Genomic DNA, 682,544 nt, shown 5'->3' on the forward strand with positions numbered 1-682,544 from the left:
GTGGCGGTGTGGCGCTGTACGTCCACTTCCGCCCCTATCTCCACGGCACCAACTGTGAGGCCCGTACGAGCACCGGGGTCATGCCGCTCGACCTCGACCAGGCCGCCAACGCCGCCACGATCGCCGCCGTCGCCCTGCGCAAGAAACTCCCCGAACAGGCCGTCGTCATCGCGTACGCGACGGCGCTGCAGGAGTCGCACCTGCGGAACCTGGAGAGCGGCGACCGCGACTCCGTCGGCCTCTTCCAGCAGCGCCCGTCGCAGGGCTGGGGGACGTCCACCGAGCTCAAGGACCCGGTCTACGCCGCGAACCGGTTCTTCAGCGCACTCGTCAAGGTCAAGGACTACACCGGGCTGCCCGTCCACGACGCGGCGCAGAAGGTCCAGCGCAGCGCGGACGGCAAGGCGTACGCCCGGCACGAGGACGACGCCCGGATCATGGCCGCGGCCTACACCGGGCGCGTGCCCGGCGCCGTACGCTGCTGGTACCCGCCGAACAAGCGCAAGAAGCAGGACCAGGCCCGGCAGGCCCTCGCCGACCTGCGCAAGACGCTCAAGCGCAAGGACACCGGCGACGGCATCACCGCGCCCAACGCGCGCAGCGGGTGGACGATCGCCACCTGGATGGTCGCGCACGCCCAGCCGTACGGCATCCACGAGGTCCGCTACGCCGGCCGGCGCTGGCGGTCGGCGCAGGGTCACGACGGCTGGACCAAGGACGACCAGGCCCCTTCGGACCGCGTCCTGATCAGCTGACCCGGCGGCACGGACCGGCCTCATCCACGCCGGGCCGCGACGACGTCCTGAGGACCCCACAGGAGGTCGACGGACCGCTCGTCGGCGGCACAGAGACCTTGTCGTCGCTGGTGACCGGTCAGATCCGGAATTGGGGGGCGTCGGCCAGCCACACCGGTGGCACAGTGACAGCGGCGGCGGCCGAGCCGGCGCCTCCGCGAACCGGCCGTGACGCGACGGCTCAGGTCTCCCCTGGGGAGCCGGCGCCGGAGTCGCCCCGGCGGGCGGCGAGGGTGGCGAGGTAGAGGGCGAGCAGGACGACCGCGCAGCCGCCGAGCTGTACCGGCGTCGGACGCTCGCCGAGGATGACGGCCCCGAGGAGGACCGAACCCACCGGCTGCAGCAGCAGGAGTGCCGCGCCGACCGAGGCGGCCAGGCGGGGCAGGGCGCTGGCGATGAGCAGGTAGCTCGCCACCTGCCCGGTCAGGGCGATGGCGGCCAGCCAGCCGAACGCGGCCCAGCCCGGCAGCAGGTCCAGCCCGTGCCAGAACGGGCCGACGACCAGCGCGACGACGCCCGAGGCGGCCGCCGACTCGGTGACGGGCACCACGATGTGGTCGTCGTCGCTCGCCTGGCGCAGGAGGAAGAGGAAGCCCGCGTAACAGAGCGCCGCGGCCGCGGCGAAGACCGCGCCCTGCGCCGGGTTCTTCCCGGAGCCGCCGCCGACGACCCCGCCGGCCAGGGCGACCCCGGCGAGCATGACGGGCACCACCGCGGCGAACGCGGCGGTCGGGCGCTCCCGTAGGAAGATCCATCCGAGGAGAGGAACCAGGACGACCTGGGCGTTGACGATGACGGTCGCGATCCCGGCGCCGCTGTCGGCGATCGCCTGGTTCCACAGCAGGATGTCGCCCGCGAGGAGCACGCCCGCCGCGTAGGCCCTCCACCGGGAGTGCGGCGGGCGGGCCTGCGCGGTCCGTGCCTCGGAGAGCGCCATCGGGATGAGGAACGGCATCGAGAGGAGGCTGCGGAATAAGGTGACCGTTCCGGTCGAGACGTGCGTGAGCGGCACGAAGACCGAGGACAGGGCGACGCAGACGGCGCCGGCCAGCATGACCGGCACCGGCATGCGCGCGGCGGTCCTCTTGAGGAGGCCGCCGAGCGACGGCGATCGGGATGGCGGGGTGTCAACGGAATGCGAGGTCGTGACGTCATCGCGCCGGTCGAGCATCTCGGCGTTCCTCCCGTGCTCGGGTTCGTCCCTGCAGGGACTTGCCCTACCCAGGTCCGCGCGGAGGTACCGAGCCCGCCACCGCGTCAGCGAAAGCCGGTCCAGGCCGCTGTGCCGAGACTTTCGGTGCCCGTGACAGCGAGGATCCTCGGCGCTGATGAGCGTCGGCCTCAGGCCGGTCTCCTGGGCCGCTCGGCCGCGTCAGACCCCGAGGCCGCGGCCGATGATCTCCTTCATGATCTCGGTGGTGCCGCCGAAGATCGTCTGGATGCGCGCGTCGAGGTATGCCTTGGCGATCGGGTACTCGCTCATGTACCCGTAGCCGCCGTGCAGCTGCAGGCAGCGGTCGATGACCCGGTTGCACAGCTCGGTGTTCCACCACTTGAGCATCGAGGCCTCCTCGGCCCCCAGGCGGTCGGCGGCGTGCTCGACGATGCACCGGTCGGTGAAGGATCGGGCCACCGTGAGCTCGGTCTTCATCTCGGCCAGGGTGAAGCGGTTGTGCTGGAACCGCCCGATCGGCCGGCCGAACGCCTCACGGGTCTTGCAGTACTCCAGGGTCTGCTCGAAGGCGCGCTCCGCGCCCGCCAGCGCGCCGACGCCGATCGACACCCGCTCCCTCGGGAGGTTCTGCATGAGGTAGATGAAGCCCTGGCCCTCCTCCCCGAGAAGGTTCGTCCGGGGCACCCGGACGTCCTCGAAGTACAGCTCGGCCGTGTCCTGCGCGTGCATGCCGATCTTGTCGAGGTTGCGGCCGCGCTCGAACCCCTTCATGCCGCGCTCGACCACGATGAGGCTGATGCCCTGGTGCCCGGCGTCCGGGTCGGTCCGCGCGACGACGATGACCAGGTCGGACAGGATGCCGTTGGAGATGAAGGTCTTCTGTCCGTTCAGGACGTAGTCGTCGCCGTCCCGTACGGCGGTGGTGCGGATGCCCTGCAGGTCGGAGCCCGCGGCCGGCTCGGTCATGGCGATCGCGGTGATGATCTCACCGGAGCAGTAGCCGGGGAGCCACCGCTGCTTCTGCTCCTCGGTGGCCAGCCGCCTGAGGTACGCGCCGTTGATGTCGTTGTGCACCGAGAAGCCGGGGCCGTGGATCCCGGCGCGGGACAGCTCCTCGTTGAGGACGACGTAGTAGCGGTAGTCCGGGTCGCCCCCGCCGCCGTACCGCTCCTCCATGTCGATGCCGAGCAGCCCCTGCCGTCCTGCGGCCAGCCACACGTCGCGGGAGACGACGCCGTCCTTCTCCCACTGCTCGTGGAACGGCTCGATCTCCTTGGCGATGAACGACCGCACCATCTCGCGGAAGGCCTCGTGCTCGTCGGTGAAGATCTCGCGCCGCACTGGCGGCCTCCCTCGGCTCGAATCGATCGACCGTAAGTAATTTATCACTTACGCCAGGACGGACAGAATGTGATTCGGTCCACTGCCGCTCAGGCCGGGCCGGCCTTCTCCCCGCGGTCGAGCCAGAGCTGGAGGCCGTCGAGGAGGCGTTCGACCGCGAAGGCGAACCCCTCGTCCTGCAGACCGTCCGGATCCAGCGCCCGGTTCTCCCGCCACCAGGCGCCATAGTGCGGGTAGTGGGAGGAGACCTCGTCGATGTACGGCCGCAGCTTCTCGACCGACTCACCCACGCTCGTGCCGGGGGCGATCGACCGCTTCCACGCCGCCTCCATCGTCGCCGAGCCGATCACGTGGGACATCAGGAGCGAACTCGCGTACGCGACATCCAACCCGGAGAAGCCGGCGGCCGTCAGGACCCCCACCATGCGATCACTCATGCGCATGGCGTTGGGGCCCATCATGGGACGGACGCCGAACAGCCCGGCGACCCACGGGTGGCGCAGGATCATCGAGCGAAGCCCGTGCGCCAGGGCGGTGGCCGCGGTCCGCCAGTCGGTCGCGCCCACCTCGGGAACCTCGATCTCCCCCATGACCTCGTCCAGGACCAGCTCGAGGAGCTCGTCCTTGGTCGCGACGTACCAGTACGCGGAGGTCGCCCCGGCGGCCAGCCGCTCGCCGAGACGGCGCATGCTCAGGCCCTCTAGCCCCTTCTCGTCGAGCAGCTCGATGGCGGTTCGCACGATCTGCGCGCGGCTCAGCGTCGGCTGGGCGCCACGGGAGCGCGGCGGCCGCGTCCACACGGATTGCCCGAGAGGGTCAGCGTTCGACGGCATTCAACGTCCTTCACCAGGGTGACCTACCCCGCCAGCCTACCGGCGCTCGTACGGTGTTCGATATTCCTAGTACGGCGTACGAACACGGTGGTACGGTGTGCGAGAAACCGCACACCGTACGAACGGACGGTCATGTCGACCTCTCATCCGCGCCGCTGGTGGATCCTCAGCGTCCTGTGCCTGAGCCTGCTGGTCCTGGTCATCGACAACACGGTGCTCAACGTCGCCATCCCGTCGCTGATCCGCGACCTCCACGCGAGCAACTCCGACATCCAGTGGATCCTCGACGCCTACATCCTGGTCTTCGCCGGGCTGCTGCTGACCGCCGGCAGCCTGTCCGACCGGCACGGCCGGCGTCGCGGACTGATCATCGGCCTGGTCCTGTTCGGCGGCGCCTCGCTCGCCGCGTCCTTCGCCGACAGCCCCGGCCGGCTGATCGCGACCCGCGCCGCGATGGGTGTCGGCGGCGCATTCCTGATGCCCGGCACCCTGTCGATCCTGACGACGGTCTTCGACGACACGGAGCGCAAGAAGGCCATCGCCATCTGGAGTTCGGTGCTCATGCTCGGCGCGGTCGGCGGCCCCACGCTCGGCGGCCTCCTGCTGCAGCACTTCTGGTGGGGCTCGGTGTTCCTGCTGAACGTGCCGGTCGCCGCGCTCGGCATCCTGGCGGCGCTGCTCATCATTCCCGAGTCACGCGGTCCGGCCGGCCGTCCCGACCTGGCCGGCGCCCTCCTGTCCATGGCCGGGGTGACCGCCCTCGTCTGGGGTGTGATCTCCTCCGCCAAGGACGGCTGGTCGGCGCCGCCGACGCTCGGCGGATTCGCGCTGGCCGTGGTCGCGCTCACCGCCTTCGCGCTCTGGGAGCGGCGGTGCCCGGAGCCGATGCTGCCGCTGGCCCTGTTCCGCGACCGCAACTTCAGCGGCGCCAGCCTGTCGATCGTCCTGCTGTCCTTCTCCGCGGGCGGCTGCCTGCTGGCACTCACCCAGTACCTGCAGTTCGTCCTGGGCTACGGACCGATGAAGGCCGGCACCGCGCTCATCCCCATGGTCGCGGCCGCGATGGCCTTCAACGGCATCGGCGTGGTCGTGGACAAGAGGTTCGGCGCGCGGGTGGCACTGGCCGCCGGGCTCCTCCTGGTCACGGCGGGGTTCGCGGTGCTCGCCTCGGTCGCGCCCGGTGACGGCTACGTGAAGCTGGCCGTCGCCCTCGTGATCCTTGGCGCGGGCAGCGGAACGGCGGGGCCCGCCGCGTACGGGACCCTGCTGGCCGCCCTGCCGCCCGAACGCGCGGGTGTCGGCTCCGCCGTCAACGACACCGTCCAGCAGGTCGGCCAGGCGCTGAGCGTCGCCGTGCTGGGCAGCGTGCTCACGGCGGCCTACACCGCGAAGATGCCGGATGACACGGTCGGGGCGGCGCGGCACTCGATCGGCGAGGCGCTGGCCATCGCCGCGGCCCGCGGCGACGCGACGCTGGCCCGCACGGCCAAGGACGCCTTCGTGCACGCCATGTCGATCACCTCGGTCGTCGGCGTCGTAGGCGGGATCGCCGCCGCCGTCCTCGCGTTCTCGGTGCTGCGCCCGAAGCCGCACGCCGTACCGGAACCGGTCCCCGAACCCGCCGCCGAGACCGGCCGCTGACCTCACCCACAGGCCGGACCGGCGGACCGGCCGGTTCGGCCCGTGCATCAGGCCCGCGACACCGGCCACGATCCAAGCCCACGGTTCAAGCCCACGGTTCAAGCCCGCGGTTCAGGTCCGCCGTTCAGAACGGCGGCGCTGATAACGCCGCGCGACGCGACGCGGATACGCCGCGCGACGCGACGCGGGTACGCGGCACGGCGCGGCGTACGCGGGGCGGCGCGGTGTACGCGGGGCGGTCAGGCGGTCAGGCGGGCGACGGCGGCGTCGATGCGCTCGTCGGTGGCGGTGAGGGCGACGCGGACGTGCCGGGTGCCCGCCGCGCCGTAGAAGTCGCCGGGCGCGACGAGGATGCCCAGCTCCGCCAGTGCCTTGACGGTGTCCCAGCACGGCTCGTCGCGGCTCGCCCAGAGGTAGAGCCCGGCCTCGGAGTGGTCGATGCGGAAGCCGTACGCCTCCAGGGCCGTGCGGAGGACGGCGCGTCTGCGGGCGTACCGCTCGCACTGCTCCTGGACGTGCGCGTCGTCGCGGTAGGCGGCCGTCATCGCGGCCTGGACCGGCGCGGGAACGATCATGCCGGCGTGCTTGCGAACCTCGAGCAGCGCGGTGATCAGGGCGGGGTCCCCGGTGAGGAAGCCGGCGCGGTATCCCGCGAGGTTGGAGCGCTTGGACAGCGAGTGCAGCGCGATCAGGCCGCGGTGGTCTCCGTCGCATACGTCCGGGCGCAGGACCGAGACCGGCTCGGCGTCCCAGCCCAGCTCGATGTAGCACTCGTCACTGATCACGGTGGCGCCGCGCTCGCGCGCCCACGCGACGACCTTGCGCAGGTGCTCGGCCGGCAGCACCTTGCCGGTGGGGTTGGACGGCGAGTTGATCCAGACGATCTTCGGTGTCTCCGGCCCGAGGGAGAACAGCCCGTCGACGGCCCGCGGCGTCGCGCCGGCGAGCCGGGCGCCGACGTCGTAGGTCGGGTACGCCAGCTCGGGGAAGACCACGGTGTCGCCCGGTCCCGCGCCCAGCAGCGTCGGCAGCCAGGCGACGGCCTCCTTGGTGCCGATCACGGGCAGGACGGCGGCCGGGTCGGCCGCGACGCCGAGCCTGCGGGTCAGCCAGCCGGCGACGGACTCGCGCAGTTCGGGCGTGCCGTACGTGGCGGGGTAACCGGGAGCGTCGGCGGCGTCCACCAGCGCCCGCCGGACGATCTCCGGCGTCGGGTCGACGGGCGTGCCGACCGACAGGTCGACGATGCCGCCGGCGTGCTGCCGGGCCTGCTCCTTGTACGGGGTGAGCAGGTCCCAGGGAAAGTCGGGCAGCGTCTTGATCAAATCAGTCCCCCAACGTCCGCGCGCCGCCTGCCGCTCACCGGCAGACGGCGCGCCTCGGCCTCAGCTGAACTCTCGCGTCCGGGAACGCCGGGCGGCGTGGGCTCAGGCCTCTTCGCCCTGCGGCGGCAGCGCCGCCACGATCGGGTGATCCTTGTCGATCTTGCCGACCTTGGAGGCACCTCCCGGCGAGCCCAGATCGTCGAAGAATTCCACGTTGGCCTTGTAGAAGTCCTTCCACTGATCCGGCGTGTCGTCTTCATAGAAGATCGCCTCGACGGGGCACACCGGCTCGCAGGCGCCGCAGTCGACGCACTCGTCCGGGTGAATGTAGAGCATGCGCTTGCCCTCGTAGATGCAGTCGACGGGGCACTCCTCGATGCATGCCTTGTCGAGCACGTCCACGCAAGGCTGCGCGATGACGTAGGTCACGTGTACTCCTCAACGTCTGTGGCCATCGCCACGCTCGCAGCGGTGTCATTGCCTAGTATTGCTGCTGTCAGCCAACGCTTTCACCATGGGGGGCGTCACATCGGCCCGCGTTTCTCCGCCCGGTATGTCGTTTCGATAGCTCCGTCCGATATCGGACGTCGCGTCTCGCTTCGACGCCGTGTCTCCAGCGGAGCGTACAGCGACGTCGTCGGCGAGCTGAGAGGGTGGGCGGACGGCCGCCTCACCGTGCGCCGCCGCGACGGCTCCGACGTCGAGGTCGCCGAGGCGGACCTCGTGGCGGGCAAGGTGGTCCCTCCGCCGCCCCCACGCCGCGCGCCCCGCTCCTGACACCCGCCGCCGGCCGCGGCCCGAAAGACGCCCCCCGGCCGAGCAACCACCCCCGGCCGAACGAACACCCCCGCGGATCGATCCCACGCGGACGACCGGCCACGGGTCGCCGAGAGCGGCGCCACCGGCCGCGGGCGCTCAGGCCGGGGTCAGGGCAGCGGCCAGTCGGGGACCTCCTCGGGCAGGTCCCGGCTGACCCTCATCGGGAACTCGGCCGGGCGCTTCTCCAGGAAGGACGTGACCCCCTCGGCCGCGTCCGGGGCGGATCCCAGCGCGTACATCAGGCGCGAGTCGGCCCGGTGCGCGTCCCACGGCGAGGACGCGCCCAGCCCCGACCACATCAGCCGCCGCACGGCCGCGACGGACACCGCCGACGTGTTCGCCGCGATCTCCCCGGCCAGCGCGTACGCCGCGTCGAGAAGCTCACCGGCGGGGTGGACGTAGGACACCAGGCGGCCGCGCAGCGCCTCCTCCGCGTCGAAGACCCGGCCCGTGGCGGCCCACTCCATGGCCTGGGCGATGCCGACCAGGCGGGGCAGGAACCAGCTCGACGCCGCCTCCGTGACGATGCCGCGCCGGGTGAAGACGAAGCCGAACCGCGCGCCCTCGGCCGCGAGCCTGATGTCCATCGGCAGGGTCATCGTGACGCCCACGCCGACCGCCGGCCCGTTGATCGCCCCGATCACCGGCTTGAGGGAGCGGGCGATCCGGAGGGCGACGGTGCCGCCCCCGTCGCGTGGTGAGCCGTCCTCGAAGGTGTCCTCACCGCCGAACATGTCCCGCGCGGCCTTGTAGTCGAACGTCGAGCCGCCGCGCTCCAGGTCGGCCCCGGCGCAGAAGGCCCGCCCCCGGCCGGTGACGACGACCACCCGGACGTCGTCGTCCGCGTCCGCGCGGTCGAAGGCGTCGATCAGCTCGCCGCGCATCACGAGGGTGAAGGCGTTGAGCCGGTCGGGGCGGTCGAGCGTGATGGTCGCGATCCCGTCGGCGACGGCGTAGTCGATCTCGGTGTACGTCACTGCTGCTCCTCGCGCCCGCGAACGGTTACAGACGGATACAGAACGGGATTCTAGAGGCGGGTCACGCCCCGCCCCCGGCGGACCGCGCGTGCGCGGTGTCCTCGTCGGCGGGGCAGCCGACGAGCGGCGGCAGGGCCGGGGCCAGCACCTCCCGGCTCCAGTCGGCCACCGTGCCGGCGTAGCCGTCGGGCGGCGTCACCTCCAGGGTCCCGGTCGAGGTGGCCGCCAGGCGGGTGACGACCGGGCCGCCGTCCAGGAACGGGGTGGCGCCCCAGAAGGCCCAGAAGTCGTCCGGCTCGATCCGTGGATGGTCGTCGAGGCTGCGCGTGGGCCGCGCCGGATGCTCCCGGCACCACCGCCACTGGTCGGTGAGCAACCGGGACGCGATCGCGCGCAGCAGGTTGAGCGCGGGCAGGTCCTGCGTGCAGGCGACCCCGTCGATCACGAGGTTCGGCAGGCCGAACCGGCGCAGCCCGAGCAGCGTGACGCGCAGGCAGGCGCATCCCGCCGCGCCGGCCGGGCCGGGACGGCGCGCCGCCTCGTCGACCTCGTACCTGGTGCCGAACCACTGGTCGCCCATGCGGAACCAGCCGCGCTCGGCGCGCGCCAGGCCGTCGCGCAGGAGGACCTGCCGGGCCTGCGGGTCGATGAGGACGCCGTTCGTCGCGTCGGCGAGGGCGCGGGCCACGGCCCGCGCGACCTGCTCGCGGTGCGGCTGCTCGACGGTCAGCGCCTGGTGCACGAGCAGGATCTGATGGGACGACTCGCGGACGCGCCGCCGATCTTCGTCGCAGGCCAGCACGTCGTCGAGCCGCCAGGTCGCCTCACCGGCGTCGACGGTGAAGATGCCGAGCCGCGGCGTCTTGAGCGCCTCGATGGCCGGTTTCCGGAAGGGCTCGGGCACGCGCCACGGGACGACCGCGTAGGGGTCGACCGGCGGCTCGCTGGTGGCGATCACGTAATGCGACGTGACGACCTCAGGCACGGAAAGCACGAAAGGGGACATGACCGGCTCCTTGACGTTCGTGATGGATGGGCGCGCGCCGGCTCAGGCGGCCGTGCGGCGTGGCGCCTCGGGGACGTAGGGCATGGCCAGGTCGACGACGTCGTTCCACCACAGGGCGGCGGGGGCGTCGAAGCCGGCGGGCGGCCCCACCATGAGGTAGGGCAGGCCGTCCGCGCCCTCGGGCGGGGCTGGTCTCAGGCGCACGCGCACGGGCGCGCCCGCCGCGCCGGTCGGCTCGGCCGCCCAGTAGCGCCAGACGTCCGCGCCGTCCACGCGCGCCTCGGCCGGGACGCGGCGGAGCGGCGCGCCGGGATTGCAGGCCAGCCAGGCCCAGTGCTCGTCGAGAAGGCCGACGGCCAGGCAGCGCAGCAGCGTGACCGCGGCGAACAGGTTGCCGCCCGGGACGGCGGCGGCCTCCAGCTCCGGGAACCCGAAGCGGTGCAGCCCGGCGGTCACCAGGTGCAGCTCGTCGTTCTGCCCGCGGCCCTCCCCGGCACCCTCCTCGCGGCCTTCCTCGCCGGTGACGAACGTCGCGAGCCAGTCGTCCGCCAGGCAGAACTCCGGATGCTCGGGGCCCCGCCGGAAGGCGTGCGGCAGCACCTGGTGCGACCACGCGTCGTACACGACCCCGTCGCAGGCCTCGGCGACGGCCCGGGCGATCTCGCGGACCGCCTGCGCGTGCGCGGGCTGGGAGACGGGCGGTGCGTGGCCTGTGATCACGATGTGGTGCCGCGCCCCGTCGAGGAGATGGGCCTCCTCCGGCCGCGCACGGGCGGCCGTGCGGATGAGGTCGGCGTATCCGGACTCGGCGACGGGCCGCCCGCGAACGCGCAGCAGGGACGAGCCGAGCAGCTCCGCCGCCAGGGGAAGGCCCACCCGGCCGCGTGCCGCCCGCACCGGATCGTCGAGCGGGTGCGCGGTGGCCACCACGAACGGGGCGGCGACGGACGCGGGAACGGTCAGGTCGATCATCGTGTGCCTCCGGGAATCGGTCTCCCGGAGAGCCTCGCGCGGCGTGCTCCGCCGCCATAAGCCCCGCGTTCCGTTCTGTGGATAACCACCACACGAGCGTCGACACCGTCTCTGACCCGCCGTGACGCTGATCACCCCGAACGATCCAGGATGCGAGACGTTACGGCAGTTGGCGGCTATGTCCTATATGTTGCGCACATGCAATGGGCCGTGGCGACGTACGACACCGCGTTCGGGTACGTCTCCGCGCACGGGGCGCCGCTGCTCGACCTGCTCGATCCTCAGCCCGACGAGCGCGTCATCGACCTGGGCTGCGGAACGGGTGTGAGCACCGCCGAGATCGCCGCGCGCGGCGCGGACGTCATCGGGATCGACGAGTCCCTCGAGATGGTCAACGCGGCGCGCTCGGAACACCCGCACCTGTCGTTCGCCGTCGGCGACGCGCACGACTTCACGATCAGTGAGCCGTACGACGCCGTCTTCTCGAACTCGGCGTTGCACTGGATGTCCCGTGACCCCTCCGCGGTCATCTCGCGGGTCCACGCCGCGCTGCGTCCGGGAGGCCGGTTCGTGGCGGAGATGGGCGGCGCGGGCAACTGCGCGGAGCTGATCGCCGCCGTGCAGACGGCCTGGCGCGTCTTCGGGCTGCCGGAACCCGAGTTGCCCTGGTACTTCCCCACCCCGGCCGAGTACGCGACCCGGCTGGAGGAGGGCGGCTTCGTCGTACGGCTCATGGAGTACTTCGACCGGCCGACGCGCCTCGCCGAGTGCCCGGACGGCGCCGCCGACTGGGTCCGGCTGTTCGCGCCGGAGCTGATCGCCGAGGTCCCCCCGGAGCTCGCCGGCCCGCTCCTCGACCGGGTGAACGAACTGGCCGCCCCCGCTCTCCGCCGTGAGTCCGGCTGGATGGCCGACTACGTACGGCTCAGGTTCGCCGCCGTGCGCAAGCCCGGCGGTGACGAACTCGTCCAGTCGCAGGCCCCGCAGGCGCCGCCGCCCCCGCACACCCCGCCGGGGGCTCACCCGTCCCAGCCTCCGCACGCGGCGTCGACCTCCCAGACTCCCCCGGCGCCGCACACACATTCGGCGCCGCAGGCCTGAGCGTCCCGGACGCGGGGCCGGCTCGTACGGTGCGAGCGCCCGGCTTGTGGGTAAGGTCGTCCGCATGCTGCGCCTGTACGATCCCGGAACCGGGCGCGTCACGGAGATCGCCCCGGCTCGTCCCGGCGTGATACGGATCGCCTGTGTCGAGGAGCTGCGCGCCCAGGTCGTCGGCGACCTGATCCGCCGGCTCGCCACGCGCCACCGGCTGCGCGCGCTGGGGATCTGGAACACCGTGCCGGGAGCGTCGGACCTGGGCGTACGCCCGGCCGAGCTGACCTCCGGCCCCGCCGACGTGCACGTGGGCGCGACGGTCGGCCGCTGGGTCCCGGCGTCCTGGGACGGCCTCGACCCGCTCGCCGCGCGCCTGGCGCTGCTGGAGGCCCACTACCGGGCGGACCTCCCCCACACCCGTACGGACCTGGCCGCGGCGGACGCCTCGCTCACCGCGTGGCGGCGCCGCGTCGCCGGCTGGGCCGAGTCCCCGGGGCGGCCGCCCGAGCGCTCGTACGTCGCGGAGGCGGTCGCGCACCTGGACGCCGACCTCGACACCCCCGCGGCGCTGTCCTGCCTGGCCCGGCTGGCGGAGGACGATTCCGTACCGCCCGGCGCCAAGTTCGAGACGGCGGTCGAGCTGGACATGATTCTGGGCCTCGACCTGGTCCGGCTGATCGGTCGCCTCTAATCCGGGATAAGGCCGCGACCGATCGACCCGTTCTTGGGAACCTCTTTTCTTGCCCCTACCGCCTCAGTAAGCTCATGAGGTAATTTGCCCCGATGCCCGGGAATTGACGATGCGATTCCGCATGTGCGTCGGTCCGCTGATCCTGGCGGGCCTGCTCACAGCCTGTGGCGGCCGCGCGGCCGGCGGCTTTCACCCCAGCGGGCAGGCCCAGGGGGACGGCTCCCCCATGACATCCTCGGCCCCCGACACGGCGTCACGACCGAGCGCCTCGGCCGGCCCCGTGAGCAATCCGGCGGGCGATCCGACGGGCGGCGGCCCGCTCCCCCGTACGCCGCAGTCCGCCCTCACCGCCTACCGCGAGTACCAGCGGATGTACGAACAGGCTTACGAGACCAATGACACCAGCCGGCTCGACGCGGTGGCCATGGATCCGCTTTTGTCGATCATCGAGAAGGACGTCGAGAAGATCCGGCGACAGGGCGTCTTCTGGCGATTCCACAATGTCCTGAATCCGCGCGTTCAGGGCAGTTCCAAAGACGATTCGACCGTCGTGATCCTCGACTGCGTACGCACCCTCGGCTCGTACCGCTTCTCCGCCAAGACGGGAAGACGGCTCGCCGCCTGGCGTGACGGCAGCAACCTCTACCAAGCGATCATGCGCTACTCCGACGGCACCTACAAGATCTCCGATGCGACGGAGGGCAGGAAATGCTGACCAGACGATCCTCCATCGCCGTCCTGCTGACCCTCCTTCCCGGCACCGCCGTCGGCCTGGCGTCCGGCGCGGCCGCGGCGGCCCCGCTGTGCCTGCCGAACGCCTGCGCCCACAGCCACATCACCATCCCCGGCGGCGGAGGCGGTTCCGAGGGCGAGGGCGGCGGAGGCGACGGCGGGGGCGACAGCGGCGGAGGGCCGGGCCTGGGCTGCCCGACCGTGAACGACCAGGTGGTCTGCCCGCCCGGCGGCGCCGCGCCCGCGGCCGCTCCTCACATCCCCACCATCGACGTCGCCTACGACGCGCGGGACAATCTGGAGCTTCCCGTGCCGCGCATCGGCACGGCGCCCAGCGGGCGGTCGTACGTCCGGATCAAGACCGGCCTGTGGGTGGACGACGTGGGGACCAAGACGGCGGAGGCCGCGGTCCCGGGCCAGCACGTGGTCGTCACCGCGGCCCAGCCGGTCGTGACCTGGGACACCGGTGACGGGCAGACCCTGACGTGCGACGCGGCGACGGCGGGCACGCCCGGCGACACGGACTGCGCCCACGTCTACGACAGATCCTCGGCGAGCCGGCCGGGCGGCAAGTACACCGTCACCGCGACCATCGGCTACAACGTCACCTGGGCCTGTGACGGCCCCGAGTGCGATACGGCCGGCGGCGTGTTCGGGCAGATGACCGGCCCGCCCGGCAACCTCCTCCTCGCGGTCGGCGAGGTGCAGACCGAGTCCAACCCCGGCTGATCGACGCACCCAAGGAGGAGCGATCGGTGTTCCGACCCCGTGCGTTCGCCCCGGCCGTGGTCGCCGCCGGCGTTCTCCTCGCCGGCTGCGGCGGAGGCGGCCACAAGACGGCCGGATCCGCGTCGCCCTCGGCCCCGAGGCCGTCGGCGAGCCCGTCCCCGACGCCGAGCTACACGTCGGGTCGTGTCAAGGCCGCCCTCCTGTCGGCCGAGGACATCGACTCGCACGTCGCCCCGGTGCCGCCGAGCACTCCGGCGCTGCAACGGCGCGCCGTCCCGTCGTGCTCCCTGTCGGCGATCAAGCCGTCGGGCAGCCCCGACGCGGTGGTGCGCCAGTTCCGCGCGAGCAGGTACTCCGGCGCCAACTTCGGCCAGATCGCGCTGACCTACCCGGACGCGGCCGCGGCGGCCGCGATGTTCGCGACGATCCGGGCGAAGGTCACGGCCTGCCCGAGCAGCAGGCACGTCCCGCAGAAGACCCTCTCCGGCGGCAGCATCGCCCTCGCCCACGACGACACCTGGCACCCCTCGGAGGAGACGACCCCCGGGTGGGCTCACGTGCGCGGGACCGAGAGGACGACCATCTCCCCGTCCAGCAGCGTGATCAACGTCTTCTACCGCATCTACGACTACGTCAGCCGCGGCAACGTCGTCCTCGTCTCGATGTACTGGGAGCGTGTGGCGCCGAAGGCGTCCGCCGACAAGGTCGCGCGGAAGGCGACGTCACTGCTGACGAAGCAGCTCGCCCGGCTGCCCTGACCGGGCCGCCGGTCGCGGCGGCCTCGGGCGGGGGTCACGTCAGGCGGCGGTCCGCCACGACGATGCCGTCCTCATCGGCGTAGAGCCAGGCCCCCGGCCGGAACTCGACGCCGCCGAACGTCACCGGGACGTCGGCCTCGCCGGTGCCCTCCTTGGCGCTCTTGCGGGGGTTGGAGCCCAGCGCTCGGATCCCCAGGTCGAGTCCGCGCAGCGCCACGACGTCGCGGACGGCCCCGTTGATCACCACTCCGGCCCAGCCGTTCGCGACCGCCGACCCGGCGATCAGGTCGCCCATCAGCGCGGTCCGCAGCGAGCCGCCGCCGTCGATGACGAGCACGCGGCCCTCCCCCGGTGTGGCGAGCACCTTCTTGAGCAGCGCGTTGTCCTCCCAGCAGCGGACGGTCGCCACCGGTCCCGCGAAGCGTTCCCGCGCCCCGTACGAGGCGAACTGCGTCTCGCAGCTCGCCAGCTCGGACCCGTACTCGTCGAAGAGATCAGCCGTCGCGAAGGTCATCTACCGGATGGTAACAACGAACGGGTCAGGCGTCCGGGCCTCCGTTCGGGCGGCCGAGCAGCCGGGACAGGACGATGGAAGTCTTGGTCTGCACGATGTTCGGTTCGTTGCGCAGCCGCTCCAGGGCCTGTTCGAGGGCCTGGATGTCGTGGGCGCGCAGGTGGACCAGCGCGTTCGCCTCTCCGGTGATCGTGTAGGCCGCCACCACCTCGGGATGCCGGCGGATGCTGGCGGAGATCTCGTCCGGGGACGTACGGCCCGCGCAGAACAACTCCACGAACGCCTCCGTCGTCCAGCCCAGCGCCGATGGATCGACGACCGCGGCGTACCCCGTGATCACGCCGTCGTGCCGCAGCCGGTCGACCCGGCGCTTGACCGCCGGGGCCGACAGGCCGACCTCGTCACCGATCTGCGCGAAGGACGCGCGGGCGTTCTCCAGCAGACACGCAACGATCCGCCGGTCGATGTCGTCAAGACGCAATGATGAGACCCTCCGACGCGCATATCCGTTATTGGTGTTGCGGACACACCGACCTTACGCTGCGGGTGGTGCCTCACCAACCCACTGGGCGCGACCTCGGGCCCGCATTGCCAGGAGTACGACATCGATGACGATGCAGACCCTTGCCCGCGATGGCGCGGGCATCTCGGCGGGGCAGCCGGCACGGACCTACCTGATGTGCCCGCCGACCCACTTCGACGTCCAATACGCGATCAACGCGTGGATGGACCCGACCACCCCGGTCGACCGTGACCGGGCCCGCCACGAGTGGGAACGCCTCCGGGCGACCTACGTCTCACTCGGGCACACCGTTCACGTCCTGCCGCCCGTCCCGGGCCTGCCGGACATGGTCTTCGCCGCGAACGGCGCGACCGTCGTCGGCGGCATGGTGCTGGGCGCGAAGTTCCGCCACCCCCAGCGCGCCGCCGAGGCCGACGCGCACCGGATGTGGTTCGAGGAGCACGGCTACCGGCGCATCCGGGCGGCCGAGCACGTCAACGAGGGCGAGGGGGACTACGCCTTCGCCTACCGCGCGATCGTCGCGGGCCACGGCTTCCGTACGGACCCGGCCGCGCACAACGAACTGCACGACGCGTTCGGGCTGCCGGTCGTCAGCGTCCGGCTGGTCGACCCGCGGTTCTACCACCTCGACACCGCGCTGTGCGTGATCGACCCGTTCACCGCGGCGTACTACCCCGGCGCCTTCGACGAGGACGGCCTGATCAAGCTGCAGGCGCTGTTCCCCGAGCTGATCGAGGCGACCGAGGAGGACGCCCTGGCGTTCGGACTGAACGCGGTCAGCGACGGCCGGCACGTGATCGTTCCGGATGACGCCGTCACGCTGATCGCACGGCTCACCGAGCGCGGCTTCCACGTCGTTCCGATCGAGATGACGGAGCTGCGCAAGGCGGGGGGCGGCCCGAAGTGCTGCACCCTCGAACTCCGCCCGTAGCTGGGACAATAGGACCCGGGAGACCCCGCGGGTCCGAGAAGGAGCACCGTTGAACACGCAGGAGCTGCGGGCGCTGTCGGACGAGCACAGCGCACACAACTACCATCCGCTGCCGGTCGTGATCGCCGAGGCCGAGGGCGCCTGGGTGACGGACGTCGACGGCAAGCGGTACCTCGATATGCTGTCGGCGTACTCCGCGGTCAACTTCGGGCATCGCCACCCGCGGCTGGTCGAGGCCGCGCGGCGGCAGCTCGAACGCGTCACGCTGGTCAGCCGGGCGTTCGACCACGACCAGTTCGGGCCGTTCGTCGCCGAGCTGGCCGAGCTGGCCGGCAAGGAGATGGTCCTGCCGATGAACAGCGGCGCCGAGGCCGTCGAGACCGCGCTGAAGACCGCCCGCAAGTGGGGGTACGAGGTCAAGGGCGTGCCCGCCGACCAGGCGAACATCGTCACCTTCGAGGGCAACTTCCACGGCCGTACGACGACGATCGTCAGCTTCTCCACGGACCCGGACGCCCGCAACTCCTACGGCCCGTTCACGCCCGGCTTCCGTACCGTGCCGTACGGCGACGTCGATGCGCTGCGCGCCGCCGTCGACGAGAACACGGTCGGCGTGCTGATCGAGCCGATCCAGGGCGAGGCCGGTGTCAACGTCCCGCCGAGCGGGTTCCTGACGGCGGTGCGCGAGATCTGCACCGCCCGCGGCGCGCTGATGATCGCCGACGAGATCCAGTCGGGCCTGGGCCGTACCGGCACGACGTTCGCGGTCGAGCACGAGAACGTCGTCCCGGACGTCTACATTCTCGGCAAGGCGCTCGGCGGCGGCATCCTGCCGGTCTCCGCCGTCGTCGCCGACCGCGACGTCCTGGGCGTGTTCAAGCCGGGCCAGCACGGCTCGACGTTCGGCGGCAACCCGCTCGCCTGCGCGGTGGGCCGCGAGGTCATCGCGATGCTGCGGACCGGGGAGTTCCAGGAGCGGTCGCGGACGCTGGGGGCGCACCTGCACGCCCGGCTCGGCGCGCTGCCGCCGGAGCAGGTCCGCGAGGTGCGCGGCCGCGGCCTGTGGGCCGGCGTGGAGCTGAACGGCAAGGCGCGGCCGGTCAGCGAGCGGCTGATGGAGCGCGGCGTGCTGGCGAAGGAGACGCACGAGACCACGCTCCGGCTGGCCCCGCCGCTGATGGTGAGCCAGGAGGACCTGGACTGGGCGCTCGACCGGCTGGAGGCCGTGCTCACCGAGATGTGAGCGGCGTCGTCCACCGTCTGCGGAGGTCCGGGCCCTGAGGGCTCGGACCTCCGCATATATCGGTCCATATCCCCGTAAATAGGTTTGCGGCCGTCGAACCCGGAGCTCTATAGTCCAAGTGGATTATTCAGTATCGACGAGAAAAGACGATCATGGCGCGACCGCTCACGCCTCTCGGGTTGGCGGTGCTGAGACTGCTCCACGACGAGCCCATGCATCCGTACGAGATGCAGCAGCGCATCCGGGACCAGGCCATCGACCGGGTGGTCAAGGTGGCGCACGGATCGCTGTACCACACGGTCGAACGGCTCGCCGGCCTGGGACTGATCGAGCCGGTGGAGACCACGCGGGAGGGACGGCGCCCCGAGCGGACGGTCTACGCGATCACTGAACACGGGCGCGACGAGGCGAATTCCCGGCTCCGGGAATTCATTCGCCGTCCCACGCGGGAGTACCCGGTGCTCGGCATGGCGCTGTCCTTCCTGGCGATGCTGCCGCCGGACGACGCCGCCCAGCTGCTCGACCGCCGCACGGTCGCCCTGGAGGCCGATCTCGCCGCCCACGACATCGTCGTGGACGGTCTGATCAAGCAGGGCCTGCCGCGGATTCACCTGGTCGAGGTCGAGTACTTCAACGCCCAACTGCGGTCCGAGCTCGAGTACGTACGGGCCCTCAGCGAGGACATCAAGAGCGGCCGGCTGACCTGGCGGCCTCCCGGCCGCCCGAACGGGGAGAACAACGACCGATGAGGAAATGGCATGGCAACCCCTGGGCGATCTTGTTGACGCTCAGTCTCGGGTTCTTCATGACACTGCTGGACCTGACGATCGTGAACATCGCGATGCCCAGCATGATCGACAAGCTGCACGCGTCACTGGACGAGGTCCTCTGGGTGGTCAACGCCTACGTCCTCGTCCTCGCGGTCCTGCTGATCACCGCCGGTCGCCTGGGCGACCTGCGCGGCCAGCGCAACCTGTTCATCACGGGCGTGGCCGTCTTCACCGTCGCCAGCCTGCTCTGCGGCATCTCGCAGAACCCGGCCGAGCTGATCGCCGCCCGCGCGGTGCAGGGCCTGGGCTCCGCCCTGCTGATGCCGCAGACGATGGCGATCATCATCGCCACCTTCCCGGCCGAACGCCGGGGGGCGGCACTCGGCATCTGGGGCGCCGTGGCGGGGGTCGCGACGATCGCCGGGCCCACACTCGGCGGGCTCCTGGTCACCGCCTTCGACTGGCGATGGATCTTCTTCGTCAACCTGCCGATCGGCGTGATCGTCCTCGTGCTGGCGTTCACGGTCATCCCCAGCGTCCGGATCGAGCGCTCCCACCGCCTCGACCTCGTCGGCGTGCTGATCGCCACGGCCGCGCTGTTCTGCCTCGTCTTCGCCCTGACCGAGGGCCAGCGGTACGACTGGAACGGCGTCATCTGGGCGCTGTTCGCGGCGGCGGCCGTCATCTTCGCCGTCTTCCTCGTGCAGCAGCGAAGCCGGCAGAGCCGCGACCCGCTGGTCCCGTTCGTCCTGTTCAAGGACCGTAACTTCACGGTCCTGAACTTCGTCGGCGCGGTCCTGTCCATCGGGATGATCGGCGTGTTCCTGCCACTGACCATCTACCTGCAGTCGGTGCTCGGCTTCAGCGCCCTCAAGGCGGGCCTCGTCATGGCCCCGTCCTCCGTCATCTCGATGTTCCTCGCCCCGGTCGCCGGCCGGATGGCCGACAGGATCGGCGGCAAGTACATCCTCATGGCCGGGCTCACGCTGTACGCGATCGGCATGGGCTGGATCGTGCTCATCGCCGGCGTCGACTCCAGCTGGCCCACCTTCCTGCCCGGCCTGATCGTGTCCGGGATCGGTATCGGCGGCGTCTTCGCGCCGATGGCCACCGAGGCGATGCGCGGCGTCGACCCCCGCATGGCCGGCGCGGCCTCCGGCGTCAACAACACGACCCGCCAGATCGGCTCGGTCGTGGGCAGTGCGGCTGCGGGCGCCATCCTGCAGAACCAGCTCGCCTCCCACCTCCGGACCGAGGCCGAGAAGCGCGCGGGCGCGCTCCCCGCCGAGGCACGCGGCCCGTTCGTCCAGGGGTTCAAGGACGCCGCCAAGGGCGGCCTCGAGGTGGGCGCCGGCCAGACCGGGGCGGCCCAGCACGTGCCGAAGGGCCTGTCCCAGCAGGTCGTCGACCAGCTCACCAGGGCGGCCGCGAGCGTGTTCGGGCACGGCTTCGTCGACGCGATGAAGCCGACGATGCTCCTGCCGATCGCCCTCGTCTTCGTCGGAGCCGCCGCCTGCTTCGCGGTGCGGGGCTACCGGCGCAGCCCGGCCGCCGGCTCCCCCGCGCGCGTCGAGGCGACCACCGGCTGACACCCACGGCGAGCGCGGCGTGGAACACGGCGATCCTGCGAAGCGTCGAGCGCGCACGTCCGACCGGGCGTGCGCGCTCTGCGCGTTCTGCGGACCGTTGCCGCGAACCGCGCGCCGCGACTCAGTCCCGCGACGCGGGCACGGACGTCGTGCCGCGCAGCATCCAGGGGCGGGCGGAGCGGGTGATCGCGACCGCGACGACGGCGGCGATCGCCCCGCCGAAGATGAAGACGTACCCGGCGGTGGTGCCGGTGACGATGAGATCGCCCTCCGGACGCCGGCTCGACAGCAGCACGACGACGATCAGCCACGGCACGGCCAGGGCGGCCACGCCGAGCTTGCTCTCCATGGCCCACCCGGCGAGCCGGAACGCGGCGAACTCGACGAGGGACAGGAGGATGGCGGCCACCGGGACGCTCCCGGCCGTCCAGGAGAACTGGAACGACGTGACCGCGCCGAGGAACAGCCCGAGCACGACGAGCACGCCGTACGCCGCGCCCGTCACCAGGCCCGGCGCGGGCGAGGGCTCCTGAGGGGCGAGCGGGCCCGACCATTGCTCCACAGCGGGTCAGGCTACCGCGTGCCCGAGACCGGTCTCGCGGCCGTCCTCGCCGGGCGGGCCCGGCTCCCCGGCGAGCAGCGTGAAGTACTCGACGCCCGGAAGCGGCTGGCCGACGTCGTTGGACAGCGCGAAGTACGGCGGCTCGACGGTGATCTGCGTACGGTGCGCCCGCATCGCGTCGATCTTGGCCGGCAGGTGCTCGCGGGCGTCGACGCGCGTGGTCACCTGCTCGTCCGGGACGCCGAACCCGAAGTCGGCGACCGACGCGACCCGCTCGAACGGCCCCCGGTCCACCGCCTCCTCCAGGGTCGACAGGGGAACGGCGGTGGCGTAGAACCGCGACGGCCGCCAGGGCTCGCCGGTGCCGAAGGACGGGTCCGCCGACCGCTCGAACGCACGCCACGCGACCCGGTGCGCCTGGATGTGGTCCGGGTGGCCGTAGAAACCGTCGGCGTCGTAGGTGACGACGACCTGCGGGCGGACCTCGCGCATGACGGCGACGAGCTCGGCCGCGGCCTCGTCGACGTCCGCGCGCCAGAAGCACCGCGGGTGGTCGTTGGACGCCACGCCCATCATCCCGGAGTCGCGCCAGCGTCCCGGTCCGCCGAGGAACCGGTGGTCCGTCACCCCGAGCGCGGCACACGCCTTCGCCAGCTCGCCGACGCGGTACTCCCCCAGCGCGTCCCCGCTCAGGTGACGCAGCTCCTCCGGGATGACCTCGCCCTCCTCACCGCGTGTGCAGGTGACCAGGCAGACGTGGGCGCCCTCGGCCGCGTACTTGGCCATGGTCGCCCCGGTCTCGATGGACTCGTCGTCGGGGTGGGCGTGGACGAAGAGGATGCGCAAGTCGGCCATGGCCCGCAACGCTAATCGGCGGGCTGGCTCGCCTTGCCACCGCCCGGCTGCTTGTCGCCTCCGGACCCGTCGTCGCCGCCCGTCGGGCCGCTCGTCGGCTGCTTCGGGCCGCCGGTCGGCTGCTCATCGGTGGGCTGCGTCGTGGTCGGCCGGTCGCTGGTCGGCGCCGACGTCGCCGTATGCGTGGGCAGCGTCCGGTGGGTCGTCGGCGCCTGGCTGTAGGCGGGCTCGGAGTGCGAGCCGACCGGCGCGGGCCGCTGCGAGTCCCCGCTGTCGGAGGACGCCTCGCTGGAGACCTGGGCGCTCGGCGCCGGGCCGGGTGCCGGTTTGTTCCCGTGGTGCCCGGCCGCCCAGACGACCGCGGCGGCGAGCCCCACCGCCAGGACGAGACCGGCCACCGCCGCCAGGACCAGCCGCGGCGACGTGCCGCGGCGCGCGACACCACCCGGATGCGTCGCCGTGGCGTACTGCGGCATCGTCGAGCCTCCGGCGCCCGCGCCCGCGGCCGCGGCCGCCCCGGCCATCGCCCCGAGGCCGCCCGCCGCGATCGTGGGCGCGGCCGGAGTGACCGGCGCGGTCGGCGGGACGCCGGCGGCCCTGGTCTCGGCGAACGCCGCCCCCTGGTCCAGGATCGCGGTCTGCGGGCCCGCGCCCGCCATCGGAGCGGCCGGCGTGACGCCCTCCTCGCCGAGCAGCCGCATCAGCAGCTGCTGGGCGTTGGGCCGGACCGCCGGATCCTTGGCGAGGCAGTCGGCGACGATGCCGCGCAGCGGCTCCTGCACGCCGCCGAGGTCCGGCGGCTCGCTCAGGATGCGGTTGATCACCGCCATCACGGTGTCCTGCCCGAACGGCGCGGAGCCGGTCGCGGCGTACACCATGGTCGAGCCCCAGGCGAAGATGTCCGCCGCCGGCGTGATCTCCTTGCCGGTGAGCTGCTCGGGCGCCATGTAGGCGGGGGTCCCGATCGCGGAGTTGGTCATCGTCGCGGCCGCGTCCAGGGCCTTGGCGATGCCGAAGTCGATGACCCGCGGCCCGTCGGGGCCGATCAGGACGTTCTGCGGCTTGAAATCACGGTGGACGATGCCCGCCTGATGGATCGCGACGAGCGCGGTGACGGTGCCGATGGCCAGGCGCTCCAGCTCCGCGCCGGACCGCGGGGACTCCCCGGTGACCAGCTGCTGCAGCGACGGGCCTGGGACGTACTCGCTGACGATGTACGGCCGGTCGCCGTCCACGTCGGCCTCCAGGACCTGCGCCGTGCAGAACCGGGCGACCCGCTTGACCGCGGACAGCTCGCGCAGGAACCGGCTCCGCGCGGTGTCGTCCTGGGCGAGGTCGCCGCGCAGCAGCTTGATGGCCACCGGATCCCCGGCGGCCGACCGGCCGAGGTAGACCGTGCCCTGGCCGCCCTCCCCGAGGCGGCCCGTGACTTCATATGACCCCAACCGGTCAGGATCACCGGGCTGCAGGGGACGGGCGTCGGGCATCAACACTCCTGGGGGAACGGCTCATGGACGGCAATAGTCTTCCGCATGACCGGCGGGCTTGCACGGAGCATTCACGGCCTCCTGGCAGGATCGGACCATGACGACGAGCTTCCCCCGGCAGAGCGCGCGTACACGGAGGTTCACCCTCGGAGCGCCGCGCGGTTTCCAGGTCTCCCCCGACGGTTCACGGGTCGTGTTCCTCCGGACGCGGGGCGGCACGGACCCGGTCACCTGCCTGTGGGCGCTCGACGTTCCCGGCGACGGCGGCGAGGCGCGCGAACGCCTGATCGTCGATCCGCGCGCCCTCGACCTGCCCGGTGAGGAGGACCTGCCCGCGGAGGAGAAGGCCCGCCGGGAGCGTGCCCGCGAGCAGGCGGGCGGGATCGTCGCCTACGCCACCGACGAGGGACTGACGCTCGCCGCGTTCGCCCTGTCCGGGCGGCTGTTCGTCACCGACCTCGGCACCGCCGTCCGGCCCCTCGACGCCGCCGTCCCGGCGTTCGACCCGCGCCCGGACCCGACCGGCGCCCACGTCGCGTACGTCTCCGGCCGCGCCCTGCGCGTGATCGAGGTCGCGACCGGAACGGACCGCGCGCTGGCCGAGCCGGAGGGCGAGCAGGTCTCGTACGGCCTCGCGGAGTTCATCGCCGCCGAGGAGATGCAGCGCATGCGCGGGTACTGGTGGGCGCCCGACGGCACGGCCGTCCTCGCCGCGCGCGTCGACGAGTCGCCGGTGCGCCGCTGGCACATCGCCGACCCCGCGAACCCGGCGACGCCGCCGCGCGAGGTCGCCTACCCGGCCGCGGGCACCCCGAACGCCGACGTCTCCCTCTTCGTCCTCGGGCTGGACGGCACGCGGCAGGCGGTCGAGTGGGACCGGGAGGCGTTCCCGTACCTCGTCACCGCCCGCTGGGGCTCCCGCGGCATCCTGCTCGTCGTCCAGACCCGCGACCAGAAGACGATGCGGATCCTGGAGGCCGACCCGTCGACCGGGCGTACCACGCTCGTCCGGGAGGACACCGACCCCGTCTGGCTGGACATCGTCCCCGGCGCGCCCGCCCGTACCGGGACGGGCGACCTCGTCTGGGTGGCCGAGGACGGCCACGACGCGCGCGGACTGATCGTCGGCGGCGAGCGCGTCACGCCGGACGACCTCCACGTGCGCGCCGTCGTCGACGTGGACGGCGACACGGTCCTGTTCACCGCCTCCGACGAGCCCACCGAGATCCACGTCTGGGCGTACGGCCCCGAGGGCCTGCAGCGGCTGACCGAGGGCGCGGGCGTGTTCGGCGGCCGCCGGCGCGGCGGCACGACCGTCCTCACCGGAAGCCGGCTCGACCGGTTCGGCACCGAGACCACCGTGCTGCGCGACGGCGCCCCGGCCGGCCGGATCCTCTCCCACGCCGAGCAGCCGGCCCTGGACGTCGGCGTCACGCTCATCCGCGCCGGCGAGCGCGAGCTGCGCACCGCGGTGCTGCTGCCGGCCGGGTACACCGGGGACGAGCCGCTGCCCGTCCTCATGGACCCCTACGGCGGGCCGCACGCCCAGCGCGTCCTGGCCGCGCGCCGCGCCTTCGCCGAGCCGCAGTGGCTCGCCGACCAGGGGTTCGCGGTCGTCGTCGCCGACGGGCGCGGCAGCCCCGGCCGGGGGCGCGACTGGGAGCGCGCGATCCACCGCGACCTCGCCGGGCCGGTCCTGGACGACCAGATCGCGGCGCTGCGCGGGGCGGCCGAGCGGTTCCCCCTCGACCTGTCGCGGGTGGCCATCCGCGGCTGGTCGTTCGGCGGGTACCTCGCCGCGCTCGCGGTGCTGCGCCGACCGGACGTCTTCCACGCCGCGATCGCGGGCGCGCCCGTCACCGACTGGACCCTGTACGACACGCACTACACGGAGCGTTACCTCGGCCATCCCGGCGAGGACCCGGAGCCGTACGAGCGGTCGAGCCTGTTCGGCGCGGTTACCGGCGGTGACGCGCCCGCGGACGTGACGCGGCCGCTGCTGCTCATTCACGGACTGGCCGACGATAACGTCGTCGCCGCTCACACGCTGCGTCTATCCTCGGCATTGCTGGCCGCCGGCCGGCCGCACGCCGTCCTGCCGCTGTCGGGGGTGACCCACATGACGCCGCAGGAGGTCGTCGCCGAGAACCTCCTGCTCCTCCAGATCAGGTTCCTTAAGGAAGCGCTCGCGTGACCGTTGCCCCCGCGCCCGGTAAAGGGCACCATTCTTCAGACGGTGCGACCGGCACCCCGACCCCCGACGAGACGTGAGCGAGATAATCGAGCACTCGACCTCGGTCGTTCCCGGCGACGGCAAGCTGGAGATCCTCCTCATCGAGGACGACCCGGGCGACGCCTTCCTGTTCGAGGAGCTCCTCGACGAGGAGCTGCCCGACGCCAACATTCTCCAGGCCCGCACGCTCCGGGAGGCGCGTGAGCGCCTGCACCCGGGCGTCCACTGCGTCGTGGCCGACCTGTCGCTGCCCGACGCCGAAGGGCTGGACCTGTTGCGCCAGGTGCTCGACATGGCTCCGCGCTCGGCCGTCCTGGTCCTGACCGGCCGCAGCGACGCCGCCGTGGGCGTCGCCGCCGTCGCCGCGGGTGCCGAGGACTACCTGATCAAGCACGAGGTCGACGGGCCGCTGCTGGCCCGCGCCATCCGCTACGCCCTGGAGCGCAAGCGCGCCGAGGACTCCGAGCGCGAGCTCATGGAGGCGCAGATCCGGAGCGAGGAGAACGCCCGGATCGAGCTCGGCCTGCTGCCCGTCCCGCTGATCAACGACCCGGACCTGCACCACCACACGCGGTACCGCCCCGGCCGGGAGCGCGCCCTCCTCGGCGGTGACTTCTACGACACCGTGCAGACCTCCGACGGGTCGGTCCATCTGGTCATCGGCGACGTCTGCGGGCACGGCCCGGACGAGGCCTCGCTCGGCGTCCGGCTGCGGATGGCCTGGCGCACCCTCGTCCTGGCCGGCCACACCGGGACGGACCTGCTGGGCACGCTGGACACGGTCCTGTGCCACGAGCGCTGGTCCGAGGAGATCTTCACGACGCTCGCCATGATCACGATCGCGCCGGACCGGCGGAGCGCGCGGTTCCACATGGCCGGGCATCCGGCGCCGCTGCTGTTCGGCGAGACCACGGCCGAAGCGCTGCCCGACGACGCGTACGGCCCGGCGCTCGGCCTGTTCCCCGGGTCCGAATGGCCGGCCTCGGACATGGAGCTGACCGGCCCCTGGTCGTTCATGCTCTACACCGACGGGCTGATCGAGGGCCGCATCGGCGGCGGCGCGGACCGGCTCGGCACCGACGGGCTCGTCGAGCTCGCGGCCGGCGCCCGCGCCCGGGGCCTCACCGGCGACCTGCTCATCGATCACCTCGTCGCCGAGGTCGAGTCCCTCAACGGCGAGGCGCTCACCGACGACCTGGCCGTCGTCATGCTCTCCGGAAAGGCAGACCGGTGACCGCTCCTTCGACACGCCGCCCGCGCCAGGCGCCGGCGCTCCACGTCGACGCGGAGGACGTGCCGAGACTGGGCGTCGGTCACTGGTACAGCCTCGGTCTCGTCCTCCTGATGCTCGCCGTCATCGTCGTGGGCACCGCCGTCGGACTCGTGGTCAGGGACGGCAGCGCGGCCCGTACCGCGTTGCTCCGGCACGTCGACCCCGCCGTGCTGGAGTCCGGCCGGCTCAGCACCTCCGTCTCCGCGGAGGTCGGCGCGATCCGGTCGTACAGCCTGACCGGGGACAAGACGGCCCCCGCCACGTACCGCCAGGCCGAGAGCGAGACGACCGCCTCCCTCGCCTCGATCACCAGGCTGCTCCGGGACACCCCCCACGCCGGCCCCGCCCGGGCCGCGATCGCGGAGGTCGGCTCCCGCGCCGCCGCCTGGCGACACGACTACGCCGACCCGCTGACCAACGGCACCGGCAAGCCCTCCGCCGCCTTCGGCGAACAGCGGTTCGCCGCGGTGCGCGACGCCGTCGCGACCGCCCGCACCCGCCTCGCCGAGCTGCAGCACCGGTCCGCCGACCGGCTGGACCGCAAGGTCGACCTGCTCTACGAGATGCTGGTGGGCGGGGCGGTCGTACTGGTCGTCGGCGCGCTCGGCCTCACCCTCCTGATCCGGCGCACCGTGCTGCGCCCGGTCGCCGCGCTCACCGGCCAGGTCCGCCGGGTGTCCCAGGGCGACCTGACCCACCCGCTGCGGGTGGCGGGGCCGGCCGAGCTCGCCGAGCTGGCGGCGCACGTCGACGCCATGCGCAACCACATCCTGGAGGAGTGGCGGGAGGCGTCCGAGGCGCGCGCCAAGCTCGACGAGCAGACCAGGGAGCTGCGCCGGTCCAACGCCGAGCTGGAGCAGTTCGCCTACGTGGCCAGCCACGACCTGCAGGAGCCGCTGCGCAAGGTGGCGAGCTTCTGCCAGATGCTCGAACGGCGCTACGCCGACGTCCTGGACGACCGCGGCCGGCAGTACATCGACTTCGCGGTCGACGGCGCCAAGCGGATGCAGTCGCTCATCAACGACCTGCTGAACTTCTCCCGCGTCGGCCGGGTGAACCGCGACATGACGGTCGTCAACTGCGAGACCGTTCTCGCGGCCGCCCTGGACAACCTGGGGCTGGCCCGGTCGGAGTCGGACGCCGGCATCACCTGGGACCCGCTGCCCAAGGTCATGGGCGACGCGACGCTGCTCACCCAGCTCCTCCAGAACCTCATCGGCAACGCGATCAAATTCCGCAGCGAGGAGCCGCCGCGGGTGAAGATCTCGGCCGAGCGCGACGGCGACTTCTGGGAGTTCGCCTGCAGCGACAACGGCATCGGCATCGACGCCGCCTACGCCGAACGGATCTTCCTCATCTTCCAGCGCCTGCACCCGAAGGACGAGTACGCCGGGACCGGCATCGGGCTGGCTCTCTGCAAGAAGATCGTCGAATACCATGGCGGCCGGATCTGGTTGGACACCGCGCCGGAGCAGAAGGGCACGACGATCCGGTGGACCCTGCCCGCCATTGAGGAAACCGACGACAGCGACGACAGCCTCGACAGCACGGAGACAGCCGAATAATGACCGACCTGACCGTACGCCCCATCGAAGTCCTGCTCGTCGAGGACGATCCCGGCGACGTCGTGCTGACGAAAGAGGCGTTCGATGACAACAAGGTCAGCAACAAGCTGTCGGTCGTCAGCGACGGCGAAGAGGCGATGCGGTTCCTGCGGCGCGAGGGCGACTACGCCGACGCCCCGCGTCCGGACCTCGTCCTGCTCGACCTGAACCTCCCCCGCATGGACGGCCGGCAGGTGCTGGAGGAGATCAAGGACGACGAGGCGCTGCGCACCATCCCGGTCGTCATCCTCACCACCTCCGAGGCCGAGGAGGACATCCTCCGCAGCTACCGGCTGCACGCGAACGCGTACGTCACCAAGCCGGTCGACTTCGACCAGTTCATCAAGGTCGTCCGCCAGATCGACGACTTCTTCGTCAGCGTCGTCAAGCTCCCCCGCGGCTGACGGCCCCACCACGGTCGGCCCCACCACGGTCGGCCCCACCACGGTCGGCCCCACCACGGTCGGCCCGACCAGGCCGGCCGGCCCGTCAGCCTGGACCGTGCCAGGACCGCCACAGCGCCGCGTAGGAGCCGTCGCGGGCGATCAGCTCGTGGTGGTCGCCCAGCTCGGTGATCCGGCCGTCCTCCACGACGGCGACCCGGTCCGCGTCGTGCGCGGTGTGCAGCCGGTGCGCGATCGCCACCACCGTACGGCCGTCGAGGACCGCCGACAGGCTGCGTTCGAGGTGCCGGGCGGCCCGTGGGTCCAGCAGTGACGTCGCCTCGTCCAGCACGAGCGTGTGCGGGTCGGCCAGGACGAGGCGGGCCAGCGCGAGCTGCTGCGCCCGGGCGGGCGACAGCGCCGCGTTCCCGGCGCCGACCTCGGTGTCCAGCATCGCGTGGGCCCAGGACGCGTCCACCGCGTCGAGCGCCCGCGCCAGCTCCTCGTCGGTCGCGTCCGGCCGGGCCAGCAGCAGGTTGTCGCGAATCGTGCCACGGAACACATGGTGCTCCTGGGTGACCAGGGCGACGTTGCGGCGCAGATCCTCCAGTGGGAGGTCCACCAGCGGCACCCCGCCGACGGTGACCGCTCCGGCGCGCGGCCGCAGCACGCCGACGAGCAGGCGGCCGAGTGTGGACTTGCCCGCGCCGCTCGGCCCCACCATCGCCAGCCGCTCGCCCGGGCGCAGGCGCAGGTCGATCCCGTGCAGGACGTCCTTGCCGTCCCGGTAGGAGTAACGCACCCCGTCGACCGCCATCCGATCGCCGTCGGGCCGCCGGCCTCCCGGCGTACGGTCCGCCGGTACCTCGGCGACGCCCAGCAGCCGGGCCAGCGACGCCCCGCCGACCTGCAGCTCGTCGACCCACGACAGGAACCGGTCGAGCGGGTCGATGAGCTGCTGGACGTACAGCGTGGCGGCGGTGACCTGGGCCAGCGACGCCAGGCCGTGGAGGTAGAGCAGGCCGCCGATCAGCAGCGTGGCCGCCACCGGCAGCACGTAGCCGATCTCCACCAGCGGGAACCACACCGTGCGCAGACCCAGGGTGTACCGCTCGGCCTCCCACGCGGCGGCGAGGTCGGCGTCGGTCCGCGCGACACGGCGCTCCTCCAGCCGCAGCGCCTCGATGGTGCGCGCGCCGAGGACGGTCTCGCTGAGTCCCGCCGTCACGCCGCCCCATGTCTGGTTCTCCCGGAGGTAGCCGTCGCGGGCCCGCCGGAGGTACCAGCGGGTGCCGCACCACAGCAGGGGAACCCCGACCAGGCACGGCAGCGCCGTCAGCGGCCCGACGAGGATCAGCGCCCCGATCGCGAACGCGCCGGTGACCATCGCGATCAGGGTCTCGGGCACGGCGTGCCGTACGGTGCGGGCCAGGGCGTCCACGTCGCGGGACGTCCGGGTGACCAGGTCGCCGGTGCCCGCCCGCTCCACGGTGGACAGCGGCAGCTCCAGGACCCGGTCGACGAACTCCTCCCGCAGCCGGGCCAGCACCTTCTCACCGAGCCGCGCGGACAGGTAGACGGCGTACCGCAGCAGCACGCCCTGGACGACGACGAACGCCAGGATGGCGATCGCGATCCGGTCGACCGCCACGTGGGAGGACCCGTCGCGCACGTCCTGGACCAGCTCGCCGAGGAGACGCGGGGCGACCAGCCCCGCGACGGCGGCGAGGCCGTGCACGGCGAGCGCCGTCGCGAGCTCACGCGGGTAGGCCAGCGTCAGCCGCCGCGCGTACGCCCGCACCTGGGCGGCCGAGGCGACCGGCAGGATCCCCGTCGCTTCGGTCATCCGCTCGGTCATGCGCCCTCCTTCATGCGACGCTCCTTCGTACGTCCCTCGCCGATCAGCTCCTCGCGGTTGACGGTGGCGGCGTAGGCCGGCTCGGCTCCGAGCAGCTCACGGTGCGGGCCGGTCGCCACCGCCCTGCCGCCGGCGACGAAGACGACGTCGTCCGCGTGGGCGAGCACGAGCGGGCTGGTGGTGCAGACCAGGGTGGTGCGCCCGCCGCGGAACTCCCGGAGGCGGGCGGCGATCCGGGCCTCGGCGTGCGCGTCGACCGCCGAGGTCGGCTCGACGAGGACCAGGACCTCCGGGTCGGCGGCGAGGGCGCGGGCGAGGCGCAGCCGCTGCTGCTGCCCGCCGGAGAACTCCCGGCCGCCCTCGGCGACCACGGACCGCAGCCCGTCCGGAAGCTCGTCGACGACGTCCTCGGCGCAGGCGGCGCGCAGGGCCGCCCGGACGCCGTGCGCGTCGCCGTCGCCGGTCCCGCCGAGCTCGTCCAGCAGCCGCCCGGAGAACAGCCGCGCCTCGTTGTCGGCGACCATGACCGCCTCCCGGACGGACCGCAGTGGCAGCTCCCGCAACGGGACGCCGCCCCACGTGACCGCGCCGTCGGCGAAGCGGCCGATCCGGTCCGCGATGGCCTGGGCGTCCTCCGGCGCGGTCGCGGCGACGGCGGTGAGCCGGCCGGGGCGTACGACGACGCCGGACTCCTCATCGACCAGGTCGCCGGGGATCGGGGACCGGGTCCCCTCGTCGGACAGCTCGGGCGTCATCCCGAGGATCCGGACCACCCGCCGCGCGGCGACGTGCGCCTTGGTGATCTTGTCGGCGGCCTCGGTGAGGGTCCGCAACGGGTCGATGAGGAACACCGCGTACCCGTAGAAGGAGACCAGCTGGCCCGTCGTGATCTCCCCGCTCAGCGCGTACCGCGCCCCGGCCCAGGTGACCAGCGCGACCAGCAACCCGGGCAGCAGCACCTGCGCGCCGTCCAGCAGCGACTCGGTGCGCGCCACGCGGACGCCCGCCGCGCGGACGGCCTGGGACTCGGCGCGGTAGCGCGCGGCGACGAACTGCTCGCCGCCGATCCCGCGCAGGACGCGCAGCCCGGCCACGATGTCGCCCGCGCGGGTGGTCAGCCCGCCGTTCAGCTCGCGCTGCCGCTGCTGCCGGTGGTGCAGCGGGCGCAACAGCGGCCCGACGACGAGGGCCAGCAGCGGCACCCCGGCCAGCACGATCAGGCCGAGCCGCCAGGAGGTCGTCAGCAGGATCACGCCGACCACGGCGATCGAGATCACCGCGCCGCTGCCGCGCCCGACGATGTCCATCGCCCCGCCGATGTGCGACACGTCGGCGATCCCGACGCTGACCACCTCGCCGCCGGCCAGCCGTTTGGGCAGCGTCGCCCCGAGCCGTACGGCCTGCCGTGTGGTCACCTGGATGGTGCGGAAGGCCGCGCCCAGCCAGTTGACCGTGGACAGGCGGTGCCGCAGCACGCCGGTCGCCGCCTGGACGACGCCGAGGGCCAGCAGGACACCGGACCACGTCGTCAGCGCGCGAGCGTCACGGGCGGTCAGGCCGGCGTCGATCGCCCGTCCGATCACGGCGGGCACTAAGGCCTGGCTGACCATCCACAGGACCCCGGTCCCGGCGGCGCCGGCCATCGTGCCGGCCTGGGCGCGCGCCGCCCACAGCAGGTAGCGCGCGGCCGACCGGTGATCGGGCGTGCCGGGATCCGCCACGGGGAACGAGCGCATGAAAGACCCCGTTCGAGAGACGGCAGGTCCTTCGACGCTACCCAGAGCGCGAGATCAGTCGCGAGCGGTTTTCTCGTCGGCGAAGTGGCAGGCGCTCGGGTGCGATGAGCCCGTGACGCCGCCGTCCGCGCCGTCCTCGGGGCCGCGCGCGGCCCTCACCTGCAGGAGGGGCTCCTCGGTGGCGCAGACGTCCTGGGCCTTCCAGCAGCGCGTACGGAACCGGCAGCCGGACGGCGGGTTCGTCGGGCTCGGGACGTCGCCCTCGAGCACGATCGGGGTCCCCCGCCGCGTCGGGTCAGGCACCGGGACGGCCGACAGCAGCGCCTGCGTGTACGGGTGCGTCGGGTGGTCGTAAATCTGCTCCTCGTCGCCGATCTCCACGATCTTGCCGAGGTACATCACCGCGACCCGGTCCGAGATGTGCCGGACGACGGCCAGGTCGTGCGCGATGAACACGTACGACAGGCCGAACTCCTTCTGCAGGTCGGCCAGGAGGTTCATGACCTGGGCCTGCACCGAGACGTCCAGCGCGGAGACGGGCTCGTCGCAGACGATCACGTCGGGCCGCAGCGCGAGGGCCCGGGCGATGCCGATCCGCTGCCGCTGCCCGCCGGAGAACTGGTGCGGGTAACGGTTCACGTGGTCGGGGTCGAGGCCGACCACCTCCAGCAGTTCGCGTACGCGGCGGCGGCGCCCGCCCTCCGGGTCCCCGTGGATCGCGAACGGCTCGCCGACGATGTCGCCGACCGTCATGCGCGGGTTCAGCGAGGTGTAGGGGTCCTGCAGGACCATCTGCACCCGGCGCCGCAGCCGCCGCAGCTCCGCGCGGGACAGCGCGAACACGTCCTGGTCCTCGAAGCGCACCGACCCGGAGGTGGGGCGTTCGAGGGCCATGAGCAGCTTGGCGAGCGTGCTCTTGCCGCAGCCGGACTCCCCTACCAGGCCGAGCGTCTCGCCCCTGCGCAGCCCGAAGGACACGCCGTCGACCGCCTTGACCTGGCCCACCTGGTGCTTGAACACGACGCCCTGGGTGAGCGGGAAGTGCTTGACCAGGTTGTCGACCTGAAGGATCTCGTCAGCCACCGAGCACCTCCTCCGCGTAGTGACAGGCGCTCCCGTGCCCGGTACCGGTCACGTCGCGCAGCGCGGGCACCTCGTCCGGGCAGCGCTCCTCCCGTGCCCGCGGGCAGCGCGGGTGGAACGGGCAGCCGGCGGGGATCGCCGCGAGGTTCGGCGGCGACCCCTTGATGGGGGTCAGCGCCCGGTCCCGTACGTCGACGCGCGGCACGGAGGCCAGCAGGCCCTCGGTGTACGGGTGCGCGGGCCTGGCGTACAGCTCCTTGACCTCGGCCTGCTCGACGACGCGCCCGGCGTACATGACGACGATGCGGTCGGCGACGTCGGCGACGACGCCCAGGTCGTGAGTGATGAGGATCAGCCCCATCGCCATCTCGTCCTGCAGGTCCGACAGCAGCTTCATGATCTGCGCCTGGACGGTGACGTCGAGGGCCGTCGTGGGCTCGTCGGCGATCAGCACGTCCGGCTCCAGTGCCAGCGCCATCGCGATCATGACGCGCTGGCGCATGCCGCCGGAGAACTGGTGCGGATAGTCGCTCGCCCGCGAGGCGGCCGAGGGGATCCGCACCCGGTCCATCAGCTCGACCGCCCGCTTGCGCGCGTCGCCGCGGGACATCCCCTTGTGCACGATCAGCATCTCGGCGATCTGGTCTCCGACCCGGTGCACCGGGTTCAGCGCCGACAGGGCGTCCTGGAAGATCATCGCGATGTGGGCGCCCCGGTAGATCCGGCGCTTCTTCTCCGGCAGGCCCAGCAGCTCCGTCCCGCGGAACCGCACGGCGCCTCCCGTGACGTACGCCGGCGGAGTGTCGAGGATGCCCATCACGGCCTGCGCGCTGACGCTCTTGCCGGACCCGGACTCCCCGAGGATCGCGAGGGTCTCCCCCTCGGCGAGCGTGTAGGACAGCCCGTTGACGGCGTTCACCGTCGAGCCGCGCATGCGGAACTCGACGCGCAGGTCCTCGACCTGGAGCAGCGGTGTCCCCGGAGCGGGGTCGGGTGTGTTCATCAGCGGAGTTTCGGGTCGAGGGCGTCGCGCACGGCGTCGCCGAGCAGCAGGAAGCTCAGCACGGTCGCCGTCAGGAGCACCGCGGGATAGATCAGGAGGTACGGGTAGTCGGTGAAGACGTCCTGCGCCTGACTGAGCTGCAGCCCCCAGGAGACGGTGGGGTACTGCAGGCCGACGCCGAGATAGTCGAGCGTCGCCTCGTACCCGATCACCACGCCGACGTTCAGCATCGCATAGACGAAGACGGGCGCGATGGCGTTCGGCAGGATGTGCCGGGCCATGATCCGCAGGTCACCGGCACCGAGCATCCGGGCGGCCTGGACGTAGTCCGCGTCCCGCACCGACAGCACCTGACCGCGCATCAGCCGGGTCATCGTCGGCCACCACAGCACGCCGAGCACCAGTGACATCGTCCATACGCCGTGGGCGGGGAAGGCCGTGAGGATCACGAGCGCGCCGAGCACGAGCGGCAGGCCGAAGAAGATGTCGGTGATCCGCGAGATGAGCGCGTCCAGCCAGCGGCCGAAGTACCCCGACAGCGAGCCCAGCGTGATCGACAGGGTCAGCGCGATCCCGGTCACGACGAAGCCCACGATCATCGGGGCGCGGGCGCCGTGCACGATCTGCGCCCAGTAGTCGCAGCCGTGCATGTCGTAGCCGAACGGGTGGCCGCCGGCGCCGAACGGGTTCCACGACGACGGCGTGTGCTTGGCGAAGCGTACGTCGCACCGGTCGTTGACCCCGCGGTCGGTGAACAGCGACGGGAACACCGCCATCAGGGCCATCACGAGAAGGATGACCACCGACACCCAGAAGACGACCCGGCGGCGCAGGGCGCGCCACGCGTCGCTCCACAGCGACGCGGACGCCCCCACGACGTCCGATCCGGTCTGGGCGACGGCGAGGGTGTCCGCCGACTCACTCATGCGCCCTCCTCTCACTCATACCGGATCCTCGGGTCCAGGGCGCCGTACAGGATGTCGACCACCAGGTTGGCCAGCAGGAAGATCAGCACCAGGAAGGTGGAGATGCCCACCACCGTCGGGCCGTCCTTGATCTGGACGGCCTGGAAGATCTGCTGGCCGATGCCGGGCAGGTTGAAGATGCCCTCGATGACGATCGCGCCGGCGAGCAGGTTCCCCAGGTCGACACCGAGGTAGGTGACCACCGGGATCAAGGAGTTGCGCAGCGTGTGCCGGAGGATGATCCGCCGCCGCGGCAGTCCCTTGGCCAGCGCGGTGCGCACGTAGTCGGCGCGCATGTTCTCCACCAGGCTGGTGCGCGTCAGCCGGGCGATGTAGGCCAGGCTGAGCGAGCCGAGGATGATGCCGGGCAGCAGGTAGCTGTACGGCCAGCCGTCGTCGGTCCCCGCCGTCGGGAACCAGCCGAGTTTCAGCCCGAAGATCAGCTGGGCCGAGTAGGCCAGCACGAAGGCCGGGATGGCGATGACGAAGGTCGTGCCGCTCAGCACCAGCGAGTCGATGATCCCGCCCTTGCGCAGGCCGGCGAGCACGCCGAGCGCGATGCCCACGACGAGCTCGAAGACCCAGGCGGTGAGGGCCAGCTGGACCGTCACGGTCCAGCCCGTCGCCATCAGGCTCGCGACGGACTGGCCGTTCAGGGTCTCGCCGAAGTCCCCGCGGGCGAGGCCGAGGAGGTACCGGCCGTACTGCGTGATCAGCGGCTCGTCGAGGTGGTAGTGGTGCCGGAGCGCCTCATAGACCGACGGTGGCATCGGCTTGTCGCCGCCCAGGGCCCGAATCGGGTCCCCGGGCAGCGCGAACACCGCCACGTAGATCAGGAAGGTGGTGCCGATGAGCACCGGCACCATCTGCAGCACGCGCCGGAGGACGAAACGCCACACGCTACTTGACCGTCACCTGGTCAAGGTGGACCAGCGGCTGGACGTACGGGTCGACGTTGACGTTCCCGATGTGGCTGGAGTAGCCGGCCTGGTCCTGCCAGTTCCACAGCGGGGTGACCGGCAGGTCCTTCAACACGAGGTCCTCGGCCTGCTGGTAGTACTGCTGCCCCTGCTCGGGCGTGCTCGCCCCGTTGCCCTTCATGATCAGCGCCTCGCAGGCGGCGCCGTCGTAGCCGCTCCGGGTCGGCTTGGCGCACCGGGGCGTGAGGTAGTCCTCCGGGCTCGGGTAGTCCATCGTCCAGTTGCTGCGGTACGGGCCGGTCGCCTTGTGGTCGGTCAGCTTGGAGATGTAGTCCGACGCCTGGACCTTGTCGAAGACGATGTTCGTGATGCCGAGGTTCTGCTTGAGCTGGTTGGCCACGTCGGTCATCCACTGCTCGTACGTCGGGTCGGCGTTGGAGAACATCAGGTGCAGCGTGTCCTTGAACCCGCCGGCCTTGTCGAACAGCTGCTTGGCCGCCGTCGGGTTGTAGGTGCAGGCCTCACCGCACGCGTTCGCCCGGTAGCCGGGCACGATCGGCGCGAGCAGCGAGCCCATGGGCTTGTAGACGCCGTTGAACACCGCGTTCACGATCGACTGCCGGTCGATCGCCATCGAGATCGCCTTGCGCAGATCCGGGTTGGCGAACCGGCTGTCGTAGAGCGGGAACTCCAGGAAGTCCATCGTGCCGCTGGGCACGCTGAGGTACCGCTTGCCCAGCAGGCGCTTCGCCTGGGGGACCTGCGCCGCGGGGATCTGGGTGTCGAAGTCGACCCGGCCGGCCCGCAGGTCCGTGTAGGCGGCGTCGCGGCTGGCGTAGGTCTTGAAGACGACCCCGTCGGACTTGGCCGGGCGCGGGCCCTTGTAGCCGGGGTACTTCTTGGTCTTGATCTCCCGGTTGTGCTCCCAGGAGCCGTCCATCATGAACGGGCCGTTGCCGATCGGCTTCTCCTCGTACGCCTTCATGTCCTTGAAGGCCACCTTGGGCAGCGGCGCGGTGCCGAGGAACGACAGGATGTAGGGGAACTGGCTGAACGGCTGCGACAGCGTCACCTGCAGCGTCTGCGGGTCGACGACCTTCAGGCCCTTGAGCGTGTCGACCTTCGGCTTGCCCTTGTCCGGGTTGAGGTCGGCGTAGCCGTCGACGGCGGAGAAGTAGTAGTTGTTCCCCCAGCCGTTGGCGCCGTTCGCGGTGTAGTTCCAGGCGTCGGCGTAGCTCTGCGCCGTCACCGGCTCGCCGTTGTGGAACGTCAGGCCCGGCTTGATCTTGATCGTCCAGACCTTCTGGTCGGACGACTCGACCGACGCGGCCTCCTGCGGGACCGGCTTGCCGTTCGCGTCCAGCGTCATCAACGTGTCGAACAGGGCGCTGTCCACGTTGAGGCCGTACGAGTCGTTGGTGTTGCCCGGGATCAGGTGCTCGGGCTCGGTGTTGGCGAAGGTGAAGACCTTCGGCTTGTTCCCGGAACCGCCACCGCCGCCGCAGGCGGACGCCGCGAGCGCCACCGCGGTCAGGGAGACGAGCCATCGGCTCTTCGTGACAGGCATCGGGCCGTCCACCTCCAGGGTCATACGAGGGTCGGCCCTAGCTTGGCGTAATTCGGCCATGTCCTGGTAGATGTTTACGTCAACCGTTTCGGTATTGAAATATACCTACCAACATGCCCTCTGACATGACCCACCGACCGCATGCCGCGAAAATGGAACGATCCAATGCTACTCAAGGTAAGCAGAGCGGATTTTCCGGAAGGGCACCTGGTGACAGATCACGGCCCGGACGGAAGGGGGGACGTACCTTCCGCCCGGGCCGTGAAGTCCGGTCGCCGCCGCGGCGGGGATCAGCCTCGTGACGCCTTGAGCAGGTCGGCGTTGAGGCGGGAGATGGTCTCGAACGGGATGCCCTTCGGGCACACCGCGGTGCACTCACCGGTGTTCGTGCAGCCGCCGAAGCCCTCGGCGTCCATCTGGTCCACCATCGAGACGACCCGGTCGTACCGCTCGGGCTGACCCTGCGGCAGCAGGCCCAGGTGGGTGATCTTCGCGGCGGTGAACAGCATCGCGGAGGCGTTCGGGCAGGCCGCCACGCAGGCGCCGCAGCCGATGCAGGTCGCCGCGTCGAACGCCTTGTTCGCGTCCTCCTTCGGCACCGGGATGGCCGCCGCCTCGGGCGCCGAGCCGGTCGGCGCGCTGACGTAGCCGCCGGCCTGGATGATCCGGTCGAACGCCGACCGGTCCACCACGAGGTCCTTGACGACCGGGAACGCCCGCGCCCGCCACGGCTCGATCGTGATGACGTCGCCGTCCTTGAACTTGCGCATGTGCAGCTGGCAGGTGGTCGTGGCCTTCTCCGGCCCGTGCGGCGTGCCGTCGATGACCAGCGAGCACATGCCACAGATGCCCTCACGGCAGTCGTGGTCGAACGCCACCGGGTCCTCGCCCTCGAGGATCAACCGCTCGTTGAGGACGTCGAGCATCTCCAGGAACGACATGTCCGGCGAGACGTCGTCGACCTCGTACGAGGCCATGCGGCCCTCGTCGGCGGCGTTCTTCTGCCGCCAGATCTTCAGCGTGAGCTTCATTACTTGTACGACCTCTGGGTCATCTTGACGTACTCGTACTCGAGGTTCTCCTTGTGGAGGACGGGCGCGTGGCCCGTGTACTCCCACGCCGCCACGTAGGCGAACCTCTCGTCGTCGCGCAGCGCCTCGCCGTCGGGGGTCTGCGACTCGGCGCGGAAGTGGCCGCCGCAGGACTCCTCGCGGTGCAGGGCGTCGATGCACATCAGCTCGGCCAGCTCGAAGAAGTCGGCGATGCGGCCGGCCTTCTCCAGGTTCTGGTTGAGCTCCTCGTTCTCGCCGGGGACCTTGACGCGGGCCCAGAACTCCTCGCGCAGCTCGCGGATCCGGTCGATGGCCTTGCGCAGGCCCGCGTCGGTCCGCTCCATCCCGCAGTACTCCCACATGAGCGCGCCGAGCTCGCGGTGGAAGGAGTCCGGTGTACGGTCGCCGTCGATCGACAGCAGCTTCTCGATGCGGCCCTTCACCGCCTCGCGGGCCTCGACGACGGCCTCGTGGTCGTCGCCGATCTTCTCGAACGGGCCCTTGGCGAGGTAGTCGCTGATGGTGTTCGGCAGCACGAAGTAGCCGTCGGCCAGGCCCTGCATCAGCGCGGAGGCGCCGAGGCGGTTGGCGCCGTGGTCGGAGAAGTTCGCCTCGCCGATCACGAACAGGCCGGGGATCGTGGACTGCAGGTCGTAGTCGACCCACAGGCCGCCCATCGTGTAGTGCACCGCCGGGTAGATGCGCATCGGCACCTCGAACGGGTCCTCGCCGGTGATGCGCTCGTACATCTCGAAGAGGTTGCCGTACTTGGCGGCGACGGCGTCCCGGCCCAGTCGCGCGATCGCGTCCGCGAAGTCCAGGTAGACGCCCAGGCCGCCGGGGCCGACGCCGCGGCCCTCGTCGCAGACGTTCTTGGCGGCGCGGGAGGCGATGTCGCGCGGGACCAGGTTGCCGAAGGACGGGTAGATGCGCTCCAGGTAGTAGTCGCGCTCGTCCTCGGGAATGTCGCCGGGCTTGCGGGTGTCGCCCTTCTTCACCGGCACCCAGACCCGGCCGTCGTTGCGCAGCGACTCCGACATCAGGGTCAGCTTGGACTGGTGCTCGCCGCTCTGCGGGATGCAGGTCGGGTGGATCTGCGTGTAGCAGGGGTTGGCGAACAGCGCGCCCTTGCGGTGCGCCCGCCAGGTCGCCGTGACGTTGCAGCCCTTCGCGTTGGTCGACAGGAAGAAGACGTTGCCGTACCCGCCGGAGGCCAGCACGACCGCGTCGGCGATGTGCGTCTCGATCTCGCCGGTGATCATGTCGCGGGCGATGATGCCGCGCGCCACGCCGTCGACGACGATCAGCTCGAGCATCTCGTGCCGGGTGAACATCTTCACGGTTCCGGCCGCGATCTGCCGCTCCAGGGCCTGGTACGCGCCCAGCAGCAGCTGCTGGCCCGTCTGGCCGCGGGCATAGAAGGTGCGGGAGACCTGCACGCCGCCGAACGAGCGGGTGTCGAGCAGGCCGCCGTAGTCGCGGGCGAACGGCACGCCCTGCGCCACGCACTGGTCGATGATCTCGACGCTGACCTGGGCGAGGCGGTAGACGTTCGACTCGCGGGACCGGTAGTCGCCGCCCTTGACCGTGTCGTAGAACAGGCGCTGGATGCTGTCGCCGTCGTTGCGGTAGTTCTTGGCGGCGTTGATGCCGCCCTGCGCCGCGATGCTGTGCGCGCGGCGCGGGCTGTCCTGGTAGCAGAAGGACTTGACCTGGTAGCCCAGCTCGCCCAGCGTCGCCGCGGCCGAGCCGCCGGCCAGGCCGGTGCCGACCACGATGACCGACAGCTTGCGCCGGTTGGCGGGGTTGACCAGCTTGCCGCCGAAGCGCCGCTTGTCCCAGCGCTCGTTGATCGGGCCGTCCGGCGCCTTGGTGTCCTGGATCGGGGCGCCCTCGGTGAACAGTTCGCTCATGGCTACTTCAGCACTCCGATCGTGACCATGACGGGAACGGACACGAAGCCGATCACCAGCAGCGCCGCGACGACGTCGGCGACCACCCGGACGGCCGGGTAGCGGCGCTGCCGTCCCCAGCCGAGCGTCTGGACGGCGCTGAACAGGCCGTGCCGCAGATGCAGGCCCACGAGGATGACGGCGACGACGTAGAAGAGCGTGATGTACCAGCGGGACGGGTCGAAGTCCGCGATGACCTTGTCGTACGGCTGGGCGTTCCCGCCCTTCGGGTTGACCGCGCCGAACGTCAGGTCCAGCAGGTGCCAGATGACGAACAGCACGATGACGATCCCGCCGTACCGCATGACGTGCGTGGCATACCGGTGCTCGTGCGTCTTGGGCCGCGCGGCGTACCGGACCGGGCGGGCCCGCCGCGCCTGGCGCGCGAGGGAGACCGCGGCCCAGATGTGCAGCAGCACGGCGACGGTGAGGACCACCTCGAGGGCGGTCAGGAACACGCGGTGCGGGATCGCGGGCTCACCGACCGACCGCAGCCAGTGCGAGTAGTGGTTGAAATCCTGGCGGCCCAGGAAGACCTTGAGGTTCCCGATCGCGTGGGCGATGAGGAACAGGACGAGGATGGCGCCGGTCACGGCCATGACGGCCTTCTTGCCGACGGAGGAGCGGTACCGCTTCAGCGGACCGGCCGCCGGGGACGGCGTCTTGGGGCGAGGGCGGGTGGCCACCGGCGTGGAACGAGACACGGACGACACATCGCGGAAGTTATGTCCGTTTCGATGGTTGCGTCCAAGACATGATGACGCTCGTTTCCATAGCCGTAGGCTATAAAGGTGCAGTTGCAGCAGCTTTCGTACTTCGTCGCCGTGGCCGAGGTGAGGCACTTCACACAGGCGGCGGAGACGCTGCGGGTCGCGCAGCCCTCCCTGTCCAAGCAGATCAGGACGCTGGAGGCGGAGCTGGGCGCCCCGCTGTTCAGCCGCGCCCGCGGCAACATCACCCTGACGCCCGCCGGCGAGGCGCTGCTGCCCCTCGCGCGGCGGATCCTCGCCGACGTCGAGACCGCCCGGCGGGAGGTCCAGGACCTGACGGGCCTGCGGCGCGGGCGCGTACGGCTCGGCGCCACTCCGTCACTGTTCGCCGGGCTGCTCGCCGACGCGCTGATGCGCTTCCGCACCCGCTATCCCGGCATCGAGCTGCGCGTCGAGGAGGGCGGCTCGCGCGACCTCGTCCGCGACCTCGCCCGTGGCCAGCTGGACATGGCCCTGATCATCCTGCCGCTGCAGAGCACCGACCCCGCGCTGGAGACGACGCCGATCCTGCGGGAGGACCTCGTCGTCGTGTCCTCGCACGCCGACGCGCCCGAGCGCCCCTCGCTGCGGATCGAGGACCTGCGCTCACGGCCCCTGGTGATGTTCCGCCGGGGATACGACCTGCGGGAGGCGACCCAGGCGGCGTGCCGGCAGGCGGGCTTCGAACCCCGGTTCGCGGTCGAGGGCGGGGAGATGGACGCCGTGCTGCGGTTCGTCGAGGCCGGGATGGGCTCGGCCGTCGTGCCGTCGATGGTGCTCGCCGGGCGGCCCGGGCTGGTCGGCACACCCCTGGCCCCGCCCGGCCTGCAGCGCACGATCGCGCTCGCCCATCGCAAGGACGTCGACCCGACGCACGCCGCCAGGGCGTTCCGGGAGACCCTGCTCGGCTTCCTGCGCGACGCCGAGACCGGCGCCGCCCTCCCCCCGGGCGTCACCCGGCTCGACTGAGCCCTTCCCTCAGCTGATCACTTCGACGTGCGGGGCGAACTCGCGCAGCGCCCTGACCAGGCGGCGCCGGCCGATCCGCCAGCCGCCCAGGCGTGTGGAGACCAGGCGCGGCCGCTCCTCGTCCGGTGGGGCGTACCCGCGCAGGGCCACGGCCCCGTGGCCGGTCGAGCCGCCCTCGGCCGCGTGGAACTCGATCGCCGCCACGTCGTCCCAGGAGAACCACTCCCCCGTGGAACCGTCCCCCGAAGGGCACCAGTAGACGCCCTTGCGCGCGACCGCGAAAGCGACCCGTCCCCGTACGACGCGGCGCAGGTAGACGGCCGCGAGGACGAACAGGCCGAGACCGGCGAGCGGCATCAGGCAGCGGGCCCCGAAGTTGACCCAGTCGTCGATCCCGGGGTGTGCGTCGGGCCGCCAGCGCGCGTTCGCCGGGCGCCGCAGCTCTCCGATGACGAATCCGGCGACGAGCACCGCGCCGACGACGGTCGGCACGAGCGGGCTCCACCAGGCGTACCGCACGACGTAGGCGCCGGGGCCGAAGCTCGACCGCGACCGCTGTCCCATCTCCTCACTCCTGTCCCGCCGGTCCCAGGAGTCGCATCTTAGGCGGTCTCAGAAGAATGCAATCGGACACTGGCGGACCAAGCGCTCATTAGGTAACATAGTTAGCAAATACCGATTTCTGCCACAATTGCCGCATAATCAGCGTGGTTACTCGCCAGTAAGTGGGCAGTTTCACATTCGGCGACCGCGCCTCGTATCTTGCTCGTGACAACTCCCTAATAACGTGGAGCGCCCCGCAGAGGAGAGGCTGGAGTATAGGCGGCCCTCCCAGGCGATGTGCCTTCGATGGAGACTCCGGATGACGCAGACGACGGTGGACGCGCCGGCCAAGGATCGGGCCCGGATCCCGGCGCGCACCCTACGTACGGACCGCTGGTGGAGCTACCCGCTGACCACGTTCATCGTGTTCACGGCCTGGGTGGTCTACGCGACCGTGCGCTCGATGATGGGCAGCAGTTTCTGGGTCGAGAAATATCACTACCTGACGCCGTTCTACTCCCCGTGCGTCAGCAAGGCGTGCCCGGCCGACGCCGCGGACTTCGGCAGGTTCGTACCCGACCACCTGCCGTTCTTCATCCCGTACGCCCTCATCTCACTGCCGTTCCTGCTCGGGTTCCGGCTGACCTGCTATTACTACCGCAAGGCGTACTACCGGTCGTTCTGGCTCACCCCGTCGGCGTGCGCGGTCCCGGACAAGAGCCCGGTTCGCAAGACGCCCGGCGGTTACTCCGGTGAGACGCGGTTCCCGCTGATCCTGCAGAACGTCCACCGCTACTTCTGGGCGATCGCGGCGCTCATCTCCATCGTCAACACCTGGGACGCCATCAACGCCTTCCACGGCAAGGACGGCGGCTTCGGCATCGGGCTCGGCACCATCATCCTGTGGATCAACGTGATCCTGCTGTGGGGCTACACCCTGTCCTGCCACTCGTGCCGGCACGTCATGGGCGGACGCCTGAAGAACTTCTCCAAGCACCCCGTCCGCTACTGGCTCTGGACGCAGATCAGCAGGCTGAACGCCCGGCACGGGCAGTTCGCGCTGATCACGCTCGGCACGCTCGCGCTGACCGACGCGTACGTCGCGCTCGTCGCGCACGGCTCCTTCTCCGACCTGCGGATCTTCAACTAAGGACGACCACAAGTGACTGACATCGAGAGGCTGCAGTACGACGTCGTCGTCATCGGCGCCGGCGGCGCCGGACTGCGCGCCGCGATCGAGGCGCGGCTGCAGGGCAAGAAGACCGCGATCATCTCCAAGTCGCTGTTCGGCAAGGCCCACACGGTCATGGCCGAAGGCGGTGCGGCGGCCGCCATGGGCAACGCCAACCCGAACGACAACTGGCAGGTCCACTTCCGCGACACCATGCGCGGCGGGAAGTTCCTCAACAGCTGGCGGATGGCCGAGCTGCACGCCAAAGAGGCCCCCGACCGCATCTGGGAGCTGGAGGCCTGGGGCGCGCTGTTCGACCGCACCAAGGAAGGCAAGATCAGCCAGCGCAACTTCGGCGGCCACGAGTACCCGCGCCTCGCGCACGTCGGCGACCGCACCGGCCTGGAGCTGATCCGTACCTGCCAGCAGAAGATCGTCGCCCTCCAGCAGGACGACCACGCCGAGTTCGGCGACTACGAGGCCCGGCTGAAGGTCTTCGCCGAGACGACGATCACCCGGCTCCTCAAGGACGAGCAGGGCCGGATCTGCGGCGCCTTCGGCTACATCCGCGAGACCGGGAAGTTCGTCGTCTTCGAGGCGCCCGCCGTCGTGCTGGCCACCGGCGGCATCGGCAAGTCCTTCAAGGTCACCTCCAACTCCTGGGAGTACACCGGGGACGGCCACGCGCTCGCGCTGCTCGCCGGCGCGTCGCTGATCAACATGGAGTTCGTGCAGTTCCACCCGACCGGCATGGTCTGGCCCCCGTCGGTCAAGGGCATCCTCGTCACCGAGTCCGTACGCGGCGACGGCGGCGTGCTGAAGAACTCCGACGGCAAGCGCTTCATGTTCGACTACATCCCGGACGTCTTCAAGGACAAGTACGCCACGTCCGAGGAGGAGGCCGACGGCTGGTACGACGACCCGGACAACAACCGGCGCCCGCCCGAGCTGCTGCCCCGTGACGAGGTCGCCCGCGCGATCAACTCCGAGGTCAAGGCCGGCCGCGGATCACCCCACGGCGGCGTCTTCCTCGACATCGCCTCGCGGCTCAAGCCGGAGCAGATCATCAAGCGGCTGCCGTCGATGCACCACCAGTTCAAGGAGCTGGCCGACGTCGACATCACGGCCGAGCCGATGGAGGTCGGCCCGACCTGCCACTACGTCATGGGCGGTGTCGAGGTCGACCCCGACACCGGGGCCGCGCTGGTGCCCGGCCTGTTCGCGGCCGGCGAGGTCTCCGGCGGCATGCACGGATCGAACCGCCTCGGCGGCAACTCCTTGTCCGACCTGCTGGTCTTCGGCCGCCGGGCCGGGCTGGGCGCCGCCGAGTACGCCTCCGCGACCACCGTGTCCGTTCCGGAGTCCGAGGTCGAGGCCGCGGTGGCCGAGGCCCTCGAGCCGTACCAGCGCGACACCGGGGAGAACCCCTACGGGGTCCACCAGGAGCTCCAGCAGACGATGAACGACCTCGTCGGCATCATCCGCCGCGAGGACGAGCTGGAGCAGGCCATCGAGGCGCTCGGCAAGCTCCGCGACCGCGTGAAGAACGTCGCGGTCGCGCCCTCGGCGGGCGCCACGGTCAAGGAGGGGCAGGGCCCCGCCTACCACCCCGGCTGGCACCTCGCGCTCGACCTGCGCAACATGATGATCGTCTCGGAGTGCGTCGCGCGCGCCGCCCTCGAGCGCCAGGAGAGCCGCGGCGGCCACACCCGCGACGACTACCCGAAGATGTCCGCCGACTGGCGCAAGATCAACCTGGTCTGCTCACTGCGCGACGGCGTCGTGGAGCTCAAGCGCCAGGAGATGGAGCCGATGCGCGGGGACCTCCTCTCGCTCTTCGAACTCGACGAGCTGAAGAAGTACCTGACCGAGGGCGAGCTCCCCGCTGAGGAGAAGAACTGAGATGGGCTACAAGGCGAAGTTCCGGGTCTGGCGCGGCGACGCGGGCGAGGGCGAGCTCAAGGACTACACCGTCGAGGTCAACGAGGGGGAGGTCGTCCTCGACGTCATCCACCGGCTCCAGGCCACCGAGGCGCCCGACCTGGCCGTCCGGTGGAACTGCAAGGCCGGCAAGTGCGGCTCCTGTTCCGCGGAGATCAACGGCAGGCCGCGGCTGATGTGCATGACGCGGATGTCGACGTTCACCGAGGACGAGACCGTCACGGTCACGCCGATGCGGACGTTCCCCGTCATCCGCGACCTGGTCACCGACGTCTCCTACAACTACGAGAAGGCCCGCGAGATCCCGGCCTTCGACGGCGGCGACGTCAAGCCCGGCGAGTTCCGGATGCAGCAGGTCGACGTCGAGCGCTCGCAGGAGTTCCGCAAGTGCATCGAATGCTTCCTCTGCAACAACACCTGCCACGTCATCCGTGACCACGAGGAGAACAAGGAGCACTTCTCCGGACCCCGGTTCCTCATGCGGGTGGCCGAGCTGGAGATGCACCCGGCCGACGTCCGCGACCGCCGGCAGATCGCCCAGGACGACTTCGGGCTCGGCTACTGCAACATCACCAAGTGCTGCACCGAGGTCTGCCCCGAGCACATCAAGATCACCGACAACGCGCTGATCCCGATGAAGGAGCGCGTCGTCGGCCGCCGGTACGACCCGCTGGTCTGGCTCGGCTCCAAGATCGGCGTGGTGAAGCGCGACAAGGGAACCCCGAAGGCCTGACCCGCCCCGTCCGTCCCCGTTGCGCCCCGGCCCACCGGCCGGGGCGCAACCGCGTTCCGGATGCCGGGACAACGGGATCAGCACGGCCTGGTCATGTGAACCGAGACCTCCGGCGCTCTAGCCTTTGACGCGTGGAAGCCGAGGAGACAGAGATGTCCAACGCCCCCGACGACCCCGGGCACCGCCCCCCGCCCCCGCGCCAGGGCGACGCCCAGCCGTACCAGGGTGACGCCCAGCCGTATCAGGGCGACCCTTACCCGTATCAGGGCGACCCTCAGCCGCACCTGGGCGGGCCGCCGTACGGCGGCGGCTACGCTCCCCCGTCTCCCAACCAGCCACCGCCTCCGACCGCCCCCTGGCAGGGCCCGCCTCCGGGTTACGGCCCTCCCCCACACGGCCCCCTGGGCCCACCCACCTACGCACCCCGCCCCACCGGCAAGGGGTTCTTCGGTGCCCTGTTCGACGCCAACTTCGACTACATGGTCACCACCCGGCTGATCAAGGTGACCTACGCCCTCGCGATCGTCGTCTACAGCCTGGTCGCGCTACTCCTGTTGCTGCTGGCGTGGAGCTTCTTCTACTGGAACAAGCCTCTCGGCTTCATCACTCTGATCGCAGCGCCGATCTTCTGGATCTCCGGGTTGCTCACGACTCGTATCGTCCTCGAGTTCGTGATCAATCAGTTCAAGATCAGTGAGCATCTCAAGGCCATACGGGAGCAGGGAGAAACCCGCTGATCGCTGTGGTCGGCGGGCGGGAGGGCGTTAGGCTCTCGGAGGCACCTACTGATGGGGCGAAGGACGGGTAGTGGCGGACATCGACGGGCCGTCCGAGACGCGGCGCGAGGAGTACGAGACGCGCCGGGACACGGTCCCCTCCCAGCGTGACGCACCGGATGTCACCCGCCGCGACGGCGGCACGCCCGCGCCCTCCCTCGTCCGGCTGCCCGCCGACCTCGCCGACCGGTTCACGGTGCTGGGGGACCTCCCCGCGCAGGGTGCCGAGTCCGACCTCCTGCACGTACAGGACACCGCCGGCACGGACCTCGTCGTCAAGATCTTCCGGAGGGGGTTCACCGCGGACCGCTCGGTCTGGCGGAAACTGCCGACGCTGGACTCCCCTCACGTCGTGCGCATCCTCGAGACGGGGCATGCGGAGGGACGCGACTACGAGGTCATGGAGTACGTCCCGGCGGGCAACCTCCGGGCTCTCGGGGCCGGCCTGCCGCCGGCGCTGGTCGCCGAGGTCGTGGCGCAGCTCGCGGGCGGTCTCGAACGGCTGCACGAGGCCGGCATCGTGCACCGTGACCTGAAGCCGGAGAACATCCTGGTCCGGAGCACGGCCCCGCTCCGCCTCGCCATCACGGACTTCGGCCTGAGCCGGGTGATCGAGCAGAGCGTCGTCTTCGCCTCCTCGTCGCGCACGCTCGCGTACGCGGCCCCGGAGTCCCTGTCCGGGCAGGTCTCCCCCGCGCGTGACTGGTGGTCGCTCGGCATCATCGTGCGTGAGCTGCTGACCGGCCGTACCCCGTTCGCGGGCATGAGCGAGACCGCGGTGGTCGACCACCTCGCGACCCGCACGATCGACTGTGACGACATCGCCGACCCCCGGATGCGCCTGCTCTGTCAGGGGCTGCTGACCCGCGATCCCCGGCGGAGGTGGGGCGGCGCGGAGGTCGGGCGGTGGCTCGACGGCGAGAACCCCGCGGTCGCGACGCCGGCGCCGCCCGACGCGTCGCCGCTCACCGCCGGTGCCGCCGCCGGCGCGCTGGCCTTCGGCGGCCGGACGTACACCGCCCGGGGTGAGTTCGCGCGCGCGCTGGTGGCCGACTGGGAGTCCGGCGCCCGCTACTTCTTCGGGACGATGTTCACCCCGGTGGGGCCGAGCGAGGCCTGGCAGGCGCTGCGCGCCTGGCTGAACGGCTTCGACGACGACCCGGAAGGCCGCATCCGCCTCATCGACCAGCACCTGACCGGCGACGGTCCACCCGACGTCAAGCTGCTGCATCTCCTGCGCTGGCTGGATCCCACCCTCGAGCCCCACTTCCTCGGGCTCCGGGTGCTCCCCGAGGACCTCCCCGTTCTCGCGGCCATCGTCGACGACGCGCGGCATCCGGACCATCGCACCGCCGCACGCGCGGCCCGTGCACTCTGGGATCACCGGCTGCTGCCCATCCTGGCGGGCTTCGCCGGGACCGAAGAGCTCATCGCCGTCGACCACCGCTGGCAGGGACTGGTGACGACGTGGAACCGGCAGGCGGAGTGGCTGCGGTCCCAGTTGCCCCGATCGGCGAACCGCCTCCCCGCCGCCGGCGCGGCCGGTCTGGACGAGCCTCCCGTCGTGCTGACCACACTCCTCGCACTGGCCGGCCGTCCCGACCAGGCCCACGAGTCACTGGCCGCGGCGGCCGGGCGGGCCCGGGACTCGGTCGGGGAGCCGGTCCCGTGGTTCTCCTGGCTGTCGGACCAGGCGGGGGACGATCCGCTCCGGCTCCTCGCGGTGATCCGGGCGGCCCCGGACGCCGTGCTGGAGGTCGAGGCCGCCGCTCGCCGCCGGCTCGAGGCCGAACAACGCTCCGCCGAGGGGCGCAGGCACTGGGAGGAGCGTGAGCGGCACCGGCTGGCCGGGCGCCGGTCGGCGATGGTCCGCGCCGTGCTGTGGACGCTTCCGCTGGCGGTCCTGTGGATCGGCGGCGGCCTGGTGGTCCTGGACATCGTCCGGCTGGCCTCCTCCGAACGCGGAAGTCAGGCGGTCGACACCTCCGGCTTCACCGTGCCGTTCCTCCTGATCGGCGTCGTCGCCTGGCTGGTCGACACCGGGGCCGAGGTCTTCCTGGCCTCCAGGCTCGGCGCCGACTACCTGAACTCCGCGCCGTGGGCGCCGCTGGCGAAGATGTTCGGATCGACGGGCCGTGCCCTGTCCGGAGCTTCGCAGGCCGTGTCGCGGAGGAGCCGGCGCACCAGCGGCCGGGGCTGCGGAGTCGTGGTCCTCGTCTGCGTCCTGCCGCTCCTCATGCTCCTCATCCTCATCCCCGCCCTGGTCGCCGTGTCGTGGCTGCTCTGGCTGGCGGCGCTGGTCATGGTGCCGCTCGTGCACCTCGTGATGACGGGAGTACGCATGCAGCGGTGGCGACAGGGACATGAGCAGGTTCGACAGCAGGCCGTGGGAGGACGACTGTGAGCAGCGGCGTGGAGGCGGACATCGCGCTGGACGCGGCGGTGATCGCGTCTCTCGGACTCGTCCGTGTGATGGGAGGCGCGGCCGGCCTGGCGGCGGCCGGCGCCGGCGCGCTCGCCGCCCTCGCCGAGGGCCGCGCCGAGGCGCAGGCGGAACGCCTCCAGGAGGCGCGGCGGCTGGAGGAGAGCATCGGTGAGGCGCTGGACCGTACGGCCCGCATCGCCGCGCTCGCGGTGTCGGCTCGCGACCACGGCGTCGCCGTCGAGCTGCCGGTCCCCGTCGAGGTCACCGGCCGGTCGGCCGACGAGCTCGCCTCCTGGATCGCCGAGGCGGACGCGCGGCTGGCGGTCGCCGAGGAGTCGCTGGCGGCGGCGATCGCCGAAGCGGCCACCGGACGGGTCTTCGCGACCGCTTCGGTGTCCCTCAGGGCGACGCCGGAGAACGGCCGGTCGGCCGCCGCGCCCCGCCCGGCGGCCTCCCCCGACGATCTGACCCGCGTGCTGAAACGCCTGGCGCCGGACGCCGCCGACGCGGACCGGCAGGCCGTCACGGAGGCCGCCGAACAGGTCGTACGGGCGCCGACGACCTCGGAGGCCGAGGGGCGGCTCACGGAGGTCCGCCTCCGCATCCAGCACGCCAACGAACGCGCACGGGAGCGCCGCGACGGGCGGGCCGCCGCCCTGCGGTTCCTGCGGGAGCTGGAGGGCGTGCCGGCCGCGGAGACCGTACGGCCGCGGCTGGCCGAGGTGGCCGACGGCACCCGCCTCTTCGACGAGGGACTGCGCGCCGAGGCGGCGCGTCTCGTCGAGGACGCGCAGCGGCAGGCCGAGCAACGCTATGTGGCGGAGGTTCTCCGGGAGGCGTTCGGCGCGCTGGGCTACGAGGTCGGCGAGGGCTTCGAGACGCTGACCGCCCAGGACGGGGAGGCGGTGCTGACGCGAGGCGACTGGCCGCAGCACGCGGTCAAGGTCCGCGTCGACGGAACGCGGCAGGTACGCATGGCGCTGCTGCGCACCGAACCGGCAGAGAGCGACGAGCAGCGCCGTCTCGACGTCGAGCGGGAAGAGGAGTGGTGCGCCTCCTTCGACGCCGCCAGAGAGCGCCTGGCCGAGGCGGGCGTCCACGCGGACGTACGGTGGCGGGTCGAACCGGGCACTCAGCGGTTGCCGGTCACCGGGCGGCAGCGGCCGGGCCGGCAGCAGAACGAACGCCGCCGCGAGCTCGGCAGGTGATGGCGGGTACCGGGCGTCCGCCCGGTACCCGCACTACGCGTCTCGGAGCGTCTAGGCCTGGCCGCGCTTGGCGCGGGCCCGGGAGCGCTCGCGCTCCTTCGAGTCGAGGATGACCTTGCGCAGCCGGATCGCGTTCGGGGTCAGCTCGACGCACTCGTCGTCGGCGACGAACTCCAGTGCGGCCTCCAGGCTCAGCACGCGCGGCGGCGTGAGCCGCTCGAACGTCTCCGCCGTCGAGGACCGGATGTTCGTCTTCTGCTTCTCCTTGGTGATGTTGACGTCCATGTCGTCGGCGCGGGAGTTCTCCCCGACGATCATGCCTTCGTACACCTCGGTGCCGGGCTCGACGAACAGCGAGCCGCGCTCCTGCAGGTTGAACATGGCGTACGCGGTGGCGGCGCCGGCCCGGTCGGAGACGAGCGAACCCGTCGGCCGGGTGCGCAGCTCGCCGAACCACGGCTCGTAGCCCTCGAAGACCTGGTGGGCGATGCCCGTACCGCGCGTCTCGGTGAGGAACTCGGTGCGGAACCCGATCAGGCCGCGGGCCGGCACGATGAACTCCATGCGGATCCAGCCCGTGCCGTGGTTGGTCATCTGCTCCATGCGGCCCTTACGGACGGCGAGCAGCTGGGTGATCGCTCCGAGGTACTCCTCCGGAGCGTCGACCGTCAGGCGCTCGACGGGCTCGTGCAGCTTCCCGTCGATCTCCCGCGTCACGACGCGGGGCTTGCCGATCGTCAGCTCGTACCCCTCCCGGCGCATGGTCTCCACCAGGATGGCGAGCGCCAGCTCGCCGCGGCCCTGAACCTCCCAGGAGTCCGGGCGCTCGGTCGGCAGCACGCGGATGGACACGTTGCCGATGAGCTCGCGGTCCAGCCGGTCCTTGACGAGCCGCGCGGTGACCTTGGTGCCCTTCTCCCGGCCCGCCAGCGGCCCGGTGTTGACGCCGAGGGTCATCGAGATGGCCGGCTCGTCGACGGTGATGAACGGGAGCGGCCGCGGGTCCTCCGGGTCGGCGAGCGTGTCACCGATCATGATGTCCGGGATGCCGGCGATGGCGATGATGTCACCCGGGCCCGCCTGATCGGCCGGCTTGCGCTCCAGCGCCTCCGTCATCATCAGCTCGGTGATCTTGACGCGATCGATGGTGCCGTCGTGCTTGCACCAGGCGACCTGCTGCCCCTTCTTGATCTGCCCGGAGTGCACGCGGCACAGCGCGATACGGCCGAGGTAGGAGCTGGCGTCGAGGTTCGTGACGTGCGCTTGGAGCGGGGTGTTCGGGTCGTACGCCGGGGCGGGGATCGTCTCCCGGATGACCTGGAACAGCGGCTCGAGGTCCTCGGAGTCCGGCAGGCCGCCGTCCTCCGGCTTGGTGAGGCTCGCCCGTCCGGCCTTGGCCGAGGCGTACACGATCGGGAAGTCGATCTGGTCCTCGGAGGCGTCGAGGTCCATGAACAGCTCGTACGTCTCGTCGACCACCTCGGCGATCCGCGCGTCCGGCCGGTCGACCTTGTTGACGACGAGGATGACCGGCAGCTTGGCGGCCAGGGCCTTGCGCAGCACGAACCGGGTCTGCGGCAGCGGCCCCTCGGAGGCGTCGACGAGGAGGACCACGCCGTCGACCATCGACAGGCCGCGCTCGACCTCGCCGCCGAAGTCGGCGTGCCCCGGGGTGTCGATGATGTTGATCGTCATGCCACCGTGCCGGACGGCGGTGTTCTTCGCGAGAATGGTGATGCCCTTCTCGCGTTCGAGGTCGTTGGAGTCCATGACCCGCTCGTCGACGTCCTGGTTCTCACGGAACGCGCCGGACTGCCAGAGCATGGCGTCGACGAGCGTGGTCTTGCCGTGGTCGACATGGGCGACGATGGCGACGTTACGGAGATCTTCCCGGGTGGCGATGGGCATGCGTGCGGGTCTCGCTTCGTGGTGTGGGATTCGCCGCGGGATCCACGCGGCGACCACCATTCTACTTGGCCCGCCGAGGACGCCGATCGCGTCGCCGTAAGCCCCGCGGCCGCCCGGCCCGGTGAGATCCGCCGGAAGAAGCGGCCGTCGTCGTGGCAACCGGATGCCGGGGTCGGGCGTCGAATCATGGGGCGGGACGTCTCGATCCTGGCCGGAGCATTCAACGAGGCGTCCCGCCCACGATCTTGCGCCTCCTGTGACGGGGTCACATGATGTGCCCTCGACGGCATCGAGGAGCATTCATGAGCCGGTGGGCGCTTCCGGGCTACACGGAGCTGCGTGAGCTCGGTTCAGGTGGTTTCGGACGGGTCGTGCTCGCACGCGACGACGTGTCCGGCGGCACCGTCGCCATCAAGTACCTGTTCACCCGGCGGCTCGGCGGGGACGCCTTCCTGGCCGCGTTCCGGGACGAGGCCCGCGTCCTGGCGACGCTGGACAGCCCGTACGTCACCCGGCTGTACGGATACGTCGAGGAGGGCAACCACGCGGCGATCGTGATGGAGGCCGTCGACGGCGCGTCGCTTCGTGCCATGCTCGACGAGCACGGTCCGACGGCGCCGGAGTCGGCCCTGGCCGTGCTGAAGGGATCCCTGCTCGGGCTCGCCGCGGCGCACACCGCCTCGGTCGTCCACCGCGACTACAAGCCCGCGAACGTCCTCGTCCGGCAGGACGGTCGGAGCAAGGTCGCCGACTTCGGCATCGCCGTACGCTCCGGGCGGTCGGGCGCGCCCGCCGGTACGCCGTCGTACATGGCGCCGGAGCAGTGGGAGGGCGGGCCGGCCGACCCCGCCACCGACGTCTACGCGGCGACCTGCGTCCTCTTCGAATGCGTCACCGGTCGCCGGCCGTACGAGGGAGACCAGGCGGAGCTTCGGCGGGCGCACGTGACCGAGCCGGTTCCGCTGGACGGGCTCCCCGAGCCGATACGGCCACTCGTCGCTCGCGGCATGGCCAAGCATCCGGCCGACCGGCCGCCCGGAGCGTCGGCCTTCGTGGCCGAACTCGAGGAGGCCGCCCGCGCGGCGTACGGCCCGGACTGGGAGCGCAACGGCTGGAAGCGCCTCGCCGAGGCCGTCGCGGGTCTCGCCGCGTTGCTGCCCCTGGCGCTCCTGCTCGGGACCGCCACGGGCGGCGCCGGCGGGACGGGAACCGGCGTGGGCGTGGCCGGAGCGGGCGGCGGCGCGGGCACCGCCGGCACGGGAGCCGGAGCCGGTTCGGCGGGTGCGGGGGCCGGGGCAGGGAGCACGGCGAGTGGCGGCGCGGGTGCCGCCGCCGGGGCTGGCGGTTCCGCCGGTCACGCGGTGGGCGGAAGACTGCTCGGCAGGACGGGCGTCAAGGTCGGTGCCGGTGTCGGCGGAGCGGTCGCCGTCGGCGTCATCGGCACGGTCGCCCTGCTGCCGCACGGCAGCCCCCACGAGCAACGGCCCGCCCCGGTGGCCGCGCGGACCCCCTTCACCATCTCGTACGGCTCGGTGGAGCGGACGTTCACCCGCCCGGCGCTCATCGTGGAGGGCCGGTACGTCCGCGTCGGCGGGCTGGCGAATCCCACGGTCGAGCAGGCGGTCGACCGGATCCTGCGGCTGCCCCTCGACCAGCAGCTCAAGCGGTACGAGAGCGCCCGCCAGTCGGACGGCGCGACGGCGGGGCACCCTCAGGTCACCACCACCATCGAACTCGGGCTGGGCGGCCCCCGGCTGCTGTCGGCCCGGTACCGCTTCACCGCCCACGGGGCGCCCCTGACCCCCTTCGACTCGGGAGGCTCCCGGGCGGTGACCGTCGACCTGGCCACGGGACGCCGGCTAAGAGCGCGGGACCTGCTGCGCGACGCGGTGTTCACCCGCTCCGGACTGACGGACCTCGAACGGCGGATCGGCGCGGCGGCCCCCGGCGGGGCGCTCTGCGGCGGGGAGCGGAAGATCGATCCCATCGCCCTCCGCCCGGAGGCGATCGACACCGATGACAAGGACGAGCGGGCGCTGGACCTGATGCCGGCGAAGGGCGGGATCGAGTTCGACGTCGTGCCGCCCCTGCTCGGTTATGTCTGGGCGTGCGCCGACACCGTCGTCACCGTGCCGTACGACCGGATCTCCGACCTCGTACGGCCGGAGGTCCTCGCGCTCATCCGGGCCTCCGCCGCGTCGCCCGCGCCCTCGCCGTCATGAGTCCGCGCGCAGGTGACGCTCGATCGTCTCGACCTTGCTCGTCAGTCCGTCCGTGACGCCCTCGCGGATGTCGGCCTTGAGGACCAGACTGACCCGCGGGCTGTGGGCGGCGACCGCCTCGACGGCGCGCTTCACCACGTCCATGACCTCGTCCCACTCGCCCTCGACGCTCGTGAACATGGCGTCCGTACGGTTGGGCAGGCCGCTCTCCCGCACCACGCGTACCGCCTCGGCGACGGACTCCCCCACGGACTCGCCGACGCCCAGCGGTGTGATCGAAAAAGCGACGATCATCAGTACTCCTTGAGGTGCTCGCGTACGGCTTCGACGACGGGGAGGTCCGCCGGCAGCCACGGGACGTCGAACAACTCCGCCGCGGTCAGCCAGCGCAGTGCGGAATGCTCCCGGGCCTCCGGCTCGCCGCGGACGATCGCGGCCGTCCAGACCCGCATCACGAGTCCATTGTGCAGCGGGCAGTCCTGCCCGACGCGGGCGCCCACCGTCACGTCGACCCCGAGTTCCTCGCGGCATTCGCGCACGAGGGCGTCCTGCTCGGTCTCCTCGGGTTCGACCTTGCCGCCGGGGAACTCCCACCCGCCGGCGAGTTCCGGCGGGTCGGCGCGCTGCGCCGCCAGGAGCCGTCCCCGGTCGATGATCGCCGCTCCCACCACCAGAGAGGGCCCCGTTCTCGCTGCTTCCACTCAGAGCCTCTTGGTCGGGCCGTTGTGGCCGTTGTGCGCGGTCGGGCGGGTGAAACCGACGGCGCCACCGGGATAGGTCTTGTAGTTCTGGAACTTGACGACGTCGCCGGTGTGGGGTGCGACGATCATGATGCCCTTCTCCGGGTTGTAGACCGTGCCGACGTGCCCCGGACCGGTATGCCCCGGCAGGTACTCGAAGAAAACGAGGTCTCCCGGCTGCTCCTGCCCACGGGGTACCGACGCCCCCCACCAGTACTGATCGTCGGAAAGACGGGGGATGGTGACGCCGGCGCTCCGGTATGCGGACATCGTCAGTCCGGAGCAGTCGAAGCTGTTCGGTCCGGTCGCACCATAGACATAAGGCTTGCCCAGCTGCGCCTTTTCATAGGCGATGACCTTCGCGGCCACCGCGCTCGGGGCGACCGGGGCACCGTTCATGTCGGCACAGATCGGGCCGCTGGCTTGAACCACGTTGAAGTTCCCTGCAGCGTACTTCTGCGCCCAGGACAGCACGTTGTTCACGTAGGACGTCAGGTGGTTGTACGAGAAGATGGCGTCCCGCATCCGCTGCGGCGCGCCGCTGGCCTTCAGGTAGCGTGCGGCGGCGGGAATGGCGTCGGCCGGGTCGTAACGGCTCTTCTTCCCGTCGCCGTCGCCGTCCACCCCGTACGTCGCCCAGGTGCCGGGGATGAACTGCATCGGCCCGCCGGCGTGGGCGTAGTTCTCACCGCTGGTGACGCCGGGTGCCTTGAGCTGACCGTGGTGGGTCTCGACGTAGCCGATGCCCGCGAGGACGTTCCACGGGATGCCGTACTGCTGGCCGGCCTTCTTGTACAGCGCCAGGTAGTTGGCCGGGATGCCGCTGGCGTCGCCGGACTGCTGGGGCTGTGACGCCGCCCCGGAGGTGTCCGTGCAGTTCCCGCCACCGGACGCGTGCTGGTAGAAGTCGTTGGCGCCGAAGAACAGCGGAATGGCCACCAGGCTCATGAAGAACAGCGCCGCAGCGCCTCCGGCGATGATGATCGGCAGCCGGACCGCCCCCCGGTCCGACCGTGTGAAATGAAGAAGAGAGATAACGCGACGGCCGTCGTTCCGTCCCCCCAAGTCGACGCCGAGCCGCAGGTGCCGGCGAAGCTTCATCCCTTTCCTTTCACTTGTCACCCACGTTGGCCTGGTCGAAGGCGTAGACGACCCAGCCTCCACCGGACCTCGTCACCGTGATGGCGTACTGCTCGGGGCTGTCGCCGGGGGCACTCCCTCCCTTGCTGACGTGCCGGGTCCCGGTGACGAGAAAGATGAACTGGTCCTTCTCCATGTCGCGGAGAGAGTCCAGATGCGCGTCGGAGGTCGAGACCTCCTTGTCCTGCTTGCGCTGGTCGAGCAGGCCCGGCGCCGATGAGTCGCGCTGCAGCTGGGCCGCCAGGTCGCTGGTGACCAGGCCCTGCATGCGCGCGAGATAGGCGCTCGGCTGCTCGTCGTACCGGTAGGTGCCGTAGGCGATGACGAAGCGACGGGCGACGTCCGCCGCCGCGCTAAAGTCCTTCTGCGTGAACGGCAGCAGCGAGTAGATGTCGTAGGTGCCCCCGCTCGGCGGCGGACCGGTCAGCCCGGGAGCGGTGAACGAGGGCGCGGACGGCGACGGAGCGGCGACCGGGCCGCTCCGCTGCCCCGAACCCTTGTGCCTGCCGCTCCCGGTGCCGATGGTCAGGAGCACCCCCGCCCCGGCGAGGAGCACCACCAGCGCGGCGAACAGGAACTTGCGCTGGCGATCGGTCAGGTCCATCGGCCCCTCATTGCTCGTCACTCTCTTCGCGCTTGGCCGGGCGCAGCCAGAACGGCATGGCCGGACCGTCCTGGCGCGACTTGTCCGACCACAGCGGCGGCGGCGCCTTGCCCTCCGAGCGGGTCTCCTCGCGCCTTCTGGCCGGGGACGCGGGGTCGGGCCTCGCTCCCGAGGCCCCTCCGCGTGCCGCAGGGCTCTTCTTTGAGCCGCTCGCGTCGGGCCGCGGAGTCGTACGGCCACCTGATCCGCCGCCGAACCAGCTCCGGCCGCCGCCGGAGCCACCGCCGCTGCCGCCGCCGGTGGCAGCGCCGCCCTTCTCGCCACCACCCGTACGGCCGCGGCCTCCGCTCTCACCGCCACCGGCCGGCCGGCGAGGCGGGGTGCGGGTGCCGGATCCCTGGCCCTCGCTCGTCTTGCCGCCGGCGCCCCAGCTGGGTCCGGTGGGTGCGGAAGGCGGTCGCGCGCCGCCTCCGGAGGCGCTCGGCCGGTGTTCCTCACGCGAGGGTGCGTCGAGCGGCACCCGAGGAGCCGGCGGGCGGGCCGTGCCGCCCGATCCGGACGGACGCGGGCTCCACAGGCCACCGCCGTTCGCCCGCGCGGCCGGTGCCGCGGCCTGCGCGCGAGGCGACAGGTTCAGCGGAGGGGCGCTGCCCCGTGCCGCCCCGGCCGCCTTCGCCGCGAGCTGCGCGGCACGTCCACGCCGGTCGGAGGCGCCGACCACTTCGCGGCCCGCCGTCTCGAAGTCGGCCGCGTCGTCCCCTCTGAGGGTCGGAGCGCCGGCCAGAGCGCCGGAGTCGCGCTTGCCGCCCCAGCGGCCGAGCCGGTAACCGGCGGCGCCGGGGATGGCGGCGGTCGCGATCGCGGTGGTCCGCTTCCGCGTCTCCCGGACCGCCATATCGACCTCCTGCTCGCCCTTGCGGGAGCCGACGGCGGAGTAGCCGACCGCCGCGAACAGGTGCTGGAACGGCTTCCGGTAGACGAAGGCCGCCAGCGTGACGAGGGAGATCAGCAGGATCTGCAGGCCCCAGGGCAGGCTCTCGGCCATGACCAGGCCGTAGCACCACAGCAGGAGCGCCAGCACTCCGATCAATGCCGCCTGCTTCAGCAGGGTCGACAGGAGCAGCTCGAACCAGCGGACCGCGATGACGCGGCCGATGCCCGGGTGGATGCCGATGCCCAGGAAGATCGGCCCCGCGACGAGCAGCAGCAGGAAGGAGATCTTCAGAATGATCAGCATCACCGAGACGATCAGCACGAGCAGGCCCGCCACCAGGGCCGCGAGCAGGGCGCCAAAGCCGACCGCCAGACGCGACTGCCAGTCCTTCCCCTGGAACAGCGAGTACGCGCCGGGATAGTTGTCCTTGATGTTCTTGGTCACACCCTTGTAGGTGTCGGCCTTCTTCCCGAGGTCGACCTTCTGCCCACTCGTGCTCTCGGAGAGATCGACCGCTTGGGAGGCCAGGAGTGTGGCCGCGTTGTCCTGGACGATCTTTGCCTTCGGGTCGTCGGTCCCGAACTCGCCCATCAGCCAGGGTTTGCAGACGAGCGTCACCCAGAGACCGTTGGCGTTACGGGTGACGGCGTCGTTCGTGACCGGTTGCGGCGGCTTCCCGTCCTGCTTCCGCGGGATGCACGTCGTGCTGTCGGCGTCGCTCTGTGGAAGAGCCGCGTTGAAGGCCGCGGTGGCCCCGTTGGAGACCTTCGTGCCCAGCGTCGTGAAGTCGCCGGGTCTGCCGATCAGCCAGATCAGCGCGACCATCGCCAGCACCATCCAGATGGTGCCTTCGGCGACCCGGCTGGCCCGCCGACGGATCAGTCCCCACCAGGCCAGCCACAGGGCGCCGAGGATGACCACCCACGACCAGTACTTGGCGCCGAAGGTGTTCCCCATCCCCCGGATGACGCCGTCGACCGTCTTCTTCAGCCATCCGAGGAGCGACTCGGACGCCGCCGCCTGGTAGATGGTGATCGTCGTCCGGTCGATGGCCTGCGCGAAGACGAAGACGGTGTTCGCGATGTTGTTGCCGATCATCGCGGGCATGTCGGAACAGCCCATGTCCACCGCGTGCCACGACTGACCACGCGTGCCGTACCGGTCGTAGTACGTGAGCTGATCCGGCGCGTCCTTCGCCGTCTTCTTCAGCTGGTCGCTCGGGTAGTTCGGCGGCTTGACCATGCCGTCGATGCCCGAACCGTACTGTTCCGGAGCCGGGTGATCGGCAGGCGCGCAGGCGTCATTGGGATTGGTGTTGATCGGAGGATCCGCGCTCGCGATGCCCACCGGGCTGAGGATGAACACCGCCATGAGCATGAGGACGAGAAGCGACCGGCGTTTCCCCCGTGGAGTGCGGTTCGCCGGTTGTCGTCGTCGGCGGTGGCGGACGCCTGACACCCTCATCGGGGGACCTCCTGGGTGACCTCTGTGGCGGGGTCGCGGGGGGCGGTGGAGGGACGGGATGGTCGCTCGTTCCCACTATGCGGGTCCGATGCTTGGTCCGCACTGATTTCGCCGGGCTTGGAGCGTGTCGGGTTGGTGTCGAGCCAGCGGAGCAGCTCCTCGGAGACGAGGTCCACGCCGATCCGGCCGGCGCGGCCGTCGAGGTCACGGAAGATGCACTCGCCGTTGCCGAGATTGCGCAGCACGGCGCGGTGCTCGTCGGAGTTCTCGACCCCGAGGAGGGCCATCACGTTGCCGACCTCGTTGCGCTCGGTCGAACGGAACGAGTAGACGGACGAGAGGCAGTTCGTCACCTGCTCGTTCAGGAGGTCGCCGGCGTTCTGCGAGACGAGGATCAGGGCGGTGTTACGGGAACGGCCCATCCGGGAGACCTCCGGTATGAGCTTGGCGCCCTCGGGGGTCTGCGTGATCGCCCAGGCCTCGTCGAGGAAGATCGTCTTCGGCAGATGACGGTCGAGGCCGTGCATCAGGCGGCGGGCGAACTGCGACACGAGGTACATCAGGGCGACCGAGAGCCGCTGCTCGTACGAGTAGTCCTCGCGGTTGATGGCGACGTCCGGCAGGGTCAGGCCGCCGAGCGTGAAGACCGTCGTCCAGCCCGCGGTGTCGATCCGCTCACCGCCGGACGGGTCGAAGCACAGGCGGGCGAGGCGCATCTCCGACATCGAGCGCAGCACCGCGCCGAGGTTCTTCGACGCCGGGTCGTCCGACGCGTCGAGGTAGTCGACGACCTTGCCGAGTGAGGGCTGCGGCTGGTTCGCGACCGCGCCGACCGCCTGGATCATGGCGGACTCGCGCTCCTCGGACATGCGCGGCAGCAGCAGGCGGAGCGTCTCCGTGGCCATGGTCTTCTTGGCCGCGAGGTCGTCGCCGAAGCTGAAGGGGTCGAGGAGGCCGGGAGCGGCGGACCCCAGCGGCAGCACGCGGGCGCGGCGGCCGCGCCGGCGCAGCAGTTCGACGAGGGACTCGGCGTCGCCCTTCGGGTCGATGGCGGCGATCGTGACCCCGCGCAGCGCCATCTGGTACAGCAGCAGCAGCGCCAGGGTCGTCTTGCCACCACCGGGCTCACCGGTGATCGCGACCGCGGTGGGGCGGTTGCGCGCGGCGGCGACGAGCGGGTCGAAGTGCACGATGGACCGGGCGCGGCCGAGCGTCTCCCCGATGTACGGGCCGACCCAGCCGGAGGAGGTGTCGTCCCGCCGGTCGCCGAGGTCGACGGTCGCGGTGGGCATGCCGCCGGCGATCGTCCGCAGCGGCTGCCGCTGGGCGTACGCGTTGACGCGGATCCGGTCGCCGGGCAGTGACTCGCAGAACAGCGAGAACTGGTCGCCGGTCGAGCAGACGATGTCGATGCCGAGGTCGCGGTAGTGCTCGACGACCGCGTCGACGCGCTGCTGCAGGAGCTCCTCGGTCGGGGCGGAGACGATGAGCCGGTGCCAGCCGTAGACGAAGGGCAGCCGCTCCTTGGTGATGCCGTGCTCCAGCATGCGGGCGGCGTCGATCTGCTCGGCGAGCGCGATGGGCGCCTCGGCGCCCGCCTCACGGATGTGCTGGTCCATGTCGCGGGCGTGGGCGAGCTTGCGGGAGACGTCCTTGGACGCCTTGGCCGGCGGAACGAGCTTCATCCGCGCCGACACCTCCACCGGGAAGGGCAGGGCGTCGGCGAAGTGCATCCACGGCTCACCGTCCGGAAACGGCATCAGGTCCGGGAATCGGGCGAACGATAGATACGCGACGTACGACGAGCCGTCCGGCTGCTCCATCCGGAGGTTGGACCGGCCGTTGACGATCGTGCCCTCGACGAGGCTCTCGATCTCGCCGGCGCCCCAGGTGCGGCGCGGGGTGGCCGACGGCGGCGGGTCGGTCAGGGCGCCGCTGGCCGCGTGCTGGAACAGCCAGGCGATCTCCGTCGACGACGCGTGCCGGGCGTAGAGGGCGCTGCCGCCGAGGGAGCGGCCGAGCCGCTCGGCCTGCTCGGTCCAGCGCGTGATCTCCTTCTCCGGAATCGCCTCGTCGTGCAGCCCGAGGACCTCCTCGCTGCGCTTGTACAGGCCGAACAGCTGCTTGAAGGCACCCCCGGACAGCTGGGCGCCCACGCCGCGCTGACCGAGGCGCACGCCGAGGTAGACCTCCTTGGTCCAGAAGTCCTTGGACCAGACGTGCGCGTACATCTCCTCGAGGTACTCACGCCAGCCCGGCCCCCCGTCCGAGGTCTCGTCGAGGGCGAGCGCCCACTCCGCGGCCGGATACGTACGGTGGGCGATCCGCAGGTGGATCTCGGCGTCCTGCATGCGGATGCCGGCCATCGCGATGGTGATGTTGGTGGCGAGCGCCTCACGCTCTTCGTTCGTCGTGAACTCGTACGAGACGGTCGGCAGCCGGAAGTACGCCCACGCCGCGTTGTCGGTGAGGAGGATCCGATCGTCGAAATACCGTACGGCCAGCCGGCTGCGGGCCTTGGACGCCCTGCTCATCGGTTACTCCTCGTTCTTACTGAACTCATGATCACGCACTGCCCGACCAGCCCCCGCCGAAGAGACGGCCGCCGTCCCGGAGCCGCCGTCCGGCGGGCACGGTACGCCGGGCACGCCGGTGCGGAGAATCCCGCCGGACGGATCAGCGCGCCGTTCCAGGCGGGCGCACGCCGGACGGGCGTACGCCGGGCGGCGCCGGCTCATCGGGAGACCTCCTGCTGCGGATAGCGCCCCGGCGTCTGCACGAGACCGCCCGCGACGACCCCGCCGAGCGCGATGTACGCCTTGCGGGTCGGGGCCCGCAGCGAACGCAGCTCATTGCGGGGGGCACGGTCGAGGCTGAGGTGGTCGTCCCAGGGGATGCGCACCAGCGCACGGCAGCGTCCCCTGGCGACCGACTCGGCCTGCTCGACGTCGTCCATGCTGCGGCGGCTCACCCCGTTGATCACGGTGACGGCCCGGGAGCGCAGGTCCTCGTAGCCGTGGCCGTCCAGCCACTCGAAGGTCATCGCCACCGCCCGCGGCGCGTCCGAACTGGCCGGCGCGACCAGCACGATCTGGTCGGCGTACGGCAGGACCCGGGCGACCACGGCGGCCGCGGCGTCCAGCAGCGTGATCGAGTAGAACCGGTCGAGGGTCCGCATCGCGAGCGCGTAGTCCCGGTCGTCGAGCGCCTGGACGGGGTTCTTGCCGGCCGCCACGACCTCCAGCCCGGACTTGGAGATGGAGGTGTACCGGCGCATCATCTGGTAGCCGGAGACCTGCTCGGCATGGGCGATCAGCGAGGTGAGCGTCTCCCGGGTCTCGGTCCGGGTGCGCCGGGCCATGGCGCCGGGGCCGGGGTTCACGTCGACCGCGACGATCCGGTCACCGCGGTGCTGGGCGAAGGTGTGCCCGAGCATGAGCGCGGTCACCGTCTGCCCGGCACCGCCGGTGCAGCCGAGCACGACGACGCGCCGGGCACCCGCGAAGGCGGTCCGTACGCGCTGTTCGTAGTCGCCGTCGCCGTTGCCGCCGCCGCCCGTGAAGATGCGCCGGCGGCCACGAGCGTCGTCGCCGCGCCCTTCGTCCTCGTGGGTCACCTGGGGCATCGGTCCGGGCCGCACGGGTGAGGCCGGACCGGAGCGAACGGCGCGCGCCGGCGACTCCGGCGGCGCGGCGGCGGCCTCCGGCCGGCCCTGCCAGGGCTGCTCCGCCCCCGGCCTGGGCACTGCCGGTGGCCGGGACACCGCCGGTGGCCGGGACTGCCGGGCGGCCGGCACCTGCGCGGGCCTCGTCGGCTGCGTCCGGGGCGGCTGAGCCGGCGACTCGTCGGGGACCTGCGGCGAGCCCGTCCGCGGTGGTGTGGTGCGTGACGACGGAAGCCCGGCCGCCGGGGCGCGCGGGGGCACGGACGGCGTCGCCGGTCGTCCGGGGACGGGGGGCATCGCCGGACGGCCGGAGGCCGGCGGCGCGACCGGACGACCGGGCGCCGGCGGGGTCCAGTTCGGAGCCGGAGGCGCCGAATCACGGGCGGCGGCCGGCCGCGTCTCGTGCGAAGGCGCGGACTCCTCATCGTGGGAACGGCCTCGTACGGGCGGCGCTGGCCGGTCCCGGCGGCCGGAGGACGCCTCGCGCGGTGCGGCCGAACCGGCGTCCGCTCGCGGAGCCGGGGCACGCCGCGACGGGGACGGCCACACGATCTGGTCGGTGCGGGCGTTGGCGATCGACTCTCCATCGTCGCCCGGCCCTGCCGCATCCCGGTCGGCCACCGAATCCCGGTCCGCCGCCGGGGCACGGTCCGCCGCCGGAGGACGGCCGGCCGCCACGCTCGAAGCCGCCGTCTCAGGAGCCGTCGTCTCGGGAGTCACCGCATCCGCAGCCGCGGCCTCGCGCTCGGGCGCGGCCTCGGCCGGCGGCCGTCCGGCGACAGCCGCCGAATCCTCGTTCTCGGTCTGCGGCTCAGCGGAGCGAGCGGCCGGTTTGGCGTGCCGCCCGTGCGGCAGCGGGATCACCGTCGCGGGGAACGGGCCTTCGTCGGTCTGCCGCGGACCGGACGGCCGGTCCGGCCGGCCGTTCTCGTCCGGATCGGCGGAACCTCCGGTGGCCGCCGGCCGAGCACCCGGCGGCTGAGCCGCCGCGGGCTGACCAGCCGGTGGCTCAGACGACGCGGGCTGGGCCGGCGCGGGACGCGTCGACGGGGGTCGAGCAGCCGGTGGCTCGGCGGCCGGTCGCTCGGCGGGGATGGTGCCGTCCGGCCACTCGGTGCCTTCTCGTCCGGAGGCGGGGGCGGACCAGGCGTCGGGATGCGTGACGGGCTGAGCCGGAGCCGCGTGCCTGCCGACGGGGCCTGGAGGACCTGACACGGCCGGCGTCGCGGGCGCGTCCGGGCGGGCGGGCGTCTCCGAGCCCACGGGCGTCACGGGCGTCTCCGGACGACCCAGCATTTCCGGGCGACCCGGCATCTCCGGACCACCTGGCGTCTCCGAACGGCCTGGGGTGTCCGGTCGGCTGGGCTTGGTCGCGGGTGCCTCCGATGGCCGTCCCAGCGTGGGTGGGACCGGCCGGGAGGTCGCGGCGGGGGCCTCCGGTTCGTGCGAGATGTTGCGCTGCCGCGCCGGCCGGCGCGACGCGTCACCCTCGCGGCCCTGCGCGGGGAGTGCGATGTCGGGCCGGTCCTGCGCGGGCCGTCCACGCTCGGCGACGCGCCGATCCGCGGTCTCGCCGTCGGGCGTCTCCGGGCCGGTGGCCCGTGCGGCGGGCATGGCGGGTACGGCGGGGACCGCCGGGATCCCCGGTCTCGCGGGCAGGCCGGGCCGGGCCGGGGCGGCGGGCACGGCGGGCGTGCCCGGTTTCGCCGGTGGCTCGGAGGCCGCGGGGAGACCCGGGACGGACTGGGGGGCCGTCGGCTGGGGACGGGCCGGCCGTGGCGCGTCAGGCCGTGCGGACGGCTCGGGACGCACCTGCTGCGGCCGGGTCGGCTCCACCCGGGGGGCGGTGAGACGTCGTGCGCCGGACCCGGGTGCCGGCACCACGCCGGTGCCGTCGTGGGGTGTCGGCTGCAGGCTCGGCGCCGGCGGACGCTGTGCGGTCACCGGCCGGCGGGCCGCGCCGGAGGGCGCCTGGTCGGCGCCGCTCCCGGCGTACTCGAGGAACGGTGGCGCGGCCGCGGCCGCGGCCGCGGCCGGGGTCGCGGCGCGCTCGGGAGCGGGGGCGAGCTCGGCGGGTTCCTCCGCGGTCCGCGCGACGTGCATCCGGTCGCCGGCCAGGTGGCCTCGCCGCCACACGCGCCCGACGATGGCGACCTCGCCGGGCTCCCGGATCGGCGTGAGGCGCGCCCAGGTGCGTGCCTCGGTGAGGTAGCGGACCTGGGAGATCAGCAGCTCGGTGAGGCGTTTGCCCTCGATGACGGGCCGGGTGGCCAACCAGGTGAGCACGCCGGGCGGGACCAGATAGACGACGTGCCAGGGCGCGTGGAACGGCAGGCCCGCCACCTGGAGCAGGATGATCCACGGCAGGAAGACACCGACGAACACCCCGATCTGCACCAACGGCAGCGGCATCGGAAGCCGTAGATCGTAGAGCTTGTACAGCCGCTTCTCGATGCGCCAGATATTGGTGTACGTAGGCAGATCCACCCGGGCCCCACTCCCCTAATTGAGACCAGCCATGACTAGACCAGGATGACCACGGCCATGCTCAGGTCGTTTTGATGCCAAGGGCCGTCGCGATCGCCTTGGCCGTCGTCTCGATGATGTTGGGGACGTAGAAGATGACTCCAATGCCGATCGCCAGCAGGATGAATTGCACGAAGCGCGTGATCTCCCGCGTGAACAGGAAGAAGATCGCGACGATGGAGACGACGACCAGGAACAACGGCCCGAAGATGTCGCGCAGCCATTTGGCGAGATTGTCGGTGTCCAGGCCGTTGGCAGGCGCCGCCTCCACATGATGCGGCAGCATCGCCAGCATGTGTTGCATCATCGGGCTGGCCTTCCTTGGTCGGGGAGTGAATCGTAGCGTTCGGGACGGCCCGGCCGGGACCTCACGAACCGGCCGGAAGTGTGGAACCTTGAATGTCCCTGACGAACCAATATGCGCCCTTCTTCACCATTGCGAGCTGGTAGGTCTGCTCGAGCGTCCCACCCGACGTCTTCGGCTGCCCGGCGGGGATCTGCCAGACGACCGTCGCGAAGACGGTCCGGGAGGCGGCGTCGCCACGCGGGGCGGTGATGTCCTTGAGCTGGCCGAAGGCAACGCTGTTGCCCAGCCCGGTGACGGGCGGGTCGGAGTATCGCTGGAGGGAGCCGGCGTCACTGACCGCGTACGCCTTGAAGAAGTCCGTCAGCGGTTGCTGGAGGTCGTTCTCCAGCGAGGAGTCGCGGTCCTGGGCGGCCGGCGGGACCGACGCGGTCGCGGGCGGCGGCAGCGTGGCGGGGCGGCCGGTGATCGCCATCGCCCCGTCCTTCGCGTAGACCGGAACGGCCAACTGGAAGAGCCGGTTGTTCGCCCGTGCGAGGAGGGTCACGACGCCGTGCTCGGCGTCGTCCGCGCGCACCGACGCGACGTGAGCGGACTGCAGCACCGATTTGCCGGTGCCGTCCCAGCCCAGCTGCGGATCGATCCCACCGGAGATGAACTGGGCGAGTTGCTTCTGCCGGTCCTGGGCCGTGGCCTGGTCGTAATTCAGATAGACCTCGGCGAATGACAGCGCGTAGGCCGAGGCCGCCGTCTCCGGGAACTTCGGCGCCGTCGTCTCGCCGGTCGTGGACGTGTTGGACCGGTCCTGGGTGAACCGCTCGAAGGGCGCGCGGATGCCGTTGACCAGCACGACGATGAGGAAGGCCCAGAGAATGACCCGTCCGACATAGATGAACCAGCGGCCGCCGGAGCCGCCCCACCCACGGCGGTCACCGCCACCACCGCCGGAACCTCCACGGCGCTTGCCGCGGCGTCCCTTCTCGTCCGGGGTGTCCCAAGGGTCGCCGGACGAGAATCCGCCCGGCGGGTAACCGGACGCACCGGCGTCTACAACGCCGGACGACCTGCGAGCCATCATGCCTCCGCTCGCGCCTTCCCGGCCGGGATCGGCGCGCCGTCTATCCGTCTGGTCGAGTTCGGTTTACCACCTTAACCACGGCGGTCAATTGTTCCAGTCTCGAGCGAGGATGCACAGTCCCGCCGCGCGGTTGTGGACATCTCGGTAGCCGGTGGAGCATTACCGGACAGCGAGGTTCGTCTGCCCTGCTAGACGTTGAAGCGGAACTCCACCACGTCGCCGTCCTGCATGACGTACTCTTTGCCCTCCATCCTGGCCTTTCCGGCCGAACGGGCGGCGGCGACCGAGCCCTCGGCCACCAGGTCCTCGTACGACACGATCTCGGCCTTGATGAAGCCCTTCTGGAAGTCGGTGTGGATCACACCCGCGGCCTCCGGGGCGGTGGCGCCCTTGCGGATCGTCCAGGCCCGGGCCTCCTTGGGCCCGGCGGTGAGGAAGGTCTGCAGGCCCAGCGTGTCGAAGCCGACGCGGACCAGCTGCAGCAGACCGGGCTCCTCCTGTCCGGTGGACTGCAGGAGCTCCAGCGCCTCCTCGTCCGGCAGCTCGATCAGCTCGGACTCGATCTTGGCGTCCAGGAAGATGGCCTCGGCCGGGGCGACCAGCTCCTGCAGGCGGGCGCGGAGCGCCCCGTCGCCGAGCTCGTCCTCGTCCACGTTGAAGACGTACAGGAACGGCTTGGCGGTCAGCAGATGCAGCTCGCGCAGCGGCGCCGGGTCGACGCCCGAGGCGTAGAGCGTCACACCGTCGTTGAGGATCTTCTGGGCCGCCTTGGCCGCCTCGACGACCGCGAGCTTGTCGCGGTCCTTGGTCGTCCGCGCCTCCTTCTCCAGACGCGGCAGGGCCTTCTCGAGCGTCTGGAGGTCGGCGAGGATCAGCTCGGTGTTGATCGTCTCGATGTCGCGGGGCGGGGCGACGTCGCCGTCGACGTGCGTGACGTCCGGGTCGTCGAACACCCGGATGACCTGGCAGATCGCGTCGGTCTCGCGGATGTTCGCCAGGAACTGGTTGCCGAGCCCCTGCCCCTCGGACGCGCCCTTCACGATGCCGGCGATATCGACGAACTGCATGGTCGCGTGCACGATCTTGGCGGAGTCGTACAGCCTGGCCAGCTCGTCGAGACGAGGGTCGGGCACGGCCACGACACCGACGTTCGGCTCGATCGTCGCGAACGGGTAGTTCGCCGCGAGAGCGGTGTTCTTGGTCAGCGCGTTGAACAGCGTCGACTTGCCCACGTTGGGCAGCCCGACGATTCCGATGGACAGGCTCACGGACGCAGAGTCTACGGGCCCGCCGGGACCGCCCGTGCGGTGCGGACGCCCCCGTGAGCGGGCCGTACACGCCGTCTCCTCGCCGCGCCGCGCGCCCTGGCGGCGACTCCCCCACACGACTCCCCCGACGGCGCCCGCGACGGCGCCCGCGAGCGGACCGTACGGCCCGCGTCCCGGCCCGGAGGGGCCGCCCGCTCGTCCCGTCCGTACCGGCGGCGCCCCGTCCGTATGGGCCGCTTCCTCTGGCCGTCACGGCCGCCCACTCGGTCCGTACGGGCCCCTCTCTCGGGTGGCGCCGGGGCCGGGGTGGCGGCTCGTCCGCGCGTCGGGCCGACTTTCTCGTGCTGCTTTGTCACGATGCGGACATGGACGTTCTCCTCGGGCTCGTGATCGGTCTGGTCGTGGGCGCCGCGCTCGGCATCGCCTGGGCCCAGAGCCGTACCGCCGTGGTGACCGCGCGGGCGAAGGCGGCCGAGGAGAAGCTCGCCTACGTCGAGCAGGGGATGGCCGAGCGGTTCCAGTCCCTGTCGGCGCAGGCGCTCGACGCGAGCAACCAGCGCTTCCTCGAGTTGGCCGGCAGTCGCCTGGCCACCGCCAACGCCGAGGCCGCCGGGGAGCTGGACAAGCGCATCGCCCCGCTCCGGGACACGCTCAGCAAGGTCGAGGAACAGCTGCGCGAGGTCGAGACCGGGCGGCGGGAGTCCCACGCGATGCTGGCCAAGCAGGTGGAGTTCGTACGGCAGAGCTCCGACCAGCTCCGTCAGGAGACCCAGACGCTCGTACGGGCGCTGCAGCGGCCGGAGGCACGCGGGCGGTGGGGGGAGCTCCAGCTGCGCCGCGTCGTGGAGATCTCCGGCATGACCCGGCACTGCGACTTCGACGAGCAGGCCACCGCGGGCAACGGGCTCCGTCCGGACCTGGTCGTACGGCTGGCGGGCGGCAAGAACATCGTCGTGGACTCCAAGGTCTCCCTGGCCGCGTATCTCGACGCCGCCGGCGCGGACGGGCCGGGGGTGTGGGAGGCCCGGCTGGACGCGCACGCCCGGCATCTGCGCGAGCACGTGGACCGCCTGGCGGCCAAGTCGTACTGGCAGTCCTTCAGCCCGGCCCCGGAGTTCGTGGTGCTGTTCGTTCCGGGCGAGGCGTTCCTGGCGCCCGCCCTGGACCGGGATCCCGGCCTGCTGGAGTACGCGATGCGCCGCCGCGTGCACATCGCCACGCCCACGACGCTCATCAGCATGCTGCGCACGGCGCACTACGCCTGGCAGCAGCAGGCGCTGTCGGAGAACGCCCGGGCGGTGTTCGAGCTGGGCCGGGACCTGTACGACCGGCTCGGGACGCTCGGCCGCCACGTCGACCAGCTCGGCAAGTCCCTGACCAACGCCGTCGTGGCCTACAACCGCACGATCGGGTCGCTGGAGAGCCGGGTCCTGGTGACCGCCCGCCGCCTCAACGAGCTGGGCGTGACCGACGCCGAACTCGACCCCCCGACGCCGGTCGAGGAGCCGGCGCGTTCGCCGTCCGCCGCCGAACTCGCCGACGACGCCGAGCAGGATCGCCAGATCCGCCTGCTGCCCTGAGGCCGCGTCGCTCTCGTCGTGTCGCGTCGTGTCGCGAGACGCGGCGTGCCGAACGGGCTACCGTGGGGCAAGGCACTGTCGACTCTGGGGCGGGCTGGTGGCAACGGACACGCGCGGGGACCCCGAGACGGTCCCCGCTCCGCGAGGTCGGGAGAAGCGGCGTCCGCCCGCGTCTCCGACGGGGCGCTCACGGGCCCGTTCGGCCGTGACGCTGACGGGCCGGGGCGGCACGGTCGTGGTGTTCGCGTGCACGCTCCTCGGCGCGGTCGCCGGCGGGCTGTTCGGGATCCGGTCCGCGCAGGGCGTGCTGTTCGTCGCGGGGTGCCTGCTGGCGGTGTCGGCGACCCGGCGCACGGACCTGCTGACGCTCGTCGTGACCCCGCCGTTGCTGTTCTTCCTGGTGAGCCTGCTGTCGGCGGTCACCGGCTCGCTCGGCGAGAAGTCCTTCCTGGTGAGCGTCGCCGTGACCGTGGCGGCGAAGCTCACGTCGAGCGTGCCGTGGCTGTTCCTCGGCGCGGTGCTCGTCGTGCTGATCGCCGTGCCGCGGGGCCTGCCCGCCAACCTGCGGGAGCTGCGCACCCGGGTGGCGGCCGACAATCCGTTCCGCGGGCGCGCCTCGCTGCGCGACCGCGGGCGCGGCCGGAAGACCGAGGACGAGGACCCGGTCCGCTGGGACGAGAGCCCCGGACGGCCCCCGGCCGCGAAGGCCCCGGCGGCCGAGTCCGCGGACTCGGCCGAGGACCGGGACCCGGACTAGGCCGACCGCAGGTCGCGGCGGAGTTCGTGCGGGAGCGCGAAGACCATCCGCTCGCGCACCGACTCGACCTCCTCGACGGCGTCGAAGCCGTACTCGGCGAGGCGGGCGAGCACGCCCTGGATCAGCTCTTCCGGCACGGACGCGCCGCTGGTGAGGCCCACGGTGTCGACGCCATCGAGCCAGGCGGGATCGATGTGCTCGGCGTAGTCGACGAGGTACGCGGCCCGGGCGCCGTGGTCCTTGGCCACCTCCACGAGACGCTTGGAGTTGGAGGAGTTCTGCGACCCGACCACGATCACCAGCTGCGACTCCGCGGCGATCTCCTTCACCGCCACCTGGCGGTTCTGGGTGGCGTAGCAGATGTCGTCCGAGGGCGGATCGACGAGCTTGGGGAACCGCGTGCGGAGGGCCTCGACGGTGGCCTTGGTCTCGTCGACCGACAGGGTGGTCTGGGAGAGCCAGACGACCTTCTCCGGGTCGCGCACCTCGATGTTCGCGACGTCGTCGGGGCCGTCGACGAGCTGGATGTGCTCCGGCGCCTCGCCGCTCGTCCCGATGACCTCCTCGTGGCCGTCGTGGCCGATCAGGAGGATGTCGTAGTCGTCGGCCGCGAAGCGCCTGGCCTCCTTGTGGACCTTGGTGACCAGCGGGCAGGTCGCGTCGATCGTACGGAGGCTCCGTCCGGCGGCCTCGTCGTGCACGACCGGGGCCACCCCGTGCGCGGAGAACACGACGATCGCGCCCTGTGGCACCTCCTCGGTCTCCTCGACGAAGACGGCGCCTCGTTCTTCGAGCGTCTTCACCACGTGAACGTTGTGCACGATCTGCTTGCGGACGTAGATGGGCGCGCCGTAGCGCTCGAGCGCGAGCTCGACCGTCTGCACGGCACGATCCACACCCGCGCAGTAGCCGCGCGGCTTGGCCAGGAGAACCCGACGAGTCATGTGTCCATGGTAGGTGTGATCGGGGTGCGCCTGTTTCGGGCGGAGAAAAACCCGGCCACGGCGCGTGAAGGGTGCCGTGACGTAGGGCAGAGTGGTGGATGACAGATCGTCATACCGACCAGTCCGCATCCGCGAGGCTGGAGGGAGCTGAACAAACGATGACACCTTCGCCGCGCCGCCTTAAGGACCAAGTCCGGGAGACCGTCAGCGAGCTTCCCATCCATGCCGCACGGCTCGCCGTGATGGGCGTCGGCCAGGCTCTCCTGCTCACCGACCGGGTCCGCAAGGATTACAAGGAGGCACGGGAGTCGGGTCTGGCGCCGGTGCTCGGCCGGCTGATCGACGACGCGGAGGACCTGACCGGCAAGGTCGTGGGCAAGGTCACCGGCCTGGTCACGTCCGACGGGCGTACGGGCGCCGAGGAGGGCGCCTCGACGGCCACGGAGGGTCCGGAGATCGCCGTCGGCAAGCCGGCGGCCACCGCGGACCGTACCCGCCCGGCGACGGCGCGCCCGAAGCCGCCGACGCGCTCCACGACCACCCCGGCCACGGGGCGGACCGCCGCCCCGTCCCGCGCGAAGGGCGCAGCCTCCGCCGCCCCGTCGGACACGGCCACCCGCCGGGCCGGGACGGCCGGGACGAAGCCCGCGAAGCCGGCCGGACCGAGCCGGAAGGCCGGCGCCTCCGGGGGTGCCGCGGCCGGGCCGACCGCGGCGGAGCCCACGCCTCCGGCGACCAGGAAGCCGCCGGCCAGGCGCAGGGCCGCCTCCGCGAAGGCTCCCGCGTCTTCGCCGGCTCCGGCCGCGGAGAAGAAGACGCCCGCCGCCGGCGCGCCGGAGGCGGAATCCGCGACGACGGCCGGCCGGGACCTGCCCATCGCCGACTATGACCACGCGACCATCGCCTCCGTACGGGCCCGGCTGCGTACCCTGAACGCCCGCCAGGTCAACGAGCTGCGCGACTACGAGCGGGCGCACGCGGCGCGCGCCGAGTTCCTGCGCATGTACGAGAACCGCATCGCCAAGCTGCGCGGCCAAGCCTGACCTGCACTACAGCGGGTAGGCGATCACCGCAGCCTCCCCGAGGGCACATTCAGGGCACTCGGGGAGGCGAGCGTGTGCCCGGCGGAGGCAAGGAAGTCATCCATCGCCTTGCGGCCCCGCTCAGCGGCATTGGGCATCAGATGGGTGTACGTCCGGAGCGTGAACCCAGGATCGGCATGTCCTAGCCACTCCGCCAACGTGCGGATATCGACCCCGCCGGCCAGCCAGGCCGAGGCAGCGGTGTGCCTGAGCACGTGCATGCCGTTCTCTTTGGTGGCCGGAGCACCAGCGGCTTGCCTGGCCTTGTTCCAGGTGTACTCGAAGCTCTGCCGGTACCAGGGCAACCCATCAGCTTTGACGAAGAGGAGTCTTGCGGTGTGGGGCGGGCCATCCACGGCACGCCACGGCAAGGTGACCTCAACCGGCGTCCGCGATTCGATCTGAGCCGACAAGCGAAGACTGAGCGCATCCGACAGTGGGACCTCACGGTCTTTACCTCCCTTAGGAGGCGCGAACACGAGCTTGCCGTCGATGCGTTTGACTTGCCGTTGCACACGGATCTTCCGAGACGCCCCAAGGAATTCGATGTCTTCTTCGGCTATTCCGAAGATTTCACTCTCCCTAAGTCCCGCGCCCGCACCGAGATAAGCGATAGCACCGGACTTCTGGCGAGCGTCCAGTTCGACAGCCGCAGCATCTACCATCTCGATTGTCCACGGAACGATCCTCTTCTTCGGTATCGGCGGCGACTTGATAGAACGGGCGCGAGTGGGATTAGCGGTGACGATGCCGTTGTCGATCGCCGCATTGAAGATCTGCGACAGGGTGCCGAGGATCTGCTTGATATAGCCCGGCGATAGCTTCTTGACTTCTAGACTCTTGATCCATTGCTGAACCGCATGCGGACTCTTCGAGAGTCGGCTCATCGACCACGATGCGATAACCGACTTCCCTGGCGCTCGGCGACTTCGCGGCCCCGCTTCAACATCGTAGATGTGAGCCAGATGCTTGTCGATCGTCTCCAGACTCGCCGGATCCGACACGAGACTTGCCCGCCACTGCTTCGCGAAGGTCTCCAGCGTGATCTTCCCGGCAGCAGGATCGATATACGTTCCTGCATTCAGCTCCGCTTGCACCTTGGCATCGAAGGCGTCCGCACAGGTGTCAGGGCTGCTTCCGGACTTCTTGGGGAAGTTCCGCTTGCACTGCTTGCCGTTCTCATCGCGCCAACGAACCTGCCAGCGGTAGCCCTTCCCATGATCGGAACTCGGGTATTGCTTGTGCTCGCGACACTTGGCGACAGGCTCACCGTCTGAACCGATACGCGGCTTGGCGGTATGCCACCTGTCGTAAACACTCATGTCGCCTTCTCCTGCTGCTGGCGAAACCAGGCGATGACGTCCTCGGGAAGGTAGCGGAGGTGGCGGCCGATGCGGGCGGCTTTGGGGCCGATGCCGAGGTAGCGCCATTGGTAGAGGGTGGCTTTGGGGACGCCGAGGAAGTGGGCGACCTCCTCAGGGGTCCAGGCGTGGTCGTCGGTGAGGGTCATGCAGATGGTTCTCCTTGTGATCATGCAGCGTGGGTGGCTTGGCCGAGGGCGTTTTGGTGGGCGAGTTCTTCGCGACCGGCCTCGCGGTATCGGCGGGCTTGGTCGGCGGCGGTGTTGGCGAGGAGGGCGTCTCCGGTGGTTTTCCAGCCGGTTCCGGCGTAGGTGAGTCGGCCGACGATCAGCGTGGTTTCGGTGTCAAGGTCGTCTTGACGGTCGAGGCGCTGTTGGTCGTAGTCGGGTCCTTGGGCTTGGGTGCGGCGGTAGTGGACGCGTGCGTCGCGCAGGGCGGCGAAGGTGATGGAGTAGCGGCGGGCTTTGGTGAGGAAGTGGCCGCCGAAGCCGAGCATGTGTGCCCAGCGGCGCAGGGATTCCCAGTGCTGGCCGAGGTCCCAGGCGGCTTGGACGAGGCGTTCGGTGTGGGTGCCTTTGGGATCGGCGTACAGCCGGATCGTGGAGGCGTCGAGGCGGCGGGAGGCGTGGCCGGTGACCTCGGTGCCTTTGGTGGAGTATTTGGCCAGGTAGCCCGCGACCATGGCGTCGGTGACGGTGCCGTCTCCGGTGAGGGTGATGGGCCGCACGTCGAGCTGCTCGCCCCAGGCGATGGGCCACCCGGCCGGGTGCTCGGGGTGGGGGTCGGTGGTGAAGCCGATCGCAGCGGCGGCGTAGCGGACGGCCTCGTCCAGGTCGGCGACGGTGATGCCGGGTGGCGGCGGGATGATCCGGGCTTTGTCGTCGGGGTCCAGGCCGTCGAGGCGAAGCAGAGCGTGGAAGTGGACGGAACCGCGGGCTTGGTACTCAGCCGCCTTGCCGTGCGAAACGCGGACACGAGGCAGGCCGCGGCGGCGGGCGGCGCGGTTGAGATGGCGTTCGATGGCTTGTTTGGTGCGGCGCCATAGTTCGCCGGCCTGGTTGTTCCAGACCACGTGGTGGTCGTGGTCGTAGCAGTCCAGGCACAGCGGTTGCCCCAGGACCTGGTCCTCACGCTCGTGCCGGGCATAGCAGGCCAGAGGGCGGCCGTGCGGGCAGACGGGGCTGTCGCGGCGGGCGTGGCAGGGGGCGGGGCGGCAGGTGCATCGGGTCTTGTCGCGGCAGGTGTGGCGGCGGACATGCCGGGTGTGGACCGGCCCGAACGAGGGTGCGGTGAAGGTCGCGAACACCGCCGGGTGGCCCGCGACCGAGGCGGGGACGGTCTTGCCTCCGATCAGGCCCGCGCGCACCAGTTGGTAGGCGTCGCGGCGGTAGGTCTCGGCGCAGGAGGGGCAGACGGTGGCGCGGCGGTTCCCGCACGCCTTGTAGATGATCCCGTCCGGCATGCCCTCGGTCGGGACGGACCGGAGAACCTCGCCGGTCGTGGCGTTGACGGTGAGGAGGTCTCCGGCGAGGCGGATGGGGTGGGTGCATCCGGCGGCGGGCCAGACGTGGTCGAGCCAGTCGAAGTAGCCGGCCCCCGCGCGGGCGAGGGCGGTCGAGGTCGCGAGGGGCAGGCGGGTGGCCGGTTCGGTGTTCGCCCCCGCCCCCGGAACGACAGGTGCCGTGCCGGGGGTGGGAGCCAGCGTCGAGCCGGTCGTCACAGGCGGCTCCCGTGCTGGGTGCCGTTGACGTGGGTGATGGGCGCGGGAGTATCGGCGGGGTCGCCGGGTTCGCCCAGGACGTTGAGAAGGCCGGCCGCGAGTTGAGGTGTGATGCCGAGGTGGTCGGCGAGGCCGGGGACGGTGATGGCCTGTCCGGTGGCTTGGCGGTGGGCGAAGACGGCCATGCGGGCACCGGTGATCAGGTGCGGTGAGATGTCCTCGGCCGGTTCAGATGCGGCAGATGCAATCGGGCCAGAGGCGACCGCAGCCGGGGCAGAACTCCCCGTTGGGGTCGCGGTCCCAGAGGCAGAGGTTGTCGGGGTCGGCAAGGTCTCAGATGGTTGGCCGGAGCCATTCGGGATCGGCGTACATGAGGTGTCCTCCTCCGTGGTGGTGGGTGTGGTCCGGGACAGAACGAGCTTGGACAGGGCCAGGAAGGCCAGCGCGGGAACGGCCGCGATGAGCCAGCCGGTGGGGCTGGTTTTGGCCTCGGCGACTTGGGCCGACAGGGACAGTGCGGCGGCGGCGATGAGGACCGCCATGGGGTAGGTGATGGGCTGGTGGCGGCGTTTGCGGCGGCGGATCTCCAGCCCGGCGGCGGTGGGGGTGAGTTCGGAGATGACGGCGTTGGCCCAGCCGAACCAGTCACCGGTTCCAGCCGGTGAGTTGTGCATGGTCCAGTCGTGGACGTGGGTGAAGGAGGCCGCCCCGGCCATGCCGCCGATCAGCAGCAGGATCAGGATCTGGACGGCGGATTCGATGCGCTCGCTCTTCACGCGGGCTCACCGCCCCAGCGCTGTTGCGCGGCCTGGCGGGAGATGCCGAGGGGGCGGGCGATCTCGGCCCAGGAGTAGCCGAAGGTGCGCAGGCCGGTGACGGCCTGGGTGATGGCGGTGTCGAGGTCGCTGGCGAGGGCGGTCATGTCGGCGAGGGCTTCGATGTCCCCGGAAGCGACCCGGCGCGCGTAGGCGCGGATGACGCGTCGGATGAACGCGGCGTACTCGTCGTTCTCGACGACCCGCCGGGGCCGCTTGGGTGTCAACGCGGTGTTGACAGGTGAACCGTTGGTAGGCGTGGTGGGGGTCATGGGGTCACCGCCCGTCCGTGCAGTCGTTGCATTCGCCGGTGCGGCGCGGGATGTAGTAAGGCTTCTCGGCCCCGCAGGTGGGGCAGGTACGCCGGGCGCGTAGAGCGCGGGCGATGGCGTCGAGCTGGGCAGGGGTAGCGGTGCGCTTGGGCAGCGCCTGGTGCTGGTGGTAGAGGTAGGCGACGCGTTTGCCACGACGCCACAGGATCTGGGCGGCGATGGGCTGGCCGCCGGGGCGCAGGCCCAGGGCGCGGAGTTGGCGGCGGGTGAGAAGGCCGGCGGGTGCCCAGTGGTAGGGGTAGGTGGGGATGCCGTGCCGGTCGCCGGTCGGGTCGTAGAACGGCAGGTAGATACCGCGCTTGAAGATGGCGGCGTCGAGGTCCGGGACGCGTGGTCCCGGCGTTTGGGCATGGCTAAGCTGCATCGTGTCCACTTCCTTCGTGGAGTTGGGTGGATGGGCGGAGGGCCGGGTGTCTTGGCGGATTCCGGCCCTCACGTCTTCTAGAAGGGCGGCGGTGTGATGAACCAGCCGCCGGTGAATCCGGGTTGGTCGTCGCCGTAGGTGAAGGACCGGCAGGTCATGCAGATGACGGCGGGGACGGTTTCGGAGAAGTCCAAGTCGTCTCCGTCGCAGCCGGGGCAGCGCAGTGCGGTGCTGATGTGGTGGGCGGCGATGATGCCGACGCAGAACGGGCAGAAGTCCGGCATCAGTTCGTTGCCGGGGATGACCCAGTCGGTGGTGTCGTGCAGGGTGTGGGTGGCGGTGCAGGCGTCGCATTCGACGAGCCAGCGGCGTAGGTCGGGTGTGCCGTCGGGTTTGTAGGCTTTGCGGATCATGGGTGCATCACCCAGCCGCAGTCGTCGTTGACGCATTGCTGGGCGTACTCACGCCTGACCTCGGTCGTGATGGGGATCTCGGCGAAGTCGGTGTTGCCGCACTCGGGGCAGCACAGGTAGGCGTCGGTGGTCATCGGCGCTCCCCTAGCGGATGTTGGCGCGGTAGGAGTCGCGGCGTTCGGCCTCGGCCATGGCCTGCCGGTAGACGTAGAAGACCCGGTAGGTCAGACCCGTGGCCAAGGTGGCGGTCAGTTCGCGGCTGTGGTCGTCGTCCTTGACCTGGTGGGCGATCCCGGCGCGCTCCAGCTCCAGGCCGACGCGGTCGATAGCGGCGGTTCCCTCGGCGTCGTTGTCGGCCAGTACGCAATGCCGGATGTCGTAGGGGGCCGGGATGGTGGTGGTGTCCAGAAGGTGGGCCAGCAGCCGCAGCCCTTCGGCGATCTGGGCGGGTGCGGTGAGCGTCGTCATGGTGGATGTCTCCTTTCAGACGGCGTGCAGGATGGGCCGGGTGATCGGCTGGGTGGTGTCGTCGGTGGCGCGGCGGGTCCAGGCGGCGTGGTCGACCAGGGCGTGGATGTCGGCGTCGGCCAGGTAGGCGACCTTGATGCGGCGGGGGACGCCGCCTTCGGCGATGAGGTAAGCCACGCCCTGCTGGGTGGGGGTGATGTCGGTGGCGGAGAAGCCCGCCTCGCTCCAGCCGTCGCCGAGGATGATGTTGGAGCTGCCCGAGCTGGTGCAGCGGAACGCGGCCCGGTAGCCGAACAGGTCCCGCAGGGACTTGGGGATGATGTCCACGGACGGGCGCTGGGTGGCGGCGATGACCGGCATCGCGGCGGCACGGCCGCGGGCGACCAGATCCCGCAGCAGGGAGATGAACTCCTTTTGCTGGGCTTCGGTGCCCAGGGTGGCGGAGTACAGGGCGATCTCGTCGAAGACGGCGGCGATGACCGTCATGGGGTCGCCGGGTTCGACCTTGCGGCGGTTGTGGGCCAGCAGCCAGGCGTAGCGGTTGTCCATCACCTTCTGCAGGCGGCGCAGGGTGATGATGGCGTGGTCGAGGTCGGGGCCGACGAATTCGTCAGCGATGTCGGCGTAGGGGCCGAGTTCGACGAGCTTGCCGTCGAAGAGCACCAGGCGGGTTCCGGCTGAGAGGGCGAAGTGCCCGAGGATGGTGTTGAGCAGGCCGGATTTGCCTCCGCCGGGTTCGCCGGCCGCGAGGATGTTGCGGTAGATGATCGTCACGTAGACCGGTTCGCCGAACTCATCGATCCCGATGAAGACCGGGTCATACGGCGACAGGCCCGTACCGACCGGAATGGTCGGAGCCTTGACGGGCATGGGGTTCCCTCCTTGCAGGGATGCCGAAGGCGCGAGGCGACAGCGCACGTGGCGAAGCGGCCCCGCGCCTTGCGGGTGATCTGGTGGGGTGGGGACTGGGTGATCAGATCCAGTCGGAGACGTCCTCACCGCCGACAGCGGCAGCGGCGGCAGCCGGTTCATCGGCTGGCTTCTTGGTGGGCTTGGTCTCCCGCTTGAGTGGGGTGGTGGTCACCGACGCGGCGGTGACATCGGTCAGGTCCAGGTCGGTGGGCGCCGGGACGGTGTCCCGCTCGGTGGCGGGGGCGTCGGAGTCGACGAGGTCGACCAGCGGGGAGACGACGGTGCCGCCCAGGACCTGGCGGCGTTTGACGTCCAGCCGCACCAGGGCGGCGTTGGACTCCGAGGCGCGTTCGACGGTGACGGCATCCGCCCAGCAGGCCGGGGCGATCCGCTCGATGCGCTCTTGCAGGTCCTCGACCGACAGGCCGGGACGCAGCCAGATCCAGACCCGTTCCCCCACGGGCGTGGGGCGAGCCCACAGGATCAGCGGCAGGCTGCCGGTGCGGTTGGAGATGATGAACTCGTTGAAGCAGACCCGCAGGCGATGCCGCGTGACGAAGCAGTACGCGACCGCCATGACGCGGGACCGGATCGGCTTGAGCCCGGCCGGGACGCCGACGATGACGGCGGTGGCCATCAGCCGCACGATCGTGTTGGTGTGGGAGGCCAGTTCCACCCATCCGGCGACCAGGCCGGTGGCGAGGGTGATCTCGGGGGTCCACCACCACAGGACCCGCAGCACGGGCCAGGCCACGATGAACCCGGCGACCGGGAAGCCGACGCAAAGGCCGGCCACGACGCCGATCAGCCCGGCGACGATGGGGTGGGTGTAGGACGCGGCCACGGTGGCCGTGAGCAGGGCGACGGAGACCCCGACCACCCAGAAGGCGATCTTCGCGGTTCGGATCGCGGACCGGTGGACCTGCTGTTCGATGACGGTGACAGTGCCGCTACCTCGTCCAAAGGACCTGCGGCCACTAGACTTGGGCATGATTCGCTCTCCTCAGATGAGCGGATTGGTTGAGTGAGAGCCGGGGTCGGCAAGGTGTAGGAGCCAGTACCGCCCCCGGTCTCTCGTCTTGTCAGTGGCTAGGCCACCGGCAATTCGTTCGGCTCAAGGCTGAAGAACATGACGTTCCCGCCGCTGAGGCCCGCCTGCTCGCAGGCCATCTTGTAGATGGCTTCGAAGACGTCCACCCGGGTCATCCCCGGTTTCGTGTTGAAGTTGCCACTGGACGTGCTCATCGTCATTCCCCGCTGGGGGAAGGACAGGGTGATGATGAAGTGGAGCATTTCGATCTCCTTGCTCCCCCTCAGCCGGGGGTTATCGCTGGGATGCCTTGTCGTCGTAGGCGTCGCGGATTTCCTGCGGTTCGCCACCGGGCCACATGGCCTGGCTGTTCCGCTCAGGCGGCGGAATGATCTGAGGTGCCATGACAGGCACTCCCTTCAGATCAAAAAGGGGACTGCAGTGGTGACCTTGTGAAAGGTCACGGGGTACGGGGATGTAGGAGCCAGAACCATCCCCGGACCCGTCGTGATCAGGAGGAAGACACCGGCGCATTACGCCTGCCTCGGACTCCTGTGATCGGACACCGCTGGTGACGTAGAGGCGTCAGGCCCCTAGGACCGCGATCCCGACTGAACGCCGGCCGCCTTGAGCTCCAGTGCTCGGAACGCCACGCCGCTTCTCCCGTTGCTCGACCACGGCAGGGCCTCCAGCTTCGACAGGGAGACCAGCTGTCCGACCTTCACGTCCGGCTTCTCGCCAGCCGTAGTGACGGCCAGGACCTGGCCCCCGTCCTCGTCCAGGACGAACACCTGCGTCGACCACATGGGACGACCCGTTCCACGCTCGCTCTTCTGCTGACCGTTCTGATCGGTCTTCGGCTCCGGAGCCTTCGACACCGTCACCTGCTTGTCGCTGGTGTCCACGTAGAGCTTCACAAGCTCTCCTTCCGATCGAGGGCCACACCGCCTCTCGGTGCGTTGCCCTTACGGGACACCAAATTGCCGTGCAAAGCTGGGACGGCTTCACCACACAGCGGGACGACTAGGGACGTCCGAGGTACTATGAAGTCGTCCCTGCTCGTCCCTCGGAGGGAAAGCCTCATGGCTAACGACCGGCTTCGTGACGCAATGTTGTCGAAGGGTGTAACCCCGGACGAGTTGGCTGAACACCTAGGCGTCGATCCGAAGACGGTTGAGCGGTGGATCACTAAAAACCGGACACCGTATCCGAAGTTCCGGCACCGGATCGCCGCGCTTCTCCGCGAGTCGGAACGCTACCTATGGCCCAGTGCCGTCGACGAAACGAAGGCATCGCAGATCAGCGAGTCCGAGGTCGTGAAGGTCTACCCGCATCGCAGCTCGGTTCCAGCCGATCTGTGGGACCAGCTGCTCTCGCAAGCGGCCACACAGGTGGACATCCTCGTCTACGTCGGCATGTTCATGACAGAGAAGCCGGGGCTGATCTCAACGCTGAAGACGAAGGGCAAGGAAGGCGCATACATCCGACTGCTCTTCGGGGACCCCACAAGCAACGCCGTAATCCAGCGGAGCAGAGACGAGGGCATCGGCGAGCGCGCCATCCCCGCAAAAATCGAGAACGCTCTCGCGTTCTTCCGATCCCTTGATGGAGCGGACGGCATCGAGATCCGACAACACGACACCGTGCTCTACAACTCGATCTATCGGTTCGACAGCCAGATGATCGTGAACCCGCACGTCTACGGCAAGACTGCTCCGCATGCACCGGCGTTGCACCTGCGGCGTCTGTCGGCCGGCGACTTGTTCTCCACCTATGAGGAGAGCTTCAACGCGGTATGGGAGGGCGCGAAGGCGGTGGATTACCCGAATGCCTAAGACCGACTACTACAACGATCCCAAAGCACCCGAAGCAAACAGCATCGTGGTTGCGGTCGCGGTGGCGGTTCAGGACGAACAGGACAGGATTCTGCTGATCAAGCGATCCGATAACGCCCTTTGGGCGCTTCCTGGTGGAGCCCAAGACATCGGTGAAACCGTCACACAGGCCGCAGCCCGAGAAGTGCACGAAGAGACAGGGCTGGACGTGGAAGTCATCAATCTGAGCGGGATCTACTCCGACCCTAACCACGTCATCGCCTACGACGACGGCGAGGTACGGCAGGAGTTCTCCCTGTGCTTCCGTGCGAGGCCAACCGGCGGCACACCACGTACCAGTTCCGAATCCAGTGAAGTGCGATGGTTTGAACTCTCCGAACTGGATGAGCTAGACATCCACCCGACCATGCGGCTACGCATCAGCCACGCCGCCGAGTCACGGACCAGCACCTACCTAGGCTGATGCTACGGCAGCCCGCCGGCGCTCTTCCGTTCGTTCCACTGCGGCTAGCAACTCGGGTGCTGCCTCGCTGATGAAACGGGTCACGAGGTGCTCTGCGCCGTAGCGCTGCTTAATCTCAGCGATTCGGCTATGTGCGCTTGTAGTCGTCCCGTCCGGAGTCGTCGTGATGTCGCAGCACCACAGGGCATCCCGAACTACGGAGGCTCCCTCGTCTTCATACTCCGCTAGCTCCTCCTCCAGGCCGCGCATGCGCGCTTCAAGGATCGCGAAGGAGTGATGCGCAACCAGGTTCACGAGGCGAGCTGGAGCGCCAAGGCTGCTTAGAAACCTCGCGCCGTCCAATGGGTGAAATCCCGAGTGCGCAAGTTCGGGCGCATACCCAACGTCATGGAGAACCGCGGCAGCCTCTAGCAGCTCCGCATCGGAGCCAGCTACGGACGCAAGCGATCTGGCCTGCCGGGCGACACCTTGCACGTGAGCCCAGCGACGGGGCAGCGCCTCGGCGAGGTGCTGCTTGGAAAGGCTGAACGCCCAGGAGATCAAGGACATAACCCAACCGTACAGAGCGGCATGGACAGTCGGCCTACCCGCGACCTCGATCGGCCATCGACTCAGCCCACAGACGCCATCAGCCTCTGTGCAAACTTTCTGTACGGCTTCAAGGCGGCCCGAAGACGGGCCGCACGCGCCGCCGACCCGGCGCCCGCCCTCCGCTCCGCTGGGGCTCCGCTCCGGGACGGGCAAGCTTCGCAGCCGGTCGGCTGGCGCGGATAGCGGGGACTTCCGAGGCCGCCTGATCCGTACAGCAGCACAGCGCCGGATGACGAGCTGGGCGACCAAAAGGCCGGCCACCGCACCCGCGCGCCGAAGGAAGGCTTCCGGCCGAGGTGTCCGCGCGAGGCCGGGGCGGTCACGATCTTTACCCACCTCCCTTGGGGCGGGTCCCTAAGCCCGGGGGCACGACTCGGGAACCGCGGGCAGGGCAAGCCAGCCCGAGATCGCCAGTCAGCTTGAGTGCCCCCGGGCTCCCGCCCCAAGGCAGGACACCGGCCAAAGATCGTGCCCGCCCCTCCGTATCACGCGACTTACCCGTATGGCACGGTCCATCCTTAACGAATCAGGGAACGAGCCGCAGTGCAGGCCGATTATCTGCGATACCAATCAATTCTCGAACTCTTGATATTGGCCAGGCAAGCTCCCGCGCAAGGGATCGCAGCGTCAAGTCTGTATGGTTAACCGCAAGGTCGAACGCCTCAGACAGCAGCACCGGATTCTCTCCTGGGAACCCCGTGATCGGCTCACTGTTGAATCCAGGCTGCCCACGCAGTGCAGCTAGTCGCTGGTAAGCACGACTCGCAGCAGAATCTGAAAGCAGTCCAAGCTCGCGACATCTATACAAGAGGGAATCAACCGACACTCCCCAGACCTGCCGCAATTCTGCAAGCCGCCGAAGATCAGCCCTGATTGGCAAGTCCGGCAAAATACTGTCACGAGGCGTAAGAAACTCAGCCGCGAACGCATCTGCTTCGCGTTCCTGTCGCATATCTCCTGCGGCCGCATCGCCATGCAGAACTAGATGCCCAAGCTCGTGAGCTGCCGTAAATCGATGCCTATATACATCATCGAACCGATTGGGGGTCAAAACAACAATTGGCCGAGGCAGGCTAGACGTTGAAAACGCATCTACAGTAACGGAATCCTCATCATCTTTTGAAAAGATGACGATTATCCCCCTGGACTCCATATGTCGAACGAGGTGACTTATTGGCCCTAGACCCAGTCCCCAATACTCACGTAGCGCCTTAGCTGCATCAACAGGATCTCGAGGCAGAACACTCCCTGACTGAACCTCTCCTCCAGCAAATCCAGGAAGGTCCACATACGGAAGTTGGATACGCTTCTCCAGAGCGAAGGTCAATTCCCATACCTGCTCAACGAAGGCCACCGCCTTAGCCCGCTGATGGACACGCGTTGACCTCAGACTCCGAAAGTGCGCCATGGAGCCATCGAGCTTCCCATGCGGACGACCATGGATGAAGAAAGGCAATGGGACCGAAAGCACTTCGGCTATTCTCGGAATCAAATCCGGTCTTGGCCGAGTTACCCCGGCTTCGTACTGACCTACCGCAGCTGGCGACACTCCGATCGCCTCCGCCAGTTCCTTCTTCGTGAGTGAAGCTAGATGGCGAGCCTGAGTCAGCCGAGCACCATCGAAGGCGTCCGCGACGGCTTGGGGGCTCGGCCCAGGAGATGCGGCCGAGCCACCGGCGTCGACGAGACGCAGAAAGTCATTCTCGTTCATCATCTGCATCCGGCTGCGACTCGGGAACTTCGCTTACCGGGGGAACCTGATCGGTCTTCCGCTCCAACGGCGGGCGAGCAGTCAGCGATGTACGCGGCATCGCTCCCTGATCGAACTTCGATGCATCCGGCGTCCCGGTAGGACCGGTTCCGGAGCCTCGTACCTGACCATCCGACGGCAGGCCCTTGGAGAACGGAACCGGATCGCAGTGATGCCAATGCAGGGTGCCATCCTTGTCCAACAGCTCAGCCTCTCCCCACCAAGCATTCAGAAGGCCGGCCTTGGCGTTACAAGCGTAGGCGATCAGAAGCAGCTTCGTGTCCTCAGGCAGCTGCGCCAGCGTACGAAGGTAAATCGGCAACGCCGAGGTTCGGTGCTGGCCATCCAGCTTCAGATCCACCAGAGGAAGCTGCTCCATGGTCGGCTCGGGCCCGAAACGTTCGAAGAGCGTCCGAACAAGCCCAGACGGCGGGTTCTCGCTGATGCGAGCGTTCATCACGTTGACCGAAAGGTCCTTGGCATACTTGAAGGGGAAGAGAAGATGTCCCGATATAACGACGAGCTCGTAAGAAGTACCGGCAGGCTTGATGATCTGAACGTCATCCATGTCCTTGAAGGTGTCATGCAGGACCTCGAACTTCCGAGACATGAGCGTGAACCCGAACGGATGCAGCTTCTGCGTCCCGGACTTGCTCTGAGAGTCCTGGGCGTTCTCCATCGCGGACGACAGCGACTCACCGATACCCCGGCGAATGAGTCCAGCCCGATGCCCGAACGCGTCGCGGGCCCACTGCGGCAGTGGAAGTTCGACGCTCATGCACACCCTCCGTGCACTTTGCTCAGCATCATGGGACCGCCGAGCGAACTTTAGTTTCGTGCATCATACTACCGCACAGGCTTCACGCAAACCCGAGAGAACGCTTGGCTGTCAAGGGCATCAGGGGTCGCCGGGGCACTTCCAGGGCACACGACGACGTGAGCAAGCGCGAAACGCCGAGAAACGTCACAAGAGCCCGTGCACAGGTCAGAGGCATGATGAGCGCAATCACCAAGGTCCCCGCGCCGCCGCTGACGGAAGTACGAGAACCGCATCGCCAAGCTCCGCGGCCAGGCCTGACCCGGACCCTGGGCGATCACCGGCGGACCCCCGCGCGCAGGCGTGGGGGTCCGTACGGTTCTTCGAGCGGTCAGTGCCGCGCGAGCGTGGGGGCGTCCTGGAAGGTGTGGTCGACGTCCACCCGGTCCAGTGACTCGAGGTGCCGCCGCCGCGTGTAGAGCACCGCCATGCCGGCGAGGCAGCAGAGGGCGCCGGCGTAGTACGGCAGGCTCGGGTCGACCTGCTCACCGAGCTTGCTGGCGATGTACGGCGCGATGGCGCCGCCGAGCCAGCGCACGAAGTTGTACCCGGCGGAGGCGACCGGGCGCGGCGCGTCGGAGACCTCCATGGCGGCCTCGGTGAAGACCGTGTTGTTGATGCCGATCGGAACGCCGGTGATGATGACGAAGACGATGATCCCGGTGTGTCCGGACAGCGCTATCGCGACCTGCAGGACGAGCAGCACCGTGAGCGCGAGGTACAGGACCCGGACCGATCCCATCCTGCGCTGCAGCACCGGGGCGACGAAGACCGAGCACAGGGCCAGGAGCACGCCCCAGGCGAAGAAGACCAGGCCGATGCCGTGCGCGTCCATGTGCAGGACGAACGGGGTGAAGGCGAGGATCGTGAAGAACGCGTAGTTGTAGAACAGCGCGGTGAACGCCGTCGTCGACAGGCCGCCGTGGCCGAGCGCCCGGATCGGGTCGGACAGGCGGGTCTTCCTCGCGGGCCCGGCGGTGTTCCGGAGCAGGGTGGCGATCAGGACGAAGCCGATCGCCATCAGCGCCGCGGTGCCGAAGAACGGGTACCTCCAGTGCCAGCCGCCGAGCACCGCTCCGAGCAGGGGGCCGGTGGAGATGCCGAGGCCGAGCGCGGCCTCGTACAGGATGATCGCCGACTCGGCGCCGCCGCTGGCCGCGCCGACGATGACGGCGAGGGCCGTGGCGACGAACATCGCGTTGCCGAGACCCCAGCCGGCCCGGAAGCCGACGAGTTCGCCCACCGAGCCGGACGTCCCGGACAGCGCCGCGAAGACGACGACCAGGGCCAGGCCGATGAGCAGGGTCTTCTTGCCGCCGATGCGGCTGGAGACGAACCCGGTGACGAGCATGGCCACCGCGGTGATCAGGAAGTAGCTGGTGAACAGCAGGGAGACCTGGCTCGGCGTCGCGTCCAGGCCCTTCGCGATCGCCGGGAGGATGGGATCGACCAGGCCGATGCCCATGAACGCCACGACGGCGGCGAAGGCGGTCGCCCACACGGACAGCGGCTGGCGGAGGAGCCCTCCTGTCTTACGGGAGTCGGGGGATGTAGCGCCCATCGAGGTGAGATTCCTCCTCAGGAGTCGGCGAAGAGCTTGGCCAGCGCGGGCAGCGCGGCCTCGATGGCCTCCCGCTCGTCCTCGCTCAGCGCCATCAGTCGTTCGGTGAGGTGGTCGATGCGCCGTTCCCGTGCCCGGAGCAGCCTCTCCGCGCCGGTGGGCGTCAGCTCGACGGTGACCACCCGCGCGTCGTCGGCGTTCCGGCCGCGGACGACCAGGCCGTCCCGCAGGAGGCGCCCGATCTGCCGCGTCATCGTCGGCAGCCGGACGCCGTGCTCGGCCGCGAGGTCGGACATGCGGCGCGGTCCGGCCTCCAGCGAGCCCAGGACGGCCATCTGCTGGGTCGTGATCGGCTGCCCGAGGCTCGCTCGCCGCAGCATGAGCACGAGGTCACGAAGCCCACGGTTGATGTGCTCGGCGAGCGTCCGCGGGTCGGTCATCGCCCCTCCTCATTACTTAGCCAGTCTAAGTTAGCCTGGCTAAGCATTAGAACACGCCTCCCCGTCTCCGGCATTCCCACAGGAGGAGGACGCCGCGCCGTCAGGCCGGCCGGACGACCCAAGGACGGCCGGACGGCCGAGGACGGCCGGACGGCCCGAGGACGGCCGGACGGCGTACGAGGCAGGGGCGTACGGAGGTCGGGCGAAGGATGAAGGCGGGCGGCCCGCGGAGGCCGCGATCGGTCACTCGGCGGCCGCGGCGAACCCAGGCAGGAGGGCCGGCAGCTCGTGGAGTCCGCGCTCCGTCACCTGGAGGTCGCGGGTGCCGGGCCGCGGCTCGACCAGTCCGCGCTCCACGAAGGCGTCGAGGATCTCCCTGCCCAGCGCGCCGCCGAGATGCGGGAGCCGCTGGATCCGGTCCAGGCAGGCCGTCGCCAGCTTGCGGCGCCCGGGACGTACCGTGTCCGGATCGACGCCGAACTCGGCGAACACGGACCGCTCCGGCCCCAGGGCGAGCTCGGCGGTGCGCCCGTCGGGCGGCACGAGGGCTCCCCGCTCGACCAGCGTGGCGAACACCGCGACGCCGAGCCGACCCGCCGCGTGGTCGTAGCAGGTACGGGCGAGGCCGTGCACCTCGGCACGGGGGTGCGGGCGGGTGTCGGCGGCCCCGCCGCCCGCGAAGCGGGACAGCGCGGCGAGGACCTCGCCGATCCCGGCCTCGGCCACGCGGTACGTCGCGTGCCGGCCGGAGTGTTCCACGGTGACGAGCCCGGCGGTGCGCAGCCGCGCCAGGTGGTTGCCGAGCCGGGGCGCCGACACGCCGAGCGCGTCGGCGAGCTGACTCATGGTGTGCGAGCCCTCGGTCGCGAGGACCTGCAGCACGGTGAGGCGGATGGGGTCGGCCAGCTCCCGCGCGAGCGAGGTCACCGAGGCGAGGACGGGGTCCTCGGGGTCCAGCCATCCGGCCATGGCGACACCTTCCTCTCGACCACATCCAACTTACACCGAGTCGTGAATCGTGCTTGCCCGCCCGATCTCCGGGCACTACGGTCACGATTAACGATCTCGTGAAAGGTGGTTGCCCCGTGGTCGCCGTCGCATCGCCCGAAGTCACCGCGCCGGTCGCCGTCGGCCTGCGCCGCCTGCTGTGGGGACGGGGGGTCTCCGCGCTGGGAGACGGCCTGTGGTTCACGATCTGGGCGCTGTACTTCACCCGGGTGCTCCACCTCGCGCCGGCGATCGTGGGAGTCGGCATGGCCGTCGCCGGCGGGGCGGGCCTGGCGGCGGCCGTCCCCCTCGGCGCCCTGGCCGACCGGTTCAGTCCTCGCGTCATCCTCATCGTCGTCACCGCCGTGCGCGGCGCCGCCATGGCCGCGTACCTGCTGGTCCACGCGGCCTGGGGCTTCGTCCTGGTCACCGTGGTGTTCGTCGCGCTCTCCAACGGCGGCACCGCCGTACGGACGGCCCTGGTCGCGGCGCTGGTGCGGGACAACGACGCGCGGCTGGCGGCGCTGGGGCGGCAGCGGGTGGTCCAGCACGTCGGCTACGCCGCCGGCGCCGGTCTCGGGGCCGTCGTCCAGTCGGTGGACCGCCCCGGCGCGTACGTCCTGGCCATCGCCGCCAACGCGGCCACCTTCGCGGTACTGGCCGCCATGACGGCCGCCGTTCCGGAGCCCACCGTGCCGCTGCGGTCCGAGCGTGCGCCGCGATCCGGTTCGAACGCCCGGGCCGCCCTCGCCGACCGCCCGTACGTCACCGTCATGGCCGTATCGGCGGTCCTCTCACTGTGCTGGGCGATGCTGTCGACCGGACTGCCACTGTGGATCTCGCACTCGACGCGGCTGCCGCTGTCGCTGAGCGGCGCGGTGGTGGTGATCAGCTCGGTGGGGATCGCGCTCCTCCAGCTGCCCGCCAACCGCCTGGCGCGGACGACCGCGAGCGCCGCCCGCACCGGCTCATGGGCGGGGGTCGCGCTCGCGGTCGCCTGCGTGCTCCTGGCCGCCACCTCGGGCGGCGGAGGTCTCCTGGCCGCCGCCGCCGTGATCACTGCGGCCCTGTTCCACCTCGCCGGCGAACTGGGGTACGTCGCCGCCGGCTGGGGACTGTCGGTGTCCCTGATGCGGGAGGAGGCCAAGGGCGCCTACCAGGGGGTGAGCGAGGCGGCCACCGCGACCGTCCAGATCGCCGCGCCGGCGATCTTCACCACGGCGCTGGGCGCGTTCGGCGCCGGCGGCTGGCTGCTCGTGGCCGCCGTCTTCCTGGCCGTGGCCGTCCCGCTGCCCGCGCTCGCCCGCCGCGCCCTCCGCACCCGCTGAGCCCGGCGGCTCAGGCCCGTGCGCGAGCCCCTCGGCGGGCGGTGACGGTCATCGCGCCCACCAGCACGGCCTGCACACCCCAGAAGACGGCCACGAGCGTCACCGGGACGCCGTCCCCGGTCAGCGCGTAATAGACGTGGGGGCCGGTGCTCGTCAGCAGGAAGAACGCGCCGGCGAGCGCCCAGCGCAGGTCCCGGGTCACCGCCGTCGCCCAGACTCCGCACGTCAGCAGGAGCACGGTCAGTCCGACGCGTGTCAGGTCGAACAACGGGATCTCGTTCGGGACGTGGGCCGGGTGACAGGCCCCCTCCGGCGAACACACCGGCACGACCTGCGAGCCCATCGTGATGTGCACGCGCCAGGCCACCGAGACGATGGCCAGGACGGCGAGCCACCACCACGAACGAGGCCGCGGCCGGACCGACCGGCGCGTGGCGAGTACCGCGAGGACGACCAGGGCGGCCACCATGGCGCCGTACTGGACGACCGTCTCGCCGACGCCGTAGACGGGGCCGAACTCCGGCACCACGCGAAGGACCGAGTCCCCGCCGATCAGCGACCGGTTCACCTGGTACGCCTCGAGCAGCGCGACGGGCAGCGCCACCCAGAGCCGGCCGCGCAGCAGCGCCAGGACCAAGACGACGGAGCAGATCACCCAGGGCCCGTAGGCCGTCCAGAGGTCCTGGTCGACCATCGTCAGGTCGCTGGCGAGGTTGGTCAGGGCGATCAGGAAGGCGCCCAGGGCCAGGCCGTCGGCCCACCACGGCGCGGACCGCGCGGTGCGTTCGCGGAAGCGGGCCGCGAGGCCGCCCGCGACCAGGCCCGCGCACTCCCGGGCCGACGGCCTCGCCCGGCCCGCCGAGACCTCCAGCAACGTCCCGACGATCTCCTCGCCGTGCGCGGCCCGGTAGGCGGGCGGGTAGGCCCGCAACAACCGGTGGTACCACGACTCCGCGCGGCCGGCTTCTCCTCCGCTCACGATCCGCCCGGCGAGGCGTGACCCTGCCGCGTTCATGCGTCCTCTTTCGTCGGAGGGGTGACCGGATGCGCTGTGCTCGCTCCGCTCGCTCACGACAGCGCCGTTCCGGGCCGTCCGAACACGACCTTGGCCGCTCGTGCCATGCGTTGCGCCTCCTCGGTGACGGCCTCGGCACCGTCCTCGGTGATCCGGAAGTAGCGGCGGGGCCGCCCGCCGACGGTCTCCTCGCGGTCCACGGCGATCAGGCCGGAACCGGCGAGCCGGTCCAGCGCGCCGTAGAGGGTGCCGACCGCAAGTCGCACCCGGCCGCCGGACTGCTCCTCGGCGCGCTTGATGATCGCGTAACCATGGAGGGGACCGTCGAGGAGCGCCGCCAGGATGAAGTAGGTGGGCTCGCTCATCGACCTCATACGACCGAACCATATATCGAGTGGCGAAGTATTGGCTAGGCTTCCGACATGGCGTTGGAGACCTCACCGGAGCAGCCCACCCCGGTCCGTACCGTTCTGCAGCTCGTGGGCGGCTGGATCGCCAAGCTCGGCAGGATCTGGGTCGAAGGCCAGATCACCGAGCTGAACCGCCGGGGCGGCACGGCGTACTTCACACTGCGCGACCCGGTGGCGAACGTCTCGGTGCGGGTGACCTGCCCCCGCGCCGTGTGCGACAACGCGGGCCCGGCCGTCGTCGACGGCGCGCGGGTCGTCGTGCACGCCAAGCCGGACTTCTACATCAACCGCGGGTCGTTCGCGCTGTCGGCGTTCGAGATCCGGCCCGTGGGCGTGGGCGAGCTGCTCGCCCGGCTCGAACGCCTCAAGCAGCTCCTCGCCGCCGAAGGGGTCTTCAACGCCGAGCGCAAGCGGCCGCTGCCGTTCCTGCCCGGAACGATCGGGCTGATCTGCGGGCGGGACTCCGCCGCCGAACGCGACGTGCTGGAGAACTCCCGGCGCCGCTGGCCGGCCGTCCGCTTCACGGTCGAGAACACCGCCGTGCAGGGCTCGTACGCGGTGGGCGAGATCATCGACGCGCTGCACCGGCTGGACGCCGCGCCCGACGTCGAGGTGATCATCATCGCCCGTGGCGGCGGGTCTCTGGAGGACCTGCTGCCGTTCTCCGACGAGGCGCTCGTCCGCGCGGTCGCCGCCGCCCGTACGCCGGTCGTCTCCGCGATCGGCCACGAGCAGGACACTCCGCTGCTCGACTACGTCGCCGACGTGCGCGCCTCCACTCCGACCGACGCGGCGAAGAAGACCGTTCCCGACGTCCGCGAGCAGCTGGCGCTCATCGGCCAGCTGCGCGACCGGGGGCGACGCTGCCTGTCCGGGCGGGTCGAACGCGAGATCCAGTGGCTCACGGGCATGCGCTCCCGGCCCGCGCTCGCCGACCCGGCGCGGGAGATCGAGCGGCAGGCGGAGGGCGTCGCGACCCTGCGCGACCGGTCCCGGCGCTGCCTGGCCGCGGCCCTCGACCGGGCGGGGGACGGCCTGTCCCACACCCGCGCGCGGCTCGTGGCCCTCTCCCCCGCCGCGACGCTCGAACGCGGCTACGCGATCGCGCAGCGCCCCGACGAGTCCGTCGTACGGGCGGCGGCGGACGTCCACAAGGACGACGAGCTGCTGGTGCGGTTCAAGGACGGCCGGATCACGGTACGCGTCGACGCCGTCTGACCGCGCTCCCGGCCGAACCGGATGCACATCAGTCCCATAAGCGGCGAAGATGGTCTCTTGCCACTGCTTCATCTCTTCTCGGGCTGACCGCTGACCGCTGACGGCGGCACGGGCCCGAGATCTCGCAAAGGACTCCCCGTTGACCCAGCCTCCGCAGTACCAGCCGCCCGTTCCCGGCCCGTACGGGCAGCAGCCGTACCAGGGCCACCCACAGCAGCCGAACGCCCAGTACGCCGCCCCGCCGCAGTACGGGCCCCCGCAGCAGTACGCCGCCCCACAGCAGTACCAGCAGCCCTACCAGGCGCCGCAGGGATACCCGCCCGCGCAGGCGCAGCCCGGGGCGTACCCGGCCGGGCAGGGTTACCAGCAGGCCTACCAGGGGCAGCAGCCCGCCTACCCGGCGCAGGGGTACCAGGGACAGCCGGCCGCCTACCAGCAGGCGCCGGCGCAGGGTCACCCGGCGCCGGTGGGGAACCCCGCCGCCTTCGGCGGGCCGGCGTGCCGCGTCTGCGGCAACGGGCCCGCGGCTCAGGCGACGTTCCGTGGAATCACCGGCGCGGTGATCATGCACACGATCTGGACGGCGCACGGGCCGTTCTGCCGGGACTGCGGCCTGGCGACCTTCCGGAAGCAGACGACCAAGACGCTGGCCGGTGGCTGGTGCAGCATCCAGGCGATCGTGCTGTCGCCGTTCTTCCTGCTGTTCAACCTGATCGCCCGCGGCAAGGTGGCGAACCTGCCCGCGCCACAGCCGGCCGTCGCCGGCGCACGGCGGCCCGCGGATCCGGGGCCTTCGGTGTTCCAGCGGCCGGCGGCGTACGTCTTCCCGGCGGTCTTCGTCCTGTTCTTCATGTTCGTGATCATCGGAAGCCTGTCCGGCTGACCGGCGTCCCTACCGCTTGCGGCTGAGCATCGGTTCGGGATGCTCGGTGAAGCCGAGGGACCGGTAGAGCGGCTCGCCGTCCGCGGTGGCGTTCAGGTCGACCCGGCTCACGCCGCGCTCGGCGAACCAGGCGAGCAGCCCCTCCATGATCGAACGGCTGTGACCTCGCCGCCGGAACGCCGGATCGGTGACGACCCCGTAGACGTGCCCGATCAGGCCCGTCGGGTTGTACGGGCCGGGCAGCCGCAGGTCGACGACGCCCATGCCGCAGGCGGCCAGCCCGGTCTCCTCATCGAGGACCAGGATCCTCGTCATGTCATCGGCGAGCCGCTCGCGCAGCGCTTCGGCGCACGTCCGCCGCCACCCGTCCCCGGGCGGCGGCGCTCCCCATCCGCGCGCGCTCAGACCGTCGAACAGCAGCGCCCGGAGCCGTACGAGCTCGGGGATGTCGGCATCGGTGGCCGACCGTACCAATGACATGACGATCGATCCTAGAGCGGGCGCGTCTCGCCAGGGTCGTGCGGCGGCGGCCCGTCCTCAAGGGGCTGCGTCGAGACAGGCCCTAAGGTTGGACTGTGGCGGAGGAGAAACCGGAGCTGTCCTACGAGCAGGCCCGTGACGAGCTGACGGACGTCGTACGACGACTGGAGGCGGGCGGCCTGACTCTCGAGGAGTCCCTGGCGCTGTGGGAGCGCGGCGAGAGACTGGCCGCGATCTGCGAGGAATGGCTGGAGGGCGCCCGTGCCAGGCTCGCCGCGGCCATGGCCGAGCGCGCCGAGCCGACGGAGCGCTCCGAGGGCGCGCCCTTCTGACCCCGCCGAACACCCTTCAGCCTCGCCGAGGCTCCCCGGAGCCTCGATGGAGTCTCGCCGAAGTGCCATCGCGCCGCCGGGCACCCTCAGGGGTTCGCCGTGCCGAGCCAGCGGGCGATCGCGGCGGCCCGGGTGCGGACCCCGAGTTTGGCGTAGATGCGGCTGACGTGGTTCTTGACGGTCTTCTCGGACAGGACGAGCTCGCCGGCGATCTCCACGTTCGAGCGCCCCTGCGTGATCAGGCGCATGACCTCGACCTCGCGGGTGGACAGGCCCAGGCCGGCGCATCCGGCCGGTGGCACACCGGACGCGGACTGCAGCGACTCCACCACCACCCGCGCCGCGACCGCGGAGAGCGGGTTGGCGCGGCCCGCCACGACGTCGCGGACGGCCGTGACGAGCTCGTCCGGGGAGAAGGACCCGTGGACGAGGTACCCGCACGCCCCGGCCTGGATGGAGTCGCGGATCGAGGCGGGGTCCTCGTTGTAGGACAGCATGAGCACCCGGCTGATCGCGGACAACGGCCCGGCGGCCCGGATGCCGTCGACGTCGGGCATGCGCACGTCGAGGAGGACGAGGTCGGGGCGGAGCTGCCGGGCCAGGTCGATGGCCTGCCGGCCGTCACGGGCCGTCGCGACGATCTTTATGTCGTCGGCGGTCTCCAGGAGCGCGACGAGCCCCATCTGCACGACCGGGTTGTCGTCCACCACCATGACGCTGATCATCGAACCGCCTCCCGTACTCCGTTGACCTCCGGCAGGCTGACCGTGAGGGTGCTTCCGTTGCCGGGCGAGGAGGTCAGGGTCAGCAGGCCGCCGACCCGCCTGGCCCGTTCCGCCATCCCGACGACGCCGTAGTGACCGTCCCGCACCAGCGCGTTCGTCAGGTCCGCCATGTCGCGCGGGCACGTGAAGCCCTTGCCGTCGTCCCGCACCGACAGTTCCGTGCCGCGGCCGTCCGCCGTCAGGGTGATCCGTACGGTCCCGGCGGCGGCGTGGCGTTCGACGTTGGTCAGCGCCTCTTTGAGGATCGCCAGCGTCTCCGCGCGCCGGACGGGCGGGAGGCGCACGTCGTCGGTCACGCCCACCTCGACGGCGATTCCGGTGCTCGCCGCCCAGTCCGCCGTCATCCGTCGTACGGCCTCGGCCAGCGGCACGCTCTGGTCGCCGTCCCGCAGGCCGGCGATCAGCTCCCTCGCCTCGGCCACCGCGATCTTCAGGCCGGCGGCGATGTTGTCCGCCTCCTGCTCGGCGCGGTCCGGGGACTTGCGCACCCAGGCCGGCAGCGCGGCCGCGGACAGGGCGACCCCGTGCAGCGTCTTGGCGAGGGAGTCGTGCATGTCCCGTGCGAGCCGCAGCCGCTCCTCCGCGGACGCCGCGACCACCTCCGCCTCACGGCGGGCCTCCTCCGCCTCGGCGTACTGCTGGAGCAGCCGGTGGACGGCGACGCCGACGCATCCCGCCACCGGGTAGAAGACGGGCAGCGCGACCACCGCCTGGATGCCGACGCTCTGGATGGACCGGGCGGCCAGGTCGTACAGCAGGACCTGCAGCGCGCAGACGAACAGCAGGCCCCGCCACTCGTACAGCACTCCGGCCAGCGCGGAGGTGACCACGCTGAACAGGAAGAACGGGCCGAAGGCGCCGGCGGACTCCAGGACGAGGTAGGCCGCGGCGGCGTCGGCCGCCAGCAGGAGGGGCCTGCGGGCCAGCAGGGGCAGCAGTCGGCCTGGCAGCTGCGCCACCGTGAGCGAGAGGACCGCCACGACGCCCATCGCGACGAGCAGCGCCGTGGTGAACCGCTCGTCCGGCACGAGGACGACCGCCATGGCGAGCAGCAGCAGGCGGGCGTACATCAACAGCCGTACCGTGACGTGCAGCCGCGCGGACAGGGTGGCGTTCATCGTCAGTGCGGGCAGGGCAGGTCTTCGTCGACGCGCAGGGCGACGGCGCATCGGAACAGGGTCATGAGCTGCTGGTCGTTCCGGATCGAGTAGGCGGCGCCCGCCGTCGCGTCGGCGATCTTCCGGAGCGGCCTCATGTCGACGCCGTCGCCGAACGCCATGAGGGTGATGTTGACCTGGCGTTCGGGGTCGAAGTCCTTCTTCAGCTCGGCGACCAGCCGGTCGAGCGTGAGCCCGTCCCGGTCGCCGGAGGCGCCGCCGGTCAGCACGAGGATCTCGTTGAGCATTCCGGCCCGGTAGCTCTGCGACAGTTCGCGGTAGGCGTCGAGGATGGCGTCGTACATGCCGCCGTCCCTTCCCTTCTTCGCCCGCAGCCGCCCGATCCGCTGGAGCAGGCGGGCCCTGCGGGTTCCGGCGGGGCCGAGTTCCCGCAGCGGGCCGATCTCGACGAGCCGCCGGTACGGGCGGGCGCGGGCGGGGAAGGACCACAGCCCGAACTCGGTGTCGTCCTCCAGCAGCGACAGGCCGTTGCCCAACGCGCCCGTCATCACCTGCGCACGGGTGCCGGCGCCCATCCGGGCGAGCGTGGCGCCCGAGACGTCGATCAGCGCGATGGCCCGCAGGCCCTGCTGCATCTTCTGCCAGGTTCCGCGCATGGCGAGCGCCGCTCCCGGGCGTACGACGGGCAGCGCGTGGGGCGCGGCGGCGGGCAGCCCCGAGGAGACCAGCCCGCCCGCGTCGCCGGCCGGGGTGCGGAGCCAGGCGGTGTGCAGCCGGGCCGTGCCGTCGGCCGAGCGCAGCGCGCCGAGGAGGCCGGCGGCGATGCGCCGGCGTCCCCGGTCGGCGGTGAGGACGGCGTAGGGGAAGTCCAGGGCCGGCGCGGTCGCCGGGTAGACCGCGGTGACCTGGCGTCCTTCCTGCCGCTGCTGCCAGATCGTCTGCTCTGAGAGGGGCAGTACGGGGGGTCTGCCCTGGTCGGCGAGGCCGGCGATGGCGTCGGTGGCGTTCGATGACGGCTTGACGCCCTGCAGCACGCGGCTGAACGTCTCGAGGCCGCCGGATCCGCCGCCCGCGGTCGCCGAGAGGGCGAGCAGCGACGTCATCCCGGTCGCGGACGGCACCGGGTCGAGCAGGCGCAGGCTGTAGGCGCCGTTCTCGAACGCGCCCCATCCCCGCTGCGCCAGCCGCGCCCCCTCACGGCGGGCGCCGTCCGGGGTCATGGCGAACACGACCGGGGACGAGGCCACGGACGTCGCGGACCGCACCCCCGGGAACCTGACGCCGTCGAACCACAGCGAGGAGTCGGCGATCCAGACGTCGGGCCGTGTGGCGGCGGCCCCGCCGCCGGACGCGAGCAGCCCCGCCGTCTGCGCGGAGTCGCCGGTCACGACGTTCACGTCGGCGCAGCGGGCCTTGTTGTAGCGGGCCGCCACCTCGATGATCACCGGCGCGATGGCCGGATCGGCCGTCACGGTGAGCGACCGGTTCTGGCAGGCGGTCTGGTTCCGGTAGACGAGCCAGCCTCCGCCGCCGAGCGCCAGGCCGACGACGAGGGCGACGGCCGCCGCCATGCTCGTGCGTTCGCGTCCACTCACGGAGGAGAGGACCGCTCCCGTGGAGGCCGGTCCCTCGGAGTCCGCCGGGACGTCACGGTCTGTGAAGGCGGAGTCCACCGTTGTACGTCTCCAGAGGGAGGCGCGTGCCTGCACCGGAATCCGCAAGCGCGACGATCAGCGGGGTCCCCATGATCCCCAAAGCTACCTGAATCGCCCGACTTATTGGTGGATTTCGGTCTTCCCTGGAGACGGCTTCGGCTGCGGCCGCAGCGAGCCCGCGAGCGTGGCGAGCTCCTCGTACGAGGCCGTGCCGGTGACGACCAGCGTGACGCCGGGTAGCCGCCGCACCAGCGACCGCTGGTTCTTGTCCTTGCGGAACGTCTTGTCCCACGTGGCGCCGGCCACCTGGAGCGAACCGTCCGGCGTGCCCTGGCTCGTCATGCGGGCGACGAACCCGTCGCTGCCGTCGGGCCGCTCATCGCTCTCCTCGAGCGCGGCGTACTGCTTGCCCGGCGTGTAGTACCCGAGGTGCCAGCCGACCGGGCCGTTCGCCCGGCCGGTCAGGTTGGAACTCGTGGGATACCACTTCGGGCTCAGACCCTGGGGGGCCTGCACGGTGAACGGCGCGGTCGCGACCAGGCCGTTCAGGTCGGAGCGGAAGTCGACCTGCGGGATGGCGTTCGGATTGCGCCGGGGGGTGACCAGGAGGACGAACCCGACGACCACCATGCAGGACAGTATCGCCATCAGGAACCCGGGGAACCCGGACGTCAGCCGCCGGTAGACCGACGGCGACACGACGATCGGGCCCTCGCCGGCCGTACCGTCCTCGCCGGTACCGGAGGAGGGGTCCTGCGCGCGCTCCGCCCCGGAGGCTCCCTGGGACTCGGCGCCGTGTTCCGCCGCGGGCGCCTCTTCGGGCTCGGCGCCGCCCGGCTCCGGGGACACCTCGCTCACCGGCGTCCGGGTCGCGTCACGAGCTTCGCTCACGCCGGCTCTCCATGGTCGAGATGATCGCCAGCACGTCGTCGGCCAGCCGCCGGGACGCCTCTTCGTCCTCCGACAGCGCCACCTCCGAGACCGCGCCGGACACGGCGCCGGTCAGCACGACCACGAGGGCCTCGTCGACGTCGCCGTCGCCCGTCTCGAACAGCGCCGCGTTGCGCCGCGCCCAGGTGCGCAGCCGCTCGCGCAGCACCCGGTCGAAGCCGGGCGGGCCGTCGCCGGAGACGAACAGGCGGGACAGGTCGGGCTCGGCGAGGCAGCCGTCGAGGTAGGCGCGCGCGCCCGCGATGAACAACCGCATGGGGTCGGACTCACCGAGGTCGCGGGCCTGGTGGACGGCCTCGCGGGTGCGCTCCTGCTGCCGCGACTGGAACTCGCCGAAGAGCGTCAGGTAGAGATCGGCCTTGCCGCTGAAGTGGTGGTAGAGGCTGCCGACACTGGCTCCCGCCTTGGCGACGATGTCGGTGACCGCCGCCTGGGCGAACCCGGCCTCGGAGAACACCTCGCGGGCGGCCGCCAGCAGCGCGCTCCGCGTGGCCGCGCCACGATCCGACATGCGCGAGACGGGTTCGACGCTCACTGACGCGCTCCTCGTGGGATGGGAGGCACGCCGGACACGCGCCGTACGGACGGCGCGCGGTGGGCGCGGCCCGTGGCCGGCGCTCCGGCCCGGGCCGGCCGTTCGGCGGCCTGCCACTCGATGTCGCTGCTCATGACGGCCCTAGATTACGCCCTGTCTGCTCGGAAATACGATCGAAGGAGACCCGTCCGGGTGACCCGTCAGGTAAAGCCCGCCAGGAAAGGCCCACATCGCCATGACTGAAGAAACGACCGTATCGTCCCCGCTGACCACCGAGGCCCACGCCCCGGATCGCAACCTCGCCCTGGAGTTGGTGCGCGTGACGGAGGCGGCGGCGATGGCCGCGGCCCGATGGGTCGGCCGCGGCGACAAGAACGGAGCCGACGGGGCCGCGGTGAACGCCATGCGCCAGCTCATCAACACGGTGTCGATGAACGGCGTGGTGGTGATCGGCGAAGGTGAGAAGGACCACGCGCCGATGCTGTTCAACGGCGAGCAGGTGGGCGACGGCACCGGTGCCGAGTGTGACGTGGCCGTCGATCCGATCGACGGGACGCGGTTGACGGCGCTGGGGATGAACAACGCGATCGCCGTGATCGCGGTCAGTCCCCGCGGCACGATGTACGACCCGTCCGCGGTCTTCTACATGGAGAAGCTGGCGACGGGCCCGGAGGCCGCGGACGTCGTGAACATCGAGGCGTCCGTGGCCGACAACATCCGCGCGGTGGCGCGGGCGAAGCACTGCTCGCCCGGCGACGTGACCGTCGTGATCCTCGACCGGCCGCGGCACGAGGGCATCGTGAAGGAGATCCGCGAGGCGGGCGCGCGGATCAAGTTCATCACCGACGGCGACGTGGCCGGTGCGATCATGGCCGCGCGCGAGGGCACGGGCATCGACCTGATGCTCGGCATCGGCGGCACGCCGGAGGGCATCATCGCGGCCTGTGCGATCAAGTCCCTCGGCGGCGTCCTGCAGGGCAAACTGTGGCCGAAGGACGACGCGGAGCGGCAGAAGGCGATCGACGCGGGTCACGACCTGTCGCGCGTCCTGACGACGGACGACCTCGTGGCCTCCGACGACGTGTTCTTCGCCGCCACCGGCATCACCGACGGCGAGCTGGCCGAAGGCGTCCGGTACGGCAAGGGGATCACGTCCACGCACTCGCTCGTCATGCGCTCGCGCAGCGGGACGATCCGCCGGATCCACAGCGAGCACAAGCTGTCCAAGCTGCGGGCCTACTCCGCGATCGACTTCGACGCGGCCGGCTGAGCGGTCCGGGCGGGGGCCGCTGTGGCCCCCGCCCGGAAGAGTGACCTACTTCACCGAGCCGGCCGTGAGGCCGCCGATGAGGTACCGCTCGATGAAGACGAACAGGATGACCACCGGCACGATCGCGATCAGCGAGGTCGCGAAGAGGTACTGCCAGTGCTGCTGGTACGACGTGACGAACCCGGGGACCGCCACGGTCAGCGGCTGACGGTCGGGCGACGAGGTGATCGTCAGCGCGACGACGTACTCGTTCCACGCGCCGATGAACGTGTAGATCACCGCGGTGACCAGACCGGGCAGGGACAGCGGCAGCGTCACCCGGGTCAGCGCCTTGATCTTGCCCGCGCCGTCCAGGTAGGCGGCCTCTTCCAGCGCCTTGGGGATGCTGGAGAAGTACCCGTGCAGGATCCACACGCAGAACGGCAGGTTGAAGGCGGCGTTGACCAGGATCAGCCCGAGCAGGGTGTCGGTCAGGTTCAGCGCCACCATCTCGCGGTAGATGCCGATCACCAGCGCGGTCGGCGCGAACATCTGGGTGACGAGCACCAGCAGGAGGAACGCGCCGCGCCCGCGGAACCGGTGGCGCGCCGTGTAGTACGCCGCCGGAAGCGCCACCGCGAGTGCGATCAGCGTCGCCACGGCGGCGACGATGAGCGACACCTGCATGTTCTTCCAGATCGGCGCTGCCTTCCACACGTTGACGAAGTTGGCGAAGTCCCAGTGCTTCGGCAGGAAGGTGGTCGGCGACTTGGTCAGCTCGCGGTCGGGTTTGAGCGCGGTGAGCGCCATCTCCAGGTAGGGCGCGATGAAGACGAACGCGACCAGGTACCCGACGCCGGCGAGGATCGCGACCTTGGCCCGGCGGGCGAACGCGCCCTCGCCCGCGCCCTGCCGGTCCTTGGGGCGCGGCGTGCTGCGGCCGCTCATGATTGCGCCTCCCCGCGCCAGCCGACGACCCGGAGGTAGACGAGCACCAGGATCAGGATCAGCGCGAAGTTCACGACCGCCATCGCGGCGGACTCCCCGACGTCGCCGCTCCCGGTGAAGGCGAGCTTGTACATGAAGGTCGTGCTGGTGTCGGTCTTGCTGCCCGGGCCGCCGCCGGTCATCGCGTAGATGATCGGGAACGAGTTGAAGACGTTGATCACGTTGATGATCGCCGCGACGAGCAGGGACGGCCGCAGCAGCGGCAGCGTGATGCTGAAGTACGTCCGCGCGCGACCGGCTCCGTCGACCCGTGCGGCCTCGTAGACGTCCTCGGGGATCGTCTGCAGGCCGGCCAGGATGACGAACGAGGTGAACGGCAGGGAGACGAAGACCGCCACCCACATCATCCACATCATCGCCTGGGCGGGGTGGGACAGCCAGTTCACCGGGTGATCGATGATCCCCACGCCCTGCAGGACCTTGTTGACGATGCCGTAGTAGTAGTTGAGCATCCACTTCCACGTCAGCGCGGTCATCAGCACCGAGGCGGCCCACGGCACGATGACCGCCCAGCGCACGATGCGCCGTCCGGGGAAGCGCGCGTTGAGCAGCTGCCCGAGCGCCAGCGACACCACGATCGTCACCAGGACGACGCCGACCACCCACACGACGGTGCGCAGCAGGACGCTGACGAGGTCGGACTCGTCGAACAGGTCACGGTAGTTGCCGGTCCCGCGGGTTCCGAGCGTCGCTCCGGACGAGCTGATCCGCAGCACTGACGTCCGGACCATCTCGATCACGGGCCACAGGACCACGGCCGCGATCAGGATGACGGCGGGGCCGATCCACGGAAGGGGGGCGAGTGCCCGGCCGAGCCGGCGGAGGGCGCTCGTCTTCGGCGGCGGCGCCGGCGCCGGGGTCGTGGCCCCGGCGCCGTGCGCCTCGATGGTGTCGTGCACGGGCGGTCCGTCAGCCGTTCTTCTGCGCGGTCTGCTGGAGCTCACCCAGGACGCTCTTCGGGTCGCCGGTGATGGCGGTGCCGAGCTTCTCCTTGATGGTGTTCGCCAGCGGTCCCCAGGCGGCGTTGCCGGTGGGGTAGAACTTCGCGTTCGGGAGGGCGTCGATGAACGGCTTGTCGTACGGCACGGCGTTCGCGATGACGTCGCCCGCCGACTTGGTCACCGGCAGGAAGCCCTCCTCCTTCTGGAAGTTGGCCACGTTGTTCGCCTGGTAGAAGAAGTTCAGGAACTTGGAGACGGCGTCCTTCTTCTTGCCGCCGTTGTTCTTGAAGGCCACCAGGAAGTCCTGCACGCCGAGCGTGTTGGAGGTCGAGCCGGACTTGCTGGGCAGCGGCGCGATGCCGTACGGCAGCTTGGCGTTGACCTTGTTGATGAAGCCCGCCGGCATGAACACGGCGCCGTTGAGCATGCCGATCTTGCCCTGCGCGAACTCGTTGAAGACGTCCTTGCGGTCGGTCGTCTCCGGGTTCGGCTGGGTGAGGCCGCTCTTGGTCAGGTCCTTGAGGTAGTTGACCGTGTCGACGTTGGCCTGGCTGTCGATCGCCCAGTTGCCGGACTGGTCGACGTAGCCGCCGCCGTTGTTCATGGCCCACATGAAGAACTCGGCCTGGGACTCCTCGGCGCCGAGCGGCAGGCCCAGCGGGAAGACGCCCTTGTCCTTGTCCTTGATCTTCTGGGCGTCGGCCTTGACGTCGTCCCAGGTCTTCGGCGGGGTGTCGATGCCGGCCTTCTTGAAGACGTCCTTGTTGTAGAAGAACAGCCGGACGCTGGACAGCAGCGGCACGGCGTACTGCGTGCCCTTGTACTTGTCGCCGTCGATGAACGACGGGAGGATGTCGCTCGACACCTGCGGCGACAGCACGTCCGAGGCCGGGAAGAGCAGGCCGTCCCGCGCGAAGTCGGCGAACGCGTTGTAGTTCAGGATGTCGGGGGTCTGCTTCGTCTGGACGTAGGTCTTGACCTTCGCGTCCATCTGGGTCCAGTCGACCATTTCCAGGTTGACCTTGTAACCCTTGTTCTGCTCCTCGAACGTCTTGATCAGACTGTCCCAGAGGCTCTTCGTCTTGTCGTCGTAGATCGCGGCGACGAACCTGATCGTCTTGTCGTCACCGCCGCCGCCGGACGAACTGCCCTTGCTGCAGCCGGACACACCGAGGGCCACCGTGAGACCCGCGGCGATGGCGCCCATGAGATGCCGTTTCACCTGTCCCCGCCTTCTGCTCTTGCTTCGGCTCCGGGTCCACGCGGGTGGGCGCGACGTCCCCGGCTCACTGTCTTGATATGGGTTCGCCAATCCCCCGGCCCGGCCCCTCAGCCCGTCACCCTCCGAGCAGCCGTTTTGGCGTGGCACAGCAGTTGCGGCTGGCGCCGCAGCCTCCTTTCACGCAGCATGAAAGGTTGTGCACGATTTACGCGCCCATTGAGCAAAATCGCGCATGGCACTGAACGATAGGAGCTGGTCCGTACCAGTTCAAGAGGAGAGGGAGGTAGGAGTCTTAACCGTTACCGAAACGCCTGTGACCTGCTGTTCTTGTGTTGCGGCCCGGTCACGGGTGACGGCGGCCCAGCGACCAGCGGCGCCGCCGTTTGGGCGTACGGGCGTTGACGGACCCCAGCACGACGACTCCACTGACCTCCACGAGGGGGGCGTCGTCCCCGTACGACGGCCGGACCCGCAGGTCCTGCGTGCCGAGGACGGACCGGCCGGTGAACTCCACCCGCACGCCCTCCGGCACCACGAGGCGAAGCCGCCCGGCGAGCAGCGCGGCCCGTACGACGACGTGGCGGCGCTGGAGCAGGGCCTCCCGCAGGTCGATCTCCACGGTCCCGAAGAGCGCGGACACCGGCAGGCCCGCCGGGACGACCCAGCGCCCGGCGCGCCGTACGGTCGTGAAGGCCGCGAACATCGGGCCGTCCCCCACCTGGATCGGCTGCTGCTCCGGCGTGGCCAGGTCGGCGGTCAGCTCGGTCAGCTCGCCGAGCGTGCGGGCGGTGTAGGCGCCCTCGACGCGTTCGGCGTGCTCGTCGGCGGTGAGCCGGCCGTCGCCGTGGGCGTCGCGCAGCAGCGCGACGACCCGCTCCCGGTCGGCGTCGGAGGCGCGCAGGTCACGCGCCCGCACGTGCTGGTCGTTCGCTCTCCACGGCAACTCCACGGCTCGACGATATTCGCTGGCGCGGCATGCTGATGGCTTCGTAGCGTGGAGACCATGGCGGACTCCCCGGCGATCACCCTGCGCGACGTCGTCAAGCGGTACCGCGACAAGGACGGATCCCGGATCACCGCGGTCGACGGGCTCACGCTCGACGTGCCGGCCGGCGTCTGTCTCGGCCTGCTCGGCCCGAACGGCGCCGGCAAGTCCACCACCATGCGCATGCTGACCGCCCAGTCCCGCGCGGATGAGGGCGAGATCACCGTCCTGGGCCATCCCGTCCCGGCCGAGTCCAAAGAGGCGCGGGCGCTCATGGGCGTGGTCCCGCAGACCGACAACCTCGACGAGGAGCTCACCGTCCGGCAGAACCTCGAGGTGTTCGCGCACCTGTACCGCCTGCCCCGGGCCGGGCGGCGCCGGGCGGTCGAGCGGGCCCTGGAGATCGCCCAGCTCACCGGGCGCGCCCGGACCCGCGTCGTGAACCTCTCCGGCGGCATGCGCCGGCGGCTCCTCGTCGCGCGCGGGCTCGTGCACTCCCCGCGCCTCGTGCTGCTCGACGAGCCGACGGTCGGCCTCGATCCGCAGGTCCGCGCCGACCTGTGGGGCCTGATCGCCGGGCTGCGCGACGAGGGCACGACCGTGCTGATGTCCACCCACTACATCGAGGAGGCCGAGCGGCTCGCCGACACCTGCGCGCTGATGTCCGGCGGCCGGATCGTCGCCCAGGGCACGCCCGGCGAGCTGATCGCCCACCACGCGGGCGACAGCGTCGAGGAGCACCACGGCCCGCCCGACCGGCTCGCGGAGATCGAGGCACTCGTACGCCGGGCGGGCCTGCCCACCCGGCGTACCGGCCCGACCGTGTCGGTACTGCGGGCCGAGCGCATCCCGCCGTCGCTGGCCGACGCGCTCGGCAACGGCGACCGGGTCGTACGGCGGGCGGCCAGCCTCGAAGACGTGTTCGTCGTCCTGACCGGAGAGAACGTTGGCTGACACGAGACTCCGCCGGTTCGAGTGGGCGCCGGTGCGCGGCGTCTGGCGGCACGAGCTGGCGCTCTTCCGGCGCTACTGGCCCTCCTCGTCGTTCGCCTCCACCGTCGAGCCCACCATCTACCTGCTCGCCTTCGGCTTCGGCTTCGGGGCGCTGCTGGGCCACGTCGCCGGCTACCGCTACGTCGACTTCGTCGGCACGGGCGTGGTGGCCACGGCCGCGCTGTTCACGTCGGTATTCCCGGGGATGTTCAACACCTACGTCCGCCGGGTCTACCAGCACTCCTACGAGGCGGTGCTGGCGGCGCCCGTGGACGTGCACGAGCTCGTGGCCGGCGAGGCGTCGTGGATCGCGGTCAAGAGCGGGGTCTTCTCCTGCGTGCCGCTGCTGGTCGCGATGCTCTTCGGGCTGCACCCGGCCGCCGGCATGCTCGCCGTGCCGTTCTTCACGACCCTCACGGCGGTCGGGTTCGCGCTGTTCGGTATCTGGGCGTCGACGGTCGTCCCGTCGATCAACAGCTTCGACTACGTGATCACGGGCATCCTCACCCCGCTGTTCCTGGTCGCGGGCACGTTCTTCCCGATCAGCGGCCTGCCGGCCTGGGCCCGTACGGCGGCGCACGTCAATCCGCTGTACCACTGCGTCGAGCTGGTCCGTCACGCGGTCTTCGGCTTCCACCCGCTGGCGGACCTCGGCCACCTGGGCGCCCTCGCGCTCTTCGCCGCGGTGATGTCGGTCCTCGCCGTTCGCGGGATGCGGCGCCGCCTCATCGACTGACGACGACGGGCGGTTGCGGAGGTATTGACCCCCGATGACCTGGTATCTACGCTGACGCGAACGTATTTCACGTTCCGGAGGGCAGCGTGGCGGCGGACATCGACGAACGGACCCGGCGCGGCCGCTACGCGGCGTACGTGGCCTTCGGGGTGCAGGGCCTGAGCTTCGCCGCCCTCGTGACCCGCATCCCGGAACTGCAGAAGGCCCACAACCTCAGCGACGGCGCGCTCGCCCTCGTCCTGCTGGCCGTTCCGGTGGTCGCCGGGATCGGCAGCGTGCTCGCCGGTTCGCTCATGACGCGGTACGGCAGCGGAGTCGTGCTGCGGGGCGCCCAGCCGCTCGTCCTCCTGTCGATCGTCGCGATCGGCGTCGCGCCCGGCGATCTCGCGCTGTACGGCGCGGCGGCCCTGTTCGGCCTGTTCGTCGGCGCGGTGGACGCCTCCATGAACGCCCAGGCGGTCACCGCCGAGACGCGCTACGGCAAGAGCCTGCTCACCGGCTTCCACGCCGTGTGGAGCGCGGCGGGCATCCTCGCCGGTCTGTGGAGCGCCCTCGCCAACCGGATCGACCTGGGCCTCGGCACCGGGTTCGCCCTCCCGGCGGTCCTCGGCGTCGCGGCGTCCCTGTCGACCGGCCACCGCCTGTACCCGAAGGCGCTGGAGGCCACCGGTCCGAGCGTCGAACAGCTGAAGGCCGCCGCCAGGAGAGTGCCGTGGAAGCCGATCATCATCATCGGCGCCGCGGTGACGTGCATGTACATCGCGGACTCGGCGACCTCCAGCTACAGCGCGAAGTACCTCAAGGACGACCTGCACGCCTCCGGCGCCGTCGCCCCCCTCGGCTACGTCGCCTACCAGATCTGCATGATGCTCAGCCGGACCGGCGCCGACCTGCTCGTACGCGCCCACGGCGCCGCGAGGATCGTCGGGGCGGGCGGGCTGATCGGCGGCGTCGGCCTCCTCACCGCGGCACTCTCACCGAATCCCCTGGTCGCCATCGCCGGGTTCGCCATCGCCGGGGTCGGTCTCTCCGTCGTCGTCCCCACGTCCTTCTCGGCGGCCGGCCGGCTCGACCCGACCGGGCTCGGCATCGCCGTCTCCCGGGTGAACGTCTTCAACTACGCCGGGTTCGTGCTCGGCGCGGCCATCGCGGGCGCGGTCGCCTCCGACCTGTGGCTCGCCTACCTGCTGGGCGCCGCACTCTGCCTCGTCGTCCTGGTCACCGCACGGGGATTCGAGCCCGCGCCCGTCGACGGGGCGACGCCGAACCCCGCCGTCGCCGAACGCCCCGTCGCCTGAGCGGACGGCGCGCGCCGGCGTTCCTGGCGCGGGGCCGGTGGCGTGTATCGCGGACGTATCGGGAAACGCATACGCCCCCGCAACGACCTCGCGTCTTCAGTGGAGGCATGGATCACAACGCATCGATCGACCGGCGGCGGCTGCTCGGATGGGGCGGGCTGGCGGCCGCCGGCGTGGTGGCCGGCACGTCCCTGGTGGGCGCCCAGCCCGGCCACGCCGACCAGGCCCCGGCCGACGACCACCGGATCCCGCCGGACACCCTGCCCGGCGGAGCCTACGACCGGTACGTGGCGCAGCTGGCCGCCCAGGGCAGGTTCTCCGGAGTGGTGCTGTTGTCACACCACGGCCGGACGGTGCTGTCCCGCAGCTACGGCATGGCCGACAGAGAGAAGGGGATCGCCAACCACGAGGGCACCGCGTTCAGCCTCAGTTCGGCGGGCAAGCCGTTCCACGCGGTGGCCATCCTGCAACTGGCCCAGCAGGGCAGGCTGCGCCTGTCGGACACGGTGGGCGACCATCTGAAGGGCTTCGCCAAGGACATCGCCGAGCAGGTGACCGTCCACCACCTGCTGTCCGGCACCTCCGGGCTGGACAGCCCGGCCGAGGACGTGCAACGCGTCTTCCAGAGCCGGGACGAGGTGCACGAGTACTACGAGCAGCGGGCCCGGCAGGCGAAACTGGCAGGTGTCCCGGGCTCCCCCGACGCCGCCCACGAGGAGGCGGAGGTCACCATCTCCGCGCTGATCGTGGAGGCCGTGACCGGCACGACGTACTGGGACTACGCGCAGGAGAACATCTTCCGGCGCTGCGGCATGACCGGCTCGGCGTTCTACACCAGGCCGCAGTGGCTCACCGACGCGCACATCGCGCACCCGTACATGACGCTGGCCGACGGCAGCGTGGTGGACGCCATCCGTAACCTGGACAAGAGCAGCCCGGACCAGGACGTCCTCGGCAAGAATCCGGGCCGCGCCTTCATCGACGCCCCCGGAGACGGTGGCTTCGCCACCGCGCCGGACCTGGTCCGGTTCGCCCGCGCGCTGGGCGACGGCACGCTGCTGGACCGGCCCTGGGCCGACGTGCTCACCGCCCCCAAGATCCCCCACGGGCCGGGGTCGTTCGGCTCGTACGGGATCCCGGTCTCCATCGTCAACGGCCAGTGGATGTACCAGCGTGCCGGCGGCAACCCCGGTGTCGGCGCCAACTGGGACATCTACCCGTACACCGGCTGGGTCGGTGTCATTCTCGGCAACGGCGGCGACGTGCCGCTGCGGGAGATGATCGGGCAGGAGATGCAGGCCATCACCGGGGCTCCGGCCGGCGGGGGGACGGGCGGCTGAGCCGCGCACGCGCAGGCTCTGCCCGGCGGTTCATTCGTTCTCCTCGTAGACGACGTGGCGGCGGGTGTAGCGGTTGAGCGCCGCCGGGTCGAAGCGGCCGTCCCGGCTCACCTCGGTGCGATGCTCGATGAGGGCCTCGACCACGCACTCCCAGCCGCCGGGCGAGGAGATCTGGACGACCTTGGGCGGCGGGGTGGATCCGGGGTGGATCGCGTGCGGAACGCCGTGCGGCAGCAGGTGGAACCGGCTCTTGTCGCCCCAGTCGGCAGGGTCGCCCTCCCCGAGGTGGTAGCGCATGCCGTACGGCCTGCCCAGCTCGTTGAGCTTCCGCCGGTCGCGGTGACCGTCGCCCGCGCCCGCCCCGTACACGTTCTCGAGGTAGCGATCCCAGCCGCCCGGCGCGGACAACAGCCGAGTTCCCTCACTGGGGCATCCTGTTCGCCCCCTGGAGATCCACCTGGATTGCCGTACGAGAACGGCACGAGATCGTTGCCGCTCCGACGGCGATCGCGCTCCGGGACGCCTTCGCGGCACGCAACCGCCGTCACGTTGCCACCGTCGGGGCCTCGTTGCCGTCGGGGGTGACCGGGGGATGACCGGTTCGCCGACCTTGTGACGTCACTACCGGCGGCACAGTCGCCGGTCGATCCGGCTCAAGCAACTCCGCGGCCCGGACCGGGTGGGACCACACACCCCAGACACCACCACGCGGCCCCGGCGGCCTTTAGCGCTCGGCGGAAATGCCCCCGCTGCCGAGTGAGTTATCCCGATACCAGGCCGCAGCCGTCGAACACGCCCCTCCATCTCGCAATTCTTTGCTCTGCTCACCCCTAGTAGGCATTGAACCGTTCCAGGTGCCTACTCGAGGTGAGCAGAGCAAAGGAATTCAGGGGGCGGCCGTTCGCGGGTGAGGCCAGCCGAGACGACCGCGTCCCCGCGCGGCGGGAACGCGGTCGGCGGCGGGTCCTACGGGCGGGAGCCGTGTGGAGCCATCTCCTGTGCGAGGCGGCGCATGGCCTCCTCACCGGCGCGTTCGGCCTCCTCGGGAGTCTTGATCTCGGTGAGGGCGATCCGTAGTGCGGCCTCGGCGGCGTCGGCCGCCGCGCGGGCGGTGATGGCGTGGGTATGAGCACGTTCGATGTCGCCGAGACCGATGCAGTCGAAGGCGACCTGCGTGTCATGGGCGGCGAGTTCGAGCTGGCGGGCGGCTTCGTCAAGACTCATTCTTGATCCTCCTCATCGCCGCACGTCCTACCCCCGTTCCGGCCGCCGACACCGTCATTTCGGCCGATCGGGCGACAAGGCCTGGGCCAGGAGGTCCACGGCCTCGGCGAGGCGGTGTTCCGGCAGGCGGGCGTAGCCGATGACGATCGCGGGCGGGCCGGGGTGCCGTACGCGCATCGGGGCGACGCCCTGGACGGCGACGCCGAGGGCGGCGGCCCGGGCGACGACGTCGGTCTCGTCCGTGCCGGCGGGCAGTTCGACGTACGCGTGCAGCCCGGCGGAGACCCCATGGACGCGCACCTGCGGCAGGCGCCGCGTCAGGGCGGTGGCGAACGCGTCGCGGCGGTCCCGGTAGCGCCGCCGCATGCCGCGCAGGTGCCGGTCGTAGCCTCCGGTGGCGATCAGCCGGGCGAGCACCTGCTGGTCGAGCGCCGAGGAGCCGAGGTCGTACAGCGCACGCGCGGCGCGCATCCGGACCGCCAGCCACGGCGGCGCGGCCACCCAGCCGAGCCGCAGCGCCGGGGACAGCGCCTTGCTGACCGACCCGGCCAGGACGACCCGCTCCGGGGCGAGGCCCTGCAGGCAGCCGACCGGATCCCGGTCGTATCGGAACTCCCCGTCGTAGTCGTCCTCGATGATCACGGCGTCCACCGCGCGCGCCCACTCGACGAGGGCCGCGCGCCGGCGGGGCGACAGGACGACGCCGGTCGGGAACTGGTGCGCCGGGGTGACGAGCAGCGCACGCGCCCGCGTGCGGGCGAGGGCGGTGACGTCGATCCCCTCCTCGTCCACGGGGATCCCCACCGTACGGACGCCGGTCGCCCGGAGCATCGGGAGCTGCTGGTGGGCGAGGGGGTCCTCGACGGCGAGCAGCCGGTGCCCCTCCTCGCGGAGGATGCGCGGGACGGTCGCCAGGACGTGGGCGACCCCGGCGGTCACCACGACCGTCTCCGGCGTGGCCACGGCGGCGCGCACGCGCGCCAGGTAGGCCGCGAGCTCGGTCCGCAGCCGTCGCGTTCCGGCCGGGTCGGGGTAGTTGAGCTCGGCGTACGGGAGGTCGCGCAGCACCTCCCTCATCGTCGCCGCCCACCGCTCCCTGGGGAACGACGTCAGGTCCGGCTTGCCGGGCCGCAGGTCGTACGCGATGCCGGGTGGATCGATCGGTTCGGCCTCGGTGGCGGCGGCGAGACGGACCGCCCGCCGGTGCGCCGCGCCGGCGGGCGCGGCCGGTCGCGGCGGCGTGACGGTGCGCGCGACGCGGGTGCCGTCGCCCTGCCGGGAGACGAGGAACCCCTCGGCGACGAGCTGCTCGTACGCGGTCACGATCACTCCCCGGGAGACCTTCAGGTCCCCGGCCAGGTCGCGGGTCGAGGGCAGCCGGTGGCCGGGGCCGAGCGCTCCGCGCCGCACGAGATCACGCAGCCCGTCGGCGACCTGGGCGGCCAGCCGGCCGGCGGAGCGGTCGAGCGTCAGATGCAGGTCCACGCGCGGCCCTCCGGATTGGTCCTTGTTCTCGGCAGTCGATTGGTCCTCGTGCCCGGACCAATGGGTGCATAGCGTCTCAGCCCATGAAGCAGAGCACCAGCCCGCGCGGGGTCGTTCAGGCCGCGACCGGGATGACCATCGTCGGAACGCTGACCGCCGTCTCCGCGGCGATCGCCCGATACCCGGTGTACGGCGGCCAGGCCGTCCGGTACGCGGCGGCCGCGGTGATCCTCCTGCTCGTCGCCCGGGTGAGCGAGCGGCGCGCGCCCGGACCCCGGACGCGTCCCCGGCTGAGCCTCCGTGAGTGGTGCCTGGTCACGGCGCTCGCCGCGACCGGGCTGGCCGGCTTCAACGTCTGCGTCGTCGAGGGGACGCGGTACACGACTCCCGCGATGGTCGGCACGGTGGTGGGCGCGGTCCCGGTGCTCCTCGCGATCGTCGCTCCGTTGCTGGAGCGTCGCCGCCCGGCGCCGCGCCTCGTGGCGGCCGCGGTGATCGTGGCGCTGGGCGCGGCGGCGGCCAACGGGCTCGGCGGCGGGAGCCTGCGGGGCCTGCTGCTGTCCCTCGGCGCCCTCGGCGGCGAGATGGCCTTCTCCCTGCTGGCCGTTCCGCTCCTGCCCAGGCTGGGGGCGATCCGGGTGTCGGCGTACGCCGCGGCGATCGCGACTCCGATGCTGCTCGTCGTCGGCCTGGTCGTGGACGGCACCGCCGTGGTGCGGACGCCCACCGCCGGCGAGCTGGCGGGATTCGCGTACCTGGTCGTCGTCGTCACGGTCGGGGCGTTCCTGCTGTGGTACGACGCGCTGGGCAGGATCGGCGCGGACCGGGCCGGGCTGTTCGCGGGGTTGATCCCGGTGAGCGCGGCGATCACGACGATGGTGATGGGGCTGGGCACGCCGAGCGCGGCGGAGCTCTCCGGTGTCCTCCTCGTCGGGTGTGGCGTCGCGGTCGGTCTCGGCGGCTCGGCAGGGCGGCCGGCTCCGGCGGTCGCCGTACCGCCGGCTCCGGAGCCCGTGGGCGTCGCGGAGGCGTCGCGTCCGTGACGGCTCCCGAGCCGCGTTCGGCGCCGCGAGCGCGCGGTTCTAGGCTTGGGGACCACATCACCGTGTCGTCAGCGAGGAAGCCGATGCCCGAATTCGCCTTCACCGAGCTACTCCCCCAGGGCCCGGACGAAACCGAGTACCGCCTGCTCACGAGCGACGGGATCAGCGAGTTCGAGGCCGGCGGCCGTACGTTCCTGCAGGTCGAGCCCGAGGCGCTGCGGCTGCTCACCGAGACGGCGATCCACGACATCTCCCACCTGCTCCGGCCCGCGCACCTGGCGCAGCTCCGGAAGATCCTCGACGACCCGGAGTCGTCGCCGAACGACCGGTTCGTCGCCCTCGACCTGCTGAAGAACGCCAACATCGCGGCGGCGGGCGTGCTGCCGATGTGCCAGGACACCGGCACCGCCATCGTGATGGGCAAGCGCGGCCAGCACGTCCTGACCGACGGGGACGACGAGCGCCACATCGCGCGGGGCGTCTACGACGCGTACACGAAGCTGAACCTCCGCTACTCCCAGATGGCGCCGCTGACCATGTGGGAGGAGAAGAACACCGGCAGCAACCTGCCCGCCCAGATCGAGCTGTACGCCGCGCCCGGCGACGCGTACAAGTTCCTCTTCATGGCCAAGGGCGGCGGCAGCGCGAACAAGTCCTTCCTCTACCAGGAGACCAAGGCCGTCCTGAACCCGAACCGGATGATGTCCTTCCTGGAGGAGAAGATCCGGTCGCTCGGCACCGCCGCGTGCCCGCCGTACCACCTCGCCATCGTGGTGGGCGGCACGAGCGCGGAGTACGCCCTCAAGACCGCCAAGTACGCCTCGGCGCACTACCTCGACACGCTGCCGACCGAGGGGAGCCCGACCGGTCACGGCTTCCGCGACCTGGAGCTCGAACAGCAGGTCTTCGAGCTCACGCAGAAGCTGGGGATCGGAGCGCAGTTCGGCGGGAAGTACTTCTGCCACGACGTCCGCGTGATCCGGCTGCCCCGGCACGGCGCCTCGTGCCCGGTGGCGATCGCCGTGTCCTGCAGCGCCGACCGGCAGGCCCTGGCGAAGATCACTCGCGACGGGGTGTTCCTCGAGCAGCTGGAGACCGACCCGGCGCGCTACCTGCCCGAGACCACCGACGACGACCTCGAGGGCGAGGTCGTCCGCATCGACCTGAACCGCCCGATGGACGAGATCCGCGCCGAGCTCGGCCGGTATCCGGTCAAGACGCGCCTGTCGCTGACCGGGCCGCTCGTCGTGGCCCGCGACATCGCCCACGCCAAGATCAAGGAGCGCCTGGACGCCGGCGAGCCGATGCCGCAGTACCTGCGCGACCACGCCGTCTACTACGCGGGTCCGGCCAAGACCCCCGAGGGCTACGCGAGCGGTTCGTTCGGCCCGACGACGGCCGGCCGGATGGACTCCTACGTCGAGCAGTTCCAGGCGGCCGGCGGCTCAATGGTGATGCTGGCCAAGGGCAACCGCAGCAAGCAGGTGACCGAGGCGTGCAAGGCGCACGGCGGCTTCTACCTCGGATCGATCGGCGGCCCGGCCGCCCGGCTGGCCCAGGACTGCATCAAGAAGGTCGAGGTCCTGGAGTACCCGGAGCTCGGCATGGAGGCGGTCTGGAAGATCGAGGTCGAGGACTTCCCCGCGTTCATCGTGGTGAACGACAAGGGAGAGGACTTCTTCGCGGACACCACCGGGCCGCTGCTGACCATCGGGCGACGCTGACGCCGGGCCGGCTCCTTCACCTCGCCCGTCCGGCGAGGTGAAAGCCCGGGCTCGCCGTGGCGCGGGCCCGGGCTCGAGGTCGGGATGCTCGGAGGAGGCGTTGACCAGCGGCGTCGCGTCTTCGCAGAGGCCGGTTACCTGCCCCTGCCGCTTCCGCCCCCGTTGCCGTTGCCTTGGCCCTTGCCGTTGGCCTTCCCGTTGCCAGTGCCGCTGTTGCCGTTGCCGTTGGCGCCACTGCTGCCATTGGTGCCACTGGTGCCACTGGTGCCGTTGGTGCCACTGCTGCCGCTGCTGCCGCCGGCGTCGTGGCCGTTGCTCACGCCGCCGTTGCCGGACGCGGCCTTGGTGGACGGGGCGGTGGCCGGGCTCGTCCTCGCGGACGCGTGGCCGGGAGCCGTACGGTGCCCGGCGGGCGGGGCCGTTTCGGCCGAGTTCGGATGCGGCGGCACGTGACCGCGCGGCCGCAGGGACGGCGTGCCGGGCCGGGCCGATTCGACGGTGGCGCCGGTGGGCGGCCGGCTCTTCTCCGCGTGGGTTCCGTAGAGCACCGTGGCGACGACCGCGGCGGCCGTGGCGGCGATCGCCGCGGCGACCAGAGCCGGTACGACCGAGCGCCGCGCGTGCGAGGTCTTCTGGGGAGCCGTGACGCCGACGCCGAGGCGCGCGAGGAGCTCGGCGGGCCGCGGCCGTTCGGCGGGGTCCTTGGCCAGCGCCGCCTCGACCAGCGGGCGGAGCGACTCGTCCAGTCCGGTCAGGTCCGGCGGCTGGTGGATCACCCGCCCGGCCAGTTCGTCGCCGTCCCCCTCGCCGAACGGATTGCGGCCCATCCCGGCGTACGCGACGAGGCAGCCCCAGCCGAAGACGTCGGACGCGGCGGTGGCGGGCTGTCCGGTGAGGCGCTCCGGCGGGATCCAGCCGGGGCTGCCCATGACGACGCCGTCCTTGGTCAGCCCGCCGGAGGCCGGAAGACGCTGCGCGATGCCGAAGTCGATGATGCGCGGGCCGGTGGGGGTCAGCAGGACGTTCGCGGGCTTGAGATCCCGGTGGACCATGCCCGCTCCGTGGATCGCGGCCAGGGCACGCGCGACGCCCGTCGCGAGGGCGCGCAACTGCTCCGGCTGCAGCGGTCCGCCGGTGTCGATGATGTGCGCGAGCGACGGACCCTCGACGTACTCGGTGATCAGGTAGGGCGGCCGTTCGGCGGTGCCGTCGGCGAGCACCCGCGCCGTCCATCCTCCGGGCACGCGCCGGGCGCAGTCCGCCTCGCTCTGGAATCGCAGGCGGAGGGTCTCGTCGTCGGCGTCTTCGGGACGTGCGGTCTTGACCGCGACGAGGCGGCCGTTCCGGTCGCGCCCCAGGTAGACCACGCCCATCCCGCCCGAGCCCAGCCTGGCGACCAGGCGGTGCCCGCCGATGGCGGCGGGGTCGTCGACCTCGAGCGGCAGCACACCGGAAGCGAGGACGGTGGGTTCACCGAGCCCCGGAGCCGAAAAGGTTTCCATCGCCACGCCTCTTCCGATGGCGTCGACACCGAACGTGCCTGTCAGCTTCGATCTTGCAGTGACGCCGACGTGAGTGCAAGATCACGGTAAGGATCCGCGTGCCGCGACCGGCACACGCGGGTATCTTGCGCTTCGTGGCCGAGTCGCAGGACCGCTTGCTCTCCGGTCGTTACCGGCTGATCGAGGAGATCGGCCGGGGCGGCATGGGCACCGTCTGGTGGGCGCACGACGAGGCCGAGGACCGTGAGGTCGCCGTCAAGGAGGTCCACCTCCCGCCCAGTCTGCGGCCCCGCGAGCGGCTGAACCTCATCAAGCGCACGAACCGCGAGGCGATGTCCGCGGGCCGCCTGAACCACCCCGGTCTCATCGCCATGTACGACGTGGTGGTCGAGGACGACCGTCCGTGGCTCGTCATGGAGTACGTCCCCGCTCGGTCGCTGGAGGACGTCTTCGTCGCCGACGGCCCGATCTCTCCGGCGCGCGTCGCGGACATCGGCGGGCAGTTGCTCGACGCGCTGCGCGCCGCGCACGCGGCCGGCATCGTCCACCGTGACGTCAAGCCCAGCAACGTCCTGCTGGAGAACTCCGGCCGCGTGGTCCTCACCGACTTCGGCATCGCGACGTACGAGGGCGCCACCACGCTCACCCAGTCGGGGACGTTCATGGGCTCCCCCGCGTATGTCGCACCGGAGGTGGCCAGTGGCGAGCGCGCCTCGCCCGCCTCGGACCTGTGGTCGCTCGGCGCCACCCTCTACGCCGCCGTCGAGGGACGCCCCCCGTACGACTTCGAGACGGCGATGGCGACGCTCAGCGCGCTCGTCACCGCCGAGCCCGATCCCCCGGTGCGCGCCGGGTCGTTGCGCCCGCTGCTCGAAGGGCTGCTGCAGAAGGACCCGGCACGGCGGCTGACGGCCGAACGCGCGGCCGCGCTGCTGGCCGCGGCCACCGCGCCGCCGCTGCCGCCCCGGCCGGCGGAGGCGTCCCGGTCGCGGTCGAGCCGGCGGTCCGCTCATGAGTGGTCCAGCCGGGAGCTCTCCGGCCGCCGGGGTACCGGTCGCGCGCAACCCACTCCGCCCGCCTTAGGAACACCCGGCCGCGTGCGGCCCGGTTCGCCCGCGTCCGGAGGCTCGGGCCGGCAGCGGCCCACTCCACCCGCCCTCGGCGGCTCGGACGGTGGGCGGCCGCCCGCCTCGCCCGCCCCCGGCGCCTCGGACGGCCGGCGAACGGCCACCCCCGGGGACTCGGACGGCCGGCGCACGCCCGCCCCCGGGAGCTCGGAACGTCGGCGGCCCGCTCCGCCCGCCGTCGAGGGGCCGGATCGGGTGCGCGGTGGTTCGCCCGGTGACGGGAGCTCCGGCGGACGGTCCGCACTGCCCGGCCCCGGGCGATCCGACGACGCGCGGCACACCGCCCCGCCGGGTCTCGACCGGTCCCGTAGGGCGGGACCCACGCCGCCCCGTACGGGACGCGCGGGGCCGGGCCGGACCAGCCGGGACCTGCCGGCGATCGGCGCGCCGGCCGGGGCGCCCGCGCAGCCGACGGCGGACTGGCTTCCCGTCCCGAGACCCCAGTCCCCTGGAGGCTCCGGAGCCGGGCCGGTCCGCGGCGGGCGCCGATGGCTGGACCGGCCGGGAGCGCTTCCCGTGGTGACGGGCGGGGTTCTCACGCTGGCGGTCGGGGCCGGTGTGCTCGCCGGGCTGAACGGCTGGGCCGGTTCTGGGAACGCTCCGGCCGGCACCCGTACGTCCGCCGCGCAGACGTCCCCCTCCGCCGCGCCCGGCCCTCCTGCCGCCACCTCGTCGCCGACCCTCGCCGCGCGTTCCCCGGAGGCGCTGCCCGCCACGCTGCTGGACGCGTCGGACCGGCCGGTGTCGCGCCGGGTCGCGAAGAAGAGCGGAACCTGGCCGGACACGGCCACACTGACGTTCGGGGTTCCCGGCGACGGTCGCCGCGTGGGCGTCCTCCTCATCTGCCGGTCCGGCGCCCGCCGGCTGTCCTTCACGGCCTCCGTGCTCGGCGCCCCCGGTCGAACGGTCCACGGCGCGTGCGCGGAGAACACCCACCGGTTCGCGGCGCCGCCCGAACTCCGGCTGCCCTCCGGCGTCTCCCGCACCCGGATCCGGGTACGCCTGCGCCGCGGCCCCGAGGCCGGCGCCGGGCCGGTCGAGTGGCTCGCCGGAGCGTACGAGTCCCTCACCGGCTGAGCGCGCGCCGTCCGCGGCCCTCCCGCCACTGCGGGCGCGGGGCGCACGGCCGTCACGGGAATACGGCTGGTGCTCCCTGAGTCGGGTAAGGACGGGGACGACGACTGCGACCGGAGACGACCATGAGTGAGATGAGCGAACAGCAGGAGTTCCGCGTCGAGCACGACTCCATGGGGGAGGTACGCGTTCCCGCATGGGCGAAGTGGCGCGCGCAGACCCAGCGGGCGGTGGAGAACTTCCCCATCTCGGGACAGCGGCTGGACCGCGCGCACATCGCCGCGCTCGGCCACATCAAGGCGGCCGCCGCGAAGGTCAACGCCGAGCTCGACGTGATCGACAAGGGGATGGCCGACGCGATCGCGGAGGCCGCGCTGGAGGTCGCGAACGGCGACCATGACGCGCACTTCCCGATCGACGTCTTCCAGACCGGCTCGGGGACCTCCTCGAACATGAACACCAACGAGGTCGTCGCCACGCTCGCCGAGGAGCGGCTGGGGCGGCCCGTCCATCCGAACGACCACGTGAACGCCTCACAGTCGTCCAACGACGTGTTCCCCTCGTCGATCCACATCGCGGCGACCGGGCTGGTCGTGACCGAGCTGATCCCCGCGCTCCGGCACCTGGCGGACGCGCTGGAACGCAAGTCCGAGGAGTTCGCGTCCGTCGTGAAGTCGGGGCGGACGCACCTGATGGACGCCACTCCTGTGACGCTGGGTCAGGAGTTCGGCGGTTATGCGGCCCAGGTGCGGTACGGCGCCGAGCGGCTGGAGGCCGTGCTGCCCCGCCTCGCCGAGCTGCCGCTGGGCGGCACCGCCGTGGGCACCGGCATCAACACCTCCCCCGGCTTCGCCGAACGCGTCATCGCCGAGCTCGCCCGTGCCACCGGCCTGCCGCTCACCGAGGCGCGGAACCACTTCGAGGCCCAGGGGGCGCGCGACGCCCTCGTGGAGACGAGCGGCGCGCTGAAGACGATCGCGGTCGGCCTCACCAAGGTCGCCAACGACCTGCGCTGGATGGGCTCGGGACCGCGCGCCGGGCTCGGCGAGATCCGGCTGCCCGACCTTCAGCCCGGCTCCTCGATCATGCCGGGCAAGGTGAACCCGGTGATCCCCGAGGCGGTCTGCCAGGTCGCCGCGCAGGTCATCGGCAATGACGCCGCCATCACGTTCGGCGGCGCGGCGGGCAATTTCGAGCTCAACGTCATGCTGCCGATGCTCGCCCGGAACATCCTGGAGTCGATCCGCCTGCTGGCGAACGTCTCCCGGCTCCTGGCCGACCGGTGCGTCGACGGCATCGAGGCCGACGCCGACCGCTGCCGGGAGTACGCCGAGTCGTCCCCGTCGATCGTCACTCCCCTCAACCGCTACCTCGGGTACGAGGAGGCCGCCGCGGTCGCCAAGCAGGCCCTTCGGGAGCGCCGGACCATCCGTGAGGTCGTCCTCGAGCGCGGCCACGTCGACGCCGGTCGTCTCACGATCGAGCAACTCGACGCCGCCCTCGACGTCCTCGCGATGACCCGTCCCGCCGAATCCTGACCCGCCCCGCCGAATCGTCTCCCCGCCCGTTCCCTCCGGCCGGCCCCCAGCCGAGGGCCGGCCGGTGCGGGAACGCCGGATCAGTACCAGCCGGTGGCGGCCGAGTGGCCCAGGGCCGCGCACGGGGTGCCGTAACGGCTCTGGATGTAGCCCAGTCCCCACTTGATCTGGGTCGCCGGGCTCGTCCGCCAGTCCGACCCGGCGGTGCGCATCTTGTCGGCCGGCAGGGCCTGCGGGATGCCGTACGCACCGGACCACGGGTTGCGGGCGCGGTGGTTCCAGCTGCTCTCGCGCATCCAGAGGCGGTCGAGGCACTGGTACTGCCGGTACGACCAGCCGCGTTCGACGAGGAACGGGAGCGCGAGCACCCTGTTGCGCTCGGAGATCGTCAGCTGCGGTCGCCGGGGCGGCACCATGGCGGGCCACGCGCGGGCGGGCACCGCGCCGAGTGCGGGCACCGCGCCGAGTGCGGGTACCGCACCGAGTGCGGGCGGCTCTCCCGTGAGTCCGGCGATCAGAGCGGCGGCGCTGCCGAGCGCGGCGACGCCGCTCCGGGAGAGTCCCGTCAGTTTGAGGTCCAAGTCGGCTCTTCCGTCAGCCGGAGCGCCGGTCGCACTCCGAGCGGGCCTTCACTCCGCCGTCGGCTGCCCCTGTGGGCGGACCGGGCCATCGGACGGCGCCCCCGCAGGGGCGCCGTACGCGACGTTCGCGCGCTTCGGAGTGACGGTGACGGAGCGTTGCCTACTGGAAGCGTTCCGTCACCACGCCATGACACGTTCCGTGACACGCGCGGCTCGACACCGCTCCCGGCTGCGTTTGTGCCGCTCTTTTACCGAGTTCTTGCCGCCGATCAGGAGTGTCGGGGTGAAGCGGCGGCCGATCGGTCTCAGTACCAGCCGGTGCGGTGCATGTGCGACCATGCGCCACAGGGCGTCTTGTACCGGCCCTTGATGTATTTCAGACCCCATTTGATCTGGGTCGCCGGGTTGGTCTTCCAGTCCTTGCCGGCGCTGCGCATCTTCTTGCCGGGCAGCGCCTGGGGGATGCCGTAGGCACCGGACCAGGGATTGTGCGCCTTGTGGTTCCAGTTGCTCTCGCGGTTCCAGAGCTTGACCAGGCAGGGGAACTGCTTCTTGTAGCTGTGCGCCCAGCGCTTCTTCACGAGCGGCTTGGCGATGCGCTCGTTCCGCTGCTTGCGGGTGGGCTTCTTCTGCGTGGCGACGGCGGCGACGCGCACGGCGGCCGTGGTCGGCGACGCGGCCTGGGCCGGTGCCTCGGCGGTGAGACCGACGCTGACGCAGACGCCGAGGGAGAGAACGACGGCCTTGGCCGCGGAGAACCCGTTCGGGCGGTTGGAGGACAAGAATGACCTTCCGTCTGCCGACGCGCCGGTCGCGCGGCGAGCGGTGTCCACCTCGGCCGAAGCAGCCTTCATGGAGCGGGAGGAAGGCGACCGGGCCACCGGCGGCGTCGCTGTCGGACGCCGTGTCCGGCCGTGAGGGACGGCCGGATTCCGAGGCGGTGCGGCGGATGTTCCGCCGCGTCATCACCGCGGGCGTCTCATGAGCCCGCGGCTGGTGCTCCGCAGGCGCCTTACGGCCCTGCGGACGGAGCTCCGCGCATGAGGATTCCGCGAGGAGCTCCACGTCCGGGGATCCCGCGAGCGGGGCTGCGCGGCCGGGGATCCGGTGAGGGGAATTCCGTGAGCGGAGCCCGGCGGCCGGTGGCCGCCGGGCCGGGGAGTGCCGGTCAGTACCAGCCGGTGCTCTGAGAGTGGCCCCAGGCGCCGCAGGGCGTGCTGTAGCGGCTCTTGATGTAGCCGAGGCCCCACTTGATCTGGGTCGTGGCGTTGTTCTGCCAGTCGGGCCCGGCGCTCGCCATCTTCGAGCCGGGCAGCGCCTGCGGGATGCCGTACGCGCCGGAGGGGTTGGCCGCGTGCACGCGCCAGCCGCTCTCGCGGTTCCACAGGTTCACCAGGCAGCCGAACTGCGTGCTCGGGTCGAACCCGAAGCTCGGCAGCAGCGACTTCGCGATCCGCTGGGCCTCGCTCGCCGGCACGGGGTTGCCGGCGCTGCCTCCGGGCGGGGTGGGCGTCGGCGTCTTGGTGGGGATCGGCTCGCCCTTGGCCAGCAGCGAGGGCCGGTCCTTCTCGCTCCGGGCGGCGCGGAGGGCGCGCTTCTGCAGCTCCTTGCGGCGCGCGGTCTCCAGGCTCTTGCGCTGCTTCTCGGTCATCGGGGCCGGCGCCTGCGCCTCGGCCTGCACCTGCTGCGCGGAGGGTTCGGCGGCGGGCTTCTTGGAGGCACCGGAGCCGCCGCCGGTGAGCGCGAAGGCGGCGGTCCCGCCGCCGATCACCACGGCCGCCGCCGCGGCCACCGCACCGACCTTGATCAGCTTGCCGGAGGGGCGAGGCTTGCGGCGCATGGACTCGAAGTCGTCGTTCCCGTCGGCGCCGGGGCCGCCGGGGCCGTCCGGCGGTGTCGGGCCGCCGGGGGGAACGGCGCCCAGGTCGTGGCGGGTGGCTCCGAGGTCATCGACCGGAGCGGTTTCGGCCGTCTCCGGGATGGGCATCGCAGAAGTGGCGCCCGAGAGATCCGGCCGCTCGGGCTCCGGCGCGAGGGGAGAACCCGCCACCTTGACGTCCTCGGACGACGGGGGCTGGTTCTGGGGGAAACGAGCGTCGTCCCACGGGCCGTGAGGCTCCGTGCCGTCTTGTCGATCGTCTCGCCCGGGGGACCCGAAACGGTCTCCGTACAAGGCGGTCCTTCCGACGGTCGCACGCGCATGGGCACGCGTACGAGTGCCTTCACCCCCGGTGCCGTCGCGGTCTCCGGCGCGGCACCCGCGGCGGGCAGGCCCTCCCAGGCTTACGGCGCGGAGGACGCGCCGGGACCGGGGGGTGTCCCGCAGGAGTGCTTACGGCGGACCACACTGCATTAAGACGGGGGGTACTCCGCAACCGGAACGGCGTGACTGATCTCACGCCCAATCACGCCACAGTGGACACAGGCCCCCGAATACCCACGTCAATCACGAGTTCGTCAGGTATCACGATCGTTATGTGACGTTGGTCACACCATGACGTTTCCGACCTGGACGGTGACGGTCCGTGACGAAAATCGGGGCTCCCCCGACGAATGCGAGGGAGCCCCGGTGTCGTTCGATCGGCCGGATCAGACGCCGACGTCGCCGAGCGTCTCCGTCACGAGAGCGGCGATCGGCGAGCGCTCGGACCTGGTCAGGGTCACGTGGGCGAACAGCGGGTGGCCCTTGAGCTTCTCGACCACCGCGACGACGCCGTCATGGCGGCCGACGCGCAGGTTGTCACGCTGCGCGATGTCGTGGGTGAGCACCACACGCGAGCCGGTGCCGATGCGCGACAGCACGGTCAGGAGCACCCCGCGCTCCAGCGACTGCGCCTCGTCGACGATCACGAACGAGTCGTGCAGCGAACGGCCGCGGATGTGGGTCAGCGGCAGCACCTCGAGCATGCCGCGGTCGAGGACCTCCTCGATGACCTCGGGCGTGGTCATGGCCGAGAGGGTGTCGTACACCGCCTGGCCCCACGGCGACATCTTCTCGTTCTCGGTGCCGGGCAGGTAGCCGAGTTCCTGCCCGCCGACCGCGTACAGCGGCCGGAAGACCACGACCTTGCGGTGGCTGCGGCGTTCGAGGACGGCCTCCAGGCCGGCGCACAGCGCCATCGCCGACTTGCCCGTACCGGCCCGCCCGCCGAGCGAGATGATGCCGATGTCCTCGTCCATGAGCAGGTCGAGCGCGACGCGCTGCTCCGCCGACCGCCCGCGCAGGCCGAACACCTCCCGGTCGCCGCGCACGAGCTGTACGGACTTGTCGGGCATCACGCGCCCGAGGGCCGAGCCGCCGGTCGAGATCAGGCGCAGACCGGTGTGGCACAGCAGGTCGCGCGCCTCCGCGAGCTCCAGCCGACCGGCGTCGTACAGCTCCTCCAGCTGGTCCGCGGCGACCTCGAGCTCCGCCATGCCGGTGTGACCCGTCTCGATCACCGACTGGGCGCGGTACTCCTCCGCCGCCAGGCCGACCGAGGCGGCCTTCACCCGCAGCGGCAGGTCCTTGGACACGAGCACGACGTCGTGCCCCTCCTGGGACAGCGACAGCGCCACCGTGAGGATCCGGGTGTCGTTGTCGCCGAGCCGGAAGCCGGCCGGCAGGACCGACGGGTCGGAGTGGTTGAGCTCGACTCGGACCGTTCCACCCTCGTCACCGATCGGCAGCGGCTCGTCCAGACGCCCGTGGGCGACCCGCAGGTCGTCCAGGGTTCGGAGGGCCTTCCGCGCGAAGTAGCCGAGCTCCGGGTGGTGGCGCTTGGCCTCGAGTTCGGTGATCACGACGATCGGCAGTACGACCTCGTGCTCGGCGAACCGGGTCAGCGCCCCGGGGTCGGCGAGCAGAACGCTGGTGTCGAGGACGTACGTGCGCCGGGTGGCGGCAGGTGTGGCCACTCGTTCTCCTTCGGGCACCTGCCCAGGCGGGTCGCCTGGGAGAGCGCCCTTTCCTCGGGGGGACCTGATACGACGCTAGGCCGGGGGAACCGCCCGAGAACAGACGCGCACCGAGTGGTCGACCGGCCGAAACCGGTCGTTCGGGAACGCTCTACAGAGGGTTCACGAACCGTAGCGCCGATGCCGCGCGGCGTAGGAACGAATCGCCCGCAGGAAGTCGACCTTGCGGAAGTCAGGCCAGAAGGCCTCGCAGAAGTAGAACTCCGAATGGGCGCTCTGCCAGAGCATGAAGCCGGAGAGGCGCTGCTCTCCCGACGTCCGGATGACCAGGTCCGGGTCGGGTTGGCCGCGGGTGTACAGATGCTCCGCGATGTGCTCCACATCGAGGAACTCGGCCAGTTCCTCGATGCTGGTGCCCCTGCTCGCGTGTTCGTGCAGGAGTGAGCGCACCGCATCAGCGATCTCACGTCTACCTCCATACCCAACCGCGACGTTCACAATCAGGCCAGGAGCGTCAGATGTGCTTTCGGCGGCCTGCTTCAGTACACGTGCGGTTTTGTCGGGCAGGAGGTCGAGCGCTCCGACCGGCTGGACGCGCCAGCCCTGTGTGGCCAGGTCCTCCACGGTCTTCTCGATGATCGCCAGCAGCGGATCCAGTTCCTGCGCCGGCCGGGACAGGTTGTCGGTCGACAGCAGCCACAGCGTGACCACCTCGACGCCCGTCTCCTGGGACCACTGCAGCAGTTCGGAGATCTTGTCCGCGCCCCGCTGGTGCCCGGTGGCGACGTCGCTGTGCCCCATCGATCGCGCCCACCGGCGGTTGCCGTCGAGGATCACTCCGATGTGGCGCGGTGCGGTGTTCGGGCGGAGCCTCGTCTCAAGCCGTCGTTCGTAAAGCTTGTAGACCAGGTCCCGCAAGCCCATGTGCTCGCACCTTCTTCGTCGACGACGCCGGGGGATCAGCAGTCAATTATCGCCCCAGACGGGGCATGCCGGGCGCTTACCGGTGAACTCGCGAGAACGTCTCGGTAATCGGCGCCCACGAGCCGTGCCTCGGCCACCAGGGCCGTCAGGAAGCCGGCGAGCTCCGCCGAGGTCAGGACGGCGCGGACGCCGTGGCCGTCCGGTCCCCACGCCTCGACGACGGCGCGCCGGGACCGCCGCCACTCCCCTCCGTGGTGGTCGGGGGCGGAGAGCCAGGTGCACGACGTGCGCAGTGTGCACCGCAGTTCGGCGGTGCCGGGCGTGTCCGCGCGGTCCCGCCGCCGGAACGCGAACAGCTCGGGCTCCCGTGCGGCGAGGCCGTGGTCCTCCCGGGCACCCGGCGCCGTGGCGGCCGGCGGCTCGGGGAACCGATCCGCCTGATCGGGCCAGGCCCGCGCCACCGGCGAACCGTCGACGCGGACGTCGGCGATCTCGCGGGCGAGCGTGGCCAGGGAGTACCCGCAGCGCTCCCCCACCACGCCGAACGAGCGGCCGTCGCACCGCAGTTCGAGCGTGACCTCGTACGGGGCGCCCGCCCGGTCGCGGACGGGAACCATGATCACCTCGAGCCGCGACCCGTCGACGCAGCGTAGTTCTCCCACATGGGTAAGCGTAGATTGCTCGTTTGCTCCAGATCGAGACGTCGCGCGATGCTTGACCCGACGCTGACCCGTGCGGGCCGGGCGTGAAACGCCCCGGCGGCGGGTGTCCCGCCGCCGGGGCGTACCCATCCCCGAGCTGGCTCAGCCGATCGACTTGACGATCGCCTCGTCCAGTCCGGCGAAGGATGAGAGGTATTCCCGCCGCTCGGCTTTCAAACGCTCGACCATGGCGTCGTACTCCTCCAGCCGGCCCTGCCGCTCGTAGAGCCGCCGGGGCTGGAGGATCTCGAGGTCGTCGATACCCGGTACGGACGACGCGATCTCGTACCCGAAGTCCGGGTCGTCCTCCCACTCGATCGTGCCCTCGACGATGGCCTGCACGATCGCCGACGAGTGCGGGATCTTGACCTTCTTCGCGCGGTCGTCGCCCTCGCCGCCGCCGACGCGGCCCGTGTTGAGGACGAACACCTTCAGCTCGTGGCTGTCGAGGAGCTCGAGCATCCGGTTCCCCATGTCGGCCATGTCCCGCGGGAAGAACGGGTTGGTCCCGGGCACCCGCAGGAACTTGCCCTCCTCGTCCTTGCCGCCGGCGCTCGTGCCCGTGGTCTCGCCGAGCATGAAGTACGCGGCCGCCTGCGCCCGGTCGAGCCGGGCCACGCCCGGGACGATGTTCTCGTTGCGGTTGAGGATCAGCAGGAACTCGGCGGGCTCCACCTTGTCGGCCGGCCACGGGTCGACGTACTTGAACGGCCAGGTGGTCCTGCCGTTCTTGGTGTAGGAGGTGTCGAAGAAGTCGACCTTGCCGTCCGCGTCGACCGAGACGTTCTCGAGGTAGGCGTCGGGCTTCACCGTGGCGTGGTAAATGGTCGGCTCGAATTCCGGATCCAGACCGAAGGTCTTGGCGAAACAGCCGTTCTCGGTCGTGTAGACGCGGCCCCCCGGCATCAGGGCGATGAAGTCGTCCTGCACGGGTTTGCTGCCGAGCTGGGTCGTGAAAGTCGTCGTCGTCTTGCCGGTGCCGGACAGGCCCACGATGAGCACCGTCTTGTTCTCACCGTCCACCGGGATCACTTTGCAGCCCGCGTGCAGGGAAAGGCCGCCGCGCTCATAGACGATGTTGTTCCACATCCGCAGGCCGCCCTTCTTGGACTCACCGAAGTAGTCCGAATTGAAGACCCGCGTGATGTCGGCATTGAGGTCGACCGCGATGAGCCGGTCGTTCGGGTATCCCTCCATCGGGAGGTTCGGGGTGTACACCACCGTGGTGTCGGGCTCCCACGTCGCCGGGTCGTAGTCCTCGCCGACCGGGTAGTAGAGCTGCTTCTGCATGCCGGCGATGTTGGCGTTCGCGGCCTCGATGACCAGGCGCGCCCGCGTACGGAAGTCGGGGTCGCTGCCGATGTAGCCGTCCACGACGACGACGTCGCGTCCGGCGAGGTACTCGTCCTGCGCGGCGGCGACGCGGTCGTACTCCGCCCGAGTGATCGTCTGCTTGGTGGTGTTGGTCGAGTCGTCCACGATGTAGGTGGACTTGGCGCTCCGGCTGTCCACGCGGGCCTTGACGACCACGTTGCCGAACTCGGTCACCTTGGAGTTGGGCATCTTCTCGGTGAGTTCGCGCAGCCGGGCCGCGGTCGGATTCCACTCGACCGACCCGGCCTTGACCTCATACGCCACGATCGCTCCTTCGCACGGGGACACCCGATGGTAGATGTCGGGATTTCGTGAGTGTACCCACACGCAGCAATTTGAACATCCCCCGGCAAAGTGATCTCAACCGCAGGGAAGGTCGCTATCGGAGCATTGGTTTAGACCTTTGGATTAGACCACTGGATTAGACCTTTGGCCTAGACCGGGTCTGCAATTCTTGTCCCTTGTTTCGAGTATGTTTCGACTTTCTCGATTAAGGCGCCCGGAAGACGGGCCTTCCCAGGGGCGCCGGGCGACCGGACGAGGACGCCCCGCCACGGTCAGACCTGCGGGCCGGCGGCCCGCGCGCGCTCGACGTGCAGCAGCGCGTCCCGCAACTCGGCCAGCCACTCGTCGGCGTTCTTGCCCACGAGGCGGACGCACCAGGCGAGCGCGTCGCTCCGGCTGCGCGCCACCCCCGCGTCGACCAGCGTGTCGAGGACCCTGCGCTCCGGCTGGCGGAGCCTGGTCATCACCGGCACCGACAGCGTGGTGAACATGACCTTCTCGCCGCCGCACTCCACGCCCCAGGAGACCTTACGGGCGAAGCGGTGCTCGGCCTCCCGCGCGATGTCGACCCGCTGCTCCCGGGTGTCCTCACGGAAGCGCTGGACCAGCCCGGCGACCGCCTCGGACCGCTCCGCCTCGGAGGCGCCCTCGGCGACGTCGGGCTCGGCCAGCCGGCCGATCACGCTGATCTCCTCACGGTCGAGGACGACGCGAGGCGGCCCGTCGAACCACTCCGCGGGCAACCTGCCGCCGAACCACTCGCGGAGCTTTCCCTCCGCGCTTTCCGTCGTAGCCATGTAATCATGATTACACGACTTCACCGGCCCGCCAAGGGTTTCCGGGGGTTGACAGCAGGGCCATAGTGATAGTTACTTTCATTTCAGTGTCACAACCGTTAGGGAGTCACTGTCATGACCTCACTCGGCCGCCGGCGGTGGTGGGTGCTGGGTGCCCTCGTCGTCATCCTGCTCGCCGTCGGCCTCGACCTCACGGCGCTCAACGTCGCCCTTCCCACGCTGTCCGCGCAGCTCGACGCGGGAACGAGCGCACTGCAGTGGATCGTCGCCTCGTACACGCTCGTCTCGGCGACCCTCCTGATCCCCGCGGGTCTGATCGGCGACCGGTACGGCCGCAAGAGGACGCTGCTGGCCGGCCTGGCGTTGTTCCTCGCCGGCTCGCTCCTCGCCACCCTGGTCTCCAGCCCCGCCGGGCTGATCACGGCCCGCACGCTCATGGGCGTCGGCTCGGCGGCCATCACGACGCTGGCCATGTCGGTGCTGCTCGTCGTATTTCCGTCCGAGGAGCGGCCGAAGGCCCTCGGAGCCTGGGCCGCCGCGTCCTTCCTCGGCCTTCCGCTCGGGCCGATCATCGGCGGTTACCTGCTCGACCACTTCTGGTGGGGGTCGATCTTCCTGATCAACATCCCCGTCTCGGCGGTGGCCCTCGTCCTGGGCCTCATCCTGATCCCGGAGTCCCGGTCCTCGTCCGCGCCCCGGCCGGACTTCACCGGGCTACTGCTGTCGACCGGCGGCCTGGTCGCCCTCGTGTACGGCACCATCCAGGAGGACGAGTACGGCTGGTCGAGCCCCGGCGTGTGGGGCGTGATGGCCGCCGGCGCGCTCATGCTCGTCGCCTTCGTCGCGTGGACCCGGCGCGTCGCCCACCCGCTCGTCGACCTGCGTCTCTTCGCCGACCGGCGGTTCACCGGCGGGGTCCTGCCCGCCACGCTGCTGACATTCGCGATGTTCGGCGTCCTCTTCGTCGTCCCGCAGTACTTCCAGGCGGTGCTGGAGACGACCCCGATGGGATCCGGGCTACGGCTGCTGCCCCTCATCGGCGGCCTCATCGCGTCCTCCCGCCTCGGCGCCCCGCTCGTCAAGCGGATCGGCCCCCGCCTCACCATCGTCGCGGGCGCCCTGCTGGTCATCGCCGGGATGCTCCTCGGGGCGACGACCACCGCCGGATCGGGCTACGGCCTCGCGGCCGCCTGGCTGACGGTCGCGGGCCTCGGGATGGGGCTGATGCTGCCCGCCTCGATGAACGCCGCCATGAGCGCCCTGTCGGCCGAACAGGCGGGCGTCGGGTCCGCCGTCCTCATGACCGTCCGCCTGGTGGGAGGGGCGTTCGGCGCCGCCGTGCTGGGCAGCCTGCTGTCGTCCGGTTACCGCGGGCGCGTGGACGTCACCGGGCTTCCGCCCACGGCGGCCCACACGGTCCGGGACAGGGTCGGGGGCGGCATCGTGGTCGCCGGGCGGCTGCACGAGCCGCGGCTCCTGCACTCGGTACGGGCGGCGTTCACCCACGGTATGGACCTGACGCTCCTGGCGGGGGCCGGGATCATGGCGGTCGCCGCGCTGCTCGCCCTGATGCTGCTTCCGCGTCGAGGTGCCGATGAGCCCGCGGGTAACGGACAATCGACGCATGAGTACGTCTCCGCTTGAACGATCCCTCGAACAACGCCTCGGCCTGCGGGAACGGAAGAAGCTGAAGACCCGGCGGTCCATCCAGGAGCACGCGCTCCGGCTCTTCCAGGACCAGGGGTACGACGCGACGACCGTCGAGCAGATCGCCGAGGCCGCGGAGGTGTCCCCCAGCACGTTCTTCCGTTACTTCCCGACGAAAGAGGACACGGTCCTCACCGACGAGTACGACCCGTTCATCCTCGAGGCCTTCCGCGCGCAGCCTCCCGAGTTGTCCCCGGCAGAGGCGCTCCGCAACGTCCTCCACGACCTCATCGGCGACATGCTGGCCTCCGACCGGCAGCGGATCCTCGACCGGAGCCGCCTGATGCTGGCCGTCCCGGCCCTGCGCGCACGTCAGTGGGAGCAGACCCGGGAGACCCAGGACAGGATCGTCGAGGCCCTCGCGGACCGGCTGGGCCGCCCCGCCGGCGACTTCGAGCTGCGCGCGTTCGGGGCCGCGGTCATCGCCGTGTGGGAGACGGCGATCCTGGCCTGGGTGGAGGACGACGGCGAGGACGACATCCTGGAGCTGCTCGACCGCGGCCTGGACTACCTCACCGCCGGCTGCCCCCTCTGACGTAACCGTCCGTCAGGCCGCATGCGGCACGATCGACACCACGAGGTCGGCATCGAGCGCTTGCGCAAGACGTTCGAGCAGGCCGATGGTCGGAGTAGCGCCACCGGCCTGGCTCGAGTCAGGCCTTGGTGGCGGCGAGTTGGGGGTTGACGCGGATGGCGCCCCAGAAGTTGGTCAGGTAGACGTCCTGGATCTGGATCAGGGTGCCGGTGTGCCGCGCGACGACCATCTTGCCGTTGCCGAGGTAGATCGCGATGTGCGAGACGCCGTTGAACGTCGGGTCGTTCTTCCAGGTCAGCAGGTCACCCGGCTGGGCCTGGCTGTACGGCAGCCGCCAGCCGGTGAACGCCTGGATGTCGGCGGTCCGCGGCATCTTGATGCCGGCCTGGGCGAAGGCGTACTGGACGAGGCCCGAGCAGTCGTAGCCGCCCTCGCGGTCGGACTCGCCGCCCCAGACGTACGGCATGCCGATCTTGGACTCGGCGGCCCGGATGACCGTGGTGACCTGCTCGGCCGTCATCACGCGGCCCGGCGCGCCCGAGGTGCCGCCGGGGACGGTCGGGCCGTCGAACCGCGACTCCAGCGTGGCGGTCTTCGTGCCCTTGGGCAGCAGCTTGTCCAGCTGCTTGCGGAGCTTGGCGAGGTTCGCGTGCGGGGCGCTGATGAGCAGGGCGTTGCCGGACGGCATGCCGATCGTCTGCGCGGTGTAGTGCGAGACCACGGCGTCGACCTGGTCGATGCCCATCGTGGCGTACGCGCCGACGCGTACGGACGTCTGGTGGTCTTTTCCGCCGATCTGGGTCTGGGACGCCAGCGGGATGCCGCCGTCCTGCCCCATCGTGAAGGAGATCGCGACGTCGCCGCCCGCGATGTTGTTCCACAGGGCGTCGGACTTGGCGCTCGCCTCGGGGGTGTAGGCGCGGAAGGTCGACGGCTCGACGCCCAGCACGCCCACGCGCTTGCCGCCCACGAAGGCACGGGCAGCGTCGACGACCTCGACGGCTTTGACGCCCTTCGTCTGGCGGACCTTCTCGATCGCGTCGGCGGGCAGCGTCTGCGCGGAGGCGACCAGCAGGTGCGGCGTGATGGTCTTCTGCAGCGCCGCGACGTGGTAGCTCGTGCTGTCCGCCGCGGCCACGTAACCCCCGCCGGGGAGCCGCAGGGCCGGCGGGTGGGGGAACGGCCCGGCGAGCACCATCGCCATGTCCGCGGCGATGGTCGTGGCCAGTGAAACGCCAACGACCGTCGGAAGCATGCGGCGTCTCGCCCAGCGCACGGCGCCCTCCCTCGTCCCCAGTGCGGTTACGACTATGACCTACGACGGCGATGGTCGTCTAGACGCTCATATGCCGCATAGGCCACTCGCGTTCGCCCGTTGGCAGGCGGGCGCTGTTCTGAGGTAACACGTCCGTAAAGCAAAGATCAAGCCCGCGGCCGGATCTTTATTGACAGGAATTCCAATGAGCGCCCGCTGGGAGGCCGCTCACCGCCCGGATACCGCCCGCCGGGGGCCGTCACCGCCCGTCCCGAGGACGGCCCGCCCGCTCGGGGTCGCTCACCGTCCGGAGGCGGCCCGGATCTGTTCCTGGAGGGCGCCGACCTCGGTGACCGGGAGCCGGCAGGTGAAGTCGCGGCAGACGTAGGCGGCGGGACGCCCGTCGACCGGCGCCCGGCCGTCCAGCAGCGGCACCCCGGAGCCGACGGCGACGACCGCGGGCAGCGGGCTGAGCAGCGCGGCGCGGTGCAGGTCCCGCGTGCGCGGGTCCTCGACCGGACCCGCGACGGCGATCTCCAGCGGACCGGCGAGGGCCGCCTCGGCGACCGCGAGCCCCCAGCCCGCGAAGCGGGAGTGGCGCTGCGCCAGCGGCGTCACGGGGCCGAGGGCGGCCAAGGCGGCCTCCCGGTGCCGGGCCGAGCCGGTGAGCGCGGCGTAGGACAGGAGCGCGCCCGCCGCCGCGAACCGGCCGGACGGCGTCGCGTTGTCGGTCGGGTCCTGCGGGCGCTTCCACAGGCGCTCGGCGTCGTCCGCGGTGTCGTAGAAGCCGCCGCGCCCGTCGGCGAAGCGCTCCAGGACGACGTCGAGCAGCTCGCCGGCGAACCGCGCGTGGCCGGCCTCGCCGGTCACGCCGTACAGCGCGATGAGCCCCTCGGCGAGGTCGGCGTAGTCCTCCAGGACCCCGGCGTTGGTTCCGGCGCCGCCGGCGCGCGAGGTCCGCAGCAGCCGCCCGTCCCGCCAGTGAGTCTCCCGGAGCAGCCGGACCGCCTCCTCAGCGGCGGTCACGAGGTCCGGCCGGTCGAAGTACGCGCCGCACTCGGCCAGCGCCGCGACCGCCAGGCCGTTCCAGGCGGCGACGACCTTGTCGTCGCGGCCCGGCGGAACCCGCCGGGACCGCGCCTCCAGCAGCGCGGCACGGATCCGCGCGTACCGCTCGGCGTCGCCGGCGTCCGCGCGCAACTGCAGGACGGAGGCCCCGTGCTCGAAGGTGCCCGCCTCGGTCACGCCGAACAGCTCCGCGGCGTACGCCCCGTCCTCCTCGCCGAGCACCTCGGTCAGCTCGCCGGGCGTCCAGACGTAGTAGGCGCCCTCCTCGGGGCGGCCCTCGGCGTTCTCGCTGTCGGCGTCCAGGGCGCTGGCGAACCCGCCCTCCGGCGTGCGCAGCTCCCGCAGCATCCAGTCACAGGTCTCCAGGGCGATCCGGCGTGCGAGCGGAGCGCCCGCCAGCCGCCACCAGTGGGCGTACACGCGGGCCAGCAGGGCGTTGTCGTACAGCATCTTCTCGAAGTGCGGCACCACCCAGCGGGCGTCGACCGAGTAGCGGGCGAACCCGCCACCGAGCTGGTCGTACATGCCGCCCCGCGCCATCGCCTCCAGCGTGCCCTCGGCCATCGCGAGGCCGTCGCCGCCGCGCGCGGCGTGGCGCAGCAGGAACTCCAGCACCATCGACGGCGGGAACTTCGGCGCCGTGCCGAACCCGCCGTTCGCCTCGTCGTACGTCCGCGCCAGGTCCCGTACCGCGGCCTCCGGCACGTTCGGCGCCGGGGCGCCCTCGCCGCCGAGCGCGGTCTGCCCGGACAGGGCATCGACGACCTTCTGCCCCTGGGCGATCACGTCGTCGCGCTTGTCCCGCCACGCCTGCGCCACCGCCCGTAGGAGCTGCTGGAAATGTGGTTTCGGGAAGTACGTGCCGCAGTAGAACGGCTCGCCGCCGGGCGTCATGAAGACGGTCATCGGCCAGCCGCCCTGGCCCGTCATCGCCTGGGTGGCCTCCATGTACACCGCGTCGACGTCGGGACGCTCCTCGCGGTCCACCTTGACGCTGACGAACAGGTCGTTCATCAGCCGCGCCGTCCCCTCGTCCTCGAAGGACTCGTGCGCCATCACGTGGCACCAGTGGCAGGCGGCGTAGCCGACGCTCAGCAGGATCGGCACGTCCCTGCGGCGCGCCTCCGCGAACGCCTCGTCCCCCCACGGGAACCAGTGGACGGGATTGTCCGCGTGCTGCAGCAGGTACGGGCTGGTGGCGTCCTTGAGTCGATTCATCGTGGGTCCCGCCGTGGTCGGTGCGTCCGTGCGTCCGGGTCCGGGACGGCTTCGCCGCGCCCCGCCCGGTCAGTGGGTGTGGTCTTCCGTCTCACGCGTCACCTGCCCGGGCAGCCGACCGTGAATCCTCACACCGTACCCATGCCGCCTTGCGCGGTCGCCGGTGCGGATCTCGCAGAGGACTTAACCTGTCGGCAGGGTAGGACAACGGTCGGAGCGTGCACAGTGGATCCACTCTCGGTCTCGGCGCTCGTCACTCTCTTGTCGAAGATCTTCGACGGCGCCACCGGCAAGGTCGGTGAGCAGCTGTGGGACGACCTCACCTCGGTCGTACGGCGGGTGTTCGGCCGCCGCAGCACCTCGGTCGAGGCCGCCAAGCGTCTCGGTGAGCGCCCCGGCGACCTCGACGCGACGCGGGCGCTGGCAGAGGCGCTCATCGCCGACTCCGCGCGCGACCCGCAGGGGGCGGCGCAGATCCGCCACTGGGTCGCCCGCGCCGAACACGCCCTCGCCGCGGAGGGGTCGGTGACCAACACCATCGACGGCTCCGTCACCGGAAACGTCGTCCAGGCCCGCGACATCCGCGGCGACATCACCTTCTGACCGCCCGCCTGCGGCCGGTCGGCTCGTTCCGGTGTACGCGGCCGGTCAGCGATCCGGTCCGGCGCCACCGCGCAGCCGATGCTCCGGAGGCCGGGCGCGGCGCTATGCGGTCAGGTTGGTGAAGGGCTCGGCGAAGTGGGCCGTGGCCAGGGTGCCGGAACGTTCCCGGACCCGCTCCAGCAGCGCCGCGCGGGTGGCTGCGGCGCGTTCGGGATCCTCGTCGTGCGCGTAGCGGATGGCGGGGTTCACCAGCTGCACCGGGTGGTGCAGGACGTCGCCGCTCAGCACCAGCGGGCCGACCTCCACCGACTGGTGTCCCGGCGTGTGGCCGGGGGTGGGCACCACGGTGATCCCTGAGGACATCTCGAGGACGCCGTCGATCACTTCGAGTGCGTCGCCGAGCGGGCGTACGACCTGCTCCAGCACGGGACCGCGGACCCAGTCCAGCTCGGCGCGCTGGATGAGGTACCGCGCGTTGGGAAAGGCGGGGACGCCGTCGACCACCGCGCCGCCGGCGTGGTCGCTGTGCAGGTGGGTGAGCACGACCGCGTCGACGTCCTCCGGGCGCAGTCCGGCGGCGGCGACCTCGGCCATGAGCGCGCCGGGCACGGGCGCCCACGAAGCCGCGGGCGCGTCCACCCCGCCGACCCCGGTGTCGACGAGGATCGCCCGGCCGGTCGTGTCGCGCAGCAGGTGGCAGTGGAAGTGCAGCACCCACTCCTCCCGGCCCACCGCCGCCCAGTCCTCCGCGGTCGCGCCGAGGAACGTCTCGTCGAGCGGCCGGCGCAGCGCGGAGCCCATCGGGCCGACCGCGTCGCACAGCGGGATCACCTCGACCCCCGTGAAGGTCTTCGGCGGATGGGGCATCGGCGGGCTCCCGGGAGGCGGCGGCAGGGGTCAGGCTCGCACGATAGCGAGGACCGGACGCAGGGCGTCGCGGGTGTCGCCTGCCGGGCGGCACGGTGACCGTCCGCGCGACGGCCGCATCGTGGAGGAACCTTTCAGCCACGCCGAAGCCAGGTTCCAGGAAGATCGGCCATCATCGCGGGCCATGCGAATCCTCCATGGCGGAGCGATGCTGGTCTCGGCGGCCGCGCTCGCCGTCTGCGCCGGCTGCGGATCCTCCGGTGGCAAGACGGCCGCCTCACCCTCCGGATCGGCCGGCGCGTCGGGCGCCGGCGGTTTCGCGGCGTACGCCGCCTGCCTTCGCCGGCACGGCGCCGACATTCCGACGACCCGCCCCAGCGGGCGGCCCTCCGGCACGCCGGGACAGCGGGGCGGCGGGTTCGGCCGCGCCTTCGGCAACGTGAGCCAGGCGGCGCGGGACGCCTGCCAGTCGCTCGCCCCGCAGGGACAGCGTCGGGGCATGCAGGAGTTGCAGGCGTTCCGCAGTTGCCTCAAGGACCACGGCGTGACGCTCCCGACCCCGACGCCCGGTGCCGTGCGCTCGCCGGGCGCGAACCGTACGCCGGGCGCCCGTCCGTCTCCGGGCATGCGCTACCTCGGCGGGCTGAAGACGTCCGATCCGAAGGTCGCCGCGGCGCTCAAGACCTGCAAGCCGCTGCTTCCGAGCTTCTCCCCCCGCCCCGCGGCGAGCTGAGCCGTACGGCCCGGCTTCCGTCTCCGTACGGACCCGCTCCGGGTCTCCGCGTCGCACGGCCCAGCATTGGTGGCCCCGTCGTACGGGCCCGTCCGGGTCCCCGCGTCGTACGGCACCGTGCCGTACGAACCACGTCGGCCCCTGTGCCCGCTCGGGAGAGAGCGGGCACAGGGGCCTGCGGCGGTTCTCAGGGGCTTTGCGTCACCGTGGTGGCCGTGACGTCGCCGTCCTGGCCCGGCGTGCCCTGGACGACCACGGAGGCGCCGGTCTTGAGGTCCTTGACCTTGGCGTTCTTGGTCACCGAGACCTTCGTGGAACCGGTGGTCTTCACGCGCACGATCCCATTGGCGGTCTGAACGTAGATGATGTCGCCGTCGACGAGCTTGACGGTGCCGGTGGTCCCGCCACCGGGAGCCGCTCCCGTACCGAAGCCGTTACCCGCCGCTCCGCCCCGGCCGGTGGCGCCGCCCTGCGCGCCTCCGCCGAAGGCGCCGGCACGGCCGCCCGCACCGCCCAGGCCGGGGAAGCCGGCCCCGCCCTGGCCGCTGCGGGAGAACTGCGGGAATCCCGCCGCGGTCTGCTTCTTCCCCCAGTGCTTGTCCGCCTGCACACCGCCGACGAAGCCGGCGACGATCAGCACGCCCGCGGCCAGGGCCATGGTGGCGGAGGGGAGCCGGCGCTCCTTCCGCGGTTCGGCGGCCGCCAGCTCCTTCGCGAGGTCGCCCTCGAACGGTGAGGTGCGCAGCAGTTCTTCCGGCGGCACCTCGTCGACCGGTGCGTCGCTGCCCTTGCGCCGTGTTCCAGGCACAGTCTCTCCCTAGGGGTGCTATTCGTGGCGAAGTGCTTCGATCGGCCGGAGCTTGGCCGCGCGGTTGGCCGGATAGCTGCCGAAGAACAGCCCGATGGCGACGGACACGCCGAGCGCCAGCGCGATCGAGCTCGGCACGATCACGGGCTGCACTCCCACCACCGTGAACTGGCTGCCGATCACGCCCGCGGCGACCCCGAGCAGCCCGCCGAGGAGGCTGAGGACGGTGGCCTCGACGAGGAACTGGCCGAGGATCGCGCCCTTCGGCGCGCCGATGGCCTTGCGGATGCCGATCTCGCGGGTCCGTTCGGTGACGGTGACGAGCATGATGTTGGTGATGCCGATGCCGCCGACCAGCAGGCTGATGGCCGCGACCGCGCCGAGCAGCACCGTGAACGTCCGGCTGCTACTGCTGATCGCCGACTGCAGGCTCGCCTGGTTGAGGATCTGGAAGTCGGCGGTGTTGGACCCGGTGATGTCGTGCCGCTGGTTCAGGATGCCCGTCACCTCGGACTGCGCGGCGTCCACCGTCTTCGGGGACTTGGCCTGCACGACGATCTGGTTGAGCGCGCCGTAGCCGGTCAGGCTCTGCTGCACGGCCGGCAGCGGCGCGATCGCGACGTCGTCGGCGTCCTGGAATCCGGACGAGCCCTTGGTCTTCAGCACCCCCACGACGGTGAAGTTCACGCCGCTGACGGTGATCTGCCTACCGAGCGGGTCGACGGTGCCGAACAGGTCCTCGGCGACCGTGTTGCCGATCACCACGACCTTGCGGTCGTTCAGGACGTCGTCGTCGGTGAAGTACGCGCCCCGGGCCACCGGGTCGTTGGACGCCTCGAAGTACGCCGGGTAGGTGCCGACGAACTGCTGGATCGCGTGGGCGGTCCCCTCGTACGTCGCGTTCGCCGACGACGCGGTCACCACGGGCGAGACGCTCTTCACCGAGGGAGCGCTCTTCGCGTCGGCCAGCGCGCGGGCGTCGTCGACGGTCAGGCTCTTGGCCTGCGCGCGGGGCCCGGTCTGCTGGGCGGCTCCCCCGACCCCGCGCAGCAAACGGGCGAACCCGCCGCCACCCCCGCCGCCGCCGCGACCGCCCGACGTGGACGGCATGACGGTCAGGGTGTTGGTGCCGAGGCGTTCGATGTTCTTCTGCACCTGCTGGGACGAGCCGTTCCCGACCGCGACCAGCATGATCACCGCTCCGACGCCGATGAGGATGCCGAGGGTGGTGAGGCCGCTGCGCAGTTTGTTGGCGGCCAGGCCGCGCAGGGCGAACCTGAGGACTTCCAGCGTCATGGGTGCCGCACCCCCGTTCCCATCGGCCCGGGCGGCGGGCCGGCCACGGGCGCCGCGCGCCGGTCCTCGACGATGCGGCCGTCGACCAGCCGGATCACCCGCTTGGCGCGGGCCGCGACGTCGTCCTCGTGGGTGATCAGCACGATGGTGCGGCCGTCGGCGCTGAGCCGGTCGAGCACGCCCAGGACGTCCTCCGTGGAGCGGGTGTCGAGGTTGCCGGTGGGCTCGTCGGCCAGCAGGAGCGCCGGTGAGGTCACCAGCGCGCGGGCGACGGCCACGCGCTGCTGCTGGCCGCCGGACAGCTCGTTGGGCTCGTGGCCGACGCGGTCGGCGAGGCCGACCTGCGCCAGCGCGGCCAGCGCCCGCCGTCTCCGCTCCACCGCCTTGACGCCGCCGTACGCCAGCGGCAGTTCGACGTTGGCCAGGGCGCTCATCCGGGGGATCAGGTTGAAGGACTGAAACACGAACCCGATGCGCCGGTTCCGCAGGACGGCCAGCCGCCGGTCGTCGAGCGCGCCGACGTCCAGGCCGTCGAGGAGATAGCGGCCACCGCTGGGGACGTCGAGGCAGCCCAGGATGTTCATCAGGGTCGACTTGCCGGAGCCGGAAGCGCCCATGATCGCCACGTAGTCGCCCTGGTCGACGGTGAGGCGGACCCCGCGCAGCGCGTGCACCGCCGTGTCCCCGGTCCCGTACACCTTGGTGACGTCCTGGACGTCGAGGACGGTCGTCACCCCCGGCCTCCGCCGCGAGCGCCGCCGCCGAGGCCGCCACCGACACCGCCGCCGCCGCCGGGGAAGCGGCCCGCGGGGAATCCCCCGGTGCCCGAGGTCGAACTGACCGCGATCAGGACCTGGTCCCCCTCCTTGAGCCCCGAGGTGATCTCGGTCCCCTGGTCGCCCTGGACGCCGGTCTGCACGACCCGGAGGACCTGCTTGCCGCTCTCCAGCACGGTCACGGTGCTGCGTCCGCCGGCGGTCCGTACGGCGGCGGTCGGAACGTACAGCACATTCTCCGCCCGCGCGGTCGTCACCCGCACCGAGGCGGTCGCGCCGATGCGCAGGCCGGCGGGCGGGTCGCTGAGCGAGACGGTGACGCCGTACTGCACGACGTTGTTCGAGGTGGTCGCGGTCTGGTCGATGGCGGTGACCTTGCCGGACGCCTGGGCGTTCTGGACGGCGTCGAAGGTCACGGTCGCCTGCTGGCCCTTCTTGAGCTTGGCGACGTCGGCCTCGGTGAAGTTCCCGGTGACCACGAGCTTGGAGGTCTCGGCGATCGTCATGAAGCCGCCGCCGGAACCGCTCGACGAGCCCGCGGAGCCGGCCGAACCCGACGAGCCGGCGGACCCGCCACCGCCACCGCCACCGCCGCCACCGCCGCCCGAACCGCTGGAGCCCGCCGAGCCCGAGGACGAGCCGCCGGACGAGCCGCTCGAACCGCTGGACGATCCGCCGACGGTGCCGTTGACCGAGATGACGGTTCCGCTGAAGGGGGCGACGAGCTCGGTGCCGTCGAGAGCGCGCTTGGCGCTGTTGTACGACGCCTTCGCCTGCATGTAGGAGGAGTAGCCCGAGGCGGTCGACGTGTCGCCGGCCTCGGCGGCGTCCAGGGCGGCCCGTGCGGCCTCGAGGTCGTCACGGGCGCCCGCGTCGTCGACGGTGGCGAGCACCTGGCCCTTCTTGACCTTGTCGCCGACCTGAACGTTGATCTTGTCGACCGTGCCGCTGGTCGCGAAGGAGAGGTCCTGGGAACGGGCGCTGGCGACCGTGCCGGAGGCCGAGACGGAGGCGACGACCGTGCCACGGCTGACCTGGACGGTCCGGCCCGGGGACGACGCGCCCGCGTCATCGCTCAACGAGAAGTACGCGACCCCGGCCCCGCCCACGAGCAGAACGGCCAGAGCGCCGTTGATGAGCACGCCACGGCGTCGGAGGAGGGATTTCACTCGCCACAGGGTCCCGGAACCTGCTTGGGCGAACCTGATCCGATCCTGAGAGATTCCTGTGGACTCACACGGGTTCCGGAGCTCGTTCCGAGGCCGCGACCAGTGACCGACCACGACCGGAGAGGACGCCTTCAGGGAACTCTGAGGTTGGGCTCGGGTCCCTGTGACCTTCATCCGCCAGGATTCCGCGCGTGAACCGCCCGACCATGCGCGATCTCCGGAGACCACCGTGGCTCACCGCCGGTGCGGTGGTCATGCTCACGACCGGGGTGGTGGCCCTCGGCGACTCTCCCGCGAGCGCGGCGTACACCGTCGTGCGACGGGGGACCGTGACGGCGACCGCGGGGGCCGCAGGATCCGTGCGCAGCGCCGACACCCGCGAGCTCGTCTTCGGCACCTCCGGAACGGTGAAGGAGATCAAGGTCGCGCCGGGCGCACGGGTACACGCCGGCCAGGTCCTCGCCCGCCTCGACGACACGGCGGCCCGGGAACAGGTCGCGGTCGCGAAGGCCGTGCTCACGGCGGCTCAGGACACCTACGCCAACGCGCTCCAGGGCATCTGCACGGGCTCCGGCGGCACGGGCTCCGGCGGTTCAGGCTCCGGCGGTTCGGGAAGCGGCGCGGCGGGCGGATCCGCGAACGGGGGAACGGGAGGCGCGCCCGGAGCGGCGGTTCAGACGGCCGGCTTCCGGCGTCCTCGGCCGCCGCGGAGGCCGACCCCGACCCCCACCAGCACCACGCCCACCCCGAAACCGACCCACAAGCCCACCCCGACCCCGACGCCGACGCCGACCTCGCCGCGGCCCACCCCGACCAGCCCTTCGCCCACGCACTCTCCACGGCCGACCGGACACCCGACACCGACCGGGCATCCCAAGCCGACCGGCCACCCGAAACCCACCGGCCACCCGAAGCCGAGCGGCAAGCCCGGCTCGGGCGGCGGCCGCCCCGGCGGAAGCCGTCCCGGCGCGGGCGGTGGCGGTGCGGGTCGTGGCGGTGGGGCGAGCCGTGGCGGCGCGGGCGGTGGCGGCGGCTGCCAGCCGAACGCGGCCGAGCAGGCCTCCGCGAAGGTCACCCAGGCGGAGGTCAACGTCCGGCAGGCCGACCGTACGCTGTCCGCGACCACCCTCAAGGCGCCGATGTCCGGCACCGTCCTGTCGATCACGGGTGCGGTCGGCGACCAGGTCGGCGCGGGCAAGGGTGGTTTCCTCACGCTGGGCGACCTGGACGACCTCCAGGTACGGGCCCTGTTCTCACTGGCTGACGTCGACCGGCTCAAGATCGGCCAGCGGGCGACGATCGGACTCGGGATGTCACCGAACGGGCAGTACACCGGCACGGTCACCGGCATCGACCCGGCGGCCACCACCAGTGGCAACCTCGCCCGGGTCGGCGTGAACATCTCCCTCGACGATCCACCGTCCGGCGTGCTGGTCGGCATGAGCGCGACCGTCGACGTCGTGACCGCGCAGGCCCAGAGCGTGCTGTACGTCCCCGTCGCCGCGGTGCGGACCGCACCCGGCGGCGCGGCCACCGTGCTCGTACGGCACGAGGGGCGGAGCATCACCCGGACCGTGCGGCTTGGAGTACGGAGCGACCGGTACGTCGCGATCACCGGCGGCCTGTCCTCCGGTGACCAGGTGGTGCTGCCGGCGAGCAACGGCCCGGACGGTTTCCCGGACGGAGCCTTCCCCGGCGCCTGACAGGACCCCTGAGGCCACCGACGACCGCGTCCGCGGACGGGTGGCCTGAGGGGACGACCGACTCTGCGCCGAGGATTCTCGTCGCGCCAGCCACCGAAACCCTCGGCACTCCGCTCTGGGCGGGACGCCGGCACCCGACCCGACCCGAGCACAGCCGGACCCGTGCGCGGAGGGCGCTTCTCTCCCCCCGGGGGAAGCACGCCGCCTCTGAAGCGGTCGCTCGCCGACACGCCGACAGCCCGGCCGGGCGAACCCAACCAGGCCCTACGCAGGAGGTACCCGCGGCATAGGCGATCCCCGGAAGTCGGGCCGTCCCCGGTGCCCGTCGCCGGACCCGGTGACCGAATCTGCGCCGAGGATTCCCATCGCGCCATCCCTCAGAATCCTCGGCACTTAACTCTCACCGCGACGCCGACACCCGACCCGAGCCGTACGCGCCCATGCGTGGGTACGAACGGCGAGTGGGCATGTGCCGCTCCGCCGCCCTTGCGCCGAGGATTTTCGTCGCGCCGACCACCAGAACCCTCGGCACTCCGCTCTCCGGAAGCGCCGACACCGGGTCCGGGTCCGGGTCGAGCGTGCGCCCGAGCCGCGCGCCCGCACCTGCGGCTGGGCGGCCCGTGCCTGGGCCGGCGGCCCAGGCACGGGCAGGCCGGGCGCGGGCGCACCGGGCGTGGGCGGGCCGGGGTCGGGCGATTCTCCTGCCTGGCGCGCCTTGCCGTCTGGAGGCTGCGGCTCGGTGATACGCCGACGGCCCGGCCGGGGCGGTTCCTGATTCGGGACCGCTCCGGCCGGGCCGTCTGGGTGGTGCCCCCGCCGGGTCGTGCGCTGCTCGGGTCAGTTGCCCGCGTTGGCGGTGAGCGTCACGCTCACCGTGTGCTTGCTGCCGCCACGGACGAAGGTCAGCGAGATCTTGTCGCCGGGCTGGTGGCCGCGGATCGCCGCGGACAGGCTCTGAGCGTCCTGGATGGCCTTGCCGTCGATCTGGGTGACGATGTCGCCTTCCTGCAGGCCGGCCGATGCCGCCGGGGTGCCCTTCTGCACGCCCGCGATGAGGGCGCCCTGCTGGTCGCCGGCCACGTCGGACAGCGAGACGCCGAGGTAGGCGTGCGTCGCCTTGCCGGACTTGATGAGCTGGTCGGCGACCTGCTTCGCGGTGTCGATCGGGATCGCGAACCCGACGCCGATGTTGCCGTTGCTGCCGCCGGACGTGGCGATCGCCGTGTTGATGCCGATCACCTGGCCGGAGGAGTTGACCAGGGGGCCGCCGGAGTTTCCGGGGTTGATCGCCGCATCCGTCTGGATCGCGTCACCGATCGTCGCTCCCGAGCTGCTCTGCTGCTGCCCCTGCTGCCCCTGCTGGCCCCAGCCGGGGAAGCCGGGCTGCTGTTGCTGCTGGTCGCCGCCCTCGTTCAGGGTCCGGTGCAGCGCGCTGACGATGCCGGAGGTCACCGATCCCTCCAGGCCGAGCGGGCTGCCGATCGCAACGACCGGGTCGCCGACCTGGAGTTGGTCGCTGTTGCCGAGCGTCGCCGGCTTGAGCCCGGACACCCCGGCCGCCTTGATCACGGCCAGGTCCGTCGCCGGGTCGGTGCCGAGCACGGTGGCCGAGGCCTTCTTGCCGTCGCTGAAGTTGACCGAGATCTGGCTACCCTGCGAGGCATCGGCGACGACGTGGTTGTTGGTCAGGATGACGCCGTCGGAGCGCAGGATGATCCCGGAGCCCTCACCCTGTTCGGTCGGGGTGGTCACCGTGATCGAAACGACGCTCGGCTGCACCGCCTGGGCGATGGCCGCGATTCCGGTGGCGCTCTTGTTGGACGCCCCGTGGACGGCGGTGGGGCTGGCGTACACCGTCCGGCCGTGGTCGACGAGCGCCGCGACGGCGCCTCCGGCGAGTCCTCCGGCGAGGACCAGGGCCAGGGCGATGCCGCTGGCGGCCGCCTTGCGGCGCGCGGTCAGCCGGCCGACCGGGCTCTGCTGCGTCTGGGCGGGGTAGGCGTACGGGTCCGGGTGCGCGCCGTACGGCTGCCCGTACGCGCCGGGGCCCTGGGGCGGCTGCTGACCGGGCGTGCCCGGGGCCTGGTACGGCGGCCGGCCCGGGGTGCCGTACGCCGCGGCTCCCATGCCGTGCGGCTGCTCGCCGTGCGCCCCGTACGCCGCCGCCTCCGGTCGCGCGCCGTACGGCGGCTCCTGGCCGCCGCCGCCCTGCGTCTGCGTGTCCTGCGCCTGCGGGCCCTGGGTCTGCGGGCTCTGGGTCTGCGGGCTCTGGGTCTGCGGGCTCTGGGCGCCCTGGGTCTGCGGCTCGCTCGGGGTCTCGCCTGCCGCCGCCGGGGCGGACTGCTCTGCGCCCGGCCACTGTTCGGACGGCGGCCAGGAGCGGACGTCCTCGGGCTGTGCTTCGGATGTGGACGAGGAACCCGTCCGTGCCTCCACGGATGGTGTCGTCCCGGCCTGCGACTCCTCGGGGCGCTCGTCCGCGGACCGGTCGTGGGTTTCCATTGCTTCGTCCCCCAAAGTCGGTACTTTGTCTGACACTTTGAGGATGTCCGCCGTGCCTTGAACGTCGCTGAGCCCAACCTGAAAGTTCGCACAATAAGGCCGGGGTAAAAGCCGAAGACGGACCCGCGCGCCGGTCCGCCGCGGACGGAGACCGAGGCGCGGGCCCTACGCGGACACGGCCTCGGCGGGGTCCGCGTCGATCGCGTCCGGGTCGAGCGGGAGGGTGATGAGGAAGGTCGCGCCCTTGCCCGGCGCCGTCTCCACCTCCACGGTGCCGCCGTGCGCGTGGACCAGGCCGGCGACGATCGCCAGGCCGAGACCCGTCCCGCCCCGGCTGCGGGCGGGATCCGCGCGGTAGAACCGCTCGAACACCCGCTCCGCCTGCTCCCGTGGCATGCCCGGTCCCTCGTCGGCGACCTCCAGCACGGCGGCCGGGGAGTCGCCCAGCCGCCCGGAGTGCACCGTCACCTCGACCGGCGTGCCGGGCGGGGTGTGCTGCAGCGCGTTGGTCAGCAGATTCCGGATGACCTGGCGGAGCCGCAGCTCGTCGCCGGTCACGATGAACGCCGAGCCGCTGCGCACGGAGAGCGTGATCTTCCTGTCGGCGTCGAGGACGCGGGCGTCGTGCACGGCCTCGGCGGCCAGGGCGAGGAGATCGACGGGGCTCATGGCGAGCGGACGCTGCTGGTCGAGCCGGGCCAGGAGCAGCAGGTCGTCGACGAGCGCGCCCATCCGTACGGCCTCGTCCTCGACCCGGACGATGAGCCGGTCGAGCTCGGCGCGGTCGACGTCGTCGCGCTGCCGGTAGTACTCGGCGAAGCCCCGGATCACGCTCAGCGGCGTGCGCAGCTCGTGGCTGGCGTCGGCGACGAAGCGGCGCATGCGCTCCTCGGACTCGCGGGCGGTCGCCTCCGACCGCGCCTGCGCGTGGAAGGCGGTCTCGATCTGGGCGAGCATGCCGTTGAGGGCGTCGCCGAGGCGGCCGACCTCCGTGCGCGGGTCGGCGTCGGGGACGCGGCGCGACAGGTCGCCGGTCGCGATCGCGGCGGCGGTGTGCTCGATGTCCTCCAGGGACCGGAGGCTGGCGCGCACGATGGCGATGCCGAGCCCGGCGATGAGGACGACGACGACGCTGCCGACGATCAGCTCCACGCCCACGAACCTGCGCACCGTGCGCCCGACCTCGGTCAGGTCGGCGGCCGCGACCACGTAGCCGTTGCCCACCGGCTCGATGTACACCCGCCAGCGGGTGCTCCCCGAGACCGCCCTGAGGGTGATCGGCTTCTGGGCGTGCTCGTCGAGCCAGTCCGGGCTCTCGGGGATGGCGGGGTCCGGCTGGACCGTCCCCCAGGGCGACACGGTGGTGTGCGTGACGACCTTGCCGTCGGCGTCGCGGATCTGGACGATCGTGCCGCCGCTCTGTCCGGGCAGGGGCTTGCCCGGCTGGGCGAGGGACCGCTCCGCCCGGTGCAGCAGGTCCTGCAGCTGCAGGTCGGTGCGGCCCAGCAGGTAGTTCCGCATCACCGAGACGCTCGCGACGCCGGTCACGACGAGGGCGAGGAGGACGAGCGTGACGACCGCGGCGATGAGCTTGATCCGCAACGGGGTCCGGGCGGACAGGCGCCGCGCCCAGGCGGTCATCAGCGCTCCGGTGGCAGGCGCAGCACGTAACCGACCCCGCGCAGCGTATGGATCAGGCGGGGGCCGAGCTTGTCGAGCTTGCGGCGCAGTACCGAGACGTAGGACTCGACGATGCCGGTGTCGCCGCGGAAGTCGTAGTCCCAGACGTGGTCGAGGATCTGCGCCTTGGACAGCACCCGGTTGGCGTTGGTCATGAAGTAGCGCAGCAGCTTGAACTCGGTGGGCGACAGCTGGATCGGCTTGCCGGACCGCCAGACCTCGTGGCTCTCCTCGTCCAGCTCCAGGTCGGCGAAGCCGAGCCGCGGCGGGGGCTCGGCCGGACCGCCCTGGGCCCGGCGCAGCACGGCGCGGATCCGCGCGATGACCTCTTCCAGGCTGAACGGCTTGGTGACGTAGTCGTCGCCGCCGAGCGTCAGCCCGCGGATCTTGTCCTGGGTGGCGTCCCGCGCGGTGAGGAACAGCACGGGGATGTGCGCGCCGCCGCCGCGCAGCCGGCGGATGACGTCGAAGCCGTCCATGTCGGGCAGCATGACGTCCAGCACGATCAGGTCGGGCCGACGCTGCAGGGCGACCTGGACGGCCTCCGTGCCGCCGGTCGCCGTCGCCACCTCGAACCCCGCGTAGCGCAGGCTGCCGGACAGCAGCTCGAGGATGTTGGGCTCGTCTTCGACCACGAGAAGTCGGGCTTCACTCACCCCTCCATAGTGACCTGCGGAGTTGAGTGCTACCTGAACGCGTCCTGAGAGCCTGCTCGGGAGACGCCACGGAGGCCCTGGGCATCGGGAATGAACCAGGTAGATGTACGTTACACATAACACCGGTTCAGGAGGGTACGGACAGACCTCGGACAGAGGCACGACGGCGGAGGGGGTCCCGCGTTGGTGACCAAGGTTCCAAGGGCGTACACGGCGCCGCCCCCGGTTGTTCCCAGGACTTCTGCGGATTCCCGCCGCTGGTGGCCCGAGGTGCTCCTGCTCCTCGTCGTCTACCTGATGTACGACGGCGTGCGGATGCTGGTGGCCGCGGGCCACGGGCAGGCGTTCGCCGACGCGCATCACGTGCTCGGGGTCGAGCGGGTGCTGCACCTCGACCACGAGCGGGGCGTCAACCACGCCGTCTCCGCCGTGCCGGTCCTCGGCGTCACGATGTCGTACGCCTATGCGACGCTGCACTACGTCATCACGCCGGTCGTGCTGGTGTGGCTCTGGAAGAAGCGCCCCTGGCAGTACGCGCGGGCCCGTACGACGCTGGTCGCCGCCACCCTGCTCGGGCTGGTGGGCTTCTCGCTGTTCCCCACCGCGCCGCCGCGGATGCTGCCGGGCTTCGTCGACACGCTCGCGAAGTATCACGAGTGGGGCTGGTGGTCCGGCGACGCCAGTGCCCCGAAGGGCCTGGGCGGCCTGACCAACGAGTTCGCCGCGATGCCGTCCCTGCACGTGGGATGGGCGGCCTGGTGCGGGTGGCAGGTCGCGCGCAACACCACCCGCCGCCTGCTGCGGATCCTCGCCGTGGCCTACCCGGTCTTCATCTTCGCCGTCGTCGTCGGGACGGCGAACCACTACGTCGCCGACGCGATCGCCGGACTGGCCGTGATCGTCATCGGGGCCGGGCTGGCCGGCGCGACCGACCGGCTCCGGCTCCGGGGCCGGTCCCCGGCCCGCCGCGTGCCCGTCTCGGCCTGAGCTGCTTCCTCGGACCGCCCCGTGCCCGCCTCGGTCTGAGGTGATTCCTCGCCCCGGCCCGCGGCGGAGCCCGCCTGGGCCTGGGGCGCGTGCCCGCCCGGGTCTGATGCGCCGGGGCGTCAGGCCTTGCGCTTGTCCGCGTCGGGCCGGGCGCTCGCCTTCTGCCGGCGCTCCCAGTCGGCCTGCCGGAGCTCGTCCTCGCTGGGGGCCTCGATCCTGCGGATGTGCCGGTTCATCGAACGGATCAGGAAGAAGAGCGTCAGGCCCAGCGCGGCGACGATGAAGAAGGCCACCACCCCTGGTGTGACCTGGTCTTCGTTGACCGCGAGATACATCATGACAGGCACACCTTCTCCCGGACGCCGGCGAACAGGTCGTCCTCCGGCAGCTCCGTGTCGACCAGGGAACGAGCCAAATGGTAGTCCTCGGTCGGCCATGCCTTCCGTCGGAGCTCCGTCGGGCAGGCGAAGAACGGGCCGTTCGGGTCGATCTGGGTGGCGTGTGCGAGGAGCGCCTGGTCGCGGACCTCGAAGTGGTCGGCGCACGGCACGCGCGTGGTGATCTCCCACTGGAGCGGGCGGTCCTGCCAGCGCTTGAGCATCTCGGTGTAGGGCGACTCGAGGCCCGCCTCGACCATCGCGGCGTGCTCCGCCTGGAACCGCTCCTGGTGGAAGGTCATGTGGTAGTAGAGCTTGAGCGGCTGCCACGGCTCCCCGGTGCCGGGGTACCGGTCGGGGTCGCCCGCCGCCTCGAAGGCCTCCACCGAGACCTTGTGGGTCATGATGTGGTCGGGGTGGGGGTAGCCGCCGTTGTCGTCGTAGGTCAGGATCACGTGCGGCCGGAACCCACGGACCGCGCGGACCAGCGGCTCACTCGCCACCTCGATCGGCTGCAGGGCGAAGCAGCCCTCCGGGAGCGGGGGCAGCGGATCGCCCTCGGGCAGGCCGGAGTCGACGAAGCCCAGCCACTGCTGCTCCACGCCGAGGATCTCCCGGGCCTTGGCCATCTCCTCCATGCGCACCGCCGCGAGGTTGGCCTTGATCTCCGGCTTGTCCATCGCGGGGTTGAGGATGTCCCCGCGCTCACCGCCGGTGCAGGTGACGACCAGGACCTGGACGCCCTCGGACGAGTAGCGCGCCATCGTGGCGGCGCCCTTGCTGGACTCGTCGTCCGGATGAGCGTGGACGGCCATCAGGCGCAACGGCTCGGTACCGGTCGATCTCTCGGACAACGTAGGCTCCCCGTCAGCGTAAGGTCATAGTCGTCGCGCGGGGTGGCCCCCGGTGGTGGAAGGCCGCTCCCGACAGGTGGATTCTTCCGGAGAACACCGGCCCCCCGCACGAAGATTCCCGGTGGGGGACACCGTAACGAGCCCCACCGACGAACGAGGGAGGGATGCGGTGTTCGACCTGGGCATGACTCCCGGGGCGGCCACGCCGCGACGCCGATGAGCACGACAGGTACGGTGGCTGCGACGGGCCACACCCGCAAGGGCAACGTGGTGGCCTACGCCGTCATCGGCGTGCTGGTGGCGGTCTGCGCCATCGGCTGGGCGATCATCGTGGGGTTCTCGGAGGGCAGGCCCGGGATCACCCCGGAGGTCATCTCCTTCCAGCTGGCGGATCACTCGGTGCGCGTGCACTACCAGATCAGCAAGCCGAAGGGCGATGACGTGCGCTGTTCTCTCGTGGCGTACGGCACCGATCACTCCGAACTCGGGCGGGCCGATGTGACCGTTCCGCCCGGTACCGGCAGTATTGAGCGGCATCAGGAGTTGCCGACATCATCACGGGCCACGTCCGTGACCGTCAACGACTGCCGCGTAGGTTAAAAAGGCATCCCCACTGGGGAACAAACATGAACGTCATAACGGCATAAAGCTCTCGTCCCTCGGCTACTTCACGTTCAAGTGCCGGTAGCCTAGAGAGTTCAACGGCCGCACTTCATGTGGATGAGGAGTACCCGTGACCGAGACCCGCAATGAGAACGTCACCTGGCTGACCCAGGAGGCGTACGACCGGCTCAAGGCAGAGCTGGACTACCTCACGGGCGAGGGCCGGATCGCGATCGCACAGAAGATCGAGGCCGCTCGTGAGGAAGGGGACCTGCGGGAGAACGGCGGATACCACGCGGCCAAGGAGGAGCAGGGCAAGCAGGAGGGCCGCGTCCTCCAGCTCCAGCAGATCCTGCAGAACGCCCGCGTGGGTGAGGCGCCCCGCACCGAAGGCGTGGTCGGCCCCGGTATGACCGTCACCGTGCAGTTCGTGGGTGACGACGAGGAGGTCACGTTCCTGCTGGCCTCCCGTGAGGAGAGCGGCGCCCCGATCGACGTCTACTCCCCCAAGTCCCCGCTCGGCGCCGCCATCAACGGCAAGAAGGTCGGCGAGAAGGCCAAGTACAACCTGCCGAACGGCCGGAGCATGGAGGTCGAGATCCTCGACGCCACGCCGTACGCCGGCTCCTGAGCCGCCGCACCTTCCGCCCCCGGACATCTACGTCATCGCCCGTACGCCCTCGGCGTGCGGGCGATGACGTGTGTCTCACCGCCGCGCGGCGGCCCGTACGAGATGACGTATGTCTCACTGGCGCGCGGCGGCCCGTACGAGCGGCAGCGTCCGCTGCGGCACCGGGGTGGCCAGCGCGATCACGGTCGAGGTCCGCTGGACGCCCTCGACGTCGACGATCAGGTCGATGACGCGCTGCAGGTCCTGGTTGCCCCGCCCGACGATGCGGCAGAGCATGTCGCCGCCGCCGGTGATGGTGTGCGCCTCGATGACCTCGGGAATGGCCGCCAGCCGGGCGGCGACGGGATCGTGCCCGCCCGCCTGCCGGATCTCCAACGTGATGAACGCCGTCACCTGGTAACCGAGCGCGGCCGGGTCCACCTCTGGCCCGAACCCGCGGATGACCCCGCGCTCCTGCAGCCGGTCCAGCCTCGCCTGCACGGTGCCGCGGGCCACTCCCAGCCGGCGTGAGCACTCCAGGACGCCGATGCGCGGCTCGGCGTTCAGCAGCCCGATCAGCCGGGCGTCCAGATCGTCGATCATCTCGCCCTCACTTTTCCCTGGGCAGGGTGTACAGATCTACCCGCCCTCCGCTGCCCGCACTGTACATGTTGTCCAGTGATTTCGGCAGGTCTTGCCCACTCTGTACCCGACGACCGACATTGAGGGGGAACCTCGCCCACCGCAGTGCAGGGAGTAGCCATGACCGAGATCACCGAGCGGCAGGAACTCGCGCCGAACCCGCGCCGGGACGATCCGTTCCCCGTCAAGGGCATGGACGCCGTCGTCTTCGCCGTGGGCAACGCCCGCCAGGCGGCGCACTACTACTCGACCGCGTTCGGCATGCGCTGCGTCGCGTACAAGGGCCCGGAGACCGGCAGCCGGGACGAGGCCGCGTATGTCCTGGAGTCCGGCGGCGCGCGGTTCGTGCTCAAGGGCGCCGTCCGCGCCGGCACCGACCTCGGCCGCCACGTCGCCGAGCACGGGGACGGCGCGATCGATCTGGCCATCGAGGTGCCGGACGCGGAGGCGGCCTACCGGCACGCGATCGCCCAGGGCGCGCGGAGCGTCGAGGCGCCGCACGTCCTCGAGGACGAGCACGGCAAGGTCGTCGTCGCGGCCATCGCCGCCTACGGCGAGACCCGCCACTCGCTGGTGGAGCGCGTGAACTACTCCGGTCCGTACCTGCCGGGCTATGTCGCCGCCGACCCGATCGTGGCGCCGCCCGCCAAGAGGTTCTTCCAGGCGATCGACCACTGCGTCGGCAACGTCGAACTCGGCAAGATGAACGAGTGGGTGGAGTTCTACCAGCGTGTCATGGGCTTCTCGAACATGAAGGAGTTCGTCGGCGACGACATCGCCACCGAGTACTCGGCGCTGATGTCGAAGGTCGTGGCCGACGGCACCCGAAAGGTGAAGTTCCCGCTCAACGAGCCGGCGATCGCCAAGAAGAAGTCCCAGATCGACGAGTACCTGGAGTTCTACGGCGGCCCGGGCATGCAGCACATCGCGCTGGCCACCAACGACATCCTCTCCACCGTGGACGCGATGCGCGCGGCGGGCGTGGAGTTCCTGGACACGCCGGACTCCTACTACCAGGACCCTGAGCTGCGCGAACGCATCGGCGACGTCCGGGCGCCGATCGAGGAGCTGCAGAAACGGCGGATCCTGGTCGACCGCGACGAGGACGGCTACCTGCTGCAGATCTTCACCAAGCCGGTGCAGGACCGGCCCACGGTCTTCTTCGAACTGATCGAACGGCACGGCTCGCTCGGCTTCGGCAAGGGCAACTTCAAGGCCCTTTTCGAGGCGATCGAACGCGAGCAGGAACGCCGCGGAAATCTCTAGTCCGCGATCACCGGAACCGCGCGGAGATTCCCCGTAAGGCGAAGGCAAAGCTTTCTTGGGGGAGGATTCGCTCACCGGCCCGTTTCCGCCGTTTCGCGGGCGGGATCGAGCAAAACGGCGAGTTCGCTTTATCGGCGTTTTGCGGCGAGGCTGGGGCGGTGAGCCTTCCCTCCTCCCGGATCTCCCTGAGCGCGCTGCTCGTCGCCGCGCTCACCGCCTGCTCGTCCACCGCGAACTCCGCCCGGCCGACGGCCGCGGCCGCCCCGGCCGCGGCGGCGGTCGGCGCCGCGAGCGTCGGAGACCCCTACGTCCCCGGTGACGGCAACGGCGGGTACGACGTGCAGCACTACTCCCTGGACCTGCGGATCACACCCAAGGCGACACCCGAGCTGACCGGCACCGCGACGGTGACCGCGGTCGCGACCGGCCCGCTGGCCCGCTTCGACCTGGACCTCACCGGGCTCAACGTGTCCGAGGTCACGGTCGACGGCCGGACCGCCTCCTACAGCCGCAGCGGCAGCGAGCTCGCCGTCACCGCGCCCAAGCCGATCGCCCGCGGCGGGAGGTTCGCCGTACGCGTCCGGTACTCCGGGAACCCCCGGCAGATCGACGATCCGGTGCTGGGCCGGTACGGCTGGCTGCCCACCTCGGACGGGATCTTCACCGGCGACGAGCCGAGCGGGGCGCACACGTGGTTCCCCTCGAACGACCACCCGGAGGACAAGGCGAGCTACGACTTCCAGATCACCGTGCCGCGCGGCCTCACCGCGATCGCCAACGGGATCCAGACCGGGACGACCACCGCCGGGAACTCCACGACGTACCGCTGGCGCGAGGACGCCCCGATGGCGACCTACCTCGCGATGGTGGACGTCGGGCGGTTCAAGGTCCGCACCGGCCGTACGCCCGGTGGTGTCCCGGTGTACGTCGCGGTCGACCCGTCCGTCATAGCAACCACGGCGGACAAGCTGTACGACACGACCTCGCAGGTCGTCGACGCGTGGACGAAGCTGTTCGGCCCGTACCCGTTCGCGTCGGCCGGCGGCGTCGTCGACAACCTCCAGGTGGGGTTCGCGCTGGAGACCCAGACCAAGCCGGAGTACGGCCCGGCGATGGGCGCCGACCCGACCACGATCGCGCACGAGCTGTCGCACCAGTGGTTCGGCGACAGCGTCACCATCACCCGCTGGAGCGACATCTGGCTCAACGAGGGCTTCGCCACGTACGCCGAGTGGCTGTGGGGCGAGCGGACCGGCGGCCCGTCGGTGCAGGCGCAGTTCGACCAGCGGTACCGCCAGACCGGCAGCCCCGACCTGTGGTCGGTTCCCCCGGCCGATCCGGGCCGGGCGCAGCTGTTCGGCCGATCGGTGTACGAGCGCGGCGGCATGACCCTGCACGCGCTGCGGCAGAAGGTGGGCGACGCGAAGTTCTTCGCGATCCTGCGGGCCTGGACGAGCGAGCACCGGCACGGCAACGCCACGACCCCACAGTTCATCGCGCTCGCCGAACGGGTCTCCGGCAAGGATCTCGGCGGGTTCTTCCATGCCTGGCTGTACGGAAAGAAGCGCCCGACCTCGTGGTGAGCGCCGGTCGTACCTTGTGATCGGGGATCATGGGGAGGATGCTGTGTCCCGCGTGACGCCTCGGGCGTGGCGCCAGCGAAGACAACTGGAGAGGTGCATGGCAAGGCTTACCCCACGAGCTCTGTCGATCGCCGCCGTCGTGGCGGCGGCCGGCCTGCTCACCCCCCTTTCCGCCGCTCAGGCCACGACCGGGTTCACCCCCGGCGCGCCGGGCGCCGGCGACCCGTACTTCCCGGACATGGGCAACGGCGGTTACGACGCCCGGCACTACAGCCTGTCGCTCGCGTACGACGCCGGCACCAAGGCGATCGACGCCCACGCCACGATCTCCGCGACCGCGACGCAGAACCTCTCCCGGTTCGACCTGGACTTCCTCGGCCCGCTGAAGGTCGGCAAGGTCAAGGTGGACGGTCACGCGGCGAAGTACGAGCGCACCGGCGCGCAGGAGCTCGTGATCACTCCCCCGCGCGGCCTGCGCAAGGGACGGTCGTTCACGGTCGACGTCGCCTACTCCGGCGTCCCGCAGATGATCGACGACAAGGCGCTCGGCATCTCCGGCTGGATCCAGACGCACGACGGCGCGGTGGCGCTCTCCCAGCCGTTCGGCTCGGCGACCTGGTACCCGGTCAACGACAGCACCGACGACAAGGCCACGTACGACTTCACCGTCACGGTGCCGAAGGGCCTGCAGGTGCTGGCCAACGGCGAGCCGGCCGGCACGCACACGCACGGGTCGACGACGACGTTCCGCTGGGTGGACAAGCAGCCGACCGCCAGCGAGCTCGTCATGGTCGCGATCGGCCACTTCGACGTCAAGGACACCCGTACGCCGAGCGGCCTGCGCAACATCACCGCCGTCGACCCGGCCTCGGTGAAGTCCGCGACGGCCTCGGGCGACTTCAACCAGGCGACCGCCGACGTGATCGACTGGGAGCAGAGGCTCTACGGCCGTTACCCGTTCGGCTCGGTCGGCGGGATCAACGTGCTCGCTCCGAACGTCGGCTACTCCCTGGAGACGCAGGGCCGTCCGGTGTACGCGCGGCGCTCGGCGGGCGCGATCCCGAGCGCGGACCTGCTCGCCCACGAGCTGGGACACCAGTGGTTCGGGGACGCCGTGACCCCGCAGCACTGGAAGGACATCTGGCTGAACGAGGGCTTCGCGACCTACTCCGAGTGGCTCTACAGCGAGCAGCACGGCGGTCAGACGGCGCAGCAGTACTTCGACCAGGCGTACAACTCGGCGGACACCGACTGGAGCGGCAAGGTCGCCGACCCGGGCCGTGACCACATCTTCGACGACCTGACCTACACGCGGGCCGCGATGACGATCCACCAGATCCGCAAGGCCGTCGGCGACAAGGTGTTCTTCCAGCTGATCAAGGCCTGGCCGGCGGCGCACCGCTACGGCAACGCCGACACGGCGCAGTTCGTCTCCTTCACCGAGCACTTCACCCACAAGAACCTGGACAAGCTGTTCCAGGCGTGGGTCTACAGCGAGGGTAAGCCCGCTCTGTAGCGAGAAGTCGGCGACCCGGTGGCCTCGGCAGGCCACCGGGTCGTTCGCTTCAGGCGAGGACGCAGTGCGTGCCGCGGAAGATGGTCGGCATGCACTTGTTGCAGTGGATGCACAACGACCGGGTGGCGGGGTCCTTCCGGATGCGGTCGACGAGGTCGGGCTCGCGGAGCAGCGCGCGGGCCATGGCGACGAACTCGAAGCCCTCGGCCATCGCACGGTCCATGGTCGCGCGCTCGGTGATGCCGCCCAGCAGCACGAGGGGCAGTTTCAGGGCGGCGCGGAACTGACGGGCGCTGTCCAGCAGGAACGCCTCCTGGTAGGGGCAGCTCCGGAGGAAGCGCCCGCCGACCAGCGCGATGCCCAGCCGCTGCGGCTGCGGGAACGCCCCGGCGAACTCCCGGAGCGGCGCGTCACCCCGGAACAGGTACATCGGGTTGAGCAGCGAACTGCCCACCGTCAACTCCAGGGCGTCGACGCCGCCGTCGCGCTCCAGCCACCGGGCCACCTGCAGGCTCTCGTCCAGCCAGAACCCACCCGGTACACCGTCGTCCATGTTGAACTTCGCGAGGACGGCGATGCGGTCCCCGACAGCGTCCCGTACGGCGCGTGCGATGCCGAGCGCCACCTTCGCCCGGTTCGCGAGTGATCCGCCGTACGCGTCCCGGCGCCTGTTGAGTTTCGGGCTGAGGAAGGAACTGGCGAGGTAGTTGTGCCCCAGGTGGATCTCGACCGCGTCGAACCCCGCCTCGATCGCCAGTAACGCCGCGTCGCCGTACGCCGTGGTGATCCGCTCGATGTCGGCCCGCGTGGCCCTGCGATTGAATTGCAGACTCTGTGGATTGAACCCGGCTGACGGAGCCAGCGACGGGACGCCGTTGGACCGGCCGTTCGCCACCGGCCCGGCGTGCCCGAGCTGAGCCGAGATAGCCGCGCCCTCGGCGTGAACGGCGTCGGTCAGCCGCCGCAGACCCGGCAGCGCCTCCGGCCGCATCCACAGTTGATGACGCTCGGTACGGCCCTCCGGCGCCACCGCGCAGTACGCCACGGTCGTCATGCCGACCCCGCCCGCCGCATGCCGCCGATGGAACTCGATCAGCTCGTCGGTGACGACGGCGCCCTTCGTCATCCCCTCGAACGTCGCCGCCTTGATGACGCGGTTACGAAGGGTCAACGGCCCGAGCCGCGCGGGCTCGAACACGTCCGGGACGACGGATCCGTGCGCCATACGGGGCGGCCGATCAGTCGCCGTCGAGCACCGTCACCTCGACGCAGTCGCCGCCGTTGTCACTGCTGCGCTCCGACTTCCGCCACTGCGCATCCGTTAGGTCCATTTCTCTTCCGCCGTTCTCCTGATGAAGTCGACTGACTCTCGCTGGGAAAGGGCATGAGTGCGGATCGTCTCCCATTGGTCAGCAGGTGCCCTGTCTGCCGTTCAGCGCGGCGGTGAGGGCGCGGGCCAGATCGTGCGGGGTGGGGGCACGGGCGCCGGGGACCCCGTCGTGGGCGCCCAGGACCTTCAGGACGCAGCCGCGGAACGTCTCGCTGAACTGCGCGTAGTACGGGGTGACCGGGCGCGGGCGGGCGTGGTAAAGCGCGGCCTGGAGGGTGCCGGCGAACTGGCTGAAACGCTGTGGGGACGGTAGCTCGTCGGGCCGGTACTTCTTGTCGGGGCAGGGCGTCACCCCCTCGAAGGCCGAGGTCCGAGACGGAGTGAATCCCCCGCAGGAGAACAAGCGGCGCTGCGAGTCCGTGCTCGTGAGGAAGTCGATGAGCGCGCGGCTGTCCGCCTTGTGCCTGGACTGGGCGGAGACCGCGAGGTCCCATCCGCCGAGAACGCTGACGCCCGTCTCCGGGAGGGTCGTCACCTGGAACCTGTCGCCGACGCGCGGGTCGGCGATCAGCTCCCGGAAGGCGTACGGCCAGTTGCGCATGAGGCCGGTCTCGTGATCGGCGAAGGCCTCGAAGGAGCCGTCCTCCTCGTACGAGCGGGAGCGGGCCAGGATCGGGTTCGCGGTGGCCAGGCGGTCGATCCCCGCCAGTACGATCGCGGCGGTCCGGTCGTCGACCTTGTCGATGGGACCGCTGAGAACCGCCCGCTGCTGAGTGTTCCAGATGACCTCCAGCGTGTTGACGGTCAGTCCTTCGTAGTCCTTGAGCTGGGTCGCGTAGCCCCGGCCGAGCAGGTCGTTCCAGGAACTCGGCGCCCGGTCGCCCTGCCTGACGTAGAGCAGGCCGGCGTCGGTGTACCAGGGGATCGCGTACTGGTGTCCCCGCCATTGCCCGGTCTGCAGGGTCTGTGGGACGAAGTCGCCCGGGTCGTCAAGCTGAGACGCCTTGACCTCCGTGAGGAGACCGCGCCGGGCGTACTCCGGGATCCACGCGACGTCGGCGAGCAGGACGTCGTAGGCACAGCTTCCCGAGCCGACGGCCGCGGTGAGCTGGCTGCGGACCTCGTCGGTCGATCGCGCTATCTCCACGAGCGTCGCCGGCATGTCGGGGTGCGCCTTGTTCCATTCGTCGATCAGGGCGCTGCGCTGGAAGTCCGGGCTGACGTCGACGTCCGCGGCCATGACCAATCCGCGGTGCTTCCCACAGCCCGCGACGGCCGGGCGATAGGACAGCGACCATTTCACGCCGGGCAGGACGACCAGCGTCAGCGCGGCGGCGACGACGGAGGCGGCCAGGCGTCTGCGCCGGGTCGCGTGGCGGCGCGCCCTGTCCGCTAACACGACGGCTCGCAGTTCTCGGTCACGGTCGTTCCCATCCCCCGGCGATGTCGGACGCGACGAGGCTCGCGAAGTCGTCGGTCGTGAGCTGCCCCTGGGCGAGGCAGGAGTCCTTACCGAAGGCGCCGACGAAGTCTCTGACCGGTGGGTCGCCGCAGCCCGAAGGACCGGTCAGCACGGTAAGGACGCGCAGCGCGGGGAGGCGGTCCTTGAGCTGCTTGGCGAGTTCACGGGCCCGGCGCGCCGTGTCGGGGTTGGTGTTCGGAATCTGCCCGTCGGTGAGCAGGAGCAGAGTCTGTCTTCCCTGCTTCAGTGACGGGACGGCCTGCCCGACCGCGGTGACGAGGTCCAGGTCACGTCCGTTCGTGGTGGCACGGCGGACCGCGCCGAGGACGTTGTCGAAGGTGGCGCCGTCGCCGGTGTCACCGGTCGGGCCGTTCGCCGGATGCGTGACGCTCGAGAAGAGGTACAGGCTGATCGGGCTTCCCGATCGGACGTCGGCCATGACACGCTCGGCCACTCCTTGGGCCCGTGCCAGGCGCGGTCCGCCGGCCACGGTGTTGGCCATCGATCCGGAGATGTCGATCATCAGGCTCAGGGGGTACTTCGGCCGGGCACTGTCGTAACAGTCGAGGGTGCGGCTCAGCGACCCGGCACAGCTCGAATCGTGCAGCGTGGGGCGCGAGACGGTCTCCGGCACGTCGTTCCGCCGGCTCTGCAGGCTCTTCCGGTACGGGCTGTCCGCGGGGTACCGGCCGGCCGTGGTACGCAGGCCTTCGCGGGTCGACTGACCTTTCGCGAGCCAGTGGTAGAAGTCCTCGACGGCCTCGTTACGCCGGCCGGTGTCCTGACCGGGCCAGCGCAGGTGGACGAACGGGTAGTCCAGCATCGGCAGATCACTGGTGTAGAACGGGTAGAGCTGCCACTTCGCGGACGGGACACGCCAGGGGCAGGACACGTCCTGCCGCAGTGCGTCGCCGTGGTCGTAGCGCGCGAGGACGCTCTCCGGGAGGACGACCGCGGCGTTGCTCGGTGGTCCCTTCCCCGCGGCGTCGTCGGCCCGGAACCGGCACAGCAGCGAGGTGGCGTCACCGCCGGCCATCGGCTCATGGTCGAGCAGCCTCTCCACGTCCTCATCCGTCTGGTCCGCCGTGCGCAACGCCCGATACAGGAACGGGGTCGACAACAGCGCGGACTCGGAGGTGTCGGGGGACGGGCGGACCACCGACTTCAGGTCCAGCAGCCGATAGTTCGTGAAGGCCTGCAGCAGGGCCGCCAGGCTCGGCTGGCCCGCGTCGCCTCCCACCTCCGGACGATCGGCGTCGGCGAAGACGCCCAGGACCAGGGGCGAGGATCCGATCGAGCCGGTCGCGTGGACGCTGCCGATCTCGACGCGCAGCGGGTTCTGCGCTAAGGAGCAGGAATCGCCGTGCCCGAGGCGGTCCCGTACCCAGTCGACGGTCTCACCGCTCTCAGGGATCCAGATGTCCGGTTGCGGGCCCAGCAACGCCAACCGGGACGGGAGCTTGGCGCAGTCGAGCCGGTCGAGCGAGGAGTCCGGGCCCACCCAGCCGCCGGCCAGACCGCTCTCGAGCTGATCGAGTGATGAGGCCGCGGTCACGGTGACGGTCACCGTCCGGCAGCCGTTCCTCGACTTCTCGGCGACGTACCGGTCGGCCGCGTCGGTTAACAGGGCGGCGGCGTTCTCCGGACCGGCGACGACCCTGAGGTCCATCGGCGCGCCGCAGACCTGGTGGTGGGTCAGCGCGGGCCAGACCCGGTTCGTCGTGTAGGGCCACACGCTCGTCACGAAGAAGAAGACGGCCGTGACGGCGATGATTCCCGGGAGCCCGTACACCGTCCAGCGCACCGCGCCCTTCGCCACGATCACGATGTACTCGCCGAAGCGTGCACTGGGAGACGGCCGCTCGAGCGCCTCGATCCAGCGCAGGATCAGGGCCGCCACGAGGACCGCGACGGCCATGAAGCCCAGGAATGAGAGCAGCCGGCCCCAGAACGGCCACGAGAGCGCGTAGAAGCTGAAGAAGGCCTGCGGTCCCTCGAGCAGCGCGATGGTCAGCTCGACGACTCGGCGTCGCTTCGTGGCGCGATCGACCGAGGACATTTCACTCCCAACGCGCGATGACCGGCCTTTCACGCGGCCGCAGGGGCCACGTGCTGGGGATTCTCGGTAAAAAGCCTCTGACATCAGGCGCGCGAGGAGGATAACGTTTTCATAACGCCTCGCTCATCGGCCACGACCGGTCAGCCGAAGCTCAAGGTGTAACCCTCGCCTCGCAGGCGCCCGAGGACCTCGTCGCAGTGGTCCGGGCCCCGGGTCTCCAGGTGCAGCGACACCTCGGCCTCGTCGACGTTGAGCCGGGAGGCGGTCCGCTGGTGGACGACGTCCAGGACGTTGACCCCGAGCTCGGCCAGCTCGCCGAGCAGCGTGACGAGCGCGCCGGGCCGGTCCGGGAGCCGTACGCGGAACATCAGGTAGCGGCCGGCCACCGCCAGCCCGTGGCGGAGCACCTTGGACAGCAGCAGCGGGTCGATGTTGCCCCCGGACAGCACCGTTACCACCGGCGGCTCGAACATCTGCGGCCGGTCCAGCAGCGCGGCGACGCCGACCACGCCGGCGGGCTCGACGACCTGCTTGGAGCGTTCTAGGCAGTTGAGCAGGGCACGGGAGATCATCTCCTCGGAGACGGTGACGACCGAGTCGACGAGCTTGGAGATCAGCTCGAAGGTGAGGTCGCCCGGCCGGCCCACCGCGATGCCGTCGGCCATCGTGCCGGCCGGCTCCACGGCCACCGGGCGTCCGGCGGCCAGCGACGGCGGGTAGGCCGCCGCGCGCTCCGCCTGGACGCCGACGACCCGTACGTCCGGGCGGAGCTCCTTGACGGCCGCCGCGATCCCCGCGACCAGGCCGCCGCCCCCGACCGGCACCACGATCGTGCGGACCTCCGGGCACTGCTCCAGGATCTCCAGGCCCACCGTGCCCTGCCCCGCCACCACGTCGGGGTGGTCGAACGGGTGGATGAAGACCGCGTCGTTCTCCCGGGCGTAGGCCGTGGCGGCCGCCAGGCAGGCATCCACGCCGGGACCGCCGAACACCACCTCCGCGCCGTACGCCCGGGTCGCGGCGACCTTCGGCAGCGGGGCGCCCTCGGGCATGAAGACGACGCTCCTGCAGCCGAGGAGCGTGGCGGCCAGCGCGACGCCCTGCGCGTGGTTTCCGGCGCTGGCCGCGACCACGCCGTGTGCCCGCTCCTCCGCGCTGAGGCGGGCGATGCGGACATACGCGCCGCGGGCCTTGAACGACCCGGCGCGCTGGAGGTTCTCGGCCTTGAGCAGCACGGGGCCGCCGACCTTCGCCGACAGGGACCGGGATTCCAGGATCGGGGTCGTCACGGTGACATCGCGCAGCACGTCACGAGCCGCGCGGACCTCATCAACGCCGACGGGACCGCTCATGCCAGAAGTGTCCCACGGCAGGCGTCGGTGCCGAGGGCCCTGGTCGCGGGACCCGCCGAAACCCTCGGCACAAGCGGCCTGACGCCTACTCCTCCGCCGTCCAGTAGCGGTCCTCCGCGAGGACCAACGCCGCGGCGCCGATGAGGCCGGCCATCTGGCCCAGCGCGGCGGGGACGACCCGGACCTGGCGGGCGAAGTCCATCCGGGCGTGCGCCCGAAGCGTGTCCTCCAGCGGCCGGAACAGCAGCGGCCCCGCCTGGGACAGCCCGCCGCCGATCGCCACGACCTCCAGGTCGCACAGGTGCGTCGCGGAGGCGATCGCCACGCCGAGCGCCCAGCCCGCGCGGTTCATCGCCCGCACGGCGACCGGGTGCCCCCGGGCGGCGTCGTCGGCGAGCTCCTTGGCGGTCTCGCCGAGCCAGCCCTGCTCCCGCGCCCAGGCGGCCAGGGCGGGGCCCCGCGCGATCGCCTCCAGGCAGCCGCGGCCGCCGCACTCGCAGACCGGCCCCTCATGGTCGACGATCACGTGACCGATGTGGCCGGCGTTGCCGCTGACGCCGTCGACGAGGCGGCCGCCGAGGATCAGCCCGCCGCCCACGCCGGTCGAGACCACCATGCCCAGCATGTCGCCGCGCCCGCGGCCCGCGCCGCGCCAGTGCTCCCCCGCCGCGAACGCGATCGCGTCGTTGTGCACCCGGACCGGCAGGTCCGGGTACCGCTCCTGCAGACGCTCGCGCAGGGGGAAACCCCGCCACGCCGGGATGTTGAGCGGCGAGACCTTCCCGGCCGGCCAGCTCATCGGGCCGCCGCAGCCGACCCCGACGCCGGCGAGCCCCGTGGCGGGCAACCGGTCGATCAGGCTGAGCATCGTCCGCCAGAGGGTCTCGGCGTCGGCGTGCGGCGGCTGCGGCGTCGCGATGCGCTCGTACGCCGCGATCCGCCCGCCCGGCTCGACGAGCGCGGCCGCCAGCTTGGTGCCGCCGATGTCGACCGCGAGGACACAGCCCGTCACGCGGGACCCTCCTTGCCGCCCGGCCCGAAGGCCAGGATCGAAGCGGTGAAACTGTGAACGTGGTTGCGCCCCGCGACCGGGCCGATCTCCCCCGCGGCGAAGAACCCGCCGACGCCGGGGCCGCCGAGCACCTGGCGCAGCGTGCGCACGTCATGATCGGAGCTGGGGAACATCGCCCGGCCCCGGCCCGTGCACGAGAACAGCAGCGCCCCCTCGATGGGCGCCAGGTCCAGATCGCCCAGGAGATGGCTGAGGTCCTCGTCCGCCGCGTCGGCGTCGCGCACGTGGAACCGGACCGTCCGGCCGACCTCGATGACCTCCCCGGCCGCCAGCGCCCCCACCTCGGGGTCCGCGCCGATCACACCGCGGACCAGGAAGTCGCCGCGCTCCTGCCGCTCGGCGTACTCGTCCATGGCCACGCCGATCAGCAGCCCCGCCTCGACCAGCCCGCGCTCGTCCTCCGGCAGCCCGGCGACGATCTCCTCCAGCTTGGCCAGCGCGGGCATGCCGGCCAGCTCGTACAGGACGTTGTCCTCGGCCTTGGTGACGACCATGGTCGGGCCGATGGGCCTGGCGCCCTGGCTGACCACGGTCGAGGTCATCACCGACCCGCCGAGCAGCACTCCGACCGCGCCGGAGTCGACGATCTCGCCGTCGGCGAAGAGCCGGGTGGTCCCGCGGCCGCCCTGGCCGGTCGCCAGGCCCCCGACGAGCGGGAGGCCGGGCAGCACCTCACCGGACCGCTCGACGAACGCGTCCACCGGGAAGCTGTACGGGTCGGCCAGCAGCACCGCCACCACGTCGTCGTCGCGGGTCTGCGGCATGCCGACGACCGCCAGGCGCGGCGTCGCCTCGCCCTCCGACGCGGGGAACTTCAGCGTCTCCAGCCGGAACGGCTCGATACGCGCCTCCGGGAGCCGGGCCGCCCAGGCACTGACCGCGCTGCCGCCCTCGACTCCGTGGTTGCCGCCGATCACCCCGGACGCACCGCAGCCGATGACATTGGGAGTGCCCGCGACCTCCATCGCCCGCCGTGCCGCCGGCTCGACGGCCTCCGGGCTCGACGCGGACACGAAGACGAACACCAGATCCGGAGGGCCGTCCAGCGGGGCCACCGCCTGCGCCACCGCGGACTCCGCGGCCGTGACCAGGTCCGGTCCGACCGCCAGTCCGTCGCCGAAGCGTGCCATCGCCCTCCTCCCCTCCACCGTGGGCCCGATGCTTACGGTGTACCACAGCCACCTGACGAAGCCACGAGTCAATGATCGACTTCGTAGCGCGACGCGCGCCTTGGTCGGATGCGGCAGCGGAGTTCCCGGCATAGGGTCGGGAACATTGACGCTGAAGAACGTGCTGCGCCACGACGGACGCCGGCCGTCCGGCGAGTGAGGAGCGGTGCCCAGTGAATACGCGACCAACGACGCTCGGTGAGCTCCGGGCGACCGGCCATGTCCACCGGTCCGTGAAGGCCGAGATCCGGCACAACCTGCTCGCGCGGCTGCGCTCCGGGGAGCCGCGGTTCCCGGGCATCGTCGGGTTCGACGACACGGTCCTGCCGCACGTCGAACGCGCGCTCCTCGCCGGGCACGACCTCGTCCTGCTCGGTGAGCGCGGACAGGGCAAGTCACGGCTGATCCGTACGCTGGGCGGCCTGCTGGACGAGTGGACTCCCATCGTCGAGGGCTGTGAGATCAACGACCACCCGTACGCCCCGGTGTGCGTGCGCTGCCGCCGGCTGCTCGCCGAGAAGGGCGACGACCTGCCGGTCGACTGGAAGCACCGGGACGAGCGGTACGGCGAGAAGCTCGCCACGCCGGACACGAGTGTCGGCGACCTCATCGGCGACATCGACCCGATCAAGGTCGCGGAGGGCCGTACGCTCGGGGACCCGGAGACCGTGCACTACGGCCTGGTCCCCCGGACCAACCGCGGCGTCTTCTGCGTCAACGAGCTGCCCGACCTCGCCGAGCGCATCCAGGTGTCGCTGCTGAACGTCCTGGAGGAGCGGGACGTGCAGATCCGCGGCTACAACCTGCGGCTGCCGCTGGACATCCTGCTGGTGGCCAGCGCCAACCCGGAGGACTACACCAACCGCGGCCGGATCATCACGCCGCTGAAGGACCGCTTCGGCGCGGAGATCCACACCCACTACCCCCTCGACGTCGACGAGGAGCTCGTGCTCATCGGCCAGGAGGCCGAGGTCGCGGCGGCGGTGCCGATCCACCTGATGGAGGTCGTCGCGCGGTTCACCCGGCTGGTTCGCGAGTCCCCGGCGGTCGACACGCGGTCCGGCGTGTCCGCGCGGTTCGCGATCGCCGCGACCGAGACGGTGGCGGCCTCCGCGCTGCGGCGTGCGGCCCTGACCGGCGAGGAGCAGCCGGTGGCGCGCGTGTGCGACCTGCCGTCGATCGTGCCGACGCTCCTCGGCAAGGTCGAGTTCGAGGTCAGCGAGGAGGGCCGGGAGGAGGAGGTGCTGGCGCACCTGCTGCGCCGGGCGGTCGCGGAGACCTGGCGGCGCACGCTCGGCCCGGTCGACCTCAGCGGCCTGCTCGACCGGTTCGACCGCGGCGCGACCGTCGACTCCGGGGAGCTGGTGGCGGCGGCCGACCTCCTGCACCGCATCGGCCCGGTGCCCGGCCTGGCCCGGATCATGAACGGCCTGGGCATGGAGGGCGAGTCGCCGGGACACGCGGCGGCGGCGCTGGAGTTCGCCCTGGAAGGGCTCTACCTGATGCGCCGACTGTCGAAGGACACCGAGGACGGGACCTCGACCTACCGGACGTGACGCGGTCCGAGGTCCATGAGATTCCCTTACCCCCCGAGCGAGGGAGGAGGTCGCCGTGGCCGGATACCGCTACGGTCCGTTCCACGAGGGGCCGGACCCGCTCGCCCCTCCGTACGACGTGCGCGCCGCGCTGGACGCCATGGGCGATTCGATGCTGGAGGGCACGAACCCCGGTGACGCGCTGCGCGACCTGCTGCGCCGCGGCCTGCCCGGCGAGCGGCGGCGGCGCGGGCTCGACGACCTGCTGCGGCAGGTCCGGTCCCGCCGGCAGGAGCTGCGCGGCCGCGGCCGGCTCGACGGCACGCTGGAGGAGGCGCGGTCGCTGCTCGACCAGGCGATCGGCCAGGAGCGGGCCGCGCTGTTCCCGGACCCGAGCGACGACGCGCGGCTGCGGGAGGCCGAGCTGGACACCCTGCCGAACGACACCGCGCAGGCGGTGCGCCGGCTGGCGTCGTACGAGTGGCGGTCGCCGGAGGCGCGGCGGACGTTCGAGGAGCTGAAGGACCTCCTGCGCCGCGACGTGCTGGACGCGCAGTTCCGCGGCATGAAGCAGGCCCTGAGCAATCCCGATCCGGCGGCGATGCAGCGGGTCAAGGACATGATGGCCGCGCTCAACGACATGCTGGAGAAGGACGCGCGGGGCGAGCACACCCCGGAGGACTTCGACGCGTTCATGCGGGAGTACGGGGAGTTCTTCCCGGAGAACCCGCAGAACCTGGAGGAGCTCGTCGACTCCCTGGCGCGGCGCGCCGCCGCGACCGAGCGGCTGCTGGCCTCGCTCACCCCGGAGCAGCGGGCGGAGCTGGCCGCGCTGATGGCCCAGACGCTCGAGGACGCCGGGCTGGCCATGGAGATGCAGCGGCTGGGGTCCTCGCTACGGCAGCGCCGGCCCGATCTCGATTGGTCCGGCTCCGAGCGCATGTCGGGTGAGGACCCGATGTCCATGGGCGACGCGACGACCGCACTGGAGGAGCTCGCGGACCTGGCGGAGCTGGAGGGCGCGCTGCGGCAGGACTACCCCGGCGCGCGGCTGGACGACATCGACGAGGAGGCGGTGCGCCGGGCCCTCGGCCGGCAGGCGGTCGACGACCTCTCCGAGCTGCGCCGCATCGAGGCCGAGCTCGAGCGCCAGGGCTACCTCAAGCGCAAGGGCGGGGCGCTGGAGCTGACGCCGAAGGCGGTGCGGCGGCTCGGCGAGACCGCGCTGCGCCGGGTGTTCGCCCAGCTGGACACGGGCCGGCGCGGCGACCACGACCAGTCCGACGCGGGTCAGGCCGGCGAGCTGACGGGCGGTTCCCGCCCCTGGCAGCACGGCGACGAACAGCCGATCGACGTCGTACGGACGGTGTCGAACGCCCTGCGCCGCGGCGCGGCCCGGCCCGGCGAGGCCGGGACCGGCGTGCGCCTGACGGTGGACGACTTCGAGGTGCTGGAGACCGAGCGCCGTACGGCGGCGGCGGTGTGCCTGCTCGTCGACCTGTCGTACTCCATGGCGCTGCGCGGCACGTGGGGCTCGGCCAAGCAGACCGCGCTGGCCCTGCACACGCTGGTGGCGAGCAAGTACCCGCAGGACGCGATCCAGGTGATCGGGTTCTCCAACTACGCGCGGGTCCTGCCGCCCACCGAGCTGGCCGGCCTGGACTGGGACATGGTGCAGGGCACCAACCTGCACCACGCGCTGCTCATCGCCGGGCGGCACCTGGAGAAGCACCCCGAGCACGAGCCGATCGTCCTGATCATCACGGACGGCGAGCCGACCGCGCACCTGCTCCGTGACGGCCGTTCGTCGTTCGACTGGCCGCCGTCGCGCGAGACGCTGGAGCTGACGCTCGCCGAGGTGGACAAGATGACCCGGCGGCGCGCCACGCTGAACATCTTCATGCTCGCCGACGACGAGCGGCTCGTCGCCTTCGTTCAGGAAGTCGCGCGGCGCAACGGCGGGCGGGTGTTCGCGCCCACGCCGGACCGGCTGGGCGAGTACGTCGTACGGGACTATCTGCGGGTCCGCCGCGGCGGGGCCGGGTGAGGCGGCGGGTGCTCCGCCCGTCGCCGCGGCCGGGCCGGGTGAGGCCGCGGTCGTGATCCGCCCCTCGCCGCGGCGCGCGTCGTACGGGACGTTTGGACGAGCGGCTCCGGGCTAAGACCAGACCATGTCGAGCGCTGATCGGCTGCTTCTGTTCCTGCATCTCGGCTTCGCGATCTTCGCGCTGGGGCCGCTGACCGCGGCGACCATGGCGACGCCCCGGTACATCCGCCGGGGCCGGCCGGGCATCGTGCGCTATCTGAACCGCGCGACCCGGATCTACGGCCTGCTCACCCTGGGCATCTTCCTGTTCGGCGCGCTGCTGGCGCACGGGAGATTCGACCAGATGTGGCTGTCGGCGTCGATGACCCTGTTCATCGTCGCCCTCGTGCTGCTGGTCATCGTCGAGCGCGATCAGCGCAAGGCCGTGCACAAGCTCGAGGTCGCCGAGGCCGAGCGGCGGCCGGCGCCGGCGCGCGCGGCCCCGCCGCCGGTCGCGGAGACCGCCGCGGCCGAGACGGCGGGCGCCGACTCCGTCACCGCGCCGGGCGAGACTCCGGCGCCCGGAGCGGCGACGGACGCGGGCACCGCGACGCCGGAACCCGCGACCCGTGTTCCCCTCGGCGAGCCCGCCAAGGTGGAGACCGGCCGGATCGCCACGATCTCCGGCGTCGTCGCGCTCATCTGGCTCGTGATCCTCGTCCTGATGGTCTGGAACGCCTAGCCCTCCAGGGCCTGTTCCAGGTCGGCGAGGAGGTCGTCGACGTCCTCGATGCCGACCGACAGGCGCACGAGGTCGCCCGGCACCTCCAGCGGCGACCCGGCGGCGGAGGCGTGCGTCATGCGCCCGGGGTGCTCGATCAGCGACTCCACACCGCCCAGCGACTCCCCGAGCGTGAAGACCTTGGCCCGCTCGCAGACGCGTACGGCCGCGTCCTCGCCGTCGGCGTGCCGGAAGGACACCATGCCGCCGAACGCCCGCATCTGCTTGGCCGCGACCTCGTGGCCCGGGTCCTGCGGCAGGCCCGGGTAGTGCACGGCGCTGACCCGCGGGTGGCGGCTGAGGAACTCGGCGATCCGGGTGGCGTTGGCGCAGTGCCGGTCCATGCGGACGCCCAGCGTCTTGATGCCGCGCAGGGTGAGCCACGCGTCGAACGGCCCGGCGATGGCCCCCATGGCGTTCTGGTGGAACGCCAGCTCCTGGGCGAGCTCCACGTCGGCCGCGATGAGCGCGCCGCCGACCACGTCGGAGTGCCCGCCGAGGTACTTCGTGGTGGAGTGCACGACGACGTCCGCGCCGAGGGCGAGCGGGCGCTGGAGGTACGGCGAGGCGAACGTGTTGTCCACGACGAGCCGGGCGCCGGCCTCCCGCGCCACGTGCGCCAGCGCGGCGATGTCGGCGACGCCGAGCAGCGGGTTCGTGGGCGTCTCGACCCAGATGGCCGTCGTCTCCGGGCGTACGGCCGCGCGTACGGCCTGGACGTCCGTCAGCGGCACGGGGTCGTACGCCACGCCCCACCGGGCGAGGACCTTGGAGATCAGCCGGAACGTGCCGCCGTAGGCGTCGTTCGGGATCAGCACGTGGTCGCCCGGCTTGCAGATCGTGCGCAGCAGGGTGTCCTCGGCGGCCAGGCCCGAGGCGAACGCGAGCCCCCGTACGCCGCCCTCCAGGGCGGCGAGGCACTCCTCCAGCGCCGTACGGGTCGGGTTGGCCGACCTGCTGTACTCGTATCCACCGCGCAGGCCGCCGACGCCGTCCTGCTTGTAGGTGGACACCTGATATATCGGCGGAACGACCGCCCCTGTCGCGGGATCGGCCTCTTGACCTGCGTGGATGGCGAGGGTCTCGAAGCCGGTCTCGTGGTTGAAACCGTCCATGCACGCGAGGTTAGTGCCTCTGGCGGGGCGGCTGGGCGGCGCTGCGTCCATACCCGGGGATGATCCGTCTCCACCGTAGGGACTAGGACCGAAATCGACTCTGACGGTGAGGCAAAGCCCGTTTTGCCTGGATATCGTCGGTGCGTTACTCGAAGACACTCTACGAAGGGGAGCCACCCGTGTTCGGATGGCTGGGGCGCGGTGTCGTCAGACACCCATGGTGGACGATCGGCGCGTGGCTCGTCGCGGCGGCCGTCCTGGTGGTGTTCGCCCCCAAACTAACCACCAAATCGGACCAGCAGGCGTTCCTGCCGAAGAAGTACGAGTCGGTCGCGGCGTCCAACCTCGCCGAGAAGGCGTTCCCGAGCGGTGACCAGAAGGTCGACCGGGAGATGGTCGTCGTCAAGCGGAGCGACGGGGGCACGCTGTCCGCCGCCGACCAGCAGAAGATCGGTCAGACGGCGAAGGCCATCCAGGCCAAGGCGATCCCGAACGTGCAGATGGCCGCCACCAGCCCGCAGACGCTCTCGCAGAACCACAAGGTTCAGCTGATCGTCGTCGGCCTGCCCAACGGCTTCGACACCAAGACGCAGAAGAAGAACGAGGACGCCATCAAGCAGGTCCGTGCCGTGACGGCCGACCAGCTGAAGGGCAGCGGGCTGGCCTACGGGGTGGCCGGCAACTTCGCGTCCAGCGTGGACAACGAGAAGTCCAGCCAGCGGACCCTCGCCCTGATCGGGCTCGCGACGGTCGTTCTGATCATCGCCCTGATTCTGATCATCTTCCGCAGCCCCATCGCGGCGCTGCTGCCGATCATCGTCATCGTCCTGGTCTCGCAGGTCGCGAACGCGGTCACCGCGTTCATCGGTAAGGCGTTCGACCTCAGCTTCGACGACGGCTTCTCGACGATCATCGTCGTCGTGCTGTACGGCATCGGCACCGACTACATCCTCTTCCTCCTGTTCCGGTACCGGGAACGCCTGCGGGCCGGCGAGGACAAGAAGACCGCGATGATCACGAGTGTCGAGCGGGTGGGCGAGGCGATCGCCTCGGCCGCCGGCGCGGTCATCGCCGCGTTCATCGTCCTGGTGCTCGCCTCCTTCAAGGCGTTCGGCGCCCTGGGCCCGCAGCTCGCGATCGCGGTCGCGGTCATGTTCATCACCGCGCTCACGCTCGTTCCCGCCATCGTCTCGCTGCTGGGCCGCTTCGTGTTCTGGCCGTCGAAGGCGTGGAAGAAGGAGCCGAAGCCCGGTCTGTGGGTGAAGATCGGCAACAGTGTCGGGCGCCGCCCGGCCGTGACCGCGATCGCCTCCGGCCTCGTCCTGGTGGCCCTGGCCGCCGGTGCCCTGGCGTTCAAGGCGGACTACGACTTCCAGGCCGGCTCCCCGCAGAACACCGAGTCGGCGAAGGCCATGAAGGACCTGCAGGCCAGCCTGCCGTCCGGCCTGACCTCGCCCACCGAGGTGTACGTCCAGGGCAGCGGCCCGCTCGACAAGTCCGCCGTCCAGAAGTTCCAGCAGACGCTGGCGACCGCCAAGGGCGTCGGCCAGGTCGCGCCGGCGCAGTACAGCCCGGACCAGAGCGTCGCCAAGATCACGGTCGTCCTCAAGCTGAACCCCAGCTCGAACGAGGCGATCAGCCTGGTGAAGGGGCCCTTCCGCGACCTCGCCCACCAGAACGCCCCGCCCGGCACCAAGGCGATGGTCGGCGGCATGACCGCGGCGTACGCCGACATCAATGAGGTCAACAACCGCGACCTGTCGGTCATCATCCCGGTGGCGGTGCTGCTGATCGGCATCATCCTCGCGCTGCTGCTGCGTGCGCTGGTCGCTCCGATCTACCTCGTGATCGCGGTGCTGCTCGGCTTCACGGCCACGCTCGGCGCGACCGTCGCCCTGTTCCAGGGCATCGAGGGCAAGGAAGGACTGATGTTCCAGCTGCCGATCATCCTGTACCTCTTCGTACTGGCGATCGGCACCGACTACAACATCCTCATGATCGCGCGGTTGCGCGAGGAGTCACGCGAGGGGCACGACCCGCGGCGTGCCGCCGCGCTCGGCATCCAGCACGCCGGGCCGACGGTCGCGGCGGCGGGCGTCATCCTGGCCGGTACGTTCGCCGCGCTGACCCTGTCCCCGCAGTCGATGCTGGCCGAGATCGGATTCGGCGTGGCCATCGGCATCCTGCTGTCCGCGTTCGTGATGTCGGCGCTCTTCGTGCCGTCGATCACGGCGCTGATGGGCCACAAGGCCTGGTGGCCCGGGCACGGCGACGCGGCGCGCAAGGGGAACCAGCCGCCCGCGGCGGAGCCGTACGACCTGGTCGACCGCCCGGTCTGACCGGCCGGTGAGACACCGAGGCCCCGGCGGCGCGCTGGTCGCGCCGCCGGGGCCTCGTCGTTCATCGTGGGCGGCGTGCCGAGCACGCCGCCCGTCGTTCGTGAGGCGGCGCGCCGGTGACGCCGCCGCCTCGTTCGCCGGGGCCGGGTCAGCCGGTCGCGAGGAAGCCCAGCAGGTCCTGGCGGGTGATGAGGCCGGCCGGTTTGCCGTCGACGAGGACGACGGCGGCACCGGCGTTCTCCAGGACGCCGACGGCCTTGCTCACGCCCTCGCCCGAGCCGACCATCGGCAGCGGCGGCGCCATGTGGTCGCCCAGCGGGTCGTCGAGGCCCGCCTTGCCGCTGACCAGGGCGGCCAGGAGGTCCCGCTCGCCGACGGAGCCGACGACCTCGGCGGCCATGACCGGCGGCTCCTCCTTCATGACGGGCAGCTGCGAGACGTCGTACTCCCGCAGGATGGACACCGCGGTGCCGACCGTCTCGTGCGGGTGGACGTGCACGAACTCCGGCAGCCCGGACCCCTTGCGCGCCAGCACGTCGGCGATGCGCGGCTCCTCGGTTTCGGACGTGAGGAAGCCGTAGTCGGCCATCCAGTCGTCATTGAAGATCTTGGACAGGTAGCCGCGGCCACCGTCCGGCAGCAGGACGACGACCACGTCGTCGGGGCCGGCCTCGGCCGCGACGCGCAACGCCGCCACGACCGCCAGACCGCAGGAGCCGCCGACGAGCAGCCCCTCCTCGCGGGCCAGCCGCCGGGTCATGGTGAACGAGTCCTTGTCGCTCACGGCGATGACCTGGTCGCAGATGTCCCGGTCGTAGGTCTCGGGCCAGATGTCCTCGCCCACGCCCTCGACGAGGTACGGCCGGCCGGTGCCGCCGGAGTAGACCGACCCCTCCGGGTCCGCGCCGATGACCTTGACGCGCCCGCCGGAGATCTCCTTGAGGTAGCGGCCGGTGCCGGTGATGGTGCCGCCGGTGCCGATGCCCGCGACGAAGTGCGTGACCCGGCCCTCGGTCTGCGCCCAGATCTCCGGCCCCGTCGTCTCGTAGTGGGAGCGCGGGTTGTTCGGGTTGCGGTACTGGTCGGGCTTCCAGGCGCCGGGGATCTCGGCGGCGAGCCGGTCGGAGACCGAGTAATAGGAGTCCGGGTGGTCGGGTGAGACCGCGGTCGGGCACACCACGACCTCGGCGCCGTAGGCCCGCAGGACGGCGATCTTGTCGTTCGCCACCTTGTCGGGGCAGACGAAGACGCACCGATAGCCCTTCTCCTGCGCCACGATCGCGAGCCCGACACCGGTGTTCCCGGAGGTGGGTTCGACGATCGTGCCGCCCGGCTTGAGAGCGCCGGACTCCTCGGCGGCCTCGACCATCCGGACGGCGATGCGGTCCTTCACCGAGCCGCCCGGATTGAGGTATTCGACCTTGGCGAGCACCTGCGCGCGGGCTCCGGTCGTGACGTTGCGGAGGCGTACGAGGGGGGTGTCCCCGATGAGCTCCGTCAGCGAGTTGTGCACGTGCACCAGCGACGTCCCTGTCGTCGGCAATAGTTCTGCTCAGACGGTACCTCACCCGCTCTGATCACCGTGCGTCCGCCATCCGTGACCGATCGCTGTCACGGTCGATCGACGCGCGGGCTACCCGCCAGTAGGTTTCGCGGCCGACACGCAGTAGCCTGCGAACGGGACTCAAGGGCCGCCGCCCGGCCGGCCGAGGAGAAGGAGACCGATCATGCCCGAGGCTGTCATCGTCGCGACCGCTCGCTCCCCGATCGGGCGAGCGTTCAAGGGATCGCTGAAGGACCTGCGCCCCGACGATCTCACCGCGCGCATCGTGCGGGCGGCGCTCGACAAGGTCCCGCAGCTGGACCCGAACGACATCGACGACCTGCTGCTGGGCTGCGGCCTGCCCGGCGGTGAGCAGGGGTACAACATGGCCCGCGTGGTCGCCATCCTCCTCGGATACGACACCATCCCGGGCGCCACGATCACGCGCTACTGCTCCTCGTCCCTGCAGACCACGCGGATGGCCTTCCACGCGATCAAGTCGGGTGAGGCGGACGTGATCGTCTCGGCCGGGGTCGAGATGGTCAGCCGGTTCGCCAAGGGCAGCAGCGACGGCCTGCCCGACACCCAGAACCCGCTGTTCGGCGAGGCCCAGGCCCGCACCGCCAAGCGCGGCGAGGGCAACGCCGAGACCTGGCGCGACCCCCGCGAGGACGGCGCGCTCCCCGACGTCTACATCGCGATGGGCCAGACCGCCGAGAACGTCGCCCAGCTGCGCGGCATCAGCCGCGCCGAGCAGGACGAGTTCGGGGTCCGGTCGCAGAACCTCGCCGAGAAGGCGATCGAGAACGGCTTCTTCGAGCGGGAGATCACCCCGGTGGAGCTGCCGGACGGCACCGTGGTCGCCAAGGACGACGGCCCGCGCGCCGGCACGACGCTCGAGAAGGTCTCCCAGCTCCAGCCCGTCTTCCGGCCCGACGGCACGGTGACGGCCGGCAACTGCTGCCCGCTCAACGACGGCGCGGCCGCGGTCGTCGTGATGAGCGACACCAAGGCGGCCGAGCTCGGCATCACGCCACTGGCCCGCATCGTCTCCTCCGGGGTCTCGGCGCTGTCGCCGGAGATCATGGGCCTCGGGCCGGTCGAGGCGTCCCGCCAGGCCCTGAAGCGGGGCGGCCTGACGATCGACGACATCGACCTCGTCGAGATCAACGAGGCCTTCGCCGCGCAGGTGATCCCGTCGTACCGCGACCTGGGGATCGACATCGACAAGCTCAACGTCAACGGCGGCGCGATCGCGGTGGGCCACCCGTTCGGCATGACCGGCGCGCGCATCACGAACACGCTGCTCAACGGGCTCCAGACGCACGACAAGACCTTCGGCCTCGAGACGATGTGCGTCGGCGGCGGTCAGGGCATGGCCATGATCTTCGAGCGCCTCAGCTGAGCTCTGCGGTCACGCTCCGGTCAACGACACGACCGGTTCACGTAAAACTCCCCGGCGGGACACATCCGCCGGGGAGTTTCGTTAGCACTTCGTAACCCGTGCCGGGCGGAGTGTGACGAATGATCTACGTGCCGTGACAGAAAGCTCTCCGTCGGGGGGTTGTGTGATTGCGATGGGTGTTGCAGAGTCATCAACAAGCAGCACGCCCAGCCAGGAGGTGCCTATGTCTTTGAACCACTCACCGGAGACGCACAAGAACCTCATCGCACGCATCCCGAAAGTCACAGGACGTGACCTCCCCGAGTGGTTCGAAGCCATAGACAACGGCCCCGCGTTCCTGCGATGCGACGAGCGGGTCAACTGGCTGGCGGACGAGCACGGGCTCTCTCACGGATACGCCTCCGCCCTCGTGCACGAGCACGAGCTGCACCGGCGCGCCGTCCGCTTCTGACCCGGAGTGGAGCACCGCAGGGCACTCGACTTCATCACCGAGCACCACCGTGCGGTGATGGTGACGTTCCACGCCGACGGCCGCCCGCAGACGTCTCCCGTCCTGTGCGCGGTCGATGACGAGGGACGCATCGTCGTCAGCACGCGCGAGACCGCCGCGAAGACGCGCAACCTGATGCGCGATCCCCGCGTCACCTTCTGCGTCTTCACCGACGCCTTCTTCGGCGAATGGGTCCAGGTGGACGGCGAGGCCGAGGTCGTCCAGCTGCCCGACGCGATGGACCCACTGATCGACTACTACCGGAAGGTCTCCGGCGAGCATCCCGACTGGGACGACTACCGCACGGCGATGAAGAAAGATCGCCGGGTCGTCGTCCGGGCGACGATCGTCCGCGCCGGCCCCGACCTCCACGGCTGAGACGGCGCCGGCGCCCTCCCGCGAGCGAGGGCGCCGGCGCCGGGCACTTCTCTTCCCGTGCGACGCTCGTCGGCCTCGTATGGCGCTGCCCGTGCGCCGACCGCGTCAGTCCCGGTCGTAGAAGTAGGACAGGAACCGGAGCAGCTCCAGGTAGATCCAGACCAGGCTCACGGTCAGCCCGAACGCCGCCAGCCACGCGGCCTGCCGCGGAGCGCCCGAGCGGACCCCGTCCTCGATGGAGCGGAAGTCCAGCAGCAGGTAGAAGCAGCCGACGAGGATCGCGACGACGCTGAAGGCGATGCCGAGCGGCCCGTTCTCCCGGATCCCGATGCCGCCGACATGGAAGATCGACACCAGCAGGTTGAGCACCATCAGGCCCAGCAGCGCGAACCCGGCGGCGATCACGAAGCGGACGAACCTCGGGGTCACGCGGACGATCCGCAAGGCGTAGATCGCCAGCGTCGCGCCGAACGCCAGCGCGGTGCCGACGACCGCCTGCAGGACCACGCCGTTGTAGAAGGAGTTGTAGGCGTGGCTCACCACGCCGACCGCCACGCCGTACGCGGCCGCGTAGCCGAGCACGATGGCGGGATTGATCCGGCGGCCGAACGTCAGGATCGCCCAGCAGATCAGCCCGACCACGACGGCGGCGAGCGCGATGACGTTCGCCAGGCGGTCCGGGACGAGGACCCACGCGGCGGCGCCCGCCACGACGAGCGTGGCGAGCGTGAGGAACGACCGCACGACGACGTCGTCGATCGTCATGGACCGGGGCGGTGCGTACGCCGGAGCGTTGTACATCGCCTCGAGCCGGTACACGCTCGGGGCGTATCCCGACGACTGGCGGCCGAACGCGCCACGCCGGGACAGAACCGGGTTCCCGCTCTGCATGGTTTCCTCCCGAGTCGGTGGTTGAGGATTCAACGACGGCGCACGGTCGCGGTGTTCCCGCCCCCTCCTACCCCTCCCGTTCGCACCTCACGCCGAGCGGGAGAAGGGCCGGCCGACTTGCCGCGAATCGCCTATATCACGGATTCCGTAGATGAGCGCGGCCAGTATCGGACGAGAAACGGCGAACCGATACCGGCCGAACTGACGGCCATAACACCACCGGAGACACTCGGACGAAAGGTGTGGATTGCTCCGGTCGACCTTCGTCAAGCTGCAGTGCCCCCGGTCGGAGTCGAACCGACACAACCAACTCTTTTAGGGAGTCTGCCTCTGCCTGTTGGGCTACGGGGGCGGCGTAATCATACCGGGCATGAGCCAATAAGGGACCACCCAGTAAATGCGACAAATAACGCCTATTAGTGCCGCGCCCTAATTACAGGCCGAATACTGCTCAGTCTTTAGCGGCCAGCTCGAACTCCTCACGCGGTCGCGTGATCGACCCCAGCGAGACGATCTCACGCTTGAAGAAGACCGCGAGGGTCCAGTCGGCGGTCACCCGCGCCTTACGGTTGACCGTGGGCACCCGGGACAGGTGGTACGTCCGGTGCAGCCACCACGCGACGATCCCCCGCAACTTCACGCCGTAGATCTGCGCGACGCCTTTGCGCAGGCCGAGACTGGCCACGGATCCGGCGTACGCGTGTTCGTAGCGCTTGAGTTCCTTACCGCGCAGCGCCGCGACAACGTTGTCTCCCAGAACCTTCGCCTGCCGGACGGCGTGTTGCGCGTTCGGCGCGGTCAAGTTGCCCGGTTTCGTCAGGTCGGGAACGGCCGCGATGTCGCCCGCCGTGAAAGCGCCCTCCACGCCTTCCACCGTCAGCTCGGCGGTGGCCTTGAGCCGCCCCTTCTCATCGAGCGGAAGGTCGGTGCGGCGGACGACGGGATTGGGCTTGACGCCCGCCGTCCAAACGAGCGTTCCCGCGTCGAACTCCTCGCCGTCGCTGAGGACGATGTGGTGCCCTTCGGCGGATTTGAGGAGCGTCTGGAGCTTGACCGCGATGCCGCGCCGGCGCAGCGTCTCGACCGTCCAGCGGCCCATGTCCGGACCGACCTCCGGCAGGATGCGGTCGCTCGCCTCGACCAGCACCCACCGCATGTCGGACGGGTCGACGTTCGGGTAGTAGGCGCAGGCGTCGCGGGCCATGTCCTCCAGCTCGGCCAGCGCCTCGACGCCCGCGTAGCCGCCGCCGACGAAGACGAACGTCAGCGCCCGCTTGCGGACCTTCTCGTTCGCCGTCGAGGCCGCGATGTCGAGCTGCGCGAGCACGTGGTTGCGCAGGTAGATGGCCTCGCCGACCGTCTTGAAGCCGATGCCGCACTGGGCGAGGCCGGGGATCGGCAGCGTCCGGGAGATCGACCCGGGGCAGAAGACGAGGAGGTCGTAGGAGAGCATGCGGGTCTCGACGGACCGCTCACCGCCGCCGCCCTCCGCGCTGGTGCTCCCGACCACCTCGACCCACGCCTGGCGCTTCGCGTGCTCGACCTTGGTGACGCGGCCGTTGAGGATCGTCGCGCGCGGGAGTACGCGGCGCAGCGGCACGACGACGTGCCGCGCCTCGACGTTGCCGGCGGCCGCCTCCGGCAGGAACGGCTGATAGGTCATGTACGACTGGGGATCGACGACCGTGATCTGCAGTTCGCCGCTCTTGAGCTCGCGGCGCATCTTCTTGTGCAGGCGGAGTGCGGTGTACATGCCTACATAGCCGCCGCCGACGATGAGCACGTGCGTTGCCATACGAGTTCCGGTACCCATGGGATCCTCCCGAAACGACCGGAGACCTTGTGAAAACTTTCACAACCTCGCTTTTTACGGTAATCCGGCAGAACGTCCGATGCCAGAGCACGTCCTGTGAGACCGATCACGTGCGAACCACTCGCCGCGAAGCCGCGTCAAAGAGGGAGAAGGAACCCGCGCGGGGACGGGCGGAGCGAGGGGGCCGTGCAGGGGAAGCGGGGGCTCCACTGTGCGCCGCTCCGCCCGTCACCCGCCGGGGTCCGTCACCCGCCGCGAAGCGTGCGGCTACGAACCGCTCGGAGGGGACGCCGGAGGACCGTCTCCGGCCCGGCCGGGCAGGTGCGCGTACGCGCGGGCCCGGGTGAACACCGCGTCCAGCATGGGCTCGGTGACCCGCCCCGTGAAGGTGTTCTGCTGGCTCGGGTGGTAGCAGCCGAGCAGCAGCGTCTCGGCGCCGTCCGGCGCCCTCAGGAGCACCTCGGCTCCATGCCCGAAGGCCGGGCGCGGAGCGGGCAGGGCGTACCCGGCCTCCTTCAGCGCCGGCCACAGTGCCTGCCAGCCGTACCCGCCCAGCACGACGATCGACCGGACCGTCCCGGCGACGAACCCGAGCTCGCGGACGAGCCAGGGAAGGCAGGCGGCGCGTTCGGCCGGGGTGGGCTTGTTGGCGGGCGGGGCGCAGCGCACCGGGGCCACGACGCGGGTACCGAGCAGCCGCTGGCCGTCCCCCGCGTGGGTGCTGGTCGGGATCGCCGCCAGACCGGTCCGGTGCAGGGACGCGAAGAGCCAGTCGCCGCTGCGGTCCCCCGTGAAGATCCGTCCAGTGCGGTTGCCGCCGTGCGCGGCGGGCGCCAGGCCGACGATGAGGACGCGCGGCTCGGCGTCTCCCCAGCCCGGAACCGGCCGGCCCCAGTACTCCTCCTGCGCGAACGCCCGGCGGCGTTCGACGGCGACCTGCTCCCGCCAGGCGACGAGGCGAGGGCAGGCACGGCACACCGACTGCCGCGCGACGAGCTCGCCCAGCGTCGGGGCGGACCCCGCGAGGGCCCGTACGTCCTCCGGGGTCCGCGCGACCGGCGTGTCCGGGCCTGCGGGGTCCTCCGGATGTCCGGATCCCGGGGGGATGAAGGGGGCGTTCATGCCGTCCGACTCGGTTCGCTTCGCTTCCGTGGGGTCAGACCAGCGACCAGGCGATGCCGTCGAGGATGTCGCGCTCGCTGACGATCAGGTCGGCGAAGGCGTACTCGCGCATGATCCGGTCGAGGATGAGCGCGCCGGCGCCGATGACGTCGACCCGCCCGGGGTGCATGACGCCGATCCCGCTGCGCTCGTCGTGCGTCGAGCGCAGCAGCGTACGGGTCACGTCGTGGACCTGACGGGCCTTGATCCGCGACAGGTGGATCCGCTCGGAGTCGTACGCCGGCAGGTCCAGGGCGATGCCCGCGACCGTGGTCACCGAGCCGGCCAGCCCGACCAGGGTGCGCGCCTCGGCGACGGGTACGGCCGGGAGGTTCTCGGCGGGGCGGGCGGGCGCGCCGTCGGCGAGGGGGCGGGCGGCCGGCGAGTCGGCGCCTTCGGCCAGGGCACGGGCGGCCGCGGCCGGGTCGGTGCCCGCGGCGCCGTTGCCGGGCGGGCCCGCAACGCCCGCCGCGTGACCGTCACGGACGGCGGCCAGGGCGGCGTCGATGTCCGCGACGGCGGCCGCCACCTGCTCGGGCGACGGCGGGTCGGAGCGCAGGTGCCGCTCCGTGAGCCGGACACAGCCGATGTCGACCGAGCGCGCCGCCTCGACCTCGGCGGTGCCGAAGACGAACTCGGTGGAGCCGCCGCCGATGTCGACGACGAGGTACGGGCGCATGGGCCGGAGTGCCGACAGGTCCTTCGTCGCGCCGATGAAGGACAGGCGGGCCTCCTCCTCCCCCGTGATCACCTCGGGTTCCACGCCGAAGATGTCGACGACGCCCCGGACGAACTCGTCCCGGTTGCTCGCGTCACGGGTGGCACTGGTCGCCACGACCCGCGTCCGGATCGGGGTGCCCGTGACGTCGTGCGCGGCGATCAGCTTCGCGTAGCCCCGCATGGCCGCGAACGTACGGTCGAGCGCCTCGGGGGCCAGGCGACCGGTCTTGTCGACGCCCTGCCCGAGCCGGACGATCTCCATCCGGCGTTCGAGGTCGGTCAACCGGCCGTCGACGATGTCGGCGATCAACAGGCGGACGGAGTTCGTCCCGCAGTCGACCGCCGCGACACGCGTCGCTGTGCTCACGATTCGTTCGCCTCCCGGCGCACCTCTTCGGCGCGGTCCTGCCGCGCTCCTCCACCTCCGACCGCGCCCGAGAGGCCCGGCTCCCGCAGGCCGCCCGCTCCGGCCGCCGACTTACAGCAAATCATGACAGGCCCTGACAGGTCGCGTCATCGGATCCTTGAGACGGCCCCGCCTCAGCGCCACATGTGGCCGCGCACGAACCGGAACGCCACCAGTCCGGCATCCGGTCCAGGGCCTCCCTGCCGAAGGGGTTCGCCCCGGGCACCGCGAGTTCGTGGGCGACCAGGGCGTGCAGGCACTTGACCCGGGTCGGCATGCCGCCCGCGGTCTGCATGCCGTCGGGAAGCGGCTCGACGCCCTCTTCCTCGGCGGCGGCGTCACGGCGGTCGCGGTAGTCGCGGTGCGCCGCCTCGTACGCCGCGGCCAGCTCCGGGTCGGCGCCGAGCCGCGCGGTCATCTCGCGCATCAGCCCGCTCGCCTCCAGCGTCCCGATCGCCGACGCGGCCTTCGGGCAGGTCAGGTAGAACAACGTCGGGAACGGCGTGCCGTCGGGCAGCCGCGGTGCGGTCTCCACCACGTCGGGCAGCCCGCAGGGGCAGCGATGCGCGATCGCCCGCAGCCCGCGCGGCGCACGGCCCAGTTGCGCCGCCACCGCCGCGACGTCGTGTTCCTCGATCACCGGTAAGCCCTCCGGAGTCGCCGGCAGGCCCGCCTGCCGGCAGATGCCCGCCTCACCGACCCACCGTCACCGCACTCGCCCCGGCCGTGGTCGGCGTGCCGGACCGGGAGGCGGGTCGGCGCCGGGAACCGGCCTCGCCGAAATCCGTACGCCAGCGCTCAGGGTATGCGGTCAGCGGCGCCGATCCGCCGCGTCCACCGAGCGCCACAGCGTGACGTACCAGGGCGGAGTCGGCGGGGGGCGCTTGCGGGAGGCGTCCTGGCCGCCGCTCTGCCCGCCGCCCAGCACTACGTAGCACTTGGCGCCCGGGTCGCACATGTGCAGCCGGCGGCGCGCCTCCCGCCTGATGTAGGACTCGTCACCGAGCCGCTGTTTCTGCCGGGACAGCTGCTCGACCTGAGCCTGCGCCACACGCTGCTGCACCCGCAGCGATGCGATCTCCCGTCGCTGGGCGATGTACTCCCGGACGGGATAGGCGAGGCTCAGGGCGATCGCGCACGCGACGACCGCCAGGATCGCGGCGCGACTCGTCAGATGAGCGCGCCGCGCCTCCCTGGCCTTCCGCTCAGGCGGTCGCCGCTTCTCCTCGGCCATCGGAGCGTGGTCTCACTCCGCGTGGAAGCGGGGGAACGCCGACTTCCCGGCGTACCGCGCGGCGTCGTCCAGGAGCTCCTCGATGCGCAGGAGCTGGTTGTACTTGGCCACCCGGTCGCTCCGGGCCGGAGCGCCCGTCTTGATCTGGCCGCTGCCGACGGCGACGGCCAGGTCGGCGATCGTGGTGTCCTCGGTCTCGCCGGAACGGTGGCTCATCATCGTGCGGAAGCCGTTCATGTGGGCGAGGTTCACCGCGTCGAGGGTCTCGGTCAGCGTGCCGATCTGGTTGACCTTGACCAGGAGCGCGTTGGCCGCACCCGAGTCGATGCCGCGCTGCAGGCGCTCCGGGTTGGTGACGAACAGGTCGTCGCCGACGATCTGGACACGGGAGCCGACGGCCTCGGTCATCGCCTTCCAGCCGGCCCAGTCCTCCTCCGACAGGGGGTCCTCGATGGAGACCAGCGGGTACGCGTCGAGGAGCTCGCCGTAGTAGGACGCCATCTCCTCGGCGGACCGCTTGCCGCCCTCGAAGGCGTACGTGCCCTCGGAGTAGAACTCCGTGGCGGCGACGTCCAGGGCGAGACCGATCTGGGCGCCCGGCTGGAAGCCGGCCCGCTGGATCGCCTCCAGGATCAGGTCGAGGGCGTCACGGTTGCTCGGCAGCTCGGGCGCGAAGCCGCCCTCGTCGCCGAGGCCGGTCGCCAGGCCACGGCCCTTGAGCACCGACTTCAGCGCGTGGTAGATCTCCGCGCCCCAGCGCAGGGCCTCGCTGAACGTCGACGCGCCGATCGGCGCGATCATGAACTCCTGGATGTCGACGTTGGTGTCGGCGTGGGCGCCGCCGTTGAGGATGTTCATCATCGGAACGGGCAGCAGGTGCGCGTTCGGCCCGCCGACGTAGCGGAAGAGCGGGAGGTCGGCGGACTTGGCGGCGGCCTTCGCCACCGCGAGGCTCACGCCGAGGATCGCGTTGGCGCCGAGGCGGGACTTGTCGGGCGTCCCGTCGAGGTCGATGAGCGCCTGGTCGACGAGGCGCTGGTCGTCCGCGTCGTAGCCGAGGAGCTCGGGCGCGATCTCGTCGAGCACGCCGAGCACGGCCTTCTCGACGCCCTTGCCGTTGTACCGCTCACCACCGTCGCGCAGCTCGACCGCCTCGAACTGGCCGGTCGAGGCGCCGCTCGGCACTGCGGCACGCGCCTCGCTGCCGTCGTCGAGCAGCACTTCCACCTCGACCGTGGGGTTGCCGCGGGAATCGAGGATCTCCCGAGCGTGTACGGCTTCGATCGACGACACTTGAGCTCCTTGTGATCACTATCGGACCTTTCGCCCCTGAGCCTAGTCGCCCGGGGTCCGACGGCCGTGCAACGCCACCCCCCTTCTGTGTCGGCGGTCACCCGGCGCACCTGACGGCCGTAGCGGGCCCCTGGCCGCCCATCTGCAAGATCTTCATGGCGTAGTCATCCCGTTACTCCATTCTTCCGGCCACTTGACGCTCCCTTCGATTCCCTTGTCTACTTAAGCGACCAATCACACCTGTTCGATAGACAAAGTGGGAGTTGCCCATGAAACCGCGGCTCGCGGCCTTCGGCCTTGCCATCCTCGCCGGCGCCGGGCTGCTCACCGCGTGCGGCGGTGGCGGCGACGACGCGAAGGCCTCCTCCGGCGGGGACGGCACCGTCGTCCGGCTCGGCTTCTTCCCGAACATCACCCACGCCACGGCGCTGGTCGGCGTGCAGAAGGGCATCTTCACCAAGCACCTCGGCAAGGCGCCGAAGACGCTGACCTTCAACGCCGGCCCGGCGGCCACCGAGGCGGTGTTCTCCGGCGCGGTCGACGCGACGTACGTCGGCCCCAACCCGGCCATCAACGCCTTCGTGAAGTCGCACGGCCAGGCCATCAAGATCATCGCGGGCGCGGCCAGCGGCGGCGCCGCCCTGATCGTCAAACCGTCGATCAACTCGGCGGCCGACCTGCGCGGCAAGAAGATCGCCACTCCGCAGCTCGGCAACACCCAGGACGTGGCCCTGCGCTACTGGCTGAAGCAGCAGGGCCTGAAGACCGACAAGGCCGGCGGCGGCGACGTCCACGTCGTTCCCCAGGACAACTCCCAGACCCTGCAGGCGTTCGCGCAGGGCCAGATCGACGGCGCGTGGGTGCCGGAGCCCTACGCCTCCCGGCTCGTTCTGGAGAGCAAGGGCAAGAAGCTGGTCGACGAGGCGTCGCTGTGGCCCGGCGGCAAATTCGTGATCACGAATCTGATCGTGCGGACCGAGTTCCTCAAGAAGCACCCCGACCTGGTGAAGAAGCTGCTCGAGGCGCAGGTCGAGACCACCGCCTACATCAACTCCGACAAGGCCGGCGCGGAACAGGCCGCCAACACCGAGCTGGGGTCCCTGACCGGCAAGCCGCTCAAGCAGGCCGCCCTGGACGCGACGTTCAAGAACGTCACCTTCACCAACGACCCGATCGCCTCGTCGCTGAAGCTGAGCGCGCAGCACGCCGAGGCGGTCGGCCTCCTCGACCACGTCGACCTGAACGGCATCTACGACCTCGGTCCGCTCAACGAGGTCCTCAAGGAGAAGGGCGAGCCGGCGGTGAGCGACTCGTGACCCGCGCGCTCGGCTGAGGGAGAAGGACATGTCTGCCACCACACGGGAACCGGAGCGCACGACCGCCCCTCCGGTCCGGATCGACGGCGTCTCCAAGGCGTACGGGACCGGCGGCGGGGCGCTGCTGGCACTGGACAAGGTGTCGCTGTCGGTCACTCCGGGCGAGTTCGTCTGCATCCTGGGCGCGTCGGGATGCGGCAAGAGCACGCTGCTGTCGATCGTCGCCGGGCTGGACCGGCCGACGCTCGGCACGGTCGACGTCGGCGGCGCGCGGGTCGGCCTGATGTTCCAGGAGCCCGCGCTCTTCCCCTGGCTGACCGTCGCCGGCAACGTCGAACTGGCCCTGCGCACGCGCGGCGTGCCCAAGGCCGAACGCCGGCGGCGCGCCGCCGAACTGCTGGCGGCCGTGCACCTGGACGGCTTCGGCCGTAAGCGGCCCCACCAGCTCTCCGGCGGCATGCGCCAGCGCGTCGCCATCGCCCGCGCCCTCGCCCAGGACAGCGACGTCCTGCTGATGGACGAGCCGTTCGGCGCGCTCGACGCGATGACCCGCGACCTGCTCCACGACGAGCTGGAGCGCATCTGGTCCGAGCGTTCGCTGACCGTGCTGTTCGTGACGCACAACGTCCGCGAGGCCGTACGCCTCGGTGACCGCGTCGTCCTGCTGTCCAGCCGTCCCGGCCGGGTCGTCGAGGAGTTCCCCGTGCCGCTGGACCGGCCGCGGCGCATCGACGACGCCTCGGTCGCCGCGCTGGCCGGCCGCATCACCGACCGGCTGCGTGCGGAGGTCGGCCGCCATGGAGCGTGAACCGGTGGAGCCGGGAACGTCCGCGACGAACGTGCTCGAACGCCAGATCGCGGGCCTGGACGCCCTGGAGATGGCGAACCGCTCCCAGCCCGGCCCGCTGCGGCGCATGTGGGCCTCGACGTGGCCGGTGCTCGCCGCGATCGCCATCGCGATCGGCGCCTGGGAACTCGTGGTGCTCAGCGGCTGGAAGCCGACGTACGTCCTGCCCGGCCCGACGCAGGTCTTCCCGCAGCTCGGCAGGGACCTGAGCGAGTCGTCCTTCTGGGCGGGGCTGGGCCTGACGATGCGCCGGGCGGTGATCGGCTTCGCGCTGGCGATCGTCGTCGGGGTGCTGCTCGGCGCGGTCGTGTCGCGGGTGCGGTTCCTGCGGGTGGCGTTCGGCTCGCTGATCACCGGGCTGCAGACGATGCCGTCGATCGCGTGGTTCCCGCTCGCGATCATGCTCTTCCAGCTCAGCGAGAGCGCGATCCTGTTCGTCATCGTGCTCGGCGCCGCGCCGTCGATCGCCAACGGCCTCATCGCCGGCGTCGACTACACGCCGCCGATCCTGCTGCGGGCGGGGAAGATCCTCGGGCTGCGCGGGTTCGCGCTGTACCGGCACCTCATCCTGCCCGCGTCGCTGCCGGCCTTCGTGACGGGCCTCAAGCAGGGGTGGGCGTTCGCCTGGCGCAGCCTGATGGCGGGCGAGCTCCTGGTGATCATCGGGCACCACACGTCACTCGGCGTCCGCCTGGAGTACGCGCGGGAGAACATCGACACCCAGGACATGATCGCGGTCATGATCGTGATCCTGGTCATCGGCATCGTGATCGACCGGCTGTTCTCCGCCGCCGACCGCGCCCTCCGCCGCAGCCGCGGCCTCGACCCGTCCTGAGCACCCCTCAGGGGCGGCGCTTGAGCAGGTCCCCCGGGTCGAGCTCCCCGAACGGGTCGGGCAGCTTCAGCATCTGACCGCACGTGGCTCGGGCCACCTCGTTGTAGTGGCCCGAGCCGAGCCGTTGCAGGACGATCGTCGGCCCCTCATCGTTCTCGTCGACCTCGACGAGGAGATACCAGGGGATGCGGGCGACGGAGTAGAGATGGTTGTTGGAGGGCGAGAGGACCTCCACGACCAGGAGGATCTCCGCCGGATCGTGGACCAGGACGTCGTCGCCCTGCTCGTACGTCGCCACCACGTCAGGGACGAGGATCTTCTCCGGGCCGATGCGCACGTTGAGCGCGACCTCGACGGCAAGATCGTCCGGCGCCTGAGCCTCCAGCAGGTTGGCCAGCCGCCGCATGAGCCGCTGATGCGCCTGCCTCGGCGCGGGGCTCACGACGAGCCTCCCGTCGACCAGCTCGATCTTCGGCCCGCCGGGCGGGATACGGAGGTAGTCCTCCTCGGTCCAGGGACCGTCGTGGAACCAGAAGTCTTCGTACGGCACGGCTTCCGCGATCACCTTCGCTCGCCTCTCGACGATGTCGACACCAGTCTGACGTGCCCGCATCCTAGACAGGGGTCGGCACGCCCCGCAGGGATCTCGTCACTGTCGGTCATTATCAGGTAAAGCCGTGAAGCATCCGAATGGCGTCCGGTCCCGCAATCGGGATCCTCCGATGCGGGGCCGGACGCTGTCAGGGGCGTGGTTGGCGGGGGTCAGACGGCTGCGGCGGGACCCGGGCCGGGTTCGAGGTCCTCGATCCGCTCGGCGAGGGTCTCCGGGACCTTCTTGGCCGCGCTGAGCGGGGCGGCGATGTCCTCCAGCGAGACCTGCTCGGCCTTGACGCCGAAGATGGCGGCGATGACACCCGCGAAGGCCATGACGCCGGCCGCGATCAGGTAGGCGATGAACAGCTTGCCCCGGTCCGGGTGGTCCTGGTCGCCGATCAGGGCGCCGAAGATCGTCGGACCGAGCGACCCGAAGACCTGCGCGATGGCGAAGAACAGCGCGATGGCCTGAGAGCGCAGCTCCATCGGGAAGATCTCACTGACCGTCAGGTAGCCGGAGCTGGCCGCGGCCGAGGCGATGAAGAAGATCACCGTCCAGAGCACGGTCTGCGAGAAGGCCGACAGCGACCCGATCTTGAAGAGGTAGCCGCTGACCGCCAGGAGCACGCCGGACACGAGGTACGTTCCGGCGATCATCTGCTTGCGGCCGATCGTGTCGAACAGCCGGCCGATGAGCAGGGGGCCGAGGAGGTTCCCGGCCGCGAAGGCGAAGAAGTACTTCGCCACGTCGTGGTCGGACACCCCGTAGAAGTGCTTGAGCACCAGGCCGTACGTGAAGAAGATCGCGTTGTAGAGGAACGACTGGCTGATCATCAGTGTGGCGCCGAGCAGCGACCGTGAGGGGTAGTCCCGGAACAGCGTCCGCGCGACCTGGGTGAACGAGATCGCCTCGTGCGGCTGCACCTCGACGTACCGCTCGGGGTCGACCGGCTCCAGGGTGCGGCCGGACGCCTCGACCTCGCGTTCGATCTGGGCGATGGTCTTCTCCGCCTCGTCGGCCTGCCCATGGGCCAGCTGCCAGCGGGGGCTCTCGGGGAGGGTGCGGCGCAGGCCCCAGATCGCCACGCCGATCACGGGGCCGATGAAGAAGCCGACCCGCCAGCCGATGTTGTCGGGGAAGACACTGTGGTTCAGCAGGACGTACTCGCTCAGCGACGCGACGATGGCGCCGAACCAGTACGTCCCGCTGACCGCCAGGTCGACGCGGCCTCGGAACCGCGCGGGGATGAGTTCGTCGATCGCGGAGTGGATGGCCGCGTACTCCCCGCCGATGCCCATTCCGGCGATGAAGCGGAGCACCAGGAAGCTCCCGTAGTTGAACGAGAACGCGGTCAGCCCGTTGGCGACCAGGTACAGCGCGAGGGTGGCGACGAACAGCCGGCGGCGGCCGAGCCGGTCGGACAGCCGGCCGAACACCAGCGCGCCGACCACCTCTCCGATCAGGTAGATGGTCGCCGAGAAACCGACATTCTGAGAGCTGAGGTGGAGGGTGTGGGAATGTTGCAGGACCGGGCCGACGATGCTGGCGATCTGGATCTCGAGGCCGTCCAGCACCCAGGCCACGCCGAGGGCGGCGATCATCCGGGTGTGGAAGCGGGACCAGGGCAGTCGGTCGATCCGGGCGGGCACGAGGCTTCGTACGGGGCCCTGTTGCGGGATGGCGCCCACGTCGTCTCCTTTGCCGTGTGGTTGCGTACCGTCAGGATGCGATCACGTTAGAAAGCCCTTGCCGCACGGTGAACGGATCGTGGACAGATCTGAGGTTCAGGACGTGGTTCGTCCGAAATCTGCCGACACGCCCAAGCTCAAGGATCGAGCGTCGGATCAGAGGTTGTTGCCGCGCGTCCCGCCGACCGGGGGGATGATCGGCGGGGTGGGAATGCCGGGGGGCGTCGGCTCGACCGGCCCGCCGGGCGGCGTGGGCCCGACCGGCGGCTTGGGCCCCTGCGGCGCGCCCTTGCTGACGTAGATGGTCACCGTCGCGCCGGGTTCGACCGAGGCTCCACCGCCCGGCGAGGTCCGCGCGACGGTGCCCGTGCCGTACGCGTCCGAGGCGATCCGCGGGCCGAAGCTCACGTCGAAGCCCGCCGCCCGCAGCCGGTCGGCGGCCGCCGACGGGCTGAGTCCGAGGACGTCGGGGACCTGCACGCGGTCCTCGCCGGACCCCTCGCTGTAGTAGTCGCCCGGCGGGCTGTGGAAGTCGTGCTCGGGCACGTCGCGCAGCGCGCCGAGCATCGTCTCGCGCCAGATCGGCGCGGGGATGTCGGCGCCGAACACCTCGCCGAAGCAGCGGCCGCCCAGGCAGACGTTCGTCAGCGGATGCTTGTAACCGCCCCGCGGGTCGCCGACCCAGACCGCGCTCGCCAGGTCCGGGGTGTACCCGGCGAACCAGGCGGAGGAGAAGCCGTCGACCGTGCCCGTCTTGCCCGCGGCCGGGCGGCCGATGCCCTCTCCGGCGGCCGTGCCCTGCGTCAGGACCCCGCGCAGGACGTGGTTGACCGCGTCGGCGACGCCCTTGTCGATCGCCTGGTGGCAGTGGGCGCTCGGGACCTTCAGCTCGTGGCCGGCCGTGTCGGTGATCTTCGTGAGGACGATCGGCGCGCAGTACTCGCCGCGCGCGCCGAACGCCGCGTACGCGGCCGCGACCCGCAACGGCGAGACCGTGTTGAAGCCGAGCGTGAAGGAGGGGTACTGCTGCAGCGCCGAACCGTCGGCGCGGCGCATGCCGAGCTTCTCGGCCATCTTCACCGTGTCGCAGAGGCCGACCTCCTTCTCCAGCCGGAGGAAGAAGGTGTTGACCGAGTGCCACGTCCCGGTGACGAGGCTGAACGTGCGGCCGCCCTCGCCGTCGCCGGCGTTGCCCAGCGACTCCGTGGAGCCGACCGGTTTGCCGTCGCAGTCGCGGAACCCGGTCGGGGTGTAGTGGTCGGGGGCCATCAGGCGGTGCCCGAACGGCATTCCCTGGTCCAGCGCGGCCGCCAGCGTGAAGATCTTGAAGGTGGACCCGGCCTGCATGCCGATGCTGGTGCCGTGGTCGGAGTCGGCGGCGAAGTTGACCCAGGTCTTGCCGCGCTTCTCCGAGGGTCCCAGCTCCCGGTCGACGGCCATGGCCTTCACCTGGCCGGTGCCCGGCTCGACGAGCGCCTCGGCCGCCGCCTTGTGGCTGGAGTTCTTCGGCGGGACGTAGTGGTCGACCGCGCGCTGCGCGGCGCGCTGCATCCCCGGGTCCAGCGTCGTCCGTATGACCAGGCCGCCGCGCTGGAGGAGCCGGGTGCGTGCCTTGACCGTCTTGCCGAAGATCGGGTTGCCCAGGATCTCCCGCTCGACGTAGTCGCAGAAGAACGGCGCCGAACTCTCCACACAGCCGTTCGGCGTCGACGTGACGTGCAGGCGGAGCGGTGTCCGCTCGGCGGCCGACGCGGTGTCGGCGGGCAGCCAGCGCAGGTCGCTCATCCGTTGCAGCACGGTGTTGCGCCGCTGCTCGGCCAGCTTCGGGTTGACGGTCGGGTCGTAGGCGTACGGGTAGCGGACGATGCCGGCCAGCAGGGCCGCCTCGGGCAGGGACAGCTTGGCGGCGGAGTGGCCGAAGTAGTGCCGTGATGCGGCCTCGACGCCGTACGCTCCGCTGCCGAAGTAGGCGATGTTGAGGTACCGCTCGAGGATCTGGTCCTTGGTCAGCTGCTTCTCCATCGCCACGGCGTAGCGCAGTTCGCGGAGCTTGCGCGCCGGCGTGGTCGCGAGGGCGGACCGGCGTTCGGCGTCGGTGTCGGCCGTCTCGACGAGGAGGTTCTTGACGTACTGCTGGGTGATGCCCGACCCGCCCTGCGTGACCTGACCGGCGGCGAGGTTGCTGACGAGAGCGCGCGCGGTGCCCTTGAGGTCGAGGCCGCCGTGCTCGTAGAAGCGGCTGTCCTCGATCGCGAGGATCGCCTTGCGCATGATCGGGGCGACCTTGCTCAGGGGCACGTCGACGCGGTTCTCGTAGTAGAACGTCGCCAGCTTCGACCCGTCGGCGGCGAGGATCACCGATCGCTGGGCGACCGGCGGGGTCTGCAGGTCGCCGGGGATGGCCTCGAACCAGTTCGCGCCGTTGCGCGCGCCGACGCCGACCATCCCGAGGGTGGAGAAGGCGATGAGCGCCGCCAGCACCCCGGCGACGACCCCCGCGCCCGCGAGGCGCCCGATGATCCTCAGGGCGTCACTGCGCGGGCCTTCCCCAGAAGACACGGGGTCAGCGTACGCCGAACCGAGCTGGGAAGGATCTCCGCGGTCCAACAAAACACCGCCGCTTCCGGTCATCCAGTCACAGATGGCGACATATCAGCCGCGGTAACGGCGTCCGTGACGGTGCGGAGGCGGGCTCAGTCTCCCTTCCACGGCCAGACGAACGGCGGGTCGAAGAACCACGGCAGGCGACTGTTGGGCTCCGGAAGGTCCTTCCCGCCCTGATCGGCGCCCGCGGCCTTGTCCTTCGCCTTGTCGTCCTCCTCCTTCTCGCCGTCGCCCTCCCGGAAGTACTCCCCCGGCGGACCCGCGAAGTCGTGCGCCGGAACCCCCTTCAGGGCGGCCTCCATCGTCGCCCGCCAGATCGGCGCCGGGACGTCCGCGCCGTACACCTGGGCGTAGCACGCCTCGCCCAGGCACACGTCGCGCAGCGGGTGCTTGTAGCCGCCGCGCGGGTCACCGACCCAGACCGCGCTCGCCAGGTCCGGGGTGTACCCGGCGAACCAGGCGGCCGAGAAGTTGTCGACGGTGCCGGTCTTGCCCGCCGCCGGACGCCCGAGTTCGTTGCCCTTGGCCGTGCCCTTGGTCAGGACGCCCCGCAGGATGTGGCTGACCGCGTCGGCGACGCCCTCGTCGATGGCCTGGTGGCACTTGGCGCGCGGCACCGGCAGGAATCCCGTCGGGCCCATGACGCTGGTGATCGCGATCGGGCGGCAGTACCGGCCGCGCGCCGCGAACGCCGCGTACGCCGCCGCGAGCCGCAGCGGCGAGACCGTGTTGAACCCGAGCGTGAACGACGGGTACTGCTCCAGCTTCTGCCCGGTCGCGCGGCGCATGCCCAGGCGGGTCGCCATCTTGTACGTGGCGCAGAGCCCCACCTTGCGCTCGAGTTCGAGGAAGAACGTGTTGACCGAGTGCCAGGTGCCGGTGACCAGGGTGAACTGCTTGCCGCCCTCGCCGTCGCCGGCGTTGCCGAGCGAGACGCCGGAGTCGCCGACGCGGTCCCCGTCGCAGTTGCGGAACCCGGTCGGCACGAAGGACTTCGGCGCGTCCAGCTTGTGACCGAACGCCATCCCCTTGTCCAGCGCGGCGGCCAGCGTGAACACCTTGAACGTCGACCCCGCCTGCATGCCCAGGCTGGACCCGTGGTCGGAGTCGGCGGCGAGGTTCACCCACAGCGTGCCGCGTTTGGTGCTGTCGCCCATCCTGCGGTCCAGGGCCATCGCCGTGATCTCCCCCGTGCCCGGCCGGATCAGCACCTCGGCGGCCGCCTTGCCCGATTTGTTGTCCGGGGGAACATAACGGTTCAACGCGTGCTGGGCGGCCTTCTGCATGCGGGGTTCGAGCGTCGTACGGATCTGCAGGCCGCCGCGCTGCAGGAGGAACCGGCGCTCCTGGGCGGTCTTCCCGAACGCCCGGTTCGCCAGGATCTCCCGCTGTACGTAGTCGCAGAAGAACGGCGCCGAGCTCTCCACGCACCCGTTCGGCGTGGCCGTGATCCGCAGCCCGAGCGGCCGGCCCTTGACCTCCGCCGCCTGCTGGGGCGTGATGACCTTCAACTCGGCCATGCGGTCCAGGACCGTGTCCCGGCGCGTCCGGCCCCGTACCGGGTGCAGGTTCGGGTCGTACGTCTGCGGCGCCCGTACGATCCCCGCCAGCGTCGCGGCCTGCGCCAGGGACAGGTCGACGGCGTGCACGCCGAAGTAGTGGCGGGCCGCCGCCTCGACGCCGTACGCGCCGTCGCCGAAGTAGGCGATGTTGAGGTACCGCTCCAGGATCTGCTCCTTGGTGAGGTGCTTCTCCAGGCCGATGGCGAGCCGCAGTTCGCGGAGCTTGCGTACCGCGGTCGGTTCGAGTGCCTCCCGGCGCGCCGTGGTGGTCGTCGCCGTCTCGGCGAGGGCGTTCTTGACGTACTGCTGGCTGAGCGTCGACCCGCCCTCGACGACGGTCCCGGCGCTGAGGTTGGCGAACAGCGCCCGCAGGATGCTCTTGGCGTCGAGCGCGCCGTGCCGGTAGAAGCGGCTGTCCTCGATCGCGATGATCGCCTGGCGCATGATGGGCGCCACCTGGGCGAGCGGCACCTCGACGCGGTTCTCGTAGTAGAACGTCGCGAGCCGGGAGCCGTCCGCGGCCAGGATGACCGAACGCTGCGGGAGCGCCGGGGTGGCCAGCGAGCCCGGCAGCGTCTCGAAGGCGTGGTTCGCGGCCTTGACGCCCAGGCCGGTGGGCAGCAGGACGGGCAGCGCCAGGCAGGCCGACAGCACGCCGGCGGCCACCCCGGCGATCACCAGGTCCTTCAGCCGCGCCGACCGCCGCCCCGATTCCCGCCCCACACTTCGCGGTCATCCCCACACAGAGGGTGATCGGAACCTGTTATCGGCCCTGGTGCCGCTCGACGCGGTCGTGGAAGCGGCGGGCGGCGGCGCGCAGCTCGGCCTCGGGGTCGCGGCCCTCCTCGCGAAGCCGGCGGACGAGCGCGAACAGGTCCGCGCCCACGCCGTCGTCGGCGAACAGCTCCTCCGGCACGTCCGCCTTCGCGGCGCGCCGCTGCAGCTGGGCCGCGAGCGAGAGCGAGGGCTGGGCCATCGGAACGCCGTGGAAGATCGAGGCGTCCTCGCCCCGCTCCGCCAGCTTGATCGCGTTCCAGTTGGCATCGACCTCGTCGGCGTCCGCGACCGTGACGTCACCGAACACGTGAGGGTTCCGGCGTACGAGCTTGTCGGTGATGCCCTCGGCGACGTCGTCCACATCGAAATGCGGCGAGACCTGCGCGTGGAACACCACCTGCATGAGGACGTCGCCGAGCTCCTCGCGCAGGGCCTTCAGGTCGCCGCTCTCGATCAGGTCGATGACCTCGTACGCCTCCTCCAGGAGGTACGGCGCGAGGGACTCGTGCGTCTGCTCGCGGTCCCAGGGGCACTCGCGGCGCAGCGTGTCCATCACCGCGACCAGGTCGAGGAACCGCGCGCCGGGCAGGTCGTACGCGCCCTGGACCACCTCCACCTGCGGAGGCTCGTCCATCCCGACGAGGACGGAGCCGACCGCGCGCATCAGGTCCTCGTCGCCGTCGAGCCCGGCCAGCCACACGACCGTGCCGGTCGACGCCTCGCGGACGAGGGCGGCGGCGTCGGGCTCGACGACCTCCACCGCGACGCCGGCGTCACGGACATACGGCAGCTGCGGGTGCTCGCCGCTGCCGGTGAGCACCCGGTCGGCGCCGCGCAGCGTCTCCCAGGCGGGCCACGTCAGCTGCCCCGGCGCGACCCGCGACGAGGAGGCCAGGAAGGTCAGGCCTGGCATGAGACTCCGCCGCTCGTGGTCGGCGTGCCGGAGTCCGGCTTCGACAGGGTCGGGCAGACCGGGCCGAGGGCCATGTGCTGGAAGTCGAAGGAGCCGTAGCGCGGGTTGACCTCGAGCTTGAGGCGGCGGCCCGCCCGCTGGTAGCTGCCGGCGACCTGCTGCAGCGCCTGCTGCTGGGACTGCTGGTCGGTCGCGTTCGTCACGCCGTACTTGCTCATGAGCTCCTGGCGGAGGACGACCGACTTGACGTAGTCACGGCTGTACCGGGTCGGCAGGCCCTGGGCGAGCACGTTGGCGTCGATGGTGGGCATCCCGCCGTTCTGCGCGATGATCGCGTCGACCTGACCGCCGCTGGCGCTCACCCCGTCGGCGCGCGCGACCTCGTCCCAGACCTTCATGTCGACGAGCTGGTACAGGGCGCTGCGCTGCGGCGAGGACGGGTCGAACGGCACCTGCTGCCCCTGGGCCTGCGCCTGCTGGGCGATCTGCTGGGCGGCCGGGTACTTCGGCAGCTCCTTGGTCCACTCGTCGACCGTCGAGTTGAGCTTCGAGATCGTGATGCGGTCGTTGCCCACCAGGGCCGCCGCCCCCGTCTTCACGGGACCGCAGGCGGTGAGCGCCGTACCGGCCAGCGCGGCGGCGATCATGATCTTGAATGGCTTACGGATCACAGCGTCCTTCTCAATTCCTCGCCCGCGGGGGTCGCGGGATGCGTCCGGCACCGGGGGTCTCCTCGCCCCGACTCGTCATCTGGTCACGGCACGTCAGCGGGCCACGGGATCGGGGAGGAACAGCGCCTCCACCAGATCGGTACACCATTTCAGCAGCTCCTGGTCGCGCAGCGGGCGCCCGCCGAGCGGAGCGGTCTTGGGCACCGGCACCAGCAGGGTATTCGTCGCCGTCTTCAGGATGCTCTTCGGGTACAGGCGCTGCAGCCGCACCGTACGCGACTCGGGCAGGCTGACCGGCGAGAACCTGATGTGGTTGCCCTGCAGGGTGACGTCCGTCAGCCCGCCCCGGCGGGCCAGCGCGCGGAACCGCGCGACCTCCAGGAGGTTCAGCACCGGCACCGGCGGCGGCCCGAACCGGTCGGCCAGCTCGTCGCGCACGCCGACGATCTCGTCGTCGCTCTGGATCGCCGCGATCCGGCGGTACGCGTCCAGCCGCAGGCGCTCGCCGGGGACGTACTCGTGCGGAATGTGCGCGTCGACCGGCAGCTCCACCTTGACCTCGGGCGTCTCGGGCACGCCCTCCTCGCGCAGCTCGCGCACGGCCTCGCCGACCATCCGTACGTACAGGTCGAACCCGACGCCGGCGATGTGCCCGGACTGCTCGGCGCCCAGGACGTTGCCCGCGCCCCGGATCTCCAGGTCCTTCATCGCCACGAACATGCCCGCGCCCATCTCGGTGTGCTGGGCGATCGTCGCGAGCCGCTCGTGCGCGGTCTCGGTCAGCGGCGTCTCGGGCGGGTACAGGAAATAGGCGTACGCGCGCTCCCGGCCCCGGCCGACGCGCCCGCGCAGCTGGTGCAGCTGCGACAGGCCGTACATGTCGGCCCGGTCGACGATCAGGGTGTTGGCGTTCGGGATGTCCAGGCCGCTCTCCACGATCGTGGTCGCGACGAGGACGTCGTACTCCTTCTCCCAGAAGTCGACCATGATCTTCTCGAGCTGGTGCTCGTTCATCTGGCCGTGCGCGACACCGACCCGGGCCTCCGGCACCAGCTCGGTGAGGTGCTTGGCGACCTTGTCGATCGAGCGGACCCGGTTGTGCACGAAGAAGACCTGGCCCTCACGGAGCAGCTCGCGCCGGATCGCCGCGGCGATCTGCTTGTCGTCGTACGGGCCGACGAAGGTCAGGACGGGGTGCCGCTCCTCCGGCGGGGTGAGGATCGTCGACATCTCCCGGATGCCGGTGAGCCCCATCTCGAGCGTGCGCGGGATCGGCGTGGCCGACATGGCGAGGACGTCGACCTGGGTGCGCATCTCCTTGAGGCGCTCCTTGTGCTCGACGCCGAACCGCTGCTCCTCGTCGATGATGATCAGCCCGAGGTCCTTGAACCGGGTCTCCGGTGACAGCAGGCGGTGCGTGCCGATGACGAGGTCGACGGTGCCGTCGGCGACGCCGCGCAGCGTCTCGACGACCTCCTTGTCGGTCTGGAACCGGCTGATCGGCTTGATCACCACCGGGAACGACGCGAACCGCTCGGTGAACGTCGACAGGTGCTGCTGCACCAGCAGCGTCGTCGGCACGAGCACGGCGACCTGCTTGCCGTCCTGCACCGCCTTGAACGCCGCCCGCACCGCGATCTCGGTCTTGCCGTAGCCCACGTCGCCGCAGATCAGCCGGTCCATCGGAACCGGCTTCTCCATGTCGGACTTGACCTCGTCGATGGCGGCGAGCTGGTCCGGCGTCTCGATGTACGGGAAGGCGTCCTCCAGCTCACGCTGCCACGGGGTGTCCGACTGGAACGCGTGCCCCGGCGACGCCTGGCGGGCGGAGTAGAGACGGATCAGCTCGCCCGCGATCTGGCGGACGGCCTTGCGCGCCCGGCCCTTCTGCTTCTGCCACTCGGCGCCGCCGAGCCGGTGCAGGCTCGGCGCCTCACCGCCGACGTAGCGGGTGACCTCGTCGAGCTGGTCGGTCGGCACGAACAGCCGGTCGCCCTTGGCGTACTCGATGATGAGGTACTCGCGGGTGGCGCCCTGCACGGTGCGGCTGGCCATCTCGACGTACCGGCCGACGCCGTGCTGCTCGTGCACGATGTAGTCGCCGACGGTGAGCCGCAGCGGGTCGACGCCGCCGCGCCGCCGCGACGGCATGCGCCGCATGTCCTTGGTCGAGGACTTCTGCCCCGACAGGTCGGTCTCGGTGAGCACCGCCAGCTTGACGGCGTCCCAGACGAAGCCGTGGTCGAGCAGCCCGCAGGAGACGTTGACGATCGCCGGCTCCGGCGCGCCGGGCAGCTCGGTGACCTTCGCGCCGAGCCCCTCCTCGCGGACCACCTCGGCGAGCCGCTCGGCCGGGCCGTGGCCCTCGGTGACGAGCACGACCCGCCACTCCTCGTGGATCCAGCCCTTGACGTCGGCCATCACCCGCTGGGTGTCGCCGCGGTAGGACTCCGCCGCGCGCGCCCCGATCCGCAGCGCGCCGTCGCCGTCGGCGTCCGGCGCCTCGTCGACGGCCACCTCGGTGAGCTCGCCGGTGGCGGCGGAGTACTCGCGGCGGGTCCGGCCGCCCGCCGGATCGGCGCCCGCCGACTCCGCGCTCGCGAACGGCGTGATCGTCCACCACGCCAGGCCGAGCTCCGCCGTACGGTCGCGGACCTCCTCCAGGGTCCTGAACGCGGCCGCGCCCAGGTCGATGGGGGCCTCGCCGCCCGCGGCGGCGTTCACCCACGACGCCTCGAGGAACTCCTGGCTCGTGCTGACCAGCTCGGCGGCGCGCGTACGGATGCGCTCGGGGTCGCAGACGACCACCGAGGAACCATCGGGCAGCACGTCGAGGAGCAGCTCCATGTGGTCGGCGAGAACGGGCGCGAACGCCTCCATGCCCTCCACCGCCGAGCCGTCGGCGATCTGCTGGAGGATGTCGGCGAGCGCCGGGTGCTCCCGGCCCAGCTCGCGGGCGCGCTCGCGCACGGACTCGGTCAGCGGCAGCTCACGGCACGGCGGCGCCCACAGCCCCTGCTGGGCGACCTCGAGCGAGCGCTGGTCGGCCGCCTTGAAGTAGCGGACCTCCTCCACCTGGTCGCCCCAGAACTCCACCCGCAGCGGATGCTCCTCGGTGGGCGGGAACACGTCGAGGATGCCGCCGCGGACGGCGATCTCGCCGCGCTTCTCCACCAGGTCGACGCGGTTGTAACCGGCGTCGACCAGGCGGCGCACGGCGTCGTCGAGGTCGGCCTCGTCCCCGGGCCGCAGGCGCACGGGCTCCAGGTCGCCGAGCCCGGCGACGATCGGCTGGAGTACGGCACGGACCGGCGCGACGACGGCCTGCAGCGGACCGGCCGCCGGGTCCTCGGGATCGCCGTGGGCCAGCCGTCGCAGCACGGCGAGGCGCTGGCCGACGGTGTCCGAACGCGGCGACAGGCGCTCGTGCGGCAGCGTCTCCCAGGCGGGGAAGTGCGCCACCGCGGCCGGGTCCAGCAGGCTTGTCAGGGCCGCCGTCAGGTCCTCAGCCTCGCGGGCCGTCGCGGTGACCATCAGGACGGTACGCCCGCGCTCGCGGGCCAGCGCGGCGCCGAGGACCGGCCGCAGCGCGGGCGGTGCGACGAGATCCAGGTGGGCGTCGGCGCTCTTCAGGGCACGGGCGAGCGCGGAATCGGCGGCGGCGACGTCGAGCAGTCCGGAAAGGGTCATGAGCTCATCAAGGGTCAGGCAGCGTGAAGGCCCGAGAGTGATCTCACCCCGGGGTCCCCAGCCTACGCGTCGCCGCTACCACAGGCCGCAGCGCCCCGGTCAAGCGGGTGGGTCATGGGGCGACCGCCGGACGACCGGAGCGAGCCCGACGCAGCGACCGGAGCGGCCGGCCGAGGGACGAGGTCGTCCGCGGAGGGAGTGAGGAGAGTCGAGCGACCAGACGACACGGACAATGCCGAATGCGGCCACGGTGCGCGAGCAGACGACTACGCTCCGGGGCGTGACCGAGCTGCGGACCCCGCCGACCTTCGATCCCGACGTCTTCCACCAACGTGTTCGCGAGTACGCCGACGAACGGCCGTACGAGCGACTGCGGGTCCTCGACGCCGGCTGCGGGCGGAGCGTGCCGCTCGACCTGCGTCCCGCCGAGTGCCACGTCACCGGGGTCGACGACGACCTGCCGGAGGCGCGCGCGGGTGTCCGCGCCCGCCGCGACCTCGACGCCTGGCATCTCGGGGACCTGCGCACGGTCCCGATGCCGCCACGCGTGTACGACATCGTGCACGTCTCGTACCTGATCGAGCGGATCCCGCACGCCGAGCTGGTCCTCGACCGGTTCGTCGCCGCGCTCCGGCCCGGCGGGCTGATGCTGGTCCGGTTCCGGGACCGCGACAGCGCGTTCGGCCGCCTCGACCGGGTCGCCCCGGGATGGCTGCGCTCCGTCCTGTGGCTGCGCGGCACCCCGCCGCGTCCGGTGTACGAGCGGGTGGCGTCGGCCGCCGGCATGCGGGCGTACTGCCTGATGCGGGGCCTGGTCGTCGTCGACGAGCACACGTCCGCCGGGATGGTGGCCTGGTCGGGGACGATCGTGCGGCTGATGTGCCGGGCCGTGGGCCTCTTGTCCCGGAATCGCGCGACCTCGGCGTACAGCGACGTCGCCATGGTGATCCGCAAGCCGGAGAATCGCTACGCGCGCATCATCTGAGGTGGCGTCGGCAGAGCGTAGAGTGCAATGGTCAACGGTCGAGACACGATCGGAGCCTGCGTTGACGACGGAAGCCGGCGACCTACGCGACCTGCCGAGCCTGACGCCCGGCCCGGCCGAGCTGGCCGACCTCGAACTGCTGCTGAACGGCGCGTTCCATCCGCTCACCGGTTTCCTCGGCGCGGTGGACGCGGCGACCGTGTCCGCCGCCGGACGGCTGTCCGACGGCACGCCGTGGCCGGCGGCCGTGACGATCGCCGTCCCGGAGGACCTCACCAAGGAGGACCGGGTCGTCCTGACCGATCCGGAGGGCGTGCCGCTCGCGGTCCTGCACATCGCCGAGACGTGGCAGGACAACGCGTCACCCGCCGGGTTCCCCGAGGGTGATCCCCTTCGCGCGTCGGGGACGACCTCCTGGCACGCGGCCGGCCGGGTCGAGGCGCTGGCCCTGCCGGAGCACGGGACGTTCCGCCGGCTCCGCCTGTCCCCGCGCGAGGTGCGCGCGGAGCTGGCCGGGGCGACGACGCTGGCGCTGGCGACCCGCGGTCCGCTGCACCGGCGGCACCTCGGCCAGCTGCGCCAGCTCGCCGAGAAGCTCGACGCGCGGCTGCTGCTGATGCCGTTGATCGGCGAGGGCCACGACGACGCGCTGGTCCGCGCCCTGCTGGCCGTGCGCCGCGAACTGCCGGCCGGCACGCTCGTCGTGCCGGTGCCGCTCATCGAGCGGCCGGGCCGTGACCTGGCCCTCGCGGCCCACGTCGCGGCGGCGTACGGCGCCACCCATTTCTTCCTGGAGCCCGCCGCCGGCGCGGAGGAGGCCGCGCGGGCGGGGGCGCAGGCGCTGCCGTTGACGAGCGGACAGCTCCCGATCGAGCCGGTCACGCCCGAGCCGTGGGCGTACGACGAGAGCGTCGAGGTGTGGCGTCCGGTCTCCAAGATCGAGCCTGACCACATCCGGCCGGAGCCGACCGAGGCGGAGCTCGCCGCGATGCTGGACCGCGGCGAGAAGATCCCGGAGTGGTTCACGCTGCCAGCGGTGGCGGAGGAGCTGCGCCGGGCCAATCCCCCGCGGCACGAGCGGGGTCTCACCGTGTTCTTCACGGGCCTGTCCGGCTCGGGCAAGTCCACGATCGCCCGCGGGCTCGCCGACGCGCTCGTCGAGCGGGGCGGCCGCACGGTCACCCTCCTGGACGGCGACGTCGTCCGCCGGCTGCTGTCGGCCGGCCTGACGTTCTCCCGTGACGACCGGGACCTCAACATCCGCCGCATCGGCTACGTCGCCGCCGAGATCACCCGGCACGGCGGGGTGGCGATCTGTGCGCCGATCGCGCCGTACGCCGCGACGCGGGCGGAGGTGCGCCGGATGGTGAACGCCACGGGCGACTTCGTCCTGGTCCACGTGGCCACGCCGCTGGAGGAGTGCGAGCGCCGCGACCGCAAGGGCCTGTACGCCAAGGCGCGGGCCGGTCTGATCGCGGAGTTCACCGGCATCTCCGACCCCTATGAGGTCCCGGACGACGCCGAGCTGACCATCGACACCTCGCAGCTGACGCCCGAGGCCGCGGTGGAGCGGGTCCTCGACCTGCTCGTCGCCGGCGGCTGGGTGCGCTCCGAGTAAGGGTTCCGTCACCGAACGCCAACGGGGGCCTGCCTGGCGCTCCCCGGCCATCACCGTTTAACCTGAGTGTCCGACTTTCCCGATTTAACGGGTAGGGCATACGGATGCACTTCGATTACCAGATGGCCATGGGATCGTTCCTGGTCGCGATCGTGGTGGGACTGACCGGGATGGGCGGCGGCGCCCTGATGACGCCGATGCTCACCGTCTTCTTCGGCGTGCCGCCGCTCACCGCGGTCTCCAGCGACCTCGTCGCCGCAGCCGTCATGAAGCCCGTCGGCAGCCTCGTGCACCTGCGCCGCGGGACCGTCAACCTGCGCCTCGTCGCCTGGCTGTGCGCCGGATCGGTACCGACCGCGTTCTGTGGGGTCCTGCTCGCCCGCGCGCTCGGGCACGGCAGCCGGGTGCAGGACGTCATCGAGATCGCCCTCGGCGTCGCGCTGCTCATCGCCGCCTCCGGTCTCGTCATCCGCAGCTACCTGACCATGGCCGCCGGCGGTCCGCGCCGGGCGGCCCGCGCCTCCTCCCCCGACGACGGCGCGTCCTCGGCCCCCGTTTCCGTACGCCCAATCCCAACAATGCTGGTGGGAGCGGTGGGTGGCCTGGTCGTCGGAATGACCTCGGTCGGCTCCGGCTCGTTGATCGTCGTCGCTCTCCTCGCCCTGTACCCGAAGCTCACCGCCAACCGCCTCGTCGGCACCGACCTGCTGCAGGCCGTGCCCCTGGTGTGGTCGGCGGCGCTCGGTCACATCCTCTTCGGCGACTTCAAGCTCAGCGTCACGCTCGCGCTGCTGGCCGGGTCGATCCCCGGCGTCATCCTCGGCTCGCTGGCGTCGTCCCGCGCCCCGGGCGGCCTGATCCGGTGGGCGCTGGCGTTCGTCCTGCTGGCGTCGGCACTGAAGATGTTCAACGTGGGCACGACGCCGATGGCGTGGGCGCTGGTCGCCGCGGCGGTCGGCGGCACGGCCGCCTGGTCCCTGCTCCGCGCCTGGAACGGCCTGCGCCCGCTCCCGCTCCCCCGCGCCGACGCGCCGCCCCCGAGGACCGTCCCGGTCCGCCGCCCGGAGAAAGACCCCTCCGTCGTGCCCCACTGATCCGCGGCCATCGCCGACCAGGAGGCGTTGCAGAGGCCCCCACCGCCCGCCTCCTTGCCGCCGCTGGGGTCTGGTTTCCGCCGCTGTGGTCTGGTTGCCGTGGACGATGACGGTCGATGACCGATTCGCCGGGTCTGGGACGTCGCTACCGGCGGCGAAGTGGCCGATCGATCCGGCGCAGGGGCCCGTCGCCCGGACCAGGACGGGGTCCAGGCCACGTGCTCGGGGCGGCCCGCCGGGCTCGGCCGCGCGGGTCTCCATCACCGGGACCGGGCAGGGGTGCGTCACCGGAAGGTGGTCCGTACGGTGGGGGCGTGGATCTCACACGGCTGCGCCGTCGAATGGAAGCGGTTCCACCGTGGGCCGGGGAGGCGATCCTGTGCGCGTCCGTCGCGGCGGTGACCGTCTACCGCATCGACACCGCGACGCCGGCCGCCGCCTACCAGAGTCCTGACGCCCGGGCCTATGGGATAGGGCTTGCGATGGCCGCGGCGCTGCCGGTCCGCCGGCGCAGTCCGGCCCTGGCGCTCAGCGTCGTCTTCCTGCTGTGGGTCGTCTACCACACCGCGAACTATCCGGGCGGAGCACCGGCCGTACCGGTCTGGGTCGCCCTGTTCTCGGTGGCCTCCGCACGGCGGCGAAGAGCGGGGCTGGCGCTCGGGGGTGCGCTGATCGTGTCGGACGCGCTGGCCCGGACGAAGTACAGCGGCGTCGGCCTGTTCGACGCGACGCTCGACGGGTCGACGGTGGTGTTCATCGCGGCGCTGTTACTGGGCGACTCCGTACGCAGCCGTCGCGCGCGACGCGCCGAGTTCGAGGCCCGTCTGGCGCTGCTGGCCGCGCACCGGGACCAGGTCGCCGCACAGCGGCTCACCGAGGAACGGATGCGCATCGCCCGCGAACTCCACGACGTGTCCGCACACACGATCGCCGTGATCAACGTGCAGGCGAGCGTGGCCGCCGAACTGCTGACCGAGGCCCCCGACCAGGCGCGGGAGGCCCTTGATGCGGTCCGGCGGGCCGGTGGCGAGGCGATGGCCGAGATGCGGGCGACCGTCGGCGTCCTGCGGGAGCGGGACGGAGCGGAAGGCGGCGTGGCACCTCCGGCTCCGGGCATCGACCGGCTCCCGGACCTGGCCCTGGCCTGCGCCGGAGGCGGGCCGCGCGTCGAGGTGCGCGTCGAGGGCGAGCGCCGCCCGCTGCCCCGGCTGGTGGAGTTCACGGCCTACCGGATCGCGCAGGAGTCCCTCACCAACGCGTTGCGTCATTCCGACGCCGACCTGGTGGAGATCCTGGTGCGGTACGACGAGGCCGGGCTCGCTCTGGAGATTCGCGACGACGGCGGCGGAGGTGACGACCGCGCCGGCGAGACCGGGTGGGCGACGGAGGACGACGGCCGCACCGGCGGACCCGGGGGTGTCACGGAGGGCAACGGCCTGCGGGGCATGGCCGAACGCGCGGCGGGCCTGGGCGGCCGGTTGACCTCCGGCCCGTTCGTGTGGCCCGACGGCGCCGGGCGAGGTTTCCGGGTACGCGCCTGGCTGCCGGCCGTGGACGACGTGACGATGCGCAAGAGGGCTTCCCGAGTGGGCGACCGGCCGAGGGACGAGGAGGCGACGTGACGATTCGCGTGTTGGTGGCCGACGACCAGGCGCTCGTGCGAGCCGGGTTCCGCGTCCTCCTCGACCGGGCGGAGGACCTCGAGGTCGTCGCGGAGGCCGCCGACGGTGAGGAGGCGGTCGCCCTTACCCGGGCGCACCGCCCTGACGTCGTGCTCATGGACGTGCGGATGCCCGGCACGGACGGGCTCGCCGCAACGAGGCGGATCCTCGCCGACGAGCGGACGCCGGACGTCAGAGTGATCGTCCTGACCACCTTCGACCTGGACCGGTACGTCTTCGCCGCGCTGCACGCGGGGGCCAGCGGGTTCCTGCTCAAGGACATCGAGCCCGATACTCTGCGGCAGGCGGTGCGCACGGTGTTCAAGGGGGACGCCCTGCTCGCGCCCCAGGTGACCCGCCGGTTGATCTCGGCGTTCGTGGGGCGGCCGGACGGGCCGTCGTTCGACCCGGCCCTGTCGGCGGCCCTCACCGACCGGGAGCGCGAAGTGGTGACGCTCGTCGCCGAGGGCATGTCCGACCAGGACGTGGGCCGGCGGCTGGGGATGAGTCCCGCGACGGCGAAGACCCACGTCAACCGGGCGATGGCCAAGGTGAGCGCGCGAGACCGTGCCCAGCTCGTGGTGTTCGCCTACCGGTCGGGGCTGGCGGTGACGCCACCCGGCGTACCGCCCGCGCGGTAGTCCCGGTACCGCGAAGGCCGTATCACATCGCGCCGCGAAGTGGATGGAATCCGCTTCGCGGCTTTCTAGCGTTGCCTGCGTGGTCATTCACTCGGGCAAGGGAGAAACGATGCACCCGGTTTCCCGGATCATCGCCGGCAGCTGTCTCGTCATGGGGCCGGCGCTCCAGGCCATTTCAACGTTCTATTGGAGCGATCGCTATCAGGGCATCACCGCCGGAACTCTCATCGTGGCCGCGACGACCTGCTGGCTCATCGGTCTCGTCGCGCTGTACCGCCTCATCGAGCCGAGAGTGCCGCGATACGCGGCGATCGCGCTGCCGGCCGCGATCTACGGGTGCGTCGGCGGCGCCTCGTTCGGGCTCCAGGGAATGCACGAGGAACTGTTCCACGTCTCGCACACCGAGGCGGTGCGCCTGATCCACCAGCATCCCGGGGCGGCGTTCGTGACGTTCTGGTTCGCCGGTACGGCCTTTCCGCTCAGCCTTTTCGCCCTCGGTGTCGTGCTCACCCGGATCCGGGCGGTGCCCTGGCCGATCGGCGTCCTGCTGTTCGGCGGCGCCATCGCGTTCCCGATCAGTCGCGTACCGCGTGAAATCGCGATAGCCCACCTCGCGGACCTCGTACTTCTGGTGCCTTTCGCCTATCTCGGGGCTCGGATCGCGCTGGGCCATCTGGCCATGGTGCCTGCCCCCGACCGCTCGGCCGCCGCTTTGCCGGATTCGCCGATGAGCGCACGACGATGAGCAGGCGATGATTCAGCAGCCCACCGCCCGGAGCGTGATCGACAGGTCCAAGGCGATTGCCTCTGGTGCGCCATTGGCTTCGCTTCCTCTCTGTGGTGGCTTCGGCCGATCTGCCGATAGAGGCGGGGCAATGAGCGGGGCAATGATCCATCTGTCCCCTGCGCGCCACGTGATCGGAAGATCGACCCCGGGTACGCCCGCCGAACGGACCATTCGTCCGGCAGCAGCGACTCGCAGGGGTGGAAGCATGATCCGACGGGGAACCTTGGGCACATCGACCGGTGAAAAGGCCACGATCCACCGCAAGACGGCCGCCTGGTGCCTGGCGGCCGGCGTCGTCGGCCTCGCCTCGCTTCCCTCAGCGGCCGAGGCCGCCCGGATCCCGGCAGGCCCGCAGAGGCGTCTCGTCACGGACCACAACAACGACGGGAACGGTCATCACAACGCCACCGCCATGTCGGTGCGGAGTCCCATTCGCAATCGCGGCTATCAGCACACCACCAACCGGAACGCCGGAGGTGTGAGCGACGCGCAGAACGGCCTCTGTCGCAGCGTCCGGGTCTGCAACCTGACGCAGAAGGTCACCATCGTGAATCCCGAGCGACCGGCGCCACCGCTGCCACCGGCGCCGACGGTCGAGACCGCCGCACCGGTACGGCCTGCCGCCACACCGGTGCAGACTGCCGCCGTACCAGCCCGGTCCGCCGGCCCGCTGCTCTACATGGGCCCGTACGGTCTGATGCTGGCAGGCGAGGACTCCGCCGTTTCCTCTCCCTCCTCCGAGGACGCCGACGGTCCGGCGCGGTGGCTCCGCTGGTGGACCGGGCCCTTCTCCTGACCGGGGTGCCGGTCAGGACGGGGAACGGCGGTCGGCGGCGACCTGGTCGAGCAGGTCCGGGACCTCGGGATGCGCGGAAACGTCGATTTTGCGGGCGAAGAACGCGTCGTCGGCCCGGAGCTCGTCCAGGTGCGCCGCGGTGATCAGGTCGGGATGGCTCGCGTCGGCGCCCCACCGGATGAACCGCCTGCTGTCGTTGGCCACCGAGCGGGCCGGCCGCGCGTTCAGGGCCAGTGAGCAGATGAAGGTCTCGTCCGGGATCGGCGCGTACCGCAGATAGCGCAGCAGGCGGTCGGCCAGCGGGTCGGCCAGCATGCCGTGCACGGTCTCGGCGGACAGGTTGAACCACATGTCGCCGACGTACAGCCCCACCCCGTCCCGGTAGGGATGCCGCCGCTCGAACGGCAGCGGCACCGATCGGTGGGTGCCGGGCAGCCGCCGTTTACGCAGGTAGCGGCGGCGGGTCACCGCCTGCCAGGGGTCGGTGTCCGCCGCCGGATCGGGAGTGACGGCGAAGTGCCGCAGATACGCGTCGTACGGGGAGGCGGCGAGCTCCTTCTCGATCGTGGTGATGGGCCGGATCGGGTAGTCCTGGCCGGACACGAGAAGTGCCCAGGAGAACTCCGGGATGTTGGCCGCCACCCAGCGCAGCGACCGCCACTGCGCCTCGACCAGGGAGAGCCTTCCCCACTGGCAGGGGCGGGCGTCGGGGATCAGCGCGACGTTCGAGGACGGGCGCATCGTCAGGGGCTCACCGGTCGGGTCATGGTGGATCACCGCGACCGTGTCGACGCCGGTCCGGATCCGGTCCACGAGCCGGGCGACCTGCCCGGGGTTCCGGTGCGACAGCACGATCACGACCAGCGGTCCGCCGCCCACGCCCATCCCGCGCCTTTCACCGAGTTCCGCCATTGCGTGACCGAGCGTACTGGCGTTCCGGAAAAGCGGTGACGAGTCCGATGATGAAAGGCCGATTACGGTAAAGTGCCGGGAAAGTTGAAGTCGGTCACCGGGGCGGATCCGGGCTGATCAAGGGCACAGGGGGCGCAGTGCTCCGCGCACTTGTCGAACGGCTGTGGCTGCCCGAGCCGGAGTCCTCCGGGTGGCCGGTCCGGGTCACGTCGGGCGAGGTCCCGCCGGGGTACCGCGTGGTCGAGCGCTACGCCGTGGTGCCGTCTCCCGAGCGTCCGCGCTTCCTCGTTCCGCTCGACGGCCGGGCCGTCGCCGCCGGCAGCCTCACCCACTACAACGGGCTGCGCTGGGCCCGTCTCCGCGTCCCGCGTACGGTCCTGGGCGCCGGGTTCCGTACCGGGCTCGCGCCGCTCGTACTGCGCCACCGGCTGCTCGTCTGCGTTCCCGAGGAGCTTCCGTCGGCCGAGCTGGGCGACTACCTGCTGAGCGCGCACCTGGGACGGGTGCTCGGCCTGCCGCGGCCGGCGCTGGGCGTGGGCGTACGGCCGCCGGACCCCAACCTGAAGCCGACGCTCCAGCTCTTCGGCGCCGACGGCGCCCCCGTGGGCTACGCCAAGGTCGGATGGAACCCCGCCACCCGGGAGATGACCCGGCGGGAGGCGGCCGCCATCGCCGCGGTCACCCAGGGCCCGGCGGGCGGCATCCGCGTCCCGGAGCTGCTGCACCACGGCCCGTGGCGCGACTACGACCTCACCGTCACGGCGCCGCTGCCGCCGAGGATCCGCCGCTACCGGGAGGCGGAGCCGCCCCGCGCCCCGTACGACGCCGTCTTCCCCGACCAACCGACCCCGACCGACCTCCCGGGCTTCCCCGACCAACCGACCCCGACCGACCTCCCGGGCTTCCCCGACCAACCGACCCCGACCGACCTCCCGGGTCCCTTCGCCGCCCGTACGACGAAGCTGGCCGACTCGGCCTTCTGGCGGGCGCTGCGCGCGGAGGCCGCCGTGCTGGCCGCCGACGAGGAGGAACGGCGACTCGCGGCCCTGGTCGCCGCCCACTGCGACGAGCTCGAACGCGAGCACGGCGGCACACCCCTGCGCGTCGGCCGCTGGCACGGCGACTGGGTGCCCTGGAACATGGGCCGGTACGCCGGGGACCTGTACGTCTGGGACTGGGAGCACAGCGCCGAGGAGGTCCCGGTCGGCTTCGACCACCTGCACTGGCGGTTCCAGGACGCGCTGGTGCTGCGCGGCCGGCCGCTGGCCGAGGCGGTCGCCGCCGTACGGGCCGCGGCCGACCACGAGCTCCCCCAGATCCCCTCCGACCATCGCCGACTGCTCGGACGGCTCTACCTGCTGGAGATGTTCATGCGGACGTACCACCTCAAGCGGCTGGGCGGCGGATGGAACCCCGCCCTCCATCCGGCCATGCTCCAGGTCCTGGAGGAGCGGTGAGGGTTCTCCTGGTCTGCTCGACCGGCGGGCACCTGACCCAGCTGCACCGGCTGCGGCCCTGGTGGTCCGAGCACGAGCGGATGTGGGTGACGTTCGAGAAGGCCGACGCCTGTTCCCTCCTCGCGGACGAGCAGGTGACCTGGGCCTACCACCCGACGACCCGGAACATCCCGAATCTGCTGCGCAACCTGTGGCTCGCGCTGCGGCTGGTCCCGCGCTACAAGCCGGACGTCATCGTCAGCTCGGGGGCGGGCGTTGCCGTGCCCTTCTTCCTCCTGGGCAAGCTGCTGCGCCGGCGCACGGTCTACCTCGAGGTGTACGACCGCATCGACTCGGGCACGCTCACCGGCCGTCTCTGCTATCCGATCGCGGACCTGTTCCTGCTCCAGTGGGAGGAACAGCGGGCGCGCTATCCGAAGGGCACCGTCGTGGGGCAGCTGCTTTGACCGGCCCGGACAGACCGCTGGTCTTCGTGACCGTGGGCACCGACCATCACCGGTTCGACCGGTTGATGGGGTGGATGGAGCACTGGCTCGCGGCGAACGGCCACGTCCGCTGCGTCGTGCAGCACGGGCCGGCCGACCCGCCGGCGGGGGCCGAGTGTCATGACTTCCTGCCCCACGCCGACATGCAGGAGCTGTTCCGGCAGGCGACCGCCGTCGTCTGCCAGGGCGGACCCGGCTCCATCACCGAGAGCCGGCAGGCGGGACGGCTGCCGATCGTGGTTCCCCGCATCGCGCGGCTGGACGAGGTCGTCGACGACCATCAGGTGCGCTTCTCCCGGCACGTCGCGACCTTCGGCAAGGTCGCCCTGGCCGAGACCGCCGAGAGCCTGCACGCCCACCTGAACCGCGCGCTGGCCGACCCGGCGAAGTACGCCGTACCGGACGAGGCCGACGAGACGGCGCCCGCCGTCGCGCGGTTCGGGCTGCTGGTGGACGAGCTCGTCGCCGAGCCCCGGCGCCGCCGCTCCCGGTCCGCCAAGACGAACTGACCTCGCGTTTCGGTCAGGCGTTCCTGCGGGCGGCGCGGCGCTGCCGTGCGCCCAGGGGCGCCTGGGAGAGGTCCTCGGCGCTCGACCTCAGGTTCTTGTAGCCGTAGCCGCGTCCGGTCAGCCACGCCCTCGCCGCCTCCTCGGCGCGTTCGGTCGCGGCCGAGATGTCCTCCGCCGCCTCTCCCGTCTCCAGAAACCGGAAGGTGAAGGCGGACCGCGCGGCGAGGTCGTAGGTGAGGTGTCCTTCGGGGGTGAAGGCCGCGGTCAGGACGTCATGCTCGTCGGCCTCGGCCAGGAGCTCGGCGCGCTGCTCGGCGGTGAGCCCGTCGAAGACGCCCCGGACGATGATGCGGAAAGTGCGCGTGCTCATCCTCTGACCCTAATGAGCCGCCATCGGGTTCAGGTAAGAATTACGGCCCGCCGCGGCGTACGAGCTGATCATGCCCGGGCCGTTGTCGACCTTCAGGTTGCAGCCCGGCCCCGCGTCGAACCGGACAAGCCCGGCGATGTTGGGGTACTTGCTCCGCAGCACGCCGGGGATCGCGCGGTACCACTCGACCGAGCGCTTGGGATCGGCCGGGTCGTACTGCGTGCCGTACTCCGGGAGGATGAACGGCTTCTTGGCGAACCCGTGCTGCTGGAAGAAGCGGTACGTCGGGCCGACCTTCTCGTCGAACGTGTGCCACGGCCCGTTGTGGCACTTGTAGAAGTTGTACGGGTCCCAGCCCACCCAGTCGGCGTACGCGTCACCGGGGTAGGAGTCGAGCATCCGCTGCGGGTTGACCCCGCTCATCGTGCCGGTGACGACCCAGACCCACACGACGTTCGTGACGCCGGCCTTCTGGAAGACGTCGTGGACGTGCCGGGCGGCCGCGACGTACTCCGCCGCGCTGCCCTTCATCTCGCCCTTGTTCTGGTGCCGGTCCATCTCCGGGTCGAAGGACATGAAGACCTTCTTGCCGTACGCCTTCACGCGCTCGGCGACCGGCTCGACCACGGAACGGTCGTAGGTGCCGGCCGCGATGTCACGCCACTTGTAGCTCTGCTGGGTCTGGTAGACCTTGCTCTCCCACGCGAAGAAGAGCAGCCGGTCTCGGCCGAGCTCGCGTTCGGAGGCGTCCGGGAAACGTCCCGGCCCGGGGGCGTTCGAGAAGTCGTGGAAGCGCAGGGTGATGTCGAAGCGTCGGCCGATCTTGCCCTCGATGTCGGTCACGGCCGAGGTGAGGGACTTGCCCTGCACCGAGTAGATGCCCCAGTAGGCGCCGCACTTCGGCATGAGCTTGGCGTCGGCGCCGCAGTCTCCGCCCGGCGTGGCCGACCTGCCCTCCGCGAGGGCGACCGCCCTCGCAGGCGTCTTCCCGCCCTTGCCGTCGTTGCCGGAGGCGGAGCCGCAGGCGGACAGCACGGCGCCCGCGCCGACCAGCAGCACCGCCGACAGGGCGGCGACGCGCCCGCGTGCTCTGACGATCCTCATGTGCCAAAGCCTCCCATTCCCCAGGCCCCTAACGCGGGATCGGGGAATCACCCGGTGGGTGATTCCCCGATCACGATGATGCGGAAGGTGATTTCGGATCAGGGGCAGAACCGGCCGAAGCCGCCGAGCCACTGGTAGGCGGAACCGGTCCAGGAGCCCTGGCTCAGGTCGCCACCGGCCCACATGCACCCGTTGTTGTCCTTCACGAGCGCCCAGACGCCGTTGCCGGCCCGCGACGAGAAGGAGGGGTTCCAGTTGGGCAGGTACTTGCCGGTCTCGGCGTTCCAGGCTCCGACCATGTTGAGGCGGTGCACGTTGGAGTAGCCGCCGGTCTTCGGGTCCGGGTACGTCCAGCCGTCGGTGTAGTCGAAGTCGAAGCCGTGCGACCCGGCGTACAGAACGCCGTTGATCTCGACGCTCGACTGGAAGTCACCGCCGGAGCGGGCGAGGTTGCCGCCGATCTTCTTGTCGAAGTCCCGGTCGTAGACCTGCAGGTCGTGCTCTGAACCGCCCATCCACACGCGGTCACCGACCTCGAGGATCGTGTTGCGGTACGGCTTGCTCGGATCGTCGGTGCTGGGGATCCACTTGGTGTCGCCCAGCCCCGAGATGTGGCCGCCCGGTGCCGCCGTGCTGACGATCGCGAAGTCCTTGAGCGACACCTCCTTCTGCTTGCCCATGTGCTGCATGCGGCCGCCGAAGTAGACGCGGTCACCCTGCGAGCTGGCGTCGAGCGAGTAGACGCCCGCGTCGAAGAACGGGTTCCAGGTGGTGTCCGGGGTGCCGTCCGTCACCTTGACGCGCGCGGCGCCACCGACCCAGAACGGCGACTTGCTGATGGTCGTGCCGCCCTTGATGTGGTCGAACGTACCGCCGATGTAGAGCCAGCCGTCCTGGATGTCCATGGCCCGGCCGCGCGGGATGTTGGGGTTGCCGTTGGCGTCCTTGCCGCCGCGGATCAGGCTGGACTTCCAGGTGGACAGCGGCGCGCCGGTCTTCAGGTCGAGCGCGGCCAGGCCCGACGTGTTGGCGACGCCGTTCACGTTGGTGAAGTCACCGGAGACGAACAGCTTGTCGCTGGTTCCCTTGATCGCCCAGACCTCACCGTCGAGCTTCGGCCGGAACCCGGTCTTCCACTCGCCGGTGCTCGTGTCGAACGCCGCGAGGTAGGACTGCTGGACCTTGTCGCCGGCCGCCGGGTTGGCGCCCTTCTGCACGTACTTGAACTCGCCGCCGACGTAGAGCGTGCTCCCGACGACGCCGAGGGCGTGCACCTCGATGTGGTTCTCGCCGCTGAGGCCGCTGACGACGCCGGTCACGCCCCACGGGCTCGACGAGGTCTTGCCGCTGAGCAGCTTCGGCGTGGCCGGGGCCGGGCCGCCGGTCGAGGTCGTGATCTTCGGACGGATCCAGACCTGCGTGAACGGGGTGGGCAGCCCGCTGGAGGTCGCCTTCCAGAGGTAGCTGCTCGCGCTGGTCGAGGCGCCGGAGATGCTCGTGGTGTACGCGAAGCCCTTCTTGTACGAGTCGTCCTTGGCCTTGACGGTCGACAGGCCGTTGTACGGGTGCAGGAAGTCGGACTTCTTGATCGTGTCGGTGTACCCGCCGTCGTAGGTCGTGCCGTCGAAGGACGCCGAGCTCAGCGGGAGCCCGCCGTCGAAGGTCCACGACCAGTCCGCCAGGTCCTTGTACTTGAGCGAGACGTCCTGCCAGGAGGTGCCGTCGGCGTTCTTGGCGCGGTGCAGCCGGACCTCGTCGATCGAACCGCCGTTGAACAGGCCGTTGATCGTGTCGCCGGGGACCGTCGCCGGCGAGAAGGCGCCGGTGCCGGTCGGCGTGTTGCGCACGTTGGACGCGCTGCTCTGGCCGGCGTAGTGGAAGTTCCAGTTCTCGCGGCCACGGCCGACGAGGATCCAGCCTCCACCATCGGTGGTCATGTCGCAGTAGAACTGCTGGGCGCTGCTCATCCGAGGCGTCTTCAGCCAGTACAGGCCGGTCGTGCTCTTCGGATAGTCCTGCTTGACGGCCCAGCAGGACAGCGCGGCGGCGCCGGAGGACTTGCCGTCCGGCGCGCCCGCGCTGGCCCAGTTGGGGACGAAGATGATGCCGGCGGCGACCAAGGCGGCCGCACCGGCGACCAGGGGGGCCTTGCGCGCAGGCAGACGGAATGCCATGAACTCTCCCGCGGAGATAAAGCGGCGAGCAGAGGGGCTCGGGGGATAATCAATCTGCGGCACAGAGAAGCTGGCGCAGGAACGTGGCAAAATTAGTGCAACGTGCACTCGTTGTCAACGAGAGTAATCATTTCGCTATTGCCGGTGATTAGCTTGCGAAAAGTCGCTGCTGAGACGAGTAAACCTCTTCTGGGGGCTGCGCGTCGCCCCACACCGCCGCGTCAGGCCGGCCAGGAGTACTCCTCGCCCAGCAGCTCGTACAGAGCCCGGTTGTGCGGCCGGTAGAACTCGGTGAGCTCCTCCTTGGTGGCCGGATTCATCGGCGGTGCCGGAAGATGGTTGTGCCGTTCAGCGATCTTCAGCGGATGTGCAGGAAGCCCCAAGAATTCGGTGACCCGGTCCACGGCCGCCTGCTCGTTCGCGTACAGGTCCTCCGCCGGCATGATGAGGAACTGCTCGCGGGGGAAGACCGAGAACCAGTTCTCCAGCTGCGGCCGGTAGATCCCGCGGTCCCGGTAGGTGTAGAAGTCGTGGGCCCGGCTGTAGTACATCGGGTCGGCGGCCATCTTCTCGCGCTCGCCCCGCAGCCGTTCCGGCTCGGCCGCCAGGGCCTCCTCGAAGCTCAGGTCCTCGACGCCGTCCCCGACCCGCTCCCAGTAGTGGGAGTAGGCGCGTTTCACCGGATCGCGCAGCGTCACGATGATCTTCACGTCCGGAGTGCGGGCGCGCACCCGCTCCGGCACCGGCGGGTAGTACATGTAATAGGGGCAGGCCTCGCCGGTGACGGGCCGGGGGCCGCCGAGGCGCTGCTGGATCCGGTCGAGCTCCTCCTCGGTGGCGAAGTGCGAGCGGTACCAGTCGTCGCCCCGGTGGTAGTTGACGTAGTAGTAGCCGGGACTCTTGACTCCGCGCGACTCCGGATACATCGGCATGACCAGCGGGTGCTGGATGAGGTAGTTCCACAGCGAGGTCGTGCCGCCGCGCTTGGTGCCGATGATGAGGAAGTCCGGCAGGTGCCGCCGGTCGGCGGTCCGCACGGCGTACGCGCGCGTCGTCGCATTGGCCGCGTCCTTCACCCAGCGTGGCGAGCGGTCCTTCGCCCACCCGACGAACCCGGTCGGCACGTCAGCCCTCCTCTTTCTCCCCGGCGCGCCCGCGTGACCGCAGCGCCCCGACCATCACATCGGCCTGCAGCACGTGCCGCAACCGCCACAGCACGGCACCGTAGCCGCCGGTGGCCAGGACGGCGTACGCGGCGAACGCCGGCAGGCCGGTGCCCAGGAGGACCCGCAGCACGATGCCGAGACCGCCGAACCACACCAGCGCCCAGGCCCCGACGGGAGCCAGCGTCCGCGTCCGTAGCCGCAGGCCCATGAGGTAGCGAACCTGCACCACGGCCAGCAGGTTGTCCACGAGCATCGACACGCCCCACGCGGTGGCGGCGCCGATGATGCCGAACGGCGGCACCAGCAACAGGTGCAGCACCACCATGAGGACCACGACGACGGCCTTGTCGATCAGGTTCCACGAGCTCTTGCCGCCCATCAGCAGGACCGTCTGCACGTTCCCGGTCGCCAGCACCAGCGCCATGGCGCAGGCGAGGATCGCCATCGCCCCGGCGCCACCACGGAAGTCCGTGCCGAACAGCGTGAGGACGAACGGCCCGAACACCGCCAGGGCGAGGTACAGGGGCCAGGAGGCGGCGACGATCCAGCCGGTCGCGACCGCGTTCAGGTCCTCGGCCTGCCGCGTCTCCCCCCGCGCGAGCAGACCGGCGATCTGCGGCGCGACGGCGAGCCGCGTGGCCGCCAGCACGAGCGTCCCGGTCGTGATGAACCGGCCGGCCGTGGCGTAGATGCCCGCGTCATGGCTGGACACCATCGCGCTGACGAGCGGAACGCCGAGCCAGGTGACGACGATCTCGAGCATGGCCGCCACGCCGCGCAGCCCCGAGAAGGCCCAGAACTCCCGGACCGCCGAAGACGCCGCGCCGTCCGACGCGATCCCGTCCCCTCCGGCCGCCGCGGATGCGACCCGGCCCACTCCGGCCGCCACGGGTCCGACCTGATCCGGTCCGGTCGCCGTGGACGCGGCCCGGCCCGCTCCGGCCGCCGCGTGGTCCTCGGACTCCGCCCGGCGGAGCAGCCGCCACAGGATCGCGACCGCCGCGACGAAGGTCAGCGCGATGGGCAGGGACCAGGCGACCATGACCCCGCCGGCGCCGTAGCCGACGGTGGCGACGGCGATGACGAGCACCGGGCGGCTCAGCGGCGTGATGACGTTCGCCTGGACGGTGAAGGCGGCGAGACTGCCCATGCCGCGGGTGCCCGACAGCGCGACGTTGCGGGCGGCCGACACGGCCAGGACGGGTCCGCAGACCCGCAGCAGGAACACGGCGTCGTCATGGTGCGCGGAGTCGACGAGCAGCCCGGCCAGCCACGGCGCCAGCGCGAACACCGCCAGCCCGGTGACCGCGCCGACGGCCAGCACGGGGACCAGCGCGGCGACGACGACCCGGCGGAGGTCACCGACCCGGCCGAGGGCGCGCAGGCGCGCCGTCGTGCGTACCAGGCCCGTGTCGGCGCCCAGTTCGGTGACCTCCGTGAGGATCATGAAGAGCGCGACCACGGTGAAGAAGACGCCCGTCTGCGCCGGGCCCAGCACCCGCGCGACGACGACGGTCAGCAGGAAGCCCGCCACCGCGGCGACGCCGGAGCCGACCAGCCCGATCGCCCCGCCGCGCGCGAACTCCCGTACGTGCGAGCGCCCGGCGCGGTCGTCCCGCGCGGCCTCGGCCTGAGTGGTCAATCGTCGTCCTCTCCCTGGCTCCAGGTCGGCCCCGGGGTGTAGCGGACCCAGCCGGACAGGGTGCGGACGTCCGGCCGGGCGGGGCCGCTCCCGGGCCGCCGGCGCGGCGGGCCGAGCGGCGCCACCTCCGGGCCGGCCGCCGTCTCACGCATCACGAGCGCCGCCGCCACGAAGATCACCACGAGCTGGGAGCCGTCCAGGCCGTAGTAGAACATCATGAAGGAGGCCATGACCGTCACGACGTGCAGCCACAGCAGCGCGCCCGGCGCGGCGCGTGTCCGCAGCGGAAGCAGCCACAGCCAGGCGCAGAACAGGGTCAGCGCCACGAAGCCGAACGAGAACATGACGTTCCAGAACTGGCCCTGGGTGCCGACCGAGATGCTGAGGGTGAGTGACGGGCGCGGCGCGCCGAACCCGATGAACGGCGACTGCAGCGTGCGCTCGAACGCCTCCCGGTAGATGGTCGCCCGGCCGGCGTTCGTGGAGCTGTACTGGGTGCGGCTGCCGATGCTCTGCCCGACCCCGAGCGCCGAGGCCGTCGCCAGGCCGATGCCCAGCAGGACGAGCACCGCCGCCAGCCACTTCACCTGCCCGCGGAAACCGAACCGGACGGCGGCGTACACGACGCCGACGCCGACCGCGAGGAACATCCCGCGGTTCAGCGTGCTGAAGGCGGGGACCAGCGAGGCGAGGAGCAGGACGGTGACCGCCTGCCGCCGCCACCGGACCGCCGCCGTCCGCATGTACAGGATCGCGAACGGGACCAGCAGCGCGAAGTGGCTCCCCCACGTGTTGGTGTACGGGAACGGCGCGCTCGGCCGGTTGTAGGCGCGCGGCGCCCCCCAGGGCCGCTGCACCTCGGCGAACTTCGGGTGGACGAGGTCCTTCACGTAGTCGTTGCCGGCGATCGAGCCTGGCAGCAGGCTCTGCATGGGCGTGCTGATCGATCCGTTCGGCAGGATGACGCCCAGATAGCCGCCCGCGACCACCCAGATCCAGAACAGCACCATGAGGCCGATGGCGCGGGACAGCGGCAGCGCGCGGCGCGAGGCGTTGTAGACGTAGAGGAAGAAGATGGTGGCCGCCGCGTAGTTCATGAACCGGAAGACGAACCCGATCATGCGGCCGGCGCTGTCGAGCTGGGTCGCCGACAACGTCATCCAGATCAGGAACAGCAGCCACAGCCCGAACGCGGGCGGCACACGGAGGCCGCGCCGCAGCAGCAGAACACCGAACATCGGCAGCGCGGCGAGGTCGGCGGCGAACCCGCCGAGCCCCAGCACCCACAGGACCGGGTAGCCCGCGAAGAACACCGCGAACGGCCACCGGGGCAGGTCCTGACCCCACGACTCCTCTTCGGAGGAGGGGGCGCCGGAGGCGCGCCGGGATCCCGGCCGCGCGTTCGAGGAGCTCACGGCGGTCACGAGGCGATCAGGCCCGCAGGCCGAGAGCCGCGCTCGACGGGGCGCGCCCGGCCGCCGGAACCGCCCCTTCGTACCAGTTCGACACCGACAGCTCCTTAGACTGCTTGTCCCGCCGCCACGCCGGCAGGAGTTTACCGGGGGCGGCCCCGGGCCTTACCTTCTCAAAGACTTCAGTGGGGAGAGCCGGGAACAGCATGCCCATCCGTCTGTACCGCGCGTCGTCGGTGTTTCTGGCCGCGCTCTGCGCATTCTGGCCGACCGCCGCCACCGCGCGCGTCGACGGAGATCCGGGACCGATCGACGCCCAGGTCGTCGAGACCGTGACCGACACGCGCATCACGCAGGCGAGCGGGCTGGCGACCAGCGAGAACGGCCGCATCCTCTACAGCCACGAGGACTCGGGCCGCTCCACGGACGTCTTCGGGCTCGACGCCAAGGGCAAACCGCAGTTCACCGTACGCCTGCCGGCGGGGTCCAACCAGGACTGGGAGGACATCGCCGCGGTCCGGCTCCGCAACGGCAAGCGGGCCGTCTACGTCGGCGACATCGGCGACGCGCTGAGGACCCGTCAGGCGGCGAAGAGGTCCAGCCGGCGGGACTACGCGGTGCTGAAGTTCGACGAGCCGCCCGCGAACTCCACCGGCCAGGTCACGCCGGCGGGCCTGGAGACCTACCACCTGCGGTACGCCGACGGCGTCCCCGGGCGCAACGCCGAGACGCTGCTCGTCCAGCCCGGCACCGGCCGCGTCTTCGTCGTCACCAAGACCGAGACGGCACAGCAGCGCGCCTCGCTGTGGGAGGCGCCGGCGAACCTGAACCCCCAGGGCGTCAACCTGCTGCGCAAGGTCCTGGACGTCCCGGTCACCCGGGCGTCCGGCGGCGACTTCTCCCCCACCGGCGACCGCGTCGTCATCCGCGACGACGACACCGCGTACGTCTGGTGGATCAACGACGGCGACGTGGCCAAGTCCCTCGCGGACAAGCCGACGCAGGTCCTCCTGCCCCAGCAGAAGCAGGGCGAGGGGGTCACGTTCACGCCGGACGGTCACTCGCTGCTGGTCAACTCCGAGGGCGTCGACCAGCCCATCTGGCGAGTGCCGCTGCCGAGCTCGGTCAACGCGATGACCGCACCGCTGCCCGCGCGGCAGAGCGCCGGCGACACCGGCGGCGGGCAGGACACCACCCTGGTCGCGCTCGCCATCGGCGGGGCGGCGTTCGTCCTCGCGGTCGCGCTCATCGGCTTCCACGTCCGGCGCCGCGCGTAGTCGCGGCGCACTCGTCGGCCGCCGCGCCGACGAGTCCCGCGCACGTCATGCGCCGCGCCTGACGAGACCCGCGCAAGCACACGGATCGGCCAAGCCCGGCAAGGTATGTTATGGCGGTCTCATAGACCTTCGGCGAAGGGGCCACGCAGTCAGATGGACGCCACGGCCACGGGGGGCTCGCGCGAGCTCGCGGACTACCTCGCAATGCTCAAACGCCGCTGGTGGGTGGTTGTCGCCGCGGCCGCCCTCGGCGTCGCGGTGGCGGCGATGCTCGTCGTGGTGATGCCCAAGACGTACTCCGCCTTCACCGTCGTGAACGTCACGCCCACGAACCTGGACAGCGGCAGCCAGTCCGGCAAGCAGCAGGACATCAACCTGCAGACCGAGGCGCAGCGCGTCCGCTCGTACGACGTGGCCGAGCGGGTCGCCCGGAACCTGCACTCGCAGGAGACCCCCAGCGCGCTGAGCGCGTCCGTGTCGGTGAACGTCCCGAACAACTCGACGGTCCTCTACATCACCGTCAACGCCGCGACCGCCGTGGGCGCGCGGGACCGCGCGCACGCCTTCGCCCAGGCCTACCTCGACGACCGCCGCGACAGCGCCACCGGGGTCCTGATGACCCAGATGGGGGCCCTCCAGCGGCAGATCAACTCGTTGTCGAAGCAGCTGCGGACGATGACCGACAAGGTGCAGAAGAACCTGGTCGTCGCCCAGATGCAGGCCCTCAACAACAAGTCGTCCGACCTGCGGGTGTCGGCGGCCAACGTCAACCCCGGTCAGATCATCACGGACGCGCGGCTGCCCGGCTCGCCGTCCGACCCGAGCCTGATGAGGTACCTGCCGAGTGGGTTCGTCGGCGGCCTGCTGCTCGGCGTGGTCCTGGCCATCCTCCTGGACCGTACGGACAAGCGGGTGCGCACCGCGCAGGACATCGAGCGGGTCCTCGACCTGCCGGTCCTGGTGGACATCAAGCGCGGCCGGGAGGGCCTGGGCCTGCTGCCGGCGCGCAGCCGTACCGGGCAGAGCTTCCACGAGCTCTCCCATGTGCTCACGGCCACGCTGGGCCACGGCAACCACGTCCTCCTGGTCACCGGCGCGGCACCGGGCCGCGGCGGCAGCCACGTCGCCGCCAACCTCGCGGCGGCGCTCGCCCGTACGGGCTCGGACGTCCTGCTGGTCTGCGCGGATCTGGGCTCCTCGGTGGCCGGTGAGATCCTCGGTCTTCCGGAGGGGCCGGGCCTGTCGGAGGTGCTGCTCGGCTGGGCCGAGCCGCCGGAGGTGATCCGCAAGAACCACGGCGCGCCGACGCTGAGCGCCATCACGGCCGGCGCGAACAGCGAACTGGCCGCCGAGCTGCTGCAGCGCGAGCAGATGACCCGCCTGATCGGCTCCCTGCGGGAGAACTACCGGTTCACGGTCATCGAGGCCCCGTCCACCGAGCTGGGCGCGGACGCCCAGGCGCTGGCGGACCTGGCCGACGCCGCGATCATGGTGGTCGAGGTCCCCCTCGCGCGTTATGACCAGGTACGGGACGGTGTCCGGCGCATCGACCGGATGGGCGCCGCGGTGATGGGCGCGGTCGTGCTGCCTGTGCAGGACGACAAGGTGTCCGCGCCGCCGCCCCGGCCCCTGCCGGCCCGGACCCCGCCTCCGCTGCGCGAGCGGCCGGCTCCTCCCCCGGCGATGCCGACGACGGCGACGGCGCAGAGCAAGTACCAGGCCATCGAGGACGCGCCGACGGTGCTCGACATGGTGGCCGTGTCCGACGAGGGCGCCCCTCCCCCGAAGGGCCGCCGGCACCGGCCCGAGCCGCTCCCGCCCGCGTCCGGTGAGCAGTCCGCCCGCTCTTCGGCGCCGGCGCGCTCCACGGCTCAGCCGCGGTCCGAGCTGGCCCGCTCCGTTGAGCCTCCGCGCCAGGCCGACCCCGCCCGCCCTGCGGACGCGGCGCGCCCGGCCGAGGCGGCACCGCGGAACGACACCGCCGAGTCGGCACGGCCGGCACCGGCCGACAACAGTTCGGCGGAGACTGCCGCCAACCCCAAGGTCACCTGGACGACCTGAGCGACCACCGTCCGGCGCGCGAAGGCAGCCCTCCGCGCGCCGGACGGTCACGGTCGCGCCGAGCGCCGACGGCGCAAGACGCGCTCCTCTCGAAGGCCGGGCCCCTCGAAGGTCGGATTCCTCGGAGGCCGGACCCCCGAGGGTCAGACTCTGCGTGGGTCAGATGCCCCGGCCGCGGGCGTGCAGGGTGAGCAGGACCCGCTTGCCGGAGACGGCGCCGCTGGCCACCGCGAGCGCGAACGGCACCCGCCGCTCCTTCCAGTTCGCCCGCATCGCCCGGCCCGCCCAGCGCACGGCCTCCCGACGGCGGCCGATGGTGGCGCAGCCGAACGCGATCTGCCCGTACACGCGCGCGGCCGCCTCCGGGGACCGGCCGATCTCCGGGTACCGGTCGAGGAACCACCGCAGGGCCTCGACCTTCGTCTCCCAGGCCTGCGCGTAATAGGACGTCTGCCCGAACAGCACGCGGACGTACGGCCGGTCGACGTTGACGATCGGATGCCGCCGGGCCGCCCGCAGCGCCAGGTCCCAGTCCTCGCCCTGGCCGCCGGGGATCGTCTCGTCGACCATGCCGATGTCGATGAGCGCCTCGCGCCGCGCGACGTACGTCGAGGAGTGCACGCTCACCACGCGGTCGCCCACCAGGTCGTCGAAGCGGACCCGGTCGGCGCCGGCCAGGCGGGGCAGCTCCCGGCCGTCGAACGCGACCAGGATGCCGCAGCTGGCCAGGACCGCCTCGGGCTCGGCCTGCAGCGCCGCCACCTGGGCGGCCAGCTTGCCGGGCAGCCACACGTCGTCGTCGTCGCAGGAGGCCACCAGGTCGGTGTCGAGCGCGAGGATGCCGGTGTTGCGGCTGCCGGGGAGGCCGGGCGTACGGGTGTTGGCGATGACCTCGACCCGGTCACCGGCCAGGCTCGGGTCGGGTTCGGCCCGGTCGTACACGACGACGACGCGCACCGGTCCGTCGTAGTCCTGGGCCAGCACCGACTCGATCGCCTTGCGCAGCAGCCGGGGACGGTTGTGAGTGGGGATGACCACTCCCACAGAGGGCAGCACGGGCCAGAGTCTAGGCTGCTGTGCGTAATCATGAGCAGCGTCCGGAAGGGTGATTACAGGTGGCTCCGAGGATCGCGACCGCCGAGCGGGTCGACCGTGACCAGTTGCTGGAGTTCCTGCGGACCCGGCACCACGGGATGTTGTCCACCGTACGGGCGAGCGGCCGGCCACAGATGTCGCCGGTGACCTGCGGCGTGGACTCCGACGGGCGGATCGTCATCTCGACGTACCCCGCGCGGGCCAAGGCGCGTAACCTGCGCCGGGACGAGCGGGTGTCGATCTGCGTGCTGTCCGACGACTGGGACGGCCCGTACGTCCAGGTCGACGGGCGCGCCGAGGTGCTGGACATGCCGGAGGCCCTGGACGGGCTGGTGGAGTACTACCGCTGCATCGCCGGCGAGCACCCCGACTGGGACGAGTACCGCGAGGCGATGCGGCGGCAGGGCAAGTCGCTGATCCGCATCCACATCGAGGAGTGGGGGCCGATCGCGACGGGCGGCTTCCCGCCCGAGCGGTCCTGATCCGAGCGGCGTACGGGCCCGGCTCCCCTGGGGAGCCGGGCCCGACCGCGTTCGATCTAGCGGTTCTCCATGATCATGCCGGCGCCGACCGTGGCGTTGGTGGCCTCGTCGATGAGGATGAAGCCGCCGGTGGCGCGGTTGCGGGAGTAGTCGTCGGCGAACAGCGGCTGGGTGACGCGCAGCCGCACCCGCCCGATCTCGTTCAGATCCAGGCGCTCGGCGTCCTCGTGCCGGTGCAGCGTGTTGATGTCGAGCCGGTACTGCAGCTCTTTGATCATCGCCCTCGCGGTGCGGGTCGTGTGCTTGATGATCAGCTTGCCGCGCGGCACGAGCGGGCGCTCGTCCGACATCCAGCACACCATCGCGTCGACGTCCTGGGTGACCTGGGGCCGGTTGTGCGGCCGGCAGATCATGTCACCCCGGGAGATGTCGATGTCGTCCTCCAGCAGGAGCGTCACCGACATCGGCGGGAACGCCTCGTCCACCGGGCCGTCGGCCGTGTCGATCCGCTTGATCCGGGTGGTCAGCCCGGACGGCAGGTGCATGACCTCGTCGCCGGGCTTGAGCACGCCGCCCGCGACCTGCCCGGCGTAGCCCCGGTAGTCGTGCAGCTCCGGGTCGGTGGACTTGTGCGGCCGGATGACGTACTGCACCGGGAACCGCACGTCGATGAGGTTCCGGTCGGAGGCGATGTGGACGTTCTCCAGGTGGTGCAGCAGCGACGGGCCGTCGTACCACGAGGTGTTCGCCGACCGCTCGACGACGTTGTCGCCGTGCAGGGCCGAGATCGGGATGAACGTCAGGTCGCCGACCGACAGCTTCGCCGCGAAGGACGTGAACTCGTCCTTGATCCGCTCGAACGTCGCCTCGTCGTAGTCGACCAGGTCCATCTTGTTGACCGCGAGCACGAGGTGCGGCACCCGCAGCAGCGTCGCCAGGAACGCGTGCCGGCGCGACTGCTCAAGGATGCCCTTGCGCGCGTCGATCAGGACGATCGCCAGGTCCGCGGTCGAGGCGCCGGTCACCATGTTCCGGGTGTACTGGATGTGCCCGGGAGTGTCGGCGATGATGAACTTCCGCCGGGGCGTGGCGAAGTAGCGGTAGGCCACGTCGATGGTGATGCCCTGCTCCCGCTCGGCGCGCAGGCCGTCGGTGAGCAGCGCGAGGTTGGTGTACTCCTCGCCCCGGTCGCGGCTGGTGCGCTCGACGGCCTCGAGCTGGTCCTCGAAGATCGACTTGGAGTCGTACAGCAGGCGCCCGATGAGGGTGGACTTGCCGTCGTCGACCGAGCCTGCGGTCGCGAGCCGCAAGATGTCCATTAAAAGTAGCCCTCCCGCTTGCGGTCCTCCATGGCGGCCTCGCTGGTGCGGTCGTCGGCGCGGGTCTGGCCGCGCTCGGTGATCCGCGTGGCGGCGATCTCGGCGATCACCTCATCGAGGCCGGTCGCGGTCGACTCGACGGCGCCCGTGCAGCTCATGTCGCCGACCGTGCGGTACCGGACCGTCGCCTCGAAGGCCGGCTCGTCGTCACCCCGGTTGGAGTACGGGCTGTCGGCGAGCAGCATGCCGTCGCGTTCGAAGACCGTGCGGGTGTGCGCGAAGTAGATGGAGGGGATCTCCAGGCCCTCCATCCGGAGGTAGTCCCAGATGTCGAGCTCGGTCCAGTTCGACAGGGGGAAGACCCGGACATGCTCGCCCTGGCGGATCCGGGTGTTGTAGAGGTTCCACAGCTCGGGCCGCTGGTTCTTCGGGTCCCACTGACCGAAGTCGTCGCGGAAGGAGACGACGCGCTCCTTCGCGCGTGCCTTCTCCTCGTCCCGGCGGGCGCCGCCGAACGCGGCGTCGAACCGGTGCTCCTCGATCGCGTCGAGCAGCGTGGTGGTCTGCAGACGGTTCCGGCTGGCCCGCCGGCCGGTCTCCTCGACCACGCGCCCCTTGTCGATGGACTCCTGGACGGACGCGACGACGAGGCGGACGCCGAGCTCGGCGACCCGGCGGTCGCGGAACTCGATGACCTCGGGGAAGTTGTGCCCCGTGTCGACGTGCATGACGGGGAAGGGGACCGGCGCCGGCCAGAACGCCTTCTCGGCCAGGCGCAGCATGACGATGCTGTCCTTGCCGCCGGAGAAGAGCAGGACGGGCCGTTCGAACTCGGCCGCGACCTCCCGGATGATATGGATCGATTCGGATTCCAGGACGCCGAGCTGAGACGTCCGGTAGTCACGGGTGTCCGCGGTACTGCGCTGCATGTGGAGCCGCTCCCGGGTTCGCTTACGAGACCGCCCGGATTCCGGCGAGCAGCGTTGGCGCCAAATCCGGGTGGCAAACCAGGATATCCGGCAGCAGGGTGTTCTCATTGTTGTAGGTCAGGGGTGACCCGTCGATGCGGGAGGCGTGGGCGCCCGCCGCGAGGGCGACCGCGACCGGCGCCGCGGAGTCCCATTCGTACTGACCGCCCGCGTGCACGTAGGCGTCGACGTCGCCGAGGAGCACCGCGGCGACCTTCGCGCCGGCCGATCCGATCGGCATGACGCGCACGTCCGGTTCCACCTCCTCGACCAGCCGGTCGAGGAACGCCGGCGGGCGGGTGCGGCTGGCCGTCATCCGGATCTGCGACGGGTCGGGCAGCGGAGGGAGCGTCAGGGGCTCCGCCGTGGAGAGCGTGCGCCCCTGGGCGGGCAGTGCGACGGCCCCGGCGGTGAGCCGCCCGGTGCCGTCGGCGTCCCGCTCCCAGAGCGCGACGTGAACGGCCCAGTCGGACCGCCCCTCCTCGCCGTACTCGTACGTGCCGTCGAGCGGGTCGATGATCCACACGCGGTCGGCGTCGAGGCGGCCGAGGTCGTCCTTGCCCTCCTCGCTGAGGACCGCGTCGCCGGGGCGCTGCCGGGCGAGCGCCTCGGTGATGCACACGTGCGACTCTCGGTCGCCGGTGTCCCGCAGTGTTCGTACGTCGGCGAAGCCGGACTCTGCGCGCAGGCGGAGCAGGAGCGCTCCCGCCTCGGTGGCCAGGTCCCTGGCGAGGGCGTGGTCGTCGTGGATCACGTACTTCTCTCTACACGTCAGTAGGCACCGGAACCGTGCAGGACGGCCGCCCAGGTCTTCCACAGGATCTGCAGGTCGAGGGTCAAGGACCAGTTCTCGACGTAACGCAGATCCAGGCGCACGGATTCCTCCCAGGTCAGGTCCGCCCGTCCGCTCACCTGCCACAGACCGGTCATGCCCGGTCGTACGACGAGGCGGCGGCGCACGTCATCACCGTACTGTGCGACCTCGTCGGGCAGCGGCGGGCGGGGGCCGACCAGCGACATGTCGCCCCACAGCACGTTCAACAGCTGGGGCAGTTCGTCGAGGGAGTAGCGCCGCAGCCAGCCCCCGATCCGGGTGACCCGCGGATCGTTCTTGATCTTGAACAGGACGCCGTCGTGCTCGTTGAGCTGCAGGAGCTCGGCCTTGCGCCGCTCCGCGTCCACGACCATCGTCCGGAACTTCAGCACCGTGAACTCGCGGCCGTCCTGGCCGACCCGGACCTGGCGGAACAGCGCGCGACCGGGGCTCTCCAGCCGGATGGCGATCACGATGGCGGCCAGAAGTGGCCACAGGATCATCAGCGCCGCGGCCGCGACGGTGCGGTCGAACGCGTTCTTGACGAGCCGGCGGGCGCCGCTCAGCTCGGGGTGCTCGACGTGCAGAAGCGGCAACCCGGCGACCGGGCGGATGGAGGTACGCGGACCGGCGACCTCCATGAGCGCCGGGGCGACGACGAGGTCGACGTCGTCCTTCTCGAGCTGCCAGGCGAGACGGCGCAGCGCCACGCCGTCCAGTTCGGGGCAGGCGAGCACGGCGACGGTGTCGGCGTGCAGCGCCTCGACGGTTCCGGCGATCCGGGCGAAGTCCCCCGCGACCCGTACGCCCTCGATCTCACGGACCGCGTCGTCGCCCGCGGCGAGCATCGGCGGCAGGCAGGCGGCGACGATCTCCATGCCGTGCTGGGGCTCGCGGCGCAGCTGGCGCACCAGGTCGGCCACTGCCGCGCGGTGGCCGGCGGCCACGACCCGGCGCATGCACTCGCCGGCCTTCCGCCGCCGGTGCAGCCGCTTGCGCAGCTGGTACCGCCCGACCAGGTCGAGCCCCGTCGTGAGGGGCAGCGCCACGATGACGTAGCCGCGGGCGACGTCGATCTTGGTGGCGTACGCGAGGATCGCCACGGTCGCCGTCAGCGAGAACCCGGCCTGGATGATGCGGCGGAACTCCTCCGAGCCGACGCCGAAGAGCCGCTGCTCGTACGCGCGGCCCATCCCGAGCACGCCGGTCCACAGGAAGGGCAGGAAGAGGCTCAGGCCGATGTACGGGGTGCTCCACGGGTCGCCGAACGTCGGATAGCGGAACCGCGCGACGAAGGCGAACAGGCCCGCGAGCAGGGCGACGAGGAAGTCGACGCACCATGCCTGCCGGGCATAACCGGAGGTCCAGGCCTCGACCTGGGAACGACTGCTGGGGGCGGCCTGGGCCTCCGGCCACGCCTTTCCGACGACCGCCATCTCACCCCTCGCCGAGCAACACGAGACCTCTGCTGAAGCAGGACGCCCAGGGGTCACGGGAGGTTCACAGGTTTCGGAAGAAATCGCCCTTCGTGTCACTCCGGGGACGGTGAGCGCCGAAACAGTGATCTTTCCGGCGGCGACCACAGGCAGGGCGCCGCGCTCCTGGGGGTACACGAGGCACGATAGAGACAGAGAGCGCACAGAGGGGCGGAAACCACGTAATCGACCGCACGTGGCCTATCCGCCGGGAGAAGGTCTTTCTATGCGGTGTGAAAGACGTTCTGCGCGCGGTCCAGGCCGTCGGTGAGCAGCGCCTCCGTCGCGTCGGCGGCGCGCTCGGTGTTGAGGTCGAGCTCCTTGCGCTCGGCCCCGGAGAAGTCGCGCAGCACGAACACCGCGGCGTCCATCCGCCCGGGCGGCCGGCCGATCCCGAACCTGACCCGCAGGTAGTCGCGCCCGCCGAGCGCCTTCGTGATCGAGCGCAGGCCGTTGTGCCCGTTGTCGCCGCCGCCGCGCTTCAGGCGCAGCGTTCCGTACGGAATGTCGAGCTCGTCGTGGACGACGACGACGTGCTCGAGCGGCACCTTGTAGAAGTCGCGCAGGGCCTTCACCGGGCCGCCGGACTCGTTCATGTACGACCGGGGCTTGGCGAGCACCACGCGGAGCCCCGCGAGCCGTCCCTCGACGACCTCGGCGCGCGCCTTGTGCGCCTTGAACCGGCCGCCCATCCGCGCCGCCAGCAGCTCGAGGACCATGAAGCCGGCGTTGTGCCGGTTGCCGGCGTACTCGGGGCCCGGGTTACCGAGCCCGACGACGAGCCAGGGAGCGTCCGCGCCCGCGTCCGCCATCACCGACCACCCTCCGACGCATCAGAGCCCGCGCGGGGACCGCCGGGCCTGTCCGGCGCCCATTCCGCACGGGCTCACCGCGCCCCGGCCGGGGCGCACACGACTCATGGACCACGCGGTACCGCGCAGCGGACCGCCGCGTCGCGGCGACGGCCGTCCCGGGGGCTGAGGAGGCACTGTCACTCCTCGCGTCCCGGGGCCTGACGGAGCGGCAGAGGTGTTACTCGCCGCTCTGCTCGGTCTCGCCCTCGGCGGCCGCGGGAGCCTCGGCGGCGGCCGCCTCGCCCTCACCGGTGGTCGAGGCCTCGATCTGCTCGGCCGTCGGCGCCGCCAGCACGTGCAGGACCAGGGCCTCCTCGTCGGCGCCCAGGGTCGCGCCCGCCGGCAGCTTGAGGTCCTTGGCGAGCACCTGGGTGCCGACCTCCAGGCCCTCCACGTCGACCTCGACCGCCTCGGGCAGGTGGGTGGCCTCGGCCTCGAGGGCCACCTGCACGAGCTGCTGGTCGAGCATGCCGCCCGGCGCCACCTCGCCCGTCACCTGGACCGGGACCTCAACGGTGACCTTCTCGCCGCGCTTCACGACGAGCAGGTCCACGTGCTCGAGGAAGCCCTTGAGCGGGTCGCGCTGGACGTCCTTCGGCAGCGCCAGCTCGGCGCCGTTCTCCAGGCCCTCCACGCGCAGCAGCACGTTGGGCGTCTTGAGGGCGAGCATCAGCTCGTGGCCGGGCAGCGTGATGTGCTTCGGGTCGGTGCCGTGGCCGTACAGAACAGCGGGCACCTTGCCGGCCCTGCGAGCGCGCCGTGCGGGGCCCTTACCGAATTCGGTGCGGGGCTCGGCGGCAATGCGTACCTCGGACACGGCGAAAACTCCTCGCTCAAATGAAGCTTGTCAGTACAAGTCGACGCGCGTAACGTCGAAGATCATCGGTGCTCCTCGCGGCCGGGCCCAGAGTGGGCGAGCCCTTGAACGCAGCGTCGGACGCACACGGTCTCCCAAGTTTAGCCGATCTGCGTTCCGGTTCGTGCGGAGGACCGCGAATCCAGCTCCGGTCCGCCTCGGACCGCCGAGGAGACCGGTGACCGAGCCCGGCCACGACGGCCGAAAGGGCCGGTGACCGGGCTCGATCGTGGCCGCCGGGAACGGCGGCCGCGAACTCAGCTGTGACCGCCGAAGAGGCTGGTCACCGAGCCGTCGCTGAACACCTCGCTGATCGCGCGGGCCAGCAGCGGCGCGATCGACAGCACGGTCAGCTTGTCGAATCGCTTGTTGTCCGGAATCGGCAGCGTGTTGGTGAGAACGACGTCGGAGATCCGGGAGTTCTTGAGCCGGTCGACGGCGGGCCCGGACAGCACCCCGTGCGTCGCGGCCACGACGACGCGCTCGGCGCCCTCCTCGAACAGCGCGTCGGCCGCCTTCACGATCGTGCCACCGGTGTCGATCATGTCGTCGACGACGACGCAGGTGCGCCCGGCGACCTCGCCGACGACGTCGAAGACCTTCACCTCGTTCGCGACCTCGGGGTCGCGACGCTTGTGGATGATGGCCATCGGGCAGCCGCCCAGCTCGTCGCTCCACCGCTCGGCGACGCGCACCCGCCCGGCGTCCGGGGCGACCACGGTCACCTGCTCGGTGTCCAGCTTGGCCTTGAGGTGCCCGGTGAGGATCGGCAGGGCGAACAGGTGGTCCACCGGGCCGTCGAAGAAGCCCTGGATCTGCGCGGTGTGCAGGTCGACCACCATCAGCCGGTGCGCGCCGGCCGTCTTGAACAGATCGGCCATCAGGCGCGCGGAGATCGGCTCGCGGCCGCGGTGCTTCTTGTCCTGCCGGGCGTACCCGAAGAACGGCGCGACGACCGTGATCCGCTTGGCCGAGGCGCGCTTGAGCGCGTCGACCATGATCAGCTGCTCCATGATCCACTGGTTGATCGGCGCGGTGTGGCTCTGCAGCACGAAGGCGTCGGAACCGCGCACCGACTCGTTGAACCGCACGAACGTCTCACCGTTCGCGAAGTCGTACGCCGAGGTGGGCGTCGGCTCGATGTCGAGAGCCTCGGCCACCTCTTCGGCGAGTTCGGGATATGCCCGGCCGGAGAAGAGCATGAGCTTCTTCTCGCCGGTCGCCTTGATCCCTGTCACGCGTACAGTCCCCTCACTCGCTGTCCTGGCCATCCTGCTCGCGGGCGCGCTGCGCCGCCTCCGCGGACGGGGTGCCGGCGCGCTTGCGCTGGACCCACCCCTCCACGTTGCGCTGGCGGGCGCGGGCGACCGCCATCGCCCCCGGCGGGACGTTGTTCGTGATCACCGAGCCCGCCGCGGTGTAGGCGCCGTCGCCGATCGTCACCGGAGCGACGATCATGTTGTCGCTGCCGACCTTGACGTGGTTCCCCACGACGCTGCGGCTCTTGTTCACGCCGTCGTAGTTGACGAAGACGCACGCCGCCCCGATGTTGGAGCCCTCGCCGATCTCCGCGTCGCCGACGTAGGTCAGGTGGGGCACCTTGCTGCCCTCGCCCACGACGGCGTTCTTCGTCTCGACGTAGGTGCCGATCTTGGCCTTGCGGGCCAGCCGGGTCCCCGGCCGCAGGTACGCGAACGGGCCGACGCTGACCTCCGGGCCGATCTCGGCCGAGACGCACACCGCGTTCACGACCGTGGCGTCCTCGCCCACGGACGTGTCGGTCAGCGTGGAGTTCGGGCCGATCCGCGCGCCCGCGGCCACGTGGGTGCCGCCGCGCAGCTGGGTGTTCGGCTCGACGACCACGTCGGGCTCCAGCGTCACCTGCACGTCGACCCACGTGGACAGCGGGTCGACGATCGTGACGCCGGCGCGCATGTGCTCCTCGAGCACGCGGTCGTTCAGCTGCCGCCGCGCCTGGGCGAGCTGGACCCGGTCGTTGACGCCCTGCGTCTCGACCCAGTCGGCCGCCTTGTACGCGCCGGCCCGGTGCCCGTCGCCGCGGAGGATCCCGACGACGTCGGTGAGGTACTCCTCGCCGCTGGCGTTGTCGGTGGTGACCCGGCCCAGCGCGTCCGACAGCAGCTTGCCGTCGAAGACGTACATGCCGACGTTGATCTCGTTGATCGCGCGCTCGTCGGGCCCCGCGTCCTTGTGCTCGACGATCCCGGCCACCTCGCCGGCCGGGCCGCGCACGATCCGGCCGTATCCGGTCGGGTCCGGGATGTCGGTGCTCAGGACCGTGACGGCGTTGCCGTCGGCCTCGTGCGTACGGACGAGCTCGGCGAGGGTCTCGCCGCGCAGCAGCGGGTGGTCGCCGTTGGTGACGACGACGGTGCCGGTGAGGGCGCCGACCGCCTCGAGGACGATCCGCACCGCGTGGCCGGTGCCGTTCTGCTGCTCCTGGGTCACGGCGACCGCATCCGGCGCGATCTCCGCGAGGTGCTCGGCGACCTTGTCCCGGCCGTGCCCGACGACGACCACGAGGCGCTCGGGGCGCAGGTCGCGGGCCGCGGCCAGCACGTGCCCGACCAGGCTGCGCCCGCCCAGTTCGTGCAGGACCTTGGGTGTGGTACGGGACTTCATCCGGGTGCCCTCGCCTGCGGCGAGGACGATGACGGCTGCGGGGCGGCTCATGGTCACGCGACCACCTCACCGGACGGCTCGGTGGTGTGCTGGTGACATGGCATCGCCCGGTGGCTCGCTCCGCTCACTGGAGGAGGCTCCTCGGCGTCGCTGACAGGTTCGAAGCCGGGCGCGGACGTCTGGAGGGACCTCCGGTGAGGGTGTCGGCCTGCGAAGAGGTGGGGTCGCAGGCCCGTTACCCGCCCGACACCGGAAGGATACCGCCCGCCCGCGTGCCGCACGCGCCCCGGTCGGGGACGCGGGGCGTCGAAGCCGAGGTCACCGGGCCCGTACGGGACGCGGAGGCTCGACGGAGAAGAGGGCTCCGGCGCCTGGATTCGAACCAGAAATAAAGGGACCAAAACCCTCCGTGATGCCGATTTCACCACGCCGGATCGCCGCCGCGGCATGACCCTGCCGCCCCGGCATCCCTAACGATAGCGGTTGCCCCGTCGGGCGGCGCGCTCGTTTCGATCAAGCCGCGGGAGCCACGCCCAGGCCGTGGCCACGGGAGGCACGCCCGGGCATCCCCGGGCGCGGTCGCCAGGCCACTTGTCACCGTCGGGGGCTAAGGGGCGACTTGCGAAATGGCAACCCTCGTGTGACCGACACGACATGTTTGCGGAAATCCTGCCGGGTATCTACCTAACCTACGCGGCCGTAGGTTACGGTTGCGTAGCCGTAAGTTTCCCGATGAGGAGGAGGAACCGCATGACCGTAGCCCCGACCGCGCCACCTCGACCGCAGGTCCAGTCCGAGTTCGAAGCGAAGCCCAAGGGCGTTTTCGAACGCGTCCTACTGGCCTTCTTCATCGCGGTTCCGCTCCTTGCCGTCGCGGCGGCCGTGCCGTTCGCCTGGGGCTGGGGTCTCGGCTGGAGCGATGTGGCGATCACCGTGGTGATGTACACGGTGACGGGCCTGGGAGTGACCGTCGGCTACCACCGGCACTTCACCCACAAGTCCTTCAAGGCCAAGCGTCCGCTGCGCATCGCGCTGGCCCTCGCCGGCAGCCTCTCGATCGAGATGAGCGTGATCGACTGGGTGGCCACTCACCGCCGCCACCACAAGTACTCCGACAAGGAGGGCGACCCGCACTCGCCGTGGCGGTTCGGCGGCGACTGGAGGGCGCTGACCAAGGGCCTGGTCTGGGCGCACATGGGCTGGCTGTTCGACGCCCGCCGCACCTCGCCGGCGAAGTTCTGCCCCGACCTGGTGGCCGACAAGGACATCCGCCGCATCAGCCGGGTCTTCCCCGGCCTCGTCGCCGTCTCGATGCTCCTGCCCGCACTCCTCGGCGGCCTGATCACGATGTCCTGGTGGGGCGCGCTGACCGCCTTCTTCTGGGGCTCGCTGGTGCGCGTCTCCCTGCTGCACCACGTCACCTGGGCGATCAACTCCATCTGCCACGTGATGGGCGAGGAGGTGTTCGACTCCCGCGACAAGGCGCGGAACGTCTGGTGGCTGGCGATCCCGTCCTTCGGCGAGTCCTGGCACAACCTGCACCACGCGGACCCGACGTGCGCCCGGCACGGCGTCCTCAAGGGTCAGATCGACATCAGCGCACGGCTCATCTGGATCTTCGAGAAGCTCGGCTGGGTCCGTGACGTTCGTTGGCCGAACGCCCAACGTCTCGCCGCGAAGCGGATATCGTAAGCCAAACTAACAGTCTCACACGGCGCCGCCTGCGGTCGGGAGTCCAGGGCCGCCAGGGAAGAGCAGCAGTGAGCGTAGCCAACGATTCGGCCGCTACCGCGACAATTGAGGACGTGAGCGAACCCCCACGGTCACGCCGGAAACGCATGACCGGAAAAGAACGACGGGAACAGTTGCTCGACATCGGCCGGACACTCTTCGCCGAACGCGGCTTCGACGGCACCTCCATAGAGGAGATCGCCAGCGTGGCGGGAGTGTCCAAGCCGGTGGTCTACGAGCACTTCGGCGGCAAGGAGGGCCTCTACGCGGTCGTCGTCGACCGCGAGATGGCCCGCCTGCTCGACCTGATCACGCAGGCGCTCGTCGGCGGGCACCCCCGGCAGAAGATCGAACGCGCGGCCCTCGCCCTCCTCGAGTACATCGAGAACAGCAGCAAGGGCTTCCGCATCCTCGTCCGCGACTCCCACGCCGCCTCGGCGACGGGGACGTTCGCCAGCCTCCTCAGCGACATCGCCAACCAGGTCGAGCACATCCTCGGCGACGAGTTCAAGGAGAAGGGGTACGACCCCAAGGCGGCCCCCCTGTACGCCCAGGCGCTCATCGGGATGGTCGCGATGACCGGCACCTACTGGCTGGACGTGCGCAAGCCCAAGCGCGAGGAGGTCGCCGCCCACCTGGTGAACCTCGCGTGGAACGGCCTGTCGGGGCTGGAGCCGAGGCCGTACCTCACGACGGACCACAAGGCCCGTCAGAAGGAGATGAAGGTGCGGGCGAAGGAAGCGGCCAAGGAGGCCAAGGAGCAGGCCCGCGCCGCCCGCAAGAACGGCGTCGACCCCACCACCGGCTGACCCTGCGTAGCCGTTCTGTCACACCCGGCCCCTATCGTTCTGGCGACAGGCGACGGTGACGGGGCCCGCCCGGCATGGATTTCGGCCCTCACGGGGCGACGATCCGCCGTCGGCGGAGCAGGAGGTGGGCAGTGCGATACCGATCCGGCGACTCCGATCAGCGCCACGAGGGCCGGAGACGTCCCCCCGCGGCGGCCGAGGGGCCCGGGGTTCCCCCGCAGGCGGGCCGGGCGACCGACACGTCGGGTGATGCCTGCGCGATCCGGCTCACCGAGAGCCTCGAGGACGCCGTCCTGGCGCTCGACGCCCAGCCGGCCGGCTTCGAGGACGCCGCCCGCAAGGCGGATCACGTGGAGGAGCTGCGGCGGATCCTGGGCATCCTGCTCGACGTGCTGGCCGACTGGGAGATGCTGGCCGACCGGGAGGCGCGCGGCCCCTGACGTGCCAGACGGGGCCGGCGACGCGCGAGGCGAGGCCGGTGACGCGGCACGCAGAGCCGGTGACGTGACATGCGGGGCCGGTGACGCGGCGCGCAGGGTCAGCGACGCGGCACCCGAGACCGGTGACGCGCCTGGCGAGGCCGGTGACGCGGCACGCGGGGTCAGCGTTGCGGCACGCGAGGCAGGTGACGCGGCAGGATCCGGGCCGTGACGGCGTCAGACCGTCGCGACCGGCTGGAGGAATTCGAGGCGGTTCCCGACGGGGTCATCGACGTAGAAGCGGCGGTATCCGGGCAGCAGGTCATCGGGCCGGATCCGGTGACCGGCCGCCCGGAGCCGGTCCGCGAGCGCGTCCAGGTCGCTCACGATGATTCCCGGATGCGCCTTCCTGGCGGGACGGAAGTCGGCCTCGGCACCGATGTGGACCTCGATGCCCGGCGCCCGGAACCACACTCCGCCCCGCGTCGCCAGGACCGGCGGTTTGGGCACCTCGGTGAGGCCGAGTTCACCGGCGTAGAACTCCCGCATCCGCGGCTCGGAGCCCGGCGGGGCGGCGAGTTGTACGTGGTGAAGTCCGGTGAGCAGGCTCATCTTCCGCTCCCTCCGGCCCCGGCGCCAGGGTGGGCGCGGCACGGCCACATGTCTCTTGACGTCAAGAGAGATGCTCCCGGCATCGATATCTCGATGTCAAGAGAGGTAAGGTGATCGATTGTGAAGGACGAGGTGGACCGGCTGGTCGAGGCGTGGCACGCGGAGCGGCCCGACCTCGACGTGGAGCCCTTGCACGTCCTCAGCCGGGTCTCGCGCCTCGCCCGCCACCTCGACCGCGCCCGGCGGGCGGTGTTCGCCGCGCACGGGATGGAGTCGTGGGAGTTCGACGTGCTGACCGCGCTGCGGCGCGCGGGCCCGCCGTACGAGCTCAGCCCCGGCCGGCTGCTGCGCGCGACGCTCGTGACGTCCGGGACGATGACCAACCGGATCGACCGGCTGGAGTCCGCCGGCCTCGTCCGCCGCGGCCCCGACCCCCAGGACAAGCGCGGCGTCCTCGTCCGGCTGACCGACGCCGGCCGTACTCGCGTGGACGCCGCGTTCGCCGACCTCGTCGACCGCGAACGCGAGCTGCTCGGCTCCCTGAGCCCCGGCGACCGCCGTACCCTCGCGAGCCTCCTGCGCTCCCTCCTCGTCCCCTTCGACACCGACCCGCCCACCTGACGGGATTCACCGCGCCCGCCGCCGCCGGCCCGGCACCCGGCCACCGAACAGCCTGTCGGGCCCCAGGCTCCCCGCCGGACCGTACGATGGCGATCTCACGACGGGATCCGGTGCGGCCCGCTGGAGATCAGATCAGCGGCTCCTGGCCGCCGTCGTACACGAGGAGCCCGTCGTCGCGGACGCGGGCGCCCGGTGCGGGGGTGTGCGGCGTGAGACGCCCGTCGTGCATCAGGTGGACGACCGGCACCTGCCGGACCAGGACGAGGTAGTCGGCGATCAACCGGCGATGGCAGCGCCACCACACGCTCTCGCTGCACATGACGGCCTGCCGGCGTTCCTCGGTCAGCAGCTCGTCGACGGCCGCGCCGAACTCCTCGGTGCGCATGTGCGCCGCGTAGCCGCGGAACATCACCTCCCGCCAGTACACGTCGGGCGAGTCGGCCGGCGCCCGCCGGAAACCGCCGAGACGCCCGTCCCACCGGTAATCGATCCCACGCTCGGGCAGCCAACGCTCCATCTCATGCCGCGCGACATGCGGGTTGCGGCGGCTTCCCGGCGCCGTACGCACGTCGACGAGCAGTTCGACGCCCGCACCGCCCAGGAGCTCGGCGATCCGGTCCGCCGACGCGGTGCCGTGCCCGAACGTGACGACGGGCATCAGCGCAGCGCCGCCTCGATCACCGCTCCGACGGCCAGCAGCCGCTCCTCACCTCCGGCCGGCCCGACGAGCTGCAGGGAGGCGGGCAGGTCCGTACCGGCCGCCGGAACGGGCAGCGCGAGCGCGGGGTGGCCGGAGAGGTTGAACGGCACGGTGAGCTCGGTCAGGTCGACCTCGCGTTCGGCGCCGATCCGGGGCGGCGGCTGGGAGATCGTGGGCAGCGCGAGCACCGGATACCGCGCGAGCAGCTTGTCGAACAGTTCGCGCGTCGCCGTCTTGGCGGCGTACGCCTCGTCGAACAGCCCGTCGGTGACCGAGACGCCGCCTTCGATGCGCCGACGGATGCGGGCGCTCATCCGGTCCGGGTAAGCGAGCAGGTGACGGTGCTCCCGGTGGCCCTCTCCGCGGATCAGGGTGTTCCCGGCGGACAGCGCCTCCTGCCAGGCGTCGAGGGGTTCGTCGGCGAACGCCAGGCCGGCCGCGCGCAGCGCCGCGTCGACGGCGGCGTCGAACGCCGGGTCCACCGCCACGCCCTCCGGGCGCAGCCGCCCCACCATGATCCCGGGCTCGTACGGCTCGGGCGTGAACCCGGGCTCGATCAGCCGCATGCCCAGCGCGACCGCCGCCACGTCACGGCCGAGCGGTCCGACGGTGTCCAGCGACGGCGCGAACGGGAAGACGCCCTCCAGCGAGACCCGGCCGTGGGTGGTCTTCAGGCCGACGACTCCGCAGCAGGCCGCGGGGATCCGTACGGAGCCGCCCGTGTCGGTGCCCAGCGCGACGTCCGCTTCGCCGTTGGCCACGGCCACCGCCGAGCCGCTCGACGAACCGCCGGGCACGCGTTCCGGATCGACCGGGTTCACCGGGACCCCGGTCCACGGATTGATCCCGTCGGCGGCCCGGCACAGCTCGGTGAGGTTGGTCTTTCCGACGATCCGGGCGCCCTGCGCGCGGGCTGCGGCGACGCACGCGGCGTCCGCGTCCGCCGGCTCCGCCCGGTCCGCGATCACCGGGCAGGCCGCCGTCGTCGGCACTCCCGCGACGTCGATGGCGTCCTTGACGGCGAGCCTCGGGCCGTCTCCGGGCGCCTCCATCCGCAAGAGCCACGTCGTCACGATCCGCCTCGCTCGCTCACGATCATCAAGGTCACGGACACATCTTGCTCCTCCCGCACCCTCCGTGTCGTATCGCACCGCCTGGGCGCGGGTGCCCGGCGAGCGGATCGGACACGAGAATGCGTCCCATGTCTCAGGCGACGCTGCGCACCGACCGCATCCAACTCGTTCCCCTGTCCGACGACCATCTCGAGTACGAGGTCGAACTCGACGCCGACCCCGAGGTCATGCGCTACCTCGCCGGCCGGGCCCGTACCCGTGAAGAGGTCGAGGAGTTCCATCACCGGCGGCTCGCGGCCGCGAGCCGTGTTCCGGGACTCGGCTTCTGGGCCGGCTTCGTCGACGGGCGGTTCATCGGGTGGTGGCTCCTGGAGCCCCCGGAGCGCGCGGACCAGGGACCGGTCGACGGACAGGCGGAACTCGGTTACCGGCTCCTGCGTCGCCACTGGCGCCAGGGCCTGGCGAGCGAGGGTGCCCGCGAGCTCATTCGGCACGGCTTCGAAGATCTCGGGCTGACCCGCATCTTCGCCGAGACGATGGCGGTCAACACCGCCTCCCGTGCGACGATGGCCGCACTCGGCATGCAGCACATCCGTACGTTCCACCTGGACAACGACGAACCGCTGCCCGGCGGCCACCTCGGTGAGGTCGAGTACGCGATCACCCGGCACGAGTGGCTCGCCCGCCAGGCGGCCGAAGCGTGACGGGCCGCCCAGGCCGTGCCGGCGTCGCGTTCCGCCCGCGCCCGCGTCAGGAGACGGCGGCCTCCAGCGCGGCGGCGGCGCCGCACAGCAGCTCCTCGCTCCCGGCCGGCCCGACGAGCTGTACGGCGGCCGGCAGGTGGGAGCCGGGCAGCGGTACCGGCAGCGCGAACGCCGGCAGCCCGGCCAGGTTGAACGGCGCGGTCAGCACGCACAGCAGGAGATCGTCGTCCCCGGCCGGAGGCGTCGGCGCCACTCCCGGGAGGACCGGGAGCGCGAGGACCGCGTGCCTCCGGAACAGGTTGTCGAGTTCCGCGCGGATCGCCCGCCGGGTCTCCTCGGCCCAGCCGAGCTTGCCCTTGGCGTCGGCGTACAGGCCGTTGAGGCGCCGGTAGATCCGGTCGCTGAGCCGGCTCGATTCCGCGAGGAGGTGACCGTTCTGCCGGTAGGCCTCCGCACCGACGATCACCCCGTTGGCCAGGACGGCGTCGACGAAGTGCGGGCAGGTCTCGTCCACGACCGTGAACGCCCGGCGCAGCGCGGCGTCCACCGCCGCGTCGATCGCCGGCTCGGCCACTCCCGGGATCCGCAGCCGGCCGACCGTCATCGCCGGATCGTACGGTGTGGGCGCGAAGCCGGGCTCGATCAGTGTCATGCCCAGTGTCACTCCGGCGACGTCCCTGGCCATCGGGCCGATCGTGTCGACCGAGGGCGCCAGTGGATGAACCCCGTCACGCGGCACACGACCGTACGTCGTCTTCAGCGACGCGATACCGCAGCAGGCGGCCGGGACGCGCACCGATCCGGCGGTGTCGGTGCCGAACGCCACGTCCGCCTCCCCGGTGGCGACGGCCACGGCCGAACCGCTGGACGACCCTCCGGGGACCCGGGAGGGGTCGAGCGGGTTCACCGGGGTGCCGAACCAGGGGTTCACGCCGTCCGCGCCGAGGCACAGCTCGGTCAGGTTCGTCTTGCCGACGATCCGCGCGCCCTGGGACCGTGCGACCGCCACGACGGCGGCGTCGGCCGCCGCGGGCTCGGCGCGGTCGGCGATGGCAGGGCTGCCCGCGCTCGTCGGCGTGCCCTTGATGTCCATCGCGTCCTTGACCGCCAGCCGCGGCCCGTCGCCCGCGTCGTCCAGCCGCATCATCCATGTCGCCATGGACAGCGATCATGGCGGGCCGTGGCGGCGAAGAACACCCCTCATTCCGACCGGCTCGGGTCGTCTACGCCTCATCAGCGAGGATGAGCCACTGCTCCTCGATCTCCTCGCGCTCGGCCCGGACCGTTTTCAGCTCCGCGTCAAGCTCCAGCAGCTTCTCGTGGTCGGTGGCGTGCGCGGCCATCAGCTCGTGCAGCTCCGCCTCACGGGTGCCGAGCTTCTCGATGCGCCGCTCCAGCCGGTCGAGCTCCTTCTTCGCCTGCCAGGAGTTCTTGGCCGGCTTCGGCTCGGCGGCCGCCGCCCGTACGGGCTGGGGTTCCGGCTCCGACCGGCGCCGCCGGTCGAGGTACTCGTCGACCCCTCCGGGCAGCAGCGACAGCCGTCCGTCACCGAGCAGCGCGACGACGTGGTCGCTGACCCGCTCAAGGAAGTACCGGTCGTGGCTGACGAGCACGAGCGACCCGGGCCACCCGTCGAGCAGGTCCTCCAGCTCGGTGAGCGTCTCGATGTCGAGGTCGTTGGTCGGCTCGTCGAGCAGGAGGACGTTCGGCTCGGCCATGAGGAGGCGCAGCAGCTGAAGGCGCCGCCGCTCACCGCCGGACAGGTCGCCCACCGGGGTCCACTGGGCGTCGCCGCGGAAGCCGAACCGCTCCAGCATCTGGCTCGCCGAGAACTCCCGCTTCCCGAGGCTGATGCGCCGCTTGATCTCCTCGACCGACTCCAGCACGCGCTGCGCCGGGTTCAGCTCGGCGAGCTCCTGCGACAGGTGCGCGAGCTGCACCGTCTTGCCGCGGATCACCCGGCCGGCGGACGGCGCGACCGTCCCCTCCAGGAGCCGCAGCAGCGTCGTCTTCCCGCTGCCGTTGACGCCGACCACGCCGACCCGGTCACCGGGCCCGAGCTGCCACGTCAGGCGCTCGAAGAGAGTACGGTCACCGACGCGCACGGTGACGTCCTCGACGTCGTACACCGTCTTGCCGAGCCGCGCCGTCGCGAACCGCACCAGTTCCACGGTGTCACGGGCCGGTGGCTCGTCGGCGATCAGGGCGTTCGCGGCCTCGACGCGGAACTTCGGCTTGGACGTGCGCGCCTGCGGCCCCCGCCGCAGCCAGGCGAGCTCCTTACGGAGGAGGTTCTGCCGCTTCTCCTCCGCGGAGGCGGCGATGCGAGCCCGCTCCGCCTTGGCGAGGACGTACGCCGAGTACCCGCCCTCGTAGCGGTGCACCTGCCCGTCGGACACCTCCCAGGTCCGCTCGGTCACCGCGTCCAGGAACCACCGGTCGTGGGTGACGACGATGAGCGTACGGTCCTTCAGGTGCCCGGCCAGCCAGGCGATCGCCTCGATGTCCAGGTGGTTGGTGGGCTCGTCCAGTACGAGGAGGTCGGTCTCCGGTACGAGCAGCCGGGCGAGTGCCACGCGCCGCCGCTCACCACCGGACATCCCCTCGATCGGGGAGTCCAGGGAGACGTCGGGCAGCAATCCGGCCAGAATGTCCCGGGCCCGGGCGTCACCCGCCCACTCGTGCTCGGCCCGATCACCGAACACGACGGAGCGCACGGTCGCCCCGGCGGGGAACTCGTCCCGCTGGGTGAGGAACCCCAGGCGCAGCCCGCGGGTATGCGTGACACGCCCGCTGTCGGGCTCGATACGGCCGGCGAGCAGCGAGACCAGCGTGCTCTTGCCATCGCCGTTCCGGCCGACCACGCCGATCCGGTCACCGGCGGACACGCCGAGAGAGACATCGTCGAGCAGCGGAACCGGCCCGTACGCCTTGCTCAGGCCTTCAACATTGATCAGATTCACGACCCCACCAAGGTTAGTGGCTCTCCCGCACCCCACCCGCCCACTCCGAACCGAAGCCAGGCGACCGCGGAGCGTCTGAGATTCAAGGAGCGTGAGAGGCGCATCCAGATCCGCGATGTCCTGGAGACCGCTCGGGACATCCGCGCCACCATGGCCTGCAGGCGCGCGGACTGGTCAGCGCCGAAGCCCTTACGTCCCGCGACGCCGCCCTACTCGCCCACTTCGAGGCACGCGACGACGGCTACCGCCCTCCACCCGGTGAGGCCGCAGCGGAGATCGCCCGAATACGAGCGGAGCGCGAGGCATATTTCACGGACGAGGACTGATCACCGTCGAGGCGGGAACGCCGCGCGTACGGTCTTGCCGGTCGCGGTGGGGTGGATGGTGACGTGGGCGAGTTCTTCGGCGATCCACAGGCCGCAGTGACCGACCTCGCCGGGCAGGTCCTGCATCGGCAGTTCGGGAGACGCGTCGGCGACGTCGAGGATGACGATGGGCTCGGGCTGTTTTCGTACGGTGACGGTCAGGGTGATCGGGGCGTTCCCGTGTGCGATGGCGTTGGTGACCAGTTCAATGGTGACCAGGATCGCGTCTTCGACCAGGCCGGTGTCCCAGCCGGCCAGCACGGTGCCGACCAGGGCGCGGGCGGTGATGACGGCCGCAGGGTCCTCATCCAGAGCCGGCAGAACCATTGGCGCTGCACATGCGGGGTGTGCGTGTCGTTCTCGGCGTACATGGCGTGACGCTCCTGAGGGTGAGGTCGTGACGGCCGGGCCGGTCCGGACGTTGCGGCGGCGCGTGTCAGCGGCAGGGGCAGCCGAGAACTTGGATGATGCGGGCGGCGGCGATGTCGACGTTGTCGACGTGCGCGATCCGGTCGCCGAAGGACCAGCGGAACCACCACAGCCCCGCCCCGTCGACACCGATGCGGATGTCGTCGTTGAGTGGTGGGGCCGCCGGGTTCACGACGCGTACTAATCCGAGTCGCCCATCAGCAGCAGCGACCTGGGCATACCAGCCCTCGGCCCGCAAGCGCTCCGCGAGCGCCTCAAGGCGTTGGCGGCTGTCGAGGGGTCCAGGCTCGGCAAGCGAATCCGATGACATGGAGATCACTTCCTTCATCGAAGGCGGGAGAAGGTGCTGCGGCCACATCGGTCGACAGCCGCCTTTTGGCGGATATGGCCTCCGCCGAACCGAGAAGACAATTACGATCTGTCATCGACAGATGACGTACAGACATCATGCCCTGCAGGCGAGACCGCTTGTCAAGTTGCCTCTGACAAGTTGTCTAGCCCGGACTTCCGGAGCTCAGGCACCAGGCGGTTCAGCGGGGCACTAGAGAAGAGGCGCAGATGAGCAGTCCGAGCACGTACGTTCAGCGCTTCATTCTGGGCGCTGAGCTGGCGAAACTCAGGGCGCGCACCGGGCTCAGCCTGAAGGACGTGCAGGCGGAACTGGACTACGAGCAGTCATGGATGTCCAGGGTCGAGCACGGCGAGCGAGGGATGAAGGCCAAGGACGTCCGCAGCCTCCTCGATCTCTACAGTCGGCACACGACGATCGAAGCCGGCCAACGAGAGGAACTGCTGGTCCTGGCACGAGCCGGCTTCTCCGGCAAACCCGACTGGTGGCGCAAGCTCGCCGGTAAGGGCCTGAAGCCAAAGTTCGACCTACTGATCGCCGCCGAGTCCGGGGCAAGAGTGATCAACGCCTGGCGTAGCCAGACCGTGCCCGGCATCCTCCAAACAGAGCCATACGCACGGGCGCTCATCGAAGCAACAGATATCGAGGGTGTCGTCGACACCGACGAACGAATCGAAATCAGGCGCACCAGGCAAGAGATCATCACTCGGCGAGACGATCCTGTCGCGCTCCATGTGATCCTCGATGAGGCCGTGCTTCACCACCAGATCGGCGGGCCGGAAGTACTACGGGGGCAGCTCGATCACCTTGTCCAGCTGGGCAAGCTGGACAATGTCAGGATCCAGGTACTTCCGTACAAGGTCGGGGCACATGCCGCCGTCACCGGCGACTTCGTCCTACTTGTATTCCAGGCGAGCGACGACCTCGGCATGGTTTACCTGGAGACAGCGACAACTGGCCTCGTACTCCAGAGCGAACACGAGGTTCGCCGGTACAGTCAGACATACGGGACGTTGCAGGCGATGGCGCTACCTCCAACCAAATCGGCGGACCTGATCGCCTCAGCGGCCAAGGACCTATAGGCGTGCCCGGCGAAGGGAGCCAGGGATGAGCCCACAGTTCGACTCCCCCACTTGGCGAAAGAGCTCCTACAGTGACGCCAATGGCGATTGCGTGGAATTGAGCTTGATCTGGACTCTAAGGTAGTCGGCATATCCGATCAGGCGTCGTCGGCGTGATGGTCCTGTCGCCGCGCCCCCGCCTGCGAAAGAAGAAGGTCAGCGCACCAAGGAGGCCGGCACTCGACGCAAGCTGCACGAAGGGGTGCCACACTTCTACAAGCATGAGCGCAATTCCCGCGACAGCCCAGAGCACGCCAACTAATAGCCTCCAAGGTGGGGCGAGGACCGCCCTGTTCGCACTCCACCGGCCCTTGCCGAGAAGGATCGCCACACCACACACGATCAACGACACACCTATGACCGAGTAGGCGACGGCGAGGAGCACCTGACCGAGCGCTTCGCTAGAAGCACTGACAAATATTACCGCTTACCCGCATTCCGGAAAGCGGAGATCTTGACTTGCACAAAAAACCAGAGGACAAAAGCAATAAAAGCTGGAATATAATACTCTTTCCAGATAATTTTGGAGAGGAAGCCAACACCCATAACAAGATATGCTAGCGCCGCCAAATATCGAAGGTTGCGCATCGATGGATCACCGACCCCACGATTTGCCCTCAAGAAGGCAACAAACCCGGTAGCACAAAGAGCGGCGCCCACAACTACATAAAAGATAAGCACGACGATCACCAATCCGTCGGGTCGCCATTTCCTGTTACGACCCCCTTGACGAATCCGACAGTACCAGCGACGGCCGCAGCAGCGCCTGCGATAGCGGGATCGAAGGGACCTGTCTCGGTAGCGAATAGCGCCACGGTTCCGCCCACGGTGCTCGCCCCGGCCCAAGCACCCTTCACCCCAGCACCCCAATGCAAGGTAGGCGAGTGATGACGGAGTAGCTTATCGGCCTTTTTATCGTTAGCCTCGAGAAGCGAGTAACTTTTCGCGAGCGAGTTAACCTCGTTCTGAGACAGCAAGTCCTTATGGTTATCGCGGTAGTTCTTCAGGCCAGCCGCCAACGCCTTGTACTCAGAGGAAAGCTTCCTAGCCGCCACTTGTCGAGCTTTACTCGCAGCAGCCAGCGCTTGCTCTCGACATTGGGCGAACTCTTGTATGAACTTCTGCACTTCTGGCTTCGACGTGCCATGCGGGAAACTCATATTCCCCGCGTGGTCGATCACAACATATCCAGCGGCGACACCCTTCTCTGCTTGCCGCTCCAGCCATGACTCAATCTTCGCGAGATTGACCGCCAGGCCATCGACGATGTCCCCTATCGATATCGCACGCTGAGACAACCAGCCGATGTCCTCTGAATCCTGACCGAACTGGTCCCTGAAGGCCCCTACAGCCGAGCCTGGATATACCCGCTCGCCGCTTTCACGAACCAAGCGAGCCACCGTCCGATTCAGAACCGATACGGGGTCTTTGCTATTTTCCGCAAAATTGTAGAGGACTTGAGAAAGACCCGAGAGGCCTTGAATATTGCCACCTATCCAGCTAGCAGAGATAGCCGGCAACGGCGAAGGGCTTCTAGACATCGCAAAAACTCCATGTATCAATAACTCGGCGACGGCGTCTTTCTTGTCAAGAAGTCGAAGATGTCACCCTCGGTTTGCTGGTAGTTGCGACGCGCAAAGTCCAACTTGTACGCATGGGCGCTTACGGCCTGTGAAAGCACAACGTGCATCTCGTAGAGGGCACCCAACGTAACGCTGAGAATTTCGTCGATTGTGACGTCTCCGCCTGATGGACAGGCCAGTTGAGTCATCAGGTTGGCATAGGCCTCACCCTGCCGAGAGAACTCGGTCGATGCCCTCGCCAGGTCATCAAAGACGACCTTGTATCCGTCGCTCACAGATTTTCCCTTCTCCAAGTTTCGACCCGATCTGCGGTCCACCTGTCAGCGTCCTCTTCCACGACAGGGTTCACCACGACGCGCGCTTGGGCCTCCGAAATCTGGATCAAGAGCTCGAGAACGGGAATCTTCTCCCAAGGCTGCCATTCGCCGAGCTGCTCTACAAGCATCTGTTGATCAGTGAATACGGGCAGTGCAGCGGCTCCATCAGCGAGCGCCCGCAATTCGAACTGGACCTCTCGAGGGCCGGCGCCTTCGGACGGCTTACTTGGGACAGTGGGCACGTATACCCAAGCGACACCTTCGGTTAGCTTCTTCCGGGCTTCGTAAGCACTATGGACCGCATGGTCGTTCGCCGATCGAGGGCTTAGGTCTCCATTAGAAGCTGTTGATGCGTTGTAGCTTGGTGAAGTCATTCTCACCCGTCACTTTTTTTAGATATCAGTTACATCTTTGCGTATTTACCGGGCATCAGTAGAAACGGCCTCGGCGGCGTGGGTCCGCCGTCGCCACACGAAACCGCCGACCACGAGCATGACGATGATGGCACCGGCCGCGGTGAGGGAGATGATGACGAGCCCGTTTCGTGCATGGCCTGATTCCGCTGAAGGCCGCGTGGCTGAGGGCTTCGGTGCCGGTCGGGTACTCGCAGCCGAATGAGATGCCTGCCACTTGTCGAACGCATCGAAGACAGGATTCGGCGCGTTCGATGGGACGGGATAGCGCTGCGGGTTCATTGCGGCGGTAATCTGAATCGCGCCATATCCCGTCTGCTCGTTCCACTTCGCAGGGCCCAATGGACGAGCTGTCGCAATCAAACGCTGCACCACGGTACGCGCCGACATTCCTGGGTTACGCGATCGAATCAATGCGACAGAACCCGATGTCAGAGCTGCCGCTATACTCGTCCCCCAGGCCTTTGGATAATAGAGCCCGTCCTTCCCAATCACGGCACCGATACCTGGCGCAGCTACGGCGACGTACGGCTGCCTCTCGGTACCGACATAGGGTTGTAGATGCTTGTCAATCGCACCGACCGCCAACACTCCAGCACAAGAAGCAGGCATCATTGGCGGATTTCCACTGCCCCCCGAGTTCCCCGCAGCCGCGACTACCACAACGTCATGCTGAAGCGCATAAGATACGGCATCCTGTATGCTTTGTTCACAACGCCCAGGAAAGCGAGACGAATCTACCCCCTGAGAAATACTTATCACTTTAGCCCCGTGGTCAACACCAAATCTGATGCCGTCTGCAAATGCTCGATACAAGATGTCAATTCGGTCACCGAGTTGTTCCGCGCCATGAATAGGCAGAATCTTCGCCTCTGGGGCAATGCCGACATAGCCAGTGGTCCCACCGCCTTGGGCTGCAATAAGCGCCGCCATCCCGGTTCCGTGACCGGCATCCCAATCGAAGTCCTTACGGCCATCACTGTCATGCCCCGTTGTGTCAGCTCCTGGAAGAACGACTCCGCTCAACTCAGGCAACTTGGCGTTGACCCCAGTATCGAGGACGGCGACGGTGACACCGGCACCGGTCGTCGTCGGCCAGACATCGCTCTGGATCCCCCAGGCGGAGAACCACCATTGGTCCTGAAGCGGCCGAGGTAGGGCATCAGCCCTCGTAGTCGGCATCACCGCAGCGACGGTGGCGACAAGACCTACAGCGATGCGCCTAACGATCTTCACTCATCTTCCTCGAAGTACCAGGGCGAATCTTCACTGATCGCTCCAGCCTGTCCCTGATCGAGACTCGTCCGATTCTTCAGTTGCTCGGCCTTCGCGCCTAGCCGGGTGATCTCGTCTTGCGGATCCTCGACGCCGTCTTCGAGGCCCAACTCATGAAGGAGCTGATCAAGATCATTGCTATCGCTGGATAGATCGATCTGGACGAGCTCCGCCGCTTCGTCAGCGGCACTCGTTGATTCGCCCTTTGCTTCCCTGGCGCCAATGAGGTGGGTGCCGGCTTCAACGCCGCCGGTCCACACGTCCTCATCTTCGGTAAGCCACGTCGTACGCTTACGTTCGCGGTCACGGCGATCGCCTGATGCTCCGCCCGCAGGGCCCATCACACCCGCCTGGCTCGCAGCCCTCGTCTCGGCGGCTTGACTGGCAGCCCTTGTTTCGGTGGCTTGAGCCTCTTCGGCCGCGCTTGCTGCGGCATCACTCACAGCCCTACGGTTACCGACTTGCCCCCAACGGCCATTCTGTGGGTCGATGACGCCAGCACCATCTGGTAGCACCGCACCACTGACCCCTGGCGCCGAGGTGTTGATGCCTGTTCCAGGTGTCCGACCGCCCAAGTCGTTAGGCAGCAGGCCGGTCCCACCGCCGGGCATCTCAGTCTTTGAACCGAGCGGTGAAGTTCCCGCTAGCTGCGTATTTGAGTCATCGGCACCCGACGCCGGGTGACCATTACCTGGGGCGAGTGCAGACCTCCCAGACTCGCCGCTCCGACCCTTCGGCGCGTGTTCGCCCGCACGGGGTGCTTTGCCATCTACAGCAGGGCTGCCCGCAGGGTTCCCACCTGGATTCCTCCCTGTGGCCTTCGGAAGTCCGGCAGCTTGAGAATGACCGTAATCTGAGCTATCCGGCGGGAGGGTGGTGCTGACGTCTGAGGGCATCCCGGCCCACGCCTGGTAGACGCGTTCGTTGGCGCCGGCCATCCAGCTCCGTGCTTCGGCTAGGTCTTTAGACGGAGGCCTCTTCTGGTACCAATCCAGGTTGGACCCGTAGTCATGGATCGCAGCCCCGAATTCCTGCGCGGATCGTTGAATGGTCGCAGATGATGCCCAAATCTCCCGCAGTGCGGACTGTGCGGCGGCGGCATCTGCTCCGCCCCAGGCTTCATGAAGCGTGCCGCGGACTTTGACCAGGTCGGTTGTGACCGTCTCGTATGCCGAAGCGAAGTCCTGGTAGCTCTGTCCAGCCGCCTTGACTTCGTCCGGAGCCGTCTTCTTCAGCAGGTCGTCGATGTCTTTGCGGCTGTTGTACCCACCGGGCGTTCCCGAAGGAGCGCTGGCGCGCATAGGGAACGTGAAGCCCTCGGCCATCTCAGTGCCTTCCATCCGGGTTCAAAGAGTTGGCTACAGGTGCCTGTGACTTGGGCGGCGCCGACGTCGGTGAGAAGTCATAGCTCATCGCGCTGCCCCCGGGGGCGACGTGTAGACGCTTGTCCAGCGCAGCGATCCGGCGGGCAAGGTTCGCTTCGTTCGCGTCATGAACGTTCGCCGCTTGGTGCAGCTTGTGGATGGTGCTCAGCAGAGCGTGCAGGATGCGGCTGTGCTGCTCGGCGAGGGCATGGTGGCCGGCTTCGACACTGGGCTGCAATCCCAACGCGGCGTCCCACGTGCCGAGCGCTTCCGGGTTTTCGAGCGGTTTCAGGCGCTCACTCGCCGCGAGGAGGTGCTCGAGAAGGCCTTCGAGTTTGTTGGCGACCGCTCTGACCTGAGACGTGTCGACGCGGAGCTTGCCGTGGTCGTCGATTCCCGGCCAGTCGTTGTACGTCTGAAGTGGAGCCGAGTTCGCGTTCACCGGCGGCATCGGTCTTGGCCTCCTCGCATGCGAGCACCCCGTACATGCACTGCTCCAGCAGGGGCTTCGATGCGGCGGTCACCGTCATCGCGTCATCCCCTGCGTGCCCCGTCGATCCCCAAAGCGTCCTAAAACTTTACGGATCCTGACAGGGAACGTCCAGGCCATTAGCCGTTCGGTTTACCGAGCCGTGACGATTCGGCATTAGGGACGAACGTTCGCACCATCCGTCCCTGACCGAAACTGCGCTACAGCAGGGTTACACCCGGGACCGGGCCGAAGGCGGGGCGGACGGCGGCGAAGCGGCCTGACTCGTTCAAAGCGGCGGCGACTTCGGCGCTGTGGTCCAGGGAGGCGGCGAGGAAGGCGCACGTTGGACCGGAGCCGGACACCAGTGCGCCGAGGGCGCCCGCGCCGCGACCGGCCGTCAACGCGTCGCGGAGGGACGGGCGGAGGCTGAGGGCCGCCGGCTGCAGGTCGTTGTGGAGGGCCCGGCCGAGGGCCTCGGCATCGCCGGTCTTCAGGGCGGTCATCAGGTCGTCCGACACCTGGGGCCACACGCTGTCCTGCTCCCCGGCTGCGCGCAGCCGATCGCACTCGGCGTACACCGCGGGCGTGGACAGGCCGCCGTCGGCGTACCCGAACACCCAGTGGAACTCCCCCGTGACCTCGACCGAGGTCAGCCGCTCGCCCCGGCCCAGGCCGACGGCGGTGCCGCCGAGCAGGGCGAACGGGACGTCGCTGCCGAGCCGGGCGCCGAGTTCGAGCAGCGTCTCGCGGTCGAGACGGGCCTCCCACAGGACGTCGCAGGCCAGCAGGGCGGCGGCCGCGTCGGCGCTGCCGCCGGCCATGCCGCCCGCGACCGGGATGTCCTTGCGGATGTGCAGCGCGACGTCGGGGCGCCTGCCGATGTGCTCGGCCAGCAGCGCGGCGGCGCGGGCGGCGAGGTTGTCCGGGCCGGTCGGCACGTTCGACGGGCCCTCGACGGTGACGCTCAGCGCGTCGGCGGGGGTGGCGGTCACCTCGTCGAACAGCGAGACGGCGTGGAAGACGTTGACGAGGTCGTGGTAGCCGTCGTCGCGGACGGGGCCGACGCTCAGCTGGAGGTTCACCTTGGCGGGCACGCGCACGGTCACAGTGGTCACGGTCAACCGATCGTAGGCGACGAGGGCCGGTGTTCGGCGATGCGGGTGAAGGCGACGACGTCGAGGGACTCGCCGCGGGCCGTCGGGTCAACTCCGGCGGCTCGAATGGCCTCCTCGGCCGCCGCGGCCGAACCGGCCCAGCCGGCCAGGGCCGCGCGGAGCGTCTTGCGGCGCTGGGCGAAGGCCGCGTCGATGACGGCGAACACCTCCTTGCGCGAGACCGCGCTCGTCGGTGGTTCGCGGCGGGTGAAGGCGACGAGCCCGGAGTCGACGTTCGGCGCGGGCCAGAACACCGCGCGGCCGACGTTCCCGGCGCGGCGGGCCCGGGCGTACCAGGCCATCTTCACCGACGGCACGCCGTACACCTTGCCGCCGGGCCCGGCGGTGAGCCGGTCGGCGACCTCGGCCTGCACCATGACCAGCCCGTGCCGGAGGGACGGGAACGTTCCGAGCAGGTGCAGCACCACGGGCACCGCGACGTTGTACGGGAGGTTCGCGACGAGCGCGGTCGGCGGCGAGCCGGGCAGTTCGGTGACCCGCAGGGCGTCGTCGGGCACGACGTCGAGGCGGCCGGCGAGGTCGGGGGCGCGCTCGGCGACGGTCTCGGGCAGCCGTTGGGCGAGGACGGGGTCGACCTCGACGGCCACGACGCGATTCGCGACCGGCAGCAGGGCCAGGGTCAACGAGCCCAGCCCGGGACCGACCTCCAGGACCACGTCCTCCGGGCCGACGTCGGCGTCGCGGACGATGCGGCGCACGGTGTTGGCGTCGATGACGAAGTTCTGCCCGAGTGTCTTGGTCGGCCGCAGTCCCAGGCCGCCGGCCAGCGCGCGGACGTCCGCCGGCCCGAGAAGTCGTTCACCCACGGACCCAGTCTCCCGTACGACGGTGGCCGCCCGGCCACCGTCCCTTGATCACTGGCGGTCGCTGCCTCTAGGGGACGGCGAATGCCAGTGATCAGGCGTGCAGTGCCCGCAGCGCGTCGATGACGAAACGCCGTGCCTGGGCCATGTCCTTGCGCGCTCGTTCGAGGTCGATCACCTCGGCGCCCGGCGCCGTCAGCGCGGCTCGGCGGATGAACGCGGACAGGCTCAGGCCGGCCGCGTCGGCCGCCTGCTGGATCCGTTCGATCTCCACGGAGTTGAAACGGACGGAGACGACGCTGTCCAACTTCCGAGAGACTCGGGCCTCTACCTGCTCGCCCCATACTTCCGGATCGTCGCGCTGCTCGTAGTAGAACTCGGCCGCGTCGGCGTCGGACATCTCTGACTTGCTCACCGTCATACCTCCCAAGCCGTCACGGGCCGGGCGGATCGTCCACCGGCGTCATACGCGAAGGGCACTGCGAGCTTCCTCCCGCCGTCAGTCACACCGAGCGCGAGATAATCCGCCGCCCGCCCGCGCCTGTTGCGTCGGATCATCGGTCCGTTGACGAACACCTGCTCGACCGCATCTCGCGTCACGCGTCGCAGCGCATGGTCGAGGTTTCCGTCGTCCCACTCGATCGTTTCGATGACGAGCAAAGCCCGCGCCCTTCATGTCATACATCCTAGACGCCGAATGTATGACCCGCGAGCGTGATCGTTCAGCTACTTCGTGTATTCGGGGTCACCAGGGGCCGAAGACGCGCTCGCCGTTGGCGGCGATGGCGGCGCATAGGTCGGCGAGGTCGACGCCCTTGACGTCGCTGAGGCAGCGGACGGTCAGGGGGACGAGGTACGGGGCGTTCGGCTTGCCGCGGTGCGGCACCGGGGTGAGGTACGGGGCGTCGGTCTCGACGAGGATGAGCTCCAGGGGCGCCACGGCGGCCGCCTCCCGCAGGTTCGCGGCGTTCTTGAAGGTGACGTTGCCCGCGAAGCTCATGTAGTAGCCGTGGTCGGCGCAGACCTTGGCCATCTCCCGGTCGCCGGAGAAGCAGTGGAAGACGACCGTGTCCGGCGGGCCCTCCTCCTCCAGGATGCGCAGCACGTCGTCGTGGGCGTCCCGGTCGTGGATGACGAGGGCCTTGCCGGTGCGCTTGGCGATGTCGATGTGGGCGCGGAACGAACGCTGCTGGTCCTCGGCCGAGGCCCAGTCGCGGTAGTAGTCCAGGCCGGTCTCGCCGACGGCGCGTACGTCGGGCAGCGCGGCGAGCTTGGCGATGTCGGCGAGGACGTCGGCGGTGGCGTCACCCGAGTCGTTCGGGTGGATCGCCACCGCCGCGTACACGTCGTCGTACGTTCCGGCCGCGTCGGCGGCGTGCTGCGACGAGGCGAGGTCGTAGCCCACGGTGACGGCCCGCCGGATGCCGACCGAGTGGGCGGCGGCGAGCACCTCCGTGATAGGCACCTCGAGAATGTCGAGGTGACAGTGGCTGTCGAACACCTCGACCGGCAGCGCCTCGGGCAGCGGCGGGAAGGCCGCGCCGCGGAAGCCGTCCGACGTGTTCTCCGGTCTCTCGCTCATACGAGCACCCTCCCCGGTGCCGCGGCCGGGTATGAGCCCGGACTCAGGACTGCTCCAGCCGGGCCAGCTCCTCGTCCACGACCGAGGGGTCCAGCTTGGCGAACAGCGGCTTGGGCGGGGCCAGCGGCGTGCCGGCCACGATCGGGCGCGACTCCCAGCGGGCCTCGGTGTCGTAGGACCCGGTGAGGACCGGGTAGTCGGGGCCGCCCTCCTCGGAGACCTCGCGGATCTCCGGGGCGCCGCTCCACTCGCCCTGTCCGCCGAGCATCCGGTGGACCTTCTCCGAGGACCCCGGCAGGAACGGCGTGAGCATCGACTTGGCGTCGTCGACGAGCTGCAGCGCGACGTGCAGGATCGTCTTCATCCGCTCCGGGTCGTCGTTCTTGAGCTTCCAGGGCGCCTGCTCGGACAGGTACTTGTTCGCCTCGGCGACGGTGCGCATGGCCTCGTTCGCGGCGTTCTTGAACCGCGAGCGGGACAGCTCGGCGCCGACCGCGTCGAACGCCTTGCGCGACCGCTCCAGGATGTCGCGGTCAAGGTCGGTCAGCTCACCGGCGGCCGGGATCTCCCCGATGTTCTTGGCCGCGAAGGAGATCGAGCGGTTCACCAGGTTGCCCCAGGTGGCGACGAGCTCGTCGTTGTTGCGGCGGACGAACTCGGACCAGGTGAAGTCGGTGTCCTGGTTCTCCGGGCCCGCGACCGCGATGTAGTAGCGCAGCGCGTCGACGTCGTACCGCTCGAGGAAGTCGCGGACGTAGATGACGACCTGGCGCGAGGAGGAGAACTTCTTGCCCTCCATGGTCAGGAACTCGGAGGAGACGACCTCGGTGGGCAGGGTGAGCTTCCCGAGGGAGCCGGCCGTGCCGCCCTTGTCACCCGCGCCGTTGTAGCCGAGCAGCATCGCCGGCCAGATCTCGGCGTGGAAGACGATGTTGTCCTTGCCCATGAAGTAGTACGTCTCGGCGTCGGGGTTCTGCCACCAGGCGCGCCAGGCGTCGGGGTCGCCGCTGCGCTTCGCCCACTCGACGGAGGCCGAGAGGTAGCCGACGACCGCGTCGAACCAGACGTACAGCCGCTTGTCCGGCCGGTCGACCCAGTCCGGCAGCGGCACGGGCACGCCCCAGTCGAGGTCGCGGCTGATCGGCCGGGGCTGCATGTCGTCGAGGAGGTTGCGGGTGAACTTGTAGACGTTCGGCCGCCAGAGACCCTCCTTGCCCTGCAGCCACGAGCCGAGGGTCTCGGAGAACGCGGGCAGGTCGAGGAAGAAGTGCTCGGTCTCGACGAACTTCGGCGTCTCGCCGTTGATGCGGCTCCGCGGGTTGATCAGGTCGATCGGGTCGAGCTGGTTGCCGCAGTTGTCGCACTGGTCGCCGCGTGCCCCGTCGTACCCGCAGATGGGGCAGGTGCCCTCGATGTAGCGGTCGGGCAGGGTGCGTCCCGTGGAGGGGGAGATCGCGCCCATCGCCTTCTTCGTGAAGACGTAGCCGTTGTCGTACAGGCCCTTGAAGATCTCCTGGACGACGGCGTAGTGGTTGCGCGTCGTCGTCCGGGTGAACAGGTCGTACGACATGCCGAGGCCGTGCAGGTCCTGGGCGATCACCTTGTTGTAGCGGTCGGCCAGCTCACGGGCGGACACGCCCTCCTTGTCGGCCTGGACCTGGATGGGGGTGCCGTGCTCGTCGGTGCCGCTCACCATCAGGACCTTGTTGCCCGCCATCCGCTGGTAGCGGCTGAACATGTCGGCGGGCAGCGCGAAGCCGGAGACGTGCCCGATGTGGCGGGGCCCGTTGGCGTACGGCCAGGCGGGCGCGGTCAGGATGTGACGGCTGGACATGTGCTAAGCCTAAGGGCCGCCCGCCGATGACTCACTCCGATATCACCTTTCCGGCACGATCACCATGCCGAGTCCGGCTCCTCGTCGTCGAGCGCGTGGGCGTCGTGTGCGAGATTCAGATCGAGTGAGACGCCGCTCAGTCGTCGAGCAGAGGCGACCGCGGCGGGAGCGGGTGGCGGCGGCCCATCCGCAGGTCCGCCACCGCGAGCGCGGCCGCGATGCAGGCGACCGGGACCACCGGCAGGACGTATCGGTGGTCGAAGTCCAGGACGGCCACCGGGAGCACCAGCAGCGCCGCCGCCGCGATCCAGGGCAGGCGGGCGCGCCGCCGTACGCCCAGGGCCCCGACGGCCAGGATCGCGGCCAGCACGGGACCGCGCAGGTAGGCCGGGTACTGGTACACGCGCAGGAACCCCGAGTACGGCTCGACGGAGCGATAGTCACCCGCCCCGGGGTCGTACGAGGCGAGGGCCCTCCTCGCCTCCGGGACGTCCGGCAGCGGCACCCGGCCCTTCGCGAAGCCGAAGGCCGGGGTCACCCGTTTCGGATGACGCGCCGGAGTCCAGTGGAACGCCAGCGACACGTCTCGCGCGACGTCGGCCGCGTAGTCGAGCGGCTGGGCGGCGATCGCGCGCAGCGCGAAGGAGCGTGCCACGTCGTTGGCGGCGGCCGGCCCACCGGGGAAGCGGTTGATCGGCGAGTCGGCCGCCCAGACGTACTCCCCCGCGGCGTCCTGGCGCGTCCCGGCCGGGCAGAGCCGGGCCTCCCGCTCGGGCGGGTGGATCACCCGGCAGTTCGCGAACGTCATGGTGCGCGCCCACAACGCGACGCCGTCGCCACCGGCGAGGGTGAACCGGCCGTAGACGGAGGCGTACCAGCTCGCGTAGAGCGCGATCGGGAGGACGCCGGCGGCCGCGGTCGCCAGCACGGGCCGCCGGCCGGTCCGGCGGACGACGAGATGCGCCAGGACCAGGAGGAACAGCGGCAGCGCGATCGTACGGGTCAGCGCCGCCAGGCCGAGCAGCGCGCCCGCGGCGGCGCCGGCGCGCGTGGCCGGTCCCGGCGACCACATCAGAACCGTGATCGCCGCGACGACGAGGAAGATGAACAGCGCGTCGGACAGCACCGCGTGTTCGAGCTGCAGGAACGACGCGTCGAACAACTGCGGGACGGCGGCGGCCGCCGCGCCCCAGGCGGGCAGCGAGTGCCGCCGCAGCACGGCGTACACCAGCATGCCCGTGGCCAGTCCGAGGGCGTGCTGCGTCGCCACGACGAAGGTGACGCTGTGGAAGGGCCGCAGCAGCGCGAGCAGGAACGGATAGCCGCTCGGCTGGAACCCCCACGAGGGGCGGGGGTGCGCGGCCAGGGACAGGTACGCGAAAGAGTCCCCGTAGTAGATCCGCGCCGGCCGGTAGCCGAGCATCGTGGTGATCCGCAGGCCGGCGGCGAGCGCGAGCAGGACCGCGAACGCCCCGTGCCCGCCGAGCGGCCGCCGGGGTGCCGAAGTGCCGTACGGCCGCGGTGGTGCCGGGATGAGCAGGTTCGTCACGGGGGCGCCCTCATCGATCGGTAATGATCAACTAGACGCTGAACATCGGTGGAGAGTTCGCTGAACGATGAAGAAAACGCTCAGCGACCGAGGACCCGGCGCATTTCGCCTGGACAGCCCCCCGACAGCCCCTCGGCAGCCTGGGGAGCCCAGGAAAAAGGCCCCGGTGGGTCACCGGGGCCTCTGGGCGGGTGAGGTCAGGCGGTCTTGTCGGCCGCGCCCTCGGCGCTCGCGCCGGCCTCCGCCGACACGGCCTCCGCCGGAACCGTCTCCGCCTCGGGCGTCTCGGCCGCGTCCTCGGCGGCACCGGCCGCGTCTCCGTCGGTGTCCGTGTCGTCGCGCGGGTCCGCGGGGGCCTCGGCGTCGAGCGCCTCGCTCCGGACCTTGTCCGCCGCGGCCTCGACCACGTCGGTGGCCTCGTCGACCACGTCGATCACGGGCGGGTGCGAGCGGCGGCGGATCGCGAGGATGCTCACGAACAGCGACGCGAAGATCATCTGGAAGCTCATGATCAGCGCGGTGGCCGACGGCACGACGATGCGCAACGCGTCCCGCGGGTCGAGCTCGCCGAAGCTGTGCCCCTGCCAGTGCGCCAGCGAGGCGACCAGCCCGACGAGACCGGCGAGCGCGAGCAGCCCGCCGACGACGAGACCGCGTTCCAGGCTCCAGCTGTCGATGACGCGCTGCACCCGTTTGTCATGGGGGAGGAAGCCCTCCTCCATGGCGTACACCTTGGTCAGCAAGGCGAAGATCACGGCCTGGAAGCCGATCACCACCGCCGCCGAGGCCCCGACGAGGGTGTCGACGTCGAACGCGACGTCGCCCACGTGGATCGGCCCGGTGGCCAGGGCGACGCCCGCGATGAGCCCGATGGCCATCATGAGCAGGCCGGGGATCAGGAACAGCCAGCGCGGGCTGTACAGGCACAGGAAGCGCAGGTGGCGCCATCCGTCGCGCCACGTGCTCAGGTGCGGCGGGCGCGACCGGCCGTCGGGCGACAGGGTCGTGGGGACCTCGCGGATGTCGTAGCCGGCGAGGGTGGAGCGGACCACCATCTCGCTGGCGAACTCCATGCCGCCGGTCTGCAGCTCCAGCCGCAGGATCGAGTCCCGCCGGAACGCCCGCAGCCCGCAGTGGAAGTCACCGATCTTGCTGCCGAAGAACAGCCGGCCGACGAAGCTCAGCACCGGGTTGCCGAGGTACCGGTGCAGCGGCGGCATGGCGCCGGGGGCGATGCCGCCCTTGAACCGGTTGCCCATGACGAGGTCGGCGCCGTCCCGCAGCTGCTCCAGGAACGGCATGAGGGCGGTGAAGTCGTAGGAGTCGTCGGCGTCGCCCATCACGACGTACGTGCCGCGGGCGGCGCGGATGCCGCCCATCAGGGCGTTGCCGTACCCCTTCGCGGACACCGGGACCACCCGGGCGCCCGCGTCGCGGGCGAGCTGCCGGCTGCCGTCCGTACTGCCGTTGTCGGCGATGATGACCTCGCCGTCGACACCGTGCTCGGCGAAGAAGCCGAGTGCCTTGCGAACACAGGTCTCGACGGTCTCGGCCTCGTTCAAGCACGGCATCACTACGGAGAGTTCCACGTCGTGTCCTCCATCACCCCACAGCACTGGCTTGGGGGCTTTTCGACTAACCTCGTCGTGTTCCGACAAGTGGCGCGTGTTATCCATGATGCCTGCCGACGAGCGACCGCGTGTTGCAAAGTCGCAACCTTTAACTCCACCTGGAGCACGGATGCGACGGCAGGCTGGGGATATCAGGATAGGGGCTGTGCGGTCCAGGAAGGTCGGTCCGGACTTGACGAACGCCGGAGAGCGGGGCGGGTCCACCGTCGTGACCAATACGCGTTCCGACGAGGAATCGCAGGTCACGACGGTTGACGAGAATGTGACGGAAAAGACGCCGGCCGTTGGTGGTTCCGGGCTGCGGGCACTCGTACGGCGGCACAAGATCTTCACCGTGGTGCTCGCGATCGGTGCACTGCTCCGGATGATCGCCACCCTGGGCTACCGGCCCGCGTCGTGGTTCAACGACTCGTTCGACTACCTGCACGTCGCGATGGCGCCGTACCCGCACCCGATCCGCCCCGACGGCTACTCCTTCCTGCTGTGGATCCTGAAGCCGTTCCACAGCTTCATGCTGATCGCGACGATCCAGCACCTGATGGGCCTGGCGTCGGCGGTGATGATCTACGCGTTGCTGCGCAAGAGGTTCGGCCTGCCGGCGTGGGGGGCGAGCCTGGCGACGTTCCCGGTACTGTACGACGGCTACCAGATCCAGCTCGAGCACCTGATCCTGTCCGACACGATGTTCGGCTTCCTGCTCGTGTCGGTCGTCACGCTGCTGCTGTGGCACGGACGGGACCTCACCTGGAAGACCGGCGCCCTCGCGGGGCTCCTGCTGGGGCTGGCCACGCTGACCCGTTCGGTCGGCACGCCGGTCCTGCTGGCGGTGGTCGTCTACTTCCTGGTGCGGCGGATCAAGTGGCGTGTGATCGTCGCCACGGTCGCGGTGTGCGCGCTGCCCCTCGCCGCCTACGCCGGTTGGTTCTGGTCGTACTACGGCAAGCCGGGCATGACGATGAGCAGCGGCGTCTTCCTGTACGCGCGGGTGTCGGCGTTCGCGGACTGCAACAAGATCAAGCCGCCGGTGACCGAGTACGCCCTGTGCAAGAACAACAAGACCTCGCACACGCCGCTGGTCTTCTCCCAGGACGCGATCTGGAACCGCAACTCGCCGTTCCACCGGATCCCGGATCAGCGCTTCACCAACGACCAGAATCAGCTCGCCAGCGACTTCGCCAAGCGGGCCATCATCGCGCAGCCCTTCGACTATCTGCGGGTCGTCGGAAAGGACTTCCTCTTCACGTTCCGGTGGAAGCGCACCGTCTTCCCGGACCGCGCGACGTACGAGATGTACCAGTTCAGCAAGAAATCCGCCGCGTTGCCGACCTGGCGGATGAGCAGGGACCGTACGGCGGCGTCCGAGGCGCACACGTACGAGCAGGGCAACGCCCGGACGAAGATCGTCGATCCGTGGGCCACGACCATCCGCACCTACCAGCGGTTCGTGCACCTGCCCGGCACGCTGCTCGGCGGAATCCTGATCGTCGGCCTGGCCGGGCTGATCCCGCTCTGGCGGCGGTGGGGCGGGGCGGCGCTGCTGCCGTGGGTCACCGCGACCGGGCTGCTCCTGGTGCCGCCGGCCACCGCCGAGTTCGACTACCGGTACGTCCTGCCCACCGTGCCGCTGGCCTGCATGGCAGCGGCGATCACCTTCTCCGGCGAGCCCCGCCGGAAGCTGGCACGGCTCGCCCGTACGGTCCTGCGCCGGGGCGGCGGGACGGACGCGGAGGGCACCTCGTCGTCCGGCGACGCCGTACCGGCGTAGGGCGTGCCCCGGCCCGTACGGGACCGGGAACACGCCCGGCGGCCGATCAGTAGGCGTGGAGCCTACGGCACTTGAAGATCATCTCCAGTTCGGCGTAACGGTGGGGCGGGACGGCCTGGCTCCGCGGCCGGCCCGGCGGGAGGATCTTGACGTCGTACGTCCCGCAGGACGGGCAGTACAGCTCCGCCCACGGAGAGGTGCAGCGCTGACCGTTGCGGCGGTAGTAGACGACCTCACCGCCGTGTCCGTCGGCGCAGTGACCGACCTCGAATTCGACGTGCCATTCGAGCAGGCAGGCCAGACATTCGTACGTCCACGTCTCACTCGAGATCATGGATTCGTGCATCGGCGTCACCCCCGGGGGAATCGGCGTACACGCGTGGAATACGCACCGAAGTCATCTTCCCCGCCAAGTGGTGCTTTCGATGGAGACGCCGCCGCAAAATTAAGTTCAAATGAGGGTCAATGATCCGCTTTGTAGGCAATGACCGCGTCATAGAGTTCTCTTTTCGGAACTCCGTGCTCCCGCGCCACATCGCCGATCGCCTGCTTGCGCGGGGTGCCCTCCCCCACCCGGCGCTCCACCTCCGCCGCGAGGTCCCCCACGTCCACCTGCTCCGTTCCCTCCGGAGCCCCGGCGACGACCACCGTGACGTCTCCGCCCACCCCGCCGGCGGCCCACGCGGCGAGCTCCCCCAGCGGACCGCGCCGCACCTCCTCAGGCGTCCCGGCCGGTTCGCGGCGGACGGCGGCCGGGCGATCGGCCCCCAGCGCCTCCGCCATCGCCTCCAGGGTCCCCGCCAGCCGGTCCGGCGTCTCGGAGAACACCATCGTGCGCGGCTCGTCGGCGAGGGCGCGCAGCCGCGCGGCGCGCTCCGCGTCCTCGGACGGCAGGAACCCCTCGGCGCAGAACCGGTCCCCGGGCAGCCCGGAGACGACGAGCGCCGTCGTCACCGCCGAGGGACCGGGCAGCACCGTCACCGGCACCTCCGCCTCCACCGCCGCCGCCATGAGGCCGTACGCGGGGTCGGAGGCGCCCGGCAGGCCCGCGTCGGCGACCACCAGCACGTCGCGGCCCGCGCGGAGCTCGTCGAGGAGCCCGGCCTCCCCGGCGCTCCCGTTCGCGTCGCGGTACGAGACCACCCGGGCGGACGGGGAGACCCCCAGGTCCGCGGCGAGCCGCCGCAGGCGCCCGGGGTCCGCCGCGGCGATGACGTCCGCCTCGGCCAGCGCCGTGCGCAACCGCGCCGACGCGCCTTCCGCTCCTCCGGTCGGTGCGGCCAGTGTCAGCGTCCCCATGTTCTCCACGCCCCCATCTTCGACGGTTCCGTGCGCCGCTCGTCCGGGCGGGCCCCCTGCGGACGGCGAATGCGTCGTTACGAATCGTTTCTGACGGTGAAGTGCACGAGCTCCACGGCTTCCGCCCGTACGATGTCGGGGTGGTGGCGATGACGGGAATCGAACCCGAGACACGGCCCGAGCAGGGAAGAAGGCCACTGTCGTTGCGTCAGTGGCTCACCCCGGACATGCCCGGCAGCAGACTCATGGGGTGGGTCGGCCCCCTGCTCGTGACCCTGTTCGCAGGCGTCCTGCGCTTCTGGCACCTCGGCAGTCCCAGAGCCGTCATCTTCGACGAGACGTACTACGCCAAAGACGCGTACGCGCTGACGAAGTTCGGTTATGAGCACAACACGGTCAAGGACGCCGACAAGCTCCTGCTGCAGCATCCGCCGAACCTCCACATCTGGGCGGACGGTGGAAGTTTCATCGCGCACCCGCCCGCCGGGAAATGGCTGATCGCCATCGGGGAGTCCATCTTCGGCATGACGCCGTTCGGCTGGCGTTTCTCCGCCGCCCTGGTCGGCACCCTGTCCGTGCTGATCCTGGCGCGGGTCGCCCGGCGGATGACGCGGTCGAACCTCCTCGGCACGGCGGCCGGCCTCCTGCTCGCCCTCGACGGCATGCACCTGGTCACCAGCCGGACCGCCATCCTCGACGTCTTCGTGATGTTCTGGATCCTGGCCGGGTTCGCCTTCATCGTCATCGACCGGGACGTCTCCCGCGCCAGGCTCGCCCGTAAGATCGCCGAACGCGGCGAGGACGGCGGCCTCGGCCCGTTCGTCATGCACTGGTGGCTCATTCCCGCCGGCCTCTGCCTGGGCACGGCCACCGCCACGAAGTGGACCGGGCTGTACTACATCGCGGCGTTCGGGCTCCTGGTCCTCGTATGGTCGATGGGCGCCCGCCGGGCCGCCGGAGTGCGCCGCCCGTACGCCGGTGCGTTCGCCTTCGAGGCCGTGCCGGCCTTCCTGTCCATCGTCGTCCTCAGCCTGATCACCTATGTCGCCTGGTGGAGCGGCTGGATCTTCAACGCGGGCGGCTGGGGCCGCGGCCGCGTCGCCTCCAACCCGGTGACGGCGTTCTTCCAGGCGATGCCCCGGCTGTGGGACTACCACCAGCAGATGTGGCACTTCCACACCACCCTGTCGGCCCACCACCCCTACCAGTCCTGGCCGTGGAACTGGCTGATCCTCAAGCGGCCGGTCTCCTTCTACTACACCCAGCCGACCGGCTGCGGAGCCCCCACCTGCTCGCGCGAGGTGCTCGACATCGGCACTCCCGCCATCTGGTGGGTCTCGATCGTCACGATGCTCATCGTGGCCGCCTGGTGGCTGGTGCAACGGGACTGGCGCGCGGGCGCCACCCTCCTGGGCTTCCTCGCGGGCTGGGTGCCGTGGTTCTACTACGGTCTGAACCACCGCACGATGTTCCTGTTCTACGCCACGCCGATGCTGCCGTTCATGGTGCTGTCCATCGTGCTGGCGCTCGGCCTGCTCATCGGTCCCGCGACGGCGCCACCGGCCCGCCGGGTGTTCGGCTCGGCGATCGCGGGCGCGTACGTCCTGACCGTCCTGGCCAACTTCTACTTCTTCTATCCGGTGCTGACGGGACACGTCATGTCGTACGAGTCCTGGCACTCCCGCATGTGGCTGGTCTCATGGATCTGAAACCCCGGACCCGGGTCTGGCGCAACGGCCGGCTGGAGAAGGAGGACTTCCCCGCCGAGCAGATCAGTGACTACCTGGCCGAATCCGACACGGTCGTCTGGCTCGACCTCTGCGCGCCCGACTCCGAGGGCCTGGCCCTCATCAGCGAGGAGCTGGGTCTGTCGCCGCTCGCGGTCGAGGACGCCGTCAGCGGTCACGAACGCCCCAAGCTCGACCGGTACGACGGCCACCTGTTCCTCAACGCGTACGCCGTGCACCTCACCGACGACGGCACCGGCCTGGACAAGCACGAGATCTCGGCGTTCATCACCGACCGGGCGCTCGTCACCGTCCGCATGGACGAGGGGTTCGACCTCGACGCGCTGCTGAAGCGCTGGGACGGCTCGTCCGACCTGGCGCAGTACGGGGTCGCCTACCTCCTGCACGGCCTGCTCGACCTGATCGTCGACGGGCACTTCGAAGCGGTCCAGGCCCTCGACGACAAGATCGACGATCTGGAGAGCGATCTCTTCGCGGACCGCATCCCGCCCGACACCCAGCAGCGGAGCTACCGGCTGCGCAAGAGCCTCGCCCTGCTGCGCCGGGTCGTCCTGCCGATGCGGGAGGTCGTCAACACGCTCCTGCGCCGCGACCTCGAGGTCATCCCGGCGCCCATGGCCCCGTACTTCCAGGACGTCTACGACCATGTGCTGCGCGCCACCGAGTGGACCGACAGCCTGCGCGACATGGTGACGAGCCTGCAGGAGACGCGGATCGCCATGCAGGGCAACCACCTGAACCTGGTGATGAAGAAGCTCACCGGCTGGGCCGCCGTCATCGCCGTGCCCACCGCCATCACCGGCTTCTACGGCGAGAACGTCCCGTACCCGGGCTTCGGCAAGCACTGGGGCTTCGTGACGAGCATCGTCGTGCTCCTCGTCACCGGCGTCGCCCTCTACGCCGTCTTCCGCAAACGCGACTGGATCTGAGCCCCCTCAGAGCCGGTCGGCCTCCGTCAGGTCGATATCGATGGCGAACGGGACGGTCAGCTTCAGCCGATCGTGGTGGATTCCGGTCAGCGCGTAGGAGTTGGTTGCGGGGTCGCGTTCGTACACGCAGACCGTCGGCCGTCCCCCGGTCCCCTCTACACGCCAGAAGTGTGGAATCCCCGCCTCTGCGTACAACTGCGGTTTCCGCCGCCGGTCGCGCTCGGCGGATCCCAGAGAGACCACCTCACCGACGAGCACGACGTGCTCCGGCCGATAGGTCGTCTGATCCATGCCGACATCACCCTCCGGGCGAACGACCAGGATGTCGGCCTCCGGTCGCTGCCGCATGCCGATGGTGACCGTCATTCCCTGGCGTACTCGCAGGTCCGGCGAGGCCAGCCGTCGCAGTTCCATCACGAGATGCGAGATCGTCACCATGTGGAACTGGGTCTGGGGCCAGTCCGACACGAGGCGGCCGTCGACGAGCTGCATGTGAGGCGGCAGATCCGGGGTCGAGTCGAGGTCATCTGCGGTGAAATATCCCTCAGGGGGGAGAGGACACAGGTCTCTGCCCAGCTCTTCCGACATGTCTCCAACCCGGCCTCCGAGTGACCATTTCGACGGCCACGTTACCGATTATCACTGCATGATCACAGGGCTTCACGGTGTGTAAGGTCGGCGAGATCCGTGTTCGCGCCGCAGCAGATGAGGGCGAGGCGCTCGCCCGGGGCGGGGCGGTAGGCGCCGGTGAGGAGGGCTGCGTACGCGGCGGCGGTGCCGTGCTCCAGGACGAGGTGGTAGCGCCGCCACAGCTCTCGCCGGGCGGTGACGACCTCCTCGTCCGGCACCAGGACGGATGTCACGCCGGTCCGGCGGGCGACGCCGAAGGCGATGTCACCGACCCGGCGGGCGCCGAGCGAGTCGGACGCCACCCCGGAGACCTGCACGTCGACCGGTTCGCCCGCCGCGAGGGCGGCGTGCAGGGACGGGCAGCCGTACGGCTCGACGGCGACCACGCGGGACCGGCCCTCCAGCGCGGCGGCGATCCCGGCCATCAGCCCGCCGCCGCCGACCGCGACGAGGACGGTGTCGACCCCGCCGGTCTGCTCCTCGAGTTCGAGCGCCAGCGTGCCCTGGCCCGCGCATATCTCGGACTGGTCGTACGCGTGGCAGAAGAGCGCGCCGGTGTCCGCCACGCGCTTGGTCGCGGCCTCGTACGCCTCGGCGTACTCGCGTCCCACCTGCACGACGGAGGCGCCCAGGGCCTTCAAACCGGCCACCTTGACGGCGGGCGCGGTCTCCGGGACGTAGACCTCCGCCGGGACGCCCAGCTCGCGCGCCGCATAGGCGACGGCGAGGCCGGCGTTGCCGCCCGACGCCGCCACCACGCCCGCGTCCGGGAGGCCGCCCTGCTCGGCGGCCGCGAGGATCCGGTTGAACGCCCCACGGGCCTTGAACGATCCGGTGTGCTGCAGCTGCTCCAGCTTGAACCACCGCTCGCCGTCGTCGAACACCGGAGTCGTACGGACCCGGGAGCCGATGCGGGCCCGAGCCGCTTCCACGTCGCTGCGAGAGATCACCCGTCCACCGTACGGCCTTCGTGCAGGGATCTTCCGCCGGCCGTGGGCCGTACGTCCCGTCGGCGGAAACGACCGGTGTGCATCGCGGTGGTGGCGGGAAGAGGAAGAGAACGGTAAATCGATTGATAACGATTGAGGCGCGGGCCCTTATGAGAAAGGCGGCAGCACGGGATCCTGGGGCCGTGACGGGCCCTCCGAAGAACCGGAGCACAGCCGAACGAGTGGCCGCACAATTGGCGACCTGGCCCGGGCTGGCCACCGGTCGACCGTCGTGCGGCGCCGGTCGCGGTTTCGCATACCGCGGCACCCAGATCCTCCACCTGCACACCGGAGACGAGGCCGATCTACGGCTCACCCGATCGTTCATCGAGCGACTCGACCAGGTGCTGGCCGAGTCCGGGCAGATCGTCGTCCGGCCGGGCGACGACTGGGTGACCGTGCGTCTGGACACCGACACCGCGGGCTCGTTGCTCATCAGCCTGATGAGCCTGGCCATCCAGGCCGCCGGAGATCAGACGTCACCGACCCGCCCGTGTACCTGGGAACGAACCCGACGCAGCGAGCGGAGTGGGCGGCCAAGGGCCGAGACCACCCGCGAAGCGAGTGCGGAGGGTGAACGACCCGCCGACACGGAGCGAGACCGGCACGGCGAGCAGAGTGGGCGGTCGGGCGACGCGTCCGGCCCGGACAGCCCACGGTCTGCCGGCGCGGAGAACGACGAAGGGACATTAACGGCCGGGGCGTCGGAACGTTCCCTGACCCGGCCGCTGCGTCGGGTGCGGCCGCTGCGCCAGCGGTAGAGGCGGGAGGACGGGCGCTCCCGGCGATCGACGATCGCGCCGGCGAAACGGACACTTCCCTGCTTCCCGTGACGACCATCTGCGAAGGGTCCCTAGGATCGGGCGTGTGACGCGGGAACGCATCCTGGTGGTGGAGGACGATGCCATCATCGGGTCCGAATTGCTGAAGGCACTGTCCGCAAGTGGGTACGAAGCGGGCCTGGCGGCGACCGGCGCGGACGCGCTGGCGGACGTGGGCGCGCATCCACCGGATCTCATCCTGTTGGATCTCGGCCTGCCGGACATCGAGGGAGTCGAGCTGTGCCGGCGGCTGCGGGCGGAGCTCCCCCTGACCGTCATCGTCGTGCTCACCGCCCGGACCGAGGAGTTCGAGGTGGTCGTCGCGCTGGACGCGGGCGCGGACGACTACCTGACCAAGCCCTTCCGGCTGACCGAGCTCGTCGCTCGGATCCGCGCCCATCTGCGCCGCCGCGCCGTCGAGCCGGGCGACCGCGTGATCAGCGTCGGCCGGCTCCGGCTGGACCTGCCGGCGCGGCGCGTCCACATGGCCGGCACCGAGGTGGTGCTGCGGCCGAAGGAGTTCGACCTGCTCGCGGCGCTGGTGACGCGTGCGGGCGAGGTCGTGACCCGGGAGCAGCTGATGGACGAGGTCTGGGACGAGAACTGGTTCGGCCCGACGAAGACGCTCGACGTGCACGTCTCGACGCTGCGCCGCAAGCTCGGGCCGTACGGGCAGATCACCACGCTGCGCGGGCGCGGCTACCGGTACGAGCGCGAGATGGCCGCGGAGGCCTGAGCGCCGCGCGGCGTGGTCGCGGGACCGTGTCGCGCGGCGTGGTCGCGGAGGCGCGTCGCGCGGCGTGATGGTGGAGGCGTGTCGCGCGGCGTGGCCGCGGAGGCCTGAGCGCGGCGCGCGGCGTGGTCGCGGAGACGTGAGCGCGTCCGTGCCCGTCAGTCGGCGGAGCGGTAGTCGCTCGTCGGCAGGAGCAGGCTGAAGACCGGGGGCGAGGGTCGCCGCAGGACCAGGCGGCCTCCTTCGGCCTCGGCGAGCGAGCGCGCGAGGGCGAGGCCGATCCCGTGCCCGTCCGCGGGGCCGCGGAAGACGTCGGCGCCGTCGGGGATGCCCGGCCCTCCATCGCCGACCTCGATGGCCAGTCCCTGGCCGACGTCGACCGCCGACACGGTGATGGGCGCCTTGCCGTGGGTGACGGCGTTGTCGACGAGGACGTTGACGATCTGGCGTACGGCCGACAGCGAGGCGCGGACCTCGGGCAGGCCCGGCTCGATCCGCACCGTGACGTCCGTACGGGCGCGGATCTCCGCGAGCAGCGCGGGCACGTTGAGCACTCCACGGTCGGCGGGGCTGCCGCGCGAGAGGCGTACGAGGTCGTCGATGATCTCTTGGAGGTGTTCGCCGCGCTCGATCGCCGTGCGGATGACCGCCCGCGGGTCCTCCCCCGTCAGGCCCGACTCCAGGCCGAGGAGCAGCCCGGTCAGGGGGGTGCGCAGCTGGTGGGAGACGTGGGCGCTGAACGCGCGCTCGCGTTCGAGCAGTTCGCCGAGGCGCCGGGCGGTCGCTTCGAGGGCCTGGCTGGCGGCGTCCGCCTCGCGGACGCCGACGGACCGGGCCCGGATGCTGAAGTCGCCGCTGCCGAGCGCCTGGGCGTCCCGCGTGAGGCCTTCGAGCGGTGCGGCGAGCCGGCCCGCCTGGCGCCGCGCCACCACGGTGGCGAGCCCGACGACGAGGATGGCGAGCGCGACCATCAGCAGCCAGGCGCGTTCGACCCGGCCGCTGATGTGCTTGTACGGGGTCGCCACCCGGACGACGGCGACGATGTTCTCATCGGAGGGCACGGGCGCGGACACGGCGAGCAGACCGTTCTCCACCGCCTCGTGGACCCGGCCGTCTCCGGCGGCCCCCGCGACCGGCGAGTTGCTCGGGCCGCGGCCCGTGACGCGGTCGCCGTCGAGGTCGTAGATGCCCACGCTGAGGTGCCGGGACATGCCGGTGGGCAGCGTCACCGGCTTCGGGCGCCGCGCGATCGTGTCGGGCACCGCCGCCGAGATCCGCGTCGCGTCGCGTTCGAGCGACTTGATCGCCTCGTCCCGGTACAGCCGCTGGAGCGCGATCGCCAGCGGCATCGCGAACAGCACGACCGCGAGGGCGGCCACGCCGACGATCGCCACGAGCACGCGCCGGCGCAGCGGGGGGATGCGGGTCATTCGCACATTGTGCATCGTCAACGGTGATGTCCTGGCCGGTCCGACGCCCCTGCCCGGGGCGCCGGGGCGGGTCAGCCGCAGACGTTCTTGAGGGAGACCGAGCCGTTGGAGGCCGTCGTACCGGCCGTCGGCGAGGTCGTCGGCGAGGTCGTCGGCGTCTTCTTCCTGTGCCGCTTGACGGTCGGGCTCGCACTCGGCTTGTGCGGGTTCTCGCTGTCGGCGATGGCGTTGGCCGCCGTCCGGCGCATCACCTGGATGATCGTCGCGTCCGCCCGCCGGTCGGTGTGGAATCCGGGGATCTTGTCCGGGTTGTAGGTGAGGCTGGTGATGTCGGCGCCGTGCTTGACGGTGCCGGACAGCTTCACCAGGGCGGGCAGCAGCGCCGACGGGATGTTGGTGTAGATCGTGTTGGTCGCGGCTTCGGCGAGCTTCTCGAAGTGGGTGACGACCTTCTGCGGATCGGCCTGCTCGGCGATGTCCTTGAGCAGGCACTTCTGCCGGTCCATGCGGTGGAAGTCGTCGTCGGCGTGCCGGCTGCGGCCGTACCAGAGCGCCTGCTCGCCGTTCAGGTGGTGGGTGCCCGGCTGCAGGTATCCGGACGGCGGGATGCCCCGCTCCGGCTCCCCGCCGATGGGCAGCCGCTTCTCGATGTGGACCGTGACACCGCCCATGGCGTTCACGATGTCCTTGAACCCGGACAGGTTCACCAGCACGTAGTAGTGGATCTTCAGCCCCAGGAGGTATCCGATCACGTCTTCGAGCAGGTGGGGTCCGCGTTGGCCCTTCTCGTAGCCCGGCTCCAGTTCGGGGTGCTTCTCACCGTAGAGGTACAGCTCGTTGAGGAGGCCGCAGTCTCTGCCGACCACACCGCATCCGGCCTCGCCCGTGTAACCGTTCGGGAATCGCGATCGGAACTGGGGTGGCATGTCGAACCCGTACAGCCCGCGCGGGATGCTCAGCATGACGGTGTTGCCCGTCTTGGTGTCGATGCTGGCGACCGTCATGCTGTCGGTACGGATGCCGGTACGGTCCTTGCCGCCGTCACCGCCCAGCAGCAGCACGTTGAGCCGCGGCAGGTTCTTCCACGGATTCGCCGCGTTCACCTTCGGACCGGACTTGTCGCCACCGGGGAAGATCTTCGACAACGTGTCCCGCAGCACATAGGTGGTGTTCGCCGCGTACACGAACGGCGTGCAGATCAACAACGACAGCACCACGACCAGCGTCGTCGACGCCACCCGCATCGCCGCCGGCAGACCCACCGGCCGCACCACCTGGTACGACCGGATCACCACCGCGGCCCACACCAGTGCCAGGGCCAGCAGCACGGCGATGATGACGTTCAGCCAGGTGTTCTGGACGACGAGCTGTTTCAGCTGGTCCTGGAACAGCTCGCCCGCCGTCGCCGCGCCGCCTATGAGCAGCACCAGAAGACCCATCAGGGCGAATCCGGCGGCCCGGCGACCGGCCGCCACGTGAGCGACCCCCCACACGACCGCGGAGGCGAGGGTCAGCCCCAGCGCCCGCCAAAGTCCGCCGACCGGAACGGACCGGTGCCCTCTCGTCTGACCCGGTGCCATGACTCTCCCGCCTCTGTCACGGACGCCGCTCCGCGGGCGCCCGTCCGGGTCCCGCCGCCGAAGCGGCGGGAACCGGTGTCGGACGCGACGTCAGTCACAGACCGACCCGAGGTCGGCGGCGAGCGTCACCGCTCAGCCGACCGGCTCAGCCACAGACGTTCTTCAGAGAGACCGCACTGTCCGAACCGGTGGACGTGGCCGTCGCACTGGGTGAGACGCGCGGAGTCTTCCGTTTGTTCGTTTTGGCGGTGGCCGTCGCCGTGGGCTTGGCCTTCTGCGGGTTGTCGCTCTCCGCGATGGCCTTGGCCGCGGCGTTCCGCATGATCAGGACACTCGGCTGGTAGACGTGGAAGCCGGGGATCTTGGCCGGGTTGTAGGCGAGGCTGTGGATGTCGGCGCCGCCCTTCACGGTGCCGGACAGCTTCACGAGCGCCGGGAGCAGTGCCGACGGGATGTTCGTGTAGATCGTGTTGGTCGCCGCCTTGGCCAGCTTCTCGAAGTGCGTGACGACCTTCTGCGGATCGGCCTGGTCCGCGATGTCCTTCATCAGGCACTTCTGCCGGTCCATGCGGTGGAAGTCGTCGTCGGCGTGCCGGCTGCGGCCGTACCACAGCGCCTGCTCGCCGTTCAGGTGGTGGGTGCCCGGCTGCAGGTATCCGGACGGCGGGATGCCCCGCTCCGGCTCCCCGCCGATGGGCAGCCGCTTCTCGATATGGACCGTGACACCGCCCATGGCGTTCACGATGTCCTTGAACCCGGACAGGTTCACCAGCACGTAGTAGTTGATCTTCAGGCCGGTGAGGTAGCCGATGACCTCTTCGAGCAGGTGCGGGCCGCGCTGGGACGCCTTCTTGTACTTCGGCAGCAGGTCGGGGTGCCGCTGCGCCTCGATGTACAGCTCGTTCAGCAGGCCCTGGTCCCCCGGGTCTCCGGTGTAGCCCTGCGGCCACTTCGCCCGGAGCCGCGGCGGCATCTGGAAGTGCTGCAGGTTCCGGGGCAGGCTGAACAGGACCGTGTCGCCGGTCTTGGTGTTGATGCTGGCGACCGTCATGCTGTCGGTACGGATGCCGGTGCGGTCCTTACCGCCGTCACCGCCCAGCAGCAGGATGTTCACCCGCGGCATGTTCTTCCACGGATTCGCCGCGTTCACCTTCTCGCCGGAGTTGTCATCACCGGGGAAGATCTTCGACAACGTGTCCCGCAGCACATAGGTGGTGTTCGCCGCGTACACGAACGGCGTGCAGATCAACAACGACAGCACCACGACCAGCGTCGTCGACGCCACCCGCATCGCCGTGGGCAACCCCGCGGGCCGCACCACCTGGTACGACCGGATCACGATCGCCGCCCAGGCCAGCGCCAGCACCAGGATCGCCACGGTGATGACGTTCAGCCACGTGCCCTGAACGGCGATCTGCTTCAGCTTGTCCTGGAAGGTCAGTCCCAAGGTGGCGGTCCCCGCGAGAAGCAACGCGAGGACTCCCATCAGGGTGAATCCGGCGGCCCGGCGACCGGCCGCCACGTGAGCAACCCCCCACACGACCGCGGAGGCGAGTGTCAGCCCCAGCGCCCGCCACAAACCGGCGACGGGTACGGGCTCACGCCCCCCAACCTGCCGTGCCATGAAGTCTCCTGATCCTCTGCTCGCGAGCGCTGCTCGCTCCGGGCGCGCATCCCCAACAGGGACGTGCGGCCGCGCCGACCGGTTTGCAAAGTGATTGTTTGGATGCGGTCAGTAACCCTTGGCATTGACTGCAGGATCGTACCCGACCTGTGACCCTACCTGGCCCGATAGCACGGTAAGGCACACTGGCCCCAGTTATCACGGCATTCGGAAAAACCTCACGAAGTGCCATGTGAATGGCGTATATCCGTTACGGACTAGCCGCCGCAGGCGGCCGTCAGCGAGACGGCCTTGTCCTTCGCACCGGCCTTGGGAGAAGCACTGCCGGACGCGTCCGCACCTGCGCTCGGACCGGCCGAGTCGTCCGGAGACGCCGCCGCGCTCTCCCCGGCCGAGGCGCCCGCCGACGCCGACGGGACGGGGCTGCCCATTCCGGCCGGCGACGCCACGGGGCCGGGCGTACCGGACGGCTGAGCGGACGTGCTCGCGGCTCCGGACACCTCCGGCGTGGGCGAGGCGGTCGCCGAGCGCTCCCCACTTGCCTCGATCGCGGCGGCGGCCGCACGCCGCATGACCTGCAGGTCCGGCCGGTAGACGTGGAACTGCGGCGGCACGAACATCAGGCTGCTGATCTGCGCGCCGTGCTTCATCGTCTCGGAGAGCTTGATCAGGGCGGGCAGCAGCTCGGCCGGGATGTTGCTGGAGATCGTCTTCTTCGCCGCGGCCGCGAGCTGCTGGAACCGGGTCAGCACCCGCTGCGGGTCGGCCTGCTCGGCGATCGCCTTCATCAGGCACTTCTGCCGGCCCATCCGGGTGAAGTCGTCACTCGCCGTCCGCGACCGCCCGTACCAGAGCGCCTCCTTGCCGCTGAGGTCCCGGTCGCCGGCCTTGAGCACCCCGGTCGGCGCGCTGCCGTCCTCCGGGCCGCCGAACGGGATGTCCTGGGCGATGTGGACCTTGACCCCGCCCATCGCGTCGACGATGTCCGCGAAGCCGAACAGGTTGACGAGGATGTAGTAGTCGATGGGCTGGCCGATGAGGTACGAGATCTCCTCACGGACCAGTTCGGGCCCGCGCCGACCCTTGTCGAAGCCCGGCACGAGCGAAGGGTCGTCCTCGGCGTCCTGGAACAACTCGTTCAGCAGCCCCTCGTCGCCCGGGGCGCCCACGCCGGTGAACCCGTCCGGCCACCGGGACCGCAGCCGGGGGATCACCGGGAAGTGCTGCAGGTTGCGCGGCAGGCTGAGCAGGACCGTGTCGCCGGTCTTGGTGTCGATGCTCGCCACCGTCATGCTGTCCGTACGGATGCCGACCCGGTCCCCGGCCCCGTCGCCGCCGAGCAGGAGGATGTTGACCCGCGGCTTGTCCTTCCACGGGTCGTCCACGTTCACCGGCTGCGGCCGCGCCTGGTCGCCGTGGAAGATCGTGCCGATGGTGTCCCGCAAGGTGTAGGTGCTGCGCGCGGCCCAGACGAGCGGGGAGCACACCCCGACGACCAGCACCAGGACCATCCCGCCCGCGAGGATTCGCCCGGTCCAGGCCATGCCGGTGGGGCGGACGACCTGGTACGAACGGACGACGACACCGGCCCACAGGAGCGCGAGCGCCAGGATGCCGCCGGTGATGCCCTCGAGCCAGTCGCGTTGCACCGCGATCTGCTTGAGGTCGTGCTGGTACCTCAGGGCGACGAACACTCCGCCGCCGACCAGAATCGCGAACAGCCCCATCAGGAGGACTCCGGCGACGCGGCGTCCGGCCCACAGGTGCGCGATGCCCCAGACCACCGCGGAGGCGACCGTCAGCCCGAGCGCGTTCAGCAGACCACGCCCGCCCCCTGCCTTCGCCGGGGCCTCTTCACCGCCGGAATCGGCCTCGGTGCCGGAATCGGCCTCGGCCTCGGAATCGGCCTCGGCGTCGGGACCGGCGACCTCCGCATCGGCCGGGCCGTCCGTCACCTCGGCGACCGTGTCCGGGTCGTCCGAGTCGGCGGCGTCCGGGCCGGTCCCGGACGGCGCGCCGGCGGGAATCTCGGTGGCGGTGGCGGCCGGATCGGATGCCGGCTCGGCATCCTCGGGCCGGGCCCCGTCGGTCACGGAAGCGTCCGCGCAGGAAACGGCGGAGCCGTCCGTGGCGTCACCCGCCGCCGTCTCGGTCCCTTCGGCAGGCGTCGACGCCGCCTGCTTGGGGGCCGCCGCGGCCTGAACGACCGAGACACCGTCCGCGGCGGTCGCGCCGCGCCGAGCGCCCGGACCGGCCGTGAGGCTCTGCTCTTCGGAACGCCCTCCGGCGTCGCCCTCGCCGTCCTGGGCCGGGGAGTCGCTCCCCGCTTCACCGCCGGCGGCATCGTCCTTGCCGTCGGAGACGCCGTCCACCGCGCCTTGTCCCATATGCACTCCTGTGTTCCAGCCGCCAGCCTAGATCATTAGGCATTCAGTCGGCCCGCCGTACGACCGGTGGAACACGGACGGCCGTACGGCCGGGGTGCGAACGATCACCTTTGCGGCAACGAACGACACCGCCAAAGAATCCCTTAATGCCCGAAATAGGCCGATTGAAGCCGTTATGGCGTCATGTCGGTTTTCTCCAGGCTCGTAGATCACCGGCGAGAGCCCCAGGATCCCAGCGCCGGAGTCACCCGGCGAGCGTCACCGAACGGCGGCGGGTCAGTGTCCCGCCAAGGTCTCCTTCACCACCGCCCCCAGGAGAGTCAAGGACGGTCACAGCCGTGCGCGAGGCGACCGCGTCAATCGAACACGACAAGGCGGCATCAGGAGGGGAAGGTGGAGACGATGTCCCGCGCCGCCCACCAAGGGCGCGGTGGCCGTGGGCGCGGCTCGGCCGTCCGCGATGGCGCCGGTTCCCGGGGATCGCCGGGAACCGGCCGACCGCCTCAGGAGTTCCACGCCTTGGCGAACTCCGCCAGGTTGATGCGCCCGTCGCCGTCGTCGTCGGCGTGGGCGAAGATCGAGTTGATCTCGTCGCCGCTGACGGTCTCATGCCGGCGGGTCATGGCGAGCTTGAACTCCATCGCGGTGATGTAGCCGTCGCCGTCGTAGTCGATCTCCTTGAACGTCCGCACGATCTCGTCGTCCACCAGTGCCTCCTGTCGGCCCGTACATCTCCGGCAGCGGTCACCGTACGGCCCGGACCCGGCGCCGCGCGACACCCTTCTTCGGACCGGCTCGGCTCAGCCGGGGAATCGGCCGTCCACTGGCGACCACGTCGGCCGGCACCGGCTCGCCGAACTCGACGCTGGAGCGGCTCGGCGGATCCGTCTCCACCCCGGCGGAAGACATTTTGCCTGATCAGAGCGCCTAGCATCCGGTTTGTTGGATATTATCCGTTTCCTGCCGTTGTACGTAACTTTGTCACGATCTTGGGACGATGTGGCGGGACGGAGATACCGATGTCCTTGACCGAGGCCCTACGGACGGGTGCTCCGCAGGCGTTCGGCGCGCTCTATGACGAGTACGCCGAAGCGCTCTACGCCTACTGCTATGTCATGGTCGGCGTCGAAGCGGGCGACGCGCTACACGACGTCTTCGTCACCGTCGCCAGCAATCCGGGCGCCGTTCCGGATGACGACGCACGGCTTCCGGTGTGGCTGCACTCGCTCGCCCGGGCCCAGTGCGTACGGCGCGGCGCCCTTCTCCGCGGCGTCGCGACGACCACCTCGACCGACCCGCTGCGGCGCGCGCTGGCCCTCCTGAGTCCCGGGCACCGTGAGGTCCTCGCCCTGACGAACGCTCTCAGCCCGGAGCAGACCGCCGAGGTCCTCGGCGTGACGCGGGACGCCGCCGAGACGCTCGCGTGGGACGCGCAGCAGCGCCTGGAAGAGGCCGCCGCCTCCGTACGGGGTGAGGAGACACGGAACTCGGCCATGCTCGCCCCGCTGAGCGGAGAGGCGCTGCACCGGCTGGTGACGCTCGGATACGAGCCTCCGGCAGGGCAGCGGGACCGGATCCTGGCCTCGTGCGCCGCGGCCGCGCCCGCCCCGCCGGCGACGGGATTCGACGCCGGCGCGGCACCCTCGCTCGGCGGCTCCCCCGCGTCGGCCGATGACGCCACCCGGCAGATCCCGGCCATCTCCCCGGATCAGGCGGCCACCACGCCGCTGGGACAGGTCGGGTCCTCTCCTGACACGCGACCGGAGGCCGCGCCTGCGGGATTCGCGTCTGCCGAGCCGGGGCCTGCCGGATCCGGGCCTGCAGAGGTCGGACCTGCCGGATCCGCGTTCGCCGAGTCCAGGGCTGCGGAGGCCGAACTGGCCGGCTCGGGAGCGGCGGCCTGGGAGGCCATCGACGCCGCGTGGGCCGAAGACGCGAACGCGACCACCGGTGAGCAGCCGCCCGCCCGCGGTGCGCACGCCAAGCCGAAGAAATCATCGGGCGGCGGCCGGCTCCTCCCGGTCGTGGCCCTGGTGGCCTGCGTCGCCGCGGCGACGGGCACGGCCTTCGCGCTGACCGGCTCGCATCACACGCACGACACCAGCGAGGTCGTCCACCAGAGCGCCCGGCCGAACCCTTTGGCCCCGCCGCCTTCTTCGGCGGGCCCGACGTCCCCCTCACCGACGGCGGTCACGTCCCACCCGAGCACGACGCCGACGCCCAAGCCGACCCGTACCGGCACCGCGTCGAAGACCGCGAAGCCTCGGAAGACCACCGCCCCGGCGGGCGGCTCGAAGTCGTCGCCCTCGGCGTCACCCACCAAGACGATTCCGTCGGCCAAGCCGACCTCGCCGTCCGCGTCGACCTCACCGGCTCAATCGACTCCGTCTGCGAAGCCGACGCCGTCCGCCGAGCCGAGCTCGCCCGCTCAACCGACTCCGTCCGCCGAACCGACCCCGACGGCCAAGCCGAGCAAGACGGCGAAACCGAGCAAGACGCCGAAGCCCAGCAAGACGCCGAAACCCAGCAAGACGGCCCGTCCGGCCCACACCCACACCCCGAGGCCGACCCGCACCCCGAAGGCGACCCAGACCACCGGCTCCACCCACCGGCCGAAGGCGACCCACACCGCCAGGCCGACCCACACCGCCGAGCCGACCAGGCCGGCCACGTCCCCGGACCGGCCGACGCGCAGGCCGAAGCCGCATCGCACCACGACCTCAGGTGACGGATCCACAACCGGTCGTGGGAGCGTCGGCCGTCGAGAGTCCGCTCAACCCTTCCCTTGGCAGGATGGGAATCCGCAGATTCCGCATTTCCCCCAGCGATCCAACGGGTCCGGTTCTGGTTCGGCTCAGGGCGGCCAGGGCAGCCAGGGCTTTCCCCAGTTCCCTTACGGTCCCGGTCCCGGCTCCGGTTTCGTCCCGGGCGGCCAAGGCTCCCCGGGCGGACAGGGTGGTCAGGGCGGTCAGGGCGGTCAGGGCGGTCAGGGCGGCCAAGGCTTCCCGCAACGCTCCGGCGGTTTCAATCCCGGTTTCGGTCAGGGTGGCCAGGGTGGCGGCCAGGGGTTCGGCGGTCCTCAGTTCGCTCAGCGTCCCGGGGGATGAGACCGGTGCGCCACGGAGGGTCGGTGCGTCGCGCGTCTGCTCGTCCGCTCGTCGCCTGACGCTCTGGACAGGCCGGCCCGCCGGATGATGAACTCCCCCGGGAACAGCGGGAGGGGCGGCCGTGGCTCGGGTGACTCTGGCTCTCGTCGGCGCGGGGCTGCGCGGACGGTCGTACGCCCGTCTCGCCCATGCCGGCGGCGTGGGGCGTGTGGTGGCGCTGGCCGAGCCCGACCCGGGACGCCGCGCGGCGGCCGCCGAGGAGTTCGGTGTCCCCTCCGACCGGGTGTACGCCGACTGGAGTGAGCTGGCCGCGCGGGAGCGGCTGGCCGACGCCGCGATCGTGGCCACTCAGGACCGCCAGCACACCGGGCCCGCCGTCCGGCTCGCCGACCTCGGCTATCACATCCTCCTGGAGAAGCCGATGGCGACCGAGGAGGCCGAGGCGGCCGCCATCGCCGACGCGGCGGAGCGCAACCGGATCATGCTCGCCGTCTGCCACGTCCTGCGGTACACGCCCTACACCCGGGTGCTCAAGGACGTCCTGGACAGTGGGCGCATCGGCCGGCTGGTCAGCGTCCAGCATCTGGAGCCGGTCGGGTGGTGGCATCAGGCGCATTCGTTCGTCCGGGGCAACTGGCGGCGTTCCGACACCTCCGCACCGATGCTGCTGACCAAGTCGTGTCACGACATCGACTGGCTGATGTACCTGTTCGGCCGTTCCCCTCAGCGGGTCGGTTCCTTCGGCGGCCTGTCCCACTTCCGGCCTGAGGACGCTCCGCCCGGAGCCGCCGACCGCTGCCTGGACTGCGGCGTCGAGAGCACCTGCCCGTACTCGGCCAAACGCCTCTACCTGGAGTGCCTCGGCGACCCGGCGCGGCAGTTCTGGCCGCTGTCGGCGGTCACCGACGACCACACCGAAGAGGGCGTGCTGCGGGCGCTGCGCACCGGGCCGTACGGCCGTTGCGTGTACGCCTGCGACAACGACGTCGTCGACCATCAGGTGGTCACCATGGAGTTCGGCGACGGCGCGACGTGCTCGTTCACCATGAGCGCGTTCACCCCCATGGAGCACCGCCGCACCCGGCTGCTGGGCACGCACGGTTTCCTGGACGGCGACGGGACGACCATCCGGCTCGTCGACTTCCGTACCGGCACCGAAGAGGTCCTGGACACGAGCACGACCGCGGGCGCGTCCGCGGCGGACGGCCACGGCGGCGGCGACCAGGGCCTGGTCGAGGCCTTTCTGAACGCCGTGGCCACCGGCGATGCGGCCGCGCTGAAGTCGGACGCGGCCACGAGCCTGGCGAGCCACCGCGTCGTCTGGGCCGCCGAACGGGCCCGCCTCTCGGGCAGCGTCGTCAGCCTGCCGTAGTCACCGCTCACGTTCGGACGTCAATAGAAAGACTTCGAAAGCCGCTGACGGCGCGCGAGGTCGGCCGAAGTCACGCCTCCGGCATGCGAGCTCCTGCGGCGACGGCTCGTACCAGCTGATTGCGACGTCGGCGTTACGGCCACATGACCCCCTTGACAAATTTTTCCACTGGGCCATGATTGCCTTCCAAGCGAAGGAAATCGACAGAAACAGAAAGCTGGATCGATCGAGAAGGGGGTGGGGTATGGGCACGACCAGCGTCGACGCGGCCGGGTCCGGCCCGGCGGTCGCCACGGCCGCGGATCGGCCGCGGCACCGCGAACGCGAGCGCCGCCGCGCGGCGGCCCCCCGCGGTGACGGCCGGATCGCGTTGCTGTTCCTGGCGCCCGCGCTGCTGGGCTTCGCGGTGTTCTACGTGTACCCGGCGATCCGCGGCGCGTACTACTCGACGACGGACTACAACCTGCTGTCGCCGCCGCGCGGAGTCGGCGTGGCCAACTACACGGCGCTGGTGCACGATCCCCTGTTCTGGAACGCGCTCAAGGTCACCGGCTACTACGTGGTCCTCAACATCGTCTCCCAGACCGTGCTGGCCCTGGTACTGGCGGCGCTGATGTTCCGGCTGACCCGGTCCGTCGTGGTCCGCGCGATGCTGCTGGTGCCGTGGCTGGTGCCGAACGTGACCGTGGGCCTGCTGTTCCTGTGGCTGTTCGACGCCGACCTCGGACTGGTCAACCACCTGATGTCGGCGGCCGGCCTGGGCACCCACGGCTGGTTCTCGTCCACGACCTGGGCGATGCCGACGATCGCGCTCACCAACACGTGGGCCTACACCGGTTACACGGCGCTGCTGCTGTACGCGGGGATGCTGCAGATCCCCGGGCAGGTGTACGAGGCCGCGATGCTGGACGGCGCGAGCGAGCTGCGCATGTTCTTCCGGCTGACGCTGCCGCTGATGCGCCCGGTACTGGCGCTCGTGCTGGTGGTCTCGGTGATCGGGTCGTTCCAGATGTTCGACACGGTGGCGATCACCCCGACGCACGGCGGCCCGGTCAACGCCACGCGCGTCATCTACTACTACATCTACGAGCTGGCCTTCACCCACTTCCGCATGGGCTACGCGAGCGCCGCCGCGATGTCGCTCGTACTCATCCTCGGCGCACTGACCCTGCTGCAGATGCGGCTGCTGCGCGCCTCCCGCTCGGACCTGGCCTGAGGAGACGACGACGATGGCACGGACGACGACCGCGCGGCGATGGTCGACCGGGAGGGTGCTGGCCTGGGCGTTCCTGGGCGTCGCCCTGGTGGTGACGATCTTCCCCTTCTACTGGATGCTGCGCACCGCGCTCACCCCGGCCCACGAGCTGGCCACCGACAACACCGGCCTGTGGCCGGCGCACCCCACCCTGATCAACTTCCGGCGAGTGACCGGTGCGACGACGGTCGCGCAGAACCAGGCCGCCGGTGGTTCCGGAGCGCAGCTGAACTTCCTGCTGTACCTGCGCAACTCGATCATCTACTCGACGCTGATCGCCTTCGCACAGACGCTGTTCTGCGCGATGGCCGGCTACGCCTTCGCCCGGCTGGCCTTCCGTGGCCGCGACGCGCTGTTCGGGGTGTTCGTCATGGCCCTCATGGTCCCGCCGATCTTCACGCTGCTGCCGAACTTCGCCCTGGTCAAGAGCCTGGGATGGCTCGGATCGTTCGCCGGCATGGTCGCCCCCAGCATGCTGATGACCCCGTTCGCGGTGTTCTTCCTGCGGCAGTTCTTCCTCAACATCCCGCGCGAGGTCGAGGAGGCCGCGACCATCGACGGCGCCGGTCGATGGATCCAGTTCTGGCGGGTGATCATCCCGATGAGCCGCGGCCCGCTGTTCACGATCGGCCTGATCACCGTCGTGTGGGCCTGGAAGGACTACCTGTGGCCGCTGCTGGTCGGCCCGAACGCCGGCACGCGCGTGCTCACCGTCGGGCTCGGCATCTTCCTGCAGCAGTCCCCCAACACCGCGCCGGACTGGACCGGGCTGATGGCCGGCTCGGTGCTCACGGTCATCCCGGTCGGGCTCCTCATGGTCTTCTTCGGCCGCCGCCTGGTCGAGTCCATGAACTTCACCGGCATCAAGTAATCCCCTCCCTCTGATCGCGGAAGGACTCCTCGCCATGAGGACACGCGCACGCTGGACCGCCGCCCTGATCGCCACTGTCCTGCCGCTGGCCACGGCCGCCTGCTCCTCGGGCGGCTCGGACTCGTCGAACGGCCCGGTCACCCTCACGTACGCGCTGTGGGACAACAACCAGCAGCCGGCGTACCAGGCCTGCGCCGACGCGTTCACCGCCGCGCACCCGGACATCCACGTCAAGATCACTCAGTCGGCGTGGAACCAGTACTGGCAGAACCTGACCACGCAGATGACGTCGGGCAACGCCCCCGATGTCTTCACCGACCACGTCGCCTACTATCCGCAGTTCGTCAAGAACAACCAGATCCTGGACCTCACCTCCCGGGTCGCCGCCGACAAGGTCGACCTGAACCAGTACCAGGGCGGCCTGGCCGACCTGTGGGTCAAGGACGGCAAGCGCTACGGCCTGCCGAAGGACTGGGACACGGTGGCGATCGCCTACAACACCGGCATGCTCAAGTCCGCCCACGTGGACCCGGCCGGCCTGGCGAACCTGACGTGGAACCCGACCGACGGCGGCACCTTCGAGCAGCTGATCGCGAAGCTGACCGTCGACCAGAAGGGGCACAACGGGCTGGACCCGTCCTTCGACAAGAACCACGTCAAGGTCCACGGCATCGAGCTCATCTACGACGACGGCGCCACCGGCCAGTCCACCTGGGGCAACTTCGCGGTCGCCAACGGCTTCACCTTCCTGGACAAGAACCCGTTCGGCACCAAGTACCACTACAGCGACCCCGCACTCGCCCAGACCGTCGACTGGTTCGCCTCCCTCGCCAAGAAGGGGTACGCCGCCCCGTACGACAAGGCCTCCACGCTCGGGCCCGACGCCGTGCTCAACGCGGGCAAGGCGGCCATGACGATGACCGGCTCCTGGAACATCAACACCTACCTGGGCTCCTCGGCCACCCAGAAGTTCGCGTTCGCGCCACTGCCGGCCGGGCCGAGGGGACGCAAGACCTTCATCAACGGCCTGTCGGACGCGATCTACACCGGCACCAAGCACCCCGACCAGGCCTGGCAGTGGGTGAAGTTCCTGGCCTCGACCTCCTGCCAGGACATCGTCGCCTCGAAGGGGGTCGTGTTCCCGGCGATCAAGACCTCCAGCCAGAAGGCCTTGGCCACCCACCAGGCGGCGGGACGGAACGTGAAGGTGTTCGTCGACGAGGCCACCACCCCCGGCGAGACCTTCTCCTACCCGATCACCGACCACGCCGACCAGATCACCCAGGAGGTGCAGACCGACCTGGAAGGCGTGTGGCTGGGCAAGTCCACCGCCGCGGACGCCCTGGCCAAGGCGCAGAAGGCCGTCGACGGCTTCATGTCCCAACCCTGACCGAGCCGATTCAGCCCTGGACAGCCGCGCCGCCGGCCGGACCTGTACGGCCGGCGGCACCCCAGGGGCGACCGGGACACCGCCACGACCCGGCGTTCACGGCCCCTGCCTCACACGAATGCGATCTGACATGGCTCATCTGCTGGACCTCGGCGGCCATCGCGTCGCCGCGGAACTCTCCGGACCTCCGACCCCCATCCGATCAGGCGTGCTCCTCCCGCCCGGCCGGGTGGCGCTGCTCCACCGGCTGCCCGACGCCGACGTCTACCGGCACGGCTGGAACTCCTGGAGCCCCTCCGGCTGGCGGGCGATGCACGAGCCCCCGCTCCGCATCGCCGCGGCACAGCGCCGGCTCACCGCCGACGACACCGTCTGGGACGACCCGACCCGCCACCACTCGTCGGCGGTCACCGCGCTGACCGCCGGGGACGGGAACGTCCTGCTGCTGGGCAGCCTGGGCCTGGACGTGCCCCGGCTGGCCGTCGACCGCGACACCGTCACGGGCTGGTGCGAAGGCGGCGACGCGCCCTGGTTCTGCGCGTACGGCCCTGAACTCGACGTCTTCGCCCGTTACGCCGAACTGCTCGGGGAGCACCTGGGCGTCGCCCCGGGCGGTCCCCGGCTCAGGGCCGGGAACGTCTGGTGCAGCTGGTACGCGTACTACGAGGACATCGACGAGGCGACCCTCCGCACCGACCTGGCCGGGCTGGCCGGGCTGCCGTTCGACGTGTTCCAGATCGACGACGGCTGGGAGCGCATGGTCGGGGACTGGGAGCCCAACGCCAAGTTCCCGGCGGGGATGCGGGCCATGGCCGGCCGCGTCGCGGACGCGGGGCTGCGACCCGGCCTGTGGGTCGCGCCCTTCATCGCCCGTCCCGAGTCTCAGGTGGTCCGCGAGAAGCCGCACCTGTTCCTGCGCGACGCGGCGGGAGCGCCGGTTCCGGCCGGTTACAACTGGGGCGGCCCGTACTACGCGCTGGACGTGACCCTGCCGGAGGCGCGCGACCACCTCAGGACCCTGGTGGAGACCGTGGTCGGCTGGGGATTCCGGTATCTCAAACTGGACTTCGTCAACGCCGCGGCGATCGCCGCCGAACGGCACGACCCCGGCGTCGGCCGGGAGAGCGCCTACCGCCAGGCCATGGAGCTGATCCGCGAGACCGCCGGGCCGGACGTCTACCTGCTCGGCTCCGGAGCCCCCGTGCTGCCCTCGATCGGGGTCTGCGACGGCATCCGGGTCGGCCCGGACGTCGCGCCGCAGTGGACCAACTACGCCACCGACGACCCCTCCGACGCGACGGCGGAGAACGCCCTCGTCGCGTCCGTGAACCGGCTGTGGCTCAAGGGCCTGGTCGAGCTGGACCCGGACGTCGCCTACTTCCGGAGCCGCGCCAACCTGCTCACCGAGGACCAGCGCCGGCTGCTGGCCGACCTGGCGCACGCCTGCGGCTTCCGCGCCACCTCGGACCCGCCCGGATGGCTGGACGCGGCCGAGCGCGAGGACCTGGCCGCGTTCCTGGCCGGCGACCCGCCGGTCAAGCAGCTGGACCGCTACCGCGTCGCCGTGGGCGGACGCGTCGTCGACTTCACGGCAGCGGCGCTCCGCCGCGCCCTCTGAGGAAGCACACCACCGCCAGGAGCCGGGGTGGCGTGGACCACCCCGGCTCTTCGTCCCTGTGATCGGCCACGGAGGTCGGCATGTCCCACCAGGAGAACCCCCGAAGAAACCGCAGGAGAGTCCCCCGCGTGATCGCGGCGATCACGCTGGCCGCCGCCGCGACCCTCGGCACCGCCGGGACCGCGACCGCGACCACGCACGGCGCCGCGCACGCCCCGAAGCCGCACGGCGTCACGGCCGCGAGCACCCCGGTCCCGCACGGCGTCCCGGCCCGGCCGCCGGCGCCGCCGAGCCCCGACCCGGCCCTGACCGACCACCCGCTGACGTACGCCCCCGGGCCGCTGGACAATCCCGACAAGGGCCTCGCCGTCTACTACGGCGCGGGGAGCAACCAGAACACCGGCTACCCGCACAGCATCACCTGGAGCTACTTCCCGCTGTCGGCGGTGATGAAGAACGCCTCCGACTGCGGCACGCTGGACTGGTCCGCGGTCGAGAGCATGCTCAACGAAACCGCCTCGTACGGCAACACCGCCGCGATCCGCTTCTACCTCGACTACCCGAGCGGCAATCCGACCAACGGCATGCCCCCCTGCTGGAACGGCAAGGTGCCGACGAACAACGACACCTACTGGAACACCCAGAGCCCCGACTACGACAACCCGTTCCTGCTCAGCTCCCTGCAGGACTTCATCGCCAAGTTCGGCGCCAAGTACGACGGCGACCCGCGGATCGGGTTCATCCAGGTCGGGCTGATCGGCTACTGGGGCGAATGGCACACCTGGCCGCAGAACGGCACCGGCGGCTACCCCAACTTCATGCCGACCGACACCGACGCCGCCCTGATCGTCAAGGCGTACGCCAACGCCTTCCACAAGACCAAGATCGAGATCCGCTACCCGACCTCGGCCGGCGGAGCGGCCGACGGCCTGAACATCGGCTACCACGACGACTCCTTCTGCTTCCGGGAGGGCAGCCCGCTGGCCGGGGTCACCCTTCCGCAGTCGCTCGGCGGCGCCGACTACTCCCAGCTCCAGCTGGACCTGAACGAGGGCACGGAGAACAAGTGGATCACCGACTCCATGGGCGGCGAGGTCCGGCCGGACATCCAATCCACCGCCTTCGGCACCTGGAGCACCGGTGCCTCCGGGATAAACGACGACATGAAGGCCTGCATCGAGCTCGAGCACACCACCTGGAAACTCGACCAGGGCTCGACCGGCTACTCCCCCGGCGACGCGAACGTCGGCGCGGCGGTGCGCGCGATGGGCTACGACTTCACGGTTCCGCACGCGTACTACAAGAACTCCGTCTCCGGAACCACGAAGATCGGCGTGACCATCTCCAATGACGGCGTCGCGCCCTTCTACTACCCCTGGGCCGTGCGGCTGGGCCTGAAGGACTCCAGTGGCAAGGTGGTGAAGACCTGGAGCACACCGTGGGACCTGCGCACGGTCATGCCACTGCGCATCCGGGCGTTCCCGGACTGGAAGGTCGGCGCCGACCCCACCTACCTGTCCTACGGCTACCCGCAGTACTTCGAGACCAGCGTCGACACCACCGGCGTGGCCTCCGGCTCGTACCAGCTGGTCATGAACGTCGTGAACCCGCTGTCCACGGTCAACGCCGCCGCCAAGCCGCTGCGCTTCGCCAACGCCACCCAGGGCACCGACGGCTGGCTGGGCCTCGGGTCCATCGGCGTGGGCACGTCCGGCGGCTCGAGCCCGGTCTCGTACGAGGCGGAGGCCCCGGGCAACACGCTGGCCGGCGGCGCGGTCGTGGCGTCGTGCTCCGGCTGCTCCGGCGGCCAGAAGGCGGGCTACATCGGCAACGGCGGAACCCTGACCTTCAACAACGTCGCCGGCGGCACCGGCGGCGCGACCAACGTCACGGTGTACTACGCCAGCCAGGTGTCGCGGACGCTGAAGATCAGCGCGAACGGCGGCACCCCGGTCAGCGTGACCCCGCCCGCCACCGCGGACTGGCAGACGGTCGCCTCCACCAGCGTGACCCTGCCCCTGAACGCCGGATCCGCCAACACCATCACCATCTCCAACCCGAGCGACTGGGCCCCCGACATCGACCGCATCGTCGTCGGCTGAGCGAGCCCACGGGGCAGGGGATGCGCAGGTATCCCCTGCCCCGCTCGCGTTCGGCGTATCCTGCCGTGCGAAGCCGACAGCAACGCAAAGTTTCGGACAGACAGGGAAAGGACGCCATGGCCACCCTTGTGCTGACCGGTGCCGGCAATGTCGAGCTGACCCGGCGAATCCTGTCCGACCTGTTCGTCGTCCCGGAGCTGGCCGGGACGCTGCGCGTCGTCCTGCACGACATCGACCGTGAACGCCTGGACACCGCCCAGGTGCTGGCCGACCGCCTCAACGCCGAGGCCTCCGCCGGCGCGCGCATCGAGGCGTACCTGGACCGCCGCGCCGCCCTGGACGGAGCCGACTTCGTCGTCTGCCAGCTCGCGGTCGGCGGGTTCGAGGCGGCGCTGCGCGACTTCGAGATCCCGGCCCGGTACGGCCTGCGGCAGACCATCGCCGACACGATCGGCATCGGCGGGATCTTCCGCGGCCTGCGTACGATCCCGGTCCTCGTCGGCATCGCGGCCGACATGGCCGAATGCTGCCCCGACGCCTGGCTGCTGTCCTACACCGACCCGCTGGTGATGTCGCTGTGGGCCGTACGCGCCGCGACCGGCCTGGCGAACGTCGCGGGGTTGTGCCACGCCGTACGGGACACGCACGCGTTCCTGGCCGACGCGGTCGGCCGCGACGTCGACCAGGTGTCGTTCCTCACCGCAGGCCTGCCGCACCAGGCGTTCGTCCTCGAGTTCGCCGCCGACGGCCGGTCCCTGTACCCGGAACTCGCGGACGCCGTCGCGGCCGATCCCCGGCTGGCGAGGCACGTCCGGATGGAGATCTGGCGCCGGTTCGGCTTCTTCCCCACCGAGTCCAGCGAGCACGCCGCCGAGTACGTGCCCTGGTTCATGAGCCGCGAGGCCGAGATCCGCCGCCTCGGCATCCCCGTCGGGGAGTACCTGGGCCGGCTCGGCCAGAACCTGCACATTTACGAGGAGATACGGCGGCGCATGGCCGCCGGACGGCCGATGCTCACCCGCTGGCAGGACCCCGAGATCGCCTCCGAGGTGCTCGTCGCGATGCTCTCCGGCACCCCGCGCCGCATCAACCTCACCGTGGCCAACGACGGCTTGATCCCCGCGCTCGGCGACGACTGCTTCGTCGAGGTGCCCGCCACGGTCGACGGCAACGGCATCGCCCCGAGCCGCATCGAGAGCTACCCGGTGCAGTTGGCCGCGCTCAACCGGACGTACGTCAACGTCGCGGAGTTGACCGTCCACGCGGTGCTGGACGCGGACCCCCGCCACATCCGCCACGCGGCGATGCTCGACCCGAACACCGCGGCCAGCCTGCCGCTGCCAGAGATCGCAAAGCTCTGTGACGAGATGATGGAAGCACACCGCGACCTGCTGCCCGCAGGCATCGTGACTCCGGACCTGAAGGGTGAGGCGTGACCAGCACGAGTGAATCGATGCCGGCCGAAGTGCGTCGCGAACGCATGCTCAGCCTCGTCCAGGACCAGGACTTCGTACGCATCGCCGCCCTGGCCGAGGCCTTCGGCGTCTCGGTCGTCACCGTACGCGGCGACCTGGACGCCCTGGAGGCCCAAGGGCTGATCCGCCGGGTACGGGGCGGGGCCCGGTCGGTGCCGCTGGGCCTGCAGAGCGAGCCGTCCTTCGAACAGTCGCTGGGCTCTTCGGCCCTGGAGAAGGTCGCGATCGCCAAGGCGGCCACCGCGCTGGTGACCAGTGGCCAGAGCATCGTCATCGACGCCGGCTCCACGACTGCCTTCTTCGCCCGCGAACTGGTCGCCCGCCGCGACCTGACCGACCTGGTGGTCTTCACCAACAGCCTCAGCGCCGCCCACGAACTGGAACCCGCCGTCCCGCGCTTCACCGTGGTGCTGTCCGGCGGCACGCTCCGCTCCCTGCAGCATTCTCTGGTGGACCCGATGGGCGGCCGGATCCTGGAGAACATCCACGCCGACATCGCCTTCCTCTCCTGCAGCGGCATCCACCCGGAAACCGGCGTGACCAACATCAACATCGCCGAAGCCGAGATGAAGATCCGCATGCTGAGGGCCACCAGCCGCCACATCCTGCTGGCCGACTCCTCGAAACTCGACCGCACCGACCTGGCCCCGGTCTGCCCCCTGACCGACATCGACCTCTTGATCACCGGCGACGCCGCCGACGAGACAGCCCTGAGCCGCCTCCGCGACCGAGGCCTGTCCACCGAAATCGCAACTCTCAGCGACCGTCAGTAACCGCGGCTGACCGTACGGCCGTAGGCCCGGACCTGAGGCCACCTGCCGAGGGCCCGGCCATCCAGCGCCATTGTTAGCCTGGGCGCTGTTCCCCCTGACCGCGGACCACCGACCGACGTTCGGGTCGCCCATGCCGCATCAGGACTAGCTTTCGATATCACGATCTTGTGATCGAACATATTTTACGTGCGATGCGGCTATTACAATAGCACCCGACACAAGTATCATCGCTAGCGCGGTCCGAGATTCTATGACCGGAACTTCCGGAAATCCGGCAGAGTGCATACCCTGAAGAACGATTTTCACTCCCGTAAAAGAGACGACAACACCAAATCCCTTGCCCAAATAGAGCACCCGACTAGAAATAACTTGCGCCACCGAAACCACGGCAGGCAGAAGGAGGAGAGCTAGCGAAATTGCCGAAATCTGGGAAAGCACAGGACTGCCATCAGACCATGCGACCGGGTCCGCTAACCCCAAAGTCACCACTGGAACGAGGCTCGAGGCCCAGCGGCTGAGAAAACTCAGCTTATTCTCGATTCTTCTTGCATGGACTACGGCCCGCGGTTCGTCAGATTGTTCATGTATCACCGCCCTGTAGGCCACCACAATGGTGGCAGCTCCTCCGATGTAGAGGATGCCAGGAAACCGCGGCGAAACAATACTTTGCAGGAGGACGCACGATGTCCTTGCCGCTATCGCTATAGCAACACCAGCGAAGACGACTTTGGGATGCGCCTCTACCTTCATATCAAAGTAATACAGAACGCCTGCAAACATCATTAGCGTATCTACATCAAAGATACACTCTTCGATGTAATTGCCGCCGTAGCTCAGAGCAACAGACGGGCTGGCCACTATGCCGACCACAAAATAGAACGCTACGGAAATAGTAGCGCACATGACAAGCCATGGGATCGACTTAAATTTAGGGCGTCTAATTCGGCCCATAGGACGTACTTTTCTCGCGATATTGCATGCAGTGATGGCGAGAACTAACGCTACCATGAAGGACGAGAAAAGAATGACCAGAGGTAGGAATCGTTTCATGAAGCGTATCTTTTTCTCCCCTCCTTGCATTCGGTCGCACTTGCGCACTCATCGCTTTAACCGTAGCCGGAGACGTCGTAGCGAGGACGGTCACCGCGTGATCGTTGACTGTTATAGGGAGAGGCGGTTGCACGAGTCGCTGGTGATCGACCTTCTTCCCAGCAGAGTAGCGCATCATGTTCTCCTATCGCCTCACAATCCCGATGAAGTTCCGCAACAGTCCAGCCAGAAAGATATTTTGGGTTTGCCCTCACGCTCACCTGCGACAGCACCGCCGTAATTCGGGGGTAACCCCGCCCCGTACCGCAGGGCCGTTCACGGCCCGAGGAACGGAAGCGGGGGCGGCAGGCGATCGCCCGCGCGCAACCACCCGAAGCGATCGTCACGACCCTCGCTGTCGCTCCCAAATCCACGTTCTCCTATAGCTACGATTCCTCCGCTCGTGGCTGGTGTGTCAAGGCTCGGCTTGTCGACCGGGTAGCAGCCTGGCCTTTACGCGTCGGTTGCGGCTGGGAGATTCGCGCAGTGTGGGAGAACAGGCGGCCCGTTGGTGAGGTATTTCTACGGCTTCAGTGGTGTTCCCTATCGGATGGGCGGTCGGCCGGTTCAGGCCGGGATCGGTCCGAAGGCCGGTCGGCCGCTGGCGGCCCGCGAAGCGGGGCGCCCTTGAAGACGTAGAGGAAGTCATCCGGCGGGCTGGGGACTGTGTTGTCGGGTCTCATGACCGGCGTGACACATCGTGCCCACTAGGTGCGCGACACTCTGCCGGGTGCTGGTGGAGTTGAGCGTGGTCGATCAGCGGTATCGAGCCGTGCTGCTGCCTTGGTCCGATTCGCATACGGCCATTCGCTGACCGGGTTGGGACGCCTAGTTGTGGCTGCTTCCGAGGCCTCCGACGGTGGGGCCTTGCGGCCAGAGGGCTTCGAGGTCGACTGGCGTGAGCGGCGATCGGTAAGCGGCGTGTAGTACGCGGCTGATCAAAGCGCTGTCGGTCTCGGCGAGGTTGGCGAACCAGTCGATTCCGGCCGCGTAAGCCCACATGTACGTACGGAGCAGAGGATCAGCGCTGCGGTCGGTCAGCGTGCCGGCGATCCGGTCGTTGGTCCACCAGGGGACGCGCTGCCTGGCGTGCCGTACGCATTCCTCGATGGGCGTTCCGGCGTTGATGGCAAGATGGAGTTCGGCTCGCACGAGTTGGAGGTAGTGGTCGACACGGACGCGGGCGATCAATGCTTCGTCATCGGGGCTAACGAATAGGGGCATGGCTTGGGCGAGTCCCTCAAGGAGGACTTGCTGGGGACCGTGGACCGATGACAGACGTACCCAGGGGACGTCTTCGGCTTGGCAACGCATGGCGATGCTCGCGCTTTGCAACCCATGGCCAAGGACTTCGTGGAGGGCGAACTGGCGGACCTGGACCTTGGTGAACGTCGCATTACGCATGTTGAGCCGTAGCCGGACCCGCTGACCAGCGCCGTCCAGCCAATACGCCCAGTAGGCGTCGACGGATGTCGTCTCTACCGCCAGCTCGTACGGGGCGCTGGTGTCGGTCATACGGCGGACCGCAGGCTCGTACTCGGTGGCGGCCTGCCGAATCGCATCCGGTGCTGCGTCGGCGTCGATGGGCCCTTCCGCCTGGGCGAGGTCGGTGATGGTGGTCGGTCCCCAGCCGACGCCAAGTGCGTCAAGGCAGGCGCGGGCCTGCTCGCCCTTCGCGGCGACGTATTCGGCCGGCCATCCGGCTGCGGGGCACCCCTGAGTAGCGCGAATGTAGGCGTCCAGCGGCTGGCGCTCGCCCATCAGGGCGCGAAGATAGGCCAGATCGGCGGTGATCCGTCTGAGGACGGCGGGGTCCTGTACTTCAGTGGTCAGCTCGCTCAGCCGCTCGAAGGTGGTCAGCCGGTCGACGGGCATCGGCGGGTCACCGTCGGGAGGAAGGAAGTCGAAGTCGATTACGGCCGATGCTCCCCGCCCCAGCTCATGCTGGTTCCAAGCTCGAAGAGCGTGCTCTATGGCGTCACGTGCGCTCACGCGTCACCGTCCAGCGCAGCGTGACCGACTGGCCAGGGCGTAGGTAGTCGCGGGTCAGCGTGATGATGACGTCGTCCCCTTCGTAGTCCCAGATCAGCTCTTCGGTGGCGGAGATCTCTAGGCCATCTTGATGCTCCTCGATGGCCGAGCAGCCGATCAAGTCCCCAGCGTCCGCCTGCCGGAGGTTCAGCGTGAAGTGACGGGTGTAGCGATTGATGCCTTGCCGCCAGTACAAGGCGTCTTCGAACCTGCCGCCTTCGCAGACGTAGCCGATCACTGCGGACTCTCCTGGCTGGATCGCCGGCGATAGCTGGCAGGCGAACTTGGTCAGGTTCGGGGTGTCGTGTCTGCGCTGAATCGCTATGCGTCTGGTGCTCTCTCGCAGCGGGTAGAGATCGAGCCTGCCCACGGTGTGCTCGAACCACAGCTCCCGGGCAAGGCGGGTCAGTGGGCGGTCCGTCAGGTTCAGCAGCTCGTAACGGTAGGTGACGCGCGCCGCTCCGTCGCGGGCAATATGGATCTCGATGCGGGTGTCCAGGTCGACGATGTAACCGGCGAGATGAGCGAGTTGGGTGATCTCCTCATCGCTTAAGCGCTGCTCCTGCTTCAGCTTGAGCAGCCGTTGACCCACCCGCTGGGTGCTCTCGCTCAGGTGCGCGGCGTCACGCGCGGACAGTCCGGTGTGGCTCCGCCCTGCCTCTGACTGCTCCGGCCCCCACTCGATGGCACTGACCGCCGGGCGATCGATGCGGCTCTCGATGACGTCGAACAGTCCCGACCGGTCAGACGCGTCTCTTTCCGCGGTGTTCGGTTCGGCTGATTCATAGGGCTCGAACAACTGCATCGCCGTGTAGCCGGGGAGCATTTTCTCCAGCACCCGGCAGTGATGCGGGTGCGGAAGCCCCTTCAACTCGCCGGACAGCCATCGATGGAACTGTGCGCGGCTCGGCCAACTACCGACGAGTTCCGGATCGATCGTACGTGCCACTTTGTCGTATTCCCGACAGAACGCCCCATGCGGCTGTAGGTGTTTTTTCCGCAGTACAACTTTGAGCCGTATCAGCGTGGTGGCCACCGCTTTGACCCCTTCCTGCGACCGCCCAGACTCGTCGAACGTAACACGAGCGAGAACGAAACGAGACACAACCGAGCAGCAAAAGCCGCAGACGGCACTTGTCCGATATCGAGAGGGGACATCGGGCCTTGGCAGGCTCCTACGTGCGACGACTTGCAGCCGTCCGCCGCAGGCGGAGTGACGGGATGTGGGACTGGCGACAGCAACAGGAGGATTCGCGGCCCTCCTTCCACGCAGGTGGAGTGAGGGATTACGCAGGTTCCCTAGCCGGTCCCACTCGAACGAGGGGAGCACATAGTGGCTGGATCCAACCGAGAACAGGCGCTTGAGACGCTGGTCGAGTTGTGTCGCCACTTGGTCCGGCTAGGCCTCAAGCCAGGGCTGAGCGATGCGCGTCCGGCCGTATCTCTTCGGGACGATCTAACCCAACAGAAGATATGGGTGGAGATCGACGCCTCACGCGGATCTTTCGTATGGCGGCGCGACGACTATGAAGATCACACGGTCGACGACCCCGCAGGCGCGGCGGCGCGACTCGCCGAATACCTGAATAGGCGTAACACGGGGCCAGGCGGACGGTTGTGAACACGGATCCGGTCGCCGTCCTGCATCGGCGGTTCCCAGGGTTGGTGTTCTGGTTCGGCGTACGCACGGGATCCTGGTGGGCGATGGTCCCGCCTCCCGCCGGATGGCGACTCATAGAAGCCGCCGATCCTGATCAGCTGACCCACGCGGTCATCAAGGCCCAGTCGTGGCCCTGGCCCGCACCGCGCCAAGGCGCACGCTGGACACTCGGCGCCGGGCACGACCCCCTGCCCGTCGGGCATGGCAGATAGGAGCAAAGATTAGGTCTGACCGGTTCGGACCTCGCTGCCACGCGGCGTACAGCGCCGGGGCGAAAGTCGGCCCGCCGGTTAAGGGACTACGTTGGTCAAATGCTGCCCGATCTTCCCCTTCGTATCGGCTCACGGACCTCGCCGATGGCGCTCGCCCAGGCCAACCATGTGCGCGATCTGCTCACCGGCATGGTCGAGGGGCTCGAGGCCGAGATCGTCGGGATCCAGACCTCCGGTGACCGCTGGCAGGGCGACCTCGCCGATCTCGGCGGCAAGGGCGCGTTCCTCAAGGAGATCGACCGGCAGCTCGTGATGGGCGGCATCGACATCGCCGTGCACTGCATGAAGGACGTCCCCGGCGACGTCCCGCTTCCCGAGGGCACGACCTTCGCGGCCTACCTGCCGCGAGATGACGTCCACGACGTCGTCGTCTTCCCCACCGGCTCCCCGTACCGCAGCATCGACGACCTGCCCGCCGGCGCGCGGGTCGCGACCGCCGCCGTACGGCGCAAGGCGCAGCTTCTGCGGGCCCGCCCCGATCTCCACATCGATCGCATCCGAGGCAACGTCAACTCACGGCTCGCTCGCCTCGACGCGGAGCGCCGGTTCGACGCGATGATCCTGGCACGCGCGGGCCTGCGCCGGATCGGGATGGAAGAGCGGGTCGGGCAGGTCCTGCCCCTGGAGATGATGTGCCCGGCTGTCGGCGCGGGCGTCATCGGGACCCAATGCCGCACGGCGGACACCGGCATCGTCGAGATGCTGCGACTGCTCGACGACGCCCAGACCCGTACCCACGTGACGGCCGAACGCGCGATGCTGCAGGGCCTTCAAGGGCACTGCAACTCTCCGATCGCCGGGCACTGCGTCACCACGCCCGAGGGGCAGCTCTCCCTCACCGGCATGGTCTTCTCCGGCGAGGGCGATACGTTCGCCTACGCCCATGAGATGGACAAGCCCGACCGCGCGTCCGAACTCGGCGCGCACGTTGCCGCCGCGCTGGCTCGCAAGGGCGCCCGCGACATCATCGCCGGCATCCCGGACTCTCCATGAGTATCTCGACGCCCGTCTCCCGGCTGGGCTTCGTCGCGATCGCCGACCTACCTAACAAGGCAGGATTCGCCGGGCTGGTGGCCAGTTGTTCAGGTGTGGGAACTGGCGCATGAATCTTTCGCACTGGTGGGCGAAGTCTTCTCTCGGCTCCGCCAAGCGGGTCCGCTTGATGAATGTCACCGGGTCCTCGATGGCCGGACGTAGCATGCCGATCTCATCGTCGACGATCTCGCCCTTACCGATGATGGCGGTGGCGAGCCCGAACCCGATCGCCAAGACGACGCCCACGCACGTTCGTGCCGGGCTGACCACGGCTCGCACCAGCGAGTCCTTCTCGGCCCACTCAGCCATGCGCTGGTCGAACAGCATGACCCGCGTCCTCTCGCTGAACCCGGCGACGTCCATCTCGAAGAAGCGAGTCCCGACATCTCGGTCGTCGGAGTTCGGAGGGATCGGCTCACCGATCGTCGTCGCGGACAGCGCATCGTCCTGGAGCACGTGACCGGGGTCGGTCTGGACGCCACGCACGTACTCTCGTCCGTCGACCAGCGTCAACTCCGGAACTCTGCTGATCGCCAGTAGCGTGCCCAGTGTCTGCGAAGTGCTCTGGATGACGGCAGCCAAGGCAACCGGAGCCCTGACGGATACGACGAAGTCGACAGACACACCCGCAGCCTAAGCAGGACCTGACTGGACCGCTCCGCGATTCCGCCGGTGGTACCCGAATACCGATTCGGTGATAGACATCGAGCCATGCCGACGCCGACCCAGGAACTCGAATATGTGAGGCTCGCTACCAGACGCCTGCTCGACAGCGTCGCGTCCCTCACCGACGCAGACGTACGAGGTCCTTCGCTACTTCCTGGGTGGAGCCGCGGGCACGTCCTGACCCATCTGGCGCGCCATGCCGACGCGCAACGCCGCATGCTCGCTGGAGCGATCGCCGGACGGCAGGTCCAGCAATATCCCGGAGGCGCATCCGGCCGGGAACGAGAGATCGAGGAAGGCGCGTACCGTCGAGCGTCCGAACTCCTCGCTGATCTTCGCTCCGCTACGGCTTCGCTGGAACACGACTGGCAGGCCCTGCCCGAGCACGCGTGGCACCTGATGACCACCACGTTGCGGACGCATCAAGCCGTTCGCGATGGAGTTCGTGCCCGCTGGCGGGAGGTCGAGGTGCACCACGTCGACCTGGCCGCCGGGTACCGGCCCGCAGACTGGCCGGAGGAGTTCGTCGCCGTGTTCCTGCCACGCGCCATCTGCAGCCTGCCCACTCGTGCCCGGGACGCACCGGAAGGCTACCGATGGCGCCTACACGATGAAACCAACGGAGCGGCCTGGCGCATCACTCGGGACTCTCTCGCTCACGGTCACGGACCGGCCGACGCCGAGATATCGGCCGCAGGTGGGCAATTGCTGGCCTGGCTGCTTGGGCGTGGCGCTCACGGAATCCAGGTCAAGAACGCCACCGACCCTGGAACCGCCCTACGGCTGCCCGAATACTTCCCGTTCGCATGAAACGTGCCAGCCGTCGGCCTCTATGATCCATCCCGCGCCGGTCACCGACCTTCGCGGGTGGATGGCTTGCGAGCGTCCATGGATGCCTGGAGAGAGCTTTGGATCAGAAGCGGCTCGATGCCCTGACGGCGTTGTGGAATGACCGGTGGGGTGGGACACCGTCCGCTTACAGGCTGAAATATCGATTCCGGGACAGGTGGGTGAGGTTTCACAGCCTCCCCGGTTCGAAGCGGTACCCCGATACCGAAGAAGAGCTCGAAGTCGTGCTTGGGCGGCACCACACCATCCTCGAGGAGCTCGGCGCCGCAGAAGGCATGTATGTCATCGCCGACTCCTACCACGGGCCCGAGTGGCGTTGGCGGCCGGACAGCAGCCTGCACCCGGATGCGGTGCTGTGGTACACGCTGACGCCGGAAGAGGACCCGGACTTCGGGCCTACGACGGAGATCGAACTTCGCGCGAGCTGGATGCCGTACGAGTCGGCTCTGCTGGATCCGCTGCTGCGGGCCGTCGCGGATGACCAACTCGGCTTCGTGATCTTCGCTCCAAGTGATCTGTGCTGGGTGTATCACCCCTACGACGGGGGCGCAGACCTCATCACCTCCACAGTCCAAGAACGCGATGCGTTCAAGCAGCGACACAGCGCCTGGCTGTCGAGCCACCCATTGGGGCTCTAGACCAAGATCCAGCTCAATCTTGATGTGTGAAACCGGACAGCGGGGTGGTCCATCACTCGGAAGCGGGCCACTCCTCGGCCAGGATCGCGTATGAGAGACCGTCGATCCATCCCTTGGTGCGGTGGAGAGAGTCTTTCACCGTGTGCTGTTCGCGGCGCATCCCAACCCGCTCCATGAGCCGCCACGAAGGCTCGTTGTCGTAGAAACAGTCCGCGTGCAGACGGCGCAGGCCAAGGCTCCCGAAGGCGACGTCGATGAGGGCGCGTACCGCTTCGGTGGCGTAGCCCTTGCCTCTGTAGGAGGGATCCAACGTCCACCCGAGCTCTCCTTGGACGCCTTTCGCCTGGTCAGCGACCTCCTCCTGGGCCCAAGCGTCTTGGATCTGCAGCGTCAGATCGCCGATCACCTGGCCGTCCAGTTCCACGATGAGCAGGTCTGCGAGCTGCTCATCGCGGAGAAAACGCTCACGGTAGTCGTCGTACGTCACCGTGGCGGCCCGGACCCATTCGTGAGTCTCCGGTAGTTGCCGGTAGGTCCAGGTCGCGTCCAGGTCGTCGGGGGCAGCCCGGCGCAACAGCAGTCGGCCGGTGGAAATCGGCCAGTCCAGCGTGTCAAGAGGGTGGCGCATGGGCTTCATGCTGACAGAGCCGTGGTGACACATGAAACGGATTAATGCGGGCGACGTCCCAGCAACGATGCGGCGATCGCCCTACAGGAACTGGCAGACCGCTATGACTCGACTCCCCGCCATCCGGTCCGCCGTGACTCCCTCGTCGGCGCCGCATGACCGGCGGTGCTGCGCCGTGGGTGAGTGCTGCGAGCAGATCGCCTCTGAGCGCACCGTGCGGGATGCCTGGACGGTCCTCCGTGCGGCGCTGAACAACGCCGTCCGGAAAGAGATCATCCCGCGCAACGTGGCCGCGCTGATGCGGGTTCCCAAGCCGCGCCGGCGGAAGGTCAAGCCGTGGTCCGTCGCCGAGGCGCGCAAGTTCCTGGAGTCGGCCCGTAAGCGGCGTGACCCCCTCTATCCCGCGTACGTGCTGATCCTCGTTCTCGGCCTGCGGCGCGGTGAGGTGCTGGGGCTGCGCTGGGAGGATGTCGACCTGGACAAGTCAGAGCTGACGATCGGCTGGCAGATCCAGCGAATCCGGCGGCAGCTCCTGCACCGCGAGACCAAGACCGAAAGCTCTGACGCGGTGCTCCCCCTCGTCGACATCTGCGCCACCGCGCTCCGCGAGCGTGAGAAGGACCAGACGGCGGCCCCCGACGCTGCCGGGGGTGAGTGGGCGGGCAGCCGATCGAGCCGCGTAACTTCAATCGGAGCTTCGCCACCGCGTGCGCGAAGGCCGACGTCCGGAAGATCCCGGTTCACGCGACGCGCAAGACGTGCGCCTCGATCCTGGTCGCGATGGGCGTTCACCCGAGGGTGGCGATGCAGAACCTGCGGCACAGCCAGATCTCGGTCACGATGAACGTCTACGGCGAGGTCTCCTCGGACGCCACGCGGAAGGCGCTCAAGCGGCTCGGCAAGCGGCTCGATTCGTAGCCGTTGCTGTACTTCGCTGCTGTACGAGATCGAAAAAAGGCCGGTTCCGTGATCGGGACCGGCCTTTGACCATCGGGGGCCCGGGGGTGTCCCCCGGAGGAAACGACGAAGGACCAGCGGGAAGAGAGCGAAGCTCTCGACCACACTGGTCCCAGGTCCGAAGTGGAGCTGAGGGGATTTGAACCCCTGACCCCCTCGATGCGAACGAGGTGCGCTACCGGACTGCGCTACAGCCCCAAGGACGCTGTAAGGCTAGCAAACATTCGGCACTCCTCGCGCATCGATTCCCCGGTGTTCCGGATCACAGCAGGTCGGGTCGGTGCGAACAGCAGCCTGGGTGTTCGTCCTGCGGTGTCTACCGAGAGGAGAAAACCGCTCGTCTCAGTGGACACCTCTGGAAGAGGACACCCACCCCCAGTGGCGCCTGAGTGATCACCCGCTGGATTCCCGCAGGTCCTCACAGGGACCCGGTCGGCTCCGACCGGCCGGCGGGGCCGGGGAAGGGCTGTCAGTCTCCGACGGCGCGCTGGTCGGTGTACTGGTCGTACACCTGCTCCTCTGGCCTTTCGGGCATCGAGATGATCTCGGCGGAGCGCTGGGCCGCCTCGCGGGCGAGGCGAGCCTCTTCCTCCGCGCGGGCGCGGCGGTCGGCCTCGATGGCGCGCATGCGGGCCAGGTGGCGGGCGCGGCGTTCGGCGTCCATCCTGACGGCGCTGCGCAGGAGCGTGAGGTGGCCGACGAGCAGGACGGCCGGGGGCACGGTGAACCACCACGGCGTGACGCCGGCGACGACGACGGCGACGGCCGTCAGTTGGAGGAGGATGAGGCCGACGGTGCGGCGGCGGCGCCGGGCGATCACGGCGGCGCGGCTCGCGCGGCGGGTGGCGGCGTGGCGGGCCGCGCGGGCCGGGGTCGCCACCGGGGCGACGTCGTCCTCGATCAGGCCCTCCTCGACGCCCTCAGCGGCCTCGACGCCCTCGACGGGCGCGTCGGTGTCCTCGTCGAGGCGGCGGTTGCGGGTGCGGGATCCGTCGCGGCGGAGCCACATGGGGACCAGGACGATGCCCCAGACGACAACGATGGCGAGATAGAGGAGTGCGCTGCTCATCAGCCCTCCTCGTAGGCGCGTCCAGGCCGCAGGCTGACCTGGCACACGCTCCCGCTCACGTCCCGCACGCTAAGACCCACCGTCAGTGGTTGACGAGTATTAGGGGCGGTGTGTCGCGAGATCGGATCCTTCCTGAAACTTTGCTGACCGAAAGTTTCCAGGCACCATGATCACGACGTACGGCACCCGCAACTCTCGGTTATCCGGAGTATGGTTTCGCAAACATCACATTTAGGCATCTTTCATACCACTGTCCGCCTTCGGCGCGTGGCTCCCCACCGCCGCAACCGTCGCCCACGTCTAGGGTCCGGCCGCCCGGTGACGGGACGGTGAATTCCCGTCAGCGCGGGAAAGTCTGGCGGGTGCTGGCGCGCCAGCGCGTCATCAGGCCGCCGGGAACGTCCTCGGTGGTCAGCGCATAACAGATGTGGTCACGCCAGGCGCCGTCGATGTGCAAGTGACGTCGTCGGACGCCTTCTTCGCGGAAGCCGAGTTTGTCCACGACACGACGGCTGGCGGTGTTCTCCGGGCGGATGTTCGCCTCGACGCGGTGCAGGCCGACGTTGAAGAACGCGTGGTCGACGGCGAGCGCGACGGCGGTCGGCATGACACCGCGGCCGGCGACGGCCTTGTCGACCCAGTAGCCGATCTGCGCCGACCGGGCCGAGCCCCAGACGATGGCGCCGATCGTGAGCTGGCCGACGAACTCCCCGTCGTACGTCACGACCCACGGGAGGGCCAGGCCGTGCCGGGCCTCGCGGCGCATCGTCTGGACCATGCTGAGGTAGGGGCCGAGGCCGGTGCGGAACAGCGGCGTCTCGGGATTGGTGGGCTCCCACGGGCGCAGCCATTCGGCGTTGCGAATCCGCACATCCCGCCAGGTCCGCGCGTCGCGCAGCCGCAAGGGCCGCAGCCCGACCGGCCCCTCGTTCAGGTTGGCCGGCCAACCCCGCATGCTTGCCACACTCACATGATTCCCCTGTGACGGGTCCTACGCCATCCTCGTCAGGCAGTGCGTGGATGATCGCCGCCGCCGATCTGGTCGACGGCGTGTCGCAACACCTCTCCGAGCACGGCCATCCCGTCGCGAACCCCGCCCGTGGAGCCGGGGAGGTTGACGATGAGGGTACGGCCGGCGACGCCCGCGAGGCCACGGGACAGGATCGCGGCCGGGACCTTCTCCCGGCCGGCGAACCGGATGGCCTCGGCGATTCCGGGAATCTCGCGCTCGATGACGCGCCGGGTCATCTCCGGGGTCCGGTCGGTCGGGGTGAGCCCGGTGCCGCCGCTGGTGACGACGGCGTCGTAGCCCTGCGCGACCGCCTCGCGCAGGACCTCCTCGACCGGCTCGCCGTCGGGGACGACGACCGGGCCGTCGACCTCGCAGCCCAGGTCGCGCAGGAGGCGGACGAGGACCGGCCCGGAGGTGTCCTCGTACACGCCCGCGGAGGCGCGGTTGGAAACGGTGACCGCCATGGCCCTGATCGTCGTCATGGCCGCCGCCAGACGCCGGTCTTGCCGCCGGTCTTCTCCTCGACGCGCACGTCCGTGATCACGGCCGCCGGGTCGACCGCCTTGACCATGTCGATGAGGGCCAGCCCGGCAACGGACACGCAGGTCAGCGCCTCCATCTCCACGCCCGTGCGGTCGGCGGTGCGCACCTGCGCCGTGATGGCGACCCCGTCGTCCCGTACGGTCAGGTCGACGGTGACGCCGTGGATGGCGATGGGGTGGCACAGCGGGACGAGGTCCGGGGTGCGCTTGGCCGCCTGGATCCCCGCGATGCGGGCGACGGCGAGCGCGTCGCCCTTGGGGACGTTCCCGGCGCGGAGGGCCGCGACGCAGTCCGCGGACAGCCGTACGAAGCCGGTGGCGGTGGCCGTACGGGCGGAGACCTCCTTGGCGGAGACGTCCACCATCCGGGCCGCCCCGGACTCGTCCAGGTGGGAAAAACCACTCATGGCAGCTCCAGTACGTCGACGGTCTGCCCTGCCTGCAGCGAGGTGACGTCCTCGGGGACGACGATCAGGGCGTTCGAGGACGACAGCGCGAACACCTGGTGGGAGCCCTGCGCCTCCGCGGGGGCCACCCAGGGATCCCCGCCCTCGTCTTCCCCGAGGTTCGCGCGAAGGTAGTGCCGCAGCCCCTCCGGCGAGGAGTCGATCGGCACGCGGAGGGGGGCCCGTACGGTGCGCGGCGGCGCGGGCGGCAGGCCCTGCAGCGCGCGCAGCGCCGGGCGGACGAACACCTGGAAGGAGACGAACGCGCTGACCGGGTTGCCGGGCAGCGTGAAGACGGGCACGCGGTCGTCGAGCAGGCCGAAGCCCTGGGGCTTGCCGGGCCGCATCGCGACCTTCTCGAACCGCATCGTGCCGAGCCCGGACAGCACCTCCTTGACGACGTCGTAGGCGCCCATGCTCACCCCGCCCGACGTGATGATCACGTCGGCGGACGCGAGCTGCTCCTGGATCGTGGCCAGGACCTCGCGCGGGTCGTCGCCGACCGAGCCCACCCGGAACCCCACGCCGCCCGCCTCGGTGACGGCGGCGGTCAGCGCGAAGCTGTTGGAGTCCCAGATCTGGCCGGGCCCGACCGGGCTGCCGGGCTCGACGAGCTCACTGCCGGTGGACAGCACGGCGACGCGGGGCCGGGGGCGTACGAGGACGCGGGCCCGGCCGACCGCGGCGAGCATGCCGACCTGGGCGGCACCGAGCCGGGTGCCGGCCGGCAGGACCGTCTGCCCCGCGGTGACGTCCTCGCCCGCGCGCCGGATGTAGTGGCCGGGCGTGGCGGGCCGGCGGATCGTCACCTTCGCGGCGCCGCCGTCGGTCCACTCGACCGGGACGATGGCGTCCGCGCCCCCGGGCAGCGGCGCGCCGGTCATGATGCGGGCGCACCGCCCCGGGGTGATGTCGTACGCGCCCTGGTCGCCGGCGGCGATGTCGCCGACGACCGACAGGCTCACGGGTGATGTCTCGGACGCGGCCGCGACGTCCGCGGCCAGCACCGCGTAGCCGTCCATGGCGGAGTTGTCGAACGGTGGCAGGTCGACGGGCGCGGTGACGGGCTCGGCGAGGACCCCGCCGAGTGACTCCGGCAGGGCCAGCTCCAGGGGCGGAAGCTCCCGTACCGACCCCAGGATGTCCGCCAGATGCTCATCTACCCGCTTCATCGTGCTTCGCCACGAACTCTCGGAGCCACGGCAGGAACTCGTCGGCCAGCTCGGGCCGGTCGGCCGCGAACTGCACGACCGTGCGCAGGTAGTCCAGCTTGTTGCCGGTGTCGTAGCGACGGCCGCGGAACAGCACGCCGTGCACCGGGCCGCCCTCGGAGCTGTCCCGCTTGGCCAGCGTGAGCAGCGCGTCCGTGAGCTGGATCTCGCCGCCCCGCCCCGGCGGGGTCTTCTCCAGCACGTCGAACACGGCCGGGTCGCAGACGTACCGGCCGATGATGATCCACCGGCTCGGCGCCTCACCGGGCACGGGCTTCTCGACGAGGTCGGTGACGCGGACGACGTCGTCCTCGTCGGTCGGCTCGATCGCGGCGCAGCCGTACAGCGACACCTGCTCGGGCTCGACCTCCATCAGCGCCACCACGCTGCCGCCGTACGTCTCGCGGACCTGGAGCATGCGCTGCAGCAGCGCGTCGCGCTCGTCGATCAGGTCGTCGCCGAGCAGCACGGCGAACGGCTCGTCGCCGACGTGCCGGCGGGCGCAGTGGACGGCGTGGCCGAGGCCCTTGGGCTCGCCCTGGCGGACGTAGTGGACGTCGGCGAGCTCGGCGGACTCCCGGACCGAGTGCAGCCGCTCGGGGTCCTCCTTGGCGCGGAGCGCCTCCTCCAGCTCGTACGCGCGGTCGAAGTGGTCCTCGATCGGGCGCTTGCCCCGCCCGGTGATCAGCAGGATGTCGTCCAGCCCGGCCGAGACGGCCTCCTCGACGACGTACTGGATCGCCGGCTTGTCGACGATCGGCAGCATCTCCTTGGGGGTCGCCTTGGTCGCGGGCAGGAATCGCGTGCCAAGGCCGGCAGCGGGAACGACCGCCTTGGTGACGGGTACATGGTCGGCCATGACAAGACCCTAACCGCCGATCGCGATGGTTCTGCGAACGGTCCCCCTTCCAGCGTGCGTTCTCAGGGGAATGTCACGCAGATTTCACGCGACAATGGACGCGTGCGCGACATCACCGGAGAGAAGACGGCCCTGCGTTCGGACCTGCTGGCGGCCCGCGCCCGCCTCACCCCGGACGAACGCACCGCCGCCGGGCGGCTGTTGCGCGACACCGTTCTGACGCTGCCGGAAGCGGAGATGGCCGGCACCGTCGCCGCGTACGTCTCGGTCGGCTCCGAGCCGGCCACCCAGAGCCTGCTGTTCGCGCTGTGGAAGCGCGGCACGTACGTCCTCGTCCCCCGGCTGCTGCCGGACCGCGACCTCGACTGGGCGTCCTACGAGGGCCCCGACTCGCTGCGGCCCGGGCCGTACGGCCTGCTGGAGCCCACCGAGCCGGCCCGCGGCCCGGAGGCGATCCGCAGCGCCGACCTCGTCATCGTGCCCGCCCTCGCGGTGTCGTCCACCGGCGTGCGCCTCGGGCGCGGCGGCGGCTCGTACGACCGGGCGCTGACCCGCGTCGCCTCCTCCATCCTCACGATCGCGCCGGTGTACGACACCGAGCTGGTCGCGTCCCTCCCCGCCGAGCCGCACGACCTTCCCGTACGGGCGGTGGTCACTCCGTCGGGCGGCCTGGTCAGATTCGCCGGGGCCACGACGTGAGCGGCCGCGAGGCGAACGGCCGGGGCGTCGACGGCCGGGGCTGGCGGCTGCTCGCGCTGCCGCCGCTCGGCGCGGAGCTGATCCACCAGGTGTTCGATCCGATCGGCGCGGAGGTCGTCGTGCCCGCCGAGCGGAGCCGCGACGCCCTGCACGCGGCGCTGACCGGCGCGGAGCTGGTCGTCGGCGACTTCACCGGCGAGCTCACTCTCGACGCGGCCGCCGTCGCGGCGGCGCCGCGCCTGTCGTTCGTGCAGATGCCGTCGGTCGGGGTGGACAGCCTCGACCTGGACGCGCTGACCGCGGCCGGAGTGGCGGTGGCCAACACGGCCGGCGCGAACGCCCGGTCGGTGGCCGAGTGGGCCCTGGCCGCCGCGCTGGACCTGTCCCGGCAGCTGTCGTGGGCGGACCGGCGCATGCGGGAGGGCGGCTGGCCGCAGCTGGAGACGGCCGCCCGCGGCGCGGACGAGCTGGCGAACCGCCGCGTCGGCGTGCTCGGCATGGGCGCGATCGGCGCTGAGGTCATGCGGCTGTTCGAGGCGCTGGGCTGCCGGGTCGCGTACTGGTCGCGGCGGCGCCGGGACACGGGCGTGCACCTGGAGCTGGACGAGCTGCTGGCCTGCTCCGACGTCCTCGTCGTCTGCCTGCCGCGCACGCCGGAGACCGTCGGGCTGCTGGACTCGCGGCGGCTGGCGCTGCTGCCGAAGGGCGCGTTCCTGATCAACGTCGCGCGCGGCGGCATCGCGCCGGACGACGCCGTGCTCGCCGCGCTGGACGGCGGCGGGCTGGCCGGGGCGGCGCTCGACGTGTTCGAGGACGAGCCGCTGCCCGCCGACCACCCGCTCCGGCGGCACGAGGGCGTCCTGCTCTCCCCGCACGCGGCCGGCGCGACCCGGCAGTCGCAGCTGAACATCATCACCGCCGTCGTGGACAACGTCCGCGCGGTGATCGAGGGCCGTCCGGTGGCGAACGTCGTCAACGGCCTCGACCCGCTGATCCGTCACCGCTGATCCACCGCTGATCCGCTGACGCGGATCCGTCACCGCCGATCCGTCGTCGCGGTCGCTCTCGCATCCGCGCGCCCGGTCGGTACTTCCCGTCCCGTACGGCGGCGCTCCGCCGCCGTCGGTGACCGACTGTGAGAAAGTCCTGTTCAAGGGGGTGTGGGTGAAACTCGACCTGTGGCTGTTGCTCGGCTCGATCGTGATCATCACCGCGATCGTGGCGGTCCGGCTGGCCCACCGAAGCGGGCTGCCCAGTCTGCTCCTGTACTTGGCGCTCGGCCTGATCCTGGGCGAGTCCGGAATCGGTATCCGGTTCAACAACATGCTGGTCGCCGAGACGCTGGGCCTGGCGGCGCTGGTCCTCATCCTGGCCGAAGGCGGGCTCACCACCCGCTGGGCGAGCGTACGGGACGCGATCCCGGCCGCGCTCTCGCTGTCCATCGCCGGCACCGCGGTCAGCATCGCGGTGGTCGCGGCGGCGGCGCACTGGCTGGTCGGCATCGAGTGGCGCCCGGCCCTGCTCCTGGGCGCGGTGCTCGCCCCGACGGACGCCGCCGCGGTGTTCTCGGTGCTGCGGCGACTACCGTTGCCCGCGCGCCTGACCGGCATCCTGGAGGCCGAGTCCGGGTTCAACGACGCGCCGGTCGTCATCCTCGTCGTCGCCCTCAGCGCGAAACACGTCGAATCACCGGTGATCATGGCGGTCGAGCTGGTCTACGAGCTGGTCGCCGGGGCGGCGATCGGCCTCCTGGTCGGGTGGCTCGGCGCGCACGGCCTGCGCAGGGCGGCGCTGCCCGCGTCCGGTCTGTACCCGATCGCGGTGCTGGCGCTCGCCGTCGGCGCGTACGGCGCGGCGTCCATGGCGCACGCCAGCGGGTTCCTGGCGACCTACCTGGCGGCTCTCGTGCTGGGCAACAGCCGGCTGCCGCACCGCCCGGCCACCCGCGGGTTCGCCGAGGGCCTGGCCACGCTGGCCCAGATCGGGCTGTTCATCACGCTCGGGCTGCTGGCGTCGCCGCACGAGCTGCCGGCGCAGCTCGGTCCGGCGTTGATCTGCGGGTTCGCGCTGGTCCTGGTGGCGCGGCCGCTGTCGGTGCTGGCGTCCACGCCGTTCTTCGGGCTCGACCTGCGCGAGAAGGCGTTCCTGTCCTGGGCCGGGCTGCGCGGCGCGGTGCCGATCGTGCTGGCCACGATCCCGGTGACGGCCGGGCTGCCCGGCGCGCGGGAGCTGTTCGCGCAGGTGTTCATCATCGTGGTGGTGTTCACCCTGCTGCAGGGCCCGACGCTGTCCTTCCTCGCGCGCCTGCTGCGGGTGGCGGTCGCCGACCGCGCCCGGGAGATCGACGTCGAGGCCGCGCCGCTGGAGGAGCTGCACGCCGATCTGCTGGACATCCGGATTCCGCCGGATTCCCGGCTCGACAACGTGGAGATCTTCGAGCTGCGGCTGCCCGAAGGGGCGGTGATCACCCTGATCGTGCGGGAGGGCCGCAGCTTCGTGCCGGGCCCCGACACCGCCCTGCTGGCGGGCGACGAGCTGCTGGTCGTGGCGACCAGCGCCGCCCGGCCGGCGGCCGAACGCCGACTGCGCGCCGTCAGCCGGCGCGGGAAGCTGGCCGGCTGGTACGGCGAGCACGGCTATCAGTGAACGGGGCGACGGGAATCAATCGGCGCCCGGTAGCATTAGCAGTCACTGAGTGAGAGTGCCAGCCCCCGAGGGTTGTGTACAGCTAGGAGGAACTCGTGCCGACGTATCAGTACGCGTGCACCGAATGCGGTGAGCCTCTGGAGGTCGTGCAGAAGTTCAGCGACGACCCGCTGACCGAGTGCCCCGCATGCGGCGGGCGCCTGCGCAAGGTGTTCTCCGCGGCGGCGATCGTGTTCAAGGGATCGGGCTTCTACCGCACCGACAGCCGCAGCGGGGCGACCACCTCGTCGAGCGGCTCGGCGAAGAAGAGCGAGCCCGCCAAGACCGAGGCGAAGAAGGAGTCCTCCTCGTCGTCCTCGTCTTCGTCCGACTCCTCTTCCGGTTCTTCGTCCGGCTCTTCCGGCTCCTCCGAGAAGGTCGCCTGACCCACCGCACGCGGCGGATCCGTCGAGCGCCCGGTCCTCAAGACGTGAGCGGGCTCCCCGCCCGGTCGGGGAGCCCGCCCGCGCCGTGATCAGCGCACGGCCTGCGGCATCGGCCGGTCCCCCGAGGCGGGGGACTCGTCCCCCGCGAGGCGGCCCGGCAGCCAGATCCGCCGCCCGACGTCGTACGCCAGGGCCGGGACGAGCAGCGACCGGATCAGCAGGCTGTCGAGCAGCACGCCGAACGCCACCGCGAACGCCATCTCCACCGTGCCCGTCACCGGCAGGGTCGCCAGCCCCGCGAACGTCGCGGCCAGCACGACCCCGGCCGAGGTGATCACGCCTCCGGTGACGGTGAGCCCGCGCAGCACGCCGCGCCGCGTGCCGAGCCGCTGCGACTCCTCGCGCACCCGCGTCATGAGGAAGATGTTGTAGTCGACGCCGAGCGCGACCAGGAAGATGAAGATCTCCAGCGGGAACCCGGAGTCGGCGCCCTCGAAGCCGAACAGGTGCGTGAACACCAGCCCGCAGACGCCGAGCGACGCGCCGAACGACAGCACCACCGTGGCCATCAGCAGCAGCGGCGCGACCAGGGCCCGCAGCAGCAGGACCAGGATGACGAGCACGACGCCCAGGACGATGGGGATGATCACCTTGTTGTCGTGCGCGGCGGCGCGCTGGGTGTCGAGGTTGACGGCGGTGTTCCCGCCGACCTTCGCCCCCAGGGGATGCACGGCGGCGCGCAGCCGGTCGACCGTGTCGCGGGCGGCGCGGGTGTCCGCCGCGCTGGACAGCGTCGCCTCGTACTGCTCGTAGCCGCCCGCGACCACCGGCCCGCTCACGCCGGACACCCCGGGCGTACCGGCGATCGTGGCGCGCAGGCCGGGATTCGCCGGGCCGATGACGACCGCCGGGCTGCCCGTGCCGGCCGGGAAGTGCCGCGCCAGGACGCGCTCGCCCACCACCGAGTCGGGCGTGCCGACGAACTGGCCGGCGTTGGAGATCGGCCCCGTCTTCAGCGACAGGATCCCGCAGGCCAGGGCGGCCAGCACCAGCACGCCGCCGACCGAGATGATCCGCGGCCGGGCGCTGACGAACCGCGCGACGCCGGACCAGACACCGTGCTCCTTCTCCAGCGCGTCGGGCTCGTCGACGTACCGGGCGTCGAACCGCGGCACGACCGGCCAGAAGACTCCGCGCGGCAGCGCCACGAGCAGGGCGGGCAGAAGCGTGGTCATGGCGGCCAGGGCGCAGACGATGCCGACCGCCGCGACCGGGCCGAGGCCGCTGGTGGAGTTGAGCTCGGCGACGAGCAGGCACAGCAGGGCGATCGTCACGGTCGCGGCGCTGGCGAGAACGGCGGGCCCCGCGCGGCGCAGCGCGATCCGCATGGCCTCGTGCTTGTCCTCGTGCCGGTGCAGTTCCTCCCGGTACCGGGCGATCAGCAGCAGCGCGTAGTCCGTGCCCGCACCGAACACCAGGACCGCCAGGATCGCGGTGCTCTGGCTGTTGACCGTGAGACCCGCCTCGGCCAGCAGGTAGACCAGGCCCTGGGACAGCAGGTACGCCGAGCCGGCCGACAGCAGCGGCACGACCCACAGGAACGGGCTGCGGTACGTCAGCAGCAGCATGGCGATCACCACGGCCAGGGTGACGAGCAGCAGCGTGCCGTCGATCGACATGAAGACGCCGATCAGGTCGGACATCGTGCCGCCCGGCCCGGTCACGCGGACGTCGAGGCCGGCCGGCGGTCCGCGTTCCACGACCTTACGGAGGTCGTCGATCGTCTTGAGGACGACGTCCCCGTCACCGCTGACCGGCACGACGAGCTGCATCGCCCGGCCGTCCGTGGAGGTGATCGGGCCCGTCACCGACGCCACGTGCGAGACGCCCTTCAGCTCCGCGGCCGCCGACCGCGCGAACGCCGCGTCCTGCGGTGTGACACCGCCGCGCCGCTCGTACGACACGAGCGTGACGGTCCCGTCCTCGTGGTGCAGCCTCTTCTGCAGCTTGATGACCTTGGTCGCCTCGGCCGCGCCGGGCAGGTAGGCGTCGGCGCTGTTCTTCGTGACGCCCTGCAGCCTCCCTCCGAGCGCGCCGCCGACCATGAGCAGGATCAGCCAGGCGACGAGGACGACCCACTTGGTACGGCGGCCGGCGGGGACACCGGCCAGTCGGCTGGGCATGGTTCACCTTCCCGGAAACGCGACATGTCTTCTCTATCGGCGAGAAGATATTACGCGTGCGTCGCCGTGACAAGACATATCGCGAATCCGGTATCGGTCCACGGACGCGGGTTATCCACAGGATGGGGAGACCGTCTCGCCGCCCGGCGCGGCGGGCGGCTAGGGTCCGGCTCATGCATGCAGAGATCGGTGTGATCGGCGGTTCCGGCTTCTACTCCTTCCTCGACGACGTCGAGGAGATCGAGGTGGACACCCCCTACGGCCCGCCCAGCGACACCATCGCCCTGACCACGGTGGCCGGCCGCCGCGTCGCATTCCTCCCCCGGCACGGCCGCGACCACCGCTACCCGCCGCACAAGATCCCCTATCGGGCGAACCTCTGGGCTTTGCGTTCCCTCGGGGTGCGCCAGGTCGTCGCGCCCAGCGCGGTCGGCTCGCTCCTCCCGGCGTACGGCCCCGGCACCCTCGCCGTCCCCGACCAGCTCGTCGACCGCACCAGCGGGCGCGCGCAGACCTACTACGACGACGGCGCCGTGCACCTCTCCTTCGCCGACCCCTACTGCCCGCGCGGCCGCCGCACCGCGCTGGAGACCGCCCGCGCGGCGGACTGGGAGCCGGTCGACGGCGGCACGCTCGTCGTCATCGAGGGGCCGCGCTTCTCCACGCGCGCCGAGTCCCGCTGGTACGCCGCCCAGGGCTGGACCCTCGTCGGCATGACCGGGCACCCCGAGGCGGTCCTCGCCCGCGAGCTGGCCCTCTGCTACATCCCGGCCTGCCTCGTCACCGACCTCGACGCCGGCATCGAGGAGGGCGAGGGCGTCACCCACGAGGAGGTGCTCCGCGTCTTCGCGCAGAACGTCGACCGGCTGCGCGACCTCGTCATCGACATCATCGGCGCGCTGCCCGCCGAGCGCGACTGCCCCTGCCCCCACGCCCTGGACGGCCTCGACATCCCCATCGAGCTCCCGTGACCACGCCGGCCCGGCCCGCGTTCCCCAGGCGGGCACGAGGACGCCACCGAGCTCTCGTGACGGCTCCCGTCCTCCTCGCGGTCCCCGGACGGCCTCGCGAACCTCACCGAGGTCTCGTGACCGCCCTGACCCCGCCCGTGGCCCGCGGACGGGCTCGGCGTGCCCATCGAGCGGCCCTGACCGCCGCCATCCCGCTGCGGAAGCGGCGATGAGAGCGATGCTCAGCCGGCACCGCCGGCTGCTCGCCGCCGTGCTGGCGGCCGCGGCGGCGGCGTTCGGCCTCGCCGCCGCCCGGCCTCACCAGCGCGGGGTGCCGGTCCTCGTCGCCGCCCGCGACCTGCCCGGCGGCGCGACCCTGCGCTCCGCCGACGTCGCGATCCGCGCCCTGCCCGCCCGCGCCGTGCCCGCCGGGGCCGTCCGGCGGGCGGACGGGCGCACGCTGGCCGGGCCGGTGCGCCGGGGCGAGCCGCTGACCGACGTACGGCTGCGCGGCGGCACGCTGCTCGACGACGCGGCGCCGGGCGCGGTGGCGACGCCGGTGCGCCTCGCCGACGCCGCCGTCGTGCGTCTCCTGCACGCCGGCGACCGCGTGGACCTGCTCGCCGCGCGCGCCGAGGGGCCGCTGCCCGCGCGCACGGTCGCCGCCGCGGTCCCCGTCGTCGCGGTGCCCCGGCCGGGTCCCGACACCGACGACGGGGCGCTCGTCGTGCTGCGCACGGACCGCGCCCAGGCGGCGGCCATCGCCCGCGCCGCCGTCGACTCCCGCCTGTCGGTCACGATCGTCGGTTAGCCCGCGACCGGCCGGCAGGGTCAGTCGCTGGAGTCGGGGGTGTTCTCCTTGGTGTACTCCCAGTGCCACGGCTCGAAGGGGCTGCTGTAGGCCCACGCGGGGTGGAAGAAGTCGTACGTCTTCGAATTCGCCTGAAGCCAGTTGAACTGCGCCGAGCCCTGGCTCTGCACGCCGCCGCACAGGTCGACGGCGGTGCCCCAGCCGTGGTTGCTGTGCCCCGGCACGGCCGCCATGCCGGGCCGGTTCGCGTAGATCCGCTGCTGCTCGGCGAGAGGCCGGTAGGAGTCGGTGAGGCACATCTGCGTGCCGAAGTGCGCCTTGTAGGCGGCGTTCAGCTTGTAGAAGGCCAGTGCCGCGTCGGGGCGGAGCTCCCGGCCGGGCTGCGGCAGCGGGCAGAGGTACCGCGCCGGGATGAGCCCGTTGGGGAACTTCCGCGCCTCGGCGACCAGGCTCCGCTGGCAAGACATCTGCAGGCGGGTGCTCGGGTCGAGCTTCTTCAGGGCGGCGGTCAGCTGGGCGGTGATGCGGCCGGCGCGCTCTTTCAGGGAGTTCATCTCCTGCTGCAGCTTCGCCTCCTCGACCGCGTTGTTCGACTGCAGCTCCTGCGCCGACGCGGCCAACTGCTCGCGCTGCTTCTGCAGGCGGTTCGCCTTGTCGATGAGGGCCTTCTGGTCGTTGGTCAGCATCGTCAGGTCGGTCGCGGCGGCCAGCGCCCGGTCGGGGTCGCTGCCCCCGATCACGGCCGGGATGCCCATGACCCCCGGCTCCTTGTACGCGCTGGCGGCCAGCTGGGCCAGCGGCTCGCGGATCTTGTTGAGCTCCGCGTCGGCGGTGCCGAGATCGGCGAGGGTGCTCTTGAGCTTGTCCTCGGAGGCGTTGAGCTGCTTCTTGCGCGCCTCCCAGGCCTTGGTGGCCTGGGACAGCTCGTTCTTGGCCTGGTCGGCCTGCTTGCGAAGGGCCTTGACGCTGTCGGCCGACGGCGATGGGGCGGCCGACGACTCATTCGCGGCGTCGAGCGTCAGCAGGAGCATGACCGCCGTGATCGCCGCGATCAGCGCCGCTGACCGAGTGCTTGGCACGCGGAGATCCTCCGGGGGACTGGCGAAGATGTGCGGCGGGTCGACGGTACTACAGGTGACGGCGTGCTTCGTGCTCTGCCCGTGACCTCATGGGGTCGTGTGGCCGCCGCGCCGGCGTTTGCACAGGTCCCACATCCACGGCCACTTTTTCAGCTCCGGCGGGCACCTGGTGCTCGCGGACGGGGACGGGCGGGTGCTCGGGGTCGGCCGGGTCCGGGAGGTCGTGCCGCGGGCCGGCGTGTGCGAGGGGGAGGCCGTCGCGGAGGACCGCGCCGTCGGGTGGACGCTGCGGGAGGCGACGATCTCGCCGAACGCCCGCTCGGTCTGTTCGACGGTGCCCGAGTCGCCGTGCGCCCGCGCGGACGGTGTCGCGGCGGCCGCCCGGGACCGCGAGGGGTCGTCGTGCCCGCCCCCGCCTCGGACGGCGAACAGTCCGCCGATGATGAAGGCCGGCACGATGATGAGGACGGCGATCAGCGTCACGCCGCGACGGAACGGCAACAGCTCCAACCAACCCACCAGGCGGCTCGCGACGGTAGCGCGCGGCTTGTCCGTTGCGTCCTCAAATAGGCCATTCACGGGAGCAGAGTAGCGACAAGGGACGCTCCGAGTAGTCGGAACCGGGCGACACGTGGCCTCCGAGTCCGGATCAGGCCCCTGGCAGACTTACCGGCGTGGGCGATCGCATGACTTTTCCGGACCCTGACCGCATGCTGGGCTGCCTGCTGGGCGGCGCCATCGGGGACGCGCTCGGCGCGCCGATCGAAGGCCGGCCGATCGCGGAGATCCGCGCGAAGCACGGCCCGGCGGGGCTGACCGAGTACAGCGACGCGCGGGTGCGGGCGGGCGCCGTCACCGACGACACCCAGATGTCGCTGTTCACCGCCGACGCGCTGATCCGGGCGTCCGTCCGCGAGCGGAGCAAGGGCATCGGCGGGGCCGCGCCCGGCCTGCTGCAGGCCGCGTACCTGCAGTGGCTGCGCACGCAGGGCGAGGACTTCCCCGACCAGGACCTCGGCGGCGGCTGGCTGTTCGCCCAGCCGGAGATGCACGAGCGGCGGGGCCCCGGCCAGACCTGCCTGAGCGCCCTGCACACGATCGCCGCGCGGCGGCGCCCGTACGTCCCGCTGGGGAGCGTCGAGGAGCCCATCAACGACTCGAAGGGCTGCGGCGGCGTCATGCGGGCGGCGCCGGCGGGGTTCCCCTTCTCCCCGCGCGTCCCGGACGGGGCGGCCGACTGCCGCCGCGCGGCGTTCGCGATGGGGGCCACGTCCGCCGCCCTGACCCACGGCCACCCGAGCGGGTACCTGTCGGCCGGGGTGCTGGCCGCGACGGTCTGGGGCCTGCTGCGCGGCGCGGACCTGGCCGACGCGCTCGACGCCGCCCGTACGGTGCTGGAGTCGTACGCGGACCACGAGGAGACCTCGGCGTCGCTCGACGCGGCGGTGGCGCTGGCCCGGGAGGGCGACGCGCTCACCCCCGAGCGGCTGGAGACGCTCGGCGGCGGCTGGACCGGCGAGGAGGCCCTGGCCATCGGCGTGTGCGCCGCGCTCTCCGTACGGGACGGCGCGCCGGTCGACGTCGTACGGCGGGCGCTGCGGCTCGCGGTCAACCACTCCGGGGACAGCGACTCCACCGGCTCGATCTGCGGCAACCTGCTGGGCGCGCGGTACGGCACGGCGGCGCTGCCCGGCCACTGGGTGGCCGGGGTCGAGCTGCGGCGCGTCATCGTGCAGATCGCCGCCGACGCCGCCCTGGAGTTCGGCCCGAACCCGCCGGCCGAGCCGGAGACCGGTGACGTGCCGATGAGCTGGCACGCCCGCTCCTGACCGGCGGGAGCGATCGCTTAGGCCATCGCCCTGACCGGGGCCGGGGAGAACTTCACCGGCAGCGCGGTCAGCGCGCGCACCCGGAAGGCCGGCCGCCATTCGAGTTCGTTCGGCGGCACCGCCAGCCGTACGTCCGGAAGGCGGTCCAGGAGCACCTCGACGGCGGTCTCCGCGATGATCTCGCCGAGCTCCGGCGCCGGGAAGGGGCAGCCGTGGTCGCCGTGGCCGAAGGAGAAGTGGGCGTGGTTGGCCCGCGCCGCGGTGCCGGGCGCCGTCCGTACGAGCGGGTCGGAGTTCGCGCCGGCGAGGCAGATGACGACGGCGTCGCCGGCCCGGATGCGGCGGCCGCCCAGCCGGGTGTCGCGGGTGGCCCAGCGGAAGGTGTTCTGAGCGGGCGACTCCTCCCACAGCACCTCGTTCATCGCCTGCCCGACGCTGCGGCGCCCGCCCGCGAGGGTCAGGGAGAACCGGTCGTCGATCAGCATGAGCCGCAGCGTGTTGCCGATCCAGTTGGCCGTCGGGTCCTGGCCGGCGATCATCATGATGAGGAGGTCCTGGGTGAGCTCCTCCTCCGTGAGCTCCGCGGGGTGCCGCAGCATCCGGGAGGCGACGTCCGGGCCCGGCTCGGCGCGCTTGGTCTCCAGCAGGCGCCCCATCGCGCCCGCGAACCGCTGGTACGCCTCCAGCGCGCCCTCGCCGCCGTCCAGGACGGCCATCACGTCCTCCGCGATGCTCCACGCCTCGGACTCGGGCAGGCCGAACATCCCGGCGAGCGCGAGCGCCGGGATCCGGCTCGCGTACTGGACCATCAGCTCGGCGCCGTCGCTGCCGCAGAACTCGTCGATGAGGCCGTCGGCGATCCGCTCGCACCGGGCCCGCAGCTCGAACCGGTCGACCTCCGCCATGGCCTCGGTCATCGCCTGGGCCCGCCGCTGGTGGGCGGCGCCCTCGCTGAAGAGGATGGATCCGGGCTGGTACCCGACGAGCGCCATGAGGGGCCAGTCCGGGGGGATGTTCTCCCACTGGTTCCAGCGGCGCGAGTCGCGGGCGAACAGTGTCGAGTCGCTGAGCACCTGGTGGACCTCGCGGTAGCCGAGGATCAGCCAGGCCGGCACGTCGCCTTCGAGCAGGATGGGCAGCACCTCACCGTTCCGGCTCCGCAGCTCGTCGTAGAGCCGGGCGGGGTTCTCCTTGTCGTAGCGCGGCCCGTACAGGGGGACGGAGTCGGGCGGGATCGGCGATGGTGGGCCGAGGGGCCGGATCGTCGGCTCGGGCTCGATCATGTGCCGAGGATGCCACGGATCATGATCATGTGACGGGCACCGGGGAGATTTCGCCCGGGAGCGGGACCGGGCGGCCTCCCCGAGTGCTCAGCGGTCGCCGGTCTGGGCCGTCGACAGGGAGTAGAGGTGGTTGACGAGCGTGATCAGCACCTTCTTGGACGAGTCGCGCTCGCGGGCGTCGCAGTCGATCAGCGGGATGTCCTCGGAGAGGTCCAGTGCCTTCCGGATGTCCTCCAGCCGGTAGGCGGGACCGCCGAAGTCGTTGCGGGCGACGATGAACGGCATGCCGTGGTGCTCGAGCCGGTCGATGGCGTACCAGGAGTCCTCGACCCGCCGGGTGTCCACGAGCACGACCGCCCCCAGGGTGCCGGAGAACAGCCGGTCCCACAGGAACCAGAACCGCTGCTGCCCCGGCGCGCCGAACAGGTACAGCACCATCTGGTCGTTCAGACTGATCCGCCCGAAGTCGAACGCCACCGTCGTGGTCGTCTTGTCCCGTACGCCGGCCGCGTCGTCGATGCCGACGCCGGCCCGGGTCATGACCTCCTCGGTGCTGAGGGGGCGGATCTCGCTGACCGAGCGGACCATGGTCGTCTTGCCGACACCGAAGCCGCCGACGATGACGATCTTGAGTCCGTTACTCGCGGTGCTCCGCAGCGGCGCGGTGACCCGGTCAGAGGTTTTCAAGTCCAAGGAGCACCTGCTTCAGGATGGCGGGTTCGGGGAGTTTGGTCTTGGCGGGCGCCGCCGTCGGATGACGCGCCGTGATCCGGCCCGTGTCGAGCAGGTCGCACAGCAGGATCTTCACCACGCTGACCGGCAGCCCGAGCTCGGCGGCGATCTCCACGACCGCCATCGGGTTCGTGCACATGCGCAGGATCTTCACGTGCTCGGACTGCATGCCCGGCGTGGGATCGCACTCGCTGACGATCAGAGAGACGATGTCGATCGAGTCCTCATCGACCCGGCTCCGGCCGCCGGTGACGATGTACAGCCGGTCCGGGTCCTCCCTGTCGACTGACCGGGACGTCATCGGGCGGCGCTGCCCTGCTGCGAACGCCGCGGCTGGGCGACCAGGTACTCGCCGAGCTGCTCGACCAGCTCGTGCATGTTGTGCCCGATCACGCCCACGTCGGCCTCCTCGCCGGCGATGAGGGCCAGGTGGGCGCCCTCCCCCGCCTCGACGATGAACAGCAGCCCACCGTGGAACTCGGTCATGGACTGGCGGAGCCCGCCGGTGCCGTCGCCGAACTCCGCCGAGGCGCCGTAGGACAGGCTCTGGATGCCCGAGGCGATCGCGGCGAGCTGGTCGGCCTGGTCGGTGCTCAGCCCGTACGTGTGGCAGAGCTTCAGCCCGTCCTTGGACAGCACGATGGCGTGCCGGCTCTCAGGGGTCCGCTCGAGAAGGTTCTCCAGCAGCCAGTCGAGGTCGCGGTCTGTGGTCTTCATGGGCGGTGCGGGGCGGTGATCCGGGCGCGGGCACCGGAGACTCGTCCCCTGCCTCCTATCTGTTGTCTTGTCTTTCCGGCCTGGCAGGGTGAGCCGAGCGTTCAGCTCTGATCCGTCTTCGGTGCGGGCGCGTCACCGCTCGTGCGCCTGCGGCGACCGGCCTCCCGGAAGGCGCTGAACCTCGCTCCGGGGTCGGTCGTGGGCTTGTCGACGCGGGGTTTCGGCGCCTCGGACGCCTTGGCCGCCGCGGCGGCCGCGGCCAGTGTCTGGCCCCTGCGGCGCCGGGGCAGCCCGGCGACCGTGCCGGCGCCGTCGGGGATGGTCTCGTTCGCGATGTCGATGATCTCCTGCGGCCCGGTCGCCGGATCGGTGCGTTCGCCGGCGGGTGTCACGGCCGTGGCCTCCGCCGTCGTGCCGGAGGTGTTCGAGGCGGCGAAGGGCGCGGGCGGCTCGGCGAGCGCGACCGGCCGGGCGGGCGCGGCCGCGGTGTCCGGCTCGGCCGTGGCGCCTTCGGTACGGCGGGCGCCGAGGCCGACGACGCGGGACCCGCTCGGTTCGGCACCCGGCGCCGGCTGCGTGATCAGCGACCTCGGGACCAGGACCACGACTCCGGTGCCGCCGCGGGAGGAGGGCCGGAAGGAGACCGTGAGGCCGTGCTTGCGGGCGAGGCAGCCCACCACCGCGAGGCCGAGCCGGGTACCGGAGAGGGTGGTCAGGTCCAGCGTCTCCGCGGAGACGGCCCGCTCGGCGCGCTCCAGCGCGGCGGCGCTCATGGCCAGGCCGCCGTCCTCGATCGTGACCACGACGCCCGCGTGCACCTCTTCGACGTAGACGTGCACCTCTTCGGACGGCGGGGAGAAGCTCGTCGCGTTGTCCATCAGCTCGGCGAGGGCGTGCATGACGCCTTCTGCGGCGTAGCCCGCAACCGCGACGGTGCTGGTGGAGTGCACCCGGACGCGCTGGTAGGCGCTGATCCGGCCCACCGCGCCGCGCAGGATGCTCTCCATCACGATCGGCTTGGTCCAGCGCCGTCCGGATCGGGCGCCGGTGAGCACGGCGATGCTGTCGGCGAGGCGGCCGGCCTGCGCCGTCGTGTGGTCGAGTTTGAGCAGGTCGCCGAGGACCTCCTCGTCGTGGCGGTTCTCCATCTCGCGCAGGTCGGCGAGCATGCTGGTGGCGAGGGCCTGAACACGGCCGGCCGCGTTCGCGCAGACCGACATGGCGGCGGCGCGCATGCGCTCTCCGCGGGCGATCTCGTCGACGATGACGCGCAGGATCCGCCGGTGCTCGGCGGCGGCGGGCTGTTCGATCGAGGCCATCGCCGTGGCGCCGGACGCCCCGTCACGCAGCCGCTTCACGACCGCCGGCAGGGTGTCGTCGGCGAGGCGGGCGGTCTCCGACTCCATCGTCTCGACGCGCTCGCGCAGGACACGGGCGCTCTGGAACCCGTAGGCCGCGGCCGACAGCGCGGCGCACAGGGCGAGCGCCGCGATCCCGGTGCAGGCGGCGACGAGCCCGCGATCCGCGGCGGGAACCGAGGCCGTCACCACCAGGCAGACGCCGCCGGTGACGACCACCGCGGCCAGCAGGACGAGCAGGGCCCGGTCCATCGGCGGGCGCTCGACCCGCTGGTGGGTAGGAACGTGTGCTGACATCAATCAGGTCCTCGTCGCGGTTGGAGCAGAAGACGGGGTCATCCGGAGCCGTGGGCGGGCCGTCCCCGCGGGGGCGCACGACCGCAGTGGGGAATGGCCGATAATTCGCTATGCAAGTGTCGTACGGGGCGCGGACGGCGAAGTCCCCGGTAGGAACCAAGCCGCGTATGGGACGGAAATAGTAGTGGTTCAGTAGTTGCTACGGAACTGTTTGTCGCTTTTGCCCTTCACGAGCAGCCGCAAAACGCAACACGACGGCCCCCGGGTGCATCGCCCGGGGGCCGTCGTGTCGTGGATTCGCTCAGCCGGTGACGGGCAGGTCGCTGGGCACCGGCTTGGGCTTCGGCGCCTGGCCGGGCGGCTCCTGGCCGGGCGGCTCCTCGCGGACGCCGGAGCAGGTGGCGGAGGAGACGCTGAGGGTCTGGGTACGGCCGGGGCCGAGGGGCAGCGTCACCTGGATGGCGGTGACGGTCAGGCTGCCGTCGGCGTTCCGCGTCTGCTTGTTCAGGGTGACGGAGGCGGTGCCGAGCCCCTGGACGGGGATCCTGAGGGCGCTGTTCGGCGCGGCGACGGCGGCCAGGCGGTGCCCGGCGAGAGAGGCGTTCGCCAGGCGGCTGGCGCCGGTGCCGGCGGTGCAGGTGGCGGTGACCAGGTGCGCGGTGAGGGCGGCCTTGGCGACGCTCAGGTCGGTGACGCTGGCCCGTGCGAAGGCGGGCTTGGCCGTGACGTGCAGGACCTTGACGTCGATGAGGGGGTTGGCCGGCAGGTGCAGCAGGCTCCGGTCGGCGGTGTCGGCGACGGCCGGGGTGGCGGGGATGGCGACCAGGCCACTGGCGGCCAGACCGTAGGCCGAGCCGGTCCCGGTCGTGGCCGAGGCCGTACCGGTCAGGGCCAGGGCCAGCGGCGCGGCCAGCGCACCGGCGGCCACCGCGCAGGCGGCCAGACGTGTCGAACGCATTGCGAACTCCTTGAAAGTGGATGGAGGCCCCTAGGCCGTGACGACGACCGGGGTGCCGAGAGGGACTTCGGACAACTTCTTCAGCGCGTCGGCGGGCACCCGGACGCAGCCGTGCGTGACCGCCTTGCCGAAGACCGACGCGCTCGGCCAGCCGTGGAACGCGACCGTGCCGGGACCGCCGCCGAACGTGTCGAGCGTCTCGGAGTGCGCGCCCACCGGCAGGATGAGCGGGCTGTAGGTCTTCTTGGCCGGAGCCAGGGAGGCCAGCAGGAAGGTGCGCCCGACAGGGGTCGGCGTCTTCGCCGCCCCGACCGCGACGGTCCAGGTGCCGAGCTTGTGGCCGGACCTGGTGAGCGTCAGCCGGCGCGCCGAGGTGTCCACCGCGATCTGGTACGGGCTGTGGGCGGTGTCCAGGCCGACCTTCCCCGTGGGGATCCAGCCGGTCGAGTGATTCGGCCGGCTGGGCAGCAGGACGCGGTCCCACCCCGGCTTGGTCTCCACGACCGGCACCCAGGTGGGGCTGCCGAGCTGGGTGCTCGGCAGCGCGGCCACCGCCGGCCCCCCGGCCGTCGCGGACACCGGCACGGCGGCCTTCGGGTGCACGACCGTGCCGTCAGCCATCGCGTCGGAGGCGTCCTGCCCGAGGCCCTTCAGCGTCGTGTACGTCGTCGCCTGCGGCAGCTTCCCGATGGACTTCGCGGCGGGCGCGTCGCCGGCCGGAGCCGGCTTGTGGCTCTTGCCGCCGCAGCCGGTCACCGGCAGCGCGACGGCCACCGTGACCGCGGCGACCGCGGTCAGGCGGCGCGCACGCACCGGCGGGTGCGCCGTCGCCGCGCGGTCACGGCGAACGCGGTTGGAACGATCGGTCACGAAAACTCCCGAAGATCGTGTTACAGGGGGGAGGCGAGCGAAACATCTCGCGAGACCGTTGATCTCGGAGGGAAGCCACATAACTACCACAGGTAACCATGCGCCCGTCAGTGACTCTCGGAGATCGATTGACAACAGATTCCGACGTGCGGAGATAACGCTGGATATCGGCCCCGTCACCGAACGGTGACAAACACCTCACCTTGGGAACCCGCTCCGGATTCCGCACTCCCGGTGCGGCGTCCGCCACCCGGCGTACGGGAACGGCCGCGCCGGCGCGTGCGGGCGGACCGGCCCTCCCCCGGACGGCCGCGAACTGGAATGATTCGTCCCATGAGCATGCCGATCCTGATGACGGTCGACGACGACCCCTCGGTGTCCCGCGCCGTCGCCCGTGACCTGCGGCGGCGGTACGGAACCGACTACCGCGTCGTACGGGCCGACTCAGGCGCCGACGCGCTCGACGCGCTGCGCGAGATCAAGCTTCGCGGTGAGGCCGTCGCCGCGATCCTGGCCGACTACCGGATGCCGAACATGAACGGCATCGCCTTCCTCGAGCAGGCGATGGACCTGTTCCCGCACGCCCGGCGCGCGCTGCTGACCGCGTACGCCGACACGGACGCGGCGATCCAGGCGATCAACGTCGTCGACGTCGACCACTACCTCCTCAAGCCCTGGGACCCCCCGGAGGAGAAGCTCTATCCGGTGGTGGACGCGCTGGTGGAGACCTGGCGCGCCGTCGGCGACCGGCCGGTCGAGGAGACCAAGCTCATCGGGCACCGCTGGTCGCGCCCGTCGTACGAGCTCCGTCAGTTCCTCGCCCGCAACTCGGTCCCCTACCGCTGGTACTCCGTGGACGAGCCCGAGGCCGCCCGGCTGCTCGAGGCGGCGGGCGCGACCGCCGACGAGATCCCGGTGGTCATCACGCCGGACGGCAAGGCGCTGCGGACGCCGACCGGCTCGGAGATCGCCTCCGCCGTCGGGCTGTCGACCGTGCCGGCCGCCGAGTTCTACGACCTCGTCGTGATCGGCGGCGGCCCGGCCGGGCTGGGCGCCGCGGTGTACGGCGCGTCGGAGGGCCTGCACACCGTCCTGGTGGAGAAGAAGGCCACCGGCGGGCAGGCCGGGCAGAGCTCCCGGATCGAGAACTACCTCGGCTTCCCCGACGGCGTCTCCGGCGCACAGCTCACCGACCGCGCGCGCCGCCAGGCCGCGAAGTTCGGCGCCGAGGTGCTCACCGCGCGGGACGTCGTGGGGCTGACCACCCGGGGTCCCGCCCGGGTGATCACCTTCGGCGACGGCACGGAGATCGCCGCGCGGGCGGTCGTCCTGGCCACCGGCGTCTACTACCGGGCCCTGGAGGCCGAGGGCGTGGAGCGGCTCACCGGGCAGGGCGTGTACTACGGCTCGGCGTCCACCGAGGCCCCGGCCTGTCAGGGCAGGGACGTCTACATCGTCGGCGGCGCGAACTCCGCCGGTCAGGCCGCGGTGTTCTTCTCCCACCACGCCCGTTCGGTCACCCTCCTCGTACGCGGGCCGAACCTGGAGCGCTCCATGTCGCACTACCTGATCGAGCAGCTCCGGGACATCCCCAACGTCCACGTCCGGGTGCGCACGACCGTCGAGGCGGTCGACGGCGACGAGCACCTGGAACGGGTGACGCTCCGCGACGCCGACACCGGGAAGACCGAGACGCTGCCGACGAACCACCTGTTCGTGTTCATCGGCGCGGCACCGCGTACGGAGTGGCTCGGGGACACCGTCTTCCGGGATTCGCACGGCTTCGTGTGCACCGGCCCCGACCTGCTGCAGGAGGGGCGCCGCCCGGCGGGCTGGACCCTGGACCGCGATCCGCTGTACCTCGAGTCGTCCGTGCCGGGGGTCTTCGTCGCCGGTGACGTACGCTCGCAGTCGGTCAAGCGGGTCGCCTCCGCCGTCGGCGAGGGCGCGATGGCGGTCGCGCTCGTGCACCGGTACCTGGAGGAGCGTTGAGCACCGAAACCCTCACCCCTGCCGAACTCCGCACCCTGTTCCTGTTCGAGGGGCTCTCCGACGAGCAGCTGGCCTGGGTCGCCGAGCACGCCGGCGTCGAGCACCACCCCGCGCGGGCGCAGGTCGTCGCCGAGGGCGACCCCGCCACCTGCTTCTACGTGCTGCTGTCCGGCACGCTGCGCATGTGCCGTACGGTCCACGGCGACGAGGTCGAGCTGATCCGCACCGACCAGCGCGGGGTGTACTGCGGCGCGACCGAGTTCCTCATGGGACAGCGGGGCGACCAGCGCTACTCCGCGTCGGTGTACGCCGTCACCGATCTGACGTTCCTCACGCTGCCGGCGGCGGAGCTCGGCGAGCGCTTCGTCGCGTGGTTCCCGATGGCCGCGCACCTGCTGGAGGGGATGTTCCTCGGCCGGCGCAACACCGACGCGATCGTGGGCCGGCGCGAACGACTGGTCGCGCTCGGCCAGCTGTCGGCCGGGCTGACCCACGAGCTGAACAACCCCGCCGCCGCGGCGGTACGGGCGACGTCCGCGCTGCGCGAGCGCGTCGCCGGGATGCGGCAGAAGCTGGCGCTGCTGGCCCGCAACGACATCGACCCCGACCTGCTCGAGCGCCTCATCGACATCCAGGAGCTCCTGGTCAAGCAGGTCGGTGACGCGCCGCGGCTGTCCGCGATGCAGACCGCGGACCGGGAGGACGAGCTGGCGGACTGGTTCGACGAGCACGGCATCGGGGACGGCTGGAACCTCGCCGCGATCTTCGTGCCGGCGGGCATCACGGTGGAGCGCCTGGAGGAGGTGCGCACGGCCGTCGGCGCGAACGACCTGAACACCGCGCTGCGCTGGCTCGGCTACGCCGTGGAGACCGAGACGCTGATGGGCGAGATCGAGGACGCCACGACCCGGATCTCCGCCCTCGTCGGCAAGGCCAAGCAGTACTCCCAGATGGACCGGGCCCCGTTCCAGTGGGTCGACGTGCACGACGGCCTGACGTCCACGCTGGTCATGCTCTCCGGGAAGATCGGGCAGGGGGTCCGGGTCGTCAAGGACTTCGACCTGTCGCTCCCGCAGATCCCGGCGTACGCCGGCGAGCTCAACCAGGTCTGGACCAACCTGATCGAGAACGCGCTCGGTGCGATGGGCGGCGAGGGCACGCTGACGATCCGCACCGGCCGGGACAACGACCGCGTGCTGGTCGAGATCGGCGACACCGGGCCGGGCGTCCCGGCCGACCTGCGGGAGCGGATCTTCGAGCCGTTCTTCACGACCAAGCCGGTCGGTGAGGGCACCGGGCTGGGGCTGGACATCTCCTGGCGGATCGTCGTGACCAGTCACCACGGCGACCTGCGGGTCACGTCCGAACCGGGCGACACCCGATTCCAGGTGTTCCTGCCGCTCACCGAGCAGCCTGAGACCTGAGGGGTTTCAAACCCCTCCGAGCTGGACAGACAACCCGGAATCACCTCATAAGCTCCTCTGAGCCTGCGGTGGAACGGTCCAGGTGTGTTCGTGACAGGAGGGGTAGATGGCCGACAAGAGCCTCCAGCCGGGGTTGAAGAACCGGCACGTCGGCATGATCGCCATCGGTGGCGTCATCGGGGCGGGACTGTTCGTCGGGTCGGGAGCGGGCATCCATACCACCGGACCGGCGATCCTCGTCTCGTACGCCATCGCCGGGCTGCTCGTCGTCCTCGTCATGCGGATGCTCGGCGAGATGTCCGCCGCCTCCCCCGACACCGGGTCCTTCTCGGCCTACGCCGACCGCGCGATCGGCCGCTGGGCCGGCTTCACGATCGGCTGGCTGTACTGGTGGTTCTGGGCGGTCGTCCTGGCCGTCGAGGCGACGGCCGGCGCCAAGATCGTGCACGGCTGGATCCCGGCGCTGCCGCAGTGGCTCCTGGCCCTCGCCCTGATGATCCTGCTCACCGCCACCAACCTCGTCTCGGTCGGGTCGTACGGTGAGTTCGAGTTCTGGTTCAGCTGCATTAAGGTCGCCGCGATCGCGGTGTTCATCGTGCTCGGCCTCCTCGCGATCTTCGGGGTGCTGCCCGGCACGCACGCCGTCGGCATGAGCAACCTGACCGGGCACGGCGGCTTCTTCCCCCACGGGTACGGTGCGATCGTCACCGGCCTGCTCACCGTGGTCTTCGCGTTCATGGGCAGTGAGATCGTCACGATCGCGGCCGGCGAGTCCCGTGACCCGGGCCGCGCCGTGACCCGCGCCGTCAACAGCGTGATCTGGCGGATCCTCGTCTTCTACCTCGGCTCCATCGCCGTCGTCATCACGCTGCTGCCCTGGAACGCGAGCAACGTGGCCAAGAGCCCGTACGTCGCGGTCCTCGACCGGATCGGCATCTCCGGAGCCGGCACCATCATGGACGTCATCGTCCTCACCGCCGTGCTGTCCTGCCTGAACTCCGGCCTCTACACGGCCTCCCGCATGGCGTTCTCGCTGGCCGAGCGCGGCGACGCCCCCAAGGTGTTCGGGGCCACCACGGCCCGCGGCGTGCCGCACGTCGCGATCTGGGTGTCCGTGGCGTTCGGGTTCGTCGCGGTCATCTTCAACTACACCAGCCCGGACACCGTCTTCCTCTTCCTGCTGAACGGCTCCGGCGCGGTCGCGCTGTTCGTCTGGACCGTGATCGCCGTCTCCCAGCTGCGGATGCGCCGCCGCCTGGAGCAGGAGGCGCCCGACCGCCTGCCCGTGCGCATGTGGCTCTTCCCGTATCTGACCGTGGCCACCATCGCCGGCATCGTCGCCATTCTCGTGACGATGCTGTTCGACAAGAGCGGCCGGCCGCAGGTGCTCTGGTCGGTCGTGGTGGCGGTCGTCATCGTCATCGCCGCCTTCATCCGCCACGGCCTTCCCCGTACGAGCGAAGCGGCCGAAGCGGTCCCCGCCGAACGCTGACCACCGCGCCCGCCGCCGGCACCGGGCCCGCAACGGCATCTCGGCGGCGACGATCCCGGCCAGGGGTGGCCTGGCCGGGATCGCCGGTCGATAGGACAGGTCAGAGCTTGCCGGCGGTGATGTCGGCCAGGCTGACCCGGGTCACCGCGTAAGTGACGGTGGGGGTGATCCTGCCGGTCGGGCCGCCGGCGGTCCCCAGCGGGATGCCGGTCTTGGCGTTGATGGTGATCGCCTCGTGGTCGGCCGGCCCCGTCTTGGCCTTGGGGTCGGCCTTGGGGCCGCTCCCCTCGTGCCCGAGTTCGGCCGCGCCGGCGGTGAGGGTGAGCGTGGGCCGGCCGTCAGCGGTGCCACGGGTGACCTTGATGCCGGGCAGCGCGGACACCAGGCGCAGCACCCCGGCCCGCACCTGGGGGTTGCCGGAGCCCGCGACCAGCGCGTCCTCACAGCCTTCCCAGACGTAGTTGTCGATCTGCAGCCCGCCGGCCGACCTGTTCTTGACCTGCGCCGAGAGCCAGGCCGGGACCGGGGTTGCCTCGGGCCAGGCCATCTTCAGCATGGCGGTGTCCAGGTCGCCCTTCACCGCGTAGGTCGCCGCGGCGACCTCCCGCCGGAACTGGCCGTCGCCCCGGTTGTTGTTCTTCTTGACCTCGACCGGCAGGCCGGCCTTCGTCCGCGAGAAGAAGTACCGGCCGTCGTCGGTGTACAGGTCCCAGACCGTGACGCTCGTGTGGTCCGACATCGCCGTCGTGCGTTCCACCAGCGTGGCGTCGCCGGCGGGCCGCGGCAAGGCGGCGACATCGGCGGCCAGCTTCACCAGTGGCTGCTGGACGACGGCCGATCCGGAGTTCGCCGGGTGCGCGCGGCCGGCCTGAGTCGTCCCGGCCGGTGTGGACGGACCGACGCCGGCCACGCCGATGGCCGTCACCGCCGCGACCGCGACGACGCCGGCCCCGATGCCGCCCCGGACGATCCGGTCGCGGCGGCGGGCCTGGTGGGCGCGATGCTCAATGGCCGACACGTCCGGGGTGAAGGGCTGTTCTGCGACCAGGTCGCGAAGCGCCGAGCCCAGGCGCTCTTCGGTCGGGGAATTCATAGGGGCGACTCCTTGTACTTCAGGCAGCCTCCGAGCGTCTTCAGCGCCCGGGCGGTCTGGCTCTTCACGGTGCCCTCGCGGCACCGCATGACGGCAGCGGTCTCCCGCTCGCTCATCCCCTCCAGGTAGCGAAGGACGACGGTGGCCCGCTGCCGGGCCGGGAGGGTCAACAGGGCGCGCAACAGATCGGCGCGGTTGACGACCTCGTCAGAGACGTCGGGGACGGCGACCTCGGGATGGTCGGTGCCTGCGCGCACGGGCAGTCCGCCATAGCGTTGCCAGTGCCGGTTGAACTCGTTGATCAGAATGCGCTTGACGTAAGCGTTCCGGTTGTCGGCTCGCTGCACCCGCCGCCAGTGGCGGAAGGCCTTGACGAACGTCTCCTGTACCAGGTCGTCGGCCAGGTGCCAGTCGCCGCACAGCAGATACGCGGTGCGATGGAGCGAAGCCGCGCGGTCGGCGACGAACTCCCGGTACTCCTCTTCGGGGCGACTCATTGCCTCCAGCTTTCGGTGGTTCGTACTCATCGAGAGGCCGGGGCCCGCCGAAAAGGTTCGCAACGAGATTCAGCCCATCGGTTTTCGGCTTGACGTCCGGGAATAGGTTCCGTCAGACGGGAATGATGCGGCGACCGGACAGCTCCCGCCGATCGCGTAAGGAAGACCTATTCGATGAAGAAGTCGGCCGTCGGCGAATCCGCCGGCACCCCCGAGACCGACACCCCCGAGACCGACACCGAGAACGACCGCTCAACGGCCGAGACCTCCGAGACCAGAGCTCCAGAGACCGCCGAGAAGGACGCGTCCGAGGAGGAGGCTCCCGAGCCCACCGACCTCGGCGTCCGCTGGTGGTGGTCGGCGCTGCGCCGGACCGTCGGCGAGGTACAGCGCGACGAGCTCGTCGACCGGGCGGCGTCCCTGACCTACTACGGCGTCCTGTCGGTGTTCCCGGCGCTGCTCGTGCTGGTGTCGCTGCTCGGCCTGGCCGGCAAGAACACGCTGCAGCAGCTCATCGACGAGGTCGGCAAGGCCGCCCCGGGGCCCGTGCGCCAGCTGGCGATCAACGCCCTTACCCAGCTGCAGAACGGCGCCGGCATCGCCGGTGTCGCCGGGCTGATCAGCCTCTTCGTGGCGCTGTGGTCGTCATCCGGCTACATCGCCGCCTTCATGCGGGCATCGAACGTCGTCTACGACGTTCCCGAGGGCAGGCCGCTGTGGAAGACGCTGCCGATCCGCCTGGGCATCACGATCGTCATGCTGGTCTGCCTGACCGTGACCGCGGTGACCGTGGTGGTCACCGGCGGCATCGCGCGCCGCGCCGGCGACCTCATCGGCGCGCAGTCCGCCGCCGTCACCGTCTGGGACATCGCCAAGTGGCCGGTGCTGCTGCTGATCGTGAGCTTCATGTTCGCGCTGCTGTACTGGGCCTCCCCCAACGCCAAGCAGGGCTTCCGGTGGGTCAGCCCCGGCGGCGTCCTCGCCGTGGTGCTCTGGCTGGTCGTCTCGGCCGGGTTCGCCGTCTACGTCGCGAACTTCGGCTCGTACAACAAGACGTACGGCAGTCTGGCGGGCGTCGTCGTCGCGCTCATCTGGCTGTGGATGTCCAACCTCGCGATCCTGTTCGGCGCGGAGTTCAACGCCGAACTCGAACGCAGCCGCGCCATCGAGGCCGGGCTGCCCCCGCGCGAGGAGCCGTACGTCGAGCTGCGCGACACCCGGACAATCAAGGATGACGAGGCGCTCTGAGCTGCGCGTTCTAGCCTGGAACGGTGACGGCGGCCTTCGAGATCGGCGAGCCGGCGGGCCAGGGATGGGCGCAGGTCGGCGCACTGGCCCTTGCCCTGGCCCTGTCGGCGGCGATCGGGATCGAACGCGAGTTCCGGCACAAGAGCGCCGGGTTGCGCACCCACACCCTGGTCGGCTTCGCCGCCGCCCTGATCGTGCTGGTCTCGAAGTACGGTTTCACCGACATCCTGGGCCCGCACGTCACGCTGGACCCGTCCCGGGTCGCCGCGCAGATCGTCACCGGGATCGGGTTCATCGGCGGCGGCCTGATCTTCGTACGGCGCGACGTGGTCCGCGGGCTGACCACCGCCGCCATCGTCTGGCTGACCGCCGCCGTGGGCATGGCGGCGGGAGCGGGCCTCTGGCTGCTCGCCATCCTGGTCACCGCGGGGCACTTCCTGGTGGTGTTCGGCCTGACCCCGCTGGCCGCCCGGCTGCCGCGGTCGAAGTACGCGCCGTCGCGCCTGCGCCTGGCCTACCGCAGCGGGCGCGGCGCGCTGCGTGAGGCCCTCGCCCGGTGCACCGGCCGCGGTTTCACCGTCAGCGAGCTGTCGATCGAGGACCGGGGCGAGGACGAGGATCCCCGCGTCGTCTCGGTCTGGCTGTCGGTGCACGGCACCGGGCCGGTCAACGAGCTGGCCGCGCTGCTCTCGGAGATCGAGGGCGTCGTCGCGGTCTCCTCCGACGACGCCAACATCCCACGCGAGTGACGCTCCCCCGAGCGGTCAGCCCTGCGGCGCGGACGTACGGTCGCCGCGGTGCGGGTGGCGTTCGAGCGCTTCGCGGACCGTCGGCTGGATCGGGATCGTCTGATCGACGCCCGACATCTGCAGCAGCCGCGCCATGCGGTCGGGAACAGCCGCCAGCGTGAACGACCCACCGGCCTCACCCGCCCAGCGGTGCAGCATGATCAGGGCGCTGAGACCGCTGGAGTCGCAGAAGGGGACGCCGGACACGTCGAGGATCAGGTGCGGATGGCCGTGGCCGCCCGCACCGCGCACGGCGGTGCGGAACCCGCCGCTGGTGTAGAGATTCAGCTCACCCTTGACGGTGAGGACAGCGATGGGCCCGCTGACGTCGGTGACGTCAACGTCCAGATCCTTCACCATCGGACACCTCTTTCCTAGGGCGGGCGTGCTGCTGATGATAGGTCAGGGCTTCCCCCGAAGGGCGGCCCCACACGTTCCCGCGCCGCCGGATCACCCGCTCCCCGGGGCGCGACACAGAAATCTCGGGAACCGGGAACAAGGGCGTCGCCCGCTCCGTTACATCTCTCGTGGCCGATGTGCCTGGTGTCCCCGGGCCTCATCTATCGCCTTCGCGGAATACCGTTCGGCTGGAGCCGCGTTGTGCCTTTCGCCGAGAGGCGACCCGCACATCGGTACACATGCTGCGACGGCCCTGCCGGGATCCCCGGCAGGGCCGTTCGTCATTCCCGGGGACCTACCTGGCGATACGTCGGCGGACGGTCAGGGCGGCGCCCACCGCCAACGCCGCGGGCAGGACGAGGTAGACGCCGCACGACAGCAGCACCAGGCCGGTGAAGACGGTGGCCGCCGCGGCGAGCGTACGGCCACGGCGGTCCTCGCGGGGCAGGAGGCGGACGGCCGCGGCCGTTCCGACGACCGTGACGGCGGCCAGGCAGGCGGCGGTGGCCCGCATCAGCGTGTCGAGACCGATCCCGTACGGAACGGCGACGGCGGTGACCAGGCCGGTGAGCACGGCCAGCAGTCCCAAACTGCGGTGCGGCACCCGCCCGGCCACCGCCCCCTTGGCCAGAGGCGCGGGCAGGGCGCCGTCGCGGGCGAGGGCGGCGCCGAGCCTGGCCCCACCCGCGATGTAGGTGTTGACCGCGATGAAGCTGAGGATGACGGCGACGACGCCGGTGGCCGTCCGGGCCCCGCTCCCGATCCCCTCCTGCAGGACCAGGGCGAGCGGGACCGGTGAGGTGGCGGCCCGCCCGCCGAGGACGCCGAGCACGGTGACGACCAGCCCGAGGTACAGCACGCACACGATGAGCAGGGTCAGCGCCGTCGCGCGGAGCATCGACCGGCGCGGATCGGCGAACTCCCCGGACAGGTGGCTGGCCGCCTCCCACCCCGCGAACGCGAAGAACAGCACTCCGGCCGCGTGCACCACGCCGAGCGCGCCGTGCGGGGCGAACGGCGTGAAGTTCCCCCACGACAGGCGCGGCCCCGCCGTGACGATGGCGGTGGCCAGCAGCGCGGCCAGCCCGCACACCAGCACCAGCTGCACCCGGCCGGACATGCGCAGCCCGCCGTGGTTGGTCGCGAACGCGGCGGCCAGCAGCCCGACCGCCACCACCACCGCCCAGGAGCGATCGAGACCGGCGGCGGAGGTGACATAGTCCCCGCCGATGCGCGCCCCGGCCAGCGTGCCCACCGGGACGATGCCGTAGAACCACCAGCCGACGATCGCCGCGACCCTCGGCCCGAACGCCCGCCCGGCGAACGTCGCCACCCCGCCGCCGTCGGGGTACCGAGCTCCGAGCGCCGCGAACGTCAGCGCCACCGGCGCGCTCAGGATCAGCAGAGCCGCCCAGGCCAGGATGGAGGCGGGCCCGGCCGCCGTCGCGGCCAGGTGCGGCAGCGCCAGCACGCCGGGCCCCAGCACGGCCCCGACGAACAGCGCCGTCCCCTGCGCCGTACCCAGCCGGTGCTCGCGCGCCGGGGCGTCCGCACCCGCCGGCCCGTTCCGCGTCGACAGCGCCACGTCGTCTCCCCCCTGATCGAACGAAACGCCACGACGCTAGCCATTCGACCGGCTGAAACAGGGGTCCACCGAACGTTCGTCCGAAATCAGGACCAGAATTATGGCCATGGACGAACTGGACGTTGAAATCGTGCGCCTGCTCCAAACGGATGCTCGGCAGTCCAACCGGGAGCTGGCCCGCAAGCTCGGCATCGCCCCCTCGACCTGCCTGGAGCGGGTCCGGACGTTGACCCGCCGCGGGGTCATCCGCGGCTACCACGCCGACATCAGCCTGGCCGCCCTCAACCGTGGCGTGCAGGGCCTGGTCGCCGTGAAGCTGCGCGTGTCGAGCCGGCCATTCATCGACGCCTTCCAGGAGTTCGCGTCCCGGCTCCCCGAGGTGCTGAGCGTGTTCGTCATCTCCGGCGACGACGACTTCGTCCTGCACGTGGCGGTGCAGGACCTGGACCACCTGCACGCGTTCCTCATCGACCGGCTGAGCAAGCGCCGGGAGGTCGCCGGATTCCGTACGTCGGTGGTCTTCCAGCAGGTCGGCAACCCGGTCCTCGACCGCCTCGACGACCCCCACCCGACCCCCTGAGACCTCTACCTCGCCGCCGTCTCGTACTGGCGGGCCGTCCGAGCGGCCGACCGACGACACCGGCGGCGAGGTGTCAGCGCCGGGGTCCGTGCTCCGGAACGGCATCGAGCTCGGCGCAGTGGCGGACGATCCGTTCCACCACCTCGACACGGTCGTACGGCGAGTGGCGGACGACGCCGAGGCCGGGCGCGCGGTAGGAGATCGAGCCGTCGCGCACCCAGACGTGCATTCCGGCGCGGACGCAGATGACGGCCATGCCATAGCCGATGGCCAGTTGCAGCGGGCCGAGGCCCCGGGCGGCGAGCAGAGCGTGGATCTCCTCCGCCGTCCGCCGCGCGGTACACGCGCCCGGCGTGACCAGCCCGGCGGGCACGGGCACCGTGAAGTAGACCGCCTTCCCGAGCACCGGCCCGGCGCCCAGCCGCGACCGCGTCCGGTACATGCCCCACTCGCCGCCGTACTCCGTCGTCAGCGCGTCCACCACCTCGAAGCCGCGCCCGCCCTCGGCGTCCGGCGGCGGCCGCAGCCGCCCGTCCGGGACCGGCCCGCGCCACGGTGCCGAGTCGTAGACCGCGAACACGACCTCCGGCCGCGCCCGCCACCGCACGTACGCCCACAACTCCGGCAGCCCGGCGATCGGCGGGCACGCCGGAACGACCCCGCCGTACGCGTGTACGTGGACGTTGGTGGCCAGCTCGGAGAGGGCAACGGCGGCGTCGTACGTCGTGACGGCGGGCATTCGCAGTTCGCCGAACACCGCCTTCAGCACGCTCCGCGCGAACCGGGCCCCCGTGGGGTCCGGAGGAAGAGGCCAGGCGGCGCACCCGCCGGCCGGTACGACCTTCGGATCGATGCCGCCGATCGCTGTCTCCATGGCTCACCTCGCCGTCCGCTGTCGAAATTCCTTTCCACAGCCTCGCCAACGGACCTCACTTCCAGTAATGACTCGCTCTACACTCCGTTACATCTCGGCCAACCGGCCCCTGCCGGTTGCGAACACCGGCCAACGGAGGAGCCCCCCATGCCGCGTCGCCCGAATCCGCTGGACCCCTCCTCGTCCCCGCTCGCCCTCTTCGGCGCGGAGCTGCGCTTCCTACGCGAGCGCGCCGGACTGACCCAGGACCAGGCCGGAACGAAGGCCAACTACAGCGGCTCGCACATCGGCGCGGTCGAGCGCGCCGAGGACATGCCGCTCCGGAAGTTCGCCGAGCGGATGGACGATGTCCTCGACGGCAATGGCGTCCTGCTCCGCCTCTGGGACGGCCTCCTCAAGCGCAGCGTCCACCCGCCCTGGTTCGACTGGCCCGTCCACGAGTCCGCCGCCGACCTGCTGCGCACCTTCCAGCTCGCCCTGGTCTACGGCCTCCTCCAGACCGAGGCGTACGCGCGGGCGCTGCTGCACGGCGACGAGCAGGCGGTACGGGCCCGGCTGGCGCGCCAGGAGATCCTCCGGCGCACCGAGCCGGACCCGCCCTACCTCGCCTGTGTGCTCGACGAGGCCGTGCTCTGGCGCGAGGTCGGCGGCCCGGAGGTGATGCGCGAGCAGCTCCAGCACCTGGTCGCGGTCGTCTCCGACAAGATCAGCGTGCAGATCCTCCCCTGCGGGCTGCATCGCGGCGTCAACGGTTCATTCGTGCTCGCGACCGTCGACGACCGGCGGGAGGTGGCGTACGTTGAAACGGCGGCGCGCGGGATCACGACGGGCGAGCCGGCGGACCTGGCGACGCTGACCCGGCGGTTCGAGTCGATCCGGTCGCGGGCGCTGCCGGTCGACCAGTCCCTCGACCTGATCACGAGGACGGTGAAGGAACGATGGAGCTGACCACCACCCCCGACTGGCGCACGTCCACCCGCAGCGGCGACAACGGCGGTCACTGCGTCCAGGTCTCCCTCTGGCGCAAGGCGAGTCGCAGCGGCGACAACGGCGGCGACTGCGTCGAGGTCGCGCTGCTGTCCGTCACCGGCGGCGACCCGGCCCCCGCCGACCGCGCGTAGCGACCTTCCCTCACCAGGACGGCGAGAACCATGGAGCCGACCACTACGCCCGAGTGGCGCACGTCCACCCTCAGCGGTGATAACGGCGGAAACTGCGTCCAGGTCGCCCTCTGGCGCAAGGCCGCCCGCAGCGGCGACAACGGCGGGGCCTGCGTCGAGGTCGCGGTGCTGCCGGTCACCGGCAGCACCACCGGACCAGGCGACCGCGCCTAGTCGTCCGAGCCGGTGGCCGGTGGCGGTACCTCGACGACGAAGAACAGGAAGTTGGGTTTGGTCGAAAGGTCGGGGAAGTCGTCGGGGAACAGTTCCCGGGCGGCCGGGTCGGGCTGCGGCTCACTGATGACGGAAAGACGGAAACCGGCGGTGGTGAACGCATCGATCATCGCGTGCAATGGCCTGCGCCAGAATCTCATCGGGACGGTCTGCCCGTCGAACGTCCAGTCGAAGGTATAGGTGGTGGTCGCGAAGTAGTCGGGCCGAGGGTCCTGGAACGTGTAGGCCACGAAAGGGTGGTCCACCGACGCGATGAGCCGGCCGCCGGGCCTGAGCACTCGCCGCACCTCGGCCAGCGTCGGCCCCCAGTCCTCCAGGTAGTGCAGCACCAGTGAGGCGACCACGTCGTCGAACGCGCCGTCGGCGAACGGCAGGCCGTCCCTCAGGTCGACCACGTGCAGGTCCGCGTCGTCACCGAGCCGCTGCCTGGCCAACGCCAGCATCCCGGCGCTGGCATCGATGCCGGTGACGACCGCACCGCGGTCGCGCAGGGCAGCGGACAGGGGACCCGAGCCGCAACCGGCGTCCAGGACCCGACGGCCGGCCACGTCTCCGGCGAGGGCCAGCATCGCGGGCCGCTCGTAATACGCGTTCACGAGGTTGTTCTCGTTAACCGCCGAGTACGCCTCGGCGAAACCGTCGTAGTCATTCGCCCGGTCCCGAGCCGCAGACGAGGCGAGGCCCTCAGGCACGTCAGCGCGTTCCATCGTGGCAGCGTAGTAGTCGCATGATCCGCCGAACATAGGCCCAACGGCGCTGGTACCGGGCGCTCGGACGACCTCCACGAATCGAACGACCGGGTGGCCTGTCGTCTCCTAGCGGCGTTTACTCAGGCGAGGAAAGTCTCGCCTGAGTAAACGCCGCTGTGAACGACGCCCCCGTCCCGGCGGGCGAACGACCCCGTGGGCACGGCCTGCCCAGTCGGCGGCGCCGCATCCATCGCCGATGCCCGCGACCACGGCGGCGGCTTCCGTGGCGGCGGAAGGCGAAGTCCCGCATCGCCTGATCCAGGCAGGTCGCGAGACACCTGGTAGTAGGCTTCGCTAACTAGTTGTGTTTCGAGACTACTGGAGGCGTTGTGGCCGACCGTACCGGGCACGTCACGTTTCAGCATGGCCAGGCGTTCCTCGCCACCATCTCCGAGCGCTGGAACTACCAGATCCTGCGAGAGGTGTTCTTCGGCGTCCGCCGGTTCGGCGAGCTCAAGCGCGCCCTGGGCATCTCGGCGAACATCCTCACCTCGCGACTGAACGACCTGACCGAGCTGGGGCTGCTGTCCCGGCGCGCCTACCGGTCCGACAAGCCGTGGTACGAGTACGAGCTCACCGAGGCCGCCCGCGAGTTGGTCGTCCCGGCCATCGTGACGATCACCCGGTGGGCGGAGGAGCGCGCGGGCGGAGAAGAGGATGCACGCCGTTCCCTGCTGCACACGACCTGCGGCGGCGAGACCGATCCCTACCTGGCCTGCAGCGCCTGCCACCAGCCGATCGTCGCCTCGACCCTCGTGCCGCTGGACGCACAGGAGGAGGGGACCACGGACTAGGTTGCTGCGACGGAGCAACTAGTTGTAAATCTTAACTAGTAGCAGTACGGTACTAGTACTGTTTCCGATGCAGGAAAGGACGGCTGGTCATGACGACAAGCCGACTCGAAGAGGCCACCGAGAGGCTGATCTCCACCTCCCTCGGGCTGATCAACGTGCGCGTGGGAGGCCGGGACGACGGCCCGGCGATGGTGTGCTGGCCGAGCCTGATGATGGACGGCACCATGTGGCGCTACCAGTACGAGCACTTCGCGCCCACCCACCGCATGGTGCTCATCGACAGCCCCGGTCACGGGAAGTCCGACGCCCTCCGCAAGATCATCGACCTCAAGGACTGCTCTGACGTCTTGGTCGAGATCCTCGATGCCCTCGCCATCGACACGTGCGTACTGGTGGGCAACAGCTGGGGCGGCATGCTCGCCGGGGTCTTCCCCGCCTACCACCCCGAGCGCACCGCGGCGGCGATCGGCATCAACTGCACCGCCTCACTGCCCACGATGTTCGAGAGCATCTGGGCCACCGCCCTGGCGACCTACCTGTCGCTGCACGCCAAGATGCCGCCACTGGCCGCCAGAGCGGCGCGCGCGGCGTTCGCCGGCCCGACCGCCGAAGCCACCAACCCCGAATTCCTGAAGTTCACCGACTTCGTCCTGGGCGACGACCCCAAGTCCGTGGCATGGGCCCTGCGCAGCATCCTCATCGGCCGCAAGGACGAGCACCGCAGGCTTGCCACCATCAGGAACATCCCCGTCCTGATCATCGCCGGTGAAGAGGACAGCCAGTTCCCGGTGCACGCCGTGCGCAAGATGGCCGACGCGATCGAGGGCAGCACGTTCCGCGTGCTGCTGCACACCGGCCACCTGGCCGCGCGGGAGAACCCCGACGCCGTCAACGCCGAGATCGACGCCTTCCTCGCCGCCCTGCCCGCCACCGTCTGATGGAGCCGACCATGACCCGAGACGCGACCCCGGCCGCCACGCCGGAGTGGATCCTGCAGATCATGCGCGAGATCGACACCCTGGACTTCGCAGAAGGGTTCGCGCGCATGACCGAGGACACCGAAATGTTCTTCGGCACCGCCCACGTCCGCGGCGCCGAGGCCATCAAGGCGTTCTTCGTCAAGATCGACGAACCACTGAACATCACCCACGACGTGCTCGAATGCTGGAGCGCCGACGGCGTCGTGTTCCTGCGCGGCGAGGCGACCATGGCCAAGAAGACCGAGCCGGACCGCGTGGTACGCGCCCCGTTCATGCACATCTTCTACCTCGACGACGCGCGGCCGGCCCGCATTCGTACGATCCGCATCACCGCCGGGCCGCTGGAGACCGACACGGTGATGTGACCGGCTCCGACCGCGCCTGGCGACGTCCGGGGCGCAACTCGATGCCTGCCGGGCGTCGGTCGAGACGCTGGACCTGCTGTGCTCGTTCGGCCTGCGTCCGGAGTCCGACTACCTCGACCTCGATTGGGCCCCGGAGGGTCTCGTGCGGTGCTGCGAGCCGGCGGGGTCAACGCGTCGGCGGTCGTAGCGCTCCGCGAGCGCTCGAGAGGAGCACTCGCGGAGTCGAGCGACGACGGACCTTGCCGCCGTAGGTGACGCATCAATCCGGCTTTCTGGGACTTCGGACCGGCAACGCCGACGACGAACTGTCACCTTCGGCTGCGAGGTGTCAACGGCGGCAGCAACGCAGCAACGGCGCGCGGAGCCAAGATCTCGTGGTGGCACCGGGGCCGACCGGCGTTCACCGAGTTCCCCACGACGCGGCCGAGCGGGGCTGGTCACCCGGCAGCACCGACGGCGGCCGCCGGGACGCAAAGCCTTTGGCTCGCGGGCGCCGCGTGGTGCCGCGTCGGTTTCAGACGGTGTCGGCCGGCTCGGGACCTCGGTGGTCGGGGAAGAGGGCCGCCGCCACATGCCGGGTGTCGGCGTACTCGACGACGGAGCTGATCTTGCCGTCACGGACCGTGTAGATGCCGATGCAGCGGTTGTCGTAGGTACCGCCGTACACGGTCTGGGCCTTCGAGGTCCACTCGGCCACCACGCGGTCGGCCTCGGCGATCGTTCCGACCAGCTCGATCTTCATCGTGCCGGGAACGAGGATGGGACCCATGGCCCCCAGGAAGTCGTTGATGATCGCCTCGCGGCCCCGCCACACCTTCGAGATCGGCAGGTCGCCGGGGTAGTGCCAGGTCGCGTCCTCGGCGAAGCTGTCGTAGATGACGTCGGCGTCGCCGTCGCGGACAGCCTCGACGTAGCGGATGACGACGTCCCTGGGCTCGGGGGTCGTGGTCGTGGTCGTGGTCATGGTCGAGCTCCTTCTGGTTTCGGGGATCGGTCGCTCAGGAGAGGGTGAGCACGGCCTTGCCGCGGATACGGCGGTCGCGCAAGTCGGTGAGGGTGGTCGCGGTATCGGCCCAGTCCGCGACGCGGCCGATCTCGGGGTGCAGGCGGCCTTCGGCGGTCAGCCGGACGAGCGTCGCGAGGTCCTCGCCGAGGCCGGTGTCGGCGTCGAGATAGTGGAAGTGGCGGATCACGGCCGACTCGGGCCCGGCGAAGAAGTCGAAGAAGTCGAGCGTCGCCGGGGTCCGGCTGGCCTGCCCGAACCAGATGAGCGTGCCGCGCTTGACGAGCCGGGCGAGCGCGAGGGGAAGGGCCTCGCCGCCCGTCGACTCCAGCACGATGTCGTACGGTCCGCGCGCGTCGGCCGGGTGGTGGACGATCTCGGCCGCACCGAGTTCGGTGAGCCGGGCCCCCCGCTCGGCGTCCCGGGTCACGGCCGTGACCTCCGCCCCGGCGGCGGCCGCGAGCTCGGTCACATAGTGCCCCACACCCCCCGACGCTCCGGTCAGCAGCACCCGCCGGCCCAGTACCGGCCCGGCCGTGCGCAGCAGCCGCAGCGCGGTGAGCCCGGCCAGCGGCAGCGCCGCCCCCTGGACCGCTGAGACGTCGTCCGGCAGGAGCGCGAGGGCGTCGGTGGGCACGGCCGCGTACTCGGCCCAGCCGCCCGCCATGGGGTGGCCGACGACACGCGCGATACCGGTCGGCCCGCTGCCGTCGGCGGCCGGCTGCACCACCAGCCCCGCGACGTCCTTGCCCGGACGATCGCCGGGCACAGGCGCTTCCAGCTTGAACGTTTCTCCGCGGTTGACGGAGAACGCCTCCACCCTCACCAGCGCCTCGTTCGCGCGCGGCGTGGGCTCGGGAACGTCGGTGAGGACGACCGGTTCGACGGGATCTCCGGTCGGGACGAGAGCCTTCATTGTCATTGCCTCCTTCGTGCTGCCGGAGAACACTTCACCGGGTGCGGCGGCGGCCAGGCCAACAACAGAGCCACCACGCCGACAACGCCGGGTTGTCGCATACGGTCAGCGGCATGGATCTCGACCTCGTCCTGGTCCGCGCGTTCGTCGCGACCGCCGAGACGCTGCACTTCGGGCGCGCCGCCGACCAGCTGAACACCAGCCAGCAGGCGCTGTCGAAACGCATCGCGCGTCTGGAGGCACTGCTCGGTGTCCGCCTGTTCGAGCGGGAGGGCGGCACGCGGTTGACCGAGGCCGGTGAGCGATTCGCGCCGGCCGCGCGCGAGGCCCTCGCGGCGGGTGACCGCGCGGTCGCGGCGGTGCTGGGCGCCGACCAGGTCGTACGTCTCGACGTGTGGGGCCATCTCTACGCGCCGATGCGCACCGTCGCGCAGGTGGTGGAGGCGCTCGGCACGATACGCCTGGAGCCCGGCCCGGCACGTGACTGGCCGTCGGCCGCCGAAGCGCTGCTGCGCGGCGACACCGACCTGGGTTTCGGCCGGGTACACCCGCTGTCCGGTGCCCGTGGCGCTGGCATCGCTCAGCGGCTCGTTCGCCTCGAGCCCGTCGACGCAGTCGTCAGCGCTTCCCACCCGCAGGCCGACGCGGACGAACTGCGCCCGGCCGACCTACGCGAGAGCACCCTGTGGTGCCCGGCGGAGCTCGCCCGCCTCGACTTCCTGCGGCGCTTCGCCGACGAGTTCGGGATCACGCGTCGTCGGGACGGCCCCAACCTGGGCCCAGACCACCTCGTCCAGCACATTCGCACTGATCCGACATGTTTCACGCTCTTTCCCAGCGACGCGCCACTGCCCGACCACGCGGATCTGCGCTCGATCCCGCTCGTCGCGCCGACCCCGTTGTACGCGTGGTCGCTCGCGTGGCGCGCGTCCCACCGCCATCCGAGCCTGGACACTCTCCTGCACGGCTTCGCCGAAGCGGGCCGTGCCCGGCGCTGGCTGGACTACGCACCGGAGAGTGACTGGCTTCCGGACACCGACCACGCGGAACTCGCGCACCTGATCGGCGACTAGCAAGTGAGCCGCATACCGCAACGGTCGGGTGATGACAGGCGCCGGGCCTCGGCGCGGAGTTCGGTGGCGCCTGGGCCGAGGCCGGTGTGCTGCGCCCGTGCGCTTCCCGACCGCCGAGTCGACGCGCTCGTCCTGACCGGTACGTCCTGGCCCAGCGGCGGCTCGTTGCCGCCGGAAAAATCCGGAACCGCGCGTTATCCGGCGGCCTCTTTCGCGACTTCTAGCCGTACCGGCTCGAACGAATGCGAAAGAGAGGAGGTGGCGTGGACGAACGGGAAGCACGATTCACCCGCCTCTACGAGGCGTATTACCGCAACGTCTTCGGCTACGTCGTGCTGCGGGTCTCACCCGACGCGGCGGAGGACGTCACCGGCGAGGTCTTCGCCGTCGCGTGGCGCAAGATCGATGACGTTCCCGAACGGGCGCTGCCGTGGCTGCTCGGCGTGGCCCGGAACCTCGCGCGCCGCTCGTACGGGGCGGCAGGCAAGGATCGCGGCCTCGTCGACCGGCTCACCGGCCTGACCACCGACGCCGACCTGCTGGCCTGGGACGTCGCCGACCACGTGGTGGCGCGGGACCAGGCGCTGGCCGCCCTGCGCGACCTGTCCCCCAAGGAGGCCGAGGCCATCACGCTGGTCGCCTGGCACGGCCTCACCCCCGCCGAGGCCGCTCGCGCCGTCGGCTGCACGCGTGCCGCCTTCACCGTACGGCTGTACCGGGGCCGCCGCCGTCTGGCCAGGGCGCTCGGCCCGTCCCAGGAGACCGGGGCGGAGACGCCCGGCCCGGCACCGCGCCCTCGACCCATCCGGGAGAAGCTGTGAACAACGACGATCTCGACCGCACCATCACGGCGCTGCGGCCGGTGGCGGTCGATCGGCTCGCCGACGCCGCGTACGAACGACGCCGCGACCCTCGCCTCGTCCGCGCCGACGGAGAGGACGTCCGTACGGCGCGTCTGGCCCCGGCACGGCCGAGACGCCGGCTGGCCGTCGTCGCCGGAGCGGCGGTGGCGGCGGCAGCGCTCGTGGTGGCCTCCTCGTCGCTGCCCGGGAAGGACCGCTCCGGCGAGGCCACGGGGAACGGCCCGAAGCCGTCCCACGGGACCCTCGACGCACGCACGTTCCTGCTGGCCAGCGCGGAGACGGCAGCCAAGCAGCCTGCCACGCACGGCACCTGCTGGTACAGCCGGACCCGCATGTGGCTCGACGTCGAACGCGGTGATCCGGCCGGGGCCAAGCCCCAGCCGAGCCACCTCCCGCGATCCGTCAAGCCGTACACCGGGCCCGCCTACCGCGCTGAGACGGCGAGCACGATGGAGGACTGGGAGTGCGTTCAGCCGGGCACGGCGACGATGCGGTTCCGTACGCGTCTGCCGCTCGACGTCCGCGTCACGTTCCCGTCCAAGAAGGACGAGGCGGCGTGGCGGGCGGCGGGCTCACCGCCGCTGGAGGTCAACGGCGGAACGACGCGGACGAAACCCTTCACCGTCACGTACGAGAAGGGTTCTCACCTGGTCAATCCCGATATCGGTTCGCATGAGATCGAGTGGCGGACCATACCCCGGCTGCCCGCGACGAAGAGCGGCCTGGAGACCTACCTGCGAAGGCTCTGGAAGGAGGACCGGAGTCACGGCGCGCACGGCTACACCGCCCCCGCCGACTTCGGCGAGTACGTCTTCGTCAGCGCGTGGGACCTGTTCATGGCGCCGACGACCCCGGGGACGCGCGCGGCGCTGTACCGGGTCCTCGCGGACAGCCCGTCCGTCCACATCACCGGCCGCGTCACGGACCGGGAGGGCCGGCCGGGCGTCGTCATCGCCACGGACCGCACCGATGTCCGGCTGACCGTCGACCCGAACACCGCCGAGCTCCTCGACTACCAGGAGGTGCAGCCCGCGGGGCCGGGCGGCCCTGCGGACGGTGGCGGGATGTACCGGTCCTTCGAACATCAGGGCTGGGTCGACAAGATCGGTGCCCGACCCGGTTCCTGACCGTTCGGCCAACTTCGGCGGCGCGGCGAGCATCTCTTCTCATGAGGTCGATGATCACGAGTGCTCGTCGCGCTCAGCCGAACCCGGAGAGAGGCCGATGCAGAGCAGGTTCCGACGGAAGTCGCGTGTGCTGATCGCCGCGGTGGGCGTCGTGGGAGGTGCCGCCGCCGTCGTGACCGCCCCCGGGCCTTCCGCCTCGGCCCCGGCCGCCACGATCCACATCGCCGCCAGGATGACCGCGCAGGCGCCGATCCCCTCGGCGGCCGTCAAGGAGCTCCCCTCCGCGGCGACCGCCACGCCGCTGCCATCCGCCGGGAACACGCGGCGCTGCGCGGCAGAGCACGGGAAGTACCACGGCACGGTATTGCGACGGTTCCCCGTCGTCGGTGACCTGGGTGCGCCGAAGGGGGAACGCGGAGGCACCCTCATCGTCCTGCGGTCCGCCACCTGCGGCACCGTGTGGGCCGAGGTGACGAAGGACGGGAGGCACCGAGGGGCGTACGGCACCGATGTCCGGGTCGCCACCTACGCCGATACGCCCACCGACCGCTGGAAGGTGGCCGAGAACGACGTGGACGTCTCCACCGGCGGTGTCCTCTCCACGAAGGCGGTGCCCGCGCTCGCGCACGGGCGGATCGAGGCGGAGGCCGGCTGGGCGGGGCGTCACTTCAGCTTCAACAGCCCGCTCGGCAGCGTCCGGTACTGACCTCACCCCGAGTGACGTCGCGGACGTCGCCGCCCTACCGGGGCGGATCGACCATGCGAGGTCACCCGCGGCCGAGGAGCTCCGGAGTCCGAGGTGCGGGCTTCAGCGCGAGCACCGCGATGTCGTCCTGACGTCGTCCGCCGGTCCAGTACGTGACACTGCGTGTCAGCGCGTCGACCAGCTCGCGGGGAGTGGAGGGCCGGATGTGGGCGAGCGCCACCCTGGGGTCGTAGAAGGTTCCGTTCCGGTCACGGGCCTCGGTGATCCCGTCGGTCACCAGCAGCAGCGTGGCGTCCAGCGGCAAGTCGACCGTGTCGGGCCTGGTCGTGCCGTCCACCGTCGGCAGGTCCATACCGAGGGGAAGGCCGGGCGTCTTCGGCTCCACCATGGCCACATGGCCGTCGTTCAGGAGGTACGGAGCGGTATGGCCCCGACTGAGCAGGGACGCCTCGGTGGCGCCCGGCCGAATCTCGACGAGCAGAGCGGTGACGAAGCTCTCGGCGTGGTCCAGGTTGCCGGGGTCCTTTTCCCGGGTGATGGCGTCGTTCAGCCGATCGGCGAGTTCCGCCAGCGTCGCCGCCTGCCCGGCTTCGTGACGGAAGGCGCCGACGACCAGGCAGACGGTGGACACCGCCTGCAGTCCCTTGCCGCGGACGTCGCCGATGATCGCCCGGATCCCGAACTCCGTGTCCCGGATCGCGTAGAGGTCGCCGCCGACCCGAGCCTCCGCCTGCGCCGCTTCGTATCGGGCGGCGATCTGCAGCGAGCCCAGCCGGGTCGGTGGATCAGGCAGCACGGCCCGTTGCGCCGCCTCGGCGATGTCCCGGGTGACCGCCAGGTGCCGAGCCTGCCGATCCGTCAGCCATTTGCCCCACAGTCCGATGACGCTGACCAAGATGACGATGGCCAGGTCGACCAGCAGCGCCGACGCCGTCCGGCGCAGATAGAGATCGACTGCCACGGCGACGACACCGGCCACCGCGACGATGACCATGCTCGTCCGCCATCGGAGCACGAGCGTGGCGACGAGCGGCGCCGCCGCAAGGAACGGCAGACCGATATATGGTTCCGGGCCGAACAGATCGGCCGCCGCACCTCCGACGATCATCACCGCCGGCGCACACGCAAGGACCGTGACGAGGTGGACGCGGACGTGCTTCATGCCTCCCCCAGGCGCTTCCCAGCCCGCAAATTCCCTGGTCAGGCACGATACCTGGACCCGATCCGTCCTTGCGTCTTCGGGGCGGGCGTCGCTTGGCCGGCCGATACGGGCGGTGGTGTCCCCTGAAGACGAATCCCCGAAAATCGCCGATTCGGGAGAACTTCGAGGGCTCGTCAAGCATCATCACTGTCAGGTGAAGGGCCAGGAGCGCTCGATGCGCTTCGTACTCGGGGAGAGAGCCGGTGAGGATGAAGAGTCGCCGTAGGTTGCCGGTGCTGATCGCAGCGATGGGCATCGTGGGCATCGCCGTGGCGATCGCGACCGCGTTCGCTCCCGCCCGGCCGACGACCGCCTCGGCGGCGAAGGCCGCCGAGGCGGGCTCGCATCGCGTGGGCGTGCGACCGGTGGTCCATCCCGCCCAGTGGCTGCGCCGCCGCTGAGCCGGGAGGACGCCCGGCCTCGGCCTCACATCTCGACGGGGAGCAGGCCGCGTTCGGCGAAGACCTTCTTGGCGACGAAGGTCGCGTTCAGGGCTCGCGGGAAGCCGCAGTAGCCGGCCGAGTGGAGCAGGGCCTCGATGATCTCCTGCGGGGTCAGGCCGACGTTCAGCGCGGCGTTGATGTGCACTTCGAGCTGCGGCTCCGCTCCGCCGAGCGCGGTGAGCATGCCGATCGTCACCAGCTGCCGGTCGCGCGGGGCCAGGCCCGGACGGGCGTAGATCTCGCCGAATCCCCAGGCGACGATCTGGTGGCCGAGCTCCGGCGAGATGTCGGCGAGGGAGTCGACGACCTTCTGCCCGGCCTCGCCGTCGATCTGGCGCAGGACGTTCAGGCCGTGCTCGTACTTCTCTTCGCGGGTCATGATGACTCCCTGGTCTTCGGTCGTGATCGGCCGGTTCCGTCCGGCATGTCCATGACGGTAGGAGTTGGAGCGCGCTCTAACGCAAACCGGGAGCGGCCAGCTCGCGTACGACGCCGGCGAAGCCGTGGACCAGAGGGTTCTCCGTGCCCTCGGGCCAGGCCAGGACGACCCGGAGCGGCTCCACGTCGGTGAGCGGAACCCAGGCCAGGTCGGGACGCGCGTAGTAGCGCGCCATGCTCGCGGGCGCGAAGCAGATCGCCGCTCCCTCGGCGACCTGTTCCAGCATCTCCTCGACGTTGTCGTTGGTCGGGCCCCACCGTGGGGGCGAGCCGTCCGGCCGGGGGTTGACCGCCCACCAGTCGACCCACGCGCGGGGCGCGCGTTCGGTCCACATCAGGGGCTCGTCCTTGACGTCGAGGATCGACAGTCCCGTACGGCCCGCCAGCGGGTGACCGGCGGGCAGGCCGACGATCCTCGGCTCGGTGTGCACGACCTCGCTCCGCATTCCCGCCAGGTCCGCGGGCAGCCACACGAAGGCCACGTCCACCCGGCCGTCGCGCAGCGCCGCCGCCTCCTCGCCCCAGTCGAACCGCTTGGGCTCGACCCGTACGCCCGGGTGCCGGCGGGCGAACTCCGCGCGGGCGCGCGTCGTCAGCTCGCCCGCGCCGCTGGCCTCGAACCCGACCCGCAGCACGCCCGTCGCGCTCCGGCGGTGGCGTTCGGCGGCGGCGGTGACGCGGTCGGCCTGCTGGAGCGTACGCCGGGCCTCGGCGAGGACGTCGCGTCCGGCGGCGGTCGCGGTGACGCCTCCGGCGTGCCGGTCGAACAGCCGCACGCCGAACTCCGCCTCCAGGTTCTTGAGGGCGTACGAGAGCGCGGGCTGGCTCACGTACAGCCGCTCGGCGGCTCGGCCGAGGTTCCCCTCGTCGTCGATCACGACGAGGTACCGCAACTGGCGCAGCTCCACGCTGGGATCATAAGCGACCTTTATGGCTTGAGTGATCTTCTGTCTTGGACGCCGTACGCCCTCCGCTGGCTGAATGGAGCCATTCCCCTTCGACAGGAGTTCGTGAGATGAGCACTGAGAGCACGCGTACGGCGAGCGGCAGGGTCTGGCTGATCACGGGGGCGTCCTCCGGCTTCGGCCGGGCGATCGCGGAGGCGGCGCTGGCCGCCGGCGACACCGTGGTGGCCACCGCCCGCAAGCCGGAGTCGCTCGACGACCTGGTCGCCGCCCACCCGGACCGGGTGAGCGCCGTCCCGTTGGACGTCACCGACACGGCGCGGGTGTCCGCCGTCGTCGCGGAGGTGATGCTCTGGTACGGCCGGATCGACGTCCTGGTCAACAACGCCGGGCACAGCCAGATCGGCGCGGTCGAGGAGACCACCGACCGGGAGTTCCGCGACCTGATGGACGTGCACTTCTTCGGCCCGGCGGCGCTGGTCCGCGCGGTGCTGCCGCACATGCGCGAGCGGCGTTCCGGCGCGATCGTGCAGATGAGCTCGATGGGCGGCCAGTTGTCGTTCGCCGGGTTCGGGGCGTACTCGGCGACCAAGTTCGCCCTGGAGGGCATGTCCGAGGCACTGGCCGAGGAGGTCGCGCCGTACGGGATCAAAGTGCTGATCGTCGAGCCGGGCGCGTTCCGTACGGGCCTGTTCGGCGGCGCGCTGCATCAGTCGGCGGCGATGGACGCCTACGCCCAGACGGTGGGCAACACCCGCGCCATGGCGGAGGGCGCCCACGGCGGTCAGCCCGGCGACCCGGCCAAGGCCGCCGCCGCCATCCTCACCGCGCTGGACGCGGAGAAGACGCCGCTGCGGCTGCCCCTGGGCAACGACGCCGTCGACGCGCTCGTCGCGCACGCCGACGGCATCCGGCGGGAGCTGACGGAGTGGGAGGCCGTCTCGCGCGGCACCGACTTCGACTCCTGATGTCGGTGGCCTCCGCTACGGTGGGCGCCGGTCGCTGGAAGGGGTGGCATGGCGGGCAGCAGCGCGTCGGACGTCGTGATCGAGCCGTGGGGCGAGGGGGATCTCGAGCTGCTCCGGCGCATCAACGCGCCGGAGATGATGGAGCATCTCGGTGGGCCGGAGAGTGAGGAGAAGGTGCTCGACCGGCACCGGCGCTACCTCGAAGCGCGGGACCTGGGCCCCGAGGCGATGTTCCGCATCGTCGTGCTGCCCGAGCGGGAGGCCGTGGGCAACATCGGCTACTGGGAGCGCGAGTGGCGGGGCGAGACCGTCTACGAGACGGGATGGTGCATCCTGCCGGAGTTCAGCGGGCGGGGCGTGGCGACCGCCGCGGGGCGGCTCGTCGTCGAGCGGGCCCGCGCGCGGCGCCGGCATCGGTACCTGCACGCGTACCCGTCCGTCGATCACCCCGCGTCCAACGCGATCTGCCGGAAGCTCGGCTTCACGCTGCTGGGGGCGTGCGACTTCGAGTACCCGCCGGGGCACCTGATGCGCTGCAACGACTGGCGGCTGGAGCTCTGACCCCGGCACTGCGAGCCGAGGCCATGATCGAACATGCGTTTGAATCCGGCGCGTAGACTCCTGGTATGACCAGCGCTTTCCAGGCGTCGCTGCTGGACTCCGAGGACGAGATCGGGTTCCGCCCGCTCGGCCCGTCGGTGCGCCGGACGCCGCTCGACCGCGGAGCCTGGATCGACGTGCGCCGCAGCTGGGTCACCGGGGCCGACACGCTCTTCGAGCGGCTCCGGGACACCGTGCCCTGGCACGCCGAGCGACGGCACATGTACGACCGGGTGGTCGACGTGCCCCGCCTGCTGAAGTTCTACGACGAGGACGAGACGCTGCCCGATCCGGCGCTCGACGACGCGCGGCGGTCGCTCAACGCGCACTACGCGGCCGAGCTCGGTGAGCCCTTCCGCACGGCCGGCCTGTGCTTCTACCGCGACGGCCGCGACAGCGTGGCCTGGCACGGCGACACCATCGGGCGCGGCAGCACGCAGGACACGATGGTGGCGATCGTGTCGGTCGGCGCGCCGCGCGCGCTCACGCTGCGCCCGCGCGGCGGTGGCGGCGGGACCCTGCGGTTCGAGCTCGGCCACGGCGACCTCATCGTGATGGGCGGCAGCTGCCAGCGCACCTGGGAGCACGCCGTGCCGAAGACCGCCCGGCCCTGCGGCCCCCGCATCAGCATCCAGTTCCGTCCGCGAGGGGTCCGCTGACGCCCGTACGACGTCCGACTCCCGTACGACGCCCGCCGAGCCTCGGCTGCCCGTGGCCCGAATAGGCGGGCGAAAGCGGGAGATACTCGCTGGTGTCCCCGACCCATCGGAGGAGCAATGGCCTGGTTCGGCGCCCTCGTCCTCTTCGCCGGCGCGATTCTGACCTTCGCCGTCGGGGGTGACATCGGGGCACTCGACGTCCGCACGCTCGGCGTCGTCGGGATGGCGGTCGGCGGCGTCCTGCTCGTCGCCGGGATCCTGCGGCTGCGCCGCCGCCCCCGGGTCGCCGGGCGGCGCGCACCCGCCCGCGTCGTCCGGGACGGCGTGCAGGCGCAGGTGCAGGACCGGGTGTACCGGACGAGCAAGGGCAAGATCATCGCGATGATCGCCGTCGTCGTCTACATCCTCTCCCCCGTCGACCTGATCCCGGACGTGTTCCTGCCCGTCGGCATCGTCGACGACGCGACCGCGTTCACCTGGCTGCTGTTCGCGATCGGCCAGGAGGTCTCCCGCAAGCGCCGGAGCACGCTCACCCAGTGAGCGCGGGGCGGGCGTCCGGCGTGCCCGCGCGGTACCGCCCGGGCGCGGTCGCGAACTCGCGCTTGAACGCCCGCGCGAAGGCGAACTCGGAGGTGTAGCCGGTGCGCTGCGCGACCGCGCGCAGTGGAAGATCGGTGTCGCGCAACAGTCTCGCCGCGATCGTCATGCGCCACCACGTGAGGTAGGCCAGCGGCGGCGAGCCGACCGTGCCCGTGAAACGCCGGGCGAAGGCCGCCCTGGACAGCCCGCCCTCGGCGGCGAGCGACTCGACCGTCCAGGGCCGGGCCGGGTCGTCGTGGACGGCCCGCAGCGCGGCCGCGACGGCGGGGTCGCGGAGCGCGGCGGCCCAGCCGGTGCCGGCGTCGTCGGACCGATCCTCGTAGAACGCGCGCAGCATGTACAGCAGCAGCAGGTCGAGCAGGCCGGTGAGGGCGGCGTCCCTGCCGGGCCGCGGCCGGGCGCTGAGCTCGTGGCCGAGCAGTTCGATCGCGCCGCGCAGCGCGGGGTGCGCGCCGACGCGGGCCGGCAGGTGGACGACGTCGGGGAGCTCGGTCAGCAGCGGGTGGGGGCGCGACTGGTCCAGGCGGTAGGCCCCGCACAGCATCTCGGTCTGCGCGCCCGTGCCGTCCGCTTCGACGGGCAGGGCGACGCGGCCGTTCGCCAGGTCGTCGTAGGTGAGGCGGACGTCGGTCAGCGTCCGCGACGGTGTGTCGGCGATCCCGTGACCGAGCTCGCGCGGCAGGAGGACGACGTCGCCGACGCCCAGGAGCATCGGCTCACCGCGCGCGGGGATCAGCCAGCAGGAGCCCTTGAGGATGACGTGGAACCCGGCGCCCTCCTGCGGCCGGAACCGGATCCCCCACGGCGGGCGCAGGCACGTACGCGACGAGTGCGGCCGCCCGGTGCGCATCACCGCCACGGCGTCGCTCAGCACGTCCATGCACCGACCGTACCCTCCGACCGGCTCCGGCGAGACGATCGGATATGGATGCCGGACGTACGGGCATGGGACGGCCTTCTCGCGAGTCCTACCGTCGGTTCCCGGCGGAGGTCGCGGACGTGCCGTGACCCGCCGTGGATCTCGGGGAGGACGAGATGAGGATCGCCGTGTACGGGGCGAGCGGATTCACCGGCCGGCTCAGCGTGGCCGAGGTGCGCCGCCGCGGGATGACCCCGGTCCTGGTCGGCCGGAACGAGGACCGGCTGCGCACGGCGGCGGTGGAGTCCGGGGCGGCGGACGCCGAGGTCCGCCTCGCGGCCCTGGACGCACCGGACGCCCTCGTCGGCGCGTTCGCCGACTGCGACGCCGTGGTCAACTGCGCCGGGCCGTTCACGTCATGGGGCGGGCCGGTCCTGCGCGCCGCCATCGCAGCGGGCCGGCCCTACGTCGACACCTCCGGCGAACAGCGCTACATCAGGCGGATCCTGGACACCTACGACGCCGAGGCCGCACGCGCCGGCGTGGCGGTCGTTCCGGGCCTGGCCGACGACGGCGGGCCCGGCGACCTCATCGCGCACCTGACCGCGCAGCGGCTGCCGGAGGTGGAGGAGCTGGTCGTCGCGGACCTGCGGCGGCCCGGCGGGGCCTCGCGCGGCACGGCCCGGACCATGGCGACGGCGTTCGCCGACGGACCGCTCGACCACGTGGACGGCTCGCTGGTCCCCGCCGACGGCCAGGGCCCCGCGTCGCTCGGCGTGCCCGGCTCGGAGGAGGTGCCGGTCGCGCCGTTCCCGCTGCCGGGTGTGGCCACCGTGCCGCGTCACGTGCGCGCACGCCGGGTCCGGAGCGTCATCCGGGCCGACGTGGCGGCGCTCTTCCAGAGCCTGACGCCGGACCTCGTGGAGAGCGTCCCGGAGGTCCTGGACGACGAGACCCGGCGCGCCGGGCGGTGGCTGATGACGGTCCGGGCCGAGGACGGGGCGGGCGGCCGCGCCGAGGGCTGGGTCACCGGCCCCGACCCGTACGGTCTCACCGCGGTCATCGCCGTCGAAGGCGCGCGGCGGCTCGCCTCCGGTGAGGGACGCGCCGGCACCGCCGGCCGGGGACGGGTGGGAGCGCTGACGCCCGCCCAGGCGTTCGACCCGGCGGACTTCCTCGACTTCCTCGTGCCCTACGGCGTCGCCTGGCAGGTCTCGCCGGCGCCGGGTCAGGGGACGACGACGCGGTAGTGCGTCGTCAGGCGCCCCTCGTCGTCCAGGACGTGGAAGGCGAACGCCGGCGGGATCTCGTGGTCGACGAGGCCGTCCGTGCCCGCCGTGCCCGTCTCCCAGGGCAGCCGGATCGTGGAGACGACCCCCGGCGCGACCAGCAGCGGCCGGCCCGCGAACGTCGTCGCCGCCGGGGTGTGGGCGTGGCCGCAGACGACGGCGGCGACGTTCGGGTGGCGGGCGAGGAGCGCGGCGAGCCGCTCCTCGCCGAACTGCCGGATCCCGTCGACGTACGGGACGTGCAGCACGACGGGCGGATGGTGGAACGCGACCAGCACGGGCGTCGCCGGCGGCGTCTCGGCGAGCACCGTCTCCAGCCAGGCCAGGGTCTCCTCGTCGAGGCGGCCGTCGTCCCGCCCCGGGATCGACGAGTCGCACAGCGCGAACACCGCGCCCGGTGTGCGGTGCACCCGGTTGACCGGCCCGTCGCCGCCCGGCTCGTCGAGCAGCACCGCGCGGAACGGCGCGCGTACGTCGTGGTTGCCCGGACAGACGAGCACCGGGTGGCGGGAGGCCAGGAGACCCCGCGCCTCCTCGTACTCGGCGGGCAGCCCGTGGTCGGCGATGTCCCCGGTGACCAGCACGGCGTCCAGGTCGTACGGCAGCCGGTCGAGATGGGCCAGGACGGCCCGTGTCCGCGCGGCGGCGCGCGGCCCGCCGTCCAGGTGCGTGTCACTGAGGTGCGCGAAGACGATCACACGGTGGAACCTACGAGGTGGGGCGGAGACGGGTTAAGGTCCACTCCGCCCCGGAAGCCACCGACCAGTCAGCCGCCGCTGGTCGTGTAGCTCACGCCCGTGTACGCCGGGCCGCAGGTGTTCGCGCACGGCAGCGAGAAGGAGTAGACGCGGCCGCCGCCGATCAGGGCGTCCGACGCGTCGACGACCCGGATGCGGTAGTCGCGGCCGCCGGTCGTGGTCGGGGCGATGACGTACGCCTGGCCCATGTCGCCGTCCATGGTGGCGTTCTTCCACGAGGTCCCGTCGTAGTACTGCACGCCGTGGATGCCGTTCGGCAGGTGGGAGACGGCGATGACGGGCCACCAGACCTGGGCGTTCTGCAGGAATCCGATCTTGATGTCGCCGGTGTAGCCGGGCGCGGGCACGAACTGCCAGCCGATGTGCCGGTTGTTCCAGTGGTTCGGGTACATGTCGCCGACCGGGGCGCCGTTCTTGACGAACCGGTTGAGCGATGCCTGGGACAGGTCGAGGTGGTACGGGTCGTCGCGGCACCAGGCGTTCCCGTCGGCGCAGCTGTCGGCGACCAGCATGGTCAGCGTCGCGCCGTCGTAGGCGTCGGCGGTCCAGGATCCGTTGCGGCAGAAGGGCTGGTTCGGCGCTCCGTCGTTGACGCCGGTGCAGTAGTCGCCGATCGTCACCTGCACGTAGCGGCCGCAGTTGTGGCCGTTGTCGAAGATCCCCATCCGGGCGGCGTCCGACGACGAGATGGGGCGCGGGTAGCCGTTGTAGTCGTGCGGCGTGTTGAAGACGTTGAGGGCGACGAAGTCCTGACTGTCGAGGTTCGCCTGCGGCAGCCCGCATCCGCCGTACGGCGAGCCGAGCCCGGTGAACCAGGTCGCGTTGCCGGTGACGGGGGCGTCCGCCGCCGGAGCCGCCCCGCCGGTGGCGCCGGAGGCGGCCGAGCCGCCCACGGCCGCACCGCCGGTGGTGCCGGAGACGACCGCCGCGCCGGTCGGCGTCCGGTCGGCGGCGAGGGCCCGCGCTCCGGCCGGGGAGGCGCAGGCGAGCGTCAGCGCGCTCAGCGCCGGCAGCAGCGTGCGCAGCCGCCTGCGGTTCCGATGGGGCATCTCGGCCTCCAGGGGTCAGAACACCGGGTTCCAGCCGTCCGAGCCGGCCAGGTAGGCGTTGGGGGTGTACGAGGGCGCCTGGGAGGCAGTGAGCTGGGGCCGGTTCGCGTTGACCGCCGCGCCGGCGCCCGTGTCCCCGTACTCGGAGAACCGCGCGCTCTTCCACGAGAAGCCCGACATGTCGGTCCAGGGGTCGTCCCGGATGTGCGCGCCGAGCGTGCACTCGCGGAACAGCACCTGACCCACCGCGTGCACGTCGCCCGACGGGTGCCAGGGCCGGCCCAGGTACACCGACTTGGCCGGCGCGTTGCTCGTCAGCGTCGAGCGGTAGAAGAGGAAGCCGTACGGGTTCGTGTCGGTCGTCGCCGCCGCCGTGACGTACCCGTTGTTGGTCGAGGAGCCGCGGCTCAGCGAGTGGATCTCCGACCGGTCGAACACCGCGGTCCCCCGGCCGAAGATGAAGTCGACGTCGCCCTCGACGTAGGACTTGCGGATGTAGGACCGGCCGACGGTGCCCGTCCCGGCCGTCCACAGCAGGAGCGTGTCCTGGTTGCCGAGGACGCGCACGTTGTTCAGCACGGCCCGGTCCGCGTTCAGGTCCAGGGCCACCGCCTGGGAGCTCCCGTTCTTCGCCTCGTCGTAGTCGTTGGCGAAGGTGAGGTTCTCGGCGCGGAAGTCGTTCGCGGACACGGCGACCGTCGCGCTGCCCTGGGTGCCGTACGTGCTCGCCGCGTGGTTCTCGACGATGACGACCTGATCGCGGGTCGAGCCGGTGCCCTTGAGCGTGACGTGCGTCTTGGCCGAGGGGATCGAGACCGTCCCCCGGTAGGTGCCCGGCTTGACGTCGATCTCGTAGCCGGAGCCGTTCGAGGGGGCTGCGTTGACGGCGGCCTGCACGGTGGTGAAGTTCCCGCTGCCGTCCTGGGCCACGGTCACGACCGTGGCCGCCGACACCGGGCCGCCGTACGCCGCGGCCGCCGTCAACGCGAGCGACGCGAGGACCCCCACAGCGCCGACGCGTCGCATCTGGGACATTCCCGCCTCCCGAGAGCCGACCGGGCGAGGGTGGGCCCGGTCAGGAGCAGGTTCCGGCGCGCGTCACGCCGCGTCAAAGCGGTGGCGGGCGCCGGTGGCCGCCGCCGGGCGGCCCGTGCCCGCCCCCGCAGGTCACCGGCCGGGCGAGCGACCCTGCGGGGACGGCTCCGCACTGAAAGTTTCACCGTCGAAACGGCGGTTCTTACGGATTGCGGACGGCTCGCCGTCATCCCGGCTCCGGCCGCCCGGCCGCGGTTAGCGTGCGGGCATGCGCGTACTCGTGACCGGCTCCGCCGGGTTCATCGGATCTCACGTCGTCGAGACGCTCCAGGAGCACGGCCACGAGGTGCGCCTGCTCGACCTGCGGTCGGGCGAGGACGTCCGCGACGCCGCCACGGTCGCGCGGTGCCTCATCGGCGTGGACGCGGTCTGCCACCAGGCCGCCAAGGTCGGCCTGGGCGTCGACGTCTCCGACCTGCCCGCCTACGCCTCGACGAACGTCCTGGGCACGGCCGTCCTGCTCGCCGGGATGGCCGGGGCGGGCGTACGGCGGCTCGTGCTCGCCTCGTCGATGGTCGTGTACGGCGAGGGCGCCTACGACTGCCCGGCCCACGGCCGGGTGCGGCCCGGCCCGCGCGCCGAGGAGGACCTGGCGGCGGGACGGTTCGAGCCGCGCTGCCCGCTGTGCGGGACGGCGCTGACGCCGGGCACCGTCGGGGAGGACGCGCCCGTCGACCCCCGCAACGCCTACGCCGACTCCAAGCTCGCACAGGAGCACCTGGCGGCGTCGTGGGCCCGGACGACCGGCGGCGTCGTAGTGGCGCTGCGGTACCACAACGTGTACGGGCCGCGGATGCCGCGCGACACCCCGTACGCCGGGGTCGCCGCGATCTTCCGCTCGGCCCTCGAACGCGGCGAGGCGCCGCGCGTCTTCGAGGACGGCGGGCAGCGCCGCGACTTCGTCCACGTACGCGACGTCGCCCGCGCGAACCTCCTGGCCCTCGAGACGGCCGGGCCACACCCCGGTGCGCTGCGGGCGTACAACATCGCCAGCGGTGAGCCGCGCACGGTCGGCGAGATGGCGGGCGCTCTCGCCAAGGTGTACGGCGGACCCGATCCGGTCGTCACCGGCGGATACCGGCTGGGCGACGTCCGCCACGTCGTCGCCTCCCCCGACCGGGCCCGTACGGAGCTCGGCTTCCGCGCCACGATCCCCTTCGAGGACGGTATGGCGGAGTTCGCCACCCGCTCCTGAGCGCGTCCTCAGTCGTCGGGAAACTCGATCTCCGGTGTCTCGTCGGCGGCGACGAGGAAGTACCCGAGGAACGTCAAGCCTTCGTCCTGGGCGTCGAAACGGGCGATGCGGACACCCTCGGGCTCGTAGAACACGTCTCCGGGCCCGAGGACGGAGGCCGCCTCGCCCTCGACCTGGTAGACCACCGAACCGGTCTCGACGCTGCCGAACACCGGCCCGTTGTGCACGTGCAGCCCGGCCGCGTGGCCGGGCGCGATGGTGATGCGCCGGATCTGGACCCGGCCCGTGCTCCGAGGCGCCGGCAGGAACCGGTCGAGCAGGATCGAGCGCGTGACCGGCGGGGCGTCCTCGGCCTCGATGGCGTGGTTCGTCATGCGATCATCGTACATACCAGTAGGTACAAAGCGGGGCGCCATCGGCGACTCCGCAGGGCCATCGGGGTCGTCATCGGCTCAGGACGCTCAGCCAATCACGCAGCAGCGCCGCTTCGGTGGCCCTGAATCCGGCGTCCACGAGGGGGTCGGCACCGCGGCCATCCCCGACGGCGGCCAGCAGCGCCAGAGCCCGGTCGGCGATCCCCGTTCGGACGTCGGCCGCCGGTTCGGTACTGACGATCGAGTCGATGACGGTGTCACGCAGCCCGGTGAGCGGGGTCGGATCGCGCTCGTCCTCGGGCTGCGCCAGCAGCAGTAGCACGGCGCCGGTCGTCGACGCCTCAATGGCCCGAGCGGCCGTCTCGACCGGAACGCGGAGCCGGCCCTGCTCGCGGGCCCGCTCGAGGAGACGGCGCAGGATCTCGCCGTTCTCCTGCGCGGCGGCCGGGCGGCGACCCGGGCGCAGGTTGCCGTACATCAGGGCGTAGAACGCGGGATTGCGCAGCCCGAACTCGACGTGGATGTTCCAGCCGCGCCGGATGTCCTCGATCGCATCCTCGCTGGGCTCCAGTCCCCGCTTCTCGGCCAGATAGCTCTCGAACACGTAGCTGCCGAGGGCGTCGAGCAGGCCGTCCTTGTCTCCGAACAAGCGGTACAGCGCAGGTGTCTGCACCCCGGCGGCGGTCGCGACCGCCCGCGTCGAGATGCCGGCCGGCCCGTGCTCGGCCAACAGCTCGGCCGCCGCCTTCAGGATCGCCTCCTGCTGGTCGCGTCGTTCCACGCCCGTCTCGGGCGAGCCAGGGTCGCTGCGCATATGTCGATGGTAACAAGTTTCCGTTGACATTGACACTACCGTCGTTACCTGTTTAGCGTTGACGATGTCACCACGGCGCCTCAATCGCTAGGAGAACCCATGGCCCCATCCATCTCGACCGTCCGGCTCGGCTCCGGCGGCCCCGTCGTCGGCGCGCAAGGGCTGGGCTGCATGGGGATGAGCGAGTTCTACGGCGACACCGACGCCGACTCGGCCCGCCGGACCCTCGACGCCGCCCTGTCCGCCGGCGTCACCCTGTTCGACACCGCCGACATGTACGGCCGGGGCGACAACGAGCGGTTCCTCGCACCGTTCGTCCGCGCCCACCGAGACGACGTCGTCATCGCCACCAAGTTCGGCAGCGTCCGCGCCGATGACGGGTCGATGTCGATCAGCAACGACCCCGCCTACATCCGGCGTGCCGTCGACGCCAGCCTGACGCGGCTGGGCGTCGAGGTCATCGACCTGTACTACATGCACCGCCGCGACCCGGCCGTCTCGCTGGCCGACTCCATCGGAACGATGGGCGACCTCGTCCAGGCCGGCAAGGTCCGCCACCTCGGCCTGTCCGAGGTCACCGGCGACGAACTGCGCGAAGCCCACGCCCACCACCCGATCAGCGCGGTGCAGTCGGAATGGTCGCTGTTCACCCGCGACATCGAACGCAGCCTCGCACCCGTCGCCGCCGAACTCGGTGTCGGCGTGGTCGCCTACTCCCCCCTCGGGCGCGGCTTCCTCACCGGCGCCCTGCCGAGCGAGTTCACCGCCGGCGACGTCCGCTCCCGGTTCCCCCGCTTCACCGGCGAGAACGCCCAACGCAACGCAGCGCTCCTGCACCCCATCACCACGATCGCCGCCGACCGGGGCGTCACCCCCGCACAGGTCGCGTTGGCCTGGCTGCACCAGCGACGCGCCGCCCACGGCCTCACCGTCGTGCCGATCCCCGGCACCCGGCACCCGAACCGCCTGCAGGAGAACCTCGCCGCACTCGGACTCACCCTCACCGCCGACGAACTCGCGCGTCTCGAACCCATCGCCGCCCAGGTCACCGGCGACCGGTACCCCGACATGACCGAGACGTCCAACGCCCGCGAAAGCCGACCGACCGACTGACCGCACGACCCACCACGCGCATCGAGAACGGAACAACGATCATGTCCAGCATCACCGTCGGCATCGCCTACACCTCCGGCTACGGCCACACCCGCGAACTGGCGAACGCCGTCGCCGAGGGAGCCGCATCAGTACCCGGCACACGCGTCGAAATGATCGACGTCGACGTCGCCGCCATCACCGACGACGACTGGCGCACCCTCGACGGGTGCGACGCGATCATCTTCGGCAGCCCGACCTACATGGGCAGCGCCTCCGGTGCCTTCCACGCCTTCGCCGAAGCCACCTCCGGCCGATGGATGACCCGCGCCTGGCAGGACAAGATCGCCGCCGGATTCACCAACTCCGGCTCCATGAGCGGCGACAAACTGCACACCCTGCAGTATTTCTCCATGCTCGCCGCCCAACACGGCATGCACTGGATCAGCCTCGGCCTGCTGCCCGGCTGGAACACCACCACCGCCAGCGAACACGACCACAACCGACTCGGGTTCTACCTCGGCGCCGGCGCCCAGACCTGGAACGACCAGGGTCCCGAAGCCGTCCACGGCGCCGACCTGGCCACCGCCCGCCACCTCGGCCGGCGAGTAGCCGCCCACACCAGCCGGTTCACGGACACCGTGGACCTCACCGGCATCCCCGACACCGCAGCCGGCTGAGGTCCTTCAAGGGGGCAGACGGCGGCCGCCGCCACGTGAGGGCCGGGCCCGCCGCGATGGCCGCGGTCTGCCTGCCGACCCCACGCCCGTGGATGACACCCGGGAGGGATCCGGCGGCTCAGACGCCGAGCGGGAGGCGGACGACGAAGCGGCAGCCGGCGCCCGCGTTCGAGACGCCGATCTCCCCCGCGTGGGCCTCGACGATGCCGCGGGCGATGGCCAGGCCGAGCCCGGCCCCGCCGCCGGGCGTGCGCGCGGCCTCGCCACGGAACGCCACGTCGAACAGGCGCGGCAGGTCCTCGTCCGGGATCCCGCCGCAGGCGTCGGACACCGCGACGTACGCCATGCCCTCCTCCGCCCCCGCCACGATCTCCACACCGCCGTCCTCCGGGGTGTGCCGGATCGCGTTGACGACGAGGTTGCGCAGGGCGCGGCCGAGTTCGGCGGCGTCCACCTCGACGGGCAGGACGCCGTCGGCCTGCCCGCGCAGCCGTACGCCCTTCGCCCGGGCCAGCGGCTCGGTCCCGGCGACCGTCTCCGACACCAGGTCGCCGAGGCCGACCCGCTGCCGGGACAGCCGCAGCGCGCCCGCGTGGATCCGGGACAGCTCGAACAGGTCGTCCACCATCGCGGTGAGCCGGTCCGTCTCCGCCCGCATCTGCGCGTGGTACTGCCGGACGGTGACCTCGTCGGCCACGACCTCGTCCTCCAGCGCCTCCGCCATCGCCCGCAGCCCGGCCAGCGGGGTGCGCAGGTCGTGACTGACCCAGGCGACGAGCTCACGGCGGCTGGTCTCCAGGGCGCGTTCGCGGGTGCGGGCCGCGTCGAGGCGCTCGTAGGCGGCGGACAGTTCCGCGCCGAGCTCGGCGAGTTCGGCGGGCAGCCGGCGCTCCGGCGGTCCGAACCGGCCGGTCTCCCCCGCCGTACGGACGGACGCCAGCAGGGACCGGGTGCCGCCGATGAGCCGGTGGCCGAGCAGGAGCGACACCCCGAGGCCGACGAGCCCGCCGATCACGGTCACCGTCAGCGCGACGGACCGGTCGTGGTCGCTGATCAGCATCTTCAGCGTGATCGCCACGATGCCCGCCACGGTGGCGAGCACGGTCGCGGCCGACACCACGGCGAGCAGGGCGGTGATGGACCGCCCGCGCAGCGCGTACAGCGCCGAGACCCCGGCCACGCCGACGAGCAGCGCGGCACCGGCGGCGTACGCCACCACCTCGACGAACGCGTTGAAAGGAATCATGTTCGCGGCTCGAATCGGTAGCCGACGCCCCACACGGTGAGGATCCGCCGGGGCGCGGTGGGGTCTTGTTCGATCTTCTCCCGGAGCCGGCGAACGTGGACCGTCACCGTCGACGAGTCCCCGAACTCCCAGCCCCAGACGTTCCGGAGCAGGTCCGCGCGGGTGAACGCCTGCCGGGGATGGCGCATCAGGAACGCCAGCAGGTCGAACTCCCGCGCCGTCAGCGAGACCTCCGCGCCGCCGAGCCGTACCTCGTGCGCGGCCGCGTCCACCGTCAGGTCGGCGTCGGTGATCGTCCCGCCGGTCGGCCCGAGCGCGCCGCGCGCCCGGCGCAGGACCGACTTGACGCGCAGCGCCAGCTCACGGGGGCTGAACGGCTTGGTGACGTAGTCGTCGGCGCCTGTCTCCAGCCCGATGAGCCGGTCGGTCTCCTCTCCCAGCGCGGTCAGCATGACGATCGGCACCGGCCAGCGTTCGCGGAGCCGCCGGCACACCTCCAGGCCGTCGATGCCGGGCAGCATGAGGTCGAGGACGACGAGGTCCGGAGGGCGCTCCTCGGCGGCGCGCAGCGCGGCGAGCCCGTCGGCGACGCAGACGACCTCGTGCCCGTCGCGGAGGAGGTAGCGGGACACGACGTCGGCGACGGTCGGATCGTCGTCGACCACCAGCACGCGCCCCGTCTCGGATCTCACCATGGCGACCTCACCAGCGCCTGGACCGTCAGCGCGGTCACGGCCTGTGCGAGGAGCAGCGTACGGGCCGGCGGGCGGTGGACGGCGCACGCGATCGTCGTCCAGGCCGCGTACGGGATCCAGATCCGCTCGACCTCGCCTCGGGTGACGCCCGACAGGTCGAGCGCGGCCATCCCGATCAGCGCGGCGGCGACCGGCAGGCCGAGCCGTCCACCGCCGACCGGGGCCGCCCGGCGGGCCATCGCACGGGCGAGGGGGACCACCCGTCCCAGCACCGCCGGAAGGGCCATCGCGGTCGCAGGGCCGATCAGCAGCGCGAGCACGGACAGATCCCCGAGCAGGAAGTAGGCGTACGGCCGCGCCCGGGCTCCCCCGCCCGCCGCCCAGGCGGCATGCGTGCCCGCGACGCCCGCGAACCACGAGAATCCCGCGAGCGTGAAGGCGACCGGAACGACCAGGCACCCCGCGGCCAGCGCGCCCAGGACCGGGCGAGGCGGTCGCGTCAGGAGGAGGACGGCGAGCGGCAGCGCGAACACCGGCAGCAGCCCGTAACTCAGGTACGGCAGCGACCCCAGCAGCAGCCCGCCCGCGAACGCCGCGGCCACCACCCGCCACCGCCCGGCGAGTGCCCCAGCGGACGACGCCGCAGACGACGGCACAGCGGACCGCGCGGCGGGTGGCTCAGCGGACCGCGCGGGGAGCGGCGCGGCGGCGACGGTGAGGAGGGCCACGGCCCAGGCCGCGACGCCGAGGAACAGGGCGTCCACGCTCGTGGCGACCCACAGGGCCGTGGGCGCGAGGACGAGGAACGGGACCGCACGGCGGGCCGTCTCGGCACCGGCCAGCCTCCGGACGGTGACCGCGATGGCGGCCGAGGCCGAGCCACCTGCGACGATCACGAGGGCCGCCGCCCAGCCCGCGTCCCGCAGACCCGCGGACCGGAGCGCCCACAGGATCAGGGTCGGCAGGGGCGGATGGCCCTTCACGTGCGTGGGATACGCCTGCATGTCCCGCGCGAAGCCGCGCAGCCAGCGCAGCGGGTCGTCGCCGACGGCGGGCAGGCCGGCCAGGTACTCGGTCGGCGCGGTGAGGGGCCGGGCCAGACCGTCCGGCAGCTGCAGCACCACCGCCCACAGCACCGACCCGAGCCACGCGACGGCGAGCAGCGCGCCCCAGGGCAGCCGCCGCGCCGCGACCGGCAGGACCGCGACCGCGACGAGCGCCAGGGCCGCCGCGGGCAGCAGCGGGCCGAGCAGCAGCCGGGGCGAGGCGTGCAACGGCGGGAACCGGTCCACCGGCAGGTACCCGGCGGCGCGGAGGACGGCGCCGACCGCGAACCCGGCAAGGATGATCCCGGCCCACGCCGCGAGGGCCGTCCGAGCATGCCGCCCCACTCCCTCACGGAGTCCCCTGGGAGGTCGCCCCGGCTCGCCGCCTCCGGCAGCCTGCCCCGGTCCTTCGCCGAGCCCGCCGGCGGCCTCGCCCGGCTCTTCGGCGGCCCCTCCGGGAGCCGCGCCCGGCTGGTCGGGCGGGTCGGCCGGACGCCTCTTCCGGCCGGGCGACCTCACCGGCACGCTGAAGCTGATCACGTCCCCACACTAGGACTGACCAGGAGGGATGCGCCGTACACGTCATCACTCCGTAAGGGTTTCCGGCGCGGGTCCCGGCGTAGCGTCACGAACGTGATCGACGTTGTACTGCCCTGCCTCGACGAGGCCGCCGCCCTCCCGTGGGTACTGACGCGGATGCCCGCGGGCCATCGCCCGATCGTCGTCGACAACGGCTCCACCGATGGCTCGGCGGAGATCGCCGAAGCCCACGGGGCGCTCGTCGTGCACGAGCCCCGCCGCGGCTTCGGCGCCGCCTGCCACGCCGGGCTGCTCGCCGCGACCGCCGACATCGTCTGCTTCATGGATGCCGACGCCTCCCTCGACCCGGCCGACCTGCCCGAGGTCGTCCGCCTGCTGGCGGCCGGCCTTCCGGGCGCCGATCCGGATGCGGACCGGCTCGGCGCGGACCTGGTGTTGGGGCGGCGGCGGCCGGTCTCGTTCCGGGCGTGGCCACCGCATGCGCGGCTCGGCAATGCCCTCGTCGCGCGCCGCGCGGGTCTGCGCGACCTCGGCCCGATGCGGGCGGCCCGGCGGACCCGCCTGCTCGACCTGAACCTGACCGACCGGCGGTCCGGGTACCCGCTGGAGATGGTGCTGCGCGCCCGCGCCCAGGGCTGGCGGATCGCCGAGACGGACGTCGCCTACCACCCGCGTACGGGCCGGTCGAAGGTCACCGGCACCGTACGGGGCACGCTCCGGGCCGTCCGCGACATGCGCCGCGTCCTGGAGACGGTGTGACCGCCCGCGCCGGAGGCGGTCCGGTGACGCTGCTCGTGATCGCCAAGGAGCCGGTGCCCGGCCGGGTCAAGACCCGGCTGACCCCGCCGTACACGCCCGTCCAGGCGGCGGCCCTGGCGGAGGCGGCGCTGGCGGACACGCTCGCCGCCGTCGCGGCGGCGCCGGCGGCGCGACGGGTGCTCGTCCTCGCCGGGCGTCCGGGCCCGTGGCTGCCCGCGGGCTTCGAGGTGGTGCCGCAGCGCGGCGGCGGACTGGACGAGCGGCTCGCGAACGCCTTCGCCGACGTCGGCGGGCCCGCCGTCCTCGTCGGCATGGACACGCCCCAGGTCACTCCGGCACGGCTCACGCGGGCGGCCCGGAGCCTCGACGACGGGGACGCGGTGTTCGGCCCCGCCGCCGACGGCGGGTTCTGGCTGCTCGGCCTGCGGCGGCCCGATGCCCGGTTGCTGCTCGGGGTGCCGATGTCGCGTCCGGACACCGGGGCGTGTCAGCGCGCCCGGCTGCGCGGCCTGCGCGTCACCACTCTCGAGACGCTGACCGACGTGGACACCGCCGCCGACGCCGTACGGGTGGCGGACCAGGCGCCCGGCACGCGGTTCGCCGCGACGCTCGCGGCGATCGGCCGGGCCGGGGACCCCGCGCCCGTCCCCGTACGAGGAGGCGCGGGATGATCGGCGGGCTGTACGAGGGGTCCCTCGCCGGCCTCGGGTCGGTGGAGATCGAGCACGCCGACGGGCGGCGGGAGCGCCTCCCGGTCGACCAGTGGTGCGACGGACGGCCCGGCGACCACGCACTGCTGGACCGTTGCGCCGGGCCGACGCTCGACGTCGGGTCCGGGCCGGGGCGGCTCACGGTCGCGCTCGCCGAACGCGGCCTGCCCGCGCTCGGCATCGACGTCACGCCGTACGCCGTCGAGATGACGCGGGCGGCGGGCGGGCTGGCCCTGCTGCGTGACGTGTTCGGCCACGTCCCGGGGGCCGGGCGGTGGGAGACGGTGCTGCTGGCCGACGGCAACATCGGCATCGGCGGCGACCCCGCCGCGCTGCTGCGCCGCGTCGAGGCGCTACTGCACCGGCGTGGCCGGGCGATCGCCGAACTCGGCGCGACGACGCGTACGGAGTGGGTGCGGCTCCGCGACCCGCGGCAGGTGAGCGACTGGTTCCGCTGGTCGCACGTCGCCCGCGACGCGATCGGCGCCTACGCGGAGCAGGCCAGGCTGCGGGTGGCCGAGATCTGGACGGAGGCCGGGCGATGCTTCGCCGACCTGACCCCGCTCGCCTGATCACGGCGATCGGGCGGTTCGCCTCGCGGGAGCGCGACGAACGGGACGAGCGGACCGCCGCGTGGCTCGGCGTGGCGCTCGGCGTCAGCTTCACGGTCGCGTTCGTGACCGGGCTGGTCAGCCACTTCATGCAGCATCCGCCGGGGTGGGCGGTCTGGCCGTCGCGGCCGGTCGGCCTCTACCGGCTCACGCAGGGCGCGCACGTGATCGGGGGCCTGGCCACGATCCCGCTGCTGCTGGCCAAGCTGTGGACCGTCTATCCGCGGCTGTGGCAGTGGCCGCCGGTGCGCTCGGCGGGGCACGCGCTCGAACGGGCGCTGGTGTTCCCGCTCGTCGGCGGCGCGCTGTTCCAGCTCGTGACCGGGCTGTTCAACATCGCGTACTTCTATCCGTTCCCGTTCTTCTTCACGACGGCGCACTACTGGACCGCCTACATCGTCTACGGCGCGCTGGTCGTCCACGTCGCGAACGAGTGGGCCAAGGTCCGCGGCCTGCGTCCCGGACGGGCCGGTGCGGACGCGCGCCCCACCGGGCCCTCGCGCCGGGGGTTCCTCGCGACCGTCGCGGGGGCGTGCGGGCTGGTCGGGCTGACGACCGTCGGGGAGACGTTCACCCCGCTCGGCCGGCTCGCGCTGCTGGCCCCGCGCCGGCCCGGTGTCGGGCCGCAGCGGCTGCCGGTGAACAAGACGGCGGCCGCCGCCGGCGTCCGCCCGGATCCGGCCTGGCGGCTCGCGGTCACCGGTGACGTGGCCCGTGAGCTGTCCCTGTCGCTCGCCGACCTGCGGGCCATGCCACAGCACGTCGCACGGCTGCCGATCGCGTGCGTCGAGGGCTGGAGCGCCGAGGGGACCTGGGCTGGCGTACGGCTCCGCGACGTCCTCCACGCGGCGGGCGTGGACGCGGGCGCGCGGGTCCGGGTGGAGTCGCTGGAGGCCGGTGGGCGGTACCGCGCCTCGGAGGTCGACCCGCCGCACTGGCACGACGAGCTCACGCTCCTCGCCATCGGCCTGAACGGCGAGCCGCTGTCGCCCGATCACGGGTACCCGTGCCGGCTGATCGCCCCGGACCGTCCCGGCGTGCTGCAGACCAAGTGGATCGCCCGGCTGGTGGTGCACGGGTCATGAGGGTCGTGCGGGGACGCCTCATCGCGTACGGCCTCGGCGCGGCGCTGATCGGCGTCGGCGGCGCCGGGCTGCTGCGCGACGCCGCCGAGACCGACCCGGTGGGCTGGCTGGTCTGGGTCGCGGGCGCGGCGCTCGTCCACGACCTGCTGGTGGTCCCGGCCGTGCTCGGCGTGGCCCTGCTCACCGGGCGGCTGCCGGCGTCGTACCGCCGGCCGGTCCGGGTCTCGCTGGTGCTCGCGGCGTCCGTCTCGGCCGTGGCGCTGCCGATGGTGCTCGGGCTCGGCCGCCGGGCCGGGGACCCGTCACGGCTCCCCCAGGCGTACGGCGTCCACCTCGCGGTCGTCCTCGCCCTGATCGGCGGGGCGGGCGCCGCCGCCGTGGCGCTCCGTACGGCCCGGGTCAGACGAGGACGTTCCCGCCGTCCACGGTGAGGACGGTTCCGGTGGCGAACGGCTCGGTGAGCAGGTACAGGTAGGCGCGCGCGATGTCCTCGACCTCGCCGACCCGGCCCGCCGGGATCACGGCGCCGGTGTCGGCGTACATCCGATCCCGGTCCTCGTCGCTCATCCCGGCCCACAGCGGGGACCGTACGATGCCGGGAGACACGGCGTTGACCCTGATCGGCGCGAGTTCGACGGCGAGCGCCCTGGTCAGGGCGTCGATGGCGCCGCAGACGCTCGCCGCGACCGACCAGCCCGGTCCTGGCCGGTCCTTGACGATGCCGGTCGTCAGCGTGATCGAGCCGTCCTTGCGCAGGTGCGGCACCGCCGCCCGTACCGACGCGAGCACGCTGAAGTAGCGCAGCGTGAAGAAGTCGCGCGCCGTGTCCAGGTCGAGGGCGTCGACCCTCATCAGCGACAAGGACTCGCCCGCGGTGTAGACGAGGTGGTCGATCGGACCGAGCCCGGCGAACAGCGCGTCGATCGCGCGGGGGTCCGCGAGGTCGACGACCCGGCCGGTGGCGCCCGCGGGCAGCCGGCCGAGGGCGCGGTCGACGCTGCCCTGTCTGCTGGAGGCCACCGTGACCGCGGCGCCCTGCCGGGCGGCCGACTCCGCGGCCGCCAGCCCGATGCCCGAGGTGCCGCCGAGGACGACGACGCGTTGACCCTGCAGATCCATGGTGTGGTCCTTTGTGGAAGGGGGATTCCGGCCCATCAACGATGTCCCCGCGAGACCGCCCACGTCCAAGACCTCGTTCTTCGCCTGTAATACCCTGCGGGCATCAGGCAGGTAAGGAGACGCTGGTGGACGTCGATCTGCGGAAGCTGCGTTACTTCGTCGCGGTGGCCGAGCGGCTGCACTTCGGCCGGGCCGCCGAGGCGCTGCACATCGCGCAGCCGGTGCTGTCCCGCCAGATCCGGGCGCTCGAGGGCGAGCTGAAGGTCCAGCTGTTCGTCCGCACCAAGCGGTCCACCGAGCTGACGCCCGCCGGTGAGCAGCTTCTCGCGGACGCCCGGCCGCTGCTGGCCGCGGCGGAGGCGCTGCGCCGCCGGGTCGGGCGGGCCGCACGGGGGGCCGACACCTTCACCGTCGGGTTCATGCCGGGGCTGATCGTCACCCCGGCCGTGCAGGCGCTGAGCGAGCGCCATCCGGGCCTGACCGTGGAGGTCGTCCGCACGACGTGGACGGACCAGACGGAGGTGATCCGCGACGGCCGGGTGGACGTCGGCTACGTGCGCCTGCCGGTCGACCAGCGCGGGCTGCGGATCCGGCCGCTGCTGACCGAGCCGCGTGTCGTCGTCCTGCCCGGTGGCCACCACCTGGCGGGCAAGGACGCCGTCGGGGTCGCCGACCTCGCCGACGAGCATCTGCTCCAGGACCCCGACAGTGTCCCGGAGTGGCGTGACATCGCCACCGAACTGCGCCGGCCGGGAGGACGGCCGCCGGAGCCGGTCTTCCACGCGGTGGAGGAGAAGCTCGAGCACGTGGCGGCCGGTCGCGGCATCGTGGTCCTGCCGCTGTCGGTCATGACCTTCTACACCCGGCCGGACGTCACCCACGTCCCGGTGGCCGACCTTCCACCGAACCAGGTCTGCCTCGCCTGGGACAGCACCCGCCGCAGCCGCCTGATCAACGAGTTCGCCGCGATCGCCACGGAGCTGCAGGGCGGTGAACTCCCCGCCGAGCGGCCGAGTCGACCGACTCGACCGCTCGGGTAGCGAGGCTCCGTCAGTGGAACTGGGGGACGACGAGGTAGATGCCGTAGCAGACGATCAGCGCGCAGGCCAGGAAGCAGAGCCCGGCGGCGACGGTGGCGAGCGTTCCGTCCCGGTCCCGGCCCGTGTCCGCCGCCGGCCGTACCGACCAGGCGAGGACACCGACCGCGAAGATCACGACGATCGCGACGCCGACGGCGAAGGCGACGACGGCGACCTCCCCGAGGGCGCTCCACTTGATGTTCATCGCACTCCCCTCACGCCGCGCCGGCCTGCGACATGACCGCCGTCGTCGGCTGGTCGTTGACGTTCGCGGCGTGCACCGGGTTGCGCCGGGACACCGCGTAGATGCCGGTGGCGACGGCGATCGCCGCGACCAGGACCACGATGATGCCCGCGGTGCCCTGCTCGGCCACCGCCGCCGCGAGCCCGCCGACCGCCGCGGCCGCGGGCAGGGTGAACACCCAGGCCAGGACCATCCGGCCCGCGACGCTCCAGCGCACCTCCGCGAGCCGGCGGCCGATCCCCGCACCGAGGATCGCGCCGGAGCACACCTGCGTCGTGGACAGCGCGAATCCCAGGTGGGAGGAGGCCAGGATCACGGTCGTGGCGGAGGTCTCGGCCGCGAACCCCTGCGGGGACTCGATGTCGGCCAGCCCCGTGCCCATCGTGCGGATGATCCGCCAGCCGCCGATGTACGTGCCGAGGGCGATCGCCAGGCCGGCCATCGTGACGACCCACCAGGGCGGCCCGGAGCCGTGGGACAGCACTCCCGCCGAGATCAGCGTGAGGGTGATGACGCCCATCGTCTTCTGGGCGTCGTTGGTGCCGTGCGCCAGCGACACCAGCGAGGCCGAGGCGATCTGCCCGGCCCGGAAGCCACGCCCGACCTCGTCCCGGCGGCCGCGCCGCGTGATCACGTACGCGAGGTAGGTCGATGTGACGGCGACCACGCCCGCGATCAGCGGCGAGGCGAGCGCGGGGATGAGGATCTTCTCCGTGACCACGGAGAAGTGGACGCCCTTGACCCCGGCGCCCACCCAGACGGCCCCGATCAGTCCCCCGAACAGCGCGTGCGAGGAACTCGACGGCAGGCCGAACACCCAGGTCACGAGGTTCCACACGATCGCGCCGACCAGGCCCGCGAAGATCATCGCCGGTGTGACGAGCGAGTCGTCGACGATCCCGCCGGAGATGGTCTTGGCCACCTCCGTGGACAGGAACGCGCCGACCAGGTTGAGCGCGCCGGAGATCAGCACCGCGATCCGTGGCGGCAGCGCGCCGGTCGCGATGGAGGTCGCCATCGCGTTGGCGGTGTCGTGGAAGCCGTTGGTGAAGTCGAATGCCAAGGCCGTGATGACCACGGCCACTACGAGGAACGACCAGTCGCCCATTGATCCCGCCTTCGGTCCGGCGGCTCACGTACCCCTGAAACCGTAGGTTCACCCCCTGAACACGCCGTGAACCGCGCGGAACACCCGAACCGGAAGACGGCGACGACGACACGAAGCCGGCGGACGGCGACGGCGCAAGGGCGGGAGACGGCAGCGGGCCACCGCCTCCCGTCGGGGAGTCAGAGCTCGACGGTGTCGCCCGGCGAGAACCGCTCGTACGCGGTGCCGGTGCCCGGGCCGTTCGCTCCGAGCAGGCCGTTCACGACCGTCTTGCCGATGTCGCTGAGGACCTCGTCGTGTACGGAGAAGGCGCGGGCCGGCTTGACGGCACGGACGTAGTCGATGACCTCGGCGGGCTTCTGCCAGGGTCCGCTGATCGGCACCATGAGGGCGTCGACCGGCCGCTCCGGCGCGGTGAAGGCGTCGCCCGGGTGGAAGACGCTCCCGTCGATGAGGAATCCGACGTTGCCGATGCGGGGGATGTCCGGGTGGATGACCGCGTGCCACTCGCCGTGGACCTCCACGCCGATGCCGTTCACGTCGAAGGCGTCGCCGTGGCCGACGACCGTGACCCGGCCGCCGAGGCCCTCCAGCTTGGCGGCGGTGGCGCCGTTGGTCCAGACCCGCAGCTTCGGCGACGCGTCGAGCGCGGCGCGCAGCGATCCCTCGTCGAAGTGGTCGAAGTGCTCGTGGGTGATGAACACCGCGTCGGCGCCGTCCAGCGCGCCGGGCGCGGTCAGGCCGCCCGGGTCGACGACCAGTGTGGTGCCGTCCTTCTCGATCCTGATGCAGGCGTGTCCCAGCTTGGTCAGTCGCATGCGCCGACGTCCCTTCGTCTTCCACATTTTTACAGCCATGCTGTATATCAGTGCCGAATATACAGCATGGCTGTAGAGTCCCCGGCATGGACGAGGTGGACGTGAACGAGGTCGCCCATGAGCTGCGGCTGGTCGTCGGGCGGCTGGTGCGCCGGGCCCGCCGCCCGGAGGACCTGCCCACGCCCCAGGCCGCCGTGCTCGGCCACCTCGACCGGGAGGGCCCGCTGACCACCGCCGACCTGGCCGAGCGGCAACGGGTGCGGCACCAGTCGATGGCCCGTACGGTCGGGCGGCTCACCGCCCTCGGCCTGATCGCCGCCGGGCCGCACCCCAGCGACGCCCGCAAGACCCTGCTCACCATCACCGACGCGGGCCGTGCCGAGCTGCAGAGCCAGCGGACCCGGAGGACCGACTGGCTGGCGGAGGCGATGGCGAGCGAGTTCGACCCCGAGGAGCAGCGGGACCTGGCCCGCGCGGTCGCCCTCCTGGCCCGGCTGGCCGACCGCTGAACGCCCGACCCCGGCCGCAGGAACGCCCGGCCCCGGCCGCCGAACGCCCCGCCGGCCGCCGAACGCGCGCCCGGGCGGCCCCCTGAACGACGTACGGGCCCGGGACGTGGGTCCCGGGCCCGTACGCGACTCACCGAGGCTCAGCCGGTGCGGAGGTAGACGCCGTCGCTGGTCGGGTCGTCCGGGTCGCCCTCGGGGGACGAACCGCCGACCGACCAGACGGTCTTCGTGCCCGGCCGGTTCGCCAGCGCGGTCAGGTTGACGTCGTGGCCGGACGGGCGCGGCGCGGCCGAGGAGGTGAACGTGTCACCGGTGACGTGGACGAGCGCCGGGTCCCACGCCCCCTGCAGGATCCACACGCCGCCCGACCCGTCGGCCGCCACCTTGGTGTACGCCTGGCCCTTCGCGGTGACGAAGGACTTGGACTTCGTGCCGGTCAGCCGCAGCGCCAGCCGCGTGTAACAGGTGTCGTCGCCGTCCTCACCGCAGGACCACGACTGCGCGCCGACCGCCCAGACGTTCTTCCCCGACACGGCGATGCCGGTGAGGACCGTGGCCGCGTCGGGCTCCGGCTTGGCCAGGGCGACGGTCTTGACGACCTTCCACGACCTGCCGTCGTAGTGGACCACCGCGGCCTTGTCCCCGATGGAGCCGGCCGCCCAGATGTTCTTGGCGGACACCGCCTGCAGGGCGACGACGTGGGCGGGAAGCCTGACGCTCGCCCACCTCTTGCCGTTCCAGTGCCGGGCCGTGGTGCCGCCGTTCACCGCCCACACGTTCGAGGCGCTGACCACGTCGGCGTCGGTGGCGCGGAAGACGCCGCTGAACTTCGCGGACGTCCACTTCTTGCCGTTCCAGTGCACGACCGCGCTCTCTTCGGCGCTGAACGCCCAGACGTTCTTGCTGGACGAGGCGTCGACGACGTTCAGCGCCATCGACCAGCCGGCGGGCAGCCTCACGTCCTTCCAGGTCGTCCCGGACAGGCGCTGGACGACCGGCCGCGTCGTGCCGCTGACGGTCCGCTTGCCGACGGCCCAGGTGCTCCCGGTCGGCGCGACGGTGACGTCGCTCAGGATGTCGTCACCCGGCAGTTTCGTCGTCTGGGTGACCCGCCAGGCCGGCGTGGCGGCGTGCGCCGTGCCGACGCCCATTCCGAGGGCCAGCGCCGCCACGCCCGTCCCCACGATCAATCGTCGCATTCGCGTCCTTTCGTTGTTGCGAAAGGAGACGCCGGAAACGAGTCCGCGGTTCACCTGATCGCCATGTGATGGATCACTCCCGCGTCGAACGGGCCTCCTCGTCGGGGAACTCCGCCAGCAGCCGCCGGGCCGCCTCGCGCACGCCCGGGTCGGAGCCGTCCAGCAGTTCGGCCACGGCGGGAAGGAGGTTCACGATCATCGATCGAACGTCCCCCGCCCACTCTTCCGGCTGTGCTCCCGCGGCGACCGGACCGGAGACGACTCGCGCGATGTCGGTCACCAGGGACAGCAGGGGGCCCCGGACGTGGTTCTCCGCCTCGGTGGCCAGCAGAACGAGAAAGGGAACGGTGGCCAGGGTCGCCGGGAAGACCTTCTCACCCTCGATCAGAAGCGCGGGCAGGGCGCTGAGCGCCTCCTCGGCGGCCTCGGCGTCGTCGGACGCCATCGTGAGGATCCGCTCCGGGAAGTCGGTGGCCGGACCGCGCGCGCTCTCGAGCTCCTCCCACTCGAACCGGCGCAGGAACCCGTACAGATCCCGCTTCGGCCACAGGCGTTCGGGGTCGAGGCGTACGGTCGCGGTCCCCGTCGGGCCGCCGACGGTCAGGACGCCCTCCGGCTCCAGGATGAGCGTCTCGATGCCGGGCCCGAGGTCGATGACCGCGTCGAGGCCCGACTCGTAGTCCCACAGCCAGACGGCGCCCGTGCTCCAGACGGCGGCCATCGCCGGCCCCGTCTCCAGGGCCTCGATGCCGAGCGCGACCACTTTGCCGCCGCGCCGGCCGATCCCGACCGGCACCGGGTCGCCCTCGCCGGAGGACGGCCACACGTACACCTGCCCGGCCGCGTCCCCGCTCAGCACCGCGTCACCCGGTCCGTCGAAGTACCGGCAGGCGACCGCGGTCACCGGCGCGTCGTGCGCCGTACGGCTCAGCGGAGCCACCGGCGCCTCCGCGTCCGCACCCGCCGGGATCTCCGCCTCCACCGCGGCGTCCGCCTCCACCGCGGCGTCCGCTTCCGCCGGGGCCGCCGCGTCCGCGGCGGTGGCCGGGCGGGCGGACGGCCACACGTGCAGGCCGCCTGCCTGGTCGCCCGCGACGACGCCGACGTCCGGGTCGGCGGCCCAGACCGTGAGACCGGCCGGCCGGGCGGCACCGGTCAGCACCGCCGGCGGCTCGGGCTCCGGAGGGCAGAGCGGGCGGTCGGAGACGGCCTCGACGGTCCACCGCCCATCGGCGTCCGTCTGGCCGACGCGCAGGGACAGCGGCTCGGGGGCCGCGGGCTCCGCCTGGTCCTCCGGGTCCGGCCGGTCGGCCTCCGGGGACTCGATCTCGTCGGCCCAGTCGGCGCCGAGCGTGCGGGCCAGGTCCTCCAGGGCCGTACGGGTCCGGGCGTGCACCACGAGGGGGAAGTCGACGAGGCCACCGTCGTCGAGGTAGACGATCGCGTCGAGGGCGCCGTAGGCGAGGGTGTCGGCGCCGAGTTCGCGCCAGGGCAGCAGGCCGAGCTCCGGGAGGTCGCGCCGGACCCGGTCCACCAGGTCGGGCTCCGGGTCGTACAGTCGTACGGTCCAGCCGTAGTGCGCGGGCAGCCGCGTCACGGCCAGCTGCAGGAAGAACTCCGAGATCGACCGCGCCTGCACGACCCAGCCGTCACCGGTGCTCACCAGCACCTTCGGGTCGGGAAGCGCGGCCTCGGCGGCGAGGTAGCCCCATTCGTTGCAGTACTGGTACTCCGCCTTGAACACGCAGACCCGGTGGTCGTCGTCCGGTCCGACGAAGGGGTTGTCCGGTGGCAGCCCGTCCGAGACGCCGTATCCGGTGGGGTCCGGGCGCACCGTCGGCGGCCACTCGGGGTTCGTCCAGTACAGCCGGGGCCGGTAGGTGAAGGAGTTGAACGGCAGGTCCCACCACTCGTCCAGGGCCGCCGGAACGGGCAGCGTCAGGTCGACGCGATCCCATTCGTCGTCGTCCTCCTCGTCGGTCCCCTCGGCCTTGAGCCGGCGCACGTACGCCTCGTGCTCGGACTCCGACCAGCGCGGCCAGCGGGGTTCGCCGCCGGGCGGCTCATAACCCCACTCCTCCTGGAAGACGCGCAACAGCTCCCACCGCGGGCCGGTGTCCGCGAGATGCTCGGCGAACGCGGCAGGGGACATGCGGTCGCGGTCGTCCCAGCGCGGCATCACCCGCCGCAGCCGCTCCGCGAACCGCCCGTAATCGATCACTTCCGGCACAGCGGTCAGCGTAGGGGCAAGCTTCGCCGATCGCACTCCGTGGGACCTTCGGCCCTAGTGACGCCGGGCGCCGCTCGGCGAGCATTCTCATAGTCAGGCGGAGGTCCGGCCGCGAGGGGGGCGGTTCGGCGTTCGCGCCCGGTAGCAGGGACGCGCCAGACTCCGCCGATCGCGCAAGCGGGGGAATCCATGGCAGGCAAGCCGCACACACGGACGTCCACGTCGAAACGGACCGGGACCACGCGGGCGATCCGGGAGAGCCTCGGACCGATTCTGGAGGCGAGGACGCGGGTGCGCCCGGGAGCGGCGCCGATCGTGTCGCTGCGCGGCGAACTCGACATCGCCGGCACGGACGCCCTCGAGGATCTGGTGCTCGAAGTGCTCCTCCGTCACGGGCCCGACGTGGTGATCGACGGGTCCGCGGTGACGTTCTGCGACGCGCGCGGGCTCGGCGCCCTGGTGCGGTGCGCCAATGAGGCCCGCCGGGCGGGCGGCCGGTTGACGCTGGTCCGTCCGAGTCACCGGCTGCGCCGCCTCATGAGGCTGGTCGGCCTCGACCGCGTGCTGTGCGCCGCCGCGGTCCCGGCACCTCGCCGACCCGGAGGATCTTGTTCGACAATGTCGACGCACCTGCGTTGACGTGCATTAATACCCCACATAGCGTCGTTCATGCGTCAAGAAAAGCGCCGACGAAGTTCCGCCGGCCGACCTGACGCCCGCCTCGTGCACGCGGCAGGGATCTCCTCCAGACCCGCACCGGGTCACCCGGTCATGCCCGTGTACGGTCGCGGCCCGCGCTTGCCCCTTCCCCCGAAATACGGGCGGGGTGTCCCCTTTCCCCGCACCCCGCCCGTATGACACTTCTCAGCTGAACAGGAAGTGGCCGCAGTTCGGCCACTGGCCCTGCCAGCGGCCGTTCACCCGGTTGTAGAGGAGCTGCGCGCGGTAGGTCTGCTCGGCCGCCGGCGCGTCGCTGGGCAGCCCCGATCCACCGACCGTCGCCCAGGACTGCCGGTTGAACTGGTAGAGCCCGTAGTAGCCGGCCGGATTCACCGCCCGCGGGTTGCCGCCCGACTCGCACTTGGCCAGCGCCGCCCAGTTGAGGCGGGCGGCCGAGCCGGCGCCGCTCGGGTGCGGGCCGAGCGCGATGATCCGCGACACCGGCTTGCGCTTGACCTTCTCGTCGATGACGGCCTTGACCTTCTTGCCGTGCCGCCGGACGTACGCGGTCGTGACCATCTTGTAGCCGGAGCGGCCCGCGCGGGTCACCTTCTGACTGAAGGCCGGGAGTTCGGCGTCCTTCTTCTCGACCGTCGGCGCCGGGATCACGACCTTCGTGGTCTTGGGCGCGGACAGCAGCCGCAGCACCTTGATCGTCGCCGTCGGAGCGGCGTCCGCGGCGGGCGTGACCAGGTCGTACTTGCCCAGTTGGATGCCCACCTGGGTGAGCACGTCACGGACGGTCGACGCCGTCGTCATCGTCTCGGCCTGCTTCTTGCGGTCGACGAGGACGACCACCTTGACGGGCGTCGCCGTGGGGCGCACCGCCGCGTCGCGCGGCGCGACCGCCGCCGTGTTCTTCTTCGCGTCATCGGCCTTGCCTCCGCAGGCCGAGGCGGTGATCGCGAGCATCGTCAGACCGGCGACCAACAGGGAACGGCGCACATTTCCTCCGCGTCGGGGGCATCCCGGTACCGGGCAGACCATAGCGGAGCGTACGACCACATTCGCCAGAAGCGACGAATTTCATACTGGTTCGTACGGGCAGGCGCCGCCGCCCCGCTGACCACACGGGGCGGCGGCGCCCGGAGTCAGACGACGACCGACAGGAGGAGGACGAGGACGAAGGCGACGACGGAGATGATCGTCTCCATCAGCGACCAGGTCGCGACGGTCTGGCCGACGTTCAGCCCGAAGTACTCCTTGACGAGCCAGAACCCGGCGTCGTTGACGTGACTGAAGAACAGCGAGCCCGCCCCGACCGCCAGCACCAGCAGCGCGACGTGGGTGCTGGACATCCCGGCCGTCAGCGGGGCGACCAGGCCGGCCGCCGAGACCGTGGCGACGGTCGCCGAACCGGTCGCGAGCCGGATGGCGACCGCGATCAGCCAGCCGAGGACCAGCGCCGGGATCGACCAGTGCTTCGAGAGGTCGACGATCATCTGGCCCACGCCGACGTCGACGAGCGTCTGCTTGAAACCACCGCCCGCGCCGACGATCAGGAACACACCCGCGATCGGGGCGAGTGAACTGTCGACGACGGACGAGAGGCGCTCCCGCGTGAAGCCCGCCGGACGGCCCAGCGTGAACATCCCGAGGATGACGGCGGCCAGCAGGGCGATCACCGGCGTGCCGATCACGTCGGCGACACGCTGGGTCATGTCCTTCGGGTCGTCGATCACGATGTCGACCAGCGCCTTGATCAGCATGAGCACGACCGGCAGCAGGACCGTGGCCATGGTCGCGCCGAAGCCGGGGCGCCGCTCGACGTCCTCGGCGTTCGACTGCGGGACCATCCGGTCGGGAGCGGGCACGTCGACCCACCGCGCCGCGTACCTGGAGAAGATCGGGCCCGCGATGATCACCGTGGGGACGGCGACGAGGATGCCGAAGGCCAGCGTGACGCCCAGGTCGGCGTGGACCGCGCCGATCGCGGCGAGCGGCCCGGGGTGCGGCGGGACCAGGCCGTGCATGACCGAGAGACCGGCGAGAGCCGGGATCCCGATGCGCATCAGCGAGTGGTTCCCGCGCTTGGCGACGAGCAGCACCACCGGGATCAACAGGACGATGCCGACCTCGAAGAACAGCGGCAATCCGACGATGCCGGCGATCAGGACCATCGCCCAGGGCATGGCCCGGCCGCTCGCCTTGGCGAGGATCGTGTCGACGATCTGGTCGGCGCCGCCCGAGTCGGCCAGCATCTTGCCGAGGATGGAGCCGAGGGCGATCAGCACACCGACGCTGGCGACGGTGCTGCCCAGGCCCTTGGTGAAGCTGTCGACCACCTTGTCCAGGGGTGCGCCCGCGACCGCGCCGAGGGCCAGCGAGCCGAGGGTCAGGGAGAGGAAGGCGTGCACCTTGAACGCGGTGATGAGCACGACGATCACGGCGATGCCCACGAGGACGGCGATCAGCAGGTGAGCGTGCCCCGCCGAGGCGATCGGTGGTGGCGTCGCATCGGCGAGAGGGGGGAGAGCGGTGAGGGGGCTGAGGGGGACCAAGGCCTGACCTCCAGGGGGTTGGGCAGGCCGGCGGGGCCGGCGAGGGGGTTACTGCCTTTGAACGGTGCCGCCGGACCGTCGACGGCTCAGCGGAGCGGCGACCCGACCGACCGTAGTACAGCCTCCTCAGGCGCCCGCGCCGCCCCTCGTCTCCAGGCAGGTCACAGGGCACGGCGGCGGGCCGGTACGGGCTCCGGCGCCGTACTCGCGTGACCCGGCGTCGAGGGAATCGTCTCCGCACGGGTCTCGCCAACGATCACTAGCTGTGACAGAGTGACTACGTTCACGTTCCCCCGGGGAGAGCGTTATGCGCGGACTGCCTCTCGCCGCACGGGCCTATGCCGGCGGCGTCATCGCACTGGCCATCGGCGTCATCGCGACGTCCTCGTTAACGGGTCTGTGCTGGCCGAGACTCGCCGTCCTCGCCGGCCTGTTCGTGGTCACCGAGTCGTCGGCGGCCACCCTCACAATCAAACGCGCCCGCGTCTCCATGAGCTTCGCGGCCGGCCTGGCCGCCGTGGTGCTCGCCGGCCCGGTCGGCGCCACGCTGATCGGCGTGACGGCGATCCTCACCGGCCGGCGCGACCTCGACCTGATCAAACGCCTGTTCAACGCCGCGCAGTACGCCCTGAGCGGGTACGCGGCGGGGGCGGTCTTCCAGGCGCTCGGCGGCCATCCGTACCGCTGGGGCGACGCCAACTGGACCGGCCACGTCATCGGCCCCTTCATCGGCGCCCTCGTCACCTTCGTCACCGTCAACCTCGCGCTGATGACCATCGTCCTGCTCGTCAGCCGGCAGGCGACCTGGCGAGAGGTCCTGGCCACCGGGCGCCTGGTCGTCCCCGGTTGCCTCGGCTTCGGGATGATCGGGCTGCTCATCGCCGGCATCTGGCCGGCGGCCGGGCCCCTGTCCGCCGTGCTGGTGCTGATGCCGGTGTTCATCGCCCGCTGGGCGTTCACCCAGATCGTCGCCCAGCAGCGCGCGCACGCGGCCACCGTCGCCGCGCTGTGCCAGGCCGTCGAGACCAAGGACTACTACACCCGCGGCCACAGCGAGCGCGTGGCGTACGGCTCGGTGATGATCGCCCGGGAGATCGGCATGCGCGTCGACCGGATCAACCGACTCCGGTACGCCGGCATGCTCCACGACGTCGGCAAGCTCGGCGTGCCGACGAAGGTCCTGCAGAAGCCCGGCGATCTGACCGAGGAGGAGTTCGCCGCGATCCAGCTGCATCCCATGCGGGGAGAGGAGATCGTGCGCGACATCGACTTCCTCGACGAGGCGCTGGGCGGCATCATGCACCACCACGAGCGGGTGGACGGCAAGGGATATCCGATGGGCCTGGCCGGTGAGGAGATCCCCGAGTTCGCCCGCATCATCGCGGTGGCCGACACCTTCGACGCGATGACCTCCAGCCGGTCCTACCGTCCCGGCCTGCCCGCCGAGACCGCCATCGAGGCCCTCCGGCGCAATGCCGGCACACAGTTCGACCCCGTGCTGGTCGACGCCTTCCTCACCGCGCTGCACCGCGACGGCTGGGTGGAGGCCGAGCCGGTCCCGCCGCCGGAGAGCGAGGACGTGGAGACCACGCAGCAGGACCACGACGACCCGTCCATGCCGATCGGCGTCGCCGGGGGGCCGTGAGGCCGCGTACAGCAGGAGGCCGCGTGCGGTGACGCCGGCACGCAGCAGGAGGCCGCGTGCAGCAGGGACCCGCGTGCGGCTGGAGGCCACTGCGGTGAGGCCGCGCGTAGCCGGGTGACCGCCGCGTGATACCCAGGAAGATGTGCGCGTCCGGCGACGCCTCAGGGATCTCCGCCGGGAGGCCCGCCTCGGTCACGTCCTGGTGGCCGTCCCGCTTGCGCTCATCGTGATCATCACGGTCGTCGACGTCCTGACGCCCGAGAGCATCCACCTGAGGCCGCTGCTCGTGGTCGCCCCCGCGTTGACGGCCTCGTTCGCCGGTTCGCGCTGGACCGCGGCGATCGGAACGCTGGCCCTGGTGGCCGGTGTCGCGGAAGGCCTCGAACAACACAATCTGAACCATCCCGAGCAGTGGCTCGAGATGCTGGCGATAGTCGCCGTATCGGCGTTCGTGGTGGTGTTCTGCGCGGTGCGGGAACGGCACGAACTGGTTCTGCATCGGGTCCGTTCGGTGTCCGAGATCACCCAGCAGGTCCTGCTCCGGCCCCTGCCCCGTGAGGCGGGCCCGCTGCGCATCGCCTCGCTGTACCTCGCCGCGGCCGCGGAGGCGCGGATCGGCGGTGATCTGTACGGCGCCACCCGTACGGCCGACGGGACCCGTCTGCTCATCGGGGACGTGCGGGGGAAGGGGCTGACCGCGATCAGTGAGGCCGCCGCGGTGCTCTGCGCCTTCCGTGAGGCGTCGCACGAACCCATGGACCTCTGCAGAGTCGCGCTGCGGCTGGAGGCCGGCGTCTGCCAGGACCTCGTGGATCACGCCGAAACCGAGCCGAACGCGGACGAGTGCTTCGTCACCGCGTGTGTCATCGACCTTCCCGACGCCGAGCCGAAGGCGGAGCTGATCTCCTGCGGTCATCCGCCGCCGCTCCTCCTCCGCGGCGATCGGGTCCTGACCTTGCAGCCGGACCAGGTGGCCCCTCCGCTGGGACTGGAACTCCTCGCGGTCGGCGGACTCCAGCCGACCACGTTCTCGTTCGAACCCGGCGACGTCCTCCTGCTGTACACGGACGGCGTGATCGAGGCCCGGGACCGTACCGGCGTGTTCTTCGACCTGCCGGCGCATCTGAGCCTGCGGGCCGGAGAGGACGTCGACACCCTCGTGGAGCGGCTCCGCCGGGATCTGTTCGACCATGTGGGCGGCCGGCTGGAAGACGACACCGCCATGATCGCGATCGCCCGCCGGCCGATGCCCGCCCATGCGTGACCCGCTTCGTCGATCGGGGGGCGTACCGACCTCGCGCTCAGGCGGTCTCGGCCTGGGTCTGGACGAGGTGGGACTGGCTGAGCCGGAGGGTGCCGTAGAAGATCAGCGCGAAACCCGCCACCTCCGCGATCACCCAGGGTCCCGACCGGACGCTCTCTCCGAACATCGTGACCCCGTACAGGATGCTGGCCACCGGATCGGAGATCGTCAGCGCCGGCTGGGCGGCGACCAGGGTGCCGCTCTGCAGGGCGTTCTGCAGGAGGAACAGGCTGCCGAAGCCGGCCACGATCATCGCGTACGGCTCCCAGGAGGTCAGCAGGACGAGCATGCCCTTGTCCACCAGATTGGTGGTCGCCTTCATGAAGGTCGCGGTGAAGGCGAACCCGACCCCGGCGGTCGCGCCCAGCAGCGCCGCCCGTGCCGCGCCGGAGGCCGACCTCGACAGCAGCGCGATCCCGACGATCGCGCCGACCGTGACGATCGCGGCGATCACCCAGATCAGCACACTCGGGGCGCGCCGCCCGGGTGCGGGTGACGCCGCTCCGAGGAACGCGGCCAGCCCCGCCGTCATCGCGCCGACCGCCACCCAGACGCCCCGTTCGAGGTGAACACCCGACAGCCGGGCGAGGAAGATCATGGTCAGCGGCAGCTCCGCGATGAGGAGCGGCTGCACCAGTGCCAGCCCGCCGTTCGACAGCGCCAGCGCCTGCAGGAGGAATCCCGCGATGAGGGCGCCGATGCCTCCGAGCCACACCGGCCGGCGGACCAGTGCCCACAGCAGGGCCGGGCGGAAGGCGACCTCGTCGGGCTCCGAGCGTGCGGCGCGGCGCTGCAGCACCGAGGCCAGGGCGTTGCTCGCCGCGGCGAGCAGGGCGAACAGGACGGCGATCACGGCAGTCTCGCCTCCGCGCACCCGGCGACGTCGTCGTCCCGTTTCGCCATGTACGGCGACCGCCCGAGGATGACGATCCCGGCGACCATCATGGCCAGGCCGACGATCTGTCCGACCAGCGGTCCGGTGCTCAGCCGCAGTTGCTCGGTGAAGACCACGATCCCGAGCAGGATTCCCGTGATCGGCTCCGCCGCGGTCGCCGCGGGCAGAGAGACGCGGAGCGGCGCGGCGTCGAAGGCCGACTGGGCCAGCAGCAGGCCGCAGATCGCGACGATGACCAGCGCGTACGGCTGCCAGCTGGCGAAGATCGCGCCGAGTCCGTGGCCGATCCTGACCAGCACTCCCCGGGTGACGGCGTCCTGCAGGCCGAACAGGATGCCGGCCGCCGCGGCCAGCAGCATCGCCCGGATCTGGAGCGAGGAGCGCCGTCCGATCCAGACGAGGATCAGCACGATGAACACGATCCCGGCGGCCGCCAGCCAGCGACCGGACTCCGGACCGGTCGGGCGCTCGCCGTGGGGCCGGCCGAGCAGCAGGAACAGCGCGATCCCTCCGGACGCCATGAGGCCGCCGATCCACTCGTTCCACTTCAGGTTCTCCTTGCAGACGACGCGCCCGATGACGAGGGCGAACACGAGGTTGGTCGCCAGCAGCGGCTCGACCTTGGACACGTCCGCTCCGGACAGTGCCACCGCTCCGAGGATCTGGCCGCCCACCATCGCGGCGAGCCCCGCGAGCCAGAGCGGTTTGTGGAGGAGATCCAGCAACAGGGACGGGTGCAGCATCCGGCCGAGCGGCTCCCGGTACGCCGCGTGCTGCTGGGCCACGAAGCCCAGCCCCAGAAGGCCGGCCGCTGCCAGCCCGATGATGAAGATCATTCGGCCCCCTGTAGGGAACGTGCCATCGCCCCGCCGACGGCCGCCTCGCGCGCCCCGGCCGGCCTCCCCGGTCTCCGGTCGCGCGAGCTCTTCACGGCCGGGCCCCGCCGCAGTAGCGCACTGATCTGCCCCGTTATCTGGCCTCTTCCCCCAATTGATGCCTCGCTATCACCGTCCGTCCGATCCAGCGAGAGCGTATCGACTGACAAACTTTGACATCTGTTACTTGTCCGCTTAGTGTCCCCGCATGGCGACCCACGCGACAACGAATGAGGAGTGACCAGCGACCATGGTTCAAGCAATCGGAGTGACGCGGCCAGGCGGACCGGACGCTCTCGGCGAGCTCGATCTGGCGGCCGAGGCGATCGGTCCCGGTCAGGTCAGGATCCGGGTGAGCAGCGCCACGGTGAACCCGACCGACGCGATGATCCGTTCTCGCCCGCGGCAGAACGACGCGGACACGGTGCGGGTGCCGGGCATGGAGGTCGCCGGCGTGATCACCGAGATCGGTCCCGCCGTCGACCGCCCGTTCGCGATCGGGGACGCCGTCATGGCCATCGTGGTGCCTTCGGGCGAGCACGGCGGCTACCGCGCGGACCTCGTCGTGCCGGCGCGTTCGGTCGCGAAGATCCCGACCGGGCTCTCCGACGTCCAGGCCGCCACCATCCCGATGAACGGCCTCACCGCCCGGCTCGCACTCGACACGCTGGCGCTCCCGGCCGGCGCGACGGTCGCGGTCACCGGCGCCGCCGGCGCCGTCGGCGGGTACTTCGTCCAGCTCGCCAAGGAGGCCGGGCTGATCGTCGTCGCCGACGCCGCCCCCCAGGACGAGGTGTTCGTCCGCGACTGCGGAGCCGACGAGGTCGTGCCGCGGGGCGACGACTTCGCCGCGACGGTCCGCCGCCGCCACCCCGGCGGCGTCGACGGGCTGCTCGACGCCGCCGCGCTGGAGGCCGCCGCGCTCCCCGCCGTCAAGGACGGCGGCACCGTCGTCACCGTCCGCGGCTACCAGGGCGACGGGACCGACCGGGTCCGCGTCGCCCCGATCTTCGTCCGCGACTACGCCGAGGCCGCGGCCGAGCTCGACCGGCTCGCCGAACTCGCCGGCGAAGGACGGCTCACCGTCCGCGTGGCCGGCGAACTGCCCGCCTCCCGGGCCGCCGACGCGCACCGCTCGCTCGAACGGCGCGGCGTTCGCGGGCGGTTCGTCCTGCGGTTCGGCTGACCGTTCCTCAAGGAGGGTGAACATGACCACGGAGAGCACCGTCGCCACCGTCAAGGCGCGGACGGCGACCGGGACGGATCCGGGCGTCACACTCGACCCCGCGGCGGCCGGCTTCGACGGGCGGCGCCTCGGGCGACTCGCCCGCCATCTGGACGAGTGCGTCGCGGGCGGCCTCAACCGCGGCTCGATCGTCCTGGTCGCGCGCCGAGGGGAGCTGGTGCACGTGTCCTCGCACGGTACGAGAGACGCCGAGGGGCGGCTTCCCGTCGAGCCGGACACGATCTGGCGGCTCTACTCGATGACCAAGCCGGTGACGTCGGTCGCCGCCCTCATACTGTGGGAAGAAGGGGTGCTCTCGCTCTCCGATCCGGTCGAGCGGTTCCTTCCCTCGTTCGCGCGGATGCGCGTTCACCGGCCCGGCGAGGGTGGGGCGACGGTACCGGCGGTCGAACCCATCCGGATCCGGCACCTGCTCACGCACACGGCGGGCCTGACCGTCACCGGGCTGGCCGACAACCCCGTGAACGACGCGTACCGGGCGGCGGGGATCGCCGCCCTCGGCGAGCCGGAGCCCTACACGCTCGACGAGCTGTGTGAGCGGCTCGCCTCGCTGCCCCTGCTGTTCGAGCCGGGCTCCGCGTGGAACTACTCGCACGCGACCGACGTGCTCGGCCGGATCATCGAGATCGCCAGTGGAATGCGGCTCGACGCGTTCATGGCGAAGCGCATCTTCGAGCCGCTCGCGATGACCGACACCGGTTACCGGCTGCCGGCCGGTGATCGGCCGGCCGCTCCGTACCGGGTGCATCCCCGCACCGGACGGCTCGAGCTCATGCCGGATCCCGGAGCCGCCGCGGGCGATCTCCCGACGCTCGTCGCGGGCGGACACGGTCTCCTGTCGACCGCGCGCGACTACCAGCGCTTCGTGCAGATGCTCGCGCGCGGAGGCGAACTGGACGGCGAGCGGTTGCTGGCGCCGCGCACCGTGGAGCTCATGGCGGCCAATCACCTCCCCGGCGACTCGACCATGTCGGCGTTCAGCCATCCGCCGGCGCGGACCGCCGGCATTCACGAGGGGCGCGGTTTCGGGTTCGGCGTCGCACCGCTTCTCGATCCGCACTCGGTCGACTCGCTGTCGAGCGCCGGCGAGTACGGCTGGGGAGGCGCCGCAGGCACGAACTTCTGGGTCGATCCCGAGAAGGACCTGACGGTGCTGTTCATGACGCAGGTCATGCCACCCCCGGATGACACCTGGCTGGCGCTGCGCCGGCTCGTCTACCAGGCGCTCGTGCGCTAGCCCGGCACACCACCACGGCCACCGCCGGCCCCGCACGCCGGATGCCGGATGCCGGATGCCGAACCATCACGAGCTCTATTGCATAATGCAATAGTGGTTGACGCTAAGCTGCTCCCCGGAACCGGCAGGTCGGACGACTCCATCCGTGTGCAGCGGGGCCGCGGTGGCGCGCTCACGGGTCTGCGGGAGGCCCCCTGGGGACTCATCGCCCTCTCGCTCCTCGTCGGTGGCGGAGCAGGCCTGGGCGCCATCGTCTTCCGCTGGCTGATCAAGACGTTCACGCACCTGTTCTCCGGGCACGCGGACTACTCCGCCGCCGGACGCGTCGCCAATCCGCACGTCCCCTGGCTGGGGCCCTGGTTCCTCCTCCTCGCCCCCGTGATCGGCGGCCTGGTGTACGGCCCGCTGGTGCAGCGGTTCGCCCGCGAGGCGCGCGGCCACGGTGTGCCCGAGGTGATGCTGGCCGTCGCCCAGCGCGGCGGACGGATCGGCGCCCAGGTCGCGGTGGTCAAGTCGCTGGCATCGGCGCTCTGCATCGGATCCGGCGGTTCCGTCGGCCGCGAAGGCCCCATCGTGCAGATCGGTTCCGCGCTCGGCTCGTCCATCGGCCGGCTGATGCGGCTCTCGGAGAACCGCCTGCGGGTCCTGGTCGCCTGCGGCGCGGCGGGCGGGATCGCGGCGACCTTCAACGCCCCCCTGGCCGGGGTCTTCTTCGCGATGGAGCTGATCCTGCGCGACTTCACCGCCGAGTCGTTCGGCGCGGTCGTGCTGTCCGGCGTCACCGCCTCCGTCGTCGGCCGCGCCGCGATGGGCGACGTGGCGTTCCTCCAGCTTCCGGCCTTCCACGTGCGGCACCCGGCCGAGTACCTGCTGTACGCCGTCCTCGGCGTGGCGGCCGGTGCCGTCGGCGTCGGCTTCACCCGGATCCTCTACCTGATCGAGGACTTCTGCGACTGGGCGTGGCGCGGCCCCGAGTGGCTGCGCCCGGCCGCCGGCGGACTGCTCCTGGGCGGGCTGCTGCTGGCGCTGCCGCAGATGTACGGCGTCGGCTATCCGGTCCTGGAGAACGCCATCGGCGGCCGCTACCTCATCGGCATGCTACTCCTGCTCCTGGTCGGCAAGATGGTGGCGACGAGCCTCACGATCGGAATCGGCGGGTCGGGCGGTGTGTTCGCCCCGAGCCTTTTCATGGGCGCGATGTTCGGCAGCGCGTTCGGACTCGTCGTCCACCACCTGCTGCCGGGGACGGTGGGCCCGGCGGGCGCGTACGGCCTGGTCGGCATGGGCGCGGTCTTCGCGGGCGCGGCCCGGGCGCCGATCACCGCGGTGGTCATCATGTTCGAGCTCACCGGCGAGTACTCGATCATCCTGCCGCTCATGCTGGCGATCGTCCTCGCCACACTCGTCGGCAAGCTGCTGTCCGCCGACACCATCTACACCCTCAAGCTCAGCCGGCGCGGCATCGACATCGACGACCACGCCCGTGCGAACCCCCTGGCCGCCAAGCCGGTGGCGGACGTCATCGAGCCCGTGCCCGCGCCGTTGCCCCAGGACACGCCGCTCCCGGAGGCCGCCCGCCGGCTCGTCCTGTCCGAGCACGGAGTCCTGCCCGTCACCGGACCCGACGGCACCTACCGCGGCACGGTCAGCGCACGGGCGGCCGCCGAGGCCCTCACCGAGGGCGACCAGGCCCCGCCGACCATCGGCGAGCTCACCGAGCTGCCCGCCCCCGTGACCTCCGACCTGTCCCTCGCCGACGCCCTGCACATCCTCGTCGGCGCCCCGGGGACGGGCCTGCCCGTGCTGGACGGCACCCGGACCACCCTCGTCGGCTGGATCACCCACCAGACCGTCCTGTCCGCGCTCCGCCCCACGGGCGGCGGCGCCGGTGACCGGCACTCGGCCGTCACCGACGTTCGTCGCGATCGTTCCCGCGGTTGGCAACGATCACGGCGACCGGCGGGATCGCGAACGCGACGATCGTGAGCGCCGCGGCCGCCGTCGCCGAGAACCGCACGACGACCGTCCAGGACAGCAGGAACAGCACCAGGCAGACGGACATCATGGCCAGGTAGGCCCGTCGGCGGCTCCGCTGCCCGCTCACGTCGATCACCCGATCTCCACCAGGAACCCGTCAAGCGAGGCCCTACCCGGGGAGAACGGCGCCATGACGGCCTCGCCACCGCGCTTCTCGCCACGGCGAGTCTCGCCGTCAGTCGTCGCTCGGCGGCCGTGCCGGGAAGCCGGCCGCCTCGCGCAGCCCCAGATCGACGAGATCGGGGTACTCGGCGCTCGACCGGCTCTCCGGAACGATCGTGAGGCCGCCCTTGGCCTCGTACAGGACGAACCGCACGCCGGACAGGTCGAACACCCCCCGCTGCCGGAGCTGCGCCAGCAGATCGCCCTCCGTCAGGCCGCAGATCGCCAGCTGGTCCCGGCGAATCGCTCCGTGCGCGACGAGCACCCGGATCCGGTGGTCGGTGAGCCGGCGGAGGAGCGGGTGGAACCGCAACCCGGACACCACACGGTGCATGACGATCAGGGTGACCAGGGCCACGGCCCCGGTGACGAACGACTGCGTCGAAGCGATCGCCGTGCGGCCCACGATCGCGCCGACGGCCACCGCGGCGATGAAATCGGTGATCGTCCACTGGGCCAGCGTGCGCCTCTCACCCAGGCGCAGTGCGATCAGCGCCGTCCCGTACATGAGCGCGGCCTTGCCCGCAGCCGCCCCCAGGTGCATCCAGTTGCCAATGAGCCACGACATGCCGGCTCTTATCCCCAGCGAGCCGCTCGTCCCACCGGAAGGCGGTCCTCAGGCCGGGCTCCGGCCTGGCTCCTCGCGCGGGTCCCGGTCTCCGTCGTCGGCCGGCGTGCCGGATCGCGGCGGGCGCTGGTGGATGCAGAGCTCGCGCCGGTGGCCGCCTCGCGCAGCGGCGGCAAGCCGCCGGAGCCAAGCAGCTCGCCCTCCGCTTCGGCGAGCAGACGGCGCGACCGAACGAATGACCACGTTCCCGCAGGCATACATGTCCGGCCGCAAGTTCGGCCACCCGGGAGGTGATCCCGGCTAGACCTCAGACGCTTGAGCGGGGCCGTCGGCAAGGATGGCATCGATCAGCCCGGGGAACCGCTGGTCGAGTGCCTCCCTGCGCAGGACCGGGTAGCGGGAGGTTCCCTCTGCGCGGCACTCGTTGACCCCGGCGCCGAGAAGCTGCTTGAGGTGGTACGAGCAGGTCGAGGGGGGCAGGCCGACGTGCTCGGCGACCTGGCCGGTGCTGCGGAGCTTCCCGTCCGCGAGCAGCCGCACGATCTCCAGCCGAACCGGATCTCCCAGGGTCCGCATGACTGTCGCCAGGTGCAGCTCGGGCGCTGGCGGGGTCGGCTTGGGCCGGCGTGAGGAAGACATGACTCCATGGTACCGTCCTTCCATATTTCCAAAGTTTTGGAAGTATGGAAGGAGTGGCGGACCGTGAGAGTGGTGTCGATTCCCCGTTACGGGGACCCCGAGGTCCTGATCATGGTCGATGTCGACGTTCCGCGTCCGGCAGCGGGGCAGGTCACGATCGATGTCGCGTATGCCGGCGTGAACTTCGCCGATGTCATGTACCGGAGGGGAACGGTTCCGCTTGCCCTGCCGCTGACGCCGGGGATCGAGGTCTCCGGCCGGATCCGTGCGGTGGGCGAGGGAGTGGATCACCTCGCTCCGGGGCAGCCCGTCGCAGCGTTGACGATCGTCGATGCCGGCGGGTACGCCGAGGTCGTCGCGGTCGACGCCCGCCTCGTCGCTCCTCTTCCCAGCGAGGATGACGACCTGCTCATGACCGCTGCGGGTACACCGTCGAACACCACCACCGCAGTGATGGCCCTCACCCGCGCCGGACGCCTCGTCCCCGGCGAGGTCATTCTCGTGCACGCCGCGGCCAGCGGCCTGGGCAGCCAGATCGGCCAGGTCGCCGCCGCCCTCAAGCCGCAGCAGGTCATCGGCACGGTGGGCCATCCGGACAAGACCGACGCGGCCCGCGCCTTCGGCTACGACACCGTTCTGCTGCGCGACCAATGGCTGCAGGATCCCGCCGCTGCGCCACGGCCTGACCTTGTCATCGATCCCGTCGGCGGACCTGCCCGTGCCGCCGGCCTGGACGCGCTCGGCCCGGACGGCCGCCTAGTCGTCATCGGCAACGCCTCCGACAGCGCCGAGTTCAGCGTCGGTACCAACGACTTGTTCTTCACCAGCCGGACAGTCGCCGGGTTCAGTCTCGGCGCGATCAGTGCAGCCCATCCCGAGCGGGCGGGGGACGCGCTGCGGCACGCGGTCCACTTGGTCGTCTCCGGCGAGGTCCGAGTCGATGTGAACACTGTGCTGCCGCTGGACCAGACGGTCGAGGCGCACCGGCGGGTCGAGTCAGGCGCAACTACCGGCAAGACCGTCCTGGCGGTCGGCCGCTCCTGATCCGCCCGGACCCGGCGGCCCGACAGGGTTGCCGCAAGGACACGCCTTCGCATCCGACCGCCGGGCCCAGAACGGGCGTTCCGCCCAGGGGCAGCAGCAAACAGCACCGCACCCTGAGCGACCGGGCGCCAGCCCCCAGTGGCGCCATCTGCTCCTTTCTCTCGTCCATTGCCTCCAACGAAGGGTCTGATCATGAAGGTCTACCGCCTCGGCCGACGCGGCAGCATCCACAGCCTCGGCCTTCACGAGGAGCCCGTGCCGCGGCCGCAGCGCGGAGAGGTCCTGGTCCGCGTCCGGGCCGTTTCCCTGAACTACCGCGACCTGGCCATGGTCTACGGCCACTATTTCCCCGACGCTCCCGACGGTCTGATCCCGGTCTCGGACGCGGCCGGGGAGGTCGCCGACGTCGGCGAAGGGGTGACCGGCTTCGCCGTCGGCGACCGGGTCATCAACGTGTTCAACCCCCGCTGGTTCGGCGGACCATACCCAGGAACCGCCGCCTACGAGTACGGCACGGCCCAGGACGGCTGGCTGACGCAGTACAAGACCGTCTCGGAAGAGAGCCTGGTCGCCATGCCCCACGGGATGTCCTTCGAGCAGGCGGCCACGCTGCCCTGCGCGGCCGTCACCGCATGGACCGCGCTGACCGGGCCGCTGCCGGTCACCGCTGCCGACACCGTGCTCACCCAGGGGACCGGCGGGGTGTCGCTGTTCGCCCTGCAACTGGCAAAACTCATCGGCGCCCGTGTCATCGCCACCACCTCCAGCCCCGCCAAAGCCGAACGGCTCACGGCCCTCGGGGCCGACGAGGTCATCGACTACACAAGCAATCCCCAGTGGGGCTGGCTCGCGCGAGAACTGACCGGGGGCCGCGGCGTGGACCGCATCATCGAGGTCGGAGGGGCCGCCACCTTCGCTCAGACCCTGATCGCCGGCAGCGACCGCGCCGAGATCGACGCCATCGGCTTCCTCGGCCTCAAGGACTGGGGCGTGGAATTCATGGACCTGTTCAACGGCGGCTTCGAGACCATCCGCAGGATCCGTGTCGGCAGCCGCCAGGACACCCAAAGCCTCCTCCGCTTCCTGGCCCGGCACAACCTCGAACCGGTCATCGACGGCGTCTACCCCTTCGAGCAGACCCTCGACGCATGGCACCGCCTCGACACCCGTGCGAATTTCGGCAAAGTCGTCATCACGCTGTGACCCCCGGCCCTCGGGTACTCGGGCTCTGTCATGGCGCGGTACCGAATCCGCGTGGTCCCGCGAGGAGCCGGTCCACGGCGGCGTCGAGGTCGGTGGGGGCGGTGACGCCCACCGCGCGGACGATGCCGTGCTCGTCGACGAGCACGTTCGTCGGGACCCCGCGGATGCCGAGGCGCGCCGCGTACGCGCCGGTCTCGTCCAGCAGGATCGTCCCCCGGACGTTCCACACCTCCGCGAAGTGGCGTGCCTCGCGGCCGGCGTCCCGGCTCTCCCACACGTTGATTGAAATGATCTCCAGCCCCGACCGGGCGGTACGGCGGCGCAGTTCCTCCAGGACCGGCGCCTCCGCGTTGCACGGGCCTCACCAGCTGGCGAAGAAGTTGATCACGTATTTCTTCTCCGCCCACTCCCGCGTGGTGCGGATCCGCCCGGTGTGCAGGTCCGGCAGCGCGAAGCCGGGCAGCGGCCGCCCGACGGCCGGGTGCCGCGGAGGCGGCTCGGGGCCGGGCAGCCAGGGCCGGTCCACGACCGTGAGGCTGCCGCTGCCCGCGTTCGACACCAGCAGGCGGCCCGTGGCGGGATCGATGACGCAGTCCCCCGGCCCGTACCCGACCCGGATCCGGTGGCTCTCGGCGCCGGCGCGCGCGTCGAGCACGCTGACCGTGCCGGCTCCCCGGTTGCACACGTACACGTGGTGGCCGTCGCGCGAGACGGCCACGCCCACGGGAGCCCGTTCCACCGTGAACCGCCCGCCGACCCGCCCGTCGGCGAGCGAGAGCCACAGGACCGTGTTCTCCAGCGAGTTCGCGACGTACAGCCGGTCGGTCACCGGGTCGGCGACGGTCTTGCACGGCCCGCGCCCCACGGCGATGCGGTCCAGCGGGCGCAGCGTGGCCGCGTCGAAGACGGTGAGCGACGCGGCCATGAAGTTCGCGCAGTATCCGCGGTCGCGCCGCAGGTCGATCGCGATGCTGCCGGCGCCGAGCCCGGCGGGGATCGCCGCGATCGGTTCGAGGCGGTCGACGTCGACCACGGTGACCGTGGACCCGGCGGTGTCGCCGCTGAAGATCCGCCGCAGCCGCGGGTGGTACCCCAGCCCCGCCGGGTACGCTCCGACGGCGATCCGCGTGAGCGGTTCCCCGGTCGCGGCGTCCAGGACGCTGAGGGTGTCCGACCGGGCGTCGGCGGTGAACAACCGCCCGGTCGGAGCGTCGAAGATGAGCGGTATGGGCTCCCGGCCGACGCGCGTCCGCCAGAGGGGCGTCATCCGGACGAGGTCGACTGCGGTCACGGCGTCACTGCGCGAGCAGGCCACGAACGCCCGCCGCCGCCGCACGTCGACCGCGATCGCCTCGGGCCCCATGCCGACGCGCACGTGCGCCAGGACACGGTGAGCACGGTCGAACCCGCCGTACCCGCCCTCCGCCGTCGGCTCCCCCGGGCCCATAGGGCTACGCGTTGCCAGCGGACCACCGGCGGAAACAAGGCGGTGCGCAAAGAACGCGGACGATCACCGGCACCGTGTCGCCCGGTGCTCGGACTCGGCTGCCGTCGCGACGTCCCGGGGATAGGCGGGCAGGGCCCGGAAGAGGATCACGGCGTTCGCCACGAGCGGCACGAGCATCACCAGGAAGGCGTACATCAGTCCCTGGGCGCGGTTCCCGGCCCGGGCGCCGAACACGTCGGCCAGGAGACCGAACGTCACGGGCGCCACGGCCTCGGCTCCCATCCGCAGGACGGTGCGGACGGCCTCGGCGCGCCCCCACAGGCGGAAGTGGATGACGTCCAGTCGCGCGGCGTCCAGCGGAGGGTTCGCCGCGGTCAGCGACCCGGCCGCCAGCAGGAAGGCCGGCAGCGCGACGACCACCGCCGTGGTCAGGAGGCCGGGGAGGAACAGCCCGGCCGCCAGCAGGTAGGCCACCGCGGGGACGACCACGCGGGCGCCGAGGTGCCCGCGGCGGATGAGCCGGTCGGCGACCCGTCCCCCGGTCAGCACGCCCGCCAGCGCGCCGGCGCCGATGAGGATCGCCAGGCCGCTGACCGCCACGTGGCCGAGACCGTAGCGCCGCATGACGAAGTCGACGCCGAAGGTCCGCAGGGCCGCGAAGAAGAAGTACCCGAGCGCGGAGGCGACGATCAGCACGACGTTCGTGCGGATCCGCAGCACGTAGCGCGCCGCCGCCCACAGCGACATCGCCTCCGGATCACGCCGCAGCACCAGGGCGGGGTCGGGCCGGACGCCGTGTTCCCGCACCGCGGACCGCGCCACGTCGTCCTGGTCCGGCCCTTGCTCCGCGTCCTCCTCTCCCCCGCCGGCCCGCTCGCCCAGACGCGTCTCCCCGGGCCGTAGCCGGCTCTGACCGCCGCGCGCGGGCTCGGGAAGCCGGCGCGCGATCACGTACACCAGTCCCAGCCCGAGCACGGCGAGGACCGCGAAGGCCGCCCGCCACGTCAGGAGAGGCGCCAGGTTCCCGCCGACGAGCAGGCCGAGACCGGCGCCGAGCAACTCGCCGCTGAGCACGAACCCATAGATCCGGCCGCGCTCTCCGGGCGGGAAGTAGTCACCGATCAGCGAGGCGACCGGCGGCCCGGAGGTGGCGGTGACGGCGCCGAGCGCGAGCCGCGACAGCAGCAGCCACAGGAACGAACCGGCGAGCGCGCCGGCCACCATGGCCGCGCCCCACAGGACGATGCTCACCGCCAGCAGCCGGGAGCGGTTCACCCGGTCGGTCAGCGCGCCGACGGGAACCGCGGCCAGCGCGCCGACCCCCGATGAGACCGAGGTGAGCGCGCCGAGCTGGGTGTTCGTGATGCCCAGGCTCTGCTTCAGCTCCGGGGCGACCGCTCCGATCGTTCCCTTGTCGGCGGCGTCCAGCGCCATCACTCCGGCGAGGATCGCGATCACCTGGAAACGCGCCGGGCCTCCGACGAGCTCCAGCAGCCGCCGTCTCGCCCAGCCGACGGCCTGACGCAGTGGAACGGTGAACCGATGACCTGCCGAGGCCGGCATAGGCCCCCTGTTTCCGCGAGGCCCTGACGGACACCGTCGCGACGGTCAAATGTCCGCCATACCGGCGGCGGGCGCCGCCTTTCCGCGGAGATGACGGCTCCCATGACGGCGCGAGAGACGCCCCCGGGTAGGTAGCGCGGAGAAGCCGAGTCACGCCTGGGGCCGCCGGGCCGACGGTGAGGGCGGGAGTACGCGGATGTGCCTGGGGATCCCTGGAGAACTCGTCGCGTTCGACGACGACCCTCCGGACCTGGCGACGGTCGACGTGAGCGGAGTCCGGCGGCGCGTCAACATCGGCCTGCTGGAAGGGGAGGACCTGCGGCCCGGGGACTGGGTCCTCGTCCACGTGGGCTTCGCGCTCTCCAAGATCTCCGAGTCGGAGGCCCAGGCCCTCCTGGAGTTCCTCGAGGACATGGGGCAGGCGTACGACGACGAGATCGCCGCCTTCCGAGAGTCGAGCCCGTAGGGGGGATCCGATGCGCTTCGTCGACGAGTTCCGGGACGCGGGCAAGGCGCGGGCGCTGGCCGCGCGCATCGCCGCGCTATGCGAGCCCGGGCGGTCGTACCGGTTCATGGAGGTCTGCGGCGGCCACACCCACACGATCTACAAACACGGCATCGAGGACTTCCTGCCCGAGTCGGTCCGGCTCGTCCACGGACCGGGCTGCCCCGTGTGCGTCATCCCGATGGGCCGGGTCGACGACGCGATCGCGATCGCCCGTCAGCCTGACGTGATCATGACGTCGTTCGGTGACATGATGCGCGTTCCCGGCGGACAGGGGTCGTTCTTCGACGCGAAGGCGGCCGGGGCGGACATCCGGATGGTCTACTCCCCGCTGGACGCCCTGAAGATCGCGCGTGCGGAACCCGGCAAGCGGGTGGTGTTCATGGCGATCGGGTTCGAGACGACCGCGCCGTCCACCGCGATGACCGTGCTGCGCGCCGCCGAGGACGGCGTGGACAACTTCGCGGTCTTCTGCAACCACGTGATGATCATTCCGGCCATCAAGGCGATCCTCGACTCTCCCGATCTGCGCCTCGACGGGTTCCTCGGCCCCGGGCACGTGTCGGCGGTGATCGGCTGCCGGCCGTACGAGTTCATCGCCCGCGACCACGGAAAGCCGCTCGTGTGCGCGGGGTTCGAGCCGCTGGACATCCTGAGCTCGGTCCACATGCTGCTGCGTCAGCTCGCCGAGGGCCGGACCGAGGTCGAGAACCAGTACTCGCGGGTGGTGCCGTGGGAGGGCAACCCGAAGGCGCTGCGCGTCATCGGCGAGGTGATGGAGCCTCGCCCGTACTTCGAGTGGCGCGGCCTGGGGTTCATCTCCCATTCCGCGCTCCGGATGAAGGAGGCGTACGCCCGGTTCGACGCCGAGCGGATCTTCGAGCTGCCGGGCGTCCGCGTCGCCGACCCGAAGGCGTGCCAGTGCGGGGAGGTGCTGAAGGGCGTGCTGCGGCCCTGGGAGTGCAAGGTGTTCGGCACCGCCTGCACCCCGGAGACCCCCATCGGCACCTGCATGGTCTCGTCGGAAGGCGCGTGCGCGGCGTACTACGCCTTCGGCCGGTTCAGCCGGGAGCGCGTACGGGAGGCGAGCCGCAAGTGAGCCGCGAAGACGACGCCGGCCGCGAGGCGTACGCCGCCTGGGCCGAGGAGGCCGTCCGTACGGCGGACGCCGCCGAAGACCTCCGTACGTCCGCTGCGGAGGACGTCCGTACGGCGCCGTCCGACGGGGACGCCCCGGACCGGGAGCGGCAGGTGCTGGACCGCATCGAGCGGGCGCGCCGCCGCAGGCCCCGGCTCCGGGAGGAGCGCGTCACGCTGGCGCACGGGGCGGGCGGCAAGGCGACGAGCACGCTGATCGACGCGGTGTTCCTGGAGGCGTTCCGCAATCCCCTCCTCGAAGCCCTGACGGACGGCGCGGCCGTCACCGTCGGCGGCGCCCGCCTGGTCTTCACCACCGACTCCTTCGTGGTCTCCCCGTTGTTCTTCCCCGGCGGTGACATCGGACATCTCGCGGTGAACGGCACGGTGAACGACCTGGCGGTCTGCGGCGCGCGGCCGCTGTTCCTGTCCGCCGGATTCGTCCTCGAGGAGGGGATGCCCGTCGAGGACCTCCGGCGCGTCACCGGGTCGATGGCACGGGCCGCGGCACGCGCCGGCGTCCAGATCGTGACCGGCGACACGAAGGTCGTGCAGCGGGGAAGGGCCGACGGCTGCTACATCACCACGGCCGGTATCGGAGTCCTCGCCGAGGACGTCCGCCTGTCCCCGGAGGCCGCCCGCCCCGGCGACGCGGTCCTGGTGTCCGGACCAATCGGCGACCACGGCGTGACCGTGATGCTCGCTCGCGGCGAGCTCGACATCGACGCGAATCTGATGTCCGACACCGCCCCTCTCCACCAGCTCTGCGCGCTCCTGCTGGAGGCGGCCCCCGGCACGCGGGTGATGCGGGACGCGACACGCGGCGGCGTCGCGACGGTGCTGGCCGAGATCGCCACGGCGTCCGAGGTCGCGATCGTCGTCGACGAGGCGGCCGTGCCGGTCCGGCCGGAGGTCGCCGGCGCCGGCGAGCTCCTCGGCATCGACCCGCTCTACGTCGCCTGCGAGGGACGGATGGTCGCGATCGTGGACGGCGCCGACGCCGACGCCGCGCTCGCCGCGCTGCGCGGTCACCCCCTGGGCGCCGGAGCGGCGCTGATCGGACGCGTCGCCGCGGATCCGCAGGGTCTCGTGCTGCTCAACACGGCGTTCGGCGGGACCCGGATCGTCGACCTCCTCGTCGGCGACCCGCTCCCCCGGATCTGCTGAGACCGCCCCACACTCGGCCGCCGCCTTACGGGCGGCGCTCCGTCATCGCGTCCGTCTCCCGTGCCCGGCCCGGTGCCGAGACCGACGCGTGGCGCCCGAGGTAGTAGTCGAGGAGCGAGCGGGTCTCGGCCAGCACGCCGGCCCAGGCGCCGAGGAGCTCCTCCCCGCGTTCGGTGAGGTGGTACGTACGCCGCCGCGGCCCCGCCTCCGACGGCTCCCAGCGCGAGCACAGCATCCCCTGGCGTTCGAGGGCGCGCAGCCTGCGGTAGAGGGTCCCGGGGTCGCCCTCCGCGAGACCGAAGGGCTTGAGCCGCTCGAACAACTCGTAGCCGTGCGCGGGTCGTTCCCGCAGCAGGAGGAGCAGGCAGCACTGCAGGAAGTTGCGCGGCTCCCCGACGGGCCGTGGACCGGGAGGGTCCGTCCGTGGAGACGGCATTCCTCACCTCCGCTCGCCCTGACCCACCGCGCGTAACGACCTGTCACTTCGTGTACCCACGCGATCACCGTCGCACCCCTGCCGGGACCGGGCCGGGACCCGCTAGGTGACCGCGCCACCTAGGGGAGCAGGTCACTTACCGAACGTGACGACCGTGGCTTATACCGGTAAGGCCCGCCTTTCCGGCGGGTGAGGTTCCGGGTCGCGCTCCGGCGCAGGAGGGATAGCGATCATGGCAGCTGAGCCGGTCACCGCCGGCACCGCCTTCGATCGGGCCCTGGCGGTCGCCGACGCGATCCTCTACGAGGGCTACCTGCTGTACCCGTACCGCCGTTCCTCGCCGAAGAACCAGGTCCGCTGGCAGTTCGGCGTGCTGACCCCGCGCGCCTGGACCGAGGCGCGCGGCGTGGACGACGAGGGTCTGGCCGGGTCCGCCGAAGGCTGGTGGCAGCGGACCGAGTGCCTGCTCGAAGCGGACGATGAGTCCGTCGTCCGGTGCCGTATCCGGTTCCTGCAGCTACGGCGCAGGTCCGTCGAGGAACGCACCGCGGAGGGCGCCCACCGCCCGGCCGACGGGCTCCGGATCGGCACCCGGCCGGAACCGGGCTTCGACTTCGACGAGGCGATCCCCCAGGAGTTCGACCTGCGGTTCGTGGTCGGGGAGGCGCTGTCCGGCGAACGGCGGTTCGCGTTCCGCGCGCCGGGCGGCACGGACGTCGAGACGCTCCGGGACGAGGGCGGACGCCCGGCTGCGCGGGTCGTGTTCCGGTCTTGGCCGGTGGAGGCGTCGGTGACGGTCTCCGCGGCCCGCTGCCCCGCCCGGCCCCGGCTGGTCCGGCTGCGCGTCCGCGTCGAGAACGCCGACCGTACGACCCCGTCGGGCGTCCCCCGCACCGAGGCGCTGCGGCGATCGCTGATCGCCGTCCACACGATCTACGCGGGGCAGGACGCGTCCTCCGCGGGGCGGGACGCGGCGTTCGTCTCCTTGATCGACCCGCCGGAGTGGGCCGGGGCGGAGGCAAGGGCGTGCGCGAACGTCCGGACCTTCCCCGTGCTCGCGGGCCCGCCCGGCGAGCGGGGCCTGCTCCTGTCGTCGCCGATCCTCCTCTACGACCACCCGCGGATCGCTCCGGAGAGCCCCGGCGACCTGAACGACGCCACCGAGATCGACGAGATCCTCTCGCTGCGGACGCTCACGCTGACGGACGCGGAGAAACGGGAGGCCCGCGCGACCGATCCCCGCGCGGCCGCCATCATCGACCGGGTCGACGCGATGCCGCCGGAGGTGCTGTCCCGCCTGCACGGCGCCATCCGCTCCCTCGGGCCGCTTCCCTCCGCGTCCGCCGCCGGAGCCGACGCCGGCGAGGCCGACACGGACGACGCGAGCGGCACCGATGAGAACGCCGGCGCTGAGGCCGACGCCGCTGAGGGCGCCCCGCCGCCGTCCCGGTGGAGTCCACCGGACGAGGCCGGCCTGCCGCCCGGCGCCGACGCCGTCGTGGTCGCCGGACGCCGCGTCGCCACGGGCTCACGGGTGCGGCTGCTGCCGCGTGCGCGGGGCGGTGACCCGCAGGACATGTTCCTGGCGGGCAGGACCGGCCGGGTGGAGGCCGTGCTCCTGGACGTCGACGGCTCCCATCACCTGGCCGTCACCCTGGAGGACGATCCCGGGGCCGGGCTCGACCGCTGGTACGGGCGGTTCCGGTACTTCTCCCCCGCAGAGGTCGAGCCGCTCGACGAGACCGAGACCGGGGACTCCCGGTGAGCGCCCCGCGGAGCCGGGTGCTCGTGGCGGGCATCGGGAACATCTTCCTGGGTGACGACGGCTTCGGCGTCGAGGTCGTCCGCCGGGTCGACGCGTCGGCGCTGCCTTCGACGGTGGACGTGGCCGACTACGGCATCCGGGGCGTCCACCTCGCGTACGACCTCCTGGACGGCCGCCACGAGACCTTGATCATGGTCGATGCGGTCCCCCTTGACGGCCCGCCGGGCACGCTCGCCGTCCTTGAGGTCGATCCGGAGCAGGAGCCGGCGGCACCGCCGGCGCTCGACGGTCACGGCATGACGCCGCAGGCGGTTCTGGCGCTGCTCCGCGGCCTCGGCGGGCGGATCGACCGCGTCCTCGTCGTGGGCTGCCGCCCGGCCGTCCTCGACGAGCGGATGGACCTGTCCGAACCGGTGCGCGCCGCGATGGACGACGCGGTGTCCCTGGTGACCACGCTGGCCCGCGAAGAGGCCATGAAGACCCTGCGAACGGAGAGGCGGCCCGCCGATGCATGAGATGGGACTGTGCGACGCGATCGTCGAGGCGGCCGTACGGCGGGCCGGCCGGCATCCGGTGTCGAGCGTACGGGTCCGGATCACCGGGCACCCGGTCGACGCCGGCGTCCTCGAACAGGGCCTCCGGCTGGCCGCGGCCGGAACGGTCGTCGAAGGGGCGACCGTCGAGGTGATCGCCCGGCCGCCGTCGGTGCGGTGCCGCGACTGCGGCACCCGCTTCGAGGCCGTCGACCCGCGCCTGCTCGCCGCGTGCCCGCGCTGCGGCGGCGTCGACGTCGACGCCTCCGGCGCCGAGGAGGTCGTGCTGGAGGCCATCGCGTTCGACCCGGTGCAGGAGAGGAGCTCGTGATGATGGACGCGACCGAACTGCTCGAACACGATCACCGGATCGTCGAGCAGATGTTCCGCGACTACGAGACGGCGGCCTCGGCCGCGCAGCGGCGGGGGGTCGTGGAGATCCTCATCCGCGAGCTGTCCAAGCACGCCGCGCTGGAGGAGCTGCTCGTCTACCCGCTGGCCAAGCGGCTGATCCCCGAGATGGCCGATGAGGTCGACGAGCACCTCGAAGAGCACATGGGGCTGAAGAAGATCCTCGCCACCCTGGACCGGCTGTCGGCCGGCGACCGGCTGGAGCGCGATTTGGTCGCCGAGCTGAAGCGCGAGGTCGACCACCACGTCCAGGAGGAGGAGGGCCGGTTCTTCCCGACGCTGCGCGAGACCGTCGGCCGGGAGGCCCTGGAGGACCTCGGCGAGCAGCTGCGGGAGGGCAAGCGCGCGGCGCCCACCCGGCCTCATCCGCACGCGCCGAACGAGCCGCCCGCGCTCGCGATGGCCGCTCCGGTCGCCGCGATGTACGACCGCGTCCGCGACCGGCTGCAAAGGAGACCTCGCACATGAGCATCGAGACCGGATTCCCGCACGCCGCCGAGGAGCCCACGACCCGCGGGGAGCGGAAGGGCTTCGAGCACATCGACATCCTGTGGATCTCCGAGGGCATGAGCTGCGACGGCGACACCGTCGCGATGACCGCCGCCGGGCAACCGCCGATCGAGGACGTGGTGCTCGGTCTCATCCCCGGGCTGCCGCGGGTGACCCTGCACAACAAGGTGCTGTCGCCCGCCCAGGGCGGCGAGCAGTTCCTGGCGCCGTTCCGGGCGGCGGCCGCCGGGGAGCTGGAGCCGTTCATCCTCGTGATCGAGGGCTCCATCCCCAACCAGAACATCATCGAGGGCGACGGGTACTGGACGTCGTTCGGCAACGACCCGGAGACCGGTGAGCCGCTCACGCTGAACTGGTGGCTCGACCGCCTCGCGCCGAAGGCCTGGGCGGTGGTCGCGGCGGGGACCTGCGCGACGTACGGCGGCATCCACGCGATGGCCGGCAACCCGACGGGCTGCATGGGCCTGGCCGACTACCTCGGCTGGGATTTCAAGTCGACCGCCGGGCTGCCGATCGTCAACGTCCCCGGCTGCCCGATCCAGCCGGACAACTTCATGGAGACGCTCACCTGGGTGCTGTACCACGCCGCCGGCGGCGCGCCCCCGCCTCCGCTGGACGATCTCCTGCGCCCGCAGTGGCTGTTCGGCAAGACCGTCCACGAGGGCTGTGACCGGGCCGGCTATTACGAGCAGGCGGACTTCGCCAAGGACTACAACTCGCCGAAGTGCCAGGTGAAGATCGGCTGCTGGGGGCCGGTCGTCAACTGCGACGTGCCCAAGCGCGGCTGGATGGGCGGCGTCGGCGGCTGCCCCAATGTCGGCGGCATCTGCATCGGCTGCACGATGCCCGGCTTCCCGGACAAGTTCATGCCGTTCATGGACGAGCCGCCGGGTGGGTCGCTGTCGTCCGCGCTGGCCAAGCCGTACGGGATGTTCGTCCGCCGGATGCGGGGCTTCACGAACCAGACGCTCAACACCGAACCGAAGTGGCACCACAACAGACCCGAGCTGACCAGCGGCTACAACCCGCGCTGGCGTCCGTGACCGGACCGGCCCGTACATCGAAGGAGACCGACGACCCATGGCACTGACCGAACGGACGCGGGAGCGACAGGCCGCCGGCGAGCAACTCGTCGAGATGGCCTGGGATCCGATCACCCGGATCATCGGCAACCTCGGCATCTACACGAAGATCGATTTCGCGAACAAGCGGGTGGCCGAATGCCATGCCACGTCGTCGCTGTTCCGCGGCTACTCGGTGTTCATGAAGGGCAAGGACCCGCGGGACGCCGGCTTCATCACGAGCCGGATCTGCGGCATCTGCGGGGACAACCACACCACCTGCTCGGTCTACGCGCAGAACATGGCGTACGGGATCAAGACGCCGCCGCTCGGCGAGGACATCATCAACCTCGGCGAGGCGGCCGAGTACATGTTCGACCACACGATCTACCAGGACAATCTCTGCTTCGTCGACTTCTGCGAGGCGATGGTCAAGGCCACCAACCCGAGCGTGCTGCAGCGGGCGCGGCGGACCGAGGCGCCGAACGCGGAGATCCACGGGTACCGCACGATCGCCGAGATCATGGAGGCCTACAACCCCTTCGAGGGCGAGGTCTACAAGACCGCCCTGCAGGTCTCCCGCGTCACGCGGGAGATGTTCTGCAAGATGGAGGGGCGGCACGTCCACCCCTCGACCCTGTATCCGGGCGGCGTCGGGACGATGCCCGAGCCGACGCTGTTCACCGACTACCTGAGCCGGCTCATCTCGATCCTCGACTTCGTCAAGCGGGCCGTCGCGATGAACGACGACGTCTTCGACTTCTTCTACGAGGCCCTGCCCGGTTACGAGGAGGTCGGGCGCAGGCGCGTCCTCCTCGGCTGCTGGGGCGCCTGGCAGAACCCCGACATCTGCGACTACCGGTACGAGAACATGACCCGCTGGGGCCGTGCCATGCACGTCACCCCGGGCGTCGTCGTGGACGGTCAGCTGGTCACGACCGACCTCGTCGACATCAACCTCGGCATCCGCATCCTGCTCGGCAGCTCCTACTACGAGGACTGGGTGAACGAGGAGCCGTTCGTCACCCACGACCCGCTCGGCAACCCCGTCGACATCCGTCACCCGTGGAACCAGACGACGATCCCGGTTCCGCAGAAGCGGGACTTCGAGGACAAGTACAGCTGGGTGATGAGCCCCCGCTGGTTCGACCGGCGCAGCGGTGAGCACCTGGCGCTCGACACCGGCGGCGGGCCGTTCGCCCGCCTGTACGTCACGGCGCTCGCCGGCCTGGTCGACACCCCGTACGTCAAGGCGACCGGGTCGAGTGTGCGGATCAGCCTGCCGCGCAGCGAGAAGCTCCCGGAGATGACGCTGGAGTGGCGGATCCCGAAGTGGTCCAACGCCATCGAACGGGACCGCGCCCGCGCGTACTTCATCGCCTACTCCGCCGCGATGTCGCTGTTCTTCCTCGAACGCGCGATGGGGCGGATGCGCGCCGGGGACATGAAGGTGTTCCAGGACTTCCAGGTCCCGGACGAGGGCATCGGCTGCGGGTTCCACGAGGCGGTGCGCGGCGTCCTGTCCCACCACCTCGTCATCAAGGACAAGAAGATCGCGAACTACCACCCGTACCCGCCGACGCCCTGGAACGCCAGCCCCCGCGACATTCACGGGGTCCCGGGCCCGTACGAGGACGCGGTCCAGGACATGCCGATCTTCGAGGAGAACGGTCCGGACGACTTCAAGGGCGTGGACATCATGCGGGCCGTCCGCAGCTTCGACCCGTGCCTGCCGTGCGGGGTCCACATGTACCTCGGCAACGGGAACGTGCTGAAGAAGCTGCACTCGCCGACGTTCGGAGCGTCCCATGGCTGACCGGCCCGCCGCCGGCCTGCCGGAGGCTGAGATCGAGGACCGGCTCGTGCGCCTCGACGCCCTCCTCGAACGCCTCGAACAGGCCACCGGGGCCGACGCCGAGGTCGCGCGCCACGCGGTCGAGGCCCTCACCGAGGTGTACGGCACCGCCCTCGCCCGCCTGACGCACCTGGTCGGCGGAGTGCCGGAACTCGCCCCGGCGCTGATCCGCGACGAGCTGCTGCACCACCTGCTCGTCCTGCACGGCCTCCACCCGCAGCCGGTCGAGGAGCGCGTGGCGCGGGCGCTCGACGGCGTACGGGAGGCCCTGCGCCCGCGCGGCGGCACCGTCGAGCTGACCGGGATCACGGACGGTGTCGCGCACCTGCGCTGGTCGGGCGGCGGTGGCTGCGCGTCGTCGGCGTCCGCCGTCGAGCGCGCGGTCGTGGAGTCCGTGCTCACCGTGGCGCCCGAGCTGAGCCGCGTCGAGCTCTGCCCGGCCCCGGCGCCCCCGGCGCTGATCCCGGCCGAGTCCCTGCTGCGCGGGCCGGCCGCGTCCGCCCGCTCGCGGAGCCGGACGCCGTGACCGGCTCGGAGGCTCTGCGGCGGGCCATCCACCGCGCGGCGGCGGACGGGCGTTCCGAGGATCTCTGTGAGCTGTGCGCGCGCCCGGCCCCGCCGGACCACCGCCACCTGCTGGACCTGCGGACGCAGGAACCACGGTGCGTCTGTTACGCCTGCTCGGTCCTGTTCCAGCGTGACGGGGCCGGGCAGGGGCACTACCGGCTGATCCCCGACCGCCGGGTCCGCCTGAGGGCGTTCTCCCCGGCGTCGGTGGGCGTCCCCGTCGGGCTGGCGTTCTTCGTACGGCGACCGGACGGCCGCGTCCTCGCCCACTACCCGAGCCCGGCGGGCGCCACCCGGTGGGAGGTCGATCCGGAGACGTGGGAGGCCGCCGTCCGGGACACCGACGGCCTGTCGGACCTGGCGACCGACGTGGAGGCGCTGCTCGTCAACACCGTACGGGGGCGTTCGGAGGCGTGGCTCGTCCCCATCGACGACTGCCACCGGCTGGTCGCGATCGTCCGCCGGCACTGGCGGGGGATGTCGGGCGGCGAGGTGGTGTGGACCGAGATCGAGCGATTCTTCGACGAACTGAGGAGGCGTCATGGGCCGTATCCGGGTCGGTAAGCCGCACGTGAAGATCGACGCTCCCGCGCACGTACGGGGGATCCGCGAGGGCAACGCCAAGCGGAGCATGAGCCGGCAGATCGGCCATCACAAGGACCACACCGTCGACGCGCGCCGCTCGACGGGGATCCGGCCGAAGAAGCACGACGCGATCCTCAAGATCATGCCGAACCTGCCGCCGGGCTGACCTGGAAAGGGACGAACGAATGATCAAGAAGGTGCTGATCGGCGCGGCCGTCGCCGGTGTCGTCGTGGTGGTCATCCGGGAGCTCCCGGCGCTCAGGAGGGAGATCAAGATCTGGCGGATGTGACCGAAGCCGCCCCAACGCGGCAAGACTCCGTCAATACGCCGGTGACCTGCGTTTTTCCCGACAGGGCCCGGGTACGGGTGACGGCACCTCACCGGCCGGCGCGCCGGTGCGCCGGCCGTGGCCTGGGCCGAGGAGGCCCGCGGCGGCCGGATCCCTGAGGGCGGACGGAGTCGGCGTCGTGGCGGACAAGAGAACTCTGATCCTCCGGGCGGAACGCACGGTGGACGAACGGGTGGGCAGCTCGTCCTTCCTGCGGCGCAACGTCCGGAAGGTGTTCCCCGAACAGTGGTCCTTCCTGCTCGGCGAGATCGCGCTCTACTCGTTCGTCACGCTCGTTCTGACCGGCGTCTTCCTGACGATGTTCTTCAAACCGTCGGAGACCGACGTCGTCTACACCGGGAACTATCCCCAGCTGCGCGGCACCACGATGAGCGAGGCGTACGCCTCGACGGTGCACCTGTCCTTCGACATCCGCGGCGGGCTGCTCGTACGGCAGATCCACCACTGGGCCGCACTGCTGTTCCTCGCCGCGATCTGCGTCCACCTGATGCGGATCTTCTTCACCGGAGCGTTCCGCAAGCCCCGGGAGATCAACTGGGTGATCGGCACGACGCTGTTCGCGCTCGCCGTCGCCGAGGGCTTCGCGGGCTACTCGCTGCCGGACGACCTGCTGTCCGGGACCGGCCTGCGCATCCTCGAGGGCATCCTGCTGTCCGTGCCGGTCGTGGGGACGTATCTGACCTTCTTCGTCTTCGGCGGGGAGTTCCCCGGGGATCAGTTCATCCCGCGCCTGTTCACGATCCACGTCCTGCTGATCCCCGGCATCCTGATCGCGCTCATCGGCGCACACCTGATGCTCATCTGGCACCAGAAGCACACGCAGTGGCCGGGACCGAAGAGGACCGAGCACAACGTCGTCGGATCCCCGACCTTCCCGCAGTTCATGACGCACACGATCGCGTTCTTCCTGTACGTCCTGGGCGCGCTCGCGCTGCTCGGCGGGTGGGCGCAGATCAACCCGATCTGGCTGTACGGCCCGTACCGGCCCGACATCGTGTCCACCGGCTCACAGCCGGACTGGTACGTCGGCTTTCTCGAGGGATCCTTGCGGATCATGCCGCGGCTCGCGTTCGACTTCGCCGGACACAGCGTCGCCCTGAACGTCCTGGTGCCCGCGGTGATCCTCCCCCTGGTGTTCTTCACCCTGATCGGGCTGTACCCGTTCTTCGAGCGCTGGGTCACCGGCGACTCGCGGCCCCACCACCTGTGCGACCGGCCCCGCAACGTTCCCACCCGTACGGCCCTCGGCGTGGCGGCCATCGCCTGGTACGGGAACCTGTGGGCGGCCGGCGGCAACGACGTCATCTCGAAGGTCTTCAAGATCCCGCTGGAGTACACCATCTGGTTCTTCCGCGTGGGCTTCTTCGTCTTCCCCGTGGTCGCGTTCGTCCTCACGCGGCGCATGTGCCTGTGGCTCCAGCGCTCCGACGCCGAAGCGCTCGACGAGGGCGTCGAGAGCGGAACCCTCAAGCGCCTGCCCAGCGGCGCGTACGTCGAGGTCCACGACCGCCCGGAACCCGAGCAGGCGCTGATCGCGCGGACCGTTCACCCCGGCGAGCTCGTCAAGCCGATCCCCGACCACGTCATCCCGCTGCCGACGCCGGGCCGCGTCCTCGCGCAGCTGCGTGCCCGTCTCAACCACGCGTACGTGCACTACACCGCCGAGATGCCCACCCCGGACGAGCGCCGAGAGCTGGAGAGACGCCAGGACGGGGACGGGAGGAGCAGTCGGTGACCGGCTATTCGATTCCCTTGATCTCCTCCTGGCCCTCGTGGCCCAGGAGCGGATAGTGCAGGTCGACGGCCGGCCGGTCGGAGCGGATCTTGGCGATGGCCCGGAAGTTGTGCCGGGGCGGCGGGCAGGAGGTCGCCCACTCCAGCGAGCCGCCGAAGCCCCAGGGGTCGTCGACGGTGACGCGCGGCGCCGACCGGTGGGTCACGTAGACGTTCCACAGGAACGCCAGGGTGGAGGCGCCCAAGATGAACGCCCCGATCGAGGAGATCATGTTGAGGGCGGCGAAGCGGTGGGGGTAGTCGGCGTAGCGGCGGGGCATGCCCTCGGCTCCGAGCCAGTGCTGGACGAGGAAGGTCGTCTGGAAGCCGACGAACAGCGTCCAGAAGTGGATCTTTCCCCAGGTCTCGTTGAGCATCTTGCCGGTCATCTTCGGCCACCAGAAGTAGAACCCGGCGAAGGTCGCGAACACCACGGTGCCGAACAGCACGTAGTGCATGTGCGCGACGACGAAGTAGGAGTCGGTGAGGTGGAAGTCCAGGGCCGGGGAGGCCAGGATCACCCCGGTCAGCCCGCCGAACAGGAACGTCACCAGGAACCCGATGGCGAACAGCATCGGGGTGTCCAGGTGCAGGTGCCCCTTCCACATGGTCCCGATCCAGTTGAAGAACTTGATCCCGGTCGGAATGGCGATGAGGAAGGACATGAAGGAGAAGAAGGGCAGGAGCACCTGGCCGGTGGCGAACATGTGGTGCGCCCAGACCGTCATCGACAGCCCGGTGATCGCGATCGTCGCCCCGACCATCCCGATGTAGCCGAAGACCGGTTTGCGGGAGAAGACCGGGATCACCTCGGTGATGATCCCGAAGAACGGCAGCGCGACGATGTAGACCTCCGGATGACCGAAGAACCAGAACAGGTGCTGCCAGAGCATCGCCCCGTTGTGGGAGGCGTCGTACACGTGCGCGCCGAGCTTGCGGTCGGCCTCGACGGCGAACAGCGCGGCGGTCAGGACGGGGAAGGCCATCAGCACGAGGATGCTGGTGAACAGGCTGTTCCAGGTGAAGATCGGCATCCGGAACATCGTCATGCCCGGCGCCCGCATGCAGATGATCGTCGTGACCAGGTTGACGCTGGTCAGGATCGTGCCCATGCCGGACAGGATCAGCCCCATCGCCCACAGGTCACCGCCGACGCCCGGCGAGCGGACCTGGCTCGCGAGAGGCTGGTAGGCGAACCAGCCGAACGCCGCGGCACCGTCGGGCGCCAGGAACCCGGCGACCACCATCAGCCCGCCGAAAGCGAACAGGTAGTAGCTGAGCGCGTTGAGGCGGGGGAAGGCCACGTCGGGCGCGCCGATCTGCAACGGCACCAGGACGTTGGCGAACCCCGCGAAGGTCGGCGTGGCGAACAGCAGCAGCATCACCGTGCCGTGGATCGTGAACAGCTGGTCGTACATGTGGCGATGCATGACCTGCAGACCCGGCTGGAGCAGCTCCGCCCGCATCATCATCGCCATCAGCCCGCCGGCCAGGAAGAACGCGAACGACGTGACCAGGTACAGGTAGCCGACCATCTTGTGATCGGTGGTGCCGAGCACGTCCCCGATCCGCCGGCCGAGCGAGTGGCGGGCCAGCACCTCGCCGGTCGGAGTACGGACCTGTGGTTCCTCGACCGTGGCCATGCCACCCTCCCCCGGGGGCGCGAACGGCTGAACCGGTCACTCTTTGCTTTTCCACCTCAGAGAGCCCGAAAACCGTACGGCGGCATGGCGGTCAGTCACGACTTGGCGAAACCATTGCGCGGCGCGCGACTGGAACGCCGCCGAGGGGGCAGGGCCGTCGTTGACGTACCTCCGGTGAATCCGTCCACCTGGGAGGAGCGGCAGGATGCTGGAAGCACAGGACGTCCGCGAATGGCGCGGCCACGACGTGGTGGATGCGAACCGCAAGAAGATCGGCAAGCTGGAGGCCGTGTACGTCGACACCCGCACCGATCAGCCGTCATTCGCCACGGTCCAGGTGGGCCTGCCCACCCGTCATCGGCTGATCTTCGTCCCCTTGGCCGATGCCACGGTCGGCCCTGGCTACCTCCGTGTCGCCTGTACGCGCGACCGGGTCAAGGACGCTCCGTCGATCGGCACCGACGGAGAACTGCTCGCCCAGGACGAGGAGGCCGTCTTCACCCACTACGACCTGCCTTATCAGGCGGAGCCGACCGAACGGTGGCTGGCTCGGCGATAGGTCCTTCACCCTGAGATCACCGGTCGGTGAGCTCGGCCAGCCTCCGCTCGAGGGTCGCGCGCTCCGGCCGGTTGCCGACGAGATCGAGCGCGGCCCGGTAGGCGGCGGCCGCCTCGGCGACGCGGCCGAGTCTTCGCAACAGGTCGCCCCGTGCCGCGGGGAACAGGTGGTAGCGCCGCAGCTCCGCCGCCTCGCCCAGGTCGTCCAGCAGGGCGAGCCCCGCCTCCGGCCCGTCACGCATGGCGACGGCCACCGCCCGGTTCAGCGCGACCAGCGGCGACGGCTCGAGCCGGAGGAGCACGTCGTACAGCGCGACGATCTGCGGCCAGTCGGTCGCCGCGAAGTCGGCAGCCTCGTCGTGCAGCGCCGCGATCGCCGCCTGCACGGCGTACGGCCCGACGCCGGGACCGGTCAGGGCCGGAACGACGAGCCGGCGTCCCTCGGCGATGAGATCGGCGTCCCACAGCGCGCGGTCCTGGTCTTCGAGCAGCACCTGGTTCCCCGCCGCGTCGACCCTGGCCGCCCGCCGCGCGTCGGTGAGAAGGAACAACGCGAGCAACCCCGTCACCTCGCGCTCCCGTGGCAGCAGCCGGTGCAGGATCCGGGCGAGCCGGATGGCCTCGTCCGCCAGACCGGGACGCAGGAGGTCGTCGCCGGAACTGGCGGCGTACCCCTCCGTGAAGACGAGGTAGACGACGCGCAGCACGCCGGGCAGCCGGTCGGGCAGTTCCTCCGACCTCGGGACGCGGAACGGGATGCGCGCGTCACGGATCTTGCGTTTCGCGCGCACGAGGCGCTGGGCCATCGTCGCGGTGGGCACGAGGAACGCCCGGGCGACCTCGGGCGTGCTCAACCCCGCGAGGAAGCGCAGCATCAGCCCGGTCTGCGCCTCCAGGGACAGGGCGGGGTGGCAGCAGGTGAAGAACAGGCGCAGCCGCTCGTCGGGGATGTCGTCGAAGCCGGGCTCCACAGGCGCCGCGGCGGCCCGGTCGCTCTCCACCTGCAGTTCGGCCAGCCTCACCGCGTACGTACGGTCACGCCGGATCCGGTCGAGCGCCTTGCGGCGGGCCGTGGTCAGCAGCCACGCCAGCGGCTTGTCGGGCACCCCGTCGGCCGGCCACCGCTCCAACGCGACCTCGATCGCATCGGAGGCGACCTCCTCGGCGAGATCGAGGTCCCCGAACCGAGCGGCGAGCAGGGCGAGCAGCCGGCTCCGGTCCTCGCGGAACACCGCCTCCACGGAGTCGGCCGCTCGCTGCTCCTTCACGCCTGATCCGGCTCCCAGACCGTACGGACCTCGACGGTGCCGTACCGCGCCCCGGGACAACGGGCCGCCCAGTCCAGCGCGGCGTCGAGGTCGGGAACGTCGATCAGGTAGTACCCGCCGACGATCTCCCGCGTCTCGGCGAACGGCCCGTCGGTGACGACGCGCTCACCGTTCACCCGGACCCGTACGGTCGTGGCGGTCGAGATGTCCAGGGCCTCACCGCCCAGCTTGATCCCGGCATCGGTGACGGCCTTCTCGAACGCCAGGTACTCCTCCACGGTCGGCCCCTCGGCCGGCCGTTCCTCGGTCGACTCCGGCGACAGCGTGTTGATCAGCAACAGGTACTTCACGGTGCGCTCCTCGTGGATCGGGTCGGGTCGCGCAGGTATGACGAACGACCGTACCGAGAATCGACACCGCGCCCAGAGAAAGTTCGCCAGGCCGAGCCGGCCCCGACACGCCGCACCGAGCCCGCACCGCACCGAGCCGGACTCGCCGGCTGCCGGGGGCGTTCATCGACCTCCTCACGCATGAGCAACCCGTAGACCAATACACCGAAAAGCATCACCACCGCTCGATATACATATGCGCAAGCAGCGTCTTACTCCGCTCAAAGCAAGTACGCCGCAAGTCAAATATTCTGGACAATCCCTGACGATTATGCTGACCATTGAACCAAGGCCGCCCACTACAGCAAGAGTGGGAGCGATGCGGGATCTTCGACGATCGGGACGCGGCGCGCCTTGCGCATAACGTGATCGCCCTGGCGGCCTGGCCCCTGCCATCCCGGGGAGCCGAGATCTCCTATGAGAGGGGACGAGCATGAGTCGCCGTGCAATCATCGCGGGTCTACTGGGGGCCGGCGTGGCGCTGACCGTCACCGCCTATGCCGACGAGTCGATCAGCGTCGCGGGGAGCGAGACGGCGACTCCGAGCCCGGCGACGCCTTCGGCGAGCACTCCCTCGCCGCCAGGGCCGTTGCCCTCGGGTTTCCAACGGGTCAGCGACGGGACGAGAACGGTGAGCTTCGGGCTGCCTGACAGCTGGAAGCCCGTGGACAAGGGGGATCTCCCGGGCAACCTTGTCGCGCTGGGCGCCGTCGCCTACGCCGATCCGGCGTCGAAGCCACGGTCATCGACCGGCTTCCTGACGAACGTGAACGCCTTTTGCCAGGCCAACCCCTACCCGATGTCGAAGTACAAAGCAGGCTTGCGTCAGGAGCTGGTGAAAACAGGCGCCACGAATATCCGTATCAGCGATACAAAAGTCGGCGGCCGACCCGCGATCCGTACAAGCTACGTGCATAAGGCGGGCGCCCAGGAGCTTTCGTTCACGACGAACACCATATTCGCCACCAGCAAGGAATGCGACGTCACACTGACGACCGACCAGCCCGCTCGGTATCAGACGGTATTCGAGAAGATCACCGCGACAACCGGCATCGGCTGACGCGCGAAGTGATCAGAGCGCCTTCGCGGTCAGTCGACGGCGCGTCGGCCTTCCGCCGGTACGCACCGGCCAGGTACCGATGCGCCCACGGGAGACGACGCGGGCGGCACTCCCGTCGCTTTGTGACCCACACCACATGCGGTTCCTGTCAGATATCGGGGCGCTGTTCCGCTCAAGTCGCCGGGAGCAAGCGAACCGACAGGAGCATCGCATGAAGCACCGCATCGTCGTCCTCGGCGCCGGCTATGCCGGGGCCTACGCGGCCGGGACCCTGGCCCGCCGGCTGTCCCCGGCGGACACCGAGATCACCGTGGTCAACGCCGTGCCGGACTTCGTCCAGCGGCTGCGGCTGCACCAGTTGGCGGCCGGCCGGGAGATCGAGGCTCCGAAGCTCGCCGACGTCTTCGCGGGTACGGGGATACGGCTGCGCGTGGCCCGCGTCGCCGCCATCGACCCCGAACGCCAGATCGTCGCCGTCGCCGACGCCGATGGCGGCGGCGATCTCGGCTACGACACGCTCGTCTACGCGCTCGGCAGCCACGGCGCCGACCGCGGCGTCCCTGGAGTGGCCGAGCACGCCTTCGACGTCGCCGCCAGGCCCTCGGCGCTGCGCCTGCGCGAGCGCCTGGACAGCCTGGGCAGGCGAGGCGAAGGCGGGCGTGTGGTGGTCGTCGGCGACGGGTTGACCGGCATCGAGACCGCCACCGAGATCGCCGAATCCCGGCCCGGCCTGTCGGTGACGCTGGTCGCCCGCGGCGAGCTGGGTGCCCGGCTCTCCGCCGGGGCCAGCGGCCACCTACGCGAGGCCTGTGACCGGCTGGGCATCACCGTCCTGGAGCACACCGTCGTCGAGGCCGTCGAACCGACGCGGGTGCTGTGCGCTGACGGCACCGCGCCGGCGTCCGAGGCAACCGTGTGGACGGCCGGGTTCGCGGTCGACCCCATCGCCGCCGGCGGCGGGCTGGAGGTCACCGAGAACGGCCGGATCGTCGTCGATCGCACCATGCGGTCGGTCTCACACCCGAACGTCTACGCCATCGGTGACAGCGTCTACGCCATCGGCGACAACGGCCGGCCGCTGCCGATGTCCTGCGCTTCGGCCGGCTACACCGGTCGGCAGGCTGTCGAGGCGATCGTGGGCCGCCTGACCGGGGGCAAGGTCCCCCACACCAAGATGCCCTACTACGGCAACCACATCAGTCTCGGGCGGCGGGACGGGATCGTGCAGCTGGTCGACGGTCAGGGGCAGGCGAAGCCGACGTACATGGGCGGCCGGAAGGCCGCGCGGGTCAAGGAGGGCATCGTCAGGATGTCGCTGTGGGCCACCTCGCACCCGACCTTCGGCCTGCCCAACCGCAGGCACCGCCTGACCGCCGCGCCGGACGCGACCGGCGAGAAGGCGGTCGCGTACGCCGAGAAGGCGGTCGCCTAGCCGCCTCATACGGTGGTCCGCGTGGACAGCAGCGCCACTGATCGCTTCGACACCAGCCGGTTCGAGGCCAGCCGGAACCGGCTGGCCTCGCTGGCGTACCGGCTGCTGGGCTCCGCCGCCGACGCCGAAGACGCCGTACAGGATGCGTTCCTGCACTGGCAGGCCGCCGACCGGCAGCGGATCAACGTGCCGGAAGCGTGGCTGACCAAGGTCGTCACCAATCTGTGCCTCGACCGGCTCCGCTCGGCGCAAGCCCGCCGCGAACGCACCGCCGGCGCCTGGCTGCCCGAACCACTCCTGGCAGGCGACCCGATGCTCGGCCCGGCCGGCACTTTCGAGCAGCGCGAATCGGTCTCCCTGGCCGTGCTGACGCTCATGGAGCGCCTGGCACCCCTTGAGCGGGCCGTCTACCTCCTGCGCGAAGCGTTCTCCTACAGCCACGCCGAGATCGCCGAGATCCTCGACATCACCGAGTCCGCGAGCCAGCAGCACTTCCACCGGGCCCGGCGCCGCATCGGCGCGGCGCGTCGCCGTGGCGGCGAAGTCGATCCGGCATCCGCCCGCAGGATCGTCGAGGAATTCCTCACCGCCGCCTCCTCGGGCCGCACCGAACGGCTGGTGGCGCTGCTCACCGACGACGCGACCGCCATCTCCGACGGCGCCGGCCTGACCGAGAAGCTAATGCGGTACGACACTCCGCACCGCATCGCCGCCGTGGCACGGGCCGGTCTCACGCCCACCCCCGCGAAGCGGCGATTCGTCGGCGGCACGCCCGCCGTCCACTACGCACTCGTCAACGGCGCCCCCGCCATCCTCTTCGTGCTCGGCGACCAGGTCATCGGCGCCGTGACGTTCGACATCACCGGCGGCAGGATCGCAACCGTGCGCGGCATCGCCGCCCCCACCCGCCTGGTCCGCCTCACCGAAGCCTGGCGGCAGTACGAACCGGGCACGCCGCTCATCAGCCAGTGGTGACCTGACCCCGACCGCGACCAGGCGCAGCCCCCCGCTGCGAACTGCGGCCGTCATCGACCTCGTCGAGGTGACACTGGGCCACCACCAACCCCTGGTTCGTCGCAACCGCACCACCAGTGAACTCGCCTATTACCGCTGTCACTGAGGTGCGGGCATCCGCTGCCACACATCTGCGCATGACGGAAAGGTGACCTGATCACGGTTTGCCCAGGTCAGCACGAGAGTTTCGGCTGGTTGATATGGGTGCCCCCGGCAGGATTCGAACCTGCGGCACACGGTTTAGGAATCCACAGACAACGCGACGGCCGTAGAGGCCCTGACCTGCGAAGGGTTACCGTCGGGGTGGAACGAAGGCGGGCGCCATCCCGCGTATATCCCGCGTGCGATGCTCGTGCTTCCGGGTGTCTGCTTCGCTCCCCGTACGGCCGACGACCGTGCGACACTCGTAGTGTCGGCAACAGGAGGTGACGGTGACCACCAGCAGCGCAGAGTACGCGGCCGAGCCACCCGAGCGTGGCTCAGTGTCGCTCGACGAGCTGGCGCGGCGCAAGCACGTCCGGCCGATCGAGTCTGCCGACGATCTCGCCCAGGACGACGTCTTCGACACCGACGAGGAGCTTGACGCCTTCCTGGCGCACGTCCACGCCTCCCGTCACGCCGACCTCGCCTGAGCAGCCGTGGATCGCGTAGTCCTCGACACGGACGTCTCCTCCCTGAGCCTCAAGCGCCGGCTGCCCTCCCCCGTTATGACCCGGCTGATCGGCAAGCAGCCGTGCATCACCTTCATCACCCTCGGAGAGCTGATCCAGTGGGCAGAGCTCCGGCAGTGGGGCCGGCGAAATCGCGACGCCCTCGGCCACTGGCTCGACGGCGTGATCGTGCTGCCGTACACCGATGACGTCGCCCGCACCTGGGGTCAGATCTCCGCGTACGCCATCCGCCGCGGTCGCCCTCGCCCGGCCAACGACTCGTGGATCGCGGCCTGCGCCCTCACCTACGGCCTGCCGCTCGCCACCCTCAACGTCAAAGACTACGAAGACTTCGCCGAACACGAAGGCCTGACCCTGATCAGCCAATGACCGCACTACCGGGCTATAGATGGACTCCGCGACAGTCCGGGTCTCGAGCGACGGCCACGTACAGACAGTGTCTGATGGTTGTGGTCGCTGTCGTCAGGTCGTAGGCACCATCCTGACCAGATCCACATGGGGTTCGGATTGCAGCATCGGCCTGCTCCGGAGTCCCCCGGAAATCGGGAGAAATTGTTGGGAATAATCGCCGACACGCAAATTGTTTCGTATATCATGAAAGGCTCTCCAGCGGCGGGAGACCTTTCAGGTTTCTCCATTACATCTACAGTCGCACAGGAATTTCTTCGTGTGCGTGACATAGCGACAGGCAATACCCGCTACTTCACGCCGCCACCCTACAGCCTAAGCCCGCGAGCCAAAGCGGCGTACGAAACCCAGGAGAAGATCTACAGAGATCACCCGAGAGACAAGCCCTTGTTCAAAAGGGTCACCGACAAGATCGTTTTCGATTTCAATAACGAGTTTCCGTCAGTGATGGAATATGGACATGTCGGCATATCGCATTTGATAAACACACAGAATAGGACCATATTTAGCCAGTCATTGAGCCATCTACCGAAGCCTGAACGCAAAGACTTGATGAACAAGTTCTCATTCCTCGCCGAACAGGGCATTGACTGCATACCAATACAGCCGGAGTCCATCTCCATCGCATTCGACTTCCTGAAGCTACTGATTAAGCGCGGCGTTAATCTCAAAGGAGACTTTCGAAATAGTCTCAACGACATGCTTATCCTCGGGACGGCAGTCGCCAACGAGTCAGACCTATGGACGGAGGATAAGATCCTTGCACAATTCGCCGAAGATGAAGGGATCTCAAAGATCAAGAGCCATAGAGGTCACTTTGAGATTTCCATCAACGAGCCGAACATCGCCGATCGACGCGTATCGCGCGAAAGCAAGGGATACATCAATACAGCTTGGCGCTATGCGATACATCAACCGCCGGCTCCCGATGCCCCGAGTTTTCGTCGGCAGAGATAAGGACGCCGAACCGATTACTCGACTATTAGAACACATATCGCAGATGGAATTCGGATCCATAGTGCGATCAGGAATGTCCCCGGCTGTCCAGGTCCGTCCCCTAATCCGCTTTGCAACAGCCGCGTCGTGCAAGCACCGGAAGCCGAGCAACATCGATCGTCGCCAGCCACCGCAGGGCGGCGATCTCCTTCTTAGGCACACAACGCTGTGATGTTTCTTTCGATGCGAACCACCGGCAGAATCACGATCGGCGCTAGCTCGAACTACTCGGACCTGTGATGCCATGTGATCACGACCAGTGCTGTACGGCGGTGTTGCTGTACTTCCGTGCTGTACAGCATGAGAGGCCGCACCGAGCGCTAACAAATTCACCGAGGTCCGCGTTCTCAGCTCACCAGAGTTACCGTAGCTTCCTAGCGCAATAGGAATCAGGTTGATTTACTACTGCTGATGCTCGCCTCGTTCCGAGGACTGCTCCAGCTGCAACTCTCGCTTACGTTGCTCATCCTTGAGGACTTCGACGTTTTGCGCAAAGAGCTGCAGTACCCTTTTCTCGTCACCTTCGGAATACTCTTCGATTCGCAGCTCCGCACCCCTGTAATGCTTCTCAATTGCATCTGCAGTCTGCTGTTGATTGAATCCGCGTTCACGAAACTTGAAATAGCCGACCAATGCGGCAGCCATACTAACCAACGCACTGACGCCAGCTGCAGACCACCGAAAGTACTGTTGATATCCAGCGTTCCCGGTAGACGCACTGGTAAGACTGGTGGCAGTTACAGAGCCTACTATAATTAGCCATTGAAGAAGATTGCTGTATCGACGGTTACGCCGAGCGAGCTTGCGATAGCGCTCGACATCATCCAAGGCCGAAAGTCGATAGATACGCAATGCCGCAACAGGATCCGACTCCTCTGCAGCCGCCAAGTGTAGACGCTGGGTCTGCAACACCAAAAGCTCATACTGCGTCGACGCGACGGTAGGTCGCATCTTAAAAATCTGCCAACCAGCAAATGCCGTGGAGATCAGCGATCCAGCCAGGCCGAGAATGGTGAACGGACCTCGATAGTGAGTCCAAACCCCGACCAGCATTGCCCAGCCCAAGAAGCCGACCGCTACAAGGCTTGCGATGAGCCAGACGAGGCGGAGTCGTTGAGTAGTTCTAAGACCGCGGAGTGCCGTTTGCTTTTGATCAACCTCACGATCATTGTCGCGCTTCTTGGCTTCGAGGTCTTCGTCCACAAGTTCTCCACAGTGGTCAGACGGCGATCCGAAGCGGGAAGTCTAGACGAGGCACGATGGAACAATCTCGGGTTGGCTGGATCTGGCCACTACGGGATTCAAGTTCAGGTCGCGCGGGAATGGATGTTGTTTCACAACTGACTAGGACGGGATCTTTTCGCCGCCCAACAGATGGCCTTGCATGGTCCGTGTCAGATCTACTTGATCGGTCGCGCAGCGCTCTCCTGCCTGGTAAATGTTGGGCGCGCCGAAACGTGCGTTAGGTATCGAGTGGCACAGCAACGACAGGAGCGCCCCTAAGCACTGCTGGCCGCCTGACCGGCGCGGCCGGAGCGCGCGGCCTGCGGCGGCACAGACGGCCACCGCCTTGACCTTCCGACAGCTCAATTCGGCACGGCGCCATCCGACCCGGAGCAAGATCGATAGCGTCCAGGATCGTCCATCCCTGTCCGCTGACCTGCTACTCGGTCGCTGTGCTGTCCGGGTGCGTCCCAGACGGTCCGGGACCGTTGTTGGCAGAACCGTTAGCAAGCGCCGACGTGCAAGGAGGCCCTTGCCGGCGGCAAACGGATCCGGAGCGCAAGGCTGGCCACGGCCCGAGCCCCGGAAGTCGAGCGGCAACGATCGTCCGCACTGCGGCCGACGACGGTGGCCCGTAGCGGGATGACAGCGGGCGGGGTGGGCCTGCTCTTACTTCTGCGGTCTCGTTCGGCCATCATGGCGTGATGACCTGGGACTGGCTTGCACCCACAACAACGGAGCGCTCAGAGCGCACCGGGCGTGAACCAATACGGGAAGACAGACGTCTCTGTCTTACAGAGGTTATACCTCAGAGACTACGAAGGTAGGAACGACATGGCATTGTCGGTAGCTGAAGGGTTCGAGACCTTCTTGAATCGACTGGTTCCCCTAGCTTCACAGCGCCAGGCTGCGGCCAAACATAGAGCTAGCATCGAGACTTCGCTAAGGAACGCGCTTGACGTAATACTCTTCCGAGAGACTGGCTCTTTCACCCATGGGACGGGTGTACGAAACCACTGCGACAGTGATCTACTTGTAAGTCTAAGGAATACACGGCCTGGTAGCTCCGATACCGCGATTAACTGGATTAAAGATGCGCTACAAAAAAGCTTCCCATACACTTCGATAAAGGTGAGTCGACCGGCGATCATCGCAGCTTTCAATAACGGCACGGAGACGTGGGAAATAATTCCCGGTTTCATTACCGCTGGCGGCGGAGACAAGTACTCAGTCTACGACATACCGGGGGCCGCCTCTGGCTGGATTCAATCTGCTCCAGTCGCGCACCTTAACTACGTCAATACTATAAATGCAAAAAAGACCGCGCCAGGCGGCGCCAAGAAGCTCGCCCGCCTAATGAAAGCATGGAAACATTACAATAATGTTCCCATGTCTTCTTTCTACTTGGAGATGCGGGCCGCGAAACATATGTCAACCCAGGATGTTTTCTCTCCTATATGGGACGTATGTTGGCTGCTTGAGGCTCTAGTGTCTTCAAGCCTAGCCAACATGAACGACCCTGCGAACGTTTCAGGTCGATTCTACGCTTGCTCAAGTGAGAGCAAAAAAGCTGAAGCCCTCTCGAAGGCCAAGACAGGAGCCACTAGGGCTCGTAAAGCACTGGAGGCTTACCAGAAGGGCGATAACGGCCTAGCCTTCTACTACCTTGACCTCCTATTCGGCGGCAAGTTTCCCGCTCGCTCCTAGGAATCAGCGACGAATGACCAACACTCGTCCCCCCATCAGCATCCGACAGAACGAGCCATACCTGATCGAACTGCGGCAAGCTGCCGCTGCGGTACACGAACAGGCACTTCGAGTGGAGAGCGTGCGCGTTGGTGTTTCGCTGATACTCGCTACCTCGGGAATATTCGCTGCCTTCTTCCGGCTAGTATTGCCGCCTATCGCTATCGCGGGTGCGGTGTGGGCCGTTGCCTTGGCAACAGGAATCAACCCTTGGGTTAAGGGACTCGCGAAGTGCGCAGCTACCCTCCAGGAGATGTTCGATGTAGAGGTCTTCGGGTTGCCATGGAATAAGACCATCTGCGGGAGCATCCTGCCACGGTTTGACTGTAGCCGACTGGCGCGAAAATTTACTCCAGGCGGAGGCCGGGCAGACCGACTCCGCGACTGGTATGTGGACGTGGACGGGATACCACAGCCTTACGATGTACTTTTTTGCCAACTTCAGAATTTGGCTTGGGATGCGCGACTTAGGCGCCGCTGGTCACGCATCGTATTGGCACTGGTTATCGCTTGGATTGGGCTAGGGGCGCTGGTCGGCTATATCGCCGTTCTAACGCTTCGCGAGACGCTTATCAGTTGGTACCTTCCGGCCATGGGCGCTTTTCTGTTGGCCTTCGAGAACTATCGGGGACAAGTCGAGGTTGCCTTGGAACGGGAGCGCCTGATGCAGATCGTTCAGTCAGAGCTCCAAAAGGCCAAGAAGCCGCCTTTGAGTAAGTCCGAGCTGAAACGGATCGTCACAGCATCACGCGAGATACAGGACGTAATTTTTGCTACACGGAAACATACTGCGCGAGTTCCCAATTGGTTCTACAGTCGCTACCGCCCTGGGGACGAGCAAGATTTTCGGGTTGATGCTGATGATCTCCGGCGCCAACTAACTACCTGATAGCAAACAGCACTTTTCGGCAGCATGGCCTGTAACGCGGAAGGGCGGATCCCACAAAGAGCATGCGATGCAGCTCGGACCCTATGTCGTAACGATACGATCATTGCCTGATCAGGTGACGCCCCAGCGCAGGCACGCCCTTAGAGGACAAGCCGACCCGGACCGCAGGGCCGGCCACGGCCCGAGGACCGGAAGCGGTGCGTCAGCCGATCGCCCCGGCCCCGTGACACGCTCAACCCCTCACAGCGATCGTCACGGCCTTAGGCGACGTCTCTCCGTCTCTCCTTTGTTCTTCTCGTAGCTGCCATCCCCCGCAAGCCTGGCCGATGGTTAGATTCGGCCTGTCAACCACGTAGCGGCCTGGCCTTCGCGCCCCGGTCGAGACTGACAGACTCGCGGCAGTGGAGAGAACGGCCGTCTACTGGTCTGTCTCTATGGATTGCAATGGTGCTCCGTGCTCGTTTGGCGGTCGACTGGTTCGGGCCGGGACCGGCCCGAAGAGGCCGCATGCCCGGCCCGAGGGCCGGTCGACCGCCGGCGGCCCGCGCAGCGGGGCGCCCTTGAAGACGTAGAGAAAGTTCTCATTTGGCAGGTCTGGCCGTTCGGCCCCTAGAACGCTGGTGTCTCGTCTGGTGCTCGCGGCGGTGTCTAGTTGTCTCGTGGTCAGTCGGTAGCTGGCTGCCGCTTGGTGAGGTCCGGGATGAGTTCGGCCATGTCTGTGATGACGGCGTCGGCTCCGGCGGTGGTGAAGCGTTCTTGCTTGCCGGGCTTGTTGGCGTAGCCGATGCTGAGTGTTCCGGCGTTGTGTGCTCCCTGGATGTCGCTGAGGGAGTCGCCGATCAGGACACAGTCGGCGGGTGCCGCGTCCAGTTCCTTGACGGCCTGGCCGATGAGGTGGGGGTCGGGTTTGAGCAGCCGGGGGTCTGGATCGGTGCGGCCGATGATGGAGGTGAACATCGGTGCGAGGCCGGCGGCCGTGAGGTAGCGCGCGACTGCTTCGCGGGAGTTGTTGCTGACGGCGGCGATGGCGCGTCCGTCGTCGTGGGCCGCTTCGATGACCTGTCGGGCGTATGGGGTGGCGTCGGCTACCTCGACGGCGCGGAGCTCCATCGTGCGCAGCTCGTCCGCGACGGTCTGGGTGAGGTCGGGGCTGATGGTCGCGGCGTAGCGCAACACGTCGAACGGATCACCGGAGGCTGCGGCGTCCCCCGTGATCTCAATGCCTTCTCCCATGACCAGATCGCGTAGGTGGGCGGCGATGGTGGGCGCGGGCAGTCCGGAGAAGATGCCGCAGATCGGGCCGTCGAAGTCGAACAACAAATACCGGCTGCGGGCCAGGACGTCGGCCAGGGCAGTAGGAGGCGGGGTCATCCGGTGAACTCGCGACTGATCGTCTCCCAGACGGTGTTGAACCACTGGCGAGCCTGGGCGACGTACTGTGCCCCGACGGCTGAGCCGTCATGGACGGTGTGTCGGAACAAGCTTGCTTCCTTCCCCATCAGGTCGAACATGGGATGCGGTGTGCCCTTGATCTGCACGACATGTTGCCTGATCGGGTAGAAGCCGAAGAAGACCTCTTCGTTGTTCACGATGTAGAGCTTGAACAGCGGCGGGCAGTCATGGACGCGGATCTCGGCCGTGGCGCTGTCGACGATGCCCAGGTCGGCCAGTTCCTCGACCGAGTCCAAGATGGCCTGCCCGTGGCGCAGCATGATCCGGGTCGCGCGCTGGCGGAACTCCGGGTCATCGCCCAGGTCGTCACTGCGGCACGGTACGGGCATCGGCTTGGAGACATCAGGCACGAGGATACGCAGGGCGAGGCTCCGCGGTTTGAGCTGGCCGGCGCGGATCTTGTCGAGCGGTTCTTGAAGGACGCCGTGCAACGTCTCGCCGGAGAAGCCGAAGAAGTCGATCGCGACGTGTTCGCGGTCGAAGGCTGCTTCCACGTAGGGCCGGATGCTGATCGGCGCGGTGGCCACCGCTGCGTCGACGGGGAGCGCGGCGGCTGCTGCTGGGGTCGGACCGGCGGGGACTGCCACGCCTTGATGTGCGTCTTGCTCGTCATCGATGCGTTCGAATAGCTGTTCCGCAGTCCATCCAGGGAACATCTTCTCCAGAACGCGGCAGTGGTCGGGATATGGGAGCTTTTTAACGTCTCCGGAGATCCAGCGGTGAAGCTGCGCGCGGCTGGGTCCCCTGCCGACAAGGGACGGGTCGACCTTGCGAGCGGCTTTGTCGTATTCGGCGCTGAACGTCCGGTAGGTCTGCCAGTGGCGTTCGCGGAGCAGCGCTTTCAACCGCACGGGGGGATTCGTCTTCGTCTGCTCGTCCATTAGGGCGAACGTAACACGAGACGAGCAATAGACGAGACGAAGAGAGAACAAGACGCCCGAGATGCGATAGGCGCGGTCTCGCAGCGAAACACCCGGTCCGGCGAGGCTCGGGATCGTGAACGCCAAACGAAACACCGAGCTTGAGACGCGGACCCACCTGGAGGGCCTGGGGCGGGTCGCGTCGATTGATCGAGCACGTCGGCAGGCGGCGAACAGGAGGGCTGCGGGCTTGACGGAGGTTGAACGTCGGCTACTGCTCGAAGAGATCGCGCGAATCTCTGCGGAGTTGGGCGACTTGCAGGTCAAGGCCGCTGAGGTCGCACGCCGGGTTGCGAGTTTGTCGAGTTCACAGACGCAACGGACCGCCTGAATCACCTAACGCGCTGGCCGTGGCGCCGCGATGAGCTGCGGGGCCGGTGACGCGAGACAGGGTCATTCGTGGCCTGCCTCTCTCCGCGCGGGAGTTGAGGGATGACCTGGGTTTCCGTCGCCGGCCTCGCTTCCAACCAAGGGAGCACAGCATGGACGGGATCAACCGGAAACAGGAGCTGGAGACGCTCGTCGAGTTGTGCCGCGAACTGGTCCGGCTCGGCGTGAAGCCGGGACTCAGCGACGCTCGCCCAGCTCTGTCGGTGCGGACTGAGTTGAGTCACCGCAAGGTGTGGGTCGAGGTCGACGCCTTGCGTGGGACTTTTGTGTGGCGCCGCGACGACCACGAGCGTCACCCCCTCGATGATCCGGCCGGCGCCGCGGCACGCCTCGCCGAGTACATGAAGCGCCGTGATGATGCGGGGCCGGGCGAGCAATCATGACGCCCGATCCGGTCACCGTGTTGCATCGGCGCTTTCCGGGACTGGTGTTCTGGTTCGGCGTGCGCACGGGGTCATGGTGGGCCATCGTTCCGCCCCCGGCCGGATGGCGGCTGATCGAGGCCGCCGATCCTGATCAGTTGACCCAGGCGATCATCAAGTCTCAGTCGTGGCCCTGGCCCTCGCCCCGTCAAGGCGCACGCTGGACGCTGGGCGTCGGTCGGCACCACTGACGCTCATATAAGCGCACCGCGTGAGTCACGCTCTACGCGGTGCCGGCGGTCGAAAGGACCGGGCCACCTCTTCAGAGGTTCTTGGTGCGCTCGTCGAGTTGTTCGATCCTCGCGCGTAGGTGCCCGATGGCACTGCGCATCTCTTGCAGCTGACCGAAGATCATCTGGAACTCTTCGCTGCGTTCTGCCGAGTCGCTCTCGGTGCCGGCTGCTGAGTCCGGCAGCGCCAAGACGACGGTACGGCTTCCCTGCCTGCTCTCTAGCAGCCCTTCGCTGCGCAGGACATCCACGGCGCGTTCGATGGTCGCCTTCGCCGACCTGAACCGCTCGGCCAGTTCCCCGATCGGCGGGAACGGCTCCCCGATCGGAAACCGCCCCGCGGCGAGGTCTTCCCGCAGCTCATCCGCGATGCGGACGTACAGCTTCCGGCGGTCCGGGTGCGCGCTTGGCATGGGTCCAGGGTAGACGATCCAGCCCAGGTTTCTAGGTTCCCCAAGAAAGTTGCCCAAGATCGCTTGACTCTCTCCGTTTCCTAGCTAACCTATGAAACTGTCCTTCCTAGAGAAGCTAGGGAGGCGGTTCCCCAGGGAGTGTCATGCAGAACATCGGTATCCCGGTCGACACCCGCGCTTTGACCTTCGTGTGCGTGGCTCCGCCTGCGCCGAAGCTGGTCAACCGCGAGACGGGTGAGGTCAAGGTGGACGCCGAGGGCCGCACGGTCTTTCAGGTGGGTCTGTCGGTGGCGACCGAGGCCGGCCGGATCGACCTGGTCACGGTGAACGTCCCCGGCGACCCCGAGGTCCAGGTGGGCCAGATCGTGACGGTCTCGGATCTGATCGCGCGGCCGTGGAAGCAGGTGATCGGCGGGCAGGAGCGCCACGGGATCTCCTTCGGGGCCTCGGCCGTGGTTCCCGCGTCCGTCGTCCAGGCCGCCTGAGCAGGGGTCCGCTGATGTTCGACAAGGCAACGCTGTGCGTGGCGGGTGCGGGTCTTGTCGCCGTGGTGGCCGGGGGCCTGACATGGCGGCGGTTTCATCCGCTGTCGTTCTGGCTGTGCGTCGGGTTCCCGGCCCGCGCGGTCTGGCTCTACGCCACCTGGCAACACGTCGCCTCCGCCTGCAAGCTCACCCACAAGCGGCGGCGCTGGCGCGTCACCCTCGACTCCGTCCCGGTCCTGGGGGCCGCTTCCCGTGAAGCCACGGCGATCGTGGAGCGCCGTCACCTGCGGCGGGTCGAGATCGAAAAGGCTCCCCGCCTCGGCCTGATCCGCCCCTCCCGGCTGGGCTGGCGGCTGCCGATCACGCTCAACGACGGCCAGATCCCCGACGACTTCGCCAAGGTCGCCGAACGGCTCGCTCACGCCTGGCGGGCTCACGCGGTCCGGGTGCTGGACTCCAAGCCGGGCAAGGTCGTGCTGATCGCCACCCGCAAAGACCCCCTCGTCACCGTCCCGCCGGTCGAGCCGACACCAAATGACCTGCTGACCGTGCGGCCCGGTGTGCTGGAGAACGGGCGGCCGTGGCTGATCGACTTCAAGACCGTCCCGCACTGGCTGTTCGCCGGCGCCACCCAATCGGGCAAGTCCACGCTCCTCAACGCCATCATCCGCGGTCTCGCTCCGCAACCGGTCGCGCTCGTCGGCTTCGACCTCAAAGGCGGCGTGGAGCTCACTCCCTACGCGGCGCGCATGTCGGCTCTGGCGACGACGCGGGCGGGGTGTGTGCGGCTGCTCGATGGGCTGGTGTCGGAGTTGACGCACCGGATGGCCGACTGCCGCGAACACGGTGTGCGCAACGTCTGGCGCCTCCCCAAGCACCTTCGCCCGATGCCGATCGTCGTTGTCGTCGACGAGGTCGCCGAACTGTTCCTTATCGCCGACAAGGCCGAGAAGGACACCGTCGCGAAAACGTCGGTGGCGCTGCTGCGGATCGCGCAGTTGGGGCGGGCGTTCGGGGTCTATCTCATCGTCTGCGGCCAGCGCATCGGCTCCGACCTCGGACCCGGCGTCACCGCCCTGCGCTCCCAACTGTCCGGGCGCGTGTGTCACCGGGTCAACGATCCAGAGACGGCGACCATGACGCTCGGCGACATGGACCCCGCCGCACTTGAAGCCGCACGCGCCATCCCCGCCGAAACGCCCGGCGTGGCGATCGTGGCCGGCAGCGACGGGTCCTGGCACCGCGCCCGCTCCGCACTCACCACCGAGGCCGACGCGGAAGACGCCGCCCACGCACACCGCCACCTCGCCACCCCCTGGACGGATCTCGTCCGCACCGGCCCGCGCGCCATCCCGGACGACCAAGCCGCCTAACCCTCTCTCGACCTTCCGGAGACATCCCGTGAACAACGTGATCCCCCTGCGTCGTCCCGCCGTCCGTGTCTCGTCCGCTCGTCCCCTCCTGCGGGACGGCCGTCCGTCCTCGTCCCGCGTCGTCCTGGACCCCGTCCGGGTCACCTTCGACGACACGCGTGGTGTCCACGTCGCCGCCTGCGCCCGGTGCGCCGAGACGGAATCGGCCTACACGGACGGGCTGGGGTGGCTGCTCGACTGGGCCGAGGCTCACTGCTGTGACGGTGAGTTGGCCGCGCTGCTCGCCGCGTGTGACCAGAGGGCAGCGTGATGCCCCGCCTTGGCGGACTGGTGGCCGACTCCGGGCCGGTCGTCGTGCTGGCCGGGATCGCTGCGGCGGGCTCGTTCACCCACATCCGCGACACCGCCCGCCAGCACGGACAACACGGCTGGATGGCCTGGGCCATCGCCGTCTGCATCGACCTCACCTGCGTCATGGCCGCCCGCGAGCGGCAACGGGACCGGCGCACGGGTCGGCGGACCGGGCCGATCTCCTGGCCGTCGCTAGTCCTGGCCGGCGGGGTGGTGCTGTCACTGGCAGCCAACCTCGCCCAAGCCGAACCCACCCCATGGGGCTGGCTCACCGCCGCGACCCCGGCGGGCGCGTTCCTGGTGGCGGTCTCGATGCTCGAACGACGCTCCACCGGTCGACGCCCGGCCGAGGTTCCCTCGTCCTCTCCCTCGGCCTCGTCCGCGACGGTCGCTGACGAGTCGTCACCGGTGCCGCCGTCGTTCGGACGGCCGTCCTCAGACCTCGTCCTCGTCCGCGACGACCAGGACGACGCACCGAGGCAGGACGAGCGTCGGGACGAGGCGGCCTCGGCGGGTGGTCCGGCGGCTGAACTGCTCACCTTCGCCCGCCGCGTCGCCACCGAACACGAACAACGCCACGGACGCCCCATCACCCGCGACGCCCTACGCGCCCGCCTCGGGATCTCTAACCAGCTCGCCTCTGACCTGCTCCGCCAGATCCGCACCGCTTGAGGAGAGGAACCCTCGTCATGACCGCACAGCCGATCGTGCCCGGTGACCTGTTCGCGCGCCACCAGACCATCAAGGGCCTTCGCGCCCTGGCCGACTTCTTGGAGAACAACCCCGGCGTTCCGGTCAACACCTACGGGTGGGACCTGAGCTACCACGCCCGCGGCACCGACGAGCACCAGGCGGCCGAGGTCGACCGCATCGCCGCCCTCCTCGACGCCGTCCCCGTCGACGAGCGGAACGACGGCGGCCACTACACCGTGACCAAGACCTTCGGACGCATCACCTACACGGCCGTCCACGTCCCCTCACGTCGCATGGCCGCCCACAACGCGCTGATGAGCTACGCCGACGTCTTTCACGCCACCACCGACCAGGACGCGGCGTGACGGGCCTCGATGACGAGCGTCCGGCGCTGGTGCCGCCAACCCGGCACTGGGCGTGCTGCCACTGCACCGGCGGACTGACCTCCGAAGGCTCGACCTGCGAGCACTGCCAGGGCCTCGGGTTTTCCTGACGCCCTGCGCCCCCGGCGTGGCCACACAACCGCCAAGTCGTCCGCCACGTCGGGGGCCATCCCCAACCGTCTGTACGACAGGAGACGTCTCCATCTTGCCTGCTCCCGTCCCCTCCCCGCTCACCCTCCGAGACATCGCCCGCCGCGCTGCCTCGCCCGACTACCAGCGCTGGGCCGCTCAGGTCCGCCGGACCGGCGGCTGCGCCCAACCCATCCACCTGCGCGGGCGGGTCGACTACCGCGACCCCCTCACCGGCGCCCTCCTCCACCGCTACTCCACGATCCATGAACCGGACGGAGTGCTGCGGGTGGCCTGCAAGACCCGCCGCGCCTCCCGCTGCCCCGCCTGCGCCGAGGTCTACCGCGCCGACACCTACCAACTCGTCCGCGCGGGCCTCGTCGGCGGCAAAGGCGTCCCCGACACCGTCACCGACCATCCGGCGGCGTTCGTCACCTTGACCGCTCCCTCGTTCGGGTCGGTCCACGCCCGACGCGAAAAGGCCGACAAGGTCCAGCCGTGCCACCCCCGGCGGGACCTTGGCGACTGCCCGCACGGGCGTCCGCAGTCCTGCACCGAACGGCACGGGGCCGACGATCCGCGGCTGGGTGAACCGCTCTGCCCGGACTGCTACGACTACACCGGCTCGGTCCTGTTCAACGCACTCGCCCCCGAACTATGGCGACGCTTCACCCTCGCCCTGCGGCGGCGGCTCGCCAAGGCGGCTGGCCTGACCGGGGCTGAACTGCGGGCCGTGATGGCGGTCTCGTTCGCCAAGGTCGCCGAATACCAGCGGCGCGGCGTCGTCCACTTCCACGCCGTGATCCGCCTCGACGGACCTGACGGACCGACCACGTCCCCGCCAGCCTTGGCGACCGGGGCGCTCCTTGGCGACGCGGTACGCCATGCTGCCCGCGCGGTCACGGTCACCACCCCGACGGCCGAGGACGTACCGGCTCGCTCGCTGGCGTGGGGGTCTCAGGTCGACGTACGGCCGATCACCACGACCGGAGAACTGACCGACCAAGCCGTGGCCGGCTACATCGCCAAATACGCCACCAAAGCCGCCGAATGCGTCGGCACCCTCGACCGACGCATCCGCCCAACAGACGACCTCGACCGCCTCAACATCCGCGACCACGCCCGCCGCCTCATCACCGAGTGCCAGCGGCTCGGCGCGCTTCCGGAGATGGCCGACCTACGGCTCGCGGACTGGGCACACATGCTCGGCTTCCGCGGCCACTTCTCCACCAAGTCCCGCCGCTACTCCACCACCCTCGGCGCACTCCGCGAAGCGCGCATGGCCTACAACCAGCGCGAACACGACATCACCACCGGCCGCCTCCCCCTCTTCGACGACGACCAGGTCCTCGTCATCGCGCACTGGGACTACGCCGGCCAAGGCCACACACCCGGCGAAGCCTTCCTATCCGCCGCGATCAACGGCACGTCGCTGCCACCGCTCGGCCCTCCGGGGCGGGACGAAAACCTGCTGCACACCGGGGAGGACGCGTGAACCGACGAGACGAGTTGATGACCGTTCCCGACGTCCTCGCCGAACTCGGTGGCGTCTCCCGGCGCACCTTCTACCGCTGGCGCGAACTCGGCAACGCTCCCGCCGGCATCAAGCTGCCCAACGGCGAGATCCGCATTTGGCGCAGCGAGTTCGCCGCCTGGCTGGAGACGCTGCGGGAGGCGGCGTGAAGTCGACCGATGTGAAGTTCTGGGACGTCCGCCGAAACAAGTCGAGCAAGACCGTCTCGTATGAGGTCCGGTGGGTAGTCGCGGGCAGGCAGCGGTCACGGACGCGCCGGACCAAGGCGCTGGCCGAGAGCTTCCTGTCCGACCTGCGCCAAGCCGCCAAGAGGGGTGAAGCGTTCGACATCGACACCGGCTTGCCAACGTCGATGCTTCCCAAGCAGGTGCCGGTTACCTGGTACGAACTCGCGCGAACCTACATCAAGGCCAAGTGGCCGAGCGCGGCTGGCGAGACCCGCAAGAGCACGCTCGACGCCCTGGCGACGGTGACGCCTGCGCTCGTCTCATCCACGAACGGCGCGCCGAGCGCGACGGTTCTCCGGCGGGCGCTGCTGCACTACGGGCTGAACCCTCCGCGCTGGAAGTTCCCCGTTCCGGCCGAGGAAGCCGCAGCTCTGAAATGGCTCGGGAGCCGATCGCTCCCCGTCACAGATCTCGCGGAGGCGGACGTCATTCGATCCGCTCTCAACGCCATCGCTGTCACGATGACCGGTCGCCCGGCCGCTGCCACCACCGTCGCGCGTAAGCGCGCCGTCCTCTACAACGTGCTCAAGTACGCGGTGAAGGAACGGAAGCTCCTCGACGCCAACCCCATCGATCAGGTGGATTGGAAGGCTCCGGAGAAAATTGAGCAGGTCGACCGGAGCGTTGTCGCCAACCCGACGCAGGCGCGGCAGCTCCTCGCCGCGGTGACCTATGTCGGTCGGCTGTCTGGTCGCGGAGCACGGATGCGCGCGATGTACGCGTGTATGTACTACGGCGGCCTTCGGCCCTCCGAGGCGATCGGTCTGCGGCGGCAAGACTGCGAACTGCCGGATCTGTGCGCCTGCGTCGGCGAATGCTCCTGTGATCTCCCGGCCTCAGCGTGGGGTCGGCTGACGCTGACGAAGTCACGGCCGAGACCGGGCAGGCTCTACACCGATAGCGGACAGAGCCACGACGAGAAGGGCCTCAAGCGACGTCCGGTCGGTGACAAGCGCCTCGTCCCGATCCCGCCGGAGCTGGTCCGCATCCTGGCTGAGCACCTGGAGCAGTTCGGCACGGCGGAGGATGGCCGGCTGTTCGCCACCTCGACCGGCGGCACGGTCTCAGCGTCGGCGGTCTGGCGCATCTGGCATGCCGCTCGTGTCATCGGCCTGTCCCCCGAGCAGCAAACCACGCCCCTCGCCGGACGCCCGTACGACCTGCGGCACGCCTGCGCGACGCTACTCCTGAACGCAGGCGTACCGCCCAAGGAGGTGGCCCGGCGTCTGGGGCACAGCGTGGAGGTCTTGTGGAAGGTCTACGCGGGCTGCCTCGACGGGGACGAGGAACGGATCAACCGCCTGATCGAAAAGGCACTCGCCACATAACGCGTTCTGCAGCCACAGGGCTCCGGGTCCATCCCGGGGCCTTCTTGCTTTTTCGGGGGCTCACCTGGGCGAACCCCGCCCCGGCTCATCCCGCGTATATCCCGCGACCACCGGCTGAGGGCTGCTTTCGGTGGCATACGGCTGCACACATGCGAAACCCCGGCGACCTGTGTTGGTGCTGGTCAGCCGGGGTTTTCCTTGATCAGGTGGGTGCCCCCGGCAGGATTCGAACCTGCGGCACACGGTTTAGGAAACCGTTGCTCTATCCCCTGAGCTACGAGGGCTTGTCGCTGGTAGAGCCTAGCGGAGCTTGACCGCTGCGCGCGTCCGGACGGTGCCCGTTCCGCGCATGTTCCGGATCTTGGTATCCGCCTGCCTCGCCTGCGTCGGGTTAAGACTAGCCCGTACTCGGATGCTGCGCCCTCCCTCAGACTGGGAGCTAGGAGGTCTCCGGCTTGCCACCTGACCGCATCTTTATCAGTTCGATCATGGTGAAGATGATCGAACGGCGCTCGACGTCAGCCCGTCTACGCGCGGCTGTGATCATCCGGCGACGTCTGCCCCTGTTGCTGTCACCATTGCTGTCAGCTTGAGATCGACGGCTACCAGCCCATGTCCTTGGCAACCTCATCTTGTGCGGCGGCGATCTCCTCGACCGTCGACCCGGTGATATCGACGTCGGCAGCCCATTCAAACCTGGACAGCAGGTCGGCTAGCGCCTGCCTCTGCGCCGGATGCGTGACCGGCACAGAGTTCAGATCGGTACTAACCAACCAGTCGAACAACACGACCGCATCGGCACGCCACAGTCTTACGGTGACGGTCGGCAAATCAGAATCCATGGTGCCCATCATGCCTGCTCGGGCACGGACAGCCGCTGCCAAGTTGCCTCGGTGAACGTCTGGATGACGGCCCGTCCCTTGCTTGGGGCCAGGGCCATTCGTCTGTTCGTACGCAACAGGTCCGCTCGCCGGGTCATCCCCTCTGCCGTCGCTCCCACCCGTCAGGGAAGCGGGCCAGGCCCTCCGGGTCGAGGTGGAGCGCCCCACGGACGAACGACCTCGACCCGGAGGGCCTGGTCTGCTGGGCTCCGCCTGGAGCGTCGGCGGAGGGGATGACCCGGCTTCCACCTCAACCACTGACTACGACTACACCGAGTCGGCGTGGGGTCCATCCCCGAGCCTGAGCGCCCCCGCCGGAGGCATCATCTACCGCGCCCGTGAAGTGCTGAGCGGGGCGGCCTGCCAATCGCCGTAGGCGACCCGTAGGGCGAACGAAGTGAAGTTGGCCGGCGGCCCTGCGGCCGTCCCGTGAGAACGGTTCGGAGTCGGTGACGCTGGAAGGAATCCGCGGTTGGGTCTTCGTTCGCTGGGGCCGCCCGATCGGCACGGCCGGAGGGACCGGCGCCCACGCCGCACGCCCGTAGGGCGTGCCGGAGCGGGCGGCCTGCGGCGGCGCGGAGCGCCGCCGCCTTGATCTAATACAGCGAAATTCGGCAGAGGTCGGTCATGGCGTAGTGGCCGCGTGTAGGTAGCGTGCAAGGCATGATCTCCAACGGTGCTGCGGAGCCCGCTGAGGACGGGAACGCACAGAGCTTCGCCGCTGCGGACACGTTGCGAACCTTGAACCATGCTGGCGCGGTGGTGGGAATCGATGTCACGGGTGCGCAGCTTCTGCGGATCGGTGAGAACGCGATCTACCGCCTGCCTGATCGGATCATCGGCCGGATCGCACGGACTGCTGCCTACGAGCCGGATGCGCGCAAAGAGGTGGCGGTGGCTCGCTGGTTGGAGGGCCACGAATATCCGGCGGTCCGGGCGCTGCCCATCGATCAACCGGTCGTCGTTGATGGGCGAGTGGTGACCTTCTGGGACTTGGTCTCGGACAAGGAGTCGTACGGCTCTACTGCCGAGGTGGCCTCGCTCCTGGCTCGGTTGCATCGCCTGGAGCCGCCGTCTTCTCTCGGGCTTCCGTCGCTCCAGCCGTTCGCCCGCGCAGAGTTGCGCATCGACGGAAATGGCTGGCTGAGTTCCGGAGATCGTGACTTCCTGCGTGGGCGCTTGGAGGAACTTCGGACTCGCTTTGCTGAACTTGAGTTCGCTCTGGCTCCGGGTGTCATCCATGGTGACGCGAGCGTCGGCAATGTGATTCACGATGACGCGGGAAACCCGATCCTGATCGATCTCGATGGCTTTGCGATCGGTCCTCGTGAATGGGACTTGGTCCTCACGGCGATCTACTACGACAGCTTCGGCTGGCACACGCGGGATGAGTACGAGGTCTTCGTCAAGACCTACGGATTCGACGTAATGGAGTGGCCAGGTTACCCCGTTCTACGGGATGTGCGTGAATTCCTGATGGTTACTTGGCTGAGCCAGAAGGCATCCGATGATGAGAAAGTCGCTGCTGAGGTACGCAAGCGAATCTTGGCTCTGCGTACCGGCTCGGACAAGCGAGACTGGCAGCCGTACTAACCTTTAGTTACTCGGTGGACCGGCTTGACTCCACAGCGAGAATCCGGCGGCCTGCTCCTCGAAGTCACGGATACGCTGCGCTGAGCCTATATCGGCTAGACCGGTGCGGAATTCTCGGAGATAGCTGACGCATCGGGCGGATTTCAGTTGCTCCCCGATGCGCAAGGCGTCGAGCGTGACTTGGCAGGCTTGCTCTGCTTCACCTGCACGAAGGTAGGAGTCGGCGAGAACCATCGTGGCGAAGAAGTCGCTTCGTTGATACGTTCCGTCGGCGCTCCCGAGAGACTGTGAAGCGTAGTTCGTCGCGTCGACTGGCCGGCCGAGGTCTCGGAAGCAGTGACCGAACTCTGCAGCCAGCTCGGCCTCGTCGAAGTATTGAATCCATTCGGGATCGTCCATGGGGTTGCGCTTCTCGAAAGCCATGACGGCTGCGGAGAGCGCCGAGTCACACCCTCGCGCATCTCCGAGCCGGGCGAGCGCTCGGGCTTCCATGACGTGGAAATGGGCCGTGAGTGTTGGGGTGGCGATGGCCTGAGTGCCGAGCCGGGCGGCCTTGGCTAGGCTGGCGGCTTCCTGGAAGCGTCCTACGAAGGTCGCTTGATGGCTCATCGCATCGAAGATGCTCCCCGCCAGCAACCTGTTGTTCGCCGATTCGGCGAGTGCTAGCGCTTGGATGAAATACCGCTGCGCCAGGCTGTGCAGCCCGCTGTCGTATGACATCCATGCGGCGAGGAGGGTCGCCTCCGCTACGGCGGAAAACAGGTCGCGGCCGACTTCTTCGGTGAAGCTTCCGGATAGTAGTTCGTCAACGTCGCTGGCGAGGAATTGAATGAGTGAATGGCGTGCGTGGCCTCCGCCGAATCGGTTGTCCATCTGTGCGAAGATGTCCGTAGTCAGCTTCACGCGCTGAACGTCCGTCGCTCCTACGCGTCGGCTTCCCGAACCGGATGGTTCCGCGGTTCTTGAGTCTGCTAGTAGTAGCCATTTCAAGGACGCGTCATTCCAGGCGGCGACATTGATCTTTCCGCTGACGACAGGTGTCACTTCGTCGAGATCGGCGTGCCAGAGAGTAGAGATTGTTTCGGTGCGCTCGTTAAGCGAGGACGGGAGTGTAAGTCCCAGATCGGCGGGGACGGATCGCTCTGTTTCTTGCTGTCTTCTCGGGGCGAGGCCAAGCGTGATGCGGGCATGGTCCGGCATGTTCAGACCATCGGCGATGCGTTCCCATGCATCGAATGCCTCGATGTTCTTGCGTCGGCCGTGCATGAGATCGTTGATTCGGCTTTGAGACTGCCCCGTGGCCGCTGCGATGCGCATCTGACTTATGCCGTGTTTCTGGAGAAACCAGAACAGTTCCCCTGCGCGCCGTTCTCGGAGGAACCGGCGGACCGAGTCTTGACGCCATGCGTGATCCGGGATGTGGATGGGCTCGAAGGACGATCGAGACATCGCGCATCGCCTCCTAGACCTCGGGTTCTCGAAGTTTATCCCCAATGGGGATAGCCGCTGGAAGTCGTTCCGGAGTGAGTGCCCCGGCCAGGCTTGTCGGCATGAGCGGCGAACGAACGAAAACCTCTTCTACCTGTGTGTCCTGCGGCGGCCGCCGATGGAAGTACATCCGGCCAAGGCGAGGACTGATCATTGCGCGGGCAGATGAGCCGGCGACCGTACCAGCGGTCCGGGAACCGTGTTCGCACTGCTCAGGCACGGGCCGCGAGTTGTCGGCGGCCTGATGAGCTGCGGGGCCGGTGGCGCTGACGGGATGCTTCTCGTCGCTCACACCTGCGTCACCGGTCCCGCACCGAACGGGAGGGAGCGAGGGTGAACGGGTCAAATCACGGTCGGCAGCTCGGTCTTTTGACCGAGTTGTGCCGGGAGCTGATCAAGCTCGACGTCATGGTCGGCTTGAGTGATGCGCGTCCGGCGCTGTCCGCGCGGGGAGCCTTGGCCGAGCGAAAGCTTTGGATCGAGGTCGACCTGTCGGGCGGGTCGTTCGTATGGCGGTACGACGGCCAGGCCCGCCACGGAGTGGGTGATCCGGCTGGGGCGGCGGCGCAGATCGCCGAGCACTTGAGGCTTCGTGACACTGGGGCCGGCGACCGGTCATGACCGTCGATGCGCTGGCCGTGCTGACGCGCCGATTCCCCGGTGTGGTGATCTGGTTCGGTGCGGCCACGCGGTCATGGTGGGCAATGGTGTGGATCTCGGGGCGATGGCGGCTGGTGGAAGCCATGGACCCCGAGGAGCTGACCAAAGCGATCTTGTCGGCGGCGACCTGGCCGTATCCGGCGGCGGTGTGGACCCGTCCGGTAGTCGTGACGGCCGGTTGACTCGACGCTAGGCTGTCGACCAGTCGAGTTGATGGCAGGTCGTCATGGAAGACACGGATTACGCGCCGCCTAAGTACATCCAGATCGTTCAGACGATCCGGCGGCGCATCAAGGACGGCACGTATCCGCCGGGGTCCATGCTTCCGTCAGAGACACGGCTGATTCAGGAGTTCGGCGTCTCCCGGCCGACCGTCGTCAAAGCGCTGGACACTCTCAAGCTGCGCGGCGAGATCGATCGGGAGCACGGGCGAGGGTCGTTCGTTAAGGCGTCTGCGGGCAGCGCGGAGGATCACCAGCGCCCTACGCGTGCGGTCCTGGATGAGCCCGTGTCCGGTGCCCTTCTGACGCTCGATCGGCGTCCGGCACCCGCATCGGTCGCGGCGCTGCTGGAGGTGCCGCAGAACTTCCCCGTGCTGCTGCGCCAGCACTTGGCGTTCCAAGATGACGCCCCGTTTGAGCTGGTGTCTTACTGGGTCCTGCCGCATATCGCTGAGGCGGCCGGCCTCGATCAGGACACCCCCTCGTCGGCGGGGGTACGTCAGCGGTTGCAGTCGGCAGCGAACGTCCGGCTTGGCCGCGTCACCGAGCGGCTGACCGCACGCCGACCGACCGGCGAGGAAGCCGAAGCGCTCAGTCTCGGCAAGACGGCTCCGGTGCTCGCGGTGACTGCTGCGGTGTATGAGGTGACCGGCCGCCCTGTGCTCGTCGTTGAGCTTGTCCTGCCCGGCGAGCTGCACGAGCTTGAGGACGAATACACCCTCTGACCAGCATCAATCCCGCATGTGATCTAGATCACTTGCCCAAGATCCAAACTTGACTTGTCGAGCTAGCGAGCGCGACTTATCGTCGAATCACTCGATAACACGAGTTGTCGGAAAGTCGGCGAAAGGTAGTTCGATGGCATTGCAGGGTCCGATCCCCGTTGACTTCGGGTTCGTCTTCCCGCACGGGGCGTTCATCCGGGGCGAGGTCGAGCCGGTCCGGGACTTCGACAAGTCCACCAAGGACAACCCGGTTCAGGCGCGGGACAAGGAGACCGGCGAGAGGGTGTGGCAGGTCGAGATCATCGACGCCGACCCGGCCGCCAAGGGCTCGGTCAAGGTCAAGCTGTTCGGGGAGCACCAGCCGGTGCCCCCTGCCCCGTCGGGTGGGTTCCCGTTCGCGGCCGTGGAGTTCGAGGGTCTGACCGTCACCCCGTACGTCGATTCCAAGACCGATCGGCTGGCGTACTCGTTCAGGGCCAAGGCGATGCGCGACCCGAAGGGCGCGGGCAAGCCCGCCGCTCCTGCGGCCGGTAAGGCGGCGGCCTGATGGCGGGGCGGGCCTCGGCGCTGTCGCTGCCGGTCGGTTCCCGGTCGCGGGCACAGTTTCGGTCCTACGCGCGCCGGACGCCGGTCTTCACCTTCTCCACGGGCGGGGTGCTGGTCTCCCTGACCCTGCCCGAGCGGGTCTCGGCGGCGCATGTGGAGTTCGCGCGGTGCCTGGCCGAGCAGGCGGCGGCGTACGCGGTCGAGGTGGAGCGGCTGTACCGGAACGGCGCAAGCGGGAAGGCGGTGGCGTGATGAGCGGCGGTTACGCCTTGACCACGGTGTCGAACAAGCCGGGTCGTACTCATGTCTCGACGGGGTTCTACCTGGACGAGCGCGCGTACACGGTCCTGTATCCGGACGGTGAAACCCGGCCGTTCCTGTCCCTGGAACTGGGTGACACCGAGATCACCATCGGCCCACGCCGCGAGGGTCCGATCACCGATGAGGACGTGACGGTGTTCCGGAACCTGGCGGCCAAGGCGGCGGCGCTGCTGGCCGAGGTCGAGCGCATCCACGCCGAACAGTCCAACCAGTCCGGTCACGCTGCGGCGTGACACCAGGCGGGGCGGCTGGAAGCTCTCACCCTTCCGGCCGCCCCTTTGATCTCTCACCCTTCGTTGCTGCTCCGAATGGAGATCGGTTCATGTCTACCGCACGCCAAAGGCCGCGCTGCGTCGTGTGCCGTAATCCGCTGCCCAAGGATGCCACCGGCACCAAGTGCGGGCCGTGCAAGGGCCAGACCGTGCTGTTCCCCAAGCGCGTCGCGGAACGCCTCTCCCGCCCCGCCCGCTCGGCTGGGGGTGGTCGGTGATGGGTCTTCGCAAGGACGCTCCGTCTGACAACGTGATGGTTCCTGCGACGGCTGACCCGTTCGAGGGGCCGCGGTGGGCTCCGCCGGTCTGGCACATGCCCCCGGCGCTGGTCCTGCTGGTCAACCTCGTCCGCGCGCTGGTGCGCCTGGTCGTCTTCCTCGCCCGCCATCCCCTCGTCACGGTCGTGGCCGGCGGGGTCGCCTGGCTGGTGTACGCGGTCGGCTGGCAACTGCCCGTCTTCGCCCTCGGCCTGGTGGCGCTCGGGCTGGGCTGCTGGGCGGGGTACTGGCGAGCCTCGTTCGTGCGCCTGGTCGCCCGCCCGGTCCGCGCTCGCTTCCGGCATGTGACGGTGTACCGGCGGAACTGGCGGCCGGTGATGGTGATGTCCGGGCTGGCGTTCTACCGCAACGCTCGCGAATACCTGCCCGCTATCAAGCGCGTGGCCGTGACCGCGACCACGGATCGGGTTCTGGTCAAGATGCTGTCTGGCCAAGCGCCGGGCATCTGGCGGGACCACGCCGAAAACCTCGCCCACGGCTTCGGGGCCGCGCTGTGCCGTGTCCGCACCGCCGACCGGCCGGGGTTCGTCTGGCTGGAGCTGGTCCGCCGTGACGCCCTGGCGGTGCCGCTGCCCGCGCTCCCGGTGCCCGCGTCTGAGGACGCCGTGGGCCTGGCGGCGTTGCCGGTCGGCGTGCGTGAGGACTCCTCCCCGTGGCTGCTGCGCCTGCTCGGCACCCATGTACTGATCGCGGGCGCGACGGGAGCGGGCAAGGGCTCGATCCTGTGGGGCCTGGTGCGGGCGCTGCTCCCGGCCATGCGCGCGGGCCTGGTCGAGGTCTGGGGGATCGACCCCAAGCGCATGGAACTGGCCTTCGGACGGGGCATCTTCAACCGCTACAGCGACGACGCGGGCGGCGGCATGGTCGAGCTGCTGGAGGCGGCCGTCTCCGAGATGCACAAGCGCGCGGCGCGGTTCGGTGGCGTGACTCGAACCTTCCTCGCCACGATCGCGGACCCGTTCATCGTCGTCATGGTCGACGAATTGGCCTTCCTCACCGCCTACTGCCCGGACCGTGACCTGCGCAAGCGGGCTGATGCGGCGCTGGCCACGCTGACCTCTCAGGGCCGGTCGGTCGGGATCTGCGTCGTGGGCGCCCTCCAGGACCCGCGCAAGGACGTCATCAACATCCGCAACCTGTTCCCGACCCGGATCGCGCTGCGGCTGGATGAGGCCGACCAGGTCGACATGGTTCTCGGTGACGGTGCGCGGGACCGTGGCGCCCTCGCCGACGAGATCTCCCCCATCTCCCACATCGGTGCCGGGGTCGCGTACGTGCGGCTGGAGGACTCCCCCGATCCGGTGCGGGTGCGGGCGGGGTTCGTCTCCGATGGCGACATTGCCGCGATGGGCGCGTACCTGACGGCGGAGGCCGCCTGATGCCCAACCGACCGACAAGACGCAAGGGGGCGCGGCCTGCCAATCGCCGCAGGCGACCCATAGGGCGAACGAAGTGAGTTGGCCGGCGGCGCACCCCGGCACCGACAAGACCAGGGAGGCGAAGTGACCGAGCAGACCACCACCACGCCGGAGGCTCCGCACAAGGTCCGGCCGCCGCTCGCCCGTGACGTCGTCAAGGCCGTCGCCGTCGAACACGGCGTATGCCCCCGTCGCCATGCGCCGCACTGACCTTGTCACGGGTGAGACGGCGATCGTGAACATGCCGTGCGGGCACACGCTCGCCTCGGTCTGCCCGCCCTGTGCGGAGCGGAAGCGGAAGCTGCGCGCTACCCAATGCCGGGAAGGCTGGCACCTCGAAGCCGAGCCGGTGATCGAGCGCGCCGACCCGGACGACGAACAACGCTTCTGGATGGAAAAACGCGCCGAGGTCCAAGCATGGGCCGAACGCGCTGAGGCAGCCGGTGAGGACTCCTCGGAGTGGCGGGAGCTGCTGACCGAGATCAACGCCGAACTCGCCCAGACCGGCGTCGTCGGCCGCCTCCCCACCGACAAGCCCGAACGCCCGAAGCGGTCGACCAAGCGCCGCCAGGACGTACCCGACCTTCCCCGCCGTCCCGTCGCGGCCCGGACGGTCGGCAAGGTCTACACCGCACCGGACGGCAAGACCTTCCGGCCGTCGCTGTTCCTCACGCTCACCCTCGACTCTTACGGGCGGGTGAAGAACGACGGGACCCCGGTCGACCCGGCCACCTACGACTACGCGCGGGCGGCGCGGGACGCTTTGCACTTCTCCAAGCTGGTCGATCGGTTCGTGCAGAACCTGCGCCGGTTCGTCGGCTATGACGTCCAGTACTTCGCCACCGTCGAACCGCAGAGACGGCTCGCCCCTCACCTGCACATGGCAATCCGCGGCACCATCTCCCGCGCCGAACTCCGCCAAGTCGTCGCCGCGACCTACACACAGGTGTGGTGGCCCTCGACCGACCGTGTCGTCTATGCGGGGGAGCGCCTGCCGTACTGGGACGCACGGGAACGGGCCTACCTCGACCCGGACACCCACCTGCCCCTGACCACGTGGCAGGAGGCACTTAGGACGCTGGATGACGACGACGCCGAACCGCTGCACGTCGGCCGGTTCGGATGCCAGATCGACGCCCAAGGCGTCATGGCCGGTACGCCGGAGTCCTCCCGGCTGATCGGCTACCTGACCAAGTACCTCGTCAAGGACATCGCCGAATGCCACGCAGCGGAGACCCCCGCACAAGCGGACCACGCTGACCGGCTCCTGGAGGCGCTGCGGTACGAACCGTGCTCGCCGACATGCGCAAACTGGCTCCGCTACGGCATCCAGCCCAAGAACGCTCGGCACGGGCTGACGCCGGGCTACTGCAAGGCCAAAGCGCACCGCCGTGAATACCTCGGCTACGCCGGGCGCCGCGTCCTGGTCTCCCGCAAATGGTCCGGCAAGACCCTCACCGACCACAAGGCCGACCGCAAGAACTGGGTCCTCGCCCGCCTCGCCGAGGCCGGCGTCTCGGCAACCGGCCACCCGACCCAACCCGGCCGGTACGCCTGGGAACTCGCGCCACCCGATGACCCGGACGTGAAACCGGTCGAACAACGGCTACTCGCTTCCATCGCCGAACGGGTGGAGATGCGACGCCAACTCGACCAAGCCAAGACCACGCTCGATCTTTCGGCAACTCAGGAGGCGGCGTGAACTCCGAGATCCACGAAGACCTGATGACCGTTCCCGAAGTGCTCGCAGAGCTGCGGGACGTCTCGCGGCGGACCTTCTACCGGTGGCGTGAACTCGGCATCGCTCCGGCCTGCATCCGCCTGCCCAACGGAAGCCTTCGCATCCGCCGTGAAGACTTCCGGGCCTGGCTCGACCAGCACAGCGAACAGGCGGCCTGACATGAACGGACGTGAGGGCAGCCCGGCCTGCCAATCGCCGCAGGCGACCCGAAGGGCGAACGAAGTGAGTTGGCCAGCGGGGATGCCCGCACCCGGCGTGATCACAGAAGGGGCGTGCGCGTGAAGTCGCATGACGTCCGGTTCTGGGAGATCAGACCGAACAAGTCCGTGAAAAACGGCAAGACGGTCGTCCGCTCGTACACGGTGCGATGGACCGTCGCCGGTCGAGAGAAGTCCAAGACATTCGAGCGCAAGGCGCTGGCCGTGCGCTTCCTCGGCAGCCTGGTCCAAGCGGCCAACCAGGGCGAGCCGTTCGACGTTGAGACCGGTCTCCCTGAGTCGTTGCTGCGGAAGGAACGGCCGACGCTGACGTGGTACGCCGTGGTACGGAAGTTCGTCTCCGCGAACTGGGCGAGGCAACCGGCCAAGACTCGTAGCAGCATCGTTGACGCGCTGGCGACGATTACGCCTGCCCTGGTGACCGCTGAGAAGAGCAAGCCGGACGCTTCGCTCCTGCGGGCTGCTCTCGTTCGCTACGCCTTGCATCCTCCGTCCCATGAGGGCGATGTTCCGGCCGAACTCGTCGACCCGCTGCGCTGGCTGGAACGCCACTCGCTGCCGGTGACAGAGCTCGCCAAGGCTGAGAACGTCCGGCGGGCTCTCGACGCTGTTGCCGTGACCATGGAGGGGCGGCGGGCTGCGGCGACGACCATTGCCCGCAAGCGGGCGGTCTTTCACTCGGTGCTCAAGTACGTGGTGCGGGAACTCAAGTTGCTCGACTCGAACCCGCTGCATGATGTCGATTGGTCCGCTCCCGAGATCAGGAAGCGTGTTGATCCGCGGGTGGTCCCGAACCCGGCGCAGGCGCGCCAACTTCTTTCGGCAACTACGTACGTCGGCCGTCTGAACGGACGCGGGCGGCGGCTCATGCCGTTGTTCGCCTGCATGTATTACGCGGCGCTTCGGCCTGGTGAGGCGGTCGGGCTGCGGGTGACGGACTGCCATCTTCCGGAGGAAGGGTGGGGGCGGCTCACGGTCGTCAAGAATCGGCCGCAGGCGGGCAAGCGCTACACCGACAGTGGCGAATCGCATGACGACAAGGGGACCAAGCGGCGTGGTGAGGATGAGGTTCGGCCGATCCCGATTCCGCCGGTGCTGGTCCGCATCCTTCGTGATCACGTCAAGGAGTTCGGCACTGCGCCGGACGGCCGTCTCTTCGCTACGTCAACGGGCAAGCTCGTCGCCTCGTCGTCCTACTGGCGGGTGTGGGACCAAGCGCGAATGATCGGCCTGTCCCCCGAGCAGGCAGCCTCTCCCCTGGCTCACCGCCCATACGACCTTCGTCATGCGGCCATCACGACGTGGCTCAATGCGGGGGTGCCCGCACCGGAGATCGCCCGGCGGGTCGGTCACAGTGAAGAGGTGCTGTGGAAGGTCTACGCCGGATGCCTCGACGGTGACGAGATGCGCATCAACCGGCTAATTGAGACTGCCCTTGCGGCGTGAGCGTGGCTACTCTCGAAGGGGTTCCGTCCCGTACGGAGCCCCTTCGGTTTTTCCGGGTCGACCTGGGCAAACGCCGTCCGGACCATTCCGCGTATATTCCGGAGCCCCTGACAATCGGTGGCATACGGCTGCACTCGGCTGCGGCTGGCTGCAAAGCTCACTCATCCGCGTTTCGCCTGCTCAACGCTGATTTGATCGCTCTAGCTGGGGAGACTCGGCGGCCCATGATCGCGGTATAGCCGATTTAGGAAACCGTTGCTCTATCCCCTGAGCTACGAGGGCTTGACGCTGGTCAGCAGCCTAGCGGAGCCGCTGGGTCGTCCGCTGCACGCCGCGATCATTGCACAGAAATTGCCCTGCCCTCGATCGCCCGCCTCCGACGTCGTCAACGTCGACGTCCAGGATACGTGGTGCCATGGAGGCTGAGGAGCCTCCGCGACCAGGCCGACGACGGCCACGCACCGCAGCCTGACTTCGCCGACCGCGACTGGCATCGACTCAGGCCACCGGGCTCCGTGCAGCCCTTCTATACGGGATCAAAGGCGGCCCCGACAGCGGGCCGCGCACGCCGTCGACCCGGCCTGCGGCTCCCTCTGACGCTTCCGCTCCGGCCGGTCTGGAAAGCCGGTCGGCTGGCGCGAATCACAGCGCATCCCCCGGGCCGCCGAGTCGTCAGACGGTCAACAGGGGATGGCGCTGTTCGCGGTGTGACGGCTGAGTCAGGCGGGTGGGCGCCTCCGTCGAGGGCGCTCCCGCTCCGGGATGGCCGCAGCACGGGCTTGGCCAGGTCGGGGTCGGCGCGGCGCTGACCGCTTGTTCACCGCCCGTGCCCGTGAGCCAGCCGTATCAGTTCCGCGGCCCGCTCGGCGATGGCGTAGACCGTGGCGTTGGTGTTGGCGGAGACAATGGACGGCATCACGGACGCGTCGGCGACCCGCAGCCCGCTGACGCCGTGCACCCGCAGCTCGGGATCGACCACCGCCATGTCGTCGGTCCCGATCCTGCAGGTGCCCACCGGGTGATTGCAGGACAAGACCGCCGCGGTGGCGTAGGCGCGCAGCGCCGCGTCATCCCCGGTGTCGGGGCCCGGTGCGATTTCCTGCGCGAGCCAGGGCTTCAGGGCTCTGGCCTGCGGGATGTCCCGGGCTATCCGCAGACCCCTGATGATGGCGTCGAAGTCGCGGGGGTCGGCCAGGTAGCGCGGGGCTACCACGGGCGCCGCGTCCGGGCTGGCGCTGGCCAACCGGACCGTTCCCCGGCTGAACGGCTGCATCAGCGAGGTTAGGAGCACGAGGAGCGCCTGCGGCCCGCTATTGCCGGGCGAAGGCACCGAAACTTCGGAGAATGCGATCTGCAGGTCCGGGTAGCCCACATCCGGACCGCTGCGCAGCAGGCCCAGCACCTCAGCGCGGTTGAACCTTCCCGCCGGCAGCGGCCGGCCAGGGGCGTAGACCATGCTAACGCCCGGGTGATCCTGCAGATTCTCACCGACACCCGGCAGGTCCGCGACCACCTCGATGCCGTGCGGGCGGAGCGCTGCAGCAGGGCCGATCCCCGAGCGCAGCAGCAGCTGCGCCGACCCGATGGCGCCCGCGGCGAGCACCACCTCTCCCGTGCACCCGGCCCGGACCAGCTCGCCGCCCGCGCTGTACTCGACGCCGGCACAGCGATCCCGGTTCACCAGGACACGGTGGACGAGCGCCCCGGTCACGACACGGAGATTGCCGCGACTCGCGGCCGGCGCCAGGTACGCATCGACGGCGCTCTGGCGGCGGCCCGCGACGATGTTCAGGTCCGGCAGGCCGAAGCCCTCCTCCAGCCCGCCGCTGATGTCATCCGCCCGAGGATGCCCCGCTTCCCCGGCCCCTTCGAGCCATGCCTCAAATACCGGGCCCGGCGGGTTCGCCGGGGCAACGGTCAGCGGTCCGGACGTGCCGCGGACCGCGGGATCACGGTCCGCAGCGGTCTCGGTGCGCCTGAAGTACGGCAGCAGGTCAGCGAAGCCCCACCCCGTGGCGCCCGATTCAGCCCACCGGTCGTAACTGGACCGGTGGCCGCGCACGAAGATCATGGTGTTGATCGCCGACGAGCCGCCCAGCACCCGGCCGCGCCGGATCGGATCGGTGGAGCCGGCGATCGGCTGGCCCGGCGGGACCCCGCCGATGATGGCCGGGGATTCCCACAGAGACATCCACGCCTGCGGATCGTCCGCGTCCGCGGGGGGCGCGGACGCTCCTTCCTCCAGCAAGAGCACCGACGCCCGGGGGTCCTCGGAAAGACGGGCTGCCAGTACGCAGCCGGCCGTCCCGCCGCCTACGACCACGAAATCGAAACTGTCCACCTCGGGTTCCTCCAACCGCGAATGTGAATACCGTACGGAAATGCCGGTAAAAGAGGGCGGATCACGTGCTGGGGACCCGGGCGGACACGTCGTCGAGCGCGGAGCGCTGGCCGACGGCCAGCTCGAAGCGGGTGAAGGCCATCATCGAAGTGAGCTGGCCGACCGTGCGAGCGCTGGCGATCGGGGCCGCCACGCCCGGGCGTCCGCGCAGCCAGGCAAGCGCAACGGCCGCCGGGGTCGTGCCGTGCTCGCGGGCGATGTCCTCAAGAACACCGACGACAGTGAGCCCGGCTTCGCTGTAGAAGCCATGCGCCATGTACTGGCGGATGCCGCCGGCCACGTCGGGCTCGGCTCGGTACTTGCCGGTGAGGAAACCGCCGGCCAGGGCCTGGTAGGGCAGAACCGCGAGATTCTCGGCGGCGACGACCGGGGCGATGTCCCGCTCGTAGGGGTCGCGCTTGACCAGGTTGTACAACGGCTGCACCGCTACGGGCGCGGCGTAGCCCTCCCGGCGGGCAATGGTGATCCATTCCCGGATGCGCTCGCCGCTGTAGTTGGACACGCCGATCGCGCGGACCTTGCCGGCCCGGACCAGCGCGTCGAATGCCTCGGCGGTCTCTTGCAGCGGCACATCAGGATCGTCGTAGTGAGCCCAGTACAGGTCGATGTAGTCGGTCCCCAGCCGCTTCAGTGAGGCATCCGCGGCAGCCTCGACATTGGCGGCGGACAGTCCGGCGAACTTCGGGTGCTGGCTGACCTTGGTGCCGATAACGACCCGGTCGCGGTTGCCGCGGGCGGCCATCCACGCACCGATGATGGTTTCGGACTCGCCACCGGAATTGCCCGGCACGAAGGCCGAATAACTGTCGGAGGTGTCGATGAGGTTGCCGCCGGCATCGAGGAAGCTGTCCAAGACCTGCCGGGAGGTGATCTCGTCACTGGTCCAGCCGAACGTGCTTCCGCCCAGTGCGAGCGGATATACGTCGATGCCCAATCCTCTGATGGTCACTTTCGCCCTTTCAAGCGGTCAGCGGTGCCGGGATACGGGACCGCGCCGGCTCGGTCACCTACGGCATCACTGTCGTCAAGACAGCCAGCAGCAGACAGCCCATGGGGTGCCCATCCGCTGCCCGATCCGATCGGTGGCCGACCCGCCCGCGGCCGGAGCCGTTCCACCGGAGGGCACGAGGCCGCTCACCGTCAGTGCGGCAGGCGCCAGCGTTGATTCGGCTGGATAATGTTGGTCGGTGACCATGCTTGGCGAACGGCTCCAGGGCCTGCGACGGCGCTCATTTGTCGGGCGTGACCGTGAAATCGCGCTGTTCCGGTCCGCGCTGGCTGATTCCGGCCTGTTGTTCGTGCACGGACCGGGCGGGGTGGGCAAGAGTGCCCTGCTCGACATGTTCGCGGACGTCGCGGCGGACGCCGGCCGTTCCGCGGTTCGCGTGGATGCCCGGCATCTGCGGCTCGGTCCGGACGTCTTGCCGGCGCTCGCCGAAGGCGAGGTCCTGCTCATCGATACGTACGAGTTGCTGGAGCCGCTCGATGACTGGGTCCGGGAGCAGTATCTGCCGTCATTGCCCGGCGACGCGCTGGTGGTGATCGCCGGGCGCCGGGCGCCAGGCGCACGCTGGTACGCGGACCCCGCGTGGCGGAACCTGATGCACGAGATCGCCCTCGAGAACCTGCCTCCCCAGGACGGGCGAACGTACCTGACCGCTCAAGGGGTGCCCGAGAAGCTGCGCGACCGGCTGCTGGCCATCAGCCACGGCCATCCCCTCCTGTTGTCGATGCTGGTCGACGCGGTGAACAAGGGGGCCGAACCGTACCGGATCGGCGATGTTCCCTCCGTCGTCGGCGCGCTGCTCGCGCAGACCATCGACCAGGCGCCGAGCCCGCTGCACAGGGCGGCGCTTGAGCTGTGCGCGCACGCGCCCGTCACCACCGAGGACTTGCTGCGCGCGGTGCTCGGCGAAGAAGCCGGAAAACTGTTCGCGTGGCTGCGCACGCTGCCGTTCGTCGACGAGGGCCCGGAGGGCCTGTATCCGCACGACGTGGCTCGTGATGCTCTCGACGCGGATCTGCGCTGGCGCGACGCTGACCGCTATGCCGGACTGGACCGCCAGGTCTCCGCCGCGCTGCGAGCCAGGATCCTTGCCACAGCGGACGAGCGGGAGCAGATCCAGCTGCTGGCAGACATAATCGCGGTCGACGGCGCGCGGTCCAAGGTGGCGACGTGCTCGAATCCGCCGGCGACGATGCAGGCATACGCCGACACCCTGCAGGACGGCGACCGTGCGCTGATCATCGCCATGACCGTCGCGTGGCAGGGGAGAGAGCAGGCCGAGCTGGTCGCCTACTGGCTGGACCGCCGTCCTGGGGCGTTCCGCGTCTTCCGCACCGCATCAGGCGAGCCGCGCGGCTACGTCGCGTGCCTGGAACTGGCCGAAACGGACCTGGGCGTGGATCCAGGAGCAGACGCGATGTGGCGATACGCGCATGCACACGGCGCGCCCCGGGCCGGGGAGCGGGTACGAGCCTGGCGTTTCTTCCTTGACCGTGACCACGGCCAGCTCGCGTCGCCCTCGGTAACCCTGTTCGCCGCCTGCCAGGTCCTCGACGCCCTGACCCGCCACGACACGGCATGGACGCTGGTGGGCGCGTACGCCGACCCCACACTGTGGGCACCTACCATGCACAACCTCGGCTTTGAGCCCGCCGAGGGTGCCGAATACACGATCGGCGGCACGCGGTTCCCGGTCTTCGCGCACGACTGGCGCCGTACCGATGTCGAGGAATGGCTGGAGATCCTCCACGCCCGTCATGCGGGCGCGCTGGCCCCAGCAGCCGACGGCGCCGACAATACGGTGCTCTCGGAGCCGCAATTCGCCGGGGCGGTCCGGTCCGCCCTGCGGGACCTGCACACGCCGAACCTGCTACACGAGAACCCCCTGCTGCGCTCGCGCGTCGTGCGGCAGAGCCAGCGTGACGGGATGACTCCCGCCGAAACCTTGGGAGAACTGCTCCAGACGGCGGTCAGCGTGCTGCCGGCCGACTTGAGGGCCCTGGCGGATCGTACGTTCCTGCACCCGGTCACCACCCAGGAACGCATCGCCCAGGATCTGTACCTGTCATTCAACACCTACCGGCGCCATCGGGACCGGGCGGTCACGAAGATAACCGAGTGGCTGTGGGCGAGAGAGACCGGGCACCGCACGAGCACACGATGACCTTCCCAGGCCCAGCGTCCGTTCTCGGCGAACAGGTCGCTTGCCTCTAACGGCTTGCCACCCGGCCACGTCGGTCGCGCCCTCCGCATCTGGGCTCAAGGCCCGATGCTGGTACCGCTTGACGATGCCTTCCTCAGGAGGACCGTTAACGACCCGGCCGCTTCGCTCGATCAGCCATGGTGGCGTAGGCGGATCGTGCGCTAGGCACGATGGTGCGACCTTGAACACGGTGAGCACTACGCCGGAAGCTTTGACGTCTGAGTCGCGCCCAGGGCTACTCGCTGCCGATCTCCTTGCGAAGCGAAGCGTTGAATGCACGTAGCGCCGTGACGACCTTCTCCTCGCCGTCAGGTGTCTTGGCTCGCCAACATGACCGGGCAAAGGAGTCCGCGTTATCGCGGGTCTCCCGCGTGCAGAGCATGTGGATGACCGCACGGCCCTTCTGGAGTTGCGACTGCCACTCGCGCAACTCGCCCCGTTCCAGGGACTGAAGCCAATCGTTGTTGCCGCTGCGGAGTTCGAAGATGTTACTGCCCGCGCTGATCGTCCAACGCAGGACGTGCGGTTTTGTTCGATTGATCGGGCTTTGATCGGCAGCCCTGACCGCCCCTGGGAATGACGTGTACGCGGTCTGAGAATCGAGCCGACGGCCGGCCGCCGCGCGGCGGCGCACCGCCCACGCTCATTCTCTCTCCGGAAGAAGATCCGATGACGCACGCCCTCGTTTGTCCACAATGCGCCCAGCTCGACCAGGTGCAGAACGCTCAGAGCATCTACGCCGCGCAGAGCGGCGTGACCCATTCCACCGGTGTCGCCGTCGGCGGGGTGATCGGAGCCGGGCCGATGGCCATGGCGGTGACCTCGCACGGAACACAGACGAGCCATCTGGCGATGCGGCTGGCCCCTCCCCCGCCGCCACGCCGCCGGTCGGCGTGGAACTGCGGGGTCGTCCTGATCTTCGCTATTTCCACCGGGATCGGGCTGATCGCCGTGTCCCAACTCTCGGTGAGCGGCCGAGCGGAGCAGGCGGGCGACCGCTGGGGCTACCTGGTGACCTCGGTCGTCGGCTTCGGCCTGGCGATGGCCGTGTACGTCATGGCGTTCGTCCAGGGACGCAGGCTCAAGCGGGGATATGAGGCGTATGCCGCCGTGTGGCCGGCGATGATGCACACCTGGCAGAACGCCATGGTCTGCCTTCGCTGCCACGGCGCCTTCTTCCCGCCCGGCGTCCTGCACTCCTCGCTCGGCCCGAGTCGGCTGATCCCCATTGACGCCTTCCATGCCGCCGTGACCGACATCGGGGCGCACATGGCCGTGGCTCCGTCCGTCGCTCCGGACCGGAGTATCCCGTCGGCGCCGGAAGGCGACTGATCGGCGACGGCTGCGGCACCGGCCCTAAGGATCCTCGTCCGAGACCGCCGACACCGCGGCCCTCGCGGACCACCGGCCCAGGGTCGCGTCGAGGATCTGGGTTCCGGCGGGTGGCGGGCCGGTGGTGTCCCACCAGTGGATGGCGCTGATCTCTCGGTTGGGGACGAAGTCCTCGTGAGGCCTCGCTAGTTCCCACTGCCGGCGGTGGCGGTCGAAGACCAGCAGCAGGCGCGGGCCGTGCCGGACCGCGACGAGCGCGGCGGGCATCGGGGCGCCGGCGGGGGCGCCGAAGGTCCGTGCAGCGGGCAGGAGCGCGGTCAGTGCGTCGCCCGTCCTCTCGTCCAGCGCCAGGACTCGATCCATGCGTTCGCCTTCGCGGCCGGGGACGCGGAGTTCCACTCGACCGCAGTCGCACGGCCGCGGCGGTACAAATTCTGCCCCGCGAATCGGTGAAGCCCGGGGGCGAGCGGCCGTGCGTGGGAATGCCTCGAGTGGTGCGACATTTTCGACATCAAGCCCATACTGGGCGGAGGTGGAAGGCCAGGTCAGGGGGTGGGGAGTCCCGGCCGGTACCGGTTCCGGGCGGCTGTTCGGAATCAGAGACGCGGTCGGGCCCGGGCGCGTACGGTCCTTTGTTTGGGAAGAAGCGAGCCAACGATCGAGGAGCGTCCTTGGACAAGGTTCAGCGACTGCGCGACGTCTCCGACGCCGACGTCGCCGCGTGGCACGAGGTGGTCGCGGCTGCGGTCGCGCACGATTACCCCGGTGAGCCGGCGCCGACGCTCGACCAGGTGCACGGCCATCTGGCCACACCCGGCCTGGGCAGCCGCCACCTGTTGTGGGTCGCCAGGGCGGAGGGCGCCGTGACCGGTGTGGCACGGCTGCGGCTGTTCGAGGGCGCGGGCCGGCGTCATCTCGGGGAGCTCACGCTGCACGTCCATCCCGAGCACCGCCGCCGGGGCGTCGGGACGGCGCTGCTGCGGACGGTGGCGCGGGCGGCGCGGGACGAGCAGCGCCGCACCCTCGTCGTCGAGGCGTCCTCGCAGACGCCGGGCACGTCCTTCCTGGAGGCGAACGGCTTCATCTGCGCGCTGTCCCTCAGCCTGCTGCTGCTCGACGTCGCGGCGGCTCCCGGCGTCGAGGAGATCGTCGGCACCGAGCACCCGGGGTACCACCTGACCCGCTGGCTCGGGGTCGTGCCGGACGAGCTGGCGGAGGCGTTCGCCGAGGCGAAGAGCGCGATGGGCGACATGCCGACGGGGAAGAGGGACTTCGGCACGACGACCTGGGACACCGACCGCGTACGGGACATGGCCGAGGTCGTCGAGAAGCGCGGTGACACGCTGCTGACGGTGGCCGCGCTGAACGGGGACAGGGTCGCGGGGTTCACGGAGCTGGTGATCCCTGTCGGTGACGGCACCCGGGCGATCCAGTACGACACCGCCGTCGTGTCGGCGCATCGCGGCCGGGGGCTGGGGCTGTGGGTGAAGGCGGCCATGCTCGAATGGCTGCGCGCCGAGTGGCCCGCGGTACGTGAGATCGAGACCGACAACGCCGAGGACAACGCGCACATGCTCGCGGTCAACGAACGGCTGGGGTTCCGGCCGCTGCGACAGACCAGGCAGTACCAGTGCGACCCGAGGATGATCCACTAGGCGCGTCCGTCGGCCTCCCGGTTCCGGCGGGTCTACAGTGACGGAGAGTCGAGGAGGCACAGTTGCTGTACTGGTTCATGTACCGGGTGGTCCGCCCGCTGCTCCGGATCGTGTTCCGGCCGGTGGTCGTGGGGCTGGAGAACGTCCCGGAGGATGGCGCGGTCATCCTCGCCAGCAACCACCTGTCGTTCGTGGACAGCGTGCTGATCCCCCTCGTCGTGCCGCGCCGGGTCACGTTCATCGCCAAGGCCGAGTACTTCGAGGGCAAGGGCGCGGCGCGGATCCTGGGCTCGTTCCTGAGCGCGATGGGCCACATCCCCGTGCCGCGTACGGAGCAGCGCGCCGCCGTGGCCGCGCTGGACATCGCGCTGGGCGTCCTGAACAACGGCAACGCCTTCGCGATCTACCCGGAGGGCACGCGGTCCGAGGACGGCCGGCTGTACCGCGGTCACACGGGCGTGGGCTGGCTCGCGCTGAACGCCGGCGCGAGCGTGGTGCCGGTCGCGGTCAAGGGCACCGAGAAGATCATGCCGGTCGGTGCGAAGATCCCGATTCCGCGCCTGCACCGGCCCGGGGTGAAATTCGGCAAGCCGATCGACTACACCGCGTTCGCGGACATGCCGCCGGCCAAGGGCCGCCGGGCGATGGTGGACGAGATCATGAAGGAGATCCAGAAGCTGTCGCGCCAGGAGTACGCCGGCGTGTACAACGAGCGGTCCAAGCAGACGCAGGTCTGACCGCCGGGATCCCCCGAGGCGTCCTCACAGCGGGTGCTCGAACCACACGACCTTGCCCGTCGGGGTGCGCTGGGTGCCCCAGTGCTCGGCGAGCGCGCTGACGAGCTGCAGGCCACGGCCGTTCTCGTCGGTCGTCTCGGCCCGGCGCAGGTGCGGCAGGTCGTAGCCGTCGTCGCGGACCTCGCAGAGGAGGGCGTTCGCGCGGATCAGGCGGAGCCCGAGGTCGCCCGCGCCGTGGACGACGGCGTTGGTGACCAGCTCACTGACCAGCAGCTCGACGGTGGGCACGAGGGCGTGCAGCCCCCACGTCTCCAGGGCCTGGCGGGCGAGGCGGCGGGTCTCGCGGACGACCGCCGGCTCCGCCCTGAGGGTCCAGGCGAAGACGTCCTCCTTGGGGATTCCCTCGAACCGTACGGCCAGCAGCGCGATGTCGTCGTCGTGCCGGCCCGCCGTGCTGAACCCCTCGATGAGCGTCTCGCAGACGTCCTCCAGCGGCCGGGGCGGGCCGGAGAGGAACTCCCGCATCGCGGTGAGCCCGACGTCGAGGGGCCGGCCACGGCGTTCGACCAGGCCGTCGGTGCACAGGACGAACTGACTGCCGTCCTCGACGTCGAAGCTCACCGTCTCGAACGCGACGCCGCCCACGCCGATCGGGGCGCCGGGTGGGACCTCCAGCAGCCAGGACTCCCCGGACGGCGAGACCAGCACGGGAGGCAGGTGCCCGGCGTTGGCGATCTCGCAGCGCCGCGCCACCGGGTCGTACACGGCATAGATGCAGGTCGCGAGGCACTCGTCGCCGAGGCGCCGGGCGAGGTCGTCGAGCTGGCGGAGCAGTTGGTCGGGCGGCAGGTCCTGCGGGGCGAGGGTGCGTACGGCGGTGCGGAGCTGGCCCATGATGGCGGCGGACGTCAGGCCGTGGCCCATGACGTCGCCGACGACGAGGGCGAGCCTGCTGCCGGGCAGCGGGATCGCGTCGAACCAGTCGCCGCCGACCCGTACGGCCTCGTCGGCGGGGACGTAGCGGTAGCAGATCCGCGCGCCGGCGACGACGGGTGGGGCGTCGGGCAGCATGCTGTGCTGCAGTTGCGCCGCGACGCGCGCCTCGCGGCGGTAGAGGCGCCCGTTGTCGACGCACACCGCGGCCCGGCGGCCCAGCTCCTCCGCCACGGCGACCTCCGGCTCGCCGAACGGCGGCCGGTCGCGGCGGCGCAGCAGGAAGATCGTGCCTAAGACCTTGCCGCGCGCGATGAGCGGCGTGACCAGCAGCGCCCGACCGCGCAGCAGGGGCCGCAGGTCGCGGCCGCCGACGTGGGAGGAGATGCGGCGGCTGACGCGGTCGCTGATCCGGGCGACGTTGATGCTCTGCCCCGTGGTCAGGTCGCCGGCGAGCGACGTCCGGGACGGCATCCGGATCACCTCGCCGAGCGGGACGAGGTCGTCCCAGTGGCCGTCCTCCTCGTCGTAGCGCATGGCGACGCGGACGAGGCTGGGCGAGGCGTCCGCCTCGGCCGGGGGCAACTCCTGGTCGGAGACGATCGACTCCAGCAGCTGAACGCCTACGAAGTCGGCGAACGAGGGCACCAGCGCGTCGCACAGGACCTGGGCGGTCTGCACTGGATCGAGCGTGTCGGCGAGGCGGGCGCCGACGTGGTTGAGGAAGTCCAGGCGTTCCTGGGCCGCAAGGTGCTCCAGTGCGTCGGCGGGCGACGGCTCGTACGGCACGGGAACGGCGTCCGCCGGGTCGATCGACACCGGATTGATCTGCGCCGGGTCGGTCGGTGCTGGAACGGTCTGCGCCGGGGCGATCGGCGACGGCGCGGTCGGCCGGACGCGTCTCGCCCTCGGCGCGGTGTCGCGGTGAGCGGCGAACGGCAGGCGCACGGTGACGCTGACGTTCACGGCCGGATAGCCGCGGGCGAGGACCTGGTCGGCGAGCTGCCGGTGGTCGAGGTCCGGCGGCAGCAGTTCCGCGAGGCGGCGCCGGAGCAGCGCGGAGTCGACGGTCGACGACTGTACGAGGGTGGGCTCGACGCGCAGGATGCGGACGCCGCTCGTGGCGGTGAGCGGGGTGGGCGGCGGGGGCGTGATGACGACGTCGCCGAGCGCGAGGCCGTGGCCGTTCTCCCTGATGCGCTGGGCGTCGGTGGCCACGGCCAGTCCACGGGCGTCGCCCTGGCCGGTCAGCGGGTAGACCCACCAGGCGATCTCCCGTAGTGCGCCGTCATCGAGGCGCGAGACCAGGCACACCCCGGTCCAGACGTGGCGCAGTTGCCGATCGCCGAACTCGAACGCGGACCGGTGCTCCTGCGGCAGGTGCAGGAGCGTGCGCAGCGGGCGGCCGGCCACCGCGTCGTACGGGGCGCCGAAGACGTCCTCGGCGGCCGGGTTCCAGCGGAGTACCCGGCCGAGCCCGTCGAACAGGACGACGGCCATCGGGGCGATCCCGAGCAGGTGGCGGTCGAGCAGCCGGGGCGGCAGCCCGGCGGCCGCGAGGCGCGTGGCGGGGCGTTGCCGAGTGACCACGGATGACCCCCTCGTCAGCGAGGATGCAAGACGCACGGCCCCCCGACCCGCGATGCGATCGACGTTACAACCGCCCGCGCGAACGCGCTGCGTTTCCACCCGATTACGTCGCTCAGCGAGGTCGCCGACACGCCAGGTGACCACATGAGGCCGTCCGGTGGTGCCGATCACGACGGAGCACGGCGCGATCGGCCACCGCTGCGGGGGCGATCGGCCACTGCTGCGGGCGCGGTCGTCCCGCCAGGGGCCCGCGATCACGGGTCGCGCGGCCACGCCCTGTGGTTTCGCGCACGCCGCGCACGCCGCACGTTGTGTCCGCCGAAAAAGGGGTAACCACCCTATTCGTCCAGCCAAGGACAGGTCGGCACCGTCGGCGAGCGACGAAGGGAAGGCCCCATGTGGACACGGAGTGTGACGAAGCTCATTTCGCAGCGTGTCGAACTTGCGTTAGACTGACGACTCCGGTAGGCGCCCGCGTGAGAGGCGCCGAGCCTCCTCGCCGGTCGGGCCGACACAGACGTCGGCGGCGCATCGGCGATCAGGCCCGTCCCCTGACGGGCATACATAGCCGACAAGCTGCACGGGAATCTCCGTGTCCGGCGCCTCGAAACCGGCCCCGCACCGTAGCGGGGAGCTCCCCCCGACCAGAGACGGTGATCCGTCCGGGTCAGTACCCCTATGGAGCAGCAAATGACGACTGTGGCGAGCGATGCACGCCGCCAGGACGTCGAGCGATATGAGCGCGACGTCACGCCGCTCATCGACCCGTTGTACGCCAGCGCGGTGCGGATGACGCGCAACCCGGCCGACGCCGAAGATCTCGTCCAGGAGACCCTCGCGAAAGCCTACGTGAACTTCCACCAGTTCAAAGAGGGCACGAACCTCAAGGCGTGGATGCACCGCATCCTCACCAACAACTTCATCAACACCTACCGCAAGAAGCAGCGCGAGCCGCAGCGCGCCGCGACCGAGGAGATCGAGGACTGGCAGCTCGCCCGCGCCGAGTCGCACACGTCCACCGGCCTGCGCTCGGCCGAGCACGAGGCGCTCGACCACCTCCCCGACTCCGACGTGATCAAGGCGCTGCGCGACCTGCCCGTCGAGTTCCGTACGGCGGTGTACCTCGCCGACGTCGAGGGTTACCCCTACAAGGAGATCGCCGAGATGATGGGCACCCCCATCGGCACGGTGATGTCCCGCCTGCACCGCGGCCGCCGTCAGCTCCGCGAACAGCTCAAGCAGTACGCGCCGCGCGTCGCCGTGGTCCGCGCCGCCTGAGCGCGCCGCCCGGAGCGGCCGCGGCGAGGCCGCGGTCGCGCGGGGCCCGTCCGCTCAGAATCCGCCCTGCAGATGCCGGGTCAGCTGCTCGTACCGCTGCCAGCCCTCCTGCTGCCGGCCGTCCCCCAACACGTACCAGACCGCCGGCGACCGGGCGTCCCCGATCCGTTGCGCCGGAATGCCCGGCGCCTCCGAGATCGCCCCGCCGACGGCCATGCCGATCGGCCCGGGCGGCCCCAGCCAGCGCGGGACCGTCGTCAGGTCCGCCCGCCCGTTGCCCAGCTGCGTGAACAGCGAGATCAGGTGCCGCCCGGCGGCGATGCCTCCGAGGAGGCCGGGCAGTTCGGCGACCGGCACGTCCCGTGGATCGGCGTACCCGACGACGATCGTCACCGCCTCCTCCACCACCTCACCCGTCTTCGAGACGAGCAGCGTGCCGACGGCCGGGGTCGCACCCGCGCCGACGATCGTCAGCCAGGTCGCCTCCGCGCCCCGTGACCAGAACAGCTCGCTGAGCCGCTCGCGCCGCCACACGTCGGTGGCGGGCTCCGCCGTTCCCCAGCCGGCGGGCGGCCCGCCGGTCAGCGCGGTGCAGATCTCCTCAGTGGCGGTGCCGATCCCGGTGTCCGAGGTGTACCGCACCCGGAACGTCACCGTCAGCTGCGCGCCGACCGGCTCCGACGGGGCCGTCGTGTACGCGGGCGCGTACGTCCGGGCCTGCGGGTCCGTGACGAAGCCCGCGCCGTCCCACACGAGCGGCACCCCGGACAGGCCGTCGTAATAGCCGCCGTCCGCGCGGACCACCCAGTGGCTGTTCGGGCTGGTGAGCACCAGCCGCAGCGGCACCGTGATCCGTGAGTCCGGCCCGGTGACGATCTGCAGTCCGCGCCGCGTCTCGCTGCAGAGCCGCAGCCCGTCGGCCAGCCACTTCGTGAACCCCACGACGGGGCGGTCCTGAAGGACCACCATGGCGCTCGGGGTCAGCGCGTCCGCCGCCGGCCCGGTCACGGGCCCTCCTTCGTCGGGGGAGTGACCAGACGGACTGCGCCCACGGCTCGCTCGCTCCGCTCACTCACGGGCCCTCCTTCGCCGGGAGAGCGACCAGACGGACTGCGCCCACGGCTCGCTCGCTCCGCTCACTCACGGGCCCTCCTTCGCCGGGAGAGCGACCGGACGCACTGCGCCCACGGCTCGCTCGCTCCGCTCACTCACGGGCCCTCCTTCGCCGGAGGAGTGGCGCTCTCCGGCCACACGGTGCCGCCCTGCCAGTGGACCAGGTCGTCCGCGAACCTCCGGGCGATCCGCGTCGCCTCCGGGACGCCCACCGCCGCGCGCACCTCGACCCACCAGACCGGCCCCCGTACGCGGCCCGCCAACTCCGCGCCCAGCAGCCGCTCGACCTCACCACGGACCTCGACGAGCTGCGGGGTCTCGATGGAGACGGCCAGCCGCCCGCCGGCGTCGTAGAGATGGAAGGCCCCGTCACCGGCGTCGTACGGCTCCAGCGACTCGCCGAACGCGATCATGCCGTCGATGACGGTCGAGATCTCGGGCCGGTGCCGGACCAACGCGACGAAGTCGCTGGTCAAGAACCTCACCTCCTATCGGGGAGTGTCGCGCCTGTCAGGGGTCGTCGTCACGCGGCGATCGCCCGCGCGAACGCCTCGACCGCGATCCGGATGACCGCCGCCCGGGTCTCGTGGCCGATCCGGGCCGACTCGACCGCCGTTCCGGCGGCCAGATGCCGGTCGTACGGGATGTGCACCACCGGCAGTCCGCCCGAGCTGAGCATCTGCGCGGCCCGCGTCAGGTCGGCGTCGACGTGCGGGGTGTGCGTCACGAACGCGATCACCGTACGGGGCAGGAGGTGCTCGTAGCCGTTGTTCGCCTGCCACTCCAGGGCGCCGTGCGCGCTGAGCGCCCCGTCGACCGTGCCGGGCGTCACCATGACCTGGGCGTGGGCCTCGGCCATGATGCCGCGCTGCAGCTCCGCCAGCAGCCCGGCGCCACAGTCGATCACCGACGCGGCGAAGTAACGGCTCATCGCGCCCGCGGCCGTACGGAAGGTGGCGAGATCGAGCTCCCCGGCGATCCGCCCTCCGGCCGTCGCGGACAGCACCCACAGACCGTCCGTGGTCTGGGCGAGGTACCGGGACGCCTCCTCGAACGACCTGGGCTGCGGCGACGACGTCAGGTCGTGCAGCGACAGCCGCGGGCCCACGCCCATCCGCAACGGGAGCGAGCCGAGCCCGGAGTCGGCGTCCACGGCCAGCACACGGTCCTGCCGGTACTGCGCGATCACGGTCGCGGTCAGCCCCGCCACGGTCGTCTTGCCCGCGCCGCCCCGGATGCTGGTGACCACGATCTGCCGGCAGGACGGGACGGGACGGCTCAGCACGGCCGCCACGTCCGTGGCCTTGCGGACGTCGTTCGCGGCGGCGGCCCCCATGGCCCGGCGCACCCCGCGGGACATCCGTCGCACCAGAGGATCGCCGTACGCGGAGCGGCGCACGAGATCCCGAGGAGCGATCGGCCCGCCCGTCACGGGCGGCCCGAGCTGCGTGGGACCGGACGCGGGCGGTGGACCGGACGCCGGTGGGCTCTGCGCCGATCGCCCCGGCGCGGCGCCGGGGTCCTGCTGCCAGGCGTCGGAACCGGCCGGCCAGGCCTCCTGCTGAGTCCCCCAGGACGAGTGGGCGGCCTGGTCCCATCCGGCCTGCTGCTGTGGCGAGTCCCACGATGACGGGCCCGGCCCGCCCTCCGCCGGGAGATCTGGCCATACCGCGGGGGCGTCCTCGTCGCCCTGCCGTCCGGTGTTCTGCGTCCACGGGGGCGGCTGTTCCCGTTCCGCCTGCGGCGGTGTGTCCGGGTCCCCCCACTGTGGCTGCGCGGGCCGGTCCCACGCGGACGGCTGCTCCGGCGGCGTCTGCCCCCACTGCGCCGGCGGCGCCTGCTCCGTCTGCGGCGGTGCCTGCTCCGTCTGCGGCGGGAACTGCGCCCACTGCGCCCGCTCCGCCTGCGGCACCCCCTGGTCCCGGTCCGGCGACGCCTGCTCGGCCTGCGGAGGGAACTGCGCCCACTGCACCGGCGGGGCCTGCTCCGCCTGCGGCGCCCCTTGGCCCCATTGCGCCGGTGGGGCCTGTTCGGCCTGCGGCTGCTCCCATTGTGGCGATGGTGCCTGCTCTGCCTGCGGCGCTCCTTGACCCCACTCCGGCGGCGGTGCCTGCTCCGCCCGCAGCGCTCCCTGGGCCCACTCCGGCGGCGGGGGCGGCTGTTCGGGCTGCGGAGGGAACGGCGCCCACTGCGCCGGTGGCGCCTGCTCCCCCGGTGACGGTGCCTGTCCCCACTGCGCGGGTGGTTCCGGTTCCGCCTGCGGCGGCGTCTGCTCCCATTGGGGCGGGGCTGCCTGACCCCACGCGGGCTCTGGCCTCTGGTCCGCCTGCGGGCCTCGCTCCGCCTGCGGTTGCCGCTCCGCCTGTGGTTGCCGCTCCGGCTCGGGCTGCGGCTCCGGTTCTCGCTGCTGCTCCGGCTCGGGCCGCCGCTCCCGTTCCCGCTGCGGTTGAACGACCGGTGCCGTCGAGTCGCCGGTCGATTCACCGGTGGAGCCGCCGAACGAGACGGCCCGGTCGTCGTGGACGGTTCCGCCGATCACCACCGGGCCGGCGGGGTGGGGCCGGTCACCGGTCGGGAGCTCACCCTCGTCCGGGTCGGCGACGGTGCGCTCGACCGGCGCCACCGGCGGGTCCTGCACCACCGGCGCTTCCGCCGATCCGCCGACCGGGGATTCGCCGACCGGGGATTCGCCGACCGGGGATTCGCCGACCGGGGATTCGAGGACCGCGGCTCCGACGGCCGGGGGCAGGTCCTCGGGCGGGCGCGGATCGTCCTGCCGGGCGGGCGGTGGCGCGGGCGGGGCCTCGGAGACGCCGCCGGCCGCGGCCTGCCTCTCGGCCGCGCGTGGGACGGGGCGGCCGCTCGGGTCGGAGACCATGAGCCCGGCCAGGGGAATACCGAGCTCGGCGAGCACGGTGACCTGCCAGGCATGCTCGGACACCGGTCTCCTCTCGGCGTGAACCGGGCGTATGGGTGCGGAAACGCTATTGATCCTATCGGCGCGGACCCCTTACGGGCGTCGGCTACGGACATGCGGCCCGATTACGGAATGGGATCAGTGCGCTACAGTGAGCGATTGAGCTCCGCTGATCAGGCGGACTTTTCGGGGGGAAAGACAAATGCGAATCATCCTGGCGTTTTCCATCGCCGCCGCCATTCCGGTGGTGTTCTCGGTCTCGGCCGCCGCAGCGCAGGCGAGACCGGCGCCTCCGGCCGCCGGAAGCGGGACGGACGCCGTCCGGCCTCATGCGGGAAGGCACGTCCGGCCCGCGCCGCCCGGCGCGGTGATCCGTGACCTGGGCACCTCCGCGAGCGGCCGGTCGCCGTTCAACGAGCGGATGCCGCCCGCGTCGGGCATCGGGGCTCTGGGATCCGACGCGACGCCGCCGCAGGGCGACGCGGCCGCCCCGGCGGCGCCGTCGGCGGACCCGGCCTCCGGACAGGCCGCAGCCCCGACGTTGCTGACGCTGCGGAGCGCGATGGGCTCGGGCACCCCGCGCACCGTGACGTTGCAGTGCGACCCGGTCGGCGGCACCCACCCGAAGGCCGCCCAGGCGTGCGCGGACCTCGACAAGGCGGGGAACGACCTCACGATCGCCCCCGACCGGAAGAATCCTCGGGCCTGCTTCATGATCTATTCGCCGGTCACAGTGAGCGCGGAAGGGCAGTGGCGCGGCCGGCCCGTCAAGCTCACCGGGCAGTACCCCAACACCTGTGTGCTGCGCGACAAGACCGCCTCGATCTTCGACTTCTGACGATCGAAATAGGACGAACACCCTCGAACTTCCTTCAGCGCTCATCTTCCGCACCGCGCCCGGTCCGGAATAAGACCCGCCTCTGGGGGTAGTCGGCGCATGACGGGCGAAGGGAGTGTTCGCAATGGCGCAGAAGGTACGCGACGTGATGACGCCCGAGCCGGCCGCCCTTCCTCTCGACGCGCCGCTCACCGAGGCGGCCCGGCTGATGCGCGACCAAGGCGTCGGCGGGGTGCTCGTCACGCAGGCGGGCCGGTTGTGCGGACTGCTCACCGACCGCGACATCGTCGTACGCGCCGTAGCGGAGGGACGCGACCTGTACGGCACCCGGCTCGATCAGATCTGCAGCGCCGGTGTGGTGACGATCGGGCCCGACGACGAGACCGAGGTCGCCGTGCGTCTCATGCGCGAGCGAGGCGTACGGCGGCTTCCCGTCGTCGAGGAGGGCAGGGCGGTGGGCATCGTCTCACTCCGGGATGTCGTGACCGGCGACGATCCGGGCGCCCGTGCCGCTCACGGCGGCGAACACCGGGTCGGCTAGGGGGAGCTACCGTGGACGGCGTGGGACCGCAGATCAGCAGTGAACTGGCCGTCGAGATCGCCCGTCTGGGCCTCATCCACGAGGCATCGGAGACGGTGGCGCTGCGGCGCGTGACCGAGCTCGCGGTCCGTACGGTCCGTGGATGCGCGGGAGCGACCGGAATCCGCTGGGCCGCCGGAGAGGACCCCGAGCCCCGCGACGTCACCAGCACGCATCCCGACCTGGCCTACCTCGTCGACGTTCAGAGCGCCCGCCGGGACGGTCCGATCTTCGACGTGGCGCGCACCGAGACCTCGATCTTCTGCGCCGACACGCTCGTCGAGACCCGTTGGCCCGCCTTCACCCCCATCGCGCTGCAACGGGGAGTCCGGTGCTTCGCCACGACCGTGCATCGCACCGGCCCGATCCTCATGACGCTGATGATGTACGGCGTGGTGCCCGGCGCGCTCGACCGGCGGGAGCTCGGGATCGGCGCCCTCCTGGCCGCGCAGGGCGGCGCGGCCGTGTCCAACACGCGGCACTACGAGGACGCCCACCGTACGGCGGTGCAGTTGCAGCAGGCCGTGGAGGCGCGGGCCGTCGTGGACCAGGCGAAGGGTGTGCTCATGCACGCGATGGGCTGCGACGCCGAGACCGCGTTCAACGAGCTCAAGCGCATCTCCCAGACCCGGCACGTCAAGCTGACGGCGCTGGCGCGGCGTATCGTCGAAGGCAGTGGCCCCGATGGCGGCGGCACCGGGCGGTCCGGCCTCGCTGGGGCCAAGGGCGGCCGTTAGAGTAACGAGCAGCCGTCCGATTTGGTCGCGGGCAGCGATCACGCCACGCTGGGAGGGACATGTCCGACCAGCAAGAGACCCAGTCCCTCATCCAGGACACCGCCAAGCTCAAGATCCGGCTGAGCGAGCTCCGCAGTGCCGCGGCCCTGCCCGACGCCGACTCGGGCCCTCTCCTGGAGGCGGCCCTCGTCGAGCTCGAGCTCGCCGTGGCGGCGCTCGGCGCCACCGGTGACGGCCGCGCGTCGGCGGAGGCGCGCTCCGAGGCCGCCGAGAGCGAGCGCCGGATGCTGCGCACGGTGTTCCAGGACGCCCCCGTTCCGCTCTTCCTGCTCGAACGCGATGGCACGGTCCGCCGCGTGAACCGCCAGGCGGGCGCGCTGCTCGGCTCGTCCGCCGGCTACCTCACCGGCAAGCCGTTCCCGGTGTTCTGCGACATGGCGACCCGGGCGGCGGTGGGCTCGCACATCGCCGGGGTCTTCCACTCGGGGCAGCGGCGGCGGACGCGGGTGCGCTTCCTGTCCAAGCACGGCCCCGTGTTCGCCGACGTGACGCTCGCCCGGATCTGGGTGAGCGGAGAGCCCGAGCCGCTGGTCGTCGCCGCGACCGCCCCGGCGACGAAGGAACCGGACGCGCAGGAGGCCGCACCCGAGGTGTCGGCCACGGACGACGCCGTGGCCACGGTCGTCCACCGGATGGACGTCCTCGCCACCGCGACCGGGATGCTGCTGGAGGACGACTCGCTGACCGAGTCGGTGGCCGTGCGCCGCTCGGCGCGGCTGCTCGCCGCCGAGCTCGCCGACTGGGTCATCGTCGACGTGGAGCGGAACGGCACGCTGCGGCGCCAGGTCGTCATGGGCCCGGATGACGAGCGCCGCACCCAGATCGCCCGCATGCTGGAGAACGTCCATCCGGGCCCCGGTTCGCTGCCCTCCCTGGTCTACGACAGCGGCCAGTCGGTCCTGCAGGCCCACATCGACGATCTGCGGACGCTCGGCACCACGGAGGGCGACCTGCCCGTGTGCGGGCTCATGGAGGCGTCCTCGCTGATCTGCGTGCCGCTGGACGACGGCGAGCGCACCCTCGGCACCCTCACGCTGACCGTCTCGGGCGAACAGGGACCGTTCGACCTGATGGACCTCGGGCTGGTCGAGCGGCTGGCCCGCAACCTCGCGCTGGTGATCCGGACCGGGCGGCGCTACCGGCGCCGCATGGAGGTGACCGAGCGGCTGCGCGCCGGCCTGCTGCCCCGCGAGCTGCCGGCCATCCCCGGTACCGAGGTGTCCGCGCGGTACGTCGTGGCGACGCGGGACGGCGGGTTCGGCGGCGACTTCTACGACGTGTTCCCGACCGCGGCGGGCTGGGGCGTGGCCCTCGGCGACGTCTGCGGCAAGGGCGAGGACGCCACGGCCGTGAACGCCGGCGCGCGGCACGGCATCCGGATTCTCGGCCGGTGGAACGCCAAGCCCGACGAGGTCCTGTCGATGGTCAACGAGACGCTGCTCGACCACGAGGGCCGGTTCGTCACCGCCGTGATGGCCTGCGTCGAACCACGCGACGACGGCCTCTCCGTCATGATCGGCAGCGCCGGGCACCCGCCCGCGGTGCTGATCCGGCGCGACGGCCTGATCCGTACGCTGAGCGGCGGCGGGATCCCGCTCGGCCTGTTCCCCGCCGACGACTTCGAGGTCGGCGTCGAGTCGCTCGACCTGGAGCCCGGGGACACGCTGTTCCTGTACTCCGACGGCGTCGTGGAGAGCTCCGACGCGATGCGGAACCGCTTCGGGCACGAGCGCCTGGTCGAGATCCTCGCCGCGCACGCCGACGGTCCGGTCGCCGACATGCCGCTGGCGGTCGAGCACGCTCTGATCGAGTTCTGCGGCGGTGAGCTGCGCGATGACGTGTCGATGTTGGCCGTGCGCGTCACCGCGGACACCGGCGGCCGGATCGCGGTTTCCGGGTCGGCTGTTTAATCGCCGCGACATGAGGTAATAATTGGGTCCAGGAACTCGTGCCTAAGACGCAGGCACACCACCGGAGGGCGGCATACCCGCCCTCGATCTCCGGAGGGTGTGCATGCGTACATACAGTTCAGGCCCGCTCGGCGGCCTGACGTCGGCGGTTTCCTCTCTTTCCCCCACGGTCCCAGGCAACGTCCCTGGCCGTGAGTGCACGCGCGCAAACCCCATCCCCGATCGCTCCCTCGGTTCCCGTCCCGTACTCCCGGGAGCCGTACGGGCCGAGATCGTCGCGGACACCGACGCGCCCGGTCGCTTGAACTTCCTGGAGGTTGCTCGATGATGAACATCGCCATGGTCTCGGTCCAGGACAGCCCCCTCGGCGCCGCCAAAGGCCTTGACGAGGGACTGGGCGTCCACGTCGCCGAACTCGCCCGTGAACTCGGGCGGCAGGGCCACCGTGTGACCGTCTTCACCCGGCAGGACGGCAGGGACCCGCGGGAGAAGGTGCGGTTCGCTCCCGGGGTCACCGTGGAGCAGCTGGCCGTCGGGCCCGTCCGCCCGCTGGCCGAGGACGAGCTGCTGCCCTACCTCGCCGATTTCGGCGCGGAGCTCGCGCGGCGGTGGCACGGCAAGCGCCCGGACGTCGTCCACGCCCACCACTGGGTGAGCGGCCTGGCCGCGATCGCCGGTGCGAACGGCCTCGACATCCCGGTCGTCCAGTCCTTCCACACCCTGGGGACGGCGCTGAGCCGGTCCGGGCAGCCCTGCTCGCCGACGCGGGTCCGCCTGGAGAAGGCCATCGGCCGCAGCGTCCGCTCGGTCGTCGCCATGACCGAGAGCGAGCGCACCGAGCTCGTACGGCTGGGGATCTCGCGCCGCCAGATCACGCTGGTGCCCTCGGGCATCGACGTCGAGAAGTTCGCCCCGAGCGGCCCGTCCATGCCGCGCGGTGACGCGCCGCGCCTCGTCACGATGATGAAGGTCGGCCGGCACCAGGGCGTGGTCTCCGTCATCCAGGCGCTGGCCCGGATCCCGGACGCCGAGCTCGTGGTGGCCGGCGGCCCCGCCCGCGAGGACCTGGAGACCGACGAGACCGTCCACCAGCTGCGGATCAAGGCCAAGGAGGCCGGGGTCGCCGACCGCGTCACGTTCATCGGCCGTGTCTCGGCGAACGACGCTCCGAAGCTGCTGCGCTCCGCCGACCTGACGATCAGCGTCCCCGCGTACGAGACCGTCGGCCGGGTGCCGCTGGAGTCGATGGCCTGCGGTACCCCCGTCGTCGCCTCCCCCGTCGGCGGCCACCTCGACTCGGTGATCGAGAACGTCACGGGCATCCACGTCCCGGCCGACCGGCCGATGGAGATCGCCCGGCGCGTCCGCGCCCTGCTGGCCGACCCGACGATGCGCACGGCCCTCAGCATCGGCGCCGTCGACCGGGTCCGGTCGCGGTTCGCCTGGGAGCGCGTCGCGCACGAGACCGTCAAGGTCTACGAGTCCCTGCAGCCGGTGCCCGAGCCCGAGCCCGTTCTCGCGGGGGTCGGGGCCGGCGCCGCCGACGAGGACGAGGACTTCTGACGGCGTTCGATGGGCACGAGTGACACCAGGGACACGAGCAGGACCAGGGAACCGGATCCGCGTCGGGACGAGACACCACGGGAGCGGTTCGACCGCGAACTCGTGGAGATGCTGCAGGGCCTGCGGGTCATCGTGGCCGGGGTGCAGTTCCTGTTCGCGTTCCTGCTCACCCTGCCGTTCTCGAACGGGTTCAAGCGGGTCGGGCACACCGGGCAGTGGGTGTTCTACCTGTCGCTGATCACGGCGGCGTGCGCGTCCATCTGCCTGATGGCGCCCGCCGCCCAGCATCGGATGCTGTTCCGGTCCGGCCGTAAGGACCTGCTGGTCAACCGGTCGAACCGGTACGGCATCGCCGGGACGCTGGCGCTCACCGTGTCCATGGCCAGCGCCGTGGCGGTCGCCGCGAAGGGGTTCTTCTCCTCCGGGCTGGCGGCCGGGACGGCGGCGGGATTCGTCCTGATCGCGGGGTGGGCCTGGTTCGTGCAGCCGATGGTGACCCGCCGTCGGATCTACGCCGCGCGCGAGGCCGACGCCGAGGAGTACGACGCCGAGCGCACGGAGGCCGACCGCCGCGAACTGCGGCGCGAGGAGGCCGAGCGGCACCGCATCGAACGCGACCGGGGGAAGCGGAACCAGAGCGGACGGGACCGCGGGGACCGGGACGCCGAGGACGAGGACCGCGACGCTGCGGGCGAGGACGGTGAGCCGCCCCGGCGCGACGGTCCCCCCGCCGGGCGTACGGTCATCGACTGAGACGACGAGCAACGGCCCCCGTGCGAGGCACGGGGGCCGTTCCTTGTGCGTTCGCGGTCAGCTTGTCCGTTCGCGATCAGCCTGCGCGGACGCGATCAGCCTGCGCGTTGGATCAGTACGAGCGGCCGAAGATGACCCGCTTGCCGTACGCCGACGGCTGCCCGCAGCGGAAGCAGACACCCGTCTCCTCCGGCGCCTGCGCCGGGATCACCCGGGGCGTCGCGGCCGTGTCGGCCTTGATCTCGTCCTCGCACTCCGTACGGCCGCAGTGCAGGACGCGCGCCCAGCCGCCGCTCACCTGAGACCGGAAGGACTCCCAGTCGTCGATCTCGGCGGTGTGCTCGTCGCGGAAGCGCTCCGCGCGGTCGTACAGGAACGCCTGGAAGTCGTCCAGGATGCCGGGCAGCACCTCGGGCACGCGGTCGAGCGGGATCTGCTCCTTGCCCTGGTCGCCGAGGCGGCGGGCCAGCGTCACGACCCCGGCGTCGAGGTCGCGGGGGCCGAGCTCCAGCCGGATGGGGACGCCGCGCATCTCCCAGTCGTTGTACTTGAAGCCCGGGCGCAGCTGGGTGCGCTCGTCGACGTGCACGCGGACGCCGGCCTGCTTCAGCCGGGCCGCGAGCTCGCTCGCCGCCGCGAGCGTGCGCTCGGCCAGCTCGTCGCGGCCGATCGGCACGATCACGACCTGGTACGTCGCCATGCGCGGCGGCAGCACCAGCCCCTTGTCGTCGCCGTGCGTCATGATCACGCCGCCGAGCATGCGGGTGCTCATGCCCCAGGACGTGGTGTGGGCGTGGACCAGCTCGCCCTGGGCGTCCTGGTACTGAATGTCGAAGACCTTGGCGAAGTTGGTGCCGAGGTAGTGCGAGGTGCCGGCCTGCAGGGCCCGCCCGTCGCGCATCATGCCCTCGATCGAGTAGGTCCGTACCGCTCCGGCGAACCGCTCGCTCGGCGTCTTCTCGCCCTCGACGACCGGCATCGCGGCGAGCTCGCGGGCGACGCCCGCGTAGGCGTCCAGCGCCCACATGGTCTCGCGCATCGCGTCGTCCTCGTCCGCGTGCGCCGTGTGGCCCTCCTGCCACAGGAACTCCGTGGTGCGCAGGAACATGCGCGGACGCAGCTCCCAGCGCACGACGTTGGCCCACTGGTTCAGGAGGAGCGGCAGGTCGCGGTGGGAGTCGATCCACTTGGCCATGTACTCGCCGATGACGGTCTCGGAGGTGGGCCGCACGACCAGCGGCTCCTCCAGCTCCTTGCCGCCGGCGACCGTGACCACGGCCAGCTCGGGCGAGAAGCCCTCGACGTGCTCGGCCTCGCGCTTGAAGTACGACTCCGGGATGAACATCGGGAAGCAGGCGTTGCCGTGCCCGGCCTCCTTGATGCGGCCGTCGAGGTCCGCCTGCAGCAGCTCCCACATGCGGTAGCCGTACGGCCGGATGACCATCGTGCCGCGGACCGGACCGCGGTCGACCAGCTCGGCCTGGACGACGACCTCGTTGTACCAGGCGGAGAAGTCTTCGGACTGAGGAGTGACACCTTCCCGACTCACGCAGCCGAGCGTACCGGCCCCCGGACGCTCGCGTGGACAACCAGGGGGTACGGCCGGGACAAGACGGTCCCGGCGTTCCGATCCCGAGGGAGGACGGCCGCGTCCAGCCGCCGGCGCGCGCACGCCCACGACGCCGGGTGCTCTGCGGCGGGCGAGGCCGGGTGCGCTCTAGTCGGGGCCCGCCGCGCTGCGCCGCGGAGCACGGCACGCGTACGCCGACGGAGCCGGATGTTGTGCGGCCGACGAGGCCGGGTGCGCTCCACTACGGGCCCGCCGCGCCGCGCCCATGGAGCACGGCCCCCTCAGGGCCCGGTTGGCGCACGCCCCCGGGGCGAGCGCGCTCCCCGCAGGGCCCGCTCCGTCTGCGCCCGCGGAGCCAGGTCCGGCTCCAGCTCGATCTCCGTGTTGAACGGTATTGGGGCGCGCGGTCCTGTCCGCCCACGGCTCCGTGCGGGCACCACGTCCCCTCCCCCGGCGCTCTTTGCTCTGCTCACCCCGGGTAGACAGCTGGAACGGTCCAGTGCATACCCCGGGTGAGCAGAGCAAAGGTTCTGTGGAAAGCAGGGGAGCCTGGAGGACCGCCGCCGGACGACCGGCGCGGTAGCCATCACGAGATTCGGGTCAGAACCCTGCGCGTACGCCCGGGGGCTCGGTGCGCTGCGCCCGGGGCCCAGTGCACTGCGCCCGGGGTCCAGGCCCGGTGGGCGTGCGCTCGCGGGGCCGGGTGGGTGTACGTCGGTGGGGGCTTACGCCGATCACATCGCCGCTCGGTTTACCTTACAGGCGTGTCTGACGAGACTCCGCCTGAGGCGGACCAGAAGAAGCCCGCCAAAAAACGGTCGTTCCTCCGCGAGCTGCCCATCCTGATCGGCATCGCGCTCGTACTCTCGCTGCTGATCAAGACGTTCCTGGTGCAGGCGTTCTTCATTCCCTCCGAGTCGATGGAACGGACCCTGCACGGCTGCGCGGGCTGCACGGGCGACCGGATCCTCGTCTACAAGGCCGGATACCGGTTCCACGATCCGAGGCAGAAGGACATCGTGGTCTTCCGCGCGCCCGCCGCCTGGGAGCCGGAGACGCAGATCGCCAAGCCGAGCAACCCGTTCCAGCGCGGGCTGAGCTGGGTGGGCGGCCTGTTCGGCATGCCGCAGGCGAATGAGAAGGACCTCGTCAAACGCGTCATCGCGGTCGGCGGTCAGACGGTCCAGTGCTGTGACGCGCAGGGCCGGGTGCTGGTCGACGGGAAGCCGCTGGACGAACCGTACGTCTACCAGGACGACCACAAGAGCTTCGGCCCGATCAAGGTGCCGGCCGGCCGCCTCTGGGTGATGGGCGACCACCGGTCCGACTCCGCCGACTCCCGCTTCCACATCGAGGACGGCTCCCAGGGGACCATCCCGGTGAGCAGCGTCATCGGCCGCGCCTTCGTGATCGTCTGGCCGCCCTCCCGCTGGAACACCCTCGGTAAGGGCTGACCCCGCCGGCATCAGCGCCGAGGGTTCTCGTTGCTCCAGGCGCGAGGATCCTCGGCGTTGATGCCGGCAGCGGCCCGGATCCCCGCCCGGAGGTCGGTCGGGGCGGTTCGTGACCGCCACCGTGCCCGTTCGCCGGGAGTTCCACACGGCCGCGGCGGGCTCGGGCGTGCGCGTGCGCGGCGGCGGAAAATCCGTTGGCGTCCCCGGTGGGATGGCGGAGACTGGCCGATCGTGGGTCACGTCGAAGTCGCGCATCTCGGCCACGTCCTGCCCGACGGGCGAATCCTGCTGGACGACGCGTCGTTCCGGGTCGCGGACGGCGCGGTCGCCGCGCTGGTCGGGCCGAACGGCGCGGGCAAGACCACGCTGCTGCGGCTCGTCGCCGGCGACCTCGAACCGCAGAGCGGCACGATCACCCGCAGCGGCGGGCTCGGCGTGATGCGGCAGTTCATCGGCAACATCCGCGACGAGTCGACCGTCCACGACCTGCTGGTGTCCACGGCGGTGCCGCGCGTGCGCGACGCCGCGCAGGCCCTCGAACAGGCCGAGCTCGCCATGATGGAGCGCGACGACGAGCCCACCCAGATGCGGTACGCACGGGCGCTCGCCGAGTGGGGCGACGCGGGCGGCTATGAGGCCGAGGTGCTGTGGGACGCCTGTTGCGTCGCCGCGCTCGGGGTGCCGTACGACCGGGCCCGGTGGCGGGACGTCAAGACGCTGTCCGGCGGCGAGCAGAAGCGCCTCGTCCTCGAGGCGCTGTTCCGCGGGCCCGACGAGGTACTGCTGCTCGACGAGCCCGACAACTACCTCGACGTGCCCGGCAAGCTGTGGCTGGAGGACCGGCTGCGCGAGACGTCCAAGACGGTGCTGCTCGTGTCGCACGACCGCGAGCTGCTGGCCCGCGCCGCCCGGCAGATCATCACGGTCGAGGCCGGGAACGTCTGGGTGCACGGCGGCGGCTCCGCCACGTACGCGCAGGCGCGTCGCGACCGCAACGAACGCCTGGAGGAGCTGCGCCGCCGCTGGGACGAGGAACACGCCAAGCTGAAGGCGCTCGTGCGCATGTTCAAGCAGAAGGCGGCGTACAACTCCGACATGGCCTCGCGGTACCAGGCCGCGCAGACGCGGCTGCGGCGGTTCGAGGAGGCCGGGCCGCCGGAGATCCCGCCCCGCGACCAGAACATCAAGGTCCGCCTGCGCGGCGGCCGGACCGGCAAGCGCGCCGTGATCTGCGAGGGGCTGGAGCTGACCGGCCTGATGCGGCCGTTCGACCTGGAGGTCTGGTACGGCGAGCGCGTCGCGGTGCTCGGGTCGAACGGCTCGGGCAAGAGCCACTTCCTGCGGCTGCTGGCCGGGGAGGACGTCGCCCACACGGGTGACGAGCGTCTCGGCGCGCGGGTGGTCCCCGGCCTGTTCGCCCAGACCCACGCCCGGCCCGACCTGCGCGGCCGTACGCCGGCCGAGATCCTGATGACCGAGCACGCGCGGCTGCGCGACGAGGCGATGGCCGCGCTCGCCCGGTACGAGCTGCAGTACTGCGGAGACCAGCCGTTCGAGACGCTGTCGGGCGGCCAGCAGGCCCGCCTGCAGATCCTGCTCCTGGAACTGAGCGGCTGCACGCTGCTGCTGCTCGACGAGCCCACCGACAACCTCGACCTGGCCAGCGCCGAGGCGCTGCAGGAGGGCCTGGAGGCGTACGCCGGAACGGTCCTGGCCGTCACTCACGACCGCTGGTTCGCCCGGTCGTTCGACCGCTTCGTGGTCTTCGGGGCCGACGGATCGGTGTACGAGGCCGCCGAGCCCGTATGGGACGAGACGCGGGTGGCCCGCCCCCGCTGACCGGCGGGGCGTGGGTCAGTCGGCTGTGGTGAGGGCCAGGTCGAACTCGACCTCGGCCTCGTCGGCGAGCTTGAGGGCGCCGAGCAGGGCGGAGTACGGCTTGATCCCCCACTGGGTCTGGACCACGGTCGCCCGGCCGCGTACCCGGTCGTCCTCCATGCCTCCGCTCACGGTGAGGGGATGCGTCCGGCCCATGATCGTGAGTTCGCCGGTGAGCGTGAACGACTCCGGGGTGCCCTGAGCCCCGGTCGACCGGAAGGTGATCAGCGGGTGGTCGCCGGCGCGGAGGATCTTCTGGCGGGCGTTCTTCTCGATCTCCGCCCGGTCGGAGTCGGTCAGCGGCTTGACGCCGCCGACGCCCTCCCGCACGCGCAGGGAGTCGGCCTGCGCGTCGACGTTCACGGACAGGCTCGCGGGGTCGGCCGGGTCGACCACCGCCTCACCGGACCAGCGGGTCACCTCGATCGTCAGGTCGTGCCCCACCTTGCGCCCGACACCGCTGCGGGACGTCCGGAGCAGGAGCCGTCCCGATTCGGGTCCCAGCGCGTAGGTGCCCGTCCTCAGCGCCATGTCTCCAGGGTACGCCCGCCCGCCCGCCTCGCCGGGCCGCCGACGCCTCGGCCATCAGGGCCGCCGACGCCCCGGCCGCCGGGGGCGCCGACGCTCCGCCCGCCAGGGGCGCCGAGGCGCTGGCCGTCAGGGAGGAGGCGCCCGGCCGGGCGCCTCCGGTTCGACATGCTCGGGTTCACCGATCGGGCGTCTCAGTGGCGCGCGGGCAGGCCGATCTCACGGACGATGTCCCCGATCGTGTGGAACTCCTTGTCCTCGGGCAATCCCGCGATGGCCTCGACCAGCGAATCGGGCGCGCCCTTGCTCCTCAGGTGGGCGAGTAGACGCCGCCGGTCGGCGGGGAACTCGCTGGGCGGCAGGTGTCGGCTGAGCTCGGCCCGGCGGGCGACCTCCGCGGGCGACATGCCCCGGGCCGGTCGCGCGGGCCGCGCCGTGGCGTCTCCGCCTGCGCCACCGTGGTCGGCCCGTGTCGTCCCGCTCCCCTTGATGAGGTTCTTCGTCTCCTTCCGGAGGTGCTCGTCCTGGGCCGTACCCTGCTTGTCGCTCTCGCGCTGCATGGATGACCTCACCTTTCGCGTAGCCCCCTCTCGGACGCTCCCCCGGGCATGCAGGCGTTCCGGTCCGACCCCCCGGCAGGGGAACGCCCGAGATCCTCGACTGGAATCAGGCGGTCGCTCTGCGTGACCACCCTCCAGCCGCCCTACCCGACCAGAGCCGCCGTGAACCCTGACCGAGCCCCGGCGGGACGCCGGAGGGACCCTCCGGCGCGGGCCTCGGCGCAGGTCGGCGTCGTGTCGGCGATCGGCCGGCCGTCGCCTCCGCCGGAACCGGCGCGCCAGGGAAGGCCGGCGTCGCTCTCCCGGCGGTCAGTGGAGGCGGCCGGTCGTCGTCTGGGCGGATGCGGCGGCCGTGGCGGAGGGCACGAAGACGGCGAGCGCGGCAGGAGCCTTGGTCACGGTCACCGTGCCCTCCTCCGCGTCCCCGACCTCGCCGTCCCGGGTCAGCCGCAGCGCGCCGTGGGCGCCTTCCAGTTCGAGCTTGCCCGCCGACCAGGTGCTGTAGTCCGGCACCAGCCGCAGGTGCCCGACCAGCAGGGCGGCGACCGCGCGGGTCCGGCTGATGTGGCGTTTGGCGCCGATGAGCCGGACGTCGAGCACTCCGTCGTCGAGCCGTCCGCGCCAGGTCGGGGTCACTCCTCGCGCGCCGTACCGGCAGTTGCCGATGAACGCGAACCACACGCGCCGCCGGCGGCCGTCGACGTAGACGTCCGCCGGTTCGGAGTGCCGGAGCACGCGGACGGCGGCCACGGCGAGGGCGGGCCACTTCCCCAGCCGGCCCTCCAGCCGCTCGCGCCGCTGGACGAGTTCGGTGTAGGCGCCGAAGCTCGCGGTGTTGAGGAAGATCTCGTTCCCGGCCCGGCCGACGTCGACCCGCGCGATGCAGCCGGACCGGTACGCGGCGATCGCCTCCGCGGCCGTCTCGATGCCCAGCGCGCGGGCGAAGTGGTTGAGCGTGCCGCCGGGGATCACCAGCAGGGGGACGCGCTGGTCGAGGGCCGCGGCCGCCGCGGCCCGGATCGTGCCGTCGCCGCCACAGGCGCCGAGCACCGTCGCGCGGCCTGCGGCGTCCTTCAGCGCCGTCTGGAGGTCGCCGTCCGCCTCGATGATCTCCGCGGCCGGGAGGCGTTCCTTGAGGACGCGGGTCACGTCCCTGCCGCCGGAGTTCGCGCCGGCGCCCGGGTTCACGACCACGACGACGCCCTCGCCGTCCTCCGAGAGCCCGCGGACCGCCTCGACCGGCTTGGTCCAGCGGGAGCTCGCGGGGCCGGGCATGGTGGGCCACAGCAGGCGCGTGCCGAGGCCGGCCACGGTGCCCAGCGCGATCCCGGCGAGCACGTCGCCCGGGTAGTGCGCGCCGGTGTAGATCCGGGAGAAGGCCACCGTGGCGGCGGTGACCCCGACGGGTACCGCCACGGCCGCCGGGGCCTCCATCGCGACCGCCGTGGCGAACGCCGCCGCCGACGCCGAGTGGCCCGATGGGAAGGACGGGGACGTCGGCAGCCGCCACGGCGAGCGGATCGAGGGGATCAGGGTGACTCCCGTCCGGGTGACGCGCGGACGGGCCGAGGGCGTGAACAGCTCGATGAGCGGACGGGGACGCCGGAACGCCTGTTTGCCCACGAGGTTGGCCAGGGGGCTGGCCAGGCCGACGGCGATGGCTCCGCGCAGCGCCGCCCGGCGCATCCGCGGCTGCCTGGTGAGGGCGAGGGATCCGGCCACGCCGCCCCACAGCACCGAATGATTCGCGATTCTGGAGAGGCGCGGCAAGACGTATTCGAGGCCGGGCAGCTTGGCCGCCGCGACCGCGTCGAAAGCGCGCTGGTCCAGCTCTCTCGCTCGATTCAACAGGGACATGGAGCGGTGTATCCCCGTTGCGCACCGGATCACGCAGATGATCACATTGTCGGCATCGCATCCGGCGGTTGGTCGTTCCCGGACGCCGGTCTGCAATAGGCTGCTCCGCATGAGTCACCCGGAACGGCTCGGAGCCTCGGGTGGCGGGCAGGTCAGCACGATCGCGGAGCCCCCTCACATGAACGGGAACCCCCCGCTGGCCGAGTTCGCCGCGCGCCATGGGCTCAAACAGAGCGCCGCTCGTCCCCCTCTTCGTGCGTACATCCGCCAGCTCTGGCAGCGACGTCACTTCATCTGGGCGTTCGCCTCGGCCAAGAGCGTCGCGATGTACACCGAGTCGCGTCTCGGTCAGCTTTGGCAGGTCCTCACTCCCCTGCTGAACGCACTGGTCTATTACCTGATCTTCGGCCTGCTGCTGGGCCGGAGCGGGGATGTGAGCAAGTACATCCCGTACTTGGTCACCGGCATCTTCTTCTTCCACTTCACCCAGCGGTCGGTGACCTCCGGTGCGAAGTCGGTTCAGAGCAGCATGTCGCTGATCAGGGCGCTGCACTTCCCGCGGGCCACGCTGCCGTTCTCGTACACGATCGTCGAGCTGCAGCAGCTGTTCGCGGCGATGGGCGTGCTGCTGGTGATCATGCTCGGCTTCCAGGAGTGGCCCACCTGGGAGTGGGTGCTGATCGTTCCGATCCTCCTGCTGCAGCTGATGTTCAACATCGGCGTCAGCCTGGTGGTCGCCCGGATCGGCGCGTTCGTCCCGGACCTCAGCCAGCTCCTGCCGTTCATCCTCCGGACCTGGCTCTACTTCTCCGGGATCATGTTCTCGATGTACACCCTGAGCTCCAAGGTCCCGACGTGGGCCATGCGGCTCATGGAGGCCAACCCCGGTTCGGTGTACGTCGAGCTCGCCCGCCGCTCGCTGATGGGCTCCTACCGCCACGACCTGCACAAGATGACGGCGAAGTACGCCGAGCAGTGCGCGGCCGGCGGCACGACGCACAAGCAGCTCGTCAAGGCGGCGAACGCCTGCAAGCAGCACGCCGAGCTCATCTCGACCGACCACATGATCTGGATCTACGCCGTGGGCTGGGCCGTGGTCGCCTTCGTGGTGGGCTTCTGGTACTTCCACCGCGCCGAGGAGAGGTACGGCCGTGGCTGACGCCCTCAAGGAGAAGGTCAAGGTGTCCGCAACCCCCGACGGGTCGGCCCCTCCGGTGGTGATCGACCCGAACCGCGAGCCGATCGTCGTCGTCGACGACCTGCACATCATCTACCGCGTGTACGGCGCGGGCGGGAAGGGCAACGCCAACAACGCCCTCATGCGCGTCGTGCGCCGGCAGAACCGCCCGTCGATGAAGGAGGTCCACGCGATCCGCGGGATGTCCTTCGTCGCCTACAAGGGTGACGCGGTGGGCGTCATCGGCACCAACGGGTCGGGCAAGTCAACGCTGCTGAAGGCCATCGCCGGGCTGCTGCCGCCGCAGAAGGGCGGCGTCTACACCGCCGGCCAGCCGTCGCTGCTCGGCGTCAACGCCGCGCTGATGAACGACCTGACCGGCGAGCGCAACATCGTGCTCGGCTGCCTGGCGATGGGCATGGGGCCGGACGAGGTCAAGGCGAAGTACGACGAGATCGTGAAGTTCGCCGGGCTCAAGGAGGGCTTCATCCAGCTGCCGATGCGGGCGTACTCCTCCGGCATGGGCTCGCGGCTGCGGTTCGCGATCGCCGCGTCCAAGTCCCACGACGTGCTGCTGATCGACGAGGCGCTGGCGACCGGCGACGCGAAGTTCCGGCGCAAGAGCGCCGCGAAGATCGACGAGCTGCGCAAGGAGGCCGGTGCGGTCTTCCTGGTCGCCCACCAGCTCGACTCGATCCGGGAGATGTGCAACCGGGTGCTGTGGGTGGACGAGGGCCGGCTGATCATGGACGGTGACACCGACACGGTCGTCGACGCCTACGTCGAGGCCACCGGGAAGTGATCGAACCCGCTTCGGAGGTCGGACGTTCCGGGGAAGCGACTTCCGAAGCGGGCTCTCGCCCGGATCATCCGGGATCCGGCACGCTGCCCTTGAGCTGGTAGTGGGACTGAGCGGCGTCCCAGAGCCGGGTGAAGTTGTTCTCGTAGGCGCCGTAGACGCCGGCCCCCTCGATACTGATCATCGTCTCGTCGTTGTGCCGCAGCGCCGGCTCGGTGTAGTTCGGGCTGCCGGTGATGACGACCTTCCGGGACCGCCCGGCGTACGTCCCGTCGATCAGGACGTACTTGGAGTGGGCGAAGGCGTCGACCTCGTCGCCGGTCTCCGCGTCGAAGTACATGTAGTGGCTGCTCAGCAGCTCTGGCCCGTCCTCCTGTTCGAGGATCTCGCGGGCCCGGTCGCTCAGGTTCGTGTAGATGACCCGGACGTCGCAGCCCTGGTGGGACAGCGACCAGAGCCGCTCGGCGACGTCCGTACGGCTCAGGTTGAACGTCGTCACGTGGACGGACGTGCCGCCTCCGCAGCCGACCTTCCCGAGCAACCGGTACAGGGTGTCGGTCGTGGCCGAGTCGCCCGCGCGGGGAAAGGTGTACGCCGTGACGGGCCCGCTGCGGGTCACGCGGTAGTGGTCCCGCTCGTGGTGCCGGGCGGCCAGCGCGGAGAAGTAGCGGCCGTACGCCCGGTAGAGGCGCGCGTCGCTGATCGTGAACGCGTTGTTCCAGGCGTTGACGCGGTTCCGGGTGGTCAGGTTGGCCGAGGACTGCACGACGACGTTCCGCGCCCGCCCGGTGCGCGAGAACAGGAAGAACTTGTTATGCATGATCGTGTCGCCGACGCAGCCCTTGTGGCAGGCCACCACCCACGATGACCTCTTGCGGCTGGTGCCCAGCGCCCGCTCGACGCGGCGGTACGCGTCGTTGTCGCGGGTGCTCGCGTCGACGACCAGCTGAACGTGCGCGCCCCGTCTCTTGGCGTCGGTCAGGGTCCGGGCGAACGCCTGCGACGTGAACATGAACACCGCGATCCGGATCAGCGCGCCCCGGGGAGCGCCGGCCGTCAGCTGGTTCACGTGGTGGGCGATGGCGTTCTGCTCCGCCGCCGACCCGGAGGGGACGTTGAATACGGCGGAGGGCCGCAGGGCGGCCGCCGGGCCGATGCCGGAGGCGGTTCCGAGCCCTCCCGGCACGACGGTCCCCCGCACCGCGTCCGCCGCGGACGCCGGTGAGACCGAGGAGGCCGGTGCGGCGGACCGGACCGATCGGGCCCATGAGGCCGGTGCCGGCGAGGAGGCACCGGCGACGGCGACGGCCGTACCGACCGCCGCAATGGCGAGTCCACGCATGTCCTGATTTCTCCTCTTTTCTTGGATGGGCGGGCGGACGGCCGGTCCGCCAGACCCGGAGTTCGGCCGATGTAGATCACGCACTGTAGCGCTTCGGTCACACAGAACACACGACTTACCCAAGAAAAGCCCCGGATGCGGGCCTGTGCGGCAACTGCCGCTGGAAGCCGGGCCAAGAGCGATCTACTTTCGAGGGAGGAACCTCTGTACGGGGAAGGTCCCATGCCGGTTGCGCGTCCTCTGTCCCGACACGACTTCCTCCATCCCTTCCGTTCCGTCACTCCGTCCGCGCCCGCCCGCCGGTGAGGGTCCTCGAGACGCGGGGCCTGGTGAAGGTGTACGAAAGCCGCCGCAAGAAGCACGTGCGCGCGCTCGACGGCGTCGACCTGACCACCGAGCAGGGTGAGTGCCTGGCCCTCCTCGGACCGGCGGGCGCGGGCAAGACCACGCTCCTGCGCACCGTCGCGGGCCTGGAGTCCCCGACGCTGGGCGAGGTCCACCTCGGCGGGCACCTCATGAACGGCCTGCCGCCGCGGGCCCGCCGGGTCGGCCTGGTCGTCCCCTCGCACGCCCTCTATCCGCACAAGAGCGTGCGCGGCAACATCGAGTTCCCGCTCAAGGCCGAGCACGTGCCCCGCGCGATGCGCGAGCGCAAGGCCCGCTGGGCCGCCGATCTGCTCGGCATCCCCGACCTGCTGGGCCGCCGCCCCGGCCGGCTGTCGGCGGACGAACGCCGCCGGGTGGCCCTCGCCCGCGCCCTCGTCCGCGAACCGGCCGTCCTGCTGCTCGACGAGCCCCTGGCGGGCGTCGACCCCCGGTCCCGCGCCGCCGCCCGCGACGAACTGCGGTCGCTGCAGCGGCGGCTCGGCACCGCGATGATCAGCGTGACCCACGATCAGGCCGAGGCGACGGGGCTCGGCGACCGCGTCGCGGTCCTGGACGCCGGCCGGCTCCGCCAGGTCGGCACGCCCCAGGACCTGTACGACGAGCCCGTCGACACCTTCGTCGCGACGCTCATCGGCACGCCGCCGATGAACCTCGTGCCGCGCGGCGACCGGCTCATCGGCTTCCGCCCCGAACACCTGCTGCCCGCCGAGGAGGTCCCCCCGGACGGGCGGGTCACGATGCCGCTGCGCGTCGACCGGATCGAGCACCTGTCGGGCGACCGGCACGTGTACGGCCGGGTGACGCGCATCGGCCGCGAGACGCGGGTGATCGCGCGGTTGCCCGCCACCGTGACCACCCCGCTCGCCGGCGGGCAGACGCGCGAGTTCGCCGTGCCGGGCGACCGCGTGCGCTTCTTCGACGCCGAGTACGGCAACCGCACGGCACCCGTACGGATCGGCGGGTGAGCCGCGTGGCGGCGAACACCGCGTCTCGTCGCCGGGCCGGGCTCGCGGACCGGGAGGGCCTGCTCACCTGGCTGTTCCTGCTGCCGACGGTCGTCTACCTGACGGCGCTGGTCCTCGTGCCGCTCGCGCTGGCGGTCGCGCTGGCGCTGTCCGGGGTGACGGCGACCGCCCCGGCGTACCGGTTCACCGGCCTGCGGCGGTTCGGCGCGGTCCTCGGCGACGGCGCTTTCTGGCGGGCGCTGGCCGGCACGCTGGTGGTCGCAGGTGTCTCGACGGTCCTCGTGGTGCTCTGCGGGCAGGTTCTGGCCCACGTGCTCCTGGCCCGGTTCCGCGGCCGGTGGCTCGTCCGGCTGCTCGTGCTCCTGCCCTGGACGACGCCGGCCGCGCTGTCGGCGACCTCCTGGCGGTGGCTGCTGGACTCCGCGCACTCCCCCGCCGGACGGCTGCTGCGGGCCGCCGGCGTCGCGTCCTGGCACGAGCGGCCCGCCACGGCCCTGGGCGCGATCGTCGTCGTCCAGGTCTGGCGGCTGACGCCCCTGGCCGCCGTGGTCATGGCGGCCGGGCTCACCTCGATCCCCCGCGACGTACGGGACGCCGCGCGCGTCGACGGGGCGGGCGCCGTACGGCGGGCGGTGGAGGTCGTGATCCCGCTCGCCCTGCCGTCGATCGCGGTCGCCGCACTCCTGACCGCTGTCCTGAGCTGCGCCGATACGGCGGTCGCGGCCGTACTGACCGGGCCGGGAGGGCCGCCGCGGACGCTCGCCGCGCTCGCCTACGCGCGGGGGATCGAGGGCGGCGGGCTCGCGCGCGGCGCGGCGATCGCCGTCCTCCTGCTCCCCCTGCCCCTGGCCGGGGCGGCCGGCCTCCTGCGGGCCGCGCGTTCCCCCGCGAAGGAGGCCGCGTGAGCGAGCGGAGCGGGCGAGCCTTCAGCACGGCGTCCTTGGTCGCTCGTCCGGCGAAGGATGCCTCATGATCGGGGGGCTGGCCGCGCGGACGGCGGCGCGGGAGCTCGCCCGGCAGCGGCGGCGCCAGGCGGTACGCCGGGCCGTGGAGCGCGCGGCGCTCTACGCGCTGGCGACCGTCGCCTCGGTGCTCTGCGCGGCGCCGTTCCTGTGGAGCCTGTGGGCGGCCGTCCACGAGGTCCCGGCCGGGGAGAGCGTGCGCCTGCTGCGGTCGACGCCGTTCGGGGCGTGGGTGGGCCGTACGGTGCTCGTCGGCGGGCCGGTCACGGCGGTGACGGTGCTGCTCGCGCTGCCGGCCGCGTACGCGCTGCGCCGGAGGCGGTGGGGCGGTACGGCGGGCCGGATCATCGCCGTCCTCGCCCTCGTGCCGTCCGTGCTGCTCGCGGTGCCGCTGTCGTGGGCGGCGGACGGGCTCGGGCTCGGCGGCTCCCCGGCGACGCTGGTGCTCGTCGAGCCGGCGATCACCGTTCCGGTGGCGGTGCTGCTGTTCGGCGGGTTCCTGCGGGCCGTTCCGGTGGACGTCGAGGAGCAGGCGCTCGTGGACGGGCACAGCCGCCTCGCGGCCTTCGTTCGGGTCGTCGTGCCGCTGCTGCGACCGGCGATCGCCGCCGTCGCCGTCCTGGCGTTCACGCTGGCGGCCGGTGACCTGGTGTACGCGCGGGCACTCGCCGGAGCGCGTTCGACGGTGGCGGCCGGGATCCCCGCCCACCTCGGACACGGGGCGGCTCCGCTCTGGCGGTCGCTGCACCTGGGCGTCGTCCTGGTCGCGGTTCCGCTGGCGGCGGCGGCCGATCTCGTACTGGGAAGGATCATCGCGGCGTCGGCGGGCACGGCTGATAGGACTTAGGCGTATCCGTCGAACCGACCGAGGAGGTTGCCATGGCAGGCCGGCCACCGCTGCCGCACGAATTCCTGCCCGAGGTTCCGTCGTTCACCGTGACCAGCGACGACGTCGCGCACGGCGAGCGGCTGTCGAACGCCCACGTGTTCAACGACTGGGGCTTCAGCGGCGAGAACCTCTCTCCGCACCTGCGCTGGGAGGGCGCCCCGGCGGAGACCAAGAGCTTCGCCGTCACCTGCTACGACCCCGACGCGCCGACCGGCAGCGGCTTCTGGCACTGGGTGCTGTACGACATCCCCGCCTCCGTGACCGAGCTGCCGACGGGCGCGGGCGGCGGTGACTTCAAGGGCCTGCCCGAGGGCGCCAAGCACGGCCGCAACGACTACGGGAACAAGGAGTTCGGCGGGGCCGCTCCGCCTCCCGGGGCGCCGCACCGCTACGCCTTCACCGTGCACGCGCTGGACGTCGAGAACCTCGGCGTCCCCGAGGACGCCTCGCCCGCGGTGGTCGGCTTCAACATCACCGGCCACACCCTGGGCCGCGCGCAGATCGTCCCCGAGTTCGAGAGCTGACGTTCCGCGCCGCCGCGCGTTCGTTTGTGGGGCCGTACCAGGGGTACGGCCCCACGATCATTGTCGGCGGGCTAGCGGGAGGGCCATGCGATCGGGCCGGTCACAGGGACGGACCCGCGGCGACGATGTCGTGCGCCGTCACGTCCCCACCCGGAACGACCCCCTCGAACGGGAACCGGTCGCCGAAGGCCGGCCGCAGGTCGGTCAGCCACACGGCCTCCGGGTCGTACTTGGCGAAGAACGGCCGGTTCACCAGCTCCGGGTCCCGGCACTGGATGAAGTGCAGGGCGAACAGCCTCTCCCCGCCGATCTCGACCACCCCGTCGACGCACACCTTGCCGGGCGTCGCGGACATGGACGGGCCGCGGACGGTGCGGCAGAGCCCCGAGGTGTTCTTGTAGGCGTCGCGGAAGACCTCGTACGCCCGGGCGAGGGGCACGGCGAAGTAGTCCTGTGGCCCGGTGTCACGTTCCACGAACATGTAGTAGGGGACCATGCCCATCCGCAGCTGTCGCCGCCACATGGTCTCCCAGGTCAGCGGCGTGTCGTTGATCGTGCGGATGAGCGGGGCCTGGGTGCGGATGACCGCGCCGGTGCCGCGGATGCGGCGGGTCGCCTCCGACACCAGGTGCGGTTCGAGCTCGCGCGGGTGCGTGAAGTGGGCCATGAACGCGAGGTTCTTGCCCGCGTTGACGACCTTCTCGAACAGGCGGAGCGTGTCGTCGGCGTCGGGGTCGGTGACCCAGCGCTGCGGCCAGTAGGCCAGGGCCTTGCTGCCGATCCGGATCGACTCGAGCTGCTCGAGTTCCAGCAGCGGCTCGACGTAGCGCCGCAGGACGGGCTCGCCCATGATCATCGGGTCGCCGCCCGTGAACAGGACGCTGGTGACCTCCGGGTGCGCGAGCAGGTAGCGCTTGAGCCGGTCGACGTCGTCGCCCGCCATCTTCAGGTCGGGCTCGCCGACGAACTGCGCCCACCGGAAGCAGTAGGTGCAGTAGGCGTGGCACGTCTGGCCCTGCTTGGGGAAGAACAGCACGGTCTCGGGGTACTTGTGCTGCACCCCCGGCATCGGCTCCTCTTCGAGGGTCGGGATGTTGAGCTGCAGCTGTCCCGCCGGGTGCGGGTTGAGCTTGAGCCGGACCTCGTGGGCGGCGGCGTTCACCTCGGCGCGAGGCGCTCCCCGACGCAGCAGGTCGGAGATGCGAGCGACGTCCTCCGCGGGGAGCATGTCCTCCTGCGGGAAGACGAGCCGGTAGATCGGGTCGTCCGGGGCGGCGGACCAATCGATCAGCTCGTCGACGACGTAGCTGTTGGTGCGGAACGGCAGGACCGTAGCGACCGCCTGGATCGCCAGGCGTTGCTCGGCGGTCAGCCCGGCGCGAGCGGTGAGCTCGTCCAGATGCTTCGCCGTGAAGGCGCGGAACCTGCGGCCGGTGGTGTTCACCGCGGCCGGCGCCGCGTCATTGACCAAGGTCACGTTGACGTTACTCCTCCGAGTCGACGGGAAACGCGCAAGCGGAGCCGCGCGGACCGGGCTCTCAGGGGCCCCTCCGCAGACGACTCGCTGTCCGGGATCTCCCTCCTTAACCGTCGGACCACGACGTCATCGCGTCGCAGCGATGCCACGCTCCCCAGCCCAATTGAACCTGTTGAGCCCCGTTTCTTACGAATTGGATACCCGCAGACACGCGTATCGATACGCAGGCGTGGGGCCCCAAATGATCAACGATCGACGGTCCGAGGAAGTGTCAGACCGACACGCGGACCCGGATCGTGATCTTGTCCGAGGGCTACGCCATACTTCCGGTTGACGAATCCCAGACGCGACAGTGGTCACCGCGGTCAGCGATGTCCCTGCCGCCCCACGAGGAGAGGTCGTGGGCAGACACCGCAAACGCCGCGCGGCACCCCGGCTGAGCCGCAGGATCGCGCTGCTCTCGGCCGGTCTGCTCATCCCCTGCACGGGCGGCGCCGCCGTCCTGGCGGCGACGACCCACCTGGACGAGCACGCGGCCCCGTCGGCCCGCTCGCGCGCCGCCTCCCGGCCCGACGCCGCGATCACGGAGGTGCCCGGGACCCGCTCGCGCCCGCCCGGCGCTCACCCGGCGCCCACCGTCTCCCGCACGACCGCGGCCCCGGAGCCGAGCGCCTCGGCGACCCCGGCCTCCGACGTCCCCTTCGCGCCGTACGCCGACGTGCTGACCTGGCCGCCGCTGGACTTCGCCAAGACCGCGGCGCGGACGGGGGTGAAGGACTACACGCTCGGGTTCGTCGCGGCCGGCGACGGGTGCACGGCGACCTGGGGCGGCCTGACGCCGCTCGGCGACGCGGTCGTCCGCAAGCAGATCAAGAAGGTCCCCGGCGACACCATCGTCTCCCTCGGCGGCCCGCGCGCCACCGAGCTCGCTCACGCCTGCACGGACGTCGACGAGCTGACCACGGCCTACCGCTCCGTCCTGACCACCACCGGGACCGAGCAGGTCGACTTCTACCTCACCGACACGGCGCTGGCCGACGACGCGGCGGCCCGCCGCCGCGCCGAGGCACTGGCCCGGCTGAGCCACGACCGGCCCGGCCTGCGCGTGTCGTTCACCCTTCCGCTGCACCGGACCGGCCTCACCGCCGACGCGCTCGGGACGCTGCGGACGGCGACGGCGGCGGGCGTCGACGTCTCGATCGTCGACCTCCTCCCCTCGGAGACGACCGGATCGGCCGTGCAGGCCGCCGCGACGGCCGCCCACGGGCAGCTCCAGCGGCTCTACCACCAGGACGCGGACACGGTCTGGCGGCGGATGGGCGTCGCGCCCGTCATCGGCGTCACGGGCACCGGCGCCGGATTCCAGCCCGACGACGCCCGGCAGATCCGCACCTGGGCCACCAGCCGTCACCTGGGCCGGCTGTCGATGTGGTCGATCACCCGGGACACCCCGTGCACCACCGACACCACCGCGCAGAACGACACGTGCAGCGGGCTCGACGAGGACGCCGGAGTCTTCTCCAGAATCCTGCAAGGATCGTAAGAATCTGCAGGTTGGCCGCTTAGGTCCGCCGCCGCGGGGTAGTCCCAGAGACCCGCATCGGGCACCTAGATTGGAACCTGTGAGTTCGGCGAGACCTGCACGTGATCCGGCGACGCTTCCCGCGTGCCTGCCGGTCCTCGCCGCCATCGCGGGCGTCGTCTACAGCTCCTGGGTCCTGCAGTTCCTGATCAACCCGAAGCTGGACCCGGTCAACGGCTACGTCAGCGAACTGTCCGCCACCGACCAGCCGTACCACGGCTTCTTCTCCGGCTGCGACTTCTTCTCGGGCACCCTGTCGATCGTCGTCGCGGCCATCGTGCTGCGCCGGCTCCGCCCCGGCGGCTGGGCGCTCGTCGGCTGGCTCTCCCTGCTGCTGTTCGGCGTCTTCTCGATCGGCGACTCGCTGTTCGCCATGGACTGCGCGCCCAACTCCGACCCGACCTGCGCGCTGCGCGAGCGGGCCGGGACGGTGTCGTTCGCCCATGAGTTCCACTCGGTGACCAGCACGCTCGTCGTCACCAGCGGCATCGTCAGCCTCATCGCCCTGACGATCGCCGCCCGCCGGTACGGCCGCTGGCCGGTGCTCGCGCGCTGGAGCTGGCCCGTCATGGTCGTGGAGACGAGCACGGCGCTGGGAACGCTGCCCCTGATGTACTTCGGACTGATGCTCGGCGTCATGGAGCGCGTGCAGGTGACGGTGATCTCGGTCTGGCTGATCGTCATCGCCGTCGAGCTCTACACCGGCCGGCGGCGCGCCCTCGCCGCCGGACCTCCCATCCTCCACCCGGACGCGCGGCCCGACGGCCGGAGCACGGAGCGGGAGAAGGCCACGACCCCGTGAACGACCGCCTGCCCGGCGACCTCATGACCATCGGCGGAGACCGCCTGCACGTCGTCACGGAGGGTACGGGATCGCCTCCGGTGCTGCTCAGCGCGGGTCTGGGTGGCGCCTGGTTCGACTGGACCCCGGTCGTCTCCCGGCTGCGCGACGCGCACCGGGTGATCGTCTTCGACCGGCCCGGCCTCGGCGGCAGCCCGCCCGTACGCGGCGCCGCGACCCTCCGCGCGGAGGCCGACCGGCTGGCCGCGCTGGCCCGGTGGGCCGGGGCCCCGGTGATCCTCGTCGCGCACTCGTTCGCCGGCTTCCACGCCGAGGCGTTCGCCCGGCTCCACCCGGAACTGGCCGGCGGCATGGTGCTGGTCGACCCCAGCGCGGAGCCGCGCACGCCGCGGTACTCCCGCCCGCTGAGCCGCCTCGTGCCCCTCGCGCGCCTCGCCGGCACGGTCGCCGGCACGACCGGCTTCACCCGGCTGGCCGGCCCGGCCGCGTACGGCCTGGCGATGCGGCTGATGACCGCGCGCGGCAACGTCGCGCCGCCGGAGTACGTCCGGGAGGTCTGCACGCGCGGGCACGTCCTCGGCACCCTTCTCGCCGAGGACGCCGTGTACCGCCAGATGGCCGCGGACCTGCTCACGCTGCGCCGCCACCGGCCCTTCCCCGGCATCCCGCTGCGGGTGATCACCGCCCTGGGCGACCTGCGCGGCGACGGGGAGGCGTGGCGGCGCGCGCACGCCGGCCTCGCGGCGCTCAGCCCGCGCGGACGGCAGGTCGTCCTGCCCGACGTCGGGCACCTCGTCCAGATCGACCGGCCCGAGGCCGTGGCGCGGGCGGTGCGCGAGCTGTGAAGGCCGTCGCCCTCGCCCTCATCCTGCTGCTCCTGGTCGCGGCGTGCGAGAACCCCGTCCGCAAGGTCTCGGAGAGCTCGCTGCGCAACGCGACCGCCTACGGCGCGCGCGACGAGCTGCGCGACCTCGGGTACACGATCCGCGCGGGGATGCGCTGCCGTACGCTGTCGGCGGACACGCTGTCGGTCGTCCGGGTGCAGTGCGTCGGCCGGACCGACCGCGACGAGCCGGTCCGGGTGGACGCCGTCGCCTACCGGGCGAACTCCCCGCATCCCCTCCAGGAGTACGTGATCACGGTGAGCGGCCGCGAGGTCGTACGCAGGCCCTGCCTCGGCCAGGGCTGCCAGGACCCAGAGTGACCGGCCCGGTCGAGGGGCACGCCGGGAGGCGGCCGGAAGCGCGCAGCGGGCGGCGGCCCGAGGAGCGGGCCGAGGGCCCGCGGGTCGCGGTGGACGCGATGGGCGGCGACGAGGCCCCCGAGCAGGTGGTGGCCGGCGCCGTGGCCGCGGCCCGCGAGCACGGCGTCCGCGTCGTCCTGGTCGGCCACGCCCGCCGCGTCCGTGACCTGCTCCGCGAGCACGACGCGCTCGGCGAGATCCCACTCGTGCACGCCGAGGACGCCCTCGCCATGGACGAGGGCGCGCTGGCCGGGTGGCGGCGGCCGCGCTCGTCCGTCGCGATCGCCTGCCACCTGATCCGGCGCGGCCACGCGGCGGCGCTCGTGTCGGCCGGATCGACCGGCGGCGTGGTGGCGACCTCCCGGCTCCGCCTGCGCGGCCAGCCGGGGGTGATGCGGCCCGCGCTGGCCGTCGTCCTGCCCACCCGCCCGCGCCCGACGGTGCTCCTCGACGCCGGCGCGACCGCCGACGCCAAGCCCGAGATGCTCGCCCAGTTCGCCACGCTCGGCACCGCGTACGCGCGCATCCGGCTCGGCGTCGCCTCGCCACGGGTGGGGCTGCTGACGATCGGCGAGGAGGCCGGCAAGGGCAACAAGCTGACCCGGCGCGCCCACGAACTGCTGTCCGGCGACCTGCCGGGCGTCGACTTCATCGGCAACATCGAGGGCGGCGACCTGCTGGCCGGCGCGGTCGACGTCGTCGTCACGGACGGCTTCACCGGCAACGTCGCGCTCAAGACCGTCGAGGGTGCCGTACGGCTGGCGGTCACGGAGATGCGCGCCGCGATCGGCTCCGGCCTGCTCGCCCGCGCCGCCACGCTGCTGCAGCGCCGGCAACTGCGCCGGCTGCGGGACCGGCTGGACCCGGAGACGCACGGCGGCGGCGTCCTCCTCGGCCTGAACGGCACCGTCGTCATCGCCCACGGCGCGTCCCGCGCCCCCGCGATCGCCTCGGCCTGCGTCCTCGCCCGCGACCTGGCCGCCGGCCGCATCGTCGAGCAGATCGGCGAGGGCCTCGCCGCCACCCGCCAGAACCGCTTCTCCTTCCGCAACCACGGCGAACCGGACACAGCGGCGCCTGCTCCTGATCACCCCGAGCCCTGACGCGATCATTAAGCAGATACCACGCGAACGTAAGACGTAATGTCTTACACTGGTCTTATGGCAGACACGATCACCATCCGTACCGACTCGGAGACTGAGCACGCCCTCGAGGTTCTCACCAGGGACGGCGGCTCACGCTCGGCCGCGATTCGCCATGCGGTACTTGAGACCGCCATGCGGAAGGAACGCGCAGCAGAGATGCGCCGCGCCGTTCTCCGGATGCCTCTGGGTGAACCGGACGGCGTCGACATCGCGGCAGAACTCGCCGCCGCCCGCGACGAAGAGCGCGGATGATCTACCTCGACTCCGCAGCGGTCGTAAAACTCGTTCATGCGGAGGCGGAGTCCCAGGCACTTCGCGATTGGCTGGACGCCCGCGCCGACACCGGCTGGATCAGCTCCGCGCTGCTGGAAATCGAATCGTTCCGCGCTCTGGCGCGGTACGCGCCGGAGGCGGTGGCGCGTCTGCACCCGGTACTCGACCTCATCGAGTTGGTCGAACTTCAGCCGAGTATCCGCATCCTCGCGCAGACGATCCGACCTGTCACCGTTCGAAGCCTTGACGCCATCCACCTCGCCACTGCCCTGCGAATCCGAACACAACTGACCTCGTTCGTCACGTACGACAAGCGATTGGCGGAAGCCGCCGCAGGTGTCGGGCTCGTCGTCGACATGCCCGCTTGACGGGCGGTCGGCCTCGCCGCCACCCGCCAGAACCGCTTCTCCTTCCGCAATCACGGCGAACCGGACACAGCACCGCCGCCTCCGGATCACCCCGAGCCCTGACGCGCCGACCACCGGGTCCTCGGTGGCCGTCGTCAGGACGTGAGGTCGAGGACGAACCGGTACTTGACGTCGCCCGCGGCCAGCCGGTCCAGTGCCGTGTTGACCTCGGCGACGGACAGCACCTCGACGGTCGCGGTCACGTCGTGAGCGGCGCAGAAGTCGAGCATCTCCCGGGTGTCGGCGATGCCGCCGCTGCCCGCGCCCGCCAGCCGTTTGCGCCCGAACCGCAGGGCCTGAGGGTCGAAGGACAGCTCCGGCACGATGCCGAGCGTGCACAGGGTCCGGTCGAAGCGGAGCGCCGTCAGGTAGGGCGAGAGGTCGTGCGCGCGGGGCACGGTGTCGAGGATGAGGTCGAACCGCCCGCGCTGCGCGGCCATGGCCTCGGCGTCCGTCGACACCACCACGTCGTCGGCGCCGAGTTCCCGCATGTCCTTCGCCTTGCCGGGTGAGGTGGTGAAGCCCACGACCTCGGCGCCGAGCGCCTTGGCCAGCTTCACCGCCACGTGCCCGAGCCCGCCGAGGCCGATGACGCCTACCGTCTGTCCCGGGCCGACCTCCCACCGCCTGAGCGGCACCCAGGTGGTGATCCCCGCGCACATCAGGGGTGCGGTCCCGGCCGGGTCGAGTCCCTCGGGACGCCGGTACACGAACGCCTGGTCGGCCACGTACTCGTCGCTGAACCCGCCCTGGGTCAGGGACCCGTCGTGCCGGTCGCGCCCCGCGTAGGTCAGGGTCGGGAACTCCGCGCAGAACTCCTGATCACCGCTGCGGCAGGCCTCGCACACCCCGCACGAGTCGACGATGTTCCCCACACAGACCGGATCGCCGATCTGGAAGCCGGTGACCGCACCGCCGACGGCCACCACCTCACCCACGATCTCGTGGCCCGGCACCAGCGGGAAGATGTCCGGCCGCTCGTGACCCGGTTCGGGCCGCACGTGATCCAGGTCGGTGAAGCACACCCCCGCGTGCGTCACCCGCAGCGCGACGTCGGTGGGTCGCAGGTCACGGCGCTCGAAGCGCCAGGGCGCCAACGCCGACCCGGGTGCCTGGGCGGCCCAGCCGGTGACCGTTCGCATGGTGGATCTCCTCTCGTTCACGACTCCGCCATGCTGTCGCCGGACCACGCCGCCCCACCATCGGTGGCCGATGACCGGGAATCACAGGGCCACCCTCGTACCGGACGGCCGAACATAGCCTGAGGCCATGGACAACGCCGCTCTCGCCGAGTTCCTCCGGGCCCGCCGCGCCCTGGTCCGTCCCGAAGACGTGGGCTTCGACGACGCCGCCGGCGACGCCCGCCGCCGCGTGACGGGGCTGCGGCGGGAGGAACTGGCCCTCCTGGCCGGAGTGAGCGCGGACTACTACGTACGCCTGGAGCAGGGACGCGGACACCGCCCCTCGGAGAGCGTCCTGGAGTCGCTGGCCCGGGCGCTGCGGCTGGACGAGGAACTGACGGAGCACCTGTACGCCCTGGCCCGCCCGGCACCGACCGCCCCGCGCACCCGCGAGCGGGTGCCGGACACCGTGCAGGAACTCCTGGACGCCTGGACGACGACACCGGCCACGGTGACCAGCCGCCGGATGAACGTCGTCGGATCGAACGCCCTGGCGTGCGAGCTGGCCCCCTGCTACGTGCCTGGGACGAACCTGCTGCGCGCGGTGTTCCTCGACCCCGCGACACGGGAGACCCATGTGGACTGGGACGGGGTGGCCTCGGACACGGTCGCCAACTTCCGGGCCCGGATCGGAACCGAGCGGGACGACCCCGAGCTGACGGCACTCATCGGTGAACTGTCGCTGCACAGCCAGGAGTTCCGGGAACTGTGGGCCCGCCACGACGTCCGCACCACCACGGCGGGCGCCAAGAGGTTCCGGCACCCGGAGCTGGGCGTGATCGGCCTCCGCTTCCACGCGATGCCATTGGAGGACGGCCAGGTGCTCACCGTCCTCCACGCCCGGCCCGGATCACCGGACGAGCAGTCCCTGGCCCTGCTCGCCACGATGATCGCGACCCGGCGCCGCGGTCGCTGATGCCGTCGCGGCGCCGGTGAGCACGCAGTCCAGGTTCTCACTGAGGACGGCGGCCCCCGCTCGGCCGCGATCCGCACTGCGGATCCGCCGAGCCGCACGCCGGTCGGCATCTGCTTCGCCGTCGTTGCTGCCACTCTGCCGCCGCTGCGGCCTACGTTCGGTCGTTCTTGCGTCTTTCGTTCCGTCGACAGGGACGGCAAGCCCCGGCCCGATGCACAGGTTGCACCTAGCTGTGCTTCAACAGGGTCGCAACCTCTACACAGGCACCTTGGTTTTCGGGCGGTTGATCCGCTCGCGTGGAGGTCCCTTCGTACGCTGCCGGATCGTCGAGGCGGTCACGTAACGGTGGTGTGGTCGACGGTGATCCCCGGCGGGACGGCTGCCGCCAGACGAGCCGGGTCGACGTGCGTTCCGGTGAGCCTGCGTCGTACCTCCGGTTCCACGAGAGCCGCCGCGGCGGTCGTCCGGATGATCAGGTCGGTGCCGTCCGTTGCCGCGCCCAGTCTGATGGCCTGGATCTCGTCCCAGGCCAGGAACTCCTCCCCGAATCGGAGCCCGGTCCCGTCCGCCATGAGAGCCGCTCGCGGGATGAGCTGTTCGGTCAGGATCAGGCAGAATCCGGCGAACATGACGCCCAGCGGGATCCAGGCGCGTGCGTCCTGCCGGACCGTGACGACCACCCAGATGGTTCCGATCAGACCGTTCCAGACCGCCAGGAAGGCTGCGTCCGGCAGCGCCGACCGGAACGGTGCCCGTACGGAGTAGGGCTCCGCGTCTCCACTCCGTAGCTCGGCGATCGGGACCGGCACCGACCTCCGGAACCGGTCGGCCAGTTCACTCGCCTGCACTCCCCCGCAGACCGTCTCGAAGGCGAGCGCGAAGGGTTCGTCACGGCCCGGGACGCGCAGCAGCCGCGGGGCCGGCCCGATCCGCCGCATCACCTCCGCCAACCGGGTCCAGGGACGGGCGCGCGTCGCGTCGTCCGGCTCGGTGCGGATTCCGACCGTGACCCTCCCGCCGGCCCTGTCGAAAACGACGATCTTCGCGATCCGGTCCCAGCTCAGCCTGGTACGGCCGCCGCGGCTCAGGATCGAGACACCGTCGCGGTCGGCGATGAGGACCTTCATCGGGTAGAGCGAGAAGGCCACGATCATGACGATCCAGACAGGGAAGATCTTGAGGATCTCCCGTCCGCCGAGGAGGTAGGCCAGGCCGAGCGCCCCGGCGAAGCCGAGTACGTACCCGGCGATCTGCAGCGGCCTGTCCGGTGAGAAGACGAACCCCCGCCGACGCAGTACGACCTCGTCCATCGTGAACCTCCTCGGGGCGACGCCACCGTCCGCGACACAGGACGTCCGTGAGAACGCGGCGGTTGTCAGTCCGTCGTCTTCGTGCGACGTGTGCCACAGTCGGTGCGGGGTGCTTTCCCGCGTCCGGCGCACGCGGTAAGCAAGCAGGTACGTGCGACCGAGGGAGGCCCATGGATCGGCCCTTTGACATCGTGTTGTTCGGCGCGACCGGGTTCACCGGCGCACTCACCGCCGAGTACCTCGCGGCGCACGGATCCGGGACGTGGGCGGTGGCCGGGCGGAACACCGCGAAGCTGGAGGCGCTGCGCGACCGCCTCGGCGTGGATCTGCCACTGCTGCGCGCGGACGTGACCGACCCGGCCTCGCTGCGGGAGATCGCCGAGTCCGCCCGGGTGGTGATCAGCACGGTCGGCCCGTACGTGACCTACGGCGAGCCGCTGGTGGCCGCGTGCGCCGAGGCCGGCACCGACTACGTCGACCTCACCGGGGAGCAGGAGTTCGTCGACCTGATGTACCTGAAGTACCACGCGCGGGCGGCCGCGACCGGGGCGCGGCTCGTGCACGCGTGCGGGTTCGACTCGGTGCCGCACGACCTCGGCGTCTACTTCACGGTCCAGCGGCTGCCCGAGGGCGTCCCGCTGAGCGTGCGCGGGTACGTCCGGGTCGGCGGCGCGCCGTCGGGCGGAACCGTCCACTCCGCGATCACCGTGATGGCCCGCATGCGTGAGGCGGCCGAGGTCCACCGCAGACGGCGAGCGGCGGAGCCGCCGGTGCCGGGCCGCCGGATCCGCGCTGTACAGGGGCGTCCGCACCGCAACGCCGGGCTCGGCGCCTGGGCGCTGCCGTTGCCGACCCTGGACCCCGACGTGGTCCGGCGCTCCGCGGCCGCCCTCGACCGCTACGGGCCCGACTTCTCCTACGGCCACTTCGCCGCCGTACGGCACCTGGCCTCCGCCGCCGGCCTGGCCGCCGGGTCGGCCGGGTTGGTGGCGGCCGCCCGGATCGGGCCCGTGCGGGACCGGCTGCTCGACCGCTTCACGCCCGGCACCGGACCGTCGGCAGAGAAGCGGGCCAGGAGCTGGTTCACCGTGCACTTCGCCGGGGAGGGCGGCGGCCGGAAGGTCGTGACCAAGGTCTCCGGCGGCGATCCCGGCTACGGGGAGACCGCCAAGATGCTGGCCGAGTCCGCGCTGTGCCTGGCCTTCGACGACCTGCCCGCGACCGCCGGTCAGGTCACCACGGCCCAGGCGATGGGCGACGCCCTCCTCACCCGCCTGCAACGCGCCGGGCTGGAGTTCACGGTCGTCGGCTCGGCCGGCTGACGCGGGCCGGGCGGCGCGCCCGTGCGGTGGAGGCGGATATTCGGATGGGGCTGTGGCCGGTCGCCGATAGGCTTTTAGGACGTCGCAGCCGCAGCTGCCGAAGCCGTACTCCACGAGGATCCCGATGTCCGACCCGCAGCACGTTCTCGCCGCCCGCGTCCAGGCCGCCCTCGGGGCGGCGTTCGGAGAGCCCGACGCCGACCCGGTGATCCGCCCGTCGCAGTTCGCCGACTTCCAGGCCAACGTCGCGCTTCCGCTCGCCAAGAAGCTCGGCCGCAAGCCGCGCGACATCGCCGCCGACCTCGTGGCGCACCTCGACGTGTCCGACGTGTGCTCGAAGGTCGAGATCAGCGGTCCGGGGTTCGTCAACCTGACGCTCAGCCCGGAGTGGATCGCCGGGCAGGCGCAGGCCATGCACGGCGACGAGCGGCTGGCGGTGGAGAAGGCGGAGGCTCCGCAGACGACGGTCGTGGAGTACTCCTCGCCGAACATCGCCAAGGAGATGCACGTCGGTCATCTCCGGACCACGATCGTCGGGGACGCGCTCGCGCGGGTGCTGGAGTTCGTCGGGCACCACGTGATCCGGGACAACCACATCGGCGACTGGGGCACGCCGTACGGCATGCTGATCGAGCTGCTGCTCGAGGTCGGTGAGGACTCGGCGGAGGCCAGGCTCCCGGAGACCGACCCGAACGCCTTCTACCAGATGGCGCGGCAGCGGTTCGACTCCGACGCCGCGTTCGCCCAGCGGTCCCGGGAGCGGGTCGTGAAGCTCCAGGCCCACGACCCGGACACGATCCGGCACTGGGAGCGGCTGGTCGAGCTGTCGAAGAACTACCTGCACACGGTCTACGGCCGGCTCGGCGTGACGCTCACCGACGAGGACATCCGGGGCGAGAGCTTCTACGACGACATGCTCGGCGTCACCGCCGACGAGCTGCGGGACAAGGGCGTCGCGGAGATCAGCGAGGGCGCGCTGTGCGTGTTCCCGCCCGGGTTCACCGGCCGGGAGGGCGACCCGCTGCCGGTGATCATCCGGAAGAGCGACGGCGGCTACAACTACTCCACCTCCGACCTGGCCACGATCCGGTACCGCGTCGACAAGCTGGACGTCGACCGGATGATCTACGTCGTCGGCGCGCAGCAGGCGCTGCACTTCCAGATGGTCTTCGCCGTGGCCCGGATGGCGGGCTGGCTGCCGGAGAGCGTCAGCGCGGAGCACGCCCAGATCGGCAACGTCCTGGGCCCCGACGGGAAGATCTTCCGGACCCGGAGCGGCAAGCCGGTCAAGCTGACGGAGTTGCTGGACGAGGCCGTCGAGCGGGCCGGCGCGGCGTTCGACGAGGTGCCGCACGAGGAGGAGTTCGACGAGGAGACCCGGCGGCGGATCGTCGAGGCCGTCGGCATCGGGGCGGTCAAGTACGCCGACCTGTCGGTCGCCCGGGGCAGCGAGTACGTCTTCGACTTCGACCGGATGATCTCCTTCCGGGGCAACACCGGGCCGTACCTCCAGTACGCCGCCGCGCGGATCCGGTCGATCTTCCGGAAGGGCGGGCTGACCCCGGAGGAGGCGGCGGGGCCGATCGTGCTCGGCCACGAGGCGGAGCGGGCCCTCGCCCTGCATCTGCTGGGGTTCGGCACCGCGCTGCGGCAGACCGGTGAGACGACCGAGCCGCACCGGCTGTGCGCGTACCTGTTCGAGCTGGCCTCGGCGTACACCACGTTCTACGAGAACTGCCCGGTGCTGCGGGCCCCGGACGAGGCCACGAAGGCGTCGCGGCTGGCGCTGTGCGCGCTGACCCTGCGCACGCTCGCCAAGGGCCTCGAACTGCTCGGCGTGGAGACCCCCGAGCGGATGTAGCGATCCCCTCCACCCGCCCGCTCGTTCCCGAGGAACGGGCGGGCGGTGCCGTACGTCGGACTTCGGGCGACAGGACATCGACGGCGCAGGAGGCGGCGTGAGCGACGACTGGTGGACCGACGCGCGGCAGGATCGGCAGATCCGCGGTCTGCGGGAGGAGGTCAGCGCGGCGTACGAGTACGCCGATCGCAACTCGCGGACGCTGCAGTCGAAGCTCACGGAGGTGCAGGGCACGCTGGAGCGGCGGATCGACCGGCTGTCCCGGTCCTTCGACGCGTTCGTGGAGCTCTCGGACCTGCGGACGGAGATGGCGGTCTTCGACCGGGAGGCCGCCATCCGCAAGGAGACGCGGCGGCTGCTGCGTTCCCTCGCCCGGGACGCCGCCGACCCGCCCCGCCTCGACCTGACCGACTGCCCCGGCTACTGGCTGGGGCCCGCCGCGGAGGCCCTGTCGGCGCTGCTCCGCGGGGACGAGGTGAGCGCGGACACCTGCGCCGCCGAGGCGAGCCGGCGCGACGAGGCGCGGACCGCCCTGTTCCTGACGCTGGCGCTCGCGGTCGCGGGCCGGGACGCCGAGGCCGCGCCGTGGCTGGCGCGGACCCTGCCGCCCCTCGGCGAGACCGTCACCCACGTGCAGCGACGGCTGTGGGTCGCCTGCGCCGAGGGGGTCTTCGGCGAGCCGGGACGCTCCCACGTCGAACGCCGGCTGGCCGAGTTCGTCGAGGGCCTCCCGGCCGCCGCCGCCACCGCGGAGGGCCGGGCGTGGGCCGAGAAGATCTCCTCCGCGGGCGGGAGCGCGGAGACCTCCCGCCTGCCGCGGATCCTGCGGGACCAGCCGGCCCTGACCGCGCCCGCGGCGGACGCCGCGCGTCTCGCCCGCCTGCGGGCCCTGATCGAGGAGGCCCTCCCCGCGGCCGAACCCCCGCCCCGCGGCGCGGACGACGCCGGCCCGTCGGAGTTCGCCACGCTGCTGGTCACGCTCGTCGACGAGGGCAGCCCCGACGAGGCGCCGCTCATCGCCCGCGCCCGGGAGCTGCGGCAGATCATCGAGAACGGCGCCGCGGCGCCGCCGAAGGCCTGGGACTCCCCGGGAGGAGAGACCCGGGCCCTGCTGCGCGGCGACATGTTCGACGGGAGATCGCCGGCGCTGCGCCTGCTCGCCCTGCGCGCCGGACGCCGCTGGATCGCCGAGGCGGCCGACGACCTGGCGGAGAAGGCGTCCCGTCCGCTCCCCGTGCGGATCCAGGTCCGGGTGCGGGGCTTCGGCCTGTCGATCGGCCCGGACGGTCCGGGCTCGACGGCGGAGCCGGAGGCAGAGATCGACGCCCAGTACGCGACCGGCTCGACGACCGACTGGATCGGTCTGGCCATGACCGGTGCCGGCGTCTCCGCCCTCATCGGGACGCTCGTCGCCGCGCTCGTCGGCCTGGCGATCGTCGCCGCCGTGGTCGCCGCCGGCGGCGCGATCCTGTGGATCATGCAGCGGCTCGCCCGTCGCACGGCCGCCGAGAACGCCGTACGGGAGAAGGACCGCCTGATCCGTGAGACGCGGCAGATCGCGGACGCCTTCCGGGAGCACCGCGCCCGCTATGAGACTCTCGCCACGTCGGTGGCGAAAGACCGGGACGCGATCCTTACCTTCGTCGGCTAGGGGTATGCCCTCCCTCGGGAACGGTGAGACGAACATTCCCGGAGGGTTGGCATGGGCAGGGATGTGGCGGCGGTCGCCATCACCAAAGAGGACCGGCGGCGCTACAGGGAGAAGGTCCGGCGTTGCCTGGAGGCCCTGTCGGCGATGCTGCGCGACGGCCGGTTCGAGGAGGACCGTGCCAGCATCGGGATGGAGGTCGAGCTCAACCTCGTCGACGAGACAGGGCTGCCCGCGATGCTGAACGCGGAAGTCCTGGAGTCGATCGCCGATCCGGGCGCGTGGGCGACCGAGCTCGCGCAGTTCAACATCGAGATCAACATGCCGCCCGGGTCGCTGGCCGCCAAGTCGCTCGCGATGCTCGAACAGAGCATCCGCGACAACCTCAACCACGCGGACGGCCGGGCGCGGGCGGTGGGCGCCGAGCTGATGATGATCGGCATCCTGCCGACGCTCCGCGAGTCCGACGTCAGCGAGGCGACGCTGTCGACCAACCCGAGGTACCGGCTCCTCAACGAACAGGTCCTCGCGGCCCGGGGTGAGAACCTGCCGCTGGAGATCGAGGGCGTCGAACTGCTGCGGACCTCGTCGGACTGCATCGCGCCCGAGGCGGCCTGCACGAGCGTCCAGTTCCACCTGCAGGTGCGCCCGGAGCACTTCGCGGCCTGCTGGAACGCCGCCCAGGCCATCGCCGGCGTGCAGGTCGCGCTCGGCGCGAACTCGCCGTACCTGTTCGGCAAGGAGCTGTGGCGCGAGACCCGGCTGCCGCTGTTCGAACAGTCGACCGACACGCGGTCGGAGGAGCTGAAGACCCAGGGCGTACGGCCCCGGGTGTGGTTCGGCGAACGCTGGATCGACTCGGCGTACGACCTGTTCGAGGAGAACTCCCGCTACTTCTCCTCACTCCTGCCGATGTGCGAGGACGAAGAGCCCCTGGAGGTGCTGGCCCGCGGCGAGACGCCGGAACTGGCCGAGCTGTCGCTGCACAACGGCACGATCTACCGTTGGAACCGCCCGGTGTACGCCGTCGTCGACGGCCGCCCGCACCTACGCGTGGAGAACCGCGTCCTGCCCGCCGGGCCGACGGTCGCGGACATCATGGCCAACGCCGCCTTCTACTACGGCCTGGTACGGGCCCTGGCGGAGGAGGAGCGCCCGGTGTGGGAGCGGATGTCCTTCGCGGCCGCCGCCGACAACGCGCGGCGAGGTGCGAGGTTCGGTCTGGACGCCCGGGTCTACTGGCCCGGTGTGGGCGAGGTGCCGGTCACCGAGCTGGTGCTGGAGCACCTGCTGCCCCTCGCCGTCACCGGCCTCGACGGGTGGGGCGTCGACACGGTCGTCCGGGACCGGCTGCTCGGCATCATCGAGCAGCGCTGCGTCACCGGCCGGAACGGCGCGACCTGGCAGGTCGAGACCGTCCGCGCGGCGAGCGCGGCCGGCGCGGACCGCGCGGAGGCGCTCCGGCTGATGACGCGCCGCTACGTCGAGCACATGCACACGAACGCGCCCGTGCACACCTGGCCGGTCGGGGACTGACTACTGGAGGTAGCCCTCGACCTCGCCGGTCGGCCGGGACTGGGCGCCGTCGGGGTCGTCCCCGACGTTACGCCGCGCCCTGCGCTGGCGCAGCAGGTCCCAGCACTGGTCGAGCTGCTCTTCGACCGTGCGCAGCCGCTGGTGCTCTTCGTCGGCGGTCAGGTCTCCCTTCTGCAGCCGCTCGCGGAGCGTGTGCTCCTCTTCCACCAGGTCGTTGATATGACCGAGGATCTCGTTGTCCTGCATCCCTGCATCACCTCTCGACGACAAGTCTGGCAGTCCCGAGCGGCGGGGGCGTCCACCGGTACGGCGGACGCCCCCGGGCCTCGGCCTGGTCAGTGGCCGTACTTGACGATCACGTCGGCCGTCTCGACGTCCTCATCCCCCTTGGAGACGGTCAGGACGCCGACGCCCCACACGGAGGTCGTCCCCTTGACCTGGGCCAGCGCCCCGATCTGCGTGGTGTGGCCGGCGCGCTGCGGCAGGGCCGACAGGCTCCAGTGACCCGCGTGGTAACGCAGGAGCCGCGTCCCGTCCGCGACTCCCCACAGGCCCTTCGCGCCGTCGGAGACGAGGGAGCCGACGCGGATGATCCCGTGGCCGGGCGACGTGGACGCCCACTTCGTGCCGTTCCAGTGCAGGACGCTGCCGCCCATCGATCCGGACACCCAGACGTTCTTCGCGCCGAGGGCACGGACGCTGTCGTACATGACGTCCTCGGTGCCGGTGGAGACCCGGCGCCAGGTCTTGCCGTTCCAGTGCGTCACGGCCGCCTCGTAGCTGTTCTTCCCGCGCACGAGGCCGATCGCCCAGATGTCCCGGCTCGACACCGCGCTGACGTCGGACACGAAACCGGGCACGGAGACGGTCTTCCAGTGCTTGCCGTCGAAGTGCCGCGCCTGACCGGCCGCGAGGTCGTTCGCTCCCCGGCCGAGCAGCCAGACGTCCTTCGTGCCGATGGCGGCGATCGCGTCGCCACCCGGCTCGAAGGCGGTGTGGCTGGGACCGGTGTGCCACTTCCTGCCGTCCCACCGGAGCGAGTAGGCCTTGTAGGTCTGAGCGTCCGTGCCGGTGACCCAGACGTTCGTGCTCGACGAGGCGGCGACGTGGTCGAGGTAGATCCGCTTGAGGGCAGAGGGGACCGCGACCGTCTTCCAGGTCTTGCCGTTCCAGTGCCGTACGAGCGCACGGTTCTTCCCGGAGACGGTCTCGCTGCCGACGGCCCAGACGTTCTTCGCGCTGACGGCCGCGACGGCGCGGAGGGCGGCGCCGGCGTGGCTGCCCGTGATCCGCCAGCCGGTCGCGGCGGTGGCCGACGAGGTGAAGACGGCCGTGAGGGCCATGGCCGTACCGACCACGGCGAGAGAGCGTCGCATCTGAACCTTCCGGTCTAGAGGTGGAGGCCGGAGCAAGATCGACAATCTACGCGAAACGCCCTTCGACGCGGCGGGGATTCGACGTGGTTCAAAACGGGGGTCAGCGCACCGAGCAAGTGCTTGGTATAACCGGTCCATGGGTCTGCTCGACGGGTTGCGGGTGCTCGATCTGACGCGATGGCGGCCGGGGCCGTACGCCACACAGTTGCTGGCCCAGCTCGGCGCGGACGTGCTGAAGGTCGAGCCGCCGGGCGGCGAGCCCATGCGGGCCTTCCCGGGCCACTTCGAGCTGCTCAACCGGAACAAGCGCAGCGTCGTCATCGACCTGCCGGCCGGCGCGGCGCGCTGCCTGGAGCTGGCGGCCGGGGCGGACGTCCTCGTCGAGGGCTACCGGCCGGGCGTCGCCGACCGGCTCGGCGTGGGCCACGAGGCCGTACGGGCGGTCAACCCGCGGATCGTCTACTGCTCGATCTCCGGGTACGGCGCGAGCGGCCCGCTCGCCGCGCTGCCCGGACACGACGTCAACTACCGCGCGTACGCGGGCGCCGCGCCGCCGGAGGACGGCGGCCATGAGTTCCCGGTCGCGGACATGGCGGCGGCGACGATGGCCGCGTTCGCGATCACCGCCGCCTGCCGCAAGGGACGCGGCGAGCGGATCGACCTCGGGATGGCCGACGTCCTGGCCAACTGGATGAGCACCGTCCCGGTCTCCCCAACCCCGGACGCGGCGCGTCCCGAAGGACCGGCGCCGGGCGCTGCGGCGCGTCCCGGGGAGCACGCGCCGGGCACCGCGCCACGCCCCGTGAGGCCCGCGCCGGATGCGGGGCGTCCTGAGGGACCCGCGCCGGATCCGGCACGCCCCGGAGGGCCCGCGCCGGGTGCGGCACGCCCCGAGGGACCCGGGCCGGGTGCGGCGCGGGCGCGGGGGCCCGTACCGGGGTACGGCGTCTATCCGGCACGGGACGGCGCCGGGGTGAGTCTCGGCGTCGTGTCCGAGGACCGGCTGTGGGCGACGACCTGCCGGGCCCTGGGACTCGACCGGCACGCCGGTCTGTCGTTCGCCGAACGACTGAGCCGCGCCGAGGAGCTCGACCGCGACCTCGCCGGCGCGGTCGCCGGGCTGCCGCGCGCCACGGTCGTCGCCCGGCTGACCGCCGCGGGCGCGCCGGTCGCGCCGGTGCTGTCCCCGGCCGAGATGAGGACCGTCGACCACTTCCGGCGGCGCGGCGTCCTCGACGGCAGCCCCGTACGCACGCTCTTCGACCCGCCACCGCCGCCGGGGCACGCGCCGGACCTGGGCGGAGCGCGCGGGTGGGCGGGTGACGAATCGCCGCGCGACCTCGGCTGAGCCCTTCGCTCTCCCGGCGGCCGCGGGCCGACCGCGACGATCTCGGCTACGCCACGGGAAAAATCGAGTCCGTTCTGTCCCCCTTCGATGGCATTCTTGGGGCGTGCAGAGTCAGCAGGGGGTCAGCGCCGTCCTCGCCGGGAGAGGGGATGAGCTCGCCTTCCTGAACCGGGCTCTGCGGGAGGCGCCCGGCGCCCTGCTCGTCGGCGGCGAGGCCGGCGTCGGCAAGAGCCGGTTGATCAAAGAGTTCCTGGACGCGAACCCCGAAGTACGGACCCTCTGCGGCGGCTGCCTCCAGATCAGCGCCGAGGGTCTGCCGTTCGCCCCGTTCAGCGCGATGCTGCGCCGCCTCGTGCGGGAGATCGGTGTGGACGGCGTCGCCGCGCTGCTGCCCGGCGGAACGCCGGCGGGACTGGCCCGGCTGCTCCCGGAGTTCGGACGGCCCGACACCGAGACCGGGACGGCGGAGGCCCGCATCCGGCTGTTCGACCACGTCCTGCTGCTGTTCGAACGGCTCACCGAGAGGGAGCCGGCGGTCCTGGTCATCGAGGACGTGCACTGGGCGGAACGTTCCACGCGCGACCTGCTCAGCTACCTGATCCGCAATCTCCCCGCCGGCCTGCTGGTGATCGCGACGTACCGCTCCGACGAGCTGCACCGCGACCATCCGCTCCGCCCGCTGCTCGCCGAACTCGGCCGAGTCGACTGGGTCCGGCGGCTCGACCTGGACCGCCTGCCCCGCCGCGCCGTGGCCGAGCAGGCCCGCGGCATCCTCGGCCGGGACCTCGACCAGCCGAGCCTCGACGCCGTGTACGGGCGGAGCGAGGGCAACCCGCTGTTCGTCGAGGCCCTTCTGAGCTGCGACGGCCAGATCAACGGCGAACTCCCCGAGTCGCTGCGGGACCTGATCCTCGGCAGCGTGCGCAAGCTTCCGGAGGAGACCCAGGATGTCCTGCGGGTCGCCAGCGCGGGCGGCGACCGGGTCGAGCACGCGCTGCTCGCCGCGGTCACCGGCCTGGACGACGGCGCGTTGTCCCGGGTGCTGCGGCCCGCCGTCGCCGCGAACGTCCTGGTCGTCGACGGCGAGGCGTACGGCTTCCGGCACGCCCTGATGCGCGAGGCCGTCCACGGCGACCTGCTGCCCGGCGAGCACACGCGCACGCACACCCGGTTCGCCGAGGCGCTGGAGGGCGATCCCTCGCTGGTGCCGATGGGCCGCGCGGCCGCCGAGCTCGCCCACCACTGGTACTCCGCGCACGACGCCACCTGGGCGCTGGTCAGCGCCTGGAAGGCGGCGCAGGTCGCCAAGGAGGCGACCGCGTACAACGAGTGCCTGCGCATGCTCGACCGCGTCCTCGAACTGTGGGAGAAGGTGCCGGACGCCGCCGAACGCCTGGGCGTCGATCACGTCACGGTCCTGGAGCGGGCCATCGACGCCTCGGACCTGGCCGGGGAGACCGAGCGCGGGGTGGCCTTCGCGAAGGCGGCGCTGAAGGAGATCGACGACCCGATCCGCGCGGCAGGGGTCCTGGAGCACCGCGGCCGGCTCAAGATCCGCCTCGGCCATCCGAAGACGCTGGACGACCTGCGGGAGGCGGCCCGGCTCGTGCCCGCCGACCCGCCCAGCGTGGCGCGGGCGCGGGTCCTGTCCACCCTCGCCCAGCAGCTCTATCTGTTGCCGACCGGCGCCGTGGAGGCGCGCGCGCTCGCCGTCGCGGCCCTGAAGACCGCCCGGGCGGTCGGCGACGCGACGGTCGAGGCGCACGCGCTGACGACGATCGCCGGCATCGACTTCTCCGACTCCGACGGCGACCGCCACCTGGCCGAGCTGGCCAAGGCCGAGGCGCTGTACATGCGAGGCGGGGTGGACGACTCGGCCATGCTGCGCATCGCCACGAACGAGTCGCACGTCCTGGAAGGGATGGGCGAGCACGAGCGCGCCGTCGAGGTGGCGCGGCGGGGCGTCGCGCTCGCCGGCAAGCACGGCCTGGCCCGCACCTCCGGCGCGTTCCTGAGCATCAACCTGGCCGAGCCGCTGCTGTCGCTCGGCCGGTGGGACGAGGCCCTGGAGGTCGTCGAGCACGCGCTGGAGCTGTCCCCGCCGCCGCTCACCCGTGGCTCGCTGCACTACATCATCGGCGTCATCGCGGTGGCGCGCGGCGACCTCGACACGGCGTCCCGCGCCGCCGCCACGCAGGACGCGGTGCTCGCGCCGACGTTCTCCCGCACCCAGGAGCTGTTCCCCTCCGCACGCCTCCGGATCGACCTGCGGGTCGCCCAGGGCGACCTCGACGGCGCCCTCGACTCCGTCGAGTTCGTCCTCACGGAACTCCAGCCGGCCGTCAGCGCGCGGTACGGCCTGCCGCTGATGTGCGCGGCCGCGCGGGCGTGCGCGGAGGCCGGTGGCGAGCGCGCGGCCGGGCTGCTGACCCGGATCCGGGCGTCCGCCGAGAAGACGCCCGACGGAGGCTGCGTCCAGCGGGCGTACGCACTGCGGTTCGAAGCCGAGGCGGCCCGTGCCGAGGGCGTCCTCGACCGGGCGGCGTGGGAGGCGGTCGCCGCCGCCTTCGAGGCCCTCAAGGAGCCGTACCCCCTGGCGTACGCGCTGCTGCGGACCGCCGAGGCGAGCGACCCGCACGACGGCGGCATCCGTGAGGACACGGCCGCGCGGCTCCGGAAGGCGGCCGAGATCGCCGACGACCTCGGCGCGCGGCCGCTGCGGGAGCGGATCGAGGCGCACGCCCGGCGGTCCCGGATCGCGCTGGGCGGCCGGACCGACGCCCCCGTGCTCGGCCTCACCCCGCGGGAGCTGGAGGTCCTCCGGCTCGTCGCGGAAGGCTGCGGCAACCGCGAGATCGCCGGCCGGCTGTTCATCTCCGCCAAGACGGCGAGCGTCCATGTGTCCAACATCCTGGCGAAACTGCAGGTCGCGAGCCGTGGCGAGGCCGCCGCGGCCGCGCACCGGCTGGGCATCGTCTGAGCTTCTGAGTCCCTTAGGCCGGCTCAGGAGGAGGGCGTGCGCCGGATAGGGCGTTCACCCGATGTGCCGGGTCCCGTCTTAGAACGAGCCTTAGTGGTGTCAGCGATTCACGCAGGAGGACACCATGCACCCCGAGATCATGTACGCGCTCACCGTCGAGCGTGCGCGGGACCGGCACCGGGAGGCGGCGCGGGAGCGCCGGGTCCGGCGTCTTCCCCGCGCCCGGCGGCTGTCGCTCCGGACGCCGCGGCCGCGCGCCGCCTGGGCGTCCTAAAGGCCGGACATGCGTGGCATTCTGGACGGCGTGCGCGCGCATGAGGTGAGCCCCGCCTTCGTAGGGCGGCACTCGGAGCTCGCCGTCCTGACCGACGCCCTCCGGCGAGCCGAGGCCGGAACCCCCGGAGCCGTGCTCATCGGCGGCGAGGCCGGCGGCGGCAAGACCCGTCTCATCGGGGAGTTCGCCGAGCGGGCGTGCCGGGAGGCGCTCGTCCTCACCGGCGCGTGCCTGCAGCTCAGCACCGTCGGCTTCCCGTACGCCCCGTTCACCGCCGCGCTCCGCCAGCTCGTACGGGAGGCGGGCGCGGCGGAGATCGCCGCCCTGATGCCGCGCGACGGCGCCCGTGACCTGGCCCGCCTGCTCCCGGAGTTCGGTGAGCCGGCCGCCGACCCGGACCCGGACAGCGCGCGGGTCCGGCTGTTCGAGCAGATGCTCGTCCTGCTGGAACGGCTGGCCGACCGCCGTCCGCTGGTCCTCATCGTCGAGGACGCCCACTGGGCCGACCGGTCGACGCGCGACCTGCTCACCTTCCTGCTGCGCAACCTCCGGCACACCGCCGTGCTCCTCGTCATCACCTTCCGCTCGGACGAACTGCACCGGTCCCACCCCATGCGCCCGGTGATCGCCGAGCTGGAGCGCATCGAGGGCGTGGTCCGGCTGGACCTGCCCCGGCTGACCCGTGCGGAGACCGGCGGGCAGCTCGCCGGCATCCTCGGCCACGAGCCCGAGCCCAAGGTCGTCGACGCGGTCTACGAGCGCAGCGCCGGCATCCCCCTGCTCGTCGAGGCGACCGCCGACTCCCCCGACTGCGGCATGTCCGAGTCCGTACGGGACCTCGTCCTCGCCGGCGTCAACCGGCTGCCCGAGGAGACGCAGGACGTGCTCCGGCTCGCCTCCACCGCGGGCGTACGGTTCGGGCACGCGCTGGTCGCCGCGGTCACGGGGCTGGACGACGGGAGACTGTCGTCGCTGCTGCGACCGGCCGTCGACGGCAACGTCCTGGTGGCCGACGAGCGGGCGTACGCCTTCCGGCACGCGCTGATCTGGGAGGCCCTGCACGACGAGCTGCTCCCCGGCGAGCACTCCCGCGCCCACCAGCGGTTCGCCGAGGCGCTGGAGGCCGACCCGGCGCTGAGCGTCGGCGACCGGCCCACCGTCGAGATCGCCATGCACTGGGCGAACGCCCACGACCCCGAACGCGCCCTGCGGGCCGCCTGGCGGGCCGCCCGCGAGTCCGAGGCCGCCTTCGCCTACGCCGAGCAGCTCCAGATGCTCGAACGCGTCCTCGAACTCTGGGAGCGCGTCCCGGACGCGGCGGAGCGTACGGGCGTCGACCACGTCCGCGTGCTCAGGAAGGCCGCCCAGGCCGCCGACGCCAGCGGCGAGCCCGACCGCGGCCTCGCCTTCGTCCGCGCCGCCCTCGCCGAGGTCGACGAGGAACGCGACCCCGAGCAGGTCGCGTCCATCCTGGGGCGGCGGGCGCGGCTGAAGCGCGACCGGGGGCAGCCCGGCGACCTGGACGATCTCCGGCACGCCGAGCGCCTGGTGCCCGAGCCCTCGCCGGCACGGACCCTGGTCCTCGCCCGGCTGGGCCGCAGCCTCATGCTGCTGGGCCTGGACGAGGAGGCCCGGCCGATCGTCGAGGAGACGTTGCGGCTGGCCGAGCGGTTCGACGACGACTGCGCCGTGGCCGAGGCCCTGAACAACCTGGCCATCGCCGAAGCCCATCAGGGCCGGTTCGCCGAGGCCCTGGAGGCACTGGAGGAGGCGACCGCCCGGGCCGAACGCGCCGGCGACGACGACGGGCGGCTCCGCTCCCTGGTCAACGTCTCCGACGCCCTGGAGGCCCAGGGCCGCTCCGAGGACGCCGCCGTGGCGGCGCAGAAGGCCCTCACGCTGGCCGAATCCCTCGGCCGGGCCCGTACGCACGGGGTCTTCGCCGCCGGCAACCTGGCCGAGGCGCAGTTGTCACTCGGCCGGTGGGACGACGCGCTCGAGACACTGGAGCGGGCCGACGAGCTCTCCCCCGTCCCGGGCCTGCGCGGGCAACTGCTGCTGAACCGCGCCCGCATCGCCATCGCCCGTGGGGACGGCGACGTCGCCGCCCCGATCGTCACGGAGCTGACCACCCTGTGCGCGGTCGGCGCTCCGTATCCGCAGCAGGTCCTTCCGCTGGCCGGCCTGCTGATCGAGTGGCGGCTGGCCGAGGGCGACGGCCCCGGCGCGGTCGCCGCCGCCGAACGCGCCGTCACCGAGCATGAGCTGGGGGGCGATGCCCGGCACATCTGGCCGATCCTCCTCGCGGGCATCCGCGCCTGCGCCCTGCAGCCCGCCGACGCGCTCGCCGCCCGGCTGCGCAAGCTCGCCGCGGCGACACCCGCGCACGGGCCGGTCACGGCGGCCGACCGCAGGACCTTCGAGGCCGAGTCCGCCCGCGCCGCCGGCCGCCCGGACCGCGCCGCCTGGACGGCCGCCGTCGCGGCCTGGGACGCGCTCGGCCGGCCGTACCCGCTGGCGGAGGCCCTGCTACGGGCCGCCGAGGCCACCGTCGCCGACGGCGACCGCGACGAGGCGTCGGCTCTCCTGTGCCGCGCGGCCGCCCTCGCCGACCGCCTGAAGGCGAGGCCCCTGCGCGCGGACATCGACCTCGTCGCCCGGCGCGCCCGGCTCCGCCTGGACGGCGGACCGGCCGGTCAGGCACCCCTCGGCCTCACGCCCCGAGAACAGGAGGTCCTGCGCCTCCTCGCGGAGGGCCGCAGCAACCGCGAGATCGCCGAGGAGCTGTTCATCTCCGCGAAGACCGCCAGCGTCCACGTGTCCAACATCCTCGCCAAGCTGAACGTCCCCACCCGCGGCGCCGCCGCAGCCGCCGCCCACCGCCTCCGCCTCACCGGCTGAAATGACCACCCCCGGTCACCGACCGGGGGCTTCTACGTTCGGCGAATCACCTCTCGACGACGGCGACTTCGACGCAGGCACCTTGCTGCTCAGAACGACGGGACTTGCGCCAGTCGAGGCCGGAGGGAAGATCATGCTTGATCATGAGCACCGTCTCTCTATGAGGGGTCATGAGCCGACCACTCGGTCGATCAACGTGATCGTATCTTCGGTCGACAAGGCATCAGCGTTGAGACGCCGGAACACCCGCTGGTACTGGGCGACGCCCTCACTCTCGATCAGTAGTTCTCCGCCGATCGTCTCGATATAGACCGCGTCCGGAGCCTGGCCTGGAAAGCTGATGATCGTAAATCGGCCGCCTGTCGCCGGATGCGGGCCGGCGTCGAACGGGATCACCTGGAGGGTGATGTTCGGCCGGGCCGCCATCTCTCTCAGGTGCTTCAACTGAGCCCGCATCACCTCAGGGCCGCCAACCGTACGACGCAGGGCCGCCTCGTCGATCACGGCGAACAGCCGCACGGGATTCTCGCCCTCGAGGATGCGCTGGCGTTCCGCCCGTATCTTGACACGTTTCTCGATCTCGTCCGCATCGAGCTCGGCCGGGCCGGCCTGGTTGAGCGCGCGTGCGTAGTCCTCGGTCTGGAGGAGGCCGGGGATGACAGCGAGTTCGAAGGTCAGCAGCTCTTCGGCGTCACCTTCGAACGCGATGTAAGTCGAGTAGGTCTCGGACAGCATCTTGCGGTACGGGTGCCACCAGTCCTTCTGACCGCCTTCACGGGCGAGTTCCATGAGGTACTGGCGAAGCCGTTCATCGGTGACGCGGTATCGATCGAGCAGATCCCGGACATCCCGCCACCGCGGCCGGTTCCATTCGCCCCGTTCAATCCAGTGGATCTTGTCGATAGAACAGCCCAGCGCCTCGGCGGCCTCAGGCGCGCTCACGCCGGCCGCTTCGCGAAGCTCTTTCAACCGCTTCGACAATTCACGTCGCCGCAGGGTGGGGCTGGTCCGAGGCATGAGGCCGATCGTAGGGCGACGGCGGTACGGGCGCCGGGGAACTAGACATTCACACCAAATTGTTCAGAAAGGATTCTTCAGCTTGAAGAATCTTGAAGGCAGGTCCATGCTGAGCTGACACGCGAATCCAATCGCCGAGTTCCTACGCTCGGCACTCACTACAGGGAGTGATCGCCCTGTGACACCCGACCCGGCGGCGACCGTCGCCGCCGCATCCCCCATCACGCCGCCCCGGCCCTCATGGCTCGCGCTGCGCGTCCGACCTGAATGTGTCGCCAAGGCTCGCTCGTTCGCCTCAACCGCTGTCTTCGGCTACCCCTTCGACGCCTACGAGATCGGCTTAATCGCCAGCGAAATCGTCACCAACGCGGTCCGCGCGGCCAATGCGCTGCGCACCTGGCCGGACGACCTCTGGCCGATCGGCGTCGAAATGACGGTCACCGCCCGGTGGGCGCATCTGGCCGTCACCGACCCTGATCACCGGCCCATGCCCGGCAGCGACGAGGGCGGACAGCTCGCCGAGAACGGACGCGGCCTGTCCATCGTCGACCACCTGGCCACGGCGCGGTGGGTCACCTATGTCGAGCGCGGCAAGACGGTACACGTCGTCATCGCCGCACCCGGCATCGAATTGACGACCTGCGAACTCGACGCAATCAGGCGACCGGGATGAAGGATCCTGCAGCGACGGCCGACCGTTCATACCCACGGCCGTTCACGCAGGCCGGCAACAACTCGCCGCCATCGCTTGTCGACGACCCCCTCCCTATTACCGACCGGAACGAGTGAATGGACGACACCTCGTACGACCTGTGGGTCCGCGGCGAGCTGGCCGGCTTCCTTCACCTCCCTGACGACGGCACGAGGGTCGAGGTCATCGGAGGGGAGATCGTCGTGTCGCCCGGCCCCACCTTGGCGCACGACCTGATCGTCAGCGACATCAGTGATCGCTTCGCGGAGATGCGCGCCACACGGGGCGGCTTCACCTGGCGCTGCGTTCAGACGACCGACCTGAATCTCGTCCGGCTCGGTGACGGGTACGTGCCCGACCTCCTCGTGATCGACGCCGCGGTGGCGCGTGAAGCGCGGCAGACCGGCGCGCGTTACCTTCTCCCGCCGCAGGTCGACCTGGCCGTCGAGGTCACCTCACCGTCGAACGCCGCGCACGACAGGGAGCCCGGCCGGCTGGGGCGGAAGACCACAAAGTGGGGCGGGTACGCCTCGACGGGCATCCCGTACTACCTGTTGATCGACCGCAACCCGCGGATGCCCCGAACGACGCTGTACGCCCGCCCGGACGTGCACGCGGGGACGTACGAGGCGCTGACCACCTGGAAGTTCGGGGAGACGATCCGCCTTCCGGAGCCGTTCGGACTGGACGTTCCGACCGACGAGTGGGAGCCCTGGGACCGCTGAAAGAAGTTACGCCGAGGATCCTGGTGCTCGGAACCACCAGAATCCTCGGCGTTAAGCACTACGGGGGCTACCCCGGGCGGGCAGGGAGCCAGAGCGCGGCGGCGAGCGCGATGAGGGTGAAGGCGATCGAGGACCAGAAGGTGGCGTGGTACGAGGGGAGGCGTCCGGCGTCGTGCCGACCGGCGAGGATGATGGCCAGGACGGCGCCGCCGAAGGCTCCGCCGACCTGCTGGGCCGACCGGGAGATGATGCTCGCGTGGGGGATCTGGGCCTTGTCCAGTCCCTGGAAGGCACTGGCGACGATGGGAGAACGCCCTGCTGGAGGCGGCCTGGCTCGAGTTGACGGAGAAGGGCTACGCGCACTTCACCCTGGATGCGGTGGCCGACCGAGCCCGGACCAGCAGACCCGTCATCCACCGGCGCTGGCCGCAGCGGCGGGACCTGGTCTTCGCCGCCGTGCGACACCATCATGAGCGGAACCCGCTGACGGTCCCCGACACCGGGAGCCTGCGCGAGGACCTCCTCGCCTATCTCCGGGAGGTGTCGGCCAAGCGCGTCGAGTTGGTCGTCCTGTTCAGCGTGCTGCTGGCCCAGTACTTCGAGGAGACCGGGTCGAGTCCCGCGGAGTTCCGGGCACAGGTCGTCCACGGGCGGATGACCGAAGCAGGCGTCGACGCGCTATGGGCACGGGCCGTGGCCCGCGGCGAGGTGAACGAGAAGGTCCTCACCCCACGCCTGAGAGCCCTGCCGTTCGATCTGCTGCGCCATGAGCTCGCGCGGACCCTTCAGCCGGTCCCCGAGAGCACGATCGTCGAGATCGTCGAGATCGTCGAGATCGTCGAGATCGTCCTTCCCCTCGCCACCCGGCAGGACTGAATCCATCTAGGAGCAGAACTCTCGGACCGCTGAAAGAGTTACGCCGAGGGTTCTGGTGGTCGGGACCACCGGAATCCTCGGCGCAGAGTGCTGCGGGGACTACTTGGGAACGCGGGCGACGCAGAAGACGGTCTGGCCGAAGGGCGGGCGGATGACGCGCTCGATGAGGCGGGTCGTCGGCACGACCGTCCGGTCGTAGATCTTGACGAGCTTCGGGTCGGGGTAGCCGGCGCCGCCGCGGCGGACCGCGGCCCACCAGGCGATGCCGCCGAGGAAGTTGATCGGCTTGAGCACGTCGATGCCGAGCCCCGCGCCCTTGACGGTCGCGGCGAGGGTCTTCGGCGTGTAGCGGGTGACGTGACCCACCTTGCGGTCGAAGTCGCCGTACAGCTGCATGTAGCCGGGCACCCAGATGACGATGCGCCCGCCGGGCTCGACCACGGCGGCGAGGTCCTTCAGCGCCTGGACGTCGTCCTTGATGTGCTCCAGGACGTTCATCATGACGACGGTGTCGACCTTGCGCCGGATCTTGATCTCGGCGGGAAGCGCGAGGTCGAGGACCTCGACGTCGTCGTTGCCCTGGTAACGCTTGTTCAGCTGCTCGACGCAGTAGGGGTCGTTGTCGCTGACGACCAGGTAGTCGAGGCGGCCCGCGAACTGCTCGGAGAAGTGGCCCAGGCCGGAGCCGACCTCCAGGAGCGACCGGCCGACGTGCGGGGCCACCATGTCGTATTCGTACTGGCGGTAGTTCTTCGCCTCATCGCCGCCGAGGTGGTTCTCCAGCTGGCCTTCGCCGGCCGCCGGCTGATCACCGTCGAAGGTCTCCGGCGTCGGCCGGCCGCTGCCGAGCAGGCCGAGCAGGGAACGTGCGATGGAATTCTTCTGCGCAGATGGCATGCGATCACTCGCTGAATGTCGACGACGTGGCCCGGGTGGGTGAAGAGTCTATCCACAGCCGGTGCTCATGCGAGCACTGTCGATCGGCGGAGGAGGTGCCCCGCCCCGGGCCGTGGTGGCCGGAAGGCCGGACCCTTCGACAGCCGTGGCCATGAGCACATCGAGGTCGGACCAGGACCCGGGGCGGGAGTCTGCGGGGGCCTCGCCCTCGTTGCACAAAGCTTCGCGATAAGGGGCAATAGCCGCAAGATGCCGGTTTTCAGATGGTGAGTGCCAGATTGATCCGTGCGGCGGCGTCCCGGATACGCGGCGCCGACACCTCGATCCTCGCCAGCTTGGCCGGGCTGCAGGAGACCGCCACCGCCCCGATCGCCTCCCCCGACACGTCGGTCACCGGGACGGCGGCGCACCCGGTGCCCAGGGCGTACTCCTCCCGATCGAGCGCGAGCGAGGAGTCGAGCCGCCGTTCGAGCTCACCCTCGCGGGTGATGGTGTGGGGGGTCAGGCCGATCAGCGGGTGCCGGGACAGGTGGTCGCGGCGGGCCCGAGCGGGCAGCTGGGCCAGGACGCACTTGCCGATCGCGGTGGCGTGCGCGGTCTGGCTCAGGCCCGCCGACAGGTCGACCCGGGGCGTCCGGGGGCCGTCCGCGATGTCGACGACGCGGATCTCGCCGTCCTCGTACAGGCTGAAGTACGCCGCCACGCCGAGCTCGTCGCGGAGCGACCGCAACGCCTCCCGGACGCGGGCGAGCCGGTTCTGGGCGCGGCGGTCGTTCTGGAGGGAGTCCACCTGGTCGCCGAGGAGGTAGGCCCCCTCGGCCGTGCGCACCAGATATCCCTCGAAGACGAGAGTGCGCAGCAGGTGGTACGTCGTGGCGAGCGGCAGTCCGGCCTGGCGGGCGAGCTGTTTGGCCGGCGCGCCGCCGGGGTGCGACGCCACCGCCTCCATGAGGTGCAGCGCGCGCTGTACCGAGACGATGAGGGTCGGCCTCCGTGTCTCTTTCATCACGGACAGCGAACCCCGGCTCGCCTCTTCGGTCAAGCGATTCGTCGAATCCCTTGGCCTTCCTGGCCGACTCCCACGAATCTCCCAGAATCCTCCCCCAGGTTCTTCAAGATCTTGCCGTTGACTGGTCGACGGCAACCTGGAAGGAGGCCGAAATGAACAAGAAGATCCTGGGCGGTGTGTCCGCGCTGGCCGTGGGGGTCGTCGGCACGGGCGTCTACCTGGCGGTCCCGGCGGCGGCCGGTTCGTCGCCGAGCACCCCCGCCCCCGCGAAGGCGGCCGAGCGGCATCCGGGGAAGCGCGTACGTGCCGCCCGCGCCGCTCGCGGCATCCACGGACAGGCCACCGTCCGTACGAAGAAGGGGTTCGCCCAGGTCGACTGGCAGCGAGGCACCCTGACCGCGACGAGCGGCGGGACGCTCAGCGTCCGCAGCGCCGACGGCGTCACCTGGCAGTGGAAGACCGACGGCAACACGAAGGTCCGGAAGGGCGGCGCCAAGTCCACCGTGGCGAACCTGGCCACGGGCGACTTCGTCGTCGTCCTCGGCAGGGACGCGAGCGGCGCCCGTACGGCGAAGCGAGTGGTCGTCCCCAAGAAGGTCCCGGCCCGCGCGACCGCCTCGCCGGCCCCCTCGCACAGCTGAGCCGCACCCCCGGCCGGGGACGCCTCCGAACCGCGTCCCTGGCCGGGGACGGGCCCCGCGCCGTTGCCCGGTCAGGGGCGGGACGGGGCGATGATGGAGCCGATGGACGATCCCCGAGTGCTCGTCGTCGACGACGAGCCGAACATTCGCGATCTCGTGGAAGTCGCCCTGCGCTTCCACGGATTCACCGTCGTTACGGCGGCCACGGGAGATGAGGCGCTGCGCCGGGTGCGCGAGGACCGGCCCGCGCTGATCGTGCTCGACGTCATGCTGCCCGACCTGGACGGCTTCGAAGTATGCCGCCGCCTGCGCGGGAACGGCGACGAGACGCCGGTCATCTTCCTGACCGCGCGGGACACCTCCTCCGACACGGTGACGGGGCTGGCCCTCGGCGGCGACGACTATGTGACGAAGCCGTTCGCGGTGGACGCGCTCGTCGCCCGCGTACGGGCGGTGCTGCGCCGCGCCCGGCCTCAGGGCGCGTCCTCCTCCGATGGCGACGACGAGGTGCTGCGCGTCGCCGATCTGGAGGTCGACGTCGCGCACTGGACGGTGCGCCGGGCGGGCGCGGAGATCGAGTTGTCGCCGACCGAGTTCCGGCTGCTGACCTACTTCATGCGCAACCCGGGCCGGGTGCTCAGCCGCGCGCAGTTGCTGGAGAACGTCTGGGGCTGGGACCACTCCGCGGGCTCCCCGGTCGTCGAGACCTACGTGAGCTACCTGCGCCGCAAGCTCGGCTCGGACCTGATCCACACCCAGCGCGGCGTCGGCTACGCGCTGCGGCCGCCGAGATGAGGCCGCGAGGATGCCGCCGGGATGAGCCCGCCGAGATGAGGCCGCGAGGATGCCGCCGGTTTGAGCCCGCCGGGATGAGGTCGCGGGGATGAGGTCGCTCAACGCCCGGCTCGTCACCGGGCTGCTCGCCGTGACGGCGGTGGGGCTGACGCTGATGGGCCTGGTCAGCGCGGTCATGCTCCGCGGGTACCTGCTGCACCGGGCCGACAACCAGCTGGAGGACGTCCGCCGGCGGCCCGCGCTCGCCCACGCGGCCGACACCGTGGCCCCCGGCCGGTACGTCGTCCTCACGGTGACGCGGGACGGCCGGGTCCGCGCGGCCGTGGGCGGGCCCGACCCGGCGCGTGCGCTCGATCGCGCGGCGAAAGTCGGCCCCGGCCGGCTGTTCGCCGAGGGGCAGCGGGGCAGGCCGTTCCGGTTCGGCGGGATGCGCGCGGTCGCCCGCGTGAACGCGCGCGGGAACCTCACCGTGATCGTCGATCCGCTCACCGAGGTCCACGCGGCCGTCATGGGTCTCCTCGTCGTCGAGTCGGCGACGGGGGTGGTCCTGCTCGGCCTGGTGGCGCTGCTCGGCCGGGGGCTGGTCCGGCGGGGGCTCGCGCCGTTGTCGCGGATGGCGGCCACGGCGCACGCGATCGCGAGCGGCGGCGACCTGAGCGCCCGTATGGAGGAGTCGGCGTCGTCGGAGGTGGGCCGGCTGGCGGGCGCGGTCAACGTCATGCTGGGCCGGATCGAGCAGGCGTTCCTCGCGCGGCTGCGGTCGGAGGCGAAGGTACGGGAGTTCGCCGCCGAGGCGTCGCACGAGCTGCGCACACCGCTGACGACCATCCGCGGCTACTCCGACCTGTACGAGCAGGGCGCGGTCAGCGCGGAGGAGGCGATGCGGCGGATCTCCGGGGAGGCCGCGCGGATGGGGCGCCTCGTCGACGAGTTGCTGGAGCTGGCGCGCCTGGACAAGGGGTCGGCGCTGTCCCCGGCGCCGGTCGACCTGGCCGTCCTGGCGCGGGACGCGGTGGCGGACGCCACGGTCGTCGAGCCGGACCGGCCGATCACCCTGGACGCGCCTGACTCGCTGGTCACCGTGGCCGACGAGGCCCGGATCCGGCAGGTCCTGGCGAACCTGCTGGCCAACGTGCGCGCGCACACGCCACCGCGTACGCCGGCGACTGTACGGCTGATGGCGACGGACGCCACGGTCGTCCTGGAGGTCGCCGACGAGGGGCCGGGGATGGCGCCGGAGGAGGCCGAACGGGCGTTCGACCGGTTCCACCACGCGCGGGGCAGCGACGGCAGCGGGCTGGGCCTGGCGATCGTGGCGGCGATCGCGGCGGCGCACGGCGGGCGTGCCGCGCTGCGCTCGGCGCCGGGGGCGGGCACGGTCGTACGGGTCGAGCTGCCGCGTCTCGCCCCACTTCGGGAGCCTGTCGGCACGCCTCCGCATACCGGACCTACTGGCGGGTAGAACCAGGGAGTAACTTCCTACGGAGGTGATCCTCATGGCGCACGTGGACGAACGGACCGCCCGCCGCGTCGCCGAAGAGGCCCGCGAGCAGACGTGGCGTCTGCCCAGCTTCGGCAAGCAGCTCTTCCTCGGCGACTTCCGGCTCGACCTCATCCACCCCCATCCACGGGCGGATGAGGAGGACCGCGGCAAGGGAGAGGAGTTCCTGGCGCGGCTACGGGAGTTCTGTGAGACGAAGGTGGACCCCCGGGCGATCGAGCGCGAGGCCCGCATCCCGGACGACGTGATCAAGGGACTGAAGGCCCTCGGCGCCTTCGGCATGAAGATCCCCGAGGAGTACGGCGGCCTCGGACTCAGCCAGGTCTACTACAACAAGGCGCTCATGCTCGCCGGCTCCACCCACTCCGCGCTCGGCGCGCTGCTGTCGGCCCACCAGTCCATCGGCGTGCCACAGCCGATCAAGCTGTTCGGCACCGACCGGCAGAAGCGGGAGTTCCTGCCCCGCTGCGTCAACGAGATCAGCGCGTTCCTGCTCACCGAGCCCGACGTGGGCTCCGACCCGGCCCGGCTGCGCACCACGGCCGTGCCGGACGGCGACGAGTACGTCATCGACGGCGTCAAGCTGTGGACCACCAACGGCGTCGTGGCCGACCTGCTCGTCGTCATGGCCCGCGTCCCGAAGTCGGAGGGTCACCGCGGCGGCATCACGGCGTTCGTCGTCGAGGCGCGGAGCGAGGGCGTCACCGTCGAGAACCGCAACGCGTTCATGGGCCTGCGCGGCATCGAGAACGGCGTGACCCGCTTCCACCAGGTCCGTGTGCCCGCCGCCAACCGCGTCGGCAAGGAGGGCCAGGGCCTGAAGATCGCGCTGACCACCCTGAACACCGGGCGCCTCTCCCTGCCCGCCATGTGCGCCGGGGCGGCCAAGTGGAGCACCATGATCGCCCGCGAGTGGTCGAGGGAACGCGTCCAGTGGGGCCGCCCCGTCGGTGAGCACGAGGCCGTCGCCGCCAAGATCTCCTTCATCGCCGCGACGGCGTACGCGCTGGAGGCGATGGTCGACCTGTCCAGCGCGCTCGCCGACGACGAGCGCAACGACATTCGCATCGAGGCCGCGCTGGCCAAGCTGTACGCCTCGGAGATGGCCTGCCGCGTGGCCGACGAGCTCGTGCAGATCCGCGGCGGGCGCGGATACGAGACCGCCGAGTCCCTCGCCGCGCGCGGCGAGCGCGGCGTCCCGGCCGAGCAGCTCCTGCGCGACCTGCGCATCAACCGCATCTTCGAGGGCTCCTCGGAGATCATGCGGCTCCTCATCGCCCGTGAGGCCGTGGACACGCACCTGTCGGTGGCGGGCGACATCATCGACCCGGACGCCGATCTGAAGGCCAAGGCCAAGGCCGTCGGCCGGGCGGGCGGCTTCTACTCGACCTGGTTCCCGACCCTCCTCGCCGGAGCGGGGCAGCGGCCGGGGTCGTACGCCGAGTTCGGCCCGCTGGCCCGGCACCTGCGCTACGCCGAGCGCGCCTCGCGCAAGCTCGCCCGCTCGGTGTTCTACGCCGCCGGACGCTGGCAGGGCGGCCTCGAACGCCGGCAGGGCTTCCTCGGCCGCATGGTCGACATCGGTGCCGAGCTGTTCGCGATCAGCGCCGTCTGCGTCCGCGCGAAGGCCGACGACCGGCCCGAGGCGTACGAGCTGGCTGAGGCGTTCTGCGCGCAGGCGCGGGTGCGGATCGGCGAGCTGTTCGACCGGCTCTGGCACAACACCGACGCCCTCGACGCCAAGCTGGCCCGCAAGGTCATGGACGGCCGCTACACCTGGATGGAGGAGGGCGTGCTCGACCCGTCCATCCCCGGCCCGTGGATCGCCGAGCCCGAACCCGGCCCCAGCCGGCGCAAGAACGTCCACCACACCGTCGCCTGACGAGGGAGGACGGCCGGCTGCCGCGTTCGATCACTCCTGGCGGCCGGCCGTCGCGAGGGCTCTCGCGGCCTGCCAGGTGAAGGGCGGCCGATCGAGCTCAGGGTTTGCGGGTGAAGGTGAGGTGATAGGTCTTGCCTGCTTTGTAGGTCTGAGGAGCGGTCGGTCCGGTTTGGCCGCCGCGGTAGAAGATGTACGGCTGCCACTGTCCCGCCGTCACGTACGCCGTAACGGTTCTCGGTGCTGCGAATGTCGCCCACGATTCCGAGCCCGCGCTGCAGGTCGCCCAGGGGATCATCATGAGCGTGGTCTGCCGCTCCTTCACGGTGCCTTTCCGTACCGCCACCGACAGCTTGGCGAAGGACGTGTGCGCCCAGGAGAACCCGGGGCGGGACGGGATGCCGTACGTCGGCTTCCCGACCGCCCAGTAGTACGGACCCGACTGTGTGGGCGACCATTCGGCGGTCGCGCTGAACCGGATCTTCCGGTTGGTGGTCGGGATGGCGTAGGTCTCGACTCCGTCGGCCCCGGCGACGCCACCGAGGTACTCCCCGGCGATGCAGATGTCCGCCTCGTACATCATGCGATAGGGGTGCGCGAGGTTCGTGCCGATGCTGATCCGCTTGCCTCGGCGGGCGTCGAACCGCAACGTCACACGGCCGCCCTTGATCGTGAACGTCCGGCTCCCGATCGTCTGGGGGGCTCCGGAATCCGTGCCGTGCGGAGCGATGGAGACGACGACGCCGTAGTGGCCGTCGGGCAGCGTCCGGGACTTCGTGGAGGAGAAGGAGTACTGCCGGTGGGTGCTGATGTCGGCGAGCCACACATGGGCGGATGTCGTGTGCCCCGAACGATCGAGCGCCGTGACGGTGAGTGAGCCGCCGGCCGCCTCGGCCGGCGCCACGAGGGTGGCGAGACAGAGCGATGTCAGCGAGGAGATGGCGGCTGCCCGGCGTGCGCGGCCCATGTGTCGACCTGCTTTCGTGATCTTGAACGCGCACGCAACCTATCAAGGCGGTCTCCAGTTCCGCCGACATTTGCAGTGAGTCCGCATTCGGCTCGGAAAGGCCCGCTGTTCCTACCGATTCCCGGCGCGAGGCACTCGGCGGCCGCCAAGGGGTCGATCATGCTGCGGGGAAAGGCGTCCGGGGCTTCGTCGGAGTACCGGTGACAGATCTCGCTCACCGGAAGGTGCCCACGATGGACGATCGCCCATGAAGGGCGCACGGGTCGCCGAGCCCGCCGTACGCTCCCCCGACGCGTTCGCGGCGCTCTACGACGAGCACTTCCCCGCGATCTACAACTACGTCGCGAGCCGGCTGGGCCGTGACGTGGCCGACGACGTCGCCGCCGACACGTTCGTCATCGCCCTGCGCAAGCACGGGGGCTATGACCCGGAGAGAGGCCCCGTACGGCCCTGGCTGTTCGGCATCGCGACGCGGCTCGTCGCCCAGCACCGGCGGCAGGAGACGCGACGGTACCGCGCCCTGGCCAGGGTCGGCCGGGAGGAGATCACCGACAGCCACGAGAACCGGGTGATCAACTGGGTGCGCGCCGAGGGCCTCCAGCCGCGCCTCGCCGCGGCGCTGGCCGCGCTGCCGCGCGGTCAGCGCGACGTGCTGCTGCTCAGCGCCGTCGCGGAGTTCTCCCACGAGGAGATCGCCCAGGCGCTCGGCATCTCGTACGGAACGGTCGGGTCCCGGCTGAGCCGGGCCCGCCAGAAGGTGCGCTCCGCACTCGGGGAGGACAACGATGGATGACGAGCGCATGATCCGCAGCCTCCTCCAGGAGGCTCCGCCCTCCGCCGAGGTCGTCGCCGAGGGGCGGCGCCGACTGTACGCCGCACCGCCGCGCCGGTCGCGATGGCGGGTGCCCGGACTGGGCGTCGCCGGGCTGGGGCTGGCGGCGGCGGCCACGGCCGCCGTGCTCGCCGTCACCACGAGCGGTTCGCCGCCCGCGCCCGTCCGGACGACGCCCGCACGGCCGATGAGCGCCCGGCAGGTGCTCCTCGCGGCCGCGGAGAAGGCGGCGAGCGAACCGGTCGGACGGTACTGGCACACTCACGTGATCAGCGGCCAGGCGTACCACGTCGCGAAGGGCGACTATGTGATCGACGGCGCCCGGCACGAGATCGACCAGTGGACCGCCCGCAGTGCCGAGGACGACGACGTCTTCCGCAGCCGGTTCGCCGGCGCGGTCCCCCAGACGGCGGCCGACCGGGCGGCCTGGCGGCGGGCGGGATCGCCGAAGGTGTGGCGGGTTCTCTCGAACGGCCAGTACATCCGGCAGACCGCCACCCCGGAGCCGTGGGATCTCGTCCGGATGACGCCCGCTGAGAAGAGGGGCTACGAGAAGCTGGTCGCCCGCGTACGGAAACAGTGCGCCGGCCACCCGCAGGGCTGCCCGCAGCAGGAGCTCACCCAGGCTCAGCGGGAGGCGCTCGCCGACGACCCGGCGGCGCTGCGGCAGCGCCTGCTCACCACCTCGGGCAAGGGCGGTCCGGGCAACGTCCTCACCCAGGCCGGTGACTTCCTCGCCCAGCCCGGCTCGCCGAAGCTCGACGCGGCCGTCTTCCGCGTCCTGGCGGACACGCCGGGCATCCGCAACGCCGGGTCCGTGACGGACGTGCGGGGACGCGCCGCGATCGCGCTCACCGCCCGCTCCTCGGACTCGACGGGCACGTTCGACACCCAGCTCCTGCTGCAGCCCGGCACGTACCGCGTGCTGGGCACCCAGACGGTGCTGGTGGCGGGTGGCCGGGGGCCCGAGACGACGGGGATGAGGCCGGGCACCGTCTACACGGAACAGCTCTTCCTCGAGATGGGCTGGACGGACTCCGCGCCCCGCTGAGGCGTCCGGGCGCCCCCGGTGGTCGCGCCGCCCGTTCCGGCGCCGCGACCAGCCGGGGGCTACGTCCGCTCAGGCGCCGTGGGCCGCCTTCAGGCGCGGCAGGAAGCCGCGGAGCTCGGCCAGGACGGCCTCGGGGCGCTCCTCGGCGAGGAAGTGGCCGCAGTCCTCGATCATCGTGCCGGTGACGTCCTCGGCGTAGTCGCGCCAGACCGCCACGGTGTCGATCGTCTGCAGGAAGCTGTGCTCGCCCCACAGCGCCAGCAGCGGCATCGGGATCCTCCGGCCCGCGTCGGCCTCGTCGTGCGCGGCGTCCTCGTCCGCGGCGCGGTAGTCGTCGAAGCCGGCCCGCAGCGCGCCCGGCCGGGAGAACGCCCGGACGTACTCCGCGATGTCCTCCTCGGGGAGCGGCACGTGCGCCCAGGCGTCGATGAGGTACCGGACGTACGCGCCGGGATTCGCTCCGGCGAGGAGTTCGGGCAGGTCGGGCTGGAGGTGGAACAGCCAGTGCCAGGTGCGGCGGGCCAGGCCGGCGTCCATCCGGCGCCACATCTCGCGCGTCGGGATGATGTCCATGAGGACGAGCCGCTCGATGTCGCCGGGGTGGTCGAGCGCCCAGCGGTGCGCCACTCGTGCGCCCCGGTCGTGGCCGATGACGGTCGCCGACTCGTGGCCGAGCACGCGGATCAACCGGTGCAGGTCCTCCGCGCGGGTGCGCTTGTCGTGGCCGTCCCTCGGCAGGTCGCTGCGGCCGTACCCGCGCAGGTCGGGGACCACCACCGTGTACGCCTCGGCGAGCGGCGCCACGAGGTGCCGCCAGCAGTGTCCCGTCTGCGGCCAGCCGTGCAGGAGGACCAGCAGGGGCCCGTCGCCCGCCTGCCGGTAGTGCATGCGGATGCCGTTGACCGTCGCGATCGCCATCTCTAACCTCCTTATACGGTTATAGTCAGTCTAACCCTATGATGGGGTTATGGCGGACTGGCTCTGGGACGGCGGCCGGGCGAGCGTCGACCTGGTCAACACGATCCGCGACCGCAAGCTGGGCGGCCGCGAGACCCTGCGCACGCCCGCCGACCTGGCGGCCTGGCTGCGGGAGGCGGGCCTGCCCGGCGCCCCGGACGACGCCGGCCTGCGGGCCGTACGGCGGCTGCGCGAGGCCATCGACCTCCTCGCGTTCCCGGGCGTGAGTGCGGCCGACCGCGGGGCGGTCACGGACGCCGGGGAGACGCTCCCCCGGACCACGCGGGAGGCGGCCGACGTCGTCAACGCGGCGATCGCGGCCGCGCCACCGGTCCCCACACTGGCCCTGGACGATGCCGGGCGTCCCGTCGCCGCGCCGCGCGAGGAGTCCACGGCCGCCGCCCTGGCCCGTCTCGCCGTCGACGCGGTCGGACTCCTGACCGGCGACGACCTGCTGCGCGTCTGCGCCGCTCCCGACTGCGGGGTCCGTTTCGTCGACCGTTCCCCCGCCCGCAACCGCCAGTGGTGCTCGATGCGGCGCTGCGGCAACCGGCACAAGGCCCGGCGGCACTACGACCGCACGCGCTCCTGAGGCGGGGATGTCCGCCCGGTCTGCGATGATCGCCGCTGTGATCGACACAGCGGACCGCAACGCCCTCCGGGAGCACATCCGTGAGGCGCTCGCCATCGGGGACCTCGACTTCGACGCCGTCATCGAGGACTGCGTCGAGCACCTCCACGGCGTGGCGGAGGCCGGTCCGGTGCGCGCGGCGGCCGCGGAGATCGCGGCGGAGGAGTTCGCGGCCTACCGCTCCGACCAGGAGTCCTGGCCGGACCTCCTCGACGCCGACCGGCTGATCCGGGCGTTCCGGGAGCTGGAGATGGCCGGGATCGTCGCACGGGAGGACTTCGCGTGCTGCCAGAGCTGCGGCACCGCCGAGATCGGCGCGGAGGCGCCGGAGGGCGCCGGGATGCGCGGGTACGTCTTCTGCCACCACCAGGACGTGCAGGCCGCCGTCGCCGGCCACGGGGTGTACCTGGCCTACGGCACGTTCGGCGGGGACGAGGCCGCGACCACTCGAATCGGTGAAGAGGTCGTCGCCGTGCTGCGCCGCCACGGCCTCGCTCCGGACTGGAACGGCGACCCCGGCCGGCGGATCGCGGTGCCCATGACGTGGCGGCGGCGGCGCTTCGGGCGGCTCGCCGCCTGGCCCGGCGGCCCCGAGCCGGAGGACGCCGGCCCGCTCACGGTGACCTATCGCGACTACGCCCGAGGGCGCGGTGAAGACGACGGGGTGCCGATGCCGCTCGCCGGGGCCCGCCAGGTCCTGCTCGGCCTGACACCGAGGAAGGGCGACTTCGCGACGTTCGAGGGCCGGTCCGGCGCCATCGTCCAGCTGATCTGGGAGGACGGGCCCCGGCTGTGGCTGGAGAGCCCCGACACCACCACGCAGAGCTCGCGCGGCCGCCACGTGACGCCGGCCGAGGCGGAGGAGGCGATCCGCGTCCTCGCCGACGAGGACCGCGCGGACCTCGCGTGGCTCGGTGACCTCGAGGTCCGGCCCTGGTCCGACGGCTGAGCGGTCGCAGGCGCGATCCGGCCGCGTCCGCGCAGGGGTGAGCCGTCCAGAGGCGCGACCCCGCCGCGTCCCGACGGCCGAGCCGTCGCAGGCGCGATCCGGCCGCGTCCACGCCGGGCCGAGCCGTTCAGATCGGGGGGATCCGCTCGCGGCGCATCCGCGGGATCATCGGGCGCTTCTCCAGGTGGAGGACACGGTCCCAGGCGGCGTCGAGCTGGGCCTCCAGCTCCCGTACGCGCTTCTCCAGGCTCATGATGTGGCGGATGCCGGCCAGCGTGACACCCTCGTCGGCCAGTTCGATGACCCGGCGGATCCGGCCGACCTCGTACGCCGAGTAGCGCCGGTGACCGCCCGGCGTGCGCCGGGGGCGGACCACGCCGTACCGATCGAGGCGGTGCAGGAAGCGCCGGCGCGTCTCCAGCATCGCGGCGACCTGGCCGACGGAGTACAGCGGCCGGTGTTCTTCTTCAGTGAGGACCATGACGCGTGCCATCGTGGGGCACGGCACGCCGATCGGATGACCCGTACACGCCCAGGTTGTGCGCTTCTTTACGCATCGAGTGCGGAGCGCGTCTCTTCAGGCGTGACGGGGCGGGGCGCGCCGGCGCCCCGCCCCGTCCGGTGGTCCTCGGTCAGAGCCGCTCGATGATGGTGGCGTTGGCCTGGCCGCCGCCCTCGCACATCGTCTGCAGACCGTAGCGGCCGCCCGTGCGCTCCAGCTCGTGCAGGAGCTTGGTCATCAGAATGCTGCCCGTGGCGCCCAGCGGGTGGCCGAGCGCGATGGCGCCGCCGTTCGGGTTGGTCTTCTCCAGCGAGGCGCCCGTCTCGCGCGCCCACGCCAGCGGAACCGGCGCGAACGCCTCGTTGACCTCGAACACGTCGATGTCGTCGATCGACAGCCCGCCCCGCCCCAGGGCCTTCTCGGTGGCGGGGATCGGCCCGGTCAGCATGTACACCGGGTCGGAGCCCTCGACGACGAGCGTGTGGATGCGGGCGCGCGGCGTCAGGCCGTGTTCGCGGACGGCCTCCTCCGATGCGATCAGCAGCGCGCCGGCGCCGACCGAGATCTGGGAGGCGACCGCGGCGGTGAGCTCCCAGCCCTCGCGCAGCGGCTGCAGGCCCGCCATCTTCTCCAGCGACGTGTCCGCGCGGGCGCCCTCGTCCTTGGTCACGCCCGCGATGGGCGCGGTCTCCCGGTCGAAGTACCCGTTCTCGATGGCGTTGACGGCGCGCCGGTGGCTCTCCAGCGCGAACGCCTCCAGGTCGCCCCGCTTGAAACCCCACTTCTCGCACATCAGCTGCGCGCCGCGGAACTGGGAGATCTCCTGGTCGCCGTACCGCGCGGACCAGCCCTCGCCGTACGGGAAGGGCATGCCCTTCTCCAGCGCCATGACCACGCTGGAGCCCATGGGGACCATGCCCATGTTCTCGACGCCGGAGGCCACGACGAGGTCCTGGGTGCCGGACAGGACGGCCTGGGCGGCGAAGTGGATCGCCTGCTGCGACGACCCGCACTGCCGGTCGATGGTGACGCCGGGGACCCGCTCGGGCAGGCCCGCGGACAGCCAGGCGGTACGGGCGATGTCGAGCGACTGCGGACCGACCTGCATGACGCAGCCCATGATCACATCGTCGACCGCCTCCGGGTCGACGCCCGTGCGCTCGACGAGCTCCTTGAGAACGTGCGCGCCCAGGTCGGCCGGGTGCACGGCCGCGAGGGCGCCCTTCTTGGTGCCGACGGGGGTACGGACCGCTCCGACGATGTACGCCTCGGCCACGACGCCTCCAAGTATCTTCCCGGGTTCCGTCCCAACAAGAACCGAATGCTATTCGGTCAGTACCAGGTTACCTCGCTCCGCTCCCCCGTCCATATGACCGTGCCCACTCTCGGCATGAGCCTGCCGCCGAAATGGTGGGCGCGGACGAATCCCGCCGATTCCCGCCGAGACCATTCGTCGTCCCGGGCACCAGGATCCTCGGCGCTCCGCGCCGTCCGGCCGGAGCGGTCTGGATCTGAAGCATCGTTGAGGTTTTAGAGTGGCACGCATGGAACAGCCTCGATGGGACGCCTGCGAACTCACCGTGGGCCAGGTCGCGACGCGGAGCGGGGTCGCGGTCTCCGCGCTGCGCTTCTACGAGGCCAAGGGCCTGATTCGCAGTCGCCGCACCGCGGGCAACCAGCGCCGCTACACGCGCGACGTGCTGCGGCGCGTGGCGTTCATCCGGGTCTCCCAGCGCGTCGGCATCCCGCTGAACCAGATCCGCGACGCCCTGTCGCGACTCCCGGACGAGCGGACGCCGACCCGGAAGGACTGGGCCGCGCTCTCCGCCTCCTGGCGGAGTGAGCTCGACGCCCGCATCGAGCAGTTGCAGCGGCTGCGCGACGACCTGACCGACTGCGTCGGCTGCGGCTGCCTGTCGCTGAGCCGGTGCCGCCTGTCGAACCCGTACGACCGGTTGGGCGAGCAGGGCCCCGGCCCCCGGCGGCTGCTCAACGAGACGGCGGCGCAGGCGGCGTCCGTCGCCGAGCCGGACGCCTGCGACGGGGATCACTGCGGCTGAGGCACCGGCGCTTCGAGCTGCCGCTCGTACGCGGTGACGAGGGCGCCGAGCACGCCGGGAAACCGGGCGTCGAGGTCGTCGAGGCGCAGGGTGGTCCAGCGCCGGTTGCCGTCCTCGCGCTGACGGATCACGCCGGCCTCGCGGAGCACGCGGAAGTGATGGGTGAGCGTCGACGGCGCGACGTCCACGGGGAACGTCCCGCAGGCCCGCTCGGGAGCGGCGCGCAGCGTCCGGACGATCGTCATGCGTGTGGGATCCGACAGGGCGTGCAGGACGTCCAGCAGGTCGATCTCGGCGATGTCGGGGTGGGTGAGCGCGCGACGCTGCGATCGGGGCATGGCGGCGACCTCTCTTTCGACAATCATCGTACAACCGTGATACGACGTTCGTCGTACGACGAACGTCGAAAGTCGAAGAGGAGACGTCATGCGTGCTCTGGTGATGACCGCGCCGTCGGAGGGACCGGACCGTACCGAGGTCCGGGAGGTCGAGGCGCCGCGTCCCGGCCCCGGCGAGGTGACGATCGACGTGACCGACGCCGGGATCAACTTCCTCGACGTGATGGCCCGGCGCGGCGACGCCGGCTACGTCTCCGCGTGGCCGCACACGCCGGGCAAGGAGGTCGCCGGGGCGGTGCGCGAGGTGGGCGAGGGCGTGTCGGGCCTGGTCGTTGGGCAACGGGTCGCGGCGTTCACGCCCGGGGCCGGCGGCCTGGCCGAGGTCGCCCTCGCGCCGGCGGCGCTCACCGTCCCGATCCCGGACGCAGTGCCGTCGGCCACTGCGGCGGCGACTCCGCTGATGCTCACGACCGCCCTGCTCCTGCTCACCGACGCCGCCCGGTTCAGCCCCGGCGAGACCGTGCTGGTGCACTCCGCGAGCGGCGGTGTGGGCGGGGCGGTGGCCCGGCTGGTGCCCGCGCTGGGCGGCGGGCGCCTGATCGGCACCGTCGGCCGCGCCGACAAGGTCGCCGCGGCGAAGGAGAGCGGCTACGACGTCGTGGTCTCCCGGGACGGCGACGTGGCGGAGGCGATCCGCGCGTCCGGCGGCTCGGTGGACGTCGTCCTGGACCCCCAGGGCACCGCGCTGCTGGAGACCGACCTGGCCGTCACCGCGCCCGGCGGGCGCATCGTGCTGTTCGGCAACGCGGGCGGCGGGCAGGCGGCCGCGCTGCCCGACCTGCAGCGGCTGCGCGCCGGCAACATCGCCGTCGCCGGGTTCAGCATCAGCTCCCTGGCGGTCACCGCGCCGGGGCGCGTGGCGAGCGCCCTGCGCCGTCTCCTCGACCTGGTCGCGGACGGCCGGCTGACGGTCCCCGTCACCGAGGTCGGCTCGCTCGCCGAGGTCCCCGGCATCCACCAGCGGCTGGCCGAGGGCCGCGGCGCCGGCAAGTACGTCGTACGGGTGGCCGGATCCTGAGCGGACCCGCCGCGAAGGCGCCGAGCGGCCGCCATCGCGCCGTACGCGGTCAGGAGCCCTGGACGAGGCTCCTCAGTTTGGCGGCGGAGGCGGCGTCGGCGGGGAGGTGGGCGGTGAGGAGCTGGCCGGGGCGGCCGACGCATTCGAGCTTGACGTAGTCCAGCTCGATCAGGCCGGCGGTCGGATGGGCGATGCGCTTGCGGGCCGGGGCGTGGCCGCGGACGTCGTGGCCGCCCCACAACTCGCGGAACTCCGGGCTGTCCTCGGGAGTGCTGTCCACCGCCCAGCAGGTCGGCGGGTCGGTGGGCGTCGCCCTGACCGGCGTCGTGGTCTTCCGGGCGGTGCCCCGGGGGTGGGACCACGCGTTCGCGACCGGATGCGTGTTCGGGCTGGTTCTGATCCTCGTCGGCCTGTTCCTGCTCCTCGCCCTGCCCCGGACCCGGCGATGACCGCCGCCGCCCCGCAGGTCACACGTTAAACACCCGCCTGTTCCGGGCACGAGGCGGAAGATGCGTCGAACTCCCCCGCCCCCATGGCCGCGTCCACAGCCTCGAAGACTGCTGCGTTCCGCCGAGAGCGCCGCGCGTCACCCCGGGCGGGAGCGGGACGTCGTCGTGCAGTCCCTCAAGGCGGCCGGGGCCGCGCTGCTCGCCTGGGTGATCGCCGCCCTGTGGCTCGACGCGCCGCTGGCCTACCTCGCCCCGTGGGTCGCGCTCGTGATGGTGAACGCGACCGTCTACCGCTCGATCGTCAAGGGCGTGCAGCAGCTCGTCGCCGTCGTCGTCGGCCTGCTGGCCGCCACGGGCGCCTACCTGCTGGTCGGCGACCGGACCCTTACGCTGGCGATCGTGCTCGTGGTGATCATGCCACTGGCGTACTGGCGCGGGTTCGGCGACCAGGGCATCTACGCGGCCACGACCGCGATCCTGGTGCTCACCTCGGGCGCTCCGTCCGCGCATCAGCTCGTCTCCCGGCTGCTGGAGACCGGGCTGGGCACGCTCGTCGGCGTAGGCGTGAACGCCCTCATCGTGCCGCCGGTCCACCTGCGGGGCGCCCGCCGGACCATCGAGGCCTTCGCCGACGAGCTCGCCGAGCTGCTGAACGGCGCGGCCGCCGCGCTCCGGGAGACCTGGCAGGCGGACACGGCCGGCGAGTGGGTCCGCAAGGCCGATCGGACCGTCGCGCACGCCGAGGACGCCTGGGCGGCGATCGAGCGGGGCCGGGAGAGTCTGTGGCTCAATCCCCGCCGGCGGCGGGCGGAGGACCCGGACCCGACGCCCGCCCTCCCGCCGCTGGAGGTCGTCGCCAAGCGGACGGCGAGCCTGCAGCGCACGCTCGTGGACGCCTTCGAGGCCGGGATGCCCGAACCCGACCGGGAGCTCGTCGCGCTGTACTGCGACGTGCTCGACCACTGCGCCGACAGCGTACGGGCGTTCCGGTGCCGTCACTTCGAGACGCCGTGGCCGCCGCCGGCCGGGGACGACGCGCTGCGGGAGACGGACGAACGGCTGCGGGAACGGCTGCGCGCCCGCCGGTCCGGCGCGGACGGCGGGTCGGCCGACGAGGCCCTGTGCATCCCGATCGACCGGCTCCTCACCGCGCTCGACGACCTGCTCGCCTCCGAGTCCACCCCCGCCGAGGCGAACCGGTGACCGCGTAGCCGGACGACCACGCGCAGGTCGGCCGTACGATCGCGCCCGGGTCGGCCGTACGATCGCGACCGGGTCGGTTGGACGACCGCGACCGGTGTCAGCCCGGCGGTCGCGACCGGGTCAGCCGGACGGCTGGGCCTTCCGCAGCATGGCGAGGTGGTCCTGCAGATGGGGAAGCGTCTGCTTGGCGAGGGCGACCACCTCGGGCGAGGACCCCTGGGAGATCTGCTTCTTGGTCTTGGCGATCGCCCCCTCGTGCCCGCTGATCATCGTGCTGAGGAAGTCCTGGTCGAAGGTCTTGCCCGATTCGTTGCGCATCCGGTCCGCCGCGTTCGTGTCGGCGGGCGCCGGCGTCGACGGCAGGGAGACGCCGAGCCGCCGCGCGGTGGCGACGACCTTCCGATCGAGGTGGGTGTGGTCCGTCGCCAGCTTCCGGCCCGCGTCGCGCACCGCCTTCGTGGCGCCCTTCTTCTGCGCCAGTCCGCCGGCCTCGACCTCCGCGAGGTTCGCCTGGTGGATGTCGGCCAGCCAGGTGCGGTCCTGCTCGGAGAGTCTTCCCGGGGCCGGCGAGGCCGTCGGAGAGATCGTCGGCGAGGCCGTCACCCCCGACGGCTGCGCGCCCCCGGCGCCGCATGCCGCGCCCGCCGCGGCGAGGACGGCCGCCGCCGATAGCGCGAGCAGGTACGGATGACGCTGCATTGAGTGCCCCCTGTCGGTAGTCACCGTGTCACCCTCGGTAGTTGTCCTCGCACCCTACCCCCTGATGACCGGCCTCATGCAGCGGAGGCTTCCGCCGGGTTACGCTGGGCGCGGGTCGGACCGGAGGAGAAAAGCGTGAGTGGGGTCGTAACGCTCGTACTGTTGGCGATCCTGCTGGCGTTCATCGTCAGCCGCGTCGCGAAGCGGGTCGGGCTCGGCATGTCCCGTGACCGCCTGATCGGGCTCATGGTCATTTTCGTGATCGTGGTACTCATGGTGTGGGGGCAGCGCGCCGGTAAATAGCGTCCGCACTGAACCGACGGTGCCGCTGAGGCGTCATATCGCGTACGAAGCACTCTTCTGCCGGGAGACGATCGATGCCGCAAGTCAGCGCGCACGCCAGCGAGACCGCCTGTCATCTGCGCAGACTCGTGGACTTCGCCGAGCCCCGCCCGGACGACACCTGTCTCGACGTCGGCTGCGACACCTCCGGCCTCCTCGGCCCGTGGGTGCGCGAGATGACCAGCGCGGACGCCGCGTCCGTGCCCGAGGGGCCGTTCACGCTCATCACCGCCCGCCTGACCCCGACACCGGACGCCGACCCCGTCGCCCTGATCCGGCGGCTCCTCGGCGTCTGCGCTGGACGGCTCGTCGTCGCCGACGTCGTACGGACCCGGGCCGGCGACAGCGGCCGCGTCGAACGCGTCCGCGATCCCGACCGTACGACGACGCGCACGTTCGACGAGCTGGTGGAGCTGGTCCGCGAGGCCGGCGGGCAGACGCGCCGCCTCGACGTCTTCACGATCGAACGGCCGGTCGAGCCGTGGCTCGCCGCGTCCGACGGCGGTGACGACCTCCGCGCGGAGCTGACCGCCGAGCTCGACGGCGGGCCGAAGACCGGCGCCCGTCCCCGCCTGATCGGCCGGGAGCTGTGGTTCACCCAGTCGTGGGCGTACGTCGCGGCCGAGCCCGCTTAACGGGGATCGGGCGGGAGCAGCACCGCCGCGCCGTTGACCCGGTCGCCGGCCAGGTCCGCCAGGGCGCGGTCCGCCTCGGCCAAGGGGTAGGGCGTCACCATGACCTCCAGTCCGAGCCGGTCGGCGAGCCCGAGGAACTCCTCGCCGTCCGCGCGGGTGTTCGCGGTGACGCTGCGGAGCCGGCGTTCCTGGAACAGGTGGGCCTGGTAGTTGAGCGCCGGGACGTCGGTGAGGTGGATGCCGGCGATCGCGAGGGTGCCGCCACGGTCGAGGCGTTCGAGGGCGGCCGGGACGAGCTCCCCGGCGGGCGCGAAGATGATCGCCGAGTCGAGGGGCTCCGGAGTCGGGTCGAACGAGTCCTGCGCCGACGCCGCGCCGAGTTCCAGGGCGAGCGTCCGGGCCGCCGCCGCCCGCGTGAACACGTGGACCACGGCGCCCTGGGCGATGGCGACCTGCGCCGCCAGGTGCGCCGACCCGCCGAACCCCCAGATGCCGAGCCGGCCGGCCGGCGGGAGCGCGGCGCTGCGCAGCGCGCGGTACCCGATGATCCCCGCGCACAGCAGCGGCGCGAGCTCCGCGTCGGGCCGGTCGCCGGGCAGCGGATAGAGGTACGCCTCGGGGGCGACCGCGAACTCGGCGTATCCGCCGTGCGCGTCCCAGCCCGTGTAGGTCGAGTGGGGGCAGAGGTTCTCGTCGCCGCGCCGGCAGTAGGCGCACATGCCGCACGTACCGCGCAGCCACGCGACGCCGACCCGGTCCCCCGCGGCGAACCGGGCCCCCGGCGTGACGACCTCACCGACGATCTCGTGCCCGGGGGTCACCCCGGGCAGGTGCGGCGGCAGGTCGCCCTCGGCGACGTGCAGGTCGGTCCGGCACACGCCGCAGGCGCGTACGCGCAGCAGCACCTCTCCGGGCCCCGGCTCGGGCACCGGCCGGTCGACCGCCCGCAGCGGCCCGGTCTCGATCGGCCCGGGCTCGCGGACCTCCCACGCCAGCACTCCTCCACCCTAGATCTCGTCCGGGGGAAAGCGGGGGCCGGTCGCGGGTGATACCCAGTGACCGCCATCCGCGCCATGGAAAGGCACCCGATGACAGGGGACCCCCCGCCCGACCCGGCCGAGCGTTTCGACGAGGTCTTCGACGCCCACTTCGCCGAGATCCACCGGTACGCGGCGAAGCGGCTCGGCCCGGACGCCGCCGCCGACGTCGCGGCGCAGACGTTCCTGGAGGCGTTCCGGCATCGCCGACGCTACGACCCGGCTCGGGGGAGCATGCGCACCTGGCTGTTCGGCATCGCGACCAAGGTGGTCGGCAGGCACCAGCGGACCGAGACCCGCGCATTGCGGGCGCTCGCCCGCCTCGGCCCCGGCCGCGACGCCGAGGAGCACACCGACCGGACCGACGCGCGGGTCAGCGCCGAGGGCCTGCGCGGCGAGCTCGCCGAGGCGATCGCGGCGCTGCCGCGCGGGCAGCGCGACGTGCTGCTGCTCGTCGCCCTGGCCGATCTCAGCCACGACGAGGTCGCGGCGGCCCTGGGGATCCCCTATGGCACGGTCGGCTCCCGGCTGAACCGTGCCCGAACCAAACTGCGCAAGGCGCTGGGCGGGACCGATCCGATGCTCACTCTGGAGGAACAACATGGATGAGGTGCGGATGGTCCGGGACGCCTACCCCGAGCCCGCTCCGCCCACCGCCCGGGAGATCGCCCGGGCGAAGGCACTCCTGGCCAGGCCGCCGCGCCGTACGCCGCCCCGGCTGTGGTGGGGACTGGGCGGCGTCGTCGCGGCGGGCACGGCCGCCACCGTGTCGATCGCGCTCACCGGGGGCGCCACGCCCGGCGGAGGGAGCACGCCCGCGCCGGTCCGCACGGTGCGCCTGGACTACAGGGGCGCGTTCCTCGCGGCCGCGGACAACGCCGAACGCCAGCCGACCGGCAAGTACTGGTACATCGACACGTTCGACGGTCAGTCCTACATCATCCGCTCCAAGACGGGGACCTACGCGATCACCGGCGCGACCTCGGAGACGTTCAGCTGGCACGGTGTCAAGCGCGGTCTGGGTGAGGCGTACTACCGGCGCGACCTCCCGGCTCACCCGGTGGGCCGGCGCGACGAGAGTCTGTGGCGCAAGGCCGGGTCGCCGACGACCTTCCGGGTGTGGTCCGGTGATCACTACGACTCCTTCACCGCCAAGGGGACGAAGTGGAGCGTGGACGGCCCGAGCGGGATCGACCCGCACGGCGGCGGGGACTTCCTGGGCGCATCGGCCGAAGACCTGCAGAATCTGCCGACCGACTCCGCCGAACTCGCCAAGAAGTTCCTGAATTCTTCGCAGATGAGGAAGGCGACGGGTTTCCGGAACGGGAAGTCGCTACCGGCACCGGTCGCGGTGGCCAGCCTCAAGATACACAGAGTGGCGGCCCTGGTGGGGCTGTCGCCGACACCGCCGAAGGTCCGGGCGGGCCTGATGCGAGCGCTGGCCGCCCAGCCGGGGGTCCACGCGATCGGGCACGACACCGACCCGCTGGGCCGCCGGGGCGTCGCGCTGGCCTCCGACGACCGCCCCACGACGGTGACCGGCGAGTACGGCGGGCCGAAGGCCGAGCGGGGGACCTACCGCTGGCGCACGGTGGTCATCTTCGACGAGAGCACCGGCGCACTGCTGTCCGTGCAGAGCGAACTGACCAAGCCGGGCGGCCCGTACTCGGAGATGAAGCCCGGGTTCATCATCGACTACCAGGCCGACCGCACGTCGAACTGGACGGACACCAAGCCGAAGCCTCCGGCCGCGCTGCCGTCCTTCGACCGGCCTTAGGGTCGGATCCCGCCGGTGCTCGGAGGCCGTCCTGGACGGCCTTCCGGGCCCGACACGGGTCAGGACTTCAGGGGGATCTCGAACCAGACGGCCTTGCCGTCGTTGGTGGGCCGGGAGCCCCAGCGGGCGGCGAGCTGGTCGACGAGGTAGAGGCCGCGGCCGCCCTCGTCGGTCTCCCCCGCGCTCCTGATGCGGGGCAGCCGCATGTCCTTGTCCAGCACCTCGACCCAGACGGCCTTCTGCCCGCGCCGCAGCCGGAGCGTGAAGTCCTTCGTCGCGGGCTCGCGGCGGGTCAGGTCGGGCAGGTCCCAGGCGTCGTCGAACCCGCCGGGGCCGTCGAGGCCCAGCGCGCCCTCCAGCACGAACTCGCGCCGCGGGGCGGGGGTGTTGGCGGCGTGCAGCACGACGTTCGTGACGACCTCGGAGACCAGCAGGCAGGCGAGCTCGGACTGCTCGTCCAGCATCCCCCAGTCGGCGAACGTCTCGGCGGCCAGCCGGCGTGCCTCGGAGACCATGATCGGCTCGGCGGGGAACGTGCGCTCCTCGAAGCTCAGCCGGGTCGGCGCGGTGCGGACCACCACGATGGCCACGTCGTCGTCGATGTCGCCGGGCACCGCCTCGTACGCCGCGTTGGCGACCGCCTCGACGCCGCCGCGCGCGGCCTTGCGGACGGCCTCGTACAGCAGCTCGCGCGCCTCCTCGCGGCTGTGGTAGTCGCCGTCCTCCTTCGGCCGGCGCTCGATCAGGCCGTCGGTGTAGAGGACGAGGGTGCTGCCGGGCGGCAGCTCACGGGTCTCCTCCTCGTACCGGATCTCGCCGCCCACGCCCGGCTGGCGGACGCCGAGCATGGCGCCCCGGCCGGTGGCCTCCAACTCCCCCACCTCGCCGTCGAGGACGAGCAGCGGCGGCTGGTGGCCGGCGTTCGCGAAGGACAGGGTGCGGGACCAGGCGTCGTACACGAAGTAGGTGACGGAGACCAGCGGGATCTCCGATCCCTCGGCCTCCGCCCCGGTCGTGCCGGAGCGGACCGGGGTGCTCATGGTGCGCACCCATTCGTCCAGCTTGGCGAGGATGTCGGCCGGCGGCTTGTCGTCCTGCGCGAACGCGCGCAGCGCCGCCCGCAGCTGCCCCATGACGGCGGCGGCGCGGGCGCCACGGCCCTCGACGTCGCCGATGACCAGGCCGACCCGGCCCGCCGACAGCGGGATCACGTCGTACCAGTCGCCGCCGACCTGCGTCTGGATGCCCTGCCCGTGCGACTCCAGGGGGCGGGCCGGCTCATAGCGCCACGCGATCTCCAGCCCGTCGGGGCACGGCGGCCGGTCGCCCGGCAGGAGGTGCTTCTGGAACGCCAGGGCGGTCTCCCGCTCCTCCTCGAACAGCATCGCGTTGTCGATCGCGAGCGCGACCCGGCTCGCGATGGCGCCGATGAGGTCGCGGTCGAACCCGTCGTAGTGCGGATCGGGCCGTACGGTGATGCCGGACAGCGCCAGGCTCATCACGCCCAGCAGCTCGCCGCGTGCGAGCAGCGGAGCGGAGATGACCGACGTCACGCCGACCTCCTCGGCGAGCCGCTTGCTCGCCGGGTTCGGCGCCTTCATGTAGTCGGCGACGACGTCCTCGATCAGCACCGCGTCACGCCGGGTCATGGCCTTGGCGTTGAAGTGACCGGGCGGGTACTCCACCGTCTCGCCGACGTCCGCCCAGGTGCCCGCCGGCGGGATCCAGCCGGCGGCGTGCCGGGACACCCGGCGTACGAGCGTGTCCCCGCTGAACAGGTCGATGAAGCAGTGGTCCGCGAACTGCGGGACGAGCGTGTCGGCGACGCGCCGCAGCGTCTGCGGCAGCTCCAGCGAGGCGGCCAGGCGCTCGCCGACCCGCTCCAGCAGGCCGTAGCGCTCCTGGTCGCGCTGGTTGCTGCGCAGCGCCTCCCGGCCGAAGATGACGAGGCCCTCGATGCCGCCCGAGGGATGGCGCAGGGGCACGGCGTACGCGCGGGTGTAGATGGTGCTGCCGTCGGCCCGGACGTTGCAGAAGGTCCCCTCCCACACCGCGCCGCGCAGCACCCGCCGCGCCAGGTCCTTGGCCTGCTCGTGGTCCTCCTCGGCGACGCCGAGCGACAGCCACGACCGGCCGATGTACTCCGGGCCGCCGAATCCGAGCAGCGTCTCGGTGAAGGCGTTGGTGTACAGGACGTTGCCGAAACGGTCACAGACGATGACCGCCATCTCGACGGCGTCCAGGACGGTCTTCGGCGGCAGGAAAGCGTCGATGGGCGGATCACCCCTGCGCTTCATGGGCCTGTCACCTTGCGATCGATCACTCGGCCCCCCGGATGTGGTCCCCCCGGACTATTGAACGACGAATGCCGCGCCGGGATACGTCGAACCCGCAACTCAGCGCTTCGAGACGAAGACGTGAGAGGCGACACGGCGCGGAATCTCGGTGGAGCGGCTGTCGGCGGTGTCGTCACATGTCACTCGAATACCCTCATCGGCGGCCGCAAGCGTCACCTCTCGTCCCGGTTGGATCCCGATCTCCTTGAGCCTGACCATCAGCGCGCGATCGCCCTGCACCTGCTCGCTGATCCGCTGGACGACCACGGGCACCCCCGTCGCGGTGGCGACCTCGGTCATCAGCGCCAGCGGCTCCGCGGTCCGCGGGTCCGCCCACGCCTCGATGTCGATGTCGGCGCCGAGCTCGGCCAGGCCGGGGATCGGGTTGCCGTGCGGGCACGTCGACGGGCCGTCGAGCAGGGCGACCAGGCGCCGCTCGACCTCCTCCGACATCACGTGCTCCCAGCGGCAGGCCTCGACGTGGACGTCCTCCCAGGGCAGGCCGATGACGTTCACCAGCAGGCATTCGGCGAGGCGGTGCTTGCGCATGACCCGGACGGCCAGCGAACGGCCGGTGTCGGTGAGCTCCAGATGGCGGTCGCCCTCGACCTTGAGCAGGCCGTCGCGCTCCATCCGCGCGACCGTCTGGCTGACCGTCGGACCGCTCTGCGACAACCGCTCGGCGATACGCGCGCGAAGAGGGACGATGCCCTCCTCTTCGAGCTCGAAGATCGTCCGGAGGTACATCTCCGTGGTGTCGATCAAGCCGTGTGCGGTCAAGGCTTCCTCCAGTCTCGCCCCATGCTACGGCGGATCAGCGACGGTTGGGGAACCGAGGACGGCGGGGGGCGATCCTCCTACTCTTTTGTTATGAACGTTCCGCGCGGACCTGCTCTTCCCCGACGGATTCGGGCCGCGCGCCATGGGTAGATTGAGCGCGCCATGACACGTTTCGAGGGAGCCGAGCAGTACGTCCCGGCAGGGGCGGACCTCGACGGCCTGCGACGCGCCGTCCAGGACTGCCGGGGCTGTGACCTGTACGAGAACGCCACCCAGGCGGTGCTCGGATCGGGCACCGCGGCCGCGCGGGTCGTGCTGGTCGGCGAGCAGCCCGGCGACCAGGAGGACCGGCAGGGCGCGCCGTTCGTGGGCCCGGCCGGCCGGCTACTGGACAAGGCGCTCGCTGAGGCGGGCATCGAGCGGGGCGACGCATATGTCACCAACTCGGTGAAACATTTCAGATACAGCCAGTCCGGGCCCGGGAAGCGCCGCATCCACCAGACGCCCGACGCCGCCCACATCACGGCGTGCAAGCCGTGGCTGACCTCCGAGTTGCGGATCATCGACCCGGAGGTGATCGTCGTTCTCGGCGCGACGGCCGGCAAGGCGCTGCTGGGCCCCTCGTTCCGGGTGACGAAGCAGCGCGGGCAGCTGATCCCGCGCCCGCCGCTGGACGACGAGTCGGCCACGCAGAACGGCTTCTACGTCGCAACCGTCCACCCGTCGGCCGTCCTGCGCGCCGACGACCGCGACGCGGCGTTCGCCGGCCTGGTCTCGGATCTGAAGGTCGCCGCGCAGGTCCTGCACTGATCCTTTCGGGTCGGATCAGCCCGACAGGGTGGGATCAGCCCGACAGGGAGGCGCCGAAGGCCGCCTTGGCGGCGGACAGTCCGGCGGATCTCCCCCCGAACACGGTCATGCCCGCGATCCCCTGCCCGGGGTAGATCGAGACACCGCCGTCGCCGTCGTTCTCGCCGGGCGTGCCGACGGCGAGATCGAGCCTCGTGTCGCCGTCGAGGTCGGCCAGGGACAGCGCGGCGCCGTACCGGTCGCCGGCCTCCGCGACGCCCGGCACGCCCTCGGTGTCCTGGCTGAACGACGAGGAGCCCGCGCCGAGGTTCCAGTGGGTGTCGCCGCGCAGGACGGTCACGGCCCCGGCGTTCCGGCGCTTCCCGATCGCCTCGCCGGGGGCGCCGACGACCACCTCGGCGCGCCCGTCGCCGTCCCGGTCGCGCGCGACGACCGCCGCGCCGAACTCGTCGCCCTTCTCCCCCTTGCCGGGCACGCCCTTGGAGTCCTGCCCGTACGCCCGCGAATGCCGCAGGTCACCGCCCGGGTAGATCTTCACGAGCCCGCCGTGGGCGCCGCCGGGGTCGCCCGCGACGACGTCGCCGCGGCGGTCCCCGTTCACGTCGGCGATGGCCAGGCCGCCGGTGGACCCGACGCTCGCCGTTCCGGACACCGCGCGCAGGCCGGTCCTCGATCCGTGGAGGATGCGGAGGACGCCGTCGGCGTTCCAGGCCGCGTCGGCGTACCCGTCGCCGTTCACGTCCCCGGCCGCGATCGCGACCCGGCGGGCGGTCCGGCCCTTCACGGTGGCGACGACCGTCGGAACACCGGTGGCGAAGCCGATGACCAGGAGCGCGGAGTCGCCCGCCACCAGGAGGTCGGGACGCCCGTCGTGGTCGACGTCGCCGACCGCCAGGGCCCGGCCCGCCCCGCCTCCCGGCGTCAGGACGGCCCGGCGGCTCAGACCCGACCTGCTCCCGGCGAAGATCTCGATCGTGCCGCGGCCCGGCGCGCCCACGGCCAGGTCCGTACGGCCGTCGCCGTCGAAGTCCGCGGTCGCGACGGCCGTCCCGAACGCCCCTCCGGACCGGAGCGGCGCGAGGACCCGGTGACGTCCGAGGTCGACGCCGTTCCGTGAGCCGTACACGACCGTCACCCGGCCGCCGCCGCTCGCGGCCGGCGCCCCGATCACCAGGTCGCCGTACCCGTCGCCGTCGAGGTCGGCGACTCCGGGGGTACGGGCGGCGGCACGGGCGGGAGCCGCGCCGAGCGCCGCGGGCAGACCGATCAGGGCGAGCGTCAACGCCGCTCGCATGCGTCGCTGCATGAAGGGACCTCGGTTCCGGGCGGGTCGGAAGATCACTTAGGCGGTGCGAACGGTAGTGGGCCGATCGCTCCCGGGCAACGCCCCGCCGCGGCGAGTCCTCTCCGTCCCCGGCTATCCGTCGGTGGTGTAGCGGAGGAAGGACGGGACGGCCAGCCCGACCAGGACGACGAGGACCGCGCAGGCGATGCCGCCGCCGACCCAGGACGCGGTCGCGCCGACCGCGGCGCCGACGGCCCCGGCACGCAGGTCGCCCAGCCGGGGACCGCCCGCGACCACGACCGTGAACACCCCCTGCAGGCGGCCGCGCATCTCGTCCGGGGCGTACGTCTGCAGGATCGTCTGCCGGAACACCGACGACACGAGGTCGGCCGCGCCGCCGAGGGCGAGGAACAGCAGGGCGAGCCACAGCGAGTGCGCGAGCCCGGCCGCCGCCACGGCGAGTCCCCAGGCCGCGATGACGGCGATCAGGGCGACGCCCTGGCGTCGGATGCGGCCGATCCAGCCGGACAGCAGGCCGCCGACGACGGCGCCGACGGCGATGGCCGCGACCAGCCAGCCGACGGCCTGCTCACCGCCGAAGCGGGTGTCGGCGACCTCCGGGAACAGCGCCCTCGGCATGGCCACGCCCATCGCGATGATGTCGACGACGAACGACATCATCAGCACCGGCCGGGTGCCGAGGAACCGCAGGCCCTCGAAGACCGAGCGCAGTCCCGGACGGTCGGACCTGTCGCCGAGGGGCGGCATCGCCGGCAGGCGGATCGCGGCGTACAGCCCGACCGTGAAGAGCACGGCGTCGATGCCGTACGCCAGCGCGTACCGGTTGTTCCCGATCACGACACCGGCCAGCACGGGGCCGATGAAGGTCGCGGTCTGGGACGCGGTGAAGTTGAGGGTGTTGGCCGCCGGGACGAGCGTGACCGGCAGCAGGCGCGGGATCACGGCGCCGCGGGTCGGCGAGGTGATCGCGAATCCGACCGACTGGACGACGACCAGTCCGATGATCAGTGGAACGTTCCCGAGGTGGAGCATCGCCTGGATCAGCAGGCCCAGCGTGGCCGCCCACGTGACGAGCGACGCCAGGACGAGCAGCCGCCGGCGGTCCATGGCGTCGGCGACCGCCCCGCCCCAGAGCCCGAAGACGATCAGCGGTATGAGGTTGGCCGGACCGAGGAGTCCCACCCACAGCGAGGACTTCGTCAGGGCGTACACCTGGACGGAGATCGCCACCGAGGTGAGCTGGAAGCCGGTGAACGAGACGGCCTGCCCGAGCCACAGCCGCCGGAACGACGGGTCGCTCAGGGGACGCGTGTCGATCGCCGCTCGCCGCGCCAGCCCGCGAAGGCCCGAGGTGGGGGCGGGCTGCGGCGCCGGTGAAGGGGCGTCCTCGGTCGCGGAGTCGAGCTCGGAAGAGGGGGGATCGGGGTTCGGACTCACGGCCTAAGTCTCTCGATGACCCATTCGCCCTCTTCGTTCGGGTGGGCGCGGCGGTAGCGGAGCCGGTCGTGTAGGCGGTTCGTCCGCCCCTGCCAGAACTCCACGGTCGCCGGGACGACGCGGTAGCCGCCCCAGAAGTCCGGCATGGGCACCTCGTCCGGCCAGCGCGCGGCCAGTTCGGCGTACCGGCTCTCGATCGAGCTTCGGTTCGAGACGACCGCGGACTGGTACTCGCTCGCCCAGGCCCCGAGCTGCGAGCCGTGCGGGCGGGTCTGGAAGTACTCCTCCGACTCCTCCCGCGACAGGCGCTCCGCGACGCCCTCGACGATCACCTGGCGGCGCAGCGGGTGCCACGGGAACAGCAGGGCGACACGGGGATCGGCGGCGATCGCCTGCGCCTTGCGGGACCGGTGGTTCGTGAAGAAACGGAACCCTTCCGGGCCGTACCCCTTCAGCAGGACCGTCCGCGTGCTCGGCTTCCCGTCGGCGTCGACGGTGGACAGGATCATCGCGTTGGGCTCGGGCAGACCCGCCCCGACGGCGTCGGTGAACCAGGTTCCGAACTGGGTCAGCGGGTCGGCCGCGAGGTCGCGGGCATGTAGGCCCACACCGGAGTACGACTCTCGGAGGGCGGCGACATCAAGGTGCTCCACGACAGGACATCCTCTCGCGAGAGACCATGGACGACGAGACAAGGTTCCCGCGAGAGTTGCTCAAACGGAAAGAATTGCGCATCTCACACCCCCCCGGGTACGGCTCACGGAGGATGAAGCGGTTCAATTACCAGTTGGCGTCTGTACATCAAGGGGACGAAAGGCAGGACAGAACATGTCCGACTTCAAACCCGGCCTCGAAGGCGTGGTCGCCTTCGAGACTGAGATCGCTGAACCGGACAAGGAGGGCGGCGCTCTCCGGTACCGGGGAGTGGACATCGAAGATCTCGTTGGCCGCGTCTCCTTCGGCGACGCATGGGGGCTGCTGGTCGACAACAGCTTCACCCCCGGACTGACCCCGGCCGAGCCGCACGTGCTGCCGGTGCACTCCGGTGACGTCCGCGTCGACGTCCAGAGCGCGCTGCCGATCATCGCTCCGGCGTACGGCATGCGCCCGCTGCTGGACATCAGCGACGAGCAGGCCCGCGAGGACCTGGCCCGTACGTCCGTGACCGCGCTGTCGTTCGTGGCGCAGAGCGCCCGCGGCCTCGGCCTGCCGATGGTCTCCCAGAACCGCGTGAACGAGGGCAAGACGATCACCGAGCGGTTCATGATCCGCTGGCGTGGTGAGCCCGACCCGAAGCACGTGAAGGCCATCGACGCGTACTGGGTCTCCGCCGCCGAGCACGGCATGAACGCCTCCACCTTCACCGCCCGCGTCATCGCCTCCACCGGCGCCGACGTGGCGGCCTCGATCTCCGGCGCCATCGGCGCGATGTCCGGCCCGCTGCACGGCGGCGCCCCGGCGCGCGTCCTGCCGATGATCGAGAAGGTCGAGCAGCTCGGTGACGCCCGCAAGGTCGTGACCGACATCCTGGACAACCACGAGCGCCTCATGGGCTTCGGCCACCGCGTCTACCGCGCCGAGGACCCGCGCGCCCGCGTGCTGCGCCGTACCGCCAAGGAGCTGAACGCCCCGCGGTTCGAGGCGGCCAAGGCGCTGGAGGACGCCGCCCTCGCCGAGCTGCGCGAGCGCCGTCCCGACCGCGCGATCGAGACGAACGTGGAGTTCTGGGCCGCGGTGATCCTCGACTTCGCCGAGGTTCCGCCGCACATGATGCCGGCCATGTTCACCTGCGCCCGTACCGCGGGCTGGGCCGCGCACATCCTGGAGCAGAAGCGCACCGGGCGTCTGGTCCGTCCGAGCGCCCACTACGTCGGCCCGGCGTCCCGCCCGGTCACCGACGTCGAGGGCGCCTCGGAGGTGCTGGACAAGCGCTGAAGGAGTCCCGCTCCGTACGGCCCGTGATGCTCCCGGCACCACGGGCCGTTCTGGCGCCGAGGAGGATCAGGCCGTGTACACCGGTCCCCGCGACGAGGAACCCGACGAGCGCGACGCCGAACTGCTGCGCTACGAACGCGAGCGGCGCGAACGCGCCCGGCGGCGCGACGCGGTCTCCTGGCGGATCATCGCCTGGGTGATGGCCGGCGCCCTGGCCCTGCTCGCGTACGACTCCGGCGGCGCGGCCCTCGACGCCCACCGGCAGGGCCGCCCGTGGCTCTACCCGGCGGCCGTCTCGGCCGCCTGCGTCCTCTGCCTCCTCGGCCTCGCCGTCCGGGCCCTCCGCCGCCGCTGAGCCGGGGACGGCCGGGCGTCTCAACTCCTGGAAAGGTCCGCTGCGAAGTGGCCGGGCTGAACTAGGCTTGCTGCACGTGACCGACATCGTGATCCCCGACAGCCTCAAGCCCGCCGACGGCCGCTTCGGCTCCGGGCCGTCGAAGGTCCGCCTCGAGCAGCTCGCCGCCCTGGCCGAGTCCGGTTCGACCTACCTCGGCACCTCGCACCGGCAGCGGCCGGTCAAGTCCCTCGTGGGGCGGGTCCGCGAAGGGCTGGCGCGGCTCTTCTCCCTGCCCGACGGCTACGAGGTCGTGCTGAGCAACGGCGGCACCACGGCGTTCTGGGACGCCGCCGCCTTCGGGATCGTACGGGAGCGGTCCCAGCACCTGGTGTTCGGCGAGTTCTCCTCCAAGTTCGCCAAGGTCACGAAGAAGGCGCCCTGGCTGTCCGACCCGTCGGTGCTCCAGAGCGAGCCGGGGTCGCGCCCGTCCCCGGTGGCGGACGACACGGTCGACGTCTACGCCTTCACCCACAACGAGACGTCCACCGGCGTCGCCATGACGATCGAGCGGCCGTCGGACTCGGGCCTCGTGCTCGTCGACGCGACCAGCGGCGCCGCCGGGCTGCCCGTCGACGTGACCCAGACGGACGTCTACTACTTCGCGCCGCAGAAGGGCTTCGCCTCCGACGGCGGGCTCTGGCTTGCGCTGATGTCCCCGGCCGCGCTCGCCCGGATCGAGGAGATCGCCGCGTCCGGCCGGTACATCCCGGACTTCTACGATCTGACGGTCGCGGTGACCAACTCCCGCAAGGACCAGACCTACAACACGCCGGCGGTGGCGACCCTGCTGCTCATGGCCGAGCAGATCGAGTGGTTCCTGGAGCACGGCGGCCTGGACTGGTCGACCGGCCGCAGCGCCGACTCCGCGCGGCGCCTCTACACCTGGGCGGAGAAGACCTCCTACACCACGCCGTTCGTCGCCGACCCCGCCCACCGCTCGAACGTCGTCGGCACGATCGACTTCGAGGGAGTCGACGCCGCCGAGGTCGCCAAGATCCTGCGCGCCAACGGCATCGTCGACACCGAGCCGTACCGCAGCCTGGGCCGCAACCAGCTGCGCATCGCGATGTACCCGGCGATCGACCCCGACGACGTCGAGGCGCTCACCGCCTGCATCGACCACGTCGTCGAGCGCCTCTGACGAGCCGTTCGACGCCGCCCCGCACCGCCGCCACGGCCACATCGCCGTCGCCACGGTCAGGTCGCCGTCGACGTCGACGTCGACGTCGACGTCGACGGACGATGACCGGTTTGCCGGGCTCGTCGCGTCAAGACCGGCGTCGACGTCGCGTCACTCCTGAGGGGATTCGTGGATCGCGCTCGGCTGCCAAGCTGCGAGGAGATCGTCCGGTCCGAACACCGAAACCCCTCCGAGCCCTGACTCAACGCCGTCGCGGGAGATCGCCAGTAGAGGCGTGGAGTCGTCGGCGCCGGACAGCTTCGACCGATGCAGGATCAGCCGGCTGAGATCCGCCCCGGCGAACGGGCGGTTCTCGAGCCACTTGATCGACCCGACGCAGGTGATCGTCTTGGCCACCGGAGCGCGGTCGGCGCCCACGACGTCGATCTCCGGGTCGTTCGTCCGCGTCCAGTAGCCGCCGACGGCCTGCGTACCTTCGGGAAGACGGTCCGGCAGGCGGCGAAGCGCCTCACGGATCACCGGCTCGATCGCCCGGCCGCGCCACGTCGTCCAGGATCGGCGGAGGCGCCGCATGACCAGGTCGCCGCGCCCTCGCTCGATCTCCGCCATGTACGGGCCCAGGTGAGCCAGCCAGAACCGCAGATGCGGATCGGCGACCGAATACCGGGTCTCACGAGACGGCTTCACGGACAGCGGGACATCCGCCTCGACGATGCGCTTGGTCACCAGAAGGTCGAGTGCCCGGGTCAGCGAAGCATGCGCCAGGTCACCCGCCGCCCGGCCGATCTGCGTGAAGGTCCGCTCGCCCGACCCGATCGCGCCGAGAACCAGCCGCGCCTGGGAGTCGGCGGGGAACTCGGCGGCCAGTGACCGCTCTCCGCTGACCAGCAGCGCCGAGGTCGGGTCGGTGACCGCCACGGCCAGGTAGTCGAGTGTGGAGAACCCGCTCGGCCACTCATCGAGGATCAGCGGCAGACCACCGGTCACCAGGTACGCGTCGAACGCCTCCGCCGCCGGCAGGTCGAGCATCGCGGCCGTGTCCGCAGGGCTCAGCGGCGGCACCACCATCTCGGTCGCCCGCTGGTGGAAGGGCCGGCCGTACTCGTTGAGCGCCTCCATCATCGCCAGGTCCGATCCGACACAGATCAGGAACGCCGGCTGCCGGGCCAACTCGCGATCGAAGATCTTCTGCAGAGTGCCCTCGAAGCCCGGATCGTTCTTGATGAGGTACGGCATCTCGTCGATGACGACCACGCTGGGCCGGTCCGGCAGCCCACCGGCGAGCAGACGAAGCGCGGCGTCCCAGGTCCGTGGCGACTGGTCGGCGAAGAAGGCCGCGGCCGGTAGGTCGCTGCCGGCCACGGCCTCGGCGAAGAGCGCCAGATCGGCCTCGACGCTCGGCTGCGCCGAGGCCGTGAAGTAGACGTACGGCACGCCCACCCGGTCTACGAACTCCTCGACGAGCCGCGACTTGCCGACCCGCCGCCGACCGCGCATCAACAACGCCCGCCCAGGCCGCCCCGCCCGGCCCCCGGTGGCGACCCGCCCCAACATCCTGTTCAGCGTGGCCAGCTCGCGATCACGCTCGATGAAGCCGACCACCCACCGAGAATACTTCCAGCGACGAAACTTTCACCGATGAAAGTATTTTCACCTTGCGGTGACCACGTACGTTCGCCTGGTCCGGTGGCGCCCCGGGCCGAACCCGCCGGGTCTGCCCCAAACGATCCGGCGCTGTCACCTCAGCAGGAACAAATCCCTGCTGGGGTGACAGCGCCGATGACGACCCCACGGCTGGGCCGTCCACCTCACCACCGACCACCCGCCGGGGGTTGTGGAGGCGTGCGTCTGCCTCTCAGATCACCGGCGTTCACTGCTGATAGAGAGCAGTAGCGGCCAGTGATCACGCCGATCGGCCGGCGGGCGCCCGCCTCAGCTCCACGTACCGCTCGTGGAAGTCCCTCGCGTAGCCCGTCTCCGCGTAGCGAGCCGTCAAGGCGGCGTCCAGGTCTCCGGCCCGCGCGAGGACCGACTTCACATATCGCGGTGATGCCAGGGCCTGGCGTCCGAGGTCGGCGGCCGTGTCCGGCTCTCCCAGGTGGACGGCGGCCAGGGCGAGGTCGATCCGCACGATCGCCTCCCGGCTGGTGGAGCGATCCTCGGCGGGGCCCTTCTCACTGGCGGCGAGAGCGCTCTCCGCCTGTCTTCTGGCCTGCCGGTAGTCCCCGAGCCACAGGGAGACCGACGCCGCGTGCGCGGTCATCGCGTAGTCCGCCAACGCGCGGCTCTCGATGCCGTGATGGGCGGGAGCCCGGACCGGCAGGCGCTCGTACAGCCCGGCGGCCTCTCGGAGCAGGCCGTCACAATCATCGCGGTGCCCGAGCCGGGCGTGCGCCCGCGCGGCCTGGGCGCGGAGGCGGACGGCGATGGGGTGGGTGGCGGGGGCTCGGGCGATGCCCTTCCGGGCGGCGGTCACCGCGTGGGCGGGGCGGTCGGTGTAGGTGGCGATCGAGGCGAGGGCGTCGGCGGCCCACGCGCACAGTACGTCGTGGCCGGCCTGGTCGGCGTGCTCGAACGAATCGATTGCGTACGCCTCGGCGGTCAGGGGATGGCCCAGGTCGTGGGCGAGCCAGGCGAGGAGTTCGGACAGCCAGGCCGCCCAGACGTACAGCTCACGCCCCTCCTTGAGCGTGTGCGGGCCCCGGATCAGCTCGTGCACGCGGGCCCGGTACGCGCGGGCGACCGCGAAGACCTCGGCGGGCGGCTCGCTCGTGTACGACCGGTCGATGGCGGCCACGGCCGCCTGGAGGTGGTCGAACGTCCCGGCACCGACCGCTGATGCCCCGGCGAACCGGGTGAACTCCATCGCCTCGCCCGCGGCCTCCCCCAGCACCGCCGCCATCGCGGCGGGTGCGACCGACGCGGCCAGGCCGAGGCGGAGGGCGTCGCGGCGCTTCGTGGCATCCACCTCCCTCCCCTCCGAGCCTGCGCCGTCATCGCCGCATCCAGCCAGACCCAAATCCGGCGGAGGCCGGAACAACTCCTCCTCGGTCGTGTCGAACGCCGTGGCGTAGGCCGCGGTCCAGTCGCGGGGGAAGTGCTCGCCCTTCTCCCAGCCGAGGATCTGCCGGACGAGCGAGGGCACGGGCGGATACGGCCGGCCGGTGGCCTTGAGCAGCCGGCGCGCCATCTCGGGCTTGTTCCACCCGCGCCGCTCGCGTTCCGCTCGTAACCGCGCCGCCCACCACGGCAGCGCCTTCTCGTCGGCCACGGCCCCTCCTCCGGATCGACCCCGACACCCCGGACACACGCAGAGTGTCCGCACGCTGTCGCCCAGTATCGGTCTTCTGCGACGTCACCGCAGCGGCTTCACTCGACGTCACCGACGAACACGAAAGGTGACGTTCCGATGACGGCTTCTTCCCCTGCGGGTCCGGTGACCCCGGCGTCCGTCGACGCGCGTACGGCGCGGCTCACCGAACGGCTGGCGGACGCGCTGACCGCGCGCGGGTTGCGCGCCCGCGTCGCGCGGGGCGCCCGGGTGCTCGCGAGCAACCCCGCCGGCGATCCTCCGGACGGTGATCACCGCGCGGCGGTGCTGAGTCCCGGGCTGCGGCAGACCGTGGTGTGCGGGACCGATCGCGACGGGCGGCTGCTGTGGTTCTGGCAGTGGTCCGGTCCGACCCGCGAGTCTCCGCCGGAGTACGAACCGTTGTGCGCGGCGGACGACATCTCCCACGCGGCCGACCGGATCGCCCGCGTCCTGCGGGTCGTCGACGGGCCGACGCGGGAGGAGGAGCGGTGAGGCGCTCGGCCGGCCGTGCCCGGCGGCACCCACGGGCGTCGGGGGACGCGAACCGGAACCTGCAGGCGGAGGCGGTTGCGGCGAGCCTGCAGAGCGCCTACCGCGGGTGGGTCATCATCTGGTCGGCCTGGCGGCAGGCGTTCACGGCGTTCTGCGCGCTCGGCGCCGACCCGCTGATCATCGATGACACGTCCGTGTCCCGCCTGCTCGGGCGGATCGGTGAGGTCGAGTTGGCCGCGACGATGGGCGGCACCGGGGAGGACGTGAACGCCCGCCGGGCGGCCGAGACCATGCGGGACCGAGCCCGGCCTCCACGCTTCAGCCGTGAGGATCGAGCTTGACTACAGGCGGCTCCGCCTCATCGAACCAGCCGGCCGAACGAATCGCCTGCAACGTCCGTGCACGTCGCTCAGGATCGGCCCGGTCGAGGAACAACACGCCGTCCAGATGGTCGGTCTCGTGCTGAACGCAGCGGGCGAGCATGCCCGAGCCGACGATCTGCACCGGATCGCCATGAGCCGTGTAGCCCTTGGCGACCACGTTCATACGGCGTTTGGTGTCCAGATAGATCCCGGGAATCGACAGGCAGCCTTCCGGGCCGTCCTGCTCCTCCTCATCAGGGAACTCCAGGACCGGATTGACCAGATGGCCGAGCTCGCCCTCGGCGAGGCTCTCGTTGAACGTGAAGACCCGCAGGCTCACACCGATCTGCGGAGCCGCGAGCCCGGCCCCGTTGTTCTGGTTCATCGTTTCCGTCAGGTCGGCGATCAGCGTACGCAGCTCCGCGTCGAAGTCCACGACGGGCATCGCCGGTTTCCGGAGGATCGGGTCATCGAACAGGCGAACAGGCTGAACGGTCATGCGTCGAGTCTTTCATTACAGCTCGGGCGGCGGGGCGGCGCCGTGGTCGGCGTCGGGCGGGCCCCAGGGCAGGCCGTGGCGCTCGCAGGCGCGGCGCAGCTCGCCCAGGTCCGGCGGGAACGACACCCGCCGCAGGACCCGGCCCACCGGGCTCCACACGACCAGGCGCGGCGCCTCGGACTCGTCGATGCCGACACCGCCGAGCGCCTGTCGTGTCACGCTCCATTCGGTCCGTCCGAGGCGCGTCACCGAGGAGATGCCCGAGGCGGAGACCCGCAGTTGCGGGCGGTTGCGGTCGTACAGCCACGTTCCCGCGAGCCCGAGGACCAGTCCGGTCGGCGCGGACCACGACAGCGCGGTCCAGAACCCGCCGAGGTCGCCGCGCAGCCAGATCGACCCGAGGACCGCGACGAGCTCGCAGAGCGTCGCGGTGACCGCGTAGGCGAGCACGCGGGTGCGCCGGGGCACGTCGAGCTGGACGGGAGGCAGGGTTCCGGCGTCCTCCTCCGTACGGGTGATCGACGGTTCGGGGGCGGCCTCGATGCGGGTCATCGAGCCGTGGAACGCCGCGTTGACGTACGCGTCGTACTCCGCGTCGGTGATCGGCAGCCGCATCCGCTGCGCCGACTCGCGCAGGTCCGTACGGGAGATGCGCAGCATCGACAGCGGCGCGGCGAGGAACTCGTCGCCGTCGTCGTCGTACATGCGCAGCCAGGCGTGGCCGTCGACGGTGAGGAGCTCCATGCCGCCGATGCGGTCGCGCGGCATCCGCAGGATCACGTCGCCCGCGCCGTCGGCCCAGCCGATCCCGTCCTCGTCGACGACGAGGCGGCCGCCGGGCACGCGCGCGAAGATGTCCGGCAGCCCGGCGAGGCCGTACTGCGACGGCCTGCGCACGCCCTGGTCGGGCGTGACGACCTGGTAGCCGCGCTCGCTGAGCGCGTGCGTGAGCTGGAAGGCGTCCAGGCCCTCGGCGGGGAGCCGCGCCAGGACCTGCAGCCGGTGCCCGAACACGGTCGCGACGGTGTGGCGTCCGGTCAGCGTGCCCGACACCGGGTCGACGGCCGTGCCCGGGCCGACGACGACGGCGGCGACGTGGTCGGCGCGGACCCGCCACTCGGCGACCGTGGCGTGCCGGACGCGCAGCTCCGTCGGGGTGATCGACCAGGACAGCGGGGCGCTCGTCAGCCGCCGGCGGCGGGCCCCCAGCACCGCGACCGCGCCGACGACCGCCCACAGGCCGCCCATGACCCGGTCGCCGAGGCCCGGCGTGCCTTCGAGGGCGATCCGGGCGATCATCGTCAGGGTCAGCAGCGCGAGGAGGAATCCGAGCGCCACCGCCCGGCGCCGGCCCGTGACCGCGTTGCCGAGCGTGGCGGGCGTGGTCTGGACGGCCGGGTGCGGCTCATGCGCGACGGCCAGCAGCGTCGCCTCCTGGTCGCGCAGGCGCTGCTCGGCGCGGCGGCCGAGCGCGCGCGGCGCGTCCTCCTCCGACGGCAGGTCACCCTCGTCGAACACCGAACGGTCGCCGTCGATCACGTGCGTGGTGATGCCTAGCCTGCGGGCCGTCATGTAGAACGTCAGCGGGTCGAAGCCCATGTCCGTGAGGGTGCCGGCCGTGGTCGAGCCGAACTTGTGGAAGACCGTCAGGACCCCGTCGTCCGCCGTGACCGTGAACTCCTCGATCCGGTCACGTTCGTACGCCTCGGCCACCGAGCCGTCGGCCGCGAGGCGTTCGAGGCCCGCGGCGGACAGCCGCCAGACGCCGGTACGGCGCGCCCGCAGGCCCAGCAGCCACGGCATCGCGTTGCAGGCGACGATGGCGCCCGTCCACACGGCGGGGTTCGAGATCGGCAACAGGGCGACCAGCAGGGACAACAGCGCGAACGGGCCGGGGGCGACAGGACGCGACCGCCGTACGGGGGCCCGAAGGCCGATCAGCTCGAGGTCCACGAGTAGAGATCGTGACACGTCACCGTCCCATTCGTCATGACGCTCGTCTGCGAGCGAACACCACAACACCGGCCAGGGCGAGCGCCCCGACGACCACCAGTCCCAGCGTCCGGTGGCCCGTCTTCATTCCACCGCCGGACCCGCTCCCGGACGTCGCACGCCCCTTCGGCCTCGGTGTCGGCTTCGGCAGCGCCTCCTTGGGCACCGGTTCCCGCCACAACGGCTGCCGTACGCCCTCGGAACTGAACAGCAGCGACCTGCCGTCGGCGGTGTAGGTGATCCCCTCGCCGAGCTTCTGGTCCGGGACCTTCACCCCGGTCAGCTCCTTGCCGGGGGCGGTGTAGATCTCGGCGTCCCAGTAGCCGCGGATGACGAACGTCCGCCCGTCGGGGGCGTACGCCCCGTCGGTCGCGTACAGCGGGGCGTCACCGACGTGATGCATGAGGTTGTAGCCGCTCGTGCTGAGCCTCTTCGGCCCCTCGTACAGCGACCCGCCGAACTCCTTGCTCGCGACGTAGAGCCGGTTCGTCCGCGGGTCGACCAGCAGGGTCTCGGCGTTGTGCGGCCCGTCCTCGAACTTGATCCGGTACGCGGTGGCCCGCACCGTCTGGGTGCGGATCGTCCTCGGCTCCGGGATGCGGTAGACGGTGGAGTACGGCTGGTCCTTGAGGTTGTCGCCGATGTCGCCGACGTACAGGGCGCCGTCCCCGCCGATCGCCATCGCCTCCCAGTCACGGTTGCGGGCCCCGCCGAGCGTGATCGCCGCCCGGACCCGGCAGTCGTCCGTGCCGAGCGCGAACAGCCGCGGCGTGCCGCCCGAGTCGTTGAACGTGTAGACGATGCCCGGATGGCGGCGGCTCGCGGCCAGCCCACTGGACTCGTCGATGCGCGGATCGCCGATCGTGCACAGCTGCTCGGCGCCCTCGGCGACCGCCCGCGCGGGCGCGGCCCACACGAGCGGCCCGCCCGCGGCGAGGAGGGCGGCGAGCGTCCGTGACGGCACGCCCCCGGCCCGCGTCGATCCACCGGGGAACCTGCCCCGGCTCGGCCGCCTCAATGGAGCAGCGTGCCCAGCACGACGGCGAAAACGAGCGCGGCCAGAACGGTCGGCAACAGCCATCGAGGAGCACGGTTCACACGCCGAGCCTATGCGCTCCGGCTCGAGAGTCGAGCAGCCCCCGCCCCAACCCGACCGGGCACGCGGTCAGCGTCTCCTCGTCCCCCGAAACCGACCCGGGTCCACCTCCACGCCGAACGGCCGTGTCAGCTTAACCGGCTCCTCCGAGGCGACGACCTCCCGGTACGCTCCGTCGGCCAGTTCGAACACCGTGAGCCTCGGCGCGGGAACGAGCTCGGCGATCCAGTAGTGCGGGATGCCCGCCTCGGCGTACGCCTCGAGCTTCTCGCCGAAGTCGCGGTTGCGGCTCTGCCTGTTCCCGCTGATCTCCACGGCGAGCACCACGTCGGCCGCCTCGTACTCCTGCGGCTCGGACTCGAAGGCATCCAGGGTCACCACGACCAGATCGGGCACCTTCAGCCAGTCGTCCCGCCGATGGGTGACGACCTCGACCTCCGGCAGAACCTTCAGCTCGACGGCCTCGGCGGGCTCGTTGAGGAGGAAGGCGATATGCAGCAAGGCCGCCTGGTGAGGGGAGGCTGGGCGGGGGCTCACGATCAGGACACCATCGTCTATCTCGTACCGGTGGAGCTCGTCCTCCGGCAGTCGGCGGAGAGCGTCAACGGTCCAATGACCGTGACTCTCCGTGAACGATAGCGACACTGTGCGTCCTCTCCCACCTGGTTGCGAAACTCAGCGTAGTTCGATCCTCATTGATCGTGTGGGAAGACCGCCTGATCTGTCGTTGATCTGGGGCAGTATGACCGGGTGACGGACGCACAGGCGGCACCTCCGGGGACCCGGGTGCTGGAGGCCGTGCTCGAGCGGATCACCTTCGCCAGCGAGGAGACCGGGTACACCGTCGCGCGGGTCGCCACCGACCGTACCGGCGCGGACCTGCTCACGGTCGTGGGGCCGCTGCTGGGCGCGCAGGTCGGGGAGAGCCTGCGGCTGACGGGCCGGTGGACCTCGCATCCGAAGTACGGCCGGCAGTTCGAGGCGATCTCGTACACGACCGTGCTGCCCGCCACCGTGCAGGGCATCCGCAAGTACCTCGGGTCCGGCCTGATCAAGGGGATCGGCCCGGTGATGGCGGACCGGATGGTCGAGCACTTCGGCACCGACATCCTGCGGGTGATCGAGGAGGAGCCCGAGCGCCTGGTCGAGGTGTACGGCCTGGGGCCGAAGCGGTCGGGGCGCATCGCCGCCGCGTGGGAGGAGCAGAAGGCCATCAAGGAGGTAATGGTCTTCCTGCAGGGGCACGGCGTGTCGACGTCCCTGGCCGTACGGATCTACAAGCAGTACGGGGACGAGTCGATCTCGGTCGTACGGAAGGAGCCGTACCGCCTGGCCGCGGACGTGTGGGGCATCGGGTTCAAGACCGCCGACACGATCGCGCAGGCGGTCGGCATCCCGCACGACAGCCCGGAGCGGATCAAGGCGGGTCTGGCGTACACGCTGTCCCAGGCGGCCGACAACGGGCACTGCTACCTGCCCGAGCCCAACCTGGTCACCGAGGCGACCAAGATCCTGGAGGTGCCGCGCGAGCTGGTCGGCCCGTGCCTGGAGGAGGCGGTCGCGGCGGAGGAGGTCATCCGCGAGCGGGTCACGGCCGAGAACGGCGAGATCCCGGCGGTCTACCTGCCGCCCTTCCAGCGCGCCGAACGCTCCCTCGCCACCGGGCTGCTCGAGCTGCTGCGCGCCGGCACGGACCGGCTGCCCGGGTTCCACGACGTCGACTGGGAGAAGGCGCTCGGCTGGCTGCGGCAGCGTACCGGGACCGGCCTCGCGCCCGAGCAGGAGGACGCCGTACGCCTGGCGCTGACCGAGAAGGTCGCCGTGCTCACCGGTGGCCCCGGCTGCGGGAAGAGCTTCACCGTGCGGTCCGTCGTCGAGCTGGCACGGGCCAAGCGGGCGAAGGTCGTGCTGGTCGCGCCGACGGGGCGGGCGGCCAAGCGGCTGGCCGAGCTGACCGGCCACGAGGCGGCGACCGTACACCGGCTGCTGCAGCTGCAACCCGGCGGAGACCCGAAGTTCGACCGCGACAACCCGCTCGACGCCGACCTGGTCGTCGTCGACGAGTCCTCCATGGTCGACGTGATCCTCGCGAACAAGCTGGTCAAGGCGATCCCGCGCGGCGCGCACCTCCTGCTCGTCGGGGACGTCGACCAGCTCCCGTCCGTGGGCGCCGGCGAGGTGCTGCGCGATCTCCTCGCCGCCGACGCGATCCCCCGCGTACGCCTCACCAAGATCTTCCGGCAGGCGCAGCAGTCCGGGATCGTGGTGAACGCGCACCGGATCAACGCGGGCCAGCACCCGCAGACGCGCGGCTTCCCGGACTTCTTCCTGTTCCCGTGCGAGGAGGCCGAGGCGACCGCGGAGCTCACCGTGGACATCGTGGCGCAGCGGATCCCGCGCAGGTTCGGGCTCGACCCGCGCCGTGACGTGCAGGTCCTCGCGCCGATGCACCGCGGCCCGGCCGGCGCGGGCAACCTCAACATCCTGCTCCAGGAGGCCCTCACGCCGCACCACGACGGACGCCCCGAGCGGAGGTACGGCGGGCGGGTGTTCCGTGTCGGCGACAAGGTCACCCAGCTACGGAACAACTACGACAAGGGCGACGCCGGGGTGTTCAACGGCACGGTGGGCGTGGTGACCGGGCTGTCCCTGGAGGAGCAGACGCTGACCGTGCTGACCGACGAGGACGAGAGCGTCGACTACGACTTCGCCGAGCTGGACGAGCTCGCCCACGCGTACGCCGTGACGATCCACCGCTCACAGGGCAGCGAGTATCCGGCCGTGGTCATCCCGCTCACGACCAGTTCCTGGATGATGCTGCAGCGGAACCTGCTGTACACCGCCGTCACCCGTGCCAAGAAGCTCGTCGTGCTGGCCGGGTCCCCCCGGGCCCTGGCCGCCGCCGTCCGCACGGCGGGCGCGGGACGCCGCCACACCGCCCTGGACCACCGCCTCCGAACCGACGGCTGACGCGCAGGCCGACGTTCCGGACCGGAGTCGAGCAGCACGCTCGGAGAAGGAGCCACCGGACCAGGGTCTTCCCGACGTATCGCCACCGGTCAGGGCCCCTACACCGGGCTTCGGGCCCGCCTCCGCGGGTCGACGGCGCAACCGATCCCGGCCGACCGGGGTTCTTGGTGCGACAGCGCACAACGGTGCACCACAGGGGTGCACGGGCGCTGACGCGACAGGGAAGGGGCCGGATCCCGATGAGCGCTCCCGGCGACGTCCGCACCGTCCTCGACGAGTTCTTCGCGGCGGAGGCCGACTACATCTCCGCGGGCGGGCCGGGCGTCGCCGACTTCGGCGGAATGGCCGCGCATCTCCACCCCGACGTGGTGATGCACCAGGCTCCGACGCTGCCCTACGGCGGCGTATGGCGTGGCCACGACGGCATGGAGCGCTTCATGGCCGCGATGAGCCGGGTCTGGCGATCGCTCGAGTTCCTCGAACGGCGGCAGTGGACGGACGGCGACACCGCGATCGTCTCCAACCACGGCCGCCTGACCGCGCGCGCCACCGGCCGGTCGATCGAGACCACGGTGCTCCAGGTGTTCACCGTTCGCGATCTCCTCATCGCGGAGATCCGGCCTTTCTACTGGGACACCGCCGCGATCGGCGCAACCCTGCGGACGGCCGTGTCCACCGGCGTCACGGCATGACGTCGGCTCCCCCACTCACAAGGAACAGGAAGAGGATCATCATGTCTCGTCTCACCGGCAAGGTCGCGCTGGTCACCGGCGGCAGCCGCGGGATCGGCGCTGCGGTCGCCTACCGGCTCGCCCAGGAGGGCGCCGACGTCGCGATCACCTATGTCCACTCCGGCGAGCAGGCCCAGCAGGTCGTGACCAAGATCGAGGCCACGGGCCGGCGCGGGATGGCCGTGCAGGCGGACGCGGCGGACTCGCAGGCGGTCGTGGCGGCGGTGGACCGGGTCGCGGCCGAGTTCGGCCGCCTCGACATCCTGGTGAACAACGCGGGGATCGGGGTGATCGGCCCGCTGGAGGACCTCTCGCTGGACCAGGTCGACCAGGCGCTCGCCGTGAACGTCCGGAGCGTGTTCCTCACGTCCCAGGCGGCGGCCCGGCACCTCGGCGACGGCGGCCGGATCATCAGCATCGGCAGTGGCCTGAGCGCGCACGTGCCCGGCCCGGGGATGAGCGTGTACGCGATGAGCAAGTCGGCGTTGGTCGGCCTCACCAAGGGCCTGGCGCGTGACCTCGGCGGGCGCGGCATCACGGTGAACGCGCTGCACTGTGGCGCGGTCGACACCGACATGAATCCCGCGGACGGCCCGTTCGCCGAGGGCCAGCGGGCGCTCACCGCCGTCGGCCGCTTCGGCAGCCCCGACGAGATCGCCGGCATGGTCGCCTACCTCGCCGGCGACGAGGCCGGCTACGTCACCGGCGCCGCGCTGGCGATCGACGGCGGCCACGCCGCCTGAGCCGACGGAGAAACCGGACGCCGCCGCGTCCGGCGATCCGCTGAAGGAGCCGGGCCTCTGAAGGGCAGCCGGGTGTCTGAAGGCAGCCGGGTGTCTGAAGGGAGACGGGCGTCGCCGCCTCCCCGCCCGGGCCGATCACCTGCTGAACCGATACGTTCTGATTAGCGGGTGAGTCGGCCCGAGCGGGGCCGCGGGTGAGATTGTGAGAGCACATGGAGCTGGTGCATTCGGGCAAGGTCCGCGACGTGTACGCGGACGGCGACGACCTGATCCTCGTCGCGACCGACCGGGTGAGCGTGTACGACGTCGTGCTCCCGACGCCCATCCCCGACAAGGGGAAGATCCTGACGCAGCTGTCGCTGTGGTGGTTCGAGCGGCTCGCGGACGTCATGCCCAACCACGTGATCTCCGCCGACGACGTCCCGGAGGAGTGGGCCGGGCGGGCGATCCGCTGCCGTCGGCTGGAGATGCTGCCGGTCGAGTTCATCGCCCGCGGCTACCTGGTCGGCCTGGGCCTGAAGGAGTACCAGAAGCAGGGGACGGTGTCCGGAGTGCCGCTGCCGCCGGGGCTCGTCGAGGCGTCGCGGCTGCCGGAGCCGGTGTTCACGCCCACCACGAAGGCGACGTCCGGGCACGACGAGTTCATCACGTACGACGAGGTCGCCCGGGAGATCGGCGCGGAGACCGCCGAGCGCCTCCGCGACGCGACCCTGGAGATCTACCGGCGCGGGGCCGAGATGGCGGCCGAGCGCGGCATCATCATCGCCGACACGAAGCTGGAGTTCGGCCGCGCGCCGGACGGCACGCTCGTACTGGCCGACGAGGTGCTGACGTCCGACTCCTCCCGGTTCTGGCCGGCGGACGAGTGGGAGCCGGGCCGGCCCCAGCACTCCCTGGACAAGCAGTTCGTCCGCGACTGGTCGGCGACGGTCACCGACTGGGACCGTACCCCGCCCGGCCCGCCGATCCCGGACGACATCGTCGCCGCGACCCGTGCCCGCTACATCGAGCTGTTCGAGAAGCTCACCGGCCGCACGTGGAGCACCGGCTGACCCGCTGGACGCGCGTGTTCGGCGAATCATGTGCTGGTCGATCTGTGACTGCGCCGGGCAAGGGAACGGTACGGCCGGCACCGGTCGGGCAGAACGGTCCGCCCGCCAGGTGGGCGCGTTTCTCGTGCCGTCTACCCAGAGGAGACGAATTCTCCTCTGGGTAGACGGCGCTGGAAGACGACAGGCACCCCCGCGTGCCGCGTTGCGGAGAGTGCCCGTTATCTCCTCGGGATGGCCGCGCGAAGTCGTACCGGATGCTCGGCGAAGGCATCGCCCGTGGCGCATAGGCGATGGCCGCCGGCGGCGACGAACGTGGCGGTGGTGGCCAGGAGCGTGCCCGGAGGCCGTCGGAACCGTTGTCACGGGGGCCGGCCTCTTGCCACCAGATCCGGCAGTCCGTACATTTTGAGCAGTTGCTCAAACCGGGCGCTCAATGGGTTGGGAGTGGCATGGCCAGAGCCGGAAGACGGTCTGCCAGGCCGTCCGGGAGTCCCAGCTCCGCGGAGACGCGCGCCGCGCTGCTGAAAGGGGCCGTCGCGGCGCTGCGTGAGCGAGGTTTCGCCGGGGCCAGCGCGCGGGAGATCGCCCAGCGTGCGGGCTGTAACCAGGCGCTGATCTTCTACCACTTCGGTTCCGTGGCCAAGCTGCACCTGGCCGCACTGGACGCCGTCAGCCAGGCCCGCCACGAGCGCTATCAGGCGATGGTCGAGGAGTCCAAGAGCCTCGGTGACCTGGTCCGGGCCGCCAGGGCGGTGTTCGACGAGGACCTGGACCACGGGCACGTGACCGTGCTCGTCGAGATGATCGCCGCCGCGCAGTTCACCCCCGGCCTCGGCCCGGAGGTCGCCGCCCGCATCCGCCCCTGGCGCGCGTTCGCCGCCGACAGCATCCGGGACGCGCTCGCAGGCTCCCCGGCCGCGCGACTGCTCCCGCCCGAGGAACTCGCCCACGCGGTCGTGGCCCTGTACGTGGGGCTGGAGATGCTCGCCAACCTCGAGGGAGAGCGCGAGCCCGCCCTGGCCCTGTTCGACCGTGCCGGGAAGGTCGCCTCCGTGCTCGATATCTTCCGACGAAAGAAGAAGACATGACCGGCAACAGGCGCGACCGGCTGATGTTCACCGGCTGGCTCCTGATCGGGGCCTGCTACCTCCTCGGCCTGCTGAGCATCCTGTCGATAGGGATCTTCATCCTGCCCGTCACCATGGTGGGCACCGTCGCGCTGGCCACGCGCCGGGATACCCAGTGGGGCCTGCCCGGCCTGGTCTCCAGCGCGAGCCTGCCGCTGTTCCTGCTCACGTACCTGAACCGGCACGGCCCCGGCACCCACTGCACCGTCTCGGCCGACGGCGGGAGCGCCTGCACCGAGGGGCTGCTGGACCCGTGGCCCCTGCTGGCCGGCGGCCTGCTCTTACTGATCGCCGGGGTCGCGCTGTTCCACCTCCTGCGGAGGCGGCGTCCGGCGCGCGTCAGCGCACGCCCGGGCGGGTGAAGCCGACGTACCCGCCCGGATAGTTCTTGTAGCTCTCGATCTTGACGTGGTCCCCGGTGTGCGGCGCCACGATCATGGTGCCCTTCGCCGGGTCGAGCACGATGCCCACGTGACCGGGGCCGGTGCTGCCCATGTGGAAGTAGACGAGGTCGCCGGGCTGCTCCTGGCCGTCGGGGATGCGGGGCCCGGCCGCCCACTGGCGGTCGGCGGTCCGGGGGATGTCGATCCCGGCGGCGTGGTAGGCCTGGGAGGTCAGGCCCGAGCAGTCGAAGGCGTTCGGGCCCGCGGCACCGTAGACGTACGGATCGCCGAGTTGCTTGAGCGCGTAGTCCAGGACGGCCTTGGCCCTGGGGTTCGGCGCGTTGCTCAGGGCGTTCGGCGGCACCGGGATGTCGCCGGGTGAGTGCCCGTAGTCGACCGGGGCCGGCGGAGCGTACGTGGTGCCCGGGTTCGGCGACCCGCCGTTGGGCGCGCTGGCGAGGGTGGTGGTGCGCGGCGGCATCAGGCCGTTCAGGGTGGACGCGACCTTCTCGTCGGCCGCCTTGGCCCCCGCCACCACTTGGCGGATGGCCTTCTGCAGCTGGTCCTTCCGCTTGATCAGGGTGTTGAGACGCTGGCCGTCGACCCGCGAGAGGACGTTGTGGGGGTCGGTGATCGTCCCGTCGGAGCGAACTTCGAATCCGAGGCCCTCCGCCTGGTCGCGGAGTGAGATCAGGGCGTTGTGCGCCCGCGCGAACGTCGCGTAGGCCTCCTTCAGGCACGCCTCCACCCGGCGCAGGGCGGCTGCGGAGTTCGCCGCCCGTACGTGGGCCGCGGTCACGAACGAGTGCGCCTCGCTCGACGCGAGTCCGTCCCAGCTCTCGGCGACCGTCGTCGTGATCGACGCGAGGCTGTTGGAGTGTTCGTGGACGGCGGTCGACCACTTGTTCCAGCCCTCCGCGCTGTCCTTCCACATCTCCGGTTGCGCGGTCAGCAATTCCTGGTACGTGATGTCCGAGCCCATCGCGTCCCCTCAGACCTGCTCGGCGGGCGGCGCGGCGCTTTGCGCTCTTCTACGCCCCAGGTCCTCGGTCGTGGAATAGGAGGCGTGCGTCTGGTGGAACCGCTGGCCGACGTCGTGGCCCTCCTCGACGTGCCCGTTGAGATGGGTCGCCCAGGCGGAGGTGCAGGCGTTCAGCGCGGCGTTGGTCGCCCATCCCGGATGGTGGTTGCAGGGCGGAAGGTGCGCGTCGAGCTTTCCGGCCAGTATCTCGGCGGCCTCTCGGGCGTCCCGCGCCGCCAGCCGCAGCGCGTCGAACGTCACGTCGAGTGGCTGTTCGTCCATGTCGACCCCGTGGTTGGTTCGGTCCGAGCCGTCCCTTACTGATCTCACTATCGCGCGTCATCCCGGCGGATAACAATCTTTCTGCCGATGTCGGCCGCGCTGCAGACGGCGACGGCGGCGCCCGTACGGCTCACGCCAGCGGCCAGGCGCCGAGGGTCTCGTAGCGGGCCCGGGGGCCCAGGTGGCTGCGGACGAGGTTGATCTCCTCGGCCGTCCACGGGCTGCCCTCGTAGCCGCGCAGTTCGGCCACGAGGGAGCGCAGGTCCAGCGGATCGCGGGCGCGGGCCATCGTCAGGTGCGGGTGGAAGCGCTTGTGCTCGTCCACGTCGACGCCCTCACGGCGCGCGGCCGCGACGCAGGAGTCGGCGAGGCGGCGCAGGTCGGCCTCGACACCGGTCCACAGCACCCGCGCGGAGGCGGGGCGCGGGAAGGCGCCCGCCCCCGCGAACGCCAGTTCCCGGCGCGGATGCCGCCCGGCGGCTCGTTCGAGCCGGGGCAGGATGCGCGGCACGACCTGCTCGTCGACCTCGCCGTAGAACGCGAGCGTCACATGCCAGGACGGCCGGCGCGTCCACCGCAGGTCCGGGTGGGCGGCGCGGTGCGGGGCGAAGGCGGCCTCCACCTCGTCGAGTACGTTCGCCGGGGGCAGCAGCGCGACGAAGAGCCTCACGCAGCCAGCCTCTCACCTCGCCGCACGTGTCTCCCCCGGCCGGCCGTACCCACGCCGATAGGACGGCCGGACCCACGCCCGTACCGGCTCGGCTATCGCGTCGCGAGGAGCTCGCGCAGCCGGGTGCCCCGTACGGCGTTGAGGGCCGGACGCGGCGCCATGACGGCGATGACCCCGAGGACGGCGACGAGGGAAACGATGCCGCCGATGATCAGGCTCGAGCGTGCCCCGAAGATCTCGGCCAGCCAGCCGATGAGCGGTGAGCCGATCGGCGAGCTGCCCGCGAACACGAGCATGTACAGGCCCATGACCCGGCCGCGCATCTCCGCCGGAACGCTGAGCTGCATCACGGCGTTCGCGGCCGTGTTGAAGGTCAGCAGCGCCATGCCCGTGGGCACCAGCAGGACGAGGAAGGAGATGTAGTCCGGCATCAGGCCGGTCGCGATCTCCAGGACGGCGAAGGCCGTCGCGGCCAGGAACAGGAGCCGCATCCGCAGGTTCCTGCGGCGGGCGGCCAGCAGCGAGCCCGACAGCGCGCCGACGGCGAGCGCGGTCGAGGCCAGGCCGAACGACGACGCGCCGCTGTGGAACACCTGGCGGCTCATCAGCGCGGTGGTCATCTGGAAGTTCATGCCGAACGCCGCGACGAACAGCACCATGAGCAGCACCATGACCAGGTCGCGGCGCTGCCGGACGTAGCGCAGCCCCTCGCGCAGCTGACCCTTGGCCCGGGGAACCGGTGCCTTGAGGTGGAGCTCCTCCTCGCGCATCAGGTACAGGCCGAGCAGCACGGCGCCGAAGGATCCGGCGTTGACGAGGAAGACCGGGCCGGTGCCGATGGCGGCGATCAGCACGCCGGCGACGGCCGGGCCGAGGATGCGCGCCATGTTGAAGATGGCGCTGTTCAGTGCGATCGCGTTGGAGAGGTCGGCGGGCCCCACCATCTCGACCGCGAAGGTCTGCCGGGTCGGGTTGTCCACGACGGTGGCCAGGCCGAGGCCGAACGCCAGGGCGTACACGTGCCAGACCTGGGCCGTGCCGGTGACCGCGAGGATGCCGAGGCCCAGGGCGAGCATGCCCATCACCGCCTGGGTGACCATGAGCACGCGCCGCTTGCGGTACCGGTCGGCCAGCACCCCGCCGTACAGCCCGAACAGCAGCAGCGGCAGGAACTGCAGGCCGGTGGTGATGCCGAGCGCCGCGCCGCTGCCGTGGGTCAGGTCGAGGACCAGCCAGTCCTGTGCGACCCGCTGCATCCAGGTGCCGGTGTTGGAGACGACCTGACCGGAGGCGAACAGCCGGTAGTTGCGGTTGCGCAGCGACCGGAAGAGGCTCAGACCTTGCTGAGGCGTTCCAGGATCGGCGCCGCCTGGCGCAGGATCTCCTGCTCCTCGGGAGTCAGCTCCGCCAGACGCTGGGCCAGCCACGCCTCCTTGCGGCGCCGCTCCTCCTTCAGGAGCCGCTCGCCCTCCTCCGTCACGCTCAGGATGACCTGACGCCGGTCCGTCGGATGCGGACTGCGCGTCAGCAGGCCCCGCTCCTCCAGCGCCGCGATCACTCGGGTCATCGAGGGCGGTTGCACCTTCTCGTGCTCCGCCAGCTCCCCGGGGGTCAGTGCGGCGTGCCGCGAAACGGCGCCGAGCGCGGCGAGTTGGGTGACACTCAGGGACTGCCCCGCCTGAGCGCGCATCCGTCGCGACAGCCTGCTTACGGAGACGCGCAGGGCGGCTGCCAGTCCCGCACGGCTTCTGGTCTCTGAAGTTGGCATGTTCTTTAGCATGAGTCATTACTTTTGCTAACGATACGCGCATGTCTCGTATTCCGCAATCTCGTTAGCGAAGCGAACGACTCTGCCCTCCTCCCGGAGAACGGCACAACGTGCCACGATCACCGAGCCCGGCCGTCGACGAACCGCCCCCGGCGAGCACCTGCCCGGAAGGTAACGCACCAGATCACCGCGCAACAGCCCAGGACCCGACAAAACCGGCGGAAACCCCACGGGTCCCCGCGAACACGCGCGCCGCCGCGCGCACCGGCCCTGACGATCGCCGTGATCATCGGAGCCGGTTACGCTGACTGACATGAGTCCCGAGCGGCGTCACGTCCCGGAACCGATCAAGACCAACGACGTTCTGACCGCCGCCGTCGGCGCGGCGGCGTTCGCCGTGGCGTTCATCGTGCTCCTGCTCGTCCCGCTGCCCGCCCGCGACCACTGGTGGCGCTGGGTCTGCGCGACGGGCTTCGCGATGGGCGTCTTCGGCTGCTGGTACATCCCGCGCCTGCAGCGGGCCCGCGAGGCCGCCGCCGCCCGCCGCCACGCGTCCGGCTCCTGATCGGTGACGCTCGGGGCCTACCGCGGGAGTCCCCCGTTCAGCGGAAGGCCGCGACGTTCCGGCGGGCCCAGTCCGCGAAGGTGCGCGGCGCGCGGCCGAGGACGCGCTCGACGTCGGGGCTGACGCGCCGCTCCCCGGGAGTCGGCTCGCCGAGGATGGCGAGGGTCGTCTCGGCGACCGGCTCGGGCATGAACCCCAGCATCTGCGCAAGGGCCTCGTCGCGGGTCTGCTCGATGAACCCGACGGACTCACCGAGTGCGTCGCCGATCGCCTCGGCCTGCTGCCGGGGCGTGACGAGCGCGGGCCCGGTCAGCTCGTAGACCTGCCCGGCGTGACCGTCCTCGCGCAGGGCGGCGGCGGCGACCTCGGCGATGTCGGCCGGGTCGATCGTCGGCAGGCCGACGTCGCCGAACGGCGCGGCGACGGCCCGCCGGGTGCGGACGGACTCGGCCCAGGCGTAGGTGTTGGAGTTGAAACCACCGGGCCGCAGGATCGTCCAGTCCATGCCCGACTGCCGGAGGGCGTCCGGGCGGGAACGGCCGCCTGAGATGCCGTTCCCGCCTACACCGAGTTCCTACCCCACTACACGATCGTAATCGTGGATGCGGTTCACCCGCCGAGATCCTCCTCGGCGAGGAGATCGGGCAGGTTGCCCGGTTCGCGCAGAGCGGCCTCGGTGAGCAGGCGATCCGGCCAGCGGTCGCAGGCCCAGGCCAGGCCGCGCGCCAGGCCCGCCGGGCCGCTCGCGTGCACGGTGCCGTCGGCGTACCACCAGGGGACCTCCTGGCCGTCCACGATCAGCCGATCGTGATGGACGTACGAGGCGGGCGCCTCGGGCAGCACCGCGCGCGCCGCGTCCGGCACCGCGCGCTCCTCCCCCGCCGACCCGATCACGCCGGGGACCTCGTCGCCGCCCAGGGCCAGGTCCAGCAGCTCGGCGACGTGGGGCGGCACGAACAGCAGCGGCTGGCCGCGCAGCAGCGGCAGCAGGTCGGGACGGTCGACGACGATGACGTCCTCGGCCGGAACGATCTCCGGCTCGCCGTTCACCAGGGCCCGTAGGTGATCCGGCGGCTCGACGTCCAGGTCCGTCTCGGCCAGCGCCGCCCACAGAGCGCGCAGCCGCTCCCTGGAGACCGTACGGGCCGGGTCGGCGAGGCGGTCGAGGAGCTCGGCCGGGCCATCCGGCTCGGCGAGCAGCGCCGCCACGGTGGTGCGCACGCCGAGCGCCGCGGCGATCCCCGGGTCCAGGCCCGGCGGCGCCGGGTCGTACAGGTCGGCCAGGTCCTCGCCCAGGCACAGCTCATCGGGGCGCCGGCCGTTCAGGACGGGATGCCGGCGGAGCCACCACGCGGTGTACGAGGGGGCGTCGACCTGGCGGCCGTCGGCGAGCACGACGCGGGCCGGTTCGACGACGGCGGCCCGCAGGTCCGGCTCGGCCAGCAGCCGGAACGCCCCCTCCCAGTCGGCGACGAACTCCAGATCACGGACCGCGGTGAACTCCGGGATGACGTAGCCCGCGCCGAAGCCCTCCGCCCACGGCTCCTCGTCGTCGAGATGGAACTCCGGCTCGATGACGTCCTCGGCCCGGACCAGCGCGAACGTCCGCAGCACCCCGGCGGCCTCCAGCACCTCCGCGCCGTACCGCTCGACCAGGCCGACGTCCGCGACCCCGAACGGGGCGTCGTCGGCGATCACCTCGGCCAGCGGCGCTCCTGGCAGCAGCAGCTCTCCGGCGGGGTACGGCTCGCCGTCGTCGCCGGGCAGCGCCAGCTCGGCCAGCCACGGCTCCTCCCCCGGCCGCAGATGGGCGCGGCGGACGAGGGTGAGGACGGCGTGCCAGATCGGCTCGGGGTCCTCCTCGTCGTACGACGCGGCGACCGCCGCGCGCGTCGCCGCGTCGGTGAGCACGGCCCGCGGGCCCGCCTCGACCGCGCCGAGCCGTAGCAGGAGCGGGTGCGCCGCCTCCGGGTGGACGACGCGCAGGCCGAGCGCGTCCAGGCCCTCCGGTTCGGTGACGAGGAGGCCGCGCGGCCCGCGAACGGTACGGCCGTCGGCGAGGGGTACGGGCAACCCGGCGAGCGCGTCCCGGTCGGCGCCGTCCAGCGCGGCGTACAGCCGCCGCCACCAGGCGGGCTCGCGGTCCAGCCCGGCGAGCGCGTCGGCGACGTCGGCGAGGCTCAGGCGGCGGACGCCGAGCGCGGCGAGGGCGGGATGGCGGGCCGGCCACCCGGCGGGCAGCAGACCGGGCACGACCTCCGACAGCACGCCGGGCAGCGCCGCGGGCCCGTCGACCACCACCGCGTCCCGCCCCCGAACCCGAACCGCCTCACCGCCCAGGCCACCGGGCTCGCGGCGCGGGTCGATCCGCTCTCCGCTCACGTCGCCCGGCGCTTCGCCGAGGCCGGCGTACGCTGCGGCGCGCGGGTCCTCGGCGACGGGCAGGAGCGGCAGGTCGGGGAGGCGGGCCAGGATGGCGCGGCAGATCCGGGCGTCGAGCTCTCCCTTGGCGACCGGGCCGGGCACGAGATCGAGGAGACGCGGGGTCGGCGGCAGGAGGGCGGTGTACGCCTCCGCCGCCCGCTCGACCAGGAAGTCGGTCAGCGGGCCGGGGGCGACGTGCCGCCGGTCGGGGGCCAGGGGGAAGGACGCGATGAGCAGCGCGGGCAGCCCCAGCGGCTCGTCGCTGGGCGTCGGCGCGTGGACGACGGCCGGCACGTCGTCCGGCAGCGGCTCGTCGGCGATCGCCCAGCGCACCTGCCAGTACGGCCGTTCCTCGACCGGCCGGTCCGCCAGCAACTCCGCCGTCACCGTGCCGTGGGCCTCGGCGGTGCGCCAGGTCGTGCCGTTCACGGTCACCGCGCCGGTCACGGCCCCCTCCGCCGGGCCGTCCCAGGTCGCGCGGAGCGTACGGACGTCGCCGTCCACGTCGATCGTGATCTCGGCGAGGGCCGGCAGGGACAGCAGGAGGGCCGGACCGGTCTCCGCCAGCAGCCGCCGGACCAGCGCATCGGCGTCCGCGTCGCGCAGCGGCAGCCGTACGAGCGTGTCGTAGCCCTCGGGCACGGGCCGGGCCGGTGCGGCGAACGGCAGCCGCAGGACCGGCACGTGGCCGCCGCGACGTCCCAGCTCGGCGGCGAGGGCGGGCACCGCCTCGGCGGCCGCGCGGGTCCGCTCGGCGGACCAGGCCACCGCCGGGCCGGCATCGGAGACGATGACGGGCTCGTCGCTCACCGCGACCACGGCGGCGAAGCCGACGCCGAACCGGCCGACCGCGTGGGTGTCATCGCGCTTGGCCGAGGCCCGGAGGGTGCTCAGCGCCTCGACCCCGGCGGCGTCCAGCGGCGCTCCGGCGTTGGCGGCGTGCAGGACGCCGTCCCGCAGATCGAAGCGGATCCGGCCGGGGACACCGGCGCGGGCGGCGGCGTCGGCGGCGTTCTGCGCCAGCTCGACGATCACCCGGTCCCGGTAGCCGCCGCGCGTGTGGTCCTCTTCGGCGTTGGCGTCCTCGCGGAACCGCGCCGGTGACGCGGTCCAGGCGGCCAGCACCCGCTCCCGGATCGCCGTGGTGCCGAACGGGTCGTCCATGTCCTGCCCTCTCCAGGCCGCCCTGTGCGGGCCGCCGGTCGGCTGCGATCAGCCGCGTGTGTCCGGCCGCACCTACCCGATGACCGGGCACACGTAGGCGGTCACGCTCGGCCGGTCGGCTGTGGCCGGGCGGTTGCGCCCGGTCAGCTGTGGCCGAGCGCCTCCTCCTCGGTCAGCGTGGCCGACGGCACGACGTCATAACCCATCTCGTCGACGATCGGAGGCGCGGCCTCGGTCGTGGGGGGCGCGACGACGGCCTCGGAGTGGGCGCCGCAGCCGTGATCGACGGAGACGACCCGGCCGTCGTCGGGGGCGTACTCGTTGGCGCACACCCCGAAGACCTGCCGTAGCGAGCCCGCGAGCGGCAGGAAGAACCCGCAGGTCGCGCACTGTGCGGGAGCGGAACGGGCGATCGGCGTGTCCGGGCCGTGCTCCCCGGAGTGCCACCGGACCGCGGCCTCCTCACGGCCCTCCGCGGACAGCACGCGGGCCTTGCCCAGGCCCAGCTCCCACCCGAGCTCCGCGCCGACCTGATCGGTCGGGGTGAATCCGGGCGCGAGGCGCGGGTCGTCCGGCGGCGTCGGCAGCAGGTCGCCGGGGCCGAGGTCACCGGGGCGGAGCCGGTCGCTCCAGGGCACCCACTCGGGCGCGAGCATGGCGTCCTCGCCGGGCAGCAGCACGCTCTCGCTGACGGTGGCGTGCTTGGCCCGGGCCGCCCGGACCACCGAGACGGCCCACCGCCAGCCGCGGTACGCCGGATCGAGGCAGGCGAAGTAGTGGGTGACGATTCGGTCCCCTTCGGCCACCCTGCCGAGGTGCTCACCGACGAACTCCGGCCGGGACGTCTCCTCGGCCGCCGCGCGTGCCAGATCGACGGCCTCGGCGGCGATGGCGTCGATCACGGGGGTACGGCTGCGCCGGTTGGCGGCCGGACTGGTGGAACGCACTGGACTCACATACACGATTGTCGCCCATGGACGGGCATGGGTTCGCCGCGAAGAGGCAGACTGGACGGCATGAGTTTGTGGTCACGTACGGGCGCCGCCGGGCGGGCGGTGCGCGCGGTGGCCCGGAGGACCGCGCGTGCGACGCGCAGAGCCACCCACGCCGGGGGCGCGGGCGGCAGCGGTCTGGGCGCGTTGATCGAGCTCAACGCGCTCAACAGCGCCGGTGACGCGCTGATCGCGGTGGCGCTGGCGGGCACGATGTTCTTCAATCTCGACGTTCAGCAGGCCCGCGGGCAGGTCGCGTTGTACCTGCTCGTGACGATGGCGCCGTTCGCGCTCGTCGCGCCGCTGATCGGCCCGGTTCTCGACCGCATGCGCCACGCCCGCCGGATCGCGATCGCCGGCACGATGCTCGCCCGTGGCCTGCTGTGCTGGGGCATGGCCGGGGCGGTCCTGCACAAGGACCCGGTGACGCTGATGCCGGCGGCGTTCGGCGCGCTGGTGCTGTCGAAGGCGTTCGGAGTCTCACGGAACGCCGTCACGCCGCGCGTGCTGCCTCCCGGCCTGGGCCTGGTCACCGCGAACGCCCGCGCCTCCTTCACCGGCGTGGTCGCCGCGTCCGTCATGGCACCGGTCGGGGCGGGCCTGGTCGCCGTGACCAACGCGGGCTGGGTGCTGCGCGCCGCCACGGTCCTGTTCATGGTCGGCGCGATCTCCGCCATGCGGCTGCCGTCGCACGTGGACACGCCGGCCGCCGACGCCGCGCCGGACCGGACCGAGGACGACGGCGGGACCGGCGAGGCCGGGGACCGTACGGACGGCCGGGGCCGGTGGCGGACCCTCCTGCGAGTCGGGCCGGTGGTCTCCGAGGCGATGCTGGCCAACGCGGCCCTGCGGGCGTTCGCCGGGTTCCTGATCCTCTATCTGGCGTTCCTGCTGCGGACCAAGGGCTTCGTGGACGCCGTCTCCCCGAACATCGCGCTGGGCATGCTGGCCGCGGCGGCGGGCGCGGGCGGCCTGGCCGGTACGGGCCTGGGCGCGCTGGTCAAGGAGCGGGCGCCACGGGCGATCCTGTTCGGCACGCTGCTGGCGGCGACCGTCACGGCGGCGGTCTGCGCGGCGTTCTTCGGGCTGATCGCCGCGCTCGTGGTGGCGTTCGTCGGCGCGCTCGGCCAGTCCCTGGGCAAGCTGGGGCTGGACGCGATCGTGCAGCGCGAGGTCGGCGAGGAGATCCGTTCGTCGACGTTCGCGGTGACCGAGACGGTGCACCAGCTCGTCTGGGTGGTCGGCGGGCTGATCGGGCTGGGCATGTCGATCGTGGCGGCCAACGGCCACGTCGCGCTCGCCGTGGTCGCGGGCGCGCTCGCGCTGTCGCTGGTCACCCTGGCCGCCCCGCGCAGGAGCCGCCGCGCCGTACGACGCCGCGAACGCGCCGCGGAGGGCGAGCCCAGCGTCGCCGACACCACCGCCTGACCCACGCGGACCTACCGCCGCCGGGACACCGCCGTGGCTACTGGGGGTCCAGGTCGTCCGCGACGGCGCGCAGGACCTCGCCGATCTTCTTGGCGACCCTGCCCTCGGGGTGCTTGCCCCGCCGGTAGGTGTTCGAGACGCCGTCGAGGAGTTTGATGAGGTCTTCGACGATCGGCACCATCTCGTCGGGCTTCTTACGCTTGGCCTTGACCACCGACGGCGGGTTGTCGAGCGTGCGGACGCTCAGCGCCTGCTGTCCCTTGCGGCCCTCGACGACCCCGAACTCGACGCGCTGCCCGGGTTTGAGCGAGGTCACGCCGCCGGGCAGCGCGGAGGAATGAACGAACACCTCACCGCCGTCATCGCGGGTGAGAAAGCCGAATCCCTTATCGGCGTCGTACCACTTGACCTTGCCAGTGGGCACAGGGGACCTCGTTGCTAGCTCTTGTCCGGGCGAGTTACGTCAAGGCTAACGGGTTTCCTTAGGGATCCGTGATGTCGCAGGACATCTCTCGATGGTGTCGATTTGCCGTGGTTGCTCACGATCGCGAAGCGGGTGTGCTGGGTGGCGATCCGCCGGTTGGGTGGGCGCTGTGACGGCCTGCGTTCGCTGGGATTTTCGAATGATCGAGCGGACGCTGATACAGGCCGCTACGGTGCGTGCATACTCGATCGCGTGTGGTCCGGTGGTGTCGTATGAACCGTAAGCTTCGGCTGGCCGGGGGTCAGGTCGCGCGGACCGCGACCGCCCGGGTGGTGTTGCGTGGTGGGGTGGCGGAACGGACCGGTGAGGTGGTATCGGCTCGGGTGGTGGCCGAGCGGGTGGGCTGGGCCGCGGACCTGGTCGCGGCGATGACCGCCGGTCTGCTGGCGGAGCGTTGGAACGCCGAGGATGTGGCGGTGCTGGCCGCCGGGGTGGATGCCGCGGGGCGTGTGTTGCCGTCGAATGCGTGGATGGCGTTGCGGCGGTTGGGCTGGGGAGTGGGCGTCCCTGAGGGGGTGCGGGTCAATGACCGGGTCGTGCGGATGGCCCAGGAGCAGGCCGGGCGGGTCCTGCGCGGGGCGCGGCATCGGGCGGAAGTGACCGCCGGGATCTTGAGAACGTGGCCTGCCGATCCAGGCCGGCGCGTGGCGGCCGAGTGGGACGCCGTCCGGGAGGCGATCCCGGACGGCCGGGCCCTGCCCAGCAGTGTGATCAAAGCACGCACCCGGCAGGTCACCGCGTTCGCCGCCAAGCGTGGGCGGCTTCCGGTCGATGTGTTCGAACTGGAAGAGGTGCCGCGCGCGGCGCGGATGCTGATGCTGGCCGCAGTCGACCGGCAGCAGGCCACCCTGGAACGCACCGACGACGACCCGTCCAAGGTGCTGCTGCGGCTGCAGTTGCCCACCCGCCCGGACCCGCGCACCTACGCCGACTGGTCCTGGGTGGCCTGCCCGATCACACTGCCGCCCACGATCCCGCCGGGTGCGGTGCTGCACCTGCCCACCCTGCGCCCACAGGCCCACAAGGTTCTCGGAGATCTGGCGTTCTCCCACCCCGTCCCCCAAACCCAAGCCAGGGATCACACGACGGCGCTGGGGGTGGACTGGGGCCTGAACACCCTGCTGTCCGCCGGGGCGTGCCGGGCGCACCCTGATGGCACGATCACCGCACTGGGGGCGGGGGCGATGTTCCGGGCCGCCGGGGTGATGGCCCGCCAGCACCGGCTACGCCGCCACAGCGAACGCCTGCAGACCAAAACCGACATTTACACCCGCCTCATCACCGGCCGGCCAGATCATCACCTGGCCGCCAAACACGCTGCCCTGAAAGCCGAACGCGAGCATGTGGCCGACCGCAGGTCGGGGTTGAACCACGCACTGGCCTGGTCGGCCGCACGCTGGGTCGTGGATCAGGCGATCACCTCGGGCGCGAGCGTGATCTATGTGGAGGACCTGCGGTCCCTGCAGGCCAAAGGCATGGGCCGCACCCTCAACACAAGGCTGTCCCAGGCCGTGCGCGGACAGATCGTCGCGAACATGCGGCACCTGGCCGCCGAGACCGGTATCGCCGTGGTCACCGTCCCGGCCCGCAACACCTCCAAACACTGCCCGCAATGCCTGCTGCCCCTGCGGCACTGCAAGGCACCCGACCGGCCCACCACCCCCGGATGGAAATGGGCGATCTGCCCCAACTCGGACTGCGGCTGGCAAGGCGACCGCGACCACGGCGCATGGCGGCGCATCGCCGCCCGCGGCCTCACCCACCAGACCCACACCGTCATCGACCGCGGCACCGGCCGCATGACCATTCCCCGCGTCATCGACACGCTCGAAACCTGTGCGGTCATCACCCCGACCGCGCCTTCTCCAGCCAGCGGGGATGACCGGTCCAAGACCGGACGCACCCCCCGCCGAACCACACGCCCCGCGCCCAGGCGACGCGGAGCACCCTCCACCCCCGAACCTGACGGATCGGCGGGTCAGCGTCCGGAGGGACACGCCCACACGGACCCCAGACCGCCCCGGGCGGCCTGCCGGCACCAGAGCGTGCACACGATTAGCTCAACCACCCACACCAGCCGGAACCATCCACGGCACCGGCCCAAAGGAGCGGCACTGGGCGCAGGCTTCCACCTCAACGCCCACGCCACCCCACCACGGTGGGCAGATCCCCCAATCACACCACTCGATGTGGCTACGGATCCCTGAACTGATCAGAGACGCTATTGCCTTGAGGGGGAACCAGGGCTGATCAGTTCGTTCAAAGTGTCCGGGAAACCCCGCAAATCGGGCAACACGATATCGGCTCCGTAGGCTCGGAGCGCCTCCGAATCGTACGGCCCGGTGGCGATCGCGACGCTGCGGGCGTCCGCCGCGCGGGCCGCGTCGATGTCGGCGACGTGGTCTCCGGCGTACGCCACGGCACCGAACCTCCTCAGCGCCTCGCCCTTGCCCGCGGCGTAGAAGCCGCCGGCCACCTCGTCGACGTTCAGGCCGAGGAAGCTCACGGTGGCCTCGGCGTCGTGCTGGTTCTTGGCGGTGACCACGATGACGCGCCCGCCCCGGGCCCGTACGGCGTCGACGGCCGCGGCGGCGCCGGGCATGGGCTCGGTACGAGGCACCGCGATCTCCTCGTAGACGGCGCGGTACCGGGCGGCCATCTCCGGGATGTGCTCGGGCGGGAACCAGTGGGCCAGTTCGAGTTCCAGCGGCGGGCCGAGCCGTGACACCACGGCGGCCAGGTCGATGAAGACCCCCGTCTCGGTCGAAAGCCGCTCGTAGACGGCGGCGATCGCCTCACGGGTGTCGGCGAGTGTCAGGTCCAGGTCGAATCCCACAGCGAGCACGCGCCATAGGGTACGTACCATGCCTGCACACGCGTGCCCGCGCCCTCCCGGTAGTGGCGATGCGACGGGATCCGAGTGGGAGGGCGCGGAGTCTGCGCGAAATCTGGACCTATTGGTTTGGTCACCGGCCGAGCCCGCATTAATTACAAGCCCGTAACTGCGGTTTCGTGTTGCGGATATACCCAGTGACCGCCCTCCGAACCACACAGACGTGGATCCGCTCCTGAGAGTAAGAAAACAAAATGGCGAGATGGCGTAGTAAGTCAGGGAATGTCGCCGAGGATTCCGGTCAGGACTCCGCCGAGCGGACCGTTCCGCAGTCCGAACCGGTTCCGGCCGCCGAGGCCACTTCCGCCCCCGCATCGCGGTCACGCGTGTCGCGGCCCGGCCCCGCTGCGCGCTCCGAACGGCGCCGGCCCGACGGCGAGGGGCTCCGGACCGGCCTGGGCAGGGCCACCGGCGTCCTGGCGACCCTGGTCGCGGTGGCGGCGACGGTCATCGCCGTGGTCCTGGCCCTGCACATCGCGTTCGTGGTGTTCTCGGCCAATCAGGCGAACCCGATCGTGCACCGGGTGAACGACTGGGCGCACGGACTCGCCTGGGAGTTCCGCGACATGTTCACGCCCAAGGACCGGCGGGTGGCGGTCCTGGTCGACTACGGGATCGCCGCCGTCGTGTACCTCATCGCCGGAAGGATCGTCGCGGGGCTGATCCGCCGGATTCGCTGAGTCCCGCGCCGCAACGGCAGGCCGATCTGCCGGATTCGCCGAGTCCCGCGCCGCAACGGCCGGGCCGATTCCCCGGACCCGCACTCGAACACGCCCGGCGCCATGCCGCATACGGCCGGTTCGCCGGACATCGGCCGGCCGTTCGATGGCCTACGCTCTTTCTCGGAGGAGCTACCGAAAATGCAAAGATCGACCCGAGAACGGATCGTCGCCGAGGCGCTCCGGCTCTTCGCCGAGCGCGGATACGCCGCGACGTCCGTCGCGGAGATCGAGGCCGCGGCGGGCCTGTCCCCCGGGGCCGGCGGCCTCTATCGTCACTTCCGCTCGAAGGAGGAGGTCCTGGCCTCCGCCGTACGCGAGCACATCACCCGTACGGCCGATCAGATCGCCAAGACCTTCGAACAGTCGGCGGCGATCCGCGAGCAGCCCCTGGCGGACCGGCTGCGCCTGGCGGCCGCCGCGGGCCTGCGCAAGATGCGGGAGGAGGCGGACCTCATCCGGGTCCTGTTCCGCGATCTCGACAAGTTCCCGGGTCTGGTGACCGAGATGCGCGAGGGCATCGCCAACCCCCTGTACGACCTGTTCGCCAAGTGGCTGTCCGGCCAGCCGGAGATGGCCGGGCTCGACGAGGACTGGGACGCCGTCGCGCTCGTGCTCGGCGGGTCGATCGTCAACTACTGGCTGGCCCAGGACGCCCTGTACGAACCGCCGAACCGCGTCGACGAGGACCGTTTCGTGGGCGGCTGGACCCGCCTCGCCATGGGCCTGGTCGGCACCAAGGCCGAGGCGGTCCAGTAGCCCCGGCGGTCCGCCGGTTCCCGGAGGCGCTCAGCGGACGAGGCGGCCCAGCAGCGCCGACGCGGCGGTGATCCCCGCGATCGCGGCCACCACGAGCACGCCGATGTCCAGGAGCAGGTGCCCCGGCGTGCCGATGAGCAGGTTCCGCAGGGCGTCGACCTCGTAGCTCAGCGGGTTGACGTGGCTGATCGCCTGGAGCCACCCCGGCATCAGGCCGACGGGGTACAGCGCGTTCGAGCCGAAGAACAGCGGCATCGTGATCGCCTGGCCGATGCCCATCAGCCGGTCACGCGACATGGCCAGCCCGGCGATGGTCATGGACAGGCAGGAGAAGAACGCGGTGCCGAGCATGACGACCACGATGACCCCGAGCCACCGCAGCGGGTTCACCGTCAGGGCGACGCCGAGGATCGCGGACAGCACGAGGATGGCGACGGCCTGCGCCAGCGAGCGCACCCCCGCGGCGAACGCCTTGCCGGTGACCAGCGCGGCCCGCGGGGTCGGCGTGACGAGCAGCTTGGCCAGCACACCCGCGTCCCGCTCCCAGATGATCTGGATGCCGTAGAAGATCGCGATGAACAGCGCCGACTGCGCCAGGATGCCCGGCGCGAGGTAGTCCAGGTAGGGCACCTTCCCCGTCGGGATGGCGCGGATCCTGGAGAACGTCTCCCCGAAGATCAGCAGCCACAGCGCGGGCTGGATCGCGCGGGTGTACAGCTCGGTCCGGTCGTGCCGCATCTTCTGCAGCTCGACGATGCACATCGCGGCGACCCGGGCGAGCAGCAGCCGCCAGGGGGCGCGAGCGGCCGGCGGTTCAGCCGAGCCGGCCGGCGGTGCGCCGAGTACGGCGCGCGTCGCGGAAGCCGTCTCCCGGCTCGTCGAGCCGGTCTCCGGTGTAGGCACGGAACACCTCCTCCAGGGTGGCGCCCGGTTCGAGCCCGGACTTGAGTTCGGACGGCGTGCCGAGTGCCTGCACCCGGCCACGGTGCATCAGCGCGATCCGGCCGCAGTGCTGGTCGGCCTCGTCCATGTAGTGGGTGGTCACCAGGACGGTCATGCCGGTCGCGCGGCGTACCTCCTGGATGCGCTCCCAGACGCCGTCGCGCGCGACCGGGTCCAGGCCGATCGTCGGCTCGTCGAGGATGAGCAGGCGCGGGGCGCTGACGAGGGCCTGGGCCAGCTCCAGCCGCCGGATCATGCCGCCGGAGTACGTCTGCGCGCGCCGCTCGGCCGCGTCGGCGAGCCCGACCGCGGCCAGGACCTCCTCGACGCGTTCCTTGCGCTGCCGGCGCGGCACGTCGAACAGGCGGGCGAACAGCTCGACGTTCTCCCGGCCGGTCAGCGCGGCGTCGGCGGACAGCTGCTGGGGCAGGTAGCCGATCGTCCGGCGCACGGCCATCCGGTGGCTCGCGACGTCGAGCCCGAACACCTCGACCATGCCGGGCCGCGCCGGCAGCAGCGTGGTGATCAGGCGGATCGTCGTGGTCTTGCCGGCTCCGTTCGGCCCCAGCAGGCCGAAGATCTCTCCTTCGGCCACGTCGAGGTCGACGCCGTCGACCGCGACCTTGTCGCCGAACGCGTGCCGCAGGCCCCGGCAGGTGATCGCCTGCCGATCGGCCGGTCCGCTCTCGCCGTTCATGTGTCACCCCCGTCGGATGATGGGTGTTCCGGTGCGCCGCTCGCCGGTTCCGCGAGGCTCGCGAGGAGACGGCGCAGGGCGGGCAGCGCGGCGGTGATCGAGGCCCGGTCCTCTTCGGACAGTTCGTCGAGGCGGGCGCCGACGAGCTGGGCCCGGCGGTCGCGGTAGGCCGCGAGGCGCCGGCGCGCCGCGTCCGTGAGCTCCAGCCGGGCGGCCCGGCGGTCGTCCGGGTCCGTCTCCCGGCGCAGCATCCCGGCGCGGACGAGCTGGTTCACCAGGGTGCTGACCGAGTTGTCGGCCAGCCGGAGCTCGCGGGCGGCCGCCGCCACGCTCGCGCCGGGGTTGCGGTCGACGACGACCATGAGCTCGATCTGGGCCGGGCGCAGGTCCGGTGGCGGTGCCGCTTCGCGCAGCCTGCGCCGCACGAGACGGCGCATCGCCATCGTCACGTCCATGAGGTCGCTCCCCAGCCGGACGCCATCGCTACCCATAAATCCGGATATTACCTCCTTAGCAGAGGTAATCAATCCGGCCGGGTCCCGTGGGGCCGGTGTGACCACTGGGGATGTGGCGACCAGGGAAGTGACCTCGACCTCTCCCGCCACTCGTCACGGACGGTAAAACGGACGCTCCATGGAGTGGCCGGTCATCAGACGTGGCCGGCGCGGTCCCCAGGCCCGGACCCCCCGCCCCGCCTCCGGCCCGCTTCGCCATCGGATCGGAGCGTCATGTCCGTACGAGAGGACCAGAAGTGATCGCCACAGTGCGGGGGTTCCTGTCCCTGGGCCGCCCCGCCAAGATCCTGCTGGTCAACGAGATCGGGGAGACCGCCGGCCTCCTGATGCTCGCGCCGTACCTCGCCGACCACCTCACGCACCACATCGGGCTGGCTGTCTGGCTCGTCGGCCTCGTCATGGGGCTGCGCCACTTCAGCGAGGGCGTGTTCGCCATGGGCGGCACCCTCGCCGACCGCGTCGGCTACAAGCCGGTGCTGACCGCCGGATGCGTGCTGGAGGCGCTGGCCTGCGCGCTGTTCGGCCTGTCCGCGGCGGTGCCCTGGCTCATCGGGGCGTCGATCTTCAGCGGACTCGCCCGCGCGCTCTTCGTCCCCTCACGGCGCGCCTACCTCGCCCAGGTCGAGGAGGAGCACAAGGTCGAGGCGTTCGCCCTGGCGGGCGTCTGCCGCCGGATCGGGGTGCTGGTCGGCCCCATCGCCGGCATCCCGATGATGCACCTGGGCTTCGAGGCGCTGTGCCTCACCTCCGCCGGGATCTTCGCCGTCCTGGCGCTGGTGCAGTGGCGGCTGCTGCCGCCCTGCCCCGGCACTCACCAGGGCTCGGACCGCCCGTTCTGGGCGGAGTGGAAGGAGGCGTTCGGCGACCGCGTCTTCATCGCCTTCGCCGCGACGATGTTCGCGTCGTACTCTCTCGTCTACCAGCTCGCGTTCGGCCTGCCCATCGAGGTACGCCACGTGTCCGGCGGGCGGGCCGGCATCACCGCGCTGTTCGTCCTGTCGGCGGTCCTCGGCCTCGCCGGGCAGGTCCGGCTCACGCTCTGGTGCGAGCGCCGCTGGACCCCCGGCCAGGCCATGGTGCGCGGCCTCGTCGTGATGGGCGTCGCGTTCGTCCCGCTGATGCTGCCACCCCCGCACGGCGGGACGCTCGTCCGGCTGTTCCCCGTCATGCTGTGCGCGGCGATCCTGACCGTCGGCACGATGATGGTGTTCCCGTTCGAGATGTCCACCATCGCCGACCTCGCCGGCGACCGCGGCGTCGGGACGTACTACAGCGTCAACAACCTGCTGTCCGGGGTCGGCTCCGTCTTCGGCAACCTGCTCAGCGCCGCCGCGATCGGCCTGTCCCACACGCTGAACCTGGCGGGCCTGCCATGGCTCGTGCTGCTGCTGCTCGCCCTGCTGTCCGCCACCGCGCTGACCTTCGTGAACAGGGGCGACCGGCTCTCCGTCGGCCGGCCGGCCCCGGCGGGGGTCGGCACGGCCCCGTGACGGACGTTCGGATTCGATCTCCCGGGCGGGACCATCAGGTCGTCATCCGCGAATACCGTTGTGGGCGTGAGCACGGACACCTACGCCGACTGGCTGCGGGCGCGCGACGACGAGGATCTGCGCGCCCTGTTCGCGGCCCGTCCCGAGCTGATCACCCCCGTGCCCGCGGACATGGGAGCGCTGGCCGCCCGGGCCTCCGCGGCATCCGCCGTGTCGCGGGCACTGGACCGCCTGGACCGGCTCGCGCTGAACCTCTTCGAGGCGGCCCTGGTCCTGCCCTCGCCCATCGCGTACGGCGACCTGCTGGCGGCCGTCTCCGCCGCGCCGTCCGACGCCGGCCCGATCCGGGAGGCCGTCGACCGGCTGCGCGGCCTGGCGCTGATCTGGGGCGACGACGACGCCCTGCGGGTCGTTCCCGGCGGCCGGCAGGTCGTCCCGCATCCGGCCGGTCTGGGCCCGCCCGTCCGGGAGGCGTTCGCGGCCTACCCGTCCGACCGCCTGACCGCGCTGCTCGACGACCTCGGCCTGGAGTCGGCCGAGGAGATCCCCGGCCGGGCCGGCGCGCTGATCGAAGACGCCGGCCCGGAGGCCAGGGCCGCGCTCGACCGGCTCACGTGGGGGCCGCCCGTCGGCCGGGTCGACGGCGCCCGGCGGCCCGTCACCCTCGCCACGGCCTCCTCCCCCATCGAGCGCCTCCTCGCGCGCGGCCTGCTGGCCGCGACCGACGACCGGACCGTGACGCTGCCCCGCGAGATCGGCCTGCACCTGCGGGGCGGCCGCGTGTTCGCCGAGCTGCGGACGGCGCCGCCGCCTCTCGGCGGCACGGCGCGCTCCGGCCGCCTGGTCGACCGGACCGCCGGCGGCCAGGCGTTCACCTTCGTGCGCACCGTGGAGGAGCTGCTCGACCGCTGGGGCGTCGACCCGCCCGGCGTGCTGCGCGGCGGCGGCCTCGGCATCCGCGACCTGCGGGCGACCGCGACCGCGCTGGACGTGCCCGAGTGGACGGCGGCACTGCTGATCGAGGTCGCGTACGCCGCCGGGCTGCTCGCCCGCGACGGGGACCACGACGGGCCCGCGGGCGCGTGGTGGCTGCCCACCCAGGCGTACGACCTGTGGCGGCTGCGCGACGTCGAGCGCCGCTGGACCGACCTGGCCTCCGCGTGGCTGCTCACCGACCGCGCACCCGGCCTCGCGGGCGAGCGCGACGACCGCGACCGGCTGATCAACGCGCTGTCCGACGAGGCCGTACGGGTGAGCGCCCCGCAGGTGCGCCGGTCCGTTCTCGGCGCCCTCGCCGACGCCAAGCCGGGCACCGCGCCGAACGCCGGAGAGGTCTTCGCGTACCTCGCCTGGCAGCAGCCGCGCCGGGGCGGCACCCTGCGCGAGCGTCTCGTCGGCTGGACGCTGCGCGAGGCCGAGGCGATCGGCGTCACCGGGCTCGGCGCGCTGTCCGGCCACGCCCGCGCCCTCCTGGCGGGCGGCGAGGCGGGCAAGGCGCTGGCCGCTGTGCTGCCCGAGCCGGTCGACCACGTGCTGATCCAGGCGGACCTGACGGCGGTCGCCCCCGGCCCGCTCGTCAGCGACCTGGCCCGCGAGCTGGCACTGGCCGCCGACGTCGAGTCGACCGGCGGCGCCACCGTCTACCGCTTCACGCCCACGTCCGTGCGCCGCGCCCTCGACGCGGGCCGTGGCGCGGCGGAGCTGATCGACCTGCTGAAACGCCACTCGGCGACGGACGTGCCGCAGCCGCTGACGTACCTCATCGAGGACGTCGCCCGTCGGCACGGCCGGCTGCGGGTCGGCATCGCCTCGGCGTACGTCCGCTGCGACGACCCGGCCGTGCTCGACGAGATCCTCGCGGACCGGCGCTCGGAGCAGCTCCGGCTGCACCGGCTCGCCCCGACCGTCCTGGCCTCCCGATCCTCACGCGGCGAGCTGCTGGAGTCGCTGCGCGCGCTGGGGTACGCCCCGGTGGCCGAGTCGCCTGAGGGCTCCGTCGTGATCACCAGGCTCGACGCGCGCCGCGCCGAGACCACCCACGGCACGTACGAGCCGGCGCACCACTCCCAGATCGGCGTCACGGGCCCGGACGCGTCGGTCGTGACCGCCGCCGTACGCGCGCTCCGGGCCGGTGAGCAGGCCGCGCGGACGACCGCGCCGGCCGGCGCGCCGCCGCGCTCCCCCGCGATGGCGATGGTCCAGCAGCTGCGTCAGGCCGCCGACCGCGGCGCCCGCGTGTGGATCGGCTACCTCGACCAGCAGGGGCAGGCGTCCAGCCGCATCATCGAGCCCGCGCGGGTGGAGGGTGGGTTCCTCACCGCGTACGACGCGACACGGGCCGCCGTGCAGCGGTTCGCCCTGCACCGCATCACCGGCGTCGCGGAGGTCGACGGCTCATCCTGATGCCCGGTCTCCGGGACCGCGCGGGCACCGCCGCGATCTCGAAGCCGAAGCCGGCGACCCGGTCACCCGGACCGGACGGTCACTCCGGGCGTTTGCCGAAGTCGGCGCTGCACCAGTGTTCCGGGCGGACGTGGAACAGCGCGAGGCCCTCGCCGTGCGTGCTCCGCAGGTACCGGTCGCCGAGTTCGGGGCCGAGGTAGCGGTGGGCCAGCTCGGCGCGCTCGGCCTCGCCGGCGGGCTCGTCGATGGCCGTGACCGGCCCCTCGACGGTGACGTACCGGTAGGGCGGGTCGTCGTTGTGCGCGCAGAGCGAGACCCGGCCCGCCTCCCTGATCAGCTCGGCCTTGCGGCTGGTCGCGCCGGTGACGAAGTACAGCTCACCGCCCGGCTGGTAGCAGTACCAGAGCGGCATCGTCACCGGCCCTCGGTCGCCGCCGTCGCCGGCGACGCTCAGCACGCCGATCCGCACGCCCGCCAGGAACGCCTGACGCTCCTCGACGCTCATCACCTGGCTCACGCCGGGAACCCTTACCGCGCCGCGCCCATCCCCAACGCCCGCCCCGGCAAAGTTTCCCGCGGGCTTTCGACGCCGATCTCGGCGCAAGCCCTCACCGCGAGCCCCGATACCCTCGTGCCTCGGCGCGGGCTCTCACCGGGAGCCGTCAGGGCCGGCCGGAGCCGCTCGCGTACCGGCCCGGGGTGACGCCGAACGCCTGCCGGAACGCCTCGATGAACGCGCTCGGGCTGCGGAAGCCGCTGGCCGCGGCGGCCTCGGTGACCGACGCGCCACCGGCCAGGAGCGTGAGCGAGTGGTGCAGCCGCAGCTGGCCGCGCCACTGCGGGAAGGTCATCCCGGTCTGCTCCCGGAACAGCCGGCTGAGCGTGCGCTCGGACGCTCCGACGGCCCGGCCGAGCTCCGCCAGCGTGCGCCGGTCCGCGGGGTCGTCGGCGAGGAGCGCCGTGAGGTCGCGCAGCCGGGGATCGGCCGGGGAGGGCAGGCGCAGGGCGAGCGACTCCACCCGGCACAGCTGGTCCAGGGCGACCGTCTCGAGGTTGTGCCGCTGCCGGCCGGTCAGGCCGGTGTCGTCGGTCAGCGCGACGATCACCTCGCGCAGCAGCGGGGTGACGGCCAGGACGGTGGGCTCGTCGAGGCGGAGCGGGTTCACCTCGGGCTCGAACAGGAGGGTGCGCATCTCGGTGCGGCCGTACGCGCGGTGGGAGTGCGGCACCGTGGCGGGGATCCACACGGCGCGGTGCGGCGGGACCACCCAGGTGCCCGCGCCGGTCGAGACCTCCAGCACCCCGCGGCTCGGATAGATCAGCTGGTGCCGGGCGTGGTCGTGCCAGTCGATCCGGCCCCCGGGCGGGAGCGCCCGGCTGGTCCATCCTTCGAGATCGAGGCGGGTCACCGACATTGACCGGCAGAATAGCGGAAGCCCGCCGAGCGCCCCGGCTCGCATCCTGTTGATCATGTGCTCCTCAGGACCTCGGCCATGACCGCCGCCGACGACGACACCCGTACCCTCGACCGGCCGTCCGGCGACCGGGCCGCCCGCCCCTCGCCGTGGCGCCGGATGTGGCTGTGGGGGGTCGCGCACGCGGTCGACGACCTCTACCAGGGCCTGGTGCCCGCGAGCGTGCCGTACTTCGTGCTGGACCGGCACTACGGGTACGTCGCCGCGTCCGGGCTCACCATGGCCGCGACGCTGGGCAGCGCGGTCCCCCAGCCGTTCATCGGCCTGGCCGTCGACCGCCTGCGGCTGAGCTGGCTCGCCGGCGCGGGCGTCGCGATCGCCGGGACGGGGCTCGGGCTCGCGGGCCTCGCCGGCTCGTACGCGCTCGTCTGGACGCTGATCCTGATCTCGGGGCTGGGGGTGTCGATGTTCCACCCGGCGGCGGGCAAGGGGGCCCGTGAGACGGCCGGCGACAGCGCCGCAGCGATGAGCGTGTTCGCGGCGGGCGGCAGCGTCGGCTTCTTCCTGGCACCGGTGCTGGCGACGCCCGCGCTCGTGTCGATGGGCGTCGGCGCGCTGGCGCTGTTCATCCCGCCCGCGCTGCTGGTCGGCTTCGTCCTGTTCCGGCGGCGGCACCGGCACCGGGCCGACGCCGCCGCGGCCGCCGCCCGTACGGGGACCGACCGCTGGCCGCCGTTCCTCGTGCTGACCGGCATCGAGGTCGTGCGGTCGGTGGCGTTCACCGGCGTCAACACGTTCATCGGGCTGTACTGGATCCGGCACCTGCACGCGTCGCGGGAGGTCGCGGGCGCGGCGCTGGCGTGCTTCCTCGTCGGCGGCGTCAGCGGAACGATCCTCGGCGGCCGCATCGCCGACCGGATCGGCCTGGTCCGCACGGTCCAGCTCGGCGGCGTCGTCGCCCTCCCCGCGCTGGCGGGCCTGCGCCTGATGCCGGGGCCCGTGCTCCCGCTGCTGTTCGCGGTGCTGAGCGGTGTCGCGCTGAACATCCCGTTCGCGGTGCTCGTCAAGCTCGGCCAGGACTACCTGCCGACGCGGCCCGGTACGGCCGCCGGGGTCACCCTCGGCCTCGGGGTCAGCGTCGGCGGCCTGATCGCGCCGCTGTTCGGCCTGGTCGCCCAGGCGTACGGGCCCCAGGGCGTCTTCGTGGCCCTGTGCGGGGTCCCGGTCGCCGCGCTCGTGCTGGGCCGGTTCCTCGTCGAACCGGGCGACGTTCTCGTGGAATCGGACGGCGTCCTCGTCGAACCGGGCGGCGGGTCGACGGACAATTGACTTCTAAGGCGGCAAGATGGAACCAAACGGTGATCGGATGAGTCCGACTTATCCGCCATGCTTGGCGTGTCGATTACGTCCTTCGACCTACGAGCTGGGGGCTCACACCGTGACATGGCAGGACCCGTATGGGCAGTACGGTCAGGGCCCGCACGGCCAGGGCCCGTACGACCAGCAGGGCTGGCAGAACACCCAGCCCGGCTGGCAGGACCCCTACGGCCAGCACCAGGGGTACGGGCAGCAGCAGGGTTACGGCTACTACGGGCCGCCCGGAGCGCCGCCCGCCGGGTCGAACGGCGGCGCGATCGGAGCGCTGATCGCCAACATCGTCTCCGCCCTGCTGTGCTGCGGTGGCATCGCCTGGCTGCCCGGGATCATCCTGGCCGCCATGGCGATGAACCGGCACGCCACCGACCCCGAGTCCGCCAAGCAGCTCACCCTGTGGTCCTGGGTGTGCTTCGCGCTCAACTTCGTCCTGGTGGTCGTCCTCCTGGTCGTGCTGTTCGCCATCGGCGCGTTCAGCAGCCACACGAGCACGAGCACACCCACGTACTGACCCACTGACCGATCTGGCGCGGGAAGCCTCACGGGGGCTCCGGCTGTTGGACACTGAGACCCCACCGCCAGGAAGGCATCACGTGACCGACGGCCCGCTGATCGTTCAGTCCGACAAGACCCTGCTGCTCGAGGTCGACCACGACGCGGCGAACGCCTGCCGGAAGGCGATCGCGCCGTTCGCCGAGCTGGAGCGCGCGCCCGAGCACGTCCACACCTACCGCATCACCCCGCTCGCGCTGTGGAACGCCCGCGCCGCGGGCCACGACGCCGAGCAGGTGATCGACGCGCTCATCACCTACGCGCGGTACCCCGTGCCGCACGCCCTGCTCGTCGACGTCGCCGACACGATGGGCCGGTACGGCCGGCTGCGGCTGGAGAAGCACCCGACGCACGGCCTCGTCCTCGTGTCGTCGGACCGCGCGGTGCTCGAAGAGGTGCTGCGGGCCAAGAAGCTCAAGTCGATGTTCGGGGAGCGCGTCGACGACGACAGCGTGGCCGTGCACCCCAGCGAGCGCGGTGCCCTCAAGCAGGCGCTGCTGAAGCTCGGCTGGCCCGCCGAGGACCTCGCCGGGTACGTCGACGGCGAGGCCCACGCGATCTCCCTGGAGGAGGACGGCTGGGAGCTGCGGGCGTACCAGCGGGACGCCGCCGAGTCGTTCTGGCACGGCGGCTCGGGCGTCGTCGTGCTGCCCTGCGGCGCGGGCAAGACCATCGTCGGCGCCGCCGCCATGGCCCACGCCTCGGCGACCACGCTGATCCTCGTCACCAACACCGTCTCGGCGCACCAGTGGAAGCAGGAGCTGCTGCGCCGCACGTCGCTGACCGAGGACGAGATCGGGGAGTACACCGGCACGAAGAAGGAGATCCGGCCGGTCACCATCGCGACGTACCAGGTGCTGACCACCCGCCGGAAGGGCGTCTACACCCACCTGGAGCTGTTCGACGCCCGCGACTGGGGCCTCATCCTGTACGACGAGGTGCACCTGCTGCCCGCGCCGATCTTCCGGATGACCGCCGACCTGCAGACCCGGCGCCGCCTCGGGCTGACCGCCACGCTCGTGCGCGAGGACGGCCGGGAGGGCGACGTGTTCTCCCTCATCGGCCCGAAACGGTACGACGCGCCGTGGAAGGAGATGGAGGCGCAGGGCTGGATCGCCCCGGCCGACTGCGTCGAGGTCCGCGTGACGCTCACCGACACCGAGCGCCTCGCGTACGCCACCGCCGAGCAGGAGGACCGCTACCGCTTCTGCGCGACCACCGAGTCCAAGACGTCGGTCGTGCAGGCTCTCGTCGAGCGCCACCGCGGCGAGCAGCTCCTGGTCATCGGCCAGTACATCGACCAGCTCGACGAGCTCGGCGAACGCCTCGACGCGCCGGTCATCAAGGGCGAGACCAAGGTCAAGGAGCGGGAGCGGCTGTTCGACGCGTTCCGCAGCGGCGAGCTGCAGGTCCTGATCGTCTCGAAGGTCGCGAACTTCTCGATCGACCTGCCCGAGGCGTCCGTCGCCGTCCAGGTGTCGGGGACGTTCGGGTCGCGGCAGGAGGAGGCGCAGCGGCTCGGCCGCGTCCTGCGCCCGAAGGCGTCGGGCAAGGGCGCGCGGTTCTACTCGGTCGTCGCCCGTGACACGCTCGACCAGGACTACGCCGCCCACCGCCAGCGCTTCCTCGCCGAGCAGGGCTACGCGTACCGCATCGTCGACGCCGACGCGGTCTACAGCGACGAGGACATCTGAGCCGCGGAACGAACCGTCTCCGGGCCGAGGGGCCGAGCCCGGAGACGGCCCGTCGCGGTCAGAGCGGCGACAAGGCGTACAGCTTGGTAGTTGCCGGGTGGAAGGCAGGGGTTGCCTGGTCTCGTCGTCGGCGTTGTCGGGCGCCGGCTCACCGTATGCTTCTGGCCGCAGCCACCCGGGTCATCTCGCCGCCGGGAGGTCCAGCGTGACGGTGAGGCCTCCGCCGGGCGTCTCGGACAGCGTCACGTCTCCGCCCTCGGCGGTGACCAGCCGGTGGACGATGGCCAGGCCCAGGCCGGTGCCGCCCGCCCGGCCGGTGCGGAACCGGCGGAACGCGTCGGCCATCGCCTCGGGTGCCATGCCCGGGCCGTCGTCGGCGACGGTGACGTGGATCCGGTGACCGGCGCGGCGCGCGCCGATCCGCACGTGACCGCCCTTGGGCGTCGCGGTGAGCGCGTTGTCCACCAGATTGTCGATGGCCTGTTCGAGACGGCCGGGGCCGAGCATCGCGGTCAGGGACTCGCCGGGCTCCAGGAGGAGCTGGACACCTCGTTCGGCCGCGACCGGCCGCCAGGCGTCCACGCGATCCCGCAGCAGGCCGGTGACCGGGATCACCTGGGGAGGCGTCGTTGTGTTCTCCGCCCGTGCGACGGCGAGGAGCCCGTCGACCATGCGGGACAGACGGCCCAGCTCCTCCAGCGCGGCCTCGAACTCGGCCGCGTCCGCCTCGCGCCCGCTGCTCTCGGCCTCCTCGGCGAACAGCTCCATCCGCAACCGCAGCGCCGCCAGCGGCGTCCGGAGCTGGTGGGAGACGTCCGCGAGCACGGCACGGCTGTCATAGATCAGGTTCTCCAGGCGGGCGGCCATCACGTTGAACCGCTCGGCCAGGCCGCGAACCTCCGGCGGGCGACGCGGCGGATCGGCGCGCGCCGCCAGCTCACCGGCGCCGAGGGCCTCGGCGACCGCCCCCAGCCGGCGCAGTGGCCGGCCGACCCACCCGGCGAGGTAGACGGCGAGGGCGACCGCGAGGGAGACCGCCGCGAGCGCGACGAGGCCGAGCCGCGTCCACAGCCGGTCCACCCGCTCTTGCAGGGGGGCGAGCGGCCGGGCCAGCAGCACCGCGCCCTTCACCCGCTCGTCCTGGGCCCCGACCGGCACGATCGCCAGCAGGCGGCCGCCGAGCTCGGAGACGCGGGTCTGCCCGCGCAGGCCGACGGCGGCGCGGCCGGGCGTGTACAGGCCGGTGTCGCGGCCGGCGATGATCCGGCTCTTCCGGTCGACCACCTCGACCTGGGCCTGGTCGCCGCCTTCGATCTCGCGGCGCACCGTCGCGAGCCGGTGGGGCAGGGTGGCCGCGCCGTCGCGGTCCTCGATGCCCTCCTCGGCCGTGCTCGCGAGCGCGCGGGCGGCCTCCAGCGTGCTGCTCCGGTAGTCGTGCCGATGCTCGGCGGCCATCGCGAACCCCAGCGGCAGCAGCGCGCCGACGATCAGCCCGCCGGTCAGGACGAGGAACGCCGCGAGGATCCGGCTCGTCACCCGAGGTCTCCCAGCCGGAATCCACGGGCGTAGACGGTCTGGATGGCCGACGGGTCGCCGAGCTTCCGGCGCAGCGCCGCGATGTGTACGTCCAGGACGCGCGTCGGGCCGTACCAGTGGGTGTTCCACACGCGTTCGAGGATCTCCTGGCGGCCCACGACTCGTCCCGGATCGGTCGCGAGGCACTCGAGGATGTCGAACTCGGTTGGGGTGAGGGAGACCTCGGTGCCCGCGGAGGTCACCCGCCGGGCCCGCGTGTCGATGACCAGCGAGCCGTGCCGGAGCAGGTGCGTCTCGGTCAGCCTGCTGCGGCGCAGCACCGCGCGGATCCGCGCCATCAGCTCGGCGAACCCGAACGGTTTGACGATGTAGTCGTCGGCGCCCGCGTCCAGCGCCGCGACGCGGTCGGGCTCCTCCCCGCGCGCGGTGATCACCAGGATGGCGCTGTCGGACCGCTGCCGGAGCGTGCCGCACAGCTCGGTGCCGTCGGCGTCGGGCAGGCCCAGGTCGAGGAGGACCACGTCATAGGGCTCGGCGGCCAGGGCCTCGGCGGCCGTGCTCACGGCGAACGCGTCGTATCCGGCGCGGGTGAGACCGCGCTGGAGGGAGGCGGAGATCCCCGGATCATCCTCGACGATCAGGATCCGTACCGGCGTGTCGGTCACGCTCTCACGGTACGGCCGGGGGCCCGATCTGAACGACTTCTGAACATTTCCCTTGAGCAGTGTTCAGCCCTGACCCGCGACAGTGGAGCACGCAACCCCGGCTGAAAACCTCCCAGAAGGACCGTCATGTTCTCCACCATCATGGGACTGCCCGCTCACCCCCTCGTCATCCACGCGGTGGTGGTCCTCATCCCGTTGGCCGCCCTGGGCGCGATCGTGGTCGCCGTCTGGCCCGCCGCCCGCGAGCGGTACGCCTCGCTGGCGCTCGGGGTGGCGACGGTGGCCCTTCTCTCCGTCCCGCTCGCCACGCACACCGGCGAACTGCTGGAAGAGCACGTCAAGCGGACGGCGCTCGTCGAACGGCACACCGAGATGGCCGACGGCCTGCTGCCCTTCGCCGGTCTCCTCTGGCTGGGCCTGGCCGTACTCGTGTTCATGCGCTGGTACTCCGCCCGGCGAACGGTGCAGTGGGGCCGCTACCTGACCGTCGCCGCCGCGGTCGTCGCGGTCGTCGGCGCGGTGGCCAGCGGCGTCCAGGTGGTGCGCATCGGCCACAGCGGCGCCTCGGCCGCCTGGCACGGCGTCGCCACCTCCTCCGAGGATTCCGCCGGCCGGCACCACTAGAGGATGAACGACTTCTTCACATTTCCGGCACGGCTTTCGAACAACCCGCCGACGACACTCGAACCCTGAGCCCACGTCAAGGGGGGAATGACCGATGGAGCATCCCGAACGTTCACGCCGGCGCCGCCGCGACGCGGGCCTGCACCAGGTGACGGTCTGGACCCGCCGCGCGGTCGGTGTCGGCGTGGTCCTGTCCGGCCTGCTGGTCGCCGGCCTGGCGCACCTGCTGCCGGGCCAGGCCGCCGACCGGACCCACGCCGATCCGGCCACTCCGGCGCCCTCGGAGCAGCCGGCCACCCCGCCGGACGACTCCGCGGGCCCGACCGCCTCGACCGGCTCCGCGTCCGCGCGGCCGCACCGGACCCACCGCCACCACCTCACTCCGCCCGCCACCGCACCGGCCGCTCCGCCGAGCACCCCCACCCGGCGGCCGACGCACGTGACCTCGGGCGGCTCCTGATGACGGGCGCACTCGACTTCCCGATCTGGGGAACGACGGCGCGGCTCCTCGTCACCGACCCGAAGCGACTCGACGTCGCACGGGCCGCCCTCGACGCCGAACTGGCGGCGATGGGCGCGGCATGCGACCGGTTCCGTACCGACTCGGAGCTGTCGCGGCTCAACGCCGCCGGCGGCCGGCCGGTCGAGGTGTCCCCCCTGTTCGCCCGCACACTTGAGCGGGCCCTGGAAGTGGCCGAGGCGACCGATGGCGCGGTCGACCCCACCGTCGGGGCCGCGCTGGTGGCCGCCGGGTACGACCGGGACATCACGGAGCTGCGCCACGGCGGTCCGGCACCGCGCCTGGTACGGCGACGGGTCGCCGGCTGGCGCACGGTGCGCCTCGACGGGCACGTCGTGCGGCTGCCGCCGGGCGTACGGCTGGACCTCGGCGCGACGGCGAAGGCGCTGGCCGCCGACCGGGCCGCCGCGCGGGCGTTCGCGGAGACCGGCTGCGGGGTCCTCGTCGGGCTGGGCGGTGACATCGCGGTCGGCGGGCCGCCGCCCGAGGGCGGCTGGCGGATCCGCGTGACCGACGACCACCGCGACGACGGCTCGGACGCCTCCGGCCAGGACGTCGTGATCACCGCGGGTGGCCTGGCCACCTCGTCGGTGACCGTACGGCGCTGGCGGCGCGGCGACCAGTGGCTGCACCACATCATCGACCCGGCGACCGGGATCCCCGCCGCCTCCTGCTGGCGTACGGCCAGCGTCGCGGCGGCCACCTGCGTGGACGCCAACGCCGCCGCGACCGCGGCCCTGGTCAAGGGCTGGTCCGCGCGGACGTGGCTGGGCGATCTGCGGCTGCCGGCCCGCCTGGTCCGTCTCGACGGACGGGCGTTCGCCCTGGCCGGATGGCCCGAGGACGCCGTGACGCTCGTGGACGGCCAAGGCCGGACGACCGGCCCTGGGCAGGCGGCCGGCCCGGGACGAACGGCCGACCCGAGGCAGGCGGCCGGCCCAGGGCAGGGGGTCGCCCCGGGACGAACGGCCGGCCTCGGGCAGGCGGTCGAACCGGGACGAACGGCCGGGCCGCCCGCGGACGCGCGGCCGGCGGGGAGGCGGGCGGGATGAGTCTCCTCTGGTACGCCACGCGCGCGACCGGAGAGATCACGCTGATGTTCCTCACGGTCGTGCTGACGCTCGGCGTGCTGTCGGCTCTCCGCGTCGGCGGCCGGCGGGTGCCCCGGTTCGTCGTCGCCGGACTGCACCGCAACCTCACCCTGGCCGGCCTGGGCTTCCTCGCCGTGCACATCGCGACCGCGGTCGCCGACTCCTACGCCCCGATCGACGTGACCGACGTCGTCGTGCCGTTCGGCTCGGCGTACCGGCCGATCTGGCTGGGGCTGGGCACCCTCGCGTTCGACGTGATGATCGTCCTCGCGGTGACCAGCCTCCTGCGGACCAGGATCGGCTACCGGCGCTGGAAGGCGCTGCACTGGGCGGCGTACGCCTGCTGGCTCGCCGCCCTCGTGCACGCGCTGGGCACCGGTTCGGACGTCCGGTCCTCGCTGTTCCTCCTGCTCGCCGGGGTCTGCGCCGCCGTGACCCTGGCCGCCGTGGCCTGGCGGCTGGCGGCCGCGGGGCCGGGGAAGGCGGGTCTGCGGGCCGGGGCCGGGCTGCTGACGCTCGTGACGGCCCTCGTCGTCGGCGTCTGGACCGTGTCCGGTCCGCTGGCCGACGGCTGGGCCCGGCGTTCCGGCACGCCCGCCTCGCTGCTCGGCACGGCGAGCAGCCCGGGGGCGGGAACGACCGGCCGTACGCCGGCCCCACGGCCGACGCGAGCCACCCGTTCGGCCGGTGACGGCGACGAGAGGGGGGACGGGGAGTGACCACGGGAACGGCGGCACCGCACGCCGTACGGCTGCTCGCCGGCTATCACGCGCTGGGCCGGCCGGCGGAGCTGCGCGACCACCTGGCGCAGTACGGTCCACCGCCGACCACGACGGGCGCCTCGTTGGTCCAGGCCGTCGAGGAGGCCGGGCTGACCGGCCGGGGTGGTGGCGGGTTCCCGACCGGCCGCAAGCTTCGCTCGGTGGCGGCCGGGCGACGGCCCGCCGTGGTGGTCGTCAACGCCGCCGAGGGCGAGCCGGCCAGCGCCAAGGACCGCGCCCTGCTGACGGTCGCACCGCACCTCGTGCTGGACGGGGCCGCGCTCGCCGCCGGCGCCGTCGGCGCACGCGAGATCGTCGTCTGCGTGCACGCCGAGCCGGACCCCGGCGAAGGGGCGGAGGCCGGCGCACGGCGCGGCCGGACCCGCACCCTGGCGGACACGGTCCGGCGGGCGGTCGCCGAGCGCGAGCGGGCCCGGCCGGCGCCCGTACCGATGCGGGTGACCGCCGTACTGCCCCGTTACGTCGCCAGCGAGGAGACCTCCCTGGTCCGCTGGATCGACACGGGCGACGCCCGGCCGTCCTTCGCGCCACGCCCCTTCGAGCGCGGTGTCGGCGGCCGGCCGACGCTCGTCAGCAACGCCGAGACCTTCGCCCACATCGCGCTGATCGCGCGGTACGGCCCCGCGTGGTTCCGCTCGTGCGGCAGCGAGGAGGCACCGGGCACGGCCCTGTTCACGGTCTCGGGCGCGGTCGCACGCCCCGGCGTGGTCGAGGCGCCGCTCGGCACGCCCGTCGGCGAGGTCCTGCGCCTGGCCGGCGGCCCGTCCGAGCCGCTGCAGGCCGTGCTGGCCGGCGGGTACGGCGGTACCTGGCTGCCACCGGAACTGCTGGCCCTGCCGACGACGCCCTCGGCGTTCAAGGCGGCCGGCCTCGCGCTGGGGCCGGGCATCCTCGTCGCGCTGCCCGAGCGGGCGTGCGGGGTGGCGGAGTCCGCGCGGGTCCTGGCGTGGCTGGCCGCGGAGACGGCCGGGCAGTGCGGGCCCTGCGTCCACGGGCTGCCGGCGATCGCCGCGGACTTCGCCGAGCTCGCGTCCTGCCGGGTCAGTACGGAGCTGTACCGCCGGCTCGACCGGCGGCTGGCGGTCATCCCAGGTCGTGGCGCCTGCCGCCACCCGGACGGCGCCGTGCGGTTCGCGGCCAGCGCCCTGCGCGTCTTCGGACGTCACCTGCGCGTTCACACGCGCGCGGAAGGCTGCCTGCTCGCCCGGTGGCCGTCGATTCTGCCGATCCCCGAGGAGTGGTGACGATGGCATGGCGGCTGAGGGTCGATCCGATCGCCTGCACCGGCCACGGCCTGTGCGCCGAGCTCCTTCCGGAGACGATCGACCTGGACGAATGGGGTTACCCGATCATCGGGAGCCTGTCCGACCGGCTGCTGCCGCTGGCGCGCCGTGCGGTGGCGGACTGTCCCACTCTCGCGCTGCTCCTCGAACGCGACCGTACGCGCTGACCGTCGCCGGGTTCCGGGCTGCTTCTTCCCGGCTACACCCGGCCTCGACTTCCGGCGCGGTGGCAGGGCTCAGTCGATACGGAAGACCGGGACGGTCGCGGCGATGGCCGCGAGCCGCTCGTCGTCGGCCTTCTTGATGTCCTCCTCGAAGAACCGGGCGACCTCCCAGCCCCAGCGCTTGAAGTACTGGCGCAGCAGCGCCGGCTTCTCCTCGTCCGGCAGCTCGGTGACGGTGATCGCCTCGGTCCGCCGGCCGAGCCGCAGCTCGCCCCCGCCGGTGACGCGGATGTTGCGCACCCACTGGGTGTGACCGCGCGGCGCGATCAGATAGCGAACGCCGTCGTAGGTGAGGACGTTCACCGGGTTGGTGCGCCACTCGCCGCTCGTCCGCCCCCGTACGGCCAGGATGCGCGTGCCGAGAAGGCTGATCCCCTTGCGGGTCAGGAAGTGGACGACCTTGTTGAAGTGAACCTCGAACCCGGCGGCCTGGACGTGACGCGGCTGAACGGCGGTCATCTCGACTCCTTTGTGAGCACTGCTCTCGGATAGGAGCAGTGTGCACCAGCGAGGAACGACAAAGCAAGAGCACTGCTCTCGTATTTGTCCACCGATCTGCCGACTGGCAGACTGAACGACATGAACGCGAGCCGTACCGCGCGCGAGCGGGCGAGATCCGAGCTGACCAGGGAGATCAAAGAGGCCGCCCGCCGCCGGCTGTCGGTCTCCGGCGCCCAGGGACTCTCACTGCGCGCCGTGGCCCGCGAGCTCGGCATGGTCTCCTCGGCCCTGTACCGCTACTTCGCCAGTCGCGACGAGCTGCTCACCGCGCTGATCATCGACGCGTACGACGCGCTCGCCACCGAGATCGAGGCCGCCGACCGCGCCGCCCTCTCGACCGACTTCCGCGGCCGCTGGGAGGCGGCCTGCCGCGCGACGCGCGCCTGGGCGTCCGCGCATCCCCACGAGTACGCGCTCGTCTACGGCTCCCCCGTGCCGGGCTACCACGCTCCCGAGACGACCATCGCCCCCGGCGCCCGCGTCCCGATGGCACTCCTGTCCATCGTCCGCGACGCGCACGAGGCCGGCGCGCTGAGCACCTCGGAGGAGGAGCCGCCCCTGCCCCCGGCCCTGGCGGACCAGGCCGCCCACATCGCGGGTCTCCTCGACTCCGCCATCCCGAACGGCGTCATCATCCGCGGCGCCACCGCCTGGACCCAGCTGTTCGGCATGATCACCTTCGAGCTGTTCGGCCAGTACGCCAACAGCCTCGACCCGGCGGACGCCTTCTTCGACTACAGCATCGACCGCCTCGCCGACCTGATCGGCCTCCCGGAGACCGAGTAACGGGCCTCAGTGCTCGTTGCGCCCATCAGCGCCGAGGTTGTGGTTGCTGCGGCGACGAAAATCCTCGGCGGTGAGCGGCTACTTCTTGTTCTCGCGGAGGACGACGTCGATGGTGATGGCGGTGGAGATGACCAGGGTGCGGAGCGGGTCGGGGAGCTGGTACGGGATCTGGACCGCGTAGCGGTCGGCCGTCGTGAACCAGGCGGCGGCCAGGCCCTCCCACTGCTTGTTCACCCGGGCGACCTCGACGCCCTGCCAGTCGGTGATCGTGAAGTCCCAGGCGAAGAAGTCGCCGCGGATCTCGCCGAGCTGGCGGTCCTGCGGGTCGAGCAGCGTGAACCGCGGCCGGAGGCCGAAGTGGCACTGGATCGCGCCGATGGGCTGGCCGTTCGGCCAGGCGATCTGCACCTTCGGCGTCACGAGGGCGAAGGGCTTGTCGATGATCAGCATCGGCATGCCGTCGGGCCGTACGACGTGCAGGGTGTGGCGGGTGTTCCCCGAGTACTGGGAGAACATGAAGCGCATCGCCTTCTTGCCGCCGGAGAGGTTCGGCTCCCCCACCGTCGCGACCGGTTGGCCCTGGCCGTTGAAGACCGTGTACCGCGACTCGACGGCGAGAACTCTCTTAGGCTGCTCGACGAGCAGGACGGGGGAATTAAAGAGATCCACGGCGGAAGCTTACGAGGTTGATCGGATCGGCGTCCTAATGATGACCAGCGCCGTGAGCAGAACGGGGGAGGTCAGCTTCTCGGCCGTGACCAGCGGAGGTTGGGGCCCGGGTGTTCACGCCTTGTTGCGCTCCCCGTCGCGGCTGGGTGCCGTGCCGGGGTCGCATCTCCCCTCACCCTGGTGTTGGGATCGGGGACGGGCATGCTGACGAATGCCCACGCCACGCACGCCCGTTTCCGGATGTTGGTGGCGGCGATGACGTCGGCGGGGCCAGCGAACCCACACCGGCGGCAACAGAAGACATCCCGGTCGGGCCGGTTGGCCCGCTCGGTGTGCCCGCACCATGGCACGGGACACCGCTGGGAGGTGTAGGCCGGGTCCACTTCCACGAACGGCACTCCAGCCCGCTGGGCCTTGTACTGGATGAAGGTGCCGAGTTGGTGGAAGGGCCAGGAGGAGTGCGTGGCCCGCTGGTGCCGCTTGAGCCGTACCCGGTCGCGTATCCCGCTCAGTTCCTCGAGTGCGATACCGCGTCCGGTGCGTTGGGCATCGGCCACGATCTCCTTACTGATCTTGTGGTTCTCGTTCGAGGCGTGCCGCGCCTCCCGCTGTGACCGGCGGGCCAGCCAGCGGGCGGCCGACCGGCTCCCCGCCGCCTTTTTGGCCTGCAGTTCGGCGCGCAACCGGGCCTGGCGGCGGCGATACCGCGCGAGGCCCTTGCCCTGGTGGTTGTCTCCGTCGGAGGTGGTGGCCAGGTTCACGATCCCCCGGTCCACCCCGATCCAATCGGCAGGCTCGAACTGCGGGGCTGCTTCGACATCGCAGGTCGCGACCAGGAAGAACATCCCGTCGCGATGCACTAGGTCGGTTTCGCCCTTGCGGTGGTCCGCCAGGACCTTCAGCTGCCCGGGCTCGCCGGTGAAAGTGACGTTTCGGAGGCGGCCCGCGACCGTCCAGATCGACACGGTCCGGGCATCCATCTGCCAGGACAGGCACCGGTCATCGAAGGGCTGGGCAGCGTCGCCCCGTACGGTGATGGGCTTGGAGACGGCCTTACGCCGCCGGCGTGAGTGCTCACCACCCAGCAGACCCGCCTCGATCTGAGCGTGCAGCGTGGTGTAGGCGTCGGCGACCTTACGGATCACATGCAACGCAGGCTGAGCCGACAACCCCCGCGCCTTCAACGCCCCGTACGCCAGCTTTTGAAGCTTCTGCCGGGCGAAAACTCCGCGGACGAACGCGACCGCCGACACCTCATTCGCCACGGTGTTGCATAGCGACAGGGTTGCCGCCAGCGCCGCTGCCTGCTCTTGGGTCGGCAACAGCTTCACCTGCACCACCATCTTCACGAGCTGTTACCATATCAATACGCACAGTTGAAGTCAGCGCGATACGCACCAGACGTGGGTCGGATCGATGTTCTGCCGATGACCAGCGCCGTGAGCGAGGCGAATACGGTGCATGCGGTCACGGCATGAACACGACTGGTCGCGAACTGGGCGGCCCGGTCGGGCCGTTTCACACCCGCCCCGGGACCGGCCCTCAGGTGCGGTGGCGCTCGGCTCTTACTCGCAGCAGTTCGGCGGTGGCCTGGTCGGCTGGCAGGAACGCCTCCAGGTGGAGTTCGGCGAGCGTGACGTCGGTCGCGGTGGCGAACGAGGTCAGCGTGGTGATCAGGCGCAGCTCTCCGTCCGCCGACGCCAGCCGCATCGGCACGGCGAAGCCGAGGTGCTCGGGGCCGACCGGGTCCTCGGGAACATACCCGGCCAGTTCGGCGACGAGATCGTCGAGGCGCGGATCCGGGCTCCGCCGCGTCCTGGCGCGAAGGTTGTCGATGACGTGCCGGCCCCACTCGGCGAAGTTCCGCACCCTGGGCGCCATTCCCTCCGGGTGCAGCATGAGCCGCCACATGTTGACCGGTGGTCCGAGCAGCTCCGGTGACGCGCCCTCGGTGAACACCTCGACGGCGTCGTTGGCCCCGACCACCCGTCCGTACGGTCCGATGATGAGGGCCGGGTACGGCATGTGGCCGTGCAGGATCTGCTCGAGGGCGGCGCGGACCGGGCGCAGCGCCGTCTCGTCCAGGTCCGACTCGGGGAACACCGGCGCGTAACCGGCCGTGGTGAGCAGGTCGTTGCGCTCCCGCAGCGACAGACCGAGCGACTCGGCCAGCCGGATCACGATCGCACGGCCCGGCCGCGAGCGACCGCTCTCGATGAAGCTCAGATGGCGTTGGGTCGTGCCGGCCAGCAGAGCCAGCTCGAGCTGGCTGACCCGCCGGACCGTACGCCAGCGTCTGAGCTCCGCGCCGATTCTGTCCCGCTCGATTGTGCCGCTCACCCGCTCAGTTCTATCCGCCCCCTGTGACGTCGGCGATTCCCTCGGGGGAATTGCCGGATGTCAGCGCCGCTCAGCACGCTCGTGCCCTGGCGCACGGCCAGGCCGAACCGGCCCGGCCGCCCCGACAACGAGTGCGAGAGGCGTTCGATGAAGAGCTACCACCTTGACCCGGGCCGTGGCCTCGCCGGGCTGACGGTCCGGGAACACGACGAGCCCGAACCCGGGCGCGGGCAGGTCGTGGTCAGGATGCGCGCGAACGCGCTCGGTTTCCGCGACCTGAAGGTGCTGGCCGGCGAATACGTGCTGCCGATCAGGCCCGGCGTGGTGCCCGGGTGCGAAGGGGCGGGGGAGGTCGTGGCCGTCGGCGAGGGCGTCGACCGCGTCAAGCCGGGCGATCGCGTGGCCGCCACCGTCTTCCCACGCTGGCTCGACGGACCGTTCAGGCGCGAGAACGCCGCGCAGCTCGGCACCATGATCGACGGAGTGCTGACCGAGTACGCGGTGCTGGACGAAGACGGCGTCGTGCCCGTCCCGGAACACCTGTCGTTCGAAGAGGCCGCAGCCCTGCCCTTGGCGGCGGTGACCGCGTGGAACGCGCTGACCGGCGGCGGCGCGATTCGTCCCGGCGCGACCGTGCTGACCCTCGGATCAGGGGCCGTGTCGCTGTTCGTCCTGCGGTTCGCCAAGCTGTCCGGCGCCCGGGTGATCGTCACCACGTCCAGCGCCGCCAAGGCCGAGCGGCTGAGGGCACTGGGGGCCGACGAGGTGATCGACTACCGGGAGAATCCCGCCTGGGGAGAGCAGGTGCGCGCCCTGACCGATGATCTGGGTGCCGACCTCGTCGTCGATGCGACGGGCCCACTGGAGCAGTCCCTGAAGTCGGTCGCGTCCACCGGCGAGGTGGCCTTCGTCGGCTACTGGCTGTCCGGCGCCGCGGGAGCCGCTCCCATCGACCCCGGCTCCCTGTTCATGGCGGGCGCCGTGCTGCGCCGTGTCGCCACGGGCAGCCGGGCCCACTTCCTGGAGCTCAACCGCGCCGTCGAGACGCACCGGGTGCGTCCCGTGATCGATCGGGTCTTCTCGTTCGATCAGGTACCCGACGCCTTCCGCTACCTCGAAGCGGGCGGCGTCTTCGGGAAGGTGATCATCAGCCACACGTGACGGCCGGTGGGAGGCATGCGAAAGGGGCGGTCCCAGCACCGGGGACCGCCCCTCAAGCGAGTGGACTAGAAGTCCATGCCGCCCATGCCGCCGGACGGGTCGCCGGCCGGAGCCTTCTCCTTCTCCGGCTTCTCGGCGATGACCGCCTCGGTGGTGAGGAACAGCGCCGCGATGGACGCGGCGTTCTGCAGCGCCGAGCGCGTCACCTTCGCCGGGTCGATGATGCCCGAGTCGAACATGTTGACGTACTCGCCGGTCGCGGCGTTCAGGCCGAAGCCCGGCTCGAGGTTGCGGACCTTCTCCGCCACCACGCCGCCCTCGAGGCCGGCGTTCACCGCGATCTGCTTCAGCGGCTCCTCCAGCGCACGGCGCACGATCTGCGCACCGGTCGCCTCGTCGCCCTCAAGGTCGGTCTTCTCGAACGCCTTGACGCTCGCCTGCAGCAGCGCGACGCCACCGCCGGGCACGATGCCCTCCTCGACGGCCGCCTTCGCGTTGCGCACGGCGTCCTCGATGCGGTGCTTGCGCTCCTTCAGCTCGACCTCGGTCGCCGCGCCGGCCTTGATGACGGCGACGCCGCCGGCCAGCTTGGCGAGACGCTCCTGGAGCTTCTCGCGGTCGTAGTCCGAGTCGGAGTTCTCGATCTCGGCACGGATCTCGTTCACCCGGCCGGCGATGTCGTCGGGGTTGCCGGCGCCATCGATGACCGTGGTCTCGTCCTTCGTCACCACGATGCGCTTGGCCTGGCCGAGCATGTCCAGCGTGGTGTTCTCCAGCTTGAGGCCGATGTCCTCGCTGATGACCTGGCCACCGGTCAGGATCGCGATGTCCTGCAGCATGGCCTTGCGGCGGTCACCGAAGCCCGGGGCCTTGACGGCGACGGACTTGAAGACACCGCGGATCTTGTTGACGACCAGGGTGGCCAGGGCCTCGCCCTCGACGTCCTCGGCGATGATGACCAGCGGCTTGCCGGCCTGCATGACCTGCTCCAGAACCGGCACCAGGTCCTTGTTCGCCGAGATCTTCGAGCTGACGATCAGGATGTACGGGTCGTCGAAGACGGCCTCCATACGCTCCGGGTCCGTCACGAAGTAGTGCGAGATGTAACCCTTGTCGAAGCGCATGCCCTCGGTCAGCTCGAGCTCCAGACCGAAGGTCTGGCTCTCCTCGACCGTGATGACGCCTTCCTTGCCGACCTTGTCCATCGCCTCGGCGATCATCTCGCCGATCGAGGTGTCGCCGGCGGAGATCGAGGCCGTGGAGGCGATCTGCTCCTTGGTCTCGACGTCCTTGGCGATCTGCGCGAGCTGCTCGCTGACGCGCTCCACCGCGGACTCGATGCCCCGCTTCAGGGACATCGGGTTGGCGCCGGCGGCCACGTTGCGCAGGCCCTCGCGGACGAGCGCCTGGGCCAGCACGGTCGCCGTCGTCGTGCCGTCACCGGCTACGTCGTCGGTCTTCTTGGCGACCTCTTTGACGAGCTCGGCGCCGATCTTCTCCCACGGGTCCTCGAGCTCGATCTCCTTGGCGATGGAGACACCGTCGTTCGTGATCGTGGGGGCGCCCCACTTCTTCTCCAGAACGACGTTACGGCCCTTGGGACCGAGGGTCACCTTCACGGCGTCGGCAAGCTGGTTCATGCCGCGCTCGAGGCCGCGCCGCGCGTCCTCGTCGAACGCGATCATCTTTGCAGCCATAGGCTCCAGATCCTCCCGGAACGGGGTGGCTTTCACGCGGATCGAGTCGACGCCCGCGACGGACGACCTCGCCCGACGACGTCCATTCCGCCGCCGGACACGAGGCCTCATCGCCTCGATCACCTGTTTGGCACTCTCAATACTAGAGTGCCAACCGCTTGTTTAGCACTCTCCCATTGAGAGTGCAAGCGGAGTCACCTCTCACCAGGGTGAACATCTCCCCATGCCGCCCCAGAGGCATCGCTCAAGGTCACCGGCGCTCCGGGGGCACAGGTCCCGTACGAGGGAGAACGGCCCGCCGGACGCCCACATGAGGGACCGCACAGCCGGACGGACCGGCCACAGGGGCGCGCCGGCACCCCACGGGCACGCCGGGCGGCCAGCGGGCACGCCCGCACCCAGGGAGGGGGGCACGCCCGGCCATGCCGCGCCCCAGAGGAGACGTCCGCGCCCAGAGGGCACGTCTGCCACCGCTAGGGGCACGCCGGCGGCAGCTTCGCCGTCGGTGATGACGGGGCGAAAAGGGCAAGCAGGACGAGACTGGTTCACTACGGCGGCAAGGTGACCCCTGCGGCGGCGAAGCGGGCGACTCGGCAAGGAACGGCACGCCGTCACGGCGGCGCAGGATGCGGGCGGCAGCGCGCCGTGCCCCACCGGTCGGCTCTCTCGGCGGCCCCGCCGCACGGCTGATCCTCAGCCAGAGAATGGCTCGCCGCAGGAACTGGAATGATCCGCGCCCGTACTGGCCTGGTCGCGGTGGATCGCCGAGGATCCTGGTTGTCGGCACGACGAAAACCCTCGGCGCTACGGTGCCAGGGGGACGCTCGGCGAACAGTCCGCCGTCGTCGGGGTGGTGAGCGCGAGGTGCGCCTCCTGGTGGGTGGCGGTCACCTGACCGCCGATCGGTCGCAGCTCGTCCGGCCTCGGGCCGTACGGCGTACGAGGGAGCACGGCGCGCCGGACGGCCATGGGAGGAACCGCACAGCCGGACGGACCGGCCGCAGGGGCGCGCCGGCGCCCCCACGGGTACTCCGGGCGGCCACCGGAAAACGTCTGTGCCCCAGGGAACACACCGGTCGTCACGAGGGACGCACTGCGCCCCAGGAGGCACGCCGGGCGAACGCCCGGGTGCGCCAGGCGGCGGCTAGGGGCGCTGGGCGGCACCTGAGTGCACGGGGCGGGCGCCCGGACGCGCGGCGCGGATGCCCGGACGCGGCCGGCATCGCCGGGTAGGCGGACGGCCGGAGGCCCGGCGCCGAAGCGCCGGGCCTCCGTCAGGCTATGGGACTTAGAGTGCCCGAACCGCGTCCGCCTGCGGACCGCGATCGCTCTGCGTGATCTCGAACTCGACCCGCTGCCCCTGCTCGAGGCTGCGGTAGCCATCCGCGACGATGGCCGAGTAGTGCACGAACACATCCCTGCCACCGTCGACCGCGATGAAGCCGTAGCCTTTGTCCGCGTTGAACCATTTGACGGTGCCTTGCGCCATTCCCAACAACTCCCACCAGGGCAATTCCCGTGGCCATTGGCCACAGTCACTGTTTCGAGCCCGCCGGACCACTGCGGAACCCGCCGATCGCCCGCCGACTCGGCTGCGGCGGCCATCGCCGACCCTACACACGGCTACCGTCCGTGGAACAGCCTTTACCCCACAAGTGCGGACGGCCGATGCTGGTCAAAAATCGAACGACTCCGGCCGGAACTAACGACGCATGCCCATAAATACGTATAAGGGAGACACAATTCCCGCTCAGGAACGCGGAGCCGGCACGCTCGGCTCCGCCATTTCGGCGGCTCAACGCACGATCCCCGGCGCTCACCGAGTCGGGTGACTCGGCGAACACCGGGGATCGTGACGTGGTGCCCGATCACGGGGCGTCACCCGCGCGGCCCGTCACCGCGCGGTTCGCCCCGCGGATCAGCCGCCGGCGACGGCCGGGATGATGGAGATCTGGGCGCCGTCCGGCGTCGGGGTGTCGAGGCCGTCGGCGAACCGCACGTCCTCCTCCCCCACGTACACGTTGACGAACCGGCGGATCTTGCCGTTGTCGTCGAGGATTCGCGCGGCGATGCCGGAGTAGTTGGCGTCCAGGTCGGCGACGACCTCGCGTACGGTCGATCCCGTCGCCTTCACCTCGGCCTCGCCTCCGGTGTAGCTGCGGAGGATCGTCGGGATGCGGACACTGATCGAGCTCACGCCAGACCTGCCTTTCGGAATGCCTCGAGGGTCGGGGCGATGTTCGCGGACGGCTGGGCGACCGGGGCCACCGCGTCCAGGGTCTTGAGTCCGTCGCCGGAGTTGATGAACACCGTCTCGGCGTCGGGGTCGAGCACGCCGGCCGACAGCAGTTTGCGCAGCACGCCCAGCGTCACGCCGCCCGCCGTCTCGCCGAAGATGCCCTCCGTGCGGGCGAGCAGGCCGATGCTGTCCACGACCTCCTCGTCCGAGACGTCCTCGACGGCCCCTCCGGTGCGGCGCACGGCGTCGAGGACGTACGGGCCGTCGGCGGGGTTGCCGATCGCGAGGGACTTGGCGATGGTCGAGGGCTTGACGGGCTGGACGACGTCGTGGCCGGCCTTGAACGCGGCCGAGACGGGCGAGCAGCCGGTCGCCTGGGCGCCGAAGATCTTGTACGGCCGGTCCTCGACCAGGCCGAGCTTGATGAACTCCTGGAACGCCTTGTCGATCTTCGTGAGCTGCGAGCCGGACGCGATCGGGATCACGATCTGCTCGGGCAGCCGCCAGCCGAGCTGCTCGGCGATCTCGTACCCGATGGTCTTGGAGCCCTCGGCGTAGTACGGCCGGACGTTCACGTTGACGAACGCCCAGTCCTCCTGCTCGCCGGCGAGCTCGGAGGCCAGCCGGTTGACGTCGTCGTAGTTGCCGTCGACGGTGACGAACGTCCCGCCGTACACCGCCGTCGTGATGATCTTCTGGCGCTCGAGGTCCGAGGGCACGAAGACCGCGCTGCGGATGCCGGCGCGCGCCGCCGCGGCCGCGACCGCGTTGGCGAGGTTGCCGGTGGACGGGCAGGCCAGCACCTTGAACCCGAGCTCGCGGGCGGCGGCGAGCGCCACCGCGACCACGCGGTCCTTGAACGAGTGGGTGGGGTTGCCGCTGTCGTCCTTGACCCACAGCGACCGCAGGCCGAGCGACTCGGCGAGGTTGTCGGCGCGTACGAGGCGGGTGAAGCCGGGCTCGGTGTTCGGCGAGTCGACGACGTTCGACGGGACCGGCAGCAGGCCGCGGTAGCGCCAGATGTTGCGCGGACCGGACTCGATCTGCTCCCGGGTCACCCCGGTGTGGTCGTAGGAGACCTCAAGGGGGCCGAAACACAGCTCACAGGCGTAGCGGGGGCCCAGATCGTAGGACTGACCGCATTCACGGCACGTCAATGCGGTCGCGGGGCCGAGATCGGGGGCGGCGTTGTGCGGCATGAAGCGAGGCCTCTCTCCTCATCTTTCCCGTGCCACCTTGGTCACGAGCCGGAGTTGGCACCTGTCCCGGGCGGCCTCGCTACGAGCGAGTTGCGGCGTGTCTTCGCACGCGGTGAACCGCATGTCCGGGAGGGTTGCCGGGGCTTCAACGGGCCGGTCCCTCCACCCCTCTGGATGAGCGTTATTAAGTTGTCTGAGGACTTGTATACGTGACTGACCGGTTCCCCGCCAAGCGCGTCTCAGCTCGCGAGACACCCGCGCGGCCGGTTCCGGCCCCCTCGCCGGCCCGGCGGCGCGCCGCCGCGAACCCGTGCCACCAGCGGCCTTCCGCGGGGTGACATGCCCGGATGGTCTTGGTCGAGGTCCTCCCGGGATGCCGCCCGGATCGTCCGACCACCGGACCTTCTTCGACCCTAGTTAACGTCGGCCGGTTACGCTCCCCACATGGGTGACTCGCAGGTCCTGGTGGCGTCCAACCGCGGTCCCGCCTCGTTCGCGCTCGCCGATGACGGGACACTCTCGGTCCGTCGCGGCGGCGGCGGCCTGGTCTCGGCCATGGCCGGCCTGGACGGGGACATCCTGTGGATCTGCGCGGCGCTCTCGGACGCCGACCGCGCGGCGACCCGCCGGGCGCAGGACGGAAGACTGGACGTCTACGGCGCCGACGGCGTCCGCATGCTGGACATCGCGCCCGCGACCTTCCACCGCGCGTACAACTCGGTGGCCAATTCCACGCTGTGGTTCGTCCACCACATGCTCTACGACACCCCGAACGCCCCGCACTTCGACGCGCGCTCCCGGCGGGACTGGCAGTCCTACGAGGCGTACAACGCGGCGTTCGCCGACGCGCTCGCCCGCGACGCCCGGCCCGGCGCGAAGGTCGCGATCCAGGACTACCACCTGACGCTCGCCCCGGGCATGCTGCGCGAGCGCCGCCCCGACCTGAAGATCGCGCACTTCTCGCACACGCCGTGGGCGCCGCCGGAGTACTACCGCCTGCTGCCCGACGACATCGGCCGCCAGGTGCTCGAGGGCGTCCTCGGCGCCGACCACGCCGGCTTCCACGCCGAACGCTGGGCCGACGCGTTCATCGACTGCTGCGCCGCCGTGCTGCAGGCGAAGGTCGACAAGATCGCCCGCACGGTCACCCACGCCGGGCGCGTCACCAGGATCGGCGTGCACGGCCTCGGCGTCGAGGGCGAGTCCCTGCGCGCCCGCGCCGCCGAACCCGACGTGCAGGCCCGCAAGCAGGCGCTGCGCGAGCAGGTCGGCGACCGCAAACTGATCGTACGGATCGACCGCACCGAGCTGTCCAAGAACATCGTGCGGGGGCTCGCGGCCTACCGCGAGTTGCTGTCCAAGCATCCGGAGTGGCACGGCCGGGTCGTGCACCTGGCCTTCGCCTACCCGTCACGGCACGACCTGCCGGAGTACCGCGAGTACACCGCCGCCGTGCAGCGGACGGCGGCCGAGATCTCCGACGAGTTCGGCGACAGCGGCTGGGATCCGCTGATCCTGCAGGTCAATGACGACTATCCGCGCTCGCTCGCGGCGTACGGGCTGGCGGACGTCCTGCTCGTGAACCCCATCCGGGACGGCATGAACCTCGTCGCCAAGGAGGGTCCGGTGCTGTCCGAGGACGGCTGCGCCCTGGTGCTGTCCCGCGAGGCCGGGGCCGCCGCCGAGATGGAGGAGGACGCGTTGATGATCAACCCGTTCGACGTGTCGCAGACGGCGGAGGCCCTGAACCAGGCGCTGCTCATGCCCCGCCGCGAACGCGCCGAACGCTGTGCCCGGCTGACCGCCGCCGCGACGGCCCTGCCGCCGCAGCGCTGGTTCGCCGCGCAACTCGACGCGCTCGGCTGAGACCGCCCCCCGAGCCGATCCGCCGGTCCAGGCGTCATGCCCGACGCGGACGGCCCGGCCCGTCGCCGAAGTCGGCGCTCGCACCCGGCGCGAGTGGCGATCGGGCGAGGCCTGAGGACCGGAGCCCGGTCGCCGGTCAGGACTGGGGAGCCGACCCGTAGTCGTTGCCGAGCGCCTGCCGGAACTGCTTGCGGGCCTCGTGGATGCGCGACTTCACCGTGCCGAGCGGCAGGTTGAGCTGCTGGGCGATCTCGTTGTACTCCAGCTGGGACACGTCGCGCAGCACCAGCGCCTGGATGAGGTCGGGCTTGCGCCGCTCCAGGTCCTCCATCGCGTCCAGGATGTCGACGCGCGAGCCGGCGATGACGCTCGTACGGCGCGGGTCCGGGCGCTGCTGCGGCAGCTCGCCGGCCTGCTCCATCGAGCGGCGCTTGAGCGAACGGTAGGTCGAGCGCGCGGAATTGGCGACGACCACGTGCAGCCACGTGCTGAATCGCGAACGGCCCTCGAACCGCCCGATATTCCGCGCCACCTGCATCAACGCGTCCTGACACGCTTCTTCGGCGTCCTGCCGGCAGGGCAGAAAACGGCCGCAATGGCGCAGGACATCCGGCTCGATCACCTTGAGCAGTTGATTCAACGCCGCGTTGTCGCCCTTTGCGGCCCTCGCCGCCAGTTCCTCGGTCCGCTCGTCGTACGCCATGATGCGTCCTCGCCCTCGATATCGCCCCGCATTGGGCATGATACGGGGGTGTCCATACCTTCGAACGTCGGTCGTTACCGAATCGATCGTGTCCTCGGGTCCGGAGCATTCGCCTCTGTGTGGCTCGCCCAGGACGAACTGCTCGATGCCCCCGTGGCCGTGAAGGTGCTGGCCGGGGGACTCATCGACGACCTCGACGTGCGCAACCGCTTCCTCGAAGAGGCCAAGATCCTGCGCCGCGCCGACTCCGAACGCCTCGTACGCGTGCACGACATCGGCGAACTCGAGGACGGCCGGCCGTACTTCGTCATGTCCTACGCCGACGGCGGAACGCTCGCCGACCGGATGCGTGAGCGGAATCTCACGATCGCCGAGGCGCTGCGGCTGGCCATCGAGATCGCCCATGGCGTCGAGGTGATCAACCGGCTGGGCGTCATCCACCGGGACCTGAAGCCGTCGAACATCCTGTTCCAGTCGACGACCGACGGCGGCGAACGCCTGCTCATCGCCGACCTCGGGCTCGCCAAGGCGCTCGCGCACGCCTCCGGGGCGTTCACGATGCCGGTCGGCACGCCGGGGTACATGTCGCCGGAGCAGGCGCGGTTCGGCGGCGGCCTCGACGTCCGCGCCGACGTGTACGGCCTGGGCGCTCTGACGTACCACCTGCTCACCGGGGACCCGCCGGGCCCGGCGCCGGTGAGCGAGCCGCCCAGCGCGGCCCGGCGCGGCCTGCCGCCGGCCGTCGACGAGATCGTGATGCGGGCGCTCGAAGGCGACCGGGAGCGCCGCTGGCCGTCCGCGGAGGCGTTCGCGGCCGCGCTGAGCGTCCCGCTGATGTCCGTCGCCGACGACTCGACGCGCCGGGACATGCCCGCGGGTGACGCGACGATGGTGGACTCCGGAACGGGCGAATGGCCCTCGGAGGGCTCGTACGGCGCGGGACGGACGGATCCCGGATCGAGCGGGTGGTCCTCCGAGGGCTCAGGCTCGTACGGCGCGGGACAGGCCGACCCCGGATCGGGCGGGTGGGCCCCCGAGGGCTCAGGCTCGTACGGCGCGGGACAAGCCGACCCCGGATCGGGCGGACGGCCCTCGGACCGCCCGTACGGGGCGGGGCCGGTGGACCGGTCCGGTGACGAGGGGTCGGGCCGGACTCTGCGGGTCTCCCCGATCCCGGACGGACCGGCGGGGCCCGGCGGCCCCGAGGACGCCCCGTCGAGCCGTACGCTCCGGGTCCCCCCGGTCGGCGACGACCAGGGCCCGGCGCCGTACGGCAACGCCCGCGACCGGACGATCTCGACGCCGCCTCCGGCGGAGGGCGGCAACGACACGGTGGTCGACCTGCAGCGGCCGTACGGCCCGCGCGGCACCGGGAGCGACCGTCCCGCGGACCCGGCCGGATCCGGACCCCGGCGGCCCGAGGCGGGGGGCGGCGGGTCGTCCGGCGGGCCGAGCCGCAAACGGCTGCTGGTCATCGCCGGCCTGGCCGCGGTGCTGGTCGTCGGGGGCGGCGGCGCGTACGCGGTCGGCAAGCTCACCGGCTCCTCGTCCGGTTCCAAGCCCGGCGACGGCCTCGTCACCGTGACCGACGTGACGGGCCGGCTCAGCATCCGGGTGCCGCCGACCTGGAAGCTGCAGACCCAGCACACCACCTGGCCGGTCTCCGTCGCGGACCGCGCGAACGCCCCCGCGCTGCGCGCGACTCCCGACTACGGTCAGTTCGTCAAGGACGACGTTCCGACGCCGGGCGTCTTCGCCGGCCTCACCCGGGACCCGAACGTCACCGTGCCGCCCCGCGCCCTGGGCAACCATCGGGCCAAGTGCACGCCGGGCGCCGTGCAGCAGTACCGCCACGGCACGCTCGTCGGGCAGATCTACCCGTGGCGCTGCGGCACGATCACCATCAACGAGGTCGGGCTGAAGGACACGCAGGGGAAGTACACGATGTGGGTCCGCGTGAAGCTCGCCGGGCCGCCCGACCTCACCCGCAAGATCCTCGACAGCATCCAGGTCAAGGGCTGACCCGCCGTACGATATATCGTTCGACATATCGGCGGAGAGAGGTCATGCGCAGAGGATCAACGCACCGTGAGGAGCGCGCGGCGTTCGGCGACTGGGGGCCGGGGTTCGGCCCGCGCGGCCGTGGCGGACGCGGCGGGCGCCGTACGAAGCGCGGCAACGTGCGGGCCGCGATCCTCGCGCTGCTGGCCGAGCGCCCGATGCACGGCTACGAGATGATCCAGGAGCTGGAGAGCCGCACCGGCGGGCTCTGGCGGCCCAGCCCCGGCTCGGTGTACCCGACGCTGCAGCTCCTGGAAGACGAGGGACTCATCTCCGGGCGGGAATCGTCCGGCAAGCGGCTGTTCGCGCTGACGGACACCGGCCGCGCCGAGACCGAGACCGCCGCCGGGCGGACGCCGCCGTGGGCGGAGATCACCGAGGACGCCGGCGAGGCCGCCACCCACCTTCACTCCGCGATGGGCCGGCTGATGATGGCGCTCCGGCAGGTCATGCACGCCGGCGACGAGGAGCAGCGCGAGCGCGCCCTCGAGGTCATCAACGACGCCCGCCGCCGCCTGTACGGCATCCTCGCCGAGGACGACTGACCCCGCGCCGCCGGAGGCCCGCCGAGTACGGCCGGCCGCCCACGGAGGCTCCCCCGAGTACGGCCCGCCGCCCACCCGACGGACCGAGCGCCCGCCTGCCGGCGGGCGGGCGTCACTCCAGTTCGTCGGCGAGTCGCTCGATGAGGGCGACGACGCCCGGCGGGCCGTCGACGACGAGGTCCGCGCGCTCGGCGAGCGCTGTCACCTCGTCGGACGAGCTGCACACCTTCACGCCGGGCGTGCCCTCCTTGCGCAGTGCGTCGATCGCGTCGTACGCCGCGAGGTCGCCGAGGTCGTCGCCGGCGAACAGCACCGCCGACGCGCCGCGCTCGGCGGCCAGCGCGCGCAGCGCCGCGCCCTTGTCCATGCCCGGCGGCCGGAGTTCGAGCACGTAACGGCCCGGTTCGACGGCGAGGCCGGTGCGCTCGGCCAGGGCCTCCACGAGGCTCCGGAGGCGTTCGAGGGCGACCTGCGGCTCGGCGGCCCGCCGGGTGTGCACCGCGAGCGCGAGCCCCTTGTCCTCGATCGCGACGCCTTCGGGGGCGTTCGCCAGGATCTGGGGGAGCTTCGCGCGGGCCTCCGCGACGCCCGGCGGCGGCTCCGGAGCCTGCAGGACGCCGTTCTCCCAGCGCTCCCGGCCGTACTGGCCCAGGATGACGAGCCCCGTCAGGTCGGCGAACCCGCCGGCCTCGACGGCGGTCGCGGCGGGACGGCCGGTGATGACCGCCACCGTGCCGATGAGCGGTGCGATCCGGCGCAGCGCCGGGACGACGCCCGGATGCGCCCGCGCGTCGGCGGGGTCGTCGACGATCGGCGACAGCGTCCCGTCGAAGTCGAAGCCGATGATCGCCTCCCGCGGGCGGTCGCGGATCGCGGACAGCCCTTCGGCTCCGGCGGCCGTTTCGGACCTCGGCTCAACGCTCATCTATCGTCCCTCTCCTCAGCCCGCGGTCGCCCGTCACGGACCGGCCGCCCGGAGGCGACCGATCACCGGATCGCCCGCCGGGGAGGGACCGCGCCGCTTCGGGCAGGTCAGGTTCGGATACCGAGCCTACGCGCCGCCCGCTGGCGCTGGCGGGCGGATCGCTGACGCCGCAGCCGTTTCACCAGCATGGGGTCGTACTCCAGCGCCTCGGGGCGTTCGATCAGCCGGCTCAGGATCTGGTAGTAGCGGGTCGAGGACATGTCGAACAGCTCCCGGATCGCCTGCTCCTTGGCGCCGGGGTGCTTCCACCACTGTCGTTCGAAGTCGAGGATCTTGCGGTCGCGCTCTTCCAGGCGGCCGTCGTCTTCCTTCTTGTCAGGGCCATCGCCCCGGGCGTTCGCCGGTTGCATCAGGTCCCCTCTGTACGGGTCGGGGGGCTGTCATGCTACGCGTGATCGTCGACTTGTTCGCGGTGTTCTCCGGGTAATGCCTCGACGTAGTCTGCAAGCGTGGCGCTCACAGACTGCGTATCGCTGCTGACCGATTACGGGCTGGAGGACGGGTTCGTGGCGGCCTGTCACGGGGTGATCGCGCGGATCGCCCCCAGGGCCCGCGTCATCGACATCAGCCACCTGGTCCCGCCCGCCGACGTACGGCGCGGGGCCGCGATCCTCGCCCAGACCGTGCCGTACCTCCCGGAGGGCGTCCACGTCGCGGTCGTCGATCCCGGCGTGGGCACGACGCGGCGGGCGGTCGCGGTGGCCGCGGGCGGCCGGATCTTCGTCGGGCCGGACAACGGTGTGCTGTCCTGGTGCGTTCCCGACGGCGGCGCGCGCGCCTTCGAGCTGACCAACCGTGAGCTGTGGCTGGAGCCCACGTCGGCGACGTTCCACGGCCGCGACATCTTCGCGCCGGTGGCGGCGCACCTGGCGGCGGGCCGGGACATCGCGTCCGTGGGGCCGGAGTTCGACGTCGCCGACCTCGTGACGCTGCCCCGGCCGACCCGCCGCGTGCAGGAGGGGACGGTCGACGGCGAGGTGCTGACCGTCGACCGGTTCGGGAACGTCCAGCTCTCCGTGACCGCCGATGACCTGCACCGGATCGGCGCGGTCAGGGGCGTCCCGCTGAGCTTCATCCTCGGGCGGCGGACCCTCACGGTGCCGTTCCGTGAGACGTTCGGCGCCGTGCCTCCCGGGGAGCTCGTCGCCTTCGTCGACTCGGCGGGCTGCCTGGCGCTCGCGGTGAACTCCGGAAACGCGGCGCAGCGCCTGGGCCTGCCGCCGGGAGCGCACGTTCGGGTCGCGACGGCGCTCACCTCGACGTACTGAACGTTAAGAAAACGTCAAGTCCGCAGGTCCGGATGCGGCATGATCTCCGCCATGGGATTCACGCGTTCCGACTGGCGTCTGATCATCATCACCGTGGTGGCGTCCGCGGCGGCCGGTGTCACGCACTTCGGGAAGATCGGCGGCACCGTCGTCCCGTTCATCGTCGCGGCGATCGCGCTCGCGCTCCTGGCGAGCCTGGTCGGGCGCAGCGTCGAGAACCTGGCGGACCGGCTGGGCGCCGGGGCCACCGGCGTCGTCCAGAGCGCGCTGGGCAACCTCCCCGAGCTGTTCGTCGTCCTGTTCGCGCTGCAGAAGAAGCTGTACGACGTCGCCACGGCCACCATCGTCGGCAGCATCCTCGCCAACGTCCTGCTCGTCCTGGGTCTGGCGTTCTTCCTCGGCGGCATCAAGCACGGGCCGCAGAAGTTCGGCGGTGACGCCGCCCGCACCCTGTCGGTGCTGCTGTTCCTGTCGGTCGCGGCGCTGCTCGTGCCCTCGCTCACCTCGGCGCTCGGCTCGCACGCGACGAAGGCGGCGCTGCACGAGCGCAACCTCTCGGTCGTGGTGTCGATCCTGCTGCTCTGCCTGTTCGCCGCGTCGCTGCCCAGCTCGATCAAGCGGCAGCAGGCCGAGGAGGGGCACGGCACGGCGGACGAGCCGGTGAAGGCCGCCGCCATGAGCGCGGGCGCGGAGGGCACCATCGTCGCGGACGGCGGTGCGAGCGCCGCCGAGCCGGCCGCGGAGAAGCCCGGAGCGGCGGCCTCGGGGAAGGGCGCGGAGAAGGGGGCGGAGTCCGGGCACGGGCCCACGTGGCCGCTGGCCGTCGCCCTCACCATGCTGGCGATCACCGGCGTCGGCGCGGCGTTCGTCTCGGACTGGTTCGTGGCCGCGCTCGAACCCGCGATGGACTCCCTGGGCATCTCCCAGGCGTTCGCCGGACTCGTCATCGTCGCGATCGCCGGCAACGCCGTCGAGAACGTCGTCGGCATCCAGCTCGCCCTCAAGAACCAGTCCGACTTCGCGCTGTCGGTCATCCTGCAGAGCCCGCTGCAGATCGCCCTGGTCGTCGCGCCCGCCCTCGTCCTGCTCTCCCCGCTGGTCGGCGCGTCCTTCACCCTCGTGCTGTCGCCGCTCCTCATCGCCGTGCTGATCATGGCCGTGGTGATCGCCGTGCTCGTCGTCCTCGACGGCGAGTCGAACTGGCTCGAGGGCGCGACGCTGATGGTGCTGTACGGGATCATCGCCACGGCCTTCTGGTGGGGATGATCCCGCAGGATGCCGGGAAAAGTGACGCCCTCAATTACTGTGACGATGTGGGTACAGACATCGACCCGAGCGTCGCGGAGATCGAGCAGGCAGCGTTCCAGCTCCGCAGGCTCTGGGCCAAGCCGCAGCTCCTCCGGCGGCTGCGCGAGAACTGCGAGCCTGGACGGGGCATCCAGCTGTCCAACCTGATGGTCATCTACGCGATCGCCAAGCAGGGCGAGGACCGTGGTGACGTCACCGTCGGCGCCGTCGCCGAGCTCCTCGAGATCGACCCATCGACCGCCAGCCGCCTCGTCGGCCACGCCATCGACGCCGGCTTCGTGTCCCGTCAGGCGTCGCCGGTCGACGCCCGGCGCGCCCACCTGCAGCTGACCGACGCCGGCCGCCGGATCCAGCATCGGGCCGACGAGTTCCGCAGGCACTTCATCGCCCGGCTCGTCGCCGACTGGACCCCGGCCGAACGCTCCGAGTTCGCGCGCCTCCTGCGGCGGTTCAGCGAGGCGGCGGCCGGCGTCTCCATCGACGAGGCCGAGGCCGGCCGGCTCCTGGAGGCGGCGGCGCCCGCCGCCGACCGGACCGAGGAGGCTCCCCGACGCTGACGCGGGCCGCCGACCGAACCCGAAGAGCTTCGCGGCTCGCAGGTCTCAGGTCTCAGGAGCGCAGGACGGCCAGCCGCTCCCGGTACTCCTCCTCGTCGATCTCGCCTCGCGCGTACCGTTCGGCGAGCAGCGACTCCGCGCGCGCCGGCGTCTTTGTACGGCGCCAGAGCAGGTAGCCGCCTCCGCCGAGGACGAGCAGCCAGAACAGACCGAACACGAGAGGGATGACGGGCCACCAGCCGGGGCCGTCTCCGTGCTGCCAGGGACCGTGCTGCCAGGGGCCGTACGCGGCCGGGCTCATCGTTTCCATGCCCCGATCGTGCGCCCGGGCCTCCGGACGGGTCGTCATACGGCGGGAGGCTTCGGGTGTACGCCCGGCGGAGCAGACGGAACCGGGCCGGAATCCGGCTGGCCGCCAGGGAAGGGCACGCGGAAGGCCACGTGCGGCCAGGAGAGTGCCGGCCCGGCGCTCGTACCGCCCTGAAACCGTACCCGGACCGGTGGGCCGCTCCGTGCGCGGGACCGGCCCTCGGCGCATCGGAGGCGGTCGCTCATGGAAGCGCTCCGCCACCCCTCCGTGGCAGAATGACGCCCGCCGCCGATACCGGGGAGGAAACCGGTGCCCGTATCCGAGCCCCGCCGCACCTTTCCTCGCCTCGTCTCCGCGCTGCTGGCCGCCGCTGCCGTCGCGGTGCTGTCCGTTCCGGCCGCCCAGTCCGCCGTGCCGAGCCGGCCGCTCCGCCCGCCCGCCCGCGCGGCAACGGCCGACCTGTACCGCGGCCAGCAGTGGACGCTCGGCGCTCTGCACCTGTCCCGCGCCTGGAAGTACTCCCGCGGCGACGGCGTGACGGTCGCCGTCCTCGACACCGGCGTCGACGGCCATCAGCCGGACCTCACCGGGCGCGTGATCGACGGCCCCGACTTCACCGGCCACGCGCGCAAGCCGGGCAGCCGCTACTGGGGCCGGCACGGCACCGAGATGGCCAGCCTGATCGCGGGCCACGGTCACGGCGCCGCCGGCGGCGCGGGCATCATGGGCGTGGCGCCGGAGGCGAAGGTCCTGTCCATCAGGGTCACGTGGGAGCTCGGCGACCCGATGCGGAACGACCACGCGCAGGTGGCGCGGTCCCGTGACGCCATCGCTCAGGGCATCCGGTACGCCACCGACCACGGCGCGCAGGTCATCAACATGTCCCTCGGCGGCGGCAAGCTGTTCTACGACGGCAACCCGCTGGAGGAGTCGGCCATCAAGTACGCCCTGGACAAGGGCGTCGTCCTCGTGGCGTCCTCCGGCAACGACGGCGCCACCGGAAACCGCCGCAACTACCCGGCCGCCTACCCCGGCGTGATCGCCGTCGGCGCGGTCGACCGCGCTTTCAAGCCGGCCAAGTTCACGAACCGCCACGCGTACGTCTCGGTCGCGGCGCCGGGCGTCGAGATCGTCAGCGCCGACGTGGCGGGCCACGGCTATGTGCTGGGCACCGGCACCAGTTCGTCGGCCGCGCTCGTCGCCGGCATCAGCGCGCTGGTCAAGGCGCGCTATCCGCGCCTTTCGGCGGCCGAGGTCAAGCAGGCGCTCGAACAGGGCACCACCCATCGCCCGCCCGACGGCCGGAGCACCGCGACCGGCACCGGCGTGGCCGACGCCCTGGGCGCGCTGCGCGCGGCGGCGCGCATCAACAAGGCCGAGCACGGCGGCGCCACCGTCAAGCAGCCGCAGTCCTCGTCCACCAAGCCGGACGCCAACGGGTCCCCGTCGGGGAGCGGCGGCCCCGACCTCATGCTCGTCGCCGTCCTCAGCGGCGGCGGTACGCTCCTCGTCCTCAGCCTCATCCTGGGCTGGCGGCAGCGCCGCCGGCGGCTCGCTCTGGCCGACGCCGACGACGAGGACGTCGCCGTGCCGGTCGCCGCCTCGGCTCCGGCCGAGGACGATCCCTGGCGGTCGCGCCCGCCCACGCGTACGCCTCGTCAGGGCGGAGCGCCGGGCCGCTCGCCCTGGGAGCCCAGGTCCTCCGAGTCGCCGTCCCCCTGGGAGTCGCGTCCGACCGGGCCGCAGTCATCCTGGGAGCTCCGCGCAAGCGAGGCGTCACCGTCCTGGAGTCCCCGGCCGTCCGCGCCACCGCCGCCGCCCTGGGATCCCCGCCCGCCCGAGCCGCCGTCCCCCAGAGAACCCCGCTCCCGTGAACCCTCGTCGCCCGAGCCTGCGTCGTCCGGGCAGCCCCGCCCGTCCGAGCCGCCGTCGTCCGGGCGATCCCTGCCGCCCGAGCCGCCGTCCCCCTGGGAACCACGCTCGCCCGGGCCGCCGTCGTCCCGGGAACCGCTGCCGTCCGAGGCTTCGTCGTCCTGGGGGCCGCCGCCCCCGGATCCCGCGGGACGGCCGGTCTCCCGTACGGGCGACCGGTCCCCCGTCGAACCACCGCCGTACGGGGGCACACCGGCGGAGCCCCCGCGCGCCGCGCCCTTCTCCGCCCCGGCGGCGGACGGCGGGCCCTCCTCCGGCCCTTCGTCCTTCACGCCGCCGGCCGGGCCGGCGTCCGCCGATCCGGCGTCCGCGGCGGAGCGGTACGAGGCCCCGGGCGAGCCGTCCCCGGCCGACCCCGTACGCCCGCCGTCCGCGCCGGAACGACAGCCGCTCTGGGCACCGCCGGGAGAGCGCGGTGACGCGACGTCGCCGAGCGGCCGGTACCCGGAGACGCCGGAGCCCCAGAGCCCGGATCCGCTCGGTGACGCGCCGATCGACTCCTCCGCCGACGTCGGCACTCCGCTCGCGGACGAGAGCTGGGAGAGCATCCGCCGCGGTTTCGACCGGCTGAAGGAGGACACCCGCAACTGGGGGTCGCCCCTGTTCGGCGGCTGGTCCACCTCGCTGGACCCCGCCGAGCCGGATCCCCCCGAGTCGGACTCCTCGGAGCCGGATTCGGAGGAGCGTACGGACCCGCCGCCCGCCGATCCCGAGGGCGGCTCCCGCACCTGACGGGGGCTAGCCCCACCCCCGTGACGCCTGCGGTCCCCATGGGCCGCGGCCGGGCGGTCCGGATAGCGTGCTGGCAGTCCGACGGGGAGGAGTACGTCCGTGCGCAAAGGTGGCCTGGCCCTGCCCCTGCTCGCCGTTCTCGGCCTTTCCGCGTGCGGCGTCAGCGTGCACTTCGGCGACTACAAGAACGAACTCACCTCCGACGCCACCGTGAACGGCCAGGTGAAGGTGGTGAACCTCGACTCGAAAGACGGGCGGCTCGTCATCAGGGCGGGTGGCTCCGCGGTGCGGATCCACCGGGTCGTGCACTACCAGGACGGCACTCCGCATCCCGGCCAGCGGCTCGACTCCGGGACCCTGACGTTCACCAGGGGCTGCACCCGCTGCAAGGTCGACTACGAGCTCACGGTCCCCGCGTCCGTCACCGTCCAGGCCCGCGCCGACAGCGGCAGGATCGACGTCACCGGGGTCGCGACCGCCGACGCGAGCAGCGACTCCGGATCGGTCGCGATCCACTCGGTCAAGGGCGCGGTCCGGGCCCACAGCGACTCGGGCTCGGTCACCGTGGAGGACGTCGGCAGCCCCCTCACCCTCACGACCGACTCGGGGTCGATCCACGCCACGCGGCTGACCGCGGCGACCGTACGGGCGCATTCGAAGTCCGGGAGCGTCCGGCTGACCTTCGCCGCCCCGCCCACCGACGTGAACGCGACGACCGACTCGGCCTCGCTTCGCGTGGCGGTCCCCGGCGGCCCGTACAACGTGGACGCCGACACCGACAGCGGCGGCAAGGACGTCGCCGGCGTTCCGCACGACCAGCATGCCCCGCGAAGGCTCTACCTGCGCACCGACTCGGGCCACCTGACCGCCGAGCACACGACCTCCTGAGGGGCATCGCGGCGCGCGCCCCGGCTCAGGTGGGCGCGTCCATCCGCTGCGTGCCGATCACCCCGAGGAACTGCAGGCTCCGGTACGAGGCGGAGCCCGGCTCGGCGGTGAAGAGCATCAGGTGCTGGTCGGAGTCCGGCACGGTGAGGATGTCGAAGTCCAGCTCGATCGGGCCCACCTTCGGGTGCCGGAAGACCTGCCGGGAATGGTGTTCGATGCGGAGCTCCTGGGAGTTCCACAGCCGGGCGAAGGTCGCGCTGCCGGCCAGGAGCTCATCGATCAGCGAACGCAGTTCGGTGCTGTCCGGGTAGCGGCTGGTGGCGACCCGCAGATAGCTGACGGCGTTGATCGCCAGGCGCTCGTGGCCGGCGATGCCGTACACGCCGTGGTCGCGGTCGGGGTGCAGGAAGATGCGGCGCAGGACGTTGCGGTCCGCCGCCCGCAGGGCCGAGAAGTCCTCGAACAGGGCGGCGGCGAGCGGGTTCCACGCGAGCACCTGGCACGTGTCGTCCAGCACGATCGCGGGGGTGTCGGCGAGGCGGTCCAGCAGGGCGGCGGTGGAGGGGGCGACCTCGCGCGCCGGCAGCCGCCCCGGATCATCCTCCAGCTCGCCGGCCAGGGAGAAGAGGTGGGCCCGCTCCTGATCGGACAGGCGCAGCGCGCGGGCGATGCCCCGGAGCACCTGGCGTGACGGGTGCCGCCCGCGCGCCTGCTCCAGACGGCTGTAGTGGTCCGTGGAGATGTGGGCGAGCTGCGCGACCTCCTCCCGCCGCAGCCCCGGGGTCCGGCGCCGCGACCCCCGCGGCAGGCCCACGTCCTCCGGCCGGACCTGCTCTCTCCTGCTGCGCAGGAACGCCGCCAGCGCGTGCTTGTCCATGGCCCCACGGTACGGCCCCGCCGCGCCTCCGACCGGCGCTCAGCCACGGACCGACGGTCCCTGGCTACACCCCGGCCCGCTCGCGAACGCTGGACGGAGTGGCCGCGGACCGGCGGCCGCCGTCTACCAGCGAGGACAGGACCATGCAGATCTTCCTGACGGGTGCGAGCGGTTATCTCGGCGGTGTGCTCACCGAGCACCTCATCGCGGCGGGCCACCGGGTGAGCGCGCTCGCCCGGTCACAGGCGGCTCGGGACCGGGTGACCGGGCTGGGAGCGGAGGCGGTTCCGGGAGACCTCGCGGACACGGCGGCCCTCCGTCTCGCCGCCGAGCGGGCCGACGCCGTCGTCCACGCCGCGGTGGACTTCACCGACCCCGCCATGCGGAAACTGGAGGAGCCGGCGCTGGCGGCGATGCTCGCCGGGCTCAGGCCGGGGAGCCCGTTCGTCTACACCAGCACGGGCCTGGTCTATCCGGACACCCGGGGAGTGCCGGTCGACGAGGACACCTCGGTCGACTCCGAACACTCCCCGCAGCCGTACAAGGTGCTGGGCGAGCGGCAGGTGCTGGCCGCCGACGGGCCGGCGGTGACGGTGATCCGGGCCGCGCTGATCTACGGACGGGGCGGTTCCGGGCTGCTCCAAGGCATGATCGCGGGCGCACGGGAGCGGGGAGTCGCCACGTACATCGGCGACGGCGCCAACGAGTGGAGCTCGGTGCACGTCGACGACCTCGCCAGGCTGTACGTCGCCGCGCTGGAGCGGGGCGATCGGCAGCTCGTCGTCAACGTCGCGACCCGGAGCCGTACCTCCATGCGGCAGATCGCCGAGGCCGTGGCCGGCACCACCGGAGCCCGCGCGCTGTCGATCAGTCTCGAACAGGCTCGGCAGGCGCTCGGCCCCTTCGCCGGCGTGCTCACCCGGTCCTCGCCGCTGGATCCCTCCCGCGCCGAGCGGGTGTTCGGATGGAAGCCGGTCGAGCCCGGCCTCCTCGACGAGCTGCGCACCGGGTCGTACGCGACCGCCACCCGCGCCTGACCCCCGGCGCCCCTGCCCGCGCCCGATCCCCGGCGGCCTGCCCGCGTCCGGCCCTCGGCGGCCGCCATCCGCCCCGGACACCCGGCGGCCTCTGCCCGCGCCGTTCCCCGCATAGGGGCTTTTTGTGTCACAAGTCTTCCGATGGCGGGGTCGGAGGGTGAACGATTGGTTGTCATGCGGGGAAGAAAGGTTCCGGCGACGTCGTACGCCGACCGCGCGATGGCGCAGGTGGCCTCGTGGCCCGGCGTGCGCAGAGGACGCGCCGCCTGTGGTCTCGGCACGGCGCTGAAGGTCGACGGCCGGCAGCTCGCCCATGTGCACGCCGACGGCTGCGCGGAGCTGCGGCTGACCTGGCCGGTCATCGGGCGTCTGCGCCGTCCCCTCCTGGAGTCGGGGCGCGTGCAGCTGGCCCCCGGCGGGGACTGGATCCGCGTGCGGCTCGACAGCGAAGGCGACGTCGACCTGTTCACCTCCCTGGCCAGTGTCGCCATCAAGGCGAACACGTCCGGAGCGCGGAGAGAACGCGCGGGAGCCTGCATGACGCTGGCCCGCGCCGAGGTCGACGGCGCCGTGCTGTCCGGCCGCCCGGCCACCGTCCCGGAGGACCTGCGGGAGCCGCGCCTCCGCCCCCGGTGACGGTGGATCGGGGCACCGGTCCCGGCCGTCGTCCTCCCGCGCACTTGCCCGAATCATGTCCCGACCGTGAAGATGGCCTGATCGCGGCAAGGTGAGGGAGGCGACGGGGGTTGCGACGGGCGGAGTTCACGGTCCGGCGCGCGCTCGGCCATCGTCTCCTCGTCCTGGCGGCCTCGGCGACCGTACTGTTCGCCGTCACGATCCTGACCGCGCTCGGCGGCTACGCCGCGACCGTGACGGGCGACGGGCTGCGCGCCACCCTGGCCACGGCGACGTTCGACGACGCCGGCACGCGGATCACCACCAGCGTCGCCGCGCATGACATCCCCGCCGCGCGGCGCACGGTCACGGCGGCCGTCCACAGGGTGTACGGGCACGTCCCGGCGGCCGTCGCGGTCAGCGCGCGCGGCGACTCGTACGCCGTGCCGGGCCAGGAGCGGAGTCCGCACCCGCAGCTCACGACGTTCGCGACGTACGACGGGATCGAGGGCCACGCCCGGCTCGTCGCGGGCCGCTGGCCGACCGCGAACGGGATCGAGGCCGCCCTGCCCGTGCCGGCCGCGCGGGCGATGCGGCTGTCCCCCGGCCGTACCGTCACCCTGCACAGCCGGGTCGGCGGCCCGCCGGTCACGGTGACCGTCACCGGGTTGTTCGAGGCGCGGCACGCGGACGACTGGTTCTGGGGCGGCGACCGGCTCGTCACGACCGGGGCCGAGCGCCTCGGCTACACCACGTTCGGCCCGCTCGTGGTGCCTCCGGCGACGTTCAGCGCGCGCTTCGCCACGACGGTGACCGTGCGCTGGCTCGTGTCCCCGTCCACGCGGGAGATCCGCGCGAACGAGCTGACGGACGTCGCGGCGCGCGCCCGGGCGCTCCCGGCCGCGCTCGGCGGCTCCTACAGCGTGAAGTCCTCGCTGGCGGACCTGCTGACGCAGGTCGGCCGGGCGCTGCTCGTCGCGCGGTCGACGCTGCTCATCCCGGCGTTGCAGCTCGTCGTCCTCGCGGTGTACACGCTGACGCTCGTCGCGCGGCTCCTCGCCGAGCACCGGCGGGTCGAGGTCATGCTCATGCGCGCGCGTGGCGCGTCGACGCGTCAGATCGCGGGCCTCGCCGCGTCCGAGGGCCTGTTGCTCGCCCTCCCGGCCGCGGTGGCCGCGCCGTTCCTCGCGCCCCCGCTCGTACGCGCCGTCGCGGGAGGCACCGCCACGCCGCCGTCACCCGTACTGGCCTGGGCGATCGCGGTCGCGGGCGCGCTGGCGTGCGCCGCCGCCCTCTGCCTGCCGGCGCTGAGCGGCGTCCGGCGAACGTACGTCGCGGCCCTCGCCGAGCGCGGCCGGGGCGAGCGGCGTGCGGCGATCCAGCGGGCCGGCGGCGACCTGGCCCTCGTCGTCCTCGCGGCGCTGGCGGTCTGGCAGCTCGCGCACTACGGCGGCCCGGTCACCGCGACGGCGACGCGGGGGCTCGGCATCGACCCGCTGATCGTCGCCGGTCCGGCGCTCGCGCTCCTCGCCGGGGGCGTCCTCATCCTGCGGCTCGTGCCGGTCGCCTCGCGCGCCGGGGAGCGGGCCACCACGCACGGCCGCGGCCTGGCGCCCGCGGTGGCGACGCGGCAGGTCAGCCGTAGACCGCTGCGTACCGCCGGCCCCACTCTGCTGCTGGTGATGACGGTGGCGGTGGGCGTGCTGTCGGTCACGACCGGCGTGACGTGGCGGCAGTCGCAGCTCGACCAGGCGGACTTCCAGGCCGGCGCCGACCTGCGGGTCACCGCGCCGACCGACGACACGTCGCCGCAGACGGCGGGGCAGGGCGGCCGGTACGCCGCGCTGCCCGGTGTGACGGCGGTGAGCCCGGTCCTGCGGGCGTTCGGCGGGACCGCGAGTTCGGACGTCACGGTGCTCGCGGCCGACGCCGCCAAGATCGCACGGATGCTGCGGACCCCGTTCCCGGCGGACCCGGCGCGGCTCGCGGCAGGCCGTACGGGCGCGGCGGTGCCGGTCCCGGGGCGGCCGTCGCGGCTGTCCGTCGGGGTCCGCGCCGACCGGACGGGCGGCCCGGTCGAGCTCTCGATGATCCTCACCGACGCGTTCCACGTGACGTACGAGGTCGACATCGGCTCCGTGGCCGCCGACGGGAGCACCCACACCGAGGACGTCGACCTGTCGGCGGCCGCCGGGGCCGGCGGCGCCATCGCCTACCCGATCGCGGTCCGCGGCTTCCGCTTCTCCTACGTCGGCGCGTCCGGCGGCCGTCCGGGCGACCTCACGCTGACCGTGCCGGCGCTGGGGTCGCCGGCGGGCGTTCAGTGGACCGGGCAGATCACGGCGAGCGACGGCATCGCCGAGAACCTGCGGCCCGAGCCGGGCGGGCTGCTGAGCCTGCGCCTGCCGCCCGCGTCCGCCGCCGAGTGGCAGTCGCCGCAGCTCGTCGGCAGCGCCCTGGTGCGCGGCGGGCAGGCCGACGCGCCTCTCCCGGCGATCGTCACCCGTGACCTCGCCGCCCGCGCGCACGTCGGCGTGGGTGACCGGCTCAGCCTCGACCAGGGCGGCCTCGCCCATCCGATCACGGTCGCGGGGATCGTCCCCGCACTGCCGTCGGTCGCGCCGGGCAAGCCCGGCGTGATGGTCGACTGGGCCGCGCTGAGCGACCGGGACCTCGCCGCGGGTGTACCCGCGCCCGCGCCCGGCGAATGGTGGCTGACGGCCCGCGACACCGCGCCGGCCGCGAAGGCGCTCGCCGGGCAGACCGTCGTCGACCGGAACGCCCTGCGGCGCCGGTTGCGCGACGCCCCGCTGGGGCGCGGGCTGCGGGGCGCCCTCATCCTCGGGTTCGGCGCCGCGCTGGTGCTCGCGGCGATCGGGTTCGCGGTCCACACGGCCGTGTCGGCGCGGGAGCGCGCCGGTGAGTTCGCGATCCTGCGGGCGCTCGGCGTCGGCGGGCGGCAGGTCCTCGGGCTCGTCGCCGTCGAGCAGGCGTTCCTCGTCGGGCTGGGCCTGGCCGGCGGTCTGCTGCTCGGCGTCGTGCTGGCCCGCCTCGTCGTGCCGCACGTCGTGCTCACGGCGGCCGCCACCACTCCGTACCCGCCCGTGCACGTCATCCTGCGGTGGCCCGCGATCGTCTCGATGCTGGGCGCGATCGTCGTGCTGATCGCCGCGGTGCTGCTGCTGTTCGCCCGCTCGCTGCGGCGCGGCCGTCCCCTGGAGGAGCGATGATCCGGCGGACCGCGCGGGCGCACTGGCCGGCGCTGCTCGTCCTCGGGCTGCTCGTCCTCGTCACGACGTTCCTGGCCGACGCGGGGCCGCGGGCGCTCGTCTCCGAGTACGACCGCGCCGCGCGGGAGACGATGGCCGGGGCGCCGTCCGGCGCCGCCGACCTCGTCGTGTCGTCCGGGCTGCCGTCGACCGCGGCGGACGAGGCGCAGGCGCGCGGCACACGTCTCCTCGCGAGCACGGACGGGCTCGCGACGGCGGCACGGCAGTGGCGCGCGACGTTCCCGAAGCCGCTGCGGGACAGCATCGTGACGAGCGACTACTTCGCCGGCTCATCGTTCATGCCGCTCGCGCACGGCGTGAACCAGACGCTGGGCCTCGGCTACTCCAGCAGCGCGAACGCCCACATCCGGTACGTCTCGGGCCGCCCGCCCGGCCCCGCGCTCGAGACCGCGCTGCCCGAACGCGCGGCCCGGCGGCTGGGCGTCGCCGCCGGCGACGTCCTGCGCACCGCGACCCAGCCGGCCCTCAACGTGCGGATCACGGGCCTGTTCGTCCCCGCGGACCCCGGCGACCGGTACTGGGCGTCCACGTCGCACGCGAAGTTCGCGGACGCCGAGCTGAGGAAGACGCCCGACGGGAACGACGTCATCCTGGCGACCGGGATCCTCGACCCGGCCGGCTACCGCGCGCTGTGCACCCGGACGCCGTTCGGGGTCAACGTCACCTGGACGTACACACCCGGCACCGACCGGGTCACGGCCGGGTCCGCGAAGACGCTCGTGGACGCCGTCCACCGGTCCGCCGAGAGGATCGCGGGCGAGAACACCTCGATGAGCACACGGCTGGACTGGGTGCTCGACGACTTCGTGCAGCGGCTCCGGACGACGCAGGCACTGATGTTCCTGTCGGTCTCCGGGCTGTTCGCCGCCGCGCTCGGCGTGCTGACCCTCGCCGTCGGGCTCCTGCTCCGGCGGATGAACCCCGACCTCCACCTGCAGGCCGCCCGCGGCGCCTCACGGCTCCGGCTCGCCGGGCTCACCGCCGGTGTCACGGCCCTGGTGACGCTGCCGGCCGCCGCAGTCGGCCTCGCGCTGTCCGCACTGTTCGTCGACGGCCCGGCGCAGCCCGTGTCGTACGCCGCGGTCGCGATCCTGGTCCTGACGGCGATCGGCGGGCCCACGGCCGCCGGGCTCCGTCTCCCGGGGCGGCGGCTGGTCGCCGAGGCTCTGCTCGTCGTGCTCGCGGTGGCCGGGACGTACCTCGTCCGCAGACGCGGCCTCCCCGCCTCCGGGAGCATCGATCCGTTCCTGTCCGCCGTTCCCGTGCTCCTGGCCGTGGCCGCCGGGCTGGTGCTCCTGCGCGTCCTGCCGTACGTCCTGCGGCCGGTCCAGCGGATGCTCGCGCGGGGGCGGTCGGCGGTCCTGTTCATCGGCGTCGCCCGCGTGTCGACGGCGGCGCTGCCGCTCGTCGTCGTGCTGCTGGCCGTGGCGGTCATCGGGTTCGGCTCGACGGTCGAGGCGAGCCTGAGCCGCGCGCAGCGCCTCGCGACGTACGCCTCGGTGGGCGGGGACGCGCGGGTCGACGCGGTGACCATGAGCCGGGACGTGATCGACCGGGTGCGCCGCACGCCCGGCGTACGGGCCGTCGTGCCCGCGCAGACCGTCCACGCGGCCCGGATGTCCGTTGACGGCCAGCTCGTCAGCGAGCTCACCGTGATCGGCATCGACCTGCCCGCCTACCGGCGGATGATGGCCGACACGCCCCTGCGGCCGCCCGCGTGGCCGCGCGGCCCGGGGATCCCGGCGCTGTTCTCCCCCACCGCGCACGCGCCGAAGTCCGGGGTCAGCGTGTCCACCGACTACGGCCAGAGCATGCCGCTGCGGAACGCCGGCACGGTCACGAGCTTCCCCGGCCAGTCCGCCGACGACCCGTTCGTCCTCGTGCCCGCCGACGCGCTCAGCCGCGCCACCGGCGGCGGCAACACCGGCTCGGTCTCCATCTTCGTCCGCGGCGACCACATCGACGCGGCGGCGCTGACGCGCGCCGCCGCCCAGCCGTCGCTCGGCGCCGCCGAGAAGAACGCCGTGACGACGTACCGCGCGGAACACGCCGCGCTCACCCAGGGGACCCTCGGCCGGATCGTCGGGCAGGGATTCGGCCTGACGGCCGCCCTCGTGACCTGCTACGGAACGCTCGCGATCCTCGTGATGCTGTTCGCGGGCGCGCGGGGCCGCGGGCGCGCCGTGTCGTACCTGCGCACGCTCGGGCTGAGCCGGCGGCAGGCGCACTGGCTGGCCGTCGTCGAGATCGCGCCGGTGCTGCTCGTCGCGTTCGCCGGCGGGTGGGCGCTCGGGCTCGTCCTACCGGGTCTGCTGGGGTCCGCCATCGACCTGAGCCCGTACACGGGCGGGTCGCCGGTCCGGCACTTCGTGCCCGACCTGGCGGTCTCCGCGTCGCTCGCCGGCGGACTGCTGGTCTTCGCGGCCCTGGCCGTGTTCATCGACGCCCTGGTCGCGACGCGGCGCGGCCTCGGCGGCGTGCTGCGGATCGGAGAGGTATGAGTCTGGACGAACCCGACCTGGCGGAGCTGGAGCGCCGCGCCGGCAGCACCGGCCCGGCGTACGGCGCGGACGCCCACATCGTCTGCGACAACCTGGTGCGGATCTACCAGACGCAGGGCGTCGAGGTGATCGCGCTGCAGGGCCTGGACCTGCTCGTCGAGCAGGGCGAGATGGTGGCGCTCGTCGGCGCGTCCGGGTCCGGCAAGTCGACGCTGCTGAACATCCTGGCCGGGCTGGACGTGCCGACCGCGGGCGTGGCGCGGGTCGCCGGGGTCGACCTGCTCGACATGTCCGGGCGCGACCGGCTGCGGTTCCGGCGGGAGCTCGTCGGGTTCGTGTGGCAGCAGACCGCCCGTAACCTCCTCCCGTACCTGTCCGCCGCGGAGAACGTCGAGATGCCGATGCGGTTCGCCGGTCTCGGGCGGAAGGCGCGGCGCACGCGCGCCCTCGAACTGCTCGACCTCGTCGGCCTGGCCGACCGCGCCACGGCGCGACCGGCCGAGATGTCCGGCGGCGAACAGCAGCGCGTCGCCATCGCGGTCGCCGTCGCGAACCGGCCGAAGGTCGTCCTCGCCGACGAGCCCACCGGCGAGCTCGACACCGCGACCGGCGCCTCGGTGTTCGCCGCCCTCCGCACCGCGAACCGGTCCCTCGGCGTCACGACCGTCATCGTCACCCACGACCCGGAGGTCGCCGGCAACGTCGACCGGACGATCGGCATCCGCGACGGGCGGACGAGCAGCGAGATCCTCCGCCGCACCTCCGAGACCGGCGACGTCGTCGTCGCGGAGTACGCCGTGCTCGACCGCGCGGGGCGGCTGCAGCTCCCCCGGTCGTTCACCACGGCGCTGGACATGAAGGACCGGGTACGCCTGGAACTGGAGACGGATCACATCGGAGTCTGGCCTGATGATCACCGTTGAGGGCCTGAACAAGGCGTACGGGGCGAACCACGTCCTCCGGGACGTGAGCTTCACGGTCGAGGCCGGGGAGCTCCTGGCCGTACGCGGCCGTTCGGGCTCGGGGAAGACGACGCTGCTGAACCTCATCGGCGGACTCGACAGCCCGGCCTCCGGCCGGGTCGTCGTCGGCCCGTGGGAGGTGACCTCCTCCGGCCCGGCGGAGCTGCAGCGCATGCGCCGGGAGACGGTCGGGTTCGTGTTCCAGTCGTTCGGGCTGATCCCGGTGCTGTCGGCGGCGGAGAACGTCGGCGTGCCGCTGCGGCTGACGCGCACCCCGGCCCGCGAACGCGAGGAGCGCGTGCGGCTGCTGCTGGCCATGGTGGGCCTCGCCGACCACGCCCGGCAGCGCCCGTACGAACTGTCCGGCGGCCAGCAGCAACGCGTCGCCATCGCCCGCGCCCTGGCCCGATCGCCGCAGGTGCTCATCGCGGACGAGCCCACGGGACAGCTCGACTCCGAGACCGCCCAGTCGATCATGCAGCTGATCCGCGCCGTCGTCCGCGACCAGGGCGTCACGGCGGTCGTCGCGACCCACGACCCCCTCCTGGTCCGCCACGCCGACCGCGTCATCGAACTCCGCGACGGCGCCGTGTCCTGAGCGCGAAGGGGCAGGTCGCCGCCGTGGCTCAAGCCGGTCACGCCGAACCGTGATTCCGGGGCGGTGGTCGTGCTATCCATCGAAGTGGGGTCGTTCCGCCACGACCCCATCGAGTTCGATCCCGAGACCTCTCGAGAGGACGGATCACTTGAGGACCAGTCACCTGTTAGCGGCACTCGGCATCCTGGCCGGCGGCATCACGGCCGCTCCGAGCGCGGCCGGCGCCGACGCCATCGTTCCCATCGGGCCCGACCAGGGGTTCCACGGCCTCGTGAACGGCGCGCACGACAAAGCGGTGATCAAGATGGTCTGTCCCGGCCCGGCCTATCCGGACCAGACCGGTCATCCCGTCGCAGGTCAGACCCTGGCAGTGGCCCCGGGTGCCGTCTCGACGAAGGGCGGCGGGTACACCGGCAGCCTGGGCACCTCCGTCGCCGTCGCCCTCTCCGCGGTGTCCACCGGCGAGCCGATCGTGTTCCACGCCTACAACGTCCCGCAGGACATCCCGACGTCGATCTCGCTGCCCTGCTACGGCACTGGCACCATCCGGTTCGTCCCCCTGCCCACGAGCGGGACCGCCGTCCCCGACGACGTCACCGTCACCTTCGTCAACATCGCCGTCTGACACCGACCCGGACCGCGGTGAAAGGGCCGTCTCCGCGGTGGTGGAGGTGCGGGCTATCCTGCGCGGACGTCGATCACGGACGATCAGTTGGCTCTGACGGCGGCGCAGGCGGGAGCCGCCGTCGTGCATGACATGTACGGGGCATCGCCGGCGCGCTTCGACAAGGGCGCCTGGGTCGCGGCCGGGCGGCGGGCCGCGTACGTCACCGACGGCCATCTGCGGGACAGCGTGCATTTCGCCGCCGGCATCGCGTTGTGCCAGGCGGCCGGCTGCGTGGTGACCGGCATCCACGGTCAGCCGCTGCACACCGGCCCGGGCGGGCTCGTCGTGGCGGCAGACCGGGAGACGCACACGGCGTTGCTGGACCTCATCGGCGACCGGCTCCCGCCCGGCCGGTAGGTCTGTCAGCCTCCCATCGCCGCCAGGAAGGCGAGCGTCTTCGGCCAGCCTTCCGCCTGTGCGGCGGCGTCCGCGGCGCGGGTACCGCCGTTCTCGATGAACTCTCCGGCGGTCGCGTTCCAAAAGCGGACGCCCGTCGGGAGGTAGGGGAAGGTGCCGACCTGGTGGCCCGCTCCGGGATACACCAGTGCCTGGTGCGGGATGCGGTTGTGCTCGCGGTCGAGTTCGGTCACGATCTGCCGGGCCGAGGCCGCCGAGGCCCAGACCGCGTCCCGGTCCCCGGCGATCGCCAGGACCGGGCCGTCGATGTGGTCGAGAGGGATGGAGTCCTGCGGTATCGGCCGGCCGTGCCACGTCCAGGCGCTCCCTCCGGTCCCGTGGGCGCCGATGCCCGGGTTGACCCTGTTCGACGGCGAGTACACGATGACGCCGTGGATCAGGTCGGGATAGAACTGACCGAGCAGCAGGGCCGCCTCCGTACCGCGCGAGTAGCCGCTGGCCACCACGTGCGCCGGGTCGACTCCCGGTTGAGCGGCGAGCGAACGGGCCGCCCGGGCGAAGTACTCCAGCGGGATGTCGGTGAGGCTGCCGGGCAGGCCCGGATCGCGGAAGTAGGCCAGGGAGAGCGCCGGATGGCCGTGTGAGGCGAGCAGGGCGGCCTCGTAGTCCCCGAACTTGCCGCCTTCGGAACCGCCGAACAGCAGCACCGCGGGGTGGCGGCCCCCGCCCGCCGGCGGCAGGAACAGGTCGCCGTCCACCTTGTCCGCCGCGAGCGTGAAGCTCTTGTGGGTGACGCCGGGGGTGAGCCACTGCCGGGTCAGTGTCCTCGTCGCCAGCCGATGGCCGTGCGCGGTGACGGTGATCTGCACGCTGTAGGAGGGCGACCTCTCCGGAGGCAGGGGGTGGAAGACCCGCTCGTCGGGGTCGCCGCCGGGCGGGGCCATCGACCAGAACAGCCCCATCCCGTCGGCACCGGTGTACGTGCCGGAGCGCGGGCGGGCGTGGTCGAGATCGACCGTCCCGTGGCCGTCCGCGCGGAACACGGCCCGGCTGCGCCATTCCCCCTCGGCGTAGTCCCGTGCCGCCGCGCTCACCTCGACGGTGTCGTGGGGTGCGAGACCGCGGATCGCGAGGTGGATCGGCCGATCGGCCAAGGCGACCGGGGCGTCGACTCCGATCACGGCACGGTCGCTGTGCCGCGGGCCGCACCCCGTCACCATGCAGCCGACCGCGATGGCTAAAACCCCGAGTGCCCGATTTCTTAACCGCATCCCATTCCCCCTGATGACCGGGTCCGCGAAATGACGATATAACGCTGATTCGACGCGGCCACGGCGATCCCCCGGCAGTGTCGGCGGGGGACTCTACGGTGGGGTCGGCACCGAGGCGGCGCGTCAGCCGATCTGTTCGGCCAGGGCGACGATGATGCCGGCGGGGCCTCGGAGGTAGCAGAGCCGGAAGATGCTCTCGTACTGCGCCACCTCACCGAGGAGTTCGGCGCCGTGGGGCCGCAGGCGGGCGATGGTGTCGTCGATGTCGTCGACGGCGAACATGACGCGGTGCAGGCCCAGTGTGTTGGGCGGCGGGTTCTCCGGCTCGGCGCCGACGGCGGCGGGGTGGTGGTACTTCGTCAGCTCCAGCTTGCTGTGGCCGTCCGGGGTCCGCATCATCGCGATGTCGCTCCGGACGCCGTCGAGTCCGACGGTGTGGTCGGCGAAAAGGCCTTCGATCTGCGCCTTGCCTTCCAACTCCATGCCGAGCTCGGTGAAGAACGCGACGGCCGCGTCCAGGTCGTCGACGACGATGGCGACGTTGTCCATCCGCTGAATGGTCACGGTCCCCGAGCATAGGCCGCGGTGAGCCGCCGGTTCTCCGCAACGCCGTACACCTTGATGCTCTTCGTGGTGGAATGTCGGGCAGTCGTTTGAAGATCGTTCGGGGAGAGGCGTTGCCGGGTGAGCTGAGCCTGGAGGCTGGGCTACTGCTGGCCCGGCGGTACCGGCTGGACGCCCCCATCGGCGCAGGCGCCATGGGTCAGGTGTGGCGTGGGGTCGATCTCGGCCTGAACCGGCCGATCGCCATCAAGATCCTCCCGTCGCACGTGGCGCAGGACCAGACCGGAGTCGCGCGGTTCCGCCGGGAGGCCGAATCCGCCGCCGGTCTGCAGCACCCCGGCATCTGCGCGGTCTTCGACATCGACCTCCACGGTTCCGTGATGTTCCTCGTGATGGAACTCCTCCAGGGATCCGACCTGGCCCGCGTCGTCGCGGCGCATCCCGGCGGGCTGCCGATCGACCAGGCGGTGGGACTGGCGGAACAGATCACCGACGCGCTCGCGGTGGCGCACGCACGCGGTGTCGTCCACCGGGACATCAAACCGGCGAACCTGTTCCTGCAGCAGGACGGCCGGGTGAAGATCTGCGACTTCGGCATCGCTCGGCTGGCCGACCGTACGACGCTGACGGCCACGGGTGGGCTGCTCGGCACGCCTCGTTACATGGCGCCAGAGGAGTTCCGCGGCGTGCCGGCCGACGACCGCGCCGACCTCTATGCGCTCGGCGGGGTGCTGTACGAGTTGTTCACGGGGAGGCCCGCGTTCGACACGGACGACCCGGGACTCGCTTCGATCATGTACAAGCACCTCAACGAGGCGCCCCTGCCGTTGCGTTCACACCGTCCGGACATCCCCGTTCACCTCGAACGACTGGTCCTGGACCTGTTGGCCAAGTCAGCCGACCAGAGGCCCGTCAGCGCCGCCGCCGTACGGGACTTCCTGCGCCGGTCCGGGCACACCGCCGTTCCTCCCGCCGGGCCGCCGCCGTACCTGCGCCCGCAGCCGCCCACCGTGGATCAGGTCCCGGGGACGCCGACGGTCACCACGCCCTCCGCCGTGCCGAAGAGCCGGAAGCGCGTTGTCGCCGCCGTCGGTGGCGTGCTGGGAGCGGCGCTGCTCACGGCCGGGGCCCTCACGCTGCCGAGCGCCTTCGGCGGCGACGGCTCGAAGCCGAAGACGACGGCTACTGCGCATCCGTCCTCCACCGGACTTCGGACGCTCCGCCCGAACGGTGACACGGTGCCCGGCCAGGCCGGTCCCGGCACCTGGAAACAACTCGGCCAGATGGCCGTCGTGCCCGTCATCCAGGGGATGCGCACGGATGCGGTGGGAGTGACCGTGACCTCGATCGTCAAGGGGTCGAAGGCCGACCTGGCCCCCCTGGCGTTGTCGCGTTCGGTCAAGGACAAGACCCCGTACTACGTCCACTTCTCGCTGACCAATCTCGGGCCCGATGACCCTTATATGACCTTCAATCCCACGTACGCGATGCACGGGGCCGACTCCGCGGGCGCTTCCGTCGGCGACACCATCACGTCGAGGGATACGAAGTCATACCCCAGCCAGTGTCGCCCGGTCGTCATCGAAGACGGCGGGTTCCGTCACGGCGCCCGTTACGACACCTGCACGGTCATCCTGAATCCCCGATCCGGGGACATCACCACGGTGCAGTGGTGCCAGGAACCCTACGACTTCGGCAAGGACCAGGGCATTTACTGGAAGCGATGAGGGGCGATCATGCGGAGTACCTTGGGCCGGCAACCCGGTGAGGCGCTGGCCGGGCGGTACCGTCTCGACGCGGTGACCGGCGGCCTCGGCGCCGGGGCCGGTGAGGTATGGCGCGCGTTCGACCTTCGGCTGAACCGGGTCGTCACCGTCAAGACCTTCGCCGCACCGGCCGCCACCGACCAGGCAGGCGTCGCCGCGTTCCGTCGCCAGGCCGAGAAGGCGGCGGCGGTGCGGCATCCCGTGGTCGAGGCGATGCTGGACATCGGGACCGCCGAGTCCCCGGTGTTCCTCGTGACCGAGTACCTCGAAGGGCAGGACCTGAAGGCGGTCCTGGCCGCTCAGGGCGGCGGGCTGCCGGTCGGGCAGGTCACCAGAGTGGCCGAACAGGTCCTCGACGCCATGGCGGCCGCGCACGCCCAGGGCGTCGTTCACGGTGGCCTCACGTCCGCCGATCTGTTCCTGCTCGACAACGGGGACGTGAGGCTCTGCAACCTGGGCGTCGGCGTGACGCGGACGGGCGCCGCCGACCCTCGTGCCGATCTGTACGCCCTCGGCCGCGTCCTCTACGAACTGCTGACCGGCGCACCGCCGGCGGAGTCGTCCCCCGTACCGCCGGCGTCCCGCCGCGCCGACGTCCCCCCGTACCTCGACCGTCTGGTGCTGGATCTCCTGGCCGAGGACCCTGCCGCACGGCCGCAGAGCGCGGCCGCCGCCCTCGCGGTTCTCCGCGCGTCGATGGGGCCCGCTCTTGCGCCCACGGCCAATTGGGCACCGGCGAGTCCCTCGGGACCGGGCTCGACCGTCAACGACGGTGTGCCGATCGGGGCCGCGAGCAAGAGCGGCCGGGGGCGTCTCCTGGCGGAGATCGCGGGGGCCGTCGTGCTGGTGGCGGCCGCGGCGGCCGGTGGGTATCTCGTGCACGGCGGTACGGCCGCCAAGGCGCCGTCGCGCCCGGCGGCCGGCAGATCCACCGTGGGCACCACCGCCCCGGCACCGCCCGGTGCCGGCCCGAAATCGCCGCCGCTGGTCCCGGGTTGGCAGGTCGTGGTCGCGCCCAACTTCGGCGTGGTGTACGACGTCCCGCCGGGGTGGAAGGTCGAGGATCCCGGCACCGGTGTGGGCCTCACCGACGCCAGCGGAAATGTCGCCGTCGGTTCGAACGGTGTCGCCGACATCAGCCAGAACGGTCCCCACTACTCCGACTGCACGATCGTCCAGTCGGGGCTGCTCGGTGGCGCGGGCATCACCTCGGCGACCGCAGGCCAGCTGCAGTCCCTCGAGGTGACCGCCGCCCACAACGCCGTCCAATGGGCGAACTTCGGTTACCAGCACGGAGGCGTGCTTCCCCGGACGGTGGAAGCGCCCGCGGAACACGCGAGGATCGGCGGTCTCCAGGCCGTGGTGCAGAAGGTCGTGGCCACGACGAAGGGTGGCAAGGGGACCGCGTGCGAACCGAACGGGGGCACGGTGTACGCCGCGACGTTCGCCTCCCGGCAGGGCGCGCCGGTGACCTTCTACGTCTACTCCAACAGCACCGGCCCGGGGAGCGTGAGCGACAAGAGGCTGCGGCAGATCGTCGACACGATTCGTCCGCTGGCGTGACTCCCGCGGGGCCGGTCACGGCCGTCACGGCGGTGACGGCCCAGGCATGGGTGAACGCGATCCGGAACGCCTTCAGCGGGTGCCGCAGAAGGCGGTGTCGACCGTGCTCTGGATCGCGTCCAGGATCTGTGGGGTGTGGGGGTCGGAGAGGTCGCGCAGCGTCACGGACAGGGTGATGCCCCGACGGCCGTCGGCGGTGTGCAGGCTCTGGCTGCCGTAGCCGACGATGCCTCCGTCGTAGCCCCAGACCGTGACGCCGCACGGGAGTCGTGAGCTGTCGATGCCCAGCCCGTCCGCCTCCCCGGCCGGGCCGCTGCCGGGAATCGGGACCGTCTTCTCCATCTCGGCGAGCCACCTCGCGGGCAGCAGCCGGCCGCCGAGCAGCGCGGCGTAGAACCGGTCGAGATCGCCGGTGGTCGAGATCATCGCGCCCGCGGATCCCGCGATCGAGGGGTTCATCCGGGTGATGTCCACGGCCCGGCCGTCGATCTCCATGTATCCGTGCGCGTGCGGGCCGGGAATGCCGGGGTCGTGGTCGGGCACGGTCGTCTCGTGCAGCCCCAACGGCCGTACGATCCGGCGGGTGACCTCGTCGTGCCAGGACCGGCCGGTGACCTTTTCGATGATCAGACCGGCCAGCACGTAGTTCGTGTTCGAATAGTGCCAGCCCTCGCCGGGCGGGAAGTACCGCGGAAGCGCGACGCCGCTGCGGGCGAGCCGTTCGGCCGGGAACGTGTGGAATCGCACCTTCTCCAGGAACTCGCGGCCGGAGATCGGATAGGTCGTGGTGTCATCGAGGTAATCGGCGATCCCCGAGGTGTGGTTCAGGAGCCGCCGCAGCGTGATGTGCCGCCCGCCGGGCACCAGGCCGGGCAGGTACCGCTCGACCGGGTCGTCCAGGCCCACTCTTCCCTGCGCGGCGAGCTGGAGCAGGACCGTCGCGGTGAACGACTTGGTGATGCTCCCGATCCGGAACCGCCCCCGCCGGGGCACCGGCTGCGCGCCGCCCAGCCGGGCGTGCCCACTGACACCCCGCCACCGGCCGTCGGTGCCGACCACTTCGGCCTGCACCCCCACCGCTCCCGCGGCCGTCACCGCGTCCAGCGACCGCTGCAGCCGCTCCCCCCGGGCCGGCGAGACCGGCGCCCGGCCACCTGCGGCACCGGCCGAAGTGATCGGCGCCGCCAGCGCGGCCAGGCAGGCCGCCCACACCGTCACGGTCCGCCACCGGGCCTTCGCACGTGCGTCCATCAGACACCTCCTGTGAGTACGTCGAATGCCACGGCAGCACTCAACGCCCCCACGGCCCGCGGCGGCGTCACCATGCCGGGGGAACCTGGGTCTCCCTCCGTGGCGTGATGACACGGCAGCAACGGATACCGCAGCGGGAGCCGGAAGCATCGCAGCGATTTCTGTTCCCGAGGAGATAACAAGGATATGACGCTACCTCGGGGCCATATTCGACCACCCCGGCCCGACTTCCACTTTGGTGGTATTGACAGGCTGATAACGAGTCGGATAATCGCGCGAGTCCCGAGCTGAATAATGTCGCAGTGAGTGACGATTCACTATGGACCCATGAGACAGAGATCAGTTATTTTGACCTGAAGTAATTCCCTCTTGTTGAAGGAGACGATTCATAGTGCGCATGGGGAAGATCACGGTGGCTGCTCTCATGGTCGGCGCCACGGTGGCGGCGGTCGGGCCGCTGGCGGCACCTGCCGACGCTGGGACCCCGACGATCGACGGCGTCGACGTCGAAGCCAGCGCCGCTTGATCTCAGGCCAGGACCGAAGGTCAAGTAGCGCCCCCGGCGCCGGCCCTGAATCGGGCCAGGTCCCCCAAGCCCGACGCCAAGAGAAGCGGAAGGAGCCGCCGAGATGTCCCGCCGGACCTCGAACCTTTTCACTGTCGCAGTCCTGAGTCTTGGCATGGCGGCCGGCACCGACGCATGCGGTTCGTCGCATCCGCCCGTCACCGAGCCGGCCACTCCCACGCATGCGAAGCCGTCGTCCACGCCGACCGGGCCACGGTACAAGGCGATCGGTAACGTCTGCGCGCTGCTCTCCGACCAGGTCGCGTCGACGTACATCACCGCGCCCAAGAGCGCCGGAGGCACGCACTCCAGTGACTCGTCCGAGACGAGCCGCGACTGCACATGGTCGACGAACTGGAACGGGCGGAAGGCACCGCGCGGTGCCGGCTCCATCAACGCCACCATCATCTGGCACTACGACTCGCCGTACGGGGAGACAGGCACCCAGCTCGCCCAGAGCGACTACCGGAATATGTTCCGCACCAACAAGCCCTCGGGTCCGCTATCGAACACCACTCCGATACCCGGAGCCGACGAGTCTTGGAGCTCGGTGAAGATGGGGAGCGGCGCCCCTGCGGACGAGCCCGACGGCAGCAGCGCCGGACTCGACGCGCGACGCGGCAATGTCGTGCTCGTACTCGGCTACAGCCGAGGTGACATCAGCATGCCCCAGATGAACACCGCCGTGCGGCGGCTCGGTCAATATCTACTCGCCCAGGCGACGGCCGTCCCCGCATAACAACGCCCATCCCGGCCGTTGCACGACACATCCGGAACGTCCGCGGCGCCTTCGGTTCTCTCAACGTGTCAGCGGCAGGCTGACTACCGATGAGAGCGAAATAGGCAACGTTGCCGATATCTCGACGGTCTGCGGTGACGGTGAATTCCGTGTGAGCACGGCAAGAGCGCGACTCTCCGCCGACACTTAGCGATCTCGAGCGCGTGCCGCCGGTAGTGACATCGTCGGGCACGAGTTGCGGATTCAGGGCACCACATTGATGCGCCTGTTCACAGCAGCCGTGTCAGCGAACTCTCCTGGCACGGGTTACCGACGGGCCCACTGGCCCGCGCAGCTGCGGCCGCCTACGAGGAGCGCCGGTGTCGAGCACCGTGCCGTTGGCATCCAGCGCCTGGACCTGGACGTACGGCGCCGAAGCAGACGCGCCGGGTAACGCGATGGCCGTGTCGAGTCCGTTCCACGCCGCCTCCGCGACCGGTTTCATCGCGTTCTGTGTCGGACCGGCGAGGACGCGCCAGCGAGCGACGCCCGTCGCGCCGTTCCAGACCGCGTGCACGACGTCGCCCCGAGTGATCACGATGGGTGGTGTGCTCGGCCGGCCGTTCCACGGCGCCCGGTACATCCGGTACGAGATCACGCCCCTGGGTAGCGAGGCGTCGAACAGGCGGCTTCCGTCGGGGGAGAACTCCGAGATCCGGCCGATCGAGCCCCAGCTCACCGCGGTGTTGCCGTTCGGTAGTTCCTGCGCGCCCCCTTGGATGACGGCGGACATGTGCTGGGGTTGAATGATCTGCCTGACGAGTGTGGCGGTCTTGCCCACGGGATCGATCTTGATCCAGGCGACGCGCGACGCGTGTGGCTCCGGGAGGGTTCCGTTGTCGAAGACCCTGATCAGGTTTTCGCCGGCCCAGTGCGCGTCGTGTTGTCCACAGAACCGCACCCCGGGTCCGAGCCGGAATGTGCTGTTACGCCCGCCCAGTCTCCAGATGATCCGCCCGGTCCACCGGTCGACCTTGTAGATGGTGCACGTCTTCATGGCCGAGACGAGCAGGTTGCCGTCGCGGTCCTCCTCGACCGAGTTGAGGTGGAGGGAGTCGTGAGGACGGTCTCCCGCCTTGGTCGTGGGACGATAGCTCTCAGTGATCGGTATGTGGTCAAGAGCGCTCCAGCGCCAGAGGGTCTTGCCGGTCGCGACGTCGACCTCCCTGAGGATCCCGTCGCGGATGGTGTCGTTTCTCGTGCCGCCGACCGATGTCAGATCCATATGCCGGCTCTGGGCGTCGGTGAGCAGCGCGGTGCCCCTCGGGGTGAGCTGGAACTCGTGCGGGTCGGCGATGCCCTTGACCGTGGCGATGACGTGATAGCGCGCATCGGCGATGTACGCGGTGCCGGTGTAAGTGAACGGGCGGCTCACGATGGCGCCCTGCAACCAGGTCAGCACCGGTCGCCCTCGGTAGCGCTGGACGCGCAGGTCGGTCGCGAATTGTCCAGAGAGGGCCGGCCTGAACCACACCGGCCTTCCCCGCCCGTCGAGGATTTCGGCACCGTGCAGCGCCGCGGGTGGATGACGTTGCGGAGTTATCAATATCATGCCCGGTGCCGTCCCCAGCCGGTTCCGCAGAACGTGGAGCTCGGGCACGACCGGAAGGGGCGGACTCGTGGTGCCGGCGCCCGCCGACACGGCACGCGGTGATGCGGCATCGATCGCGCTCAGGCCGAGCACGGACAACGCCACCGCCTCGCCTAGCACGAGAACGGGCAGTCGGGGCTTCCTATAACCCATGCGTTCCCCCTGGTGGCTGGACGGCCTCTTCAGCAGGGACCGTCAGGCTCCACTACTTCGCGCGGTGTCCAGATACTGGGTGGCGGCCAGTTCGGCGTACAGGGAGTTGGTGGCGAGAAGGTCGGCATGACTGCCGATCGCCTCTATCCGGCCGGCGTCCATGACGATGATGCGGTCGGCTTGCGCGATGGTGGACAGCCGGTGCGCGACGACCAGCACGGTGGTGGTGCGGGCGGCCTCGGCGACGGTATCGCGCAGCGCGGCCTCGTTGACCGCGTCGAGTTGTGAGGTCACCTCATCGAGAAGCAGGAGTCTCGGACGGCGCAGCAGGGCCCGGGCGATGGCCACCCGCTGGCGTTGCCCTCCGGACAGTTCGATGCCATGGGGCCCTACCTCTGTGTCCAGTCCGAGAGGAAGGCGCTCGATCATGTCGTCGAGGCGTGTGGCGTGCAGAACGTCGCGCAATGCGTCGTTCCCGGCGAGCGGGGCTCCGAGGAGCAGGTTCTCACGCAAGGTCCCCGACAGCACGGGCGTATCTTGCTCGACGTAGCCGATGAGGGCGCGGAGCCGGGCGACCGGCCATGCGGTGACGTCAATGCCGTCGATGAGGACCCGCCCGGAGTCGGCTTCGTAGAACCGTTCGAGGAGCGAGAAGATGGTGGTCTTGCCGGCACCGGACGGGCCGACGATGGCGGTCATGCCCAGCGCCGGAATCGCGAAAGAGACATCGTGGTGCACCTTCGGTGCGTCCTGTCGGTAGCGGAAGTGCACACCTTCGAACGCCACCGCGGCCGGGGCGGGGCCTGCGCTCCCGCCGCCGCTGGAGTTGCGGCCGGCCCGGCCAAGGCCGTTGGGGCCGTGGCCGTGACGGGGCCCTGCCGACGGGCCGGCGGATTCGCGGGGCAGCTCCTCGACTTCGCGGATGCGAGTGACCGCCCCGACACCGATCTGGTAGCCGGTGACCGCTTTCACCAACTGCTGTACCGCTGGTAGCAGGTAGTACACATACAGCAGAACCGCGATCAAAGTGCCGACATCGATGGCGCCGGAGGCCACCCGTGCTCCCCCGACGCCGAGCACCGTGAGGAAGGCGATCTGTGTCGAGAGCCCCGCCACGTTGCCGGCGAGGGCCTCCCATTTGCCGGCGCACAAGCCGTTCTGCCAGGCATGGACGGCGGCAGCGTGAATGCGTTCACCTTCAGCCTGCTCGGCGCCAGAGGCTTTGACCGTTCGGAACGCGCCGAGCGTCCGTTCCAAGGCCGCACTCATCAGCCCCACGGATCGTTGTGCCTGATGAGTGGCGTGCCTTATCCGTGGCGATATCACACCGATCACCGACCAGACCAGCGCGAGCACGGCCAGGGTGACGCCCAGGAGCACCGGATCCAGCAGTGCCATCATGAAGAGCGTGGCGAGTATGGTGAGGCCGCCCGTGACCGAGCCGATGAGAGACGCCGTCGTGACCATGCGCAGCAGGGTGGTGTCGGAGGTGATCCGGGAGATCAGATCACCCGGTTCGGCGTGATCCACGGCGGCGACCCGGAGTCGAAGCAGTCGCGACACCATCCGCCTGCGTGCGGACAGCACCACCGACTCCGCGGTACGCCGCAGCACGTAGTCGGCGAGGGCTCCGATCCCGGCGCTCACCAGCACCAGGGCGGTCATGAACAGCAACGTCGCCGTCAGGGCTCGATGATGCGAGAGATCGTCGATGAGCCTCCGCGTGATCAGTGGGAGCACAAGACCGACCGCCCCGCTGAGAAGACTCAGTACGCCACCCGAGAGGAGGGCGAGGCGATGCGGCCGCACATAATCGAGCAACGCCCGCCACGCGGCCGAGTGATCGTTCATTCACTTCGCCCCCTCAGTTTGCTGATAGCCCAGAGAACGGCGAATAGGATCGGAACGTAAATGTGGAACCAGTGATCAACACACCAAATGGCGGAAGGGATTGCGATCAGGTTTTAACCGCAACCCCTTCCAACTTATTGAAGCGCGATCCGAGCAAATCACCACCATCCGTCATAAGAGTAGGCCGGCGTTGAGACGTACCACCAGGCATACGTATCCGTGTGATCGCCGGATCTTTCGCCTGACATCAGCTCCACTGCCCTTCCGATAGGAAGGATCCGGGGAGGTCGATACTCGACGTTGCTCATCATTCCCTCCTGCTGGATGTCGACGTACCTTTTCCTCGATCGTATGCGTAAAGTGGCACACCGTCTAGCATGATCGGACCACTTTACCTACGATTTGGCGCAGAGTTGTCCCTAACTTTTAGCTCGCTAGATATACTCCGCTCTATCCGCATGAACGGTCATGCAGGCGGAGATTCGGCGATGTCGGCGATATTCGTGCTTTGAGATCTCCGAGACGAGAGAGGAATCTCGTTTTCAGTACTCAGCCAGCTGATCAACGAAAGTGTGATATTGAGGCGCTGTAGGTTTCGTGGAGTCGCTCCCACCAACCCAGCTTGTTCGAGCGCGCTGGAAAGGGTGTCTGGATCGAACATCTCCCAAGCATCGCCTGGAGCCTGGCGGATCAGCTTTTGAAGGACCGGTTCGTTGCGCGCCAAGCCCAAGTAGTAAACCTCATCAAAGCCTACCTTGGTCTTTCGCGTGAGAACGATTTCGGGAAGCGTGCCCTCCATTGCGGCAGCAAGGACTGGTTTGATTCTTCCCGGAACCGGGCGTATCCGAGCCTGCATCCCCAACCCAAGAGCGAGGACCCGCGGATCCAGGAATGGGTGCGCAATCGAGATTCCCAGAGGCGCCCCCACCGACCATCGAAACGTGTCGCCGGCTCGCTGCTCGATCAAGTCGATGGCCAAAGACAGAGCGGTCTGAGAACACCGGCGGTACCTACGTTGCAGGTTTGCCGTGGTCCGTTCCCGCAACTCGTTCCGGCGCGCGAATCCTGGCCTGATCCATTGAGGAATTGTGGCGTCCGTTTGCCGGCTGAGCCGCTTCTCGTTTCGACGATGGAATAGAGGCAGTCGCCACGCCGATGTAATCGGTTCGACCCCATATTGCTGCAGGATGCTCCACGGGTCACGGTTGTACGTATGCGCCCATATGTGGACCTGCCTCCATGTCTCCCGCAACCTTCTGCTGCGCAGCAAGTCTGCCAGATAGTATGGCTGGAAAACGTGGACCTCGTCAGCCCCAAGGCCTGTGAGTAGGGTCAGGCACCTTTCTTGGACGGCTGCATCAAGAGTGCATCGGCTTATCGGAATGCTCCACAGTCCCCCATACGGCTCGTCATAGAGCGGAGGATCTTCGAAAGAATCGAAGAAGAGAACCTCATCTGCGGCGACCTTGTGCGCGCATATGTTCCCTTCACCGCGAAGAACCGCATCGATATAGAGTTGCTCCTTCGAGAGAAGAGGTAGCTGCTCGTATACCAACGACAGGGTATGCAGAGGATACTCGCCCGCTCCAGAGCGGATCAGATCTCGGGCGAGCAAAGATATCGAGGTGGAGTCTATTCCTCCGGACAGATGAGCCATCGTGCGTCCCCGGATCCGCTCCCGGGTCGCCGCGGTGAGCATAGGAAGATACTCCTCAGCGATTTCCTCCGGAACATCTGAACCCGGATCTGCGATCTTGGACGTCCAATCGAAGCACTTGCGCCGCGCTACCTCTCCTCCTGGAACTCCCATGACTACCGCTGTCCCCGGAAGTACGCGCAGGATCTCTGCGTACGCGCACCCTTCTGTCGGTTCTTCATCATGAGGCATCAACGCCATCAGGAACTCGGCAATGTATTCGTAGTTGAGGTGCCGCGACTTCTGCTCGGCCGTTAGTACGCTCATTTCAGTGGAGAACAATTGCCGATCCGGTCGGTTCATCCAGAACAGGGGATACCCGCCCATCGGATCACGGCTTCCGATCAAACGCCGGTCCTTCGCATCCCAAATTACGAGTGCGAAGTCTCCCTCCAGGAGATCGAGTGCCGATATCCCCATATCCCGATAGGCGGCGAGCGCGAGTTCTGCGTCGTTCTCGTACAGGACCGGCGGTACCGATTTGATTCTTGCCATGAGGTCCTGTTTGTAATAGAGCGAGCCCATGAGCACCGCAAGGTCGCCATTCCTGCGGGTCCATGATGTCAGACCTGATGGTTGCCCCGAATGAAGGAGCGCAACCTGAGCTCGAATCCTGCCCGATCGGCGAATAACAGTAAATCCCGGCGCCATTACCCGCCTCCATCATGATTATGCGTAGCGTGCAACAGGCGTGTAGTTTCGGCAGGTGTACTCATCGTCGCCGACGAAAACGCCGTCCAATTCGCACCAACAATGGAATGCCACGGGGTACGCCACTCCCACGACCAGCGTCGGCCGCAGACCCTGGTCACGGAGGAGGGCCCAAGAGCACAAAGCCTGGTCTTTGCAGTCGAGGGGCAGCGGATAGTGGGCTCTGAATCGACGGATCGTTTCCCCGATGAAGCCTGCCAGTCGTCGCCGATCCGGGGCGGTATCAGCAGATGTCGGACGCTCCCGGTAGCAGGCCTGCCATGTCGCAACCGCCCGTGGCCAGCCGAGCATCCGGACAGAGACGTAGGACAGGGTCATCAAGGCTGCCATGCGGATATTGATCGAACGAGTCCTGGCGTGGGTTGCTCGCAGCGACGCCAGTACGATCCGAGAAAGTATCGCCGATCGCCGGCGTGCCGGTCGAGAGCTTCCATGGGATCGACGGATAAGGCCCTTCTCTGTCAAGTCCCGCAGGAACGAGTCGAGATCTTCACGCACGACCGAGAGAGGTACCGAATACCTGAGCGCCGATTTATTGGCCGCCGAGGTGGTGTCGCCGTCGAGGATGTCGTGCAGCATCTCCACTGCCGTGTTCGAGAGGGCGTGGAACTCTCCGTCGAGATCCAACAGCTGTCCCGTTCCATCGGGGAGCCTCAGTAATATCACGTTCGGCGGCAATTGATATTCGTTGCCCGCGCCTCGGAAGACTTGGATGCTCATATCGCTTTCCACGGCACCCCACTCACCTGTCTGAGTGACTATGGGTTTTCGGTTTTCACCTGCCCGTCCTGTACTCGGTGCGCGTTCCTGAGGAGAAAGTTTGACCAGAAGACCTCCTGGTTTGTCTGATATACCCAGATATAAGCCCTTCCGTCCACCGCTAACGTCAAAACATGGTCATGCCTTCCGACAGGATCGATTGTTTGCCCCCGGAGATCGCTGGGAAAACGCTGATCTTCAACCAGCGTCGGCGGGCGTGCCGGGTAAGGCGTGCGGGCAGGCGCCAGAGCCAGTGACGGAGGGAATCGGGTACGGCGTCTGGGAGGTCGGCCTGGTCATGCAGGCCGAGGCGCCGGGTCCAGGCGTCCAGATCGGCGGCGAGGCCGGCCGCCAGGACCCGGCCGGAGCCGGTGGTCCAGGATTTCGACGGCAGGTTCGCAGACCCATGGCGGGGATGTGCTCGGCCGAGGCCGTTGCCATCGCCGTTGCTGTCGTCGCGCCCGGGGCGCACGGCGCTCGGGGCCTTCTGGCTGGTCAGGGGTGGAGCCTCCGGCCGGGATCGAACCGGCGACCTGCCGCTTACAAGGCGGACGCTCTGCCAGCTGAGCTACGGAGGCGTGCTGCTTTCGCAGCCTCACCACGATAGCGCGTATACGCCGCGAGTCAGACTCCGTTCCTGGCGCGTTCCCCTCTTCACCCCCTCGATCGTACGGCGCCTGGCATCAGTTAATGAACCGTGGTTCAATAACGGCGTGGCACGGCCGAGGAAGTTCACCGATGAACGTCTGCTGACGGCCGCCGGGGCGGTGATCAGCCGGCTGGGGCCGGGGTTCACGCTGGCGGACGTCGCGCGGGAGGCCGGGGTCGCCGTGGGGACGGTGGCGCAGCGGTTCGGGTCCAAGCACGGGCTCCTGGCGGCGATGACCAGGACGGCGGTGGGGTCCGTTCGGGAGGGCATGCGCGCGGCCGCGGAGGCGGGCGGCGATCCCGTGCTCGTGGTGGTCGACGTGCTGGTCGGCGCGTTCGCGCCGTTGGACGACCCCGCACGGGCGGCCAACAACCTGGCGCAGCTGGCCGTCGATCTGGCCGATGAGGAGTTGCGCGGGCTGCTGGCGGACCTGCACGCGGCCCTGGAGGAGGGGCTGGTCCCCCTCCTCGACCGGGCGGTGCGGGAGGGCCGGCTGCCCGCGGCGCCTCCTCCCGCGGTGGCCGCGCGGATCCTGGCCGCGGTCACCGACGGCACCGCGCTGCACTGGTCGGCGCGACCGTCGGGAAGCCTCCGCGACCGGCTGCGTACCGACCTCGGCGCGGTGCTCGCCGGCTGGTGCCGCGATTCGGAAGCGACGATCGAGGAGGGTATGTGACCGGTCCGTTGAAGGGACACGTCGCGCTGGTCACCGGGGGCACCCGGGGAGCCGGTCGCGGCATGGCGGTCGAGCTGGGCGCGGCCGGTGCGACGGTGTACGTCACCGGCCGCACGACGCGGCAGGCGCGCAGCCCACTGGGCCGTCCCGAGACGATCGAGGAGACCGCCGAGCTGGTCACGGAGGCGGGCGGCCGGGGCATTCCGGTGCGCTGCGACCACATGGTCCCCGCCGACGTACGGGCGTTGGTCCAGCGGATCGAGGAGGAGCAGGGCGGCCGTCTGGACGTCCTCGTCGACGACACCTGGGGCGGCGACCAGTGGGTCGAGTGGAAGCCGCTCTGGGAGCACGACCTGGACAACGGCCTGCGGGCGCTCCGCAACGGCCTGGAGACCCATCTGATCACGCTGCACACGGTCCTCCCCCTGCTCGTGCGGCGGGGGCGGGGGCTGGTCGTCGAGGTCACCGACGGGGACGACATGTTCAACGACCGCTACCGGGGCTCGATGTTCTTCGACATGGTGAAGGTGGCGATCACGCGGCTCGGCAAGATGCTGCGCGACGAGCTGGCCCCGCACGGGGTCACGTCACTGTCGCTGACGCCCGGGTTCCTGCGGTCGGAGGAGGTCCTGGAGCACTTCGGCGTCACCGAGGAGAACTGGCGGGACGGGATCGCCAAGGACCAGTGGTTCGCGATCTCGGAGACGCCGCGGTACATCGGGCGGGCGGTCGCCGCGCTGGCCGCCGACCCGGAGGTCGCCCGCTGGTCCGGCAGGGCGCTGTCGTCCGGGGTGCTGGCCAAGCACTACGGGTTCACCGACCTCGACGGCTCGCAGCCGGAGGCGAGCCGTTTCTTCGAGGAGGTCTACTTCGGTAAGAAGGACGCCCCCGTCGAGGACTATCGCTGACTTGGTGCCGAGGTTCTTCGTCGCCGTGGGCGCGAAGAACCTCGGCGCTGATGTCAGGAGCGGCGGCGGGAGATCTCGTACATGGCGATGCCCGCCGCGACGCCGGCGTTCAGGGACTCGGCCTTCGGGCCCATGGGGATGTTGATCAGCAGGTCGCAGGTCTCGGCGACGAGCCGCGACAGGCCCTTGCCCTCCGAGCCGACGACGAGCACGAGCGGGCCGCTCGCGGCCTCCAGGTCGCCGACGCCGACCGCGCCCCGGGCGTCGAGACCCGCGACGAACAGGCCGGCGTTCTGGTACGACTTCAGGGTCCGTACGAGGTTCGTGGCGCGGGCGACCGGGACCGAGGCGAGGGTGCCGGCGGAGGTCTTCCACGCTCCGGCGGTCACGCCGGCCGCGCGGCGCTCGGGGACGAGCACGCCGTTCGCGCCGAACGCGGCGGCCGACCGGACGATCGCCCCCAGGTTGCGCGGGTCGGTCACCCCGTCGAGGGCCACGATGAGCTGGGGGGTGCCGCGCTGCAGCAGGTCGTCGGGGTGCGCGTAGCGGTACTCCGGAACCTGCAGGACGATGCCCTGGTGCACGGCCCGGTCGGTCATCCGGTCGAGCTCGGTCCGGCCGGCCTCGAGCAGCGGCACACCGGCGTCCGTGGCGAGCTTGATGGACTCGCGGACGCGGTCGTCGGACGCGCCGGTCATGACGTAGAGGGCGCTCGCCGGGATGCCCGCGCGCAGGGCCTCGACGACCGGGTTACGGCCGGTGACCAGCTCGGGTCCTTCGGGCGCGGATCGCCGGCCGGTGCGCTCGGCGGGAGCGGACGACGAGGGCGTACGGCGCGAGCCGACGGTGGCCGTGCCGGTCCGCGTCGCCGACTTGGCGGCACGGGCGGCCTGCCGATTGCCGTACCAGTGCCGGTCCTCGGCCTTCGGGGTGTGACTCGGCCCCTTCTTGCGACGCTTCGCCATGGTCTGCCCTCCGCTGGTGCACAGGGCGCTGTCCCGCCCCCAGAACGGGCGATCTTTCGCCCCCCACCAGACTCTACGCGGAACCGGGACCCGGACCGTCCCGAAGGAGCCGCTCGATGCGCTCCAGACGGTGCTCAATGGCACTCAGGCGACGTTCGATCGCCGTCTCCGGCGGCTGCGGCCCCGCCGATCGCGCCCCCTCGCCCGTCGCGTGCCCGGCCGCCGACCGCGGCCCCTGCCCCGTCAGGCGCTCGGCCGCCGACCGCGGGCCCTCCCCCGTCAGGCGCTCGGCCGCCGACCGCGGGCCCTCCCCCGCCGGGCTCACGGCCCACGGGCCCTCCTCCCCCGCCGGCCGTACCGGGGGTTCCGTCGACGGCTCGTCAGGGAGCGGCTCGGGGCCGCGGAGGAAGGTCATGACGTCGCGGCGCAGTTCGAGGGTGTCGACGCCGCACCGTCGGAGGATCCGGGCGCCGGTGCCCTCGGTCTCCCGCATGAGGCCGAGGAGGATGTGCTCGCTGCGGATGTAGTCGTGGCCGGACTGCAGCGCCTCGCGCAGCGACAGTTCGAGGACCTTCTTGGCGCGCGGGGTGAACGGCACCTCGGTGTCGGGCGGCGCCGTGCCCCTCCCGACGAGTTCCTCGACGTCCCCGCGCGCGGTGTCGAGGGTGAGGCCCGCGGCGTCGAGGGCGCGCACCGCGCCGTCGGTGTCGCCGCGCAGCAGACCGAGGAGGAGATGCTCGGTGCCGATGTGCCCGTGTTCGAGGGCGTGGGCCTCTTCCTGGGCGTGGACGACGACTCGTCGGGCGGTGTCGGTGAACCGCTCCAACACGTGCACCACCTCGGCAGGGGAGGTACGGCCCGGCCGGGGCGGCCGGTGGGTCCCGATCTCCCCGAACCGTACGTCCCCACCGGAACGGCACGCTTAACCGGATCGGGGGCCCCATCCCCGTTGCCCGTCCCGGCGTGCGGTCAGGAGCGCTTGAGCTCCCAGCGGGGACCGCGCGGGGTGTCCTCGATGACGATGCCGGCGGCGGTCAGGCCGTCGCGGATGGCGTCCGCGGCGGCGTAGTCCTTACGGGCGCGGGCCGCCTGCCGCTGCTCCAGGGCCACCGACACCAGCGCGTCGACGACGTCGCGGAGGTCGCCGGCCGCGCCCTCCCACTGCTCCGACAGCGGGTCGAGGCCGAGGACGCCGAGCATGGCGCGCACCTCGCCGAGGACGCGGGTCACGGTGTCCTTGTCGCCGGTGGCGAGCGCGGTGTTGCCCTCGCGGACCGCCTCGTGCACGACGGCCAGCGCCTGCGGCACGCCGAGGTCGTCGTTCATCGCGTCGGTGAACGGGGCCGGCAGGGCACCGGGCTCGACCCGCCCGGCCAGCTCGACGGCGCGGGTCACGAACCCCTCGACGCGCTGGTAGGCCACCGCGGCCTCGCGGAGCGCCTCGTCGGAGTAGTCGATGATCGACCGGTAGTGCGCGGCGGCGAGGTAGTAGCGGACCTCGACCGGCCGGGCGCGGTCGAGCAGATCGGTGAGCAGCACGACGTTGCCGACGGACTTGCTCATCTTCTCGCCGTTCACGGTGAGCAGGCCGTTGTGCAGCCAGTAGCGGGCGAACCCGTCACCGGCCGCGCTCGACTGCGCGAGCTCGTTCTCGTGGTGCGGGAAGATCAGGTCGACGCCGCCGCCGTGGATGTCGAACGTCGCGCCGAGGTACTTGGTCGACATCGCCGAGCACTCGAGGTGCCAGCCGGGACGGCCGGGGCCCCAGGGCGTCTCCCAGCTCGGCTCGCCCGGCTTGGCGCCCTTCCACAGCGCGAAGTCGCGCGGGTCGCGCTTGGCCGCCTCGTTGGGGGTGTCCCCGGCCGGGCGCATGCTGTCGAGCCGCTGGTTGGACAGCGCGCCGTAGTGCTCGGCCCAGGACGCCACGTCGAAGTAGACGTCGCCCTCGACGGTGTACGCGTGGCCGGCCTCGATGAGGCGGCGCATCAGCACGATCATCTCGGGGACGTGGCCCGTCGCGCGCGGCTCGATGGTCGGCGGCAGGCAGCCGAGCGCGTCGTAGCCGCGGCCGAAGACGCGCTGGTTGGCCTCGGCCACCGCGAACCACGGGACGCCGGTCTCCGCCGAGACCCGGATGATCTTGTCGTCGATGTCGGTGATGTTCCGGACGAACGTCACGTCGTACCCGGAGGCGAGCAGCCAGCGGTAGACGAGGTCGTAGATCACGCCGGACCGCATGTGCCCGATGTGCGGAGCGGCCTGCGGGGTGGCACCACAGACGTAGATCCCCGCCCGGCCCGCCTGCAGCGGGACGAATTCGCGGATGCCACGGGTACCGGTGTCGTATAGGCGCAGGCTCACGCGTAAGAGGCTATTCGATGCCGGTCGTCTCCCGTGACTGAAATCGCGTCCCTCACCCATTCATTGACCTCACCGATCGTCCGCCGTTCCCGTCCGCCCGTGCGTCGCCGCGCAACCGCCGCGTCAACTCGCCGAACGCCACGGCGTTCGGGACCTCCGCGGCGATCGCCGTCAGCCCCGCCGGGCGGTCGGAGCGGTCGACGTGGACCATTCCGCCCTCGATCTCCACCCGGTCGACGTTCTCCCAGGGGACGTGCTCGCCGTCCTTGGCGATGCCCCGGCGGGTGACGCTGAACGGCCCGAGGCGCACCTTGCCACCGGCCTCGACGCGGGACAGGTACGTCGGCAGCACTCGTTCGGTCACCTCGCGGGACACGGTCTCGACCAGTTCGCGGGCGCCGGGGACGTCCCCGTCGATCAGGGCCTCCCCCTCGGTCCCGGCCCGGCCGGACAGCGTCAGGTGCCACGTGGCCACGCCGGTCGCGGCCGACCGTACGCCGGAGACGCGCAACTCCGTGACGGCGTCCCAGGCGAACGGGGTCACCGCGCGCCAGGAGGACAGCACGACGCCGTTCTCGAACAGGTGGACGGTCGTCGGGCTCTGTCCCGGCAGGACCTCCCGGACGAGGACGCGGCCGGCCGCGCCGAGGTACGCGGCGGTGAGCAGCAGGGAGAGCCCGGACGCCCAGCCGAAGCCGTCGAGCAGGAACGCGACGGCGAAGGGCAGCAGCACGAGACCCGGCAGGCCCAGCAGCACGAGCCACGTGCGGGACCGCCGGTCGGCGGACCGGGGACGGTACACGGCCCGGAACTCGCCGAGCCGCGCGTCCTCGGCGGCCCGGCGGACCCGAGCCGGGAGATCGGCCACGGTCCCCGTTTTCACCATGAAGAGGGAAGAATCTGACATACGACCGCCCGCATACCCACCAGCGGGCGCCTTGAAGCCGGAGCGCCGGATCCGGCCACTTCCCCGGTCCCGATCGGACGCGGCCCGGACCCCTCCCGCGCCGAGCCGGGCGACACGCGGGCGCGCGGTGAGAGCAGGAGCACGTTGATCCGGTCAAGATAAGGGAACCCTCCGAGACGATGGTTGGCTTCCCTGCTATGAGTGACTCCCCCGCTCCGTACTCCACGGCGCAGCGGCGGCTGCTGACGGCGGCCGGCGGCGTCGGCGTCGCGGCGCTGGCCGGCGCGACGTTCGTGCTGTCCTACGACGACCTGCGAGCGCTCGCCCTCCAGGGCGGCGCGGACCGGCACCGGGCGTTCCTGTACCCCGGCATGGTCGACGGCCTGATCGTCGTGGTGATCCTGTCGATCCTCACCGCGCGCCGGTCCGCCTGGTGGGCGCGCGCGATCCGCTGGCTGCTGCTCCTCGCACTGATCGTCGGCGCCGGCGCGGCCGGGGTCGAACGCGCGGTCCACGGCTACGGCGGCCTGCCCCGCACGTGGCTGTCCGGAGGGGTCGCGGCGGCGCCCTGGGTGATCCTCGCCGTCGCCGTCTGGCTGTGGCTCTCCATGATCAAGCAGCTCGTACGGACCCGGCGGCGCGACGCCGTGCCACCGGCGGCCCCCACGGCCCCCTCGGCCCCGGAGTCCCCGCCCGACACGACGGACGGCGACCGGGCGTTCATCCCCGGTCTCGGGGACGAGGCGTACGCCGAGACCCGGCCGCTCCCACGCCCGGCCCCGCCCCTCGCCCTGGAGCCCGGCCACGACGCCGTACGGGACCGGCCGCACGAGAGCGCGGTGACGACCGCGTCGGACGAACACCGGCCCGAACCCGGGACCGCACCCGGCCGGGAGACCGACCCGGACCTCCGACCGGCCGGGGCGCGCCACGACGGCGTCGCGGAGGCGGACGGAGAACCGGAGACCGCACCGGAGCGGACCCGCGAGGACCGGATCCCCCTGCCCCGCCCGGCCGCGCCCGTCGCAGCGGATCCGGAACCGGCGCTCCCACCCGAACTGGAGCGGCAGGCAGATCGCGCGTGGCAGCCCGGCCCCGCCCTGCCCCCGGGCGCGGAGCCCGCGGCCGGGCAGGACACCGGCGAGACCTCCCGGCCCGCGGAACGCACCGAGCCGGACGACGACCTCGTACCGGATACCGACGCGGAGGTGATGGTGCCCGTGCCGAACACGCCCGTGGACCCCGAGCAGGAAGAGCCTCCACCGCGTTGGGTGGCCCGGACCTCGCTGCCGACCGACGTGCGGCTGGTCGGGCCGCCGCAGACCGGGCGGCTCGGCGACACGCAGCCGGACGGGATCAGGCTCCGCGACACCGATCCGGACGGCATCCCGATACCCGGTGTGGCCGGCGAGACGCCCGCCGGTGAGCAGGAGGACGCGTACGCCGACGACCGGGCCGAAAACCCGGACGCCGACGACGACGGACCGTGGAGCCCGCCCGAGGGCGGGCGTCCGGCCGGTTCCGGGAGCGCCTCCGACGAGGAGGACGTGGCGTCGACGCCGCCGTCGAGCACGTTCCGCAGCTCTCCCACTCCGCCGCGGGGCTGACCCGTCCAGGGCCGCGCGTGCGGCCGAGCCCCCGGCAGGGCCGCCCGGCCGCGTCACCGGCGCGCTCGCGATCGACTCGTCCCCTGGGCCGGGCTCCCGGCGGGGACGCTCGGCCGTGTCACCGGCGCGCTCGCGGGCCGGCTCCTCGCCAGCCGTCACCCGGTCGTCCCAGCGCACCCCCACCGCAGGAAGAACGGCGACCACAGCAGGAGATCCCAGCGCGCCAGACTGCGGAAGATCACCGCACCGGCGCCGAAGGCCGCCGGCATCACCGCAAGTCCCGCCAGCATCGCTTTACGCGGCAGTCGCCGCCCGAGCGAGGTGACCGTGGCGAGCGCCACGCACGCGCCGAGCAGGCCGGTCGCGGTCGCCATCCACTGCGCCGTCTGCCGCGTCCCCGAAGTAGTGCTCCTTCTCAGCGGCCGACATCGGCGGCCCGCCGGGGAACCCCAGCCAGGACTGCGCCGCGAACGCGGCCTTGCCCGCCGGGGAACCCCAGCCGAGACCGCGCCGCGAACGCGGCCGTGCCCGCCGCGTACCGCAGGAGCAGCACCGCGACCGCGAATCCAGGCCGGCGTCGCGGCCGCTCGAACAGAACCATGGCCGTGACCGTAGCCAGCGCGCGTCGGACGCCGATTCCCGAAGACGAGGGGGGACTGCTCACCCGCGAGAGGGAGGATGACCGACTGCGTGGGTCCTTTCGGACCTCCGGGCGCGCCTGGAAAGGTAGGGATCATGGAAACGTGGGTCGACGTGCCCGAGGGCAGCGGATTCGGGATCCAGAACCTGCCGTACGGCGTGTTCTCCCGGCGCGGCGAGCCGCCGCGGGTGGGGGTCGCCATCGGTGATCAGGTGCTGGACCTGGCCGGACTCGCGGCGGCGGGGCTGCTCGCCGACCGGCGGTGGTTCGCCGCCGAAACGCTCAACGTGTTCATGTCCGCCGGACGCCCCGCCTGGGAGGCGACCCGGGACCGTCTGACCGCGCTGCTCACCGATTCGGAGCACCGAGACCGGGTCGAGCCGCACCTGGTCCCGCTGAGCGAGGTGAAGCTGCACCTGCCGTTCGAGGTCGCCGACTACGTCGACTTCTACTCCTCGCGCGACCACGCGACGAACGTCGGCCGGATCTTCCGGCCGGACGCCGCAGCGCTGCCGCCCAACTGGCTGCACCTGCCGATCGGGTACCACGGCCGGTCCGGCACCGTCGTGCCGTCCGGGACGCCGATCGTACGGCCGCGCGGGCAGCGCAGGACCGAGGACGGGCCGGTGTTCGGGCCCTCGCTCAAGCTGGACATCGAGGCGGAGGTCGGCTTCGTCGTGGGCGTGCCCTCGGAACTGGGTCGACCCGTGCCGACGACCGGGTTCCGCGACCACGTGTTCGGCTTCGTGCTGGTGAACGACTGGAGCGCCCGCGACATCCAGGCGTGGGAGTACCAGCCGCTCGGGCCGTTCCTCGGCAAGTCCTTCGCGACGTCGATCTCGCCGTGGGTGGTGCCCCTGGCGGCCCTCGAGAGCGCCCGTACGGCCCCGCCGGCCCAGGATCCGCAGCCGTTGCCGTACCTGCGCTGTGACGAGCCCTGGGGGCTGGATCTGACTCTGGAGGTCGAGCTGAACGGGCACGTGGTGAGCCGCCCGCCGTTCGCGACGATGTACTGGACCGCGCCGCAGCAGCTCGCGCACGCGACCGTGAACGGCGCGGCGCTGCGCACCGGTGACCTGATGGCCTCGGGGACGGTGTCCGGGCCGGAACGGGGCCAGCGCGGCTGCCTGATCGAGCTCACCTGGGACGGCCGCGAGCCGCTGGAGCTCCCCAACGGGCGCCGGGCCTACCTGGAGGACGGCGACACCGTACGGATCCGGGCGACCGCGAGCGGGCCCGGCGGCGTGCCGATCGGGTTCGGCGAGGTCGCGGGAGCCGTCCTGCCGGCACTCCACTGACCCCGCGCTTTGCGCCGAGGATTCAGACGAGGACGAGGGCCGTGGCGATGGCGGCCAGGCCCTCTCCGCGGCCGGTGAGGCCCAGCCCGTCCGTCGTGGTGCCGGCCACGCTGACCGGGATGCCGCCGAGCGCCTCGCTCAGCGTCTTCTGCGCCTCCGCGCGGCGCTTGCCGATCCGCGGGCGTACGCCGATGACCTGGATCGAGACGTTGCCGATCGCGTAGCCGGCCGCCGTGATGCGGCGGTCGACCTCACGCAGGAGCTCGACGCCGGAGGCGCCCGCCCAGCGCGGGTCGGCGGTGCCGAAGACCGCGCCCAGATCGCCGAGACCGGCGGCCGACAGCAGCGCGTCGCAGGCCGCGTGCGCCGCCACGTCGCCGTCGGAGTGTCCCGCGAGACCGTCGCCCTCGTCGGACCAGTCGAGGCCCGCCACCCGGAGTGGACGGCCGGAAGCGAACGGGTGGACGTCGACTCCGACGCCCACCCGTGGAAACCGAGTCGCCAAGACGCTAGTTGGCCAGGACCTCGTCGAGGAGGGCCTCGGCCTTGTCCTCGTTGGTCTTCTCGGCCAGCGCCAGCTCGCTGACCAGTATCTGCCGCGCCTTGGCCAGCATCCGCTTCTCGCCGGCCGACAGGCCGCGCTCCTTGTCACGCCGCCACAGGTCTCGGACGACCTCGGCGACCTTGTTGACGTCGCCGGATGCGAGCTTCTCGAGGTTCGCCTTGTAACGCCTCGACCAGTTCGTGGGCTCTTCGGTGTAGGGTGCGCGAAGCACCTCGAACACCTTCTCAAGCCCCTCCTGGCCCACGACGTCACGAACACCGACCAGCTCGGCGTTCTCCGCGGGAACGCGAACGGTGAGATCGCCCTTATCGACCTTCAGGACCAGGTAGGTCTTGTCCTGACCTTTGATGGCACGAGTCTCGATGGCTTCGATCCGAGCAGCCCCATGGTGGGGGTAGACGACAGTGTCGCCGACCTTGAAAGTCATGTGACAAGTACCCCTTCCGCTATGGATAAGGGTAGCACGCTGCAGGGACCTGCTGAACCGACCATCCGGACATATACGCAGGTCAGCGCGGTAATTAGGGTATTGACAAAGCACGAATTCGGTGCAACACCGGGCCATGGCGATTGGTTTGGGCCACACCGCTCACACGGCGACGGAAGCGGCTCATACTGGAGATGGACGAGCCGACACGGGCCCGTGATCCCGCTGTGGACGCGGCACGGGACCGGGTGGGGCCGGCAGCGGTCCGAGAAGGTAGGTGTGGCGTGGGGCTTCACGGCGACCCTGACGACTATGGGCTTCCCAAGGTCGACATCGTCGTCCCGGACGACGCGCGGGAACTCGACCGCGACGTGCTCGCGTACCGCCGTGAGCTGCGCCAGAAACGCCGCCGCGAGCGGTGGCAGCGGCTCGCCCGCCCGTTCACGCGCTACGGCATCGCCGCGCCCTTCATCGCCAGCGCCGTCCTCGTCGCCCTCATCAGCGGAGTGCTGATGACCGTCGTCTCGCCACGCCCCGTCAACCACGCCGTCCAGGTGCCGCCCACCGGCGCCGTACGCCACCGGCCGGGGGACCCCGGTGGCGCCCTGCCGTCCGGAACCCTCGTCGTCAACGGCCGGACGATGCCCGTCGACACGCTGATCAACGTGGCCGGGGTCGTCCTGATCGTGCCGCGCGACTGCCGCTGCGACGCCGCAGTCACGCACGTCGCCCAGCAGGCCGTGAGTCAGGGCGTCCAGACCTGGGTGATCGCGGACGGGCGCACGGGCAAGGACGCGGACGACGTACGGCGGCTCGCCGACACGGTCCCGCGCGGCGACGCCATCCCCGCCGAGGACCCCGAGCGGGTGCTCTCGACCTCCTTCCGCGCGGCGGGCCTCACGGCGGTGCTCGTCCGGCCAGACAAGATCGTCCGCGAGATCGTCCGCGGCGTCCAGCCGAACCGGAACCTCACCCCGGATCTGCAGGCGCTGCACACCCCGAGCTGAGCGCTCCGAGCCCGGCAGGACGTTCCTACGGCCCTCCGGGCAGAGTCGTTCCGGGTACCGGCCCGCCCCGGCCGTGGAGAACCGCCTAGCCCGGGCGAACCGCCCGACCCACCACGAGAGGACCGCTCGGGCCGCCCCCATCTTCGGGAGGAACCGCCCGGCCCACCGCAAGGAAGCCCCTCGGCCCGCCTTCACCTTCGGGGAACCGCCCGGCCCACCGCGAGGGGACTGCTCGGCCCACCCGCGGGGAACCACAAAAGCCGCCCCCCGTCAAGGCCGGTGCGGATACCCTCGCTACGCTTCAGACCGGGCGTTCCGCACGCCTCGGAAGACCCAAGCCCAGCCCAAGGAGAGAACGACGCCGTGAGCCGCAACCGTCGCCGGGCCGTCGCCATGGCCATCGCCGGTGCCTTCGCCGTCGCGCCGCTGGTGTCCGCCTGCGGCGCCGGCCAGCATCCGCAGTCGGTGCTGCCGACCCGCCTGACCGAAGGCGTCAACGCCTCCGTGGGCCACGTCGACGTGCGCAACGCCTTCGTGCTCGGCCCCGACCCCGGCCAGCGACTTCCCCAGGGCGCCAACGCGCCGTTCTACGCCTACATCGTCGACAAGGCCGGCTCGGACCGGCTCGTCGGCGTCGACGCGCCGGGCGTCGCGCAGTCGGTCCAGATCGCGGGCGGGGGCATCGACCTGCCGTCGAACCAGCTGATCTCGCTCAACCCGCAGTCCGGCAGCCGCCCGGCCGGCGTGCCGACCCCCGGCACCTCGCCGAGCGGGACGCCGACCCCGGCCACCTCGCCGGGCGCGACCGCGACCCCGGGCGCGAGCGGCTCCCCGGGCAAGGCCGGAAAGAAGGCCAAGCCCGGCAAGTCGGGCACGGCCACTCCTCAGAGCACGCCGAGCAGCCCCGCCGCGAGCGCGTCGAGCCCCGCCGGCACCACCGGGGCCGCGACCCCGCTGGTGATCCTCAGCGGCCTCACGGCGCCGCTGAACGGCGGTGAGAACATCCGGCTCACCCTGCACTTCCAGCAGGCCGGCTCGCTGACCGTGACGGTCCCCGTCATCCCGCGGGCGGACTACTACTCGACCTACCCGCCGGCGCCGAGTGGGACCATCGCGACCACCCCGACGCCGGGCGCCCCGGGCTCCCCCACGACGCCGGGCGCGAGCCCGACGCCGGGCGCGAGCACCAGCCCCACCGCGGGCGCGGCCACGCCGACCAAGCACGCCAAGGCCAAGAAGGCCTCCGCGAAGCCCACCAGCTGAGCGCGACGGCGCTCCGACGGCCTGAGCGCCACGGAGCGCCCACGACGAAGCCCGCCGGACTTTCCACATCGAATCCGGCGGGCTCTCGCGTTCTCAGGCGTCTCACCGGGGCTCCCGGCCGCGAGGGGCCCTCGGCGCCATCCGACCTGTCCCGATCCCGCGTCCTGTCCCTGCGCGTGGGTCCGGGTAGGGGCGGACCATCGGGTCTTACCGTCAGTGCCGAGGGTCGTGGTCGCTCACGGCACCGAAATCCTCGGCGCTGACGAATGGCCGTCCTGGCTCGGCCACTTCGCGTACCGGCGAACGCCTCCTCACGCGATACCGGGGCCCATGAGAACCCTGGGCCGGTCGGACACCTCGCAAGAGCAGGCGTGGCACCGGCACGGGAGGCCGGTGCGTTGAGGTCGCTGCATCTCGGACGGCCGCCGTTCGCGAGGAGTAGGAGCGCCGCCTGATCATCTTCGCCCTGCGGCGGCCGGTAGCGGGCTCTCGCGTTCACGGGCGTCGCGCCACGGCCCGTACCGCCCGTGCCGCGCTCCTGTTACGCGAGTCTCACCGCGGCACGCCACAAGGCGGCTCGTACCGCGGTGGCTCCGGCGTTCCCGGAGCCCGTGGCGGTACGGCCGCCGAGCCGTTCCCGTCGCGGCTTACTCGTCGGGCTCGAACTTGTAGCCGAGTCCGCGCACGGTGATGATGAAACGCGGCGTCGAGGGAGCCGGCTCGATCTTGGCCCGCAGGCGCTTGATGTGCACGTCCAGCGTCTTGGTGTCCCCGACGTAGTCGGCGCCCCACACGCGGTCGATCAGCTGCATCCGGGTCAGCACCCGCCCGGCGTTGCGCAGCAGCACCTCGAGCAGCTCGAACTCCTTGAGCGGCAGCGGCACCTCGTTGCCGGAGACGGTCACGACGTGACGCTCGACGTCCATGCGGACCGGCCCGGCCTCCAGGGTCGCGGGCGCGAGCTCCTCGCCGTCGCCGCGGCGGCGGAGCACCGCGCGGATGCGGGCGACGAGCTCCCGTGAGGAGAACGGCTTGGTGACGTAGTCGTCGGCGCCGAGTTCGAGGCCGACGACCTTGTCGACCTCGCTGTCCTTGGCCGTCAGCATGATCACCGGGACGTTCGACTTGGTGCGCAGCTCCCGGCACACCTCGGTGCCGGGCAGGCCGGGCAGCATGAGGTCGAGCAGGACGAGGTCGGCGCCGGACCGGTCGAAGGACTCCAGGGCGTCCGGCCCGGTGGCCGCGACGGCGACTTCGAAACCCTCCTTGCGCAGCATGTACGACAGCGCGTCGCTGAACGACTCCTCGTCTTCCACGACGAGCACTCGGGTCACTAGGGGGCCTCCCGTACGGTGTCTTGCTCAGGTGTTTCCTTCGCGGATGCGGAGGTGGAAAGCAGCGGAAGGCGGATGGTGAAGGTCGAGCCGGATCCCTCCTTGCTCCAGACGTTCACATCGCCCCGGTGCCGGGTCGTGACGTGCTTGACGATCGCGAGCCCCAGGCCGGTGCCACCGGTCTGCCGGGACCGCGCGGGATCGACGCGGTAGAACCGCTCGAAGATGCGCTCGAGGTCGGCCTCGGGGATCCCGATGCCCTGGTCGGTCACGCTGACCTCGGCGTGACTCTCGTCGGCCAGGCGGGTGCAGACGACGACCCTCGTGCGCTCGGGGCTGTAGGCGATCGCGTTGTCGACGAGGTTGCGGACCGCGGTGATCAGCAGCTCCTCGTCGCCGTACACCCGCAGGTCGTCGCGGCCGCCGATGGCGAGGGTGATCTCCTTCGGCTCCGCCTTGAGGCGGCACCGGTCGACGGCGTCGTGGACGACGTCGTCGAGGGCGACCGTACGGGGCCGCTCGACGACCTCGCCGCCCTGCAACCGGGTGAGCGTGATGAGGTCCTGGATGACGTTGGTCAGGCGGGCGGACTCGTGCTGCATGCGCTTGGAGAAGCGGCGCACGGCCTCGGGGTCGTCGGCGGCCTCCTCGACCGTCTCCGACAGCAGGGACAGCGCGCCGACGGGCGTCTTGAGCTCGTGGCTGACGTTCGCCACGAAGTCGCGGCGGACGGCCTCGACGCGGCGGAACTCGGTCAGGTCCTCGGCGAGGACGAGGACGAGACCGTGCGATCCCATGGGCGCGACCCGGACCGAGAACCAGCGGCCCTCCCGGCGGCCGTGGACGACCTCGATCTCCTCTTCGCGGATCTCCCCGTCGCGGCGCACCAGCCGCGCCATGGCGATGAGCTCGTCGACGAGCAACCGGTCCCCGCTGACCAGGCCGAAGGCACGGGCGGCCGAGCTGGCGCGCAGCACACGGTCCTCGCCGTCGATGACGACCGCGGAGGACGGGAGGACGCTCAGCACGGACGCCACGCCGCTGGGCAGCCCCGAGACCGGCGAGGGGACGTCGGCGGGCCGCTGGGCGCGCTCGCTCGCGCGCACGGCCAGCCCTGCCACCAGGCCGGTGAGGAGCCCGACGCCACTCGCCAGTCCGGCGACAACCTCCACATTCACACCTTGGATCGTAGGCGGAATCCTGTCGGGCTCCGCGCGCCGACCAGGTCGGACGCAAGGACGTTCGTCAAAAGTTAACCTGCAACTCCGCGACCGTTCATGCCGTCCGACGATGCTGCCAACTGGATATCCACGCCTCTTTTAAGGATCTTTATGCGAGACGCCTACCACGAGGAGCTCGACGGGCTCTCCGACAAGCTCGTGGAGATGACGCGGCTGGTGCGGTCGGCCATGACACGTGCCAGCACCGCCCTGCTGGACGCCGACCTGCGGCTCGCCGAAGAGGTCATCAGCTGCGACGAGCAGGTCAACAAGCTCAACACGGAGATCGAGGAGACGGTCTTCGACCTGATGGCGCGACAGCAGCCGGTCGCCCGCGACCTGCGGATGCTGATCGCCGCGCTGCGGATGAGCGGCGACATCGAGCGAATGGGCGACCTCGCCGTCCACCTCGCCAAGACGGCCCGCCGGCGGCACCCCGAGTCGGCGATCCCGCCGGAGCTTCAGGCGACCGTCCTGGAGATGGGCCAGATCGCCGAGCGCATGATCGCCAAAGCGGGCAGCGTCATCGCCTCCCACGACGTCGAGATGGGCCTGGAGCTCGACGGCGACGACGACCAGATGGACCGGCTGCACCGGAAGCTGTTCGACGCGCTGCTGTCGCCGAAGTGGCGCCACGGCGTCGAGCCGGCCGTGGACATCTCCCTGGCCGGCCGCTACTTCGAGCGGTTCGCCGATCACGCGGTCCACGTCGCGGAGAACGTCGTCTACCTGGTCACCGGCGAGCACGCGGCCGACATCGCCGAGTAGTCCCCACCCCCGAGACGAGTGGATCCCGGCAGCGAGCGCTGCCGGGATCTTCTTTGTGGCGGGAAAGCGTTAGTTCACTTCTTGCCCTGGTTCGCGACGGCCTCGATGGACTTCTTGGCGGCCTCGGGGTCGAGGTACTCGCCGCCCTTCTTCAGCGGCTCGAAGTCCTCGTCCAGCTCGTAGAGGAGCGGGATGCCGGTGGGGATGTTGAGACCGGCGATGTCCTCGTCGGAGATGCCGTCGAGGTGCTTGACCAGGGCGCGCAGCGAGTTGCCGTGCGCGGCGATCAGGACCGTACGGCCGGCCGCGAGGTCCGGGACGATCGCGTCGTACCAGTACGGCAGCAGGCGGTCGACGACGTCGGCCAGGCACTCGGTGCGCGGGATGAGCTCCGAGGGCAGGAGGGCGTACCGCGGGTCGTTGATCTGGGAGAGCGGGTCGTCGTCGGCGATCGGCGGCGGCGGCGTGTCGTACGACCGGCGCCAGGTCATGAACTGCTCGTCGCCGTACTCCTCACGCGTCTGCGCCTTGTTCTTGCCCTGCAGGGCGCCGTAGTGCCGCTCGTTGAGCCGCCAGGACCGCCGTACGGGGATCCAGAGCTGCTCCGCCGCGTCGAGCGCGATGTTGGCCGTGCGGATCGCCCGCTTGAGCACCGAGGTGTGCACGACGTCGAGCTTGAGGTCGGCGTCGAGCAGCAGGTCACCGCCGGTGACCGCTTCCTCTTCCCCCTTCTCGGAAAGATCGACGTCCACCCAGCCCGTGAAGAGCCCCTCGGCGTTCCAGACGCTCTCGCCATGCCGGAGAAGTACCAAAGTCGCCATGGCAAACGAGCGTAGTGCCTCGCCTCGGCCTCAGTGTTTCCGGGCGACACCCGCGAGGAAGTAGCTCTGCGCATAGCGCTCGGCGATCCGCTTGGACTCGACCGTGTCGGGCCGCCACGCCGAGACGTTGACCAGACCGGGATCGACGAGGTCGAGGTCACCGAAGAGGCCGCGGATCCGCTCCGTGCCGCGGGCGATGATCGGGGTCGAGGAGCGCCGGTAGATCTCGGTGACGGGCTCGACGGCCTCCGGGAGCGCGTCCCCGCAGACGTGGCTCAGCACGAGGTACCCGCCCGGCGGAAGGGCGTCCCGGAACCGCGCCACGACCTTCTCGGGGTCGTCGGCGTCCTGGAGGAAGTGGACGATCGCCACGAGCAGGATCGCGATGGGCCGGTCGAAGTCGAGGCGCTCGCGGACCTCGGGGTTCTCGAGGATCTCCTCGGGGCGGCGCAGGTCGGCCTGGACGATGTGGACGTTCCGGGCGCCGGCGAGGATCGCGCGGCCGTGCGCGAGGACGACCGGGTCGTTGTCGACGTAGACGACGGAGGCGTCGGGGACGACCGAGTTCGCGACCTGGTGGACGTTGTTCTGGGTGGGCAGCCCGGTGCCGATGTCGAGGAACTGCCGGATGCCCGCCTCGGCGAGGTACCGCACGGCCCGGCCGAGAAAGGCGCGGTTCTGCTGGGCGGCGAACCGGATCTGGGGGGCGATCCCCAGGACCATCTCGGCGGCGGCGCGGTCGGGCGCCAGGTTGTCCTTGCCGCCGAGGAAGTAGTCGTACATGCGGGCCGCGTTGGGGGTGCTCAGATCGACACTCTTAGGGGCCTCGTCCCGATCCGCCACTCCATGCCCCCTCCGGCCCGACTCCTGCGACCCAAGGTAGTTTAGCTACTTAAAGCCACCAATGGTGCGCAATACGCATAGAAGGGTAGAACGCGTTATCGCTCCGCCCGGCGCTCTCGCTCTCGCTCTTCCCGCCGGCCCGGCCGGTCAGGAAGGACCGGTCAGGAAGGGCCGGTCGAAGGGCCGGAGGCGGCGCTCTCCGCCGCGCCGTCAGCGGCAGCTCCGGGCAGGATGCGCGCGAACGGCCGGAGATTCGCGACGCTCTCCCCGCGGCTCACGCGCCACTCCCACTCGCGCCTGATCGACTCGGCGAACCCGAGTTCCAACGCGCGGTCGAAATTGTCGTCAGAGTAGGTGAGCACGCAGCCGAGAATGCGGTCGATCTCCTCCGCCTCCACGGCCGAGAGCGGCAGCCGTCCGACGAGGTACACGTCCCCGACCGGGTCGAGGGTGAACGCGACGCCGTACATCCCGCCGTTCTTGCGCAACAGCCAGCGGTAGAACTCCTCGTGGTTCTCGTCCGGCTGCCGGCAGAAGAACGCCTCGACGTGCAGGCTGTGGTCACCGGCGATCAGCCAGGTCATGGTGGCCAGCTTGTGACGTCCGGGCAGCTTGACGAGGTACGCGCCGGGGCGCGGCCGTTCGTACTCCAGCCCCTGCTCGTCCAGGATCGCCCGCAGTCTCTCGTCGGCGTTCGCTCCCATGCCGTCCCCCTCTCGTCGATCAGGCCGAGACGGCCATGGTGCGGGCCTCGACGGCCTCGGCGTAGACCTCCAGGAGGCGGTCGGCCGTCTCGTCCCAGCCGAACGCCCTGGCGTGGCGTACGGCGGCCTCCGACATCGCGCGCAGCCGCCCGGGAGCACCGAGCAGACCGCGCAGCACGCGAGCGTAGTCCGCAGGATCGTGGCCGTCGATCAACACTCCGGACCGGCCGTCCCGTACGGCGATGCGCAGCCCGCCCACCGCCGCGGCGACCACCGGTGTGCCGCACGCCTGCGACTCGACCGCGACCAGGCCGAACGACTCGCTGTGCGAGGGGACGACGGTGATGTCGGCGGCGCGGTACCAGTCGGCGAGCGCGTCCTGCGGGCAGGGCGGCTCGAACCGTACGACGTCCGCGACGCCGAGCCGGTGCGCGAGGTGCCGGAGCTCCTCCGGCCGGGCGCGGCCGGACCCGCTCGGCCCGCCGACGATCGCGACGATCAGCCGGTCGCGGAGGCCCGGGTCGTCCTCGATCATGCGGGCGGCGGCGCGGACGAGGACGTCCGGCGCCTTGAGCGGCTGGATGCGGCCGACGAACAGCAGGACGGCCGCGTTCCGCGGCAGGCCCAGCCGGCGCCGCGCGCCGCCGCCCGGCGTGAACCGGGACAGGTCCGCGCCGGGCGGCACGGTGGCGACCTGGTCGGGGTCGGCGTCGTACAGCGAGATCAGCTGCCGGGCCTCTTCGGCGGTGTTGGCCACGAGGCGGTCGGCCGAGTCGACGACCTGCTGCTCGCCCAGCACCCGGCGGAGCGGTTCGGGCGAGTCGTCGGTGGCCAGGGAGAGGTTCTTGACCTTGGCGAGGGTGTGCATCGAGTGGACGAGCGGGACGCCCCAGCGCTGCCGCGCGGCCCAGCCGGCCTGACCGGAGAGCCAGTAGTGGGAGTGGATCAGGTCGTAGTGGCCGGGCTCGTGCGCCGCCTCCGTACGCAGCAGGTCGGAGGTGAACGCGCACAGGTGACCCGGCAGTTCGGACTTGTCGAGCTCCTCCAGCGGCCCCGCGGCGACGTGCCGCACCGAGACGCCCGGCGCCAGCTCGGCGACGGGCGGGAGCGTCCGCGAGGTCGCGCGGGTGAACACGTCGACCTCGACGCCGCGTTCGGCCATGCGCTTGGCGACCTCGACGATGTAGACGTTCATTCCGCCTGCGTCGCCGGTCCCCGGTTGCTCCAACGGCGATGTGTGAACACTGATCGTCGCTACGCGGGCGAGACCCGACACGGACACCACCTCCGATAGAGCAACTTACCGACCACACAACCGCATTCCCCTCGCCCGGGTCTCCCCGTGACCGCGCAGGCCATGCGCCTGAGAAGATTGCATCCGTGCGGAAGACAGCAGTGATCACGGGTGCAAGCAGTGGAATCGGCGCGGCGACCGCGCGGCGGCTCGCGGCGGAGGGGTTCGACGTGGTGCTCGCCGCGCGCCGCGTCGACCGCCTGGAGAAGCTGAAGGCGGAGATCGAGAGCGCCGACCCGGCCGGCCGGCGGAACGCCGTCGCGGTCGTCGCCCTCGACGTGACGTCACAGGAGTCGGTCGACGCGCTCGCGGCGTCCCTGCGGCAGTGCCACGTCCTGGTCAACAACGCGGGCGGGGCCGCCGGCCTCGACCCGGTCGCGAACACCGACCCGGCCGACTGGCAGTGGATGTTCGAGACGAACGTCCTCGGGCTGATGCGCGTCACCAAGGCACTGCTGCCCAAGCTGATCGACAGCGGCGACGGCCACATCGTCAACGTCACCTCGCTGGCCGGGCACGCCGTGTACGAGGGCGGCGCCGGGTACACCGCGGCCAAGCACGGAGCCGCCGCCGTCAACGACACGCTCCGTCTCGAGCTGTACGACCAGCCGGTCCGCGTCACCGAGGTCGCGCCGGGCATGGTCAGGACGGAGGAGTTCTCCCTCGTCCGGTTCAAGGGCGACGAGGAGAAGGCCGCGAAGACGTACGACGGCGTGGCCGAGCCGCTGGTCGCCGAGGACGTCGCCGACTGCATCGCCTGGGCCGTCACCCGCCCGTCGCACGTCAACATCGACCGCATCGACGTCAAGCCGCGCGCCCAGGCCGCCGCCCACAAGGTGCACCGGGTCTGAGGCCGGGACGGCCCGCCTGCGGCCCCCGCCCCGTCCCCGGCGGTCCTCGCCGACGGCGTCATCGGCGGCCGCCCCGTTGCGAGCGGTCCTTGCCGGCACGTGCCCGGCGGCCCCCGTCCCCGGCGGTCCTTCGGTGGCCGCACACTGGGTGCGTGTCCCGTCCCCCCCGGCCCGAAGGGGTCATCACCCGCGGCACGACCGCGCCCAACCGGCTCCGCCGCGCCGACCGCTGGATCGTCTCGGTGCACGGCCCGCTGCTCCGGCGGGCCGAGCGGCCCCTCGTCGTGGACCTGGGGTTCGGGGCCTCGCCGGTCACGACGGCCGAGCTGTTCGGGCGGCTGCGCGTGGTGCATCCCCGGGTCGAGGTGGTCGGCATCGAGATCGACCCGGCCCGGGTCGCCGCCGCGAAGCCGCGCGAACGCGAGGGACTGTCCTTCCGCCTCGGCGGCTTCGAACTGCCCGTCGACCGCCCGCCCACGCTGGTCCGGGCGTTCAACGTGCTGCGTCAGTACGGGGAAGGCGAGGCGTGGGCGGCGTGGGAGCGGCTGTGCGCGGGGCTGGCTCCCGACGGCGTTCTGGTCGAGGGCACCTGCGCGGAGACCGGCCGCCGTGCCGCCTGGGTGACCCTCGGCGCCCGCGACGCGGACGGTACGCCGGCCGCCGGCGCGGGACGGAGCACCGGCGGCGGACGAGGCCCGGCGGCCCTACGGGACGCGGGGAGGGTCCAGGGCGCGGACGCGGTACGAGACGCGGCGGCGGCCCGGGGTACGGACGCGGTACGAGACGCGGCGGCGGCCCGGGGTACGGACGCGGTACGAGGCGCGGGGGCGGTGCGGCGTCGTGACGCGCGGCCGGGCGGGGCCGAGCCGCGGACGATCACGCTGGCGGCCCACCTTCCGACGTTGTCGCGGCCGTCGGATCTGGCGGAGCGCCTGCCCAAGACGCTGATCCACCGCAACGTGCCCGGCGAACGGGTGCACGAGCTGCTGGCCGCGTTCGACCGCGCGTGGGCGGCCGCCGCGCCGCAGTCGGTGTTCGGGCCGCGCCAGCGCTGGGTCACCGCGGTGCAGCTCCTGGCGCGCGACCACCCGGTGCTCACCGCGCCGCCGTACGGCGGGCGGGCGCGCTGGCGACTCGGGGAGGTCACCCTTCCCTGGTCGGCCGTCGCCCCGGACCAGATCTCCTTGATCCCCTCTTTGCGCGAATAACGACATATCGCCATAGAAACGACTTTTCGGGCGAACGACCGTTGGAGTACTGGTCGACTTCACCGAGGAGATGATTTCCATGGGCGAACGCCACGAGATGCGGTGGGGCGGGCTGGCCGGCATCGGCGCGGTGGTCTTCGCGGTCGTCGGCCGGATCGTGATGGGACCAATGCCGCAGCTCACCAGCCCGGTCGGCACGGTCACCATGTACCTGGCGACCCATCGGGCGCACATCATGTGGGGCACGGTGCTCTTCGCCATCGGGATCGCGTTGTTCCTGTGGTTCGGCGCGGCGCTGTCGACGGCGTTCCGGCGCGCGGACGAGGCCGGTGACGCTCCCACGGTCGTCCTCGCCGGGTTCATCCTCGTCTCCACGCTGGCGTTCATGGCCATCTCGGTGTTCGCCGGCATGACGTACGCCATGACGGAGTACCGGACGCTGCTGCTGTTCGCGCCCGCTCCGTACGCCACGATGACGGTCGTGGGGACGGTCGCGGGCGTCGCCACCGCGCTGACGTTCGCGGCCATCACCGTGGCCAACGCCCGCACGCGCCTCCTTCCGCGGTGGATGGCGCTGTTCGCCGGGATCGTCGCGGTGATCCGGCTGCTGGCCGCCTTCACCCTGGGGATCACCGGCGGTGTCCTCGTGCCCGGCGGATGGCTGGAGACGTACGTCCCGGGCATCCTCGCCGCGCTCTGGGTGCTCGCCGCGAGCGGGCTCCTCGTCCGGGAGCACCTGCCGACCCTCCGGATGCGCGCGCCACGCGTCATGGGACCCCGCCGCGCCTGACCGTACCGAGCAGGCCATTCCCGTCTCTGGCCGAAGCCGTGATATGCCCGGTAATGTAAAGTCGCCTTTTCTCGGGTGCGACATCCGTCATGCCACGTCGGCCATTGCGAGGGGAACGCATGACGAGGAGCGACAACGCTCTCAACTGGCAGGTTCAGCAGGAGAAACTGTCCGCGGCGGCGGAGGGGACCTATCAGATCGCCCGTGGCCTGCGCCGGACGGTCACCGAGACTTCGGCGGGATGTCTGGCGGTCACGTCCGGTCACCAGGGTTTCTCATGCGTCGGGACGCTGGCGCGGCTCCATGAGGCGCATTCCGCGCATTTCGAGGGCCACGCGGTCGAGGCCGACGAGTTGACGCACCGTTTTCTGAACACCGGGACGACTTACACGGGCGCCGAGCACGCCGCCTGGGGCGCGGTGGGCCGGGCCCGGCAGGTGACCGAGTCGGCGCGAGAGGTCTGACGTGACGATCTCGTACCAGCAGCTCAGGGACGCCAACCCGGCGATGTTCCACCAGAGCGCGGCGGCGTGGAAGGACTGGGCCGACGCCGCACTGGTCCACGCCGGGTACGTCGACGACCGGGTCAACCCGCACATCCAGCCGGGACACTGGGACGGCATGGTCGCCGAGCTGGCCCGCGGCAAGGTGACCGACGCCAAATCGCGGCTGACCGACTCCGCCGGCCGCCTGAAGACCATCGAGACCGTGCTCGTCCAGGCCGGCCAGGACTTCGAGCAGGCCCAGCAGGACCTGCTCGCAGCCGTCCGCGAGGCCCAGGACACGTGGCACTTCGAGGTCGACGGCGACGGGAACATCACCATCCCCGGCCCCCTCATCGACCCGAAGACCAAAGACAAGGACACGATCACCAAGACCAAGAACGCCGCGGCGACCCTGCAGACGAAGATCAAGGCGGCGATCTACCGGGCGGACCAGGCCGACACGGGCGTGACGAACGCGCTGAACGGCCTGTTCCCCCCGAAGGGCGGGTCGCCGACCGGCGGCGCGGGCCCGACCGGCGGCCACGGCCCGAGCGGCTGGAACGGCGACTACGGGCCGAGCGGCGCGCCGCCGCTCCAGAAGCCCAGCGGGAACGTCGCGGAGTGGATCCGGCAGGCGATCGCGGTCCTGCACCAGCACGGCATCGATCTCGGCCCGAACGACGCCAGCTACATCGCGACGATCATCCAGTACGAGTCCGGCGGCAACCCGCACGCGATCAACCTCTGGGACTCCAACGCCGCCGCCGGTCACCCCTCCAAGGGCCTCATGCAGACCATCGACGGCACCTTCAACTCGTACGCGATGCGCCAGGCGGGCGGTGCGGCGCCCAACGTCTGGAACCCCGTCGACAACATCGTCGCCGGCGTGAACTACGCGCTGCACCGCTACGGTTCGCTGGCCAACGTCCCCGGCATCCGGAACCTCATCCACCACACCGGCGGATACGTCGGCTACTGACCCCTGCGGGCCGGACGTCACGCGTCGCGCAGATTGCGGAAGTCCCGGAGGCTCCGCTCGTAGAAGGCGAGCTCCTCCTCCAGCCGCGCCCTCGTGAACCGCTCCGGGGCCTCCTGGCGGGTGAGCGTTCCGAGGTCCGACCAGAACGCCGTCTCGGGCACCTCGTCGGCGTCCGGGGGAAGGAACCTGGCGGCCTCCCGCAGCGCCGCACGGGCCACCTCCCAGCCCTGCACCACGTTCCGGTACAGGTCGTCGTCGGAGGTGTCACGGGCGGAGTCGAGGCTCTCCAGCATCGCCCGGCGCGCGTACGCGGCGGCGACCTGCACCCACTGCCCGGCGTCGATCAGCTCGGAGGGCCCGTCGCCGAACATCAGGTCCTCGTCCCGAGCGGTCGCCTCGCTCGCGTACGGGATCACGACCTCGACGGGGTCGCCCTGGCCGGCCCTCTCCCTCTCGATCCGCAGCGTCCAGGCGTCCGGGCCCTCGGTCAGCGTCGTCCGCGGGCGGGAACCGCCCGCCGGCTCGCCGCCGGACGCCTCCGGCTCGTCACCGGACGCGGTCGCGGACAGCAGGAGGTCGGCGTACAGCTCGGCCTCACGGAGCGTCCTGGCAAAGGGCACGGCCTCAGTCTCCTTCTTCGCGTCGCTCGGGCGCACCGCCCGCCTCGGGGGCACCGCCGGCCTCGGGTGAAGGGCCCGGTCGGTGCCCGCTCAGCCGGTCGCGGTAGTCCTCCCGGAGGGACAGCAGCCGGTCACGGGTGAACCGTGCGGGCTCGGCGTCGCGCTCCCGCCGTCCGCGTTCGGACCAGAACGCCCGTTCCGGCACCGCCTCGTCACCGGGGCCCAGGAACTTGACGATCTCATCGACCGCGGCCACCGCGATCGCCAGCGCGCGACGTTCCTCGGCGGGGTCGTCGGCGGGAACGTTCCGCGCGGTCAGGTCGGCCACCCACAGCCATTCGCCGGCGTCCAGCAGCCGCGACGGCTCCGGCCCTCCGAACGTCGGGTAGCCCACGGGCACGACCTCGCGCTCCGGCAGGGCGAAGAGGTGCTCGCGTGCGTTCCCGCAGCCCGCGCACGTGCCCGCGTACCGGCCGACCGGCGCCCCTTCGGCCAGGACGATCCCGTGCCGCCAGGTCGTCTCCACCGATCCGCAGACGTCGCACGGGTGCAGGTCGAGGTAGAGGTGTGCCTCATCCCTCGTCCGCGCCACGGGAAACGGCATCGCGTTCCCTCCTCTCCCGCCTGTTCCAACGGAACCCTAGACGCCGCCTCCTCCGGGGCCGGACGCCACGGCGCCCTCGCCGGTGGCCTCACCCTGCCAGGACCCGGGTCGCGCGTCGGCGTCGGGCCGGATCGCCTGCCTGCGGGGAACGTCCCGATCGGGAACGTCGACGCCCCGGCCCAGCAGCTCGTCGCGCACGTGGTCGGAGAACTTCCCCTCGCCGTCCCACTCGTTGAACAGCCGACGCAGGTCCACGCCGTGCTCGTCCGCCCGCTCGGAGTACCACCGGTCCAGGCCGGCGAACGCCTCGGCGAAGCCGCCGTCGGTCCACTCGTCCTCGCAGTGCAGCATCCCGTCCTTGGTCGCCAGGTAGCGGTGCGACTCCTGGCCGGGCACCTCCACCTCCACCCGTACGTCCGTCTGGTTGAGCATGGCCTTCATCAGCGCCTGCCGAAGCGGGGCCGACGGCCGCTGCGGATCGGCGGTGACCGGGTCCCAGTGACGATCCGCGCCGCCGGGAGCGCCGTCGGAGGGCATCGGCCAGGCGGGCGCCTCCTGCCGAGGGGCCTCCTGCCGGTCCCGCGCGGCCTGGTACTCGTAGTCCGGCAACGTCAGCTTCACGGTGCCGTGGGCCGTCCTGCTGATCTCCTTCTTGCCGTGGGTGACAGTGATCTCGGCGACGTAGTGCGCACGTGCTTCGACCCCCTTGCCCTTGACCATGGCCGTGGTCTCGATCCTGAGCCCGCTGCTCGTTCCGACGCTCTCGGACGCCTGCGCGCCGGTGGCGATCGACTCGCTTACCCCGACCGGGCCCATGGGCTCGTTCCCGGAGAACCCACGGGTGACGGGGAAGAGCCGCCCCTTGGAGATGGCGTATCCGGACATGTGCTGGTCGCGCCATACCTTGCCGTACTCCACGTCCGTCAACCCGCCCACGTCGATCGACGGATCGACGAGCGTGAGCCTGATCCGCGCGGTCGCCTCCTGCCCCCCGTAGTGGACGGTGATCGAGCGTCCGGAGCCGGTCAGCTGCTCGAAGCCGGCTTCGCGCCAGGTCGCGCGCCACTGGTGCGCCAGCTGGAACTCGATCTCCGGGCGCGCCCCCGCGGGGAGCAGCTCGCTGAACGCGTCGAGCATGAGGGCGTGCGGCCCCTCGCCGTCGATCTCGTGCGCGTAGACCTTGGCGCCCTCGGGGACGAACGGCCGGTGGTCGGACGGCCCGTCCGGGACGGCCGGGTGGTCGGGAACGGACGGCCGGTCCGGGGCGGACGGTTGAGCGGGGCCGGCGGCGGGTCGCTCCTCGACGGGGAAGGCCTGCTCCGTGGGCACCCACCGGACGACCGTTCCGTCCAGGGTGACGGTGGCACGGGTGAGGGCCTTGGGCGCCTTGGCCTCGTCGACGAGCCGGCCGGATCGCAGCGGCACCCGCTCGACTTCGAGGTCGACCGTGAGGGACTGCCGGAACTTGGTCAGGCCGAACTTGGCGACCCGGTTGACCTTGGTCTGCTGCTCGCCGCTCGACTGGGTGACGGACGTGCTGCGGCCCGTGGACGCGTTGCCCGTCGTGTCCGTGTCCGAGCCCGACACGCCGCCGCCGAGGGACTTGCCGTCCGTTTCGGAGGTGCCGGTCTCCAGGTAGTCGTACTTCTGCCCGATGTGCCCCTGATCCGGGCGTACGGCGAGCACCTCGTGGTCCTGCCCCGTCACCGCCCTCATCCGCAGGTGGAGCAGCTGTACGCCGTGCGAGGTGTTGATCTGGACGGGGATGCGCTCCACGTGGCCCAGGAAGTCGATCGCGTCCCGGAAATGGCCGTACGGGCGCTTGCCGGCGAAGGTCCGGTAGAGCGCGTGCTTCAGCGCGTGGTCGGTGTTCAGCGCGTCCGGGGCCACCTCCTCCACGAGGCGCCGCATCGCGTCGTAGAGCTTCACCTCCTCCCCGCTCGGGGTCTTGAGGTGCATCTCCTCGACCATGGCCGAGTGTTCCCAGGGGTCGGGGATCGTGATCCGCCGGGGCTCGTTCACCAGGTCGACGGCCCGGGTGATCTGCTCGCGCAGCAGGTGCTCGGCGGGGGCCTTGGTCAGGCTGGGGCCGAGGCCCGTCGCCGACTCGAGCTTCGCCTTCAGCACGTCGGGGGTGTGATGCTCGGCCAGCGGCACGTGGGCCCCGGCCTTGGCCGCGTCCGCCAGGTCCTTGGTGTAGCGCTGGAGAAGCGGGCCGGCCAGGTCCCGGTCGAGGTGCATGGTGCCGTTGAGGACCCGTTCGACGGCGTCGGCCGTCAGCGCCGGCGGGTGCTCCAGCGTGCCCGCGGCGTACAGCTCCAGGCTGTTGACCTCGCCGATCGACAGGAGCATCGGGCGATCCGGCAGGGGCACCGTGACGGGCTTGTGGTTCCCGCGCTGGACGACGACCTCCAGGTCGGCGCTGCCGCGATGGACGTACTTGTTGTCGAGGCCGATCTTCAGGTCCTCGTGGGCCCCGATCTGGAGAGTCGACGTGGAGGTCGCGGTGTTCTTCCCCTTGGACGCGTCGACCTCTCCGCCGGCGGTCGAGCCGCCCGCCTGGTGCTCGGTGCCGTTGAACGACCCGCCGGTGCTGTGGCTGTGCGACTCCGACCGGGAGCTGCCTGCGCTGGAGAGGTTCATCCGGATGACGCCGTCGACGTCCGGGGCGACGACGATCTCCCCCACCGAGGTCACGTCCCGCATCCTCAGCGTGACCGAGATCGTCTCCGGCGACGGCCCGTGCGGGTCGACGATCAGCTCGACCGTGTACGGCGCCCCGGCGAACCACTCCGGATGCGAGCGCACGTTGTCGGGATGCAGCAGAGCGGAGAGCTGGTTGTAGGCCGTGGTGCCGGGCTTGAGACCGGCCGCCGCGGCGACGTCCTTCCCCCCGCCGCGCAGGTCGAGCGCCTGCACCTGGACCTTCTCGCGCACCTCCGGCGGGATCGGGCGTTCGGCGTCCGCTCCGGTCGCGGCCGGATCGGCGGCGGGCCGGTCCCCCGTGTCGCGCGGCAGCAGATCGGTGGAGATGACCACCTCCGCGCTGCCGTCCTGGGTGATGATGTTCTTCCCGTCGAGGTCGGCACCGCTCTTGTCCGGGATGTGCCATCGCGTCTGCCGACCGGTCGGCTCGTGCAGCTCCACCGCGTTGCCGGTGTTGCCCTCGGACCAGCCGACACTGTGGCCGTTGTTCCGGGAATGGTTCGCGCCGACCTTCGGCGCGAAGCCGGCGTGCCCCTGGCCGGGGTCGTGTCCCAGGGACGCACCGCCGCCGTACTCCCACGCCGACGAGACGGCGCGCGACCGGCCGGCCGTGTCCGACCCGATGCCCAGGTAGGCCTCGCCCCGGTCATTGGTCGTCTCGATGACCCTGGCGTTGGCGAAGTCCTGCTCCTTCCAGAGGGTCAGCGTGCGCGTCTCCGGCGCGTGCCCGCTCCGGACGTGCGTGAGCGGGATGTCCAGCGCCCCCTGGCTGGCGGCGTTGTAGTGCGTCGCCACGAACCGCGGGTCCAGGGCGTCCCGGACCTGTTCCAGGGTGAGGGCCTGGCCGATCTGCTCGACCATGTCGCCGTCCGGGTCCCAGATCTGCCGGCCCTCGGCGTCGAGCTCGGGCAGGAAGCCGTCCTTCTGCAGCTCCTTGATGATCGCGTCGTGGATGCGTGCGTCGCCCTCGGCGTCGGGGCCCATCCGGACGTTCTCCACCAGCGCGTCCCCGGCTCCGCGGACCTGGCCCTTGCCCGTTCCCAGGTGGGCGGGGAGCTCGGCCTTGTACCCCTGCGGCACTCCGGGGTCGCCGTCGTCGCGCGACGCCACGGAGCCGTCGGGTCTCCTGATCACCTCGCCCGAGGCGTCGTGCTTGACCGCCGCCGCGTCGACCGGGGCCCCGTGCCGGAGGAGTTCGTTCTCGGGAGCCTGGACGACCTCCTCACCGGTGTGCGTGAACCGCAGCGTCCTGTTCTCGCCGATCACCGTGACCCGGGCCTCGTACACCACCTCCTTGAAGTGCATCACCACTTCGTGGCCGGTGGCGCGATTCACGATCACGAAGTAGGCGTTGCCGCCCATGTTGATCCCGTCCGAGCTCGCGCGGTTGTAGCCGCCGGACACCTTGGGTCCCACGCCGAGGCCGTAGTCCTTCGGCCCCGGCACGGCGTCGAAGGAGTCGATCCCCGGGATCTTGAGGCCGAGCGAGCCCGAGACGTCGATCGAACGGTTGAAGGACTCCGATCCGTTCACGCCGACCACGCCGATGCGCAGGCGCTCCTGCCACACGTCCTTGCTGGCCTTCGTCAGCGGCACGGCACTGTCCAGCACCATCTTCTTGGTCAGCTGGACCTCCAGCTTCGGCCGGCCGTTCTCGAAGATGATGTCCGGCACCCCGGACTCCCTGTTGGCGGCCTTGTACGAGTGGCCGGGGAGCTTCTGGGTGATGGCCGTCTGGAGATCTCGCTGGGCGCTCTCGCTGAGCGGGTGCCCCTCGGCCCGCAACCCGTCCACGGTCGTCTTGAGCAGCTCCTCCGGCCCGTGCGACCAGAGGGTCACGTGCTCGGGGAACGGCGTCCGCCCCCGCTCCTGCGGCGGCAGCTGGAACGTGTGCTCCGGGGGCGGCAGGGTCTGGGAGTGCGGGAGGTACAGGTGGAGTTCGGCCGCGTCGTCGCCGACGCCCTCGGTGACGCGCTCGACCGACGTGCCGGGGGACGTGCCGGCGTCGCGCGACTCCACGTGGACGACGACCTGCTTCGCGGCGAACCGCCGCTTCGGCCCGCGATCGTCGGCGACGTCGCCGTACCGTGCGTCGACGAGGACGCTGCCCTTCTCGGACAGGTTCCTGCCGACGGTCACCCCGACGCTGGGCGCGGCGTGCTCCAGGACCCCCTTGACCGCCGAGTGATCGGGCATGACCTTCGCCAGACCCGACAGGTCGAGGCCGAACGGGGTGTTGAGGCTTCGGGCGAGGGCCGCCCCGGCGGTGACGCCGGTCTGGGGAAGCGAACCGCTGACGTTCTGGGAGGCCGACACGGGATCGTCGAGGACCTCGACGAGATCACGGGCCTCCCACTTCACCCAGAGCTTGTGCCCGCGAACGCGCAGCTCGGCGCCCTGTGGGGACAGCACGTGGCGGAGCTTCGCCCCCAGCTGGTCCTCCACCTCGGAGGGGGTCACCCGGTCGGTGCTCCCCTGGTGCGCCAGGATCTCGTTCCAGCGCTCCGTGGTGGCGTGCAGCAGCGGGAAGCGGCCGGTGATCGCGCCGTTGGACAGGACGTGTTCCGAGGGCAGCGCCGCGTCATGCGCCTCCTGGTAGGCGGTGAAGTGCTCCTGCGCGTCGTGGGCCAGCGCGACGACGTCGTCGTGCGACACCCCCGTCGCGGACGCCGGAGGATGCTCTCCCGTCTCGAGGCGCTCCAGGGAGCGCTGCAGCGCCTCGTACCGGTCGTGCGCCTCGGCGGCCCTGTCCAGCGCCTTGTCGTACGCCGCGGCCATCTCCCGGTGGTACTCCTGCAGCGTCCGCGCCTTCTCGCTCGCCGCGGCGGCCTTGCGGCTGCGTTCGAGCGCACCGCTGTCGCGCTCGCCCGCCTCCTTCATGGCCTCCCGGAAGGAGGCGTCGGCCCCCTCACCGGCCTCCTGCGCCTTCGCGCGGTGGTAGTCCACCCGTTCCAGCAGCGCCTCGAAGTCCCGGTGCAGGGCGGCGGTGATCTCGTGGGTCCTCGCCCTGACCTCGGCGACCGGCGTGACCGTCGCGACGCCCCCGCCGTCTCCCCCCGGCCCCGGGGCGGGAGGATCGCCGGCGGGGTGCGCGGGGGCTCCGGCCTCCGCCGTACGGGCCTCCGCGGGCAGAACGCCGTCCCGCCCGCTGACCCAGGGCGGCTGCGGGGGCGTCCGCCCCCGGTCCCGCATCTCCGCCGCGAGGTCGTCGATCTCCCGGGTCAGCCGCTCCCGTACGACCGGGTCCGTGGCCTCCAGCCACTCGCGCGCCAGGTACCGGTGGCGGGTGAAGTACTCGGCCGTACGGTCGGGGCCGCTGAACGCGGACCGTACGTCGTCCATGAACCGGCGGATCACGCCCTGGCCCGACCGGGCGTCCCGTGCCGCCAGGGACTGCAGCCGGTCGTGCACCGCGTGCTGCCAGATCTGCGGCAGTCTCCGCCCCTCTTCCGCGACGACGTGCGGAGGCAGGCCGGCCGCCACGGCGGCCTCCTTCGACATCATCGTCGGGGGCACGGCGAACCCGTGCTCGCCGAAGTCCGCGAGCTGCGAGAGCGGATCCCGCGTCACCGCGTGCGGCAGCTCCCGGACCTCGACGGTGAACCGCTGGTCGCCCCAGTGCTCGGTCTCGACGACGACCGTCCTGCCGTCGTCGGCCACGCGCCACCCGCGCACCTCCCGGCCGAAGTCCGACGGCAGCAGGTCGTCCAGCGCCCGGTGCACCTCCTGCACGCTGAGTTCCTGCATGTGGGCGGGACGGTCGGGGAGGGCGGGCCCGGCGGGGTGCGTCGCGCCGGACGGCCGTGACCCGTCCGGGACCGTTCCATCCGGCCGGGGGCCGCGCGAGGCCGGGGCGCCGCTCGCCGGCGCGCCGCTCTTCGACGGGTCGGCGCTCTTCGACGGGTCGGTGCCGAGCGCCTCGACCTGCCGGGTGATCGACCGTGCCGTCGGCTCGTGCGCCGACGGCCGCAGCAGGGTGTCCGGCTCCGCCGAGCGGCCCAGGACCGACGCGGCGCGCGCGGCGTCTCCCGACAGCACCTCCCGCCGCACGGCGGCGACGTCGTCGGCGAACTCCGGATGGAGGTCGGCCATGCGCTGCAGGGCCTCCAAAGCGCCGTCCACCCGCGGCCGGCCACCGAGCCGGGCGACCTCGCCGCCCAGCCAGGCCGTGGCCTCGGCGCGCAACCGCCCCGGACCGACGCCGTCGGCGGCCCGTCCGGTCAGCTGTCGCTCGGCGTTGGAGAGCACCTCGGCCGGGACGTCGACGGCGCGTCCGTCCGGTCCGGTCACCCGCAGCCCGCCGTCCTGCAGCGGCAGACCGTCCGGGGCGGCGATCCGGCGTCCGTCGGTCACCGCGGTGCGCGCCAGGTCGGCGGGCGTGTCGGCGGGCGTCCCCCCGCGCGCGGGCAGGGCCGGGTCTCCGCCGTTGCCCGCCCCGGCGGGCGCGGCGGTGGTCTTCGGCGCGACGGCTCCGCCGGAGCCCTCGGGCCCGGCCGGTGTCGCCGGTGGCGGGAGCGGTGTCTCTCCGGTCGGAACCGGGGTGACGGTGGTGCCGTTGGTCGCGGGCAGGGCACCCTGGCCCTGGTCCCCGGTCGCCGCCGGCGCCCCCTGGTGCTGTCCTCCGGTCGTCGCCGGGGACACGCCCTGGCTCTGTCCTCCGGTCGTCGCGGGAGGCGCGCTGTGATCCCGCCCGCCGGTCGTCGCGGGAGGCGTCCCCTGGGACTGTCCTCCGGTCGTCGCCGGAGGCGTGGCCTGGCTCTGCCCACCCGTCGTGGCGGGAGGCGCGCTCGGGTTCTGTCCGCCCGTCGTCGCCGGAGGCGTGCCCTGCTGTTCTCCGCCGGTCGTCGCCGGAGGCGTGCCCTGGGGCCGGCCCGCAGGCGCGGGGAGAGCGCCGGGGCCCCCACCGCTCTCTGTTCCACCGGTCGGCGCGGGGGGAGCGGCCGGGACGATCTGTCCCCCGGAGCCCTCCGTCCCCGGTGGTACGGCCTGCGCCGGGAGCGACGGGGGCTCGGGGTTCAGGATCCCCACGACGCTCGTGCCGGGGGCCGTGGGCGGGGCGCCGTGGTTCGGGCCCGCGACGGTGGTCGGCCCGTCGGAACCCGGCAGCGCCGGAAGGTCCGGCCGCGGCGTCTGGGCCGGATGCGAACCGGTGCCGGCCAGCTCGATGCCGGACCCGGGTGCGGCCGGATGGGCGCCACCGGCCTGCGCTTCGCCCGTGCCGCCCGTGTGGCCGGTGGCCGGGCCGGGGTCCCCGGACACCGGCACTCCGTCGCGCGCGATGACCTGGCCCTGGATGTCGTAACCGACCCCGCGGTCGGAGGTGAAGTTGTAGTCGTCACGGGGATTGGGTATGCCGTCCCGGGAGAACGGCGGAGTCTCCCGCCCGTCATTGCTGTAGGAGGCCCGCGGACCGCCCCCCTCCTCGAAGGGCAGACCGTTCGGCGGAGGAGGCGGCCCACCGTCCTCGCCGGAGCCGCGCGGAACCCCGTCTCCACCGGAGCCGGACCACGGACCATCGCCGCCGGGGGGAGGCGGAGGCCCGTCATCGCGGGGCCCGCGCTTCATGATGTCGCTGAAGGCGCCGATGCCGGCCATCCCGAAGCCGAACGTCGCCGCGTCCTTGAGGTTCACGTGCCCGTCGTCGAACGCCGCCTGCGCCGCGACGTTCCCCGCCGTGGCGGCGGTGCCCGAGAACAGGAATCGGCTGCCCCAGCCCTTCAGGCCGGGAGCCTCCATCGCGTTCGACAACGCCGTGGTGATGTTGTTGCCCCGCAGCCCGACCCAACCACCGGCGGCGCCCATCACCCCGCCGGCGACAGCGCCCGTGCCGATCGACTTGAACAACTCGCCGGTGTCGAAGTGGTCCTGCGCGCCCGTCTCCATGAAGGACGTCTGCCGGATGACGTCCATTCCGCCGCCGTACCAGACACCGGCCACGACGGCGTCGACCACCGCGCGCACCAGACCCTGCAGGGCGATGCCCGCGGCCTTGGTGGTGGCCAGCGCGCCGGCGATCGAACCACCCAGCGTCGGCCCGGACCACAGTTTCGCGATGACCCAGGTCGCGATCAGGAAGACGATCATCCGGTCGAACTGCAGCCGCGCGCCCTTCTTCTGGCGGATCAGCAGGTCGACCGACCCGCCCAGTCCGCGCAGGTCCGCGACCAGCCTCTTCAGGCCGCCCTTGCCGTTCTCTCCCGTCAGCAGGTCGGTCTTCAGGCTGAAGAGTTCCTTCGCCACGCCTTCGTTCGGCGCCTTCACCGCCTGCACGTGACGCGAGACCTCGGAGGCCACCTTCTCGGCCTCCGCGGCCGCGTGGAGGAACGCCTCGCGCAGCTGTGCCAGCGCGGCCATGTTCCCATCGGGGTACTGGACGCCCAGCCCCAGCGTCTCGAGGAGGTACAGGATCTCCTTGCCCCCCGTGGGGGGCGGGTCCGACTCCGGGAGCGCATCGCTCGCCGGAGGCAACTTATAGTGCTCGATCGCCGGGACGGGGACCTGCTCACCTCTCGGGCGTTCGGCCTGCTGGTACGTCCCACCGGAAGCGATCATGCGCCGGCCCGCCGAGCGCAGTTGGTTCACCATTCCGGCGATCTCGTCGAGCGTTCCGTCCCGGGATTCGCGGAAACCCGGTCTGCCCGATCCCCCGTTGAAGAAGGCCAGCCCGATGTCGTCCTGGCCGTAGCACTTGCCGGCCGCACTCACCCGGTAGACCAGCGAATCCGCCGCGTTCGCCAGCGAATCGGCGACCGAGAGCATCGCACGACCCGCCGAGACCCACGTCTGGGAGTAGGCGACCAACCTGTCGGCGACCACGGCTCACCCCTCGCCGTGTACGAACAGGACGAGCCGGTGCCGACGGTTCACCGCCGGCGATTCTCGTGATGCTCGAACGTCTTCCTTCATGTCGGTCCCCCATCGGCTACTACGCGGCAACGCGGGTATCAGCGGCGGGCGCGAATGAAACGGCCCGACACGCGCCGCGGCTCGGATTCGGATGCGGCGCGCTCCGCACCGATGGCCGGTAAGGGAAGGGCGGCGGTGGGCGTACGCGAATGCCCGGGCACGGAACGGTGCGGGGAATGGAGGCTGCCGATGAGGTCCGCGGGCAGGCGGTGCCATGCGGTCACCGGGTCGCCCGTCCGTCCGGGCGGTGATGTCTGTAGCCAGACAACCGTTACCTCACAGGACGCCGACGCTGCGCGCAGATGAATAGCGTGTTAACACAAGTTTCCAGCGAGTAAACCACCGGTCATTTGACATGGCAATACCTGACGTGCTCTTTATCGATCCAGGGAACGGTCACCGGGCGCCGCCCGACAGCGCCGCCCGATGCCCGTTTCCTGGACGCGTCCCTGGTCAGCCGCCGCGGAGCAGGTCGCGCGCCGACGCCGCCGCCAGACGCAGCGCCTCGTCCAGGTTCCGGACCCGCCGGCCGCCCGCGTTGGCGACGGTGCCCTTGCCGCCCGCGCCGCCGCCGATCGCGGTGGCCGCGGCCGCCAGGACCGTACGCGCCGGCTCGCCGAGGTCAGGGCCGACCGCCGCCACCATCAGCGCCCGGCCGCCGATCTCCGCGCCGAGCACGACGACGCCGCCCCGGCGCCGCAGCACCTCCGCCGCCAGCGGCCGCAACTCGTCCGCGCCGACGCCGTCGACCCGCTGGACGACCAGCCAGCCCTGGCCGACGCGCTTGGCGTGCCCGGCCAGGCGTACGGCCTCCGCGGTCAGCTCCTCCCGCCGGTGCCGTTCCAGCACCCGGCGCGCCTCCGCCAGCTCGGCCAGCCGCTGCCGCAGGCGTTGCGGCGCCTCGTCCGGGCGGACCCGCAGCAGGTCGGCGAGCTCGGTGAGCAGCGCCCGCTCGCGGTCCTGGTGCCGCAGCGCGTCCGCGCCGGTCAGCGCCTCGATCCGGCGGACGCCCGAGCCGATCGAGGACTCGCCGAGCAGGTGGATCGGGCCCGCCTGCGAGCCGTGGCCGACGTGGGTGCCGCCGCACAGCTCACGGGAGAAGTCGCCGATGTCGACGACGCGCACCCGCTCGCCGTACGTCTCGCCGAACAGCGCCATCGCCCCGGCCGCCTCCGCCCGCGCCCGGTCCGCGTGCCACACGCGGATCTCCGGGTCGGCGAGCAGGTGCTCGTTGACCAGCGCCTGGATCGCGCGCAGCCGCTCGGGCGGGAGCGGTTCGAAGTGCGCGAAGTCGAACCGCAGCCGTCCCGCGTCGACCAGCGATCCGCGCTGCGCGGCGTGCGCGCCCAGCGTCCGGCGCAGCATCGCGTGCAGCACGTGCGTCGCGGTGTGGGACCGCGCGACTGCCGCCCGCCGCTCGGCGTCCACGAGCGCCTCCGCCTCCCCCGGCAGGACCTCACCGGACTCGACCCGCGCGACGTGGACGTGGCCGGGCCGCGTGTCCGTGACCCTGAGGACCGCGCCGGACGCCGTACGGATGACGCCCCGGTCGCCGACCTGGCCGCCCGCCTCGGCGTAGAACGGCGTCCGGTCGAGGAGCACCTCGACCTCGTCCCCCTCGGCGGCCGCCGGAACCTCCGCGCCGTCGCGCAGGATCGTGCGCAGCCGTACCTCCGCGCGCGTCGCGTCGTAGCCCACGAACTCGGTCGTGCCGGTTCCCGGCCGCGGTTCCCGGCCCGGTTCCGTACGGCCGGACCGGCTGCGCCGCCGCCGCTCCTCCAGGAGCGCGGAGAAGGCGTCCTCGTCGACGGTGAGACCCGCCGCCCGCGCCGCGTCGACCGTGAGGTCGAACGGAAAGCCGTACGTGTCGTGCAGGTCGAACGCGACCTTCGGCGACAGCCGCCGCTCCCGGATCGCGGAGTCGAGGATCCGCGACCCCTGCCGCAGCGTCCGCGCGAACCCCTCCTCCTCGGCGGTCACGACCTTCTCGATCAGCGGACGCGCCGTCTCCAGCTCCGGCCAGGTCACGCCGTGCAGGTCCACAACCGCGCCGGTGAGCACGGGCAGCACGGTGTCGTCGACGCCGAGCAGGCGCGCGTGCCGGATCGCCCGGCGCAGGAGCCGCCGCAGCACGTATCCGCGCCCGTCACCCGACGGCAGGACGCCGTCCGCGATGAGGAACGCCGCCGTCCGCGCGTGATCCGCGACGATCTTCAGTGCGGTCTCGTCGCCGCCGCCCGCCAGTTCCCGTACGGTCTCCAACACCGGGAGCATCAGGTCGGTGTGGAAGATGTCGGGCACGTCCTGGAGCACGATCGCGAGACGGTCCACGCCGAGACCCGTGTCGATGCTCTTGGCCGGAAGCTCCCCCACGATGCGGAAGTCCTCGTCGCGGACGTCCTGCATGAAGACGAGGTTCCACAGCTCCAGGTAGCGCTCGCCGCCGGTCGCGGGACCGCCGCCGGGACCGTACGCCGGGCCGCGGTCGTAGTGGATCTCCGAGCTCGGCCCGCACGGTCCGGCCATGCCCATCGACCAGTAGTTGTCCACCTTGCCGAGGCGCTGGATCCGCTCGCCGGGCACGCCGAGCCGGCGCCACAGGCGCTCGGCCTCGTCGTCCTCCTCGTACACGGTGACCCAGAGCCGGTCACGCGGCAGGCCGAACCCTTCGGTGATCAGCTCCCACGCCCACGCGGTCGTCTCCTCCTTGAAGTAGTCGCCGAAGGAGAAGTTGCCGAGCATCTCGAAGAACGTCACGTGCCGGGCGGTACGGCCGACGTTGTCCAGGTCGCCGGTGCGCGCGCACTTCTGCAGGGTGGTCGCGCGACGGAAGTCCGGGGTGACGTGGCCGAGGTAGTACGGCTTGAACTGGTTCATCCCCGCGTTGGTGAGCAGGAGCTCGGGGTCGGGCGAGACCAGGGGACTGGAGGGCACGCGGCGATGCCCGCGCGCGGTGAAGAAGTCGAGGAAGACGGAACGAATCTGCGTGGAACGCATGGACGAGCCTCACGAGGTCGGCGGAACAGTGGCACGCACACGCCGAGCCGGGCCGGGCCGGGACTACCCGTCCCCCGGCTCGGCGCGGCTAGCTCGCCGCCTCACCTCATGCAGCTCCATGACCCGGGACCGTACCCACGCGGCCCTGGACGCACAATCGAATTTCCGCCCGGGGAGGGCGATCCCGGCAGGGCGGGCGTACGGGGAAGGCCACCGCCTCCTGGAACGTTCACCCAGGTGAGGGACCGTCTCGCGTCGCCAGGAACACGCTACGTACAGTAGTACTACGAGCTGTAGTACTACGCGAGATAGGATGCATCCCGTGAAGGGTCTTGGAGAGCTTGAACGCACGGTCATGGAGGTCCTGTGGGACCGCGACAACGGCGCTACCGCCCGTGAGGTGGGCCGTGCCCTCGCGGACGATCGCGACCTCGCGCACACCACGGTCATGACCGTTCTGGACAGGCTGGCCAAAAAAGGTTTTCTGGTTCGCGAGAGGGAAGGCCGCGCCTGGCGCTACCGTCCGGTAGCGACGAAAGAGGCGTACGTCGCCGAGATCATGCTGGGGGCGCTCAATATGACGGGCGACCGCGACGCCGCGCTGGCGCACTTCGCGCGATCCGTCTCCGGTGACGAGGCCGACCTGCTGCGCCGCGTACTCGACGAGGTTGAAGGGACATAACCCGGGATGACCGGCACGGCCCTGCTCGCCCTGGTGGCAGCCGGCAGCGCGTTCGGCGCGCACCGGCTGACGCGCGCCCGCTGGACGTGGCGGACGCCGCGTACCGCGATCCTTCTCTGGCAGGCCCTCGGCCTGGCCTGGGGCCTCGCCTCCATCGGCACCCTGCTCGGGTTCGGCGTGGCGCCGTACGGTCAGGGCGTCATCGGCGGCGTCATCCGCTTCTTCGCCGACCCGCACGCCCTCTCGTCGATCCGCGTCGCCTCGGTCGCCGCCGGCCTCACCTTCATGCTGATGCTGATCGTCATGCTGCTGGTCGCGATCGCCGGGGTCGTACGCGCCCGGCGGCGGCACCGCGCCCTGCTCGCGCTGGTGGCGCACGGCGACCCGGAGATGCCCGGCACACTCGTCCTCGACCATCCGGCGGCCGCCGCGTACTGCGTCCCCGGCGTCCGTTCGCCCAAGGTCGTGGTCAGCGCCGGCACGCTGGAGATCCTCGGCCCGCCCGAGCTGGCGGCCGTGCTCGACCACGAACGCGCCCACGTCCGCGAACGCCACGACCTGGTGCTGCTGCCCTTCACCTCGCTGCGCCGGGTCTTCCCGCAGGCCGGCATCATCAGCCGCACCCTCGACGCGGTCGAGCTGCTCGTCGAGATGGCCGCCGACGACCGCGCCCGCCGCCACCGCCCCGCCAAGGAGCTGGCCACCGCGCTGCTGCGCTTCGCCGCCGCCCGCCCGGCCCCGACGCCGGCCGGCACCCTCGGCGTCGCCGGCGTGGCCGCCGACGAGAGCAGCCCGATCCTGGTCCGCGTCCGGCGGCTGCTGTCCCCGGCGCCGCTGCCGCGCCCGCTCCGCGGCGCGATGCTCGCCGCCGCCACCCTGGTCGCCGTCCTCCCCCTGATCCTCTACGCCATCCCCGCCTGACGCCGGCTCTTCGAGGAGCGCTGGACCCACCAGGCGGTCGGCATCGGTGAGCGGCTCATCGCCGGTGCCCGGTACGAGGCGGGGACCCTGTGCCGGCCCTCCCGGCGTTGGCCCGACGGCATCGGCGGCTTCGCCCACGGCGTGACCGGCGTCGGCTGGGCGCTGGCGCGGCTCGCCCTGGCGACCGGCGACACGCGGTTCGCCGACGCCGCACGGGCGGCGTTCTCCTTCGAGGAGACGCTCTACGACCCGGCCGCCGACGGCTGGGCCGACCTGCGCGACCCTGACGAGGGGGTGTTCTCCGCCGCCTGGTGCCACGGCGACCTGGACTGCTGGGAACTGTTCGACGACGCCCTGACACTCGGCCGCGCCCCGGCCGGGCTGGACCGTCGCGGGCTCGACGCGCGGATCATCACGAGCGTGGAGGACAACGGGCCGGCCGGCGGACCGGCCCGGGACGCGTACTGCCCGGGCATGCTCGCCGGCCTGGGCGGCATGGCCTACCGGCTGCTGCGGCTGCATTCCGACAGCGACCTACCGTCGGTCCTGAAGCCGGACTGACCCTGAACCACCGGGCGCGTGGAGCCAGGCGACGAGGTCCGGCGCCGCCAGCGACGCCACGCGGGAGCGATAGGCGGCGAGCTCCTCTCCGGTGAGGATCTCCTCGGCGGCGCCGGGCCGCCCACGCCGGAAGAACGACGTGTCGCTCTTGATGATCCCGCCGCCGGGGACGAACCGACCGGCATCGGCCCGCATCCACTCGAAGGTCGCCGCCCGTACCAGCGCCGGCCAGACGGGCTCGGGCACCGCGATTCCCAGGCGCTCCGCGAGCCCGCGCATCTGCCCTTCCAGGTCACGGCATAGGTCCTCATAGCGGATCAGCAGCACATTGCCGCCACCGCGCCTGGCCCAGGCACAGCCCAGGTGCCGCATGACGCCGGGCAACGAATCCGGGTTGGTACGCGGGTCCGCGTCATGGGAGATCCAGTCGAGCAGCCAGTCCCGGAGCGGCTTGCGCGCCGCCGACGGCTCGGCGGGCAGGTCGCTGCCGGTCAGTTCCCGCATCCGGCCGATGTCGATGTTCGTGGTGTGGTGGTACAGCGACACCGCCAGGTCGAGCGGCTGCCTGCCCGTCACGATGTACGTGACACGGCGATCGACCGGCAGAACGTCCAGCGGCATATGCGTCTTGATGAACCGGCGGTGCCGCTGCCGCGCGAGCAGCGCGTACACCTCGTCTCGCGGCATCGTCAGATGGTCGAGCCACGGCGACAGCCGCCCCAGCGGAGCGGGAAGATCCGGTTTCTGGAAGATCAGCAACGCACAGATCATCTGCATCCAGGTCGTACCGCTCCTGGGCCGCGTGCTGATCACGATGTCGCCGTCCCGGAACGGAAAACCGTCCCAGCGCCCACTGTCGGCGTCCACCGACCGATACCGCACCGACGCTCCGCCTCAGCCGCGTCCGCCGTCCGCCGAACCGAGCCGTGCGACCTCGACGCAGTCGGACTGCGTGGTGGTGCTTCCGCTGGAGCCGGACTTTCGCCAGGTGGTCATGAGACTCGTCCCATCGCTTCGGAGAGCAGCTCCGACAAGGCGTTCTCGGGCGACGCGACGTCGCCGATGAGATCGAATCACACGGGATCCGAATTGTCCCGCCCGACCCGTCGGATCAGGCGGGCGGGGGTTCGTTACGGGGCGTTGAACCACTGCGGGGTGTCGAGGCGGAACACGTCGGGTGGCGTGACCTTGCGCAGGTCCTCCACCATGGCCCGCAGCCGGTCCTCACCGAGGGTATCGGCCCACTGGTCGCGCAGGCGCTCGAAGATTCGCTCCGACCGCTCGAGCGCGTCGTAGGCGTGCGGGGTCAGCGTGTACGTCTTACGGCGCGCATCGCCGGGATCGTGCCCGGGCCGCAGGTAGCCGAGACCCTCCAGCATGTCGATGGTCTTGCCCGCCGCCTGCTTGGAGACGCCCAGCGCCCGGCCCAGGTCGGCGGCCGTGGTCCCGTACGGGCCGCCGGCTCGCATGATGGCCTGGAAGACGAACCCGTGCATGGGCCGCATCTGCGGATGACCCTGCCGGGCGAGCTCCTCGTGCAGCTCGTCGATGAGCACCCGGAACCCCAGCAGCAGCCGCAGCGGCAGTTCGAAGCCCTGCAGATCACTTGACAAGATGGACAACCCCATTAACCATATAGACAACGGTATTGTCTATCTTAGGGATGTGAACCGTGACTCTCGTCCGCCATGCCGAAAGCCGTCAGTCCGAGACCCCGAACGCCGTCATGACCACCCTCGCCTCGCCGACCCTGGGCGGTGCGCGATCCTCCATCTGGCGCACCGAGGTCAAGCCCGACGTGAAGGGCCCCGTCCACATCTTCGACGTCGAACAGATCTGGACCTTCCTCGAAGGTGAGGCGACCATCGAGCTCGACGGCGAAACCTCCACCGCGGGCCCCGGCGACACGGCCGTCCTGCCCGCCCACACCACCCGCCGGCTGACCGCCGGCCCTCAGGGCTACACCGCCATCGTCACGGCCCCCGCCGACGCTCACGCCTGGACCCCCGGCGACAGCGCCAACAAGGTCACACCCCCTGGATCGCCTGACCGGCAGCTGGGATCGCTGGGGGCACGGCGGCGCGCTCGAGCCACCGAGACCGCGGGGCGGATCTCATCAGCGCCGAGGATTCTCGTCGCTCACACGACCGAAATCCTCGGCCGAGACAGGCGCACACGAAATCATCGATCCCAGGCGGTGCTCAGGGCCAGCAGACGGTCGCGGTACTCGATATCGCGGACCCACTCCTTCGGCCAGGCCTCCGCGCCGAGGTACGCGCCGGCGAAGGCCCCGGCCAGGGCGGCGATGGAGTCCGAGTCGCCAGAGGAGTACGCCGCCCGCCGTACCACCGCCTGCGGCTCATCCGGCAGCATCAAGAAGCAGTACAGGCCGGTCGCGAACGCCTCCTCGGCGATCCATCCGGCCCCGGTGGCCAGGCACGGATCCGCCTCGGCGTCCGCGACGGCCGGCGCCGCCTCCAACCGGTCGAGTACGGCCAGGCACTCGTCCCAGCCTCGGGCGATGAAGGACGCCCGATCGGGGTCGTGCGCGTACTCGGCCAGATCCCCCAGCCAGTCGGCGCGGTAGACGGTCCGGGACCGCACGGCATGATCGCGCAGCTCGGGCAGCAGTTCGGTGGTGCCGGCGCCCTGGGCCAGCAGCCAGATCGCGTGAGCGGTCAGGTCGCCGGCCGCCAGCGCCGTCGGGTGGCCGTGCGTCAGGGCTGCAACTGAGCGGCGCCCGACCGCTGGTCTTCGTCCAGCCCGGGAATGAGACCGACCGGCGCGACCCGCATGTTCGCCCCGCAGCCCTTCGAGCCGACCTGACTCGCTCCCTGCCAGACACCGTCTCGGCTCAGCGCCTCGCACGCTTGAAGGCAGGTCATCCCCGGCGCGCGGTTGTTCTCCGGTGAGCGCGACCATTCGACGAAGCGGGCGCGGACCGGCGGCTCCAGCCGTTCGGCCGTCAACTCGCCGGCCGCGAGGGCTTCGACCAGTCCCTCGCCCAGCGCCAAGGTCATCTGCGTGTCGTCGGTGACGTACGCCCGTCCGGAGGACACCGGCAAAGGCATGGTCCGCCAGTGGCCGTACTTCGCGGCGATCTGCGCCACGTCATTGAACTCCGTCGGGAAGCCCATGGCATCCCCGATCGCCAACCCCAGCAAAGCCCCGGTCGCCGCCCGCTTCACGCCGCCCATCACCCTCATCGGTACCGGCGCACAAGCCTCGCCCACCGACGGGAAGGAGATCAACCGCGGCACCATGGCGGGATCTACCTGCGCGATTCTGTCCATGGAAGACGGTGTGAAGACGCTGGTCGGCGGACGGCGTCTGGGACGGGATCTTCGCAGCAGTCCTGGATCCACCTCGCTGGAGAGGGCGGACGCCGCCCCCTGGCCCTGCTGATCACTCCGGGCCAGTGGGGCGACGCTCCGCAACTCATTCCGGTCGTGGAACGCCTCCGCGTTGGCCGCCTCGGTGGCGGACGCCCGCGCACGCGGCCCGACCATCTCGGCGGCGGCAAGGCGTACTCCTCCCGCCGCAGCCGCCGCTACCTGCGACGACGCCACATCAAGCACACCATCCCCGAACCGAAGAACCAGCGGGCCAACCGCCAGCGAAGGGGCAGCCAAGGCGGTCGACCCGCCGGCTTCGACAAGCGCGGCTACATCTTCCACGGCACCGTCACCGTCGCCTCGATCCGACTCTGGCTCCGCCCGTGATCTCCGCCAGATCTAGTCGCCGGTCGTGCCGTCGAGCATCTCGCGCAGGATGTCCAGATGGCCGTTGTGGCGGGCCGTCTCCTCGGTGAGGTGGAGAAGGATCCAGCGCAGGTCGACGTGGAGGCCGTTGCGGATGGCTCGCTGTGCCTGCTTGTCCAGGTTGTTCCCGGCGACCAGTTCGCGGTAGCGGGCGCTCTGCTCGGCGTATTCGTCGAGCAACTGCGTGAGCGGGAAGTCGACGGCGATACGCATCTCGCGGTCGGGATCCTCCTCGGTCCAGGGGCCCCGGTCTTCCTCGCCGAGGAAGACCACCTCGAACCAGTAGTACTCGACCCAGCGGAGGTGGTTGATCACTCCGCTCATGGTCATCAGCGGTGAGCCCGGCAGGAGCGCCTTGCGTGCGTTCTCCGCAGAGACGCCTTCACATTTGGCGCGGGCGGTGTCACGTGCGTAGTCGAGAAACGTGGTGAGCTGGGTCCGCTCGTCCCACGCAGACGGTGTGTCATCGATTCTTGTCATCGCGCGAAGCGTCCCCGATCACCGCGACCCATGTCGAGGGATTTATCGACGGCCCCACCCTGCTTCGCTCAGCTCCTTGTCCGGCGGGTCGCTACAGCGGTTCAGCCCGGTGGGCCGACCAGCGTGATCCGCCGAACAGACCCTGGCTGTACTGATCACGGACGCTGGTAACGGCGACAGGGCTGGATGATCTTGAAATAGGGAGGACCTCCTGGCGAGGTGTGTGTCACCGCAACATGCACATCTCGTCCTGGAGGTCCTTCGCGGTCCACGCCAACGCCAACTCACGGGTCAGTGCACCTAGCGGTGGCTCGGGCGTTCCGTCCGCACCCGCGACCGGCGGCCTCCGATCAGCGCCGAGGATTCTGGTCGCTCACACCACCAAAACCCTCGGCCGTGACCGACGGCATCCGAACCACCTCGACACAGTCGGAGTGAACGCTGGTGCCGCCGCTGTAGCTGGACTTCCGCCAGGTACTCATCGGGCTTACCCGGCGACGCTGCGCCTGTCATCCACCGAGCCGACTCGCGCGACCTCGACGCAATCAGACTGTGTGGTGGTGCTTTCGCTGCGACTCGACTTTCGCCAGATAATCATGGGAATCGCTCCAACGCTTGTACGATCAGTTCAAACGAAGCGTCTTTCGGCAACGCGACATCGCCTATGAGATCGAACCATACGCGGTAGCGATTTGTCTCGGTCGCATCCTGTATGAGCCGTCCGCCTCCGGGCGCATACGTGTAAACCACATCCGCACCACCGGCAGTCATGATTTTGAAGGACCCGTCGCGGCCGGCGTGAGCGCCGACGGACTGTGGCACCACCCGCACACTGATGTGCGAGCGTTCGGCCAGCTTGATCAGGTGGGCGAGTTGATCCCGCATGATTGCGGTGGAGCCGACCGGTTGGGTGATCACGCGCTCGTCGATGATCGCCCACACGCGGGGTGGCGGGGTGCGATGAAGGCACTGTTGTCGTTCTACGCGAGCCTTGGCCCCGGCTTCCGCCCCCTCGGCCCCTGCCGCGTCGAACATGGCGCGGGCGTAGCTTTCGGTCTGGAAGAGGCCAGGCATCCAGCCAAGGTCCCAGCTACGAATTTCGTCGGCGTCGGCCTCCAGTTCGAGGTGGGTTGCGAACCAGGACACATCGTGTCCGCGCTTGGCGAATCTGACGAGGCGGCTGTAGAGGCCGCCGGTGCGCCAGGCGTCGTCGATCTTGACGGCGTGCTTCTCCTGAAGCTTCGTGGTGCCGTTTTCAACGTAGGCGACCAGAGATCGATCTCGTCCGATGATGTCGCCGACGACGTTGAGGGATATGTCGCGCTCCTGGCGCTGCCTCCTGAGGTCGAATGCGATTAAGTCCCACAGATTCTTGTCCGGATCGAACCCGGCACGGTAGCGCATTGTGACCCTCCTCGTTGAATTCCGTGATCTCTCCTGGTCAAAGTAGCCACTCAAGGCGCATGCTGTCATGCGATCACAGAAAGTGGCGCCAAGGGAGCGATCGGTGACGATGATGACCTTCGACATACCTCAGCCTGCGGGCAACCCACAGATCGGCCGTCATGCGGCGCCGGCCGCTGATCCACTCGGTGTCCTGGCCTCGGCTCCGGCGGTCGTACGGCCGTCGTGGATCGCGCTCGGCGTCAGCCGTACGTCGGTGGCGAAGGCCAGGCGATTCGCCGCCGAGGTCATCCGGGACCACGTCACCGACCCCGATCACGCGGATTCGATCGTCCTCGTCGTCTCCGAGCTCGTCACGAACGCCCGGCGGGCCGCCACCGAGGTCCGGCGGTGGGAGCCCCACGACCTTCCCCTGCGATTCGGCCTCCTGGCCACCGACCGCTACGTGCACCTGTACGTCACCGACCCCGACCCGCGCCCCTTCCAGCCGAACCCGGCGCCGACCAACGGCTGGGGCCTCGGCATCGTGGACACGTACGCTGCGGCGCGCTGGGTCACCTACACCGACACGGACAAGACGGTGCATGTCCTGATCACCGCCCCGGGCGTCACGTTGCTCCCTGGCGAGGTGGATGTCCCAGAGACCGGACCGCCGAGCAGCGCGTGACGCGACGTCTGCAGCAGGCCAGGTCGATGTCGCGACGTGATTCCCTGGCGAACACTGCGGTCTAAGAGCTTCTAACAGAATGATCAGCGGACGAGGCGTCGCCAGCAGATGATGGCTGCGGCCAGGGTCATGAACGCCTCGTGGATGTCGTCGCGGATCTCCCAGCGGATGCGCAGGCGGCGGAACCAGTG

The 682,544-nt window shown here is 71.1% G+C and carries 646 protein-coding genes, 5 tRNA genes, 3 pseudogenes and 1 riboswitch (1 of these 655 cut by a window edge); of the genes and pseudogenes, 312 read left to right on the forward strand and 342 right to left on the reverse strand.

Translation table 11 applies throughout. From position 1 onward, the window contains the following. Positions 1 to 755: the 3' portion of a hypothetical protein gene (locus NE234_RS04435; protein WP_252777545.1), read on the forward strand. 70 nt of this gene lie to the left of the window's left edge; 755 of the gene's 825 nt are visible here — the last part of the coding sequence; the start codon falls outside the window, past its left edge; its stop codon occupies positions 753 to 755. A gap of 220 nt (positions 756 to 975) precedes the next feature. Here the strand turns inward: NE234_RS04435 and NE234_RS04440 are convergent, their stop codons facing one another. From NE234_RS04440 to NE234_RS04450, 3 genes are all read right to left on the reverse strand, one after another. Then, on the reverse strand, positions 976 to 1,863 hold the full coding sequence (locus tag NE234_RS04440) for a DMT family transporter (RefSeq protein WP_252777546.1): 888 nt from the start codon (positions 1,861 to 1,863) through the stop codon (positions 976 to 978). A gap of 303 nt (positions 1,864 to 2,166) precedes the next feature. Then, positions 2,167 to 3,309, reverse strand: coding sequence for an acyl-CoA dehydrogenase family protein (locus tag NE234_RS04445; RefSeq protein ID WP_252777547.1), 1,143 nt, complete (start codon positions 3,307 to 3,309; stop codon positions 2,167 to 2,169). 89 nt (positions 3,310 to 3,398) lie between these two features. After that, the gene (locus NE234_RS04450; protein WP_252777548.1) at positions 3,399 to 4,142 is read right to left on the reverse strand and encodes a TetR/AcrR family transcriptional regulator; all 744 of its coding nucleotides are present in this window, start codon (positions 4,140 to 4,142) and stop codon (positions 3,399 to 3,401) included. A gap of 132 nt (positions 4,143 to 4,274) precedes the next feature. Between NE234_RS04450 and NE234_RS04455 the strand changes: the two genes are divergently transcribed. Then, entirely contained in the window at positions 4,275 to 5,783 is a 1,509-nt protein-coding gene (locus NE234_RS04455) for an MFS transporter (RefSeq protein ID WP_252777549.1), read from the forward strand. Between the two features lie 239 nt (positions 5,784 to 6,022). Here the strand turns inward: NE234_RS04455 and dapC are convergent, their stop codons facing one another. Further along, on the reverse strand, positions 6,023 to 7,105 hold the full coding sequence (gene dapC / locus NE234_RS04460) for a succinyldiaminopimelate transaminase (RefSeq protein ID WP_252778157.1): 1,083 nt from the start codon (positions 7,103 to 7,105) through the stop codon (positions 6,023 to 6,025). 105 nt (positions 7,106 to 7,210) lie between these two features. After that, the gene (gene fdxA / locus NE234_RS04465; RefSeq protein ID WP_252777550.1) at positions 7,211 to 7,537 is read right to left on the reverse strand and encodes a ferredoxin; all 327 of its coding nucleotides are present in this window, start codon (positions 7,535 to 7,537) and stop codon (positions 7,211 to 7,213) included. 42 nt (positions 7,538 to 7,579) lie between these two features. On the opposite strand from fdxA, the gene NE234_RS46235 reads away from it, so the two are divergent. Next, positions 7,580 to 7,885 carry a putative acetyltransferase gene (locus NE234_RS46235; RefSeq protein ID WP_454923393.1) on the forward strand — a complete coding sequence of 102 codons (306 nt, stop codon included), beginning with the start codon at positions 7,580 to 7,582 and terminating at the stop codon, positions 7,883 to 7,885. A 149-nt stretch (positions 7,886 to 8,034) separates the two neighbouring features. On the opposite strand, the gene NE234_RS04475 is transcribed toward NE234_RS46235, so the two are convergent. From NE234_RS04475 to NE234_RS04485, 3 genes are all read right to left on the reverse strand, one after another. Then, complete coding sequence (locus NE234_RS04475) at positions 8,035 to 8,904, reverse strand: enoyl-CoA hydratase-related protein (protein WP_252777551.1); 870 nt, start codon at positions 8,902 to 8,904, stop codon at positions 8,035 to 8,037. Positions 8,905 to 8,965: 61 nt separating this feature from the next. Next, positions 8,966 to 9,910, reverse strand: a complete 945-nt coding sequence (locus NE234_RS04480; RefSeq protein ID WP_252777552.1) for a hypothetical protein — start codon at positions 9,908 to 9,910, stop codon at positions 8,966 to 8,968. Positions 9,911 to 9,952: 42 nt separating this feature from the next. After that, positions 9,953 to 10,882, reverse strand: a complete 930-nt coding sequence (locus NE234_RS04485; protein WP_252777553.1) for a hypothetical protein — start codon at positions 10,880 to 10,882, stop codon at positions 9,953 to 9,955. A gap of 198 nt (positions 10,883 to 11,080) precedes the next feature. On the opposite strand from NE234_RS04485, the gene NE234_RS04490 reads away from it, so the two are divergent. The 5 genes from NE234_RS04490 to NE234_RS04510 all read left to right on the forward strand — a co-directional run bounded on the left by NE234_RS04490 (position 11,081) and on the right by NE234_RS04510 (position 14,887). Further along, a complete protein-coding gene (locus tag NE234_RS04490; RefSeq protein ID WP_252777554.1) occupies positions 11,081 to 11,983 on the forward strand; it encodes a class I SAM-dependent methyltransferase in 903 nt (300 codons plus the stop codon). Between the two features lie 64 nt (positions 11,984 to 12,047). Further along, positions 12,048 to 12,668 carry a hypothetical protein gene (locus NE234_RS04495; protein WP_252777555.1) on the forward strand — a complete coding sequence of 207 codons (621 nt, stop codon included), beginning with the start codon at positions 12,048 to 12,050 and terminating at the stop codon, positions 12,666 to 12,668. Between the two features lie 109 nt (positions 12,669 to 12,777). Beyond that, the gene (locus tag NE234_RS04500; RefSeq protein WP_252777556.1) at positions 12,778 to 13,383 is read left to right on the forward strand and encodes a hypothetical protein; all 606 of its coding nucleotides are present in this window, start codon (positions 12,778 to 12,780) and stop codon (positions 13,381 to 13,383) included. Further along, positions 13,377 to 14,129, forward strand: a complete 753-nt coding sequence (locus tag NE234_RS04505; protein ID WP_252777557.1) for a hypothetical protein — start codon at positions 13,377 to 13,379, stop codon at positions 14,127 to 14,129. Before NE234_RS04500 ends, NE234_RS04505 begins: the two co-directional genes overlap by 7 nt. A 26-nt stretch (positions 14,130 to 14,155) precedes the next feature. Further along, complete coding sequence (locus tag NE234_RS04510) at positions 14,156 to 14,887, forward strand: hypothetical protein (protein WP_252777558.1); 732 nt, start codon at positions 14,156 to 14,158, stop codon at positions 14,885 to 14,887. 34 nt (positions 14,888 to 14,921) lie between these two features. Here the strand turns inward: NE234_RS04510 and rraA are convergent, their stop codons facing one another. Together rraA and NE234_RS04520 are read right to left on the reverse strand one after the other, a co-directional pair. Further along, the gene (rraA, locus tag NE234_RS04515) at positions 14,922 to 15,401 is read right to left on the reverse strand and encodes a ribonuclease E activity regulator RraA (protein WP_252777559.1); all 480 of its coding nucleotides are present in this window, start codon (positions 15,399 to 15,401) and stop codon (positions 14,922 to 14,924) included. 25 nt (positions 15,402 to 15,426) lie between these two features. Continuing rightward, positions 15,427 to 15,882: an Lrp/AsnC family transcriptional regulator gene (locus tag NE234_RS04520; RefSeq protein WP_252777560.1), complete on the reverse strand. Its 456-nt coding sequence runs from the start codon at positions 15,880 to 15,882 to the stop codon at positions 15,427 to 15,429. A gap of 127 nt (positions 15,883 to 16,009) precedes the next feature. On the opposite strand from NE234_RS04520, the gene ddaH reads away from it, so the two are divergent. From ddaH to NE234_RS04540, 4 genes are all read left to right on the forward strand, one after another. Further along, positions 16,010 to 16,855: a dimethylargininase gene (gene ddaH, locus NE234_RS04525; RefSeq protein WP_252777561.1), complete on the forward strand. Its 846-nt coding sequence runs from the start codon at positions 16,010 to 16,012 to the stop codon at positions 16,853 to 16,855. A gap of 49 nt (positions 16,856 to 16,904) precedes the next feature. After that, entirely contained in the window at positions 16,905 to 18,098 is a 1,194-nt protein-coding gene (rocD, locus tag NE234_RS04530; RefSeq protein WP_252777562.1) for an ornithine--oxo-acid transaminase, read from the forward strand. A 152-nt stretch (positions 18,099 to 18,250) separates the two neighbouring features. After that, a complete protein-coding gene (locus tag NE234_RS04535; RefSeq protein WP_252777563.1) occupies positions 18,251 to 18,847 on the forward strand; it encodes a PadR family transcriptional regulator in 597 nt (198 codons plus the stop codon). After that, positions 18,844 to 20,457 carry a DHA2 family efflux MFS transporter permease subunit gene (locus NE234_RS04540; RefSeq protein WP_252777564.1) on the forward strand — a complete coding sequence of 538 codons (1,614 nt, stop codon included), beginning with the start codon at positions 18,844 to 18,846 and terminating at the stop codon, positions 20,455 to 20,457. The genes NE234_RS04535 and NE234_RS04540 overlap by 4 nt, the downstream gene beginning before the upstream one ends. Before the next feature lie 121 nt (positions 20,458 to 20,578). Here NE234_RS04540 and NE234_RS04545 read toward each other — a convergent pair whose 3' ends face one another. From NE234_RS04545 to NE234_RS04555, 3 genes are read right to left on the reverse strand one after another with little or no spacing between them, the layout of a single operon-like run. After that, positions 20,579 to 21,019, reverse strand: a complete 441-nt coding sequence (locus NE234_RS04545; RefSeq protein WP_252777565.1) for a DUF6113 family protein — start codon at positions 21,017 to 21,019, stop codon at positions 20,579 to 20,581. A 6-nt stretch (positions 21,020 to 21,025) separates the two neighbouring features. Further along, on the reverse strand, positions 21,026 to 21,874 hold the full coding sequence (gene mshB / locus NE234_RS04550) for an N-acetyl-1-D-myo-inositol-2-amino-2-deoxy-alpha-D-glucopyranoside deacetylase (RefSeq protein ID WP_252777566.1): 849 nt from the start codon (positions 21,872 to 21,874) through the stop codon (positions 21,026 to 21,028). An 11-nt stretch (positions 21,875 to 21,885) separates the two neighbouring features. Continuing rightward, positions 21,886 to 23,319 carry a serine/threonine-protein kinase gene (locus NE234_RS04555; protein WP_308206837.1) on the reverse strand — a complete coding sequence of 478 codons (1,434 nt, stop codon included), beginning with the start codon at positions 23,317 to 23,319 and terminating at the stop codon, positions 21,886 to 21,888. A 139-nt stretch (positions 23,320 to 23,458) separates the two neighbouring features. On the opposite strand from NE234_RS04555, the gene NE234_RS04560 reads away from it, so the two are divergent. The 4 genes from NE234_RS04560 (at position 23,459) to NE234_RS04575 (ending at position 28,875) form a co-directional block, all read left to right on the forward strand. Beyond that, positions 23,459 to 25,555 (forward strand): S9 family peptidase, encoded by a 2,097-nt coding sequence (locus tag NE234_RS04560; RefSeq protein ID WP_252777568.1) that lies wholly within the window; start codon positions 23,459 to 23,461, stop codon positions 25,553 to 25,555. Between the two features lie 73 nt (positions 25,556 to 25,628). Then, positions 25,629 to 26,828 (forward strand): PP2C family protein-serine/threonine phosphatase, encoded by a 1,200-nt coding sequence (locus NE234_RS04565; protein ID WP_252777569.1) that lies wholly within the window; start codon positions 25,629 to 25,631, stop codon positions 26,826 to 26,828. After that, a complete protein-coding gene (locus NE234_RS04570) occupies positions 26,825 to 28,432 on the forward strand; it encodes a sensor histidine kinase (protein WP_252777570.1) in 1,608 nt (535 codons plus the stop codon). The genes NE234_RS04565 and NE234_RS04570 overlap by 4 nt, the downstream gene beginning before the upstream one ends. Next, positions 28,432 to 28,875, forward strand: coding sequence for a response regulator (locus NE234_RS04575; RefSeq protein ID WP_252777571.1), 444 nt, complete (start codon positions 28,432 to 28,434; stop codon positions 28,873 to 28,875). Before NE234_RS04570 ends, NE234_RS04575 begins: the two co-directional genes overlap by 1 nt. Positions 28,876 to 28,960: 85 nt before the next feature. Here the strand turns inward: NE234_RS04575 and NE234_RS04580 are convergent, their stop codons facing one another. From NE234_RS04580 to NE234_RS04625, 10 genes are all read right to left on the reverse strand, one after another. Next, positions 28,961 to 30,712, reverse strand: a complete 1,752-nt coding sequence (locus NE234_RS04580; protein ID WP_252777572.1) for an ABC transporter ATP-binding protein — start codon at positions 30,710 to 30,712, stop codon at positions 28,961 to 28,963. Further along, complete coding sequence (locus tag NE234_RS04585; protein WP_252777573.1) at positions 30,709 to 32,448, reverse strand: ABC transporter ATP-binding protein; 1,740 nt, start codon at positions 32,446 to 32,448, stop codon at positions 30,709 to 30,711. The genes NE234_RS04580 and NE234_RS04585 overlap by 4 nt, the downstream gene beginning before the upstream one ends. 54 nt (positions 32,449 to 32,502) lie before the next feature. Beyond that, a complete protein-coding gene (locus tag NE234_RS04590; protein ID WP_252777574.1) occupies positions 32,503 to 33,531 on the reverse strand; it encodes an ABC transporter ATP-binding protein in 1,029 nt (342 codons plus the stop codon). Further along, positions 33,524 to 34,534, reverse strand: a complete 1,011-nt coding sequence (locus NE234_RS04595; RefSeq protein ID WP_252777575.1) for an ABC transporter ATP-binding protein — start codon at positions 34,532 to 34,534, stop codon at positions 33,524 to 33,526. The genes NE234_RS04590 and NE234_RS04595 overlap by 8 nt, the downstream gene beginning before the upstream one ends. After that, positions 34,534 to 35,460: an ABC transporter permease gene (locus NE234_RS04600; RefSeq protein WP_252777576.1), complete on the reverse strand. Its 927-nt coding sequence runs from the start codon at positions 35,458 to 35,460 to the stop codon at positions 34,534 to 34,536. The genes NE234_RS04595 and NE234_RS04600 overlap by 1 nt, the downstream gene beginning before the upstream one ends. An 11-nt stretch (positions 35,461 to 35,471) precedes the next feature. Further along, positions 35,472 to 36,398, reverse strand: coding sequence for an ABC transporter permease (locus NE234_RS04605; RefSeq protein ID WP_252777577.1), 927 nt, complete (start codon positions 36,396 to 36,398; stop codon positions 35,472 to 35,474). Position 36,399: 1 nt separating this feature from the next. After that, entirely contained in the window at positions 36,400 to 37,986 is a 1,587-nt protein-coding gene (locus tag NE234_RS04610; protein WP_252777578.1) for a peptide ABC transporter substrate-binding protein, read from the reverse strand. A gap of 290 nt (positions 37,987 to 38,276) precedes the next feature. Then, on the reverse strand, positions 38,277 to 39,017 hold the full coding sequence (locus NE234_RS04615) for a succinate dehydrogenase/fumarate reductase iron-sulfur subunit (RefSeq protein WP_252777579.1): 741 nt from the start codon (positions 39,015 to 39,017) through the stop codon (positions 38,277 to 38,279). Continuing rightward, the gene (locus tag NE234_RS04620; protein ID WP_252777580.1) at positions 39,017 to 40,951 is read right to left on the reverse strand and encodes a fumarate reductase/succinate dehydrogenase flavoprotein subunit; all 1,935 of its coding nucleotides are present in this window, start codon (positions 40,949 to 40,951) and stop codon (positions 39,017 to 39,019) included. Before NE234_RS04620 ends, NE234_RS04615 begins: the two co-directional genes overlap by 1 nt. Positions 40,952 to 40,953: 2 nt before the next feature. Beyond that, on the reverse strand, positions 40,954 to 41,694 hold the full coding sequence (locus NE234_RS04625) for a succinate dehydrogenase cytochrome b subunit (RefSeq protein ID WP_252777581.1): 741 nt from the start codon (positions 41,692 to 41,694) through the stop codon (positions 40,954 to 40,956). Between the two features lie 87 nt (positions 41,695 to 41,781). Between NE234_RS04625 and NE234_RS04630 the strand changes: the two genes are divergently transcribed. Further along, positions 41,782 to 42,708, forward strand: coding sequence for a LysR substrate-binding domain-containing protein (locus NE234_RS04630; RefSeq protein WP_252777582.1), 927 nt, complete (start codon positions 41,782 to 41,784; stop codon positions 42,706 to 42,708). 9 nt (positions 42,709 to 42,717) lie between these two features. Here the strand turns inward: NE234_RS04630 and NE234_RS04635 are convergent, their stop codons facing one another. Continuing rightward, on the reverse strand, positions 42,718 to 43,272 hold the full coding sequence (locus tag NE234_RS04635; protein WP_252777583.1) for a hypothetical protein: 555 nt from the start codon (positions 43,270 to 43,272) through the stop codon (positions 42,718 to 42,720). Between the two features lie 298 nt (positions 43,273 to 43,570). Here NE234_RS04635 and NE234_RS04640 point away from each other — a divergent pair, with 298 nt between their 5' ends. The 6 genes from NE234_RS04640 to NE234_RS04665 all read left to right on the forward strand — a co-directional run bounded on the left by NE234_RS04640 (position 43,571) and on the right by NE234_RS04665 (position 51,505). Further along, the gene (locus NE234_RS04640; RefSeq protein WP_252777584.1) at positions 43,571 to 44,401 is read left to right on the forward strand and encodes a hypothetical protein; all 831 of its coding nucleotides are present in this window, start codon (positions 43,571 to 43,573) and stop codon (positions 44,399 to 44,401) included. Between the two features lie 12 nt (positions 44,402 to 44,413). Then, on the forward strand, positions 44,414 to 46,324 hold the full coding sequence (locus tag NE234_RS04645) for a fumarate reductase/succinate dehydrogenase flavoprotein subunit (protein ID WP_252777585.1): 1,911 nt from the start codon (positions 44,414 to 44,416) through the stop codon (positions 46,322 to 46,324). 1 nt (position 46,325) lies between these two features. Beyond that, entirely contained in the window at positions 46,326 to 47,096 is a 771-nt protein-coding gene (locus NE234_RS04650; protein ID WP_252777586.1) for a succinate dehydrogenase/fumarate reductase iron-sulfur subunit, read from the forward strand. A gap of 152 nt (positions 47,097 to 47,248) precedes the next feature. Continuing rightward, entirely contained in the window at positions 47,249 to 47,833 is a 585-nt protein-coding gene (locus NE234_RS04655; RefSeq protein WP_252777587.1) for a DUF4282 domain-containing protein, read from the forward strand. A gap of 70 nt (positions 47,834 to 47,903) precedes the next feature. Then, positions 47,904 to 50,276: a protein kinase domain-containing protein gene (locus NE234_RS04660; RefSeq protein WP_252777588.1), complete on the forward strand. Its 2,373-nt coding sequence runs from the start codon at positions 47,904 to 47,906 to the stop codon at positions 50,274 to 50,276. Beyond that, the gene (locus NE234_RS04665) at positions 50,273 to 51,505 is read left to right on the forward strand and encodes a response regulator receiver protein (protein ID WP_252777589.1); all 1,233 of its coding nucleotides are present in this window, start codon (positions 50,273 to 50,275) and stop codon (positions 51,503 to 51,505) included. The genes NE234_RS04660 and NE234_RS04665 overlap by 4 nt, the downstream gene beginning before the upstream one ends. Before the next feature lie 51 nt (positions 51,506 to 51,556). Here NE234_RS04665 and typA read toward each other — a convergent pair whose 3' ends face one another. Then, positions 51,557 to 53,413 carry a translational GTPase TypA gene (gene typA, locus NE234_RS04670; RefSeq protein ID WP_252777590.1) on the reverse strand — a complete coding sequence of 619 codons (1,857 nt, stop codon included), beginning with the start codon at positions 53,411 to 53,413 and terminating at the stop codon, positions 51,557 to 51,559. 302 nt (positions 53,414 to 53,715) lie between these two features. Between typA and NE234_RS04675 the strand changes: the two genes are divergently transcribed. Next, positions 53,716 to 55,635, forward strand: a complete 1,920-nt coding sequence (locus NE234_RS04675) for a serine/threonine-protein kinase (protein ID WP_252777591.1) — start codon at positions 53,716 to 53,718, stop codon at positions 55,633 to 55,635. Here the strand turns inward: NE234_RS04675 and NE234_RS04680 are convergent. The 10 genes from NE234_RS04680 to ychF all read right to left on the reverse strand — a co-directional run bounded on the left by NE234_RS04680 (position 55,630) and on the right by ychF (position 69,357). Then, complete coding sequence (locus tag NE234_RS04680) at positions 55,630 to 55,929, reverse strand: MTH1187 family thiamine-binding protein (RefSeq protein ID WP_252777592.1); 300 nt, start codon at positions 55,927 to 55,929, stop codon at positions 55,630 to 55,632. The two genes, NE234_RS04675 and NE234_RS04680, sit on opposite strands and share 6 nt — an antisense overlap. Beyond that, positions 55,929 to 56,336 (reverse strand): (deoxy)nucleoside triphosphate pyrophosphohydrolase, encoded by a 408-nt coding sequence (locus NE234_RS04685; protein ID WP_252777593.1) that lies wholly within the window; start codon positions 56,334 to 56,336, stop codon positions 55,929 to 55,931. Before NE234_RS04685 ends, NE234_RS04680 begins: the two co-directional genes overlap by 1 nt. After that, positions 56,337 to 57,476, reverse strand: coding sequence for a C40 family peptidase (locus tag NE234_RS04690; RefSeq protein ID WP_252777594.1), 1,140 nt, complete (start codon positions 57,474 to 57,476; stop codon positions 56,337 to 56,339). It lies immediately after the preceding gene. Positions 57,477 to 57,486: 10 nt separating this feature from the next. Continuing rightward, positions 57,487 to 58,119 (reverse strand): hypothetical protein, encoded by a 633-nt coding sequence (locus NE234_RS04695; RefSeq protein ID WP_252777595.1) that lies wholly within the window; start codon positions 58,117 to 58,119, stop codon positions 57,487 to 57,489. A gap of 7 nt (positions 58,120 to 58,126) precedes the next feature. Next, positions 58,127 to 60,424, reverse strand: a complete 2,298-nt coding sequence (locus NE234_RS04700) for a type IV secretion system protein (protein WP_406566938.1) — start codon at positions 60,422 to 60,424, stop codon at positions 58,127 to 58,129. An 89-nt stretch (positions 60,425 to 60,513) separates the two neighbouring features. Beyond that, complete coding sequence (locus NE234_RS04705) at positions 60,514 to 63,051, reverse strand: ATP-binding protein (RefSeq protein ID WP_252777597.1); 2,538 nt, start codon at positions 63,049 to 63,051, stop codon at positions 60,514 to 60,516. Positions 63,052 to 63,251: 200 nt separating this feature from the next. Beyond that, on the reverse strand, positions 63,252 to 66,668 hold the full coding sequence (locus tag NE234_RS45010) for a TcpE family conjugal transfer membrane protein (RefSeq protein WP_308206838.1): 3,417 nt from the start codon (positions 66,666 to 66,668) through the stop codon (positions 63,252 to 63,254). A 61-nt stretch (positions 66,669 to 66,729) separates the two neighbouring features. Beyond that, a complete protein-coding gene (locus NE234_RS04715) occupies positions 66,730 to 67,002 on the reverse strand; it encodes a hypothetical protein (protein WP_406566940.1) in 273 nt (90 codons plus the stop codon). A gap of 73 nt (positions 67,003 to 67,075) precedes the next feature. Continuing rightward, the gene (locus tag NE234_RS04720; RefSeq protein WP_252777598.1) at positions 67,076 to 68,086 is read right to left on the reverse strand and encodes a conjugal transfer protein; all 1,011 of its coding nucleotides are present in this window, start codon (positions 68,084 to 68,086) and stop codon (positions 67,076 to 67,078) included. Positions 68,087 to 68,277: 191 nt separating this feature from the next. Then, a complete protein-coding gene (gene ychF / locus NE234_RS04725; protein ID WP_252777599.1) occupies positions 68,278 to 69,357 on the reverse strand; it encodes a redox-regulated ATPase YchF in 1,080 nt (359 codons plus the stop codon). 365 nt (positions 69,358 to 69,722) lie between these two features. On the opposite strand from ychF, the gene NE234_RS04730 reads away from it, so the two are divergent. Then, the gene (locus NE234_RS04730; protein WP_252777600.1) at positions 69,723 to 70,937 is read left to right on the forward strand and encodes a DNA recombination protein RmuC; all 1,215 of its coding nucleotides are present in this window, start codon (positions 69,723 to 69,725) and stop codon (positions 70,935 to 70,937) included. A 205-nt stretch (positions 70,938 to 71,142) separates the two neighbouring features. Continuing rightward, positions 71,143 to 71,694 (forward strand): DUF6542 domain-containing protein, encoded by a 552-nt coding sequence (locus NE234_RS04735; RefSeq protein WP_252777601.1) that lies wholly within the window; start codon positions 71,143 to 71,145, stop codon positions 71,692 to 71,694. On the opposite strand, the gene NE234_RS04740 is transcribed toward NE234_RS04735, so the two are convergent. Further along, positions 71,691 to 72,638: a 4-hydroxy-3-methylbut-2-enyl diphosphate reductase gene (locus NE234_RS04740; protein ID WP_252777602.1), complete on the reverse strand. Its 948-nt coding sequence runs from the start codon at positions 72,636 to 72,638 to the stop codon at positions 71,691 to 71,693. The two genes, NE234_RS04735 and NE234_RS04740, sit on opposite strands and share 4 nt — an antisense overlap. 158 nt (positions 72,639 to 72,796) lie before the next feature. On the opposite strand from NE234_RS04740, the gene NE234_RS04745 reads away from it, so the two are divergent. Further along, entirely contained in the window at positions 72,797 to 73,681 is an 885-nt protein-coding gene (locus NE234_RS04745; RefSeq protein ID WP_252777603.1) for a hypothetical protein, read from the forward strand. Positions 73,682 to 73,704: 23 nt separating this feature from the next. On the opposite strand, the gene NE234_RS04750 is transcribed toward NE234_RS04745, so the two are convergent. The 13 genes from NE234_RS04750 to NE234_RS04810 all read right to left on the reverse strand — a co-directional run bounded on the left by NE234_RS04750 (position 73,705) and on the right by NE234_RS04810 (position 82,052). Beyond that, positions 73,705 to 75,042 carry a tyrosine-type recombinase/integrase gene (locus NE234_RS04750; RefSeq protein WP_252777604.1) on the reverse strand — a complete coding sequence of 446 codons (1,338 nt, stop codon included), beginning with the start codon at positions 75,040 to 75,042 and terminating at the stop codon, positions 73,705 to 73,707. Next, positions 75,039 to 75,230 (reverse strand): helix-turn-helix transcriptional regulator, encoded by a 192-nt coding sequence (locus tag NE234_RS04755; protein WP_252777605.1) that lies wholly within the window; start codon positions 75,228 to 75,230, stop codon positions 75,039 to 75,041. The genes NE234_RS04750 and NE234_RS04755 overlap by 4 nt, the downstream gene beginning before the upstream one ends. Before the next feature lie 20 nt (positions 75,231 to 75,250). Then, a complete protein-coding gene (locus tag NE234_RS04760; RefSeq protein ID WP_252777606.1) occupies positions 75,251 to 76,801 on the reverse strand; it encodes a replication initiator in 1,551 nt (516 codons plus the stop codon). Continuing rightward, on the reverse strand, positions 76,798 to 77,577 hold the full coding sequence (locus tag NE234_RS04765) for a DUF2637 domain-containing protein (RefSeq protein ID WP_252777607.1): 780 nt from the start codon (positions 77,575 to 77,577) through the stop codon (positions 76,798 to 76,800). Before NE234_RS04765 ends, NE234_RS04760 begins: the two co-directional genes overlap by 4 nt. Then, the gene (locus NE234_RS04770; protein ID WP_252777608.1) at positions 77,574 to 77,888 is read right to left on the reverse strand and encodes a hypothetical protein; all 315 of its coding nucleotides are present in this window, start codon (positions 77,886 to 77,888) and stop codon (positions 77,574 to 77,576) included. Before NE234_RS04770 ends, NE234_RS04765 begins: the two co-directional genes overlap by 4 nt. A 4-nt stretch (positions 77,889 to 77,892) precedes the next feature. Next, positions 77,893 to 78,312, reverse strand: coding sequence for an RRQRL motif-containing zinc-binding protein (locus NE234_RS04775; RefSeq protein ID WP_252777609.1), 420 nt, complete (start codon positions 78,310 to 78,312; stop codon positions 77,893 to 77,895). Positions 78,313 to 78,389: 77 nt separating this feature from the next. After that, positions 78,390 to 78,725 (reverse strand): hypothetical protein, encoded by a 336-nt coding sequence (locus NE234_RS04780; protein ID WP_252777610.1) that lies wholly within the window; start codon positions 78,723 to 78,725, stop codon positions 78,390 to 78,392. Then, positions 78,722 to 78,859, reverse strand: coding sequence for a hypothetical protein (locus NE234_RS04785; RefSeq protein WP_252777611.1), 138 nt, complete (start codon positions 78,857 to 78,859; stop codon positions 78,722 to 78,724). Before NE234_RS04785 ends, NE234_RS04780 begins: the two co-directional genes overlap by 4 nt. A gap of 10 nt (positions 78,860 to 78,869) precedes the next feature. After that, positions 78,870 to 79,193 carry a hypothetical protein gene (locus NE234_RS04790; RefSeq protein WP_252777612.1) on the reverse strand — a complete coding sequence of 108 codons (324 nt, stop codon included), beginning with the start codon at positions 79,191 to 79,193 and terminating at the stop codon, positions 78,870 to 78,872. A gap of 15 nt (positions 79,194 to 79,208) precedes the next feature. Further along, positions 79,209 to 80,063: an FtsK/SpoIIIE domain-containing protein gene (locus NE234_RS04795; RefSeq protein ID WP_252777613.1), complete on the reverse strand. Its 855-nt coding sequence runs from the start codon at positions 80,061 to 80,063 to the stop codon at positions 79,209 to 79,211. Between the two features lie 103 nt (positions 80,064 to 80,166). After that, positions 80,167 to 81,096 carry a hypothetical protein gene (locus tag NE234_RS04800; RefSeq protein ID WP_252777614.1) on the reverse strand — a complete coding sequence of 310 codons (930 nt, stop codon included), beginning with the start codon at positions 81,094 to 81,096 and terminating at the stop codon, positions 80,167 to 80,169. 98 nt (positions 81,097 to 81,194) lie between these two features. Beyond that, a complete protein-coding gene (locus NE234_RS04805) occupies positions 81,195 to 81,398 on the reverse strand; it encodes a hypothetical protein (protein WP_252777615.1) in 204 nt (67 codons plus the stop codon). 330 nt (positions 81,399 to 81,728) lie between these two features. Continuing rightward, positions 81,729 to 82,052 (reverse strand): long-chain fatty acid--CoA ligase, encoded by a 324-nt coding sequence (locus NE234_RS04810; RefSeq protein WP_252777616.1) that lies wholly within the window; start codon positions 82,050 to 82,052, stop codon positions 81,729 to 81,731. 165 nt (positions 82,053 to 82,217) lie between these two features. On the opposite strand from NE234_RS04810, the gene NE234_RS04815 reads away from it, so the two are divergent. Beyond that, positions 82,218 to 82,970 (forward strand): DUF5919 domain-containing protein, encoded by a 753-nt coding sequence (locus NE234_RS04815; protein WP_252777617.1) that lies wholly within the window; start codon positions 82,218 to 82,220, stop codon positions 82,968 to 82,970. Further along, positions 82,963 to 83,433, forward strand: a complete 471-nt coding sequence (locus tag NE234_RS04820) for an NUDIX hydrolase (protein ID WP_252777618.1) — start codon at positions 82,963 to 82,965, stop codon at positions 83,431 to 83,433. Before NE234_RS04815 ends, NE234_RS04820 begins: the two co-directional genes overlap by 8 nt. Here the strand turns inward: NE234_RS04820 and NE234_RS04825 are convergent. The 6 genes from NE234_RS04825 to NE234_RS04850 form a co-directional block, all read right to left on the reverse strand. Beyond that, positions 83,425 to 83,982 carry an HD domain-containing protein gene (locus NE234_RS04825; protein WP_252777619.1) on the reverse strand — a complete coding sequence of 186 codons (558 nt, stop codon included), beginning with the start codon at positions 83,980 to 83,982 and terminating at the stop codon, positions 83,425 to 83,427. The two genes, NE234_RS04820 and NE234_RS04825, sit on opposite strands and share 9 nt — an antisense overlap. Positions 83,983 to 84,550: 568 nt before the next feature. Then, complete coding sequence (locus NE234_RS45170; RefSeq protein WP_308206839.1) at positions 84,551 to 85,744, reverse strand: helix-turn-helix domain-containing protein; 1,194 nt, start codon at positions 85,742 to 85,744, stop codon at positions 84,551 to 84,553. Next, positions 85,722 to 86,552 (reverse strand): hypothetical protein, encoded by an 831-nt coding sequence (locus NE234_RS04835; RefSeq protein ID WP_252777620.1) that lies wholly within the window; start codon positions 86,550 to 86,552, stop codon positions 85,722 to 85,724. Before NE234_RS04835 ends, NE234_RS45170 begins: the two co-directional genes overlap by 23 nt. Positions 86,553 to 86,922: 370 nt before the next feature. Continuing rightward, the gene (locus NE234_RS04840; RefSeq protein ID WP_252777621.1) at positions 86,923 to 88,152 is read right to left on the reverse strand and encodes an MFS transporter; all 1,230 of its coding nucleotides are present in this window, start codon (positions 88,150 to 88,152) and stop codon (positions 86,923 to 86,925) included. 17 nt (positions 88,153 to 88,169) lie between these two features. Next, complete coding sequence (locus NE234_RS04845) at positions 88,170 to 88,592, reverse strand: MarR family winged helix-turn-helix transcriptional regulator (RefSeq protein ID WP_252777622.1); 423 nt, start codon at positions 88,590 to 88,592, stop codon at positions 88,170 to 88,172. Between the two features lie 243 nt (positions 88,593 to 88,835). After that, positions 88,836 to 89,561 (reverse strand): ArsR/SmtB family transcription factor, encoded by a 726-nt coding sequence (locus NE234_RS04850; protein WP_252777623.1) that lies wholly within the window; start codon positions 89,559 to 89,561, stop codon positions 88,836 to 88,838. A gap of 116 nt (positions 89,562 to 89,677) precedes the next feature. On the opposite strand from NE234_RS04850, the gene NE234_RS04855 reads away from it, so the two are divergent. Then, positions 89,678 to 90,907, forward strand: a complete 1,230-nt coding sequence (locus tag NE234_RS04855) for an MFS transporter (RefSeq protein WP_252777624.1) — start codon at positions 89,678 to 89,680, stop codon at positions 90,905 to 90,907. 10 nt (positions 90,908 to 90,917) lie between these two features. On the opposite strand, the gene NE234_RS04860 is transcribed toward NE234_RS04855, so the two are convergent. Then, positions 90,918 to 91,922 carry a hypothetical protein gene (locus NE234_RS04860; protein ID WP_252777625.1) on the reverse strand — a complete coding sequence of 335 codons (1,005 nt, stop codon included), beginning with the start codon at positions 91,920 to 91,922 and terminating at the stop codon, positions 90,918 to 90,920. Between the two features lie 53 nt (positions 91,923 to 91,975). Beyond that, complete coding sequence (locus NE234_RS04865; RefSeq protein ID WP_252777626.1) at positions 91,976 to 92,287, reverse strand: PadR family transcriptional regulator; 312 nt, start codon at positions 92,285 to 92,287, stop codon at positions 91,976 to 91,978. A gap of 57 nt (positions 92,288 to 92,344) precedes the next feature. Here NE234_RS04865 and xseA point away from each other — a divergent pair, with 57 nt between their 5' ends. Together xseA and NE234_RS04875 are read left to right on the forward strand one after the other, a co-directional pair. Further along, positions 92,345 to 93,550, forward strand: coding sequence for an exodeoxyribonuclease VII large subunit (xseA, locus tag NE234_RS04870; RefSeq protein WP_252777627.1), 1,206 nt, complete (start codon positions 92,345 to 92,347; stop codon positions 93,548 to 93,550). Between the two features lie 139 nt (positions 93,551 to 93,689). Beyond that, entirely contained in the window at positions 93,690 to 94,433 is a 744-nt protein-coding gene (locus tag NE234_RS04875; protein ID WP_252777628.1) for a hypothetical protein, read from the forward strand. Positions 94,434 to 94,442: 9 nt separating this feature from the next. On the opposite strand, the gene NE234_RS04880 is transcribed toward NE234_RS04875, so the two are convergent. Further along, positions 94,443 to 94,913, reverse strand: coding sequence for a GNAT family N-acetyltransferase (locus NE234_RS04880; RefSeq protein ID WP_252777629.1), 471 nt, complete (start codon positions 94,911 to 94,913; stop codon positions 94,443 to 94,445). A 95-nt stretch (positions 94,914 to 95,008) separates the two neighbouring features. Between NE234_RS04880 and NE234_RS04885 the strand changes: the two genes are divergently transcribed. Then, positions 95,009 to 95,245 (forward strand): exodeoxyribonuclease VII small subunit, encoded by a 237-nt coding sequence (locus NE234_RS04885; protein WP_252777630.1) that lies wholly within the window; start codon positions 95,009 to 95,011, stop codon positions 95,243 to 95,245. Positions 95,246 to 95,331: 86 nt separating this feature from the next. Here NE234_RS04885 and NE234_RS04890 read toward each other — a convergent pair whose 3' ends face one another. From NE234_RS04890 to NE234_RS04915, 6 genes are all read right to left on the reverse strand, one after another. Beyond that, on the reverse strand, positions 95,332 to 95,970 hold the full coding sequence (locus tag NE234_RS04890; RefSeq protein ID WP_252777631.1) for a response regulator: 639 nt from the start codon (positions 95,968 to 95,970) through the stop codon (positions 95,332 to 95,334). After that, on the reverse strand, positions 95,967 to 97,148 hold the full coding sequence (locus NE234_RS04895) for a sensor histidine kinase (protein ID WP_252777632.1): 1,182 nt from the start codon (positions 97,146 to 97,148) through the stop codon (positions 95,967 to 95,969). Before NE234_RS04895 ends, NE234_RS04890 begins: the two co-directional genes overlap by 4 nt. Before the next feature lie 2 nt (positions 97,149 to 97,150). Beyond that, positions 97,151 to 98,743 carry a substrate-binding and VWA domain-containing protein gene (locus NE234_RS04900; protein WP_252777633.1) on the reverse strand — a complete coding sequence of 531 codons (1,593 nt, stop codon included), beginning with the start codon at positions 98,741 to 98,743 and terminating at the stop codon, positions 97,151 to 97,153. A gap of 180 nt (positions 98,744 to 98,923) precedes the next feature. Next, entirely contained in the window at positions 98,924 to 99,694 is a 771-nt protein-coding gene (locus tag NE234_RS04905; RefSeq protein WP_252777634.1) for a DUF4245 domain-containing protein, read from the reverse strand. After that, entirely contained in the window at positions 99,678 to 100,265 is a 588-nt protein-coding gene (locus NE234_RS04910; protein WP_252778161.1) for a TetR/AcrR family transcriptional regulator, read from the reverse strand. The genes NE234_RS04905 and NE234_RS04910 overlap by 17 nt, the downstream gene beginning before the upstream one ends. 20 nt (positions 100,266 to 100,285) lie before the next feature. After that, positions 100,286 to 100,423 (reverse strand): hypothetical protein, encoded by a 138-nt coding sequence (locus tag NE234_RS04915; RefSeq protein ID WP_252777635.1) that lies wholly within the window; start codon positions 100,421 to 100,423, stop codon positions 100,286 to 100,288. Between the two features lie 101 nt (positions 100,424 to 100,524). Here NE234_RS04915 and glpX point away from each other — a divergent pair, with 101 nt between their 5' ends. Beyond that, complete coding sequence (gene glpX / locus NE234_RS04920; protein WP_252777636.1) at positions 100,525 to 101,559, forward strand: class II fructose-bisphosphatase; 1,035 nt, start codon at positions 100,525 to 100,527, stop codon at positions 101,557 to 101,559. Between the two features lie 45 nt (positions 101,560 to 101,604). On the opposite strand, the gene NE234_RS04925 is transcribed toward glpX, so the two are convergent. The 4 genes from NE234_RS04925 to NE234_RS04940 form a co-directional block, all read right to left on the reverse strand. Then, positions 101,605 to 102,486, reverse strand: coding sequence for a carbohydrate ABC transporter permease (locus NE234_RS04925; protein ID WP_252777637.1), 882 nt, complete (start codon positions 102,484 to 102,486; stop codon positions 101,605 to 101,607). Further along, positions 102,483 to 103,445 carry a carbohydrate ABC transporter permease gene (locus tag NE234_RS04930; RefSeq protein ID WP_252777638.1) on the reverse strand — a complete coding sequence of 321 codons (963 nt, stop codon included), beginning with the start codon at positions 103,443 to 103,445 and terminating at the stop codon, positions 102,483 to 102,485. Before NE234_RS04930 ends, NE234_RS04925 begins: the two co-directional genes overlap by 4 nt. Positions 103,446 to 103,455: 10 nt before the next feature. Further along, positions 103,456 to 104,709 (reverse strand): extracellular solute-binding protein, encoded by a 1,254-nt coding sequence (locus NE234_RS04935; RefSeq protein WP_252777639.1) that lies wholly within the window; start codon positions 104,707 to 104,709, stop codon positions 103,456 to 103,458. Positions 104,710 to 105,052: 343 nt separating this feature from the next. Continuing rightward, positions 105,053 to 105,658, reverse strand: a complete 606-nt coding sequence (locus NE234_RS04940) for a DUF1707 SHOCT-like domain-containing protein (protein WP_252777640.1) — start codon at positions 105,656 to 105,658, stop codon at positions 105,053 to 105,055. 54 nt (positions 105,659 to 105,712) lie between these two features. Between NE234_RS04940 and NE234_RS04945 the strand changes: the two genes are divergently transcribed. From NE234_RS04945 to NE234_RS04960, 4 genes are all read left to right on the forward strand, one after another. After that, positions 105,713 to 106,648, forward strand: coding sequence for an ABC transporter ATP-binding protein (locus tag NE234_RS04945; RefSeq protein ID WP_252777641.1), 936 nt, complete (start codon positions 105,713 to 105,715; stop codon positions 106,646 to 106,648). Further along, complete coding sequence (locus NE234_RS04950; RefSeq protein WP_252777642.1) at positions 106,641 to 107,423, forward strand: ABC transporter permease; 783 nt, start codon at positions 106,641 to 106,643, stop codon at positions 107,421 to 107,423. Before NE234_RS04945 ends, NE234_RS04950 begins: the two co-directional genes overlap by 8 nt. Positions 107,424 to 107,509: 86 nt before the next feature. Beyond that, the gene (locus tag NE234_RS04955) at positions 107,510 to 108,721 is read left to right on the forward strand and encodes an MFS transporter (protein WP_252777643.1); all 1,212 of its coding nucleotides are present in this window, start codon (positions 107,510 to 107,512) and stop codon (positions 108,719 to 108,721) included. Positions 108,722 to 108,828: 107 nt separating this feature from the next. After that, positions 108,829 to 110,061, forward strand: coding sequence for a serine hydrolase domain-containing protein (locus NE234_RS04960; protein ID WP_252777644.1), 1,233 nt, complete (start codon positions 108,829 to 108,831; stop codon positions 110,059 to 110,061). Between the two features lie 30 nt (positions 110,062 to 110,091). Here NE234_RS04960 and NE234_RS04965 read toward each other — a convergent pair whose 3' ends face one another. The 3 genes from NE234_RS04965 to pdxR form a co-directional block, all read right to left on the reverse strand. Continuing rightward, a complete protein-coding gene (locus tag NE234_RS04965; protein ID WP_252777645.1) occupies positions 110,092 to 110,469 on the reverse strand; it encodes a hypothetical protein in 378 nt (125 codons plus the stop codon). Between the two features lie 558 nt (positions 110,470 to 111,027). After that, positions 111,028 to 111,285, reverse strand: coding sequence for a hypothetical protein (locus NE234_RS04970; RefSeq protein WP_252777646.1), 258 nt, complete (start codon positions 111,283 to 111,285; stop codon positions 111,028 to 111,030). Between the two features lie 54 nt (positions 111,286 to 111,339). After that, entirely contained in the window at positions 111,340 to 112,770 is a 1,431-nt protein-coding gene (pdxR, locus tag NE234_RS04975) for a MocR-like pyridoxine biosynthesis transcription factor PdxR (RefSeq protein WP_252777647.1), read from the reverse strand. 83 nt (positions 112,771 to 112,853) lie between these two features. On the opposite strand from pdxR, the gene NE234_RS04980 reads away from it, so the two are divergent. Both NE234_RS04980 and NE234_RS04985 read left to right on the forward strand, forming a co-directional pair. Further along, positions 112,854 to 113,813 carry a DMT family transporter gene (locus NE234_RS04980; protein ID WP_252777648.1) on the forward strand — a complete coding sequence of 320 codons (960 nt, stop codon included), beginning with the start codon at positions 112,854 to 112,856 and terminating at the stop codon, positions 113,811 to 113,813. 83 nt (positions 113,814 to 113,896) lie between these two features. Further along, positions 113,897 to 115,537, forward strand: a complete 1,641-nt coding sequence (locus NE234_RS04985; RefSeq protein WP_252777649.1) for a fumarate hydratase — start codon at positions 113,897 to 113,899, stop codon at positions 115,535 to 115,537. A gap of 134 nt (positions 115,538 to 115,671) precedes the next feature. On the opposite strand, the gene NE234_RS04990 is transcribed toward NE234_RS04985, so the two are convergent. Continuing rightward, the gene (locus NE234_RS04990) at positions 115,672 to 117,039 is read right to left on the reverse strand and encodes a serine/threonine-protein kinase (RefSeq protein ID WP_252777650.1); all 1,368 of its coding nucleotides are present in this window, start codon (positions 117,037 to 117,039) and stop codon (positions 115,672 to 115,674) included. A gap of 134 nt (positions 117,040 to 117,173) precedes the next feature. Between NE234_RS04990 and NE234_RS04995 the strand changes: the two genes are divergently transcribed. Both NE234_RS04995 and NE234_RS05000 read left to right on the forward strand, forming a co-directional pair. Beyond that, the gene (locus NE234_RS04995; protein WP_252777651.1) at positions 117,174 to 119,243 is read left to right on the forward strand and encodes a serine/threonine-protein kinase; all 2,070 of its coding nucleotides are present in this window, start codon (positions 117,174 to 117,176) and stop codon (positions 119,241 to 119,243) included. A 131-nt stretch (positions 119,244 to 119,374) separates the two neighbouring features. After that, positions 119,375 to 120,778, forward strand: a complete 1,404-nt coding sequence (locus tag NE234_RS05000; RefSeq protein ID WP_252777652.1) for a class II fumarate hydratase — start codon at positions 119,375 to 119,377, stop codon at positions 120,776 to 120,778. Positions 120,779 to 120,858: 80 nt separating this feature from the next. On the opposite strand, the gene NE234_RS45175 is transcribed toward NE234_RS05000, so the two are convergent. The 8 genes from NE234_RS45175 to NE234_RS05040 all read right to left on the reverse strand — a co-directional run bounded on the left by NE234_RS45175 (position 120,859) and on the right by NE234_RS05040 (position 129,337). Then, complete coding sequence (locus tag NE234_RS45175; RefSeq protein WP_308206840.1) at positions 120,859 to 121,359, reverse strand: aggregation-promoting factor C-terminal-like domain-containing protein; 501 nt, start codon at positions 121,357 to 121,359, stop codon at positions 120,859 to 120,861. Positions 121,360 to 121,664: 305 nt separating this feature from the next. After that, the gene (locus tag NE234_RS05010) at positions 121,665 to 122,141 is read right to left on the reverse strand and encodes an aggregation-promoting factor C-terminal-like domain-containing protein (protein WP_252777653.1); all 477 of its coding nucleotides are present in this window, start codon (positions 122,139 to 122,141) and stop codon (positions 121,665 to 121,667) included. A 386-nt stretch (positions 122,142 to 122,527) separates the two neighbouring features. Continuing rightward, positions 122,528 to 123,346 carry an aggregation-promoting factor C-terminal-like domain-containing protein gene (locus NE234_RS05015; protein WP_252777654.1) on the reverse strand — a complete coding sequence of 273 codons (819 nt, stop codon included), beginning with the start codon at positions 123,344 to 123,346 and terminating at the stop codon, positions 122,528 to 122,530. A 602-nt stretch (positions 123,347 to 123,948) separates the two neighbouring features. Then, positions 123,949 to 125,256 carry a PhoH family protein gene (locus NE234_RS05020; protein ID WP_252777655.1) on the reverse strand — a complete coding sequence of 436 codons (1,308 nt, stop codon included), beginning with the start codon at positions 125,254 to 125,256 and terminating at the stop codon, positions 123,949 to 123,951. A 162-nt stretch (positions 125,257 to 125,418) separates the two neighbouring features. Next, on the reverse strand, positions 125,419 to 126,180 hold the full coding sequence (locus NE234_RS05025) for an isoprenyl transferase (RefSeq protein WP_252777656.1): 762 nt from the start codon (positions 126,178 to 126,180) through the stop codon (positions 125,419 to 125,421). Between the two features lie 35 nt (positions 126,181 to 126,215). Further along, entirely contained in the window at positions 126,216 to 126,842 is a 627-nt protein-coding gene (locus NE234_RS05030; RefSeq protein ID WP_252777657.1) for a hypothetical protein, read from the reverse strand. A gap of 141 nt (positions 126,843 to 126,983) precedes the next feature. Beyond that, positions 126,984 to 128,519: a phosphoenolpyruvate carboxykinase gene (locus NE234_RS05035; RefSeq protein ID WP_252777658.1), complete on the reverse strand. Its 1,536-nt coding sequence runs from the start codon at positions 128,517 to 128,519 to the stop codon at positions 126,984 to 126,986. Between the two features lie 293 nt (positions 128,520 to 128,812). Continuing rightward, positions 128,813 to 129,337, reverse strand: a complete 525-nt coding sequence (locus tag NE234_RS05040) for a hypothetical protein (protein WP_305886660.1) — start codon at positions 129,335 to 129,337, stop codon at positions 128,813 to 128,815. Between the two features lie 114 nt (positions 129,338 to 129,451). Here NE234_RS05040 and NE234_RS05045 point away from each other — a divergent pair, with 114 nt between their 5' ends. Continuing rightward, positions 129,452 to 130,981 (forward strand): DHA2 family efflux MFS transporter permease subunit, encoded by a 1,530-nt coding sequence (locus NE234_RS05045; protein ID WP_252777659.1) that lies wholly within the window; start codon positions 129,452 to 129,454, stop codon positions 130,979 to 130,981. Then, entirely contained in the window at positions 130,962 to 131,579 is a 618-nt protein-coding gene (locus NE234_RS05050; RefSeq protein ID WP_252777660.1) for an acyl-CoA-like ligand-binding transcription factor, read from the forward strand. Before NE234_RS05045 ends, NE234_RS05050 begins: the two co-directional genes overlap by 20 nt. A 118-nt stretch (positions 131,580 to 131,697) precedes the next feature. Here NE234_RS05050 and NE234_RS05055 read toward each other — a convergent pair whose 3' ends face one another. Next, positions 131,698 to 132,855 (reverse strand): C40 family peptidase, encoded by a 1,158-nt coding sequence (locus NE234_RS05055; protein WP_252777661.1) that lies wholly within the window; start codon positions 132,853 to 132,855, stop codon positions 131,698 to 131,700. Positions 132,856 to 133,134: 279 nt separating this feature from the next. Beyond that, positions 133,135 to 135,120: a thioredoxin domain-containing protein gene (locus NE234_RS05060; protein ID WP_252777662.1), complete on the reverse strand. Its 1,986-nt coding sequence runs from the start codon at positions 135,118 to 135,120 to the stop codon at positions 133,135 to 133,137. Between the two features lie 225 nt (positions 135,121 to 135,345). Here NE234_RS05060 and NE234_RS05065 point away from each other — a divergent pair, with 225 nt between their 5' ends. Continuing rightward, positions 135,346 to 135,723: a hypothetical protein gene (locus tag NE234_RS05065; protein WP_252777663.1), complete on the forward strand. Its 378-nt coding sequence runs from the start codon at positions 135,346 to 135,348 to the stop codon at positions 135,721 to 135,723. Positions 135,724 to 135,825: 102 nt separating this feature from the next. Here NE234_RS05065 and NE234_RS05070 read toward each other — a convergent pair whose 3' ends face one another. Continuing rightward, on the reverse strand, positions 135,826 to 136,590 hold the full coding sequence (locus tag NE234_RS05070; protein WP_252777664.1) for an MBL fold metallo-hydrolase: 765 nt from the start codon (positions 136,588 to 136,590) through the stop codon (positions 135,826 to 135,828). Between the two features lie 184 nt (positions 136,591 to 136,774). On the opposite strand from NE234_RS05070, the gene NE234_RS05075 reads away from it, so the two are divergent. After that, positions 136,775 to 137,323, forward strand: coding sequence for a hypothetical protein (locus NE234_RS05075; RefSeq protein WP_252777665.1), 549 nt, complete (start codon positions 136,775 to 136,777; stop codon positions 137,321 to 137,323). A 187-nt stretch (positions 137,324 to 137,510) separates the two neighbouring features. On the opposite strand, the gene NE234_RS05080 is transcribed toward NE234_RS05075, so the two are convergent. The 4 genes from NE234_RS05080 to NE234_RS05095 are packed head-to-tail and all read right to left on the reverse strand — an operon-like array spanning position 137,511 to position 141,372. Continuing rightward, entirely contained in the window at positions 137,511 to 138,131 is a 621-nt protein-coding gene (locus NE234_RS05080; RefSeq protein WP_252777666.1) for a hypothetical protein, read from the reverse strand. 18 nt (positions 138,132 to 138,149) lie between these two features. Beyond that, positions 138,150 to 139,427, reverse strand: a complete 1,278-nt coding sequence (locus NE234_RS05085) for an ABC transporter permease (protein WP_252777667.1) — start codon at positions 139,425 to 139,427, stop codon at positions 138,150 to 138,152. Beyond that, the gene (locus tag NE234_RS05090) at positions 139,424 to 140,161 is read right to left on the reverse strand and encodes an ABC transporter ATP-binding protein (protein WP_252777668.1); all 738 of its coding nucleotides are present in this window, start codon (positions 140,159 to 140,161) and stop codon (positions 139,424 to 139,426) included. Before NE234_RS05090 ends, NE234_RS05085 begins: the two co-directional genes overlap by 4 nt. Then, a complete protein-coding gene (locus NE234_RS05095) occupies positions 140,158 to 141,372 on the reverse strand; it encodes an efflux RND transporter periplasmic adaptor subunit (protein WP_252777669.1) in 1,215 nt (404 codons plus the stop codon). The genes NE234_RS05090 and NE234_RS05095 overlap by 4 nt, the downstream gene beginning before the upstream one ends. Before the next feature lie 191 nt (positions 141,373 to 141,563). On the opposite strand from NE234_RS05095, the gene NE234_RS05100 reads away from it, so the two are divergent. After that, on the forward strand, positions 141,564 to 143,075 hold the full coding sequence (locus NE234_RS05100) for an efflux RND transporter periplasmic adaptor subunit (protein WP_252777670.1): 1,512 nt from the start codon (positions 141,564 to 141,566) through the stop codon (positions 143,073 to 143,075). 837 nt (positions 143,076 to 143,912) lie between these two features. On the opposite strand, the gene NE234_RS05105 is transcribed toward NE234_RS05100, so the two are convergent. From NE234_RS05105 to NE234_RS05115, 3 genes are all read right to left on the reverse strand, one after another. Next, positions 143,913 to 145,577 (reverse strand): S1C family serine protease, encoded by a 1,665-nt coding sequence (locus NE234_RS05105; RefSeq protein ID WP_252777671.1) that lies wholly within the window; start codon positions 145,575 to 145,577, stop codon positions 143,913 to 143,915. A 165-nt stretch (positions 145,578 to 145,742) separates the two neighbouring features. Beyond that, on the reverse strand, positions 145,743 to 147,218 hold the full coding sequence (locus tag NE234_RS05110; protein WP_252777672.1) for a sensor histidine kinase: 1,476 nt from the start codon (positions 147,216 to 147,218) through the stop codon (positions 145,743 to 145,745). After that, positions 147,218 to 147,913, reverse strand: coding sequence for a response regulator transcription factor (locus tag NE234_RS05115; RefSeq protein WP_252777673.1), 696 nt, complete (start codon positions 147,911 to 147,913; stop codon positions 147,218 to 147,220). The genes NE234_RS05110 and NE234_RS05115 overlap by 1 nt, the downstream gene beginning before the upstream one ends. 270 nt (positions 147,914 to 148,183) lie before the next feature. On the opposite strand from NE234_RS05115, the gene NE234_RS05120 reads away from it, so the two are divergent. Continuing rightward, positions 148,184 to 148,900 carry a phosphatase PAP2 family protein gene (locus NE234_RS05120; RefSeq protein ID WP_252777674.1) on the forward strand — a complete coding sequence of 239 codons (717 nt, stop codon included), beginning with the start codon at positions 148,184 to 148,186 and terminating at the stop codon, positions 148,898 to 148,900. 119 nt (positions 148,901 to 149,019) lie between these two features. On the opposite strand, the gene NE234_RS05125 is transcribed toward NE234_RS05120, so the two are convergent. Both NE234_RS05125 and mca read right to left on the reverse strand, forming a co-directional pair. Next, a complete protein-coding gene (locus tag NE234_RS05125; RefSeq protein WP_252777675.1) occupies positions 149,020 to 149,238 on the reverse strand; it encodes a hypothetical protein in 219 nt (72 codons plus the stop codon). Continuing rightward, positions 149,235 to 150,092 carry a mycothiol conjugate amidase Mca gene (gene mca, locus NE234_RS05130; protein WP_252778162.1) on the reverse strand — a complete coding sequence of 286 codons (858 nt, stop codon included), beginning with the start codon at positions 150,090 to 150,092 and terminating at the stop codon, positions 149,235 to 149,237. Before mca ends, NE234_RS05125 begins: the two co-directional genes overlap by 4 nt. Positions 150,093 to 150,365: 273 nt before the next feature. Between mca and NE234_RS05135 the strand changes: the two genes are divergently transcribed. Both NE234_RS05135 and greA read left to right on the forward strand, forming a co-directional pair. Then, positions 150,366 to 150,731 carry a DUF4307 domain-containing protein gene (locus NE234_RS05135; protein ID WP_252777676.1) on the forward strand — a complete coding sequence of 122 codons (366 nt, stop codon included), beginning with the start codon at positions 150,366 to 150,368 and terminating at the stop codon, positions 150,729 to 150,731. Positions 150,732 to 150,864: 133 nt separating this feature from the next. Then, entirely contained in the window at positions 150,865 to 151,365 is a 501-nt protein-coding gene (greA, locus tag NE234_RS05140; RefSeq protein ID WP_252777677.1) for a transcription elongation factor GreA, read from the forward strand. Positions 151,366 to 151,479: 114 nt separating this feature from the next. Here the strand turns inward: greA and NE234_RS05145 are convergent, their stop codons facing one another. Then, entirely contained in the window at positions 151,480 to 151,947 is a 468-nt protein-coding gene (locus tag NE234_RS05145) for an Lrp/AsnC family transcriptional regulator (RefSeq protein ID WP_252777678.1), read from the reverse strand. Between the two features lie 159 nt (positions 151,948 to 152,106). On the opposite strand from NE234_RS05145, the gene hppD reads away from it, so the two are divergent. From hppD to NE234_RS05160, 3 genes are all read left to right on the forward strand, one after another. Continuing rightward, complete coding sequence (gene hppD / locus NE234_RS05150; RefSeq protein WP_252777679.1) at positions 152,107 to 153,252, forward strand: 4-hydroxyphenylpyruvate dioxygenase; 1,146 nt, start codon at positions 152,107 to 152,109, stop codon at positions 153,250 to 153,252. 158 nt (positions 153,253 to 153,410) lie between these two features. After that, the gene (locus tag NE234_RS05155) at positions 153,411 to 154,835 is read left to right on the forward strand and encodes a M1 family metallopeptidase (protein ID WP_252777680.1); all 1,425 of its coding nucleotides are present in this window, start codon (positions 153,411 to 153,413) and stop codon (positions 154,833 to 154,835) included. Positions 154,836 to 154,932: 97 nt separating this feature from the next. Then, on the forward strand, positions 154,933 to 156,351 hold the full coding sequence (locus NE234_RS05160; RefSeq protein WP_252777681.1) for a M1 family metallopeptidase: 1,419 nt from the start codon (positions 154,933 to 154,935) through the stop codon (positions 156,349 to 156,351). A 49-nt stretch (positions 156,352 to 156,400) separates the two neighbouring features. Here the strand turns inward: NE234_RS05160 and NE234_RS05165 are convergent, their stop codons facing one another. The 7 genes from NE234_RS05165 to NE234_RS05195 all read right to left on the reverse strand — a co-directional run bounded on the left by NE234_RS05165 (position 156,401) and on the right by NE234_RS05195 (position 164,756). Further along, on the reverse strand, positions 156,401 to 157,576 hold the full coding sequence (locus NE234_RS05165) for an NADH:flavin oxidoreductase (protein WP_252777682.1): 1,176 nt from the start codon (positions 157,574 to 157,576) through the stop codon (positions 156,401 to 156,403). Positions 157,577 to 157,589: 13 nt separating this feature from the next. After that, positions 157,590 to 157,682: a DUF397 domain-containing protein gene (locus NE234_RS05170; RefSeq protein WP_252777683.1), complete on the reverse strand. Its 93-nt coding sequence runs from the start codon at positions 157,680 to 157,682 to the stop codon at positions 157,590 to 157,592. A 78-nt stretch (positions 157,683 to 157,760) separates the two neighbouring features. After that, complete coding sequence (locus tag NE234_RS05175; protein ID WP_252777684.1) at positions 157,761 to 159,080, reverse strand: extracellular solute-binding protein; 1,320 nt, start codon at positions 159,078 to 159,080, stop codon at positions 157,761 to 157,763. A 19-nt stretch (positions 159,081 to 159,099) separates the two neighbouring features. Further along, entirely contained in the window at positions 159,100 to 161,202 is a 2,103-nt protein-coding gene (locus tag NE234_RS05180) for a vWA domain-containing protein (protein ID WP_252777685.1), read from the reverse strand. Between the two features lie 140 nt (positions 161,203 to 161,342). After that, a complete protein-coding gene (ilvA, locus tag NE234_RS05185) occupies positions 161,343 to 162,554 on the reverse strand; it encodes a threonine ammonia-lyase (RefSeq protein WP_252777686.1) in 1,212 nt (403 codons plus the stop codon). Positions 162,555 to 162,639: 85 nt separating this feature from the next. Beyond that, positions 162,640 to 163,566 carry an ROK family protein gene (locus NE234_RS05190; RefSeq protein ID WP_252777687.1) on the reverse strand — a complete coding sequence of 309 codons (927 nt, stop codon included), beginning with the start codon at positions 163,564 to 163,566 and terminating at the stop codon, positions 162,640 to 162,642. Beyond that, positions 163,563 to 164,756 carry an FIST signal transduction protein gene (locus NE234_RS05195; protein WP_252777688.1) on the reverse strand — a complete coding sequence of 398 codons (1,194 nt, stop codon included), beginning with the start codon at positions 164,754 to 164,756 and terminating at the stop codon, positions 163,563 to 163,565. Before NE234_RS05195 ends, NE234_RS05190 begins: the two co-directional genes overlap by 4 nt. Positions 164,757 to 164,968: 212 nt before the next feature. Between NE234_RS05195 and NE234_RS05200 the strand changes: the two genes are divergently transcribed. The 3 genes from NE234_RS05200 to NE234_RS05210 all read left to right on the forward strand — a co-directional run bounded on the left by NE234_RS05200 (position 164,969) and on the right by NE234_RS05210 (position 169,098). After that, positions 164,969 to 166,351 (forward strand): sigma 54-interacting transcriptional regulator, encoded by a 1,383-nt coding sequence (locus NE234_RS05200; RefSeq protein ID WP_252777689.1) that lies wholly within the window; start codon positions 164,969 to 164,971, stop codon positions 166,349 to 166,351. 55 nt (positions 166,352 to 166,406) lie between these two features. Next, on the forward strand, positions 166,407 to 168,377 hold the full coding sequence (locus tag NE234_RS05205; protein ID WP_252777690.1) for a VWA domain-containing protein: 1,971 nt from the start codon (positions 166,407 to 166,409) through the stop codon (positions 168,375 to 168,377). A 124-nt stretch (positions 168,378 to 168,501) separates the two neighbouring features. Continuing rightward, positions 168,502 to 169,098 carry a hypothetical protein gene (locus NE234_RS05210; RefSeq protein ID WP_252777691.1) on the forward strand — a complete coding sequence of 199 codons (597 nt, stop codon included), beginning with the start codon at positions 168,502 to 168,504 and terminating at the stop codon, positions 169,096 to 169,098. Here the strand turns inward: NE234_RS05210 and NE234_RS05215 are convergent. After that, positions 169,095 to 170,252, reverse strand: coding sequence for a cystathionine gamma-synthase (locus NE234_RS05215; RefSeq protein WP_252777692.1), 1,158 nt, complete (start codon positions 170,250 to 170,252; stop codon positions 169,095 to 169,097). The genes NE234_RS05210 and NE234_RS05215 overlap by 4 nt on opposite strands. Positions 170,253 to 170,431: 179 nt before the next feature. Between NE234_RS05215 and NE234_RS05220 the strand changes: the two genes are divergently transcribed. After that, positions 170,432 to 172,591, forward strand: a complete 2,160-nt coding sequence (locus NE234_RS05220) for an MMPL family transporter (protein ID WP_252777693.1) — start codon at positions 170,432 to 170,434, stop codon at positions 172,589 to 172,591. A 148-nt stretch (positions 172,592 to 172,739) separates the two neighbouring features. On the opposite strand, the gene NE234_RS05225 is transcribed toward NE234_RS05220, so the two are convergent. Further along, positions 172,740 to 174,110, reverse strand: a complete 1,371-nt coding sequence (locus NE234_RS05225) for a cystathionine beta-synthase (protein ID WP_252778163.1) — start codon at positions 174,108 to 174,110, stop codon at positions 172,740 to 172,742. A gap of 208 nt (positions 174,111 to 174,318) precedes the next feature. Here NE234_RS05225 and NE234_RS05230 point away from each other — a divergent pair, with 208 nt between their 5' ends. The 3 genes from NE234_RS05230 to NE234_RS05240 all read left to right on the forward strand — a co-directional run bounded on the left by NE234_RS05230 (position 174,319) and on the right by NE234_RS05240 (position 176,407). Continuing rightward, on the forward strand, positions 174,319 to 175,539 hold the full coding sequence (locus tag NE234_RS05230; RefSeq protein WP_252777694.1) for an acetyl-CoA C-acetyltransferase: 1,221 nt from the start codon (positions 174,319 to 174,321) through the stop codon (positions 175,537 to 175,539). Between the two features lie 223 nt (positions 175,540 to 175,762). Next, positions 175,763 to 175,990 (forward strand): DUF4287 domain-containing protein, encoded by a 228-nt coding sequence (locus NE234_RS05235; RefSeq protein ID WP_252777695.1) that lies wholly within the window; start codon positions 175,763 to 175,765, stop codon positions 175,988 to 175,990. A 6-nt stretch (positions 175,991 to 175,996) separates the two neighbouring features. After that, positions 175,997 to 176,407: a PPOX class F420-dependent oxidoreductase gene (locus tag NE234_RS05240; protein WP_252777696.1), complete on the forward strand. Its 411-nt coding sequence runs from the start codon at positions 175,997 to 175,999 to the stop codon at positions 176,405 to 176,407. A 105-nt stretch (positions 176,408 to 176,512) separates the two neighbouring features. On the opposite strand, the gene NE234_RS05245 is transcribed toward NE234_RS05240, so the two are convergent. The 8 genes from NE234_RS05245 to eno all read right to left on the reverse strand — a co-directional run bounded on the left by NE234_RS05245 (position 176,513) and on the right by eno (position 183,925). Then, a complete protein-coding gene (locus NE234_RS05245) occupies positions 176,513 to 177,298 on the reverse strand; it encodes a Bax inhibitor-1/YccA family protein (RefSeq protein WP_252777697.1) in 786 nt (261 codons plus the stop codon). A 277-nt stretch (positions 177,299 to 177,575) separates the two neighbouring features. Then, a tRNA-Leu gene (locus NE234_RS05250) sits at positions 177,576 to 177,650 on the reverse strand. Positions 177,651 to 177,749: 99 nt separating this feature from the next. Further along, a complete protein-coding gene (locus NE234_RS05255) occupies positions 177,750 to 179,093 on the reverse strand; it encodes an NAD(P)/FAD-dependent oxidoreductase (protein ID WP_252777698.1) in 1,344 nt (447 codons plus the stop codon). A 285-nt stretch (positions 179,094 to 179,378) separates the two neighbouring features. Continuing rightward, complete coding sequence (locus NE234_RS05260) at positions 179,379 to 180,233, reverse strand: uracil-DNA glycosylase (RefSeq protein ID WP_252777699.1); 855 nt, start codon at positions 180,231 to 180,233, stop codon at positions 179,379 to 179,381. Positions 180,234 to 180,267: 34 nt separating this feature from the next. Further along, entirely contained in the window at positions 180,268 to 181,359 is a 1,092-nt protein-coding gene (locus tag NE234_RS05265) for a Ppx/GppA phosphatase family protein (RefSeq protein ID WP_252777700.1), read from the reverse strand. 121 nt (positions 181,360 to 181,480) lie between these two features. After that, positions 181,481 to 182,038 (reverse strand): DUF501 domain-containing protein, encoded by a 558-nt coding sequence (locus tag NE234_RS05270; RefSeq protein WP_252777701.1) that lies wholly within the window; start codon positions 182,036 to 182,038, stop codon positions 181,481 to 181,483. Positions 182,039 to 182,209: 171 nt separating this feature from the next. Next, on the reverse strand, positions 182,210 to 182,632 hold the full coding sequence (locus NE234_RS05275; RefSeq protein ID WP_252777702.1) for an FtsB family cell division protein: 423 nt from the start codon (positions 182,630 to 182,632) through the stop codon (positions 182,210 to 182,212). Between the two features lie 12 nt (positions 182,633 to 182,644). Then, a complete protein-coding gene (gene eno / locus NE234_RS05280; protein ID WP_252777703.1) occupies positions 182,645 to 183,925 on the reverse strand; it encodes a phosphopyruvate hydratase in 1,281 nt (426 codons plus the stop codon). Between the two features lie 269 nt (positions 183,926 to 184,194). Between eno and NE234_RS05285 the strand changes: the two genes are divergently transcribed. Genes NE234_RS05285 through NE234_RS05295 form a run of 3 tightly spaced genes read left to right on the forward strand, consistent with a single transcriptional unit; the run spans position 184,195 to position 186,923 of the window. Then, positions 184,195 to 185,241: an ABC transporter substrate-binding protein gene (locus NE234_RS05285; protein WP_252777704.1), complete on the forward strand. Its 1,047-nt coding sequence runs from the start codon at positions 184,195 to 184,197 to the stop codon at positions 185,239 to 185,241. Between the two features lie 28 nt (positions 185,242 to 185,269). Then, positions 185,270 to 186,049, forward strand: coding sequence for an ABC transporter ATP-binding protein (locus NE234_RS05290; RefSeq protein ID WP_252777705.1), 780 nt, complete (start codon positions 185,270 to 185,272; stop codon positions 186,047 to 186,049). Continuing rightward, the gene (locus tag NE234_RS05295) at positions 186,039 to 186,923 is read left to right on the forward strand and encodes an ABC transporter permease (RefSeq protein WP_252777706.1); all 885 of its coding nucleotides are present in this window, start codon (positions 186,039 to 186,041) and stop codon (positions 186,921 to 186,923) included. The genes NE234_RS05290 and NE234_RS05295 overlap by 11 nt, the downstream gene beginning before the upstream one ends. Positions 186,924 to 186,930: 7 nt before the next feature. Here NE234_RS05295 and NE234_RS05300 read toward each other — a convergent pair whose 3' ends face one another. The 7 genes from NE234_RS05300 to mfd all read right to left on the reverse strand — a co-directional run bounded on the left by NE234_RS05300 (position 186,931) and on the right by mfd (position 199,423). Next, positions 186,931 to 187,488, reverse strand: coding sequence for a Uma2 family endonuclease (locus NE234_RS05300; protein WP_252777707.1), 558 nt, complete (start codon positions 187,486 to 187,488; stop codon positions 186,931 to 186,933). A 197-nt stretch (positions 187,489 to 187,685) separates the two neighbouring features. Continuing rightward, entirely contained in the window at positions 187,686 to 189,206 is a 1,521-nt protein-coding gene (locus tag NE234_RS05305) for an MFS transporter (protein WP_252777708.1), read from the reverse strand. Between the two features lie 156 nt (positions 189,207 to 189,362). Beyond that, entirely contained in the window at positions 189,363 to 191,765 is a 2,403-nt protein-coding gene (locus NE234_RS05310) for a penicillin-binding protein (protein WP_252777709.1), read from the reverse strand. Positions 191,766 to 191,899: 134 nt separating this feature from the next. Further along, a complete protein-coding gene (locus NE234_RS05315; RefSeq protein WP_252777710.1) occupies positions 191,900 to 194,095 on the reverse strand; it encodes a transglycosylase domain-containing protein in 2,196 nt (731 codons plus the stop codon). A gap of 40 nt (positions 194,096 to 194,135) precedes the next feature. Continuing rightward, a complete protein-coding gene (locus tag NE234_RS05320) occupies positions 194,136 to 195,062 on the reverse strand; it encodes a MazG family protein (protein ID WP_252777711.1) in 927 nt (308 codons plus the stop codon). Next, positions 195,050 to 195,733: a hypothetical protein gene (locus tag NE234_RS05325; RefSeq protein ID WP_252777712.1), complete on the reverse strand. Its 684-nt coding sequence runs from the start codon at positions 195,731 to 195,733 to the stop codon at positions 195,050 to 195,052. Before NE234_RS05325 ends, NE234_RS05320 begins: the two co-directional genes overlap by 13 nt. Positions 195,734 to 195,826: 93 nt before the next feature. Continuing rightward, positions 195,827 to 199,423: a transcription-repair coupling factor gene (gene mfd / locus NE234_RS05330; RefSeq protein WP_252777713.1), complete on the reverse strand. Its 3,597-nt coding sequence runs from the start codon at positions 199,421 to 199,423 to the stop codon at positions 195,827 to 195,829. A gap of 280 nt (positions 199,424 to 199,703) precedes the next feature. Here mfd and NE234_RS05335 point away from each other — a divergent pair, with 280 nt between their 5' ends. The 7 genes from NE234_RS05335 to NE234_RS05365 all read left to right on the forward strand — a co-directional run bounded on the left by NE234_RS05335 (position 199,704) and on the right by NE234_RS05365 (position 207,005). Beyond that, positions 199,704 to 200,408, forward strand: coding sequence for a class I SAM-dependent methyltransferase (locus tag NE234_RS05335; RefSeq protein ID WP_252777714.1), 705 nt, complete (start codon positions 199,704 to 199,706; stop codon positions 200,406 to 200,408). A gap of 61 nt (positions 200,409 to 200,469) precedes the next feature. Further along, positions 200,470 to 202,026 (forward strand): adenylyl-sulfate kinase, encoded by a 1,557-nt coding sequence (cysC, locus tag NE234_RS05340; protein ID WP_252777715.1) that lies wholly within the window; start codon positions 200,470 to 200,472, stop codon positions 202,024 to 202,026. A gap of 104 nt (positions 202,027 to 202,130) precedes the next feature. Further along, positions 202,131 to 203,120 carry a sulfite exporter TauE/SafE family protein gene (locus NE234_RS05345; RefSeq protein ID WP_252777716.1) on the forward strand — a complete coding sequence of 330 codons (990 nt, stop codon included), beginning with the start codon at positions 202,131 to 202,133 and terminating at the stop codon, positions 203,118 to 203,120. Between the two features lie 314 nt (positions 203,121 to 203,434). Next, positions 203,435 to 204,742, forward strand: a complete 1,308-nt coding sequence (locus tag NE234_RS45180) for a sensor histidine kinase (protein WP_252777717.1) — start codon at positions 203,435 to 203,437, stop codon at positions 204,740 to 204,742. Beyond that, entirely contained in the window at positions 204,739 to 205,422 is a 684-nt protein-coding gene (locus NE234_RS05355) for a response regulator transcription factor (protein ID WP_252777718.1), read from the forward strand. The genes NE234_RS45180 and NE234_RS05355 overlap by 4 nt, the downstream gene beginning before the upstream one ends. Positions 205,423 to 205,501: 79 nt before the next feature. Beyond that, positions 205,502 to 206,167 carry a hypothetical protein gene (locus NE234_RS05360; RefSeq protein WP_252777719.1) on the forward strand — a complete coding sequence of 222 codons (666 nt, stop codon included), beginning with the start codon at positions 205,502 to 205,504 and terminating at the stop codon, positions 206,165 to 206,167. A gap of 265 nt (positions 206,168 to 206,432) precedes the next feature. Continuing rightward, positions 206,433 to 207,005: a hypothetical protein gene (locus tag NE234_RS05365; protein ID WP_252777720.1), complete on the forward strand. Its 573-nt coding sequence runs from the start codon at positions 206,433 to 206,435 to the stop codon at positions 207,003 to 207,005. 12 nt (positions 207,006 to 207,017) lie between these two features. Here the strand turns inward: NE234_RS05365 and NE234_RS05370 are convergent, their stop codons facing one another. Then, a complete protein-coding gene (locus NE234_RS05370; protein WP_252777721.1) occupies positions 207,018 to 207,917 on the reverse strand; it encodes a beta-1,6-N-acetylglucosaminyltransferase in 900 nt (299 codons plus the stop codon). A gap of 137 nt (positions 207,918 to 208,054) precedes the next feature. Between NE234_RS05370 and NE234_RS05375 the strand changes: the two genes are divergently transcribed. The 3 genes from NE234_RS05375 to NE234_RS05385 are packed head-to-tail and all read left to right on the forward strand — an operon-like array spanning position 208,055 to position 210,368. Then, on the forward strand, positions 208,055 to 209,374 hold the full coding sequence (locus NE234_RS05375) for a hypothetical protein (protein ID WP_252777722.1): 1,320 nt from the start codon (positions 208,055 to 208,057) through the stop codon (positions 209,372 to 209,374). Continuing rightward, positions 209,323 to 209,820 (forward strand): PssD/Cps14F family polysaccharide biosynthesis glycosyltransferase, encoded by a 498-nt coding sequence (gene pssD, locus NE234_RS05380; RefSeq protein ID WP_406566943.1) that lies wholly within the window; start codon positions 209,323 to 209,325, stop codon positions 209,818 to 209,820. Before NE234_RS05375 ends, pssD begins: the two co-directional genes overlap by 52 nt. 26 nt (positions 209,821 to 209,846) lie before the next feature. Further along, positions 209,847 to 210,368 carry a glycosyltransferase gene (locus NE234_RS05385; protein WP_252777724.1) on the forward strand — a complete coding sequence of 174 codons (522 nt, stop codon included), beginning with the start codon at positions 209,847 to 209,849 and terminating at the stop codon, positions 210,366 to 210,368. Between the two features lie 13 nt (positions 210,369 to 210,381). Here the strand turns inward: NE234_RS05385 and NE234_RS05390 are convergent, their stop codons facing one another. The 6 genes from NE234_RS05390 to NE234_RS05415 form a co-directional block, all read right to left on the reverse strand. Continuing rightward, positions 210,382 to 210,738: a DUF6204 family protein gene (locus NE234_RS05390; RefSeq protein WP_252777725.1), complete on the reverse strand. Its 357-nt coding sequence runs from the start codon at positions 210,736 to 210,738 to the stop codon at positions 210,382 to 210,384. A 9-nt stretch (positions 210,739 to 210,747) separates the two neighbouring features. Next, complete coding sequence (locus tag NE234_RS05395) at positions 210,748 to 211,842, reverse strand: glycoside hydrolase family 26 protein (RefSeq protein WP_252777726.1); 1,095 nt, start codon at positions 211,840 to 211,842, stop codon at positions 210,748 to 210,750. A 98-nt stretch (positions 211,843 to 211,940) separates the two neighbouring features. After that, positions 211,941 to 214,016, reverse strand: a complete 2,076-nt coding sequence (locus NE234_RS05400; protein WP_252777727.1) for a fibrinogen-like YCDxxxxGGGW domain-containing protein — start codon at positions 214,014 to 214,016, stop codon at positions 211,941 to 211,943. A 221-nt stretch (positions 214,017 to 214,237) separates the two neighbouring features. Next, on the reverse strand, positions 214,238 to 215,140 hold the full coding sequence (locus tag NE234_RS05405; protein WP_252777728.1) for a sulfotransferase domain-containing protein: 903 nt from the start codon (positions 215,138 to 215,140) through the stop codon (positions 214,238 to 214,240). A gap of 1 nt (position 215,141) precedes the next feature. After that, entirely contained in the window at positions 215,142 to 216,824 is a 1,683-nt protein-coding gene (locus tag NE234_RS05410; protein WP_252777729.1) for a lipopolysaccharide biosynthesis protein, read from the reverse strand. Beyond that, entirely contained in the window at positions 216,821 to 218,248 is a 1,428-nt protein-coding gene (locus tag NE234_RS05415; RefSeq protein ID WP_252777730.1) for a hypothetical protein, read from the reverse strand. Before NE234_RS05415 ends, NE234_RS05410 begins: the two co-directional genes overlap by 4 nt. Positions 218,249 to 218,442: 194 nt before the next feature. Between NE234_RS05415 and NE234_RS05420 the strand changes: the two genes are divergently transcribed. Next, on the forward strand, positions 218,443 to 219,513 hold the full coding sequence (locus NE234_RS05420; protein ID WP_252777731.1) for a hypothetical protein: 1,071 nt from the start codon (positions 218,443 to 218,445) through the stop codon (positions 219,511 to 219,513). Between the two features lie 153 nt (positions 219,514 to 219,666). Further along, positions 219,667 to 221,574, forward strand: a complete 1,908-nt coding sequence (locus NE234_RS05425) for a Wzz/FepE/Etk N-terminal domain-containing protein (protein WP_252777732.1) — start codon at positions 219,667 to 219,669, stop codon at positions 221,572 to 221,574. Between the two features lie 159 nt (positions 221,575 to 221,733). On the opposite strand, the gene NE234_RS05430 is transcribed toward NE234_RS05425, so the two are convergent. Then, positions 221,734 to 222,630 carry a glycosyltransferase family 2 protein gene (locus tag NE234_RS05430; protein WP_252777733.1) on the reverse strand — a complete coding sequence of 299 codons (897 nt, stop codon included), beginning with the start codon at positions 222,628 to 222,630 and terminating at the stop codon, positions 221,734 to 221,736. 59 nt (positions 222,631 to 222,689) lie between these two features. Here NE234_RS05430 and NE234_RS05435 point away from each other — a divergent pair, with 59 nt between their 5' ends. Beyond that, positions 222,690 to 223,151, forward strand: coding sequence for a PPOX class F420-dependent oxidoreductase (locus NE234_RS05435; RefSeq protein WP_252777734.1), 462 nt, complete (start codon positions 222,690 to 222,692; stop codon positions 223,149 to 223,151). Between the two features lie 56 nt (positions 223,152 to 223,207). Here the strand turns inward: NE234_RS05435 and cysN are convergent, their stop codons facing one another. The 9 genes from cysN to NE234_RS05480 form a co-directional block, all read right to left on the reverse strand. Beyond that, on the reverse strand, positions 223,208 to 224,470 hold the full coding sequence (cysN, locus tag NE234_RS05440; RefSeq protein WP_252777735.1) for a sulfate adenylyltransferase subunit CysN: 1,263 nt from the start codon (positions 224,468 to 224,470) through the stop codon (positions 223,208 to 223,210). Beyond that, a complete protein-coding gene (gene cysD, locus NE234_RS05445; protein ID WP_252777736.1) occupies positions 224,470 to 225,399 on the reverse strand; it encodes a sulfate adenylyltransferase subunit CysD in 930 nt (309 codons plus the stop codon). Before cysD ends, cysN begins: the two co-directional genes overlap by 1 nt. Positions 225,400 to 225,421: 22 nt before the next feature. Continuing rightward, entirely contained in the window at positions 225,422 to 226,192 is a 771-nt protein-coding gene (locus tag NE234_RS05450; protein ID WP_252777737.1) for a 3'(2'),5'-bisphosphate nucleotidase CysQ, read from the reverse strand. A gap of 17 nt (positions 226,193 to 226,209) precedes the next feature. Next, positions 226,210 to 227,688: a sugar transferase gene (locus tag NE234_RS05455; RefSeq protein WP_252777738.1), complete on the reverse strand. Its 1,479-nt coding sequence runs from the start codon at positions 227,686 to 227,688 to the stop codon at positions 226,210 to 226,212. A 263-nt stretch (positions 227,689 to 227,951) separates the two neighbouring features. Next, on the reverse strand, positions 227,952 to 228,539 hold the full coding sequence (gene pth, locus NE234_RS05460; protein ID WP_252777739.1) for an aminoacyl-tRNA hydrolase: 588 nt from the start codon (positions 228,537 to 228,539) through the stop codon (positions 227,952 to 227,954). 220 nt (positions 228,540 to 228,759) lie between these two features. Further along, complete coding sequence (locus NE234_RS05465; RefSeq protein WP_252777740.1) at positions 228,760 to 229,398, reverse strand: 50S ribosomal protein L25/general stress protein Ctc; 639 nt, start codon at positions 229,396 to 229,398, stop codon at positions 228,760 to 228,762. Positions 229,399 to 229,694: 296 nt separating this feature from the next. After that, positions 229,695 to 230,675: a ribose-phosphate diphosphokinase gene (locus NE234_RS05470; RefSeq protein ID WP_308206841.1), complete on the reverse strand. Its 981-nt coding sequence runs from the start codon at positions 230,673 to 230,675 to the stop codon at positions 229,695 to 229,697. Positions 230,676 to 230,688: 13 nt separating this feature from the next. After that, complete coding sequence (gene glmU, locus NE234_RS05475) at positions 230,689 to 232,137, reverse strand: bifunctional UDP-N-acetylglucosamine diphosphorylase/glucosamine-1-phosphate N-acetyltransferase GlmU (protein ID WP_252777741.1); 1,449 nt, start codon at positions 232,135 to 232,137, stop codon at positions 230,689 to 230,691. 305 nt (positions 232,138 to 232,442) lie between these two features. Then, positions 232,443 to 232,514 (reverse strand) — tRNA-Gln (locus tag NE234_RS05480). Positions 232,515 to 232,830: 316 nt separating this feature from the next. Between NE234_RS05480 and NE234_RS05485 the strand changes: the two genes are divergently transcribed. From NE234_RS05485 to NE234_RS05495, 3 genes are all read left to right on the forward strand, one after another. Next, positions 232,831 to 233,772, forward strand: a complete 942-nt coding sequence (locus NE234_RS05485; protein ID WP_252777742.1) for an acyl-CoA desaturase — start codon at positions 232,831 to 232,833, stop codon at positions 233,770 to 233,772. Positions 233,773 to 233,876: 104 nt separating this feature from the next. Beyond that, positions 233,877 to 234,620: a TetR/AcrR family transcriptional regulator gene (locus tag NE234_RS05490; RefSeq protein ID WP_252778165.1), complete on the forward strand. Its 744-nt coding sequence runs from the start codon at positions 233,877 to 233,879 to the stop codon at positions 234,618 to 234,620. Between the two features lie 131 nt (positions 234,621 to 234,751). Beyond that, positions 234,752 to 235,060, forward strand: a complete 309-nt coding sequence (locus tag NE234_RS05495) for a hypothetical protein (RefSeq protein WP_252777743.1) — start codon at positions 234,752 to 234,754, stop codon at positions 235,058 to 235,060. 216 nt (positions 235,061 to 235,276) lie between these two features. Here NE234_RS05495 and NE234_RS05500 read toward each other — a convergent pair whose 3' ends face one another. After that, positions 235,277 to 235,651, reverse strand: coding sequence for a VOC family protein (locus NE234_RS05500; RefSeq protein WP_252777744.1), 375 nt, complete (start codon positions 235,649 to 235,651; stop codon positions 235,277 to 235,279). A gap of 120 nt (positions 235,652 to 235,771) precedes the next feature. Here NE234_RS05500 and NE234_RS05505 point away from each other — a divergent pair, with 120 nt between their 5' ends. Then, positions 235,772 to 236,272: a MarR family winged helix-turn-helix transcriptional regulator gene (locus NE234_RS05505; RefSeq protein WP_252777745.1), complete on the forward strand. Its 501-nt coding sequence runs from the start codon at positions 235,772 to 235,774 to the stop codon at positions 236,270 to 236,272. Between the two features lie 127 nt (positions 236,273 to 236,399). On the opposite strand, the gene NE234_RS05510 is transcribed toward NE234_RS05505, so the two are convergent. After that, complete coding sequence (locus NE234_RS05510) at positions 236,400 to 236,930, reverse strand: DUF488 domain-containing protein (protein WP_252777746.1); 531 nt, start codon at positions 236,928 to 236,930, stop codon at positions 236,400 to 236,402. After that, on the reverse strand, positions 236,930 to 238,045 hold the full coding sequence (locus NE234_RS05515) for an amidase (RefSeq protein ID WP_252777747.1): 1,116 nt from the start codon (positions 238,043 to 238,045) through the stop codon (positions 236,930 to 236,932). Before NE234_RS05515 ends, NE234_RS05510 begins: the two co-directional genes overlap by 1 nt. A 128-nt stretch (positions 238,046 to 238,173) precedes the next feature. Between NE234_RS05515 and NE234_RS05520 the strand changes: the two genes are divergently transcribed. Beyond that, a complete protein-coding gene (locus tag NE234_RS05520; RefSeq protein ID WP_252777748.1) occupies positions 238,174 to 238,749 on the forward strand; it encodes a GNAT family N-acetyltransferase in 576 nt (191 codons plus the stop codon). 46 nt (positions 238,750 to 238,795) lie between these two features. On the opposite strand, the gene NE234_RS05525 is transcribed toward NE234_RS05520, so the two are convergent. The 4 genes from NE234_RS05525 to NE234_RS05540 all read right to left on the reverse strand — a co-directional run bounded on the left by NE234_RS05525 (position 238,796) and on the right by NE234_RS05540 (position 242,834). Then, entirely contained in the window at positions 238,796 to 239,908 is a 1,113-nt protein-coding gene (locus tag NE234_RS05525) for an amidase (RefSeq protein WP_252777749.1), read from the reverse strand. Between the two features lie 64 nt (positions 239,909 to 239,972). Next, on the reverse strand, positions 239,973 to 241,712 hold the full coding sequence (locus tag NE234_RS05530; protein WP_252777750.1) for an ABC-F family ATP-binding cassette domain-containing protein: 1,740 nt from the start codon (positions 241,710 to 241,712) through the stop codon (positions 239,973 to 239,975). 326 nt (positions 241,713 to 242,038) lie between these two features. Further along, entirely contained in the window at positions 242,039 to 242,404 is a 366-nt protein-coding gene (locus NE234_RS05535) for an ATP-binding protein (RefSeq protein WP_252777751.1), read from the reverse strand. Between the two features lie 109 nt (positions 242,405 to 242,513). Next, complete coding sequence (locus NE234_RS05540) at positions 242,514 to 242,834, reverse strand: hypothetical protein (RefSeq protein WP_252777752.1); 321 nt, start codon at positions 242,832 to 242,834, stop codon at positions 242,514 to 242,516. Positions 242,835 to 243,064: 230 nt separating this feature from the next. On the opposite strand from NE234_RS05540, the gene NE234_RS05545 reads away from it, so the two are divergent. Both NE234_RS05545 and NE234_RS45800 read left to right on the forward strand, forming a co-directional pair. Continuing rightward, entirely contained in the window at positions 243,065 to 243,937 is an 873-nt protein-coding gene (locus NE234_RS05545) for a helix-turn-helix domain-containing protein (protein ID WP_252777753.1), read from the forward strand. A 25-nt stretch (positions 243,938 to 243,962) separates the two neighbouring features. Then, positions 243,963 to 244,061 (forward strand): DUF397 domain-containing protein, encoded by a 99-nt coding sequence (locus NE234_RS45800; RefSeq protein WP_406566945.1) that lies wholly within the window; start codon positions 243,963 to 243,965, stop codon positions 244,059 to 244,061. A 601-nt stretch (positions 244,062 to 244,662) separates the two neighbouring features. Here the strand turns inward: NE234_RS45800 and NE234_RS05550 are convergent. The 14 genes from NE234_RS05550 to NE234_RS05610 form a co-directional block, all read right to left on the reverse strand. Then, positions 244,663 to 245,517 carry a hypothetical protein gene (locus tag NE234_RS05550; protein WP_252777754.1) on the reverse strand — a complete coding sequence of 285 codons (855 nt, stop codon included), beginning with the start codon at positions 245,515 to 245,517 and terminating at the stop codon, positions 244,663 to 244,665. 17 nt (positions 245,518 to 245,534) lie between these two features. Beyond that, entirely contained in the window at positions 245,535 to 245,834 is a 300-nt protein-coding gene (locus NE234_RS05555; protein ID WP_252777755.1) for a DUF6317 family protein, read from the reverse strand. After that, positions 245,831 to 246,250 (reverse strand): SseB family protein, encoded by a 420-nt coding sequence (locus NE234_RS45805; protein ID WP_406566946.1) that lies wholly within the window; start codon positions 246,248 to 246,250, stop codon positions 245,831 to 245,833. Before NE234_RS45805 ends, NE234_RS05555 begins: the two co-directional genes overlap by 4 nt. A 45-nt stretch (positions 246,251 to 246,295) precedes the next feature. Beyond that, positions 246,296 to 247,525 (reverse strand): S8 family serine peptidase, encoded by a 1,230-nt coding sequence (locus NE234_RS05560; protein ID WP_252777756.1) that lies wholly within the window; start codon positions 247,523 to 247,525, stop codon positions 246,296 to 246,298. Beyond that, complete coding sequence (locus NE234_RS05565; protein ID WP_252777757.1) at positions 247,522 to 248,007, reverse strand: hypothetical protein; 486 nt, start codon at positions 248,005 to 248,007, stop codon at positions 247,522 to 247,524. The genes NE234_RS05560 and NE234_RS05565 overlap by 4 nt, the downstream gene beginning before the upstream one ends. Positions 248,008 to 248,890: 883 nt before the next feature. Then, complete coding sequence (locus tag NE234_RS05570; protein ID WP_252777758.1) at positions 248,891 to 249,379, reverse strand: hypothetical protein; 489 nt, start codon at positions 249,377 to 249,379, stop codon at positions 248,891 to 248,893. A 239-nt stretch (positions 249,380 to 249,618) separates the two neighbouring features. Next, positions 249,619 to 250,506, reverse strand: a complete 888-nt coding sequence (locus NE234_RS05575; RefSeq protein ID WP_252778166.1) for a 4-(cytidine 5'-diphospho)-2-C-methyl-D-erythritol kinase — start codon at positions 250,504 to 250,506, stop codon at positions 249,619 to 249,621. 11 nt (positions 250,507 to 250,517) lie between these two features. After that, entirely contained in the window at positions 250,518 to 251,381 is an 864-nt protein-coding gene (rsmA, locus tag NE234_RS05580; protein WP_252777759.1) for a 16S rRNA (adenine(1518)-N(6)/adenine(1519)-N(6))-dimethyltransferase RsmA, read from the reverse strand. A 91-nt stretch (positions 251,382 to 251,472) separates the two neighbouring features. Further along, complete coding sequence (locus tag NE234_RS05585; RefSeq protein WP_252777760.1) at positions 251,473 to 251,793, reverse strand: plasmid mobilization protein; 321 nt, start codon at positions 251,791 to 251,793, stop codon at positions 251,473 to 251,475. A 2-nt stretch (positions 251,794 to 251,795) separates the two neighbouring features. Then, positions 251,796 to 252,038 (reverse strand): BrnT family toxin, encoded by a 243-nt coding sequence (locus NE234_RS05590; protein WP_252777761.1) that lies wholly within the window; start codon positions 252,036 to 252,038, stop codon positions 251,796 to 251,798. A gap of 85 nt (positions 252,039 to 252,123) precedes the next feature. Continuing rightward, a complete protein-coding gene (locus NE234_RS05595) occupies positions 252,124 to 252,960 on the reverse strand; it encodes a TatD family hydrolase (RefSeq protein ID WP_252777762.1) in 837 nt (278 codons plus the stop codon). Between the two features lie 43 nt (positions 252,961 to 253,003). Continuing rightward, a complete protein-coding gene (metG, locus tag NE234_RS05600; RefSeq protein WP_252777763.1) occupies positions 253,004 to 254,794 on the reverse strand; it encodes a methionine--tRNA ligase in 1,791 nt (596 codons plus the stop codon). A 136-nt stretch (positions 254,795 to 254,930) separates the two neighbouring features. Continuing rightward, positions 254,931 to 256,343 (reverse strand): hypothetical protein, encoded by a 1,413-nt coding sequence (locus tag NE234_RS05605; RefSeq protein WP_252777764.1) that lies wholly within the window; start codon positions 256,341 to 256,343, stop codon positions 254,931 to 254,933. Positions 256,344 to 256,540: 197 nt separating this feature from the next. Continuing rightward, positions 256,541 to 257,932, reverse strand: coding sequence for a glycosyltransferase family 2 protein (locus tag NE234_RS05610; protein ID WP_252777765.1), 1,392 nt, complete (start codon positions 257,930 to 257,932; stop codon positions 256,541 to 256,543). Positions 257,933 to 258,236: 304 nt separating this feature from the next. On the opposite strand from NE234_RS05610, the gene NE234_RS05615 reads away from it, so the two are divergent. Further along, a complete protein-coding gene (locus NE234_RS05615) occupies positions 258,237 to 259,739 on the forward strand; it encodes a hypothetical protein (RefSeq protein WP_252777766.1) in 1,503 nt (500 codons plus the stop codon). Positions 259,740 to 259,785: 46 nt separating this feature from the next. Here the strand turns inward: NE234_RS05615 and NE234_RS05620 are convergent, their stop codons facing one another. Together NE234_RS05620 and rsmI are read right to left on the reverse strand one after the other, a co-directional pair. Further along, positions 259,786 to 260,085 (reverse strand): hypothetical protein, encoded by a 300-nt coding sequence (locus NE234_RS05620; protein WP_252777767.1) that lies wholly within the window; start codon positions 260,083 to 260,085, stop codon positions 259,786 to 259,788. 116 nt (positions 260,086 to 260,201) lie between these two features. Beyond that, positions 260,202 to 261,038 carry a 16S rRNA (cytidine(1402)-2'-O)-methyltransferase gene (rsmI, locus tag NE234_RS05625; RefSeq protein ID WP_252777768.1) on the reverse strand — a complete coding sequence of 279 codons (837 nt, stop codon included), beginning with the start codon at positions 261,036 to 261,038 and terminating at the stop codon, positions 260,202 to 260,204. Positions 261,039 to 261,187: 149 nt separating this feature from the next. Here rsmI and NE234_RS05630 point away from each other — a divergent pair, with 149 nt between their 5' ends. After that, a complete protein-coding gene (locus NE234_RS05630) occupies positions 261,188 to 262,747 on the forward strand; it encodes a dolichyl-phosphate-mannose--protein mannosyltransferase (RefSeq protein ID WP_252777769.1) in 1,560 nt (519 codons plus the stop codon). Next, positions 262,738 to 263,715 carry a magnesium transporter CorA family protein gene (locus tag NE234_RS05635; RefSeq protein ID WP_252777770.1) on the forward strand — a complete coding sequence of 326 codons (978 nt, stop codon included), beginning with the start codon at positions 262,738 to 262,740 and terminating at the stop codon, positions 263,713 to 263,715. Before NE234_RS05630 ends, NE234_RS05635 begins: the two co-directional genes overlap by 10 nt. Before the next feature lie 6 nt (positions 263,716 to 263,721). On the opposite strand, the gene NE234_RS05640 is transcribed toward NE234_RS05635, so the two are convergent. Continuing rightward, a complete protein-coding gene (locus NE234_RS05640) occupies positions 263,722 to 264,207 on the reverse strand; it encodes a Uma2 family endonuclease (RefSeq protein WP_308206844.1) in 486 nt (161 codons plus the stop codon). Between the two features lie 158 nt (positions 264,208 to 264,365). Then, a complete protein-coding gene (locus NE234_RS05645) occupies positions 264,366 to 265,295 on the reverse strand; it encodes a threonine/serine dehydratase (RefSeq protein ID WP_252777772.1) in 930 nt (309 codons plus the stop codon). 221 nt (positions 265,296 to 265,516) lie between these two features. Between NE234_RS05645 and NE234_RS05650 the strand changes: the two genes are divergently transcribed. Next, positions 265,517 to 266,095 carry a luciferase domain-containing protein gene (locus tag NE234_RS05650; RefSeq protein ID WP_252777773.1) on the forward strand — a complete coding sequence of 193 codons (579 nt, stop codon included), beginning with the start codon at positions 265,517 to 265,519 and terminating at the stop codon, positions 266,093 to 266,095. Positions 266,096 to 266,201: 106 nt separating this feature from the next. After that, a complete protein-coding gene (locus tag NE234_RS05655) occupies positions 266,202 to 266,891 on the forward strand; it encodes a response regulator transcription factor (RefSeq protein ID WP_252777774.1) in 690 nt (229 codons plus the stop codon). Positions 266,892 to 267,046: 155 nt separating this feature from the next. Here the strand turns inward: NE234_RS05655 and NE234_RS05660 are convergent, their stop codons facing one another. From NE234_RS05660 to NE234_RS05685, 6 genes are all read right to left on the reverse strand, one after another. Continuing rightward, positions 267,047 to 268,318: a sensor histidine kinase gene (locus NE234_RS05660; RefSeq protein WP_252777775.1), complete on the reverse strand. Its 1,272-nt coding sequence runs from the start codon at positions 268,316 to 268,318 to the stop codon at positions 267,047 to 267,049. 71 nt (positions 268,319 to 268,389) lie between these two features. Further along, positions 268,390 to 269,898 (reverse strand): LCP family protein, encoded by a 1,509-nt coding sequence (locus NE234_RS05665; RefSeq protein WP_252777776.1) that lies wholly within the window; start codon positions 269,896 to 269,898, stop codon positions 268,390 to 268,392. A gap of 145 nt (positions 269,899 to 270,043) precedes the next feature. Further along, positions 270,044 to 271,522, reverse strand: coding sequence for an LCP family protein (locus NE234_RS05670; RefSeq protein WP_252777777.1), 1,479 nt, complete (start codon positions 271,520 to 271,522; stop codon positions 270,044 to 270,046). 257 nt (positions 271,523 to 271,779) lie between these two features. Then, positions 271,780 to 273,909, reverse strand: a complete 2,130-nt coding sequence (locus NE234_RS05675) for an LCP family glycopolymer transferase (protein ID WP_252777778.1) — start codon at positions 273,907 to 273,909, stop codon at positions 271,780 to 271,782. Between the two features lie 503 nt (positions 273,910 to 274,412). Further along, positions 274,413 to 274,616: an EF-hand domain-containing protein gene (locus tag NE234_RS05680; protein ID WP_252777779.1), complete on the reverse strand. Its 204-nt coding sequence runs from the start codon at positions 274,614 to 274,616 to the stop codon at positions 274,413 to 274,415. Positions 274,617 to 274,653: 37 nt separating this feature from the next. After that, the gene (locus NE234_RS05685) at positions 274,654 to 274,818 is read right to left on the reverse strand and encodes a hypothetical protein (RefSeq protein ID WP_252777780.1); all 165 of its coding nucleotides are present in this window, start codon (positions 274,816 to 274,818) and stop codon (positions 274,654 to 274,656) included. Positions 274,819 to 274,928: 110 nt separating this feature from the next. Between NE234_RS05685 and NE234_RS05690 the strand changes: the two genes are divergently transcribed. From NE234_RS05690 to NE234_RS05730, 9 genes are all read left to right on the forward strand, one after another. Continuing rightward, complete coding sequence (locus tag NE234_RS05690) at positions 274,929 to 277,016, forward strand: RNA polymerase sigma factor (protein ID WP_252777781.1); 2,088 nt, start codon at positions 274,929 to 274,931, stop codon at positions 277,014 to 277,016. Between the two features lie 121 nt (positions 277,017 to 277,137). After that, positions 277,138 to 278,388, forward strand: coding sequence for a Gfo/Idh/MocA family protein (locus tag NE234_RS05695; protein ID WP_252777782.1), 1,251 nt, complete (start codon positions 277,138 to 277,140; stop codon positions 278,386 to 278,388). 244 nt (positions 278,389 to 278,632) lie between these two features. Continuing rightward, on the forward strand, positions 278,633 to 279,604 hold the full coding sequence (locus NE234_RS05700; RefSeq protein ID WP_252777783.1) for a carbohydrate ABC transporter permease: 972 nt from the start codon (positions 278,633 to 278,635) through the stop codon (positions 279,602 to 279,604). A 13-nt stretch (positions 279,605 to 279,617) separates the two neighbouring features. After that, on the forward strand, positions 279,618 to 280,514 hold the full coding sequence (locus NE234_RS05705; RefSeq protein ID WP_252777784.1) for a carbohydrate ABC transporter permease: 897 nt from the start codon (positions 279,618 to 279,620) through the stop codon (positions 280,512 to 280,514). 34 nt (positions 280,515 to 280,548) lie between these two features. After that, the gene (locus NE234_RS05710) at positions 280,549 to 281,904 is read left to right on the forward strand and encodes an ABC transporter substrate-binding protein (protein WP_252777785.1); all 1,356 of its coding nucleotides are present in this window, start codon (positions 280,549 to 280,551) and stop codon (positions 281,902 to 281,904) included. 130 nt (positions 281,905 to 282,034) lie between these two features. Then, positions 282,035 to 283,522: a glycoside hydrolase family 36 protein gene (locus tag NE234_RS05715; protein WP_252777786.1), complete on the forward strand. Its 1,488-nt coding sequence runs from the start codon at positions 282,035 to 282,037 to the stop codon at positions 283,520 to 283,522. 128 nt (positions 283,523 to 283,650) lie between these two features. Further along, positions 283,651 to 285,624, forward strand: coding sequence for a DUF4832 domain-containing protein (locus NE234_RS45185; protein WP_252777787.1), 1,974 nt, complete (start codon positions 283,651 to 283,653; stop codon positions 285,622 to 285,624). Between the two features lie 116 nt (positions 285,625 to 285,740). Next, positions 285,741 to 287,060, forward strand: a complete 1,320-nt coding sequence (locus NE234_RS05725) for a family 4 glycosyl hydrolase (RefSeq protein WP_252777788.1) — start codon at positions 285,741 to 285,743, stop codon at positions 287,058 to 287,060. Further along, entirely contained in the window at positions 287,057 to 287,872 is an 816-nt protein-coding gene (locus tag NE234_RS05730) for a DeoR/GlpR family DNA-binding transcription regulator (RefSeq protein ID WP_252777789.1), read from the forward strand. The genes NE234_RS05725 and NE234_RS05730 overlap by 4 nt, the downstream gene beginning before the upstream one ends. 144 nt (positions 287,873 to 288,016) lie before the next feature. Here the strand turns inward: NE234_RS05730 and NE234_RS05735 are convergent, their stop codons facing one another. The 3 genes from NE234_RS05735 to NE234_RS05745 all read right to left on the reverse strand — a co-directional run bounded on the left by NE234_RS05735 (position 288,017) and on the right by NE234_RS05745 (position 292,028). After that, the gene (locus NE234_RS05735; protein ID WP_252777790.1) at positions 288,017 to 288,922 is read right to left on the reverse strand and encodes a hypothetical protein; all 906 of its coding nucleotides are present in this window, start codon (positions 288,920 to 288,922) and stop codon (positions 288,017 to 288,019) included. A gap of 867 nt (positions 288,923 to 289,789) precedes the next feature. Then, positions 289,790 to 290,953, reverse strand: coding sequence for a hypothetical protein (locus NE234_RS05740; RefSeq protein WP_252777791.1), 1,164 nt, complete (start codon positions 290,951 to 290,953; stop codon positions 289,790 to 289,792). Beyond that, the gene (locus NE234_RS05745) at positions 290,940 to 292,028 is read right to left on the reverse strand and encodes a hypothetical protein (RefSeq protein WP_252777792.1); all 1,089 of its coding nucleotides are present in this window, start codon (positions 292,026 to 292,028) and stop codon (positions 290,940 to 290,942) included. The genes NE234_RS05740 and NE234_RS05745 overlap by 14 nt, the downstream gene beginning before the upstream one ends. A 935-nt stretch (positions 292,029 to 292,963) precedes the next feature. On the opposite strand from NE234_RS05745, the gene hemC reads away from it, so the two are divergent. Next, positions 292,964 to 293,917 carry a hydroxymethylbilane synthase gene (gene hemC / locus NE234_RS05750; protein ID WP_252777793.1) on the forward strand — a complete coding sequence of 318 codons (954 nt, stop codon included), beginning with the start codon at positions 292,964 to 292,966 and terminating at the stop codon, positions 293,915 to 293,917. A 51-nt stretch (positions 293,918 to 293,968) separates the two neighbouring features. On the opposite strand, the gene NE234_RS05755 is transcribed toward hemC, so the two are convergent. After that, on the reverse strand, positions 293,969 to 294,583 hold the full coding sequence (locus tag NE234_RS05755) for a hypothetical protein (RefSeq protein WP_252777794.1): 615 nt from the start codon (positions 294,581 to 294,583) through the stop codon (positions 293,969 to 293,971). Positions 294,584 to 294,670: 87 nt separating this feature from the next. Here NE234_RS05755 and NE234_RS05760 point away from each other — a divergent pair, with 87 nt between their 5' ends. Beyond that, a complete protein-coding gene (locus tag NE234_RS05760) occupies positions 294,671 to 295,435 on the forward strand; it encodes a maleylpyruvate isomerase family mycothiol-dependent enzyme (protein WP_252777795.1) in 765 nt (254 codons plus the stop codon). 98 nt (positions 295,436 to 295,533) lie between these two features. Then, the gene (locus tag NE234_RS05765) at positions 295,534 to 296,112 is read left to right on the forward strand and encodes a DUF3885 domain-containing protein (protein WP_252777796.1); all 579 of its coding nucleotides are present in this window, start codon (positions 295,534 to 295,536) and stop codon (positions 296,110 to 296,112) included. Between the two features lie 52 nt (positions 296,113 to 296,164). On the opposite strand, the gene NE234_RS05770 is transcribed toward NE234_RS05765, so the two are convergent. After that, complete coding sequence (locus NE234_RS05770) at positions 296,165 to 296,740, reverse strand: GNAT family N-acetyltransferase (protein ID WP_252777797.1); 576 nt, start codon at positions 296,738 to 296,740, stop codon at positions 296,165 to 296,167. Positions 296,741 to 297,394: 654 nt separating this feature from the next. On the opposite strand from NE234_RS05770, the gene NE234_RS05775 reads away from it, so the two are divergent. After that, the gene (locus NE234_RS05775; protein ID WP_252777798.1) at positions 297,395 to 297,658 is read left to right on the forward strand and encodes a tyrosine-type recombinase/integrase; all 264 of its coding nucleotides are present in this window, start codon (positions 297,395 to 297,397) and stop codon (positions 297,656 to 297,658) included. A 163-nt stretch (positions 297,659 to 297,821) separates the two neighbouring features. Here NE234_RS05775 and NE234_RS05780 read toward each other — a convergent pair. From NE234_RS05780 to galU, 7 genes are all read right to left on the reverse strand, one after another. Next, positions 297,822 to 297,895, reverse strand: a tRNA-Ala gene (locus NE234_RS05780). Between the two features lie 271 nt (positions 297,896 to 298,166). Further along, entirely contained in the window at positions 298,167 to 298,766 is a 600-nt protein-coding gene (sepX, locus tag NE234_RS05785) for a divisome protein SepX/GlpR (RefSeq protein WP_252777799.1), read from the reverse strand. Between the two features lie 340 nt (positions 298,767 to 299,106). Next, positions 299,107 to 299,721: a GNAT family N-acetyltransferase gene (locus NE234_RS05790; protein ID WP_252777800.1), complete on the reverse strand. Its 615-nt coding sequence runs from the start codon at positions 299,719 to 299,721 to the stop codon at positions 299,107 to 299,109. Positions 299,722 to 299,771: 50 nt separating this feature from the next. Continuing rightward, the gene (locus NE234_RS05795; protein WP_252777801.1) at positions 299,772 to 300,242 is read right to left on the reverse strand and encodes a MogA/MoaB family molybdenum cofactor biosynthesis protein; all 471 of its coding nucleotides are present in this window, start codon (positions 300,240 to 300,242) and stop codon (positions 299,772 to 299,774) included. Between the two features lie 14 nt (positions 300,243 to 300,256). Further along, on the reverse strand, positions 300,257 to 300,727 hold the full coding sequence (moaC, locus tag NE234_RS05800; protein ID WP_252777802.1) for a cyclic pyranopterin monophosphate synthase MoaC: 471 nt from the start codon (positions 300,725 to 300,727) through the stop codon (positions 300,257 to 300,259). Further along, positions 300,724 to 301,938, reverse strand: a complete 1,215-nt coding sequence (glp, locus tag NE234_RS05805; protein ID WP_252777803.1) for a molybdotransferase-like divisome protein Glp — start codon at positions 301,936 to 301,938, stop codon at positions 300,724 to 300,726. Before glp ends, moaC begins: the two co-directional genes overlap by 4 nt. Further along, positions 301,922 to 302,836, reverse strand: coding sequence for a UTP--glucose-1-phosphate uridylyltransferase GalU (gene galU / locus NE234_RS05810; protein ID WP_252777804.1), 915 nt, complete (start codon positions 302,834 to 302,836; stop codon positions 301,922 to 301,924). The genes glp and galU overlap by 17 nt, the downstream gene beginning before the upstream one ends. 102 nt (positions 302,837 to 302,938) lie before the next feature. Between galU and NE234_RS05815 the strand changes: the two genes are divergently transcribed. The 4 genes from NE234_RS05815 (at position 302,939) to NE234_RS05830 (ending at position 306,606) form a co-directional block, all read left to right on the forward strand. Beyond that, positions 302,939 to 303,535, forward strand: coding sequence for a 5-formyltetrahydrofolate cyclo-ligase (locus tag NE234_RS05815; protein WP_252777805.1), 597 nt, complete (start codon positions 302,939 to 302,941; stop codon positions 303,533 to 303,535). After that, a complete protein-coding gene (locus NE234_RS05820) occupies positions 303,532 to 304,542 on the forward strand; it encodes an NAD(P)-dependent oxidoreductase (RefSeq protein ID WP_252777806.1) in 1,011 nt (336 codons plus the stop codon). Before NE234_RS05815 ends, NE234_RS05820 begins: the two co-directional genes overlap by 4 nt. A 118-nt stretch (positions 304,543 to 304,660) precedes the next feature. Continuing rightward, entirely contained in the window at positions 304,661 to 306,181 is a 1,521-nt protein-coding gene (locus NE234_RS05825; RefSeq protein WP_252777807.1) for a potassium/proton antiporter, read from the forward strand. A 95-nt stretch (positions 306,182 to 306,276) separates the two neighbouring features. Beyond that, a complete protein-coding gene (locus NE234_RS05830) occupies positions 306,277 to 306,606 on the forward strand; it encodes an FmdB family zinc ribbon protein (RefSeq protein ID WP_252777808.1) in 330 nt (109 codons plus the stop codon). An 89-nt stretch (positions 306,607 to 306,695) separates the two neighbouring features. On the opposite strand, the gene NE234_RS05835 is transcribed toward NE234_RS05830, so the two are convergent. Continuing rightward, on the reverse strand, positions 306,696 to 308,789 hold the full coding sequence (locus NE234_RS05835; RefSeq protein WP_252777809.1) for an MMPL family transporter: 2,094 nt from the start codon (positions 308,787 to 308,789) through the stop codon (positions 306,696 to 306,698). A gap of 173 nt (positions 308,790 to 308,962) precedes the next feature. On the opposite strand from NE234_RS05835, the gene NE234_RS05840 reads away from it, so the two are divergent. Both NE234_RS05840 and NE234_RS05845 read left to right on the forward strand, forming a co-directional pair. Beyond that, a complete protein-coding gene (locus tag NE234_RS05840; protein ID WP_252777810.1) occupies positions 308,963 to 309,760 on the forward strand; it encodes an S-methyl-5'-thioadenosine phosphorylase in 798 nt (265 codons plus the stop codon). 208 nt (positions 309,761 to 309,968) lie between these two features. Continuing rightward, positions 309,969 to 310,550 carry an SAF domain-containing protein gene (locus NE234_RS05845; protein WP_252777811.1) on the forward strand — a complete coding sequence of 194 codons (582 nt, stop codon included), beginning with the start codon at positions 309,969 to 309,971 and terminating at the stop codon, positions 310,548 to 310,550. A gap of 20 nt (positions 310,551 to 310,570) precedes the next feature. Here the strand turns inward: NE234_RS05845 and NE234_RS45190 are convergent, their stop codons facing one another. Continuing rightward, a complete protein-coding gene (locus tag NE234_RS45190; protein ID WP_252777812.1) occupies positions 310,571 to 311,629 on the reverse strand; it encodes a M15 family metallopeptidase in 1,059 nt (352 codons plus the stop codon). Between the two features lie 87 nt (positions 311,630 to 311,716). Continuing rightward, entirely contained in the window at positions 311,717 to 312,148 is a 432-nt protein-coding gene (locus NE234_RS05855) for a hypothetical protein (RefSeq protein WP_252777813.1), read from the reverse strand. Between the two features lie 155 nt (positions 312,149 to 312,303). Between NE234_RS05855 and NE234_RS05860 the strand changes: the two genes are divergently transcribed. Next, positions 312,304 to 313,458 (forward strand): ADP-ribosylglycohydrolase family protein, encoded by a 1,155-nt coding sequence (locus tag NE234_RS05860; protein ID WP_252777814.1) that lies wholly within the window; start codon positions 312,304 to 312,306, stop codon positions 313,456 to 313,458. Between the two features lie 17 nt (positions 313,459 to 313,475). On the opposite strand, the gene NE234_RS05865 is transcribed toward NE234_RS05860, so the two are convergent. The 7 genes from NE234_RS05865 to NE234_RS05895 form a co-directional block, all read right to left on the reverse strand. Continuing rightward, on the reverse strand, positions 313,476 to 314,741 hold the full coding sequence (locus NE234_RS05865) for a cytochrome P450 (protein ID WP_252777815.1): 1,266 nt from the start codon (positions 314,739 to 314,741) through the stop codon (positions 313,476 to 313,478). Positions 314,742 to 314,828: 87 nt separating this feature from the next. Then, positions 314,829 to 315,434, reverse strand: coding sequence for a GTP-binding protein (locus tag NE234_RS05870; RefSeq protein WP_252777816.1), 606 nt, complete (start codon positions 315,432 to 315,434; stop codon positions 314,829 to 314,831). Then, complete coding sequence (locus tag NE234_RS05875; RefSeq protein WP_252777817.1) at positions 315,415 to 315,774, reverse strand: DUF742 domain-containing protein; 360 nt, start codon at positions 315,772 to 315,774, stop codon at positions 315,415 to 315,417. Before NE234_RS05875 ends, NE234_RS05870 begins: the two co-directional genes overlap by 20 nt. Continuing rightward, positions 315,771 to 316,190 carry a roadblock/LC7 domain-containing protein gene (locus NE234_RS05880; protein ID WP_252777818.1) on the reverse strand — a complete coding sequence of 140 codons (420 nt, stop codon included), beginning with the start codon at positions 316,188 to 316,190 and terminating at the stop codon, positions 315,771 to 315,773. Before NE234_RS05880 ends, NE234_RS05875 begins: the two co-directional genes overlap by 4 nt. Positions 316,191 to 316,291: 101 nt before the next feature. Then, entirely contained in the window at positions 316,292 to 317,845 is a 1,554-nt protein-coding gene (locus tag NE234_RS05885) for an ATP-binding protein (protein ID WP_252777819.1), read from the reverse strand. 301 nt (positions 317,846 to 318,146) lie between these two features. Beyond that, positions 318,147 to 318,803, reverse strand: a complete 657-nt coding sequence (locus NE234_RS05890) for a choice-of-anchor P family protein (RefSeq protein WP_252777820.1) — start codon at positions 318,801 to 318,803, stop codon at positions 318,147 to 318,149. Between the two features lie 30 nt (positions 318,804 to 318,833). Then, the gene (locus NE234_RS05895; RefSeq protein ID WP_252777821.1) at positions 318,834 to 319,673 is read right to left on the reverse strand and encodes a L,D-transpeptidase; all 840 of its coding nucleotides are present in this window, start codon (positions 319,671 to 319,673) and stop codon (positions 318,834 to 318,836) included. 333 nt (positions 319,674 to 320,006) lie between these two features. On the opposite strand from NE234_RS05895, the gene NE234_RS05900 reads away from it, so the two are divergent. From NE234_RS05900 to NE234_RS05910, 3 genes are all read left to right on the forward strand, one after another. Beyond that, a complete protein-coding gene (locus NE234_RS05900) occupies positions 320,007 to 321,665 on the forward strand; it encodes an FAD-dependent oxidoreductase (RefSeq protein ID WP_252777822.1) in 1,659 nt (552 codons plus the stop codon). After that, complete coding sequence (locus tag NE234_RS05905) at positions 321,662 to 323,089, forward strand: ATP-binding protein (protein ID WP_252777823.1); 1,428 nt, start codon at positions 321,662 to 321,664, stop codon at positions 323,087 to 323,089. The genes NE234_RS05900 and NE234_RS05905 overlap by 4 nt, the downstream gene beginning before the upstream one ends. A gap of 106 nt (positions 323,090 to 323,195) precedes the next feature. After that, the gene (locus NE234_RS05910; RefSeq protein ID WP_252777824.1) at positions 323,196 to 324,581 is read left to right on the forward strand and encodes an amino acid permease; all 1,386 of its coding nucleotides are present in this window, start codon (positions 323,196 to 323,198) and stop codon (positions 324,579 to 324,581) included. Between the two features lie 100 nt (positions 324,582 to 324,681). On the opposite strand, the gene NE234_RS05915 is transcribed toward NE234_RS05910, so the two are convergent. Further along, on the reverse strand, positions 324,682 to 325,674 hold the full coding sequence (locus NE234_RS05915; protein WP_252777825.1) for a hypothetical protein: 993 nt from the start codon (positions 325,672 to 325,674) through the stop codon (positions 324,682 to 324,684). Continuing rightward, positions 325,671 to 326,171, reverse strand: a complete 501-nt coding sequence (locus NE234_RS05920) for a SigE family RNA polymerase sigma factor (RefSeq protein WP_252777826.1) — start codon at positions 326,169 to 326,171, stop codon at positions 325,671 to 325,673. Before NE234_RS05920 ends, NE234_RS05915 begins: the two co-directional genes overlap by 4 nt. Positions 326,172 to 326,345: 174 nt before the next feature. On the opposite strand from NE234_RS05920, the gene NE234_RS05925 reads away from it, so the two are divergent. Next, complete coding sequence (locus NE234_RS05925; protein WP_252777827.1) at positions 326,346 to 327,419, forward strand: YihY/virulence factor BrkB family protein; 1,074 nt, start codon at positions 326,346 to 326,348, stop codon at positions 327,417 to 327,419. Positions 327,420 to 327,442: 23 nt separating this feature from the next. Then, entirely contained in the window at positions 327,443 to 328,168 is a 726-nt protein-coding gene (locus NE234_RS05930) for an MgtC/SapB family protein (protein WP_252777828.1), read from the forward strand. Between the two features lie 15 nt (positions 328,169 to 328,183). Here the strand turns inward: NE234_RS05930 and NE234_RS05935 are convergent, their stop codons facing one another. Next, complete coding sequence (locus NE234_RS05935; protein ID WP_252777829.1) at positions 328,184 to 328,567, reverse strand: STAS domain-containing protein; 384 nt, start codon at positions 328,565 to 328,567, stop codon at positions 328,184 to 328,186. A gap of 334 nt (positions 328,568 to 328,901) precedes the next feature. Further along, positions 328,902 to 330,191: an APC family permease gene (locus NE234_RS05940; RefSeq protein ID WP_252777830.1), complete on the reverse strand. Its 1,290-nt coding sequence runs from the start codon at positions 330,189 to 330,191 to the stop codon at positions 328,902 to 328,904. Between the two features lie 106 nt (positions 330,192 to 330,297). Here NE234_RS05940 and NE234_RS05945 point away from each other — a divergent pair, with 106 nt between their 5' ends. Beyond that, positions 330,298 to 330,771, forward strand: coding sequence for an Lrp/AsnC family transcriptional regulator (locus tag NE234_RS05945; protein WP_252777831.1), 474 nt, complete (start codon positions 330,298 to 330,300; stop codon positions 330,769 to 330,771). A gap of 73 nt (positions 330,772 to 330,844) precedes the next feature. Here NE234_RS05945 and NE234_RS05950 read toward each other — a convergent pair whose 3' ends face one another. Continuing rightward, the gene (locus NE234_RS05950) at positions 330,845 to 331,645 is read right to left on the reverse strand and encodes an ATP-binding protein (RefSeq protein ID WP_252777832.1); all 801 of its coding nucleotides are present in this window, start codon (positions 331,643 to 331,645) and stop codon (positions 330,845 to 330,847) included. Positions 331,646 to 331,792: 147 nt separating this feature from the next. Between NE234_RS05950 and NE234_RS05955 the strand changes: the two genes are divergently transcribed. The 3 genes from NE234_RS05955 to NE234_RS05965 are packed head-to-tail and all read left to right on the forward strand — an operon-like array spanning position 331,793 to position 332,979. Continuing rightward, positions 331,793 to 332,593 (forward strand): helix-turn-helix domain-containing protein, encoded by an 801-nt coding sequence (locus tag NE234_RS05955; protein WP_252777833.1) that lies wholly within the window; start codon positions 331,793 to 331,795, stop codon positions 332,591 to 332,593. After that, positions 332,584 to 332,766 (forward strand): DUF397 domain-containing protein, encoded by a 183-nt coding sequence (locus tag NE234_RS05960; protein ID WP_252777834.1) that lies wholly within the window; start codon positions 332,584 to 332,586, stop codon positions 332,764 to 332,766. Before NE234_RS05955 ends, NE234_RS05960 begins: the two co-directional genes overlap by 10 nt. A 30-nt stretch (positions 332,767 to 332,796) precedes the next feature. Continuing rightward, on the forward strand, positions 332,797 to 332,979 hold the full coding sequence (locus NE234_RS05965) for a DUF397 domain-containing protein (protein ID WP_252777835.1): 183 nt from the start codon (positions 332,797 to 332,799) through the stop codon (positions 332,977 to 332,979). On the opposite strand, the gene NE234_RS05970 is transcribed toward NE234_RS05965, so the two are convergent. Beyond that, on the reverse strand, positions 332,976 to 333,746 hold the full coding sequence (locus tag NE234_RS05970) for a class I SAM-dependent methyltransferase (protein WP_252777836.1): 771 nt from the start codon (positions 333,744 to 333,746) through the stop codon (positions 332,976 to 332,978). The two genes, NE234_RS05965 and NE234_RS05970, sit on opposite strands and share 4 nt — an antisense overlap. 371 nt (positions 333,747 to 334,117) lie before the next feature. Between NE234_RS05970 and NE234_RS05975 the strand changes: the two genes are divergently transcribed. The 3 genes from NE234_RS05975 to NE234_RS05985 all read left to right on the forward strand — a co-directional run bounded on the left by NE234_RS05975 (position 334,118) and on the right by NE234_RS05985 (position 335,927). Next, positions 334,118 to 334,582, forward strand: a complete 465-nt coding sequence (locus NE234_RS05975; RefSeq protein ID WP_252777837.1) for a winged helix-turn-helix transcriptional regulator — start codon at positions 334,118 to 334,120, stop codon at positions 334,580 to 334,582. Between the two features lie 89 nt (positions 334,583 to 334,671). Beyond that, on the forward strand, positions 334,672 to 335,520 hold the full coding sequence (locus NE234_RS05980) for an alpha/beta fold hydrolase (protein WP_252777838.1): 849 nt from the start codon (positions 334,672 to 334,674) through the stop codon (positions 335,518 to 335,520). Positions 335,521 to 335,531: 11 nt separating this feature from the next. Next, on the forward strand, positions 335,532 to 335,927 hold the full coding sequence (locus tag NE234_RS05985; protein ID WP_252777839.1) for a nuclear transport factor 2 family protein: 396 nt from the start codon (positions 335,532 to 335,534) through the stop codon (positions 335,925 to 335,927). A gap of 514 nt (positions 335,928 to 336,441) precedes the next feature. Here the strand turns inward: NE234_RS05985 and NE234_RS05990 are convergent. Both NE234_RS05990 and NE234_RS05995 read right to left on the reverse strand, forming a co-directional pair. Continuing rightward, complete coding sequence (locus tag NE234_RS05990; RefSeq protein WP_252777840.1) at positions 336,442 to 336,891, reverse strand: nuclear transport factor 2 family protein; 450 nt, start codon at positions 336,889 to 336,891, stop codon at positions 336,442 to 336,444. A 34-nt stretch (positions 336,892 to 336,925) separates the two neighbouring features. Then, positions 336,926 to 337,846: a zinc-binding dehydrogenase gene (locus tag NE234_RS05995; protein ID WP_252777841.1), complete on the reverse strand. Its 921-nt coding sequence runs from the start codon at positions 337,844 to 337,846 to the stop codon at positions 336,926 to 336,928. Positions 337,847 to 337,959: 113 nt separating this feature from the next. On the opposite strand from NE234_RS05995, the gene NE234_RS06000 reads away from it, so the two are divergent. From NE234_RS06000 to NE234_RS06015, 4 genes are all read left to right on the forward strand, one after another. Further along, the gene (locus NE234_RS06000) at positions 337,960 to 338,919 is read left to right on the forward strand and encodes a LysR family transcriptional regulator (protein ID WP_252777842.1); all 960 of its coding nucleotides are present in this window, start codon (positions 337,960 to 337,962) and stop codon (positions 338,917 to 338,919) included. 263 nt (positions 338,920 to 339,182) lie between these two features. Then, positions 339,183 to 339,740 carry an RNA polymerase sigma factor gene (locus NE234_RS06005; protein ID WP_252777843.1) on the forward strand — a complete coding sequence of 186 codons (558 nt, stop codon included), beginning with the start codon at positions 339,183 to 339,185 and terminating at the stop codon, positions 339,738 to 339,740. Continuing rightward, the gene (locus NE234_RS06010) at positions 339,737 to 340,909 is read left to right on the forward strand and encodes a hypothetical protein (RefSeq protein ID WP_252777844.1); all 1,173 of its coding nucleotides are present in this window, start codon (positions 339,737 to 339,739) and stop codon (positions 340,907 to 340,909) included. The genes NE234_RS06005 and NE234_RS06010 overlap by 4 nt, the downstream gene beginning before the upstream one ends. A 127-nt stretch (positions 340,910 to 341,036) precedes the next feature. Beyond that, positions 341,037 to 341,615 (forward strand): hypothetical protein, encoded by a 579-nt coding sequence (locus NE234_RS06015; protein ID WP_252777845.1) that lies wholly within the window; start codon positions 341,037 to 341,039, stop codon positions 341,613 to 341,615. A gap of 61 nt (positions 341,616 to 341,676) precedes the next feature. On the opposite strand, the gene NE234_RS06020 is transcribed toward NE234_RS06015, so the two are convergent. Further along, on the reverse strand, positions 341,677 to 342,777 hold the full coding sequence (locus NE234_RS06020; protein WP_252777846.1) for a PP2C family protein-serine/threonine phosphatase: 1,101 nt from the start codon (positions 342,775 to 342,777) through the stop codon (positions 341,677 to 341,679). 272 nt (positions 342,778 to 343,049) lie between these two features. On the opposite strand from NE234_RS06020, the gene NE234_RS06025 reads away from it, so the two are divergent. Further along, complete coding sequence (locus NE234_RS06025; RefSeq protein WP_252777847.1) at positions 343,050 to 343,217, forward strand: hypothetical protein; 168 nt, start codon at positions 343,050 to 343,052, stop codon at positions 343,215 to 343,217. A 25-nt stretch (positions 343,218 to 343,242) separates the two neighbouring features. On the opposite strand, the gene NE234_RS06030 is transcribed toward NE234_RS06025, so the two are convergent. After that, positions 343,243 to 343,638 (reverse strand): carboxymuconolactone decarboxylase family protein, encoded by a 396-nt coding sequence (locus tag NE234_RS06030; protein WP_252777848.1) that lies wholly within the window; start codon positions 343,636 to 343,638, stop codon positions 343,243 to 343,245. 76 nt (positions 343,639 to 343,714) lie between these two features. Continuing rightward, positions 343,715 to 344,605, reverse strand: coding sequence for a LysR family transcriptional regulator (locus NE234_RS06035; protein ID WP_252777849.1), 891 nt, complete (start codon positions 344,603 to 344,605; stop codon positions 343,715 to 343,717). Positions 344,606 to 344,712: 107 nt separating this feature from the next. On the opposite strand from NE234_RS06035, the gene NE234_RS06040 reads away from it, so the two are divergent. From NE234_RS06040 to NE234_RS06055, 4 genes are all read left to right on the forward strand, one after another. Next, positions 344,713 to 345,570 carry an oxidoreductase gene (locus NE234_RS06040; protein ID WP_252777850.1) on the forward strand — a complete coding sequence of 286 codons (858 nt, stop codon included), beginning with the start codon at positions 344,713 to 344,715 and terminating at the stop codon, positions 345,568 to 345,570. A gap of 48 nt (positions 345,571 to 345,618) precedes the next feature. Next, positions 345,619 to 346,131 (forward strand): GNAT family N-acetyltransferase, encoded by a 513-nt coding sequence (locus tag NE234_RS06045; protein WP_252777851.1) that lies wholly within the window; start codon positions 345,619 to 345,621, stop codon positions 346,129 to 346,131. A gap of 65 nt (positions 346,132 to 346,196) precedes the next feature. Further along, complete coding sequence (locus NE234_RS06050) at positions 346,197 to 346,829, forward strand: alpha-ketoglutarate-dependent dioxygenase AlkB (protein ID WP_252777852.1); 633 nt, start codon at positions 346,197 to 346,199, stop codon at positions 346,827 to 346,829. Between the two features lie 117 nt (positions 346,830 to 346,946). Further along, a complete protein-coding gene (locus NE234_RS06055) occupies positions 346,947 to 347,369 on the forward strand; it encodes a YkvA family protein (RefSeq protein ID WP_252777853.1) in 423 nt (140 codons plus the stop codon). Here NE234_RS06055 and NE234_RS06060 read toward each other — a convergent pair. After that, positions 347,359 to 348,309 (reverse strand): AraC family transcriptional regulator, encoded by a 951-nt coding sequence (locus tag NE234_RS06060; protein ID WP_252777854.1) that lies wholly within the window; start codon positions 348,307 to 348,309, stop codon positions 347,359 to 347,361. The two genes, NE234_RS06055 and NE234_RS06060, sit on opposite strands and share 11 nt — an antisense overlap. Before the next feature lie 155 nt (positions 348,310 to 348,464). Between NE234_RS06060 and NE234_RS06065 the strand changes: the two genes are divergently transcribed. Then, positions 348,465 to 349,538 (forward strand): saccharopine dehydrogenase family protein, encoded by a 1,074-nt coding sequence (locus NE234_RS06065; protein ID WP_252777855.1) that lies wholly within the window; start codon positions 348,465 to 348,467, stop codon positions 349,536 to 349,538. Here the strand turns inward: NE234_RS06065 and NE234_RS06070 are convergent. From NE234_RS06070 to NE234_RS06080, 3 genes are all read right to left on the reverse strand, one after another. Continuing rightward, positions 349,517 to 350,275, reverse strand: a complete 759-nt coding sequence (locus tag NE234_RS06070; protein WP_252777856.1) for a phosphodiesterase — start codon at positions 350,273 to 350,275, stop codon at positions 349,517 to 349,519. The genes NE234_RS06065 and NE234_RS06070 overlap by 22 nt on opposite strands. 68 nt (positions 350,276 to 350,343) lie before the next feature. Next, complete coding sequence (locus tag NE234_RS06075) at positions 350,344 to 351,384, reverse strand: expansin-like protein (RefSeq protein WP_252777857.1); 1,041 nt, start codon at positions 351,382 to 351,384, stop codon at positions 350,344 to 350,346. 15 nt (positions 351,385 to 351,399) lie between these two features. After that, the gene (locus tag NE234_RS06080) at positions 351,400 to 352,419 is read right to left on the reverse strand and encodes a pectinesterase family protein (RefSeq protein ID WP_252777858.1); all 1,020 of its coding nucleotides are present in this window, start codon (positions 352,417 to 352,419) and stop codon (positions 351,400 to 351,402) included. A 268-nt stretch (positions 352,420 to 352,687) separates the two neighbouring features. On the opposite strand from NE234_RS06080, the gene NE234_RS06085 reads away from it, so the two are divergent. Beyond that, positions 352,688 to 353,674 carry an NAD-dependent epimerase/dehydratase family protein gene (locus NE234_RS06085; protein ID WP_252777859.1) on the forward strand — a complete coding sequence of 329 codons (987 nt, stop codon included), beginning with the start codon at positions 352,688 to 352,690 and terminating at the stop codon, positions 353,672 to 353,674. 8 nt (positions 353,675 to 353,682) lie between these two features. Here NE234_RS06085 and NE234_RS06090 read toward each other — a convergent pair whose 3' ends face one another. Both NE234_RS06090 and NE234_RS06095 read right to left on the reverse strand, forming a co-directional pair. Continuing rightward, the gene (locus tag NE234_RS06090) at positions 353,683 to 354,048 is read right to left on the reverse strand and encodes a cupin domain-containing protein (protein ID WP_252777860.1); all 366 of its coding nucleotides are present in this window, start codon (positions 354,046 to 354,048) and stop codon (positions 353,683 to 353,685) included. A gap of 70 nt (positions 354,049 to 354,118) precedes the next feature. After that, on the reverse strand, positions 354,119 to 354,862 hold the full coding sequence (locus NE234_RS06095) for a TetR/AcrR family transcriptional regulator (RefSeq protein ID WP_252777861.1): 744 nt from the start codon (positions 354,860 to 354,862) through the stop codon (positions 354,119 to 354,121). Between the two features lie 99 nt (positions 354,863 to 354,961). On the opposite strand from NE234_RS06095, the gene NE234_RS06100 reads away from it, so the two are divergent. Both NE234_RS06100 and NE234_RS06105 read left to right on the forward strand, forming a co-directional pair. Further along, entirely contained in the window at positions 354,962 to 355,975 is a 1,014-nt protein-coding gene (locus NE234_RS06100; protein WP_252777862.1) for an aldo/keto reductase, read from the forward strand. Between the two features lie 41 nt (positions 355,976 to 356,016). Next, the gene (locus NE234_RS06105; RefSeq protein ID WP_252777863.1) at positions 356,017 to 356,634 is read left to right on the forward strand and encodes a flavodoxin family protein; all 618 of its coding nucleotides are present in this window, start codon (positions 356,017 to 356,019) and stop codon (positions 356,632 to 356,634) included. A gap of 118 nt (positions 356,635 to 356,752) precedes the next feature. Here NE234_RS06105 and NE234_RS06110 read toward each other — a convergent pair whose 3' ends face one another. From NE234_RS06110 to NE234_RS06120, 3 genes are read right to left on the reverse strand one after another with little or no spacing between them, the layout of a single operon-like run. Continuing rightward, positions 356,753 to 357,880 carry a sensor histidine kinase gene (locus tag NE234_RS06110; protein ID WP_252777864.1) on the reverse strand — a complete coding sequence of 376 codons (1,128 nt, stop codon included), beginning with the start codon at positions 357,878 to 357,880 and terminating at the stop codon, positions 356,753 to 356,755. Next, positions 357,877 to 358,575, reverse strand: coding sequence for a response regulator transcription factor (locus NE234_RS06115; protein ID WP_252777865.1), 699 nt, complete (start codon positions 358,573 to 358,575; stop codon positions 357,877 to 357,879). The genes NE234_RS06110 and NE234_RS06115 overlap by 4 nt, the downstream gene beginning before the upstream one ends. After that, entirely contained in the window at positions 358,569 to 360,161 is a 1,593-nt protein-coding gene (locus tag NE234_RS06120) for a hypothetical protein (protein ID WP_252777866.1), read from the reverse strand. Before NE234_RS06120 ends, NE234_RS06115 begins: the two co-directional genes overlap by 7 nt. Before the next feature lie 93 nt (positions 360,162 to 360,254). Here NE234_RS06120 and NE234_RS06125 point away from each other — a divergent pair, with 93 nt between their 5' ends. The 5 genes from NE234_RS06125 to NE234_RS06145 are packed head-to-tail and all read left to right on the forward strand — an operon-like array spanning position 360,255 to position 363,757. Then, the gene (locus NE234_RS06125; RefSeq protein WP_252777867.1) at positions 360,255 to 360,920 is read left to right on the forward strand and encodes a glycosyltransferase family 2 protein; all 666 of its coding nucleotides are present in this window, start codon (positions 360,255 to 360,257) and stop codon (positions 360,918 to 360,920) included. 23 nt (positions 360,921 to 360,943) lie between these two features. After that, positions 360,944 to 361,591: a TIGR04282 family arsenosugar biosynthesis glycosyltransferase gene (locus tag NE234_RS06130; protein ID WP_252777868.1), complete on the forward strand. Its 648-nt coding sequence runs from the start codon at positions 360,944 to 360,946 to the stop codon at positions 361,589 to 361,591. Next, a complete protein-coding gene (locus tag NE234_RS06135) occupies positions 361,588 to 362,202 on the forward strand; it encodes a methyltransferase domain-containing protein (RefSeq protein ID WP_252777869.1) in 615 nt (204 codons plus the stop codon). Before NE234_RS06130 ends, NE234_RS06135 begins: the two co-directional genes overlap by 4 nt. Further along, on the forward strand, positions 362,172 to 363,326 hold the full coding sequence (locus NE234_RS06140; protein WP_252777870.1) for a molybdopterin-dependent oxidoreductase: 1,155 nt from the start codon (positions 362,172 to 362,174) through the stop codon (positions 363,324 to 363,326). The genes NE234_RS06135 and NE234_RS06140 overlap by 31 nt, the downstream gene beginning before the upstream one ends. Next, on the forward strand, positions 363,323 to 363,757 hold the full coding sequence (locus NE234_RS06145) for a hypothetical protein (RefSeq protein ID WP_252777871.1): 435 nt from the start codon (positions 363,323 to 363,325) through the stop codon (positions 363,755 to 363,757). Before NE234_RS06140 ends, NE234_RS06145 begins: the two co-directional genes overlap by 4 nt. Here NE234_RS06145 and NE234_RS06150 read toward each other — a convergent pair. After that, the gene (locus tag NE234_RS06150) at positions 363,726 to 364,445 is read right to left on the reverse strand and encodes an SDR family oxidoreductase (RefSeq protein WP_252777872.1); all 720 of its coding nucleotides are present in this window, start codon (positions 364,443 to 364,445) and stop codon (positions 363,726 to 363,728) included. The genes NE234_RS06145 and NE234_RS06150 overlap by 32 nt on opposite strands. A 125-nt stretch (positions 364,446 to 364,570) precedes the next feature. Between NE234_RS06150 and NE234_RS06155 the strand changes: the two genes are divergently transcribed. Continuing rightward, complete coding sequence (locus tag NE234_RS06155; protein ID WP_252777873.1) at positions 364,571 to 365,485, forward strand: LysR family transcriptional regulator; 915 nt, start codon at positions 364,571 to 364,573, stop codon at positions 365,483 to 365,485. Positions 365,486 to 365,495: 10 nt separating this feature from the next. Here the strand turns inward: NE234_RS06155 and NE234_RS06160 are convergent, their stop codons facing one another. From NE234_RS06160 to NE234_RS06170, 3 genes are all read right to left on the reverse strand, one after another. After that, a complete protein-coding gene (locus NE234_RS06160) occupies positions 365,496 to 365,729 on the reverse strand; it encodes a hypothetical protein (protein ID WP_252777874.1) in 234 nt (77 codons plus the stop codon). Between the two features lie 10 nt (positions 365,730 to 365,739). Next, complete coding sequence (locus tag NE234_RS06165; protein WP_305886661.1) at positions 365,740 to 366,876, reverse strand: inorganic phosphate transporter; 1,137 nt, start codon at positions 366,874 to 366,876, stop codon at positions 365,740 to 365,742. Positions 366,877 to 367,055: 179 nt separating this feature from the next. Continuing rightward, the gene (locus NE234_RS06170) at positions 367,056 to 367,694 is read right to left on the reverse strand and encodes an MBL fold metallo-hydrolase (protein ID WP_252777875.1); all 639 of its coding nucleotides are present in this window, start codon (positions 367,692 to 367,694) and stop codon (positions 367,056 to 367,058) included. 86 nt (positions 367,695 to 367,780) lie between these two features. Here NE234_RS06170 and NE234_RS06175 point away from each other — a divergent pair, with 86 nt between their 5' ends. Then, a complete protein-coding gene (locus NE234_RS06175; protein ID WP_252777876.1) occupies positions 367,781 to 368,203 on the forward strand; it encodes a MarR family winged helix-turn-helix transcriptional regulator in 423 nt (140 codons plus the stop codon). 140 nt (positions 368,204 to 368,343) lie between these two features. Here the strand turns inward: NE234_RS06175 and NE234_RS06180 are convergent, their stop codons facing one another. Continuing rightward, positions 368,344 to 369,402: a hypothetical protein gene (locus NE234_RS06180; protein ID WP_252777877.1), complete on the reverse strand. Its 1,059-nt coding sequence runs from the start codon at positions 369,400 to 369,402 to the stop codon at positions 368,344 to 368,346. A gap of 73 nt (positions 369,403 to 369,475) precedes the next feature. Further along, the gene (locus NE234_RS06185; protein ID WP_252777878.1) at positions 369,476 to 371,632 is read right to left on the reverse strand and encodes a hypothetical protein; all 2,157 of its coding nucleotides are present in this window, start codon (positions 371,630 to 371,632) and stop codon (positions 369,476 to 369,478) included. Between the two features lie 291 nt (positions 371,633 to 371,923). On the opposite strand from NE234_RS06185, the gene NE234_RS06190 reads away from it, so the two are divergent. Beyond that, on the forward strand, positions 371,924 to 372,271 hold the full coding sequence (locus NE234_RS06190) for an STAS domain-containing protein (protein WP_252777879.1): 348 nt from the start codon (positions 371,924 to 371,926) through the stop codon (positions 372,269 to 372,271). Between the two features lie 225 nt (positions 372,272 to 372,496). Here NE234_RS06190 and NE234_RS06195 read toward each other — a convergent pair whose 3' ends face one another. Both NE234_RS06195 and NE234_RS06200 read right to left on the reverse strand, forming a co-directional pair. Next, the gene (locus NE234_RS06195; protein WP_252777880.1) at positions 372,497 to 373,297 is read right to left on the reverse strand and encodes a transglycosylase family protein; all 801 of its coding nucleotides are present in this window, start codon (positions 373,295 to 373,297) and stop codon (positions 372,497 to 372,499) included. Positions 373,298 to 373,443: 146 nt separating this feature from the next. Next, positions 373,444 to 374,853, reverse strand: a complete 1,410-nt coding sequence (locus NE234_RS06200; protein WP_252777881.1) for a GntP family permease — start codon at positions 374,851 to 374,853, stop codon at positions 373,444 to 373,446. Positions 374,854 to 375,160: 307 nt separating this feature from the next. Between NE234_RS06200 and NE234_RS06205 the strand changes: the two genes are divergently transcribed. After that, the gene (locus tag NE234_RS06205; protein ID WP_252777882.1) at positions 375,161 to 376,498 is read left to right on the forward strand and encodes an HD-GYP domain-containing protein; all 1,338 of its coding nucleotides are present in this window, start codon (positions 375,161 to 375,163) and stop codon (positions 376,496 to 376,498) included. Positions 376,499 to 376,640: 142 nt separating this feature from the next. After that, complete coding sequence (locus NE234_RS06210) at positions 376,641 to 377,762, forward strand: PP2C family protein-serine/threonine phosphatase (protein WP_252777883.1); 1,122 nt, start codon at positions 376,641 to 376,643, stop codon at positions 377,760 to 377,762. A 37-nt stretch (positions 377,763 to 377,799) separates the two neighbouring features. On the opposite strand, the gene NE234_RS06215 is transcribed toward NE234_RS06210, so the two are convergent. Then, positions 377,800 to 378,654, reverse strand: coding sequence for a DMT family transporter (locus NE234_RS06215; protein WP_252777884.1), 855 nt, complete (start codon positions 378,652 to 378,654; stop codon positions 377,800 to 377,802). Further along, positions 378,651 to 379,532: a DMT family transporter gene (locus tag NE234_RS06220; RefSeq protein WP_252777885.1), complete on the reverse strand. Its 882-nt coding sequence runs from the start codon at positions 379,530 to 379,532 to the stop codon at positions 378,651 to 378,653. Before NE234_RS06220 ends, NE234_RS06215 begins: the two co-directional genes overlap by 4 nt. Before the next feature lie 289 nt (positions 379,533 to 379,821). On the opposite strand from NE234_RS06220, the gene NE234_RS06225 reads away from it, so the two are divergent. From NE234_RS06225 to NE234_RS06235, 3 genes are all read left to right on the forward strand, one after another. Next, positions 379,822 to 380,757: an NADP-dependent oxidoreductase gene (locus NE234_RS06225; RefSeq protein WP_252777886.1), complete on the forward strand. Its 936-nt coding sequence runs from the start codon at positions 379,822 to 379,824 to the stop codon at positions 380,755 to 380,757. A 22-nt stretch (positions 380,758 to 380,779) separates the two neighbouring features. Then, a complete protein-coding gene (locus NE234_RS06230; RefSeq protein ID WP_252777887.1) occupies positions 380,780 to 382,054 on the forward strand; it encodes a serine hydrolase domain-containing protein in 1,275 nt (424 codons plus the stop codon). Positions 382,055 to 382,147: 93 nt separating this feature from the next. Continuing rightward, the gene (locus tag NE234_RS06235) at positions 382,148 to 384,040 is read left to right on the forward strand and encodes a chloride channel protein (RefSeq protein WP_252777888.1); all 1,893 of its coding nucleotides are present in this window, start codon (positions 382,148 to 382,150) and stop codon (positions 384,038 to 384,040) included. On the opposite strand, the gene NE234_RS06240 is transcribed toward NE234_RS06235, so the two are convergent. The 3 genes from NE234_RS06240 to NE234_RS06250 all read right to left on the reverse strand — a co-directional run bounded on the left by NE234_RS06240 (position 383,961) and on the right by NE234_RS06250 (position 385,460). Then, a complete protein-coding gene (locus tag NE234_RS06240) occupies positions 383,961 to 384,167 on the reverse strand; it encodes a DUF3099 domain-containing protein (RefSeq protein WP_252777889.1) in 207 nt (68 codons plus the stop codon). The two genes, NE234_RS06235 and NE234_RS06240, sit on opposite strands and share 80 nt — an antisense overlap. Before the next feature lie 99 nt (positions 384,168 to 384,266). Beyond that, positions 384,267 to 384,821 carry a DUF421 domain-containing protein gene (locus NE234_RS06245; protein ID WP_252777890.1) on the reverse strand — a complete coding sequence of 185 codons (555 nt, stop codon included), beginning with the start codon at positions 384,819 to 384,821 and terminating at the stop codon, positions 384,267 to 384,269. A gap of 300 nt (positions 384,822 to 385,121) precedes the next feature. Continuing rightward, on the reverse strand, positions 385,122 to 385,460 hold the full coding sequence (locus tag NE234_RS06250; RefSeq protein ID WP_252777891.1) for an ArsR/SmtB family transcription factor: 339 nt from the start codon (positions 385,458 to 385,460) through the stop codon (positions 385,122 to 385,124). Positions 385,461 to 385,571: 111 nt separating this feature from the next. On the opposite strand from NE234_RS06250, the gene NE234_RS06255 reads away from it, so the two are divergent. Together NE234_RS06255 and NE234_RS06260 are read left to right on the forward strand one after the other, a co-directional pair. Then, positions 385,572 to 386,504 carry a quinone oxidoreductase family protein gene (locus NE234_RS06255; RefSeq protein WP_252777892.1) on the forward strand — a complete coding sequence of 311 codons (933 nt, stop codon included), beginning with the start codon at positions 385,572 to 385,574 and terminating at the stop codon, positions 386,502 to 386,504. A 192-nt stretch (positions 386,505 to 386,696) separates the two neighbouring features. Further along, entirely contained in the window at positions 386,697 to 387,707 is a 1,011-nt protein-coding gene (locus tag NE234_RS06260) for a zinc-dependent alcohol dehydrogenase family protein (RefSeq protein WP_252777893.1), read from the forward strand. Positions 387,708 to 387,735: 28 nt separating this feature from the next. Here NE234_RS06260 and NE234_RS06265 read toward each other — a convergent pair. The 3 genes and pseudogenes from NE234_RS06265 to NE234_RS06275 all read right to left on the reverse strand — a co-directional run. Further along, a pseudogene (locus tag NE234_RS06265) lies at positions 387,736 to 388,056 on the reverse strand (TlpA family protein disulfide reductase); the annotation flags it as partial. Positions 388,057 to 388,068: 12 nt separating this feature from the next. Then, positions 388,069 to 389,154: a YVTN family beta-propeller repeat protein gene (locus tag NE234_RS06270; RefSeq protein ID WP_252777894.1), complete on the reverse strand. Its 1,086-nt coding sequence runs from the start codon at positions 389,152 to 389,154 to the stop codon at positions 388,069 to 388,071. 63 nt (positions 389,155 to 389,217) lie between these two features. Beyond that, the gene (locus NE234_RS06275; protein ID WP_252777895.1) at positions 389,218 to 390,717 is read right to left on the reverse strand and encodes an MFS transporter; all 1,500 of its coding nucleotides are present in this window, start codon (positions 390,715 to 390,717) and stop codon (positions 389,218 to 389,220) included. A 196-nt stretch (positions 390,718 to 390,913) separates the two neighbouring features. Between NE234_RS06275 and NE234_RS06280 the strand changes: the two genes are divergently transcribed. Genes NE234_RS06280 through hypE form a run of 3 tightly spaced genes read left to right on the forward strand, consistent with a single transcriptional unit; the run spans position 390,914 to position 393,526 of the window. Beyond that, positions 390,914 to 391,183 carry a HypC/HybG/HupF family hydrogenase formation chaperone gene (locus NE234_RS06280; RefSeq protein WP_252777896.1) on the forward strand — a complete coding sequence of 90 codons (270 nt, stop codon included), beginning with the start codon at positions 390,914 to 390,916 and terminating at the stop codon, positions 391,181 to 391,183. Between the two features lie 10 nt (positions 391,184 to 391,193). After that, positions 391,194 to 392,321 carry a hydrogenase formation protein HypD gene (gene hypD / locus NE234_RS06285; RefSeq protein WP_252777897.1) on the forward strand — a complete coding sequence of 376 codons (1,128 nt, stop codon included), beginning with the start codon at positions 391,194 to 391,196 and terminating at the stop codon, positions 392,319 to 392,321. After that, positions 392,318 to 393,526 (forward strand): hydrogenase expression/formation protein HypE, encoded by a 1,209-nt coding sequence (hypE, locus tag NE234_RS06290; protein WP_308206845.1) that lies wholly within the window; start codon positions 392,318 to 392,320, stop codon positions 393,524 to 393,526. The genes hypD and hypE overlap by 4 nt, the downstream gene beginning before the upstream one ends. A gap of 25 nt (positions 393,527 to 393,551) precedes the next feature. Here the strand turns inward: hypE and NE234_RS06295 are convergent, their stop codons facing one another. Then, positions 393,552 to 393,962 (reverse strand): PadR family transcriptional regulator, encoded by a 411-nt coding sequence (locus NE234_RS06295; protein WP_252777898.1) that lies wholly within the window; start codon positions 393,960 to 393,962, stop codon positions 393,552 to 393,554. A gap of 232 nt (positions 393,963 to 394,194) precedes the next feature. Between NE234_RS06295 and NE234_RS06300 the strand changes: the two genes are divergently transcribed. From NE234_RS06300 to qcrB, 11 genes are all read left to right on the forward strand, one after another. Then, positions 394,195 to 395,727, forward strand: a complete 1,533-nt coding sequence (locus tag NE234_RS06300; RefSeq protein WP_252777899.1) for a hypothetical protein — start codon at positions 394,195 to 394,197, stop codon at positions 395,725 to 395,727. Beyond that, positions 395,724 to 396,242 carry a hydrogenase maturation protease gene (locus tag NE234_RS06305; protein ID WP_252777900.1) on the forward strand — a complete coding sequence of 173 codons (519 nt, stop codon included), beginning with the start codon at positions 395,724 to 395,726 and terminating at the stop codon, positions 396,240 to 396,242. The genes NE234_RS06300 and NE234_RS06305 overlap by 4 nt, the downstream gene beginning before the upstream one ends. Next, positions 396,235 to 396,591 carry a hydrogenase maturation nickel metallochaperone HypA/HybF gene (locus tag NE234_RS06310; protein WP_252777901.1) on the forward strand — a complete coding sequence of 119 codons (357 nt, stop codon included), beginning with the start codon at positions 396,235 to 396,237 and terminating at the stop codon, positions 396,589 to 396,591. The genes NE234_RS06305 and NE234_RS06310 overlap by 8 nt, the downstream gene beginning before the upstream one ends. After that, a complete protein-coding gene (locus NE234_RS06315) occupies positions 396,591 to 397,139 on the forward strand; it encodes a hemerythrin domain-containing protein (RefSeq protein ID WP_252777902.1) in 549 nt (182 codons plus the stop codon). Before NE234_RS06310 ends, NE234_RS06315 begins: the two co-directional genes overlap by 1 nt. Then, the gene (locus NE234_RS06320) at positions 397,136 to 398,224 is read left to right on the forward strand and encodes an NADH-quinone oxidoreductase subunit B family protein (protein ID WP_252777903.1); all 1,089 of its coding nucleotides are present in this window, start codon (positions 397,136 to 397,138) and stop codon (positions 398,222 to 398,224) included. Before NE234_RS06315 ends, NE234_RS06320 begins: the two co-directional genes overlap by 4 nt. 37 nt (positions 398,225 to 398,261) lie before the next feature. After that, the gene (locus NE234_RS06325; RefSeq protein ID WP_252777904.1) at positions 398,262 to 400,058 is read left to right on the forward strand and encodes a nickel-dependent hydrogenase large subunit; all 1,797 of its coding nucleotides are present in this window, start codon (positions 398,262 to 398,264) and stop codon (positions 400,056 to 400,058) included. Next, positions 400,051 to 400,623, forward strand: a complete 573-nt coding sequence (locus NE234_RS06330) for a NifU family protein (RefSeq protein WP_252777905.1) — start codon at positions 400,051 to 400,053, stop codon at positions 400,621 to 400,623. Before NE234_RS06325 ends, NE234_RS06330 begins: the two co-directional genes overlap by 8 nt. After that, a complete protein-coding gene (locus tag NE234_RS06335) occupies positions 400,620 to 401,228 on the forward strand; it encodes a DUF5947 family protein (RefSeq protein ID WP_252777906.1) in 609 nt (202 codons plus the stop codon). The genes NE234_RS06330 and NE234_RS06335 overlap by 4 nt, the downstream gene beginning before the upstream one ends. After that, the gene (locus NE234_RS06340; protein ID WP_252777907.1) at positions 401,206 to 401,415 is read left to right on the forward strand and encodes a hypothetical protein; all 210 of its coding nucleotides are present in this window, start codon (positions 401,206 to 401,208) and stop codon (positions 401,413 to 401,415) included. Before NE234_RS06335 ends, NE234_RS06340 begins: the two co-directional genes overlap by 23 nt. Positions 401,416 to 401,434: 19 nt before the next feature. Continuing rightward, the gene (locus NE234_RS45810) at positions 401,435 to 401,539 is read left to right on the forward strand and encodes a DUF6893 family small protein (RefSeq protein ID WP_406566947.1); all 105 of its coding nucleotides are present in this window, start codon (positions 401,435 to 401,437) and stop codon (positions 401,537 to 401,539) included. A 178-nt stretch (positions 401,540 to 401,717) separates the two neighbouring features. Continuing rightward, the gene (gene qcrB / locus NE234_RS06345; protein WP_252777908.1) at positions 401,718 to 403,334 is read left to right on the forward strand and encodes a cytochrome bc1 complex cytochrome b subunit; all 1,617 of its coding nucleotides are present in this window, start codon (positions 401,718 to 401,720) and stop codon (positions 403,332 to 403,334) included. Positions 403,335 to 403,338: 4 nt separating this feature from the next. Here qcrB and ctaD read toward each other — a convergent pair whose 3' ends face one another. Continuing rightward, positions 403,339 to 405,015, reverse strand: coding sequence for an aa3-type cytochrome oxidase subunit I (gene ctaD, locus NE234_RS06350; protein ID WP_252777909.1), 1,677 nt, complete (start codon positions 405,013 to 405,015; stop codon positions 403,339 to 403,341). A gap of 205 nt (positions 405,016 to 405,220) precedes the next feature. On the opposite strand from ctaD, the gene NE234_RS06355 reads away from it, so the two are divergent. Next, positions 405,221 to 405,574, forward strand: coding sequence for a PRC-barrel domain-containing protein (locus NE234_RS06355; RefSeq protein WP_252777910.1), 354 nt, complete (start codon positions 405,221 to 405,223; stop codon positions 405,572 to 405,574). A gap of 16 nt (positions 405,575 to 405,590) precedes the next feature. Here the strand turns inward: NE234_RS06355 and NE234_RS06360 are convergent, their stop codons facing one another. Continuing rightward, positions 405,591 to 406,841: an RNA polymerase sigma factor gene (locus NE234_RS06360; RefSeq protein WP_252777911.1), complete on the reverse strand. Its 1,251-nt coding sequence runs from the start codon at positions 406,839 to 406,841 to the stop codon at positions 405,591 to 405,593. Next, a complete protein-coding gene (locus NE234_RS06365; protein WP_252777912.1) occupies positions 406,838 to 407,191 on the reverse strand; it encodes a YciI family protein in 354 nt (117 codons plus the stop codon). Before NE234_RS06365 ends, NE234_RS06360 begins: the two co-directional genes overlap by 4 nt. A 472-nt stretch (positions 407,192 to 407,663) precedes the next feature. Between NE234_RS06365 and NE234_RS06370 the strand changes: the two genes are divergently transcribed. The 6 genes from NE234_RS06370 (at position 407,664) to NE234_RS06395 (ending at position 412,772) form a co-directional block, all read left to right on the forward strand. Beyond that, positions 407,664 to 408,290, forward strand: a complete 627-nt coding sequence (locus tag NE234_RS06370) for a hypothetical protein (protein WP_252777913.1) — start codon at positions 407,664 to 407,666, stop codon at positions 408,288 to 408,290. 211 nt (positions 408,291 to 408,501) lie between these two features. Continuing rightward, positions 408,502 to 409,722, forward strand: a complete 1,221-nt coding sequence (locus NE234_RS06375) for an NAD(P)/FAD-dependent oxidoreductase (RefSeq protein ID WP_252777914.1) — start codon at positions 408,502 to 408,504, stop codon at positions 409,720 to 409,722. A 21-nt stretch (positions 409,723 to 409,743) separates the two neighbouring features. Further along, on the forward strand, positions 409,744 to 410,697 hold the full coding sequence (locus NE234_RS06380; protein WP_252777915.1) for a sigma-70 family RNA polymerase sigma factor: 954 nt from the start codon (positions 409,744 to 409,746) through the stop codon (positions 410,695 to 410,697). 470 nt (positions 410,698 to 411,167) lie between these two features. Further along, a complete protein-coding gene (locus tag NE234_RS06385; protein WP_252777916.1) occupies positions 411,168 to 411,368 on the forward strand; it encodes a hypothetical protein in 201 nt (66 codons plus the stop codon). 6 nt (positions 411,369 to 411,374) lie between these two features. Beyond that, positions 411,375 to 411,776: a type II toxin-antitoxin system VapC family toxin gene (locus tag NE234_RS06390; RefSeq protein WP_252777917.1), complete on the forward strand. Its 402-nt coding sequence runs from the start codon at positions 411,375 to 411,377 to the stop codon at positions 411,774 to 411,776. A gap of 126 nt (positions 411,777 to 411,902) precedes the next feature. Further along, on the forward strand, positions 411,903 to 412,772 hold the full coding sequence (locus NE234_RS06395) for a hypothetical protein (protein ID WP_252777918.1): 870 nt from the start codon (positions 411,903 to 411,905) through the stop codon (positions 412,770 to 412,772). A 441-nt stretch (positions 412,773 to 413,213) separates the two neighbouring features. Here NE234_RS06395 and NE234_RS06400 read toward each other — a convergent pair whose 3' ends face one another. Further along, positions 413,214 to 414,014: a DUF4231 domain-containing protein gene (locus NE234_RS06400; RefSeq protein ID WP_252777919.1), complete on the reverse strand. Its 801-nt coding sequence runs from the start codon at positions 414,012 to 414,014 to the stop codon at positions 413,214 to 413,216. Positions 414,015 to 414,869: 855 nt separating this feature from the next. Between NE234_RS06400 and NE234_RS06405 the strand changes: the two genes are divergently transcribed. Together NE234_RS06405 and NE234_RS06410 are read left to right on the forward strand one after the other, a co-directional pair. Then, entirely contained in the window at positions 414,870 to 415,742 is an 873-nt protein-coding gene (locus NE234_RS06405; protein WP_252777920.1) for an SMODS domain-containing nucleotidyltransferase, read from the forward strand. A 13-nt stretch (positions 415,743 to 415,755) separates the two neighbouring features. Beyond that, positions 415,756 to 416,670 carry an S-4TM family putative pore-forming effector gene (locus NE234_RS06410; RefSeq protein ID WP_252777921.1) on the forward strand — a complete coding sequence of 305 codons (915 nt, stop codon included), beginning with the start codon at positions 415,756 to 415,758 and terminating at the stop codon, positions 416,668 to 416,670. A 663-nt stretch (positions 416,671 to 417,333) separates the two neighbouring features. Here the strand turns inward: NE234_RS06410 and NE234_RS06415 are convergent. Together NE234_RS06415 and NE234_RS06420 are read right to left on the reverse strand one after the other, a co-directional pair. Further along, positions 417,334 to 418,041: an HAD family hydrolase gene (locus tag NE234_RS06415; protein ID WP_252777922.1), complete on the reverse strand. Its 708-nt coding sequence runs from the start codon at positions 418,039 to 418,041 to the stop codon at positions 417,334 to 417,336. Next, a complete protein-coding gene (locus NE234_RS06420) occupies positions 418,038 to 419,003 on the reverse strand; it encodes a hypothetical protein (protein WP_252777923.1) in 966 nt (321 codons plus the stop codon). The genes NE234_RS06415 and NE234_RS06420 overlap by 4 nt, the downstream gene beginning before the upstream one ends. A 521-nt stretch (positions 419,004 to 419,524) precedes the next feature. Between NE234_RS06420 and NE234_RS06425 the strand changes: the two genes are divergently transcribed. Beyond that, positions 419,525 to 419,815, forward strand: coding sequence for a hypothetical protein (locus tag NE234_RS06425; protein ID WP_252777924.1), 291 nt, complete (start codon positions 419,525 to 419,527; stop codon positions 419,813 to 419,815). Further along, positions 419,812 to 420,045, forward strand: coding sequence for a hypothetical protein (locus NE234_RS06430; RefSeq protein ID WP_252777925.1), 234 nt, complete (start codon positions 419,812 to 419,814; stop codon positions 420,043 to 420,045). Before NE234_RS06425 ends, NE234_RS06430 begins: the two co-directional genes overlap by 4 nt. 71 nt (positions 420,046 to 420,116) lie before the next feature. On the opposite strand, the gene NE234_RS06435 is transcribed toward NE234_RS06430, so the two are convergent. Continuing rightward, a complete protein-coding gene (locus tag NE234_RS06435) occupies positions 420,117 to 420,497 on the reverse strand; it encodes a winged helix-turn-helix domain-containing protein (protein ID WP_252777926.1) in 381 nt (126 codons plus the stop codon). A 143-nt stretch (positions 420,498 to 420,640) separates the two neighbouring features. On the opposite strand from NE234_RS06435, the gene NE234_RS06440 reads away from it, so the two are divergent. From NE234_RS06440 to NE234_RS45015, 8 genes are all read left to right on the forward strand, one after another. Then, complete coding sequence (locus NE234_RS06440; RefSeq protein WP_252777927.1) at positions 420,641 to 420,982, forward strand: SCO3933 family regulatory protein; 342 nt, start codon at positions 420,641 to 420,643, stop codon at positions 420,980 to 420,982. Positions 420,983 to 420,996: 14 nt separating this feature from the next. After that, on the forward strand, positions 420,997 to 422,355 hold the full coding sequence (locus tag NE234_RS06445; RefSeq protein ID WP_252777928.1) for an FtsK/SpoIIIE domain-containing protein: 1,359 nt from the start codon (positions 420,997 to 420,999) through the stop codon (positions 422,353 to 422,355). Between the two features lie 28 nt (positions 422,356 to 422,383). Further along, positions 422,384 to 422,665, forward strand: a complete 282-nt coding sequence (locus tag NE234_RS06450) for a hypothetical protein (RefSeq protein WP_252777929.1) — start codon at positions 422,384 to 422,386, stop codon at positions 422,663 to 422,665. Further along, entirely contained in the window at positions 422,665 to 423,378 is a 714-nt protein-coding gene (locus NE234_RS06455) for a DUF2637 domain-containing protein (protein ID WP_252777930.1), read from the forward strand. Before NE234_RS06450 ends, NE234_RS06455 begins: the two co-directional genes overlap by 1 nt. Positions 423,379 to 423,395: 17 nt before the next feature. Beyond that, the gene (locus NE234_RS06460; protein ID WP_252777931.1) at positions 423,396 to 423,764 is read left to right on the forward strand and encodes a hypothetical protein; all 369 of its coding nucleotides are present in this window, start codon (positions 423,396 to 423,398) and stop codon (positions 423,762 to 423,764) included. Positions 423,765 to 423,987: 223 nt separating this feature from the next. Beyond that, positions 423,988 to 425,406 carry a replication initiator gene (locus tag NE234_RS06465; protein ID WP_252777932.1) on the forward strand — a complete coding sequence of 473 codons (1,419 nt, stop codon included), beginning with the start codon at positions 423,988 to 423,990 and terminating at the stop codon, positions 425,404 to 425,406. Next, positions 425,403 to 425,594 (forward strand): helix-turn-helix transcriptional regulator, encoded by a 192-nt coding sequence (locus NE234_RS06470; protein WP_252777933.1) that lies wholly within the window; start codon positions 425,403 to 425,405, stop codon positions 425,592 to 425,594. Before NE234_RS06465 ends, NE234_RS06470 begins: the two co-directional genes overlap by 4 nt. Next, positions 425,591 to 427,000, forward strand: coding sequence for a tyrosine-type recombinase/integrase (locus tag NE234_RS45015; protein ID WP_252777934.1), 1,410 nt, complete (start codon positions 425,591 to 425,593; stop codon positions 426,998 to 427,000). The genes NE234_RS06470 and NE234_RS45015 overlap by 4 nt, the downstream gene beginning before the upstream one ends. A gap of 211 nt (positions 427,001 to 427,211) precedes the next feature. Here NE234_RS45015 and NE234_RS06480 read toward each other — a convergent pair. Next, a tRNA-Arg gene (locus tag NE234_RS06480) sits at positions 427,212 to 427,284 on the reverse strand. A gap of 318 nt (positions 427,285 to 427,602) precedes the next feature. Continuing rightward, positions 427,603 to 427,842, reverse strand: a complete 240-nt coding sequence (locus NE234_RS06485; protein WP_252777935.1) for a hypothetical protein — start codon at positions 427,840 to 427,842, stop codon at positions 427,603 to 427,605. Between the two features lie 702 nt (positions 427,843 to 428,544). Between NE234_RS06485 and NE234_RS06490 the strand changes: the two genes are divergently transcribed. Further along, a complete protein-coding gene (locus NE234_RS06490; RefSeq protein WP_252777936.1) occupies positions 428,545 to 429,474 on the forward strand; it encodes a phosphotransferase enzyme family protein in 930 nt (309 codons plus the stop codon). Positions 429,475 to 429,477: 3 nt separating this feature from the next. Here NE234_RS06490 and NE234_RS06495 read toward each other — a convergent pair whose 3' ends face one another. Together NE234_RS06495 and NE234_RS06500 are read right to left on the reverse strand one after the other, a co-directional pair. Next, on the reverse strand, positions 429,478 to 430,791 hold the full coding sequence (locus NE234_RS06495; protein ID WP_252777937.1) for a hypothetical protein: 1,314 nt from the start codon (positions 430,789 to 430,791) through the stop codon (positions 429,478 to 429,480). A gap of 513 nt (positions 430,792 to 431,304) precedes the next feature. Next, a complete protein-coding gene (locus tag NE234_RS06500) occupies positions 431,305 to 431,544 on the reverse strand; it encodes a hypothetical protein (RefSeq protein WP_252777938.1) in 240 nt (79 codons plus the stop codon). Positions 431,545 to 431,579: 35 nt separating this feature from the next. Here NE234_RS06500 and NE234_RS06505 point away from each other — a divergent pair, with 35 nt between their 5' ends. The 10 genes from NE234_RS06505 to NE234_RS45200 all read left to right on the forward strand — a co-directional run bounded on the left by NE234_RS06505 (position 431,580) and on the right by NE234_RS45200 (position 438,808). Next, entirely contained in the window at positions 431,580 to 431,804 is a 225-nt protein-coding gene (locus tag NE234_RS06505) for a hypothetical protein (protein WP_252777939.1), read from the forward strand. Positions 431,805 to 431,848: 44 nt separating this feature from the next. Continuing rightward, on the forward strand, positions 431,849 to 432,568 hold the full coding sequence (locus NE234_RS06510; RefSeq protein WP_252777940.1) for a GntR family transcriptional regulator: 720 nt from the start codon (positions 431,849 to 431,851) through the stop codon (positions 432,566 to 432,568). Between the two features lie 133 nt (positions 432,569 to 432,701). Further along, positions 432,702 to 433,115, forward strand: coding sequence for a plasmid replication, integration and excision activator (locus NE234_RS06515; protein WP_252777941.1), 414 nt, complete (start codon positions 432,702 to 432,704; stop codon positions 433,113 to 433,115). Continuing rightward, a complete protein-coding gene (locus tag NE234_RS06520) occupies positions 433,115 to 433,366 on the forward strand; it encodes a hypothetical protein (protein ID WP_252777942.1) in 252 nt (83 codons plus the stop codon). Before NE234_RS06515 ends, NE234_RS06520 begins: the two co-directional genes overlap by 1 nt. Continuing rightward, positions 433,366 to 433,668 carry a hypothetical protein gene (locus tag NE234_RS06525; RefSeq protein WP_252777943.1) on the forward strand — a complete coding sequence of 101 codons (303 nt, stop codon included), beginning with the start codon at positions 433,366 to 433,368 and terminating at the stop codon, positions 433,666 to 433,668. Before NE234_RS06520 ends, NE234_RS06525 begins: the two co-directional genes overlap by 1 nt. A gap of 352 nt (positions 433,669 to 434,020) precedes the next feature. After that, positions 434,021 to 435,364, forward strand: a complete 1,344-nt coding sequence (locus NE234_RS06530) for an FtsK/SpoIIIE domain-containing protein (protein WP_252777944.1) — start codon at positions 434,021 to 434,023, stop codon at positions 435,362 to 435,364. Positions 435,365 to 435,487: 123 nt separating this feature from the next. After that, positions 435,488 to 435,613, forward strand: a complete 126-nt coding sequence (locus tag NE234_RS45195; protein WP_308206846.1) for a hypothetical protein — start codon at positions 435,488 to 435,490, stop codon at positions 435,611 to 435,613. After that, a complete protein-coding gene (locus tag NE234_RS06535) occupies positions 435,600 to 437,105 on the forward strand; it encodes a replication initiator (RefSeq protein WP_308206847.1) in 1,506 nt (501 codons plus the stop codon). Before NE234_RS45195 ends, NE234_RS06535 begins: the two co-directional genes overlap by 14 nt. After that, a complete protein-coding gene (locus tag NE234_RS06540) occupies positions 437,102 to 437,302 on the forward strand; it encodes a helix-turn-helix transcriptional regulator (protein WP_308206848.1) in 201 nt (66 codons plus the stop codon). Before NE234_RS06535 ends, NE234_RS06540 begins: the two co-directional genes overlap by 4 nt. Before the next feature lie 120 nt (positions 437,303 to 437,422). Continuing rightward, on the forward strand, positions 437,423 to 438,808 hold the full coding sequence (locus tag NE234_RS45200) for a tyrosine-type recombinase/integrase (RefSeq protein ID WP_252777945.1): 1,386 nt from the start codon (positions 437,423 to 437,425) through the stop codon (positions 438,806 to 438,808). A gap of 817 nt (positions 438,809 to 439,625) precedes the next feature. Here NE234_RS45200 and NE234_RS06550 read toward each other — a convergent pair. Beyond that, positions 439,626 to 441,149 (reverse strand): GMC family oxidoreductase, encoded by a 1,524-nt coding sequence (locus NE234_RS06550; protein ID WP_252777946.1) that lies wholly within the window; start codon positions 441,147 to 441,149, stop codon positions 439,626 to 439,628. Positions 441,150 to 441,210: 61 nt separating this feature from the next. Then, on the reverse strand, positions 441,211 to 442,143 hold the full coding sequence (locus tag NE234_RS06555; protein ID WP_252777947.1) for an aldo/keto reductase: 933 nt from the start codon (positions 442,141 to 442,143) through the stop codon (positions 441,211 to 441,213). Positions 442,144 to 442,402: 259 nt separating this feature from the next. Between NE234_RS06555 and NE234_RS06560 the strand changes: the two genes are divergently transcribed. After that, positions 442,403 to 444,379 carry an ATP-binding protein gene (locus NE234_RS06560; RefSeq protein ID WP_252778170.1) on the forward strand — a complete coding sequence of 659 codons (1,977 nt, stop codon included), beginning with the start codon at positions 442,403 to 442,405 and terminating at the stop codon, positions 444,377 to 444,379. A gap of 274 nt (positions 444,380 to 444,653) precedes the next feature. Here the strand turns inward: NE234_RS06560 and NE234_RS06565 are convergent, their stop codons facing one another. Continuing rightward, on the reverse strand, positions 444,654 to 445,052 hold the full coding sequence (locus NE234_RS06565) for a hypothetical protein (RefSeq protein WP_252777948.1): 399 nt from the start codon (positions 445,050 to 445,052) through the stop codon (positions 444,654 to 444,656). Between the two features lie 35 nt (positions 445,053 to 445,087). On the opposite strand from NE234_RS06565, the gene NE234_RS06570 reads away from it, so the two are divergent. After that, positions 445,088 to 445,750, forward strand: a complete 663-nt coding sequence (locus NE234_RS06570) for a hypothetical protein (RefSeq protein ID WP_252777949.1) — start codon at positions 445,088 to 445,090, stop codon at positions 445,748 to 445,750. A 24-nt stretch (positions 445,751 to 445,774) separates the two neighbouring features. Here NE234_RS06570 and NE234_RS06575 read toward each other — a convergent pair whose 3' ends face one another. Continuing rightward, a complete protein-coding gene (locus NE234_RS06575) occupies positions 445,775 to 446,113 on the reverse strand; it encodes a hypothetical protein (RefSeq protein WP_252777950.1) in 339 nt (112 codons plus the stop codon). A 308-nt stretch (positions 446,114 to 446,421) separates the two neighbouring features. Between NE234_RS06575 and NE234_RS06580 the strand changes: the two genes are divergently transcribed. Together NE234_RS06580 and NE234_RS06585 are read left to right on the forward strand one after the other, a co-directional pair. Continuing rightward, on the forward strand, positions 446,422 to 447,405 hold the full coding sequence (locus tag NE234_RS06580; RefSeq protein WP_252777951.1) for a GNAT family N-acetyltransferase: 984 nt from the start codon (positions 446,422 to 446,424) through the stop codon (positions 447,403 to 447,405). A gap of 62 nt (positions 447,406 to 447,467) precedes the next feature. Further along, positions 447,468 to 448,142, forward strand: coding sequence for a lysophospholipid acyltransferase family protein (locus tag NE234_RS06585; protein WP_252777952.1), 675 nt, complete (start codon positions 447,468 to 447,470; stop codon positions 448,140 to 448,142). A 24-nt stretch (positions 448,143 to 448,166) separates the two neighbouring features. On the opposite strand, the gene NE234_RS06590 is transcribed toward NE234_RS06585, so the two are convergent. After that, on the reverse strand, positions 448,167 to 450,665 hold the full coding sequence (locus NE234_RS06590; protein WP_252777953.1) for an ATP-binding SpoIIE family protein phosphatase: 2,499 nt from the start codon (positions 450,663 to 450,665) through the stop codon (positions 448,167 to 448,169). Between the two features lie 690 nt (positions 450,666 to 451,355). Between NE234_RS06590 and NE234_RS06595 the strand changes: the two genes are divergently transcribed. Next, on the forward strand, positions 451,356 to 451,943 hold the full coding sequence (locus NE234_RS06595) for a sigma-70 family RNA polymerase sigma factor (protein ID WP_305886662.1): 588 nt from the start codon (positions 451,356 to 451,358) through the stop codon (positions 451,941 to 451,943). A 54-nt stretch (positions 451,944 to 451,997) separates the two neighbouring features. On the opposite strand, the gene NE234_RS06600 is transcribed toward NE234_RS06595, so the two are convergent. The 3 genes from NE234_RS06600 to NE234_RS45205 all read right to left on the reverse strand — a co-directional run bounded on the left by NE234_RS06600 (position 451,998) and on the right by NE234_RS45205 (position 455,997). After that, complete coding sequence (locus tag NE234_RS06600; RefSeq protein ID WP_252777955.1) at positions 451,998 to 452,951, reverse strand: DUF6177 family protein; 954 nt, start codon at positions 452,949 to 452,951, stop codon at positions 451,998 to 452,000. 200 nt (positions 452,952 to 453,151) lie between these two features. Next, positions 453,152 to 453,532: a hypothetical protein gene (locus tag NE234_RS06605; protein WP_252777956.1), complete on the reverse strand. Its 381-nt coding sequence runs from the start codon at positions 453,530 to 453,532 to the stop codon at positions 453,152 to 453,154. 47 nt (positions 453,533 to 453,579) lie between these two features. Next, positions 453,580 to 455,997 (reverse strand): nucleotide-binding protein, encoded by a 2,418-nt coding sequence (locus NE234_RS45205; protein ID WP_308206849.1) that lies wholly within the window; start codon positions 455,995 to 455,997, stop codon positions 453,580 to 453,582. A gap of 178 nt (positions 455,998 to 456,175) precedes the next feature. Here NE234_RS45205 and NE234_RS06615 point away from each other — a divergent pair, with 178 nt between their 5' ends. The 6 genes from NE234_RS06615 (at position 456,176) to NE234_RS06640 (ending at position 462,414) form a co-directional block, all read left to right on the forward strand. Then, on the forward strand, positions 456,176 to 456,811 hold the full coding sequence (locus NE234_RS06615; protein WP_252777957.1) for an SSI family serine proteinase inhibitor: 636 nt from the start codon (positions 456,176 to 456,178) through the stop codon (positions 456,809 to 456,811). Between the two features lie 124 nt (positions 456,812 to 456,935). Further along, positions 456,936 to 457,352, forward strand: a complete 417-nt coding sequence (locus NE234_RS06620) for a CBS domain-containing protein (protein ID WP_252777958.1) — start codon at positions 456,936 to 456,938, stop codon at positions 457,350 to 457,352. 20 nt (positions 457,353 to 457,372) lie between these two features. Beyond that, positions 457,373 to 458,128 (forward strand): GAF and ANTAR domain-containing protein, encoded by a 756-nt coding sequence (locus NE234_RS06625; protein WP_252777959.1) that lies wholly within the window; start codon positions 457,373 to 457,375, stop codon positions 458,126 to 458,128. A 59-nt stretch (positions 458,129 to 458,187) separates the two neighbouring features. After that, positions 458,188 to 460,098 carry a SpoIIE family protein phosphatase gene (locus NE234_RS06630; RefSeq protein ID WP_252777960.1) on the forward strand — a complete coding sequence of 637 codons (1,911 nt, stop codon included), beginning with the start codon at positions 458,188 to 458,190 and terminating at the stop codon, positions 460,096 to 460,098. A gap of 324 nt (positions 460,099 to 460,422) precedes the next feature. Continuing rightward, positions 460,423 to 461,661: a glycosyltransferase gene (locus NE234_RS06635; RefSeq protein WP_252777961.1), complete on the forward strand. Its 1,239-nt coding sequence runs from the start codon at positions 460,423 to 460,425 to the stop codon at positions 461,659 to 461,661. 9 nt (positions 461,662 to 461,670) lie between these two features. Further along, positions 461,671 to 462,414, forward strand: a complete 744-nt coding sequence (locus NE234_RS06640) for a DUF6328 family protein (RefSeq protein ID WP_252777962.1) — start codon at positions 461,671 to 461,673, stop codon at positions 462,412 to 462,414. A gap of 112 nt (positions 462,415 to 462,526) precedes the next feature. Here NE234_RS06640 and proS read toward each other — a convergent pair whose 3' ends face one another. After that, positions 462,527 to 463,963 carry a proline--tRNA ligase gene (gene proS, locus NE234_RS06645; protein WP_252777963.1) on the reverse strand — a complete coding sequence of 479 codons (1,437 nt, stop codon included), beginning with the start codon at positions 463,961 to 463,963 and terminating at the stop codon, positions 462,527 to 462,529. Positions 463,964 to 464,748: 785 nt separating this feature from the next. On the opposite strand from proS, the gene lepB reads away from it, so the two are divergent. Further along, the gene (gene lepB / locus NE234_RS06650; protein ID WP_252777964.1) at positions 464,749 to 465,438 is read left to right on the forward strand and encodes a signal peptidase I; all 690 of its coding nucleotides are present in this window, start codon (positions 464,749 to 464,751) and stop codon (positions 465,436 to 465,438) included. Between the two features lie 231 nt (positions 465,439 to 465,669). Then, positions 465,670 to 467,277 (forward strand): ABC-F family ATP-binding cassette domain-containing protein, encoded by a 1,608-nt coding sequence (locus NE234_RS06655; protein ID WP_252777965.1) that lies wholly within the window; start codon positions 465,670 to 465,672, stop codon positions 467,275 to 467,277. Between the two features lie 15 nt (positions 467,278 to 467,292). On the opposite strand, the gene NE234_RS06660 is transcribed toward NE234_RS06655, so the two are convergent. The 3 genes from NE234_RS06660 to NE234_RS06670 form a co-directional block, all read right to left on the reverse strand. Further along, a complete protein-coding gene (locus NE234_RS06660) occupies positions 467,293 to 467,847 on the reverse strand; it encodes a YceI family protein (RefSeq protein WP_252777966.1) in 555 nt (184 codons plus the stop codon). Between the two features lie 191 nt (positions 467,848 to 468,038). Further along, positions 468,039 to 468,404, reverse strand: coding sequence for a DUF2795 domain-containing protein (locus NE234_RS06665; protein WP_252777967.1), 366 nt, complete (start codon positions 468,402 to 468,404; stop codon positions 468,039 to 468,041). Positions 468,405 to 468,713: 309 nt separating this feature from the next. After that, positions 468,714 to 470,261, reverse strand: a complete 1,548-nt coding sequence (locus NE234_RS06670; protein WP_252777968.1) for a bifunctional phosphatase PAP2/diacylglycerol kinase family protein — start codon at positions 470,259 to 470,261, stop codon at positions 468,714 to 468,716. 109 nt (positions 470,262 to 470,370) lie between these two features. Here NE234_RS06670 and NE234_RS06675 point away from each other — a divergent pair, with 109 nt between their 5' ends. Then, positions 470,371 to 471,420, forward strand: coding sequence for an ABC transporter permease (locus NE234_RS06675; RefSeq protein ID WP_252777969.1), 1,050 nt, complete (start codon positions 470,371 to 470,373; stop codon positions 471,418 to 471,420). Beyond that, a complete protein-coding gene (locus tag NE234_RS06680; protein ID WP_406566949.1) occupies positions 471,413 to 472,240 on the forward strand; it encodes an ABC transporter ATP-binding protein in 828 nt (275 codons plus the stop codon). Before NE234_RS06675 ends, NE234_RS06680 begins: the two co-directional genes overlap by 8 nt. Before the next feature lie 64 nt (positions 472,241 to 472,304). Here NE234_RS06680 and NE234_RS06685 read toward each other — a convergent pair whose 3' ends face one another. After that, complete coding sequence (locus NE234_RS06685) at positions 472,305 to 473,579, reverse strand: phospholipase D-like domain-containing protein (RefSeq protein ID WP_252777970.1); 1,275 nt, start codon at positions 473,577 to 473,579, stop codon at positions 472,305 to 472,307. Between the two features lie 329 nt (positions 473,580 to 473,908). On the opposite strand from NE234_RS06685, the gene NE234_RS06690 reads away from it, so the two are divergent. The 4 genes from NE234_RS06690 to NE234_RS06705 all read left to right on the forward strand — a co-directional run bounded on the left by NE234_RS06690 (position 473,909) and on the right by NE234_RS06705 (position 477,306). Further along, positions 473,909 to 474,931: an ABC transporter ATP-binding protein gene (locus NE234_RS06690; RefSeq protein ID WP_252777971.1), complete on the forward strand. Its 1,023-nt coding sequence runs from the start codon at positions 473,909 to 473,911 to the stop codon at positions 474,929 to 474,931. Beyond that, complete coding sequence (locus NE234_RS44140) at positions 474,928 to 475,836, forward strand: carbohydrate ABC transporter permease (protein ID WP_252777972.1); 909 nt, start codon at positions 474,928 to 474,930, stop codon at positions 475,834 to 475,836. Before NE234_RS06690 ends, NE234_RS44140 begins: the two co-directional genes overlap by 4 nt. A gap of 64 nt (positions 475,837 to 475,900) precedes the next feature. Then, positions 475,901 to 476,740 (forward strand): ABC transporter permease subunit, encoded by an 840-nt coding sequence (locus NE234_RS06700; RefSeq protein ID WP_252777973.1) that lies wholly within the window; start codon positions 475,901 to 475,903, stop codon positions 476,738 to 476,740. A 32-nt stretch (positions 476,741 to 476,772) separates the two neighbouring features. Next, positions 476,773 to 477,306, forward strand: a complete 534-nt coding sequence (locus tag NE234_RS06705; protein WP_252777974.1) for a YbhB/YbcL family Raf kinase inhibitor-like protein — start codon at positions 476,773 to 476,775, stop codon at positions 477,304 to 477,306. A gap of 100 nt (positions 477,307 to 477,406) precedes the next feature. On the opposite strand, the gene NE234_RS06710 is transcribed toward NE234_RS06705, so the two are convergent. Next, positions 477,407 to 478,783: a KamA family radical SAM protein gene (locus NE234_RS06710; RefSeq protein ID WP_252777975.1), complete on the reverse strand. Its 1,377-nt coding sequence runs from the start codon at positions 478,781 to 478,783 to the stop codon at positions 477,407 to 477,409. Positions 478,784 to 479,183: 400 nt separating this feature from the next. On the opposite strand from NE234_RS06710, the gene NE234_RS06715 reads away from it, so the two are divergent. From NE234_RS06715 to NE234_RS06745, 7 genes are all read left to right on the forward strand, one after another. After that, positions 479,184 to 480,326 carry a glycoside hydrolase family 18 protein gene (locus tag NE234_RS06715; RefSeq protein WP_252777976.1) on the forward strand — a complete coding sequence of 381 codons (1,143 nt, stop codon included), beginning with the start codon at positions 479,184 to 479,186 and terminating at the stop codon, positions 480,324 to 480,326. Positions 480,327 to 480,405: 79 nt separating this feature from the next. After that, complete coding sequence (locus tag NE234_RS06720) at positions 480,406 to 481,167, forward strand: DUF998 domain-containing protein (RefSeq protein WP_252777977.1); 762 nt, start codon at positions 480,406 to 480,408, stop codon at positions 481,165 to 481,167. After that, positions 481,164 to 482,012, forward strand: coding sequence for an alpha/beta fold hydrolase (locus NE234_RS06725; protein WP_252777978.1), 849 nt, complete (start codon positions 481,164 to 481,166; stop codon positions 482,010 to 482,012). The genes NE234_RS06720 and NE234_RS06725 overlap by 4 nt, the downstream gene beginning before the upstream one ends. Continuing rightward, positions 482,009 to 482,371: a hypothetical protein gene (locus tag NE234_RS06730; protein ID WP_252777979.1), complete on the forward strand. Its 363-nt coding sequence runs from the start codon at positions 482,009 to 482,011 to the stop codon at positions 482,369 to 482,371. The genes NE234_RS06725 and NE234_RS06730 overlap by 4 nt, the downstream gene beginning before the upstream one ends. Before the next feature lie 89 nt (positions 482,372 to 482,460). Beyond that, the gene (gene plsX / locus NE234_RS06735; RefSeq protein WP_308206857.1) at positions 482,461 to 483,513 is read left to right on the forward strand and encodes a phosphate acyltransferase PlsX; all 1,053 of its coding nucleotides are present in this window, start codon (positions 482,461 to 482,463) and stop codon (positions 483,511 to 483,513) included. A gap of 57 nt (positions 483,514 to 483,570) precedes the next feature. Next, a complete protein-coding gene (locus NE234_RS06740; RefSeq protein WP_252777980.1) occupies positions 483,571 to 483,807 on the forward strand; it encodes a hypothetical protein in 237 nt (78 codons plus the stop codon). Further along, positions 483,804 to 484,196: a type II toxin-antitoxin system VapC family toxin gene (locus NE234_RS06745; protein WP_252777981.1), complete on the forward strand. Its 393-nt coding sequence runs from the start codon at positions 483,804 to 483,806 to the stop codon at positions 484,194 to 484,196. Before NE234_RS06740 ends, NE234_RS06745 begins: the two co-directional genes overlap by 4 nt. 134 nt (positions 484,197 to 484,330) lie before the next feature. Here NE234_RS06745 and NE234_RS06750 read toward each other — a convergent pair whose 3' ends face one another. Continuing rightward, a complete protein-coding gene (locus tag NE234_RS06750) occupies positions 484,331 to 485,377 on the reverse strand; it encodes an NAD(P)-dependent alcohol dehydrogenase (RefSeq protein WP_252777982.1) in 1,047 nt (348 codons plus the stop codon). 127 nt (positions 485,378 to 485,504) lie between these two features. On the opposite strand from NE234_RS06750, the gene NE234_RS06755 reads away from it, so the two are divergent. Next, positions 485,505 to 486,332, forward strand: coding sequence for a helix-turn-helix transcriptional regulator (locus tag NE234_RS06755; RefSeq protein ID WP_252777983.1), 828 nt, complete (start codon positions 485,505 to 485,507; stop codon positions 486,330 to 486,332). A gap of 335 nt (positions 486,333 to 486,667) precedes the next feature. On the opposite strand, the gene NE234_RS06760 is transcribed toward NE234_RS06755, so the two are convergent. Continuing rightward, positions 486,668 to 487,642, reverse strand: a complete 975-nt coding sequence (locus NE234_RS06760) for a hypothetical protein (RefSeq protein ID WP_252777984.1) — start codon at positions 487,640 to 487,642, stop codon at positions 486,668 to 486,670. Positions 487,643 to 487,812: 170 nt separating this feature from the next. Here NE234_RS06760 and NE234_RS06765 point away from each other — a divergent pair, with 170 nt between their 5' ends. The 4 genes from NE234_RS06765 to NE234_RS06780 all read left to right on the forward strand — a co-directional run bounded on the left by NE234_RS06765 (position 487,813) and on the right by NE234_RS06780 (position 494,009). Then, entirely contained in the window at positions 487,813 to 488,964 is a 1,152-nt protein-coding gene (locus NE234_RS06765) for a saccharopine dehydrogenase family protein (protein ID WP_252777985.1), read from the forward strand. A gap of 124 nt (positions 488,965 to 489,088) precedes the next feature. Beyond that, complete coding sequence (argS, locus tag NE234_RS06770; protein ID WP_252777986.1) at positions 489,089 to 490,825, forward strand: arginine--tRNA ligase; 1,737 nt, start codon at positions 489,089 to 489,091, stop codon at positions 490,823 to 490,825. A gap of 97 nt (positions 490,826 to 490,922) precedes the next feature. Continuing rightward, complete coding sequence (locus NE234_RS06775; RefSeq protein WP_252777987.1) at positions 490,923 to 492,476, forward strand: hypothetical protein; 1,554 nt, start codon at positions 490,923 to 490,925, stop codon at positions 492,474 to 492,476. A gap of 51 nt (positions 492,477 to 492,527) precedes the next feature. Further along, complete coding sequence (locus NE234_RS06780) at positions 492,528 to 494,009, forward strand: glutamate--cysteine ligase family protein (protein WP_252777988.1); 1,482 nt, start codon at positions 492,528 to 492,530, stop codon at positions 494,007 to 494,009. Here NE234_RS06780 and NE234_RS06785 read toward each other — a convergent pair whose 3' ends face one another. Together NE234_RS06785 and NE234_RS06790 are read right to left on the reverse strand one after the other, a co-directional pair. After that, positions 494,010 to 494,255: a DUF2630 family protein gene (locus tag NE234_RS06785; RefSeq protein WP_252777989.1), complete on the reverse strand. Its 246-nt coding sequence runs from the start codon at positions 494,253 to 494,255 to the stop codon at positions 494,010 to 494,012. An 89-nt stretch (positions 494,256 to 494,344) separates the two neighbouring features. Then, a complete protein-coding gene (locus tag NE234_RS06790; protein WP_252777990.1) occupies positions 494,345 to 495,385 on the reverse strand; it encodes a hypothetical protein in 1,041 nt (346 codons plus the stop codon). A 136-nt stretch (positions 495,386 to 495,521) separates the two neighbouring features. Here NE234_RS06790 and NE234_RS45020 point away from each other — a divergent pair, with 136 nt between their 5' ends. From NE234_RS45020 to NE234_RS06815, 4 genes are all read left to right on the forward strand, one after another. Next, complete coding sequence (locus NE234_RS45020) at positions 495,522 to 496,733, forward strand: CaiB/BaiF CoA transferase family protein (protein WP_305886663.1); 1,212 nt, start codon at positions 495,522 to 495,524, stop codon at positions 496,731 to 496,733. Positions 496,734 to 496,836: 103 nt separating this feature from the next. Next, the gene (locus tag NE234_RS45210; RefSeq protein ID WP_252777992.1) at positions 496,837 to 499,713 is read left to right on the forward strand and encodes a helix-turn-helix transcriptional regulator; all 2,877 of its coding nucleotides are present in this window, start codon (positions 496,837 to 496,839) and stop codon (positions 499,711 to 499,713) included. Between the two features lie 124 nt (positions 499,714 to 499,837). Then, positions 499,838 to 499,987 (forward strand): hypothetical protein, encoded by a 150-nt coding sequence (locus NE234_RS06810; protein WP_252777993.1) that lies wholly within the window; start codon positions 499,838 to 499,840, stop codon positions 499,985 to 499,987. 9 nt (positions 499,988 to 499,996) lie between these two features. Next, positions 499,997 to 502,888 carry an ATP-binding protein gene (locus NE234_RS06815; protein WP_305886664.1) on the forward strand — a complete coding sequence of 964 codons (2,892 nt, stop codon included), beginning with the start codon at positions 499,997 to 499,999 and terminating at the stop codon, positions 502,886 to 502,888. A 46-nt stretch (positions 502,889 to 502,934) separates the two neighbouring features. On the opposite strand, the gene NE234_RS45815 is transcribed toward NE234_RS06815, so the two are convergent. Next, positions 502,935 to 503,060, reverse strand: coding sequence for a DUF397 domain-containing protein (locus NE234_RS45815; protein ID WP_406566950.1), 126 nt, complete (start codon positions 503,058 to 503,060; stop codon positions 502,935 to 502,937). After that, positions 503,057 to 503,905 (reverse strand): helix-turn-helix domain-containing protein, encoded by an 849-nt coding sequence (locus NE234_RS06825; RefSeq protein WP_252777994.1) that lies wholly within the window; start codon positions 503,903 to 503,905, stop codon positions 503,057 to 503,059. Before NE234_RS06825 ends, NE234_RS45815 begins: the two co-directional genes overlap by 4 nt. 178 nt (positions 503,906 to 504,083) lie before the next feature. On the opposite strand from NE234_RS06825, the gene NE234_RS06830 reads away from it, so the two are divergent. The 3 genes from NE234_RS06830 to NE234_RS06840 all read left to right on the forward strand — a co-directional run bounded on the left by NE234_RS06830 (position 504,084) and on the right by NE234_RS06840 (position 506,197). After that, positions 504,084 to 504,578: an ATP-binding protein gene (locus tag NE234_RS06830; RefSeq protein WP_252777995.1), complete on the forward strand. Its 495-nt coding sequence runs from the start codon at positions 504,084 to 504,086 to the stop codon at positions 504,576 to 504,578. 116 nt (positions 504,579 to 504,694) lie between these two features. Next, positions 504,695 to 505,321, forward strand: a complete 627-nt coding sequence (locus NE234_RS06835; protein ID WP_252777996.1) for a Uma2 family endonuclease — start codon at positions 504,695 to 504,697, stop codon at positions 505,319 to 505,321. A 318-nt stretch (positions 505,322 to 505,639) separates the two neighbouring features. Further along, positions 505,640 to 506,197 carry a TetR/AcrR family transcriptional regulator gene (locus NE234_RS06840; RefSeq protein WP_256528450.1) on the forward strand — a complete coding sequence of 186 codons (558 nt, stop codon included), beginning with the start codon at positions 505,640 to 505,642 and terminating at the stop codon, positions 506,195 to 506,197. A gap of 99 nt (positions 506,198 to 506,296) precedes the next feature. Here NE234_RS06840 and NE234_RS06845 read toward each other — a convergent pair whose 3' ends face one another. Together NE234_RS06845 and NE234_RS06850 are read right to left on the reverse strand one after the other, a co-directional pair. Next, positions 506,297 to 507,094 (reverse strand): class I SAM-dependent methyltransferase, encoded by a 798-nt coding sequence (locus NE234_RS06845; RefSeq protein WP_252777998.1) that lies wholly within the window; start codon positions 507,092 to 507,094, stop codon positions 506,297 to 506,299. Between the two features lie 259 nt (positions 507,095 to 507,353). Continuing rightward, on the reverse strand, positions 507,354 to 508,100 hold the full coding sequence (locus NE234_RS06850) for an IclR family transcriptional regulator (RefSeq protein ID WP_252777999.1): 747 nt from the start codon (positions 508,098 to 508,100) through the stop codon (positions 507,354 to 507,356). Between the two features lie 155 nt (positions 508,101 to 508,255). Here NE234_RS06850 and NE234_RS06855 point away from each other — a divergent pair, with 155 nt between their 5' ends. The 4 genes from NE234_RS06855 (at position 508,256) to NE234_RS06870 (ending at position 512,922) form a co-directional block, all read left to right on the forward strand. Next, entirely contained in the window at positions 508,256 to 508,744 is a 489-nt protein-coding gene (locus tag NE234_RS06855) for a DUF5666 domain-containing protein (protein WP_252778000.1), read from the forward strand. 93 nt (positions 508,745 to 508,837) lie between these two features. Continuing rightward, entirely contained in the window at positions 508,838 to 509,539 is a 702-nt protein-coding gene (locus tag NE234_RS06860; protein ID WP_454923394.1) for a response regulator transcription factor, read from the forward strand. Between the two features lie 88 nt (positions 509,540 to 509,627). Further along, the gene (locus tag NE234_RS06865; RefSeq protein ID WP_252778002.1) at positions 509,628 to 511,001 is read left to right on the forward strand and encodes a sensor histidine kinase; all 1,374 of its coding nucleotides are present in this window, start codon (positions 509,628 to 509,630) and stop codon (positions 510,999 to 511,001) included. Positions 511,002 to 511,035: 34 nt separating this feature from the next. Beyond that, on the forward strand, positions 511,036 to 512,922 hold the full coding sequence (locus NE234_RS06870; protein WP_252778003.1) for an acyl-CoA dehydrogenase family protein: 1,887 nt from the start codon (positions 511,036 to 511,038) through the stop codon (positions 512,920 to 512,922). Between the two features lie 97 nt (positions 512,923 to 513,019). Here NE234_RS06870 and NE234_RS06875 read toward each other — a convergent pair whose 3' ends face one another. Next, positions 513,020 to 513,886 (reverse strand): hypothetical protein, encoded by an 867-nt coding sequence (locus NE234_RS06875; protein WP_252778004.1) that lies wholly within the window; start codon positions 513,884 to 513,886, stop codon positions 513,020 to 513,022. A gap of 247 nt (positions 513,887 to 514,133) precedes the next feature. Here NE234_RS06875 and NE234_RS06880 point away from each other — a divergent pair, with 247 nt between their 5' ends. Both NE234_RS06880 and NE234_RS06885 read left to right on the forward strand, forming a co-directional pair. Further along, positions 514,134 to 514,679 (forward strand): RNA polymerase sigma factor, encoded by a 546-nt coding sequence (locus NE234_RS06880; protein ID WP_252778005.1) that lies wholly within the window; start codon positions 514,134 to 514,136, stop codon positions 514,677 to 514,679. Further along, on the forward strand, positions 514,672 to 515,769 hold the full coding sequence (locus NE234_RS06885; protein ID WP_252778006.1) for a CU044_5270 family protein: 1,098 nt from the start codon (positions 514,672 to 514,674) through the stop codon (positions 515,767 to 515,769). Before NE234_RS06880 ends, NE234_RS06885 begins: the two co-directional genes overlap by 8 nt. 69 nt (positions 515,770 to 515,838) lie before the next feature. On the opposite strand, the gene NE234_RS06890 is transcribed toward NE234_RS06885, so the two are convergent. Continuing rightward, entirely contained in the window at positions 515,839 to 516,687 is an 849-nt protein-coding gene (locus NE234_RS06890; RefSeq protein WP_252778007.1) for an alpha/beta fold hydrolase, read from the reverse strand. Positions 516,688 to 516,736: 49 nt separating this feature from the next. On the opposite strand from NE234_RS06890, the gene NE234_RS06895 reads away from it, so the two are divergent. Continuing rightward, positions 516,737 to 517,318 carry a CGNR zinc finger domain-containing protein gene (locus NE234_RS06895; protein WP_252778008.1) on the forward strand — a complete coding sequence of 194 codons (582 nt, stop codon included), beginning with the start codon at positions 516,737 to 516,739 and terminating at the stop codon, positions 517,316 to 517,318. Between the two features lie 37 nt (positions 517,319 to 517,355). Next, entirely contained in the window at positions 517,356 to 518,306 is a 951-nt protein-coding gene (locus NE234_RS06900) for a DUF6891 domain-containing protein (RefSeq protein ID WP_252778009.1), read from the forward strand. Between the two features lie 127 nt (positions 518,307 to 518,433). On the opposite strand, the gene NE234_RS06905 is transcribed toward NE234_RS06900, so the two are convergent. Continuing rightward, a complete protein-coding gene (locus NE234_RS06905; protein WP_252778010.1) occupies positions 518,434 to 518,787 on the reverse strand; it encodes a MerR family transcriptional regulator in 354 nt (117 codons plus the stop codon). A 151-nt stretch (positions 518,788 to 518,938) separates the two neighbouring features. Beyond that, the gene (locus NE234_RS06910; protein WP_252778011.1) at positions 518,939 to 520,084 is read right to left on the reverse strand and encodes an acetyl-CoA C-acetyltransferase; all 1,146 of its coding nucleotides are present in this window, start codon (positions 520,082 to 520,084) and stop codon (positions 518,939 to 518,941) included. 268 nt (positions 520,085 to 520,352) lie between these two features. Between NE234_RS06910 and soxR the strand changes: the two genes are divergently transcribed. Then, entirely contained in the window at positions 520,353 to 520,868 is a 516-nt protein-coding gene (soxR, locus tag NE234_RS06915; protein WP_252778012.1) for a redox-sensitive transcriptional activator SoxR, read from the forward strand. Here soxR and NE234_RS06920 read toward each other — a convergent pair. After that, complete coding sequence (locus NE234_RS06920; protein WP_252778013.1) at positions 520,856 to 521,233, reverse strand: ArsR/SmtB family transcription factor; 378 nt, start codon at positions 521,231 to 521,233, stop codon at positions 520,856 to 520,858. The genes soxR and NE234_RS06920 overlap by 13 nt on opposite strands. Positions 521,234 to 521,294: 61 nt before the next feature. Between NE234_RS06920 and NE234_RS06925 the strand changes: the two genes are divergently transcribed. Beyond that, positions 521,295 to 522,284, forward strand: a complete 990-nt coding sequence (locus tag NE234_RS06925; RefSeq protein ID WP_252778014.1) for a quinone oxidoreductase family protein — start codon at positions 521,295 to 521,297, stop codon at positions 522,282 to 522,284. Positions 522,285 to 522,333: 49 nt separating this feature from the next. Here the strand turns inward: NE234_RS06925 and NE234_RS45820 are convergent, their stop codons facing one another. Next, the gene (locus NE234_RS45820) at positions 522,334 to 522,783 is read right to left on the reverse strand and encodes an MmyB family transcriptional regulator (protein ID WP_406566951.1); all 450 of its coding nucleotides are present in this window, start codon (positions 522,781 to 522,783) and stop codon (positions 522,334 to 522,336) included. A gap of 115 nt (positions 522,784 to 522,898) precedes the next feature. On the opposite strand from NE234_RS45820, the gene NE234_RS06940 reads away from it, so the two are divergent. Continuing rightward, positions 522,899 to 523,936 (forward strand): FUSC family protein, encoded by a 1,038-nt coding sequence (locus tag NE234_RS06940; RefSeq protein ID WP_252778017.1) that lies wholly within the window; start codon positions 522,899 to 522,901, stop codon positions 523,934 to 523,936. 120 nt (positions 523,937 to 524,056) lie between these two features. Here NE234_RS06940 and NE234_RS06945 read toward each other — a convergent pair whose 3' ends face one another. After that, complete coding sequence (locus tag NE234_RS06945) at positions 524,057 to 524,635, reverse strand: DUF4142 domain-containing protein (RefSeq protein WP_252778018.1); 579 nt, start codon at positions 524,633 to 524,635, stop codon at positions 524,057 to 524,059. 162 nt (positions 524,636 to 524,797) lie between these two features. On the opposite strand from NE234_RS06945, the gene NE234_RS06950 reads away from it, so the two are divergent. Beyond that, the gene (locus NE234_RS06950; RefSeq protein WP_252778019.1) at positions 524,798 to 524,938 is read left to right on the forward strand and encodes a hypothetical protein; all 141 of its coding nucleotides are present in this window, start codon (positions 524,798 to 524,800) and stop codon (positions 524,936 to 524,938) included. A gap of 74 nt (positions 524,939 to 525,012) precedes the next feature. After that, positions 525,013 to 525,612: a class I SAM-dependent methyltransferase gene (locus NE234_RS06955; protein ID WP_252778020.1), complete on the forward strand. Its 600-nt coding sequence runs from the start codon at positions 525,013 to 525,015 to the stop codon at positions 525,610 to 525,612. Here NE234_RS06955 and NE234_RS06960 read toward each other — a convergent pair. Next, positions 525,609 to 526,610, reverse strand: a complete 1,002-nt coding sequence (locus NE234_RS06960) for a zinc-binding alcohol dehydrogenase family protein (RefSeq protein ID WP_252778021.1) — start codon at positions 526,608 to 526,610, stop codon at positions 525,609 to 525,611. The genes NE234_RS06955 and NE234_RS06960 overlap by 4 nt on opposite strands. Positions 526,611 to 526,700: 90 nt before the next feature. Between NE234_RS06960 and NE234_RS06965 the strand changes: the two genes are divergently transcribed. Both NE234_RS06965 and NE234_RS06970 read left to right on the forward strand, forming a co-directional pair. Beyond that, entirely contained in the window at positions 526,701 to 527,258 is a 558-nt protein-coding gene (locus NE234_RS06965) for an RNA polymerase sigma factor (RefSeq protein WP_252778022.1), read from the forward strand. Beyond that, complete coding sequence (locus tag NE234_RS06970) at positions 527,251 to 528,426, forward strand: CU044_5270 family protein (RefSeq protein WP_252778023.1); 1,176 nt, start codon at positions 527,251 to 527,253, stop codon at positions 528,424 to 528,426. Before NE234_RS06965 ends, NE234_RS06970 begins: the two co-directional genes overlap by 8 nt. Before the next feature lie 59 nt (positions 528,427 to 528,485). Here the strand turns inward: NE234_RS06970 and NE234_RS06975 are convergent, their stop codons facing one another. Together NE234_RS06975 and NE234_RS06980 are read right to left on the reverse strand one after the other, a co-directional pair. After that, positions 528,486 to 530,723 (reverse strand): SpoIIE family protein phosphatase, encoded by a 2,238-nt coding sequence (locus NE234_RS06975; RefSeq protein ID WP_252778024.1) that lies wholly within the window; start codon positions 530,721 to 530,723, stop codon positions 528,486 to 528,488. Positions 530,724 to 530,822: 99 nt separating this feature from the next. Beyond that, entirely contained in the window at positions 530,823 to 531,542 is a 720-nt protein-coding gene (locus tag NE234_RS06980) for a metal-dependent transcriptional regulator (protein WP_256528331.1), read from the reverse strand. Positions 531,543 to 531,704: 162 nt separating this feature from the next. Here NE234_RS06980 and NE234_RS06985 point away from each other — a divergent pair, with 162 nt between their 5' ends. Further along, positions 531,705 to 532,352, forward strand: coding sequence for a UdgX family uracil-DNA binding protein (locus NE234_RS06985; protein ID WP_252778025.1), 648 nt, complete (start codon positions 531,705 to 531,707; stop codon positions 532,350 to 532,352). A 34-nt stretch (positions 532,353 to 532,386) separates the two neighbouring features. On the opposite strand, the gene NE234_RS06990 is transcribed toward NE234_RS06985, so the two are convergent. From NE234_RS06990 to pdxH, 3 genes are all read right to left on the reverse strand, one after another. Continuing rightward, positions 532,387 to 533,658: an FG-GAP repeat domain-containing protein gene (locus tag NE234_RS06990; RefSeq protein WP_252778026.1), complete on the reverse strand. Its 1,272-nt coding sequence runs from the start codon at positions 533,656 to 533,658 to the stop codon at positions 532,387 to 532,389. A 111-nt stretch (positions 533,659 to 533,769) separates the two neighbouring features. Beyond that, positions 533,770 to 535,095 carry an MFS transporter gene (locus NE234_RS06995; RefSeq protein WP_252778027.1) on the reverse strand — a complete coding sequence of 442 codons (1,326 nt, stop codon included), beginning with the start codon at positions 535,093 to 535,095 and terminating at the stop codon, positions 533,770 to 533,772. Next, positions 535,092 to 535,748 (reverse strand): pyridoxamine 5'-phosphate oxidase, encoded by a 657-nt coding sequence (pdxH, locus tag NE234_RS07000; protein WP_252778028.1) that lies wholly within the window; start codon positions 535,746 to 535,748, stop codon positions 535,092 to 535,094. The genes NE234_RS06995 and pdxH overlap by 4 nt, the downstream gene beginning before the upstream one ends. Positions 535,749 to 535,923: 175 nt before the next feature. Here pdxH and NE234_RS07005 point away from each other — a divergent pair, with 175 nt between their 5' ends. The 3 genes from NE234_RS07005 (at position 535,924) to serC (ending at position 538,568) form a co-directional block, all read left to right on the forward strand. After that, positions 535,924 to 537,030, forward strand: a complete 1,107-nt coding sequence (locus NE234_RS07005; RefSeq protein WP_252778029.1) for a citrate synthase 2 — start codon at positions 535,924 to 535,926, stop codon at positions 537,028 to 537,030. Between the two features lie 73 nt (positions 537,031 to 537,103). Next, on the forward strand, positions 537,104 to 537,385 hold the full coding sequence (locus NE234_RS07010) for a hypothetical protein (protein WP_252778030.1): 282 nt from the start codon (positions 537,104 to 537,106) through the stop codon (positions 537,383 to 537,385). Positions 537,386 to 537,461: 76 nt separating this feature from the next. Next, a complete protein-coding gene (gene serC / locus NE234_RS07015; protein WP_252778031.1) occupies positions 537,462 to 538,568 on the forward strand; it encodes a phosphoserine transaminase in 1,107 nt (368 codons plus the stop codon). A gap of 150 nt (positions 538,569 to 538,718) precedes the next feature. On the opposite strand, the gene NE234_RS45215 is transcribed toward serC, so the two are convergent. After that, on the reverse strand, positions 538,719 to 540,170 hold the full coding sequence (locus NE234_RS45215; protein WP_252778032.1) for an ATP-binding protein: 1,452 nt from the start codon (positions 540,168 to 540,170) through the stop codon (positions 538,719 to 538,721). 301 nt (positions 540,171 to 540,471) lie between these two features. Further along, positions 540,472 to 541,839, reverse strand: a complete 1,368-nt coding sequence (locus NE234_RS07025) for a hypothetical protein (RefSeq protein WP_252778033.1) — start codon at positions 541,837 to 541,839, stop codon at positions 540,472 to 540,474. Positions 541,840 to 541,977: 138 nt separating this feature from the next. On the opposite strand from NE234_RS07025, the gene NE234_RS07030 reads away from it, so the two are divergent. Together NE234_RS07030 and NE234_RS07035 are read left to right on the forward strand one after the other, a co-directional pair. Then, complete coding sequence (locus NE234_RS07030) at positions 541,978 to 542,373, forward strand: hypothetical protein (protein WP_252778034.1); 396 nt, start codon at positions 541,978 to 541,980, stop codon at positions 542,371 to 542,373. Beyond that, on the forward strand, positions 542,370 to 542,714 hold the full coding sequence (locus NE234_RS07035; RefSeq protein ID WP_252778035.1) for a hypothetical protein: 345 nt from the start codon (positions 542,370 to 542,372) through the stop codon (positions 542,712 to 542,714). The genes NE234_RS07030 and NE234_RS07035 overlap by 4 nt, the downstream gene beginning before the upstream one ends. On the opposite strand, the gene def is transcribed toward NE234_RS07035, so the two are convergent. From def to NE234_RS07055, 4 genes are all read right to left on the reverse strand, one after another. After that, entirely contained in the window at positions 542,692 to 543,234 is a 543-nt protein-coding gene (gene def, locus NE234_RS07040; protein WP_252778036.1) for a peptide deformylase, read from the reverse strand. The two genes, NE234_RS07035 and def, sit on opposite strands and share 23 nt — an antisense overlap. A gap of 15 nt (positions 543,235 to 543,249) precedes the next feature. Next, positions 543,250 to 545,187: a hypothetical protein gene (locus NE234_RS07045; protein ID WP_252778037.1), complete on the reverse strand. Its 1,938-nt coding sequence runs from the start codon at positions 545,185 to 545,187 to the stop codon at positions 543,250 to 543,252. A gap of 34 nt (positions 545,188 to 545,221) precedes the next feature. Then, positions 545,222 to 546,244 (reverse strand): hypothetical protein, encoded by a 1,023-nt coding sequence (locus tag NE234_RS07050; protein ID WP_252778038.1) that lies wholly within the window; start codon positions 546,242 to 546,244, stop codon positions 545,222 to 545,224. A gap of 147 nt (positions 546,245 to 546,391) precedes the next feature. Beyond that, positions 546,392 to 546,967 (reverse strand): Uma2 family endonuclease, encoded by a 576-nt coding sequence (locus NE234_RS07055; protein ID WP_252778039.1) that lies wholly within the window; start codon positions 546,965 to 546,967, stop codon positions 546,392 to 546,394. Between the two features lie 105 nt (positions 546,968 to 547,072). On the opposite strand from NE234_RS07055, the gene recD2 reads away from it, so the two are divergent. The 6 genes from recD2 to NE234_RS07085 all read left to right on the forward strand — a co-directional run bounded on the left by recD2 (position 547,073) and on the right by NE234_RS07085 (position 553,307). Continuing rightward, a complete protein-coding gene (gene recD2 / locus NE234_RS07060) occupies positions 547,073 to 549,292 on the forward strand; it encodes an SF1B family DNA helicase RecD2 (RefSeq protein ID WP_252778040.1) in 2,220 nt (739 codons plus the stop codon). Between the two features lie 239 nt (positions 549,293 to 549,531). Next, positions 549,532 to 549,984 (forward strand): nuclear transport factor 2 family protein, encoded by a 453-nt coding sequence (locus tag NE234_RS07065; protein WP_252778041.1) that lies wholly within the window; start codon positions 549,532 to 549,534, stop codon positions 549,982 to 549,984. 41 nt (positions 549,985 to 550,025) lie between these two features. Beyond that, positions 550,026 to 550,766, forward strand: coding sequence for an SDR family NAD(P)-dependent oxidoreductase (locus NE234_RS07070; protein WP_252778042.1), 741 nt, complete (start codon positions 550,026 to 550,028; stop codon positions 550,764 to 550,766). Positions 550,767 to 550,978: 212 nt separating this feature from the next. Continuing rightward, positions 550,979 to 551,818: a phosphoribosylaminoimidazolesuccinocarboxamide synthase gene (locus tag NE234_RS07075; protein ID WP_252778043.1), complete on the forward strand. Its 840-nt coding sequence runs from the start codon at positions 550,979 to 550,981 to the stop codon at positions 551,816 to 551,818. A gap of 449 nt (positions 551,819 to 552,267) precedes the next feature. Further along, the gene (locus tag NE234_RS07080; protein WP_252778044.1) at positions 552,268 to 552,906 is read left to right on the forward strand and encodes a TetR/AcrR family transcriptional regulator; all 639 of its coding nucleotides are present in this window, start codon (positions 552,268 to 552,270) and stop codon (positions 552,904 to 552,906) included. Then, positions 552,903 to 553,307 carry a hypothetical protein gene (locus NE234_RS07085; protein WP_252778045.1) on the forward strand — a complete coding sequence of 135 codons (405 nt, stop codon included), beginning with the start codon at positions 552,903 to 552,905 and terminating at the stop codon, positions 553,305 to 553,307. Before NE234_RS07080 ends, NE234_RS07085 begins: the two co-directional genes overlap by 4 nt. On the opposite strand, the gene NE234_RS07090 is transcribed toward NE234_RS07085, so the two are convergent. The 5 genes from NE234_RS07090 to NE234_RS07110 all read right to left on the reverse strand — a co-directional run bounded on the left by NE234_RS07090 (position 553,285) and on the right by NE234_RS07110 (position 556,991). Continuing rightward, the gene (locus NE234_RS07090) at positions 553,285 to 554,310 is read right to left on the reverse strand and encodes a C40 family peptidase (RefSeq protein WP_252778046.1); all 1,026 of its coding nucleotides are present in this window, start codon (positions 554,308 to 554,310) and stop codon (positions 553,285 to 553,287) included. The genes NE234_RS07085 and NE234_RS07090 overlap by 23 nt on opposite strands. Positions 554,311 to 554,319: 9 nt before the next feature. Further along, positions 554,320 to 554,631 (reverse strand): hypothetical protein, encoded by a 312-nt coding sequence (locus NE234_RS07095; protein WP_252778047.1) that lies wholly within the window; start codon positions 554,629 to 554,631, stop codon positions 554,320 to 554,322. A gap of 130 nt (positions 554,632 to 554,761) precedes the next feature. Next, positions 554,762 to 555,301: an RNA 2',3'-cyclic phosphodiesterase gene (thpR, locus tag NE234_RS07100; RefSeq protein ID WP_252778048.1), complete on the reverse strand. Its 540-nt coding sequence runs from the start codon at positions 555,299 to 555,301 to the stop codon at positions 554,762 to 554,764. 92 nt (positions 555,302 to 555,393) lie between these two features. Continuing rightward, positions 555,394 to 556,638: an MFS transporter gene (locus NE234_RS07105; RefSeq protein WP_252778175.1), complete on the reverse strand. Its 1,245-nt coding sequence runs from the start codon at positions 556,636 to 556,638 to the stop codon at positions 555,394 to 555,396. Further along, complete coding sequence (locus NE234_RS07110) at positions 556,635 to 556,991, reverse strand: MarR family transcriptional regulator (protein ID WP_406566956.1); 357 nt, start codon at positions 556,989 to 556,991, stop codon at positions 556,635 to 556,637. Before NE234_RS07110 ends, NE234_RS07105 begins: the two co-directional genes overlap by 4 nt. Positions 556,992 to 557,382: 391 nt before the next feature. On the opposite strand from NE234_RS07110, the gene NE234_RS07115 reads away from it, so the two are divergent. Next, complete coding sequence (locus tag NE234_RS07115; protein ID WP_252778050.1) at positions 557,383 to 557,634, forward strand: DUF2530 domain-containing protein; 252 nt, start codon at positions 557,383 to 557,385, stop codon at positions 557,632 to 557,634. Between the two features lie 37 nt (positions 557,635 to 557,671). Here the strand turns inward: NE234_RS07115 and NE234_RS07120 are convergent, their stop codons facing one another. The 3 genes from NE234_RS07120 to NE234_RS07130 all read right to left on the reverse strand — a co-directional run bounded on the left by NE234_RS07120 (position 557,672) and on the right by NE234_RS07130 (position 562,178). Further along, positions 557,672 to 558,139, reverse strand: a complete 468-nt coding sequence (locus NE234_RS07120) for a Rossmann-fold NAD(P)-binding domain-containing protein (RefSeq protein ID WP_252778051.1) — start codon at positions 558,137 to 558,139, stop codon at positions 557,672 to 557,674. 104 nt (positions 558,140 to 558,243) lie between these two features. Then, on the reverse strand, positions 558,244 to 561,222 hold the full coding sequence (locus tag NE234_RS07125; RefSeq protein ID WP_252778052.1) for a sacsin N-terminal ATP-binding-like domain-containing protein: 2,979 nt from the start codon (positions 561,220 to 561,222) through the stop codon (positions 558,244 to 558,246). A gap of 143 nt (positions 561,223 to 561,365) precedes the next feature. Continuing rightward, positions 561,366 to 562,178 carry a DUF3027 domain-containing protein gene (locus NE234_RS07130; protein WP_252778053.1) on the reverse strand — a complete coding sequence of 271 codons (813 nt, stop codon included), beginning with the start codon at positions 562,176 to 562,178 and terminating at the stop codon, positions 561,366 to 561,368. A gap of 60 nt (positions 562,179 to 562,238) precedes the next feature. On the opposite strand from NE234_RS07130, the gene NE234_RS07135 reads away from it, so the two are divergent. Next, positions 562,239 to 563,642, forward strand: a complete 1,404-nt coding sequence (locus NE234_RS07135) for an MFS transporter (RefSeq protein WP_252778054.1) — start codon at positions 562,239 to 562,241, stop codon at positions 563,640 to 563,642. A gap of 37 nt (positions 563,643 to 563,679) precedes the next feature. On the opposite strand, the gene NE234_RS45025 is transcribed toward NE234_RS07135, so the two are convergent. Continuing rightward, a complete protein-coding gene (locus NE234_RS45025; protein ID WP_252778055.1) occupies positions 563,680 to 564,066 on the reverse strand; it encodes a cold-shock protein in 387 nt (128 codons plus the stop codon). Positions 564,067 to 564,338: 272 nt separating this feature from the next. Between NE234_RS45025 and NE234_RS07145 the strand changes: the two genes are divergently transcribed. After that, a complete protein-coding gene (locus NE234_RS07145; protein WP_252778056.1) occupies positions 564,339 to 566,333 on the forward strand; it encodes a zinc ribbon domain-containing protein in 1,995 nt (664 codons plus the stop codon). 14 nt (positions 566,334 to 566,347) lie between these two features. Here the strand turns inward: NE234_RS07145 and NE234_RS07150 are convergent, their stop codons facing one another. Beyond that, complete coding sequence (locus NE234_RS07150; protein WP_252778057.1) at positions 566,348 to 566,971, reverse strand: HAD family hydrolase; 624 nt, start codon at positions 566,969 to 566,971, stop codon at positions 566,348 to 566,350. Positions 566,972 to 567,345: 374 nt separating this feature from the next. On the opposite strand from NE234_RS07150, the gene NE234_RS07155 reads away from it, so the two are divergent. Both NE234_RS07155 and NE234_RS07160 read left to right on the forward strand, forming a co-directional pair. Beyond that, on the forward strand, positions 567,346 to 567,699 hold the full coding sequence (locus NE234_RS07155) for a hypothetical protein (protein ID WP_252778058.1): 354 nt from the start codon (positions 567,346 to 567,348) through the stop codon (positions 567,697 to 567,699). Between the two features lie 180 nt (positions 567,700 to 567,879). Beyond that, positions 567,880 to 568,497 (forward strand): TetR/AcrR family transcriptional regulator, encoded by a 618-nt coding sequence (locus NE234_RS07160; protein ID WP_252778059.1) that lies wholly within the window; start codon positions 567,880 to 567,882, stop codon positions 568,495 to 568,497. A gap of 30 nt (positions 568,498 to 568,527) precedes the next feature. Here the strand turns inward: NE234_RS07160 and NE234_RS07165 are convergent, their stop codons facing one another. From NE234_RS07165 to NE234_RS07175, 3 genes are read right to left on the reverse strand one after another with little or no spacing between them, the layout of a single operon-like run. Then, on the reverse strand, positions 568,528 to 569,400 hold the full coding sequence (locus tag NE234_RS07165; protein ID WP_252778060.1) for an ABC transporter permease: 873 nt from the start codon (positions 569,398 to 569,400) through the stop codon (positions 568,528 to 568,530). Further along, entirely contained in the window at positions 569,312 to 570,136 is an 825-nt protein-coding gene (locus tag NE234_RS07170; RefSeq protein WP_252778061.1) for an ABC transporter ATP-binding protein, read from the reverse strand. Before NE234_RS07170 ends, NE234_RS07165 begins: the two co-directional genes overlap by 89 nt. Further along, a complete protein-coding gene (locus NE234_RS07175; RefSeq protein WP_252778062.1) occupies positions 570,133 to 570,627 on the reverse strand; it encodes a MarR family winged helix-turn-helix transcriptional regulator in 495 nt (164 codons plus the stop codon). Before NE234_RS07175 ends, NE234_RS07170 begins: the two co-directional genes overlap by 4 nt. 260 nt (positions 570,628 to 570,887) lie before the next feature. Between NE234_RS07175 and NE234_RS07180 the strand changes: the two genes are divergently transcribed. Next, positions 570,888 to 572,141, forward strand: coding sequence for an MFS transporter (locus NE234_RS07180; protein WP_252778063.1), 1,254 nt, complete (start codon positions 570,888 to 570,890; stop codon positions 572,139 to 572,141). 66 nt (positions 572,142 to 572,207) lie between these two features. After that, positions 572,208 to 574,544, forward strand: coding sequence for a helicase-associated domain-containing protein (locus tag NE234_RS07185; protein ID WP_252778064.1), 2,337 nt, complete (start codon positions 572,208 to 572,210; stop codon positions 574,542 to 574,544). Between the two features lie 79 nt (positions 574,545 to 574,623). Here NE234_RS07185 and NE234_RS07190 read toward each other — a convergent pair whose 3' ends face one another. Next, positions 574,624 to 575,061 (reverse strand): pyridoxamine 5'-phosphate oxidase family protein, encoded by a 438-nt coding sequence (locus NE234_RS07190; RefSeq protein ID WP_252778065.1) that lies wholly within the window; start codon positions 575,059 to 575,061, stop codon positions 574,624 to 574,626. A 145-nt stretch (positions 575,062 to 575,206) separates the two neighbouring features. Continuing rightward, on the reverse strand, positions 575,207 to 575,959 hold the full coding sequence (locus tag NE234_RS44170; RefSeq protein ID WP_305886665.1) for an AraC family transcriptional regulator: 753 nt from the start codon (positions 575,957 to 575,959) through the stop codon (positions 575,207 to 575,209). 78 nt (positions 575,960 to 576,037) lie between these two features. On the opposite strand from NE234_RS44170, the gene NE234_RS07205 reads away from it, so the two are divergent. The 3 genes from NE234_RS07205 (at position 576,038) to NE234_RS07215 (ending at position 579,579) form a co-directional block, all read left to right on the forward strand. Beyond that, the gene (locus tag NE234_RS07205) at positions 576,038 to 577,288 is read left to right on the forward strand and encodes an MFS transporter (RefSeq protein WP_252778066.1); all 1,251 of its coding nucleotides are present in this window, start codon (positions 576,038 to 576,040) and stop codon (positions 577,286 to 577,288) included. Between the two features lie 109 nt (positions 577,289 to 577,397). Continuing rightward, positions 577,398 to 577,844, forward strand: coding sequence for a hypothetical protein (locus NE234_RS07210; protein ID WP_252778067.1), 447 nt, complete (start codon positions 577,398 to 577,400; stop codon positions 577,842 to 577,844). An 82-nt stretch (positions 577,845 to 577,926) separates the two neighbouring features. After that, positions 577,927 to 579,579, forward strand: coding sequence for a DNA repair helicase XPB (locus NE234_RS07215; RefSeq protein WP_252778068.1), 1,653 nt, complete (start codon positions 577,927 to 577,929; stop codon positions 579,577 to 579,579). A 180-nt stretch (positions 579,580 to 579,759) separates the two neighbouring features. Here NE234_RS07215 and NE234_RS07220 read toward each other — a convergent pair whose 3' ends face one another. Both NE234_RS07220 and NE234_RS07225 read right to left on the reverse strand, forming a co-directional pair. Next, positions 579,760 to 581,115 carry a sensor histidine kinase gene (locus NE234_RS07220; protein WP_252778069.1) on the reverse strand — a complete coding sequence of 452 codons (1,356 nt, stop codon included), beginning with the start codon at positions 581,113 to 581,115 and terminating at the stop codon, positions 579,760 to 579,762. Then, entirely contained in the window at positions 581,112 to 581,780 is a 669-nt protein-coding gene (locus NE234_RS07225; RefSeq protein WP_252778070.1) for a response regulator transcription factor, read from the reverse strand. The genes NE234_RS07220 and NE234_RS07225 overlap by 4 nt, the downstream gene beginning before the upstream one ends. Before the next feature lie 126 nt (positions 581,781 to 581,906). On the opposite strand from NE234_RS07225, the gene NE234_RS07230 reads away from it, so the two are divergent. From NE234_RS07230 to NE234_RS07255, 6 genes are all read left to right on the forward strand, one after another. Then, positions 581,907 to 582,404 carry a DUF2231 domain-containing protein gene (locus NE234_RS07230; protein ID WP_252778071.1) on the forward strand — a complete coding sequence of 166 codons (498 nt, stop codon included), beginning with the start codon at positions 581,907 to 581,909 and terminating at the stop codon, positions 582,402 to 582,404. A gap of 94 nt (positions 582,405 to 582,498) precedes the next feature. Further along, the gene (locus NE234_RS07235; protein WP_252778072.1) at positions 582,499 to 582,864 is read left to right on the forward strand and encodes a hypothetical protein; all 366 of its coding nucleotides are present in this window, start codon (positions 582,499 to 582,501) and stop codon (positions 582,862 to 582,864) included. Then, entirely contained in the window at positions 582,864 to 583,976 is a 1,113-nt protein-coding gene (locus NE234_RS07240; RefSeq protein WP_252778073.1) for an FAD:protein FMN transferase, read from the forward strand. Before NE234_RS07235 ends, NE234_RS07240 begins: the two co-directional genes overlap by 1 nt. Then, positions 583,973 to 584,734 carry a ferric reductase-like transmembrane domain-containing protein gene (locus NE234_RS07245; protein ID WP_252778074.1) on the forward strand — a complete coding sequence of 254 codons (762 nt, stop codon included), beginning with the start codon at positions 583,973 to 583,975 and terminating at the stop codon, positions 584,732 to 584,734. The genes NE234_RS07240 and NE234_RS07245 overlap by 4 nt, the downstream gene beginning before the upstream one ends. Next, positions 584,731 to 586,041, forward strand: a complete 1,311-nt coding sequence (locus tag NE234_RS07250; RefSeq protein WP_252778075.1) for an NADH-ubiquinone oxidoreductase-F iron-sulfur binding region domain-containing protein — start codon at positions 584,731 to 584,733, stop codon at positions 586,039 to 586,041. Before NE234_RS07245 ends, NE234_RS07250 begins: the two co-directional genes overlap by 4 nt. 2 nt (positions 586,042 to 586,043) lie before the next feature. Next, complete coding sequence (locus NE234_RS07255) at positions 586,044 to 586,247, forward strand: ferredoxin (protein ID WP_252778076.1); 204 nt, start codon at positions 586,044 to 586,046, stop codon at positions 586,245 to 586,247. Between the two features lie 69 nt (positions 586,248 to 586,316). Here the strand turns inward: NE234_RS07255 and NE234_RS07260 are convergent, their stop codons facing one another. Next, positions 586,317 to 586,763, reverse strand: a complete 447-nt coding sequence (locus NE234_RS07260) for a nitroreductase/quinone reductase family protein (protein ID WP_252778077.1) — start codon at positions 586,761 to 586,763, stop codon at positions 586,317 to 586,319. A 120-nt stretch (positions 586,764 to 586,883) separates the two neighbouring features. Here NE234_RS07260 and NE234_RS07265 point away from each other — a divergent pair, with 120 nt between their 5' ends. Further along, entirely contained in the window at positions 586,884 to 587,591 is a 708-nt protein-coding gene (locus NE234_RS07265) for a TetR/AcrR family transcriptional regulator (RefSeq protein WP_252778078.1), read from the forward strand. Between the two features lie 78 nt (positions 587,592 to 587,669). On the opposite strand, the gene NE234_RS07270 is transcribed toward NE234_RS07265, so the two are convergent. From NE234_RS07270 to NE234_RS07280, 3 genes are all read right to left on the reverse strand, one after another. Beyond that, a complete protein-coding gene (locus tag NE234_RS07270; RefSeq protein ID WP_252778079.1) occupies positions 587,670 to 588,260 on the reverse strand; it encodes an LURP-one-related/scramblase family protein in 591 nt (196 codons plus the stop codon). 71 nt (positions 588,261 to 588,331) lie between these two features. Beyond that, a complete protein-coding gene (locus tag NE234_RS07275; protein ID WP_256528465.1) occupies positions 588,332 to 589,603 on the reverse strand; it encodes an RNA-guided endonuclease InsQ/TnpB family protein in 1,272 nt (423 codons plus the stop codon). A gap of 199 nt (positions 589,604 to 589,802) precedes the next feature. Further along, positions 589,803 to 590,600: a helix-turn-helix domain-containing protein gene (locus NE234_RS07280; RefSeq protein WP_252778081.1), complete on the reverse strand. Its 798-nt coding sequence runs from the start codon at positions 590,598 to 590,600 to the stop codon at positions 589,803 to 589,805. A gap of 57 nt (positions 590,601 to 590,657) precedes the next feature. Here NE234_RS07280 and NE234_RS07285 point away from each other — a divergent pair, with 57 nt between their 5' ends. Next, positions 590,658 to 591,761, forward strand: coding sequence for a zinc-dependent alcohol dehydrogenase family protein (locus tag NE234_RS07285; protein ID WP_252778082.1), 1,104 nt, complete (start codon positions 590,658 to 590,660; stop codon positions 591,759 to 591,761). Between the two features lie 65 nt (positions 591,762 to 591,826). Here NE234_RS07285 and groL read toward each other — a convergent pair whose 3' ends face one another. The 5 genes from groL to thrC all read right to left on the reverse strand — a co-directional run bounded on the left by groL (position 591,827) and on the right by thrC (position 596,896). Beyond that, positions 591,827 to 593,458: a chaperonin GroEL gene (groL, locus tag NE234_RS07290; protein WP_252778083.1), complete on the reverse strand. Its 1,632-nt coding sequence runs from the start codon at positions 593,456 to 593,458 to the stop codon at positions 591,827 to 591,829. A gap of 804 nt (positions 593,459 to 594,262) precedes the next feature. Beyond that, positions 594,263 to 594,427: a hypothetical protein gene (locus NE234_RS07295; protein WP_252778084.1), complete on the reverse strand. Its 165-nt coding sequence runs from the start codon at positions 594,425 to 594,427 to the stop codon at positions 594,263 to 594,265. Between the two features lie 319 nt (positions 594,428 to 594,746). Continuing rightward, complete coding sequence (locus NE234_RS07300) at positions 594,747 to 594,947, reverse strand: cold-shock protein (RefSeq protein WP_252778085.1); 201 nt, start codon at positions 594,945 to 594,947, stop codon at positions 594,747 to 594,749. Positions 594,948 to 595,376: 429 nt separating this feature from the next. Beyond that, complete coding sequence (locus NE234_RS07305) at positions 595,377 to 595,655, reverse strand: MoaD/ThiS family protein (protein WP_252778086.1); 279 nt, start codon at positions 595,653 to 595,655, stop codon at positions 595,377 to 595,379. Next, positions 595,652 to 596,896 carry a threonine synthase gene (gene thrC / locus NE234_RS07310; protein ID WP_252778087.1) on the reverse strand — a complete coding sequence of 415 codons (1,245 nt, stop codon included), beginning with the start codon at positions 596,894 to 596,896 and terminating at the stop codon, positions 595,652 to 595,654. Before thrC ends, NE234_RS07305 begins: the two co-directional genes overlap by 4 nt. Positions 596,897 to 596,911: 15 nt before the next feature. Continuing rightward, a riboswitch (SAM riboswitch) is annotated at positions 596,912 to 597,077 on the reverse strand. A 263-nt stretch (positions 597,078 to 597,340) separates the two neighbouring features. On the opposite strand from thrC, the gene NE234_RS07315 reads away from it, so the two are divergent. Next, on the forward strand, positions 597,341 to 598,762 hold the full coding sequence (locus NE234_RS07315; protein WP_252778088.1) for an alpha,alpha-trehalose-phosphate synthase (UDP-forming): 1,422 nt from the start codon (positions 597,341 to 597,343) through the stop codon (positions 598,760 to 598,762). Between the two features lie 136 nt (positions 598,763 to 598,898). Here the strand turns inward: NE234_RS07315 and NE234_RS07320 are convergent, their stop codons facing one another. Beyond that, positions 598,899 to 599,465 (reverse strand): RNA polymerase sigma factor, encoded by a 567-nt coding sequence (locus NE234_RS07320; protein WP_252778089.1) that lies wholly within the window; start codon positions 599,463 to 599,465, stop codon positions 598,899 to 598,901. A gap of 48 nt (positions 599,466 to 599,513) precedes the next feature. Here NE234_RS07320 and NE234_RS07325 point away from each other — a divergent pair, with 48 nt between their 5' ends. Continuing rightward, positions 599,514 to 601,487, forward strand: a complete 1,974-nt coding sequence (locus NE234_RS07325) for a serine/threonine-protein kinase (RefSeq protein ID WP_308206852.1) — start codon at positions 599,514 to 599,516, stop codon at positions 601,485 to 601,487. Positions 601,488 to 601,531: 44 nt separating this feature from the next. After that, positions 601,532 to 602,071, forward strand: coding sequence for a PadR family transcriptional regulator (locus NE234_RS07330; protein ID WP_252778091.1), 540 nt, complete (start codon positions 601,532 to 601,534; stop codon positions 602,069 to 602,071). Between the two features lie 112 nt (positions 602,072 to 602,183). Here the strand turns inward: NE234_RS07330 and otsB are convergent, their stop codons facing one another. Beyond that, a complete protein-coding gene (gene otsB / locus NE234_RS07335) occupies positions 602,184 to 602,996 on the reverse strand; it encodes a trehalose-phosphatase (RefSeq protein ID WP_252778092.1) in 813 nt (270 codons plus the stop codon). 107 nt (positions 602,997 to 603,103) lie between these two features. Beyond that, positions 603,104 to 603,406 (reverse strand): DUF3263 domain-containing protein, encoded by a 303-nt coding sequence (locus NE234_RS07340; RefSeq protein ID WP_252778093.1) that lies wholly within the window; start codon positions 603,404 to 603,406, stop codon positions 603,104 to 603,106. Between the two features lie 99 nt (positions 603,407 to 603,505). On the opposite strand from NE234_RS07340, the gene NE234_RS07345 reads away from it, so the two are divergent. The 3 genes from NE234_RS07345 to NE234_RS07355 are packed head-to-tail and all read left to right on the forward strand — an operon-like array spanning position 603,506 to position 606,189. Continuing rightward, the gene (locus NE234_RS07345; RefSeq protein WP_252778094.1) at positions 603,506 to 604,324 is read left to right on the forward strand and encodes an SAM hydrolase/SAM-dependent halogenase family protein; all 819 of its coding nucleotides are present in this window, start codon (positions 603,506 to 603,508) and stop codon (positions 604,322 to 604,324) included. Between the two features lie 51 nt (positions 604,325 to 604,375). Continuing rightward, on the forward strand, positions 604,376 to 605,590 hold the full coding sequence (locus tag NE234_RS07350) for a calcium:proton antiporter (RefSeq protein ID WP_252778095.1): 1,215 nt from the start codon (positions 604,376 to 604,378) through the stop codon (positions 605,588 to 605,590). A 47-nt stretch (positions 605,591 to 605,637) separates the two neighbouring features. Continuing rightward, positions 605,638 to 606,189: a MarR family winged helix-turn-helix transcriptional regulator gene (locus NE234_RS07355; protein WP_252778096.1), complete on the forward strand. Its 552-nt coding sequence runs from the start codon at positions 605,638 to 605,640 to the stop codon at positions 606,187 to 606,189. Positions 606,190 to 606,241: 52 nt separating this feature from the next. On the opposite strand, the gene NE234_RS07360 is transcribed toward NE234_RS07355, so the two are convergent. Further along, positions 606,242 to 606,499 (reverse strand): SHOCT domain-containing protein, encoded by a 258-nt coding sequence (locus NE234_RS07360; RefSeq protein ID WP_252778097.1) that lies wholly within the window; start codon positions 606,497 to 606,499, stop codon positions 606,242 to 606,244. A gap of 309 nt (positions 606,500 to 606,808) precedes the next feature. Here NE234_RS07360 and NE234_RS07365 point away from each other — a divergent pair, with 309 nt between their 5' ends. Beyond that, positions 606,809 to 609,163: a S8 family peptidase gene (locus NE234_RS07365; RefSeq protein ID WP_252778098.1), complete on the forward strand. Its 2,355-nt coding sequence runs from the start codon at positions 606,809 to 606,811 to the stop codon at positions 609,161 to 609,163. 99 nt (positions 609,164 to 609,262) lie between these two features. Further along, positions 609,263 to 610,051: a DUF4097 family beta strand repeat-containing protein gene (locus NE234_RS07370; RefSeq protein WP_252778099.1), complete on the forward strand. Its 789-nt coding sequence runs from the start codon at positions 609,263 to 609,265 to the stop codon at positions 610,049 to 610,051. Between the two features lie 25 nt (positions 610,052 to 610,076). Here NE234_RS07370 and NE234_RS07375 read toward each other — a convergent pair whose 3' ends face one another. Continuing rightward, entirely contained in the window at positions 610,077 to 610,928 is an 852-nt protein-coding gene (locus NE234_RS07375; protein WP_252778100.1) for a helix-turn-helix transcriptional regulator, read from the reverse strand. Positions 610,929 to 611,071: 143 nt separating this feature from the next. On the opposite strand from NE234_RS07375, the gene NE234_RS07380 reads away from it, so the two are divergent. The 8 genes from NE234_RS07380 to NE234_RS07415 all read left to right on the forward strand — a co-directional run bounded on the left by NE234_RS07380 (position 611,072) and on the right by NE234_RS07415 (position 620,955). Beyond that, positions 611,072 to 611,965 (forward strand): NAD-dependent epimerase/dehydratase family protein, encoded by an 894-nt coding sequence (locus NE234_RS07380; RefSeq protein ID WP_252778101.1) that lies wholly within the window; start codon positions 611,072 to 611,074, stop codon positions 611,963 to 611,965. A gap of 174 nt (positions 611,966 to 612,139) precedes the next feature. Then, the gene (locus NE234_RS07385; RefSeq protein ID WP_252778102.1) at positions 612,140 to 612,601 is read left to right on the forward strand and encodes a luciferase domain-containing protein; all 462 of its coding nucleotides are present in this window, start codon (positions 612,140 to 612,142) and stop codon (positions 612,599 to 612,601) included. Positions 612,602 to 612,711: 110 nt separating this feature from the next. Next, positions 612,712 to 615,810, forward strand: coding sequence for an FtsX-like permease family protein (locus NE234_RS07390; RefSeq protein WP_252778103.1), 3,099 nt, complete (start codon positions 612,712 to 612,714; stop codon positions 615,808 to 615,810). Continuing rightward, positions 615,807 to 618,371 carry an FtsX-like permease family protein gene (locus tag NE234_RS07395; protein WP_252778104.1) on the forward strand — a complete coding sequence of 855 codons (2,565 nt, stop codon included), beginning with the start codon at positions 615,807 to 615,809 and terminating at the stop codon, positions 618,369 to 618,371. The genes NE234_RS07390 and NE234_RS07395 overlap by 4 nt, the downstream gene beginning before the upstream one ends. After that, positions 618,368 to 619,294 carry an ABC transporter ATP-binding protein gene (locus NE234_RS07400; RefSeq protein ID WP_252778105.1) on the forward strand — a complete coding sequence of 309 codons (927 nt, stop codon included), beginning with the start codon at positions 618,368 to 618,370 and terminating at the stop codon, positions 619,292 to 619,294. Before NE234_RS07395 ends, NE234_RS07400 begins: the two co-directional genes overlap by 4 nt. After that, positions 619,281 to 619,931: an ABC transporter ATP-binding protein gene (locus NE234_RS07405; protein ID WP_252778106.1), complete on the forward strand. Its 651-nt coding sequence runs from the start codon at positions 619,281 to 619,283 to the stop codon at positions 619,929 to 619,931. The genes NE234_RS07400 and NE234_RS07405 overlap by 14 nt, the downstream gene beginning before the upstream one ends. A gap of 148 nt (positions 619,932 to 620,079) precedes the next feature. Further along, positions 620,080 to 620,556 (forward strand): hypothetical protein, encoded by a 477-nt coding sequence (locus tag NE234_RS07410; protein WP_252778107.1) that lies wholly within the window; start codon positions 620,080 to 620,082, stop codon positions 620,554 to 620,556. A gap of 87 nt (positions 620,557 to 620,643) precedes the next feature. Continuing rightward, entirely contained in the window at positions 620,644 to 620,955 is a 312-nt protein-coding gene (locus tag NE234_RS07415) for an inositol monophosphatase family protein (protein ID WP_252778108.1), read from the forward strand. Positions 620,956 to 620,960: 5 nt separating this feature from the next. Here the strand turns inward: NE234_RS07415 and NE234_RS07420 are convergent, their stop codons facing one another. After that, positions 620,961 to 622,136, reverse strand: coding sequence for an acyl-CoA thioesterase/bile acid-CoA:amino acid N-acyltransferase family protein (locus tag NE234_RS07420; RefSeq protein WP_252778109.1), 1,176 nt, complete (start codon positions 622,134 to 622,136; stop codon positions 620,961 to 620,963). 213 nt (positions 622,137 to 622,349) lie between these two features. Further along, positions 622,350 to 622,775 carry a VOC family protein gene (locus NE234_RS07425; RefSeq protein WP_252778176.1) on the reverse strand — a complete coding sequence of 142 codons (426 nt, stop codon included), beginning with the start codon at positions 622,773 to 622,775 and terminating at the stop codon, positions 622,350 to 622,352. A 128-nt stretch (positions 622,776 to 622,903) separates the two neighbouring features. On the opposite strand from NE234_RS07425, the gene NE234_RS07430 reads away from it, so the two are divergent. Further along, positions 622,904 to 624,517, forward strand: a complete 1,614-nt coding sequence (locus NE234_RS07430) for a serine/threonine-protein kinase (RefSeq protein ID WP_252778110.1) — start codon at positions 622,904 to 622,906, stop codon at positions 624,515 to 624,517. A 9-nt stretch (positions 624,518 to 624,526) separates the two neighbouring features. Next, complete coding sequence (locus tag NE234_RS07435) at positions 624,527 to 626,119, forward strand: serine/threonine-protein kinase (protein WP_252778111.1); 1,593 nt, start codon at positions 624,527 to 624,529, stop codon at positions 626,117 to 626,119. Positions 626,120 to 626,191: 72 nt separating this feature from the next. On the opposite strand, the gene NE234_RS07440 is transcribed toward NE234_RS07435, so the two are convergent. Continuing rightward, on the reverse strand, positions 626,192 to 627,370 hold the full coding sequence (locus NE234_RS07440; RefSeq protein WP_252778112.1) for a serine hydrolase domain-containing protein: 1,179 nt from the start codon (positions 627,368 to 627,370) through the stop codon (positions 626,192 to 626,194). A 397-nt stretch (positions 627,371 to 627,767) separates the two neighbouring features. On the opposite strand from NE234_RS07440, the gene NE234_RS44180 reads away from it, so the two are divergent. Together NE234_RS44180 and NE234_RS07445 are read left to right on the forward strand one after the other, a co-directional pair. Continuing rightward, a complete protein-coding gene (locus NE234_RS44180; protein WP_256528338.1) occupies positions 627,768 to 627,896 on the forward strand; it encodes a hypothetical protein in 129 nt (42 codons plus the stop codon). A gap of 103 nt (positions 627,897 to 627,999) precedes the next feature. Further along, complete coding sequence (locus tag NE234_RS07445) at positions 628,000 to 628,674, forward strand: hypothetical protein (protein WP_252778113.1); 675 nt, start codon at positions 628,000 to 628,002, stop codon at positions 628,672 to 628,674. Between the two features lie 283 nt (positions 628,675 to 628,957). Here NE234_RS07445 and NE234_RS07450 read toward each other — a convergent pair whose 3' ends face one another. The 6 genes from NE234_RS07450 to NE234_RS07475 form a co-directional block, all read right to left on the reverse strand. Further along, a complete protein-coding gene (locus NE234_RS07450; protein WP_252778114.1) occupies positions 628,958 to 630,187 on the reverse strand; it encodes an arylsulfotransferase family protein in 1,230 nt (409 codons plus the stop codon). 312 nt (positions 630,188 to 630,499) lie between these two features. After that, on the reverse strand, positions 630,500 to 632,308 hold the full coding sequence (locus NE234_RS07455) for an ABC transporter ATP-binding protein (protein ID WP_252778115.1): 1,809 nt from the start codon (positions 632,306 to 632,308) through the stop codon (positions 630,500 to 630,502). Positions 632,309 to 632,774: 466 nt separating this feature from the next. Continuing rightward, complete coding sequence (locus NE234_RS07460) at positions 632,775 to 634,655, reverse strand: asparagine synthase-related protein (protein ID WP_252778116.1); 1,881 nt, start codon at positions 634,653 to 634,655, stop codon at positions 632,775 to 632,777. An 18-nt stretch (positions 634,656 to 634,673) separates the two neighbouring features. After that, a complete protein-coding gene (locus tag NE234_RS07465) occupies positions 634,674 to 635,435 on the reverse strand; it encodes a lasso peptide biosynthesis B2 protein (protein WP_252778117.1) in 762 nt (253 codons plus the stop codon). 166 nt (positions 635,436 to 635,601) lie between these two features. Continuing rightward, complete coding sequence (locus NE234_RS07470; protein ID WP_252778118.1) at positions 635,602 to 635,946, reverse strand: transposase; 345 nt, start codon at positions 635,944 to 635,946, stop codon at positions 635,602 to 635,604. 30 nt (positions 635,947 to 635,976) lie between these two features. Continuing rightward, positions 635,977 to 636,052: transfer RNA gene (locus tag NE234_RS07475), tRNA-Thr, on the reverse strand. 135 nt (positions 636,053 to 636,187) lie between these two features. Here NE234_RS07475 and NE234_RS07480 point away from each other — a divergent pair. Both NE234_RS07480 and NE234_RS07485 read left to right on the forward strand, forming a co-directional pair. Then, on the forward strand, positions 636,188 to 636,799 hold the full coding sequence (locus tag NE234_RS07480; RefSeq protein WP_252778119.1) for a TetR/AcrR family transcriptional regulator: 612 nt from the start codon (positions 636,188 to 636,190) through the stop codon (positions 636,797 to 636,799). Continuing rightward, on the forward strand, positions 636,796 to 637,707 hold the full coding sequence (locus NE234_RS07485) for an SDR family oxidoreductase (RefSeq protein ID WP_252778120.1): 912 nt from the start codon (positions 636,796 to 636,798) through the stop codon (positions 637,705 to 637,707). Before NE234_RS07480 ends, NE234_RS07485 begins: the two co-directional genes overlap by 4 nt. Before the next feature lie 53 nt (positions 637,708 to 637,760). Here NE234_RS07485 and rlmB read toward each other — a convergent pair whose 3' ends face one another. The 4 genes from rlmB to NE234_RS07505 form a co-directional block, all read right to left on the reverse strand. Then, a complete protein-coding gene (gene rlmB, locus NE234_RS07490) occupies positions 637,761 to 638,672 on the reverse strand; it encodes a 23S rRNA (guanosine(2251)-2'-O)-methyltransferase RlmB (RefSeq protein WP_252778121.1) in 912 nt (303 codons plus the stop codon). 73 nt (positions 638,673 to 638,745) lie between these two features. Beyond that, on the reverse strand, positions 638,746 to 639,510 hold the full coding sequence (locus NE234_RS45030) for a Clp protease N-terminal domain-containing protein (protein WP_308206853.1): 765 nt from the start codon (positions 639,508 to 639,510) through the stop codon (positions 638,746 to 638,748). 131 nt (positions 639,511 to 639,641) lie between these two features. Continuing rightward, complete coding sequence (gene cysS, locus NE234_RS07500) at positions 639,642 to 641,033, reverse strand: cysteine--tRNA ligase (RefSeq protein ID WP_252778122.1); 1,392 nt, start codon at positions 641,031 to 641,033, stop codon at positions 639,642 to 639,644. 52 nt (positions 641,034 to 641,085) lie between these two features. After that, positions 641,086 to 641,901 carry a DUF6585 family protein gene (locus tag NE234_RS07505; RefSeq protein ID WP_252778123.1) on the reverse strand — a complete coding sequence of 272 codons (816 nt, stop codon included), beginning with the start codon at positions 641,899 to 641,901 and terminating at the stop codon, positions 641,086 to 641,088. 236 nt (positions 641,902 to 642,137) lie between these two features. Between NE234_RS07505 and NE234_RS07510 the strand changes: the two genes are divergently transcribed. Next, positions 642,138 to 643,547 (forward strand): DUF2637 domain-containing protein, encoded by a 1,410-nt coding sequence (locus NE234_RS07510; protein ID WP_252778124.1) that lies wholly within the window; start codon positions 642,138 to 642,140, stop codon positions 643,545 to 643,547. 155 nt (positions 643,548 to 643,702) lie between these two features. Here NE234_RS07510 and NE234_RS07515 read toward each other — a convergent pair whose 3' ends face one another. Beyond that, positions 643,703 to 643,921 (reverse strand): hypothetical protein, encoded by a 219-nt coding sequence (locus tag NE234_RS07515; RefSeq protein ID WP_252778125.1) that lies wholly within the window; start codon positions 643,919 to 643,921, stop codon positions 643,703 to 643,705. Between the two features lie 41 nt (positions 643,922 to 643,962). Then, complete coding sequence (locus tag NE234_RS07520; RefSeq protein ID WP_252778126.1) at positions 643,963 to 644,148, reverse strand: hypothetical protein; 186 nt, start codon at positions 644,146 to 644,148, stop codon at positions 643,963 to 643,965. 131 nt (positions 644,149 to 644,279) lie between these two features. Between NE234_RS07520 and fahA the strand changes: the two genes are divergently transcribed. Next, the gene (gene fahA / locus NE234_RS07525) at positions 644,280 to 645,485 is read left to right on the forward strand and encodes a fumarylacetoacetase (protein WP_252778177.1); all 1,206 of its coding nucleotides are present in this window, start codon (positions 644,280 to 644,282) and stop codon (positions 645,483 to 645,485) included. Positions 645,486 to 645,507: 22 nt separating this feature from the next. On the opposite strand, the gene ispF is transcribed toward fahA, so the two are convergent. Both ispF and NE234_RS07535 read right to left on the reverse strand, forming a co-directional pair. Then, positions 645,508 to 645,969, reverse strand: a complete 462-nt coding sequence (gene ispF / locus NE234_RS07530) for a 2-C-methyl-D-erythritol 2,4-cyclodiphosphate synthase (RefSeq protein WP_252778127.1) — start codon at positions 645,967 to 645,969, stop codon at positions 645,508 to 645,510. A 25-nt stretch (positions 645,970 to 645,994) separates the two neighbouring features. Continuing rightward, positions 645,995 to 646,477, reverse strand: coding sequence for a CarD family transcriptional regulator (locus tag NE234_RS07535; RefSeq protein WP_252778128.1), 483 nt, complete (start codon positions 646,475 to 646,477; stop codon positions 645,995 to 645,997). Positions 646,478 to 646,761: 284 nt separating this feature from the next. Between NE234_RS07535 and NE234_RS07540 the strand changes: the two genes are divergently transcribed. Together NE234_RS07540 and NE234_RS07545 are read left to right on the forward strand one after the other, a co-directional pair. Continuing rightward, entirely contained in the window at positions 646,762 to 647,484 is a 723-nt protein-coding gene (locus NE234_RS07540) for a hypothetical protein (protein WP_252778129.1), read from the forward strand. A 363-nt stretch (positions 647,485 to 647,847) separates the two neighbouring features. Further along, positions 647,848 to 648,747, forward strand: a complete 900-nt coding sequence (locus NE234_RS07545) for an RAD23 family protein (RefSeq protein ID WP_252778130.1) — start codon at positions 647,848 to 647,850, stop codon at positions 648,745 to 648,747. Positions 648,748 to 649,394: 647 nt separating this feature from the next. On the opposite strand, the gene NE234_RS07550 is transcribed toward NE234_RS07545, so the two are convergent. Together NE234_RS07550 and NE234_RS07555 are read right to left on the reverse strand one after the other, a co-directional pair. Then, positions 649,395 to 650,081: a response regulator gene (locus NE234_RS07550; RefSeq protein WP_252778131.1), complete on the reverse strand. Its 687-nt coding sequence runs from the start codon at positions 650,079 to 650,081 to the stop codon at positions 649,395 to 649,397. Continuing rightward, a complete protein-coding gene (locus NE234_RS07555; RefSeq protein ID WP_406566957.1) occupies positions 650,081 to 651,253 on the reverse strand; it encodes a sensor histidine kinase in 1,173 nt (390 codons plus the stop codon). Before NE234_RS07555 ends, NE234_RS07550 begins: the two co-directional genes overlap by 1 nt. A gap of 159 nt (positions 651,254 to 651,412) precedes the next feature. Here NE234_RS07555 and phoU point away from each other — a divergent pair, with 159 nt between their 5' ends. Continuing rightward, positions 651,413 to 652,069 (forward strand): phosphate signaling complex protein PhoU, encoded by a 657-nt coding sequence (gene phoU / locus NE234_RS07560; RefSeq protein ID WP_252778133.1) that lies wholly within the window; start codon positions 651,413 to 651,415, stop codon positions 652,067 to 652,069. Positions 652,070 to 652,143: 74 nt separating this feature from the next. Here the strand turns inward: phoU and NE234_RS07565 are convergent, their stop codons facing one another. The 4 genes from NE234_RS07565 to mshA form a co-directional block, all read right to left on the reverse strand. Then, a complete protein-coding gene (locus NE234_RS07565) occupies positions 652,144 to 652,890 on the reverse strand; it encodes a phosphoglyceromutase (protein WP_252778134.1) in 747 nt (248 codons plus the stop codon). 30 nt (positions 652,891 to 652,920) lie between these two features. Continuing rightward, on the reverse strand, positions 652,921 to 653,733 hold the full coding sequence (locus NE234_RS07570; RefSeq protein ID WP_252778135.1) for an SAM-dependent methyltransferase: 813 nt from the start codon (positions 653,731 to 653,733) through the stop codon (positions 652,921 to 652,923). Between the two features lie 161 nt (positions 653,734 to 653,894). Beyond that, on the reverse strand, positions 653,895 to 654,437 hold the full coding sequence (locus NE234_RS07575; RefSeq protein WP_252778136.1) for a type III secretion system chaperone family protein: 543 nt from the start codon (positions 654,435 to 654,437) through the stop codon (positions 653,895 to 653,897). A 19-nt stretch (positions 654,438 to 654,456) separates the two neighbouring features. Continuing rightward, positions 654,457 to 655,713, reverse strand: a complete 1,257-nt coding sequence (mshA, locus tag NE234_RS07580) for a D-inositol-3-phosphate glycosyltransferase (RefSeq protein WP_406566954.1) — start codon at positions 655,711 to 655,713, stop codon at positions 654,457 to 654,459. Between the two features lie 104 nt (positions 655,714 to 655,817). On the opposite strand from mshA, the gene NE234_RS07585 reads away from it, so the two are divergent. The 5 genes from NE234_RS07585 (at position 655,818) to NE234_RS07605 (ending at position 660,044) form a co-directional block, all read left to right on the forward strand. Beyond that, a complete protein-coding gene (locus tag NE234_RS07585; protein WP_252778138.1) occupies positions 655,818 to 656,582 on the forward strand; it encodes an SDR family NAD(P)-dependent oxidoreductase in 765 nt (254 codons plus the stop codon). A 152-nt stretch (positions 656,583 to 656,734) separates the two neighbouring features. Beyond that, complete coding sequence (locus tag NE234_RS07590; RefSeq protein WP_252778139.1) at positions 656,735 to 657,790, forward strand: class I SAM-dependent methyltransferase; 1,056 nt, start codon at positions 656,735 to 656,737, stop codon at positions 657,788 to 657,790. Positions 657,791 to 657,869: 79 nt separating this feature from the next. Beyond that, positions 657,870 to 658,580: a hypothetical protein gene (locus NE234_RS07595; protein ID WP_252778140.1), complete on the forward strand. Its 711-nt coding sequence runs from the start codon at positions 657,870 to 657,872 to the stop codon at positions 658,578 to 658,580. 119 nt (positions 658,581 to 658,699) lie between these two features. Further along, positions 658,700 to 659,044 carry a hypothetical protein gene (locus tag NE234_RS07600; RefSeq protein ID WP_252778141.1) on the forward strand — a complete coding sequence of 115 codons (345 nt, stop codon included), beginning with the start codon at positions 658,700 to 658,702 and terminating at the stop codon, positions 659,042 to 659,044. Position 659,045: 1 nt separating this feature from the next. After that, complete coding sequence (locus tag NE234_RS07605) at positions 659,046 to 660,044, forward strand: transglycosylase SLT domain-containing protein (RefSeq protein ID WP_252778142.1); 999 nt, start codon at positions 659,046 to 659,048, stop codon at positions 660,042 to 660,044. 17 nt (positions 660,045 to 660,061) lie between these two features. On the opposite strand, the gene NE234_RS07610 is transcribed toward NE234_RS07605, so the two are convergent. The 4 genes from NE234_RS07610 to alaS form a co-directional block, all read right to left on the reverse strand. Continuing rightward, complete coding sequence (locus NE234_RS07610; protein WP_252778143.1) at positions 660,062 to 660,664, reverse strand: hypothetical protein; 603 nt, start codon at positions 660,662 to 660,664, stop codon at positions 660,062 to 660,064. A gap of 4 nt (positions 660,665 to 660,668) precedes the next feature. Then, on the reverse strand, positions 660,669 to 661,268 hold the full coding sequence (locus NE234_RS07615; RefSeq protein ID WP_252778144.1) for a hypothetical protein: 600 nt from the start codon (positions 661,266 to 661,268) through the stop codon (positions 660,669 to 660,671). Positions 661,269 to 661,304: 36 nt separating this feature from the next. Further along, positions 661,305 to 670,790 carry a hypothetical protein gene (locus NE234_RS07620; protein ID WP_252778145.1) on the reverse strand — a complete coding sequence of 3,162 codons (9,486 nt, stop codon included), beginning with the start codon at positions 670,788 to 670,790 and terminating at the stop codon, positions 661,305 to 661,307. 543 nt (positions 670,791 to 671,333) lie between these two features. Next, positions 671,334 to 673,877, reverse strand: a complete 2,544-nt coding sequence (gene alaS / locus NE234_RS07625; RefSeq protein ID WP_252778146.1) for an alanine--tRNA ligase — start codon at positions 673,875 to 673,877, stop codon at positions 671,334 to 671,336. Positions 673,878 to 674,199: 322 nt separating this feature from the next. On the opposite strand from alaS, the gene NE234_RS07630 reads away from it, so the two are divergent. The 3 genes from NE234_RS07630 to NE234_RS07640 all read left to right on the forward strand — a co-directional run bounded on the left by NE234_RS07630 (position 674,200) and on the right by NE234_RS07640 (position 676,041). Then, complete coding sequence (locus tag NE234_RS07630) at positions 674,200 to 674,559, forward strand: BlaI/MecI/CopY family transcriptional regulator (protein WP_308206855.1); 360 nt, start codon at positions 674,200 to 674,202, stop codon at positions 674,557 to 674,559. Between the two features lie 6 nt (positions 674,560 to 674,565). Further along, positions 674,566 to 675,480 carry a M56 family metallopeptidase gene (locus NE234_RS07635; RefSeq protein ID WP_252778148.1) on the forward strand — a complete coding sequence of 305 codons (915 nt, stop codon included), beginning with the start codon at positions 674,566 to 674,568 and terminating at the stop codon, positions 675,478 to 675,480. 120 nt (positions 675,481 to 675,600) lie between these two features. After that, complete coding sequence (locus NE234_RS07640) at positions 675,601 to 676,041, forward strand: lanthionine synthetase LanC family protein (RefSeq protein WP_308206859.1); 441 nt, start codon at positions 675,601 to 675,603, stop codon at positions 676,039 to 676,041. Here the strand turns inward: NE234_RS07640 and NE234_RS07645 are convergent. The 4 genes and pseudogenes from NE234_RS07645 to NE234_RS45825 form a co-directional block, all read right to left on the reverse strand. After that, entirely contained in the window at positions 676,015 to 676,923 is a 909-nt protein-coding gene (locus NE234_RS07645) for a sulfotransferase domain-containing protein (protein WP_252778150.1), read from the reverse strand. The genes NE234_RS07640 and NE234_RS07645 overlap by 27 nt on opposite strands. A 12-nt stretch (positions 676,924 to 676,935) precedes the next feature. Further along, positions 676,936 to 677,037: a DUF397 domain-containing protein gene (locus NE234_RS07650; protein ID WP_252778151.1), complete on the reverse strand. Its 102-nt coding sequence runs from the start codon at positions 677,035 to 677,037 to the stop codon at positions 676,936 to 676,938. A 134-nt stretch (positions 677,038 to 677,171) separates the two neighbouring features. Next, positions 677,172 to 677,663, reverse strand: coding sequence for a MarR family winged helix-turn-helix transcriptional regulator (locus NE234_RS07655; protein ID WP_252778152.1), 492 nt, complete (start codon positions 677,661 to 677,663; stop codon positions 677,172 to 677,174). Between the two features lie 559 nt (positions 677,664 to 678,222). Then, positions 678,223 to 679,334: pseudogene (locus NE234_RS45825) on the reverse strand (ADP-ribosylglycohydrolase family protein). Here NE234_RS45825 and NE234_RS07670 point away from each other — a divergent pair. Next, positions 679,283 to 679,763: pseudogene (locus NE234_RS07670) on the forward strand (IS5/IS1182 family transposase); the annotation flags it as partial. The pseudogenes NE234_RS45825 and NE234_RS07670 sit on opposite strands and share 52 nt — an antisense overlap. Positions 679,764 to 679,775: 12 nt before the next feature. Here the strand turns inward: NE234_RS07670 and NE234_RS07675 are convergent. The 4 genes from NE234_RS07675 to NE234_RS07685 all read right to left on the reverse strand — a co-directional run bounded on the left by NE234_RS07675 (position 679,776) and on the right by NE234_RS07685 (position 681,686). Next, complete coding sequence (locus tag NE234_RS07675) at positions 679,776 to 680,282, reverse strand: DinB family protein (RefSeq protein WP_252778153.1); 507 nt, start codon at positions 680,280 to 680,282, stop codon at positions 679,776 to 679,778. A 350-nt stretch (positions 680,283 to 680,632) separates the two neighbouring features. After that, positions 680,633 to 680,764, reverse strand: a complete 132-nt coding sequence (locus NE234_RS07680) for a DUF397 domain-containing protein (RefSeq protein ID WP_252778154.1) — start codon at positions 680,762 to 680,764, stop codon at positions 680,633 to 680,635. A 5-nt stretch (positions 680,765 to 680,769) separates the two neighbouring features. Beyond that, a complete protein-coding gene (locus NE234_RS45830; RefSeq protein ID WP_406566955.1) occupies positions 680,770 to 680,880 on the reverse strand; it encodes a DUF397 domain-containing protein in 111 nt (36 codons plus the stop codon). Further along, entirely contained in the window at positions 680,877 to 681,686 is an 810-nt protein-coding gene (locus tag NE234_RS07685; protein WP_252778155.1) for a helix-turn-helix domain-containing protein, read from the reverse strand. The genes NE234_RS45830 and NE234_RS07685 overlap by 4 nt, the downstream gene beginning before the upstream one ends. 109 nt (positions 681,687 to 681,795) lie before the next feature. Here NE234_RS07685 and NE234_RS07690 point away from each other — a divergent pair, with 109 nt between their 5' ends. Then, positions 681,796 to 682,353 (forward strand): ATP-binding protein, encoded by a 558-nt coding sequence (locus NE234_RS07690; protein WP_252778180.1) that lies wholly within the window; start codon positions 681,796 to 681,798, stop codon positions 682,351 to 682,353. Positions 682,354 to 682,544: the final 191 nt, after the last annotated feature.

It is taken from the genome of Actinoallomurus rhizosphaericola (assembly GCF_024055675.1).
GTDB classification, from domain to species: domain Bacteria; phylum Actinomycetota; class Actinomycetes; order Streptosporangiales; family Streptosporangiaceae; genus Actinoallomurus; species Actinoallomurus soli.

What these genes read in the sequence shown, in the direction of transcription:
- NE234_RS07380 (WP_252778101.1), top strand. Translation starts at nt 611,072, where the DNA reads ATGCAGATCTTCCTGACGGGTGCGAGCGGTTATCTCGGCGGTGTGCTC.
- NE234_RS06515 (WP_252777941.1), top strand. Translation starts at nt 432,702, where the DNA reads ATGGCATTGCAGGGTCCGATCCCCGTTGACTTCGGGTTCGTCTTCCCG.
- phoU (WP_252778133.1), top strand. Translation starts at nt 651,413, where the DNA reads ATGCGAGACGCCTACCACGAGGAGCTCGACGGGCTCTCCGACAAGCTC.
- pth (WP_252777739.1), bottom strand. Translation starts at nt 228,539, where the DNA reads ATGGCGGACGCGGGCGCGGACGCTCCCTGGCTCGTCGTCGGGCTCGGT.
- NE234_RS05420 (WP_252777731.1), top strand. Translation starts at nt 218,443, where the DNA reads ATGCCCATCCGTCTGTACCGCGCGTCGTCGGTGTTTCTGGCCGCGCTC.
- NE234_RS05950 (WP_252777832.1), bottom strand. Translation starts at nt 331,645, where the DNA reads ATGGAGACAGCGATCGGCGGCATCGATCCGAAGGTCGTACCGGCCGGC.
- NE234_RS06080 (WP_252777858.1), bottom strand. Translation starts at nt 352,419, where the DNA reads ATGTCCCAGATGCGACGCGTCGGCGCTGTGGGGGTCCTCGCGTCGCTC.
- NE234_RS06845 (WP_252777998.1), bottom strand. Translation starts at nt 507,094, where the DNA reads ATGCCATCTGCGCAGAAGAATTCCATCGCACGTTCCCTGCTCGGCCTG.
- NE234_RS04890 (WP_252777631.1), bottom strand. Translation starts at nt 95,970, where the DNA reads ATGATCAGCGTCATGGTGGTGGACGACAACCCGGTCGTGCAGATGGGG.
- NE234_RS06595 (WP_305886662.1), top strand. Translation starts at nt 451,356, where the DNA reads ATGACGACTGTGGCGAGCGATGCACGCCGCCAGGACGTCGAGCGATAT.
- NE234_RS04560 (WP_252777568.1), top strand. Translation starts at nt 23,459, where the DNA reads ATGACGACGAGCTTCCCCCGGCAGAGCGCGCGTACACGGAGGTTCACC.
- NE234_RS07300 (WP_252778085.1), bottom strand. Translation starts at nt 594,947, where the DNA reads ATGGCGCAAGGCACCGTCAAATGGTTCAACGCGGACAAAGGCTACGGC.
- NE234_RS05025 (WP_252777656.1), bottom strand. Translation starts at nt 126,180, where the DNA reads ATGGGCTTGCGGGACCTGGTCTACAAGCTTTACGAACGACGGCTTGAG.
- NE234_RS06460 (WP_252777931.1), top strand. Translation starts at nt 423,396, where the DNA reads ATGACCGCACAGCCGATCGTGCCCGGTGACCTGTTCGCGCGCCACCAG.
- NE234_RS06525 (WP_252777943.1), top strand. Translation starts at nt 433,366, where the DNA reads ATGAGCGGCGGTTACGCCTTGACCACGGTGTCGAACAAGCCGGGTCGT.
- NE234_RS04990 (WP_252777650.1), bottom strand. Translation starts at nt 117,039, where the DNA reads ATGGAAACCTTTTCGGCTCCGGGGCTCGGTGAACCCACCGTCCTCGCT.
- ddaH (WP_252777561.1), top strand. Translation starts at nt 16,010, where the DNA reads ATGACGATGCAGACCCTTGCCCGCGATGGCGCGGGCATCTCGGCGGGG.
- NE234_RS04745 (WP_252777603.1), top strand. Translation starts at nt 72,797, where the DNA reads ATGACACCTTCGCCGCGCCGCCTTAAGGACCAAGTCCGGGAGACCGTC.
- NE234_RS06085 (WP_252777859.1), top strand. Translation starts at nt 352,688, where the DNA reads ATGCGCGTACTCGTGACCGGCTCCGCCGGGTTCATCGGATCTCACGTC.
- NE234_RS06050 (WP_252777852.1), top strand. Translation starts at nt 346,197, where the DNA reads ATGACCAGCGCTTTCCAGGCGTCGCTGCTGGACTCCGAGGACGAGATC.
- NE234_RS06530 (WP_252777944.1), top strand. Translation starts at nt 434,021, where the DNA reads ATGCCCCCGGCGCTGGTCCTGCTGGTCAACCTCGTCCGCGCGCTGGTG.
- NE234_RS05925 (WP_252777827.1), top strand. Translation starts at nt 326,346, where the DNA reads ATGAAGAAGTCGGCCGTCGGCGAATCCGCCGGCACCCCCGAGACCGAC.
- mshB (WP_252777566.1), bottom strand. Translation starts at nt 21,874, where the DNA reads ATGGCCGACTTGCGCATCCTCTTCGTCCACGCCCACCCCGACGACGAG.
- NE234_RS05665 (WP_252777776.1), bottom strand. Translation starts at nt 269,898, where the DNA reads ATGGCACCGGGTCAGACGAGAGGGCACCGGTCCGTTCCGGTCGGCGGA.
- NE234_RS06160 (WP_252777874.1), bottom strand. Translation starts at nt 365,729, where the DNA reads ATGAACATCAAGTGGAGCGCCCTCGGGGAGGTCGCCGTCGTCGCCTTC.
- NE234_RS05400 (WP_252777727.1), bottom strand. Translation starts at nt 214,016, where the DNA reads ATGGCATTCCGTCTGCCTGCGCGCAAGGCCCCCCTGGTCGCCGGTGCG.
- NE234_RS06270 (WP_252777894.1), bottom strand. Translation starts at nt 389,154, where the DNA reads ATGGGCCCGGGGGAGCCGACGGCGGAGGGCGGGTACGGCGGGTTCGAC.
- NE234_RS06535 (WP_308206847.1), top strand. Translation starts at nt 435,600, where the DNA reads ATGCGCCGCACTGACCTTGTCACGGGTGAGACGGCGATCGTGAACATG.
- NE234_RS05760 (WP_252777795.1), top strand. Translation starts at nt 294,671, where the DNA reads ATGCCGACGCCGACCCAGGAACTCGAATATGTGAGGCTCGCTACCAGA.
- NE234_RS06325 (WP_252777904.1), top strand. Translation starts at nt 398,262, where the DNA reads ATGGCACTGACCGAACGGACGCGGGAGCGACAGGCCGCCGGCGAGCAA.
- NE234_RS04500 (WP_252777556.1), top strand. Translation starts at nt 12,778, where the DNA reads ATGCGATTCCGCATGTGCGTCGGTCCGCTGATCCTGGCGGGCCTGCTC.
- NE234_RS06020 (WP_252777846.1), bottom strand. Translation starts at nt 342,777, where the DNA reads ATGAAGCACGTCCGCGTCCACCTCGTCACGGTCCTTGCGTGTGCGCCG.
- NE234_RS06165 (WP_305886661.1), bottom strand. Translation starts at nt 366,876, where the DNA reads ATGGGCGACTGGTCGTTCCTCGTAGTGGCCGTGGTCATCACGGCCTTG.
- NE234_RS05320 (WP_252777711.1), bottom strand. Translation starts at nt 195,062, where the DNA reads ATGCCAGGCCTGACCTTCCTGGCCTCCTCGTCGCGGGTCGCGCCGGGG.
- NE234_RS05985 (WP_252777839.1), top strand. Translation starts at nt 335,532, where the DNA reads ATGACCCGAGACGCGACCCCGGCCGCCACGCCGGAGTGGATCCTGCAG.
- NE234_RS05910 (WP_252777824.1), top strand. Translation starts at nt 323,196, where the DNA reads ATGGCCGACAAGAGCCTCCAGCCGGGGTTGAAGAACCGGCACGTCGGC.
- NE234_RS04595 (WP_252777575.1), bottom strand. Translation starts at nt 34,534, where the DNA reads ATGAACACACCCGACCCCGCTCCGGGGACACCGCTGCTCCAGGTCGAG.
- NE234_RS05050 (WP_252777660.1), top strand. Translation starts at nt 130,962, where the DNA reads ATGAGTACGTCTCCGCTTGAACGATCCCTCGAACAACGCCTCGGCCTG.
- NE234_RS05345 (WP_252777716.1), top strand. Translation starts at nt 202,131, where the DNA reads ATGCACTTCGATTACCAGATGGCCATGGGATCGTTCCTGGTCGCGATC.
- NE234_RS06000 (WP_252777842.1), top strand. Translation starts at nt 337,960, where the DNA reads ATGGATCTCGACCTCGTCCTGGTCCGCGCGTTCGTCGCGACCGCCGAG.
- NE234_RS05660 (WP_252777775.1), bottom strand. Translation starts at nt 268,318, where the DNA reads ATGACCCGCATCCCCCCGCTGCGCCGGCGCGTGCTCGTGGCGATCGTC.
- NE234_RS05000 (WP_252777652.1), top strand. Translation starts at nt 119,375, where the DNA reads ATGAGCGAACAGCAGGAGTTCCGCGTCGAGCACGACTCCATGGGGGAG.
- NE234_RS06850 (WP_252777999.1), bottom strand. Translation starts at nt 508,100, where the DNA reads ATGAAAGAGACACGGAGGCCGACCCTCATCGTCTCGGTACAGCGCGCG.
- NE234_RS05395 (WP_252777726.1), bottom strand. Translation starts at nt 211,842, where the DNA reads ATGAGGATCGTCAGAGCACGCGGGCGCGTCGCCGCCCTGTCGGCGGTG.
- NE234_RS06765 (WP_252777985.1), top strand. Translation starts at nt 487,813, where the DNA reads ATGGATCGGCCCTTTGACATCGTGTTGTTCGGCGCGACCGGGTTCACC.
- NE234_RS06875 (WP_252778004.1), bottom strand. Translation starts at nt 513,886, where the DNA reads ATGGGCCGCGCACGCCGGGCAGCCGCCATCTCCTCGCTGACATCGCTC.
- NE234_RS04480 (WP_252777552.1), bottom strand. Translation starts at nt 9,910, where the DNA reads ATGTCCCCTTTCGTGCTTTCCGTGCCTGAGGTCGTCACGTCGCATTAC.
- NE234_RS06975 (WP_252778024.1), bottom strand. Translation starts at nt 530,723, where the DNA reads ATGAAGCGCAGGGGTGATCCGCCCATCGACGCTTTCCTGCCGCCGAAG.
- NE234_RS06425 (WP_252777924.1), top strand. Translation starts at nt 419,525, where the DNA reads ATGGACGGGATCAACCGGAAACAGGAGCTGGAGACGCTCGTCGAGTTG.
- NE234_RS06230 (WP_252777887.1), top strand. Translation starts at nt 380,780, where the DNA reads ATGACCACGGAGAGCACCGTCGCCACCGTCAAGGCGCGGACGGCGACC.
- NE234_RS07635 (WP_252778148.1), top strand. Translation starts at nt 674,566, where the DNA reads ATGACCGGCACGGCCCTGCTCGCCCTGGTGGCAGCCGGCAGCGCGTTC.
- NE234_RS05235 (WP_252777695.1), top strand. Translation starts at nt 175,763, where the DNA reads ATGTCTTTGAACCACTCACCGGAGACGCACAAGAACCTCATCGCACGC.
- NE234_RS05455 (WP_252777738.1), bottom strand. Translation starts at nt 227,688, where the DNA reads ATGGCGGTCGTCGGAAAGGCGTGGCCGGAGGCCCAGGCCGCCCCCAGC.
- NE234_RS06865 (WP_252778002.1), top strand. Translation starts at nt 509,628, where the DNA reads ATGAGGTCGCTCAACGCCCGGCTCGTCACCGGGCTGCTCGCCGTGACG.
- NE234_RS05630 (WP_252777769.1), top strand. Translation starts at nt 261,188, where the DNA reads ATGACGGGAATCGAACCCGAGACACGGCCCGAGCAGGGAAGAAGGCCA.
- NE234_RS06170 (WP_252777875.1), bottom strand. Translation starts at nt 367,694, where the DNA reads ATGCGACTGACCAAGCTGGGACACGCCTGCATCAGGATCGAGAAGGAC.
- NE234_RS05075 (WP_252777665.1), top strand. Translation starts at nt 136,775, where the DNA reads ATGCGAATCCTCCATGGCGGAGCGATGCTGGTCTCGGCGGCCGCGCTC.
- NE234_RS06640 (WP_252777962.1), top strand. Translation starts at nt 461,671, where the DNA reads ATGGGCACGAGTGACACCAGGGACACGAGCAGGACCAGGGAACCGGAT.
- NE234_RS06570 (WP_252777949.1), top strand. Translation starts at nt 445,088, where the DNA reads ATGACGCACGCCCTCGTTTGTCCACAATGCGCCCAGCTCGACCAGGTG.
- NE234_RS07595 (WP_252778140.1), top strand. Translation starts at nt 657,870, where the DNA reads ATGGGCGAACGCCACGAGATGCGGTGGGGCGGGCTGGCCGGCATCGGC.
- NE234_RS07160 (WP_252778059.1), top strand. Translation starts at nt 567,880, where the DNA reads ATGCAAAGATCGACCCGAGAACGGATCGTCGCCGAGGCGCTCCGGCTC.
- NE234_RS07090 (WP_252778046.1), bottom strand. Translation starts at nt 554,310, where the DNA reads ATGGGCTCGGACATCACGTACCAGGAATTGCTGACCGCGCAACCGGAG.
- hemC (WP_252777793.1), top strand. Translation starts at nt 292,964, where the DNA reads ATGCTGCCCGATCTTCCCCTTCGTATCGGCTCACGGACCTCGCCGATG.
- NE234_RS04770 (WP_252777608.1), bottom strand. Translation starts at nt 77,888, where the DNA reads ATGACCCCCACCACGCCTACCAACGGTTCACCTGTCAACACCGCGTTG.
- NE234_RS05165 (WP_252777682.1), bottom strand. Translation starts at nt 157,576, where the DNA reads ATGGCGCACGGATCCGTCGTCCCGGACGTGTTCGAGCCCGCGCGGCTC.
- NE234_RS04970 (WP_252777646.1), bottom strand. Translation starts at nt 111,285, where the DNA reads ATGAGTCTTGACGAAGCCGCCCGCCAGCTCGAACTCGCCGCCCATGAC.
- NE234_RS05960 (WP_252777834.1), top strand. Translation starts at nt 332,584, where the DNA reads ATGGAGCTGACCACCACCCCCGACTGGCGCACGTCCACCCGCAGCGGC.
- NE234_RS06870 (WP_252778003.1), top strand. Translation starts at nt 511,036, where the DNA reads ATGGCGCACGTGGACGAACGGACCGCCCGCCGCGTCGCCGAAGAGGCC.
- NE234_RS04925 (WP_252777637.1), bottom strand. Translation starts at nt 102,486, where the DNA reads ATGAGCGGCCGCAGCACGCCGCGCCCCAAGGACCGGCAGGGCGCGGGC.
- NE234_RS05635 (WP_252777770.1), top strand. Translation starts at nt 262,738, where the DNA reads ATGGATCTGAAACCCCGGACCCGGGTCTGGCGCAACGGCCGGCTGGAG.
- NE234_RS04680 (WP_252777592.1), bottom strand. Translation starts at nt 55,929, where the DNA reads ATGATCGTCGCTTTTTCGATCACACCGCTGGGCGTCGGCGAGTCCGTG.
- NE234_RS07465 (WP_252778117.1), bottom strand. Translation starts at nt 635,435, where the DNA reads ATGAGCATCCAAGTCTTCCGAGGCGCGGGCAACGAATATCAATTGCCG.
- NE234_RS04485 (WP_252777553.1), bottom strand. Translation starts at nt 10,882, where the DNA reads ATGATCGACCTGACCGTTCCCGCGTCCGTCGCCGCCCCGTTCGTGGTG.
- NE234_RS06410 (WP_252777921.1), top strand. Translation starts at nt 415,756, where the DNA reads ATGACCAACACTCGTCCCCCCATCAGCATCCGACAGAACGAGCCATAC.
- NE234_RS06615 (WP_252777957.1), top strand. Translation starts at nt 456,176, where the DNA reads ATGCGAATCATCCTGGCGTTTTCCATCGCCGCCGCCATTCCGGTGGTG.
- NE234_RS04820 (WP_252777618.1), top strand. Translation starts at nt 82,963, where the DNA reads ATGCCTAAGACCGACTACTACAACGATCCCAAAGCACCCGAAGCAAAC.
- NE234_RS06115 (WP_252777865.1), bottom strand. Translation starts at nt 358,575, where the DNA reads ATGGTGAGATCCGAGACGGGGCGCGTGCTGGTGGTCGACGACGATCCG.
- NE234_RS04835 (WP_252777620.1), bottom strand. Translation starts at nt 86,552, where the DNA reads ATGAGCGTCGAACTTCCACTGCCGCAGTGGGCCCGCGACGCGTTCGGG.
- NE234_RS05210 (WP_252777691.1), top strand. Translation starts at nt 168,502, where the DNA reads ATGTCGAGCGCTGATCGGCTGCTTCTGTTCCTGCATCTCGGCTTCGCG.
- NE234_RS05040 (WP_305886660.1), bottom strand. Translation starts at nt 129,337, where the DNA reads ATGGCTACGACGGAAAGCGCGGAGGGAAAGCTCCGCGAGTGGTTCGGC.
- NE234_RS04850 (WP_252777623.1), bottom strand. Translation starts at nt 89,561, where the DNA reads ATGGCCGGATGGCTGGACCCCGAGGACCCCGTCCTCGCCTCGGTGACC.
- NE234_RS06090 (WP_252777860.1), bottom strand. Translation starts at nt 354,048, where the DNA reads ATGACGAACCACGCCATCGAGGCCGAGGACGCCCCGCCGGTCACGCGC.
- NE234_RS04825 (WP_252777619.1), bottom strand. Translation starts at nt 83,982, where the DNA reads ATGTCCTTGATCTCCTGGGCGTTCAGCCTTTCCAAGCAGCACCTCGCC.
- NE234_RS07615 (WP_252778144.1), bottom strand. Translation starts at nt 661,268, where the DNA reads ATGCCGTTTCCCGTGGCGCGGACGAGGGATGAGGCACACCTCTACCTC.
- NE234_RS05770 (WP_252777797.1), bottom strand. Translation starts at nt 296,740, where the DNA reads ATGCGCCACCCTCTTGACACGCTGGACTGGCCGATTTCCACCGGCCGA.
- NE234_RS05690 (WP_252777781.1), top strand. Translation starts at nt 274,929, where the DNA reads ATGTCCTTGACCGAGGCCCTACGGACGGGTGCTCCGCAGGCGTTCGGC.
- NE234_RS06790 (WP_252777990.1), bottom strand. Translation starts at nt 495,385, where the DNA reads ATGCGACGCTCTCTCGCCGTGGTCGGTACGGCCATGGCCCTCACGGCC.
- NE234_RS04845 (WP_252777622.1), bottom strand. Translation starts at nt 88,592, where the DNA reads ATGACCGACCCGCGGACGCTCGCCGAGCACATCAACCGTGGGCTTCGT.
- NE234_RS06675 (WP_252777969.1), top strand. Translation starts at nt 470,371, where the DNA reads ATGAGTCACCCGGAACGGCTCGGAGCCTCGGGTGGCGGGCAGGTCAGC.
- NE234_RS45830 (WP_406566955.1), bottom strand. Translation starts at nt 680,880, where the DNA reads ATGATTATCTGGCGAAAGTCGAGTCGCAGCGAAAGCACCACCACACAG.
- glpX (WP_252777636.1), top strand. Translation starts at nt 100,525, where the DNA reads ATGACTGAAGAAACGACCGTATCGTCCCCGCTGACCACCGAGGCCCAC.
- NE234_RS06060 (WP_252777854.1), bottom strand. Translation starts at nt 348,309, where the DNA reads ATGGACGTGCTGAGCGACGCCGTGGCGGTGATGCGCACCGGGCGGCCG.
- NE234_RS06255 (WP_252777892.1), top strand. Translation starts at nt 385,572, where the DNA reads ATGGTCGATGTCGACGTTCCGCGTCCGGCAGCGGGGCAGGTCACGATC.
- NE234_RS06445 (WP_252777928.1), top strand. Translation starts at nt 420,997, where the DNA reads ATGTTCGACAAGGCAACGCTGTGCGTGGCGGGTGCGGGTCTTGTCGCC.
- NE234_RS04860 (WP_252777625.1), bottom strand. Translation starts at nt 91,922, where the DNA reads ATGAACGCGGCAGGGTCACGCCTCGCCGGGCGGATCGTGAGCGGAGGA.
- NE234_RS04505 (WP_252777557.1), top strand. Translation starts at nt 13,377, where the DNA reads ATGCTGACCAGACGATCCTCCATCGCCGTCCTGCTGACCCTCCTTCCC.
- NE234_RS04740 (WP_252777602.1), bottom strand. Translation starts at nt 72,638, where the DNA reads ATGACTCGTCGGGTTCTCCTGGCCAAGCCGCGCGGCTACTGCGCGGGT.
- NE234_RS04440 (WP_252777546.1), bottom strand. Translation starts at nt 1,863, where the DNA reads ATGCCGGTGCCGGTCATGCTGGCCGGCGCCGTCTGCGTCGCCCTGTCC.
- NE234_RS04655 (WP_252777587.1), top strand. Translation starts at nt 47,249, where the DNA reads ATGTCCAACGCCCCCGACGACCCCGGGCACCGCCCCCCGCCCCCGCGC.
- NE234_RS06990 (WP_252778026.1), bottom strand. Translation starts at nt 533,658, where the DNA reads ATGCAGCGACGCATGCGAGCGGCGTTGACGCTCGCCCTGATCGGTCTG.
- NE234_RS04535 (WP_252777563.1), top strand. Translation starts at nt 18,251, where the DNA reads ATGGCGCGACCGCTCACGCCTCTCGGGTTGGCGGTGCTGAGACTGCTC.
- NE234_RS06225 (WP_252777886.1), top strand. Translation starts at nt 379,822, where the DNA reads ATGGTTCAAGCAATCGGAGTGACGCGGCCAGGCGGACCGGACGCTCTC.
- NE234_RS05915 (WP_252777825.1), bottom strand. Translation starts at nt 325,674, where the DNA reads ATGAATTCCCCGACCGAAGAGCGCCTGGGCTCGGCGCTTCGCGACCTG.
- cysD (WP_252777736.1), bottom strand. Translation starts at nt 225,399, where the DNA reads ATGCAGCGCAGTACCGCGGACACCCGTGACTACCGGACGTCTCAGCTC.
- NE234_RS06415 (WP_252777922.1), bottom strand. Translation starts at nt 418,041, where the DNA reads ATGACCCCGCCTCCTACTGCCCTGGCCGACGTCCTGGCCCGCAGCCGG.
- NE234_RS05545 (WP_252777753.1), top strand. Translation starts at nt 243,065, where the DNA reads ATGAGCAGTCCGAGCACGTACGTTCAGCGCTTCATTCTGGGCGCTGAG.
- metG (WP_252777763.1), bottom strand. Translation starts at nt 254,794, where the DNA reads ATGTCCAGCCGTCACATCCTGACCGCGCCCGCCTGGCCGTACGCCAAC.
- NE234_RS07120 (WP_252778051.1), bottom strand. Translation starts at nt 558,139, where the DNA reads ATGGACTGGACGATCCTGCGGCCCGGTGGTTTCAACTCCAACACCTAC.
- NE234_RS05980 (WP_252777838.1), top strand. Translation starts at nt 334,672, where the DNA reads ATGACGACAAGCCGACTCGAAGAGGCCACCGAGAGGCTGATCTCCACC.
- NE234_RS06150 (WP_252777872.1), bottom strand. Translation starts at nt 364,445, where the DNA reads ATGGATCTGCAGGGTCAACGCGTCGTCGTCCTCGGCGGCACCTCGGGC.
- NE234_RS04495 (WP_252777555.1), top strand. Translation starts at nt 12,048, where the DNA reads ATGCTGCGCCTGTACGATCCCGGAACCGGGCGCGTCACGGAGATCGCC.
- NE234_RS06245 (WP_252777890.1), bottom strand. Translation starts at nt 384,821, where the DNA reads ATGTCGTGGCTCATTGGCAACTGGATGCACCTGGGGGCGGCTGCGGGC.
- NE234_RS05935 (WP_252777829.1), bottom strand. Translation starts at nt 328,567, where the DNA reads ATGGTGAAGGATCTGGACGTTGACGTCACCGACGTCAGCGGGCCCATC.
- NE234_RS04755 (WP_252777605.1), bottom strand. Translation starts at nt 75,230, where the DNA reads ATGACCCTCACCGACGACCACGCCTGGACCCCTGAGGAGGTCGCCCAC.
- NE234_RS06740 (WP_252777980.1), top strand. Translation starts at nt 483,571, where the DNA reads ATGGCAGACACGATCACCATCCGTACCGACTCGGAGACTGAGCACGCC.
- NE234_RS07690 (WP_252778180.1), top strand. Translation starts at nt 681,796, where the DNA reads ATGATGACCTTCGACATACCTCAGCCTGCGGGCAACCCACAGATCGGC.
- NE234_RS04915 (WP_252777635.1), bottom strand. Translation starts at nt 100,423, where the DNA reads ATGAGCAGCGACATCGAGTGGCAGGCCGCCGAACGGCCGGCCCGGGCC.
- NE234_RS05260 (WP_252777699.1), bottom strand. Translation starts at nt 180,233, where the DNA reads ATGAACGCCCCCTTCATCCCCCCGGGATCCGGACATCCGGAGGACCCC.
- NE234_RS07075 (WP_252778043.1), top strand. Translation starts at nt 550,979, where the DNA reads ATGGAGCTGGTGCATTCGGGCAAGGTCCGCGACGTGTACGCGGACGGC.
- NE234_RS04785 (WP_252777611.1), bottom strand. Translation starts at nt 78,859, where the DNA reads ATGACCACCGACGCCTACCTGTGCTGCCCCGAGTGCGGCAACACCGAC.
- NE234_RS06075 (WP_252777857.1), bottom strand. Translation starts at nt 351,384, where the DNA reads ATGCCCCATCGGAACCGCAGGCGGCTGCGCACGCTGCTGCCGGCGCTG.
- NE234_RS07065 (WP_252778041.1), top strand. Translation starts at nt 549,532, where the DNA reads ATGAGCGCTCCCGGCGACGTCCGCACCGTCCTCGACGAGTTCTTCGCG.
- NE234_RS06905 (WP_252778010.1), bottom strand. Translation starts at nt 518,787, where the DNA reads ATGGTCCTCACTGAAGAAGAACACCGGCCGCTGTACTCCGTCGGCCAG.
- NE234_RS04690 (WP_252777594.1), bottom strand. Translation starts at nt 57,476, where the DNA reads ATGAAGCTTCGCCGGCACCTGCGGCTCGGCGTCGACTTGGGGGGACGG.
- NE234_RS05215 (WP_252777692.1), bottom strand. Translation starts at nt 170,252, where the DNA reads ATGGACGGTTTCAACCACGAGACCGGCTTCGAGACCCTCGCCATCCAC.
- NE234_RS06375 (WP_252777914.1), top strand. Translation starts at nt 408,502, where the DNA reads ATGAAGCACCGCATCGTCGTCCTCGGCGCCGGCTATGCCGGGGCCTAC.
- NE234_RS06510 (WP_252777940.1), top strand. Translation starts at nt 431,849, where the DNA reads ATGGAAGACACGGATTACGCGCCGCCTAAGTACATCCAGATCGTTCAG.
- NE234_RS05170 (WP_252777683.1), bottom strand. Translation starts at nt 157,682, where the DNA reads ATGGACCTAACGGATGCGCAGTGGCGGAAGTCGGAGCGCAGCAGTGAC.
- NE234_RS07005 (WP_252778029.1), top strand. Translation starts at nt 535,924, where the DNA reads ATGTCCGACTTCAAACCCGGCCTCGAAGGCGTGGTCGCCTTCGAGACT.
- NE234_RS04490 (WP_252777554.1), top strand. Translation starts at nt 11,081, where the DNA reads ATGCAATGGGCCGTGGCGACGTACGACACCGCGTTCGGGTACGTCTCC.
- NE234_RS06040 (WP_252777850.1), top strand. Translation starts at nt 344,713, where the DNA reads ATGAGCACTGAGAGCACGCGTACGGCGAGCGGCAGGGTCTGGCTGATC.
- NE234_RS07230 (WP_252778071.1), top strand. Translation starts at nt 581,907, where the DNA reads ATGTTCTCCACCATCATGGGACTGCCCGCTCACCCCCTCGTCATCCAC.
- NE234_RS05125 (WP_252777675.1), bottom strand. Translation starts at nt 149,238, where the DNA reads ATGATGTATCTCGCGGTCAACGAAGACCAGGTCACACCAGGGGTGGTG.
- NE234_RS04730 (WP_252777600.1), top strand. Translation starts at nt 69,723, where the DNA reads ATGGACGTTCTCCTCGGGCTCGTGATCGGTCTGGTCGTGGGCGCCGCG.
- NE234_RS05595 (WP_252777762.1), bottom strand. Translation starts at nt 252,960, where the DNA reads ATGAGCGAGAGACCGGAGAACACGTCGGACGGCTTCCGCGGCGCGGCC.
- NE234_RS06620 (WP_252777958.1), top strand. Translation starts at nt 456,936, where the DNA reads ATGGCGCAGAAGGTACGCGACGTGATGACGCCCGAGCCGGCCGCCCTT.
- NE234_RS07330 (WP_252778091.1), top strand. Translation starts at nt 601,532, where the DNA reads ATGCGCAGAGGATCAACGCACCGTGAGGAGCGCGCGGCGTTCGGCGAC.
- NE234_RS05520 (WP_252777748.1), top strand. Translation starts at nt 238,174, where the DNA reads ATGTCTCAGGCGACGCTGCGCACCGACCGCATCCAACTCGTTCCCCTG.
- NE234_RS05685 (WP_252777780.1), bottom strand. Translation starts at nt 274,818, where the DNA reads ATGTCTTCCGCCGGGGTGGAGACGGATCCGCCGAGCCGCTCCAGCGTC.
- NE234_RS07520 (WP_252778126.1), bottom strand. Translation starts at nt 644,148, where the DNA reads ATGGTTCTGTTCGAGCGGCCGCGACGCCGGCCTGGATTCGCGGTCGCG.
- NE234_RS06315 (WP_252777902.1), top strand. Translation starts at nt 396,591, where the DNA reads ATGATGGACGCGACCGAACTGCTCGAACACGATCACCGGATCGTCGAG.
- NE234_RS05500 (WP_252777744.1), bottom strand. Translation starts at nt 235,651, where the DNA reads ATGAGCCTGCTCACCGGACTTCACCACGTACAACTCGCCGCCCCGCCG.
- NE234_RS07680 (WP_252778154.1), bottom strand. Translation starts at nt 680,764, where the DNA reads ATGAGTACCTGGCGGAAGTCCAGCTACAGCGGCGGCACCAGCGTTCAC.
- NE234_RS06455 (WP_252777930.1), top strand. Translation starts at nt 422,665, where the DNA reads ATGCCCCGCCTTGGCGGACTGGTGGCCGACTCCGGGCCGGTCGTCGTG.
- NE234_RS04715 (WP_406566940.1), bottom strand. Translation starts at nt 67,002, where the DNA reads ATGCTGGCGATGCTGCCGCATCATGTGGAGGCGGCGCCTGCCAACGGC.
- NE234_RS07565 (WP_252778134.1), bottom strand. Translation starts at nt 652,890, where the DNA reads ATGGCGACTTTGGTACTTCTCCGGCATGGCGAGAGCGTCTGGAACGCC.
- NE234_RS05180 (WP_252777685.1), bottom strand. Translation starts at nt 161,202, where the DNA reads ATGTCCTCGGTCGATCGCGCCACGAAGCGACGCCGAGTCGTCGAGCTG.
- otsB (WP_252778092.1), bottom strand. Translation starts at nt 602,996, where the DNA reads ATGAGCGTTGAGCCGAGGTCCGAAACGGCCGCCGGAGCCGAAGGGCTG.
- NE234_RS07425 (WP_252778176.1), bottom strand. Translation starts at nt 622,775, where the DNA reads ATGGACAACGTCGCCATCGTCGTCGACGACCTGGACGCGGCCGTCGCG.
- NE234_RS06030 (WP_252777848.1), bottom strand. Translation starts at nt 343,638, where the DNA reads ATGACCCGCGAAGAGAAGTACGAGCACGGCCTGAACGTCCTGCGCCAG.
- NE234_RS04840 (WP_252777621.1), bottom strand. Translation starts at nt 88,152, where the DNA reads ATGGGCGCTACATCCCCCGACTCCCGTAAGACAGGAGGGCTCCTCCGC.
- NE234_RS06145 (WP_252777871.1), top strand. Translation starts at nt 363,323, where the DNA reads ATGAGGGTCGTGCGGGGACGCCTCATCGCGTACGGCCTCGGCGCGGCG.
- NE234_RS04575 (WP_252777571.1), top strand. Translation starts at nt 28,432, where the DNA reads ATGACCGACCTGACCGTACGCCCCATCGAAGTCCTGCTCGTCGAGGAC.
- NE234_RS06920 (WP_252778013.1), bottom strand. Translation starts at nt 521,233, where the DNA reads ATGATTGTCGAAAGAGAGGTCGCCGCCATGCCCCGATCGCAGCGTCGC.
- NE234_RS05705 (WP_252777784.1), top strand. Translation starts at nt 279,618, where the DNA reads ATGGCACGGACGACGACCGCGCGGCGATGGTCGACCGGGAGGGTGCTG.
- NE234_RS04540 (WP_252777564.1), top strand. Translation starts at nt 18,844, where the DNA reads ATGAGGAAATGGCATGGCAACCCCTGGGCGATCTTGTTGACGCTCAGT.
- NE234_RS06355 (WP_252777910.1), top strand. Translation starts at nt 405,221, where the DNA reads ATGCTGGAAGCACAGGACGTCCGCGAATGGCGCGGCCACGACGTGGTG.
- NE234_RS06310 (WP_252777901.1), top strand. Translation starts at nt 396,235, where the DNA reads ATGCATGAGATGGGACTGTGCGACGCGATCGTCGAGGCGGCCGTACGG.
- NE234_RS04720 (WP_252777598.1), bottom strand. Translation starts at nt 68,086, where the DNA reads ATGGCTCGCAGGTCGTCCGGCGTTGTAGACGCCGGTGCGTCCGGTTAC.
- NE234_RS05845 (WP_252777811.1), top strand. Translation starts at nt 309,969, where the DNA reads ATGAGAGCGATGCTCAGCCGGCACCGCCGGCTGCTCGCCGCCGTGCTG.
- NE234_RS05955 (WP_252777833.1), top strand. Translation starts at nt 331,793, where the DNA reads ATGCCGCGTCGCCCGAATCCGCTGGACCCCTCCTCGTCCCCGCTCGCC.
- sepX (WP_252777799.1), bottom strand. Translation starts at nt 298,766, where the DNA reads ATGAGCAGCGCACTCCTCTATCTCGCCATCGTTGTCGTCTGGGGCATC.
- NE234_RS05970 (WP_252777836.1), bottom strand. Translation starts at nt 333,746, where the DNA reads ATGGAACGCGCTGACGTGCCTGAGGGCCTCGCCTCGTCTGCGGCTCGG.
- NE234_RS06755 (WP_252777983.1), top strand. Translation starts at nt 485,505, where the DNA reads ATGGACAACGCCGCTCTCGCCGAGTTCCTCCGGGCCCGCCGCGCCCTG.
- NE234_RS06855 (WP_252778000.1), top strand. Translation starts at nt 508,256, where the DNA reads ATGAACAAGAAGATCCTGGGCGGTGTGTCCGCGCTGGCCGTGGGGGTC.
- NE234_RS06330 (WP_252777905.1), top strand. Translation starts at nt 400,051, where the DNA reads ATGGCTGACCGGCCCGCCGCCGGCCTGCCGGAGGCTGAGATCGAGGAC.
- NE234_RS05885 (WP_252777819.1), bottom strand. Translation starts at nt 317,845, where the DNA reads ATGTCAGCACACGTTCCTACCCACCAGCGGGTCGAGCGCCCGCCGATG.
- NE234_RS06575 (WP_252777950.1), bottom strand. Translation starts at nt 446,113, where the DNA reads ATGGATCGAGTCCTGGCGCTGGACGAGAGGACGGGCGACGCACTGACC.
- NE234_RS04600 (WP_252777576.1), bottom strand. Translation starts at nt 35,460, where the DNA reads ATGAGTGAGTCGGCGGACACCCTCGCCGTCGCCCAGACCGGATCGGAC.
- NE234_RS05710 (WP_252777785.1), top strand. Translation starts at nt 280,549, where the DNA reads ATGAGGACACGCGCACGCTGGACCGCCGCCCTGATCGCCACTGTCCTG.
- NE234_RS06250 (WP_252777891.1), bottom strand. Translation starts at nt 385,460, where the DNA reads ATGTCTTCCTCACGCCGGCCCAAGCCGACCCCGCCAGCGCCCGAGCTG.
- NE234_RS06520 (WP_252777942.1), top strand. Translation starts at nt 433,115, where the DNA reads ATGGCGGGGCGGGCCTCGGCGCTGTCGCTGCCGGTCGGTTCCCGGTCG.
- alaS (WP_252778146.1), bottom strand. Translation starts at nt 673,877, where the DNA reads ATGCGTTCCACGCAGATTCGTTCCGTCTTCCTCGACTTCTTCACCGCG.
- NE234_RS07110 (WP_406566956.1), bottom strand. Translation starts at nt 556,991, where the DNA reads ATGCGCGCTCAGGCGGGGCAGTCCCTGAGTGTCACCCAACTCGCCGCG.
- NE234_RS44170 (WP_305886665.1), bottom strand. Translation starts at nt 575,959, where the DNA reads ATGTCGGTGACCCGCCTCGATCTCGAAGGATGGACCAGCCGGGCGCTC.
- NE234_RS05195 (WP_252777688.1), bottom strand. Translation starts at nt 164,756, where the DNA reads ATGGCACGCTTCGGCGACGGACTGGCGGTCGGACCGGACCTGGTCACG.
- NE234_RS07095 (WP_252778047.1), bottom strand. Translation starts at nt 554,631, where the DNA reads ATGGACGAACAGCCACTCGACGTGACGTTCGACGCGCTGCGGCTGGCG.
- NE234_RS07650 (WP_252778151.1), bottom strand. Translation starts at nt 677,037, where the DNA reads ATGACCACCTGGCGAAAGTCCGGCTCCAGCGGAAGCACCACCACGCAG.
- NE234_RS45020 (WP_305886663.1), top strand. Translation starts at nt 495,522, where the DNA reads ATGGGTCTGCTCGACGGGTTGCGGGTGCTCGATCTGACGCGATGGCGG.
- NE234_RS04790 (WP_252777612.1), bottom strand. Translation starts at nt 79,193, where the DNA reads ATGACGACGCTCACCGCACCCGCCCAGATCGCCGAAGGGCTGCGGCTG.
- NE234_RS06880 (WP_252778005.1), top strand. Translation starts at nt 514,134, where the DNA reads ATGAAGGGCGCACGGGTCGCCGAGCCCGCCGTACGCTCCCCCGACGCG.
- NE234_RS05070 (WP_252777664.1), bottom strand. Translation starts at nt 136,590, where the DNA reads ATGCCCCATCCGCCGAAGACCTTCACGGGGGTCGAGGTGATCCCGCTG.
- NE234_RS07685 (WP_252778155.1), bottom strand. Translation starts at nt 681,686, where the DNA reads ATGCGCTACCGTGCCGGGTTCGATCCGGACAAGAATCTGTGGGACTTA.
- NE234_RS05670 (WP_252777777.1), bottom strand. Translation starts at nt 271,522, where the DNA reads ATGGCACGGCAGGTTGGGGGGCGTGAGCCCGTACCCGTCGCCGGTTTG.
- NE234_RS05865 (WP_252777815.1), bottom strand. Translation starts at nt 314,741, where the DNA reads ATGATCGAGCCCGAGCCGACGATCCGGCCCCTCGGCCCACCATCGCCG.
- NE234_RS06320 (WP_252777903.1), top strand. Translation starts at nt 397,136, where the DNA reads ATGAGCATCGAGACCGGATTCCCGCACGCCGCCGAGGAGCCCACGACC.
- NE234_RS06895 (WP_252778008.1), top strand. Translation starts at nt 516,737, where the DNA reads ATGGCGGACTGGCTCTGGGACGGCGGCCGGGCGAGCGTCGACCTGGTC.
- NE234_RS07235 (WP_252778072.1), top strand. Translation starts at nt 582,499, where the DNA reads ATGGAGCATCCCGAACGTTCACGCCGGCGCCGCCGCGACGCGGGCCTG.
- NE234_RS07575 (WP_252778136.1), bottom strand. Translation starts at nt 654,437, where the DNA reads ATGGGAGCGAACGCCGACGAGAGACTGCGGGCGATCCTGGACGAGCAG.
- NE234_RS05875 (WP_252777817.1), bottom strand. Translation starts at nt 315,774, where the DNA reads ATGACGTCCCGGTCAGTCGACAGGGAGGACCCGGACCGGCTGTACATC.
- NE234_RS06785 (WP_252777989.1), bottom strand. Translation starts at nt 494,255, where the DNA reads ATGCAGGACAACGAGATCCTCGGTCATATCAACGACCTGGTGGAAGAG.
- NE234_RS07175 (WP_252778062.1), bottom strand. Translation starts at nt 570,627, where the DNA reads ATGGGTAGCGATGGCGTCCGGCTGGGGAGCGACCTCATGGACGTGACG.
- NE234_RS05795 (WP_252777801.1), bottom strand. Translation starts at nt 300,242, where the DNA reads ATGGCGGTCACCGTTTCCAACCGCGCCTCCGCGGGCGTGTACGAGGAC.
- NE234_RS06045 (WP_252777851.1), top strand. Translation starts at nt 345,619, where the DNA reads ATGGCGGGCAGCAGCGCGTCGGACGTCGTGATCGAGCCGTGGGGCGAG.
- NE234_RS05015 (WP_252777654.1), bottom strand. Translation starts at nt 123,346, where the DNA reads ATGCCCATCCCGGAGACGGCCGAAACCGCTCCGGTCGATGACCTCGGA.
- NE234_RS05835 (WP_252777809.1), bottom strand. Translation starts at nt 308,789, where the DNA reads ATGCCCAGCCGACTGGCCGGTGTCCCCGCCGGCCGCCGTACCAAGTGG.
- NE234_RS04705 (WP_252777597.1), bottom strand. Translation starts at nt 63,051, where the DNA reads ATGAGCAGGGCGTCCAAGGCCCGCAGCCGGCTGGCCGTACGGTATTTC.
- NE234_RS07275 (WP_256528465.1), bottom strand. Translation starts at nt 589,603, where the DNA reads ATGGTGGTGCAGGTGAAGCTGTTGCCGACCCAAGAGCAGGCAGCGGCG.
- NE234_RS07295 (WP_252778084.1), bottom strand. Translation starts at nt 594,427, where the DNA reads ATGGCCGTCCGGCGCGCCGTGCTCCCTCGTACGCCGTACGGCCCGAGG.
- NE234_RS07395 (WP_252778104.1), top strand. Translation starts at nt 615,807, where the DNA reads ATGATCCGGCGGACCGCGCGGGCGCACTGGCCGGCGCTGCTCGTCCTC.
- NE234_RS05525 (WP_252777749.1), bottom strand. Translation starts at nt 239,908, where the DNA reads ATGGCGACATGGATGATGCGGCTGGACGACGCGGGCGACGGGCCGCGG.
- NE234_RS05540 (WP_252777752.1), bottom strand. Translation starts at nt 242,834, where the DNA reads ATGAAGGAAGTGATCTCCATGTCATCGGATTCGCTTGCCGAGCCTGGA.
- NE234_RS07265 (WP_252778078.1), top strand. Translation starts at nt 586,884, where the DNA reads ATGAACGCGAGCCGTACCGCGCGCGAGCGGGCGAGATCCGAGCTGACC.
- NE234_RS07030 (WP_252778034.1), top strand. Translation starts at nt 541,978, where the DNA reads ATGACGGCTTCTTCCCCTGCGGGTCCGGTGACCCCGGCGTCCGTCGAC.
- NE234_RS05790 (WP_252777800.1), bottom strand. Translation starts at nt 299,721, where the DNA reads ATGCGGGGTTGGCCGGCCAACCTGAACGAGGGGCCGGTCGGGCTGCGG.
- NE234_RS04815 (WP_252777617.1), top strand. Translation starts at nt 82,218, where the DNA reads ATGGCTAACGACCGGCTTCGTGACGCAATGTTGTCGAAGGGTGTAACC.
- NE234_RS07260 (WP_252778077.1), bottom strand. Translation starts at nt 586,763, where the DNA reads ATGACCGCCGTTCAGCCGCGTCACGTCCAGGCCGCCGGGTTCGAGGTT.
- NE234_RS06560 (WP_252778170.1), top strand. Translation starts at nt 442,403, where the DNA reads ATGCTTGGCGAACGGCTCCAGGGCCTGCGACGGCGCTCATTTGTCGGG.
- NE234_RS05840 (WP_252777810.1), top strand. Translation starts at nt 308,963, where the DNA reads ATGCATGCAGAGATCGGTGTGATCGGCGGTTCCGGCTTCTACTCCTTC.
- NE234_RS07145 (WP_252778056.1), top strand. Translation starts at nt 564,339, where the DNA reads ATGAACCGTAAGCTTCGGCTGGCCGGGGGTCAGGTCGCGCGGACCGCG.
- NE234_RS05275 (WP_252777702.1), bottom strand. Translation starts at nt 182,632, where the DNA reads ATGGCCGAGGAGAAGCGGCGACCGCCTGAGCGGAAGGCCAGGGAGGCG.
- NE234_RS07460 (WP_252778116.1), bottom strand. Translation starts at nt 634,655, where the DNA reads ATGGCGCCGGGATTTACTGTTATTCGCCGATCGGGCAGGATTCGAGCT.
- NE234_RS05735 (WP_252777790.1), bottom strand. Translation starts at nt 288,922, where the DNA reads ATGAAACGATTCCTACCTCTGGTCATTCTTTTCTCGTCCTTCATGGTA.
- NE234_RS07340 (WP_252778093.1), bottom strand. Translation starts at nt 603,406, where the DNA reads ATGCAACCGGCGAACGCCCGGGGCGATGGCCCTGACAAGAAGGAAGAC.
- NE234_RS05290 (WP_252777705.1), top strand. Translation starts at nt 185,270, where the DNA reads ATGTCTGCCACCACACGGGAACCGGAGCGCACGACCGCCCCTCCGGTC.
- NE234_RS04750 (WP_252777604.1), bottom strand. Translation starts at nt 75,042, where the DNA reads ATGAGTGTTTACGACAGGTGGCATACCGCCAAGCCGCGTATCGGTTCA.
- NE234_RS07285 (WP_252778082.1), top strand. Translation starts at nt 590,658, where the DNA reads ATGTCAGCGCCGCTCAGCACGCTCGTGCCCTGGCGCACGGCCAGGCCG.
- NE234_RS06395 (WP_252777918.1), top strand. Translation starts at nt 411,903, where the DNA reads ATGGGGTTCGGATTGCAGCATCGGCCTGCTCCGGAGTCCCCCGGAAAT.
- NE234_RS07385 (WP_252778102.1), top strand. Translation starts at nt 612,140, where the DNA reads ATGCGGGGAAGAAAGGTTCCGGCGACGTCGTACGCCGACCGCGCGATG.
- NE234_RS05900 (WP_252777822.1), top strand. Translation starts at nt 320,007, where the DNA reads ATGAGCATGCCGATCCTGATGACGGTCGACGACGACCCCTCGGTGTCC.
- NE234_RS06495 (WP_252777937.1), bottom strand. Translation starts at nt 430,791, where the DNA reads ATGCGCATCGCAGCGGCCACGGGGCAGTCTCAAAGCCGAATCAACGAT.
- NE234_RS05640 (WP_308206844.1), bottom strand. Translation starts at nt 264,207, where the DNA reads ATGCAGCTCGTCGACGGCCGCCTCGTGTCGGACTGGCCCCAGACCCAG.
- NE234_RS07320 (WP_252778089.1), bottom strand. Translation starts at nt 599,465, where the DNA reads ATGGCGTACGACGAGCGGACCGAGGAACTGGCGGCGAGGGCCGCAAAG.
- NE234_RS05160 (WP_252777681.1), top strand. Translation starts at nt 154,933, where the DNA reads ATGGCAAGGCTTACCCCACGAGCTCTGTCGATCGCCGCCGTCGTGGCG.
- NE234_RS06340 (WP_252777907.1), top strand. Translation starts at nt 401,206, where the DNA reads ATGGGCCGTATCCGGGTCGGTAAGCCGCACGTGAAGATCGACGCTCCC.
- NE234_RS06295 (WP_252777898.1), bottom strand. Translation starts at nt 393,962, where the DNA reads ATGCCGTCTCCACGGACGGACCCTCCCGGTCCACGGCCCGTCGGGGAG.
- NE234_RS04640 (WP_252777584.1), top strand. Translation starts at nt 43,571, where the DNA reads ATGACGCAGACGACGGTGGACGCGCCGGCCAAGGATCGGGCCCGGATC.
- NE234_RS06705 (WP_252777974.1), top strand. Translation starts at nt 476,773, where the DNA reads ATGGCAGGCCGGCCACCGCTGCCGCACGAATTCCTGCCCGAGGTTCCG.
- galU (WP_252777804.1), bottom strand. Translation starts at nt 302,836, where the DNA reads ATGGCCGACCATGTACCCGTCACCAAGGCGGTCGTTCCCGCTGCCGGC.
- NE234_RS06745 (WP_252777981.1), top strand. Translation starts at nt 483,804, where the DNA reads ATGATCTACCTCGACTCCGCAGCGGTCGTAAAACTCGTTCATGCGGAG.
- NE234_RS06140 (WP_252777870.1), top strand. Translation starts at nt 362,172, where the DNA reads ATGCTTCGCCGACCTGACCCCGCTCGCCTGATCACGGCGATCGGGCGG.
- NE234_RS05570 (WP_252777758.1), bottom strand. Translation starts at nt 249,379, where the DNA reads ATGCCGCCGGTGAACGCGAACTCGGCTCCACTTCAGACGTACAACGAC.
- NE234_RS07400 (WP_252778105.1), top strand. Translation starts at nt 618,368, where the DNA reads ATGAGTCTGGACGAACCCGACCTGGCGGAGCTGGAGCGCCGCGCCGGC.
- NE234_RS06110 (WP_252777864.1), bottom strand. Translation starts at nt 357,880, where the DNA reads ATGATTCCTTTCAACGCGTTCGTCGAGGTGGTGGCGTACGCCGCCGGT.
- NE234_RS07435 (WP_252778111.1), top strand. Translation starts at nt 624,527, where the DNA reads ATGCGGAGTACCTTGGGCCGGCAACCCGGTGAGGCGCTGGCCGGGCGG.
- NE234_RS05965 (WP_252777835.1), top strand. Translation starts at nt 332,797, where the DNA reads ATGGAGCCGACCACTACGCCCGAGTGGCGCACGTCCACCCTCAGCGGT.
- NE234_RS06955 (WP_252778020.1), top strand. Translation starts at nt 525,013, where the DNA reads ATGCCGCAAGTCAGCGCGCACGCCAGCGAGACCGCCTGTCATCTGCGC.
- NE234_RS06505 (WP_252777939.1), top strand. Translation starts at nt 431,580, where the DNA reads ATGACCGTCGATGCGCTGGCCGTGCTGACGCGCCGATTCCCCGGTGTG.
- NE234_RS05920 (WP_252777826.1), bottom strand. Translation starts at nt 326,171, where the DNA reads ATGAGTCGCCCCGAAGAGGAGTACCGGGAGTTCGTCGCCGACCGCGCG.
- NE234_RS07125 (WP_252778052.1), bottom strand. Translation starts at nt 561,222, where the DNA reads ATGGACGACCCGTTCGGCACCACGGCGATCCGGGAGCGGGTGCTGGCC.
- NE234_RS05425 (WP_252777732.1), top strand. Translation starts at nt 219,667, where the DNA reads ATGGACGCCACGGCCACGGGGGGCTCGCGCGAGCTCGCGGACTACCTC.
- NE234_RS06220 (WP_252777885.1), bottom strand. Translation starts at nt 379,532, where the DNA reads ATGATCTTCATCATCGGGCTGGCAGCGGCCGGCCTTCTGGGGCTGGGC.
- NE234_RS04910 (WP_252778161.1), bottom strand. Translation starts at nt 100,265, where the DNA reads ATGTCGGATCGTGGCGCGGCCACGCGGAGCGCGCTGCTGGCGGCCGCC.
- NE234_RS05535 (WP_252777751.1), bottom strand. Translation starts at nt 242,404, where the DNA reads ATGGTTCTGCCGGCTCTGGATGAGGACCCTGCGGCCGTCATCACCGCC.
- NE234_RS04615 (WP_252777579.1), bottom strand. Translation starts at nt 39,017, where the DNA reads ATGAAGCTCACGCTGAAGATCTGGCGGCAGAAGAACGCCGCCGACGAG.
- NE234_RS07315 (WP_252778088.1), top strand. Translation starts at nt 597,341, where the DNA reads ATGGGTGACTCGCAGGTCCTGGTGGCGTCCAACCGCGGTCCCGCCTCG.
- NE234_RS04985 (WP_252777649.1), top strand. Translation starts at nt 113,897, where the DNA reads ATGCCCGAATTCGCCTTCACCGAGCTACTCCCCCAGGGCCCGGACGAA.
- NE234_RS06860 (WP_454923394.1), top strand. Translation starts at nt 508,838, where the DNA reads ATGGAGCCGATGGACGATCCCCGAGTGCTCGTCGTCGACGACGAGCCG.
- NE234_RS06925 (WP_252778014.1), top strand. Translation starts at nt 521,295, where the DNA reads ATGCGTGCTCTGGTGATGACCGCGCCGTCGGAGGGACCGGACCGTACC.
- NE234_RS04695 (WP_252777595.1), bottom strand. Translation starts at nt 58,119, where the DNA reads ATGGACCTGACCGATCGCCAGCGCAAGTTCCTGTTCGCCGCGCTGGTG.
- NE234_RS04455 (WP_252777549.1), top strand. Translation starts at nt 4,275, where the DNA reads ATGTCGACCTCTCATCCGCGCCGCTGGTGGATCCTCAGCGTCCTGTGC.
- def (WP_252778036.1), bottom strand. Translation starts at nt 543,234, where the DNA reads ATGACCGTTCAGCCTGTTCGCCTGTTCGATGACCCGATCCTCCGGAAA.
- NE234_RS45815 (WP_406566950.1), bottom strand. Translation starts at nt 503,060, where the DNA reads ATGACCCCTCATAGAGAGACGGTGCTCATGATCAAGCATGATCTTCCC.
- NE234_RS06180 (WP_252777877.1), bottom strand. Translation starts at nt 369,402, where the DNA reads ATGCGACGATTGATCGTGGGGACGGGCGTGGCGGCGCTGGCCCTCGGA.
- NE234_RS05725 (WP_252777788.1), top strand. Translation starts at nt 285,741, where the DNA reads ATGGCCACCCTTGTGCTGACCGGTGCCGGCAATGTCGAGCTGACCCGG.
- NE234_RS07455 (WP_252778115.1), bottom strand. Translation starts at nt 632,308, where the DNA reads ATGAACGATCACTCGGCCGCGTGGCGGGCGTTGCTCGATTATGTGCGG.
- NE234_RS05945 (WP_252777831.1), top strand. Translation starts at nt 330,298, where the DNA reads ATGGACGAACTGGACGTTGAAATCGTGCGCCTGCTCCAAACGGATGCT.
- NE234_RS04800 (WP_252777614.1), bottom strand. Translation starts at nt 81,096, where the DNA reads ATGCCCAAGTCTAGTGGCCGCAGGTCCTTTGGACGAGGTAGCGGCACT.
- rlmB (WP_252778121.1), bottom strand. Translation starts at nt 638,672, where the DNA reads ATGGCGAAGCGTCGCAAGAAGGGGCCGAGTCACACCCCGAAGGCCGAG.
- NE234_RS05550 (WP_252777754.1), bottom strand. Translation starts at nt 245,517, where the DNA reads ATGTCTAGAAGCCCTTCGCCGTTGCCGGCTATCTCTGCTAGCTGGATA.
- NE234_RS04610 (WP_252777578.1), bottom strand. Translation starts at nt 37,986, where the DNA reads ATGCCTGTCACGAAGAGCCGATGGCTCGTCTCCCTGACCGCGGTGGCG.
- NE234_RS07350 (WP_252778095.1), top strand. Translation starts at nt 604,376, where the DNA reads ATGGGATTCACGCGTTCCGACTGGCGTCTGATCATCATCACCGTGGTG.
- cysN (WP_252777735.1), bottom strand. Translation starts at nt 224,470, where the DNA reads ATGGACATCTTGCGGCTCGCGACCGCAGGCTCGGTCGACGACGGCAAG.
- NE234_RS06635 (WP_252777961.1), top strand. Translation starts at nt 460,423, where the DNA reads ATGATGAACATCGCCATGGTCTCGGTCCAGGACAGCCCCCTCGGCGCC.
- NE234_RS04635 (WP_252777583.1), bottom strand. Translation starts at nt 43,272, where the DNA reads ATGGGACAGCGGTCGCGGTCGAGCTTCGGCCCCGGCGCCTACGTCGTG.
- NE234_RS06750 (WP_252777982.1), bottom strand. Translation starts at nt 485,377, where the DNA reads ATGCGAACGGTCACCGGCTGGGCCGCCCAGGCACCCGGGTCGGCGTTG.
- NE234_RS45800 (WP_406566945.1), top strand. Translation starts at nt 243,963, where the DNA reads ATGAGCCCACAGTTCGACTCCCCCACTTGGCGAAAGAGCTCCTACAGT.
- NE234_RS07510 (WP_252778124.1), top strand. Translation starts at nt 642,138, where the DNA reads ATGAGTGACTCCCCCGCTCCGTACTCCACGGCGCAGCGGCGGCTGCTG.
- NE234_RS45810 (WP_406566947.1), top strand. Translation starts at nt 401,435, where the DNA reads ATGATCAAGAAGGTGCTGATCGGCGCGGCCGTCGCCGGTGTCGTCGTG.
- NE234_RS07135 (WP_252778054.1), top strand. Translation starts at nt 562,239, where the DNA reads ATGAGTTTGTGGTCACGTACGGGCGCCGCCGGGCGGGCGGTGCGCGCG.
- NE234_RS07085 (WP_252778045.1), top strand. Translation starts at nt 552,903, where the DNA reads ATGACCGGCAACAGGCGCGACCGGCTGATGTTCACCGGCTGGCTCCTG.
- NE234_RS06945 (WP_252778018.1), bottom strand. Translation starts at nt 524,635, where the DNA reads ATGCAGCGTCATCCGTACCTGCTCGCGCTATCGGCGGCGGCCGTCCTC.
- NE234_RS07170 (WP_252778061.1), bottom strand. Translation starts at nt 570,136, where the DNA reads ATGAACGGCGAGAGCGGACCGGCCGATCGGCAGGCGATCACCTGCCGG.
- NE234_RS07245 (WP_252778074.1), top strand. Translation starts at nt 583,973, where the DNA reads ATGAGTCTCCTCTGGTACGCCACGCGCGCGACCGGAGAGATCACGCTG.
- NE234_RS06780 (WP_252777988.1), top strand. Translation starts at nt 492,528, where the DNA reads ATGGGCAGGGATGTGGCGGCGGTCGCCATCACCAAAGAGGACCGGCGG.
- NE234_RS05285 (WP_252777704.1), top strand. Translation starts at nt 184,195, where the DNA reads ATGAAACCGCGGCTCGCGGCCTTCGGCCTTGCCATCCTCGCCGGCGCC.
- NE234_RS05715 (WP_252777786.1), top strand. Translation starts at nt 282,035, where the DNA reads ATGGCTCATCTGCTGGACCTCGGCGGCCATCGCGTCGCCGCGGAACTC.
- NE234_RS05390 (WP_252777725.1), bottom strand. Translation starts at nt 210,738, where the DNA reads ATGAGCACGCGCACTTTCCGCATCATCGTCCGGGGCGTCTTCGACGGG.
- moaC (WP_252777802.1), bottom strand. Translation starts at nt 300,727, where the DNA reads ATGAGTGGTTTTTCCCACCTGGACGAGTCCGGGGCGGCCCGGATGGTG.
- NE234_RS05295 (WP_252777706.1), top strand. Translation starts at nt 186,039, where the DNA reads ATGGAGCGTGAACCGGTGGAGCCGGGAACGTCCGCGACGAACGTGCTC.
- NE234_RS07600 (WP_252778141.1), top strand. Translation starts at nt 658,700, where the DNA reads ATGACGAGGAGCGACAACGCTCTCAACTGGCAGGTTCAGCAGGAGAAA.
- NE234_RS04895 (WP_252777632.1), bottom strand. Translation starts at nt 97,148, where the DNA reads ATGAACGCCACCCTGTCCGCGCGGCTGCACGTCACGGTACGGCTGTTG.
- NE234_RS06810 (WP_252777993.1), top strand. Translation starts at nt 499,838, where the DNA reads ATGCACCCCGAGATCATGTACGCGCTCACCGTCGAGCGTGCGCGGGAC.
- NE234_RS45805 (WP_406566946.1), bottom strand. Translation starts at nt 246,250, where the DNA reads ATGACTTCACCAAGCTACAACGCATCAACAGCTTCTAATGGAGACCTA.
- NE234_RS06260 (WP_252777893.1), top strand. Translation starts at nt 386,697, where the DNA reads ATGAAGGTCTACCGCCTCGGCCGACGCGGCAGCATCCACAGCCTCGGC.
- NE234_RS07205 (WP_252778066.1), top strand. Translation starts at nt 576,038, where the DNA reads ATGACCGCCGCCGACGACGACACCCGTACCCTCGACCGGCCGTCCGGC.
- NE234_RS06660 (WP_252777966.1), bottom strand. Translation starts at nt 467,847, where the DNA reads ATGGCGCTGAGGACGGGCACCTACGCGCTGGGACCCGAATCGGGACGG.
- NE234_RS06065 (WP_252777855.1), top strand. Translation starts at nt 348,465, where the DNA reads ATGAGGATCGCCGTGTACGGGGCGAGCGGATTCACCGGCCGGCTCAGC.
- NE234_RS05060 (WP_252777662.1), bottom strand. Translation starts at nt 135,120, where the DNA reads ATGAATCGACTCAAGGACGCCACCAGCCCGTACCTGCTGCAGCACGCG.
- NE234_RS06300 (WP_252777899.1), top strand. Translation starts at nt 394,195, where the DNA reads ATGGCAGCTGAGCCGGTCACCGCCGGCACCGCCTTCGATCGGGCCCTG.
- NE234_RS06665 (WP_252777967.1), bottom strand. Translation starts at nt 468,404, where the DNA reads ATGCAGCGCGAGAGCGACAAGCAGGGTACGGCCCAGGACGAGCACCTC.
- NE234_RS06405 (WP_252777920.1), top strand. Translation starts at nt 414,870, where the DNA reads ATGGCATTGTCGGTAGCTGAAGGGTTCGAGACCTTCTTGAATCGACTG.
- NE234_RS06700 (WP_252777973.1), top strand. Translation starts at nt 475,901, where the DNA reads ATGATCGGGGGGCTGGCCGCGCGGACGGCGGCGCGGGAGCTCGCCCGG.
- ctaD (WP_252777909.1), bottom strand. Translation starts at nt 405,015, where the DNA reads ATGGCCACGGTCGAGGAACCACAGGTCCGTACTCCGACCGGCGAGGTG.
- NE234_RS05990 (WP_252777840.1), bottom strand. Translation starts at nt 336,891, where the DNA reads ATGACCACGACCACGACCACGACCCCCGAGCCCAGGGACGTCGTCATC.
- NE234_RS06685 (WP_252777970.1), bottom strand. Translation starts at nt 473,579, where the DNA reads ATGCGTGGACTCGCCATTGCGGCGGTCGGTACGGCCGTCGCCGTCGCC.
- mfd (WP_252777713.1), bottom strand. Translation starts at nt 199,423, where the DNA reads ATGACCCTTTCCGGACTGCTCGACGTCGCCGCCGCCGATTCCGCGCTC.
- NE234_RS07445 (WP_252778113.1), top strand. Translation starts at nt 628,000, where the DNA reads ATGTCCCGCCGGACCTCGAACCTTTTCACTGTCGCAGTCCTGAGTCTT.
- NE234_RS07080 (WP_252778044.1), top strand. Translation starts at nt 552,268, where the DNA reads ATGGCCAGAGCCGGAAGACGGTCTGCCAGGCCGTCCGGGAGTCCCAGC.
- NE234_RS05045 (WP_252777659.1), top strand. Translation starts at nt 129,452, where the DNA reads ATGACCTCACTCGGCCGCCGGCGGTGGTGGGTGCTGGGTGCCCTCGTC.
- NE234_RS06420 (WP_252777923.1), bottom strand. Translation starts at nt 419,003, where the DNA reads ATGGACGAGCAGACGAAGACGAATCCCCCCGTGCGGTTGAAAGCGCTG.
- NE234_RS07535 (WP_252778128.1), bottom strand. Translation starts at nt 646,477, where the DNA reads ATGACTTTCAAGGTCGGCGACACTGTCGTCTACCCCCACCATGGGGCT.
- NE234_RS05620 (WP_252777767.1), bottom strand. Translation starts at nt 260,085, where the DNA reads ATGCACGAATCCATGATCTCGAGTGAGACGTGGACGTACGAATGTCTG.
- ilvA (WP_252777686.1), bottom strand. Translation starts at nt 162,554, where the DNA reads ATGAGCGGTCCCGTCGGCGTTGATGAGGTCCGCGCGGCTCGTGACGTG.
- NE234_RS05510 (WP_252777746.1), bottom strand. Translation starts at nt 236,930, where the DNA reads ATGCCCGTCGTCACGTTCGGGCACGGCACCGCGTCGGCGGACCGGATC.
- soxR (WP_252778012.1), top strand. Translation starts at nt 520,353, where the DNA reads ATGGAACAGCCTCGATGGGACGCCTGCGAACTCACCGTGGGCCAGGTC.
- NE234_RS06280 (WP_252777896.1), top strand. Translation starts at nt 390,914, where the DNA reads ATGTGCCTGGGGATCCCTGGAGAACTCGTCGCGTTCGACGACGACCCT.
- NE234_RS04980 (WP_252777648.1), top strand. Translation starts at nt 112,854, where the DNA reads ATGAAGCAGAGCACCAGCCCGCGCGGGGTCGTTCAGGCCGCGACCGGG.
- NE234_RS06370 (WP_252777913.1), top strand. Translation starts at nt 407,664, where the DNA reads ATGAGTCGCCGTGCAATCATCGCGGGTCTACTGGGGGCCGGCGTGGCG.
- NE234_RS04795 (WP_252777613.1), bottom strand. Translation starts at nt 80,063, where the DNA reads ATGCCCGTCAAGGCTCCGACCATTCCGGTCGGTACGGGCCTGTCGCCG.
- hppD (WP_252777679.1), top strand. Translation starts at nt 152,107, where the DNA reads ATGACCGAGATCACCGAGCGGCAGGAACTCGCGCCGAACCCGCGCCGG.
- NE234_RS07675 (WP_252778153.1), bottom strand. Translation starts at nt 680,282, where the DNA reads ATGACAAGAATCGATGACACACCGTCTGCGTGGGACGAGCGGACCCAG.
- NE234_RS05145 (WP_252777678.1), bottom strand. Translation starts at nt 151,947, where the DNA reads ATGATCGACGATCTGGACGCCCGGCTGATCGGGCTGCTGAACGCCGAG.
- NE234_RS07360 (WP_252778097.1), bottom strand. Translation starts at nt 606,499, where the DNA reads ATGGAAACGATGAGCCCGGCCGCGTACGGCCCCTGGCAGCACGGTCCC.
- NE234_RS04650 (WP_252777586.1), top strand. Translation starts at nt 46,326, where the DNA reads ATGGGCTACAAGGCGAAGTTCCGGGTCTGGCGCGGCGACGCGGGCGAG.
- NE234_RS44180 (WP_256528338.1), top strand. Translation starts at nt 627,768, where the DNA reads ATGGGGAAGATCACGGTGGCTGCTCTCATGGTCGGCGCCACGGTGGCG.
- glp (WP_252777803.1), bottom strand. Translation starts at nt 301,938, where the DNA reads ATGAAGCGGGTAGATGAGCATCTGGCGGACATCCTGGGGTCGGTACGG.
- NE234_RS06815 (WP_305886664.1), top strand. Translation starts at nt 499,997, where the DNA reads ATGCGTGGCATTCTGGACGGCGTGCGCGCGCATGAGGTGAGCCCCGCC.
- NE234_RS06175 (WP_252777876.1), top strand. Translation starts at nt 367,781, where the DNA reads ATGGACGAGGTGGACGTGAACGAGGTCGCCCATGAGCTGCGGCTGGTC.
- NE234_RS04585 (WP_252777573.1), bottom strand. Translation starts at nt 32,448, where the DNA reads ATGCGCTCGTTCCCCGTGGCGGATCCCGGCACGCCCGATCACCGGTCG.
- NE234_RS07440 (WP_252778112.1), bottom strand. Translation starts at nt 627,370, where the DNA reads ATGGACGCACGTGCGAAGGCCCGGTGGCGGACCGTGACGGTGTGGGCG.
- NE234_RS04700 (WP_406566938.1), bottom strand. Translation starts at nt 60,424, where the DNA reads ATGGCGGTGTTCATCCTCAGCCCGGTGGGCATCGCGAGCGCGGATCCT.
- NE234_RS05105 (WP_252777671.1), bottom strand. Translation starts at nt 145,577, where the DNA reads ATGGAAACCCACGACCGGTCCGCGGACGAGCGCCCCGAGGAGTCGCAG.
- NE234_RS04880 (WP_252777629.1), bottom strand. Translation starts at nt 94,913, where the DNA reads ATGTCATTGGTACGGTCGGCCACCGATGCCGACATCCCCGAGCTCGTA.
- NE234_RS04580 (WP_252777572.1), bottom strand. Translation starts at nt 30,712, where the DNA reads ATGACCGAGCGGATGACCGAAGCGACGGGGATCCTGCCGGTCGCCTCG.
- NE234_RS06435 (WP_252777926.1), bottom strand. Translation starts at nt 420,497, where the DNA reads ATGCCAAGCGCGCACCCGGACCGCCGGAAGCTGTACGTCCGCATCGCG.
- NE234_RS04620 (WP_252777580.1), bottom strand. Translation starts at nt 40,951, where the DNA reads ATGAGCGAACTGTTCACCGAGGGCGCCCCGATCCAGGACACCAAGGCG.
- NE234_RS06890 (WP_252778007.1), bottom strand. Translation starts at nt 516,687, where the DNA reads ATGGCGATCGCGACGGTCAACGGCATCCGCATGCACTACCGGCAGGCG.
- NE234_RS07115 (WP_252778050.1), top strand. Translation starts at nt 557,383, where the DNA reads ATGAGTCCCGAGCGGCGTCACGTCCCGGAACCGATCAAGACCAACGAC.
- rraA (WP_252777559.1), bottom strand. Translation starts at nt 15,401, where the DNA reads ATGACCTTCGCGACGGCTGATCTCTTCGACGAGTACGGGTCCGAGCTG.
- NE234_RS05700 (WP_252777783.1), top strand. Translation starts at nt 278,633, where the DNA reads ATGGGCACGACCAGCGTCGACGCGGCCGGGTCCGGCCCGGCGGTCGCC.
- NE234_RS05110 (WP_252777672.1), bottom strand. Translation starts at nt 147,218, where the DNA reads ATGACCGCCTGGGCGCGGCGCCTGTCCGCCCGGACCCCGTTGCGGATC.
- NE234_RS06760 (WP_252777984.1), bottom strand. Translation starts at nt 487,642, where the DNA reads ATGGACGAGGTCGTACTGCGTCGGCGGGGGTTCGTCTTCTCACCGGAC.
- NE234_RS05085 (WP_252777667.1), bottom strand. Translation starts at nt 139,427, where the DNA reads ATGACGCTGGAAGTCCTCAGGTTCGCCCTGCGCGGCCTGGCCGCCAAC.
- groL (WP_252778083.1), bottom strand. Translation starts at nt 593,458, where the DNA reads ATGGCTGCAAAGATGATCGCGTTCGACGAGGACGCGCGGCGCGGCCTC.
- NE234_RS07375 (WP_252778100.1), bottom strand. Translation starts at nt 610,928, where the DNA reads ATGGACAAGCACGCGCTGGCGGCGTTCCTGCGCAGCAGGAGAGAGCAG.
- pssD (WP_406566943.1), top strand. Translation starts at nt 209,323, where the DNA reads ATGGAACCCCGCCCTCCATCCGGCCATGCTCCAGGTCCTGGAGGAGCG.
- NE234_RS06440 (WP_252777927.1), top strand. Translation starts at nt 420,641, where the DNA reads ATGCAGAACATCGGTATCCCGGTCGACACCCGCGCTTTGACCTTCGTG.
- NE234_RS05370 (WP_252777721.1), bottom strand. Translation starts at nt 207,917, where the DNA reads ATGGCGGAACTCGGTGAAAGGCGCGGGATGGGCGTGGGCGGCGGACCG.
- typA (WP_252777590.1), bottom strand. Translation starts at nt 53,413, where the DNA reads ATGCCCATCGCCACCCGGGAAGATCTCCGTAACGTCGCCATCGTCGCC.
- NE234_RS05485 (WP_252777742.1), top strand. Translation starts at nt 232,831, where the DNA reads ATGACCGTAGCCCCGACCGCGCCACCTCGACCGCAGGTCCAGTCCGAG.
- hypD (WP_252777897.1), top strand. Translation starts at nt 391,194, where the DNA reads ATGCGCTTCGTCGACGAGTTCCGGGACGCGGGCAAGGCGCGGGCGCTG.
- NE234_RS04775 (WP_252777609.1), bottom strand. Translation starts at nt 78,312, where the DNA reads ATGCAGCTTAGCCATGCCCAAACGCCGGGACCACGCGTCCCGGACCTC.
- NE234_RS04780 (WP_252777610.1), bottom strand. Translation starts at nt 78,725, where the DNA reads ATGATCCGCAAAGCCTACAAACCCGACGGCACACCCGACCTACGCCGC.
- NE234_RS05255 (WP_252777698.1), bottom strand. Translation starts at nt 179,093, where the DNA reads ATGGCAACGCACGTGCTCATCGTCGGCGGCGGCTATGTAGGCATGTAC.
- NE234_RS06105 (WP_252777863.1), top strand. Translation starts at nt 356,017, where the DNA reads ATGTCCAGCATCACCGTCGGCATCGCCTACACCTCCGGCTACGGCCAC.
- thrC (WP_252778087.1), bottom strand. Translation starts at nt 596,896, where the DNA reads ATGCCGCACAACGCCGCCCCCGATCTCGGCCCCGCGACCGCATTGACG.
- NE234_RS06430 (WP_252777925.1), top strand. Translation starts at nt 419,812, where the DNA reads ATGACGCCCGATCCGGTCACCGTGTTGCATCGGCGCTTTCCGGGACTG.
- NE234_RS07240 (WP_252778073.1), top strand. Translation starts at nt 582,864, where the DNA reads ATGACGGGCGCACTCGACTTCCCGATCTGGGGAACGACGGCGCGGCTC.
- NE234_RS05230 (WP_252777694.1), top strand. Translation starts at nt 174,319, where the DNA reads ATGCCCGAGGCTGTCATCGTCGCGACCGCTCGCTCCCCGATCGGGCGA.
- NE234_RS06100 (WP_252777862.1), top strand. Translation starts at nt 354,962, where the DNA reads ATGGCCCCATCCATCTCGACCGTCCGGCTCGGCTCCGGCGGCCCCGTC.
- NE234_RS05890 (WP_252777820.1), bottom strand. Translation starts at nt 318,803, where the DNA reads ATGCGTTCGACACGTCTGGCCGCCTGCGCGGTGGCCGCCGGTGCGCTG.
- NE234_RS07515 (WP_252778125.1), bottom strand. Translation starts at nt 643,921, where the DNA reads ATGGCGACCGCGACCGGCCTGCTCGGCGCGTGCGTGGCGCTCGCCACG.
- NE234_RS04805 (WP_252777615.1), bottom strand. Translation starts at nt 81,398, where the DNA reads ATGCTCCACTTCATCATCACCCTGTCCTTCCCCCAGCGGGGAATGACG.
- NE234_RS06205 (WP_252777882.1), top strand. Translation starts at nt 375,161, where the DNA reads ATGCGCGGACTGCCTCTCGCCGCACGGGCCTATGCCGGCGGCGTCATC.
- NE234_RS07070 (WP_252778042.1), top strand. Translation starts at nt 550,026, where the DNA reads ATGTCTCGTCTCACCGGCAAGGTCGCGCTGGTCACCGGCGGCAGCCGC.
- NE234_RS06275 (WP_252777895.1), bottom strand. Translation starts at nt 390,717, where the DNA reads ATGCCGGCCTCGGCAGGTCATCGGTTCACCGTTCCACTGCGTCAGGCC.
- NE234_RS05995 (WP_252777841.1), bottom strand. Translation starts at nt 337,846, where the DNA reads ATGAAGGCTCTCGTCCCGACCGGAGATCCCGTCGAACCGGTCGTCCTC.
- NE234_RS04960 (WP_252777644.1), top strand. Translation starts at nt 108,829, where the DNA reads ATGGATCACAACGCATCGATCGACCGGCGGCGGCTGCTCGGATGGGGC.
- NE234_RS06835 (WP_252777996.1), top strand. Translation starts at nt 504,695, where the DNA reads ATGGACGACACCTCGTACGACCTGTGGGTCCGCGGCGAGCTGGCCGGC.
- argS (WP_252777986.1), top strand. Translation starts at nt 489,089, where the DNA reads ATGTCCGACCCGCAGCACGTTCTCGCCGCCCGCGTCCAGGCCGCCCTC.
- NE234_RS06985 (WP_252778025.1), top strand. Translation starts at nt 531,705, where the DNA reads ATGACACGTTTCGAGGGAGCCGAGCAGTACGTCCCGGCAGGGGCGGAC.
- NE234_RS05880 (WP_252777818.1), bottom strand. Translation starts at nt 316,190, where the DNA reads ATGAAGACCACAGACCGCGACCTCGACTGGCTGCTGGAGAACCTTCTC.
- NE234_RS04675 (WP_252777591.1), top strand. Translation starts at nt 53,716, where the DNA reads ATGAGCCGGTGGGCGCTTCCGGGCTACACGGAGCTGCGTGAGCTCGGT.
- NE234_RS06670 (WP_252777968.1), bottom strand. Translation starts at nt 470,261, where the DNA reads ATGTCCCTGTTGAATCGAGCGAGAGAGCTGGACCAGCGCGCTTTCGAC.
- NE234_RS06970 (WP_252778023.1), top strand. Translation starts at nt 527,251, where the DNA reads ATGGATGAGGTGCGGATGGTCCGGGACGCCTACCCCGAGCCCGCTCCG.
- NE234_RS04945 (WP_252777641.1), top strand. Translation starts at nt 105,713, where the DNA reads ATGGCGGACTCCCCGGCGATCACCCTGCGCGACGTCGTCAAGCGGTAC.
- mca (WP_252778162.1), bottom strand. Translation starts at nt 150,092, where the DNA reads ATGGCCGTCCACGCTCATCCGGACGACGAGTCCAGCAAGGGCGCCGCC.
- NE234_RS45170 (WP_308206839.1), bottom strand. Translation starts at nt 85,744, where the DNA reads ATGCAGATGATGAACGAGAATGACTTTCTGCGTCTCGTCGACGCCGGT.
- NE234_RS06055 (WP_252777853.1), top strand. Translation starts at nt 346,947, where the DNA reads ATGGCCTGGTTCGGCGCCCTCGTCCTCTTCGCCGGCGCGATTCTGACC.
- NE234_RS05675 (WP_252777778.1), bottom strand. Translation starts at nt 273,909, where the DNA reads ATGGGACAAGGCGCGGTGGACGGCGTCTCCGACGGCAAGGACGATGCC.
- NE234_RS07255 (WP_252778076.1), top strand. Translation starts at nt 586,044, where the DNA reads ATGGCATGGCGGCTGAGGGTCGATCCGATCGCCTGCACCGGCCACGGC.
- NE234_RS07405 (WP_252778106.1), top strand. Translation starts at nt 619,281, where the DNA reads ATGATCACCGTTGAGGGCCTGAACAAGGCGTACGGGGCGAACCACGTC.
- NE234_RS06490 (WP_252777936.1), top strand. Translation starts at nt 428,545, where the DNA reads ATGATCTCCAACGGTGCTGCGGAGCCCGCTGAGGACGGGAACGCACAG.
- rsmI (WP_252777768.1), bottom strand. Translation starts at nt 261,038, where the DNA reads ATGGGGACGCTGACACTGGCCGCACCGACCGGAGGAGCGGAAGGCGCG.
- NE234_RS06965 (WP_252778022.1), top strand. Translation starts at nt 526,701, where the DNA reads ATGACAGGGGACCCCCCGCCCGACCCGGCCGAGCGTTTCGACGAGGTC.
- NE234_RS04865 (WP_252777626.1), bottom strand. Translation starts at nt 92,287, where the DNA reads ATGAGCGAGCCCACCTACTTCATCCTGGCGGCGCTCCTCGACGGTCCC.
- NE234_RS06630 (WP_252777960.1), top strand. Translation starts at nt 458,188, where the DNA reads ATGTCCGACCAGCAAGAGACCCAGTCCCTCATCCAGGACACCGCCAAG.
- NE234_RS06485 (WP_252777935.1), bottom strand. Translation starts at nt 427,842, where the DNA reads ATGGATTCTGATTTGCCGACCGTCACCGTAAGACTGTGGCGTGCCGAT.
- NE234_RS06885 (WP_252778006.1), top strand. Translation starts at nt 514,672, where the DNA reads ATGGATGACGAGCGCATGATCCGCAGCCTCCTCCAGGAGGCTCCGCCC.
- NE234_RS06825 (WP_252777994.1), bottom strand. Translation starts at nt 503,905, where the DNA reads ATGCCTCGGACCAGCCCCACCCTGCGGCGACGTGAATTGTCGAAGCGG.
- xseA (WP_252777627.1), top strand. Translation starts at nt 92,345, where the DNA reads ATGGCGTTGGAGACCTCACCGGAGCAGCCCACCCCGGTCCGTACCGTT.
- NE234_RS06095 (WP_252777861.1), bottom strand. Translation starts at nt 354,862, where the DNA reads ATGCGCAGCGACCCTGGCTCGCCCGAGACGGGCGTGGAACGACGCGAC.
- NE234_RS06135 (WP_252777869.1), top strand. Translation starts at nt 361,588, where the DNA reads ATGATCGGCGGGCTGTACGAGGGGTCCCTCGCCGGCCTCGGGTCGGTG.
- NE234_RS05245 (WP_252777697.1), bottom strand. Translation starts at nt 177,298, where the DNA reads ATGCAGAGCGGGAACCCGGTTCTGTCCCGGCGTGGCGCGTTCGGCCGC.
- NE234_RS04450 (WP_252777548.1), bottom strand. Translation starts at nt 4,142, where the DNA reads ATGCCGTCGAACGCTGACCCTCTCGGGCAATCCGTGTGGACGCGGCCG.